The sequence below is a fragment of the Bacillus sp. PK6-025 genome, from assembly GCF_056530265.1.
Map to the genome: position 1 here is coordinate 3,239,120 of NZ_CP096509.1, position 922,746 is coordinate 4,161,865.

At 46.1% G+C, this 922,746-nt stretch carries 907 protein-coding genes, 22 tRNA genes, 3 rRNA genes, 1 other RNA gene, 16 pseudogenes, 6 riboswitches and 2 other annotated features (1 of these 957 running past the window's edge); of the genes and pseudogenes, 283 read left to right on the forward strand and 666 right to left on the reverse strand.

Annotated features, from left to right (window positions below; translation table 11 throughout):
- A protein-coding gene (locus M1D67_RS16540; protein WP_101561199.1) for an APC family permease crosses the window boundary here: on the reverse strand, window positions 1-920 show its 5' portion. It extends 331 nt beyond the left edge of the window; the window shows 920 of its 1,251 coding nt (coding positions 1-920); the start codon lies at window positions 918-920; its stop codon lies off the left edge, out of view.
- A gap of 126 nt (window positions 921-1,046) precedes the next feature.
- Between M1D67_RS16540 and M1D67_RS16545 the strand changes: the two genes are divergently transcribed.
- Window positions 1,047-1,940, forward strand: coding sequence for a LysR family transcriptional regulator (locus M1D67_RS16545; protein ID WP_020452651.1), 894 nt, complete (start codon window positions 1,047-1,049; stop codon window positions 1,938-1,940).
- Window positions 1,941-1,951: 11 nt separating this feature from the next.
- On the opposite strand, the gene M1D67_RS16550 is transcribed toward M1D67_RS16545, so the two are convergent.
- From M1D67_RS16550 to M1D67_RS16570, 5 genes are all read right to left on the reverse strand, one after another.
- Entirely contained in the window at window positions 1,952-2,359 is a 408-nt protein-coding gene (locus M1D67_RS16550; protein WP_101561200.1) for a VOC family protein, read from the reverse strand.
- Between the two features lie 349 nt (window positions 2,360-2,708).
- A complete protein-coding gene (gene leuS, locus M1D67_RS16555; protein WP_023855841.1) occupies window positions 2,709-5,123 on the reverse strand; it encodes a leucine--tRNA ligase in 2,415 nt (804 codons plus the stop codon).
- A 112-nt stretch (window positions 5,124-5,235) separates the two neighbouring features.
- Window positions 5,236-5,442: a binding site (T-box leader), on the reverse strand.
- Window positions 5,443-5,544: 102 nt separating this feature from the next.
- A complete protein-coding gene (locus tag M1D67_RS16560) occupies window positions 5,545-5,874 on the reverse strand; it encodes a DUF4257 domain-containing protein (RefSeq protein ID WP_016885609.1) in 330 nt (109 codons plus the stop codon).
- Window positions 5,875-6,094: 220 nt separating this feature from the next.
- Window positions 6,095-7,276: an MDR family MFS transporter gene (locus M1D67_RS16565; protein ID WP_020452654.1), complete on the reverse strand. Its 1,182-nt coding sequence runs from the start codon at window positions 7,274-7,276 to the stop codon at window positions 6,095-6,097.
- 120 nt (window positions 7,277-7,396) lie between these two features.
- Window positions 7,397-8,221 (reverse strand): MetQ/NlpA family ABC transporter substrate-binding protein, encoded by an 825-nt coding sequence (locus M1D67_RS16570; protein WP_020452655.1) that lies wholly within the window; start codon window positions 8,219-8,221, stop codon window positions 7,397-7,399.
- A gap of 56 nt (window positions 8,222-8,277) precedes the next feature.
- A riboswitch (SAM riboswitch) is annotated at window positions 8,278-8,385 on the reverse strand.
- Between the two features lie 131 nt (window positions 8,386-8,516).
- On the opposite strand from M1D67_RS16570, the gene M1D67_RS16575 reads away from it, so the two are divergent.
- Complete coding sequence (locus M1D67_RS16575; RefSeq protein ID WP_479831396.1) at window positions 8,517-9,197, forward strand: sunset domain-containing protein; 681 nt, start codon at window positions 8,517-8,519, stop codon at window positions 9,195-9,197.
- Window positions 9,198-9,225: 28 nt separating this feature from the next.
- Here M1D67_RS16575 and M1D67_RS16580 read toward each other — a convergent pair whose 3' ends face one another.
- The 7 genes from M1D67_RS16580 to M1D67_RS16610 all read right to left on the reverse strand — a co-directional run bounded on the left by M1D67_RS16580 (window position 9,226) and on the right by M1D67_RS16610 (window position 14,076).
- Window positions 9,226-10,557, reverse strand: a complete 1,332-nt coding sequence (locus tag M1D67_RS16580; protein ID WP_224066683.1) for an ABC transporter permease — start codon at window positions 10,555-10,557, stop codon at window positions 9,226-9,228.
- Complete coding sequence (locus M1D67_RS16585; protein ID WP_035338160.1) at window positions 10,547-11,245, reverse strand: ABC transporter ATP-binding protein; 699 nt, start codon at window positions 11,243-11,245, stop codon at window positions 10,547-10,549. The genes M1D67_RS16580 and M1D67_RS16585 overlap by 11 nt, the downstream gene beginning before the upstream one ends.
- Window positions 11,246-11,270: 25 nt before the next feature.
- Window positions 11,271-12,251, reverse strand: coding sequence for an ABC transporter permease subunit (locus M1D67_RS16590; RefSeq protein WP_128823570.1), 981 nt, complete (start codon window positions 12,249-12,251; stop codon window positions 11,271-11,273).
- On the reverse strand, window positions 12,245-13,123 hold the full coding sequence (locus M1D67_RS16595; RefSeq protein ID WP_023855837.1) for an ATP-binding cassette domain-containing protein: 879 nt from the start codon (window positions 13,121-13,123) through the stop codon (window positions 12,245-12,247). Before M1D67_RS16595 ends, M1D67_RS16590 begins: the two co-directional genes overlap by 7 nt.
- Complete coding sequence (locus M1D67_RS16600) at window positions 13,116-13,508, reverse strand: GntR family transcriptional regulator (RefSeq protein WP_079289567.1); 393 nt, start codon at window positions 13,506-13,508, stop codon at window positions 13,116-13,118. Before M1D67_RS16600 ends, M1D67_RS16595 begins: the two co-directional genes overlap by 8 nt.
- Window positions 13,509-13,549: 41 nt before the next feature.
- Window positions 13,550-13,678, reverse strand: coding sequence for a hypothetical protein (locus M1D67_RS16605; protein ID WP_458117538.1), 129 nt, complete (start codon window positions 13,676-13,678; stop codon window positions 13,550-13,552).
- Window positions 13,679-13,803: 125 nt separating this feature from the next.
- Window positions 13,804-14,076 (reverse strand): YtzC family protein, encoded by a 273-nt coding sequence (locus tag M1D67_RS16610; protein WP_003184568.1) that lies wholly within the window; start codon window positions 14,074-14,076, stop codon window positions 13,804-13,806.
- A gap of 152 nt (window positions 14,077-14,228) precedes the next feature.
- Between M1D67_RS16610 and mnmL the strand changes: the two genes are divergently transcribed.
- From mnmL to gltP, 3 genes are all read left to right on the forward strand, one after another.
- Window positions 14,229-15,197, forward strand: a complete 969-nt coding sequence (gene mnmL, locus M1D67_RS16615) for a tRNA modification radical SAM protein MnmL/YtqA (RefSeq protein ID WP_075212784.1) — start codon at window positions 14,229-14,231, stop codon at window positions 15,195-15,197.
- A complete protein-coding gene (mnmM, locus tag M1D67_RS16620) occupies window positions 15,194-15,778 on the forward strand; it encodes a tRNA 5-(aminomethyl)-2-thiouridylate-methyltransferase MnmM (RefSeq protein WP_043054441.1) in 585 nt (194 codons plus the stop codon). Before mnmL ends, mnmM begins: the two co-directional genes overlap by 4 nt.
- A 166-nt stretch (window positions 15,779-15,944) precedes the next feature.
- Window positions 15,945-17,195, forward strand: coding sequence for a glutamate-aspartate/proton symporter GltP (gene gltP, locus M1D67_RS16625; RefSeq protein WP_023855832.1), 1,251 nt, complete (start codon window positions 15,945-15,947; stop codon window positions 17,193-17,195).
- A 40-nt stretch (window positions 17,196-17,235) separates the two neighbouring features.
- Here the strand turns inward: gltP and M1D67_RS16630 are convergent, their stop codons facing one another.
- On the reverse strand, window positions 17,236-18,315 hold the full coding sequence (locus M1D67_RS16630) for a tetraprenyl-beta-curcumene synthase family protein (protein ID WP_020452664.1): 1,080 nt from the start codon (window positions 18,313-18,315) through the stop codon (window positions 17,236-17,238).
- Window positions 18,316-18,329: 14 nt separating this feature from the next.
- Window positions 18,330-19,109 carry an alpha/beta hydrolase gene (locus M1D67_RS16635; RefSeq protein WP_458117539.1) on the reverse strand — a complete coding sequence of 260 codons (780 nt, stop codon included), beginning with the start codon at window positions 19,107-19,109 and terminating at the stop codon, window positions 18,330-18,332.
- 43 nt (window positions 19,110-19,152) lie between these two features.
- Here M1D67_RS16635 and M1D67_RS16640 point away from each other — a divergent pair, with 43 nt between their 5' ends.
- The 3 genes from M1D67_RS16640 to M1D67_RS16650 all read left to right on the forward strand — a co-directional run bounded on the left by M1D67_RS16640 (window position 19,153) and on the right by M1D67_RS16650 (window position 21,566).
- Entirely contained in the window at window positions 19,153-19,671 is a 519-nt protein-coding gene (locus M1D67_RS16640; RefSeq protein WP_020452666.1) for a gamma carbonic anhydrase, read from the forward strand.
- A gap of 174 nt (window positions 19,672-19,845) precedes the next feature.
- Window positions 19,846-20,370 carry a phosphatase PAP2 family protein gene (locus tag M1D67_RS16645; protein WP_043054442.1) on the forward strand — a complete coding sequence of 175 codons (525 nt, stop codon included), beginning with the start codon at window positions 19,846-19,848 and terminating at the stop codon, window positions 20,368-20,370.
- 59 nt (window positions 20,371-20,429) lie between these two features.
- A complete protein-coding gene (locus M1D67_RS16650; RefSeq protein WP_144499125.1) occupies window positions 20,430-21,566 on the forward strand; it encodes a glycosyltransferase family 4 protein in 1,137 nt (378 codons plus the stop codon).
- A gap of 41 nt (window positions 21,567-21,607) precedes the next feature.
- Here M1D67_RS16650 and asnB read toward each other — a convergent pair whose 3' ends face one another.
- Together asnB and metK are read right to left on the reverse strand one after the other, a co-directional pair.
- Window positions 21,608-23,506, reverse strand: a complete 1,899-nt coding sequence (gene asnB / locus M1D67_RS16655) for an asparagine synthase (glutamine-hydrolyzing) (protein ID WP_023855828.1) — start codon at window positions 23,504-23,506, stop codon at window positions 21,608-21,610.
- 144 nt (window positions 23,507-23,650) lie between these two features.
- A complete protein-coding gene (metK, locus tag M1D67_RS16660) occupies window positions 23,651-24,853 on the reverse strand; it encodes a methionine adenosyltransferase (RefSeq protein WP_003184586.1) in 1,203 nt (400 codons plus the stop codon).
- A 390-nt stretch (window positions 24,854-25,243) separates the two neighbouring features.
- Window positions 25,244-25,381: riboswitch (SAM riboswitch) on the reverse strand.
- 194 nt (window positions 25,382-25,575) lie between these two features.
- On the opposite strand from metK, the gene pckA reads away from it, so the two are divergent.
- Both pckA and M1D67_RS16670 read left to right on the forward strand, forming a co-directional pair.
- Window positions 25,576-27,159: a phosphoenolpyruvate carboxykinase (ATP) gene (gene pckA / locus M1D67_RS16665; RefSeq protein WP_025810968.1), complete on the forward strand. Its 1,584-nt coding sequence runs from the start codon at window positions 25,576-25,578 to the stop codon at window positions 27,157-27,159.
- A 250-nt stretch (window positions 27,160-27,409) separates the two neighbouring features.
- Window positions 27,410-28,594, forward strand: a complete 1,185-nt coding sequence (locus M1D67_RS16670) for a dicarboxylate/amino acid:cation symporter (protein ID WP_020452671.1) — start codon at window positions 27,410-27,412, stop codon at window positions 28,592-28,594.
- A 40-nt stretch (window positions 28,595-28,634) separates the two neighbouring features.
- Here the strand turns inward: M1D67_RS16670 and M1D67_RS16675 are convergent, their stop codons facing one another.
- Entirely contained in the window at window positions 28,635-28,877 is a 243-nt protein-coding gene (locus M1D67_RS16675; RefSeq protein ID WP_009329422.1) for a DUF2584 domain-containing protein, read from the reverse strand.
- Entirely contained in the window at window positions 28,878-29,702 is an 825-nt protein-coding gene (locus M1D67_RS16680) for an alpha/beta hydrolase family protein (RefSeq protein ID WP_020452673.1), read from the reverse strand.
- 145 nt (window positions 29,703-29,847) lie between these two features.
- On the opposite strand from M1D67_RS16680, the gene M1D67_RS16685 reads away from it, so the two are divergent.
- The 3 genes from M1D67_RS16685 to M1D67_RS16695 are packed head-to-tail and all read left to right on the forward strand — an operon-like array spanning window position 29,848 to window position 32,392.
- Window positions 29,848-30,804, forward strand: a complete 957-nt coding sequence (locus M1D67_RS16685; protein WP_229029934.1) for an ABC transporter substrate-binding protein — start codon at window positions 29,848-29,850, stop codon at window positions 30,802-30,804.
- Window positions 30,805-30,816: 12 nt separating this feature from the next.
- Window positions 30,817-31,581: an ABC transporter ATP-binding protein gene (locus M1D67_RS16690; protein WP_020452675.1), complete on the forward strand. Its 765-nt coding sequence runs from the start codon at window positions 30,817-30,819 to the stop codon at window positions 31,579-31,581.
- Complete coding sequence (locus tag M1D67_RS16695; RefSeq protein ID WP_031304951.1) at window positions 31,568-32,392, forward strand: ABC transporter permease; 825 nt, start codon at window positions 31,568-31,570, stop codon at window positions 32,390-32,392. Before M1D67_RS16690 ends, M1D67_RS16695 begins: the two co-directional genes overlap by 14 nt.
- A 30-nt stretch (window positions 32,393-32,422) precedes the next feature.
- On the opposite strand, the gene ytkD is transcribed toward M1D67_RS16695, so the two are convergent.
- From ytkD to M1D67_RS16715, 4 genes are all read right to left on the reverse strand, one after another.
- Window positions 32,423-32,899 carry an RNA deprotection pyrophosphohydrolase gene (gene ytkD / locus M1D67_RS16700; protein WP_026579030.1) on the reverse strand — a complete coding sequence of 159 codons (477 nt, stop codon included), beginning with the start codon at window positions 32,897-32,899 and terminating at the stop codon, window positions 32,423-32,425.
- Window positions 32,900-33,079: 180 nt separating this feature from the next.
- The gene (locus M1D67_RS16705) at window positions 33,080-33,403 is read right to left on the reverse strand and encodes a hypothetical protein (RefSeq protein WP_020452678.1); all 324 of its coding nucleotides are present in this window, start codon (window positions 33,401-33,403) and stop codon (window positions 33,080-33,082) included.
- Window positions 33,404-33,450: 47 nt separating this feature from the next.
- Window positions 33,451-33,855, reverse strand: a complete 405-nt coding sequence (locus M1D67_RS16710; protein WP_020452679.1) for a phage holin family protein — start codon at window positions 33,853-33,855, stop codon at window positions 33,451-33,453.
- A gap of 149 nt (window positions 33,856-34,004) precedes the next feature.
- Window positions 34,005-34,442 carry a Dps family protein gene (locus tag M1D67_RS16715; protein WP_003184609.1) on the reverse strand — a complete coding sequence of 146 codons (438 nt, stop codon included), beginning with the start codon at window positions 34,440-34,442 and terminating at the stop codon, window positions 34,005-34,007.
- Between the two features lie 133 nt (window positions 34,443-34,575).
- Here M1D67_RS16715 and ytzI point away from each other — a divergent pair, with 133 nt between their 5' ends.
- Window positions 34,576-34,719 carry a YtzI protein gene (gene ytzI, locus M1D67_RS16720; protein ID WP_020452680.1) on the forward strand — a complete coding sequence of 48 codons (144 nt, stop codon included), beginning with the start codon at window positions 34,576-34,578 and terminating at the stop codon, window positions 34,717-34,719.
- On the opposite strand, the gene M1D67_RS16725 is transcribed toward ytzI, so the two are convergent.
- Entirely contained in the window at window positions 34,713-35,156 is a 444-nt protein-coding gene (locus M1D67_RS16725; protein ID WP_020452681.1) for a FixH family protein, read from the reverse strand. The two genes, ytzI and M1D67_RS16725, sit on opposite strands and share 7 nt — an antisense overlap.
- A 132-nt stretch (window positions 35,157-35,288) precedes the next feature.
- Window positions 35,289-35,762 carry an S-ribosylhomocysteine lyase gene (locus M1D67_RS16730; RefSeq protein ID WP_020452682.1) on the reverse strand — a complete coding sequence of 158 codons (474 nt, stop codon included), beginning with the start codon at window positions 35,760-35,762 and terminating at the stop codon, window positions 35,289-35,291.
- A gap of 137 nt (window positions 35,763-35,899) precedes the next feature.
- Here M1D67_RS16730 and yidD point away from each other — a divergent pair, with 137 nt between their 5' ends.
- Window positions 35,900-36,127, forward strand: coding sequence for a membrane protein insertion efficiency factor YidD (gene yidD / locus M1D67_RS16735; RefSeq protein ID WP_075751863.1), 228 nt, complete (start codon window positions 35,900-35,902; stop codon window positions 36,125-36,127).
- Here the strand turns inward: yidD and M1D67_RS16740 are convergent.
- Entirely contained in the window at window positions 36,124-36,693 is a 570-nt protein-coding gene (locus M1D67_RS16740; protein ID WP_020452684.1) for a beta-class carbonic anhydrase, read from the reverse strand. The two genes, yidD and M1D67_RS16740, sit on opposite strands and share 4 nt — an antisense overlap.
- 124 nt (window positions 36,694-36,817) lie before the next feature.
- On the opposite strand from M1D67_RS16740, the gene M1D67_RS16745 reads away from it, so the two are divergent.
- Both M1D67_RS16745 and M1D67_RS16750 read left to right on the forward strand, forming a co-directional pair.
- Window positions 36,818-37,999, forward strand: coding sequence for a GTP-binding protein (locus M1D67_RS16745; RefSeq protein WP_075212787.1), 1,182 nt, complete (start codon window positions 36,818-36,820; stop codon window positions 37,997-37,999).
- Between the two features lie 98 nt (window positions 38,000-38,097).
- Window positions 38,098-39,129: a metal ABC transporter substrate-binding protein gene (locus M1D67_RS16750; RefSeq protein WP_065643695.1), complete on the forward strand. Its 1,032-nt coding sequence runs from the start codon at window positions 38,098-38,100 to the stop codon at window positions 39,127-39,129.
- 82 nt (window positions 39,130-39,211) lie between these two features.
- On the opposite strand, the gene M1D67_RS16755 is transcribed toward M1D67_RS16750, so the two are convergent.
- Window positions 39,212-39,457, reverse strand: coding sequence for a type B 50S ribosomal protein L31 (locus M1D67_RS16755; RefSeq protein ID WP_003184624.1), 246 nt, complete (start codon window positions 39,455-39,457; stop codon window positions 39,212-39,214).
- 192 nt (window positions 39,458-39,649) lie between these two features.
- Here M1D67_RS16755 and M1D67_RS16760 point away from each other — a divergent pair, with 192 nt between their 5' ends.
- The 4 genes from M1D67_RS16760 to M1D67_RS16775 are packed head-to-tail and all read left to right on the forward strand — an operon-like array spanning window position 39,650 to window position 42,480.
- Window positions 39,650-40,975, forward strand: coding sequence for a cytochrome ubiquinol oxidase subunit I (locus M1D67_RS16760; protein ID WP_023855818.1), 1,326 nt, complete (start codon window positions 39,650-39,652; stop codon window positions 40,973-40,975).
- Between the two features lie 37 nt (window positions 40,976-41,012).
- Window positions 41,013-42,056, forward strand: coding sequence for a cytochrome d ubiquinol oxidase subunit II (locus M1D67_RS16765; protein ID WP_025810962.1), 1,044 nt, complete (start codon window positions 41,013-41,015; stop codon window positions 42,054-42,056).
- Window positions 42,057-42,100: 44 nt separating this feature from the next.
- On the forward strand, window positions 42,101-42,262 hold the full coding sequence (locus tag M1D67_RS16770; RefSeq protein WP_075212789.1) for a DUF1540 domain-containing protein: 162 nt from the start codon (window positions 42,101-42,103) through the stop codon (window positions 42,260-42,262).
- Window positions 42,263-42,288: 26 nt separating this feature from the next.
- Window positions 42,289-42,480 (forward strand): hypothetical protein, encoded by a 192-nt coding sequence (locus tag M1D67_RS16775; RefSeq protein WP_479831397.1) that lies wholly within the window; start codon window positions 42,289-42,291, stop codon window positions 42,478-42,480.
- A gap of 161 nt (window positions 42,481-42,641) precedes the next feature.
- Here the strand turns inward: M1D67_RS16775 and menC are convergent, their stop codons facing one another.
- The 6 genes from menC to M1D67_RS16805 all read right to left on the reverse strand — a co-directional run bounded on the left by menC (window position 42,642) and on the right by M1D67_RS16805 (window position 50,082).
- A complete protein-coding gene (menC, locus tag M1D67_RS16780; protein WP_479831398.1) occupies window positions 42,642-43,751 on the reverse strand; it encodes an o-succinylbenzoate synthase in 1,110 nt (369 codons plus the stop codon).
- Window positions 43,752-43,763: 12 nt separating this feature from the next.
- On the reverse strand, window positions 43,764-45,200 hold the full coding sequence (locus M1D67_RS16785; RefSeq protein ID WP_479831399.1) for an o-succinylbenzoate--CoA ligase: 1,437 nt from the start codon (window positions 45,198-45,200) through the stop codon (window positions 43,764-43,766).
- 77 nt (window positions 45,201-45,277) lie between these two features.
- On the reverse strand, window positions 45,278-46,096 hold the full coding sequence (gene menB / locus M1D67_RS16790; RefSeq protein ID WP_020452693.1) for a 1,4-dihydroxy-2-naphthoyl-CoA synthase: 819 nt from the start codon (window positions 46,094-46,096) through the stop codon (window positions 45,278-45,280).
- Window positions 46,097-46,109: 13 nt separating this feature from the next.
- Window positions 46,110-46,931 carry a 2-succinyl-6-hydroxy-2,4-cyclohexadiene-1-carboxylate synthase gene (gene menH, locus M1D67_RS16795; RefSeq protein ID WP_025810960.1) on the reverse strand — a complete coding sequence of 274 codons (822 nt, stop codon included), beginning with the start codon at window positions 46,929-46,931 and terminating at the stop codon, window positions 46,110-46,112.
- Window positions 46,919-48,661, reverse strand: a complete 1,743-nt coding sequence (gene menD, locus M1D67_RS16800; RefSeq protein WP_023855812.1) for a 2-succinyl-5-enolpyruvyl-6-hydroxy-3-cyclohexene-1-carboxylic-acid synthase — start codon at window positions 48,659-48,661, stop codon at window positions 46,919-46,921. Before menD ends, menH begins: the two co-directional genes overlap by 13 nt.
- Window positions 48,658-50,082 (reverse strand): isochorismate synthase, encoded by a 1,425-nt coding sequence (locus tag M1D67_RS16805; protein WP_023855811.1) that lies wholly within the window; start codon window positions 50,080-50,082, stop codon window positions 48,658-48,660. The genes menD and M1D67_RS16805 overlap by 4 nt, the downstream gene beginning before the upstream one ends.
- Window positions 50,083-50,350: 268 nt before the next feature.
- Between M1D67_RS16805 and M1D67_RS16810 the strand changes: the two genes are divergently transcribed.
- Together M1D67_RS16810 and M1D67_RS16815 are read left to right on the forward strand one after the other, a co-directional pair.
- Window positions 50,351-51,283 (forward strand): 1,4-dihydroxy-2-naphthoate polyprenyltransferase, encoded by a 933-nt coding sequence (locus tag M1D67_RS16810; RefSeq protein WP_020452697.1) that lies wholly within the window; start codon window positions 50,351-50,353, stop codon window positions 51,281-51,283.
- A gap of 107 nt (window positions 51,284-51,390) precedes the next feature.
- A complete protein-coding gene (locus M1D67_RS16815) occupies window positions 51,391-52,143 on the forward strand; it encodes a TraR/DksA C4-type zinc finger protein (RefSeq protein WP_023855810.1) in 753 nt (250 codons plus the stop codon).
- 27 nt (window positions 52,144-52,170) lie between these two features.
- Here the strand turns inward: M1D67_RS16815 and M1D67_RS16820 are convergent, their stop codons facing one another.
- The 29 genes from M1D67_RS16820 to M1D67_RS16960 form a co-directional block, all read right to left on the reverse strand.
- A complete protein-coding gene (locus M1D67_RS16820; RefSeq protein ID WP_479831400.1) occupies window positions 52,171-54,576 on the reverse strand; it encodes a glycogen/starch/alpha-glucan phosphorylase in 2,406 nt (801 codons plus the stop codon).
- Window positions 54,537-56,018 (reverse strand): glycogen synthase GlgA, encoded by a 1,482-nt coding sequence (glgA, locus tag M1D67_RS16825; protein WP_479831401.1) that lies wholly within the window; start codon window positions 56,016-56,018, stop codon window positions 54,537-54,539. Before glgA ends, M1D67_RS16820 begins: the two co-directional genes overlap by 40 nt.
- Window positions 56,015-57,043, reverse strand: a complete 1,029-nt coding sequence (locus tag M1D67_RS16830; protein WP_479831402.1) for a GlgC family sugar phosphate nucleotidyltransferase — start codon at window positions 57,041-57,043, stop codon at window positions 56,015-56,017. Before M1D67_RS16830 ends, glgA begins: the two co-directional genes overlap by 4 nt.
- Window positions 57,044-57,069: 26 nt before the next feature.
- The gene (locus tag M1D67_RS16835; RefSeq protein ID WP_216919712.1) at window positions 57,070-58,209 is read right to left on the reverse strand and encodes a glucose-1-phosphate adenylyltransferase; all 1,140 of its coding nucleotides are present in this window, start codon (window positions 58,207-58,209) and stop codon (window positions 57,070-57,072) included.
- Window positions 58,206-60,086 carry a 1,4-alpha-glucan branching enzyme gene (glgB, locus tag M1D67_RS16840; RefSeq protein WP_145930100.1) on the reverse strand — a complete coding sequence of 627 codons (1,881 nt, stop codon included), beginning with the start codon at window positions 60,084-60,086 and terminating at the stop codon, window positions 58,206-58,208. Before glgB ends, M1D67_RS16835 begins: the two co-directional genes overlap by 4 nt.
- Before the next feature lie 184 nt (window positions 60,087-60,270).
- Window positions 60,271-60,342: transfer RNA gene (locus M1D67_RS16845), tRNA-Glu, on the reverse strand.
- A gap of 12 nt (window positions 60,343-60,354) precedes the next feature.
- Window positions 60,355-60,445, reverse strand: a tRNA-Ser gene (locus tag M1D67_RS16850).
- A 1-nt stretch (window position 60,446) separates the two neighbouring features.
- Window positions 60,447-60,521 (reverse strand) — tRNA-Asn (locus M1D67_RS16855).
- A 6-nt stretch (window positions 60,522-60,527) separates the two neighbouring features.
- Window positions 60,528-60,604: transfer RNA gene (locus M1D67_RS16860), tRNA-Ile, on the reverse strand.
- 12 nt (window positions 60,605-60,616) lie between these two features.
- Window positions 60,617-60,690, reverse strand: a tRNA-Gly gene (locus M1D67_RS16865).
- Window positions 60,691-60,698: 8 nt separating this feature from the next.
- Window positions 60,699-60,774: transfer RNA gene (locus M1D67_RS16870), tRNA-His, on the reverse strand.
- A 22-nt stretch (window positions 60,775-60,796) separates the two neighbouring features.
- Window positions 60,797-60,872 (reverse strand) — tRNA-Phe (locus M1D67_RS16875).
- A gap of 9 nt (window positions 60,873-60,881) precedes the next feature.
- Window positions 60,882-60,958, reverse strand: a tRNA-Asp gene (locus M1D67_RS16880).
- 22 nt (window positions 60,959-60,980) lie between these two features.
- Window positions 60,981-61,057: transfer RNA gene (locus tag M1D67_RS16885), tRNA-Met, on the reverse strand.
- A gap of 24 nt (window positions 61,058-61,081) precedes the next feature.
- Window positions 61,082-61,174, reverse strand: a tRNA-Ser gene (locus tag M1D67_RS16890).
- A 7-nt stretch (window positions 61,175-61,181) separates the two neighbouring features.
- Window positions 61,182-61,258 (reverse strand) — tRNA-Ile (locus M1D67_RS16895).
- Window positions 61,259-61,263: 5 nt separating this feature from the next.
- Window positions 61,264-61,337: transfer RNA gene (locus M1D67_RS16900), tRNA-Met, on the reverse strand.
- 25 nt (window positions 61,338-61,362) lie between these two features.
- Window positions 61,363-61,435, reverse strand: a tRNA-Ala gene (locus M1D67_RS16905).
- Window positions 61,436-61,441: 6 nt separating this feature from the next.
- A tRNA-Pro gene (locus tag M1D67_RS16910) sits at window positions 61,442-61,518 on the reverse strand.
- Window positions 61,519-61,526: 8 nt separating this feature from the next.
- Window positions 61,527-61,603, reverse strand: a tRNA-Arg gene (locus M1D67_RS16915).
- An 11-nt stretch (window positions 61,604-61,614) separates the two neighbouring features.
- A tRNA-Gly gene (locus tag M1D67_RS16920) sits at window positions 61,615-61,686 on the reverse strand.
- A 15-nt stretch (window positions 61,687-61,701) separates the two neighbouring features.
- Window positions 61,702-61,786: transfer RNA gene (locus tag M1D67_RS16925), tRNA-Leu, on the reverse strand.
- 7 nt (window positions 61,787-61,793) lie between these two features.
- Window positions 61,794-61,869: transfer RNA gene (locus M1D67_RS16930), tRNA-Lys, on the reverse strand.
- 81 nt (window positions 61,870-61,950) lie between these two features.
- Window positions 61,951-62,026 (reverse strand) — tRNA-Thr (locus tag M1D67_RS16935).
- Between the two features lie 15 nt (window positions 62,027-62,041).
- Window positions 62,042-62,117: transfer RNA gene (locus M1D67_RS16940), tRNA-Val, on the reverse strand.
- A gap of 700 nt (window positions 62,118-62,817) precedes the next feature.
- Window positions 62,818-62,933, reverse strand: a 5S ribosomal RNA gene (gene rrf, locus M1D67_RS16945).
- Between the two features lie 132 nt (window positions 62,934-63,065).
- Window positions 63,066-65,995: ribosomal RNA gene (locus M1D67_RS16950) — 23S ribosomal RNA — on the reverse strand.
- Between the two features lie 234 nt (window positions 65,996-66,229).
- Window positions 66,230-67,779 (reverse strand): 16S ribosomal RNA (locus tag M1D67_RS16955).
- The 16S, 23S and 5S rRNA genes sit together here, the layout of an rRNA operon.
- Window positions 67,780-68,317: 538 nt before the next feature.
- A complete protein-coding gene (locus M1D67_RS16960) occupies window positions 68,318-69,418 on the reverse strand; it encodes a GntR family transcriptional regulator (RefSeq protein WP_023856004.1) in 1,101 nt (366 codons plus the stop codon).
- Window positions 69,419-69,579: 161 nt separating this feature from the next.
- Window positions 69,580-69,679, forward strand: a riboswitch (TPP riboswitch).
- Between the two features lie 111 nt (window positions 69,680-69,790).
- On the opposite strand from M1D67_RS16960, the gene thiT reads away from it, so the two are divergent.
- On the forward strand, window positions 69,791-70,375 hold the full coding sequence (thiT, locus tag M1D67_RS16965) for an energy-coupled thiamine transporter ThiT (RefSeq protein ID WP_020452705.1): 585 nt from the start codon (window positions 69,791-69,793) through the stop codon (window positions 70,373-70,375).
- Between the two features lie 40 nt (window positions 70,376-70,415).
- Here thiT and M1D67_RS16970 read toward each other — a convergent pair whose 3' ends face one another.
- Window positions 70,416-70,973: a class D sortase gene (locus tag M1D67_RS16970; protein WP_023856005.1), complete on the reverse strand. Its 558-nt coding sequence runs from the start codon at window positions 70,971-70,973 to the stop codon at window positions 70,416-70,418.
- A gap of 106 nt (window positions 70,974-71,079) precedes the next feature.
- Window positions 71,080-72,075: a processed acidic surface protein gene (locus M1D67_RS16975; protein WP_458117544.1), complete on the reverse strand. Its 996-nt coding sequence runs from the start codon at window positions 72,073-72,075 to the stop codon at window positions 71,080-71,082.
- A gap of 179 nt (window positions 72,076-72,254) precedes the next feature.
- Between M1D67_RS16975 and M1D67_RS16980 the strand changes: the two genes are divergently transcribed.
- The 6 genes from M1D67_RS16980 to M1D67_RS17005 all read left to right on the forward strand — a co-directional run bounded on the left by M1D67_RS16980 (window position 72,255) and on the right by M1D67_RS17005 (window position 76,639).
- The gene (locus M1D67_RS16980) at window positions 72,255-72,443 is read left to right on the forward strand and encodes a hypothetical protein (RefSeq protein WP_003184678.1); all 189 of its coding nucleotides are present in this window, start codon (window positions 72,255-72,257) and stop codon (window positions 72,441-72,443) included.
- A 124-nt stretch (window positions 72,444-72,567) separates the two neighbouring features.
- On the forward strand, window positions 72,568-73,680 hold the full coding sequence (locus M1D67_RS16985; protein WP_020452708.1) for a response regulator aspartate phosphatase: 1,113 nt from the start codon (window positions 72,568-72,570) through the stop codon (window positions 73,678-73,680).
- 1 nt (window position 73,681) lies between these two features.
- A complete protein-coding gene (locus M1D67_RS16990; RefSeq protein WP_023856006.1) occupies window positions 73,682-73,810 on the forward strand; it encodes a hypothetical protein in 129 nt (42 codons plus the stop codon).
- A 79-nt stretch (window positions 73,811-73,889) separates the two neighbouring features.
- Window positions 73,890-74,537, forward strand: a complete 648-nt coding sequence (gene pcp / locus M1D67_RS16995; protein WP_020452709.1) for a pyroglutamyl-peptidase I — start codon at window positions 73,890-73,892, stop codon at window positions 74,535-74,537.
- Between the two features lie 123 nt (window positions 74,538-74,660).
- Entirely contained in the window at window positions 74,661-75,317 is a 657-nt protein-coding gene (locus M1D67_RS17000; protein ID WP_020452710.1) for a potassium channel family protein, read from the forward strand.
- Between the two features lie 2 nt (window positions 75,318-75,319).
- The gene (locus tag M1D67_RS17005; RefSeq protein ID WP_479831403.1) at window positions 75,320-76,639 is read left to right on the forward strand and encodes a TrkH family potassium uptake protein; all 1,320 of its coding nucleotides are present in this window, start codon (window positions 75,320-75,322) and stop codon (window positions 76,637-76,639) included.
- A gap of 10 nt (window positions 76,640-76,649) precedes the next feature.
- Here M1D67_RS17005 and M1D67_RS17010 read toward each other — a convergent pair whose 3' ends face one another.
- Window positions 76,650-77,564, reverse strand: a complete 915-nt coding sequence (locus M1D67_RS17010) for a DMT family transporter (protein ID WP_020452711.1) — start codon at window positions 77,562-77,564, stop codon at window positions 76,650-76,652.
- A gap of 116 nt (window positions 77,565-77,680) precedes the next feature.
- On the opposite strand from M1D67_RS17010, the gene M1D67_RS17015 reads away from it, so the two are divergent.
- Entirely contained in the window at window positions 77,681-78,166 is a 486-nt protein-coding gene (locus M1D67_RS17015; RefSeq protein WP_033155020.1) for a DinB family protein, read from the forward strand.
- Window positions 78,167-78,211: 45 nt separating this feature from the next.
- On the opposite strand, the gene M1D67_RS17020 is transcribed toward M1D67_RS17015, so the two are convergent.
- The 3 genes from M1D67_RS17020 to betB all read right to left on the reverse strand — a co-directional run bounded on the left by M1D67_RS17020 (window position 78,212) and on the right by betB (window position 81,601).
- Complete coding sequence (locus M1D67_RS17020; protein ID WP_020452713.1) at window positions 78,212-78,793, reverse strand: MOSC domain-containing protein; 582 nt, start codon at window positions 78,791-78,793, stop codon at window positions 78,212-78,214.
- A 109-nt stretch (window positions 78,794-78,902) separates the two neighbouring features.
- The gene (locus M1D67_RS17025) at window positions 78,903-80,111 is read right to left on the reverse strand and encodes an iron-containing alcohol dehydrogenase (protein WP_020452714.1); all 1,209 of its coding nucleotides are present in this window, start codon (window positions 80,109-80,111) and stop codon (window positions 78,903-78,905) included.
- Window positions 80,112-80,128: 17 nt separating this feature from the next.
- Window positions 80,129-81,601 carry a betaine-aldehyde dehydrogenase gene (betB, locus tag M1D67_RS17030; RefSeq protein WP_023856011.1) on the reverse strand — a complete coding sequence of 491 codons (1,473 nt, stop codon included), beginning with the start codon at window positions 81,599-81,601 and terminating at the stop codon, window positions 80,129-80,131.
- A gap of 321 nt (window positions 81,602-81,922) precedes the next feature.
- Between betB and cudC the strand changes: the two genes are divergently transcribed.
- A complete protein-coding gene (cudC, locus tag M1D67_RS17035; protein ID WP_023856013.1) occupies window positions 81,923-82,477 on the forward strand; it encodes a choline uptake/conversion transcriptional regulator CudC in 555 nt (184 codons plus the stop codon).
- Window positions 82,478-82,597: 120 nt separating this feature from the next.
- A complete protein-coding gene (locus M1D67_RS17040) occupies window positions 82,598-84,226 on the forward strand; it encodes a high affinity choline transporter 1 (RefSeq protein WP_479831404.1) in 1,629 nt (542 codons plus the stop codon).
- Between the two features lie 44 nt (window positions 84,227-84,270).
- Here M1D67_RS17040 and M1D67_RS17045 read toward each other — a convergent pair whose 3' ends face one another.
- The gene (locus tag M1D67_RS17045; protein ID WP_023856015.1) at window positions 84,271-85,188 is read right to left on the reverse strand and encodes a class I SAM-dependent methyltransferase; all 918 of its coding nucleotides are present in this window, start codon (window positions 85,186-85,188) and stop codon (window positions 84,271-84,273) included.
- A 176-nt stretch (window positions 85,189-85,364) separates the two neighbouring features.
- The gene (gene alr / locus M1D67_RS17050; protein WP_020452719.1) at window positions 85,365-86,546 is read right to left on the reverse strand and encodes an alanine racemase; all 1,182 of its coding nucleotides are present in this window, start codon (window positions 86,544-86,546) and stop codon (window positions 85,365-85,367) included.
- Window positions 86,547-86,870: 324 nt separating this feature from the next.
- Here alr and M1D67_RS17055 point away from each other — a divergent pair, with 324 nt between their 5' ends.
- Complete coding sequence (locus M1D67_RS17055) at window positions 86,871-88,052, forward strand: oxalate decarboxylase family bicupin (RefSeq protein WP_457982519.1); 1,182 nt, start codon at window positions 86,871-86,873, stop codon at window positions 88,050-88,052.
- Window positions 88,053-88,126: 74 nt separating this feature from the next.
- On the opposite strand, the gene M1D67_RS17060 is transcribed toward M1D67_RS17055, so the two are convergent.
- The 8 genes from M1D67_RS17060 to M1D67_RS17095 form a co-directional block, all read right to left on the reverse strand.
- Window positions 88,127-88,199: transfer RNA gene (locus M1D67_RS17060), tRNA-Ala, on the reverse strand.
- Between the two features lie 115 nt (window positions 88,200-88,314).
- Entirely contained in the window at window positions 88,315-89,301 is a 987-nt protein-coding gene (locus M1D67_RS17065) for an ADP-ribosylglycohydrolase family protein (protein ID WP_328038193.1), read from the reverse strand.
- Window positions 89,302-89,399: 98 nt separating this feature from the next.
- On the reverse strand, window positions 89,400-90,038 hold the full coding sequence (locus M1D67_RS17070) for a hypothetical protein (RefSeq protein ID WP_101561531.1): 639 nt from the start codon (window positions 90,036-90,038) through the stop codon (window positions 89,400-89,402).
- A 5-nt stretch (window positions 90,039-90,043) separates the two neighbouring features.
- Window positions 90,044-91,645 (reverse strand): glycohydrolase toxin TNT-related protein, encoded by a 1,602-nt coding sequence (locus M1D67_RS17075; protein WP_479831405.1) that lies wholly within the window; start codon window positions 91,643-91,645, stop codon window positions 90,044-90,046.
- Between the two features lie 19 nt (window positions 91,646-91,664).
- A complete protein-coding gene (locus tag M1D67_RS17080) occupies window positions 91,665-91,988 on the reverse strand; it encodes a hypothetical protein (RefSeq protein WP_003184717.1) in 324 nt (107 codons plus the stop codon).
- Window positions 91,985-92,692, reverse strand: a complete 708-nt coding sequence (locus M1D67_RS17085; RefSeq protein ID WP_309539486.1) for a DUF5081 family protein — start codon at window positions 92,690-92,692, stop codon at window positions 91,985-91,987. Before M1D67_RS17085 ends, M1D67_RS17080 begins: the two co-directional genes overlap by 4 nt.
- 17 nt (window positions 92,693-92,709) lie before the next feature.
- A complete protein-coding gene (locus M1D67_RS17090) occupies window positions 92,710-93,060 on the reverse strand; it encodes a WXG100 family type VII secretion target (protein ID WP_020452734.1) in 351 nt (116 codons plus the stop codon).
- A gap of 18 nt (window positions 93,061-93,078) precedes the next feature.
- Window positions 93,079-93,438 (reverse strand): hypothetical protein, encoded by a 360-nt coding sequence (locus M1D67_RS17095; protein WP_023856112.1) that lies wholly within the window; start codon window positions 93,436-93,438, stop codon window positions 93,079-93,081.
- A gap of 292 nt (window positions 93,439-93,730) precedes the next feature.
- On the opposite strand from M1D67_RS17095, the gene M1D67_RS17100 reads away from it, so the two are divergent.
- Both M1D67_RS17100 and M1D67_RS17105 read left to right on the forward strand, forming a co-directional pair.
- Window positions 93,731-93,940 (forward strand): zinc ribbon domain-containing protein, encoded by a 210-nt coding sequence (locus M1D67_RS17100; protein WP_003184724.1) that lies wholly within the window; start codon window positions 93,731-93,733, stop codon window positions 93,938-93,940.
- 22 nt (window positions 93,941-93,962) lie between these two features.
- Window positions 93,963-94,136 carry a hypothetical protein gene (locus M1D67_RS17105; protein WP_020452736.1) on the forward strand — a complete coding sequence of 58 codons (174 nt, stop codon included), beginning with the start codon at window positions 93,963-93,965 and terminating at the stop codon, window positions 94,134-94,136.
- Window positions 94,137-94,156: 20 nt separating this feature from the next.
- Here the strand turns inward: M1D67_RS17105 and M1D67_RS17110 are convergent, their stop codons facing one another.
- Both M1D67_RS17110 and M1D67_RS17115 read right to left on the reverse strand, forming a co-directional pair.
- Window positions 94,157-95,638 (reverse strand): alkaline phosphatase family protein, encoded by a 1,482-nt coding sequence (locus tag M1D67_RS17110; protein ID WP_101561530.1) that lies wholly within the window; start codon window positions 95,636-95,638, stop codon window positions 94,157-94,159.
- Between the two features lie 16 nt (window positions 95,639-95,654).
- The gene (locus M1D67_RS17115; protein WP_025809682.1) at window positions 95,655-96,788 is read right to left on the reverse strand and encodes an MGDG synthase family glycosyltransferase; all 1,134 of its coding nucleotides are present in this window, start codon (window positions 96,786-96,788) and stop codon (window positions 95,655-95,657) included.
- Between the two features lie 99 nt (window positions 96,789-96,887).
- Between M1D67_RS17115 and M1D67_RS17120 the strand changes: the two genes are divergently transcribed.
- The gene (locus tag M1D67_RS17120) at window positions 96,888-97,436 is read left to right on the forward strand and encodes a YkoP family protein (RefSeq protein WP_023856115.1); all 549 of its coding nucleotides are present in this window, start codon (window positions 96,888-96,890) and stop codon (window positions 97,434-97,436) included.
- A gap of 46 nt (window positions 97,437-97,482) precedes the next feature.
- Here the strand turns inward: M1D67_RS17120 and M1D67_RS17125 are convergent, their stop codons facing one another.
- From M1D67_RS17125 to M1D67_RS17135, 3 genes are all read right to left on the reverse strand, one after another.
- The gene (locus tag M1D67_RS17125; RefSeq protein WP_479831406.1) at window positions 97,483-98,298 is read right to left on the reverse strand and encodes a metallophosphoesterase; all 816 of its coding nucleotides are present in this window, start codon (window positions 98,296-98,298) and stop codon (window positions 97,483-97,485) included.
- Window positions 98,299-98,424: 126 nt separating this feature from the next.
- The gene (locus M1D67_RS17130; RefSeq protein ID WP_023856116.1) at window positions 98,425-99,255 is read right to left on the reverse strand and encodes an undecaprenyl-diphosphate phosphatase; all 831 of its coding nucleotides are present in this window, start codon (window positions 99,253-99,255) and stop codon (window positions 98,425-98,427) included.
- A gap of 82 nt (window positions 99,256-99,337) precedes the next feature.
- Entirely contained in the window at window positions 99,338-100,483 is a 1,146-nt protein-coding gene (locus M1D67_RS17135) for an AI-2E family transporter (RefSeq protein ID WP_025809685.1), read from the reverse strand.
- Between the two features lie 212 nt (window positions 100,484-100,695).
- Here M1D67_RS17135 and M1D67_RS17140 point away from each other — a divergent pair, with 212 nt between their 5' ends.
- Window positions 100,696-101,682 (forward strand): Gfo/Idh/MocA family protein, encoded by a 987-nt coding sequence (locus tag M1D67_RS17140; RefSeq protein ID WP_479831407.1) that lies wholly within the window; start codon window positions 100,696-100,698, stop codon window positions 101,680-101,682.
- Between the two features lie 44 nt (window positions 101,683-101,726).
- Here M1D67_RS17140 and M1D67_RS17145 read toward each other — a convergent pair whose 3' ends face one another.
- The 7 genes and pseudogenes from M1D67_RS17145 to M1D67_RS17175 form a co-directional block, all read right to left on the reverse strand.
- Window positions 101,727-102,251, reverse strand: coding sequence for a type 1 glutamine amidotransferase domain-containing protein (locus tag M1D67_RS17145; RefSeq protein WP_025809689.1), 525 nt, complete (start codon window positions 102,249-102,251; stop codon window positions 101,727-101,729).
- A 131-nt stretch (window positions 102,252-102,382) separates the two neighbouring features.
- Window positions 102,383-103,333, reverse strand: coding sequence for a methyl-accepting chemotaxis protein (locus M1D67_RS17150; RefSeq protein ID WP_404841434.1), 951 nt, complete (start codon window positions 103,331-103,333; stop codon window positions 102,383-102,385).
- Window positions 103,334-103,375: 42 nt separating this feature from the next.
- A pseudogene (locus M1D67_RS17155) lies at window positions 103,376-104,365 on the reverse strand (cache domain-containing protein); the annotation flags it as partial.
- A 133-nt stretch (window positions 104,366-104,498) separates the two neighbouring features.
- The gene (locus tag M1D67_RS17160) at window positions 104,499-105,449 is read right to left on the reverse strand and encodes a methyl-accepting chemotaxis protein (RefSeq protein WP_404841185.1); all 951 of its coding nucleotides are present in this window, start codon (window positions 105,447-105,449) and stop codon (window positions 104,499-104,501) included.
- 42 nt (window positions 105,450-105,491) lie between these two features.
- Window positions 105,492-106,484, reverse strand: a pseudogene (locus M1D67_RS17165) (cache domain-containing protein); the annotation flags it as partial.
- A 143-nt stretch (window positions 106,485-106,627) separates the two neighbouring features.
- Complete coding sequence (locus M1D67_RS17170) at window positions 106,628-107,575, reverse strand: methyl-accepting chemotaxis protein (protein WP_411801270.1); 948 nt, start codon at window positions 107,573-107,575, stop codon at window positions 106,628-106,630.
- Between the two features lie 42 nt (window positions 107,576-107,617).
- A pseudogene (locus tag M1D67_RS17175) lies at window positions 107,618-108,610 on the reverse strand (cache domain-containing protein); the annotation flags it as partial.
- Window positions 108,611-108,741: 131 nt separating this feature from the next.
- Here M1D67_RS17175 and M1D67_RS17180 point away from each other — a divergent pair.
- The gene (locus M1D67_RS17180; protein ID WP_020452748.1) at window positions 108,742-109,479 is read left to right on the forward strand and encodes a protein-glutamine gamma-glutamyltransferase; all 738 of its coding nucleotides are present in this window, start codon (window positions 108,742-108,744) and stop codon (window positions 109,477-109,479) included.
- On the opposite strand, the gene M1D67_RS17185 is transcribed toward M1D67_RS17180, so the two are convergent.
- The 3 genes from M1D67_RS17185 to M1D67_RS17195 are packed head-to-tail and all read right to left on the reverse strand — an operon-like array spanning window position 109,459 to window position 112,651.
- Window positions 109,459-110,514, reverse strand: coding sequence for a nitronate monooxygenase (locus M1D67_RS17185; protein WP_101561528.1), 1,056 nt, complete (start codon window positions 110,512-110,514; stop codon window positions 109,459-109,461). The two genes, M1D67_RS17180 and M1D67_RS17185, sit on opposite strands and share 21 nt — an antisense overlap.
- 14 nt (window positions 110,515-110,528) lie before the next feature.
- The gene (locus M1D67_RS17190; protein WP_096748284.1) at window positions 110,529-110,930 is read right to left on the reverse strand and encodes a secondary thiamine-phosphate synthase enzyme YjbQ; all 402 of its coding nucleotides are present in this window, start codon (window positions 110,928-110,930) and stop codon (window positions 110,529-110,531) included.
- Window positions 110,931-110,968: 38 nt separating this feature from the next.
- Window positions 110,969-112,651 (reverse strand): glycoside hydrolase family 13 protein, encoded by a 1,683-nt coding sequence (locus M1D67_RS17195; protein ID WP_105979951.1) that lies wholly within the window; start codon window positions 112,649-112,651, stop codon window positions 110,969-110,971.
- Between the two features lie 286 nt (window positions 112,652-112,937).
- On the opposite strand from M1D67_RS17195, the gene M1D67_RS17200 reads away from it, so the two are divergent.
- Together M1D67_RS17200 and M1D67_RS17205 are read left to right on the forward strand one after the other, a co-directional pair.
- The gene (locus M1D67_RS17200; RefSeq protein ID WP_016886099.1) at window positions 112,938-113,528 is read left to right on the forward strand and encodes a TetR/AcrR family transcriptional regulator; all 591 of its coding nucleotides are present in this window, start codon (window positions 112,938-112,940) and stop codon (window positions 113,526-113,528) included.
- A complete protein-coding gene (locus M1D67_RS17205; RefSeq protein ID WP_023856124.1) occupies window positions 113,525-114,199 on the forward strand; it encodes a YqeB family protein in 675 nt (224 codons plus the stop codon). The genes M1D67_RS17200 and M1D67_RS17205 overlap by 4 nt, the downstream gene beginning before the upstream one ends.
- Before the next feature lie 82 nt (window positions 114,200-114,281).
- Here M1D67_RS17205 and M1D67_RS17210 read toward each other — a convergent pair whose 3' ends face one another.
- The 4 genes from M1D67_RS17210 to M1D67_RS17225 form a co-directional block, all read right to left on the reverse strand.
- Window positions 114,282-115,067 (reverse strand): GH12 family glycosyl hydrolase domain-containing protein, encoded by a 786-nt coding sequence (locus M1D67_RS17210; RefSeq protein ID WP_020452753.1) that lies wholly within the window; start codon window positions 115,065-115,067, stop codon window positions 114,282-114,284.
- Window positions 115,068-115,249: 182 nt separating this feature from the next.
- The gene (locus M1D67_RS17215) at window positions 115,250-116,539 is read right to left on the reverse strand and encodes a hemolysin family protein (RefSeq protein WP_020452754.1); all 1,290 of its coding nucleotides are present in this window, start codon (window positions 116,537-116,539) and stop codon (window positions 115,250-115,252) included.
- Window positions 116,540-116,589: 50 nt separating this feature from the next.
- Window positions 116,590-117,264: a zinc metallopeptidase gene (locus M1D67_RS17220; RefSeq protein WP_023856125.1), complete on the reverse strand. Its 675-nt coding sequence runs from the start codon at window positions 117,262-117,264 to the stop codon at window positions 116,590-116,592.
- A gap of 98 nt (window positions 117,265-117,362) precedes the next feature.
- The gene (locus tag M1D67_RS17225; protein ID WP_023856126.1) at window positions 117,363-117,587 is read right to left on the reverse strand and encodes a YuzI family membrane protein; all 225 of its coding nucleotides are present in this window, start codon (window positions 117,585-117,587) and stop codon (window positions 117,363-117,365) included.
- Window positions 117,588-117,769: 182 nt separating this feature from the next.
- Here M1D67_RS17225 and M1D67_RS17230 point away from each other — a divergent pair, with 182 nt between their 5' ends.
- A complete protein-coding gene (locus M1D67_RS17230; RefSeq protein ID WP_020452756.1) occupies window positions 117,770-118,024 on the forward strand; it encodes a membrane-integrating protein MstX in 255 nt (84 codons plus the stop codon).
- The gene (locus M1D67_RS17235) at window positions 118,021-119,004 is read left to right on the forward strand and encodes a potassium channel family protein (RefSeq protein ID WP_020452757.1); all 984 of its coding nucleotides are present in this window, start codon (window positions 118,021-118,023) and stop codon (window positions 119,002-119,004) included. The genes M1D67_RS17230 and M1D67_RS17235 overlap by 4 nt, the downstream gene beginning before the upstream one ends.
- Here M1D67_RS17235 and M1D67_RS17240 read toward each other — a convergent pair.
- Complete coding sequence (locus M1D67_RS17240) at window positions 119,001-119,405, reverse strand: YugN-like family protein (protein WP_025809709.1); 405 nt, start codon at window positions 119,403-119,405, stop codon at window positions 119,001-119,003. The genes M1D67_RS17235 and M1D67_RS17240 overlap by 4 nt on opposite strands.
- A 37-nt stretch (window positions 119,406-119,442) precedes the next feature.
- Window positions 119,443-120,009 carry a DUF421 domain-containing protein gene (locus M1D67_RS17245; protein ID WP_224066697.1) on the reverse strand — a complete coding sequence of 189 codons (567 nt, stop codon included), beginning with the start codon at window positions 120,007-120,009 and terminating at the stop codon, window positions 119,443-119,445.
- A 116-nt stretch (window positions 120,010-120,125) separates the two neighbouring features.
- Between M1D67_RS17245 and M1D67_RS17250 the strand changes: the two genes are divergently transcribed.
- Both M1D67_RS17250 and M1D67_RS17255 read left to right on the forward strand, forming a co-directional pair.
- Entirely contained in the window at window positions 120,126-120,602 is a 477-nt protein-coding gene (locus tag M1D67_RS17250) for a TspO/MBR family protein (protein ID WP_479831408.1), read from the forward strand.
- A gap of 74 nt (window positions 120,603-120,676) precedes the next feature.
- On the forward strand, window positions 120,677-121,204 hold the full coding sequence (locus tag M1D67_RS17255) for a GNAT family N-acetyltransferase (protein ID WP_128823077.1): 528 nt from the start codon (window positions 120,677-120,679) through the stop codon (window positions 121,202-121,204).
- Window positions 121,205-121,225: 21 nt separating this feature from the next.
- Here M1D67_RS17255 and M1D67_RS17260 read toward each other — a convergent pair whose 3' ends face one another.
- Together M1D67_RS17260 and M1D67_RS17265 are read right to left on the reverse strand one after the other, a co-directional pair.
- Entirely contained in the window at window positions 121,226-122,578 is a 1,353-nt protein-coding gene (locus M1D67_RS17260) for a glucose-6-phosphate isomerase (protein ID WP_128823074.1), read from the reverse strand.
- A 289-nt stretch (window positions 122,579-122,867) separates the two neighbouring features.
- Window positions 122,868-124,031: an iron-containing alcohol dehydrogenase gene (locus M1D67_RS17265; RefSeq protein ID WP_101561525.1), complete on the reverse strand. Its 1,164-nt coding sequence runs from the start codon at window positions 124,029-124,031 to the stop codon at window positions 122,868-122,870.
- A 141-nt stretch (window positions 124,032-124,172) separates the two neighbouring features.
- Here M1D67_RS17265 and M1D67_RS17270 point away from each other — a divergent pair, with 141 nt between their 5' ends.
- Entirely contained in the window at window positions 124,173-124,409 is a 237-nt protein-coding gene (locus M1D67_RS17270; RefSeq protein ID WP_020452764.1) for a DUF378 domain-containing protein, read from the forward strand.
- 233 nt (window positions 124,410-124,642) lie between these two features.
- On the opposite strand, the gene yugI is transcribed toward M1D67_RS17270, so the two are convergent.
- From yugI to M1D67_RS17285, 3 genes are all read right to left on the reverse strand, one after another.
- Entirely contained in the window at window positions 124,643-125,032 is a 390-nt protein-coding gene (yugI, locus tag M1D67_RS17275) for a S1 domain-containing post-transcriptional regulator GSP13 (protein ID WP_020452765.1), read from the reverse strand.
- A 205-nt stretch (window positions 125,033-125,237) separates the two neighbouring features.
- A complete protein-coding gene (locus M1D67_RS17280) occupies window positions 125,238-126,410 on the reverse strand; it encodes an aminotransferase (RefSeq protein ID WP_020452766.1) in 1,173 nt (390 codons plus the stop codon).
- Complete coding sequence (locus tag M1D67_RS17285; RefSeq protein ID WP_003184796.1) at window positions 126,411-126,911, reverse strand: Lrp/AsnC family transcriptional regulator; 501 nt, start codon at window positions 126,909-126,911, stop codon at window positions 126,411-126,413. It abuts the gene before it with no gap.
- A gap of 204 nt (window positions 126,912-127,115) precedes the next feature.
- Between M1D67_RS17285 and M1D67_RS17290 the strand changes: the two genes are divergently transcribed.
- Complete coding sequence (locus M1D67_RS17290; RefSeq protein ID WP_023856136.1) at window positions 127,116-127,937, forward strand: alpha/beta fold hydrolase; 822 nt, start codon at window positions 127,116-127,118, stop codon at window positions 127,935-127,937.
- 39 nt (window positions 127,938-127,976) lie between these two features.
- On the opposite strand, the gene M1D67_RS17295 is transcribed toward M1D67_RS17290, so the two are convergent.
- Complete coding sequence (locus M1D67_RS17295) at window positions 127,977-128,231, reverse strand: DUF1871 family protein (protein ID WP_023856137.1); 255 nt, start codon at window positions 128,229-128,231, stop codon at window positions 127,977-127,979.
- A gap of 79 nt (window positions 128,232-128,310) precedes the next feature.
- Window positions 128,311-128,808, reverse strand: a complete 498-nt coding sequence (locus tag M1D67_RS17300; RefSeq protein WP_035337575.1) for a hypothetical protein — start codon at window positions 128,806-128,808, stop codon at window positions 128,311-128,313.
- A gap of 106 nt (window positions 128,809-128,914) precedes the next feature.
- Between M1D67_RS17300 and M1D67_RS17305 the strand changes: the two genes are divergently transcribed.
- Window positions 128,915-130,078, forward strand: a complete 1,164-nt coding sequence (locus M1D67_RS17305; protein ID WP_023856139.1) for a MalY/PatB family protein — start codon at window positions 128,915-128,917, stop codon at window positions 130,076-130,078.
- 26 nt (window positions 130,079-130,104) lie between these two features.
- Here the strand turns inward: M1D67_RS17305 and M1D67_RS17310 are convergent, their stop codons facing one another.
- The gene (locus M1D67_RS17310) at window positions 130,105-130,305 is read right to left on the reverse strand and encodes a hypothetical protein (RefSeq protein WP_020452772.1); all 201 of its coding nucleotides are present in this window, start codon (window positions 130,303-130,305) and stop codon (window positions 130,105-130,107) included.
- Between the two features lie 67 nt (window positions 130,306-130,372).
- On the opposite strand from M1D67_RS17310, the gene kapB reads away from it, so the two are divergent.
- Window positions 130,373-130,762, forward strand: a complete 390-nt coding sequence (gene kapB, locus M1D67_RS17315) for a kinase-associated lipoprotein KapB (protein ID WP_479831409.1) — start codon at window positions 130,373-130,375, stop codon at window positions 130,760-130,762.
- 27 nt (window positions 130,763-130,789) lie between these two features.
- On the opposite strand, the gene kapD is transcribed toward kapB, so the two are convergent.
- Window positions 130,790-131,365 carry a 3'-5' exonuclease KapD gene (gene kapD / locus M1D67_RS17320; protein WP_373926117.1) on the reverse strand — a complete coding sequence of 192 codons (576 nt, stop codon included), beginning with the start codon at window positions 131,363-131,365 and terminating at the stop codon, window positions 130,790-130,792.
- 352 nt (window positions 131,366-131,717) lie between these two features.
- Between kapD and M1D67_RS17325 the strand changes: the two genes are divergently transcribed.
- From M1D67_RS17325 to M1D67_RS17335, 3 genes are all read left to right on the forward strand, one after another.
- A complete protein-coding gene (locus M1D67_RS17325) occupies window positions 131,718-132,896 on the forward strand; it encodes an MFS transporter (protein WP_026580045.1) in 1,179 nt (392 codons plus the stop codon).
- Between the two features lie 132 nt (window positions 132,897-133,028).
- A complete protein-coding gene (locus M1D67_RS17330) occupies window positions 133,029-134,864 on the forward strand; it encodes a transglycosylase domain-containing protein (RefSeq protein ID WP_052252271.1) in 1,836 nt (611 codons plus the stop codon).
- A gap of 31 nt (window positions 134,865-134,895) precedes the next feature.
- Complete coding sequence (locus M1D67_RS17335; protein ID WP_033155026.1) at window positions 134,896-135,294, forward strand: thiol-disulfide oxidoreductase DCC family protein; 399 nt, start codon at window positions 134,896-134,898, stop codon at window positions 135,292-135,294.
- Window positions 135,295-135,344: 50 nt separating this feature from the next.
- Here M1D67_RS17335 and M1D67_RS17340 read toward each other — a convergent pair whose 3' ends face one another.
- Window positions 135,345-135,902 (reverse strand): YufK family protein, encoded by a 558-nt coding sequence (locus M1D67_RS17340; protein WP_020452777.1) that lies wholly within the window; start codon window positions 135,900-135,902, stop codon window positions 135,345-135,347.
- Between the two features lie 186 nt (window positions 135,903-136,088).
- Here M1D67_RS17340 and malK point away from each other — a divergent pair, with 186 nt between their 5' ends.
- The 6 genes and pseudogenes from malK (at window position 136,089) to M1D67_RS17370 (ending at window position 142,391) form a co-directional block, all read left to right on the forward strand.
- The gene (gene malK, locus M1D67_RS17345; protein WP_023856146.1) at window positions 136,089-137,690 is read left to right on the forward strand and encodes a malate sensor histidine kinase MalK; all 1,602 of its coding nucleotides are present in this window, start codon (window positions 136,089-136,091) and stop codon (window positions 137,688-137,690) included.
- Window positions 137,683-138,391, forward strand: a pseudogene (locus M1D67_RS17350) (response regulator). The gene malK and the pseudogene M1D67_RS17350 overlap by 8 nt, the downstream one beginning before the upstream one ends.
- A 525-nt stretch (window positions 138,392-138,916) precedes the next feature.
- Entirely contained in the window at window positions 138,917-139,453 is a 537-nt protein-coding gene (gene pssA, locus M1D67_RS17355; RefSeq protein WP_020452780.1) for a CDP-diacylglycerol--serine O-phosphatidyltransferase, read from the forward strand.
- A gap of 6 nt (window positions 139,454-139,459) precedes the next feature.
- On the forward strand, window positions 139,460-139,942 hold the full coding sequence (locus tag M1D67_RS17360; RefSeq protein WP_020452781.1) for a DedA family protein: 483 nt from the start codon (window positions 139,460-139,462) through the stop codon (window positions 139,940-139,942).
- A gap of 42 nt (window positions 139,943-139,984) precedes the next feature.
- On the forward strand, window positions 139,985-140,776 hold the full coding sequence (locus M1D67_RS17365; protein WP_458117554.1) for a phosphatidylserine decarboxylase: 792 nt from the start codon (window positions 139,985-139,987) through the stop codon (window positions 140,774-140,776).
- Between the two features lie 271 nt (window positions 140,777-141,047).
- A complete protein-coding gene (locus tag M1D67_RS17370; RefSeq protein ID WP_458117555.1) occupies window positions 141,048-142,391 on the forward strand; it encodes a 2-hydroxycarboxylate transporter family protein in 1,344 nt (447 codons plus the stop codon).
- Between the two features lie 59 nt (window positions 142,392-142,450).
- Here the strand turns inward: M1D67_RS17370 and M1D67_RS17375 are convergent, their stop codons facing one another.
- Window positions 142,451-142,684, reverse strand: a complete 234-nt coding sequence (locus M1D67_RS17375) for a hypothetical protein (protein ID WP_025809732.1) — start codon at window positions 142,682-142,684, stop codon at window positions 142,451-142,453.
- A 245-nt stretch (window positions 142,685-142,929) separates the two neighbouring features.
- Here M1D67_RS17375 and M1D67_RS17380 point away from each other — a divergent pair, with 245 nt between their 5' ends.
- Genes M1D67_RS17380 through mnhG form a run of 7 tightly spaced genes read left to right on the forward strand, consistent with a single transcriptional unit; the run spans window position 142,930 to window position 148,696 of the window.
- Window positions 142,930-145,332: a Na+/H+ antiporter subunit A gene (locus tag M1D67_RS17380; RefSeq protein ID WP_458117556.1), complete on the forward strand. Its 2,403-nt coding sequence runs from the start codon at window positions 142,930-142,932 to the stop codon at window positions 145,330-145,332.
- The gene (locus M1D67_RS17385; RefSeq protein WP_003184834.1) at window positions 145,329-145,760 is read left to right on the forward strand and encodes a Na(+)/H(+) antiporter subunit B; all 432 of its coding nucleotides are present in this window, start codon (window positions 145,329-145,331) and stop codon (window positions 145,758-145,760) included. The genes M1D67_RS17380 and M1D67_RS17385 overlap by 4 nt, the downstream gene beginning before the upstream one ends.
- The gene (locus tag M1D67_RS17390) at window positions 145,760-146,101 is read left to right on the forward strand and encodes a Na(+)/H(+) antiporter subunit C (RefSeq protein WP_020452785.1); all 342 of its coding nucleotides are present in this window, start codon (window positions 145,760-145,762) and stop codon (window positions 146,099-146,101) included. The genes M1D67_RS17385 and M1D67_RS17390 overlap by 1 nt, the downstream gene beginning before the upstream one ends.
- The gene (locus M1D67_RS17395; RefSeq protein WP_026580052.1) at window positions 146,094-147,572 is read left to right on the forward strand and encodes a Na+/H+ antiporter subunit D; all 1,479 of its coding nucleotides are present in this window, start codon (window positions 146,094-146,096) and stop codon (window positions 147,570-147,572) included. The genes M1D67_RS17390 and M1D67_RS17395 overlap by 8 nt, the downstream gene beginning before the upstream one ends.
- Before the next feature lie 5 nt (window positions 147,573-147,577).
- Window positions 147,578-148,054, forward strand: coding sequence for a Na+/H+ antiporter subunit E (locus M1D67_RS17400; protein ID WP_020452787.1), 477 nt, complete (start codon window positions 147,578-147,580; stop codon window positions 148,052-148,054).
- A complete protein-coding gene (locus tag M1D67_RS17405; RefSeq protein WP_003184842.1) occupies window positions 148,054-148,338 on the forward strand; it encodes a Na(+)/H(+) antiporter subunit F1 in 285 nt (94 codons plus the stop codon). Before M1D67_RS17400 ends, M1D67_RS17405 begins: the two co-directional genes overlap by 1 nt.
- A complete protein-coding gene (gene mnhG / locus M1D67_RS17410; RefSeq protein WP_023856153.1) occupies window positions 148,322-148,696 on the forward strand; it encodes a monovalent cation/H(+) antiporter subunit G in 375 nt (124 codons plus the stop codon). The genes M1D67_RS17405 and mnhG overlap by 17 nt, the downstream gene beginning before the upstream one ends.
- A 36-nt stretch (window positions 148,697-148,732) precedes the next feature.
- Here mnhG and M1D67_RS17415 read toward each other — a convergent pair whose 3' ends face one another.
- The 6 genes from M1D67_RS17415 to degQ form a co-directional block, all read right to left on the reverse strand.
- Entirely contained in the window at window positions 148,733-149,122 is a 390-nt protein-coding gene (locus tag M1D67_RS17415; RefSeq protein WP_009329508.1) for a hotdog fold thioesterase, read from the reverse strand.
- Between the two features lie 16 nt (window positions 149,123-149,138).
- On the reverse strand, window positions 149,139-149,777 hold the full coding sequence (gene comA / locus M1D67_RS17420; RefSeq protein ID WP_003184849.1) for a two-component system response regulator ComA: 639 nt from the start codon (window positions 149,775-149,777) through the stop codon (window positions 149,139-149,141).
- Between the two features lie 86 nt (window positions 149,778-149,863).
- Complete coding sequence (locus M1D67_RS17425) at window positions 149,864-152,170, reverse strand: ATP-binding protein (protein WP_256164492.1); 2,307 nt, start codon at window positions 152,168-152,170, stop codon at window positions 149,864-149,866.
- Window positions 152,171-152,192: 22 nt separating this feature from the next.
- Complete coding sequence (gene comX / locus M1D67_RS17430) at window positions 152,193-152,357, reverse strand: competence pheromone ComX (protein WP_003184853.1); 165 nt, start codon at window positions 152,355-152,357, stop codon at window positions 152,193-152,195.
- 8 nt (window positions 152,358-152,365) lie between these two features.
- The gene (locus tag M1D67_RS17435; RefSeq protein WP_195258539.1) at window positions 152,366-153,247 is read right to left on the reverse strand and encodes a polyprenyl synthetase family protein; all 882 of its coding nucleotides are present in this window, start codon (window positions 153,245-153,247) and stop codon (window positions 152,366-152,368) included.
- A gap of 186 nt (window positions 153,248-153,433) precedes the next feature.
- On the reverse strand, window positions 153,434-153,574 hold the full coding sequence (gene degQ / locus M1D67_RS17440) for a degradation enzyme regulation protein DegQ (protein ID WP_003184860.1): 141 nt from the start codon (window positions 153,572-153,574) through the stop codon (window positions 153,434-153,436).
- Between the two features lie 485 nt (window positions 153,575-154,059).
- On the opposite strand from degQ, the gene M1D67_RS17445 reads away from it, so the two are divergent.
- The gene (locus tag M1D67_RS17445) at window positions 154,060-154,407 is read left to right on the forward strand and encodes a YuzC family spore coat inner layer protein (RefSeq protein ID WP_223254849.1); all 348 of its coding nucleotides are present in this window, start codon (window positions 154,060-154,062) and stop codon (window positions 154,405-154,407) included.
- Window positions 154,408-154,449: 42 nt separating this feature from the next.
- Here M1D67_RS17445 and M1D67_RS17450 read toward each other — a convergent pair whose 3' ends face one another.
- From M1D67_RS17450 to M1D67_RS17480, 7 genes are all read right to left on the reverse strand, one after another.
- The gene (locus M1D67_RS17450; RefSeq protein ID WP_020452793.1) at window positions 154,450-155,670 is read right to left on the reverse strand and encodes an EAL and HDOD domain-containing protein; all 1,221 of its coding nucleotides are present in this window, start codon (window positions 155,668-155,670) and stop codon (window positions 154,450-154,452) included.
- Between the two features lie 177 nt (window positions 155,671-155,847).
- Window positions 155,848-157,257, reverse strand: a complete 1,410-nt coding sequence (locus M1D67_RS17455; RefSeq protein ID WP_229029889.1) for a nicotinate phosphoribosyltransferase — start codon at window positions 157,255-157,257, stop codon at window positions 155,848-155,850.
- Between the two features lie 77 nt (window positions 157,258-157,334).
- Window positions 157,335-157,886: a cysteine hydrolase family protein gene (locus tag M1D67_RS17460; protein ID WP_026580053.1), complete on the reverse strand. Its 552-nt coding sequence runs from the start codon at window positions 157,884-157,886 to the stop codon at window positions 157,335-157,337.
- A gap of 185 nt (window positions 157,887-158,071) precedes the next feature.
- On the reverse strand, window positions 158,072-158,473 hold the full coding sequence (locus M1D67_RS17465; RefSeq protein WP_026580054.1) for a YueI family protein: 402 nt from the start codon (window positions 158,471-158,473) through the stop codon (window positions 158,072-158,074).
- A 93-nt stretch (window positions 158,474-158,566) separates the two neighbouring features.
- On the reverse strand, window positions 158,567-158,815 hold the full coding sequence (locus M1D67_RS17470; protein ID WP_020452797.1) for a YueH family protein: 249 nt from the start codon (window positions 158,813-158,815) through the stop codon (window positions 158,567-158,569).
- Between the two features lie 73 nt (window positions 158,816-158,888).
- Window positions 158,889-159,110 (reverse strand): spore germination protein, encoded by a 222-nt coding sequence (locus tag M1D67_RS17475; RefSeq protein ID WP_020452798.1) that lies wholly within the window; start codon window positions 159,108-159,110, stop codon window positions 158,889-158,891.
- A 56-nt stretch (window positions 159,111-159,166) separates the two neighbouring features.
- A complete protein-coding gene (locus M1D67_RS17480; RefSeq protein ID WP_025809742.1) occupies window positions 159,167-160,276 on the reverse strand; it encodes an AI-2E family transporter in 1,110 nt (369 codons plus the stop codon).
- 187 nt (window positions 160,277-160,463) lie between these two features.
- Between M1D67_RS17480 and M1D67_RS17485 the strand changes: the two genes are divergently transcribed.
- The 3 genes from M1D67_RS17485 to M1D67_RS17495 all read left to right on the forward strand — a co-directional run bounded on the left by M1D67_RS17485 (window position 160,464) and on the right by M1D67_RS17495 (window position 163,564).
- Window positions 160,464-160,898 carry an Rrf2 family transcriptional regulator gene (locus tag M1D67_RS17485; RefSeq protein ID WP_020452800.1) on the forward strand — a complete coding sequence of 145 codons (435 nt, stop codon included), beginning with the start codon at window positions 160,464-160,466 and terminating at the stop codon, window positions 160,896-160,898.
- Between the two features lie 159 nt (window positions 160,899-161,057).
- Window positions 161,058-161,954, forward strand: a complete 897-nt coding sequence (locus tag M1D67_RS17490) for a prolyl oligopeptidase family serine peptidase (RefSeq protein WP_249726877.1) — start codon at window positions 161,058-161,060, stop codon at window positions 161,952-161,954.
- 146 nt (window positions 161,955-162,100) lie between these two features.
- Entirely contained in the window at window positions 162,101-163,564 is a 1,464-nt protein-coding gene (locus M1D67_RS17495; RefSeq protein ID WP_145654515.1) for an esterase/lipase family protein, read from the forward strand.
- On the opposite strand, the gene M1D67_RS17500 is transcribed toward M1D67_RS17495, so the two are convergent.
- From M1D67_RS17500 to M1D67_RS17545, 10 genes are all read right to left on the reverse strand, one after another.
- A complete protein-coding gene (locus M1D67_RS17500) occupies window positions 163,561-164,091 on the reverse strand; it encodes an HD domain-containing protein (protein ID WP_020452803.1) in 531 nt (176 codons plus the stop codon). The two genes, M1D67_RS17495 and M1D67_RS17500, sit on opposite strands and share 4 nt — an antisense overlap.
- Window positions 164,092-164,242: 151 nt before the next feature.
- Window positions 164,243-164,974 (reverse strand): (S)-benzoin forming benzil reductase, encoded by a 732-nt coding sequence (locus M1D67_RS17505; protein WP_101561515.1) that lies wholly within the window; start codon window positions 164,972-164,974, stop codon window positions 164,243-164,245.
- 20 nt (window positions 164,975-164,994) lie between these two features.
- Window positions 164,995-165,450 carry a hypothetical protein gene (locus tag M1D67_RS17510; protein ID WP_023856164.1) on the reverse strand — a complete coding sequence of 152 codons (456 nt, stop codon included), beginning with the start codon at window positions 165,448-165,450 and terminating at the stop codon, window positions 164,995-164,997.
- Between the two features lie 12 nt (window positions 165,451-165,462).
- Entirely contained in the window at window positions 165,463-165,951 is a 489-nt protein-coding gene (gene essA, locus M1D67_RS17515) for a type VII secretion protein EssA (protein WP_025809752.1), read from the reverse strand.
- Window positions 165,941-169,048: a type VII secretion protein EsaA gene (gene esaA, locus M1D67_RS17520; RefSeq protein ID WP_458110700.1), complete on the reverse strand. Its 3,108-nt coding sequence runs from the start codon at window positions 169,046-169,048 to the stop codon at window positions 165,941-165,943. The genes essA and esaA overlap by 11 nt, the downstream gene beginning before the upstream one ends.
- Window positions 169,045-173,529 carry a type VII secretion protein EssC gene (gene essC / locus M1D67_RS17525; protein WP_479831410.1) on the reverse strand — a complete coding sequence of 1,495 codons (4,485 nt, stop codon included), beginning with the start codon at window positions 173,527-173,529 and terminating at the stop codon, window positions 169,045-169,047. The genes esaA and essC overlap by 4 nt, the downstream gene beginning before the upstream one ends.
- Window positions 173,530-173,565: 36 nt before the next feature.
- The gene (essB, locus tag M1D67_RS17530; protein ID WP_245117748.1) at window positions 173,566-174,882 is read right to left on the reverse strand and encodes a type VII secretion protein EssB; all 1,317 of its coding nucleotides are present in this window, start codon (window positions 174,880-174,882) and stop codon (window positions 173,566-173,568) included.
- A 14-nt stretch (window positions 174,883-174,896) separates the two neighbouring features.
- Window positions 174,897-175,136, reverse strand: coding sequence for an ESX secretion system protein YukD (yukD, locus tag M1D67_RS17535; protein WP_020452810.1), 240 nt, complete (start codon window positions 175,134-175,136; stop codon window positions 174,897-174,899).
- 80 nt (window positions 175,137-175,216) lie between these two features.
- Entirely contained in the window at window positions 175,217-175,513 is a 297-nt protein-coding gene (locus tag M1D67_RS17540) for a WXG100 family type VII secretion target (protein WP_003184900.1), read from the reverse strand.
- Between the two features lie 333 nt (window positions 175,514-175,846).
- The gene (locus M1D67_RS17545; protein WP_023856169.1) at window positions 175,847-177,256 is read right to left on the reverse strand and encodes an alanine/glycine:cation symporter family protein; all 1,410 of its coding nucleotides are present in this window, start codon (window positions 177,254-177,256) and stop codon (window positions 175,847-175,849) included.
- Window positions 177,257-177,438: 182 nt separating this feature from the next.
- Between M1D67_RS17545 and M1D67_RS17550 the strand changes: the two genes are divergently transcribed.
- On the forward strand, window positions 177,439-178,677 hold the full coding sequence (locus tag M1D67_RS17550; RefSeq protein WP_101561512.1) for a PucR family transcriptional regulator: 1,239 nt from the start codon (window positions 177,439-177,441) through the stop codon (window positions 178,675-178,677).
- 110 nt (window positions 178,678-178,787) lie between these two features.
- The gene (ald, locus tag M1D67_RS17555; RefSeq protein ID WP_479831411.1) at window positions 178,788-179,927 is read left to right on the forward strand and encodes an alanine dehydrogenase; all 1,140 of its coding nucleotides are present in this window, start codon (window positions 178,788-178,790) and stop codon (window positions 179,925-179,927) included.
- A 52-nt stretch (window positions 179,928-179,979) separates the two neighbouring features.
- Here the strand turns inward: ald and M1D67_RS17560 are convergent, their stop codons facing one another.
- Together M1D67_RS17560 and M1D67_RS17565 are read right to left on the reverse strand one after the other, a co-directional pair.
- Window positions 179,980-180,222, reverse strand: a complete 243-nt coding sequence (locus M1D67_RS17560; RefSeq protein ID WP_026580065.1) for a hypothetical protein — start codon at window positions 180,220-180,222, stop codon at window positions 179,980-179,982.
- A gap of 15 nt (window positions 180,223-180,237) precedes the next feature.
- Complete coding sequence (locus tag M1D67_RS17565; RefSeq protein ID WP_059231512.1) at window positions 180,238-180,831, reverse strand: sulfite oxidase-like oxidoreductase; 594 nt, start codon at window positions 180,829-180,831, stop codon at window positions 180,238-180,240.
- A gap of 103 nt (window positions 180,832-180,934) precedes the next feature.
- On the opposite strand from M1D67_RS17565, the gene M1D67_RS17570 reads away from it, so the two are divergent.
- On the forward strand, window positions 180,935-181,531 hold the full coding sequence (locus tag M1D67_RS17570; RefSeq protein WP_326455266.1) for a biotin transporter BioY: 597 nt from the start codon (window positions 180,935-180,937) through the stop codon (window positions 181,529-181,531).
- 78 nt (window positions 181,532-181,609) lie between these two features.
- Here the strand turns inward: M1D67_RS17570 and M1D67_RS17575 are convergent, their stop codons facing one another.
- Together M1D67_RS17575 and M1D67_RS17580 are read right to left on the reverse strand one after the other, a co-directional pair.
- A complete protein-coding gene (locus M1D67_RS17575; RefSeq protein WP_023856173.1) occupies window positions 181,610-182,938 on the reverse strand; it encodes a Na+/H+ antiporter family protein in 1,329 nt (442 codons plus the stop codon).
- 152 nt (window positions 182,939-183,090) lie between these two features.
- A complete protein-coding gene (locus tag M1D67_RS17580) occupies window positions 183,091-184,581 on the reverse strand; it encodes a leucyl aminopeptidase (protein ID WP_020452817.1) in 1,491 nt (496 codons plus the stop codon).
- Window positions 184,582-184,746: 165 nt separating this feature from the next.
- On the opposite strand from M1D67_RS17580, the gene M1D67_RS17585 reads away from it, so the two are divergent.
- On the forward strand, window positions 184,747-185,223 hold the full coding sequence (locus M1D67_RS17585) for a divergent PAP2 family protein (protein WP_003184918.1): 477 nt from the start codon (window positions 184,747-184,749) through the stop codon (window positions 185,221-185,223).
- A 43-nt stretch (window positions 185,224-185,266) separates the two neighbouring features.
- On the opposite strand, the gene M1D67_RS17590 is transcribed toward M1D67_RS17585, so the two are convergent.
- The 4 genes from M1D67_RS17590 to M1D67_RS17605 all read right to left on the reverse strand — a co-directional run bounded on the left by M1D67_RS17590 (window position 185,267) and on the right by M1D67_RS17605 (window position 187,997).
- Window positions 185,267-185,932: a 3D domain-containing protein gene (locus tag M1D67_RS17590; protein WP_023856175.1), complete on the reverse strand. Its 666-nt coding sequence runs from the start codon at window positions 185,930-185,932 to the stop codon at window positions 185,267-185,269.
- A 133-nt stretch (window positions 185,933-186,065) separates the two neighbouring features.
- Window positions 186,066-186,386 carry a YuiB family protein gene (locus M1D67_RS17595; protein ID WP_011198260.1) on the reverse strand — a complete coding sequence of 107 codons (321 nt, stop codon included), beginning with the start codon at window positions 186,384-186,386 and terminating at the stop codon, window positions 186,066-186,068.
- 74 nt (window positions 186,387-186,460) lie between these two features.
- Complete coding sequence (locus tag M1D67_RS17600; RefSeq protein WP_023856176.1) at window positions 186,461-186,589, reverse strand: YuiA family protein; 129 nt, start codon at window positions 186,587-186,589, stop codon at window positions 186,461-186,463.
- A 190-nt stretch (window positions 186,590-186,779) separates the two neighbouring features.
- Complete coding sequence (locus M1D67_RS17605) at window positions 186,780-187,997, reverse strand: NAD(P)/FAD-dependent oxidoreductase (RefSeq protein ID WP_026580067.1); 1,218 nt, start codon at window positions 187,995-187,997, stop codon at window positions 186,780-186,782.
- Window positions 187,998-188,354: 357 nt separating this feature from the next.
- On the opposite strand from M1D67_RS17605, the gene yumC reads away from it, so the two are divergent.
- Window positions 188,355-189,353 carry a ferredoxin--NADP reductase 2 gene (yumC, locus tag M1D67_RS17610; RefSeq protein ID WP_023856177.1) on the forward strand — a complete coding sequence of 333 codons (999 nt, stop codon included), beginning with the start codon at window positions 188,355-188,357 and terminating at the stop codon, window positions 189,351-189,353.
- A gap of 34 nt (window positions 189,354-189,387) precedes the next feature.
- Here yumC and M1D67_RS17615 read toward each other — a convergent pair whose 3' ends face one another.
- On the reverse strand, window positions 189,388-189,588 hold the full coding sequence (locus M1D67_RS17615) for a hypothetical protein (protein WP_020452822.1): 201 nt from the start codon (window positions 189,586-189,588) through the stop codon (window positions 189,388-189,390).
- A 142-nt stretch (window positions 189,589-189,730) separates the two neighbouring features.
- Here M1D67_RS17615 and M1D67_RS17620 point away from each other — a divergent pair, with 142 nt between their 5' ends.
- Complete coding sequence (locus tag M1D67_RS17620) at window positions 189,731-189,955, forward strand: cold-shock protein (protein ID WP_020452823.1); 225 nt, start codon at window positions 189,731-189,733, stop codon at window positions 189,953-189,955.
- A 104-nt stretch (window positions 189,956-190,059) separates the two neighbouring features.
- Here the strand turns inward: M1D67_RS17620 and M1D67_RS17625 are convergent, their stop codons facing one another.
- The 5 genes from M1D67_RS17625 to M1D67_RS17645 all read right to left on the reverse strand — a co-directional run bounded on the left by M1D67_RS17625 (window position 190,060) and on the right by M1D67_RS17645 (window position 193,675).
- Complete coding sequence (locus M1D67_RS17625; RefSeq protein WP_479831412.1) at window positions 190,060-190,539, reverse strand: GNAT family N-acetyltransferase; 480 nt, start codon at window positions 190,537-190,539, stop codon at window positions 190,060-190,062.
- Window positions 190,540-190,641: 102 nt separating this feature from the next.
- Complete coding sequence (locus M1D67_RS17630) at window positions 190,642-191,007, reverse strand: HesB/IscA family protein (protein ID WP_020452825.1); 366 nt, start codon at window positions 191,005-191,007, stop codon at window positions 190,642-190,644.
- A gap of 73 nt (window positions 191,008-191,080) precedes the next feature.
- Window positions 191,081-191,938 (reverse strand): diaminopimelate epimerase, encoded by an 858-nt coding sequence (gene dapF / locus M1D67_RS17635; protein ID WP_025809778.1) that lies wholly within the window; start codon window positions 191,936-191,938, stop codon window positions 191,081-191,083.
- A gap of 126 nt (window positions 191,939-192,064) precedes the next feature.
- Window positions 192,065-193,282 (reverse strand): NupC/NupG family nucleoside CNT transporter, encoded by a 1,218-nt coding sequence (locus M1D67_RS17640; protein ID WP_080131492.1) that lies wholly within the window; start codon window positions 193,280-193,282, stop codon window positions 192,065-192,067.
- Between the two features lie 156 nt (window positions 193,283-193,438).
- Complete coding sequence (locus tag M1D67_RS17645) at window positions 193,439-193,675, reverse strand: YuzB family protein (RefSeq protein WP_003184941.1); 237 nt, start codon at window positions 193,673-193,675, stop codon at window positions 193,439-193,441.
- Window positions 193,676-193,946: 271 nt separating this feature from the next.
- Between M1D67_RS17645 and M1D67_RS17650 the strand changes: the two genes are divergently transcribed.
- Entirely contained in the window at window positions 193,947-195,014 is a 1,068-nt protein-coding gene (locus M1D67_RS17650) for an NAD(P)/FAD-dependent oxidoreductase (RefSeq protein WP_105979864.1), read from the forward strand.
- Window positions 195,015-195,078: 64 nt separating this feature from the next.
- Here M1D67_RS17650 and M1D67_RS17655 read toward each other — a convergent pair whose 3' ends face one another.
- The 4 genes from M1D67_RS17655 to M1D67_RS17670 form a co-directional block, all read right to left on the reverse strand.
- Window positions 195,079-195,444, reverse strand: coding sequence for an iron chaperone (locus tag M1D67_RS17655; RefSeq protein ID WP_479831413.1), 366 nt, complete (start codon window positions 195,442-195,444; stop codon window positions 195,079-195,081).
- Between the two features lie 196 nt (window positions 195,445-195,640).
- Window positions 195,641-196,234 (reverse strand): dienelactone hydrolase family protein, encoded by a 594-nt coding sequence (locus M1D67_RS17660; RefSeq protein WP_105981203.1) that lies wholly within the window; start codon window positions 196,232-196,234, stop codon window positions 195,641-195,643.
- A gap of 87 nt (window positions 196,235-196,321) precedes the next feature.
- The gene (locus M1D67_RS17665) at window positions 196,322-196,519 is read right to left on the reverse strand and encodes a hypothetical protein (protein ID WP_154495611.1); all 198 of its coding nucleotides are present in this window, start codon (window positions 196,517-196,519) and stop codon (window positions 196,322-196,324) included.
- A gap of 5 nt (window positions 196,520-196,524) precedes the next feature.
- Window positions 196,525-197,631, reverse strand: a complete 1,107-nt coding sequence (locus M1D67_RS17670) for a Rap family tetratricopeptide repeat protein (RefSeq protein ID WP_020452833.1) — start codon at window positions 197,629-197,631, stop codon at window positions 196,525-196,527.
- A gap of 275 nt (window positions 197,632-197,906) precedes the next feature.
- On the opposite strand from M1D67_RS17670, the gene M1D67_RS17675 reads away from it, so the two are divergent.
- Window positions 197,907-198,407, forward strand: a complete 501-nt coding sequence (locus M1D67_RS17675; RefSeq protein ID WP_009329528.1) for a phenolic acid decarboxylase — start codon at window positions 197,907-197,909, stop codon at window positions 198,405-198,407.
- Window positions 198,408-198,426: 19 nt separating this feature from the next.
- Here M1D67_RS17675 and M1D67_RS17680 read toward each other — a convergent pair whose 3' ends face one another.
- Both M1D67_RS17680 and M1D67_RS17685 read right to left on the reverse strand, forming a co-directional pair.
- Window positions 198,427-198,693: a hypothetical protein gene (locus M1D67_RS17680; protein WP_023856183.1), complete on the reverse strand. Its 267-nt coding sequence runs from the start codon at window positions 198,691-198,693 to the stop codon at window positions 198,427-198,429.
- Between the two features lie 113 nt (window positions 198,694-198,806).
- On the reverse strand, window positions 198,807-199,133 hold the full coding sequence (locus M1D67_RS17685; protein WP_075213854.1) for a YuzD family protein: 327 nt from the start codon (window positions 199,131-199,133) through the stop codon (window positions 198,807-198,809).
- A 134-nt stretch (window positions 199,134-199,267) separates the two neighbouring features.
- On the opposite strand from M1D67_RS17685, the pseudogene M1D67_RS17690 reads away from it, so the two are divergent.
- Window positions 199,268-199,566 (forward strand): annotated as a pseudogene (locus M1D67_RS17690) (NifU family protein).
- Window positions 199,567-199,809: 243 nt separating this feature from the next.
- Here M1D67_RS17690 and M1D67_RS17695 read toward each other — a convergent pair.
- The 6 genes from M1D67_RS17695 to yutH form a co-directional block, all read right to left on the reverse strand.
- The gene (locus tag M1D67_RS17695; RefSeq protein WP_101561504.1) at window positions 199,810-201,771 is read right to left on the reverse strand and encodes a S9 family peptidase; all 1,962 of its coding nucleotides are present in this window, start codon (window positions 201,769-201,771) and stop codon (window positions 199,810-199,812) included.
- Between the two features lie 106 nt (window positions 201,772-201,877).
- Entirely contained in the window at window positions 201,878-202,798 is a 921-nt protein-coding gene (gene thrB / locus M1D67_RS17700) for a homoserine kinase (RefSeq protein WP_023856185.1), read from the reverse strand.
- Window positions 202,795-203,853 carry a threonine synthase gene (gene thrC / locus M1D67_RS17705; RefSeq protein WP_368679244.1) on the reverse strand — a complete coding sequence of 353 codons (1,059 nt, stop codon included), beginning with the start codon at window positions 203,851-203,853 and terminating at the stop codon, window positions 202,795-202,797. The genes thrB and thrC overlap by 4 nt, the downstream gene beginning before the upstream one ends.
- Window positions 203,853-205,154, reverse strand: coding sequence for a homoserine dehydrogenase (locus tag M1D67_RS17710; RefSeq protein ID WP_368679168.1), 1,302 nt, complete (start codon window positions 205,152-205,154; stop codon window positions 203,853-203,855). Before M1D67_RS17710 ends, thrC begins: the two co-directional genes overlap by 1 nt.
- 232 nt (window positions 205,155-205,386) lie before the next feature.
- A complete protein-coding gene (locus M1D67_RS17715; RefSeq protein WP_231005621.1) occupies window positions 205,387-206,349 on the reverse strand; it encodes a 2-hydroxyacid dehydrogenase in 963 nt (320 codons plus the stop codon).
- Between the two features lie 91 nt (window positions 206,350-206,440).
- Window positions 206,441-207,451 carry a spore coat putative kinase YutH gene (yutH, locus tag M1D67_RS17720; protein WP_256163590.1) on the reverse strand — a complete coding sequence of 337 codons (1,011 nt, stop codon included), beginning with the start codon at window positions 207,449-207,451 and terminating at the stop codon, window positions 206,441-206,443.
- Between the two features lie 144 nt (window positions 207,452-207,595).
- Here yutH and M1D67_RS17725 point away from each other — a divergent pair, with 144 nt between their 5' ends.
- Complete coding sequence (locus M1D67_RS17725) at window positions 207,596-208,096, forward strand: phosphatidylglycerophosphatase A family protein (RefSeq protein ID WP_020452842.1); 501 nt, start codon at window positions 207,596-207,598, stop codon at window positions 208,094-208,096.
- Window positions 208,097-208,143: 47 nt separating this feature from the next.
- Here M1D67_RS17725 and M1D67_RS17730 read toward each other — a convergent pair whose 3' ends face one another.
- The 3 genes from M1D67_RS17730 to M1D67_RS17740 are packed head-to-tail and all read right to left on the reverse strand — an operon-like array spanning window position 208,144 to window position 209,678.
- Window positions 208,144-208,914 (reverse strand): TIGR01457 family HAD-type hydrolase, encoded by a 771-nt coding sequence (locus M1D67_RS17730; protein WP_231005619.1) that lies wholly within the window; start codon window positions 208,912-208,914, stop codon window positions 208,144-208,146.
- Window positions 208,915-208,934: 20 nt separating this feature from the next.
- The gene (locus M1D67_RS17735; protein ID WP_023856189.1) at window positions 208,935-209,375 is read right to left on the reverse strand and encodes a DUF86 domain-containing protein; all 441 of its coding nucleotides are present in this window, start codon (window positions 209,373-209,375) and stop codon (window positions 208,935-208,937) included.
- A 27-nt stretch (window positions 209,376-209,402) separates the two neighbouring features.
- The gene (locus M1D67_RS17740; RefSeq protein ID WP_003184977.1) at window positions 209,403-209,678 is read right to left on the reverse strand and encodes a YutD family protein; all 276 of its coding nucleotides are present in this window, start codon (window positions 209,676-209,678) and stop codon (window positions 209,403-209,405) included.
- 103 nt (window positions 209,679-209,781) lie between these two features.
- On the opposite strand from M1D67_RS17740, the gene M1D67_RS17745 reads away from it, so the two are divergent.
- The gene (locus M1D67_RS17745; protein WP_020452845.1) at window positions 209,782-210,399 is read left to right on the forward strand and encodes a YhcN/YlaJ family sporulation lipoprotein; all 618 of its coding nucleotides are present in this window, start codon (window positions 209,782-209,784) and stop codon (window positions 210,397-210,399) included.
- Window positions 210,400-210,456: 57 nt separating this feature from the next.
- Here the strand turns inward: M1D67_RS17745 and lipA are convergent, their stop codons facing one another.
- Window positions 210,457-211,353 (reverse strand): lipoyl synthase, encoded by an 897-nt coding sequence (lipA, locus tag M1D67_RS17750; protein ID WP_023856190.1) that lies wholly within the window; start codon window positions 211,351-211,353, stop codon window positions 210,457-210,459.
- 251 nt (window positions 211,354-211,604) lie between these two features.
- On the opposite strand from lipA, the gene M1D67_RS17755 reads away from it, so the two are divergent.
- Complete coding sequence (locus M1D67_RS17755; RefSeq protein WP_023856191.1) at window positions 211,605-212,585, forward strand: M23 family metallopeptidase; 981 nt, start codon at window positions 211,605-211,607, stop codon at window positions 212,583-212,585.
- A 46-nt stretch (window positions 212,586-212,631) separates the two neighbouring features.
- Here M1D67_RS17755 and M1D67_RS17760 read toward each other — a convergent pair whose 3' ends face one another.
- From M1D67_RS17760 to M1D67_RS17795, 8 genes are all read right to left on the reverse strand, one after another.
- Complete coding sequence (locus tag M1D67_RS17760; RefSeq protein ID WP_003184985.1) at window positions 212,632-212,745, reverse strand: methionine/alanine import family NSS transporter small subunit; 114 nt, start codon at window positions 212,743-212,745, stop codon at window positions 212,632-212,634.
- Window positions 212,742-214,271 (reverse strand): sodium-dependent transporter, encoded by a 1,530-nt coding sequence (locus M1D67_RS17765; protein WP_065643720.1) that lies wholly within the window; start codon window positions 214,269-214,271, stop codon window positions 212,742-212,744. The genes M1D67_RS17760 and M1D67_RS17765 overlap by 4 nt, the downstream gene beginning before the upstream one ends.
- Before the next feature lie 181 nt (window positions 214,272-214,452).
- Window positions 214,453-215,229: a sporulation protein YunB gene (gene yunB, locus M1D67_RS17770; RefSeq protein WP_377923695.1), complete on the reverse strand. Its 777-nt coding sequence runs from the start codon at window positions 215,227-215,229 to the stop codon at window positions 214,453-214,455.
- A gap of 67 nt (window positions 215,230-215,296) precedes the next feature.
- Window positions 215,297-215,602 carry a YunC family protein gene (locus tag M1D67_RS17775; RefSeq protein ID WP_003184991.1) on the reverse strand — a complete coding sequence of 102 codons (306 nt, stop codon included), beginning with the start codon at window positions 215,600-215,602 and terminating at the stop codon, window positions 215,297-215,299.
- Window positions 215,603-215,681: 79 nt separating this feature from the next.
- Complete coding sequence (locus M1D67_RS17780) at window positions 215,682-217,037, reverse strand: bifunctional metallophosphatase/5'-nucleotidase (RefSeq protein ID WP_377923696.1); 1,356 nt, start codon at window positions 217,035-217,037, stop codon at window positions 215,682-215,684.
- Between the two features lie 19 nt (window positions 217,038-217,056).
- Window positions 217,057-217,878, reverse strand: coding sequence for a sulfite exporter TauE/SafE family protein (locus tag M1D67_RS17785; protein ID WP_479831414.1), 822 nt, complete (start codon window positions 217,876-217,878; stop codon window positions 217,057-217,059).
- 17 nt (window positions 217,879-217,895) lie between these two features.
- Entirely contained in the window at window positions 217,896-218,747 is an 852-nt protein-coding gene (locus tag M1D67_RS17790; RefSeq protein ID WP_020452851.1) for a DUF72 domain-containing protein, read from the reverse strand.
- Window positions 218,748-218,877: 130 nt separating this feature from the next.
- Window positions 218,878-219,411 (reverse strand): hypothetical protein, encoded by a 534-nt coding sequence (locus tag M1D67_RS17795; RefSeq protein ID WP_106071031.1) that lies wholly within the window; start codon window positions 219,409-219,411, stop codon window positions 218,878-218,880.
- A gap of 88 nt (window positions 219,412-219,499) precedes the next feature.
- Here M1D67_RS17795 and M1D67_RS17800 point away from each other — a divergent pair, with 88 nt between their 5' ends.
- Complete coding sequence (locus M1D67_RS17800; RefSeq protein ID WP_479831415.1) at window positions 219,500-220,084, forward strand: TetR/AcrR family transcriptional regulator; 585 nt, start codon at window positions 219,500-219,502, stop codon at window positions 220,082-220,084.
- A 188-nt stretch (window positions 220,085-220,272) separates the two neighbouring features.
- Here M1D67_RS17800 and M1D67_RS17805 read toward each other — a convergent pair whose 3' ends face one another.
- The 8 genes from M1D67_RS17805 to M1D67_RS17840 form a co-directional block, all read right to left on the reverse strand.
- Window positions 220,273-220,482: a bacteriocin-like WGxF protein gene (locus M1D67_RS17805; RefSeq protein ID WP_130569234.1), complete on the reverse strand. Its 210-nt coding sequence runs from the start codon at window positions 220,480-220,482 to the stop codon at window positions 220,273-220,275.
- A gap of 13 nt (window positions 220,483-220,495) precedes the next feature.
- Window positions 220,496-221,116: an ATP-binding cassette domain-containing protein gene (locus M1D67_RS17810; protein WP_130569235.1), complete on the reverse strand. Its 621-nt coding sequence runs from the start codon at window positions 221,114-221,116 to the stop codon at window positions 220,496-220,498.
- Window positions 221,113-223,293 carry a DUF1430 domain-containing protein gene (locus M1D67_RS17815; RefSeq protein ID WP_479831416.1) on the reverse strand — a complete coding sequence of 727 codons (2,181 nt, stop codon included), beginning with the start codon at window positions 223,291-223,293 and terminating at the stop codon, window positions 221,113-221,115. The genes M1D67_RS17810 and M1D67_RS17815 overlap by 4 nt, the downstream gene beginning before the upstream one ends.
- Before the next feature lie 93 nt (window positions 223,294-223,386).
- Complete coding sequence (locus tag M1D67_RS17820; RefSeq protein WP_165389256.1) at window positions 223,387-223,746, reverse strand: lactococcin 972 family bacteriocin; 360 nt, start codon at window positions 223,744-223,746, stop codon at window positions 223,387-223,389.
- A gap of 353 nt (window positions 223,747-224,099) precedes the next feature.
- Complete coding sequence (locus M1D67_RS17825) at window positions 224,100-224,435, reverse strand: YolC/YozM family protein (RefSeq protein WP_130569238.1); 336 nt, start codon at window positions 224,433-224,435, stop codon at window positions 224,100-224,102.
- 96 nt (window positions 224,436-224,531) lie between these two features.
- On the reverse strand, window positions 224,532-225,167 hold the full coding sequence (locus M1D67_RS17830) for a hypothetical protein (protein WP_130569239.1): 636 nt from the start codon (window positions 225,165-225,167) through the stop codon (window positions 224,532-224,534).
- Between the two features lie 519 nt (window positions 225,168-225,686).
- Entirely contained in the window at window positions 225,687-225,980 is a 294-nt protein-coding gene (locus M1D67_RS17835) for a hypothetical protein (RefSeq protein WP_130569240.1), read from the reverse strand.
- A gap of 9 nt (window positions 225,981-225,989) precedes the next feature.
- Window positions 225,990-227,216, reverse strand: a complete 1,227-nt coding sequence (locus tag M1D67_RS17840) for a pyridoxal-phosphate-dependent aminotransferase family protein (RefSeq protein ID WP_479831417.1) — start codon at window positions 227,214-227,216, stop codon at window positions 225,990-225,992.
- Window positions 227,217-227,380: 164 nt separating this feature from the next.
- Here M1D67_RS17840 and M1D67_RS17845 point away from each other — a divergent pair, with 164 nt between their 5' ends.
- Window positions 227,381-228,979: a PucR family transcriptional regulator gene (locus M1D67_RS17845; protein WP_130569241.1), complete on the forward strand. Its 1,599-nt coding sequence runs from the start codon at window positions 227,381-227,383 to the stop codon at window positions 228,977-228,979.
- Between the two features lie 100 nt (window positions 228,980-229,079).
- Here the strand turns inward: M1D67_RS17845 and M1D67_RS17850 are convergent, their stop codons facing one another.
- Window positions 229,080-230,276 carry an MFS transporter gene (locus tag M1D67_RS17850; RefSeq protein WP_020452856.1) on the reverse strand — a complete coding sequence of 399 codons (1,197 nt, stop codon included), beginning with the start codon at window positions 230,274-230,276 and terminating at the stop codon, window positions 229,080-229,082.
- Window positions 230,277-230,456: 180 nt separating this feature from the next.
- Window positions 230,457-231,863: a YfcC family protein gene (locus tag M1D67_RS17855; protein ID WP_023856201.1), complete on the reverse strand. Its 1,407-nt coding sequence runs from the start codon at window positions 231,861-231,863 to the stop codon at window positions 230,457-230,459.
- Window positions 231,864-232,105: 242 nt separating this feature from the next.
- Between M1D67_RS17855 and M1D67_RS17860 the strand changes: the two genes are divergently transcribed.
- Both M1D67_RS17860 and M1D67_RS17865 read left to right on the forward strand, forming a co-directional pair.
- The gene (locus M1D67_RS17860) at window positions 232,106-233,152 is read left to right on the forward strand and encodes an anthranilate phosphoribosyltransferase (protein WP_479831418.1); all 1,047 of its coding nucleotides are present in this window, start codon (window positions 232,106-232,108) and stop codon (window positions 233,150-233,152) included.
- Between the two features lie 79 nt (window positions 233,153-233,231).
- A complete protein-coding gene (locus M1D67_RS17865; RefSeq protein ID WP_020452859.1) occupies window positions 233,232-234,053 on the forward strand; it encodes an endonuclease I family protein in 822 nt (273 codons plus the stop codon).
- A 126-nt stretch (window positions 234,054-234,179) separates the two neighbouring features.
- Here the strand turns inward: M1D67_RS17865 and M1D67_RS17870 are convergent, their stop codons facing one another.
- From M1D67_RS17870 to M1D67_RS17990, 25 genes are all read right to left on the reverse strand, one after another.
- Entirely contained in the window at window positions 234,180-235,019 is an 840-nt protein-coding gene (locus M1D67_RS17870) for an FAD binding domain-containing protein (RefSeq protein WP_023856203.1), read from the reverse strand.
- Between the two features lie 221 nt (window positions 235,020-235,240).
- Complete coding sequence (locus tag M1D67_RS17875; RefSeq protein WP_479831419.1) at window positions 235,241-236,362, reverse strand: NAD(P)/FAD-dependent oxidoreductase; 1,122 nt, start codon at window positions 236,360-236,362, stop codon at window positions 235,241-235,243.
- 64 nt (window positions 236,363-236,426) lie between these two features.
- Window positions 236,427-237,287 carry a DMT family transporter gene (locus M1D67_RS17880; protein ID WP_020452862.1) on the reverse strand — a complete coding sequence of 287 codons (861 nt, stop codon included), beginning with the start codon at window positions 237,285-237,287 and terminating at the stop codon, window positions 236,427-236,429.
- A 30-nt stretch (window positions 237,288-237,317) separates the two neighbouring features.
- Complete coding sequence (locus M1D67_RS17885) at window positions 237,318-237,701, reverse strand: hypothetical protein (RefSeq protein ID WP_023856206.1); 384 nt, start codon at window positions 237,699-237,701, stop codon at window positions 237,318-237,320.
- 270 nt (window positions 237,702-237,971) lie between these two features.
- Window positions 237,972-239,093 carry a response regulator aspartate phosphatase gene (locus tag M1D67_RS17890; protein WP_075212650.1) on the reverse strand — a complete coding sequence of 374 codons (1,122 nt, stop codon included), beginning with the start codon at window positions 239,091-239,093 and terminating at the stop codon, window positions 237,972-237,974.
- A gap of 460 nt (window positions 239,094-239,553) precedes the next feature.
- Window positions 239,554-240,951, reverse strand: a complete 1,398-nt coding sequence (gene sufB, locus M1D67_RS17895; RefSeq protein ID WP_020452865.1) for a Fe-S cluster assembly protein SufB — start codon at window positions 240,949-240,951, stop codon at window positions 239,554-239,556.
- A gap of 18 nt (window positions 240,952-240,969) precedes the next feature.
- Window positions 240,970-241,416 (reverse strand): Fe-S cluster assembly sulfur transfer protein SufU, encoded by a 447-nt coding sequence (gene sufU, locus M1D67_RS17900; RefSeq protein ID WP_020452866.1) that lies wholly within the window; start codon window positions 241,414-241,416, stop codon window positions 240,970-240,972.
- Entirely contained in the window at window positions 241,406-242,626 is a 1,221-nt protein-coding gene (gene sufS / locus M1D67_RS17905; protein ID WP_020452867.1) for a cysteine desulfurase SufS, read from the reverse strand. Before sufS ends, sufU begins: the two co-directional genes overlap by 11 nt.
- Complete coding sequence (sufD, locus tag M1D67_RS17910; RefSeq protein WP_479831420.1) at window positions 242,626-243,939, reverse strand: Fe-S cluster assembly protein SufD; 1,314 nt, start codon at window positions 243,937-243,939, stop codon at window positions 242,626-242,628. The genes sufS and sufD overlap by 1 nt, the downstream gene beginning before the upstream one ends.
- Window positions 243,940-243,956: 17 nt before the next feature.
- Window positions 243,957-244,742 carry a Fe-S cluster assembly ATPase SufC gene (sufC, locus tag M1D67_RS17915; RefSeq protein WP_020452869.1) on the reverse strand — a complete coding sequence of 262 codons (786 nt, stop codon included), beginning with the start codon at window positions 244,740-244,742 and terminating at the stop codon, window positions 243,957-243,959.
- 222 nt (window positions 244,743-244,964) lie between these two features.
- Complete coding sequence (locus M1D67_RS17920) at window positions 244,965-245,900, reverse strand: cation diffusion facilitator family transporter (RefSeq protein ID WP_195536915.1); 936 nt, start codon at window positions 245,898-245,900, stop codon at window positions 244,965-244,967.
- A 122-nt stretch (window positions 245,901-246,022) separates the two neighbouring features.
- Window positions 246,023-246,169 carry a YuzK family famiily protein gene (locus M1D67_RS17925; RefSeq protein WP_023856212.1) on the reverse strand — a complete coding sequence of 49 codons (147 nt, stop codon included), beginning with the start codon at window positions 246,167-246,169 and terminating at the stop codon, window positions 246,023-246,025.
- 143 nt (window positions 246,170-246,312) lie between these two features.
- The gene (locus M1D67_RS17930) at window positions 246,313-246,696 is read right to left on the reverse strand and encodes a carboxymuconolactone decarboxylase family protein (protein ID WP_031305044.1); all 384 of its coding nucleotides are present in this window, start codon (window positions 246,694-246,696) and stop codon (window positions 246,313-246,315) included.
- Between the two features lie 92 nt (window positions 246,697-246,788).
- Window positions 246,789-247,619 (reverse strand): methionine ABC transporter substrate-binding lipoprotein MetQ, encoded by an 831-nt coding sequence (gene metQ, locus M1D67_RS17935; RefSeq protein WP_023856213.1) that lies wholly within the window; start codon window positions 247,617-247,619, stop codon window positions 246,789-246,791.
- A 13-nt stretch (window positions 247,620-247,632) separates the two neighbouring features.
- A complete protein-coding gene (locus tag M1D67_RS17940; RefSeq protein ID WP_035337666.1) occupies window positions 247,633-248,301 on the reverse strand; it encodes a methionine ABC transporter permease in 669 nt (222 codons plus the stop codon).
- Entirely contained in the window at window positions 248,294-249,319 is a 1,026-nt protein-coding gene (gene metN, locus M1D67_RS17945) for a methionine ABC transporter ATP-binding protein MetN (protein ID WP_023856214.1), read from the reverse strand. Before metN ends, M1D67_RS17940 begins: the two co-directional genes overlap by 8 nt.
- A gap of 116 nt (window positions 249,320-249,435) precedes the next feature.
- A riboswitch (SAM riboswitch) is annotated at window positions 249,436-249,543 on the reverse strand.
- A 174-nt stretch (window positions 249,544-249,717) separates the two neighbouring features.
- The gene (locus M1D67_RS17950) at window positions 249,718-250,074 is read right to left on the reverse strand and encodes an SCP2 sterol-binding domain-containing protein (RefSeq protein ID WP_020452875.1); all 357 of its coding nucleotides are present in this window, start codon (window positions 250,072-250,074) and stop codon (window positions 249,718-249,720) included.
- 121 nt (window positions 250,075-250,195) lie between these two features.
- Complete coding sequence (locus M1D67_RS17955; RefSeq protein WP_026580080.1) at window positions 250,196-250,504, reverse strand: thioredoxin family protein; 309 nt, start codon at window positions 250,502-250,504, stop codon at window positions 250,196-250,198.
- 25 nt (window positions 250,505-250,529) lie between these two features.
- Window positions 250,530-250,874, reverse strand: coding sequence for a toprim domain-containing protein (locus M1D67_RS17960; RefSeq protein WP_023856216.1), 345 nt, complete (start codon window positions 250,872-250,874; stop codon window positions 250,530-250,532).
- Window positions 250,875-250,936: 62 nt separating this feature from the next.
- A complete protein-coding gene (locus M1D67_RS17965) occupies window positions 250,937-251,173 on the reverse strand; it encodes a YusG family protein (RefSeq protein ID WP_020452878.1) in 237 nt (78 codons plus the stop codon).
- Window positions 251,174-251,233: 60 nt separating this feature from the next.
- On the reverse strand, window positions 251,234-251,617 hold the full coding sequence (gcvH, locus tag M1D67_RS17970) for a glycine cleavage system protein GcvH (RefSeq protein ID WP_020452879.1): 384 nt from the start codon (window positions 251,615-251,617) through the stop codon (window positions 251,234-251,236).
- A gap of 61 nt (window positions 251,618-251,678) precedes the next feature.
- Entirely contained in the window at window positions 251,679-252,035 is a 357-nt protein-coding gene (locus tag M1D67_RS17975) for an arsenate reductase family protein (protein WP_020452880.1), read from the reverse strand.
- Between the two features lie 115 nt (window positions 252,036-252,150).
- A complete protein-coding gene (locus M1D67_RS17980; RefSeq protein ID WP_479831421.1) occupies window positions 252,151-253,935 on the reverse strand; it encodes an acyl-CoA dehydrogenase family protein in 1,785 nt (594 codons plus the stop codon).
- 19 nt (window positions 253,936-253,954) lie between these two features.
- Window positions 253,955-255,130, reverse strand: coding sequence for an acetyl-CoA C-acetyltransferase (locus M1D67_RS17985; protein WP_026580082.1), 1,176 nt, complete (start codon window positions 255,128-255,130; stop codon window positions 253,955-253,957).
- 12 nt (window positions 255,131-255,142) lie between these two features.
- A complete protein-coding gene (locus tag M1D67_RS17990) occupies window positions 255,143-257,533 on the reverse strand; it encodes a 3-hydroxyacyl-CoA dehydrogenase/enoyl-CoA hydratase family protein (RefSeq protein ID WP_479831422.1) in 2,391 nt (796 codons plus the stop codon).
- 209 nt (window positions 257,534-257,742) lie between these two features.
- Between M1D67_RS17990 and M1D67_RS17995 the strand changes: the two genes are divergently transcribed.
- From M1D67_RS17995 to M1D67_RS18005, 3 genes are all read left to right on the forward strand, one after another.
- A complete protein-coding gene (locus tag M1D67_RS17995; RefSeq protein WP_020452884.1) occupies window positions 257,743-257,904 on the forward strand; it encodes a YuzL family protein in 162 nt (53 codons plus the stop codon).
- Between the two features lie 76 nt (window positions 257,905-257,980).
- Window positions 257,981-258,232 carry a hypothetical protein gene (locus tag M1D67_RS18000; RefSeq protein ID WP_023856221.1) on the forward strand — a complete coding sequence of 84 codons (252 nt, stop codon included), beginning with the start codon at window positions 257,981-257,983 and terminating at the stop codon, window positions 258,230-258,232.
- Window positions 258,233-258,242: 10 nt separating this feature from the next.
- Window positions 258,243-258,584 (forward strand): spore coat protein, encoded by a 342-nt coding sequence (locus M1D67_RS18005; RefSeq protein ID WP_009329552.1) that lies wholly within the window; start codon window positions 258,243-258,245, stop codon window positions 258,582-258,584.
- A gap of 29 nt (window positions 258,585-258,613) precedes the next feature.
- Here M1D67_RS18005 and M1D67_RS18010 read toward each other — a convergent pair whose 3' ends face one another.
- The 5 genes from M1D67_RS18010 to M1D67_RS18030 are packed head-to-tail and all read right to left on the reverse strand — an operon-like array spanning window position 258,614 to window position 262,488.
- Window positions 258,614-258,865 (reverse strand): YusU family protein, encoded by a 252-nt coding sequence (locus M1D67_RS18010; RefSeq protein WP_020452886.1) that lies wholly within the window; start codon window positions 258,863-258,865, stop codon window positions 258,614-258,616.
- Window positions 258,866-259,606 carry an IucA/IucC family C-terminal-domain containing protein gene (locus tag M1D67_RS18015; protein ID WP_023856222.1) on the reverse strand — a complete coding sequence of 247 codons (741 nt, stop codon included), beginning with the start codon at window positions 259,604-259,606 and terminating at the stop codon, window positions 258,866-258,868.
- Window positions 259,599-260,417, reverse strand: a complete 819-nt coding sequence (locus M1D67_RS18020) for an ABC transporter ATP-binding protein (RefSeq protein WP_020452888.1) — start codon at window positions 260,415-260,417, stop codon at window positions 259,599-259,601. The genes M1D67_RS18015 and M1D67_RS18020 overlap by 8 nt, the downstream gene beginning before the upstream one ends.
- A 17-nt stretch (window positions 260,418-260,434) precedes the next feature.
- On the reverse strand, window positions 260,435-261,490 hold the full coding sequence (locus tag M1D67_RS18025; protein ID WP_020452889.1) for a FecCD family ABC transporter permease: 1,056 nt from the start codon (window positions 261,488-261,490) through the stop codon (window positions 260,435-260,437).
- Window positions 261,487-262,488: a FecCD family ABC transporter permease gene (locus M1D67_RS18030; protein ID WP_020452890.1), complete on the reverse strand. Its 1,002-nt coding sequence runs from the start codon at window positions 262,486-262,488 to the stop codon at window positions 261,487-261,489. Before M1D67_RS18030 ends, M1D67_RS18025 begins: the two co-directional genes overlap by 4 nt.
- 152 nt (window positions 262,489-262,640) lie before the next feature.
- On the opposite strand from M1D67_RS18030, the gene M1D67_RS18035 reads away from it, so the two are divergent.
- Window positions 262,641-263,618 (forward strand): ABC transporter substrate-binding protein, encoded by a 978-nt coding sequence (locus M1D67_RS18035; RefSeq protein WP_479831423.1) that lies wholly within the window; start codon window positions 262,641-262,643, stop codon window positions 263,616-263,618.
- A 40-nt stretch (window positions 263,619-263,658) separates the two neighbouring features.
- Here M1D67_RS18035 and M1D67_RS18040 read toward each other — a convergent pair whose 3' ends face one another.
- The 3 genes from M1D67_RS18040 to M1D67_RS18050 form a co-directional block, all read right to left on the reverse strand.
- The gene (locus M1D67_RS18040; protein ID WP_243942244.1) at window positions 263,659-264,105 is read right to left on the reverse strand and encodes a YusW family protein; all 447 of its coding nucleotides are present in this window, start codon (window positions 264,103-264,105) and stop codon (window positions 263,659-263,661) included.
- A gap of 79 nt (window positions 264,106-264,184) precedes the next feature.
- Window positions 264,185-265,969 carry a M3 family oligoendopeptidase gene (locus tag M1D67_RS18045; protein WP_479831424.1) on the reverse strand — a complete coding sequence of 595 codons (1,785 nt, stop codon included), beginning with the start codon at window positions 265,967-265,969 and terminating at the stop codon, window positions 264,185-264,187.
- Window positions 265,970-266,079: 110 nt separating this feature from the next.
- The gene (locus tag M1D67_RS18050) at window positions 266,080-267,234 is read right to left on the reverse strand and encodes a D-alanyl-D-alanine carboxypeptidase family protein (RefSeq protein WP_377904169.1); all 1,155 of its coding nucleotides are present in this window, start codon (window positions 267,232-267,234) and stop codon (window positions 266,080-266,082) included.
- 142 nt (window positions 267,235-267,376) lie between these two features.
- On the opposite strand from M1D67_RS18050, the gene M1D67_RS18055 reads away from it, so the two are divergent.
- Together M1D67_RS18055 and M1D67_RS18060 are read left to right on the forward strand one after the other, a co-directional pair.
- Window positions 267,377-268,219 (forward strand): oxidoreductase, encoded by an 843-nt coding sequence (locus M1D67_RS18055; RefSeq protein ID WP_377904171.1) that lies wholly within the window; start codon window positions 267,377-267,379, stop codon window positions 268,217-268,219.
- Between the two features lie 94 nt (window positions 268,220-268,313).
- Complete coding sequence (locus tag M1D67_RS18060; protein WP_020452896.1) at window positions 268,314-268,778, forward strand: Dps family protein; 465 nt, start codon at window positions 268,314-268,316, stop codon at window positions 268,776-268,778.
- A gap of 298 nt (window positions 268,779-269,076) precedes the next feature.
- On the opposite strand, the gene M1D67_RS18065 is transcribed toward M1D67_RS18060, so the two are convergent.
- Window positions 269,077-270,447 (reverse strand): S1C family serine protease, encoded by a 1,371-nt coding sequence (locus M1D67_RS18065; RefSeq protein ID WP_026580087.1) that lies wholly within the window; start codon window positions 270,445-270,447, stop codon window positions 269,077-269,079.
- A 238-nt stretch (window positions 270,448-270,685) separates the two neighbouring features.
- Here M1D67_RS18065 and cssR point away from each other — a divergent pair, with 238 nt between their 5' ends.
- Together cssR and cssS are read left to right on the forward strand one after the other, a co-directional pair.
- A complete protein-coding gene (gene cssR / locus M1D67_RS18070) occupies window positions 270,686-271,360 on the forward strand; it encodes a two-component system response regulator CssR (RefSeq protein WP_023856226.1) in 675 nt (224 codons plus the stop codon).
- A complete protein-coding gene (gene cssS / locus M1D67_RS18075) occupies window positions 271,357-272,703 on the forward strand; it encodes a two-component system sensor histidine kinase CssS (RefSeq protein WP_026580088.1) in 1,347 nt (448 codons plus the stop codon). The genes cssR and cssS overlap by 4 nt, the downstream gene beginning before the upstream one ends.
- 23 nt (window positions 272,704-272,726) lie before the next feature.
- Here the strand turns inward: cssS and spxO are convergent, their stop codons facing one another.
- Window positions 272,727-272,891 (reverse strand): anti-adapter protein SpxO, encoded by a 165-nt coding sequence (gene spxO / locus M1D67_RS18080; RefSeq protein WP_023856228.1) that lies wholly within the window; start codon window positions 272,889-272,891, stop codon window positions 272,727-272,729.
- Window positions 272,892-273,078: 187 nt separating this feature from the next.
- Here spxO and M1D67_RS18085 point away from each other — a divergent pair, with 187 nt between their 5' ends.
- Window positions 273,079-273,963: a TetR/AcrR family transcriptional regulator gene (locus tag M1D67_RS18085; RefSeq protein ID WP_023856229.1), complete on the forward strand. Its 885-nt coding sequence runs from the start codon at window positions 273,079-273,081 to the stop codon at window positions 273,961-273,963.
- Window positions 273,964-274,008: 45 nt separating this feature from the next.
- On the opposite strand, the gene fumC is transcribed toward M1D67_RS18085, so the two are convergent.
- Together fumC and M1D67_RS18095 are read right to left on the reverse strand one after the other, a co-directional pair.
- Entirely contained in the window at window positions 274,009-275,397 is a 1,389-nt protein-coding gene (fumC, locus tag M1D67_RS18090; protein WP_095292311.1) for a class II fumarate hydratase, read from the reverse strand.
- A gap of 83 nt (window positions 275,398-275,480) precedes the next feature.
- Window positions 275,481-275,648 carry a YvzF family protein gene (locus M1D67_RS18095; RefSeq protein ID WP_020452898.1) on the reverse strand — a complete coding sequence of 56 codons (168 nt, stop codon included), beginning with the start codon at window positions 275,646-275,648 and terminating at the stop codon, window positions 275,481-275,483.
- Between the two features lie 125 nt (window positions 275,649-275,773).
- Here M1D67_RS18095 and M1D67_RS18100 point away from each other — a divergent pair, with 125 nt between their 5' ends.
- The 4 genes from M1D67_RS18100 to M1D67_RS18115 are packed head-to-tail and all read left to right on the forward strand — an operon-like array spanning window position 275,774 to window position 279,830.
- A complete protein-coding gene (locus M1D67_RS18100; RefSeq protein WP_095292308.1) occupies window positions 275,774-277,216 on the forward strand; it encodes a spore germination protein in 1,443 nt (480 codons plus the stop codon).
- Window positions 277,185-278,285, forward strand: coding sequence for an endospore germination permease (locus tag M1D67_RS18105; protein ID WP_144498898.1), 1,101 nt, complete (start codon window positions 277,185-277,187; stop codon window positions 278,283-278,285). The genes M1D67_RS18100 and M1D67_RS18105 overlap by 32 nt, the downstream gene beginning before the upstream one ends.
- A complete protein-coding gene (locus M1D67_RS18110) occupies window positions 278,282-279,403 on the forward strand; it encodes a Ger(x)C family spore germination protein (RefSeq protein ID WP_026580092.1) in 1,122 nt (373 codons plus the stop codon). Before M1D67_RS18105 ends, M1D67_RS18110 begins: the two co-directional genes overlap by 4 nt.
- 43 nt (window positions 279,404-279,446) lie before the next feature.
- The gene (locus M1D67_RS18115) at window positions 279,447-279,830 is read left to right on the forward strand and encodes a hypothetical protein (protein WP_130569244.1); all 384 of its coding nucleotides are present in this window, start codon (window positions 279,447-279,449) and stop codon (window positions 279,828-279,830) included.
- A gap of 36 nt (window positions 279,831-279,866) precedes the next feature.
- Here M1D67_RS18115 and liaR read toward each other — a convergent pair whose 3' ends face one another.
- The 8 genes from liaR to M1D67_RS18155 form a co-directional block, all read right to left on the reverse strand.
- Window positions 279,867-280,502: a two-component system response regulator LiaR gene (gene liaR / locus M1D67_RS18120; protein WP_023856231.1), complete on the reverse strand. Its 636-nt coding sequence runs from the start codon at window positions 280,500-280,502 to the stop codon at window positions 279,867-279,869.
- A 3-nt stretch (window positions 280,503-280,505) separates the two neighbouring features.
- A complete protein-coding gene (gene liaS / locus M1D67_RS18125) occupies window positions 280,506-281,570 on the reverse strand; it encodes a two-component system sensor histidine kinase LiaS (RefSeq protein WP_479831425.1) in 1,065 nt (354 codons plus the stop codon).
- Window positions 281,567-282,298 carry a cell wall-active antibiotics response protein LiaF gene (liaF, locus tag M1D67_RS18130; RefSeq protein WP_130569246.1) on the reverse strand — a complete coding sequence of 244 codons (732 nt, stop codon included), beginning with the start codon at window positions 282,296-282,298 and terminating at the stop codon, window positions 281,567-281,569. The genes liaS and liaF overlap by 4 nt, the downstream gene beginning before the upstream one ends.
- Before the next feature lie 30 nt (window positions 282,299-282,328).
- On the reverse strand, window positions 282,329-283,192 hold the full coding sequence (gene liaG / locus M1D67_RS18135; protein WP_101561490.1) for a LiaG family protein: 864 nt from the start codon (window positions 283,190-283,192) through the stop codon (window positions 282,329-282,331).
- A gap of 106 nt (window positions 283,193-283,298) precedes the next feature.
- Window positions 283,299-283,982, reverse strand: coding sequence for a stress responsive protein LiaH (gene liaH / locus M1D67_RS18140; RefSeq protein WP_023856235.1), 684 nt, complete (start codon window positions 283,980-283,982; stop codon window positions 283,299-283,301).
- A 20-nt stretch (window positions 283,983-284,002) separates the two neighbouring features.
- On the reverse strand, window positions 284,003-284,389 hold the full coding sequence (locus M1D67_RS18145) for a protein liaI (RefSeq protein WP_023856236.1): 387 nt from the start codon (window positions 284,387-284,389) through the stop codon (window positions 284,003-284,005).
- Between the two features lie 172 nt (window positions 284,390-284,561).
- Complete coding sequence (locus M1D67_RS18150) at window positions 284,562-285,515, reverse strand: pectinesterase family protein (RefSeq protein WP_479831426.1); 954 nt, start codon at window positions 285,513-285,515, stop codon at window positions 284,562-284,564.
- 131 nt (window positions 285,516-285,646) lie between these two features.
- The gene (locus M1D67_RS18155) at window positions 285,647-286,225 is read right to left on the reverse strand and encodes a cob(I)yrinic acid a,c-diamide adenosyltransferase (RefSeq protein WP_101561488.1); all 579 of its coding nucleotides are present in this window, start codon (window positions 286,223-286,225) and stop codon (window positions 285,647-285,649) included.
- A 186-nt stretch (window positions 286,226-286,411) separates the two neighbouring features.
- Between M1D67_RS18155 and M1D67_RS18160 the strand changes: the two genes are divergently transcribed.
- Window positions 286,412-287,158, forward strand: coding sequence for an SDR family NAD(P)-dependent oxidoreductase (locus tag M1D67_RS18160; protein WP_101561487.1), 747 nt, complete (start codon window positions 286,412-286,414; stop codon window positions 287,156-287,158).
- A 49-nt stretch (window positions 287,159-287,207) separates the two neighbouring features.
- On the opposite strand, the pseudogene M1D67_RS18165 reads toward M1D67_RS18160, so the two are convergent.
- The 8 genes and pseudogenes from M1D67_RS18165 to M1D67_RS18200 all read right to left on the reverse strand — a co-directional run.
- Window positions 287,208-287,636 (reverse strand): annotated as a pseudogene (locus tag M1D67_RS18165) (4-hydroxythreonine-4-phosphate dehydrogenase PdxA); the annotation flags it as partial.
- Between the two features lie 103 nt (window positions 287,637-287,739).
- Complete coding sequence (locus tag M1D67_RS18170) at window positions 287,740-288,918, reverse strand: sialidase family protein (protein WP_321828261.1); 1,179 nt, start codon at window positions 288,916-288,918, stop codon at window positions 287,740-287,742.
- A complete protein-coding gene (locus M1D67_RS18175; protein ID WP_095292281.1) occupies window positions 288,918-290,321 on the reverse strand; it encodes a sodium:solute symporter family protein in 1,404 nt (467 codons plus the stop codon). Before M1D67_RS18175 ends, M1D67_RS18170 begins: the two co-directional genes overlap by 1 nt.
- 66 nt (window positions 290,322-290,387) lie before the next feature.
- Window positions 290,388-291,557 (reverse strand): iron-containing alcohol dehydrogenase, encoded by a 1,170-nt coding sequence (locus M1D67_RS18180; RefSeq protein WP_023856244.1) that lies wholly within the window; start codon window positions 291,555-291,557, stop codon window positions 290,388-290,390.
- A gap of 4 nt (window positions 291,558-291,561) precedes the next feature.
- Window positions 291,562-292,464 carry a 4-hydroxy-tetrahydrodipicolinate synthase gene (dapA, locus tag M1D67_RS18185; RefSeq protein WP_020452908.1) on the reverse strand — a complete coding sequence of 301 codons (903 nt, stop codon included), beginning with the start codon at window positions 292,462-292,464 and terminating at the stop codon, window positions 291,562-291,564.
- Between the two features lie 188 nt (window positions 292,465-292,652).
- Complete coding sequence (locus M1D67_RS18190; protein ID WP_020452909.1) at window positions 292,653-293,936, reverse strand: ABC transporter ATP-binding protein; 1,284 nt, start codon at window positions 293,934-293,936, stop codon at window positions 292,653-292,655.
- Window positions 293,929-294,993, reverse strand: coding sequence for a FecCD family ABC transporter permease (locus tag M1D67_RS18195; RefSeq protein WP_026580097.1), 1,065 nt, complete (start codon window positions 294,991-294,993; stop codon window positions 293,929-293,931). Before M1D67_RS18195 ends, M1D67_RS18190 begins: the two co-directional genes overlap by 8 nt.
- Complete coding sequence (locus M1D67_RS18200) at window positions 294,956-295,906, reverse strand: ABC transporter substrate-binding protein (protein WP_023856248.1); 951 nt, start codon at window positions 295,904-295,906, stop codon at window positions 294,956-294,958. The genes M1D67_RS18195 and M1D67_RS18200 overlap by 38 nt, the downstream gene beginning before the upstream one ends.
- A 380-nt stretch (window positions 295,907-296,286) precedes the next feature.
- On the opposite strand from M1D67_RS18200, the gene M1D67_RS18205 reads away from it, so the two are divergent.
- On the forward strand, window positions 296,287-296,967 hold the full coding sequence (locus tag M1D67_RS18205) for a GntR family transcriptional regulator (protein WP_479831427.1): 681 nt from the start codon (window positions 296,287-296,289) through the stop codon (window positions 296,965-296,967).
- 97 nt (window positions 296,968-297,064) lie between these two features.
- On the forward strand, window positions 297,065-297,856 hold the full coding sequence (locus tag M1D67_RS18210; RefSeq protein WP_224066718.1) for an SDR family NAD(P)-dependent oxidoreductase: 792 nt from the start codon (window positions 297,065-297,067) through the stop codon (window positions 297,854-297,856).
- A 43-nt stretch (window positions 297,857-297,899) separates the two neighbouring features.
- On the opposite strand, the gene M1D67_RS18215 is transcribed toward M1D67_RS18210, so the two are convergent.
- Entirely contained in the window at window positions 297,900-298,595 is a 696-nt protein-coding gene (locus M1D67_RS18215; protein ID WP_479831428.1) for an MOSC domain-containing protein, read from the reverse strand.
- Between the two features lie 190 nt (window positions 298,596-298,785).
- Between M1D67_RS18215 and M1D67_RS18220 the strand changes: the two genes are divergently transcribed.
- The gene (locus tag M1D67_RS18220; RefSeq protein WP_479831429.1) at window positions 298,786-299,694 is read left to right on the forward strand and encodes a LysR family transcriptional regulator; all 909 of its coding nucleotides are present in this window, start codon (window positions 298,786-298,788) and stop codon (window positions 299,692-299,694) included.
- Between the two features lie 37 nt (window positions 299,695-299,731).
- Here the strand turns inward: M1D67_RS18220 and M1D67_RS18225 are convergent, their stop codons facing one another.
- The 13 genes from M1D67_RS18225 to sspJ all read right to left on the reverse strand — a co-directional run bounded on the left by M1D67_RS18225 (window position 299,732) and on the right by sspJ (window position 315,878).
- On the reverse strand, window positions 299,732-301,042 hold the full coding sequence (locus M1D67_RS18225; protein WP_020452916.1) for a glycoside hydrolase family 28 protein: 1,311 nt from the start codon (window positions 301,040-301,042) through the stop codon (window positions 299,732-299,734).
- A 13-nt stretch (window positions 301,043-301,055) separates the two neighbouring features.
- Window positions 301,056-302,546, reverse strand: coding sequence for a UxaA family hydrolase (locus M1D67_RS18230; protein WP_479831430.1), 1,491 nt, complete (start codon window positions 302,544-302,546; stop codon window positions 301,056-301,058).
- Window positions 302,546-304,009, reverse strand: a complete 1,464-nt coding sequence (locus M1D67_RS18235; protein ID WP_075212667.1) for a tagaturonate reductase — start codon at window positions 304,007-304,009, stop codon at window positions 302,546-302,548. The genes M1D67_RS18230 and M1D67_RS18235 overlap by 1 nt, the downstream gene beginning before the upstream one ends.
- A gap of 58 nt (window positions 304,010-304,067) precedes the next feature.
- Window positions 304,068-305,066, reverse strand: a complete 999-nt coding sequence (locus M1D67_RS18240) for a LacI family DNA-binding transcriptional regulator (RefSeq protein ID WP_216919543.1) — start codon at window positions 305,064-305,066, stop codon at window positions 304,068-304,070.
- 80 nt (window positions 305,067-305,146) lie between these two features.
- A complete protein-coding gene (locus M1D67_RS18245; protein WP_079289215.1) occupies window positions 305,147-306,535 on the reverse strand; it encodes a glycoside-pentoside-hexuronide (GPH):cation symporter in 1,389 nt (462 codons plus the stop codon).
- Between the two features lie 35 nt (window positions 306,536-306,570).
- Entirely contained in the window at window positions 306,571-307,992 is a 1,422-nt protein-coding gene (gene uxaC, locus M1D67_RS18250) for a glucuronate isomerase (protein WP_231005599.1), read from the reverse strand.
- Window positions 307,993-308,164: 172 nt separating this feature from the next.
- Complete coding sequence (locus tag M1D67_RS18255; protein WP_216919539.1) at window positions 308,165-309,922, reverse strand: sensor histidine kinase; 1,758 nt, start codon at window positions 309,920-309,922, stop codon at window positions 308,165-308,167.
- Window positions 309,919-310,647, reverse strand: a complete 729-nt coding sequence (locus M1D67_RS18260) for a response regulator transcription factor (RefSeq protein WP_020452923.1) — start codon at window positions 310,645-310,647, stop codon at window positions 309,919-309,921. The genes M1D67_RS18255 and M1D67_RS18260 overlap by 4 nt, the downstream gene beginning before the upstream one ends.
- Window positions 310,648-310,818: 171 nt before the next feature.
- Entirely contained in the window at window positions 310,819-311,586 is a 768-nt protein-coding gene (locus M1D67_RS18265; RefSeq protein ID WP_043054605.1) for an ABC transporter ATP-binding protein, read from the reverse strand.
- 63 nt (window positions 311,587-311,649) lie between these two features.
- A complete protein-coding gene (locus M1D67_RS18270; protein WP_026580101.1) occupies window positions 311,650-312,663 on the reverse strand; it encodes a FecCD family ABC transporter permease in 1,014 nt (337 codons plus the stop codon).
- Window positions 312,663-313,727: a FecCD family ABC transporter permease gene (locus M1D67_RS18275; protein WP_479831431.1), complete on the reverse strand. Its 1,065-nt coding sequence runs from the start codon at window positions 313,725-313,727 to the stop codon at window positions 312,663-312,665. The genes M1D67_RS18270 and M1D67_RS18275 overlap by 1 nt, the downstream gene beginning before the upstream one ends.
- Window positions 313,728-313,883: 156 nt before the next feature.
- Complete coding sequence (locus tag M1D67_RS18280) at window positions 313,884-315,287, reverse strand: amino acid permease (protein WP_020452927.1); 1,404 nt, start codon at window positions 315,285-315,287, stop codon at window positions 313,884-313,886.
- Between the two features lie 114 nt (window positions 315,288-315,401).
- Window positions 315,402-315,578, reverse strand: a riboswitch (Lysine riboswitch).
- 159 nt (window positions 315,579-315,737) lie between these two features.
- Window positions 315,738-315,878 (reverse strand): small acid-soluble spore protein SspJ, encoded by a 141-nt coding sequence (gene sspJ, locus M1D67_RS18285; RefSeq protein ID WP_003185183.1) that lies wholly within the window; start codon window positions 315,876-315,878, stop codon window positions 315,738-315,740.
- Between the two features lie 239 nt (window positions 315,879-316,117).
- Here sspJ and M1D67_RS18290 point away from each other — a divergent pair, with 239 nt between their 5' ends.
- From M1D67_RS18290 to M1D67_RS18300, 3 genes are all read left to right on the forward strand, one after another.
- Entirely contained in the window at window positions 316,118-316,588 is a 471-nt protein-coding gene (locus M1D67_RS18290) for a metal-dependent hydrolase (protein WP_023856262.1), read from the forward strand.
- Window positions 316,589-316,687: 99 nt separating this feature from the next.
- The gene (locus tag M1D67_RS18295) at window positions 316,688-318,547 is read left to right on the forward strand and encodes an LTA synthase family protein (RefSeq protein WP_101561478.1); all 1,860 of its coding nucleotides are present in this window, start codon (window positions 316,688-316,690) and stop codon (window positions 318,545-318,547) included.
- Between the two features lie 199 nt (window positions 318,548-318,746).
- Window positions 318,747-320,198, forward strand: coding sequence for an MDR family MFS transporter (locus M1D67_RS18300; RefSeq protein WP_023856264.1), 1,452 nt, complete (start codon window positions 318,747-318,749; stop codon window positions 320,196-320,198).
- A 39-nt stretch (window positions 320,199-320,237) separates the two neighbouring features.
- On the opposite strand, the gene M1D67_RS18305 is transcribed toward M1D67_RS18300, so the two are convergent.
- The gene (locus tag M1D67_RS18305) at window positions 320,238-321,077 is read right to left on the reverse strand and encodes an aldo/keto reductase (protein ID WP_020452931.1); all 840 of its coding nucleotides are present in this window, start codon (window positions 321,075-321,077) and stop codon (window positions 320,238-320,240) included.
- 87 nt (window positions 321,078-321,164) lie between these two features.
- Window positions 321,165-322,025: an ROK family protein gene (locus M1D67_RS18310; protein WP_144498916.1), complete on the reverse strand. Its 861-nt coding sequence runs from the start codon at window positions 322,023-322,025 to the stop codon at window positions 321,165-321,167.
- Between the two features lie 264 nt (window positions 322,026-322,289).
- Here M1D67_RS18310 and M1D67_RS18315 point away from each other — a divergent pair, with 264 nt between their 5' ends.
- Together M1D67_RS18315 and M1D67_RS18320 are read left to right on the forward strand one after the other, a co-directional pair.
- Window positions 322,290-323,414 carry an aminotransferase class V-fold PLP-dependent enzyme gene (locus M1D67_RS18315; RefSeq protein ID WP_035337684.1) on the forward strand — a complete coding sequence of 375 codons (1,125 nt, stop codon included), beginning with the start codon at window positions 322,290-322,292 and terminating at the stop codon, window positions 323,412-323,414.
- A gap of 76 nt (window positions 323,415-323,490) precedes the next feature.
- Window positions 323,491-323,901 carry a DUF5412 domain-containing protein gene (locus M1D67_RS18320; protein WP_095292243.1) on the forward strand — a complete coding sequence of 137 codons (411 nt, stop codon included), beginning with the start codon at window positions 323,491-323,493 and terminating at the stop codon, window positions 323,899-323,901.
- A gap of 88 nt (window positions 323,902-323,989) precedes the next feature.
- On the opposite strand, the gene M1D67_RS18325 is transcribed toward M1D67_RS18320, so the two are convergent.
- From M1D67_RS18325 to M1D67_RS18335, 3 genes are all read right to left on the reverse strand, one after another.
- Complete coding sequence (locus M1D67_RS18325; protein ID WP_144498918.1) at window positions 323,990-324,874, reverse strand: carboxylesterase; 885 nt, start codon at window positions 324,872-324,874, stop codon at window positions 323,990-323,992.
- A gap of 474 nt (window positions 324,875-325,348) precedes the next feature.
- Entirely contained in the window at window positions 325,349-327,685 is a 2,337-nt protein-coding gene (helD, locus tag M1D67_RS18330) for an RNA polymerase recycling motor HelD (protein ID WP_144498920.1), read from the reverse strand.
- A gap of 178 nt (window positions 327,686-327,863) precedes the next feature.
- Complete coding sequence (locus M1D67_RS18335; RefSeq protein ID WP_003185205.1) at window positions 327,864-328,472, reverse strand: trimeric intracellular cation channel family protein; 609 nt, start codon at window positions 328,470-328,472, stop codon at window positions 327,864-327,866.
- Between the two features lie 124 nt (window positions 328,473-328,596).
- Here M1D67_RS18335 and M1D67_RS18340 point away from each other — a divergent pair, with 124 nt between their 5' ends.
- Window positions 328,597-329,109, forward strand: a complete 513-nt coding sequence (locus M1D67_RS18340; protein WP_479831432.1) for a GrpB family protein — start codon at window positions 328,597-328,599, stop codon at window positions 329,107-329,109.
- 209 nt (window positions 329,110-329,318) lie between these two features.
- Here M1D67_RS18340 and M1D67_RS18345 read toward each other — a convergent pair whose 3' ends face one another.
- Window positions 329,319-330,017, reverse strand: a complete 699-nt coding sequence (locus M1D67_RS18345) for a Crp/Fnr family transcriptional regulator (protein ID WP_458117571.1) — start codon at window positions 330,015-330,017, stop codon at window positions 329,319-329,321.
- A 97-nt stretch (window positions 330,018-330,114) separates the two neighbouring features.
- On the opposite strand from M1D67_RS18345, the gene M1D67_RS18350 reads away from it, so the two are divergent.
- Window positions 330,115-330,879, forward strand: coding sequence for an HAD-IIB family hydrolase (locus M1D67_RS18350; protein WP_479831433.1), 765 nt, complete (start codon window positions 330,115-330,117; stop codon window positions 330,877-330,879).
- Between the two features lie 134 nt (window positions 330,880-331,013).
- On the opposite strand, the gene M1D67_RS18355 is transcribed toward M1D67_RS18350, so the two are convergent.
- From M1D67_RS18355 to M1D67_RS18370, 4 genes are all read right to left on the reverse strand, one after another.
- A complete protein-coding gene (locus M1D67_RS18355; protein WP_458118056.1) occupies window positions 331,014-331,499 on the reverse strand; it encodes a GNAT family N-acetyltransferase in 486 nt (161 codons plus the stop codon).
- A gap of 97 nt (window positions 331,500-331,596) precedes the next feature.
- Complete coding sequence (locus M1D67_RS18360; protein ID WP_003185211.1) at window positions 331,597-332,010, reverse strand: disulfide oxidoreductase; 414 nt, start codon at window positions 332,008-332,010, stop codon at window positions 331,597-331,599.
- A complete protein-coding gene (locus tag M1D67_RS18365) occupies window positions 332,000-332,695 on the reverse strand; it encodes a thioredoxin domain-containing protein (protein ID WP_479831434.1) in 696 nt (231 codons plus the stop codon). The genes M1D67_RS18360 and M1D67_RS18365 overlap by 11 nt, the downstream gene beginning before the upstream one ends.
- A gap of 125 nt (window positions 332,696-332,820) precedes the next feature.
- Window positions 332,821-334,932: a heavy metal translocating P-type ATPase gene (locus tag M1D67_RS18370; RefSeq protein ID WP_105981224.1), complete on the reverse strand. Its 2,112-nt coding sequence runs from the start codon at window positions 334,930-334,932 to the stop codon at window positions 332,821-332,823.
- A gap of 255 nt (window positions 334,933-335,187) precedes the next feature.
- Here M1D67_RS18370 and M1D67_RS18375 point away from each other — a divergent pair, with 255 nt between their 5' ends.
- The 14 genes from M1D67_RS18375 (at window position 335,188) to M1D67_RS18440 (ending at window position 351,292) form a co-directional block, all read left to right on the forward strand.
- Entirely contained in the window at window positions 335,188-336,408 is a 1,221-nt protein-coding gene (locus M1D67_RS18375) for an ABC transporter substrate-binding protein (protein WP_023856273.1), read from the forward strand.
- Window positions 336,409-336,434: 26 nt separating this feature from the next.
- Window positions 336,435-337,328, forward strand: a complete 894-nt coding sequence (locus M1D67_RS18380) for a carbohydrate ABC transporter permease (protein WP_020452942.1) — start codon at window positions 336,435-336,437, stop codon at window positions 337,326-337,328.
- The gene (locus M1D67_RS18385) at window positions 337,325-338,146 is read left to right on the forward strand and encodes a carbohydrate ABC transporter permease (RefSeq protein WP_023856275.1); all 822 of its coding nucleotides are present in this window, start codon (window positions 337,325-337,327) and stop codon (window positions 338,144-338,146) included. Before M1D67_RS18380 ends, M1D67_RS18385 begins: the two co-directional genes overlap by 4 nt.
- A gap of 23 nt (window positions 338,147-338,169) precedes the next feature.
- A complete protein-coding gene (yicI, locus tag M1D67_RS18390) occupies window positions 338,170-340,479 on the forward strand; it encodes an alpha-xylosidase (protein WP_023856276.1) in 2,310 nt (769 codons plus the stop codon).
- 14 nt (window positions 340,480-340,493) lie between these two features.
- Window positions 340,494-343,436, forward strand: coding sequence for a glycoside hydrolase family 3 C-terminal domain-containing protein (locus tag M1D67_RS18395; protein WP_479831435.1), 2,943 nt, complete (start codon window positions 340,494-340,496; stop codon window positions 343,434-343,436).
- A 224-nt stretch (window positions 343,437-343,660) separates the two neighbouring features.
- A complete protein-coding gene (locus M1D67_RS18400; protein ID WP_023856278.1) occupies window positions 343,661-344,404 on the forward strand; it encodes a metal ABC transporter ATP-binding protein in 744 nt (247 codons plus the stop codon).
- The gene (locus tag M1D67_RS18405) at window positions 344,404-345,261 is read left to right on the forward strand and encodes a metal ABC transporter permease (protein WP_020452947.1); all 858 of its coding nucleotides are present in this window, start codon (window positions 344,404-344,406) and stop codon (window positions 345,259-345,261) included. The genes M1D67_RS18400 and M1D67_RS18405 overlap by 1 nt, the downstream gene beginning before the upstream one ends.
- A gap of 28 nt (window positions 345,262-345,289) precedes the next feature.
- Window positions 345,290-346,219 carry a metal ABC transporter substrate-binding protein gene (locus tag M1D67_RS18410; protein ID WP_023856279.1) on the forward strand — a complete coding sequence of 310 codons (930 nt, stop codon included), beginning with the start codon at window positions 345,290-345,292 and terminating at the stop codon, window positions 346,217-346,219.
- Window positions 346,220-346,323: 104 nt separating this feature from the next.
- On the forward strand, window positions 346,324-346,650 hold the full coding sequence (locus M1D67_RS18415) for a four-helix bundle copper-binding protein (RefSeq protein WP_020452949.1): 327 nt from the start codon (window positions 346,324-346,326) through the stop codon (window positions 346,648-346,650).
- 108 nt (window positions 346,651-346,758) lie between these two features.
- Entirely contained in the window at window positions 346,759-347,538 is a 780-nt protein-coding gene (locus M1D67_RS18420; RefSeq protein ID WP_003185233.1) for a MurR/RpiR family transcriptional regulator, read from the forward strand.
- A gap of 83 nt (window positions 347,539-347,621) precedes the next feature.
- On the forward strand, window positions 347,622-348,536 hold the full coding sequence (pfkB, locus tag M1D67_RS18425; RefSeq protein WP_479831436.1) for a 1-phosphofructokinase: 915 nt from the start codon (window positions 347,622-347,624) through the stop codon (window positions 348,534-348,536).
- Window positions 348,537-348,549: 13 nt separating this feature from the next.
- Window positions 348,550-349,950 (forward strand): PTS fructose transporter subunit IIC, encoded by a 1,401-nt coding sequence (locus M1D67_RS18430; RefSeq protein WP_243942152.1) that lies wholly within the window; start codon window positions 348,550-348,552, stop codon window positions 349,948-349,950.
- Between the two features lie 6 nt (window positions 349,951-349,956).
- Entirely contained in the window at window positions 349,957-350,415 is a 459-nt protein-coding gene (locus M1D67_RS18435; protein WP_377904242.1) for a PTS sugar transporter subunit IIA, read from the forward strand.
- A gap of 25 nt (window positions 350,416-350,440) precedes the next feature.
- Complete coding sequence (locus M1D67_RS18440; RefSeq protein WP_065644314.1) at window positions 350,441-351,292, forward strand: tagatose bisphosphate family class II aldolase; 852 nt, start codon at window positions 350,441-350,443, stop codon at window positions 351,290-351,292.
- 43 nt (window positions 351,293-351,335) lie between these two features.
- Here the strand turns inward: M1D67_RS18440 and M1D67_RS18445 are convergent, their stop codons facing one another.
- The 10 genes from M1D67_RS18445 to M1D67_RS18490 all read right to left on the reverse strand — a co-directional run bounded on the left by M1D67_RS18445 (window position 351,336) and on the right by M1D67_RS18490 (window position 361,370).
- Window positions 351,336-351,485, reverse strand: coding sequence for a hypothetical protein (locus tag M1D67_RS18445; protein WP_377904836.1), 150 nt, complete (start codon window positions 351,483-351,485; stop codon window positions 351,336-351,338).
- Window positions 351,482-353,917: a heavy metal translocating P-type ATPase gene (locus M1D67_RS18450; protein ID WP_479831437.1), complete on the reverse strand. Its 2,436-nt coding sequence runs from the start codon at window positions 353,915-353,917 to the stop codon at window positions 351,482-351,484. The genes M1D67_RS18445 and M1D67_RS18450 overlap by 4 nt, the downstream gene beginning before the upstream one ends.
- A 36-nt stretch (window positions 353,918-353,953) precedes the next feature.
- Window positions 353,954-354,163 (reverse strand): copper chaperone CopZ, encoded by a 210-nt coding sequence (gene copZ, locus M1D67_RS18455; protein ID WP_020452955.1) that lies wholly within the window; start codon window positions 354,161-354,163, stop codon window positions 353,954-353,956.
- A 94-nt stretch (window positions 354,164-354,257) separates the two neighbouring features.
- Window positions 354,258-354,563 (reverse strand): copper-sensing transcriptional repressor CsoR, encoded by a 306-nt coding sequence (csoR, locus tag M1D67_RS18460; protein WP_020452956.1) that lies wholly within the window; start codon window positions 354,561-354,563, stop codon window positions 354,258-354,260.
- A 124-nt stretch (window positions 354,564-354,687) separates the two neighbouring features.
- Window positions 354,688-355,239 (reverse strand): DJ-1/PfpI family protein, encoded by a 552-nt coding sequence (locus M1D67_RS18465; RefSeq protein ID WP_003185255.1) that lies wholly within the window; start codon window positions 355,237-355,239, stop codon window positions 354,688-354,690.
- 85 nt (window positions 355,240-355,324) lie between these two features.
- A complete protein-coding gene (locus M1D67_RS18470) occupies window positions 355,325-356,086 on the reverse strand; it encodes a DeoR/GlpR family DNA-binding transcription regulator (RefSeq protein WP_020452957.1) in 762 nt (253 codons plus the stop codon).
- 79 nt (window positions 356,087-356,165) lie between these two features.
- Window positions 356,166-357,647 (reverse strand): rhamnulokinase, encoded by a 1,482-nt coding sequence (locus M1D67_RS18475; RefSeq protein WP_023856288.1) that lies wholly within the window; start codon window positions 357,645-357,647, stop codon window positions 356,166-356,168.
- Window positions 357,644-358,864 carry an L-rhamnose isomerase gene (rhaI, locus tag M1D67_RS18480; RefSeq protein WP_186440119.1) on the reverse strand — a complete coding sequence of 407 codons (1,221 nt, stop codon included), beginning with the start codon at window positions 358,862-358,864 and terminating at the stop codon, window positions 357,644-357,646. Before rhaI ends, M1D67_RS18475 begins: the two co-directional genes overlap by 4 nt.
- Entirely contained in the window at window positions 358,857-359,246 is a 390-nt protein-coding gene (locus M1D67_RS18485) for a sensory rhodopsin transducer (RefSeq protein ID WP_096748472.1), read from the reverse strand. Before M1D67_RS18485 ends, rhaI begins: the two co-directional genes overlap by 8 nt.
- 54 nt (window positions 359,247-359,300) lie before the next feature.
- A complete protein-coding gene (locus M1D67_RS18490) occupies window positions 359,301-361,370 on the reverse strand; it encodes a bifunctional rhamnulose-1-phosphate aldolase/short-chain dehydrogenase (protein ID WP_020452961.1) in 2,070 nt (689 codons plus the stop codon).
- A 357-nt stretch (window positions 361,371-361,727) separates the two neighbouring features.
- Between M1D67_RS18490 and M1D67_RS18495 the strand changes: the two genes are divergently transcribed.
- Window positions 361,728-362,927: an MFS transporter gene (locus M1D67_RS18495; protein WP_023856293.1), complete on the forward strand. Its 1,200-nt coding sequence runs from the start codon at window positions 361,728-361,730 to the stop codon at window positions 362,925-362,927.
- A gap of 19 nt (window positions 362,928-362,946) precedes the next feature.
- Here the strand turns inward: M1D67_RS18495 and M1D67_RS18500 are convergent, their stop codons facing one another.
- A complete protein-coding gene (locus M1D67_RS18500) occupies window positions 362,947-364,173 on the reverse strand; it encodes an MFS transporter (protein ID WP_023856294.1) in 1,227 nt (408 codons plus the stop codon).
- Window positions 364,174-364,697: 524 nt separating this feature from the next.
- Between M1D67_RS18500 and M1D67_RS18505 the strand changes: the two genes are divergently transcribed.
- Window positions 364,698-365,447 (forward strand): tRNA-dependent cyclodipeptide synthase, encoded by a 750-nt coding sequence (locus tag M1D67_RS18505; RefSeq protein WP_025810757.1) that lies wholly within the window; start codon window positions 364,698-364,700, stop codon window positions 365,445-365,447.
- Entirely contained in the window at window positions 365,444-366,664 is a 1,221-nt protein-coding gene (gene cypX, locus M1D67_RS18510; RefSeq protein WP_035337710.1) for a pulcherriminic acid synthase, read from the forward strand. Before M1D67_RS18505 ends, cypX begins: the two co-directional genes overlap by 4 nt.
- Here cypX and M1D67_RS18515 read toward each other — a convergent pair.
- The 3 genes and pseudogenes from M1D67_RS18515 to M1D67_RS18525 form a co-directional block, all read right to left on the reverse strand.
- Entirely contained in the window at window positions 366,661-367,116 is a 456-nt protein-coding gene (locus M1D67_RS18515) for a radical SAM protein (protein ID WP_144497800.1), read from the reverse strand. The genes cypX and M1D67_RS18515 overlap by 4 nt on opposite strands.
- Window positions 367,117-367,132: 16 nt before the next feature.
- Complete coding sequence (locus tag M1D67_RS18520) at window positions 367,133-367,612, reverse strand: MarR family transcriptional regulator (protein WP_254121973.1); 480 nt, start codon at window positions 367,610-367,612, stop codon at window positions 367,133-367,135.
- A gap of 114 nt (window positions 367,613-367,726) precedes the next feature.
- Window positions 367,727-368,906, reverse strand: a pseudogene (locus M1D67_RS18525) (amidase).
- Window positions 368,907-369,089: 183 nt separating this feature from the next.
- Here M1D67_RS18525 and M1D67_RS18530 point away from each other — a divergent pair.
- Window positions 369,090-370,139, forward strand: coding sequence for an oxidoreductase (locus M1D67_RS18530; RefSeq protein ID WP_048350124.1), 1,050 nt, complete (start codon window positions 369,090-369,092; stop codon window positions 370,137-370,139).
- A 31-nt stretch (window positions 370,140-370,170) separates the two neighbouring features.
- Here the strand turns inward: M1D67_RS18530 and M1D67_RS18535 are convergent, their stop codons facing one another.
- From M1D67_RS18535 to M1D67_RS18550, 4 genes are all read right to left on the reverse strand, one after another.
- Window positions 370,171-370,806, reverse strand: a complete 636-nt coding sequence (locus M1D67_RS18535; protein WP_020452970.1) for an FMN-dependent NADH-azoreductase — start codon at window positions 370,804-370,806, stop codon at window positions 370,171-370,173.
- 441 nt (window positions 370,807-371,247) lie between these two features.
- On the reverse strand, window positions 371,248-372,216 hold the full coding sequence (trhO, locus tag M1D67_RS18540; protein ID WP_105979775.1) for an oxygen-dependent tRNA uridine(34) hydroxylase TrhO: 969 nt from the start codon (window positions 372,214-372,216) through the stop codon (window positions 371,248-371,250).
- 195 nt (window positions 372,217-372,411) lie between these two features.
- Window positions 372,412-372,567, reverse strand: coding sequence for a hypothetical protein (locus tag M1D67_RS18545; RefSeq protein WP_228767692.1), 156 nt, complete (start codon window positions 372,565-372,567; stop codon window positions 372,412-372,414).
- Between the two features lie 25 nt (window positions 372,568-372,592).
- Window positions 372,593-373,186, reverse strand: coding sequence for a sigma-70 family RNA polymerase sigma factor (locus M1D67_RS18550; RefSeq protein ID WP_020452972.1), 594 nt, complete (start codon window positions 373,184-373,186; stop codon window positions 372,593-372,595).
- Between the two features lie 157 nt (window positions 373,187-373,343).
- On the opposite strand from M1D67_RS18550, the gene M1D67_RS18555 reads away from it, so the two are divergent.
- From M1D67_RS18555 to M1D67_RS18575, 5 genes are all read left to right on the forward strand, one after another.
- Window positions 373,344-373,493, forward strand: a complete 150-nt coding sequence (locus tag M1D67_RS18555; RefSeq protein ID WP_105981236.1) for a YvrJ family protein — start codon at window positions 373,344-373,346, stop codon at window positions 373,491-373,493.
- 93 nt (window positions 373,494-373,586) lie between these two features.
- The gene (locus M1D67_RS18560) at window positions 373,587-374,741 is read left to right on the forward strand and encodes an oxalate decarboxylase family bicupin (protein ID WP_479831438.1); all 1,155 of its coding nucleotides are present in this window, start codon (window positions 373,587-373,589) and stop codon (window positions 374,739-374,741) included.
- 72 nt (window positions 374,742-374,813) lie between these two features.
- Complete coding sequence (locus M1D67_RS18565) at window positions 374,814-375,212, forward strand: YrvL family regulatory protein (protein ID WP_025810753.1); 399 nt, start codon at window positions 374,814-374,816, stop codon at window positions 375,210-375,212.
- 64 nt (window positions 375,213-375,276) lie between these two features.
- The gene (locus tag M1D67_RS18570; RefSeq protein ID WP_341046123.1) at window positions 375,277-375,762 is read left to right on the forward strand and encodes a DUF6022 family protein; all 486 of its coding nucleotides are present in this window, start codon (window positions 375,277-375,279) and stop codon (window positions 375,760-375,762) included.
- A 147-nt stretch (window positions 375,763-375,909) separates the two neighbouring features.
- Window positions 375,910-377,355, forward strand: coding sequence for an alpha/beta fold hydrolase (locus M1D67_RS18575; RefSeq protein ID WP_479831439.1), 1,446 nt, complete (start codon window positions 375,910-375,912; stop codon window positions 377,353-377,355).
- 176 nt (window positions 377,356-377,531) lie between these two features.
- Here M1D67_RS18575 and xynC read toward each other — a convergent pair whose 3' ends face one another.
- The 3 genes from xynC to M1D67_RS18590 form a co-directional block, all read right to left on the reverse strand.
- Window positions 377,532-378,755: a glucuronoarabinoxylan endo-1,4-beta-xylanase XynC gene (xynC, locus tag M1D67_RS18580; protein ID WP_044803292.1), complete on the reverse strand. Its 1,224-nt coding sequence runs from the start codon at window positions 378,753-378,755 to the stop codon at window positions 377,532-377,534.
- A 100-nt stretch (window positions 378,756-378,855) separates the two neighbouring features.
- Window positions 378,856-380,403 (reverse strand): glycoside hydrolase family 43 protein, encoded by a 1,548-nt coding sequence (locus tag M1D67_RS18585; RefSeq protein ID WP_101561457.1) that lies wholly within the window; start codon window positions 380,401-380,403, stop codon window positions 378,856-378,858.
- A gap of 670 nt (window positions 380,404-381,073) precedes the next feature.
- On the reverse strand, window positions 381,074-381,235 hold the full coding sequence (locus M1D67_RS18590) for a hypothetical protein (protein WP_153247050.1): 162 nt from the start codon (window positions 381,233-381,235) through the stop codon (window positions 381,074-381,076).
- Window positions 381,236-381,437: 202 nt separating this feature from the next.
- On the opposite strand from M1D67_RS18590, the gene M1D67_RS18595 reads away from it, so the two are divergent.
- The 4 genes from M1D67_RS18595 (at window position 381,438) to M1D67_RS18610 (ending at window position 384,825) form a co-directional block, all read left to right on the forward strand.
- A complete protein-coding gene (locus tag M1D67_RS18595) occupies window positions 381,438-381,980 on the forward strand; it encodes a YcxB family protein (RefSeq protein ID WP_020452980.1) in 543 nt (180 codons plus the stop codon).
- A gap of 172 nt (window positions 381,981-382,152) precedes the next feature.
- Window positions 382,153-382,533: a hypothetical protein gene (locus M1D67_RS18600; RefSeq protein WP_023856311.1), complete on the forward strand. Its 381-nt coding sequence runs from the start codon at window positions 382,153-382,155 to the stop codon at window positions 382,531-382,533.
- 283 nt (window positions 382,534-382,816) lie between these two features.
- On the forward strand, window positions 382,817-384,535 hold the full coding sequence (locus M1D67_RS18605) for a ribonuclease YeeF family protein (protein WP_020452982.1): 1,719 nt from the start codon (window positions 382,817-382,819) through the stop codon (window positions 384,533-384,535).
- 5 nt (window positions 384,536-384,540) lie between these two features.
- Entirely contained in the window at window positions 384,541-384,825 is a 285-nt protein-coding gene (locus M1D67_RS18610; protein ID WP_003185302.1) for a hypothetical protein, read from the forward strand.
- A gap of 28 nt (window positions 384,826-384,853) precedes the next feature.
- Here M1D67_RS18610 and M1D67_RS18615 read toward each other — a convergent pair.
- The 8 genes and pseudogenes from M1D67_RS18615 to M1D67_RS18650 all read right to left on the reverse strand — a co-directional run.
- Window positions 384,854-385,140, reverse strand: a pseudogene (locus M1D67_RS18615) (peptidoglycan-binding domain-containing protein); the annotation flags it as partial.
- A gap of 118 nt (window positions 385,141-385,258) precedes the next feature.
- Window positions 385,259-385,614: a transfer-messenger RNA gene (gene ssrA / locus M1D67_RS18620) on the reverse strand.
- Between the two features lie 116 nt (window positions 385,615-385,730).
- Complete coding sequence (gene smpB, locus M1D67_RS18625; RefSeq protein WP_009329604.1) at window positions 385,731-386,204, reverse strand: SsrA-binding protein SmpB; 474 nt, start codon at window positions 386,202-386,204, stop codon at window positions 385,731-385,733.
- Window positions 386,205-386,319: 115 nt separating this feature from the next.
- Complete coding sequence (gene rnr, locus M1D67_RS18630; RefSeq protein WP_479831440.1) at window positions 386,320-388,623, reverse strand: ribonuclease R; 2,304 nt, start codon at window positions 388,621-388,623, stop codon at window positions 386,320-386,322.
- A gap of 13 nt (window positions 388,624-388,636) precedes the next feature.
- The gene (locus M1D67_RS18635; RefSeq protein ID WP_035337713.1) at window positions 388,637-389,383 is read right to left on the reverse strand and encodes an alpha/beta hydrolase; all 747 of its coding nucleotides are present in this window, start codon (window positions 389,381-389,383) and stop codon (window positions 388,637-388,639) included.
- Window positions 389,384-389,523: 140 nt separating this feature from the next.
- Window positions 389,524-389,754 (reverse strand): preprotein translocase subunit SecG, encoded by a 231-nt coding sequence (gene secG / locus M1D67_RS18640; protein WP_003185418.1) that lies wholly within the window; start codon window positions 389,752-389,754, stop codon window positions 389,524-389,526.
- Between the two features lie 164 nt (window positions 389,755-389,918).
- Window positions 389,919-390,200: an AbrB/MazE/SpoVT family DNA-binding domain-containing protein gene (locus tag M1D67_RS18645; RefSeq protein ID WP_020452985.1), complete on the reverse strand. Its 282-nt coding sequence runs from the start codon at window positions 390,198-390,200 to the stop codon at window positions 389,919-389,921.
- Between the two features lie 28 nt (window positions 390,201-390,228).
- Window positions 390,229-390,462 carry a helix-turn-helix domain-containing protein gene (locus M1D67_RS18650; protein ID WP_164470226.1) on the reverse strand — a complete coding sequence of 78 codons (234 nt, stop codon included), beginning with the start codon at window positions 390,460-390,462 and terminating at the stop codon, window positions 390,229-390,231.
- Between the two features lie 152 nt (window positions 390,463-390,614).
- Here M1D67_RS18650 and M1D67_RS18655 point away from each other — a divergent pair, with 152 nt between their 5' ends.
- Together M1D67_RS18655 and M1D67_RS18660 are read left to right on the forward strand one after the other, a co-directional pair.
- The gene (locus M1D67_RS18655; protein WP_020452987.1) at window positions 390,615-391,016 is read left to right on the forward strand and encodes a transcriptional regulator; all 402 of its coding nucleotides are present in this window, start codon (window positions 390,615-390,617) and stop codon (window positions 391,014-391,016) included.
- 172 nt (window positions 391,017-391,188) lie between these two features.
- Window positions 391,189-391,608 carry a helix-turn-helix domain-containing protein gene (locus tag M1D67_RS18660; protein WP_048350316.1) on the forward strand — a complete coding sequence of 140 codons (420 nt, stop codon included), beginning with the start codon at window positions 391,189-391,191 and terminating at the stop codon, window positions 391,606-391,608.
- A 28-nt stretch (window positions 391,609-391,636) separates the two neighbouring features.
- Here the strand turns inward: M1D67_RS18660 and M1D67_RS18665 are convergent, their stop codons facing one another.
- From M1D67_RS18665 to M1D67_RS18680, 4 genes are read right to left on the reverse strand one after another with little or no spacing between them, the layout of a single operon-like run.
- Window positions 391,637-392,314, reverse strand: a complete 678-nt coding sequence (locus M1D67_RS18665; protein WP_479831441.1) for an ABC transporter permease — start codon at window positions 392,312-392,314, stop codon at window positions 391,637-391,639.
- Between the two features lie 16 nt (window positions 392,315-392,330).
- The gene (opuCC, locus tag M1D67_RS18670) at window positions 392,331-393,248 is read right to left on the reverse strand and encodes an osmoprotectant ABC transporter substrate-binding lipoprotein OpuCC (protein ID WP_020452990.1); all 918 of its coding nucleotides are present in this window, start codon (window positions 393,246-393,248) and stop codon (window positions 392,331-392,333) included.
- A 13-nt stretch (window positions 393,249-393,261) separates the two neighbouring features.
- Window positions 393,262-393,915, reverse strand: a complete 654-nt coding sequence (locus tag M1D67_RS18675; RefSeq protein WP_020452991.1) for an ABC transporter permease — start codon at window positions 393,913-393,915, stop codon at window positions 393,262-393,264.
- 21 nt (window positions 393,916-393,936) lie between these two features.
- Window positions 393,937-395,076 carry a betaine/proline/choline family ABC transporter ATP-binding protein gene (locus M1D67_RS18680; RefSeq protein ID WP_020452992.1) on the reverse strand — a complete coding sequence of 380 codons (1,140 nt, stop codon included), beginning with the start codon at window positions 395,074-395,076 and terminating at the stop codon, window positions 393,937-393,939.
- 257 nt (window positions 395,077-395,333) lie between these two features.
- Between M1D67_RS18680 and M1D67_RS18685 the strand changes: the two genes are divergently transcribed.
- On the forward strand, window positions 395,334-395,873 hold the full coding sequence (locus M1D67_RS18685) for a GbsR/MarR family transcriptional regulator (protein ID WP_020452993.1): 540 nt from the start codon (window positions 395,334-395,336) through the stop codon (window positions 395,871-395,873).
- Window positions 395,874-395,924: 51 nt separating this feature from the next.
- Here the strand turns inward: M1D67_RS18685 and M1D67_RS18690 are convergent, their stop codons facing one another.
- A complete protein-coding gene (locus tag M1D67_RS18690; protein ID WP_020452994.1) occupies window positions 395,925-396,557 on the reverse strand; it encodes an NAAT family transporter in 633 nt (210 codons plus the stop codon).
- Between the two features lie 160 nt (window positions 396,558-396,717).
- On the opposite strand from M1D67_RS18690, the gene M1D67_RS18695 reads away from it, so the two are divergent.
- Window positions 396,718-397,497 (forward strand): zinc ribbon domain-containing protein, encoded by a 780-nt coding sequence (locus M1D67_RS18695; RefSeq protein WP_026580124.1) that lies wholly within the window; start codon window positions 396,718-396,720, stop codon window positions 397,495-397,497.
- 42 nt (window positions 397,498-397,539) lie between these two features.
- On the opposite strand, the gene M1D67_RS18700 is transcribed toward M1D67_RS18695, so the two are convergent.
- From M1D67_RS18700 to M1D67_RS18710, 3 genes are all read right to left on the reverse strand, one after another.
- A complete protein-coding gene (locus tag M1D67_RS18700) occupies window positions 397,540-399,318 on the reverse strand; it encodes a zinc ribbon domain-containing protein (protein WP_479831442.1) in 1,779 nt (592 codons plus the stop codon).
- A 130-nt stretch (window positions 399,319-399,448) separates the two neighbouring features.
- The gene (locus M1D67_RS18705) at window positions 399,449-400,396 is read right to left on the reverse strand and encodes an ABC transporter substrate-binding protein (RefSeq protein ID WP_145623849.1); all 948 of its coding nucleotides are present in this window, start codon (window positions 400,394-400,396) and stop codon (window positions 399,449-399,451) included.
- A gap of 307 nt (window positions 400,397-400,703) precedes the next feature.
- A complete protein-coding gene (locus M1D67_RS18710; RefSeq protein WP_158039095.1) occupies window positions 400,704-400,877 on the reverse strand; it encodes a glycine zipper domain-containing protein in 174 nt (57 codons plus the stop codon).
- A 225-nt stretch (window positions 400,878-401,102) separates the two neighbouring features.
- Between M1D67_RS18710 and M1D67_RS18715 the strand changes: the two genes are divergently transcribed.
- The gene (locus tag M1D67_RS18715; protein ID WP_328066879.1) at window positions 401,103-401,492 is read left to right on the forward strand and encodes a hypothetical protein; all 390 of its coding nucleotides are present in this window, start codon (window positions 401,103-401,105) and stop codon (window positions 401,490-401,492) included.
- Between the two features lie 336 nt (window positions 401,493-401,828).
- On the opposite strand, the gene M1D67_RS18720 is transcribed toward M1D67_RS18715, so the two are convergent.
- Together M1D67_RS18720 and M1D67_RS18725 are read right to left on the reverse strand one after the other, a co-directional pair.
- Window positions 401,829-401,909 (reverse strand): putative holin-like toxin, encoded by an 81-nt coding sequence (locus tag M1D67_RS18720; RefSeq protein ID WP_256860326.1) that lies wholly within the window; start codon window positions 401,907-401,909, stop codon window positions 401,829-401,831.
- Window positions 401,910-402,100: 191 nt separating this feature from the next.
- Window positions 402,101-402,514, reverse strand: a pseudogene (locus M1D67_RS18725) (DJ-1/PfpI family protein); the annotation flags it as partial.
- A 76-nt stretch (window positions 402,515-402,590) separates the two neighbouring features.
- On the opposite strand from M1D67_RS18725, the gene M1D67_RS18730 reads away from it, so the two are divergent.
- Entirely contained in the window at window positions 402,591-404,009 is a 1,419-nt protein-coding gene (locus tag M1D67_RS18730; protein ID WP_479831443.1) for a DNA-methyltransferase, read from the forward strand.
- A gap of 25 nt (window positions 404,010-404,034) precedes the next feature.
- Here the strand turns inward: M1D67_RS18730 and M1D67_RS18735 are convergent, their stop codons facing one another.
- The 10 genes from M1D67_RS18735 to M1D67_RS18780 all read right to left on the reverse strand — a co-directional run bounded on the left by M1D67_RS18735 (window position 404,035) and on the right by M1D67_RS18780 (window position 415,990).
- Window positions 404,035-404,892 carry a protein NO VEIN domain-containing protein gene (locus tag M1D67_RS18735; RefSeq protein WP_328066881.1) on the reverse strand — a complete coding sequence of 286 codons (858 nt, stop codon included), beginning with the start codon at window positions 404,890-404,892 and terminating at the stop codon, window positions 404,035-404,037.
- Window positions 404,892-406,670, reverse strand: a complete 1,779-nt coding sequence (locus tag M1D67_RS18740; RefSeq protein ID WP_328066882.1) for a DEAD/DEAH box helicase — start codon at window positions 406,668-406,670, stop codon at window positions 404,892-404,894. Before M1D67_RS18740 ends, M1D67_RS18735 begins: the two co-directional genes overlap by 1 nt.
- On the reverse strand, window positions 406,657-407,916 hold the full coding sequence (locus tag M1D67_RS18745) for a hypothetical protein (RefSeq protein ID WP_479831444.1): 1,260 nt from the start codon (window positions 407,914-407,916) through the stop codon (window positions 406,657-406,659). The genes M1D67_RS18740 and M1D67_RS18745 overlap by 14 nt, the downstream gene beginning before the upstream one ends.
- A gap of 14 nt (window positions 407,917-407,930) precedes the next feature.
- A complete protein-coding gene (locus M1D67_RS18750) occupies window positions 407,931-408,389 on the reverse strand; it encodes a BglII/BstYI family type II restriction endonuclease (protein WP_479831445.1) in 459 nt (152 codons plus the stop codon).
- 525 nt (window positions 408,390-408,914) lie between these two features.
- The gene (gene eno / locus M1D67_RS18755) at window positions 408,915-410,207 is read right to left on the reverse strand and encodes a phosphopyruvate hydratase (protein WP_020453001.1); all 1,293 of its coding nucleotides are present in this window, start codon (window positions 410,205-410,207) and stop codon (window positions 408,915-408,917) included.
- A 22-nt stretch (window positions 410,208-410,229) separates the two neighbouring features.
- On the reverse strand, window positions 410,230-411,765 hold the full coding sequence (gpmI, locus tag M1D67_RS18760) for a 2,3-bisphosphoglycerate-independent phosphoglycerate mutase (RefSeq protein ID WP_020453002.1): 1,536 nt from the start codon (window positions 411,763-411,765) through the stop codon (window positions 410,230-410,232).
- A complete protein-coding gene (tpiA, locus tag M1D67_RS18765) occupies window positions 411,758-412,519 on the reverse strand; it encodes a triose-phosphate isomerase (RefSeq protein WP_020453003.1) in 762 nt (253 codons plus the stop codon). The genes gpmI and tpiA overlap by 8 nt, the downstream gene beginning before the upstream one ends.
- 30 nt (window positions 412,520-412,549) lie before the next feature.
- Window positions 412,550-413,734, reverse strand: coding sequence for a phosphoglycerate kinase (locus M1D67_RS18770; protein ID WP_020453004.1), 1,185 nt, complete (start codon window positions 413,732-413,734; stop codon window positions 412,550-412,552).
- Window positions 413,735-413,908: 174 nt separating this feature from the next.
- On the reverse strand, window positions 413,909-414,916 hold the full coding sequence (gene gap, locus M1D67_RS18775; protein WP_020453005.1) for a type I glyceraldehyde-3-phosphate dehydrogenase: 1,008 nt from the start codon (window positions 414,914-414,916) through the stop codon (window positions 413,909-413,911).
- 33 nt (window positions 414,917-414,949) lie between these two features.
- Window positions 414,950-415,990 carry a sugar-binding transcriptional regulator gene (locus M1D67_RS18780; protein ID WP_105979735.1) on the reverse strand — a complete coding sequence of 347 codons (1,041 nt, stop codon included), beginning with the start codon at window positions 415,988-415,990 and terminating at the stop codon, window positions 414,950-414,952.
- Between the two features lie 293 nt (window positions 415,991-416,283).
- Here M1D67_RS18780 and M1D67_RS18785 point away from each other — a divergent pair.
- Window positions 416,284-416,381, forward strand: a pseudogene (locus M1D67_RS18785) (hypothetical protein); the annotation flags it as partial.
- 89 nt (window positions 416,382-416,470) lie between these two features.
- On the opposite strand, the gene M1D67_RS18790 reads toward M1D67_RS18785, so the two are convergent.
- Both M1D67_RS18790 and M1D67_RS18795 read right to left on the reverse strand, forming a co-directional pair.
- Window positions 416,471-417,478 (reverse strand): LLM class flavin-dependent oxidoreductase, encoded by a 1,008-nt coding sequence (locus tag M1D67_RS18790; protein WP_020453007.1) that lies wholly within the window; start codon window positions 417,476-417,478, stop codon window positions 416,471-416,473.
- Window positions 417,479-417,617: 139 nt separating this feature from the next.
- Window positions 417,618-418,985 carry an amino acid permease gene (locus tag M1D67_RS18795; protein WP_023856323.1) on the reverse strand — a complete coding sequence of 456 codons (1,368 nt, stop codon included), beginning with the start codon at window positions 418,983-418,985 and terminating at the stop codon, window positions 417,618-417,620.
- Between the two features lie 61 nt (window positions 418,986-419,046).
- Window positions 419,047-419,303: a binding site (T-box leader), on the reverse strand.
- A gap of 314 nt (window positions 419,304-419,617) precedes the next feature.
- On the opposite strand from M1D67_RS18795, the gene M1D67_RS18800 reads away from it, so the two are divergent.
- Window positions 419,618-420,091 (forward strand): hypothetical protein, encoded by a 474-nt coding sequence (locus tag M1D67_RS18800; RefSeq protein WP_479831446.1) that lies wholly within the window; start codon window positions 419,618-419,620, stop codon window positions 420,089-420,091.
- Window positions 420,092-420,244: 153 nt separating this feature from the next.
- Here the strand turns inward: M1D67_RS18800 and M1D67_RS18805 are convergent, their stop codons facing one another.
- The 6 genes from M1D67_RS18805 to lutR form a co-directional block, all read right to left on the reverse strand.
- Window positions 420,245-421,171: an ABC transporter ATP-binding protein gene (locus tag M1D67_RS18805; RefSeq protein ID WP_023856326.1), complete on the reverse strand. Its 927-nt coding sequence runs from the start codon at window positions 421,169-421,171 to the stop codon at window positions 420,245-420,247.
- The gene (locus M1D67_RS18810) at window positions 421,171-421,860 is read right to left on the reverse strand and encodes an ABC transporter permease subunit (RefSeq protein ID WP_020453011.1); all 690 of its coding nucleotides are present in this window, start codon (window positions 421,858-421,860) and stop codon (window positions 421,171-421,173) included. The genes M1D67_RS18805 and M1D67_RS18810 overlap by 1 nt, the downstream gene beginning before the upstream one ends.
- A gap of 336 nt (window positions 421,861-422,196) precedes the next feature.
- Window positions 422,197-422,919 (reverse strand): LutC/YkgG family protein, encoded by a 723-nt coding sequence (locus M1D67_RS18815; RefSeq protein WP_479831447.1) that lies wholly within the window; start codon window positions 422,917-422,919, stop codon window positions 422,197-422,199.
- Window positions 422,916-424,349: a LutB/LldF family L-lactate oxidation iron-sulfur protein gene (locus M1D67_RS18820; RefSeq protein ID WP_020453013.1), complete on the reverse strand. Its 1,434-nt coding sequence runs from the start codon at window positions 424,347-424,349 to the stop codon at window positions 422,916-422,918. The genes M1D67_RS18815 and M1D67_RS18820 overlap by 4 nt, the downstream gene beginning before the upstream one ends.
- Before the next feature lie 42 nt (window positions 424,350-424,391).
- On the reverse strand, window positions 424,392-425,108 hold the full coding sequence (locus M1D67_RS18825; protein WP_020453014.1) for a (Fe-S)-binding protein: 717 nt from the start codon (window positions 425,106-425,108) through the stop codon (window positions 424,392-424,394).
- Between the two features lie 130 nt (window positions 425,109-425,238).
- Window positions 425,239-425,979 carry an L-lactate utilization/bacilysin biosynthesis transcriptional regulator LutR gene (lutR, locus tag M1D67_RS18830; protein ID WP_023856328.1) on the reverse strand — a complete coding sequence of 247 codons (741 nt, stop codon included), beginning with the start codon at window positions 425,977-425,979 and terminating at the stop codon, window positions 425,239-425,241.
- 201 nt (window positions 425,980-426,180) lie between these two features.
- On the opposite strand from lutR, the gene lutP reads away from it, so the two are divergent.
- A complete protein-coding gene (gene lutP / locus M1D67_RS18835) occupies window positions 426,181-427,872 on the forward strand; it encodes an L-lactate permease LutP (protein WP_020453016.1) in 1,692 nt (563 codons plus the stop codon).
- Window positions 427,873-427,905: 33 nt separating this feature from the next.
- Here the strand turns inward: lutP and rpoN are convergent, their stop codons facing one another.
- On the reverse strand, window positions 427,906-429,216 hold the full coding sequence (gene rpoN, locus M1D67_RS18840; protein WP_026580131.1) for an RNA polymerase factor sigma-54: 1,311 nt from the start codon (window positions 429,214-429,216) through the stop codon (window positions 427,906-427,908).
- 73 nt (window positions 429,217-429,289) lie between these two features.
- Between rpoN and yvfG the strand changes: the two genes are divergently transcribed.
- Window positions 429,290-429,505 (forward strand): protein YvfG, encoded by a 216-nt coding sequence (gene yvfG / locus M1D67_RS18845; protein WP_003185491.1) that lies wholly within the window; start codon window positions 429,290-429,292, stop codon window positions 429,503-429,505.
- A gap of 16 nt (window positions 429,506-429,521) precedes the next feature.
- Here yvfG and M1D67_RS18850 read toward each other — a convergent pair.
- The 15 genes and pseudogenes from M1D67_RS18850 to M1D67_RS18920 all read right to left on the reverse strand — a co-directional run bounded on the left by M1D67_RS18850 (window position 429,522) and on the right by M1D67_RS18920 (window position 445,437).
- Window positions 429,522-430,500 (reverse strand): annotated as a pseudogene (locus tag M1D67_RS18850) (polysaccharide pyruvyl transferase family protein).
- A 10-nt stretch (window positions 430,501-430,510) separates the two neighbouring features.
- Complete coding sequence (locus M1D67_RS18855; RefSeq protein WP_271725381.1) at window positions 430,511-431,656, reverse strand: DegT/DnrJ/EryC1/StrS family aminotransferase; 1,146 nt, start codon at window positions 431,654-431,656, stop codon at window positions 430,511-430,513.
- The gene (locus M1D67_RS18860) at window positions 431,643-432,308 is read right to left on the reverse strand and encodes an acetyltransferase (protein WP_479831448.1); all 666 of its coding nucleotides are present in this window, start codon (window positions 432,306-432,308) and stop codon (window positions 431,643-431,645) included. The genes M1D67_RS18855 and M1D67_RS18860 overlap by 14 nt, the downstream gene beginning before the upstream one ends.
- Window positions 432,308-432,910 carry a sugar transferase gene (locus tag M1D67_RS18865; protein ID WP_479831449.1) on the reverse strand — a complete coding sequence of 201 codons (603 nt, stop codon included), beginning with the start codon at window positions 432,908-432,910 and terminating at the stop codon, window positions 432,308-432,310. Before M1D67_RS18865 ends, M1D67_RS18860 begins: the two co-directional genes overlap by 1 nt.
- A gap of 20 nt (window positions 432,911-432,930) precedes the next feature.
- Entirely contained in the window at window positions 432,931-434,487 is a 1,557-nt protein-coding gene (locus M1D67_RS18870) for an MATE family efflux transporter (protein WP_031305047.1), read from the reverse strand.
- Window positions 434,484-435,503: a glycosyltransferase gene (locus tag M1D67_RS18875; RefSeq protein WP_020453023.1), complete on the reverse strand. Its 1,020-nt coding sequence runs from the start codon at window positions 435,501-435,503 to the stop codon at window positions 434,484-434,486. Before M1D67_RS18875 ends, M1D67_RS18870 begins: the two co-directional genes overlap by 4 nt.
- A complete protein-coding gene (locus M1D67_RS18880) occupies window positions 435,500-436,579 on the reverse strand; it encodes a polysaccharide pyruvyl transferase family protein (protein WP_020453024.1) in 1,080 nt (359 codons plus the stop codon). The genes M1D67_RS18875 and M1D67_RS18880 overlap by 4 nt, the downstream gene beginning before the upstream one ends.
- Window positions 436,580-436,590: 11 nt before the next feature.
- A complete protein-coding gene (locus M1D67_RS18885) occupies window positions 436,591-437,622 on the reverse strand; it encodes a glycosyltransferase family 2 protein (RefSeq protein WP_020453025.1) in 1,032 nt (343 codons plus the stop codon).
- Window positions 437,623-437,666: 44 nt separating this feature from the next.
- Window positions 437,667-438,770 carry an EpsG family protein gene (locus M1D67_RS18890; RefSeq protein ID WP_020453026.1) on the reverse strand — a complete coding sequence of 368 codons (1,104 nt, stop codon included), beginning with the start codon at window positions 438,768-438,770 and terminating at the stop codon, window positions 437,667-437,669.
- Window positions 438,771-438,774: 4 nt separating this feature from the next.
- Window positions 438,775-439,935, reverse strand: coding sequence for a glycosyltransferase family 1 protein (locus M1D67_RS18895; protein ID WP_026580135.1), 1,161 nt, complete (start codon window positions 439,933-439,935; stop codon window positions 438,775-438,777).
- A complete protein-coding gene (gene epsE, locus M1D67_RS18900) occupies window positions 439,928-440,770 on the reverse strand; it encodes a glycosyltransferase EpsE (protein WP_479831450.1) in 843 nt (280 codons plus the stop codon). Before epsE ends, M1D67_RS18895 begins: the two co-directional genes overlap by 8 nt.
- Window positions 440,767-441,915 carry a glycosyltransferase family 4 protein gene (locus M1D67_RS18905; RefSeq protein WP_025810732.1) on the reverse strand — a complete coding sequence of 383 codons (1,149 nt, stop codon included), beginning with the start codon at window positions 441,913-441,915 and terminating at the stop codon, window positions 440,767-440,769. Before M1D67_RS18905 ends, epsE begins: the two co-directional genes overlap by 4 nt.
- A 10-nt stretch (window positions 441,916-441,925) precedes the next feature.
- On the reverse strand, window positions 441,926-443,743 hold the full coding sequence (locus M1D67_RS18910) for a polysaccharide biosynthesis protein (RefSeq protein ID WP_479831451.1): 1,818 nt from the start codon (window positions 443,741-443,743) through the stop codon (window positions 441,926-441,928).
- A gap of 259 nt (window positions 443,744-444,002) precedes the next feature.
- Complete coding sequence (locus M1D67_RS18915; RefSeq protein WP_020453031.1) at window positions 444,003-444,695, reverse strand: CpsD/CapB family tyrosine-protein kinase; 693 nt, start codon at window positions 444,693-444,695, stop codon at window positions 444,003-444,005.
- Window positions 444,685-445,437 (reverse strand): YveK family protein, encoded by a 753-nt coding sequence (locus M1D67_RS18920; RefSeq protein WP_025810730.1) that lies wholly within the window; start codon window positions 445,435-445,437, stop codon window positions 444,685-444,687. Before M1D67_RS18920 ends, M1D67_RS18915 begins: the two co-directional genes overlap by 11 nt.
- 236 nt (window positions 445,438-445,673) lie before the next feature.
- Between M1D67_RS18920 and slrR the strand changes: the two genes are divergently transcribed.
- Both slrR and M1D67_RS18930 read left to right on the forward strand, forming a co-directional pair.
- On the forward strand, window positions 445,674-446,132 hold the full coding sequence (gene slrR, locus M1D67_RS18925) for an HTH-type transcriptional regulator SlrR (RefSeq protein ID WP_023856335.1): 459 nt from the start codon (window positions 445,674-445,676) through the stop codon (window positions 446,130-446,132).
- Window positions 446,133-446,544: 412 nt separating this feature from the next.
- Window positions 446,545-447,069: an NAD(P)H-dependent oxidoreductase gene (locus tag M1D67_RS18930; protein ID WP_023856337.1), complete on the forward strand. Its 525-nt coding sequence runs from the start codon at window positions 446,545-446,547 to the stop codon at window positions 447,067-447,069.
- 239 nt (window positions 447,070-447,308) lie between these two features.
- Here the strand turns inward: M1D67_RS18930 and M1D67_RS18935 are convergent, their stop codons facing one another.
- The 8 genes from M1D67_RS18935 to M1D67_RS18970 all read right to left on the reverse strand — a co-directional run bounded on the left by M1D67_RS18935 (window position 447,309) and on the right by M1D67_RS18970 (window position 456,280).
- The gene (locus M1D67_RS18935; RefSeq protein WP_023856339.1) at window positions 447,309-448,592 is read right to left on the reverse strand and encodes an MFS transporter; all 1,284 of its coding nucleotides are present in this window, start codon (window positions 448,590-448,592) and stop codon (window positions 447,309-447,311) included.
- A 69-nt stretch (window positions 448,593-448,661) separates the two neighbouring features.
- The gene (locus M1D67_RS18940; protein WP_145930006.1) at window positions 448,662-449,612 is read right to left on the reverse strand and encodes a phosphoglycerate dehydrogenase; all 951 of its coding nucleotides are present in this window, start codon (window positions 449,610-449,612) and stop codon (window positions 448,662-448,664) included.
- 27 nt (window positions 449,613-449,639) lie between these two features.
- Window positions 449,640-450,638: a 4-hydroxythreonine-4-phosphate dehydrogenase PdxA gene (gene pdxA, locus M1D67_RS18945; protein WP_025810728.1), complete on the reverse strand. Its 999-nt coding sequence runs from the start codon at window positions 450,636-450,638 to the stop codon at window positions 449,640-449,642.
- A 3-nt stretch (window positions 450,639-450,641) separates the two neighbouring features.
- Window positions 450,642-451,913, reverse strand: a complete 1,272-nt coding sequence (locus tag M1D67_RS18950) for a four-carbon acid sugar kinase family protein (RefSeq protein ID WP_020453038.1) — start codon at window positions 451,911-451,913, stop codon at window positions 450,642-450,644.
- A gap of 13 nt (window positions 451,914-451,926) precedes the next feature.
- Window positions 451,927-453,093, reverse strand: a complete 1,167-nt coding sequence (locus M1D67_RS18955) for an iron-containing alcohol dehydrogenase (protein WP_025810727.1) — start codon at window positions 453,091-453,093, stop codon at window positions 451,927-451,929.
- 13 nt (window positions 453,094-453,106) lie between these two features.
- Window positions 453,107-453,994, reverse strand: a complete 888-nt coding sequence (dapA, locus tag M1D67_RS18960; RefSeq protein WP_020453040.1) for a 4-hydroxy-tetrahydrodipicolinate synthase — start codon at window positions 453,992-453,994, stop codon at window positions 453,107-453,109.
- Between the two features lie 144 nt (window positions 453,995-454,138).
- On the reverse strand, window positions 454,139-455,857 hold the full coding sequence (locus tag M1D67_RS18965) for a PrpR N-terminal domain-containing protein (RefSeq protein WP_479831452.1): 1,719 nt from the start codon (window positions 455,855-455,857) through the stop codon (window positions 454,139-454,141).
- 99 nt (window positions 455,858-455,956) lie between these two features.
- A complete protein-coding gene (locus tag M1D67_RS18970) occupies window positions 455,957-456,280 on the reverse strand; it encodes a winged helix-turn-helix transcriptional regulator (RefSeq protein WP_020453042.1) in 324 nt (107 codons plus the stop codon).
- 172 nt (window positions 456,281-456,452) lie between these two features.
- Between M1D67_RS18970 and M1D67_RS18975 the strand changes: the two genes are divergently transcribed.
- From M1D67_RS18975 to M1D67_RS18985, 3 genes are all read left to right on the forward strand, one after another.
- Window positions 456,453-457,547: an NADH-dependent flavin oxidoreductase gene (locus M1D67_RS18975; RefSeq protein ID WP_026580145.1), complete on the forward strand. Its 1,095-nt coding sequence runs from the start codon at window positions 456,453-456,455 to the stop codon at window positions 457,545-457,547.
- Between the two features lie 348 nt (window positions 457,548-457,895).
- A complete protein-coding gene (locus M1D67_RS18980) occupies window positions 457,896-459,341 on the forward strand; it encodes a glycoside hydrolase family 68 protein (protein WP_023856345.1) in 1,446 nt (481 codons plus the stop codon).
- Between the two features lie 79 nt (window positions 459,342-459,420).
- Window positions 459,421-460,968: a glycoside hydrolase family 32 protein gene (locus tag M1D67_RS18985; protein ID WP_039073036.1), complete on the forward strand. Its 1,548-nt coding sequence runs from the start codon at window positions 459,421-459,423 to the stop codon at window positions 460,966-460,968.
- Window positions 460,969-461,032: 64 nt separating this feature from the next.
- On the opposite strand, the gene M1D67_RS18990 is transcribed toward M1D67_RS18985, so the two are convergent.
- The 3 genes from M1D67_RS18990 to M1D67_RS19000 all read right to left on the reverse strand — a co-directional run bounded on the left by M1D67_RS18990 (window position 461,033) and on the right by M1D67_RS19000 (window position 461,652).
- Complete coding sequence (locus tag M1D67_RS18990; protein ID WP_164468296.1) at window positions 461,033-461,185, reverse strand: hypothetical protein; 153 nt, start codon at window positions 461,183-461,185, stop codon at window positions 461,033-461,035.
- A 127-nt stretch (window positions 461,186-461,312) separates the two neighbouring features.
- Window positions 461,313-461,388 (reverse strand) — tRNA-Arg (locus M1D67_RS18995).
- 144 nt (window positions 461,389-461,532) lie between these two features.
- Window positions 461,533-461,652 (reverse strand): NINE protein, encoded by a 120-nt coding sequence (locus tag M1D67_RS19000; RefSeq protein ID WP_075212739.1) that lies wholly within the window; start codon window positions 461,650-461,652, stop codon window positions 461,533-461,535.
- A gap of 283 nt (window positions 461,653-461,935) precedes the next feature.
- Here M1D67_RS19000 and clpP point away from each other — a divergent pair, with 283 nt between their 5' ends.
- Window positions 461,936-462,532: an ATP-dependent Clp endopeptidase proteolytic subunit ClpP gene (clpP, locus tag M1D67_RS19005; RefSeq protein ID WP_003185550.1), complete on the forward strand. Its 597-nt coding sequence runs from the start codon at window positions 461,936-461,938 to the stop codon at window positions 462,530-462,532.
- Window positions 462,533-462,606: 74 nt separating this feature from the next.
- On the opposite strand, the gene M1D67_RS19010 is transcribed toward clpP, so the two are convergent.
- Window positions 462,607-463,182 (reverse strand): LOG family protein, encoded by a 576-nt coding sequence (locus M1D67_RS19010; protein ID WP_026580147.1) that lies wholly within the window; start codon window positions 463,180-463,182, stop codon window positions 462,607-462,609.
- A gap of 110 nt (window positions 463,183-463,292) precedes the next feature.
- Here M1D67_RS19010 and M1D67_RS19015 point away from each other — a divergent pair, with 110 nt between their 5' ends.
- Window positions 463,293-463,628, forward strand: coding sequence for a MazG nucleotide pyrophosphohydrolase domain-containing protein (locus M1D67_RS19015; protein WP_026580148.1), 336 nt, complete (start codon window positions 463,293-463,295; stop codon window positions 463,626-463,628).
- Window positions 463,615-464,592, forward strand: coding sequence for an HD domain-containing protein (locus M1D67_RS19020; protein ID WP_105981247.1), 978 nt, complete (start codon window positions 463,615-463,617; stop codon window positions 464,590-464,592). Before M1D67_RS19015 ends, M1D67_RS19020 begins: the two co-directional genes overlap by 14 nt.
- A gap of 47 nt (window positions 464,593-464,639) precedes the next feature.
- Here the strand turns inward: M1D67_RS19020 and M1D67_RS19025 are convergent, their stop codons facing one another.
- The gene (locus tag M1D67_RS19025; protein WP_020453049.1) at window positions 464,640-466,259 is read right to left on the reverse strand and encodes a SulP family inorganic anion transporter; all 1,620 of its coding nucleotides are present in this window, start codon (window positions 466,257-466,259) and stop codon (window positions 464,640-464,642) included.
- A complete protein-coding gene (locus M1D67_RS19030) occupies window positions 466,260-466,859 on the reverse strand; it encodes a beta-class carbonic anhydrase (RefSeq protein ID WP_020453050.1) in 600 nt (199 codons plus the stop codon).
- A 397-nt stretch (window positions 466,860-467,256) separates the two neighbouring features.
- Between M1D67_RS19030 and M1D67_RS19035 the strand changes: the two genes are divergently transcribed.
- Complete coding sequence (locus M1D67_RS19035) at window positions 467,257-468,228, forward strand: 2-hydroxyacid dehydrogenase (protein ID WP_020453051.1); 972 nt, start codon at window positions 467,257-467,259, stop codon at window positions 468,226-468,228.
- Window positions 468,229-468,243: 15 nt separating this feature from the next.
- Here the strand turns inward: M1D67_RS19035 and M1D67_RS19040 are convergent, their stop codons facing one another.
- Entirely contained in the window at window positions 468,244-468,843 is a 600-nt protein-coding gene (locus M1D67_RS19040; protein WP_020453052.1) for a flavin reductase family protein, read from the reverse strand.
- A gap of 88 nt (window positions 468,844-468,931) precedes the next feature.
- Here M1D67_RS19040 and M1D67_RS19045 point away from each other — a divergent pair, with 88 nt between their 5' ends.
- From M1D67_RS19045 to M1D67_RS19055, 3 genes are all read left to right on the forward strand, one after another.
- Window positions 468,932-469,627: an ArsR/SmtB family transcription factor gene (locus tag M1D67_RS19045; RefSeq protein WP_048350579.1), complete on the forward strand. Its 696-nt coding sequence runs from the start codon at window positions 468,932-468,934 to the stop codon at window positions 469,625-469,627.
- Window positions 469,628-469,881: 254 nt separating this feature from the next.
- Window positions 469,882-470,337, forward strand: coding sequence for a ribonuclease (locus M1D67_RS19050; protein ID WP_026580150.1), 456 nt, complete (start codon window positions 469,882-469,884; stop codon window positions 470,335-470,337).
- A gap of 4 nt (window positions 470,338-470,341) precedes the next feature.
- Entirely contained in the window at window positions 470,342-470,617 is a 276-nt protein-coding gene (locus M1D67_RS19055; RefSeq protein ID WP_020453055.1) for a barstar family protein, read from the forward strand.
- Window positions 470,618-470,681: 64 nt separating this feature from the next.
- Here the strand turns inward: M1D67_RS19055 and M1D67_RS19060 are convergent, their stop codons facing one another.
- The 8 genes from M1D67_RS19060 to M1D67_RS19095 form a co-directional block, all read right to left on the reverse strand.
- Window positions 470,682-471,440: an arylamine N-acetyltransferase family protein gene (locus M1D67_RS19060; RefSeq protein WP_075212701.1), complete on the reverse strand. Its 759-nt coding sequence runs from the start codon at window positions 471,438-471,440 to the stop codon at window positions 470,682-470,684.
- A gap of 45 nt (window positions 471,441-471,485) precedes the next feature.
- A complete protein-coding gene (locus M1D67_RS19065; RefSeq protein ID WP_020453057.1) occupies window positions 471,486-471,755 on the reverse strand; it encodes an HPr family phosphocarrier protein in 270 nt (89 codons plus the stop codon).
- Between the two features lie 17 nt (window positions 471,756-471,772).
- Window positions 471,773-472,723, reverse strand: coding sequence for a DNA-binding protein WhiA (gene whiA / locus M1D67_RS19070; RefSeq protein WP_020453058.1), 951 nt, complete (start codon window positions 472,721-472,723; stop codon window positions 471,773-471,775).
- Between the two features lie 28 nt (window positions 472,724-472,751).
- On the reverse strand, window positions 472,752-473,705 hold the full coding sequence (locus M1D67_RS19075; protein ID WP_023856351.1) for a gluconeogenesis factor YvcK family protein: 954 nt from the start codon (window positions 473,703-473,705) through the stop codon (window positions 472,752-472,754).
- A gap of 1 nt (window position 473,706) precedes the next feature.
- On the reverse strand, window positions 473,707-474,594 hold the full coding sequence (gene rapZ, locus M1D67_RS19080) for an RNase adapter RapZ (protein WP_020453060.1): 888 nt from the start codon (window positions 474,592-474,594) through the stop codon (window positions 473,707-473,709).
- A gap of 21 nt (window positions 474,595-474,615) precedes the next feature.
- Complete coding sequence (locus tag M1D67_RS19085) at window positions 474,616-475,080, reverse strand: 8-oxo-dGTP diphosphatase (protein ID WP_026580154.1); 465 nt, start codon at window positions 475,078-475,080, stop codon at window positions 474,616-474,618.
- Between the two features lie 420 nt (window positions 475,081-475,500).
- Window positions 475,501-476,451 carry a thioredoxin-disulfide reductase gene (gene trxB / locus M1D67_RS19090; protein ID WP_020453061.1) on the reverse strand — a complete coding sequence of 317 codons (951 nt, stop codon included), beginning with the start codon at window positions 476,449-476,451 and terminating at the stop codon, window positions 475,501-475,503.
- Between the two features lie 166 nt (window positions 476,452-476,617).
- Entirely contained in the window at window positions 476,618-478,078 is a 1,461-nt protein-coding gene (locus M1D67_RS19095) for a tetratricopeptide repeat protein (protein WP_023856353.1), read from the reverse strand.
- A 294-nt stretch (window positions 478,079-478,372) separates the two neighbouring features.
- Between M1D67_RS19095 and M1D67_RS19100 the strand changes: the two genes are divergently transcribed.
- A complete protein-coding gene (locus tag M1D67_RS19100) occupies window positions 478,373-478,870 on the forward strand; it encodes a GNAT family N-acetyltransferase (RefSeq protein ID WP_146874687.1) in 498 nt (165 codons plus the stop codon).
- A 23-nt stretch (window positions 478,871-478,893) separates the two neighbouring features.
- Here the strand turns inward: M1D67_RS19100 and hisIE are convergent, their stop codons facing one another.
- The 8 genes from hisIE to M1D67_RS19140 are packed head-to-tail and all read right to left on the reverse strand — an operon-like array spanning window position 478,894 to window position 485,321.
- The gene (gene hisIE, locus M1D67_RS19105; protein WP_023856355.1) at window positions 478,894-479,526 is read right to left on the reverse strand and encodes a bifunctional phosphoribosyl-AMP cyclohydrolase/phosphoribosyl-ATP diphosphatase HisIE; all 633 of its coding nucleotides are present in this window, start codon (window positions 479,524-479,526) and stop codon (window positions 478,894-478,896) included.
- Window positions 479,523-480,281, reverse strand: a complete 759-nt coding sequence (hisF, locus tag M1D67_RS19110; protein WP_479831453.1) for an imidazole glycerol phosphate synthase subunit HisF — start codon at window positions 480,279-480,281, stop codon at window positions 479,523-479,525. Before hisF ends, hisIE begins: the two co-directional genes overlap by 4 nt.
- On the reverse strand, window positions 480,278-481,015 hold the full coding sequence (gene hisA, locus M1D67_RS19115) for a 1-(5-phosphoribosyl)-5-[(5-phosphoribosylamino)methylideneamino]imidazole-4-carboxamide isomerase (protein WP_479831454.1): 738 nt from the start codon (window positions 481,013-481,015) through the stop codon (window positions 480,278-480,280). Before hisA ends, hisF begins: the two co-directional genes overlap by 4 nt.
- Entirely contained in the window at window positions 481,012-481,650 is a 639-nt protein-coding gene (gene hisH, locus M1D67_RS19120) for an imidazole glycerol phosphate synthase subunit HisH (RefSeq protein ID WP_023856358.1), read from the reverse strand. The genes hisA and hisH overlap by 4 nt, the downstream gene beginning before the upstream one ends.
- Window positions 481,651-482,235: an imidazoleglycerol-phosphate dehydratase HisB gene (gene hisB, locus M1D67_RS19125; protein ID WP_023856359.1), complete on the reverse strand. Its 585-nt coding sequence runs from the start codon at window positions 482,233-482,235 to the stop codon at window positions 481,651-481,653.
- Window positions 482,235-483,515, reverse strand: coding sequence for a histidinol dehydrogenase (hisD, locus tag M1D67_RS19130; RefSeq protein ID WP_479831455.1), 1,281 nt, complete (start codon window positions 483,513-483,515; stop codon window positions 482,235-482,237). Before hisD ends, hisB begins: the two co-directional genes overlap by 1 nt.
- Window positions 483,512-484,153, reverse strand: coding sequence for an ATP phosphoribosyltransferase (hisG, locus tag M1D67_RS19135; protein WP_023856361.1), 642 nt, complete (start codon window positions 484,151-484,153; stop codon window positions 483,512-483,514). The genes hisD and hisG overlap by 4 nt, the downstream gene beginning before the upstream one ends.
- Entirely contained in the window at window positions 484,146-485,321 is a 1,176-nt protein-coding gene (locus M1D67_RS19140; protein WP_023856362.1) for an ATP phosphoribosyltransferase regulatory subunit, read from the reverse strand. Before M1D67_RS19140 ends, hisG begins: the two co-directional genes overlap by 8 nt.
- Window positions 485,322-485,553: 232 nt before the next feature.
- On the opposite strand from M1D67_RS19140, the gene M1D67_RS19145 reads away from it, so the two are divergent.
- The gene (locus tag M1D67_RS19145; protein ID WP_095292114.1) at window positions 485,554-486,279 is read left to right on the forward strand and encodes a C39 family peptidase; all 726 of its coding nucleotides are present in this window, start codon (window positions 485,554-485,556) and stop codon (window positions 486,277-486,279) included.
- Between the two features lie 279 nt (window positions 486,280-486,558).
- The gene (locus tag M1D67_RS19150; RefSeq protein WP_020453073.1) at window positions 486,559-487,227 is read left to right on the forward strand and encodes a pectate lyase; all 669 of its coding nucleotides are present in this window, start codon (window positions 486,559-486,561) and stop codon (window positions 487,225-487,227) included.
- 29 nt (window positions 487,228-487,256) lie between these two features.
- Here the strand turns inward: M1D67_RS19150 and M1D67_RS19155 are convergent, their stop codons facing one another.
- Genes M1D67_RS19155 through hprK form a run of 5 tightly spaced genes read right to left on the reverse strand, consistent with a single transcriptional unit; the run spans window position 487,257 to window position 491,137 of the window.
- Window positions 487,257-487,775 carry an acyltransferase gene (locus tag M1D67_RS19155; RefSeq protein WP_095292106.1) on the reverse strand — a complete coding sequence of 173 codons (519 nt, stop codon included), beginning with the start codon at window positions 487,773-487,775 and terminating at the stop codon, window positions 487,257-487,259.
- Window positions 487,772-488,419 carry a pyrophosphatase PpaX gene (ppaX, locus tag M1D67_RS19160; protein ID WP_025810719.1) on the reverse strand — a complete coding sequence of 216 codons (648 nt, stop codon included), beginning with the start codon at window positions 488,417-488,419 and terminating at the stop codon, window positions 487,772-487,774. The genes M1D67_RS19155 and ppaX overlap by 4 nt, the downstream gene beginning before the upstream one ends.
- On the reverse strand, window positions 488,409-489,356 hold the full coding sequence (locus tag M1D67_RS19165; RefSeq protein WP_026580159.1) for a nucleoside recognition domain-containing protein: 948 nt from the start codon (window positions 489,354-489,356) through the stop codon (window positions 488,409-488,411). Before M1D67_RS19165 ends, ppaX begins: the two co-directional genes overlap by 11 nt.
- A gap of 24 nt (window positions 489,357-489,380) precedes the next feature.
- Window positions 489,381-490,193: a prolipoprotein diacylglyceryl transferase gene (lgt, locus tag M1D67_RS19170; protein WP_020453077.1), complete on the reverse strand. Its 813-nt coding sequence runs from the start codon at window positions 490,191-490,193 to the stop codon at window positions 489,381-489,383.
- An 11-nt stretch (window positions 490,194-490,204) separates the two neighbouring features.
- Window positions 490,205-491,137: an HPr(Ser) kinase/phosphatase gene (gene hprK, locus M1D67_RS19175; RefSeq protein WP_020453078.1), complete on the reverse strand. Its 933-nt coding sequence runs from the start codon at window positions 491,135-491,137 to the stop codon at window positions 490,205-490,207.
- Between the two features lie 196 nt (window positions 491,138-491,333).
- Here hprK and M1D67_RS19180 point away from each other — a divergent pair, with 196 nt between their 5' ends.
- Both M1D67_RS19180 and M1D67_RS19185 read left to right on the forward strand, forming a co-directional pair.
- Window positions 491,334-491,813 carry a MarR family transcriptional regulator gene (locus M1D67_RS19180; protein ID WP_020453079.1) on the forward strand — a complete coding sequence of 160 codons (480 nt, stop codon included), beginning with the start codon at window positions 491,334-491,336 and terminating at the stop codon, window positions 491,811-491,813.
- Window positions 491,814-491,997: 184 nt separating this feature from the next.
- Window positions 491,998-493,512: an MFS transporter gene (locus M1D67_RS19185; protein WP_238548684.1), complete on the forward strand. Its 1,515-nt coding sequence runs from the start codon at window positions 491,998-492,000 to the stop codon at window positions 493,510-493,512.
- Window positions 493,513-493,528: 16 nt separating this feature from the next.
- Here the strand turns inward: M1D67_RS19185 and M1D67_RS19190 are convergent, their stop codons facing one another.
- From M1D67_RS19190 to M1D67_RS19210, 5 genes are all read right to left on the reverse strand, one after another.
- On the reverse strand, window positions 493,529-497,539 hold the full coding sequence (locus M1D67_RS19190) for a lamin tail domain-containing metallophosphoesterase family protein (RefSeq protein ID WP_479831456.1): 4,011 nt from the start codon (window positions 497,537-497,539) through the stop codon (window positions 493,529-493,531).
- A gap of 97 nt (window positions 497,540-497,636) precedes the next feature.
- Window positions 497,637-497,996, reverse strand: coding sequence for a phage holin family protein (locus M1D67_RS19195; RefSeq protein ID WP_023856370.1), 360 nt, complete (start codon window positions 497,994-497,996; stop codon window positions 497,637-497,639).
- A complete protein-coding gene (locus tag M1D67_RS19200; protein WP_020453083.1) occupies window positions 497,993-498,193 on the reverse strand; it encodes a PspC domain-containing protein in 201 nt (66 codons plus the stop codon). Before M1D67_RS19200 ends, M1D67_RS19195 begins: the two co-directional genes overlap by 4 nt.
- A gap of 4 nt (window positions 498,194-498,197) precedes the next feature.
- Entirely contained in the window at window positions 498,198-499,292 is a 1,095-nt protein-coding gene (locus M1D67_RS19205; protein WP_256163499.1) for a DUF4097 family beta strand repeat-containing protein, read from the reverse strand.
- Between the two features lie 25 nt (window positions 499,293-499,317).
- On the reverse strand, window positions 499,318-499,644 hold the full coding sequence (locus tag M1D67_RS19210; RefSeq protein ID WP_020453085.1) for a DUF4870 domain-containing protein: 327 nt from the start codon (window positions 499,642-499,644) through the stop codon (window positions 499,318-499,320).
- 214 nt (window positions 499,645-499,858) lie between these two features.
- Here M1D67_RS19210 and M1D67_RS19215 point away from each other — a divergent pair, with 214 nt between their 5' ends.
- Window positions 499,859-500,089, forward strand: a complete 231-nt coding sequence (locus tag M1D67_RS19215; RefSeq protein ID WP_479831457.1) for a hypothetical protein — start codon at window positions 499,859-499,861, stop codon at window positions 500,087-500,089.
- Here M1D67_RS19215 and M1D67_RS19220 read toward each other — a convergent pair.
- The 22 genes from M1D67_RS19220 to flaG form a co-directional block, all read right to left on the reverse strand.
- Window positions 500,086-500,478: a VOC family protein gene (locus M1D67_RS19220; RefSeq protein WP_031305052.1), complete on the reverse strand. Its 393-nt coding sequence runs from the start codon at window positions 500,476-500,478 to the stop codon at window positions 500,086-500,088. The genes M1D67_RS19215 and M1D67_RS19220 overlap by 4 nt on opposite strands.
- Window positions 500,479-500,619: 141 nt before the next feature.
- Window positions 500,620-503,493: an excinuclease ABC subunit UvrA gene (gene uvrA, locus M1D67_RS19225; protein WP_020453087.1), complete on the reverse strand. Its 2,874-nt coding sequence runs from the start codon at window positions 503,491-503,493 to the stop codon at window positions 500,620-500,622.
- A 7-nt stretch (window positions 503,494-503,500) separates the two neighbouring features.
- Complete coding sequence (gene uvrB / locus M1D67_RS19230) at window positions 503,501-505,486, reverse strand: excinuclease ABC subunit UvrB (protein ID WP_025810713.1); 1,986 nt, start codon at window positions 505,484-505,486, stop codon at window positions 503,501-503,503.
- Window positions 505,487-505,669: 183 nt separating this feature from the next.
- Complete coding sequence (locus M1D67_RS19235) at window positions 505,670-505,903, reverse strand: CsbA family protein (RefSeq protein WP_020453089.1); 234 nt, start codon at window positions 505,901-505,903, stop codon at window positions 505,670-505,672.
- A 117-nt stretch (window positions 505,904-506,020) separates the two neighbouring features.
- The gene (locus M1D67_RS19240) at window positions 506,021-506,314 is read right to left on the reverse strand and encodes a DUF5316 domain-containing protein (RefSeq protein ID WP_020453090.1); all 294 of its coding nucleotides are present in this window, start codon (window positions 506,312-506,314) and stop codon (window positions 506,021-506,023) included.
- Between the two features lie 125 nt (window positions 506,315-506,439).
- Window positions 506,440-507,675 carry a PDZ domain-containing protein gene (locus M1D67_RS19245; protein WP_458117603.1) on the reverse strand — a complete coding sequence of 412 codons (1,236 nt, stop codon included), beginning with the start codon at window positions 507,673-507,675 and terminating at the stop codon, window positions 506,440-506,442.
- A gap of 273 nt (window positions 507,676-507,948) precedes the next feature.
- Window positions 507,949-508,302, reverse strand: a complete 354-nt coding sequence (swrA, locus tag M1D67_RS19250) for a swarming motility protein SwrAA (RefSeq protein ID WP_003185659.1) — start codon at window positions 508,300-508,302, stop codon at window positions 507,949-507,951.
- 352 nt (window positions 508,303-508,654) lie between these two features.
- A complete protein-coding gene (gene ctpB / locus M1D67_RS19255; RefSeq protein ID WP_224146363.1) occupies window positions 508,655-510,073 on the reverse strand; it encodes a carboxy-terminal processing protease CtpB in 1,419 nt (472 codons plus the stop codon).
- Between the two features lie 127 nt (window positions 510,074-510,200).
- A complete protein-coding gene (locus tag M1D67_RS19260) occupies window positions 510,201-511,259 on the reverse strand; it encodes a tartrate dehydrogenase (RefSeq protein ID WP_458117604.1) in 1,059 nt (352 codons plus the stop codon).
- 154 nt (window positions 511,260-511,413) lie between these two features.
- Window positions 511,414-512,664: a murein hydrolase activator EnvC family protein gene (locus M1D67_RS19265; RefSeq protein ID WP_035337775.1), complete on the reverse strand. Its 1,251-nt coding sequence runs from the start codon at window positions 512,662-512,664 to the stop codon at window positions 511,414-511,416.
- Between the two features lie 92 nt (window positions 512,665-512,756).
- Entirely contained in the window at window positions 512,757-513,647 is an 891-nt protein-coding gene (gene ftsX, locus M1D67_RS19270) for a permease-like cell division protein FtsX (RefSeq protein ID WP_026580168.1), read from the reverse strand.
- Window positions 513,640-514,326, reverse strand: a complete 687-nt coding sequence (gene ftsE, locus M1D67_RS19275) for a cell division ATP-binding protein FtsE (protein ID WP_003185670.1) — start codon at window positions 514,324-514,326, stop codon at window positions 513,640-513,642. The genes ftsX and ftsE overlap by 8 nt, the downstream gene beginning before the upstream one ends.
- A 350-nt stretch (window positions 514,327-514,676) precedes the next feature.
- The gene (cccB, locus tag M1D67_RS19280) at window positions 514,677-515,003 is read right to left on the reverse strand and encodes a cytochrome c551 (protein ID WP_020453096.1); all 327 of its coding nucleotides are present in this window, start codon (window positions 515,001-515,003) and stop codon (window positions 514,677-514,679) included.
- Between the two features lie 48 nt (window positions 515,004-515,051).
- Window positions 515,052-515,906: a YitT family protein gene (locus tag M1D67_RS19285; protein ID WP_020453097.1), complete on the reverse strand. Its 855-nt coding sequence runs from the start codon at window positions 515,904-515,906 to the stop codon at window positions 515,052-515,054.
- A gap of 201 nt (window positions 515,907-516,107) precedes the next feature.
- Window positions 516,108-517,209 (reverse strand): peptide chain release factor 2 gene (gene prfB / locus M1D67_RS19290; protein ID WP_096748347.1). Its coding sequence is split into 2 segments (ribosomal slippage): window positions 516,108-517,136 and window positions 517,138-517,209, totalling 1,101 coding nucleotides; the frame shifts between segments, so codons are not numbered across the junction.
- 62 nt (window positions 517,210-517,271) lie between these two features.
- A complete protein-coding gene (gene secA / locus M1D67_RS19295; RefSeq protein ID WP_020453099.1) occupies window positions 517,272-519,797 on the reverse strand; it encodes a preprotein translocase subunit SecA in 2,526 nt (841 codons plus the stop codon).
- 160 nt (window positions 519,798-519,957) lie between these two features.
- On the reverse strand, window positions 519,958-520,518 hold the full coding sequence (hpf, locus tag M1D67_RS19300; protein ID WP_025810706.1) for a ribosome hibernation-promoting factor, HPF/YfiA family: 561 nt from the start codon (window positions 520,516-520,518) through the stop codon (window positions 519,958-519,960).
- A gap of 231 nt (window positions 520,519-520,749) precedes the next feature.
- Window positions 520,750-521,127 (reverse strand): DUF8042 domain-containing protein, encoded by a 378-nt coding sequence (locus tag M1D67_RS19305; RefSeq protein ID WP_020453101.1) that lies wholly within the window; start codon window positions 521,125-521,127, stop codon window positions 520,750-520,752.
- A 9-nt stretch (window positions 521,128-521,136) separates the two neighbouring features.
- Window positions 521,137-521,478, reverse strand: coding sequence for a flagellar protein FliT (gene fliT / locus M1D67_RS19310; RefSeq protein ID WP_095292083.1), 342 nt, complete (start codon window positions 521,476-521,478; stop codon window positions 521,137-521,139).
- Window positions 521,478-521,879, reverse strand: a complete 402-nt coding sequence (fliS, locus tag M1D67_RS19315; protein ID WP_020453103.1) for a flagellar export chaperone FliS — start codon at window positions 521,877-521,879, stop codon at window positions 521,478-521,480. The genes fliT and fliS overlap by 1 nt, the downstream gene beginning before the upstream one ends.
- An 18-nt stretch (window positions 521,880-521,897) precedes the next feature.
- A complete protein-coding gene (locus tag M1D67_RS19320; protein ID WP_023856382.1) occupies window positions 521,898-523,379 on the reverse strand; it encodes a flagellar hook-associated protein 2 in 1,482 nt (493 codons plus the stop codon).
- Between the two features lie 19 nt (window positions 523,380-523,398).
- Window positions 523,399-523,740, reverse strand: a complete 342-nt coding sequence (flaG, locus tag M1D67_RS19325; protein WP_023856383.1) for a flagellar protein FlaG — start codon at window positions 523,738-523,740, stop codon at window positions 523,399-523,401.
- Between the two features lie 270 nt (window positions 523,741-524,010).
- Between flaG and M1D67_RS19330 the strand changes: the two genes are divergently transcribed.
- Complete coding sequence (locus M1D67_RS19330) at window positions 524,011-524,394, forward strand: hypothetical protein (protein WP_144497826.1); 384 nt, start codon at window positions 524,011-524,013, stop codon at window positions 524,392-524,394.
- A 128-nt stretch (window positions 524,395-524,522) separates the two neighbouring features.
- On the opposite strand, the gene hag is transcribed toward M1D67_RS19330, so the two are convergent.
- The 15 genes from hag to degS all read right to left on the reverse strand — a co-directional run bounded on the left by hag (window position 524,523) and on the right by degS (window position 536,074).
- A complete protein-coding gene (gene hag / locus M1D67_RS19335) occupies window positions 524,523-525,431 on the reverse strand; it encodes a flagellin Hag (protein WP_458117605.1) in 909 nt (302 codons plus the stop codon).
- A gap of 134 nt (window positions 525,432-525,565) precedes the next feature.
- Entirely contained in the window at window positions 525,566-525,790 is a 225-nt protein-coding gene (gene csrA, locus M1D67_RS19340; protein WP_003185697.1) for a carbon storage regulator CsrA, read from the reverse strand.
- Entirely contained in the window at window positions 525,784-526,215 is a 432-nt protein-coding gene (fliW, locus tag M1D67_RS19345; protein ID WP_458117606.1) for a flagellar assembly protein FliW, read from the reverse strand. The genes csrA and fliW overlap by 7 nt, the downstream gene beginning before the upstream one ends.
- A gap of 21 nt (window positions 526,216-526,236) precedes the next feature.
- Entirely contained in the window at window positions 526,237-526,803 is a 567-nt protein-coding gene (locus M1D67_RS19350; RefSeq protein WP_224146361.1) for a DUF6470 family protein, read from the reverse strand.
- Between the two features lie 49 nt (window positions 526,804-526,852).
- The gene (gene flgL, locus M1D67_RS19355) at window positions 526,853-527,764 is read right to left on the reverse strand and encodes a flagellar hook-associated protein FlgL (protein ID WP_020453110.1); all 912 of its coding nucleotides are present in this window, start codon (window positions 527,762-527,764) and stop codon (window positions 526,853-526,855) included.
- Between the two features lie 10 nt (window positions 527,765-527,774).
- Window positions 527,775-529,298, reverse strand: coding sequence for a flagellar hook-associated protein FlgK (gene flgK, locus M1D67_RS19360; protein ID WP_224146360.1), 1,524 nt, complete (start codon window positions 529,296-529,298; stop codon window positions 527,775-527,777).
- Window positions 529,299-529,313: 15 nt separating this feature from the next.
- The gene (locus M1D67_RS19365; protein WP_075212712.1) at window positions 529,314-529,790 is read right to left on the reverse strand and encodes a flagellar protein FlgN; all 477 of its coding nucleotides are present in this window, start codon (window positions 529,788-529,790) and stop codon (window positions 529,314-529,316) included.
- An 18-nt stretch (window positions 529,791-529,808) separates the two neighbouring features.
- Window positions 529,809-530,075 (reverse strand): flagellar biosynthesis anti-sigma factor FlgM, encoded by a 267-nt coding sequence (gene flgM, locus M1D67_RS19370; protein ID WP_020453113.1) that lies wholly within the window; start codon window positions 530,073-530,075, stop codon window positions 529,809-529,811.
- A gap of 79 nt (window positions 530,076-530,154) precedes the next feature.
- Window positions 530,155-530,574 carry a TIGR03826 family flagellar region protein gene (locus tag M1D67_RS19375; protein WP_020453114.1) on the reverse strand — a complete coding sequence of 140 codons (420 nt, stop codon included), beginning with the start codon at window positions 530,572-530,574 and terminating at the stop codon, window positions 530,155-530,157.
- A gap of 58 nt (window positions 530,575-530,632) precedes the next feature.
- Window positions 530,633-531,370, reverse strand: coding sequence for a double zinc ribbon domain-containing protein (locus M1D67_RS19380; protein ID WP_101561407.1), 738 nt, complete (start codon window positions 531,368-531,370; stop codon window positions 530,633-530,635).
- Window positions 531,327-531,611, reverse strand: a complete 285-nt coding sequence (gene comFB / locus M1D67_RS19385; RefSeq protein WP_020453116.1) for a late competence protein ComFB — start codon at window positions 531,609-531,611, stop codon at window positions 531,327-531,329. Before comFB ends, M1D67_RS19380 begins: the two co-directional genes overlap by 44 nt.
- Window positions 531,612-531,635: 24 nt before the next feature.
- Window positions 531,636-533,060 (reverse strand): ATP-dependent helicase ComFA, encoded by a 1,425-nt coding sequence (locus M1D67_RS19390; protein ID WP_479831458.1) that lies wholly within the window; start codon window positions 533,058-533,060, stop codon window positions 531,636-531,638.
- A gap of 123 nt (window positions 533,061-533,183) precedes the next feature.
- Window positions 533,184-534,026: a DegV family protein gene (locus tag M1D67_RS19395; RefSeq protein WP_020453118.1), complete on the reverse strand. Its 843-nt coding sequence runs from the start codon at window positions 534,024-534,026 to the stop codon at window positions 533,184-533,186.
- Window positions 534,027-534,145: 119 nt separating this feature from the next.
- Window positions 534,146-534,835, reverse strand: coding sequence for a two-component system response regulator DegU (degU, locus tag M1D67_RS19400; protein ID WP_003185730.1), 690 nt, complete (start codon window positions 534,833-534,835; stop codon window positions 534,146-534,148).
- A gap of 81 nt (window positions 534,836-534,916) precedes the next feature.
- Window positions 534,917-536,074 (reverse strand): two-component sensor histidine kinase DegS, encoded by a 1,158-nt coding sequence (gene degS, locus M1D67_RS19405; protein ID WP_410553522.1) that lies wholly within the window; start codon window positions 536,072-536,074, stop codon window positions 534,917-534,919.
- 222 nt (window positions 536,075-536,296) lie between these two features.
- Here degS and M1D67_RS19410 point away from each other — a divergent pair, with 222 nt between their 5' ends.
- Together M1D67_RS19410 and M1D67_RS19415 are read left to right on the forward strand one after the other, a co-directional pair.
- Window positions 536,297-536,935 (forward strand): YigZ family protein, encoded by a 639-nt coding sequence (locus M1D67_RS19410; protein ID WP_479831459.1) that lies wholly within the window; start codon window positions 536,297-536,299, stop codon window positions 536,933-536,935.
- A 14-nt stretch (window positions 536,936-536,949) separates the two neighbouring features.
- Window positions 536,950-538,029 carry an LCP family protein gene (locus tag M1D67_RS19415; protein WP_020453121.1) on the forward strand — a complete coding sequence of 360 codons (1,080 nt, stop codon included), beginning with the start codon at window positions 536,950-536,952 and terminating at the stop codon, window positions 538,027-538,029.
- Window positions 538,030-538,081: 52 nt separating this feature from the next.
- Here the strand turns inward: M1D67_RS19415 and M1D67_RS19420 are convergent, their stop codons facing one another.
- The 14 genes from M1D67_RS19420 to M1D67_RS19485 form a co-directional block, all read right to left on the reverse strand.
- Window positions 538,082-538,465, reverse strand: coding sequence for a YunG family protein (locus tag M1D67_RS19420; RefSeq protein ID WP_020453122.1), 384 nt, complete (start codon window positions 538,463-538,465; stop codon window positions 538,082-538,084).
- A 109-nt stretch (window positions 538,466-538,574) separates the two neighbouring features.
- A complete protein-coding gene (locus M1D67_RS19425; protein WP_025810697.1) occupies window positions 538,575-539,639 on the reverse strand; it encodes a glycosyltransferase family 4 protein in 1,065 nt (354 codons plus the stop codon).
- A 130-nt stretch (window positions 539,640-539,769) separates the two neighbouring features.
- The gene (gene tuaH, locus M1D67_RS19430) at window positions 539,770-540,957 is read right to left on the reverse strand and encodes a teichuronic acid biosynthesis protein TuaH (protein ID WP_231005547.1); all 1,188 of its coding nucleotides are present in this window, start codon (window positions 540,955-540,957) and stop codon (window positions 539,770-539,772) included.
- Window positions 540,958-540,978: 21 nt separating this feature from the next.
- Entirely contained in the window at window positions 540,979-541,737 is a 759-nt protein-coding gene (gene tuaG, locus M1D67_RS19435) for a teichuronic acid biosynthesis protein TuaG (protein WP_186439810.1), read from the reverse strand.
- A 29-nt stretch (window positions 541,738-541,766) separates the two neighbouring features.
- Entirely contained in the window at window positions 541,767-542,441 is a 675-nt protein-coding gene (gene tuaF, locus M1D67_RS19440; RefSeq protein ID WP_128822153.1) for a teichuronic acid biosynthesis protein TuaF, read from the reverse strand.
- Window positions 542,442-542,482: 41 nt separating this feature from the next.
- Window positions 542,483-543,937, reverse strand: a complete 1,455-nt coding sequence (gene tuaE / locus M1D67_RS19445; protein WP_020453127.1) for a teichuronic acid biosynthesis protein TuaE — start codon at window positions 543,935-543,937, stop codon at window positions 542,483-542,485.
- 63 nt (window positions 543,938-544,000) lie between these two features.
- Window positions 544,001-544,930: an NAD-dependent epimerase/dehydratase family protein gene (locus M1D67_RS19450; protein WP_101561403.1), complete on the reverse strand. Its 930-nt coding sequence runs from the start codon at window positions 544,928-544,930 to the stop codon at window positions 544,001-544,003.
- Between the two features lie 17 nt (window positions 544,931-544,947).
- Window positions 544,948-546,279 (reverse strand): UDP-glucose 6-dehydrogenase TuaD, encoded by a 1,332-nt coding sequence (gene tuaD / locus M1D67_RS19455; protein ID WP_095292153.1) that lies wholly within the window; start codon window positions 546,277-546,279, stop codon window positions 544,948-544,950.
- A gap of 197 nt (window positions 546,280-546,476) precedes the next feature.
- Window positions 546,477-547,655 (reverse strand): teichuronic acid biosynthesis protein TuaC, encoded by a 1,179-nt coding sequence (gene tuaC, locus M1D67_RS19460; protein ID WP_309539575.1) that lies wholly within the window; start codon window positions 547,653-547,655, stop codon window positions 546,477-546,479.
- A 22-nt stretch (window positions 547,656-547,677) separates the two neighbouring features.
- Complete coding sequence (tuaB, locus tag M1D67_RS19465; protein ID WP_195536828.1) at window positions 547,678-549,117, reverse strand: teichuronic acid biosynthesis protein TuaB; 1,440 nt, start codon at window positions 549,115-549,117, stop codon at window positions 547,678-547,680.
- Window positions 549,118-549,140: 23 nt separating this feature from the next.
- Window positions 549,141-549,800, reverse strand: coding sequence for a sugar transferase (locus tag M1D67_RS19470; RefSeq protein WP_020453132.1), 660 nt, complete (start codon window positions 549,798-549,800; stop codon window positions 549,141-549,143).
- 229 nt (window positions 549,801-550,029) lie between these two features.
- Window positions 550,030-551,517, reverse strand: a complete 1,488-nt coding sequence (locus tag M1D67_RS19475; protein WP_026580183.1) for an N-acetylmuramoyl-L-alanine amidase — start codon at window positions 551,515-551,517, stop codon at window positions 550,030-550,032.
- 84 nt (window positions 551,518-551,601) lie between these two features.
- Entirely contained in the window at window positions 551,602-553,746 is a 2,145-nt protein-coding gene (locus M1D67_RS19480; RefSeq protein WP_075212716.1) for a SpoIID/LytB domain-containing protein, read from the reverse strand.
- Window positions 553,747-553,775: 29 nt separating this feature from the next.
- Complete coding sequence (locus tag M1D67_RS19485) at window positions 553,776-554,096, reverse strand: hypothetical protein (protein WP_026580185.1); 321 nt, start codon at window positions 554,094-554,096, stop codon at window positions 553,776-553,778.
- Between the two features lie 197 nt (window positions 554,097-554,293).
- Between M1D67_RS19485 and tagU the strand changes: the two genes are divergently transcribed.
- The gene (gene tagU, locus M1D67_RS19490; protein WP_035337801.1) at window positions 554,294-555,214 is read left to right on the forward strand and encodes a polyisoprenyl-teichoic acid--peptidoglycan teichoic acid transferase TagU; all 921 of its coding nucleotides are present in this window, start codon (window positions 554,294-554,296) and stop codon (window positions 555,212-555,214) included.
- Window positions 555,215-555,244: 30 nt separating this feature from the next.
- Here tagU and wecB read toward each other — a convergent pair whose 3' ends face one another.
- A complete protein-coding gene (gene wecB / locus M1D67_RS19495) occupies window positions 555,245-556,384 on the reverse strand; it encodes a non-hydrolyzing UDP-N-acetylglucosamine 2-epimerase (RefSeq protein WP_035337804.1) in 1,140 nt (379 codons plus the stop codon).
- Window positions 556,385-557,221: 837 nt separating this feature from the next.
- Here wecB and galU point away from each other — a divergent pair.
- Complete coding sequence (gene galU, locus M1D67_RS19500) at window positions 557,222-558,100, forward strand: UTP--glucose-1-phosphate uridylyltransferase GalU (RefSeq protein ID WP_026580188.1); 879 nt, start codon at window positions 557,222-557,224, stop codon at window positions 558,098-558,100.
- Window positions 558,101-558,150: 50 nt separating this feature from the next.
- On the opposite strand, the pseudogene M1D67_RS19505 reads toward galU, so the two are convergent.
- The 6 genes and pseudogenes from M1D67_RS19505 to M1D67_RS19530 all read right to left on the reverse strand — a co-directional run.
- A pseudogene (locus tag M1D67_RS19505) lies at window positions 558,151-558,292 on the reverse strand (hypothetical protein); the annotation flags it as partial.
- A gap of 669 nt (window positions 558,293-558,961) precedes the next feature.
- Entirely contained in the window at window positions 558,962-561,664 is a 2,703-nt protein-coding gene (locus M1D67_RS19510; protein WP_026580189.1) for a bifunctional glycosyltransferase/CDP-glycerol:glycerophosphate glycerophosphotransferase, read from the reverse strand.
- 96 nt (window positions 561,665-561,760) lie between these two features.
- Window positions 561,761-563,101, reverse strand: coding sequence for a glycosyltransferase family 2 protein (locus tag M1D67_RS19515; RefSeq protein ID WP_026580190.1), 1,341 nt, complete (start codon window positions 563,099-563,101; stop codon window positions 561,761-561,763).
- Window positions 563,102-563,634: 533 nt separating this feature from the next.
- Entirely contained in the window at window positions 563,635-563,718 is an 84-nt protein-coding gene (locus tag M1D67_RS19520; protein WP_257007265.1) for a hypothetical protein, read from the reverse strand.
- A 115-nt stretch (window positions 563,719-563,833) separates the two neighbouring features.
- On the reverse strand, window positions 563,834-564,013 hold the full coding sequence (locus tag M1D67_RS19525; RefSeq protein ID WP_245117679.1) for a CDP-glycerol glycerophosphotransferase family protein: 180 nt from the start codon (window positions 564,011-564,013) through the stop codon (window positions 563,834-563,836).
- 181 nt (window positions 564,014-564,194) lie between these two features.
- Window positions 564,195-564,393 (reverse strand): annotated as a pseudogene (locus M1D67_RS19530) (nucleotidyl transferase family protein).
- 521 nt (window positions 564,394-564,914) lie between these two features.
- Between M1D67_RS19530 and M1D67_RS19535 the strand changes: the two are divergent.
- A pseudogene (locus tag M1D67_RS19535) lies at window positions 564,915-565,314 on the forward strand (sugar phosphate nucleotidyltransferase); the annotation flags it as partial.
- 71 nt (window positions 565,315-565,385) lie between these two features.
- Here M1D67_RS19535 and tagH read toward each other — a convergent pair.
- On the reverse strand, window positions 565,386-566,969 hold the full coding sequence (gene tagH, locus M1D67_RS19540) for a teichoic acids export ABC transporter ATP-binding subunit TagH (protein WP_479831460.1): 1,584 nt from the start codon (window positions 566,967-566,969) through the stop codon (window positions 565,386-565,388).
- 19 nt (window positions 566,970-566,988) lie between these two features.
- Complete coding sequence (locus tag M1D67_RS19545; protein WP_026580192.1) at window positions 566,989-567,816, reverse strand: ABC transporter permease; 828 nt, start codon at window positions 567,814-567,816, stop codon at window positions 566,989-566,991.
- A 39-nt stretch (window positions 567,817-567,855) separates the two neighbouring features.
- On the opposite strand from M1D67_RS19545, the gene M1D67_RS19550 reads away from it, so the two are divergent.
- Complete coding sequence (locus M1D67_RS19550) at window positions 567,856-568,170, forward strand: hypothetical protein (RefSeq protein WP_479831461.1); 315 nt, start codon at window positions 567,856-567,858, stop codon at window positions 568,168-568,170.
- A gap of 30 nt (window positions 568,171-568,200) precedes the next feature.
- On the opposite strand, the gene M1D67_RS19555 is transcribed toward M1D67_RS19550, so the two are convergent.
- Together M1D67_RS19555 and tagD are read right to left on the reverse strand one after the other, a co-directional pair.
- Window positions 568,201-570,315 carry a CDP-glycerol glycerophosphotransferase family protein gene (locus tag M1D67_RS19555; protein ID WP_026580194.1) on the reverse strand — a complete coding sequence of 705 codons (2,115 nt, stop codon included), beginning with the start codon at window positions 570,313-570,315 and terminating at the stop codon, window positions 568,201-568,203.
- Window positions 570,316-570,457: 142 nt separating this feature from the next.
- Window positions 570,458-570,847 carry a glycerol-3-phosphate cytidylyltransferase gene (gene tagD, locus M1D67_RS19560; RefSeq protein WP_026580195.1) on the reverse strand — a complete coding sequence of 130 codons (390 nt, stop codon included), beginning with the start codon at window positions 570,845-570,847 and terminating at the stop codon, window positions 570,458-570,460.
- A gap of 363 nt (window positions 570,848-571,210) precedes the next feature.
- On the opposite strand from tagD, the gene M1D67_RS19565 reads away from it, so the two are divergent.
- Window positions 571,211-571,990 (forward strand): WecB/TagA/CpsF family glycosyltransferase, encoded by a 780-nt coding sequence (locus tag M1D67_RS19565; RefSeq protein WP_026580196.1) that lies wholly within the window; start codon window positions 571,211-571,213, stop codon window positions 571,988-571,990.
- Window positions 571,991-572,009: 19 nt separating this feature from the next.
- The gene (locus M1D67_RS19570; protein ID WP_026580197.1) at window positions 572,010-573,173 is read left to right on the forward strand and encodes a CDP-glycerol--glycerophosphate glycerophosphotransferase; all 1,164 of its coding nucleotides are present in this window, start codon (window positions 572,010-572,012) and stop codon (window positions 573,171-573,173) included.
- Window positions 573,174-573,192: 19 nt separating this feature from the next.
- Here the strand turns inward: M1D67_RS19570 and M1D67_RS19575 are convergent, their stop codons facing one another.
- The 8 genes from M1D67_RS19575 to M1D67_RS19610 all read right to left on the reverse strand — a co-directional run bounded on the left by M1D67_RS19575 (window position 573,193) and on the right by M1D67_RS19610 (window position 583,542).
- Complete coding sequence (locus tag M1D67_RS19575) at window positions 573,193-575,832, reverse strand: N-acetylglucosaminidase (RefSeq protein WP_479831462.1); 2,640 nt, start codon at window positions 575,830-575,832, stop codon at window positions 573,193-573,195.
- A 128-nt stretch (window positions 575,833-575,960) separates the two neighbouring features.
- Window positions 575,961-576,911 (reverse strand): mannose-6-phosphate isomerase, class I, encoded by a 951-nt coding sequence (manA, locus tag M1D67_RS19580; RefSeq protein ID WP_039073051.1) that lies wholly within the window; start codon window positions 576,909-576,911, stop codon window positions 575,961-575,963.
- Between the two features lie 375 nt (window positions 576,912-577,286).
- On the reverse strand, window positions 577,287-577,733 hold the full coding sequence (gene nrdG / locus M1D67_RS19585) for an anaerobic ribonucleoside-triphosphate reductase activating protein (RefSeq protein WP_075212721.1): 447 nt from the start codon (window positions 577,731-577,733) through the stop codon (window positions 577,287-577,289).
- On the reverse strand, window positions 577,730-579,598 hold the full coding sequence (locus M1D67_RS19590) for an anaerobic ribonucleoside triphosphate reductase (protein ID WP_075212722.1): 1,869 nt from the start codon (window positions 579,596-579,598) through the stop codon (window positions 577,730-577,732). The genes nrdG and M1D67_RS19590 overlap by 4 nt, the downstream gene beginning before the upstream one ends.
- Before the next feature lie 158 nt (window positions 579,599-579,756).
- Window positions 579,757-580,752 (reverse strand): 2-keto-3-deoxygluconate transporter, encoded by a 996-nt coding sequence (gene kdgT / locus M1D67_RS19595; protein ID WP_429717404.1) that lies wholly within the window; start codon window positions 580,750-580,752, stop codon window positions 579,757-579,759.
- A gap of 85 nt (window positions 580,753-580,837) precedes the next feature.
- Window positions 580,838-581,452, reverse strand: a complete 615-nt coding sequence (locus M1D67_RS19600; RefSeq protein WP_020453160.1) for a bifunctional 4-hydroxy-2-oxoglutarate aldolase/2-dehydro-3-deoxy-phosphogluconate aldolase — start codon at window positions 581,450-581,452, stop codon at window positions 580,838-580,840.
- A 5-nt stretch (window positions 581,453-581,457) separates the two neighbouring features.
- Window positions 581,458-582,423 carry a sugar kinase gene (locus M1D67_RS19605; RefSeq protein ID WP_479831463.1) on the reverse strand — a complete coding sequence of 322 codons (966 nt, stop codon included), beginning with the start codon at window positions 582,421-582,423 and terminating at the stop codon, window positions 581,458-581,460.
- Window positions 582,424-582,525: 102 nt separating this feature from the next.
- Entirely contained in the window at window positions 582,526-583,542 is a 1,017-nt protein-coding gene (locus tag M1D67_RS19610) for a LacI family DNA-binding transcriptional regulator (RefSeq protein WP_479831464.1), read from the reverse strand.
- A gap of 255 nt (window positions 583,543-583,797) precedes the next feature.
- Here M1D67_RS19610 and kduI point away from each other — a divergent pair, with 255 nt between their 5' ends.
- Together kduI and kduD are read left to right on the forward strand one after the other, a co-directional pair.
- Window positions 583,798-584,625, forward strand: a complete 828-nt coding sequence (kduI, locus tag M1D67_RS19615) for a 5-dehydro-4-deoxy-D-glucuronate isomerase (RefSeq protein WP_020453163.1) — start codon at window positions 583,798-583,800, stop codon at window positions 584,623-584,625.
- 15 nt (window positions 584,626-584,640) lie between these two features.
- On the forward strand, window positions 584,641-585,405 hold the full coding sequence (kduD, locus tag M1D67_RS19620; RefSeq protein WP_479831465.1) for a 2-dehydro-3-deoxy-D-gluconate 5-dehydrogenase KduD: 765 nt from the start codon (window positions 584,641-584,643) through the stop codon (window positions 585,403-585,405).
- Window positions 585,406-585,447: 42 nt separating this feature from the next.
- Here kduD and M1D67_RS19625 read toward each other — a convergent pair whose 3' ends face one another.
- Entirely contained in the window at window positions 585,448-586,581 is a 1,134-nt protein-coding gene (locus M1D67_RS19625) for a zinc-dependent alcohol dehydrogenase (RefSeq protein ID WP_023857162.1), read from the reverse strand.
- Window positions 586,582-586,721: 140 nt separating this feature from the next.
- Here M1D67_RS19625 and M1D67_RS19630 point away from each other — a divergent pair, with 140 nt between their 5' ends.
- Entirely contained in the window at window positions 586,722-586,859 is a 138-nt protein-coding gene (locus M1D67_RS19630) for a hypothetical protein (protein WP_479831466.1), read from the forward strand.
- Window positions 586,860-586,915: 56 nt separating this feature from the next.
- Here M1D67_RS19630 and M1D67_RS19635 read toward each other — a convergent pair whose 3' ends face one another.
- The gene (locus M1D67_RS19635; protein WP_035337833.1) at window positions 586,916-588,289 is read right to left on the reverse strand and encodes a sugar porter family MFS transporter; all 1,374 of its coding nucleotides are present in this window, start codon (window positions 588,287-588,289) and stop codon (window positions 586,916-586,918) included.
- A 298-nt stretch (window positions 588,290-588,587) separates the two neighbouring features.
- Here M1D67_RS19635 and M1D67_RS19640 point away from each other — a divergent pair, with 298 nt between their 5' ends.
- Together M1D67_RS19640 and M1D67_RS19645 are read left to right on the forward strand one after the other, a co-directional pair.
- On the forward strand, window positions 588,588-589,544 hold the full coding sequence (locus tag M1D67_RS19640) for an LCP family protein (RefSeq protein WP_026580204.1): 957 nt from the start codon (window positions 588,588-588,590) through the stop codon (window positions 589,542-589,544).
- Window positions 589,545-589,732: 188 nt separating this feature from the next.
- A complete protein-coding gene (locus M1D67_RS19645) occupies window positions 589,733-590,593 on the forward strand; it encodes a Cof-type HAD-IIB family hydrolase (RefSeq protein ID WP_075212726.1) in 861 nt (286 codons plus the stop codon).
- A 38-nt stretch (window positions 590,594-590,631) separates the two neighbouring features.
- On the opposite strand, the gene M1D67_RS19650 is transcribed toward M1D67_RS19645, so the two are convergent.
- From M1D67_RS19650 to pgsB, 5 genes are all read right to left on the reverse strand, one after another.
- Window positions 590,632-591,876, reverse strand: a complete 1,245-nt coding sequence (locus M1D67_RS19650) for a C40 family peptidase (protein WP_035337836.1) — start codon at window positions 591,874-591,876, stop codon at window positions 590,632-590,634.
- Window positions 591,877-592,320: 444 nt separating this feature from the next.
- Entirely contained in the window at window positions 592,321-592,488 is a 168-nt protein-coding gene (locus M1D67_RS19655; protein WP_023857159.1) for a hypothetical protein, read from the reverse strand.
- Window positions 592,485-593,654, reverse strand: a complete 1,170-nt coding sequence (locus M1D67_RS19660) for a CapA family protein (RefSeq protein ID WP_023857158.1) — start codon at window positions 593,652-593,654, stop codon at window positions 592,485-592,487. Before M1D67_RS19660 ends, M1D67_RS19655 begins: the two co-directional genes overlap by 4 nt.
- Window positions 593,655-593,673: 19 nt before the next feature.
- Window positions 593,674-594,123, reverse strand: a complete 450-nt coding sequence (gene pgsC / locus M1D67_RS19665; protein WP_003185831.1) for a poly-gamma-glutamate biosynthesis protein PgsC — start codon at window positions 594,121-594,123, stop codon at window positions 593,674-593,676.
- Window positions 594,124-594,138: 15 nt separating this feature from the next.
- Window positions 594,139-595,320 (reverse strand): poly-gamma-glutamate synthase PgsB, encoded by a 1,182-nt coding sequence (gene pgsB / locus M1D67_RS19670; protein ID WP_095291498.1) that lies wholly within the window; start codon window positions 595,318-595,320, stop codon window positions 594,139-594,141.
- An 819-nt stretch (window positions 595,321-596,139) separates the two neighbouring features.
- On the opposite strand from pgsB, the gene M1D67_RS19675 reads away from it, so the two are divergent.
- Genes M1D67_RS19675 through rbsB form a run of 6 tightly spaced genes read left to right on the forward strand, consistent with a single transcriptional unit; the run spans window position 596,140 to window position 601,808 of the window.
- The gene (locus tag M1D67_RS19675; RefSeq protein ID WP_080131517.1) at window positions 596,140-597,120 is read left to right on the forward strand and encodes a LacI family DNA-binding transcriptional regulator; all 981 of its coding nucleotides are present in this window, start codon (window positions 596,140-596,142) and stop codon (window positions 597,118-597,120) included.
- A gap of 2 nt (window positions 597,121-597,122) precedes the next feature.
- Window positions 597,123-598,004, forward strand: coding sequence for a ribokinase (rbsK, locus tag M1D67_RS19680; RefSeq protein WP_179289514.1), 882 nt, complete (start codon window positions 597,123-597,125; stop codon window positions 598,002-598,004).
- A complete protein-coding gene (gene rbsD, locus M1D67_RS19685) occupies window positions 598,001-598,396 on the forward strand; it encodes a D-ribose pyranase (protein WP_023857154.1) in 396 nt (131 codons plus the stop codon). Before rbsK ends, rbsD begins: the two co-directional genes overlap by 4 nt.
- A 37-nt stretch (window positions 598,397-598,433) precedes the next feature.
- Window positions 598,434-599,915, forward strand: a complete 1,482-nt coding sequence (locus tag M1D67_RS19690; RefSeq protein ID WP_080131519.1) for a sugar ABC transporter ATP-binding protein — start codon at window positions 598,434-598,436, stop codon at window positions 599,913-599,915.
- 1 nt (window position 599,916) lies between these two features.
- A complete protein-coding gene (gene rbsC / locus M1D67_RS19695; RefSeq protein ID WP_471659756.1) occupies window positions 599,917-600,879 on the forward strand; it encodes a ribose ABC transporter permease RbsC in 963 nt (320 codons plus the stop codon).
- Between the two features lie 14 nt (window positions 600,880-600,893).
- Entirely contained in the window at window positions 600,894-601,808 is a 915-nt protein-coding gene (gene rbsB, locus M1D67_RS19700) for a ribose ABC transporter substrate-binding protein RbsB (protein ID WP_229129232.1), read from the forward strand.
- 8 nt (window positions 601,809-601,816) lie between these two features.
- Here the strand turns inward: rbsB and M1D67_RS19705 are convergent, their stop codons facing one another.
- A complete protein-coding gene (locus M1D67_RS19705) occupies window positions 601,817-602,758 on the reverse strand; it encodes a LysR family transcriptional regulator (RefSeq protein WP_479831467.1) in 942 nt (313 codons plus the stop codon).
- 110 nt (window positions 602,759-602,868) lie between these two features.
- Between M1D67_RS19705 and M1D67_RS19710 the strand changes: the two genes are divergently transcribed.
- Entirely contained in the window at window positions 602,869-603,636 is a 768-nt protein-coding gene (locus M1D67_RS19710; protein WP_411202742.1) for a class I SAM-dependent methyltransferase, read from the forward strand.
- A gap of 88 nt (window positions 603,637-603,724) precedes the next feature.
- Here M1D67_RS19710 and budA read toward each other — a convergent pair whose 3' ends face one another.
- Both budA and alsS read right to left on the reverse strand, forming a co-directional pair.
- Window positions 603,725-604,486: an acetolactate decarboxylase gene (budA, locus tag M1D67_RS19715; RefSeq protein ID WP_023857150.1), complete on the reverse strand. Its 762-nt coding sequence runs from the start codon at window positions 604,484-604,486 to the stop codon at window positions 603,725-603,727.
- 52 nt (window positions 604,487-604,538) lie between these two features.
- On the reverse strand, window positions 604,539-606,257 hold the full coding sequence (gene alsS / locus M1D67_RS19720) for an acetolactate synthase AlsS (protein WP_020453180.1): 1,719 nt from the start codon (window positions 606,255-606,257) through the stop codon (window positions 604,539-604,541).
- 160 nt (window positions 606,258-606,417) lie between these two features.
- On the opposite strand from alsS, the gene alsR reads away from it, so the two are divergent.
- Window positions 606,418-607,296, forward strand: coding sequence for an acetoin biosynthesis transcriptional regulator AlsR (gene alsR / locus M1D67_RS19725; protein WP_023857148.1), 879 nt, complete (start codon window positions 606,418-606,420; stop codon window positions 607,294-607,296).
- A gap of 86 nt (window positions 607,297-607,382) precedes the next feature.
- Here the strand turns inward: alsR and ggt are convergent, their stop codons facing one another.
- Window positions 607,383-608,960, reverse strand: a complete 1,578-nt coding sequence (ggt, locus tag M1D67_RS19730; RefSeq protein WP_145929985.1) for a gamma-glutamyltransferase — start codon at window positions 608,958-608,960, stop codon at window positions 607,383-607,385.
- Between the two features lie 254 nt (window positions 608,961-609,214).
- Between ggt and chrS the strand changes: the two genes are divergently transcribed.
- The 3 genes from chrS to chrA are packed head-to-tail and all read left to right on the forward strand — an operon-like array spanning window position 609,215 to window position 610,812.
- Window positions 609,215-609,673, forward strand: coding sequence for a chromate efflux transcriptional regulator ChrS (chrS, locus tag M1D67_RS19735; protein WP_206761243.1), 459 nt, complete (start codon window positions 609,215-609,217; stop codon window positions 609,671-609,673).
- 21 nt (window positions 609,674-609,694) lie between these two features.
- Window positions 609,695-610,279 (forward strand): chromate efflux transporter ChrB, encoded by a 585-nt coding sequence (chrB, locus tag M1D67_RS19740; protein WP_023857146.1) that lies wholly within the window; start codon window positions 609,695-609,697, stop codon window positions 610,277-610,279.
- Window positions 610,276-610,812, forward strand: a complete 537-nt coding sequence (gene chrA / locus M1D67_RS19745; RefSeq protein WP_020453185.1) for a chromate efflux transporter ChrA — start codon at window positions 610,276-610,278, stop codon at window positions 610,810-610,812. The genes chrB and chrA overlap by 4 nt, the downstream gene beginning before the upstream one ends.
- Window positions 610,813-610,910: 98 nt before the next feature.
- Here chrA and M1D67_RS19750 read toward each other — a convergent pair whose 3' ends face one another.
- The 3 genes from M1D67_RS19750 to M1D67_RS19760 form a co-directional block, all read right to left on the reverse strand.
- A complete protein-coding gene (locus M1D67_RS19750) occupies window positions 610,911-611,663 on the reverse strand; it encodes a tyrosine-protein phosphatase (RefSeq protein WP_023857145.1) in 753 nt (250 codons plus the stop codon).
- Window positions 611,664-611,689: 26 nt separating this feature from the next.
- On the reverse strand, window positions 611,690-612,412 hold the full coding sequence (locus tag M1D67_RS19755) for a YveK family protein (RefSeq protein WP_020453187.1): 723 nt from the start codon (window positions 612,410-612,412) through the stop codon (window positions 611,690-611,692).
- Between the two features lie 225 nt (window positions 612,413-612,637).
- On the reverse strand, window positions 612,638-612,781 hold the full coding sequence (locus tag M1D67_RS19760) for a YwzD family small protein (RefSeq protein ID WP_020453188.1): 144 nt from the start codon (window positions 612,779-612,781) through the stop codon (window positions 612,638-612,640).
- A gap of 215 nt (window positions 612,782-612,996) precedes the next feature.
- Here M1D67_RS19760 and M1D67_RS19765 point away from each other — a divergent pair, with 215 nt between their 5' ends.
- Window positions 612,997-614,595 (forward strand): SWIM zinc finger family protein, encoded by a 1,599-nt coding sequence (locus M1D67_RS19765; protein WP_096748361.1) that lies wholly within the window; start codon window positions 612,997-612,999, stop codon window positions 614,593-614,595.
- Window positions 614,582-617,347 (forward strand): DEAD/DEAH box helicase, encoded by a 2,766-nt coding sequence (locus M1D67_RS19770; protein WP_479831468.1) that lies wholly within the window; start codon window positions 614,582-614,584, stop codon window positions 617,345-617,347. Before M1D67_RS19765 ends, M1D67_RS19770 begins: the two co-directional genes overlap by 14 nt.
- 38 nt (window positions 617,348-617,385) lie before the next feature.
- Here M1D67_RS19770 and M1D67_RS19775 read toward each other — a convergent pair whose 3' ends face one another.
- From M1D67_RS19775 to M1D67_RS19845, 15 genes are all read right to left on the reverse strand, one after another.
- The gene (locus tag M1D67_RS19775) at window positions 617,386-618,189 is read right to left on the reverse strand and encodes a YwqG family protein (protein WP_271725339.1); all 804 of its coding nucleotides are present in this window, start codon (window positions 618,187-618,189) and stop codon (window positions 617,386-617,388) included.
- A gap of 48 nt (window positions 618,190-618,237) precedes the next feature.
- Window positions 618,238-619,185 (reverse strand): ATP-binding protein, encoded by a 948-nt coding sequence (locus M1D67_RS19780; protein ID WP_025810669.1) that lies wholly within the window; start codon window positions 619,183-619,185, stop codon window positions 618,238-618,240.
- 11 nt (window positions 619,186-619,196) lie between these two features.
- Window positions 619,197-619,862, reverse strand: a complete 666-nt coding sequence (locus M1D67_RS19785; protein WP_023857140.1) for a hypothetical protein — start codon at window positions 619,860-619,862, stop codon at window positions 619,197-619,199.
- A gap of 21 nt (window positions 619,863-619,883) precedes the next feature.
- Window positions 619,884-620,873, reverse strand: a complete 990-nt coding sequence (locus tag M1D67_RS19790; protein ID WP_126430470.1) for a tetratricopeptide repeat protein — start codon at window positions 620,871-620,873, stop codon at window positions 619,884-619,886.
- A 321-nt stretch (window positions 620,874-621,194) separates the two neighbouring features.
- Window positions 621,195-622,073 carry a Cof-type HAD-IIB family hydrolase gene (locus tag M1D67_RS19795; protein ID WP_035337852.1) on the reverse strand — a complete coding sequence of 293 codons (879 nt, stop codon included), beginning with the start codon at window positions 622,071-622,073 and terminating at the stop codon, window positions 621,195-621,197.
- 15 nt (window positions 622,074-622,088) lie between these two features.
- Entirely contained in the window at window positions 622,089-622,859 is a 771-nt protein-coding gene (locus tag M1D67_RS19800; protein ID WP_023857137.1) for a DeoR/GlpR family DNA-binding transcription regulator, read from the reverse strand.
- A gap of 142 nt (window positions 622,860-623,001) precedes the next feature.
- A complete protein-coding gene (locus tag M1D67_RS19805; RefSeq protein WP_023857136.1) occupies window positions 623,002-623,667 on the reverse strand; it encodes a transaldolase family protein in 666 nt (221 codons plus the stop codon).
- A gap of 20 nt (window positions 623,668-623,687) precedes the next feature.
- Entirely contained in the window at window positions 623,688-624,473 is a 786-nt protein-coding gene (gene srlD / locus M1D67_RS19810; RefSeq protein ID WP_020453198.1) for a sorbitol-6-phosphate dehydrogenase, read from the reverse strand.
- Window positions 624,474-624,487: 14 nt separating this feature from the next.
- Window positions 624,488-624,859 (reverse strand): PTS glucitol/sorbitol transporter subunit IIA, encoded by a 372-nt coding sequence (locus M1D67_RS19815; RefSeq protein WP_020453199.1) that lies wholly within the window; start codon window positions 624,857-624,859, stop codon window positions 624,488-624,490.
- 23 nt (window positions 624,860-624,882) lie between these two features.
- Window positions 624,883-625,890, reverse strand: a complete 1,008-nt coding sequence (srlE, locus tag M1D67_RS19820; protein WP_020453200.1) for a PTS glucitol/sorbitol transporter subunit IIB — start codon at window positions 625,888-625,890, stop codon at window positions 624,883-624,885.
- Window positions 625,891-625,906: 16 nt separating this feature from the next.
- The gene (gene srlA / locus M1D67_RS19825) at window positions 625,907-626,455 is read right to left on the reverse strand and encodes a PTS glucitol/sorbitol transporter subunit IIC (protein WP_020453201.1); all 549 of its coding nucleotides are present in this window, start codon (window positions 626,453-626,455) and stop codon (window positions 625,907-625,909) included.
- Window positions 626,452-626,895: a transcriptional regulator GutM gene (locus M1D67_RS19830; protein WP_023857134.1), complete on the reverse strand. Its 444-nt coding sequence runs from the start codon at window positions 626,893-626,895 to the stop codon at window positions 626,452-626,454. The genes srlA and M1D67_RS19830 overlap by 4 nt, the downstream gene beginning before the upstream one ends.
- Window positions 626,892-627,854: a sugar-binding transcriptional regulator gene (locus M1D67_RS19835; RefSeq protein ID WP_479831469.1), complete on the reverse strand. Its 963-nt coding sequence runs from the start codon at window positions 627,852-627,854 to the stop codon at window positions 626,892-626,894. Before M1D67_RS19835 ends, M1D67_RS19830 begins: the two co-directional genes overlap by 4 nt.
- A 220-nt stretch (window positions 627,855-628,074) precedes the next feature.
- A complete protein-coding gene (ssb, locus tag M1D67_RS19840) occupies window positions 628,075-628,422 on the reverse strand; it encodes a single-stranded DNA-binding protein (protein ID WP_025810666.1) in 348 nt (115 codons plus the stop codon).
- Window positions 628,423-628,526: 104 nt separating this feature from the next.
- Window positions 628,527-628,898, reverse strand: a complete 372-nt coding sequence (locus tag M1D67_RS19845; protein ID WP_023857133.1) for a hypothetical protein — start codon at window positions 628,896-628,898, stop codon at window positions 628,527-628,529.
- Between the two features lie 181 nt (window positions 628,899-629,079).
- Here M1D67_RS19845 and M1D67_RS19850 point away from each other — a divergent pair, with 181 nt between their 5' ends.
- The gene (locus M1D67_RS19850) at window positions 629,080-629,493 is read left to right on the forward strand and encodes a YwpF-like family protein (RefSeq protein WP_020453206.1); all 414 of its coding nucleotides are present in this window, start codon (window positions 629,080-629,082) and stop codon (window positions 629,491-629,493) included.
- A 39-nt stretch (window positions 629,494-629,532) separates the two neighbouring features.
- Here M1D67_RS19850 and mscL read toward each other — a convergent pair whose 3' ends face one another.
- The 6 genes from mscL to spoIIID all read right to left on the reverse strand — a co-directional run bounded on the left by mscL (window position 629,533) and on the right by spoIIID (window position 633,979).
- Window positions 629,533-629,913: a large conductance mechanosensitive channel protein MscL gene (gene mscL, locus M1D67_RS19855; protein WP_023857132.1), complete on the reverse strand. Its 381-nt coding sequence runs from the start codon at window positions 629,911-629,913 to the stop codon at window positions 629,533-629,535.
- 70 nt (window positions 629,914-629,983) lie between these two features.
- Complete coding sequence (gene fabZ / locus M1D67_RS19860; RefSeq protein WP_003185902.1) at window positions 629,984-630,418, reverse strand: 3-hydroxyacyl-ACP dehydratase FabZ; 435 nt, start codon at window positions 630,416-630,418, stop codon at window positions 629,984-629,986.
- Window positions 630,419-630,599: 181 nt separating this feature from the next.
- Window positions 630,600-631,427: a flagellar hook-basal body protein gene (locus tag M1D67_RS19865; protein WP_023857130.1), complete on the reverse strand. Its 828-nt coding sequence runs from the start codon at window positions 631,425-631,427 to the stop codon at window positions 630,600-630,602.
- 43 nt (window positions 631,428-631,470) lie between these two features.
- Window positions 631,471-632,310: a flagellar hook-basal body protein gene (locus M1D67_RS19870; protein WP_023857129.1), complete on the reverse strand. Its 840-nt coding sequence runs from the start codon at window positions 632,308-632,310 to the stop codon at window positions 631,471-631,473.
- A gap of 206 nt (window positions 632,311-632,516) precedes the next feature.
- On the reverse strand, window positions 632,517-633,518 hold the full coding sequence (gene mbl / locus M1D67_RS19875) for a cell shape-determining protein Mbl (protein ID WP_003185909.1): 1,002 nt from the start codon (window positions 633,516-633,518) through the stop codon (window positions 632,517-632,519).
- A 185-nt stretch (window positions 633,519-633,703) separates the two neighbouring features.
- The gene (spoIIID, locus tag M1D67_RS19880; RefSeq protein ID WP_003185911.1) at window positions 633,704-633,979 is read right to left on the reverse strand and encodes a sporulation transcriptional regulator SpoIIID; all 276 of its coding nucleotides are present in this window, start codon (window positions 633,977-633,979) and stop codon (window positions 633,704-633,706) included.
- A gap of 336 nt (window positions 633,980-634,315) precedes the next feature.
- On the opposite strand from spoIIID, the gene M1D67_RS19885 reads away from it, so the two are divergent.
- From M1D67_RS19885 to M1D67_RS19895, 3 genes are all read left to right on the forward strand, one after another.
- Window positions 634,316-634,744 (forward strand): MarR family winged helix-turn-helix transcriptional regulator, encoded by a 429-nt coding sequence (locus M1D67_RS19885; RefSeq protein ID WP_023857128.1) that lies wholly within the window; start codon window positions 634,316-634,318, stop codon window positions 634,742-634,744.
- A gap of 3 nt (window positions 634,745-634,747) precedes the next feature.
- Window positions 634,748-635,941 carry an MFS transporter gene (locus M1D67_RS19890; protein WP_025810665.1) on the forward strand — a complete coding sequence of 398 codons (1,194 nt, stop codon included), beginning with the start codon at window positions 634,748-634,750 and terminating at the stop codon, window positions 635,939-635,941.
- A 149-nt stretch (window positions 635,942-636,090) separates the two neighbouring features.
- Window positions 636,091-636,669, forward strand: coding sequence for an undecaprenyl-diphosphatase (locus M1D67_RS19895; protein ID WP_023857126.1), 579 nt, complete (start codon window positions 636,091-636,093; stop codon window positions 636,667-636,669).
- 46 nt (window positions 636,670-636,715) lie between these two features.
- Here the strand turns inward: M1D67_RS19895 and M1D67_RS19900 are convergent, their stop codons facing one another.
- Together M1D67_RS19900 and M1D67_RS19905 are read right to left on the reverse strand one after the other, a co-directional pair.
- Window positions 636,716-637,645, reverse strand: a complete 930-nt coding sequence (locus M1D67_RS19900; protein ID WP_025810664.1) for a manganese-dependent inorganic pyrophosphatase — start codon at window positions 637,643-637,645, stop codon at window positions 636,716-636,718.
- Window positions 637,646-637,775: 130 nt separating this feature from the next.
- Window positions 637,776-638,597 (reverse strand): manganese catalase, encoded by an 822-nt coding sequence (locus M1D67_RS19905; RefSeq protein WP_023857124.1) that lies wholly within the window; start codon window positions 638,595-638,597, stop codon window positions 637,776-637,778.
- A gap of 129 nt (window positions 638,598-638,726) precedes the next feature.
- Between M1D67_RS19905 and M1D67_RS19910 the strand changes: the two genes are divergently transcribed.
- From M1D67_RS19910 to M1D67_RS19920, 3 genes are all read left to right on the forward strand, one after another.
- Entirely contained in the window at window positions 638,727-639,455 is a 729-nt protein-coding gene (locus M1D67_RS19910) for a YqjF family protein (RefSeq protein WP_079289446.1), read from the forward strand.
- Window positions 639,456-639,573: 118 nt separating this feature from the next.
- Entirely contained in the window at window positions 639,574-640,089 is a 516-nt protein-coding gene (locus M1D67_RS19915) for a TetR/AcrR family transcriptional regulator (RefSeq protein ID WP_035400336.1), read from the forward strand.
- Window positions 640,090-640,167: 78 nt separating this feature from the next.
- Window positions 640,168-641,115 carry an NAD(P)H-binding protein gene (locus M1D67_RS19920; protein WP_026580218.1) on the forward strand — a complete coding sequence of 316 codons (948 nt, stop codon included), beginning with the start codon at window positions 640,168-640,170 and terminating at the stop codon, window positions 641,113-641,115.
- A gap of 81 nt (window positions 641,116-641,196) precedes the next feature.
- Here M1D67_RS19920 and M1D67_RS19925 read toward each other — a convergent pair whose 3' ends face one another.
- Complete coding sequence (locus M1D67_RS19925) at window positions 641,197-641,604, reverse strand: CBS domain-containing protein (RefSeq protein ID WP_023857120.1); 408 nt, start codon at window positions 641,602-641,604, stop codon at window positions 641,197-641,199.
- 62 nt (window positions 641,605-641,666) lie between these two features.
- On the reverse strand, window positions 641,667-642,623 hold the full coding sequence (locus tag M1D67_RS19930; RefSeq protein WP_145645363.1) for a magnesium transporter CorA family protein: 957 nt from the start codon (window positions 642,621-642,623) through the stop codon (window positions 641,667-641,669).
- 160 nt (window positions 642,624-642,783) lie between these two features.
- Here M1D67_RS19930 and M1D67_RS19935 point away from each other — a divergent pair, with 160 nt between their 5' ends.
- The 3 genes from M1D67_RS19935 (at window position 642,784) to M1D67_RS19945 (ending at window position 645,812) form a co-directional block, all read left to right on the forward strand.
- Window positions 642,784-644,082, forward strand: a complete 1,299-nt coding sequence (locus M1D67_RS19935; protein WP_023857118.1) for a hemolysin family protein — start codon at window positions 642,784-642,786, stop codon at window positions 644,080-644,082.
- Between the two features lie 148 nt (window positions 644,083-644,230).
- Window positions 644,231-645,442 carry an ammonium transporter gene (locus M1D67_RS19940; RefSeq protein WP_023857117.1) on the forward strand — a complete coding sequence of 404 codons (1,212 nt, stop codon included), beginning with the start codon at window positions 644,231-644,233 and terminating at the stop codon, window positions 645,440-645,442.
- Between the two features lie 19 nt (window positions 645,443-645,461).
- Window positions 645,462-645,812: a P-II family nitrogen regulator gene (locus tag M1D67_RS19945; RefSeq protein WP_003185936.1), complete on the forward strand. Its 351-nt coding sequence runs from the start codon at window positions 645,462-645,464 to the stop codon at window positions 645,810-645,812.
- 47 nt (window positions 645,813-645,859) lie between these two features.
- Here the strand turns inward: M1D67_RS19945 and M1D67_RS19950 are convergent, their stop codons facing one another.
- The 3 genes from M1D67_RS19950 to spoIIQ form a co-directional block, all read right to left on the reverse strand.
- Window positions 645,860-646,432, reverse strand: coding sequence for an ATP-dependent Clp protease proteolytic subunit (locus M1D67_RS19950; protein ID WP_023857115.1), 573 nt, complete (start codon window positions 646,430-646,432; stop codon window positions 645,860-645,862).
- Window positions 646,433-646,445: 13 nt separating this feature from the next.
- Window positions 646,446-647,051 carry an RNA polymerase sigma factor gene (locus tag M1D67_RS19955; protein WP_020453224.1) on the reverse strand — a complete coding sequence of 202 codons (606 nt, stop codon included), beginning with the start codon at window positions 647,049-647,051 and terminating at the stop codon, window positions 646,446-646,448.
- Window positions 647,052-647,186: 135 nt separating this feature from the next.
- The gene (spoIIQ, locus tag M1D67_RS19960; protein WP_023857113.1) at window positions 647,187-648,062 is read right to left on the reverse strand and encodes a stage II sporulation protein SpoIIQ; all 876 of its coding nucleotides are present in this window, start codon (window positions 648,060-648,062) and stop codon (window positions 647,187-647,189) included.
- Window positions 648,063-648,255: 193 nt separating this feature from the next.
- Between spoIIQ and M1D67_RS19965 the strand changes: the two genes are divergently transcribed.
- Window positions 648,256-648,753, forward strand: a complete 498-nt coding sequence (locus tag M1D67_RS19965) for a GNAT family N-acetyltransferase (protein WP_023857112.1) — start codon at window positions 648,256-648,258, stop codon at window positions 648,751-648,753.
- A 50-nt stretch (window positions 648,754-648,803) separates the two neighbouring features.
- Here the strand turns inward: M1D67_RS19965 and M1D67_RS19970 are convergent, their stop codons facing one another.
- On the reverse strand, window positions 648,804-649,247 hold the full coding sequence (locus M1D67_RS19970; protein ID WP_023857111.1) for a YwnF family protein: 444 nt from the start codon (window positions 649,245-649,247) through the stop codon (window positions 648,804-648,806).
- 247 nt (window positions 649,248-649,494) lie between these two features.
- Between M1D67_RS19970 and cls (M1D67_RS19975) the strand changes: the two genes are divergently transcribed.
- A complete protein-coding gene (cls, locus tag M1D67_RS19975) occupies window positions 649,495-650,943 on the forward strand; it encodes a cardiolipin synthase (protein WP_023857110.1) in 1,449 nt (482 codons plus the stop codon).
- Window positions 650,944-650,995: 52 nt separating this feature from the next.
- Here the strand turns inward: cls (M1D67_RS19975) and M1D67_RS19980 are convergent, their stop codons facing one another.
- The 12 genes from M1D67_RS19980 to btr all read right to left on the reverse strand — a co-directional run bounded on the left by M1D67_RS19980 (window position 650,996) and on the right by btr (window position 670,211).
- Window positions 650,996-652,429: an MDR family MFS transporter gene (locus M1D67_RS19980; protein ID WP_105979568.1), complete on the reverse strand. Its 1,434-nt coding sequence runs from the start codon at window positions 652,427-652,429 to the stop codon at window positions 650,996-650,998.
- A complete protein-coding gene (locus M1D67_RS19985; RefSeq protein ID WP_023857108.1) occupies window positions 652,426-652,650 on the reverse strand; it encodes an MbtH family protein in 225 nt (74 codons plus the stop codon). The genes M1D67_RS19980 and M1D67_RS19985 overlap by 4 nt, the downstream gene beginning before the upstream one ends.
- Before the next feature lie 2 nt (window positions 652,651-652,652).
- Window positions 652,653-659,819, reverse strand: a complete 7,167-nt coding sequence (locus tag M1D67_RS19990) for an amino acid adenylation domain-containing protein (protein WP_479831470.1) — start codon at window positions 659,817-659,819, stop codon at window positions 652,653-652,655.
- 14 nt (window positions 659,820-659,833) lie between these two features.
- Window positions 659,834-660,760, reverse strand: coding sequence for an isochorismatase family protein (locus tag M1D67_RS19995; protein ID WP_023857106.1), 927 nt, complete (start codon window positions 660,758-660,760; stop codon window positions 659,834-659,836).
- Between the two features lie 25 nt (window positions 660,761-660,785).
- Window positions 660,786-662,408, reverse strand: a complete 1,623-nt coding sequence (locus tag M1D67_RS20000) for a (2,3-dihydroxybenzoyl)adenylate synthase (RefSeq protein ID WP_023857105.1) — start codon at window positions 662,406-662,408, stop codon at window positions 660,786-660,788.
- A 14-nt stretch (window positions 662,409-662,422) separates the two neighbouring features.
- The gene (dhbC, locus tag M1D67_RS20005) at window positions 662,423-663,613 is read right to left on the reverse strand and encodes an isochorismate synthase DhbC (RefSeq protein WP_479831471.1); all 1,191 of its coding nucleotides are present in this window, start codon (window positions 663,611-663,613) and stop codon (window positions 662,423-662,425) included.
- A 24-nt stretch (window positions 663,614-663,637) separates the two neighbouring features.
- On the reverse strand, window positions 663,638-664,417 hold the full coding sequence (locus tag M1D67_RS20010) for a 2,3-dihydro-2,3-dihydroxybenzoate dehydrogenase (RefSeq protein WP_035400343.1): 780 nt from the start codon (window positions 664,415-664,417) through the stop codon (window positions 663,638-663,640).
- Between the two features lie 221 nt (window positions 664,418-664,638).
- Window positions 664,639-665,493 carry an alpha/beta hydrolase gene (locus M1D67_RS20015; protein WP_479831472.1) on the reverse strand — a complete coding sequence of 285 codons (855 nt, stop codon included), beginning with the start codon at window positions 665,491-665,493 and terminating at the stop codon, window positions 664,639-664,641.
- 40 nt (window positions 665,494-665,533) lie between these two features.
- Window positions 665,534-666,553: a FecCD family ABC transporter permease gene (locus tag M1D67_RS20020; RefSeq protein ID WP_023857102.1), complete on the reverse strand. Its 1,020-nt coding sequence runs from the start codon at window positions 666,551-666,553 to the stop codon at window positions 665,534-665,536.
- Window positions 666,546-667,550, reverse strand: a complete 1,005-nt coding sequence (locus M1D67_RS20025) for a FecCD family ABC transporter permease (protein WP_020453237.1) — start codon at window positions 667,548-667,550, stop codon at window positions 666,546-666,548. Before M1D67_RS20025 ends, M1D67_RS20020 begins: the two co-directional genes overlap by 8 nt.
- Window positions 667,551-667,567: 17 nt before the next feature.
- Entirely contained in the window at window positions 667,568-668,524 is a 957-nt protein-coding gene (locus M1D67_RS20030) for an iron-hydroxamate ABC transporter substrate-binding protein (protein ID WP_096748368.1), read from the reverse strand.
- A gap of 91 nt (window positions 668,525-668,615) precedes the next feature.
- Window positions 668,616-670,211 (reverse strand): bacillibactin transport transcriptional regulator Btr, encoded by a 1,596-nt coding sequence (btr, locus tag M1D67_RS20035; protein ID WP_479831473.1) that lies wholly within the window; start codon window positions 670,209-670,211, stop codon window positions 668,616-668,618.
- Between the two features lie 332 nt (window positions 670,212-670,543).
- Here btr and M1D67_RS20040 point away from each other — a divergent pair, with 332 nt between their 5' ends.
- The gene (locus tag M1D67_RS20040) at window positions 670,544-670,930 is read left to right on the forward strand and encodes a DUF5362 family protein (protein ID WP_231005659.1); all 387 of its coding nucleotides are present in this window, start codon (window positions 670,544-670,546) and stop codon (window positions 670,928-670,930) included.
- Window positions 670,931-670,975: 45 nt separating this feature from the next.
- Here the strand turns inward: M1D67_RS20040 and M1D67_RS20045 are convergent.
- A pseudogene (locus M1D67_RS20045) lies at window positions 670,976-671,179 on the reverse strand (NAD(P)-dependent oxidoreductase); the annotation flags it as partial.
- Window positions 671,180-671,372: 193 nt separating this feature from the next.
- Between M1D67_RS20045 and M1D67_RS20050 the strand changes: the two are divergent.
- A complete protein-coding gene (locus M1D67_RS20050; protein WP_025810650.1) occupies window positions 671,373-671,885 on the forward strand; it encodes a GNAT family N-acetyltransferase in 513 nt (170 codons plus the stop codon).
- A 73-nt stretch (window positions 671,886-671,958) separates the two neighbouring features.
- On the opposite strand, the pseudogene M1D67_RS20055 reads toward M1D67_RS20050, so the two are convergent.
- Together M1D67_RS20055 and M1D67_RS20060 are read right to left on the reverse strand one after the other, a co-directional pair.
- Window positions 671,959-672,128, reverse strand: a pseudogene (locus tag M1D67_RS20055) (SOS response-associated peptidase family protein); the annotation flags it as partial.
- 69 nt (window positions 672,129-672,197) lie between these two features.
- Window positions 672,198-672,599: an Rrf2 family transcriptional regulator gene (locus M1D67_RS20060; RefSeq protein ID WP_020453242.1), complete on the reverse strand. Its 402-nt coding sequence runs from the start codon at window positions 672,597-672,599 to the stop codon at window positions 672,198-672,200.
- Between the two features lie 175 nt (window positions 672,600-672,774).
- Here M1D67_RS20060 and M1D67_RS20065 point away from each other — a divergent pair, with 175 nt between their 5' ends.
- Entirely contained in the window at window positions 672,775-673,158 is a 384-nt protein-coding gene (locus tag M1D67_RS20065; RefSeq protein WP_229129223.1) for a GRAM domain-containing protein, read from the forward strand.
- A gap of 38 nt (window positions 673,159-673,196) precedes the next feature.
- Here the strand turns inward: M1D67_RS20065 and M1D67_RS20070 are convergent, their stop codons facing one another.
- The 3 genes from M1D67_RS20070 to fdhD all read right to left on the reverse strand — a co-directional run bounded on the left by M1D67_RS20070 (window position 673,197) and on the right by fdhD (window position 675,660).
- Complete coding sequence (locus M1D67_RS20070) at window positions 673,197-673,676, reverse strand: hypothetical protein (RefSeq protein WP_023857096.1); 480 nt, start codon at window positions 673,674-673,676, stop codon at window positions 673,197-673,199.
- 152 nt (window positions 673,677-673,828) lie between these two features.
- Window positions 673,829-674,854: a GTP 3',8-cyclase MoaA gene (gene moaA, locus M1D67_RS20075; RefSeq protein WP_048350588.1), complete on the reverse strand. Its 1,026-nt coding sequence runs from the start codon at window positions 674,852-674,854 to the stop codon at window positions 673,829-673,831.
- Between the two features lie 14 nt (window positions 674,855-674,868).
- A complete protein-coding gene (fdhD, locus tag M1D67_RS20080) occupies window positions 674,869-675,660 on the reverse strand; it encodes a formate dehydrogenase accessory sulfurtransferase FdhD (RefSeq protein ID WP_103749408.1) in 792 nt (263 codons plus the stop codon).
- 266 nt (window positions 675,661-675,926) lie between these two features.
- Here fdhD and M1D67_RS20085 point away from each other — a divergent pair, with 266 nt between their 5' ends.
- Window positions 675,927-677,189, forward strand: coding sequence for an L-lactate MFS transporter (locus M1D67_RS20085; RefSeq protein WP_479831474.1), 1,263 nt, complete (start codon window positions 675,927-675,929; stop codon window positions 677,187-677,189).
- A 33-nt stretch (window positions 677,190-677,222) separates the two neighbouring features.
- Window positions 677,223-679,574 (forward strand): FdhF/YdeP family oxidoreductase, encoded by a 2,352-nt coding sequence (locus M1D67_RS20090; protein ID WP_479831475.1) that lies wholly within the window; start codon window positions 677,223-677,225, stop codon window positions 679,572-679,574.
- A gap of 50 nt (window positions 679,575-679,624) precedes the next feature.
- On the opposite strand, the gene M1D67_RS20095 is transcribed toward M1D67_RS20090, so the two are convergent.
- The 28 genes from M1D67_RS20095 to M1D67_RS20230 form a co-directional block, all read right to left on the reverse strand.
- Window positions 679,625-680,317 (reverse strand): VWA domain-containing protein, encoded by a 693-nt coding sequence (locus M1D67_RS20095; RefSeq protein WP_023857089.1) that lies wholly within the window; start codon window positions 680,315-680,317, stop codon window positions 679,625-679,627.
- Window positions 680,318-680,687: 370 nt separating this feature from the next.
- Complete coding sequence (locus tag M1D67_RS20100) at window positions 680,688-681,374, reverse strand: VWA domain-containing protein (RefSeq protein WP_023857087.1); 687 nt, start codon at window positions 681,372-681,374, stop codon at window positions 680,688-680,690.
- Window positions 681,375-681,689: 315 nt separating this feature from the next.
- A complete protein-coding gene (spoIID, locus tag M1D67_RS20105) occupies window positions 681,690-682,706 on the reverse strand; it encodes a stage II sporulation protein D (protein WP_023857085.1) in 1,017 nt (338 codons plus the stop codon).
- 196 nt (window positions 682,707-682,902) lie between these two features.
- Complete coding sequence (murA, locus tag M1D67_RS20110; RefSeq protein WP_023857084.1) at window positions 682,903-684,213, reverse strand: UDP-N-acetylglucosamine 1-carboxyvinyltransferase; 1,311 nt, start codon at window positions 684,211-684,213, stop codon at window positions 682,903-682,905.
- 32 nt (window positions 684,214-684,245) lie between these two features.
- On the reverse strand, window positions 684,246-684,989 hold the full coding sequence (locus tag M1D67_RS20115) for a YwmB family TATA-box binding protein (RefSeq protein ID WP_105979552.1): 744 nt from the start codon (window positions 684,987-684,989) through the stop codon (window positions 684,246-684,248).
- Between the two features lie 136 nt (window positions 684,990-685,125).
- Entirely contained in the window at window positions 685,126-685,359 is a 234-nt protein-coding gene (locus tag M1D67_RS20120; protein ID WP_003186001.1) for a DUF1146 family protein, read from the reverse strand.
- 382 nt (window positions 685,360-685,741) lie between these two features.
- Complete coding sequence (locus M1D67_RS20125) at window positions 685,742-686,137, reverse strand: F0F1 ATP synthase subunit epsilon (protein ID WP_020453254.1); 396 nt, start codon at window positions 686,135-686,137, stop codon at window positions 685,742-685,744.
- Window positions 686,138-686,160: 23 nt separating this feature from the next.
- Window positions 686,161-687,582, reverse strand: a complete 1,422-nt coding sequence (gene atpD, locus M1D67_RS20130; RefSeq protein ID WP_020453255.1) for a F0F1 ATP synthase subunit beta — start codon at window positions 687,580-687,582, stop codon at window positions 686,161-686,163.
- 25 nt (window positions 687,583-687,607) lie between these two features.
- Window positions 687,608-688,462: an ATP synthase F1 subunit gamma gene (atpG, locus tag M1D67_RS20135; RefSeq protein ID WP_020453256.1), complete on the reverse strand. Its 855-nt coding sequence runs from the start codon at window positions 688,460-688,462 to the stop codon at window positions 687,608-687,610.
- Window positions 688,463-688,550: 88 nt separating this feature from the next.
- Entirely contained in the window at window positions 688,551-690,059 is a 1,509-nt protein-coding gene (gene atpA, locus M1D67_RS20140) for a F0F1 ATP synthase subunit alpha (protein WP_020453257.1), read from the reverse strand.
- A 7-nt stretch (window positions 690,060-690,066) separates the two neighbouring features.
- Window positions 690,067-690,621 (reverse strand): F0F1 ATP synthase subunit delta, encoded by a 555-nt coding sequence (locus tag M1D67_RS20145; RefSeq protein ID WP_020453258.1) that lies wholly within the window; start codon window positions 690,619-690,621, stop codon window positions 690,067-690,069.
- The gene (atpF, locus tag M1D67_RS20150; RefSeq protein ID WP_020453259.1) at window positions 690,618-691,136 is read right to left on the reverse strand and encodes a F0F1 ATP synthase subunit B; all 519 of its coding nucleotides are present in this window, start codon (window positions 691,134-691,136) and stop codon (window positions 690,618-690,620) included. The genes M1D67_RS20145 and atpF overlap by 4 nt, the downstream gene beginning before the upstream one ends.
- 174 nt (window positions 691,137-691,310) lie before the next feature.
- Entirely contained in the window at window positions 691,311-691,523 is a 213-nt protein-coding gene (gene atpE / locus M1D67_RS20155) for a F0F1 ATP synthase subunit C (RefSeq protein WP_020453260.1), read from the reverse strand.
- Between the two features lie 49 nt (window positions 691,524-691,572).
- Window positions 691,573-692,304, reverse strand: a complete 732-nt coding sequence (atpB, locus tag M1D67_RS20160; protein ID WP_023857083.1) for a F0F1 ATP synthase subunit A — start codon at window positions 692,302-692,304, stop codon at window positions 691,573-691,575.
- Between the two features lie 7 nt (window positions 692,305-692,311).
- A complete protein-coding gene (locus M1D67_RS20165; protein ID WP_020453262.1) occupies window positions 692,312-692,695 on the reverse strand; it encodes an ATP synthase subunit I in 384 nt (127 codons plus the stop codon).
- A gap of 400 nt (window positions 692,696-693,095) precedes the next feature.
- Window positions 693,096-693,725, reverse strand: a complete 630-nt coding sequence (upp, locus tag M1D67_RS20170) for a uracil phosphoribosyltransferase (RefSeq protein ID WP_020453263.1) — start codon at window positions 693,723-693,725, stop codon at window positions 693,096-693,098.
- Between the two features lie 127 nt (window positions 693,726-693,852).
- Entirely contained in the window at window positions 693,853-695,100 is a 1,248-nt protein-coding gene (gene glyA / locus M1D67_RS20175) for a serine hydroxymethyltransferase (protein WP_025810647.1), read from the reverse strand.
- A 227-nt stretch (window positions 695,101-695,327) separates the two neighbouring features.
- Window positions 695,328-695,870 carry a TIGR01440 family protein gene (locus M1D67_RS20180; protein WP_020453265.1) on the reverse strand — a complete coding sequence of 181 codons (543 nt, stop codon included), beginning with the start codon at window positions 695,868-695,870 and terminating at the stop codon, window positions 695,328-695,330.
- Window positions 695,871-695,885: 15 nt separating this feature from the next.
- The gene (rpiB, locus tag M1D67_RS20185) at window positions 695,886-696,335 is read right to left on the reverse strand and encodes a ribose 5-phosphate isomerase B (protein ID WP_020453266.1); all 450 of its coding nucleotides are present in this window, start codon (window positions 696,333-696,335) and stop codon (window positions 695,886-695,888) included.
- Between the two features lie 137 nt (window positions 696,336-696,472).
- Window positions 696,473-696,928, reverse strand: coding sequence for a low molecular weight protein arginine phosphatase (locus tag M1D67_RS20190; protein ID WP_023857079.1), 456 nt, complete (start codon window positions 696,926-696,928; stop codon window positions 696,473-696,475).
- Window positions 696,929-697,078: 150 nt separating this feature from the next.
- Window positions 697,079-697,639, reverse strand: a complete 561-nt coding sequence (locus M1D67_RS20195) for a manganese efflux pump MntP (protein WP_023857078.1) — start codon at window positions 697,637-697,639, stop codon at window positions 697,079-697,081.
- A 74-nt stretch (window positions 697,640-697,713) separates the two neighbouring features.
- Window positions 697,714-698,757, reverse strand: coding sequence for an L-threonylcarbamoyladenylate synthase (locus tag M1D67_RS20200; RefSeq protein ID WP_023857077.1), 1,044 nt, complete (start codon window positions 698,755-698,757; stop codon window positions 697,714-697,716).
- A gap of 157 nt (window positions 698,758-698,914) precedes the next feature.
- Window positions 698,915-699,358 (reverse strand): GNAT family N-acetyltransferase, encoded by a 444-nt coding sequence (locus M1D67_RS20205; protein ID WP_023857076.1) that lies wholly within the window; start codon window positions 699,356-699,358, stop codon window positions 698,915-698,917.
- 343 nt (window positions 699,359-699,701) lie between these two features.
- Window positions 699,702-700,361: a stage II sporulation protein R gene (gene spoIIR / locus M1D67_RS20210; RefSeq protein WP_328031251.1), complete on the reverse strand. Its 660-nt coding sequence runs from the start codon at window positions 700,359-700,361 to the stop codon at window positions 699,702-699,704.
- Window positions 700,362-700,481: 120 nt separating this feature from the next.
- Entirely contained in the window at window positions 700,482-701,666 is a 1,185-nt protein-coding gene (locus M1D67_RS20215) for an MFS transporter (protein WP_095291445.1), read from the reverse strand.
- Window positions 701,667-701,740: 74 nt separating this feature from the next.
- Complete coding sequence (locus tag M1D67_RS20220; RefSeq protein WP_224066764.1) at window positions 701,741-702,787, reverse strand: Gfo/Idh/MocA family protein; 1,047 nt, start codon at window positions 702,785-702,787, stop codon at window positions 701,741-701,743.
- A 13-nt stretch (window positions 702,788-702,800) separates the two neighbouring features.
- Complete coding sequence (locus M1D67_RS20225) at window positions 702,801-703,649, reverse strand: HAD-IIB family hydrolase (RefSeq protein WP_195257842.1); 849 nt, start codon at window positions 703,647-703,649, stop codon at window positions 702,801-702,803.
- Window positions 703,636-704,949 carry a DegT/DnrJ/EryC1/StrS family aminotransferase gene (locus M1D67_RS20230; RefSeq protein WP_318602493.1) on the reverse strand — a complete coding sequence of 438 codons (1,314 nt, stop codon included), beginning with the start codon at window positions 704,947-704,949 and terminating at the stop codon, window positions 703,636-703,638. The genes M1D67_RS20225 and M1D67_RS20230 overlap by 14 nt, the downstream gene beginning before the upstream one ends.
- Before the next feature lie 106 nt (window positions 704,950-705,055).
- Here M1D67_RS20230 and M1D67_RS20235 point away from each other — a divergent pair, with 106 nt between their 5' ends.
- Entirely contained in the window at window positions 705,056-706,045 is a 990-nt protein-coding gene (locus M1D67_RS20235) for a LacI family DNA-binding transcriptional regulator (RefSeq protein ID WP_020453276.1), read from the forward strand.
- Between the two features lie 766 nt (window positions 706,046-706,811).
- Here the strand turns inward: M1D67_RS20235 and prmC are convergent.
- Window positions 706,812-707,678: a peptide chain release factor N(5)-glutamine methyltransferase gene (prmC, locus tag M1D67_RS20240; RefSeq protein WP_023857069.1), complete on the reverse strand. Its 867-nt coding sequence runs from the start codon at window positions 707,676-707,678 to the stop codon at window positions 706,812-706,814.
- Between the two features lies 1 nt (window position 707,679).
- Window positions 707,680-708,750 carry a peptide chain release factor 1 gene (prfA, locus tag M1D67_RS20245; protein WP_020453279.1) on the reverse strand — a complete coding sequence of 357 codons (1,071 nt, stop codon included), beginning with the start codon at window positions 708,748-708,750 and terminating at the stop codon, window positions 707,680-707,682.
- 135 nt (window positions 708,751-708,885) lie between these two features.
- Here prfA and gloA2 point away from each other — a divergent pair, with 135 nt between their 5' ends.
- Together gloA2 and racA are read left to right on the forward strand one after the other, a co-directional pair.
- On the forward strand, window positions 708,886-709,269 hold the full coding sequence (gloA2, locus tag M1D67_RS20250) for an SMU1112c/YaeR family gloxylase I-like metalloprotein (RefSeq protein WP_256163478.1): 384 nt from the start codon (window positions 708,886-708,888) through the stop codon (window positions 709,267-709,269).
- A gap of 135 nt (window positions 709,270-709,404) precedes the next feature.
- Window positions 709,405-709,965, forward strand: a complete 561-nt coding sequence (gene racA / locus M1D67_RS20255) for a chromosome-anchoring protein RacA (RefSeq protein WP_043054497.1) — start codon at window positions 709,405-709,407, stop codon at window positions 709,963-709,965.
- A 51-nt stretch (window positions 709,966-710,016) separates the two neighbouring features.
- Here racA and M1D67_RS20260 read toward each other — a convergent pair whose 3' ends face one another.
- The 10 genes from M1D67_RS20260 to M1D67_RS20305 form a co-directional block, all read right to left on the reverse strand.
- On the reverse strand, window positions 710,017-710,973 hold the full coding sequence (locus M1D67_RS20260) for an AEC family transporter (RefSeq protein ID WP_020453282.1): 957 nt from the start codon (window positions 710,971-710,973) through the stop codon (window positions 710,017-710,019).
- Between the two features lie 177 nt (window positions 710,974-711,150).
- Entirely contained in the window at window positions 711,151-712,854 is a 1,704-nt protein-coding gene (malS, locus tag M1D67_RS20265) for an oxaloacetate-decarboxylating malate dehydrogenase (protein ID WP_023857066.1), read from the reverse strand.
- Window positions 712,855-713,192: 338 nt separating this feature from the next.
- Complete coding sequence (locus M1D67_RS20270) at window positions 713,193-713,777, reverse strand: thymidine kinase (RefSeq protein WP_026580247.1); 585 nt, start codon at window positions 713,775-713,777, stop codon at window positions 713,193-713,195.
- Between the two features lie 78 nt (window positions 713,778-713,855).
- Window positions 713,856-714,056: a 50S ribosomal protein L31 gene (gene rpmE, locus M1D67_RS20275; RefSeq protein ID WP_003186051.1), complete on the reverse strand. Its 201-nt coding sequence runs from the start codon at window positions 714,054-714,056 to the stop codon at window positions 713,856-713,858.
- Window positions 714,057-714,183: 127 nt separating this feature from the next.
- Window positions 714,184-715,467 carry a transcription termination factor Rho gene (gene rho, locus M1D67_RS20280; protein WP_003186053.1) on the reverse strand — a complete coding sequence of 428 codons (1,284 nt, stop codon included), beginning with the start codon at window positions 715,465-715,467 and terminating at the stop codon, window positions 714,184-714,186.
- Between the two features lie 450 nt (window positions 715,468-715,917).
- Complete coding sequence (gene glpX, locus M1D67_RS20285; RefSeq protein WP_080131527.1) at window positions 715,918-716,883, reverse strand: class II fructose-bisphosphatase; 966 nt, start codon at window positions 716,881-716,883, stop codon at window positions 715,918-715,920.
- A 66-nt stretch (window positions 716,884-716,949) separates the two neighbouring features.
- Window positions 716,950-718,239 (reverse strand): UDP-N-acetylglucosamine 1-carboxyvinyltransferase, encoded by a 1,290-nt coding sequence (locus tag M1D67_RS20290; protein WP_023857064.1) that lies wholly within the window; start codon window positions 718,237-718,239, stop codon window positions 716,950-716,952.
- 257 nt (window positions 718,240-718,496) lie between these two features.
- On the reverse strand, window positions 718,497-719,132 hold the full coding sequence (gene fsa / locus M1D67_RS20295) for a fructose-6-phosphate aldolase (protein ID WP_020453287.1): 636 nt from the start codon (window positions 719,130-719,132) through the stop codon (window positions 718,497-718,499).
- Window positions 719,133-719,361: 229 nt separating this feature from the next.
- The gene (locus tag M1D67_RS20300) at window positions 719,362-720,219 is read right to left on the reverse strand and encodes a class II fructose-bisphosphate aldolase (protein ID WP_020453288.1); all 858 of its coding nucleotides are present in this window, start codon (window positions 720,217-720,219) and stop codon (window positions 719,362-719,364) included.
- Between the two features lie 202 nt (window positions 720,220-720,421).
- Window positions 720,422-720,799 (reverse strand): response regulator, encoded by a 378-nt coding sequence (locus M1D67_RS20305; RefSeq protein WP_094777382.1) that lies wholly within the window; start codon window positions 720,797-720,799, stop codon window positions 720,422-720,424.
- 173 nt (window positions 720,800-720,972) lie between these two features.
- On the opposite strand from M1D67_RS20305, the gene M1D67_RS20310 reads away from it, so the two are divergent.
- A complete protein-coding gene (locus M1D67_RS20310) occupies window positions 720,973-721,503 on the forward strand; it encodes a DUF2529 domain-containing protein (RefSeq protein WP_023857063.1) in 531 nt (176 codons plus the stop codon).
- 136 nt (window positions 721,504-721,639) lie between these two features.
- On the opposite strand, the gene M1D67_RS20315 is transcribed toward M1D67_RS20310, so the two are convergent.
- The 7 genes from M1D67_RS20315 to M1D67_RS20345 form a co-directional block, all read right to left on the reverse strand.
- A complete protein-coding gene (locus M1D67_RS20315; protein WP_020453291.1) occupies window positions 721,640-723,247 on the reverse strand; it encodes a CTP synthase in 1,608 nt (535 codons plus the stop codon).
- 256 nt (window positions 723,248-723,503) lie between these two features.
- Window positions 723,504-724,022: a DNA-directed RNA polymerase subunit delta gene (gene rpoE / locus M1D67_RS20320; protein ID WP_023857062.1), complete on the reverse strand. Its 519-nt coding sequence runs from the start codon at window positions 724,020-724,022 to the stop codon at window positions 723,504-723,506.
- 301 nt (window positions 724,023-724,323) lie between these two features.
- Entirely contained in the window at window positions 724,324-725,463 is a 1,140-nt protein-coding gene (locus M1D67_RS20325; protein WP_035337908.1) for an acyl-CoA dehydrogenase, read from the reverse strand.
- 12 nt (window positions 725,464-725,475) lie between these two features.
- On the reverse strand, window positions 725,476-726,606 hold the full coding sequence (locus tag M1D67_RS20330; protein WP_026580251.1) for an acyl-CoA dehydrogenase family protein: 1,131 nt from the start codon (window positions 726,604-726,606) through the stop codon (window positions 725,476-725,478).
- Between the two features lie 12 nt (window positions 726,607-726,618).
- Entirely contained in the window at window positions 726,619-727,482 is an 864-nt protein-coding gene (locus tag M1D67_RS20335) for a 3-hydroxybutyryl-CoA dehydrogenase (protein WP_023857058.1), read from the reverse strand.
- 16 nt (window positions 727,483-727,498) lie between these two features.
- Window positions 727,499-728,677 (reverse strand): acetyl-CoA C-acetyltransferase, encoded by a 1,179-nt coding sequence (locus M1D67_RS20340; RefSeq protein ID WP_080131530.1) that lies wholly within the window; start codon window positions 728,675-728,677, stop codon window positions 727,499-727,501.
- Between the two features lie 97 nt (window positions 728,678-728,774).
- A complete protein-coding gene (locus M1D67_RS20345) occupies window positions 728,775-730,889 on the reverse strand; it encodes a (Fe-S)-binding protein (RefSeq protein ID WP_145929970.1) in 2,115 nt (704 codons plus the stop codon).
- Between the two features lie 149 nt (window positions 730,890-731,038).
- Between M1D67_RS20345 and cls (M1D67_RS20350) the strand changes: the two genes are divergently transcribed.
- Together cls (M1D67_RS20350) and M1D67_RS20355 are read left to right on the forward strand one after the other, a co-directional pair.
- Window positions 731,039-732,229 (forward strand): cardiolipin synthase, encoded by a 1,191-nt coding sequence (cls, locus tag M1D67_RS20350; RefSeq protein WP_145929969.1) that lies wholly within the window; start codon window positions 731,039-731,041, stop codon window positions 732,227-732,229.
- A gap of 73 nt (window positions 732,230-732,302) precedes the next feature.
- The gene (locus M1D67_RS20355; protein WP_023857054.1) at window positions 732,303-732,569 is read left to right on the forward strand and encodes a hypothetical protein; all 267 of its coding nucleotides are present in this window, start codon (window positions 732,303-732,305) and stop codon (window positions 732,567-732,569) included.
- An 85-nt stretch (window positions 732,570-732,654) separates the two neighbouring features.
- Here M1D67_RS20355 and argS read toward each other — a convergent pair whose 3' ends face one another.
- The 4 genes from argS to speE form a co-directional block, all read right to left on the reverse strand.
- Window positions 732,655-734,325, reverse strand: coding sequence for an arginine--tRNA ligase (gene argS, locus M1D67_RS20360; RefSeq protein WP_023857053.1), 1,671 nt, complete (start codon window positions 734,323-734,325; stop codon window positions 732,655-732,657).
- The gene (locus M1D67_RS20365) at window positions 734,322-734,750 is read right to left on the reverse strand and encodes a YwiB family protein (RefSeq protein ID WP_023857052.1); all 429 of its coding nucleotides are present in this window, start codon (window positions 734,748-734,750) and stop codon (window positions 734,322-734,324) included. Before M1D67_RS20365 ends, argS begins: the two co-directional genes overlap by 4 nt.
- 155 nt (window positions 734,751-734,905) lie before the next feature.
- Window positions 734,906-735,778: an agmatinase gene (speB, locus tag M1D67_RS20370; RefSeq protein WP_023857051.1), complete on the reverse strand. Its 873-nt coding sequence runs from the start codon at window positions 735,776-735,778 to the stop codon at window positions 734,906-734,908.
- 54 nt (window positions 735,779-735,832) lie between these two features.
- The gene (speE, locus tag M1D67_RS20375) at window positions 735,833-736,663 is read right to left on the reverse strand and encodes a spermidine synthase (protein ID WP_023857050.1); all 831 of its coding nucleotides are present in this window, start codon (window positions 736,661-736,663) and stop codon (window positions 735,833-735,835) included.
- Between the two features lie 368 nt (window positions 736,664-737,031).
- Here speE and M1D67_RS20380 point away from each other — a divergent pair, with 368 nt between their 5' ends.
- On the forward strand, window positions 737,032-739,104 hold the full coding sequence (locus M1D67_RS20380) for a transglycosylase domain-containing protein (RefSeq protein WP_101561357.1): 2,073 nt from the start codon (window positions 737,032-737,034) through the stop codon (window positions 739,102-739,104).
- 61 nt (window positions 739,105-739,165) lie between these two features.
- Here the strand turns inward: M1D67_RS20380 and M1D67_RS20385 are convergent, their stop codons facing one another.
- Together M1D67_RS20385 and M1D67_RS20390 are read right to left on the reverse strand one after the other, a co-directional pair.
- Window positions 739,166-739,681 carry a YwhD family protein gene (locus tag M1D67_RS20385; protein ID WP_020453305.1) on the reverse strand — a complete coding sequence of 172 codons (516 nt, stop codon included), beginning with the start codon at window positions 739,679-739,681 and terminating at the stop codon, window positions 739,166-739,168.
- Window positions 739,682-739,693: 12 nt separating this feature from the next.
- Window positions 739,694-740,377, reverse strand: a complete 684-nt coding sequence (locus tag M1D67_RS20390) for a site-2 protease family protein (RefSeq protein WP_035400430.1) — start codon at window positions 740,375-740,377, stop codon at window positions 739,694-739,696.
- 86 nt (window positions 740,378-740,463) lie between these two features.
- On the opposite strand from M1D67_RS20390, the gene M1D67_RS20395 reads away from it, so the two are divergent.
- Window positions 740,464-740,649 carry a 2-hydroxymuconate tautomerase gene (locus tag M1D67_RS20395; protein WP_025810627.1) on the forward strand — a complete coding sequence of 62 codons (186 nt, stop codon included), beginning with the start codon at window positions 740,464-740,466 and terminating at the stop codon, window positions 740,647-740,649.
- Window positions 740,650-740,691: 42 nt separating this feature from the next.
- Here M1D67_RS20395 and M1D67_RS20400 read toward each other — a convergent pair whose 3' ends face one another.
- The 4 genes from M1D67_RS20400 to M1D67_RS20415 form a co-directional block, all read right to left on the reverse strand.
- A complete protein-coding gene (locus M1D67_RS20400; RefSeq protein WP_479831476.1) occupies window positions 740,692-741,498 on the reverse strand; it encodes a zinc-dependent metalloprotease in 807 nt (268 codons plus the stop codon).
- A 184-nt stretch (window positions 741,499-741,682) separates the two neighbouring features.
- On the reverse strand, window positions 741,683-742,186 hold the full coding sequence (locus M1D67_RS20405; protein ID WP_023857045.1) for a YwgA family protein: 504 nt from the start codon (window positions 742,184-742,186) through the stop codon (window positions 741,683-741,685).
- A 30-nt stretch (window positions 742,187-742,216) separates the two neighbouring features.
- Window positions 742,217-743,515 (reverse strand): HD domain-containing protein, encoded by a 1,299-nt coding sequence (locus tag M1D67_RS20410; RefSeq protein ID WP_025810625.1) that lies wholly within the window; start codon window positions 743,513-743,515, stop codon window positions 742,217-742,219.
- A 239-nt stretch (window positions 743,516-743,754) separates the two neighbouring features.
- The gene (locus M1D67_RS20415) at window positions 743,755-743,979 is read right to left on the reverse strand and encodes a YuzB family protein (RefSeq protein ID WP_003186096.1); all 225 of its coding nucleotides are present in this window, start codon (window positions 743,977-743,979) and stop codon (window positions 743,755-743,757) included.
- Window positions 743,980-744,198: 219 nt separating this feature from the next.
- Here M1D67_RS20415 and M1D67_RS20420 point away from each other — a divergent pair, with 219 nt between their 5' ends.
- Entirely contained in the window at window positions 744,199-744,987 is a 789-nt protein-coding gene (locus M1D67_RS20420) for an RsfA family transcriptional regulator (protein ID WP_023857043.1), read from the forward strand.
- Between the two features lie 164 nt (window positions 744,988-745,151).
- Window positions 745,152-745,481 (forward strand): YjdJ family protein, encoded by a 330-nt coding sequence (locus tag M1D67_RS20425; protein ID WP_023857042.1) that lies wholly within the window; start codon window positions 745,152-745,154, stop codon window positions 745,479-745,481.
- A gap of 169 nt (window positions 745,482-745,650) precedes the next feature.
- Here the strand turns inward: M1D67_RS20425 and lipL are convergent, their stop codons facing one another.
- The 7 genes from lipL to M1D67_RS20460 all read right to left on the reverse strand — a co-directional run bounded on the left by lipL (window position 745,651) and on the right by M1D67_RS20460 (window position 752,592).
- On the reverse strand, window positions 745,651-746,496 hold the full coding sequence (lipL, locus tag M1D67_RS20430) for an octanoyl-[GcvH]:protein N-octanoyltransferase (RefSeq protein ID WP_026580256.1): 846 nt from the start codon (window positions 746,494-746,496) through the stop codon (window positions 745,651-745,653).
- 103 nt (window positions 746,497-746,599) lie between these two features.
- A complete protein-coding gene (gene pobA, locus M1D67_RS20435; protein ID WP_025810621.1) occupies window positions 746,600-747,805 on the reverse strand; it encodes a 4-hydroxybenzoate 3-monooxygenase in 1,206 nt (401 codons plus the stop codon).
- A gap of 15 nt (window positions 747,806-747,820) precedes the next feature.
- On the reverse strand, window positions 747,821-749,197 hold the full coding sequence (locus tag M1D67_RS20440; protein WP_023857039.1) for an MFS transporter: 1,377 nt from the start codon (window positions 749,195-749,197) through the stop codon (window positions 747,821-747,823).
- A gap of 38 nt (window positions 749,198-749,235) precedes the next feature.
- Complete coding sequence (locus M1D67_RS20445; RefSeq protein ID WP_023857038.1) at window positions 749,236-750,087, reverse strand: DODA-type extradiol aromatic ring-opening family dioxygenase; 852 nt, start codon at window positions 750,085-750,087, stop codon at window positions 749,236-749,238.
- Window positions 750,088-750,110: 23 nt separating this feature from the next.
- A complete protein-coding gene (locus M1D67_RS20450) occupies window positions 750,111-750,302 on the reverse strand; it encodes a 4-oxalocrotonate tautomerase (protein WP_020453317.1) in 192 nt (63 codons plus the stop codon).
- A 14-nt stretch (window positions 750,303-750,316) separates the two neighbouring features.
- Window positions 750,317-751,102, reverse strand: a complete 786-nt coding sequence (locus M1D67_RS20455; RefSeq protein ID WP_023857037.1) for a 2-keto-4-pentenoate hydratase — start codon at window positions 751,100-751,102, stop codon at window positions 750,317-750,319.
- 14 nt (window positions 751,103-751,116) lie between these two features.
- Complete coding sequence (locus M1D67_RS20460; protein ID WP_025810619.1) at window positions 751,117-752,592, reverse strand: aldehyde dehydrogenase; 1,476 nt, start codon at window positions 752,590-752,592, stop codon at window positions 751,117-751,119.
- A gap of 201 nt (window positions 752,593-752,793) precedes the next feature.
- On the opposite strand from M1D67_RS20460, the gene M1D67_RS20465 reads away from it, so the two are divergent.
- A complete protein-coding gene (locus tag M1D67_RS20465; RefSeq protein WP_025810618.1) occupies window positions 752,794-753,573 on the forward strand; it encodes an IclR family transcriptional regulator in 780 nt (259 codons plus the stop codon).
- A gap of 18 nt (window positions 753,574-753,591) precedes the next feature.
- The gene (locus M1D67_RS20470) at window positions 753,592-754,542 is read left to right on the forward strand and encodes an amidohydrolase family protein (protein WP_048350408.1); all 951 of its coding nucleotides are present in this window, start codon (window positions 753,592-753,594) and stop codon (window positions 754,540-754,542) included.
- A 42-nt stretch (window positions 754,543-754,584) separates the two neighbouring features.
- On the opposite strand, the gene pta is transcribed toward M1D67_RS20470, so the two are convergent.
- Window positions 754,585-755,556, reverse strand: a complete 972-nt coding sequence (gene pta, locus M1D67_RS20475) for a phosphate acetyltransferase (protein WP_020453322.1) — start codon at window positions 755,554-755,556, stop codon at window positions 754,585-754,587.
- A gap of 288 nt (window positions 755,557-755,844) precedes the next feature.
- Between pta and hemQ the strand changes: the two genes are divergently transcribed.
- Window positions 755,845-756,609, forward strand: a complete 765-nt coding sequence (gene hemQ / locus M1D67_RS20480; RefSeq protein WP_020453323.1) for a hydrogen peroxide-dependent heme synthase — start codon at window positions 755,845-755,847, stop codon at window positions 756,607-756,609.
- Window positions 756,610-756,655: 46 nt separating this feature from the next.
- Here the strand turns inward: hemQ and bslA are convergent, their stop codons facing one another.
- The gene (bslA, locus tag M1D67_RS20485; protein WP_023857033.1) at window positions 756,656-757,195 is read right to left on the reverse strand and encodes a biofilm surface layer hydrophobin BslA; all 540 of its coding nucleotides are present in this window, start codon (window positions 757,193-757,195) and stop codon (window positions 756,656-756,658) included.
- 422 nt (window positions 757,196-757,617) lie between these two features.
- Between bslA and M1D67_RS20490 the strand changes: the two genes are divergently transcribed.
- Together M1D67_RS20490 and gerQ are read left to right on the forward strand one after the other, a co-directional pair.
- On the forward strand, window positions 757,618-758,964 hold the full coding sequence (locus M1D67_RS20490) for a TrkH family potassium uptake protein (protein ID WP_020453326.1): 1,347 nt from the start codon (window positions 757,618-757,620) through the stop codon (window positions 758,962-758,964).
- Between the two features lie 227 nt (window positions 758,965-759,191).
- Window positions 759,192-759,728 (forward strand): spore coat protein GerQ, encoded by a 537-nt coding sequence (gene gerQ, locus M1D67_RS20495; protein WP_020453327.1) that lies wholly within the window; start codon window positions 759,192-759,194, stop codon window positions 759,726-759,728.
- A 41-nt stretch (window positions 759,729-759,769) separates the two neighbouring features.
- On the opposite strand, the gene M1D67_RS20500 is transcribed toward gerQ, so the two are convergent.
- The 8 genes from M1D67_RS20500 to M1D67_RS20535 all read right to left on the reverse strand — a co-directional run bounded on the left by M1D67_RS20500 (window position 759,770) and on the right by M1D67_RS20535 (window position 767,099).
- Complete coding sequence (locus M1D67_RS20500; protein WP_096748375.1) at window positions 759,770-760,915, reverse strand: ABC transporter permease; 1,146 nt, start codon at window positions 760,913-760,915, stop codon at window positions 759,770-759,772.
- A 1-nt stretch (window position 760,916) separates the two neighbouring features.
- The gene (locus tag M1D67_RS20505) at window positions 760,917-762,041 is read right to left on the reverse strand and encodes an ABC transporter permease (RefSeq protein WP_096748376.1); all 1,125 of its coding nucleotides are present in this window, start codon (window positions 762,039-762,041) and stop codon (window positions 760,917-760,919) included.
- A gap of 15 nt (window positions 762,042-762,056) precedes the next feature.
- On the reverse strand, window positions 762,057-762,992 hold the full coding sequence (locus M1D67_RS20510; RefSeq protein WP_479831477.1) for an ABC transporter ATP-binding protein: 936 nt from the start codon (window positions 762,990-762,992) through the stop codon (window positions 762,057-762,059).
- A 103-nt stretch (window positions 762,993-763,095) separates the two neighbouring features.
- Window positions 763,096-764,202, reverse strand: a complete 1,107-nt coding sequence (locus M1D67_RS20515) for a sensor histidine kinase (protein WP_479831478.1) — start codon at window positions 764,200-764,202, stop codon at window positions 763,096-763,098.
- A 14-nt stretch (window positions 764,203-764,216) separates the two neighbouring features.
- Window positions 764,217-764,855, reverse strand: a complete 639-nt coding sequence (locus tag M1D67_RS20520) for a response regulator (protein WP_023857029.1) — start codon at window positions 764,853-764,855, stop codon at window positions 764,217-764,219.
- A gap of 156 nt (window positions 764,856-765,011) precedes the next feature.
- Window positions 765,012-765,383 carry a DUF423 domain-containing protein gene (locus M1D67_RS20525; RefSeq protein ID WP_025810614.1) on the reverse strand — a complete coding sequence of 124 codons (372 nt, stop codon included), beginning with the start codon at window positions 765,381-765,383 and terminating at the stop codon, window positions 765,012-765,014.
- Window positions 765,384-765,450: 67 nt separating this feature from the next.
- Complete coding sequence (locus tag M1D67_RS20530; protein ID WP_023857027.1) at window positions 765,451-766,752, reverse strand: purine/pyrimidine permease; 1,302 nt, start codon at window positions 766,750-766,752, stop codon at window positions 765,451-765,453.
- 38 nt (window positions 766,753-766,790) lie between these two features.
- Window positions 766,791-767,099, reverse strand: coding sequence for a YwdI family protein (locus M1D67_RS20535; protein ID WP_023857026.1), 309 nt, complete (start codon window positions 767,097-767,099; stop codon window positions 766,791-766,793).
- A 271-nt stretch (window positions 767,100-767,370) separates the two neighbouring features.
- On the opposite strand from M1D67_RS20535, the gene M1D67_RS20540 reads away from it, so the two are divergent.
- Window positions 767,371-768,753 (forward strand): aldehyde dehydrogenase, encoded by a 1,383-nt coding sequence (locus M1D67_RS20540; RefSeq protein WP_479831479.1) that lies wholly within the window; start codon window positions 767,371-767,373, stop codon window positions 768,751-768,753.
- 50 nt (window positions 768,754-768,803) lie between these two features.
- On the opposite strand, the gene M1D67_RS20545 is transcribed toward M1D67_RS20540, so the two are convergent.
- Both M1D67_RS20545 and M1D67_RS20550 read right to left on the reverse strand, forming a co-directional pair.
- The gene (locus M1D67_RS20545) at window positions 768,804-769,481 is read right to left on the reverse strand and encodes a uracil-DNA glycosylase (RefSeq protein ID WP_020453337.1); all 678 of its coding nucleotides are present in this window, start codon (window positions 769,479-769,481) and stop codon (window positions 768,804-768,806) included.
- 13 nt (window positions 769,482-769,494) lie between these two features.
- Window positions 769,495-770,313 carry a glycosyltransferase family 2 protein gene (locus tag M1D67_RS20550; protein WP_224146326.1) on the reverse strand — a complete coding sequence of 273 codons (819 nt, stop codon included), beginning with the start codon at window positions 770,311-770,313 and terminating at the stop codon, window positions 769,495-769,497.
- Window positions 770,314-770,550: 237 nt separating this feature from the next.
- Between M1D67_RS20550 and M1D67_RS20555 the strand changes: the two genes are divergently transcribed.
- Window positions 770,551-771,363, forward strand: coding sequence for a bifunctional hydroxymethylpyrimidine kinase/phosphomethylpyrimidine kinase (locus tag M1D67_RS20555; protein ID WP_020453339.1), 813 nt, complete (start codon window positions 770,551-770,553; stop codon window positions 771,361-771,363).
- 33 nt (window positions 771,364-771,396) lie between these two features.
- Here M1D67_RS20555 and M1D67_RS20560 read toward each other — a convergent pair whose 3' ends face one another.
- The 5 genes from M1D67_RS20560 to M1D67_RS20580 form a co-directional block, all read right to left on the reverse strand.
- Window positions 771,397-771,663: a hypothetical protein gene (locus M1D67_RS20560; RefSeq protein ID WP_165389258.1), complete on the reverse strand. Its 267-nt coding sequence runs from the start codon at window positions 771,661-771,663 to the stop codon at window positions 771,397-771,399.
- A gap of 83 nt (window positions 771,664-771,746) precedes the next feature.
- Window positions 771,747-773,183, reverse strand: a complete 1,437-nt coding sequence (locus M1D67_RS20565; protein ID WP_145929965.1) for a sucrose-6-phosphate hydrolase — start codon at window positions 773,181-773,183, stop codon at window positions 771,747-771,749.
- A gap of 18 nt (window positions 773,184-773,201) precedes the next feature.
- Entirely contained in the window at window positions 773,202-774,581 is a 1,380-nt protein-coding gene (locus M1D67_RS20570) for a sucrose-specific PTS transporter subunit IIBC (protein ID WP_023857021.1), read from the reverse strand.
- Window positions 774,582-774,826: 245 nt separating this feature from the next.
- Complete coding sequence (locus tag M1D67_RS20575; protein ID WP_095291409.1) at window positions 774,827-775,657, reverse strand: PRD domain-containing protein; 831 nt, start codon at window positions 775,655-775,657, stop codon at window positions 774,827-774,829.
- A gap of 42 nt (window positions 775,658-775,699) precedes the next feature.
- Complete coding sequence (locus tag M1D67_RS20580; protein WP_023857019.1) at window positions 775,700-775,990, reverse strand: hypothetical protein; 291 nt, start codon at window positions 775,988-775,990, stop codon at window positions 775,700-775,702.
- Between the two features lie 482 nt (window positions 775,991-776,472).
- On the opposite strand from M1D67_RS20580, the gene M1D67_RS20585 reads away from it, so the two are divergent.
- Window positions 776,473-778,893 carry a S8 family peptidase gene (locus tag M1D67_RS20585; RefSeq protein ID WP_479831480.1) on the forward strand — a complete coding sequence of 807 codons (2,421 nt, stop codon included), beginning with the start codon at window positions 776,473-776,475 and terminating at the stop codon, window positions 778,891-778,893.
- A gap of 123 nt (window positions 778,894-779,016) precedes the next feature.
- On the forward strand, window positions 779,017-779,265 hold the full coding sequence (locus M1D67_RS20590; protein WP_023857017.1) for a hypothetical protein: 249 nt from the start codon (window positions 779,017-779,019) through the stop codon (window positions 779,263-779,265).
- On the opposite strand, the gene M1D67_RS20595 is transcribed toward M1D67_RS20590, so the two are convergent.
- Window positions 779,262-780,269 (reverse strand): LLM class flavin-dependent oxidoreductase, encoded by a 1,008-nt coding sequence (locus M1D67_RS20595; protein ID WP_479831481.1) that lies wholly within the window; start codon window positions 780,267-780,269, stop codon window positions 779,262-779,264. The two genes, M1D67_RS20590 and M1D67_RS20595, sit on opposite strands and share 4 nt — an antisense overlap.
- An 87-nt stretch (window positions 780,270-780,356) precedes the next feature.
- Between M1D67_RS20595 and M1D67_RS20600 the strand changes: the two genes are divergently transcribed.
- Window positions 780,357-780,494 (forward strand): hypothetical protein, encoded by a 138-nt coding sequence (locus M1D67_RS20600; RefSeq protein WP_023857015.1) that lies wholly within the window; start codon window positions 780,357-780,359, stop codon window positions 780,492-780,494.
- A 28-nt stretch (window positions 780,495-780,522) separates the two neighbouring features.
- On the opposite strand, the gene nfsA is transcribed toward M1D67_RS20600, so the two are convergent.
- On the reverse strand, window positions 780,523-781,272 hold the full coding sequence (nfsA, locus tag M1D67_RS20605) for an oxygen-insensitive NADPH nitroreductase (RefSeq protein WP_025810609.1): 750 nt from the start codon (window positions 781,270-781,272) through the stop codon (window positions 780,523-780,525).
- A 144-nt stretch (window positions 781,273-781,416) separates the two neighbouring features.
- On the opposite strand from nfsA, the gene M1D67_RS20610 reads away from it, so the two are divergent.
- The gene (locus M1D67_RS20610; protein WP_479831482.1) at window positions 781,417-782,592 is read left to right on the forward strand and encodes an amidohydrolase; all 1,176 of its coding nucleotides are present in this window, start codon (window positions 781,417-781,419) and stop codon (window positions 782,590-782,592) included.
- Between the two features lie 25 nt (window positions 782,593-782,617).
- Here the strand turns inward: M1D67_RS20610 and M1D67_RS20615 are convergent, their stop codons facing one another.
- Window positions 782,618-783,787 carry an FtsW/RodA/SpoVE family cell cycle protein gene (locus M1D67_RS20615; RefSeq protein WP_144497883.1) on the reverse strand — a complete coding sequence of 390 codons (1,170 nt, stop codon included), beginning with the start codon at window positions 783,785-783,787 and terminating at the stop codon, window positions 782,618-782,620.
- Window positions 783,788-783,898: 111 nt separating this feature from the next.
- Window positions 783,899-785,083 (reverse strand): FtsW/RodA/SpoVE family cell cycle protein, encoded by a 1,185-nt coding sequence (locus M1D67_RS20620; RefSeq protein ID WP_023857011.1) that lies wholly within the window; start codon window positions 785,081-785,083, stop codon window positions 783,899-783,901.
- Window positions 785,084-785,361: 278 nt separating this feature from the next.
- Here M1D67_RS20620 and M1D67_RS20625 point away from each other — a divergent pair, with 278 nt between their 5' ends.
- On the forward strand, window positions 785,362-786,717 hold the full coding sequence (locus M1D67_RS20625) for a YjiH family protein (protein ID WP_479831483.1): 1,356 nt from the start codon (window positions 785,362-785,364) through the stop codon (window positions 786,715-786,717).
- A gap of 406 nt (window positions 786,718-787,123) precedes the next feature.
- Window positions 787,124-787,384, forward strand: a complete 261-nt coding sequence (gene ywcE, locus M1D67_RS20630) for a spore morphogenesis/germination protein YwcE (protein ID WP_020453353.1) — start codon at window positions 787,124-787,126, stop codon at window positions 787,382-787,384.
- Between the two features lie 49 nt (window positions 787,385-787,433).
- On the opposite strand, the gene M1D67_RS20635 is transcribed toward ywcE, so the two are convergent.
- From M1D67_RS20635 to M1D67_RS20670, 8 genes are all read right to left on the reverse strand, one after another.
- Window positions 787,434-788,633, reverse strand: coding sequence for a clostripain-related cysteine peptidase (locus tag M1D67_RS20635; protein ID WP_479831484.1), 1,200 nt, complete (start codon window positions 788,631-788,633; stop codon window positions 787,434-787,436).
- A 17-nt stretch (window positions 788,634-788,650) separates the two neighbouring features.
- Window positions 788,651-789,106, reverse strand: a complete 456-nt coding sequence (locus M1D67_RS20640; RefSeq protein ID WP_026580272.1) for a GNAT family N-acetyltransferase — start codon at window positions 789,104-789,106, stop codon at window positions 788,651-788,653.
- A gap of 11 nt (window positions 789,107-789,117) precedes the next feature.
- Window positions 789,118-790,926, reverse strand: a complete 1,809-nt coding sequence (locus M1D67_RS20645) for an ABC transporter ATP-binding protein (RefSeq protein WP_479831485.1) — start codon at window positions 790,924-790,926, stop codon at window positions 789,118-789,120.
- Window positions 790,920-792,845, reverse strand: a complete 1,926-nt coding sequence (locus M1D67_RS20650; RefSeq protein WP_224146318.1) for an ABC transporter ATP-binding protein — start codon at window positions 792,843-792,845, stop codon at window positions 790,920-790,922. The genes M1D67_RS20645 and M1D67_RS20650 overlap by 7 nt, the downstream gene beginning before the upstream one ends.
- A 42-nt stretch (window positions 792,846-792,887) precedes the next feature.
- Window positions 792,888-794,888: an asparagine synthase-related protein gene (locus M1D67_RS20655; protein ID WP_479831486.1), complete on the reverse strand. Its 2,001-nt coding sequence runs from the start codon at window positions 794,886-794,888 to the stop codon at window positions 792,888-792,890.
- The gene (locus M1D67_RS20660) at window positions 794,885-795,349 is read right to left on the reverse strand and encodes a lasso peptide biosynthesis B2 protein (protein ID WP_023857003.1); all 465 of its coding nucleotides are present in this window, start codon (window positions 795,347-795,349) and stop codon (window positions 794,885-794,887) included. Before M1D67_RS20660 ends, M1D67_RS20655 begins: the two co-directional genes overlap by 4 nt.
- Window positions 795,349-795,621 (reverse strand): PqqD family peptide modification chaperone, encoded by a 273-nt coding sequence (locus M1D67_RS20665; protein WP_026580277.1) that lies wholly within the window; start codon window positions 795,619-795,621, stop codon window positions 795,349-795,351. The genes M1D67_RS20660 and M1D67_RS20665 overlap by 1 nt, the downstream gene beginning before the upstream one ends.
- Before the next feature lie 360 nt (window positions 795,622-795,981).
- Window positions 795,982-796,614, reverse strand: coding sequence for a response regulator transcription factor (locus tag M1D67_RS20670; protein WP_026580278.1), 633 nt, complete (start codon window positions 796,612-796,614; stop codon window positions 795,982-795,984).
- Window positions 796,615-796,785: 171 nt separating this feature from the next.
- Between M1D67_RS20670 and M1D67_RS20675 the strand changes: the two genes are divergently transcribed.
- A complete protein-coding gene (locus M1D67_RS20675) occupies window positions 796,786-796,902 on the forward strand; it encodes a lariocidin family lasso peptide (protein WP_423856373.1) in 117 nt (38 codons plus the stop codon).
- A gap of 99 nt (window positions 796,903-797,001) precedes the next feature.
- Here the strand turns inward: M1D67_RS20675 and qoxD are convergent, their stop codons facing one another.
- The 5 genes from qoxD to galE form a co-directional block, all read right to left on the reverse strand.
- On the reverse strand, window positions 797,002-797,367 hold the full coding sequence (gene qoxD / locus M1D67_RS20680) for a cytochrome aa3 quinol oxidase subunit IV (RefSeq protein ID WP_023857000.1): 366 nt from the start codon (window positions 797,365-797,367) through the stop codon (window positions 797,002-797,004).
- Window positions 797,367-797,981, reverse strand: a complete 615-nt coding sequence (qoxC, locus tag M1D67_RS20685) for a cytochrome aa3 quinol oxidase subunit III (RefSeq protein ID WP_023856999.1) — start codon at window positions 797,979-797,981, stop codon at window positions 797,367-797,369. Before qoxC ends, qoxD begins: the two co-directional genes overlap by 1 nt.
- Window positions 797,982-797,995: 14 nt before the next feature.
- Complete coding sequence (gene qoxB, locus M1D67_RS20690) at window positions 797,996-799,945, reverse strand: cytochrome aa3 quinol oxidase subunit I (RefSeq protein WP_025810604.1); 1,950 nt, start codon at window positions 799,943-799,945, stop codon at window positions 797,996-797,998.
- A gap of 17 nt (window positions 799,946-799,962) precedes the next feature.
- Window positions 799,963-800,931, reverse strand: a complete 969-nt coding sequence (gene qoxA, locus M1D67_RS20695; protein WP_095291511.1) for a cytochrome aa3 quinol oxidase subunit II — start codon at window positions 800,929-800,931, stop codon at window positions 799,963-799,965.
- Window positions 800,932-801,395: 464 nt separating this feature from the next.
- Window positions 801,396-802,385, reverse strand: coding sequence for a UDP-glucose 4-epimerase GalE (gene galE, locus M1D67_RS20700; RefSeq protein WP_023856996.1), 990 nt, complete (start codon window positions 802,383-802,385; stop codon window positions 801,396-801,398).
- A 799-nt stretch (window positions 802,386-803,184) separates the two neighbouring features.
- On the opposite strand from galE, the gene M1D67_RS20705 reads away from it, so the two are divergent.
- The 4 genes from M1D67_RS20705 (at window position 803,185) to M1D67_RS20720 (ending at window position 806,467) form a co-directional block, all read left to right on the forward strand.
- Window positions 803,185-803,334: an anti-repressor SinI family protein gene (locus tag M1D67_RS20705; RefSeq protein WP_023856995.1), complete on the forward strand. Its 150-nt coding sequence runs from the start codon at window positions 803,185-803,187 to the stop codon at window positions 803,332-803,334.
- Between the two features lie 538 nt (window positions 803,335-803,872).
- The gene (locus M1D67_RS20710) at window positions 803,873-804,436 is read left to right on the forward strand and encodes a flavodoxin family protein (RefSeq protein WP_025810603.1); all 564 of its coding nucleotides are present in this window, start codon (window positions 803,873-803,875) and stop codon (window positions 804,434-804,436) included.
- A 181-nt stretch (window positions 804,437-804,617) separates the two neighbouring features.
- Complete coding sequence (locus M1D67_RS20715; RefSeq protein WP_023856991.1) at window positions 804,618-804,932, forward strand: DUF485 domain-containing protein; 315 nt, start codon at window positions 804,618-804,620, stop codon at window positions 804,930-804,932.
- Window positions 804,929-806,467 (forward strand): solute symporter family protein, encoded by a 1,539-nt coding sequence (locus M1D67_RS20720; RefSeq protein WP_025810602.1) that lies wholly within the window; start codon window positions 804,929-804,931, stop codon window positions 806,465-806,467. Before M1D67_RS20715 ends, M1D67_RS20720 begins: the two co-directional genes overlap by 4 nt.
- 52 nt (window positions 806,468-806,519) lie before the next feature.
- On the opposite strand, the gene xylB is transcribed toward M1D67_RS20720, so the two are convergent.
- Together xylB and xylA are read right to left on the reverse strand one after the other, a co-directional pair.
- A complete protein-coding gene (gene xylB / locus M1D67_RS20725; protein ID WP_023856989.1) occupies window positions 806,520-808,019 on the reverse strand; it encodes a xylulokinase in 1,500 nt (499 codons plus the stop codon).
- On the reverse strand, window positions 808,019-809,365 hold the full coding sequence (gene xylA / locus M1D67_RS20730) for a xylose isomerase (RefSeq protein ID WP_023856988.1): 1,347 nt from the start codon (window positions 809,363-809,365) through the stop codon (window positions 808,019-808,021). The genes xylB and xylA overlap by 1 nt, the downstream gene beginning before the upstream one ends.
- A 196-nt stretch (window positions 809,366-809,561) precedes the next feature.
- Here xylA and M1D67_RS20735 point away from each other — a divergent pair, with 196 nt between their 5' ends.
- Window positions 809,562-810,725 (forward strand): ROK family transcriptional regulator, encoded by a 1,164-nt coding sequence (locus M1D67_RS20735; protein WP_123032426.1) that lies wholly within the window; start codon window positions 809,562-809,564, stop codon window positions 810,723-810,725.
- A gap of 28 nt (window positions 810,726-810,753) precedes the next feature.
- Here M1D67_RS20735 and thiE read toward each other — a convergent pair whose 3' ends face one another.
- The 5 genes from thiE to M1D67_RS20760 all read right to left on the reverse strand — a co-directional run bounded on the left by thiE (window position 810,754) and on the right by M1D67_RS20760 (window position 813,978).
- The gene (gene thiE, locus M1D67_RS20740) at window positions 810,754-811,428 is read right to left on the reverse strand and encodes a thiamine phosphate synthase (RefSeq protein WP_026580283.1); all 675 of its coding nucleotides are present in this window, start codon (window positions 811,426-811,428) and stop codon (window positions 810,754-810,756) included.
- Between the two features lies 1 nt (window position 811,429).
- The gene (gene thiM, locus M1D67_RS20745) at window positions 811,430-812,239 is read right to left on the reverse strand and encodes a hydroxyethylthiazole kinase (RefSeq protein ID WP_025810598.1); all 810 of its coding nucleotides are present in this window, start codon (window positions 812,237-812,239) and stop codon (window positions 811,430-811,432) included.
- On the reverse strand, window positions 812,236-813,153 hold the full coding sequence (gene cidR / locus M1D67_RS20750; RefSeq protein ID WP_023856984.1) for a cidABC operon transcriptional activator CidR: 918 nt from the start codon (window positions 813,151-813,153) through the stop codon (window positions 812,236-812,238). Before cidR ends, thiM begins: the two co-directional genes overlap by 4 nt.
- A gap of 130 nt (window positions 813,154-813,283) precedes the next feature.
- Window positions 813,284-813,553: a YwqI/YxiC family protein gene (locus tag M1D67_RS20755; protein WP_020453374.1), complete on the reverse strand. Its 270-nt coding sequence runs from the start codon at window positions 813,551-813,553 to the stop codon at window positions 813,284-813,286.
- Entirely contained in the window at window positions 813,550-813,978 is a 429-nt protein-coding gene (locus M1D67_RS20760) for a YwqH-like family protein (RefSeq protein ID WP_020453375.1), read from the reverse strand. The genes M1D67_RS20755 and M1D67_RS20760 overlap by 4 nt, the downstream gene beginning before the upstream one ends.
- A gap of 483 nt (window positions 813,979-814,461) precedes the next feature.
- Between M1D67_RS20760 and M1D67_RS20765 the strand changes: the two genes are divergently transcribed.
- Complete coding sequence (locus M1D67_RS20765; protein WP_020453376.1) at window positions 814,462-814,848, forward strand: CidA/LrgA family holin-like protein; 387 nt, start codon at window positions 814,462-814,464, stop codon at window positions 814,846-814,848.
- On the forward strand, window positions 814,830-815,516 hold the full coding sequence (locus M1D67_RS20770) for a CidB/LrgB family autolysis modulator (protein WP_023856983.1): 687 nt from the start codon (window positions 814,830-814,832) through the stop codon (window positions 815,514-815,516). The genes M1D67_RS20765 and M1D67_RS20770 overlap by 19 nt, the downstream gene beginning before the upstream one ends.
- Before the next feature lie 268 nt (window positions 815,517-815,784).
- Here the strand turns inward: M1D67_RS20770 and putP are convergent, their stop codons facing one another.
- Together putP and M1D67_RS20780 are read right to left on the reverse strand one after the other, a co-directional pair.
- Window positions 815,785-817,251 (reverse strand): sodium/proline symporter PutP, encoded by a 1,467-nt coding sequence (gene putP / locus M1D67_RS20775; RefSeq protein ID WP_023856981.1) that lies wholly within the window; start codon window positions 817,249-817,251, stop codon window positions 815,785-815,787.
- A gap of 98 nt (window positions 817,252-817,349) precedes the next feature.
- Window positions 817,350-818,540, reverse strand: a complete 1,191-nt coding sequence (locus M1D67_RS20780; protein ID WP_025810597.1) for a class I SAM-dependent rRNA methyltransferase — start codon at window positions 818,538-818,540, stop codon at window positions 817,350-817,352.
- Between the two features lie 142 nt (window positions 818,541-818,682).
- Between M1D67_RS20780 and M1D67_RS20785 the strand changes: the two genes are divergently transcribed.
- Window positions 818,683-819,063, forward strand: coding sequence for a VOC family protein (locus M1D67_RS20785; protein WP_105979501.1), 381 nt, complete (start codon window positions 818,683-818,685; stop codon window positions 819,061-819,063).
- Between the two features lie 30 nt (window positions 819,064-819,093).
- Here the strand turns inward: M1D67_RS20785 and M1D67_RS20790 are convergent, their stop codons facing one another.
- From M1D67_RS20790 to M1D67_RS20805, 4 genes are all read right to left on the reverse strand, one after another.
- On the reverse strand, window positions 819,094-820,032 hold the full coding sequence (locus M1D67_RS20790) for a phosphoglycerate dehydrogenase (RefSeq protein WP_479831853.1): 939 nt from the start codon (window positions 820,030-820,032) through the stop codon (window positions 819,094-819,096).
- Window positions 820,033-820,181: 149 nt separating this feature from the next.
- Window positions 820,182-821,045 carry a glycosyltransferase family 8 protein gene (locus tag M1D67_RS20795; protein ID WP_212110872.1) on the reverse strand — a complete coding sequence of 288 codons (864 nt, stop codon included), beginning with the start codon at window positions 821,043-821,045 and terminating at the stop codon, window positions 820,182-820,184.
- Window positions 821,046-821,164: 119 nt separating this feature from the next.
- Entirely contained in the window at window positions 821,165-821,341 is a 177-nt protein-coding gene (locus M1D67_RS20800) for a hypothetical protein (RefSeq protein ID WP_095291354.1), read from the reverse strand.
- Complete coding sequence (locus M1D67_RS20805) at window positions 821,338-821,508, reverse strand: hypothetical protein (protein ID WP_023856975.1); 171 nt, start codon at window positions 821,506-821,508, stop codon at window positions 821,338-821,340. The genes M1D67_RS20800 and M1D67_RS20805 overlap by 4 nt, the downstream gene beginning before the upstream one ends.
- A gap of 310 nt (window positions 821,509-821,818) precedes the next feature.
- Here M1D67_RS20805 and ydfH point away from each other — a divergent pair, with 310 nt between their 5' ends.
- From ydfH to M1D67_RS20820, 3 genes are all read left to right on the forward strand, one after another.
- Window positions 821,819-822,982, forward strand: a complete 1,164-nt coding sequence (gene ydfH / locus M1D67_RS20810) for a two-component system sensor histidine kinase YdfH (RefSeq protein WP_105980583.1) — start codon at window positions 821,819-821,821, stop codon at window positions 822,980-822,982.
- On the forward strand, window positions 822,975-823,616 hold the full coding sequence (gene ydfI, locus M1D67_RS20815; protein WP_023856973.1) for a two-component system response regulator YdfI: 642 nt from the start codon (window positions 822,975-822,977) through the stop codon (window positions 823,614-823,616). The genes ydfH and ydfI overlap by 8 nt, the downstream gene beginning before the upstream one ends.
- Window positions 823,617-823,730: 114 nt before the next feature.
- Complete coding sequence (locus tag M1D67_RS20820) at window positions 823,731-825,905, forward strand: MMPL family transporter (protein ID WP_026580290.1); 2,175 nt, start codon at window positions 823,731-823,733, stop codon at window positions 825,903-825,905.
- Between the two features lie 163 nt (window positions 825,906-826,068).
- Here the strand turns inward: M1D67_RS20820 and M1D67_RS20825 are convergent, their stop codons facing one another.
- The 6 genes from M1D67_RS20825 to M1D67_RS20850 all read right to left on the reverse strand — a co-directional run bounded on the left by M1D67_RS20825 (window position 826,069) and on the right by M1D67_RS20850 (window position 831,846).
- Window positions 826,069-826,809: a YwaF family protein gene (locus tag M1D67_RS20825; RefSeq protein ID WP_023856971.1), complete on the reverse strand. Its 741-nt coding sequence runs from the start codon at window positions 826,807-826,809 to the stop codon at window positions 826,069-826,071.
- A 96-nt stretch (window positions 826,810-826,905) separates the two neighbouring features.
- Entirely contained in the window at window positions 826,906-828,237 is a 1,332-nt protein-coding gene (locus tag M1D67_RS20830) for an MFS transporter (RefSeq protein WP_105981291.1), read from the reverse strand.
- Between the two features lie 61 nt (window positions 828,238-828,298).
- Window positions 828,299-829,447: a galactonate dehydratase gene (dgoD, locus tag M1D67_RS20835; RefSeq protein WP_023856969.1), complete on the reverse strand. Its 1,149-nt coding sequence runs from the start codon at window positions 829,445-829,447 to the stop codon at window positions 828,299-828,301.
- 15 nt (window positions 829,448-829,462) lie between these two features.
- Window positions 829,463-830,089, reverse strand: a complete 627-nt coding sequence (locus M1D67_RS20840; RefSeq protein ID WP_023856968.1) for a bifunctional 4-hydroxy-2-oxoglutarate aldolase/2-dehydro-3-deoxy-phosphogluconate aldolase — start codon at window positions 830,087-830,089, stop codon at window positions 829,463-829,465.
- 26 nt (window positions 830,090-830,115) lie between these two features.
- Window positions 830,116-831,069 carry a sugar kinase gene (locus M1D67_RS20845; protein WP_026580292.1) on the reverse strand — a complete coding sequence of 318 codons (954 nt, stop codon included), beginning with the start codon at window positions 831,067-831,069 and terminating at the stop codon, window positions 830,116-830,118.
- 18 nt (window positions 831,070-831,087) lie between these two features.
- A complete protein-coding gene (locus tag M1D67_RS20850; RefSeq protein ID WP_023856966.1) occupies window positions 831,088-831,846 on the reverse strand; it encodes an IclR family transcriptional regulator in 759 nt (252 codons plus the stop codon).
- 229 nt (window positions 831,847-832,075) lie between these two features.
- Here M1D67_RS20850 and M1D67_RS20855 point away from each other — a divergent pair, with 229 nt between their 5' ends.
- On the forward strand, window positions 832,076-833,425 hold the full coding sequence (locus tag M1D67_RS20855) for a M28 family peptidase (protein ID WP_026580293.1): 1,350 nt from the start codon (window positions 832,076-832,078) through the stop codon (window positions 833,423-833,425).
- A 907-nt stretch (window positions 833,426-834,332) separates the two neighbouring features.
- Here the strand turns inward: M1D67_RS20855 and M1D67_RS20860 are convergent.
- Window positions 834,333-835,694, reverse strand: a complete 1,362-nt coding sequence (locus M1D67_RS20860) for an MFS transporter (protein ID WP_101561330.1) — start codon at window positions 835,692-835,694, stop codon at window positions 834,333-834,335.
- Window positions 835,695-835,880, reverse strand: a complete 186-nt coding sequence (locus M1D67_RS20865; RefSeq protein WP_101561329.1) for a hypothetical protein — start codon at window positions 835,878-835,880, stop codon at window positions 835,695-835,697. It lies immediately after the preceding gene.
- Window positions 835,881-836,114: 234 nt separating this feature from the next.
- Between M1D67_RS20865 and M1D67_RS20870 the strand changes: the two genes are divergently transcribed.
- Window positions 836,115-836,327, forward strand: coding sequence for a hypothetical protein (locus tag M1D67_RS20870; RefSeq protein WP_195536780.1), 213 nt, complete (start codon window positions 836,115-836,117; stop codon window positions 836,325-836,327).
- Here M1D67_RS20870 and ywaC read toward each other — a convergent pair.
- A complete protein-coding gene (gene ywaC, locus M1D67_RS20875; protein WP_031305127.1) occupies window positions 836,321-836,959 on the reverse strand; it encodes a GTP pyrophosphokinase YwaC in 639 nt (212 codons plus the stop codon). The genes M1D67_RS20870 and ywaC overlap by 7 nt on opposite strands.
- A 213-nt stretch (window positions 836,960-837,172) precedes the next feature.
- On the opposite strand from ywaC, the gene M1D67_RS20880 reads away from it, so the two are divergent.
- From M1D67_RS20880 to M1D67_RS20915, 8 genes are all read left to right on the forward strand, one after another.
- A complete protein-coding gene (locus tag M1D67_RS20880) occupies window positions 837,173-837,256 on the forward strand; it encodes a YjcZ family sporulation protein (RefSeq protein ID WP_016885663.1) in 84 nt (27 codons plus the stop codon).
- Between the two features lie 243 nt (window positions 837,257-837,499).
- On the forward strand, window positions 837,500-837,649 hold the full coding sequence (locus M1D67_RS20885; protein WP_023856959.1) for a teichoic acid D-Ala incorporation-associated protein DltX: 150 nt from the start codon (window positions 837,500-837,502) through the stop codon (window positions 837,647-837,649).
- A 14-nt stretch (window positions 837,650-837,663) separates the two neighbouring features.
- On the forward strand, window positions 837,664-839,172 hold the full coding sequence (dltA, locus tag M1D67_RS20890) for a D-alanine--poly(phosphoribitol) ligase subunit DltA (protein ID WP_479831487.1): 1,509 nt from the start codon (window positions 837,664-837,666) through the stop codon (window positions 839,170-839,172).
- The gene (dltB, locus tag M1D67_RS20895) at window positions 839,169-840,326 is read left to right on the forward strand and encodes a D-alanyl-lipoteichoic acid biosynthesis protein DltB (protein WP_023856957.1); all 1,158 of its coding nucleotides are present in this window, start codon (window positions 839,169-839,171) and stop codon (window positions 840,324-840,326) included. Before dltA ends, dltB begins: the two co-directional genes overlap by 4 nt.
- Before the next feature lie 15 nt (window positions 840,327-840,341).
- Entirely contained in the window at window positions 840,342-840,578 is a 237-nt protein-coding gene (dltC, locus tag M1D67_RS20900; RefSeq protein ID WP_003186284.1) for a D-alanine--poly(phosphoribitol) ligase subunit 2, read from the forward strand.
- On the forward strand, window positions 840,578-841,747 hold the full coding sequence (gene dltD / locus M1D67_RS20905; protein WP_479831488.1) for a D-alanyl-lipoteichoic acid biosynthesis protein DltD: 1,170 nt from the start codon (window positions 840,578-840,580) through the stop codon (window positions 841,745-841,747). Before dltC ends, dltD begins: the two co-directional genes overlap by 1 nt.
- 171 nt (window positions 841,748-841,918) lie before the next feature.
- The gene (locus M1D67_RS20910) at window positions 841,919-843,010 is read left to right on the forward strand and encodes a branched-chain amino acid aminotransferase (protein WP_020453399.1); all 1,092 of its coding nucleotides are present in this window, start codon (window positions 841,919-841,921) and stop codon (window positions 843,008-843,010) included.
- Window positions 843,011-843,242: 232 nt separating this feature from the next.
- Window positions 843,243-844,505 (forward strand): MFS transporter, encoded by a 1,263-nt coding sequence (locus M1D67_RS20915; protein WP_065644419.1) that lies wholly within the window; start codon window positions 843,243-843,245, stop codon window positions 844,503-844,505.
- A 103-nt stretch (window positions 844,506-844,608) separates the two neighbouring features.
- Here the strand turns inward: M1D67_RS20915 and licH are convergent, their stop codons facing one another.
- From licH to M1D67_RS20945, 6 genes are all read right to left on the reverse strand, one after another.
- Window positions 844,609-845,937, reverse strand: a complete 1,329-nt coding sequence (gene licH / locus M1D67_RS20920; protein ID WP_224146308.1) for a 6-phospho-beta-glucosidase LicH — start codon at window positions 845,935-845,937, stop codon at window positions 844,609-844,611.
- A complete protein-coding gene (locus M1D67_RS20925) occupies window positions 845,937-846,266 on the reverse strand; it encodes a PTS lactose/cellobiose transporter subunit IIA (RefSeq protein WP_020453402.1) in 330 nt (109 codons plus the stop codon). Before M1D67_RS20925 ends, licH begins: the two co-directional genes overlap by 1 nt.
- 15 nt (window positions 846,267-846,281) lie before the next feature.
- Window positions 846,282-847,634: a PTS cellobiose transporter subunit IIC gene (gene celB / locus M1D67_RS20930; RefSeq protein ID WP_020453403.1), complete on the reverse strand. Its 1,353-nt coding sequence runs from the start codon at window positions 847,632-847,634 to the stop codon at window positions 846,282-846,284.
- 14 nt (window positions 847,635-847,648) lie between these two features.
- Window positions 847,649-847,954, reverse strand: coding sequence for a PTS lichenan transporter subunit IIB (gene licB / locus M1D67_RS20935; protein WP_003186297.1), 306 nt, complete (start codon window positions 847,952-847,954; stop codon window positions 847,649-847,651).
- A 126-nt stretch (window positions 847,955-848,080) separates the two neighbouring features.
- Window positions 848,081-850,027, reverse strand: a complete 1,947-nt coding sequence (locus tag M1D67_RS20940) for a BglG family transcription antiterminator (protein WP_020453405.1) — start codon at window positions 850,025-850,027, stop codon at window positions 848,081-848,083.
- Between the two features lie 325 nt (window positions 850,028-850,352).
- Window positions 850,353-850,943 carry a DNA-3-methyladenine glycosylase gene (locus M1D67_RS20945; protein WP_195257883.1) on the reverse strand — a complete coding sequence of 197 codons (591 nt, stop codon included), beginning with the start codon at window positions 850,941-850,943 and terminating at the stop codon, window positions 850,353-850,355.
- A 227-nt stretch (window positions 850,944-851,170) separates the two neighbouring features.
- On the opposite strand from M1D67_RS20945, the gene M1D67_RS20950 reads away from it, so the two are divergent.
- The 4 genes from M1D67_RS20950 (at window position 851,171) to prpB (ending at window position 855,439) form a co-directional block, all read left to right on the forward strand.
- On the forward strand, window positions 851,171-851,842 hold the full coding sequence (locus M1D67_RS20950; protein ID WP_479831489.1) for a GntR family transcriptional regulator: 672 nt from the start codon (window positions 851,171-851,173) through the stop codon (window positions 851,840-851,842).
- A gap of 75 nt (window positions 851,843-851,917) precedes the next feature.
- Entirely contained in the window at window positions 851,918-853,033 is a 1,116-nt protein-coding gene (mmgD, locus tag M1D67_RS20955; protein ID WP_026580299.1) for a citrate synthase, read from the forward strand.
- Window positions 853,034-853,069: 36 nt separating this feature from the next.
- Window positions 853,070-854,509: a bifunctional 2-methylcitrate dehydratase/aconitate hydratase gene (locus tag M1D67_RS20960; RefSeq protein WP_144498531.1), complete on the forward strand. Its 1,440-nt coding sequence runs from the start codon at window positions 853,070-853,072 to the stop codon at window positions 854,507-854,509.
- A 12-nt stretch (window positions 854,510-854,521) separates the two neighbouring features.
- Window positions 854,522-855,439: a methylisocitrate lyase gene (gene prpB / locus M1D67_RS20965; protein WP_026580301.1), complete on the forward strand. Its 918-nt coding sequence runs from the start codon at window positions 854,522-854,524 to the stop codon at window positions 855,437-855,439.
- A gap of 42 nt (window positions 855,440-855,481) precedes the next feature.
- Here prpB and M1D67_RS20970 read toward each other — a convergent pair whose 3' ends face one another.
- The 4 genes from M1D67_RS20970 to M1D67_RS20985 form a co-directional block, all read right to left on the reverse strand.
- Entirely contained in the window at window positions 855,482-856,675 is a 1,194-nt protein-coding gene (locus M1D67_RS20970) for a chromate transporter (protein ID WP_146875322.1), read from the reverse strand.
- 12 nt (window positions 856,676-856,687) lie between these two features.
- The gene (locus M1D67_RS20975; RefSeq protein WP_026580302.1) at window positions 856,688-856,996 is read right to left on the reverse strand and encodes a PadR family transcriptional regulator; all 309 of its coding nucleotides are present in this window, start codon (window positions 856,994-856,996) and stop codon (window positions 856,688-856,690) included.
- 144 nt (window positions 856,997-857,140) lie between these two features.
- Window positions 857,141-858,856, reverse strand: a complete 1,716-nt coding sequence (locus M1D67_RS20980) for an ABC transporter ATP-binding protein (protein WP_096748383.1) — start codon at window positions 858,854-858,856, stop codon at window positions 857,141-857,143.
- 114 nt (window positions 858,857-858,970) lie between these two features.
- The gene (locus M1D67_RS20985; RefSeq protein WP_479831854.1) at window positions 858,971-859,633 is read right to left on the reverse strand and encodes a rhamnogalacturonan acetylesterase; all 663 of its coding nucleotides are present in this window, start codon (window positions 859,631-859,633) and stop codon (window positions 858,971-858,973) included.
- 317 nt (window positions 859,634-859,950) lie between these two features.
- On the opposite strand from M1D67_RS20985, the gene bslB (M1D67_RS20990) reads away from it, so the two are divergent.
- Complete coding sequence (gene bslB / locus M1D67_RS20990; RefSeq protein ID WP_025810587.1) at window positions 859,951-860,535, forward strand: biofilm surface layer hydrophobin BslB; 585 nt, start codon at window positions 859,951-859,953, stop codon at window positions 860,533-860,535.
- Window positions 860,536-860,761: 226 nt separating this feature from the next.
- Window positions 860,762-861,235 (forward strand): biofilm surface layer hydrophobin BslB, encoded by a 474-nt coding sequence (gene bslB / locus M1D67_RS20995; RefSeq protein WP_023856950.1) that lies wholly within the window; start codon window positions 860,762-860,764, stop codon window positions 861,233-861,235.
- 40 nt (window positions 861,236-861,275) lie between these two features.
- Here bslB (M1D67_RS20995) and M1D67_RS21000 read toward each other — a convergent pair whose 3' ends face one another.
- The 7 genes from M1D67_RS21000 to sigY form a co-directional block, all read right to left on the reverse strand.
- Window positions 861,276-862,505: a multidrug effflux MFS transporter gene (locus M1D67_RS21000; RefSeq protein ID WP_020453417.1), complete on the reverse strand. Its 1,230-nt coding sequence runs from the start codon at window positions 862,503-862,505 to the stop codon at window positions 861,276-861,278.
- Window positions 862,506-862,614: 109 nt separating this feature from the next.
- Window positions 862,615-863,391 (reverse strand): ABC transporter permease, encoded by a 777-nt coding sequence (locus tag M1D67_RS21005; protein ID WP_026580307.1) that lies wholly within the window; start codon window positions 863,389-863,391, stop codon window positions 862,615-862,617.
- Window positions 863,388-864,275 carry an ABC transporter ATP-binding protein gene (locus M1D67_RS21010; RefSeq protein ID WP_020453419.1) on the reverse strand — a complete coding sequence of 296 codons (888 nt, stop codon included), beginning with the start codon at window positions 864,273-864,275 and terminating at the stop codon, window positions 863,388-863,390. Before M1D67_RS21010 ends, M1D67_RS21005 begins: the two co-directional genes overlap by 4 nt.
- Window positions 864,275-864,487: a PLD nuclease N-terminal domain-containing protein gene (locus tag M1D67_RS21015; protein ID WP_020453420.1), complete on the reverse strand. Its 213-nt coding sequence runs from the start codon at window positions 864,485-864,487 to the stop codon at window positions 864,275-864,277. The genes M1D67_RS21010 and M1D67_RS21015 overlap by 1 nt, the downstream gene beginning before the upstream one ends.
- Complete coding sequence (locus tag M1D67_RS21020) at window positions 864,484-864,702, reverse strand: hypothetical protein (protein ID WP_020453421.1); 219 nt, start codon at window positions 864,700-864,702, stop codon at window positions 864,484-864,486. Before M1D67_RS21020 ends, M1D67_RS21015 begins: the two co-directional genes overlap by 4 nt.
- On the reverse strand, window positions 864,703-865,026 hold the full coding sequence (locus tag M1D67_RS21025) for a YxlC family protein (RefSeq protein WP_020453422.1): 324 nt from the start codon (window positions 865,024-865,026) through the stop codon (window positions 864,703-864,705).
- Window positions 865,023-865,556 carry an RNA polymerase sigma factor SigY gene (gene sigY, locus M1D67_RS21030; RefSeq protein ID WP_023856948.1) on the reverse strand — a complete coding sequence of 178 codons (534 nt, stop codon included), beginning with the start codon at window positions 865,554-865,556 and terminating at the stop codon, window positions 865,023-865,025. Before sigY ends, M1D67_RS21025 begins: the two co-directional genes overlap by 4 nt.
- A 153-nt stretch (window positions 865,557-865,709) precedes the next feature.
- Here sigY and M1D67_RS21035 point away from each other — a divergent pair, with 153 nt between their 5' ends.
- Window positions 865,710-866,921: an MFS transporter gene (locus M1D67_RS21035; RefSeq protein WP_479831491.1), complete on the forward strand. Its 1,212-nt coding sequence runs from the start codon at window positions 865,710-865,712 to the stop codon at window positions 866,919-866,921.
- 19 nt (window positions 866,922-866,940) lie between these two features.
- On the opposite strand, the gene M1D67_RS21040 is transcribed toward M1D67_RS21035, so the two are convergent.
- Window positions 866,941-867,372, reverse strand: coding sequence for a hypothetical protein (locus M1D67_RS21040; RefSeq protein ID WP_026580310.1), 432 nt, complete (start codon window positions 867,370-867,372; stop codon window positions 866,941-866,943).
- Window positions 867,373-867,678: 306 nt separating this feature from the next.
- Entirely contained in the window at window positions 867,679-869,277 is a 1,599-nt protein-coding gene (locus M1D67_RS21045; RefSeq protein ID WP_020453426.1) for a catalase, read from the reverse strand.
- A 184-nt stretch (window positions 869,278-869,461) separates the two neighbouring features.
- Between M1D67_RS21045 and katA the strand changes: the two genes are divergently transcribed.
- The 4 genes from katA to M1D67_RS21065 all read left to right on the forward strand — a co-directional run bounded on the left by katA (window position 869,462) and on the right by M1D67_RS21065 (window position 873,774).
- Window positions 869,462-870,919 carry a catalase KatA gene (gene katA / locus M1D67_RS21050; protein ID WP_216919239.1) on the forward strand — a complete coding sequence of 486 codons (1,458 nt, stop codon included), beginning with the start codon at window positions 869,462-869,464 and terminating at the stop codon, window positions 870,917-870,919.
- Between the two features lie 117 nt (window positions 870,920-871,036).
- Window positions 871,037-871,453 (forward strand): Fur family transcriptional regulator, encoded by a 417-nt coding sequence (locus M1D67_RS21055; protein ID WP_020453429.1) that lies wholly within the window; start codon window positions 871,037-871,039, stop codon window positions 871,451-871,453.
- Window positions 871,454-871,459: 6 nt separating this feature from the next.
- Window positions 871,460-872,413, forward strand: coding sequence for a ferrochelatase (gene hemH, locus M1D67_RS21060; RefSeq protein ID WP_195201886.1), 954 nt, complete (start codon window positions 871,460-871,462; stop codon window positions 872,411-872,413).
- Window positions 872,414-872,748: 335 nt separating this feature from the next.
- The gene (locus M1D67_RS21065; RefSeq protein ID WP_075212872.1) at window positions 872,749-873,774 is read left to right on the forward strand and encodes a pectate lyase family protein; all 1,026 of its coding nucleotides are present in this window, start codon (window positions 872,749-872,751) and stop codon (window positions 873,772-873,774) included.
- Window positions 873,775-873,811: 37 nt separating this feature from the next.
- Here the strand turns inward: M1D67_RS21065 and M1D67_RS21070 are convergent, their stop codons facing one another.
- From M1D67_RS21070 to M1D67_RS21090, 5 genes are all read right to left on the reverse strand, one after another.
- Window positions 873,812-874,663, reverse strand: a complete 852-nt coding sequence (locus tag M1D67_RS21070; RefSeq protein WP_020453432.1) for an NAD(P)H-hydrate dehydratase — start codon at window positions 874,661-874,663, stop codon at window positions 873,812-873,814.
- A 164-nt stretch (window positions 874,664-874,827) separates the two neighbouring features.
- Complete coding sequence (gene cydC, locus M1D67_RS21075; protein ID WP_479831492.1) at window positions 874,828-876,579, reverse strand: thiol reductant ABC exporter subunit CydC; 1,752 nt, start codon at window positions 876,577-876,579, stop codon at window positions 874,828-874,830.
- Window positions 876,576-878,300 carry a thiol reductant ABC exporter subunit CydD gene (gene cydD, locus M1D67_RS21080; protein ID WP_075212871.1) on the reverse strand — a complete coding sequence of 575 codons (1,725 nt, stop codon included), beginning with the start codon at window positions 878,298-878,300 and terminating at the stop codon, window positions 876,576-876,578. Before cydD ends, cydC begins: the two co-directional genes overlap by 4 nt.
- On the reverse strand, window positions 878,300-879,316 hold the full coding sequence (gene cydB, locus M1D67_RS21085) for a cytochrome d ubiquinol oxidase subunit II (protein ID WP_479831493.1): 1,017 nt from the start codon (window positions 879,314-879,316) through the stop codon (window positions 878,300-878,302). The genes cydD and cydB overlap by 1 nt, the downstream gene beginning before the upstream one ends.
- Complete coding sequence (locus tag M1D67_RS21090) at window positions 879,303-880,709, reverse strand: cytochrome ubiquinol oxidase subunit I (RefSeq protein ID WP_101561311.1); 1,407 nt, start codon at window positions 880,707-880,709, stop codon at window positions 879,303-879,305. Before M1D67_RS21090 ends, cydB begins: the two co-directional genes overlap by 14 nt.
- Before the next feature lie 791 nt (window positions 880,710-881,500).
- Here M1D67_RS21090 and M1D67_RS21095 point away from each other — a divergent pair.
- On the forward strand, window positions 881,501-882,289 hold the full coding sequence (locus tag M1D67_RS21095; RefSeq protein WP_020453437.1) for a formate/nitrite transporter family protein: 789 nt from the start codon (window positions 881,501-881,503) through the stop codon (window positions 882,287-882,289).
- A gap of 84 nt (window positions 882,290-882,373) precedes the next feature.
- The gene (locus M1D67_RS21100) at window positions 882,374-882,763 is read left to right on the forward strand and encodes a DUF1259 domain-containing protein (RefSeq protein WP_020453438.1); all 390 of its coding nucleotides are present in this window, start codon (window positions 882,374-882,376) and stop codon (window positions 882,761-882,763) included.
- A 17-nt stretch (window positions 882,764-882,780) separates the two neighbouring features.
- Here M1D67_RS21100 and M1D67_RS21105 read toward each other — a convergent pair whose 3' ends face one another.
- The 4 genes from M1D67_RS21105 to M1D67_RS21120 form a co-directional block, all read right to left on the reverse strand.
- On the reverse strand, window positions 882,781-884,112 hold the full coding sequence (locus tag M1D67_RS21105; protein WP_020453439.1) for an NAD-dependent malic enzyme: 1,332 nt from the start codon (window positions 884,110-884,112) through the stop codon (window positions 882,781-882,783).
- A 34-nt stretch (window positions 884,113-884,146) separates the two neighbouring features.
- Window positions 884,147-885,544, reverse strand: a complete 1,398-nt coding sequence (nhaC, locus tag M1D67_RS21110; protein WP_026580318.1) for a Na+/H+ antiporter NhaC — start codon at window positions 885,542-885,544, stop codon at window positions 884,147-884,149.
- Window positions 885,545-885,786: 242 nt separating this feature from the next.
- The gene (gene aspA, locus M1D67_RS21115; protein WP_256163465.1) at window positions 885,787-887,214 is read right to left on the reverse strand and encodes an aspartate ammonia-lyase; all 1,428 of its coding nucleotides are present in this window, start codon (window positions 887,212-887,214) and stop codon (window positions 885,787-885,789) included.
- Window positions 887,215-887,236: 22 nt separating this feature from the next.
- Window positions 887,237-888,226: an asparaginase gene (locus M1D67_RS21120; protein WP_020453442.1), complete on the reverse strand. Its 990-nt coding sequence runs from the start codon at window positions 888,224-888,226 to the stop codon at window positions 887,237-887,239.
- Window positions 888,227-888,441: 215 nt separating this feature from the next.
- On the opposite strand from M1D67_RS21120, the gene M1D67_RS21125 reads away from it, so the two are divergent.
- Complete coding sequence (locus tag M1D67_RS21125) at window positions 888,442-888,789, forward strand: helix-turn-helix domain-containing protein (RefSeq protein ID WP_020453443.1); 348 nt, start codon at window positions 888,442-888,444, stop codon at window positions 888,787-888,789.
- Between the two features lie 86 nt (window positions 888,790-888,875).
- Here the strand turns inward: M1D67_RS21125 and M1D67_RS21130 are convergent, their stop codons facing one another.
- The gene (locus tag M1D67_RS21130) at window positions 888,876-889,922 is read right to left on the reverse strand and encodes a lactonase family protein (RefSeq protein ID WP_149169724.1); all 1,047 of its coding nucleotides are present in this window, start codon (window positions 889,920-889,922) and stop codon (window positions 888,876-888,878) included.
- Window positions 889,923-890,127: 205 nt separating this feature from the next.
- Between M1D67_RS21130 and M1D67_RS21135 the strand changes: the two genes are divergently transcribed.
- The 7 genes from M1D67_RS21135 (at window position 890,128) to M1D67_RS21165 (ending at window position 896,066) form a co-directional block, all read left to right on the forward strand.
- Entirely contained in the window at window positions 890,128-890,817 is a 690-nt protein-coding gene (locus M1D67_RS21135; RefSeq protein WP_020453445.1) for a response regulator transcription factor, read from the forward strand.
- Window positions 890,814-891,794 carry a sensor histidine kinase gene (locus M1D67_RS21140; RefSeq protein WP_095291338.1) on the forward strand — a complete coding sequence of 327 codons (981 nt, stop codon included), beginning with the start codon at window positions 890,814-890,816 and terminating at the stop codon, window positions 891,792-891,794. Before M1D67_RS21135 ends, M1D67_RS21140 begins: the two co-directional genes overlap by 4 nt.
- 429 nt (window positions 891,795-892,223) lie before the next feature.
- Window positions 892,224-892,997 (forward strand): ABC transporter ATP-binding protein, encoded by a 774-nt coding sequence (locus M1D67_RS21145; protein WP_020453447.1) that lies wholly within the window; start codon window positions 892,224-892,226, stop codon window positions 892,995-892,997.
- Window positions 892,972-894,840: an FtsX-like permease family protein gene (locus M1D67_RS21150; protein WP_479831494.1), complete on the forward strand. Its 1,869-nt coding sequence runs from the start codon at window positions 892,972-892,974 to the stop codon at window positions 894,838-894,840. Before M1D67_RS21145 ends, M1D67_RS21150 begins: the two co-directional genes overlap by 26 nt.
- A gap of 6 nt (window positions 894,841-894,846) precedes the next feature.
- Window positions 894,847-895,200, forward strand: a complete 354-nt coding sequence (locus tag M1D67_RS21155; RefSeq protein WP_065644380.1) for a YxeA family protein — start codon at window positions 894,847-894,849, stop codon at window positions 895,198-895,200.
- Window positions 895,201-895,311: 111 nt separating this feature from the next.
- Window positions 895,312-895,503, forward strand: coding sequence for a hypothetical protein (locus M1D67_RS21160; RefSeq protein WP_268509939.1), 192 nt, complete (start codon window positions 895,312-895,314; stop codon window positions 895,501-895,503).
- 311 nt (window positions 895,504-895,814) lie between these two features.
- Window positions 895,815-896,066 carry a hypothetical protein gene (locus M1D67_RS21165; protein WP_020453451.1) on the forward strand — a complete coding sequence of 84 codons (252 nt, stop codon included), beginning with the start codon at window positions 895,815-895,817 and terminating at the stop codon, window positions 896,064-896,066.
- A 32-nt stretch (window positions 896,067-896,098) separates the two neighbouring features.
- Here the strand turns inward: M1D67_RS21165 and M1D67_RS21170 are convergent, their stop codons facing one another.
- Both M1D67_RS21170 and pdxR read right to left on the reverse strand, forming a co-directional pair.
- Window positions 896,099-896,929: a polysaccharide deacetylase family protein gene (locus M1D67_RS21170; protein ID WP_479831855.1), complete on the reverse strand. Its 831-nt coding sequence runs from the start codon at window positions 896,927-896,929 to the stop codon at window positions 896,099-896,101.
- A gap of 70 nt (window positions 896,930-896,999) precedes the next feature.
- Window positions 897,000-898,424: a MocR-like pyridoxine biosynthesis transcription factor PdxR gene (pdxR, locus tag M1D67_RS21175; protein ID WP_179289510.1), complete on the reverse strand. Its 1,425-nt coding sequence runs from the start codon at window positions 898,422-898,424 to the stop codon at window positions 897,000-897,002.
- Window positions 898,425-898,518: 94 nt separating this feature from the next.
- On the opposite strand from pdxR, the gene M1D67_RS21180 reads away from it, so the two are divergent.
- Window positions 898,519-899,067: a pyridoxamine 5'-phosphate oxidase family protein gene (locus M1D67_RS21180; RefSeq protein ID WP_025810577.1), complete on the forward strand. Its 549-nt coding sequence runs from the start codon at window positions 898,519-898,521 to the stop codon at window positions 899,065-899,067.
- Between the two features lie 18 nt (window positions 899,068-899,085).
- Here M1D67_RS21180 and M1D67_RS21185 read toward each other — a convergent pair whose 3' ends face one another.
- Window positions 899,086-901,344 carry a glycosyltransferase gene (locus tag M1D67_RS21185; RefSeq protein ID WP_479831495.1) on the reverse strand — a complete coding sequence of 753 codons (2,259 nt, stop codon included), beginning with the start codon at window positions 901,342-901,344 and terminating at the stop codon, window positions 899,086-899,088.
- 605 nt (window positions 901,345-901,949) lie between these two features.
- Here M1D67_RS21185 and cimH point away from each other — a divergent pair.
- On the forward strand, window positions 901,950-903,302 hold the full coding sequence (gene cimH / locus M1D67_RS21190; protein WP_020453456.1) for a citrate/malate transporter CimH: 1,353 nt from the start codon (window positions 901,950-901,952) through the stop codon (window positions 903,300-903,302).
- Window positions 903,303-903,349: 47 nt separating this feature from the next.
- On the opposite strand, the gene M1D67_RS21195 is transcribed toward cimH, so the two are convergent.
- The 6 genes from M1D67_RS21195 to M1D67_RS21220 all read right to left on the reverse strand — a co-directional run bounded on the left by M1D67_RS21195 (window position 903,350) and on the right by M1D67_RS21220 (window position 909,337).
- On the reverse strand, window positions 903,350-904,210 hold the full coding sequence (locus M1D67_RS21195; RefSeq protein ID WP_023856934.1) for a glycerophosphodiester phosphodiesterase: 861 nt from the start codon (window positions 904,208-904,210) through the stop codon (window positions 903,350-903,352).
- 142 nt (window positions 904,211-904,352) lie between these two features.
- On the reverse strand, window positions 904,353-904,622 hold the full coding sequence (locus tag M1D67_RS21200; protein WP_020453458.1) for an excalibur calcium-binding domain-containing protein: 270 nt from the start codon (window positions 904,620-904,622) through the stop codon (window positions 904,353-904,355).
- Window positions 904,623-904,766: 144 nt separating this feature from the next.
- Window positions 904,767-905,414 (reverse strand): hypothetical protein, encoded by a 648-nt coding sequence (locus tag M1D67_RS21205; protein ID WP_479831496.1) that lies wholly within the window; start codon window positions 905,412-905,414, stop codon window positions 904,767-904,769.
- A gap of 131 nt (window positions 905,415-905,545) precedes the next feature.
- Window positions 905,546-907,465: a lipoteichoic acid synthase gene (gene ltaS / locus M1D67_RS21210; protein WP_195257897.1), complete on the reverse strand. Its 1,920-nt coding sequence runs from the start codon at window positions 907,463-907,465 to the stop codon at window positions 905,546-905,548.
- 273 nt (window positions 907,466-907,738) lie between these two features.
- Window positions 907,739-908,254, reverse strand: a complete 516-nt coding sequence (locus tag M1D67_RS21215; protein ID WP_479831856.1) for a YfjD family protein — start codon at window positions 908,252-908,254, stop codon at window positions 907,739-907,741.
- Window positions 908,255-908,500: 246 nt separating this feature from the next.
- Window positions 908,501-909,337, reverse strand: a complete 837-nt coding sequence (locus tag M1D67_RS21220) for a YitT family protein (RefSeq protein WP_020453462.1) — start codon at window positions 909,335-909,337, stop codon at window positions 908,501-908,503.
- An 84-nt stretch (window positions 909,338-909,421) separates the two neighbouring features.
- Window positions 909,422-909,528: riboswitch (guanidine-I (ykkC/yxkD leader) on the reverse strand.
- Between the two features lie 169 nt (window positions 909,529-909,697).
- On the opposite strand from M1D67_RS21220, the gene argR reads away from it, so the two are divergent.
- The 6 genes from argR to M1D67_RS21250 all read left to right on the forward strand — a co-directional run bounded on the left by argR (window position 909,698) and on the right by M1D67_RS21250 (window position 915,895).
- Window positions 909,698-910,138, forward strand: coding sequence for an arginine repressor (gene argR, locus M1D67_RS21225; protein WP_020453463.1), 441 nt, complete (start codon window positions 909,698-909,700; stop codon window positions 910,136-910,138).
- A gap of 265 nt (window positions 910,139-910,403) precedes the next feature.
- Complete coding sequence (arcA, locus tag M1D67_RS21230) at window positions 910,404-911,639, forward strand: arginine deiminase (RefSeq protein WP_023856930.1); 1,236 nt, start codon at window positions 910,404-910,406, stop codon at window positions 911,637-911,639.
- Window positions 911,640-911,668: 29 nt separating this feature from the next.
- Window positions 911,669-912,676: an ornithine carbamoyltransferase gene (gene argF, locus M1D67_RS21235; protein WP_326097419.1), complete on the forward strand. Its 1,008-nt coding sequence runs from the start codon at window positions 911,669-911,671 to the stop codon at window positions 912,674-912,676.
- A gap of 53 nt (window positions 912,677-912,729) precedes the next feature.
- The gene (arcD, locus tag M1D67_RS21240; protein WP_479831497.1) at window positions 912,730-914,136 is read left to right on the forward strand and encodes an arginine-ornithine antiporter; all 1,407 of its coding nucleotides are present in this window, start codon (window positions 912,730-912,732) and stop codon (window positions 914,134-914,136) included.
- 21 nt (window positions 914,137-914,157) lie between these two features.
- Window positions 914,158-915,108, forward strand: coding sequence for a carbamate kinase (gene arcC / locus M1D67_RS21245; RefSeq protein ID WP_224146293.1), 951 nt, complete (start codon window positions 914,158-914,160; stop codon window positions 915,106-915,108).
- 109 nt (window positions 915,109-915,217) lie between these two features.
- Window positions 915,218-915,895: a Crp/Fnr family transcriptional regulator gene (locus M1D67_RS21250; protein ID WP_020453468.1), complete on the forward strand. Its 678-nt coding sequence runs from the start codon at window positions 915,218-915,220 to the stop codon at window positions 915,893-915,895.
- 54 nt (window positions 915,896-915,949) lie between these two features.
- Here the strand turns inward: M1D67_RS21250 and M1D67_RS21255 are convergent, their stop codons facing one another.
- The 5 genes from M1D67_RS21255 to M1D67_RS21275 all read right to left on the reverse strand — a co-directional run bounded on the left by M1D67_RS21255 (window position 915,950) and on the right by M1D67_RS21275 (window position 921,324).
- Window positions 915,950-917,386 (reverse strand): glycoside hydrolase family 1 protein, encoded by a 1,437-nt coding sequence (locus M1D67_RS21255; RefSeq protein WP_479831498.1) that lies wholly within the window; start codon window positions 917,384-917,386, stop codon window positions 915,950-915,952.
- Between the two features lie 23 nt (window positions 917,387-917,409).
- Window positions 917,410-918,729 carry a PTS sugar transporter subunit IIC gene (locus M1D67_RS21260; RefSeq protein WP_479831499.1) on the reverse strand — a complete coding sequence of 440 codons (1,320 nt, stop codon included), beginning with the start codon at window positions 918,727-918,729 and terminating at the stop codon, window positions 917,410-917,412.
- Window positions 918,730-918,884: 155 nt separating this feature from the next.
- Window positions 918,885-920,276 carry a DUF4179 domain-containing protein gene (locus M1D67_RS21265; RefSeq protein ID WP_479831500.1) on the reverse strand — a complete coding sequence of 464 codons (1,392 nt, stop codon included), beginning with the start codon at window positions 920,274-920,276 and terminating at the stop codon, window positions 918,885-918,887.
- Window positions 920,246-920,815: a sigma-70 family RNA polymerase sigma factor gene (locus M1D67_RS21270; RefSeq protein WP_268051001.1), complete on the reverse strand. Its 570-nt coding sequence runs from the start codon at window positions 920,813-920,815 to the stop codon at window positions 920,246-920,248. Before M1D67_RS21270 ends, M1D67_RS21265 begins: the two co-directional genes overlap by 31 nt.
- Window positions 920,816-920,910: 95 nt before the next feature.
- On the reverse strand, window positions 920,911-921,324 hold the full coding sequence (locus M1D67_RS21275; protein WP_020453473.1) for a hypothetical protein: 414 nt from the start codon (window positions 921,322-921,324) through the stop codon (window positions 920,911-920,913).
- A gap of 139 nt (window positions 921,325-921,463) precedes the next feature.
- Between M1D67_RS21275 and pepT the strand changes: the two genes are divergently transcribed.
- Complete coding sequence (gene pepT, locus M1D67_RS21280; RefSeq protein ID WP_020453474.1) at window positions 921,464-922,696, forward strand: peptidase T; 1,233 nt, start codon at window positions 921,464-921,466, stop codon at window positions 922,694-922,696.
- Window positions 922,697-922,746 lie beyond the last annotated feature (50 nt).

Sequence of the window (922,746 nt, forward strand, 5' to 3'; positions counted from 1 at the left end):
GGCTGATTTCCCCTTGATCTGCGGGCAAACAGCCCGCCGGCCTGCGATGCCACCAGCCTGGCTGCTCCGCCTGTCACCTGAAAATAAGCGCACATGCAGAGTACAGCGGTGAGCACAGCGATCACCGGCAATGCAAAAGATCCGAACAACGGCGTCAGCATCATCGCCAGCTTCAATTGTCCGTTTGCGAAGAACCCCGGATCAATCCATTGAACAGCTGCCGCAGTCGCCACATATATGAGCGTTACCGTCAGGCTGCTGATCACGACGGCCCGGGGAATCGTTTTCCCGCGGTTTTTCACTTCCATGCTGTAGTTGCCGACGATTTCCCATCCAACTAATGCCCAGAACAGCAGCAGCAATCCGCGGCCAAAATCGGCAAACTGAAATGTTCCGTCTACGAGCGGCCCCTCACGAAAGTAAGGCACAGAAGCCGCGCTGCTTCCAAACAGAATGAGGGCCGCGGCAGTGGAAAAAATGAGTGCAACCATGCCGACAAATGAAAGGTTAAAGCAAAGGACTACCATACAAAAGATAAAAAAAATGAAGCCGTACAGTTCAGCGGGAAATGCCGTGCCGGCCGCAAGAGAATGAATATATTCGCCGGCCGTCATTAATACGGCGGCAGGGCCGAAGCTTGCAGCCATGATAAAATAAAAGACTGCCAATTTTTTAACACGGGAACCGAACGCTTTTTCAGCCGCATAAGCAATCCCGGCATCATTCGGATACTCGACGCTCAATCTGGCAAAAATCCAGGCAAATAAAAAACCGATTCCCAACATCAACAGCCATGCAAAAATCGCATAGTCCCCCGCTGTCTGATGAATCATCGGCGGCAGCAGAATGATTCCCGACCCTAAAATAGGCCCCGTCATCAGCCCGCTTAATAATAAAGGGCCAAGCTTTTTTTCTCTCATACTGATACAATCCTTTCGCAAAGTCGTTTAAAATGATTGTAATCTTGTTTAATTCATCAGTAAAATAGATATTATCGATCTGCAACTTCGAATTTTTCGATACAAAATAAAAGGGAGATGGACGAGATGGAGATCCGACATTTGAAAACATTCAAAACCATCGTGGATATCGGCGGTTTTACCCGTGCTGCCGATTATTTGGGATATGCGCAGTCCACTGTGACTTCGCACGTTCAAGCAATCGAACAAGAATTAAGAAAGCCGCTGTTCTACAGGCTGGGGAAAAAAATGATGCTGACAGAAGCAGGAAAACACCTTCTCCCTTATGCCGCAGAAATGGTCGAACTGTATGAAAAAGCGAGGCACATTCCGGAAAACGACCAGGAGCCGTCGGGAAACTTGATCATCGGCGCCTCGGAATCTTTAACGGTTTACAGATTGCCTGCCATTCTTCACGAATTTACTAACAAATATCCGCAGGTCACGGTCACATTAAAGTCTTCCACGTGCTGGCAGCTGAGAGATGAATTGAAGCAGGGAAAAATCGATGTCGCTTTTCTTTTGGACAACGATCGGAAAGAAAACGACCTTCATGTTGAAAAGCTGGTCAATGAGCCGATGGTGTTCATCTTTCCAAAGGAACACCCGGCAGGACAAAAGGCCCTTGATGATTTGACTTTTACCGCAAATGAAACGTTTTTATATACGGAGCACGGCTGCAGCTACCGTGATTTTTTTGAGGAGTATTTACGTCAAAGGGGAGTCATTGCCGACCATACGATGGAATTTTGGAGTGTCGAAGCGATTAAACAGTGCGTGATGTGCGGTTTGGGCGTATCCCTTCTTCCTTTGATCACAACGCGCACTGATATCGAAGAAGGAAAGCTTCAGGGCACGCTTGTCCGCGACGCCCTGTTTTCCACTCAAATGGCTTATCATAAAAACAAATGGCTTTCTCCTGCAATGGCGGCTTTTACAGATATCGTCCGCACGAAAGCAAGAGACTGGGCACAGGCATAACGTTCCTATATCTAAATGCCTTCGGTATTCATCAGCACGATCCGCCAGCCGTCCGGATCTTCCACTGTTGCCCCTTTGTCCTTCCAATACGGATTTTCTGGCGGCACTTCGTGATGGCCCATATCAGCGAGCCTTTTTAAAATACTCTTGATTTCCTTCTGATCAGGAATATAAAAGACGAGCAGATTGTCTTTGGTCGGTGCCGGACAAGGGCTGCCTCCAATATGGGAGGTGAATTCAAGGTGATATTGGACATTCGGCAGGCCGAACATGACGCCATGATACCCTTGATGTCCGGAAAAACCGCCAAGCTTTTTCAGGCCCAGCCCCTTTTCGTAAAACGCAACGATTTCGTCAAAACGGTCTGTAGGCCGGGCGATTCTGACCTGTGCGACGGAAAAATCGGAAAAATGCATCATCATCATCTCCTTTTTTCCCATTTTAAGCGGTCATGGATCATTTGAAACGAAGCGAACGGCTGAAATATTTTCATCCTTTCGGCGGAATGACAGGGCTTTCAGATTATTAAAAAAAATCCCAAAACGGCTTTTAGTTTTGGGATTTTGTCATCCTTTGTCCCGCAATCCTTGCAGTCTGGGAAAGCCGAGCATCGGAGCGGTCTTCCACAGGATGTGGTGACGGCGGTGTTAGGCGGTTAGCCGCCTGATCTTTTCTCCTATCGTAAGCACCGGCTTAGCAGGCCTGCCAACGAATGCGCGGGTTTGTCGGCACGCTGAAAAGCCCCTTCGGATTGAAGGGGCTTTTCCATTAATTTGCGACAATATTTACAAGCTTTCCAGGTACAGCAATCACTTTTCTGATCGTTTTCCCTTCGAGCTGTTCTTTTACTTTTTCATTGTTTTTCGCCAGCTCTTCAAGCTGTTCTTTGTCGGCGTCGGCTGGAACGTTCAGCTTCGCTTTCACCTTTCCGTTCAGCTGAACGACGATTTCGACTTCGTCATCAACGAGCTTTGCTTCATCATAGACAGGCCATGCTTCATACGTGATCGTTTCCTCATGTCCAAGTCGGCTCCACAGCTCTTCAGCCAAGTGAGGCGCAACAGGAGACAGCAATTTCACGAAGCCTTCCATGTATTCTTTCGGAAGCTGATCAGCTTTATATGCTTCATTGATGAAGACCATCAGCTGAGAAATACCTGTATTGAAGCGCAGACCTTCGAAATGGTCTGTTACTTTCATGACCGTTTCGTGGTAGACGCGCTCAAGCGTTTCGCCGGCTCCTTCAACGATCTTCTCGTTTAACCCGCCATTGTCATCGATGAACAGACGCCATACGCGGTCAAGGAAGCGGCGGGCGCCGTCAAGTCCTGTCGTTGACCAGGCGATCGATGCATCCAAAGGCCCCATGAACATTTCGTACAGCCGGAGCGTGTCCGCACCATGAGTCTCCACTATTTCGTCCGGATTGACGACATTGCCTTTGGATTTGCTCATTTTTTCGTTGTTTTCACCAAGAATCATTCCTTGGTTATAAAGCTGTTTGAACGGCTCTTTCGTCGGAACGACCCCGATGTCATAAAGGAATTTATGCCAGAAGCGCGCATACAATAAGTGAAGAACGGCGTGTTCCGCCCCTCCGATATACATATCGACAGGAAGCCATTCCTGTAATTTTTCAGGAGAAGCCAGTTCGTTCGGGTTTTTCGGATCGATGTAGCGCAGGAAGTACCAGCAGCTTCCCGCCCATTGCGGCATCGTATTCGTTTCGCGTCTTCCCTTTTTGCCTGTTTCAGGGTCTGTCACTTCCACCCATTCTTTAATGTTCGCAAGAGGGGACTCACCCGTTCCGCTCGGTTTGATTTCCGACGTTTTCGGCAAGATCAGCGGCAGCTCTTCTTCAGGAACCGGAGTCGATGTGCCGTCTTCCCAATGGATGACCGGGATCGGCTCGCCCCAGTAGCGCTGACGGCTGAACAGCCAGTCGCGGAGGCGGTATGTTACCTTTTTCTCGCCCTTCCCGTTTTCCTCAAGCCACTGAATCATTTTTTCGATCGCAGCCGCTTTATCAAGGCCGTTCAGAAAATCTGAATGGATGTGTTCGCCGTCGCCTGTATAAGCTTCTTTCTCAACATCTCCGCCTTTGACGACTTCTTTGATCGGCAGCCCGAATGCTGATGCGAATTCGTGGTCCCGCTCATCATGGGCAGGGACGGCCATGACCGCTCCGGTTCCGTATGTAGCCAAGACATAGTCCGCGATCCATACCGGAATTTTTTCCCCGTTTGCCGGATTGACGGCGTAAGAACCTGTGAAGACGCCTGTCTTTGTTTTGGCAAGGTCTGTCCGCTCCAAGTCGCTCTTTGATTGAACTTCTTCGATATAGGCGTCGACCGCGTCTTGCTGTTCAGGCGTCGTGATTTTTTGAACCAAATCGTGCTCCGGAGCCAAAACGGCATATGTGGCACCGAATAATGTATCAGGTCGCGTTGTGAAAACCGTAAACGTTTCGTCTGTGCCGTCGACCGCAAAATGAACATGCGCCCCTTCGGAACGGCCGATCCAGTTGCGCTGCATCTCTTTGATGCTTTCCGGCCAGTCGAGTTCTTCCAGATCTTCAAGCAGACGGTCGGCATAAGCGGTAATCTTCAGCATCCACTGCTTCATTGGACGGCGTTCTACAGGATGGCCGCCGCGTTCGCTTTTGCCGTCGATGACTTCTTCATTGGCAAGAACGGTTCCAAGCGCAGGACACCAGTTTACAGGGACTTCATCTACATAAGCGAGACCTTTTTCGTAAAGCTTTAAGAAAATCCACTGCGTCCATTTATAGTAGTCCGGATCTGTTGTATTGACTTCTCTGTCCCAGTCATACGAAAAGCCGAGCGCTCTGATCTGGCGGCGGAAGTTGTCAATGTTCTGCTCGGTAAAGACGGCAGGATCGTTTCCCGTATCCAGCGCATATTGTTCCGCAGGAAGCCCGAATGCATCCCAGCCCATCGGATGGAGGACATTGTACCCTTGCATCCGTTTCATGCGGGACAAAATGTCAGTTGCCGTATAGCCTTCAGGGTGTCCGACGTGAAGGCCTGCGCCTGACGGATACGGAAACATGTCCAATGCATAAAATTTCGGTTTGGATTTATCTTCACGCGTGGCGAACGTTTTATTTTTAAGCCAATAGTCCTGCCACTTTTTCTCGATTGTTTGATGGTCAAAACTCAATTGTAAAAACCTCCTTTGAATATGAGTACGGCTTCTTTGTCTTCAAGTATGGACGGGACTGGCAGCGTTATATTCAGATTATTCTAAAATCAAAAAAACTCTCCCATCCCTAAGAAGGGACGAGAGATTTCCCGCGGTACCACCCTTGTTAGTGTGCATGGGGCACACTCACTTGATATCTGTAACGCAGATACGCGGCAGCAGCTCATCACTGCTGCAACTCTGAGGCGAGTTCGGAAGCTCATTTGATTGACTTTCACCAGCCGTCAACTCTCTGAAACAAAATGGGCTTCTTACTGCTCCTCTTCACTGTTCTTGCCGTAACCGTAATCTTATCTGTATTTTATAGAATTCTGTTCATAAGTGCAAGCAGGTTTGTATACAATGGGAATGTGCTGAAAAAAGGGTAAGAGTGAGGATCTTAATCGTGTGGAGATTTGTTTTGCCGTTCGGAGTTCTGTACATTTGCCTGCTGTTCTCTGACAAAGTCAAAGCTTCTCAATACAGCTTCACCGCCGTAGCCGGCAATGATCGATAACACGACAAGCTGAATTCCAGAATCAGGTTCCGCAGATAAAACAAGCAAAATAGAAGCAACCATTCCGACAAGAATATCTTCAAAAAATCCAAGGTAAATGAATCGTTTCGTTGTTCTCGGTTTCTCGAGGCGCCCTCTTTTTTTAACGTGCCCGAGAACCCCCATAATCCCTCCAATCAAACAAGCAACCAAAACTTGATGCAGCATCTTCATCACCTTCCTAAAGCCCTTAGTTTAGTCAAGCGACTTCAGGCCATCGAGCAGCCCCCCTAGACCCCTTGCGATGATATTCGATACTACCATACAGAAAATGTGTTCTGTCTGAGAAGAAAAAAAGCTTGTTTCTTCCATTATATGTGAAGATTTGGTTGATAATCTTGATTCCTTCGATTCATTTTCATATAATTACAATTACCTATTTTTTCTATACCACTTATGCATCTGATTGAGCGGAGAGCTGCTTTTCCTTCCTGTCGTATAAAAACGCCGTTCCTATTGCGAACAGCAGCAATACGAGCAGAACCGCAAGCAAAAGCTGCATATTGAAATAATCAACCAGCATTCCGCCAAAAAGCGGCCCGATCATTCTTCCGCCGGTCGCCATACTGTTGACAAACCCTTGATAAAACCCTTCTTTTCCCCTCGGAGCGAGGCGGTTGGCGATTGTCGGCACAGCCGGCCATACAAGCATTTCGCCAATGGTTAGCACAACCATCGCGGCAAGAAACGCCGGAAACCGTTCAGCGCCAAACAAAATTCCGTATGCCATCATAAAAATGACAAATCCGATCACGATTTGGTTTTTCAGCGATTCGGCAAACCGTTTCACAAAAAAACCAATCAGCGGCTGACCGAAAACAATGAGCGCCCCGTTCACTGTCCAAAGTACGCTGTACTGCCCAAGAGATATCCCCAGCTCCTGGGTGTGTGAAGCGATGGTCGAGGACCATTGCGAATAAGCGACCCAGCCGAGCAGGTAGCCCGTACATATAACCAAAAGCGCGGAGAATCTAGATTTCCCGCTGACTGAATCGGCATGATCCAAAACAGAAGACTGCATGGCTTTTTCAGACCGGATGCGTCTAAATCCGAAAATCGCAATCATGAAAAAGACGGCATACAGCATCGCATTCGCCAGAAAAACATACGTAAATGAAAAAGACGCGACAATTCCGCCGAGCGCTGAACCAACTGCCACCCCTGCATTTTGCGCCACGTATACAGCATTGAACGGCTTTCTGCCGCCTTCCGGCCAAACCGATCCGGCCATTGCATAGCATGCCGGAAACACGATCCCTGATCCAAAACCGGCCAATGTTAAGAAAAGAATGTATTGGAACCACTCGTGAAAAAAGACGAGGCCTGAAAGGCTCGCAAACGTGATCACAATTCCAAGTACGACCGTTTTAAATCCGCCGATTTTATCGAATAAATATCCTCCGAACAGGTTGCCCAGCACATTTGCCCCTGAGTTCAGCATCAGCACAAATCCGGCCGCTGTCAGCGACTTTCCCAAATGCTGATGGATATAGATGGTATTCAGCGGCCATAAAAAAGATGCCCCTGTGACATTGATAAACATTCCGATGACCAAAAGCCATAATGTGCGCGGCATAGCGTTTCCTTCTTTCTCTTTAGCATTCCCTCTAGATTCTATTCGTTTTGCCCATTTTTTTCAATTGACACGATTTCGATTTTCAACATAAAAAACCCCCTTTTTAAAGGGGGAATTTTTTTATGATTGCGTCATCCATTTTGGCTTTCCGAAACCGGCGAATTCCCGATCGATCGCATCTTCGAAAGCTTTGGATTTTACCGCTTCTTTGAGATCTTTGGCGAATGGCTTGTCTTTGTTTTTTTCATCCACTACCACTTGATTGCGGTAGCGGTCAGGCATGTTCTCAAGCGCCAGCGCGTCCTGCAACTTCATATTAGCGGAGAGAGCGAAATTACCCGGGACAGCCGCGATATCCAGGTCATCGACCGCTCTTGGAAGATTGGCAGATTCAAGCTGTTTAAATGTCAGCTTTTTCGGATTTTCCGCAATATCCTGCACAGAGGCTTTCAATGTGTCGACATCGCTTTTCAGCCGAATCAGCCCCTGATCCTGGAGCGTTAAAAATGCCCTGGCGGCATTGGCCGGATCGTTTGGAACAGCCACTTCCGCCCCGTTTTTGACATCGTTCAAGTCGTTATATTTGGCAGAATAGAGACCCATCGGAGCGGTCGGCACAGAAATGAGTGCAGCAAGATGTTTATTGTTTTCTTGATTGTATGATTTCATAAAAACCTCATGTTGAAACAAATTGGCGTCGAGTTCGCCTTCGCTTAACGCCGTGTTCGGCTGTACATAGTCGGTGAATTCGACCACTTCAACTTTGTAGCCTTTTTTCTCAAGTTCAGGCTGAATCGCTTTTTTGACCATATCGTAATACGGTCCTGCAGTAGCGCCTATTTTGATCGTTTTACCATCGCTTTCGGCATTGTTTCCGCATGCGGTCAGAAGCGCCATGCTCAAGGCCAGTCCCAGCACGGAAGTCCATTTTAATATCTTGTTCATGTATATCTCCTCCTCCAAAATAAAAAAAACTCTTTCAGCGCCTGAAAGAGTTGTTCAACTTATCTTTCAGAATGCGCCTGACATTCTGCTGGATTTAGCACCTTGCTCTGCTGCAGGTTGCTGAGATTTCGCCGGGCCAGTCCCTCCATCTCTCTTTATAAGCTGCATATTCGGTTTTTTAAATGATTTCTTTATTTTACGTTTGAATATTTAGATTTGCAAGAAGTTTTTTGGTATAAACATTTTTTTCTTTTTAAGCTAAAATATAGTTATCAAACACGAAAGGAGACGAATCATGGAATCTATCATGCTGATCGGGTTTTTATCCTTTATTTTTTCCATCTGCTATCTTGTATTTCATTTGATCAGAAGAATCTTTTCTCCAGGCAAAAGGTTTTCCAGAAAACTCTTTTATCCTTGTTTTGCAGGCGGACTTCTCCTCCTGATCATCTCTGCGCCTTATTACAGTGAGGAAACATATGCCATCGATGAGACAAAAACAGAGGACCTGACAACCGAGCTTCAGGAACTGAAAACTGAACACAGCGCTGTACAAAAGGAGCAAACCGCATTAAAGCAGCAGCTCAATCAAGCAAACGAAAAACTGAAGGCAGCCAAAACGGAGAATGACACATTAAAAAAAGAAAATGAAAAACTGACAAAAGAAAAAGACTCGCTTACGAAAAAAACAAAATCGCTGTCAGAAAAACTGGCTAAAACTGAAGAAAAAAGCGGCAGTACCGAAGCCACTGTAAAAGAAAAGAACGCCACCGCTCAGGCCGGAACGTCACACAGCGCGCCCTCCCCTAAGAAAAACAGCGGTGAAAGCAAACAGGAGTGCAAAATCAAAGGAAGCGTCAACCATATTTATCATACACCGGGAAGTACATATTATGACCGCACGAAAAACGTCGCCCGCTGGTTCTGCACAGAACAGGAGGCGCGTGATGCGGGGTACAGACCTCCGAAACGTTAAAAAAGCCGGCATACCGCCAGCTTTTTTCTTAAAGCTCTCTTCTTAATGCTGTCAGCACGTTCGTTCTTGTCGCTTTAATGGCCGGATTCAGGCCTGAAAGAATGGCGACGCCTGCACTGATCAAGGTGGCGATGAGTACAAGGCTGACCGGAATATGCGAGAAGGTGATGCTGAGCTCTGCCGCACTCGCTTCTCCTTCTGAAACCGATGATAAAATGACAGGAATAATCTTGTTCACTAAAAAGCTGACACCGTATGAAATGATAATACCTAAAACAGATCCTAAGATGCCGATATAGGCGCTTTCCAGCAGGAACATTCGGCGGATCACATTCGGGCTGGCCCCGATCGCTTTCATAATCCCGATTTCCTGCGTCCGTTCTGTAACCGCCATTGTCATCGTGTTGAAAATCCCGATGGCTGAAATCAAAACGGCAATGACTCCGACAAAGATCAGACCGATTTTAAAAGCCATGAAAAACAGATTGATGCTTTCGAGTTTTTTCGTTATTGAATCGACGTAGTAGCCTTCATCCTCCAAATCTGTTGTCAGCTGTCCGACATGTTCAAAATTATCCGCGTAAACCGAAAGCTTTTTTTCGATCGTGCCGTTGTCTTTGTCCGCCTTCAGAAATCCGGTGATGTCTTTTTGCATGTCGTTGCTGACATAGACCGTTGAATCGCTTGCCCATTCATAAGAAGGTTTTTTCGTCACTCCGACAACTTTCAGATCATATGTTTTCGCTTTCCCTTCTTCTCCTGTTTTTTCATCCATTTTTGAGATCTTTAATTCAATTGTTTTGCCGAGAATATCTTCTGCGTATCCTTTTGGTTCTTTTACTTCCTCAGCATTATTTTCCATCTGCTTTTCATAATCTTGGGCTTCTTTTTTCGTCCAGAGATTCTTCCCGAAATGGTAGCCGACGACGATTTCATTCGGTGTTTTCGCTACGCGGCCGCGATCGAGTTTAATATTGGCTTTTTGTTCAGCAGCCATGTCAGTAATCGTGATATTCGACATTTGATTGTTTGTCCTGTTGCCCAACTTTGCTTCAGCAGGTGCGAACACCTGCGTGCGCTCGATAATCGCGGACACATCTTTGCGATTTTCGAATTCTTTCAAGTCTTTCTTTTGAACTTTCCGATCGCTCTTTCCTTCTTTTCCGACAACCTGAATTTCAGTGACAATCTGTTCTTTCATCAGCTGTTCAGTCATCGATTTTTGCAGTCCGAATCCGACCGATGCGAGCACGATTAAAAACGCGCAGGCCACCGTTGTTGCGAGAATGGTCATGAATACACGCAGGCGGTTTTTCTTCATATTTCTTCTAATGAACTTCAACTGATCCTTAAACTTCAACAGTCTCTTCCCCTTTCTCTAACACGCCGTCAGATAACTGAAATTTCGTTTTGGCGATCGATGCCACCTCGTCATCGTGCGTGATGATGACGAATGTAATACCGCGCTCCCTGTTCAGCTGCCGAATGAATTCGAGGATTTCCTGTTCTGTTTCGGAGTCCAGGCTTCCGGTCGGCTCGTCGGCTAAAATGATTGACGGATTCAAAATCAAAGCGCGGGCGATGCTGACGCGCTGCTGCTGTCCGCCTGAAAGCTCATTCGGATAGTGTCCAGCGTGGTTTTCAAGGCCGACGCGGTGAAGCATCTCATTGACGCGCTGCTTCCGCTCAGACGGATGAACACCTTTTAAAGTCAGAGGCAGTTCGATGTTTTCGTAAGTCGTCAAGCTCGGAATCAGCTGAAAACTTTGAAAGATGAAGCCGAAATGTTCAAGCCTGAATGCCGCCCATTCTTTTTCGCTGTACTTTGTGACATCCGTACCGTCAATGACGATCTTACCTTTTGTCGGGGCGATATAGCCGGAAATCAAGTTCAACAGCGTCGATTTTCCGGAACCGCTCCGTCCGACAATGCAGGCGATTTCGCCTTTTTCAACGGTAAGCGAGACATCCTTTAACACTTTAATTTCATTTTCCCTCCCCTTTTTGCCGACTTTAAATGAGTGGTGAATATGCTCTACACTGATCATTTGTAAATCTCCTCTCCATTATGGATTACAGCTGTTTTATTTTTTTGAAAATCAAGAAGTAACTGATTAAGAATCCGACTGCCGAACCGATCAACATACCGAAGATATAGCTGAACAGGCTAGAAGAAGTGGCTGCGCCGAATCCCCAGATGCCAAATAAAATCACGAGAATTTGAATCGGGCGATCCATTTTTCTCCAGAGAAAAAAATGTCCGTTCCGTTCAAGCTGCTGTTTGATAAAGCAAAAATAGCCGATTATATAAAACAAGATCCCCATGACCAGCGGAATCAACAGCGTAAAGGCCAAGCCGCCGTTATGGACGCCGAAACCGTCGAGGTACACAATCGGCGTTATATAATTTAAAAAATATGAATCCTGAGAAAATAAAGCAGAATTAACCCCAAAGAAACTCATGATAATCTGCAAGTTTGCCATCGGAAGGCCGATCAGCAAATAAGGCAGAATCGACGTTGAAAAAGCAACAATCATCTGGGCCAGCGGATTGCCGGTCATCGCGCCCGCCGCCATGACAAGCGAGTAGACCATAAAGCAGAATATGACCGATCCGATAAAATACTCGTGAAAGTTGACGACGTCAACCTTATACAAAACAACTAAGGCATAAGATAACAAGTAAGATAATAGCTGGGCTGTTAAAAGAATTGTAATACCCAAGAAATATTTCGTATTGAAAATGATGCCTCGCCTATAAGGGAGCCCGAGTGTGAAATCAAGCGTTCCTCTGCTCCGTTCAAACCCGATCTGGCTGAGTGCAAGCGCGACTCCGCCAATCCAGAACATTCTCATGACCCCGCTTATCTCATAATCTTTATATAAAACGCACTCTATATCGGGAAATTTTTTCTGTTCCGCAAGACATCCTTGATACTGAAAATAATCATTTAAAATCGAAAACGGTTCACTCAGCATCACCGCTGCAAACACAACTAAAAAAATCCAGAAATGCTGTTTCCACTCTTTATATAAAAGTCCGCGGTCTACCATCTTCGCTTACCTCCATACTTCGCGATGAATACTTCCTCAAGACTGACCGGAAGCTCGTTCCAAACTTTCGGAGACAAACTTTTTAGAAATTGTTTGCTCACATCGTCTGCTTTCGGAATCAACACCGTATAAAACACGCCGGTGTGATCCAAAACAGGGATTTCCCTTTCCCTGATTTTCAAATTGACATCTTCTTCAAATGCCATTTGGATTTTAATAAAATCGCCTTTCAGTTCATCAAGATCCATGATGTTCGACAATGTATTGTCTTCGAGAAAACCGATTCGGTTGCACATTCTTTCAATATCCTCAAGCCGGTGGGATGTGATGAGAATCGTCGTGTTGTTTTCAGCCACTTCATCGACCATCAGCTGGAGAACATCTTGTCTTGTGACGGCATCAATGCCGTCTGTCGGTTCATCGAGCAGGATGACCGCCGGCCGGATCGCAAATGACAAGATCAGCGACATTTGCTTTTTCAATCCTGTAGACAATTCCCTGTACTTTTTTGTTTCGGGAATATCGTAGCGGTTCATTAATTCATTAGCGTATGTAACATCAAAGTCAGGATAAATGTTTCGCAAAATATTGACGAGCTGTTTGTAATTGTATTTTTCGAAATAGGTGTTTTGAACGGGCATATAGACGATATTGCGCTTGACGAGCGGATGGTCCTTCACCTTGACGCTGCCGAAGTAGATATCTCCCTCATCAGGCAGCAGGATTTGCTGAATCAGGCGGAGAAGCGTCGTTTTCCCTGAGCCGTTTCTGCCGAGCAGTCCGAAAATCTCTCCTTCCTCAAGCTTAAAGGAGATGTTTTTGAGTATTTGTTTTCCGTCAATGGTTTTTGATACAGATTTGAGCTCAATCATTCACTTCCCCTCCTCTCACTTCTTTGTCGATTTCCGCCATCCACTCCTGCAGCTTTTTAGTGTCGATCCCAGCGTAATGCGCATCGATGATCAGCTGCTTTAACTGCTCTTTAATCATCGCAATCTTCCCTTCATCAAGCGTAACTTTCGCGTTTTCTGAAATATACGTTCCTCTCCCCCTCAACGTTTCAATTATTCCTTCCCGTTCAAGTTCTTTATAGGCTTTGCTGACAGTATTCGGGTTTGCAATGATAATGGTTGCAAGCTCTCTGACAGAAGGAAGTTTATCTCCAGGCTTGATTATCCCTTTTAAGCAAAGCTCTTTCATCTGCTGGATAATCTGCTCATAGATCGGGGTAGAGCTTCTCGGATCGATTTGAATCATCTATCTCCCTTCTTTCTCGTTCAATCTCAGGTCATTCACTTTTAAAAAAACACGTATCCCAAATTTTCTTGAATTATATAGCCCAGCTTCGCAAGAACAAACAAGAACGAACAGGCAATGATAAACGCCACGACCACCATCGGCGTTATTTTTTTATGTTTATCACTCATGAGTATTACTCCTTTACATGTGTGTGTTAATTGTATTACTCGATATAGTACACCTAATACATTAAATACATCGTCCTTTTTTGTCAATCACTTTTTTCAAAAAAATGAACCCTTTCAAAAAGGGTTCATCTTTCATACGATCTCTGCAGAATCATATTGTTTTGAAGGGTTTGCAGCTGAAGCCTTTTGCGGTGAATTTCCTCCCTTTGTTGCTCATTGGCAAACAGCGAAAGCTTGTTTAATTCATTGACCGCGTTTTCAAGCATCAGCTGCGCATCGCTGTACTCTGTCTCATTGTAATGTTCCTGCCTGCTTGCAGTTTCAAATTGAGATAAAGCATAATCATAAGCATCTTCGCTTCTTTGGATGTGCTCTCCGACGGATTGTCTTGTAGCCAAAGAAAACCCCTCCTTAATGGAAAAATCCATCGTGATTAGTTTGACCATCACAGCCGTGATCATTGAAGAAAATAATTGGGAATCGGTTTGTTCTTATCGTGTTTATTTGCTACAATTTTAGGATGCGTAATACTAAAAGGAGGTCCTTTTGTTTGCATCAAAACAACCCTTTTCCATATACGAACAGTGAAAAACGATATCATACATGGAATTATCATTTACGAAATCATTTCGGTCATAAAGTGTTTAAAGTCGCCCTTGACGGAGGCTTTGACTGCCCGAATCGCGACGGCACGGTCGCACACGGCGGATGCACATTTTGCAGCGCCGCAGGGAGCGGAGACTTTGCGGGAAACCGAGCCGACGATCTGCTGACCCAATTTAATGAAGTCCGCGACAGAATGCATGAAAAATGGAAAGACGGCAAATACATGGCGTACTTTCAAGCATTTACGAATACGCACGCTCCTGTCAGCGTTCTTCGCGAAAAATACGAAACGGTCCTCGGCCTCGACGGCGTAGTCGGCCTTTCAATCGCAACCCGGCCGGACTGTCTTCCTGACGATGTTGTCGAATATCTTGCCGAGCTTAATGAACGAACATACCTCTGGGTGGAACTCGGCCTTCAAACCGTTCATGAACGGACGGCTGATTTGATCAACCGTGCCCATGATTTCGACTGCTATGTAGAAGGCGTGAACAAGCTGAGGAAACACGGTATCCGCGTCTGCTCTCACATCATTAACGGGCTGCCTCTCGAAGACCGCGGCATGATGATGGAAACCGCAAAAGCGGTCGCCGATTTGGATGTGCAGGGGATTAAAATCCATCTGCTTCACCTGTTAAAGGGAACGCCAATGGTGAAGCAGTATGAAAAAGGAAAATTAACGTTCCTTTCGCAAGATGATTATGTCCAGCTTGTTTGCGATCAGCTTGAAATTCTTCCGCCGGAAATGATCATTCACCGGATTACGGGTGACGGACCGATCGAATTGATGGTCGGACCGATGTGGAGCGTCAATAAATGGGAAGTCTTAAATGCCATCAATGGAGAACTGGAAAGGCGCGGCAGCTATCAGGGGAAATGGTTCAACAAAGAGAAAGAAGGCATCGCCACATGAAGCTCAAGAAGATCCTCCCGTATGCGAAAGAACTGCTGAAAACAGCCGCAGGCGAAGGAGACATCGTCATTGATGCGACAATGGGAAACGGACATGATACGTATTTTTTAGCAGAACTTGTCGGTGAAAACGGACATGTCTATGCCTTTGATATTCAAGAAACAGCTCTTATGAATACTGCCGAAAGACTTGGAAACGAGTACAAAGACCGGGTGACATTGATTCAAAAAAGCCATGATGAGCTCATCACTTCGCTTCCTGACGACATCTCAGGCAAGGTGGCAGCAGCTGTGTTTAACCTCGGGTATCTTCCGGGAAGCGACAAATCGGTGACGACAAAAAGCGATTCAACCATCGCCAGCATCAAGCAGCTTCTCAAAATCCTGAAAAATGAGGGGCTGATCGTTCTGGTCGTCTACCATGGCCATCCCGAAGGAAAGCGGGAAAAGGACGCCCTGCTCGAATTTTGCACATCACTCGACCAAGATACTGCCCGCGCCCTCTGTTACCAATATTTAAACCAGCGAAACGATCCGCCTTTTATCATTGCGATTGAAAAGAAAATAGCGGCTCAAAAATGATATCTTGAAAATCCTCCATTAGGAGGATTTTTTTCATCCAAACATAATGTAAGCGATATCAAAATAAAATATAAGAAATTTTTCGCAATTTTCTAAAAAGAAAAGGTGTTTCACTCTTTGTCACGAAATTATTGAAAACTCATGTAAAATACGGAGGGATTTCGCTTTGAAAAAATTTATCGCTTATCAAATTTTGATCGCACTCGCCATTGGAGCAGTGATCGGACACTTTTTCCCTGATTTCGGAATGGCGCTGCGCCCCGTCGGAGACGGATTTATCCGCTTGATTAAAATGATCGTCGTTCCGATCGTTTTTTCTACAATCGTCATCGGAGCGGCCGGAAGCGGAAGCATGAAAAAAATGGGCAGTCTCGGCATCAAGACGATTATTTGGTTTGAAGTGATTACGACGTTCGTGCTCGGACTCGGGCTGCTTTTGGCTAATGTGCTAAAGCCCGGCGTCGGCCTTGACCTCTCCCATTTGGCCAAAAAAGATATCGGCGAGCTCTCAGGCTACACGGAAAAAGTGGTCGATCTTAAACAAATGATCCTCGATATTATTCCTACCAACATCGTTGACGTCATGGCCAGAAATGATTTGCTTGCCGTGATCTTCTTTGCGATATTGTTCGGCGTCGCAGCTGCCGGGATCGGCAAAGCCTCAGAGCCTGTCATGAAATTTTTTGAGTCTGTTGCCAATATCATGTTCAAACTGACGCAGATGGTTATGGTTACAGCCCCTATCGGCGTGCTTGCTCTTATGGCCGCATCCGTCGGGCAATACGGCATCGAACTCCTGCTTCCTATGTTAAAATTAGTCGGCACTGTTTTTCTCGGACTGTTTCTCGTTCTTTTTGTTTTATTTCCGATTGTCGGTCTTATTTTTAAAATTAAATACTTCGAAGTCCTGAAAATGATTTGGGATTTGTTTCTGATCGCGTTCTCCACTACGAGCACAGAAACAGTCTTGCCGCAGCTGATGGACCGCATGGAGAAATACGGCTGCCCAAAACGGGTCGTTTCCTTTGTGGTTCCTTCAGGCTTATCGCTGAATTGTGACGGCTCCAGCCTATATTTATCTGTCGCTTGTATCTTTTTGGCGCAGGCTTTCAATATAGACATGAGCATTTCACAGCAATTGCTCATGATGCTCGTGCTAGTGATGACAAGCAAAGGGATCGCCGCCGTTCCATCTGGCTCGCTCGTCGTCCTTCTGGCTACCGCCAACGCAGTCGGCCTTCCCGCTGAAGGAGTCGCGATTATCGCGGGAGTGGACCGCGTGATGGACATGGCGCGAACAGGCGTGAACGTGCCGGGTCATGCTGTCGCCTGCATCGTTGTTTCAAAATGGGAAAAAAGCTTCCGGTATAATAAGCGTTTTGTACTTGAAAAACAATACCGGATGGAAAGCTTGTAAACAGCAAAAGCTCAAGCCGATGAACGGTTTGAGCTTTTCTTTACGAGCTTTTCATCCACGGCATTTTTTGAATTTTGCGGTAGGCCCTTCCGTTGATATAGAAGAAGTAGGAAGTTTTTCCGCTCGCTTTAATAAGGCGCTTCGCCAGCCGGCCGATTTCCTTTTGACCCGCGACCTTATCGTCTGATAAATAAACACCCAGAAGACCTCTGTTGATCAAACGGTGAAAGTTTTCGTGCGGAATCCCGCGCAAATGTTCATCCGCCATTTCGATGAAATATTCGAGCCTTTCCATCATATCTGAATGTGATGGGTAATACGTGCAGAAATTCAAATCTCCGCCGATTAAGTCTTCCTCCTGGTCAATTAAATAATCGAGCAGGATGTGCAGTCCCTGTATGTACGGAAAATAGCTGTCGCGGATCTTTCCGGCCATCGATTCAGTAAAATCGGAACGGACGGAATACGATACGAGGCAGAAGATGCCGAGCGTTGAACCCGCACAGGCTGAGAACTCGTACCATTCCATTTTCGGCAAGGCCGATCTATAATTCTCAAACCACGCTTCGAGCCGGGGGACACGCTCATGCTCCACAACGTGTTTATGAACTTGCAGATCGCAGTAATAGCTGCAAAGCTCAAGCAGGTGCTGCTTGATCAGATCATAGTTCTCAATTTCCGCAAGCACGTCTTGGCACGTTTTCACTAAGTCGTGCAAATAGCCTTGATCATCCTGGTCTTCCCTGAACCGGTAATAGTTCTTCAATTCAGCCCCGACGGTCAGCGCGTCTTTCATTGACTGATGAAGCATGGAAAAATCATCCGGGTCAAGCGAGGTGCTCCGGTCGCATAGATTGTCGAGATAGTCGCTTATCGTCTGATACGCCGTAATAAACCGGATCGACTGCTCGATTTTATCGCCTGAAAGGAGGGCCATAATGCCGCCGCCTTCACAGTGAAAGGTTTTATCCCTGATGCTGGCTTTCGCCTGCGTTTTCAGCTCGGGATTTTGAATCGTTTCAGCTTTTCGTTTCCACTTGTCCAACTCCTGATGAACAAGGGGAAAAACTTCTCTGTATACTTTAGCCATTAATCCAAAAGGATGCTCCGGTACTGCCAAAGAATGCACCTCCATTATGTCATATACTGTTCCACAAACGCTGTGGCCGCTTTAAAAACGTCTTCCCGCTCAGGCTCATTAAAAATTTCGTGGTATAAGCCCTCCCATTCCCTGTACGTCTTATTGTGAGAAGCAAGCTCGTTAAACCACTTGACGACCATTTTTTTGTCGACAAGCCAGTCTGTGCCCGCCTGCATGACAAAGAGCGGGATGTTGAGAAAGGCGTCCGTCGGCTCCATCGCGCTTTTCAACGCTTTTAACATTTCTTGATACCATCTGACAGAAACTTTTGTGATATATAATGAATCGTTGATGTCCATTTCGATGACTTCTTTGTTTCTCGTCGCTTTATCAGGCGTGATCCCGGATTCAAACCGCATGGACGGAGCCAAAACGTTGAGCCCTTTGGAAATCCAGTCCAAAAATTTGTTCGGCTTTAATTGCAGCCCGAGACAAGGGGATGATAAAATGAGACCGGCAATGCCGCTTTGCTGCTGCTTAAACCACTCGATCGCGATCAGGCCGCCCATGCTGTGCCCGAGCATAAATACAGGCAGTTCAAATGCTTTCGCCCTGGCGACCCATTTGTCCACTTCATCAATATATTCTTGAAACGAGCGTATATGTCCTCTTTCTCTTGTCGAAGTTCCCTGTCCGGGCAAATCCCCCATGACGACATTAAACCCGGATGAACGCCACATTTCGGACAGCCATTTATACCGCCCGTGATGCTCACATGCACCGTGAATGATGACGATTGAAGCAACAGGTCTTTCCGCTTCCATGCACCACATGCTGACCACCTCACACAATTTTATAAATGAAAGGATGAAACCAATGATCTACCCTTATAAAAAAACGGAACCTGTTATTCATGAAACGGCGTTTATCGCCGACAACGCGGTCATCACCGGAGATGTAACAATCGGAGAGCAATCAAGCATCTGGTTCTCTTCGGTTATCCGCGGCGATGTCGCCCCGGTCAGGATCGGAAAAGGCGTGAACATTCAAGACCTTTCCTGCCTGCACCAAAGCCCTGAGCGCCCTCTTGTGATTGAAGACGGTGTGACGGTAGGCCATCAGGTTACACTGCACAGCTCCGTGATACGAAAGCATGCCCTTATCGGAATGGGGTCGGTTATTCTTGACGAAGCGGAAGTCGGGGAAGGCGCTTTTATCGGGGCAGGCAGTCTTGTCCCGCCTGGCAAAAAGATCCCGGCCGGGCACCTCGCATTCGGCAGGCCCGCTAAAGTCATCCGCCCGTTAACCGACAAGGATAAACAGGAAATGGAAAGAATTCGCAAAGAATATATTGAAAAAGGACAATACTACAAATCCTTGCAAAAAAAAGATTAGCTTTGCTACAACTTTACCATTTTTCCACCGATAATTTAAGCAATAACCTTTTCGGCCGCACGCGTCTGCGGCTTTTTTCTTTTCCGAAATCTTTACAAATACTTATCATTTGCTAAACATTCATTTTTTACAATAAACATGAAGCAGCCATTCATGTAAAGGGGGTTATGACATTTGAATAAACTGATGGTCGGCATCTACAACTTTGAATGCCGGGTCTTCCTCGGTATGAACAGCTTATTTCACCAAAAAGCACTAAACCGTTACTTTCGTTCCTCAACACATCTGGGAGGGGCATTCTGCACGATTTCCGCTTGCCTGTCTCTCTTGCTGTTCGGATCCGGAAGTGTTCGTACAGCGGGGATCGCCAGCGCCATTGCACTTTTGGTCAGCCACCTTCAAGTCATGCTGATCAAAAAGCTGTATCCAAGAAAGCGGCCGTATTTAACGCTAAAGGAAACACAGGTTTTGCAAAATCCGCTCAAGGATCATTCTTTTCCATCCGGCCATACGACCGCGGCATTTTCCGTCATTACACCGCTAATGATATTCTTTCCGATACTCGCGCTTTTATTAATTCCGGTAGGCATCAGTGTGGGACTCTCCAGAATTTATCTCGGTCTTCATTATCCTTCGGATGTTCTGGCAGGGACGGCCCTCGGGATATCAGTCGGAACTTTGTCGGCGATGGTTTTCTAAGCCGGCCGTTTCTTCCAAAGCGTCACTGATTTTTTACATCACAAACAGGAGGGGAAACGATGAAAATTGCGATATTTACGGACACTTTTACACCGGATGTGAACGGATGCGCCAGAACGCTGAAAAGGTATACGGATTATCTTGAAAAAAACGGGATGCCCTATAAAGTATTTGCGCCGGAAAGCACGCATGAAACACAATTTTCGAGCCGCATCCGCCGTTTTACGAGCATGCCGTTCTTCTTATACCCCGAGTGCAGAATCGCTCTTCCTAATCTCATCAAAATGAAATCAGAACTCCGCGAATTCAATCCCGATCTCATTCACATCGCGACTCCTTTTAATATCGGCCTGGCAGGGCTCAAGCTTGCGAAGAAATGGAACATCCCTGTCGTAGGCTCTTACCATACCGATTTTGACCAGTACCTTTCATATTATGATCTTCAAATGTTTTCCAAATTATTATGGAAATATATGCACTGGTTTCATAAAGATTTTCGAAAAATTTTTGTCCCTTCGCGCGAAACGTTTATGCAGCTCAAAGCCAAACAATTCAGGAACCTCTCCATCTGGAAGCGCGGCGTGGACTGCTCGCTGTTCAGTCCGGCGCATCAAACCGAACACATCCGCAAGCGATACGGCATAAAGGAAACCTATATCCTCAGCTATGTCGGAAGGCTTGCACCTGAGAAAGATTTGGAGACGCTGCTCAAGATCGCAAGTCACCCCAATTTGAAAGATGGCGTCCACTGGCTGATCGCGGGAGACGGCCCGTTAAAAAAAGAGCTTGAGAAGCGGGCTCCCCTCAATATGACTTTTGCCGGCTATGTCAAAGGAGAAGAGCTGGCAAGCATTTATGCAAGCTCAGATTTGTTCGTCTTTCCTTCTCCGACGGAAACCTTCGGAAATTCCGCGCTTGAAGCGCTCGCCTGCGGGACGCCTGTTATCGGGGCAGATTCCGGCGGCCTGAAAGACTTTATACAAAACGGAAGAAACGGTTTTCTTTCCGAACCTGGAAATCCGGATGCATTCACCGAAAATATATTGCGCGTCCTCTCCAATGTGCCGTTAAAAAAACGGATGTCATACGATGCGAGAAGCTATGCCCTTACCCAGTCGTGGGAAGTGATTTTTGACAATCTCTTCTCCGAATGTGAACGTGTGCTAGCAGATTTATCAGCTGAAAAACCGGCATAAAAAAAGAAGGTTTTCGATTAACGAAAACCTTCTTTTTTCACTTAAACGATAATGACTTCTTTTGGCTGATGGTTCAGTTCTTCCGGTACAAAGCGCTTTTCAACGAAAATGCTGTGCCAGATCATAAAGATGAGAACCGTCCAGATTTTACGGCTGTTATCCGCTTTGTTGGCGCAGTGGTCTTCAAGAAGCTGAAGCACGTAATCTTTATGGATATATGCGTCTGTCTCGCTCTCTTTAATGATGTTCACGGCCCAGTCATGCATTTCGTTTTTCAGCCAGTGGCGGATCGGCACAGGGAACCCTAGCTTTTTGCGGTTTAAGACATGATCTGGAACGATGCCTTCCGCCGCTTTTCTAAGCAGATATTTTGTCGTGCCGTTTTTCGTTTTCAGCTCTTCCGGAATTTTGGAAGCCGCTTCAAATACGACTTTGTCCAAAAACGGAACGCGGAGTTCCAGTGAATTGGCCATCGTCATTTTGTCGGCTTTCAGCAAAATGTCACCGCGCATCCATGTGTGGATATCGACATACTGCATTTTGTTAATTTCGCTGTAGGACTTGCTTTCTTCAAAATATGGCTTTGTCACGTCACAGTAAGAGAGGTTGCTGTCATACTGGCGAAGAAGTTTTGATTTCATGCCTTCTTCAAAAATCTTTGCGTTGCCGATATATCTCTCTTCAAGAGGTGTACAGCCCCTCATTAAAAAGCTTTTCCCTTTCATTCCTTCCGGCATCGCTGAAGCTACGTGCAGAAGCATCTTTTTCAGCGGGGACGGAATTCGTTCAAACGGCTTTAATGAAAGCGGCTCCCGGTAAATATTGTAACCGCCGAACAGCTCATCTGCTCCTTCTCCGGACAAAACAACCGTAACTTGCTTCTTCGCTTCCTTCGCGACAAAATACAAAGGAATTGCAGCAGGGTCTGCCAACGGATCATCCAGATGCCAGACGATCTTTGGAAGCTCGTTCATATATTCTTCAGGGGAAATGATCGCGCTGAAGTTCTCCACGCCGACCCTATCAGCGGTTTCTTTCGCAACGTCAACTTCGCTGAAGCCTTCATGTTCAAAGCCGACAGAAAACGTTTTTAAGTTGGGATGAAATTGCTTCGCCACCGACACGATAAAAGAAGAGTCGATGCCTCCGGAAAGGAAGGAACCTACAGGCACATCGCTTCGCATATGGACTTTTACGGAATCAAAGATCGCGTCTCTTACTTCCTGAACAAGCTTGTCTTCTTCGGTCTGAACAGGCTTGAATTGAACTTTCCAGTATGTTTTAAATTGAATATCCTCGCCCGGGCGGACAGTAAACTGATGGCCCGGTTCTACTTTTTGCACCTTTTTGTCAAGCGTCTCAGGCTCTGGTACAAATTGGAACGACGTATACTGCTGAAGCGCTTTTTCATTCAATTCCAAATCGGCATCAACAGCCATTAGGCTCTTTCTTTCTGACGCAAAATAAACATGGCCGTCCGTTTTCGTAAAATAGAGCGGCTTAATGCCGAACGGATCGCGCGCTCCGTATAGGAGCTGTTCTTTTTTATCCCAGATTAAAAAAGCAAACATTCCGCGCAGCTTGGAAGCAGCTTCCTGTTTGTAGTGGCGGTAAGTCGCAAGCAAAACTTCCGTATCTGAATCGGTTTTGAACTCGTATCCTTTTGAAATAAGTTCGTCTTTCAGTTCTATATAGTTATAGATTTCTCCATTAAAAATAATCCAATAGGAATCATCTTCATAAGACAGAGGCTGTCCTCCGTTTTCCACATCGATGATGCTGAGCCTTCTAAATCCGAAGCCTACATGCTCATCATGATAGTACCCATCATCGTCCGGACCGCGGTGTACAATCATTTCATTCATTTGTTTAATCAGTTCTTCCTGGGCTGCTGTCTCGGATGATGGGCGATGATTGAATACCCCTACAAATCCACACATAGTATTGCCTCCGATTTTTTAAATTTCGTGCAGAAATCAAAGTCTGCTTCTTGATTAGACAAGTGTTTAAAGAAAAACGTTTCACATCCGCCCGCTTTTTGCCATCGAAAAACAAAGCCGCTTATGAAAGCGGCTATGCGGTTGTTATTCTCCTAATGCATCTTTCTTCAGCTGATCCGCTTTGTCTGTGCGCTCCCAAGGCAGATCGAGGTCGAGGCGGCCGAAATGTCCGTAAGCTGCCGTTTGTTTGTAAATCGGACGGCGAAGATCGAGCATTTTAATAATGCCGGCAGGTCTTAGATCAAAGTTTTTGCGAACCACTTCGATCAATGTTTCTTCACTGGCTTTGCCTGTACCGAATGTATCGATTGAAATGGATACCGGCTGTGCGACACCGATCGCGTAGGCAAGCTGCACTTCACAGGAATCAGCAAGGCCTGCGGCGACGATATTTTTCGCTACATATCTCGCAGCATAAGCTGCAGATCTATCAACCTTTGTCGCATCCTTACCGGAAAACGCTCCGCCGCCGTGACGGGCATATCCGCCATAGGTGTCAACGATGATTTTGCGTCCTGTTAAACCGGCATCCCCCTGCGGTCCTCCGATAACAAAACGGCCCGTAGGATTAATGAAGTACTTCGTGTTTTCATCGATCAGCTCTTTTGGCACTACCGGGTTGATGACATGCTCTTTCAGATTGCGCTGAATTTGTTCAAGCGAAATCTCAGGGTGATGCTGAGTCGAAATGACAATTGTATCGATGCGAATCGGCTTGTTGTTCTCATCATACTCAACAGTTACCTGTGTCTTTCCGTCCGGACGAAGATACGGCAGAATTTCCTCTTTGCGGACTTCTGTCAAACGGCGAGACAATTTATGAGCAAGCGAAATCGGCAGAGGCATAAGTTCCTTTGTTTCGTTGCAGGCAAAACCGAACATTAAACCTTGGTCTCCGGCTCCGATCGCTTCAATTTCAGCGTCGCTCATTGCTCCTTCACGCGCTTCAAGCGCCTGGTCGACTCCCATTGCAATATCTGGCGACTGTTCATCTATAGACGTTAAGACCGCGCAAGTTTCGGCATCAAAACCGTATTTTGCACGTGTGTAGCCAATTTCTTTAATCGTTTCGCGGACTGTTTTCGGAATATCGACGTAAGTGGACGTCGTGATTTCACCGCTTACCAGCACCAATCCGGTTGTCACAGATGTTTCACAGGCAACGCGGGCATTCGGATCTTTCTTTAAAATTTCGTCTAATATACTATCCGAAATCTGGTCGCAAATTTTGTCCGGATGTCCCTCCGTAACTGACTCTGATGTAAATAACCGACGGTTTTTGCTCATTTATGTTTCCTCCTGTATATGAAGATCAGCCGTGATCTTAAGTATGATACGGATCTCGTCCCTCTTGATTATATGACGATACTCGGGCTTCATACGCTCTCGTTTTGAAACAATTTCCATATGCTATTCTTGACGAGATTCTAAGTCAAAATTCCTCTTAATAGAATTTTTCCTGACTGGCTGCCCGGCTAGACCTTTCACGTCCTGTGAAAAACGCCCAGTACCTTCCTCCTGCTTGATACTCGGCTAAAACCTTTCACGTCCTGTGAAAAACGCCGAGTACCTTCCTCCTGAAGGCAGTTTTTTTAGCAATTTTTGGATCTCGATTTATGCAATAAAAAAACCTTTTCCTATTCGCTGAGGAAAGGGTCTGGTATTGCGTGCCTTTCACTCTTATCGCTCAAGGTATTGAACACCTTGCATCAGGTTAGCACCGTAGTTGTCTCAGAAACTGTTTTTTTCCATTAATAAGAGAAACCGGTTGCTGGGTTTCATTGGGCCTGTCCCTCCACCAGCTCGGGATAAGAGTATCCGCTCAATGAAATATCTTATCTTAAAATGGCTTGTTATGTCAATATCGGCCGCAATAAATTTAAACTTGTCTTTCGAGAAAAAACCCGAACGAAAAATGAAGAAACGGTATAGACTATAAGAGTAAATGTGTTATACTAATTCTACATTAATGTTATACACATTAAAAAACACGCAAAGGAAGGTTTTTTATGAATTCTGTAGATTTAACAACTGACTTACAAACGTTATTAATGGGCGAAAACGTTCAGCTGAACTTATCCGTTCCCCTTTTGGTTGAAAAAGTCCTTGAACGCAAAGAAGGAGTCTTAACATCTTCCGGAGCCGTGCGGGCTACAACCGGTACATACACCGGCCGCTCGCCAAAAGACAAATTCATTGTGGAAGAAGCGAGCACAAAGGACAAAATCGATTGGGGCGCAGTAAACCAGCCGATTTCAGAAGCCGCCTTTGACCGGCTGTACACAAAAGTGCTCAGCTATTTAAAGGAACGCGATGAATTGTATGTATTTGAAGGGTTTGCAGGAGCAGACGAAAAATACCGGCTTCCGATTACAGTTGTCAACGAGTTCGCCTGGCACAACCTGTTTGCAAGACAGTTGTTCATCAGACCTGAAGAACATGATAAAAAACCTGAAGAACAGCCGTTTACGATTCTTTCCGCTCCGCATTTCAAAGCCGATCCGCTCATTGACGGGACCAGATCTGAAACATTTATCATCGTGTCGTTTGAAAAGCGTACGATTTTAATCGGAGGCACCGAATATGCCGGAGAGATGAAAAAATCGATTTTTTCTATTATGAATTATCTTCTTCCTGAACAAAACATTTTACCGATGCACTGTTCGGCAAACATTGGCGAGGAAGGCGGAACAGCTCTCTTCTTCGGATTGTCAGGCACAGGCAAAACGACGCTTTCCGCCGATCCGAAACGGAAGCTGATCGGTGACGACGAACACGGCTGGTCCAGCACAGGCGTTTTCAACATTGAAGGAGGCTGCTACGCCAAGTGCATTAACTTAAGCAAAGAAAAAGAACCGCAGATTTACAATGCGATCCGCTTCGGTTCCGTTCTTGAAAATGTCGTGGTTGACGGCAAAACCGGGGAGCCGGACTATTCCGACGCATTCTATACGGAAAACACGAGAGCGGCTTACCCGATTGATGCGATTGACAACATCGTCAAGCCGAGCATCGCAGCACACCCGCAGACCATTGTATTTCTGACGGCAGATGCTTTCGGCGTGCTTCCTCCGATCAGCAAGTTAACGAAAGAACAAGCCATGTATCATTTCCTGAGCGGATATACAAGCAAGCTCGCCGGCACCGAACGCGGGATCACCGCTCCTGAAGCCACATTCTCGACCTGCTTCGGTTCCCCGTTCCTTCCGCTCCCTGCACATGTGTACGCTGAAATGCTCGGAAGAAAAATCGATGAGCACGGCGTCAGCGTCTTTCTCGTCAATACAGGCTGGACCGGCGGCGGATACGGAACAGGGGAAAGAATGAGCCTCGCTTATACGAGAGCGATGGTTCAGGCTGCGATAGAAGGAGAACTGGATAACGCCGAAATGAAGACTGACCGCATTTTCGGACTTCATTCACCGGTCCATGTTCCGGGTGTGCCTGATCAAGTGCTTGACCCGGCTAAAACTTGGACAGATGAAAACGAATACGAGGAAAAAGCGATCCACTTGGCGAATGCATTCAAAAAGAATTTCAAAAAATTCTCTAATACCGAAAACATTGAAAAAGCCGGAGGACCGCTCGTATAACTCAACCCGCTTGCAGCAGCGCAGGTATTCTGCGCTGCTGCAGTTTATTAAAAATCCGCTTCGCCTGTCAGCGGCCGATGCCATTTTCTGGACAATGATTAAAACGACAATCAAGCACGGCCTGTGATAAAACGCTTCCAATTCGCGGCTGTTATTATTTGAAAATACAGACTTTTTTTATTTTTAACAAAAGAAATCTTTCATATGATAATATGATAAAAACATTTGTATATATCAGGAGGACACATCTATGAAATTTGGATTACTGCCGAGAATTATGACGGCAATTGTTCTTGGTGTTATCGTCGGAAGCTTTGCTCCGCTTTGGTTTGTCAAAACAGCCGCTACTTTCAATGATATTTTTGGAAACTTCATTAAATTCGTCATTCCTTTTATTATTATCGCTTTTATTATTCCCGGCATCGGACAAATCGGCCGCGGCGCCGGAAAAATCCTTGGCATTACAGCAGGTATCGCCTACACGTCAACCATTTTTGCCGGCCTCCTGGCGTACCTTGTCGGATCAAATCTTCTCCCCGCGATCATTTCCGGCCATCAGCTGCAGGAATTTAAAAATCCGGAAGAAGTTTTGCAAGCAGGATTTTTCACCATTGAAATGACGCCGTTTATGAGCGTGATGAGCGCACTGATTTTTGCTTTCATCATGGGAATCGGAATCGCTTATCTGCCCGGAAAAACATTAAAAAACGCTTTCGATGAATTTCAAACGATCGTTGAAAAGCTGATATCATATATTATTATTCCGTTACTGCCTGTTCATATTTTCGGTATTTTCACCAATATGACGTTCGGCGGTCAGGTGCAGACAATCTTATCCGTATTTGCTAAAGTTTTCGTGATGATTATCGTGCTTCACCTCGTCATACTTTTGATTCAGTACTCCGTTGCGGGCGCTGCAAACGGCAGAAATCCGCTGTCACTGTTGAAAATCGTGGCGCCGGCATACTTCACTGCGCTCGGCACACAATCGTCAGCGGCAACGATTCCCGTCACGTTGAGACAAGTCAGAAAAACGGGAGCAAGCCAAAAAGTGGCTGACTTCGCCGTTCCGCTCCTGGCCAATATTCATTTGTCAGGTAGCACGATTACACTGACGAGCTGTGCAATGGGCGTAATGATTCTAAACGGTCAAACACCGACTTTTTCGATCATGATGCCGTTCATTTTAATGCTTGGCGTCACAATGGTCGCAGCGCCCGGTGCCCCGGGGGGTGCCGTTATGGCCGCGGCCGGACTGCTGCAGTCGATGCTCGGCTTTAATGAAACCAGCGTATCATTGATGATCGCACTTTACCTTGCTCAGGACAGCTTGGGTACAGCAACGAACGTGACAGGAGACGGCGCTCTCACCATGCTGATTCACAGGCTGACTTCCAAAAAAGGAATCGGAAAAGAGGAAGATGTGCCTGCATAATACAGAAAAGCCAAGGACGCTATCCGCGCCTTGGCTTTTTTTAATTCGTCGAATTTAATGATACGAGCCTGTATGTTAAATGAGTCCGTCCGTCTGACCATTCAAGGCGCTCCGCCTGCGCGGTGCCGGTAATGTCGCCCCGCTTAGTCTTTCTGACTTCAAGCGGCACATGAAGAGGGTAAACCCGATAACCTTCTTTTTCAAGTGTAAACACATTTTCCTCAACCCGTGTTTCTTTTCCTTTTGTCACAATCATTGTATTAAATTCAACTGGCATTCCCACCTAAAGTCCCCCTCCTTTTCTCTTTTCTTTTAGTTTACCATAACTTGTCCAAGGCCGGCTTTTCATCCATTGAGACAATTCTCTTACAATCCGCCTATTTTCCCGCGGAGGAAAATAGTGGGTATATCGACTGAAATACCACGTATCCACAGACTTGTTTCTTTGCAGAAGTTCGCGTTCTAGACGCCGCGCATGCTCGATGGAGACATTTTCATCGTTTGCTCCGTGGATCAAAAGCACGGGCGCTTCGATCTTCTCCAGCTCGTCAAAAGGCGTCCTCCATTCGTACGCTTCAGGAACCTTTTCAGGCGTCCCGCCGATGACCCGCTTCATCATCCGCCGCAAATCTTTGCGTTCGCGATAGGTCATAACCATATCGCTGACACCGCCCCAAGACACAAACGAAGCTGCAGCTTCTTTCATTTCGATTGCCGTTAAGATACCCATGATCCCGCCGCGGGAAAAGCCAAAAATGTGTACGCGTCCATCTTTTACCAGGTCATGCTTCTGCAGAAGACGAAAAGCGGCAAAAGCATCTTCCCGGTCATCACCCGCAAAGTCTTCATCGCCTTCTCCTCCTTGATTGCCTCTGTAAAACGGAGCAAGAACGACAAAGCCCTGTGAAGCGAACTGGACGATTCGGCCCGGTCTGACCATCCCGACGTTTTTAATTCCGCCGCGCAAATACAAAAATCCGTCATAATGTCCGGGAGCGGCCGGTTCCGCCAAGAGCCCCTTAACCTTGAGTCCTTGTGAAAGGTATGTGACGGAAAACAGACGCACCTTTTTGTTCGGCGATGGAAACCTTCTTTTTTCTAACCACATTCGTCACGTCACCTCTTTTTTAATCCGCAGCTGCCCCTCACACCTGTTTAGTATATAACATAAACTATTTTATGCCGAAAATAACCGAAATCAAAGGAGGGAAATCGGTTTGAAGCGTTTCTTTTTTACCATATTATCCTTCATTATGATGCTGTTTATCCTCGCTTCATGCGGCGGTCAAAAGCCCGAAAAGATCCGTCTCGCGGAAGTGACCCGTTCCGTTTTCTATACGCCTTTATATATCGCCTTGTCTGAAGGTTTGTTTAAAGAAGAAGGCCTTGATGTTGAACTGAAAACGACATGGGGTGGAGATAAAACGATGACTGCCCTTCTGTCAAACGGTGCCGATATTGCGCTTGTCGGCTCGGAAACGTCAATATACGTGAATGCCCAGGGCGCAAGCGATCCGGTGATTAATTTTGCACAGCTTACCCAGACGGACGGAACATTCCTCGTCGCCAGGAACGATGCGGGGCATTTCAGCTGGGATGATTTGAAAAACAAAACGTTCCTTGGCCAGCGCAAAGGCGGAATGCCGCAGATGGCGGGCGAATTTGTCCTGAAACAGAAAGGCATTGATCCCAAAAAGGATGTGGACCTGATCCAAACGATTGATTTCGCGAATATCGCAAACAGCTTTGCATCTGGTACAGGCGATTATGTTCAATTATTTGAACCCCAGGCCTCCATTTTTGAAAGAGAAGGCATCGGCCGCATTGTCGCCTCCTTCGGAAAAGAATCGGGCCGAATTCCATATACGACATTCATGGCTAAACAAAGCTACTTAACAAAAAACGAAGAAGCGGTCGAAAAGTTCACCCGCGCGGTTTACAAAGCGCAGCAGTGGGTAGAGACGCACTCTGCAAAAGAAGCTGCCGAAAGCATTCAAGATTATTTTAAAGATACCGAGCTTTCAATCATTGAATCTTCAATCGAACGGTATAAACAACAACGGTCTTTTGCCCTTGAGCCTGTTTTGGCTGAAAAAGAATGGAACCAGCTTCAAACCATCATGGATGAAGCCGGCGAGCTGCCGAAGCGCACCCCTCATCAAGAGCTGGTCAATACAAAGATCGCCGAAAAGGTCACAAAAAATCACTAGGAGGTGGCCGCAGTGTCTTTTTTGCAAGTTCAGGATGTCACACATACTTACTTTTCATTAAAGGAAAAAACAGCAGCGCTGGAAAACGTCAGCATTGAAGTCGAAAAGGGCGAATTTGTTTCGTTTCTCGGCCCAAGCGGATGCGGCAAAACAACACTTTTATCGATCATCGCCGGCATCGTTTCCCCCACGGAAGGACGCATCTTGGTGGAAGGGCGCACGCCTGACGAAGAGGATCGGCACATCGGTTATATGCTCCAGCAGGATTATTTATTTCCCTGGAAAACCATTGAGGAAAACGTCTTAATCGGTTTGCATATTTCCAAAAAATTCGGACCGGAAACAAAGGAGACCGCTCTCGGCCTGCTGAAAAAATTCGGGCTTTACGAGGTTGAAAAAAAGTATCCAAAAGAGCTCTCAGGCGGTATGAGACAAAGGGCGGCGCTTGCCCGCACACTCGCTGTCGACCCCGATATCCTCCTGCTTGATGAACCTTTTTCAGCCCTTGACTATCAGACAAAACTAAACCTCGAAGATTTGGTGTTCAACACGTTAAAGACGTATCAAAAAACAGCGGTGCTCGTGACTCATGATATCGGTGAAGCGATCGCGATGAGCGATCGGATATTGCTATTTTCAAAGCAGCCGGGCACCATCCATAAAACATTTGCCGTTCCTGAAGCGATCAGGAAGCTGACACCGTTTGAAGCGAGACAGGAACCGGAATTTCAGCCCCTCTTTCAGAACATATGGAAGGAGCTCAATGACCTTGAATAACAAACATCTGAAATCAAAAATTGACTTCCTTCATGAGGATTTTTTAAAGGAGCAGCAAGCCGAAAAAAGGCGGGTCCGCTTTTATCAAATCGTGATTTTCATCGTTTTCTTTTCACTGTGGGAAACCGCAAGCCGTCTGGCGTGGATCGATCCGCTGATCTTCAGCTCTCCTTCAGCCGTCTGGGCGCTTTTCCTCGAAAAGATGGGAGACGGATCATTGCCGGGGCATATCGGTGTCACCGTATTTGAAACCATCCTCGGCTTTCTGGCCGGAACATTGCTTGGAACTTTTCTGGCCGCCCTCCTATGGTGGTTCCCGAGGCTCTCCAAAATATTGGATCCGTATCTTGTCGTCTTAAATGCGATGCCGAAAGTGGCGCTAGGCCCCATTCTCATCGTGGCGATCGGCCCCAGCTTGACGAGTATTATTGCAATGGGCGCCATCATCAGCGTTATCATTACGACAATCGTCGTCTACACGTCCTTTCAAGAAATCGATGAAAATTATTTAAAAGTCATGAAAACATTCGGTGCAACGAAACGCGAGATTTTCAAAGAAGTCATTCTGCCCGCTTCCATTCCGACAATCATATCTACACTGAAGGTCAATGTCGGCTTAAGCTGGGTCGGCGTCATCGTAGGAGAATTTTTAGTGTCGGCTCAAGGCCTCGGCTATATGATCATCTACGGCTTTCAAGTCTTTAATTTCAACCTCGTCATGCTGAGCCTCCTGATCATCGCCGTCTTTGCAACATTGATGTATCAGGGTGTCGAGCTGTTGGAAAGAAAGTGGATGAAAGGCAGAGTATAACATGAAAAAACCCTGCAAATGCAGGGCTTTTTATTTGATGATGCCGGCCTTTTTCAGCTTTTCAAGACTGATCGTCAGGACGGAATCTTTCATTATAAAACTGTAATTTCTGTTTTTAGCGATATCTTTCGGGAGGCTCTTCAGCAAAACAGGGCCATTTGTCTCATAGTATGTCTGCTGTTTTTCGATCTTTTCGATATCGGCAAAATAAATATTTTTGACGATCACTTTCTCTCTGCCAAGAACTTTATATTGTCCGAGATAGGTCAGCTTTCTTACGACAGCGCCTGTTTCTTCCTTTACTTCCCGCAAAGCCGCTTCCTCAGCATTTTCGCTTCGTTCGACTTTGCCGCCTGGGAATTCACGGCCCCTGTCTTTATGATTTGTCAACAGCCATTGATCTTCGTAACGGCAGATCACCCATACATGCTTTGGTTCTTTTGAAAAAGGTTCCTTTTCAAAAGAAAGCTGAACCGTATTACGGTAAAAATCTTTAAATTCGTACATCCTAATCCCTCTTATCCGTTTCCTTGCTTCTTCCACTCATCATATCATATATTGGTTCTTTCGGTAGAGTTTTTGTCCAGTTCAGCTCAGTAATTTTATCGTTCCCTCGGGAACTTCAGTGTCCATTTCTGAGTGAGAAGGCGGCAAGGCTGGGTAACTCCGTGCTTGATGGTGCTTCGTTTAATCTGCTGAATTGAGTTCGGCAAGGCCGTTTTCACTGATAAACGACTTGGTTTCTTCATTGCCCAGACGGTAAAGCATCGAGTAAATGTCTTTGCGCAGTTCGTCCATTTTGTCATTTGCACTGTCATAATGGTATTCGACTGCCGGCACGTGAGCTCTGAAAAAGTTTATCCAGTCTTCTGAATACAGCTGATCAAAATATTCCCTTAATATAATGATGTCATCATCTGTCGCTGAAATTTGAAATTCCCACGGGGAAGCGTCTGAGCTCTGTGAAATCATTCCATCTTGCACCGAAACATAGTATGTCCTTTTTTCCAAAGCCAATCATCCTTTTTCGTGTTAGTATGACCAGTTATGTTAAAATGTTACGGCTTTCCCCGGAGTTTTTCCTTTATGGTATTTAAAATATCCAATAACATCTGCGGCACGGGGATTCCTAACGAATGAGCCGTGCTTATGATTTGAAACGCTTCATATAAAATATAAAACATAATAGAAAAATCGCGGATCGAACTGCCTGTTTGCAGCATCTGATCAAAAAGGTGGGCAACGGATATAAGAAAGAGCGTCACCAATTTTTTCGCCAGCCTTGTAAACAGCCTCTTCATTGTAAAGCGATCTTCCACACATTCGTTCAAGCTTTTGCTGACAAATTCAATTCCCATGAGCGTTATTAAGATCATAAATAAATATTCGATTCGGCCAAACAAAAATCCGATGGCTGATAAACCGATTGTAAAGAGCGAAAAGATGCTTAAGTCCTTAAACATATGCTTCAACATCCTTTCAAAAAAGACTTTTCATAGCTTATCCTATGAAAAAAGACTTTGAAAGGCTTGGATGAATTGTTTGACAATTTCTAAAAAAGGCTTTAAAAAGAACGAAAATAAAAAAAGCTCAGGCATTGCCCGAGCTATTCTTACCCTAAGTAGGCTTTCAGCATCCAGTTGTGTTTTTCGATCGATTGATGAATCGCGAGCAGCATGTCTCCCGTCGTTTCATCATTGACTTCATCGGCAAGCTCCATTCCGCTTTTCAGCTCCTCAGCCACCGTTAAAAAGTCATTATAAATATTTTGCACCATTTGTTCAGCAGACTCGCTTCCGTCCGCTTCTTTAATCGCGGACATTTCCAGGCATTCCTTCATCGTTCCGACCGGGGAGCCCTGTATAGCCAAAAGGCGTTCAGCCAAATCATCGATATGCTCTGCAGCTTCTGTGTAAAGTTCCTCAAATTTTTCATGCAGCGTAAAGAAATCTTTCCCTTTCACATACCAATGATAATTATGTAGCTTTACATATAGAACGGTCCAGTTTGCGACTTGTTTGTTGACGGTTGCTTTCAATTTTTCAGACATAAGGTCGTCCTCCTTTTCGTTTACTTTTGATTTACCCGTTTAGCTTGTGCAGGAAACATTTCTTTTACTCTTTATCATGATTTTCTTTTCCTGATATGGTAAACTGTTGGAAAAAGCTATTCGGAGGTAAGTGATGATCCTCTTTTGGATTATTGTAGGAATTCTGATTACAGGCGCCGTTCTGGCCGTATCGCTTGTCACAACATCAAAAGCTTATGACTACAAGCATGAAGTCGATCCCCTTCCGTCGCGGGAAGAAGAACAGCCTCATCAGTGATGGTGGGCTTCTTCTTTTTCATCTTCTTCAGTCACATCCGTTGCTTTCCCTACCTTAATGTCTGCAACCGGCATTGTATGCTGTTTTTTCGCCGTGACATGGACTTGAACTTTGTAATGGCCATCTTCAGGAAACGCTTTTTCAATGCTGTATACGCCTTTTCCTTCATTCTTCGCTTTGATTAGCTCGCTATCTTCCTTGCTCCCGGCCTTCCAGCATTCAAACTCCACATCATCGGCATCTGCAACAGGCTCGTCCCCATAGCGCACGGTCGCTTTTATGACAGCCTTTTCATTTTTGGCCGCCGCTTCTGGAGCCGCCAGTTTTGCCGTCAGCACTTTGGGCTCCTCATCCGATGCCGCCTGCTTGTCCCCCTGGCTGCAGGCTGAAAGACCGACTGCTAAACATAAAAGAATAAACCATTTTCCCAAACGCATCCTATCACCCTTTTTCTATGATATGTATTACAATATAAAGTGTAGCAAAGTTCAGGGATATATGGCATTATTTTCTTTGTGAACAAAAAATGAAAACCGGCTCTTTTCTGAGCCGGTTTTTTTTCAAACGTTTTATCCAAACACTTTGAGCAGATCTTCTTTATTTTGCGAAAGCCAAAAACGCATCATGCGCTTTGCGCCCTCTAGATCGTGAAGCTTTGCCTGGCCGCACTGTTTTTCGTTAGCCGCCGGAATTTCAGTCACTTCAACGGCTTCTTTGAACGTATCCTCAAGCAAATCAACGATTTCTTCCACTTTCGGTTCACCGCTCACCACCAGGTAATAGCCTGTTTGGCAGCCCATCGGCGAAATGTCGATAATATCAAAGTGGTCATATTTTTCCGCATACGTGCGGATCGTAAATGCAAGAAGATGCTCCAAAGTATGAATTGTATCAGGTTTCATCGCCTGCTTATTCGGCTGGCAAAAACGGATATCAAACTTGTTGACGACGCCGTCCGATCCCACTTTATGGACGCCGCAGTGTCTAACGTAAGGCGCTTTTACTGCATTATGGTCAAGTTCAAAACTTTCAACTGAAGGCATGTTTCCTCTCTCCCCTCTAATCGGTCTTTTTGTATTATATCATACTTTACCGATAAGTTTTCAGGTCAATGCTTTTCCTTTTTATGAGTTTTTTGCTTATATTATAATAAGATCAAAACAAAAAAGGTGCGAAAAACATGAAAACCTTATTCCTGCTGCTCATCCGCTTTTATCAAAAATGGATATCACCGGCTCTTCCGCCGACATGCCGTTTTTATCCGACATGCTCCAATTACGGCCGTGAAGCGATCGAAAAGCACGGCGCATTTAAAGGCGGATGGCTCACCATTAAGCGGATTCTGAAATGCCATCCGTTCCATCCCGGCGGGATAGATCCCGTTCCGGAAAAAAAGCAAAAGGATTAACGTTCTTCCGGATATCCGTTGACAATAAGATCCAGTCTGCCTGTTTCCGGATTGATGACAAGTCCGTGAACAGGTACTTCCTCCGGCATCAGCGGATGGTTTCGAATCACGCTTACACTATCCCTGACGCTGTCCTCTACAGAATCAAAGCTTTTCAGCCATTGTTCAAAATCGACGCCGGAGTACTCAAGCGTCTCAATCCGTTCTTTTGGAATGCCTCGCTTAACGACTTTATCCAAAAAGCTGTCGCAGCTCAGCTTGCTCATTCCGCAGTCATGGTGGCCGATCACGCATACTTCATCAGCGTTCAGTTCGTATACCGCAACGAGAATGCTCCGCATAATACTCCCGAAAGGATGAGCCACGAGTGCACCCGCGCTCTTAACGATCTTCACGTCCCCGTTCCGCATATTCATGGCATGAGGAAGCAGCTCGACAAGCCTTGTGTCCATGCAAGACAGAATCACCATTCTCTTATCGGGAAACTTGCTTGTTTGGTATTTTTGATAGTCCTGCCGCTCAACAAACTGTTGATTGAACTGTAGAATGTTCTCCAAAAGTTTCATGGCTCATTTCCTTTCTAAACGCTTTTTATATCTAAATATAACATATTTCTTGTATTTTTTTCATAAGTCAAGTAAGATTTCCATGTGCAAATCGAAATAATTACGTTTTAAAGGAAGTGAAAACATGACGCAAAACCTGATTCCTGTCACTGTTTTAAGCGGCTATCTCGGGTCCGGGAAAACGACGCTGCTGCAGCATGTCCTGCATGAAGCGCACGGCATGAAAATCGCCGTGATCGTCAATGACATGAGTGAAATCAATATCGACGGCTCCCTCGTGAAAAAAGGGGATCTTATCCGCACGGATGAAAAGCTTGTCGAAATGCAGAACGGCTGCATTTGCTGTACGCTGAGAGACGATCTGCTCATCGAAGTCCAAAAGCTGGCGGAGAACGGCGGAATCGATTATATTCTCATCGAATCTTCCGGTATCAGCGAGCCGATTCCCGTTGCCCAAACCTTTACTTACAAAGATGAGGAGCTGGATATTGATTTAAGCAAATATTGCAGGCTTGATACAATGGTCACCGTCGTCGACGGCAGCCGTTTTTTTGAGGACTTCGCTTCGGGGGAAAGTCTTTTGGAACGGAAACAGGCGGCAGATGAAACAGACAGCCGTGAAGTGGCCGATCTTTTAATTGAGCAAATCGAATTTGCCGATGTCCTCATTTTGAATAAAACTGATTTACTCAATAAAGAAGAGCAAGAAAAGCTTTTCTGGTCTCTGACAAAACTGAATCCGGACTGCAGAATCATTTCCTCGACATTCGCAAAAGTACCGATTTCGGCCATCATGAATACGAAATCGTTCGATTTTGAAAAATCGAGTCAATCAGCGGGGTGGATCAAAGAACTGAATGAAGAGCACACACCTGAAACAGAGGAATTCGGAATTTCTTCCTTCGTCTATCAAAAACAAAGGCCTTTCCATCCTGAAAGACTGAAGCGCTGGCTTGAAAACTGGCCGCCTCATATTATCAGAGCAAAAGGCTTCTTCTGGCTTGCTTCTCGAAATGACACAGCAGGCCTTCTGTCCCAGGCAGGCTCTTCTCTGATGATCCAAAGCGCAGGCCCCTGGATTGCAGCGTCTCCCGAGGAAGAACAAAAGCTCGCGTTTGAAGAGGATCCCCATTTAAAAACGGACTGGGATGAAACATACGGAGACCGGAAAACGGAAATCGTTTTTATCGGCATTGACATGAATCAGGAAGACGTGATCCGCTCCCTGGATCAGACCCTTCTTACAGATAAAGAAATGAATTCAGACTGGTCGGCCTTCCATGATTCACTGCCTGAGTATATTTAACTATCATTTCCTCTTTTCAAATCGTAATTATTACGATACAATGATACAGGACCATTAAATCGGAACCATTACAGTTTTACATTGAGAGGAGAAATACCATGAAAAAAACATTCGGATTAGCATCTGCATTCATTCTTGCTGCCGGATTAGCAGCCGGTTGTTCAAGCAACGGCACTTCCAGTGAACAAAAAGAAAATAAAGACACGCTGGATATCTATACAACCATTTATCCGCTTGAAGACTTCGCCAAAAAGGTCGGCGGAGAATATGTGAACGTCAAAAGTGTTTACCCGCCAAACGTTGAAGCGCACACTTACGAGCCAAGCTCAAAAACGATGGCGGAAATTTCCGACTCGGATGCCTTTATATACTCTGGAGTCGGTGTAGAAGGATTCGCAGACAAAGCTGTAAACACATTAAAAAACAGCAACGTCAAAATCGTCAAAGCCGGAGAGGGCATTGACCTTCTGTCACGTGAAGAAGAAGGCGAACACGATGACCATGCACATGAAGAAGAACATGGTGACCACGATGAGCATGCTCACGAAGAAGAACATGAACACGGAGAAGCCGAAGGCCATGATCATCATCACGACCATGGAGATCATGACCCGCACGTATGGCTTGATCCTGTCCTTGCTGAAAAAATGGCCGAAAACATTAAAGACCAACTCGTAAAATTAGATCCGGAACACGAAAAAACGTTTACGAAAAACTATGAGTCTCTAAAAAAAGATTTGGAGCAGCTTGACAAAGACTTTAAACAAACCGTTGACAAAGCTGATAAAAAAGAAATTCTCGTCTCACATGCCGCCTACGGCTACTGGGAAAAACGCTACGGCATTAAACAAATAAGCGTTCTCGGCCTTTCGCCTACTGAGGAACCTTCACAAAAGCAGCTTGAAAACATTGTTAAAACAGCGAAAGAACATAATATTAAATACGTCATTTTTGAAAGCAATGTCAGCAGCAAAATCTCCGAGATCATCAAAAAAGAAATCGGAGCCGAAAGTCTGACGATGAAAAACCTTGAATCTGTAACAAAAGAAGACATTGAAAGCGGCAAAGATTATACTACCATCATGAAAGAAAACCTGACCGTCTTGAAAAAAGCTTTATCAAACAAATAACAAAGATCAAGCGCATGAGACCTCATGCGCTTGTTTTTTTTATATGGACGAAAAAAGACCGGAAACATCCGGTCTTTTTCATTTAATCCATATTAAATCTTTTCTTGAACTGTTCGACCCTTCCGCCTCTTTCGTTGAATTTCTGTCTTCCGGTATAAAACGGATGGGTGTCTGAGCTTACTTCAACTTTTATAACGGGATACGTCTTGCCGTCTTCCCACTCGGCCGTCTCATCGGAAGTTTTAGTTGAGCGGCTTAAAAAACGGTACCCGCTGTTTACATCCTGAAAGATCACTTGATAAGTTTTCGGATGAATATTTGGTTTCATATGCCATTCCTCCTAACAAAACGTAATAATTACGTTTTATTATATACCTTTCATATGTTTGTGTCAAAAATGAATGTTCATTTGCCATGTTTTGATCACCTTATCCATTTTAACCGCTCACAGGAAGAATAATCTAAAAAAGGCGGTAAACAATAAAAAGCAAAATGGTGTAAATGAAAGGTGGTTTTCCGGATGAATGACTTGATTTTTGCAAGAAGCCTTTTCGGAACAACGATGGGGTTCCATATTATTTTCGCCTCGCTCGGTGTCGGAATTCCTTTAATGATTTTGCTGGCCGAGCTGATCTATCAAAGAACGAAAGATCCCCACTACGCCATTATGGCAAAAAGATGGACGAAGGCACAGGCCGTGTTGCTCGGGGTCGCCATACCGACCGGAACCATTGCCGGAACGCAGCTCGCCTTGCTTTGGCCGGGATTCATGGAAGTGATCGGGAAAGTCATGTCCCTCCCATTTCAAATTGAAATCTACGCTTTTTTTATTGAGGCTTTATTTATGTCCATTTATGTTTACGCAGCCGATCGGCTGACTCCTCTTATGAGAATTACAGCTGTCATTTTTATCGTTATCGGAGCAGCCGCATCAGCCATCTTAATTACAAATGTGCACGCTTTCCAGGGAACGCCTGAAGGCTTCAAAATCGTGAACGGCGAAATTACAGATGTTCAGCCGTGGACGGCGTTCTTCAACAAAAGCTTTGTGGCTACAGCAGGACACGTTGTCGTCTCCGCTTTTATGACGGGCGCGTTTATTATTGCGACGATAGCCGCTTACAAAATGCTCCGAAACCGCGGTGATGAAAAAGTCTACGCCCTTCATAGAAAAGCGCTGCTGCTCGGGCTGATTGTCGGAGGAGCGTTTTCTCTGGTCACGGCTCTGAGCGGTCACGAATCCGCACAGCTTCTTCACCGCTACCAGCCTGAAAAACTGGCGGGCGCAGAAGGGCTTTTTGAAACTCAGTCCCACGCTCCACTTGCGATCGGCGGATTTACTGATGAAAAGACGCAATCGGTCAAATGGGCGATTGAGATTCCTTGGGCTTTAAGCTTTTTGGCCGACAACCGCTTTGACACCGTTGTAAAAGGACTGAATGACTTTCCAAGGGATGAGTGGCCTCCTCTGTTCATTCATACTTTGTTCAACGGCATGGTTTTTATCGGCAGCCTTTTGATTGTTTATGCCGCTGTCGGTTTTATTTGGAGAAAAGTCATGAAAAAAGACCGCTTTCCCCGCTGGATGCTGGCCGTGTTTATAACCGGCGGCCCGCTCGCTTTGCTTGCAATCGAATTGGGCTGGGTGTTCGCTTGCACCGGAAGGCAGCCTTGGGTCATTTACCATATGCAGAAAACGTCCGAAGTAGTGACATCCTCCGGCTCGATCGGCATATTGTTTCTTTTGTTCTTTATCGTCTACATCATTTTAGGAGCAGCGGTGGTGTTCGTATTGCAATATTACTTTAAACGCCACCCTGTCGAAGAAGATTTAAAAAGCAGCTGAATGCACAAAAAAACAGAAGGGAAGTCATATGATGCAACTGGATGGAACAACAGATGCCCTGCTGGCTATTTCGATCGTCTGGGGATTTATATTTATCTACGCTGTGATGGCGTCAATGGATTTTGGAGCGGGATTTTGGTCGATGATCTATATGAATAAAAAACAGCTGAAAGCAACCAATATTGCAAACCGCTACCTTTCCCCGACCTGGGAAGTGACCAATGTTTTCATCGTCGGAATCGTCGTGGCCCTTTTCAGCTTTTTCCCGGGCGGCACTTTTGTGCTGGGAACGGTGCTTTTGCTTCCTGGCAGCATTATTTTATTGCTTTTGGCGATTCGAAGCGGATTTTTGGTCTTTTCGCACGCTGCAAAAGATTATGAAAGGGCGTTGACTTACGTTTCAGGGATCAGCGGCTTTATCATTCCGGCTGTTTTAATCCTTGTCTTGCCCGTGACACACGGCAACTTCGTATATCAGGTAGACGGAAACCACCAATTGGATTTTATTAATTTGTTTTTAAGCCCTCATGCCTATTCTTTTATGGGCTTTGCCATTTTCAGCACGCTGTTTCTGTCTTCATTGCTGCTGGCTGATTTTTCAAATGTAGCCGGAGAAAAAGACGCGTATCAGGTCTACCGCCGAAACGCTTTAATCACCGGCCCGCTCGCTTTGCTTATGTCATTCAGCATCATGATGACCATGAGGACGGAAGCCCGCTGGCTTTATACAAAAATGATGGACGGGCTTCCGTGGCTGATTTTATCGTTTTTGCTGTTTCTCGTCGCATTTGCGGCTTTGTTTCTGCCAAACAGACATAACAGCGACCGGCAGGGAAAGCCTCGCCTCGCCGTCATCGCCATTACGCTGCAGTATTTTACGGCGAGCTATGTGTACGGGAGAGCGCACCTTCCTTACATGGTCTATCCTGATGTCACGATTCAATCAGGCTTCACCGCGCCGGAGACATTCAGGGCGCTGTTCATCTCCTATATCGTCGGTTTTATTATTTTATTCCCCGGCTTTTATTATTTCTGGAAATTGTTCATGAAGGACAAGAGGTACATCAAACAGCATGAATAAGGTTAAGCTAAATGTGTACAACTTTTAAAGGGGGCCAAAATGATATGGAACAAAAAATACTGTGTGAAGTCAGCAACTGCACCTATTGGGGCCAGGGAAACAAGTGTACAGCCGACGCCATTTATGTCGTCAGCCATGCTGAAGGTGAAAAAGCTTCTAATAGCAAAGAAACGGATTGTAAAACATTTAAACCTGAACATCATTAAAGCGGATGAATGAAGGAGGGACAGTCATGAATAAAGAGTCGCTGCTACAGGCTTTTTATCAGGAAATCCACGGGGCGGACGAAACCGCATTTCAAAAAGCCGCCTGCTCCTTCATGAACTTATGGGTTTATGAATACGGATGTCTGGACGGGCTGCCGGATCAAGCGGACCGGCTGATCGGACAGATCGTACACGAAGATTTGCTTTTGGGCGATTAAAGGAAAGGGCTGTCATAAAGGCAGCTCTTTTCATATTTTTAAAAAAACCGGCTTGAAAGCCGGTCCAAACGAGAAGGGAATAATGTACAGCTTTACTATACATGAGAGGCCGTCCATTTAACAAAGCTTGAAAATCTGGAAATCAGCGTTTAAAACAGCCTTTACTGTTTGAAAACATCTATTTTAGATGAATTCTTTCTTAAAACATGAGTATCCACTTCAAAGCCCATTCCCGGTTGGCTTGGAACCAGAATATAGCCGCCTTCGATGCGGATTTCCGGTTTTACGATATCCTCTTCCCAATACCTTGAGGATGAAGAAAGATCCCCGGGAATCAAAAACTGCGGAAGAGAACTCAGCGCAAGATTGTGTGCTCTTGAAATACCGGTTTCAAACATGCCGCCGCACCAGACAGGCATTTGATGTTCTTTGCAGATGTCATGGATTTTCAGAGCTTCTGTCAAACCGCCGACTCGGGACGGCTTAATATTGATAATTTTGCAGCTGCCGAGCTCGATTGCCTTTCGCGCATCATCAGCAGAACGGATGCTTTCGTCAAGACAAATTGATGTTTTGATATGTTTTTGCAGATGGCGGTGGTCTACGATATCATCATCCGCCAAAGGCTGTTCGATCATCATTAATTTAAATGCGTCAAGCTCTTTAATCCGGCTGATGTCTTTTAATTCATAAGAAGAGTTGGCATCCGCCATCAGCGGCACCTTCGGAAAATGCCGGCGTATTTCCTTTAAAAGCTCTATATCCTGCCCCGGCTGAATTTTGATTTTTATTCTTTGATAACCTTCTTTTACATATTGTTCAATTTCCTCAAGCATATCATCCAATGGAGCAAGACCGACGACGACCCCGGCAGGAACTTCTGTTTTTACTCCGCCCAGCGCCTCTCTTAAAGAGATCCCTTTTTTCCTGGCGTAAATGTCCCAAAAGGCGGCTTCAAGGCCGGCCTTTGCCATTCTGTTGCCTTTGAATCCGCGAAGCGTCTCGGGCACTTCTGAAGGGTGTGTGAATGATTCGCGCAGCACAGCCGGAATCAAAAAATCTTTTAGCATGTGGTAACATGTCTCCGTTGTTTCTTCTGTGTACCACGGAGATGAAAAAGCGGATACTTCCCCCCAGCCTGTCACCCCTTCCCGGTCAGCAGCTTCTATGATGATAAACTTGCGATCCTGAAAGGTTTCCAAGCTTGATTTAAAAGGCTTTTTCAGCCGCATGCTGAGATGGTACAATGTCAGCTGTTTGATTTGAATCATGGCGCTCTCCTTCTACAATTGATGTCTCATCAGTTTATTCGAAGCATTTCTCGGCAGCTTGCCGACAAAATGAAAGGCTTTAGGCACTTTATAGGAAGCAAGCCGTTCTTTGCAAAAGTCGCTCAGCTCCTCTTCATCAACAGGGCTGGCGGCGACAAGATAGGCGTGGGGAACCTTTCCCCAAGTTTTGTCATCGACCCCTTTTACCCCCGCTTCCGCAACTTTGGGATGTGACAGAAGAACGGCCTCGACTTCAGCCGGATAGATGTTTTCTCCCCCTGATATGATTAAGTCTGAACGCCTGTCCAGCACGTATAAAAATCCGTCAACGTCAAGATACCCGATATCACCGGTTTTAAACCAGCCATCATTGAATGAGGCTTTGTCTGCCACCTCATTTTTTAAGTAGCCCTTCATAACGGTCGGCCCTTTTACGGTTATTTCTCCATGTTCTCCGGGTTGGCATTCCGTGCCGTTCTTTTCGATTTTAATGCTTGATGCAAACAGCGGCTTGCCGGCTGAACCGAGCTTTTCAATCGAGTATTCTGGGGCGAGGGTGGCAATCTGTGAGCACGTTTCAGTCATTCCGTATGACTGTACGACAGGCAGCCTCTTTCTTTTGCATTCCTCAAGGAGAGAAAGCGGAGCAGGCCCTCCGCCCAGTAACAGGCACCTTAATGATTCGGGGCAGCTGTCGACTTTTGCCGCAAGCCTTGACAGCATCGTCTGAACGACCGATGCAATCGTTACTTGATTGTCTTTGATCGAACGGAGAACTTCTTCCGCGTCAAACCTTTGATGTAAAACAACTGTCATTCCGTAAATGACCGATTTAAAAAGAGCCGATAAGCCGCTGATGTGGAAAAGCGGCAAGGCGATCAGCCAACGATCGTGTTCTTGGAGCCCTAAATTCAAAGCGGATGAAACCGCGCTGAAATAATGGTTGGCAAATGTCTGCATAACCCCTTTCGGCCGTCCTGTCGTTCCGGACGTATACATAATTGTGGCCGCATCGTCCAAATGAATGCTCTCGATTTCCGTAACCGAAGGGCCGGCGGCGTTTTGAACGTCTTCAATGTCAACAGCGCGGGCCGGCTTGCCCTCTCTATGCTCTTCCAGGAAAGGCTGTTCTGTAAGCAATAGCTTTGCTTCCGAGTGTTCAATTTGATATGTTCGTTCGGCCATTGACAGCTTCGTATTCAGCAAAACGATGCGAACTCCGAGAATAAAACAGGCATGGACAGCGATAACCATCTCCAGCCGGTTGGTGAGAAGTACAGCCGCTGTATCCCCTTTCCTCAGACCAAAGCTCTTCAGCTGCCCGGCCGTTTTTTTTGCTTCATGAAACAATTGATTAAAAGTCAGCTTGTGATCCCCCTGAATCACAGCCATCCTGTCAGGAGTCAGCTCTGCTCGCTGTTTAAGCCAATTCGGATGGTCCATCAGCATATCATCATCTCCAAAAAATATCTTGAATGATAAAAGAAACAGCTCAGTCGCACTAAGCTGTTTCTCTCTTCCGTCTTTTAAGGAAAACGCGGGAACTGTCCGAAATCTGGACGGCGTTTTTCTTTAAACGCATCGCGGCCTTCTTTCGCTTCATCTGTTGTGTAATAAAGCAGTGTCGCATCTCCGGCAAACTGCTGGATGCCTGCAAGCCCGTCCGTGTCGGCATTAAAGGCCGCTTTAAGAAATCTGAGTGCTGTCGGGCTTTTCTCAAGCATTTCTTCACACCATTGAATCGTTTCTTCTTCAAGCTTTTCAAGCGGTACAACCGTATTGACAAGGCCCATTTCCTTAGCTTCCTGAGCGTTGTATTGACGGCACAGATACCAGATTTCACGCGCTTTTTTATGACCGACGATACGCGCCAGATAGCCTGATCCGTAGCCTGCATCAAAGCTGCCGACTTTCGGCCCTGTTTGTCCGAAAATTGCGTTGTCTGCAGCAATCGTCAAATCGCATACGATGTGGAGCACATGGCCGCCGCCGATCGCATAGCCTGACACCATCGCAACAACAGGCTTCGGAATGACGCGGATCAGCCGCTGAAGATCAAGAACGTTCAGACGTGGAATCTCGTCTTCGCCAACATAGCCGCCGTGTCCTCTTACCTTCTGGTCTCCTCCTGAACAAAACGCTTTATCGCCGGCCCCTGCAAGGATAATGACACCGATATTGGCATCATCCCGCGCATATGCAAACGCATCGATCAGTTCCGAAACCGTTTTTGGACGAAATGCGTTATGTACCTCAGGGCGATTGATCGTGATTTTGGCGATGCCGTTATATGTTTCATATAATACATCTTCGTATTGACGTTCGCTTTTCCATTCTACAGTCATAGATGTGTACCTCCTATTTTAAAATAAATTCACTTACTATTTTACCAAAAAAATCGGGCTCTTCCACATGAACCGCATGACCGGTATGTTCAACAATCTCGAGGCGGGCGGTTGGAATTCGCTTTGCCATGCTTTCATTGATCGCGATAAATTTCCGATCCAGGCTCCCCGCAATGAGAAGCACCGGATCATCGATTCCGCTCAATCTGTTCCACCAGGACGGCTGGGATCCGGTTCCCATTCCGATTAAGCTGCCTCGAAGCCCGACCGGATTGTTGTTCAGACGTTCTTCACGCACTTTTTTTCTTTTCGAAGGGTCCATTGACAGCTGAGATGCAAACAGCGGAATGCCTTCCCAATAATCTACGAAAGACTCGATTCCTTCTTCAAGTATCCGTCTGCTGAGCCGGCTGTCCTGCTCCCTGCGCATTTTTCTTTCTTCCGGCGAATCAAGCCCTGGAGAACTGCTTTCCAGCACAAGACCGGACACACGCTCCGGATGAATCATCGCCACTGATAAGGCAAGCCGGCCGCCCATTGAATAACCGATGAGGTAAGCCTGTTTCACATTTAACTGATCAAAAATCTCGATCAGATCGGCTGCCTGCTTCTCTGTTGTGTAGCGGCTGCTGTCTGCCGGCGAGTCTGTTCCGCCGTGTCCGAGCAGGTTCAGCTTGATCAGACGCAGCCCCTGAAAATAGCCGTCTATCCCGTCCCATGTTGCCGCACTTCCTGTAAAGCCATGCAAAAACACCGCCGTTTTTTCCGCAGACAGGCCATTGTCTTCTATTTTATAGGAAACGCCGTCTTTCAGTGTTAATTTCAAAACGGCCACTCTTTTCTTATTTCATACATTGCGGAATCAAGCATTCGGCGATGCTGCTCTACACGATCATCGCGCTTCGTTTTCACCTCAATGATATCCAAGCCGCGGCGGTTGACGGAGGACAAATACGCATCGGCAAAATGAGCGGATGACTCAGGGCATACATAGCGTCCCCCATACAGCTTGGCGGCATGCTCGAATTCGAGCCCCGTCGGCGTTCCGAACAAGAGCTCGAAGTACCTTTCTTCAGCAGATTGGGGAAGAAATGAGAAAATGCCGCCGCCGTCATTGTTGACGAGAACGACAGTCAGCGGAATGTCGAGCGTTTTGCTGACAAGAAGGCCGTTTAAATCGTGATAAAAAGACAGATCGCCAATGACAAGAGTTACCGGTTCTTTCGTTGCGGCATATATGCCCAGCGCAGTCGAGACAACGCCGTCAATCCCGTTTGCCCCTCTATTGGCGAAAATCCGAAATGATCGCTCCTGATTTTCAAAAAATGTATCCGCATCGCGGATCGGCATGCTGTTACCGACAAACAGGGAACTGTTTTCCGGAATCAAATGCTGCAGGTTCCGGTAGATATTTCCTTCAAAGGTAAGATCCTCAGCTTCAAGATTTCTTAAAAGAGCTCGGAAGCGGCTGTTGGCAAACCGCCATTTCTCCAGCCAGCTGTCTGATCTTTTTTCTGAATGGACAGCGGAAGCCACAGCAGCCGCAATCTCTTCTTCCGCGCAATGCAGCATATGTGCACTGAGCTGAGTCGGATCGCGCCACCCTCCATCTGGGTCAACAACGATTTGCCTGATGCTCGGATTTTGCTTTAGCAGCTGAAAAAGCGGCTTTGAAACCGGCATCGCGCCGAAGCGGATGACTAGCTCAGGCATGAGCTCCCGTTTCAGCTGTTCTTCTTTCAATAATGAATCGTATCCATCGATGATGGTTTCTTTTGAATGGCTGCCGTTTCTCAAGTTTGAAAGCGGGTCAGCCAAAATCGGATATCCCGCTGCCTGAGAGAGAGATACAATATGTGCTTTGGCGTTATCATCTTGCAGCTCTCCGCAGACGATCATGCCTTTTTCCGTCTCTTTGATCAGAGCGCTCAGCGCTTCAAGCTGATGCCGGTCAGCACGAAAGCGGCCGCTTTCAACCGCCACATGACTGCCGTTTCTCAACCTTTGAAACGGGTCATCCTCAAGGTTCGGCATGAGCGGCTCTCTCAGCGGAAAGTTGATATGCACGGGTCCGCGCGGCGCTTTTTTGGCTTCTCCGGCTGCGCGTGCTGCCAAAGAACGGATGTACGCCAGCATTTCGGGATGACTGTCAGGCAAAGCCGAGTCTGTGAAAAACTTAACAAAGTTTCCGAATAAGAATTGCTGATCAATCGCCTGAGGTGCTCCTACTTCTCTCAGTTCATGCGGCCGATCAGCCGTTAAGATGATAAGCGGTATTCTTGAATAATGAGCTTCGATCACAGCCGGGTAGAAATTCGCCGCAGCTGTTCCGGATGTACAGATCAATGCGACAGGCTTCCGCATAGCTTTTGCCATGCCCATTGCAAAAAACGCAGCGGATCTTTCATCCACATGAATATGAACATTGATGTCCGGATGACTCGCGGCCAAAATCGCAAGGGGCGTCGATCTTGATCCCGGGCAGATAACCGCTTCTGTCACGCCTGCAAGAGAAAGCTCATCAATAAAATTCCCTATATATTTTGTAATTGGATTTTCAGTCAACGGATATCGCCTCCAAGTGCAGACAGCATCGGCTTCATCTTAATTTGCGTTTCTTCGTATTCCATATGAGGATCGGAATCAGCCACAACCCCGCAGCCGGCAAAAATTCTGGCCTCTTTTGAATCGATAAGTCCTGACCTGATCGCCACCGCAAATTCCCCATTGCCGGACATGTCGATCCAGCCCGCCGGTGCCGCATACCAGCCCCTTGACATCGGCTCCAACACTCTGATGACCTCAATCGCTTTTTGCTGAGGCGCTCCTCCAAGTGCAGGAGTTGGATGAAGCTTCTCGATTAAATCAAAAAGCGAGGACTCCGCATTCATTTTGCCGACAATCGGCGTATACAAATGCTGCACATTTTTTGTTTTGTATAGTCCCGGCTTGGCCGGCTTTTTGATATTGCTGCAATTTGACAATAGCGCCTGATGAATCATATTGACGACAATGTCGTGTTCGATAAGGTTTTTTTCATCGTTTAACAGCTCAAGACCGAGCATCCGGTCCTCCTGCTCACTTTCGCCTCTCTTGATTGAACCGGCAAGGCAGGTCGACAGCACGTTGTCTCCGTCTTTTTTGACCAGTCGTTCAGGTGACGCGCCGACAAAACTTTTGCCGTTTTCTTCAATAGCGAATATATAGCTCGTTTTTTGTTCAGACATCAGATTGAATAATACTCTGTGAAGTTCGACTGGCTGGTCGAACGTTAAAAGGATCTCTCTGGCGAGCACAACTTTATCGTACTTCCCGTTTTTAATGTCGTCAGTCGCCCGCCGGACCGCTTCAAGCCATTCAGGAACATCAAGCTCCTCCTTGGCGGTAAATCGCGCATGACCGTTTTCGGGATAACGGGAAGCGTCCGCCTTGATCAGCTGTGAAGCAGCGCCCTTTATTTCTTCAAGTACTTTGCGCACATCCTCTTCAGGAGCCTTCCATCTATTGACCGTAATGAACGTTTCCTCTCCGTCCTGTGTCAGCATAGCGGTAGGAATAAAAAAAGCGCCTTCCTGGTAGCCGTTCCAATGCTGCTTGCGATCTTCCAGCGGATCAAATGAAAAACCGCCAAACAGCAATGGCCCCACCGCTGCCTGACTCGTGCATTGATCTTCGTGGAAGTGAAAGGTTTTCTCTTTTAAGCGCTCCCATTTTTCATGTACAGCCTGATAACGTCCGGCATCCTTCAGGTCTGTGGAAACCGAAATTTCCTTTCCCAATCCGACAAGCGTCAGTCCGCCGTCGGGATCAGACCAGAAGAACCGTTTCCCGGCAAATTGTTCTTCCCCATTTATGAAAAAGGAAAGAGCATCTATGCTCTCAATTTTTCTGGAATAACTTATTAAAACAGCATGGTTGACTTTTTTGACGATGTTTAATGCTTCAGGCGCTTCCCTTAGGAAAGTGCGCTGCACTGTTGTCACCATGATACATTCCTCCAAAATCCGTAAAATGCTTTTATAACCATACACCTGTGAACGGTATGTGTCAACAAAACGACACTTTATTAACAACTGCCCTTACCTATTATAAACGTAATCGGCCGATTGAAAAAGACAAGGTCATTTAATATTTTTGAATTGCTGGACGGCCGCTTTTTTTCTAACAATATCACCCATTATATTGACACCTTTTTTAACTTTTTCTAAACTTAGTATGGACGTGTACGTATTAAAACTAAAGGAGTCATACTATATGCAGCATCAATCACTTTCAGGGAGTGTTTCTGAAATAAAGCCGGAAAAATGGCGCGTATGGTGGATGTTAACAAGACCCCATACACTGACAGCAGCCTTTGTCCCTGTAACGCTCGGGACCGTAATGTCCCTTGAATCGGGAAAAATTGATATCTGGCTGTTTTTAGCTATGCTGGCCGCATCAATATTAATTCAAATCGGAACGAACTTATTCAATGAGTATTTTGATTTTGTACGAGGACTTGATAATGAAAACTCGGTCGGCATCGGCGGTGCTATCGTCCGCTATGGAATGAAGCCAAAGACGGTATTATACCTGGCATACGGACTGTTTGGAGCAGCCGTTTTACTCGGCCTGTACATCTGCGCTTCTTCAAGCTGGTGGCTTGCGTTGATCGGATTGGTATGCATGGCCGTCGGCTATCTTTATACGGGCGGACCGTTTCCAATCTCCTATACGCCGTTCGGTGAAATTATGTCGGGCGTTTTTATGGGAATGGTCATCATTCTGATTTCATATTATATTCAGACTGGCGGGTTGACTTGGAACGTCTTTCTGATCTCCCTTCCGATTACGATTTTAGTCGGAGGCATCAATCTTTCCAATAATATCCGCGATATGGTCGGAGATAAAGAAAACGGAAGGAAGACGCTGCCGATTTTGGCTGGAAGAAAAAATGCCGTGCAGATTTTGAGCTGGGTTTTTGCTGTTTCCTATATATTGATCGGTATATACATCGGCTTTGAGATCGTTTCTCTGTGGAGCTGCATTGTTCTATTAAGCCTGCCGAAGCCGATTAAAGCCATCCAGGAGTTCAAGGAAAAAGAAAAACCGGCGGATCTGATGGTCGCCATGAAATCAACGGCGCAGACGAACACCTTTTTCGGCCTTTTGCTCGCCATTGCCCTGCTCATTCAGTATATTTTTTAAAAAAGGAGCCTTTATGGCTCTTTTTTTTGCTTTTATTTACAAGAAAGTTCTGTTTGAATTCGTTCATACTAAAAACGCGAGCACTTTAAAGAAACGAGGCGATGCATGTGCTAACAAAAGAACAGTTGACAAAACTCGAAAATGAACTGAAAGCCGGGAAAGAACAGATCGTCAGCCGCTTTAAAGAAAACGGACATTTTGGCATCGATGTGACGCATCCGTTCAACTCGACGGGCGATCTTTCGGCTTATGACAACCATCCAGGAGATGAAGGTACAGAACTGTACGAACGCGAAAAAGATCTTGCTCTTTTTGAACATGAAAGAGAGCATTTGCACGATATCGAACATGCTCTGGCTTTGATCGAAAAAGGAACATACGGCCGCTGTGAGGTATGCGGAAAGGATATCCCGTATGAAAGGCTGTCCGTACTGCCAACCGCAACGACATGCAGCGAACATTCGTCAACCGTCTCCGTTTCAAAAGACCGTCCGATTGAAGAAGAAGTGCTGAATCCCCCGTTCGGACATTTTGAAAAAGACGAAGACGACGAAAACGTCGCATACGATTCAGAAGACGCTTACCAGGACGTCGAACGCTACGGCAATTCTGAAACACCTCAGGATCTGGCCGTTCCGCCGCTTTCATACAGCCAGATGTACATGGAATATGAAGAGCCGCTCGGATACGTCGAAGATTACGAAAACTATGCCGCAACAGACATTACCGGAAAAGAAGTAACCGTCTACCCGACGAAAGAACACGAAAAATATGAAGACCTTCTTGATGAAGAAGGCATCATGACCTCTTTCGGTGATCTCCCGGCTTATGAAAAGGATCCTTATACTGAAGAAGACTAAGCCCCGCGGGTCAGGGGCTTAGCGTTTTTAAATTCGGCGGTGATACGGCTCAATTTCCCAAATGTCTTCCGCATACTCCCTGATCGTGCGGTCACTTGAAAAATATCCGGCATGCGCGATGTTTGTGACGGCTTTTTCGGCCCAAAGACGCTTATTCAAGTAGTCTTTTTGAATCCGTTCCTGCGCTTCAATATAAGAAGCAAAATCTTTTAAAACAAAGTATTCATCATTATAAGCGATCAGCGAGTCATAAATCGGCTCAAATTCGCCGGCTTCCCCTTCGAAAAAACCATTGATCAGCTGATCGGCCGTTTGTCTGATCCTTGCATCATGCTGATAGTATTCCCTTGACAGATAGCCGCCTTTTTCAGTGTAGTTCAGCACTTCATCCGCCTTTAAACCGAACGTGTAAATACACTCTGGCCCCACCCTCTCAAGCATTTCAATATTGGCGCCGTCATGCGTGCCGATCGTCAAAGCCCCATTGATCATGAACTTCATGTTTCCTGTACCGGAGGCTTCTTTGCTTGCCGCAGATATTTGCTCGCTGACATCTGACGCCGGAAAGATACGCTCGGCGATTGATACCCGGTAATTTTCCAGAAAGATGACATTGATCGATTGTCTGACATCCGGATCATGATTAATTTTATCTGCGACTGAATGGATCAGCTTAATGACCTTTTTGGCATAATGATAAGTCGGCGATGCTTTTGCCCCGAAAATAAATGTTTGCGGATAAATGGCAAAGCCTTTGTCTTCCTTCAGCCTGTTGTACAAGTACATGATATGGAGCACATTTAAAAGCTGGCGCTTATAAGCGTGGAGACGCTTGACTTGAACATCGAAGATGCTGTCAGGATTAATGGCGAATCCGATGCTGCCTTTCATCATGTCTGCCAAAAGCTGCTTTCGTTCCCTTTTGATGCGCTGAAATGCTTCAAGAAACGCGGAATCGTGCACAAACGGACGAAGATCCAAGAGGCTTTCCGGTTCTTTCAGCCACCTGTCTCCTATCGCTTCAGTTATCAAGTTCGCCAGCGGCGGATTTGCCTTTAACAGCCACCTTCTATGTGAGATGCCATTCGTTTTATTATTGAATTTAAAAGGGAATACAGAATAAAAGTCGTTCATTTCCCGCTCTTTTAATATGGTTGAATGAATGTTGGCTACGCCGTTAACACTGTAGCTTCCGACGATCGCCAGATGGGCCATTTTCACTTCGCCGTGGGCGATGACGGCTAGCTTTTCGATCCTTCCCCATTCACCCGGGTATTTTTCCCACAGCCAGCCGCAAAACCGCTCATTGATCTCCTCAATGATCATAAAAATTCTCGGCAGAAGCGGTTGAATTAAATCGATCCTCCATTTTTCCAGCGCTTCGGCAAGCGTCGTATGATTCGTATATGAAATCGTATGTACGGTAACATGCCACGCTTCATCCCACGTCATTTTTTCTTCATCAAGCAAAATTCTCATCAATTCCGGCACAGCCAGAGCGGGGTGGGTGTCATTGATATGGATCGCAACTTTTTGATGAAAATCATGGAGTGACGGGTGATTTTTCTTATAGCATTTCACAATGCTTTGCAGGCTTGCCGATACTAAAAAATATTGCTGTTTCAAACGGAGAATCTTGCCTTCGTCATGCGTGTCATCCGGATACAGGCATTCAGATACAGCTTCTGTCTCGCGCTTATACTTCAAAATATTCGGTTCCTGATGGAGCGAGCAAGGCTCCGCATTCCACAGCCGGAGGGTATTGACCGTCTCGATCTCATAGCCGATGATCGGAATGTCGTAAGGCACGGCTGTCATCACTTCCGCTTCTTCCTGCCAAAAGCGGAGGCGCCCTCCTTCCTGCGCCATCTTGACCCGCCCGCCGAAACGAACACAAACAGCCTGATCGGCGTTGCGGATTTCCCAGACGTACCCATGTTTGAGCCATTGTTCAGGCAGTTCAACTTGATGACCGTCAACGATTTTTTGTTCGAAAAAGCCATGCTTGTAGCGAATCCCCATCCCATGCCCGGGAAGGTCGAGCGAAGCCAGTGAATCCAAAAAGCACGCCGCGAGCCTGCCCAATCCGCCATTGCCAAGGCCTGCATCCATTTCAGTCTCTTCGATGTCTTCAAGACAAATGCCAAGCTCGGAAAGACCTTCTTGGACAACTTCACGGACGCCGAGGTTGAGCAGGTTTTGGCCGAGCAGTCTGCCCAGAAGAAATTCAATCGATAAATAATAGGTCTGTTTATTTTGGTTGGAGCGGCTCCTTTCATTGGTCCTGATCCAGTTTGCGCTGATATGTTCCCTGACCATGATGCCGAGCGTCTGATACTGGTCAAGCGTAGAAGAGTCCCGAAAGCTTTTTCCGCACAACCGTTCAAGACGCTTCAAAAAGCATTGTTTAAAGCTTTCTTTACACGAGAACATGGCGCTTCCCCCTTTATCTCCCGGCTGTATAACTGCTGATACTGACGGGCTGACAAAGCCCAGCTGACATCATGTGTCATGGCTTTTTGAACGATGCTGCCCCATTCTTCTTTCCGGTGATATATAGACAGTGCTCTTTTAATCGTATACTTCATATCATGGGCGTTAAAATGGGCGAACGTAAAACCGTTGCCTTCACCGTTTGTTTCCTGGTAAGCGGTCACTGTATCGTGAAGCCCGCCTGTTTCCCTGACAACCGGAACCGCTCCGTATCTAAGGGCAATCAGCTGCCCAAGACCGCACGGCTCGAATTTTGAAGGCATCAGGAAAAGATCGCTGCCGGCATAAATCTTGTGGCTGAGCGGTTCATGAAAACCGATATACGCCTTGCACCGCTCCGGAAAAGCCTGCTCCATATAGCGAAAATAATTTTCATATTCCGCTTCTCCGGTTCCTAAAACGAGCAGCTGCATGTCTTCTTCTTGAAACAGTTCGTGCAATACCCGCTTGATCAAATCGATGCCTTTTTGCTTCGTCAGCCTTGTCACCATGCTGATGAGCGGAATGTCTTCATTCACCGGCAGACCGAATGTCTTCTGGATCACAGCTTTATTTTTCCGTTTTCCGTCACGGTTGACGGCATCGTAATGATAATCGATGTGAGGATCATTTAAAGGGTCGTACAGCTCATCATCAATCCCGTTTAAAATGCCGGTCAGCACATCCTTCTTGTCTGCCAGCACCCCTTCAAGCCGCTCGCCGTAGTATGGAGTCAAAATTTCATTGCTGTACGTCGGACTGACCGTTGTCACCCGGTCAGCGGCAATAATGCCGCCTTTCATATAATTGATGTGTCCATAAAACTCGAGCTTTTCCGTTGTGAAGTGGGAAATGTCAAGGCCGAGCAAGTCATGGACCGCTTCCTTCGGAAAAATCCCCTGAAATTGAAGGTTATGAATGGTGAATACGCTTTTCATGCGCTGATAGAACGGTTTTTTTTGATATTCCTCTTTTAATAAATAATTGATCATCCCTGCGTGCCAATCATGGGTATGGATGACATCAGCATCAAAATTCAGCGCGTATAATGCTTCCAAAACGGCCCGCGAGAAAAAAGCAAACCGTTCTCCATCATCATAATGGCCGTAGAGGGAATCCCGGTTAAAATAATACTCATGATCTAGAAAATAATAAGAAATTCCGTCATGTTCAAGGTGTTCAATGCCGCAAAACTGCCTGCGCCACCCGACGCGAACTTCGCATTCAGCCGTTTTAACCATCCTTCTTCTGAAATCTTCCGCAATCAAGCTGTATTTCGGCATCATGACAGCCGTTTCTATTCCTAAAAGGGCGAGTTCTTTCGGGAGCGCACCTGCGACATCGGCGAGCCCGCCTGATTTAACAAACGGCACACATTCAGAGACAGCGAATAAGACTTTCAAGAGTTCATCAGCGCTCCTTGTACGGCTCCTTTTTTTATGATGAAAGGGAGGCTCATAGTGCCGGACATTTCGATATGATGGCCGACTTTGACATCCTTGTCGCAGATGACGTGCTCCAGTCGGCAGTTTTCTCCAATCCTTGTTTTTTGCATAATCACGCTGTTTTTAATGGTCGTTCCTTTTCCTACGTAAACTCCTCTGAACAAGACCGAATTTTCAACCTCGCCTTCGATGACGCAGCCGTTAGCGATAATCGATTGCTTTACCCTGCTGTTTTTAGCGTATTTTACTGGCGGATCGTTTTTTATTTTTGTGTAGACAGGCTGGCTCATATGAAAGACTTGCTCCCGAAACACAGGCTGGATGAGGTTCAAACTATGAAAAAGGTAGCTTTCAGGAGAGTCGATCACGGCGGTATACCCCGAATGCTCATAGCTGTTGACGGATAGCGAACCACGCTCTTTCCGGCAGACTTCCTCAAAAGATTGCGCTCCTCCGGCGCAATGCCCTTCAACCATCTCCCTCAACAGACTTTTTTTCGTGACATACAAACCTAAAGGTTTTCCTTCTTGACAAACTTCAGTCAGATCACACCCAGATTCAAGGTGCTGGTTGAGCACTTCTTGAAAAGGAATGTGACAGACCGTATAGCTGTTTGCCACAGCAGCATATGGCTGAGTACTTCTTTGAAAATAATCGAGATGCTCGGCAAATTGCCGAAACGAACCAAGCCCGACATGCTCATCATGGGGAATCGAAGACGGAAGAAAGAAAAGACCGTCCCTTTTCCTGTTTAAATCCCACTCTTTTCCCGATCCTAAATGATCCATCAAGGAACGGTACGGAGACTTGGAAAATACAGCGACACTCCGAATGCCTGCATGAACCATGCCTGACAACGCAAAATCGATCAGCCGGTACCTTCCTGCAAACGGAACGGCTCCGATCGAACGTCCGGCCGTTAAATCCTGAAGAGAGTGCTGGTTGACAGCTGCATCAATAATCCCCAGCATTTGTTTATTCATTGGCACCATCCGCCTCTCCGTGTTGTTTAAACAACCTTATGTTTTTTGACATATTCCTCTGTGATCAGCAGGATTTCGCCATCTTCCGCCTTCGCGTGAAATCCGTCCGGAATTCGTATTCCTGCCGATACAATAGCATTTTCGATCTCAACATGCTCTCCAATTGAAACGTCATGCATCACGACTGAACGTTTGATCGCGGAATGTCTGCCGATTGCAACGCGTTGAAAGATAACCGAACGGGTGACAGCCCCATATACGGCGCACCCTTCGCTAATGAGCGATTCTTTGATGTCCGCCTGCTCGGCAACAAACTGCGGCGGTAGGTTCGGAGCGACGGAATAAATCCGCCAGTTCCGTTCGAACAGGTCAAGTGGAGGATGATCTCCAAGCAGATCCATATTAGCTTCCCATAAACTTCTGACCGTACCGACATCCTTCCAGTACCCTTTAAACGGATAAGCGTTCAGCTTCTTTTTTTCCTCGAGAAGAGCCGGTATGATATCTTTACCGAAATCGTGGCTTGAGCCGGATTTTTTTTCATCGCGTTCAAGCGCCTCTTCAAGCACGCTCCATTTGAAAACGTAGACACCCATCGATGCCAAGTTGCTCTTCGGGTACTTCGGCTTTTCCTCGAAGCTTGTAATCTCCATCTTGTCATTCGTATGAAGAATACCGAAACGGCCGGCTTCTGCCCAGCTCACTTCGATGACGGCAATGGTGGCGTCAGCCTGTTTCTCCACGTGGTATTCGAGCATTTTTCCGTAATCCATTTTGTAGATATGATCTCCTGATAGGATGAGTACATGTTCAGGCTGAAGCTCTTTTAAAAAATGGCGGTTTTCATAAATCGCGCTTGCCGTTCCTTTGTACCACTTCACTTCTGACGCTTCTGCATAAGGGGACAAAATGGAGACCCCGCCGTCATTGCGGTCAAGATCCCATGGCTCGCCGATGCCGATATATGAGTTTAATAAAAGCGGTTGGTATTGAGTCAGCACACCGACATGATGAATTCCCGAGTTGGCGCAGTTGCTGAGGGCAAAATCGATGATTCTGTACTTGCCGCCAAATGGAACGGCCGGTTTTGCGAGGTTTTTCGTTAAGGCATTCAGCCTGCTTCCCTTGCCGCCAGCCAAAAGCATAGCCACACATTGTTCTTTCATCCCTTTTTCGCTCCTCTCTTTTTGACTGCTCTGAAAACCGCAGCTCCCAGCGGAGGGACTGTCATGCTGATGCTGTATGGTTTGCCGTGCAGAACGCCTGCTTTTGCTTGAAGGCGTTTCGGGTTGATTTGGTGTGAACCTCCGTATTTTACATCATCGCTGTTAAGCACTTCGATATATTCGGTTTGAAAAGGGACGCCGACCTGATATTCGTGATAAACGGAAGGCGTAAAATTGCAGACGATAATCAACGCTTCACCGGGCTGTTTTCCATAGCGGATAAACGATACAATCGACTGTTCCGCATTGTTGACGTCAATCCACTCGAATCCTTGCTGCCGATGATCATTTTCATACAGAATACGGCTTTTTTTGTAGAGGTGAAGAGCCTCCTTTGTAAACATCCGGGCCTTGCAGTGCATGTCAAAATCGTCCAAGAACCAATCGAGCTCTTCTTCGTCTTTCCATTCATCAAATTGAGCAAACTCACCGCCCATAAAGAGAAGTTTTTTTCCCGGGTGCAGCGTAAAATAACTGATCAGCAGGCGGTACTGGGCGAATTTCTGCCAGTAATCGCCGGGCATCTTATGAAGCAGAGACTTTTTGCCGTATACCACTTCATCATGGGAGAACGGCAGGATGTAATTTTCTGAGTAGGCATACATTAAGGAGAATGAAACAAGATGATGCAGGTGTTTTCTTTGTTCTGGGGAAGCTTCCATATAGGTTAATACATCGTTCATCCAACCCATATTCCACTTATAATTAAACCCGAGACCGCCTGCATAGGTCGGATGCGTCACAAGCGGCCAGTCTGTGGAGTCCTCAGCAATCATTAAAAAGTGGGGATCTTTTGCAAAAACCTGTTCATTTAAAGTTTGAATAAATTCGACGGCAAAGCCGTTCGCTTCAGGCTGAGGACGGTTTGGCCAATACAGGAGGTTTGCAACTGCATCGACTCGAAATCCATCTATATGATACATCTCGATCCAATACAACGCATTCGAGATTAAAAAACTGCGAACTTCTCGTTTTCCGAGGTCAAAATTGGCGGTCCCCCATTCCCAATTTTCCCTGTCATGCTCATGTGAATATTCATACAGCGGCATACCGTCAAACAAATACAAGCCGTGGTCATCTTTGCAGAAATGGCCGGGAACCCAATCCATAATAACGCCGATCTCATGCTGATGGCACTGATCGATAAAATACATCAAGTCATGCGGTTCGCCATATCTGCTCGTCGGACTGTAGTACCCCGTTGTCTGATAGCCCCATGAACGGTCAAACGGGTGCTCTGTCAACGGCATCAGCTCGATATGTGTGAATCCGTGTTCTTTAACGTAAGGAATGACTGTTTCGCTCAGTTCCCGGTATGTGAAAAAACGCCCATCCGCTTTCTTTTTCCACGAACCGACATGAAGCTCGTAGATGGAAATCGGTTTTTCATATACGTTTTTTTGTTTCTTTTTCTTTTGCCACTTTCGGTCGCCCCATGGGTATCCGGCCAATTGATAAGTGATCGATGCCGTTTTCGGCCTGACTTCAGAAAAAAAAGCATAGGGATCGGCCTTCAATTTTGTTTCATTTGCGGCTGTGATCATTTCATATTTATACAGCTCCCCTTCTCCTATGCCGGGGATAAACAGTTCCCATATGCCTTCCTGATGACGCTCCATTTGATGCCGGGCACCGGACCAGCCGTTAAACGTTCCGGCGATTCGAACTTCCTTCGCATGAGGGGCCCAAACACAGAAGCGAAAACCTTGGCGGCCGTCCTGTTCCATTTGATGAGCGCCGAAAAATCTGTAGCATTCATAAAGCCGACCGTCATGAAAGAGATGCGCTTTAATATCCGAGGCACTCACACCAGCCATTGATTTCATCCTTTCTGCCACTATATTTAAAGATTACTCTTTTATTCGCATAATATGGCTTGATCCCTTTCATGAAAGCGCTTCTTTTTATTGACAAAGTTCAACAATATCCTTTTTGAACATTGACTGAAGTCATACAGGCATAAAAAAACTCCGCATCATAATGATGCAGAGTTTAACATGATGACCCGTACGGGATTCGAACCCGTGTTACCGCCGTGAAAGGGCGGTGTCTTAACCACTTGACCAACGGGCCTTATTAAAAAAATGGCGGAGAAGGAGGGATTTGAACCCTCGCGCCGCTTACGCGACCTACACCCTTAGCAGGGGCGCCTCTTCAGCCACTTGAGTACTTCTCCATGGCTCCGCAGGCAGGATTCGAACCTGCGACCGATCGGTTAACAGCCGATAGCTCTACCACTGAGCTACTGCGGAATATCATGGTGGGCCTGAATGGACTCGAACCATCGACCTCACGCTTATCAGGCGTGCGCTCTAACCAGCTGAGCTACAGGCCCATGATATGCAAATGGAGCGGGTGATGGGAATCGAACCCACGACATCAGCTTGGAAGGCTGAGGTTTTACCACTAAACTACACCCGCATTTCGCATGGGGCGGTTGATGGGAATCGAACCCACGAATGCCAGAGCCACAATCTGGTGCGTTAACCACTTCGCCACAACCGCCGCAATATATAAAATTGTAAAATGGTGGCTCGGGACGGAATCGAACCGCCGACACACGGATTTTCAGTCCGTTGCTCTACCAACTGAGCTACCGAGCCTTTATTAAATGGCGGTCCGGACGGGACTCGAACCCGCGACCTCCTGCGTGACAGGCAGGCATTCTAACCAACTGAACTACCGGACCATTTTGGCAATGAATTTAAATTTGGTTGCGGGGGCAGGATTTGAACCTGCGACCTTCGGGTTATGAGCCCGACGAGCTACCGAACTGCTCCACCCCGCGATGATCAAAACAATAATAGATATATGGCGGAGGAAGAGGGATTCGAACCCCCGCGGGCTTTGACACCCCTGTCGGTTTTCAAGACCGATCCCTTCAGCCAGACTTGGGTATTCCTCCATAACAATGGTGGACCTTGTAGGACTCGAACCTACGACCGGACGGTTATGAGCCGTCTGCTCTAACCAACTGAGCTAAAGGTCCTTTAATAGCGGCGGAGGGAATCGAACCCCCGACCTCACGGGTATGAACCGTACGCTCTAGCCAGCTGAGCTACACCGCCATGGTGAATATTAAAGATAACAAAGTGGAGCCTAGCGGGATCGAACCGCTGACCTCCTGCGTGCAAAGCAGGCGCTCTCCCAGCTGAGCTAAGGCCCCAAATAATGGTCGGGAAGACAGGATTCGAACCTGCGACCCCATGGTCCCAAACCATGTGCTCTACCAAGCTGAGCTACTTCCCGTTATATAATGGCGCGCCCGAGAGGAGTCGAACCCCTAACCTTTTGATCCGTAGTCAAACGCTCTATCCAATTGAGCTACGGGCGCATAGATGATCAAGCGGAAGACGGGATTCGAACCCGCGACCCCCACCTTGGCAAGGTGGTGTTCTACCACTGAACTACTTCCGCAAAATAGATTGGCAATGCGGATGAAGGGACTTGAACCCCCACGTCTTTAAAAGACACTAGAGCCTGATTCTAGCGCGTCTGCCAATTCCGCCACATCCGCATGAAAATGGTGAGCCATGAAGGACTCGAACCTTCGACCCTCTGATTAAAAGTCAGATGCTCTACCAACTGAGCTAATGGCTCCAATACTGCAATGAAAACTGAAGACTTTTTCGAAAGCTATCTGTCTTTTTTCAGCAACTTTTATATTGTATCATAAAATCGTGGTGCCGGCAAGAGGACTTGAACCCCCAACCTACTGATTACGATTCAGTTGCTCTACCAATTGAGCTACACCGGCCCATTCCAAAATGAATGGTGGAGGATGACGGGATCGAACCGCCGACCCTCTGCTTGTAAGGCAGATGCTCTCCCAGCTGAGCTAATCCTCCTCGTCAGTTGTTGGAGTAACTCTCGATCTGACAAGGACTATTATATACGGGAATACACCCATTTGTAAAGGCTATATTAAAAAAATTTTATTTTCAGTTTATTCTATCATAACAAGACGAATGTGCACACATCGTTCCGCTTAATCCGTATATTGCATCAAAAGCTTCAGAGCAACATTTATCCCTATGTACTGCTTATAATAGGTTCTTCAGACGCTCCGTGAATTCCTGTCTTTTCCCCATAGCAAATTTGTATTCGAATTGATTTTTTCAAAACAATTTTAAGTCCTTTTCGAGCGATAAGCAATGTATTTGGCTTCTCGACTCTCTCTATCCCAACTCTTAATACCAAGCGGCGTGTTTTGAAAATGAGTGTTGTACGGCTCAAAATATATGCCTTCATTTGTCAATTTTAAAACTGCCTCAATACCTCAAAATCCCTTTTCCGGAACATCCATCTTTTGCTCCTCTATTTGCATGAGTTTCACTGCCTTACATCACTGATCTTATACATGCCCATGTGTTGATTGACTCCATATTTCGCTATTTCCCTATGGAATTCGCACTGAACCGCCAGATCGCGAGCCTGAAGAGGTGAAAGCAAGTTTGCCTATTGTTTCGCAGTTTCGCGCATCACTGAAGGGTTAAAAGCGCTATATCAATAAAAAAGACCAGCTGATATCAGCTGGTCTTTTTAAGTGCTTGGCGGCGTCCTACTCTCACAGGGGGAAGCCCCCAACTACCATCGGCGCTGAAGAGCTTAACTTCCGTGTTCGGCATGGGAACGGGTGTGACCTCTTCGCTATCGCCACCAAACTATTTGCCTTCAGGACGAAGGTACTGGGCGTTCCTCACAGGATGTGAGGGCCTTTAGCCGAGTTTCCTTGCCTTTGGCTTTCTGAGAGCATTCTCTCAAAACTAGATAACGGTCAGACATTCACAAATATTTAGGTTAAGTCCTCGATCGATTAGTATCTGTCAGCTCCATGTGTCGCCACACTTCCACCTCAGACCTATCAACCTGATCATCTTTCAGGGATCTTACTTCCTTGCGGAATGGGAAATCTCATCTTGAGGGGGGCTTCATGCTTAGATGCTTTCAGCACTTATCCCGTCCGCACATAGCTACCCAGCGATGCCCTTGGCAGAACAACTGGTACACCAGCGGTGCGTCCATCCCGGTCCTCTCGTACTAAGGACAGCTCCTCTCAAATTTCCTGCGCCCGCGACGGATAGGGACCGAACTGTCTCACGACGTTCTGAACCCAGCTCGCGTACCGCTTTAATGGGCGAACAGCCCAACCCTTGGGACCGACTACAGCCCCAGGATGCGATGAGCCGACATCGAGGTGCCAAACCTCCCCGTCGATGTGGACTCTTGGGGGAGATAAGCCTGTTATCCCCGGGGTAGCTTTTATCCGTTGAGCGATGGCCCTTCCATGCGGAACCACCGGATCACTAAGCCCGACTTTCGTCCCTGCTCGACTTGTAGGTCTCGCAGTCAAGCTCCCTTGTGCCTTTACACTCTGCGAATGATTTCCAACCATTCTGAGGGAACCTTTGGGCGCCTCCGTTACCTTTTAGGAGGCGACCGCCCCAGTCAAACTGCCCACCTGACACTGTCTCCCCGCCCGATAAGGGCGGCGGGTTAGAAGGTCAATACAGCCAGGGTAGTATCCCACCGATGCCTCCACCGAAGCTGGCGCTCCGGTTTCCAAGGCTCCTACCTATCCTGTACAAGCTGTACCAACATTCAATATCAGGCTGCAGTAAAGCTCCACGGGGTCTTTCCGTCCTGTCGCGGGTAACCTGCATCTTCACAGGTACTATAATTTCACCGAGTCTCTCGTTGAGACAGTGCCCAGATCGTTGCGCCTTTCGTGCGGGTCGGAACTTACCCGACAAGGAATTTCGCTACCTTAGGACCGTTATAGTTACGGCCGCCGTTTACTGGGGCTTCAATTCGCACCTTCGCTTACGCTAAGCGCTCCTCTTAACCTTCCAGCACCGGGCAGGCGTCAGCCCCTATACTTCGCCTTACGGCTTCGCAGAGACCTGTGTTTTTGCTAAACAGTCGCCTGGGCCTATTCACTGCGGCTCTCTCGGGCTTGCACCCTAACAGAGCACCCCTTCTCCCGAAGTTACGGGGTCATTTTGCCGAGTTCCTTAACGAGAGTTCTCTCGATCACCTTAGGATTCTCTCCTCGCCTACCTGTGTCGGTTTGCGGTACGGGCACCTCTCACCTCGCTAGAGGCTTTTCTTGGCAGTGTGGAATCAGGAACTTCGCTACTATATTTCGCTCGCCATCACAGCTCAGCCTTATGGGAAACGGATTTGCCTATTTCCCAGCCTAACTGCTTGGACGCGGATATCCAATACCGCGCTTACCCTATCCTCCTGCGTCCCCCCATTGCTCAAATGGTGAGGAGGTGGTACAGGAATATCAACCTGTTGTCCATCGCCTACGCCTTTCGGCCTCGGCTTAGGTCCCGACTAACCCTGAGCGGACGAGCCTTCCTCAGGAAACCTTAGGCATTCGGTGGAGGGGATTCTCACCCCTCTTTCGCTACTCATACCGGCATTCTCACTTCTAAGCGCTCCACGAGTCCTTCCGGTCTCGCTTCACAGCCCTTAGAACGCTCTCCTACCACTGTTCGTAAGAACAGTCCGCAGCTTCGGTGATACGTTTAGCCCCGGTACATTTTCGGCGCAGAGTCACTCGACCAGTGAGCTATTACGCACTCTTTAAATGGTGGCTGCTTCTAAGCCAACATCCTGGTTGTCTAAGCAACTCCACATCCTTTTCCACTTAACGTATACTTTGGGACCTTAGCTGGCGGTCTGGGCTGTTTCCCTTTCGACTACGGATCTTATCACTCGCAGTCTGACTCCCAAGGATAAGTCTTTGGCATTCGGAGTTTGACTGAATTCGGTAACCCGGTAGGGGCCCCTAGTCCAATCAGTGCTCTACCTCCAAGACTCTTACCTTGAGGCTAGCCCTAAAGCTATTTCGGAGAGAACCAGCTATCTCCAGGTTCGATTGGCATTTCACCCCTACCCACACCTCATCCCCGCACTTTTCAACGTGCGTGGGTTCGGGCCTCCATTCAGTGTTACCTGAACTTCACCCTGGACATGGGTAGATCACCTGGTTTCGGGTCTACGACCACGTACTCATGCGCCCTATTCAGACTCGCTTTCGCTGCGGCTCCGTCTTTTCAAACTTAACCTTGCACGGGATCGTAACTCGCCGGTTCATTCTACAAAAGGCACGCCATCACCCGTTAACGGGCTCTGACTACTTGTAGGCACACGGTTTCAGGATCTCTTTCACTCCCCTTCCGGGGTGCTTTTCACCTTTCCCTCACGGTACTGGTTCACTATCGGTCACTAGGGAGTATTTAGCCTTGGGAGATGGTCCTCCCGGATTCCGACGGAATTTCACGTGTTCCGCCGTACTCAGGATCCACTCAGGAGAGAACGAAGTTTTGACTACAGGGCTGTTACCTCCTATGGCGGGCCTTTCCAGGCCTCTTCATCTACCTCGTTCTTTTGTAACTCCGTACAGAGTGTCCTACAACCCCAAGAGGCAAGCCTCTTGGTTTGGGCTGTTCCCGTTTCGCTCGCCGCTACTCAGGGAATCGCATTTGCTTTCTCTTCCTCCGGGTACTTAGATGTTTCAGTTCCCCGGGTCTGCCTTCTCATATCCTATGAATTCAGATATGGATACTGCTCCATTACGAGCAGTGGGTTTCCCCATTCGGAAATCTCCGGATCAAAGCTTGCTTACAGCTCCCCGAAGCATATCGGTGTTCGTCCCGTCCTTCATCGGCTCCTAGTGCCAAGGCATCCACCGTGCGCCCTTTCTAACTTAACCGTTAAAAAGAATCACTACGTGATATCTTGCATTACGAATTGAATGTGATGTCTACTGTTATCTAGTTTTCAAAGAACAACGCACAGGAGGTGCTAACACATGCGTTGCCACAGGATGTGGCGCATTTAGCAGGTGTCTCCTATGTCTGAAGGAATGATCCTTCAAAACTAAACAAGATCTAAACGCACCTGTCTATAAGACCGCAAGGTCTTATATTCCGTATAATATCCTTAGAAAGGAGGTGATCCAGCCGCACCTTCCGATACGGCTACCTTGTTACGACTTCACCCCAATCATCTGTCCCACCTTCGGCGGCTGGCTCCAAAAGGTTACCTCACCGACTTCGGGTGTTACAAACTCTCGTGGTGTGACGGGCGGTGTGTACAAGGCCCGGGAACGTATTCACCGCGGCATGCTGATCCGCGATTACTAGCGATTCCAGCTTCACGCAGTCGAGTTGCAGACTGCGATCCGAACTGAGAACAGATTTGTGGGATTGGCTTAGCCTCGCGGCTTCGCTGCCCTTTGTTCTGCCCATTGTAGCACGTGTGTAGCCCAGGTCATAAGGGGCATGATGATTTGACGTCATCCCCACCTTCCTCCGGTTTGTCACCGGCAGTCACCTTAGAGTGCCCAACTGAATGCTGGCAACTAAGATCAAGGGTTGCGCTCGTTGCGGGACTTAACCCAACATCTCACGACACGAGCTGACGACAACCATGCACCACCTGTCACTCTGCCCCCGAAGGGGAAGCCCTATCTCTAGGGTTGTCAGAGGATGTCAAGACCTGGTAAGGTTCTTCGCGTTGCTTCGAATTAAACCACATGCTCCACCGCTTGTGCGGGCCCCCGTCAATTCCTTTGAGTTTCAGTCTTGCGACCGTACTCCCCAGGCGGAGTGCTTAATGCGTTTGCTGCAGCACTAAAGGGCGGAAACCCTCTAACACTTAGCACTCATCGTTTACGGCGTGGACTACCAGGGTATCTAATCCTGTTCGCTCCCCACGCTTTCGCGCCTCAGCGTCAGTTACAGACCAGAGAGTCGCCTTCGCCACTGGTGTTCCTCCACATCTCTACGCATTTCACCGCTACACGTGGAATTCCACTCTCCTCTTCTGCACTCAAGTTCCCCAGTTTCCAATGACCCTCCCCGGTTGAGCCGGGGGCTTTCACATCAGACTTAAGAAACCGCCTGCGCGCGCTTTACGCCCAATAATTCCGGACAACGCTTGCCACCTACGTATTACCGCGGCTGCTGGCACGTAGTTAGCCGTGGCTTTCTGGTTAGGTACCGTCAAGGTACCGCCCTATTCGAACGGTACTTGTTCTTCCCTAACAACAGAGTTTTACGATCCGAAAACCTTCATCACTCACGCGGCGTTGCTCCGTCAGACTTTCGTCCATTGCGGAAGATTCCCTACTGCTGCCTCCCGTAGGAGTCTGGGCCGTGTCTCAGTCCCAGTGTGGCCGATCACCCTCTCAGGTCGGCTACGCATCGTCGCCTTGGTGAGCCGTTACCTCACCAACTAGCTAATGCGCCGCGGGTCCATCTGTAAGTGGTAGCTAAAAGCCACCTTTTATAATTGAACCATGCGGTTCAATCAAGCATCTGGTATTAGCCCCGGTTTCCCGGAGTTATCCCAGTCTTACAGGCAGGTTACCCACGTGTTACTCACCCGTCCGCCGCTAACATCAGGGAGCAAGCTCCCATCTGTCCGCTCGACTTGCATGTATTAGGCACGCCGCCAGCGTTCGTCCTGAGCCAGGATCAAACTCTCCATGAAGTTTGATAATGACTACGCACAACATGTGTGCGATTTATTTAATGAATTAACAGGTACGTTTTGTCTTGTTTAGTTTTCAAAGATCATTTCCGCCTCTCGAAGAAGCGACTTTACTAATATAACATTCTATCATCGTGAATGTCAACAACTTTTTTCAAAAGATTTTCGAAGTTGTTTTTATAAAGCCTCCTTTTTAGGGGCGGATACTAATATAACATCTATTTTCGTTTTTCACAATAGCTTTTTTAAAAAAATAATAATCAAATGATTTGGACTCAGATGATTCCTGATCATCTCGACCTCAGGCAGTTGACAGCATTTATTTCTTCTTACTGCTTTCTTCTATATAAAAGTATACAGCGGTCTTTAAAAATTGATTTACTAAAGCTGCACATGGTCCAAAGCTTCGAGGATGACATTAAACTCTCCGTTATCAGCTTTTACTTGAATAAAAAGCTCCTCATTCCGGAGCTTTGTAACAGAATATATATTCTTCTCATTTTCATTCACGCTGGTTGGCGGATAAAGATTGTGCAGCCTACCTTTTCAGCTTGGCGGTCGAATGTCTGACAACCAGTTCAGGTTTGTAGACGGTGGAATGTTCAAGCTGATTCGTGTTGCGTCCCTCAACTTTGGCAATCATCCATTTTGCCGCCTCAATCCCCATCTGCATTTTCGGATGAGTGACTGACGTCAGCTTCACTTCAGATGCCTCGCTCAAATGTGAGTTGTCATATCCGACAATCGAAATGTCTTCCGGCACTTTCAAACCGAATTCCCTCACGACATCCAACACCAAAAGCGCTATCTCGTCATTATAGCAGAATATGGCAGTCGGACGGTCTGATGAAGAAAGCCGCTTCCTGGCTTCAGCTATCGTTTTTTGTTTTTTGTTCTCTGTTGTGTACGTCACGACCATTTCAGGGTAAAACGACAAGCCGTTTTCTCTGAAAGCACGGATAAATCCTTTCATCCGGTTGGCGCCCTGCATATCGTCCTGTTTAAAGAAACCGAACACTTTTTCATGGCCGAGTTTAATCAAATGCTCAGTGGCGATAAAGCCGCCGTGTTCATCATCCAAAATGAAATGGGGCGGATTTAGCTCCTGATAAAATTGGTTAATCATCAAATACGGAATATGATGTTGTTCAAGCGTCAGATAGTAACTTAAATTCGGGTTAAAGCTTCCTGTTTTCGTCGGCTCCACGATCAACCCAGCAATTTTTTTATCGAGCATATTCACAAGGCATTGTTTTTCTTTTTCAATGTCATTATTGGTGCTCGCGACGACAAGGGTGTATCCTTCGCTGGACAGTGACGATTCGATTCCTCTTATAATAGAAGGAAAAATGTAATCCGAAAGGTAAGTCGTAATAACCCCGATCATCTTATTTCTTTCCCTTCCTTTTTCAGAAAGCTGAAGACGGTGAGAGCAATACGTCCCTGAGCCCTGCTCTCTGTATAAAAGCCCTTCATGAACAAGGTCGCCAATCGCTTGCCGGATCGTGTGCCTGCTTACATCAAATATTTTCATCAATTCGTTTTCCGAATGAATTTTTTCCCCCGGCTTCACTTTGCCTTCATATATCCACGATTTAATTTTATTTTTCACCATGCTGTATTTTGTAGGTTCACTCATCAGATCAACCCTTTACTGATCTTGTACGTACGAATACGTTCTATTATAAAGGAAAAGATGTTTGCATTGCTACATATTGGAGAAATTAAGCAAAATTTTTCGAAAAATCAGCTTGTCGTCCGTTTCTTTTTTTAGTATAGTAGAATATAACTAAATAACTTGATGACCACAAGGGGAGCCTCGAGGCTGAGAGTGAACGACCGTTCTGACCCTTTGAACCTGTTAGTTAACGCTGGCGTAGGGATGTGGCAAAGTCATTTCTAATTGCATCCAAAGCAGTGCGTGGAAAACTTTCCTACTCCTTCCCCGCATTGCTTTTTTTATTGGGAAAGAAGTCCAGTATCCCTTTGTTCATCAAAAGTGAGGGTTATGATGAATCAATCTAAACAACTTGTACAGCTGATTGAAATTGCGTTTATGACAGGAATAGCACTTATACTTGATATGGTGTCCGGAATGTTTTTAAAAATGCCTCAAGGCGGTTCAATCGCCGTCATGATGATTCCGATCTTCCTGATTTCCTTTAGATGGGGGCTGAAGGCAGGGCTGGCAACCGGGTTTTTAGCCGGATTGCTTCAGTTTGTCACTGGAGGATTTTACGTTTATCATCCTCTGCAGCTTCTTCTTGATTATTTTATCGCGCCTACAGCCGCGGGAATCGGCGGCTTTTTTGCCGGATCGATCAGAAATGCTTCAGTCGAGAAACAAAAAGGAAAGATCATTTTCTATGTTACGCTGGCCGTCTTTCTCGGAAGCGGACTGAAATTTCTCGCTCATGTCATCAGCGGCGCTGTCTTTTTTGGAAACTATGCGCCTGAAGGCACTCCGGTATGGATTTATTCCTTGGTATATAATGGAACATATATGCTTCCGTCTTTCATTGTCTGCACAATTGTCCTTTGTTTACTGCTGCTAACCGCGCCAAAACTCTTGGAAAACAGATCAGACATGAGATAGCATAAAAAACAGCGGACTCGCCTGAGATTCCGCTGTTTTTTTATGATTTAATCAAATCTGCGACCAATATATACCGCTCCGGTGCTGAACCGATAAAGTCAAAAGGATAGCAGGTGGAAACCGTCAATGTTGCTCTCGGCTTTGGTACAATCACCGTCCGGTCATCCGCATCCACGATCCGCACCTTTTTCACTTTGTATGTAAAAGTTCCGTAGGAAGCTTCAACAATTAACTGATCGCCCTTCCCCACTCGGCCGAGTTTTCGGAAAACCGTATCCCGGTGGCCTGATAAAACCGAGTTGTCATCTTCTCCAGGCAGAACGGAACCAGCGAAATGGCCCACGCCTTTTTGCAGCTCGTCTTCATCTGTCCCGTGATATATAGGAATCCTTGCATTGATTTTCGGAATGACAAGATCACCGATTTTCTCCCCGGTTTTAAATGTTTGATCAATCACCGTTTTTTCTTTTTTCGCCGTCTGAATCGGAGGTTTTTCAGGCTTTTCTTCTTCTTTCATCTGCTGAAATGAAAAAAGAGCGTAGCCGTGCATTAACTTGAACACATTCGTTGTTGTAAAATAAGCGCCGCACACAACCATCACAATAGCTGCGAGCCAGATGATTTTTTTTCGATGTGCCTTAATTTCCTTTCACTCCTTATAAAAACTTCCCATTCTCTACATAATTAGAATGGGAAGTGACATGTTAAGCCGCTTTGCGAAGCCTTCTGATCATGAAGAATCCGCCAAACATCAGAACGGCGCCTAAGATCGACCATTCCGCGTAATGCCCGGCTGTCTTTGGAAGCTTTGCACCTTTAACCGTCTTTTTCACATGAGATGGCTTTGAATCATGTTTGACAGCCGTTTGGGTTTGCTTCACTTTTGACCCTGTATCATGAATTAAATCAGATCCGATCATGTCAGGCGTCAGCAATACATCCAAAATGAAGTTGCCTTGCAGATCGTATACTTCCACCAGAAGGCTTGCTCCCTTCAGATCTTCCGCGCTGACAAGCGTTGTCAAAGACACTTCTTTTTTCTTTCCGTCTTTAACAAGATAGTATTTTGTTTTCACTTCAAGCGTCTTCTGAAGATCGTTTAAAATGGATAGCATTTCAGCGATATCCTGAGCTGAGAGCTCTGATACAGACTCGAAATCGGCTACCGTTTCAAGACGTTCTCCAAGAGCCATCAAATCATTTTCAAGGTTTGGATTTTTATCGCGCACCTTTCGGAGATGATTCACGAGCCTTTCCCACTCCTGATCATCCACACCCAATTCTTGAAACAGGTTCCCGATCTGAAAATCGTCTTCTTCATATGTCACAGTGAAAAGCGCATCGTCCAATTCGTATTCAAACATAAACACGTCGAGAATGTTTTGGCCGCTTTCCATATAGCCATTTTCAACAAAAAGGTCAGCCGCTTCTTTTTCGCTCAATCCGTATTCTTTTAAATAGGATGCCAAAAGTTGATTAGTCAGTCTTTCCCCTAAAAAATCTTTCAACTCTTCCACCGACTCAAAATCTTTTAAACTTTCATCATATGTATCCTGTAAATAAGCTTCCAATTCTTTTTCTTTCATTCCTATTTCTTCAAGATACTCTTGAAGCTCGGCCTGTTTCGGCGCGGCAAAAGCACCAGCTGCCGGCACTAAAACCAGGATGCAGACCAATAGTGACATCAGCCTTTTTTTCATTTCTTATGACCCCCTAAATTTATCTTTCATTTTGATTATAGTGGAAATATTTTTAAAAACATGTATTGTAATTGAAAATCTTTTCGTCTATAATATTTTGTTCTTTTTCCTGTTTAAACAGGCATAATCTTCCCCTCTATTGAATGTAATATAGTAAAGCGAATAGAGGAGGTATGCAAATGAACCCTTACTATATGATGCTCTTATGTTACGTCCTATCGATCATCCACTTTTTAATAGGCTACCGGGAAGCCCTGAAAATAAGCGGAGCTGACGGGCTGGTCAACGGAACCGCAATGATCTCCTGTATTCCGCTTGGCGCGGTTTTCGCTTTTTTCGCGCACTTTTTTTGGAAAATGACGATTTAATTTCAGAAATGAACTTTTCACCGGCGAACTTGCATTTCAGCGTTATTCACAGACGGCAGCAGTTTATGCTATGATTAATAGAACTTCAATTTACAAAAAATTCACAAAGATTGGAGGGAAGAGAATGGCCAAAGCCGTGGCTTCACAAGAAGTCGCCAATATGCTCAACGACTGGTACATACTGATGAAAAAAAGAGACATTTCAGGCTCAATCGAAATGAAAGATGACATAGATAAAGCAATTGAAAAAATGGAAGAAGATCATGACGTTCTACTCTATTATCAAATGCTCGATTTTCGCTTAAGGCTCCTTCTTGAAGATATCTCCCAATCTTCCACCGAAAAATTGGAGGCCATCAGTTTTCAAGACAAAGATCCAAAAAGTACGGACGACAAGCTGAATTATTATTTTTACCTGTTTAAAGGGATTTATGAGGACTACAAGCAAAACCATACAGAAGCGCTCAATTTTTTCAGAATAGCGGAAAAAAGACTGAGCGTCATTCAAAATGAAATTGAAAAAGCTGAATTTCATTATAAAATCGGTGTTTTGTATTACAACTTAAAAGCGACATGGCTGTCGATTCATCACATCAACATTGCCTCCGGCATCTTTCAAGGGTATGACGGGTATGCCAAGCGGGTCATCAACTGCAAAATGCTGATCGGGCTCAATTATATTGACCAATTTAAGTTCTCCGAAAGTGAAGTATTATTAAAAGAAGCGATCGAAAAAACCGAAAAAATCGGCGACCAATTCCTTTTACCGTGTACCTACTATAATATGGGCTTTTTGAAGAGTAAGGAAGACAAGCAGGAGGAAGCGCTAAAGTATTACAATAAAGCTTTTGCAATCAAAGATTTTGAAACGAAAGCCAAGTATGCTTACCTTCTTTGCGTTTATGAAAACACAAGGTCTCTTTTCAAAACCAACGCACACAAACAAGCATTTAAATGGATCGAAGTGGGCTTTAAAAAATCCCGGGAAATGAACAGCGAAATTTTCGAATTGAAATTCAAAATTTTATATACATTATATTCTGATACACAGAATAAACTGGAAATAATCAAGGACTATGTTCACCAGTTAGAAAATGAAAAAGCCTGGGTAGATTTGGAGGAATTATTGATGGATGTAGCGAATTACTACAGGCGAGAAAAGTTATATGAAGAAGCCATATACTTTTACATTAAAACAGACAAGGCGAGCAAGCTCGCTGGAAGAGGAGGAGAATAAAATGAAAAAAGTATTATTAACAGCAGTTGTATTAGGCGCAGTTATCAGCTTTTCATTCGTAAACCATGCACCGGAAGCGGCTTCTCAAGGAGATCAGGTACTTCTGGCATCCCGGGGATCAGGAGCATAAAATATTTTAAAAAATACCCATTCAGACATCTTCTGAATGGGTATTTTGCACTTTATATTCATATTCAGGAGGGATCGATATGGGAAAGAAAGTACTGCTGACAGGTTTTGACCCCTTCGGGGGAGAAACGGTCAATCCGTCTTGGGAAGCTGTAAAACGGCTGAACGGAGAAAAAGTCGAAGGCGTCTCTATCGTGGCGGAGCAGATCCCGACCGTTTTTCATCATTCAGCGGCCGTTTTGGAAAAAGCGATCGAAAAGCACCATCCCGATATCGTCATTTGTGTAGGACAAGCAGGCGGCCGGGCTCACATTACTCCGGAACGCATCGCAATCAACATCGATGACGCCCGCATTCCGGATAATGAAAAACGGGAACCGATCGATGAACCGATCGCGGCAGACGGGCCTGCAGCTTACTGGTCCGCGCTTCCGATCAAACTCGTTGTGAAAGAGTTGAGAAAAAACGGAATCCCGGCCTCCGTCTCTAATTCAGCTGGAACATTCGTATGCAACCATCTTTTTTACCAGTTAATGCACCGTATAGACCGCACCTCGGCAAACATCCGCGGAGGGTTCATCCACATTCCGTATCTCCCCGAACAAACAGTCGATAAGCACGAGCCGAGCCTCAGCCTTGAAACGATCGTCGAAGGGCTGAGGCTAGCCGCCGTCGTCTCTGCCCTTCACGAAAAAGACATTCGCGAAACCGGAGGCTCGCTCAGCTGAAACCGAAGCCGCCTCAAGGCGGCTCTCCGGATTCGCACACTTCCGGATTCTTGTACATCCCTGTGTGTTTTTCTTTTAAAAAAGTAAACACTATAAGAAAAACAGATAAAAGGGTGAACACGGATGCAGAAATCTTATGCCGTTTTCGGGCTCGGTCAGTTCGGCGGCAGTCTTGTCAAAGCCTTCCACGCAAAAGGGGCGGAAGTTTTAGGCATCGACAAATCCGAAGAAAAAGTAAACGAATATTCTGCTTATGCAACCTACACCATTTGCGCCAATGCCGTTGATGAAAATACATTGAAACAAATCGGAATACGCAACATCGATCACGCCTTTGTATCATTCGGCGATGACATTGAAGCAAGCATTCTGACTTCGCTTTTGCTGATTGAAATGGGCGTTCCCAAAGTATGGACGAAAGCGCAAAATGACTATCACCAAAAGGTTCTCCATAAAATCGGCGTCCATCGTATCATTCATCCCGAAAAAGATATGGCCAAGCGGATAGCCAGCCATATCACCTCGGAAAAGATGATCGATTTTGTTGAGCTGTCGCCAAATTACAGCATCGTCGAAATTGTGGCAACAAAAAAGCTGGACAAAAGAAGCCTGGGGGATATCGATGTACGCGCCAACTTCGGCTGCAACATCGTCGGCATAAAAAGAGACGGGCATTTCATCATCGCACCGAGCGCTGATGACTTGATATACGAAAACGATATTTTGATTGTGATCGGGCAAAACAAAGATATTGAGACCTTTGAAAAAAAGGGCGATTAACCGTGAAGTTTAAACAGATTCAATTAAGCCCGTCCCAACTGCTCGTGCTGGTGTTTTTATTTTTCATCATATTAGGAACTCTTTTATTGAAGACCCCGGCAGCGACGTCTAAACCCATAGGCTGGATTGATACGCTTTTTACATCGACATCGGCGATGACTGTTACCGGCCTAGCCGTCGTTGATACAGGCACGGATTATACGTTGTTCGGTCAGCTCATGATCCTCGTTCTCATCCAGATCGGGGGACTCGGCATCATGTCATTTGCAGTGCTCATTTTTATCATGCTCGGGAAAAAAATCGGCCTGAAAGAACGGCTGTTGATTCAACAGTCTCTCAATCAAACTTCTTTAGGCGGGATCATTAAGCTCATCAAGAGTTTGTTTATTTACTCCTTCGCAATTGAAATGCTGGCCATGGTCATACTGGCTGTCAAATGGGTTCCTGAATACGGTTTCGCACGCGGTGTCTACTACAGCCTGTTCCACGCGGTTTCCGCCTTTAACAATGCGGGATTTTCCATTTGGCCGGACAGTTTAATACGGTATAAAAGCGATCCGCTCGTCAACTTGGTGATCAGTTTTTTGTTTATCATCGGCGGGATAGGGTTTACCGTATTGTCTGATCTATGGCATAAGCGGAGCTTGAAAAAGTTAAGCCTTCATTCGAAATTGATGATATACGGTACGTTTATCATCAATTTGTCAGCCTTGATCTTTATTTTTCTGCTGGAGTATCAAAATCAAAAAACGCTCGGCATGCTTCCGCCAGCTGAAAAACTTTGGGGCGCCTATTTTCAGGCCGTGACCCCGCGAACAGCCGGGTTTAACACGACAGATATCGGAAGCCTGCACGAAAGCACGATCACACTTTTGCTCCTTCTTATGTTTGTCGGAGCGGGGAGTGCATCCACCGGCGGAGGAATCAAGCTGACGACGTTTCTTGTCATTCTCCTGTCGGTTATCACTTTTTTAAAAGGCAAAAAACATATTTCGATAGCAAAAAAAACGCTGAAAGACCAATTGATCATTCGTTCGCTCGCTATTTCGACTATCAGTGTGCTGTTGATTTTAGCGGCTGTCTTTATTTTAAATATGACAGAACCTAAGCCGTTTTTGGCGATTTTGTTTGAAGTCGTATCAGCCTTCGGCACGGTCGGCCTGTCAATGGGGATTACGGCTGACCTGACCCCTGTCGGAAAGATACTGATTATTTTCATTATGTTTCTCGGAAAACTCGGACCGCTCACATTGGCGTTTTCCCTGGCCAGACCTGAACAGGAAAACATCCGCTATTCAAGCGAAGATATTTTGACCGGATAAGGTGCAAACTTTAAAGCGCCTTATGTGTTTTCCCTTTCACGGACGGGACGGTGTTTTTCCTCATGCTTTGCGAGGCCATGAACAAGATAATACCTGAAAAAATGACCGCTCCGCCGATCACCTGCGTCATCATGACGGATTCGTCTAAAATCCAATACGCCAGCGCAACCGCTCCGACAGGTTCAAATAAAATCGCCACAGAAATCATATTTGTGCTCAGCCATTTCAGCACCCAGTTAAACAGCGAGTGCCCGAGCAAAGTCGGAATGACGGCAAGCAGAAAGAAATACCCCCAATCTGACGCAGGATAAGAAAAAAAGGCGGCGCCCGAAAACAGACAGTACAGGCATAAAGTGATGGCGCTGATTCCATACACAATAAACGTGTAAACGGTCAAACTGTGGCGTTTTCTGACATGCTGGCCAAACAGCAAATATGCCGTCACAAGCGCACACGCCAATAGTGCAAGAATGTCGCCGTAGAGCGCCTGGCCGCTTACTTTGAAATCCCCCCAGCTGATGTACGCGCTTCCGCCGATCGCGAGAAGCGCACTGATGATTCCAGCGAACGACACTCTTTCTTTAAATAAAAAGTATGTACCGATAAAAGAAAAAATCGGCTGCAGCGTCACAAGAACAACCGAGCTCGCCACTGAGGTGTATTCAAGCGAACGAAACCATAAAATAAAATGAAATGCCAAAAAGAACCCCGCTGCCGCTGAAAACAGCCAGTCCTTTTTCGAAAAACTCAAGACTTCTTTTCTTTTTCCCCAGAAAAAAGGAAAGATCAGCAAAGCGGAAAAAAAGAGACGATAAAAAGCGATGATTCCAGCGTCAGCCGTTGACAGTCTGACAAAGATGGCGGAGGAAGACACAGCCAGCACCCCGACCACTAATGCGATATACGGGTACAATGTTGTTCTCAAATAAATCCTTCCTTCTATTCATTTTTCTTAAGCATATCCGAAGGCGTTGCGAAAATCGAGTGTTTTTTGGTTATTTTACCAGCCTGCGATATGGTACAGTAAAAACAGGAGGGGATATGATGAGCATTTTTAATGAAGCGAGAAAAGAACTTTGGAGCGAGATTCAAGGCCTGTCAGACGAAACGCTGAATAAAAGGCCCTCGGAGGACGAATGGAGCATTCAAGAAGTGATCGACCACCTGAAAAAAATCGACCTGATGGCACTTCAAATCCTAAAGGAACAAATCAAGCATGCACCGGTCAAAACAATCGAAGATAAACCGGTGCATCAGTCGGAAGACAGAAGCTCCAAACGAAAGGCGCCCCCATATGCAGAGCCTGAAAGAAAAACGGCGGATGCTTTAACCCTCAAAGCTGAGCTCGACAATGTCAGAACACAATTAACTTCAGTCATCGCCGCCTTTCATGATGAAGATTTTCAAAGGGTGCTGCCGCATCCGGTTTTCGAAGAGCTTACGGTCAGACAGTGGCTCGACTTCATCGGCCATCATGAAAGAAGACATATTAAACAGATCAAGGAAATCAAACAGAAACTATTATAATACACGGAAAGCCCCGGCTTTAGAGGCCCGGGGCTTTTCATCCGCTCAGGCAAACGACCTGGCGTCTTTCGTGGCAGCAGGCGAATACGCCCACACTTCTGCCTGGTCGCCTTGATGGATCAAGCCGGGGCGTTCGACGACGCAGACGATTCCCCTTCTTCCGATCGCATGGCGCACAAAGCGCGAAGCAAGCTTCGGTTTGTCGGGAAACTGCTCCTGAATGACTTCTCCGGGCTGAATGCACGGCTCGTTCTCACCCTCGCTCAACAGAGAGGCGCCGCTTGGAAAAACGATTCTGCTTCCTTCTCTTAATGAAGTTAAATCAGGCAGTCCGCTTAATGCGATATTAGCCCCGAGCCATTCCGGAAGGACCGCAGGAACGTTCAGCCGTCCGGCAATCTCAAGACACTCTTCGACCGAGACAATTGAAATCTGCCTCCTGTTGAAAATCTCCGTCCCTCTTTTATACATCGGCTCCCTTGCTCCCGCTTTTTTCGTCAGTCCAAAATGCAGATCACCCGGTATTCCCCCATAATCAATCACAATCTTTTCTTGTTTCTCTGTCACAAATGACGGTGTGTCCGCTATGTATACGTTCTCTGCAACAGCCGTGTGCTTTTTCCACATTCAACCCATCCCCTTTTTTCAAGATGTGATTTATTTTACAATGCATCCCTTTTTTTCTCAAATTGAGAAAGCCCGCTGTGCGTTCACACAGCGGGATTCATGCATTTCTTTATACAGTTTTCGGGGTTAGATTAAAGCAGCGTTTGTAAATCCAATTGTACGCTTTTTCGTTCAGGTCTCTCGGGTTTCCGACCGTTTGCGGATCTTTCATCGCTTCTTTTGAAAGGCGGTCGATCATGTCAGGTGATACGCCTTGCTCTTCAAGACTAGGAATCTCCAAGTCTTCCACAAGCTGATACATCCAGTTCACTGCAGCTTTAGCCGCTTCCACTGTAGACATGCCGCTTGTGTCAATGCCGAACGCTTTTGCAATGCGGGCAAATTTTTCAGGGTAGCCTTTCCAGTTGTATTCCATTACAGGACCCATCATCGCCGCCACACATTGGCCGTGCGCGACAGGAATGATTCCTCCGAGCGTCTGGCTCATCGCGTGAGCAGCGCCTGCAGATTCGCTTCCGTAAGAAAGGCCTGCAAGCATAGCCGCCTGCGCCATGCCGTATCTCGCTTCAAGATCTTCCCCATCGGCAAACGCTCTGCGGATGTAATGTGCGCCGTATTCGATGGCAAGAAGGGCCACCGCGTCAGTTATCGGCTGAGCAAATTTCATCGTATAGCACTCGATGGCGTGAGCCAAAGCGTCAACGCCGGTCATCGCTGTGACGTGCGGAGGCATTGATACATGCAATTCAGGATCGATAACTGTCAAGTGAGCAGCAATCAGCGGGCCGCCCGTATTGAATTTAAATTCACGCTCTTCATCTGTGATAACCGCCCATTGTGTAACTTCTGAGCCGGTTCCGGCAGTCGTCGGGATCGTTGTAAGCGGAGGAATCCGGTTTTCAAGAGGCTTCTTTCCTTCTGCCGCTTCATAGTCAAGAACCGAGCCTTCATGAGTGGCTTCGACTCCGATCGCTTTCGCCGTATCCATTGAGCTTCCGCCGCCGACTGCTACAAGGCCGTCGCAATTTTCTTCAGCATACAGTTTGGAACCTTCAGCGACAAGACGGACAGGCGGATTCGGCTCGACTTTATTAAAGACGACAACTTCAACGCCTGCTTCCTGAAGGGATTCAACGACCGGGTTTGTTACACCTGCTTTGTAGATGCCGGGGTCTGTGACAAGCAGTGCTTTTGAAACGCCAAGTTTTTTCACTTCTTCACCCACATGTTTAACGGCTCCGATTCCGTGCTTAATGACGGTCGGGATTTCAAACGTGTGGAATTTGTTCATCGCTTCTACTTTCATATTTAAAGTCATGAATAATCTCCTCCTTCTTATGCTTTAAACCAATTGACAGCCGCCGGTTTCGTATTGCGGTAGACGTGCTTCACTTCTGTGTATTCTTCAAGGCCCATGCGGCCAAGTTCGCGGCCGATGCCTGATTGCTTGTAACCTCCCCAAGGCGCTTGTGCGAAATAAGGGTGGAAGTCATTGATCCAGACGGTTCCCATGCGCAGTTTGGCAGCGACGCGTTCCGCTTTTTCGATGTCTTTTGACCAAACGGCGCCGGCAAGGCCGTAAATCGTATCGTTTGCAAGTGAGACAACTTCTTCTTCTGTTTTGAATGTTTCAACTGTTAATACAGGACCGAATACTTCTTCCTGAACGATTCTCATATCTGATGTACAGCCCGAGAAGATTGTCGGCAGATAGAAGAAGCCATTTGCAAGTTCAGGGTCCTCCGGACGCTTTCCGCCTGTTTCCAGCTTGGCGCCTTCTTGCAGGCCAATTTCTACATATTTTTCAATTTTGCTGCGGTGCTCAGCTGAAATGAGCGGACCGCTCTGTGTCTCCTCGTGGAATCCGTTACCAAGTTTGATTTTTTTCGCACGCTTGACAAGCTCTGCGACAAACTCGTCATGAATGGATTCTTCAACGAGAAGACGAGCACCCGCGGAGCAAACCTGTCCTGCGTGGAAGAATACCGCATTCAGCGCCTGGTCAACCGCTACGTCAAAATCTGCGTCTTTAAACACAATATTCGGATTTTTTCCGCCAAGCTCAAGCGCAATTTTTTTCACATTCGTACTTGCAGCCTGCATGATTTTCTTTCCGGTTTCAATTCCGCCGGTGAAGGAAATTAAGTCGACGTCTGTATTTCTGGCAAGTTCATCGCCGACAGTGGCTCCGGGGCCGAGAACAAGGTTAGCAACCCCTTTAGGCACACCGGCTTCTTCCATCAGCTTGAAGATCTTAATGGTTGTCAGCGGTGTGATTTCACTTGGTTTGACAACGATCGTGTTGCCCGCTGCCAAAGCCGGAGCGATTTTCCAGCTAGCCTGCAGAAGCGGATAGTTCCATGGTGTGATCTGCCCGCAGACACCGACCGGCTCCCTGACAATTTCGCTTTTAGAATCGGGAATCGGTGAAGAAATGACTTCTCCGCCATCTTTATCCGCAAGCCCTGCATAATATTGAAATACGTTTGCAATATCATCCATATCGGCTCTGCTTTCTTCAAGCGTCTTGCCGGTGTCAAGCGATTCAAGCTCTGCCAGCTCTTCGTGGTCGCGTCTGATCAGTTCGGCGATCTTTAATACGATGTTGCCTCGTTCAAGACCCGGCGTATTCGCCCACTCGCCGTCGTCAAAGGCGCGGCGCGCTGCGGCAATCGCCCGAACAGCGTCTTCTCTGTCTCCTTCACTGACGGTTTCAATATGCTCTTGATTGTAAGGATTGATAATTTGGCGGGTTTCGCCTTTTTTGGCGCCCACCCACTTTCCGTCAATGAAAAGTGTTTGACTCATAAAAGCAGCCTCCTCATTACGCAAAGTTTGTTAAATAAAAATTTAACGTTTTGAACACTTTGAATTTATCATGTGCCATTTTTTGTGTCAAAGAAAATCAGGCTGATTATTTTTTTTGAATTTTATATGAACGCAGTACTCACACGGGCTGAGGCCATTTGAAAAAAAATTTTGATTTTGACATTTGAATTTCTTTCGTTAAGATAAAGAACATACAGAAATAACTTAACAAACTTAACGCGGATTTCAGATTAATCCCCGTTTTTCCGGGGCATTGAATCTGCAATGCTGATGTTCCGCTCCTGTGAAAGGAGGCAAGTAATGGACAATCCCCGTGATCTTTCAGCAAAAGAAGCGATCGCACAGGCAAAAGATCTTGTCATTGATTCAATCGCAGAAACGATGGATCTGTACGGCATTACCCGGAGTGCGGGTATTTTGTACGGAACCATGTACCTTTCGGATGAAATGACACTGGACGAAATGCGGGAAGAACTGCAAATGAGCAAGCCCAGCATGAGCACAAGCGTAAAAAAACTCCAAGACTTAAACGTCGTCAAAAAGACATTCCATAGAGGAAGAAGAAAACACAGCTTTGTTGCTGAAAAGGATTTCTTCAAATTTTTCACAAGCTTTTTCCCGCAAAAATGGGAAAGGGAAGTCAAAGTGAATCTCATGGCCATTCAAGACGCTCAAAAAGCATTGGAGGACATCGTCGAAAGCGATGGGCTTGACGAAAGTATAAAAGAAGAAGCGAGAACTCTTTATGACCAGTTGGAACAGTCAAAACCGTATTATGACTGGCTGCTGAGACTCGCGAAATCTGTCCAATCCGGAGAGATTTTTGAGTTTATACCGATTGATAACAAGGAATAAAAAGGTTTTATCCGCTCTGAAGTCAGCAGTTTGCATACTTCCCAGAGTGGCGCAAAACCTTTTTTCACATTTTAATTTCAAGAAAATTCGAAAAATTATTACCGGAGGCGATGTGCATACATGAATTATGCTGAGAAGAAAAAAAACTGGATCAAATTAGGTATTTTTGTGTTGTTTGCGGGAGGCTTACTCGCGTATATCGGCATTTCGAATGCAGACATTCATTGGGGCGGCTTTATCTCCATGATGATATTCTTTGCTTTCACCTATTATTTAGGCGCTTTTTACGCAGCAAAGAAATCAAATTCTTTTTCTGATATGATCGTGGCAAAAAGGAGCATGCCGTTTTTCGTCGGAATGGTGACGATGGCCGCAACATGGGTCGGCGGCGGATATATTAACGGAACGGCCGAATCGGCTTACAGCGACGGTCTCATCTGGGCACAGGCGCCTTGGGGCTACGCATTAAGCCTGATTATCGGCGGTATTTTCTTCGCCAGAAAAATGCGCCGTCATCGATTTATGACCATTATCGATCCTCTCGAACAGCGCTTCGGTAAGCGGATGGCCGGTGTTTTATATATACCGGCGCTGTTAGGAGAATTGTTTTGGAGCGCCGCGATCTTAACGGCATTGGGCACGACTTTCGGAATGATTCTGAATATCGATTTCCAAACGTCGATTATTCTTTCGGCGATGATCGCCATCGCTTATACGGTGGCCGGAGGCATGTGGGCAGTCGCTTTCACAGATGTCTTCCAAATGATCATCATTTTGCTCGGGCTGTTTTTAGTCGTCCCATTTGTGTTGTCAAATGTCGGTTCATTCGATATCGTATGGGCAAATTACAGACACGATTTCGGAAGCAGCGCCAATCTGTTTCCGCCGTTGGACGGCTGGAAAAATCCTGAATGGGGAAACCTGTTTTGGAACTGGTGGGATAATGCGCTCCTCTTAATTTTCGGTGGTATCGCATGGCAGGTGTACTTTCAGCGCGTTCTTTCGGCAAAATCGGAAAACGCCGCCATGTGGCAGTCGATTATTGCCGGAGTGATCTGTATCATTGCCGCCATTCCGTGCGTGATCATCGGAGCTGCCGGAAACAGTGCGGATTGGAGCTTGTTCGGAGCGAGCGCTCCGGATAACCCGGCGATGATTTTGCCGCAAACGCTTGCGTATTTAACGCCGGGAATTATCGCTGGCCTCGGTTTGGGTGCAATTGCAGCTGCCGTTATGTCAAGCATGGACTCATCGATTCTATCGGCATCATCAATGGCCGCATGGAATATTTACCGTCCGCTGATCAAGCCGAAGGCCACCCAAAAACAGCTGCAAAAAGTCGTCAAACGCTCAATCATTTTGTTCGGCGCGGGAGCAGCGATCATCGCGCTGAATGTCAAAAGCGTTTATACTTTATGGTATTTGGCATCGGATTTAGTTTATTGCATTCTTTTTCCCCAGTTAACAATGGCCCTCTTTTATAAAAGAGCAAACCTGTACGGGTCAATTTCCGGATTTGCAGTTGCGGTCATTCTGAGGCTGGGCGGCGGTGAACCCGCATTCGGCATCCCGCCGCTTCTACCGTATCCGATGATTGAAGACGGCACAGTCCTCTTTCCTTTCCGGACGCTGGCTGCGGTTACAGCATTTATGACGATCTTCGCTGTGTCCGGATTGACGCAGCGCAAATGCCCTCCTAAACAGCTTGTACTCCCCCAAGAAAAACAGAAAGACGATCGCGCGGCTTAAAATAGGAAAAACGCCCGGCCCCGGGCGTTTTTCTTGATTCGTGTTTAATTTTTCACGGCATGAATGTAGTGAATCGTTTCAAAGGCTGACAGATCATCTTTTCGATTTTTAAAATAACGCTCTTGAATATCCGACGGTGACAAATGCTCATAAACGAGCAGTCCGGATTGCTCCAGCATATGCTGGATTTCCTGATACGAATAGCATGACTTCATCGGTTCTCCGCCTGCCGCTGCCATTTTCACCATATTTTCCACCCTGTTGGAGAAACCTTTTTCTTTGAACAGGTTTTCATCCGCATAATCAAAAACGATCGAACTTCCTGAAGGAAGATCAGCCATTAATTGTCTCAGCAATTTTTCGGTTTCTTCCTTTGTTAAGTAGTAGGAAACGCCCAAAAAGCTAAAGAACGTTTTTTTGTTAAAATGAAAACCCTTATCAGCCAATTCTTGATAAGAAAATGCCTTGGCAAAGTCCAAAGGAATAAAATGAAGGTGGGCCGGGATGTGAAAACCTGCTTTGTCCAGCCTTTCCTTTTTCCATTTTTGTGTCGCCGGATGGTCAATTTCAAAGATATCAATTTTGCCTTTTAACTCCAGGTTCCGAAAACAAAAAGTATCCAGCCCTGCCCCAAGAATCACGTATTGTTCTGCTCCAAACCGAATCTCATGGTGCAGCACGCTTTCGCAATATGCGGCACGCGCGAGCGGCGTCGGAGAGAGCTGAATTTGTGTGACCCATTTTAATATTTCTTCATCGTCTCCCTCGTATTTTTCCGCTATATCTTTGTTGAAGAACTGTATACCTTGAATGAAACTGTTTTTAATATCAGAAAATTCTTGTTGGGAAATGAGCGTTTTGGCTAGATTGTCATCAAAAATTTTTGGTTCATCATATTGGCTGTGATAAGCTCTGCCAAAAGCCGAAATAAGAGACGTTACACTCGATTCATCTTTTTTCATGTCGTACACTCCTTCATCAAACGCAAAAAAAATAGGATTCTCCCGGCCAGGAGAATCCTATTATACACACCAATATTCAATTAGTAAATTATAGCATAAATAAATTTTTTTGTCAAGAATTTGCACTTTTCCTATTTTATCAATGATCGAGAAAACAGCCTGTGAGTATGGGAAAACTATACGTATAACAGCGGGGTCGACTTTTTAAAAATCTTGCCGTCTCTTATATAAAAGCGGGGGACGCGCCAGCTTATTGTAGATACCACTTCATAATTGATCGTATCAAGCATTTCCGCAACTTCATCAACGGAAATTTCAGCTCCCTTTTGCCGGCCGTAAATCACGACTTCCTCTCCTTGTTTACCTTCGCTCTCTCCCAGACTGACCATTATCATGTCCATTGTTACTCTTCCCGCCACCGGCACCCGTCTTCCGCGGTGTAGAATAAATCCGCGATTGGAAAGTTCACGGGAATAACCGTCAGCATAGCCGACCGGAATCGTGGCAATCACTTCCCCGCGCTCCGCAACATATGTAGCCCCATAACTAACGGTCCGCGGTTCTGTCAACATGGTTTTCACATAAGCGATGCGCGCCTTCAAGCTTAGTGCAGGCACAAGCTTAACGAGATTGAGCTGCCTGATGTAATCGGAAGGATATAATCCATACATTCCGATACCTAAGCGAATCATATCAGCGCTGAATTCCGGAAAAGCGATCGCCGCGGCCGTGTTGTTCATATGCACCGTAGGCAGCTTAAAGCCTTGTTCTTTCAGAAAGCGGAGAAAGCTGATAAACTTTTCGTGTTGAATCATGGTTAGCTCAGTATCCGGTTCGTCAGCTGTGGAAAAATGCGTGAAAATCCCTTCCCATCTGAGGTTTTCACTTGCCGCCAGCGCTTCCACAATTGCTAAAAGCCTTTCTTTTGTGCGTACACCTAAACGCCCCATGCCGGTATCCACATTGATATGAACAGACAGCCGGTCAGGGGTTGCTTCTGTTTCCAATATCTCGTTCGCTTCTTTAATCCAGTCAACTTGAAATGCTGATAACGATATATTCCAAGCTGCCGCTTCTTTCACACAGCTAAGCGGGGTGAAACCGAGCACAAGGATCGGTGCGTCAATCCCCGCTTTTCGCAAAACGACCGCTTCCTCCACCGAGGCAACGGCGAGCTCACTCGCGCCGTTTTCCAGTGCATGGCGTGCCACTTCCACCGAGCCGTGACCATAAGCGTTCGCTTTTACGACAGCCATAATCTTGCTCCTCTTCGGAATATGCCGCCGAAATGCGCGCAAATTTTTTTTAATCGCATCAAGGTTTACCTCTACCCAGACTTCCCGGCAAAGCTTTTTCATCAACGCTCCCTTCTTTCTTGTCACATAGTATTCATTCATGTAGCCGTTCGAAAATTGCCCGGATGCTTTCTATCTCATTCTTATTCAGCTTCGGGCGAAATCATTCAGTCAGTAATCGTTAGCGGTGGAAGGCAAACAGCAGGAGCCCGTGCCGTGCAGACTTTAAATCGAAGGTTTTCTTCTGCTGCCAAAGGAAATGCAAATCTGTCCATCTAGTTTTTTTAAAAGTGTCTTAAGAAGGCTCCGATTTTTTTCGATTTGATATATTTTAAGCGTCCCTGTCATAAATTTCGGTATACACGACCTGTGAAGGGAGCTTTTTACATGAAAAGAACAGCCGGGACTCCAGCTTGGTACAATCGCGTGCCTCATCCAATAAGACACGATGGTGCGGGCGCGACTGATTTTGGGCCCCGCGACGTGATGCGGGATTTAGAGAATCCCGACATGTTCGTTCCTCCAAAAACAGATGCCGGAGCAATCCCCAATTTAAAGTTTTCTTTTTCAGACACACATATGCAGTTAAATCATGGCGGCTGGTCGCGCGAAATAACTGTCCGGGAGCTGCCGGTATCAACGACGATTGCCGGCGTCAACATGCGGCTGACGCCAGGCGGGGTGCGCGAGCTGCATTGGCATAAGCAATCGGAATGGGCTTACATGATTTTGGGCCATGCGCGCATTACCGCCGTCGATCAGGACGGCCGAAACTTTATCGCCGATGTCGGCCCCGGGGATTTGTGGTTCTTTCCCGCCGGAATACCGCACTCGATTCAAGGGCTTGAGGACGGCTGCGAATTTCTCCTCGTTTTTGACGACGGGAACTTCTCCGAGTTCGATACCTTCACGATTACAGATTGGTTCGCACACACACCGAAAGATATTCTGGCCGCGAATTTCGGTGTACACGAAAGCGCCTTCGCCCGCATCCCCGACAAACAGCGATACATCTTCCAAGCAAAAGTGCCGGGACCGCTCGAAAACCAAAAAGTGCCCGACCCGTATGGAACCGTACCAAAAAGCTTCGCTTACAGGCTGTTTGCACAAAAGCCTATCGTAACACCCGGCGGAACGGTGCGAATTGTTGATTCTTCAAACTTTCCAATTTCGACAACGATCGCCGCCGCACTCGTCGAAGTCAAGCCCGGCGGAATGAGGGAAATGCATTGGCACCCGAACAACGATGAATGGCAGTACTATATCTCAGGAACCGGGCGAATGACAGTATTTGCGGCAAACGGGACTGCCCGCACCTTTAATTACCGGGCGGGGGATGTCGGATATGTCCCGTTTGCCATGGGACATTACATTCAAAATACAGGCAGCGAAAGCCTGTGGTTTTTAGAAATATTCAAAAGCAGCCGCTTTGCAGACATTTCATTAAATCAGTGGATGGCGCTGACTCCAAGAGAGCTGATTGAAGAGCATTTGCATGTAGGACCGGAGCTGATGAACGCTCTGCGAAAAGAAAAATGGCCAGTCGTCAAATACCGTACAGACAGATAGGCCATCACCCCGCAAAAATGGATCGCGTAAAAAAGGCAACAAAAAAACCCTTGAATGATCAAGGGTTTTAAAGATGGAGCATAGCGGGCTCGAACCGCTGACCTCTACACTGCCAGTGTAGCGCTCTCCCAGCTGAGCTAATGCCCCGTATATTTAAGACATGATTTATTATAGATGGATTTTTGGAGAAAAGCAAGCGGTTTTTAATGTGAGTAAGAAAATGCTCTGTCAGCCGGCATTTTCTTTTTCACCTAGACAAGCGCTATTGCTTTGATTTTTCAAAACAGAACTGAGTGAACCTTTCAGACAAATCCAGAATGTCATCTATCCTAGGCAAGGCAGTGATCCATTCTTCCGGGATGCTTTCCATTTGATCATACATTCCAGCCATTGTACCTGTAATAAAGGCAATTGTATCTGTGTCTTCCCCCAGGTTCACTGCTTCCAATACAGCATCAGAATAACGGTCTGAATTGAGGAAACACCACAATGCCGCTTCTAAAGAGTGCACAACATAGCCGTCTGACATGATGTTTTCTCTTTTAACACTCGCAATGTCATCATTAAGTATCCTCTTATACGAAGAAAACTCATTTTCATACTCGGTTCCTCTCAAATTCTCCAAACAAGAATGGACTGCTTGTTTATATGCCTCTTTAGGAGAATGATCAAACAAGTTTATTAAGAATTCTATATAAATGATACATCCTAGCGTAGATCGGGGATGACGATGTGTAATAAATGCCCACCTTTCGATCTCAGCTTGTCTTTTTGAAAAATCTGATTCGTTCCATAGCATAAAAGCCAACGGAGATATTCTCATCAATGCTCCGTTTCCATTATCAAACTCAGACGCTCCGCCGCATTGTTCAATTGGAACGCCCCTTTTGAAGCGCTCGATTGCATCATCAGTCGCTCTGCCAATATCAAACATGCTGCCGTATGGAGTCCAGTACCCTTCCCGATACGCAGCAAACTTTTTCATCAATTCGGTCTCATCTTTTTTTTCGATCAGATTCTCCATTAAACACAAAGTGAGTGATGTATCATCTGACCATGTCCCAGGCGGTTGATTATAAGTCCCGTACCCTATCATTCCAGTGATATTTAATTTTCTAGCTTTAAATTCCACAGGGACGCCCAGCGCATCACCGATAACCCCGCCAAGGATAGTGGAGTACAGTCTTTTTTTAAATTGTGAGATATGGTTATCATCGTTCCACTGAAACGATATTATTCTTCTTTTCATTTGGCACACCCGATTTGTTGATTCATCTTGAAAACGCATGGAGATCGATTTCCATGCGTTTTAGTTTTATTTGCTCTTCTTTTTTTAAACCCATTCAATTAATTATTAAAATAGTCACTAACTATTCTATCTAATTTGTCGTTTCCTTTTTCATTTTCAGAAAGATATTCTATAAAAAAATTATCAATTTCTTCATTTTTAAAATGACTAATATATAAGAACAATGTTTCCAAACTATGATTTGTTGTCCACTCTTTCAATTGTCTGCGTCCTATCTTAATCGAATCCTCTATAAAATAGTCATCCTTTATTTCCATTAATAATTCTAAAATAAAGTCTCTCTCATCCTGATTCTCTCCTTGCAATATCTCGCGCATTTCATCTTGACTCATTTCTTGTATATATATATCCTTTTTTGCCCTCCAAAAATCATCTAAGGAAGTACCATCTTCCTCATAAAACATGGACCAAAATCCACTATAAGAAATAAATTTATGAGTAAGCTTATACTCATCTTCTGCTATTTTTTTTTCAACATAATTAGAATTGTTGTTTGAGACAGTTTTAAAATATTTTGCTTCATATGGAATTACACTTCCGTAATCATCCTGAATTCTAAATGAGTTATAATTAATTTCTTCATCATTTTTTTTATACTCACATTCATAAACGGAATAGATTTTGTTTTGTGTTATATCAGGTAAACTATTGTCTCTTTCTATACACTTTACTCTCATTTTAATCACCTCAGTTTAGACGGTATAAAATTGTCATCTAAATCTATAATCCAAAATAAATCCTTCGAGTCTTTTCGTAAATCTTTTGGTTTCGGGATTTTCAATTTACTATCAAATGAGCTTACTTCACCAGTTCTTGAGTTTTGATAGTAATGTATCTTTCCCTCTCCAAACTCTGTTTTATATGAATATATCGATTCCATTTTCCACCAATCACTAATGTTCGAACCATCTTTAGTCAATATATCAACTGCCTTTTGATCCCATAAGTCGGCTCCATTAATTATTTTTTTTGAGTTGCTTATTATATCACCTTTTAATAATTCCTTTTTTAGTAGTTGATATGCATATACATCAATAGAAACTGGATTATATTTTTCCGAACTATTTGTTGTCTTAGCACCAGAAGAACTACTCCCTTTGCCGACTTTCCCAGCCTCAATCTCCTTCTCAACCCGCTGAATCGAATCCTGCATCTTCGCTTTCGACGCTTTATGGGCGTCGTTGACGTGGGCGGAGTAATTGGACCCTTTTCGGACGAGGGTGCCGCCGGCTCCTGCTTCTGCACCGCGGGCAATATCGCTCAAAGCGTCGGCGCTTTTGGCGAATTGTTTTTTGATGGCGAAGCCTGCGTCGTTGAGTCGGTCTTGAGCTTTCAGCCCATTCACCTTCATGCGGTTCGCCCAGATGTTTTTGCTGTCTTTAAAAGATTGTACCATATGTTCTGTTTTGCTTGAAATTTGGCCGATTGTGGCTGCGCTTTTAAATGTACCTTTTGCCGCGGCTGCCCCCGGGATGATGTCAAGGGCGCCGAACACGCCTCTTTCAACCCTTTCGTCTGTGTTTAACTCCCGTTGTGTCATCCAGTCTTTTCCGGTTGCGGCGCTCGAAATATTGGCTCCTCCGTAGGCGACGGCCACCGTGAGACCTGCCGGTGCACAAAAGATGGTGAGCACGATGATGCCTGCACCGGCCAGAAGATCCCGCCACAATTCCTGATTCTTTTGGACATCTCCGATTGATTCGTATTCAAATCCGCGGGAAGAGGCAATCGCTTTCATGTATTCTTCATACGATAATTCGATGTCGGGGTGGTTGATCTGGAATTCTTCAAATTCTTTGCTCAGTACGTGATCAAACGATTCCGAGTCTTTGAAGATATCATTTACGCTCACTTTCGCTTTGTCGGTTTCGACCGCTTGTTTGGACATGCCGTATCCGACGTAAGTGGTTTCCTTGGAGCCGATCCGGTTCGCGGTCGTGTAATTATGTATCGTCAGTCCGCGCATTTTTTCGGCGAACGCGTCTATTTTTTTATAAAAAGGGCTGTCAATGTGATCTTCCACCAAACTGCCGGCTTTCAGGCAAAAGTCAGCCAGCTTTTGATAATCCTTAAACAGTTCCTCGATCTTGCTTTTTTTGCTTGTGTGGGTAAAGCTGATCGACCTGTCGCTGTCCTTGTCTTTGATTTTGGATTCGATATCTTCCAAGAGATCGTTGAGTTTGATAAGGCCGGCTTTCATACCGCCGCCATATGGTCCGCCCGTCAGCGCATCGAGCCCGTCTTTCATGCCCTGCCATTCTTCCGGTACGTATTTCACATCCATTTAGATGATCGCCTCATTTCTATTTCTGAATCTTGTAGAGTTTTTGAAGCTCTTTATCTGTTTCATACATTTTCTCCATCGCATAACTGACAATGTGGGAAGCTATACAGTAATTATCAAACAGCTCCATCGTCTTCCCGAGAATATCCGCGTAGCTTTCAATCGCTTTTGATGCCTGTCCGGCTTTATAAAAATCGGATTCTGAAAGGTTTTTGATTTCTTTCTGAACCCCTTCTGTATAAATATCGCAGATGCTTTTCAGCTTATTGGAAATGGTGATCATTTCTTCAAACTCGAGATGGATGTTTGTACCGCCGCCTCCTGCTCCGCCTTCTGCATTCATAGCATCGCCCTCCCTGCTCTGAAATTGATGTGCAGTGCGTCATAGATCCGGTTGTTCATAATATAAAGGCTGATCCATTCATATCGATCATTTAAAGGATCAACCGAGATGAAATCTTCGCCTTTTGTAAAGTAAAGTGTTGTCGTCTGGAAACCGGTGTCTGCCGGTTTTTGCTGCGAGGCAAGCTTGAACGTTTCCACAGCAAGAACTTCTTTTTGATCAAGATCCATTGCCCTGACTTCGGCTTTTTCAGCGGCGCTCATCGGTTTTGTCAAAAAAGCGCGGTCTTGATCACGCGGCTCTCTTACTAAAAATGACACGTTGGAAATAAGCGATAAATAAACTTCGCGCTTTTCCAAATAATCTAATGTGTAGCCTTTGCCCTGGCTTCTTTCAGTCAGAGCGACAACGCGCTCCTCATCGTCCGGCAAAAATGCGCACATGACGTTATTAAAGCGCACGAATTCTTCGCTTTCTTGATATTGCTTCAGCAGCTTAATCAGAAAAAAAGCGGTCTTGGTCAGCTTGCCTTCCTTTAAAAGGATGCCTTTTTCAATCAGGCTCTCTTTTGCTTTTACTGCACAATCCGGCTCAGCCAAGGCCAGCTGTTCGCGTTCCGGAAGACCGAATATGTAGGTAACTCCGGCTGCTCCTGCTAAAACATAAAGTTCTGCCGCCGACAGCGTATCTGCTTTCACCTGCATGTCATTCTCCTTCCCTGTTATAAGTTTTTGATTTCCTGCACTTCACTGAGCTTTGAAAAATCGTCGATGTGCATTTGCAGTGCATCTAATGCAGCCGTATGATCTTTCAAGGCGTCTTTCATATCGGCATTCAATTCGATAATCAGCTCAAGGTAGCTTAAAAATGCGTCGCGGGTTTTTCCGCTCCATTTTCCGCTTTCAACATACGCTTTCAATTCCTTTGCTTTTTTCAGCGAGTCGCCAACATGTTTTTCGATCGCTTTCGCATGGGAATGCGCTTTTATTGTTCCATTATGTGAAATTTTCACAGTCTCTCCGCTTACTTTCGGATTGGCCGCTTGATAGTTGTAGTATCCATATCCGTCCATGACTCGGCTGTTCCTCCTCTACGCCTTTTTCTCTTCAGCTTCAGCTTTTGCTTTATAATACTCCCACTTGCTTTTCGCCTTCGACTTGGCGCTTTGAATGTCATCGACCATATCTTTAAAATGCTTGACCAATTCCTTCAGCTTGGCATCCTTTTCATGGCGTGTATCCTCAAATTCGTGGGAAGGGATTTTCAAGTCCGGGAGATTGCTGTTGTATGCTTTCAAACTTGCATCAACTTCTGCTAATTTCGTCTTAACATCGCTTTCTTTATCAGATAAAAAGTCGTATAAATTTTTATACTCGTCGCGTTTTCGTTCATTTTCCGTGTAGGATATGTGCAAAAAGTTGCCTACTGAATCCCAAAAACCTTCGCTCAAAGCAGCTTCCCCTTTCATTTATCCTAGTCAATAAAAACTATTTTCCTGTAGTGGATGATATTGTAATAGGTTTATCTTACAGGATGGTCCTAGGCGAATGAATAGGTTAAAAGGATTGTTTTTTCGACGAAAAAATAAAATAACCGGTCTTCGAGAGATTTTTATAAGCAAAAAGGATCAGTCCGTTTTCCCCTCTTTTCCGACCGGTCATTTCCTGAGAAATATTTTCTTTTGAAGAACATTCCATTATAATGAAGTTGGTTGGATTTTACATCATGAAAGGAGAAGCGCTATGCGTGAACATAAAGGATGTATCAAGTGCGGAAGTACAGATGCGGGGCAAAAAGAAATCGCGACGACCGGCACCGGCCTGTCAAAATTGTTCGATGTGCAGCATAACCGTTTTCTCGTCGTTTATTGCAAAAACTGCGGGTATTCGGAACTGTACAACAAACAATCTTCAACCGCCGGAAACATTCTCGACCTGTTCTTTGGAGGATGACGGCCCGAAAGGAGAAAGGGTTATGAGAGAAAAATACGGATTATTGATTGCCATATTTATTTTGGCTTTATGTGTGCACTCCAATATCGTCGTAGAACATGCACTCTTACAGGCGATCATAAAAACAGTCTCACTATTCGTGATGATCGCTTCGGCGCTTGCAGCATTTGTCAAAGGCATCAGACAGCCGTCATAATCACTGGGAGAGGGGGTTAGTCATTGCCCCGTTCCCAGTGATTTGACTAAATCGAGAATCCATCCTTTCACGTCGACAAGGCGATTGTATGCCGGCTTTGTATCGGTTCCGGTGATGATCATGGATACGAGGGAGTCCTGCTTGTGCAATGCACCGTGGCTGGCTCCTCCGACGTGCGTCGGCGACCCTTCGCCGATAAATTCGTATCCAGGCTTTGCATTGGCGATCAAAAAGTCGCCTTCATGCGAAAAAAATGAAGTGTACAGTCTGGCCAGCGCATCGGGAAACTTTCCGTATGTCATGCTGCTTTGCTCGACCGTCAAATCGAGAATGTTTACATCCCCTTCCAGCGTCCACGTTTGTCCAAATTCATCCGTGTATTTGCCTCCCGGCCGAAATGTGAGCTTCCCGTGCTGCTCCCCCGAAACGACCTCAATTGAATCCGTTTCATTTTTCCAGCCGATGATGTCGATCCTCTCGTCCTGTTGCAGAATATCCGCGATCCTCGTGAGCGGAAGCTTCGCTTTATCGAGCGAATAGATGAACGCCATTCTTTCGTTAACGGCAAGAACGATGTCGTCATCGTCCGCCACGCCTTTCTTTAATTTCACAATGCGAAAGGCGTCCAGAAGGCTTCTCAAATCAATCAATGCTTCTTTTTTATTGCCGCTGATCCAGGCCTGTCCGTTATCCCCCATCACGATCCAAATGTGATCCTTTAAAGCGGCTTCCCATGACGGAAAGCTGTCTAAAATCTTTTGAACATGCCGGTCTGCTTTCGCGACCCCTGCTGCGTCGTTTCTCCCGTGTTTATGTACGTGCTGGTCGAGATCGGGAAAATAGACGAGTGCAAGAGGCGGCACTTTGTTTGTTTTGATCAGATGAACCAATTCATTCGCAGAAAACCGGTCATTAAAGCCGAATTTTTTGAAAAGCGAGCGGTTTGCCGGATTCACTTTGGAAAAACCGCCGTACGAGAACAGCTGGGACGTGTTGATTTTGACTGATTGGTTTAATCCGGAAATTATTGAAAAAAGAAAAGGAACCTGTAAATAGCCGTCCCGGCTCCCCCTGTGCAAAAGTGCATTGATCGAGCACGTTTCAATTCCTTTTTCATCAAGCTCTTCGTGAAGCGTCTTCACCTGTTGGCTTAAATGAACCTGATTCAAATTGTAAAAGACGTCTCTGGAGGATTGTTTGATGCCTAATTTCAGAAGCTCTCGAATATGGCTGCCATAATTGATGATCCGTTTTTCCTTCGCGTTGTACCACACAAGACCCGGAACTTTATGGCGGTCGCTGCTCGCCCCTGTAAGCAATGTGCTGTCAACATTGACGGACATCGTCGGAAAAGGGCTGATCATATCAGGGACATAGCGCCCGTTTTCCAGAAAATATCGCAGACCAGGAGCCTGTCCGGTTTTCACGGCTTCTTGAAGCGATTCATCCATTAATGAATCAATCAGCAACATGACGACTGATTTCTTGCGGCTCTCAGACATCGTTCTTCCTCCTTCCTTATACGTGAGCATTCCCTAAACCGCTCCGGTTATGAATGATCCCGTCTAAAATGTCGCTGATATCCCGGTCCGATTTTTCACGCAAATATTGACCAACGCTCATTTGATAGCGTCTGATGTCTTCTTCCGAACGGAAAAAGGAGAGCAGCTGCTGTTCAATCGGCTCCTGTTTTTGCTGATTCAGTTCAATGACAAGGTTTTTCTTTTTCAGAATATCGAGATTCATCTCTTCCTGTCCGGGCAGCGCATGGTAGATAAATATCGGAAGCTGTTTTTCAATGCACTCGCTGATCGTGACGCCGCCGGGCTTCGTCATGATGCCCGACGCCTCCTCGTATAAACGGTTCATTTCTGCTTTGCTTTCGATATAAGGCAGCGCTGTAATGTATGGATTGTTTAAATCATGAACATACCGGTAGAGCTTTCGGTTTTTTCCGCATAGTATTTGGTATGCGACATCCCCATTCGGCGACAGCTCCTGCACAAGCTTAAAAATGCCGCCCACCCCCATGCTTCCGCCGGTTATGAGGATGTTGCACACCGCTTTTTTGTCCCCGTTCTGCCCAGGCTTTCTCTCCATTTTATAGGAACGATGCACGGGTATTCCGGTCAAAAAAATCTTCTCTTCATCAACGCCTTCTGCGATCAGCTGTTCTTTGATGTCTTTGATCGGCGCAAAATGATAATCAATCTTTTCTCTTCCCCAAATTCGGTTGACGAAAAAATCGGTATAGACATTGACCACTTTCATGTCGGGAAATCGGCCTTTTAAGCGGTTCAGCAAATAGGAGGGCAATGCATGCGTACAGAACACGATATCAGGCTTTTTTTCCGCAATGATCTGCTGCATATCCTTCAAAAAGATCAGCTCGTACAAGAGGTGGCGCTTTGCGGTTTGATGGCGCCCGCACGCCAGGAGATGATAGACCGAGCTGTAGACTTTCGGAAAATACTGAATCCATGACAAATACGCCGCAGAAGAGGCTTTTTCAAGCCGCCGATAAGCATGTGAAAAAATGTCGATTTTTTCACATTGATGGGATTTGAGAAGCAGTTCTGCCTGCAGTGAATCGGCAACGTGATGATGACCGGTGGAAATGCTTAAAAAAGGGAAAATCAGAATCTTTGTCATCTCCATCCTCCATTTCAGAAGAAAAATGTTTTCCATTTATATTTTTCAAATATCCAGCCAAAATATAAGTGTATTTTTTCAGGAAAGGAAAGTGGCGACTTGAGAAACTGTTTTTTGTCGATTTGGAGTGTAATTGACCCGTTTTATTATTTTTTTTCAAGACTGACACTCATTGATCAAACGAAATCGAGCATTTTTCGCGTCCGTCTCACAAGGTACAAAGGGATCGATGTGGTGTTAAACGATGGGACGGTTATTAAGAAGAACGATGTTCTGATCAAAATTCATCTGCATAATATTAAGCTGATCAAAGAGCTTCAAAATATTGAGAGCGCTGTCAGAAGAGGCATCCTCATTTATCAAAAGGCGTACTTTTCAATGCCGATCCTGGCCGAATATGTTAAAAACCATCACCGGACAGACCAAATCAAAGGCATCATCGGCATTACGACGCTGCATAAAGGCGTTGAAAGGCTCGGTTTTGAAGCCGTTGAGCCCGCAAACCAGTTTTACAGAGTCTTTAAAAAACTGACGCAGATTCCGATTTTATATTTAACAACAAAGCAATTTTCTCTTCGTAAAATTCCTCCTTCCCAATATTTGTTTATCTCGAAAGAAAAATTGTTCAAGTCCTATCTGCAGAAATAACAAAAAAAAGAGACTGATCCCTCAAAACAGGAACAGCCTCTTCTTTTTATGAAATGTGATGGAACGTCATTTCCGGACGGCTTCCAATGCGGATATTCGCTCCCGTCTGGCCCAATCCCTCGCTGATATAAAACGGTTTGTCATGATGATAGTGAAGACCTTTAATCATATTCATTCGCACAAGCTTTCCCATCTTCAGAAGATGATAAGGCTTCGGCCAATGAATCTGACCGCCGTGAAAGTGCCCTGACAGAAGATAGTCAAAGTGAAATTCCTGCATATCAAGCACAACGTTCGGATCATGCGTCAATACAAGGTTGTACCCTTCCTTCAGCTCTTTATATGAAGCGGCAATATCGCTTCGCTTCGTGCTGTAATCATCAATCCCGATAATGTTGAGTGCCTCACCGTCCACTTCAATCGAGACATGCTGATTTCGAAGGGTGATGCATCCGTTATCTTCCAGCACACGTTTCAGCTTCCGAAAGTGTTCACCTTTCAATACGTAGTCATGGTTGCCGAATACAGCGTACATCCCGTATGCCGGCTTTAGTTTTTGCAAAGCTTTTAAGTAGTTTGCAAGCTTTGGTATATTTCGTTTCCTATCAAGAAAATCTCCTGTTAAAGCAATGAGATCCACTCGTTTTTTATTGGCAAGTTCAAGAATCTGTTCAGGTGAAATCGAAATGTTTTCTAAATGAAGATCAGACAGATGAAGAATGTTCAGCTTTTTCTTTAAAGCGGGAGCCTGGACGCGCTCGACCGAAATCGTGTTGACTTTCACATCTTTTGTATTGTGGTTCGCTTTATAAAAAATAGGCATTAAACCTAAGATAATCAATAGACATGCGATAATAAACATTTCAATATCTCCTCCCTCTTACTAGTATAGTAAGTTGGCAGGCAATTTTATAGTGGGAAATAATAGGATATCATTCTTTTTACCTATAATAAAAACCGATTTCCAGCTGGAAATCGGTTCGTAATTTTACAGAAACAAAATGAACAGAAGAAGCCCTAAAATGATGCGATAGATGGCAAACGGGACAAGCTTGATCTTATTGATCAGCCTGAGGAAAAAGCGGACGACAAAAAGAGCGACAATAAAAGCGCTGATAAACCCTGTAATAAAGAAAGGAAACAGGTCTGCACTTAAATATGCCCAGTTTTTAATTAAAGAGAGCAGGCTGGCTCCCATCATGATCGGAATCGCCATGATGAAGGTGAAATCGGCGGCCGCTCTGTGGTTCAAGCCGAGAATAACACCGCCCGAAATCGTCGAACCCGAGCGCGAGAAGCCCGGCCAGAGCGCCAGACATTGAAACAGCCCCATACCGAGCGCCTGCTTATACGTCATCCGGTCAACCGAATCTGTCGTCTCCGTGCGCCGGTTAATCCAGTCGGCCCCGAGCATCAGCACCGCGCCGGCGATGAGACCGACCGCAACGGTGTGTACGGAAAACAGGTACTGATCAATATAGTCTTCGAATAAAAAGCCGAGCACAGCGGCGGGAACAAGTCCTACAGCGATTTGGGCAATGGAAAGGCGGTTTCCCGATTTCTGCTCTTCCGTCATGTTTTTCTTTACACCTAAGAGGTTGAGAATCCGGTCTTTAAATACGATGGCGACAGCGAGGATGGAGCCGAGTTGAATCACGACTTTAAAGGTATTCGCCGCCTCCGGCGTGAGCAGTTCTTTCGATTTCAGCCAGACGTCGTCAACAATGATCATATGCCCTGTTGACGAAACAGGGGCATATTCTGTTAATCCTTCAACAATTCCAAGTATGATGGCGACAAAAATATCCCAAATGTTCATATGTCATTCCTTTCGCTTCATAAAACTTGTCCTCTAATAAACTATTTATATCGCCTTTAAAAGCCGATTATGCAAGCGGGATTCAGACTTCTTCGTTTTTTTCATAAAGGTGTGAACGCTGTTTAAACCATTCAAACAAATGCGTGACCACCACTTTGATGACCGCGTATCCGGGGATGGCGAGAATGACGCCGATCACGCCGAACAGCTTGGCTGCCGTCAGCAGCACAAAGATGATTGTTACCGGATGGATGTGCAGGTTTTTTCCCATAATTTGCGGCGAAATAAATTTTCCTTCAAACAGCTGCACCACAGTCCAAACGATGATCAGCTTCACAAGCATAAACGGGGAAGTAACCAGGGCAATAATGATTGCCGGCGTGATCGCAATCGTCGGTCCGAGATACGGAACGATGCTCGTACACGCCGCCACAAGGGCCAATAGAGAAGCGTAATCAAGACCGATGATCATATATCCGATAAACAATAGGCAGCCGATACAGAAGCTGACGATGATCTGCCCCCTGATATACGAACTGAGCCGGTGATTCATCTCGGACATCATCACATACGTCTGTTCCCGCAAGCGGACCGGTACGAGCTTCAAAATAAAGAGCGGCAGTTTTTTACCATCTTTCAATAAGTAAAACAGGATAAACGGCACGGTCACAATCGAAATCACAACTTCTGTCACGGCGCCTATGAACGTTCCCACTCCGGTAAATGTGCTGTTTAAAATAGTGGTGGCCTGATCGGATAATTTGCTTGCCAAATCGGTCAGATTGATGTTCAGCGTCTGCTGGACCTGATTAAAAAACTGGCTTCCGATCAGCTGTTTAATTTGGTCTTCCACAATGTGGACATACCTTGGGAAATTATCGACAAGGCTTGTGATCTGTTCCCTTAACAGCGGGATAACGGAGACGATCGAAATCGTGATCAGACCGATGATTACGATATAGAGAAGAAGAATTGAATAAATCCTTTTCACATTTTTCCGCTCTAGAAAATCAACGATCGGATTTAACAAATAATATACGACACCTGTCAGCACGACAGGCAGGGCGATGGTTTCCACAAGAACGATGAAAGGCGTGAAAATAAACGATGCTTTTGTAAATACAAGGATGTTCAATCCGATCAAGAGCAGAACGAGCAGAAACAAAACGAATTTATTGTCTAAAAAAAACTTCTTAAATCTGCCGCCCCACATATTCAAAGAGTCCATGGCGATCCTCCATTAACATTGGTTTTATACATTAAATTGTACACTATTACTCCTCATACTAAAAATAAAACCATTGCTATTGGTCTTTTTTTCCGCTTGCAAATGTTTATTGATGATATACATATACGCCGGTGTTTCCGGCTTTTTGTCTTTCGCCGGCAAAAGAAAACACTGTATAATAAACATATCCTACAGCGAAAGGGGAAAATAGCATGATACGGTTCGGGGTAGTCGGAACAAATTGGATCACCGACCGGTTTCTTGAAGCGGCCCGTTTGGTCGGCGATTTTCAATTAACCGCGGTATATTCAAGGAGCGGGGAGCGCGGACGTGAATTCGCGCAAAAATACGGGGCAGAGGCGGTTTTTACCGATATCAGCGAAATGGCTGTGAGCGATGTTATTGATGCGGTATATATCGCAAGTCCCAACTCTTTACATAAAGAACAGGCCGTCACATTCATGAAAAGCGGAAAGCACGTCCTGTGCGAAAAACCGCTTGCGTCCCATGTCAAAGAAGCGGAAGAAATGGTAAAAACAGCGCAGGAACACCGCGTGACATTTATGGAAGCGATGAAAACGACATTTCTTCCGAATTTTAAAAACATCGAACGCAACCTGCACAAAATCGGCAAAGTCCGCCGTTTTACAGCAAGCTACTGTCAATACTCTTCCCGCTATGACGCCTATAGAAACGGAACCATCTTAAACGCATTTAACCCGGCTTTATCGAACGGTTCCCTGATGGATATCGGCGTCTATTGCGTCCATCCCGCGATCGTCCTGTTCGGCAAGCCCCTCGAAGTAAAAGCAAACGGGCTGATCCTTGAGTCGGGGGCGGACGGTGAAGGAACAGTGCTGTTAAAATACAAGGAGCATGAAGCTGTTTTGATGCACTCGAAAATCTCCAATTCCTTCACTCCTGCTGAAATTCAAGGGGAGGAAGGCTCTATCGTCATTGATAAAATCCACCGACCTGGAAAAGTCGACATCCGCTATCGGGACGGACGAGTTGAACATCTTACGCTGCCGGATGACAAACCGGCCATGTTTTATGAAACAGAGGAATTCATTCATTTAATTAAACAAGGGCGGATCGAGTCTTCGCTTAACACATTTGAACGCTCTATCAACACCTTGGCTGTCATGGATGAAGCCCGCAAACAGATCGGTCTCGTTTTCCCCGCTGATCAAAAATAACAAATGAGCCGCCTCGATTCGAATGAACGGGCGGCTCATTTGTTTTAGGATTGCGCCAAAAGATCGGCAAAGGCTTTGACATAGATCGGCAGGTCCGGCGGGCGGCGGCTTGACACGATATGACCGTCGACGACCGCTGCTTCATTTACCCATACCGCTCCGGCATTTTCCATATCGTCTTTGATCCCAGGTGTGCTTGTGACCTTCCTGCCTTCCAATATTCCTGCGGAAATCAGCACCCAGCCGGCATGGCAGATTTGCCCGATGGGCTTCTTCCTTTCGTTGAACCACCGAATCATCTCCAGTACCTCGGGATATCTTCTGAGCTTGTCAGGCGCCCAGCCTCCCGGAACCAGAACTGCGTCGTATTCCTCAATATTCACACTTTTCAGCTCATAATCAGAGACAGCAGGTACGCCGTATTTGCCCTTATATTCATGATCCGCTTTTTCGCCAATGAGGTGTACGATCGCGCCTTCTTCCCTCAGCCTTAAAACTGGATACCACAGTTCTAAATCTTCGAAGTCATCGCTGACAAGCGCGATCACTTTCTTGCCTTCCAGTCGCATGATTTATCCCTCCTGTACAACCAGTGTACGATAAATGACAGTCTGTTTAAACCTATTTATCCCCTTCCCCGTCCCTTTTTAAAAATGCTTTTCCCGCGTAAAAGGCTGCCGGATCGCCGGCAGGCTGATGTTTAGTCAATCTTAAATTTTTTCGTCAAATCGCGCAGTTCTTCAGCCATTTGTTCAAGCGTAGCCGCAGAAGAACTGATTTCTTCCATTGAAGCGAGCTGTTCTTCAGCCGAAGCGGCGATGTCTTGAATGCTTCCTGAGCTTTCACGCGATACGTCTGCAATTTCTTCAACCGCTCCCGCGACATGCTGTGACCCTTCTGACAGCTCTTCAACTGCCGCATTCATCGTCTGCAGCTTGCCCGCGATTTCGTTTGTCATGTCATAAATCTGCTTAAAGCTTGTATCTGTTTCGTCTGTGATGGTAAGTCCCGACTGTACTTCACGGTTGACGTCCTGGAACATGTCCAGCGACTTTCCGATCTCATTGACGATTTCCTGAATGAGCGCTTCGATTTCTTTTGCCGATGAGGCGGATTGCTCAGCCAGTTTGCGCACTTCTTCAGCCACTACTGAAAACCCTCTCCCGGCTTCACCGGCTCTTGCGGCTTCAATTGCAGCGTTCAACGCGAGCAAATTCGTCTGATCTGCGATGCCGTTGATCACCCGCAGGATTGCCGTAATGTCTTTTGACTTGCTTTCAAGTCCTTTCACGACGGATTCTGCCTGTTTAACGGAATGATCGATGGAATTCATTTGTCCGACCGTTTTTTGAACAAGCTCTCCGCCTGTACCGGCAATGTCTGTCGATTGAATGGATGATTCTGTAATCGATGCTGAAACTTTGGACATTTCATGCAATTGGCTGTTCATGTCAGCCAGCTGCTGTGCACTGACTTCCACTTTCTCGTTTTGGCTTTCGTTTCCGTTTGAAAATTGTTCGATCGCAGATGTAATATGTTCTGTCGCCTTGCTTGTCTGATCCGCGCTCGCGGTCAGCTGCTCTGACGAAGAAGCGACGTTTTCAACTGATGTCTGAATGACGCTGATTAAAGAGCTCAGCGATTCGGCCATTTCGTTGAAGCTTGATCCGAGCTGTCCGATTTCATCTTTTGAACGGACAGTGATTTTTTGCGTCAAGTCGCCTCCGCTGATGCTTTTCGCAGAGGAAACGAGTTCGCGGAGCGGACCTGTGATCGATCTGATGATGAAAATCATCAGAAGCACACCGATGATGATGCTGACGCCCAACGTAATCAAAGCTGCATTCAACACAGGCTGTGACGCTTCTTTTAGTTCAGTGATATACATGGTTCCGCCGATTTTCCAGCCGGTCAGTTTATTGGTCGCGAATGCCATCTGCTTTTCGCCGTCAGACGTATATTTGATTGTTCCTTTGTCATTGGCGTATACTTTTTCAACCCAGCTGCCTTCGATGTCTGAGCCCGCATCATGTTTCGGGTGGGCGACAAACTTTTTATCGGCACTGGTGATAAAGGCAAAGCCTTTTTTCCCGATGGTCACACGTTCTGTCGCTTTAATGAGCTCTTCGATTTTCATATTGACGGCGACCACGCCGGATCCGTCTTCATGCATCTTGGCGATGGTGATAACCATCGTTCCGGTTGACGCCGTTTTGTAAGGGTCTGTAATAATGACTTCGCCCTTGTGTTCGGCGGCTTTTTTATACCAGTCCCGCTCTACCGGATTATATCCGCTCGGCATTTCCTGATCCGGGTAGCGGATGAACTTTCCGTCCTTTGATCCGGTAAAGATCCCTTCCACATCGGGATGGAGCTTGGCGAACTGTTCGAATTTCACTTTTAAAGCGTCACTTTCTTTTCCTTTAAAAGAGTTTTCTTTAATGAACCCGCTGAAATAGGACATGGCATTTGTTTTCTGGCTGATATTCTGATTGATGATTTCGTTCAGCTGATTAACGTTTTCGCGCGCATTGTCCATGATTTCTCCGTCAAGCGTACTGCTTGCCGTTTGATACGCGCTATAGGAGAGGACGATGATTGGAACAGTTAAAATAAGCAAGAATGAAAGAATTAATTTCTTTGCAATGGAGGGACGTTTCACCCAATTTATAATATTTTCCATAGAATTGTTGACTCCTCTTTTCTGTTATATTTCTAATATCGGATTCTTTTAAAAGTTTTTATACGCGTTTTATAACTTTTTATAGTCTAAAATAACTAAAAAAACATCCGGAGGAAAACCGGATGTTTTAAAGCTATTCAATCTTAAATTTCCGTGTCAAATCACGCAGTTCTTCAGCCAGCTCCGCCAATGTGGTGGAAGATGCGCTGATCTCTTCCATAGAAGCGAGCTGTTCCTCGGCTGAAGCGGCGATGTCCTGAATGCTTGCCGAACTTTCTTTCGATACATCAGCGATTTCTTCGACCGCGCCCGCGACTTGGCGGGAACCTTGCGTCAATTGTTCGACAGCGGCATTCATCGTCTGCAGCTTGCCTGCGATATCATTGGTCATATCGTAAATCGTTTTGAAGCTTGTCTCTGTTTCATCTGTGATTCGAAGTCCTGACTGTACTTCATGATTGACCGATTTGAACATGTTCAGGGAGTTGTCGATTTCCTTGACGATTTCCTGAATTAAATGTTCAATTTCCTTCGCCGAACCGGCGGATTGTGCGGCGAGCTTCCTGACTTCTTCAGCCACTACCGAGAAGCCGCGGCCCGATTCCCCGGCCCTTGCCGCTTCGATCGCTGCATTGAGCGCGAGCAGATTCGTTTGATCGGCGATTCCGTTAATCACACGCAAAATGCTTGTGATGTCTTTTGATTTGGCTTCGAGCCCTTTGACGACCGCTTCCGCTTGCTTGACAGACCGATCGATCGAGTTCATTTGGCCGACCGTCTTTTGAACAAGCTCTTCCCCTTTGCCTGCAATCTCAGTCGATTTCAGCGACGCATCAGTAATCGCGGCTGAAGTTTTTGACATGTCATATAACCCGTCGTTCATTTCATTCAGCTGATGCGAGCTTGCTTCGACTTTTTCTTTCTGGCTTTCATTACCGTCAGAAAACTGTTCAATGGCCATTGTAATATGCTCAGTCGCTTTGCTTGTCTGCTCTGCGCTGGCATGAAGCTCTTCAGATGAAGAAGCTACATTGTCAACTGATGATTGAATGACGCTGATTAAAGAGCGCAGCGATTCGGCCATTTCATTAAAGCTTGTACCGAGCTGACCGAATTCGTCTTTTGAACGGACTGCGATTTTTTGTGTCAAGTCGCCGCCGCTGATGCTCTTTGCGGATGACACGAGCTCGCTTAACGGCTTGCTGATTCCGCGGATAATGAAGTAGATGAGAATCCCGCCGAGCACGATCGCGGCTGCCAAAATGATGATCGCCATGTGGAAGACAGGCTGAGCAGCCTCTGATATCTCATCCGTGAACATCGTTCCGCCGATTTTCCAGCCGGTCAGCTTGTTCGTCGTAAAGGCCATTCTCTTTTCTTTTCCTTCAAATGTATATTGAAAATCACCTTTTTCACTGCCGTACATTTTTGTAACCCAGTCGCCTTTGCCTTCGGTTCCGGCTTCGATCTTCGGATGAGCGACATATTTTTTATCATTGCTTGAGATAAACGCAAAGCCGCTTTTTCCGATGTTGACGCGTTCTGTCGCTTTGATAAGTTCATCGATTTTCATGTTAACGGCAACAACCCCTGAGCCGTCCTCCGTCTGCTTTGCAATCGTAACGACCATCGTTCCGGTCGACGCTGTTTTATAAGGGTTTGTGATAATCGCTTTTCCTTTATTTTCAACGGCTTGCTTATACCAGTCCCTATCCGCCGGGTTATAATCTTTCGCCATTTTTTCAGCGGGATAGCGGATGAACTTGCCGTCTTTTGAACCTGTGTAGATTGCTTCCACATCCTGGTTCAGCTTGGCGTACTGCTCGAATCTTTCTACAAGTGATGCGTTCCCTTTTTCTTGATAAAGCTTTTCATTCACCCAGCCGCTGAAAAAGGAAACAGCCTGCTCTTTCTTTCCGATATTCTGGTCTATGATCTCATTCAGCTGTTCGACATTATCGCGCGCGCTTCTCATGATTTCCGTTTCAAGAGAGCTTCCCGCCGTTTGGTACGCACTATAGGATAAGGCCAAAATCGGCAAAGTTAAAACCAATATAAAGCTGAAAAACAGCTTTTTTGAGATAGACGGCCGTTTAAGCCAGTCCAATACCTTTTTCATTTGATATAACTCCTTTAGCTTCTAGATTATGAAACTAATATCGGAGCTTTCATTTACTTTTGCATATTAAAAAACTTTAAAAAGTATTTCTGAAGATTCTTAAAAAAGAGCTTAAAAAGAGGCTGACCAGCAGCCTCTTTTCATCAAATTGTAAACTTTTTCGTTAAGTCGCGCAGTTCTTCAGCCATTTGTTCGAGCGTCGCAGCGGATGAGCTGATTTCTTCCATTGAAGCCAGCTGTTCTTCCGCTGAAGCAGCGATGTCTTGAATACCGGCAGAGCTTTCACGCGATACGTCGGCGATCTCTTCGACCGCGTCGGATATTTCGTGAGAACCTGTTGACAAATGCTCTACGGCGGCGTTCATCGTCTGCAGCTTGCCTGCGATTTCGTTCGTCATGTCGTAAATATGTTTAAAACTCGTTTCCGTTTCTTCCGTAATTTCGAGCCCTGACTGTACTTCTTGGTTGACCGATTTGAACATGTTGAGCGAATGTTCGATTTCCTTGACGATATCCTGAATCAGCTCTTCGATTTCTTTTGCCGATTCTGCTGATTGGGCCGCAAGCTTTCTGACTTCTTCAGCGACAACCGAGAATCCTCTGCCTGATTCGCCGGCCCGCGCTGCCTCGATGGCGGCGTTCAGCGCCAGTAAATTCGTTTGATCAGCGATTCCGTTTATGACGCGCAGGATCGCGGTGATATCTTTCGATTTCGCTTCTAGCCCTTTGACAACCTGTTCGGCCTGTCTGACGGACTTGTTGATCGAATTCATCTGCCCGACGGTTTGTTGGACGAGCTCTCCGCCTGTTTCGGCAATTTCAGTCGATTTACCCGAGGATTCTGTAATCGATTCCGATACGCCTGCGATTTCATTCAGCTTGTCATTCATTTGGCTGAGCCGCTGTGAGCTCGCTTCGACTTTTTCATTTTGACTTTCAGCGCCGCTTGAGAACCGCTCGATGGCTAATGTAATGTGCTCCGTCGCTTTACTTGTCTGGTCGGCGCTTGCCGTCAGCTGCTCTGATGAAGATGCCACATTGTCGACCGATTCCTGAATTGTGCTGATCAGCGAACGCAATGAGTCAGCCATTTCGTTGAAGCTTTCGCCCAGCTGTCCGAATTCGTCTCTGGAGCGGACATCGATTTTTTGTGTCAGATCTCCTTCACTGATGCTTTTTGCAGAAGAGACGAGTTGATTTAAAGGCTTGCTGATCGCGCGGACAATAAAGTAAACAAGAATGCCGCCCAGAATAATCGCGCCTGCCAATGTCATGACTGCCATGTGAAGCACAGGCTGTGCAGCGTCTTTAATCTCTGCTGTATTCATCTCTCCGCCGATCTTCCAGCCGGTTAGTTTATTTGTCGTGAAGACCGTTTTCTTTTCTTTGCCTTTTTCATTAAATGTGAACAAGCCGCTCTCTTTGCTGAACATCTGCTCTGTCAGATCGGCTTCTGCTTCTGTGCCGGCTTTCATTTTCGGATGGGCGACATACGTTTTCCCTTCGCCGATGATGAATGCATAGCCGGTTTTTCCGATGCTGATGCTGTTTGCCGATTTGATCAGCTTGTCAATGTTTAAGTCAAGGGCGACTACGCCTGATCCGTCTTTGTTCTGCTTGGCGATCGTGACGACCATATGGCCTGTTGATGCAGACTCATAAGGTTCAGTTACAATCGTTTTCCCTTTTTCCTGGACAGCCTGTTTGTACCAGTCGCGTTCTACCGGGTCATACCCGTCAGGCAATGGAGCATTCGGATATTGTGCGTAAACGCTATCCTCCGAACCGGTGAATACGAGTTCGACGTCGGGATTTTGTTTTGCAAATTGCTCAAACCGCTGTTTAATGGCGGTCTGCCCTTTCTCTTTGTACGCTTTTTGATCAATCCATTCGCTGAAATACGCAATAGAAGTCTCCTTGCTGCCGATATCTTGCTGAATGATGTCGTTCAGTTCATCGATATTGTCTTTCGCACTTCTCAAAATCTCATCCTCAAGCGTGCTGCTGGCCGTAAAATATGAAGTAGCCGAAAGAACCAAGATCGGAATTGTTAAAATGAATATAAATGAAAAAATTAATTTTTTAGAAATAGAAGGCCGTTTCATCCAATTTAAAAGCTTTTTCATGTGTGATTCCCCTTTCTCTACTTTTATCGGAGACGGGGTCTATTTTTTAAGTAAAAAAAGCGGAAAATTAGACCGTTTTCCTGCCCAAGCATCAGGCATACGCTAATAAAAAAGGGAAAAGGGTGTATCCTATGATAAGTGTTTCGGGCTACTGGCTCCGTCCTGAGGATATCGAAAAACTGAATGTCAGTCAGACGCAAAGAGACATTGCCAACCGGATGCTGGCCATGCCGTCCAGATATAGATACGGTTCAATCTCAGAACTGTTATTTGAGCTGAGATTCAGAGTGCATACCGTCGAATCAGCCAGAGAGCTGATCAACAGCGGAGCAAAGTTTGCCACCTTTTCAAAGACATACGGGAATGAAGAGTTTTGGAGGGTGACGCCTGAGGGGGCTTTGGAGTTGAAGTACAGAGCGCCGGCTTCAAAGGCGATTCGAAATATTTTTGAAAGCGGCTCTCTTTATGCTTTTGAGTGCGCAACTGCGATTGTCATCATTTTTTATATGGCGCTCCTCAAAACGATCGGCGATCAGACATTTGACCGGAATTATCAAAGAATCATTTTATACGATTGGCATTATGAGCGGCTGCCGATCTATACGGATAAGGGGAACGACTACCTTCCGGGAGACTGCCTGTATTTCAAGAACCCTGAATTCGATCCCGAAAGACCGCAGTGGCGCGGAGAAAACGCTATTTTACTTGAAAATAATCTCTATGCGGCACACGGTCTGGGGATCTTAAGTGGCGAAACGATCATTGAAAAACTGAACGGGCTGAGAAAGCCTCATGCACAGACGTCCGCCTATCTGCTTTCTCAAGTGACACGGGTTGATATTCCTGCATTAATACAAATGATCAGATAGCACATCGGCAGGCGCAAGCTGATCCATCAGCTCCTTCACCGTCGTTAGCCGGACGGAGGCCCGCACGCCCTGTCCGGACCACAATGACATGCCGTCCGAATTCCCTTCAAGCTTCGCCTGTTTTCTCATCGGCTGCGTCAGCGTATTTTGCAGAGGATAAGGCAGCGCTTCAGCTTCGTCCGGGCGCCTGTCTTCCATCCATTGATTGACGATGCCTCTTGCCGGCTTCCCTGAGAACAAACGGGTCAGCCTTGTGTCTGTTTCAACCGCTTCGAGCAATTTTTGTTTGTATGCAGGGTGTGTTCCGCTTTCTTCGCACGTCAAAAAAGCGGTGCCGATTTGAACGCCCTGTGCGCCGAGGGCAAAAGCTGCCGCAACACCTCTTTTGTCAAAAATGCCGCCCGCTGCAATAATCGGAACCGACACATGATCTGCCGCTTGGGGAATTAAAGCCATCGAGCCGACAGCGGGTTCTCCCTTCGTTTTCAAAAAGGCACCCCTGTGGCCGCCAGCTTCACTTCCTTGAACAACGATGACATCCATCCCCAATTCTTCGAGCATCAAGGCTTCTTCAACCGAAACGGCGGTGCCCATTAAACAGCAGTTTCGGTCTTTCAGTTCTTTGACGGCATCGGTCGGCGGCGGGCCAAACGTAAATGAAACGGCGCTGACCCCTTCCCTTAAAATGATTTCGATTTTCTCGTAAAAATCGTCCCAATCGTGTTTCTCTTCTGGCACAGGTGAAGCCGAACGTGCATAAGGTATCTTCTCTTTCCACCCTTCATATTCTTCCCGTCTGACGTTTTCCCGTTTTTCCGGAATGAAGAGGTTGACTTGAAATCCGGCTGATGTCAGCTTTTTAGTCTCCAGAATCTGTTGTTGAAGAACTTCCGGCGTCAAATAGCCGGATGCAAGGCTGCCTAAGCCGCCGCAATCTGATACGGCGGCGGCGAGCCTTGGTGTTGTCGGTCCACCCGCCATCGGCGCCTGGATCACAGGCTTTGATAAAGAGAGACGTTCCATGAACTGATTCATTTTATTTTCTCCTTTCAATCGGCTGTGATTTTAAAATAGCATGTCCGGTGCCTCGGGCCGTCGAACTCGCAAAAATATATGCCCTGCCAAGTCCCGAGGACAAGCCTGCCCCCTTCAATGATCATATGTTGCGATGTCCCGACCGTGCTCGCTTTCAAATGCGCCGCAGTATTCCCTTCCATATGGCGGTCAAGCTCATGTTCCCACGGATACACTTCATCGAACCGTCTCAGCATATCGCGTTTGACATCGGGGTCGGCATTTTCATTAATCGTAATGCCTGCCGTTGTATGCGGACAGTAGACAATAACAGTGCCGCTGGAAACGCCATTTTCTGAAATGAATCTTTGGACGTCATTTGTAATATCAAGCATTTCATCGCGCCGGTTTGTTTGAATCTGTATTTTTTTCAACATACGAATCCGCTCCTTTCCTGGCACCCTTTCTCTATTCGTTATAAATCGCCGATTTCCTGTCTGATCATGTAAACGCGCGCCTCATAAGGCTTCATCACAAAAGATGTAAGGTGCTTGTGCGCGTTGATATCAGCATTTGACAGCAGCAGTCCGTCCGTACATAACGGGTATGCGGGATGATGGTAAAACGCCTGGCGCGCGCTAAGGTTGACGATCACGATGGCCGTTTCTTCCCGAAGCTTTCGCAAGTATGCGAAAATCTGCCGGTCCTCAGGCAAGAGCAGTTCATATGATCCGTCGATGAAGACGTCATACCGCTTTCTGATCGCGATCAACCGTTTATAAAAATGATAGACTGACCGGGGGTCATGCTGCTGATGAACCGTATTGATCAGCTTGTAATTTTCGTTCATGCAGAGCCACGGTTCTCCTTTAGTAAAGCCGGCATTTGGCCGATCCGTCCATTGCATCGGCGTGCGGGCGTGATCCCTGCTCTTTTTCCAAACCGCCTTCATGATGTCTTCGTGTGAGCGGCCCTTTTCTTTTTGAATCCGGTAATCATTTTTAATCGATACGTCATCATAATCATCTATATCGAAGAAAATCGCGTTTGTCATTCCGATTTCCTGCCCTTGATAAATAAACGGGGTGCCTTTCATCAAAAAATACATCGCAGCTAAGGCCTTGGCGCTGTCTACTCTGTATTTCCCGTCATCTCCCCAGACTGAAACGGCCCGGGGTTGATCATGATTTTCGATAAAAAGCGCGTTCCACCCTTTCCCCTCAAGAGCCGATTGCCAGTTTGACAATATCCGCTTGAGTTCGGGGAGATCGAGTTCTCCGCCTTCAATCCCCCAAAGACCGAGGTGTTCAAATTGGAAAATCATGCTGAATATCCCGTTTGATTCTCCAACCCAGTCCTCCGCTTCTTCAGCGCTGACACCGTTTGCTTCGCCGACTGTCATGATATGGGGATACCCGGCGAACGTATTTTCTTTTAGTTCCTGCAATAACGCTATAATCCCGTCGACATTCATATGATAAGCAAATGAAGGCACAAAAGAGAGCCCTTCCGGATTCGGCAGATCCGGAAGTCCTTCTTTTTTCTTAATGTGTGAAATCGCGTCAACCCTGAACCCGTCGATTCCTTTTTGAAGCCACCAGTTGATCATGTCATAAAGAGCGCTTCGCATGTCACTGTTTTCCCAATTCAGATCCGGTTGCTTTTCGTGAAACAGGTGCAGATAATATTGCTCTGTTTTTTCGTCATAAGTCCAGGCTGAGCCGCCGAATATGCTTTCCCAGTTGTTCGGTTCGCTCCCGTCCTTTCCGTCTTGCCAAATATACCAGTCCCGCTTCCCGGAATTCCGCTCTGCCCTTGATTCGATAAACCATGGATGTTCATCGCTCGTATGATTGATGACGAGATCGATGATCAGTTTCATTCCGAGCTGATGCGCTTCAGTCAGCAGAGCGTCAAAGTCGTCCATCGTGCCAAATTCCGGCATAATGCTTTGATAATCCCTGATGTCATAACCGTTATCGGCATTGGGAGAATCAAAGACCGGACAAATCCAAATGGCATCTGCCCCGAGCTCCCTGATATACGGAAGCTTCTCTCTGATCCCGTTGATATCTCCGATGCCATCCCCGTTCGAATCCATAAAACTGCGCGGATACACTTGATATATGACAGCCTCTTTCCACCATGCCCTTGTCATTCAAACACCCCTTGTTGTATGAATAAAATATTTTTAGACTCCGAACATAAACATCCTATAAACTTTGATATACCAACGATTATACGTTTCTCAATACTAAATATGCTTTGCGGCTTATAAATCCTTTGAAGGCAGCAAGGGTGATGGCAAGAGTAGGTGAAAGAAGCTTTAATCCTTTTGAAACGGAGCATCTGTTAATACAGAATATGTAAAGCATAAATTACAGTTGCTTTTTTACCTATCGGTAAGTAAAATAAATATACAGATTATGCTAAGGATGATTTCAATGAAAAAGAAAATGAACACCCAAGATGCGATTGTTGAAGCAGCATTTACTCTTATTGCCCAACACGGCCTAAAAGGCACGAGCCTTTCAATGATTGCATCGGAAGTCGGCATTTCTAAACCGGCTATTTACTATTATTTCCCTTCTAAAGAAGAGCTGGTGGATTATCTATTTCACATTGTATTTGATGATCACAATTTCTCTGAATTTTTTTCAATCAATGAGTACACGAAGGAGAACTTTAAAAAACGATTAATAACAGACGGCATACGCTATTTTGAAGAGTATAAACATAACTCTCCTGCTTTAAAAGTGGTACACGAGTTTGTTTTAAGTGCAGCACAAAAACCAAGGTATGAGAAAAAGCTTAAATCTATCATGGAACAATTCTTAGAAGGTTTTGAAGCTTTGCTTTCTTACGGTGTCGAACTCGGTGTCATCTCTTCTAAAAACACCAAAGTGAATGCACACTCCCTTGCCCTGATCATTGATAATTTGGGTAACTTTATGATTTTAGGAATCGAGATGGATTATAAAAAAATATGGGAAACAGCAGTCAGTCATGTGATGAAAGGCAGTGAAAGATTTTGAATCAGGAAACGATTATTGGATTATCTAAAATAGAGAAAACCTTATATTGGATCATTCCACCGGTTTTAGGAGCTGTTCTTGGATGGTTTTTGCCTGTTATAGCCGATTGGGTATTGACCATTCCAATCGTTCCTTTTAAAGGGCCTTTGGAATTTATCACATCACTAAACAATTTCTGGGTTTCAATTATCGCTGCAGTTATCGGAATCGTTGCCGGCCTATTTTTTTCACAATATATTTTCACTGAAATTCTTCAGGTGTTCATCTCTGATCAAAATGTGAAGCTGTTGTTTAAAGAGAAAGAAGAAGTGATTGAGAAAAAAGACATTTCTGCAGTTTATCTTGAGAATAAGGATCTTGTTGTTCTTGATCATAAGGGTACTGAATTGTACCGTGAACAACTTGAATCAAAGAGAGCCCTTGCAGAAAGTGCTTTTAAACATCACGGCTATAAATGGGCAGACGAAGATCCTTTTAAGAATGAGTATCAACGCTGGGTTGCGGATCACCCCGATTTTCCCTCGCATATCAATACGCTACTTTTAGCCAGAGAACGAGCTTTACTGGATAATAAACATGAAGAAGCAAAAATTCTGCGCAAAGACCTGGCAAAGCTTGGAGTGGTTATACAGGATGAAGATAAACGGCAATACGTAAGGATGGTATCGTAATATTTCAGTTGCGAACGCCTAAAAAAGAACATTTGGAATAAATTAAACACCGCTCTTTTTGTGAAAGAGCGGTGTAAATCCATCAGCGGACTGTTACGTCCCAATTGGAAATATTAATTTGTCCTGTGCCTCCGAAAACTTCCGTCCCGAATTCCACACTGCTGACATACTTTGTTTTGGAAAGCCAATGTTTGGAGTCGGCAAGATAATTCGTGAAATCCCGAACATTCAGGTTCGCACGTTGGGTGTTTGCCGTTCTGACAAATGAAAACACGTTCCATCCTTTGCCGCTTCCAGCATCAATATAGCCTTTATATACTTTCCAATTGTGCCCGCCGATCGAAACAGTTTCGACATAAGAACCGGCAGGTCCGGCATTTGTGTTATTGAGCCAGATCATAATCTCATCGGTTGGAGCCGAACCCCAGCTTGCCTTGTTTGTATTGTGGAGCCAAATGTCATATGCGGCATTGTACGTGCCGTTCGCACTGATCGAATAGCTGACTTTCGTGTTGATGTTTTTTTGATCTGACAATCGGGTCGGGAAGCCGCTGCCCGCAGTATAGCCTTCAGTCCAATGCCAGCCGCTGACGATCGACGGATAAGCTTTTACTGTGCTTGTATTGCTCGGCCAATTCCATACCCAGCCCATGTCTGAATCATTGTTATGATAAATGGTCTGCCACCAGCCGCTGACCTGGTCGGCTCCCCAAACATTGTTGAATATGTAGTATTTTTTGTTTTTAAAATACAATTTATCCGACGGGTTTGATGACGAAGCAGCAAGCGCTGAGAGCGGCCCCGTCAGCAGCATGATACATACAGCTCCCCATAGCAGGATAGCTTTTAGCAAATGGTTGTTTCTCACGTATTGAAAACCTCCTCATATTTATACACCCTATTATAAAAAAGAACGAAACGGAGTACATTCGTAAAAAGTCATGAATTTCCATAGATATATCCTCTTATCTTTGAAAAGATATCCATTTTATTGAAATAAAGAACGGCCATCGAACTAAAAAACAGCCGCGGTCGCCCGCAGCTGTCTTTTTAAAATTCCGTTTTTTTCACTTCAATGAAACGGATATGATGATCTTCAGCATCAAGAATTTTAAATTCGCATCCCTCAGTTTTGAGGATGTCACCGTTTTTCAGCTCCATCTTTTGCGTCAGAAGCCAGCCGGCAATCGTATCGACTTCTTCGTTTTCAATCGCGATATGAAGGAGGTCATTCACTTCGTCGATTAAAGCCTTTCCGTCCATAATATAATGGTGTTCGCCTTTTTTTATAATGTGCGGCATTTCGTCCTGATCAAACTCATCCCGGATTTCCCCGACGATTTCCTCCAATATGTCTTCAACCGTAACCAGTCCTGCCGTTCCGCCGTACTCATCAACAAGAATGGCCATATGAATCCGTTCCTTCTGCATGCGAATCAAGAGCTCCTGGATCGGTATGTTCTCAATCACCCTGATGACAGGCCTCATTAAGTCCGTTAAAGGAATCGTCTCGTCGAGAAAATACGATTTAAACAAATCCTTGCTGTTGACAATTCCGATAATATGATCTTTATCATCCTTAATGACCGGATATCTCGTATAGCGTTCATTAATGACGGTTTCAATCGCTTCTTTTATGGATTGATCGGCCAACAAGGTAGCCATCTCCGTTCTCGGCACCATGATTTCCCGGGCCAGTCTGTTGTCAAATTCAAAAATTTTGTTGACGTATTTATACTCAGACTGGTTGATTTCTCCTTTTTTATAGCTTTCAGACAGCATAAGCCGCAGCTCTTCCTCACTGATTGCCACTTCATGCTCTTTAACCGAATGGAACCCGAACAGCTTCGTTAACAGCCGAGCCGAGCCATTCAGCAGTTTGATAAACGGGAACATGATTTTATAAAATAAAATGAGCGGCTTCGCCGTCCATAAGCTGACGGCTTCCGCTTTTTGAATCGCAATCGTTTTTGGCGCAAGCTCGCCGACCACAACGTGCAAAAATGTAATGATGACAAAGGCGGTAACAATCGAAGCCACTCTTAAAACGGATTCAGGCAGGCCAAATAGTTCAAAAAGCGGATGGATGATCCTTTCGAATGTCGATTCTCCGAGCCAGCCGAGCCCTAATGCGGTGATGGTAATGCCGAGCTGGCAGGCAGACAAATATTCATCAAGATTTGTCACCACTCTTTTGGCCGCAATCGCCCGCTTATCCCCGCTTTCAACAAGCTGATCGATTTTTGTGCCGCGGATTTTGACGATCGCAAATTCGGCGACAACGAAAAAAGCCGTAGCTGCAATTAAAAGTATGACGAGTATGAGATTCAGGATATTCAAAAAAAGCCCTTACCAAATATGGTAAGGGGCCACCTCCTTAAGACGAATGGTTAGTCATTACGACCGGACAGGAAAATTGCGACGAAGCGCAGCAGCTCAAACAGCGAAACAAGCGCTGCAGCAACATATGTCAGAGCCGCGGCATCCAGCACCTTGCTGACGCCTCTTTCTTCCGTGTTGCGGATCATTCCTTCTGAAACGATGATCCTTTTTGCCCGGGAGCTTGCGTTAAATTCAACAGGCAGTGTCACAAGCTGAAAGAATACGGCCGCCGAAAACAAAATGATGCCGAGTCCGATCAGATTCAGGCTTCCGAGCAGCATTCCGCCGATAAACAAAAACGGCGCCACTCCCGAAGAAAAGTTCACGATCGGAAACATCTTATGCCTCAAAACAAGTGCGCCGTATGATTCCTGATGCTGCAGGGCATGTCCGCATTCATGGGAAGCAACGGAAACCGCTGCAATTGAACGGCCGTAATATACGGGTTCGGACAGGCGCACAACGCGTGCTGTCGGGTCATAATGGTCTGTCAAGGTTCCTCTTACCGGTTCAACCGGGATATCGTAAAGGCCGTTTTGGTCGAGAATCTGTCTGGCCACTTCGGCTCCAGTTCTCCCGCTTGACGCCTCTACTTTTGAATATTTTTCAAAGTTGCTCTTTACTTTAAATTGTGCCCAAATCGATAAACCTAATGCAGCAAATGTTAACAAGTAAAAAATCATGCTCATGCAATCATCTTCCCTCTTGTGATAAGTCGTTTAAAATTTTAATTGTAAATATATTTTATCCCGAGGGATTTCCTTTTGTACAGAAAAGTGCACTACCTTTTTCTTCGCGGTAAACAAACCCCGATAAAGATCAGCACCATTCCTGACACCATGATGTAGAAAGGCGGCCTTGTGGACAGCTCCTTGAAAAACTCCCTCCAGAATACCTCATCAGAGGAATGATAAACGGCGTTTAAATCAAAAATGAATTGAATGGATGCCGCCGCCATCAGCTGGACTCCGACCAGTATGAAAAAGAGCCTCATTAAACAGGACATTCCGCTCCCATCCCTCATCCGTTTATAAAAAGTGTATGGAAGGACGGGAACCGATATGACGCCGCAGTAAAAATCTTCAGCTCTACCGGTTATTGTCGGTTAACAAAGGTTTATTTTTACCTGAAAAATTTTTGTAAAAGAGGGATATACTGAGTAAAAAGGCGAACTCGGGTGGTGACACGGTGAAAGTAACGGATCAGGAAAAAGAACAGCTAAGCACGGCGATTGATAAAATGAATGAAGGGCTTGATGCGTTCATTCTTCTCTATAACGAATCGGAAAAAGACGAGCAGCTGATCGAATTTGAAGAAGAAACGGCTGAGATGATCAGACAAGCGATTGAACAGCACGGGAAAGTAAGCACCAATCAAAAGTTAAATGCAATCATCAAAGAGATTTTATCATTTTCCCTGCGGAAAGACGGTGAAGAAACATGAAATCAAACCGTGTATTTATCGCATGGCTGAGGTGGCCGATATATGTCCGCATCGCAATCATTATCCTTTTATTGATCATCCTTTTCGGTCAGCTGATCACATTCGTCGAGCCGCAGCAGTTTTCAAACGTTTTTGAAGGCGTATGGTGGGCGCTGATCACCGTGTCCTCAGTCGGATATGGCGATTTTGTCCCTAAAACCGCACTCGGCAAAACCGTCGGCATGCTCCTTATTTTAATAGGGGCAGCGTTTGTCACGGCCTATTTTGCAACGATGGCGACGGCCGCTTTTAGCAAGCAGCAGCGCTACGCCGAAGGCAAGGTCAACTACAGAGGCAAGGGACATATGATCCTGATCGGCTGGAACGAGAAATCCAACAAGCTGATGAGGACGCTCCAGGCCGCCGATTCAAACAAAACGATCGTGCTCATTGATGAAACACTAAAGGAAGGCCCTCTGATGGAAAACATTCATTTCATCAGAGGACCCGCTGCGGATGATGCCACACTGCAAAAAGCCAATATTGAAGAAGCTGAAATCGTCTTTATTACCGCCGATCAGCATAAAAGCGAAATATCTGCAGATATGCAGTCGGTCTTAACATTGCTGGCTGTTAAAGGCTTGAACCCGTCGGTGTATTGCGTTGTAGAAATCTTGACGGAAAAGCAGAAAAAAAATGCCGAGCGCGCCGGAGCGAACCAAATCATCAGTACGGCGGACCTTTTAAAAACAGCGATGCTGCAGCATTTTCTCATTAAAAATCAGCTTCCTGATCCGCTATTTAAGGAAGCCGATATCCATTTCAAAGTCCATCGGGTTCCGCTTCCGAAGACGATGGAAGGTGCGTCTTTTCAAGAAGTGATTCACCATTTCATGAAGGAAGACATTTTCGTCATCGGTATTCACCAAAAAGACGGGCCTGTGCTGTCTCCTTCATTTTCGTACAAGCTTCAGCCGACAGACCAGCTGCTGTCACTTTAGGAAAGAAGCACCTTTTCGAGTTCTTTTACATACGATTGGCCAAGCTTTTCATAGACGCCGGGAATATCGGCGTCTTTTTCTTTCGGTTCAGCAAACTGGTCAAAAGATGCGCGAAAATTCCCCTGAACGACGTAGTCGTCCAGCGCTTCCTGATAGACGTGGCGAAGCAAAAACGGTGTACCGAGCTTGACCGTCGCATTTTGCGAATCAAGCTGTCCGTCCTCCGCTTCAAACGGAATCCGCAAAAATAAGTATCCTTCCTCATCATCAATTTTATAGTCAAAAAAGCCGCGGTCATATTCCCAGCCGCCGCTGATTACATAACCGAGAGGCTTGAGCGTCTGTTCGAGATGATAAAGAGAAAACGACCGGTTTTCCAGTTCAGAAGGTAAGCTTATCATAAAAAAACTCCTTTTTTCGTTTTTATACTTCAGGGCCCTAGCGCAATTGTTTATCAGGTTCGTGCAGGTGCCCTTCATTGATTTCCTTAAACAGATTGTCCTCCGGCTGCTGCAGGTTGTTTTGCATGCGGAGGAATTTTTTATACTCTCCCATAGTAAAAGGCTTTGCATCATCCGATAACTCGTAGCCGATCTGGCCGTTTGATTCGAGCGTTACGTTTTTCACGTCCGATAATTTTGAAATCCCCTGTGTCCTGAGCCTCATTTCCAGCTGGTCGACAGTCAGGCGGTGCCTTTTTAGGTTCTGCTTCTGAAGCTCGCCGTTTTCGATTAATACAACGGCTTTCCCCGCAATCAGGCTTTCAAAAAAATCAAATTTCATTTTCAAATACTCGATCAACAGAAGGACGATGATAAAGATCGATGCAGCTGCCACCGTTTTAAAAATGCTGTCTTCAATGATCGGCTGAACAATGATCGTTCCGATGGAAATCATGACGACGGTGGTGGCTATCGTCATCTGTGAAATTGATTTCCTCCCCGAAATTCTCAGCAGAATAATACCCGTTAAGATGAGAAACAACGTTTCCAATACAAATAACATGATGTCACTTCACCCGTTTTATTTTTTAGTATGGATCAGAAGCTTGTGCGGTATGAGTATATTTAAACGAATAGGGAAAGACAAAGGTATGAGCTTACAATGGGGAGGGACTTTTATTGAAGAAGGAAAAAATAGCAACGGCTGTCATCGTGTTTATTGCTACATATGCACTGTTTTCACTGGCGGGCGTTTTATTCCCGGTAGACCGGGAATGGTATGATTCATTGAACAAACCGGATTGGACACCGTCAGGCCGTTTGATCGGAACCATCTGGAGCGTGCTGTTCGCCTTCATTTCATTAGCGGCGGCGCTTGTGTATGCCACATATGATCTGAGAAAAGCAGCGGCGCCATTTTGGATCATGCTGATCATTAACTATTTGTTTAACCAGGCATTCAGCTATTTTCAATTCACGGAAAAAAACGTACTTGCTGCCGCGGCCGACTCCTTTTTCGTAGCCTTGACCGCTCTTGCGCTCTCCTTGATTACACTTCGCATTCATAAAAGAGCAGCACTTCTCCTTGTCCCTTATGTGTTGTGGAGTTTTTTCGCGACTTATCTCGCGTTTGCGATTTACGGGATGAATCATTAGGTTAACGAGCCCCGCCGACTATTGCCGTGTTAAAATAAGGTGAACAGCTGCCTTACAAGGGGGACCGGAATGGAATGAAGCACTGCTTTCTGCAAACAACACGCATCGGCTTTTCTTTATGGGCTAAAGAGAATTTGAATTTGGCAAAGACATTGTGGGGAAATCGAGATGTGGCCAAATATCTGACAGCAGACGGAATTATGACCGATAGCGAAATAAGAAATCGTTTGCTGCTTGAGATCGAACAATACAAAACACACGGTGTGCAATACTTCCCGATATTTAAAACAGGAAACAACGAATTCATCGGATGTTGCGGACTTCGCCCCTATGACCCGGAAAATGATGTGTACGAGCTTGGTTTTCATCTCGTCCGTTCGGCTTGGGGGAAAGGTTATGCATCTGAAGCGGCTGAGGCCATGATTGAATACGCATTTAACAAAATCCGGGCAAAAAAGCTGTTTGCGGGACATCACCCTGAAAATACAGTTTCACAAAAACGACTGGAAAAATTGGGATTTGTCTACACTCATGACGAATTTTATCCGTCTACTGGACTTCAGCATCCGTCATATGAATTAAAACAGCCTCCTGGACAATAAGTCCGGAGGCTGTTTTTTCGTTTATTGATTCAAACGTTTCTCAAGCTCTGCTTTTTTCTCTTCGAAGCCAGGCTTGCCGAGGAGAGCGAACATATTGACTTTGTACGCTTCCACTCCAGGCTGGTCAAACGGGTTGACGCCGAGCAGGTATCCGCTCATTGCGCAGGCTTTTTCAAAGAAGTATACGAGGTAGCCGAACGTGTAAGCGTTCATTTCAGGTACGTTCACGATCAGGTTCGGCACATTACCGTCTGTGTGCGCGAGCATTGTGCCTTGGAACGCTTTTTTATTGACGAAGTCGACCGTTTTGCCGGCAAGGTAGTTTAAGCCGTCAAGATCATTGTCCGCTTCTTCGATTGTCAGCTCATGTCTCGGCTTTTCAACGTTCAGCACCGTTTCGAACATGTCTCTTCTTCCTTCTTGTACGTATTGTCCAAGAGAGTGAAGATCCGTCGAGAAGTTGGCTGAAGATGGATAAATGCCTTTTTCGTCTTTTCCTTCACTTTCGCCAAAGAGCTGCTTCCACCATTCTGCGAAGTACTGAAGGCCCGGCTCGTAGTTGATCAGCATTTCAATCGTTTTGCCTTTGTTATAAAGGACATTTCTGACGACCGCGTATTGGTAAGCCGGATTGTCTTCAAGCTCTGATGTGGAGAAGTCTTTGCTCGCATCGCGGGCGCCCTTCATCATTTCATCGATATCGGCTCCGCTGACTGCGATTGGAAGCAAGCCGACCGCTGTGAGCACAGAAAAGCGGCCACCGACATCGTCAGGAATGATAAATGATTCAAAGCCTTCCTCATTAGCAAGCGTTTTTAATGCGCCCCGCTCTTTATCAGTTGTTGCATAAATGCGGCGTTTCGCTTCTTCTTTTCCATACTTTTCTTCAAGAAGCTTGCGGAAGATCCGGAAAGCAATCGCCGGTTCTGTCGTTGTGCCTGATTTAGAAATCACGTTGATTGAAAAATCAGCGTCTTCAAGAAGATCCATCACGTCTCTCATGTAAGAAGAGCTGATGTTGTTGCCGATGAAAATCACTTGCGGCGTTTTACGCTTTTCTTTCGGCAGCACATTGTAAAATGAATGATTCAACATTTCGATCGCCGCTCTTGCGCCGAGGTATGAACCGCCAATTCCGACAACCAGCAAAACATCGGAATCATTTTGAATTTTTTCAGCGCATTTTTTAATGCGGGCGAATTCTTCTTTGTCGTAGTCAGTCGGAAGATCCACCCATCCTAAAAAGTCGCTGCCCGCACCTGTTTTTTCGTGAATGGTATGGTGGGCGACTTTCACGAAGTCACGCAGATATGTAAGTTCATGTTCTTTAAAGAATGGCAATGCTCTTGAGTAGTCAAAACGGACATGCGTCATATTATTAAACCTCCAGTACTAGCTGTTTTCTTCCATATACCCGCCAGCGCTTTCATTTTCATGAGAGTGCGGGCCAAAGGGTTTTAAAACATGTCGATTTTCGGCGACAGCCTCTTCCCTTTTCACTTTATATGAACTCCTTCGTTAAATCAAGTGACGAAAAAAAGGAGGATGGAGGCAGGCGCGCAAAAATGCATGTTTTTCAGCCGCCACGCGCAGTTTTGTCAAAAAGATAACAAATGAACAACGGCTCAAGGTATGGCGGTCCTCCTTGAGCCGTCAAGAAATCTTATAAAGAAGCCTTCAAAATAGACAGAACATCGTCTTTATTCAGCGTTTTAAAGCGGCCGAATTCGCCGTTTGCCATCGCTTTGTCGGCAATCAGATCCAGCTTCTCATCTGTGATGTCATAATCAGCAAGACGATTTGGCGCGCCAAGGCTGGTCCAGAATTCAGACAGCTTCTCGATTCCAACAAGCGCCACTTCACGATCGGTTTTTCCTGTTTCATCTACGTCAAAAACGCGTACGGCAAGCTGTTTAAAGCGGCCGACATTTTCGGAAAGCGTGTGCTTCATCCAATTCGGGAACAGGATCGCAAGCCCTCCCGCATGCGGAATATCGTAGACGGCTGAAACAGCGTGCTCGATATTGTGCGTCGCCCAGTCTCCGCGTGCGCCCATTGATAGCATACCGTTCAGCGCAATGGTGCCTGTATAGAGAATCGTTTCGCGCAGCTCATAGTTTTCAAGGTCTTCAATGAGCTTAGGAGCTGTTTCAATCACCGTTTTGAGCAGGGATTCGCACATCCGGTCCTGATAAGGAGTATTTTCGGTATGGTGAAAATATTGCTCAAACACGTGGGACATCATGTCGACAATGCCGTAAATCGTGTGGTCTTTCGGAACGGTAAATGTGTTGACCGGATCAAGAATTGAAAATTTAGGGAATACGAGCGGGCTTCCCCAGCCGTATTTTTCATTGGTTTCCCAATTTGTGATCACAGATCCCGAGTTCATTTCCGATCCTGTTGCTGCCAATGTTAAAACCGTTCCAAACGGCAGCGCATCAGCAGGAATATGTTTTTTTGTCACAATATCCCATGCATCGCCGTCGTATTTCGCTCCGGCGGCGATCGCTTTCGTACAATCGATGACGCTTCCGCCGCCGACTGCCAATAGAAAGTCAATATCGTTCTCTTTGCAGATCGCGACTCCTTTATTCACAGTGGCAACACGCGGATTCGGTTCGACACCGGGCAATTCATGGACGGTCGCGCCTGCCTTTTCAAGGATTGAAATCACTTGATCGTATAAACCGTTTCGTTTAATGCTGCCTCCGCCGTATACGAGCAGGACATTGCGGCCGTAGTGTTTCACCTCTTCTGCCAGCTTTTCAACTTCTCCCCGGCCGAACATCAGCTTCGTGGGATTCCAATATGTAAAATTATCCATCTATATCTCCTCCTTTATTTACTATTATGGGAAATCGCCGAATGCCCTGTAAAGCGATCTGCTCCTCAAGCGTATAATGTTTCCAAATCCGTCGCAATCTATAAATGTGAAATATAGGACTTCAAAAAGGAGGAAAAACAAATGAATGCACTTCAACGTATTGCATTGGTATTAACAATCATTGGAGCAATCAATTGGGGACTGATAGGATTTTTTCAATTTGACTTGGTTGCAGCCATTTTTGGCGGTCAAGGATCCGCTTTAGCCCGGACCGTTTACGCGCTTGTCGGAATCGCAGGTCTGATCAACCTCGGACTTTTATTTAGACCGGCTGAAGAGACTGCTGGCGAAGACGCCAAGCAGCCGGAAATGCGATAAAAAAACTCCGGCTTTTGCCGGAGTTCTCAGATTGTTGACAAAATCCCAAAACAAAAAGGCGTTTTGGGATTTTGTCATCCTTTCAGCGTGATTGAAAACCCTTGCAGTCTAGGAAGGGCGAGCATCGGAGCGGAGCGAATGTTGGAATTCGTGAGCACCGACGCGCAGGCCTGACAACGAATGCTAGGGTTTGGCGACACGCTGAAACTCCGGCTTTTGCCGGAGTTTTTCAATTATTTCTTAATAAGATCTTTTCTGTTGGACTGCTCGATCCACTCTTCAAGTTTGTCTTTTAACGTGTTGAATCCTTGTGGAGCAGCTGTATCTTCGGCTTGAACAGCCTTTTGTCTTCTAGGCTTGCTTTCTTTTCGTTCAGGAGCTGCCTGTGTAGCGCGGATAGAAAGGCTGATTTTGCCTTTTTCCTCATCTACAGAAAGAACCTTCACTTGCACCTCATCACCGATCGCCAAGTGCTCATTAATATCTTTAACGAAACCGTGTGTTACTTCAGAAATATGCACGAGTCCCTGTGTTTCTTCATCTAATGCAACAAACGCTCCGTACGCCTGTAATCCAGTCACTTTTCCAGTGTAAACACTGCCTACTTCAAATTTTGCTGTCATAACTAACAACTCCTAAATCATATGAATTTAACTCTTTTTATACGCAATAAAAAATTATATCATACAAGTCTTTATTAAGCAAAAAAACTTTTTTAAGCATTGTATGTTTAAAACCGAGCTGAAAGGGGAATACTAAAGAACAACTAAGGCTTTCTAGTATTCCCCCCCCCTTATGTTGATGCGGACCTTTTAGGTGCGCATTTTTTTATTGAACTGCACCGGTCTTCTGGACAAAGCGTTTCATTCTGACGAGCGCTTCCTGAAGCTGTTCAAGCGAGGAAGCGTAAGAACATCTGATATAGCCTTCGCCGCTCGGCCCGAAAACATTGCCCGGGACGACGGCGACTTTTTCTGCGATGAGAAGCTCCTCAGCAAACTGTTCTGAACTCATGCCCGTTTTTTTAACGGACGGAAACGCGTAAAAAGCGCCCCCCGGCTGATGACAGTCAAGCCCGATTTCGTTCAGTGAATCCACAAACACATTCCTTCGGCGGCGATAGCTTTTTTTCATCTTTTCGACGTCTTCGAGACCGTTTTTAAGGGCTTCCTCCGCCGCAAATTGAGCCATGCTTGGCGCGCACATCATCGAGTACTGGTGAATTTTCAGCATAGGGTCCCTTAAATATGCAGGAGCTGCGACATATCCAAGGCGCCAGCCTGTCATGGCAAACCCTTTCGAAAAACCCGATATCAATATCGTCCGCTTTTTCATTCCGGCGATTTCCGCAAAGCTTGTATACGCTTCATCGTATGTCAGCTCGGCGTATATTTCATCCGCTATTACAATCAGGTCATGCTGTTCAGCAAAAGCCGCGATCTCTTCCAGTTCTTTTTTTGTATACACAGAGCCTGTCGGATTAGACGGCGTGCAAAGGATAATGGCCTTCGTACGTTCAGTCAGAACGGCTTCAAAATCGGCTGCGCTCGCTTTAAATCCGCGTTCTGCGTTCGTGTGAATGTGAACCGCTTTTCCCCCCGCCAAAGAAACAAGCGCTTCATAAGCGACAAAACAAGGCTCGGGAATCAGCACTTCTTCTCCGGGATCAAGGATCGCCCTGACCGCAATATCAAGCGCCTGGCTTGCTCCGACTGTGACAATCAGCTCGTCATCAGGAGCATAATCCAGATGAAAGCGTTTATTCAGATAAGCGCTGATCTCTTTCCGCAAAGAAAGAAGACCCGCGTTTGCCGTATATGACGTGTAGCCCTGTTCAAGGGAAAGGATGCTCGCTTCCCTGACATTCCACGCCGTTACAAAATCGGGCTCTCCGACGCCCAATGAAATCACGCCTTCCATTGTGGACGCAAGATCAAAAAATTTGCGGATGCCCGACGGTTTGATTTGCTGGGCTGCTTTCGAAATATAAGTTGTCCTCATTTAAGGAGACACCACGATTCTTTTGTCATCATCACCGGAGTCAAAAACTTTACCGTCATGCTTGTATTTCTTTAAAATAAAGTGGGTGGTTGTCGACACGACCGATTCGAGCGTCGATAATTTTTCGGACACGAAATGCGAAATATCCGACATCGTTCTGCCGCGGATGACAACAGACAGATCATATACGCCTGACATTAAGTAAACGGATTCAACTTCCTGAAAACGATAAATCCGCTCGGCCACTTCGTCAAATCCGACGCCGCGCTTCGGTGTTACCTTCACATCGATCATCGCTGTAACGCCTTCATGGCCGTCGACTTTTCGCCAGTCGATCATTGCCGAATAATCGATGATGACCTTTTCTTTTTCAAGCTTTTCGATAATCGCTTTTGTTTCTTCCTGTGAAATGTTCGCCATTTTAGCAATGGTTTCAGGTTCGAGGCGGCTGTTTTCCTCTAATATTTCCAATATTTCTGTTTCTTTTTCTGTTAGCTTCATCTCGTTATCACACCTTTTATATGTCAAGAAATCTTCTGAATATTATAGCACGTTTTTGAACGAATGTAAGGCGGTAAAAAAATCGAAATCAAAGCGTGAAAAAAATTTTTTCGGGTACGATAAATAACGTACTCAGGACTTAGGCGACAACATGCAGCCAGATTGTTTGAACATGAAAGAAAAACATTCGGAGTGATTTGGATCATGCTGTTAACAAAACCTTCTATTGAAACCATTCAAGGGGTCAATATATATTATGAGCATTACGAGAATCCGGGCAGGCAATCGCTCGTTTTAATACACGGCTTTCTTTCTTCCTCGTTTTGCTACAGAAAAATCATTCCTCTTCTGAAGGATGAGTTTAATTTAGTCGCCGTTGACCTGCCTCCCTTCGGCCAATCAGAAAAATCCAGCACCTTTGTGTATACCTATCAAAACATGGCCAGGGTGGTCATCGAACTGATCGAAAGGCTGAGGATTAGAGACGCCGTGCTTGTCGGACATTCGATGGGCGGCCAGATTTCACTTTATGCGATAAAGGAAAGGCCTGAACTGTTCAAAAAAGTCGTCCTGCTGTGCAGCTCAGGCTATTTAAAGCGTTCCCCCCGCCCGCTCATTTTCGGGAGCCATATTCCTTATTTTTATTTGTACATCAAGCGCTGGCTGTCAAAACAAGGCGTCCTGAAAAATCTCATGAATGTTGTCTACGACAGATCTCTGATCGATCAGGAGATGATCAATGGCTACCTGAAACCGTTTCTTGACGATCAAATTTTCAGGGCGCTCGCGCGTCTCATCAGACACCGGGAAGGCGATTTATTACCGGACGATTTGAAGAAAATCGAGACGCCTTCCCTCTTAATCTGGGGCGAAGAGGACCGCGTTGTCCCTGTACAGATCGGCAAAAGGCTTCATCAGGATTTGCCCAATTCCATTTTCTATTCCTTGCGGGAAACCGGCCACCTCGTCCCCGAAGAAAATCCGGATTATGTATCAGACAAAATTGCCGATTTCATTTTGACATGAATATAAAAAAACCGCCGTTTGGCGGTTTTTAAATTTTGATCAGCACGAACTGCTGTCTTTGATCGCAAGGAGCCGTTCAGCCAGCTGTTTGCATTTTGCCAGCGGCAGCGTCTGATCAAATGATACTTCAAAAACGGACTGGATAGCTTCGCCCAGCCGCTCTGCGTCGTTTTCCGTGTAGACGGCCTGAACAATCTCGGCCGCTTCCGTTTCATAAAAATCGGGTCCGGCTTGAAACGGATCCCATTCCTTTATGATGTGGATGATTTGTGCTGCTGCCTGACTTTCTTTCATCATGATCACCGCTTCATTGTAATGTTTCAAAAGCTATTGTATCATAACGCGCCGGCTTGTCGATAAGGAAAGCACCAGGCTATCGGCCGGCTTGTCTCCGCTTCCTCCGCCAGGCGATCAGCAGCAGCCCGATGCCGTTGACGAGAATCAATCCGAACATGGTATTTCCGAGGGGCGCCCAGCCGTTTTCCCCCGTCAGCATCACTGACAGCACAACCTTGCCGATCAGCGTCACATTCAATACCGCAAGTCCCCACCCTAAGGAGCGCTTCCAAAATGCCGCGCCAATCAACACGAGAAACCCCATCATAAAAGCGAGCGTGAGCACGGCAGAAAGCGGGTTGGACAAAAGCATCTGCTCGTAATCCAAAACAGCCTGCATCTCCGGATTGATCCGCTCGGGGACGGGAAACCAAAACATGCTGCTCGTCATCAGCAAAAAAGTAACGATGACGCCTTTCCAAGTCCGCCTATAGCAAAAATACGCAAGCGCCACGAGAAAGACCGGGCGAATATACCAGCTCATAGGGTTGAGATGACGCTGAAAAGCCCACTCTAGCATGCTGCTCCATTCCATCGGATGCCACTCCCTTTACTTTATAAAAGCTTTCATGGTTAAAACATTGCAATCTATCCTTATCACAGTTAATGTATAACATATGAAAAAGACATGAGGTGAGATCATGGATTTTAATACAGAACATAACAGACGCGGGACCCAGTCTGTGAAGTGGGACTTAACACAGGAATTATTCGGTGTAGATGACGCGCTTCCAATGTGGGTGGCTGATATGGATTTCCGCGCCCCCCAGCCCGTTATCGACGCTCTTCAGCAGCGCTTGGAGCACGGGGTTTTTGGCTATACATCTGCAAGCGCGGGCACGAACGAAGCTGTCACCGATTGGCTCAGCCGCCGGCACGGATGGAATACTGAACCGGGGTTTATCACTTTCAGCCCGGGCATTGTAACAGCGCTAGCCCAAGCGGTGCAGGCGTACACAGAGCCCGGCGAGCGGGTGGTCGTACAGCCGCCTGTATATACGCCGTTCTTTGATATTGTTGAAAAAAACGGACGGGTTGTGTTACACAATCCATTAATCGAAAAAGACGGCCGCTATGAAATGGATTTTTCCGACCTTGAAAAAAAGCTTGGGGAACCGGATGTGAAGATGTTCATTCTTTGCAATCCGCACAATCCTTCCGGACGTTCATGGTCGAAAGAAGAGCTGACAACGCTGGGCGAACTCTGCCTTAAACACGGTGTCACAGTTGTTTCCGACGAAATCCATTCAGACCTGATGCTGAACGGACTGAACCATACGCCGTTCGCCTCTTTATCTCCGGAATTCGCGGATATTTCGATCACATGCATTGCACCGAGCAAAACGTTTAACTTGGCCGGGTTGCAGGCCTCAGCCATCATCATATCCGACAAGGCGAAGAGAACCGCCTTTGCAAAAGTTATGCAGCGTCAGGGACTGCATTCTTTAAATACATTTGCAGTTGCAGCAATCGAAGCGGCCTATTCAAAAGGCGAACCGTGGCTCGATCAGCTTATCCCTTACATCGAACGAAATATGGAAGAAGTCCGCCGCTTTTTAGCAGAGGAGCTGCCCGAGGTCCGCATGATGGAGCCAGACGCCTCTTACTTGGCATGGCTTGACTGCCGCAAGCTCGGATTGACGGATCAGGACATCAAACGGCTTCTCCTTCATAAAGGAAAGCTGATTCTGGAGCCGGGACCAAAGTACGGACCGGGCGGAGAAGGATTCGTCAGAATGAATGTTGGATGTTCGCTCTCTGTTGTAAAAGACGGGCTCAGACGTCTGAAGACCGCTTTTTCATAAGCGTTCCGGCTGAAAAACGGGCGCTTCTAAGAGCGCTTGTGGATGGTTTCATTCAATTCTCTTTCCAGCTTTTCCGCTTTTTCAGCTTCTTTTTTGGAATGTTTGATGATCAGCCGGAATACAACAATTGCGATGATAAAGAAAACGGCCAGCGTAATAAAAGAAGGGATATATTCTCTTTTGTCTTCAGGAAAATAGAGCATAAACTGAATCAGAAACGGCGCCATTTTTCTTCCTCCCTGAAATGATTTTTTTACCATTTATTTATTATGATACCATTAGGAGGCAGATGCAGTGAACAACCAATTTCAAGTCGGCGATCGTGTAAAGGGCTTTTATAAGACAGGCGTCTACATCGGCGAAATTACGGATGTTAAACCGATGCACTACCTTGTCAAAATCCTCGCCGTGCTGACCCACCCGAAGCAAGGCGATCTTCACCATCCCAACAAGGCAGACGTCCCTTTTTTTCATGAACGAAAAGCGCTCGCTTTCGGTGAACAGACAAATATCCCGCATCGTATGGTGAAGCCGTTCGATGAAGCTGTACCGGATTATGCGGATTCGCTCCTCTCAGCTTTAAACCGTTTAAAAACGGATCTGCAAAACGATTCGTCCGAATACGCGGCAAAATCGCTTGAACTTATTCATGCGCTTGAAAATGAATATTTCCCGCACAAATAACCCAATCTGTTCGCCAGATTGGGTTATTTATGTGGCGTGCGGAAAAACTTTTGAAAGATCAACCCGTTCGCCGATCGTCGTCGGTTTCGGATTTTCCAAATACTTCTTATCCCGTTCTACGAGCCGAAACAGCTTATACGTTGTCATCGCGTCGTCTAGCGCTTTATGCTGTTTTCCCGTTCCTGAATCGCCGTACTCTTCCGCTGCTTTCCACAAATTCGTCAATGTTTTGTCACCAAAGAATTCCTTGTACTCCATGGAAAGATCCCTCATCTCTCCTTTAAACGGAAACGGAACATGGTTGAACATGCAATTTTGCTTCAGCACTTTCATATCCATGTTTCCCCATGTAATGATGGCGCTGTTTTGGTCAGGATCAAGCTCCCGCAGCTTTTCAATCAACGCGTTAAACGTGATGCCTTGGTCAACCTGTTCCTGCGTAATGCTGAGAAATTTTTTGCAGCGCCTCGTTAATTTAGGGAACTTCTTCGGCTTAATATAGCTTGAAAATGTCTCAACCACCTCATCATGAACCGCCTTTACAATCCCTGCTTCTATGATTTCCGGGAAAAAATTTTGCGGGTGATACTTTCCCTCAGGCATTGTAAATTCAAAATCAATAATCAGTAAGGTGCTCGCTTCCAACTTTCACACCTGCCTTTCTATCTCAATATAAAAAACTTATGGATGTAGCGCAGCGGATGGAAATCGTCCAAGCCTAAAGCCTTCTGAATGTTTTCCAAAGTACGTTCATATTTCTCTTATTATATCATTATATTTCTATATTTAAGGTTTTAATTTCTGAAAATGTTGAAAATTCCTTCAAATACCCAATTTTCATTTTTCCAATGAGCAGCGATTCCATACAGCTTCCACATTTCATTTATAATGAAGGAAATTCAAACTTTTTAAGAAGGTGATTCGCATCTCTGTTTATAAGAAAAACCTTGTGATCATGTGGTTCGCGAATTTTTTCGTGGCCGCAAGCTCTACAATGGTTCTGCCGTTTCTTTCCCTCTATATCGAAACGCTCGGCAGCTATTCGGACGGATTTACGGCAAAATGGAGCGGATACGTTTTCGGCGTCACATTTTTGATGGCCTTTTTGGTTTCTCCTTTTTGGGGAAGGTTCGGAGATAAACACGGCTATAAAAAAATCCTCTTGATCACGGGCACCGGCATCGGCACTTGCATTCTTCTCATGTCCCTTGTCTCTTCCGTATACGAACTGTTTTTTTTGAGAATGGCGATGGGGCTCGTAACCGGGTTCATTCCCACTTCCCTTGCCATGATTTCGGCTCAGACGCCGAAAAAAACGGCTGGCAAAGTGCTCGGCACGCTGCAGATGGGCACGGTCTCAGGAGGGTTATTCGGCCCCTTGCTCGGCGGTCTGCTCGCCGATCGCGTCGGTTTTACATATACGTTTTTCATTACGGCATTTGCCATTTACAGCGCGGTTTTCCTCGTGTTTACCGGAGTGCGTGAACGTCCTTTGAAGGCGAAGCGCGATGCCTCCGCCGGGTATACGAGAAAGCAGGTGCTGCAGACGATTTTGCACCAGCGCCCGCTGATTACGGCGATGATCCTCACCGCTGTGATTCAAGTGGGAAACTTCAGTGTTCAGCCGCTGCTCGCCTTATATGTCAGCGAGCTGCACGGAACTGACAATCTCGCATTCTTCTCAGGGCTGGCTTTTTCTGCAACCGGCCTTGGAAGCCTTCTCGCCGCGAGAAAATGGGGCGTCTTAGGCGATCGGTTCGGCCATGGAAAAATATTGATGATTCTCGCGCTGGCTGCCGCGGTTTGCGTTATTCCGCAAGGACTTACATCTCAGTATGAAATGCTTGTGTTCTTCCGCTTTCTGTTCGGAATCGCGCTTGGCGGGATGATTCCCTGCATCACCGCCTTAATCCGAGTTGAATCTCCGGGGCCTATTCAAGGGGAAGTGCTTGGCTATAATGTAAGTTTCAGATTTTTGGGCAATGTCATCGGCCCGGTGCTCGGCGGCGTTCTTTCCAGCTTTTTCGGAATTTCTTCCGCTTTTTACGCAACTGCCGTCCTCTTTTTCGGCGGAGCATGCCTTCTGATATTCCAAAGGTCCCAGCAAAAAAAATCAGAGGCAAAAGCAAGCTGAAATCGGATAAAAAACTGCCAATCTATCAAATTATCCTTCTCGATATCAAAAAAGAATGGTACGATATGGCTAGAATTTAGCGAAAAGAGAGTGACAAAGTTGCGTTCATTTTTTGGATGGATTTTTCTGTTGATGTTAATTCCTATATTTGTCTTTACCTTAATGGCCTCCGGCCGGGAAGCTCAGGATATGAAGCCTCTCGATCAGGTGCTCGATGAGAAGATCAATATAAAAGATATCGGCCTTGTACAAAACAGCTACATGTATGACAGGGACGGCGCCCTGATTTCAGAAATTGTTTCAGATCACCAAAACCGGGTATTTGTCCCCTATAAAAATATCCCTGATCATGTGAAGCAGCTGTTTCTCACTTCAGAGGATCGGCATTTCTTTCAGCATAAAGGCTTTGATTTTATCGGAATGGCCCGGGCCGCCGCAGCCAATGTCAAAAAAGGCGGCATTGATCAGGGAGCCAGCACGATTACACAGCAGCTTTCGAGAAACTTGTATTTGAACCATGAACGAACCTTCGACCGCAAGTTCACAGAGCTCCTGTATTCCTATCAGCTGGAAAAAAAGCTTTCAAAAGAAGAAATTTTTGAGAAATATTTAAACACGATCTATTTTAATCATGGGGTCTACGGAATTGGATCCGCGTCTTATTTCTATTTCAGCAAGCCTTTGAAATCTCTCAACCTTGCCGAAACGGCGTTTATTTGCGCGATCCCTAATAACCCTACATTATATGATCCTTTGAAACATTTTGACTACACAAAAACCCGCCAAAAGCGGCTGCTTGAAGGGCTGAAAAAAGCGGGCGTGATCACTGAAAAAGAATACAGCAAAGCCGTAAAGCAAAAAATTACGCTTCATGTAAAAGAAAAGAAAGACGCTTATCCCGACTATACGACTTATGTCAACGAGGAATTCACCAAATTGGTGTCTGCTTCGGAAGGGTTTGACGAACGGCTGAAAAAGGCAAAAACAAAAGAAGAAAAGAAAAAAATCGAAAAAGAGCTGTCTAACCGCATCAGCTCCCTCACGACGAGCGGGATCAAAATTTATACGGCGCTCGATACCGGGATGCAAAACCGGGTCGTCCAGCAAGTGAATAATCGCCTCCCTTATGAAGGCGTACAAGGCGGAGCGGTGGTGATCAACCACCAAACCCATCAAATCGTCGCCATGTCCGGCGGGAAAAACTATAAAAAGTATGATTACAACCTGGCATTCCAGGCATACAGGCAGCCGGGATCATCGATTAAACCGCTCCTTGACTACGGGCCGTACATTGAAGAAACGGGTGCGACGGCAGGCAGCATGATTGACGCAAGCAAATTTTGCAGCAAAGAATACTGTCCGAACAACTTCAACGAAAGAACATACGGAACCGTGTCGATCAAGACAGCCTTTAAAAATTCGTATAATACACCGGCCGTACGAATGCTGAACCGGGTCGGCGTGCAAAAAGGATTCAGCTATTTAAAACCGTTCGGATTTGATAAAATCGTTCAAAATGACTACCGTCTTCCTGCTGCACTGGGCGGATTTACATGGGGCTTCTCACCGCTGGAGATGGCCGATGCCTATACGACTTTCGGCAATAACGGCAGCTATACATCCAGCCATGCCATCACAAAGGTGACGGACTTAAAAGGCAAAACGCTTTACAAATGGAAAGACAAACCGCAGCAAGTATTCAGCATGCGGACAAACAACCAAATGCGTCAGCTCTTATCAGCGGTTGTCAAAGAAGGAACCGGGAAAAAAGCGAATTTCAGCGGCGGATATGTAGGAGGCAAAACTGGAACATCCAACGGGTACAGAGACCTTTGGTTTGTCGGATTGACGGATACGTACACAATGAGTGTATGGGTCGGAAAAGAGGCAAAAGGCAATGTCGAGTATCTGCATCACGCGGGACCTCAACTTTTAATCTGGAGAGGAACGCTTGCATACGCATCTTAAATCAAAAAAGGGGTGGCTGAAAGTGGCTGATATGCCTGAGCGAATCGTTCTGTTTGACGGCGTGTGCAACTTTTGCGACGGAGCCGTTCAATTCATCATCAAGCATGATCCAGAAGGCTTATTTTCATTCGCTTCCCTGCAATCTGATGCCGGGGGGAAGCTGCTCAAGCAATATCAGCTCCCCTCCGATCATTTTGACAGCTTTATTTTGATCGAAAACGGACGGGTATATCAGAAATCAACCGCGGCCTTGCATGTGGTGAAAAGCCTTCCTGGTCTTTGGCGGGCCGCTTCCGCCCTCTTGATCATTCCCAGACCGCTACGGGACGCCATCTACAGCGTGATTGCGAAAAACCGTTACAAATGGTTTGGGCAAAAAAGCGAGTGCACCATTCCCGGTCCTGAGATCAGAAAACGATTTTTGTCATAAAAAAACCGGAGCCGCCGGACAAACGTCCGCGCTCCGGTTTTTTGCATGGCTCAAACGGGCAGACTCGCCATGACGCTGTTATATAGCTTGATGACGATATACACCGTGCCGATTAAAAACGTAAACCAAAACAGCAGCTCAAACATAATAAAGCCGATTAATGACATAAATGAAAGCGTGCTGTGGATCGCATAAACGATAAAAATTAAATATACGAGTGTTGCGAGTAAAAAAAGCGCTGCAATTCCAGCGGCATATTGGACAAAAATAAAGGATAAAAGGCTTGCTCCCAGATACACGGCAGAACCGACCCTGATTTTCCTCAGGTTCGCTCCTTCAGGATCTTTGGCGAAAAATAAGAGGGCAAGCTCTGTCACTGTATTGGCAATCAGCTTCAAAGCGGAAAATACCATGAAAAAAATCAGCGTAAACACAGCAAACAAAGCCATCCGGATGCCGCTCTCAGAGAAAAATTCGAGCATTCCTTTGTAAATGCCGAGAGAAGACAGTATCCCCATGGCATAGATAACGGAAGAAATCGCAAGAGATGAACTGAAAAGAAGAATTGCGATAAAAGGAAAAAAGCCTGTTACATACGTATTTTTCATAAAAAAAGTCCCTTTCTGATATGTTCCTCATTCATTATGTACGACTTAGGACCTGTTGACAAGAATATTTTCCATATTTTTAATTTCTGCTGTTCGCGGCAGAAAGGGGCAGGATTCTTCACAAATTCGCCATTTACTTGTAAAGTATTATGTGTTGACTAATCAATAGATCGCGAGGAATCGCCGTTGAAAAAAACATTAAAACTGCAGACACGATTAACGATATTTGTCTGCGTCGTCGTTTTGATTTCTTTATTGATCGCGTTTTTTATGGTCGGGTCCGAGACCGCAAGGAACATTCGGGAGCAGGAGCAGCAGATTGCCCTGCAGACGGCGGAGATGGTCGCCGAAGCTCCGATTACGGCGCAATCGCTGGAAAGCGGCGAATACGATGAGCTCCGAACATACACCGCCCGCGTTCAAAAAATCACCGAGACTGAATTCGTCGTTGTCATGGATATGAACAGCATCCGTAAAACCCACCCGGATCCGAATAAAATCGGAAAGAAATTTGCCGGCGGGGACGAAAAAGAAGTGCTGAAGGGCCGCCGCCACATTAGTACGGCAAAAGGCACGCTCGGTGAATCACTGAGGGCTTTTGTTCCCATCTATAATAAAACGGGCAGCCAGGTCGGAGCGGTAGCGGTCGGAATCACCCTTAACGAGATTGAGCAGATCACCCAGCAAAATCTCCGCCCTTTATATACGGTTATCGTCCTCAGCATCTTCGCCGGAATCATCGGAGCTGTCATCGTGGCGAGGAAAGTAAAAACGATTATGTTCGGTATGGAACCGTATGAAATTGCAACGCTTTTGAATGAACGAAGCGCGATGCTTGAATCGACAAAAGAAGGGATACTCGCCGTTGACCGAACAGGAAAAATCAAGCTCGCCAACGCGGAAGCGAAGCGCCTGTTTCATAAAATGGGGATCGAAGAGAATCCGATCGACCGGGATGTCACCGACATCTTGCCAAACAACCGCCTGAAACAAGTGATCGATACTCAGAAGCCCGTTCTGGACCGCGACGTTAGAATCAACGGGCTAGAACTTGTCTTTAATGAAGTTCCGATCCACTTAAAAAAGGGAAACATCGTCGGAGCGATTGCCACATTCCGCGACAAAACCGAAGTGAAGCACTTAGCTGAGCAGCTGTCCGGTGTTAAAATGTACGCAAACGCGCTCAGGGCGCAGTCGCACGAGTTTATGAACAAGCTCCACGTGATTCTCGGTCTCGTTCAATTAAAGAACTACGACGAGCTTGGAAACTATATAAAAGACATTGCGATCTATCAGCAGTCTGAAGCGAGCGAAATTATCAACCATATTAAAAACTCGGTGCTCGCCGGCTTTTTGCTCGGCAAGCAGAGCTATATCCGGGAACAGGGGGCCTCGCTGGAGGTTCATTGCAGCACGAGGATTCCGGATACAGCCAACACAGCGGTGATACACGATTTAATCACCGTTATCGGGAACCTTCTCAACAATGCCCTGGATGCCGTTTCCGCAACTGATAAGAAAAATATCTCGATTTCATTCCGCCACCATGACGGACAGCTTGATATTGAAGTCACGGATACGGGAGTCGGCATATCCAAGGAGGAACAGCAGAAAATGTTTGATCAAGGCTTTTCAACAAAGGGCTCCAACCGGGGGTTCGGGCTTTATTTCGTCGAACAAAGCCTTGAAAATTTAAATGGACATATCATCGTGACAAGCGAAAAGAATGAAGGAACGACATTCAGTCTCCGCATTCCGTATGAACCAAAGGAGGATGACCATGATTGATGTATTAATTGTTGAAGATGACCCGATGGTAAGAGAGCTGAATAAACGTTACCTCAGCCAGGTAGAGGGATTTCAGCTGAAGGGAATTGCCGCTTCTTTTCAAGAGGCTCTCACCTTCCTCCGGGAAGAGCACATCGATCTGATCCTGCTCGATATTTATATGCCGGGCAGGAACGGCGTCGAGCTGCTCACTGAGATCAGACGCCAGAATCAAGCTGTCGACGTGATCGTCATCTCAGCGGCCAGTGAAATGGATGTTGTTCAAAAAACGCTGCGGTACGGGGCTGTCGATTACTTAATCAAGCCGTTCGAATTTGAGCGGTTTCAAAGCGCCCTAACCGATTACAAACGGAAGCAGCAGCTTTATGCAAGCAACCGGAATATCAGCCAAAAAGAGCTGGATTTCGAACTTTTTCAAAAAAAAACGCGCGCCCGAAAAGATGCATTTGCCAAAAGGGCTGACCAAAAGCACGCTGAATCTCATTTGGTCAAGCATCAGATCGTTTGACAGCTTGACGTTCACAACAGAAGATTTGGCCAATCACACGGAAATCTCTCAAGTTTCAATTCGCAAATACTTGAAGTTTCTGGAGGAAATCGAAGTTCTCAACGTAGAAATGGCCTACGGCACGATCGGCAGACCGGTTTTCCAATATAAATTAAATACAAATGACTTGAACGTGATTAACCAATATCTATAACATGTCCCCTCCCCGCCCGCTGCTTCCTAAAGACAGCGGGCGTTTTTTTGTGACGGTCACGCTTGACTTCTCGCATGCCGCCGTTACCGGACAAGGATTTATCGCGCTCGCTGCGCTTAGGGTTCGACCCGAACGAATCCGCTCTGTTCTTCGGCTTCGCTCAAAGCTATCAACAGCATCGGGTCCACGCTTCCTTCTTCAAAGAAATACCAAGCGTCTGATGCTGATTTCGCCTTGCGTTTGACGATTCCCGCGCTGGCCTGATTTATCGGCTTATATTAAAGGAAAACGCCAACCGAACGATAGAATAAGAGAGCGTCTGCTCTCTTATTCATTTTTTTGTTACCTTAACAAAATATAAATTTTTTTGACGCCGCCAGTGTCTTTACCACTTTTATGGTATGATGAAAAAGTCTGGTTATCAATCATTTCAGGAATTTTATTGCAGACAGGAAGCAAATCGTATACAATTTAATATTGTTTAATTTCTATATAAAACGTTTTTATTTAAAGGATGCGAAAACATTGAATAAATCAGTCATACCTTCTTTAATTACGATTGGAAACTTTGTTTCGGGCATCTCTTCAATATTGCTTGCATTCAGAGGGTATTTATTCTTAGCCATTATATTTGTTCTGATCGGCGCTATCTTGGACAGCCTTGACGGCATGGCCGCGCGCAGATTAAATGCCGTCAGCCCGTTTGGAAAAGAATTGGATTCTTTGTCTGATATTATCACTTTCGGAGTCGCCCCGGCCATCATCACCTATTCAATCGTTTTTTATGATGCACCGATCTTAGGCCTTCCTTCGACATTGTTATTCCCTGTTTGCGGAGCGCTTCGGCTGGCGCGATTTAATATTCAATCAGAGAACCAGGATTATTTTACAGGCCTTCCGATCACCGCAGCCGGAACAATTCTGGTTTGCTTAAACCTTTTATCAGAGATCCTTGGCAAAAAGCCGTACATTTTGATTATGCTGTTCCTGTCCTTTCTCATGGTCAGCAAAATCAAAGTCATCAGCCTGAAGGGGAAAAAACTATTGAAGAAAGTGAGCTAGTTTTTCATGGAGTTGGCAAAAGAATTGATTTCCCAATACGGGTATTTTGCGATATTCGGGATGCTTGTTCTCGGAATTGTAGGCCTGCCGATACCCGATGAAGTCATGATGACATTTGTCGGGTATCTGTCTTCTATTCATCTATTAAACTATGAGCTGTCTCTTTTGATCAGCTTTTCAGGTGCGGTATCAGGGATGCTCATCAGTTACTTTCTAGGGAAGAAAATCGGTAAACCGCTGCTCGATAAGTTCGGGAAATGGATCGGTCTGACGCCGAAAAGACTGGACACCGTGCACCGCTGGTTTGAAAAATACGGCCCGTGGACGATTCTTTTCGGCTACTTTGTTCCCGGAATCCGCCATGTGACATGCTATCTGTCCGGCATGAACGAGATGGACATGAAAAGGTTCCTGATTTATGCCGGATCAGGGGCTTTTATTTGGTGTCTCGTTTTTATTACGATCGGATACACAATCGGCGTGATTTAAATACCGCTTGCATCCCGTGTGATCAGTAAAGGAGTGAACAGCTTGAAAAAGCGGCTTTACCGGTTTTTGATCGAGTTGACGAATAAAAAGGGCGTGTCCCGGATGCTGAAAAAGTTTGCTCAGTCAAAGCTCAGCAAACCTCTCATCCCCTCCTATATCAAAACCTTTCATATCAATACAGAAGAGATGCTGGAAGATGTCCGCTCTTTTAACAGCCTGCACGAGCTGTTCATCAGAAAATTAAAGAGCGGTGCACGCCCCCTTCCCGCTGAACCAAACAGCCTGGTCAGCCCTGTGGACGGAGTCATCGAAGAAATGGGCGCCATCACGCGCGACAAGCAATTTACCGTCAAACAAAAGCTCTATTCCGTAGAAGAAATGATCGGGCGATCCGAGATCGTGAACCGCTATATCGGCGGAACCTATATCATCATCTATTTAAGCCCGAGGGACTACCACAGAATTCACAGCCCGGCTGACGGTACACTTGAAACGCAATATTCGCTGGGAAGCACGTCTTACCCCGTGAATCAAATCGGTTTGACCTACGGAAAATCGCCGCTGACAAAAAACTACCGGATGATTTCCGAATTTAAGCATCAATATGGGTCCGCCCTGCTTGTGAAGGTCGGGGCGATGTATATTAACTCGATCGTGATGCTCGAGGAGTCAAAAGAATGGCGTCAAGGCGACGAAATCGCATATTTCTCTTTCGGCTCGACCGTTATCCTGCTGTTTGAAAAGGATACCTTTATTCCTGATGAGCGCCTTCACCCCTCTCTTCAAGTGAAAATGGGAGAGGCGTTAGGATCTCTTGTCAAAAGAAAATCATAATGCAAAACCCCCGAAAACAGTTTCGGGGGTTTTTTAAATTGCTGCTTTAAAAAAGCTTTCTCCCCGGACAGGGAATTCCCTTTTTTACCTGGATACGCCCCCCAATAAATCAAAAGACCTATAAATTGATCAAAATCAAGCAGATTCCTCCTCTTTTCCCGCTCTTTTTCGCTTTAATTTAATTATCAATCGATTATTTTAATTTAAAAAACGCACAGAATTGACACTTTTCTTCTACAATTGAACACATACAAACATGGGGGTGTTTTTGATGGAAGCAGCAAAAGATTTGAAACCGATTACAAATCACGGTCATAAAGAAAATAAAAATTTTTTCCAGAAGTTGATCAATTGGAAAATCGGCGTGATTCCGTTTCCGCTATACATTGCGCTTGCGCTGATTATTTTTCTGGCAGCTTACTATAACGAATTGCCGAATGACATGCTTGGCGGTTTCGCGATCATTATGATTCTCGGTATTATTCTCGGGGATGTTGGACAGCGCATTCCGATTTTAAAAGATATCGGCGGACCTGCCATTCTCTCGCTGTTTGTTCCTTCGTTTTTAGTCTTTTTCAAAGTGCTTAACCCCGCATCTATGGAAGCGGTTACGACTTTGATGAAAACGTCGAATTTTCTGTATTTTTACATCGCATGTTTAGTCGCGGGAAGTATTTTAGGAATGCATCGCACGGTTCTGATTCAAGGTTTTATGAGAATGTTCGTTCCGTTGTTGGCCGGGACGGTCGCAGCGGTTGCCGCCGGTATTCTCGTCGGTCTGTTGTTTGGCTACAGCCCTTATGAAGCTTTCTTCTTTATTATTGTACCGATTATTGCCGGAGGCATCGGCGAAGGAATCCTGCCGCTGTCACTCGCTTACTCGCAAATTTTGGGACAATCCACAGATGTATTTGTTTCACAGCTCATTCCGGCCGCTATTATCGGAAACGTCGTTGCCATCATCTCAGCCGGACTGATGAAAAAGCTTGGCGAAAAGCGGCCTGAGCTGAATGGTAACGGCAGGCTCGTCAAATCGAAAAAAGACGATGAAATTTTCAACCAAAAAGAAGAGGAGCCGAAAATCGATTTGAAATTAATGGGTGCCGGCGTTTTAATCGCATGTTCCTTCTTCATTTTCGGCGGTTTGGTCTCCAAGTTCATCGCAATTCCGGGAGCGATCCTGATGATCATCGCGGCGGCTGCCGTAAAATATGCAAAGCTTCTGCCTGCAAGCATGGAAAAAGGCGCACACCAGCTTTACAAATTCATGTCATCAAGCTTCACTTGGCCGCTGATGGTCGGGCTCGGCATTCTTTACATCCCGCTTGATGATGTGGCGTCCGTTATTTCCCTGCGCTTCATCGCCGTCTGCGCTTCAGTCGTCATTGCCATGGTGACATCAGGCTACTTTGTCGGCAAATTAATGAACATGTACCCTGTTGAATCAGCGATTGTCACCGGCTGTCACAGCGGTCTCGGCGGTACGGGGGACGTGGCCATTCTTTCGGCTTCAGGCCGGATGGGGCTGATGCCGTTTGCGCAAATCTCAACGCGTCTCGGCGGAGCAGCAACCGTCATTATGGCGACCGTTTTACTAAGGTTCTTGACCTCGTAAGGGCCGCATAAAAAAACAAAAAGGAGTCTGATCTATACGATCGGATTCCTTTTTTGTTTTCAGCGTTTCTCAACTCTGATATATTCTCTCGGTTTAAAGGGAGCTCTTTCTTTTCCCATTAAGGACTGATCTTCCGCTCCCGTCTGAAGCGGCGTGTAATCCCCGCGATATTGAGGGCCTTCGTCCGTTCCTATCCCCGGAGTCTGTTCACGCGTCATTTCCCTGTTGATCATAAACGCTCCCGCAAAAAGCGAACAAAATAAACTTAAGCTGATAAAAGCTTTCCTTCTCATCTTTCATCACCTCAAATTCATCTTGTTCAAAAAAACTTTCCATTATACAAATGCCGCATTTTTTGTTAAAATTGTTTTCAGGTTCATAAGACCGCATAAACCGCGGTTATCATGAGATCATGCAGCCGATTAAAATTTGAGTTATAATTTGTCTAGGTCACCAGTTCTAAAAAAGTACATAACGTTTGAAAATTTTAGTATGGAACAGAATGTATTTATACATGCTACCTTAAAGGGAGGTTAATATGACGGCTTTACATATTGCAATTTTATCGCCTTTTGCACTCGCCTTTTTGATTCCGCTATTGGCGAAAAACGTCAGAAAGATTCATACAGGCTGGTTTGTCCTGATTCTTCCTGTTCTATTATTTATTTATTTTTTCCGCATGATCAAAATGACGGCGGATGGCGGAACATTAAAGGCTGTACTGGAATGGATTCCGTCCTTTGGCATTAACTTTACCGCATACGTTGACGGACTCGGATTGCTATTCGCCCTTCTGATTACAGGGATAGGGTCTTTGGTTGTCCTTTACAGCATCTATTATCTATCTAAAGAAAGAGAGCAGCTCGGACCGTTTTACGTTTATCTGCTCATGTTCATGGGGGCAATGCTCGGCGTTGTTCTCGTTGATAACGTCATTGTACTTTATTTATTTTGGGAATTGACCAGCATATCGTCTTTTTTGCTCATCGGCTATTGGTACAAGCGGGAAAAATCAAGATACGGCGCGACAAAATCGATGCTTATCACCATTTTCGGCGGTCTTTCCATGCTTGGAGGCTTCATTCTTCTTTACACGATTACGGGTTCATTCTCGATCAGAGAAATGATCAACCAAGTTGATTTAATTTCGGGCCACGGCTTTTTCATTCCGGCTCTCGTGCTGGTGTTAATCGGAGCCTTCACTAAATCTGCGCAGTTCCCTTTTTACATCTGGCTTCCAGACGCGATGGAAGCACCAACGCCTGTAAGTGCTTACCTGCACTCCGCCACGATGGTAAAAGCGGGAATTTATATCGTTGCAAGATTCACCCCTGTGTTCGCTTTTTCCGGGGAATGGTTTTGGATCGTGTCCCTCACGGGGATTGTCACGCTTTTCTGGGGTTCGTTCAACGCCGTCAAGCAGACTGATCTGAAAGCGATACTTGCCTTTTCTACGGTCAGCCAGCTCGGAATGATCATGTCGATGCTCGGCGTCGGTGCCGCAGCTTTGCACTATCAAAATTTTGAATACTATATGGTTGCAGTAATCGCCGCCGTTTTTCACTTGATCAACCACGCGACATTTAAAGGCAGCCTGTTCATGGCAGTCGGAATCATCGATCATGAAACGGGAACGAGGGATATCCGCAAGCTTGGCGGTCTGATGACGATCATGCCGATTACGTTTACGATTACGCTGATCGGCGCGTTTTCAATGGCTGGTCTGCCGCCGTTCAACGGCTTTTTGAGCAAGGAAATGTTTTTCACCAGCATGCTCAGGATTACGGATTTTAATTTGTATAACGCCGACACATGGAGTTTTGTGCTTCCTGTTCTGGCTTGGATCGGAAGCGTGTTTACGTTCATTTACTGCATGGTTCTGCTGTTTAAAACGTTCGGGGGGAAATATCAGCCTGAAAAACTTGAAAAACAAGCGCATGAGGCTCCACTCGGCATGCTGATTTCGCCGATTGTCCTCGTCTCTCTCGTGGTGATTTTTTTCTTTTTCCCGAACATTCTGTCATACAGCATCATTGAACCGGCTGCATCGTCGATTATGCCGACCCTTTTGGACGGAGACGAAAAATTCAAGGTTCATATTTACATGTGGCACGGCTTTTCACCTGAACTCTACATGACAATCGGCGTCGTTGCTCTTGGCGTTCTCGCCTATTTGACCTTGTCAAAATGGCGGAAGGTCTACGGCCTCTTCCCGGAAAAACTGACGCTCAACAAACTGTACGACAGCTCGTTGTCTGGGCTTGAAAAAGGCTCCAACAAGATTACAAGAACGTATATGACCGGGTTTCTTCGCGATTATCTCGTCTATGTTTTTGTCTTCTTTATCGTGATCATCGGCGGATCGCTCGTTGTTACCGGAGGCTTTTCATACGATGTGAAAGGCAATGCTTCAATCGGCATCTATGAGCTTGTTCTGTCAGCCGTCATGATTGCCGCAACATTTACCACCGTTTTCGCAAGATCAAGACTGACGGCGATTATCGGGCTCGGCGTCATCGGCTACACGCTTGCGCTGTTCTTCGTCATTTTCAGAGCGCCGGATCTCGCGCTGACGCAGCTGATTATCGAAACGATTTCAGTCGCATTGTTCCTGCTTTGCTTCTATCATTTGCCGAAGCTCAGATTCAAGCCGAAGTCGGCTAAGTTCAGGGTCACAAATGCGCTTGTCTCGGTCGGAGTCGGAACTGTTGTGACGCTGCTCGCACTTTCTGCAAACAGCCAGCGCTCCCTTGAAAGCATTGCATCGTATTTTATTGAAAACAGCTATAAACTCGCAGGCGGCCACAATATCGTCAACGTGATATTGGTCGACTTCAGGGGATTTGATACATTGTTTGAAATTACCGTACTTGTCATAGCCGCTTTAGGAATATACGGCATGATCAGGCTCAGAATGGGGAAAGGAGGGGAAGAGCATTGAAAAAGGTTCAGACGAATGATGTGATCCTGCAAACCGTTACAAAGATTGCATCCTTTATCATTCTGCTCTTTTCTTTCCATCTGTTTTTTGCCGGCCATAATAACCCGGGCGGCGGTTTTATCGGCGGATTGATGACGGCGTCTTCGCTCGTCCTTCTGCTGCTTGCCTATGATTTAAAAACGGTGCAGAACATTTTGCCCGTCAACTTTATCTATGTGGCGGCCGTCGGCTTATTCATTTCCGTTTCCACCGGAATCGGTTCATTTTTATTCGGCGCTCAGTTTCTTTCCCACGCGTTTGATTACTTTAACCTTCCGCTCTTGGGGAAAACGGAGCTTGCCACCGCGGTATTGTTTGATATCGGGGTTTATCTCGTAGTGGTCGGCGTGACCATGACCATTATTCAGACGATTGGGGAGAGAGAATAATGGAGATTTTAATGTCTTTTATTGTAGGAATTTTGTTTATGGCGGCGACATATCTCTTGCTTTCAAAAAGCCTTCTGAGGGTGATTATCGGAACTGCCGTTCTTAGCCATGGCGTCCACCTGCTTTTGCTGACAATGGGAGGGTTAAAAAAAGGAGCGCCTCCCATTTTAAATGAAGAGTCGTCAACCTATGTCGACCCTCTCCCTCAGGCGTTGATTTTAACGGCGATCGTCATTGCTTTCGGGGTCACCTCGTTTCTCCTGGTCATGGCTTTCCGCGCCTACCAAGAGCTGAAAATGGATGATATGGATCAAATGAGGGGAAATGATCAACATGAATAATCTTGTAATTCTGCCAATACTGATTCCTTTAATGGCCGCAGTTCTGCTCATCTTTATGAACAAGTCGATCGTGCTGATGCGTGCATTCAGCGCCATATCTTCCATTGCGGCGATCGCGGCGGCCGCTGTTCTTGTGCAGACCGTCTATACGGACGGAATCCAGACCTTGTATCTCGGCGGGTGGAAGCCGCCGTTCGGGATCAGCCTTGTCGCTGATCAATTCGCCAGCCTTCTGGCGTTAACGACAGCCATTATCGGATTTCTGACAGTTCTTTATTCGTTTCGCTCCATCGGCGAAAAACGCGAGCGTTTCTTTTATTATCCCGCGGTCCAGTTCCTGCTTGCCGGAGTTAGCGGCGCTTTCTTGACCGGGGACTTGTTTAACCTGTTCGTATTTTTTGAGGTTCTCCTGATGGCTTCGTATGTGCTGATCGTCATTGGCGGCACGAAGATCCAGCTGCGGGAATCTCTGAAGTACATCGTCTTTAACATTATCTCTTCCGCCCTCTTTGTCATCGGAGTCGCTTATTTATATGCGGTGACGGGCACATTAAACATGGCGGATTTGAGCGTTCGGATCAGTGAATCGGGCCAAACCGGGCTGATCACGGTCATCGCTGTTTTATTTTTGATCGTCTTCGGTTTAAAAGGCGGCATCTTCCCGCTGTATTTCTGGATGCCTGGTTCTTATTATGCGCCGCCTGCCGCTGTGTCCGCACTGTTTGGCGCACTTCTGACCAAAGTCGGCCTGTACGCGATCACAAGGGTGTTTACTTTAATTTTCACCCAAGACGCGGCTTTTACTCATCAATTAATGGTCTGGCTTGCGGCCCTTACGATCATCTTCGGTGTCATCGGCTCGATCGCCTACTGGGATGTTCAAAAAATCATTATCTACAATATTGTGACTGCGGTCGGTGTGATCTTATTCGGTATCGCCGCCAATACGCCGGCTTCGATCGAAGGATCTGTCTACTATCTGATTCATGACATGATCATTAAAGGAGCGCTGTTTATGCTTGGCGGAGCGCTGTTTGCTCTGACAGGGACAAACAACCTGAAAAAAATGAGCGGCCTGATCAAAAACCATCCGGTGCTCGGCTGGATGTTTATGATTTCAGCTGTTTCATTGGCAGGGGTCCCTCCTTTCAGCGGATTCATCGGCAAACTGAAAATTGCAGAGGGCGGCTTTCTAAGCGGTGAATTCGTGATTACGCTGCTGATGCTTTTATCCAGTCTGCTCGTCTTGTATTCCGTCATGAAAATATTTATCAACGGCTTCTGGGGGGATGAACAGGAAGATGCTCCGGCCAAAAGACCGCTAAAAGGCTATATGTATCCGGCAGCGGTACTGCTCTTTCTGTCGCTTGCCATCGGACTCGGAACCGAGCTTATCGCGCCGTATTTCCATCAGGCGGCTGATACGCTCGTCAACCCCGAAAAATATATTGAAGCCGTTTTGAAGGAGTAGATCGCATGGCATTACAAATATTGTTGAACTTTATTCTTGCGTTGTGCTGGATGTTTCTGAACAATGACTACACTGCTGCCGGGCTTGTCGTCGGTTATGTGATCGGATTATTCTCGCTCTTTCTGATGAGGCGTTTTTTCCGCCGCCGCTTTTACTTGATTAACATTTGGGCGATCATTAAACTGCTGTTTATTTTTATTAAAGAGCTCGTTCTCGCAAACGTCAGCGTATTAAAGACGATCTTATCCCCAAGGTTAAAAAATAAGCCCGGCATCTTCGCCTTCAAGACAGACCTTAAAGCGGACTGGGAAATCACGACATTGGCGAACCTGATTACGCTGACACCGGGCACATTGGTTGTCGATATCTCTGATGACCGTTCGATTCTTTATATTCATGCGGTCGATATCGATGATGCTGAGAAAGCCATCAGTGATATCCGCATTTCATTTGAAGAGGCCATTAAGGAGGTAAGCCGCTGATGTTTGAATTTATTTTGCAATTGTCACTCGGCATTTTGGCGGTCTCCACTTTTCTGTATGTCCTGAGGGTCATTAAAGGGCCGAGCATCCCGGACAGAGTGGTGGCGCTTGATGCGATCGGCATCAACCTGATCGGAATTACGGCTCTCGTGTCCATCTTGTTAAATACGACAGCATATTTGGAGGTCATCCTCTTGATCGGTATTCTGGCCTTTATCGGCACCGTCGCATTTTCTAAATTCCTTGAGAAAGGAGAGATTATCGAAAATGATCGAAGCCGCTAAATTGCTTATCGCCGTCTTGGTCCTTCTTGGCGCACTGATATCGTTAGCCGCTTCCTTTGGAACGCTGCGTCTGCCTGACGTATACTCAAGAATCCACGCCGCTTCTAAAGGAGCGACATTGGGGATCATCAGCGTGCTGCTCGGCGTATTCTTTTACTTCTGGTTTCTGCACGGCTTCATTACGGCCAAAGTGCTGCTCGGTATCGTCTTTGTATTTCTGACGTCTCCTGTAGGCGCCCACCTGATCGCAAGGGCCGCCTATAACACCGGCGTAAAAATGGAAAAGAAAAGCGTACAGGACGATTATGAAGGCAACAGAAATTTTCTGATTAAAAAGAAGGAAGATTCCTATTTATAAAAAGAAAACTCGCCCTAAAAGGCGAGTTTTTTTGGTTTACGATGAAGGGCGGCTGATGACCGCCATCGTGCACCTGGACGTGCAAATCAGGCTGTCTTGCTCATCGCGTATTTCAATTTGAAACACCATTGTTGATTTGCCTACATGCAGAGGCGTTGCGACCGCTTTAACCGTTCCGTCTTTCACCGATTTAATATGGTTGGCGTTGATCTCAAGCCCGAAGCATGCCTGCTCTTTTGGATCGATATGCTGATATGCCCCGATGCTTGCCACCGTTTCAGCAAGCGCAACGGACGCACCTCCATGCAGATAACCGAATGGCTGACGCGTTCTTTCGTCGACAGGCATGACCGCAACACACCGCTCTTTGCTGCATTCCTTCAACTCGATTCCCAACGCTTCAAGAAGTGTATGTTTCGTTTCCATCACAATCGTCCCTTCATCAAAGTACGCCTTCAGATTTCGCGATTAAAACAGCCTCTGTCCGTGATCCTACATTCAGTTTGCTGAATACGGAAGTCAGACTGTATTCGATCGACCGCTTGCTTAAATGAAGCGCATCAGCGATTTCCTGATTTGTATAGCCTTTTTCGACTTCTTTTAAGATCAGGCATTCCCTTTCAGTCAAAAGATCGTGCTGGGTCTGCTGGCTGTTTGACTTCGATTTTTGCTGTGTAATCAGCTGCTTGAAATAATCATAATCGACGACAATTTTATTATCCAGTACCTGATATATGTACTCTATAATCTTTTCCTTCGATTCCGTTTTGCTGATGGCGCCGTGCATGCCGGAACGAATCGCCTCTTCAAAATAATCTTCGACTTCATAGCCTGTGTAAACGATAATTTTGCATGATGAACACGTCTCAAGGATTTTCTTAGATAGGTCCATGCCGTTGATTTCACCCAAATTTAAATCCATTAAGATCAGGTCATACGCAGAAAAATCATGCTTCTTGAGAAATTGTTCGCTGGCTTCAGGGCTGAGGCAATCGACAACAAAGTCCTGGTTCGTTTCAAGAATTGCCTTCGTCCCCTCCATGACAGCCGGATGATCATCGATCACAAGTAATCTTCTCATAATTTCCTCCCTTTTGCGTAACCTTGCCCTATCACCATTTTATAGAAAAAACTTGGCGGATGCCAAGCAAAAATGTTAACTAAACATTACAATTCCATTTCAATGGCGACCCTGAAGCCTTTCCCTTCTGCTGTCTGTATATCCAGACTGCCGTTCAGCGCGCGGACTCGCTCGCGAATACCCGACAGCCCCATGCTTGCGCTGTTTTGATAAAGCTTGTCCGGATCAAAACCGATGCCGTCATCTTCATAATGAAGAACAACTTTTTCTTTTATGCAGACAAGCATAATCAAAACCTCATTAGCTTTCGAGTGTTTAACCGCATTGCTTAAAAGCTCCTGCACAATTCTGTACAAATTCAGCTGCGTGTCCAGGTCGAGCACCTTTGAGAACCTTTCCGTATTGAGGCGGATCTTATCGATCGATGAGGACTCCTGATGCTGTGCCGCCAGTTTCGAAAGGGCTTTGACCAGTCCGAGATCGTACAACAGCTGCGGCCTCAGCTCCTGACACGTTTCCCTTGTCGTCTGGATGACGGTGGACATTTGCTCATTCATATTGATGAGCCTTTGCCTGATTTGATTCGTACAGACTTTATCTTTTTCAAAATCAGCCAGAAACATCTCGCTTTGATGCTTCAAGGAAATCATGTCCTGCAGCACAGAATCATGAAGATCACGGGCCAAATCAGATCTCTGCTTCTCTTCAATCGCAAACATCAATTTATTCAGCCACGCCGGATTCGGCCCTTCTTTTTTCACATGTTCCAGATGCTCCATCAGCTCGCCGATTTTCAAGACGTTTTCCAGGGAAACACTCGTATAAAACGCCAGCGTCTCAAGCCACGAAATCTCATCGCGCGTCAGCCTAGGCGTATTTAAAACCGACAAACACAGCATGACATAAGAAGTCCCGCCCCGTTCACCGATCTTAATCAAAAATCCTCGGTCGACTTCGACGATTTTGCCGATGTCGGTGATGACCTTGGTTACTTCTTGTTCGTACGGGATCCACGGATATTCTTCGGTATCTCCCTCGAGCAAAGATATTGTCCCGTCGCTTTTAACTTTCAGAACATGGGCTTGGCTGACAATCAAAACATCGAGAATTGTTTGTTTCAATTCCAACAAAACCTGATTTAAAGATGAGTGTGTTCGAATCGTTTGTGTAAACTTAAATATACTGTCTTGGTAGTTATACTTTTCTGAAAAACGTTTCAGACGAAAGCGGTAATCAAGGATTTCTTTCAGGTAAAAAACACCGAGCATGACCAGGTAGATATAGATTGTGAATCTTAGATCATAGTAGTCCCCAGTTTGATATTTCATTAGCTTGAAAGCAGATATCAACATAATTGTTGGAATAATCGCCAATAGGCCATAGTATTTTAATCTTCCAACCAAAAACTCCACATCATAAGTTTTATTAGATATGAATTGATAAACTAAAGAAAACGGAATGATCAATAAACATGGAGCTACTACTGCGGCAGAATAAATATAATCCCCAATAATTAAAATTGGAAGAACAAAGAATACTACAAAAGGAAGAACACCAAGGAAATTTCCTAACATAAGCATTTTCAAGAAATAAATTTCCTCTGAATGCTTATATTTAATTAAACCGTAAATAATAACTCCGAAAACTAAAACAATTCCTATAAAGAACGAAAACAAATTGACATATGGCCTACCTTCCTCAAGAAAATCAGTAAGGTCATAAAAAATTTCTAAAACGATATTCAAGAAAGGTAAAGCATAGAGCAACAACATTTTATCGCTAAAGAATTTTTTGCCAATTTCTTTGAAATATTGAAGTATAAAGTGATAATAGCTAGCAGGTATTGATAGGAAGGTTAACAAATTCAGATATCGGCTAAATTTATCACCTCTTGAAACACCACCGACACTTACATAAGCTAGTGAAATAACTATTAAAAATAAAATTAACAAAAATGAAGACATTTGTTTATTCGTCTTGTTAGACTTTAAAATCAAAAACACACAAAACATGCATAATAAATAAAATACAATCGGAATTAATACAGTAAATAAAACATCATAACTAATAATAGTGTCCCTTGTATCAGTCGTAATGATTTTTCCATTTCTCTCAATAGAAAGTGAACGGACATCTGCTAGAATTTTATTCTTTGGTCCCTTCTTAGACGGCTTTTCATTATTAACCTCAAGAATGATATCTCCAGCTTTTAAACCCGTATAATCAGCTAAAGAATCTTCCTCAACATAATCCACGACTAGCTGGTTTTTCGAATTGTAGGCTAAGTATGCACCTACAAACATGTTGTTATAACATAGATATATAACAAAGAAAGTATATATACAGGTAATCGCTACAAGAGTTACTGACACTAACTTCAACGAAAATTTCATTTGAAACGCCCTATTTTTTTATTTATCCCCAGACAGGAACTCTTCTTCCAATAGATTCCCATTCTTTAAAACCTTCCGTTATACTTATTAATTGATCTTTATCCAGCCCAATCAAACTGGCATTTCCTTTTATAACCTGTTCTAAAACTTCTGGATGCTGAACTAAAAAATTTACAATATCCTGCACGTTTTACTTTAATCCTCCTTATCAAACTTGTTCAAAAGGAAAGAAGCAAGCCATTTCTTTTCCTCTTGTTCCAACTCTAACTCAGCTATTCCTCTTTTAAATTTTTGAATAGCAAGCTGAATCATGACATACATATATTGGGGAATGCCCGCTTCCTTCAATTTTTCTTTATAACATTTTATTTCTATATCGGCAATTTTATCCTCATTTTCAAATACTTTTAATAAATCAATTGAGGATTGGTTAAATTTTCTTTTCAAGAATAAGTAAGCAAGTGTTCGCTTATTTTTCACAATATCGCTTTTTGAATTATAGAAAAGACCTCTATAATCATTTTCGATCTGTAAAGCTATGCCCAATTGAAGTGCATAAGATTCAACAGTTGGATTAAATTTCCCGGTTGCAAGCATGGTTCCCAAAACACATGAAAGAGCCACCAGTGAACCTGATTTACGCTTGATCATATCGAGACACTCTTCTTCAGTGACGGGTTTGCCTCTTAGATCCTCATGCTGTCCCTGGGATGATTGCAATATATAGTCAATCAGTTTATGTAAGAATGCAGGATCATTCGAAACGGAGCTAACCACTTTAATACCTAATGTATAAAGCGCAGTCGCCGCATTCATTGCGACTGAACGGTTTATTTTCATCCAAGGTTCATCGGGGCTGTCTTCATCCTCTAAATCATCGAATATATCAAACGCAAGAATCAAAAGTTCTATGCCCGCTCCAAGCGTTTCCGCCGCATCAGTGTCCGTGCCGCCGAAACTTTGGTAATGATAAAAAGCAAGCTCGCTGAAATGCAACTGGTCCTTTGCATCTAGAAAAGCGTGCAGCGTCCGATTTAAGTCCGCGTTGGGAATCTCAACGTCTATAAAATGATTCATTCTTTGCTTGATTTTACTGTGATCTAGACAAAAAAGCTTAGAGATGGTGCTCCCTCCTTTCTTAATATTTTACTAAATCAAATTCCCGATTGACAGAGCAATTTTTTTATTTAACAATTATATAATAATATATCCTTTTTTTGGATTTGTTTGCAAAAAAAAAAGACTTGTCTGAAACAAGTCTTTTTACGAGGTTTTTAGATATGTGTACTTATCGTATTGATCAATGCTTTTGTTAATCTTGCGCAAGGAGTCCTTTGTTTCTCTGATTTCATTCTCTAGCCGCCAAAGCAGTTGTTTTAATTCTTCAATTTGTTGCTTTTCCACCGATTCCACACTCCTTTTGGAAGATCAATCAATTTGTGTATAGTGAACGAGTCATAGGTATTTGATCTGTTAATACAAGTTTAAAGGGAATTGGTCTCTTTTTCACCGAAAAGTTGCATATAAATTCATGCGTTACACCGCAAACTTTAAATAGACCATAACACCCATTCTACACGACTTGCGATTAGTTCTCAATTCCTAATGAAACATAAAATTTTAGTTTGTTTTTAAAGGGATCAAATAAAGATCACTAATAAACCCCTTTAGCACCGCAAGTTCAGTTATTTTTTGTTCGTTTTGCGACATTGAGTCTAAAGTAATAACTAGCGGGGAATAGAAAAACTTGATTGTTCAAGGAACGCAGATCGGGTATGCACCACCGAAAAACACGCAATAGACCGACACGCATTTCGGCCCTTAAAAAAAACCGACCCTTCGCCTTACACCGCAAAAACCGCAATTTGACCCGTAAAAATTGAAACGAGGTGTTCATATTGCTTCCTTCTCATTGCTTTTGGATGCATCCATACCAACATATCCGCTGCCGGCAGGTCTATCCGGAAGTTGAAGCCAGCGCCTTTTCGCGTTCGGCAAAAGAAGCGGAGGGCTTGATGGCTGACGGACAAAGAATTTTAAGCAGGCTTTCAGCATCGCGTGCTTTGGCTCACCAAATCATGACGGCTGCCCAAAGCAACCAAAAAAATACCGTCCTTGCCCTGCTCAGACAAACTGGCGTCCGCAGCCAGCTTGATGCCTCTTTCGATCCCGACGGCATCCGCATCATGCTTATCAGCCCCCGCAGCAGAATATTCCTCCTCCTGCGTTGGTCTTAGCGCAAAAAAAATTCCGGTCCCTAAAAAGGAGCCGGAATTTTTTTATAAAAGTTTTTGACACCAATCAACGGCTTCAAGATAGCATTGATACGCTTCATCTTTTGTTAAGCCTTCTGTTTCTGGCGTGCTGTCTTCCCATTCGTTTCGCTCGATCGATTTTGCAAGCCGTAAGATTTTTCGATAATCGTTTTCTTTGCCGAGCAGTGCTTGTCCTACTTCGTCCGTCAGCGGCAGTTCGCTGATGACTTCCGCCAGTTCTTTGTGAAGCAGTGTATCGATAAATGAAAACATGCCTGTCAGCATATAAGAAGCCGGCTGAGGGCGATTCGTTTTTTTCGCCAGCAATTCGCAAAGCTTCGCGCGGATCAGCGAAATCTTGACGACTTCGTTCTTGCTGGAGTTTTGTTTTTTCGTTAAATCCTTAAATGAGAGGATGAAGATCCACCTTTTGATTTCTTTAAATCCGAGAAGCACGATAGCCTGGCGGATGCTTTTAATCTTTTGAATCGGCCGGTTGGCCGGAGAGTTCAACAGCTTCAGCAGCTGGTAGGAAAGCGACAAATCGCGTTCTATAATATTTGTGACGTTTTCAATATCAGGCTGATCTTCGCTTAATTCATGCAGCAGCTCATAGTAAGCATGGAAATGATATGTAATGTCCTGACCGTCAATCACAGCGGGCTCGCTGAAGAAATAGCCTTGAAACAGTTGAAATCCGTCTTTTACAGCCTGCTCATAATCCTTTCGCGTCTCCACTTTTTCAGCGAGGAACGTCAGACGGTGGTTCCGGCATGATCGAAGGATGCTCTGTCTTTCCTGCCGCGTCGTTTTGAAAAAATCGATCTTCAAAATATCAATGGATGCCAAAAGCTGATGGAGCAAGTCCCTCTCCACGCGATGCTTTAAACAAAAATCATCAAGGGCAATCGTGTAGCCGAGGCTTTTCAAATGCCTGCACCTTTCGATAAGCTCAGGGGTGATCGGCACATCTTCAAGGATTTCTACAACGAGCTGGTCCGGATCAAAATAAGTCGGCAGCCCTGATGCCAAAAGACCTTCGGTAAAATTCACGTAATACCTTTTGCCTTCTGTCAATTTATCGATTCCAATGTTTAAAAAGCTGTTAATCATCAATTCTGTTGTCGCTTGATCACCGTCAATACCGGAAAAAAAGTTTTTCTCGCTCTCTCTGTATAAAAGCTCGTATGCGACAACTTGTTCTTTTCTGTTGAATATTGGCTGTCTGGCAACGAATACCCTCATTCTTTTTCCCCCTAGCGACTGAGGTGCCTTCGCTTTTAAGTATATCAATTAAATGAGCAAATCCCGTCCGCTTAAAAAATCCGCCCAAATATTGAACTTAATATTGAAAAACAGATAATCCCCGAAGAAATTATCTGTTTCAATCCCCAGTTATATTAAAAACTATCGTTTACAGAGTCAACCTTGATCCAGACCTTTTTTCGCCTTGATTTTTGCTTCGTGAATTTGCTGCATCTTGTTGTTCCAGCAAGCTTCGCTTAAATCGACAGGATATTCTTCGGGCTTGCTGATCCGCTTATACTCTTCCCAAAGCAAACTGAGATTTTCTTGAACATACCGCTTAATATCCTGAATGCTCGGATTCTCATAAACAAGCTCGCCTTTTTCAAAGATCGGCTGGTGAAGGTCTTTCGCATCAAAATTCGTCACAAACTTGCTGATAAACGTATGAACGGGGTGAAACATCTTCAGCCGCTCCTGTTCATTGACCTTTTCATAGTCCAAAGCGATATAATCGCCTTCTGAATGATGGTTCAGCTGATTGATGATTCTGTACACCTTTTTCAAGCCTGGAGTCGTCACTTTTTCCGGATTCGAAGAAATTTTAATCGTGTCTGCCATTTTTCCGTCTTCTTCGATGGAAACGAGTTTGTAAACCGCGCCGAGAGCCGGCTGATCATAAGCGGTAATCAGCTTTGTGCCGACGCCCCAGACGTCGATTTTTGCGCCCTGGGCTTTCAGGTTCATAATCGTATACTCATCAAGATCGCTTGAGGCGACGACTTTTGTATCTGTAAATCCGGCTTCATCCAGCATGGCTCTCGCTTTCTTGGACAAATAGGCGAGGTCTCCGCTGTCCAGGCGGATTCCCGAAAATTCAATTTGATCACCGAATTCCTTCGCCACTTTGATTGCATTTGGAATGCCGGAACGCACCGTATCATATGTATCGACCAAAAAGACACATTTTTTATGGGTTTCCGCATATTTTTTAAATGCCGTGTATTCGTCGCGGTAGGCTTGAACAAGCGCATGGGCGTGCGTGCCCGATACCGGAATGTCAAAACGTTTGCCGGCGCGGACATTGCTTGTCGCATCGAACCCGCCGATAATCGCGGCCCTTGCTCCCCACATCGCCGCGTCCATTTCATGCGCGCGCCTTGTTCCAAATTCGAGCGCCGTCTCATCTCCGATCACACTTTTGATTCTCGCGGCTTTTGTCGCGATCAATGTTTGGTAATTCACAATGTTGAGCAGAGCCGTTTCAATCAGCTGCGCTTCGGCCAAAGGCGCTTCGATCCTCATGATCGGTTCGTTTCCAAACACGATTTCGCCTTCCTGCATGGAATAAAGCGAACCGGTGAATCTCATATCTTTTAAAAAGCTGAGAAAGTCATCTTTGAAGCCCAGCTCTTCTTTTAAATAAACTAAATCGCTTTCAGTAAATCTGAAATCCCGCAAAAACTCAATCGCTTTTTCAAGACCGGCAAAAACGGCAAAACCGCTGTCAAAAGGGAGCTTTCTGAAAAACAGTTCAAAAACGGCTTTCTTTTGATCAATGCCGTCGCGCCAATACGTTTCCGCCATATTAATTTGATATAGGTCTGTGTGTAGTGCTAGACTGTCGTCTGTAAAACGGTGTTCCAACCTTCATTTCTCCTTCCTCAATCTGACACTGAGGCTCCCAGGGTGTTTGCAAAATGAGAAAGAGCCCAGTCGTGCCCGTCCGGGTTAAAGCTAGCCACTGCGTTTTGATGAATGACAAGATTAAACCCTTTATTATAAGCGTCTACTGCGGTATGGAGCACGCATATATCTGTGCATACGCCAACGAGGTGCAGTTCTTTAATATCCCTTTCACGAAGCTTCAGCTCGAGGTTTGTCCCGGCAAAAGCAGAGTACCTTGTTTTTTCCATGTAATAGACATTCTGATCATGTTCGTGTTTTCGATAAAGCGCTTCAAGCTTTCCGTATAAATCCTGTCCTGATGTACCTTTTATATTATGTGGAGGAAACAAACGGGTTTCCGGATGATGCGAATCGCCGGCCTCGTGTGAATCGACTGCAAATACGACGTAATCGCCGTTTTGAATAAACGTTTCCGCGAGACGCGTCACGGCGTCTTCGATTTTCCGGCCTGGTTCTCCGCACGTCAGCTTTCCGTCAGCTGCGACAAAGTCATTTGTATAATCTATACATATAAGAGCTTTTTTCATTGCCGCCCTCCCTGCCTTTTGTATGATAGGTAACATTATAACTTATCTAAACGGACAAGTGAATGGCGAATCAAGCGGATATGGCTGCAAAGCCGCGCCAGCAGCGGGTTTTTTCTTTTTCAGAAAAAAACAAAAACCGCGGGTTTTCGCACGCCCTGTGGAAGACGCGTGCGAAAACCCGTGCCTCATCTCTTGTTTAAAACCGACTGCTCAAAGATGTCGTCCTGAACATAAATCGATTCTTTCTCTACAGCCTCGCGCGCTGCGAGGACAAGTCCAAGGGGAGTATCCGATTGCTGGTCGGACACGATGGAAAAAGAAACACCTTGTTTATTGGACTCCTTGATGTAAGGAGATAAATGAGAGTAGTCGATTTCACCGTTCAGCAATAATGTCGCATCCGCTTTTGAGCCAAGCGCATCGATGACTTCGCGGTATGCCTGCGGACGCAGCACTTGTCCTTTCGTCAATGCGATGATAACCCGTTCCCTCAGCGAGCCTAAAAACAGTCTGCGTTCATCCGGCTTCGTTTCGCGTGGTCCATACATTCCCTGCTGTAAATATTGATCCATTGATTGGTCGCTCACGTCTTAGACCCTCCAGTTTATCTTGCTGGCAGCTTGTTTTAAGCTGCGTTTTTTTATCAGTATGCCCATGAAAACAGCGGGCATGAGCCCGGGCTACATTTCGGTCACCCATTGTACAATCTTTTTGGACAGCTCCTCGGCCGCATCCGCTTCAGCCACTTTCGACAATGACCGGTCAAGCTTTTCGGCGAGCTCTGCTTTTTCTTCCTCATAAGAAATCAGCTTACTCCACTCCAGTTGCGGCACAGCCACAAGCGTATGAAATTCCTTTTTATTTTCATGGAGGTAAACGTCTGTGATCATCTGATCTTTGTTCAAGATGTTTGCCTTCCTTATTTTCATCTTTGTCACCTGCCTTATCTATCTTTTTTCCCATTATACTATAAAAAAGAAACAGCCTCTTTAAAAGAGGCTGTCACAGGTTCAATGACTTGAAACCGTCGATCACATCCGCATCTGTGAAGGATGTTTTATTGCTATTGTTTTGAATCAAACCGTAGTCCCCTGTTAAAAATGTACCCGCTCCTCCTCCGGAAACATCCGTGCACTTCGGGGAAATGGCAAACACATCTCCAAAGAAGGCTGCGCTGTCATCAACGACTTGCCTGATAAAAATCGGTCCGACGATCGCCGGCATCTTCACACCTCCGCCATTCAATTTATTAGCATCATATGTGAAAATGGGCAAAACGTTCAGACTTCAGGATTTTCCGCCGTTTCTTTTTTATACCTCTGCCTTAAACGGACAAGGCGGACGATATTCAATGTAAAAGCCTTGAGCAGGGCATAAGCCGGAACGGCCAGGATCATGCCGAGAATGCCTCCGAAGCTTCCGGCGCCGATTAATAAAAGGATGATCGTCAGCGGATGCGTATTCAGACGGCGGCCGATAATCAGCGGCGACAGCAGATTTCCGTCTGTCTGCTGAACGGCAACGACGATGATCAGCGCGATGAATGCTTTCGTCGGCGAGTCGAGAAAAGCGATAATGACAGCCGGTGTCGCTCCAAGAAACGGTCCGACATATGGAATAATATTCGTCACGGCAATAATCACGCCGAGAATCAGCGCGTATTTCACACCGGCGATCCAAAAACCGATGAAGCACGCCGTTCCGACAAACATACAAACGATCAACTGTCCTTGAATGTAAGCCGCCAGCGTCTCATACAAATCCTTAAAAATTTTCAGTCCTTCATTTTTGTACTTGTCAGGCAGAATCTTGACAGCCAAATTCGGGAAACGGTTGCCGTCCTTCAGCATATAAAACAGGATGAACGGCACGGTAACAGCCGTGATCGCAATGTTGGTCACAACACCGAATACAGAAGACAGGCTCCCTGTAATATTCTCAGGCAGGCTCGTCAGATATTCGCCGATTGAGCTTTCGATTTTGGCAACCGATACGAAGTCCTGATTCATCATCCAAGTGAACCACTGCGAATTCGACATTTGCTTAATGAAAATCTGGATCTGTTTCACATAGGACGGGATGCTGTTAAACAGATCGGTCACCTGCTTTGTAAACACAGGACCGACAGCTGACAGCACAAACACGATCAATGCCACAAACGCCAAATAGATCAGCAGAATGGACAGCGTTCTCGGCAGCTTTTTCTCAAGAAACCGAACGATCGGATTGAATATAAAATACAAGATTCCCGCAATTAAAATCGGAGTAAATAAAGTCGATGCAAATACAATGATCGGTTCGAAAAGAAAAGACACTTTTGTCGACACATAAATAATAAGAAGAACCAATAAAATTTGCAGCGTCCAAAAATGGGTTTTTGATTTAAACAAGCTTTGTTTCCTCCCGGCTTTTTTCATTAATCTAAAAACTACTATTCCCACTAACGTCTGTCAACTGTTTTCCTTCCATTCATACGAAAAAGCTTTGACAGGGTTTCATTTCAACACCTTTTTGAGCAAAAAAGATTGACAGCTTCACCCGTTGTAAATACAATAATTACAACGGAAGGGTGATTTGATGAAGATCAGCAGCAGATTTACGATAGCCGTACATATGTTATCCTTGATGCAAGTCCGAAGCGACCATTTGACATCAGAGCAAATCGCAGACAGCGTCAATACCAATCCGGTCATCATCCGCCAAATCAGCAGATTGCTGAAAAAAGCGGGCTTGATTGAAGTAAAGCGCGGCACAGGCGGCGCGCACTTATTACGGGATGCCGGCGCCATTTCTTTGTATGATGTCTATAAAGCCGTCGAAGTTGTCGGTGAAGGCGAACTGTTTCACACTCACGAAAATCCCAATCCTGATTGCTGGGTTGGCGCGAATATCCACCAGGTTCTTGAGCTTATTTTATTAAAAGCGCAAACAGCCATGGAGACTATACTCAAAGAAATTTCTATAAAAGAATTGACTGATCTGATTATCCAAAAAAAGAATGCTTCTCAATGAGGCATGATTTTTTCCACCTTGTTGTAACATCCACGCTTACAACAGGCGTCTTGCATTATATTTTTTCGCCTCGTTGTAATATTGTTCATTACAACGGTGGGTACCATGTGATCAACACAGGCGAATTCGGATTTCCAACACATTAAGGGAGGACTTAACATGACGAATCATATAAAAGAAATCAACTGGGAGCAAAACACCAACTCTTACATTCAGCTCATACCGAATATTGAGTACACAAAAGTGAAAGACACTTCTTTGACATTACATTTGCTGGTGCGCCGCAATCCAATGGATGCGTTATTTAACCGTGAAGGCAATCAAGAAACATACCCGCTGATTATTTATCTGCAAGGGTGCGGATGGGGGTGGACAAAACAGGATACATCCGCCTTTATCCCCCAGCTGGTTCCATTTGTCGAGCAAGGCTATGTCGTGGCAAGCGTTCAATACAGAGGCAGCGGAGAGGCGGTGTTTCCGGCTCAGCTTCATGATGTGAAAACAGCTGTCCGCTTTTTAAAAGCAAATGCCGACCGCTATAACATCGATCCTGATAGAGTGGGAGTCTGGGGGGATTCTTCAGGCGGCCATTTGGCTCTTTTGCTTGGATTGACCGAAGGAATTGAAGAATTAGAAGGCCAGGACGAACACCGTCATGTATCGAGCAAAGTCGATGCGGTTGCGGACTGGTTCGGCCCGGTTGATCTTCTGTCCATGAGCAAGTATCCGTCCATCTTCGACCATGATTCACCCAATTCACCGGAATCCAAGCTGATCGGCGGACCTGTTCAAGAAAACAGAGAACAGGCGAAACAAGCGAGTCCGATAAGCTATGTTCACAGGGACGCGCCCCCCATTCTGATCATGCACGGGGATCAGGACGATGTCGTCCCTTATGAACAAAGCATCCAATTGTTTGAAGCCTTAATAAAAGAAGGCCATGAAGCCCTTATGTATAAAATAAACGGGGCCGGACATAACGGTTTTACCCAGGCTCATACCCTTGACATCGTCAAATCGTTCTTCCGCAAACATTTAAAACATGGAAAAGCATGAACATTGAAGGCCGGATATCCGGCCTTTCAGTGTATATTCCTATCTTTTATGAATATTTTCTAAATTTTTTTCAGTATATCGGTATAAAGTTCACCTTCAGAAAATAAGATGAAAACGCTTACAACAAAACCATGAGGTGAACAACGATGAAAAAACTGGTACTGCTCATGCTTGTTTTGCTGGTCGTGTATCCGCATGTATCGAAAGCGGGAGGATTTAAAGGAGGAGGAGGCGATCCGGGTCACTGGTTCGCGGGAGACCCTGTTGAACATCCTGATCCCGCAAAACCGCCGATTGTATTTGTCCATGGATTAAACGGCTCTTCAAGCGCTTGGTTTGACGAAAATGACATGGCGGAGCAGGCGTGGAAAAACGGATATGATGCGGCTTTTATCGATCTTCACCCCGATAAAGACATGCAGGATAACGGAGCGATGCTGGCCGCGAAACTGCGCGAAATCTACCAGCATTTCGGCCGCAAGGTCATTCTCGTTTCCTACAGCAAAGGCGGAATTGACAGTCAGTCGGCGCTGATTCATCACAACGCATACCATTATGTCGAGCGCTTGATTACGCTCGGAACCCCCCATCACGGTTCGCAGCTGGCAGACCTTGCCTACAGCAGCTGGGCAGGATGGCTCGCCGATATTTTAGGCCAGAAAAATGCCGCCGTTTACTCTCTCCAAACAGGGTTTATGAAATCGTTCCGCGATCAGACCGACAATCATCCCAATCGATCGAAAACCAAATATTTCACCTTGGCAGGCAATAAAATCGGCGGGTTCGGCAGCGTTTTATTTTTTGGAGGCGTCTATTTAAACATGTTTGGCGAAAATGACGGTGCCGTCACCGAAAAAAATGCGAGACTCCCTTACGCCACAAACCTGAATACAGGGAAGTGGGATCACTTCTCGATTATTAAAGGAAACCTCACATTTCCTGTATTTATGCCTTTATTGACGGTTCAGGCATATGCAAATGAAACAGCGGCCATCAAGGAAAACCTATCGTACCCTTTCATCAGAGGAGGGGAAAATCATGGATTGAGAGAAGAGGAATTCGCCGTTGAAAAAGGCGTCAAGGAAATAACCGTTCACTGGCTGAGCAATCATTCCTCGGGAAATATCAAATTGACAGATCCGCACGGCAAACCGCTCAAAGATTTTTCAAAAGCAAAGACGGCGGATGTTTTTGAAGGGGGATTCGTCCATTCCGCTGCCATTAAAAATCCGGCAGCAGGTACATGGAAGATCGCATCATCTGTCAAACAAAAAGAGGCGTTTTTGTTCATTGTGACGTTCGATTCTCCTCTGAACCAGCAAATTAAAAACGCAGTCACCAGAGAATCGGCAAATCTTGCGAATGTTAAGGCGTCCGTTCGTTCTATCCGCTATGAAAACGGAAAACAGGCCGAGAAAAAGTCGCTGAAACCAGCTTCCATCAATGCACTGCAAAACAGCCTGTCATTCAAAAAAGCGGGCTTGTATTCGGTGACGATCGACCTTTCAGGAAAAACGGCAGACAACTCGCCGTTTAACAGGACGATCATCCGCTCTATTTATGTAAATGACAAAGGGGAGAAGTTTGAAAACAGCCCTTTGTCCGATTAAACCGTTCTTTTCATGGGAGATAAAGATTCATCGACCATGCGGTCAAGTTTTCTGATCTTTTCAAGCGCCAGCTTATGATCGATTTTGCGGTAATGGTGGTTTCCGCCCGGCTCTTCATCCAGCTCATCCGCTTTTTTGACGATTTCCTGCAGCTTGTTTTTATCGAGGTCCCCTTCTGGCAAATAGGAATCCGTATGAAGCAAAATCGCCAAAGCAATCTCTTTTGCCGCTTTCCGATCTTCGCCGAGGCGGATCAGCAGCTTGTGAGCGCGCTCGGCACCCTTTATCGCGTGAATGTCGTTTTGCTTGTATTTTTCATAATCCCATTCCCCGTCGGTATACCATTCATAATGACCGATATCGTGCAGCAAAGCCGCTTTTGTCGCGATATCAGGGTCTACTCCCGCTCGCACCGCCAGGCGGTATGCGTGGTAAGCGCAGGCTACGGCATGAGCTACACCGGAGCGTGTTAAATATTTTTGTGCGATTGGATGGGTGAATACATCCACTAATGTTACGTTTCTCATGTAAACCCCTCCTTTATATATTTTTAGAATCCTAACATATTTTCATGTAAATCTCAATTGATCTGACACATCATATTTAAAATTCCGCTATATGAGCCGGCGCCATAATAAAAACAAGCACAATCGATTTGATGTGCTTGTTTTTTATTTTTCACAAAAACTCTTTAATGTCATACACTCTGCCGTTTTCAAAGTCGGTCTCAAGCAGATCGAGCAGAACGCCAGCGACGTAAGGCGTGCTTCTCAGCTTTCCTTCTGTTTGATAGGTTTTGAATCGTTCAATTTCATGAAAGTCTTTTTTCGATGATGAACGTATTACCTCTTGCATGCCGGTATCCATGATCCCCGGTGAGAAAGAAATCATTTTCACCGGATCAGATTGATCTTCCTGTTCAAAGCCGAATGTTTTCGTGAACATATCGAGCCCCGCTTTTGAACTGCAGTAGGCGCTCCATCCTTTATAAGGGTTTTTGGCCGCACCTGATGATATATTGACAATCGATTTTTTGCCTTTGTATGGCTTGAGCCATTTGGTAAACAGCTGGCTGAGAATCACCGGAGCTAACAAATTTAAGTCATAATGCAGCCTCAGCTCTTCCGGTTCAGCTTCACCGGCGCGCTTGATCGGCGTCACCATACCCGCATTGTTGATCAAGGTGATCGAAGTAAAATCGCGGGCTTGGACAGATTCTGTCAATTGCCGAAACCACTTTTCTGTTTCGGCGAGCTGTGTCAGATCAGCCTCATGCCGGATCAGCCTCTCATGACTGACTTCAGACTTGGTCCTTGAGACAGCGTGAACAATATGGCCTTTTTGCAAAAGCCCTTCGGCAATCGCGGCGCCAAGCCCTTTTGACGCTCCGGTAACAATGGATAAATGCACACGGCGTCCCTCCTTATCCATTATTGTACTGATTCATCAGCCTGCTTCTCAAGTGCAGCGGTTTTCTGTTCCGGAAGAAACGCGGCGAGCACGTAAAAAACCGCCGTCAGTAAACTGAACCATTCGAACACAATCAGCTGGAGAGCTGCCCCAAAAACAAGCAGACCTTGCGTCCATGAACCGCATTTCCCTTTTAAAATGCGAATCAAAGCAAAGATCATGATGGCGAGTGCCACACCCGAGCCTAGCAAGCCATAACCGTAGTGGACAAAGTCCGCCATTGCCTGATCGTGTCCCTCCCTCATCGATGGGTATATCAGTAAAATGATGCCTAATGTGCAGATGACCACAATGTAATAGAAAATGGATTCTAATATGAGCAGCCCGTGTACTGCCACAAGCATTAATAACCAAATCGACGCCAATGCAAAAGCTAACCATGCAGATAGCACCTTATAGAACCTCGGATTTTTCATTGTTGAGCGCTCCTATTTTTTCTGCTGCCCGCTGACTTTCGGAATCAAAAAGAACAGACCTGCGATGCATAAGAGGATCAGCAGACCGTATAAAATGGGCAGGAAGATGGATTGCCGGCTTTCCGCAGCGTCATCTTCCCGTCCCGATAAGGACGGATTTGCCGAGAATGACAGGTCAAGCTGCTTCAGCTTTGACGCCACGGAATTGCTTTCATTCGTGAAGCTTCCGGACAGGCTTTTCAGCTTTTCGATGGCATCTTCTTTTTTCGAATCTGTAAATGAGAATTCCTTCAGTTCTTCTGGAATTGATATTTCTTCCTTGTATTCCGTCTCTTCTTCCTGAAGATAGTCCGTCTCGATTTTAATATCCTGCTTTTCATACTCGTTTGGCTTTACATCGACTTTATCGGTTTCCTCCGCCTTCACGAACGGAGTGAAAAGAAAGAAGGAGAGCATGACTGCCATGATCCCCTTCTTTCCCCATTTCGCATTAAGCATCATGGTCAGTCTCGCTTTCTTCTGTTCTTGATTTTGCAAAATCGATAATAAAAGGAACAGCAATCGCGATGATCGTGATTAAAATTAATGCACCGATTCCGAGTGCAAACTGGCTTCCAGTTCCGTACTGAATCGACATATATACGGTTGATACCGGATTGTTAAAGCTGAAGTTCGGCATCGCCAAGTCAAGCAGCGGCGCTACATAGAACAGCACCATAGCGGCTGTTGCGATTCCGCCTGCGATCGATCCCAGCATAAACGCCGTCCGGATGATGGCTGAACTTGCGACCAGCAGCAAGATCGTAAAGACCGACCACATGACAGCCTGATCGTCTGCGAGTGAGTAAATGTTCAAACCGAACAGACTGATCATCAGTCCGACAATAATATTCAAAATGCCAAACAGCGCGCCTCTGACTAAGAGCGGAGCATTTTGATAATGGTGGCTGAAATATCCGATCAGCAAGCTGGAAAGCATCACAATCACGAGAATGACGACCGGCGGTACGTTTTGCGCTTTCGACTCTGGAACATCCCCGCTGATTTTCACCGGACTTGCCAGATGATCGTATACATATCCGTCGTTTCCTCCGAACGCATTGCCGAGAATGCCGTACACGTCTCCGCGGATCAGCTTTGTCGTCGCGACATTTTGGCCCCAATTTGAATTCAGGGTATCCGCTTTTTTCTGAACATCGTTCACACTTTCCTGAATATTGCCCGTGTACTCGATGACGCCTGATTGCGTTTCCGACAAGGAACCGAGCATGTTAGACAGCTGCAAAATGTCATTTCCGAGCGTATCCTGCATGCTGATGACCATCGTTCCATCTGTCGCGTCTCCCTGCATGACCGCCGTTCCGGCGCCTTCCGGATTGCGCAGCTGTTCAGATACGGCATTTGCTCGTTCTGAAATCGTGCTGAGTTCATTCAGCGTTTCTGTTTGCTTTTCATCAATGAATGCGCCGTAGGTTGTTACAAAATCGGACATACCTTCTGTGTAATCTTGAATGTCCTCATTTGATAACAGCATGTTGTTTTTAAGGTTTTCCCATTTTTCCGCTTCGGTTTTACCAACTTTAAGGACTGTATTGAGGCCGTCTTGTGTCCCGGAAATGACGCTTTCCTTAGTTGAATAATTGACTGAACCGAAAAACGTTGTTTCATAATTTGATAGTAACTTATAGTAATTGAGCAGTTGATCGACATCTCTCGTACGAATGTTAGATTCAAAAGCTTTTTTTAAGGTGCTATCTTCTGGAAGATATTTTGATACTCTCTCTTCTATATTTTGAATTTTTTTATAGATAGCATCAATATCATCGTTCAGATCTTTTATTTCTTTCTTTAAATCCTCAATGTTTTCATTTAGGTTTGTAATTTCTCCACTCAGGTTTTCAAGCTTTTTTTTCAGCTCTTCATTATGAGTGTCTTGTTTTGTACGAAGGTCTTCTTCCACCTTTTTAAGCCGGGCAGCAGCTTCATTTAGCTGCTCTTTTAATTTGGCAACCTCGCCATCTGATCCTTCTGAAGGCGAAGGCTGTTCATTCCCAGGGTTCTGGGTATCTCCATCTTCACCTGTTGCTTGATCATTTGTCGGATCTTCAGGATTTGATGCGTCTTGTTGTCCGTTTTCCTCGGTTACGGCGGACGATTCTTGATTCTGATCAGAACTCGTGTTTTCACTAGTAGTGCCTTCACTCTGATCTGAAGCCGGATCTTCAGTAGCAGGGTCTCCGCTTTGGTCGGGACCCGGTTCTTCAGGAGATGGTTCCGTACCTCCCGTATCTCCACTATCATTATCGGAAGAATCTTTTAGCCCGTCGGATAATTCTTTGAGCTCAGCCGCAATGCTTTTCAATTCATCCTGCTGTTCTTGAAGATTGATTTCTAAACTGTTCGGCTGTTCTTCATCATCCTTGTCTTCATCACCTTTATCCTCATCATCCGAACCAGGATCGGTTCCATTCTGCGAATCATCTTCAGAGCCTTTCGACAGCTCTGAACGTTGGTCAATCAACTCAGGCTCAATTTTATTCAAATTAGCTTTTCTTGTTTCAGCCTGATAATTATCTATCAACTTATTTTGGATCGAATTAATCCCATTCAGTTGGATTGAAATCTGATCCTCCCGCGTTTTTTGCAGGTTTTCAAGAGAGGTAGAAGTCAAGCTAAACTGGTTTTGTAAACCATTGAGCGAAGTTGCCATGCCGTTCATTTGTTCGCTGAAGCGGCTTTGGGCGCTGGCTTGCTTGTCTTTGATAGATGTCAGGCCGTCTTGAATTTGTTTTTCACTGTCCGCCTGGGCCGATTGAAGCAGTTCCGACTGCTTTTCTTGATATTGTTTGTACTGATTGACGTTGTCGACGAAGCTGTCCAATTGTTTTTTGGATTCTTCTACGCCTGCGTTGCGCTCTTTTGATGTGCCTTCTGTTTCATTGATCGATTCTTTCAGTCTGTCGATCATCTCTTTTTGTCTTTCTACTTCGCCCGCTAAATTGTTGGAGCTCGGCTTGTAAAAATTGTACATCGCGTTTTGGAACTCTGATTCTTTGTTTACGATGCTGTCAAACTCTTTTCTGACCTTTTTGACTCCCTGTTTGACAAAGCGCCAATACAGGGAAGACATTTTTTTGCTCACCGTTTTTTGCGCGTCTTGAAGTTCGCGCTGGACTTTTTCCTTGTTGACGGCGTCAAGCTGGTCCTGAATTTTAAATTCCAGCTCCGCTTTTTGTGGACGCTCATGGTTGTAGCTTAAAATGTTTTGCGAAAAGTCCGACGGAATGTAGACAATCGCATCGTATTGCTTCTCCGAAAGTCCGCTTTCTGCTGCGCTCCGGTTGACGACCGTCCATTTATAGTCCGGACGGTCAACCAGGGAAGCCGAGATTTCGTTCCCCAGCAGCGCATCTTCATCAACGGTTCCGTCATCTTTCAAAATGCCGGTATCTTCATTGACGACAGCGATTTCCCTTGTCGCGTTCGATACCTTTTTCGTCGGGTTCTCACCGATGAAATGAAAGAACAAGACGGGCAGCAAGATGATCGTGACGAAGGCGCTGATAATTTTCAGCGTGCTTTTTTGTTGTTCCGTCATTTCGTTTTCTTCCTTTCTACGGCACATAAAGGAATTTGAATTTTCCTCTCTTTGCCGTTTTCAACGATATAGCCAAAGCCCGGGAGAATTTCCGGCTCCTGGCGTTCATATGGGAGCTGAATCAAATTCTGCTCGGATTTTTTCATCAATAGCATGGCGTGTCTGACCTGCTTGACTTCGCTTGTCAGCGAATCATAGCCTTTTGTGAACTCGCTGTGATTTCCGGCAGGTATAAAGTGGAAGCCTAAATGGGCGTATGACTTCATAAACATCGCCATTTTATCCTGAATAGATGCGTCGATTGTCTGCTGGAACCGTGAAAGTCCGTCGACGATAAAGACCATCGGTGAAAAATCAAGGTTGGCGATTTCGCCTTGTTTAACGGCTTCCAAATACATCGCTTCTCTTGTCCGGCAAATTTCTTCCGTCTCAGCCAGCCAGAGCATAATGTCGTCTTTTGTTTCAAGATAGCTGATTTGATCCTCTGTCGCATATTGAGAAAGCCCTCTGTCTATCGAATCAAACACGGCAATTTTTTTCGTGTCATGGTCAAGCAGGTGCTCGAGCATGATCTTGATGACGTTTGTTTTTCCGCGCTGCGTCTGACCCATGATGAGGCAGTGCTTATTTTTCTCAAGGTTAAAGTATACCGGTTCGACAGATTCTTCATCGAGTCCCATTGGAATAAGGCCTCTTTCAGGCTGAAGCGGATAATCTCTCACAAACTGCGTAACGGAAAGCTCCAGCGGCAGCATCGGCACAGGCGCCGGCTTTCTCATGCCTTCCGACCGTTCTGCGATCGCCTGAATGTCGGATTTGATCCGTTCAAACAGCTCGATATCATTGTCCGCTTCCACAGGCATAAACATTTGTGCGAAGTATTGGTTTTCTTTATTGATAATGACGCGTCCAGGGATCGGTTCAAGGCTGAATTCCGGCCTTCCGATGATCGAATATGCTTCAGACTGATCCATCAGGTAGTGGACAACCCTCGTTTTCAGGTTGTTCAAGAGCGACTGTCTGATCGCATTGACCCTTGTCGCGGTCAGGATTAAATAAATTCCAAGCGACTGGCCGTCGCGTGAAAACTGGATAAATTCGCTTTCAAGTTCATGCATTTCGTCTTTAATGATGTCAAAGTTGTCGACCGTTATGAAAATAAACGGCAGCTTTTCCTCATTCAGCGCATTGTACATCTTGATATGGCTGATTTCTTTTGCGCGGAAAAGATTTTTCCGGTGCTCGATTTCCGCCTTGATCCGGATCATGAATTTCTCGATTTTTCTCGTTTGGTCCATCAAGAAATAATCCGCGGTATGCGGAAGCCTTGCAAGCGGAAGCAGCGTTCCGTTGCCAAAGTCGAAAATGTAGTAATGCAATTCTTCCGGTGTATATTGTTCGGCAAAGCTCATCATGAACGTCGTAGCGGTCAGGGATTTTCCGTAGCCTGACGATCCGACGATGCCGATATTGCCGTCATCCATCATGCGATAGCTGATCGGCTCCTGGCTTTGCTTTTCAGGTTCATCGATATAAGCAAAGTTAAAGGCATCCGCTTCCTCAGACGGGTAGCGTGTTTTAGGTATGCGCTCTTCAAGAGGCGGCAGCCAAGGGCTCGGAAGCTTCTCGATTCCCATTTCCTCTTGAATCCGTTCAATTTGTTCGACGACTGCGGAAATTTCCGTTACGGCCTCTTTTTTCGCAGTATGATCGGCGTCAACGTCTGACAAAGGAATTAAACCGGTGTCTGTGACGATCGCCACTTCATCCTCTGTGCCGTAGCCGTCCTCCATGTAAGGGGCGCCGCTCCATGCAGACTGGAACAGTTCATACACCTCATTGTTGCCGACTTGCAAATAACCGCGGCCCGTTACCGTGATGGTAGCCGCATCCCCATTTTTAAGGATTTCTTTACTGTCATTCGCATCCTGAACCTTCAAGGCGACCTTGAATCTGGAGTTACTCCAAATCTGGTCGTCGATGATGCCGCCCGGTTTTTGCGTCGCCAAGATTAAGTGCACCCCGAGACTTCGGCCGATCCTTGCCGCGCTGACAAGCTCGCGGATAAATTCCGGTTCTTCGCTTTTCAGCTCGGCAAATTCGTCTGAAATTAAGAAAAGGTGCGGCATCGCCGTTTTCGCTTTTTTCTGTTTGTAAAGCTTTGTATAGTCATTGATATGGTTGACTTTATACTGATCAAAGAGCCGCTGCCTTTTCTTCAGCTCACTCTTAATGGACGCCAGCGCCCGGTTGCTGAAGTTCTTGCTGCCTTCAATGTTAGTAATCGTTCCGAGCAAATGCGGGATGTTCCGGAACGGCTGCGCCATTCCGCCCCCTTTGTAGTCGATTAACAAAAATGCGACTTCATGCGGGTGGAAGTGAACGGCCAAAGACAAAATATAAGTCTGCAAAAATTCACTTTTACCCGAACCGGTCGTTCCGGCAAGCAGCCCGTGGGGGCCGTGGGCTTTTTCGTGAAGATTTAAATGAACAATGTCGTCTTTTCCTTTATAGCCGATCGGTACGGCCAAAGATTTGGCCGATTCGCTTGTCAACCATTTTTGGCCAATACCGATGTCATCGACTTCCTTCACTTGGAACAGTTCGAGAAACGATACGGTATCAGGAATCGAATTCGTCATGCCCGTCTGGTGGTCAAGCGTTCTCAGCGTCCGGGAAAACAGTTCGTTGTCTTCTCTGTTGTGGTGATCCAGCTGAAACGGGATCTGGACGGCTTTCTTTTGCTTGATCAAAATGTCGCCTTCCTGTTCAGTAATATAACGAACAAGAGTATGAATGTTTTCGGACAGGCTTTCTTTCGTCTCTGCCGCCACGATTGTCGACACTCCGAGGTTTTTCTGCTTGCCTTCCAAATATTCTAAAATGACGTGTTCCGCGATGAGCTGCTGATTTGTGATGATAAACACAAAGTGCGGCTTATACAAAGTTTTCTTTTTGTTTTCATCTAAATCCCGTTCTCTCAAAATTTCATATATGCTTGAAAGGAGCTGATCTCTTGTCTGTTCGTTGTAAATAAACCCTTTCGCATAAATATGAGGCATCTGAAAATGCGGAAGCCACTTCATCCATTCCCATTCTTGATACTCGGCTTCGTCAAAAATAAAGATAAAGCGCAAATCATGATAGCTGTGGAAAAATGCGAGCTGGCCGACAAGCTGATGAATTTCATTTTTGACGACGGACAATTTTCCGACGACGCCCATCGGGCCTTCAGCAAGATTCACGGTGATCGGTGCATTTTTCAGTTCTCTGTAGACCTCTTCCATTTTTTGCGTTTGTTCAAGGAGATGGTCTGTATCGCGATTGGCCAAATCTCCGCCGTTCAAATTGATTTGGTATGAAGATGCAACATTTCCCGTTCCAAGGCGGATTTGCAGAAAATCGGCGCTTTCAATCGATTTTTCCCAAATCCGTCCGCTGATCTCCTTTGTTAAATATTTCATTCTCTCGAATGTAGGAAAATGGAAATCAAGGACGAACTTTTGCCTTTCTGCAAGTTCGTGCAGCTCTTTCTTTTTGTTTTCAAGGTAAAGGGTGTAGACCCGCTCTCTTTTTTCTTCTCTTTTTTTACGCTGATTTTTGTCGCGGAAGTACTGCACGGTTGACGTAATCAGCGTCATCATAAACATCGCAAGGGAGACGATGATAAAAATTCCCCGCGGCTGAATGAGCGCCACGATCCCCATGACGAGCAGCATGACGATCGGAGGCAGAATCATCAGCCATAAGCCTCTGTTGTCTCCGTCGCTTTCCTGTGCCGGGAAGCTGAAGGATATCTTTTCATCCGGCAGATCGTAAATCATTCTCGGCGGCCTGCGGTATTGCGGATATTTATTTTTTGTCTCCGAGCTCGGCTTGAGAATGTTCTCCAAAGACGTATCATATTGCCCGAACCCCTCGATTTCCAAGAGGTCATCTTCAATGATGCGAAGAATATTCAGTCCAAATGCGATTTCGTCTCCATTTTGCACGGAGACCGAAGCGGACACTTCTTCTCCGTTCAAATAAATTTTGGCGCCATTCGGCAGGACATTCCATCGCCCGTCGAGGCGGATGAAGGAGAATGTACCTTTTTCTCCAAAGAATGAATCCGTTTCATTGAAATAAACATCCGCTTCTTGATCAAGGGAAGAAATGACGACTTCCTGTCTCTCTCCCAAATAGTAGGCGGGAACGCTGTCGGATTCTTCGGCTAAAAAAAGTGTCAGCTGTTCAGCGCCGCTTTGGACGGACGCCTTTCCGCCAAGCTTTAAAGAAGAAACAGTCTCCCCTCCCAGCTGCACGTTGAAAGCGTCTGAGTCCTTCTGCTTTTCCAGTACCACCGGGCCTTTTTCAAACGAAAAATGCTTGATCGTGACAGAATGTTTCAAATCCGGCCCGATGGTGAGCGTGCGGCTGTTCTGATCATCCAGTTTTATTTTTTGATAGTTTTTATGATAAAAAATCCATAACAGACTCATTTCCCCGCCTCCTGCCAACAACAGGTGTTTTCGCTTTTATTTATCATCTTTTTTCTTTTTGTCTTCCTTTTCTTTATTTTCTTTTTTCGCCTGCTCTTGCTCGGCTTTCTCCTTTTCAGCCTTTGCGGCTTCTACGTCCGCCTGGCTTTGCTCGGTGTTTGCCTGCTGGTTTTCATCAGTTTTAGCTTTCTGTTCATCTGCTGTCCGCTTCAATTCTTCAAGTTCTTTTTCGAGCGGTTCCAGCTGTTTCTGCCTCTCATCACTGGACAATTTATCATCAGCTTTAATGTCATCTGTATATTTCATAAGTGCCAACATAATCTGTGCATTGTTTTCCAGCTTACGGGCCGTCTCAAGCGCTTCTTTATTGGCGCCGCGTCCGATCTGAATCCAATAAAGGAAGTTATTCGGATCGACTTGAAGCGTCAGGCTCTTCATAGCATCTTCCTGTAAATCCGCTTCCTTCAGTACATTGTCAACGATGATATACGAATAAGCCAGCTGATATTGAACAGAATCAGGCATCTCGCCGGCATCATATTTATCAAGCGTACTGATGACTTTGCTGTACTGTTTATTTAAGAAGTAGCGGTTGCTTTCGATAAACGCCTGCTGTTTCGGTTGTGCAAAGAATAATGAGTAGAAGGAAAATAAAACAGCCGGTATTAAGCATAAAATAAGTCCTAACCCTATGTACCTTTGAATCTTCCATTTCTTTTTCGGAAGATGGACAAGCGTTTTTTCTTCGGCATCCAGTTCATCGATCTTCTTTTGAATGACGGCTTTCAAATCGCCGTACGTCCCGCTTGTGATGATGTCTTTTACCTGGTCTGAAAACTTGATGGTTTCGCTGTATTTTAAATACTCTTCAAAAGTAAACTGCCCATCGACAGCAAGCGCAGCGGCGGCTTTCACTTCATTGAAAAGTCTTTCTTCGTCGTGTTCATATGGCGGAATGCTTTCTTTCACTCCATAATGTAAAAATTTAGGTGTTAATCCTTTGTCAAAAACAATATTTTCAGGCGCAGCGATCAGGTGCAGCCTTTTAATTGAATGTTCTTCGACGGCTTTCACGAGCTGGTACGCAAAAAGCCATTTGCTTTTTTTATTTTTTCCTTTTATATAACGAAATTCTTTATATTCGGAAGGAGGCTGAATCAAAATTTGGACTTCATCATCGGTCATGACGGTTTCTTTATTAAAGGAAGGATCGACTTCTTTGATGACGTTTGCTTCCAAGCCGTTCACAAGATTGATCTTTTCTCTTTGAAAACGAAAGATATATGAACCGTCTTCTTTCGTCATGACGGCCTCTAATTGGTCTTCGAGATACGTTTTCTTTTTCTCTGCCATTCACCCAGATCCTTTCATAAAATTTCCAGGCGGTCACCTGTCGTAATTCCGCATTGCGATAATGTATATTCGCCTGAAAAAACGGCATCTTTATTTGTCACCCTTACCCAGTAGCCTTCCCGGGGAGGTACCGGTATGCTTTTGGCTTGCCACGCGATGTCGATTACCTTTTTAACAGAATGGTAATCCGACAGTCTGAGGTCAAAGGCGCTGCCGTCGTAATGTTTTAAATCGATGGTAATGTCAACATACACCAGTTCATCACCTCTCAATAGAAAAAGCGCCGTCATCTTCTTTTGAATTAGGCGCTTCTCTCATTCTTCTAATCTGTAAATTAGCCGCGGATTTGGCTAGCGATGTCTTGGTCAGTGCTTTCAAGAGTGTTAGCAGTCTGATGAAGTTGTTTAGAAACGTCGCTTAGAAGTTCAGCCATTTTAATAAAAGAAGGTCTTAGCTCTTGATATTGCTCTGAGAACGCACGGCTTGATTCACCTTCCCACATATCTTGAAGCTGGTTGATCATTTGATCAAGGCGCTGATTGACCTGTTCAGTCACATCTCCGCTTTCTTTTTGATATCTGTCAGCCATTTGCCGCAATTCAGCCGGCGTAACACGAATGATTCCTGACATATTCCTTATACCTCCTGCGCTATTCGCCCTAGATATGGGCTAAATAACTTATTTTTTTGAACGCTTTTATTATAAAAACAAGATTGAGGCACAGTCAAACAAATCTGTTGTTATTTTACAAAATGAGTCTAAAGGTTTATCATTCCTCTATTTCCACCCAGCAAAAATTATAGAAATCTAGTAAAATTATCTCAATTTTCTTCTCTCGTAACATTTGAATCAAATGACATGGTTCTGTGTACCCACTTGGGTCTGAACCGTTTCCATAGGATAAAGGAAGGATTGCATAAGCGCAAAAAAAGCCCGCCTCTAAGAGAGGCAGGCTTGTCTCGATCAGCCCGCTTTCAAGCCGGCTGATTTTTGTTTTTCCTTATTATAATGGTGCAAAAAGAAATCGTCAGTTTCCGCCCGAATGACTTTCCATAAGAGCACAAGGGCGATTAAGTTCGGGATCATCATTAATGCGTTCGCCATGTCGGCAAAAGCCCATACAGTATTGAGGCTTGCGACTGCACCGTAATATGCAGCGATGACATAAACGACACGGTAAACCGGCACCCATTTTAAACCAACTAAATATTCCAGACATTTTTCTCCATATACATACCAACCGACAATGGTTGAATAGCCGAAGAAAATAACTGAAAACGTCACGATGTATTTACCCGCGGCTCCGAGCGAAGAAGCAAACGCGGCGTTTGTCAGCGCGCCGGCGTCAAGCGATGTATCGTGGGCAACACCAGAAAGCAGACCGCCTGAAGGATCCCAAAATCCCGTAATAATGAGGACGAGCCCGGTCATTGTACATACGATCAATGTGACGATGAATGTTCCCGTCATCGCAACCAAAGCAGCCTTGACGGGGTGATCGGATTTCGCGTTTCCTGCGATCAAAGCAGCGGTACCAAGACCCGCTTCATTTGAAAAGATTCCTTTCGACATGCCGTTTCTGATCGCCTCAGACACGACTACACCTGTAAAGCCCCCAGCGGCTGACACCGGATTGAAGGCGTGATAAAAAATCAGCTGGAACGCCGGAATGATTTGATCATAATGAAGGAAGATAATGATCAGTGAGCCGCCGATATAAAGAATCGCCATGACCGGCACGAAAATGCTCGCAACCGTGCTGACACGCTGAAAACCGCCGAAGATGATCGCGGCTGTCAATATCGCGAGCACAAGACCGATGATCCAGCCTGGAATTCCGAAGCTGTGTGTGACGACTTCCGAAATCGTGTTGGACTGGACGGAATCCCCGATTCCAAAAGAGGCAAGCACACCTGACAATGCAAATAAAACGGCAAGCGGCTTCCACTTCTTCCCGAGCCCTTTTTCGACATAGTACATCGGTCCGCCCGAATATTCGCCCCGCTCATTTTTGACGCGGTATTTCGTGGCGAGCAATGCTTCGCTGTATTTCGTAGCCATCCCTAAAAGACCGACGAGCCACATCCAAAACAAAGCCCCCGGACCTCCAACCGTAATCGCCGTGGCTACACCGGCAATATTCCCGTTTCCGATCGTTCCGGCAAGCGTCGTCATCAGCGCCTTGAAATTGCTGACATCACCGTCTGCTCCGGCTGATTCTTTCTCTTTCCCGAATGCAAGTTTGAATGCATATATCAATCTTTTAAATTGAAGCCCCCGCAGGATGAACGTCAAAAATAAACCGGTTCCCACAAGCAGAATGATGCCCGGGACTCCCCATAAAAAGCCGTTGATTTTCTCTAGAATCGCCAATGTTCCTACTCCTCTTATTTCAGAATAATTAAATTTGGTGTAATACATCGCTACGTTTATGAAAAATAATAAATCGCCAGCGACTTTTTTGTTGATTTTAACAAACAACTATATTCATAATAAAAGTAAGATGGGTATATGTCAAAATTTTTTCATGCAAACATAAAAGTAGGGGTTTTTTTATGAACAATCGAAACAATCCTTTTAAATATCAATATGACCGTTTAGAAGAAGTGGCAGATCATATCAGCGAAGTGCTGGACTGTCCGATTACGATAGAAGACGTCAACCACCGCCTCCTTGCTTACAGCACCCACAGCGACTACACGGACCCGGCGAGAACGTCAACGATCATCGGAAGACGCGTGCCGGAAAAGGTCATCAACAAGCTTTGGAAAGATGGAACGATTCCCGCCTTGATGAAAACCGACGAACCGATCAGGGTCGAGCAAATCGATGAAGTCGGCCTGTCGAGCCGCGTGGCGATATCAATCTGGAAAAACAGCGAGGTTATCGGTTTTATCTGGGCGCTGGAAAGCCAAAAAACGCTGTCGGAAGACGAGCTTCATCTTTTGAAGCTGGCTGCGGATTCCGTCAAAAACAAGCTGCTGCCTTATCAAGTCCGAAAAAGAAAAAATGAACAGCGCAGCCAGGAATTTTTCTGGAAGCTCTTGACCGGGCATATTTCGGAAGATCAGGAGATCTCCGACGGCTTTCATCAGCTTGGTATCGGGGTACCTTCAACTTACTCGGTCATCATCATCCGGCTGAAAGACGAAATCGAAGAAAAAACCGAAAAACAGCTCCACTACTTGCTGGAGACGACGCAGCAGGTGCAAATTCTTCTGGCTACAATCGATTATAATGAGCTGATTGTCCTCGCTTCGCCAAAAACGGGGCAAAAGGGACAGCCGTTCAATGATTTAAAGCAATTTGCCGCGAATATACAAAAGCAGCTTGAAGAGCGCTATAAACTGAACAACTGCACGATTGCGATCGGCGGAATGTACAGCTTGATCACCCTTGTACACCAGTCTTATCAGGAAGCGCTCTCGGCGCTGAAGGTCAAGGAGCGTTTTCCCGAAGAAACAAGGCAGCTCGTCAGCTTTTCAGAACTCGGCATCTATCAGTATCTCGACGTGCTCAGCGAAAAACGGAAACACGCAAGCTATCCAAACTATTCTTTAATGCAGCTTGAAGCATATGACAAGGAGCACCACTCCAATCTTGTCGAGACGCTTGAGCAGTTTATCGAATGCGACAGCAACGTCAACACCGCCGCCAAAAAGCTGAACATTCACGTCAACACGCTGAACTACAGGCTGAAGCGCATCAGTAAAATCGCCGAAATCGATTTAAAAAACATCAATGAAAAATTTACGATTTATCTGGAAATCAAGCTTCGCAACATGCATTTGTGAAATTCCACAAATGCATGTTTTTTTATTTTTCGATTCAAACAAAGAAAATTCTAAAAAGTCAGTATAAACTAAAACAACAACATTTTTACAGAAAAAGGAGGAATGATGGGATGATTATCGGCGTACCGAAGGAAATCAAAAACAATGAAAACCGTGTTGCCTTGACTCCCGGTGCAGCTTCTCAACTGATCGCGGCAGGACACCGCGTCATCATCGAAAAAGACGCGGGGGCTGGAAGCGGGTTTGAAAATGAAGATTACGTCTCAGTGGGAGCGGAGATCTCAGAACAGGCGAAAGCCGTCTGGGAAGCAGCTGATATGGTGATGAAAGTCAAAGAGCCGCTTCCTGAAGAATATCCGTATTTTAGAGAAGGGCTTATCTTGTTCACTTATCTGCATCTGGCCGCAGAGCCTTCCCTGGCTGAAGCATTAAAGCAAAAAGGCGTGACAGCCATTGCCTATGAAACGGTCAGCGACGGCCGCTCCCTTCCTTTACTGACGCCGATGTCAGAGGTAGCCGGGCGGATGGCCGCTCAAATCGGCGCCCAGTTCCTTGAAAAGCCGAAAGGCGGAAAAGGCATACTATTGGCCGGGGTACCAGGAGTCGCGCGCGGGAAAGTGACGATTATCGGCGGAGGCGTTGTCGGCACAAATGCGGCAAAAATCGCGGCGGGTCTGGGAGCCGACGTGACGATGATCGATTTAAGCGCGGAACGTCTGCGCCAGCTTGATGATCAATTCGGCAACCAAATCAAAACTTTGATGTCCAATCCAGTCAACATCGCTGATGCCGTCGCTGATGCCGATCTCCTTATCTGCGCGGTGCTGATCCCGGGTGCCAAAGCGCCGACTTTGGTGACGGAAGAGATGGTCAAACAGATGAAACCGGGCTCGGTGATCGTTGACGTCGCAATCGATCAAGGCGGCATCGTCGAGACGGTGGATCACATCACAACCCACGACAATCCGACCTATGTCAAACACGGAATCGTCCATTACGCCGTTGCCAACATGCCCGGGGCCGTTCCGCGGACATCCACAGTCGCACTGACGAATGTAACGGTTCCGTACGCGCTTGAAATCGCAAATAAGGGCGCGGAAAAAGCGATACTTGAAAACCGTGCGCTAAAAGCCGGCGTAAACACAGCAAACGGCCATATCACTTATGAAGCCGTAGCCAGAGACTTAAACTATGATTACGTTCCGGCAGAGCTTGCGATCGAAAATTCGTCGTCAGCCGCCGGTGCATAGCATCAAAAAGACAGAGCCCCGGGAAACAGCTCCGAGACTCTGTCTTTTTCTTTTATTCCGTTTTCCGCCGATCCTGAATCAATTTTGCGGTAATCACAGAAACAGGGATCACCGCAAACAGAACGATTCTCCACAGCGTCCTGTCTGAGGCATCGCCGGCTGCGGCAAACAGCGGCAAAATCGCCGCTGCTGTCAGCGCTAATAAAACAGCAAAAGCCTTTTTCTTGAATGATGCGATCAAAAGCCAAAAACATACGGTCAGCATGCAAAATATGAGCAGCTGTACGAAAAACATTTCATCCTCCCCCCGTTAATCAAAGCTGTACCTTTCTTCTTTCCAAGGATTTCCCCTCATATGGTACCCGTTTTTCTCCCAAAAGCCCGGATGGTTTTCCTTTGTAAACTGAATGCCCCTCAGCCATTTGGCGCTTTTCCAAAAATACAGATGCGGCATGACCGCTCTGAGCGGAAAACCGTGCTCCGGTGTGAGCGGGGCGCCGTTGTGGGAATGAGCCAAAAGAGACGAATTCTTTAAGAAGTCTTCGAGCGGAACATTCGTCGTCCAGCCTTCCTCTGCATGCAAGATGACAAATTTGGCTTCGGGAAGCGGCTTTACTCTTTCAGCGATCTCCTTTGTTTTGATCCCTTCCCAGACATTATCGAGCCTGGACCAGCCTGTTACACAATGAATATCATTGGACACTTCGCTCTGCGGCATGTCATGCAGATCATTCAAAGACAGCAGGAGCGGCTGTTCGACAAGTCCGTAGACTTGCAAATTCCATTTTGAGAGGTCTTTGTATTCCGGAACATCGCCTGCATGAAGAACAGGAAAAGATGTCGTGACATTTTGGTTTGGAGGCACCCTGTCGGACTTGTGCGGTTTTGTTTTTCCAAAAAACACGAAAGAACCCCCTTTGTTAACTTTATTTAAAAAGTGGTTGACAAACTATTTTACGATCTCTTACGATAAGGTTGTGTTGAATCACTGAGGAGGAACAAAGATCATGAATAAAAAGAAACTTCGCGCCGCTGATATGGCGCTTATCGGAATGTTTGCCGCCCTCATGGGGATCGGCGCTAATATCACTTCGTTTGCCCCGTTTCTGCAAATCGGCGGTATTCCGCTTACGATGCAGCCTTTCTTCTGTCTGCTTGCCGGGCTTCTGCTCGGCCGCAAATTAGGTGCGCTGTCCATGATCGTTTATGCGTTAGTCGGCTTTGTAGGCGCTCCCGTATTCGCTTCTTTTTCAGGCGGTATTTCCGTTCTTTTCAAAGGAAGCGCCGGATTTATTCTATCCTACATTCCTGCCGCATATGCCGCGGGCTGGATCACGGACAAAGTATCAGAACCGAGAACAGGCCACTTTTTCACAGCTTCATTGATCGGTACACTAATCATTTATCTGATTGGCGTCAATTATACGTATCTCGCGTTTTCAACTTGGCTCAATACACCGTTGTCTTATTCAGCCGTTTGGAAGATGATGACCTGGTTCTTCGTGAAAGACTTGGCATTCTCCGTTCTGCTCGCCGCGCTCGCCTCAAAGGTTTTCCGGGCGGTTCAAAAAGGCGCAGGCTTCAGAAGAAACCCGACCTATTGATTAAGAGCAGGCGGTGCGGTTCTCTTTTTATTTTAACAAACATAGAAAAAAATTCCCCTCAAAGTGAGGGGAATTTTTTTAAAGAACAATCGCCGCGATCCAGCCAAACAAAATCAGCGGAATATTATAAAAGATGAATGTCGGAACACAAGTGTCCCAAATGTGGTGGTGCTGTCCGTCTGCATTTAAGCCTGATGTCGGGCCAAGCGTGCTGTCGCTCGCAGGTGAACCGGCGTCCCCGAGAGCCGCCGCCGTCCCGATAATAGCGATGGTCGCCATCGGACTGAAGCCAAGCTGCATGCAAAGCGGCACAAATATCGTTGCGATAATCGGAATCGTCGCAAATGATGAACCGATCCCCATTGTGATCAATAAACCGACAATCAGCATCAGCAATGCACCGATCACTTGATTATTGTTGATGAAACCTGTTGACGCTTCAACAAGAGCTTTGACATCGCCCGTTTTCTCAAGCACATTGGCAAAACCGGCGGCGGCCAGCATCACAAATCCGATAAACGCCATCATGTTCATGCCGTTTGTGATCAATTCGTCCGCTTCGCCGCGCTTCATCGCTCCGCTTAAAAACAAGACCGCCAAACCGCTGAGCGCGCCGAAGATCATTCCGTCGACGTCTAAACTTTGAGACAAATAAAGCTGTACGCTTAGTGATACAGCGATGGCCAAAGCGGCAATCGAAAGGCTTTTTTTCGTATAAGCCGCCGATTTTTGACCGGCGATTTCCTTCATTTCGTACGTGCGCGGTTTGCGGTACACAAAAGCAGCAGCAGCCAAACCGGCAATCATCCCGGCGATCGGGATGATCATGGCGATCGGAATATCAGCCAATGTGACCGAAAGGCCGGCATCTTTCATATTGTCTTTCAAAATCCCCTGGAAAATCTGGCCGAAGCCGACGGGAAGCAAAACATACGGAGCTGTCAATCCGAATGTCATCGCACACGCAATCAGGCGGCGGTCCACTTGCAGCTCATTCAAAATTTTCAATAGCGGCGGTATTAAAACAGGGATAAATGCGATATGAACCGGAACGATATTTTGAGACATACAAGAAATGATTAAAATCACGAAAACGATCAGCGCTTTTGAAAGGGTTTTGCGCCTTGTATCGCCTTCTTTGCCGATCAGCTTGACAGCAGCTTCAACCATGGCATCCGGAAGACCCGTTTTCGTCAAAGCGACCGCAAATGCGCCGAGGAGCGCGTAGCTGACAGCGACGGTTGCGTTCCCGCCGAGTCCTTCCGTGAATACGCTGACCGTCTGGCCGAGACCGAGACCGCCCGTCAGACCTCCTGCAAGAGCGCCCACAATCAAGGCAAGAACAACATTGACTCGCAGCAGGCTTAATATAAGCATGACAATAACAGCAATCACAACTGCATTCATATTTGAAACCTCCGAACAAACGCTTTAGTTTGCTAATGTAGTAGATAATTAAAGTAATGAACGTATATTACCACATGTTTTATGAATGCGTCAATGAGGCTCTTCTGTATTTTTCATAAAAAAAATCCCCTTCTGTCAAAGGGGATAAAAACCTACAATTGATCCGAAAACCGCTCGACAAACGTGACAAGCGTCCTTACCATCACGCCCGTTCCGCCTTTCGGTCCAAAGCATGAACTTTGAGATGTCGTTGCCGTTCCGGCGATGTCAAGGTGAACCCATGGCGTCCGCTCGGCGAATTCACCGAGGAACGTTCCGGCCATAATCGCATGGCCTTCCCTGCCCGGTGAATTGTTAAGGTCGGCCATTTGGCTGTTTTTTACTCTTTTTTTGTCTTTTTCTGTAATCGGAAGCTGCCAAATCGCTTCTCCCGCTTCTTCAGCCGCCTGTCTCACCTGCTGATAAAGCGGATCATGATTTGTCATCGCGCCTGTCGTTTCCGTTCCCAAAGCTACGACGACACCTCCGGTCAGTGTCGCGACATCGATCAACACGGAGGCTCCGTGGTGCTTTGCATATGTCAGTCCGTCAGCGAGCGCCAGCCTTCCTTCGGCGTCCGTATTCAAGATCTCAATCGTCTTGCCGCTCAAGGAAACGATAACATCGTCCGGCTTCATTGCGCTTCCCGAAATCATGTTATCAGTCGATGGGATCACGGCAAGCACGTTTTGTTCCGGCCTTAATTCACCGATCGCTTCCATCGCTCCCAAAACGCTGGCGGCTCCGCCCATATCTGACTTCATTCCGACAATGCCGCTCTTCGTCTTAATCGAATAGCCGCCGGTATCAAACGTGATCCCTTTACCGACTAAACCGATGACATCATCCCATGCTTCCTTTCCCTGATATTTTAAGACGATCATTTTCGGCGGCTCTTCTGATCCTTGGTTGACCGCGAGGAGACCGCCCATCCCGAGCTCTTCCATTTCAGCCTTTTCGAGAATTTCACATTCAAATTCGTATTTTGCTGCCAATTCAGCGGCGTATGACGCGAGATCCGCCGCTGTCAGCATGTTCCCCGGCATGTTCACGAGGGTTCTCGCCGAATTCGTCGCATTTCCGTACACCTGCCCGACATGCAGACTCGCCTGAATTTCCTTCAGGTCATGGTCTGTCAAAACATAGACGCTTTGCAGGCATTGATCAGGTACATTTGCTCTGTGCTTGTAATCCTGCACTTCATAGCATGACAGCATGCACGATTCAGCCAATGCATGCGCGGCGTCAGCGGCTGGTACCTCTTCAGATACGAAGCTGTCGAGCATGACGGTTAACTCCTGCTTTCGATCTTTGTGAATCTGCTGAACAGCTTCGGCAAAGCACTGTTTCGCATCCTCGAATGTAAATTCCGCTTCACGGCCCAATCCGACGATATAGATGCGTTTGACTCCCTGAAGGGAAGGGGTAAATATTTTAGACACTTTCGTTTTTTTGGAAGATACATCCCCGTCTTTCAGCAGCTGAGAAAGCTGGCCGTCCAAAAGGCGGTCGATTTCTTCCGCCTTCCCGTACAGCTGGCTTTTTTTAAACAGTCCGATTAAAAGCGTTTCTTTTTTTTCGAAGTCTTTAAAGGCATAAAACATGCGTTCACAGCTCCTTATCAGCAAAGTGAGTAAAATTGAAACAACAATGTTATAATAGGAAAAACATTTTTTCCCGATGGGGTTTCATATTATATATTTTAGCAAATAACTGAGTGCTTTTTTGAATTCATCTCTATTTTCTTTATAGAAAGGATGTTCTGCAAAATGGAAATCCTCACAAACTTTCCTTTACTGGCGAGCTTTGCCGCGATCTTTTTCGCTCAGTTTATCAAGGTGCCCATTTACTTTGTCGTCTCTAAAAAATGGGATTGGCGGCTCGTCACAAGCACTGGCGGAATGCCGAGCTCACACTCAGCAGCCGTTACGGCGCTTTCAACCGGCGTGGCTCTTGATCACGGGATGGATTCTTCTTTGTTCGCCGTTTCCGCAATATTTGCCGTTATTACGATGTTTGATGCAACCGGAGTGAGAAGACATGCCGGAGAACAAGCAACAGTGATCAACCGGCTTGTCCGCGATTTCAACCGCTTTGTCAACGAAGCGAAGGATTTCCCTAAAAGCCATCAGGAAGAAAAACAGAAGAAGCTGAAGGAACTGCTCGGCCATCAGCCGATTGAAGTTTTTTTCGGCGGTTTGACCGGCATTGCCCTGACGCTGCTTCTCGATTACTTATTGATGTAGAGCAAAAAAACGTTTAAGACGCACAGGTCTTAAACGTTTTTTCTTATTCTTTCGCCATTTTATATTTTTGTCTGAATACTTGCATCGATTTATTTTCATTCAGTTTCAGGAGATCCTCTTCGGTAATGGTGCCGTTTCCTTTTTTAATGACATAAACATCAAGTGTTTTTTTGCCCCACTCTTTATAAACATCTTCAACCGTCTCATAGTACAAATCAAGCCGGTTCCCTTTGATGGCTGATCCGGTGTCCGCAACAACGCCATAGCCGTAGTCCGGTATGAACAATATCGTGCCGATCGGAAAGACCGACGGGTCGGCAGCAACGGTTGAATATAAATCTCTTTTAACTTTGACTCCCGAATATGTAATCCCGTAATCTGGATGATGAGGCTGTTTTCCCGTCGATTCCGCCCCTGCTGTATATCCGGTCGCGGTGACTTTTTGCTTCGGATACTTGGTCCAGTCAAAGGCATCTTCAAGCGATTTCGGTTTGTTTTTAATTTGTTCTGCGGCAGACAGAGACGTTTTTTCCGCTTTTTCTTTCGGAAGTGATTTAAAGGTGAGCATCAGCTGTTTCAAGGACAGATCGCGTTCTTTCGCCCAGCTGGATATGTCCTGTGCTTCCACGCCTGAAACGGCAAAGAAGGTCGTCATAAAAGCAAAGACAAACAAAACTGTCATCAAGAAACGCCGGAACATTGTCATCACTTTTCTCAAATCTTCCACTCCTCTCACCATCTAGTTGTTTCCAAGCGGAAACAGAAATATTCAGATGGCGGAAAAATTTTAAGAAAAGTGAAAAAATTAAATTCAAAAAACCCTCTCCCTTGAAGAAGAAGGCTTAAAACATTTGATATCCCCTTTTTCGCAACGCTTTAATCGTAACACCCGACAACAGGGCTCCGGCCATTCCGCTGGCTAAAATGATGATATCGGCAGCTGCCAATGAAGCCACTCTGTCAAAAAGGCCGGAAAATGCCTCTCCCGGCGCCTCTACATAGCGAATCAGCTTTTCTTTATTCACAATGAAAAGGCATACAATTGGATAAATGACAGCCATGATCCATGACATCCTGAGCAGCATATTCAGCAGAAAACCGATGCCGAAAAACAGGACGAAAAATAAGACAACTGAAATGATGACAACTGGTAAACTAATCAAAGCCTCCACCCCCAATTCACCTCTTTTAGTGTACATTGGGGAAGGAACTTGAGTCAATCATTGGAAAGCGGCGATCAGCGGTCTTTTCCCGTTCCCTTGCAGTTGTTGCACGTTTCCGAACCACCGAGCAGAAGCTGAAAATAGCCTTTTCCCGAACAAAATGGACAGGTTGATTCAAGGCGATGGGTTGATGTCGTCTTCATTAGTTACTCACCTTTTTCTTAATTTTCTGATAATATATCATGAACATTGTCAATAATAAAGTCAGAAAATATAACAGATCATTTGATGTAAGCGCTTAAAAGCTAAGCTTTCTTCCTTTTTCTTTCGTTTTTGAAGTTTTTAAACCCCGAATAAAAAGCCCGCAGCTTCCGCTGCAGGCTTCGATTCCGCTTAGAAAAATTTAAACTTTCCTTTTTTCAGAACAAGTCCCGGCCCGCCGATCAGGAACAGCGAGCGGTTGTCGATGATTTTTTTCATCATGGACGCCGTCGTTCCCGTCATCTTTCTCCCGAATGCGACGCCGATTGCATCATGTTCGCCGAGAGAAGCGACAGAGCCTTTATTATCGAATGAGAACGTTTCCGTTTCTTTGCCGTGAATCAGTGCGGCCAAATTGTTTGCGCACGTTTCGCCCTGCTGCATGGAAATCTGCGCAGTCGGCGGATAAGGCCTTTCGGTTTCTTCATTTATGATCAGCGAGCAGTCTCCGATAACAAATATATCATCATGGCCTTCAACGCGCAGATCAGGCTTTACCTTCACACGGCCGCGCATGTTTTCAAAGCCTGATTCTTCTATGATCGGGTTGCCGCGGACACCTGCGGCCCATACGACAGTGCCTGCTTTGATTTCTTCGGTCTGATCGTCTTTTCCACAGATGATTCCGTCAGGCGTGCATTCTTTCACCGCCGTGCCGATTTTGAATTCAACGCCTTTTCCTTCAAGGTAGTTGACCGCATAATCGACAAGCTCCGGATCAAAGCCCGGGAGAACGGACGGCGCGGCTTCCACGCATATTAAACGAACCTGCTGGCGGTCGATATCGTATTCGCGGCACAGCTCAGGAATGCGGTTGCCCAATTCGCCCAAAAATTCAATGCCGGTAAAACCCGCTCCTCCGACAACGATCGTCAGGCGTTCCGGGCGCTTCTCGGCTTCTGTGTTATACGTCGCAAACTGATATTCAATGTGCTCGCGAAGCTGCCGGGACGAGTTGATGTTTGAAATGGAGAAAGCATACTCTTTCAATCCAGAAATTCCGAAAGTTTCAGGGACGGCCCCCAGCGCTACGACAAGATAGTCGTAACTAAGCTCGCCGGTTTCAAGGACGACTTTCTTTCCTTCTTTATCGATTTTCTTTACCGTATCCTGAACGAAATTGACACGGGATGTATTGATGACGTCTTTAATCTGATAGCGGCATCTGTCATGATGAAGCGTACCTGCGCTCGCTTCGTGCATCCAGGTTGTCTCATAATGATAATTGTGCTTGTTGACAAGCGTAACATCCGCTTCATTGACGCCGATTTTTTTAACAAGTCTCGTAACGGTCATTAATCCACCATAACCTGCACCTAATACTACTACTTTTGGCTTATTCAACGGAATCACATCCACCTTTTCTGTATTTTACTGCTAAGCCGGATTAAAAATAGCCTTTGGGTTATCTTCTGCCGGCTTCAGGCTTTTTATGAAAAAAAGTTTGTGAAACCCTTCACTTTAATTTGCCGAACAACGGAATGTTTTTCGGCTGTGCGTCGAAAAATATTCACGAATCTTTAACAAAATGTTCACAACTACATCATAGCCGCTCGCTTTTGCTTTTTCAAGGTTAAATATGCTCGGGCGGCAGACTTTAGATCAGACGGTAATATTTTCCGATCTTAAAAAAACAGACGCGCTCGTATTTATTTTATGTGATATGATATAATTAAGAACAATTTTCATTTAGGGGGCATTATTTTCATGCGTGAAGACTCAAAAGTATATGACATTACAATTATCGGGGGCGGCCCTGTCGGCTTGTTTACCGCATTTTACGGCGGAATGCGGCAAGCGAGCGTCAAAATTATCGAAAGCCTGCCGCAGCTAGGCGGTCAGCTGTCCGCTTTGTATCCCGAAAAATACATATACGATGTAGCCGGGTTCCCTAAAATCCGCGCTCAGGAGCTGGTCGACAATTTAAAAGAGCAAATGGCGAAATTTGATCAGACCGTTTGTCTGGAACAAGCTGTCGAAAGCGTTGAAAAACAAGCAGACGGCATTTTCAAGCTCGTCACCAACAAAGAAATCCACTATTCTAAAACGGTGATTATTACTGCCGGAAACGGAGCATTCCAGCCGAGAAAGCTCGAGCTTGAATCTGCGGCTCAATACGAGAATGCAAACCTTCATTACTTTATAGATGATCTGAATCAATTTGCGGGCAAACGCGTTGCGGTGTTGGGCGGCGGCGACTCCGCCGTCGACTGGGCGCTCATGCTGGAACCGATCGCTAAAGAGGTGTCAATTATTCATCGCCGCGATAAATTCCGCGCACATGAACACAGCGTCGAAAACCTGCACAATTCAAAAGTCAATGTGCTGACACCGTTTGTTCCGACCGAACTGATCGGCGCCGAGCGGATTGAACAGATCGTCATCGAGGAAGTGAAAGGCGAGAGAAAAGAAATCATCGATGTCGACGATGTGATCGTCAACTTCGGCTTTGTTTCATCTCTCGGACCAATCAAAAACTGGGGGCTTGAAATCGAGAAAAATTCGATCGTCGTCAAGTCCACAATGGAAACGAACATCGAGGGATTCTATGCAGCCGGCGACATCTGCACATACGAAGGAAAAGTCAAGCTGATTGCCAGCGGATTTGGAGAAGCACCGACCGCTGTCAACAATGCAAAAGCTTACATGGATCCTAAAGCGCGCGTGCAGCCGCTGCACTCTACAAGCATGTTTGAAAACAAATAAAAATGAAAAGGAGCCTGACACCGGCTCCTTTTCATTATATGATATTCAAATATGAGAAGATCGTTCCCAAAATCAGCACAATCGTTAAGATACCGACCACTCCCGCCGCAGTCAAGACAATCCGGTCCGTAATTTTCTGTGCTTTTGGAAGCGGTTTTTCGCAGCCGCATGCTTCACAGACTTTTGAATCGTAAGGCGTAAGCCCGCCGCAGCTTCTGCAGTTGATTTTTTCCATGGTTGAACCCCTTTTCTTTACTGGGCTTGGACCCTAAATAAACCTGTCCAGTATAGAATAACAAATTGACGAATAGAATGTCTTAAGATTCACAAAATATTCTTAAATGAACTCCAAAAAACCCTTGTTAGGAAGTGACGATATGTCTTACTACAACAATCGCAATCAAGAGCCTTTGCCAAAGGAAGATATCAGTACGTGGGAATGTACCGCTGAGGACTGCAACGGATGGATGAGAAAAAATTTCACGAGTAGCGATCGCCCTCTATGCCCTCTGTGCAACAAGGAAATGGTAAGCGGAAGCCGCTATATCACCTCAATCACCAACAACACGAGCAATCTCAACCGAATCTTTAACCAGAAATAAACACGATTGTTCCGGAAGCCCCGTTGCAAAAACCTTGCTCAGCACTTGAGCGGGGTGGCTGCATTGCTTCCTTCCGGCATTTCCCGAGCGAAGCGGAAAACAGATTATGTTAAATCTTTTACCAAAAGAATCTCATCCCGAATCGGAATGCCGTTATCAGCGGCAAAGGGAATTACAGGCTTTACTTTTCTTGCTTCTTCAACTGCGTTTACATACAGCTCGGCCATTGTATAGCCTCTCTTTTGATAAAACATAAACGCCCGCATATTATCGTTCGTCGTGATCAGTTTAATCGATTGACACTGTTTTCGCTTTGCAGCACGTTCCACTTCGTTTAAAAGGAGTGAGCCGATCCCTTTGTTTTCGGCAATACTGTCCAAGGAGACGACTTCACATTCGTTTCCGGCGATGAAGTACGTAATCAGACCTTTTATATCGCCTTTTTCATCTGTCACAGCGAATCCTTCCAATTCATCGCAGCGGAATGTTCCGTGTGAATTGACCATGTCCGGACTTCCCCAATGCTTATGAAAAAACGCGGTAACGTCCGCTTTTGACAAGCCGAGTGTTGATACGAGTTTCATTTCTTTCCCCCCAGATCATAATAAAACGCCTTTTCGTCACGATGATGCATCGCAATGAAAGGCGTTTTTCTCATTCCATATCGTTGACCTGATGCCAATATGTCAGCACTCTTCAGGCTTCCCTGCATTCACTGCGGTTCTGAATGATGATCCGCAGCCGCATGAAGCGATGGCGTTTGGATTATCGATGGTGAAGCCTCCGCCCATCATCGATTGTTTAAAATCAATGACCGTACCGTTCATAATATCCAGGCTTTCTTGATCTACAAGCACTGTGATTCCATGCTGGACGAATTCATTGTCGTCTTCGTTTTTTTCGTGTTCAAAACCCATGCCGTATGACAGGCCGCTGCATCCGCCGCCTTTTACTCCGATTCTCAAGAATGCGTTCTCCTCTTCATGCTCTTTCATCATATCCTTGATATGAAGAGCAGCCGCTTCCGTGACCGTAACTGTTTTTTCGCTCATAACATCACACCTCCTAAAAGCTCATGTGTACTTTATTATAAAGTCGCACGTCCGATTTCTCAAACGGACCGACTCATGATATAAAAAACTCGCCTTCACATACCGTTTCAGCGGGTCCTGTCATCATGACGCGTCCGTCATTTTTCCAATTAATGATCAGATCGCCGCCGGCGAGATGGACGGTAATATCCGTGTCCCGTTTGGAATAGCCGTTGAGTATCGAACTCACTGCGGCTGCGCAGGCGCCCGTTCCGCATGCCTGGGTAATTCCTGAACCCCTTTCCCATACACGGAAATGGAGTTCTTTGTCGTTTTCGACTTCAACAAATTCTACGTTAACCCCTTCCGGAAACCTTTCATCTTTTTCAATGAGCGGTCCCATCGACGTAAGCGGCGCTTTTTCAATATCGTCTAAATAAAAGACGATGTGGGGATTGCCCATGGATACAGCGGTACCTTTCATTTCCCGGCCGCCGAATATCATCTTTTCATTGATCGTCTCCGACCCCTGTTCACCGAGCATTGGCATATCTGATTTGAGAAGGCGCGGTTCACCCATATCGACTGTAGCCGATACAACTTTTCCTTCCTTCACTTCAATCTCAGCCTTTACCAAGCCTGAAAGAGTTTCAATTAAAAAGGATGTTTCCTTCACCAGTTTATGTTCATAAGCGTATTTTGCAACGCAGCGCAAACCGTTTCCGCAGTTTTTGCCTTCAGATCCGTCGCTGTTGAAAATCCTCATTTTAACCGGCGCTTGATCTGAAGGACAGATGAGTATCATTCCGTCTGAACCGATTCCGGTGTAAACGGAAGACACTTTGACGGCCAAATCTGACAACAGCTCCTCAGGGAGATGTTCTTCAAACTGATTGACGTATATATAGCTGTTTCCTAAGCCGTGCATTTTAGTAAAACGAAAAGAATTCATAGCCGCCTCCACATTTTTTTACTTTCTTCTAGTATAAAAGCTGAAAGGGATGGATACAATATGGCTATCCCCCGTTTTTCATACATAAAAGCTCCCTGCGTTCATATGCAGGGAGCTTTTATCATGTTATCCGATAAACATACCGGCGATCGCCGCGCTTGTAAGGTTGGCCAATGTTCCGGCAGCAACGGCTTTCAAGCCGAGACGGGCGATATCGGAACGGCGGTTCGGCGCCATTCCTCCCAATCCTCCGAGCAAAATCGCCACAGAAGACAGGTTTGCGAAACCGCACAGCGCAAAGCTGATAATCGAAGCGGTTTTGACGGAAAGCTGATCAAACATCGGAGCAAAATTGGAATAAGCGACAAATTCATTCAGCACGAGCTTTTGACCGATAAAGCTTCCGGCCTGAACTGCTTCATCCCAAGGGACGCCGATGACAAAGGCGAGAGGTGCAAATACATAGCCGAGAATGAATTCAAGCGAAAGGTCTTTAAAACCGAACCATCCGCCGATTCCTCCAAGAATTCCGTTTAAAACGGCAATCAAAGCAACAAATGCAAGCAGCATCGCGCCGACATTCAAAGCAAGAGAAAGACCTGTTGATGCCCCTTTTGCAGCGGCATCGATGACATTTGCTGCGTCTTCATCTTCAGCCATTTGAATATCTTTTTCTTCAATTTTCGATTTTTCAGTTTCGGGAATAAGCATTTTTGCCATAATCAAGCCCGCAGGTGCAGCCATAAAGCTCGCTGCAAGCAAATATTCGAGAGGAACCCCAAGAAGGGCGTAACCGAACAAAACAGAACCGGCCACTGATGCGAGTCCGCCTGTCATAACGGCAAACAGCTCCGACTTTGTTAAGTTTGCGATAAACGGCTTAATCACAAGCGGCGCCTCAGTTTGTCCGACAAAGATATTGGCAGCTGCAGAAAGAGATTCCGTTTTGCTTGTTCCGAGCAGTTTTGCCAATCCGCCGCCGATAAAGCGGATGATGACTTGCATGATCCGTAAGTGGTAAAGAACCGCAATCAGCGATGAAAAGAAGATGATAACAGGAAGAACGCTTAAAGCGAAGGCAGCGCTGTCGCCTACTTGCAAGAGAGGCCCGAAGAGAAAGCTGATTCCTTCATTCGCATAATTGACGAGATGCTGAACGGCTTTCGTAAACGAAAGAAACACTTCCCGCCCCATTTCCCATTTGAGAACGATGAATCCGAACAGGAGCTGCATCGCCAAACCGATTAAAATCGTTCTTATGTTAATTTTGCGTTTATGCTCAGAAAGCAGGAAAGCAATCGCGAAAATCGCCAGAATACCAAGAAGTCCCCATAAAATGTTCATGACCACACCTCTTATTATTTTTTAAACTTTTATTAAGATAACAATTAATGATTGGCCTGTCCACAAAAATTTTTAAGAATTTTTTCTCTTTTTATGTAAACCCTTTCAAACAAAGGCTTTGCATGAAAAAACGAGATCACCAAGATGACCCCGTTTTTAAATAAGTTCATTTTCATCAATGAACTTGTATATATTTTCGACCAATTCAGCCGGATTATTCGCTGTCACCATTTCTCCGTTTACAAGAGCATACATGGTCTGCATGCATTGTCCGCAGTAACTCAGGCAGCCGTATTCGACGACGTCCAGATTCGGATCTTTCTCCAATATTTCTTTTGCTTCCTGAGAACCTTGGGCAAGATTGCTGACGCAAAACTCAACGATTGGAAACACTTTATTTCACCTCACATCGCTTTTTTATCGTACCCTATTTACGTTTCAATAGTCAAAGTTTTAGGCTGAGGAATAAAGCTTTTGTAACATATTAATACTTTAAAGGGTTTTACTAATTATCGATTCGAGGCGGATATGTAGGTTATTTTCCCGAGAAATATTGTGATTTTACATCAAATTAGATATAATTCTAGAGGGTATTTACATAGTTTTTTAATTTTGCAATGAAAAAGGTTAGTTTCTTAATCTGAGGGGAAAAGGGGAATTACCAATGAGAAATTTAGTCTTGCTCGGCGGCGGGTACGGAAATATGCGGATCATTCATCGTTTGCTGCCTAACCAGCTGCCAGATGATGTGATGATCACTTTAATCGACAAAAACCCTTACCATTGTTTGAAAACGGAGTACTACGCACTGGCTGCGGGGACGATTTCCGATCATCATATCAGAGTGTCCTTCCCGGATCACCCGAAGTTAAAGATTGAATACGGGACGATTTCGTCTGTTGATTTGGAAGGGAAGAAGGTTTTGTTTCATGACAGAGAGCCGATATCTTATGATGACACCGTCATCGGACTCGGCTGTGAAGATAAATATCACAATGTTCCCGGGGCGCCTGAACATACCTACAGCATTCAGACAATCGATCAATCACGCAGCACGTACCAGGCGCTCAACAACTTAAATGCAGAAGCCACCGTTGCGATCGTCGGGGCAGGACTGAGCGGCGTTGAGCTTGCGAGCGAGCTGAGGGAAAGCCGAAAGGATTTGAACATCATCCTTTTTGACCGGGGAGAATTAATTTTATCGAGCTTCCCGAAGCGTTTGAGCAAATATGTTCAAAGCTGGTTTGAAGAGCACGGCGTCAAGATTATCAACTGCGCCAACATCACAAAGGTGGAAGAAGGCATCGTCTACAATCATGACGACCCGATTCACGCCGATGCCATCGTCTGGACAGCGGGGATACAGCCGAATCAAGTCGTTCGGGATCTCGATGTGGAAAAAGATCCGCAAGGGCGTGTCGTCCTGACACCGCACCATAACCTGCCGGGAGACGAACACGTTTATGTTGTCGGCGACTGCGCAAGCCTGCCTCACGCGCCGAGCGCACAGCTGGCTGAAGCCCAGGCGGAACAAATCGTCCAAGTGCTTGAACTGCGCTGGAAAGGCGAACCTCTTCCTGAAACGATGCCAAAATTCAAGCTGAAAGGCGTCCTCGGTTCACTCGGCAAAAAAGCCGGCTTCGGTTTAGTTGCCGAACGGCCGTTGATCGGCAGAGTGCCTCGCCTGCTGAAATCGGGCTTGCTTTGGATGTATAAGCATCATAACGGATAAGATTGCTCGAAACCTTAGCGTTTTTTAATTAGGGCGCTCTCTCGCCTTCATGAGAGAATGCCCCTTATTTTTGGCTTTTTATTTCCGCCTTATCCGCAATATTAAACTCAATCATTTTCTGAAGTAATGAAAAATCAACCGGACGATCCCAGCGGAAACGGACAAGCTGCTTCGTATGATCATAGCCGGCCTGCACGATTTCTTCAGTAAACCGATCAATTCCCGCGCTTTCAGGGGCAACAGCCAGGTGATGTTTCGCTGTGCTGAAACCGATAATAAAAGTGCCGTGATCGGTAAACATAGGCTGATTCCAGGCGATTTTCGGCGTTAAATTTGGAAATGTCTCCGCTGTCCAACTCAACACTTCCTCCATCCGGGCTCGATGTTCCGGGTGATCAATTCCTTCTAAATATTCTGCAAAAGCTTCCATGTTGCTCCCTCCTAAAATTAAAATGATGCTAGAACTTTGTTTCGCAAATGAACCCTTTGTAATAAGTCTATCCTTGGAACAGCTTCATTCGAATTCCCACAGATAAGATTCTACTCAAAAAAGCCCCCTTGTCATCGGCGAGCTTTCTTGAATTGAGCGTCATACCTATTATAGCGTTTCCATGCCTGTCCGCTTTTTATAAAGCTATTAAAAACTCCATCATCGTTTCATAAGCAATTTGCGAGGACTGCCGGTTGTATTTTACGGAATACGGGTCGCTAAATCCATGCTCACCCTTCAGCTTCACCGTTTTGACATTCTTTGATTCCAATTGGGATATACACGCGGCAACGTCAAAGGACTGCTCTTTTTCCGGGAAAAAAAGCAGTGCCGGACATGAAGGCGATATGTTCAGATAGTCTCTTATCCGGGAGCCGTAGTATCCGGCGATCCCATTGACACGCTCATCTTCGCTGCAAAGCCAGGCAGCGGTTGCTCCGACGCTGAACCCGAGTAAGATGATCTTGCGATATTGACGATCCAGCTTGGATATGATTGTATTTATTTTGCGCAAAAGACCGGGGAAACCGACGTTTTCCATAAAAAAAAGATAAGCCGCTTTTTCTTCAGCGTATTCAAACGGTTGATCCCGATTTAACAAATTGGGGCAAATAACATCAAAGCCCTGCTCAGCTATCAATTGGCAAACATCGTGCATGTGCCGGTTAATCCCGTATATTTCGTGCAGCACGATAACCGCTGTATCGGATTTATTTTGAATATGTATCATGTACTGACTCCTTGTCTCTCATTGCTGCATAAAAAAAGGGCGCCGCCTTCGGCGCCAGTTTAACAGCTTGTACGGCAACAAATCAGGTTATGCAGTCTTTTGCAAAGCTGCAGGCGCTTTACCATCAAAGCTGTCGAGAAAAATCGCTCTGCCCGCCATCAGCTGGGCCGGCTTATCGTCAAGAAAAATGGCGCGACCGGCAAACTCGGCATTTCCCTTCGGCTGAGACGAAAAACTTAAAACGACAAGGCTGGCAAAGACGGCAGTCAACGCAACGGCAATCATCTTTTTCACTTTAGCTCCTCCGTTCTTTTAAGAATTTGGTCTCTTGCATGATGAGATTCTTCAAAATATTCGGCAGCTTTGTCTGCATCTCCATTTTCTTTATAGTAAAGTGCGATATCAAATGTTAATTCCGCTACATCCGTCCAGAGATTGATCGTTTTAAGATATTCTAAAGCATGTTCAACCGTAAGTGGATCCTGTTCATCATACAGAGCATGAATAAGTTTAAATTTCGACAAATATTCCCTTTCTCCTGCTTTTTCCGCGCGGAAAAATCCTTTTTCATACAATTTGCGGGCTTCTTTGACAACATTTGATTTGTATAGCACATGTGTCAGTTCAAACATGGAGTGGATGCCGTAAACCGATTCTTCATGCTCTTTGATAAGCAGCGCTTCTTTGAAATGATGTTCGGCCAAGGTGAGGAGATTGCGATTGACATAGCTCAATCCTAAGTTGTGGTGAGCCATACCGAGGAGAACGTGGTGCTTGATCAGTGCCGCGTCTTTTAGGGCTTGCTTGTAATGCTGTTCGGCTTCATCAAAACGAAATAAATCGAGTTTATTTGCTCCGATCAGCATATCGTTGCTGATCGCTTTTTGAATATAGTCATCATGTGTTTTGAAGGTTTTTAGAGCTGTTTTTGCATGGTTTAAGGAGAGGAAATTCTGTTTGATTTGATAGTAGGCGATAGCCAGTTTGTAATGGAATTCGGCGATTTCGATTTGATCGGGGATTGTTCTGAGCTTTTCTTCGGCTAGTTTATAATAATTGATGGCATTTGTATAATCCTTTTTATGAAATTCGTACATGCCTGCGAAAAAGAAATAATAATATTCGATCATGTCATCTGTGCTTTGCATATCTGCTTTTTGCTCCTGAATATCTTCGAACAATTTGGTGGAAGCTGCAAACTCTTCTGTCAGCAGTTTGTGCCGATAGTCTAAAAGATTAAAATAAAGAAGCAGATCTTGATTTTCTTCCATATTCGGCAGCCGGTGCTCAATGTCGTATTTAATCGAGACCGCTTGTGCCACTTCATGGCGCTTGATCATGACATACCATTGATTAAGCATTCCCGCGACTTCCTCATAAGCAATTTTTGTCTTCAATCGTTTATCCTTCCTTTCCTCCCATGTCTCTTCCTTTTTATGGGTTGTTTTTCATTTTACAGAATCGCTTATTTTTTGACAATCACTTTTCTAAATATTGGCTTAATTTCCTAAAATAACTCAAAATTCTGACATCAATCGTAACCATTTTCTGTATTGTTGCAAATCTCTCAGAAAGTATTTTCGTTTGACATTGTTTTTGATGACATTTTATAATTATATATGTAAATATCAACATGTTCGATTTTACAATAAACAAATAAGGAGCGGTTCATATGAATCAAGATGTCAAAGAGTTTGTCGGAAGCCATATGATCTATACGTATGAAAACGGATGGGAATATGAAATCTACATTAAAAATGACCATACCATTGATTACCGCATTCACAGCGGAATGGTCGGGGGACGCTGGGTTCGCGATCAAAAAGCCGATATCGTCAAGCTGACTGAAGGCGTCTATAAAGTATCATGGACAGAACCGACAGGGACTGACGTTTCCTTGAATTTCATGCCCAATGAAAAGCGGATGCACGGCATCATCTTCTTCCCTAAATGGGTTCATGAACGCCCTGATATCACAGTCTGCTATCAAAATGACCACATCGACTTAATGGAAGAATCGCGCGAAAAATATGAGACGTATCCAAAATATGTCGTACCGGAATTCGCCGATATCACATTCATTGAAAATGCCGGAATCGATAATGAAGATCTGATTTCAAAAGCCCCTTATCCCGGAATGACGGATGACATCAGAGCCGGAAAACGAGTATAAATGGGAAAAGGGCTTTTCATTAATGATATAATGACTGGACTTTTGTTAAGTCATGCAGCAAGGCTTTAATATCATCTTGCGATAAAGGGACAAGCATTTGATCGTAGAGGGTGATGATCTGTCCTCCCTCGTCATGCTCATGCTGCCTTAAATACTGCTGCAAAGCCCTGAGCTGGTTTTCTTTCAAGCTGGTCTGCGTTTGAAACTGCTTGATTTTCTTTAACGAAAAAACATTCATTTCGTCATCAAAATCGCCTGACATGATTTGACCCTCAATGCTGGACATGCTGGCTATCCCTCCTTATTGACGATTCGGCTGGTAGTTAGTCTGTCCGCTTTAAGAAAAGTACAATCATAAAAAATAAAACAGCAAGGGACAGATCTGTCCCTTGCTGTTTATCATGCAGGCTTATAACCTTGCTTTTCCATTTCTTTATACACGTCTTTCAGCTTCGGATTTCCTTCGCCGACTACTTGATCACCGACCATGATGAGCGGATAAAAATATTCGTCGTTCAGGATTTTTTCGGAGATTTCCTGTTTTTCAGGATCGTTTTCCGGCGGCTGATGGATATCAATGTACGTGATCGAGAAAGGCTGGTCGGGATATTTTCTTTTCAGGGCGGCTTCGAGCCACTCATACGTTTCTTTTGATGACGGAAGGTTGACACAGCTTGGACAAAGAACGTCGGCACCGTAAACAAAAAGCTCGGCTTGTTTTTTCATCAGCGGCAGCTCCTTTCTCTTTGTCTTTTATTTTATTCTATTTTGTCCTTTCGCTCCATATTGAAATGAAAATCGCTTTTTGTCTTTGCCGGCAAATATGATATAATATGTGGGAAAACGATTGAAACCAAACAATAGCTTTTTATTGTTCGACTGAATATAATGGTTGTATGATTTGAAAGGAGCGATACGAATGACGACAGAGGTCGAAATGAAAGAACAAGTACAGGAAGTGCTGGACAAACTTCGTCCATTTCTACTCCGCGACGGCGGTGACTGTGAACTCGTCGATGTTGAAGATGGCATCGTCAAGCTTCGCCTGCTCGGCGCATGCGGAAGCTGCCCAAGTTCCACGATCACCCTTAAAGCTGGAATTGAGCGCGCCCTTTTAGAAGAAGTTCCGGGCGTCATTGAAGTTGAGCAAGTATTTTAATTTGAGGCGGCTGCCGTTCATTACGGCAGCCGCCGATTGTTGACAAAATCCCAAAACGACTTTTAGTTTTGGGATTTTGTCATCCTTTCAGCGTGATTGAAAACCCTTGCAGTCTAGGAAGGCCGAGCATCGGAGCGCAGCGAATGCTGGAATTCGTGAGCACCGACGCGCAGGCCTGACAACGAATGCGAGGGTTTGTCGACACGCTGAGGCTGCCGTTCATTACGGCAGCCTTTTCTTTTTTTATAGATAATCTTCAAACCACCCGGCAATATACTCAAGCCGTCTGATCCGCTGCTTCGGATGCCCGCTTCTTGATAAATCGTGCGACGCATTCGGGAATCTGACGAGTTTTACTTCTTTCCCCATTTTTTTCAATGCCGTAAACAGCTGCTCCGCCTGTTCAATCGGGCACCTGTCGTCCCGTTCGCCATGGAGGATGAGAAGAGGAGTCTCCACCTTGTCCGCATATTTGAGCGGCGAATGCTCCCACAGTTTGCCGGGATTTTCAAAAAGGTCCGCTCCGATCTGCCAGTCTGTGAAAAAATAGCCGATGTCGCTTACCCCGTAAAAACTGATCCAATTGGAAATGGACCTCTGCGTCACCGCGGCCTTAAACCGATTCGTGTGGCCGACAGCCCAGTTTGTCATAAAGCCGCCGTAGCTACCTCCTGTGATTCCGAGCCTTTCTTGATCGATGAAATCATATTGTCCCAGCGCGTGGTCAACAGCTGCCATTACATCTTTAAAATCTCCCCCGCCGTAGTCGCCTCTCACCCGGTTGACAAAATCCTGTCCGTAGCCGTGGCTTCCCCGTGGATTGACATATACAACGGCGCTTCCCTTTGCGGCCAGCACTTGAAATTCGTGAAAATAAGCATTCGCATACATGGCGTGAGGACCGCCGTGCACTTCCAGAATGAGCGGATACGTGTTTCCTTTTTCATATTGAGCAGGCTTTATCAGCCAACCGTGAATTGTCAAACCGTCCGCTGTCTGAAATTGAAGCTCCTCCGGTTCCGATATGATATGCTCTTCCGTAAACGCTTGGTTGGCATCTGTTAATCGCTCCGCTGTTTCTTCACCCAATGGGAGATGGTAAAGTTCGCTCGGCCGGACAGGCAGGGCTATCGATGCCGCAAAACTTTTTTCATCCGGATGCAGGCTGAATCCGTTCAGATGCTCTTTTTCCAACCGGACCGGATAAGCAAGACCTTCGATTGATATGTAGTAAATGCCTGTCGAACCTTTGTCAGATCCAATGACATAAAAGCCGTTTCCGTCTTTGGTCCAGGCCGGTTTCGGAAGAACGCCTCCGACAAGGCTGTCCCCTGCCACTGCATCGCTGAGATGGACATCAAGCATTTCCGTCAGACACGTTAGTTTTCCTGTTTCGATATTATACAGCCATGCTTTATCAAGCGTGGCGTTTTGAAATTCCTTTTCGTTTCCGATGAATGCAAGGTGTTTGCCGTCAGGAGAAAACGATAGTGAAGAAAAAACGCCGTTTTGACCTGTCAGGCGCTTCAAATCACCTGTCGAAAGGTTCATCAAATAGACATCGTTCACACGCATATCCGTCTGATTGGCACAAAATGCAATCCTGCCTCCGCACGGTGAAAATGCGTGGCTGAAATGGTCGCGTTCTAGATCGGTCAGCTGTTTTATCTCCCCGGTTTCCACTTGAACGAGGACAAGCTGCGTATACTTTCCCCTTTTAAACCCTTGGCCGTCTAATTTATACGACAAAGAATCGACTTCCAGCGGTTCGTGATCTTCAATCTCCGTTTTTTTCTCATCGTCGACGCTTTCCTCTTTCGTCAGCCTCACTGAACAAAGCAATGACTTGCCGTCAGGCGACCATTCAGGCTGTGATACATCATAGGGAATATCGGTCACTTTTCTCGCTTCTCCTCCGGCTGCGCTTATCACGTAAAGTTGTGTGGTTTCCTCGCGATTAGACGTAAATGCAAGGGATTTGCCGTCGGGCGACCAGCGCGGATGCTGGTTTCTTCCTTTTCCAAACGTCCATTGTACTGACGCTTGTTGTTTGCGGTCGTAGACCATGATATGCGAATCATAAGAGTCCTGTTTTTCGTTTACTTTTGTTTGCACGTAGGCTATTTTTGCACCGTCAGGCGAGTACTGCGGGTCGGTAATGGATACAAGCTTGATGAGGTCTTTTTCGGTTATCAGCTGCTTCATGTTCGTTTCTCCTCCTCTATATGTTTGTCATACTATTTCGACTTTCTAAATAAAAATCCTTGTTTTGAAGGCAAACAAAAAAAGAGCCGAAAAAGCTCTTTTTTCGTTAAACACTGTTTACTGATTTTCTTTCAACGATAATGCCTGTATCCGGGACATGAAGGCAGTCCACTTCACAATGCGGAAACTTAGAAGCAAGCTGATCTCTCAGCGCGTCTCCCTTTCCTTTTTCAATAAAGGAAAGGATCGTCGGTCCTGCTCCGCTTAAAGCGGTCCCAAACGCGCCGTTTTTGCCTGCTTCATGCTCCACTTTAGAAAGCTCAGGGACGAGCGCCCTTCGGTAAGGCTGATGAAAGAGGTCTTTTTGCATCATGCGGCCGACAAGCTTCCAATCTTTCGCCATCAGTCCGGCGACGAGCATATTGCTGACCGCGCTTGCTTCCACCGCTTTCGGATAAGAGAGGCTTTCGGGAAGAACATCCCGCGCATCTTTTGTCAGCACTTCATAAAAAGGAATGACGACAACGACATCCAAATCGATGTCTTTCATCGAAACCATCTCTGTTTCATCTTCTTCATGAAGTCCGATGACAAGCCCGCCGAAAAGCGATGCTCCGGCATTGTCAGGATGGCCTTCTTCAAGGCTTGCAAAATGGAGTTTCTCGCGGTCAGAAAGTTTTAAATCGGCAAGTTCGTTCGCCAGCTCAATCGCAGCGGCAATTGCGGCTGCGCTGCTGCCGAGACCGCGCGCCAGCGGAATATCGCTCCACACTTTGACGAGGCTTGGCGGAATGTCTTTTCCGAAGTGTGCAGCGGTCCGTTTGGCCACCTGGTAAATTAAATTATCCGTCCCTTCAGGAATTCCCGCTACGACTTCTGTTTCAGCCTCAAAACGCCACTCATCATGAGGAAAAACAGACAGTCTCAAATAACGGGACAGCGCCATGCCGACTGAATCAAAGCCTGGGCCCAGATTGGCCGTGCTTCCGGGAACCGTAACGGAAAACAGCATGTCAGCCTCAGTCATACACGAGCGGCTCCTTTTAAGTGTTCGAGAATGGCTTCTTCATCTGTCGGCAGTGTGACAGGTTTGATCTGCGACACATCAACGGCTGTGTTCGGATCTTTCAAGCCGTTTCCGGTTAAGACGGCGACAACTTTCGCCCCCGGCTGAATCTCTTTCGTTTCCAGCTGTTTCAGTACGCCGGCAATAGATGCGCACGATCCCGGTTCTGCAAATACGCCTTCTTCTCTTGCCAGGAGCTGATAAGCGTGCAGGATCTCTTCGTCTGACACTTCATCGATTTTTCCGTTCGATTCTTTTGCAGCATTGACCGCTTTGTCCCAGCTTGCCGGATTTCCGATTCTGATCGCTGTCGCAACGGTTTCCGGCTTTTCAATTACTCTGTTTTTGACAATCGGGGCCGCGCCTTCCGCCTGAAAACCTCTCATGACCGGCAGGCCTGTGCCGTTTTTCTCATGATATTCTTTAAAGCCTTTCCAGTAAGCCGTAATATTTCCGGCATTCCCGACAGGAATTGCAAGGATGTCAGGCGCTTCGCCCAGCTGTTCACAAATTTCAAAGGAAGCGGTTTTCTGTCCTTCAATCCGGTAAGGATTCACAGAGTTGACGAGTGCAATCGGCTCTTTCTCGCAAATGCTGCGCACCATTTTCAGGGCATCGTCGAAGTTTCCGTCGATCGCAATGATTTTAGCGCCGTACATGACGGCTTGGGCCAACTTTCCGAAGGCGATTTTGCCGTCCGGAATAATGACGATGCACTTCATGTTGGCGCGGGCCGCATAAGCCGCAGCAGCAGCTGACGTATTGCCGGTCGAAGCGCACATGATCGTATCATTGCCTTCTTCTTTCGCCTTGGCGACCGCCATGACCATCCCGCGGTCTTTAAAGGAGCCTGTAGGATTGACACCCTCTGTTTTGACATAAAGCTCGATTCCGAGCTTTTTCGAAAGATTTTGCAGATAAATGAGCGGGGTATTTCCTTCGTTCAGCGTCAATTCCGGTGTTTTGTCCGTTACTGGCAAATATTCTTTATATTGATGGATGAGTCCTTTCCACATTAGCTCCAACCGTTCCCTTCTACTCGATAAGTGCTTTTCACCTGATCAACAACCTCAAGATCATTCAGCTTTTGCAAGATATCCGTAAAATCCTCTTCTGACGTATGATGTGTCACAATGACAATCTCAGCCAGGTCATCATGGCCTTTAATCGGAAGCTGCAGAATTTTTTCAAAACTGACGCCTCTTTCCGAAAAAATCGATGTGATTTTTGAAAACGAACCGACCTGATCTTTAACATGAATTCTTAAAAACTGCTGGGCGAAGATTTCAGAAGGCGCCTTGATCTTCTTTTCAAATTGCGGATCGACAAAGCTGCTGCCGTTCACGCCGAGACGCATGTTTTTCATGACGGAAACCAAATCTGATACGACGGAGGTCGCAGTCGGCATGCTTCCTGCGCCAGGCCCGTAAAACATCGTTTCCCCGACGGCCTCGCCATACACGTAAACCGCATTGAATTCATTATGGACGGAAGACAGCGGATGATGCTCCGGCAACAATGTCGGCTGGACGCTCACTTCGACTTTTTGTCCGTCGCGCTGGGCGATGCCGATCAGCTTCATCGTATAGCCGAGCCGTTTGCTGAAATTGATGTCTTCATCAGACACTTGGGAAATGCCCTTCACTTTGACATCGTCAAGATCGACATTCATTGAGAAACCGAGCCTGGCCAAAATCGCCATCTTTCTCGCCGCATCAAGACCTTCAACATCAGCTGTCGGGTCCGCTTCGGCGAAGCCGAGCTCCTGCGCTTCTTTCAGCACATCAGCATAAGGCGCGTTTTCTTTATTCATCTTCGTTAAAATGAAGTTGGTCGTTCCATTGACGATTCCCATCATTTTCGTAATCCGGTCTGAAGCCAGCCCGTCTTCCAGGCTTCGCAAAATCGGAATTCCGCCGGCGACGCTCGCTTCAAAATAAAGGTCGCAGCCGTTTTCTTTCGCGGCAGCCGTCAGTTCCGATCCATAGAGGGCGATCAAATCTTTATTCGCTGTCACGACATGTTTTTTCGCCTGAAGCGCGTCAAGCAAATAGCGTCTTGTCTCCTCGATTCCCCCGATGACCTCAATGATGACATCCACTTCCGGATCTTGAATGACATCATAAGCTTCCGTCGTCAGAACATCTTTGGAAAGGTCGACATCCCTCTTCTTATCTTTATCTTTTACAAGAACTTTTTGAATCGTAACAGGGCATCCGACTTGGTGTGTCAGCTTATCCTGGTGATCCTGAATAATCTTCACCACACCGCTCCCGACTGTTCCTAATCCTAGCAGCCCCACTCGTATCGCCTTCAATGAAATTCCACCTTTCTCTCTCTAATCGTCCTCTCTCTGAGGACATTTGTAAACGCAACGCAGACATTTAAGTTACAAACATTATAATGGGGGATTCTTTTTTTGACAAGATGACATTTGCTGAAAAACAAATCATGAAAACGCTTTATACATTGATATAATAAGATTCTATATATTCAGAAATATTTTCGTGAGAAAATCTTCCGACCCGTCAGGCCGGCCGGAAGAAACATCAAATCTCGGTCTTTGCCGGCTTCCCTCCCAGGACAAGCGCAATATTTTCCGCACAAAGCCTCATCATGGCTTCTCTCGTTTCGACAGTGGCGCTGCCGATGTGTGGCAGCGCGGTCACTTGCGGCAGATTGGCGAGCGGGTGATCCTGCTGCACGGGTTCTTCCGCAAAGACGTCGAGTCCTGCGCCGGCAATATCTTTTTCGATCAGGGCTTCATATAAATCGTCTTCATTCACAACCTGTCCTCTTGAGACGTTGATAAAAATAGCGGAGCGCTTCATCCTTTTGAATGCGCTGCGGTTAAACAGATGCTTCGTTTCCTCAGTCAGAGGCGTCAGGCATACCACAAAATCCGCCTGTTCGAGCAGTTCGCCAAAGGATAGATAAGTTGCCCCCAGTTCGGCTTCCGCCTCGGGATTGCGGGTACGGTTATGATATAAAATCTCCATGCCAAAGCCTTTCGCCCGCCGGGCGACGGCTTGTCCAATGCTCCCCATCCCGACGATGCCAATCGTTTTATGATGGATATCCGCTCCGGCCAAAAGCAGCGGCCCCCAGCCCGTCCAGTTACCTTGTCTAATCCAGTCGCTTGCCTCGACGATTCTGCGCGCGGATGCCATCAGCAGAGCAAACGTCAAATCTGCCGTTGACTCTGTCAGCACGCCGGGCGTGTTGCAGCAGATGACGCCATGCTTTTTCGCAGCCTCCACATCGAGGTTGTCATAGCCCACCGCCAAATTGGCCACCACTTTTAAATGCGGCGCACCTTTTAAAAGCTCCTCATCAACTGTGTCGGAAAGCATCGTCAACAGTCCGTGCGCCTTTTTTGCTTTTTCCACCAGAACGGCGCGCGGGCACGGTTCTTCTTCCTTTTCCCACATCTCAATACGGGCTTCTTCTTTTAACGCAGAAAGCTGTTCTTCCGGTAATTTTCTCGTTACATATACAAACGGTTTGTCCATGCTGCCTCGTTCCTTTCTAAGAGTAGCTTCCAATCTAAGCATATCGAAAAAATCCGGAAATGTTAACATGAAGAAAAGAACACCGCGGCGTCTATGGTGTCCTTTTCAGCCAATTGATAGGCGGCATGCTCATAAATCCTGCGGCTCTCATGCCTGCCATTTCTTGAAAGCCGTTCAGAAATTGCTCATAAGCCGGCGCTCGAGACAATAAATGGTCGAGTCTGCTTTCAAAATAATGGTGCTCTGATTCAGGAGAAATATAATACCCTTCAACCGTCTCAAAATAGTGAAGCGGAAACAGAAGCCTGCTGTACACCAGCCGTTTAGAAAATGAGGAAAGCGGCGCGGCTTGTTCGTATTGCTGAAAAAACAATGCGATGTCATTGAAGTTTTTCCTTTCGTGAAACAAGCTTCTGGCATATTCCGCAAGATCCCTGGCCGCATGATCAAACACCCATTCCATCGGGATTTTAATAAGCGGCTCGTGCCTTAAAGCCTCGCAGGTGAGCCGCTGCTGGCAAATCGTCCCGGAGTCGGCGGCCTGCGGCTGATCATCCAATTCGGTATCGGCCAAATATTGAATCGCGTTTTCGGTTAAACCGAGATAATAAGGAAACGATTCGATAAAATGTTTTTCAAAAGGCTGCAGCTGTCTTGCCTGCGTTTTTTGGATCCAGAATTGTTCCAGCTGGTCGAGCCGTTTCCCCCAAAGTTCTTTCCACTGCCCAATCCGCGAGGTTTCTTTTACCTCATAAGGGTATCCTCTTCCCTTCTGATGAAATTCAGCCAGCTCCGCCCCAAATGAAACGGACCTGTTTGTCATGCGGGGAGCAGCTTGAAGCAGTACATATGAGGCGCCATTGTCCTCAAATGTCATCTCCCCATCCTTTGTCAATATAAAAGATGAAACGTATGGGTCGCGCTGTTCTTGCAAATACTGACTCATACTAAACAATTCCGCAAGCTCATCCTGACTCAAGTGGGATACCGGGACGATCAAAAACATTGAATTCGGGGTATGAAAAGCCTGATAAGACAAGTATGAAGTAAGATCGCGAATATGGATTCCGAATTTTTCTTTGATCAGCTCCTTCACGGACATCACTTCCTGATAAATTTTTCTCCTTCTACACATCGTAATCATGAAGGGATTCGATTATGAATCGATTCGGAAAAAGAGTTCTAAAATCGTTACATTTTTAAGGTTGTTTGTATACACTAAGTAAAAAAAGATTGGGTGAAAATGATGCCGGAAAACAACAGCATGCATCAAATCGAAACAGCAGCAAAAGAATGGCTTGAGAAACGGGGCGTCAAGATTTCGGATATTGCTGATCTTGTCTACGTACTACAAAAGAAATATCATCCAAACTTGACAAAAGAAGAATGTGAAGAGAATGTCAACCGGGTCATGAAAAAACGCGAAGTTCAAAACGCCGTGATCACAGGGATTCAATTGGATATGCTGGGTGAGCAAAGAAAGCTCATGGAACCGCTCCAAACCTTAATCGAGACAGATGAAAGCTTGTACGGCGTCGATGAAATCTTATCCTTCTCCATTGTGAATTTGTATGGATCAATCGGTTATACAAACTATGGATATATCGATAAAATCAAACCGGGAGTGCTCGCACGTTTAAACGATAAATCAACAGGCGAATGCCACACGTTTTTGGATGATATCGTCGGAGCGATTGCGGCAGCCGCATCCAGCAGACTGGCGCATCGAGCAAAAGATGCGGAATAAGCCATTAAAAAACACTTGTCCTTAAAAGACAAGTGTTTTTTTGCGGTTTAGATGCGATCCATCCAGTCTGTTAAAGAATCAATGACATATGTCGGCTTTTCCTGGTAGGCTTCAAGGTGTTCTTTTTTGGTCACGCCCGTATGAACGAGAAGCGTGTCCATCCCGGAATTCATTCCCGCCATAATATCCGTATCATAATTGTCACCGACCATCAGCGTTTCACTGATATTTGTGCCGAGCACCTTCATCGCCTGCTCCATGATGATCGGCTCCGGCTTGCCGATAAAAATAGGCTCTGTCTGCGTAGAAACGGTTAATACTGACGTGAGAGAACCATTGCCCGGCAATAGTCCTCTTTCTGTAGGAATAGCGATATCGCCGTTAGTCGAGATGAATGTAGCGCCGTTGCGGATGGCAAGGCAACCGACGGCTAGCTTTTCGTATGTAATGCCGCGGTCGATACCGACGACGACGAAGTCGGCGTCTTCTTCGCCGAATGCCAGTCCTTTTTCCTCAATGGCCTGGCGGATGCCTTCCTCACCGATCACATATACGGAAGCATCCGGTTTTTGTTCGGCGATAAAATTGGCGGTTGCCATGCTGGTTGTGAATACCTGGCTCTCTTCGGCCGGAATATCAAATGAAACAAGCTTGTCCGCCACTTGCTTCGGCGTGCGCGACGAGTTGTTTGTGACGAACAGATACGGGATGCTCCGTTCTTTCAGCTTCTTTACGAATTCGCATGCTTCTTCGATTTTTTCCGTCCCTTTGTACATTGTTCCATCCAGATCAATTAAGTATCCTTTGTATGTTTTCATGTTGTACACTCCAGTTTTGTTTAGTGCGGTTTGAATGCGGATACCGGACCGAGCTCATGGTTTAAATAATCGCGGATCCGCGCCGGAAATTTCTCAAGCGTTTCCGCATGCCTGCTGAGCAGCATGTCCAATTCTTCATGGTTGACATTCAAGTAGTCTTGAACCAATGTCTTCCGATAGGCGATCAAATGTTTCAGACTGTCGCCTTCCGCTTGGCTGACAACCTTTTCATCGGTCAGTATATCCATAATGTCGTCATAGCTTCCAGGATCTCTCATAATAAAGCCGTCAATCATATCGTTCCCTATATCCAATATACATTCGATCAGCGTGTGGCCGATTCGTTCGAGCGCTTTTTTTTCGACGTCGGAAGTCCATTCCTCCTGCGTTTGATAAAGCCGCAGCTCCTCTTCCAGGAAGTTCAACGTGTTTTCGATTTTGTGTCGATCGACAAAATACATCATCAGAGCATCCCCTTTTATGATCGCTTATTTTCGCAGACGTTTTAAAACAAAGTAGGCACATCCGAAATTACAGTACTCGTAAATATATTCATCAAGCGTGCTGATCTTCGTATCAAATGTGGCCTTTTGATTTTGATCGTCAAAAAAGCCTTTCAGCCTCAGCTGGCTGTATCCCCAATCCCCGACGATGTAATCATATTTATTTAAAATGTCGGAGTATCTGGCTTTAAACGCTTCTTCGTTAAAACCGTTTTTCACATCTTTGACGACTTCAAATGCAGCGTTCTGAACGACAATCATTCTTTTCACCTCTTTTATATGATAATTCAAACCCGTGCCGCCATCAATTGCTAAGAATAAATCCTCCCCGTTGGAAAAGCTATAAATGAGGAGGAAAAGCAGAATGAATAAAAAAATTCTTTTAGCAGGGCTGCTGGCGGTGCCTTTAGCAGGATGCCAGACAGCCTTAAATGATACCGAACACAATATATATGACGAAGACGGAAATACCGTTCACGTTGCAGACAAGAACCCTCAATATCATGAAAAGTTCAGAAATGACAACCGGAAAGGCAGATTCGGTTATGCGCGCCATCAGGCAACTCCAGTCGCAAACAAGGAAGAAATGCAGGCGCCTCAAATTGATCGGGAAGAAATGGCGCATATTATATCTAGTTTAACGGTTCAGCTTCCCAATATTCAAGATGCCTCAGCACTTGTGACAGACGAAGAAGCGCTTGTTGTGTACAAAACGGACTCTGGGCAGCGCGAACAGACGGCTGACCAAGTTAAAAAGACGGCGGCATCCGTCATTCCGAGGTATTACCATATCTATATTTCCGATGATCCGGATATGATGCAATCCGTCGCCAACTTCAGCCGGCTTGGAGCCAATTCAAGAAACGTTGATCAGCTGATGGCCGATACGATTAAGGAAATGCAAAAATCACCGCAAGGCAAAACAACGACAGGTACAGATGAAAACGGCCTTGACGGAAAAGGAAAAGCGACCGAATCCTGACCTGAAAATAAATAAGAAAAACGCCAGCGCAAACGGCTGGCGTTTTTTCATCCAATGTTATGCCTGTGCCTGGCGTTTTTTAGACGCTTCATTCACCTGTTCATCGGCATGGTATGAAGAGCGGACGAGCGGCCCTGCTTCACAGTGGCTGAAGCCTTTTTCCATGGCGATTTCTTTCAGTTCGGCAAACTCGTCAGGATGGTAATATTTCTGTACTTTAATATGTTTTTTGGACGGCTGTAGATACTGGCCGATTGCCATGATGTCGACGTTGTTCGCAAGAAGGTCGTCCATTGTTTCGATGATTTCTTCTTTTGTTTCGCCGAGGCCGATCATGATGCTGGATTTCGTCGGGATGTCCGGCTGCATCTCTTTGGCGCGGCGCAAAAATTCCAATGATCTTTCATATGTAGCTCTCGCACGGACTCTCGGCGTCAGGCGGCGGACCGTCTCAATATTATGGTTTAAAATATCCGGACGCGTATCCATCAGCGTTTTCAAATTATGATAGTCTCCGCCCATGTCAGACGGGAGAACTTCGATTGTTGTAAACGGGCTTTTTCTCCGGACGGCGCGTACGGTTTCAGCGAATACCCCTGCTCCTCCGTCTTTTAAATCGTCACGGGCAACGGCTGTAATGACCGCGTGTTTCAGATTCATGATGCTCACAGAATCCGCGACTCTTTCCGGCTCATTCAAGTCAAGTTCTGTCGGCAGCCCCGTCTTCACCGCACAGAAGCGGCAGGCTCTCGTACAGACAGATCCGAGAATCATAAAGGTTGCGGTACGTCTGACGGCCCAGCATTCGTGGATGTTCGGGCATTTGGCCTCTTCACAGACCGTATGGAGGTTGTTTTCCCGCATTAATTTTTTTAAGCCCGTATAGTTTTCATTTGTGTTCAGCTTGATCTTAAGCCATTCGGGCTTTCTTAGGTGCTCGTCTTTCTTTGCCAATTCCATCATCTCCATTGTGGATTGTAGTCATGTTCAATACGAAATTTGTGACATAGCGCCGGATGTGTCCCCCTACTTTGGAACCGCTTAAATAAAAAATCTAAATCTTCATCTTTAGTCACTTTAACATAGTACAGATTTGTGAACAAGAGCATGATTAGACAAGATGGAATTTCTAACATTTTCTTATTATCGATTTCTGCAGATGTCACAAACTAACTGTATTCAAACTGAAAGGAGCTAAGGACACTGTGAAAGCTGTATTATCCGTTCTCATCCTCCTTTTGCTCATATCGCAGCCGTGCGCTCTTGCAAAGGAGAAAAAAGAGCCCGATCTGCAAAAGAGAATGGCCCTTTATCATAAAACAGAAGCTGCAACCCATATTCCTTGGTATGTTTTCGCGGCTGTCGACCAATACGAAATCAACATCCGCAAAAACCGCAAGGACTTGCCGAAGCAAAAAGGGCACACCGGGATATATATTCCGCAAAGCGTGTGGAGCGGACCTGAAAACCCCAACCCGAAAGATACATCGCCGCTCAGCATCAAGGTTTTCGACGGAATTGGAATGGACGGAAACGGAGACGGACTGGCGGAACCGGATCAGGATGAAGACGTCCTTTATACGTTTGGACAATACTTGTTGACATACGGAAGAGACATAGAAAATATCCGCATCGGCCTGTGGGAGTTTTACGAAAGGGATCAGACGGTCGGCATCATATCAGGCTTTATCAGGCTTTTTCAAAAATACGGCCACATTGATTTGAGCAAGCACGCCTTTCCTCTTCCCGTAAGATCAGATTACAGCTATAGAAGCACATGGGGAGATGCCCGCGGATTCGGGGGCAGGCGGATTCACGAAGGGACGGATTTGTTCGCCCATTATGGCCTCCCCGTCCGGTCGACATGCTACGGTATTGTTGAAATGAAAGGCTGGAACCGTTTCGGCGGTTGGCGGATCGGAATCAGAGACATCAACAATACGTACCATTATTTCGCTCATTTGAACGGATTCACAAAAGGCTTGAAAGTGGGAGAAATCGTCGAACCCGGCCAAGTGATCGGCTCGGTCGGAGCAACGGGATACGGGCCGCCGGGGACATCGGGAAAATTCCCGCCCCATCTTCACTACGGCATGTATAAAGACAACGGAAGAACCGAATGGTCTTTTGACCCTTATCCTCATTTAAGAGCATGGGAACGGAAGGAGCTTCGAAAGAAAAAATAAAAGACATCCCTATTTCAGAAGAATAGGGATGTCTTCTTTTCAGAGATTAACCGGCTTGGCTTTTCTTGCTTTTCACAACCGCATTGATGATGCTTGCGGCCAAGCCTCCCCAAATAATGACGATGCCGATTACCATCATTGCTATAGATGCGCCGTTCATGAGGAAACCTCCTTGTCATGTTGAAATGGCGTATATTTCAGTTCGTTCTTCCATTTTGAAAGTGAAAGGATAAACCCGGCTGCGATCGCTCCAACAGCGACGCACCATCCCCATTTCAGGAGAAACTCTACCGGCAGATCACCGTAGGCTGTTGTGATATTCGTCTTGATATTATCAAACATCATATACCCCAGAACAATAGGTGTGACGACGCTCAGGCAGATTCTCCACCAGGCGCCGAGCTGAATGTCGGAAACCGAATTGGCGTGAGCCTGCAAAGCTTTCAGCTCTTTCGCAAACCATGCAATCGCAACGACTTCGATCAATCCGGCAAGCGCCACTCCGAAATTGTTGATAAAGTAATCGGCTGCATCGAGAAAGAACAGCCCGCCTTTTGTCGCAAATACGAGCGAACACAATGCAGCGGCCCCTCCGCCGAACAGGACGGCTTTCCGCCGCGGAACGTTGAATTTATCCTGAATCGCGGCAACATATGTTTCAGAGATCGAAATGAGAGACGACAGACCTGCCAAAACGAGCGAACCAAAGAATAAAAACCCGAAAAGCACATTAAACGCCGGAAACTCATTGATGATTTGCGGAAAGACGACGAACGCCAAACCAATTCCGGAAGAGACGACCTCTTTAACTGGAACGCCTTGCTGCGCGGCCATAAAGCCCAGCGCACTGAATACCCCGATCCCGGCCAGCAGTTCGAACGACGAATTCCCGAATCCTGTGATGAACGCATTGTTTGTAATATCGGATTTTTTCGGCAAATAGCTGGAATACGTAATCATGATGGCAAACGCGATCGACAGACTGAAGAAAATTTGGCCGTATGCCGCCACCCAAACTTTTCCGTTTGTGATCTGGCTCCAATCAGGCGTGAAAAACGCATTCAGCCCTTGAGCAGCCCCGTCAAGTGTAATCGAATAAATGACGATGATTAAAAATAAGACCAATAGCAGCGGAATGAAAATGCGGTTTGCAATTTCGATTCCTTTTTTGACTCCGGCAAATAAAATGCCCAAGGAAACAATCCAGACAATCGCGAGCGGAATCAGGACGCCCGGCACGAAGCCTCCGAATTGACCGATGGCCCCTCCTCCAATATCTACTCTGTTTAAATATTCAGTCATAAGGAAATTTTCTGTATCTTTACCCCAGCCTAAATTGAAAGAAAAGACAGTGTAAGAAATGGCCCATGCCACGATCACGGCATAATACGTCGAGATGACAAATGAGATGGCGACCTGCCACCAGCCGATCCATTCCTTTCCTTTCCCCATCCGGGCATAGGACAGCGGGGCTGATCCTCTGTATTTATGGCCGATTGTAAATTCCATGATGAGAAGTGGGATTCCTGCTGTCAAGAGCGCGAACAAATATGGCAGAAAGAACGCGCCGCCTCCGTTTTCATAAGCTACAGCCGGAAACCTCCAAATATTCCCCAAACCGATCGCAGAACCGACAGCTGCTAAAATAAAACCCGCTCTTGTACCCCATTGCGGACGATTATCCATAAGCTTCCTCCTTTACCTTTTTGAAACATCTGAAAACAGTGAATTTTCTAATAATTATTATTGAATAGTATATACAGTCTTTTTGCCTAAGTCAAAGTATTTTTTTAAGAAAATAGACGCATTCCGTCTCCAGGACGCGAAAAAAAGCATTCTGCCTGGTGTTTGCAGAATGCCTTGGAAATCATTGCTTATTTTGTTCCTTTTTTTGCTCTGTTTTTTCATCCTTTGAAGGAATTTGAATCGATGGCGCCGTCTGGCTGCCGCTGCCGCTGTAGAAGTCGGGTACTTCGCCGTGCACGGCTTGAATCGTTGCCGGAATCGTATTTTTGACAACCGCCGTTTTTGTCGCAAACGGTATGACGACACGGACCTTGACTTCGACAAGAATCCCAATATTAATTAATGCATTATTAATTCCGTACGGTTCCACACTTTTTTTGAAATCTGTAAAAACATCTCCTACAACATTAAAGCGCACCGGTATTTTCGGCCCGAGGTTTCCAAGCAGGGAATTTCCCGTTGTCTGGCCGAGAGGAATTTGATAAATCACGCCATCACTCTTGTCTTCCGGCGTTTTCGCAGAAGAATTAAATTCTTCTGTTTCCGTTACTTTCAAATTTTCATGCAGCCGTTTCGTAATCTTGGTCTGCATATCGCGAACAACATGGGAATTGAAATTGATCGTTGTTACTTTCCCGTTTTCATTTGTCTTCATTTCGACCATGTTTTGTACATTTTCATCTTGGTTCATATAATCCTCGACAGCTTCCTGGATGACGTGCGTCGCAATCCGGTTCGTTTCCATTTCAGCGATGTTCAGAAGCGTCGGTTTGATGGATGAGTTGATGATCAACAGGCTGACGGCCGTTGAAAAAATAAAAAATACAAACGAAAGCAGCATGACATATCGAAAAGGCAAAGGTCCTCTTTTTGACAGAGGGCCGCGAAATCTTCGCAAGCAAAATCCCCCCTTACATCAAAAGTGTATGCTTGTAAGAGGGGATATACGATTCAATCAGACAACTTTATTTCACCATTTTTAAAAGAGCTTCTTTTCCGCTCATTCCGGGATGGATGCCGAGCTCTCCGGCCGCATCGGTTACAGATTCGAGCGGGGCTTCGAGAAGCTGATCGATCGTCCGCACGCCGACGGCTCTGGCGGCGACGATTTTCCGTTCTTTTAATTTATCATTCAGCAGGGCGACGTCAAGCGCTCCGCACATAATATAGCCATGGTCATTGGTTACCGCCATAAAGTTCGTTTTCGGCAGTTTGACCGTTACAGCCGTAAACGGCTGATCTTCTATCATAATCGGAGTTAAATTTACCATCGCGATCCCTCCTTTACCATTAATGTATGATAAAGCGGGAGACATGTTCCGGTTTGCCCCGAATCTTTAAGCATCTGTATTAGAACCGGTTTGCTTTTTTAAGCTTCCAGGCGAGCAGATCACGCAGGAATTCAGGCATAAAGTACTCGATATCTTCGGCATCGCGGATCGCCGGAAACAGCGTTCCGAGTGTAAACATGTCAATCGTGGCGATCGTGTAGAACGCATCATCTTCAATGTCCGCTCCGTTGACAGAGAGCTTTTCCGGATCAAGGCCGGCATACAGCATTTTCCCCATCACTTCGCCGCGAAAACCGAGCCCTTTAATGCGCAGCTTTTCGGTTTGTTCTGATGATGCATGGAGGATGACCTCTTTCAGCTCACATCCCGTCAGCTTCAGTTTGACCGGATTAATCGGATGCGGACAAATGCGGTGAACATCCGCTTTCGTCACCGCGCCTTGTGAAAGAGACTCCAGTACAATACCTGAGTTGACCATTCCGATTTCCGCCTTACACCATTCCTTTAAGGCGTCTGCCAGCATTTGCGGAAGGGCGCTTCTGCGGAACCAGGCGGTTTCAAGGGTGTTGTCCAATGTCGCAATTTCTTCTTCAAGGAGATCTCTGGCTTCTTTCTCTTTTTCCTTCAGAAAACGAATCGTCTCCTCTGATTCTTCGTTCCACTCTGCCGTCTTCATAACGGTTGCTGTGATGTTCTCAAGCTTTCCGTTATACGTCAGTTCAACATGACCGACATAGTTCCCGTACTTTTCCGCGCAGGCCAGCATAACGCCGTCTTTCATCATCCCTTCTTCAAGCAGGTGATGGGTATGGGAGCCGAGGATCAGGTCGATTTCGGGAAAAGCTTCCGCGACGCGCTGATCGTCCAAAATGCCAAGGTGTGAAAGAAGGATGACAGTATCAGCTTTTCCTTTGATTTCACTGAGCATCTCGCCGATGCTTTCAAATGCGTCTGCAACCGTCCAGCCAAGCTGTCGATAGATCGGATAGTACGGGACTGTCACACCGAGAATGGCAAGAGTTGCGCCGCTCTTCACCTTTTTGAGCACATACGGCGCTGCCCAGCCGGGCCTCTTCCCTTCTCCGTCAAACAAATTGGAAACAACGACAGGAAACTGAGCGTTGTCATAAAGTGTATCCAGCTCCTGATGCGGCAGTGTAATCCCTTCATTGTTCCCGATCGTTGCAGCATCATACTGCAGACGGTTCAACAGCTCCACATTCGCTTTTCCGAAGGTGGCCTCAGATATCGGATGGAATCTGTCGACATGATCGCCGAGGTCGAACAAAAGCACTTCTTCCCCCTGCTCTTCATGTTTTTGTCTTTGTGTCTGAATATAATCGACGATTTTCGGCCAGTTTTCAAAATGGCTGTGCAAATCGTTCGTATGGTAAATATGGAGCTTTTCCGTCATGCAAATCTCTCCCTAACGTTTAACTAAACACGCCTTGATAGATTAATCTGATTCCGATGATGATCAATACGAACCTCATGATCAATACGATCGTCTTTGTCTGCATCTTTTTATTCATGTAGGCGCCGAGCTGCCCGCCAAACCAGGCGCCCGGGATCAATGCGAGCGCATAAAGCCAGTTGACATGACCGGCGATGACATGGCCGGCAGAGCCCGCGACAGATGAAAGGAAAATAATAAACATCGATGTCGCAACAGCGACCCTTGTCGGAAATAAAAACAGAAGAATCATCGCCGGCACCATCAGCGAGCCGCCTCCGATGCCGAAAAGCCCGCCGAGGAAGCCGACGACAAAGGCGATCGCGATTCCGGCTAAAGGATGATATGAATACGTATATTCCTGTCCTTCATTTCCTGTGAACGTTCTGATAACGCCCGTATGCTTTTTCTCGGCAGGTTTCACCCTTTTCTTTATCATTAAGGAAAGGGAAATGAGAATCATAAAAATCCCGAACCATAGAGAAAACGAGTCTGAGCTGAAATATGTCGATACATGGGCACCTGCGATGCTGCCCGGCCCCGAGCCGATGAAAAAAATAAGACCGCTTTTATAATCTACGGTTTTATACTTCATATACGCAAGCGTTGAAGAAAGCCCTGTGAATATGATGACAACCAGCGATGTGCCGACCGCCATTTGCGGTGTCACATGGTCAAAGAGCGTCGGCAGCCCCGCCAGAAAAAGGAGCGAGGGAACGATGACGATCCCTCCGCCGAGCCCGACAAGACTGCCGATGGTTCCCGCGATAAATCCGAGTATTAGCAAAATAAGATATTCCATAAAATAAGTCCTCTTTTCTAGCTGAATAAATCGAGCTGCCTTGGCGTAAGCCCTTTGTATTCAATATCGAGCAGCTCCTTCATTTGCTTCCCGTTTTGAGCCGCATCACCGCCTGAATTGTTATTAAACAGCACGTAAACGTTTTTCGACTGCTGTTCAAGCAGCTCAAGGTTTTTCTTCCAGTCTTTTAATTCTTGTTCATTATATAAATATAAATACCTGACCTCACGCCAATTTTGCCCGGAAGACGGCCTTAACCAGCCTTCCTTGTTGCGGCCGTGAAAACGGACGAGCGTTTTCCTGCTGTCAGTCGCATGAAGAACCGTCGGTATGCTGCCTTCGCCCGCCTGGGGTTCATCGCAAATGCTGTGAATCCATTGCTGTTCCTCCATAAAAGCGAGCGTTTTGTCGTAAAACTGGGGCATAAACCATGACCGATGCCTGAATTCAAGCGCACACGGTATATCTCCCATTTTCTCTTTTACCCATCTTAAGTAATTGACGTTTTCTTTTTTGCAATCAAACCATGGCGGAAACTGAAAGAGGACCATCGCCAGCTTGCCCGCTTTTATGTATGGCGTTAACGAAAGCTTAAAAGCAGCAAACATGTCGTCTTTCGTTTCAAAGGGGATTTCCCCGCGCTGATGCCCCGTCATTCCCTGATATGCCTTTATGATAAACTGAAAGGTTTCCGGCGTCTCCTTCACCCATTTTTCATTGTTCCGCTCGGGCTGAATCGCGTAAAAGCTCGCATCAAGCTCGACGATCGGAAAATGCGCCGAATAGTGGATCAGCTTGTTTTGACTGCTTGTCTTGGGCGGATACAGGCTGTCATGGTCCCCCCATCCTGTTAATCCAATATAAATCAATGCAGTTCACCTCTTCTTTTAGTTTATCACAGGTTTTTTTCGAAAACTTGATCCAGGTCTGCTTGTAGCATTTCCTTTTTCAGCGGCGGGATTCTTGAACATGAAAAAGAAGCCGGACATCCGGCTTCTTTTAACGGGCTTTCTTTGGAAAAAGGGTAAAGCTGAAACTGTACAGAAAATCGATGGCAAGGATGATCGACCATAAAGAAGCGATGCGGATTAACGGTTCCGTTCTTTCCGGGTCGCCGATGAACAGATGCATCCCGGCCAGCAGCGCCGCCCCGATCAGCCATGCGATAAAATGCCGCAACCAGCCTTTGCGCTCTTTTTTGGCGTGTTCTCTGCCGTACTGCGGGCCTTTAACAGGCTTCGGACCGCCGGCAAAGCGATAGGCGAACCTTTCATCCGCCCATTTGATCATGCGGCTCCCGAACGCGATGCTCACGCCGATATAAACGGCGGCGATGCCGTGCAAAACATCCGCTTGCGCCCCATTGTACAGATCAAGCGCCGTTGCAGCCAAAAGCAGCAAATCCAAAACCGGGGTACATGCAAACATGATCAAACCAGCCTTTTTCCAGCCTGCCATATAGCGAAAAATAAGGCCAAGCAGAATAAAAATCCAAAAACCAATCTCACAAGCTATAATCAATAAACCAATCACCTTTTATCCGCCTCTCTTTTTAACACATTTGTACTAAAAAATTATAACACAGATGTATTAAATAATACAGCCGTGTTATAATGTGTGTATGCCAAAAATAGTTGATCACGAAAAACAAAAAGAAAAAATTGCCGAAGCGGTGTGGAATGTGATTCACAGGGATGGACTTGAACATTGCACCGTCAGAAATATCGCTAAGGAAGCCGGACTTTCGGCCGGATCGATGCGCCATTATTTTCCCCAACAGTCTGAGCTTTTCATTTATTCAATGAGGCTTGTGGCAAACCGGGTCAAAACGCGGATTGAGAGCATGACATTTAACGGTGCACCGGCTGAGAACGTCAAACAGCTTCTTTTTCAGCTTATGCCTCTTGATGAGGAGCGAAAACTGGAAATGGAGGCATGGTATGCATTTACGGCCAAATCGCTCAGCGATCCGGAGCTCAAACCGTTGAGAAAGGAGATGAATGAAGGCATTTATTCAGCCTGTAAATCGGCTGTTGAAATGCTGGTGAATACCGGCACCAAACCGGGGATCGATGTTCTAAAGGAAACCGAGCACCTGTACGCCCTTGTCGACGGGCTGGCGCTTCATTTGATCATGGCCCCTGAAAGGCTGACGGCTGAAATGATCGATTCTGTATTGGCCGGTTATTTAAGATCGTTGGAATAGACACAGATCGATCGGATTGCACCAGAAGGGAGCCCACCAATAGCACCAAAACAGAGCAAGAAGATATGAAGTAAGTCGATGTTTCAGCAATCAATGAGAATAGCTGAAAATATGTATTAAAAGAGAGGTTATTACCCCCTCTCTTTTTGTTTAAGAATCTTAATCGCTAGAACCAGCACTCTTCTTTATTAAGCCTTGTAGTTACTTTTGTTGGAACTCAAGTTTCTAAACACGAGGGAAGACACTAAAGCTAATACGAAATAGATGGCCACAAATCCACCCCAAAAGAAAAGTGCTTCATCAACTTGAATCCCAAACATTCTAAAGATTATTCTGTGAACCACAGCTGCAATAATAAGCAGGATGCTTGTAAACAATGCAAAAGTGATATGTTTCATTTTTTTCAGCTCCTTACGACAGATTGATTACTCTATCAGAGCAATCAGCGATTTTTTGATCATGCGTTACGCATATAATTGTTTTCCCCATGTCTTTTAAGCGATGAAATAGGGACAGAACAATGTTCTTATTATACTCGTCTAAGTTTCCAGTTGGTTCATCGGCCAAAATAATATCACAAGGTTTCAATAAAATTCTTGCTATTGCAACTCGTTGTTGCTCTCCGCCGCTTAACTGGTAAATCTTTTTCTTCAAAAAGCTTTTATCTAAACCCACCATTTCCAATACTCCCGGTAACTGACCTTTATGAAAGTTTTTTGCATAAGCAGTGGAAAGCAATAAGTTTGTCAATACAGTTTCATTGTCCATCAGAACATAGTTTTGAAAGATATATCCTAGATGTTCTCTCCTTAACTGCATCACCTCTTTCGCCTTCGGGTTCGTATATCCTAGAATTGTAACATCCCCCTTATCTGGTGAATCTAATAGGCTCATAATATTTAAAACAGTGGTTTTTCCTGAACCGCTCTTTCCAACAATAGAAACAAATTCGTTTTCCTTTATTTGAATCGAAAAATTAGAAAGAACTGTTTTTTCATCGAAACGTTTAGATATGTTTTCAAGCTGAATCATATTCTATCTCCTTTTATTATCTTATTCATGTTCTTCCTATTTAAATAAACACTTAAGAAATAAAGAACAATCAATTCGATTCCAGCGAACAATAAGATAAAGTAAAGCAGTTCAAAGACTTTGTAATAGATGCTGAACCCAATTCCAATAAGGGCATTAGATGCAATTGATAAAATGATTAATTGCTTATTCCTTTCCCAATATGAATATCCAAATATTTCTTTAAGGTAAAGACGATAAGCATTTGTGCTGTAGTAAGACCAGATATAAGAAACAAGGAAAGCTACAGACAAAATAAGTGCTATAACTAATCCGATGAGGTACTGTATAAACTGATTTTGAAGCCTTGCAATTTGATCACTTAACTCTTGATAGACGGATATCGCAGAGTCAATCAAGTTCTTCGTGTCTGTTTTTTTCAAATAAGGCGTAATATGATCATAAGCCGCAGTTTTTGAGGAATCAGAAAAAAATAAACATGAGGTTGCGTATGCACCTATAAAAGATGAGTCGACATTATCAGTGAAAACAATTGCAATCGGATCAACAATGTTGTTTTGATTTTTAATATCGCCAAACTCACTATTAAAGGAGAAGTATTTTTGTTTATTCTCCGTGTAAATGATATTGATTTTTAATTGGTCTATTTTAAGAGCATTTAAAGGCCGATTCATTTCTTCGTTGTATAGATTGTCTACTTCTACTTTTTGAAAGAAAAACTGTTTCTTATAGGCCTCGATGATTTTTTTTTGGTATTCAGCATATTTTTTTGGAACGAGGATATTTAATGTGTTTGGATCGTAAGTTAAATCTTTCTTAGTGATCAGTTTCTCATTTGCCCCGGTAATGGGATTAATCTTCAAGTAATTAGGACTAATCGTTATACTTCTTCCTGAAGGAGAAAAAATTTCATTTTCTTGTGTTGCATTCAGAGTATAAAAATAAACCGGGCTCTTTCCTTCTCTCCCCATTAGGGCGTAGTTTTCAGCATCCATAATAAACGCATTTTTGTGCTGCTCCAGTTCGTGATAAAGCTTTCTGACTTTATCGTTCTTTTCTCTGTCTAACTTTAAATCACTATAATTTATACCTGTATTAGCAAAGCTGAGTTTATAAACGGTCTGAGTCTTATTCCAATAGAATTTGTTCTCTAGTTGTTGTTTTAAATCGAATAAATTAGAAAGGGATGAAGAAATTATATTGAATAGAAATATTGTGACGACTAGCTTCAACCCCAACGACAACCACTGGAATTTTTTAAATGGGGTACTCCCTTTAAGGATGCCGCTTGTATCGCTATTGTTATACAAAACCGATGTAATTAACACGGAGAACCCTGCCAATGTAAGTGCAGCAATTAGAGTATTTCGAATATAAACCTTAATGTAAATCATTAACCAATCATTCAAATCAAAACCAAGAGCAAAAGTCACAAGTAGAAGGGCACCAGAGAGTATGATAATAGTAAACGGTTTAAGAAAAAGACTTGGAAGAGTTAACAGCGATTTGATTTTGGAATAACCCCATAGTTTTTGTAAGAGCAATTGTTTACGATTCTTAATCACGAAATATAGGACGCCAATAAATAAAATCAACATGGAAAGGACTATTAACAAAAGTAAAGTAGAATTAAACAAAAGAAAGTCATTCACACTAGAGTCTTCAATGCTTACATCACCAAAATCCGAAAATTCTTTGATAGCCTTTTTTATCACTTCCTCTTCCAGAGACGAAATATAAAATCTATTTCCAATACCTACATTACTTATTTGATCAATATCAAAATACTTGATGTTCCATGTTGATAGGGGAAAGTGGATAGCACCAATCGAATTTTTTTCATCTGATTTTTTGAAATTTGATATGTATCGTGAATGTTCCTTTTTGTCTCGAATATGTATTGAAGGTTCTTCTTTAATATTTGAAGTATAAATATTTAAAGTTTTCTCATCTAAAAAGTTGTATTGTGAAACATTCACTTTCTCTTTTTTTGAGAATTCAACCAATCTCTTTATAAAATCCTCACTCTTAAAGGGCGATTTGTCGTAATTCACCACTAATGCTTGTTTATTAGAAAATAACGTATAAAGAACTTGTTTATTAAGCGTATAGTGATAGCTTGATAGATTCATTGAAATAAAAAAGAGAATAAACAATATATAGATTGTTTTCTTCATTTGAACCTCCTAAATAAGAGATCCGGTGCCAACTCTTTGGGATTATGTAGACACCGGAAAGAAGATTTTATATACTCACTTTAAAAATATTCTTTACTTCGTATCCCAAAAACATTTATTCCCCCACAACACTTCTGCGACGGACGCATAAGTGTACCCCTCATTCTTGGATTTCCATTTTGCTGAAAAAAATCTTTGTCCCGCCGCAGCGCTTGATTTGTGAGTTTTTTTAGTGTGGTTGTAATTAGATTTAACCCAACCTTTTTCGATACCATGATACCAAGTTCCCCCACCAGCTTTTGATCTTGTCAATTTCGTGATATTATACAAATCCCTTGTTTCATCTAGGTTTATTTCCCCGTGAGTTGCATCATCATCTGAACTAGCGAAAACAACAGACGAGCCAAGTAAAGACAATCCTAAAACTACTGAAGCCAGAACTCTCTTTTTCAATGTAAAACCTCTCCTTTTTGATTTTACAAGAAAGTATGTAATATACTGTCTCGTAAAAAATGAATATTTAACAAAAATCGTAATCTTTTGTCTATTCAAGAAGAAAAACTCACCTTATACAAATCATGCACCCACAATAAAAACATGAAAATAGTATGTTGTTTTTTCAAAATCACCTCCAATTATCACCTCCATTATTTCCTAATAATAGGTTGTTTTGATTATACAATACCATTTATTTCATATCAACCAAATTCGACAATATTGGAAAATATGTAAATAACAAGGCGGATTTCAACTTCAAGAAATCAATACAGAAAAAGAAAAACAGGCCTCTCAGCCTGCTTTATTGATTAGCTCTCTTGTTTTAGATCTTCAAGGACTTCTTTTTTTAATTCCTCAACATTTCTTTTGATGATTTCAATTTTGTATTTTTCTTTTATTTCTGCAGTTAAATTTTGATCTAAGTATTCTCGAAGCTTTTCTTCGCTTCTTGTATCATCTAGCCCGATTGATATAAATGGATCTTCTTCGCTTCCAGTGATATAACTAACAAAACCGAACTTATCATATGCGCTATTAAGTACATCTTCAATTGTTTTTTGTTCTGAATCAACTGCGTGTGAGGCCGTATTAAACAAAAATAAAAAAGGTGCTAGGAGCAATACTCCGATTAGTTTCTTATTCATAATTCCCTCCTTAGTAAAGTGTTTTCTCTTACACAGCATTAAGATCAACGCTAGTGTTTAATTCATCATCTCAAAAAACAAGTTTCTATAAAAGAATCAATCGTACCATAAAGTTGTTTTCTTTATATAAACTGTTGTCTTTCCGTTGCTTGGGTTTACAAAATGAATTCGATACTTTTTCCCTTTCTTTACGGAGAAATTCATGTGCATTTCACCTCTCCATCCACCTGGCAAAGTGACTTTTTGTGCTTGGTTTCCGGGAGCTCCATTTTTATCATATTTCACAATAATATTAAACGGTTTAGCTGTGCCTTTGGGTGTTATTAAGATTGTTTTTGGATCTTTAAAAGCGTAGCCATATTTCCCTTGTCCAAGGTAGAGGTTATAATCAAAGTGAAATCCAGTCTTCGGAGTATATGTCTTATAAGCCAATTTAAATGGATGATCTTCAGTTTCTGAGGAAGTGGAATCTTGAGGTTGATCTGGTGTGAGTTTAATCATATTTTTTAATTCTTCTAAAGTATATGGGTGAATTTCATCCCCGTTTTCGTCAAAATATTTGATCTGCTTTGCAATTTCTTCTTTTTTAGTCTCTAGCTCATCTTGTGAAAGAATTTTTGTTTCAGTTGAAGGCATTGTCATTTTTTTTGCTGCTTCTGCCTTGATACCTACGCTGAATCCTAAAAGACTGATACAAAATACGACTACCATTGACCACAATTTCGCTTTCATCTTTTATCATCTCCTTTATTCTATTTACAACACTAATATAACATAAAATTCCTGGAAAAACTTTCTTCATATCAAAAATAATGTTTAAAAATTTATGTCTTTATAAAACATAAAAAGAAATTTAAAAAAAGTTCACCAATCTTTTCGCCATGACCTTACTCCTTGCGTCTAGGAAAGCTGAACATCGAAGCAGACGACTTTCGCAGGAGGTGATAACGCTTTATTAAGTCAGGATACCTAGACATTATATTATTACTATTTTTGTCAAGAGTGTCAGACATCAATTGTTTATTGAAAATACAAAAAAACAGCCTAATCACAGACTGTCTTTTTTGTGCGTCAGTGAACTGCTTTTGCTACTCTTTCGTTCCGCCTGCTGCCCCGTTCGTGTCGGAGCCGTCAAACACGAGCCTTCCTCTATTAAATGCCGCCGTTATGCGGCATGGGAAAACATGTTCTTCGTACAGGCTTTCTTTATGCTGTGCAAACATGCTGTATTTGTAACGGTATACGTTTCATTCAGGCTGACGATCGCAAAATCGGCGTCACAGCCGATCTTGATCTGCCCTTTACGATTTCCGAGGCCAAACCGTCTGGCAGGGGCGAGCGCCGTTCATTTCGTCCGGCCCTGCTCACTGAAAATCGACGGTTCCCGCAAATATGTATTGATCTTCGGCCTGAAAAAATTTTCGGCCGCACCACATCATGCACGCCCAGCACAGCAATCATCCCGTCTTTGACGCCGATATCGGTTTTCCTTACGTCTGAGCACACGACGGAAGCGCCTTTCAAAAGCAAGTCAAACGTTTTCATGAGATTAGCCTACTCATGATAGAAATCCAGAGCCGCCTGAAGCGCATTTCCCGGCGATACTGAAGCACCTGTGCGAATAAGAACCGCTTCGAGAGCAGCCAATGTAAAAAGAACATTTTCTTTTCGGCAGCTGTACCCCATTGTCCCGATTCTCCATATCTTTCCGGCCAGCGGTCCGAAAGAGCTGGCGATTTCGACGCCGAAGTCGTCAAGCATCATCTTCCTGACAAGGTCCGCGTCAACCCGATCAGGCACTTTCACACAAGTGACGGTCGGCAGCTTTTTCCGGCCTTCCGTAAACAATTCGAGACCCATCGCTTTGATGCCCTTGATTAGCGCTGCTTCATGCAGCCGGTGTCTTGAGAACCGCTCGCGGAGCCCCTCCTCAAGAACGACCCGCGCTCCTTCACGCAAACCGTACAGCATCGAAGTCGCTTCTGTATGATGATTGAGGCGCCTCGCGCTCCAATAATCCATCAGCATGCCGAGGTCAAAATAATTGCTGGAAATCGGCAAGCGTCCTGTTTCAAGCTCGATATCTTCTCTTGTGGCAATGCCACGTTCTACCTTTTTCCTTTCATTGATGCGCTTTTCAACCCGGCTGTTAAATGTGATCGGCGCCATCCCGGAAGGAACGGATAAACACTTTTGCGTACCTCCGACGACCGCGTCAAGGCACCATTCATCCGTATTGACATCCGTGCCGCCGATCGTAGCCACCGCATCGACTACACAAAGCACATCAAGCTCCCGGCAGGCCCGGCCGATTTCTTCAAGCGGCTGAATGCATCCCGTTGACGTCTCGCCGTGCACAACCGCGACGATCTCCGGTTTCGTCCGTTTGATTTCGGAGATGATCTCTTTCGGTTCAAAAACGTCTCCCCACGGGCATTCCATTGTATAAACATCCGCCCGGTACCGTTCGCAAATTTCGGCCAGCAGATAGCCGAACCGTCCGAAAATGGGAATGAGCACCCGGTCCCCCGGTTTGATGAGACTGGCAAGGACGGCTTCAAGCCCGGCCCGCGATGTCCCGTCTATCGGAAATGCCCATTTATTTGTCGTTCGGAAAATCTGCCGGAGCAGCGCCATGACGTCATTCATCATGTCTGTAAATGCAGGATCGAATTGTCCCAGTACAGGTGAGGAAAGCGCCCTCAGCACTCTCGGATGAACCTCGACAGGACCGGGAGTCATAATTGTCCGTTTCGGAATATTCATTTCGCCAATTGTCATGTGAAGAAACTTCCTTTCTTTTTTCTTGTTATATTTCTTTACAACTCTCTATATAAATACAAGTTTACTGGTAACATGAAAAATAAACATCGGCATAAATGTCACAAATCCGCTCATTTTTTGTTGATAATGACTAAAATGACAAAGGAGGTCTGTACAGATCAATGAATATCTATGACATGATGAAACTCCCCGTGTTTAAAGGCGCAACGCTTGCCGCCGGAAAAACTGGAGGGACACGGAACATCGAACACATCAATATGATGGATGCGCCAGATATTGCCGATTATCTGCATCACGGCGAGCTCCTCGTCACGACCGCATACCATTTAAAGGACCGGCCTTTTTTATTGAAGGAATTGATTGAAAGGATGATCAGGCGGGGCTGCGCCGGACTCGGCATCAAAACGCGCTTTTTGCAGAAAATACCCGACGAGGTGATCAAGCTTGCCGACGAGCGGTCATTTCCGATCATCGAGCTAAATAAAGATGTCCGCCTCGGTGATATTGTCAATCATACACTGAGCCATATTTTGGACAAACGGACGGCAGAACTCGAACAGGCCATCACCGCCCAAAAAAAGTTCACAACCCATATTATGAGCGGAAAAAGCATTCAATCGCTCTTGCATAACGTCTCTGCTGTTTTGAAGCTTCCCGTTCTTCTTTTCAATCAGCATCTCAAGCCGATCGCCTCCTCAAAAGCGGATGCCGCCGGGACGCTGTCGCATTATGAAGGAATATTTCAAAAAGGAAACAGGACGGGGCTCACCTGTTTTTCAACGCTTCCCGACAAACAAACCTATTCGGTATTTCCGATCTATACTCATGAAAAAAAATGCGGCTTCCTCGTTGTCTGCGGGATGATTTCCCCTTCAGACAAAGGCTTGCTGTTAACCCTCGAACAAGCCGCCAATGTCATCGCCTTTGAGCTGCTGAAGGAAAATGCGCTCAAACAATATTTGCGAAGAGCACGGAACGAGTTTTTCAGCAATTTTTTGGACGGCGCCTTTTCCTCTGCTGAAGAAATTAAAAACCGGGCCAAAGAATTTCAGCTCAAGTGGGATCAAAAATATGTGTGCATTGCGGGCAAATTGGACCGCCGCGAAAAATCGCTCAGCTTCACGGAAAATCAGCTTGAATCAGATTCCGTGTTCGAACGCCTGGAAGAAGAGCTGGTTGACTTTCCGTTCCCTCCGCACCTTTTCACAAAGGGAAATGTCTGCTTCCTGCTGGCCGAAGCGACGGACAGCTGGGCTGAACTGAATGCAGACGTCAGCGGATTTTTAAAGACGTTTCAGCGTCATACAGCGGAGCACTTTCAGCGGACAATCTCTTTCGGAATCAGTAACCTCAGCCATCAGCTGAGCGACGTTCCGCACATTTGCAAAGAAGCCGTCGACGCGCTCCACTCCGGCCATTTGTCCGGCAGCACCGAGTTCATCCAGACGTACCATATGAAAGACGTCTCTGAGCTTTTGCGCATGATTCCGGCTGATGATTTGAAGACATTTTACACGCATGCGCTGCATCAGCTTGCCAGCCTGCCGAAGGATGACCAGGGGCTCCTGCAAACATTGTCCGTCTATCTGGAAACGCACTGTCAGATTTCTGAAACGGCCAAGCGCCTGTATGTCCACAGAAACACAGTCATCTACAGGCTTGAAAAATGCGAAGAATTGCTCGGGAAAAGCCTGAAAGATGCGGACACAACCCTGCGCTTGAGACTGGCGCTCAGAATTCAAATGCTGCTTGGATTGTGAGAAACTCCAACAGCAGCAACCGGGGAAAGTTAAGCCATACCGGCATTGCTGATGATTAGACATTCATCATAGAAAAAAGCCGGCATATGTGCCGGCTCCCTTATACTTTTTCGGGAATTGCGCGCGTCTGCTGCTTCCGCCCCCAGCTGACTGCCGCCAAAAAGCTGAGCACGAGAACGACCGCACCAAAAATATATGGAATTTCCACGTTCACATCGAATAACAGACCGGCCACCGTCGGTCCGACAATGTTGGCAAGGCTCATAAACGCATTGTTCATGCCTGCGGCAAAGCCCTGTTCATCACCGGCCATTTTTGAAATCAGCGTATTAATTGCCGGACGAAGGATGGACGTCAGCATGAAGAAAACAATTGTTGCACCGAAAACGAGCCAGTACGAACCGGCAATCGAGCAGACGGCAAGCGCTGCGGCTGAACCGATCAGCGTCATGTTCATCAGCTTTTTTTCGCCGAAGCGGTTCGTCAGCATCCCGAGGGCCACCGCCTGGACGAACACGCCGATCAAGCTTGCCGCTGTAATGACAAAGGCAATGTCTCCCGGTGTAAAGCCGTGCTTATGATCGACATAAAGGCTGAATACCGCCTCAAAATTCATGATCCCGAAGTTCAGGATGAACACGAGGACAAACAGAAAAGCATACGGCGATCGCAGCGCGCGCGCCATTTGCTTAGGAAGCGGTTCGCGCTTTTGAGCGGAGCGGCGCTTTTCAAGCATCTTTTCTTGACTGAGCGTTTCCGGGAGGACAAAAAGCGATAAAACCGTCGCCAAGCCGGCTAATCCGGCTGACACGTAAAACGGAAAAGTGAGCCCGTACGCAGCCAAATATCCGCCGGCTCCCGGACCGATGACAAAGCCGAGAGACATCGCGGCGCTGATCAGCCCCATCCCTTTGCTTCGATCCTTTTCCGATGTGATGTCGGCGATGTAGGCAAACATGGCCGGCACCAAAAACGCCGCTCCCGCTCCGCCGAGAAGGCGGGAAACAAACAGCAGCCACATCTGGCTCGCCAAGGCGAAAAGCAACTGGGAAACCGCAAACGCACCGATGCCTAAAATGATCATTTTCCGTCTTCCGTATTTATCGGTCATTTCCCCGGCAACGGGCGAAAACAGCAGCTGGGTAATACCCGAAGCCGCAATCAGCAACCCGAGCGTGCTGCCTGACGCGCCGAATTCTTCTATAAACGTAGGCATGAGTGGAATAATCAAGCCTATACCAAGCATAACGATGAACACGTTCAGCATGAGAATATACAATCTGGCCATTTTTTTCATCCGCGGATACCTTCCTTAAAGCCCGATAATACCGGACAATCTTAAATTCGATCAATTACTAAATTAGTATATCCACAGATAGGTTCAAAGTCTAGTTTTTTCATATTTTTGCATATTTTTTCTTCTGAAGGAATGATGGGAAAATAAAAAAGCGGAGGATTCCCCCGCCTTTTTATCCATTTACGACCAGCCGACAGCGTTAGCAAACAGCAGGAAAAGCACGGCCGCTCCCATCCAGAGGCAAAACAGCGGAAGGATGAATCGCAGCCACTTGTTCCAGGCAATCCGGCTGATCGCAAGCGTCGCCATAAAGTAACCCGATGTCGGAAAGACGATGTTTGAAAAACCGTCGCCGAATTGGAAAGCCAGAATTGCCGTCTGCCGCGTAATTCCGACAATATCAGCCAAAGGCGCCATAATCGGCATCATTATTAAAGCCTGTCCGCTTCCGCTTGGAACAAAAAAGTTAAACAGCATCTGTGTGAAAAGCATCGCCGTAACCGTTAAATAAGAAGGAAGCTGTGAGACCGCATGAGACAAGCCGTAAACAATCGTATCCATGATCTGCCCGTCGGCCATAACGACCGCAGCAGCTCTTGCAATGCCGCAAATCATCGCCCCGACGAGCACTTCTTTAAAGCCCTCATTAAAGGACTCGGCAATGTCTCTCGAGCTCATGCCGGCAATGTAAGCAGGAATGATGCCGAGCGCCAGGAAATAGCCCGCCATTGTCAGCATATCCCACCTGAAATAAATGACACAGCCAATCAAGCCGGCAAACAACCCAAGCGCCGCGATACCGGCCCATTTCACCCGTCTGCCTGCTTTAAAAGCAGGCACCGCTTCTACTGCTTCTTTCCCCGTCAGGCTTTTTTCAGGATGCGCCCTGACCTTTTCCGCATATTTGAGCACATATACAGCGGCAATCGCCGTAATGACAACAAAGATGACCGCCCTGTACCCCATCCCTGAATAAAGCGGGAGACCGGAAATCATTTGTGAGGTTCCTACGGTAAAAGGGTTTGTCAAAGCGCTCGTAAAGCCGGCGATCGTCCCGCACAACGCAATTGCTGCTGCTGTCATCCGGTCATATCCGAAAGACAGCAGCAGCGGAAGAATGACAGGGACGTAAACGATGGAAAGCTCAGGCGTCCCGATAAAACAGGAAATGCCGGAAAAAACGAATATTAAGACAGGTGTAACGAAAACCGGTTTGTTCCTGAACTGACCCGCCAGCAGACGGACACCGAGCTCAATGACAGACGCTTTCCGCAGAACGGCAAAAGCGCCGCCAATCACAAATGTAAACACGATAATCGGGGCCGCTTCTGTCATCCCTTTCGGAACAGCCGTAAGCAACCCCAAGATATCAACCGGCGTCTGTTCGATCCGTTTGTAGGACGCCGGATCAATCATTTCCCTGCCGTCCGGACTTTCCACCCGTTCATATTCGCCCGCCGGAATCACATATGTCATAAGCGCCATTAGACCAATCATGACAGCCAGAATGACATAAATATGCGGAAATTCCTTTTTGCTTTTTTCTTTCTTGTTCACGTCTTCTGTTTTGTAAGCCGGCATTCCCATTTTCGATCATCCCCTTTTCCATGTTAACTTTTTTAACATATTAAATGATTACAGCATTAATCGCATTGAAAAATCCTCTAAATTTCAGCATGTTTTCAGTTAAAATACCTAAATCTACACGGCCAATCCAGAAAATCGTCATATTTTCTATCAAGTATTAAGCCGACAATCTCGACTGTTCCTTTTCTGCATTTTCATGTAAAGTCATAAGAAAAATCAGCATGTAAAGGAGAGAGTTCACATTGCAACAGTGGATTAAAGAAGTCGCAAGAGGAAAAAGGGGCGCCCGCGATTTAACTTATGAAGAGGCCAAACAGGCTGCAGAAGCGATCGTTACGGGAAATGCCAGCCCCGTCCAGACCGCCGCATTCTTAATAGCGGAGCGGATGAAAACAGAGTCCCCTGAGGAATTGCTCGCGTTTACCGAAGCATTGCGGAACAGCTCGAAAACATTGAACCTTTCCAAAGCTGTAAAAGATGCGGTCATCGATTTTGCGGGACCTTACACAGGAAGACATTCTTTTTTAGCAACCATTCCCGCCTCGCTCCTTCTCGCAGGAAACGGAGTCCCCGTGTTTCTCCACGGCAGTGATGCATTGCCGCCCAAATATGGAACGAGTGTAAAAAATGTCCTAGACAAACTCGGAATCCCCTCTGAGACTGATCCTGCGCAAACGGCACACTCACTGGAAGAGGCCTCAATCGGATTCGCAGCCGCCGAAACATTTTGCAAACCGTTTGTTCGGATGAGGAAAATTCGCGAAGAGATCGGCATCCGCACCGTGCTGAATACAGCTGAAAAACTGGTCAACTTCTCTGATGCCGACAAGCTCATGATGGGCGCGTTTCACCGGACGGCCATTCAGAAAATGCATCCCGTTTTTCAGCACTTGACGTACAAAGAAGTGTTCATTGTCCAGGGGGCGGAAGGCTCGGAAGACGTACCGGTCCACAGAGGCAGCTTTGTGTTTACGATAAAAAACGGCGTGATCGATTCCTTTATATTAAAGCCGGAAAAATTCGGGCTTTACGCAGATGAAGCAAAGCTCAACAAACCGCTGTCTGCTGAGGAACAGGCGGAAAAAATAACGGCCGTTCTCGCCGGAGATGAATCGGCCGATACCGAATACGAAAGAAAACAAGTCATCATGAATACCGCATTGCGCTATTATTTGTTCGGACACTGCGCGGCCATTGAAGAAGGCGTCCGAACGGCGGAAAAACAGCTGAAAGAAAAAGCCGGCCTGGAAGCCCTCGAGAGGTGGAAAGCTTCATTTACAAGACCGTAAGAAAACCGTAACCAAAATGATATTTCCTTTTCATGAAAAGATTGGATAATGGAAGAAATGAAAAGGAGGGAATCGAAAGATGAACCGAAAGTGTCTCATACCGTTTATTTTGATGCTGTCAGCGATGTGCGCGCCCACTCAAAACGCAGAAGCCTTCCAGTTGTTTTCCTTACACGTCCAGCCCCATCAGTCCTCGGCTCCGGCGGATTACTATGAACAGGCGCAAGGCAAAACAGGCGAAGCTTTAAAACAAGCGCTTCACGACACAATCGACGATCATAGAGAGCTTTCTTACAGCGAGGTATGGGAAGCGCTGAAAGCAACGGACGAAGATCCGGCCAATCGAAATAACGTGATTCTCTTATATTCCAGAGAGTCGCGCTCTAAACAGGCGAACGGGGGGCAAACTGGCGATTGGAACCGCGAGCACGTATGGGCAAAATCGCACGGTGATTTCGGAACAAGCAAAGGACCCGGAACAGATTTGCATCATCTCAGGCCCAGCGATGTGCAAGTAAACGCCGCCCGCGGAAACCTTGATTTCGACGAAGGCGGCAGCCCCTATCCCGGTTCTCCCGGAAACCGCTATGACGGCGATTCCTGGGAACCTGACAAAAGCATTAAAGGCGATGTCGCCAGAATGATTTTCTATATGGCGGTCCGCTATGAAGGGGACGACGGCCAGCCGGATCTTGAAATGAACGACACAACGAACAACGGATCTAAACCGTACCATGGAAAAATGTCGGTTTTATTGAAATGGCACCATGAAGATCCTGTCGATGCCCTTGAAAGAAAGCGGAACGACATCATCTATCAGCAATACCAGCATAACCGCAATCCATTCATTGATCACCCTGAATGGGCGGAGGATATTTGGGGCTCAGGGGTTCTGAATTGAACAAAAAAAGCGCCTGCCCGGCGCTCTTTTTTTAAACCTCTCTTTTTTTGTTCAGCACACCGATTTTAGGGCCAGTTCAAATTCATGGTATCCCGCGCGCCTGCAAATATTGGATTCAAGCGCTTGTCAAAACGTCTCCTTTTTCAGCATGTCGAGAATGTCAAACAGCGTATGTTTGATGACAAATTTGCGATACTCAGCGGAACCCTGCGCATCGTCCAAAACAGGGCCGGGAAAGCGGCTGATCGCCTTTTCCACCCTTTGATCTACAGGGAGCGATTCGTCATTCAACGCAGATTCCACTTCTGATGAACGAAACGGAAAAGGGCAGACACCGCTAAATGCACAGCGGACGCGTCCGTCTATTTCAAGAGCTGAAATCGTCGCCAAAGGATATCCCGTATCCCATTGCTGCCTCACTTTTATGCTTGCAAAAGGCTGATGAAGATAGCGTTCTTCAATCAAAAGGAAAATAAGGATTTCTCCCTTGTTCAGCTTCAGCTGCTGATCGAATACGTCGTGAATCAAATAGCGCTTTTCCCCCTTGTCTCCGATCGTCACCACTTTGCTGTCGGTTAATAAAAAAGGCAGCACTGCTTCGCGGTAAAAGATCTGCCCGCAAATATTACCGCCAAGCGTAATCTTATTGCGCGCCGTATGGTCGGCCACTTCCCTTACCGCTTTGCTCAACAATGGAAAGCCGCCGTTTTCCGTGATCTCTGTCAATGTTAATGCTGAGCCTAAAGCGAGGTGGCGCCGTTCAAATTGCAGAGTTCTGCACTCAGGTATGTCTTTAATATCGATAACGGCATTTGGATGAATCACACTCAGCCGTCCTGGTATCAAATGTTCTGTTCCGCCGGAAAAATAAGCCGGCTTTTTGCCCTTGCGCTCCAAGCTTTGAAAGAGCTTTACCGCTTCCTGCGCAGATTGGGGCCTGTAATACTCAAAGTCAAACTGGATCATGGCGACCCTCCTTTTACTTTCCAAATTTGTTCGGGAATCAGAGGCGGCCGATTCAACCGAACACCTGCCGTTCAAAAAAACCGGCATGCACTACGAAGAAAGTCAGATGGTTTTCTCAAAATTTTCCTCCATGGATTTATATTGAAAAATTTTCTATTTTAAAACTGTAAACAAGAAAAAAGTTCACTCTAGCTTCGAGTGAACTTTTTTTGCAACATGATTCAACTTTCAAGCGCGCCGGCCGGATCATATAAAGCGATATCAAGCTCAGGCTCCTCTCCCAAGGCGAGCCTTGCCAATTCCGCCCCAAGGTAAGGACCTGACGTGAGCCCTGAAGCGCCAAGGCCGTTGGCAACAAGCAGCCCGCAAATGTTCGGCAATGAGCCGATCACGGGGAGAAAGCCTGGTGTAAACGGCCTGAATCCTACACGCGTCTCAAGCAGCTCACTCAATTCCAAACCCGGCGCAACAGCAAGCGCCTTTGAGAAAATTTCGTGAAGGCCGCCAGCCGTTACCCGAAGATCATCAAGCTCCGCTTCATTTTCGTGAGTAGCGCCGGCAACGATCCGGCCGTCTTCAAATGCCAATATGTATTGGTCATTCGGAGGCATCACAACAGGCCAGCTGCCGGTATCCGCCTCCGGAAGACGAAGATGAACAATCTGCGCTTTTTGGTGGCTGACTGAAAAACGCACGCCGAGCGGCTTCAAAAGCTCGTCCGCCCAAGCGCCCGCTGTGACCAGCACCTGCTCAGCGTATATTTTTTTGTCCGCTGTGGAGATCCCTGTTACCCGGTTTCCTTCATAGAGCAATGAAGCGTTTCCGGCAACAACTGAAGCTCCGTATTTCTGTGCGGCATTCACAAGTGAGCGGCGGAGCAATTTTCCGTTTACGCGCGCGGCGCCGCTGATATGAACCGAGCCGTACCCCTCTGCCAAAGGCGGAAATAAACGCTTCGTTTCCTCATGGGATAAACGGGTGATCTCGCCGATTTCAGGCGCATCCTTGCGCCTGAGATGCGCCCGTTCTTCCATTTTCTCCAGCTTTCGCTCGTCTGTATGCAAGCTGATAGCGCCTGTCCGTTTATACCCCGTCTCCGATTCTCCGTCAGTTTCAAGCTGCTTGATTAAATCGGCGTAGTACGCCGCTCCGCCTTTTGCAAGCTTGTACCATGCCTGGTTTCTGCGCTGCGAAAGCCAGGGGCAGACGATTCCCGCCGCGGCATCTGTAGCCCTTCCCCGCTCTCCGCGGTCAATCAAGGTCACTTCCGCGCCCTTTTTTGCAAGATGATAAGCGGCAGAAGCGCCGAGGACGCCCGCTCCGACTACAATAAAAGATTTCATGATTAACACCTTTTTCATTTCTGTTTAATTACAAATATAACGGATCACATCGATAGAACACAACCTAACCAACAGCTACCGATATCACGCCAAGCACCATAAAGACAGCCGCGACAATTCTAAGCCGTCCGAAACCTTCAGACAAAAGAACCGCCCCCATCACCGTTCCGATTAAAATGCTGATTTCCCGAACCGGTGCCACATAGCTGACCGGAGCAAATACCATGACACTCAGCGCCAAAATATAAGCCAAAGAGTTAAAAACCCCCACCCCGACAGCTTCCATCCGGTGATGCTTCCACTCAAAGCGGACTTCGCTCCAGCTTTTCGCGGCAAAAGGAGTCAATATGATCAGACGGCCGAGCGTATTGCAATAATCAAGCAGCAACGGCGGAATGAGAAACCGGCTGACCGCTGCTTTATCAAGGAGGGTATATGCGGCAATAATACCGCCGACCGCCAGCCCGTAAAGAACCGGTGTGAGCGAGCCTGATTCTTTTAACCGCTTGACTCCCCCTGTGAAAAAAAGAATGCTGATCACAATCAAAAGAATCCCTGTTATTGCGGGCAGCGTCAATGACTCGCCAAAAAAGGCGACCGCCAGCACGCAGGTGAGCAGCGGGCCAGTTCCTCTCGCAATAGGGTAGACGAGGGAAAGGTCGCCCTTTTTGTACCCTTTTTGAAGAACAAGAAAAAAGCCCAAGTGTGCAAGGATGCTCGCCATGATAATGGCAAGCTGCCAGATGCCGATCTCAGGCTTTTCATATATGACAACACCTATGGCCAACGGCGTGTAGACAACGGCTGCAATCGCTGTGAACAGCCAGATAAATGGAACGCCTCCATCGGCTTTTTTTGAAAGGTAGTTCCATGATGCATGGATAAATGCAGAACATAATAATACACAAAAACCCACGGCAGTCATTACACAGCCCTCCGTTCATCATAATGGAGCTCAATGTTTGATGACAATGTAGCGCTTCAATTCCCCATGCCATTTCTTTCCTTTAACAGCATCCACCCAGACGTCATACTTGCCCGGTTTCAGCTTTTTCGTCGGGAAGCTCACCCGAAAATGAGATTTTCCGCGTGTTAAATGAACATCTCGATAGATCAGGACAGTTCCTTTTTTATTGATCAGCCGGACAGCGATCATCGTTCCCGTAACAGGACTTTTTCCAGTGACAACGATCGAAGTGGCTGATTTCGTATATGTATTGGCATCCGTCCTGAATTTCACCGCGCCTTTGGAAGGCATAGCAAAGGCTTCTGTACTCCCGGCAAATGCGGCCAGCAAGAAAACAGCGGCTGTCAACACAGCCTTTTTCAACATTTTCACTGGTCATATCCTTTCTTATATAGTATGAATGTCACATGCTATACCCTTCATTATACATGACAATATGATCTAATAAAGATATTTTACAAGAAGATCCTGTTCTTCTTTTAATGGACAAATACTGTATAAGTGGGTGAAAGGAGGTGATTTAATGTATTAATCAAAGAACTTAAAATAATACTCAAGTATTCAAAATTTGAGGTTTTAATAATGCTGCGGGAATTTTTTTATAGTAAGAAATCCTGCTGCTTTAACTACCCCTAGAACGATTTAGTTTACATGTAGAAAAGCACTCCTTTGAATTTGTCTTCTCGCATTAACTGTTATCCGGTAGAATTCCACTGCATCTCGAATTTTTTCTTTTTTCTCTAATAGTTCTGCTGCTATAAGACCGTATTCCTCCATGTCTGCATACTTGCCTTTACTTTCGAAAAACTTGAACGATTCGCGAACCATATCCAGATCAAATGAAAGATAAAGCCCTTTTATTAAATCAAACTTTGCAAGCATATCTAAATTCTTGTTCTTTTCAGCCAACTCTTTGCCTTCATAGTATAGGTCATCAGTTATTGACAACTTTCCTTGCTTTGCCCTGACATGGGCGAGGTTGAATAATGTTTTTGGCAAAAAACTATGCTTCTCCTCTTTATAAAGGTTCAGAGCTCTTTGAAAATGGTAGGTTGCTTTATCGACATCTTCCAATTTATTGTAGCATATGCCAATATTTAAATGTGATGAACCCATAAGATGAAGAATTCCTTGTGTCTTTGACTCTTTAAGCGCTTTATTTAAATTATGTAGAGCTTTTTCAGGATACATATGATCTAACCAGTTGCCAGCAATAATAAATTGACTTTGCACTCGACGCTCACCGTAGGTTTTATACTTTTTGTATATGTTATACGCACGACTTGCGTAATTCATTGAAAAGAACGTTTGCTTCATATGGTAATAAACTTCAGAAGCTTTGAAATAGAATTCAGCCCTTTCCAGTTCATCACAATCAAAAGAATCAAGTTTTTTCTCGGCTTCCCTATAAAAATTCAACGCAAGGATTAATTCTTTTTGTCTGAAATGATACATCCCAGCGAAAAAATGATAATAATAATCCAACATCCCTTCCAGATTATTCTGACCGCGAATCTTTTTGAACTCATCAAAACGACTATTTAAATTTACACCGGGTTTAGAATACATATAATCAAGTTGAAGATTATGCCGGAAGAGCAGTAAGTTGTAATAGACAATCACATCCTGATTTTGTTCCATTTGTTCTAATTCTCGTTCAACTTCTTTCTTAGTATCCTCAGCCTTGCCTGTCCAATTGTTTTTTAAGGCTGTATACCAAAAATTCATTTTCGTCGCAACCAAATCATATGGTATCACGCTCACATATCCTCTTCCTTTCTAGCAATATTATAACTTTTCTGAAAACAAAAGGTTTCCTTTTTCTTCATAGTCATCATTTTACATAAAAGAATAATTTTTCACAACAGCATTCTAAGAAATCTTTAAAAGTTAGAGGTTCTTTGACCTAATCAATATGATTCGTTTTCCGTGTTCGGGTGAATTTTTTGAAGTATAGGAAGGAAGGCAGAACAGATGAAGGATTATATTTTCCTGTTGATATGTAATTTGGCATAACTAATCGTTAGGAAGGAAAATTCAAACCTCTTTTATGAAATAAAAAGCTAAAGTCCTCTGACCGTATGATTATCATTTAATCTATTCAAGAAAAAACCGCAGATACACTTCTACGCCTTTTAGAAAATTGCTAGGCAATAGATTATATCTGCGGTACATTTGGGGTGCAATCAAATCGAAGTCTGATCACACCCTTTCTTTTCAATGATTAACCAATAGACCCTTCCATCTCAAACTTGATCAAACGGTTCATCTCAACCGCGTATTCCATCGGCAGTTCTTTTGTGAACGGCTCGATGAAGCCCATGACGATCATTTCTGTTGCTTCTTCTTCAGAAATGCCGCGGCTCATCAAGTAGAAGAGCTGCTCTTCAGATACTTTTGATACTTTCGCTTCGTGCTCCAATGAAATGTTGTCGTTCAAAATTTCATTGTATGGGATTGTATCAGAAGTTGATTTGTTGTCCATGATCAGCGTGTCGCATTCGATGTTTGAGCGGGCGCCTTCGGCTTTGCGTCCGAAGTGGACGATTCCGCGGTATGTGACTTTTCCGCCTTGTTTTGAGATCGATTTTGAAACGATTGTGGATGACGTATTTGGTGCAAGGTGAATCATTTTCGCACCGGCATCCTGATGCTGTCCTTTTCCTGCGAGAGCGATAGAAAGCGTCATGCCACGCGCGCCTTCGCCTTTCAGGATAACGGCAGGATATTTCATTGTCAGCTTGGAGCCGATGTTTCCGTCGATCCATTCCATTGTCGCGTTTTCTTCACAGACCGCACGCTTTGTCACAAGGTTGAAGACGTTGTTCGCCCAGTTTTGAATCGTTGTATAACGGCAGTAGCCGCCTTTTTTAACGATGATCTCAACAACCGCGCTGTGAAGGGAGTTTGTTGTATAAACAGGTGCTGTACATCCCTCTACATAGTGAACGTGAGCGCCTTCGTCGACGATGATCAGCGTCCGTTCGAACTGTCCCATATTTTCTGAGTTGATGCGAAAGTATGCTTGCAGCGGAGTATCAACTTTTACGCCTTTTGGCACGTAGATGAATGATCCGCCGGACCATACCGCAGAGTTCAAGGCCGCAAACTTGTTGTCAGTCGGCGGAATGACTTTTGCCCAATGCTCGCGGAAAATGTCTTCATTTTCTTTGAGGGCGCTGTCTGTGTCTTTAAAGACGATCCCTTGAGACTCAAGATCTTCTTTCATGTTATGGTAAACGACTTCTGACTCATACTGCGCAGATACACCGGCCAAATATTTTTGCTCAGCTTCAGGGATTCCAAGCTTGTCAAATGTTTGTTTGATTTCCTCAGGAACTTCATCCCATGATCTTTCTGAACGCTCAGAAGGCTTTACATAGTACGTGATTTCATCAAAGTTCAATGAGTTTAAATCTCCGCCCCATTGCGGCATTGGCATATTGTAGAAGTGTTCAAGAGATTTCAGGCGAAAGTCGAGCATCCACTCCGGCTCTTCTTTCATGCGTGAAATTTCTTCAACGATTTCTTTTGTCAATCCCCGCTCTGAACGGAAAATGGAAACGTCTTTGTCGGCAAAACCGTATTTATATTCGCCGATATCCGGCATTTTCTTAGCCATCCATTTTCACTCCAATCTTTATTCGTTATCGCTGTTTTCTTTGGAAACGCCTTTTTCAAGGGCTTTCCATGACAATGTTGCACATTTAATCCGGGCCGGAAATTTTGAAACGCCTTGCAGGGCTTCAATATCGCCTAAATCGATCGAATCGTCGTAGTCTTTACCCTGCATCATATCTGAAAAGATCTGTGACATCTGAAGGGCGGTCTCCACGTCTTTCCCTTTGATCGCCTGTGTCATCATGGACGCAGAGGCCATTGAGATTGAGCATCCTTCGCCTTCAAATTTTGCATCTTCCACTTTACCGTCTGTTATCTTCATCGTCAGTCTGATTCGGTCACCGCATGTCGGGTTGTTCATATCAACAACGATGCTGTCATTTAAAACCCCTTTGTTTCTCGGGTTTTTGTAGTGATCCATTATCACCTGGCGATACAGTGTATCCAAGTTCACATTAAAAGACATTTGTGAAATACTCCTTTGTCTTCTGAAGAGCTTCAATCAGTTTGTCGATGTCTTCTTCCGTATTATACAGATAAAAGCTTGCTCTTGCAGTGGCGGAAACGTTCAGCCATTTCATCAAAGGCTGTGCGCAGTGATGACCGGCTCTGACGGCGACCCCTTCTGCATCAAGCACGGTTGCCACATCGTGCGGATGAACGTCTTCAAGGTTGAATGTCACGAGTCCTGCACGTTCGGCCGGACCATAGACAGTCGCGCCTTCAAGCTCTTTAAAGCGCTCCAGGGCGTAGGCCGCCAAACGGTGTTCATGCGCCAATATTTCGTCAAGTCCGATGTCTTCAAGGAAGTCAATCGCCGCTCCCAATCCGATCGCACCGGCAATGATCGGTGTGCCGGCTTCGAATTTCCAAGGCAGCTCCTTCCAAGTCGATTCGTAAAGACCGACAAAATCAATCATTTCTCCGCCGAATTCTGCGGGTTCCATGTTTTCAAGCAGTGCTCTTTTTCCATACAATACCCCGACCCCGGTCGGACCACACATTTTGTGGGCTGAAAACGTGTAGAAATCGCAGTCCAAATCCTGGACGTCAATTTTCATGTGAGGTGTGCTTTGCGCACCGTCTACGACCATGACCGCGCCGTTGTCATGCGCGATTTTGGCTATTTCCTTAATCGGGTTGATCGTACCGAGAACGTTTGAAACATGCGCAGCCGAGACGATTTTTGTATTTTCCGTCACCGTTTCCCTGACATCGTCCAAGGAAATGGTTCCGTCTTCCTGAAGCGGAATGTACTTCAGCGTGGCGCCGGTTGCTTTGACAGCCTGCTGCCACGGAATAATATTCGCATGGTGCTCCATCGGTGTAATGACGATTTCATCACCAGGCTTGAGGTTTGCGCGGGCATAGCTGAGCGCAACCATATTCAGGGCCGTTGTCGTACCCCTTGTAAAAATAATTTCCTGCATAGACTTCGCGTTTATAAACTTCCTGACCTTCTCACGAGCTCCTTCATATCCATCCGTTGCTTTCGTTCCTAATGTATGAACGCCGCGATGGACATTGGAATTGTAAGAGTTGTAATACTCATCAAGCGTCTCGATGACAACGCGCGGCTTCTGCGAGGTTGCCGCGCTGTCCAAATAAACGAGATCGTGTCCGTTGACCTGTTGGCTGAGAATCGGAAACTGTTCGCGAATATCTTTGGCATTCATTATTTTACTTTCCTTTCAATCACAGAGACCAGCTGCTTCTTCACGCCTTCGATCGGAAGTTCATTGACAACCGGTGCGAGGAAGCCGTAAATGACGAGGCGCTCTGCTTCTTCTTTTGGAATTCCGCGGCTCATCAAATAGTAAAGCTGAACCGGATCGACGCGGCCGACGGATGCAGCGTGCCCTGCCGTTACATCGTCTTCATCAATTAACAGGATCGGGTTGGCGTCGCCGCGCGCTTTTTCACTCAGCATAAGAACGCGTGATTCCTGCTCTGCATTTGATTTTGACGCGCCGTGCTCGATTTTTCCGATGCCGTTGAAGATCGAAGATGCGGAATCTTTCATAACGCCGTGTTTTAAAATATAGCCTTCTGAATGCTTTCCGTGATGAATGATTTGCGTTGTAAAGTTTTGAGTCTGTTCTCCTCTGCCGACGACAACCGTTTTCGTATCGCCGAATGTGCCGTCTCCATGCAGATTTGTCGTGTTTTCAGAAACGGTGTCTCCGTCATTCATTAAACCGAGCGCCCATTCAATTTTGCTGTCGCGTCCGAGTGCAGTTCCGCGGCGGCTGACATAAGCCGTTACCCCAGCGGAAAGGTTGTCGACCGCACCGTATTGCACGCGGGCATTCGCGCCTGTGATCACTTCTGACACGATGTTAAAGACCGCTTCCTTAGGGTTCACAGTGCTGATGTAGTTTTCTACATATGTGACTGCACTGTTGTCATCAGCAACGACAAGTACATGGTTGAAAAGCGTTGTATCATTGCTTTCATGGACATAAACAGCTTGCACCGGCGCTTCCAGTTCGACGTTTTTCGGAACGTAAAGGAAGGCTCCGCCGTTCAGGAGGGCTGCATGCAATGCCGTTAATTTATGCTCATCGGCTTTTACGCCGTCTTTCATAAAGTATTTTTTGACTAGCTCGCCGTGTTCGCGGAACGCAGTATGAATATCTGTAAAGATGACGCCTTTATCCTGCAGCTCTTTTGAAAGAGAAAGGTAAGCCGGCGTCTGGTCTCTTTGGACATAAAGCGTTTTGTCTTCATTTCCAATATCGATCAGCGATTTGACCTCATCTGAAAGATCATCCAAAGAATCAAGCGGTTTATTTTCTACAGTATGCTTATCAAACCGTGTAAAATTCCAATTTGTAATTTTCGTTTTATCAGGTTTCGGCAGCGGCAGATCTTCTGCTTTTTCAAGCGCTTCTAAGCGTAGATCTTGCAGCCATGCAGGTTCCTGGTGCTTCTCAGAGAAGCTTTTGACATATTCCCGATCTACAGATAGTTTTGTTTCCAATGTCATGTTTATCCCCCTAACGCTTACGCTTCTTGACCGACAGTTTCGTCTTCGATTCCAAGCTCATGCTTAATCCAGTCATATCCTTCAGCCTCAAGGCGCTGCGCCAGCTCAGGTCCGCCGGATTTCACAACGCGGCCCTGCATCATGACGTGCACGTGGTCAGGCGTAATGTAGTTCAAGAGGCGTTGATAGTGCGTGATGATCAGGCAGCCGAAGTCCTCGCCGCGCATTTTGTTGATTCCTTTTGAAACGACTTTAAGGGCGTCGATATCCAAACCTGAATCGATTTCGTCAAGAATCGCGATTTTCGGTTCGATCATCATCAGCTGAAGAATTTCGTTGCGTTTTTTCTCACCGCCTGAGAAACCTTCGTTCAAGTAGCGCTGCGCCATATCAGGATCCATTTCAAGAAATTCCATGTTTTCGTCCATTTTGCGGATGAATTTCATTAAAGAAATCTCGTCGCCTTCTTCTCTGCGCGCGTTGATCGCTGAACGGAGAAAATCGGCATTTGTAACACCGCTGATTTCACTCGGATACTGCATAGCCAAAAACAGGCCGGCCTGAGCGCGCTCGTCCACTTCCATTTCCAGAACGTCCTTGCCGTCAAGCGTGATGCTTCCTTTTGTTACTTCGTATTTAGGGTGCCCCATAATCGCCGCGGATAAAGTTGATTTACCCGTTCCGTTCGGTCCCATTACAGCGTGGAATTCCCCGCCTTTTATTTCAAGGTTTACACCTTTTAAAATCTCTTTTCCTTCAATCTCAACGTGAAGATCTTTGATTGTTAATGTCGAAGCAGCCATGAAATATACCTCCAATATATATAATCATCATTCTCAATTTATTCTCATTCTAATTTTATAACAAATGAAAAGTGAATACAACAATAGTCTTCCTATCTTTTCGTGTACATGTTCTCAAGTTTAACAAAAAACGTTTTGTTCTTAAAGAGATTGGGACAAGAAAACTTCCCGGACGAGAGATGTATACCTTACAATCAACAAGCTATAGAAAAACAGCGGGAATTACGAGCGGGAACGGTTTGATCCCAGGCTGCACGATTCATGACGGGAACAGCGCTCCCCTTCTATTTGGACCGTCACATGCTCCACGTTGCATTCTTTCCTTAGATATTTTGATACTTGTTTTAAGATTCTATCCCTGTCACTGTTTTCGTCTGCCACGATATGGCAGCTTAATGACGGCATATCAGATGAGATCGACCAAATGTGGAGATCGTGAACCTCTCTGACTGACGGAATGGAAAGCAGGCCGTTTTTAAGCGCTTCCGCATCAATGTCTTTCGGTTTTCCTTCCATTAATATATGCACCGAGTCTTTCGTCACCCGCCACCCGCTGACAAGAACCATAGCCGCGACGGCGGCGCTTGCGATTGGATCGGCGATATTCCAATTGAAGAAAAGCATGAGGAGGCCTGCGATAATCGCGCCGAAAGATCCCAGCATATCACCGATGACGTGCAAAAATGCGCTCCGCATGTTTAAATTCCCGCTTGTGTCGCCTTTCATTAATATCCAGGCTGCAGCAATGTTGACGAACAAACCAACCGTTGCAATCACCAGCATGCCACTGCCGGCGACTTCCGGCGGGCTGAAAAAGCGGTTGTACGCTTCCCAAAAGATATAAAGTGAAATCAAAAGCAAGGTGATGCCATTGATAAACGCAGCCAAAATTTCAAAGCGCCTGTAGCCGAATGTTTTGCTCACAGTTGCGGCCTTTTCCCCAATTTTAAACGCCAAGAGGCTGAAACCAAGCGCTGCAGCGTCGCTGAGCATATGTCCCGCATCCGACAGCAAAGCGAGGCTGTTCGTCAATATCCCGCCTATCACTTCAATGATCATAAAAGTAAAAATTAAACCGAAGCTGATGTAGAGCGCTTTTTGATTGGCTGACCGGCTGCCATGGTGGCTGTGACCTGTGTGATCGTGAGAATGAGCCATCATAAATCCTCCTTTTAATATATGATCATATATTCATATTTAAATTTTACCTTTTCCTTCACTTATGGTCAAGCGGATTCTAAAGACATATAGAAGGACGGATTGACATCCGCCCCCTCGTTTTATCCGATCATGGGTAAATTTGATACGATCTGCTTGCTTTTTTGATGCTGCTCTTCGCGCCTTTTCTCAACTTCAAGCCGGTTCACATGGCTTCTGCTGTACTCCTCGTACCCCATTCCATGCGACTTGTGCATCGCTTTTTCCATTTCGGCCGTGAATTCAAGGTCAAGCTGATCTTGGCTTGAACAAATAATGAATCATCCTTTCAGAGATTTTCTTTCATAGTACCAGTTATATACAAACTCTTCAAAGATGTGTGTGCTTTCAATATGCTTTCACGGATGAAAAATTAATGCTTCATTTGCTGGAATTCTTCCATCGCCTGCAGAACGAGCGTGACAGCTTGGCTCATGGCCGCGCCCCCGCCAAATGCCGCAGTTACGCCGACCGCTTCAAGAATTTCTTCCTCCGACGCTCCGCAATCCAGGCAGCCCTTGATATGATAAATAATGCAATATTCATCTTGTGTATTAACACTGATGCCCAGTGCGATCAGCTGCTTATCCTTTTCGCTGAGCGCGCCTTTTTTAAAGCATTCCTCTGTAAATTCGTTGTATTTGGCGGCAATTCCGGGCATTTTTTCGGAAAAGATGCCGATCCCTGCTTTATATTCATGCAGTGCGGATTCGATAATGCTTTCTGATTCATGCTGATTCACGTTTTGTTCCTCCATTTTCAGTTGGTAGTCTTTTTTTATTATGAGCCTCTTTTCAAAAAATACGCGAAAAAACCCCGGTTTTCTCCAAAACCGGGGTGTTCTTTCATTTACTCAGAAACAGAAATGACAGAGCCTTCATATTTTTTGTCGATGAACTTTTTAATGTCATCAGAGCGCAATACGTCCATCAGAGCTTTCACTTTGTCAGAATCTTCGTCGCCTTTGCGGACGGCGATGATGTTAGCGTAAGGATTGTCTTTTGGAGACTCAAGCTCGATTGAATCAGTTTTCGGATTGAGCTTGTTTTGGATCGCGTAGTTCACATTGATGAACACTGCGTCAGCTTCATTGGCTTCGTATGCTTTTGCCGTCATTTCAGGCGCCACATCATTTTTGATTTTGAGGTTTTTCTTGTTTTCTGTAATATCTTTTACTGTCGCATCCACTTTTTCAATGCCTGATTTCAGCTTGATCAGTCCGGCATTTTCAAGCATTGCAAGCATGCGGCCCTGTTCAGCGGCGTTGTTGCTCATAATAATTTTTGCACCGTCAGGAAGGTCTTTTAAAGATTTATACTTTTTAGAGTAAATACCGAATGGCTCAAGGTGTACCGCGCCGACGTTAACAAGATCGTAATCTTTATTTTCTTTCATTTCCTGTTCAAGATACGGGACGTGCTGGAAGTAGTTCGCATCGAGATCTTTCGTTGCAAGCGCCTTGTTGATCAGTTTGTAGTCCGTGAAATTTTTGATTTTAAGCTCATAGCCTTTTTCTTTCAAAAGCGGCTTTGCTTCTTCAAGGATTTCAGCGTGAGGCGTCGGCGTCGCTCCGACTGTGATGACTTTGCTGTCTTTATCCCCTTCGCTGCTGGAAGATCCGCAAGCGGCTAAAACGCCTGCAAAAATGATGAATAAAGCTGTTAATAAACCTTTTTTCATGTTGATGTCCTCCCTAACGTTTGTCTAATTTATTTGTTATAAAATCCCCGATAAACTGGATGATAAACACAATAGCTAAGATGAAAATAGTGGCGATGAGTATAATATCGGGATTGTTCATCTGAAAACCGTTTACATAGGCAAGGTTCCCGAGTCCGCCTGAACCGATTGCTCCGGCCATCGCCGTCGAACCGATCAGTGCAATCGCCGTAACCGTAATGCCAGAGATCAAGGCCGGCATCGATTCGGGCAGGAGCACTTTAAATATGATCGTCGATGTTTTGGCTCCCATCGATTTTGCCGCTTCAATCACGCCTTTATCAACTTCGCGCAAAGCGATTTCAACCAGGCGGGCATAGAACGGAGCGGATGCGATAATCAAAGCCGGAAGTGCGGCGTTCGGCCCCAAGATCGTGTTCATTAAAAACTTTGTGAAACCGAGCAGCAAAATAATCAATATAATAAAAGGAATAGACCTGAACACATTGACGATTGCCGAGATTATACCGTTCACGACCTGATTCTGCCAAATGTTTCCTTTAGAAGTCAGATACAGCAGCATACCGAGAATCACTCCGATGATAAAAGCAAACAATAGGGAAATTCCTGTCATATATATCGTTTCATACGTAGCTTCCCACAGCTGCTCCATATCTACGTTTGGAAACAGTTTTTCAAACATTCGTGATCACCTCTGCTTCTACTTGACGGCTCTTGATGAAATCGACCACATCATTGACCTCGTTTTCATATCCGTCGACATGAATGAACAATGAACCGTATGCGCCGTCCTGAGTTTGCGAGATTTTGCCTTGAAGGATGTTGACTTCAACATCGAACTTCCGAATGATCTGTGTGATCAGCGGCGATTCGGCCGCTTCACCGACGAAGGTGAGCTTGATCGTCCGCCCGGATGTCGTTTCTTCGAGGAAATGCTTCAGCGTTTCCTGTGTTTCCACCGGTTCTGTTACCTGCTGAACAAAGCGCTTTGTCATTTCTTCCTGCGGCTTGAGGAATACGTTCAGCACATCGCCTTCTTCCACGACCTTTCCGTTTTCCATGACGGCCACTCTGTGGCAGATTTTCCTGATGACATGCATTTCATGAGTAATCAGGACAATGGTCAGTCCGAGCCTTTCATTGATATCGGACAGAAGACCCAGGATCGAGTCAGTCGTCTGCGGATCAAGCGCTGATGTCGCTTCATCGCATAAGAGAACTTTCGGATTGTTTGCGAGCGCCCGAGCGATGCCGACGCGCTGCTTTTGGCCTCCGCTAAGCTGTGAAGGGTAGGCATTTTCCTTGCCTTCAAGTCCGACAAGCTTTATCAGTTCAGCGACTCTTTTCAGACGTTTTGCTTTGCTGACACCGGCGATCTCCAGCGGAAACGCAATATTGTCGCGGACCGTTCTTGACCACAATAGGTTGAAGTGCTGGAAAATCATGCTGATTTCCTGCCTTGCATTCCTCAGCTTCTTCCCTTTGATCTCACTGATTGTTCTGCCGGCTACTTCAACCGTGCCTGAAGTCGGCTGTTCAAGTCCGTTCAAAAGACGGATCAAGGAGCTTTTTCCAGCTCCGCTATATCCAATAATTCCGAAGATTTCACCTTTTTTAATCGTAAGGGTGACATCCTGGACAGCATTGACATCTCCATGCTTTGACCGATAAATCTTTGAAACATTTTGAAGATTTATCAAAAGCCATCACCTGCTTTCTTGCTCAATTCTCATAGTTGTCTAAATCCCTGATCAAACAATGAAAAAAGCCTTTCTGCACACATGAGCAGAAAGGCTTTTGAATAGTCTGGGCCTTTCTCTCATCTTTCAAAGCATAACGCTTCGTGTGAATTGGCACCATTTCAACACGTGTTGATGGTTGCCGGGTTTCATAGGGCACTTCCCTCCACCTCTCTGGATAAGAGAATCATATATTTATTTTTTGATTATTATGATCGGAATTCTTAAAGTAGGATATCATGCGAAAAAATAGTTGTCAACTATTTTTCGTAAGACAATCGGCCTACGGCGAAAAGAGACGAACGTAAACGCTCGTCTCTGTCCGACTTATACACGGAATGTGCCGATTTTTCAAATTTTTAAAATGTCTCTGAATAAAGATCGCTGTTTTTAAAAAAGCCGTCCGTCAGCCATAAAATCGCTTCAAGCTTCAATAAAGCTCTGAATGAGCCTTTTACTTGAACAGTGCCGCGCTGTACGAGATGCTGCAATGAAATATCGCCGTGAAGAAGGTCAATAATCTCGCTTTGCTCTCCAAAAAAGGTCAAATGAGCTTTCTCTGCAAGAGAAGATTTTTCCATTTCTCCTTTTTCGTTGATCGCTAACGTAAAAGCTTCTTTCTCGCCTTGAAACGTAATCAGCAAAGCCGTTGTCGATAATAGAGGTTTTAAAAAAAGAGCCTTGTCCTCTCTTTCTATCAATCCCATTTTCTCCAACTGTATAACCTCCTGTAAATTGGTCATACTTACAGATTCTCTGTCTGCCGCAGGAGTTCCTTTAGGAATTGCTCGACAAGTTTTTGCTGGTTATTTCCCGAGAAATATGTCAAAACCGCCCTTAATCCACAACATTTTGTTTAATCGTATCGTATAAGTAGGAAACGGAGTGAAAAGCGTATTCTTTTTTGACGACTTGCCCGTTTTTGTAAAGGATAAAGCATGGAACGCTTTCTATTTCCTGCTGCTTGGCAAATGCCGGGGAATAATTGAGATTGTTTTTATAAAAAGGAATGTCCTTTATCATTTCATCAACGACTTCCAGCATTCTTCCGGCCAGCTGACACGTTCCGCAGAACGGCGTGTATACATAAAGAAGACAGGTCTCATGTTCAAGCCGTTTTAGCTCTTTTTCTTGGAGTTCTTGCATCTGTTGAACCGCACCTCAATACATTTTATAATAAATATTTTGTATGTACCCGGATGTTTGAACGAATTAATACTTCTGCAACATGCTGACTCGGGGCGGAAGCGACTTCTTTGTATACCCTATCGATGTATAGATGCGAAGCTTGGGGGAGCTCCCTCGTCAGCTGCCGGCGGAGCTTTTCCCCTGATTCATCGGCATCCACCAGGATATAAACGTCTTTATCAAACAGCGTTTCGGCGAATTCATCGAGTTTTGCCTGGCTGATCGTTCCGTTTGTGCAAATAATATCCACGGGCTCTTCGATGACATGCTTCACTTTTTGCTTATCTGATTTCCCTTCGACGATCATGACTTTTTCATTTTCCGGCATATGGATCACCTTTAAAGATTTACTTGTAAAAAAAGGCAGTGAATATTCACCGCCTGATTTGATTAACACCAGCCTTGGTGGTCATCACAGTCTACATATTTAGCATCCGGACCGCTTACGGTATCCGCCGTTTTGTAAAATCTCTCATCTTGGAATGAATATCCAGATTTCAACTCGTATTGATCCTTCCCGGTCATTCGGCCGATCAGCTCATTCTCATGGTACAGCTGCATTCCGCCGTTTTTTAATCGGCTTTCCACATGTTCTGTAATATCAATACGTTCTTTTTTCAGCGTCAATTTGGACACCCCCTCTTGATATAGAGTATCCAAACGACACATGGCTATCCTGAATAATCCTTAGTCTTCTTTTATCATGTCCTCATATTGCTCGGCTGTCATCAGATTTTCGATTTCAGAAGCATCGGACGGCTCGACGATAATCATCCAAGCCTTTTCATACGGAGACTCGTTGACGAATTCAGGGCTGTCTTCCAGATCTTCGTTCACTTCGACCACTTTTCCGTTGATCGGGGCATACAGCTCAGAAACGGTCTTTACGGATTCAACGCTGCCAAAAGGCTCGTCCGCTTTGATTTCGTCTCCCACTTCAGGAAGCTCGACAAATACGATGTCTCCAAGTTCGGATTGGGCGAAGTCTGTAATGCCGATTCTGACTTTATCTCCTTCTGTTTTCACCCATTCGTGTTCTTCTGAATAACGCAACTCTTTCGGTGTGCTCATGCTAACCCCTCCATAAAGTGTTTTAATCGATCCTACATTGAAGATATCATATTTTGATGGGTTATAACCAGTATGTCTTAAACTGATCTTCTTTAAAACCGACCGTTACTTTACTGCCGTCTGTCGCAATCGGGCGTTTGATCAGCATACCGTCCGAAGCCAGCAGTTCCAGCTGCTCATCTTCAGACATGTTTTGCAGCTTGTCTTTTAAGCCGAGTTCACGGTATTTTTGTCCGCTCGTGTTGAAAAACTTCTTCAATTCAAGCCCGCTTTTCTCGTAGAGCTCTTTCAGTTTTTCCTTGCTTGGCGGCTCTTCTGCGATATGTATCCCATTGATTTCTTTGCCATGGTCTTCAAGCCATTTTTTCGCTTTGCGGCATGTCCCGCATTTCGGATACCAGTAAAAATCCAAAGCCATACATACACACCCCTCTCATTTAATCGAGGTAATTTTAACACAGATCGAATGAAAAACCTAAAACCGTGCTCCATTCTATAACAGCTAAAAACCCCGCCTAAGCAGGGCTTTTCGTTTAAACGATATATTTCTCAGCTTCAAAGACTCCCTTGGCTGCCTGGCGCTTTTTCTCAATGACATTGACAGGCGTAAAGCGCGTCAATTTGCGGAGCGCGGACAGCATCATCCGCAGCGAATCACCTGATTCCATCGCAATGAGCGATTCCTTGGCATGGCTTTCAATTTCCTGAAAGGCAACTTGTGCAAAAATCTGCGTATAAAGAATTTTCTGGGCGTTTTTGTCTTCCCCGGTTGCCTTGATGGCTTTTTCTGTACGCAAAATAGCTGCTTCCATGGCGTAGACCTGGCTGACAATGTCGGCGATATTCACGAGGATTTCCTGCTCCTGGTCGAGCGCTTTTCCATATTTTTGCGCGGCGAGTCCCGCGATCATGAGCGCGATTTTTTTGGCGTTTCTCAGCAGATACTTTTCCTGTTCCAAAACGCCGTCACCTGGTTCTTCAGGCATGAGCATCATCAGTTCTTCCTGAAGCGCCTTCGCTTTCTCAAACAGAGGAAGCTCGCCTTTCATCGCTTTTTTCAAGTATGTGCCCGGGACGATGAGACGGTTGATTTCATTTGTGCCTTCAAAAATCCGGTTGATCCGTGAATCGCGGTAAGCCCGCTCCACTTCGTATTCCTGCATGAATCCGTAACCGCCGTGGATTTGGACGCCTTCATCAACGATATAATCAAGCGTTTCAGATCCAAATACTTTGTTAAGGGAGCATTCGATTGCATATTCAGCGATCGATTTCGCGACCTGTCGCCCGTCTTTTTGCTCTTCTTCGCTCAAGGTGCCCATTTTGTCTTCAAACAGCCCGACCGTACGATAAACAGAGCTTTCCATTGCATAAAGTCTGGCTGACATAGTGGCGATTTTTTCCCCGATTAAGCTGAACTTTGAAATCGGCGTCTTAAATTGCTGGCGCTGATTGGCGTATGAAGCGGACAGCTCGATGACCCGTTTGGAAGCGCCGATTGTCCCGACAGCGAGCTTATAGCGGCCGATATTTAAAATATTGAAGGCGATGACATGCCCTTTTCCCGGTTCGCCTAAAAGGTTTTCTTTCGGAACTTGAACCTGGTCTAAGATGAGCGTACGGGTCGAAGAGCCTTTGATGCCCATTTTTTTCTCTTCAGGCCCTGTAGAAACACCTTCGTAATCTTTTTCCACAATGAAGGCCGAAAAATGTTCGCCGTCTATTTTCGCGTAGACGATGAAAACATCGGCAAAAGCTGAGTTTGTAATCCATTGCTTTTCACCGTTTAATATATAGTGGGTTCCCGCCTCATTCAAAACGGCCGTTGTTTTTGCCCCTAATGCATCAGATCCGGAGCCAGGCTCTGTTAAGGCATAGGCTGCAAATTTTTCCCCTGTTGCAAGGGACGGCAGATACTTTTTCTTTTGCTCCTCGGTTCCGAAAAATACGATCGGAAGCGTGCCGATCCCGACGTGCGCCCCGTACGATAACGAAAAGCTTCCCGCTCTTGAGAATTTTTCGGTAATCAGCGCCGAGCTGATTTTATCGAGCCCGAGTCCGCCATACTCTTCAGGAACGTCAGCACCGAGAAGCCCGAGTTCTCCAGCTTTTTTCAGGAGCCTGACAGAGTGATCGAAATTGTGCTCTTCAATTTCGTCGATGTATGGCGAAACATCTCCGAGAATATAATCTTCAGTCGTTTTGGCGATCATTTTATGTTCATCTGTGAAATCTTCCGGTGTAAACAGCTGATCAGCCGTCACCTCTTCGATCAGAAAGGCTCCGCCTTTTTTCATATGGTCTTTTGTTTGTTCCATTGTTCCATCCCCCTTGTGATTAAACTAATTCGAATACCCCTGCTGCTCCCATACCTCCGCCGATACACATTGTTACAACGCCGAATTGCTCGCTTCTCCGCCGCATTTCGTGGATCAATGTCAGCGTGAGCTTTGTGCCCGTGCAGCCGAGCGGATGTCCGAGCGCAATCGCTCCACCGTTGACATTGACTTTTTCTTCATCGATGCCAAGCGACCTGATCACCTGGATCGCTTGTGATGCAAACGCTTCATTTAATTCGAATAAACCGATATCAGAGAGCTCAAGTCCCGCCATCTTCAGCGCCCTTGGAACAGCTTCAACAGGACCGATGCCCATCACCTCCGGCGGAACGCCGCCGACTGCGAACGAACGGAACCTTGCGAGGGGCTTTAACCCAAGCGCATCCGCTTTTTCTCTGTCCATGATCATCACTGCGGCCGCCCCGTCGCTCGTCTGCGATGAATTCCCTGCCGTAACAGAACCGTCCGCCGAAAACGCCGGTTTTAACGTTGACAGAACGTCTTTCGTTGTCCCCGGGCGCACACCTTCATCGGCAGAGAAAGTAAACGTCCGCTCCTTCAGCTTGTGATGGTCATCCACTTCTCTGACGGTGACGTCCACCGGGACGATTTCATCTTCGAACTTTCCTTCCGTGATCGCTTTGGCTGCTTTTTGATGGCTGCTGACGGCAAATGCATCCTGATCATCCCTGGAAACGCCGTATTTAACGGCAACCTGTTCAGCCGTATGGCCCATTCCCATATAATATTCAGGAGCTGTTTCCGCGAGCGCCGCGTTCGGTCTGACGATATGTCCCATCATCGGCACGATGCTCATCGATTCAGCGCCGCCGGCAATGACCGTGTCGGCAGCTCCAAGCATGATTTTTTCGGCCCCGTAAGCGATCGATTGAAGTCCTGAAGAACAATATCTGTTGATTGTAACGGCCGGAACTGTGTGCGGCAGCCCGGCAAGCGCGCCGATATTGCGCGCCATATTCAACCCTTGTTCGGCTTCCGGCGTAGCGCAGCCGATGATTAAATCATCGATATTCCCTTCATAACCACCAGCTCTTTTCAACGTCTCTCTCACTGCATATGCGCCTAAATCATCGGGACGGACAGTCCTCAATGAGCCTTTTTTTGCTTTTCCGATCGGGGTTCTCGCTCCCGATACAATAACTGCCTCTTTCATTATTTTCCCTCCTTAATTACGCAAAGGTTTGCCTTTTACAAGCATATGCTGCATTCTCGCCTGCGTTTTCGGTTCGCTCACAAGGCTCAGGAAAGCTTCTCTTTCCAAATTGAGCAAGTATTCTTCCGTTACTTCAGCGCCGAACGGAACCCTCCCGCCCGCGATGACAAACGCCAGCTTTTTCGCTATCTTCATGTCGTGTTCAGAGATGGCGCCGGACAGCTTTAACGATTCCGCACCGAGCAGGAGCGCCGCATAGCCGGTTTCGCCTGTCACCGGAACTTTCTTTTTCACCGGCGGACGGTAGCCGCTTTCGGAAAGTGTCAGGACGAGTTTCTTAGCATCGTATAACAAGTGATCCTGGTTGATGCTGATTTGATCCTCTGCGGTTAAGATGTTCAGCTCTTTCGCTTCTTGAGCCGAAGTCGACGTTTTTGCAAGAGCAATTGTCTCAAACGTTTTGATGGCGGCCTCCTGGATATCCGGTTTAACGCCTTCAGGCAGCCCCTTCAAGTAGTTTAAATAAAGCTCTTTATTGCCTCCGCCGCCCGGAATCAGGCCGACGCCTGTTTCAACGAGGCCCATGTATGATTCACTTGAAGCTTGAACACGGGCTGCAGGCAGACAAAGCTCAGTCCCCCCGCCAAGCGTCATCCCGAACGGAGCAGCGACGACCGGCTTGGTACTGTATTTCACTTTCATCATCGTCTCCTGGAACTGACGGATGATCATGTCAATTTCCATATAGTTGTCGTCTTGGGCTTCCATCAGCATCATCGCAAGATTGGCTCCGACGCAGAAATTTTTGCCCTGATTGCCGATCACAAGTCCTTTATAATTGGCATCTACTTCCTCAAGAGCGAATTTGAGCATTTGGATGATGTCGAGGCCGATTGCATTGCTTTTCGAATGAAATTCGAGCAGTGCGACATCATCGCCTAAATCGATCAAACTTGCCCCGCTGTTTTTCTTGATGACGCCTTTTGTTTCTTTGAGTGACGACAAATGGATCGTTCTCTTGTTTTCTTGAAGCGCCCTGTATTCGCCGCTTTCAAAACAGTAGCAGAACGTCTTTCCGTTTTCTCTAAGGTAGAAGGTCTCATGTCCTTTTGCGAGCATTTCCTTCACCCAGTCCGCGACTTTCCAGCCCTCTGCTTCAAGCTTTTGCACCGCGTTTTTCACACCGATGCTGTCCCACATTTCAAACGGACCTTCCGACCAGCCGAACCCCCATTTCATCGCCTGATCAATCGCCGTTATGCTGTCAGCGATTTCCCCTGTCAGCTCAGCCGAATAGACAAGCGTCGGAGCTGTCATGTTCCAAAGAAGGCTTCCCGCTCTGTCATCTGAATAAATAAGCGCTTTCAATCTCGCTCCTGCGCCTTTCATTTGCTTGGCCGCTTCAAGTCCCGATGTTTTTAATGTTTGGCGTTTGCTGTAGGTCATCGTCATCGGATCGAGCTCAAGGATGTCTTTTCCTTCTTTTTTGTAAAAACCTTGTTTCGCTTTGCTTCCGATCCAGCCTTTTTCGAGCATTTGTTCAATAAATTCAGGCAGCCGGAAAACGTTTTTTTCTTCGCCAGTGACTTGGTTATAGACATTTTTGGCAACGTGCGAAAATGTATCAAGCCCGACGACATCTAGCGTTCTGAAAGTTGCGCTTTTCGGGCGTCCGATCAGCGGGCCTGTAATCGAATCGACTTCGCCTATCGTGTAGCCGCCTTTCAGCATTTCCTGAACCGCGACAAGCAAGCCGTAGGTTCCGATGCGGTTGGCGATAAAGTTTGGCGTGTCTTTCGCTTCAACAACCCCTTTGCCAAGGACGTCTTCGCCGAATTTCTTCATAAAGTCCAGCACCCCGGGATCCGTTTCATCAATCGGAATCACCTCAAGCAGCTTTAAATAGCGGGCCGGGTTAAAAAAGTGCGTTCCTAAAAAGTGCTTTTTAAAATCAGCGGACCTTCCCTCCGCCATCTGCCTGACGGAGATGCCTGATGTATTGCTGCTGACGATGCTTCCGTGTTTTCTGTATTGATCGACCTTTGAAAACACTTGCTTCTTGATCTCCAGGTTTTCGACAACCACTTCAATAATCCAGTCGGCATCTTTAATTTTTTCAAAATCGTCTTCCATGTTCCCTGTGCTGATACGGCTGATATTCTTCTTCGATGTCAGCGGAGCCGGTTTTTGCTTTAGCAGATTTTGTACGGCTGACTGTGCCAGCCGGTTGCGCACATCCGGGTCTTCAAGGGTGCGGCCTTTTTTTCTTTCCTCATCTGTTAATTCACGCGGCACCATATCGAGCAGTAACACAGGAATCCCGATATTGGCTAAGTGAGCCGCGATTCCGGAACCCATTACACCGGAACCGATAACGGCGGCTTTACGAATATGCTTGACCATGAAAGATCCTCCCCTACTTTGAATGAATACTCATTCATTTTTGCTCCAAAAAAATAAACTCTCCTGTCTTCTTTCATCTTAAAAGATTTTGGAAGCGAGTTCAATAACTTGGTGCAAAATTTCTGAAATTTTTTCAGCGGGTATTATTTTGCCGCGGTTACATGTTTCCCCGCTTTTGGGACAAACCAATAGAGAGGGAGGTGAAGGCCTTGGTACGTGAAAGAAAAAATCCATCTTCAGCCGCAGTCAGCGCCGCAAGCATAAAAGGTAATGCAGGTCCGGATTATAAAAAGGCGGATGCGGGCGGAAAACGGACAAGCCAAAACCAGCAATATAAAAAGCATAATATGGATGTTCCTGAAGATCACTAAGCCCCCTTTAAGCATCCGGTATAAATTTCCGCTGTGTTAGGAAATCTAAAAATAAACGCTAAAAGGAGGCAGACTCATGCAGCAACAGCAAGGAATGACAACACCGCCGCCAGTCATTTCAACAAAGGATCATCTGTATTTGCAGGATATGCTGAACTGGAACTTGCTCGCAATGAAAAAAGCGCATTTTATGGCGGACCAGTGCCAGGATCAGTCTCTTAAAACAGAACTCGACAGGGTCGGACAAATGCACCATCACCATTACAATGTGATATTGGAGCAGCTTCGACAAAATCAAACGCAAAACCCGTCAGCATACATGCAATAGGAGGTTAATGATGAATCAGCAAAACCAACAGAAAATCGGCAATCAGGAAACTCCTGTCCCGAAAACGAGCGCGATGAATGACAGGGATTTTGTCAACGAACTGCTGACAACCGAAAAATACATGACGGCAGCATACTCGACAGCGCTTAATGAATTAAGCCATGAGTCGCTTTACCAAGCCGTTCAGCCGCTGTTTAACGAGGCGCAAAACGTACAGCGCAGATTGTACCAGGTGATGTTTCAAAACGGATGGTACAAGGTGGAGGCAGAAGATGCCCAGAAAATCCAGCAGTCTTATCAGCAGTTCCATTCTACATTGCAAGACCAGTCGCCATATCAGCAAAACCAATAAACAAAAAATAAGCAGAGGAGTCTCCCTGCTTATTTTTTTTGATTAGCCGCTCGGTGCGCTTCATTTCGTTCTTTAATTTGACGGATTACTTCTTTTATCTCCTGCTTCGCATCGGGATAAGCTCCGTTCCAATGCTTGGCGAGGGGCGGCATGCTTTTGGCGATATGGCTGTAGATGATCCACATCTTCACCTGTTCTTTCAGTTCTTCGTCCGTTTCGCCTAAAAGCAGCTCCGTATATTTCTCAACAAGTCCATCCAGCTGCTCCTTTAGTTTTTCCACTCACGACACCCTTTCTTTACGTTTATTTCTCGGGCATGTCCTGCATTTGACACCGTTTTTGTCTGTTGCATAATACAGACAGCAAGTCGTGCGTGTCCGGTCCTCCGCATGCTGTCCGGGATAAAACCTTTTGAGAGGGTTTTCGTCCGCCCCTTCTTCAAAAAGACCGGGCTCAGCTTCATAAAGAAGAAAATGAAAATCTTGCGCCGCCCGCGCCTTGAGTTTCGGATCTTCCAGAAGCGTGTCATACATCCAATACAGATAAACGGCAATATTTTCCCAAAGAATATGCTTTGAAATCGAAAATACCCGCCGACAGGCCGCGATCAGGCCGCCAAGGTGGCACCTGAAGATATCCTCAGTCAATCTTTTCAGTTCTTCGGTGCGATCCGCTTCGATAAGCTCAGCACCTTTGTGAAAATAAAACGACGGCGTCCACCCTCGATCATCAGCTTCTATCTCCCATGACACGGAAGCAGGAGCGGTTGGCAAGCGCTTTCCCCAAACCGTAAACAGATAGAAATGCAGCGCAGCCAGCATCCCGCTGCGCTTGACGAGCATTGAAGCCGCAACTTTTTGATTCGGAGCGTTCAGCCTGTCTTTAATATCTTCTACATAACGTTCTAAAAAATCCTCATCAAGGAGCTTGTTTCCTTTAACAGAGAATAAGGAGCCGGTCTGCTTCGTTCCAAGGCGAAAACGAAGCAATGACTCAAGCTCCTCTTTTGTTAAATTAAGCATGGGACTGAACCACCTGCTGGACGATGCATCTTCCTCTTCCGTACGGAATGCAGTGCGGCGTGCCGAAAAGCGGATCTTTCGTCACTTCGCAGTCCATTTCAAAAACGTCCTGCACAAGCTTGCAGTTGATAATGGATTCAGGCCGGCCTTCGGCATATATCTTTTTATCTTTAATCGCGACGAGGTGGTGAGCGTAGCGGCAGGCAAGGTTCAAATCGTGCAGCACCATCACGATCGTGCGCTTTTCGTGTTCATTTAATTCAAACAAAAGGTCCAGAATTTCAATTTGATGCGTCATATCCAAGTATGTCGTCGGTTCATCCAGTAATATGATATCCGTTTCCTGGGCGAGCGTCATCGCGATCCAGGCGCGCTGCCGCTGGCCTCCTGACAAGGAATCGACTGTGCGCTCGGCCAGTTCTTCCATTCTTGTCGCTTTCAAAGCCTTTTGCACAGCCTCTTCATCTTCCGCCGACCATTGCTTCAGCCAGTTTTGGTAAGGGTACCGCCCCTGCTTAACGAGCTGGAGAACGGTCAGGCCTTCCGGAGCCGAAGGGCCTTGAGGCAGAATGGCCAGCTCCTTTGCCACTTCTTTCGTGGGAAGTTTGGCGATGGAGCTGCCTTCGAGAAGCACTGAACCGCCCTTTGGCTTCATCAAACGTGCGAGAGACCGAAGGAGAGTCGACTTACCGCAGCCGTTGCTGCCGATAAATACGGTGATTTCACCTTTTGGGATCGTTAAGTTTAACTCATCAATAATGATTGTTTCTCCATAACCTAAGCTTAACGTTTCTGTTGAAATGGCACTCATAAATGAAATCTCTCCTTTTATTGGTTTCTGCTTTTATACAGCAAGTAGATAAAGTAAGGGGCGCCGATCGCTGCAGTAAACACACCGGCAGGCACTTCAACGGGAGAAAAAAGCGTGCGTCCGATGATGTCGGCAATCAGCACAAGCAATCCTCCGATCAGCGCTGCAACCGGCAAGAGGGCGCCGAATGATGAACCGACAAGCCTTCTTGCGATATGCGGGGCCATCAAACCGACAAATCCGACGGTTCCGGCAAAGGCAACGGCAATTCCGGCAAAAGCCGTGCTCAGCAGAAGGAGCAAAAAGCGGTTCCGCTGAACCGAGCTGCCCGCTCCTGTCGCCAGTTCTTCACCAAGCGTCTGAATGTTGACGTTTCTGGCGGCGGCTGCGGATATCAGCAAAAGGACAAGCGCAGCCGGCATTAAAATATTCACATCCTGCCAGTTCGATCCATATACTGATCCGGTAATCCAGACGTTCGCCTGAGACATTCTGTATATCGGTCCTTTTATCATAAACAATGTCGTCAGCGACTGGGCAAGCATCGAAAATCCGATTCCGATCAAAACGAGCCTGAAAGTCGAAGAGCCGTTTTTATATGAAAGAAAATAAACGAGCATTCCGGCGAGAGCCGCGCCGATAAATGCGGCAACCGGGAGCCAGCTGATGCTGACCGTAAGCGCATTGTTTTTATTGGAAAACAGCATTAAAAACAAGACAACGGCGACTGAAGCCCCGCCGGTCACACCGATAATATCCGGCGAAGCGAGCGGATTGCGGATCAGACCCTGAAGGATCGATCCGGCTGCCGCCAGACAGATTCCGGCAAACAGAGCGACCAAAATCCGCGGCATCCTGAAGGACATGATGATCAGGTCATCGCCCGGATCCCCCATGCCCAAAAACGTTTTCGCGACGGCGCCCGGAGAAATAAAACGTTCACCGATGCCGGCGCTGAGGATGACTGCACAAGCCGTCAACACCAATAGGATCACGAACGAAAACAGTGCTTTTCTGCCGATCAACAATGAAATGCCGCCTTTTCCGATTCTCAGCGTGCGGTAATTTTTCATTTTTGGAACCCCCTTCTCGCGATATAGACAAAAATGGGTGTCCCAATGATGGCTGTCATGACGCCGACAGGCACTTCTTCAGGCATAATCAGGTACCTTGCGCCAATATCTGCGGTTACAAGCAGGATGGCTCCCAGCACGGCACAGTACGGAAGAACCCAGCGATGGTCGTGGCCGACGATAAATTTTGCAAAATGCGGGATAACAATACCGATAAAACCGATCGGCCCGGCGACGGCGACAGATCCCCCGGCAAGCAGGATAATCGAAACCGCCATCAACGCTTTGATCAGCCACGTTTTCTGGCCGAGGCTTTTTGCCACTTCCTCCCCCATCGTTAAGACATTGATTTTCGACCCGAGTAAAAAGCTGATGATGAATGCCGGCACGATATATGGAAGGACGGAGACCAAGAGGCTGAGGTCGCGCCCCTGGACAGAGCCCGCAAGCCAAAACAGCGCCTGCTCAAGAGCTGCTTCATTAACGGAAAGCATGCCTTGCGTCAATGATGAGAACAGCGCTGACATCGCCGCCCCTGCAAGCGTCAGCTTGACCGGCGTCAGCCCTTCCCTTCCGAGAGAGCCGACAAAATAGACGACAAGCGCGGCAAACGCTGCACCAAAAAACGAGATCCATGCAATCGTCTGAAGCGAACTGACGTGATAGAAAAACAGCGCTCCAACAACAAAGAAACCGGCACCCGCGTTCACGCCGAAAATTCCCGGGGAAGCAAGCGGGTTTTTTGTCATCGCCTGCATTAAAGCGCCGGCAACTCCGAGGGAAGCGCCGACAGTTGCAGCAATCAGCGCGCGCGGCAAACGCACGTTTTTGATGACAAGATGTTCATTAGAGCCGCTGAAGCCCGTAAAAGCCTTGTAGGCCATCGACCATGACGTATTCGTATAACCGTATACGATACTAGCGCAAACGGCGGCAACCAGCACCAAAATAAAAGACAGTAGTGCGATTGTTCTATATTTATTCGTTCTTAAGAGCATAAATTAAAATTCTCCTAGTTTGACTGAAACATCTACTGGTTATTGTATCAGATAACATTGATCTTGAAAATCATTTTCAATTAACAATTGACAAAATTCTGATCAAAAATTATGATCAGGATGAATGACTTACATACCTAAGGAGGACACACATGAAGAGATGGTCAATTGTTGGATTTATCGCTTTGTTAGCGATTTCAATTCTTGCAGCCTGCGGCGGAGGCAAGGATGACTCTGCAAAGGGCGGAGAGAATAAAGATACGATCACCGTTAAACACGCAATGGGTACGGAAGAACGAGTGCCTGCAGACCCAAAAAGAGTCGTCGTCCTGACAAATGAAGGAACCGAAGCGCTTTTGGAACTCGGAATCAAACCTGTGGGTGCAGTCAAATCCTGGACAGGCGATCCTTGGTATAAGCATATTCAAGCCGATATGAAAGGCGTTAAGCAAGTCGGGCTCGAAGGCGAACCGAATATCGAAGCGATAGCCGAGCTAAAGCCTGATTTAATCATCGGGAATAAAATGAGACATGAAAAAATCTACGACAAGCTTGAAAAAATTGCTCCGACTGTCTTCTCTGAAACGCTGCGCGGCGAATGGAAAGACAACTTCTCCCTCTACGCGAAAGCGGTAAACAAAGAGGAAAAGGGCAAAGAAGTTTTAGAAGATTTCGATAAAAAAGTCAGCGAATTAAGCGACAAGCTCGGCGACCAGAAAAAGAAACGGGTGTCGGTTGTCAGATTTATGGCCGGCCAATCAAGGATTTACTATAAAGATTCTTTCCCGGGAATCATCTTGGATCAGCTCGGTTTTAAGTATCCGGAAAAACAGGAAAAACTGTTTGAAAAACAAGACGACAAATTTGTTTTTATGACGGAAAATAAAGAATCGATCCCTGAAATGGATGGGGATGTCCTGTTCTATTTCACATATAAACCTGCCGAAAGCAAAAAAGACGCAGAAACATGGCAAAACGATTGGACAAGCGATCCGCTTTGGAAAAAATTGAACGCTGTAAAAACCGGAAACGCCCACGAAGTCGACGATGCGATCTGGACGACAGCCGGCGGTGTCAAAGCAGCGTATCTGTTCCTTGATGACATCGAAAAATACTTTTTAAAATCGTAAGCAAAAAAGAGCATTTCCTCCGTTGGAAATGCTCTTTTGCTTATTTTCCGTGATAGATTCTTGACGTACCATCCGGCCATTTCACCCGCAGATGAAACCGGTCATATCGCTCATCAAGATTGAAAGCCTCAAGCACATTGCTGATCACGTCCTGCTTTGAATCGGATTTGGCGATAGAAAGTTCGCTTAAAACCATTTTCATTTCGTTTAAAGCTTCTTCCCCTTCGCGGTTCGCTCCGTTCAGGCGGTCTTTAATCGATGCTTTTTCCCGCTCCTGTTTGTCGTATACGGCTTCAAACGTATTGTGCTTTCCACGGCCATAGTTCACTTCCAATGCAAATGCAGCGTAAGGCACGCTTTCCACATCTGAAACAGGGGCGTTATCGGGAACGGCCTCCTTGCCTTCAGCATGTTCTTCCGCTATTGAACGGCAGCCGGTCACTAGGATCATGACAAGAGCGATAACGGCCATCCGAAATAGGTTCATACCGTTCAACTCCTCTATGCACATTATCCTTAGCTATGTCCACTTTGCGGAAACTCATTCAATCTCTTAGCGGAAGGCTTTATATCATCGCTAACAATGCTTCTGCATCGCGGACAGCCGGCTGAATGGCCGCTTCCCAAAAATCCCGCTTTGTCAGATCGGCGCCGAGATGCTTCATCGCCAGTTCCTCAACAGACATGGAGGCTGTATCTTTTAAGAGCGCAATATATTTTTCTTCAAATGCCGCTCCCTCTTTCAGCGCTTGCGCGTAAATGCCAAGTGAAAACAAGTAGCCGAACGTATAAGGAAAATTGTAGAACGGGATAGACGTAATATAAAAATGAAGCTTTGATGCCCAAAAGTACGGATGATACTCGCCAAGCGCTCCGCAAAACGCTTCTTTCTGAGCTTCTTCCATCAGCTCGTTCAGCCTTCCGGCGGATACGACGCCGTTTTTTCGTTCATCGTAAAAGCGGGTTTCAAATAGGAATCTTGCGTGAATGTTCATAAAAAAGGCGACGCTTCGCTGAACCTTATCTTCCAGAAGGACGAGTTTTTCTTCGTCTGAACCGGCTTGTTTTAATGCCGCATCAGCCACGATCATTTCTGCAAAAGTGGACGCGGTTTCCGCCACGTTCATCGCGTACGCCCTGTTCAGCGGCCTGACGTCCAGCATGGATTCCTGATGAAAGGCATGGCCAAGCTCATGCGCCAGCGTGGACACGTTTGACTGGCTTCCTGCAAATGTCATAAATATTCTCGATTCCCCGCTGTCAGGAAAATTGGCGCAAAAGCCGCCCGGGCGTTTGCCTCCCCTGTCCTCAGCTTCAACCCATCTGTCTCTGAGCGCTTTTTCGGCAAAGGAGGAGAGCTTTTTTCCAAACGTTTTAAACTGCCCGGTAATAAAAGCGGCTGCCTCTTGATACGAATATTCCTTTGCCGCTGAACCGAGCGGCGCTTCGACGTCATACCAGCTCAGTTTATCCAGCCCGAGCACAGACGCCTTCCGGGAAAGATAGTCTGCAAACGGCTTTTTATGATCAATGATGACCTGCCACATGACATCAAGGGTTTCCTGCTTCATGCGGTTGATGTTCAGCGGTTCTTTCAATACATTGTCCCAGCCTCTTGCCTCATAGACGTTCAGTCTGAAACCGGCGAGGTGATTCAGCGTGCTGCTGAGCAAATCAGCGTGCTGTTTCCAGCCGTGGTCCAAATTTTCCGATACGGAGCGGCGGATCTTTCTGTCAGGTTTAGTTGTCAGGTTCTGCGCTTGTCCGACAGACAGAATTTTCGTCTCGCCATCTTCTTCATACGGAATTTGAATTTGGTCGACGATGCTGTCGTACATATCGCCCCAGGCATGATATCCGTCAACAGACAAGCCTTGAATCAATGTTTCCTGTTCGGAACTAAGCTTTTCCGTTACCCGCTCCCTTCTCTCATTCAAAATATAAGCGATAGCGGAAATGCCTTCATCTTGTAGAAGCGCTTCCCATTCTTCATTTGGGACAACGGCAAATTTGCTGTCAAGCACGACCAGCGCCTTCTGCGCATCGGCAGCGAGCTGGGTGACTTCAAAATTAAGGGCATTCGCCTTTAAATCCGCGGTGTCCTGGGCTTGGAGACATCCGACAAAAGCGTCTGCTTCGCGGATTTTAACATCAATTGTTTCAAAAAGCGCCAAGGTTTCTTTCAATTCATCAAGGCTGCTTTTTGAAACGGTAAGAGCCTCGGCAGAGCGTTTAAAAGTTGAAAGCAGTGCTTTAATCTCATTTAAATATTGACGGAACTCGGCGGAGCCGCTCCCGCCTTTAAAGAAAACCTCGAGATCCCACGTATCTTTAAGTTGATGAAATGTCATTATTCCCGTCCCCTTTCATTGGCTTGTTTCCATTATAAGATAAATTTGCCTTTTCAGGGCAAATAAAAAACGGCCGGCTTGTGAGCCGGCGCGCCTCTTCCCTGATCATATTACAGCTGCCTCATCCGTTTGACCGCATAGCTGGCCGTCAATAAACCGATTAGGCCGAACACAAATAAAAACAATCCGCCTTTACTTTGCGGCTGGCCGTGAACACCATCTGTGCCGCTTGCTATTTCCGCGCTGAAAGGTTCTGCGATTTGCAAAGCCTGAAGCAGCCTGCCGTCCTCCCCTTTAATGTTAAGGATTCCGTCGCTGTCTACATTTTCACTCAGGGCTTCACCTTTCTTTTTCGTCACGTATAAAGGGTTTTTCAGCTCATGGCTCGTCCCGTTCTGGTCGGTAAACGCCTCTCCCTTTTTGAGTTCTTGTGTCTCGTAATTGTGAAATCCTTCATCCAGAAGCGTTTTTGTATCGCTGTACATCATTTTCTTGCTATCGGCCTTCATGACGACGGCGATTAAATCAAGGCTGCCCCGCGTTGCCGTCGTGACAAGGGTATGCTTTGATTCATCCACAAACCCTGTTTTGCCGCCGGTTATTCCTTTGTAAGGAATCTCACCTGTCAACATTCGGTGATGGTTTTTCAGTGTCGTGTCCCACGTCTGTCCGTGCCAAGCCGTTTGCTTTTCCGAAAAAAGCGCTCGAAACGTTTTGTTTTTCATGGCGTACTGGGTAATTCTCGCCATGTCGGCGGACGTCGTATAATGATTTTTGTCAAACAGTCCGTGAGGATTCACAAAATGAGTGTCATGCACTCCGGCATGCTCAGCAATAAACGCGTTCACATCATCCGCAAACTGTTTCACGCTTCCGCTGACATGTTCGGCGATCGCCGTTCCTGCGTCATTTCCCGAATTCATCAAGAGCCCTTGGAGCAGCCGTTTTAATGGAACCGACTCCCCCGCTTCCAGATATACGCTTGATCCTTCCGTTTGAGCGGCATTTTTGCTGACTTTCACACGATCTTCTAAATTTCCGTTTTCTATTGCATAAATCGCCGTGGCAATTTTTGTAATGCTGGCCGGATACATTTTTTTGCGGCTGTTTTTTTCATAGAGAACCTGCCCCGATTTCCCATCGATCAATATGGCGGAAACACTTTTAATTTCCGGTTTGTTTTTTTCTCCTGCTTGAGCCGAGCTATGAAAAAACAGCGTCAGACATAGTACAATAATGAACAGGAGGGATCGTTTAACATTCATCGTGTCACCCTGCCTTCTTTCTCTCTTGCGTTTTTTTATAAAAAATAGGTCTTTTAGCACTTTTTAAATTTTATCAATGATAAACTGCCGCTGACAAGCCTTTTTTTGTCAACAAGCCAAAATTTTGAATGGAGGAAACTCATTGAATAATAAAATCGCCATCGTAACAGGCGCGACGAGCGGATTTGGTTTATTGACCGCTTTAAAACTCGCCGGCACTCATTTCGTCATCGCAACGGCGCGCCATCCAGAAAAAGCGGAAGCTTTGCGGAACCGGATAGCGGAGCTTTCAATCGATTCATCGATTGCAGTCGCTGAACTAGACGTCACAAACGAACAATCGATTTCATCATTTACCGAAGAGCTGAAACGGTACGGACAGATAGACGTTCTCGTCAATAATGCAGGAACGGCATACGGCGGATTTGCTGAAGATCTTTCTCTTGACGACTACAGAAAACAGTATGAGACAAATGTTTTCGGCCTGATGGCGGTAACGAAAGCAATCCTTCCTTATATGAAGAAACACAGCGGCGCCAAAATCATTAATTTGAGCAGCATCAGCGGGCGGATCGCTTTCCCCGCTTTCTCGGCATATGCTTCATCAAAGCATGCGGTTGAAGGCTTTTCAGAAAGCCTCCGCCTCGAACTCCGCCCATTCGGGATCGATGTGGCCGTCGTCCAGCCGGGATCGTATCAGACGGCGATTTGGGAGACATCGTTGGCCGCCCAGGTCACTGCTCCTGAAGACGAATCACGGTACAGTACATATTTTGAGCGGATCTCCGCCTATATTGCGGCTGGCCGCAAACATTACGGAAACCCTGATGATGTGGCTGAACTGATCTGCCGCCTCGCGGTAAAAAAGCGGCTGAGCAGACTGCGCTATCCGATCGGCAGGGGCGTCCGCCTCCTGATCCTCCTCCACAACGCCCTGCCATGGCGGATTTGGGAACGCGCGGTCATAAAAAATTTGTTTAAATAAGGTTATTTAAAATAATTATAATTTAGTATTGATTTTAATTTTGTATTTGTTATAATATAATTAACAAATGAAAAACACGAGGAGGAAATATCACATGATCTCTCAACAATTAAAACAACAAAATCCTGTACTTGAAAACTCAATGAATACAAATTTGTCCAACTGGTTCATCCTCTACACGAAACTTCACCGCTTTCACTGGTATGTAAAAGGGCCGCAGTTCTTTACCCTTCATGAAAAATTCGAAGAGCTTTACAACCATGCCGCAGAAACAGCAGATGTGGTCGCGGAACGTTTGCTGGCCATCGGCGGACAGCCGCTCGCCACAATGAAAGAATACCTTGACCACGGCACAATCGAGGAAAACGGATCCGAAAAAACGGCCGAAGAAATGGTTTCCGCACTTGTCAGCGATTACCGTCAAATCCGCGATGAAATTCAGCATACCATAGAACTGGCGGAAGAAAAATCAGACCATTCTACCGCTGACCTTTATATCGCCCTGACAGAGGAAATTGATAAGCAAATTTGGATGCTTAGTTCATTTTTGGACAAGTAATATAAAAAAAAGCCATGGCAGACGCCATGGCTTCAGATTGTTGACAAAATCCCAAAACGGCTTTTAGTTTTGGGATTTTGTCATCCTTTCAGCGTGACCCTCAACCCTTGCAGTCTAGAAAAGCCGAGCATCGGAAGCTGACTTTCACAGGATGTGATGACGGCGGCGTTTAGGCAGGACGCCTGGGCGGTTAGCCGCCGATCCTTCCTCTATTCGTGAGCACCGACGCGCAGGCTTGACAACGAATGCGAGGGTTTGGCGACACGCTGAAAGCCATGGCAGACGCCATGGCTTTTATTTATGATTTGCTTTTCGCAAGCTTTGCTTTCATTGTTGTTTGCTTTCCGTTTCTCAGCACCTCAAATGTGACGGTATCTCCTGCTTTTGCTTCAGTATAAAGAATTTTTCTGAGATCTGAAGTGGTTTCGACGTTTTTGCCGTTCATTTTGGTAATGACGTCGCCGGCTTTCATGCCCGCATCAGCCGCAGGCGATTTCGGCGATACTTTATCGACGTACACGCCTTTATTGAGCTGGTCTCCGAAAAGGCCAAGCGTATTTTGCTGATACTGTTCCGGCACCTGCTGCATATCGATCATTTGCACACCCAGGAAAGGCCGCTCCACTTTTCCTTTTTGCAAAAGCTCGTCAACGATCGGCTGAACATCATTGCTCGGAATCGCGAAACCAAGTGATTCAACACCGCTTTGGCTGATCTTCAGGCTGTTGATGCCGATGACCTGCCCGCTGCTGTTAATCAGAGGGCCGCCGCTGTTTCCAGGGTTGATCGCCGCATCTGTCTGAAGGACGTTCATATCCCAATTCCCTTCAGATGTGGAGACTTCAATTGTCCGGTTGACACCGCTGATGATACCTTCTGTAACCGTTCTTGAAAATTGAAGGCCAAGAGGGTTCCCGATCGCGATTACTTTTTCACCGGCGCGAAGTTTTGCGGAATCTCCGAAACTTGCAACCTTATCAACGCCTTTGCTGCTGATCTCTAAAACAGCCAGATCAGTCAAAGCGTCACTGCCGATAATCTTGGCATCCGCTGTCTTACCGTTGTATAAGGAGATGGTTACCTTCGAAGCGCCTTCAACGACATGGTTGTTTGTAATAATGTAGGCCTTGCCGCCGTCTTTCTTAAAGACGACGCCTGATCCCGTGCCGCTTTCCTCCACGTCGTCCTCAGAGAAGCCGAAGCTCGTTTGAATATTTGAAACGCCGACGATTGCAGGCTCCAAATCTTCCACCATATCAGGCACGTTATCTGCGTTTGTGACAGGTTTTGTGTTGAAATTCTGCGACTGCTTTGGCTCTGTCTGTTCGGTTCCGGCGGTTTCGCTCGGATGATCGCCCGGAAGATACGGAGAGATTCCAAGCACTAAACCGCCCCCGATGATGCCGCCCAAAATCGGGCTCAGCCACGAAGCCTTACGCCGCTTTTCTTTTGCTGCTCTCGTTTCCTTGGCATCTTCCAGGGCTGCAGCGGTTTCTTTATTCGTAAGATCTGACTGATCGTCTGTATCTTTCTTTAAAATCAGCTCGGGCTCCCTTGCCGGCTGTTCTGACTGCTGCTCCTCAGAACCTGCCGTTTGCGGCGTCTGCGCTTCTTCGCGAAGCTGCTCTTCATTTGCATGTTTTTGTTCGTCATCGCGTCTAAAATCCATAAGCGTACACTTCCTTTATTTTTCTTGTCTTCAACTATCGCAAATGGCATAAAAGCTTTAACATACACAAAAAAAGAGACCCGGCCGTCGTTCACTCTGTTTTCATTCCCTTTCTTCCCTGATGAGTATGTTACGAAAACATTGTGGGATAAAAATGAAAAGAATATGTGAAATTATGAAAATTGACCAGACTTATGTTAAAACTAGTATAATGACGTAGAAAGGATGTGAACCGCCCTTGTCATACTCCATTTATCTAGTTGAAGATGAAGAGAATTTAAATGAATTGCTGACAAAATACTTAGAGAGTGAAGGCTGGCACGTCACTTCTTTTCTAAACGGTGAAAGTGCCAGGCAAAAAATAGGCCAGTCACCTCATTTATGGATTCTCGATATCATGTTACCAGATATCGACGGGTATACGCTAATAAAAGAAATAAAAAATCATGATCCGGAAGTCCCCGTCATTTTTATTTCTGCACGCGATGCCGATATTGACAGAGTGCTGGGGCTTGAGCTGGGCAGCAGTGACTATATATCTAAGCCGTTTCTCCCCAGGGAACTGATCATCCGCGTACAAAAGCTGCTCAAGCTGATATATAAAGAAGAACCGGGAGAAATGAAAAAAGGAACGCCGGTTTCCTGCTATGAAGTCTATGAAGACTTGAGAGAAGTCTATGAAAATGGCAGCATGATCAATTTGACGTCAAAGGAATTTGATCTTCTGCTTCTATTTATAAACAACAAAGGCCGCGCCTTTTCAAGGGAGGATATCCTCACCAGCGTCTGGGGAGACGATTACTTCGGAACCGACCGCGTCGTTGACGATCTTGTCAGAAGGCTGCGCAAGAAAATGCCCGAACTGAAAGTGGAAACCATCTACGGGTTCGGCTACAGGATGTTGAAATCATGAAGAACAGGTCGCTCGCCTTTCAAATTTGGAGTGTCATTTGCGGCATCCTGTTAACGGTCTCGATTTTGCTGACGTTTTTATTCTCGACAACACTGCAGAACTTTTTTACTGACGAAATTTATACGAACATTGAAAATGAGCAGCATGTTCTGACAGAATACGGATTTTCCGATTCACCGGAAAGAGGCTTCGGCGGAAGCAGCGGCTCACGAAGCACAAACCGCCACGTTCAGCACGTCCTGCTGCCTGAGAGAGGAACCGTCTACCAAAGCCCGCAGATTCTCCCTGATTCATTTATCGAGAAGGTTCAGAAGCTCGGCAAAAGACAGGACGAGTCCTCAAAAAGGTATTCGGAGAATGTCAACGGAGAGCACATTTTCTTTGTGCTCAAAAAAATCCAGACCCAGGACCAGACGTTTCTGCTATTGTCCTATGCGCTTGATTCATACAGGGACGATTTGTCCCATACGCTGTTTAAGCAGCTGCTGTTTATTTTGATTGTCGTCATTTTGCTGAGCTGGATTCCTTCCATCTGGCTGGCGAAATATTTATCAAGACCGCTCGTCACGCTTGAAAAACACGTCAAACAAATCTCTAAACAGGACTGGGATGATCCCGTGATTGTCGACAGGGAAGACGAAATCGGCAAGCTCGGGCACACCATTGAGGACATGCGGCAAAAGCTCATCCAGAAAGATGAGACAGAACGCACGCTCCTGCAAAACATCTCCCACGATCTGAAAACCCCGGTCATGGTCATCCGCGGGTATACCCAGTCGATCAAAGACGGCATCTACCCTAAAGGAGATTTGGAAAACACGATTGAAGTCATTGAAGGCGAAGCTGAAAAACTTGAAAAGAAAATCAAGGATCTTCTTTATCTGACAAAGCTTGATTATTTGCTGAGACAAGAAAGACAGTACGGAACTTTTGATATACAAGAGGTCATTAAAGAAGTTGTTGAACGCTTGAAATGGTCCAAAAAAGAATTGAACTGGAAGATTGATCTTGAAGAGGAAACAATGTTGACGGGCGATCAAGAACAATGGAGCAAGCTGTTGGAAAACGTTCTTGAAAACCAGATCCGCTATGCGGAGACATGCATTGAAATCAGCGTCAGGTCGACGAAAAAACATACGTTGATCACCATTAAAAATGACGGACCACACATTGAAGAAGAGATGCTTTCCAGCCTGTATGAGCCTTTTAATAAAGGGAAGAAAGGCGAATTCGGCATTGGACTCAGCATCGTTAAACGAATCTTGACGCTCCACCATGCTGACATGACCATTCGGAATGATCAAACCGGTGTGTGCTACTCAATATCCGTTCCGCGAAATTAGACTGTAGACGCTGCAGTCTTTTTTCATATAAACGAATAGCCGTTGAAATCTCGATAGCTGGGCTTCATCGTGTTTTTCGGCTTTTTCATCCATTTCTTTTCGCACAGGACATGCTTTGGATATTTGACTTTGTCCACCTTAATTCCCCTGCTGCGCAGACGCCTGATCATATCATCGATTTCTTTCATCAACCTTCACCCTTTCTCAACAAATTTTGACCACTCGGTCACCTTACTTTATAATATAAATAATATCAAACAAAAAAACAAGTTACAATCTAGTTAAAAATATAACGGAGCAGAAAAAGTGACCCGCCAGTCACCACGGTCCGCCGAAAGCCGCTTTCGGGTTCGATCTTTCAGGAAGGTGAAAGCAATGAAACAAAAAGAGAAAGTCATTATTGAAACAGCCATCAAACTTTTCGCAAAAAAAGGATACAGCTCTACTTCAGTTCAGGAGATTGCAAAAGAGTGCCAAATGTCAAAAGGCGCTTTCTACATTTATTTCAAATCAAAGGAAGCGCTCCTCCTTTCAGTCCTTCACTACTACTATGAAAGAATCTTTACCCGAATTCAGAAAATCAAAACGGAGCATGACCATCCGCGCGATGTGTACCGGATGCAGCTCGTCGTTTTTTTCGAAAACATTTTGGAGCACAAAGAGTTTATCACGATGCAGTTTAATGAGCGGTCAATGCCGATCAATGACGAAATTGAAGCGTTCGCGAAAAAAATGCGGAGAACCACGCTCAGGCTGCACATCGAAAACATCCAGAACATTTACGGCAAAGACATTGAACCGTACAGCGCCGAACTGTGCTTTATGATCAACGGAATGAGCGATGTCTATCTTGAGCTGATGATTTTGCTGCACCATTCGTTCGACCTGCAGTCTCTCGCCGACCACATGCTGAACCGCCTCGACGATTTGGCAAAGGGGATGATCAAGCGCAATGATCAGCCGCTGATTTCATTCGAAAAAGCAGACGAGTGGTTCGGCCCCTTTTACACATTTGATCCGCTGAAGGACGCCCTCCTCAATGAAATGCGGGTCAAAGCGAACAAGCAGTACAACGGCGCTCCTCCTGCCGATCTTGCCGAAAGCCTGGATATTCTGGAAAAAGAGCTTAGAAAAGAAAAGCGCAAAAACGCCATCATCAAAGGCATGATATCCAACTTGAAGGAATATGATGCGATTCGAAAAGAAACGGACAAACTCGCTGAATTGATCAAAAAAGACATGCACCATCCGCACGGATGATTCGCAAAACAAAACCGGCTGCAATACATGCAGCCGGTTTGTTGATTATGCTTTCGGTTTCACCATTTCTTCAGGTTTTACAACTTCGTCGAACTGCTCCTCTGTTAAAAGGTTCAGTTTGAGCGCCGCTTCTTTCAGCGTCAGCCCTTCTTTATGGGCCAGCTTCGCGATTTTCGCTGCATTTTCGTATCCGATATGCGGATTTAAAGCCGTAACCAGCATGAGAGAATTGGTCAGGTTCTTTTCAATTGTTTCCCGATTAGGCTCAATTCCCACGGCACACTTGTCATGGAATGAATTCATGCCGTCGGCAAGAAGCTGAACGGATTGCAGGAAGTTGTATATAATCACCGGTTTAAAGACGTTCAGCTCAAAGTTCCCCTGGCTCGCGGCAAAGCCGATCGTTGCGTCATTCCCCATGATTTGGGATGCGACCATTGTCAGCGCTTCGCTTTGCGTAGGGTTTACTTTTCCAGGCATGATCGAGCTTCCCGGCTCATTTTCCGGAATAATCAATTCGCCGATTCCGCAGCGCGGTCCGCTTGCAAGCCATCTGACATCATTGGCGATTTTCATGAGATCTGCTGCAAGCGCTTTAAGTGCGCCATGAACGTGTGTCAGTTCATCATGGCTTGTCAGCGCATGAAACTTATTAGGCGAGCTTTTGAATGTCTGTCCGGTCAAGGCGCTGATCTCTCCGGCAACAGTGCTTCCGAATTCAGGGTGAGCATTAATGCCTGTTCCCACGGCAGTTCCGCCGATGGCAAGATCGCGGATTTTGTCAGCCGATTCAAGGATCATCTCTTTAGAACGGTCCAGCATGTATACCCAGCCGCTGATTTCCTGTCCCAATGTCAGCGGTGTCGCGTCCTGCAAATGAGTGCGGCCGATTTTGACAATGTCTTTGAACGCTTCAGCTTTTTCATGCAGCGTGCCTCTCAAGCGGTCAATCGCCGGGATCAGTTTATCGTGAATCGCGAGGACAGCAGCCACGTGCATCGCTGTCGGGAATGTATCGTTAGAGCTTTGGCTGCGGTTGACATCATCATTCGGATGAATCTTCAAGCTTGAGCCTTTTTCCTGCAAATAAGCCGTTCCCCTGTTTGCCACGACTTCATTCATATTCATGTTGCTCTGTGTTCCGCTCCCGGTCTGCCAGACGACCAGCGGAAAATGGCTGTCATACTTTCCTTCTAAAATATCATCGCATACGGAAACAATCGCTTCCTTTTTTTCCGCTTCAAGATTGCCAAGCTTTTCATTGGCAATCGCGGCGCTTCTTTTCAGGATTGCAAACGCATACACAATTTCCTGCGGCATTTTCTCAGAACCGATTTTAAAGTTCTCCTTGCTTCTTTGGGTTTGAGCTCCCCAAAACTTATCGGCGGGAACCTTGACTTCACCCATCGTATCTTTTTCAATTCTGTAATCCACTTTCGAATCCCTTCCTTCTCTCAATCTGCAATAATCTATATTTCGATAAAAATCGATAAAACCCTTCCATTTAAATTTTATCTTTATTTTAATTTTAGCTCAATATAAACTCGGGAATCTTTTGCATATTTATATTTCGGGTTTGTCTTGCCGTATTCTTTCGATACATATGAAACCTCATAATGCTTAGAAAAAGATTGGATAATGCGTTCAATCTCTTCCGGTTTCCCCGTAAGCCTGATCTGCGCCAACTTTTCTCACTCCGTCTCTGTTCAATGAAAATTTCACCAAACACTACTGTAACACAGTATATTGTTTTTTTAACAGGAAAAGATAACCTATATCAAATTCCAGAAACACCAGGCAGGTGACGATCATGACTCAGTCGGAATTCAAGGAACACATCCATGAGAATCTCGCAATTCTTCTTCCCCATCTTGAGCACAACGATGATCTGATTCAAAACAAAAAAATGCTGAAAAACGGAATCATTTTTTACTTTTTGTACTTTAAAGATTTGAATGATGATAAGAAAATCCAAAAAGCGGCGAAATTGCTGGTCTCGGATGACAGCTCTTATTCACTGGAGGATGTCCGTCTCCGTTTAAATAAGCTGAATGCGGAACCCGTTACAAAAGAAAAAGACGCCATCAACGCGATATTCAAAGGAAAGTGCCTGCTCTTGATCAATGGCATGAATGTTATTTTTGCGCTGCCAACATCTGAGAAAAAGAAAAGAAGTCTTGGAGTCGTAGATACGGAAAACGTCGTCAGAGGCCCGAAAATCGGCTTTATCGAGGATGTCGATACAAATGTGGCCCTGGTCAGGCAGCGTGTCCCGGATCAAGAACTGACCGTGGAAAAAATACCGATCGGCAAGAACAAGTTTAAAGACGCGACCATTATCTATATCCAGGGCAAAGCGGACGATTCGGTCATTAAAGATCTAAAAAAACGCCTCAAGAAGGTTCGGCTGGATGACATTCAGGATACCGGCGTTCTTGAAGAATTAATCGAGGATAATAAGTACTCGCCGTTCCCGCAGATTCAGAACACCGAAAGGCCTGACAAGGTTTCTTCAGCGCTGTTTAATGGACGGATCGCCATCTTTGTCGATTACTCGCCATTTGCCCTGATCGTTCCCGCTTCTTTCGGAATGGTGATGCAGTCCCCGGACGATTTTTATGAGAGGTGGATCGCCGCGACCTTAATTAGATTTCTCCGGTTCAGCTCGATTTTCATCACCTTGTTCCTGTCGGCGTTTTATATTTCGCTTGTGTCTTTTCATCAAGGGATGCTGCCGACAGCACTCGCTGTTACGATTGCAAGCACGCGCGAAAATGTGCCGTTTCCGCCGCTCCTTGAAGCGATGATTATGGAAGTAACGATCGAACTCTTAAGGGAAGCAGGACTGCGGCTTCCCAATCCGCTCGGCCAGACAATCGGCCTCGTGGGAGGAGTCGTCATCGGCCAGGCGGCGGTCGAAGCCAATATCGTCAGCTCCGTGATGGTAATCATCGTCAGCATTATCGCCCTTGCGTCATTTACTGTGCCGCAGTACGGCATGGGCCTGTCGTTTCGCGTGCTGCGGTTTATTTCCATGATAGCTGCATCCGTGTTCGGACTTTACGGGATCATATTATGCATGCTCGTCATCTTCACTCATTTGGTCAGGCAAAGGAGCTTCGGCATCCCGTATTTTAACCCGAACCATTTTTTCAGCTTAAAACATACCGATGAAGCCATCATTCGTCTGCCAACAAAAGACCGGGAGGTGAACCCTGAAAATGGTTCCAAGAAATCAGCACGATCGGATTAGCACATATGAAGCCGCTTCGATCATTACGAGCACAATGCTCGGGGCAGGCCTGCTAACGCTGCCGAGGGCGCTGACGCAAAAGACGCTGTCGCCAGATGGATGGATCGTATTGATCGTAGAGGGGCTCGTCTTTTTTCTCATTATCTACATCAATGCCAAAATCGTTAAAAAGCACAACGTCCTGTCTTTTTTTGATTACACAAGAGAAGGCTGCGGCTTTATGATCGGGAATATTCTCAACCTTTTAATCGTTTTATACTTCATGGGCGTGGCCAGCTTTGAAGCAAGGGCAATGGCTGAAATGGCAAAGTTTTTCCTTCTTCAGTTCACACCAATGGGCGTGACAATTTTTGCTTTTATCGTTTGTGCAATTTATTTGGTCATCGGCGGTATCAGCGATATGTCCAAGCTATTTCCGTTCTTTCTGTCCATTACGATCGTCGTTCTTCTCATCGTTTACGGACTGAGCATGAATATGTTTCAGCTGAACCATTTGCGTCCGGTTCTCGGCCTTGGATTGGAGCCGGTCAGCAGAGCTTTGACGGTGGTTTCCATTTCATTTTTAGGGGTGGAGCTGATGATGTTTCTGCCGAAATACATTAAAAACAAAGAAAAGCTCTTTAAAGCATCCGCGATCGGATTTGGGATCCCGCTCTTCTTATATATTCTCACCTTCACGGTCGTTGTCGGGGCGCTGACAGCGACTGAGGTTATGACAATGACATGGCCGACGATCTCGTTATTTCAGTCTTTTGAGATAAGAGGGATTTTCATCGAAAGGTTCGAATCTTTTTTGCTCGTCATTTGGACGATCCAGTTTTTCACAACATTTGTCGTCTATACGTACTTTGCCGCCTCAGGACTTGAAAACGTATTCGGATGGCCTGTGAAAAAAAACGTCCTCTTTGTCGGCGCCATTGTTTATCTGGCATCTCTTGTTCCGCGGGACGCCAACCAGGTCAGCGCCTTCAGCGATTTCCTCGGGTATATCTTTATCGTTGTCTTCTGTGCGCTCCCGCTGCTGATCTTTTTGCTCGTGTCCGTCAAAAGGAGGTTTACGTCTTCGTGAAAAAAAAGGGAATGTTAGCAGTCTTGTCCCTGCTTCTCCTTTTAACAGGCTGCTGGGACAGCAGGCAGATTGAAAAACTCAGCATCGCCATCGGCCTTGCCCTCGATAAAGGTGAGGATGATAAAAAGGTGAAATTGACGTATCAGTTTCTCGTTCCTAAAAAGATCGGACAAGACGGCAGCGCTCAGGATCCGACCAAAGTGGTGTCCACTTCTGGAAATACGGTTCATCAAACCATCCGTTCCACCGCTTTGAAAAATTTCCCGGTATTCTCGCAGCATCTGCAAGTCCTGATTTTCTCGGAGGATCTTGTATCCGATATTTCTTTGGAAGCGTTGATCAATCAGTTTATCCGGGACAACAGCATCAGAAGGAGCAGTGAGGTCTATATGACGCCCGGGGCGGCCGGCAGCATTTTGAAGATTGATGATGCCGGAGATCCCGCGTCTGACGTGATCCACAACATCTCTGAAAACAGAGCATCAACGATCAAGCTGCTCGATCCTGTTACATTGGGCGACATTTCAATCAAATTGCAGTCCGATTTGTCTTTTATCATGCCGAAGGTTGTCGTCGAAAAGGGGCAGCTGCAGCTTGAAGGAGGCGCCGTGATCAAAAACAACAAATATCATGCAAACCTTTCGCCTCCTCAGATCGAAGCGCTGAATTTATTAACGGGCCATGTAAACGGAGGGGTGATCGACTCAAAGCATGATGGCCATTTATTCTCGTATGAAGTGTTTTCGATGACACACCGCGTTCGGGCGATGAGGCAGAACGGAAAGTACAAATTTGTCATCAATGCCAATATTAAAGGAAGGCTGTCAGAAGACTGGTATCTTGGGGAGGATTCTTTTAATGATCAATACATTAAAAATATTGAGAAATCGGTTCAAAGAGACATCGAAAAGCGGGTTGAACGCCTGATCCATGTCCTGCAGCACGAAATCAAAACGGACGTCACCGATCTTTCCGACAATGCCCGAATCACTTTTCCGAAGGAATGGGAAAGAGACAGATCCAATTGGGATAAACACTTCAGCGAAGCCGATATCGACTTTCACATTAAAGCGACAATTCAGGACTTTGGGACAAAAGGTGCGACAAAAAGCAGCTAGCGGCCCGTTTTTCTGATAAAATGTGTGTGAAAGGGTGATGAGCTTGAAGCGGATATTGCACATGACAGGCATTTTTTTGATTGCAGCGGCCGTCATTTTGTCCGGATTCATTATCAGCGATGTCGCTTATGATCCGTTTATGGAGGATTCGCAGTCGATGCTTTTCTTTACGATCGGCACATACCTCACCACTCCGTTTTTTTGCTTCATCGGCGGATTCATTTTGCTAGGCATCGGCAAATTGATCGACTTGCAGGAGAAGCACAATGCCATAGTAACCGAGCGGCTCGGCATCATTTGCCAAAACGGCACAGCGGGCGAACATGCACGCGAGGAAAACGAGACCGCCCAACTTACCGCCCGCACGGTTGAAACAGATTCATTCACTCTTCCTGCAGATGAGGACCGAAAATATTGGAACGGCTGAAAAACGGCTTTCTTGAGAAAGCTGTTTTTTGTTTTGTCAGTCGACAAGTTTATTTCGGTGGGCGTAGACTGCGGCTTGTGTCCGGTCGTCGACTTCAAGCTTGGAAAGGATGTTTGTCACATGCGTTTTAACTGTTTTAATGGTGATAAATAATTCTTCGGCAATATCTTTGTTCGTTTTGCCTTCTGCTACAAGCTTGAGAATTTCCAATTCTCTCGCTGTCAGCGATTGATGAAGGGGCTGTTCGCCGGCTGAATGTCTCAGCTTGGACAACACTTTTCCTGCGACTTTGGCTTCAAGCTTTGGTTCTCCAACGCTCGCAGCCCTGATCGCATCGGCGATTTCACTCGCTTTCGACGTTTTCAGCAAATAGCTGAGCGCTCCGGCTTCGATGACCGGATAGACCTTGTCATCATCAACGAAGCTCGTCAGAACGATAATTTTCGGATCGGCAAGCTGCCGGCAAATTTCTTTCGTGGCCTCAATTCCGTCCATCCCTTCCATCACAAGATCCATCAAAATCACGTCGGGTTTGGTTTCAAGCGCCAATTCAACGCCGCGCTTCCCGTCTGATGCTTCTCCAATCACTTCAATATCAGGCTGGGATTCCAGGAAAGCGGCCAGCCCCATTCTCACCATTTCATGATCATCAATTAACAATACTCGAATCACCTTTTAAGCCTCTCCTTTTTGTTGTTCAAAAATCGGAACCTTTACATCAACCTGTGTTCCTTTTCCCGTAAATGAAATGATTTCGGCCACTCCTCCGACTTCGCTGGCCCTTTCCTTGATCGAGTTCAGCCCGTATGAAGATGTTTTGACGGCGTCCATCATAAATCCTTCACCGTTGTCAATGACTTTCAACTGGAGCTGCTTGTTCCTGAGCAGCAGTCTGACGGTGACTTTTGTCGCTTTTGAATGCCGGAACACGTTTGAGAGCGCTTCTTGAACGATCCTGAACAGGTGGTCTTCCACACCTTTCGGAAGTTTGCCTGCATCCTCGATCTCCCAATCGATGTCGACCGACTGTTTCGCTTTAAATTCTTTCAAAAGATCTGCAAGCCCTTCTTTTAAACCTTTCCCTTCAAGGGTAACAGGTCGTAAATGCAAAAGCAGCGACCTCATTTCATTCTGGGCGTCGGCCGCCATTTTTTCGACCATTTTCAGCCTTTGAGCGAGCTTTTCGTCAGCGGCAGCATCGATCCCCTCCAATACCGCCGAAGTCATCATGGAAATCGCAAACAGCTGCTGGCTCACCGCATCATGCAATTCGCGCGCAAGACGCTGCCGCTCTTCAGAGATCACCGATTTTTTCATTTGATCCTGCCATTCCGCTCTCTCGTTGGACAGCTTTTGCAAAGAGGCGACCTGTCTTTCGATCCGTTTGGCCATCTCATTGAGCTGGTCGGCGGCCAGTCCGATCTCATCGTCTCCAAGCGACGGAATCCGGTAGGCAAAGTTGCCGTTTTCGTACTTTAGAATGGATTCGATCAGCTTTTCAAGCCGTTTTTTCAGCTGATTGCCGAACATATAACCTGAGCCGAATCCGACAGCTGCGCTGATCAATGCGAGAAGCGCGATAAACGGAATTCCGAACCACCTGGAAACGATAAGCACCCTCGGATCCAGCTGGTAGTAAAACAGCATAAAGCCCAATACAGCAAGAAAAATCGTAAAGCTGACACCTAGGGATAAGCGGACGGCGCGCCATTGAATGTTTGCAAGCCTGTTCGTTCTCATATGAACCGCACATCCACATCGCCGATAAACAGCGAAATCGAAATTTTGACCCGTCGTGCCGACTGCTCGTAATTCTCTGTCTCGGTATAGATTTGATTGCCGATGCCGCTTTTTCGGCCGCCGATAACGTCAATGTCTCCAATGAACGCAGAGGAGCTGATGGACACTTCAAGGTCGGACGGGATGTAAATATCGACATCTCCGATCAACCCCGTGATGACGATGGTGTTTTCACCCTCTGAAATAATCGCTTTTGACAAATCGATTTTCACGTCACCGATAAACCCGGAGATATTCAAGTCATTTAAGTCAAAAGGTGTTTTCATCAATTTTACATCACCGAAAAAAAAGCTGCGCTGTCCCGGGCTGTTCTTCTCCTGAAGCGGCTTGGAATCCGTCTTTTCCTTCTCCCTGCCTTTCGGCTTATGGCGATCAAATACCGGCTGATTTGTCACCAGCCGGTACCCCGCATAAATTAAGAATGCGGCAAAGAAGAAGCCGAACAGGCTGAATGTAATGCTGAAGATGTCCTTCAGCAGCAGAAAGCCCGCAAAGATATACATGACAGACCCGAGCCAGCGGCGGGAATATTTATGGAGAAAATAACCGGCAAAAAGAAAAGCGAGCGGCCAGAATAACGCGTCTCCAAGCCCGCTGTTTTGCAAAAATATGCTGATTCCGAAGAGTACGATGATCAGTCCGATCAGCTGGTTTTTAGTAAGTCGCATGCTGACTCGAGCCCCCTTTCTTTTTGTTGATTACTCAATTGAGACATTCCCGCTCGTGATGGAGATGTCGATTTTATTTTTTCCATTTCCTTTTTTTCCAGTCAGTGTCCGCTTTTCATTGGCAACTTGATCAAATGAATAGGAATGACTGATGTTTCCGCTTGTCGACTCGGCTTTAAGACTGATGTCGGCATCATCGGGAAGTTTAAGCTTGGTGTTTCCGGATGTTTGTTTGATGCTCAGAGGATCATTGATCTCTGTAAAAGAAGCGCGCAAATTGCCTGAAGTCTGTTTGATGCTCAGTCTGCCGGTGACATTTTCAAGTTTTGTATGACCGGATGTGGAGCGGATGTCGCCTTCTGTGGTTTGAACGTTTTCCAGCCTGACCGACCCCGAGGTCCCTTTTACAGAAAGGTCTACCGCCTGAAGATCATCGGCCTTGAGGCTGCCGCTTCCCGACTTCAAGGCTACATTTCGCAAATGCAGACCGCCGCCGGACAGTTTGACATTTCCGCTTCCCGAAGAAATCGCCAGATCTTCTTTATATTCAGAAGGAATCTTGACAATCAGCTCTTTTTTACTCCAGAAAAACGGCCAAAAGCCCTTCGAATCAGCGGAAAGCCGGAGTGTACGCCCCTGTTCAGACGAATCAAGCCGGACGTTTTTTCCCGAAATCTCAGCTTTTATATCATCGCGGTTTTCAGCTTGAATGTTGACTGTTATGCTCTTTGCATCAATGTCAATTTTATCGATGTCTTTTCCCTGTGCATGATATGTGCGGGCTGACTCGTCATCGAAGCCGAAGAATGAAAAGCCTTCGCGCCCATTCAACATCATCCCGGCAAGGATAAGAATGCCGGCGATAATCAGCAGTTTTCCAACCGTTTTTTTCATTTGGATTACCCTTTCGGCTAGTAAGTGTATGCTCCTTATTATAAGGAAAATGATCTATGAAAGAAATCAAAAATTGCATAAGGGGCCTATGAGAGCCCCTATTCGTTTACGCATTTCCCGCAGGCGTCTGCTTTTCCAAGCCTGTCTTTTTAGCCCTCATTTTTTCCAGCTCTTCTTCTACCTCTTTTGCATATTCAAGGCGGCCGAATGGGCTGCTTGATGAAGCGGATAATTCAGCATAGCTGTTCGCCTTTGTTTCCATCTCTTCAATGCGGTTTTCCATTCTCATAAATTCCCGGTAGGCGCTTTCGCTGTCGATTTTATTAAATGATGCATTCATATGTTCTTTCGCTTTTACCGCGTTTGCCCTGGCGATCAGCGCATGCTTGCGGTCTTTGACATCGCGCAGTTTAATTTCGAGTGTCTCAAGCTGTTCCTTTAATTCGGCAAGCTGCTTTTTCGCGTGCTGGTGAGCGTCCTTATATTCGGCAGCTTTTTCTTCAAAATACTTCATTTCTGAGAGCGCCTTTTTAGCAAGTTCTTCTTCACCCGCATCAAAAGCGAGCTGAGCCTGGTTTCTTCGCTTGACAGCAAGCTTTTCGGCTTCTTCCACTTTTCCTTTAAAACTATGTTCAATTGTCTGCTGCTTGACAATGGTATGCTTCGCCTTAGCGATATCACTTTCCATGTCGCGTACGTATTGATTCAGCATCACCCGGGGGTTCTCAAGTTTATCCAATCCTTCATTTACTGATGCGACAAACATGTCTCTGATTCTTTTTAAAGCCATGATCTCGTCCTCCTAAAATATTATTTATTCTTTTTCAAAAAGTCTTCCCACTCTGCATCAAAGCCTGTGTCATATGAAGCTGCAGAAGGCTCCGTTTTCTCTGAATAAAGGATGTCATTCTGTTTGTCATCCTGCTTCATCATTTTCCATCCGAAATAAACCATCGCTGCAGCAACCGCGATGCCGATCAGAAACGGCAATGACCCTCCCAAAAACATGATGCCGAAGATCGCGGCCAGTACCGCGGCAAACTGGCGCCCTTCCTTCCATTTTTTCACGGAATAGAATAGAAGCAATGCTCCAATAGCACCTGTAACCAATCCGCCGAAATGGCCTCCGCCGAAAAACAGGGAGACGCCAAAAAGGATTAGAAAAAAGCCGATGATGGACTTTCCATTTATATTCATATTTGCTCCTCCTTTCTCGTTCATGTCTTTACTATAGTCAATTTCAGGCTTCGACAAAACGAGTCACAGATTGATTTTGCAGTACGACCCTAGTCGTACTGCAAATCGGACCCGCTCGCATAAAAAGACCGCTCATCTCAGCCAGAGAGCGGTCTTTCTGCACGTTGCCTTGCTATGATTCAACTTTAGGATTCCAGCCGTCCAATACGTTTTCAATTGTCCATTTCTCAGCCTCATGATCGGCAAGCTGCTTTCGATCCTCATGTGATATCGCACCAGGACCCGTATTCTCGTATTCATACAATCTGGCATCGGCTGCCGAAAAGCCCGACATATCCGTCCATCCTTCAGGCTTGATGTGTGCGCCTAAATCGCAGCGGTGATATAGTACACTGGCGATGGCGTCGGGGTCTCCTCCCGGATGCCAAGGGCGCCCGAGGTATACCGTTCCATCTGCGGCATCGCTTGTCAGTCTGCAGTTTGTCATCAATAAACCGAACGGCTTTGCGATATGCGTGCTCGCAGCTGTTACATAACCGTTATTGGTAGCGGACCCGCGGTCAGCGCTATGGATCTGGCACTCTTCAAACACTGCTCTTGCTCCTCCGAAAATGAAATCGACATCGCCTTCTATATAGCATTGATAAAAATATTGTGTACCGTCATTGACAAACAGTGTATCTTGTCTGCCTATAAACCTGACATGTTTGAACGTCATCCTGTTTCCTTTCGCATAAACCGCCACCGCTTGTGTATCGGTCGTATCGACTTTCGTGCGGTCGAACGAGTTTTCAAACGTCAGATTTTCAGCTTCAACATGATCCGCATAAATAAACACGCTTGAACTTCCGGTCGTGCCGTATTTCCCTCCTCCTTCCTTTTCTTTTCCGGCATAGTTGTCATACGTAATCACAGTCTCGTAACGATCTTCGCCGATCAGCTTCACAAACGGCTTTGTAGCCGGAATATGAACGACTTCTTTGTAAACTCCTTTTTTAATGAATATCACTTTCTGTTCCCGACTGTACTCAGGCAAAGCTTCGATCGCCTCTTGAATGGTTTGAAATTCGCCGTCTCCATCCTTCGAAACCGTCAGCCTTATAGCAGCTGCCTCCCGATTAACCACTTGAACACTCCCTCTCTTTGAAAACGCTTACTTAAAGGTTTACGACAAAAAGCCGTTTTCCCCTGCCGGAAAACGGCTTGATTTGATCAATCGGCCCATTTCTGTTCGATAACGATTGGCGGATTTCTCATTCATGAGTTTTTCTTTGTCCGGAATACATCAGCGCTTCGTTCATATTCGACATCCACTTCCCCGAGCCGGTGATTGACAATGCGCGCCGCCGCAAATAAATAATCGGACAGCCGGTTGACGTATGGCAGCGCAAGCGGCGGAATGTCTTCTTCTTTGGCCAAAGCGACAATCTTTCGTTCAGCTCTTCTGATGACCGTTCTCGCCGCATGCAAAAATGATGCCGCTTCTGTTCCGCCCGGAAGAATAAACTTGGTCAGCCGCGGCGCTTCCTCGACATAGGCATCAATTCGTTCTTCAAGCATGGTGATTGATTCAGTCTTGAGCTTGCCTTCTTCCTGAACATTGACATACGCCAAATCAGTGCCGCAGTCGAACAGCTCATGCTGGATGGCGGTCAACTCTGACAGAACATCTTGAAACAGCGCTTCTTCTGCTTTTAAATAAGACTGAGCCAGCCCGATGAAACTGTTTGCTTCATCCAATGTGCCGTACGCTTCCACTCTAAGATGATCTTTATCCGCCTTTCCGCCAATTAAACTCGTTTTTCCCTTATCGCCTGTTTTTGTGTATAGTTTCATTTCATTCTCCCTTCTTTATTACTTGTTTCTATAGTATACCCTGTTTCTAACGGCTGCAGGAATTGTTCCATTATGAAACAAAAAAAACGAATAGCAATTATCGAAATAAAGTTTTGTTGAATAAAGAAACACTCAATTTTATAATAGACATGAAAACGGTTTTATTCAAAGACAGGTGGGATGAGGATGGAATTGAATCAGCAAACGGCGATTATTACCGGTGCAAGCCGCGGCATCGGCAAAGCTGTTGCAGAGACGCTTGCGGATAAAGGGGCAAATGTCGTCATCAACGGGACAAACGAAGAATTGCTCAAGTCCCTGTGCACACAATTGAATACTGAGAGAAAGCGCGCTTCTTATGTTGCAGGTGATGCCAGTTTGCCAGAAACAGCCTCGCTTCTCATAGCTGAAGCAAAACAGCAGTTTGGGCGGATCGATATTTTGGTCAACAATGCGGGCATTAATTTGCGGAAAACAACCATTGATACATCGCTTGAAGAGTGGAAAAGAGTGATAGATTTAAATTTAACCGGCACCTTTCTCATGTGTCAGGCTGTCATCCCGGAGATGATCACGCAGGGCGGCGGAAAAATTGTAAACATGAGCTCAACGACGAGCAAAACACCGCATCACAATGCCTCTCCTGCTTACGGTGCATCGAAAGCAGGCATCAACTATTTAACGATGCATTTGGCAAAGGAGCTCGCTGCACACCGCATTTATGTCAACGCCGTCTGCCCGGGACCGATTGAAACGGATATGAGCAAGCAGTGGAGCGAGGAGTATCGCGCAGCTGTCATTGAGCGGATTCCGCTGAAAATGATCGGCTCACCCGAGCATGTCGCAAACGTTGTCGCCTTCCTAGCCTCTGATCAATCTGATTTTATAACGGGCGAAACCATTAATATTAACGGCGGGACCTACATGAACTAAAAAGAAGAGCCTCCTTAACTGGAAGGCTCTTCTTTTATATATATGCCGCTCAAGCGGACCGGACGGACAGCACGATCGCCTGTCTCACTGCTTCTTCTAAACTCGCAGGATCAGCTTTGCCGGTTCCCTCATTATCCAAAGGCTGTTCCATGGTCAACACTCGTACGGATCATCGGCAGGCCGACTGTAATGCTCACACCGGCCTTAAGGCCAAGCGGACCGTGTCCTGGATCGTCATACATCGCCACCACTATATCAAAGTCGCCTCTCACTGCTCTGAAGAAAAGCGTGCCAGCGGGCAGCGGACCGAATGCCTGCGGTCAACGCCAGGAACAATTTTCTCTTCTCCTTCTCCATGTCCAAACAAACCATTCTCACTGCCATGGGGGGTCATGCCGCATACGGAGATTTTCGGCTGCGGAATGCCTGCGCGAATGAGCGTGTCATACGCCAATTGAATTGTCGTGTACACCCGTTTCACATCACGAGGGAGTCCCTTCAAACGATTGGGACAGCCTCTCGAACTTAAATCATAAATGATATACCCTTCATTCCATCAAGTGCTGCGCGCTCAAACGGCTTTATTCTTGACCGGCAAAGGCCCACGTTTGCGGAACACGTACATATTTAATCGCCTGACGGTAGTACGTAAAGGCAATATGCAGATCACCGTCTTTCCCCTGCTTGATCGACGGATAGGAAAATTCGCGGTTGAGCTTGTCTTTTGAGTTGTTCGTCATCGCATAACCATCGCCGACTTCGATGTTTCTTTTGACAGGCCATGTGATGCCGCCGTCCTGTGAAAGGGCCAATGTCATCGGCGCCCTCGGAGCTCCCCAGAAGGCAGGCCGCGCTTCTGTGTCAACACCTGTTTTTGTATCATCATCCTCCTCAATTTCATCGTATAAAGATGCTCTTCTTTCGGTCGTTTCATTCGCATTCATATGATTGTATACGAGAGCAAGCGTCCCATCTTGAAGCGCTGTAAATTGAATGGAGGAGTTGTTGTTCGGCAGCTCCGTCGGCTCAGGCTCTGACCAGGTGCGGCCGTTATCAATAGAGCGGCTCGAATAAATCGAGTCTGCAAAACGGCTTCTAAACAGCGCAAGCAATGTGCCGTCTCGCAGTTTTTCAATATTCATATGAACACAGCCGGTACTGCCCGGCACCTTCACTTCCTCCCACGTCTTGCCTTTATCAGACGAAATTTTCACCGCGCTGATGTCACGGTTTCCAGTCCATTTCACGCCCGGCAAGGTGATGCAGTAAAAGACAGGCAGCAGCCAATCGCCGTTATCCAGAACAATGAGCGGCTGGCGGATAAAAGTCCCGGCTTCGGCAAACAACGTGTCAATCTTACTCCATGTCCGGCCTCTATCGTCTGAAGTCCGGTATCTGACAATCGCTGTATCCTGATTGCCGGAAAGCTGTGCCGTATACATAAGCCAAAGCCGGCCGTCAGGCTCTTGAAAAAGCACAGGATTTTGTTCGGAGCGGGAAGGATCATCTGACAGCTTTTCTGCCTGTGTCCACTCATCGCTTCCTCTTTCAAGCCTTGACATGTAAATCGATATATCAGGAATGCCTTCCTGCGTTCCCCCAAACCAGACGCACAACAGATCACCATTATCCAGCTCCAGCAGGTTGGCTGCATGGTTTTGCGGGCAGTCTGTCGGCAAAAACGCATCCTTTCTGGCCGGGTCAGTTTTATTTTCTCTGATGCGCCCATCTATCGGCAGGGAAGTTTCACTTTGTTTCATCACAATTCCTCCTCCACATTTGACTCTTTTTTCGCAGGCGAGCTGATCAGACGGTCTAATACGAGCACAATAAACGGGACAATGATGGCGATGTACATGTTATCGATGCCAAACGGATTGTCCAGTAAATACCATACCGTCGTCGTAATACCTGAAAGCGCCAGACCAATTGTTGCTCCGCGGTTTGAATTGAAATATGGCAAATAAAAGCCCATCGCCGCCACAACGGCAATTGATGTCCGAAGCGCCCTCGTAAAGAAAGAAAGCGTTAACAATTCAGGCGCCAGCGCAACGCCGAGCAGCGGAATAAAACCGATGATAATCGAAACATATCTCGTGATTTTCATGCGCTGTTCCGGTGTCGGGTTTGCTTTCGGCACATAAAAATCATCAATGATCAGCGTCGTTGTCGCCAGCGCAACCGTCGAAACGCCGACGAAAATAGACGCCACAAGGGATGTCGCCACAACCGCGCTCAGCACAGGATTCATGTGCTGCATAAACACCGGGAATGCGTAAATTGGATCAATATCCGGGTACAAATACCGTGCAGCAACGCCGATGACTCCAATGGCAATCGCAAGCGGCAGACAAAGCAGCGCTGCATACAGCGTCGACTTCTTTGCATCTTTCTCACTTTTCGATGATGTAATAGCCTGTATAATAAACTGAGTCGCGAAAATCGCCCCCATGTTGCCGATAAACCAGGCGCCGATTGTCCCCCATCCGATGCTGCCGTCCCAAGTGAAGAAATGCTCCGGCAACTGCTGCGTCATCGGCTCCCAGCCTTTTGTCAAATAGAGGGCAACCCCTAAAGTGATCAGAACCCCAGCATATTTAACAAGAGAATGCAAAATCGTCACCCAGGCAACGCCCTTCATTCCGCCAAACGTAAAATAAAAGGTGCTGACAATCGCTGTAATGATCGCACACGTCATCAGCGGCAAACCTAAAATAGACGAAATTGCCGCCGATCCGCTTAAATAGTTTCCAAGATTCACAAGTAAAAGGGCTACAATCATAATGATAGAAACGACTAGCTTGGTCGAACGGCCAAACTTTTCACTAATAATGCCGGAGATCGTATATTGGCCTGTTTTATAAAATTTCCCGGCTAAGAAGTAGGAAAAAATAAAAAATGCAATCGAGACCGTTACAATCGACCATGAAGCCGCTAAACCATGTGTATAAGCTGATTCAGCGGTCCCAATTGTCGATTTGGTGCCGATGAATTCACTCATCAGCAGAATGCCGACAACAATCGCCGGCAGCGTTTTGGCAGCATTGTTGAATTCCGAACTTGATTTACTGCGAAACCGCATCGTCAGCCACGTCGTAAAAAGAATGTAAACCACAATCACTACCAAAATAAACGTTATGATCGAACCGCTTAAGACATCCACCCAAACTCCCCCTTTGTTTGTGAGCCATTTACAGGCTCATGGTGAAAACCATGTACAGATCCCGACCTACATATCCAGCAATTTCAAATAGACGGCTTCAATCTCCGCAATGGACATCGGCTTTGGATTGTTATCCATGAGCCGTTTGACGTCGGCTGCCGCCTCTGCAAGCGATGGAACATCCTCTTTTGATACCCCGAATGTCTTTAAATTTTGCGGAATGTTCAAATCAGCGGTCCACTCTTCAATTTTCCGTATGACCCGCTCTGCTTGACTTGCCTTCGAACCCTTTGGTTCAATTCCAATCACGCCAGCCACATCCGAAAGACGGTCAATCACATGATCCGCATTGAAGGCCGTTACATGCGGAAGCAGCATTGAATTGGCCACCCCGTGCGAAATTTTGTATTTTCCCCCGAGCGGGTAAGCCATCGCATGAACCGCCGCTGTTCCTGCGCTTGTCAAGGCCATTCCGCCATACATGGCGCCAATGAGCATTTTTTCTCTCGCTTCCAGATTATCTCCATGATGGTAGGCCTCCTGAATACTGGAGGAAATCAGTCTCATAGATTCAAGCGCAAACATGTCGCTGAATGGGTTTGCTTTGTTGGAAATATAGGATTCGAGTGCGTGTGTAAATGCATCCATTCCGGTTGCAGCTGTGATCGCTTTTGGAAGACCGGTCGTCAAAACCGGATCTAAAATCACAACCGACGGCAGCAGATAGGGACTGACCATACCAATCTTTAATTCTTTCTCCGGGAACGTCACAATCGCATTCGGCGTCACCTCTGACCCTGTTCCGGATGTTGTCGGAATCAGCACAAGCGGAACGCCGGGCTTTTCAACAAGATTCGTGCCAATCAAAGCAGAAATCGGTTTTTCATTTGTTTTCAGAACAGAGAGGATTTTAGCCGCATCTAGCACACTGCCTCCGCCAATTCCTAGAATCGCGTCATGGCCTCCTTCAGAAAAAAGCTGAAAAACCTCTTCGATATTTTGTTCCGTCGGCTCCGGCTGTATATCGGTGTTAATTTCACTTGAGATGCCTTTTTCGGCCAGCACCTCTTTCATTTGGTCTGCATAGCCGAGAGAAACGATCGACGGCTGAGTTAAAATAAACACCGAACGAATCTGATTCAAGCCGGTCTGATCTAAGTGATCGCCAAGCAAATTGAGTGAATGTGCACCAGCCTCAATTCGGGCTGCCGTTTGAAAATGATAAAGCGTCTTCATAACCTCACTGCTCCTTTGCCATTTTTACTTCAATTCCGTAGCCTTCGAGCATCTTTTTTACTTTTAGCAGCGGCTCTCCCGACAGCTCTGCAATCGGACTTTTAGGCGGCCCGACGGCAATGCCGGCAAGCTCTGCTGCTTTTTTTAGCGGTGCCGGCAGTGAACCGAGTGAAAACGTATCACGAAGCGGTTGCAGCTGCTGTTGATAGCGCTCGCTCTCTTCAATGTTTCCTTGTTTAAAAGATTCATAGATTGAAACAACGGTTTGCGGAAGCACATTGGCTGTGGCAGCTACAGCACCTGTTCCACCCGCCTTCAATGTGTCTAAAATCAATGAATCAGTTCCTGCCAGGACGGAAAAGGACTGTTCTTTTGTACGCTCAAGATACGCCTTAATATTGGCGAAGCTGCCGCTGCTGTCCTTAATGCCGATAATGTTCGGCAATGCCGCAAGCCTTTCAACCGTTTCGGGCTCCAATGATACGCCTGTTCTCGACGGAATGTTGTAGAGCAGGACAGGAAGCGTGACATTTTCAGAGACCGTGCGGAAGTGCTGATACAATTCCTCCTGCGAAGGTGCGACAAAGTATGGCGTAATAATCGAAAGAACATCCGCTCCGATATCCGCCATTTGATTGGATAAGGAAATGGTCGCCTCAGTACTGTTTTCTCCTGCCCCGATGAAAACAGGCACTCGTTTATTAACCGCTTTTACAACTGTTTCAGCAATTTGAAGCTTTTCCTCTTGCGAGAATAAATGAAATTCGCCATTTGTCCCTAAAGCAAAAATGCCATGGACGCCTGAATCAATAAGATCATTCACCAGCTTTTCGGCTGCGCCCGCATGAAAAGCCTGTTCTTTTGTAAGCGGTGTCAGTATGGCAGGGATAATCCCCTCTACTTTCAAGTGATCTCGCCTCCTCTGTTGCATTTTTAAACATTTAAATAGTAAAACGCTTTCACAAATTTTATTATAAAGGTGTTATGATTCATTTAACAACACATTTTTTCGAATTCGGGACAAAAGAATGAAACCTCACCTTCAGCTGATGCGTTTTAAAACAATAAAAAACCTGTCCAAAGACAGGCCCAAATTTAACCTTTTAAAACTTTCACACAAGCCGCTGTTTTATTTTGAATTTCTGTAAAAAAGGCAGTTTGATACGCTGACCGGCCGGATTGAGTGGCCGCTACAAGCACATCGCTGCACGGAATATGGTGCTCGGCTGCGGCATTTGCTGCAGCACTTATCGCCGTTACAAATTGACCATCTTGCAAACAGCCGTCAACTAACACCCATATGATCAAACGCCCCGCCGTATCTTTCATACCGACGATGCAAAGATCACCCTTTTCCGACACAATATGACAGTCAGCCAATTCAGCATCATGTTGGATAAACAGCGTTTCCTGTTCATAGGCTGACAGGTCATGCGGCAATCCAGAGTTGTTTCCGCTTGCGAAGACAAGCTTTCGTCTCCATGCAAAGCCTGTTTCAGAGGACAGAAGACGCAGCGGGCGGTCTGCCGAAAATGCGATGCCATGCGGCAAATATTGTTCAATCCGCTCTTTTAAAAAGAGGGGCTCGGTTTTCTCCGGGATGGTTTTCGCCTTGATCGTAAACTGCGGATTTGCACGCTGAGGATGGTCCAGCGCTGTGATGCCCGTATCATACACTCTTCCGATACCCTCGGCAGAAAGGGCGGCTTCCGGGCGGTCAAGAACTTCCGCCTTTCCATCTTTCAACAACAGCAGGCGGTCACAGTATAAACTCGCAATATTCACATCATGAAACACCCCGACCACTGCGAGTTTGGATGCAGCCGTTTCTTGTTTCATTAAATCAAGCAGACTCTTTTGAAATGACAAATCGAGAAAACTCGTCGGTTCATCAAGCAGCAAATATTCGGGTTCCTGGGCAAGTGCCTGTGCTAAATACACCCGCTGCTGCTCTCCGCCGCTCAGCTCATGAATGGATTTTTGAGCGAAACGAAGCGTGTCTGTCTGCTTCATCACCCTCTTCACGATATCATGGTCTTCCGCTGTCAGCTGCCGAAAAAGGCCTGATTGATACGCGTAGCGGCCAAACTGTACCGTTTCCTCCACCGTAAAGGAAAAGGCCTGCTCCGTTTTTTGAGGAAGGACCGCCATTTTGCGAGCGAGCTCTTTCGTTTGGTACGCCCCGACTGAACGGCATTCAAGCAGCACCTCGCCGCTTCGAGGCGCGATTGTTCCCGACAACATTTTCAGCAAAGTAGTTTTTCCGCTGCCGTTCGGACCAAGAATTCCTAAAAATTCACCCGGCTTTACAGCAAAGCTGATGTCCTGTAAGACATCCGTTTTTCCGTAGCCGCCGGACACACGGATGACATCAATCATGAATTCGCCCTCCCCGGTAGCGCCGAATCAAAATAAACCCGAAAACAGGCGCTCCTATCAGTGCGGTAATAATACCGATCGGCAGCTCGGACGGCTCAATGATGGTTCTCGACAAAAGATCTGACAGCACAAGGAACGAAGCACCGTTCAGCATCGAGAGCGGCAGAAGATGACGGTGATCCGTAATAGAGAAAAGCCGGATAAAATGCGGAATGACGAGACCGACAAAGCCAATGGTTCCAGACACAGCAACCGCACTGCCAGTTAAAATAGCTCCCGCCAACAGAACGACATACTTACTTCGCTTCACATTCACACCGAGGAGCCTCGCTTTTTCCTCGCCATAAGTCATCACATTCAGTTCTCTCCCGCTGATCAAAAGCGCGGCAGCACCAACCGCAAAAAAGGGCAGAAACAGCGCGATATAACCCCAGCCTCTCATCGATACACTGCCGAGCAGCCAGTGGACGATCGGTTTTAAATCATCGCCGGTCAATGCGATCATGAGAGAAATAAGCGCACCCAAAAAAGAACTGAAGATGATTCCTGTCAAAATCAAAGCAGACAGGGTCAATGAAGGGTGTACGAGCCGCGCAAAGAACAAAACCAAAAAAATCACGACAACGGCCGCGGCAACGCTTAAAAACGGCAGTGTAAAACTTCCGATCACCGGCAGCTGAATCCCAAAAAACAGCGTGACCACTGCACCGACGGCCGCGCCTGACGAAATGCCGAGCGTATACGGATCTGCGAGCGGGTTTTTCAAGAGCCCCTGAAACCCGGCTCCCGCAGCAGCAAGCCCCGCGCCGACAAGAGCGGCCAGCACCACCCTCGGCAGTCTGATTTTCATGATGATGTTCGCCTCTGTCGGATCGGGATTTAACCCTTGAATACCAAACCATTCGTTCAAAAAAACCTTGATAATAGAAGGAATGGGAATCTCCAAAGATCCGATAGAGATTCCCATAAGAACAGATGCCGACAGAAACATCAGGCTGAAGGCATATGCCGCGAAGCGGTTATTTTTTAAAAACGTCAGGGTAAATATGTTCAGCAAGCTCTTCGACCCCTTTGATCAATCGCGGCCCCGGACGGGTCACGAGGTCAGGGTCCACGTCGTATACTTCGTTATTTTTGACCGCTTTTACACCGTTCCAGCCGCTTCGTTTTTTAATTTCGCTGACTGCGGATTTACCGTTTGTCGTCACGATCGCATCGGGATTCAGCTTGACGATCGCTTCTTCCGTTATTTTGGTCCAGCCTTTCTGCGCGGAAGCGGCATTTTCCGCATGGATCGCTTCAAGCATTTCATCCATAAAGGTGCCTTTTCCGGTCGTATAAATGTCCGGAGCCGGAGACACTTCGACAAATACTTTCTTTTGATCGTCTTTAGATATGCCGGCAGCTTTTTCTTTTATGTCAGCCAGGTCAGATTTCATGCCCTTGATCAGGCTTGCCGCTTGATCCTCTGCACCGGCAGCTTTTCCGATCATTTCGATGGACTGGTACGCCTCTTTAAAAGAGGCCGCATCATTCACGGTCACCACCGTAATTCCTGCATCCTCCAGCTGCTTTAGCCCTTCTTTGGCACTCTGCATGCTCGATGCGTGGGCCAAGACCAAGTCGGGATTTAACGAAATGATTTTTTCTGTGTTGAATTCCATGCCCCCGATTTTTTCAACGTTTTTCACTTCTTTTGGATATGTATCAAAATCCGTCACGCCGACGACTTTCTTCCCCAGGCCAAGGGCGTATGTAATTTCGGTATTGCTCGGCATCAGAGAGACGATTTTCTTCGGTTCTTTTTCAATTTTGACCTCTTGTCCTGAAGCATCTTTTATGGTGACCGGAAACGCTTCAGCCGCCTTCTCCTGTTTTTGCTGTTCTGCCGGCTTTTGCGCTTGACCGCAGCCGCTAAGAACGCCGGCGGCCAACAGCAGTGACAGCAATAAAAGCCCTAACTTCTTCATTCTGCTTCCTCCTCGGGATAAAATAAAAACATCTCTACTCAGTAAAGATGCAGTAAACCAGGAACGTACAAAAAAAGAGCACATCGCTTATACCGCATCTGTCTTCGCAGATAACGCGGTCATCATCCAGGCGGTTATTCCGGCTTGCGGTTGATCGCTCCCGGCCCGCCGAACTGCTCGCGGGGGCTCTCTCGCCGGCTCCCCTATTAGCCGCTTCTGGGCAGCGCCTTTCTGACTCATTCGTGTCCTAATTTCGGAATTATTATACTATAATCGACACAGGTCTGTATATGAGATTCTGAAAAGGAGATTTTCAACTGAAAAACGTTGTTTTTGCTAAAGTATTTACGATATATTGCATATAGAGAAAGGGTGGTTTTATGCCGATACCGAAAAACTATACGCCGCAGGTCAGACTTTCAGCTAAGGAAAAAGCGTTTTATCAATTGCAGCGCTGGATTGTCGATGGAACCCTTGAACCCGGCGAAAAAGTCACGGACGTCGATCTGGCCGAAGCGCTCGGCGTCAGCCGCACACCGGTTAGAGAAGCGCTTCAGCTCCTCGAATCTCAAGGTTTTGTGGAAATGAAGCCGGGAAAAGAAACAAAGATCACGCTTATTCATCCCGATGATGCGCTGGCCGTCTATCCCCCGCTCGCACATCTTCAGGCTCTGGCGGCAGAACTGGCAACGCCGCTTTTGACTGAAGAAGAGATCGCCGAGCTCAAAAAACTCGCGGCTCAATACGAAGCCGCTTTTAAAGAGGAGCGGAACCACGATGCAGCTGAACTGGACGAACAGTTCCACCATTTGATTACAGAAGCGGCTAAAAACCCGTATGTTCTTCAGTTTTCCGCCGTTCTGCAGCTTCATGTTAGACGGATGAAGTATGTGTTTTTCAATCGGCCGTCTGCTCCGAAACTGCAGTCCGCCGCCGAGCATTGGGAAATCATCGCCGCTTTTGAAAAAAACGATCCGAAATTGGCGGCTGAAGTGATGAAAAAGAATTGGCTCCGTCCGATGGAAGATATTCATAAGATTTTAAAAGACAAGGAACAATAAAACGACAAGCACGATTTTCGACCGAGGTATCCAGCTGCGATATACTGTTCATTAGATGTTTTTTCATCTTAACTCTTAAAACAAGGATTGATGGCATATGGATTTACAGCTGAAAGACAAACTCGTACTCGTGACAGGTTCTACTGCAGGTATTGGAAAAGCAACGGCGGAAGCCTTCTTGGCGGAAGGGGCCGAAGTCATCGTGAACGGACGGACAGAAGAAAAAGTCCAGTCAGTCGTTGAGGAACTTTCCCGGCACGGAAACGTTCACGGCATTGCCGCTGATTTATCCGCTCCTGAAGAAAGCATGGCATTGGTCGAAAAAACCGCTAAAATCGGGGAGCTTGATGTCCTCGTCAATAATATGGGCTTCTTTGAAGTGAAGGATTTCACAGAGGTGACAGACGAAGAGTGGCTCAAATATTTTGAAGTAAACGTTTTAAGCGCAGTCAGGCTTTGCCGCGCGTTTCTGCCGGCCATGCTGAAGCGTAATAAGGGAAGGATTCTCAATTTGGCAAGCGAAGCCGGCATCAAACCGCTTCCGCAGATGATCCCTTATTCAATGACGAAAACCGCTCTGATCAGTTTATCAAGAGGTTTGGCTGAAATGACGAAAGGGACAAATGTGACGGTCAACTCCGTCCTTCCGGGACCTACCTGGACGGAAGGCGTCGCCAATTATATGGAGGGTGCCGCAGCTCAGGAGAAAACCGATTTAGACACTTTTGTCAAAGACTATTTCAAAGTGAATGAGCCGACTTCTTTGATTCAGCGCTATGCAAAACCGGAAGAAGTGGCGAGTACGATCGTCTATCTCGCTTCCGAAAGAGCTGCGGCCATCAACGGTTCCGCTCAAAGAGTGGAAGGCGGAATTATCCGCTCCATTTAACAGAAATCCTCTGCCGATCGGCAGAGGATTTTTTCCTTTTGGGTTAAGATCTCTTCTCCAGACCTCCCGTCAGCCTTTCGCGGTCATCCGGCTCAAAACCGTTAAGCCGCTTTAAACATGATGCCCGCCAATTTGCCGACAGTTCCTCCACCTCGAGAAGTTTTTTGATGCCCTCAATATTGTTCTTTTCATGATGCTTGATGCGATTTGCGTAAGAAATCGTGATGCCTTTAGGGTGGCGTGAGATTCGTTTCAGACCACGATCCTTACAGACGAACCCTTCGTTCAGCACGCGAAAGTAAAAACCCGTCAATCCGGTGTCCTGTACCTTCAGTATCATATCGGGCATACCGTACCTTACGGTTAGTTTATAGCAAGGCTGCCTTGGCTGGCTCACCTGTACAACAGCTTCACCCAGCTGAAAGATATCGCCGATATGAACGTCATCCTCCAGCAGACCCTTGATCGTTAAATTTTCGCCAAATGCTCCGTATTCCAGCTTTCTTTGCAGTTCCTTTTCCCAAAAGAGATAATGTTCATACGGATAGACACACACTGCTTTTTCCGCGCCACCATGATGAACGAGATCCCCCTGCCCGTCCCCCGCAAAATTAGTAGATGACAGGAAGATAGGGCCGCTTGCCGGCTTCTTGTATATTCCGGTAGACACAGCTTTATTTTGAAACTGAATTGCCTCTGGCTTCCCTACATTGATCGAAAGGATATCGGCATATTCCATTCATATCACCTCTTACATTCAAATGTCCTGCAGACGGCAGCGGCCGAACAGCAACGCTGCACATCTCTTTTGAGATTTAAGTATAATCGACCTCTTATCATAAAACCATTCAATCGTTATTATAAAAACAATAGGTTAAACCTATCGTTGAGTTTCGTCTGTTTTTTATAATGGAGAGGAGGAAAAAGCATTGGAGCTAAAGCAATTGGAATATTTCATGGCATTGTGCCGGGAGCTTCATTTTACCCGTGCCGCCGAAAAACTGAATATCGCTCAGCCCTCGCTGAGCCAGCAAATCCGTTTGCTTGAACATGAAATCGGAACGCCTTTGTTTAACCGTTCAGGCAAACGCACCGTAATGACGGAAGCGGGAAAGATTCTGCTTCAGCACTGTTACAATATCTTTCATGAACTGTCACAGGCGCAAGACGCAATCAGCGAGCTCCAAGGTTTAAAGAGGGGAACGCTAAAAATCGGGGCGCTGTTGACCGTGGTTAATTATTTGCTTCCCCGGACCGTGATCGAATTTCACCGCAGCTACCCCAATATTGAATTGTCTGTTTTAGGGCTGAGAACCGGAGATATTTACGAGCGGCTGCTGCAAAATGAGCTCGACTTGGGCATTGTAGCCCAGCGGGTGGAACACAGTGATCTGGAAACCGTTCCATTCCTTACCCAGCAGCTCGCCCTCGCAGTGCCTATTGACAATCCGGTTGCAAAACGGCAGTTTGTCACGCTTGACGTGTTAAGGGAGATTCCATCCATTTTGCTGCCTGAGACGTATTTTTTGCGGCAGCTGATCAACGAAAAGTGCCGCACGTTTGGATTCGAACCTCGGCCAGTCATGGAAATGACAACGATGGAATCGATCATGAACATGGTTGGTAAAGGCATTGGCGCCACCATTTTGCCGAAAGGCTATCTCGATGATATTGGAAATAAATCCATTCAGACGATTCCGATTCAAATGCCGGATTTGACGACGGAAATCAGCATCGTTTACCGTAAAAACAAGCATATGTGCGCTGCAAGCCGGGTGTTTATTGAACTGCTGATTTCCTCGGTCAAAAACGAAACCGCTGATGCGCCGCCGCGTTAAAAGAAAGATCCTCTGCATGTCTGCAGAGGATCTCTGTTTAGACTTCGTGTGAATCATAGCGTTTTCCGTTAATATACAGATTCGAAAAAACAGGGTCTTTCACATGTTTCAGTTCCATCGGAATATCGACGCCGTCGATCTCGGAATCAGTCACTTTCAGACCGGTGACTGGAGAATGATCGTACGCCAGCACCCTGATCCCGTATTGTCCGCCCATGCTTTTCAGCTGCTCAACATCAATGTTGCGGACGACGGGCTTGAAATCTCCGGCGTCCCCTTCTTCATATTCCATATCGATGGCGATCACTTCGCGCTTCAAGCTTTTGACCGTATTTTTGTGAAAGTAGATGTTTTCAAGAACACCGCCGCGCACCGAATTCGTTTTAATGCGGAGGGCTCTGTCCAAGTTCGGGCTGTCCATGAGGTTTCCCTCGGCGATGACATTCTTCACGCCGCCGGAAATTTCGCTTCCGATCGTGACCCCTCCATGCCCGTCTTTCATTTCGTTATGTTCAATGACAATGTTCTCCGATGGCATGTTGATCCTTCGGCCGTCGGCGTTTCTTCCCGATTTGACGGCGATGCAGTCATCTCCATTATCAAAATGGCAGCCCTTGATCACCACGTTTTTGCACGATTCCGGGTTGACTCCGTCGGTATTCGGACCGTGTCCGATGACCTTGATTCCGTCCACTGTCACATTCTCGCAAAGCACGGGATGAACTTGCCACATCGGCGAATTCAGCACGGTGACACCTTGAATCAAAATATCTTTGCAGCGATACGGCTGAATGAAGTTCGGCCGCAAATAATGCCCTTTTCCAAACTGCCGCTCAGTGACCGGGACACCGCGCTCAGCCATTTCAAACAAAGCATTTCGGTCTTTTTCCTGTGAAGACTGGCCGTTCGTTCCCCTTTTCCACGGCCACCAATGCTCGTCATCACCTTGGCCGTCAAGCGTGCCCTTTCCGGTTATTGCAATATTTTCGGCTTCGTAAGCATAGATGAGCGGTGAATAATTATAGAGCTCGACGCCTTCGAACCTCGTCAGCACAACGGGGAGATAATCTTCCGGGTTCTGACTGAATTTGATCACCGCTCCTTGTGCAAGATGAAGCTCCACATTGCTTTTCAGTCTGAGTGCACCGGAAAGAAACACGCCTTCAGGAACTGCTACTCTTCCACCGCCTGCTTTGTGGGCTTGATCAATCGCCTTCTGTATCGCTCCCGTCGCATCCTTTTTTCCGCTTCCGTCAGCCCCAAACGCTGTAACATCAAATGATCGATCAGGAAATACCGGAACCTTCAGCGTCTTTAGAATCTCGTCTTTTATTTTCTGCATACTCACGTTACCGCCCCCTTTACAATGTAACGCCTGTTTTAAATATCGCAAGCTCCCTGAAATCGTTTATCTCATTGTTCAGCTGCCTGCCGCCCGCGACTTCGATCAAATATGCTGTCAACTCTTTCAAAACGTCATCTTCTGACCGGTTTTCGAGCACCCTTCCCGCATTAAAATCGATCCAGTGGCGCTTCGCCTCATAAATCGCTGTATTTGTCGAAATTTTCATCGTCGGCACAAAGGTGCCAAAAGGCGTGCCCCGCCCTGTCGTAAATAAAACGATTTGACACCCTGCAGCGGCCAGTGCGGATGAAGCAACAAGGTCATTTCCCGGAGCGCTCAGCAGGTTCAACCCGTTCTTTTTCAAAACGTCCCCGTATTCCAGAACATCCGTCACCTTTGAAGTGCCGGCTTTTTGCGTACAGCCGAGCGACTTATCCTCTAATGTCGTAATGCCGCCTGCTTTGTTGCCCGGAGACGGGTTTTCATAGACGGGCTGCCTGTGATCGATAAAGTACTGTTTAAAATCGTTGATTAAGCGGACGATTTTATGAAACACTTCCTCATTTTCAGCCCGCTCCATCAAAAGCGTTTCCGCTCCAAACATTTCAGGCACTTCTGTCAAAACCGCCGTTCCCCCTTGGGCGATCAGAAAATCGGAGAGCCGGCCGAGCAGCGGATTCGCGGTAATGCCGGAAAATCCATCAGATCCGCCGCACTTCAAACCGATCTTCAGTTCAGAAATCGGAACATCTTCACGCCGGTCACCTTTTGCATGCTCATAAATTTCTTTTAACAGTTTGACGCCTTCCGTGACTTCGTCTGATACTTCTTGAGAAAGCAGGAACTTGACCCGGCTGTGATCATAATCGCCGAGCGCTTCGCGGAATTCATGGATGCTGTTGTTTTCACAGCCAAGTCCCAGCACAAGGACACCGCCTGCATTCGGGTGTTTGACGGCATTCGCCAAAATCGTTCTCGTGTTGATATGATCATCGCCAAGCTGTGAACAGCCGTACTGATGCTTTAATACGTGAACGCTTTCAAAAGGGACGATAGAGCCGACCTCAGCTTTAAATTCTTTGATGATCAGCTCTGCAATGCCATTTACACAGCCGACAGTCGGTACGATCCATAGCTCGTTTCTGATTCCCGTTTTTCCGTCTTTTCGTTTAAAGCCTTTAAATGTGAGCGGTTCTTTTTGATAGCGGTTTTCCGTAAATTTCGGCTTGTAGCTGTATTCTTCGACACCGCCCAAATTCGTTTTCACATTTTTTGTATGCACCCACTCCCCCGTCTGAATCATGTCAGTGGCGTGCCCGATCGGAAAGCCGTATTTGATGACGTCTTCATTTTCAGCGATGTCTTTTAAAGCAAACTTATGGCCTTTCAAAATCGTTTCCTTGATCACGATGGTCCGTTCTCCTGCAGTGACCGTTTCACCGGTTTGCAATTCTCTTAACGCAATGCCGACATTATCTTGAGAATTGATCATCAAGCAGTCTTTCATCACATGTCCCCCAGCTCAGCCATTTGGCTGTTCATCATTTTTTTCAGCGCCTTCCTCATTCCCGTTTGTTTCATGTCCCTTAAATATTCAGCCGTCTTGTCCGTCAACCCGGAAATGTCGTTCAGGTTTTGCCCCCATACTTTTTCAAACCCGAGAACATGGAACGCGATGTTTGAAACGTCTGTCTCTTCTGTCCAGAGCCGTTTGAGAAAAGCCAGCACCTCATCGTCGTCAGACAGCGGAATGGCCTCATCTTCCCGTTTTCCTTGGTAAAAATAAATTAAAGCGCTTAAAGCAAATACGGTTCGAGCCGGAAGTTTGCCAGTTCGTTCCGCATATTCCATTAAGACGGGCAAATTTCTGACTTTGAATTTTGCAAAGGAATTTAAGGAAATATCGATCAGCTTGTGACGGATAAACGGGTTTTTAAAGCGGTCGAGAATCTCTTCCACATAGGCGTCAAGCTCACTGCCGGGCATATCGATCGTCTCAAGCACTTCACGCTGAATCAGCTCTTTCACAAATGATCCGATAAGTTCGTCTTCAGCCGCTTCACGAACCGTCTCAAGGCCTGCCAAATAAGCGATCGGCGTCATCGCGGTATGGGCGCCGTTTAAGATTCTCACTTTTCTCACCCGGTACGGCGTCACATCTTTGACAAACTCGACATTCAGACCGGCCTCATGAAGCGGAAGCTCGTCTGGAAGCCATTTCGGCCCTTCAATCACGAACAAATGATACGGCTCCGCCGTCACCATCAGAGAATCGCGATAGCCGGCCGCATCTTCAAGCCGGTGTGCATTTTCTTGCGGGAATCCCGGTACGATCCTGTCTACAAGCGTATTGCAAAACACATTTGACTCCTCAAGCCAATCGATGAACCCCTGTTCAAGCGCCCATTCGTTCGTATAGCGCAGCACAATCTCTTTCAGTTTTTTCCCGTTATCTTCAAGCAGCTCACACGGGAGGATCACCAGGCCTTTTTCCCTGCTTCCCTGAAAAGTCAGGTAGCGTCTGTATAACAGCGCAGTCAGCTTCCCCGGATAGCTCTTCTGCGGACGGTCGGACAGCCGGTCTTCCTCGATATAAATGATGCCGGCCTCTGTCGTATTTGAAAAGACAAAGCGCAAATCCGGCAGATCGGCCAGCTTCATAAATTCATCATAGTGTTCATAGCTGCTGACGACTCTGCTGATTGTTGTAATGACAGCAGAATCGCGAACCTCCCGTCCTTCCCTGAAGCCTTCAAGATAAAGCGTGTAAAGCCCATCCTGTTCTTGAAAGGCCGTTACTGAGCCGCGGCGCGGAGGCACAACAACGGCGCTGCCGTTAAAATCGGTTTCTTCATTCAATCTATGAATCTGCCAGTCAATAAACCCCCTCATAAAGTTACCTTCCCCGATTTGCAAAATCCGTTCGGGACGGCTCGGCTTAGACCTTATCCGTTTGGACAGCCTCTCCATTTCAATTCCCTCCTCATTTTTGCACACGTTCACATTTTACAGCGCATCAAAAATGATGCTATAGATGCTTAACTGAATTGCGAATGATCAGCTCCGTGCCGATGAGCGTCTGCCTGCCTTCTGCCTGCGGATTTTCGATCAGTGACAACAGGCTTTCCGCACCAAGCATGCTGATTTTTTCCGTCGGTTTTTTTACCGTCGTTAATGACGGTGTCGTATACGCCGAAAATCCGCTATCGTCAAAGCCGATGATCGACATATCGTCAGGACAGCGTTTCCCGTTTGCATAAAGGGCGTTCATCGCGCCGATCGCCATATCATCATTGGCGCAAAACAGGGCTGTCGGAGGGTTCTTCAGCTTCAGCAGCGTTTCAGCCGCACGAAAGCCGCTTTGCATCGTATAATCACCTTGAACGAGGTATTCGCCGGGCATGTCAAGATTTGAGTCGCGAAGCGCTCGAAGAAAGCCTCCTTTTCTTTCTTGAGACGATTTAAAACTTTCTTTCCCCTGCACCATGGCGATCCGTCTGTGGCCGTTTTTGATCAAGTATGAAGCAGCGAGGAAAGCGCCCTCGTGTTCATTCGCCAAAATATTGACGACGGAGTGCCCTTCGATTTTTCTGTTCAGCACGACGACCGGAATATTCTGTTTGAGGACATGCTCAATAAAAGCCTGATCCTGTTCACTTTGGCTGATTAAAATCATGCCGTCATAGCGGTTGTGGTGAATGGATGACAAATCATGATAATCGTCAATCCCCCTGACAACCATATTATAGTTTTCATCGATCACCTTGTTGACGCCGCGCAGGATGTCTGCAAAGAAACTTGAAGACGTCCCGTCTGTCAGGCTTGTTAAAAACAGACCGATCGTAAAAGACTTTTGCGTAACAAGGCTTTTCGCATTAAAATTCGGTTTATAATTCATTTCGGCTGCGATGTCGAGTATTTTCTTTTTCGTGTTCTCTTTTATCAGCGGACTATTGTTCAGCGCTCTGGATACTGTGGTGTGCGATACATTCGCCAGCCTGGCGATATCTTTAATCGTTACTGACATTGTTTTTTTACCCGCCTTTTCTTGCTGTTGTTACCATCAGTTTACCATATCAAAAGCGCTTTTTAGAAAATGAAATTCCGCTATGGTCTCGCTTCGATTTCCGCGATCATTTCGGCATGCTTCTGATCTGTCAGACGGTACAGGTAGCCGAGAACGAGAATGGCTGCCGTCAGCGCCGCTGCAGGATACAAAAGGAGTATCGCTTTAATGCCGAGCAGCGTCCCCGCTTTTTGGGTCGCATTCGGCACATAGCCGATAATGCTGAGACCGATCCCCGACAGGAAGCCGGAGAGCGACTGAGCCAGCTTTCTCGAAAAGTTAAACAGCGAGTATACCGTTCCTTCTTTCCGTTCCCCTGTTCTCCACTCGCCATAATCGATCGCGTCTGATACAAATGCCCAGGTGATACCGTTCGGAATGCTGATGCCGATAAAGGCGATGCTGGCGAGAATCGTAAAAACAAAGACATTGCCCGGTACGAAAAAATTGATCAGATCCGCACAGACGGAAACCGCGAGCCCCAAAATAGCGGTATGCTTTTTCCCGAACAGCTTCACGAGCTTCGGCAGCATGATGACGCCGATAAAGGATGAGCCGATGATGATAAAGTTCATGTAGGCCATCAGTTCGGCGTTGCCGAGGTTATACTGTGCGAAATAAATCAGCATCGCAGATTTAAGGTTATAGGCTGAAATCGTAAAAATGGTCATGAATATAAGCGTAAGGAGCGGTTTATTCGTAAAAAACGTCTTTGATATTGCTTTGAATGTCACTTTTTCCTGTTTGTACTTCTCATCTTTTACGACAATCCGTTCCTGGCAGTTTCTATAGCAAATGTAGAAAAACAACACACCGAGAAAAGACATCAGCCCCATGACGACCGGATAGGCAACCGCAGGGTTGTCAAACCTGACGATCATCGGAATGACAACAATGCTCGTCACAAACAGGGCGCCCAGCGAGCCGGCCTGTCGAAAGGAAGCAAGCGAAGTCCGCTCCACCGAATTTTGCGTCATGGCCGCCCCGAGCGAGCCGTAAGGGATGTTGACAAAGGAATAGCCGAGGCCCCAAAGCATGTATGACGCATAAGCGTATATGAGTTTGCCCGTCGGTGACAGATTCGGCGAGATGAAGGTCAATATCGTCAAAATCGCGAGCACAAAGCTTCCGTATAGCAAATACGGCCTGAATTTGCCTTTCGGCCCGATATTCTTCCTGTAGTCGATCGATGTTCCCACAATCGGATCGACAAAAGCGGCAAAAAGTTTGCTCACAAGAAAAATGCCTCCGGCCGCTGCCGCCGGAATACCGGCAACATCCGTAAAAAACTTCAAAAGATAGAGCTGTCCAAGGTCAAACATAAATCCGTTCCCAAAATCTCCAAAACCGTAAGAAACCTTTTCTTTTAAACTTAATTTCTCTTGAGTAGCGGCGACTGTTTCGGTTTGTTTGTTCGTCGATATTTCCATGAAAAAGCAGCTCCTCTGCTAGCCATTTTGTGACTCTAAGCTTTCAAACGATCTTTCACTTCAAACTGGAAATAGTGTTTTGCATTTTCGTAGCAGATCCCTTTGACGATCCGTCCCAGAAGCTCGATATCATCCGGCGCTTCTCCTTTTTCACCCCATGTGCCGATGACATCGCAGAGCAGGCGCCTGAAATATTCATGTCTTGTGTAGGAAAGAAAGCTGCGCGAATCAGTCAGCATACCGATAAAACGGCTTAATAGTCCGATGTTGGCGAGCGATTTCATTTGTTCGAGCATGCCGTCTTTCGTATCGTTGAACCACCAGGCGGTGCCATGCTGGATTTTCCCCGGTATCCGGCCGTCCTGGAAGCTTCCGCAAAGGCTTGAAATCACGACGTTGTCTCGCGGATTTAAAGAATACAAGATCGTTTTTGGCAGCGCGTCTTTTCGGTCAAGAGAATCAAGAAAGCTGCACAAAGGCTTTGCGATGTCCTGATCATTAATCGCATCATATCCCGTATCAGGCCCGAGCTTCCGGTACATTTTGCTGCTGTTGTTTCGGAGGGCGTTAATATGAAGCTGCATCGCCCAGCCCTTCTCCGCATAGCATGTTCCCAAATAGTGCAGGGTAAAGGATTTAAATTTGCACTCTTCCTCAGGCGAGGCGGCTTCTCCGTTCATCACCTTTGCAAAAATCGGACGCACTTCGCTTTCATCTGTTTCCGTGTACATCATTTGATTGATGGCATGATCCGATATCCGTCCGCCTAGTTCATGGAAAAAGTCAATTCTGTTTTTAAGCGCTTTCAAAAAATCGTCATAATTTCCTATCTTCATAGCGCTTGCTGCTTCAAGCTTGCTCACCCAGGCGGCAAAGCCTTCTTGATTGATTTCCAGCGCCTTGTCTGGCCTAAATCCGGGTAAAACGCTTACATAAAAGTCTTCATCTTTCAGCTTCATATGATATTCAAGACTGTCTGCCGGATCATCTGTCGTGACAACCGTTTCAACGTTTGATTTTTCAATCAAGTCTCTGGCGCCGAACCCTTCTCCGGTCAACTGTTCGTTCACCCGCTCCCAAATATGCGGCGCGCTCTTTTCATCAAGCCGTTCATCGATGCCGAAAAACCTTCTCAGTTCCAAATGGGTCCAATGATAAAGCGGGTTTCCGATCGTCATCGGAACCGTTCTTGCCCAGGCGCTGAATTTCTCTTCGTCTGACGCATCTCCTGTAATAAACTCTTCGGATATTCCATTGGCCCGCATGGCTCTCCACTTGTAATGATCCCCGTACAGCCACACTTCGGTCAGGTTTTTAAACGTTTTGTTTTCGTAAATTTCCTTTGGGCTCAAGTGGCAGTGGTAGTCGATGATCGGCATCCCTTTAGCATACTGGTGGTACAACACTTTCGACGTTTCATTCGTTAAAAGAAAATCGTCATTCAAAAACGGCTTCATAAAATCCCCACCTTTCTTTATTTAAATGTTAACGTGAACATTTCTTTTTGCAATACAATGTGAACGTTAACATTTAATCTTATTTTATACGAACCTCGCCTTCTTTTCCATTATTTTCTCAACATAAAAGAAGCCTAAAGGCAATAACCTTTGGCTTCTTCTTTTTCATACCTTATTTGGCGGCTTTAGGGTTTTTCTTAAATTCCATCGTAATTTCCGTCCCGCGGCCTGTCCGGCTGTCAACGGCGATGCAGCCGTCGTGAAGGTGGACAAGTTCCAAAGAAATCGCAAGGCCGAGACCGCTTCCTTCTGTCGCATCTTTTGTATGCGTTCCTCTATAGTATCGGTTAAATAAATTTGAGACGGTTTCCGAGTCCATGCCTCTTCCGTTGTCTTGAATTTTAAGAATAATATATTGCTTGGTTTCTTCAAGGATCACCTTGATGTCAGTGCCTTTTTTGTTATGCTTGACGGCGTTGGCGAGAAGGTTTTCCAAGACTCTTCTGAACCAGCCTCTGTCTATCGCAAACTCGGTATCTTCTTGCGTATATTCAAAAGAAACGTTGTACCCCTCCGAAAACGAATGGCGCTTAAACTCTTCAACGAAGCTTTTCAAAAACGGCACAAGCCTTACTGTCTGGCGTTTAATCGGCAAGGCGTCGTTTTTCAGCCTGTACGTCAAGTTCAGGTCTTCGATGAGCTGTGACATGTAGTCCGATTTTTCTTTCATTGCCTGGCCGATTTCACGGATTTCTTCTTTTGACCACTCATAGTTTGGAGACTCCAGCATCATGCTGTAGCCGTAAATCGTGCTGAGCGGCGTTTTTAAATCATGGGAGAGCCCCGCGATCCATTCCTCCCGAGTCGTTTGGATTTTCTTGCGGCTTTGTTCGTCTTTTTTCAGCGTTTCCGTCAGCTGCTCCATCGATTCAAACACTTCTGTGAACAACCGGTACGGCTGTTTTCGCTTCCCTTTTTTGTTCCGGCTTTGCGGGCGGCCTTTCCGATTTCTCGGCTCTTCAAATCGCCCTTTTGAAAGGTTGACGATCCATTTAATCGTATGGATGATCGGCATGCCGAATCTAAAAGAATACCAAATCGTCATGGAAGACATCAATACGATCAGAACGCCGATCACGAGCAGAACGATTTTTAAAGCGAGCCCGATCATCGTCCTGTTGAACTCATGATCCGGATTATAAATCGGGTTCGGGGTAGCGGCGATCAGCCATTCTGTCGCGCTTAAACGCCTGTATGAAAACTCGTGCTCGTAGTTCCATGGCTTCGATCCGTATTTTAAAAGTTCCAGCTCAGTGATGCCCTGGCTGTAATCTATGTCCTGATAGAGCGAGTTCAACATTTTCCCTTTTTCGCTGAACAGATAAACCGATCCTTTGTTTTTCTTAATGAAATCAAGCGTGCTTTTTTTATAGGAAGAAAGGTCCGCCATATCCTTCTCTTCCTTTTCCAAATAGGACAGGATCGTATCGCTTTTCGACTCCCATCCGAATAGAATCACGTAGTCTTCACCATTGAAATTGGCAGACCAGAAGTTGACTTGATATTTTTTGATTCTTTTTTTGTCAAAGACTGATACGAGGTCTTCCCTGTGGTACTCCCTCTGAATTTCCGAAGGAAGGCGGTAGGAATAAACGGTTTTCTCCTTACCGTCTAATATTTGAAGCCAGCCTCCCTGTTTGTCGATAGCCGATTTCAAGATATCTTCAATCTGCCAATTGTTATTGTCATCCACACTGACCCAGCTTTCAAACGTGTCTGATGTGGCTTTTGCCAAGCCTGTATCCGCTTCGCTCTCGCTTAACCGGAGAGCGAAAAAGATGAAGGATAACAGCAGAGTGGCGAGGACAAGACCGAGAATCAGGAAAATCTGGCTGACAAAATGGAGAACGAGCTTTCCTCTCAGCTTCATCCTTCGCTCTCTTTTCTTGCAGGATTGGGAACGAACTTATAGCCAAGACCGCGAATCGTGACGATATATTCGGGGCTGCTCGGGTCTTTTTCGATTTTCTCCCTCAGTTTTCTGATATGTACCATAACGGTGTTGCTGTCTCCGTAAGATGGAACGCCCCACACTTTTTCATAAATTTGGTCCTTGGAAAGCACTCTGTTCGGATGATCGCAAAAATATTGCAGAAGCTGGAGAAGCTGTGCGGAGCAGCTGACCGTTTCTCCGTCCACGATCAGCTCCGCAAAATCGGGATGAAATGTAAACCGTTCATATTCGTAGGCTGAAGATACCGAAGCAGCTGCGACTTCTTTATGTATATACGTTCTTTTTAAATGCGCTTTAATCCTGGCAATTAACTCCAGAGGATTAAAAGGTTTTGTAATATAATCATCGGCTCCGTAGGCAAAACCTGACAGTTTATCGAGGTCCGATGTCTTCGCCGTTAAAAAGAAGATCGGGGCGTTGGTGTGCCGTCTGATTTCAGGGGATACATCAAATCCTGTCTGTCCCGGCATCATGACATCGAGAAGTATTAAGTGCACGGTATCCTTTTTCACGATGTCGAGCGCTTCTTCTGCGCTGCTCGCGGTCAGCACTTCTGAAAATCCTTCCTTCGTGAGGACGCGCTTGACCATTTGAACAATGGCGTCTTCGTCATCCACAATCAAAATTGTCGCATTTTCCAAAATCCTTCTTTCCTTTCTGTCTTTATCATGTTTTGATATCCTCATCTTACCATCTATTATATCTTTATCGGCACCCGTTTTCTGATTTTAAAGTAAAAATAAACTTTTTTAGAAATGATTTTTTACTTTACGAAATCATGGAATAAAAAAACAGACATCGTCTGATGTCTGTCAGCCGGTTGCCAGCCTCTGATCCTCTTCTTTTTTCAATAGATCATAAGTCAGGCACACCGGTTTTCCTGTGCGCGGGTCTAAAATAATTTCCGCATCAATCTGAAACACTTTTTTCAATACCTCTGATGTCATGACTTCATGTGGAGCGCCCTCTTTGACAATTGCACCGGAGTTCAGCGCCACCATGTGATGGGCAAAGCGGGCGGCATGGTTGAGGTCGTGAATGACCATCAAAATCGTTCGGCCTTCTTCTTTGTTGAGCTTTTCCAGCAGTTGCAGAATTTCAAGCTGGTGCGCCAAGTCCAAATAGGTTGTCGGTTCGTCGAGCAGCAAGAGCTCCGTTTCCTGGGCAAGAGCCATCGCAATCCAGACGCGCTGGCGCTGTCCCCCGGAAAGGGCTTCGATCGGCCGGTCATAAAAAGGCAGCATTCCTGTCACTTCGAGAGACCATTCAACCATGCGGCGGTCATCGGCCGAGAGCCTGCCCATTCCCTTTTGATGAGGAAAACGGCCGTAAGAAACGAGCTCATATACGGTCAGACCGCCTGGCGCCTCAGGGGTCTGCGGAAGAATCGCCATCTGTTTGGCTATATCTTTCGTCGACATTTGGTGGATCGCTTTGCCGTTTAAATAAACGGCGCCCGTTCTAGAACGCTGTATGCGTGCCATCGTTTTTAATATGGTTGACTTGCCGCACCCGTTCGGACCGATCATGGTCGTCACTTTTCCTTTTGGTATGTGGAGGTTTAAGCTTTCGACTATCATCTGTTCTCCGTAGCCGATTCCCAGGTTGTTTGTTGAAAGAGACACCTTGCACCCTTCCCTTCTTTAATTTGTTTTCATGAGCAAATAGATAAAGTACGGCGCGCCTAAAGCGGCAATGACTAACCCTACGGGAATTTCCGAAGGCGCCAGTATCATCCTTCCGATTAAATCCGCTAGCAAAAAGAGCAATGCTCCGGTCAACGCGGAAGCCGGGATTAAAAGCTGATGCTTCGGCCCGACAAGCCTTCTGGCAATATGCGGAGCCACAAGACCGAGAAACGTAATATTCCCTCCAGCCGCTACACACGCGCCGCTCAGCGCGGCTGCCGACAGAAGCAGTATGCGCCGCTCCTTTTCAACTGCCGTTCCAAGCCCTGTTGCGAGCTGATCACCGAGATTCAGCACGTTTAAATAGCGCGCTTTGTAGAGAATAAAAGGAAGCAGCACGACAATCCAGGGCAGCACGGCCGAGACAAAGCTCCAGTTTGAACTCCATATATTTCCTGACAGCCAAACAGCCGCCTGCATAAAGTCATTCGGGTCCATTTTCAGCTGCAGCATTAAGATGGCCGCCGAAAACGCCGCATTCACTCCGATGCCGACCAGAACGAGGCGAATGGGATTCAAGCCTTTTTTCCACGCCAGCAAATAGATGGAAACGACTGCAAAGCAGGCTCCCAAAAATGCAAAAATCGGCAGGGAAAAAACGAATCCTTTTTGCAGATTTCCAACATCCCCCTGAAAATAAAAGATGAACAGCACAACGGCAAAACCTGCTCCCGTATTGATGCCCAATATCCCCGGATCGGCCAGGTCATTCCGCGATATCCCCTGCCAGACGGCTCCGGAGACAGCAACTCCCGCACCGATCAGCATGGCGAGGACCATGCGCGGCAAACGGAATTCAAATAATACAAGTTCATCCTGCGGCGTTCCGAAACCGAACAGTGTTTTCAATGTATCAAGCGGGGCGATGCGGATTTCTCCCATGTTCATGCTTAGTAAAAACACGGCGACCGTCAGCACGGCCATGACGAGCATCACCGCAGCCGCCCGTCTGCTGTTTTTCTTGAGCATTACAGTCCACTCCTTTCCCTGCGGGCCAGATAGAGAAAGAATGGTACGCCGACAAGCGCCGTGACTGCTCCGACAGGTGTTTCGAACGGCGGATTGACCAGCCTTGCCGCAATATCCGCATAGATCAGCAGGACGGCGCCAAGCACCGCTGAGCATGGAATGATCCAGCGGTAATCAACCCCGACCAGAAAGCGGGTAATATGCGGAATGATCAATCCGATAAAACCGATTGCCCCGGCAACGGACACAGCGGCACCCGTCAGCAGAACAACCGACACGATTCCGATCGCTTTCACCGTCTTCGTATATTGCCCGAGCCCTTTCGCCAGCTCCTCTCCCAAACTTAGAACCGTAATGGAACGGGCGATGACAAAAACGACGGCCAAACCGAGCGCTGCCGACGGAACCAACAACTGAATGCTGAGCCATTTCGTGCCAGCGACACCTCCGGCATACCAAAAACTGACGTCGCGCGCCACATCAAAATGGATCGCAATGCTCGTAGAAAGAGCGCTCAGAAACGTGCCGACAGCCGTACCGGCCAAAGCCAGCTTTACAGGCGTAAGACCGCCTTTTGAAAACATTCCGATCGCAAAAACGAGTCCCGCTCCGAGACCCGCGCCGGCAAACGACCAGATCATCAGCCCGACCGATGAGGTTCCCGGAAAAAAAGCAAACGCGACAGCAATTGCGAAAGCTGACCCGTGCGTGACGCTCATAATTTCCGGCGATGCGAGAGGGTTTCTCGTCATCCCCTGCATCACGGCTCCGGAAACCGCCAAGCAGGCGCCCACAAGAGCCGCACTTACCGTCCTTGGCAGTCTGAGTTCCTGAATAATTTGATGGGCCGTATTTTTCGCATCAAAATGAAAAATGGCGTCCCAAACCGTTCCAAGCTTTATATCAGCCGCACCGAGCGCAATCGATAATGCGGCGCCAAACAGCAGTAGCATGATTCCGCCGGCCAGGACAAAAACAGCTCCGAGCGGACGGCTGATCGGTTTCTGTTCTCCATCAGGGCCATCCGCGCTGTTGATACGATGTATGTTTTTGTAAGAGCTCACTCGATGCCATTCCTTTCGATCTTTTTAACCGATAACGATTATCATTTTCATTTTATAGTATAACAGGCCTAAGCGGAAATTTTAATCAAAAATTTCGGCGGGAATCAAAAAGCCAGCCGATCTTCTGCTAAAAGACCCGGCTGGCAAAGAACTTTATCACACTTGATTATTTTTGAACTTTTTGTAGACGAACGGGTAGATCGCAAGACCGACGAAAAACAGCCCGATTCCCAAGATAAAGGTGGTTAAGTCAGACGTACCTGAAACGATGACCCATAAAGAATACACCAGAGCAGCCAAAGCGATGATGCCGTCCCCTGTTCTTGAACCTTTCAGTTCGCCGTATGTCTCCCCTTTGAGGATGAGCTTCAAGCTGAAAACAGCCGCCACAAGATAAGGCACAAGGTAAGCGAGCGTCGCCGACGTTGTTAAAAACGTAAAGGCCTCGCTGATCGTTCCCGAAACCGTTGAGAAAATAAAGATCTGCGACATCACGTTTGTGACGATCAATGAATTAACCGGGCTTCCCTTTTTGTTCGTTTTCGCAAAGAAAGCAGGAAAATCACCGGCCTTTGCCGCCTGATACGGAACCTCTGCGCCGATTAAAATCCAGCCGAGCATCGATCCGAACAAAGAAACGATTGCCAAGACCGCCATAATTACGCTGCCAAAGCTGCCGATGATCACGTGCAGCACATCAACGAACGGTTTATCCGATGCTTGGAGCTGATCGTGCGGGATGACGCCCATCGTTATTAAAGTAATGACCATATAAATGCCGAGCGCAATTAACAGTCCGGTAATCGTCGCGCGTTTGACATCGCGCTGGGATGATGCGCGCCCTGATAAGATTACCGCAGACTCGATGCCGACAAACGCCCACAGCGTTGAAATCGCCGCATTGTGAACCTGTCCGCCCAGCCCAATACTTTTGCCTTCTGATTCGATTGGAAAATAAAATGATTCGAATAAAGCCGTCTGAAAAACGAACAAACCTGCAACAATAAACAGGACAAACCCAAGCACTTTTGAAAAAGTTGCTAAAAAGTTCAGTTTGCCCGCTCCATTTATGCTGGAGACTAAGATGAAATGCGTCCCCCATAACAAAATTGTACATACGATAAATGTCAAGAGCTGGCCGAGTGTAACGGGGTGGCCGCCGAGTTCAATCAGCTCGCGTCCGTCAGTTAAGATCGGCAGGAAAGTCGTCAAATAGCCTGCAAGGCTTGTAATGATGGCCACGTTGCTGATCCAGCTTGCCACCCAATACCCCCATACCATTGTAAAACCTGCCGCATTCCCTTTTTTAGGGTCTGAGAATAAAGCTCTTGCATAGCTTTGCGGACCTGCTTTAAGATCCGGGCGGCGAATCGATAAATGACCGAATACAAGGGCGATCATCAGCACCCCCGCACCCGTCACCAGCCATGCCGCCGTTACGCCGAACGGGCTTGCCGTCTGGGCGAGTGTGCTGGGGAGCATAAAAATCCCTGAGCCGACCATATTGCCGACAACAAAAGCGGTAAGAAGCCAGAAGCCCCATTTTTTTGTCTGTTCCATAAGATATAACCTCCGAGCATTTTATAAAAAATATGCCGGACCAGACCGTGAGATCATTCAAAATAAAAAAAGCATGAACAAAAGTCCATGCTTTGGTTAAACATACACTCTTGATCTCCGGATAGCCCTCCGCGGGGAAACCCGCGGCAGTCCTGCACTTATTCAATGCAGACCCAGCATAAAGAATGAATGGCTTCCTTATGCTTCGGCGCTGATGCCTTTTGCATATGATCATCGGCCCCATCAGCCTCACACATGCGACTCATCATCCGCGCAACCTCTACCTCACTAAGAGTTAAGAGTGAGGATTTATCACATATTCTGAAAAGAGGTTACCAGAGAAATTTTAATCTGTCAAAGGGAAGTGATGGAAAAACGGACAGCCGCGCCAAAAGGCCGCCTGTTTCGGCAGCCTTCTGCAGAATGGAAGACGGCGCTTCCATCTGTCATTTATCGGTTGTTTTTCTTTTTGTTGACCGCCTCTTGCAAAGGGTCTCCTTTCAGCGCTTGTCCTGCATCTTCAAGCGCCCCCCGAACGGCGTTTTGGTCCTTTTCCTTATTTCCTCTATCTTTATTGAAGAAAATACCCAAATGAATCACCTCTTTAAAAATGTGGTACAATTTTAATTTGGCTTATCACTTTAAAATTATGCAGAACCTTGAATGTGTTTTTTAACTGAAAACACCATATTCTAGATGTAAACATGCTGATTGCCTCAGGAAAATGCGTTTTTTGCCTGACAAGTTGCCACCATCTGTCTTGAAGGCCGCCAGAACTCTTGATATAGTTTTCATTAGGAAATTGTTATAGGTCTTAAAGGAGAAGCGATATGACAGGAAAAACACACATCATGGGAGGGGTCGCTTCTTGCACGGCTGCTGCTTATTTTTACGGATATGATCCAGTGTTCATGACAGCTTCGGGCGTTATCGGAGCATTGATTCCGGATATTTGCCATACAAAGAGCAAGATCGGCAGAAGGCTACCGATTTTATCAGCAGTGGTCAGTTCTGTCTTCGGGCACAGGACGTTTACACACAGCCTGCTCTTTTTGCTCATCACGGCATTTGCGGCACATTTATATTTTACAGATCAGAGCATTTTTGTCGGATTGATGGCCGGAATGGCGAGCCATCTGCTCCTTGATGCCGGGACTGTAAACGGCATCAAACTTTTCTTTCCGTCCGCCATTAAGGTTCGGCTGCCCCTTTATATTAAAACCGGCGGGAAGGCGGAACAAGGCGTTCTGACTGTGCTCACCGTTGTTTCGTGCTATTTTATTGCGAACTTGATCGCCTGACGAAAGGGACGGTTTGACCGATTGCTGTATTATGCTTTGTTCAGTCGTTTTATCTTGGTGTTGTTTACCTGCGGGGATTATATGTGAGGAGCTATTTATATGAAAGAACAATTTTTTAAAAAGCAGTGGTTTTTATGCCTATCCATATTTTTTATGTGGATGAAAACGTACTTCATCTACAAGCTGGGCTTTAATTTACAAATCGACAACGCACTTCAGGAATTGATCCTGTTTATCAACCCGCTTAGCTTTCTCATCCCTGTACTCGGCATCAGCCTCTTTTTTCGCGAAAAAACGCAGCGCCTCTATTTAATCGGGGCTAATGTCGTCCTGACGGGCATCTTGATTGCAAACAGTATTTTCTATGGTTTCTACATCGATTTCATCACTGTTCCCGTCCTGTTCCAGGCAAAAAATCTCGGGGGGCTTGGGAGCAGTTTTCAGGAGCTGTTCAATCCGGTTTTCATCGCGCTTTTTCTGGATTTGGCTCTTTTGGTCTGGCTGGCAAAAACGCGCACAAGAACCGGCAAAAAGCTTTCCGCTAAATCCGTTAAGATCTACTACGCGGCAGCTGCCGGCACGGTACTGTTTAATCTCGCCCTGTCGGAGCTGGATCAGCCGAAGTTTTTAAGCTACTCCTACGACAGGGAAGTGCTTGTAAAAAACATCGGCTTATATCAGTTTCATCTGTTGGACGGCATTTCACAGACTTTTAATTTGACACAAAAAGCGGTCGCTGATGAAAACAGCCTGGCAACGATCGAGAACTACACAAACGCTGACTACAGCAAACCGAACCAAGATATGTTCGGGATTGCCGAAGGACGAAACGTCATCTTTGTAACGCTTGAATCCACTCAGACATTTGTCATTAATGAAAAGGTGAACGGCCAGGAAATCACACCGTTCTTAAACAAATTCATTCAAAAAAGCTATTATTTCGACCATTTTTATCAGCAGACCGAACAGGGAAAAACGTCCGATTCGGAATTCATTGTCGCCAATTCGCTCTATCCGTCTCTGAGCGGTTCGGTGTTTTTTACGAAGAGCGAAAATGCGTACAATTCGATGTATAAAACACTGGCAAACCACGATTACAGAACATCGGTTTTCCACGCCAACCATAAAAAATTCTGGAACAGGGACGTCATGTACAAAGCCCTTGGCATCGACAGCTTTTATGACGTCTCCCATTTTCATGTGACACCTGAAAATTCAACGGGCTGGGGGCTGAAGGATAAGGAGTTTTTAACGCAATCGGCCGACTTGATGAAAGACTTGACGCAGCCCTTTTACAGCAACCTGATCACATTGACGAACCACTTTCCGTTCCAAATTGATGATAAGGATAAGCTGATCGATGAATACGACTCGGACAGTGAGATTTTAAACCGGTATGTCACGACGGTACGCTATGAAGACGAATCATTGAAGCATTTCATTGCAAAATTGAAGAAAAACGGCCTTTACGACAATTCCGTGATCGTCTTCATGGGAGATCACTACGGCATATCAGAAGCGCACAACGATGCGCTGGCTCAATTTTTGGGCAAAGACGAAATCACCCCTTACGATACCGTTCAGCTGCAGCGTGTGCCGCTGATTATCCACATTCCGGGGGTAACGGATCAAGACCCGAAAACGATATCTGAAACAGGCGGCCAAATTGATGTCAAACCGACATTGCTCCATTTGCTCGGAATTGATACAAAAGGCATGATTCAATTCGGTAATGACCTGTTTTCGAACGAAAGAATGCCTTTCGCTGTGTTAAGAAACGGCAGCTTTATAACAGATGATTATATCTACACGAAAAATACGTGCTACAGCAAAAAAACCGGGGACATGATCAACGACAGTGAGGACAAATGCGGTCCGCTCATAGAGAAGGCGAATCAAGAGCTTTCCCTTTCCGATAAGATTATTAACGGTGATTTGCTGAGATTTTATAAAAAATAATCCGTCCCCTTTAAGCCGGATTCCCCCGGCTTAAAGGGGCTGTTTAAATTGAGGGACAGCTGGGTATTATATACCGAATGTTAAAAATGAACTTGCGGTTTTGCAGTTCCTTCGTTACCCTAAATAAAAAGAGAAGTTATTTCGAGTACCGATTATTTCATAAAGTGTTATAAAAAATGATAAATAAGAAGGTTTTAATATGAGTGAAACACAGCATAAGACAAATCAATTGCCGATTGTTGCCGTCTTGATTATGGGGACTTTTATCGCCATTTTGAATCAGACGCTATTGACGACGGCTTTGCCTCCGATCATGAGGGACTTAAACATTACGCCGGGGCTTGCCCAATGGCTGACGACCGTTTTTATGCTCGTGAATGGGATCATGATTCCAGTTACGGCTTTTTTAATTGAAAAATTCACGACGAGAAAGCTGTTCATGGCGGCAATGTCTTTATTTACGGCTGGGACTCTGATCTGCGCCTTGTCATTCAGCTTTCCGGCGCTGATTGCAGGACGCGTCGTCCAGGCGGCCGGCGCGGGCATTATGATGCCATTGATGCAGACGGTGCTTTTATTGATTTTCCCAAAAGAAAAGCGTGGATCAGCGATGGGAATGGTCGGGCTTGTGATTGCCTTCGCTCCCGCTGTCGGACCGACCCTGTCAGGCTGGATCGTCGACCGCTACCCTTGGGAAGTATTGTTTTATCTGTTGCTTCCGTTTGCCGTTATCGACATGATTGCCGCACACTTTATTTTAAAAAATGTCACCGAACAGACGTCACCTAAGATGGATGTTACTTCCATCATCTTGTCTTCACTTGGCTTCGGCGGCATTTTGTACGCCTTCAGCAGCGCCGGTGTTGCGGGCTGGACGGGTGCGGACGTGCTGGCTGGCTTCGCGGTCGGCAGCGTTACGCTGTTTTGGTTCATTTGGAGGCAGCTCCATTTGGAAGAACCGATTTTGGAATTCAGGGTATTTAAATATCCGATGTTTACACTTGCGACGATTATCGGGATGGTAGTCTTTATGTCGATGATCGGAGCGGCGACGATCGTGCCGATGTATATGCAGGATATGCGCCATTTCACGGCGATGGAATCGGGAATGATGCTGTTTCCGGGAGCTGTCGTGATGGGGCTGATGTCTCCGATTACCGGAAGAATTTTTGACAAAATCGGCGCGCGGATCTTGAGCATCACCGGTTTGACGGCGATCTTCGTGACCACATTGCTCTTGACCCATCTGACAAAGACGACGCCTTTTGCGTATTTGTCTGTCGTCTATGCGATTCGGATGGTCGGCATGGGGATGGTGCTCATGCCTGTTACAACAGCCGGCTTGAACCAGCTCCCGCGCCATTTGATTCCTCACGGAACGGCCATGAACAATACGATGAGACAGATGTCCGGATCGATCGGGACGGCTGTTCTCATCACCATCATGACACAGCGTGCACTGGCCGATCCTGCCGGTCCGTCTTCGGATACAGCGATGATTCACGGCGTCAATCTGGCGTTTATGACCGCGGCCGCATTGTCGGGAATCGGATTGGTTCTCTCATTCTTTATTAAGCAGCACCGCCGCGGACGGCTCGACGGCAGCAGAAGGAAACAAGCGAAAGGCCGCTTGGCCATTCATGAAAAATAATAAATCCCGGGTTTTTATGAACCCGGGATTTTCTTATGCTTATTCGAATCCGTGAACCATTGTGTCAGGATCGGGACCGACGCGCTCATCTTTGTTAAGAGCGTTGATTTTTTCGATATCTTCCGCTGTTAATTCAAAGTCAAATATGTCGGCATTTTCAATAATGCGGTGTTCTTTGATTGACTTCGGAATGGTAATGACTTCATTTTGCAAATCCCAGCGCAGGATGACTTGAGCGACGGATTTGTTGTATTTTTTAGCGATGTCAGTCAGCACTTGATCATCGAGGAGTTTTCCCTGCATGAGCGGAGACCATGCTTCCACCTGAATGCCCTGCTTTTTGCAGTAGTCCCTGAGCTCAGCCTGAGTCAGCCGCGGATGGAACTCAACCTGATTGACCATCGGTTTAATTTCCGCATCTTCCAATAAGCTTTCCAAATGGTGCACATTGAAGTTGCTGACGCCGATCGCTTTTACTCTGCCGTCTTTGTACAGCTTTTCAAGCGCGCGCCACGTATCTTTATATTTGTCTTTTCCAGGCCAATGAATCAAATATAAATCAAGGTAGTCAAGACCGAGTTTTCGAAGGGTTTCATCAAAAGCCGCCAATGTTTTTTCATATCCCTGATCGCTGTTCCAAACCTTTGACGTGATGAAAAGCTCTTCGCGGGGAACGCCTGCTTCTTTAATCCCTTTGCCGACGCCTTCTTCGTTTTGATAGATAGCGGCTGTGTCAATGCTCCGGTATCCGTTTTTAATGGCTGCTTTCACAGATTCTACAACTTGGCTGCCTTCTTCCACTTTGAAAACTCCAAGTCCGAACCATGGCATTTTCACACCGTTATGTAATGTCACAGTATCCTTTAAACTGCTTACCATTTTGAACGACCACCTTTCTTTTTTTCATGCTTTTAAACGCACCGCTGTTATTATCTCACACTGGGTGGATTTTACAAAACAACTTGCTCAACCGGCTTCATAAGCCAAAACGAGCGCACCGGTGATTCCCTGATCGTCGCCGAGACCCGGCGGCACGATGTATCCTTCAAGATCAGGCAGGTCAACATATCCGTTCATATATTCGGCAAGCTTTTTGCGAATCAGCGGGAACAGCTGCTGCTGCTTCATGACACCGCCGCCCATGATGATTTTTTCAGGGCACAGGATCAAGATATATTGCATGAGAGCCTGCGCTAAGTAGTCGGCTTCAATCTCCCAAACTTCCTCGTTTTCAGCCAAATCATTGCCCTTTTTCCCCCAGCGCTTTTCAAGCGCCGGACCCGATGCCATTCCTTCAAGGCAGTCCTTGTGATACGGACAGATTCCTTCAAACGTATCGTGCGGATGCCGTCTAATGAGAAGGTGACCCATTTCAGGATGGAGCGTGCTCTGCACGAGCCGGCCGCCGACAATCGCTCCTGCTCCGATTCCTGTACCGACTGTAATATACAAGCAGCTTTCCAAGCCTTGCGCCGCTCCTTTTGTCAGTTCGCCAAGCGCGGCAGCGTTTACATCAGTCGTAAACGAAACCGGTATGCCGAGCCTTTTTTTCAACTCGGGAATAAACGGGTACCCCTTCCAGGCTAATTTCGGCGTATTGGTTATGTATCCGTAATCCTCTTTATCTTTTGCAACGGATATAGGTCCAAAAGAGCCCACTCCCATTGATGTGAGCTGATACTTGCTGAAGAAATCAGTCAGTTTTCCAATAGTCTCTTCAGGAGTCTCCGTCGGGAGCGTAAGCCTGTCAATGATTTCTCCCTTTTCTGTTCCAACTGCACAAACAAACTTTGTGCCTCCTGCTTCTATTGCACCGTAATGTTTCATCCTCTCGGCTCCTTTTCATCTGTTTGAATTGCTTTAATTGAATCATAAATCAGACGATGAAAGAAAGCAATCGCACTGAACAATGATTCACCAGAGCATGGGAGCTTTTGATGCTGACGGAAGAAAGCTTCCCGAAAATGTGACAGTTTTCAAACAGCTGCAGCGGTTGTTCTTTCGCTTAAAGAGGCTTCTGCCCGCTTAATTTCAACTGTGAAAAAGAGGATTTTTTCAGGCCCGCTCGAAGCTTTAATGAGGAGGGATATCATGAAGCATCCATTCCACACTTACCGTTCTTTATTTCCGATATTGTCTGGTCATGTTCACCTTGCCGCATGCTCCGGCAGCGCGTTGGCTCTGCCTGTTGCCAAAGCGGTTGATGAGTATCAGAACGGCCTTTTAACAGCCGGCGCAGACTGGAAAGCGCATCTCGACAAGATGGATGAAGCCAAGGAAAAATTCGCCCGGCTGATCGGTGCCGAAAAAGAAGAGATAGCCGTTTTGCCGTCAGTATCTGACGCAGTGGCGGCTGTCGCTGCTTCATTGCCGCAGCCACCACACCGAAGGCAGATCGCCTTCACGGATATCGATTTTCCTGCCGTCGGCCAAATTTGGCTTGCGCAAGACCGCTTCAAAGATCACCTCATCATCATTCAAAGCGAAGACGGGATGATTGACTTGGAACAATACGAAAAAGACGTTACCGATCAGACGCTCTTGACTTGTGTACCCCATGCCGGCTATCGGAACGGGTTTAAACAAGATGTAAAACAGATTGCCGAGATTGTTCATCAAAAAGGGTCGCTTTTATTTGTCGACGCCTATCAAACCGCCGGACACATTCCGATTCATGTCAAAGACATGGATATCGACATCCTTGCGGCGGGGACGCGCAAGTACATGCTCGGCATTCCCGGAACGGCTTTTTTGTATATGAAACGCGAACTTTGCGGACAATTTGAGCCGAAGACGGCCGGCTGGTTCGGCAGGAACAAACCATTTGCCTTAGATTCATGCTTTGCGGAAGGTGCGAAACGCTTCGAGTCGGGGACACCGTCATTTATCAGCATTTACGCGGCAGACGCGGCACTGAGGCTGCTGCTTGAAGCAGAGCCCGACAGGATCGAGCCCTACCTGCGGGAGCTCGCGGCATTCTCTTTGCAATACGGGGCGGAAAAAGGCCTGAAGATCATAGGCCCCGAGACCGTACATAACAGAACAAGCCTGATCTCGGTGTATGCCGAAGAGGCTGGCCGTATGGAAGCTCTCTTGCGTGAAAAGCATATCATCGTCTCAGCGCGAAACAACGTCATCAGAATAGCCCCGCATTTTTACAATACAAAGGAGGAAATCGGGTTTGTGATGGATGAATTGGCGGCGCTCTTTGGTTAACCCTGCTTCAAAATAGACAGAATACGATTTTTTCCTTAAACTATAAAAAACAATTTTCATCAAGGAATGAGACAAATTGGAGCTTTATATTGACGGAGAAATAGAAGAGCAGAGGAAGTCACCGTGCCGAAGCGTCTTGTTTGCTATTTTGGCTGTTTTGCTTGCGTCAGGCATTACCATCGGATATATCGTGTATACGCATTTTTACTCGATGAATCATCTGCCGAAAGGAAATTGGATTCAGTCTTCCGCTTCGCCGAATCAAGCATACAACCTGAATTTGTATAGCGTGAATAAAGGCGGGGGAACGAACTCCCCTTCCGTCAGAGGGGAATTGACAACGGTTGCCACCGGTGAACGAAAAAACATCTATTGGGGATACGAAGAAGAACATGTCAAAATCGAATGGCAGGACAAATACCATGTGTCCATCAACAACAACGTGCTGGATGTCAGAACTGATATATATGATGGAAGAAGAGAGTGACAGCGTCACTCTCAGCCTTTGAAAAAAGTTTGTATGACCGCTCGTATAAGCCGCTGCATCTCCATGAAATGGACAACAAAACTGTGGTTTATTTACTGAAAAAACGTAATATACGTTCATTTACGTATTGAGGCTGTTCCATTGATAAAACGTGACCTGCCTGTTTTATGATTTCCGCTTCAATACCTGGAACTAATGTTGAGGCGCGATGTAAGGCTGATTGCGGGTCATAGATGACTTCATGCTCACCCAGCAATAATAGAATAGGGACTTTTACTGATTTTAATTCGTCGTCAGTGAAAACATACGGAAATCCGTCGGCGTTAGGCCTTGGCTGTCTTAATCCATCCTGCCACATTACGCCTGCATGAAACTGCTCTGCAAAAACCGGGTGTAACACATTACGATCTGTCATCATCCAATTTAAGAAATTCTCTACTCCATCAGGCTCTGTGAGGCTAAGAGCGTATTGATAAAAATCGTGATGAAACGGCAAAAATGTTTCCGCGGGACTAAGGATCGCTGCTCTCTCTACTCTCTCTGGCGCACGTAAAGCGAAATTCATCGTATGAAGCCCGCCAAGCGAAAGACCAACCATGTGCGACTTCTCTATCCCCAAAGCGTCGAACACTTCGAGAAGCCAATCAGCGTAACCCGCCCTCGTACCGCATAAATCTGCAGGGATGCTTTTGTTCTTATCACCTATGATATCAATTGCGTATGTTCGGTATTTGCTGCTCCAATCCTCGATATTGGGGTACCACATAGTGGAACTGAATAATGCGCCGTGAAGCAATACAAGCGGCGGGGCATCTTCAGGTCCGCTTGCAATAATATGCGTTTGGCCGAAACGGGTAGATACGTAGAAAGTTTTGTAATGAACTGGCCAAAGACCAAGGCTTTCCTTATAAGCCCGAAAATAGCGAATGCCGCTGTCACTTAAATCAGGGGTAATCGGTGAATGGTTTGACATGAAATATTTCCCTCCCAATAAATCCTCTTCAAATGAATATGCCGTTTCGTGCAGGGGAGTTTGTCATTATATATAACAGACTCTATATATAATATATTACAGAGTAAATTAATCATCAAATCCCAATTTTAAAAAGCTTTATATTATGATACAGAACTATAAAATTTAATATAACAGATTTTAATTAACGATTTCGATTTCGTAATCTCCTGCATGTAAAATGAAAATAGAAAATATGTTATATATCCTCAAGAAAAAGAGAAGCGATTTGATGAATAAAAGCTTTTATATTATTTAGCCAGACCACTTTCCTCTATATATGCTGGAAATCATTTCATTTTTGTTTAAGATGACAAACTCTTTAACCTGCCAGAATATGAAGAAGATTGCCACAGACTCAGCCTAGTGTAGAAAAGTTTGTAAATAAAAAAACTTATAGAAACAATGGTTTCTCCAAAAAAGAGAGTGACACCGTCACTCTCTTTTCGTGTACATATCATTTGAAACACCGTTTAAAAAATGCGTTTCCTTTCCAAGGGAAAAGAGATGGAGCTCATGCATCGCCCTCGTGCACGCCGTATAAAACAGAGTCCGCTCTCTCTCTTTTTTGTATTGTTTTTCAGAAGCGTCATAAATGACGACGGCATCAAATTCGATCCCTTTCGCCAAATAGACGGGAATGACGATCACGCCTTTTTGAAACGTTCTCGTTTCTTTATCGATCAGTTTAAGCTCTGTATGCTGCTGAAGATGCCGGAACGCATCCCTGCATTCCCGGACTGTTTTACAGATGACTGCAATCGTCTCAAGTCCTTCTTTTTGAAGGGCGGTTATAAGGGAAGCCATCTGTTTATGGTGTGCATGAAGGTCGGCCGATATTGTCAAAGTCGGTTTTTTGCCGTTCCTGTTAAAGGCTTCGATCTCTTCGCCTCCCTCGATAATGCGCTTTGTCAATTCAACAATTTCTTTCGTCGACCTGTAGCTGCGCTTCAAGGTGATGATTTCCGTTTTTTCGCCTTCAAACACGCCTCCCGACAGGAGCGTCTTATCGTGATAGGCATGGGCAAGAATCGCCTGGTTTAAGTCTCCCAGCATTGTGATGCTGCACGCGGGAAACAGGCTCTTCAAAAAAGCAAGCTGAAAAGGCGTGTAATCCTGGGCTTCATCAATGAATAAATGGCGGATTGCCGTGTTTTTTCTCCCGCCTGTTAGCTGGTTTTTCATATATATAAAAGGGACGGCATCTTCATAAGGCAGCTTCTCAAAACGAAAGCTTTTCCGGGTGAATGTGCAAGTGCTTTGCCAGTCATCAGGACGGGTTTGCGGGGTATAGCGCCCGGAAAAAAGCTGAAGGTACGTTCCTTTAAAATCAATAAAGCCGAACGCTTTTACCGCTTGCTTGAGCGGTTTGAACTCCCTTTCGGCAATGATAGCGGCAAGGAGGTTTTGTTCCCTTTCATAATCGTCAAACGTATTCTCCGTAAATCGCTGTTCTTCCTGAAGACGTTTATAGGCCTTTAAATATTCCTCTTTATCCAGCAGCTCGCTTTCCTCGATGACCCAGTCTTTTTTTCCTTCTTGGCGTTCGTATTTGTTCAGCAGCTGTAACAGCCATTTCCCCGTTTTTTCAATCCGGTTGGACAGCGTATCTGCATGATCAAGGGCCGCGAAAAATTCCCGCACCTGATCGCTTGTAATGATCCTTTTTCCGCGAAAGGCGATATGTTTAAACACCAGATCCAGACGCCCTTTTGCCAAACATTTGACATAATCATCGATAATGCCTTTGAAGGCCAGACCTGATTTCAATTCGATTGATTTCATCCGGATGCGCTGCTCCTCATCGTCTGAAGCCGTTAAACAATATTCGAGCTGATCGAACGGAGTCTCGCACGAAACCTGCTTTCCAAGGCGGCGCGCCACAAATTCCTGGAATGTCGTCTGCTGGATGTTTTCCTCTCCGAGCTCAGGCAGAACATTGGCGACATAGCTGTTAAAAAGCAGGTTTGGAGAGAATAGCAGCATCTGGCTCGACTCGATCTGCCCGCGGCCGCGGTACAGCAAATACGCAGCCCGCTGCAATGCCGCCGACGTTTTTCCGCTGCCAGCCGCTCCCCGAACAATTAAAAAGCGGCTTCTTTCGTTCCGAATAATCTGATTCTGCTCTTTTTGAATTGTGGCGACGATGCTTTTCATCTGAATATCTGCCTGCTGCCCCAGGACTTCCTGAAGAACTTCATCTCCAATCGCCATATCCGTATTAAACATCGCTTTCAGCCGGCCGTTTTTGAAGAGAAATTGCCTTTTCAGCTCAATCGTTCCCCTGACCGTCTCGTCCGGAACTTCGTATTGAGCCGCACCGGGACCATAGTTGTAAAACAGACTGGAAATCGGCGCTCTCCAATCATAAATCAAAAACCGCTCTTCTTTTTCGTCCATTAAAGAGGCGAGTCCGATGTAGACGGATTCAGCGTTTTCTTCGCCGTCCTCCAAAAAATCTACACGGCCGAAATAAGGCGATTCTTTCACTTTTAACAAGTTTTTCAACTCGTTGTAAAACTGCTTATGACTCCTTTCCCTTTCAGCCAAAAACTCAGCCTGCTGTTTAATGCTAAAAAATGTTTCAACCGCTTCGTTTTCATCGGCCAAGTTTACGGTGACATCGCTCCAGAAATGTTTCCGTAAATCGATGATATCCTCCTTCAATCCGCCGGTCTTTCCCTTTAGAGAATGAAGCTTCTGATCCAATTCCTTTAAAACAAGCCGGATTCGTTTTTCCTCTTCCAGCCATTCCTGACCGTTTTCCTGCACGCTGACCACTCCCTAAAAAGATTTGACATCAAAAAAGATTCATGATAAAATAAAAATGGATAATACTATAATATTTGAAATTTTATGTTAAAATACACTTCATCTTATCATATAACCTTTGGTCAAATCAATATAAAAAGCCGATTTTTCAATCAACGAAAAATCGGCTTTTTTCTATTCAGCTGTGGGACCGCAGCGAACGATTCGGCAGCTTCCAGTTAAACATGTACGAACATACGCGGCATGCGACCAGCAAAGCAAACAGGATATACAGCGTGAGCGGCTTCTCCGCCCAGCCCATGCCGATAATGAATCCGCCCAAAGCGGCCCAAACGGCGTAGATCTCGGTTTTCAGCACGAGCGGCTTTCTTCCGGCCAAAAGATCCCGGATCATTCCGCCGCCGCTTCCTGTTAAGACCGCCGCAACGATCACCGCGCTGACCGGATGGTTCATGTGAACGGCATAAAGCGCTCCTTGTATCGCAAATGCGGCAAGACCGATCGCGTCTGAAAAGCTCCCCCAGATGCTCCAGTGCTTTAACAGGAGCTTCGGAAACAAAAAAACGATCGTGATCGAAACAAGAGCGATTAGAAACAGGCTCCCCTGCTCCCACAAGGCGGACACCGGAACTCCGATGAGCAGGTTTCTGATCGCCCCTCCGCCGAACGCCGTCACAATCCCCAATATATAAACTCCTAAAATATCATACTCTTCTTCCATTGCAACGATCGCTCCGCTGATCGCAAAAGCGACGGTACCGATGATGCTCAACACTTCCCAAGCCATCTAAGGTGTCCTCCATACTAAACTTCAATCTTTTTGATTTTATAACTTCTCCAACCTTTAAATCAACCCTCTCTGAATCAAAATATCTTATAATATAAAAAGACGTTTTTAAAGGGGTGGAAACATGGAACAGGAGATCATCATCGAAAAAGCGAAAGCCGGGTGGGCTCAGGAATTTGCAGCTGAAAAACAGCGGCTCACGGATGTCCTCGGAAAAAAAGTTCTCGCTATCGAACATATCGGCAGCACCTCTGTTCCCGGTCTTGCGGCAAAACCGGTGCTCGATCTGATGGCCGGCGTCAACAGTCTCAGCGAAGCTTCAGCCTGGATCGAACCGCTTGAGCAGCTCGGTTATGAGCACGTATTTCACGAAGCCTTCCCTGCCAGGCGCTTTTTTCGAAAGGGAATGTGGAGGGCGGGCACACACCATCTGCACGTATATGTTTTTCAAAGCGAAGAATGGAAAAACCAGCTGAGATTCCGAAATTATTTAAGAAAGCACTCCGCCGAGCGGCAAGAATATGAAACATTGAAAAAAACCTTGGCGCGGCGCTTTCCATATGACCGCACCTCGTACACAAAAGGAAAAGAATCGTTCATCACAGCCGTGATTGAGAAAGCAAAAGAACAAGAATAGACGAAAGGAGCACATGAGATGTTACGAAAAACAAGGCATAAACTGATCACCATCGCTATCGCATTCATTATGGCTGTTTTATTGTATTATTATGTCCAATTCACGAAATGAACAAGTCAACTAAAAGATCTCCCAGGATCGGTTCGCATTGTCCATGTAATCTTCCGCTTTGTTATCCCTCCTCGGATTGCCTGAGATAACGGGGCTTTTTACTCAAAACGAATGCCATTTGATATCTTTTGCAATACACTCCGGTTTAGTATCCGGATGGAATTCCCCTTTTTTTCGATCACCTTTTTTTGAGAAAGGGAATGAATAACGCGATTTAAATGGCGGTGTGTCGTGCCAAGCAGGTTTGCGATTTCTTCAAAATTTGCCGTTTTCAGCTCCATTCCGAAGTTATTTTCATGTTCAGGTGACAGTGTGGACATGAGATAACTTGCAAACCGGTTTTCTACTGATGCTAATAGATTGACCCGGGAAGCAGTTGTGCAAGTTTGAAGTTTATAGCTTACATGATCTAAAAGCATATGCAACAGCTTTGGATTATTCATTTCATACCGTCTTAAATAGTCAAATGACAGCCCAATCAGCAAACATTGGCCGACTGCTTCAATTTGCGACTGAACGGGAACCCTGCGAATCAACTCAATATCCCCGATAATTGAAAAAGGATAGCTGAACCTTAACAAGAGGGATTTTCCGGTTTCAACGCTTGATGATACCTTCACTTTTCCTTCAACTAAAAACAAGAGGGAATCGATTTCCATTCCTTCGTATAGAATAATCTCGCCTGGCTCATATTGCTGCAATATAAATGGAATCTTATTTGGTTGACCAAACATTTTTTCAAGATGATAGTGGTGTAATTTTGCTTCAAGCAGCTTCGAATCTTGAACAATTTTCATTATGAAAGCTCCCTTTTTGGACATATGTCCTTTCCATTATAAGATCAACTGATAGGATAAGAGTAACAAAACGTTAAGGGATATAGGAGGAAATAAAATGAATTTTGTATTTGATCTGGATGGAACAATTTGTTTTAAAGGGCGTCCAGTTTCTGAAAAGCTGCTTAAGCCGTTAGAACAGCTGGCTTCTCAAGGGCATAAAGTCATCTTTGCCTCCGCAAGGCCAATCCGCGACTTACTCCCTGTTTTACACGAGAGATTCCACCACTATTCAATGATTGGCGGCAATGGCTCTATGGTTGCAGCAGATGGTAAAATCATTTCCACAGCGAGCTTTGATGAACAAACCTTCTCCGATATTGTTCGATTGCTGGAGGATTACCGGATGACATATTTAATAGATAGTGATTGGGATTATGCATATACCGGACCGGCCACACATCCGATTTTAAACAATTTAGATCCGCACAAACTTGCCAAAAACATTGAGATAGCTGAGCTTCGCAATATAGTGAAAATCCTGCTGCTTACTTCTACGAATATGAAAGAAGCGGAAGAACGGCTTGCCAAAATGGATGTTGTGGTTCACGTCCACGGAAATGAGGAAATCTTAGATATCAGTCCAAAAGGAGTCGATAAATGGCACGGACTTCAGAAGTTAGGCATAAAAAAAGACGAATTTATAGCATTCGGAAATGATGCAAACGATATACCCATGTTCAAACATGCGCTGTATTCGATTATGGTCGGGCAGCATTCCCGGCTTGGTACATATGCTTCTGAATCGCTGCCTTTAGATGACAATATAGAGTATGCCCTGATTCAAAAATTTGAAGAGCTTGAACATTTATATACCCGATAAGTTATGCACAATGCTGCACATGTATAGAGAGTATTCATTTTAATGTGAAAAGGCGAAGAAAGAGCAGGTGAGTTTTGTTGGCAAGGAACCTTCCGCCAACAAATCTTAACCTCTCATCTGTTCAAAAAACCGCCTTATACATGTAACACCAATTTAACCGTTTTAAGGATATGCCCTTCAAAGTCTTCATCATATTCGGAGACATCCTCAAAACCCTTCGCCTTGTAAAAGTATTTTCCGGTGCGGTTTTCTGTTTCAACCTCTACAAAGATCTTTTTTACTCCCTCCAAATGTTTTAGCCCCTCTTCCAATAATGCGGTTCCGATGCCTTTTCCTTGGTATTCCGGGGCTAAATAAATGGCAGCGAGATAGGCCTCCCCTCCTTCTCTTACAAATGAGTAGTTAACAAAGCCGACGATTTTTCCGTCCGCTTCTGAAACGAGCATTAACGAGTGTTCCAAACGCTGCTGCATTATCTCATCATTGTACGCTTTCTCTAAGAATTTCTCTTGAATATCGAAAGGGATTATCCCTTCATAAGTGTGATTCCAGCTTGTTTTGGCAATCTGCTGCACTTGTCGGATGTCTTTCTTTTTCATTTTACGAATCTTAAATTCCATCCTCATCATCCTTATCCATTTAATAATTTCCAAATATTATAGCATTCATTTTGTTGAACATGTAAAAAAAAAAGAGCATTGTCAGACAATGCTCTTTTTACTCGTCTTTCCCCTTGAGAAAGCACATAAAAATGATAATCAAAATAAATGCGATAAGGGCGAGAAACGGAATCGTGATGAAACCGAACCAATTGATATACTGCCCTGAGCAAGGCACTCCTGTGACACACGGTTTAATACCGTTGAATCCGGGAATTTTTTGTTCCATGTAATGCATCAGGGAAATGCCTGCGCCGATCACCGCCATCGGCAGCACGTATTTTTTCACGCGGGCATCGCCCTGAAATGTCGCAATTCCAAGGATCAGCACGAGCGGATACATCATAATCCGCTGATACCAGCACAGTTCGCAAGGAATGAATTTACGGATTTCGCTGAAGTACAGGCTGCCTAGTGTCGCCGTTAATGAGACGATCCAGGCGCCGTACAGAAAAAGCAGTTTATTTTTCATCAGACTGGCCTTTCAGCTCTTTGGCGATCGTTTCTTTGATTTTGTCATAATCAAACGGTTTGTCGATTTTTACGTCGTTGACAAAGATCGTCGGCGTCGAGTCTACACTGTATTTGCTGATGAGCGAATTGTCCGTTTTTAATTGCTCAGAGAACGTTTTGTCATTTAAGCTGCTGATGAGCTTATCGCGTTTGATTTTCGTATTCGCTTCCGTGATGTCCGCCAATTTTGCCGGCGTCGCCCACTCGTTTTCCATCGTGTCATTGTCAGGCTGCGCTTTGTACAGTGCTTCATGGAATTTCCAGAATGAAGCCGGATCTTCCTTCCATACTTGCTCGGAAGCGAGGGCGCTCAATTCAGAGCCTCTGCCGTGCTGTTCATTGACGAAGTTAATATATGAAAAATTAACTTGATCTTTATCGATGTAATCCTTTTTCAAATCCGGAAGGACGGTCTCAGTCCACTGTTTGCAGCTTGGGCATTTGTAATCTCCGAATTCTGTGATCGTTACAGTCGCATCTTTGTTGCCAAGAAGCGGCTGTCCTTCAGTTGAAGGCTTGTCATCAAAGGTTTGCGAAGCATTTTGGGTTTGATTGTTGAGTACGACAAGTGCGCCGATCAGAAAAACGACCACGACTGTCATAATCACTGCAAATTTCATCGGTGACTGCTGTTTCTTCTTCACTTAGACACCTCATTATTCTTATTTTTTAGTATGCCAGTTTGATAACCTCTTTCATTTTAACAAGACAAACCGCATTCGTGAAGATGCTAAAAAAGGAATTTCCAGTTCATTAGGTGGTAAAAAAGTTACATTTCTTTCACTTTTAAAACCCTCATCGCATTTAAAACGGCTAAAAGGGTAACACCGACGTCTGAAAAGACGGCTTCCCACATCGTTGCGATGCCGAAAGCACCCAAGATGAGAAAAACACTTTTAACGCCGAGCGCAAAGATAATATTCTGCCAGACAATCGCCCTCGTCCGCTTGGCAATGCTGATGGCTTCCGCAATTTTTGAAGGCTGGTCCGTCATGATCACAATATCAGCCGCTTCGACTGCCGCATCAGAGCCAAGGCCTCCCATGGCAACCCCGATATCCGCTCTCGCCAAGACCGGCGTATCGTTGATGCCGTCTCCTGCGAAAAGCAGCTTTTCTTTTGGAAGCTTTTGCTTGTCAAATGCTTCAATGCGGTCCACCTTGTGCTGTGGAAGAAGCTCCGCATGCACTTCATCAATGGACAGTTCCGCGCCGACCGCCTCACCGGTTTCTTTCGCGTCACCCGTCAGCATCACCGTTTTTTTAATCCCCGCTTTTTTCAAAGCAGAGATCGCACGCTTGGCATCCTCTTTGATTTCGTCTGCGATAACAATCGAGCCGATAAACATATCGCCGGCGGCTACATAAACAACGGTACCGATTTCGCTTTCCTCTTGATACTGTATGCCGAATTTCTTCATGAGCTTGGCATTGCCGGCCAAAATGACGGCTCCGTCTACAACCGCTCTGACGCCGAAGCCGGCCGTCTCGCTGTAATCTTTGATGCGATCCGCTTGGACTTCCTTCCCGTATGCTTCACGGATCGACTCGGCGATCGGGTGGCCTGAGAAATGTTCGGCAAGCGCCGCATATTCAAGCAGTTCCTCTTCTTTGACACGGCCTGCCGGCGACAGCTTAACAACGGCAAATTCGCCTTTTGTTAATGTGCCTGTTTTGTCAAAAACGGCGTATTTGACATCATTGAGCGCTTCTAAATAATTGCCGCCTTTTACGAGTATACCTGCTTTTGACGCCGCCCCAATACCGCCGAAAAAGCCGAGCGGAATGGAAACGACAAGTGCGCACGGACAAGAAATGACCAAAAAGACGAGGGCCCGGTACACCCAATCCGACAGCGCGGCTCCGGAAATGATCAGCGGCGGGACAAAAGCGAGAAGAAGCGCGACTATGACAACAAAAGGCGTGTAGTACTTGGCGAATTTGGTGATAAAGTTCTCTGTTTTCGCTTTTCTGCTGCTGGCATTCTGGACGAGGTCAAGAATCTTTGAAACGGTTGATTCACTGTATTCTTTGTCCACTTTCACTTCAAGCACGCCGTTTTTGTTGACAAATCCGCTCAGCACCTCTTCGCCGGGTGCGGCTTCTCGTGGAACGGATTCCCCGGTTAATGCGGACGTATCGACAAGCGATTTGCCCGCTCGCACTTTGCCGTCAAGCGGGACTTTCTCTCCTGGCTTGACGATGATGATATCGCCCGCTTTAACCTCATCGGGAGATACTTTGACCGTACCGCCTTCCGTTTGAAGATTGGCATAATCGGGACGGATGTCCATCAAATCGCTGATCGATTTCCTGGAGCGGCTGACCGCTGCTCCCTGGAACAGCTCGCCTACTTGATAGAACAGCATAACCGCCACGCCCTCGGGATACTGCTGAATGATAAATGCACCCAGAGTGGCGATCGTCATTAAAAAGTGCTCATCAAAAACCCGGCCGCGAAAGATGTTTTTGACGGCTCTTAATACGACATCACCGCCGATGATGAGGTAAGCAAGGAAAAAGAGAATCCACTCAGCTGCGGTACCGCCGGGAAGCAGAAAGCCTGCCGCGCCGAGAACGGTGCCTGCAGCCAGTCTTGCGATCGTTTTTTTAAACCGGCCATCACCTTCGGATGGAGCCTGTTTTGTCCCTTCCTTCAACATCACGTTGACGTGCGGTTCGATCTCGGTTACTTTTTTCTTTATTTTTGAAGAAATGTCTTCGCCGCTGTTTTGGTCGACTTTGACAGTCAGCGTGCTTGTTGCAAAATTGACTGAACACGCTTCAATCCCTTTCATACCGGCTATCTCATGCTCAATTTTTTGTGCGCAATTGCCGCAGTCGAGACCGTTTAACATGTATTCCTGCTTCACCTTTTCCATCTCTCTCACCTTTCTTTTTCAGCGCCGGGCTTTATTTTATATATGAGCATATACGCATATATTATTTATCCTTATTATATGCTTCATTCGAAAAATGTGTCAATCGATCTTTGTTATCATACGCACCGGACTGTTTCCGCGTTTTACCCTGCTTTCGCGCCTGCGAAACTCTGCTGGCATATTAGAAGCGATGCCCAAATATACTTAGTTTAGCTATTAAACTAACAAGCTTTTTTTCATAAGGAGTGAGCCTTTTTGAAAAAATCGTGTCTGATGATCATCTGCCTCTCCCTTCTTCTCGTTTTTTCCGCAGGCTGCAAAAGCGGCACCAACGCCGGCGAAAAGCATGCTGAAGAAATCAAAGTCTGGGATTATTTCACCGGCAGACAGCAGGAACTTTATCATGAACTTGTCGACCAGTACAATCGGTCTCAGGATCGGTACAAAGTCGTAACAGAGTACATTCCTTTTAATGAAGTGAAAAAGCAGTTGTCTGTCGGAGCAGCCGGCAATGCCATGCCTGACGCCGTTTTCCTTGACAATGTCGACAATGCCTCATTCGCCGCCATGGGCGTGCTCGAAGATTTGACAGAGAAAGTCGAGCAATGGGGGCAGGCTGACCGGTATTATGAGGGGCCGCTCTCATCAGCCGTATATGAAGAGAAGTACTACGGCATCCCTTTCGCAAGCAATGCGCTTGCTTTGTTTTACAACAAAGACCTCTTGAAGGATGCAGGGATTTCCAAGCCGCCTGAAACGTGGAGCGAGCTGAAAAAAGCAGCAAAAAAAACGAGCAAAGGCCAAACGAAAGGATTTGCCCTGTCAGCCGTCAAATCAGAGGAAAGCGCTTTTCAATTTTATCCGTTCCTTTTGTCTTCCGGAGCAGATTTAAAACAGATGCATTCAAAAGAAGCAGCCTCTTCCCTGCAGTTTTTAACGGATCTGGTCAAAGAAGGCGCAATGAGCAAGGAAGTGTTAAACGCCACCCAGGATGATCTGGCCAGACAGTTTGCAGCAGGTCAGCTCGCTATGATGATCAACGGCTCCTGGAATATTGAACGGCTGAAAGAAGCCGGTCACTTACATTACGGGATTACCTTCATCCCGAAGGATCAAACATTCGCTTCCGCCCTTGGCGGGGAAAATATGGCAGTCGTTAAAGGAAAAAACACCGACGGCGCCTGGGATTTCATCACTTGGCTGATCGATCCGGAGCGGCTCGAAACGCTGACAGCGGAAACAGGTGTATTCCCGCCGCGTAAGGATTTGCTCGAATCATCAAGTCATTGGAAAACAGATGACAATTTAAAAGCCTTCATTCCAATCATGGAGATTGCATCAGCCCGCGGCCCTTCGAAAAACTGGCCGAAAATTTCGGAAGCTTTACAGACGGCCCTGCAGGAAGCATTGAGCGAAAGCAAAACGCCGAAAGAAGCGCTGGATGAGGCCGCACAAAAAATCAACGCCTTAAACTAGCTTTAAGCGCACGAAGGAGTTTTGACATGATCAAAGCCATCATTCGTAAATGGGAAGGGTGCTTCTATTTGTTCCCGGCCGTTCTTTTTATGCTTACCCTTATCGGTTATCCTCTCATCTACAACATAATTCTCAGCTTTCAAAACGTGTCGCTTGCAAATATAGCATCAAAGGATATCAGCTTTATAGGAATCGACAATTATCAGCGGCTTGCGCAGGATAAAGTATTTTGGGCATCTTTAAAAAACACGCTGCTCTACACGGCTGGAAGCGTCGTTTTTCAGTTTGCAATCGGCTTTTTGCTCGCTTTGTTTTTCAGCATGAAATTTCGGCTTGCCCCGTTTCTCAGGGGATTGATGATGGTGAGCTGGCTCATTCCGCTGACGGTTACGGCGCTTTTATTCAAGTTTATGATGGCTTCAAATGAAGGCGTGTTCAATCAGCTGCTCCTATCATGGGGAATGATCGACAATCCAATCCCCTGGCTGTCAGATCCGAAGATTGCCATCTGGTCCGTTATTATCGCCAACATCTGGGTCGGCATTCCCTTTAATATGCTGCTCATATCCGCCGGTCTCAGCTCCCTTCCGGAAGACGTCTATGAAAGCGCAAGCCTTGACGGCGCCAATGCTTTTCAGAAATTCATTCATCTGACCCTACCCTTATTGCGGCCGGTGATCACCGTCGTCATGATGCTCGGCTTCATTTATACGTTCAAAGTGTTCGACCTTGTGTTTGTGATGACTGGAGGCGGCCCCGTGCACGCCACTGAAGTCCTGTCAACCGTCAGCTACCGCTACTCCTTTGACGAATTTCAATTCAGCATGGGCGCAGCAAGCGCCAATGTCCTGTTTTTCATTCTTCTTTTGGTCAGTCTTGTCTATTTGCGGCTGATCAAAAAAGATGAGGTGATGTCATGAAAACGAAGCAAAAGGAATGGCTCTTTAACATTATTGGCGTCCTCGTTACGGCCGGCTTTTTATTCCCCGTTTACTGGATGATCGCCACAGCTTTCAAAAGCGAGGCAGAATTGTTTAAAACACCGCCTTTATTGTGGCCCGAGACATTCCGGACGGCCGGCTTCGAAGCTGTGTTCACTTCAGGCATCGCCGGATACTTTTTGAACAGCCTGCTGATTTCCGGGGCGGCTGCCGCCATCGTTCTCATATTGGCCGTTCCTTCCGCCTACGGCTTGGCGCGCTTTCGGATCAAGGGCAAAAAAATGTTCATTTTACTGTTTCTCATCACGCAAATGCTGCCTGCCACCGTTGTTTTGACTCCGCTGTTTATCGCCTTTAATCAGCTGAACATATTAAACACGTATATCGGACCGATTTTGACGGGAGCAACGCTCGGCGTTCCTTTTTCGGTATTAATGCTCAGAACTTTTTTTCTCGGGATTCCCAAGGACCTTGAGGATGCGGCCAAAATCGACGGCTGCAGCCGTTTTACCGCATTCATCCGCATTATTTTGCCTATCAGCGTACCCGGGATTGCCGTCAGCGGAGCGGTTTCCTTCTTTTTCGCATGGGGAGATTTGATTTACAGCATGACATTCAACCGAAATCAGGAGCTGTGGCCGCTGACGGCCGGCATTTACAATGTGATCAGCCAATACGGAATCCAGTGGAATGATCTGATGGCATTTGCCGTTTTATCGGTTTTGCCTGTCATCATCATTTTTATACTGCTTCAAAAGCAGCTTGTTAAAGGTCTGATCAGCGGATCCATCAAGTAAAAATAGAAAGGGTGTTTTCGATCATGAAATTTTCAGACGGCTACTGGCTGACGCGCGAAGGATATCACATCAACACGCCAAAAGAAGCCTACGCCCGAATGATTGATCAGCAATCATTGACTGTATACGGGCCTGTCAAAGCGGTTCAAAAGCGCGGGGACACGCTGGACACCCGCATGCTCACCGTCAGATTTTCGAGTCCTCTTGAAGACGTGATCCGTGTGCAAGTGTCCCATTTTCAAGGGGAAACGCCTCGCAAGCCCGAGTTTCAGCTGGATATGACAGACGTTGAGCCGGTTATCTCCGAACAAGATGATGCGCTGACCTTCCAAAGCGGCAGCCTGTGCGTTGAGGTGAGCAAAAGCGGTTGGCGCTACCAATTTTCACGTGATGGACAGAGCCTGACCGCAAGCGAATCGAATAGCCTCGCCTATATCACGAGCAATGACGGGCGCACCTTTATGAGGGAACAGCTCAACATCGGCGTCGGCGAATTGATCTACGGTCTCGGCGAGCGTTTTACGGCATTCGTGAAAAACGGCCAAACCGTAGACATCTGGAATCAGGACGGCGGCACAAGCACGGAGCAGGCGTATAAAAATGTGCCGTTCTATTTGTCAAACAAAGGGTACGGTGTTTTTGTCAATCATCCCGAGCTCGTTTCGTATGAAATCGGTTCTGAAGTCGTATCCAAAGCGCAGTTTTCGGTCGAAGGGGAAACGCTTGACTATTTTATCATCAGCGGTGCTGAACCGAAGGATGTTTTGAAACGCTATGCGTCGTTAACGGGAAAACCGGCGCTTCCCCCGGCCTGGTCTTTCGGCCTCTGGCTGTCCACATCGTTTACAACCGACTATTCTGAGGAAACCGTGACCCGTTTCATCGACGGGATGACCGAACGCGGCATCCCGCTCAGCGTGTTTCATTTTGACTGCTTCTGGATGAAAGAATTTGAATGGTGCAATTTCGAATGGGATGAACGATATTTTAAGCAGCCTGAAGCTATGCTCAGCCGCCTGAAAGATAAGGGGTTGAAAATATGCGTCTGGATCAACCCTTACATCGCCCAAAAATCGAAGCTTTTTCAGGAAGGAAAAGAAAACGGCTACTTTTTAAAAAACAGCCGGGGGGATGTGTGGCAGTGGGACCGGTGGCAGGCCGGCATGGCAATCGTCGACTTCACCAATCGAAAAGCGCGTGACTGGTATTGTTCAAAACTTGAAAGCCTGCTCGACATGGGCGTCGACTGTTTCAAGACCGATTTCGGAGAACGGATTCCGAGAGACGCGGTTTACTTTGACGGATCAGACCCCGACAGAATGCACAATTATTATTCTTTTTTATACAACAAAACCGTATTTGACCTGTTGAAGCAAAAGCGCGGCGAACGGGAAGCGGTCGTGTTTGCAAGGTCGGCGACGGCCGGAGGCCAGCAATTTCCCGTACACTGGGGCGGGGATTGTTTTGCCAGCTATGATTCAATGGCTGAAAGCCTTCGCGGCGGCCTGTCGCTTTCCCTTTCAGGCTTCGGCTTCTGGAGCCACGATATCGGCGGATTTGAAAGCACGGCAACAGCCGATTTGTATAAGCGCTGGACCGCATTCGGCCTCTTGTCGACGCACAGCCGCCTGCACGGGAGCGAATCATATCGCGTTCCGTGGCTGTTTGACGAAGAAGCGGCCGATGTGATGCGGTATTTTGTCAAACTGAAGCACAGGCTGATGCCTTATTTGTACGCCGCCGCGCATGAAGCGCACGCTGAAGGCATTCCGATGATGCGGGCGATGCTCCTCGAATTTCCCGGGGACAACACTTGCCACTGGCTTGACAGACAGTACATGCTCGGCGGAAGACTCCTCGTCGCTCCCGTTTTTCAGGAAGACGGCGTTGTCCGTTATTATTTGCCAAAAGGCACCTGGACACACCTTTTGACGGGAAAAGAGACGGAAGGCGGAGAATGGAAAGAAGAACAGTACGGGTATATGGGGCTTCCCCTGTTCGTCAGGGAAAATACGCTGCTGCCGCTCGGGCAGGAATCCGGGCGACCTGATTATGATTATCTCGACGGTGTGACGTTCTGCCTTTATCAATTAAAAGACGGCTGCACAGCCGAACAGACGATTTACAATGAAAAGTGCGAAGCAATGACAGTCAGAGCTTCACGGCATGAAAATACGATTACTGTGAAAACAACAGGCGTCCAAAAGAAATGGAAGCTGCTCATCCGCGATCTGTCTGTCACTTCTGTCATAAACGGCGCAGCGGAAGCGCTTCAGGAGGGAACAGCAATTCAGCCAAAAGAAAAGGACCGGGATGTCTTCATTTTTTTCTAAAAGGAGTGATCAGGATGCTGAAAACGGTCCGCACCATCATGTTGGCGGCAATGTGCACGATCCTTTCCGCCGCCGCTGTCAATCCGCCGCCCGCGGCCGCTAAAACCCAGGCTGATGAATATGAATATCCCTTTCAAGATCCAAGTCTCCCTGTTCAAAAAAGGGTCAGCGACTTGCTTTCTCGACTGACCCTTGAGGAAAAAGTGTCGCTGATGCATCAATATCAGCCTGCCATTCCCCGGCTGGGCATTCCCGCTTTTAAAACAGGCACAGAAGCGCTTCACGGCGTTGCCTGGCTCGGGGAAGCGACCGTTTTCCCGCAGGCTGTCGGGCTCGCACACACATGGGACCGCTCTTTAATCAAACAAATCGGCTCAGCGGTCGGCGATGAAGTCCGCGGCTTCCACCACCTTGATCCCGCGGCAAACGGAGTCAATGTCTGGGCGCCGGTCGTTGATCTGCTGCGGGATCCAAGGTGGGGTAGAAATGAAGAAGGCTATTCCGAAGACCCTTTTTTAACAGGGGAAATAGCAACCGCCTATGCCTCCGGTTTAAGGGGCGAGCACCCCTTCTATTTGAAAACAGTTCCTACCTTAAAACATTTTCTTGCCTATAACAACGAAACAGACCGGGGATTCAGCTCCTCAAGCATTGATCCCAGGAACATGAACGAGTATTATTTGAAGCCCTTCAAAACAACAATTTCCGCAAAAGCCGCGTACAGCCTGATGCCAGCCTACAATTCTGTCAACGATAAACCGGCCATTTTGAGCCCGCTGCTCAACAGCACAGTCAAAGGAAAATGGGCCGGAGACGATTTCTTCATCGTCAGCGACGCCTTTGATCCTTCAGGAATCGTCACTGACCACAAGTATTATGACAGCCACGAAAAAGCGCATGCCCACGCCGTAAAAGCCGGCATTGACAACTTTACAGATCAGGGAGAAAATCCCGGGCTGACGAAAACCGCCTTAACCGGCGCCTTAAAGAATGGCCTTATGTCTGAGAAAGACCTCGATCAAGCCTTGGCCAACACATTCAGCATCCGTTTTCGAACAGGCGAATTCGATCCGGACGAACTCAATCCGTACAGCCGCCTGACAGATGGCGTCATCAACAGTCCAAAGCACCGGCAGCTTGCGAAAAAAGCGGCTGAAAAAGCCATTGTTTTACTGAGAAATGACCGGAATCTGCTGCCCTTCAATACCCGGAAAAATGAAAACATCGCAGTTATCGGACCGTTCGGAAATGCGCTTTACGAAGATTGGTACAGCGGAACGATGCCGTATCGGAAAACCCCGCTTGACGGAATCGCGGACAAAATCGGCAAAGACCGCGTCTCCTTTGCCGAAGGGCTGGAACAAAGCGGGTTCAAATCCGCCCTGACAGGAAAGTTTGTAACCGCAGGCCGGGACGGCAAACAACCGCTCACAGCATCGGCTGACAAGCTTGAGAAAAGCGCGGCATTCGATGCGGCGGATTGGGGAGAAAGCATTTTCACCCTCCGCGCCCAAGCGAACGGTCTCTATGTCTCGCTTCAGGATGACGGCAAACTGATCGCTGATCAGAAACAGCCGAACGGCTGGACCGTCAAAGAAACTTTCCAGTTTGAACAGCAGCCTGACGGGACATTTGCCATCAAAAATACGGCAAACGGCAAATATCTCACCGCTGGAAAAGACGGGACATTAACAGCCGCTGCCGAAAAGCCGGCGACAGCAGCGGAAAAGTTTTCAAAGGCGATCATCAAGAGCAGTACGGAGGAAGCGGTTCGACTGGCAAAAACCGCGGACAAAGCCGTCGTGTTTGTCGGCAACAATCCTTACATCAACGGCCGGGAAACCGAAGACCGGAAAGACATTACACTACCTCCGGCCCAGGAAAATCTGCTGAAAGCTGTTTCTAAAGCCAATCCCAATACGGTGCTTGTCGTAACGAGCAGCTATCCGTTCGCTCTCAACTGGGCTAAAGCGCACATTCCTGCGATCATATACTCCGCACACGGAGGCCAGGAGGCGGGAAGCGCATTGGCGGACATTCTCTTTGGAGATGAAAATCCGGGCGGACGGCTGACGCAAACTTGGCACACGTCAGTCAAAGAACTGCCGGATATGATGAATTACGATATCATCAAAGGGAAAAGAACCTATAAATATTTCGAAGGCAAGCCGCTGTATCCGTTCGGCCACGGGTTATCCTATACAGCGTTCCACTACAGCGGTTTAAGCGTTTCCTCTGACAGCATCAAAAAAGACGGCTCCGTCACGATCCGCGTCAACGTCACCAACACAGGCGGAAGAAAAGGAGATGAGGTCGTTCAGCTCTATACTTCTCCTCTGTTTAACACGCGGGTTAAACAGCCCAATCTGGACTTGAAAAACTTTCAGCGCGTTGAGCTGGCACCGAAAGAAACGAAAACCGTGACATTCAAGCTGAAACAGGCAGACCTTGCCTTCTGGGATGTAACGAGCGAAACGTTTGCCGTTGAAAGAGGCGCATACAAAATATCGGTCGGGAGCTCGGCGGCGGACATCCGCAAGACAAAGCGGATTTTCGTCCAAGGTGAAACGATTCGAGAACGGAACTTGCGGCGGCAGACAAACGCTGAAAACTACGACGACTACAAAGGCGTGCTCATCACCGAAGAATCCAAATACGGCGGCGATGCGGTAAAAAGCAGTACAGCAAACGCGTGGATCGCCTTCCATGATGTCCGCTTCAAAGGCGAAAAAAGGATAAAAGCAAAGGTTGCAAGCAGAGGCGGCGGCGAAATCGGCATCTTCCTCGATCATCCTCAAAAAGGAAAGCAAATCGGCTCGTTAAAAGTGCCTGACACATCCGGATTGCATAACTGGAAAACGATAAAAGCTTCCGTCCGAAAATCGGCAGGCACCCATCGCATCTACTTTGTCTTCAAAGGGAAAGTCGCAATCGATACGTTTCAATTTGAACGATAAACCGGCACAGAAGAAATTTTTTTAAAGCCATGCAGCTTGATCTGCATGGCTTTTACCGTTTTTCAGCAATTTTAGTGCTTTACAACTTAGGAATGATATATTAGAATTCAATCAAAAGTTGCATTAGGTAAAAAAAATGTCACAAGGTAATAAAATATTACCGAAACAAAAATATTGTATTCAGGTTAACTTTCATATAGACATAGAAAGGGGTTAATGAACCTATGAAACCCGCGATTACTGTAAAAGATTTATATGTTTCTTATCACGGCGCAGAAGCGCTTCGCAATATCAATTTCTCGCTTGATCAAGGAATGATGGCGGGCGTTATCGGACCGAACGGCGCAGGAAAATCAACACTGTTAAAAGCCATGCTCCAATTGATTCCAAAAGATAAAGGCGACGTCCGTCTGCTCGGAAAACCGCTCAAACATGTACGCAAGCAAATCGCCTATGTTCCGCAGCGGAATGATATGGATTGGACGTTCCCGATCAATGTGCTCGACACCGTCATCCTCGGCACGTATCCTGAACTCGGCCTTTTCAGACGTCCGAAAAAACGCGATAAAGACTGGGCATATCACTGTCTTGAAAAAGTCGGGATGGAAGCATACGCCAAGCGCCAGATCGGTGAACTGTCAGGCGGGCAGCAGCAGCGCGTTTTTCTCGCCCGGGCGCTCGCCCAAAAAGCAGAGCTGTTCTGTCTTGACGAACCGTTCGTCGGAATTGATGTGACGAGTGAAGAAATGATCGTCAGCATCTTAAAGGAACTTCGTGATGAAGGAAAAACCGTTCTTGTCGTCCATCACGATTTGAGCAAAGCGGACAGCTATTTCAATGAATTAATTTTGCTGAACAAAGAGCTGATTCAAAAAGGCCCGGTCTCCGACATCCTCAATCCCGACGTGATGATGAAAGCCTACGAATCTCAGCTTCCGTTCCTGCAATCGAAAAGGGGTGCGATGTGATGGAATTTATCCATGGTTTGATGGAATATTCGTTTCTGCAAAAATCGCTGTTCACATCGATTATGGTGGGCATCATTTGCGGCGTCATCGGCTGCTTTATCATTCTCAGGGGAATGGCGCTGATGGGAGATGCGATTTCACACGCGGTCCTTCCCGGCGTCGCCATCTCTTATATGCTCGGCGTCAATTTTTTCTTCGGCGCCGTCTTTACGGGTATCCTGACGGCTCTCGGAATCGGCTATGTCAGCCAAAACAGCCGAATTAAAAACGATTCGGCCATCGGTATCGTCTTCACAGCCTTTTTCGCCGTCGGGATCATTTTGATCACGCTTGTCAAAAGCTCAAGCGATCTGTACCACATCTTATTCGGAAATGTGCTGGCCGTTCGTTCATCCGACATGTGGATCACGCTCGTCATCGGAGTCATGATTCTTACCGCCGTCTTTTTGTTTTACAAAGAGCTGCTCATCACCTCTTTCGACCCGACGATGGCGGCCGTCTACGGCTTGCCGAACCGGCTGATTCACTACTTTTTAATGACGCTTTTAACGATGGTCACGGTCGCATCGCTTCAGACCGTCGGCATTATCCTCGTCGTCGCGATGCTGATCACGCCTGCCGCAACCGCTTATTTATTAACGGACCGGCTGTGGGTGATGATCTATTTGTCCGCTTTCCTCGGCGCTTTGTCAGCGGTCGTCGGTCTTGGATTAAGCTATACGTACAACCTCTCCTCAGGAGCGGCGATCGTGCTCGTGGCTACGATTTTGTTCGGACTTTCCTTTACATTTTCACCGAAACAAGGCGTGCTTTGGAGAGCTTTGAAATCAAGAAGAAAGCGGGCAGCACTTCAATAATCCACAATATAAAGGGGGAACACAAAACATGAAATGGAAGCAAACATTAGCCATTGCGGCGGCATTAATTCTTGTTCTCGCCGCTGGCTGCTCATCGAAAAGCAGCAATGAAGAAAACGGAAAGCTGAAGGTCGTCACCACCTACTCCATTCTCTATGACATCGTCAAACAAGTCGGAGGAGATCACATCGATTTATACAGCATTGTACCTGTTGGAACAGACCCGCACGAATACGACCCGCTGCCAAAAGACGTGCAAAAAACGACGGACGCCGATGTCATCTTTTACAACGGCCTGAATTTGGAGACAGGAAACGGCTGGTTTAACAAGCTGCTGGAAACAGCTGAAAAAGACGGCGATGACGCCCCTGTCTACAAGCTGAGCAAAGGGGTCAAGCCAAAGCATCTCACTGCCAAAGGTAAAGAAACGGAAGAAGATCCCCATGCATGGCTCGATATAGAAAACGGGATTCAATATGCCAAAAACGCGAGAGATGCGCTGATAAAAAACGATCCCGACCATAAAGAAGATTACGAGAAAAACGCTGAAGCCTATATCGGCAAGCTGCAAAAGCTTCATAATGAAGCGGTGAACCGCTTTAAAGATATACCGAAAGAGCGCCGCGTCCTTGTGACGAGCGAAGGAGCTTTTAAATATTTCGCTTCGGCCTACGGCGTCGACGCGCAGTATATTTGGGAAATCAATACCGAAAATGAAGGAACTCCCGGTCAGATGAAAAAAATCGTCGACACGGTGAAGAAAAAGGAAGTTCCGGCCTTATTCGTGGAGACAAGCGTTGACCCGCGGAGCATGGAAAGCCTGTCAGCGGAAACAGGCGTGCCGATTAAAGCAAAAGTCTTCACCGATTCGATCGGAAAGCCTGGTGAAGCGGGAGATTCCTATTATAAGATGATGAAAGAAAACCTTGACCGGATCCATCAAGGTCTCGCCGAATAACCAAAAACTGCTGTACAGGATGTACAGCAGTTTTTTTCGCATGTTTTCCCGATTTTAAAGCAGGGTACAACGAAGGGAAAACGCAGAAAAAAGGAGTGTATTTCGTGAAATCTGTATACGAGGAATGCATCAAAGCCTGCCGGGAATGCCTTGAAGCCTGCAATCACTGCTTTGACAAATGTCTGATGGAAGAAGACGCGGGGATGATGGCCGAATGCATCCGACTTGACCGGGAATGCGCGGAGATGTGCGGATTCGCACTTCAAGCCATGACGCGCAACAGCCCGTATGCCGAAGACATTTGCCAGCTTTGCGCAAAGGTTTGCGAAGCTTGCGGCAATGAATGCAGCCTGCACAAGCATGACCACTGCCAGCTTTGCGCTGAAAGCTGCTTTGCATGTGCGGAAGCATGCAGAAAAATCGCTTCTTAACTTGAAATATCCGGCTCTCGGGCCGGATATTTTTAGGTCGGAAACGTTTATTTTTTCTCCTCCCCCTTGCTAAACTGATACAATATGACTATAAAAGGGGGTTTTAATATGAAAGACAGCGTGTTTCAAATGACTTCTGACACATATCAGTCGCTCAGCGATTCAGAACGGCATTTGCTCGAGTACATTTATCAGCACTTAGATGTCATCGCCACTTTATCGATTGTAAAATTAAGCGAGGATGCAAATGTTTCAACAGCCACGATTGTCAGGTTAATGAAAAAGCTCGGTTATGACGGCTACACTTCTTTTAAGTACGCATTAAAAGAAAAACACCACCTCGGCCACGCTCCGCTGATGGATGATATCGACAGCCAAATTAAACAGGCCGTGCTCAAGAATGAAAGAGAAGTTCTGGATACGATTAAAATGCTTGATATCGGGTTGATCGAAGATGCCATTCAAAAAATCAGCAATGCCGAAAAAGTTTACATTTTCGCAAGGGGATTGTCTGAAATGATTGGGACTGAGATGACGATCAAGCTTCAGCTACTCGGCAAAAACTGCGAGATGCACAGCGACCCGAATATTATCAGAGGCAAGTCAAAAACACTGGCAAAAAAAGACCTCGGCCTTTTTGTTTCCCTGAACGGCGAGACAGAGGAGCTTGTTGAAGCCGCGCAAAATTTCAAATTGCAAGCCATTTCCACCATTACATTAACAACAAGGATCGATTCGCGTCTTGCGAAATTATCAGAGATCGTACTAGTCGGGTTTAAAGGTGAACAATCATTTTTTCCCGATTATGAAGTCCGCTCGCGCCTCCCTCTGCAAGTCCTCTCCCGCATCATGCTGGACTCATACGTCATCCGCACCGCTCATAGCTGAAAACCTTTACACAACCTGTAAACATCCCCCCTTTTATCTGTGACATAATGTCTGTGAAGCCACAGATAAAGGGGGGATACAGCATGATCTATACATGCACGATGAATACCGCGGTCGACTTATTCGTTGAAACCGACGAGCTGCTTCCCGATGTCGTCAACCGCACTAAAGATGAAGATTATCAGCCAAACGGAAAAGGTGTCAATATTTCTTTTATGCTCAAGCGCCTCGGCCTTAACAATACCGCGCTTGGATTTACAGGCGGATTTACCGGGCGTTTTATTGAAAATGAACTGCTGAATGAAAAAATCGTCACAGACTTTGTCGAAGTCGAAGGCATCTCACGGATTAATATTTTTATTAATGCCACCCGGGAATTCAAAATCGTAAACAAAGGTCCGCTCATATCTGAAGGCCGAAAACAGGAGCTGATCAACAAAATCCGTCAAATTCCGTCCGGCCGCTTTTTATTTGTTTCAGGCAGTCTTCCGAGAGGAGTCCCAGATGACATGTACCTTTCGCTTTCCGAGATTGCCGCCGAAAACAAACTGAAATTGATCTTGGATATCAGTTCTCCCGTCCTATTAGATTGTCTTTCATACCATCCTTACCTGATTAAACCGAATGAACAGGAGCTTGCCGCTTTTTTCAGCCGGAAGAAAGCGCTGTCTGAAGAAGACATCATCCATTACGGAAAGGAGCTTCTCGACCGCGGCGCTGAAAGGGTTCTCATCTCCCGCGGCAAAGACGGCGCCCTATATTTGGACCGCCAAAGAACCTTAAAAGCGACCGCTGCGAAAGGCAAAGTTGTCAATACCGCGTGTGCCGGCGATGCCATGCTTGCCGTGTTCGTCGGAAAACAGGAGCTCGGCTGTTCTGTTCCTGAAGCACTCAGACACGCCTCTGCCGCCGGATCCTTGACGGCTTTCTCGAAAGGACTCGGAGATGTGTCCAAACTCGATCAAACCGCTTCACAAATTCAAATCACTCATTTATAAAGGGGGTTTTCTTATGAAAAAGTTCAAAATCATCGCGGCAACCGGCTGTCCAACAGGAATTGCCCATACATTTATGGCTGAAGAGGCCTTAAAACAGGCCGCCGCCAAACTGGGTGTAGAAATCAAAGTCGAAACACACGGACAAATCGGCGTTCAAAACGAACTATCGCCAGAAGACATTAAACAAGCCGACGGAGTCATTGTCGCAGCTGACAAGGATGTAGGCGCCGAGCGTTTTGCAGGCAAACGCGTCCTTGACGTCCCGGTTGCGCGGGGCATCCGAGATGCGGAATCTTTAATTCGGGCGCTGATGAACGGCGAAGCGCCGATTTACCGCGGACAAACAACGGCAAATACAGAGGATGAACCCCAAACAGGCGAAGCCGCTTCCATCGGCCGTAAAATATATAAACATTTGATGAACGGGGTTTCCCACATGCTCCCATTTGTCGTCGGCGGAGGGGTTTTGATAGCACTATCCTTTTTATTCGGTATCCACTCAGCAGATCCTGAACATCCAAGCTACAACGCTTTTGCCGAATTGCTGAATAAAACTGGTGCCTTCGGCTTCCAGCTGATGGTTCCGATTTTATCCGCCTATATCGCCGATTCAATGGCCAAACGCCCCGGCCTGATTGTCGGTTTTATCGGCGGCATGATCGCCAGCACGGGTGGAGCGGGTTTTCTGGGCGGCATCGTATCCGGTTTTTTGGCGGGACTGATCATTTACGGTCTCTCGTATGCACTTAAAAAAATGCCTCAGTCCCTTGAAGGGCTAAAAGCAATTTTTCTATATCCGGTTATCGGCATTTTTCTGATCGGTGCGGTCATGTTTTTCCTCGTCGAGCCGATGACGGCCATCAATGAAGGGATGAAGGACTTTTTAGCCGATTTTCAAGGGGCGAACCCCGTCATTCTCGGCTTGATTATCGGCTGTATGAGCGCATTTGACATGGGCGGACCGGTCAATAAAGCCGCTTATGTCACCGGCACTGCTCTGCTCGCTGAAGGGAACCAATATTTCATGGCAGGCGTTTCCGCCGCGTGCATCACACCGCCGCTCGTCATTGCGTTTGCCACTTTGCTTTTCCGCAAATATTTCAGCCAGCAGGACCGAAATGCAGGGCTTGTCAATTTTATTCTCGGCGCCACTCATATTACCGAAGGTGCTATCCCGTTCGCCGCAAAAAAACCGATCCCTGTCATTCCGATTTTGATGATCGGCTCTTCGGTATCGGCGATATTAACATACTCATTTGCAGTTCAAGTACCTGCTCCGCACGGCGGATTCCTTGTACTTCCCGTTGTCACAGGAGCCTTTCAGTGGGTGTTGTCGATTATCATCGGATCGCTTATCGGCGCCTTCTTATACGGCTTTTACCAAAAACGGACATATGAAAAACAGAAAGGCTGATCAAATATGGGCACAGCAGCTTTAATCAAAAAAGAGCATATCTATCTTCAAGAAACGTTATCTTCCCAAGCGGAAACGTTTGACCGGGTGGCTCAGATCGCATATGAATCGGGAGCCGCCAAAACAAAACAAGCGGTCATTCACGGATTGGCACAAAGAGAGGCTGAAAGTACGACCGGCTTCATTGAAGGCTTTGCCATTCCCCATGCAAAACTGAAGGACATTACAGAAGCATCTGTCATCATCATTCAAAACCAGACGGGAATCGAATGGAACGCGCTTGATCAAAACCCTGTCACATTTATTATTGCTTTATTAATACCAGATGCCGAGGCAGGCAGCACACATCTTAATCTATTATCATCGGTGTCTCGCATGCTTGTTCACGAAGATGCGAGGCAGCAGCTGCTTGAAGCCTCGAGTCCTGACGACATTCTGAACACCTTTTCGAGCTATATATCCTAATTTTGATCAGAAAGAAGGAATCGATATGCTGACAAATACGAAGAAAATGCTGTTGGACGCACAGACAAACGGCTATGCGGTGCCGGCCTTTAACATACACAACCTTGAAACCGTGCAAGCCGTGACAGAAGCGGCTGAAGCCTTAAGGTCCCCCGTGATTCTTGCGGCTACTCCCGGAACCTTCAGCTATGCAGGCCGCGACTATATTCAAGCGATTGCAGAAACGGCCGCAGCGCGCTGCTCAATCCCGGTCGCCCTTCATCTCGATCATCATGAAGAGATTGATGATATTCGCGAGTCTTTATCATTAGGGACAAAATCTGTGATGATTGATGCTTCGCACCGTCCATTTGCCGAAAATACCGCAATTGTAGCGAGCGTCGTACAATATGCCCGGCAAAAAGATGCCACTGTAGAAGCCGAGCTCGGAAGGCTCGGCGGACAGGAAGATGATTTAATCGTGGATGAAGCTGACGCTTATTACACCGATCCGGATGCAGCAAAAGAGTTCGTCGAGAAAACCGGAATCGATTCACTGGCGGTGGCAATCGGTACAGCCCACGGGCTTTACTCAAAAGAGCCCAATATCGATTTTGACCGGCTGGCCGCGATTCAAAAACGGGTTTCAGTTCCGCTCGTCCTGCACGGCGCCTCGGGAATTCCGCAAGAAGATGTAAGAAAGTGCATCAAGCTCGGCTGTGCAAAAGTAAATATCGCGACTGAATTAAAAATTCCTTTTTCAGATAAACTGCGCCGTTATCTGCATGAACACACCGATGCAAGCGATCCAAGAAAATATATGACCCCCGCCAAAGAAGCCATGAAAGAAATCGTTCAGGAAAAGATTTTGATGTGTATGAGCAATAACAGATACTAATACAAAAAGCCGGATGTTAAAGAACATCCGGCTTTTTAGCAAATCATCTGCTATGCTCTTCTAAAACATGACCGTCATGAGGCTTTTCATCAGGTATCGATTCCTGAGCGGCCAATATGCTGTATACGAGCATGACAATTCCTACATAAACAACCGCCGAAACCGTCCAAGCGAGCACTGTTTTATCCTTCAAGACGGATTCCTCCAATCAAGCTTCACCTTTTGCAGCCTGAGTGCATTCAGAACGACAGAGACCGAACTGAACGCCATCGCGGCACCTGCGATCCACGGGGCCAAAAGCCCGACGGCCGCGAACGGAATGCCGATGCTGTTGTAGGCAAACGCCCAAAAAAGGTTTTGTTTAATATTTTTGATCGTCAGCCGGCTCATAAGGATCGCATCGGCGATGCTGTTTAAATCGCCGCGGATCAAGGTGATGTCGGCGGCTTCCATGGCGACGTCAGTCCCCGTTCCGATCGCCATTCCGGTATCGGCTGCCGCCAGTGCCGGCGCATCATTGATGCCGTCGCCGACCATCGCAACTTTTTTGCCTTTTGCCTGAATTTTCTTCACTTCATCTGCTTTTCCTTCAGGCAGAACTTCTGCGATGACGTGCTGAATGCCGGCTTCAGCAGCAATCGCTTCTGCCGTCCGCCGGTTGTCCCCGGTGATCATGACGACTTCAAGCCCCATATCATGCAGCCTTTTCACCGCTCTTTTCGACGTGTCTTTTATCGTATCGGCGACGGCGATCATCCCGGCAAACCGACCGTCGATGGCGGCAAGCATCGCCGTCTTTCCTTGTGTTTCGAGCTCTTCCATTTTGCTGTGCGCCTCTCGAATGTCAATATCACGGCTTTCCATCAGCCGTCTTGTGCCGATCAAAATCCGTTTTTCACTGATTGCGGCTTCGATACCATAGCCGGGTATCGCTTCAAAGCTGTCTGCTGAGGCCGGTTCTATCTCTCTCTTTTTAACGCCTTCGACAATGGCTTCTGCAAGCGGATGTTCAGAGCTTTTTTCCGCAGCACCGATAAGCTTGAGAAACGATGTTTCATCGATCCATGGTTCAGGGCACACATCTGTGAGCTGAGGCTTTCCATTTGTGACCGTCCCCGTCTTGTCAAGCACGATCGTCTCCAAGCGGTGAGCCGTCTCCAAATGTTCGCCGCCTTTGAATAAAATTCCGAATTCAGCCGCACGGCCCGATCCGGCCATGATCGATGTCGGTGTTGCCAAACCGAGCGCGCACGGACATGCGATCACAAGCACCGCAATCAGCTTTTCCAGCGCCGTGCCGAATTCGCCGGGGCTAACCGCCAAATACCAGAAGAAAAATGTGATGACTGCGATCGCCACGACAATCGGCACAAAAACCCCGGAAATCCGGTCTGCGAGCCGTTGAATCGGAGCTTTTGAACCTTGCGCCTCTTCCACGACTTTTATAATCTGCGCCAGCGCAGTATCTTTGCCTACTTTTTCTGCTCTTACTTTTAAAAATCCATTTTTATTGATTGTAGCACCGATAACCGGATCTCCAACCGTCTTGTCAACAGGGATGCTTTCACCGGTGATCATTGATTCATCCAGCGCAGAACGTCCTTCGACAATCTCTCCGTCTGCCGGTACTTTTTCACCTGGCTTCACGTACATGATGTCGCCTGTCAAAACGTCTTCAATCGGCACGGTCATCTCTTCGCCGTTCCTGACGACGGTCGCTGTCTTTGCCTGCAACCCCATCAGCTTTTTGATTGCTTCGGATGAGCGCCCTTTCGCTTTCGCTTCAAACAGCTTTCCTAAAATGATCAAAGTTAAGAGGATGGCGCTTGTTTCATAATAAAGGCCGTCCGGATGCCGGTTCGTGCCGAGGCTTTCAATGCTTAAATATAAGCTGTAGAAATAGGCGGCAGACGTGCCGAGAGCGACCAGCACATCCATGTTGGCGCTTTTGTTCCGCAGCGCTTTATAAGCCCCTGTGTAAAACTGTTTCCCGACGATAAATTGAACCGGTGTCGCCAACGCGAACTGAACCCATGGATCCATGAACATCCCCGGCAGCCATATAAATGACGTGAATTTGAAATGGCTGACCATTGCCCAGAGCAGCGGAAACGATAAAATGGCTGAAAAAATAAATTTGCCGGTTTGACGCTGAATGCCTTTTTCTCTTTGTTCCGCCACTCCATCCGCAGCTCGGTCTTTTTTCAACTCAAGCTTGTAGCCGAGCTTTTCAACGGCTTCGATCATTTCCTCCGGCGAAACCGCACCGGCCTGATAGTCGACTGCCGCAGTCTCTATGGCAAAGTTGACAGCGGCGTTTTTGACGCCCGGCAGCTTGTTGAGGCGCTTTTCCACCCGGTTGGCGCAAGCTGCACACGTCATGCCGGAAATTGCGAATTCGGCTTTTTCCGCTGGAACTTGATAGCCGAGCGATTCGACTTTCTCAGCCAGCTGTCCGACTTCGATTTGCCCCGGATCATAAACGATTTTTGATTTTTCCAGCGCCAAGTTCACATTTGCGTCCTGAACGCCGTCAAGCCTTTTCAACCCTTTCTCGATCCGCGCCGCACAGGCGGCACAGGTCATGCCAGAGATTTGGAGGGTGGCTTCTTTTTGTTCGTCCATATCCTTCACTCCTTATATACCCCTTATAGGTATACATTAGCCTGCGACATCATACCCCTGATCTTCGATCGTATCGATGATTTCTTTCAGCGATACTTTGCCTGAATCAAACGAAACTTCGACCTTGCCCTCGCTTAAATTCACTTTAACGGACTCTACTCCGCCAAGCTTTCCGACGTTTCCTTCTACTGCCTGAACACAGTGGTTGCAAGACATGCCTTCGACTTTCAGTGTTTTTTGTTCCATATTGAAAACCTCCTATGGTTTGATGATATTGATCGGTTTTATATTACCATACCCCTGTAGGGTATTTCAAGAAAACGATTTTCCCTTTTTTCGTTTACGACTTTGAAAAACGCTTAAACACATCAAGCAGCTCCTCGATGGCCTCTTCGCCTTCACCGCTTTTAATCGCGTTTGCGACACAATGGTGGGTATGATCTTCAAGCAGGCTGAAAGCCACCTTTTGCATCGCGGCTTGCACAGCTGAGATTTGAACGAGAATATCGACGCAGTAGCGGTCATTTTCGATCATGTTTTGAATGCCTCTGACCTGCCCTTCAATCCGCTTTAAGCGGTTTGTGATTTGTTCTTTTCCTTTAGAACTTTTGGGATTTAATGTGTGTTCATGATGATCTGCTGACATCGGAGCACCTCTCTTTCCATTGTATTTTGTCCAAGTTACCCGTTTGTACCATTATAAAATGCGAAGCGAAACATGTCTAAAAAAAAGAGACAACCCCAATTTTCTGCGGGGTCGTCCCTGCATATTATTTGTTTAACGCTTTAAAAAATTCTCTCATAAACTCCGGCAGATTGGACCAGTCATGGCCTGAGACCAGATTGGCGTCGACATGAAGCTTCTCCTCTACATAAGTCGCGCCCGCGGCTTCGACTTCCGGTTTGCAGGCGATGTAAGCCGTCAGCTCCCGACCTTTCAGATGTTCTCTCAGGCTTGTGAAAATCAGGCTCGCGTGACAAATCGCGCCGACCGGTTTATTTTCCTCAAAGAAATGAGCAACAATTTTCAGCAGGGAATCGTACATCCGGATAAATTCCGGCGCGCGTCCGCCCGGAATGATGATACCGTCGTATTCGGACGGATCAATCTCATCAAATGAAGCATGCGCGTCAATTAAATAGCCCGGCTTTTCGGTGTATGTATCCCAATCCAGAAAGTCATGAACAACCGTATGAATCTTTTTCTTTTTCGGTGCGGCGATCGTCGTTTCATAGCCCTCTTCAAGACAGCGGTAATAAGGATAATACACTTCCAGCGCTTCAACTGCGTCGCCCGTTACGATCAAAATCTTTTTCGCCATCAAAAACATCTCCTTTCCTTTTTTACTCTTCTATTTTATCCCATTTGCGCCTGATTTTAAAATCAAGTGCTTGAAAAGCTTGGTTTCAACCGACGATCGTGATGGTCTCTGTAATGTCTTTCAAGAGGGCAAGGTTTGCTTTGTCAATTCCTGAATCTGTGATGATCCTGTATCCGTTATGAAGGCGGTCGATTTGCGAGAAAGCACGGGTCCCGAATTTGCTGCTGTCCGCCATCAAGATCGTTTCGTCCGCAATCTCGATCATCCGTTTTTTCAACAGCGCCTGCATTTCGTTTGAATCGCTCAAACCGCTCGCAGGGTCGACGCCTTTGCAAGACAGAAATGTTTTGTTGACGTGATACATATCAAGGGAGCGCTCAGCCAAAGGACCGACATATGACATCGATTGCGGCAGCAGCATCCCGCCGGTTGAAATGACCGTCACCTTTTCTTTTTTGCTGAGTTCAATCGCGACTCTGACTGAATTGGTGATGACGGTCAGCGGGATGTTTTCAAGCGCTTTTGCCATGTACCATGCCGTCGTGCTGGCATCAAGAATTATTCGTTCCCCGCTTTTCACGTGCTTAACGGCTTCAAATGCAATCATCTTTTTTTCGTTTACGTTTGTAATTTCGCGCTCGCGAAAATGCACCTCCGCTTCTTCGGTCTGTACGCTGACAGCGCCGCCATGACTTCTTTTCAGCTTATTTTCCTTCTCAAGCTTTTCCAGATCGCGCCTGATCGTTTCTTCCGTGACGGAAAAAAGCTCGCTCAGTTCTGTGACGCGTACGCTCGAGCGCAGATTGACAAGCTCGACGATTTTTTGGTGTCTTTCAGCTACAAGCATCCGTTTACTTCCTTCCTTTTTTGGTAAAAGTCACTGTTACTTTCATGATAGCGCATCAGCGCCGATACAGGAAATGTTTTCAGCGGGAAGCGGCGCCGAGAATCTGACTTGTATAGCGGCGGTATGCCGCCTCCCACGCTTCTGTATCTTCCGGTACATACGTTTTTTGAGGGAAGGAAGTCCTGATCGCTTTTCGGGCGCTTTGAATATCCCAAAACATGTCGAGTGCGATGGCCTGTACGGCAATGTTGCCGATGGCGCTCGCCTCTGACGGTCCGGCCCATACATTTCTGGCCAGTACATTCGCCGTGTATTGGCACAGCAGTTCATTTCGAATCCCTCCGCCCGCCATGTGAAGTCCGTCATATTCTTTTCCTGTCAATGTTTCAATCCGTTCAAGCGTAAACCGGTATTTAAACGCAAGGCTTTCCAGCACGCAGCGGATCATCTGTCCGGGCGTTTCCGGCACGTGCTGCCCAGTTGCACGGCAATACTCCCTGATCGCCTCAGGCATATGCACGGGATTAAGAAACATCGGGTCATCCGGGTCAACCGCCGACCTGAATGCTTCCGACTGTCCGGCAAGTTTGACAAGCTCGGCGCTCGAATAGCTGATCCCGTCTTTTTCCCAATCCGCCTGACAGCGCTGGAACAGCCACAATCCCATAATGTTTTTTAAAAAGCGGAATGTACCGCCGGCACCGCCCTCATTTGTAAAATTCCAATCGAGCGCCTGTTTTGACATCAGCGGAGTGTCAAGTTCAGTTCCAATCAGCGACCAGGTGCCGCAAATCAAATATGCAAAGTCTTCCGTTTCAGCGGGAACGCCGACAACTGCAGAAGCCGTGTCATGTTCGCCGACGGCAATGACCGGTACGGCAGGCACCGACAATTCGCTGCACACTGATTGTGACAGCCTCCCCGCTTCGCTTCCTGGTTTTGCTATATCCTTCGGAAAAATATTGGCCGGGAGTCCCATAAGGCTGATGAGCTCCCAATCCCAATCTGACGTTTTCGGGTTGAACAGCTGAGTTGTCGTCGCATTTGTAAACTCGCTTTTTTTCTCGCCCGTTAAAAAATAGCGCAGCAAATCAGGAATCATTAAAAGCGTTTCCGCGTGTTCCAACAGCGGAGAATTCGCTTTTTTCAGCGCCCGGAGCTGAAAGATGGTGTTGAACGGCAAAAGTTGAATACCGGTTCTTGAAAACAGCTCTTCTTTTCCGATTTCATTCAGCACCTCCATCATCATTCCGTCCGTGTAAGGGTCTCGGTAATGATAAGGGTTCCCCAACAACTCTCCGTTACGATCGAGAAAGCCGACATCAACCGCCCAAGAATCGATTCCGATACAGCTGATTCGTCCGCAGCCGTTTTTCGCCTTTAAAATGCCTTTTTTGATTTCATGATAAAGCCTGAGAATGTCCCAATAAAGGTGTTTTCCCGCCTGAACGGGCTGATTTGGAAAACGGTGAATTTCCTCCGCTTTGATCAGACCGCCGTCCACATGACCTGCATAAGCTCTGCCGCTCGACGCACCAAGATCAAAAGCGAGAATCGTCACCAGCTTGCACCGCCTTTGCCGCGTGCCAGTATTTTCTCCGCATACCCGCTTTCCGCATAAGCTTTGAGCGGATCAGGCGGGACGTTCATTTCCTCCCGCACGGCGTAAAGGAGCGGTTTGACGTCAATTTCAAATGCTTCGCGGATCGCAGCCTCTGCGGCAAGAACGTCATGATTTTCCTGCGCTTTCTTCACTTCATCGAAGTTGATCAAAAGCGCTTTTGCAAATTGAGTCTGCACATTCATGACCGAGCGCAGTACAGCCGGGATTTTAGGTTCGAGATTATGGCATTGATCAAGCATATACGAAATATGTTCGGCCGTCTTCCGGACACTCGGGTCGGAATCGCGGCAGGCGTCCAAAATTTGATAAAAAATGAGAAACAGTTCGTACGGGTTGTGCGCGCCTGCGATCAAATCGTCATCAGCGTATTTGCGGCTGTTGAAATGAAAGCCTCCGAGACGTTTTTCGTCAAGCAAATAAGCGACAATGTGCTCGATGTTCGTCCCTTGGGGATGGTGGCCGGTGTCGACGAGCACCTCAGCCTTCGGCCCGAGCTTTTGCGCCAAATTGTAAGCCATCCCCCAATCCGCCAGGTCTGTATGATAAAATGCCGGCTCAAAAAACTTGTATTCAATCAAGAGCCGCATATCATCGTCAAGCGCTTCGTATACTTCAGCCAGACACTCATACATCCAATTTTTCCGTTTTCTGATGTCGCCCTGACCGGGATAGTTGGTTCCGTCGGCAAGCCAGAGGCTGATTTCCTTGGAGCCTGTTTGTTTTGCAATATCGACGCATTCGAGCAATTGCTCAGTCGCTTTTTGGCGAATGTCCGCTTTAACGTTTGTGACGCTTCCGAATTTGTAGTCATCGTCCTGGAACAAGTTCGGATTCACGGCGCCGATGGCAAGGCCAAGCTCCTCGGCGTGCGCTTTCAGCTTTCCGTAATCATCAACTTGATCCCACGGAATATGGATGGCGACGGAAGGACAAGTTCCGGTTAATTTGTGAACGACTGATGCATCTTCCATTTTTTCAAACGGATCCCTCGGTACGCCCTCTTGCTGAAACACTTTGAAGCGCGTGCCCGAGTCCCCGTATCCCCATGAAGGCGTCTCGATTTTAAGCGCTTTCAATTTTTCCTTTACTTCAGAAAGGCTGATGCCTCTGTCTTTCTGCTGTTCTTCAAATAAAGCGTAAGCCCGGTCATTCATCATGTACACTCATCCCCCTTGTTTTTAACGGATATGCCATGGTTGACATTAACGCAAGTTCCGGCTGGGTTGTGTCCAGCCGGCTGTACTGGACGATCACAGGTACATCGCTTGCGATCTCGATCGCATAAGGAACATTTTCAGGAATGCGTTCTCCTGCTCGGTGCAAAGAACTTGTGCGAATATGCTTCGTTCTCTTGCCCTGAACCGTCTCGGGAATGCCTTCGAGCGGCGGACGGTCTTCAAAGTATACTGTGATCGCAAGGTTTGCGTCTTCTTCATGGCAATTTAAAACACAGATGGCTTCATGGCTCGTCAAGCTTCCGGAACTTTCCGGAGGAATAAAACCGTCCGGTATGATCCAGTGGGTCTCGCCCTTCATCTCCCTTTTCCCCCTTTGTTTTCTGAAAGGACGGCCGAAGCCGTTCCTTTCCAATTACCTTGAAAATGCGGCCGGCACTCCCCCGTCAACCGTCAGCATGCATCCCGTCGTTTTTGCCGTTTTTTCTGAAGCGAAATAAGCGATCGCTTCGGCGATGTCGGCGGGATAAATGTTGACGGAAAGAGTCGTACGTTTGCGGTAATGCTCTTCAAGCCGATCGGGTTCAATCCCGTAGGCGGCGGCTCTTTCTTCGCGCCACTTGGAGTCCCAGATGGCCGACCCTTGAAGCACCGCATCCGGAAGCACTGAATTCACGCGGATTCCATACGGTCCGCCTTCAGCGGCGATGCATCTCGCCAAATGAACCTCAAGCGCTTTTGCAGAGCTGTATGCCGAAGCGTTTTTGCCTGCATAAACGGAATTTTTCGAGCCGATAAACACCATGCTGCCGCCTGAACCCTGTCTTTTCATTTGCTTAAAAGCTTCTCTGGCGACGAGAAAATATCCTGTTCCAAGTACATTCATATTCAAATTCCATTCTTCGAGAGTCGTTTCATCAAGCGGGCTGGATGTCGCAAGCCCCGCGTTGTTGACGAGAATGTCGATCCCGCCGTAATTAAGGACGATTTCCTCGAATGCCGCCTGAACGTCCTCTTCTTTCGTCACATCCATGCGGACGGCGGATGCTCGTTCCGCACCGTATTGTTCATTAATCTCTGCGGCTGTTTTTTCTGCGCCTTCTATATTAATGTCAGCAACAGCAACATGCGCACCTTCTGAAGCAAGGCGGCGGCAGGTCTCGCTGCCGATTCCGCCCGCTCCTCCCGTCACAAATGCGATCTTGCGGGAAAATTCGGCTTCCGGCGGAGCAAGCGTTAATTTATAAAGCTCAAGCGGCCAATATTCGACATTGTAGGATTCTTCCTCATTTAGAGATACAAAGTTTCCAAGGACTTCTGTTCCCTTCATGACAGCAATCGCCCGCCGATATAAATCTCGGCTGACCTTTGCCATCGCCAGGCTTTTACCTGCTGCCACCATGCCGATTCCCGGGATTAGCATCACGCGCGGCGCCGGTTCAAACATCTCGTCTCCTTCATGCCGGTTTCTTTGAAAATAGGCGGCATACGATTCTTTAAACCTAGCAATCTCGGTTTTGATCCGTTCGACCAGCTTCTCTGTGTCCTGTTCAGCGGGATTCCACGGAATATAGGCAGGCGTCCGCTTTGTATGCACAAGGTGATCCGGACATGCGGCGCCGACCTGTGAAAGCGATGGAGCGCGCCTGCTGTTCGTGAATTCGAGTACATCATCAGCATCGCACCATGTGAGCAGCATGCGTTTCTCTCCGCTGACAGCGCCGCGGATAATTGGCAAGATATCGGCTAAAATCCGTTTCCGGTCCTCCGGTGCAAGCGGCTCGACCATCTGTCCGCCAAACGGCTGATGATCTTCTGAACGGCTTTTAATGTATGCTTCCGCTTCGCGAATCACAGCAATCGTCTGATCATAGCTTTCTTTCGCCGTTTCCCCCCAGGTGACGAGCCCATGCTTCTCCATTAAAACAAGCTCTGCATTCGGGTTGTTTTTCACACCTTCTGCTATCAGCTTCGATAAAGCGAAGCCCGGTCTGACATAAGGCACCCATACAAAGCGGCTGCCGAATATCTCCTCTGCGATCTCTTTTCCATTATCAGCGCAGCAGATGCTGATGATCGCATCGGGGTGGGTGTGATCGACATGCGGAAACGGCAAAAAAGCATGAAGAAGCGTTTCGATCGACGGCCGCGGGTGCTTTCCGTCCATCATGCAATGGGACAAATATGCCGTCATTTCTTCATCGGTCATGCTGCTCCGTTCCATCAGCGGACGAATATCATCGAGCCTCAGCCCGGTAAATTGGCCCGCTGACATCGTCGCCAAGTCCGAGCCGCTGCCTTTCACCCACATCACCTCGATGTCCCTGCCCCTGAAATCCTTTTCCGTCGTTTTCATCGATGTGTTTCCCCCGCCCCAGTTGCAGACCGATCGGTCAGAGCCGATCAGGTTGGAACGGTAGACGAGTTCGTCAAGACCCGGACGCAGCGATGCAGCCTCAGTTTCTGACCATAAATATTCCACCATACGTATCACTCCGTTTTTGTTTGTTTATTTTTGAATATGTTTGTTTAAAGAGTAACATATTTTGTTTTGTTTTGTAAGCGCTTTTTTCAGAAACCATTTTATGATAGAGCTGTTTCAATCGGTCTATAAATAAAAAACCCTCAACAGCAGGCAGCCGTAGGGTGGCAGGAATGTGGAATGTTTTAACCTTTGAAAATAAAATGTCAGATTTTAAGAAAGCGCTGGCATCATGATGATGACGCTTTTTGTCCCGCCGGCTAACCGTTTTGGGAACATATTGATCCACAACAAACGGTTGAAAATCGGCTTTTAATCTTTTAATATATAAACTCATGTTTTTTAAAAGGAGGGGTCAGGATGAATAAAACACTGCACGCACCAGTCAAACTGATCATCGCAATTTTTATGATTTGCACATTTTCTATCGGCTTTACAGAGTACGTCGTTATGGGTATATTGACTTCCATTTCAAAGGATCTCTCTGTTCCGATTTCATCTACCGGCTTATTGGTAACGGCATATGCGGGAAGCGTTTGTCTGACGGGGCCGATCGTCACCATATTGTCGGTCAAAATGCCGCGAAAACCGGTATTGATCGGCTTGATGAGTGTGTTTGTACTGTCGAATGCGCTCAGTTTCCTGGCGCCGAACTTCACCGTTTTGTTGATCTCAAGAATCCTATCCGCTTCCATTCATGGCGCATTTTTTGCAACGACGATGGTGTTCGTCAGCGAAATGGTACCGCCCGAAAAGCGGGCCGCCGCTGCCGCTTCAATGAACGGCGGCTTGACCATCGCCCTGATGCTCGGCGTTCCGTTCGGTTCTTATTTAGGCGACCTTTTCAACTGGCGGATCGTTTTTCTGATGATCGCATTCCTCGGATTGATCGGCCTCGCCGGCATTTGGCTGACGGTGCCGCACAGAAAACCGAAAGTCGTCCCTAAATTGATCCATGAATGGGATGTGTTTAAAAATAAACAAGTTCTTTTCTCTTTTGCTATCACAATTTTCGGCTATTCAGGTGTATTCATCGCCTACACGTTTATTGAACCGATGCTGCGGCATTCTGCCGGTTTTGGCAGCCTCGGCATTACAGCCGCCCTTTTCGCCTACGGATTTGGCGGAGTCGTCGGCAATTTCTACGCCGGAAAGGTGCCGTTTCACCTGTTAACCCGCTCCATGATCGGCGTGATGATCGCGCTCATGGCGATCCTTGCGGCCTTCCCTTTTGTCAGCGGACACCCTGCCGGCGCCATCATCGTGACGTTTTTATTCGGAGCCGGCGCTTTCGGAACGGTGCCCCTTTTGCAAACAAAGGTCGTGGCTGCGTCTGAACACGGAACAACGATCGCCACCTCTGTCAGCATCGCTGCATTTAACTTGGCCAACGCGCTCGGCGCATGGATCGGCGGACTCATTCTTCATGCATCAGAGTCCTACACATACCTTGCCACAGGCGGTGCGCTTATGACCATGTGCGGACTGACGCTGACGATGTTCGCCTTTGTGTCTGAGAAAAGACAAGTGAAAGAAGAAATGTGGAGAACGGATCTGTAATTAAAAAAGCTGCCCGGTTTTAAGACCTGGCAGCTTTTTTGTTTGGTTCTTGCAGCGTCTTTGTCTGAGCTGCTTTCCGCATGATCGCGATCATCAAAAGGGCGGCCGCGGCATAGACGATGCCGAAACAGCCGAAAACGAAAACAGAAGATGACATTCCTAATAACACGCCTGATAGAACAGGACCGCAGGCCATTCCCGTATACCTGATAAAATTAAACATGCCCATCGCACTGCCGCGGTTCTCATCAAATTCATTTGCCATCATCGTAGAGAACAGCGGCGGGATCAGCCCCATCGTGACGCCGAAAAGAACGAGGGCCGCCGACAACGCGAAAAGTGAAAACGAGTGGGTAAAGCCAAAACAGACGACGCTGGCCGCGGCGGTCAGATTGCCGATCAGAAACAGGCGTCCGAGCGACAATCTCTTTTGTATCCACTTAAACAGCACGCTACCGGCAACCGTACTGACCGCTATCGGCAAATACAGCAAGCCGACGATCTGCAGATCAAGGTGATAATGATCAGTCAGCAAAATCGGCAAATATACGATCACTGAAAAATAAATAAAGAAAAGAAGATAGCTTAATATCAAAACGGCATTTCCCGTCCTGTTTTTGAAAATATCCTTATAATGCGACAACAGGCTGCCCGCGCTGAGATTGGTCTTTTTCTCCGCATGGCTCTGCGGAAAGCAAAACGCATTTCCGAAAAGCAAAAGAACAGACAAGACTGTCAAAAACCAAAAAATTCCCGGATAATTATAGCGCTCCCCGATAAAACCGCCGAGAATAGGTGCCGCTGCCGGTGCAAGGGAAAGCAGCATTTGATAAGTCCCCATCGCACTGCCCCGCTTCGTTCCCTGGAACAGAGATCCGATTGTGGTTGCCGCAATTAATGGAAGCGCTGCCGTCCCTAAAGCCTGCAGCACCCTAAAAAAAAGAAACAGTCCAAAATCCCTTGCGACGGCGCAGCCGATTGTAGCAATGACCGTTACGATCATGCTCGCCATCATCACAAACCTCGATCCTTTAAAGTCGACAATTGAGCCGACAATGATCTGCATCACAGCTGTAATGAAGATGAACAGCGAGACGGACAGGTTGACCATCGATACGGAAACGTGAAACGAATCTCTGATTAACGGAATGATGGGTGAATAAATATTTTGATTCAACGATGCGAAAAAGGCGCTGATACACACAAAATACATAATGAAAGAAGCATTTAATTTCATTGGTCTCATGTCAAACCGCCTGCCTTGTTTTTGTTTATTCGTTAACAATTCCTTCAATATCGTTCACTGGTTAACAATATTAATTGTAGATGACTCCTTTATCAATGTCAACGAACATTTCTTACTGCAGCTTTAAAGTTTTTACAAACTTTTTACTTATCGGGTTTCTTCACTCGAAAAACGCCTTAAAAAAAGGTTCCTTCTGATCAAAATTCCTCAGATTCAAAAAAAACGTTACGAATATTTTCATATTTTGAATTTGATTTGTGTTGACAACTGGAAAAGATAGGGATAAAATGACTATTGTTTACTAGTAAACTTTTATGCTGTACCTTGCCTGATTTTGAGCTCAAACTCTTGCCCTGCTTTAACTATTGAACAAATGTGATACCCCTTCATCATGACCCGCACCATCGCTTATTCTTCTCGATTCATACCTAAGTGAGACCAGCCTATTCCCAGCTCGATAAACCGCACGTATCCCATCATTGATTGCAAAAGAAGTCATTCTATGTCCGTTAAGGAGGAAATCAATGACAGAGCTTACAATGGAGAGCAAACACCGGCCATTCAAAACTGAAACTCTTACCCGAAACTGCAATGAAATACTAAAACGCAGACGCCATGTTCTCATTGGCATCAGCCCGTTTAACAGCCGATTTTCCGAAGATTACATTCATCGGCTTATCGGCTGGGCCGTCCGTGAATTTCAACATGTATCCGTGCTTTTAGCCGGAAAGGAAGCAGCCAACCTTCTCGAAGCGCTCGGCACCCCGAATGGGAAGGCCGAACGGAAAGTCAGGAAAGAAGTCTCACGGAACCGGAGATTCGCTGAAAAGGCGTTGGAAGCGCATGGCGGCAACCCCGAGGCCATTCATACATTTTCCGATTTCGCGAACCAGACCGCATACCAGCGTTTGCGGATGGAAGTCGAAGACGCCTTTTTTGACCAGCCGCATTTCCGCAAAGCCTGCCTGGAGATGTCGCATGCGGCGATCCTCGGACGGGCCCGGGGCATTCGGATGGATGTCCAGGAGGTCAGCGCCGCCATGCTGGAGCTGGCTGTTGAATACGTCATCGCTGAACTTCCGTTTTTCATCGCCGCCCCTGATATTTTAGGCGTCGAAGAGACGCTTCTTGCTTATCACCGTCCATGGAAGCTCGGCGAACAGATCTCCCGTCATGAATTTGCCGTCAAAATGCGCCCAAATCAAGGATATCTTATGGTTTCCGAATCGGACGAAAGTGTGGAATATAAAAGCATGCAGGAGGAACGAGTATGAATCAATCGCTAAAAACATTCAGCGTGTTGTCAGAACAATATCACGAGAATCCTTATCAATATTTCTCATATCTTCGGGAATCTGATCCCGTCCATTATGAAGAATCGCTAGACAGCTATTTTATCAGCCGCTACCAGGATGTGCGCCGCGTGCTCCAGAATCAGGATGTCTTTACAACGAAATCGCTTGCCAAACGAGCCGAGCCCGTCATGCGCGGACCTGTGCTCGCCCAAATGAAAGGCAAAGAGCACACGGCGAAAAGGAGAATCGTTCTGCGCCGTTTTATCGGGGAATCCCTTGATCACCTCACACCGCTCATCAAAGAAAATGCACAAAGGCTTTTGGCCCCTCATCTTGAGAAAGGGCGGATCGACCTTGTCAATGATTTCGGCAAAACGTTCGCCGTTTGTGTGACGATGGACATTTTAGGTTTGGACAAGAACGACCACCAAACGGTGAGAAACTGGCACAGCGGCGTCGCCGATTTCATTACCAGTTTGAATCAGGCACCTGAAGACCGGGAACATTCCCTCAAATGCAGTGAACAGCTCGCTGAATATTTGAATCCGATTATCGAGGAAAGGCGCAAAAATCCCGGACATGATTTAATATCCATCCTTTGCACTTCCGAATACGAGGGAGTAGCGATGTCTGACCGCGACATCCGCGCGCTGATTCTCAATATATTGCTTGCCGCCACGGAACCGGCGGACAAGACGCTCGCATTAATGATTTATCATTTGCTTCATCATCCCGATCAAATGAATGACGTGCTGGAAGACCGTACGCTCCTGCCTCAGGCCATCGCAGAGACGTTGCGCTACAAGCCGCCGGTGCAGCTTATCCCGCGCCAGCTTTCACAGGACGCGGTGATCGCCGGAGTCGAGCTCAAAGAAGGGACGACTGTATTTTGCATGATAGGCGCGGCAAATCGCGATCCTGAAGCGTTTGAGAATCCCGACGAGTTCAACATCCATCGCACCGACCTGGAAGTCAAAAGCGCATTCAGCGGCGCAGCCAGGCATCTCGCATTCGGTTCAGGCGTCCACAACTGTGTAGGAGCGGGGTTTGCGAAGACGGAAATCGAGCTTGTCGCAAATATCGTCCTGGATCAGCTGAAGAATATCCAGCTGGAGGAAGACTTCGTTTACCGTGAGACAGGCCTTTACACACGCGGCCCCGTCTCGCTCAACATCAGATTTGATACGAAACATTAATCTTGTGAAAAAGCCTTCTCCTCCCGAGAGGAGGCTTTTTCAATTGCCGCTTCACTGATCTTCGCCAGCTCTTCAAAATCCTCCTTCCCTTCGATCGCATGTGAAAGTTCGTGGCATTGAACGATTTTAAAACCATTCATTTTAAACATCGCGATGATTTCAATTCTCCCCCGGTCTCCGTTTGTTTTGACAACATTGACCGTATACCTGACCGCTGCGCTTTGCAATCGCTCGTCAAACAAAAACTCATGAAAGGGCGACACCGTTATGGTGCGGGCAACCTTTTTCAGCGTCCTCATGTGATCTTTAAACTGCACAAGGTCAATTTGACTGCCGTCGGTAACTTGAACATAATTCTCGCTGAAATAATCGGGAATTTTTTCAGTATTCATTTCACTCAAGATGTCCTGATACATGCTGATTAAAAACTGTTGGGCTTCACTTTTATTCATTCGCTGCTCCTCTTGATTAAATGTGTTTTGACCATTCGTTTAAAAAGCGGATGATGGTTTCCAGCTCGGATTCGGAAAACCGCTCAAACAGCTCGATATAGTGCTGCTTTGCAATTTCGTGCATCCTGTCATGAATGTCGGCCAGTTTCTTCCCCTCGTCTGTTAATCTGTAATACAATTCTTTGTTGTTGTTCGGTTTTTTGTGCGATTCGATCATCCCGTGCTTTGTAAGCACATTGACCGCTTTTGTCACTGCCGCTTTTGATATTTGAAGTTTTGCTGCCAGGAAAGCGTTGTTGACGTCTGCCTCGTTTTCGCTGATAAGCGAGATAATGTGAAGCTGGGTCAGTGTCCAATGCTTCCGGATGCTGTCGACTTCTTGAAAAGCTTCCTTTGCGAGCGCCTGCTGTTCATGCTGAGCCCGCTTTTCTCTTTTGAGAATAAAATCCTGAACGGCTTGAAATGCTTGCTCATACGTCTTGTTTTCCACGATCATCATATCCTTTCCATCATCGTTAACCGGTTAACTATTTAATAGTTTACCAGTTAACAATAATTAAAGCAAGCAAAAAGCATATGATGCAGAAAAGATCCGCAGCATATGCTTCCCTCATACTTGAAGAGATAACACGTGCTTTTCAGTCCAAGCCAGAAGCTTCAGGTCCTGTTTGCGGCCGGCGATGAATGAAAGCCCCAAAGGCTCGCCGTTTTTTGCCGGTAACGGAACGGTGATCTGCGGAAGCCCGCCAAGCCCGGCAATACACGTCAGTTTCATCGTGCGCGCCCTTCTCTCATGTAATTCGTTTTCCGGCAGCCCGCGGAGCGGCGGCGTGCCGGGAGCAGTTGGAAGGACGAGCAAGCCGTCTTCCGCGAGCCATTCCGACAGTCTCCTTTTCACCGCTTCTCTTTTCATAAACACATGCTCATGATCGCTTTTCCTAAGACTTGACGTCCATTCAAATCTTTCTGCGATTCCAGAGCCGAACACTGGATTTGTGCGCTCGATCCAAGCTCCATGCTCCTCCCAAATATCCAGACCCTGCAGCAACTTGAACATCTCCGCCCATTCCGCGAGGCCTCCGTCAGCGGCAATGCACCAGTCGAATTCGCCGTCTATCAGGCCTAATGCATGAGCGTATACTTGTGTCCGGTCGCTTTCTTCAAGCAGGCTCCACGCCTCTTTTTCAAAATAAATACGCTTGAAACAGGCCCCTGCCTCCTCCTGTCCGCTAAGCAGGACGCGGCCTGCCGCATGAAGAATTCCGATATCTTTTGACATCCATCCGACAGTGTCAAAGCTTTTCGCCAGCGGTATGACTCCATTAACCGGCACCTCGCCGTGCGTCGGCCGAAATCCGAAAATTCCGCAGTAGGAAGAAGGGATTCTGACAGACCCTCCGGTGTCTGTTCCAAGGGCAAAATCGGCCATGCCGGAAGCTGCCGCCACGGCCGAACCGCTTGAAGATCCTCCAGGAATGTTGTCCTTGGCACAAGGATTGACTGGCGTACCATAATGGACATTTTCTCCGTCAAGGCTGTACATCAGCTCATCCGTGTGAGCAGCACCTTTAAGCCTTGCCCCTTCACGCAGCAGCAAGTCAACGGCTTCCGCGTTTTTTTTCGGCAGGTTCGTGCGTCCTCAGCCAATCAGGATTTCCCGCCGCATTTGTATGGCCTTCTACCGCAAACACATCCTTTACCGTAAACGAAAGGTTTTTCAAGCTTCCTTCAGCTGATGCCGGCTCGACAGCCAAATCCTTGTTCATAAAAGCGCCCCAATCATACTCCATTTTCAAAATCCCCTCTTTTTGTTTTTAACGATAACCGGACACCTCTTCAAATTGAACAAAATTGTGACAAAATCTTCCGTTTTCCGGTTGAAAAAGGTCTTTAGGTTTGTTCCTATAGGCAAACAGGGTAAAATAAAGGTGTGTTAATTACATATTAAAAACGAACATGGGAGAGGAGAATGAATGGTGAACAAGGTTCGCACAGGAATATTAGGATACGGTTTGTCAGGTTCGGTGTTTCATGCGCCTTTATTATCTGTGTTAGAAGATTTTGAGATTCGAAAGGTGATGACTTCAAGAAAAGAACAAGTCAAACAAGACCTCCCCGAAACAGAAGCCGTCAGCTCGATCGAAGACATCACAAATGACCCTGACATTGATCTCGTCATCGTGACCACGCCGAGCGGCCTTCATTACGAAATGGCGAAAGAGTGCATCCGCGCCGGAAAGCATGTCGTCCTGGAAAAACCGATGACGGCAACAGCGGAAGAAGCTGAAAAGCTCATCAATGCCGCGAAAGAAAAAGGGGTGCTTCTCAGCGTCTACCACAACCGAAGATGGGATAACGACTTTTTGACGATCAAACAGCTCATCAAAGAAGGGCGCCTCGGAGAGGTTAACACATTCCACGCCTCCTACGACCGGTTCCGGCCGAATGTCAGACAGCGCTGGAGAGAGCAGAAAGGACCGGGCTCAGGCGCACTGTACGATTTGGGTTCACACCTGATCGATCAGGTGCTTCATTTATTCGGCATGCCAAACAGCGTCACCGCTCAAGTGACCGCTCAAAGAGCCAATGCGGAAACAGACGATTACTTCCATGTCGTCCTTCACTATGATCAGCGCCAAGTGATTCTCCACTCGGGTTCGATTGTTCCGGCCAACGGTCCCCGCTACCAAATCCACGGTTCAAAAGGAAGCTTTATTAAGTATGGTATCGACGGCCAGGAGGATGCACTCAGAGCGGGTCAAAAACCTGCAGGCGATGAGTGGGGAGCCGATCAACCCAAATATTACGGGGAACTGGCCACAGTCGAAGGTGACGAGGTCATTAAGGAAACAGTGGAAAGCATCCCGGGTTCATACTTAACCTATTACAAGCAGCTTGCTTCAAGTATTCTTGAAGGCGGCAGCCTGCCTGTCACGGCTGAAGAAGGACGCGACGTCATCCGCATCATCGAAGCCGCGCAAAAAAGCAGCGAAACGAATCAAACGGTGTTCTTACACAAATAAAATAAAACCGCGGATCACGTCCGCGGTTTTTTCAAAAGGTCCGGCCCAATTCTTTGGCGCGGGCAATTGCATTTCGTTTAATTTCTTCGGCTTTATCCGGCTCTGCATTATGCCCTTCTATAAATAAACCTTCAAATTCCGGCACTCCGAAAAACTGCATCATGATGCTGATATAGCGGTGCCCCATCTCAAGTTCCGCAGCCGGCCCTTCTGAATAGTAGCCGCCTCTCGCCTGGATGTGCAGGGCTTTTTTATCGGTTAACAGCCCGATCGGTCCCTGTTCGGTATATTTAAACGTCTTTCCCGCTACAGCGACCGCATCAAAGTACGCTTTCATCACCGGCGGAAAAGAGAAATTCCAAAGCGGCGTGACAAACACGTATTTGTCTCCCGCGATAAATTGCTCGCTCAGCTCATTCAAACGGCCGACTTTTGCCTTTTCGTGTTCAGAAAGCTGTTCAAATCCCGATCCCGACTGCAATTTTCCCCAGCCGCTGAAAACATCCGCATCAATCTGCGGAATGTTCTCCTTGTAAAGATCAAGATGTATGACTTCATCATCCGGATGAGCTTCTTTGTAAGATTCGATAAAAGCTTTTCCCGCCGCCATGCTGTATGATGCCCTTTCGTCATGCGGATGAGCGGTAATGTAAAGGGTTTTTGTCATCTCTTTTGCTACCTGCCTTTTTTGTATTGTTATTGGATAGTATGGGACGTTTTCAGGCAAATATTCAGAAAAAATCGGCTTATGCTGGAACTATCCGCCGGTCCAAAAACGTATAGCCGGGAATAGCTCGCAGACAGGATGCAAACTTCCCATACGGAAGTTTTACGACGCAGTTTGCACATATTGCTGATCGCCTGTTTCGCATTTTTGCACTAGCGGCTGGATCAAAAGCTTTAATTGATACTTTCGTTCAGCAGTCTGATCGCCTGCAAATACTTTCATTCTGCTTGCAATTCACGAATAAAAAAAGGAACGCCTCGATTTTTCAGGTCAAGGCGTTCCTCCATTCAAAACGAAAGCAGACTCCCTTGCAGGAGCAATGCCATTTCTTAGATGCTTGCGGCATCTTCGTTTTTTAGATGATACTTTTATATACAGCTTTTATGACTGCGCTGTATGCCCCTCTTCTTCCAGCTTTTCGAGTCTCTCTTGCACCTCTTCTTCTGAAAGGCCGTGCTCTTTGACATACAGGTTGCGCGGATGAACCCGGCACTCGTGCGTGCAGCCCCGCAAATAGCGGTGTTCATTTTCTTCAGAGCAGATGATCTGCTTGTTGCATTCAGGGTTGGCGCAGTTGACATAGCGCTCGCAAGGCTCGCCGGTGAAATAATCCTTGCCGACGATGACATGCTCTTTCTGGTTGACCGGAACGCTGATTCTTTCATCGAAAACATAGCACTGCCCGTCCCACAGTTCACCTTGAACTTCAGGGTCTTTTCCATACGTCACAATCCCGCCGTGAAGCTGGGACACGTCTTCAAATCCTTCTTTTTTCAGCCATCCCGAAAATTTTTCGCAGCGGATACCGCCCGTGCAGTAAGTCAATATTTTCTTGCCTTCGAGCTTTTCTTTGTTATCACGGATCCATTCAGGCAATTCGCGGAACGCCTTAATGTCCGGTCTGACCGCGCCGCGGAAATGTCCCAAATCGTACTCATAGTCGTTCCGTGCGTCGACGACAATTGTATCTTCCCGCTGCATCGCCTCATAAAATTCTTTTGGCTCAAGGTATTTTCCCGTTAATTCATTCGGATCGATATCATCTTCCAGACGGAGCGTCACAAGCTCATCGCGATGGCGGACATGCATTTTTTTGAAAGCGTGCCCTTCTGATTCATCGATTTTAAACACCATATCTTCAAAGCGGGGATCGTTTTTCATTTCACTCATATAGCGGTCTGTCTGCTCTACAGTTCCTGACACGGTTCCGTTTATTCCTTCACCCGCCACAAGGATGCGCCCTTTCAGGCCCAAATCTTTGCAGAACTTGAGGTGATCTTCGGCAAATTGCTCGGGGTTGTCGATATGAACATATTTATAATACAACAATACTCGGTATTGATTTTTCATGATATCTTACCACCTATCTGATGCATGTTTTTATAGGAGAAAAATGGAATATCCATCCATTTATTTTATCAAACCTTTGTTCATATTAAAACAAATCATCACCATGATTTCAATGAAGCTGCTTGAACATTCCCTTAATCAAATGCTAGAAATTTTAACACTTCCGGCCGTTTTACGCAAGCAAAACAACTCAGGTTAAAGGACTTTCAGCAATTCTGTTATAAACTCCCAAAACCCAGGAACTTCTTGACATAAAAGCATCTCCGCTTTTTCGCAAATTTTCATCTTCAGCTCCTGTTCAAGATCCTCCCTCTCTTGATAGGATGTGTTGTTTAATTTGCTTTTGATCATCGGCGTGAAATTTTCCAGCAATTTCTCAATCTCTTTTTCGTCGTGCAGACTCACTGTTATCATTCCCCTCTGCTTTAGAATTCAGCAGCTCTCTTATCTTTTCGAGTGCCCTTTTATGAATTCTTGAAATATTTTGCCTTGATTCTCCCAAAGAGTCAGCCATTTCCTGCATGGATACCCCGTGAATGTAAATTTGCGCAAGCACTTTTTTCTGCTTGTCCGTCAATTGCAAAAACGCTTCATAAAGCATCGGGTCTTGCAGATGTTCACTTAAATCCTCTTCCTGTTCCAAGACATCGTCTAACAGGTCCCCTCGGGGCGGCTCGGGCAAAGTCGGACTGTCGTCGATCATCAATGGAAAACGCTCTCGATTTTTCCGGACTCTTTTATCAAAGTCGACGGAGAAAATCCGGATCATCGAGTTGATGTATTTGATCATGCGGATGTTTTTGTAAAACCGCTTAAATTCGCGATCGAGACACTCTGCCTCTTCAGAATCCGGATGTTCCAAAACGTGGTTGAAAAGCCGCTCATACCGGGGGTTGCTCAAAAAATGCTTCACAAGCGGATGCCCTGTGATTTCCTTGATTTTCGCACGCAGTAATGTTTGGTCAATCATAAAAACCGCCTCCTATTTATTTAGATGAAAGAAATGTAAAAAAAGTAAACTCATCTCTTCTTATTAACATGCAAACATAAGTTCCCATTCAGAGAAAATAGTTCTTTGCTTACATTTTTCAGACTTTCTTCACTTCTTAACATAGGAGGTGGTAAGAATGGACAGTGCATTCATTGAGGAAGCAGCGAAACAAATCGGCAATGTCGGCTTTCCGGCTGTATTGGCAATTTACCTGCTGACGCGTTTTGAAAAGAAAATCGATGAACTGATCGAATTGATCAAAGAAAAAAGTGACTCCGATGATTGACATCGGCCTCACTTTTTTCACTTAACATGACAGAAGGGGAAAACGAAAGGCCTTTCAGCTCTCCTTTACATTTTGAGAAAGAGGGGATATCACATGGAAAAAAACAAATCAATTCCACAGCCGATCAGAGGAGAAAAAGGAGCGGAAACGAAAATTCCGCATAACGTTGAGCGCGATCGCCAAAATCCGGACATGCTTGCGCCGCCGGAAACCGACCACGGAACGGTGTCAAACATGAAATTTTCATTTTCCGATGTCCATAACCGACTCGAAAAAGGCGGATATGCACGGGAAGTCACCGTTCGCGAGCTGCCGATTTCAGACAAGCTTGCCTCTGTCAACATGAGGCTGAAACCTGGAGCCATCAGGGAACTTCACTGGCATAAGGAAGCCGAATGGGCATATATGCTGTACGGAAAAGCACGGATTACGTCTGTTGACCAAGACGGCAGAAATTTTATTGAAGATGTGAAAGAAGGAGATCTCTGGTACTTCCCGTCAGGTCTGCCGCATTCAATCCAAGCGCTTGAAGACGGCTGCGAATTCCTGCTCGTCTTCGATGACGGCTCTTTCTCTGAAAACAGCACCTTCCAGGTGACAGATTGGCTGGCCCATACGCCTGATGAGGTAATTGCCGCAAACTTCGGCATTTCAAAAGACGTCGTAGCATCTCTTCCAGATAAAGAAAAGTATATTTTCCAAGAAGTGATCCCTGGATGTCTTGAGAAAGACAAAGTCGAAAGCCCGAACGGAACGGTGCCTCAATCTTTCAGCTACAATTTGCTTGAACAGGAACCGATCGTATCTAGCGGCGGTAAAGTATGGATTGCCGATTCCACGAATTTCAAAGCGTCGAAAACAATCGCTTCTGCGCTGGTGGAAGTCGAACCTGGAGGCATCCGGGAGCTGCACTGGCATCCGAATACAGACGAATGGCAGTATTATATTTCCGGACAAGCGAAAATGACCGTTTTCGCGTCCGACGGGCATGCCAGAACATTTAACTACCAGGCCGGAGATGTCGGCTATGTGCCGTTTGCAATGGGACACTACGTCCAAAATACAGGAGACGAACCGCTTCGCTTCCTCGAAATCTTCAAAGACGACCACTATGCTGACGTTTCGTTAAACCAATGGCTCGCGCTCGTTCCGGAAGAGCTTGTCCGCCAGCACCTCGACGTCGGCAGAGAGTTTACAAACATGCTCTCTAAAGAAAAGCATCCGGTCGTGAAATTTGATAAGAAATAACCAGCCAGGCTTGCAGGAGACATATCCTGCAGGCCTTCGGCTGCTGTGTACATATTTAAAAGGAGTTGTATCATGAAACATTTCGTTATTTGCTGCTTATCGGTAATGTTCGTTTTTTTCGCCCACTTTCTCGGCATTTCGATCCTGTTTCATCTGCCGGGCGCATTTTACCAAACTGTCGGGTCCCTGCTTTTGTTTACGCTTTGTTATACCGCACTGACCTTTGTCCTGGAACCGGCTGAAAAGCTGCTCATCCACAGTATGAAGCTGCTGGGCATCAATCGGCGGATCACGTTTTTTGCAGCCGAAATGCTCACGATCGGATGTTTATGGGCCGCGATTTTTACAGCGGACGAATTGCTGGACGACGTTCTGCTGACCTCTTCGGCGGAAATCATGATTGCCGTTTCGTTTTTTACCATTGATAAAATCCTTTATCCACGGCAGAGGTCCGGTTCGCTCTTATATTGAGAATCCACTGTGCAGGAGAATGTTATATAATGGATTTCAAGTAATCAAAAGGAGGTTTTCGTTCTTGTATAAGGTACGTTTTAGACCCGACATGTCGATCAAAGAAATCGGCGAACAGGTGCAAAGCTATGTCGCCGCCAATTGGAAACAAACGCTTGAAGATCATCGCGAAGCGCTTTTAAAGGTGTTTCCCGAATTGGAAGACGCGACTTACGGCGTCTACTTGGACCACCTGCTGCCTCCTGTATTTGAAAGTCTCGAACAGTCCGGCTTTACAACGATTCAAGATGCGGGAAAAGGTGATTTTTTCATCGGAAAAGGCTTAAACTTTAGACAGTCCATGGAAAAATGGGGAGCTGACGACTGCCGCTCACGGGTGTTTTGGGCTGTCATCTCCGATCAGCAAGAAAAGCCTGCCGGGACGCTGCTCTTTGACTTTTTTCACTCTCACGACGGGTTTGACGTGCCTCTTTCTCCGAAGATTTACACATTGGAGGAAACAGAGAGAGACAGAATTGTCGCTCACGTGAAACAGATAAAGGAAAACTAGCTGATAGCGACCCACAACATCATAAGCTGCAACCGCTGGGTAACCCGGCGGTTTTTTTAATGTAGCACAAGGAATATTTTTGCAACCAATCAAACCACACATTCGTTATGTATAAGACCACCAACATCTTACATAAGGGAGAAAATCATGAGAACTTTCGAAATATTATTAACACTCCTGTCTTTTGTCATGCTGTTTCAGCAAAAAATGCCGAGAAAGCTTGCGGCGGCAGCCGGATTTGCGAGTATTGGCGTGTTGGCGGGACAGCTTTTTTTTGAGGGATACAGATGGCAAATGGTTTTGATCTATCTGATCTCCGCCGCCCTCGCCTTTATCTTGATCTTCGGTAAAAGGCTTCAAATCAAGATGTGGAAGCCGCTGAAATATGGCTTGTATGTTCTAACATTCGCCATGCTGGCAATCTCCGTCTTCCTGTCTGTATACCTGCCCGTCTTCGATTTGCCTAAGCCTGACGGCGCTTATTCTGTCGGGACGAAGACGTTTCATTTGACCGACCGCGACAGAGAAGAAACGCTGACAAAAAATCCGCACGATAAAAGAGAACTGATGATCCAAGTATGGTACCCTGCCCAAGGTTTGCATGGACAGAAACGGGCACCTCTCTTTCCCGAAGACGCAAGCACATTTCACGAATATATCGAGAAGTTCGCAGATGGATTCGGTCTTCCCCCGTTTGCTTTGGACTATTGGCGCTACATCAAAACAAACTCATACGAAAACGTTGCGATCTCATCAGCTGAAGCCCGATATCCAGTCGTCGTAATCAGCCACGGCTTCGGAACAAGCCGGCTGCTGCACGCTTCCCAAGCCGAACATCTGGCAAGCCATGGATTTGTCGCAGTGGCGATCGATCATACGTACAGTACGATGGCAACGGCTTTTCCAGACGGACGGATGACAGGCTTAACAACCGAGCGATATATGAATGGAGTTTCCGAAAACAGCAGCAAGCTCGGGAACATTTGGACGCAGGACGCCGACTTTGTCATCAACCAGTTGGATCAGCTGAATCGCGATGCCTTTAAGGGAAAACTCGATATGGACAACATCGGGATGATGGGTCACTCATTCGGCGGCGCCACGGCGTTTAACGCCGCATATTCAAATCCCAAAATTAAAGCCGGAATCAACATGGACGGTTCACTGTACAATGTCAACGGCAAGCAGGCGATTTCAAAGCCGTTTCTATTCATGGAATCGAGCAGCTTTATGAACATTAAAGACAAGGCGCTCAGCGGAAAAATTTCTGATGAAGAAATCAAAAATTCGGGTTTAACGAAAGAAGAATTCAACAAGATGATTGAGGAACGAAAAAAGGAATACAAAATCATTGATCAAGCGTCAATGGTGTATATTGAAGGAACGGAGCATTACAACTTCACCGACTTGCAGCTTTATTCAAAACTTTTGAAGCAGCTCGGCATGACGGGCGACATCGACGGCGAACGAAGCGCGGATATCGTGAACCGGTACGTTTTGGATTTTTTCAACAAGCATTTAAAAGAAACCGGCGGCGGCTTGATCAGCAAGCCGAATCCGTCATATCCGGAGGTGAAGTTTCCGAAGGAATAAACCGAAAACGACAGAAAGGGTGCCGGCGGCGGCACCCTCTTTGTCTCATTAACAGATACACCCTGGATTGCGAGAACTAAATATTTTTCGTATGCCTTTTCACTAAATGGCCGCTAAGCCCGGCATATCGGAACTGTGCGGCTTGTAACTCCGCTTCATGCGCGGCGTCGTTAATATTAGCGGAGGTTAGCGACAAATGTTGTCACACTCTGAGCCGGAAGATGCGCCCAAAAATGATTGTCTGTTACATTGAGATTCGTTCCAGGTTGAAGGTTGCTGCTGCTGCTCGTGATCCATCTGGATACTTGAGAAACAGATCCATTCTGCAGAACGAAGTTTTGGTTAACCCCTGAGTTGTTTTTATTAATGGCAACTATAACGACTTTGTTGTCACCTTTATAGGCAGATACGTAAACGTTTGAAGCGGGGCTCTTTGTCGCATCAACCCTGACATAACCGGGACGGACAAACTTCGAGAAATGAGCCATATTGTAACCGCGCTTGCTGATCGTACCGTCTTCTTTCATAGGACCGTATGATCTGCGGATGTACCACCATACATAAGCCTGAAAATCTCCCTCTACCATCGAATTGTGAATATGGTGCGAAACATCCAATGCCTCAGGCCAGCGGTCCGCAGAATGATTGTCACTGTTCGGATAATATACTTCCGTCATCCAAAGATCTTTTCCTGCTCCTTTTTGTTTGAACAGTGGATAAGCGAAATTGTTAAGCTGTGTACCATAAAGATGAGCGCCAAGAATATCCATATTGGCAAGCGCCTTCGGATCATTCAAAATCGGATCCGATATATTTTTTAAGTATTGAAACGACTCAGGCGCGATGACACGGGCATTAATCGAGCCGGCGTTCTCTTTCATAAAGCGAAGTATTTCTTGCGGTGTCCACCACGTCCAGTCGTGTGCGTAATCAGGCTCGTTTTGGACGGAAATCGCATACAGATTCACGCCATTATTTTTCATGAAGGTAACAAAGTCGTTAAGATGCTTCGCGTATGCGGCGTACTTATCGTATCTCAGCCGTTTAGCTGATGTGTCTCCATTCCGATTGAAAGTCTCAACCATATCGCTTGGCGGATTCCAGGGAGAAGCAAAAACGATTGCTCCGTGTTTGATCGCACTCTTTGCCGTCTCCACTTCTCTGTACCAATTGTTTCTATTTTCATCAACATGAATTCTTAAAATTGAAAAGCCTAACTGATTCTGTCCATTGCCAAAGGCGGTTTCTCTTTGAGCTGCTGTAAGATCCCCGATCCAAGCCGGGTGATTCATCCCTCCAAAACCGCGAATCACTTGTTTTTCTGCAGATAGACGAACTGTTGCGTCACTGGCTGCTGAAACTTCAGAAGCGGCAGGCCCGGTTAACATGAGCGACAACATCGTTACATATGCCAACAATACACAAATTATTTTTTTCACATGCTTTCATCCTCTCATTGTTGTGGTATATGAAAACCCCTCTGAGACCACCTTTTTGCTGTTACCGGTGCTCATTTTGTGTAAACTGCCAGTAATCAACATTAAACAAGTTGCCTGAACTGTTTCCGGTAAATACAAAATAGACGTTGTGAACACCGGTTGCGCCGCTCACAGTGGTTTCTATTTCTCTCCAAGTCTGCGCTCCGCCTGTGGAAGGTACATTCAGAGTTCCCACAAGCTTACCTGTTACACTGTCGAGACGGACTTCAATTTTACCGCCTGCAGTGGAAGCGACATTGGCTTTAAATGTCCTCGCTCCGCGCGTGCCGAAGTCAGCATTTCCTACAGCAATCCAGTCTCCGTTATGAATGCTTGTGACGTTTTGATTATTTTCCGGTCCGCCGCGTGCTGAGGATTTCTCCGTCAAAATGCGTCCATTCCAGGCAAACGTTTCAGCTTCTACCCGGTTATACGGATTCAAATTGGCAAGCTGAGACACTCCCCTATAATTTGCCGCCACCTCTTGAATGGACCCGTCTGCAAGATGGACCAGCTTATTGATATGGGGAGAACGGTATCCTTTGCCGGCTCCGAACAAAGCGAAACTGACAGTTTGAGCATGGTACACCACATACCACTCGTTTTTAAAATTGAAAACAGCATGATGGTTGTTTCCGCCAGCCCCGAAGAATGCACCCGGATTTTTCAGGAAATGCCCTCTATACGTAAAGGGCCCCATGGGACTTGAGCTGGTCATGTAGCCGATTTCACCCGGTGGTATATTGGCCGGGTGCGCACCGCTGAAATTGATGCAATAGGAATAGTAATATTTTCCGTTATGTTTATGAATTCCCGAGTCTTCAAACATGAAAGGCGCATCAATCACAGACGCGCTTCCAACAACGCTGGTCATATCGGTCCCCAATTTTATGACTCGTGCTGTTTTAGGATTTGCCCATTGCTCCTGCGTTGGATTTGAACCTCCAGGGATGCCTCCGCCGGCATACAGATAACCGGTGCCGTCGTCATCTACGAACACTGCCGGATCAAATAGCCAAACAACGCCTGACATTCCCGGTGTACTTGTTGTAACCAACGCTTTTCCGATCGGATCTGTCCACGGCCCGGTCGGGCTGTCTGCGGTGAGGACCCCGATACCTCCGCCGCCGTTTGCAAAGTAAAGGAAGAATTTATCCTTACCATTTATCTTTTTAACTGCGACTGACGGGGCCCAGGACGCGCCTGCCCATTTCGCAATCCCCCGGCCGCCATTAGCCCCGTTGGCACCTGCCACCGGAATGGCTCCGTGATCTGTCCAGTTCACCATATCCGCTGAAGAGATGACGAACACTTTGTTCAAATTGGCAAATGAATTATCCTTAATCGTTCCGTTGCTGTTATATTCATAATCGTCACTGGACATATAGATGTAGACTCTTCCGTTATAGGTCAGCGCAAAGGGATCCGCCCCTAAATGATGGTCTATAAGCGGGTTAGAATTCCCTACATGTTTTGCAATGGTTGTGCTGGCAGCAAGTACAGATTTCCCAGGTATACAGCTCATGAATAGCACAAGAACCAATAAACATGCACCGCACTTCATTTTCATAACCAACATCCTCCTTTTATCTATAAAATCAGGCGAGTTGCCGATTTTTCCGGCAGAAGCCCCTGTCTTTGAAAAGTGCGATCCGGCTTTGGGGCGATTTCTAATCTTGAAGCAGCTTCTTTCATAGCTCTATTCCTTCGCGAAGCCGGGCCTAGCCCTCTTCCGGAAGAACGCGTTCAGAATCTTGGCCAACCGCAATAACCTGACCGGTGATTTATCTGCCGGCGCTTTGCTCTTCTTTCTCCGCATCCCCTCCTGTAGTTCATATTTAATAACCGTTTTGCATAAGCGTTGATCATACAAACTTTTACATTTAGCGCCTTCAAAAACTTACCATAATTTTTTAAGCATATTAAGTGTCTTTTATCATTTCTTTTTAATAATCTAAAATTGATTCTTATGAACTAATTTCATTTTTCTAAAAGAAAATAGGGTTGTTTTATAGACATCCGTACGTTGCCTAGAGGTGATTCTTAATCGCGGAAAGAAAAAGAGTTTAAGTTGAATCAGCGGAGCATTACAGCTTCCCCGAAGACGGAAAAGCGGAGATATTATAAATCATCATGTTTTGGATTTTTTAAGGAACGGGCGGCGACTTGACAAGCGAGCTGAATCCGGAGGAATGATCGAAAAGCTGAGTGCCGCTGAGGAAAGCGGCAACCTCTTATAATCAGGAGAAAATAAAGAAAAGACTTAAAGCAATCGCAGTCTGAACAAGCGAAATCAAAGCCAAGTGTCCAAACGGAGTCTTGGCTTTTTTGATGTATGTATCATAAATGGCATTAACAGTAAAGAAACAAACGTATCCTATTAGCGATTCAATGATGAGCATGGTAGACCTCCTTTTGGTCAGCTCCTTCGAATGTATATACAATCAAAGTTCGACATAATACCCTCTGATCCTTTTTTAGCGATCCCTAAGTCGATTACACGGTGCCTCTGCTATACCGATTCCAAAGAAAAACCAATTTCTGAAAATAAATGAAACTTTATGCTAAAATTAAAGGAAAACAGGTTTGAGGTGCAGTAAACTTATGATCCAACACAGTGTCTTTCTTGAGGGAGAATATACATTACAGGATATGAGATACTTCTTTTTTTATTGGCTTAAAAAATACGCATTCCTTTATTTTATTCTTATTTTTCTATTGTTGGTCTGGGTGTTTTCCGTCGATGGGAAGATGCCGATTACCGTTTATCATAGTGAAACACTCGAATTGTTGTTGAATGGACTTCTCATGATTGTACTTTCAATAATATTAACCTCACTTTTAATTGGTTTTTTTTATATCCGGATGCAAATTGTCTATCGGAAAAATGAACGGCTAAAACGTAAAAGAACTTACACTATCAATCCACAAGGAATTCAGATTCAATTTAAGAATTTCGATACGTTGTTTCAATGGTATGAAGTGACAGCAGTAACAGAATATAAACGCCTCATCCTCATGAAAACGTCAAGCAGCCAGATGATTTTGATACCGAAACGCTTTTTCACATTTGAAAATGAACTTCATTCTTTCAGAGAGCTTGTGACTACATATGGGCAGGCCAAAAAATTGAAATTGCAATCTTAAGAAGATGGATTTCTCTTTTTTGTATATCCATTTTCATTTCGTAAAAGGAAGCTTTATTCTTTAGTGATTGTAACCAAATGTATCAGAGGAGAATGCTATTTTTAGAAAACCATTAATAATAAGAATGTCCCTATAATGAATCCAGTCGATAAATAAAAGGCGGTTGATAGTAATGAATAATGCAATACTAAAAAAATTACACCCACATATAGAGGAAGAGGTTACACTTGAAATAAACGGATTTGAATTCACTGGATTTTCAACTATTTGCCCCTATGTCATTGAAGAAGGGAGAGAGTATCCTGTTTTTATTAGCTTCACAATTTTAGATCAGTCAGACCTTCTTGAGTTAGATAAGGAAATCAAAGAATTAGCACGAATTGATGATAGTTATAGATATTATATACGCGGAATACTACATGAAGATTATATTGATGCAGGAATAAAAATTTATGATGACAATGGATATTTTAATGATTATAAATATCTGGCAGGTAAACCCGTAGAGTTATTAGTTGACAGAATAGCAGTTGATTTTCTTGATAATAACTAATGACCAATCGGCAAGAAACCATTCAAAATAAAATAGATTGATGAAAGTCAAAAAAGTTTTAAAACAGTTCTTTAATCTCGAGTTTATAGAATTTGAAAATTATGATCCTGAGTGGTTGCAAGTATTTGACGCACCATTGGAACGATTTAGCCTAATTTTCTCCACCCTTCTTCCTTCCTCTTCATTATGATTCATTTTCAGTGAACCACAGGATTTATTGTCCATTCTTTTCTATAAAGTGGTAAACTTTTTTCTGAATAAGTCTTTTGAAAGGGTTTGACGTATGAAAGTCTTTGAAGCGAGTTCTTTAATTGAAGCAGCGAACAAACGTAAGAAAGAATATGAAGCCTTTGAAGAACAACTGCAAACACTGAAAAAAGCGTTTCTGGGCGTTGCTGATTTAGGTGATGACTTTGAGGGAAAAGGCGCGGACAACATCAAAGACTTCTTTAGAGGACAGGCCGAGATCGTTGATAGTTGGCTCAAGCTTGTCGATGCACAGATCGCTTTTTTTAAAGGGGTTTCCGGCGATATTAAAGATCAAAAGCTGTCCAATTCATATGTGGAAGTCTCCTTTCTGGATCATGAGCTGAAAAATGCGGATTTGAAAGCAACGGAAATCGTCTCAGGGCTCAAGCTGGAAATGGATAAGATCATCGCCAGCGTAAGCGATATTGTTGACTTGGATAATTGGACGCTAGATGACTATATTGATAAAATGGGCAAGGCACAAGAAACTCGCCAGAACACGATCGATGCTGTCAACAAGCTTGACGAATCGTTAAAAACCGAATACTCAAATTTAGAAGCTCTTGACAATACAGTGCTCGCTAAGTATTCCGGTCTAATGGAAGCAACAAGCCATGGAAAAAGTGCGGCTCCGATGCATTTTAGTTTGAAGTCGTTTCATTCCAGTGAAATCTACAAGAATACGATGGAAGTTGAAAAACAGGCCACTAATTACATCGACTCCAAAAGCGAACAAGCCGAAGCCCGGCAACTGCAGGAAAAACAAGAAGAAGAAGCAAACAAGCCTTGGTATTTAAAAACGCTTGATGCTGGTGGAACATTTTTAGGAGAAATCAGCGGGTACTATGATTATAAAAGAGCTGCTGAAGGGATTGACCCGATCACAGGCGAGAAATTAACGGATGGCCAGCGAGTCGCCGCCGGAGCGATGGGTGCGGCCGGCTATATCCCGGTTGTCGGCTGGTTAGGCAAAGGTGCAAAAGGGATCAAAGGTGTATACAGCATGTACAAGGCCGAAAAAGCAGTCACAACTGTAGACAAAGCTCTGGCTGCTTACAAAACCCCGAAAACCTTCCACGCTCTGAAAAACTCTGAAAAAGGCCTATATGGACTGGCCGCGGCTAATGGCTTCAGCGAAACCATCACCGGACGGGATATGCTCGGAAATAAGATTTCGGATGAACAGCGACAGGATAGCCTAAATCGTGCAATCGCAATGATAGCACCTTTCGGTATGCAGAAAGCCGGAAAAGTGCTGAGTGTAAACTCACATAACGGTAGGGCCACTAATCTTTACAGAGGTGAAGACTTTCCTTATGAGCCTAAAAGACCAAACGGCATAGGCAAGTCTCATATTTCCCCTGAAACCGGTAATCTTGTACCTGCCAACAAAACTGGTATGTACCAAGGTCGTCAGGTTACTGTAACAGAGCACGTCCTTGGAGGATATAGAAAAGGCGGGAAATCCAACAGCCCATATACAAGTTTTACAATAAATCAAAAAGTTGCAAAGGGATACGGTGAAAATACAATAGAACTCGACATATCTGCTCTCCGTAAAGCCATCAGGTCTGGTGAAGTGAAGGATATTGTAATTTTATCTCCTAAACAAATCGAAAGGTTAATCAAAAATGATACTCGACAGTCTGAATACTGGAAAAACAAAGCTTTAAAATGGACTCAAAGAGACACTGAATACTTTGTAAAAGGTGAAGTTCCAAAACAATTTATCAAAGTACATCCGAAGGAGTGATAAATATGCTTCTATATTATAAAAATGAATGCTTGGGTGAAATAAAAGGCGCTACTGTTGAAGGTGTCTGGATGTATGGAACAATCATTCCTAATGAAAACATGGAAAAGTTCAAAGATTTCTTTAAGGCTGTAGTAAACGAGGATGACCCTTTTGCCATTGAACAGTATAGTGAAGAATGGTTAGATGATGAAAATTGGTTTATTATTGATGAAAAGCAAAAAAAGGTTGGTATATCCCTTCCAGGGATTTACGAAAATGATAATGAAATAAATTGGAGATGGAGATAAGAAGGCCCTTATTAGAGGCCTTTTTGTATTACTTCAGTAGTGATTCAAGTTTTGCTTTCGTTTTCGGTCCGTAAATACCATCCGCAGACAACTCGTACATCAGCTGGAACCGTTTGACCGCGTTCGCCGTTTTCGGCCCGCAGCAGCCATTTCTATGTCGTTATTCTTTGCCTCTTTGTATGGATAGAAATAGAGGGCAGCTAAAGCCTCTTGAATCCGCCGAACGGCCGTTCCTTTCATGAGTGGGCTTTTTATCTTAAAGATGCCCGCAGGCAGCGTGTAGGATGATTTTTTGTCGCTCGAGGAAAGCTTTTTTTTTTTCCGCTGCAATATGAGGACCGATGACCCGCCATACATGTTCATTAAGCCTTTCAAAGGCTCTTGCACAAACATCAAAACTCCCCAAAAAACAAAAAAACCACCATCATATGTATGGTGGAGACGGTGGGAGTCGAACCCACGTCCAGAAACGTCGATTGCTTCAGCGTCTACGAGCGTAGCCCTGCATATTTAGTTTCGCTCATCTTCGTGCCTGCGGGCAGGCCCTCGGAGAGCTAGTCTGATAAGTCTCTTCCTGCGCTCTCAGACGGGAGCGCAAGCGTAGCCTACTTCGTTATGGGCTCTTAACCGGCACATAGGCGATGCGGGCAAGAGCTCGCTGCGCTAATTAGGCAGCTAGTGCTAAGTTCTGGTTAGATTTGCCAGTTATATTTAGGTGCGTTTTTACGAGATCGCCTCTCGGCTCGCAACTCAAGCTCGATCCGTCCCTGTCGAATCCGTAACGTCCCCTTGGATGAAAAGGAAGTCGGATAACTGGCTGCATCACTATTATAACAAGATCACGCGTCAATTCCAAATGGTAATGTCTGTGATCACGTTCATATAGGATAACATGGGTTCCGGCTTTAGATCAAGCCTTTTTGCCTGTCGCGGAATGCTCTTTCGATTTCGCGTTTGGCGTCTTTGCGCTTTAAGTCCTCGCGTTTGTCGAATTTCTTCTTCCCTTTTCCGAGTCCGAGCAGCACTTTCGCAAAACCGTTCTTCAAATAAATCTTGAGCGGTACGAGCGAGTATCCCTGCTCTTTCGTCAAACCGATCAATTTGTTGATCTGCTTGCGGTGCATCAAAAGCTTTCTCGTCCGCAACGGATCATGGTTGTAGCGGTTCCCCTGCTCATACGGGCTGATGTGCATATTGTGAAGGAACACTTCCCCGCGCTCAATTTTAGCGAACGCGTCCTTTAAATTCACCCGTCCGGCGCGAATGGACTTGATTTCCGTACCTTGAAGCACGATGCCTGTTTCGTATGTTTCTTCTATAAAATAATCATGATTTGCTTTTTTATTTTGGGAAACAACCTTCCCTTCTCCCTTTGGCATACGGCAACCTCCTCCCGCCTTCAATCTCACATTCAAAAGGGCGGCGAATACGTATTATTCTATCAAATGAACGTTCGCCTTACAATTTCGCCGCCCTTTTTTTGACGTGTGCCGTCTATTTTTTCTTTTTCTTGCGTTTTTGTTTCGGCGCGTTTTGAAAACCGCGTTTTTTCTTTACTTTTTTCTTTTTCGGCTTGGTGAACCATTCCCCTTTGTCAGCCGATGGAGCATCCTTTTTAGGACCCTTTTTCTGTTTTGGCTCCGGTTTCTGCCGGCGGCGGGAGCCTTTCATGCCGACGATTTCAAAATCGATGTTCCGCTCGTCTTTATTGACGTCAACGACGCGGACCGTAATCTCATCGCCGATCCGGTAGACGTTGCCCGTACGCTCGCCGATCATGGCATAGTGCTGTTCATCATAACGGTAAAAATCGTCCGTCATAAAGCTGACGTGGACAAGCCCTTCGATCGTGTTCGGCAGCTCGACAAACATGCCGAAGTTCGTAACGGAACTGATCACACCGTCAAATTCTTCACCGATCTTATCCAGCATAAATTCGGTTTTTTTCAAATCATCCGTTTCCCGCTCGGCATCTACGGCATTGCGTTCCATATTTGACGTATGCTCGGCGATCTCAGGCAGTTTTTCGGCCCATTTCTCCCTTGTCGCTTCGTCTGTCTTGCCCTGAATCAAATACGTCCTGATCAGCCTGTGGACGATCAAGTCAGGGTAGCGGCGAATCGGTGACGTGAAATGGGTGTAGAATTCAGTCGACAAGCCGAAGTGTCCGAGGCTTTGCGGATCGTATTTCGCCTGCTTCATCGATCTGAGCATAACCGTTGAAATTACGGCTTCTTCAGGACGATCCCTGACTTCTTCAAGCACGCTTTGCAGCGCTTTCGGATGGATGCTTCCGGCCGTCCCTTTGACGACATAGCCGAATGTCGTAACGAACTCAAGAAATCTCTGGAGCTTTTCCTGATCCGGATCTTCGTGAATCCGGTAAATAAACGGAACATTCATCCAATGAAAGTGCTCGGCGACCGTTTCATTGGCGACAAGCATAAATTCTTCGATCAGCTTTTCTGCTGTCGACCGTTCTCTCAAGACGACGTCCTTCGCTTTTCCTTCTTCGTCGACGAGTACCTTCGCTTCCTTAAAGTCAAAGTCGACGGCACCGCGTTCCATCCGCTTGCCGCGCAGAATCGCAGCCAAGTCTTCCATGTCTTTGAACATCGGGACAAGCGCCTCATATTTCCGCTTCAGCTCTTCATCGTCATCGACTAAAATCTTGTTCACGTCAGAATAAGTCATCCGCTCGGTCGTTTTAATGACACTTTGAAAAATTTCGTGTTCGACGACTTGCCCTTGAGGATTAATGAGCATTTCGCACGACAAAGTCAGCCGGTCAACCTTCGGATTTAAAGAGCAGATTCCATTCGACAGCCTGTGCGGGATCATCGGAATCACCCGGTCGACAAGATAGACGCTCGTGCCGCGTTCATATGCTTCCTGGTCAATCGGAGACCCTTCTGTGACATAATGGCTGACATCGGCAATGTGGACGCCGAGTTTATAATGGCCGTTTTTGAGTTTTGTGACGGTAACGGCATCATCCAAGTCTTTGGCATCTGCGCCGTCGATCGTGACGATCGTCTGATCGCGCAGATCCCGTCTGCCTTCAAGATCTTTTTCATCGATTGTATCAGGCGTATTGCCGGCTTGTTCCATCGCCTCAGCCGGAAAGTCTCCCGGGAGGCCATGCTTATGAATGATGGAAAGGATATCGATGCCGGGGTCGTTTTTGTGGCCGAGAATCTCGATAACTTCCCCTTCCGCACTCATCCGGCCTTCAGGATAGCTTGTCAGGCGGACGACGACTTTGTGCCCCTCGACGGCGCCGTTTTTGGCGTGCTTCGGAATAAAGATGTCATTCGTGATTTTTTTATCGTCGGGAATGACGAAGCCGAAGTTTTTCGTCTCTGTATACGTGCCGACAATCTTCTGAACGTTGCGCTCAATGATGCGGATGATGGCTCCTTCTTTTTTTGTACCTCCGGACTCCGTACTCAGGCGGACAAGCACGGTATCTCCGTTCATTGCCGTATTCAGCTCAGACGGCGGAATGAAGACATCGTCAAGCGAGGAATCTTCGGGGAGAACAAACGCGAAGCCTTTCGCGTGCGCCGACACCTTCCCTTTGATCAAATTCATTTTTTCGGGCAAACCGTAGCGGTTGCTTCTCGTTCTGACGACCAGCCCTTTTTCTTCTAGGGTTACAAGAGCTTTGACAAGCTCTTTGTATTCGTCCGAATCGGTGATTTCCAGCATCTCTTCCAGTTCCTGAACTGTAAGAGGTTTATACGCTTCTTCTTTCATAAAGGAGAGAAGCTTATCCATAAATTCTTCTTTTTCCACTAACCAGACCTCCTTATGTCTGCCAATCCAGCGTTTCTAAAAATTGATACACATCCTTGTGCAGTGCTTCGCGTTCTTTATCCAATGTGATGGCATGACCGGATTCTTCATACCATTTAAGCTGCTTATCATCCGTTTCAACTTCATTGTAGATGATGTTCGCGCTGTCCGTATTAATCATATGATCGTGGCGCGCCTGCACGACAAATGTAGGCGAATAGATCATGTCCACATGCTCTCTGACATCGGCAATCAAATCCTGCAGTGCTTTCAACGTGTTCATCGGCGTTTTTTTGAATTCTTCCATCTCAGCGTCAATCTGTTCCGCTGTCTTGCCTTCAAATTTCTTATAATTGCGTGCATACTCAAGCACACCCTCGTACATCGTCTCTTCGCTTTTGATATACATCGGCGCGCACATTGGAACAATTCCCTTTATGGGTACAGTGTAACCCAATTTCAATGAAAAAACCCCTCCGAGAGACAGACCGCAAGCGGCGATTTGTTCATACCCTTCCGATTTCAAATATTCATACCCGTTCATGACGTCTTTCCACCAGTCTTCCGGCCCTGTAGAAAGAAGTTCTTCCGGAGGCACGCCGTGGCCTTTATATTGGGGCGCATGGCATGTGTAGCCTTTTTCATTCAAATATCTTCCGAGCATTCTCACGTCCGCCGTGTTGCCGGTAAATCCGTGCAGCAGCAGGACTGCTTTTTTTCCGCCTTTAAATGTGAAAGGTTGTGGTTTGACGATTTTCATGATTCACTGTCTCCTTTTCATATGTATTCTTCCACGTTTAGTCTTGAAACAAACTTTATCAATCGGCCGGTCTCTTCATACAAAGACCTGCAAATAGGAAAAAGGCCTGACTTGAACATCAGACCTCATGCTTCATTGTCTTATACAAAGTAAGCAAGCGCAATCGTTAAGAAAAAGAAAAGCACGGTTAAAACGACCGTCATCCGGTGGAGAATCAAATCAAGTCCTCTTGCTTTCTGCTTTCCGAAAAGCTGCTCGGCTCCGCCGGAAATTGCGCCTGATAATCCGGCGCTTTTGCCGGATTGCAGTAAAACGACAACGATCAGTACGATACTTACAATCACTAATAAGACCGTTAAAAATGCGGCCATAACCTACACCTCCAGACAAACTGGCTGACAATAGTTTTATTTTACATGAAAAGCAAGCGCATGTCACGAGCGTTTCGAACAGCTTTTTTTATTTTTTCCCAGCACCTGAATAAGGTATACAAAAAAAAGGAGCGGCTATGCTCCCTATCAGGCGGAATATGTAATCATTTTTCTGACAAGGCCGCCATCATATCTTCCAGCAGCATTTCTGCTCCCCTTGGGCTGAGTACGATTTTGCCGCCCGCATACGTTTTATTTTTGGTGGTGATGTCGCCGGTCATCAAGCATGCCATGTTGGCGGCGTATTTTGTCAAAATGATGTTTTCTCCGTCGGTGTATATTTCGAGCGGGTCCTTTTCATTGATATTCAGCACCCTGCGCATTTCGACCGGGAGAACGACTCTGCCGAGCTCATCGATTCTCCGGACAATTCCCGTATTTTTCACGTTTGAAAAGCCTCCTTTTTTCCTTTGTTTATTGACATTTGTCAACATCTTTATAATAAAAGAGATCTTCAAATTTTTTGTTGAAATACTGAATCATCTTTCCGATCACAAGCTGTCCGGGCCTCCTTTCGCCATTTAAAACTCTGCTCAGAGTCGCCGGGGATACGCCGATTTCAATGGCAAGCTGATTTAAGGAGAGATTGTGTTCAATCATATACTGGAGAACAAAATCTCTTTTGATATGAATCTTTTTTACCATGATTACTCCCCTTTCTAATCTCTTATGTTTCTTTTTGTCTATATTGAACATAAACGATTTGTTAACTTTTGTCAATACTTTTATCATCCATATGTTTCCTATAGGCAATATTCGTACTAAAATATTTTATAATAAGAGATTGCGAGGTTTTGGCCATGACGAACTTTGGATACCATTTACGACAATTAAGGGAACGGAAAAAACTGACCGTCAATCAGCTGGCGATGTATTCCGGCGTCAGTTCGGCCGGCATTTCGCGAATTGAAAACGGAAAGCGCGGCGTGCCGAAGCCGGCGACGATCAGAAAACTGGCGGACGCTTTGAAAGTCCCGTATGAGGAACTGATGGCATCCGCAGGCTATATCAGCGCATCTACAGTCCAGGAAGCAAGAAGCAGCTACGATTCCATTTACGACATCGTTTCACAGTACGATTTAGAGGATCTTTCTCTGTTTGACAGCGAAAAGTGGAAGGTGCTCTCAAAGAAAGACATCGAAAACCTGGACAAATATTTCGACTTTCTCGTGCAGGAAGCAAGCAGCCGAAACAAAAACTGAATACCTTCTCCGCAGCGCACGCCCCCCTTTTTATCATTTTCGTCTGTTTTCGACCCTGCTGTTATTTTATCCCTTATGTTAACTTTTGTCAATATTTTTCCTGTCTGAGTATTTCCTTTAGTCAACATTTGTATTAAACTGTTTATATCATGAATTTGCGGGGGAGATGGCGATGACAATGTTCGGCGAACGACTCAAAGAGCTGAGGGAACAAAGAAGCCTGTCTGTTAATCAGCTTGCTATGTATGCCGGTGTGAGCGCCGCTGCCATTTCCAGAATCGAAAACGGCCACCGCGGCGTTCCAAAGCCCGCGACGATCAGAAAATTGGCCGATGCTCTGAAAATGCCGTACGAGCAGCTCATGGATATTGCCGGTTATATGAGGGCTGACGAGATTCGTGAACAGCCGCGCGGCTATGTCACGATGCAGGACATCGCGGCCAAGCATGGCGTCGAAGATCTGTGGCTGTTTGAGCCCGGAAAATGGGACTGCTTGTCCCGCGAAGACCTGCTCAACCTCGAACAGTACTTTCATTTTTTGGTCAATGAAGCGAAAAAAACGCCAATCATAAAAAGCCGAATTTCTCTTTAGCAGAAATTCGGCTTTTTTCGGCTGCCATTTAAGCGGCATCCGGATTCGGCGTCTTGCCTTTATGATGCTTAACGGGGCTCAGCGCACGTTCAAGCCATCCCATGAACAGATCGGCGATGATCGCCATCAGTGCCGTCGGGATCGCGCCTGCCAGAATGATCGCTGTTCCGTTGGTCGCGTTTGACCCCCTGACAATGATGTCCCCGAGGCCGCCAGCGCCGACAAACGTGCCGATGGCCGTGATGCCGATCGCGATGACGAGCGCGGTTCTGAGCCCTGCCATAATGACCGACAAAGCGAGCGGAAGCTCCACCATCCGGAGCACTTGAAATTTCGTCATGCCCATCGCCTTCCCTGATTCAAGGTAGGCGTGCTCAATGCCTACGATTCCCGTATATGTGTTTCGAATAATCGGCAAAAGCGAATACAAAAACAATGATAGAATCACCGTGTTGGCGCCGAGTCCCATGACTAGCATCAAGACGGCGAGCATCGCAAGCGCCGGAATCGTTTGAATGACATTGGTGATGGAAAAGACCCATTTGCTGATCTTCCGGTATCTGGCGATGAAAATACCAACAGGGATGCCGACGACGGCGGCGAATAATACGCCGTATGCCGACATTAAAAAGTGTCGGTAAAATTCCCCCAGCACATAGCTCCCGTTTTGCGCATAATACGTCCAAAGCTGCTGCAGCACTTCCATTTGTCAGCCCCTCCTTTTACTCAAAATAATTGTGCTTCTTTAAAAATTCGGCCGCGACGACAGAAGGCTCTTTCAGTTTTCCATCAACTTCGTAATTGAGCTCCTGCATCGTTTCGGTATCGATTTTTCCGATCAGTTTATTGATGGTCTCTTTAAGCTCTGGATGTTCCTTCAGCACTTTTTCCGGCACGACCGGCGAACAGTCATACGGCGGGAAAAAGCGTTTATCGTCTTTTAACAGCTTTAAATCATAGGCTTTGATCCTGCCGTCCGTTGAATAGGCAAGAACGATATCCATTTTGCCGTTTTTGACGGCGTCATAAACGAGTCCGATCTGCATTGGAAAGGTCGAGCCGAATGAAAATCCGTATTCCTGTTTAAATCCCGGATATCCGTCGCCTTTTCGTTTCAGCCAGGCATTGTCAACGCCAAGCTTCAGTTTATCCGCGTCTTTTTTCAGATCGGATATGGTTTCATAGTTCCCTTTTTCAGCGAGTTCTTTCGTGACTGTAAAAGCGTACGTATTGTCAAATCCGTAAGAATCAAACCATTTGTAGTTGAATTTCTTTTTAAAGTCCTGCTGTACGATGTGAAGCGCTTTTTCCGGGTCTTTCTCCGCTTCCCTTCCTAGCGTACTTGTCAGATCGGTTCCCGAATAGCGCGTCGCTGAAATGTCGATGTCTCCGCCGAGCATGGCCTGGTGCTGCACATAGTTTGAGCCGAGGTTTTTGACAAGCACCGTATTGAGATCTGTATCATGCTCGATCAAAAGCGAGATCATATTGGCAAGAATTTCGGATTCGGTCAGGTTTTGCGCCCCGATTTTGATCGTTTTATCGGAAGCCCCGCCAAGACCCGGCAGCGCACAGCCGCTGATCAAAAGCGAGAAGACCAGCATGACGGCGCCGAGCCGTCTCAATTTTTTTGTTTGCATAAGAGCCAACTCCTTATGATACTTCCTTCATCCCTTTTAATCCTTGGGGCGTGACTTTGTCTTCAGTTTTCGACAGCATATAGTCGATCACAATGGCCAGTATCGTAACCGGCACCGCTCCGGCGATAATGTACTCAGGCTGGTACAGGTTGAGCCCGATAAAAATATAGTCGCCGAGTCCACCGCCGCCGATAAAAGCCGCGAGCGTCGCCCAGCCGATTAAGTAAACGGTGGAAGTCCGGATGCCTGCCATGATCACCGGCACCGACAGCGGCAGTTCGATCAGGCGGATTTGTTCCCATGCAGTCATACCGATTCCCTTTCCTGATTCAAGCAAATTTTGATTGACGCCTTTTACGCCCGTGTAAGTGTTTCTCAGAATCGGTAGGACTGAATAGAAAAACAGCGCGACAATCGCCGGAATCTTTCCCACTCCGAGGAGCGGAATAAAAAACGCCAGAATCGCCAAACTCGGCAGCGTTTGAATGATATTAACAATTCCAATCACGACGCCGGCCCCTTTTTTCATTCTCGTTAAAACGACACCGAGCGGAACCGCGATAATGATGCCGAGCAGCACCGCAAAAATGGATATATATAAGTGCTCCCATGTTTTATAAAGCATTTCCCCGCCGTTGTTCTGGAGAAATTGGACGATCTGATTCATGATTGATGCACCTCCCTACATTTAACGTTGGACAAGGGTTTCTTCATCTCCCCAAATCGAGTCGTACACGATGTCGACAAGGTTTGCCCTTGTGACAATTCCGACAAGGCGCCCTTCTTCATCAAGAACGGGAACATATTTGAATCCTCTTTTCAAAATTTTTCGGACGGTATCTCTGATGAGCGTGCCTTTTTGAACGGAGTAGACATTCTCATTGACAACCTCTCCGACCGTGACGGCTTTTTTCCGGTATTGATCGATGATTTCAACATCGATATATCCTTTTAAGACATTGCGTTCGTCCACAACAAGCAGTGAATCGACGCGGCGCTCCCTCATCACTTGAATCGCTTCAGTCAGGTTTTTTTCACTCGTAATCGTGACCGGATTCGGATTCATCACTTGTTCGACATGCTCGATGTCAGGACGGGACTGAAGAAGCCGTTCTTTTCCGATGAACTCCTCAACGAATTCATCCGCCGGATTCCGCAAAATGTCGTCAGGCGTTCCGACTTGAACAATCTCGCCGGCACGAAGAATCACAATTCTGTCGGCAAGCTTGATCGCTTCATCCATATCGTGGGTCACAAAGACAATCGTTTTGTCCAGCGATTTCTGCAGCTTTTTGAACTCTTCCTGAAGCGAATCACGGGTGATCGGGTCCAGCGCTCCGAACGGTTCATCCATTAAAATGAGGGGCGGCTCTGCCGCAAGCGCCCGCAGCACGCCGATTCTCTGCTGCTGTCCGCCGCTTAGTTCATGAGGATAGCGGTTCAAATATTCCGGCCCCATATCAACGAGCTGAAGCAGTTCCTCCGCCCGCTTCTTCCGTTTTTCTTCCGGCCATTTCAAAAGCCTTGGAACAAGCGTGATATTCTGCTGAATCGTCATATGGGGAAAGAGTCCGATTTGCTGAATGACATAGCCGATTTTCCGGCGCAGCTCCACCGGGTCCTGATCCATTATGTTTTCTCCGTCGATGTAAATGCTTCCTGAAGTCGGTTCAATTAAACGGTTGATCATTTTCATCGTCGTTGTCTTCCCGCAGCCGCTCGGTCCGATAAAGACGATAAATTCACCTTTTGCTATATCAAGATCAATGTTCTTGACCGCTTTTTTTCCGCCTTTATAAACCTTCGATACATTTTCTAGCTTCAGCAAAACGCACACCTCCATCTGTTTTTTAAAAATTTCAACATCTCATTTATTATAAAATACACTTTGTAAAATAAAAAGTTTACAAAGTGTTTAAATTATATATATAAGACATAAAAATATATGTTAACGGCATCAATCTGCTGGTTATTCTTAAAATTACGGCCGATTTCTTTATTTTCCTGCCGTTTTAGTGTTTTCAACCGCTAGCAAAATTATGATATATTGACAATAAAATTGGCTGCCCGAAGGGATGATGTGCTTTGGAGGAAAACGCTTTAAAGGCGATTAAACAAGCGGAAGAACATTTCATAGAAAAAATCGCGGAAAACATGAATACGTACGGTATATCATCAACTGTCGGCCGCGTGCTCGGGATTATCTATATGAACAGAAAGCCGATGACTTTAAATGAACTGTCAGAAGAAACGGGCATGAGCAAAACGAGAATGAGCCAGGTCGTCCGCGAAATGCTCGATTTAAATATAGCCGAAAAAGTTTTTGAAAAAGGCGTCCGCAAAGATTTGTACGATGTCGAACAAGATTATTACCAAACGTTTATTTCATTGTTTACGGCCAACTGGAGCAAAGTCGTCAAAAAGAACAGGATGATCGGGAAGAAAATCAGAAAAGAGCTGTTGGAAGCCCTTGAGGAAGAAGGCCTTTCACCCGAAACCGAAGCTAAAATCAACGAGCTGCTGGCAGAAACAAAACAATGGATCGATTACTGCGAGTGGCTTGACAATCTGATCGCGTTTTTGGAAAGCGAAGAAATCTTCAAGCATGTGCCGAAACCTTCATAAATTGAAAAAAAGCTGCAAAGAATAAAGCAGCTTTTTTTGCTTTTTCTCCAATCATCCCGACAAAACCGGAAACATCCCTTTTAAGCCCGTGCCGATCATGCCGACCGCCACGACCGCCAAAATCAAGCCCATCAGCCGGGTGATCACATTCATTTCCGTCTGCCCCAATTTGTTGCTGATCAGCGTCGAATAATGAAAAGCCGCAAACGTCAGCAGGAGGACGGCGGCGATGCCGATGATCATACCGCCAAAATGAACCAGGCTGCGGCTGCCGGCCGAAAGGCTCATCACCGTTGCAATCGTTCCGGGCCCCGAAATGATCGGAATGCTGAGCGGCGTCACCGAGATATCCTCTTTTTCCTTGCTCTCGCGGTGTTCATCATGATGGAGCGACTGAACATGAGACTGCTTCGCATTCAACAGATTGTAGGCAATTCCGAAAATGAAAATACCCCCGGCAACTCGCAACGCATGGATGTTGATGTCAAAAAGCCTGAAGATGAACTCTCCGAATATGAGAAACGCGATCAGAATCAGAAACGATAAAATTGCAGCCTTTCTCGCCAATGCGGTGCGTTCTTTTGCTTCATAGCCTTCTGTGAGCGCCAAAAAGATCGGCACATTGCCTATCGGATTTGTGACGGCGAACAATGATACAAAAACATGGATGATAAAAGCAAACACGGTTTACCACTCCTTTCTCAGTAAAAAAATACGGGTAATCGATTTTTACCTCCGACGTTGGCCGCTTAAACTTTCAAAAAACAATGTCATCTTGCGGCACTTTCCTTTATAATAATTTTTTATAGGATAAAATAACTATTTCAAAGGAGATTTTATTTTTATGACATGTTCAAAGTGCGGCCATCAAACAGATGGCGGAAAATTTTGTGAGCAGTGCGGGGCAAGCTTGGCAGGCGGCAGTGCTGACAGCAAGGCTCCCGCTGAAACGCCGCAGGCAGCGAGGTACACGGAGGCGGCGAAACAAGCGTCTTCCATGTATTTTTCCTTTTGTTTAAAGGTATTGAAACGACCGTATACCGAAATGAAAAACGCGGGGGAACAGCACGTCCTCAACAGCATCATCACAATGGTGATCTTTGCGCTTACAGTGCCGCTGATGTTTTACTTCGGCCTCAAAGGCTTTTTTGACTCTCTCGGGGACTATTCCGGATTGTTCGGCCGATCCTACGCAATGCCGACATTTTTTGATATCGTCGTCAAGCCCGCTTTTACCTTTGCTATTTATATTTTCTTATTATTTGTTTTTACATACGCAGGTGTGCGCATTCGAGGTGTGCAAGCGACATTTAAGGAAGTGCTCGGACGGTTTGGAACGGTGCTTGTTCCTTTCGTCGCACTTCTGCTCGCCGCATTGCTCTTATCATTCATGCAAACGGGTTTGTTTGTATACATTCTTTTCTTTGCCCTTTGCGGTATCGCCTTTTTAATTCCGCCGGCTGTCATCTTGAGCTACCACGAAAAAGCGGCAGGCGCTGTTGATACGATTTACGCGACGCTGATCGTCTATTTGCTGACATTTATGTCTGTGCGGATCATGGGAGATTTGTTTCTTGAATATTTCGGAAGGATCGGAGGCTCTATATTAGGGCGGCTGTTTTAGTGAAGTAAAAAGCCTTTTTCCTCAAAGGAAAAAGGCTTTTTTTTATTCTATTGACGTCAAGAGCAATTGTCCGTTCTCGATGGAGGCATGATATGTCCAATGATACGTTTTTAACTGTTTTTTTCCGCCTTTAATGATATTGATTTTCTCCGTTGTCTTAATCGTTGCCTCCCGCCCGTTTTGCTTCCAGCTGTTTACGCTGAAATCTGCAACTTCTTCCTGCGTCCCGCTGTTGTACAGTTTAGTGACAAGTTTCTTTTGATCGTTGTACAGCGGACTTCCTTCTTTCAAGCTATCGCGGACAAGGCCGAAATTGTTTGTGTTGATGGCGCCTTGAAGACCGTATAAATACGTTTCAATGGCGGAAGCAACCTTTTGATCAGTGAGCTCTTCATCTGCTGATGCATTGTTCACAGCTCCTTTTGCCGAAGCCCATGCCGATGTGTATTCCTTCGGATTGTCATTTTTGATTTCTTTTTGATGTTCGATATTGATAACGGCTTCAGGATCGCTTTTTTCGACGAACCACTTTTTCTTGCTTTCTGAATAGACCAGTGTGTACGTATAGCCGTTATCGTTTTCTTCCAGTTCAGGGGCACTGTAGTCGTCATAATAAGCCGATTTATGCTTTTCAATCACCTTGACCTCTGTTTTCCATTGCCCGTCTTCTTTGTACAGCCGAAACGAATCAAGATCAAATACGGTAGATAAGTAGGTGCCTTTATAGTAGGTGCTGCTGCTTTTCAGCCCGTCCGTGACCTCTTTCAGGCTAGTTTGATAAGACGTCGCGGCCAGTGTCATGCCGCTGACATCGCCGCTTGCAAAGGCCTTTGCTGCTTCTTTTGTATGACTGACGACCGTGGTCATCATCTCATCCATAAATTCCTTGTCTGAAGCAAGATTGACTTCGATTTCCCCGCTTTCAATCGGCGTTTTTTCGCTTTTCAGCTTCCCCCACGGAAATTGCGCCTCAACCGCAGCAGTCATTGAACCGTCAGCCAGCACGGGTCCGAATTCAGTTCCTTTGAACGGGTTGATCTTCATCTCCTGATCATTGATCCAGAGCGTTCCTTTCAAGTTTTCATAGCCTTCTCCAAAGACGAGCTTTGCCATGTGCCCGTCAAGATCCGCATTAACCTTCACATCACCTTGGAGGGCAGTGACCTTTTCCGCTTTTTCAAGGTCGGCGATTCCGCTTTTCAGCTTTGCCTTCACCTCGTAAATACCGGGAACAAACGGGCCGATTTTTTTCTCGAAGTTTTCTTTTTCTGTTGTGATGACCTTCTCACCGTTAACAAACAGGCCGGTATCTTTATAGTTTGTCTTAACCGTTAAATAGACAGGCGCCGTGTTCAAGACATAGTTGTCATAGATCCAAAAACGTCTGCCCTTTTTTTCGATCGTCATCAATGGATGGCCGGCACCGCTCTTTAAGGATGAGATCAGCTCTTTTTCTTCATCCGGATGTTCTTTCAAATAATCGAGGAGCGGCTTGACGTTTTTCTCCGTGACAGCCAGATCCACGTCTGATGATTGAAGCAGTTTTGCTGCTTTCTTGGCATCTTTCTGATCGAGGGCAGCTTCAAAATCGGAAATCAGTTTTTCCTTTGAAGTGAGTGCTTCACCGGTTTTATAGCCGGCAAACAATAAAATCAAGCAGGCCGCGATTGCTGCCATGATGATGATTCTTTTTCGTGTCATCGCACGCTGATACCCCGCCGCCGGATCGGAAGCTCGTTCCTCGTCCGCCCGCGCGCCGCAATGCTTGCAATACAGCGCATTTTTTGTTCGTTCCCTTCCACATTCCTTGCAAAAATTCATGACTTTCCTCCTATCAAACTTAAACCTCGTTAGTCATTTTATACTATATTTATCGTAAGAAGGGAGTTAATCTTAAGGCAGCATCAAAAAAAGCCAAACGAATGCGCTGATCCGTTTGACTTTTTTTTCATTATTTTAAAAAGTATTTTTCGATATCATCAAGCATCAGATTCGCTGCAAGGACGCCCCCGGCTGTATTCCAGACGGCATCGCTCACTTTATGGACGTTTCCTTTTTTGGAGACGCTTAAATTTTTAAAGAGCGGATCGTTGATATAGTCTTTCTCAATGGCGCTTGCTTTGTCATCGCCTGTCTCATACGTGTAATAAAAAAGCACGTCTCCATCCATATCAGGAATTTGCTCCTTTGTCACTTCCATTTGTCCGAGATCGTTGGCTTCCTGGCCTTTAGGCCTTGCAAAACCGAGCTGATCCAAAACCGTTCCGGCAAACGATCCCTTGTGATAGATGCGGGTATCGGCATCTGTAAAGCGGACGAGAGAGACTTTTTGCTTCACTTTATCGCCGAGCTTTTCATGAATGTCTTCAACACGCTTGTCAAAGTCAGCGATGACTTTTTCGCCTTCTGCTTTTTTATTGAGCGCCTCGGCTGTCAGCTTAAAGTTGTCTTTCCATTCCCCTGACAATGTCTCGGCAAATACGGTCGGCGCGATGGCTTTCAGCTTGTCGTATACTTCTTCTTGGCGGATTTTGTTGCCGATGATGAGGTCAGGGTTCAGGCTCGCGATTTTTTCAATATTCGGCGCAGCTTCCGTTCCGACGTTCTCTACGCCTTTCATTTTATCTTTAATATGATCATACCATGGATCTCCCAGCCAGGATTGAACGGCGCCGATAGGTTTAACACCCAGGGCGAGCACTGCTTCTGTCGCTTCATTCGTCAGCACAACGACTTTTTTCGGAGTGCCGTCAATTGTCGCTGTTCCCATTGCGTGCTTTACAGTATAGGAATCTTTGCTGTCGTTCTTCTCCGCAGCTTGTTCTTTCTCTTGATTTCCACAGGCGGCTAATATAAGGAAAAGCGCAGCGAACAGCGCAAACCATTTAAAACGTTTCATGATATGCTGTATCCCCTTTTCTCAAATGATTTTCATTATCAATTAGATTATATAATGAAACAACCCAAAGTCAATATGAAATTCCTATAAATCTGCTTTGGATTGTGCTAAAGACCGCCTTGCGCTGTTTCAGAGGTGGGATTATCCATTTTAATCCACTGAATGTAATTATATTTAGTTAACTTTTTATGTCTTGTCAAAAAAATAACCAGATAGAATACTTAATAGTATTCTGATCCTGACAACTAAAAAGTCAGAAGCCTGTTACGCGGCATAGAAGATATTTAATAAAAAGATCACATTAGACTTATTTATTATTTAACTTTTTGTATCTAATATAAAAAGAAAGATCAATTAACGATCCAAGCATTATTCCTATGGAAAGACCATACGATAAAATATTAAAAACGACTCCAAGGAAAAGACCTAAACAAAAACCGATTACTAGAAATACCGCGCCATCCCCTTTATATTGTTTCAAAATAAACAGCTCCTTAAATGTATAAGTTAATTATAAAGTTGACATTATAAAAAAATATTCTGGCAACATTTAATCCCATTAAACTCCATTCAACTATTATTTTCTCAATAAAACAATAGTTTTTTTAACTTTAGTTATTAATCGTTTAAAGTTCAAATACTAAGATAAATAATCCGCTTTTACTTCTGATAATTATAGTGTATATTTTCAATTGGAGGGATTTAAATGAAAAATTTGACCTTATCGATTTTCTATCTTTTAGGATTTGTGATGTTAAGCAGCTGGTCAGTTTCATTTGGAGAAATGTTCGGAGTCAATGTTTCAGCAATACCTCAGTTTATTTTAGCGATGCTATTCACACTTTTCATAGGAGGCTATACAGGTCTTCCATTAATTTATATCAAATTCAAAAGATCTGAAACGTTGTTTTTTACGAATCAAAAAGTCTTCCTCGTCGCTTTAGGATTGGGTGTGCTGTTTTCCTGTACAGCTTACAGCCTTCAGCAAGCGCTCTCTCCCATCGCAATTGTGCTGTTGTCGATCATTGGTTTTTTGATCATTGGCATCAGCGGTTTTCTTCCCGCCTGGTTTCTGAAGCCTGTGAAAAATCTGTGATAACGGGTGGTTTTTTCTTAGGCTGAAGGAGCCCAAGATGAACTTAGTGTTTGTAAACGGCGCTAGGAATATGGTGCTCTGTGGATAGAAAATCACTTGCCGATTCATAATCCGGCGATTGATTCTTTTTAAAACAACAATTTGCTATCGCCATTTACAAATTAAAGAAAATTATTTATGATATAGATGTAATCTCAGGAAGCATGTTGCATATACTAAAAAGACCGAAGTGCTCCAACACTTCGGCTTGTACAAAAAGCCGGCCCTTCAAAGGGACTTGCTCAGATTGATCTAAAATAGACCACTCCCTATCACTTTCCAGGCTCAAGGGACGGTCTATTTTTCTTTATTCTTAGACAACACGGCAATCAGCATGCCAAAAGCAATCATTAAAGAGATTGTTTCATATGCTGTCATCTTTATCACCCCCTTTCAGAAGGGGATGAGCAAGACTTCCCTTGAGTGAGCAAAGCTTTTTATACGAGGTAGATTATACCATATCAAGCAGAACATTAAATAAAGAATAAAAAACTTTTTTCACTCATGAAATCCAGCTTTTCCGCCGAAAAAACCATCCTTCGACATCGACTAAACTCTTGGTCTTTGAGCTATTTATTGATTGAATTCATTAACTTGAAGAAGTATTCAGGTTGGTGGGTCTTATTGAGTTGATACCATGAATCCAATGTATCCGGTGCAAACACGTCTAATTTTTTCAGTACTTCCTTTGCGAATTCGAGAGGAGCCGCTCCTGATGCAGTAACCAGATTCCCATCAGATACCGCGGGTCCCATCTCATAAAATGGTTCTCCTTTATAATGAGGACAGACCATTTTCATATATGCCAAGTCATTGCTTGTATGCTTTCTTGAATTCAGATATCCGCTATTCGTCAGTCCCGCAGTTGCACCGCAAATTGCGGCAACCATCGCGCCAAGCTTTAAAGCTTCGCCGGCCTTTTTCAGGATCGGCTGATGAATCTTTTCTCCCCAAGTATTCCCTCCGGGTAAAATGATTAGATCCAAATAAAAAAGATGGATCTTTTTCCTCTGCATTGTTATAATGAAAAGCACAGATTAATCAGTTAGGAAGGATAACATGATAAATATTAACAATCAACTCCTCAATTTAAGAGAATTTAATAAATACTTGACTTGTAATTCGACTGAATTCTTTAATTATATACCCGATAATGTTGAGCCGTTTATTGACTTAATTGTTACTTCTCCGCCTTATTGGGATATGAAACAATATGGGGAAGTAGAGCAAACTGGCTTTAAACAATCTTACGATGATTATCTGAATGACATTGAACGAACATTTGAGCATATTTTCAAACTATCTAAAGATACAGCAACACTTTATATAAACAGCGATACTTTGAAACGTAATGGAAAAATAGTAAGGTTACCCGATGACATCGCTACTCGTTTAGAAAAAATCGGATGGATTCATAAAGACGTAATTATATGGAATAAAGGCAAGACTTTACCTTGGTCTCGCAAAGGGCAAATGAGAAATACCTTTGAATACATTCATATGTTTACTAAAACCAATAAATATAAATACTATATCGAAAGAATTAAAACTGTAGATGAATTAAAAGAATGGTGGGTTGATTATCCAGAACGTTATAGCCCTCAAGGAAAAGCACCAGACAACATTTGGGAATTTTTCATTCCAACTCAAGGAAGTTGGGGTACCAAAAAAGATTTTGGTGATAAGAAATTCAAACATGCTTGCCCTTTCCCACCTGAGATGATGGCAAGAATTATTAAATTATCCTCAGATGAAGGGGATGTTGTTTTTGATCCATATGCAGGAACAGGAATACTACTTGCTACTGCGCTGAACTTAAACAGAAAGTATCTTGGCTTAGATACAAACCCTGATTATAAACAAATTTTTGAGCAGGTTACCAAGCCTCTTATTAGCGACAAAATTGATGAAATTAATTACTATTATCAGAAACAAGATAAGCTTAAAAACCTTCTTCAAGAAGCAATATACAAATTAAGAGTATTGAAGTTTCCTAAAGCATTAATCAAATCACTTACTAAAGAAGGAAGTTCACTATCTATAAAAGCAGCTTTGGCCATTGAAGAAGAGATGACTCCTGAGGAAAAAGAGGTTAAGCATAAGATTGGAAAAGCTACTTATTATTTAGTTACTAATACTGAAATTAAAGAGGAAATGGAATACTTCTTGGAAAACATCATTAGCAAAGCTCCATTCTCAAAGTATGGGCTTATAACTGATGTAAGATTCATTAGCCCAGAAGAAGCTATAAACCTGTTAAGTTCCTTAAATAATACCCTAAACCTCTATAGCAAAGGTTCTGTAAATAATGTTTTCGGACATGTTACGGTTGAAGAGGCTAAAAGTATTATTGAAGATAGTATCTTAAATCTTAGCCATACAGATAAGAATATACCCCCAATTTTCAGCAATCTACAAATTAAGTTGGATGACTATAATGAAATTCCAAAAGAGAAGTATGTGAAGAGGAGTTATTAATAAAGATAACTCCTCTCATAGTGAATTACTCCACCTTTTTGTTTTTACTTACCAGTGTATCTATATCAATCTGTACTTTGGCATTTTCCCAAATACCATTCCCCTGGTTTAAAGGTATACTAGGTTTTATATCATTTTTATCTAAAATATATAAGTCTGGTTCTATCCCTAGCACCCAAAAGTGAAAAATGTAGTTTGGAGAAGCTTCCGCAATGCTCCATTCATTTCTAGAAATGTAAAAGGTAAATTCGTTTGATCTAACAGTAGATGTTTTTACCTCTATTCTTAGAGGTGTGTCATTATTTTCATCTATTACGGATAAAATGTCATAACCGGCTAAATTCGAATCAATTGATTGCCATATTGGCTCCTTACCTGTTCTGTTTCTTTCAAATTCTAAGGAAAGCCTCTCGCCTTCACGGCCTGTTTCTAGCTGGGTATCTTGTTGTTTACCTCTTGTAACAGAAGCAAACTTATCCCACCATTTTACTACATCAGCTTCATACGAATTGATGAGCTCTGCTTCTTTAAAGCATTGCTGCACATCTAGAGGAAAGTATTGAAAAGCTTCCTTTCTTCCTCGATCAATAAGGTAAGACCAAGAAGGTTTAATATCTCCGATAAGGTGTTTTAACTGGATTCTTAAAGCGTCCCTCATGTTATTCTCTGAAACAACTTCATCACCTTTGCTCGTGACTTTTACATTACTGTCTATGTCTATTTTAATCCAGTTGCAATTTTCAGCAATCTCCAATACTGATGAAGAAGATGTAGCTTCAAATCTGTTAAACAACGAAATAAAATCTGATGTCTTTATCGGCGTCTTTTTTACAAATTTCAGAAATTCTTGGACTGAATACAGGATACCTACCGAAAATGCCACTACGCTTCACCTCTAAGATGATTCGTGAAGTCCTGAATATCTTGGTCATTTAATGCACTTTCAATCTCTTCATCAGCATATTCAGCTTCAACCATTAGTGAAGGGTCATTTAAAACTTCCGACATCCTATTGATTTTCTCTGCAAGCCTGCGTTTAACCGATTGATCTACACTATCAGGAGATATTACCAATTCAACATTTGTTTCTATATCATCGCTTAATCCCAATCTATGAATTCTGTCTACAGATTGTAAAAAGTGAGCTGCATTGTAGCTCCTGTCTAAATAAATAGCATCATGACAAACAGTATGTAAGCTTATTCCTTCACCAGCTGCTGCTGGATTTGCTACAAGCACAAAACAATTTTCATCTTCGTGAAACCTTTTTATTTTTGCTTCTCTTGTATCGTCCTCATCTTCACTTCCAGAATCAACTCCTCCGTGAATGTAATCTGCGCCTAAATCTCTCAAACGACTTGCTACTTGTTCAATACTTTGAACAAAAGTAGACCATATAATAACCTTTCTTCCTTGTTTAGCAAGTTGTCGTGCCCGAGAACATATATAACTGATTTTAGGGCTATCCCCTTCTAAGAATACATCTTTTAATAATTCATGATGTCTAATATCACTACTCACTAGCAAAGAAGGATTTGAAGCAACTTGTAGCAGTTTTTGAACACTTTTTCCCATCGCCCTTAACTTATTCCTATCTCGAGCTTTGTGTAATTCAATTTGTCTAAGCTCTTCATCCCTCATTAAATCATATAGACGCTTTTGAGCAGGACTCATAGGAACAAAAGTTTCATGATATTTTGGTTTAGGCAAATCTAGCTCCTCTTTTGTCGTTCGAACATAAATCGGACTTATTTGATTAACAACTGTACTTTTATCAACTCTTACTTCAGGGTACAGGAAGTTAAACTGTGAAACAAGATCCTCTGTTCCATTTGGTAGTGGAGTTCCCGACATTATTAACTTTTGTTCTGGCAAATGCGATAGGCTGAGTACGGCTCGCCCATGGACGCCATTTATTCCACGTTTAATTCGGTGGCTTTCATCCAAGAACATAAAGAAAGGAGCTATACTTAAATAAGAGGCTACTTCCGTCAGAACATTTGGAAGCATCTGATAGTTAATCACCATAATATCTGGATTAGTCTGCAATAACTCTCCAATTTTTCTAGCGCCACCTGTCAATCTTATAACTCCAGGGCTTTCGGGCAAACAAATACTCAATGTCTCTTCCCAAGCTGCGAAAGCATTTTTCGGAGAAACAATTAATAACTTTGTGTCCTTAGATTTTTTTAGACAATATAAGGCTAAAGCTTCTGTTGTCTTTCCAGCACCTGGTACCGAGAAAGTTGCTCCAGATGGAAGTGATGCTAACTTCGTAACATTACGAAGTTGATGTGGTGTTAACGTTCTCTGGAATCTACGTTTAGCAAGTATTCGCTTAACGTCATCTTCTGTGTATTCTTTTTGTCCTTCTTTAGCACGATTATATGACCCTTCCCTATTTAAAGATAACTTTAATAGTCTAGTCGCTTCTTTATCGGCAATTAGCCTAACTTTGTGTTTTTTAAGAAGCCGTCTAATTGTTGGTCTGAGTGACAAAAAGGACCACCAAGGCATGATTAATTCGTTATTTTTAACTAAAGATACGTCTTGTCCTAATTCTTTACAGGTTCTACATATTTCGTGCCAGCCGATATGCTGCTCATCATTAGAAGTGATTTGAGCAGCATGTTTGTAGTCTATATATTTAATGTGTAACATTTAACAGCTTTCCTTTCAGGTCAGCAATGTGACATTCAATGGATTCCAACTGAGAATATATACCATCTACTTCTGTATCATTATCAAAGATATTTACAGCATCTTGTAGTAGAGAATTAGCACGTTGTATTTTTTGTATAACTGTATATCTTTGCTGACGATCTTCTTCAGCTTCAATTACATCTTTTACTATATTAACTATATCTTCCCTATTCTCTATCTTATCTAAGATTCTAACCAGATTAGTTAAATCTTCTTGTATTTCATTCCCGCCTAATAGACCATCTGCAAAATCCTCTTCTTCCTGGCTTACAATGTAATCGGTAGGAAATTCTTCCTTAGCACGTTCGATGATCTGGTCAATGTTATCAGCAATTTTTGGAATGAAACTATGTAATCTTCCTATACCGGGTAAAGGTTGCTCAATTACTGAGAAAGCAACGGTTTGGAAGATGTCTTTCTTATCAACATCTTCACCTATTTTTTTTCTTCCTTTAACTATTGCTTCAAATGCAAACTTTTCTTTTACAATTTTTTGATATTTCTTAGGGATGTTACGTGATTCAAGATACTGATCTACATATGTCAACAGTAAGATTAACTCTTCTATATCTTCTTTCTTTTTATCATATAGAAAAGCTATCCGTTCAGTTGTGTAATGTTTTTTATCCCTTAAAGACCTGTACATACAAGCTTCCGCTGTCCAAACATAATCAGCTTTAATATCTTCTACAATTTGAAGCTTCCCTTCAAGAGTGAGAATGTCATCTTCAGAGCAAGGGGGAAGAATTATAACTTCAATGTGAGAAAACCTTGGATTTGCTTTCCCGTCTTCTACATCTTTTTGATGTAATTCTCGCATTGTACATAACCTTCTATTTCCGTTTACAACAAAACCATTATTATCTAGAATAAGTGGCTCTTCTTGGTTCCGTTCTTTAAAATATGCAAGAAGGTCAACTCCACCTACTTTAAGTTGGTTCTTTAAAATTTCATGTTGTTTTTTATGCGCTTCTTCTAACTCAACGTCTTTTTCAAAAAAATCTTCCGGCAAACCTTCTTGGGCATCTGTAGTTCTTCCGTTTTGCAACCTATATTTCGGCATACCGATTTCAACTGTGTGTATCGGGAAGAACTTTCTCTCATTTTGAAAGTTAATTGGGTGCTTATGTTGATCTACTGCTATATTTCTGACTAAGCGATCAATTAATTCTCTTCTTACTGGATATGGCCAACCTAATACCATAATTTCATCCCCCTTTAATTTTCAATACCAATGACAAACAACGGTACTGTAATAATCTTTTTATATAAATCTAGTTCTTCTATAAATCTCTCAAAATTGGCAAGGTTATCTCCCATGATATTAGCAGAATTTTTTGTTGGAAGAATATAAATTCCTGCTTCAATTTTTCCATTTAAATAAAGGGTTTGCAGTTTCAAAATGTCAGCATAAAAGCGTCCTACATTTCCAGTTTGGATACACAACCCTGTATTATTTTTCATTGAAGTAATTGTTAATTCTTTTGATCTATCAATTTTCACTTTTCCAGACCAGCCTTGCAATTGAATAAGTCTCTCAATCGTTTTTCGCAAATTTGAAGCACAACCTTTTTTAATCTCAAAAGGTGTTTCCTCTAGCGATCCCGATAGCTGCTGCAAGGTATTTTGATTTATAGCCTTATGGCCTAAGTGATGTTCAAAAGTAATAATGTTCAATAGGTACACCTCAATAATTTAATATAAGTAATTTTCTTATAATAAAGTTTACCATAAAGCTGGAATTGATAGGTATATAAATAATGAATTGGCAAAGGCATTTATTATATTAGTGTGTAAGGGGATATTAAGGGGGGGAATCAAGTTTTATAAACAAGGCATTTCTTTATAGATAAAGTACAGACCAATCAACCGACCGGGGAAAAAAGAGACTGGAGTGGTTGGCAAGGGAAAATGATTTCCATATTATTTATGTTTTCAGCATTTATTTATTTCATCGATCTATGCTACGAATTGAATAAGGATTTGCCACTTGATTAAATGTTCTTTCCCCCTGTTTCAATTTTTTAATTTAAACTCTTACCACGCTATCGTTTCCTTGTCTAAGCCACTTACTAAATAGAATATATAAGGAATACATATTTTGTATTATTAGCTGATCAAAAACATTAATTCGTTTTTTAAGATTCAGCTTTCACATTTAAAAAAGCTTGGCCGCATCAGCAGCCAAGCTTTTTTTTATGCTTACTTATTCAAGTTGTAGAAAGATTGAATACCATGGTATTGAGCAGTTTCAGCCAACTGATCTTCGATACGAAGAAGCTGGTTGTATTTCGCAACACGGTCCGTACGGGACGGAGCACCTGTTTTGATTTGTCCTGCGTTTGTTGCCACAGCGATGTCAGCGATTGTGCTGTCTTCAGTTTCACCAGAACGGTGAGAGATAACAGCAGTGTAGCCTGCGCGTTTCGCCATTTCGATCGCATCGAATGTTTCAGTCAATGTACCGATTTGGTTTACTTTGATCAGGATAGAGTTGCCGACGCCGTTTTTGATGCCTTCAGCAAGTTTTTTCGTGTTTGTAACGAAAAGGTCATCACCGACAAGCTGAACTTTTGAGCCAAGACGCTCAGTCAGAAGTTTGTGGCCTTCCCAGTCGTTTTCGTCAAGTCCGTCTTCGATAGAGATGATTGGGTATTTAGAAACCATTTCTTCGTACCAGTCAACCATTTCAGCAGATGTTTTCACAACGCCTTCGCCGGACAGATGGTATTTGCCGTCTTCTTTGTTGTAGAACTCAGAAGATGCAGCATCCATAGCCAATTTCACTTCTTCGCCAGGTTTGAAGCCGGCTTTTTCAATCGCTTCAACGATTGTTTGAAGCGCTTCTTCGTTAGAACCAAGGTTTGGAGCGAATCCGCCTTCATCACCTACAGCAGTGTTCATTCCTTTAGCAGAAAGAACTGATTTCAAGCTGTGGAAAATTTGTGCTCCCATGCGAAGTGCTTCGCGGAAGTTTTCCGCACCGACAGGCATGATCATGAATTCTTGAATGTCAACGTTGTTGTCCGCATGCTCTCCGCCGTTTACGATGTTCATCATCGGTACTGGGAGCGTTTTAGAGTTGAATCCTCCAAGGTATTGGTATAGAGGAATCTGTAAGAAATCCGCAGCTGCGCGGGCAACGGCCATTGATACGCCAAGGATGGCGTTGGCGCCGAGCTTGCCTTTATTTTCAGTTCCGTCAAGTTCGATCAGCAATTTGTCGATTGATACTTGCTCTGTCACATCAAAGCCGATAAGCTCAGGTGCGATGATTTCGTTTACGTTGTTAACGGCTGTTAAAACGCCTTTTCCAAGGTAGCGGTCTTTGTCGCCGTCGCGAAGCTCAACAGCTTCGTATTCACCAGTGGAAGCTCCGCTTGGAACAAGCGCGCGTCCAAAAGCTCCTGATTCAGTGTATACTTCAACTTCAACCGTCGGGTTACCGCGGGAGTCTAATACTTCACGTGCATAAACATCAACAATGTATGGCATGTTTGTTTCTCTCCTTTAAAGCTTATTTTTGAATTAATGACGATCCTGTCATTTCTTTCGGTTTTTCAACACCCAGCAAGTCTAAAAGAGTTGGCGCCAGATCCCCGAGGATTCCGCCTTCTCTTAATGTCACGCCTTCTTTTGTGACGATGACAGGAACCGGATTTGTCGTATGTGCGGTGTGCGGCTTGCCTTCTTCGGTAATCAGCACGTCTGCGTTACCGTGGTCGGCCGTAATAATCGCGTGGCCGCCTTTTGCAAGAATCGCATCAACGACTTCGCCGAGGCACTCGTCAACCGCTTCGATTGCTTTGACCGTCGGCTCGACTTTTCCTGAATGTCCGACCATGTCAGGGTTGGCAAAGTTGAGGATGATCGCGTTATGGTTTTCAGCCTCAATTTCTTTGACAAGCGCATCTTTTACTTCATATGCGCTCATTTCAGGTTTCAAGTCGTATGTTGCAACTTTAGGCGAGTCGATTAAGATTCGCTCTTCGCCCGGGAATTTCTCTTCGCGTCCGCCGCTCATAAAGAACGTAACATGCGGATATTTTTCAGTTTCAGCGATGCGAAGCTGCTTCAGCCCGTTTTGGGATAAAACTTCGCCGACTGTGTTGTCGAGATTGACCGGTTTGAATGCCACGTACCCGTCAACCGTTTCACTGAAATGTGTCAAGCAGACGAAATGAAGGTTTTTCGGATGCTTGTCTCCGCGGTCGAAATCGCGGAAGTCATCATTGGTGAACGTGTTGGAAATCTGGATCGCCCGGTCAGGTCTGAAGTTGTAGAAAATGACCGCATCGTTGTCCTTGATTGTCGCAACAGGCTCGCCGTTTTCTTTCGTGATGACGGAAGGAATGACGAATTCATCGTAAATTCCGTTTTCATAAGAATCTTTCACGACATCGAGCGGATTTTCATATTTCGGTCCTTCTCCGTATGCCATGGCTCGGTACGCTTTTTCGACGCGGTCCCAGCGCTTGTCTCGGTCCATTGAATAATAGCGGCCTGACAATGTTGCGATCTCGCCGACGCCGATTTCTTCGATTTGCTCCTGAAGCTCTTTGATGTACTTCTCAGCTGTTTGCGGGCCTACATCGCGGCCGTCAAGGAAGCCGTGAATATAGACGTTTTCAACGCCTTCTTTTTTCGCAAGCTTCAAGAGTGCGTACAAATGTTGAATGTGGCTGTGTACTCCGCCGTCAGACAGCAGTCCGAACAAGTGGAGGTTTGTGCCTTTTTCTTTGACGTGTTTCATCGCGTCTAAAAACGTTTCGTTCCGCTCAAATTCGCCTTCACGGATTGCGACGTTGACGCGCGTCAGGCTTTGATAGACGATCCGTCCGGCGCCAATGTTCAAGTGGCCGACTTCAGAGTTTCCCATTTGTCCTTCGGGAAGTCCGACCGCTTCGCCTGAAGCTGTCAGCGTCTGATGCGGATACTTGTTCCAATAGCGGTCAAAGTTCGGTTTCTTCGCTTGGGCTACGGCGTTTCCGACTGTTTCGTCCCTTAGTCCAAACCCATCCAAAATGATGAGTGCGGCCAATTTATTACTCATATTGACCTGCCTCCAGTAATTGCACGAAAGACTGCGGCTCAAGGCTTGCTCCGCCGACAAGAGCGCCGTCGATATCGGATTCGGCCATATATTCTTTAATGTTCGCAGGTTTTACGCTTCCACCGTACTGAATGCGGACGCTGTCTGCTGCAGCTTGTCCGAATTCTGATGCAACGGTTTTGCGGATGTGCGCGCATACTTCGTTTGCATCTTGTGCAGTTGAAGATTTGCCGGTTCCAATCGCCCAGATCGGCTCATAAGCGATCACGGAAGCAGCTACCTGTTCAGTTGTTAAACCTGCAAGTGCTTTTTTCACTTGGTCTGCAACAAGCTCGTTTGTTTTGTTTGCTTCGCGCTCTTCAAGCGTTTCACCTACGCAGATGATCGGCACGATGCCATATTTGAATGCAGCATGCGCTTTTTTGTTGACCGTTTCATCCGTTTCAGCAAACATTTCGCGGCGCTCGGAGTGGCCGATGACGCAGTATTCAACTCCGAGGTCTTTCAAAGCCGCAGGGCTGATTTCACCCGTGAAAGCACCGCTTTCTTCAAAGTGCATGTTTTGCGCGCCGACTTTCAGATCTGTACCTTTAACAGCTGATGCAAGCTTTTCAAGGAACAGTGCAGGCGCACAGACAACAGCTTCTGCTTTATCTGCTGCGGGAATGGAAGATTTCACTTCTTCAACGAAGCTGACAGCTTCTGAAAGCACTTTATTCATCTTCCAGTTACCGGCTATAATTGGTTTTCTCATATGCTCCACTCCTTATGCTGTATATTTTGCTTACTTGTCGTTCAATGCTTTGACGCCAGGAAGTTCTTTTCCTTCCATAAACTCAAGGGAAGCTCCGCCGCCTGTTGAAATGTGGCTCATTTTGTCAGCAAGGCCGAACTTTTCTACAGCAGCTGCAGAGTCTCCGCCGCCGATGACAGAGTATGTATCTTTTGCCTCTGCTAAAGCTTCAGCGACAGCTTTTGTTCCTTTAGCGAACGCATCGAGTTCGAATACACCCATCGGTCCGTTCCAAACAACAAGCTTGCTGTTTTTAATGACGTCAGCATATGTTTTTCTTGTTTCCTCCCCGATGTCAAGGGCTTCCCAGTCGCTAGGGATTTCGCTGACCGGCACGACTTTCGTGTTGGCGTCGTTTGAGAAATCGTCAGCAACAAGCACGTCTGTAGGCATGTAGAAGTTCACGCCTTTTTCTTTGGCGCGGTCCATGAAAGATTTAGCCAATTCAATTTTATCTTCTTCAAGCAGGGATTTTCCTACTTCATGGCCCAGCGCTTTAACGAACGTGTAAGCAAGACCGCCGCCGATGATCAGGTTGTCTACTTTCTCAAGAAGACTTTCGATCACGCCGATTTTGTCTTTTACTTTTGCGCCGCCGATGATCGCTGTAAACGGACGTTCAGGGTTAGACAGTGCTTTGCCCAGCACTTCAAGCTCTTTTTCCATGAGGAAGCCTGCAACAGCCGGAAGGTGTTCAGCGATACCTGCTGTTGAAGCATGGGCACGGTGAGCCGCTCCGAATGCGTCATTGACATAAACGTCAGCCAGGTCGGCAAACGCTTTAGACAGCTCAGGATCATTCTTTTCTTCTCCCGGATAGAAGCGGACATTTTCCAATACGAGAATATCTCCGTCTTTCATTTCGGAAATTTGCGCTTTTACGGCGTCGCCGTAAGCTTCATCCGCTTTTTTCACTTCTTTGCCGATCAGTTCGCCGAGGCGTGCGGCTACCGGCGTTAAGCGAAGCTCTTCTGAAACCTGGCCTTTCGGACGGCCCAAGTGGCTTGCAAGAAGAACTTTCGCTCCCTGCTCTGTTAAGTATTGAATCGTCGGAAGTGCGGCGCGGATTCTCGTATCATCCGTCACTTTTCCGTCCTTCATCGGAACGTTAAAGTCAACACGGCAGAAAACAACACGGCCTTTTACATCAATGTCTTTTACTGATTTTTTGTTCATGGCTTTTAGGAGATCCTCCTTTTAATGTTTTACAAGCCTGAAAACGGAAATCCCCGGGCGGCTTAATTGGCGCCGATATGGAAAAAGGGAAAGGGAGTGTGTGTCCCCTTCCCTTGTCCGCTTTCATTATAGCGCTTCTCTCATCAAGAACCAAGTCTGATTCTGGTTTCCGGATTAAAGACCTTGTTTTGCGATGTAAGCGGCAAGGTCAACTACACGGTGAGAATATCCGCTTTCGTTGTCATACCAAGAAATAACTTTAACCATGCTGCCTTCCATAACCATTGTAGAAAGAGCATCGATTGTAGAAGAGTTTGCATTGCCGTTGTAGTCTTTAGAAACAAGCGGCTCTTCGCTGTAGCCAAGAACGCCTTGAAGTTCGCCTTCTGCTGCTTCTTTAAACGCTGCGTTTACTTCTTCTGCTGTTACTTCTTTGTCAAGTTCAGCAACCAGGTCAACAAGTGATACGTTTGGTGTTGGAACACGCATTGCTCCGCCGTTCAGTTTTCCTTTCAATTCAGGAAGTACAAGAGAAACGGCTTTCGCTGCACCAGTTGTTGTAGGAATGATGCTTTCAGCTGCCGCACGCGCACGACGGTAGTCTTTGTGCGGAAGATCCAGGATTTGCTGATCGTTTGTGTAAGAGTGAACAGTTGTCATCATACCGCGTTTGATGCCGAATTTGTCGTTCAGAACTTTTGCAAACGGCGCAAGGCAGTTTGTTGTGCAAGATGCGTTAGAGATCACATCGTGGTTAGCCGCATCGTATTTATCTTCGTTAACACCCATAACGATTGTAATATCTTCTTCACTCGCAGGAGCTGAGATGATAACTTTTTTCGCGCCGGCTTCCAAATGTTTCGCCGCGTCTGCGCGTTTTGTGAAGAAACCAGTAGATTCAACTACGATTTCAACGCCTTGTTTGCCCCAGCTAAGTTTAGAAGGATCGCGCTCTGCTGTAACTTGGATTGTTTGACCGTTAACAACTAGGTTGTTTCCGTCAACAGAAACCTCTGCGTCCAATTTTCCGTGTACTGAATCATATTGTAATAGGTGAGCAAGCATGTTAGCGTCTGTCAAATCGTTAACTGCTACAACCTCAACTTCAGGATTATTTAATGCTGCGCGGAATACATTGCGTCCAATACGACCAAAACCATTAATACCGACTTTTACTGCCATGATGATTTCCTCCTTTAAGTAAATAAGAGATATTTAATTTATATTGAGGGAAGAAGCTTCCCTTAATAACTGTTTCGCGGCTCCTTCATCAGTGATCAAAACCGTGTTGCGCGGCTTTTTGAAGTACGCCTCTATCGCGTCCGCTTTTGACGAGCCTCCCGCCACCGCAATGATGTTCGGGATTGAATCAAGATCTTCGAGCTGGATTCCAACGCTGTGCACTTTGTGAATGACTTCTCCGTGGCGGTCGAAATAATAGCCGAACGCTTCTGCAACCGCCTCATTTTCTTCTATTTTCTTCAAATCTTCCTTCGGTGTATTTCTTCGCTCTGCCATTGTTTTAGCATCCCCGATTCCATGGATCACCATACTGGACGATTGAATTGTCTGAAGCACTTCTTTAATAGAAGGCTCTTCAATGATAGAAGAATATGCTTCTTTGCTCAGCTCACCCGGCACAAATAACAGTCTGTATGTACCGGAAGCTTTTTCAGCCATATGGGCGCAAATCGTATTGGCCTGATTCCTGACGTTTTCGCCGAGCCCGCCTCTTGCCGGAACAAAAAGCAGCTTGCGGTTTTTCGAGTCAGGCGACATCATTTCTGCCACGGCCTCAAGCGTCGTACCTCCGGTTACGGCGACGATATTTTCCCCCGTAAACCTGTTTTTCATGCATGCGACGGCCGCTCTCCCCATCTCTTTTTTGACCCATGGGGACTGGTCGCTGTCTCCCGATACAATGATGACTTCGTCGAGGTTCAACCTCTCTTTTAATGTATTTTCCAAATGGGTTAAACCTAAAACATCCTTCATCGTATCTTCGAGAACTTTCAGCAGGTTGGATCCTTCAAGTGTCAATATCATGCCGGTTGTTTTAATCTCTAGTAGATTTTGTTCTTTTAAAAACTGAACCTCCGCCCTTAAAATCCGCTCGCTGATGCCGAGACTGGCGGCAAGGCTTCTTCTGCCGATCGGTTCAGTCAGCCTTATGTACTGCAAAATTTTGTACCTTTTCTGCATGACATCGAGAAGATCCGGCAATAATTTTTTTTGAGCCTGTATTAGTTGATTCATGCCAAAACGTTCCTTTCATCTCGTCCTGGACAAATAATGTCCCGTAGTGACTGAAAACGTCCCACCTCAGCCAAAAAAAAATTGCTCCTGCTTACATTCCTTATTGTAACAGGGTTAAAATGTTTATTCAACTGTTAAGAATCAATTCATCGACAACATTCGCGCGAATGTTCACACATCTGTATTAATTATTGTCCCTGTTGATTTCTATACTATACATATTTCATGAAAACGTGCCTCAATGAAAAAAAACTATGAATGCCATTGCGTATTACGGACCGGAAATATTCAAAATGAATCTGGCTGTCCAACGTTCTGGGACGTTTGAATGGGGTGTAATACCGGATGGTGGTCGATGCTCGCGTACGGTATGGTACCGTCCCTCATCTTCGTCTATTTTCAAAAATAAATATATTGCTAAAGTACGTACTCAAAAAAAAAGCAACGGGCGGTTTTTCCGTTCCGTTGCTTTGTTGCCGTTTATCCATTTTTCCAGACATCAGCAATGATTTCAAACGAGCGAAGTCTATCAGCATGGTCAAACGTTTCTGAATTGATCATGATCTCGTCCGCCTGAGTCGTACGGATGAATTCTTCAAGCTTTTCTTTCACACTGTCCGGCCCGCCGATGATCGTTGAGCTGAGCTGCTCATTCACCATCGCTTTTTCACGCGGCGTCCAAATCTGATCCATATCATCTACAGGCGGCTTAAGCTGAGTCGGGGCGCCGCGGACAAGATCCAAAAACTTCTGATAGTGCGATGTTGCAAGGCGCTGCGCTTGCGCGTCCGTATCGGCTGCGATCACGGTCACCCCGACCATCGCATAAGGCTCCTCCAAGACGCCCGGCTTAAACGAGCTGCGGTACAGTTCCAAGGCAGGCAGCGTATTGGCCGGCGAAAAATGAGCCGCAAATGCAAACGGCAAACCGAGTTCCCCGGCAAGCCGGGCGCTGAATCCGCTTGAACCGAGAAGCCAAATCGGCACATCAAGCCCTTCGCCCGGTATGGCGCGCACGTGATTTCTTACATTGCCGGACGGCTTAAAATACTGGCGGAGTTCTTCAAGCTGCTCGGGAAAATCCTCCCCGCTGCTTATATTTCTTCTTAATGCGCGGGCGGTTAATTGATCCGTACCCGGAGCGCGCCCCAGTCCTAAATCGATTCTGCCTGGATAAAGGGATTCAAGCGTTCCGAACTGTTCGGCGATAACGAGCGGGGAATGGTTCGGCAGCATAATCCCTCCCGAACCGATGCGCATCTTCTTGGTGCCCCCGGCGATATAACCGATCAAAACAGAGGTAGCCGAGCTCGCAACGCCTTCGATATTATGGTGTTCAGCCAGCCAGAACCTGTGGTATCCCCATCTTTCGGCATGCTGCGCCAAATCCATAGATTGTTTAAAAGATTGTCCCGCATCTCCGCCTTGTACGATAGGAGACAGATTTAATACGGAATACTTCGTATTTTTGAAATGCTGTTTTGACATTGTCTTTCCTTCTTCCTGAAGTGTAGTGGTCATGTAATTAGACGATAACATAATCGTTCAGGTGAATAAAAGAAATTAGTTCGAAAAAAATCGAACTAATGTGTTAAAAGCTTGCCTCCCTGCGGAGGCAAGCTTTTTTTTAAGAAGCGGACGTTTGGCCGGCTGTCTGGTTCCTTCCTTTAAAGAAATAAGCAGCGCTAATGAGCAGATAGATTCCCGCCGTCACCAATGTAATGACAATCGATGTGGTCAGGATGACACCGATCAGTATCGCTGTCAGTGAAATGATTGCCAGCCAAGTCGTATAAGGGAACCATTTGACATAGTAGCCGTTCCCCGCTGTTTGATTCCGTTTCCTCGATTTTAAATGGGCAGCGGCAATCAGCATCCAGATCACAAGGACGGTATAGCCGAGAGACCCCATCAAATATTCAAATGTTTGGCTGCCGGCAAACAGTGAAAACAATACGCCCAAGTATAAGAAAGAAGTACATAATAGAATCGAATAAACCGGCACTTTTCTCATGGAAAGTCTCGAAAAGATTTTCGGCATTCTTCCGTCTGATGCCTGTGTATACATTATTCGGGAGGCGCCGTAAAGCCCTGAGTTCATCGAAGAAATGACCGCCAGTAAAATGACCGCATTCATCAAATGATCGGCTCCGGGAATGCCGATCATCTTAAAGACCATAACAAAAGGACTCTCCGACACACCGTTGACTTGATTCCATGGAATCAAGCTGACGATCACGAAAAACGGCAGAAGATAAAAAGCAATAATGCGCGTCAACGTTCCACGCACAGCTTTAGGCACGACCTTCTCAGGGTTTTTGGTTTCCGCCAGTGTCACCCCGATAATTTCGGTTCCGCCGTAGGAATAGATCACAACTAGCATGGCTGTAATCAGCCCTCCGGCGCCATTCGGGAAGAAGCCGCCATGGTCTGTCAAATGAGTAAAACCAACAGCTGAGTGTTGTCCAAAAGAGAAAAATAACAAGATAAATCCGGATATAATAAAGACGACAATCACTGTGATTTTAATAAGGGCAAGCCAGTATTCCGTCTCTGCAAAGCTTTTGACAGAAAGCAAATTCACGCTCGTAATGACGAGTGAAACGAACAGCGCCAGCACCCAGATCGGCAGCCCCGGCAGCCAGTACTGCAAAAATATCGCGGCGACAACAGCCTCTGCCGCAATATTGAGAACCCACATTTTCCAGTATATCCAGTCTAAAAAATAAGCGGCATACGGCCCTAATATTGATTGAACGAGATCCCTGAATGTTCTGGCTTCACTGTTTCGGACAGCCATCTCGGCAAGCCCCTGCATGATAAACAGCAAAATCACGCCGCCGATCAAGTAGGCGATCATGACCGAAGGCCCCGCCAAATCGATCGCTTTGCTGCTTCCTTTAAATAATCCTGCTCCAATGGCTCCGCCCAATGCCATCATCATAATATGCCGCGATGTCATTGTGCGCTCGAGCTTCTGCATGTCTTTCTCCATCTATGTTCACTTCCTCTAGTAAAATGAAAAAAGCTCACCGTCTCCCTCTTCGATTTGAAGATAAAGAGACGATGAGCTTTGAAGCTTACCGCGGTACCACTCTTTTTGATTCTATGCCAAGAATCCAGCTTTGCGATGCACAGCCATGCTGTGCAAACCTGTTAACGAAGGTTAATCGTAATGTCCTCAGGAATTGATGTCCGTCCTTTAGCCAGTCCACTCCCGGGCGAGTTCAAAGGTTCATTGGTCTGCGTCGCACCTACCCGCAGCTCTCTTTGCCAATGCCGATCTTTTACTGCTCCCGTTCATTGTGTTTTCTTCTGCCTGAAATATATTCATATAATATACGTGCCGATCTTGACTTTGTCAACATCAAATCCACTGCCAAAAAATAAAAATTAAAATTTTTCTCTTTTTTCAAGGAAAATCGCCTTTCCCATTGGAAAATACAAGGGAAGATATGCACAACTTTCATAATGATGGAGCATTCCCCAGAAGAGGGAAATATAAAAATCGGCGAATTTCCCCCGAAAAAAATAGTTAAATTGAAATATTATTCAAACTTTACAAAATATTTTAACGATGATAGAGTGTGAACCGAATCATCACTTCAGCTAAAGGAGGAAGAGAACGTGAAAAAACTTTCGTTTATGGTGATCTTGTCCGTATTGACGCTCGTCTTTGGTTCATCGTCCGTAAGCTTTGCGAAAAACATTCCTGAAGACAAATATACAACACCTACAGATGCTGAATTTAGCCAGATGAAAGAGATTTTAAACGACGCTGATATTGAAACCGGCAATTTGCAGAAGGATTACGGCGTGATTGTCAATGATCCCGCTGAAAAAGTCGGCGTCATATCAGACATCCCCGCCGAAAAAGACGACTGGAGCCATGTCAGCTTCCATTCCTACTATGTCGACCTCAACAGCAACACTCTTATCGCTGATGTTCAATTTGAATTCACACAAAACGATGACGGCACTTCGGAAACCGAGTACAAAAACGTCACAAACGGAGGCAGGTATTTCGTCAAGATGGACCAAGACGGAAATGTCATTGATGAAGAAACGACCGGCGACATGTCGATTTTGGGGAAATACTAGAAACCGAGCGCCCCTTATGGAAAACGCCTTTATTCAAAGGCGTTTTTTTGTTCGGGCATTTAATAGATCTATCCATTGACGCCATTCGCATCTGCAAGACTAAAGGCATGATGCCCGAACAGATCCGGGTTCATTCCTATCAAATTCTTTCTGTCAAGAAACAACGCGTTCCTCAGAGCTGTCCAAAAAGATGTCTTCAAGCGACGGTTCATCGACGTGAATTCTGTAGATTCCCACTTTGCAGTTCGTTAATACTCTGACAATGGCGGGAATTTTTTCTTCTGAATTGACGGTGATCGAAATCTCGTGGTGATTGAATTGAACGTTTTCACCAGCTGACTCAAGAAAACGGTCGATCAGGCCGAAATGCTGATCGGGAATAGTCGAATGGCGAATGTGAACGCTTATGTTCGACATGAAATGCCTCCTTAATTCATCGAGCGTGCCTTCTATTAAAATGCGGCCGTTTTTCATGATGGCGATTCGCGTACAGATTTTCTCTATCTCATGCAGGTTGTGTGATGTCATAAATACCGTCTTACCTTCTTTTTGCAAATCCATAATCAGCTTTTGAATGTGCAGGGCCGATTCGGCATCGACACCTGATGTCGGTTCATCCAAAAAGATGAGCTCGGGGTCGTGGATGATCGCCTGGGCGATGCCGAGCTTTTTTTTCATACCGAATGAATAGGCGCCCGATTTTTTTTCAGCATGCTCAGTGAACCCAACTCTCTCTAAGACTTCTTCGCACCGCTCAGTCGATACGGCTTGTCCGTTCAGCTTTGCAAAATACTTCAAATGCCCGACTGCTGTCATTGAATCATAGAGGGTCAAATAATCAGGTAAAACGCCGATGCGATGCTTGACGTTTTCAATCGAAGCATCATTTAACAGCAGAAAACTGCCGGCTGTCGGCTCGATAATGCCTGTGATCATATTCATGAACGTAGATTTCCCCGCACCGTTACGGCCGAGGAAACCGTAAATCTCTCCTTTTTCGACTTGGAGGTCGACATGATTGACGACGGTTTTAGCCCCGTAGCTTTTCATCAGCCCTTTTGCCTCGATCACCACATCCATTATAAATCTCTCCTTTTAAACAAAACGATCGCACCGCAAAGAACGATGGCCGCGTAGACAAAGTTGATGAAAACAAAAGAACCGCCCAGCACGGAGTAATAGTACGGTGTTAAATATTTAAACCAGGTGATCATGCCGTTCTCTGAATAAACAGTCCATAAGCTGACCGCGGGAAAGACGAGCGCAAACACGATTCCGAAAAACATGGACATGGCGGGCCTTGAAATCACGATTGAAAATAAAAGGTTCAAAGAGATTGCAGCTGTAAGAAACGCCATGCTGTCTGCATAACTCATCCATAAAAACTCTTTTGAGGCGATCATCACCAAGGTGTACGAAACGAGCATGCAGAAAAACCAAAACAGCCAGACGCCAAAAAACTTTCCCAGAATGATCTTGATCCGCGACGTTTTCGTCACAAGAAATCTGACCGTCCGGGCATGGACTTCGCGGTTGATCATGTCATGAGAAAGTCCAGCGATAAACAGGAAACCGAGAGCGAAAACAATAACGGCCGTTCCGATTGCGTTTGCATCGCTTCCTAAATCCAATTCGCGCACGAAGTCCGCAGGCGCCTGTTCGATCAATCCTGCAGTCTTATAGCTCACCCAAAACATAATAATAATGACAATAATCGACTTGATGCTTTTAAAAAGACTGATAAATTCATTCAGACATACCGCCCGCATACGAGTCACTCCTTCACTATTCTCCATTATAGTGAGTGAACATTATCGGGAAATAATCTTATCCTTAACATTACCTTAAATTTTAATAGGCTATTTCTTACAGGGGTGTTTCCGAGAATCATAAATGAGATGCAAGTGGCTTGAACCAGCGGCAGAAATGGGGATACAGAGCCGGAAAACTGATAAAAATACCATTTTAATATAACAAGTTCCGCTATTTTATAACCGGCCAAAAAAGTGGAATGATGCGGAAAATCGGGATATGCCGGAATTGTCATATCGCTAAATAAAAAAAGATTAGCTCTGCATGAGGCTAATCTTTTTGTTATCGTCTAATTACCGGTCAGTCACGACAATATATGCCGCTTTTACCGGGCCGTGGACACCGACTACAAGGTCCATTTCGATGTCGGCTGAATTGCTCGGTCCAGTGACATAGTTGATGCAGGACGGGATGACGTCGCCGTCTGCAACCTTTTGTTTGATCATTGCGCTTGCCTGTGTCATCCGCGGGACGATGGTGCTTTTCGGGACGATCGCGATATATGTCGTCGGCAGCAAGCTGACAGATCGTCCTTTGTCTTTTGAACTGAAGAGGACGACCGTTCCGGATTCAGCAAGCGTGATCTCGCTGAATGTCACGCCGATGTTAGCCTGTTCGGCCCGCTGGATATTTTCATCTCCGGCCGCTGCATTCCATTCCCACACTTTTGTCCCCTCATTCGGCCACTTGTCTGTTAACAGGCCTGACAGTCCGTACTCTTTAAAACGGTCATCTTTCGGAATGATGACAGGCCCGCCTCCAAATCGTGATGTTTGTTCATACAAGGCATCATGCAAGCCGATGACATCCGTTTCAATCAGCTCCGTATGAATCTTTCGGCAGTGGTCCTTTAAGACGCCGACAAGCTCATCCTGTGTATAGCCTTGATATACCCGGTGCTGCGGCTGATACGTATAATCGGGAACGGTGACACCTGCCGAACGCCTGTTGCGGCCGAGCCTTTCCGCAATCCGGTTTAAAAAGCCGTCTTTATTTTGGATTGTTCCGTTTGTCATCTGTCTTCCCCTTTCTCTTTCCGTCTGTCCTCAAACCAGTCGCGGAACCTTGACTTGTTCGGCGCGGGGAAGTCGCGAATCTGGGTCCACTGTTTTAACGGACCCGGTCCCTTCGTTATTTTGCCGTCTTCGTTAAACGGCTTCATGGCTGCCGGCGCCCATTTGGAGCCCATTTTATATAGAGATGGCGCAGAAGTTCCCAAGCCGAACGCTTTCATCGCGAGCTTCTCGGATATCGGTGCGCGCCCTTCTTTTTCAACGATGCGCTGCCGGTGCTTCAGAAGCAGTTCGTGAAGCGGGATTTTTACCGGACATGCTTCAGAGCATGCCGCACATAACGAAGAGGCGTACGGCAGTTCTTTATAATCGTCATATCCGCCGAGCAGCGGCGACAATACGGCTCCGATCGGGCCTGAATAGATCGAACCGTAAGAATGCCCGCCGACATGGCGGTATACGGGACAAACATTGATGCAGGCCGCACAGCGGATGCATTGGAGGACGGATTGAAACTCCGTTCCGAGAATGTTCGAACGCCCGTTGTCAATGATGACGAGGTGAAACTCTTCGGGTCCGTCCGCTTCACCGGGCAGCCGCGGCCCTGTCAGCGCCGTGATATAGCTTGTCAGCCGCTGTCCAACCGCGCTTCTTGTGAGCATGCCGACGAGAACCTCAAACTCGTCGAATGAAGGGACGATCCGCTCCATCCCCATCACGGTAATCTGCGTCTTCGGAACGGTCGTGACGAGACGTCCGTTTCCCTCGTTTGTGACAAGGCTGACAGACCCCGTATCGGCAATCGCAAAATTGCAGCCCGTAATGCCGATGTCAGCCTCGAGAAATTTCTTTCTGAGCACGGCGCGCGCATGCATGACAAGCTCTTCCGGCTTTTCGGTGTTGCGGTAGCCGATCCGCTCTTTGAAGACGTCGCGGATTTGCTCTTTGTTTTTATGCAAAGCAGGTGCGACGATATGTGACGGCGGATCATGATCATCGATTTGGAGGATGTATTCGCCCAAATCGGTTTCGACCACTTCGCAGCCGTCGCGTTCAAGCGCCTCGTTCATGTTGATTTCTTCGGTCACCATTGATTTTGATTTCACGATTTTTTTGCCGTTTTTCTTTTTCACGACATCGCGAATATAGCCTGTCGCTTCTTCGGCCGTCTGTGCAAAGAATACGTACCCGCCTTTTTTGGCGACATTTTCGGCGAGCTGTTCTAGGTAGTAGTCCAGGTTTTCGAGCACGTGCTGCCTGATTTCCTCGGCCTGAGACCGCCATTCTTCCCAGTTCCCGAGCTCTTCCGCCGCCTCAAGACGGCGCGCTCTCAAGCGCTCCTGCGCACTTGAAACAGCCCCCCTCATAAACTCGTTTTCGAGCCCGTCTGATACGCGCTCTTTAAATTTCTGCGTTCCGATCTTCATTGCCATAACGAATGTCCCCCTCTATCTGTGAAATGACCGGATGTCTGTTTATCTGCTGTTCAGCACTTCTGCGATGTGCATGACTTCAATCGGCTTGTTCTTTCTCCCGATCCGTCCGCCGATATTCATCAAGCAGCCGCAGTCCGCCCCGATTAACACATCTGCGGCGGTTTCTTCGACACACGCCACTTTCTCATCGACCATCTGTTCGGATATTTGCGACATCTTCACCGAAAAAGTCCCCCCGAATCCGCAGCAGTCGTGTTTGCGCGGCAGCGGCGTGAACTCCAGTCCCTTCACATGCCGAAGCAGCTTCATCGGCGCGTCTGTGACGCCCAAAAGCCTTGTCATATGGCATGACGTATGATAAGTCGCCTTTTTCTCAAGTGTCGCCCCAACGTCTTCAACCTTCAAAACGTTGACGATAAAATCGGTCAGCTCATACGTTTTGTCAGCCAGCCGCTGCGCTTTTTCCGCCCAGGCCGGCTCATCCCGGAAAAGGTGCGGATACTCTTTGAACATAAAAGCGCACGATCCTGAAGGGCTGACGACGTATTCGGCTGATTCAAATGTCTCAATCATCCGTCTCATCGCTTTTTTGGAATCTTTGACATAGCCGCTGTTGTACGCAGGCTGGCCACAGCAAATCTGCCCTTCGGGAAAATCCACTTCACATCCGAGCCGCTCAAGCAGTTCAACCGTCGCTTTTCCGACATTTGACTGAAACATGTCAACCAAACACGTGATAAACAGTGATACTTTCATCTTGATCCCCTCTCCAACCCGATAAATCAGGTCATCTGATGACTTGGTTAGAAAACCCTCTTTCTCCATCTTACACCTTGGTAAAATTTTTTGAAAGGGGTTTCTTTTTCGTTTTCACTCGGGCCGCTGCTTATATGGCCGGCTCGTCGGCCTGTTTCGTTTCTTCAAAATATGAGGCCAGCACATTTTCCACATTCGTCAGATGATTGTGCATCGCCTGTTCTGCTTGTTGGCCGTCTTTTTCCATCACAGCCTGATAGATGGCATCGTGTTCCTCATAAAGGCGCTTAACGGTTGTGTTCTTCGAGAACAGCCAAATTTTGCGCGTCTCCCTCATCGTCTCAATTAAGAGTGATGACACATGATTCATCAAGCCTTTCAGCAGATCGTTTTGCGAGGCGCCGGCAAGCGCAAGATGAAACGCGAGGTCGGCTTTTTCGCCAAGTTCGCCGTTCCCATCCGCCTGCTTCATATCCTCAAGTGCGGCCTGCATGCGCCCGAGATCTTCTTCTGTGCGTTTTTGAGCCGCACTTGAAACAGCTCCGATTTCAAGAATCTTACGGACTTCGAGCAGTTCAGCGACGTCTTTCTTTTTCATCAAAAGCGCAGCCGAAAGGGGGATGGAAATTTGCTCAGGCTCAAACCTTTTCACATACGTTCCTTCCCCCTGCTTCATTTCGACCATCCCCATCGCTTTTAACGCAGACAGCGCTTCCCTGACGGCCGAACGGCTGACCTGAAAGCTTTCGGCGAGCGCCTGAACGGAGTCAAGCTTATCACCTGGCTCAAGCTCTCCGCTTTTAATCGATTCAAGAAGCGCTTCTGCGACTTCTTCGTATATTTTTTTCGTCTTGATTTGTTTGTATTTCAACTTTTTTCACCTCGTAACCAGACTGGGCATGATGCGCTATTTTTTATTATACCGTTCTTTCCGTCCGGAACATATAGACTTCGGCTCCATGCAAAAAAAGATTGTAATTTATGACATTGAGAAATATAATGCTAAATGATCAGTCTTATCATCATGTCATCAGATGACTGAGTGAGACTTTGAACAAAGGGGGAATTGGAGATGGGATGGACGCAAGATTATACTCCGCTGGGGAACAGTTTGCTGCTCTCTTCGCTTGCAGCGCTTATACCGATTTTGTATTTTTTCTGGGCTCTGGCAATCAAAAGAATGAAAGGGCATACAGCGGGTGTGTCGACTTTGCTGATTGCGCTCGCGCTGGCCGTTTTCGTATACGGCATGCCCGCTCATCAGGCTGTGATGTCGGCTTCACAAGGGGCGGTTTACGGGCTGCTTCCGATCGGCTGGATCATTGTGACTTCCGTTTTTTTGTACAAGCTTACAGTCAAAACCGGCCAATTTGAAATCATCAGGAGCTCGGTATTATCGATCACAGATGACCGCCGTTTGCAAGCACTTTTGATAGCGTTTTCATTCGGGGCGTTTTTAGAAGGAGCGGCAGGCTTCGGCGCCCCTGTCGCGATCTCGGCCGCATTGCTTGTCGGCCTCGGCTTCAATCCGTTGTACGCGGCGGGCATATGCCTGATCGCTAACACGGCGCCTGTCGCTTTCGGAGCGATCGGCATTCCGATTATCGCGGTTGAAGGGCCGACGGGGATTCCTGCGATGGACATTTCAAAAATGGTCGGACGCCAGCTCCCGTTTTTATCTGTATTTATTCCGTTTTATTTGATTATCATCATGAGCGGCTTGAAAAGGGCTTGGGAAGTGCTGCCGGCGATTCTCGTGTCGGGTGTCTCTTTTGCCGTTACACAGTATGTAAGCTCAAACTTTCTGGGGCCTGAGCTCCCGGATATTTTGTCAGCCATCGTATCGCTTATCGCGCTCGCTGTATTCTTAAAATTTTGGAAACCGAAAACGATATTCAGATTTTCACATGAAAAGGAAATGGCCGCTGCCGCGGAGGCGCAGCAGCTTGAACATCAAAAGGCCTCATACTCGGCTGGGCAGATTTTCAAGGCGTGGACACCGTTTTTGCTGCTCACGGCAATGGTCTCCATCTGGGGAATTCCAGCTGTCAAACAGGCGCTGACAGGCCATTACGAAGGGTCAAATCCATTGCTGCTGTTCATTAGTGATATCGGCGGCAGGCTGACGTTCGCGCCCGGTGTGCCTTTTTTGCACAATCAAATTCTCGATGGCTCCGGAAAACCGCTTGAAGCTCTTTATAAACTTGATCTCGCCGGATCGGCGGGAACGGCGATCCTGATTGCCGCCGTACTGACAAAGTTTGTCACAGGCATGCCTTGGAAAGAATGGGGCGCCGTGTTTACAGAATCGCTGAAAGAACTCGGCAAGCCGATATTAACGATCGCTTCCGTTGTCGGTTTTGCCTATGTCACCAACTCTTCGGGCATGAGCACAACACTTGGCATGTCCCTTGCGATGACGGGTTCAATGTTCGCATTCTTTTCTCCCGTTCTCGGCTGGCTCGGCGTCTTTATAACCGGTTCAGATACGTCGGCCAATTTGCTGTTCGGCAGTCTGCAAAAAGTGACGGCACAGTCGGTCGGAATGGAGCCGGTGCTGTCTGTGGCGGCCAACTCTTCGGGCGGCGTCACCGGAAAGATGATCTCTCCGCAGTCGATTGCTGTCGCCTGCGCAGCCGTCGGACTGGCAGGAAAGGAATCCGATTTGCTGCGCTTTACACTGAAACACAGCCTGTTTCTTCTGTTCCTGGTTTGCATGATCACGTTCCTGCAGCATCACCTGTTTGCGTGGATGATCCCGTAAAAAAGCCGCCGGCGTTCGTGCCGGACGGCTTCTTTATTGATATCTCTTTCTGACAGACGAAGGCAGTATATTAAGCTGATCGCGGTATTTGGCGACGGTCCGCCTCGATATGACGATGCCGTGCTTTTCGTTTAAAAGATCGGCCAGCTTCTGGTCTGAAAGCGGTTTCATTTTATTTTCTTCATCGATCAGCCGACGAAGATGCGCTTTGACTGTGTGACTTGACGTATGTCCGTCAGCGGCATCCTTTACCTTCGCCGAAAAAAACCGTTTAAGCTCGCACAGCTCAAAAGGCGTCTGCACGATTTTCCCTTTGACTGCACGGCTTACTGTTGATTCGTGAACCCCGAGGGCATCGGCGACTTCTTTTAATGTGAGCGGCTTCAGTTCGTCTTTCCCTTTTAAAAAATAATCTTTTTGACGCACCATAATTTCCGCCATCACCCTCCGCATCGTTTCCCGTCTTTGCCTGAGGGCATTGTCGAGCCATTTCCACTGCTTGAACTTATCAGAGATATAAACGGTCGCCTCGTCTTTTGACTGGCGCTGCAAAAACGGCTCGTAAAACGCGTTAAGCTGGATATCGGGAAAAGAACGGCTGCTGAGCTCAAGCACCAATTTTCCATCCTCGGCTGAAATGATGACATCAGGCTCGATATAGACTCCGCCTTCATCCGTGCCATACATCAATCCGGGACGCGGCGACAGCTCTGCAACAAGATCTTGTATGTCCTGAAGCTCTGAGAGCGAAAGGCCCGCTCTCTCAGACAGCTCTTTCCATCCTTTTTTGGCAAACAGGTCAAAGTATAGGGAAATAACTTTTTCCGCTTTTGCCGTCTCCTTTGGCAGACGCTTTAATTGGATCAGGATGCATTCCTGAAGCGACCGCGCTCCGATGCCTGCCGGATCAAGAGTCTGCAGCTTGCCCAAGACTTCTTCCACTTCTTCTCTGGTGACAGCCAGCTCGGAAGCGATAAAGGCGATGTCTTCTGTCACATATCCGTTTCGATCAAGGGATTCGACCAGGTAGCTGAAAATCCGCTTTTCCCGGTTTGACAGCCGGAGATCGAGCGCCTGCTGTTTCAAGACGCTTTTGATATCTTCACGGGAATGCGCCGTCTCAGAGCGGCTCATTCCTTCATTTTGCAAATGACGATTCGTTTTATGGTAAAATGATCGGGGAATATCGGGGTCTTTTCGTTCGATCAGGGGGTTTTCCAATGAGAGTTCGTCAATCCGGCTGTTCAGCTCGGCCGACGAATACTGAAGCATATGAATGGCTTGGGCAAGCCCTTGCGTCAAGTGAAGTTTTGCCGTTTGCTGCTGCTGTACATGCAAGTTCATCATATCTCCCCTCCCACTATTAGTTTACACGATCGGTTCCGTACCGTATAGACTTAAAAAAGGAGTGTTACCATTGACAGAACTTTTCTCTGTGCCCTATTTCATAGAAAATTTTAAAACCCATATTGAAATGCATCCAAATGAGGATAAAATTCACGCAATGAACAGCTACTACCGTTCAGTCGTGTCAACGCTTGTCCAAGACCAGCTGACAAAAAACGCGGTCGTCTTAAAACGGATTCAGCATTTGGATGAAGCCTACAACAAAGTAAAGCGCGAAGAAGCATAGCAAAAAAAACCGCCTGTCATACGTAAACAGGCGGTTTTTCTGCTTCTTCCGGATTGTTTTGAATCAGTTTTGTACTCGGGATATCCTTCATCCATGTGTTGTAGTAATTTGCGTTTTTTCCGTAGGAGTTGTCAATCACGACATTTTCTTTTCCGAGCAGACACGATAAGATGTGGCCGTGCAGCCTTGAAGTAACGACGGATTCATAGCGGTTGAAAAAACGGATTGATTTGTCGACGAGGCTGTCCGAATAGCGTTTCCAATAAGAAGCGATCGGCAGCGGATTGCCGGCTTTTTTGTTGAGGACATTGATCGTCTGCAAGCGTTTGATTCCGCGTTTGTCGCCTTCTGACAAGATAACGTTCCAATCGTACGTATCCGGCTCCTCTGCTTTTTGCAGGCTGCTGTTTGCTTCTTTGTCGGTTCTGATCAACCGCAGAACGGACTCAGAAGGCTTTTCGGCAGGTGCCGCGATCGGCCAGAGCTGGTGAGCCATATCGGGCATCATTCTGATGTTTTTCACCCCTTCGAAATGCTTGAGAGCAAATTCGAAGGATGCCTTTTCCCGCGTGAATAAGTGCAGATCCGGGTGAGCCGCCAAAATGCCGCGCGTTTTTTTTTGCATTTTCTTCATGTTCATAATAAATCGACTGCGGCAGAATGACGATCCGGTGGTCCGGGTAATGTTCGACAACCCGTTCCCTGAACTGCTGAAAGTGAGGGTACAAATCGCCGAAATTGCCGCCCCCCTGACAAACGATGATGGCGTCCTTTGGAATGCGGCGGCCCGGAATAAAATTCTCTGCATTCCATCTTTCGCGCACCTTGATGCCGTATGCTTCAAAAAAAGCTTCCGTTCCTTTCATGATCAATAAGTCCCCGACGTTTCCATAGAGCGGGTAGTCCAAGTAAACGACTGATGAAAGTCTTGGGATGACATCCAAAATTTCTGCCAGCTTATGCTTTAAGCTGTCCATGGAATATGTAATCGCCATGTTTAGCACCTCATTTATATTTAATCCGGTCGGCCACGATTTGAATCACCCGGTCCTGCTCTTTTCGCGTCATACTTGATCCTGACGGCAGGCAGAGCCCGCGCTGAAATAAGTCGCAGCAGACAGAGCCTTGGTCATCGTGCTGATAAAAGGCCGCTCCTTTAAAAAGGGGCTGTCTGTGCAACGGCTTCCATAACGGCCGGGCTTCAATGTTTTCATTTGCGAGCTGTTCAATGATGTCCGCCGGTGTTGTTTGAATCTTTGCTGTATCAAACGTTAATGTCGTGAGCCAGCGGTTTGACATGCCGGCTTCAGGCATGAATTCTATACCTTCGATACCGGCGAGCGCCTCCTGATAGCGCTCGAAGATCGCCCGTCTGGCGTGTACCCTGTCATCCAGGACGGCGAGCTGAGCGATGCCGATTCCGGCCAGGACATTGCTCATCCGGTAATTGTAGCCCGCTTTTTCGTGCTGATAATGAATGGCGGGCTCGCGCGCCTGAGTGGCTAAAAAGCGCGCCTTCTTCAAAGCGTCTTCGTCATCGCTGACAAGCATTCCTCCACCTGATGTGGTGATGATTTTGTTGCCGTTGAACGAATAAATGCCGAAGCGTCCGAAGGTTCCGCTTTTTCTGCCCTTATAAACAGAACCGAGCGATTCGGCCGCATCTTCAATAACAGGGACGGCAAATCGATCGCAAATCGCGATAATCTCGTCCATTTTCGCGCTTTGGCCATACAAGTTGACGACGATGACGGCTTTCGGAAGATTCCTGGCCCGCTCCGCTTCGTCGAGCGCCCGTTCAAGCGCCTCGGGCGACATGTTCCATGTATCCCGTTCAGAATCGATGAAAACCGGCTCAGCCTGCTCATATATAATCGGATTGGCGCTCGCTACAAACGTAAAGGAAGAACAGAAGACCGTATCGCCTTTGCCGACGCCGAGCAATTTCAACGCCAGGTGGATTGCGGCTGTTCCTGAGCTGACTGCCGCGGCACCGGACGTCCCCGCATAGGCGGCAAGCTTTTCTTCGAATGTATCGACAAGGGGACCGAGCGGCGCGATCCAGTTTGTCCGAAACGCTTCAGCTACATAGCGCTCTTCGTCTCCGCTCATGTGCGGCGGGGATAAATAAATTCGCTTATTCTGACTCATGTTTTTCACCCTTTTTACTGCTGTGATATTTAATTTTTCTTGCAGGGACTCCGACAGCGGTACAATCATCAGGAATGTCGTGAATGACGGATGATCCCGCTCCCGTTACGCTCCAGCGGCCGATTGTCTTTCCGGGAATGACCGCCGTTCCCGCTCCGAGATGAGCGCCTTCCATAACTGTCACACCGCCGGTTAACACCGTTCCCGGCGAAAGATGAACGTAATCGCCGATCCGGTTGTCATGTTCGACGATCACACCTGTGTTGACAATCGTGTGGATGCCGATGTCGGCATCCGCTTGGATGACGCTCGACGCCATGACAACGGCGCCGTTTTGAATCCGGGCCGAACCGCTGATCACGGCGGACGGATGAATCAAAACCGCATACCGGTCAAGTGGAAGGCCGAGACGTTCATACAGCTTCTTTCTGATGCCGTTTTGACCGACAGCTAAGACGAACTTCACGTCCGGATGCAATCGCGCAAGTTCTTCTGCTGCGCTTGAAGGACCGCGATACAGACCGTTCTCGACATGAAGCTCCGCATACCGGTCATCGAGAATACCGGCAAACGCCGTATCAGGCCGTGCTTTTACAAGATCCAGAACGACTTTCCCATGGCCGCCGGCTCCGATGATCACTACATTTTGCATCAGGCATTCCTTCTCCCCGTAAATTTTTCTGCTGTCACATGGCGGTCCTGGCTGACGCCTTCCGACTTCAAGACTTTTACGACAGTCAACAAAAGGATTTTGAGATCAAGCAAAAAAGAACGATGATCCACATACCAGACATCAAGTTCAAACTTTTCCTCCCATGTCACTTTATTTCTCCCGTTGATCTGCGCCCAGCCCGTGATGCCCGGCTTGACTTCATGCCGTCTCCATTGCCGCTTCGTATAGAGGGGAATATACTCCATCAAAAGCGGCCGCGGCCCGACGAGGCTGAGATCTCCTTTGATGACGTTGATCAGCTGCGGCAATTCGTCAAGGCTCGTTTTTCTGATCAGCCACCCCGTCTTTGTCAGCCGTTTTTCATCGCTTAGCAGATTGCCTGCTTCATCTCTTTCATCAGTCATTGTTCTGAATTTATATAATGTAAAAGGCTCGCCATTCAGCCCCGGACGGGTTTGGCGAAATAAAACAGGCGAGCCGATTTTCCATCTGATGAGGCAAGCTGTCAGGATCATGGCCGGACTGAGCGCGATCAGCAAAATAACCGACAATGAAAGATCGAAAAACCGTTTCGCTAGCACGAAAAACGCACCCCTTTCTTTTATTTAAAAAATCCCTTTTGAAACGGGAAGGATAAAGAGCATCGAAATGCTTGGAGCCTTGTTGTGACAATATGCCGTTCCGCTTTCGTCAACATGACGAAATAGGCAAACAGGCCGTATGTCCCCGTCGCAGCAAGCGCCGTGACAAACAGGGACAGCAGGCTGTCGATTGCAAATAAGTATTGAAGAGCGTAACAGACAGCCAAGGTAAATGAAGCACCGGCAACCGGCCTGTATATACCTTTATAAAAAACCCTTTTTCTTTCACCCGTAATCTTTGACGCATAAATCGGAGTGAAGACGACATTTTTCAGCATTAAAGCTGCCGCACCGGCCAGCGCAATTCCGTAAAGGCCGAGTCCCGCCGGTCCGCTCAGCACGATGGCAAGCAGCAAATTGACAACGCCGAAGGCAACCGTGGTCAGCGCCGGTGTTCTCAGCTTGTTATAGGCGGTAAAAATATAAAAAAGCGGCGCCGGGCTTAATGAAACAACCAAATAACCCGCATGTATCAGTAAAAGCCATTTCAAATGTTCGAATGAAGGGCCAAGCCACAGCGACAGAAACGGGCCGGCAAGCCCGCCCAGAAGCGCAGCCGGCAAAGCGAGCAGAATGCCGTTAATTCTGACGGCCTGGTTGGCATAGCGGACGAGCCCTTCTTTGTCGCCTTTTGAATAATAGAGTGTAATCGTAGGTGAAAATACGGCCGCAAGCGTTCCCGAAAGCGTCCGCAATAACAGCGGAAACTGAATGATCGCGGCGTACATGCCGGATTCGGAAACCCCCAGCATCACATTCGCCACCATTAAATCGATTTGCAGAAACAGCAGGACGCCGACTTGGCTGACGGAGCTCCATCCTCCCGCCTGCAGCAGTTTTTTGCACTTTGCAAACGACATATCCCTCACACGAAACGTAAACCATGGGATCAATTTCTTAAAGAAAAAGATCGACAGGATGCACGCCGAAGCGGTTGCGATAAGAGCGGCGAGCTGAATGTGCCAGATCTTCGGTGCAAACCACGCGAAAATCAACAATACGCTCAAGACGCGAATCAGCATTTGGACGGCCTGGATCGTGCTTGTAATATAGATTTTATTGGCAAAAAACGGACCGGCGGCAAATCCCGACATCACAAAGGTCAATAAAAACAGCAGGCTCCCGATCAAAAGCGCGATCTGCACATCCCCCAAAAGACCGGCGGGAACGCGAATGATCTGATCGATAAAAAACACCGTGCCGCCAAGCGGAAAAAACAAGATGACCGAAAGCACCAGTGATGAAACGATGTAGGTATTCATATAGCCCCTCGCTTCATCAAGCGCCCCCCTGTGGGCGGAAACAGAAAAAAACCGGACAACGACCGCGCTCAAGGCAACCGTAATAATCGAAAAGTAATTGATCATATTCTGCGTGAGATGGACAAACCCAAACGCCTCAACACCGAGGTTCTTGATAACATAAGGCGTCAGCCACATCGAAAACAGCACCGATAATAAAAAAGACGCCACATTGGCGCCGAGATTCAAAATAAATGTCTTATTCAAAAGGCTCATCCCTTACTGGGCAGATTTCGTTTAAAAAACAATTCGAGCAGGATCGGAATATTCAGCTTGCATAGCAATAAAACGAGCCGTTGGCCGATTAAAAGATTGCGGTTGCGGAGAGACGTTGATTTGACGCACGACTGCACCATCCGGTAAGACAAAATGTCTTTAATGTGCCGCCTCACCTGCTTTGAAGGCTTCGGTTCCGCACAGGCATTGGCTAAAAGCATCGGAATTTGATGTTTGCATGTGTACGTTTCCAGATCGTCCGCACATTCATCCAAAAGCTGAAACGTCTCATAGAATCTCCTTTTCGCCCGGTACTGCCTTTTCAGGCTTTCGTCCATGTACGGTTTAAACGGCACCTCCGTCAGGCTATCCGGATTGCACCTGTACATGTAGTAGCCGTCATCGATCGCTCTTACCCGTTTCGCTGCATAAAAGGCGTACAAATTGAACGGCGAATCCTCTGCAAAACGAATGTCTTCAAAAAAGTACAACTGGTTTTTCTTCAGCAGATCGCGCCTGTACAAATTCCGCCACACATACCAGATGAAGCGGGTTTCGTGCGCCTTTTTGAGCTCGCGTTTAATATCCCAGCTCAACAAGAGACGATCGGTCGGCAGCGGCGGCGGGAAATAGGTGTCTTCCGCATCGGAATGTTTATGATACCCGCACATGACGATATCAAGGTCGTCTTTTTTGGCAGCGGCGTACATGTTTTCAAACATGGCAGACAATACAAAATCATCACCGTCGACAAATCCCACATAATCTCCTGTCGCGGCTTGAAGACCGGCATTTCTCGCCGAGCTCAGCCCGCCGTTTTTTTTATGAATCACTTTCACTCTGGCATCCAGGCTGCAGTACTTTCTCGCTATCTCCCCGGATCTGTCGGGAGAGCCGTCATCGACAAGGATGATTTCAATATTTTTCAGCGTCTGCCTGCGCAGCGAATCGACGCATTCTTCTATATAATCTTCGACATTGTACATCGGAACAATGATACTGACGAATGGCTTCATTGGACATCACCCATAATTTTCTGTCTTAAATCTGTGAAATAATGCTCCCTTGACGGAGTCTCACGATACGAATCACCGGTCTTAATCAGCTCTTCAATTGCGCCGAGAACCTCTGCCGCATCGGGATTTTCCACAAGCTTCATCGAAGGAACGCTTTTCAGCCAGCGAAAGCCTTCAAGCACCTTATGATCAAAAGAGCGGATCACAACGCACGGCGTCCCTGTAATCGCACAAAAAATCATGCCGTGCAGCCTGTCTGTCACAACGACCTCCGCACCTCTCAGCTGATCCCAAAGCCGATTCAGCTCCTTCTCGCGGGACATGCGGCTGACCCTCCTGCCGATCGTCGTTGTAAAAGTTTGCACGCCGCCGTATTCGTCGCCGACAGCCTTCATCAGTTTTTCACGCTCTTCCGGTCTGAGAAAGCTTTCTTTATCCTCTCTTAAACAAACCAGCACACCGTCTCTTTCAGACTGCTGTTCTTTCTTTAAATAAAGCACCATATCAGGCTGCTTCACAATCGTTTGCTTTGAAAAATGCTGTTTCATAAATTGATAGGTTGTATCATCGCGCGCCATCATAAACAGCCGACGATGGGAGTTGTAGACTTTTTTCGCTCTTTTCAGCTCCTTTTTGCCGCGGGGCGTCTCGGAAAAGTGCGCGGTGGCTGGGAGCTGGACAATTTTATAATGCTTGAATGTTTTGATAATAAAGCGCCTCGTCCATTCCTCATTGCGGTACAAATCCCCCATGTTTCCTCCGCCGATGATGAACACCATATCCTCGGGGTGGCGGATGCGCATGAGGGCTTTTGCATGTTTGTAAATATCGTTGATGCCGATTTCAATTAATTCAAAATCGGGAAACTCGTTTTCTATGAATGTCCGGCTTGCCAGGGCAATCGCGTGATCTCCCAAATTATCATGGGACGGAATTAAAGTCAGAATGATTTTTTTCTTGCCTTTGTATTGATCAAAACGCTTCAAACCCGGCGTTCCCATCACATATTCAGAAGGATATTTCACCTTGAGCAAAAGCCATTCTGCAAGATTGATCTTCAGTTCCTGAAAGGTCATTTCCTCACCGCCTATTTCTTCATTCTGTGCTCGATCATTTTCTGGTAAATGGCCGCAAATCCATACACTGCCGGCATAAACCGCAAGCGAATCAGCATAAGGAGAAGCTTCTTCTTCGAATCGAATGCCGACATGTCCACCGCGGGAATTTTCCCCCTGAATTCCGGACAGGCGCATATGCTGCGGATATTTTTATATTTTTCTATTGAAGGATTTTGGTTTCGGCTCTTGCATTCATTTAAAATACTGATGCAGCCGTGGTTGACGATAAAGACGTGCAGCGCCTCCTTTAAAGCCGGAAGCTCTCCGTGCTTTGTCAGGCAGTCAAGGTTCGCTTCATAAAGAGCGAGCCCGTCTTCAAACAGCCCCGCCTGATACTTTTGGACGATGGACGACAGGTGGACCCTGTAATGATAAAGCGGCTTAGTCACGAACGCCGCCGTATTCGCATATAGAAGGCATCTGAAGCTGAAGTATTGATCTTCGATGTTTTCCAGCTCGTCGCGCAGCGGGAAAACGAGCTTATGCTGCTCAATCAGGCTCCGCCTGTAGAGCTTGTTCCAGGAAAAGCCGCTTACTTGACCCTTTAATAAAGCTTTTATGAATGCCTCTTTCGGCTTTCCTTCATAGTTTTTCCCGATGTCCGGGCAGACCGTTTTTCCGGTATCCTGAATTTCGACGGCATAATCACAGATGACAAGGTCGGCATCCTCATCCTTTGCTTTTTCATACATAGATTGGCAATAGTCCGGCTCAATCCAGTCGTCGGAGTCGATGAATGCCAAGAACTCGCCTGACGCCGCTTCGATCCCTTTATTGCGGACAGCGCCGAGGCCCTGATTCTCCTGCCGAATCGTTTTGATGCGTCCGTCCTTTCGGGCGTAATGATCAATGATCTTCTGGCTTCCGTCTGTTGAACCGTCATTAACGATAATGATTTCGATATTTTTTAAGGTCTGGCTGATCAGCGATTGCAAACAATTCGGCAAAAAAGCTTCTGTATTATAAACAGCGACCAGTAGACTAACTGCTGGATTTTCCAATGTGATGACTCCTTTGTCGAAATTTTCACAAGATATTCCGCTATTCAACGTTCAAAAATCGTTCTGTAAGGCAATACCGACGAGTCGAACGGCATGAGCATAAAGCTGTATAAGAAGTAACAGATCAAAATCAAAACATACAGAAGCGCGTTCGATTTCGGTTCGAAAATCCGTACAAAATAAGGAACGAGAATCAGCTGATAGAGCCCGAAATAAATGTTGAACCTCGCAAAAATGACATCCTTTGTCGCCAAAATTCCGAACAGGAAACCGATCAGACAAAGGTTGACGATATAATCGACTTCGGGCCAGCGTTTTCTGAGCTGCTCCCTGAAGCAGAATGCAAGTACGAGCGGGAGAAGAAGAACGATGATTTTAATGGCGTTCATGCCGTTCGTATTTTTCATCAGCCATTCTTCGTAATGTCCGTATTGACTGTTTTCAAGCACGACAAGGAATACGGACAAAAATTTTTGATACAGAAAAGTTCCCGCCAAAAATAAGAGCATGAGGCACCAGAGGACAGGCGACCACGCTTTTCTTCTGACGATGAAATAGACAGGAATCATGATCAAAGCCGAAGAATGAAAAAGCGAACAGATCAGCACGACGATCATATAGCGCACCAGCTTCCCATCGATCAGATACCGGACCGCCCAAAACAGAATGGCCGCCGCCATGTATTGGCGAATACCGTTAAACGAAGCGTAATAGTGAAACATGCCGATAAAGAGAAACATGCTCAACTCAAACGGCCTTCCATACACATATAGCGTCTTGACGATATAGATATAGGTAATCGCGGCAACGACGGCAAACATGAGCGCCGGATCGGCTGAAATCTGGTTTAATATCCATAAGAGTGCGGTAAATCCGGGATCTGTCGACGACTTATCTGTTCCGAAACCGAAGATCTCCCAAATGTTGTTGTATTTTCCGGCTAATTCGTAAAGCAGCATATAGGTGTGGTAATCCGTTCCGACCTTGTATCTTAAGCCGGCAACGATAATCAAAGACGCGAGCGGAACGACGGTGAGGATCGCATTCGGACGGTAGCCCGTCGGCAGCCTGTGATCTTCCCTGCCGTACATTTTCGCAAACCATGACCAGATGAAAACAATCCCCATATTCAACATGTAAACAGACATACACTCACTGTCCTTCTGCCGCGGAGATTGAATAGATGTCCATCAGTCTCGCCAAATTTGCTTTTGCATCATAGCCTCTCTCTGCCAGGCTTCTCTCAATCTCCGGCCATGCAGGCTTTTTCGCCTGAGCGGCACGGCTGATATCCTCAGCCCACCGTTCAAAGCCGGCATTTAAGCTGAGACGGGTCAGCAGGCCGAGTCCCAAATCGGTTTCCTCTGTAATATGGTCTGATACAATACAAGGAAGCCCTGATGCCTGCGCTTCGACGAGTACGAGAGGGAGCCCTTCAAACAAAGACGGCATGGCAAATACATCAAACGTCTGCATGAGAGCCGGGATATCTTCGACGACGCCGAGAAACAGAATGTCGTCTTTTACACCGAGAGCGGCGGCTTTTTCTTCCATCTGTCTGCGCAGCGGACCATCACCTGCGAACACCGCTTGAAAAGGCGTGCCCGATTTCTTGAAATGAGCGGCAAGCCCGAGCAGAAACGCGTGGTTTTTCTGTTCAAAAAAACGGCCGACATGTCCGATAACCAATGCGTCTTCCTTGATGCCGAAGCTCTTTTTTGCATCCGTCTTTGAAACGCCGTTCGCTTCTTTGAAGCGGTCAAGTTCAATCCCGTTTTGCAAAAGATGGACCGCGTTTTCGCCCATCTTTTTTCCGCCGAATAAAAAACGCCCGGCATCTTTGCCGCAAGCGCACAGAGCCGTAGCACTGGAGAAAATCAAACGGCGGAATGCGAGGAGCTGCCATGTATCCCAAAACCGGGGGTTAGGCTTCCAGGCCGTGTTGTGGGAATGACAGACCCTCACCGGAACGCCGGCGAGCTTGGCCGCCAATGCGGCAAACCCCGTCTGAAAATCCGTATGGGCGTGCACGGCGGCATACGGCCCTTTCTCAACCAAAATCCTCCTGATGTTTTTGATGTAGGCGAGAGGCCCCGACCGCCCGATGCTTGGTACATAAAACACCCGGCCGCCGCGCGTGATGATCTCCGGATCATAATCGCACGTTTCTTCCCGGTGGGAAATAAAGTCAAATTGAATATGCCGCCTGTCTGTATGGCGGTATATATTCATAATCATCGTCTCCGCTCCGCCGCGGTTCATTCCGCTTACGATGTGAAGCACCCGTTCTGGTCTCACGCTTCCGTCACTCATGTTTTACGACCCCTCCGCCTTCATTCATCAATCTTCTTTTATGGTATTTGTTCATGATAAAAGGAGGCATGAGCCCCCTGATGATGGGTTTCATCATATAAATGTAGTCTGAGAGCGGCAGCTTCAGCCGTCTGCAGGCGGCAAAGACGATAAACGCATTGTCAATCGAGTAGCTGAACTTTCTCCTTTTAAACGCCGATTCGTCTTCCCTTACTTTGTATAAAGCTTCCTGAAGGTTATAGCCCGTGTAGCCCGCTTCAAAAAAACGGAGCCACAAATCGATATCTTCCATCCTTCTTGTTCTCCGGCCGACCCGATAGCCGTCCAGCGCCTCGTACACTTCCACTCTCATCATGATCGTCGCATGGCAAAACGGCGTTCCTTTCGCCATGATTCTCGGCCCGGGAGAGGGCGGAAGCATTCTGACGCCTCTGATCCCGTTTTCGTCGAAGGCCATCATTCCGCTGCCGACGACATGATAATGAGATTGTGATTCAAGAAACGCGACCTGTTTTTCAAAACGCCTTGGCAAAGAGATGTCATCTCCGTCCTGGCGCGCGATATATTTCCCGCCGGCGTACCGGAGACAGTGGTTTAGCGAAGCAGCCAGCCGCTGATTCTTCTCGTTTTTAATCAGCTTGATCCTATCTGCGTAATGATCGGCATACCGCCTGGCAACAGCATATGTCCCATCTGTTGATGCATCGTCGCATATAATCAGTTCCCAATTTTTATAGGTTTGATTCAAAATCGACTCGATGCTCTCTGCGATCGTGTCCTCACAATTGTAGACTCCCATAATGACAGAAACTTTCGGCTTTTGACCCCCTGTCATCCTTTCAGCCTCCTTTCAACTGTTTCATGATCCATAAAGGAAGAGTAAATGCCCGCCATTTCTTTGACGGTGCGCTGCTGGGAAAAAGCGGCGGCCGTTCGTCTCCCCGCGTCCCCCATCTTTTTTCGCAAAGAAGGCAGACGGTACAGCTGCAAAATTCGGTCGCTGAACGTTCCGGCGTCTCCCTGCGGAATCAAAAATCCGTTCACGCCCTCTTGAATAACTTCCCGGTGTCCGCGGTTGTCCGCTGCAACGGCGGGCTTTCCTGCCGCCATTCCTTCCAGGAGGTTCATGCCGAGCCCTTCCCTGATGCTTGAAGCGACAGACACATCGGCAAGCTGAATCCATTCGTGGATGTTTTTTTGAAAACCTGCAAACGTGACGGTCGAAGAAACGCCTTTTTGTTCAGCGAGACTTCGGTATTTTTCTTCCATCTGCCCTTTTCCTGCAAACACGAGCTTTAAGTTTGGGGCTCTATCTTTTAAAGCAGCCGCCGTTTCGATGAGCAGCGCCTGGTTTTTATTCGCGTTCAGTTCCGCGGGATATATGAGAATAAAGTCGTCTTCTTTGAAACCGTATGTTTTCCTGAGCAGCATTTTCTCTGTTTCGCTGACAGGATGAAAGCGCTCGGTATCGACGCCGATGCCATGAATTTTTTCTGTTCGCAGCGCCTTGCGCAAGCCTTTTGCAAGGACGAAATCTTCTTCATTGATCGTGATTAGGCAATCGGTCAAAGCGGACAGCCCTTTTTCAATCGGATAGTATAGCAGCCAATTCTTTAAAGGTGCACCTTGGCAAAAGTGAAAACCGTGAGCGGTATAGATCACTTTCGTTCCCTCTTTTCTCTGTTTCCGGGCCGCAAGCCTTGCCAGCACGCCTCCCATCGGCGTATGGCAATGAATGATGCTGTACCGGTTTTCGTCAATGATGCGCGCCAGCTCCCGATAGGCTGCGATATTGCTTGCATTCAGAGGAGAACGCCTGATGTCGATATCAAATTTTTTGTCTGTATAAGGCAGTGCCATATCTCCTTTTGCGGCGATATGAACGTTCCACCCCTGCTCTTTAAACCATTTTAAATATGGGAGGTGGAAGGCCTTGAAATGGTAATCCACAGTAGCGCAAAACAAAACCGTTCTTGTCATGTTCTTCCCCCTAGTGCGCTGTCACCAGCTTTTTCTCATGCTGGCCGATCGCTTGGAACAAGTGTTCTCTCAGCTCGCGGTCTGACAAATACATAAATTCCTCCATGAATGTCTTCAGCACCGTTAGCTCGACGTCGACCGCCTTGCCGATATGAATCTTCGGAAAAACCTGCTCTGCCAGCACTTCATTTTGATTCAGCAGCTCTTCGTACATTTTTTCTCCCGGGCGGATGCCTGTAAATTCAATTTTGATCTGGTCTGTCGTATAGCCGGAGAGCTGGATGAGATTTTTGGCGAGATCGACGATTTTGACCGGTTCGCCCATATCGAGCACGAAAATCTGTCTTCCTTTGGCAAGCGCCCCCGCCTGAATAACCAGCCTTGAAGCTTCCGGAATCGTCATAAAGTACCTCGTCATGTCCTGGTGTGTGACAGTGACCGGACCGCCTCTAGCGATTTGTTTTTTGAAAATCGGAATGACGCTTCCCCTGCTGCCGAGAACATTTCCGAAGCGGACGGCGACAAATTTGGTTTTGCTCGTTTTGCCGAGATTCATGATCAGCATTTCTGCGAACCGCTTCGTCGCCCCCATGATATTGGCAGGGTTGACCGCTTTGTCTGACGAGATCAGGACAAAAGTTTCCACTCCGGTTTCGTCGGCGGCTTCAGCGACGTTTTTCGTACCGAGGATATTGTTTTTGACAGCTTCTTTCGGGCATTTTTCCATCAGCGGCACATGCTTGTGTGCAGCTGCATGATAAATGACATTCGGTTTGTAGCGTTCCATCAGCAAAAACATTTTCTCTCTGTCCTGTATGTCGGCGATTTCCGGATAATAAGCGACATGCTTTCCGAACTTCTCCTGCAGTTCCAGCAGAATCGAATGAATGCTGTTTTCTCCGTGCCCGACTAAAACAATCGATTTCGGTTTAAATTTGCTGATTTGACGGCAGATTTCCGAGCCGATTGAACCTCCGGCTCCCGTCACAAGAACGACGCGGTCCTTGACCGTATTGGAGATTTCGCTTGTATCAAGCTGGACAGGCTCCCTTCCGAGCAAATCTTCCGCTTTGACATCGCGAAGCTGGCCGACAGGATGTCTGCCGAGCAAAATTTCGTCTATTTTCGGCATGATTTGCGTTTTGATCCCCGTTTGTGCACACGCCTTGTACATGTCCTGCATCTGAGTGACGCTTAAAGATGGAATGGCGATGATGATCCGGTCAATATTCCACTGCCGGACCGCCTGCATGATCTGCTCTTTTCCGCCTAAAACGGGCAAACCCATGATTTCAAGCCGGTATTTCGTTTTGTCATCATCGATAAATGCGACAGGCTTAATGTTCAATTCCGGCTTTTGCACAAGCTGTTTTGCGATCAAACTGCCGGCAGAGCCGGCTCCGATAATCAGCGCTTTTAAAGATCCTTTGCTTTCTTTGTTCACCTGTTCCCTGATGATGCGCCACATCATCCGCGACCCGCCGATCAAGATCAGCTGGAACAGCCAGCTTAAACATAAAAGGCGAACCGGAACGTTTTGAAAGAAAAACAGTTCGAGGACCGCCGTCACAAGATGGGACAAGGTAATCGATTTAAGCAGCACATATAATTCACCGATGCTTGCGTACTCCCACACTTTTTTGTAAAGGTGGAAGCAATGGGCGAATAAATGCTGAGCGCCAAGCAGTATCAGTGAAGTCATCAGCAGCATTTCCGAAGGGTATAAATCATATGATGGCGAAATCAGCTGATATCCGATAAAGATGGACAGCAAAACCAAGTACGAATCGAGTGCGGTAATAATGGAAAGCCTTCTCCGATATGTCAATTTCCTACCTCCTAATGTATCTTTCTAGCTGATAGGATCTTTTAGGGCAAAATCCCATGAGCTAAAAAGATACGGGCGATTTTCAAATTTAAACCGAGCACGTCAATTAAATAAAAATGGGCATTTAACCCGTCCTCACGCTCCGCCATCGACGACTTGCGTCTAAGGCAGACGGGTAGTCTGCCCACGGTAGAGCCGAGTGCCTCCATCGGTAAAGGCAAGGAGACATCACCTAAAGCGGCGCAGCCGCTTCAAAAGATTACATGGTTGCGTAATTATACTGACGCGCCTTCTTCACTTTCCGCCCGTTCAACACGGCGCCGAGCAGTTCGCTTTTTGAAGAATTCAGCGCGTCCCGCGACTTGATCGCGTTATCAAGCTTTGTTTTTCCGCTGAGGATGACAAGGATGCTTCCATCCACTTGGTTCGCCAATATTTGCGCGTCTGCGACCGGCAATAGCGGCGGTGAATCAAGGATGACTAAATCGTACTGGTTGTACGCTTCAGCAAGCAGATCCTCCATCGCCTGCGACGACAACAACTCGGACGGATTCGGAGGAATCGGACCGCTTGTCAGCACATGGAGATTTTCCGCCGGGCTTTGCTGCACGACATTTTCCAGCGTCGTTTTTTTCATCAATACATTTGTGACGCCAGAATGATTATCGAGCTCAAAAATTTTGTGAATCGTCGGCTTTCTTAAATCCGCGTCGATCAGAAGGACCTTTTTTTCCTGTTGCGAAAATACGACCGCCAAGTTTGAAGCCGAGAATGATTTGCCCTCTCCCGGGAGGCCCGATGTGATGAGCAATGATTTAAACGGCTTCTCAAAGGATGAGAACTCAATGTTGGTCCTGATCGTCCGGTATTGTTCGACGATCGGCGCATTCGGCTGATGCAATGCGACAAGCGCCGATTGATATTTGCGAGAGCGTTTTTTTCTAATAGCCAAGCGGCTCACTCCTTCCTGCTTTCACACGGATATTCATATCGGGGTCTCCGCGAAACAGACTTTTTGTATGCTTCATTTGCTCAATACTTCCCAAATAAATAAATCCCGCTTCCTTTTCGACTTGAGACGGCCTTGCAACCGTATCATCGATAAAATCCAAAAAGAACGCCAAAGCGATTCCGGTCATTATTGCGGCGCCGAATGCCAGCAAAATATTCATTTTGTAATTCGGTCTGACAGGAGTCGGCGAATCGACGATGTCGGCTTTTGAAAGGACGGTTATCCGATCGGTGTTCATGATTTGCTTAATCTCTTTTTTGAGCACCGCTGTTAGCGTGTTCGCTATATCGGCTGCCCGTTTCTGATTTTCGTCTTGAACTGTAATGTTAATAATCTCTGATTCGCTTTCACTGCTCGTTGCGATTTTTTCACCCAACCGGCCGGCAGAGTAAGGTAAATCAAGCTCTCTCTTGACTTGCTCCAAAATCACCGGGTTCTTCAGAAGCGCTTGGAATGTCCGCGTGTATTGCAGGTTGATTTGAATATCGCTGTACGTGGCGCTCCCTTTTTTCTCTCCTACTTGATGCACCAAAATCTGCGTCGATGCCTGATAGACAGGTGTCAGCACATAGAACTGAATGATTCCGGTCGTCAATGTTACACCTATTGTCAAAACGAGAATAAGAACCGTTCTTTTTCGCAAGATTGCAATCAGTTCTCTAAAATCAATATTTTCTTTCATGCTTGACTGCCTCCTCAGGAATGCCGTTTGTTAATGATTGGATTATAAAAGAAAAAATTTGAATTGAAAAATGCTGAATTTAGCTATATAGTTCTTTTTAGAGAACAAATCCGTTCGTTTTCTTTTATTTTCTGTCGATATCTTAAATTTTTGAATTTTATAAAGAACAAATTATTTCTTATAATGAACAGGAAAGCGTTTTTATATGAATGGCAAGGGGAAGAGGAGGAATCAGTATGATCGGAAGAGTCATCCGAATGTACAGAAAAAGAAAAGGCTACTCCATTAACCAGCTTGCTGATATAGCAGGCGTATCAAAATCATATTTAAGCAAAATCGAACGCGGCGTTCACAGAAATCCGTCAGTCGAATTCCTAAAAAAAATCTCCCGTGCGCTGAAAGTGGAATTAAAGGAATTGTTTGATACCGAAGTGATCCTTTATCGCCGGACCGAGCATGAAGACGAGTGGAGAACCCACCTTGTACAGGCCGTGCAGGCGGGGATGAACCAGGAAGAACTGTTTCAATTCACACACCGTCTCAAACAGAAAAAGAAAGAACGGACGCTTTATCGAAACAGGGAGCTGACACAAGCCAATATCGACGAATGGAGAGCCCTTATGTTGGAGGCCAAAGAAATGGGATTAACCGTCAAAGAAGTAGAAGCGTTTTTGATGAGAACAAAAAACCATTAATTCATCCTGCATTCATATTTAATTTTTTAGAAGATAACGGGAGCTTTTGACTTGAACCATTCATCCGGATATAAATCCACATTTCCATTTCAACTTGCCTAAAATTCGGAATAATCGCATTAATAGATATCGCCCGATCATGAAGATGCATGTCTATAGCTCCGTTTTCACCTGTTTGCCTTATTTTTTCATGGCAGTCTTTAAGAGACTTTTTACTTATGTTTATATATAAATGAAGAAACTCGGATTTTGACCTTTCGCATCTTCCTCCAAGGCATGCAAATTCTGTGTCTTGCGGCTTATATCAAGACCTTTGTCACGGCCCGATTCCTTGAATAGGGATGAAGCGTTTTTGTTGAATCCAAGCTGGCTGTTCGTTAAGATGAATAAAATGGAAGAAGGAGATGGAATCATGAAAGTATTGGTACTCGCATTTCATCCGAATATGGAGCAGTCAGTTGTGAACAGAGCATTTGCAGACACATTGAAAGATGCACCCGGCATTACATTCCGCGACCTTTATCAGGAATATCCTGACGAGGCCATTGATGTGGAAAAAGAACAAAAACTTTGTGAAGAACACGATCGGATCGTCTTCCAGTTTCCGCTTTATTGGTACAGCTCGCCGCCACTTTTAAAAAAATGGCTGGACCACGTTTTTCTCTACGGCTGGGCATACGGAACAAACGGCACAGCGCTTCACGGCAAAGAATTCATGGTCGCTGTATCGGCGGGCGCTCCCGAAGAAGCCTATCAGGCCGGCGGGTCAAATCACTATACGATCAGCGAACTGTTACGCCCTTTTCAGGCGACAAGCAACTTCATCGGTACTACATACCTTCCGCCGTACGTCTTCTATCAAGCGGGCACTGCCGGAAAAAGCGAGCTTGCTGAAGGTGCGACACAATACAGGGAGCATGTGCTGAAGTCATTTTAAATGAGAAAAGCCCGGCTTATGAGCCGGGCTTGCAGATTGTTGACAAAATCCCAAAACGACTTTTTGTTTTGGGATTTTGTCATCCTTTCAGCGTGATTGAAAACCCTTGCAGTCTAGGAAGACCGAGCATCGGAGCGGAGCGAATGTTGGAATTCGTGAGCACCGACGCGCAGGCCTGACAACGAATGCGAGGGTTTGTCGACACGCTGAAAGCCCGGCTTATGAGCCGGGCTTGTTCCTTATACTTGAATCTGTTTCACTTTTCCCAATAGGAATAAATAATTTAAAATGGCAATGACGATCAAGGCAGCTGAAAAAAGGAGCGCCGGCACGAAAGAACCCGTTGCGCCAACGATGAAGCCGGTAATGATGGGCCCGACCACTCCGCCCATATTAGAGACTGTATTTTGAATACCGGCAACCATCGACGTCATATTTTTCGGAGCCACATCCCCCGGAAGCGCCCAGACTTGGGACGCGGCGACAGTCGTTCCCGATTTCGCTACACAAAGAAGGATGACAGCCAGGATAGCAGAATCTGCAAAAGCGGCAAAACCGATGCACGAAGCCATGGCAAGCCCGATAATTAAAAACAGTTTCCGGACGGCTGTCAGCGACAGTTTTCCCTTTGCATATATCCGGTCGGACATCCACCCGGCTCCGACTTCAACGACCATTGCAGTCAAAAGCGGCAGAGACGCCATAATCCCCATCTCGATTAAATCCATGCCCCTTTCTTTGACAAGGTATGTCGGCAGCCATGTGATAAAGAAGTAAGAATTATAATTGATCATGAAAAATCCGATGCACATCGCCCATATGTTTCGATATTTGAATAGCTGATACCACTTCAGCGGCTGGCCGCCGCCCGTTTCTTCCATGTGAGCCTGCCCTTCCCGAATATGAGCCAGTTCCGCCTCATTGACGCGCTTATGATCTGCGGGATTCTCCTTAAAGAAAATCATCCAGACAATTCCCCACACGACACCGACAAGTCCGATCAAAAGAAACGTCAGTTTCCAGTCAAAGACCGCTATCATCCAGGCGATCAAAGGCATGGCAACAGCTCCGCCAAACTTTGACCCGCTGTCAAAAATTCCGGCTACTGTCGCCCTTTCTTTTTTCGGAAACCATTTGGCGGCGATCCCCGCATTGCTCGGATATGCAGCAGCCTCTCCGACTCCCAGTGCGACCCGCAGCCCGAGCAGGGATTTGAAGCCTGTCGCAAGACCCGTCAGCGCCGTAGCAACAGACCACCAGACGACCGCAAAACCGAGCGTTTTTTTCTGGCCATACTTGTCGGCCGCCCAGCCTGAAGGCAGCTGCAGCAAAGCGTACGACCAGAAGAAACCGGACATGATGATTCCCATTTGGCCGGCTGTCAAGTTGAATTCCTCGGTAATATAAGGAGCGGCAGCCGAGAGCACTGTCCGGTCAATATAATTGATGGCAATCGCAGCCCACATCATAAACGCGACAACCCAGCGTACATTTGACTTTTTTTGAATCGGGTGATTCAACATGTTATCCACCTCATCCCATTTGTAGAAAACGCTTTCAAATCATGATGCAGGGCATGAATGAAAACACATTCACAACCCGTTGACGACAAACTCCGGTTTTTGTTTGTCGATCAGTACACTAGCGATGTTTTTGACGCATATCATCCCAAGGTTCTGTACGGCATCTCGGGTGTACCCCGCGATATGCGGCATGGCGATAAAACGGTCCAGCTCAAAGAGAGGGTGCTGCTTCAGCGGTTCGGTTTGATACACGTCAAGCGCAGCCCCTGCGATGCTCCCGTTCGCCAAGGCATCATATAACGCACACTCAGACACGATGCCTCCCCTTGAAGCATTGATCAGATAAGATGTTTCTTTCATAGCGGCTAATTCTTTTTCACCGATCATGTTTTCCGTTTCGGCTGTGAGCGGCATATGAAGGGTGATAAAGTCGCTTTCTTTCAAGAGGTGATCAAGCTCCGTAAATTGGATGTGATGATCGGCTGCGAATGCACGATCGGGAAACACATCATAGGCTAAAACAGTCATATTGAAGCCTTGCGCCCGTTTGGCGACTTCTTTTCCGATCATGCCAAGTCCGACGATACCGAGTGTTTTGCCGTAAACGTCAGATCCAAAAATCCTCGGCCATTTTCCCAGCTTTGTCTCCCTGTCGGCTGCAGGAATCTGTCTTGCAGCCGATAGCATGAGGCCGAATACAAAATCGGCGACTGCATGCTTGTTGGCGTTGGGAGCATTCGTCACCAAGACATTGCGCTCTTTCGCAGCGTGCAGATCAATATTGTCGACACCGACGCCATGTTTGCAGACAATTTTTAAAGAAGGGAGACGATCCAGGACATACGGCGTAATCTGGTTAAACGCCACGATCGCGGCATCCGCTCCGCCTGCTGCTTCTATGAACTGCTCCTCTGTTATATCTGCAGGAAGGCGTTCCAGCGATATGCCTTTTTTCTTCAAAAACAAGACGGGATTGTCTGAGTATTTCGCAAATGACGGTGATGTACATACGACTTTCATAAGATGCACCAACCTTCTTTCATTTTTCTACGATTTGGGCGCCAGCTCAGCGGCTGACCGCAAAGCAGCGAGCATGCTTCTTTCATCGGCTTTGTTCTGCCCCGCAATGTCAAATGCGGTTCCGTGGTCGACAGAGGTGCGTATGATCCCGCCGTTTAATCCGACCGTAATGTTGACGCCCTCTTCCAACCCGAGGACTTTGACCGGTATATGCCCCTGGTCGTGGTAGCAGGCTACGACCAGGTCAACATCTCCTCTGACAGCTTTGTAAAACAGCGTGTCTGCGGGGTATGGGCCGCCGGCATCAATTCCCTCAGCTGCCGCCTGCTCAATCCCCGGAAGCAATTGCCGTTCTTCCTCGCCGCTTCCAAACAGGCCGTTTTCCCCTGCATGGGGGTTGATTCCGCAAACAGCAATTTTCGGCTGTTCGTATCCGGCTCTTGTCAATGTATCATGTGCGAGACGGATGACTTTATAGGTCCGCTCCGGCGTAATCGACTGAATCGCCTCGATCAGCCCTTGATGCGTTGTCAGGTGAATCACCTTCAGCTTTGGCGAAGCCAGCATCATGCTGTAGTCTGTCGTATTCGTTAAATGAGCGAGAATTTCCGTATGCCCCGGGTATCGGTGTCCGCCTTTATGCAGCGCCTCCTTATTTAAAGGCGCTGTGCAAATCGCTTGAATGCAGCCTTTTTTAGCGAGCTCAACCGCTTTTTTCACGAAATGGAAAGCGGCGTTTCCAGCTTCAGCCGATACCTTTCCGACAGGCAGGTTTTCAGGGAGCAGATCGATATCGAGGCAATCGATCTTTCCATGTACAAAACCGCCCTCGTCCGGATGCCCGACCTTGTTAATGACAACCTTTGATCCGATTTGGAAAGCGGCTTTTTTCAGCATTTTCATATCGCCGATGACGAGCGGCCTGCACATGTCATACACTTCACGGGACTTGAGGGCTTTTACGATAATTTCCGGACCGACGCCTGCCGCGTCGCCCATTGTAATGCCGATAACCGGTTTCTTCATTGTTTATCCTCCTTGTAGCTTGTTTGCCGCACTTGCCATCACCGAACGCGAGCCAAAATTTCCGGCCTTTGTCACAATGTACAATTCTTCACCGGCTGCTCCCAGCGGAATGCCGGGCTCTACTTCGTCCAGCAATCGTATCTCATGAATCCGAAGCTGATGCAGCACTTGGTATGCCGTGTCACCTCCGGTTAAAAACAGACGTCTCACATGAAAGGCTTGAATCAGCTCGCCCGCCAATTCGCCTAGTGCACCGGACACCGCATTGCTCGTTTGAACCGGGGTGAGTCCGCGGCTTTCACCAATCTTCTGTGTCTCTGCCGCATTGTCCGAGGTGCAGAGGACGATGTGTTTCGAACGGCGGCGGACGTCCGCCGCCCTCTCCTTCAGCCGTTCGAACTCGTTTCTTTTCTCAGCTCCGCCGCACAGCACGCGCTCTGATCTCATTTCAATTTTTTCAGCCGCACGTCCGGCGAATAGTTCGTGAAGCTGTTCCCTCCCCTTCCGACTCATGCTTCCGACGACAAACATGATCGGCTGGTCGGAAAACGGAACGGTTTGACCGAGCTCCCTTTCTTTCAGATTGAACGCTTTGGGCAGGCAGCTCATCAAGCCTGCCGAACCGGCTAAAATGATAGAATACGGCAAACTCTCCAAAATAAGCGCCAGATCCTGCAGATCGGATTCGTGAACCGAATCGGCCGTCACATATGAAATCCCTTCCGCCCGAAAGCGTTCCAGCTTGTTGCGAACATGCCCGTGTCCGCGGCGGATGTCTTCATATGATAAATGCCCGCTCTTATTTCGAGTCTGCTTTTCTATTAATCTTTGAATATTCGACTCGGCTACAGGCGTTTTCGGATCGTTTGCCGCTTCGGTTTCTTCAAGCTTTACGCCGTTCACATAATGGACGCCGCCGATAACCTGACGTCCGTTTTGAGGGTAGCCGGGAGCGATCAGTACAAAATCCGGCTGAAACACTTCGTGCATCGCTTGAAGCTCGGCTCCGATATTTCCCCTCATTGTGCTGTCGATTTTTTTGTAGACGATATCAAACGATTGCCGGGAGATGTGTTCACTGATGTTTTTCACAGTCGCCTTCGCCTCTGCGGCTGACAGCGATCTGCTGTCCGTATTGAAAATAACGACGCCTTCCGTTTCCCGTCTGGTGAATTCGGCGTCGAGTTTGACGGAAACATCCATCCCGTAATGAACAAGCTGACCGCCGCAGTCGTTCGCTCCCGTCAAATCATCCGCGATGATTGCAATTTTCAAATGTCTTCATCCTTTAGTTGATTAGTTTTCGATAGATGTCTTTTATATTTTCCAGACTGAGCGGTTTCGGATTGTTATGAAGCAGGCGCGTCACTTTTGAAGCTGAGTCGGCTAAATCGTCCACGTCGCTTGCGGTTACGCCGAACGCTTTTAAATCCTGAGGAATATTCAGCCGCTTCGTCCACTCTCTTATTTTCTGCACAACAGCCTCAGCCGCTTGTTCGGCGGTCAAATCAGATGCAGCGATTCCCATCGTTTCTGCCGCAAGAGACAGCCGTTTTGTAATAGCATCCATATTAAACTCCATCACATGCGGAAGGAGCATCGAATTGGCGACACCGTGGGGAATTCGGTATTTCCCCCCAAGCGGATAGGCGAGGGCATGAACGGCAGCAGTACCGGCAGCCGTCAGCGCCATTCCGCCATACGTCGAGCCGAGCAGCATGTTTTCTCTCGCTTGTATCGATGAACCGTTTTCATACGCTTCCACAATACTTGCCGAAATCAATCTGATGGATTCTAAAGCGAACATATCGCTGATCGGGTTTGCTTTCGTCGAAATGAACGATTCAAGCGAATGGGTGAATGCATCCATTCCGGTAGCCGCCGTAATTGATTTTGGCAATCCAAGGGTGATGATCGGGTCAAGAATGACAAGTTTCGGCAAAAGAAGCGGACTGACGATGCCGACTTTCAATTCCTCTTCGGGAAGCGTAACGATCGCGTTCGGCGTCACCTCTGCGCCTGTCCCCGAGGTACTCGGAATCAGCACGGTCGGGATTCCCGGCTTTTCGACCAAATCTGTCCCGAGCAGCTCCTCGACCTTTTTTGAATTCGTTTGCAGCACGGACAATATTTTCGTTCCGTCCAGCACGCTGCCTCCGCCGATTCCGATGAGAATGTCGTATCGTTTATCACGGATTCCTCTAAATACGTCTTCAATATTTTGTGCGGTCGGTTCCGGCAATATGGCTGTGCAAACATCTGACTGAATGCCAATCTCTGTAAGCTGAGCCTGTACTTCTCCGATCGCGCCAAGTTTGACAATCGACGGCTGGGTAATAATCAGCGCCCTGTCCGAATTCGGTACAATCGTTCGTACATGATCTTTGAGCCTGCGGATGGAATGTTCGCCCGCAACGATATGATCGGCTGTCCGAAATTGATAATTCGCTGGCATTCTTGAAACCTCCCTATTTTGATTGATAGTAAGCGACCATTTTTTCGACCTCCAAGAGCGCCGAACCGGCCAGCTCTTGGATGGGCGCTTTCGGCGGGCCTACAGGGATTGAATAAAGCCCAACCGCTTTTTTCAGTGCCGCCGGGATCGTACCTAAACGAAATGTATCGCGAAGCGGCTGAAGCTCCATCTGGGCAGCCTCCGCCTTTTCAGTCTCACCCTCTGACCAATGGTGGTAAATCGACGTTACGATATCAGGGAGCATATTTGCTGTTGCTGCGACTGCTCCCGCTCCTCCCGCTTGAAGCGTTTTCAATATGAGCGAATCGGTGCCTGCAAAAACGGAAAAGTCCTCATTTTTCGTCAGCTCGATATACTGCTGTATGTTTTCAAAGTTTCCGCTGCTGTCCTTAATTCCAACGATATTATCCACTTTCGCAAGCTCTGCCACTGTTTCTGGTTCTAAATGGAAACCTGTTTTTGAAGGGATATTGTACAAAAGGATCGGAAGTGAAACGGATGCCGCAATTGTTTTATAATGCACCGCCGCTTCTTCCTGTGTCGGTGGAATAAAGAATGGCGTGATGACCGACAGCGCATCTGCGCCAAGCCTCTCCATTTTCTTAGAAAGCCAGATCGCTTCTTCTGTGCTGTTTCCTCCGCTCCCTACCATGACGGGAACGCGTCCTGCCGTCTCTTGAATGATGATTTCTGCAACTTTCAGCTTGTCTCCGGTGTTGAACATATGAAATTCCCCGTTGGTACCCAACGCAAAAAGCCCGTGTACATGAGCATCGATCAAATGGTTTGTCAGCTGTTTCAACGCCGATTCATCAATGCTTTGATCTTCTGTGAGCGGTGTCAGCATAGCGGGATAAATCCCCTTTGGTACGAATCCCATGATTGCCTCCCCTTCCTGTAAAGCGTTTTCAAAAATGATTATATACATAAATGTTTCAATAATCAACGTTATTTATCTAATTATTTTTTATTTATTGTTGCATATTAAAACAAAAAATAAAACACCGGTTTAGCCGGTGTCTTATCAATGTGACGATTTCAATTTTCTCCAAAGCGTCGTTCTGTTGATGCCGAGCCTTTCCGCTGTTCTTGTTTGATTGTTCCCTTCTTCGGCATAGATTTTTTGAATGATTCTTTTTTCGATCTCTTCGAGCGTTCCGGATAAATCGATGTCTTCTCTTTCTTCCTCGTTCAAGCGGCTCAGGGCCCGTTCGGCGTCAGCCTTCTCGATATAAACGCCCTGCGCTTCAAGGACACAGTTTTGGACCGTTTTTCTCAATTGGCTGAGGTTGCCCGGCCATTTCGCTTCTTCAAGCAGAACACCAGCTTCGCTTCGAAAGCCGACGATTTGTTTGCCGAATGCCTCATTGCTTTCCGCAATAAACAGATAAGCCAGATGCAAAATATCCTCTTTTCTTTCGGAAAGAGGGGGAACGTCCAGTTCCAAATGACAAAGCGCATCATATAAATCGCTTAAAAATTCCCCGGCGCGCCTGCGGGAAGAAGAAACGATCAGCCTCGGCCCGTCATACGGTTCGCTGATCCGCCTGAGTAAAAGCCGTTGCGAGGACGGCGGCATGCGATCGACTTGTTTGATGTATAGCGTTCCTCTCCCTGAAAAGAATTCTTCGCTTTCACACGCCTGTTCCCATTCTGCTTCAGACAGCAAACCGGCATCGATTTTTCGAAACGGCTCATGCTTGTCCTCCCCCTTCATATGGATCAGCCCGGCCAAGCTCTCTTTCCCTGAGCCGGGCGCTCCGTTGATCCATATGGGTTCCCGCCTTGCCGCGAACAACTCCGCTTTTTTCAGCACCTGCTGCATCGTTTCGTTCCTCGATGTTTCCATATAACTCATCCGTAAAGGAGAAAGAGTCGCTGCTCCAGGCAAAGAAGAAACGTGAACATCTTTTGCATTTTCCGCGGTAAATACGGTCAATGCCTCGTCTGATGCGAAAAACCTGCGTCCCGTGATATTCCATGTCCGCCCATGCTTTCGGAATCTAAAATGGATGACTCCCTTCTTTTCCGCTTCCCCGATCAGCTCTTCCAGATGATCCAGCAAGCCGATTTGTTCGGCAAATACGCCGTTTTGAAAAACCGGCCGCAATGTCTTGTTGTATACTGCATAACCGGTCTCGGCCTTTTGTAAAATGTGATACGGCACAGCGTACTTCTGCTTGATGCTCTCTAAAAAGGAATACAGTTTTTTAGCGTTTGCAAAAGCTTTGGCAATGCTTTCTTTTCCGGATGTCAAAAGCAGTCCGTTTAAACCGAGCTGCTCTGCTTTCTCAATTGTGATCACATCGCCGATAATGATCTGATAGCCCTGTTCTTTGAGCTGAAGAAGCACCGGTTCAACATCGCGTTCGTCTGATACGGTGCAGGCGTCGATCCGGATATCCAAAATTTCGCACACTGCTGACGCGCCGTCGGCAATCATCGGAAATCCGACAATTGCCGCTTTGCCGGGATAGCCCTTGGCAAGCGTAAGCACACGCAGCATATCGTATCCCGACACTTCGATATCCACAACCGGAATGGAAACTTCTTGCTGGATCAGCTCAGCGGTTCCACCTCTACTGATAATCAAATCAGTCCCGTTTGCTTCCGCTTGTTTCGCCAGTTCCACGCCCTTCTCTAAATCTCCGGAAGCCGCCTCGAATTCAAAATCCTCGCCGCCTGCCACTTGAATCATCAGCTCTTTTAATCCTTCATATGGAGCAATTGCCATCACTTTCATATTCGATCACCTTTTGTTGCAAATTTAAACATATTATCACTATACCAAAAGGCAGAAATATTTGGAACCGCAAAACGAAGGCAAAATAAAAAGGCTCCATTACGGAAGCCATTTTTCCCCCCACGCGGCCATCTCTTTAAAAATGCCGTGGAACTCTTTACCTTTTTCTGTTAATTCATATTCTACAGTAACAGGAACCGTCGGGAACACCTTCCGGGAAATCATACCGCTTTCTTCAAGATGTCTTAATGTGTCAGTTAATCCTTTAGTGTTGACGTTTCCCAAGTTCCTTCTGAGCTCGTTGAATCGCCGCTTGCCCTGAATGAGCTCGGCGAGAACCAAAAATGACCATTTACCGGAGAAAATTTTCAATACACCCTGTATTAAAGAAGAACATTCTTTATGATCGACAGCTGAATTCATAGCAATTCCTCCATTGCCTCATTCGCCAATTTTGACTTGATCCTACCATATGGACACCAGAGCATTCAAGAGAACGATCTTACGGTTTATTTTTATAAAGCATATATAAAAAAATTGCGTTCTTGTGGAGCCTCACGGTGGTTGCTATGGTTATATCAAAAGGAGGAAAAACATGAAAAAACAATACGATTCTTTATTCACACCCTTTACTTTTAAAAACGGCATCCAATTGAAAAATAGAATCATCATGCCGCCAATGGGGCATTCATCCTCTATGCCGGGAGGATTCATTTCTGACGACGAACTCGTCTATTATGCCGCGCGGGCGACAGATGTCGGGATGGTCATCACATCTGCGACAACTGTACAGCCCGGAACCGGATTTCCCGGCATTCCCGGAGCTGAGAACGATGATCAAATCCCGGGACTAACCCGGCTTGCAGCCACTTTAAAGAAACATGGAGCAAAAGCAATCCTGCAGCTCTTCCATCCTGGAGCCAAAGGTATAGAGCAGACGGTCAGTGCCAGCGCCGTCGCTCCGAATCAACCGAATGCACCGGTGCCAAGGGCACTGTCTGAGCAAGACATTCAAGACCTTATCCATTCTTTCGGCCAGGCGGCGCGAAGAGCGATAGAGGCCGGGTTTGACGGAGTCGAAATTCACGGCGCAAACGGGTTTCTCATCCATCAGTTCTTCTCTCCTTATTACAACCGGCGCAATGACAGCTGGGGCGGCACTTTAGAGAAACGGATGAGATTTCCGCTTCAGATTATAGAAGAAATCAGACGCGTAGCGGATAGCTACCATAAACCATCTTTTATCATCGGCTACAAATTTTCGCCCGAAGAGCCGGAAACGCCCGGAATCACAATGGCTGAAACGTTGCCTTTCGTCAATGTACTGCGGGAACAAGCATTGGATTACCTGCACGTTTCTCTCATTGATTTCCGGTCCTTGCCGCGCCGTGGTGCAGACAAATCCCGCACGCGGATGGAACTGATCAAAGAAGCGGTCGGCGACCGTCTTCCTCTGATCGGAGCCGGGAAAGTACACACACCGGAAGATGCCGTTCAAGCGCTGAAAACAGGTGCCGATCTCGTCGGAATCGGTCGGGGACTTCTGATGGATCCGGAATGGCTTCAAAAAGTTCAAGCCGGAAAAGAGGACGATATTCAAACAACCCTGTCAAGACATGATCAACGAAAGCTCGCAATTCCAGATGCCTTTTGGGAAAGTATACCGATGTATATTGATTTCAACGATTGACGATTCCTCCTTATACGGACTATAGATTCATTAAAAAAGGTGCCTTTTAGCTTAAAATTGATGTCATTTGCAAAAAAATGTATGAGAAAAGAGGAACTTAGACCAGTTGAGTCCCGGAGATGAGTATATTAGAATGATGGTAATTCAATATTGTCGGGATTGTTACTGTCTAAGCAGGCAAGACCTAAAATGTGTGAAGGGCGAAGTCTATCTTTTGCCTATATGACCTTGCACATTTTAGGTCTTTTTTCTGTTCTTCAGGACAATGCCGCAGTTAGGAGGGATGATTGGAAACGTTCATGTTGTCAGGAGCAATCTGTTACATATTGAAAAAGGGAGGAAATATTGATGAACATCAAAAACATCGCTAAAAAAGCGTCAGCCTTAACCGTCGCAGCAGCTCTGCTTGCGGGAGGCGCGCCGCAAACCTTTGCAAAAGAAACGCAAGATTACAAGAAGAGTTACGGATTTTCTCATATCACAAGACATGACATGCTGAAAATTCCCGAACAGCAAAAGAGCGAACAATTTAAAGTTCCTCAATTCGATCCGAAAACCATCAAAAACATCCCTTCAGCAAAAGGTTATAACAAAAATGGAGAACTGATCGATTTAGACGTATGGGACAGCTGGCCGCTGCAAAATGCCGACGGAACAGTCGCTACATACCACGGCTACAATCTTGTTTTCGCGTTGGCGGGCGACCCGAAAGACGTCGATGACACATCCATCTACTTGTTCTATCAAAAGAAAGGCGAAACTTCCATCGACAGCTGGAAAAACGCCGGCAGAGTGTTTAAAGACAGCGACAAATTCACTCCTGACGATCCGTACCTTAAGTATCAAACACAAGAGTGGTCAGGTTCCGCCACGCTGACAAAAGACGGAAAAGTCCGACTGTTTTACACAGCTTTCTCCGGCACGCAATACGGCAAACAGACGCTGACAACGGCTCAGGTCAACTTCACTCAGCCGGATTCGGACACACTGAAAATTGATGGTGTAGAAGATCATAAATCGGTCTTTGACGGCGCCGACGGTTCAGTGTACCAAAACGTTCAGCAATTCATTGACGAAGGAAACTACAGCTCCGGCGACAACCATACGCTGAGAGACCCGCATTATGTGGAAGATCACGGCCGCAAATATCTCGTATTTGAAGCCAATACGGGAACAAAAACCGGCTATCAGGGAGAAGACTCTCTATTCAACAGAGCTTACTACGGAGGCAGCAAGCAGTTCTTTAGAGGAGAAAGCAGCAAGCTGCTTCAAGGAGCGAACAAAAAGAACGCTTCATTGGCTAACGGCGCACTCGGAATCATCGAATTAAATAAAGATTATACGCTGAAAAAAGTCATGAAGCCTTTGATCGCCTCCAATACGGTGACTGATGAAATCGAACGGGCCAACCTCTTCAAAATGAACGGAAAATGGTATCTGTTCACAGATTCAAGAGGATCAAAAATGACAATTGACGGCATTGGTGCAAAAGACATTTATATGCTCGGCTATGTATCAGATTCACTAACCGGGCCATTCAAGCCTTTAAACAAATCCGGACTTGTTTTGCACATGGACCTTGATTACAATGACATCACATTTACTTATTCACACTTTGCCGTACCGCAGAAAAAAGGCGACAAAGTCGTCATCACGAGCTACATCACAAACAGAGGAATTTCAAACGAGCATCACGCCACATTTGCACCAAGCTTTTTGCTGAAAGTCAAAGGATCAAAAACATCCGTTGTCAAAAACAGCATTCTTGAACAGGGACAATTAACGGTAAACTAATAAAACGAACGAAAGAAAATGCCGGTGAACATCGGCATTTTCTTTCGTGTGTCATCTTAGAATAAAGCGGGGAATTTTCTTGAAGAAGACAGTATATAAGCGGATTAGCATTTTAACTGTTTGTCTTGGAATCTTCATCATGATATTGGTTTCAGACCGGGAAACAGAAAAAAAGGGAGAATCCCCGGAAACACCGGAATATCGCGCGGCTTTCCATTTGACAACCCCTGACAAGTGGAAAAACGACCCTCAAAAGCCCGTCTATTTCAATGGAAAATATCATTACTACTATCTCTATAACCGGGACTATCCGGACGGCAATGGGACAGAGTGGCGCCACGCGGTGTCAGATGATCTCGTCCACTGGCAGGATCAAGGGGTTGCCATTCCGAAATATACGAATAAAAACGGCGATCCTTGGTCCGGTTCTGTCGTTGTCGACTCACAAAACACAGCCGGCTTCGGCAAAGGGGCGATCGTGGCGATAATGACGCAGCCCTCGGCCAATGACGGGAAGGAAGAACAATTTTTATGGTACAGCCAAAATGGTGGAAAAACATTTAAACCTTACGGTGAAGAGCCGGTATTGCCTAATCCGGACACCGTCGATTTCAGAGATCCGAAAGTGATCTGGGATGAAGAGGATGATAAATGGGTGATGGCGCTGGCTGAAGGAACGAAAATCGGCTTTTACGAATCACAAAATCTGAAGGAATGGCGTTATACAAGTAGTTTTCAAACAGAAAATATCGGCATCATCGAATGTCCGGATCTATTCAAAATGCGGGCGGATGACGGAACATATAAATGGGTTCTCGGAGCAAGCGCAAATGGAAAAGGTGCCGGCAAGCCGAATACTTATGCATACTGGACAGGCAGCTTCAACGGCAACGAATTTACCGCGGACGAAGCGGAACCTCAGTGGCTTGATCACGGCTTTGACTGGTATGCGGGCGTGACATTTGAGGACGGCGAAACAGACGATTCGTACGAGAAACGCTATGCTTTGGCGTGGATGAATAACTGGGATTATGCAAACCGGACGCCGACATGGAAAGACGGCTTTAACGGAACCGATTCGATCGTCCGGCAAATTCAGCTTAAACATAAAGGCGGAAATCAATACAGCCTTGCCTCTCATCCAATCGATCAATTGGATGAATTAACCGAATCGACAGATGAGTTTGAGCGCATCGAAGTAAACGGATCAAAAACGCTTCAGATTAAGGCAAATACCTATCAGCTTGAGGCGGATATCTCGTGGGCCGATCTTAAAAACGCGGGATTCAGGCTAAGAGAATCCGCGGATCGAAAACGCCATATCGATGTAGGAATTTCGGCTGAAGGCGGTTATTCTTTTGTGAACAGAGGATTTACGGGACAGCCTGACAGCACCCGCACCTATTTGGAAAGCAAAGCACCGTTTGATCCGGAAAAAAAGCGGGTGCATTTCACAATCATCGTAGATCAAAACACTGTCGAAGCGTTTATTGATGACGGCGAAACGACGCACTCAAACCTTGCATTTCCAGACCTGAATGATACGGGTATCACGCTCTTTACCGAAAATGGAACGGCCGTCTTTGAAAATCTAAAGATCAAACATATGCGTTCAATCCACGATTAAACAACAACGGGCGGCCAAGCGGCCGCCCGTTGTTGTAAAAGCGCAAAAAAGCGAGCCTTCCAGCTCACTTTCCGTTTCGTTTCGGCACAACAGCAGACAACAAAATCCCCGCCCCGAGGCCGATCAAAAGCCCCGGTGCCGGATGGTCGAATACTATCCCGATGCCTAATCCAATCAACAGTCCTGACGGTATAAAATAATTGTGTTTTTTGTCCATTTAACCCCGCCCCTTCGTCTAGTCATCACGAGTAACCCCAATTGATATATGCTTCCGGGGAGTCAAATACGACTAAAAGTGCACAAAAAAAACAAGGGCGGCTAATGCCAAACCCTTGTCTTGAAAACGCGCTCGGAGGGATTCGAACCCCCGGCAGACGTGGTACCGGAAACCACCGCTCTATCCAGCTGAGCTACGAGCGCACAATATAATTTTTTAACGTCAGCAATTTATATTATAAGGTCTGTTCTTTAAAAAGTCAATCACAATCTCTTGCTCGAAACAATGCAGGTTTAGATTATACTCGATTTCTTTATTTAATTCGTCCGTTGTTTTCACAAGGCAGATCATACCGTCAATAAAAGACCAAATCTAATCCAGTTGAGAAGCAGCATGGCTACAGCGTAGCCTGTTCTCTCGTCGAGATAAAATCTATGAGCGGCAACAACGCCGAGAAACCCGATCAGCTTTGGTTTCTTCTTATTTGAAGCTCTGAGCGCTCTTGTCTGCGTTCACATATATAACCGGCTTCCTTTTTTCCTATAAATTAAATTGAAGATCAATGGACTTAGACCCCATTTTTCTATACTTTCCTCTGTAAAGTTGATCTTTTGTTTGAATGTCCTTTAAAATGGGAAAAATAAACCCCAGTATGTCTTTTTAATGAAGGCGGCTTTTTGTTTGACCTTTATTGACCAAAAATGTATGATTAAACTACATACTTACCTTTTAAGGTGAAGGAGGAGCATTATGAATTTAATACCTACAGTCATTGAACAGACGAACCGCGGGGAAAGAGCGTATGACATTTACTCACGCTTGTTGAAAGACCGTATCATTATGCTGGGATCAGCAATCGATGACAATGTTGCGAACTCCATCGTATCTCAGCTTCTATTCCTTGAAGCCGAAGATCCAGAAAAAGATATCAGCATCTATATTAACAGCCCTGGCGGCTCTATCACAGCCGGCATGGCGATTTATGACACCATGCAGTTCATTAAACCTCAAGTCTCTACGATTTGTACGGGAATGGCGGCATCTATGGGTGCGTTCCTTCTCGCAGCCGGCGAGAAAGGGAAGCGCTACGCTCTTCCAAACAGTGAAGTCATGATCCACCAGCCGCTTGGCGGAGCGCAAGGTCAGGCAACAGAAATCGAAATTGCCGCGAAGCGCATTCTTTCATTGCGTGACAAACTGAACAAAATTCTTGCAGAGCGCACTGGACAACCGCTTGAAGTGATCGAGCGCGATACAGACCGTGACAACTTCAAAACGGCTGAAGAAGCAAAAGAATACGGCCTGATTGATAAAGTGCTCACACGCAATATCGACGCACAGAAGTAAACAGCAAAAAAAGCTGCCGAAGTCATCGGCAGCTTTTTTATGTTACCGTACCTCCGCTCATTATGTAAGAGTTTCTATAAATCCTTCCACTTTTTCTCGAGGACAGGGTAGCGATAATCATACATGTTCCCGATCAATTCCGCGGGGCTCGCCGAAGCATGAATCAGCTGAAGGTGCGATTCATTCGAAAAGCCCTCTTGAACGCTGTATTCGAGCATTTTAAGAAGTGGGTCAAAATAGCCGTTCACATTGTAAAGTCCGATCGGCTTTTGATGAATGCCGATCTGGGCCCAGCAAAGCACTTCAAACAGCTCTTCAAACGTACCGAAGCCTCCGGGCATCGCGATAAAGCCGTCAGCTAATTCACTCATTTTCGCTTTGCGCTCATGCATGCCGCTCACTTCGATCAGCTCTGTCAGCTGCTGATGAACGATTTCCCCTGTAAAAAGTCCTTTCGGCATAACGCCGACAACTTCCCCGCCGTTTTTCAATACGGTATCCGCAATCACGCCCATCAATCCCATTCTCGATCCTCCATAAACAAGGCGAAGCCCCTTCTCGGCAATATAAACACCAAGCTCTGCAGCTTTCTTCTTGTACGCCGGGTCCGTCCCCATATTTGATCCTGAATATACGCATACCGTTTTCACTTTCGCTCACTCCAACTCCATATATTGATAAAAGCAATTAACATTGTACTATATATTGTTTGTTCCGTGTGCGATAATATAATTGAATTTCTAAATGGGAGTGTAGACTTATGACAATCACAGACGCGGAGCAATGGACAAAGACATTTTATCGGAAAAGGGGATGGAGCGAATACGGACCTTTCATCCGGATGGGATTTTTAATGGAAGAGGCCGGTGAACTGGCGAGAGCGGTCAGGGCATACGAAATCGGAAGAGACCGTCCTGATGAAGCCAAACGGCCGGCTGCTGAACTGAAAAAGGAACTGCTCGAAGAAATGGGCGATGTGATGGGGAATTTGATTATGCTTGCTGGCATATACGATGTTTCATTGGAAGACATGATGGATGCCCACCGCCGCAAACTGACGAAAAGATTTGCAGGAGAGCATCATGAAGATCAATGACCGCCTTTACGGCGAGGCAGATTTGGAGCCTGTGCTGACAGACCTCATTCATTCAAAAGCCGTTCAGCGTCTAAATGGGATTCACCAAGGCGGAGCATGCTTTCTCGTCAATCCCGCATGGAACATCAGCCGCTGCGAACACAGCATCGGGGTTATGCTTTTGATCCGCAGGCTTGGCGGAAGCCTTGAAGAACAAATTGCAGGTTTGCTTCACGATGTTTCCCATACGGCATTTTCCCATGTGGCTGATGATGTATTTAACATGGAAAACGAAGATTACCATGAACAGATGTTTCGGCAATGGGTCAAGCAATCTGATATCCCCTGGATTCTGGATACATACGGATTCAAAGATGAAGATATCTTATACGATGAAAAAAAATGGACGCTGCTGGAGCAGCCGGCTCCTTCATTATGTGCGGATCGCATCGATTACACGCTTCGCGACTCTTTAGCCTACGGGTTTGGCGACCAAGAAGAGATTCGACGATTTTTAGAAACCGGACTGACCGTTGTCGAAGGCGAAATCTGCTGCACTTCGACAGAGCACGCCGAATGGTTCACCCGCCTTTACTATCAAGAGGTGATTGACTTCTTTATGAATCCCCTCAATGTATATGCGCTCTGTACACTCAGCCAAATGCTGAAAAAGGCGCTTGACATGCGTATCATCACGGGACGCGATTTTTTCAAAACCGACACGGAACTGCTTGCGATGCTAAAGCAAAAAGCGTGCTTCCGGGAAACGCTTGAAAGGCTCAGTACAGCGAGCCAGAGCGTTAAGCAAGGAGACGAAGACGATTTTACTTTTCATCAAACTTTAAAGGTAAGATGGATCGATCCAAAAGTCGCCGTTAACGGAAGAAAAGTCCCCGCCTCCACACTTTCAAAAGACGTCCTTTTGATGAAAGAAACGGCAATAGCCGCAATGAAAAACGGCACATATGTAAAAGCCGCCGAATAAAAGCAACCGCCTGCTTCGGTCAGCCCGGAACAGGCGGTTTTCTTCAGTTATGTCACGTCAAATATTTGTTCAGGCCTGTCGACAAAATGCTTTTTGCCGATTTTATGAAACAGCCCTGTTTTATGAAGAAGCTCACGCGGCTGCTGCTGCAGCCCGACAATCATCACTTTGCCGTTTTGCTGGTGGACACGGTTGACGATCGTCATCAAGCTGCCTTCTGCGGAAGAATCCATATAGTCTACTTTGTTCATAAGCAGGATGAGGAGTTTTGGCGGGTGGCCTTTGTCCAAAATTGAATCCTCCAATGAATTCGATGAGCCGAAAAACAGCGGGCCTTCAACAGAATAGATGCTGACAGAGCGGTGGAATTTCTTTTCTTCCGCTGCAGCAGCCGACTGGACGATCGATTCAGACACATCCTTTTTAATGCGGAACGATTTGCTCATTCTGACGATAAAGGTGATGATCGCCAGCAGGATCCCGGCCGCCACCCCAAATACAAGGTCCTGCCAAACCGTTAAAAGAAATGTGACGACAAGCACGGCAGAGTCGGAATTCTTAATTTTCAAAATGTTTACAAACTCTTTCCGCTCACTCATATTCCAAGCGACCACCATTAAAATCGGCGACATGCTTGCAAGCGGGATAAGGGAAGCGTATGGCGCAAACAAAAGCAGGACCAATAAAACAAACACGCCGTGCACGATCCCTGAAATCGGAGAAGCAGCACCCGTTTTAATATTGGTTGCCGTACGGGCAATCGCGCCTGTCGCCGGAATTCCGCCGAACAGCGGTGCGGCAATGTTCGCAATCCCCTGGCCGACAAGCTCTTTATTGCTGTCATGCCTTGTTCCCTTCATATTGTCTGCCACCATCGCGGAAAGCAGCGATTCGATTCCGCCGAGCATCGCAATCGCAAGAGCGGGAGGCAGCAGGTAAATGATTTTTTCCAATGACAATTCTGGAAATTGAAAGCTCGGCAAGCTGCGCGGAATTTCGCCGTAAGCTGAGCCGATCGTTACCACCTGTTCAGGAAACAGCATCGTGGCCATGACCGTCGATACAAGCAAGCCTGCAAGCGCTCCCGGCACTTTCGGCAGAATCTTTGGCGTAAACAGCACAAAGAAGAGCGATACGACAGCCGTCAAAATGCTGTAGAAGCTGAGCGTGTTCAGGTTGATGACAACCTCTCGCATATTCATATAAAAACTCTCATGCTTCTCAACATTCCTCAAACCTAAAAACTTGGCGATTTCTCCGGTGAAAATAATCACTGCGATGCCGGCCGTAAATCCGATGATCACCGGCCGCGGAATAAACTTGATAATCTTGCCGAGTTTTAGCAGCCCTAATATGACGAGAATCACTCCGGCCATAAAACCGGCAATCAGCAGATTCTCAAATCCGTATTGGAGCACAATAGCGAACAGGATCGGAACAAAGGCGCCTGTCGGTCCGCCAATCTGGTATTTCGACCCGCCGAGAAGCGAAATCAAAATACCGGCGACAATCACTGTGTAAAGACCGTGTTCCGGTTTCACCCCCGAGGCTATGGCAAAAGCCATGCCAAGCGGAATTGCGACGACTCCAACGACCATTCCTGCTACAATATCTTTTTGAAACCGTTTAAGGCTGTATCCTTCAAATCTGCCTGAAAAACGTAACATTCAATCTATCCTCCCCATTTCCGAAAGCAAAACGTCTTCACGTGAATAACCATCTTCCACAACATCCAAACGGCCGGTCTTTGGATCAATCACCAATCCGTGCACCGGAACGTCTGAAGGCATCAGCGGATGATTCCGAACCATGTTCACGCTGTGGCTGACGCTGTCTTCAACGCTGTCAAAGCCCGTCATCCATGTGTCCAAGTCGATGCCTGAATGCTGCAGGAGTTCGAGACAGCCATCATCAATCCCCCGCTGTTTGGCCTTTTGAAGGATAGATGAAGCGTTCAGGCTTGCCATACCGCACTCATGGTGGCCGATCACGCAGACTTCTTCAGCCTGCAGCTCATAGACAGCCACAAGAATGCTGCGCATGACGCTTCCAAAAGGGTGAGAAACAACGGCCCCCGCATTCTTAATGATTTTTGCGTCTCCATTTCTTAACCCCATTGCATGATGGAGCAGTTCTAATAAACGCGTGTCCATACATGTCAAAATCACAAGTTTCTTCTCCGGAAATTTTGTCGTTTCATAAAACTCGTACCCCTTTTCCTCTACAAAAGACTGATTTCGCTTCAAAATGGAAGTTAAAATCGCCATTTCTCTCTCACTCCTTTTCATAGTCATATGACCTTGATATTGTTACAGCCGAATTATAGCACATGGTTTTTCGATTTGGATTCGAATCAAAAAATTCACTATAAATGTACTGAATATTTTAAAAAGTCTAATTTTATATCTTTCTAAAATAATAAAATCTACACTGTTCTTCACCTATAAAAATAGAACTGGAAGCAAAATAGAACATCTAATATTTGGATTTATAGTTATAAAAATGCATTAAAATAAATTAAAAAACTGAAATAAGTATCTATGATTTTCTAAACAACAATAATTGAGCTGATAGTCCTGCGTTTATTCGGAACAGACTTTGATTTTTATAGAAGCCGTTTTTCCTCTATAATAGAAGCAGATGATACGCGGAAGGAGAATGCAGATGAAACCGTTTGTATATGTCACAAAACCGGTCCCAAAAGAAATCGAAGAGATGCTCGCCGAACACTGCACATATGAAATTTGGACTTCGCGCGAGCGCATTCCCAGATCAACCCTGCTCGAAAAAATCAAGGAAGCAGACGGTCTTTTGACCTCAGGGACAAAAATCAACCGTGAATTATTATGCAATGCGCCGAAGTTAAAAATCGTCAGCAACAACTCCGTCGGCTATGACAACTTTGACATTGAAGCAATGAAAGAAAAATCGGTTATCGGCACTCACACACCATACATTCTTGACGGCACAGTCGCAGACCTCGCTTTCGGTCTGATCCTTTCCTCAGCGCGGCGAATCGCCGAGCTCGACCGCTACATCCGCGATGGAAAATGGACCAAATCAGAGGATGATGAAAGCTTGTTCGGATGCGATGTCCATCACCGGACGCTCGGCATCATCGGAATGGGACGAATCGGAGAACAAGTCGCCAAACGGGCGGCCTTGGGTTTTGATATGGAAGTGCTCTATTACAGCCGCAGCCGCAAACCCGACACAGAGAAAAAAACCGGCGCGGTTTATACGGGCTTTCATGAATTGTTGGAACGCTCGGATTTCATTGTTCTGATCACACCGCTCACAGATGAGACATACCGCCTTATCGGCGAAGCTGAATTCAAAAAAATGAAACCGTCATCCATTTTCATCAACATCTCCCGCGGCAAAACCGTTGACGAACAAGCGTTGATTCAAGCGCTGAAAGAAGGATGGATTAAAGGAGCCGGACTTGATGTATTTGAAAAGGAGCCGATTGAAAAAGACAATCCGCTCCTAAGCCTTTCCAATGTGACCCTCGTTCCCCACATTGGATCATCCACTCTTGTCACACACGTCAACATGCTGAAAAGTGCCGTCCAAAACCTGATTGACGGTCTTCAGGGCAGACAGCCAAAAGATATAGTCAAAGAACTGAGATGACGCACATTCTTACATTCAGGCCCGGAATGTTTTGCCGAGCTCGCGTCCTAAACCAAAATAGTGTCTAAAAAGATAAATTAAAGGCCCCCATTTTTGAGGATCGATGTGGTGTTCCCCTTTTATAATCGCTTCATGTGCGTGCACATGAAGCACTTTTGTTTCAATGACGGCAAAATACGGTGAATGTTCCGGAATGCGGATATTGACGGCTTCCGCTTCAATTTGAAGCGGACAATCGGCGACTCTGTCAGGTTTCACCGCCAGGGAATCTGCTGCCGTAAATCCGCCGGCTGCAAACTTTTCTTTAAGGTATGTAAAGCCGAGCCGCTTTTTTTCTTCCGGAACGCATCGTTTGCCGGTATAGGAAGCGAGCCGTTCTACATTGCTCCATAAAGATGAATCCGGCACATTGATGACACATCCGGCTTGTCTCTCTAAATTCTCCAATGCTTTGCCGCCGGTGCCGACGCCGAGTACGATCGAATCCCCAAGCGCCCAAGAAGAGGAAAGCGGGCTGAGATTCGTGGAACCGTCTTCGTTCAGCGTGCTGAGCAAAATGACGGGTGTTCCGTAGTATAAAATGCTTGGCTGAATAATTTTGCTGTTTTGATGCATATCGGTCTCCTCCTTTTATGCTTTTATTGTAATTCTCCAATATTTCAATTAACATCGAAGTATCGATTACATTTTAGGAGGAAGTGTCATGACCGTGAATCCGAATATCGCCGAGGTCGCCAAGCTTGTCACCGATCCGTCGCGGGCCGCGATTTTAACCGCATTGCTTGATGACCGGTTTTATACAGCTACCGAGCTGGCCGGGTATGCGGGAATCAAACAGCAGACAGCAAGCTTTCACCTTTCCAAACTGCTTGACGCCGAAATGCTGACATGCCGGAAGCAAGGACGGCACCGCTATTACCGGCTCAAAGATGGCAAGGTTGCACAATCACTGGAAACTCTGCTCAACATAGCCCCCCCTGCTGAAATTCGCTCTTTCCGGCAGTCAGCCGAAGATCGGGCGGTCAGAAAAGCGCGGACATGCTATGATCACTTGGCTGGATCGCTCGGCGTCACACTTGCGGAGCGGCTCGTGGAGATGGGCGTGTTGAAAGAAGAAGAGACGGCTTTTACCGTGACTGAAGCAGGAGAATTATTTTTGAAGGAACTTGGCATCGATGTTGGGGAAGTCAAAAAGAAACGGCGCTCTTTTTGCCATAAATGCCTGGATTGGAGTGAAAGGCGGCATCACATTGCCGGTGCCCTGGGCTCCGCACTGCTCGACGCTTTTATCCGCATGGGCTGGATCGAGCGGCGCCCGCGCACACGGGCCGTTGCAGTCACGCCCGCGGGCGCAAAGGAACTTTACCGCCTATTTCACATTTCCATTGAAAAGAACTGATGAAAAGCAGTTGGTTTTTTCTTCAAATCTTGACTAACATTCCGGGAGTCAAATAGGAAACCGCGGCGATCCGTTCCCGTCCTCGGGTTTCATGGAAAATTTACAATACTATAATGATTTCTGAGCATGTTTTGAGGTACAATTCAATATGATTACAGACGGAATGGAAATGAGGAAATGCGGCTGTTCAATCCCATGAAGGCACATTCTTCATGTTTATGCTATAAAGTCTAAAGATGGGGAGGACTTTATCCGTGAAAAAAATATTATCCACACTTGCGCTTGGGATTGTTCTCGCGCTCGGCTTTCTGGCAGGGAACCTTTTTACAAGCTCAGCTGAAGGGCCGCATGCAGAAAAAGGCAGCACCGTTCAGTCAAATGAGGTCATTAATACGTTTGAAGGTGTTGCCGACTATATCGTGAAATACGGCAGGCTGCCTGACAACTTCATCACAAAAGCCGAAGCGGCAAAATTAGGGTGGGACCCGCAAAAAGGCAATCTCGCAGAAGTAGCGCCTGGAAAAAGCATCGGCGGCGATATCTTTCAAAACAGAGAAAAGCTGCTTCCAGATGCGGCCGGACGCGTATGGAGAGAAGCCGACATCAACTATACATCGGGATTCCGGGGGTCAGACCGGATCGTCTATTCCAACGACAGACTGGTTTATAAAACAACTGACCACTATAAAACGTTTACGAGAATGAGATGATCATATGAAACAAGTCACTTTAAACGGAGACAAGATCACGAGCGTATCAGACCTTCACCAAACATTAAAAGAACAGCTGGAGCTTCCGGACTACTATGGCGAAAACCTTGACGCGCTGTGGGATTGTCTGACCGGCTGGGTCGGCATGCCTTTGCTGATCGAGTGGAAGAATATCGAAAAAAGCCGGATTTACTTGGGCGATCAAGCCGAAGCATATTTGCAGCTTTTTCGCGAAGCCGAAGAAACACTGGACGGCTTTCAGCTGAAAACAGAAGGATAAAACAGAAAACGAGCGGGCGCTGCAGACAGGCGTCCGCTTATTTTAATTGATGCACAGTGGTGCTTCAGTCAAAAAAGGCTTGAACGAAAATGGTCTGGAAATCTCCGGCGTTCACATCTTCTTTCGTCAAACCGCTTCCGGTTTGCTTTGTGAAGTGATCCTTCGACAAAATTAACTTTCCGTCCTTTGTCAGCTTGGAAGCGAGCGGGTTTTTATTAAAGGGAGACGCTTCCTCATCGAAAATCGCATCCCGCACGCACGCAAGCGCCGCTTCATCGATTGGCGTCAGCGAAAATGCGTAGCCGGTCTGCCACCCCTCTCCCTTATCCATTTCAAGAAGGTAATCTCCTTTATCTGTCTTTGTTTTCCTGATACGGTAAGCTCCTGTTTTTGAGGTGATGGGTTCACCTGAGAACGGAACGGGGGCAAGCGGCAGGTTGATGCCGAATCCAGTATCAAGCAAATAGGTTTCATCGCTTTCCCGCAGAATAACGGCGACATGCGTTCCCGTCAGCGCCCACGCCTGTTCTTTTGGATTAAAAACCGTCCCGCGAACCATGTGTACGGAAAAGCCGAGCTCAGTCAGCACATGGTAAAGAAAGGCGTTCAAATCATAGCATAAACCGCCCCTTTTATTGTTCAGCAAGGCTTCCGTCAGCCCTGTTTTCGTCATCGAAATCCGTTCGTTTCTTAAAACCGCGCCATTTTCAAAAGGAAACTGTAAAGCCAGCAGCGATAAAAATTCGGGCAAGTCAGCAAATGTCACCTGCTGACCGGGCTTGTATCCAATCCTTTTAAACAGCGAATCAAGCATCGTCGTCATCGGTTATTCTCCTTCCGCTTTGAATCGATGAGAAAAAGCCAAACCTCATAAAGGTTTAGCTTTTTTCTCTTGAACATATGCAGTCAATGCAGCAAGAGCATCTTGCTCATCGGAACCGTCGGCGATCAGCGTGACTTCCGATCCGGAGCTGACAGCTAGGCTCATCAGCCCCATGATGCTTTTGGCATTCACTTTTTTATCTCCCTTTTCCAGAAAAATATCTGATTGAAAACGGTTGGCTTCTTGAACAAACAATGCCGCCGGGCGCGCTTGAAGCCCCGTTTTCAAAAGAATTTCCACTTTTTGTTGAACCATACGATCTCCCCCATTCCCTATTTTAAAGAGACAGATTGTCCTGAACGCAGCTGCTCAGCTATTTCATCCAGTTTCCTAAGCCTGTGATTGATGCCCGATTTGCTGATTTTTCCGCTCGACACCATTTCCCCGAGTTCCTTTAAGGTTACTTCCTGATAATCGATGCGGAGCTGGGCGATTTCCCTCAGCTTTTCCGGTAGCGCATCAAGCCCGATTCTTTCGTCGATCAGCTTAATGTTTTCCACCTGCCGCAGAGAAGCGCCGATCGTTTTGTTTAGATTGGCTGTCTCGCAATTGACGAGCCGGTTAACCGAGTTTCTCATATCGCGCACGATCCGGACGTCTTCAAAGCGGAGCAGCGAATTATGCGCGCCGATCACATTCAAAAACTCGGTAATTTTTTCAGCTTCCTTCAGATACGTGATGTATCCTTTTTTCCGCTCAAGCGTTTTGCTGTTTAAATGAAACTGATTCATGAGCCTGCACAATGAATCATTATGCTCTTTATACAGCGAAAAAATTTCGAGGTGGTAAGAAGATGTCTCGGGATTATTGACAGAACCCCCGGCTAAAAAAGCCCCTCTCATATAAGAACGTTTGCAGCAACGTTTTTTGACCAAGTCTTCCGAGATGTTTCTGGCAATGACAAAGTTGTCTCCGAGTATTTTCAGGTCCTCAAGAATCAGCTTGGCATTTTCGATCAGGCGTACGATGTAGACATTGTTTTTTTTCAGTCTCATTTTCTTTCGAACGAGCAGTTCAACGGAAACATCGTATTGTTTCTTCAGCAATGTGTAAATTCTTCTGGCGATGGCCGCGTTCTCGGTCTGGACGTCGAGAACCACTTTTCGGTTTGAGAAAGACAATGAACCGTTCATCCGAATGAGGGCAGAGAGCTCTGCTTTCGCGCAGCAATCTTTTACTTCAAGGTTTGTAAGTTCTTTTTTCGTTTCCGATGCAAATGACATATTATGGACACCCCCATTCCCAGGCCTGCTATTCTTTTAACAAATCAACAAGTAGCGAAGCGACTTTATGTGTATCATGACGGATCACGCCATTCTCGTATGTCACAATCTGATCTTTGATGACCTCAAGCCCCATCGCAGACAGATCATCAATGTTAAACTGGACGGGCTGTGCCTGCTCCTTCGCATAGCGTTCCCGGATATCGTCCGGGATTTCCTCATTGTTGACGAGGATCGTATCGATAAACGGACCGCCCATATGCTGGTTAAGCGCTTTTACATGATCAGCTGCACTGTAGTACAGCGTTTCTCCCGGCTGGGTCATCACATTGCAAATATAAACTTTTTTTGCCGGGGCGTTTAATATTTCTTCCCTTATCTTCGGAACGAGAAGATTCGGCAAGATGCTCGTATACAGGCTTCCCGGGCCGAGAAGAATCAGGTCGGCGCCGCGGATTACATCAATCGTTTCCGGAACGGGTTCGATTTTTTCAGGTGTTAAAAACACCCGTTTAATCCGCTTACCGTAAGACGGTATCGTCGATTCCCCTGATATGATCTGTCCGTCATCCATTTCCGCATGAAGGACAACACTGGTATTGGCCGCGGGCAGAACCCTTCCCCTCACATTTAAAACTTTGCTCATTTCAGTGACGGCGTGAAAGAAATCACCGGTTATATTCGTCATCGCCGCCAAAATCAAATTTCCCAATGAATGGCCGATTAAATCGCCGCCTTTAGAGAAGCGGTGCTGGAACAGATCTTCAACAAGCGGTTCAACATCAGACAGTGCAGCGAGCACATTTCTGATGTCCCCCGGAGGGGGAATTTTAAGCTCATCGCGCAGCCTCCCCGAGCTTCCGCCGTCATCTGCGACCGTCACAATCGCCGTAATGTCAACCGGATGTTGCTTCAATCCTCTGAGCAATACCGAAAGGCCTGTTCCTCCGCCAAAAATTGCGATTTTTTTCTGATCTGCCATGCTATTTTCTGCTTTTCTTCTCGATGTCCCGGTGAGTAACATGAGTATAGTAGTCCTTTTTATAATAATCGGCAAGGTATTCAGCAAGCGTCACCGAGCGATGCTGTCCGCCTGTGCAGCCAATCGCGATGACTAGCTGGCTTTTACCTTCGCGCTTATATGACGGAAGCATAAAGCTCAGCAGCTCGGTCAGTTTTTCAAGAAACTTTTGTGTTTCGTTCCATTTCATCACATACGAAGATACTTCCTGATCTTTTCCCGTCAACGGCCTCATGCTGTCGATATAGTACGGATTCGGAAGAAACCTTACGTCGAACACTAGATCCGCATCGATCGGTAATCCGTATTTAAACCCGAATGACATTACATTCACTGTAAAGGTATGTCCATGATCTGCCGCAAAATGCTGGACAATTTTTTCGCGCAAGTCCCTCGGTTTCATATCGGATGTATCATAAATGATTTGAGAGCGGCCTTTCAACTCTTCGAGAAGCTCCCGTTCCGTTCGGATACCCTCAAGCGGCAGGCCAGTTGTCGCAAGGGGGTGGGACCTTCTTGTCTCTTTATATCTTGAAACGAGAACCAAATCCTTGGCATCTAAAAATAAAATTCGCGGGGTAATCCAGGATGTTTCCCCAATCTCGTCAAGCGCTTCAATCAAGCTGTCAAAAAACTCGCGGCCGCGCAAATCCATAACAAGGGCAACTTTGCTCATTTTTGAACTTGATTCCTTCATCAGCTCCAAAAATTTCGGCAGCAAAGATGGCGGCAGATTATCGACACAGAAAAAACCTAGATCCTCAAAGCTTTGAATCGCCACTGTTTTTCCTGCCCCTGACATTCCGGTTATGATTACAAGCTGTATATCATGGCCTCCATTCGCATTCATGCTTCTCTCCCCCTCTTATGTTTATTCGCCTTGCGGGTCGAGGCGATAGGACAGCAATTCAAAGTCAGGCGTATACGTAAAGGTGCCGTGAAGCAGTCCTTTGCCTTTCAGCATAAAATCCAGAATATGGACGTCTCCCGGCGCCATCGGCAGGCTCCCGACGTCTGCCGCCTGATGCCACTCGATGATGCCTTCTTCCGATTCTTCTACATGTTTGCCTGTATAATGATCGGCGACGAATGTGAACATCATCCATTCAGATACGACCTGATCATTTTCTTTTATGATAAAGGTGAATATCCCTTTCAGCTGCGGGTTCAGCACATACAAGCCCGTCTCTTCGCGGTATTCCCTGATGACGGCGTCCCTGACGGTTTCCCCGCTTTCCATTTTGCCGCCGGGGGCTACCCACCAGCCTCGTCTGGGCTTTTGCAGCAACAGGACTTTATCACCTGAAGTCAGCACACAATTCGTCACTCTTTGCAAAGTCTGTCACCCATCCTTTTATTCCTTCAATTCTTTTTTCTATTATACCGCTTCCTGTCCCCGCTCACAATGAACATGCAGTTCCGCCGCGAAAATCGCTTTTTTCCGGACTGCTTTAAGGCTTTTCCCGGGTAAAACTTAAAGAAACGGCTTTTTCAGCGAATGGAAGCGCTTGCTAAAACCGTTCTTTCATTCTATTTTACAGCAAAAATAGACGTTTCAATATTGAAATTTGAACAACTTGTGAAATTTGTAAAAATTTCTCTTCATGGAAAAATAAAACAAAAAAAGGACACGGATAAGATAATCCGTGCCAATAAAATTCATTATAAAAGGGGGTCAATTACTATACCCATCATAACGAATAATTGTTTCACTGGTGTTACAGGGCGGTTAAATCATGATGACGATAAAAATACGTTATTTTACAGCCTTTTCTTTCTCTTTCAGCTCTTCGATATAGTGCTGAACGCTTTGTGCGGCAATGCTTCCGTCGCCTGTTGCTGTTACGATTTGGCGAAGGGTTTTCTCGCGGATATCGCCCGCTGCAAAAATACCTTCGACTTTTGTTTCCATCTGTTCATTTGTCACGATGTAGCCCTCTTCATTTGTAATGCCGAGGTTTTTGAACGGCTCTGAAAGCGGCAGCATGCCGATGTAGATAAAGACGCCGTCAGTCCGGAACTCTTCTTCTTCGCCTGTGACCGTATCGACCAGCGTTACTTTACCGACCTTTCCGTCTTTTTCATGAATTTCCTTGACCGTCTTGTTCCAGAGAAAGTCGACTTTTTCGTTGTCAAACGCGCGCGCCTGTAGGATGCTTTGCGCTCTCAGCTTATCGCGGCGGTGGACGATCGTGACTTTCGAAGCGAAACGGGTTAAGTACACGCCTTCTTCAACAGCGGAGTCCCCTCCTCCGACAACGACGAGCTCTTTGTTTTTAAAGAATGCGCCGTCACAAACCGCACAATAAGATACACCGCGGCCGCCAAGCTCTTTTTCGCCAGGTACGCCGAGCTTCTTATATTCGGCGCCTGCTGTGATGATGACCGCACGCGCTTTAAATTCTTTTGATCCCGCTTTGACGATCTTGTAGTCTCCTTCATCGACGACTTCTTTAATATCGCCATACGCATACTCAGCGCCGAACTTTTTCGCATGTTCAAACATTTTATTTGAAAGCTCTGGTCCCAGAATGCTTTCAAATCCCGGATAGTTTTCGACATCCTCCGTATTGGCCATCTGTCCGCCCGGAACGCCTCTTTCAACCATCAAAGTCGACAGGTTCGCCCTTGACGTATAAACGGCTGCCGTCATTCCCGCAGGACCTGCTCCGATAATAATGACGTCATACATCTTTTCTTCTGACACAATGTTCACTCCTTCATGAATCTTATGCTGTCAAGCAGTCCATTTCTGTTAAATAAGATTCCCTTCTTATATCTTCCTTACCCATATCCTATAAAATATCATGAATAATCGCTATTTTTTTGCTCACATAATAAAACAGGCTGAACAGTGAAGTTCACACCTGTTTCTAAAGATGTTCTTTTAATGTACGTTCATACTTAGAAAGCGTTCCGGGCGAGATATGGAAGATTTTTGCGGTTTCAGCTTTTGTCAGCCGCTCCTGATGCTCGGTCTTCCAAATGTAATAGATCGCCGCGGCAAGCCCGCCGGCATTTTTCAGCTGAAGGCCGTAAGCCCTGATCTGCTGAATGACATGAAAAATCCAAAAGCACATGGCCTCCTGTTCCATTGCTGACTGATCCGCTTGTTCAATCGCTTTCGCAGTTCTGTAAGCAAGAAGCGCGTCTTTTGAATCAACGGCTGCACTGCTTTCCCCGTAAAGCACAAGCCTGACAAACTGATCTTCAAACGGCGTTTTTGCCATCTGTGAATCAAGCACCGCTTTAAGCTGGGCTTTTTCCCCTTTTCTTCCGCTGATATAGTACGCGGCAAGGCGCTCCTCAAGCGGCCGCTGGACAGGTTTCTTTTCCTTCCGTTCTTTCCACGGCTCCATGCGGGCGTCATCCGGATACTCTTCCTGCATCTTTTTCCATACAGACCGGGCAAATTGAGTGCGGCCGGTGTAGTAAGCCGAGCAGGCGAGCCAGTAATAAAAGGTCTCATCCCCTTCAAATCCCATGCGGTAGAGTGATTTCAGCCATTTATAGCCGAGATCGTATCTGCCGACGAGGGATAGCGTGGCGCCGAGCTTATACCTTTGCTCAAACAGCATCGGATAAACATTGGAAAGCTGTTCGGAAAGCGCCTCGACCTTATCGTCCCGTCGTTCATAGTGATAAAAAATGAGAAGATTGCAAAGCGCATGCAGGTTTCCATGGCTTTTTTCCAAGACCGTAAAAATCGTCGTTTTGGCTTTCTGAATGTCTCCGGCATAAAAATATGCCAGTGCGAGGTTGTTGTAAGCTGACCAAAACTCGGGGTAATCGGAAGTGATTTCTTCAAGCATCACGATCGATTCCTGAAGCTGTCCATTTTCCAGCAGTGATTTCGCCCGATCCTGTTTCAGAATCAAGTCGTCCTGATCAAACTGCGAATAGCCCTCATCTTCCTCTCCCATATCCAATAAATCAAGGAGCTCCGCATTTTCCTCGCTGAACTCGCCGTCCGGGTCTTCTTTTAAATAAGTCTCCGCTGCTTTATAGGCTTCGTGAAAAAGGCCGAGGTGCGCATAGTTATTGGCTTTAAAATAATAACATTCAGTCATTTTTTCGTTGATGTTCGTCAGGATAAAGTCCAAAAGTTCATTTGATTGCTGGTAAAATCCCATTTCAGTGTAAATAACAGCAAGTTGGGACAGCATTCCCGTGTTTTCCGGTTCAAGAAAAATCGCTCTCTGAATGAGCTTGCTTGCGCGGGATAAATTGCGTTCTCTATATGCTTTGAGCCCTTTATGATAAAAATATTGCCCATCTTGGAACAGTTGGACAATTCTCGAATCTTTATGGTGTTCAGAAGTGTACTTTCCCACAGATACCCTCCATTTCAAACTATATACCGTGAGTAGTATAACATAGTTTCCAGCAGGCTTAATAGGCCAAAAACAAGTTTCGAGAAAATTCTCTTCATTTTCCACATATGGTTTTTTCACCATTTTATTCCTGACGTTTGGAGCACTGGAGCGCATAGGGCTTTCAGAAGGTTTAAGGTAGGTTTTATATCGGAAGTACGCTTTTTATTTTAACCAGGGCAAAATCTTTTTTTAGCACTAGATAGTGACGAATATACGTTCCCATTGTATGATCATAGAAAGGGGGTTCATCATGTGAAAAAAAGCGGATCAATACAATTGAAGCATTTCTCGGAAGAACATTCAGCTGCGCTTCTCGAATTCGAGCTTCCTGAAGAACAGCATCGATTTACCGCGTTGCCGAAAGAGATTTTAAAACAGACGGACGGTCAGTTTCCAATCGTAATTTTAAGCGAAGGCGAACCCGTCGGATTTTTTATCCTGCATGCGACCGAGAGGGTAAAAGACTATTCGGACAACCCGGACGCCATGCTGTTAACGGCGCTATCCATCGACAGAAAGCACCAGGGAAAAGGTTATGCAAAAGAAGGAATGCTCAAGCTTCCTGCATTTGTCGCCAAGGAGTTCACCCATTGTCATGAAATCGTGCTGGTTGTGAACGTGAAAAACACCGCGGCCCAGCACCTGTATGTGAAAGCCGGATTTGCAGACACAGGGGAAAGAAAAATGGGGCCGATCGGAGAGCAAATCGTAATGAAATTAAACACGGGAAAACACCCAAAAGGCAGTTAGCTTTTTGGGTGTAAGCAATGCGCTTATGATTCAGAGCCTTCATGGCGCTCTTTCAGGACGCCAAGCACATCATCAAGCGGCAGGGACTGCTCCCTCAACAAAACGAGCAGATGGTAAAGAAGGTCAGCCGCTTCCCATCTCAGCTCTTCAGAATCCCGGTTTTTTGCAGCGATAATGACTTCCGCCGCTTCTTCGCCAACCTTCTTCAAAATCTTGTCAACGCCTTCACGGAACAAATATGTCGTATATGCGCCTTCAGGCATTTCAGCCTGCCGTTTAGCAATCACCGTTTCAAGTTCATTGATGATGTCAAAGCGGCCGCCATCAGTCTGTCTGATATGTTCGCCGGGCGAAAAACAGCTGTAGCTTCCTGTATGACAGGCCGGTCCCGCCGGTTCGACCAGCACGATGAGCGCATCCTGATCACAGTCAAGCCTGATGTCTATCACACGCTGAATGTTTCCTGACGTCGCTCCCTTATGCCAGAGCTCTCCTCGCGATCTGCTGAAAAACCATGTCTCCTTCATTTCCAGCGTTTTTTCAAACGATTCTTTGTTCATATAAGCAAGTGTCAGCACTTCCTTGCTCGCTGCATCCTGGACAATCGCCGGGATCAAGCCGGCTTCATTAAATGTCAACTCGTCTGCCTTGATCATCTTACATTCACCCCACTCTCTTTTAAATAAGCTTTTACTTCTTTTACAGATGTTTCTTTGTAATGAAAGATAGATGCGGCAAGAGCCGCGTCCGCCCGCCCTTCTGCAAATGCATCATACATGTGGCCCGCATGACCTGCGCCTCCGGATGCAATGACCGGGACTGAAACAGCTTCTGACACAAGCTTTGTGAGCCTGCAGTCAAATCCGTTCTTTTCTCCGTCTGCATCCATGCTTGTCAGCAGGATTTCACCGGCTCCCCGCTGAACGGCTTCCTTCGCCCATGAGACGGTCTCAAGGTCCGTCTTTTTACGTCCACCGTGTGTATAAACATAATACTGATCAGCTTCCGGATCGAATTTTGCATCAATCGCGACGACAATGCATTGAGAACCGAAAAAGTCAGCGCCTTCCGTTATCAGCTCCGGACGGAGAACGGCAGCCGTATTAACGGAAACTTTGTCGGCGCCGGCCCGCAGGATCGTTTTCATATCATCCAAACGATTGATGCCGCCGCCGACGGTAAATGGGATCGCCAGCTTGGCCGCCACTCTTTCAACGACGTCAACCATCGTTTTTCTCCCCTCGTGGGATGCCGAGATATCGAGAAAAACAAGCTCATCGGCGCCTTCACGATCATATACTTCAGCCAGCTCAACGGGATCGCCGGCATCTTTCAATTCAACAAACTGCACACCTTTGACAACGCGGCCGTCTTTTACGTCCAAACACGGGATAATTCGTTTTGTGATCACTTTGCCGCCACCCTTTCAAGCGCTTCAGCCATGGTAAATTGATTGGTATACAGCGCTTTTCCGACAATGGCGCCAGAGACGCCTTCCACAGTCCGGGAAGCGAGCGCCTCAAGATCGGCGAGAGAGCTGACACCGCCGGAGGCAATGACTTGTTTGCCGGTTGCCCTGGCAAGCTCCACTGTACTGCTGATATTCGGTCCTGACAGCATTCCGTCAGTCGCAATGTCGGTAAAGATAAAAACTTCCGCACCTTCATTCGCAAGCTCGCGGCCAAGCTCTTCCGCTCTAACGGAGGAGGTCTCAAGCCATCCTTCAGTCGAAACAAATCCGTCTCTTGCGTCAAGACCGATTGCGATATGCCGGCCGTAAGCTTTCAGCATGTTTTTGACAAACTCGGGATTTGATACGGCCGAGCTGCCTAGGATCACCCTTTCAACACCTTGCGACAAGTAGTCATACACGTCTTTTTCGGTCCTGATGCCGCCGCCGACTTGCACTTTAACGTTGAGCTCATCAGCAATGCTTATGACGTGTCTGTCGTTCACTTTTTTGCCTTCTCTTGCCCCGTCCAAATCGACAAGATGAATCCAGTCTGCCCCCGCTTCAGCAAACCGGGAGGCCATATCCAGAGGGGAATGACCGTAAATCGTTTCTTTTTCATAATCTCCCTGGATGAGCCTGACGCATTTGCCGTTTCTCATGTCAATGGCAGGGTATACAGTAAACTCGCTCATTTTTTCACCTTCTGTTCTTGTGTAAGCTGCTTGAAACGCTTTAAGATCGACATGCCGACCGCACTGCTTTTTTCCGGATGAAACTGGGCGCCGTATACATTGCCAAAACCGACGACAGCAGGCACACGCACACCGTATTCGGCGCTGGCAAGCAAAGCTTCCTCTTCGATTCCGCAGACATAATACGAATGAACGAAATACGCATACCCTTCTTTCGTCTTTGGTAAAAGCGGAGAGTGGCGGTGGACCGTGAGAAGATTCCAGCCCATGTGAGGCACTTTTAAGCGATCTCCCGCTTGGTCACGGTCTTTCAGTTTAACGATTTTTCCTTTCAAAAGGCCGAGTCCTTTTGACGCCCCGCGTTCTTCGCTTTCTTCAAATAACAGCTGCATACCGAGGCATATGCCGAGAAGAGGTTTTCCTTCACTTACGGCATTTTGAATAAATGTTTTCAGGCCGGTCTGGCTTAAAGTCTCCATCGCATCCCGAAAAGCGCCGACTCCCGGAAGGATATAGCTATCCGCTTTCTTAAGTTCATCCGGATGCTCGGAGACGAAATAAGGGGCATCAATCCGTTCAAGCGCTTTAGAGACGCTGTACAGGTTTCCCATTCCGTAATCTATGACACCGATCATTTACAGCATTCCTTTCGTTGACGGAATTCCTTTAACCCGCGGATCGATCAATGTCGCTTCATCAAGCGCACGTCCCAGCGCTTTAAAAATCGCCTCGATCATGTGGTGAGTATTCGTACCGTAATGAACGATGACATGAAGATTCATTCGCGCTTCCAGCGCAAACTTCCACAAAAATTCATGGACAAGCTCTGTATCAAAGGTTCCGACTTTCCGGCTCGGGAATTCGGCTCTGAACTCGAGGTGCGGCCTGTTGCTCAGATCAATCGCAACCTGGGCGAGAGCTTCATCCATCGGCACTATGCTCGAACCGTAGCGTTTGATTCCTTGTTTATCTCCGAGCGCTTCCAAAAGCGCCTGTCCGAGACAAATTCCGATATCTTCCGTCGTATGGTGGTCGTCGATTTCAACATCGCCTTTCGCTTCAACTGAAAGGTCAAACTGCCCGTGTTTTGTAAATAAATCGAGCATATGCGTCATAAACGGGACATCCGTTTGAATATCCGCTTTCCCTTCTCCGTCAATATGAAAGGATAATTTAATATCAGTTTCATTGGTTTTTCTTGCCCGTTCGGCTTTTCTCATCAGTCTTCCTCCCGGTTTCTGGATTCAATTGCTCTTGCATGGGCTTCAAGCCCTTCCAATCTAGCAAAGGCCGCAATGCTCTCGGCATTTTCGCGGAATGCATCCCTGCTGTAGGAAATGATGCTGGAGCGCTTTTGGAAGTCGTTCACATTTAGCGGGCTTGAAAATCTGGCTGTGCCGTTAGTCGGCAGAACATGATTAGGGCCCGCAAAATAATCTCCCACCGGCTCTGAACTGTAGCGGCCCAGGAAAATGGCTCCCGCGTGTTTGATCTGTCCGAGCAGGGCGTCAGGCTGAGCTGTTAAAATTTCCAAATGTTCAGGAGCGAGCTCATTGATGACGGAAACAGCTTCATGCATCGTCTTTGTAACATAGATCAAACCGTGGTTGTCAATCGACTGCTGTGTAATCTCTTTTCTTGGAAGATGTTCGAGCTGTTCGTAAACCTCTTTTAAAACAGATTCGGCAAGCGGCTTTGAGTCGGTGACAAGAATGCTCGCTGCCATCGCATCATGCTCAGCCTGTGAAAGTAGATCAGCAGCGATTTCCCGGTGATTTGCCGTACTGTCAGCGAGAATGGCGATTTCACTTGGGCCCGCGATCATATCAATATCAACCTGGCCGAATACTTCCCGTTTAGCCAAGGCGACGTAAATATTTCCAGGTCCTGTGATTTTATCGACGGGGGAAATGGTTTCTGTTCCGTAAGCCAATGCGGCAATCGCCTGAGCACCGCCCATTTTGTAAATCTCTGTGACGCCAAGCTCAGCGGCAGCTGCCAGCACTCCCGCCGACAATTTGCCGTCTTTTCCCGGAGGTGAGGCAAGGACGATGCGATCGACACCGGCAACAAGCGCCGGAATAACATTCATCAGAACGGATGATGGGTAAGCAGCCGTTCCGCCGGGCACGTACACTCCCGCTGAATCAAGGGGCGTGATTTTCTGGCCGAGCATCGTTCCGTCCTTGCGGTGGTAAAACCATGATGATGCGAGCTGCCGCTCATGATATTCTTTAATGTTAAAAATCGCCGCCCGAATAATCTCGAGATCACGTTCATTGAGCGTGATGTATGCTTCCTTGATTTCCTCTTCAGAAACGCGAAAGTCGGCCACATCCGCTCCGTCAAATTGTCTTGTGAATGCGGAAACAGCTGAATTCCCGTACTTTTTCACTTCATCGATAATGCCGCGGACCGCTTTTCTTTGCTCTTCCGTTCCGGCGTCAATAGTGCGCTTTAGGGAAACCGACGTATTTCCGCTGATGGTTTTGATCTTCATTTTACTTTTTCCCCTTCCACAATAAGAGAAAGTTTTGAAGCCATTTCATCGATGACTGCGTCTTTCATTCGGTAGCTGACAGGATTTACGATGAAACGTGACGTGATGTCGCAAATTTTTTCGGTTTCAACCAGCCCGTTTTCCCTTAAAGTCTGTCCTGTTGATACGATATCAACGATTCGGCCGGCAAGTCCGATCAAGGGAGCGAGTTCAATCGAACCGTTGAGCTTGATGATTTCCACTTGTTCTCCCTGCTCCCTGAAGTAGCTTGACGCGACATTTGGATACTTGGTCGCAACCCGGGGCGCAACGTTGTCGGCCGCCGTCTCTGGCAGGCCGGCTACGGCAAGACGGCATTTGCTGATGTTTAAATCAAGAACCTCGTAGACATCGCGTTCTTCTTCCAGCAGCACATCTTTGCCGGCGATTCCGACATCGGCCACCCCGTGCTCGACATATGTTGTGACATCCATCGGCTTGGCGAGGATAAAGCGAAGGTTCTCTTCAGGCACCTGAATGATCAGTTTTCTCGAATCATCGAATTCTTCAGGGAGCTGATAGCCTGCTTTTCGAAGCATATCGGCAGCTTCTTCAAATATCCGCCCTTTCGGCATCGCAATCGTCAATTCCTTACCCATGCTTCTCTTCCTTTCTGGCCCCGATAAAATAGGTCACGTTTTGAAAAGACTTTGTCATTTGGTCAATATCTCCGATTCCCGCTAAGTCCTGTATAACGACTTTTTTGCCCTTTCTTCGCTCTTCTTCGGCAAATTTGATCGCCTCTTTTCTTTGTTCCGTGCTGAAGATGACGACATCGATTTTTTCTTGCTCTTCCGCCGGCTTCAATGCTTCTAGCAGCCTGTCAGTCCTGATGCCGAAACCGGTTGCCGGAGCGGGTGAGTCGAAGCGGCCGAGAAGCTGGTCGTATCTGCCGCCGTTTCCGATCGGAAAGCCGACGTTTTCAGCATAGATTTCAAACAAAACACCCGTATAGTAGCTCATATGGCTGACCATGCCTAAATCAAGCTTAATGTCGTCCGTGCAACCATAGTCGCCGAGTGTCTCCCAAAGCGTCTTCAGTTCTGAAACCGCGCGTTTTCCTTTTTCAGAATCGATGATCGATGCCGCCTTGCCGCACGTTTCAATACCGCCTCTCAGCTCCAAAAGCTCGAGCAGCCTGCTTTTATCAATTGAGGATAAATTGAGGGATTTTACATGCTCCCGGTAGCCGACATAGTTCTTTTCGTATAAATAGCGCCGCAGGACATGGGCCCTTTCTTCATTTCCTAAAACCTCCACAAACAAAGCATCTGAAATTCCGACATGGCCGATCGAGATTTTAAATGAAGTCAGGCCGGCATTTTTAAGCGAAAAAATGACGAGTGCAATCACTTCTGCGTCAGCGCTTGTAGATCCATCGCCGATCAGTTCGACGCCGACTTGCTCAAATTCGGCGGCACGTCCGCCTTCACGCTCCTGTGCCCTGAACACATTTGCGGCATAGCCCACTCTAAGCGGGTGATCATCTTTATGAAGCTTTGAGGCCGCCACCCTTGCGATCGGAGCCGTCATATCAGGTCTTAACACGAGCGTCTGCCCCTCCTGATCAAGGAGTTTAAACAACTGCTGATCCAATATGGCCGACTGCACACCGACCGTATCATAAAATTCAAGGGCCGGTGTCTCCATGAACTGATACCCCCACAAAGCCATCACCTCTGTTAATGAAGAGCGCACCTTTTTCTTTGTTTCGTAAAGCACAGGCAGCGTATCCCGCATGCCATGCGGTTTTTCAAACATAAACATCTACACTTGCACCCCCATAACTGTTTGAAGGAAAATTCCGAATCCTTTAGTTCGCTAATATGATAATATGCTAACAGATAAAAGAATCAAAATCAACAGCCGCTCTTAAAATAGACTACGGACCGTATGGGAAATGATAACTTTTATGTAATGAACATCTTGATGTTATAATATAAACAATTGCAAATCTTTGCCTTAACCAAACCAGCAAAGGGAAGACAGGAGACTCAGAATGAAATTTTTCAAAACTCTTTTTTTAATTTTTTTCGTAGCAGCTCTTATAACCGCCGTTCTTATACTGTTTTCTAAAGATGCGTTAAGCCCGTTAGCCGAAATGCTGAACAGCAGCCATAAGAATGCTGCTGACAATAAAGAAGTACATCAGCCGCTTGACGTCCCGCTGATCAACCAAATGGACTCGCCGAAGCTTTATAACGGCTGTGAAGTCGCCAGCCTGGCGATGATCTTAAACTACAGCGGATATCATGTCACAAAAAATGAGCTTGCCAATGAGGTGAAAAGAGTGCCTCTGCACTATGAAAGCGGCTTAAAGGGAAATCCTAACGACGGCTTTGTGGGAGATATGGAAAACGGACCCGGACTGAGTGTCTACCATGGCCCGATTTACGATTTGGCCTATTCATACGCAGGTACTAAAGCTGTCGATTTGACGGGAAGTGAGCCGGAGAAAATATATGAACAGCTGAATCAAGGAAGACCGGTTTGGGTTATCACCACTGTTCATTTCAGTCCAGTCAACGATATGGAAACATGGAATACACCGTCAGGTAAAATCGATGTGACGTACAGCGTTCACAGTGTTGCCGTGACAGGCTATGATGAGGATTACGTTTATTTGAATGATCCGTACGGATATAAAAACAGAAAAACAGACAGAGAAAATTTTGAGAAATCATGGACACAAATGGGCAGTCAGGCGATCGTGATCGCCGCTTAAAAAGGCAGATTAACCCCTGCCTTTTTTAGTTCTTTCAACCCCTATTAAAATAAGCCTCTTTACCCTTTCATCACATCCAAAATACAGAAAACAACCTCATTGCACGTGTTCAATTTACTGTTTTTTCATAATATTCAAATTTTTTGTTTACATTTTAGCAAGCTCGCATATATGATAGTACCGAAATAGGTGTCTCATCTTATTGCAAAAGGACCAGAAATTGTTTTCATCTAAGGGAGACAAATCTGTTTTGAACAATATTTCATGAGGAGGATGAAAATGATGAAGAGATTAGCAGGTACGGTTATTTTGTCAGGTTTGCTCGTCTGCGGGTTTGGACAGGCTCTGCCCGAAAAAGCCTCGGCCGCCGAGGTCGTTCACAAAACGATCGTGGTCGAAAAAGGACAAACGTATGACGGGAAAGGCAAGCGGTTGATTGCAGGTCCGGAGCTGGGGGACGGAAGCCAGCGCGAAGATCAAAAACCGATTTTCAAAGTGGAGAATGGTGCAACGCTCAAAAATGTCGTGCTTGGCGCTCCTGCTGCTGACGGTGTTCACACTTATGGTAACGCTTCTATAAGCAATGTTGTTTGGGAAGATGTCGGCGAAGATGCCCTGACTGTCAAAAGCGAAGGAAATGTCACGATTAACGGAGGATCAGCCCGGCTTGCCGCGGACAAAATCTTTCAGATTAATAAAGCGAGTACATTTACCGTGAAAAATTTCACTGCGGATCAAGGAGGCAAATTCATTCGCCAGCTCGGAGGCTCGACATTTAAGGCAGTGGTCAATATTGATAACTGCACGATTACAAATATGAAAGAAGCCATCTTCAGAACCGACAGCAGTACAAGTTCCGTTACGATGACAAATACAAGGTACTCAAAAGTCGGAAAGAAGTGGATCGGTGTGAAGCATATTACGGAAAGGAACAATCATGAATTTTAACTTTGATTGCAAATAAAGGCCCCCGTTCTTTATTCAGCGGGGGGCTCCAACCTTTTTTCCATTTCTTCTTTTGTATAGATCAGCCGCATCGGATTGCCGCCGACAAAAGCGCCCGGAGGCACATCTTTATGAACGAGCGTACCGGCGGAAATGACGGCGCCGTCTCCGATTTCGACGCCTGGAAGGATCGTCGTATTGGCTCCGATCATGACTTCATCGCCGATGACAACCTCGCCGAGCCGATATTCTTTTATTAAATACTCGTGCGCCAAAATGGTCGTATTGTAGCCGATCACGGTGTTACGCCCGACGGAGATCTTTTCAGGAAACATGATATCCGGCATGACCATTAAAGCAAATGAGCATTTCTCTCCGATTTTCATCCGCAAAAACGTCCGGTACATCCAATTTTTCATCCCAAGAAACGGCGTATAGCGCGCTGCCTGAATGACGATAAAGTTTTTGACCACTTTAAAAAATGGAACCGTCTGATAGATGTGCCATAAGGAATTGGAGCCGGACACCGGATAGCGCTTCGTTTTTCTCAAGCTTTCTCCACCTCAAGAATGCGAAGGAGATCGCTCATTTGCTGGAGCATAAAATCAGGCTCGTGTTTAGCCAGGCTTTCTTCTCCTTTAATCGTCCACGCAACGCCTGCTGTTTTCGTTCCGGCGTTCTTCCCTGCTAATATATCGTGGTAATTATCACCGATCATGATGGCTTCTTCCGGACGGCTGCCAAGCTTGGAAAGGGCGAGCAAAACAGGCTCGGGATCTGGCTTCGGCCGCTTGACGTCATCCAGCGTCACAACCGTCTCGAAAAAGGCATCAAGCCCCGTCAGTTTAAGCCCCATGATAACGGTGTCCCGCAGCTTTGTCGTGACAATCCCGAGCTTATACCCTTCTTCCGCGAGGCGTTCCAGCGTCTCGTAAACCGTCTCATACTCGGTTACCAGTTCATCATGCATCTGATGATTAAATGTCCGGTACATGGTGATCATTTCTTCAGCCTTATCCTTTTGAATGCTTGAGAACGTTTCATAAAGGGAAGGTCCGATGAAAGCAAGGACATCCTCCCGTTTATAGCGTCCCGGTGCATAATGGTCGAGCGTGTGCAAAAATGAGGCGATGATCAGCTCATTTGTATTGATTAGCGTTCCATCCAAATCAAATAAAACCGTATTAACTTTCATACAAAGCTTCCTTTCTGCGAACGGAATAACCCGGCTTTCTCCAGATGCGCGAAATCGCGATCGTCAGCAGAATCGCGGTTACAAGCCTGATCAACAAAAGAGGCCAGACCGGAATGCCGAGCGGGATAAATACCAATGTGTCTTCCACAACCGCGTGACAGGCAACGAGAAAAATAAACGCGATCGTTACATCTCTTTTGCTGACGCCGTCTTCTTCGACCGCTTTGATCATAACGCCGGCCCCATATGCAAGGCCGATCGTCAGCCCGGCAACCATCGTCATTGAGGTGTTCTCTTTCATGCCGAGCATTCTCGTCAGCGGTGCAAACCACTTTGAAAAAGTATGCAGCCAGCCGAGGTCTCTCATATATTGAATGATGATCATCAGCGGTATCACGATGGCTGCAAGCTGAAGGACACCAAGACCCGCCTTGGTGACGGCTTCAAGCGCAATTTCAAGCCAGCCGGAAGGAGCGGCGCTTTTCGCAGAGATCAAGCCGTATTTAGCCGCATCCTGACCGCCGTGCCAGACAAGGTTAATGATAAAGGCCGAAAAAACGGCGAGGCCGATGCGCACAAGCAAAATAAGCCATATTTTAATTCCGACCCTTGATGCAACGGTCGATTCGATAATCAAATTGTGGCAAAACGACAGCATCACCGCTAAAATAAACACTTCTTTAACTGTCAAATCAAGCGTTAAAATCCCCGCAATTCCGGCATACAAGTTCAGCATGTTGCCGAGCACAAGCGGTATCGCCGCTTCCCCTGACAACCCGAAAATTCCCATCGCCGGCGTGATCAGTTTGATCAACCAGTCCATCACCGGTGTGTGCTGAAGCATGCTGACAATCAGCGTGACAGGAAAAATCACTTTTCCGAGTGTCCACGTCGTTTTCAGTCCCGCCACAGCGCCGGCTTTTAAAGTTCCCTTCATTGCTGTCTCCCCTTTGTAAAATCGCTACATCTCCTGATACCGTTTAATCTCTCGCCCTTTGAAACGTCTGTAGGCTATCAGCGCAGCCGCACTGAGGATCAGGACGATTGAAATCACCTGGGCGATGCGAAGGTTCGCCGTCAGCATCAGACTGTCCGTTCTCAGGCCTTCGATATAGTAGCGTCCCATCGAATACCAAATGACATAGATTAAGAACAGCTCGCCTCGCTTTAAATTCGCTTTTCTTAAAAGAAGCAGAACGACTACTCCCGTGAAGCTCCACAGCGATTCATACAAAAAGGTAGGCTGGTAGTACTGCCCGTCGATGTACATTTGATTGATGATAAAATCAGGCAGGTGGAGGTTTTCTAAAAATGCTCTTGACACCGCCTCACCGTGCGCTTCCTGGTTCATAAAGTTTCCCCAGCGGCCGATCGCCTGACCGAGCAGGATGCTTGGAGCAGCAATATCAGCCAGCTTCCAAAACGAAAGCCCTTTGACCTTCGCATAAATGATTCCCGTCAGTACGGCGCCGATCAGTCCGCCGTGGATCGCAAGGCCGCCGTTCCATATTTGAATAATCTGGTCCGGGTGTTCACTGTAATAGCCCCATTGAAAAATGACATAGTATGCCCTTGCACATAAAATTGCAATCGGGATCGCAAAAAGCACCAAATCGACAAAGGTGTCCTTATGCAGCCCCCTCCGTTCGCCTTCCCTGACCGCCAGCCACAAGCCCAGCAAAGCGCCAAGGCCGATGATAATGCCGTACCAATGGACAGCAATCGGCCCCAGGTGAAAAGCAATCGGATTTAAAGGTTCAATCGTTTCATTCATATTGTCAGCTCCTATTCTTCAAGCTCACCATCTTCAATCACATCCGCAAGCTTATGGGTAAATTGCTCAGCGGCATTCAGACCCATTCTCTTTAGTCTGAAGTTCATTGCGGCCACTTCGATGATGACGGCAAGATTTCTTCCCGGACGAACCGGAATTGTCAGCTTCGGAACGTCTGTATCAATAATTTTCATTGTATCTTCTTCAAGCCCTAAGCGGTCATACTGCTTTCCTTGCTCCCAAAGCTCCAGACTCATGACAAGAGTAATCCGCTTAAAGCTTCTGACCGCCCCCGCGCCAAATAACGTCATGACATTGATAATGCCAAGGCCTCTGATTTCCAGGAGATGCTCAATTAATTCAGGCGCGCTTCCGATCAATGTATCCTGGTCTTCCTGTCTGATCTCAACGCAGTCATCCGCCACAAGGCGATGGCCTCTTTTGACAAGCTCCAAAGCCGTTTCGCTTTTTCCAACGCCGCTCTTTCCGATAATGAGCACCCCGACGCCGTAAACATCGACGAGGACGCCGTGAATCGCAGTTGTCGGAGCCAGCTGGCTTTCAAGAAAATTCGTCAGACGGCTTGTCAGGCGCGTCGTCTTTAACGGGGATCGAAGCACAGGCACGCCGTTTTCTTCGGAAGCCTCGATGAGTTCAGGCGGAATCGGCAAATCACGGGAAAGGATGATCGCCGGTGTAATTTCCGTGCATAACGACAGCATCCGCTGCTTTTTTTCTTCCTCTGGAAGCTTTTCAAAAAAGGTAATCTCGGTCTTCCCAAGCAGCTGAACCCTCTCTTTTGGATAGTATGTAAAATAACCAGCCATTTCAAGGCCCGGTCTTGATAAATCGCTCATCGTAATCGGGCGGTTGATCCCTTCTTCTCCGCTGATGAGCTCAAGCTTAAATTTATCCATCACATCTTTTGTTCGAACTTTCGGCACGATTGATGCACCCTCCTCTTCTCAGATGAAGAACTAGACATTCAGCTTTATTCTATCACTTTCAAAATGAACCTAAAACATTTTTTGAAAATGGCCCCCCTTGACACTTCGGTGAAGTCTTCTTTTCCCGGGCTTTCTTTCAAAGCGAAAAATCAGTAGTATGTAAAGAGGAACGCGAAAAGGAAGTGAAGAACCGTTGAAATACAATATCCATGATACCACCGTGCTGAACGAAGACATTTTGACCCCGGAAGAAAAAGAGACATGGGTTCTTTATATGAAAGTACTGACCGCTGCCGGCCTGGGGGATGTCTCCGAATGGATGAAGCTCGATCTCAGCATGCCGCAAATGAAAGTTTTAATGCTTCTGAACAACCACGGCACACTGAAAGTCTCCGAAATCGCTGAAAAAATGGGCGCTTCCCTTTCAAATATGACCGGACTGCTCAGCCGCCTTGAACAAGCGAACTTCATCAAAAGAACACATTCCGAGCAAGACCGGAGAACGATTGTTGTTGAACTAACCGAAGATGCAAAGGGGATTTTTCGAAGCCTTTACAAAAAGGGCCACGAAAAGCTCAAAAAGGCGCTCCAGAAACTGAACGAACAGGAAAAAACCAAAGTGAATGAAGGCCTTACCATTCTTGAAAAAGCGTTAAAAGCTGACGATGAATAGACAAGCTGCCCGGAAAACGGCGCAGCTTTTTTTGTTGAAAAATTTCTTTTGACAAAACGTGTTTTTTTAAGGATGATTAAAATAGTTCACTCAAAGTGAATTATTCATTTTAAATTAATAAAAAAGGAGGATATATGGTGTGAACCAAAAGTGGGCCGTATTATTATTTACGATCGGCGTGTTTATGGCTGCTTTAGACAATGGCATCATTTCAGCCGCACTGACGACAATCAACGATTCTTTTCAAGTATCCCCCTCATGGGGAGCTTGGGGCATCACACTTTATACGCTCGGTTTGGCAGTCAGCGTCCCGATCGTCGGAAAGCTGTCTGACCGGTATGGACGTAAAAAGCTGTTTATCATCGAAGTCTTGCTGTTTGGCGCCGGTTCGCTGCTGGTTGCATTGAGCCAAAACTTCCCGATGTTTTTATTGGCAAGGCTGATTCAGTCGCTTGGCGGCGGCGGAATCTTTATTATCGGAAGCTCGCATATTCTCACTGCGCTGCCTAAAGAAAAACAGGGAACCGCACTGGGGCTTTTAGGTGCGATGAACGGCATCGCGGCAGTGCTCGGTCCGAATATCGGCAGCTTTATTTTGGATATGACCGGAAGCTGGCACTGGCTGTTTTTGATCAACCTTCCGATTGCCGCAGTGCTGATCATTCTCAGCGTTCCATTGATGAAAGAAACAAAAGGCGGAACACAGAAGCCGCTCGATCTGGCCGGAACTGTGCTGTTGTCTCTTGGGATTTTAGCTGTGATGTACGGAATAACGAATATAAACGGACAGCACATGTCTGCCGTCCTGTCCGACCCAAAGGTTTACTGTTTTCTTCTGATCGGCTGCGCGCTGTTTGCAGGACTCATCTTTTATGAAAAACGCATAGAACTGAAAGGCGGCGACCCGATACTTGCCTACAGCTTATTAAAAAACAAGGTGTTTCAATGGACGCTTTTTATCGGATTTTTATCCGGCGGACTCTTGGCAGCCGTTATTTTCATTCCTGCATATGCGGAACAATATTTGCATGTCGCTCCTGAAAAAGCGGGGTATTGGATGACGCCTCTGGCGCTGGCTTCAGGAATAGGAGCAGGGCTCGGCGGAATGCTCGCCGATCGGAAAGGACCGGTAAAAGCGGCATGGCTCTCGGGAATCATTTCGTTCGCCGGGTTTTTACTCTTATCCGTCTGGGTGACAGAGAAGTGGGAATTTGTTTTGGCAAGCATCATCGCAGGGGTCGGTTTTGGTTTTCTGTTGGGCGCGCCGTTAAATATGCTTGTATCAGAGGCAGCAAAACAGGATTACGGGACTGCGCTCGGCACATTATCACTCGTCAGGCAGATGGGAATGACCTTGGCGCCCGCTTTGTATGCAGGATATATAACGGCCGGCTACGAAAATATCGGCACACATATCAAACAAAAACTGAATGATGCAGGGATGCCGATAAAAGAATTTACAGGCGGTGAGTCGGACGTATCGCGTCTGAACGAATCACTCAGCCAGATTCCCGATCCAAAAGTCAAGGACATTATAAGCGAAGCGATCCATGAAAGTGTGGGAACGGGGTTTTTTAACCTCTACTTCACAGCCGCCGTCCTTTCCCTTGCCGTCATCGCTTCTGTCAGCATTTTATCGCTTTACAGAAAAAAACAAGCCGACACGGCAACCCGTCTGAAAAAAGATGTGACAAACTAAAAAGCATTTGCTCCCCTTAGGAAAACAAATGCTTTTTACGTTCACAAATGAATACCGCAGCCAGCCAAAAGCCGATTACAGCAATTGGGGGATTTTTCATACCTGACGGCTCAAGTTTCGCTTGCTTTAACTTCATGCCGGCCGGCGGGGGGCTCCCCGACAATTGCCACAGAGCTGAGCCCACCCCGGCGGTTTGATCTATCAAAAAGGATTTCATGCCGTCATCTTTTGTCGTCAATTTCCACATCTGAGATCTGCTTTTGCCGCCGTAATGGTCAGAAGCTGCGGCGTACCAGAAATAGGTTGTGTTCGGCTGTAAATCCTTCCATGTCACTGAAGCCGTCTTTCCGCTTTTCACCGTTTTTGCTTTCCCAATTTCCTTGTTCGAAAAGACATTCAGCTCAAAATAATCGGTTTTAACCTTTTTCTTCCGTGGTTTCAGATCCGTTTTGATGTTGAACTCGTCTTTCGGGCCGAATTGGTGCGGATCATAAAAATTATAGTCGTCAAGATATGGCGAATACGTTTTGACATGGATCGTGTCATGCTTCGGATCTACATGAAGAATTCTTAAATAACCTTGGCCTCCTTCAGGACCGCCCTGATAGTCGGCAAGCATTTGATACACCTTGCGATCCGTCTTGCCGTCCCCGTTATCATCAAGCCTGTCGACTTTTAAGTTGGAGCTGTGATAGTGGCCGCTCAACACGGCGATCACATTCGGATTCCGCTTGATGATCTGTTCAAATATTTTCTCCCCGATTGGACTTCTGCTTCCGCTGACAAGCAAAAACTCGTGAAATGACAAAATCGCTTTTCGATCGGGATGGCGTTTCAGAACATCATCTATCCACTGCAGTTCTTTTTTTCCGATTCCCCACCCCATCGATACCATGATATAGTCGTTTCCCCCGCTGGAGATGAGATCGTAATGCCCTTTGTTATTCTGATAAGACCCGCCGTAATGCGGTTTTTGTTTAAAACGTCTTTCCCCGAAATACCTGCCGAATTTCAAATAAGACCGGTCTTTATGGCTGACATCGTGATTGCCCGCCAGCACGCCGTATGGAACTTGATGGTCGTCGAGAACTTTCATGAACTGGTCGGCGCGCTTCCATTGCAGCGGCTGATCCGCTTCATCCACAAGATCCCCCGTATGAAAGACGTACTGAATGTTCAGCTTGTCCTTTTGTTCGGCGATCCACTTGACCTGACGTTCAAAAATGTGCGGATAGCTTTCCGAATAATATTGCGTATCAGACATCCACACAAATGTATAGTCATTTTGCGAAAGCTGAATTTGATCCTGAATGATGATGCTCGCCTTGGATTGACGGATATAATCGGCAGCTTTTATGCTTCCTTTGAGGGTGAAAGGTTTTTCATCCTTTGCAACATGGAATGTCAGCGTCTCCCACCTCTTGTTCGTCCAATTCCAAGCGAACATGGAGACTTTTCTGCCGGGAAGCGAACTGCCTCGCCACCGCACTTCCACCTTGTCGTTCGGCCCCGTATTTTCATCCACTTTGACATCAAAGCGATGGTACGGAAACTTTGTTGTTGATGACGTTTCAAAACCTTTTCCGTCAGGTGCGGACATGCCGCTGCGCTCTTCTTTTGTCAGTGCCTTTTCCCCTCTGACCGCAAAGCTTTGCGGAGGTTCTGTCCCGCTTTCGTTCGCTGACACGTCAACGTGCTCTTCGTCTTTTACAGTGTACTGAAACCCTTGATGGAATGACACTTTCATCTTATCTTTGGTCGGGTCCTTGACGCGGACGGCCAGCTTAGCCTGTGTGCTGCCGGGGGTATTTTTGACCTGGGAGGGCTTGTCCGGCTTTTCCTCTTTAATATAAAATGCCTTTTTCACGATTGACAGGTTGCCGGCGCTGTCCTCCGCTTTTATTTTCAGTTCGTGCTTTCCCGCATCCAGGCCGGCAGAAGATATAAAATAGGGAAGCGCTATTTTTTTGCCGTCAAGAACGGCTTTTATGCTTTTCACACCGCTCCATTTGTCGTGTGCGACCGCATTGATCTCAAACGATCCTTTATACGTCCTGCCGTCTTTTAATGACGTTTTGATCTCAGGGCCTGTATTATCAACCGTCACCCTGCGGATGAGCCTTTCTTCGCCATTCTCCGCTTCAACGATGTGCGGCCCTTCATCCCAGGCCTGTGTATGCCATTGACTGGCAAGCGATGTAAACTTGGCTTCCGGAATCGAAAAACGGAATTCATACCATTCGCGCGCCCCTGGACCGTCGCCGGCCGGAAGCTCAGCTTTCGGATCGTCGTACTGCTCATCGCGAATGATGGTCCCATCCGCTAAGATAAGACGGGGATTCTTGAGGACAAAATCATCCCTGTTTTCTTCTGCAGATTGTTCAAATGGGGTTGACTTCGTGCCTGAACGAACTTTAATCGCAAACGGCTTTCCTTTTTTAAATTCCTCCGGAGAAACCGGAACCGTAATAGTCGTATACCGGCGGCGCGAATCGTCAAAAACTTTTTGAACCCTTCTGCCGATCGTTATAGCATTTTTAAAATACAGATTTGTTTGATTGACATCGAATGCAAAGTAGGCCTTTTTTTCAAGCGCTGATTCACCTTTTTTTTGTTCAATTCCGTCAATCCGAATTGTCGTTTCAAAAGGCGGCTTTTCTGCTGTGGCTTTCAACAGCATTTTTCCGGAAACGGTTCCGCCTTCGCTTACATTCAGCCTGAGCCCCTTTAAAATCCGCTGTTCAAGCGGTATCGTTTTCTTTTCAGTCGCCGTAACATTTGATCCATCGCCGGACCGCATATAGTATTCCACTTTTTCTTTGCCAATGAGCTCGGCAAAATAGATATTGTGGCGGTACAAACCGTCATTGCGGCTTTTTTCAACACGGACTTCAGTAAACGGCTCATCATCATTCATACGGTAGAAAAACTGCGCCTGTTTCACTTGCCGATTGTCTTTCATGTCAGCTAAGAGCTGAATCGTTTCACCCGGTTTGACCGCTTGATGATCCGTCATATCATGGATCGCCGGCTTTTCTCTGTCAGGCATGACCGTCACCGTCTGTGAAGGAACCTGCGCCTTCAGGAGCGAACCAGGAGACGGTGTTTCTTCCCCGGCCGATATCATTTTCATATGCTTCGTTCCATCCAGCGGATATCGATAAAGAAGCGCTTTATTTTTAGTGACATCAGTTTTATCCGGCTTGCTTTGATAACGGGCGGATGCGACCTCTTCCCCGCTGTTTGTGCAGATAATCACCTCTCTCGGCGCCGTATTCGCCAGGCCGCTCCCTTTGAGAACAGAAAGCGTTTTGCCTTCACGAAGGTGAACACCGTAATGCTGATTGAAGTCATCTTCCGTCAAATGTCCGTTTGAGCGGTTTTTCACCCAAAACACGTGTGTTTGACCGGAAGGAATCGTCACATCATCGCGTTCAAAAGGCCAGACGGTGTCTGATTCCTTGCCCTTTTCAGGATGCCTGTATTTCATTTTGTAATTGTTCAGATGAACAGCTTTATTGGTATTGTTATAAACTTCAATAAATTCATAGCCGTCCTTTGCACCGGTGTTTGACGTGTCGACAGCCATTTCCGTGATCAACAGCTCCGGAAGCTTTTGTGTATCCGTACGTACGCCTTTCAGGGCGACAGTATACACATCCGTCTTCACAGAGGAACGACCGGCCTGAGCCTCAATGTAATACTGGACTTTGTCGGATGCTATGGATTCGCTTTCCAACTTGGCAATATAGCCGTTCTGTTTGCCCGGCTCTACTTCCATCGGAATCCCCCGATACGGCAATTCGGCATGCTGCTTGTAATACAGAATGACCGTGTCAGCGGCCGCCTCCGCGGAAAAATACAAGTCGTCTCCTTTTTTTACTTGTTCAACAGAAGTATGCCTGATGGCCGGTGAACCAAGCTGACTGTGCTCTTTTTCCGCCGCGGACGATATCGGCATCTGTAAGGCAAAAAGTAAAACTGCGGCCAGAAACAAAAGGGTTTGGCGATTTCTGTACTTTTTCATCGTCTACCTCCCTTTCGTATTTTGCCTTTACAGATCATTTTTATGAAAGAGACATCCGTGCAAAAAAAAGAAGCCTGATGAATCATCAGACTTCAACTTATTTTTTGGACATCGGTTCGATAATTGCTTTTTGAATGAGCAAGTGGAAAACCGACAGGACGATCGACGCAAAAATGGCTGTCCCAAAGCCGTCCAGGTCAAAACTGTCCCCCATAATGGATGCGGTCATATAAAGAGTAATCGCATTGATGATAAACAAAAATAAACCTAACGTAATCACCGTGACAGGCAGCGTCAAAATCACCAGCACCGGCTTCACAAACATATTTAAGATCGATAAAATCAAGCTTGCCGTGATGGCTGCCCCGATGCTTCTGACGTGAACCGAATCAAAGTAACCGGCAATAACGATTAATAATAAGGCATTGACAAGAACGTTTATGATCCATTTCATCATCTGTCGACGTCCCCTTCATTCGGCACTAGGAATACCCAGACAATATAAATCAGCAGAACGGGAACTCCGGTCGAAAATATAAATAATAGAACCGTAATGATTCTCAGCAATGACGCATCCATATTTAAATACTCAGCAAGACCCCCGACGACCCCGGCAATCTTTCTGTCTGTTTCGGATCGAAATAGCCTTTTCATTGTATCACTCCTGTGTATGGTTTAAATGGATCGATCCTGTCTTCGATTCCAAAAAAACAGTCATGCTATGATCATGATTTTGATTTGCTTTTAGATACATTTCTTTCTGGATTGTCTCGTTTTTTTCTTTTAAAATTTCCGCATCTGACAGATCATGAGACAGAGAACCGAGATTGCTTTTCAGCTCCGCTGTCACAGCGCAGTCCCGGGGAACATTCAGCTCTACGCTTCCAGTCGTTGTTTTCACGTATGCCGTCCGGCAGTGCGGATTTTTGACTGTTGCAGCAATATTACCGTTAAAGCTCTGCAGGTCAAGTGCATCGCATGAACCTTTAAGATCGATCAATCCATTGATGGTTTCCGCTTCAATCTCTCCGCAAGTATGGTCGGCGAGTTTGATTTGCCCATTTGCAGTTTCCAATGAAGCTTTTCCTGCCGTGAGAGCAGAGAACGACAGCACGCCGTTCGTCGTTTTGGCGGACAGCTCTTTTACGTTTAAATGTTCCCCTCTGACCGGGCCGTTAAACAGCTTAAAGCGGATTTTGCCGTACTCTTTGTCCGGTATATAGACGGTAAGGTTGGTCTTCATTATTTTTTTCTCCGTGCGGATCGTGAACTTATCGCCTTCCACACCGCAGTCGATATGCTGGAGAAAAGCCTGCCTTGCTTCATCCTGATTTTCGGCGCGGTACACTTTTGCCTGGCATTCGACTCTGATGTCGGAATCGTTCCATGGTACAAGGTTGACGCTGCCGTTGGCAAGCTGAATATCCAGAGTCGAAAAATCGGAGTCTTTGAACTGGAATATATGCTGAACCTCGAACGAGTGCCCGAAATTCAAATCCAGGTCTGCTTCTTTCACTTTTTTTACAGCGGTATCAATCCATTCGAACAGTTTGGAACCGATTGAAGGCTTCGGTTCTTTTTTCTTTTCGCTGTAGAAGTCTTCCGCATCAATGACATTTTCAGACAGAGCTGTCACTTTGCTCTCCGTTTCCCTATAGTCTTCTTCAAGTTTTTCGATCAGGATCAGCGCCTCTTTCGCAGACAGTTTTCCTTCCTCGACCAATTTTAAAATTCGCTCTTTCTCATGCTTCATGAAAAGCTCCCCCGTTCTCCTTCTTTTAGGCCTGAGTCAGCATTTTAATCCCTTGAACAACGTTCCAGACCACAATAATCAAGCTGATGATCCCGAAAAAAACAAAACCTCCGACCATGAAAATGACCGCCAAATAACCGCCGTCATTAAAGATAAGCGAACCGCTGATCGCGCCTGCTGCCAATATGACTACGCTTATAAACGGAATAATATGCGAAATAAGCGAACGCATCGCATGCTTTTTCGTTTCTTGATCATCTGTTATAAAATACGCAGCGATTGGCAAAATAAGCGGGGCAAAAAAAACGCTAAAATAACAAATTGCAGAAATCAGTGCGTTGTTTCTCGTCATGCAAAACACTCCTTATCGATGTAAAGCGTTCTTGTGAGTCTAATGTACAGTGACCTTATACTCAGTTTACGTGTATCTTGGCCTTTAGGTTTCATTTTCATTCGATCGGCGTGCGTCAAACTTCGCGAATTGATTTTTTTAGATTTTATGAATAGATTCTTTTTTTATAACCCTTTAAAATATGTGGCAAAGCCAAAGAAAAGGAGCGAGCGTTATGAAACAGAAATCGGAAGTACACACCTCATCCGCCTCCCAGCTTCTTAGTCTGATTCAGGAACAAAAAAGGATGAATCAGGAGATCGTGAACCGATTGGAAGCGATCAACTCCGCTCCTCCGCTTTCCAGCGAAATCCGCTATTTAAAGGTTCTGCTCAACAGCAGCAGCACCCACATTTTAAGCAGTATGATTGAAGCGGCCAAACACATCAGCCGGACTGAGCGTTAAACGTTCTCACGAAGTTCGTTTGATATTTCAACCAGATTTCCGTCGGGATCTCTGATATACACCGAAACGATCGGTCCTTCAGCGCCCGTCCGCTCTGCGGGGCCTTCTTCAATCTGAATGGACAGCCCTTCCAGATGACGGATCACATCATCAATGCCTGTATTTGTGATGAAACACAGGTCCAGGGAGCCGGGCACCGGGTGCTGTGCCTTCGGCTCATATTCTTTTCCGGCCTCGTGGAGGTTTATTTTTTGCCTGCCGAATGTCAGCGCTTTTCTTCCTTCTCTAAAAGTGACCGCATCCATCCCCAACACACGGCTGTAAAATTCGCATGTCGCTTCAAGGTCTTTGACCGTCAGGACCAGATGATCAATCCGATCGATCTTCATCACCCCATCCCCCTTTATGGTTTGTTTTTTACGTTATAACAGCTATTGAATAAAAGAGCAATGAAAATCTTTTGAACAAAGCTTGCCGCTGATCATTCGGCCATTGAAAAAGCCGCCGACGTGAGATCGGCAGCATGTTATTTACGGTCTGACAGCTTCTTTTTCCTGAAGCCGCTTTTTCATTCTGTTTTTGTCGCGTTCAATGATCGGTTTTAAATAATGGCCGGTATATGACCCTTCAACTTTCATGACTTCTTCGGGCGGTCCGGAGGCCACGATCGTCCCCCCGCCGTCTCCTCCTTCAGGGCCCAAATCGATCAAATAATCAGCTGCTTTTATAATATCGAGATTGTGTTCGATTACAAGCACGGTATCTCCATTATCGACCAGGCGCTGCAGAACGGCCAAAAGCCTTGCGATATCATCGACATGCAGTCCTGTCGTCGGCTCGTCCAAGATATAGAGTGATCTTCCCGTTGAACGGCGATGAAGTTCAGATGCCAATTTGACCCGCTGCGCTTCTCCCCCGGAAAGCGTTGTAGCCGGCTGTCCGAGCGTAATATAGCCAAGCCCGACATCATAGAGGGTCTGCAGCTTGCGCTTGATTTTCGGGATGTTCTCAAAAAATTGAACGGCATTTTCGACCGTCATCTCAAGCACGTCAGAAATGTTTTTACCTTTGTATGTGACCTGAAGCGTTTCACGGTTGTATCTCTTTCCGTGGCAAACCTCACAAGGAACGTATACATCGGGCAGGAAGTGCATCTCGATTTTGATAATTCCGTCGCCTTTGCAGGCTTCACAGCGCCCGCCTTTGACGTTAAAGCTGAAGCGCCCTTTTTTGTATCCTCTGACTTTCGCTTCATTCGTCTGGGCAAACACGTCACGGATGTCATCGAACACGCCGGTATATGTGGCCGGGTTTGACCTCGGCGTCCGGCCGATCGGAGACTGGTCGATGTCGATCACTTTATCGAGGTGCTCGATTCCTTTTATTTCTTTGTATTCTCCCGGTTTTGCCTTCGCCCGATGCAGCTTCTGAGCCAGCGTTTTGTGGAGAATTTCATTGACGAGCGTGCTTTTCCCTGATCCCGATACCCCGGTGACAGCTGTGAACACGCCGAGCGGAAACTTCACGGAAACATTTTTCAAGTTGTTTTCCTTTGCGCCTTTTACCTCGATAAAACGGTTGTCAGGCTTCCTTCTCTCGGCAGGAAGAGGAATGAATTTTTTCCCTGAGAGGTACTGCCCTGTCAGCGATTGATCATCGTTCATCACTTCTTCCGGTGTTCCGGCAGAGATCACTTCTCCCCCGTGTACGCCCGCGCCGGGTCCGATATCAATTAAATAGTCGGCGGCAAGCATCGTGTCCTCGTCATGCTCGACGACGATCAAGGTGTTTCCGATATCCCTCATGTTTTTGAGCGTATCAATCAGGCGGTCATTATCGCGCTGATGAAGACCGATTGACGGCTCATCAAGAATGTAGAGGACACCGGTCAGCCTTGAGCCGATTTGCGTTGCAAGCCTGATCCGCTGCGCTTCTCCTCCCGACAGAGTGCCGGCGGCACGGCTGAGCGTCAAATAGTCAAGCCCGACATTGTTCAAAAATCCAAGGCGCTCTTTAATCTCCCGCAAAATGAGGTTGGCGATCTTCATGTCTTTTTCCGAAAGTTCAAGTTCACGGAAAAATTGAAGGGCGTTAGAAACCGACATTTCGGTTATTTTGCCGATATGAAGGCCGTTTACCAGTACGGCGAGGGATTCCTTTTTCAGACGGTAGCCTTTGCATGAAGGGCACGGCTGATTGGCCATGTATTTTTCCATCAGTTCCCGAACGTAATCAGAGCTCGTTTCTTTATAGCGCCTTTCGATATTGCGGATGACGCCTTCGAACTCAATGTAGTTTTCCCGGACCTGTCCGAAGTCGTTTTCATATCTGAAATAAATCTGCTCGTCTCCGCTGCCGTAAAGGATTTTTTCAAGCTGGTGCTTCGGCAGCTCCCTGACCGGAACATCCATATCGATTCCATAATGGCTGCATACCGCTTCAAGCAGCTTCGGATAATACTGGGAGCTTTGCGGTTCCCAAGGTGCAATCGCATTCTCCTTTAGCGACAGCTCATCGTTTGGAATGACGAGCTCTACATCGACTTCCAGCTTGGACCCGAGGCCGTCGCAGCTCGGACACGCGCCGAACGGGCTGTTGAAAGAGAACATTCTCGGCTCCAGTTCACCGATTGAAAAACCGCAGTGCGGGCAGGCATGATGTTCGCTGAAAAGTAGCTCTTCCTGTCCGATCACATCGATGATCACGCGGCCTTCACCGAGGCGGAGCGCCGTTTCGAGCGAGTCTGTGAGACGGGCTGCTACCCCTTCTTTTATAACGATACGGTCGACGACAACTTCAATCGAATGCTTTTTATTCTTTTCGAGCTCGATGTCTTCTGAGAGGTCGTTCATTTCGCCGTCGATCCGGACTCTCACATAGCCTTGTTTTCTGATTTGGTCGAGCACCTTCACGTGCGAACCTTTTCTTCCCGAGACGATCGGCGCGAGCACCTGGATCTTCGTGCGCTCGGGATATTCCAAAATTCTGTCCGTCATCTGTTCGATCGTTTGCGAGGTAATTTCAATCCCGTGAACCGGACAGACCGGCTTTCCGATTCTGGCAAACAGCAGCCGGAGATAATCATAGATTTCCGTCACCGTTCCGACTGTCGACCGGGGGTTCCGGCTCGTCGTTTTCTGATCGATGCTGATCGCCGGCGACAGGCCTTCGATCGCATCGACGTCGGGTTTGTCCATCTGTCCTAAAAACTGGCGGGCATACGCGGAGAGAGACTCGACATAGCGCCGTTGCCCCTCTGCATATATCGTATCGAACGCAAGGGATGATTTCCCTGATCCCGAAAGACCTGTCAGCACGACAAGCTGGTCCCTCGGAATAGAGACATCGATATTTTTCAGGTTGTGGGCCCTTGCACCTTTCACCTCAATTCGTTTCGTTGCCATTCTCCATTCATCCTTCCGATTTTAACTCTAGGAGCAAGTCGCGAAGCTCAGCGGCACGTTCAAAGTCAAGCGCTTTTGCGGCTTCCTTCATGTCGTTTTCCATTTGAGCGATCACTTTTTCCCGCTCTTTCTTCGTCATCTTCGAAAGCTTCGGCTCCTCTTTTGCTTGATATTCTTCCTGCTCTTCAGCAGCATGAGTTGCCCGGATGACGTCCCTGATCTTTTTGTTGATCGTTTTCGGCGTAATGCCGTGTTTATCATTATAGGCCTCCTGCTGTTCGCGGCGGCGCTTCGTTTCATTGATTGCGATTTCCATTGAGTTGGTGATTTTGTCGGCATACATGATCACGCGGCCTTCGGCATTTCTGGCGGCGCGGCCGATTGTTTGGATGAGCGAACGCTCAGACCGCAAAAAGCCTTCTTTGTCTGCATCAAGGATGGCGACAAGTGAAACCTCCGGAATATCGAGTCCTTCCCTCAGCAGGTTGATGCCGATGAGAACGTCATGCTTGCCGAGGCGAAGGTCGCGGATGATCTCGATCCGCTCCAGCGTTTTAATCTCGGAATGCAGGTACGTGACCTTGATTCCGATTTCTTTCAGATAATCCGTCAAATCCTCGGACATTTTTTTCGTCAGCGTAGTGACGAGGACGCGTTCATTCCGCTCGATTCTCTGCTGGATTTCGCCGATCAGATCATCGATCTGCCCTTCAATCGGCCTTACCTCAATGATCGGATCAAGCAGCCCCGTCGGCCGGATGATCTGCTCTACCATTTCAGGCGTATGCTCAAGTTCATAAGGGCCCGGCGTAGCCGACACATACACGATGTTGTGAATGTGCTTTTCAAACTCTTCAAACCTGAGCGGACGGTTATCCAAAGCGGAAGGGAGCCTGAATCCGTGATCGACGAGAACCTGTTTCCTCGCCTGGTCTCCGTTGTACATTCCTCTGATCTGCGGCATGGTGACATGCGACTCGTCTATGACCATCAGGAAATCGTCCGGAAAGTAATCGAGCAGCGTATATGGAGTCGAACCTGCCGGACGAAGCGTCAAATGCCTTGAATAGTTTTCGATGCCCGAGCAAAAGCCCATTTCGCGCATCATTTCCAAATCGTATCTCGTCCGCTGTTCCAGACGCTGGGCTTCAAGGAGCTTGCCTTCTTCACGAAGCGCTTTAAGGCGCTCTTCCAGCTCCTCTTCAATGTTTATGATCGCTTTCTTCATCTTTTCTTCCCGCGTGACGAAGTGGGAAGCCGGGAAGATCGCGACGTGTTCCCTCTCCCCTAAAATTTCGCCTGTCAGGGCATCCACTTCCCTGATTCGTTCGATTTCGTCCCCGAAAAATTCAACCCGGATGCAGTGCTCATCCCTTGAAGCCGGGAAAATCTCGACGACATCGCCGCGCACCCTGAATGTTCCGCGCTGAAAGTCGATATCATTCCGCGCATATTGGATGTCAACGAGCTTTCTGAGCAGCTCATTTCGCTCGATTTCCATTTCCGCTCTGAGCGAGAGCACCAGTTCCCTGTATTCCTCCGGGGAACCCAAGCCGTAAATACAAGAAACACTCGCCACAATGATGACATCTTTGCGTTCAAAAAGAGCAGACGTGGCAGAGTGCCTTAATTTATCAATCTCATCGTTAATGCTGGCATCTTTTTCGATAAATGTATCAGTCTGAGGCACGTAAGCTTCAGGCTGGTAATAGTCATAATAGCTGACAAAATATTCAACTGCGTTGTTTGGGAAAAATTCCTTAAACTCGCTGTACAGCTGTCCGGCGAGCGTTTTGTTGTGGGCGATGACGAGAGTCGGTTTGTTGACTTCTTTAATCACGTTTGACATCGTAAACGTCTTTCCTGTACCAGTCGCCCCCAAAAGCGTCTGATGCTTTCTGCCTTCATTGATTCCTTTGACAAGCTGATCAATCGCTCTCGGCTGATCCCCCTGGGGCTGATAATTCGAGACTAATTCAAAGCGGTCTTTCACAAAAAAGCCTCCGTTTCTTTACGAAATCTTCCTGCTTATTATTTTAACACACCCGAAGTAAAAATACGAACTAAAGTTCGGTTTCTGTGTTTTCCCACAAAAGCCGACCCTTCCTGATCTATCAAAAAACCCCTCCTTTTTGTCATCAAAAGCAGGGCTTTACGGCAATCATTCTTACGATTTCTATGAGTCTTCCTTCTTTTCACCCGCCTTTTTCGCCGCATAGAGTGAACCGGCCACGAGCGAGACGATATCAAGTCCTACAATAAAAAAGGTTTCCGTATAACCTTTTAAATATGAAGCGAACAACAGCGCTGCGGTCAGCGCAATCCCGACGTAATGGTTATAGGTCACCCTTGTAAAAAACAAGACAAGCAAGAAAGGAAATATCAGTGCAAAAACGGCTTTTGTAAACACAAAAACCCTCCTCACGTTTCTTGATCTTATTCGATTATATTAAAGAACAAAGAAACGGACAAACATGGACACTCATTCATTTTGTCCATTATCATGCCGCGTTATTCGAATCAGACGTTAAAAGGCGAAAAAGAACGAGATTCCGGCTGCCAGGAGGTTCGGCATGGCGAAAACGGCGAGTGCGTTTGCCAGTTTGCCGTTCCACTCCCTGTGCTCCTTCGTTTCCGAATCGTGATTTCCCTTGAACCGGTCACCGCTGACAAATACGCCGGAACATAAAGCAGACAGCAGAATTGCGCCTAGTCCGGCGGATCCCGAAACTTTGAAAATCAACGTCCAATCCCCGGCCGCAGCCGAAATCAATACAGCTATCAAACAAACAAAAACACCGGCGAGAAAAGCCTTTTTCATCAATCATTCTCCTTCAATCGGTTCTATCCATCATCCTAGCGGAACGTTTTGTAAAAGACAACCAAAAAGATTCCCCAAAAGGAAAAGCAAAAGCGCCCGAAAAAGCGGCGCTTTATTAACATCAATTATTCTGTTTCTTGTGAGGCGGCTGCCTCAGCGTGCTTCATCGCCGCATCCTCTTCTTTTACAAAGATGATGCCAAGCTCATGATGCTCTCCTTCATATGAAGCTCTTTGTTCAAAACGAATTTCATTGTTTAAACCGACGACTTCAAGTTTGAAGAAAGCACGGTTCTTTTGAAGCGCTTCGTAGAAGTCCGCCGCATTTTTCACTGAAATCCCGTTAACCTTCGTGATGATTTCGCCGATCTTGAGACCAAGATCGGCTGCCGGCGTGTTCGGAATAATGCCGAGCACCACGAGCCCCTGGTCTCTCTTTGAAAAATGGAAAGGGGCGGAATTATCGTTCATCCGCTGTTTCCATGATAAAAAGGCCCTTCCTGCGATCGCCGCTCCGGCGGCAAGAGCGGCAAGCGGCGTCCACCATACGCTTCCGGCCGCGAGCAGCAGAATGATAATACCAAGCACGCTGATGCGCTTCGCTGTAATTTTAATGCTTTCAATCGGAAGCGATCCTTGAACTCTTTGGCCGAAGCCGATGAAATAAGGAATCCAGAGGAGCTCAAAGCCTCCGTTAAATGACAGAACGGGCCACCACGGAACCGATGATTCGATCGCATGTCCCGGAATGAGAATGAACAACGGCAAAAGCCAGGTTCTGCCCGCAACCTGCTGGCCGATCGGGAGCCCCCTTTTGCTCATAACGATCGCAGGGGAAGTTTTGATATGTGCCGTTTTGTAGACGAGCACTCCTTCCGCTACCAACAGAAGTCCGAGCAAGACGGCAGCAGCCGGCCAATTCGCGAGGGACAGCTGCGGAAGTAATGCGTCAAGCGCTCCGAAACCGGTGTATTCGATACATAAACCGGCGACGATGCTCACGCCAAGCGTATATGCCGCTGACAGCAGACTCTGTCTGAAAGTTAAAGCTGCGGCAACGCTGACCGCCGCTATTAAAACCAGCATACCCATCGGCAGATACAGCCCTAAGCCGAACGAAACAATGGACAGCACGAGTCCTGCCAAGAGTCCTTTGGAATATGTAAACTTAAACTCGTCATAAATATCTTCAATACGCGTATGAAACGTCTTTCTTTCACGTTTGATCCGGGCATAGCCGTAAGCAAGACTCATGATCATCATAAAATAGAAGAGCGGGTGCAGAAAAAACAATCCTGCTCCTTTTAAAAGTTCAATTAAGCTTTCTTCAACTGACAAGGGAACGTTCACCGCCTCAGCCAAGCATTTCAGGCCGCCTTAAATACGGCAGCTTTTTAACGTTGGATATTTTAGGGAAACCCAGCTTGTCTAAAGCGTCGGCACGAGGAAATGACGTGCGGCCGTTCAGGCGGGATGCCTGAGCCGTCAGCCGCAGAAACTTTCGTCATGATGCTTTAACGCCGGTGCTTTTTAAGCGCATTCGTGACGACAAATGCTGGCACCTTTAGACAAGCTGGTGCATTTTATTATTATTCTAACAAATAATAAAATGCTTGGGTATGGTAAACGTGAGGTTTATTTCTCCTGGCTCATCCAAAGCGTCACATTCGACAAAGAAAAGTCTTTCAGGTAATGATTGACTTCGACATCTAGAATATCTCCTATCAGCTGCATTGACCGCTTGATATCGGTCAGATTGATGCCGAGCCGCTTGTGGTTGTCCATCAAGTAGTTGAAATAAAGTTCCGCGCAATCCTCATTGATATCCTCCACACTTTCGACCGAAGTGTAGTTTACGAGGTATCTGCTGAACAGCATAAGCAACCCTACTGCCTTTGTAGCGGAAAACGTAACGTCTTGTGATCGAACTTTTAACTGCTCCACTAATTCATAGTATTTTTTCTCTCTCACAATACTTGCCCTTTTCAATCGTGTACCCCCATTTATTATTTATATATAAGAAAAGCGCAAGCGTCAGACGACTCCACCAACAGAGACGAAGAACGCAAACCGCGCTAACATTCTCCGCAAAAAAAATGCACACATTATAATTCTTGAAAAAGCTTTGGTTCTATTTTAAAAAGTTTTCCTTAGTTATACAACTTGCAAAAGTTACATTTTTACTGCATCTTTACATCCTTATAAAGTCTCCCATACACTTATGTTATCGGGTCAATTCTATTCATTATGAATGTTTTTTTTATGAAAAAACAAAAATTTTAGGTAAAAAGATTGAGAATTTATTTTCTGAGAATAAAAAAAGTGAGGACATCCTGTGTCCTCACTTTTTGTTAAACAGCACTTTTAATGCGGTTTGCAGCTGAAGATCGTTCTTTTCTTTCATCTTTTTCTCTTCAATCCGCAGGTTCATTGTATTTGCCGTTTTTTGGTCAATGATGCCCGTTTGTTTCAGCTTGTTTTCAGCCTGAAACGCCATGACGGCTTTTTTTGTGCCTTCACTGTAATAGCCGTCTTCCCGGCCGGGGACAAACCCGAGTCCTTTCAGCAGGTGCTGTGCCCGCTTAATTTCATTGTTGTTCATATCCGGCTTGAGAGGCTCCTTCAGCTGTACAGGCCCCACCGAGAAATATGCAGGCTGGGCGACTGGAACGGTCGGCTGAATTCCCTGCTTATGGATCCAATTCCCTTTAGGCGTCAGCCATTTATACAGCGTCAGCTTAATATTGCTTCCATCTCCCATCGGAACCGCTTGCTGGACGGTTCCCTTTCCAAAGGAAGGATCGCCCACCACGTCGTAACCCTCGGCTTCTTTTAATGCACCTGCAAGAATTTCCGACGCTGAAGCGCTGCCCTTGTCCGTAATCACGCTCACAGGATATGGTTTTTTCTCTTTTAATTTTGAGAAGTATTGTTTTTTATTTCCGTTTCTTTCGGCGATTTGTATATATGGATGATCTTTTGTCACAAAATGTTTTAAAATGTCTTCAACGCTTTGCAAGTATCCGCCCGGATTGCCTCTTACATCCAAAACGAGCCCTTTTATTCCCTTTTTCTCAAGCTTTTTCAGTTCAGCAGTAAAATCTTTTGCCGTATGTTCGGAAAAGGAAGATATTGCGATATAGCCGACAGGTTTGTCCTGTATTTTTTTAATGGAAGCAAATACCGTTTCCAGCGGAATTTCATCGCGCTTAATTGTAAATGTCAGCTGATCTTTCATGCCGGGCCGATGAACTTTCAGCGTAACCGTCGATCCCTTTTTGCCCCTGATCTTTAATACGGCGTCATTCAAATCCATTCCGGCCATGGAATCGCCGTCGATACTGATGATTTCATCGTTCGGCTTTAACCCGGCTTTCTCTGCCGGAGACTGTTTAAAAGGAGAAACGATAATGATTTTCCTGTCTTCCATTCCGATTTCTGCGCCGATTCCTTCAAAAGAGGAATCAAGGGAATCTGAAAACCGCTTTGCCGTCTGTTTATCCATATAAACCGAGTATGGGTCATTCAATGTTGAAAGCATGCCCTGTATGGCTCCTTCCAACAGCTTTTCCCTGTCGACCTGCTCTACATATTCATTTGAAATCAGGTCATATGCTTTCTCAATTTTCTCCAATTCGTTTCTGGCGGCAGCCGCTGATGCTTTTGGAATGGCATCATGAAACGGAATCGGACCGGCGCCTGTTACCAAGCCGCATAACAGGCTGAGCGCAATGATGAGCCGTGCAATCTTCTGATTCATCCTATACCTCCTCTTCTGCCTGCACTATGTTTTGTTGCTTGAAGTATTATGCGCAAAAACCGCCCGTATCATGTAATCGATTTTCCATTCACAGCAAAAAAACTGCCGGATTGCCGGCAGCTTTTGCTTATATAGTCTTCACACGCTTGATGATTTCTTCTGTCACTTCATCCGTCGTACTTGAACCGCCGATATCAGGCGTCAAGTAACCGCTTTTTAGAACGCCTTCGATCACGTCAAGCAATCTGGCACCGAGTTCTTCTTCTCCAAAATGATCAAGCATCATTTTAGCCGTCCAAATTTGGCCGATCGGGTTTGCAATTCCTTTGCCGATAATATCCGGGGCAGAGCCGTGCACAGGCTCAAACATGGACGGATATTTGCCGTTTACATTGATATTGGCGGCCGGCGCCACGCCTATACTCCCCATAATCGCCGCCCCGATATCGGTCAAAATATCACCGAATAAGTTGCTGGCAACAATGACGTCAAGCTTCTCCGGCTTCGTTACAAAAAAGGCCGACAGCGCGTCAATGTGCTGCGAATCAGCGGTAATGCCAGGGTAGTCTTTTGCCGTGTTCGCAAAGACTTCATCCCAAAAAGGCATTGAATATACGATTCCGTTCGATTTTGTTGCGCTTGTGACATGCTTTTTCCGTTTAGCCGCCAACTCAAATGCAAAGCGCATCGCCCTCTCCGCCCCTTTTCTTGAAAAAACGGCATTTTGGATGGCGATTTCATCTTCATCTCTGAAGATTCTGCCTCCGATCGAGCTGTATTCCCCTTCACTGTTTTCCCTGACGACAAGAAGATCGAAATCTTTTGGATTGGCCAGCGGAGACTTGATTCCTTGCAAATATTTCGCAGGTCTAACATTGATGACCTGTTCAAATTCGCGGCGGATTTTAATGAGCAGCCCCCATAGGGAAATATGGTCGGGGACAAGCTTGCTGTTTCCTACCGCTCCAAGGAAGATGCTGTCGAACTCTTTCAGCTGCTCCATACCGTCATCGGGCATCATTTCCCCGTGTTCCAAATAATACTCGCAGCTGTATGGAAACTCCGTAAACCGAAATGAGAGTCCTCCGTGAACATCAGAAACCGCTTTCAAAACTCGCTGTGCAGCAGGTACGACTTCTTTTCCTACTCCGTCACCGGGTATGCTGGCAATGTTGAATACTTTCATTAGATCATCCCCTATTCAAATAGTCGACTGTCGACAGATGTCACTTTCATTCTATACCTTGTGTTATTTTCTGACAAGAACAAATTTTGAAGCATCTCAATTTGAATAACAAAAAGCCGATTCGGTCCATTTCCGGACGAATCGGCTTTCATTTTTAAAGCGGTATATAATTGGCCGGGTCAACAGCATTGGATTTCGCGTTGTTCCAAAGGCCTTTATGAATTTCAAAGTGAAGATGCTGCCCGTAGGATTGGCCTGTATTTCCCATCGTTCCGATCACTTGTCCCTGTTCAACACGCTGGCCTGTCTGCACTTTAATCGAAGACATGTGAGCGTAGACCGTCTGATATGTTTGCCCGTTGATATTATGGGTAATAAACACAACATTGCCGTAGCTGGACGAGTAATGGGCGTTATAGACCGTTCCGGCGGCTGCCGCATGAATCGGAACACCTGAACCGCGCTTGGCGATATCTACGCCGAAGTGATTCCCGAGCGAACGATTTCCGAACCCGGAAGTAAATGTGCCGGAAGCAGGACGGATAAAGCCCGAGCTGCTTGGTGCCGACGGTTTAGAAGAAGAGGCTTCCGATTGGCCGCTTGAAGCCCGGCGGCTCGCTTCAGCTTCCTGCTTTTTCCGATGCGCCTCTTCAGCTTTGATCGCTTCATCCTGACGCTTTAAAATTTCTGCTTCATTTTCGAGTGAACCAAGTTCTTCATGCGCATGATCTTTATCTTGCTTCACTTTTTTCATGACGTTTGCTTTCTCTTTTTGCTGCTTGTCGAGCGTCTTTTTTAAATCTTCCAGGTCTTTGAGCGCTTTTTCAAGGCTTTCAAGATCCTTGCTCAGCTTTGTCTCCTTTTCCTCAACAAGCTGAAGATCGCGCTTTTGCTCTTCCATCAGGTCTTTATCAGCTTCGACAATTGTCGAAACCGCACCCGCACGGCTGATGAAATCCCCAAAGCTTTTCGAGCCGAGAAGCACATCTATGTATTGAACGGAACCGCCGTTTTCCTGCATGGAGCGAACCCGGTCTTTCAATATTTTATTGCGTTTCTCAATCTTTTCTTTAAGCTTTTTGATTTGCTTTTTCAGCTCTTCAATGCTTTTCTTTGTTTGGTCGATTTCTTCGTTTTTCTTTTCCAGCTTTTCATTCGTGTTCGTCATCTGACGGTCGATTTTCTCGATCTCGCTTTTCAGGCCTGCTTCTTTTGATTCAAGCTTTGAAAGCTCCTGTTTCTTTTTTTCGAGTTTTGACTCGTTTTCAGATTTTTTGCTTTGAACGTCGCTCTTTTTTTTCTCCAAGTCTTCATAAGCTAAAGCATGGTTGCTTTTTAGGGGGATCAGCACTGCCGACGATCCGAGCACAGCGGTCAGCCCCAGCGTCATAAGCTTTCTTTTCAACCTTGGTTCCTCCTTGCCTTCAGAATCAAGGGAGCCCGGCGCTTTGCAGGCATCCCAGCTTTAAACATGATACAACCGGCGAGAGGGCCGGTTTAAACTTTTAAGAATTTGCGAATCGACATCAAGCTTCCCCATACACCGATAACGGCTCCGATCAGCACAAGGATCGCTGAAATTTGGAAGACGAACGGATTGTACGGCAAGAGCTGTATGAATGTGCCCTGAACTTTCGGAGCGATCCACTGAACGGCATGATGATACGTTCCGAGCAAAATAGCGATCGGAATGATAGAACCGCATACACCTAAGAGCAGACCTTCAATGAAGAACGGCCAGCGAATGAACCAGTTTGTCGCGCCTACAAGTTTCATAATCTCGATTTCTTTGCGTCTTGCAAAAATCGTGATTTTGATCGTATTAGAGATTAAAAACATCGCCGTAAACAGCAGGCCGACAACCAATGCAATCCCGATTACTTTGGTGACACCGCTGATTTTAAACAGGCGGTCTACCTGCTCCTGCCCGTATGTCACCTTATAGACGTTGGTCAGCTTCTCAAGCTTCTTGGCAGCTTTCGGTGTGTCTTGAGGGTCTTTTGTTTTTACGACAAATGCATCGTTCAGCGGGTTTTCCTGCTCGAACATTGCAAAGAATTTCCCGTCTTCCCCAAAGCTGTCTTTCAGGTTTTTCAGCTCTTCATCTTTAGATGAATATTTGACACTGCTGATTTCCGGTATTTTTTTTATTTCTTTTTCCAATGTATTTTTTTGGTCCTGGTTGGCCGTCAAGTCAACAAGCACTTTGACTTCGACTTCCTGTTCGGCTTTTAATGTCATATTGTATACGTTCAGCATGATGACCATGAACACGCCGACCAAGATAAGTGTAACTGTTACAGCACTGATGGATGCGAAAGTCATCCACGCGTTTCTCCCGAGAGATTTTAAGCTCTCGCGCAAATGCCGTCCGAGAGTTCTAATCATAAGAACCATACTCCCCTCTAGCTTCATCACGCACAATGACCCCGTCTTCGATTGCGATGACCCGTTTCTTCATGGTGTTTACGATTTCTTTGTTATGAGTCGCCATAACGACTGTTGTTCCGCGGTTGTTGATCTCCTCGAGCGTCTTCATGATTTCCCAAGACGTCTCAGGGTCAAGGTTTCCCGTCGGCTCGTCAGCGATCACGACATCAGGGTCGTTGACGATTGACCGTGCAATTGAAACCCGTTGCTGTTCTCCCCCGGACAGCTGATCAGGGAATTGCCTTGCTTTGTGCTTCAGCTGGACAAGATCAAGCACTTCAAGCACTTTTTTTCTGATCACCTCTGGACGCTCCCCGATGACCTCTAAAGCAAATGCAACATTTTCAAACACCGTCAGCTTTGGCAGCAGTTTAAAGTCCTGGAATACAACGCCGATTTTCCTTCTGATAAAAGGAATCTCTTTTTCTTTGAGCTGCGCCAAATTTTTATTGTTTATGACAATCTTCCCTTTGGAAGGCTTTTCTTCGCGGTAAATCATTTTAATGAAGGTTGATTTTCCTGCTCCGCTCGGTCCTACAACATAAACAAATTCCCCGGGATATATAGAGATGCTTATTCCGTTCAGCGCCGAGACCCCGTTGGAATAAGTCTTATATACATCTTTTATTTCGATCATGTAATCACCTAATCTTCTATGTTTATACGGTCATACTCTTCGAAAGGACATGTCGTTTTGTGTCCTGCTAAATTCACGGTAAATGGTATTGATCCAAGCCCTTTTTCAACAACACCCATTATACGTCAAGATTAGACAAAATGATATTACAGTTTTGTTTCAATGCCGACATAAGTTATAGGAAAAACGCAAAATCAGACAAAAAATTTGTACTTTGGGTCTTTTCTGAGATAAAAGAACTTGTTTTTCTTCGTTCTTTAATAGGCATAAAGGCCTTTTCAACAAAAAAAGAACCTTTTTCACCCGAATGTGAAGAAGGTTCTCTTCGCCTCCTGACCGGCAAGGCATTCTTATTTTTTCTCTGAAAGCCACTTCGCGACCGCTTCAGCTTCTTTTTCGTCTACAAGATTGCCAGGCATTCCGCCGCGGCCGTTGACTACAATGTCTTTAATTTCGCTTTCCTTATACTTGCCGCCAACTTCTTTCAAGCTCGGGGCGGAACCGCCGGACAAATCCTTACCATGGCAGCCTGTGCAGTTTTGCTGGTAAATCTCTTCCCCGTCCGTTGCAGTTGCTTGCCCGCCTGTGTTTTTCTCTTTGCTTTCATTGTTATTGCCCCCGCAGGCAGCCAGCACAAAAGAAACAGCCATAAACAGAGTAAACAGCTTCATTTTCATTTTTTTAAGTCAGCTCCTTTAACAAGTCAACCTTTATTATAACCTCGATTACGCGCGTTTAAAACCCTCGCCAAGCACCTCTGAAGCATCCATCGCAATGACAAATGCAGACTCATCAATGTGTTTCACAAGTTGTTTCAGCTTTGTGAACTCGGTCTGGCCGACCACGCACATCAAAATGGGCCGCTCATCATCTGTATAGCCTCCGACCGCTGATATTTTCGTAATCCCTCTGTCAATTTTATTCAGTACCGCATGTCGAACTTCCTCTTCCCGGTTGGTAATGATCATCGCCATTTTGGAACGGTTCAGCCCGACCTGAATAACATCGATGGTTTTGCTTGATATATAAACACCAAGCATAGCATACAGTCCCTGTTCGATGTTAAAAACAAACATCGCCGACAGGACGATCGTTCCGTCGATCAGCGCCAAACATTTGCCTTGCGAAAGCCCGGTGTACTTATGAATGATTTGCGCAGCCAGCGCAGTCCCGCCTGTAGAACCCCTTCCGAGAAAGACCATCCCGATACCAACTCCGATGCCGACACCGCCGAAAATGGCGGCTAAGAGCGGATTCTCTGTCGCCGGAGCAATGTCCCGTGTCATATATACGATAAAGGGGAGAAAAACAGACCCAACAAGCGTTTTAATGCCGAATTTTCCTCCGAGTATGAGAATCCCGGCAATAAATAAAGGAATATTAAATGCCCATTGCACATAGGCAGCTTCAAAGCCGAATGATTGCAAAATGGTGCTGATACCGCTGACTCCGCCGGCTGCAATCCGGTTGGGAAGCAGAAACATATTAAATGTCATAGCGACGACAGCTGATCCAAACAGGATATAGCCGTAGTCACGCAACACCGCAAACAATTGATGTCTCGTTTTATCCATATTCATATCTGTCATCCTCCGCACGATTCGTTACCAATCGAGAGTATAGCATTTAGCTTATTGTAAGTAAATAACAGCCAAATAACGTATTAATCGGATAAAGCGGCAGAGGGACAAAGCTTCTTACGGCTTAGGCTGAACATATCCAGGCGGATTTACCCGCAAAAAAAAGACACATCTCACAATATGGATGTGTCTTTCTCCAATTTAGGAAAGCTTTGAACGCAAATATGCGTCGATGAAAGAGTCAATGTCTCCGTCCATAACCGCCTGCACGTTCCCCATTTCCGTGTTCGTTCTATGATCCTTCACTAGGGAATACGGATGGAAAACGTATGAGCGGATCTGGCTTCCCCAGCCGATTTCTTTTTGTTCGCCGCGAATTTCGTCAAGCTGTGCCTGCTGCTCTTCGATTCTGCGCTGATACAGCTTCGACTTCAGCATTTTCATGGCACGTTCGCGGTTTTTAATTTGTGAGCGCTCCGTTTGGCAAGTGACGATGACGCCTGTCGGCAGGTGGGTGATCCTGACGGCGGAGTCTGTCGTATTGACGTGCTGCCCGCCGGCGCCGCTTGCCCTGTACGTATCGACTTTAATATCTTCCGTACGGATCTCAATGTCGATTTCTTCGTTGAATTCAGGCATGACATCACAAGACACAAACGACGTGTGCCTGCGCCCTGATGAGTCGAACGGAGAAATTCTGACGAGCCTGTGTACGCCTTTCTCGGCTTTTAAATAGCCGTAGGCATTGTGTCCTTTGATCAGGAGAGTGACAGACTTGATTCCTGCTTCATCCCCTGGGAGGTAATCAAGGGTTTCCACCTTAAATCCTCGGCGCTCTGCCCACCTGGTGTACATTCTGAGAAGCATTGAACCCCAATCCTGTGATTCGGTGCCGCCGGCTCCCGGGTGAAGCTCAAGAATCGCATTGTTTTTATCATACGGCTCGCTTAACAATAGCTGCAGCTCAAATTCGTTAAATTGCTTTGTTAAGCTTTTCAGCTCGCTGACCAGTTCATTTTGCAGGTCTTGGTCAGGATCTTCTTTTAAAAGATCGTGTGTCATTTGCAGTTCTTCATGAGATTCGCTCAACTTGTTATACGTGTTGACATAATCTTTTAACGCATTCGCTTCATTAATGATCGTCTGCGCTTTCTGCTGATCTCCCCAAAAGTCAGGGTCAGCCATCTGCTCGTCTAATTCGCTGATTCTTGCTTCCTTTGTTTCGAGGTCAAAGAGACCCCCTGAAGTCCGCTAATCGAGTAGCCATATTTTCAAGTTCCTGTCTGATTTCTGCCAATTCCATTATTCTTTCACCTCATCATAGATTTCAGCCTGTTCAAAATAAAAAGAGGCGTGCACCTCTTTTTATTCTGTTCTTCCGCAGCAGTTTTTATATTTTTTTCCGCTCCCGCAGTAGCAAGGATCATTGCGTCCGATATCCACCGCTTTGCGGACCGGTTTTTTCTTCGCTTGTTTTTCCTCATCGCCTTCTTTCGGCTGATGGGCTGTCGTCTGTCCTTGAATGACCTCTTCGCGCTCAAGGTTGTTTTCAATTTCAGCCTTCATGACGAATTTGGCTACATCATCTTCGATGGCCGCGATCATGTTTTCAAACATTGCAAAGCCTTCCATTTGATACTCGCGAAGCGGGTTTGTCTGAGCGTAAGCGCGCAGATGAATTCCTTGACGCAGCTGATCCATCGCATCGATGTGATCCATCCATTTCGTATCCACTTCGCGGAGAACGATGACTTTCTCAAATTCGCGCATTTGTTCAGAGCCGTACCGCTCTTCTTTCTCATCGTATTTCGTCTTGATCCTGTCATAAATGAGCTCTGTAATCTCCTCAGGCTCTTTTCCGAAAATGTCGCTTTTCTCCACTCCGCCCTCATCAAGGAAATTCGCATTTACAAGCTCGACAAGGCCTTCAAGATTCCACTCTTCAGGCAGATCTTCCTTTGGCGTGTATGAAGCAACAGCCCTCTCAAGTGAAGCTTTAATCATATTTTCGACGATGGAGCGGAGGTTGTCGGAATCGATGACCTCAAAGCGCTGTTTATAGATGACCTCACGCTGCTGGCGGAGCACGTCATCGTATTGCAGAAGCTGCTTACGGGCATCAAAGTTGTTGCCTTCCACACGCTTCTGTGAAGATTCGACCGCTCTTGAAACCATCTTGCTCTGAATCGGCGTCGAATCGTCCATTCCGAAGCGGTCAAGCATCGCCATCGTCCGTTCTGCACCGAAGCGTTTCATTAATTCATCTTCCATGGAAAGATAAAATTGGGTGATACCAGGGTCCCCCTGACGGCCTGAACGTCCGCGCAGCTGGTTGTCAATCCGCCGTGATTCATGGCGCTCTGTACCGATAACGGCCAGTCCGCCAAGCTCTTTTACGCCTTCGCCAAGCTTGATGTCCGTACCACGTCCCGCCATGTTGGTCGCGATGGTGACCGCGCCTTTTTGCCCGGCATCTTCGATAATCTGGGCTTCCCGCTCGTGGTTTTTCGCGTTTAACACCTGATGCGGAATGCCTTTATTTTTAAGCAGCTTTGAAATCAATTCAGATGTTTCAACCGCAACCGTACCGACAAGAACCGGCTGACCGACCATATAGCGCTGGGCGACATCCTCTGCAACAGCTTTAAATTTTCCTTCCATGGTCCGGTAAATTAAATCCGGGCGGTCATCACGGGCGATCGGCTTGTTGGTCGGAATCGTTACAACCTGCATGTTGTAGATGTTGCGGAATTCTTCTTCTTCCGTTTTTGCCGTACCCGTCATCCCTGCCAATTTTTCATACATGCGGAAATAGTTCTGGAAGGTGATCGTCGCGAGCGTCATGCTCTCATTTTGGATCTCAAGTCCTTCCTTCGCTTCAATGGCCTGGTGGAGCCCGTCGCTGTAGCGGCGGCCCTTCATCAGACGGCCTGTGAAAGAGTCGACGATAACGACCTGGCCGTCTTCGACGACGTAATCGACGTCTTTATGCATCGCCGCATGGGCTTTAAGCGCCTGGGCAATATGATGGTTTAAGGCAACATGGCGGACATCAAACAAGTTTTCGATGCCAAATGCCTTTTCGGCTTTTGTCATCCCTTCTTCAGTCAGCTGAACGCCTTTTGTTTTCACATCGTATGTGTAGTCCTGATCCACTTTTAACGTGCGGACAAACGCATTGGCCTGAACGTACAGCTTTGTGGATTTGGCCGCTTGTCCAGAAATGATGAGCGGCGTTCTTGCTTCATCGATCAAAATCGAGTCGACTTCATCGATGACTGCAAAATGAAGCGGACGCTGAACCATCTGCTCTTTATAAAGCACCATGTTGTCGCGCAAGTAGTCAAAGCCAAGCTCATTATTCGTAGAGTACGTAATATCGGCTGCATAGGCTTCACGCTTCTCGTCTTTTGAAAGGCTGTTCAGGTTTAAGCCGACTGTCAGCCCGAGAAATTCATAGATTTTTCCCATCTCTTCAGCATCGCGGCTCGCCAGGTATTCGTTGACCGTCACGATGTGAACGCCTTTCCCTGACAAAGCGTTCAAATAAACGGGCATTGTGGACGTCAGCGTTTTACCTTCCCCCGTTTTCATTTCGGCGATATTCCCTTCATGAAGGGCAACGCCTCCCATCAGCTGAACCTTAAACGGGAACATGCCTGTCACGCGCCGGGAAGCTTCCCTGACAACGGCAAACGCTTCAGTCAAAAGGTCGTCAACTGTTTCGCCTTTTTCAAGGCGCTCTTTGAACTCGATTGTCTTTTGTTTCAAAGCTTCGTCTGAAAGCCTCTCTATATCTGCCTTGAGCGCATCAATCTCGTTCGCTTTCTTTTCATAACGGCTGAGCGTGCGTTTTGTCGGATCAAACACTTTATTTAAAATTCCAAGCATAGAATAACGCTCCTCTTTATTTTCCTTGTTTAAGTATGAGTAAACAGTAATTTTTATATATGCAATATCATATCATACCTTTTGTCATTTCCAAACAATTTACCGCGGGGAAACGGAAAAAATCCCCTCTGCGGAAGATCCGGGAGGGGACTTGATATATTTATTCGTTCGGTTCGATCAAACCGTATTTTCCGTCGTTTCTTCGGTAGACCACATTGGTCAGATTGGTTTCGGCGTTCGTGAATACAAAGAAGCTGTGTCCAAGCATATTCATTTGTAAAATCGCTTCTTCATTATCCATCGGTTTTAAATTAAAGCGCTTTTGACGGACAACCTGCGGCTGTTCATCCTCAGTGTCATCCTGCACGGCCGTTCCGATGCCGTTTTCTTCGGCAAAAACATACTTCGGAGAACCTTTTTCGCGGAATTTCCGGTTCACTTTTGTTTTGTGCTTGCGAATTTGACGTTCCAGTTTGTTCGTTGCGAGATCGATTGCATTGTACATATCTTCGTGGTGAACTTCCGCACGGAGAGAGAGGTCTGTCATTGGAATTGTCACTTCCACCTTAGATTCCTGATCGTTGTAGAATTTCAAGTTGACGTGAACAATCGCATCAACGTTATTTTCAAAATAACGCTCAAGCTTTCCAATTTTCTTCTCGACGTGTTCTCTTAACGCTGGTGTTACCTCAATGTTTTCTCCTCTGACGTTGTACTCCATCAAAAGAACGCCTCCTTTATATTAAGGATATGTAAATACATTTCGTCTTTTCCCTGCTGAATTCCTGCATAAACGTAAAAATTATGTGAAAAATCCGTGAATTTTGACGAAGATTGTCTCCTGTCATTTGAACCCCTTTATTAAATCTTAAATATATTCACATGCGAATAAAATCAGAACGCCATTTTTGCTTTTAAAAAAATATGGCATACACCTGTCAGGTGTATGCCGTCAATGGATAACGTAAGGTCTCATGCATTGGTGGATCGTTTTCATCCATTCCCGATAAAGCGGTAAAAAATGATGGGTTAAGTCATGCTGAAATTCAGCAGACGGATAATTGTAATAAATCAGACTGTCAAACTCACGGAAGACTCTGTCAAAAAAACGAATCGAAGATTTGGCACAGCTTGTCTCCAAAATCGACAGCAATACAGCGTGCGACGAATCCAACTGAAAAAAAGCATAGATTAGATCGTTAAAAATCCGCTCTCCTTCTGTCTTCGCCAAATCTTGATTCGCCTCTATTAAATAGCAAAACCCCTCTTCAATCGTAAACAAAAGCTGATAATAAGTCGTTAAGAGCATGTAATCGTCGGTGCTTGTCAAAGCGATCACCTATTTGCGCTTGTCATAATATGTGCCGTCAATCGTCATGTTGGCGTACGGATTGATATAGGAATGATGCATGGCTCGCTTCTGCTTCGCCTGAAGCAGCTCATGTTTGACAGCCTGCTGCAGCCTTTTTAGTTCGGCCATGAGCAATGGCTCCATATCCGTCACTTGCCGCAGCTGCTGCTTTTCTGTCTCAGAAAGAGGCGGCTTGATCTCCTTGATCAAGCCATCGCGTTTTTCAAGAAAAGCTTCAATTGCCTGAACCAGCTCATCACTTTCCGGGGCGTCTTTTATTTGAGCGAGCATAAGTTTTGTTTCGCTGTACAGCAGCTCAATCTTTTCCATTATGCCAGCCCGCCCGATCCGAACCGGCCCTGCCGTTCGATTTGAAGCGCTTGCTTCCAGGCATCGCGTAAATCTTTAACATACCCTTCGACTTCCGTCACGATATCTTTGTCATTGCGAATGTTGGCTTCAACCAGGCGACGGTGGATATACTCGTACATTGCCCCCATTGATGCGGCCAATTCGACTTTCCGGTCAAGAGTGATATTGAGCTCCTGAATAATCTTTTGAGCTTTAACAAGGTTCGTATTTTTCGTTTCCATATCCTCTTGTTCAATCGCCTGTTTCGCCAGCTTCATAAATTTAAGGCAGCCATCAAATAGCATAAGCGTCAATTCTCCAGGGGTCGCCGTGTTGATTGAATTTTGCTGATAAGCTGCATACGGGTTGTTTAAAGCCATTCTTGATCCTCCACAATATTATTGTCCAAGCATTTGTAATAAGTATGTCGATTGTTCGTTCGCTTTTTGAATCGCTTTTTCCATCGCCGTGAATTTTGTGTAATAGCGATTTTCGACTTGTTTCAGGCGGGCGTTCATTGACGAAATGTCAGATTCAACTGTATTCAAGTTTTTCCCGATTGTAAATTGATTGTTTGTCATTGCTGAATTTCCGGCTTTATCCTCAATCTGCTTTTTCGTATCGGTCAAAACTGTCTGAAGGCGTCTCATGATGCCTTTTTCATTATAGTTTTCAGTGCTGCTCGTTCCCGCCATAAAGAGATTAGCCACACTGTCGGGATCTTCTGCGATCTTTTCTTTCAGTTTTTTTTCATTTATCTCTAAATGACCGCGCTGACTGTAAACGCTCGATGTCGTAATTCCAAACTGAGTAAGCTGCAGCGATTCACCGTTTACAGAAACATTTGAATAAAAATCAGTACGCATTTGGTTGGTGGCACCGCTTAAAATCGTGTCACCCCTTAACAGTCCGCTTTTCGCTTTTTCTTCCCACAGCTCAATTTGCTTTTCCGTCATATCTTTTTTCTGTTCTTCTGTCAGCGGTGTATAGTCGCGGTATTTCTTTTCCGTGAGCTTGCCGTTGGCCATATCGATCAGTTCATTGTACTGTGTAACAAAATCTTTAATCTTTTCGTATATACCGTCCACATCAGTAGATACATCTATCGAAACGGGGCTGTTTGTCGTATTCTTTAGCTGATATGTCACATTATTAACGGTAAAGTTGTTCGTTGTCTTCTCAATCTGCAATCCGTTGATGACAACTTCGGCATTTTGACCTGCCTGACTAGCTGTCAGCTTGTTGTCTGCGTCAAGCGCAAAACCGAGCTGATTGGACATAAAGCTCGCCGTCGCATCATCAGCTGCCTGGATGCTGCCCCCTGCGCCGGTTGCTTTTGATGTGAAAGCGATCGTTTCTACGTATTCAGAACCGTTATAAATCTTTTCTTTCATAGCGGTTACGCCCAAATTTGATTTATTGACTTTGGAAACGATGTCATCCAGCGTATCCGTGCTGCTGACGCTGATTTCAACTTTTTTTGCAGTCGTTTCTCCAGGAGCTGTCACTTGGAAAGTTAACGTTTGATCGCTCCCTGTATACCCTGAAAGGCTAGAAGTCTTATAGGTGGCGGCGGTTGCCAGCTTGTTGATTTGAATCGTGCCTGATGCCGCATTCGTGGTACCTGTTGCCGTAACAGCCGACTCGTTAGAGCTTATCACCTTTTTCGCGCCGTACGTGCTGGGACGGAGCATAAGGTTGATTGATTCCTGCAAGCCTTTGATTTTCGTATTGATTTCACGATAACTGTCACGCTGCCATTCCAAAGTCTGTTTCTTTTGTGTGAGCTTATCGAGCGGGACGCGCTCCGTTTTCATTAATTTGCTGACAATATCGTCTACATCCATCCCTGAAGCTAAACCTGATATTCTGATCGCCATATCATCTAACACTCCTGTTCTATGTAGTTTTATCGACAATTAATCCCATGAACTCCGCCATCGCCGCATAAAAATCGAGCCACTCTTTTGGCGGGATCTCACGGACGACTTCCTCTGTCCGATTGTCCACGACTTTCACATAATACTCTCCCAGTTTTTCATGAAGCACAAACTGAAGGTGGACTTGCGACGGCTCTAAAAGGTTGTTTGCGCCTTGTACGGTTTTCTCAAGCTGAGCAAATGTAAATTCTGCAGCGTCCGTCTGCTGCGGGCGTTCTACAGCTTCAGACTGTTTATTCATCATCTGCGTTTTGTAAGCATCAATAATGGGTTCTAAAGATGACAATCTATTGATCGACAATTTTTACCATCCCCTATGCTATGATCTAAAACTTATATCGGCTAAGGGAGAATGAGATTAAACATCTTTATGGAAAAAAATTAATCAAGGTAGATAGAAACTAGCCACTCACAGTATATTTTAAGAGTAAGACCATGATAGAACTTCCTTATTATAGCCATTATAAAATCCTTTTGGATACGAAAATATCTTTCAATAAATATTCAAATTTGTTATTTATTATAATGTTATAATTGAACTGACAATATCTACAAGAAAGGGGATTTGTTCATGAAAAAAATATTTGTGTCGCTGGCACTAGCCTTTGTATTGTCATTTAGTTTTTACTCGTCTTCGAAGGCAGCAGTTTTGGCTCGAGTAGCTGTATACCCTGGTGAAGTTCGCCAAAGCGCTGATATTTTTCATGGCGTTGGGGAGGGTAATTTCCGGTGCAGATTTTATAATGCAACACGTTTAGGCGGTGGTACTTGTTCACTTTACGAAATTACTCCAGATGGAAGAAATAAATTAGTTGCCTCTTCCAGTGTAGATTACTCGCTACAACAAGAAATTCAAACAGTTTATACCGATCCAGTTAACCTCTACTACATAAAAGGTAAGAATTCTGCACTAAGTGGTACAAGAACACTTATTATTAGCGAATTCTCTAATTAATAGACATTCTATATTGAGACACTCTAAAGATGATTGAGTGTCTCTTTTCTAACCTTACAAAAAAGGATCTTAGTTGATGTTGCAATAAAAAAAAGACCTTGGCAAAAGCCAAGATCTTTTTTAAGCAATTAACGAAGCAACTGAAGAACGTTTTGCGGCTGTTGGTTCGCTTGAGCAAGCATCGCTTGAGAAGCTTGAGAAAGAATGTTGTTCTTCGTGAACTCGCTCATTTCTTTCGCCATGTCTACGTCACGGATACGAGACTCAGCAGCTGTCAAGTTCTCTGAAGAAGCACCAAGGTTGTTGATTGTGTGCTCTAAACGGTTTTGAACTGCACCAAGTTTTGCACGTTGAGTAGATACTTGGTTGATTGCATCGTTAACGATTTTTAATTGTTCATCAAAACCACCAGCTGCGCTAGCGGCAGTGTCAGCAAATTTAGTTACATCAATATCCTTCACTGATTGACCAGTTACAATAGCTCCAGTAGCATCTTTAACTCCCAGAGCATCTGCACCCATATCCTCAATAGTTACTCCAATTTGTTGAGTTGCGTTTGCACCAATTTGGAAGATTAGGCTTTTTGTAGTTGCTGGATCACCAGTATCTTTGAAAGTGCCGTCCAGCAATTTCTTGCCGTTGAACTCCGTACGATTAGAAATGCCGTCAATTTCTTCTGTCAAAGCAGAAATTTCATCTTGAATAGCCTGCAAATCTGTTGCTTTATCTTGAGTACCTGTGTTTCCTGCTTGAACAGTAAGTTCACGCATACGTTGAAGGATCGCATGAGTTTCAGTCAATGCACCTTCAGCTGTTTGGATAAGAGAGATACCGTCTTGAGCGTTTTTAGAAGCCATTTCTAATCCGCGGATTTGTCCTCTCATTTTTTCAGAGATTGCAAGACCTGCTGCGTCATCTCCGGCACGGTTGATGCGAAGACCTGAAGAAAGCTTCTCCATGTTCTTTTGGCTTGCGCTGTTGTTTGAAGACAGACGGTTCAGCGTGTTAAGCGCTGCAATGTTGTGGTTGATTCTCATTGTGTATTTCCTCCTTGAAATGTGTTTGATTGCACGTCCATGTGCATATTTTGGAGCATTCAGGCTGTCCTTCCTGCTACATACTATATATCGGAACTCCCTTTGATTTGTTTATAGCAAAAATAAAAAAATCCTCACTTTTTTTGTGAGGACAATTTCGCAAGCAAATCGTTTGAGATGGAAGCGGCCCGGCTGTTTTCTTCCTGGATCGCCAAATAGATTTCCTTGCGGTGAATTTCGATATGCTTCGGCGCGTCAATGCCGATTTTCACCTGATCTCCGTCAACGGATATGATCTTCACTTCGATATCGTCTCCGATTTGAATCGCTTCATTGAGCTTGCGGGATAAAACTAGCATGCTTCCCCTCCTATCGGCTGCTTAGTCTGATAAGAAGAGTCATGCAAAATCACTTGTTTGGCAAGCATTTTTCTGCGGTTTACGACAATCGGCGCCATCAAATTGGCCGTTGATTTCTCGAACGGCTCTTCGATCGTTAAAATCGACATCACTTCAACGTCTTCGGCAGATTCGATTTGAAGAAGTTCAACCGTCGTTTCATCAAGATCAAAGCCATAATCTTTGAAAAAGACGAACGGACTGGCGACAATGAATGCAAGCTCTTCCGACTGCACCGACTGAAGGACGACAAACGGCGAATCCTCGGACAGCGGCAGAATGACAAATTTCTTTTCGCCTGTAAATCCGGGCAGGCCGTTTTTAAACATGATCGTCTGATCTTCTTGAATTTGTGTTTCTCCGTGATACTTCGTTTTGATGATCATCATTCACGATCCTTTGCTAAATTACTTTTGTTTTGGGTATTCCACATCTATTTTTACCTCCGGATATTGGAGCATGTCAACCTTCACACTGCCTGGCGTATAGTTAACAACCGGTTTATTCGGCGTTGCTTCGATGATAGGCTTGCGCGGCGTCGCTTCAATGTTCACTTTAGCCGGTTCATATGCGATCTTCACCCTGTCAAATGACGGCGTAAAATGAACGCCGATTTGAATCGGTTCAGGCTCGCTGATTCGTCTCGCCTGGTCTGCAAGCGGATTGCCTTCGATTTCAATCCGCATCATCTCGTCCCCTTCTTCAGCGGTCCGAGCCATTCCGGCAAGCCAATCCTGATAGCCTTGCTGCGCCCCTTCTTCAATCCTTTTAAAGATATGCTTTCTTTCTAAGTCTTCCCATGCTTTAGTCTGGTCAATCGTGAGCTTCGAAGGGGTAGTTGTAATCTCCAGTTCAGCCGGCGGCTGCTCGATTTTCAAGTCGGCGCGCGGCTGTTCCATTTTCAAATCCGGCGGCGTTGTTGTTAAACCGATGCGGCCCGGGATATTTTGCATGATCAGCCTCGGCATCTCCATTATGATATCCTCCTTTTGCTGAAAAAAAGCAACTCGGATAGAGTCGCTTTTATCTTAAAAAGTCAACCAGTGTCGGCTGAACGATTTTCGCGTTTACGGCAAGTGCAGCTCTGTGAACCGATTGCTGTGTAATAAATTCAGTAATGATTTCTTCAAGCTCAACATCTTCGTTGTCTGACAAAACTTTTGTCGCCGTCTCTTCCTGTTCGCTCAGCCGTGAATTGATCAATTCGAGCCGATTGTAGCGCGCTCCAATATCAGACCGCTCATTGCTCATCTGATTGGAAAACTGGTCAATGTCTGAGAGGGCGTTTTCCATCCCTTCCATTGTTCCCGCTTTTAAGGCGTTCTCGAGAGACTCAATCATTTCAAACACATTTTGTCCGCTGCCTGACTGCCCGCCGAAAGCCGAAATCGGATTTGAGTTTACATTTAAGGTTGCGTTTGGCGAAACATTGATGTTGACGTCAGAGCTGCTTGTATAGTTTTCAAAATTGTATGTGTAAGTACCGTCGGCGTTTTTTGTGATCGGAGCGACGTCAGAGTTCGTACCGTTAAAGAGGTAGCGGCCGTTGACCTGCGTATTGGCGATCTGAATCAGCTGGTCTTTCAGCTGGCCGATTTCGACTCCGATCGCATTTAGTTCTTCTTCGCCGTTTGTACTGTTTTGAGCCTTAACGGTCAGCTCCCTGATTTTCCCCATGATATCAATGCCTTCTGTAATGTTCGTTTCCGTGTTTTCAAGCCATGTAAAAGCTTGGGAGGCATTGCTTTGATATTGTTTAACCTGGGACAATTGCGTATTGTACTTCAGGCTTTTCATTGCGACGACGGGATCATCGGACGCCTTTGAAATCTTTTTTCCTGACGAAATCTGGGATTGAAGCTTATCCAGCTTTCCATAGCTTGAATTGATGTAGCGCAAAGAGTTTTTTGCGATCATCCCTTGGGTTACCCGCATGAATCTTTACCTACCTTCCCACGACACCCATGCCGTTAATAATTTTATCGAGGACTTCGTCCTGCAGCGTTATCATTCTCGCAGCTGCGTTATAAGCATGCTGGAATTGGATCATGTTCGACATTTCTTCGTCTAATGATACGGCGCTTACAGACTGCCTATTCAACTCAGCAGTGTTTACAAGCGTTTCTGTATTTTTGGCCAGTCTGTTTGTTTCCTGAGCTTTTACACCCATTTCACCGATAATACCTGCATAATAGTCTAAAACGGTCGTCGTTTTGTCGCCGATTTGAATTTTCTTGGTGAAGACATTAGCGAGATTTGTCGCGTTGGAGTTGTCGCTCGCTTCACCATTCAGCGATGCAGCGATTTTATCGCCTTTTGAATTCATGATCTCATCGGTTACTTTGATTTTGCCGGCGGCTCCCTTTGCAGGCTCAGCCTCTCCTCCGGTAAATTCAAAAAAGATGCCTCCCGGTTCTCCCGATGAAGTAAACCCGCTTTGATGGACTGCATTAAACTCTTTCGCAAAAGCAAGCGCCAGCGTATCCAGATCTGCGAGCATTTCAGGATACAAACCTTTTTCTTTACCATTTGACATATATCCGTAAGACTCGATTAAACCGAGCAGCGATCCTTTGCTAGTAAACGAATCGATGCCGATGTCCGTCCCGCCGAGGGAAACACCTGTCACAAGGCCTGTATCGTTGTCGTAATTTACTTTGACAGTTTCAGTCGTGAAGTTTGGTCCGTCAAGAACCTTGCCCAGAGACTGGCCGTTTTCGTCCAGGATTTCGATTGATGCAATGCCTTCAGCGGTTGCAAGTGGGTTGCCGCCAGTCTTCGTATAGCTGACTTTGATATTAACCATTGAAGACAGTTCATCAAGGAGCTGATCACGTTTATCGTACAAATCATTCGGGAGATAGCCGTTCGGCTCGACTTTGGCAATTTGCTCGTTCAAGCTGTTCAGCTGTGACAAAAGCGAGTTGATCGTCATCACATCTTGATCAATCTGGTCGCCTAAATTTGATTGAACGGTTGTCAGCGATTTATACAGAGTGTTAAATGTCTCGGCGACCGCCTGCCCTTTTTGTCCGACGACAGAAGCAGCGCTCGGCTCGTGAGCGTTGTTCGTCAATTCTTGAATGGAATTCCAGAATGAATTCAGAACCTTGTTTAATCCGGTGTCATTCAGTTCATTCATAATCCCTTCCATTTGGTTAAAAGCGTCCACTTTTGCATTGTAATAGCCTGCCTTTGTATTCTGCGTCCGGTATTGATAGTCCAGAAAGCTGTCTCTTACCCGTTCAACCGAACCGACCTCAACGCCTGTACCCATCTGGCCGGCAAGCCCGACAGAGTTTCTTGATACGGACGGATAAGGGGTTGACGCTTTAAATGTGACACGCTGTCTTGAATACCCTTCGGTATTGGCATTGGATATATTGTTCGCTGTCACGCTCAGAGCTGATTGCTGCGCGGACAAGCCTCTTTTGGCGATTTCCAGCCCTAAAAAAGTTGGGTTTGTCATCTTTTTCACTCCGTTCTAAGCTTTTGAGTCGAATAAAGAAAGCCGTTTTGTCCCGCCTGTCTGATTTGACTGCTGCTCTTTTCCATAATTCGAACCGCTTTCTTTCGGAAGGAGCATATCAAATGTAAGCGAGATAAATTGAAGCGACTGAAAAGTCAGCTGCTTATTCAAATCGTTCACATCCTTTAAACGGATGACGAGCTGTGAGAGCTTGGCATACAGCTGTTCCAGCACCTTTTTCTCGCCGCCCGCAGCTCTGATGATACATGCGCTGATGGTCGCGTCCGAGCTGCCGATACAGCTTTTAGTTGCTTCAATGCGGGACTGCTCCGTTTGTTCAATGGCTTGCACATACTTTTGTTCTTTCGTCACGATTTCTGAAAGTGCCTTTATTTCGTTCGTCTTCAGCGCCTCCGTTTTTTGTTCCGACAGAGACAGCAGATGTTCATGCAGCACGCATAAGCGCTCCAGCTCTTCAATCACCCGTTTCACTGAACTGACTTCCTCCTTTTATTGCTGTTTATAAAAATTAACCATTTTTTCAGCTATGCCTTTGCCGTCCACTTTGTATGTTCCATTCTCCACGGCTGCTTTCAGCTGGGCAATTTTCTCCTGACGCTCCTTCATTAAATCAGGGCCTTTTTGCAGCTCCTTTGCTTTCGCAGAAATCTCAACTTTATCTTCCGGCTGTGCTGCAGCCTGGGAAGAAGCTGTTTGTTTTTCAAATGATTTATGATAAGGATTAACAGGTTGTGTTCCATATTGGTTGATCTTCATGGGATTCCTCTCACTTTCCGCCATAGTTATCTATGATCATACTCATTTTATCGTCTGAGCTTCAAGTTAGTTTAGGGAATCAGTCATTTTTAGGATTAAAGGTATAGTACGTGCCTTTAGAACTATTTCTCTTCTCTTTTTCAAGCTGCTCCAGCTGGTCTAATTGACTCATTTGCGATGCTAAATCTTGATCGCATGACAGGCAATAACGCCCCTCCCGAATAAGTGTGCCGCACCTTTCGCACGGATAGCCGAGATTCGGAAAATTGGAGATTTGAATGCGTTTCTGTCTGATGAACTTCAATATTAACTCTTCTTCGACACCTGTTTTTTCTACGATCTGAAACATTGTAGACTGTCGGTTTTCCTGTTTTTTCAGAAATTTATAAACGGTTTCAAACGCACGTTCTTCTTCTTTCAAGCATGAAACGCAAACGGTTTGAAAACTGCTTTTCATAAACAATGCATTACATCTTGGACAATTCGCCAATTGACTCATAAATTTTGACCCCTATCCTTAAATTCTATCTTTTATATCGGCAGGGAAAAAAAATGATTTAGCTTCGAATTAATGTAAATGATGATACAGATTTTGCCTCACCGGATGTCATCAGACAATCAGCGCCATGATGAAGGGTCGCCCCTGTCGTATACAAGTCGTCGATCAATATGATATCCAGATTCTTTACCGATCCCTTTTCGGTTCTAAAAACCGTTTTGGGCTTGATCCGTTCTTTTCTGCTTTTTTTGGATTGTTTTTCATTTTCGATTCTGATCAAAGGATGCATAACGGGTTTTTTTAATAAGGAAGCAAGCCTCTCCGCCTGATTGAATCCCCGCTCCGCTTTACGTTCTTCACTGAGTGGTATCGGAACTAAAACAGCTGGAGTGTGGCGGTAATATTGGTGGAAAGCATTGATAAATGAAGGAGCAAAAGCGAAGACCAGTTCAGCATCACCTCTGAACTTAAAACGGGCAAGGACTTCTTTCATGAAGGTATTGTAGATATAGACAGAGCGGTTTTGCCTCAAAAGAGAGCGGGTTAACGGATCAGCTTCCCATTTTAGGCAGTCACCGCAAAGTTCTTCGCTCTCTTGGGGGCGCCCGCACTTAGGGCACACCGTTCTTCCTTCGATCCTGATAAAATTGTCTTTACATGCCCTGCATATTTTCTCTTCTGATCGTAAAAAGAATAAAGCGCGCCATGAAAGAGAATGTAAAAGAGGCGCTTCACAAATTAAACAATGCAGTTCATTTCCTCCCTTTTCGATTGCTTTCGCAAAGCGGGTTGTCATTCACCTTTCTGGCAGCTTCAGCCAAGGTGACGAGCATTGATGTATTTTTTTGTTTGTCAACGAGCTCTGCTTTTATGTAAGTCAGCTTCGACTCATCTGTTACATATTGCGGTTTTACTGCATTTAAAGCCAAGGCGAGCACATCCTCTCTGCACCTGCTGCACTTACAGCTCATGTGCAGCTGTTCGATATACTGATCAAACAACTCTTCCAAAACAGCCTCTTTAGCATTGACTAGCATCCGGCACCGCTCCTCATTTTATATTCATAGGTATACTTTACCATGAATATCAGACCAGTCAATCAACATTTCCTTTTTAGACAGTTTATTCATATATTGAATATGACGTCGTGCCGCATTCATCGACTTTGTCCTGCCGTGATGAAAGAAACAGACGTCTCCATCTGTGTGCTCGGGATGCCTGCCGGCTCTGCCGGCCATTTGGACAAGAGCGCTTTCCGAAAAAACAGCCGACTCTGCCCCCAATACTCCAACCTGTGCTTTTTTGACGGTTACACCTCTTTCCAAAATCGTTGTCGTCACGAGCACCTCAAGCTTACTTTTCCTAAACCGGTTCACTTTTTCATTTCTCTCAGGGTCTTCGGCATAGACTCCTTCTGCGCGAAATGTTTCCTTTTTCAGCAGACTGACCACGGTTTTAAGAACAGGGATAGAGGGAACAAACAGAAAAACCGGATGCTGCAGTTCCTGGTGCTTAAAAAGCCATTTTTTGAGGCGAAAAGGAACTTTTCTTCGTTTCAAACCCCTTTCCCAATTTCCGCACCAAATCAATGTAGGTTCAGGCAGCGGGCTGCGGTGGAATCTTGCGGGAATACGGACGGTGTGCAGCTTTCCGCTCTCAGCCCTTTTCTTCATATCTCTAGAAGGCGTGGCGGTTAAATAGATATGTGCGCTTTGCCGTTTTGCCGATTTTTTAACAGCGTATTGCAGCGTATTATCAATAGAATACGGAAAAGCATCCACTTCATCTATGATGATCACGTCAAATGCTTCTTTATAGCGGAGCAGCTGGTGGGTAGTTGAAATGACAAGCGGCGAGAGAGTTCCAACGTCTGGGCTCCCTCCGTATAAAGCGGCGATTTCCACCCCGGGAAAGGCGTGGCGAAACCGCGGTTCAAGCTCAAGCACAACGTCTGTTCTCGGAGTGGCGATACATACTCTCAAACCGTTGTTCAGCGCGAATTCGATCCCTTGAAAAAGAAGTTCCGTTTTTCCCGATCCGCAAACCGCCCAGATCAACAGCTCTTCTTTCCTGCGTATAGCATCGATAATAGATTTTGCCGCTTTTTCCTGACCGGCTGAAAGTACGCCTTTCCACTCCGTGTAAACAGGCGCCCATTCATGTCTGCCATGTCCACGCCAAGTCAACAGAGACGTACACTCGCTCACCCTGCCCATCATGACACAGGCTCGGCAGTACACGCAGCATTTATTGCACCTATAGCAAGGATATCGAGCGAAATAGAAGCGCTCGTGCTGGCCGCACCTCAAGCAAACAAAGCCTCTCTTCGTTTTTTTAATGCCTTCCTCCGTTTTTATCAGGCCTTCTTGGATATGCCAATCAATGACAGGTTCCGGAAAAGGAAGTTCGCTTTTCAGAAGGTGGCGCTGCTCCAAACATGACCGCAATTCACAGGAATAGGATGCCGGATGTTCGATGTGAATCACCTCCAATCTGCCATTCAGTATCTATCATCCATGTTTTCTTGTAAAACAGTCAAAATCTTAAAATCTCCCTCAAAAACCGTAGAAAAAGAAAAAATCTCCGTTTTGCAAAACGGAGATTGGCTTTTATACTGTATACCAGGCGATACCCATTGCTCCTTCACCAAGGTGGGTGCCGATCACAGGCCCGAAATAGCTTTTATAAAATTCGACATGTGCGTATTGCTGCGACAATTCTTCGATTATTTGATCGGCTTCTTCTTCACGGTTGGCATGAATCACAACCGCTCTCAACGGCTTTCCTTTTTCGGCATCTTCGCCAAAAAGCTCAAATAAACGGTTCATCGCTTTTTTTCTCGTCCGGATTTTTTCGAAGGGAACGATCAGCTTGTTCTCAAAATGCAAAATCGGCTTTACTTTTAAAAGGCTTCCGACAAAAGCCTGGGCGCCGCTCAGGCGTCCTCCCCTTTGCAAATGCGAAAGGTCGTCAACCATAAAATAAGCCCTCATTGAGGTTTTCATATGATCCAAGTGGCGAATGATTTCTTCCGGAGCCGCTCCTTTTTCCGCCATCTCAGCCGCTTCGATCGCATAAAAACCTTGAGCCATGCAGCTGATTTCTGAATCAAACGGATACACTTTAATTCCTTCAAGCATACCGCGTGCTGATACAGCGCTGTTGAATGTTCCGCTGATGCCGCTGGAAAGGTGGATGCTGATGACCGCATCATATGTTTCCCCGAGTTTTTCATAGAGAGAAATCAGCTCGCCGTATGCGGGCTGGGAAGTCGTCGGGAGATTTTCGTGAGCTTTTACTTCTTTGTAATAGTCCTTCCAGCTCATATCGATTTCTTCCCTGTATGAAGTCTCTCCAAAGATCACATTGAGAGGTATCATATAAATATTGTAGCGCTCACGCAGGTCTTTAGGTATATATGCCGTACTGTCTGTTACTACTGCTGTTTTCATGAAATAAACCTTCCTTATGAAAGATACTCTTTTCTATTCTAAAAGAAAAAGCAGCTTTTTTCATTATAAAGTTTGATTTTCTGCTAAAAGAAAAGACCTGCCTTATGGCAAGTCCACCTTTATCTCATTTCTACCCAGCCATTTTTAATGGCTACAACGACAGCCTGCGTTCTGTCGTTTACATTCATTTTTTGAAGGATGTTGCTGACATGGTTTTTAACCGTTTTTTCACTGATAAATAATGATTCGCCGATTCCGCGGTTGCTTTTTCCGTCCGCCAGCATCTGCAGAACCTCGCATTCCCTTCTGGTAAGAATGTGAAGAGGTCTCCGGATTTCCGGATACACTTCATGTTGAGCGTGAGATGATACACCGCTTGTTGCAAGACGGCGGAATTCATTCACAAGATTATGAGTAACCTTAGGATGCAGATAAGATCCGCCTTCAGCCACAACTTTCACGGCTTCGATCAGCGTGTCGGCATCCATTTCTTTCAGCAGATAGCCGCGGGCTCCTGTTTTTAATGCATGTGTAACATAGTTTTCATCGTCATGGATAGATAAAATAATAACCTTTGATTCCGGATACAAGTCGACCAGTTGTTTTGTCGCTTCTACGCCGTTTACATTCGGCATATTAATATCCATGATTACCACATCAGGATGGTAGTGCTCGACAATGCGAGCCGCTTCATCTCCGTCGTCTCCTTCGGCCACTACCTCAAAGGTAGGTTCGAAATCCAAAATCCGTTTGACACCTTCACGGAATAACTGATGATCGTCAATAATTACAATATTTACTTTAGTCACAAGCTACGCCTCCCCATTCTCATTGTTAAACACACCGCTTTTATGGTCAATATGTCTTTTGTCTCTATTTTACAATTATCTTTACAAAGACAGCGGAACTTTAATCAAAATAAATGTCCCAAGACCTATTTTCGAATCGATTGTCATTGAACCTTCGAGCAAATCGACTCTTTCTTTCATACCTAGCAGACCGAAAGATTTGTTCTTCTTGCCTTTAACTTCTTTTAAGTCAAAGCCGTTTCCATTGTCTTTGATAATCAACGTCACAAAATCTTTTGTCACTTCTACTTTAACATGAATCTCAGTTGATTCGGAGTGTTTTAAGGCGTTTGTCACTGCTTCCTGTGCAAGCCGGAAAAGTGCAACCTCAAACCGCGGTGCTATTCTTCTATCTTCGGATTCTCCGATGCATTGGAAATGGATCTTTGCTTTTCCATGATAATCTTCGATCGTGTTCAAGTATTTTCTGAGCGTCGGTATCAATCCCAAATCATCTAAAGCCATCGGTCTTAAATCATAAATGATTCTTCTGACTTCATAAAGAGCATTTCTGACGTTTTGCCGGAGGTTTCTAATTTCCTGAAAGCCTTCTTCTGTTCCTTTGTCTCTGAAGATGCGTTCGATCAGCTCAGATCTCATCATGACGTTGGCCAGCATTTGCGCAGGGCCGTCGTGGATTTCCCTTGAGACCCTTTTTCTTTCTTCCTCTTGGGCTTCGATGATCCGCAGTCCGAAATCCTGTTTGGCCTGCGCATCTTCTAGGAGAACGCCAACCTGGCGCAGATCCTGATTTAAATAGTTTAAGACGACGGTAATCTGGCTGACAAGCCCTTCTGAACGCTCGATGATTTCCTGAAGCCCCAAAAGGCGCCGTTCCAGATCATCACGCTTCTCTCTCAGCTGCTTTTCACGCTGCTGGATCATCGTCAGTTCAACCTGCAGTTTGTGGGCTTTTTCATAAGCTTCGCGAATCTCTTCTTCACTGAATTTATGAAAGTTTCTGCTGACCTCAGACAAGCGGTTTCGCGCATGGCGGGCATGCACTTCCAGCCTGTCTCCAAGGTCGATGACTTCGTTGACCTGCTGTTTAATCTGCTTCAGCTCTTCTACCAAGCCTTCATATTGCTGACGGGACTGCTCTCCGATTTGAAAGACCTCATCCTTGCTCCCGTCAACCGTTTTTAACATCTTCATAATGATTGAATCTAAAACTTTGGAGTCCATTTTGGAAATACTCACCCATTTTCCCTCCGTAACAGCATTGTCATTTACTTTTATCATAAATTTCATTGAACTGAAATTCGTGTCGAATTATAATGAAAGAATGCGTATTCTGGTTTTTTGGTCTTTTTATGGTTACCGATCCATTTCTATTTAATCATAACAAAATACGCGCCAAAATTCTAAGTCTGTTCGATTTTTAGGAGAACAGCCGCATGGCTTGTCAGGAGGTAAGCAGGCATGCTGCAAAGTTATCTCACTGTTGTAGGTGAAGGGACCCATGAAATCGTGATTGAAAAATCCCGGTTTATATGCCACTTGAGCCGCGTCAGTACTGAAGAAGAAGCACAGAACTTTATCAATCACATAAAAAAGCAGCATTGGAATGCGACGCATAATTGCTCGGCTTACGTCATAGGAGAAAATGATCAAATTCAAAAAGCGAATGATGACGGAGAACCGAGCGGGACAGCTGGAGTTCCGATGCTTGAAGTTTTGAAGAAACGCAACCTTAAAGATACGTGCGCCGTTGTGACGAGGTATTTCGGCGGTATTAAACTCGGCGCTGGAGGGCTGATACGGGCTTATGGAAAATCCGTGTCAGAGGGGCTGAACCATGTCGGCGTTGTCGAACGAAAGCTGATGCGGGTGATGCACACGACAGTGAACTATACATGGCTCGGCAAGCTTGAAAACGAGCTTCGCGAGTCCCCTTATCAAATAAAAGACATTCATTATGCCGATGATGTCGAATTTGAAACGTATGTCAAGGAAAGTGAAAAACAGGCATTTACGAAATGGATAACCGAATTAACAAATGGCAAGAGTGAGAATAGAGAAGGCATTCAAGTCTATTTGGAAGAAGCTTTTAACAATTAAAGGAGAATTATTATATGGCTGAGCGTATTAAAGTGAAAGTGCGAAAAAAAAAGAATAAAAAGAGAAAGCTGATTAAACGGTTTATAGTCCTTATGCTGCTCGCACTTCTCGTAGTCGGCGGAGTGGGCATATATAAAATTATTAACACGATTTCCGCGGCTGACGGCACTTATGATGAGCTTGAACGCGGAGAGAAGTCAAAGCTCAGGGACGATGTCGTTAATATTCAAAAAAAGCCGTTTTCGATTCTTTTTATGGGAGTTGAAGATTATTCGACAAACGGCGAGCACGGACGGACGGATTCCCTGATTGTCGTGACGCTCGATCCTAAAAAGAAGTCGATGAAAATGCTGAGCATTCCGAGGGACACAAGGGTGCATTTGGCCAGTGACACAGCCGGCACAAAAACAAAAATAAATGCGGCCTATGCAAAAGGCGGCAAGGATGAAACAATCGAGACGGTAGAGGACTTCCTCGGAATCCCGATCGATTACTATGCCACAGTCGATTTTGACGGGTTCAAAGATGTCATCGATGAAATCGGCGGAATCGATATTGACGTCCCGTTTGATTTCAGCGAAAAAAGCGATGTCTCCAAATCCAAGAGAATCTATTTTAAAAAAGGGAACATGCATCTAAATGGAGAGGAAGCTCTTGCCTACGCAAGGATGAGAAAACAGGATAAGCGGGGAGACTTCGGGAGAAACGACAGACAAAAGCAAATCTTAAAAGCCGTTCTTGATCAAATCTCAAAACCGCAAAACCTCGCTAAAATTGATAAAATAGCCCAAAAAGCAAGCAAAAACATTCAGACAAACTTCAAAATCACACAGGCTCTGGCGCTTCAGCAAATCTACAGCGGCTTTGCTGGTGATGATATAAAAACATTAAACATCACAGGAAAAGATCTTACGATCGCTGATGTTTACTACTTTGAGCCTGACCAGCAAAACCTTGCAAACGTGCAAAATGAATTGACCCATCACTTGTACCCGGACTCAACCGCTGATTCAAGCGGAACATCGTCTGAATCTTCCGCAACCGCTGACGGGACAGACAGCTCAGCTGAATCGTCTGCTGCTTCTTCTTATTGATTGGCTCTGTTGAATGTGAAATTCATAATCGAATAAAATGAAGGGGAACTCTTTATATATTAAGGGTTCCCCTTTCTTTTGAAAAAGACAATTGATTGATAACACTTTGTTTTAAATAGTTATACTGTTTTTCGTTGGTATCTGAGAATGCCTCGTTTCTATTTGAGGGAACATCCATATACAGGATGTCTTCTTTGAATTGGGAAATTGTTAAATCATATCTTTTACCATTGATAACATTATAAAAATGCCACCCTTCAGGCAGCTTTGTTTTTCTTATTTCTCCACCTAATAGATCATTTACGATTAAGGCGGTTACGCCGCATTGTCCCTTCGCAGGGTTATCCTGACTCCATTTTGAACTTGAATCTGAAGACCAGGATTTATAGAGTGCTTTCATAATTTGTTCGATCTGTCCAAGATGATGATCATCCATAAAAAATCCTCCTTCTCATAGAGTTTTTGGTTAATCAACCAACCGCTTGTGAGGCTTCCTGAGTTGCAGCAATAATAAAACCCCTGGAATCCAGGGGTTTTTGTGCGCATTAATTCCTCTTCACCATCCGCCTGTAAAACTTCGTAAAGGGCTTGTACTGCTCATTTACAAGGCCTGTCACTTCTGCGATGATCTGCATGAACAGGATTAAGCCGAAGATGATGAAGATGGACACCCAGAGCGTCGCGGTTTTTAAAAGAATGGCGCTCAGGCTGAAGACGATGCCAATTAAATAAATGACGATGACGGCTTTCCGATGGGACAGTCCAAAGGCCATTAGCCTGTGGTGAATATGCGATTTGTCGGGCGCCGAAATCGGCTGTTTGTTTAAAATCCGCCTGATGATCGCGAATGTCGTGTCAAATATCGGCACTCCTAATATAATGATTGGAATGACGACGCTGAACAGGGTCACGCTTTTATACAGTCCGAGAAGCGACAGAACCGAGATCACATAGCCCAAGAAGAGCGAGCCCGTGTCTCCCATAAAAATTTTCGCCGGGTGGAAGTTATAGAACAGAAAGCCGATCGTGCTTCCGATGACAACCAGCGACAGAGAGAAGATCAAGATTTTATCGGCAGAAAAAGCCATGACGGCAATCGTCGAAAGGCCGATGACGGATATACCCGCAGCCAGTCCGTCCAATCCGTCGATTAAGTTGATAGCATTGGTGATCCCGACGATCCATAAAATCGTCAGAGGGTATGCGAGCCACCCCAAATCAAAGCGAAGATCCCAAAATGGAATCGATAAAAATTCCATTTTTAAGCCTGTACTGACGATGATGCAGGCTACTAATATTTGAACGATAAATTTAATTCTCGCGCTTAAATTGTGTTTGTCATCTACAATGCCCAAAATGACAATCATAAAAGCACCGAGTGTAATTGCTGTTATTCTGTTTTCATAAAGGCCTCCGGCAAGCGAACCGGTCAATACTCCTATAAAAATGGCTAAACCGCCCATTCTCGGCATTACTTTATCATGTATCTTTCGTTTATCCGGCTGATCCACGACCCCGGATTTGATTGCTAGACGTTTGACAAGCGGAGTAATAATTAAAACAGTAATGAGAGAGACAAAAAACGCAAGTATAGTGCGTTCATAAGACATAAGGAAGTCTCCTTTTTAAATGAAGTCTGGTCGTATTAAAGATCATACCTTTTCATTATACAATTTCATTATTTATTATAACAAGCTCCAGCCAAAAGAAACATCACGAATTAATATCCCCCGCCGCAAATTATGCATCTTTATTCAAGTTCAATTTATCAAGCATCGATAAAAATAAATGATGCCAGTCTCTTTCATGTGCGATCTTTCTGCGCAGTTCCACATGGGAGACATCTTCATGCGCAAGCTCCAGCTCTTCACACAGCGCTGTAAATTCAACGGGGTCGTTTCCTGTTAGATGACGGTAAACGTGTTCCTGTTCAACCTTTTTTGTTGAAGGAAGGTTCATACCGGCGACAGGCTTTCCGGCAGCTAAAAATTCAAACAGCTTTAAAGGGAATACCGCATTATTATATGGCGACGGTTTATACGGCATGATCCCGATATCCACTACATTCATATAAGCCGGTACTTCCGACGGCGCAGCGGGCCCCGTCCAAATGACATTTTCTTCTTCAAGAAGCGCTTTAAAATCTTCGTCTCCGTTTGTCCCGTCAGGACCGACAAATAAAAACGTCCACTCTTTTTTGGTTTTGGCAGCTTCTTTGATGAGCTTAAAATCGAGCTTCGGCTTAATTCCGCCGATAAAGCCGAGGACGGTGCCTTCCCTTCCGTTCAATACATCGGCTTTTTGCTTATTTTTCGCAAACAAGCTGTATTCCACACCATTTTCGATTGTAAAAACCGGCTTTGTCTCTCCTTGAAGCCGGTCTGCTACGTTTTGGTGCAAATATTCAGAAGTGCAAAAAATCGTATCAGCAGCTTTAATGATTCTGCCTTCAGCTTCAAAAATAACCTTTTGCCTGAATCCTGAGACAAGGCTTTGGCTTCCGCTGATCGGCGCCGCCCACAGGTCACTGCAGTCATAGATGACCTGATCCCACTGATAAAGTGATGACAGCAGCGGAAAACCGGGGAATGTGTACCATAAGCACACCTTTTCCCCCTGAACGTCTTCTTTCAGCCGGTCAAGCAGCGGCTTCAGCTTGCTTTTATAAAAAACATCCTTGTAGCGGGCAAACCTGAATATTTTCTTTTTCAAAAAATCTTTGACTGCAAATTGCTTGATTCCGTTGTCAAGCAATGTAAATGTCTCGCGGGAAGGATTTTCAGACGGACAGACCCAAATGACTTCCTTCGTCTCCTGGCGGCCAGCCAAAAACTCAGCAAGGCGGTGCCTTCTGTACCTTAGCTGATCCTGTCCCCATTCACCTGTCGCTACTATGACGTGTATGACTTGATCTGCTTTCACTTTCAATCACCTTTTCTGTCAATGCCGTTATAATCTTTTCATGACTGCGTTCTTAGCGTAATGGAAAAAGCACCATGTCGCTTTCATCAAGTGAAGGCGTTCGATTTCCCTGTACACATACCAGGTTTTTCGCGCCGCCTTCCACTTGTTTCTGGAGATCGATGTTTCAACGATGCGGTATTCGGCGAGGGGTTCGTGCAGGCCGAATGCCTTGAATCCTCGCTTTAATACGGACAGCCATGTCGCCAAATCCTGACGGGTTCTGATATTCGGCATCCGGATATCACCCGTTTGCTCTCTGTCAATCATTACCGTCAAACAGCCGATAATCGTATTTTTTAATACATCATCATATGTAAGGCTGACGGGTGCATGAATGGTTTTATGAAGCGGTTCGCCGTCTTGGCTGATCAGCTCGTATGCCGTAAATGTGAAAGCGTGCTGATGCTTCCTCATAAAGGCAAGCTGCTTATCCAGCTTTTCTGCTTTCCACACATCATCGCTGTCCAAAAAGGCGACATAGCGCCCTTCGGCTTTGCTGAGCGCTGCATTTCGAGCCGCTGCAGCGCCTTGATTTTCTTTCAGAAAAATGGCATGGATCCGTTCATCATCTTCTTCATAGCGCTTCAAAATGTCTCTTGTCCCATCTGTTGAGCAATCATCGGCAATGATCATTTCCCAGTCGGAAAACGTCTGATTTAAGACGGACTGAATGGTTTTTTCGATAAATTCCTCCGCGTTATAGGAAGGCGTAATGACAGAGATTAAAGGTTTTTGCCTCGTCATGGTCCTGATCCACATCCCCAATTAAAAATTTAACGTTCTCTGAATACTTCCGGAACGACAATGATAAAAAACGACAGCGCTAAACCGATCAGTACGCCTAATACCGCTCTTTTTTTAGGCGACATGCCGGCAGCCTGGTTATCCAGCACGATCAAGGGCTCAATTTCTTCAGCAGCCTTCATATCAAGCTTGCTTGTTTCAAGTTCATACAAAAACCGCTGTTTATCAACTTTGGAATCAGCGCTGACTGTTTCGCCTTCAAGCGCCTTTATATTCTTTTCGATGACTTCTTCCCTTTTTGAAAACAGCGCCTTATCGCCTTTCATATAGGCATCTTTAACTTTTCCTAAAGTATCCAATGTTTTCTGTTTGTCAGGCCCTGTATAACTTAAGTTAAAAAGTGAATCCGTTCTGATTTCAATCGCCAGATCGTCTTTCAACTGCGCCAGATCCTCTTCCGGCATATCCGGGAAAATGTCCTTTAAAAAGGCTTCGTTTTTCAACAGCAGCGGCACCTGCTTTGCATTGTTGTACTTCGCTTCTCCATAGTTCCCGGTTGATATCGTTACAGTAGCCGTGTAATCGGACGGAGCAACGCTCCCCTTCGGCATAAAATAGCCGACAAGACCAAGAATAAGAGGAAGCGCAATAATCGCCACAATAAACTTTTTCACTCTACCAGCAATACGTTTGATTAAATTCATCACATGAATTTCTCCCTGTTTTTAAATTCGATTTTCAAAAATCACCTATACTGTTCGGTTTCATCCGTTCCGCTGACTCTAAAGGTATTAACCGTCGCAATCACAAGGGCGAGAAACACCCAATGGAAATATAGATTCGAGACGGAACTCGGACTGATGCTTGATACAAGGAAGGCGACGAGCGCGGCTGTCAAACCTTCAATGAGAAGCTTGTACCGCTTTCCAAGCGATCTTTTATAATATCGGTAAAGCACGGTTATTAAATAAATGTACATCGTTAAATAACCAAGCATCATCACAACTCCAAAATTCGTCATGATCTCTACGAGCCAGTTATGAACCTCCACGACCCGGTCTGTATCGAACAATGCGTGATGTTCCAAATAATAAGGTACATTGCCGGCGCCAACGCCAAATCCGTAAGTATCCAGCACATAATGCCCGGCGTTTTTCAACAAGTTTGCCCTGGCGACATTGGATGGCAGCGGCTCGCTGAAATCGTGTGTAGTTTGCGGAGCCAAAAAGTATGTATAAAAAGCTCCGGTGATCTTTCCTGCAAACAGTGTGACAAAAGCGATACATCCTGCAGCTGCGGCGATGAGCGCCCATTTTTTAAGCACCTTCGGCAGCAAAATAAACGCATAAACGGCAAGTCCGGCTATAATTCCCAGGATGCTGGCTCTTGATCCTGTCAGGAAAATCAAGTAGGCCGAACAGAACGCAAGGAGCAGCCCCGCTATTTTTAAATAGCTGTTTTTAATGTTTTTGAAAAAAGATAAATAAAAGAAAAAGCTGATGGATAGAAATGTCGCAAAGTCATTCTGATTGAAAAAGACGGATGTCGGATAGTGCTGTTTATAGTGCGGCCCGTTATAAAGGGTCGAGCTCGGCAGGTGGTTTAATGTAAAGTGGTTGTAAAACCCGATGACCATTAAAAATACGGTCATGACCAACCATATGTAATAAAACGCGAGAATTCGATCCATTTTTTGAAAAAACATAACAATCAGAAAAACAAAAAACATTCCCATTGCCAATAGGAACAGATATTTTACGCCCTCAGTAGCAGACTTGACCCAAAGCAGCGAAATCATTCCATAGCAGAACCAAAACGTGAAAAACATCAGAATGCCTTTAACATGCACCTGCTTCCACTTTTCAAGGTGCTGGCTGCCTTTCAACATTTCCGCTATGAATAAGAACCCTGCCAGAATCAGAAGAATTCGATATGGAAACAGGCTGAAAAAGCCCAATTTAATCGTAAAAAAAGCATTGTTGGCAAATGTTGCAGCGATAAGCAGATATAATACGGGCATCAGCAATTGCTCGGACGACAAATACTTCCGGAGCACAATGATCAAAGTCAGCGCAATCAAAATCAGACATGCTAACAAGACTTTTTTTGCATTGGACTGGGCCAATACAACGAATGCTAACCCTGCGGTCAATGCGGCGAGCCAAACCAAAACATTGACCGCGGAACGTTTGAGACTCATTTTTCCCCCTCCTTCCGCTTCTTTCTGGAAAAGGGCTGCCGACATCAGCCAGCAGCCAGTGATTTACATATTCATTTCTTTTTTATAATATGAAATGGTCTTTTCCAGTCCTTCAGCGAGCGGCATTTTTGGTTCCCAGTTTAAAATTTTCTTTGTTTCTTCATTACACAGTGTGCTGTGGCGGATATCCCCCGGTCTTTCATCTTGATAAATCGGAGACAGCGCCGAGTTCGTCGCTTTTTTCATCTCTGCAAACAGCTCATTGACTGTGATCGAAAAGCCGTTCGAAACGTTTAAACAAACGTTTGATTGAGCTTTGAGCGCCTTGATGTTGGCGGAAGCCACATCACCGACATAAATAAAATCGCGCGATTGTTCTCCGTCTCCAAAAATCACCGGAGCCTTGCCGCTTGTCAGCAAATCGGAGAAAATCGATACGACGCCGCCCTCTCCTTTTGCGTCCTGGCGCGGCCCGTATACATTGCTGTACCGCAAAATGCAATACTCGGTTCCATACAGATCATAGGCCAGCTTTAAGTAGTTCTCCACCGTAAGCTTCGTCAGCCCGTAGGGTGAGCCTGGATTTGTTTTATGACGAGTGTCGACAGGCAGATATTCAGGATCTCCATAAACAGCTGCTGATGATGCAAAGACGATCTTTTTCACGCTGCATTCACCCGCTGCCTTAATGATATGGAGCGATCCCTTGATATTGATGTTTTCATCATTTAAAAAATCGCTGACAGACTCCGCCACGCTTACTTGTGCAGCTAAATGAATAATATAATCGGGATCAATGCTTTTGATGACGTCGATGACTTCCGGCTTTGTAATATCCTGCTCATAAAAGTCAACCGCGAGACCTTCAATGTTGGAGCGGTGTCCCGTAGTTAAATTGTCAAGAATTGAAACCCGGTAATTTTCTTTCAGAAGCTGTTCAGCGATATGCGAGCCGATAAATCCGCATCCGCCTGTCACTAGTACTTTTTCCATTAATAACACCCCTCGTTTTATACTTTTGTTAAGCTTTTCTCTCCCTGTACTCCAGGGCGGCCAATTGAATGATAAATAAATCCTTCTCTTCTCATATCTTCAAGTTTAAACAAGTTACGTCCATCAATTAGAACAGGACGATTTAAATATGTTTTCAATTTCTTAAAATCCATTTCTTTAACCTGTGGCCAATCTGTCAAAATGAGGCAAGCATCAGTATCCTTTACAGTATCATACAAATCGTTGCTGTATATGGCCTGATCTCCCAATAAGCGTTCTGCCTCCGGAATTGCAATGGGATCGTATGCTTTAATATGAGCACCAAGGCCTCTCAGCATCGGAATGACATCCAGAGACGGCGCCGAGCGCATATCGTTTGTATTCGGCTTGAATGCCAGCCCAAGAACCGAAATGGTCATGCCGTTTAAATCGCCAAACACATCAAGGAGCTTTTGCACAATGTGGGCGCGCTGCTTTTGATTCGTCTCAATAACGGCTTCAATCATTTTAAAAGGATAGCCGACTGACTTCGCGATGTGCAATAAAGCCATTGTATCTTTAGGGAAGCAAGAGCCGCCAAAGCCGATTCCGGCATTCAAAAATTTATTGCCGATTCTGCTGTCCAGTCCGACACCTTCAGACACCTTTGATACATCAGCTCCGACCCTTTCGCAAATATTCGCGATATCATTAATGAACGAGATCTTTGTAGCCAAAAATGCATTTGCAGCGTATTTAATCATTTCTGCACTTTCAAGGTTAGACTTGACGATTTTCGTTTGAAAAGGCTTATGGAGCTCTTCAATAATCGCAGCAGCCTTTTCGCTTGTCGCACCGATGACGGCTCTTTCCATATTCATCGTATCGTAAATAGCTGTTCCTTCACGAAGGAACTCCGGATTCGAAACGACGTCGAAAGGGAATTCCCCTTTTGAATTGCGTTCTATAATGGCTTGTACGAGCTTTCCTGTTCCAACAGGGACAGTGCTTTTGTTGACGACGACTTTATAGCCGTTCAGATGCTTCCCGATCATTTCGGCAACAGATTTGACAAATGTCAGGTCTGCTTCCCCTGTTTCCGACATCGGTGTTCCGACTGCAATATAAATAATCTCTGCTTCTTCAATCGCCTTGGGAATATCAGTAGAGAAAAATAAGCGATTTTCGTTTACGTTTTTATCCACAAGTTCTTTTAGGCCGTTTTCATAAATCGGCATCACTCCTGCTGAGAGTCCTCTTATTTTTTCTGCATCAATATCGCAGCAGACAACCGAGTTTCCCACTTCGGCAAAACAAGTTCCAGACACCAGCCCGACATATCCCGTTCCAATGACAGCGATTCTTTTCAACATTATCATTCCCTTCTTTCAGCTGACCCTTCAAATCCAATAGCTTGATTTAGGTAATGATCTTTATCTCTTTCTATTGAAAAAATCTGGGTTTTCCGTTTTCCCAATTCTTATTTTTATTAGCTTAGACGCAAATAAATGGGTTTAAACAGTATTATATTCAACACTCATAAGCATATTAACCGACAGATCCCAACTTAATTTTTGTTCTCAGCAACATCCCCATACACATCCAGTAACTTGCCGGCATTTTCAAAGGCGTCATAATCATCGTGTACCGTTTGATACAGCTCTTCAGCGATGTCTTCTTGCCAATCCGCACCTTCCAAATAACCTTTGACAGCTTCTGTTATGCTGGAAGCCGAGCGCGGCTTGATCAGCAGATGTTCGTGTTTCCCGAATAAAGACGGAACCCCTCCGACCGCCGTACAAAGCACCGGAACCTTGAGGGCGAGCGCTTCAATGACGACAGTCGGCATCCCCTCAGAATACGAAGGAAGCACAAACAGATCTGATGCAGCCAGATATTCTGATATCTCATGGTTTGCGACCTGCCCCGTCAATATCGCTTTTTCACCGGCGGTTTGACGAATGTGCTGCTTCTCCGGTCCGTCGCCGATAAACACAGCTCTGTAGCTGTCATCAAGCTGCCTGACCGCTTCCGCCAGCTCGGCTACTCCTTTTCCTTTCACCAAGCGGCCGACGAACGTCAGCAATTTTTTGTCTTTCGGCAGGCCGAATTTCTCCCTCAATTCAAATGTTGAAGCGGAGGGTTTTTGAAACCGGTCCAGGTTGACGCCGATAGGAAGAACCGAGCATTCAGCACCGGTCATTTCTTTTGTTTTGGCTTTCAGCTCATCGCTGACAGCCAGAACTTTTGCCGCGGAATGCACAGCTGTTTCAAATGCTCGAAATGCGCCTTTGCTGTATTGGGGATAAATATTGACATCGCTTCCGTGCAAAGTCAGAACATAAGGAACTTTCAGCCTCTGTGAAACAACGGCAGCGGCACCCCCGGATGGCATCGCGAAATGGGCATGGATAAGATCCGGCGCAAGCCCGTGCTTCTCGATCGTCCTCAATACAGACTTTGCAATCCGGCGATGCGGCTGAGCCCATTTTAGCTGTCCAGGCAGAGCCGTATACGGCGGTCTGTAGACCGGGATGCCTTTTCTTTCTTCATATTCCGGGACTGTTCGTGCTTGACGGTATTTTTTTTTCAGCAGCCTGAGGGGAGCAGGGTTCACAGGTGATGGACATATGACCGCCACATCAACGCCCTGCATCCGCAGCGCCTGAACCTGTGTTTCATGAAAAACGCCTTCTCCCGGTTTTTGACTGCTTGGATAAACACTGGTAATCCAAAGAACCTTCAATGATGAAACGCCCTTTCTGCTGTCATCTTCCTAATTGGATCTTCATAGCCCGCCGATAAAATTTACTGACCAGAAAACCGTAAAAAATTCCGCTGATTCCGACGGAAACTGCCAGCTGAAGCATGGCGCCGTGAAGCAGATGTCTGCTGCCGACGCTCAAGACAAGAGCCAGCAATGCCATGAGCAGTGTCAAGGCCAGCGGTTTTCCAACGGTTCTGAAATATTCGCCCATCTTCAGCTGGATGACATATTTGAGCAGCCATCTGCCGATAAAGAAATTGATCAGGCTGATCGCTGCATAGGTCCAGGCGGTGATCGTCAAATCATTCGTTAATACCGCCGCATAAAGAGACAGCCCGTAAAGGAGCATGATCCCGCTGTCCCAATAAAATGCCAAGTCTGCTCTCCCCTTCGCCAGCAAAACCGATCCGTTCGGATTCATCAAAACCCTGAGCAGCCCGACAATCGCGAGGATATTCAGAACCGGTACGGCCTGCAGCCATTTTTCTCCGAAGACGACTTCAATAAATAAATCTGAAACAGTCATCAGTCCGATCAGAAGCGGGAATGAAATCAGCGAGAGAAGCTTTGTCATATTTAAAAAGCCTTCGCGCAGCGTTTGATTGTTCCCTTGATTCTTTGAGAAGACGGGAAACGCTACCCGTGTCACGATCGGATTGATTTTTAATACGGGAATCGTAATAATTTGATACGCCAGGTTATAGATTCCCAATGCTTCCGCACCGAGAAACCGTCCGATCAAAATCATGTCGATATTGGCGCCAAGCCTGTTTACAAGCCTTGAAGCGAGCTGAAACGCGCCGAACGAGAAAAATTCTTTCACTTCCCCCAACGCAAAGACGAGAGTTGGACGCCATTTTTTTAAATATACAGCAAAAAACATGATGCCTTTAACCGAATTAAGAAAAACTTGTGACAATGCATAGGCCACAATCGGATCCATCAGAAAAACCAAAACGAGCAGGAGCACAAATGACAAAACGGTGACACCCGCTTCTATTTTGCTCAGCACATTAAACTTCAGATCTTTTTGCAGCATATATTGATACTGCTGGCCGACCGGGGCGATCAAAAACATGATGGCCAAAATCCGCACAAGAAAAACCAGTTCGTCCCGCTGATAAAAGTCTGCGATGAACGGACTCAGGAAAAAGAGGCCGATAAACAAAAGGATGCCCGTTAGGATATTCAGCCAATATAAGGTCGATAATTGGCGTTCACTGATGTTCTCCTTTTGAATTAAAGCGGCCCCGAATCCCATATCGAGTACAATTTGTGTAAAAATCGTTACGGTGGTCAGCATTCCGACCAAACCGAATTCGGCAATTGTCATGATATTGCCGAGCAGTGCAAACTGTATAATTTGAATGACCGTGACGATCAAAGTTGAAACACTTGTCCATTTTGCACCGCTTAATATTTGTTTCGTAATGGTAGACATAGCATATTCCTAACTTCCTCGTATTATCTGGCTCCTTCGCCGGTTAATACTACTTTAATCGTTTTCAGCATAACCTTCAAATCGAGAAGAAACGTTAAATTCCGAATGTAATACAGATCGTGCACCAATTTTTCTCTCGGACCGATATCATAGCCTCCGTTTACCTGTGCAAGTCCCGTTAACCCAGGCTTAACAATTAAGCGGTTTTTAAATCCCGGAATTTCATGGTGAAACTGAGCGGTAAACATCGGTCTTTCAGGCCTTGGTCCCACAAGGCTCATATCTCCGGCCAGAACATTGATCAGCTGCGGAAGTTCATCGATTCTTGTTCTTCTTATAAAAGACCCGACTGCAGTGATGCGCGGATCATCCTTCTGCGCCCATTTCGCACCGGATTTTTCTGCGTCAATTCTCATAGAACGCAGCTTGATCACCTTAAAATGCTTTCCGTCTTTTCCGACGCGTTCCTGCCGGTATAACGGAGAACCCGGTGTTTCGATACAGATTAATATACAAAACAGCAGAATAAACGGCAGTGTAAGAGCGAGCCCAATCAAGGAAAGGACGATATCCATTATCCGCTTCATATATAAATAACGTACTGCTTTTTTTGATAGAGCACAGGAATAAGTTTGCTGGCTTGAATATTCATTGTACATTCTTAAACTTTTGTCGATACTCACTAGCATACACCTCGATTAGTATGTTACTGTTTGATCTATTCGTCAGTGTAGCATACGAACGTAAACACAATGTAAAGGAGTCATTAAAATTAGTAAATTCATTGATTTTATGTTAAAAATGCATCGCCTCCGTTTTGTCTTTAAATTCACCAAAAATATCATACTATATTATAAAGACAAAACAAAGGCAGCATAGGCAATTTTTCCGAAAAACGAATTTCTTTATATTTTAATAGTAAGCAACAATTCCGTCGTAAATCGCTTTAGCGCCTTTTTCTTTGTAGGTCGAGCTTTTGAGTTTTGTCGCATCACTTACATTGCTGATAAACGCAAGTTCAACAAGGCAGCTTGGCATTTTTGATTCCCTGATGACATGGAAGTTGCCGATTTTCACACCGCGGTTTGACGTATTCAATGCAACATAGAGACGGTTTTGAATCTCGGTTGCCAGCCTTTTGCTGTTGGCCGATTCATACGTTGTATAATAGTAGGTTTCTGTTCCGGAAGCAGCAGGTGTTGCCGAGTTTGCATGGATGCTGACAAACAAATCCGCATGATTTGACTGCGCTTTTGATACACGCTGTGCGAGCGTCAGGTAAGTGTCGTTCGTTCTCGCCATAACTGGCAGCGCCCCGCCGTTTGATAATTTCGTATTAATTAATTTTGCGACATCAAGGTTCACGCTTTTCTCATATAAACCGTTGCCGACAGCACCGCTGTCTGTACCACCGTGCCCTGCATCAATGAAGATTTTTTTGCCGACGATCGGATTCTTCAGCTGTGATACGACATTGGATTGAAGAGAAACCGTTCCGCCAAGCACGGTAAACGTCGTCATGTTTTTGGAACCGATCACTTCTCTTGTCGGTGTCGGCAAAGATGATGCATTCGTGAACATCATCGGACGGTTTTGCTTAGCCGCCAGAACAGATCCTGTTAATCCGTCGGCATACGCATAGCCATTGCTGATGATTGCACTCTTCGCAGAAGAATAGTATTTCTTGACGACATTGGCCGCGACTTCATAGCGGTTGCTGCCGCCGATTCGCGTCGGAGAAGCAAGCTGTTTATATACGGTGCTGGAGATGCTGACTTCACCGCCTACGACAATGGTCGATGTTGTTCCTTTGCTCTTCATTGCATTTTTTGTCGCTGTCGGGATGGAATTGGACGATGTTAAAAGGATCGGGATGCCGTTTCTCGCGGCATATGCGCCGATCGCAAGGCTGTCAGCATAGGCCGTTCCGTTGGCGATGACAGCTTTTGAATTGCTCGGCAGCTTATTCGCAATATTTGCCGCAACCTCGTAGCGATTTGCCCCGCCGATGCGTTCGACAGATGACACACCAAGCTTTTTAATCTCGCTTACGACGCCGTTTTGAACGCTGACGGTTCCGCCGATTACAATCACTTTGCTAGGTTTTAACTGACTGATTCGGTTTTTAGTGGCCGTTGGCAATTTGGACGCTTCCGTTAATAGGACAGGCGCGTTGTTTCGGTAAGCAAATGGAGTCGCTGAAAGGACGTCGGCATATGCCTTTCCATTTGCAACAATGACTGTGCTTGCACTTGACCATCCCTGCTTGGAAACATTCACCGCAACCTCATAACGGTTTGCACCGTCTAATCTTGTGACAGAGTTGGCTGCAAATACATTAGGTACAAACAAAAAGAACCCTAACAACAACATAGGTACAGCTTTAAGAAAGACCCTCAAAAAAATAACCTCCAAAAATGTAAATGTTATGTTTTCCCCTGAACATGAACAGAGGAGGCACTGCTGCCTCCTGTTCTAACTCTATTAATAGCTTGATAGAGTCGTATTTGGATAATAGAAACTTAAGATTTTCTTGTAATCGTGCCCGGCAGCAGCTCTGGCATTTGCTCCGTACTGACTCATGCCGATGCCATGGCCGAATCCTTTACCGCTGAGAACAAAAGCGTTCGTAACGTTGGATACCGAAGCATACGTGCTCTTCATATTCATGCCGCCCAGCATCGATCTTAATTGAGTCGTCGTCACGGAAATCGTCGCTGTTTTTTCTGAGAGATTTCCGTTTGACAGAACATAGCCGTTTGATTTTTCTTTGACAAAGTAAGAAAACTTCACCTCTGCTGTTTTCGGCCGCTGACCGGCAGTTTTCGCGCTGCTCAAGGTCAGGCTTGAGATTTTCGTGATCTTAATGGATTCTGCACTAGGATATTTATTGGTAATAAACCAGCTTTTCAGCCCAGACAAATAGGCAGAGTTCGTTTCATTTGTCGTATTCCACCATGTGCCAGGGCTCTTTAGGTTTAAGCCGCTGGTATTGATCTGCGTTTTATTCAAGGATATCGACCAGCTGTTTTTCGGGTCGTATGTATCCGCTTTGGCGATTAAATATGGAACATTGCCGCCCCATACCTCTGCGCTTGCTTCCGTATATCCCCCGTTGCTCGATGAGTAAACAGCCGAAATCAAGTTGCCGTTATATTTTAAAACTTGTCCTTTTGTTGTATTTACAACGCTGGATGTCTTCGAATTCCAGTCGTATCCCCCGTAAACCTGAAACGCTTGCGTATCGGCCACTACTTTTCCTGCGGAACCGACCGAATATGTTCTCGCTGCCACCGCTTGGGCTTTTAATGCTTCCGTCTGCCAGCTTGCCGGCATTTCGTGCGGCACAACACCTTTCAAATAATCTTCGAACGGAATGTTTTCGTTTATCGGCCGAACATATTTGCTTGATTCAATCGTAAACTTCATATTGCCTAAATAAGGCCTTCCGTTGATGCTGATGGAATTTGATGTCGAGTATTTTTTAGGTGATGCCGTAAATGTCGTTCCAAGCGTTTTGACAGCTTTATTATTTTTGTAGAGTACAAGCTTTCCGCTTGATAGATTAACAGAGTATCCATCTCCGGTAAGCATGTCTGCCAGACTATTTTTCAATGAATCCGTGATTGAAGTGGTCCCCCCAAGCAAAGCAAAAGACTGGGTTCCTTTTTTCGCGACTACATCTGCTACAGGAGTCGGCAGGCTGCCCGATTGGACAAGCAGCAAAGGATGCTTTTGTTTGGCTGCAAGAACGGAACCGGCCAATGCATCTGCAAAAGTCGTTCCGTTAGACATGAAAACCTTTGATGCGTTCATGTTAAGCGTGTTGACAATATTCGCCGACACTTCGTATCTGTTCGCTCCGCCGATGCGGGTAACAGACGCTTTTTTCTTTAATGTGTTTTCAACGCCTGTGCTGACACTCAACGGACCGCCGACGATCGTAACCTTGCTCGGAATATTGTAATCGCTTCGGATCGTATTATTCCCTGAAAGCAGTATCGGATAACCGTTCATTGCCGCATAAGGCGCGATCGACAGAGCGTCGGAGAAGACTAGACCTGTGGCAACAATCGCCTGGCTGTAGGACCCCATCCGGCTCGCGATGTTTTTGGACACATCATAGCGGTTGGCGCCGCCGATGCGGTCAATGGCCCCATACTTTTTCAGCGTGTTTTCAACATTTTTGGAAACGCTCGCCGTTCCCCCGATAATTAAGATGTTATCAGGCTTCATCTTGGCAATTTGAGTTTCGGTTTTCGCCGTCAGCGCGCCCGCATCAGTTAATAGAATCGGCGCATCGTACTTCTTTGCAAGCGGAGATGCAGAAAGCGCATCCGCAAAAGCGTCCCGATTGACAATCACGACAGTGCTCGGGTTCGTCCATCCGGCTGATGCAACATTGTTTGCCACATCGAAGCGGGTCGCCCCGCCGTACCGCTCTGTCGCGGAAATTCCCGAGCCCGGAATTTCGTATGCGCCGGTAATGCCGAAATCAACGCTTGATTTATTGCCCAAATAATTGCTTAATTTTACCGAGATTGTTTTGTCGGCAGCCTGGGCAGATTGTGTAAACATCAGAGCTGCAGCAGTTACTGACGACAGAAGCAGAAGCTTCATTTTTTTCAAAACGTTATAAACCCCCTTGATTCAGCTCTTTATTTTGTTTCGATGCTTTTCAGCTCCAAAACGCCATTTCCGCCTTTTTTATATTGGACTTCTACTTTTTTGCCTTCTTCAATGGAATTGACTTTATCCTGAAGATCTTCATCGACTTGAAGCGTTGTTTCTTTGCCATCGATGTTCACCGCAATTGTGTGGCTGTCAGCCAACCCCACGAATGAGCCTTCTTTAGTGACGGTTTCTTCAGATGCCGCATTTTTATTGTTTGTGCTTGACTTGTCCTCCGATTGGCCCGAAGTGCCACAGGCTGACAACAAAAGCAGCATTGATAATGTTAGAACTATGAGTTTTTTCATCTTCTTCACCTCTCCCTTTTTATCGACAAATTCCAACAGATTCTTTAATTATAGCGAAAAATTTTGCAGATTGATTGGTTTTTTTGAAACATTTTTCTAAGGATTTCGTCTATCCAAAAGGACACATATAACTTTTTGTTGTTTTTGAATTTTAAGAAACTTATAATCAAAGTAGAACATTAAAAGGTGAGGGCTATATGAGAGCTGAAAAGAGGAAGAAAAAGAAAAAAATTCTTTATACAATTATCGCTTTGATTGGTATTTTTGTTCTCAGCACAGGCAGTTACGCCTATTACTTATGGCATAAAGCGGCATCTACTGTAGCGAACATTCATGAAAATATTAACAAATCAAAAAAACGCGATTCAGCTGTTGACATTGACAACCATGACCCGTTTTCCGTGCTTCTCATGGGTGTCGATGAACGGGACGGTGATAAGGGGCGCGCAGACTCCCTCATCTATATGACGGTGAACCCGAAAACGAAAACGACTGAAATGGTCAGCATCCCGCGGGATACGTATACTGAAATTATCGGCAAAGGCAAGTTGGATAAAATCAACCATTCATACGCATTCGGCGGTGTTCAGATGACGGTAGACACGGTTGAAAACTTCCTCGATGTTCCTGTCGACTACTTTATCAAAGTCAATATGGAAAGCTTCAGGGATGTCGTAGATACGCTTGGCGGCATTACCGTGAACAGTACGTTTGCTTTCAACTATGACGGATATTCATTCGGCAAAGGCGAGATTACGCTGAACGGAAAAGAAGCGCTCGCTTATACGAGAATGAGGAAAGAAGACCCGAACGGCGACTTCGGGCGCCAGAACAGGCAGCGTCAAGTCATCGAAGGAATCATTAATAAAGGCGCCAATATATCGTCTATCACGAAATTCGGAGATATGTTCAAAGTGATCGAAAACAACGTTAAAACGAATCTCACGTTTGACGATATGTGGGATATTCAATCCGGCTATAAAGAAGCTCGCTCAAAAGTCATCCAGCATGAGCTGAAAGGCGACGGCACAAAAATCAACGGAATCTATTATTACAAAGCTGACGAAAGTTCCCTTTCCGACATTACAGCCGAACTGAAAGAAAGCCTTAATAAATAAAAAAAGCTTCCTGAAAAGGAAGCTTTTTTATTAGTCTTTAAACACGTCAGGCCGCGCACTTCGATATCCGTACCGATAAAGCAGCGCCTCTGCAATTCGCCGCGAAGCCTGTCCGTCCCCGTATGGGTTTGAAGCCCGTGACATTTTGCGATATTCATCTTGATCGGTCAACAGCTGTTTAGTCAGCTGATAGATCTTATCTTGATCCGTGCCTGCCAGCTTAAGTGTCCCGGCCTGAACGCCTTCGGGCCGTTCCGTCGTATCTCGAAGCACGAGGACCGGCTTTCCGAGCGACGGCGCTTCTTCCTGCACCCCGCCCGAGTCAGTGAGGATGAAATGAGCTTCAGCCGCAAAGTTGTGAAAATCAATGACTTCGAGCGGCTCTATCAGATGGACCTTCTCCAAATCACCAAAATGCTTTGCAGCCGCTTCACGAACAGCGGGATTGAGATGAACGGGATAAACAACCTGTACGTCGTCAAATTCTTCGACGATCCGCCTGATTGCTTTAAACATATTTTCCATCGGCTCACCTAAATTTTCACGGCGGTGGGCGGTAAGCAAAATCATCTTGTCATTTCCTATTTTTTCAAGAATGGGATGTGAATAGCCGTCCCTCACTGTTGTGTGAAGCGCATCGATTGCCGTATTTCCAGTGACGTAAATCGTCTCCTGGTCTTTATTTTCACGGAGCAGATTCTTTTCGGCCTGCTCTGTCGGCGCAAAATGAAGATCGGCAATCGATCCCGTCAGCTGCCTGTTCAGCTCTTCGGGAAACGGCGAGTATTTGTTTCCGGTCCTGAGTCCCGCCTCTACATGGCCGACGGAAATCTGGTGATAATAAGCGGCAAGACTTCCCGCAAATGTCGTTGTCGTATCACCGTGAACAAGCACAATGTCCGGTTTGATAGACTGAAACAGCTCGTCCAGTTTCACAAGTGCATTAGACGTAATTTCAGCCAGCGTTTGCCTTTCTTTCATGATATTCAAATCAAAATCAGGCTTTATATTAAAAGCTTCAAGCACCTGGTCAAGCATTTGCCTGTGCTGTGCTGTAACCGTCACATAAGACTCAATTTCGGGGTGTTTTCTTAATTCAAGCACAAGCGGCGCCATCTTAATGGCTTCAGGGCGCGTGCCGAAGATGGTCATGACTTTTAATTTTTTCACTATTGTCACCTTTTTCTTAAAGTAATTGTTTGTTAAATAGAATATTGAATCCTTCTCTTTAATAAGTTTACTTACTTTTATTCCTATTAAAGAGAAGCTTTTTTTCGATTCAGGGTGCTATTAAAACGGCGGAACATGCCCTTTGTTCTAACAGCATAAAATACTCGACCAAAACCTTTCAGGATCCTTCGAAATAAAACACACCGTTCCAATCATGATAAAATATCTTTGAGCTTCTTCACACTAGAATGGGAAGATTAAATAAGGAGACATCCTCTCCCTGTTTATACACCTGTCCAAACAGCATAAAAATCGACAAAAACTGCATAAAGGAAGAATACTCTTCTTGTGCCACCTTCGGAAAGCGATTCAAGCTTATTATGTACGTACGGAGGTTAAAATAATTTGTCCAGCTGAAACAATGTCCTCTTTTTGTTTCTAGGTCAAAAAAACAACCATTTTGCCGGCTTTACGCTGTTTTGCAGAAGGTAATCGACCTATTTACAGCCAAACTTTTCTCTGACTGAAGAGCTGCAACAGCGCGCCCTTCTCTAACAGGTCAGGTGAATCAATACTATTATATAGAATCTTTATTTACACTATCTTTTTATCGTTTCAAGCATGTTGACGTTTATCATTCGCATCCATTACCATAGCAATCCTCTCTATTGATTTCAAGTTTTAGTACTACCCTATATTACTTGTTTAAAGTTCGTTTTTCTTATATGATAAAAAGTGTTAACAATATGAAAAATGGGTATGTTCAATAAAGACATTAAAATACTTGCGATTCATTGAATTTGATCGTAGACATTGTATAAGGAAGGTGTACTGAACATGAAAAAAGTACGTAAAGCCATAATCCCTGCCGCGGGTCTCGGAACGAGATTCTTGCCGGCTACAAAAGCAATGCCGAAAGAAATGCTCCCTATCGTTGATAAACCAACTATTCAATACATAATTGAAGAAGCTGTTGAAGCAGGTATTGAAGATATTATTATCGTCACAGGTAAAAGCAAGCGTGCGATTGAGGATCATTTTGATTACTCTCCTGAGCTTGAAAGAAATCTAGAAGAAAAAGGTAAAGTAGAACTCCTTGAAAAAGTGAAAAAAGCTACGAATCTGGCTGATATCCACTATATCCGCCAAAAAGAGCCTAAGGGACTCGGGCACGCTGTATGGTGCGCTCGCAACTTTATCGGTGATGAGCCGTTTGCGGTTCTGCTTGGAGACGATATTGTTCAAGCTGAAAAACCCGGATTGCGCCAGTTAATGGATGAATACGAAAGAACGCTTTCTTCTATTATTGGTGTTCAGCAAGTGCCAGAAGAAGAAACACACCGCTACGGCATTATCGATCCTCTGACAAGCGAAGGCCGCCGTTATCAGGTAAAAAACTTCGTTGAGAAGCCGCCTAAAGGCACAGCTCCATCTAATCTTGCCATCTTAGGCCGTTACGTATTCACGCCTGAGATCTTCATGTACTTAGAGGATCAGCGGGTTGGAGCCGGCGGAGAAATCCAGCTGACAGACGCCATTCAAAAGTTGAATGAAATTCAAAGAGTGTTTGCGTACGACTTTGAAGGCAAGCGTTATGATGTTGGTGAAAAGCTTGGTTTTATCACCACAACTCTTGAGTTTGCGATGCAGGATAAAGAGCTTCGCGAGCAACTTGTTCCATTTATGGAAGGTCTACTAAACAAAGAAGAAATCTAAACAAAAAGGCTATTGGACATTCATCCAATAGCCTTTTCTTATTTCGATATTAAGGTCGGCCTGTCGCTTAAAGACAATGACGCTGGAGTAACGAGAGAAATGTTATAAAAAACAAGCTCTGATGCTTTATCATTCTCCAGTACATAGCTGCATTTTTTCATTATCTAAATCCAGCGTCCTGCTGCCGTCAGCTTCCGCTTTGAATCTTGATCCTTTGAAACAGATGCGTTTTCAAATGCAATAAACTCTTGCTTGTTGTCTGCGAAGAAGCGTTCCTCTGTCTTGTCCTTTGCATCGCCATGATGGTTCTACACTTCATTTTGCGGAAAAACGCCAAACGAAGTGAATGAAAACATAAATACAATCATACAAATTAAATAGGAAATATATTGTATCCATGAGTAAACACCGCTTGCTAAAAAAGCGACATAAACACTCATCATTACAAAATTAACTAAATAAATTTGAAGTAGCCGCGACAGAAGGCATTGAACTGGTTGGGCAACTACATTGATCCACTTAAACACACTGTTTGATCCATCAAGAATAGTCGGTCTAATAAAAAGCCACGGAATCAAACCAGCCATCATCCAAACAATAAAAGGCACTTCTCCGATACCTATTATGACTTACTTACTGTCGCAGATTCCCATACCAAATACAAACAAACAGTACGCCAGTATTTTAAAAACCGCCATAATACCCCAAGATAACTTTTTGGATCTTTCGGTAAAAGAAATTTGAAAGCACCGGTGAATATTGTAAGAGATGTTGAGTCTTTTTCCCTTTTAAAAAAGTAAGGAGAAGTTCCGCAGAACTTCTCCCATAATTTTAAAGTGTCATTAAAGATCAAATTTAAGCTCATTTAGCAATTTTGCTATTGTCTAATTGCAAAATTGCATTATAAATCCGATCCCTATTATTTTTATCAGTATATGCAAAGAAGTTATCCACTCTTTTTCTATACTTATCTTCCATACGACCATTATTTTTCATATAATAGATAACTTTATCAATTAAGCTGTTATGATCTTCTATTACATCGCCAAATCCCATTTTCTTATAATCATAGTAATCAAGTTTAAAATGGTATGACTTTTCGTATTGATAATAGATCACAGGCTTTTTCTCGTATGCAAAATCAAATGCAACAGATGAAAAATCAGTAATCATTATATTAGAAGAATTAAATAACATTTGATAGCTGCTATTATAATCTGCAAACTTTACATACTCATGTTTTTCAAAATCTACGATCTGTTGTTGAATGTCCGGATGCGGGAAAAAGGTTATCTTATAATTATTATCCTTAGCAAATTGAATTAGCCGTTCATCATTAATCAAAGCATTATACCTAGCAAAGTATTCACTTTCTTTAAATTTCGGATTGTACGGTCTTACTCCTTTTGCCTGATCTTTAGGTAATACAATATCTTTTCTCCATGTAGGCATGATTAGAAGCTGCTTTTCCCCTTTACTCTTCTTAAGATTATCATATCTTGGAAATCCACCCAACAAGATATTTTCTTTATTATAATTGTAATTCCCTTTCACAATAGACTGATATTCAGGTTTCGCTGAAGTTACTAATAATTTGATATTCTTGCTGTATTTGTTTAACCATTTAGAATGATCTGCCATTGTTATTCCATGTTGTAAAAAGACAAACTCAAAATTAAATAAATCTCTAAAATAAATCTCCATATTGAAAAATGGATTTACAACCCAATTATCCGCATGTGTAGATATTACCTTGGAGGAGGATAAGGTTAAAATTTTATGTCTAAAAGATCTGTATGGTATAACCTTTCCGTATTTTTTAATTCTGACATAATCCTTGCTATCTTTTTTTATTATAAAGTATTTTTTTACCCCATCATTCTTGTTGGTTGCGTATTTAAAGAGGTGCTCGGCATTATCATCAGCTTTGTCTTGTCTGTCTATGAATAACCATACTGGTTTTCTATTAAAAATCGTGAAAACATGGTATGCCATTCTTGCCACCAATGCCTTCTTAATAGCTGATTTTCGTTTCTTTGATTTCCCCCCTGATTTATGAAGAGATTTTAAGAAACGAAACTCTTTTATAAATCTATTTTTAATATTGTTTTTTTCATACATTAATTTTTTGTAATTATAATAAAAAATATAATCTTTTTTAGCTGTATAAGAATTATATAGATTGCTTGACAAACCTGAATACTTGAAAAAGCGAAGTTTTGTTATCTTCATTTTTTCACCCTTAGCTATATAAAATTCAATATGTTGATTGTCTGCTAGATAGCTTTTGGGAATATCTATAGAAAAACCAGGATATTTTTTTATTACTTCTCCTAAACTTATATAGTCATTATGCGGTCTTTTTATATGCTTTGCTTTTATTTTTGTTTCGCCAATTTTAGCATAAAAATTAAAACCTTCGGAATCAAACAAAGAGCTCCAAAAACCTTCTACGTGAATAAAATTCTCATTTTCTTCTAAAATCTCAATAGTTAGAGTTTGATCCGATAATTTCGAAACAATTTTATCTTCTCTGTATAAATAATAATCATATTCGGTTTCACTTTTATATACATACCTACTATAATTTTCACCGTGTTTTAATTTTAAAGCATGATATAAATAGAAATGGCTGATACTTTTTGTTTTAATGATGACATCGTCGTCGATATACGATAATACTTCTCGAATCAATGTTAAAAATTCGCGGTATTCATTTTCGTCTAAAGGTGTTTCACTAATGTCTTTAACCAATAATTTCCATTTCAAATCATGCATAATCATATATTGAAGAAACAAAGGTATTTTCTGTTCATGGTTTTTTGTGATATCGATTAAATTCTTAGAGAAAGTGATAAGTGAATGGTTAAACCAATTCTTATTTGCTTTAGCAGTCTGCATGGCAGATGATCCATCTTCTCTAACTCTATAATGGTATTTTGCCTCTTTAACTAGACCATACTTTTTCTTTTGCGATATGATTAAATTAACTAGTTTGGCATCTTCTCCTATTTTACAATTTTCATCAAACCTGATATTTTTCAAGGCATCTTTTTTTATAAATGTAGAACAGCAATGAGTTAATATATAATGCGGTTCTTTTTCTACATCCAATATTCTTGTAGAAGAAAACTTATTATTTAGATTGTGTTCTCCTGTTCTTCCTTCTGCAAAAAAAATAGGGATTGCTACAATATCAATTTCATTCTTATGCTGGTCAAAGAAGTTTAAAACATTTTCGAAGGTTCCTTCTGAAACAAAATCATCCGGATCCAAAAATTGAATGTATCTACCTTCAGCATATCTTAAGCCATAATTTCGAGCACTGCTCACTCCGCCATTCTGTTTTTTTACATATACAATGTTATTGGGATATTTTTGTGCATATTCTTTACAGATGATTTCACTTTTATCGGGGCTATCATCATTCACAAGTATTAACTGAATATTCTCAAAACCTATAGTCTGGTTAATGATACTTTCTATAGCATCAGTTAGATATAACTCAACATTATAAATCGGCATTATAACACTGAAATCATAGTTAAAACTCTTTTCATTCATAAAAGATCACTCCTAAACAAAATGTTTATATGAATAAGAATCCAGTAAAAAAAGAAAAACCAAAGGGAGTGCCACTCTTAAAAAACAGGTTTAAATCTACCTTTTTTTAAAAACCCTTGTAAGCAAACTTTTAAAAATGTTTACATGGTTAAGTTCTAAAACATCATTTGGTGTTTTAAGGACAAAGTCAAATGCAAAAGCCCAAATTGGTATTTCAACAACAAAGCCAGCATATCTAAAATCTCTTAATTTATATCCCCATACTTCAATCGTTTTTTTCAGTTCTTCTCGTTTGCATTTTTTTAATCTATTAAAATATCTTATATAAATTTCATCGTTTTCTTGCATCTCATAATACTGGTTAATAAAGTGCCCTGTTAATTCAAGCTTAAATCCTTTTATTTTTGTCGAGGTAATAGTACATGAACTTTGTAGTACTCTTTCTTTTTTTATGTTTTCAAGAGCTTCTGTATTTGCTTCTAATAAGTGATACATAAATTCTTTATAATACATGGGCATATTTTGTTCTTTTATAATTTGTGGTTTAATATATCTTAAAATTTTAATAAAATCATCAACAAATTTTTTTTGTTCTTGTTGATCTAAAACAGACTTATAAATATCTCTATAGTTCTGATATAAAAACAGTTTCATATGATATACAATTAAAAATTGCAAATAAGGCAGAACTATATCATATTGTTTAATTGAATCCCTCAACAAAGTCATATAACATGTATTCAACAAATATGTGTACCTTTTTTTGTTAAACCATGAACGATCAACTAATGAGTTCTTTTCCTTTCGTTTTCTATAATAATACTTTCCTTCTGCAACTGCTCCGTATCTTTTTTCTTTCAGCAATAACTGGTTAAAAAAGATAGCGTCTTCCCAAAACTTTATAGTTTCATCAAACTTGGCGGTACTATTTAGTATATGTTTTCTATAAAAAGTGCCGCCAATATAAAAATGAATAGCCTTATAATCGTTGAGGATATTTATAACTCTTGTTCCTTTTTCAAATCTATTATTTAATTTATGTCCGCCTTCTTTTTTACCTGTGTAATAAACAGGTAATACCGCAATGTTTACATCTTCGGAATCACAAAAAAAATTATAAACACTTTGCAGCGCATTTTGAGAGAATGTATCGTCAGAATCAAGAAAACCAATGAATTTGGATTTTTCACTTACATTTGATAACCCACAATTTCTTGCAGCAGAAGGTCCGGAATTTTCAATTCTCAAGATTTTAATATTATTAGGATATAGATCTTTAAAGAATTCACAAATTTGAGGACTGCTGTCAACGCTGCCATCATCTATTAATATCAGTTCTATATTTTCCTTAAATCCAATTGACTGGTTAATGACACTCTCTATTGAGTCCCTTAAATAATTCTCAGAATTATATATTGGCATTATGATAGAAAACATGTAGCACCTCTTTATTTAGAAGTTAAAGGATTGTTTCAATTACTCTTTTAGAAGCCTTGACATCTTCTAAATTATAAAAAGCTCATAGTTAGATCTATATAGATTATGTGTAACAACTTTTTTACTGTTTTTATAAGTTCTGCCTTGTTTGAACTAAGTTTTCTGATGTTTTCTGTTGAAAATTAAAGTAGAAAATATTTAAGGGAATCCGATAAGCCGAAAGATCAAATGCAAAAAACACAATGGGTTTTTTAATTAATATATCAGATCATGTATTCTAAGAAGAATAACCACAGAGTCTCCAAGATTCCCTCTTCATTTCCCCTAAATCATTGGAGTTTAAATTTATACTGGCCAGCTTTCTTAAATTCATTATCCCTCCAAGTTGGTGCACATATAAATTTTTTTTATTTTCTCTAATCTGACGAAAATTGAATGTCATTTATTGTATAACCAGCTTTAGAAATTTCCCTTTTGAATATTGAAGAGCACAGCACGTTTGAAAATTTCAATCGAGTATGCATTAGAGAAATTCAATAATCCCATTTGCTGGCTTGCTGCAGAACATTCTGTTTATACTTTTCAGTTGTGGTTCCGGGTATGTGCACTTCATCCATATCATTAGCTAGTTTTTTTAGCGGAGTGCCGTGCCACGTTTGCAAATACTTGTGTAATCCATAAGAGGCAGTCAGCTGTTTGTAATCCAATACTTAGCTGTAGGCAAGTACCAAATCATTTAAGAGAAAAACTTTTTAAATATGCATCAACGCCGTCTAATGCCGACAGATATCGTTTATCAATGCTCCATATCAGTTTGTGACCATATTGGTCTTTATTTTCATACATATATTCGTAAATTGCTCGAGGGTTGCAGTGAAACTGTTTTCCAGAATAGCTTTCAAATAAAATCAATTTATTGTTTCACGGAAGAAGAGCAAAAATCTTAATCAGAACTGAATAAGCCCTAACTTATAAACTTCTGCATTTGGTTATCATAAAAAAATTCCATCATGAACTCCTTAAAGAGTGAAGATTAATATTTGCGCAAACAAGAAAAAAAGAAGCAACTGAATTTACTTCAAGCCTCTTTTAGTTAGAGCTTCATTAAACTAGCCATGTCTTTTTTGACTTGGGTAGTTGAAATGCCTTCTGTTCTCGGAAGGTAAATGATCTCACAATATTCCTTTGTAGATCTTACGATAAAGTAATCACCCCGATTTTTTGCTCTCTCCGGCAGCTTCATATATCCGTAGTGAAATAAATCAATGTTCCATACGTATCACTTTCTTCATTAGATAACATCACCTTCTAACCGTTTTCAACTAACAGATTGTTTATCATTTCGACATATTTTTTACGCATCATTAATAATAAACAATAATAGCATAAGTTCCTATAAAAGTTAAGGCTCTTTCAAAATGTCAATCCTCAGTATTTTTTGGTATCACCGTTGTATTGATATATATATTTTTTTCAGGTCTAATATCTTAGCTATACCTATTATAACAAGTTTTCTATTTCGGAAAATTCGATTCTTTTATTGCGTTTTTAAGTGTAACGATTTTCTTTCTGCTGTGTTATTTATTTTGTACGCCTTCCTCATATTAATTCATCGTCAAAACGTGAAGGAATTGTGATATTAAAGTTAAAATGTGTTCCTAAAAACTTGGTGGTAAGGTAGAGTAAAATCTTTTCAGGTTACTAAGAGGCTCTAATCCAACTATACGAATGACACATGTTTTTTATAGTAGAATTAATACGATACAAGCGAAACTCATTAATCAAATTAGAAAAAGGGCAAACTGAAAAATGAAAAAAGCTTTCTAGCCTGGATGATATTAACTATATCCGCCAAAAAGAGCCTAAGGGACTCGGACACGCTGTATGGTTCGCGCGCAACTTTATCGGTGATGAGCCGTTTGCGGTTGTTTTTAGAGACGATATTGTTCAGACAGAAACACCAGAATTGCGCCAATTATGAAAGAACCTTTCTTCTATTATCGGTGTTCAGCAAGTGCCAGAAGAAGAAACACGCCACTACGCCAATACTGACACGCTGACAAGCGAACGCGGCCGTGATCAGGTAAAAAACTTCGTTGAGAAGCCGCCTAAAGGCAAAGCGTTATGATGTTGGTGAAAAGCTTGGCTTTATCACCACAACTCTTGAGTTTGCGATGCAGGATAAAGAGCTTCACGAGCACCTCCTTCCATAAATGGAAGGTCTACTAAACAAAGAAGAAATCTAAACAAAAAGGCTATTGGACATTCATCCAATAGCCTTTTCTTATTTCGATATCAAGGTCAGCGTATGCTCTTCGTTATCAACTGCAAAGACCCGATCAGCTGTATTCACAAGAAAACGATTCTTGCTGCTGTCATACAGTACATCACTGTCTCTTAAAGACAATGACGTCGGAGTAATGGGAGAAATGTTATAAAAGACAAGCTCTGATGCTTTATCATTCTCCAGCACATAGCTGATTTTTTTATTATCATAATCCAGCGTCCTTCTGCCGTCAGCCGTATTACCTTCAGTATAGCCTTTCAATTTCGATTGAATGCTGGTTCTGCTGTCTCCCAGGAAGTCCAGGAAGTATTCATAGGTAGAAGTTCCCGTTTGCGGAACATAAGGGGTAAAGGCCGCAGCATGCAATTCAGCATGTTTCATATTTATTGCAATAGCGCTCTGTTTTACAAAATAAGAATGCTTGTTAAACTTTATTTTTGCTGTTTTTTTGCCTTTTGAAGCTACCATCACCTCGGTACCGAATGGAAGAGTAATGTCAGTCTTCTGTTTTAAAGCTTGATCCTTATAAACAGACACTTTTTCATCTACAATAAACCCCTGCTTATTGACTTCAGTTAAGCGTTCCTCTGTCTTGTCCTTTGCATCGCCATCATGGTTCTTCACTTCGTTTTGCGGAATAGCGCCAAACGAAACAATGGTACGAAGCGGGGTGTTAGAGAACATTGTTCCTGCGGTAAAAACCGTCAGGATAGACAAAATAGCAATTTGAATGGCATTAGCCAGTGATTTCGGCTTTTTTTTCTTTTTGCGAGAATGGGCAAACGCTTCAGGATCTTCTTTCTTCCGTTCTTCGGTTTGCTCTTTTTTATATGTTTCTTTTTCTTTTTTCGACAGCTTATTAAACCAATCAATAAACGCTTTGTACTCTTTGACAACCGTTTTTGTTTCACCAAACATGCGAAGCTCGCCGTAGTGCATCCAAGCGACGCGATCACACATCTTTTCAATCTGGCCGATGGAGTGACTGACAAAGAAAATGGTTTTTCCTTGCTTTTTAAACTCATTCATTCTGTCTAAACACTTCTGATAAAACGTTTGGTCCCCTACGGAGAGCGCTTCGTCAATAATTAAAATATCAGGATCCATATGCACTGAAATCGCGAAACCGAGACGTGATTTCATACCGCTGGAATAGTTTTTAACCGGCTGATTAATAAAATCGCCAATCTCGGCAAATTCCACGATGCTGTCATACATTTCATCAATTTCTTTATTGGTTAACCCCATCATCAAACATTTGAGCCGGACATTGTCCCGGCCCGTCAATTGATTATTTAAACCAGCCGCAATCGCAATCAGCGACGGCTGGCCGTTCATTTCAATTTCACCGCTGGTCGGCGGAATAATTTTAGCCAGCAGGTTAGACATGGTCGATTTTCCTGACCCGTTTATCCCTACAAAACCGATTGTCTCTCCCTCATACACGTCAAAGGAGACATTCCGCACAGCAAAAAAACCATTATCCTTAGCCGGAAAAAACAATCCTTTAATCTTGTCCGATTGTTTTTGATACAAATGATACTGCTTTGAAACATTTCGAAACGAAACTTTTAGTTTCATCGTACAATCTCCTTACGTATTAAAGAAAGTCAACAAACTTGTCTCTGAATTTCATATGCAGGATAGAACCTACAGTCAAGATCAATAATGTCAAAGCCCAGAAATACAGCGTGTAAGTTACATCTTCGAAAAACCAATCTCCGCCGAAAAAACTATTTCTGAATCCATCGATAATATAAAAAAGCGGATTCAGCTTAATCACGCTCAACATTGTCGGATGCTTGTCCCCCAGCTGCGTAGAAATATCCCAAAAAATCGGCAGCAGGAAAAACATCAGCCTTGTCGCCGATTGCAGCAGGAACTGATAATCTCTGACCAGTACACTGATTGTTGAATTAAACAAACTGAAAGCGAACATAAAAACAATCATGCAAAACAAATAGTAAATATATTCAAGCCAGTGAAGATTTGGATAAATCCCAAACCCAAGCAGCCCAATGACATAAACCACTATCATCACAAAGTAGCTGAACAGGTTAGCCGCAATCGCCACTGAAGGAAGAGAGCTGATTGGAAAATTCATTTTGGCCACCATGTTGATTCGCTTATATACACTGTTTGAACCGTCAAGAATCGTCGGACTGATAAAAAACCAAGGGATCAAACCGGCAAGCATCCAGATGATGAAAGGCACTTCACCGACGCCCGTAACCACCTCACTGCTCTTTCTGATTCCGATCCCAAATACAAACCAATAAGCCAGCATCTGAATGAGCGGATTCAAAAACTGCCATAACACGCCCAAATAGTTCATTTGATATTTTGATTTTGTTTCATATGCCGCCAACCTGATGATTAAAGGCAGCGATAAAAACTGTTCTTTTAACACTCTTAGTAATGCTTTCATGATTTATCTTCCTTAGCCTAATATAATAGCTGTTACCTCGTGCACCGATTAATTGTAACAAATTTTATTCGTTATTGCTATTCAAACAAATATCTAAGAGAATGCGTGCCTGTTATAATAGGAAAAAAACGACACAAATGGTTATTCCCAAAACAAGCAGCACGAGGATTTCGCCCCAATATTATCGGAGTGCTTGTTGAAAATCTCGAAGAAGCACTTACTGAAGCTATGAAGAAATATATCACCGAAGGTATTGAATATCGCACTTTGATTATGAATCATATAACAATCATGCACCGCAGCCCTTTTATAAAAATGTGTGTCAGTCCTAGCTCCACACAAAAAACAGCTTGAGTATAAACTCAGGCTGTTTTTTCATGAAGATTAAAATATAGATTTGACGACCCGCTCAGAAGCTTTGCCATCTTCAAACGAACAAAATTTTTCATAAAATGACTCGTAATTCTTGTGTAATTGAGGGTTCCTAAGTACCCTTTCGATCTCTTCCATAAGCTCGGATTCATTGTAGACCAATGTCCCAGGTGCTTCTCTTTCAAGATCAAAATAAAATCCTCTTAAAGTGTCCCTATAACTTTCGATATCATAAGTATAGAAAATGATAGGTCTTCTTAAATTTGCATAGTCAAAAAATACAGACGAGTAATCCGTAATTAAAATATCACTGATGACATACAGCTCTCTAATGTCGGGATACATTGAGGCATCGTATATAAAACCTTCATACTGTTCAAAATCAAAGCTTTCAGCTACTAGATAGTGCATTCTCAACAGAATAACAGAATCTTTCCCAAACTTTTCTTGCATCTTGTCTAGATCCATTTGAAGTTGGAATTTGTATTTTCCCTTAGCATAAAATTCATTATCCCGCCATGTCGGTGCATATAAGATGACCTTTTTATTCTCGGGAATATTCATTTTTCTCTTTATGGCCTTCATCGTTTCTGGGCGGTTGTCTGTATACAGAAAGTCATTCCTCGGGTAGCCGGACTCAATCATTGTTTTGTTAAATTGAAAAGCGCGGGCAAAGATTTCGGTTGAATAACGATTCGGGGATATTAAATAGTCCCACTTCGATGCTTCTTTAGTGAAATTTTGCTTGTACTTCTCAGTGTTGGTACCCGGCATGTGCACTTCTTCCATATCGACGGCAAGCCTTTTCAGCGGAGTCCCGTGCCATGTCTGCACATATGTCGTGTGCTTTGGTTTAGGAATCCATAAAGGAAGCCGGCTGTTTACAACCCAATACTCCGCTCTTGCCATGGCAAACAGCCACTTCAGGGTGAATCGGTGAATATAAGGAACGTTTTTTTCTTCGAAAATCTCTGTATAACTCGGGTTTACACTCCATATTAAGTTGTATTCCGGATGATGTTCCTTCATATATTCGTAAATGGCTCTCGGATTGCAGCTGTACTGCTTGCCGGCAAAGCTTTCAAAAATGACGGTTTTCTTTTTAACAGGCAGTTTGCCGGCCAGTCCAAAAGTAAAATAGTAGGCTCTCTTCACAATGCCCGAAATCTTTTTCTTTACTTTATTCTTGTCTCTGCGAATGACTGACATCAGCCTTTTGCTTTTTCCTTTAGCAAAATAAACTGCACGGGTTTTGATCGTATAGTCGTTCATTCTTAGGCGCATGCCCCTTTTTCGTTTCTGCGGATAGATGTGAAAACGGGCAGGTCCTTTTTTTGTGTCAATAATTGAAAAACAGTCTATATCATCTCTAAGCCTGAATGCCCTGCTTTTTATAACGATTTCCTCCCCTGTTGCAGCATCTTCACCTACGTATTCTATAAAAAATTGAAAGAAAGCAGGCATCCTGTTCTCTTCATAAAGCTTTTTCAAATCAATTTCCGCCTCGAATCCAACGGCATGACCTGAATCACCGCGCTGAACGTCTTTTAAAGGAAAATCAAAAACCCTTTCCTCATCTTTTTGACTAATTTCCTTTAAAACCAGCCTTCTGCTTTTTATCATCGAACGTTCTTCCGCATCTAGCAGAAAAGTATAGCCTTGGATCATTAGTTTTCCTTCGGAGCTTAACTTAATGCCTTCCGCCTCCGCCACTGCTTTTCTTCGTAGAACATCAAGAGCGAAATGGCCTTTACGGGTCGTATATGGCAAATAAATGAACTGATTGGCTCGATCCCGATGCCAAGACAGCTCTATTGGTTTTGAGGCTGTGTAAATCCTCTTTTTACATTGATTTTTTTCATTATTTTCATATATCACATAAAAATCAATGAGCGTTTCGTCTATCATCAGATTAGATAGATCATCTAAAGATATCTCCACTGCTTTTAACTGCTTTGAATCGTTTATTTTGTTACAAGTTACACGCATCTCTTTTTTCGAATTGCGGTTAACTGCCAAAACACCGACATGTTCAAGAGAGGCAGAACTTTCGAACGCAAAATAGAGGCAAGCATCGTTAATTTTTATTTCCCGCAGCTGAAATTCTATCGGAATTGCACTATCCATAAGATCAGTCTACTCCTCTTTTTTTATTCAAAAGCAAAGCTGTTCATACTTATTATATTAAAATGACTCGTATACGAAACAAAAAGCACTTCTTATCTTTTTTAAGAAGTACTTTTTGAATTTTTATAAAGCTAAGCTTACATTAAAGGTTCGCGATTTCCTCTTTAATCTTCGTCGTGGAAATCCCTTCAGTTCTCGGAAGGTAAACAACTTCGCAGTAATCCTTCAGGAAATCAAATTTTCCTTCCCAGTCATCCCCCATGACAAAAACATCGATGTCATGGTCGATCACATCTTGTACCTTTTGATCCCAGTTTTTTTCCGGGATGACTTCGTCTACGTAGCGGATCGTTTCAAGAATGAACTTGCGGTGCTCATAGCTATGATATGCTTTTTTCTGCTTTTGAAGATTGAATTCGTCAGTCGAAATCGCGACGACGAGATAATCCCCCAATTGTTTTGCCCGTTCCAATAACTTGATATGTCCCCAATGCAATAAATCAAACGTTCCATATGTGATGACTTTCTTCATTGTCATGCGCTCTCCTTTCTAATCTTAAGGCGAAAAGCTATATTGACATGTAGAAAACAATCGATAAGTTACATTCATTTCACAGGTCTTTACTGATCATTCATTATAGCACATCGCCTATCAAACGTTAAGTATTGTTTACGGTAAATGGCATTCCAAATTTTCCCCTAAGAAATCGATCCCTTTCTAAATAAGACGTAAAAAATCTTAATCTATTGTAAAGATATTGTTAAGCTTTTATGAATGATCTATGCTAAAATATACGTTAGACCTCCTGAATTTTTGGGCTGGTCTCTTAAACTTCGACTTTCATACATTCGTATATACTTACACTTCTTAACCGGAAGGAGGAAAAAAACTATGCTGCAAACGGAAACGGTTCATCATCTTGCATATGTTAACGGGGATTTGCCCGGATTTTTGAATCATCTTGAAGAATCCTTTATCGACCGCAATGAGGGGGCATTTATCGCAACGGTAAACCCTGAGATCGGGTACGCGGCTGCAAAAGACAAGGATTATTATCAAACAGTTTCATCTGCTGACTTTATCCTGCCGGACGGAATCGGCATCGTCCTGACGTCAAGGCTGATCAACAGCAGATTAAAATCGAGGATCGCGGGGTACGATGTATTTATTAACCTCTTGAGCCTGGCTGACCGCAAAAAGAAAAGAGTCTTTTTATACGGGGCCAAACAAGAGGTTATTCAAGCGGTTGCCGATCGGCTTTCAACCGAGTATCCCGGAATTGAGCTGGCCGGGTACTCACACGGCTATGTCAAAGACAAAGGCAAAGTTGCCAAGCAAATCGCGGCAGCCAAGCCCGACATGGTTTTTGTGGCTCTCGGATATCCGCATCAGGAAAAGTTTATTTATGAACATAAGCATTTATTTCCTCAAGCGATTGCGATCGGCATCGGCGGGAGCTTCGACGTGTTCAGCGGAAAAGTGAAAAGAGCACCGAAAATGTTCATCAAGCTGAATCTTGAATGGATGTACCGTCTGCTGACCAATCCGACGAGGTGGAAGCGGATGCTGAACATCCCGAAATATGTCCTTTCCGTTTTGAAAGAGGAAAGAGTTCAAAAACAGCGGCACTACTATCCGGAGCAGATCAAAGAGCAATCCAAAATCGATTTGTAGAAAAGAGTCTGGGTAACGAATGAATATACGTTCTTTATTGGTTATGATTTACTCGGCCGGTCTCGCTTTGACCGGCTTTATTTTCAAAAGGATAAAAGCACGCGACAGAGCTTTGTTGCTCGTTTCCTTTCCGGATAATGCGCGCGCGCTGCTGGATGAGTATGTCAGCAGCAGCAGGCCGTTTGAAATGGAAGTCCTTTATACAAGGCACGCCGTTTCCCTTGCAGATGAATATCCTTCCGTTCGATCGCAAGTGATCAACGAGAAAAATCCGATTCATCTCATAAAGGCCGTATACCGGATGTTTAAGTGTAAATTCGTGTTAACGGATAATTATTTTCTGCTGACAAGCGTATTGAATAAACGCCCTCAGACGACGTGCATTCAAATTTGGCATGCGTCCGGCGCTTTGAAAAAGTTCGGACTCGAAGATATCGGAAACCGGTATCGATCCGCCGCCGATATCAAGCGGTTTAAAAAGGTGTATCGTTCTTTTGATTACATCGCCGTCGGCTCGGAGAAAATGGCGGATATTTTCAAGCGGTCATTCGGCGTGAAAGATGACCGTTTTTTGCGGACGGGTGTTCCGTTAACTGATGAATATTTTCATGCCGGAAGACAAACAGCGGACCGTCCGGACCAAAAGATTATTCTGTATGCGCCGACATACCGGGACTATTGTTTGACGTCCGTTCGCCTCCCTTTCTCTAAGGAGCAGCTCTCCGGGGAACTGAAGGGAGAATTTCTGCTTTTGGTCAAACTGCATCCGGCCGTGCGGGAACAGGTTACTTTTGAAGAACATGAAGGGCTGATCAAAGATGTATCAGACGTTCCGCTAAAGGATCTGCTGATGGAATGCGACATTCTGATTTCCGATTATTCGTCAGTCGCCTTTGAGTACGCTTTGTTAAATAAACCGATTTTGTTTTTCACGTATGATATGGCAGAATATAATGAAAAGCGCGGACTGATCGATGATTTTGAAGCAGTGATTCCCGGCAAAGCCTGCATGGACAGCGACATGCTGCTGAAAGAAATCAAAGAAATGTCCATCACAAAGGAAGAGATCAAGAGGTTTGCACAAGAATGGCATCAATATTCAACAGGCGATGCCAGCATGCGCCTGTTGAACTTTTTAAGCGAGCATATGACGGCAAATGAAAAAAGACCGGCCGGTTCCTAATGGAACATGGCCGGTCTTTTTATGATGATGACCGATAAACCGGCACATCATAGTACAGCGTATATTGATCGAGCAATGTATAAAGACTGTACATTCTCCCCACCTGCTTATAAGCCCAGCCGACATCTGTCGCATATTGGTGAAGGGCGTTCGGAGACCATCTCATTTTATAGAGGGTATCCTGTTTGTAAGTCGGGTGGTGAATGTATTTTTCACCGATGAATTTGGCTCCGCCCATAATGGCTGCCTCAGGTGTGAACCACCCTTGTTCATAGGCGTATTTTGCACCGTAGTAAAGCGGATTGCTGTCGTAAGCCCCAACGCCGTACATATTGTAAACCTTTTTGCCGTTGAACATCGTTCCTTTTGCCAACTCGGAAGTTCCGTTGCCCGTCTCAAGGAGCGAGTGCGAAATGAGGTACAGTTCATTGATGCTGTATGCTCTTGCCGCGTCGATGAACGCTTGGCCTTTGCCTGTCAAAATCCCTTTATTATAAAGGATTTTTGCATTGACTTCGGCGGCATTCAAGCCGGCCGTTTGCGAGAGTTTTAAAAATTGGAAGTATGCCGAGCTGTCTTGTGTAAAGTTTTGCGGGTTGACATATTTCTCGACTTCTTCTCTGCTGGCATTACGCCAATTCATTCTGATTTTTGCCCAGCCGTTTTCCTGGGAAATGATATTGACTTTATCCCCTTTTTGCAGCTGTCCGATGATGTTCCCGCTTGTCACAAGGGGGCTTGACCTGATATTCAGCAGATCAGCCGTAACGGTTTGGTTCGCCGTATTGATGTAGCTTAATGAAACATAAGCCGGCGCATCCGTTTGCGGGCTGACTTTCATCTGTTTGTCGACCATCTGGCTGAGCGTGATTCCGTAGTCAGTCGTTGTGATTTGCGGGCCGTTTTTCACTTTGATGACATTCACCGGCCAGCCGTAATTCGTTTTAATCCGATTGGCGGCAGCATCCGCACGGTCTTTCCCTGTAAATAGTTCATTGATTGAGATATGAAACAGGCTGACCGTCTTTGTTTGGTAAGTTGCGCTGACTTTGTTCTTTTTAAAGACATTCAGTCCCTTGTCGAGATCTGCTTTGCTTATGACCTGACCTGCCGTCACCCGGTACTGCCTGTAGCCGTACTCACCCGTTTGTTCAATCTTGCCCGGTATACTCCGCTTGCTGAAAAATTCAAGCGCATGCTGTAATTTCTCCGAGCCGATCAGAGCTTCCGAACTCAGTTTGTACCGGCTGTAATACTGGCCGGTCTTGACGGCCTCTGCGTGAATGCCTGTTTCTTTAAAGAAATTGAGCGCCTTCGTCACTTTGTCCTGTTCGTATACGGACTCCGTTGTCAGCTGATAATGGCTGTACACTTTTTTTCCCGTCGGTCCGGACGTTCCCGCCGCACCGTTTTTCTTGAAGAATTCCAGCCCTTTATTGATTCGCGCTTGGACGGCTGTTTCGCCGGACGCGATCCGGAAGCGATTGACGGTCGTACCGCCGGCGTTTTGGGCGGAAGCCTGAATGTTTTTGTTTTTAAAAAACCGGATGCCGTCGTTTGCTTTCTTTTGATCTGAAACCGGGACGGAAACGATTCTGAAAGATGTCTGCTTTCTCCCTGCCTTTGCAGCAGTATAACGCCACGTTTTCTTTTTAAAAAAGGCGTCGACTTTTTTAAGGTTTTGGCTGTCTACGCTTTTCATGCTGACGATCCAGAAACGCGTGCCTTTTACCTTTTCCGTGCTTGAGGTGAGACCGGTATTCTTTTTAATTTGGCCGGCGGCATTTTTCGCGGTCTTTTCGTCATTAAAATATCCCGATTTCACATTGTAAAGCTGCGCCGGCTGACCGGCGGCTTCATATGCCCCTTTGACCTTGAGCTCTTTTTCAAACTGCTTCAGCAGATTTTTTGCGTTTGTTTCGCCTTGTATCGCACCTGTCACAATTTTATATCTGGGCTGTTGTTTCTTTACTGTTTCTATCGTTCCTTTAAGAGCGGTTTCTTTTTCAAATTGGACAAGCAGGCTTTTCGCTTTGCTCTCATCTGCGATTTCTCCTGAATAAAGCTTGACGATCGCTTGTCCCGCTCCGTATGGTGCGTACGACGCTTTGAGGCCGGTCGCTTTTTGAAAACGATCGAGGATGGCTTTCGTGTTGTCTTCGCCTTCGATTCCTCCGGTGGCAACCTTCACGTATGCTTCCCTGTTCCCTGCAAGTGTATAGGTTGCTTTCAGCCCCGTTTCTTTTTCAAATTGGAGCGCCCATTCCTTGGCTTTTGCTTCACCGGCAAATTCCTTTGATACCGCTTTGGAAAACGGTTCTTTCTGTCCAATCGGACCATAGGACGCCTTCAAACCGGTTTCTTTTTCAAACTGCAAAAGCAGATTTTTTGCTCTGCTCTCCCCTTCTATCCCCCCTGTTGTCAAAACGTAAGTTGTGCCGTTTTTCCCTGAAGGTTTGACCTCGGCTTTCCATCCCGTTTCCTTTTTCAGTTGTTCGGCTGCTTTGAGCGCCTCGCTTTCGCTATTAAACTCTTTTGTTGTTTCGATTTTGTAGACGGAAGTATCGGTATATGCTGCTAAAGCAGGGATTGCCGGGACGGCCGTATGTATGAGCAAAATGATTGCAGCAAAAATAACGGTTTTTCTAATGTTTTTCACATTCTCTACTCCCCTCGACTATAAGCCTCCTAATTTCAAAAACTTGCTTTCTCTTTTTATCGGCGAGCCGGACTATTTTTTCACAATAAAAAAGCTTAACGGCCTTCTTTTGAAGACCGTTAAGCTTTTTATATGTGAGACACGATTAATTCGCATGTTCCTTCTATCGTAAAGTCATTCGTTTCCGCCGGCAGGATAAAATTTGCTCCTTTGCTGATCGGAAATAATTCTCCGCCCTGAGTGAGCTTTCCTTCTCCTTCAATCACACTGCATAACAGGAAAGGGGCATCCTGGGTCAGCTCAACGGCACCGTCGATCTCCCATTTGTATACGGAGAAGTATTCGGCTTCTACAAAAGTCTTAATGGTAATCCCTTTTTGAGTTTCTGTCGATTCGTCAACATAGCTGTCAACGTGCGGTACTGTTGTGACATTGATCGCCTGTGTCAGGTGAAGCTCGCGCTTTTCTCCATTTTGATCGGCCCGGTCATAATCGTATACCCTGTACGTCGTATCAGAGCTCTGCTGTGTCTCCAAAACGACCGTCCCTTCGCAAAGAGCATGAATCGTGCCGCTTGGCACATAATAAAAATCGCCCGGCTTGATTTTGATCCGCCTTAACAAGTTGTCCCAATCACCGCTGTTGATCATGGTGACCAGCTCTGTCCGCGTTCTCGCCGTATGGCCGTAAACGATCTCGGCACCTTCTTTGCAATCGATGATATACCAGCATTCCGTCTTACCGAGTTCCCCGTTTTCGTGTTCGCCCGCATAGTAGTCATCGGGGTGGACTTGAACGGAAAGGTCTTGATTGGCATCAAGTATTTTCGTTAACAGCGGGAAACGGTCTCCCTCTGCACCGCCGAACAATTCGCGGTGCTCGTCCCAAAGCTCGGCAAGCGTTTTTCCTTTGTAAGGACCCGAAGCAACGATGTTCGGCCCGTTTGGATGGGCGGAAATGGCCCAGCATTCACCTGTCAAATCAGAGGGAATGTCATAGCCGAATGTCTCGCGCAAAGCCGCTCCCCCCCAGATCCTCTCTTTAAACTCAGGCTGCAGAAATATCGGTGATTGAGTCATGAAGCCATCTCCTCCCTTAATTCACGATTGTCTTATGTAAATAAAACGCTTTCTTTTATTGATAGACATGTATGATAAAATATAAACCTTTTCATATTTATTATGACGTTATCTCGATAGAAGTCAATGCCGGAAAGGAAAAACAGAAGCCCCAGAGGCTTCTGTTTTAGATTGTTGACAAAATCCCAAAACGGCTTTTTGTTTTGGGATTTTGTCATCCTTTCAGCGTGATTGAAAACCCTTGCAGTCTAGGAAGGCCGAGCATCGGAGCGGAGCGAATGTTGGAATTCGTGAGCACCGACGCGCAGGCCTGACAACGAATGCGAGGGTTTGTCGACACGCTGAAACAGAAGCCCCGGAGGCTTCTGTTTCAGATTATGCCAGCTCGATAATGCGCTGATTTGAGCTTCCTCTGTAAAGGAGCGTCAAGTCCCTTTTTTTGATTTCGAACGGGCCGTCTACCAGGACATCACAATAGGCCAGCAAAGCGCTGTGCTTTTCATTTTTCAAGATTTGTTCGTACGTATAGCCGCTGTAAAGCCAGATGTCTTTTTCGGATTGCTGCTTAATTCTCTCAGACAGTTCGATCAGTTCGCTCGCATGCAAAAGCGGCTCTCCTCCTGAATAGGTGACGTTTGTAAGCGGGTTTTTCATAATTTCCTCAAATACTTCGTCTACACTCATATCAAATCCGTTATTGATATTCCAGCTTTGTTTATTATGGCAGCCTTCACACATATGCGGGCAGCCCGCTAAAAACACGACTGTTCTCAGTCCTTCTCCGTCTACGATGCTGTCATGGATAATATTCATCACTTTCATAGGTGCTTCACTCTGTCCTTTTCTTCTTGTCTTTTCGCCGAATTCCACTTTGACATATCTCCGACTAAATATCCCGTAATCCGTCTGATCCGTTCAATCAAAGCCTCATCTCGATTTTTGCACTGCGGGCACTCGTTATCGATGATTCCGGTAAATCCGCACGCCTTGCAGTGGTCGACAGGATGGTTGATCGAGGCGTAGCCCATGCCTGACCGGCGCATGGCGGTTACAATCATGTCCATCGCTTTAATGTTTTTTTTCGGGTCTCCGTCCAGCTCAATGTAGCTGATATGCCCGCCATTGCACATCAAATGGAACGGCGCTTCTTTTCTGATCTTTTCAACCGCAGTCAGCTTATAGTGAACAGGGATGTGAAACGAGTTCGTATAGTAGATCCGGTCTGTGACATTGTGGATCGAACCGAACTCCAATTTATCTTTTTTGACAAATTTCCCTGAAAGTCCTTCTGCCGGTGTGGCGATCAAAGAAAAGTTCAGCTTGTGTTTTTCTGTGGCTTCATCGGCCTTATCTCTCATCGACTGAACGATTTTTTTGCCGAGTTCAAACGACTCTTCGCTTTCTCCGTGATGTTTTCCTGTCAATGCAGTCAAAGCTTCAGCCAGTCCGATAAATCCGATGCTCAATGTTCCGTGCTTTAGCACATCCTCGAGCGTGTCCTCAGGATCAAGCTTCTCGCTTTCATGCCAGATGCCTTGAGAATACAGGAACTTAAAGTCTTTTGCTCTTTTTTTGCATTGAAAGGCGTACCGTTCAAGCAGCTGTTGAATCGTTAATTCCATGTAGCGGTTCAGCAAAGCAAAAAACTGTTCAACATTTTCGCTGAGCAGCGCTATTTTGACAATGTTGATCGAGGTGAATGACAAATTCCCTCTGCCGATGCTGTTTTCTTTCCCATGAATATTGGCCATGACGCGCGTTCTGCATCCCATATAAGCGATTTCGCTTTCCGGTGTTCCGTCATAAAAAGGTTTATTCACGGGCGAATCGATAAAGCTAAAGTTCGGAAACAGCCTTTCAGCGCTCGTTTCCAATGCAAGCCGGTACAAGTCATAGTTAGGGTCTGTTTGATCGACGTTGACGCCTTCTTTCATTTTGAAGATCTGAATCGGAAAAATCGGCGTCTCCCCCTTGCCGAGACCTGCTTTTGTCGCCTTCAGAATATTTTTGATCAAAAGGCGGCCTTCCCTTGACGTATCCGTGCCGTAATTAATTGAAACAAACGGAACCTGTCCGCCGCCCCGCGAATGCATGCTGTTGGCATTATGTATAAAGGCTTCGCACGCTTGGTAAGTTGTGTTGTCCGTTTCTTCCCACGCTCTTTCCCTTATCTCTTCTTCTGTCAAAGTTGTCGGGTATTGTTTGATTTTCACCAGATGCTTTTCGTACGTTTTGCGGACGTAAGGCGCCAGATCGTAATCGAACATCGGAAATGACTGGCCGCCGTGCTGCATATTTTGATTCGATTGAAAAATGATGGATGCGAGTGACAATGCGCTCATAATGTCCTTCGGTTCCCTGAGGGAGCCGTGGCCTGTATGGAATCCGTCTTTTAACAGCCGGCCCAAAGGGATCTGGCAGCAAGTCGTTGTCCCGCTCGGCATATAGTCTAAATCGTGCGGATATATCAAGTTGTCATCGACTGCTTTCTTGATTTCCGGCGACATTAAGTACTGGAGCGCATAATGTCTGGAACTCTCGGATGCAAACCGGCTCATTTGCCCCATCGGAGAGCGGCCGTCTACGTTGGCATTTTCCTGCATAATATCGTGATCTCCATACCCGACGATATCATGAAATGTTTCTGTCAATTGCAATAATCCCTGTTCTTTAAAGCCTGTTGTCATCCTAATCTCTCCTAAAAAGTAGCATATATAGTGCCCGAACTTTCGAAAGACACTATATATTGATATTAGCACAAATGATACCCGTTAAATTTAGCAATTTGGTGACGTTATTTCAAAACGGTCATAAAAAAACGCCCCGGACAAAATGTCCCGGTGCGTCAGCGGCGAAATGACTTGTAATCGATCGTCATTTGTTTCGGAGGTTTTCTTTGTTTTGTCCGTTTTTCGATCCAGACGGTTGCAAGCGGCGTCAGAAGCGAGGTGACAATGACGCTTGTCGCGATGATCGCGGTCGCTGAATCAGCCACCGGCGCAAACACGGGGTTTGCATCGGCAAGCGCATACGGCACGGCTACCGCAGCCCCGGCCGTTGACGATGCCGCGACGCCCGCAACGCCGTCTCCTCTTGCGACAAAGCGGTCCAGCAGGTATAGAGAAGCACCCGAGAGAACGACGACTGATACGCCGACAACAATACCTAAAAGGCCGGATTGGATTAACATTTTAAAATCAAGCGTGTTTCCCAGTGAAAATGCGAAGAACGGAATGATCGCCGGTACGACTTTTCCGAACAAATCGCGCAATTCAGGGTCAAGGTTTCCGAGAATGCAGCCGAGTAAAAACGGGATGACGGTTGCAGCCAGCGTCTCCCAGGGAAATGCCGCGAGCCCTGTCACACCGAAAGTGACCATCGTCATAAACGGGCCCGATTCCGTGCTGATAAAGGCGAAAGCACCGGCGTCTTCCTTTCTTCCCATGTGGTTCATTAACGCCAAATACAGACCGCCGTTCGTTTCATTCATGACGGCTACAATAGCAAGCACTGACAGTCCGGCAAAAAACCCGCTTTGAATGCCTTCATCTGGAATGAACTGCGCTGCGATCAAACCCAATAATGCGGCAATGCCGACTTTGCCGATCAGAAGTGTCAGTCCCTTCCTCGCAATATATCCTGAAGAACGAAAATCTATTGTTGCACCAACGCAAAAGATAAATACTCCTAAAATCGGCAGCGTTCCGGTAATCAGGGCGCCTGTAAATCCGCCGAAAAACTCCGCGGTTCCCGGAGCAAACGTATTCAGCGTTGCGCCCAGAAAGAGCGGAATGATCATCATGCCGCCCGGCACACGTTCAATCGTTGCTTTAATTTTCATCATTTTTTCTCCCATTCTAGAAATTAATGAAAAAGCAAAGCTGTCGATCTTGCAAAACCTGAAGTCTTTTCACGCTGCGCACGCTTTAATTCTGCCGAATCCGACGCTGAAAGATACGCTGGATATCCGCTTCTGACACTTTGTTCAGCTGGCTTCCCACTCCAACTGCCAATGCTCCGGCATCGAGCCATTTCTCCACATCGCCCGGATGGATCCCTCCGGTTGGTATGAAACGAACCTTCGGAAAGGGGCCGGCGAGGTTTTTCATGTAAGGAATCCCGGAAGTCCCCCCTGGAAACAGCTTAAGAACCCGAAAACCCTTTGAGACCGCTTCCATAATTTCGCTCGGTGTTAATACGCCGGGAATAAAAAATGTATGCAATGAGGCGGCTTCCTCAGCCAATTTTTCCGAAAAACCCGGACTGACGATGAATTTTGCCCCCGCTGCCGCGGCTTCCCTCGCCTGTTCGCTTTCAACCACCGTTCCGGCTCCGACAAGGAGGCCGTCTTTTCCTGCAAATTTTTCAATCAGCTCAGACGCTCCCGGCGTCGTATATGTGATTTCAATCGCAGTAATTCCTTTGTCGATCAATCTGTGAATGCTTTCCTCAGCAGCTTCCTTATCGCCTGCGCGGACGACCGCGATCAGCCCGGCCTCGGCCAGCTGCTCCTGCACTTTTCCGATCATAGACATTTCCATTACGGTCAACCTCCTGTTTTTTGGTTGTTTGCCTCTGCGGCCATAAAAGCTTTCAATTGATTCCTTGACGGCAGACCGTCCATATCACCCGGAGCCATGACGGCTAGAGCTCCGATCGCATTTGCCCTCTGAACTGCTTCTTCAAGCGGCAATCCGTCTAATAGACCGCTGATCATGCCGACGGCAAAACCGTCACCAGCACCAACGGTATCAACAACCTTTTCCACCTGATAACCCGGCACATAACCCTCTTTGTCCGGTGTCCGGTAATAAGCCCCCTCTTTTCCAAGCTTGATGACAATTACCTTGATCCCCTGCATCACATAATATTTAGCGATATCCTCGGGAGAATTGCAGCCTGTCAGGAGTTTTCCTTCATTGATCCCAGGCAGAAACCAGTCTGCTTGCACGGCGATCTCATGAATCGTGTGAACCATTGTCTGCTGGTCCGGCCAAAGCTGGAAGCGGAGATTCGGGTCAAACGAAATCGTCTTTCCATCTTTTTTCATCTGGTGAACGGCGTGGCGGGCGAAGCCCCGCATTTCCCTTGAAAGGGCAGGAGGTATGCCTGTCACATGCATATGTTTGGCTTCTTTGAAATACTCTGCCGGGTAGTCATCAATGCTCATCGTGCTTGCGGCTGATCCTCTGCGGTAATACGTGACATCAGGGTCCCCGCTTTCAACCTTTGACTTGAGCAGGATGCCTGTCTGCCGGTCTGCACTGCGTTTGACTTCAGAGATGTCGACGCCTTCTTTTTTCAATTCATTTAAAATAAAAGTTCCAAGCGAATCGGCGCCAACCTTGCTCATCCAGCCGACTCGAAAGCCCAGGCGCGACAGTCCGACGGCAACGTTTGTTTCCGCTCCGGCAAGAGCCTTGGAAAACGAAGAAGCCTCATGCAGTCCGCCTGTTTCATTTGCGTAAAACATAGCCATCGATTCTCCGAATGTCATCACATCAAGCGACATAATTTCACTCTCCTTTCGGAATGGTACCGGTTTCAAAAAAAGTTGCAGAAAAACATTCTCCCCTAAATTGTCGGGTGTATGAGTGTCTCCATTTGACGAGTTCTACAGCGACTGTCTGAGAACAAGCTCTGCCTCAAGCTGAATCGTCTGCGGTGCACTTTCATCTCCTTCAATCCGTTTGATGATCCGCTCCATGGCGGCTCTGCCCATTTCATGCGACGGCTGGGCGATGGTGGTAATGCCCGGACCGATTAATTTATACCATTCCGTATCATCAAATCCGGCAATTCCGACGTCTTCCGGAATCGAAATGCCAAGCTCATAAAGGCAGCTGATGATTTTCAGCATCAGAAGTCCGTTGTTTCCAAGAATGGCTTTTTTCCCTTCTTTCATTTCTAAAAAGCTTTTGACGGACTGCAAAAGAGATTCTTTGTCTTTGACATCTGCCTCATATACAAGGGGATTGCCGCCGGCATTGCGTTTAAGCGCGATTTCTGTATAGGCGGAAACCCTTTCCTCCCTAGGACTGATCCCTTTAATCGGCTCGGTAAACAGACCGATCTGGGCATAGCCTTTGTCATACATGAGATTGACGATTTGACTTGTCACTTCGCGGTTGTTCGTTGTAACTGCATCGATTTTGAGCCCGGGCACTTTCCGGTCAACGAGCACAATCGACACATCCTGGCTGATTAAATCCATGAGCACATCGTTATTTCTTCCCGTCGTATTAATAATCAGCCCTTCAATGTAATGCGCGTTCAGCTTGTGCAGCATCTCCCGTTCTTTTTCAGGACTGTTGTCCGTGTTGCAGACCATGATGCTGTACCCGTACTGATCGCAAACCTCTTCCACCCCTCTCAAGGTGGCGACTGAAAACGGGTTTGTAATATCGGCGACCAAAAATCCGATAACCTTGCTTTTTTTCACCTTCAGCCCCTGTGCCATCTGACTGGGGCGGTAATTAAGCTCCTCGATCGCTTTTTTGATGCTTTTCACCTTTTTCGGTGAGATGGCATCAATCTTCCCGTTGATATAACGGGAAACCGTTGATTTTGATACACCTGCATGTGCGGCTACTTCGTTGATGGTTACTTTCGCTGTTTGCTTATCCCTCATTCAAGTACTCCTATGACCTTATGATTTGAAACCGATTTCAAAAACTTTATACCATCAGCATATCACATCATTTAAAATTTGGAAGAGTCTTTTTTAATATTTCAAGATTGACCTTGACAATATTCAGAAAAAAGTGAAAAGACTGTTGACGATTTCCATTATTTACTTTACAATTCATGTTTGAAACCGTTACCAAAAACTTTGGCCCCTTCATTCAAGTCAGTCTAAAAACGTCCAATTCAAGGAGGAGAAGGTATGGAAAATCGTTATTCTGTTCATCCTGAACAAGCGAAACGATTCACAACCGCAGAGCTTCGCGAGCATTTTTTAATAGAGTCATTGTTTGTTGAAAACAAACTGAACATGGTTTATTCGCATGAAGACAGAGTCGTGATCGGCGGGGCCGTTCCAGTGAAGGAATCCATCGCGCTCGATGCCGGCGATTTTTTAAAAACGGACTATTTTCTGGAACGGCGCGAAATCGGAATTGTAAATGTCGGAAAACCCGGTGCGGTCAAAGTCGGTGATGAAGAATACGTACTGGAGCACAAAGATTTTCTGTATATCGGCCTGGGAAATAAAGACGTTTCTTTCTCAAGCTTGAATGAAGGCGGAGCCAAATTTTATTTCATCTCAGCGACCGCACACCAAAAGTATCCGGTGCAAAAAGCTTCGCTTTCAGAGCTTCCATACGATCATTTAGGAGAAGAAGCCTCTTCAAATGTCCGCAATCTATACAAAGTGATTCATGCAGACGGCATTCAAAGCTGCCAGCTGATGATGGGCATTACATTTCTTGAACCCAATAACACATGGAACACGATGCCGGCGCATGTTCATGACCGGCGGATGGAAGCTTATCTGTATCTTGACCTTGCTGAAGATGCAAAGGTGTTTCATTTCATGGGCGAACCGACGGAGACAAGGCATCTCGTCGTCGGCAACGAACAGGCAGTCATTTCACCCGCGTGGTCTGTCCACTCGGGCTCCGGCACATCCAACTACTGCTTTATATGGGCGATGGCCGGAGAAAACTACACATTTAAGGACATGGATGCTGTCCCGATGAATGTCATACGGTAAGGGCGTGAACGTGAGATGGGATATCTTGAATCGTATTTTTCACTTGAAGGCAAAACCGCGCTTGTCACAGGCCCGGGAACTGGAATCGGCAAAGGAATTGCCGAAGCGCTAGCAAAAGCGGGAGCGGATATCATCGGCACTTCACATACGAGCGGGCTTGATGAAACAAAGCGGCTGATCGAAGAAACCGGCAGAACGTTTACGTCTTATCAGCTTGATATGGGCAGCCTTGACGAGGTTGAAACCTTTGCAAAAGAGGTGCTTGACCGTCATCAAATTGATATTCTCGTCAATAATGCCGGGACGATCCGCAGAGAAAAAGCGGCTGATTTTTCCCGCGAGAACTGGGAAGCGGTGATCAATGTCAATTTGAACAGCTTATTTTTGCTGACGCAGGCTGTCGGCCGGCAGATGATTGAGCGAAAGCAGGGGAAAATCATCAATATTGCCTCGCTTCTTTCATTTCAAGGAGGCATTCTCGTCCCTGCATATACGGCAAGCAAGCATGCAATAGCCGGATTGACGAAGTCTTTTGCCAATGAATGGGCGGCGCACAATGTCCAGGTCAATGCAATTGCGCCGGGCTATATCGCAACGAACAATACAAAGCAGATCCGCGAGGACCAAAACCGCAATGCCGAAATCTTAAAACGGATTCCGGCCGAGCGCTGGGGTCAGCCGGATGACATTGCCGGAGCCGCCGTATTCCTTTCGGCGCCGGCATCCGATTATGTGAATGGACATGTGCTGGCGGTCGATGGCGGATGGCTGGCAAGATAATGCACGCAAAGGCTGCCGGTAGCTCGGCAGCCTTTATCATCGCTATGGCTTCAAAATCACTTTAATGCAATCATCTTCATGGCCGTTGAACAATTGGTAAGCACGGCCGGCTTCTTCAAGCGGAAGCTGATGCGTAATGATTTCCTTCGGATCAAATTGATTCTCTTCAATCTTCTTGTAAATCTCAGGCATCAAATGGATAACCGGGGCCTGCCCCATTTTTAGTGTAACATTTCTGGAAAAGAACGCGCCGAGCGGAAACATATTATAATTGCTTCCATATACCCCTGTAATCTGTACGGTCCCGCACTTTCTGACCGCCTTTGTAGAAATTTGAATCGGTCCGAGCGTGCCGCCCTGAAGCTTCAGTTTTTGCTCCAGATACTCAAGCGGAGATTTTTTGCCGTCCATCCCCACGCAGTCGATCACGACATCCGCCCCGCCTTTTGTAATCTCCTTTAAATGCTCGCCCATGTCAGGATATTTTGTAAAGTCAAATACTTCGACGCGGTTTAACGCTTCAGCCTGCCTTAGGCGGTAGTCCAAGTAGTCTACTGCAATGACCCGCTTCGCCCCTTCCATCCAGGCAAACTTCTGCGCCATTAATCCGACCGGTCCGCAGCCGAGAACAATGACGGTGTCTCCCTTTTTAACGCCAGCGTGAAGCACGCTCCAATACGCGGTTGGCAGGACATCTGATAAAAACAGGAGCGACTCGTCCTCCATCTCGCATGATTCAGGGATGACAAACGGCGTGAAGTTGCCAAACGGCACTTTTAAATATTCGGCCTGTCCGCCAGGGTGGTTTCCGAACTTTTCCGAGTAGCCGAAATATCCGCCTGAATCATAATGGGGATTGGCATTATCACACTGGCTTTCCAGCTTGTTTTCGCAATAAAAGCAATGTCCGCATGCAACGGTAAACGGGATGACGACCCGGTCCCCTTTTTTCACTTTTGTTACATCAGGTCCTGTTTCTTCTACAATTCCCATCGGTTCATGGCCGAGCTGGAAGCCTTTCGGAAGAGGAAAATTCCCTTGATAAAGATGGAGGTCTGATCCGCAAATCGCCGTAGAAGTAATTCTGACAACGATATCATCGCTTCTTTCTATTTTGGCGTCCTCCACCTGGCTGACTTTAACATGCTGAGGCCCTTGAAACGTTACAGCTTTCAAATCGTCACACTCCATTATCGTTCAGTTGACTTTAGTGTGAGATAAACCCGGGTTCTTATTCAGTTTTTTAAACAAACGTTTCATTAACCGTCATGCAGAGCGGTCATGATTCATACATAGAAGAAAACGGAGGTGTTGGGATGCTGCTGCAAATACTAGTCGGAGGGCTGGTTGTTTTCGTTATTTTCTTTCTCGTGTTTCGGGCGATCAGAACGGGTAATCTGCCGCGCAATGACGATTCGCAGCCAGAAGACGGAGAAAACAGAGATCAGCCATGATTGGCTTGGCTGGCCTCCTCACACAAAAAAGGATGAGGCCATGCCCATCCTTTTGCCTATCGTTCAACCGGCTGCGTGTCAGTTCCCGTGATTCCGCCGTGCCTGTCCCGTAAATCCTGCTCGATTTCTTCAAGGCTTTTGCCTTTTGTTTCTGTTACTTTAAAGAAAACGAACAGGAAGGCCGCGATTCCGATGGCCGCATAGCACAAGAACAGGTAACTGATGCCCATCGCTTCCATGAGGACCGGAAAACTTAATGTCACAATTAAGTTCCCTGCATGAAGCATTAAAGTCGATACTCCGGTTCCCACCCCTCTGACATGAAGGGGGAACAGCTCAGGCAGCACCACCCAGACGATCGGTCCCCAGCTGACGGCAAATACGACAATGAATACACCTAAACAGATGACAGTCGTCCATGCCGCACCAGTCGTATTGCCAAAAAAGATATTGGTGAAAGAAAGCACGATTAAACTGATGACCATGCCGGCATTTCCAAATAATAAAAGCGGCTTCCGGCCAATCCTGTCAATAAAGCGGATCGCCACAAGCGTCATCAGAACATTGATCATACCGATGCCGACTGTCCCCAAAATGGCCGCCGAATCTTCAAATCCGACATTCGTAAACGTTTTTGGGGCATAGTAAATAATCGTGTTGGTTCCAATAAATTGCTGGAGAAACGCCAGTCCGACCCCTGCGATTAACGCCGGGCGCACCCACGGTTCCAGCAGCTCTTTCAAGCCCCCCTGCTCCTGCTTTTCCGCTTCCTTAATTTCTTTGATTTCCTGATCGACCTGCTTTCCTCCCCTCATCTTGGACAAAACCCGTCGCGCTTTCTCTTCTTTTCCTTTTGTTAAGAGCCAGCGCGGGCTTTCCGGCATGAAAAAGATACCGATTAAAAGGCCGATTGACGGAATAAGAGCCAAGCCCAGCATCCAGCGCCATGCACCTGCATCACTAAATGCATAATTGATCAAATAAGAGACCAGAATCCCGATCGTAATCATCAGCTGATTTAATGAAGAAAGCGCGCCCCTAGATTCCTTCGGCGCAAGCTCTGAAAGGTACAAAGGAACAATGGTCGTTGAACAGCCAACCGCAAGGCCGAGCACGATCCTGAAAACCACCATATATTCCGTGCTTGGCGCCAGGGCCGTTCCGATCCCCCCAATGCAATACAGCACAGCCGCTGACATAATCGCCCTTCTTCTCCCGAAGCGGTCTGTCAGCCTGCCGGACAAACCCGATCCGAAAATAGCCCCGATTAAAATTGCGCTGACAACCAGCCCTTCTGTAAAGGCATTGAGCCCAAGCTCATCTTTCATAAATAAAATCGCCCCGGAAATGACGCCCGTATCATAACCGTAGAGCACACCGCCCAAGGCTCCAAAAAAATAAAGCCAGGCATTCGATCTTTTTCCCTTCATCAGTATATCCTCCTAACAAGGCTTGTCTTTTATAATCTTTAACCTTGTCTCGCTTTCTTCAAACCTAAGAAACTCGGAGTACCATTAAAAGGAATTTAAAAATATGAAACATTTTATCTGTTTCATCGTCTTATTTAAGGCGGCAAAATGATCAGATCCCGCGGAATTTCCAGAGAATCCCCATATGCAAAACAGCAAATATCTTGTAAAATCCAAGATTGGGAAACCATTTTTTTATTAAAATTTAGACTTATTCAACAATTGTACGTTTTAATATAAATAAAAGAGGAGCTTATACATGCTACGATCGCAACGAACGAAGAAAAAGAGACTAAGAAAATGGGTGAAATACTCATTGTTTTTCATTGCTTTAATCCTGACGGCGACAGCAGCCGCAGGCGGCTATGCGTACTACAAAGTGGCGAACGCCTCCAAAGATGCGCAAGTCACCCTTTCCAGAGGAGAACAGTCCGTCAAGCGGATTAAAGAGTTCAATCCTAAAAAAGATAACTTCTCCATCCTGTTGATGGGGATTGACGCCCGTCCCGGACAAAGCATGGACAAAGAACGAAGCGATGCGATGGTTCTCGCCACGTTCAACAGAAAAAACAAATCAGTGAAACTATTAAGCATCCCGCGGGATTCCTATGTTAACATCCCTGGACGCGGCTTTGATAAAATCACGCATGCCCACTCATTAGGCGGGCGCGACCTCAGTACAGAAACCGTCGAAAACCTGCTCGACATTCCGGTTGATTACGTCATGGAAGCCAATTTTTCAGCTTTCAAAGAAGTAGTTGACGAGCTCGGCGGTGTACCGATCACAATCAAAGAAGACTATATTGTCCGGCAGATTAAAAAGGATACGAAAGGCAAAGTCAATCTCCAAACAGGTGAGCAAACGCTAAACGGAGAAGAGGCCCTTGCTTATGTAAGAACGAGAAAAGCCGATACGGATTTGAAGCGCGGCGATCGCCAGATGGAAGTCATCAAATCGATTATCAACAAATCCAAATCGCTTACTGCCATTCCGGCTTACGACGATATCCTTGATACAGTCGGAAAGAACGTATCAATGAACTTGTCGCTGAATGATGCTATCGGACTTATCCCGTTTATGACGTCCATTCAAACGATCGATACCCTTCAAGTGAAAGGGAGCGATTATCAACCGGGCAAAGTCTACTATTTCCAGCTTGACCAGGAAAATCTCAACGAAATCAAGCAGGAATTAAAACAACAGCTGGATGTATAATTAGAAAAAGGATGAAGATGATTCATCCTTTTTCTCTTTAATGAAACTCAAGATTTACTATTGAAAAAATCTAAATTTAGGTTTAGCCTTTTACATAACATGTCCTTTTAGGGAATACTGCCGAAGAGAGCTGTTTTTCGCCTCCCGAAAAACGGCAAACTGCTCTTACAGGAGGTTATCTTTACATAATGAGGTTAATTGCGATCGATTTAGACGGGACTCTTTTAAATACCGAAAGCCAAATATCCGCAGAAAACCGGGCCGCTATCAAAAAGGCGCTCATCTCAGACTGCATCGTAACCATTTGCACGGGACGGGCCACATTTGACGTCAAAGCGCTTCTGAACGATTTGGATATTCCGATTATCGCCGCAAACGGGGGAACGGTTCACGATTTCAACTATAAACTCCTAAGCAGAACGTTAATGGACAAGGAAGCGGGAAAAAAGGCCGCTCAATACTTAACAGATCATCAAATCTATTTTGAGGTTTATACGGACGATGCGCTGCTTTCTCCTTATGACGGAGAGCAGAAGCTTGAAGCAGAGCTCGATATCGTCACAAGCGCCAACCCTGATGAAGACAGGGATACGCTTTGGCAGGGCGCACTGACTCAGTTTAAACAATTCGGCATCAAACCCGTCCCCGACATTCGCGAGGTTTTTAACGAAGACGAACATATTTATAAGCTGTTGTGCTTCTCATTTGATATGGAAAAACTGAAAAAAGCAAAAGAAGACCTTGCAGCCTTTCCAAAATTGGGACTCACATCTTCCGGAAGACATATCATCGAAATTCTGCCTGATGAATCCGGCAAAGGCCGCGCTTTAAAAGAACTGGCCCGCCACTATGGAATCGAGAAAAAAGACATCTACGCGATCGGCGACAGCCCGAACGACCTGTCAATGTTTGAGGAAGCCGGCCATCGGATCGCGATGGGCAATGCAATCGATGAGCTGAAGCATATCAGCACGTTTATCACGAAAAGCAATGACGAAAACGGCGTCGCTTACTTCATTAATAAACTGCTGGAAAATGAATATCAATAATTAGAAAACCGCTCGAAGATGACTCGAGCGGTTTTCTGCTACTTAATTCTGACGCTTCCGGCGTATTTCTCTTTCCAATAGGCGCTCGTCTCCATATCTGCTGTCGTCACACCGGCAGACAAGGTGACAAGAACGACCTGGCCATTTCCGATATAGATGGCGGGATTCAGAACAGTGGTTCCTTTAAAGAACACGATGTCTCCAGGCTCCAGCTCCTTTTTTGTGATTTTCTTACCTGTACTGTATTGTTTATCAGCGTACCGCGGAAGTTCCACTCCTGCCGCCGTTTTATAGACATATTGGATAAAACCCGCCGTATCAAAGCCTTCTTTAGGCGATGTGCCGCCTTTTTGATAACCGACTTCGCCGATATGCCTGATCGCTTCAGATACAATCGGATTTTTCGGCAGGGACATGTTGTCAAAACGTCTGACTCCTGTGAACTTCTTCTGCCAGTAGGAAGCCGACAAGTAAGAGATCGTCACTTTATTTGAACGGCTCGCATGGATAAACCGGCCGCCCCCGGCATAGATGGCGTTATGGGATATTCCCGGTTTGTACGTATTGCTGAAAAACAAAACATCACCCGGCCGGATATCTTCAAGCTTCACCTTTTGACCGACCGCCCATTGCTGTTCCGCCGATCTTGGCAAATAAACACCGAGCACCTCTCTGAAAACGTATTGGGTCAGTCCTGAACAGTCAAACCCGAGATCCGGAGAGTTTCCTCCAAATACATATGGAACACCGACATAGCTCTTCGCTTTTTGAACGACCGGGTCCATAGAAATCTTAGGCTCTTTTGTGATCCTTTTCGCTTTAAGATACACCGAGCTCCAGTAAGAACTGCCTTCGAGCTTTGTCACGACAACTCCGTTTGATTTTGTGCTGTGGATGATTTGATCATTTCCCATGTAGATGGCGACATGAGTCGGTCCGTCCGATTCCAGCTCGGCATTCTTGAAAAAGACAAGATCCCCCTTTTCGAGCTGCTGACGGCTGACGCTGCTTCCAAGGGTCGATTGCTCCTTTACCGTTCTCGGGAGCGTAATATCGAGCGATTGAAACACATATTGTACAAAGCCTGACGAGTCAAACCCCGTTTTCGGCTTCTCTCCGCCGTAGCTGTATTTCGCACCCTCAAGATGTCTGGCGGTTTCTGCTATTTTCTCGCCGATCGTATCGGCGTATACGTCATTGTGATTCGTTAAAAATAAAGACATCAAAAACACCGCAATTCCACAAAACAAAACCAACTTTTTGTTTGCCGCTTTTTTTATCAATTGTTCTGTTCCTCCTCTTCTTTCCTCTTTCATCGTCATTCAATTGAGATATTTGAAGGACTTTTTTTGCGTGTACAGCAGCGTCATACGAGAAGAAACGCGCAGCACAGCATGATCAGCTTTTTCACCTAAGCGCGGATTAAATGGATGAAGGGAAATATTCTAAAGAGGTCATGAACATGAGTTGCAGTTCCCATTCCGAATTGGTCAGGTGATGCATGTTTGAAGCTTAGTCGAAATTTGTCAGTTTTTATTCCCTTCAAAAGAATACAATAAACACGAACCCCAAAACCATGTATATATTCTCCTGATTTTCTATAAAACTTTATACACTGACCGATTAAGAAAATTGTCGTGTTTCCCAGCCGCTTTTCACAGGTCTTTTATAACCGGAATCAGCACACGCAAAAAGAGAGTGCCGGCGGCACTCTCTTTTCTGCACTGTTATTGTTGGTTTTCCGTTGTTTGATCCTGCTGATTCACTTTTTGGATTTCCGTTGAGATTTTAGCTTTTTCATCGTTTGACAATTCATCAGAATACTTGAAAGCAGACATGAATGCAATGATCAACACTAAACCTACGAACGGCCAAATGGCTCTGACAAATTTCATTTGTTCACCACTCCGTTTTTGTTATTTTTCAGTTTGTCCGCATGATCGACTTCAAACGTCAATTTTCCGTTCTCTTCTTTCCAGTCAAGGTTTGTTCCTTTTGTCAATTGACGGAAGATCGCTTTTCGTTTTAAGAAATCGCTTTTGCCTAAAGGCGTCGGCGTTGCTTCACGAATGTTGAGAGGTGTTACCTCAAAGCGCCCTTTGCCGTCATTCATTAAATGGTATTGTACAAGCGCGCTGTCCCGTGTTCTTGACCAGCCCTGATCAAACACAAAGTTACCGAGGCTGTAGAAAATCACAGTGCCGTTATACACTTCAATCGGTTCGAGAACATGGGGGTGAGCGCCGATGATGACATCTGCTCCGGCATCCGCAATCGCTTTGGCCAGATCCTTCTGTCTGTCGTTCGGTTCATTGTCATATTCTTGTCCCCAGTGCACATGAACAAGGACAAGATCCGCCTTTTTGGATGCTTCCGCGATCATTGGAATAAAGATTTTCGGGCTGAGCGGCAGCACTCCGCCTCTGTTCTTTTTGGCTGTAAAGTTCTTCGTGTAGACGTCTGTAAAACCGAGCGTTGCGATTTTAACACCGTTCACATCCTGATAGGATACGTGCTGTTTCGCGTCTTTGAGATTATTCCCTGCTCCGACAAGCTCCAAGTCCTCATTTGAGAATTTATTCAGTGTATCCTTCAAACCGTCTTCCCCGTAGTCCATCGCATGGTTGTTGGCAAAGTTCAGTACGCTGAAGTTCAGCTTTTTCAATGTTTCGACTGATTCTTGATTCGTTTGCAGATGGATGTTCTTTTCTGCCTCTTGATAGTCCTTTGCATTTGTTACAGGGTTTTCAAAGTTTCCTGTGATAAAATCTGACACATTAAAGTATGGCTTCACATTTTTGAAGACACTTTCCGAACCGTGCAAGTTTGTCACTTTTTCTACGTTTCTTCCCATCATGATATCGCCCACAAAAGTAGCTGTAAGCTTGGCATCTTCTTTTTTGTCCATTTGCGAAGGAGTTTTGGCGCTTCCGACCCAAGTAAAGACAAACATTAAACAGAAAATAACGGGCAATACGATAAAGACGTGCTTGTTTGTTTTCTTTTTCTCCTGCTTCGTCAGCTTCAGCAGTTTTTCCTGAAAGTTCAGTTGTTTTTTCATCGATTTGACACACCTAACTTTAGATTAGATAGTAAGCATACATAATGACGAATGTTGCTCCGCTCAATAAAAGCGTACTTCCAAGCGTAATCGTTAATCCCTGTCTTTGAATGGTATTCGCGATCAGCCCCGGCACAATAATTCCGATTCCCCTGAATTCGGCAATCTCAAACGGCATCACCGGATATATAAAATCAAAACCGATTTTCAAAAGAATTCCCGTTATCAACATCGCTGCGAATTTTCTGCGTCCGTATAGAATCATAATTTTGGAAAGTCCGAATTTCACGATGACATACGTCAGCAAACTGACAAAAAGAACGAGTAACATGAAAATCGGCTGATTGAACACAAGTCCCAAATAACCCGGTACGACGAGGCCGGCTGGTACAATTCCCGTTTTCTCTGCAAAAATCAAACTGAGTAAGACTCCTAAAATGAGGGCGATATATAAATCTGATCCAAACATTGTGTTTTCTTCCTCCTAGCTAACGAGCTGCTTAATCTTGTAATCTTGTATTTTTTCAATGAGAGGCTCCGCTGCTCCGTGGATATTTCCGACTCCGTAAATGACGCGGCCCTCAAGCTTGTTTTTCAGCATGAACATGATTTCTTCCGTTGATTTGTACTCAAAATCAAACAGCTTGTCCGCAGGAATTTTGCCTGCTTCATATGCTTTGACGATCGGCTCTGTTGTTTCTCCAATCAGCACAAGTTCACTTGCTTCAATATAAGGAAGGACATCATCCGCAAACTGCTGTGTTCTGTCTACCCTGTCGGCGCGGCAGTTCATAATGACGATCGGCTGATCCGTAGGATAGCCTATTTCTTTTACACGCTTCCATATGTTTAAAGTGGAAGCTGCGTCATTGGCCGCAAAACCGTTGACGAAATGTCCGGGATTTTTGGCGTTCATCAGCGGCAGAATTCTCATGGCTCCCGGATCAGGCGGCGCATTCAGCATGCCTTTAAAAGCGGTTTCTTCGTCAATGCCCAACGCTTGAGCCACACCGAGCGCAAGAGACGCATTATCAGGGAATACCATGTACTCAAACTGTCTGAGGTATTCATCTGTTATTTTAGAATTGTCTGCGACGATGACTTTTGTATTCCTTTCTTTTGCAATCTGCTTAAAGAAATCGGTATACTCACTATCAGTGATAACTAAATGTCCATTATAAGGAATGGTTGCTGTAAAAGCTTCTGCAATTTCATCCAAAGTCGGTCCCATCACATCCATGTGATCTTCCAGCACGTTCACGATCACGCCGATATTAGCCTGAAGCAATTCTTCCTGAAAGATGATTTGGTAATCAGGGTTAACGGCCATACACTCACTGACAATCGCATTGGCCCCTCTTTCCACCGTTTCTTTCATAACCTCTTTCTGTTCTCCGATATTCGGACCTTGAGGTTTCCTTTTGATCGGTTTCTCTTCCGGTGTGTCCCAATAAATCATCCTTGCGTCTGTCCCGGTTGTTTTTCCTACTGTTTTGTAGCCTGCCTCGATTAATATCCCTGTTGTTAATCTTGTCACCGTGGACTTTCCGCGTATCCCGTTGATGTTCACTCGGACAGGCAGCGCATCGATGTTTTGCTGGTGGCGCCTTTTTTCATAAATGCCGATCCCAACAACGATCACACAGGCTAATAGCATTACCCACATTGTTTGTCTACATCTCCTTCTTGGAATCTGATATGTAAATTCATTCATCAGTATATAGGTTCACTATGAAATCACAATCGGCATTATGTAACAGAAGACGACGAAATTTTCCGTGACAAAGATCACCTCGTCCGAGTCAATAATGCCTATCTTTTTATTGATATTTTTGGCAATCGAAAGTTCTTAATTCCTATCAGTTTTTTGTCAGCGTTTTAAGTATGCGCTTTCAAACTTCGACATTATGATTTTTGTACTTTTCTCCCTATTTCTGATGAAAGATTGAAGGATGAATTCAGGGTCTCTTTTTCCCCCGGATGAAATCCCCTAGAAACGGGCTGTCAAACGGGATATCCCTTTTATTTTTGTATTTTCGCTCTTTTCCAACAGGTTAAAAAGTCACCAATGTGCCCTCTTCAAAACAAATACGTCCTATGACAATCAGATTACCTATTAAAAAATGAAAATCTTTATTAGCATAAAGCGGGATTCATTAACAAATCCAAATTTTTTGTGAGCCGTTCGATTCACCTTGTTTCTTCAGATTTTAGGTTAAAATCCTAAGATTTAAAAAGCCATTAATTTTTTTCAACGATAATTCATCAAACTTTAACATTTTTAATTTTTCTTACTATTCTCATTGTTACTGTATTCGCCAATTTATGCCGAATGAAGGTTATTTTCTATTCAACACAACTGTATATGTCTCTATATCCCAACCCGGCTAAAAATTTCAGTGCCGGACCTTTTTTTATTGAGATTTTAAAAGGATCATGATAATCTTTATGTAAACGGTTACACAAATAGAAAGGAGAAGTCTTTTTGGCTACGATTAAAGACGTCGCACTTGCTGCAAAAGTATCTGTCGCTACGGTTTCCCGGGTATTAAATGAGACGGGATACGTCCATGAAGACACGAGGACACGCGTGTTAAAAGCGATGGAAGAACTGAATTACCACCCGAATGAAGTAGCCAGGTCTCTCTATAAAAGGGAGTCCAGACTGATCGGACTGCTCCTGCCGGATATCACAAACCCGTTCTTTCCTCAGCTTGCGCGCGGCGTTGAAGATGAAATCCACCGCCTCGGCTTTCGGCTCATCTTCGGAAACAGCGATGAAAATTTGGAAAAAGAGCTTGATTATTTGCAGACGTTTAAACAAAATCATGTGGTCGGAGTCATTTCAGCGACCAATTATCCGGATGCGCCAAATTATCAAGACTTGTCCATGCCGATCGTCTTCCTTGACCGGACGGGCGAGAATGCGCCGGCTGTATTCGCGGACAGCCGCGAAGGCGGCAGAATCGCAGCGGCTGAAATGATCAGGAGAAACGCGAAACGAATTACGCTGATTAAAGGACCGGCCCACCTTCAGACTGCAAGAGACCGTTTCAACGGAGCGCTGGAGATGCTGAGCGGGGCCGATATCGATTTTCATGTTATGAAAACCGAGACATTTTCATTTCCGGAAGCTCAAAAACGGGCAGCGGAGCTGTTTGCCACCTATCCGGAAACAGACGGCGTAATCGCAAGCAATGATATTGTGGCGACAGCCGTTTTGCATGAAGCCTTAAAACGGAAGATCAAAGTTCCCGACGAACTGCAGATTATCGGCTTTGATGACATTCCGCAAAGCGAATTGCTTTTCCCCTCTTTATCAACGATCAGGCAGCCCGCCTATGAAATGGGAAAAGAAGCGGCAAAACTGCTGCTGAAATTAATGAAAAATGAATATATTGAACAATCGGCAGTGCAGATGCCGGTTGCCTTTATTGAAAGACATACGACAAGAAAGGCGGAATGACAATGAGTAAAATATGCGTGATTGGCAGCTCTTCGATGGATTTAGTCGTGACATCGCCCAAGCGGCCGGCTGCCGGAGAAACGGTGCTTGGCGAATCTTTTAAAACGGTTCCGGGCGGAAAGGGCGCCAACCAGGCAGTCGCTGCGGCCCGGCTTGGTGCAGAGGTCCATATGATCGGCTGCGTCGGCGATGATCATTACGGAAAAGCCATCCTCGACAATTTTCAAGCGAACGGTGTTTTGACAGACTATGTGGAACCGGTTACAGGTCAGGAAAGCGGCACCGCACATATCGTTCTCGCAGACGGCGACAACAGTATTATCGTCGTCAAAGGGGCAAATGACCATGTCACACCTGAATACGTTCAAAAAGCGCTGCCTGCGATTAAACAGGCAGACATCGTTCTGATTCAGCAGGAGATTCCGGAAGAAACCGTCGATTATGTCAGCGGACTGTGCAGCTCACTCGGCATTCCTCTCCTGCTGAATCCGGCACCAGCCCGTCCGCTTTGCCCGGAAACGGTCGAACATGCGGCCTACATCACACCAAACGAGCATGAAGCTTCGGTACTGTTTCAGGGCATGTCCCGGGATGAAGCGTTAAAGCGCTATCCGGAGAAGCTGTTCATCACAGAAGGAAAAAACGGGGTCCGCTATCACAATGGTCTGGAAGAAAGGGTCGTTCCTTCATTCCCTGTCAATGCGATTGATACGACGGGAGCCGGAGACACCTTCAATGCGGGGTTGGCCGTTGCGCTTTCCGAAGGACAAAGCATCGAATCTGCCTTGCGCTTTGCGAACCGGGCGGCTTCCCTCTCGGTTTTGAAATTCGGCGCGCAAGGCGGCATGCCGAAACGCGATGAAGTGGAGCGTGAATTGTCATGAAAAAACACGGGATTTTAAACAGCCATATCGCAAAACTACTGGCCGATCTCGGGCATACCGACACCGTCGTCATCGCGGATGCCGGCCTGCCCGTTCCTCCCGGCGTCCCCAAAATCGATCTTGCACTGACATTGGGTACGCCCGGATTTCAAGAGGTCACAAAGCTCATCGCTGATGAAATGGCCGTCGAAAAAGTGACGGCAGCCGAAGAAATAGAAAGCGTCAATCCTGATCAAGCCGCATTTTTAAAAGCGGAATTTTCAAACCAAAAAATTGACTATATTCCCCACGAAGCATTCAAAAAAGCGACGAGCCATGCAAAAGCGGTCATTCGCACAGGGGAAGCAACACCTTATGCAAATTGCATCTTGCACGCGGGAGTGATCTTTTAGATGTTTACATTCTACATCTGGAAAGAAGGGATAGCCCATGCATATTAAAATGAAGGACATTTATAAAGCTTTTGGCCAAAACCAGGTGCTGTCCGGCGTTACTTTCGAACTTCAGGAAGGTGAAGTCCACGCTTTAATGGGAGAAAACGGCGCCGGAAAGTCGACACTCATGAATCTGTTGACTGGACTTCACAGGCTGGACAGCGGAACGATCGAGATCGACGGAAAAGAAATGTATTTTTCAGATCCAAAAAAAGCCGAACAGAACGGCATCGCCTTTATCCATCAGGAGCTGAACATTTGGCCTGAAATGACCGTTTTGGAAAATTTGTTTATCGGCAGAGAGCTTTCTTCCAAACTTGGATTTTTAAATAACAAGAAAATGAAAGCGCTAGCAAAAGAGCAGCTTGAAAGACTTGGAGTCTCGATTTCTCTTGAAAAAGAAGCCGGAGACTGTTCTGTCGGACAGCAGCAAATGATCGAAATCGCAAAAGCCCTTATGACAGACGCGAAAGTGATCATCATGGATGAACCGACGGCAGCGTTGACAGAAAGAGAAATTGAAAAACTGTTCGGCGTCATTAGAGCATTAAAGAAAAACGGTGTCTCCATCGTCTATATATCCCACCGCATGGAAGAAATCTTCACGATTTGCGACCGGATCACGGTGATGCGCGACGGAAAAACAGTCGACACGAAACGGATTCCCGACACCGACTTTCATGAAGTGGTGAAAAAGATGGTCGGACGGGAGCTGACCGAACGCTATCCTGAAAGACAGCCAAATCCGGGACGCGTCGTTCTCGAAGTCAAGCAGGCATCCAAAAAAGGCGTCTTCCAAAATATCAGCTTTACCGTCCGCTCCGGTGAAATCGTCGGGATTTCAGGACTGATGGGTGCCGGGCGCACCGAGCTGATGAGGGCGGTTTTCGGGCTCGATCCGCTTGATTCGGGAGACATTTTCATCGAAGGCAAAAAAGCGACGCTCAAAAAACCGAGCGACGCCGTTCAAAAAGGAATCGGTTTTATTACTGAGAACCGCAAGGATGAAGGACTTGTGCTCGAAACGTCCATCAGGGAAAATATCGCCCTTCCGAATCTCGCCAGCTTTTCACCGAAAGGATGGATCGACAAAAAAAGCGAGCAGGAATTTGTCGACCTTCTGATCAAGCGGCTGACGATCAAAACGGAATCGCCGGAAACCCACGCGCGAAACCTTTCAGGAGGAAACCAGCAAAAAGTGGTCATCGCCAAATGGATCGGAATCGGTCCTAAAGTGCTGATTTTGGATGAGCCGACGCGAGGCGTCGATGTCGGCGCGAAAAGGGAGATTTATCAGCTGATGAACGAGCTGACAGACCGCGGCGTCGCGATCGTCATGGTCTCTTCAGAGCTGCCCGAGATTCTCGGGATGAGCGACCGCGTCCTTGTGATCCATGAAGGAACGCTAAGCGGTGAGCTATCAAGAAATGATGCCACGCAAGAACGAATTATGACACTCGCTACAGGAGGGCGGTAACATGAAAACTCAACCGGCTGTGAAAAAAAGCCTTAATGTCGATTCTGTAATGCAAAAGCTCGGTCCGTTTCTCGGCCTGATAATTCTCGTCGTCATCGTATCAGTATTAAACCCGAGCTTTTTAGAACCGTTAAATATTTTAAACTTGTTAAGACAAGTCGCTATTAATGCGCTGATCGCGTTCGGCATGACCTTTGTCATTTTGACCGGCGGCATCGACCTTTCCGTCGGAGCGATTTTGGCGATGTCGAGCGCATTGATCGCCGGCATGATCGCCGGCGGCATCGATCCTGTTTTGGCCGTCATCATCGGCTGCCTAATCGGAGCCCTGCTCGGCTTGGTCAACGGGCTGTTAATCACGAAGGGCAAAATGGCCCCGTTCATCGCAACACTTGCGACAATGACGATTTTCCGCGGATTGACGATGGTTTACACAGACGGCAATCCGATTACAGGGCTCGGCAATCACTACGGCTTCCAGCTTTTCGGACGCGGCTACTTTTTAGGCATCCCCGTCCCTGCGATAACTATGGCGGCCGCCTTTATCATCCTCTGGGTGATCCTTCACAAAACACCTTTCGGCCGCCGCACGTATGCAATCGGCGGAAATGAAAAAGCGGCCCTGATCTCGGGCATTAAAGTTCCGCGCGTCAAAATGATGATTTATTCTCTTGCCGGCCTATTATCCGCGTTGGCTGGAGCCATCTTGACGTCACGGCTAAACTCAGCCCAGCCGACGGCAGGCACTTCCTATGAACTCGACGCCATTGCCGCGGTTGTATTAGGCGGTACAAGCCTTGCCGGAGGAAGAGGACGAATTGCCGGCACACTCATCGGCGTTCTGATCATCGGAACGTTGAACAACGGCTTGAACCTGCTTGGCGTCTCTTCCTTTTTCCAAATGGTCGTCAAAGGTGTCGTCATTTTGATCGCAGTCCTGCTGGACCGCAAGAAATCCGCTTAAGGAGGGCTATACTGATGAAAAAAACATTAACGGTTTTCACCGCATTGGCGCTTCTGTTTCTGTCCGCCTGCTCGCTGGAGCCGCCGGAATGGGCAAAGCCAAATAAAGAAAAAGGAACGGATATCAAAATCGGTTTATCTGTCTCGACTTTGAAAAACCCGTTTTTCGTTTCATTAAAAAACGGAGTTGTCAAAGAAGCCAAAAAACAAGGGATTGAAGTGATTGTCGTCGATGCACAGGATGATTCAGCAAAGCAGACGAATGATGTCGAAGATCTTCTGCAGCAAGGCGTTGACGCTTTATTGATCAATCCGGCCGACTCCTCCGCCATCTCAACGGCAGTCCAATCGGCCAATTCGCTTGGCATTCCGGTCGTCACCCTTGACCGCTCCGCCGAAAACGGAAAAGTAGAAACGCTCGTCGCTTCAGATAACGTAAAAGGCGGGCAAATGGCAGCGGACTTTATCGTACAGCAGCTCGGCAAAGGCGCAAAAGTGGTTGAACTTGAAGGCGTCCCCGGCGCATCGGCAACAAGGGAACGGGGCTCAGGATTTCATAAGACCGCTGACGACAAGCTGAATGTGATCGCCAAGCAAACAGCCGACTTTGACCGGACAAAAGGGTTGAACGTCATGGAGAACCTTCTTCAAGGAAATCCTGATATTCAAGCGGTTTTCGCCCATAATGACGAAATGGCGCTCGGCGCGATTGAAGCGATCAGAAGCTCAGGGAAAGAGATTCTTGTCGTCGGCTTCGACGGCAATGAAGATGCGGTTAAAGCGGTTAAGGCCGGAGACATGTCGGCCACGATCGCCCAGCAGCCTGAATTGATCGGCAAGCTCGCCGTACAAGCGGCCCGCGATATTTTGAACGGTAAAAAAGTTGAAAAAACGATACCCGCACCGCTCAAACTGGAAACGAAAAAGTAACGACAAAATCAGACCTCTTCATACATGGAGGTCTGATTTTTTTTGGCCATCTCCATAAACGCTTTTGCCGCCCGGCTCAAATAGCATGTTTCCGAATAAGCAAACACAAGCGTCCGGGACGGATCGGATTGTAAAGGAACATAGACGATTCTGTCAGACTCTTTTCGCATGACCATCCGGGGCACGACCGTGACCCCCATTCCGTGTTCAACGAGAGATTGGGCGGTTTCAATGCTGCTTGTTTTGAAGGTCACTTTCGGTTGAAACCCTTCCTCCGCACATAAATCGAGTACCATTCTACGGAAGCCGTAGCCTTCTTTTAATAAAATAAACGGCACATCCTCGACAGTTTTCAAAGCAAGAGGGGAATTTTCGGGATTCGACCGGACCGAATCAATGAGCTTCCGCAATTGGCCGGTCATCCAGCTCTCCCTTTCATTTGGAATCGCCAAAAAAAGCGGCTCGTTCAGTATCGGCCGGATCGCGAGCCTGTCATTTTCAATCGGCAAAGGGAGAATCGACAGATCCACCGCTCCGTTTTCCGTCATGTTTTCCAATGCCGCCGGCGAATCTTCTATCAGCTGAACCTGTACGTTCAGATGCTTTTTCAGAAAGGCTTTCAGGAGCGGCGGAAGAAGATATCCTCCCGTGACAGCGGGAACGCCGATCGATAATTCCGTCCCTATTTCCTCGAGCTGATCGCGCATTTCACACAGCAGTTCATCTCTTGACCGCAAAATATCCTGTGCTTTTCGGATGAAGCGCATCCCTTGAGGAGTCGGCGAGACCCCCTCTCTGTTTCTGTAAAACAGCGGAAAGCCAAGCTCGCTTTCCAGCTTTTTTATTTGCTGGCTCAGTGAAGGCTGAGCGATATGCAGGCTGGCAGCTGCCTTTGTAAAACTGCCTTTTTTGAAAATCTCTGCCGCGTATTCAAAAAGCCTCATATCCAATTCCCGCACCCCCATAGTTTCCGCCTATCATTTTCATACATTTTATATCTTAGACTGATGGCTGTCGACTCCCCTAATATAAATACATAGCCGATAGGAGGATGATACAAATGAAAACTAGCGCGCAACGGCAATTTTCAAAAAACCCGGAGCAATATCGCGATGAGCCTCTGTTCTCATCGGGAAAAGATCTTGATGCCATGGTCAGCTGCCGAAATCTGACCAGCGGTGAAACCCTGCTTGATATCGGAACCGGAGCGGGACATACGGCCATTGCCTTTTCGCCTTTTGTCAAACATTGCACAGGAATCGATATTACAGAAAAAATGGTTCAAACTGCCGCTCAATTTGCCGAACAGAAAAATGCTGAAAATGTGGTTTTTCTTCAAGGCGATGCAGCACAATTGGATTTTGCAAGCGAGTCTTTTGATATTGTCACATGCCGGTATGCAGCCCACCATTTTCCGGAGATCAGCCGGTCCATCCAGGAAATAGCGCGCGTCTTGAAAAAAGGCGGCTCCTTTCTCCTCATCGATCATTGTGCGCCGGAGGACGAAGCTTTAGACCGATTTATAAATTGGCTCAATCAATTGAGAGACCCGTCACACGTAAGGGAATATTCAGAGAACGAATGGCAGAAGCTGTTTGAAGAGAACGGACTCGATTTTGCCGTCCTGGAGAGATGGAATCTTCCGATCGATTACGAGAGCTGGCTTCGAAGAGGCGCCGTGCCTGAACAAAGAAAGGCAGCCATCCATGCCCATTTGTCAGAACCGTCCCAGTCTTGCCGTGACATGTTTAACATCGTCCACGATGAAAACGGGCATCCGGTGTCTTTTTGTCTGAAAGCGGTTTTGATTGCCGGAATGAAAGCATAAGCTAAACGGCCCGCCGGATTCCGGACTTTTTCGCAACCGAATTTTTAAAGAAGAAAAAGCCCCCTTTTTAAAGAGGGGGCTTTTTCATTTACTCGGGATTGCCTTCGGCCGCTTCAATTCCGGCTGCAAGATCATGTTTATTGAGATCCGCTTTAAAGAAATCTTGCGTATTCGGCAATCTGAGATTCATATTAAGTTTTTGAGAAATTTGTACCGTGCATTCTTCGATTTCATAATCGAAAACGTGTCCGCCGACATTGCGGTCTTCATCAATAAAGTGAAGATGGAAGCCGGAAACTGCGATTCCGTTGGCATATTGCGGCGTCCAAAAGCCGACGATCGTCCCTTTAATATCATTAAAATCAAAGATTGGCTGCGATTTTACCGCATCGACCATCGGCACGTACGGTTTTTCCTGCAGTTCAACCGTTCTCGTTTTGACTTTCTTAAAGATTCCGTCCATGCGGATCGCGTAAAACAGGTTTTCACTCGGCATGATCCGTTTCATTTCTTCCTCGAACGCCTTAAGCGGCATCCGCTGCTTGATTTCGTGATAAATATCTGGCCGGAAGAAAGCGAGTGAGCAAAACGGAGAACAATCGCTTCCTTGAACAGGATAGGCTTTGCCATCGGAACGAAGACGGTAAAACTCACCGTCAAAACCGATCAGCTCACCGTCGAGCCGATTGAACGTTCCGATTCCGAAGTCTCCGTGATCCTTTGCTTCAGACATGTAAAAATCCCCGTCATAAATTCCGTCCAATAACGATATCATCGTTGAGACCTGAAAGACCTGGTCAAGGTTCTTGTCAACGGGCTGAACCACTTTTTGTTTGCTTGCACTTTTCATTTTCCTCGTTTCACTCCCTTGATTTTGTTTGTTATGACTGGACTTGCTGTGATCAAGATTGCTTAGAGGCTTGTTTACTAAAATGTTCCTCAAAGTTTTTTGGAAAACGCTGATCAGCCAAATGAACGTTGTCGCTGTAATCAACCGGAATATCAATGACAACCGGACCCTCTGCATCAAGACCAGCTTTAAGCACCTCTGCCAATTCGTCAGGCGAATTGACCCTTAAACCTTTTGCTCCAAAGCTTTCAGCATATTTTACAATATCGATTCCGCCGAAGTCGACTCCGGACGTCCGCTTGTATTTCATCTCCTGCTGGAACGCAACCATATCGTATGTGCTGTCATTCCAGACAATGTGAACGATCGGCGCTTTCAATCTGACCGCTGTCTCAAGCTCCATCGCGGAGAACAGGAAGCCTCCGTCCCCGGAAACAGACACGACTTTCTGTCCCGGATTGACCAGTGTTGCTGCGATCGCCCACGGCAAAGCAACGCCCAGCGTCTGCATGCCGTTTGAAGTCAGCAGTCCATACGGACGGTATGTGCGGAAATATCTCGACATCCAAATCGCATGGGAGCCGATGTCGCAAGTCACTGTTATGTCATCACTCAGCAAATCACGCAAATCGCGAACGATTTGCAACGGATGAACAAGATCCGTTTTTGTTTCTTTAGGGGGCTCGCTTTGCTCCTCCAGCGCTTTCTTCAAATAATCAAGCACAGGTGCAAATGATTCATCGATGGAAACCGGCAAAGAATCATGTTCAATATGGTTTAATGTCTCTGCGATATCACCGATCAGCTCAATTTCAGGCTGATAGTCATGATCGATATCGGCTTGTATTTCATCAAGATGAATCACACTGCGCTCGCCTTTTCCGTTCCAAAAGACGGGGTCGTATTCAATCGGATCATAGCCGACTGTCAAAACGAGATCCGCTTTTTCCAACAAAATATCTCCGGGCTGATTGCGGAATAATCCGATCCGGCCGAAGTACTGGTCTTCCAAATCGTGAGACAGCGTACCCGCTGCTTGGTATGTTTCAACGAACGGCAGTTTCACTTTTCTCAGCAGACGGCGGACCGCTTCAATCGCTTCAGGTCTTCCGCCTTTCATCCCTACAAGCACGACGGGAAGGTTCGCATTGTGTATTTTGGCGATAGCCGCGCTGATTAGTTCATCCGGAGCCGCGCCGAGCTTCGGCGCCGGCATGGTTTTCACCGGCTTGGCAGTTGCCGGACCGGCCGTAACGTCCTGCGGAAAGCTGAGAAACGCTGCCCCGGCCTGTCCGGAAGCTGCCGCTCTGAATGCATTGGTTACCGCCTCAGGGATGTTGTTCGCATCTTCCACTTCTGCGCTATATTTTGTAATCGGCTGAAACAACGCCGCATTATCCATCGATTGATGAGTTCTTTTGAGACGATCCGCTCTTTTTACAGCACCCGCCAGGGCAACAACCGGATCTCCTTCTGTATTGGCTGTTACAAGACCGGTCGCTAAATTAGACGCTCCCGGACCCGAAGTCACCAGGCAAACACCGGGCTTTCCAGTCAATCGTCCGACTGCCGCCGCCATAAATGCTGCATTCTGCTCGTGACGACAAACAATCAGTTCAGGCCCCTTGTCTTTCAATACGTCATACACCGCATCGATTTTCGCTCCCGGAATACCGAAAACATGAGTGACACCTTGCTGAATGAGACTATCCACCACAAGCTCTGCTCCTCTTACAGTAAGAGTTTCATTTTTAGCGGCTACATTTTTCAAAGCCCTCACTCCTCCATTTTCATTCGTTTACAATGAATTTTTAATAAAATTATTGTATTATTAAATATACATCTTGTGGAAATTGTTTTCCAATACTTCTTTGTCTTACAATTAATATGTAAAACGACTGAAATCGCATTCAGAAAGGAATGAGTGAATAATGGAGCTGCGCCATCTTCGTTATTTTATGGTTGTTGCCGAAGAACTGCATTTCGGAAAAGCAGCTCTTCGGCTGAACATGACTCAGCCTCCGCTCAGCCAGCAGATTAAACAGCTAGAAAGTGAAATAGGCGTCACCTTGCTGAAGAGGTCAAAAAGAGCCGTCAGGCTGACGGCGGCAGGCGGGGTCTTTTTAAAACAAATCAAGGAAGGACTTTCCCAGATTGATCAAGCCGTCGACATGGCTCAGCGGACGGCCCGCGGGGAGCTGGGCAGACTCGTGATCGGCTTTGTCGGCTCCGCCACATACGAGATCATGCCTCCCATCATCAGGGAATACCGAAACCGGTACCCGTCCGTCCAGATTGATCTTCGGGAGCTTTCAACCCCCAATCAGGTCAATGCACTGCTAAACGGACACATTGACATCGGAGTGCTGCATCCTCCGTTGGGAAACGACGAGCTAAAGTCATACACAGTGAAGAAAAGCCACTGTGTCCTTGCACTTCCGAAACACCACCCGCTGTCAGAAAAACCCCGGGTACATTTGAAAGATCTTGAAGACGAATCGCTGATCGTCATTGCCAAAGAAGCGTGGCCCTCTTTATACACGGAATTTAATTTCTTGTGTGAAAAAGCCGGGTTTATCCCCAACATCGCCCAGGAAGCTACAGAATACCAAATGGTGATCGGCCTCGTGACAGCCGGAATGGGAATCGCCGTTGTGCCTACAGCGGCTAAACGATTATTTAACCTCGATGTTGTATACAAAGAAATCGAAGACTTTCCCCTTCGCGCAGAATGGATTACCGCACATCGAAAAGACAACCGCAATCCGGCGCTTAAGCATTTCATCGAAATCTCGGACCAATACTCATAGCCGGATAGAAAAAAACCCGCGGACAAATCCTCCTTGTTTCACGGGTTTTTTTCTCATATTGACGTTTGCGCGTTTTGAAAACGGAGTTAACTGCCGATTGCCGCTCCATCGCTTCTCGGATCGCTTCCTCCTCTCAGGAAACCTCGATCATCAATCTCGATGATGCCGGCATGACCCATCACACCGTCAAAGTCGCCGACAACGGTTACATGATGCCCATGCTTACGCAGTTTTTCAATCACTTCGGGCGCCACTCTGCTTTCTATTCTTACACCTTCCACCCGTTCTCCCCATGTTCTGCCCCACAGCCATCTCGGTTCATGAACGGCTGTTTGCGGATCCATCCCGTAATCTATCATTCTCGTGATAAGAACCGTCTGCGTCTGCGGCTGTCCTTCTCCCCCCTGCGTTCCGTAAAGAAATTTCGGCTTGCCGCCTTTGAACGCCATGGCGGGCATCAGCGTATGAAAAGTTCTTTTTCCCGGCTCCAGTGTATTGACATGGTCAGGATCAAGCGAGAAAAACGACCCTCTGTTCTGCAAAATGACACCGGTATCTCCAGCTGTCACACCTGAGCCGAATTCGAAATACAAACTTTGGATAAACGAAACAGCATTCCCGTCTTCATCTACTGCTGCAGCATAAGCCGTATCACTGCCGAGCGGCCGGCTCTCCGCCTGAAGAGCCGACAGTCCGATTTTTGCGGCCAGCTCCCGCGCATACCCTTTGTCAAGCAGGCGCTCCAGCGGTATTTGGGAAAATGCCGGGTCAGTCAATACTTTATTGCTGTCGGAAATACTTAATTTCAATGCTTCGATGAGCAGGTGATAATATTCGAAAGAACCGTGCTCGATCATGCCAAAGTCGTAGTTTTCCAAAATATTCAATGCCATAAGACCGGTAAATCCTTGTGAATTCGGAGGCATTTGATAGATCGCATATCCTCTGTATGTAGAGGAAAGCGGAGACACCCATTCCCCTTGATGCCGCTCGAAATCTTCCAGGGTCAAGATGCCTCCGTTGTTTTGCAGATAGGCTGCTGAAGCTTGGGCAATTTCCCCTTTATAAAAGGCGTCTCTTCCTTTCTCAGCGATCATCGCCAAAGTGCGCGCGAGCTCTTTTTGCACAAAGCGCTCACCTGGAGTGGGCGGGTTTCCTCCCGGAAGATAAATATCTGCAGTGATCGGCATACCGGAAAGCCACTCAGCGTTTTTCACCGTGTTTTGACATTGATCCGGCGAGACCGGGAAACCCTTTTCTGCATACATGATCGCCGGCTTCAGCACCTCCCGAAGCGATAAACGGCCGTATGCCGCCAGTATTTCGGCCCAGCTGTCCGCCATCCCCGGCACGGTAATCGCACTGCTCATGCCCCTGACCGGAATGGCACGCTCTCCTTTATACTGATTCCGGTCCGCTTTCCGCCCCGACCGCCCGCTGCCATTGTATCCTTTGATCTCACCGCTTCCTTTGTGATACATCAGCCAAAAAGCATCCCCTCCGAGCCCTGTCATATGCGGATAGACAACAGCAAGGCACGCGCTTACTGCCACAGCCGCGTCAAACGCGTTTCCTCCCTTCTCCATGATGCTGTTCCCTGCAAGCGAAGCGAGATAATGAGGACTGACAACCATTTGTTTCGAACCGATCTTCAGTTTCTCCATAGCTCTCTTCCTTTCTTTCAAGCATCCATTTGTCTTTGAAGTATAGTGGCCCGTTTAAGGAGGCGCTACTTTCAGGGAAGAAAAACTAACAACCCTTTTTCAATAAGTATTAAAAAAACGTTAAAATGATTCATATCGAAATCCGTATTATGATACAATTTACAAAATGTTCATTTATAACACGATTGACAAGCAATTTCGTATGATCATGACCAAACAGAAAGGAAGGGACATTTGTGAGCCTCGACTACCATATGCCAAATTTAATTCTTGATGAAACGGATAAAAAAATCCTTTCGATCTTGCATGAGGAAGGAAGAATCTCTTATACGGATTTAGGAAAGCGCGTGGGACTTTCAAGAGTTGCCGTACAAACGCGGATCAACAACTTGATTGAAGAAGGCATCATTGAAAAATTCACAGCCGTCATCAATCCAGTCAAAGTTGGAATTCATGTATCGGTGTTTTTCAATGTTGAAGTCGAACCCCAATATTTAGAGGCTGTTGCCGTTGCTTTAGAAAGAGAGCCCGCCGTGACAAGCCTCTATCATATGACAGGGCCGAGCAAACTGCATATGCACGGCATTTTCGCAAATGATCAGGAGATGGAGGAATTTTTGACGAAGCGCCTGTACCCTCTGAAAGGCGTCGTGAGTGTCGACTGCCAGATGCTGATTAAACGATATAAGAGCCGAATGGGAATGAAGCTTTAACTGAATAGGAGGAAACGCGAAATGAAGCACCCTTACCGGGAACTGATCATCGCAATGACAAGAACGGGGATATTGGGATTTGGCGGCGGACCGTCCGTTATCCCGCTGATCCGTCATGAAGCCGTTTCAAAGTTCAAATGGATCGATGATGATGAATTCGGGGAAATTTTGGCGATTGCCAATGCGCTGCCCGGACCGATCGCTACAAAAATGTCGGCATATTTAGGTCATAAAGTCAAAGGCGTTCCGGGCGCTGTCGTGGCTACAGCGGCCCATATCTTGCCGACGTGCGTTGCGATGGCCGCCTTGTTCGCAGCCGTTAATGTGCTCAGCCACTCCAAAATCGTAAGCGGCATGATCGGCGCTGTTACCCCTGTCATCGCCGTCATGCTCGGCATCATGGCTTACGAATTTGGGCAAAAAGCATTGAAAGGCTTCGGCTTGCTTGCCGGCGTGCTTTTCTTTATTCTTGCATTTTTGGGTCTTCAGGTGTTTTCCATCCATCCCGGCATCATTGTCATCCTGTTTTTAACGTATGGCGCGTTCCACTTTAAATTAAAAAGAAAAGCGGCCCGGGAAAAGGATAAGGGAGTGTCCGCTTCATGATCATCTTTTATTTATTTTGGGCTTTCTTTATTGCAAATTTATTGGGCTACGGGGGCGGTCCGGCTTCAATTCCGCTTAATTTTGAAGAAGTTGTTCAGCATTTTCACTGGCTGTCAAAAGAGGAATTTTCAAACATGCTTGCGCTCGCAAACGCACTGCCGGGTCCAATCGCGACAAAAATCGCCGCTTATGTCGGCTACAGCGTGCTCGGATGGCCCGGTGTCTTCATTGCTCTTATCGCAACTGTGCTGCCTTCGGCCATCGCGCTCGTTTTGCTGCTCAAGCTGATCGGCCGCTACCGCCAGTCGCCGGTCGTCAAAGGAATGACTTTGGCGGTTCAGCCGGTTATCGCCGTGATGATGCTTATTTTGACATGGGAAATCGGCGGAGACGCGATCCGGTCGATCGGCATGGTTCAATCACTTGTCATCGCGCTGATCTCTTTGGCGGCCTTGACGAAGTTCCGCGTCCATCCGGCTTTCCTGATCGTGGCCGCCTTCGCTTACGGCGGGCTTGTCATTCCGCTGTTGTAGAGAGGGATGTCCGGTCGCTTTCTAACGGATGATATAAAAAATCAGCGCCGCATAACCGGCGCTGATATTCTGGCTGACGGGCTTTTGTGAACAACCTTTCACAGCAGGCCCATCAGCTTTTTCTTTTTGACGGGACGGGGTGTTTCTTTATGAATCTCCCGGTTTTCCAGGAGAAGGCCCGCGTTTTTTGTAAACACGTATAAGAAATCGCTGCCGTAATCGCTTTCCACTGCATCAAAAAAGAAAGATCGGCTCGTGAGGTTGTGGGCGTCTGATGCGATAAAGTGGACGAGGTTCGCTTCAAGAAAGCGGCGGGCGAGCCGTTTCACGCTTCTGCCAAAGCGGCCTGTAAGACTTGAACATGTCAGCTGGGCGCACGCGCCGTTTTTGACGAGGCGGTACAGCAGATCAGGATTCTCCATCAATTCAAGGTTCCGCTCGGGGTGTGCGATAATCGGAATGTAACCATTTAACTGTAGATCGAACAACAGCTTTTCGGCATATCGCGGAACATGGTGGTAAGGAAGTTCAATCAGCAAATACTTTGTGCCGGCGAGGCTGAGCAGTCTGCCGCGCTCAAGATCACGCTTCAATTCGCCGTACAGGCGGATTTCCTGTCCGGGAGCAATAAGCACCGGGATGTTTTCCTTTTGCACCCGCGTCTTTAAACTCGAGACAGCTGCCAGAATGGCCTCTTTTTGGTGTTCGTATACACCGTTTCGGTGGTGAGGTGTGGCGATAATCGTATGAATCCCTTGACGGGCGGCTTGTTTAGCCATTTCTATACTGTCATACATACATGCTGCCCCATCATCAATGTCCGCTAGAATATGGCAATGAATATCGATCATAGGCGGCCTCCCCGTGTTTTCCCGTTTTAGATCGTATGGTCTTTACCGATAAAGCTTTCCAGCTTCCGGGCTTGTCCTTTTTTCGGTTTTACATACAGAATATTTCCCAACACGTGAACGTTCAGCTCTTTTTCGATGTCTTCTTCATTTCGAACGGTATTTTTCAAAAGCTCGAGTAAAAATGCAAGCCCTGCGCCAAACAGCAGGCCGAATCCCGTAGAAACAGCGATGTTGAACTTCTTGTTCGGGCTGACGGGAGCAGGCGAATGTTCGGGGTTTGCTTTCGCAACAAGGCTGACTTCGGTATTTTCACCCATAATGCCGTCAATGTCCCTTTGGAATACGGCGACGACCGTGTTCGCGATGTCCGCCGCCTTGGAATAATCCTTGTCAGTCGCGGAGATACTGACAATCTGTGATTCATTTTCGCTGATAACTGTGATTTTTTGCTTCAAGTCTTCAGCCGTTTCCGGAAGGTTTAGTTCGTCTTTAACCTTATTTAAGATGAGCGGGCTTTTCATAATGACGTTATAAGTGTTGATTAGCTCAAGGTTGGTCTGAATATCGGTGAAGTTCGACGTTTGACGGCCGTTGATGAGGATTTGGGCGGATGCCTGGTAGACGGGTGTGAGCCAATAAAAGTTGACGGCAGCGCTGGACAGAGCGGCCGCAATGGTGATCAGTGCGATCAGAACGAATCTTTTTTTCAAAATGATGAACACATCTTTAAAGCCGATATGATCTCTCATAAAAGCCTCCCTCTAGGATTCGCGTATTTATTTAAATTTTCAGCAAATTAAACACCTCCCTTTGATTATACATGGTTCTTTCGTTTCCGAAAGAAATGAATCCTGACAAATAACGGGAGATACCGGGGAAATCGCGTCTTTATATGGTATTAAATATCGACTTTTGCAGGACCTGCGCGCTTTTTGCTGAACGAAAAAGTGTGCAAACCGAAGTTTGCACACCTTTTACGTCGTATATCCATTTTTGATATGAAGAATGAGATCTTCAAGAAGTTCTTTCGTCGTTATGTCTTTTGATTTTTCACCAATGTCATACGCATGCATAAGAATTCTCAAAAATTCTTCCTGATTCAATTCCTTGTCATCCATATCCTTTTCCTTTCAGATTCCATAAATTAAAACATTTCTGATTATATTTCAAATTATATGATGTAAAGAATCAATTTGCCATAGTCTATTACATTATTCGACAGCCATCCGTTTTTATGTCCTTTTCCTGAGAAAATCTTTTTTGGACGGATTGATTAAGCTATAATAGAGAGATTGGAAACTTTTTAAAAGCCATTCGGTTAGGAGCGATAGACATGCTTCAAGACATGATTTCAAAAACGGTTGTGATGGATGCAGCTGAACAGTTTAAGCATGTACTGCCGTGCACAGAAGCTAACATTCAGCTCATGAAAAAAGCCCTTATTTTATACAGACAGGATTCCGTCTATCGGGTCAAGCCGATGAGCGGGCATACGGTCAGTGCTTACGTTCAGGATGTGGTCCCGGTGAAGGTCTTCATCGACCTCGCCGACGTTAAAAAAAGCAGCTGTTCCTGCCCTGCTCAAAACATCTGCCGGCATGTGCTTGCCGTTTATTTATATCTGTATGCACAATATGATCGATTGGGAACGTTTACGGAGTTTTGGAAAGAAGCGCAAAAACGCCGCGAAAACAGGGATATTCTCGGACAGCTTCAGCGTGGAATGAAACCCCGCAGCCACACGCTCGATCAATGGACATCGTTTTTCAAAACGGAGTTCAGACGATGGGAAGAGCATACGCCTAAAAACCAGCAAACGATGCAATACCTTTACTACGGGTATTTTTCAGCTTTAAAAAAGCGGACGCCTGCGGAGCCGGAGCTGAAAAAAATGTACCAAATCCACGCGGCTCTTGCGACATGGCTTGCCATGCATTCGCTCGTCGAGAAAGGGCGCATTGATCCTGAAAAAGATTTTTACTCTCTGAATCCTTATATCGAACAGCTGATGGACACGATCTACAGCTCAATCGATGAACTGAAAACATATGCGCTATCATTCTCCCTTGATCCGTTTTTAGAAAAAACCCCCGGCGCGATTCGGGAACTGCTGCTCAAGAAAGACATTTTTCAGTATGAAAGGCTGCGGATTTTCGGGGAAATCTGGAGTGCGCTTCTGTCCCGGCCAAACTGGCTGAAGCGGGAGCTCGATGTGCTGAACGATCTGGAGCCGTCGCCTGAAATACAATTCGGCAGGCTGCATCTTGAATTTCTGCTGAAAAACGACGATGTGATTCTTGATCAAGCCGGATCGTTTTCACCTGAGATTCTTCCTTATACATTTCAATGGCTCAGCGTCATGACCGCCAAAAAAGACTGGAAGCGCCTTAAAAAATGGTACGAACACCTTGAACAGCTTGCATCCGGCTTCTGCAGACTGGATAAACCGTACCGGGAAATACGCGATGTTTTAAGCGAATTCTTCCTGTTTCTGAGCGATTACAGCAAAAACGCAAAAGAAGAGCATGTATATGAACGGTACTGCAAAAAGTGCCTTCCTTATACGTTTACTGAATACAGCCATTTTTTATATAACAAAAACCGCTTTACGGAGTGGATGGAGATCCACAGCCTTGTCGGTTTTTCTATCTCTGAGATCGGACAGAACGCCTTGAAAGATATCGCAGCAGCAGCCCCTGAAGCTTTGATTCCTTCCTATCACAGAGAAATTTCCGGGCTGGTTGAACAAAAAAACCGCTCAAGCTACAAAGAAGCCGTCAAACAATTAAAAAAGCTGCGCACCCTCTATAAGAAATCGAAAAAACAGGATGTCTGGAACCGGTTTATGGAGCAGTTTTCAGCTCGCTATAAACGGCTGAGAGCCTTCCAGGAGGAACTTAAGAAAGGAAAGTTGATCGATGGCGAGTCTTAAGGAAATCGTGATACATGTCGAACAATCAGAAGACTATACATTCATTTTATCTTGTCATGACGAGGATCATCAGTTTCTTACGCGGAATGAAATGGAAAGGTATTTGTTTCAGTGGCACGAATCGTCTTTTTACGGAACGTTTCTCGAAGATGCCGGTTTAGAGACTCCAGCGGTTCTGCTGTCTCCGTGGATGGCGGTCGAATTTCTCGGCAAAAACTCATTTAATTCGTACAGCGACATCAATCTCACCGAGGAAACCGAACCTTTGATGAAAACGGCTTCCACCATTTATGAGTTTATCGCAGATGAAGATTTTCTTCCCGACTATGAAGCATGGAAGCAAGAGGTGCTGCGTTGGAAAGATAAAGAAGGGATTTTGGAAGGCTATACAGCTGAATGGTTTTCACACGCTGTCGAAGACTACATCAACTACAATGACGAGTTAAAAGCAAAATGGGAATCGATTGTCGCACATTCTCCCGCCGTCACCACATTTCAGGGCCACTTTCTCGATGAAGACGATTTTCTTGAAACGATCGGCTGGCATGAAAACCCTGTGCCGTTTACTGTCGGACTCCGCTTAAATGAACCTGACTTTGACGGAGACGATTGGAAAATCGAACTGTTTTTGCGCGACAAAAAAAGCGGAGCCATTCAGTTCTTTGAAGGCTTGAACAGGCTGAAAAAATCGTGGCAGGCATACGCTGATAAAATCGCTCGGGAACAAGACAGATTCCGCCAAATCGTGCCGTGGCTAACGATCGACTCGGGAACGACGCTTTTAACGGAAGAGGAAGCATGGATCTTCCTATCCGAAGCAAGTGAAACTCTTGTCAGCATGGGGATTGAAATTTTGCTGCCGTCATGGTGGCAAATCGTCAGAGACAGCAACATGCTGCTGAAAGCGAAAGTGTCATCGGCTCCCCGCGGCGAGTCCTTTGTCGGAATGAATGCATTGATGGACTTCAACTGGCGTTTTGCTACGAACGGAATCGAACTCACAGAAGAAGAATTCGAGCAGCTTGTCGCCAATAAAAGACGGCTTGTCAACATACGCGGGCAGTGGATTAAAATCGATCCGAATTTTATCAAACAAATGAAAAAGCTGATGGAGCGAGCAGAAACAGAGGGGCTTCATATGTCTGACATCCTGGCGCGCGAGCTGACGGAGCGGAGCGAAACCCGCGAGGATGATGATCTGTTCGATGCTTCCGCATTCAGCGAGGTGCGGTTTGAACTGTCCTATCAGCTGAAAAACATGATCAGAAAGCTGAGCCAGCGCGATGATCTCCCGTCATACCCGGTCAGCAAATTTTTTGACGGAACGCTCAGGGCTTATCAGGAAGACGGTTTGAACTGGCTGATCTTTCTCAGAAACTGCGGCTTCGGCGCCTGCCTGGCAGACGATATGGGTCTTGGAAAAACCATCCAGATGATCGCCTATTTCGCCTATTTAAAAGAACAGGGACAACAAACGCCATCTCTCATCATTGCGCCGACTTCCGTCCTCGGGAACTGGCAGCGCGAACTTGAGACCTTCGCGCCCGACCTGACGGCGGCGCTCCATTACGGGCCAAAACGCCCTAAAGGCGAAGCGTTTCAGGAATGTTACAAAGATGCGGATATCGTTTTGACGTCATACGGCCTCGCCCAATCCGACTTTGACGATCTCAGCAGCGTCGCCTGGAACTGCATCTGCCTTGACGAAGCCCAGAATATTAAAAATGCGCACACGAAACAATCCCGCTCAATCAGAAAGCTGAAAGGCATGCATCATATCGCGCTCAGCGGGACTCCGATGGAAAATCGCCTGACGGAGCTGTGGTCGATCTACGATTTCATGAACAAAGGCTATCTCGGAAGCCTTGGCAGCTTCCATAAGCGATTTGTCCTGCCGATTGAAAAAGACCGCGACGAAAAACGGATCGAACAGCTCCAGCAGCTGATCAAACCATTTTTATTAAGGCGGACAAAGCAGGACAAGGAAGTCGCGCTCAACCTGCCTGAAAAACAGGAAGAAAAAGAGTTCATCCCGCTCTCGGCAGAACAGGCCTCACTATATGAACAGCTTGTCAAAGATACGTTTGAACATATGTCAAGCCTCGCCGGAATGCAGCGTAAAGCTCTCATCTTAAGCATGCTCGGCAAGCTCAAACAAATCTGCGGCCATCCTGCCCTTTACTTAAAAGAGACCGGGAGCGAGCTCCTTAACGGAAGGTCAGTCAAGCTCGAAAAACTGTTGAAACTGACGAAGACGATTCGCGAAAGCGATGAAAGCTGCCTGATTTTCACCCAATATCTCGGGATGGGAGATATGATGAAACGCCTGCTCGAGAAATCATTCGGCGAACCGGTCAAGTTTCTGAACGGCAGTTTATCCAAGCTAGAACGGGACAAAATGGTGGAGCAGTTTCAGAACAAGGAATTTCCGATTCTGATCTTATCATTAAAAGCCGGCGGCACAGGCCTCAATTTGACGGCCGCCAATCACGTCATCCATTATGACAGATGGTGGAATCCCGCGGTTGAAAATCAGGCGACAGACCGCGCCTACAGAATCGGACAGAAACGGTTCGTCCACGTTCATAAACTGATCACCACCGGCACAATTGAAGAAAAAATCGACCACATGCTCGAATCGAAGCAATCGCTGAACGATCAAATCATCCAAAGCGAAAATTGGATCACCGAGCTTTCCGAACATGAACTAGAGGAGTTATTTACCCTGAACGCTTCGGCTATTACAGGTTAAACAAAACAGCTGTCTGAAATAGACAGCTGTTTTTTGTGTTAATGACAGTCCCAATTATATAATACGTTTGAAAAGTCCTTATTCTTTAAATCATCAGGCCTTATAAAAAAATTGGCAATCCCGACATCTCCCCACATCGCGTCAATGTTCTCATCAGAATCAATTTGCAATAGCAGAACGGTATGATCCGGATAATCGCCTTCCCGCGGATCATCTTGCGTGAAGGCTGCGTAGCCCCCGATCTTATGGGAGAAGCCGCCGTACATTTCACTGTATTCTTCGAACACCGTTTCCTCTTGATCGCCGAATTGCTCAAAGAACGTCCAAGCATCCTTTCCCGCGTATCGCTCAAATTGAAAGTCGGACGCAGAGACAAGTTCAGACCCTGTGTCAGGTGTGAGTGAGGATTCGCATCCAATCGGAAAGGCCAGCTCATCCTCAAGCTTCACAAACGAAAAATCGTCGACAAGCTCGTCTTCATTTTCGATGACATTCTCAAAATACTTGATGCAAAAACTCGACTGTTCACACGGATCATCAAAATTCAATCCGTAAACATCATCACTGACAGAGATAAAAAAAAGCAGAATACCGGATTCCGGGAAATTCTCAAGGCGGGGCATGTCTGAAAAATTAATTTGCGCAAGCAGTTTCATCGGTTTTCCCTGTGAATCGACAGGATACTGTTCAGACTTTGGAAAATAAGGATCTCCGGCCAGTTTACTTTCATATCGGCCTGTTTTTCCTTTTTTCGTATCCAGCTTCAAAAAATCCCGCGCTGATTGTTCAAATTGCCCGCGGTATCGGGCCATTTTTTCGGACAATTGAAACGGCTTTTTCATACTTATCATTCTCCTTGACCGGGTGACACTTTAAAATGCGGAGGTCACCTATTTGAGCTTATTTCTCTTCATATAATCAAGAACGGATTGATATGCTTTATTCGCATCACTAAACATGGCATAGTTTTTCGCTGTTGAAAACCATTCAAGCGTTGAAGGCACTCTCCCTTGAAGGCTGCTTTCAAGATCTGTCTGATGGACAGGCGACAGCTTTCCTTGCTGAAGCGACCGTTCGATCGCCTGATCTAAAGCATCGCTGACCAATTGTTCTAAATCAGCCCCCGAAAAATGGCAAGTCTTTTTGGCAATTTTCAGTACATCAATCTGATCATGCGGCTTGCCGGACAGCTTTAAATTTAAAATGTCGACACGTTCTTCTTCAGATGGAGGCGGCATAAATACCATCTTATTAAATCTGCCGGGACGGCGTAAGGCAGGATCTAAATACCACGGTGTATTCGTTGCACCGATCACATACACACCGTCATTAAACGTCCCTAAACCATCTAATTCTATCAGCAACTGATTGACCAGCACCCTGTCATGATGCTGGCTCATTCCCTGCCGATTCCCCCCGATCGAATCAAGCTCATCAATAAAAAGAACGCAAGGACTGTTATCACGCGCTTTTTCAAAAATATCATGCAGATTATGTTCACTCTGCCCAACATACATGGACAATATCGCTTGAAGCTCCAAGTGTATAAAGTTTGCTTTGATCTCGCCGGCAATCGCTTTCGCGATAAATGTTTTTCCGCATCCCGGCGGGCCAAACAGAAGAAGACTTCCCCCCGTCGCTTTTCCAAACGCTTTAAAATACTCAGGATTTTGCAAAGGCAAAATAAAGTCCATGTTGATTTTCTTTTTAATATCTTCTAATCCGCCGACATCAGCAAAAGTTTCACAGTGTTGTTCTAATTCGGTTAAAGCATGTTGATGTTGATCAAACTGAATGACTTTCACCTTTGCGCGTTTTTCCGTATCATCCCTCTTCATATTTATCCTTCCTATCTATGATTTGTACCGGTTAAGATCCTTTTCACCACTTTATAGTTCGCCTTGGAACCCGCATGTTTTTCTAGCTGGGCCTGATCTTTCTTTTTGATTCCGCTTCTTTCAATATGTATTCCTTGCCGCTGCAGAAGCTTATCAAGTTCATCAGCTTTATTGTAAAACTCGTCGGACAAGGCGGCATCGATTTTTTTTCCGTCATTTAACGTCAGATCATACTTCAGGTAAAGTGCCCCTTTTAACCCTTTTTGATAATAGGCATGGACAGAAGTGACATCTTCCATATCGTAATGTTTGGTGCTGGAAATTAGTCCTTCTCTCATGACAATGCTGTTTTTCCCGATATTTTGATATTGAAAAAAAGCATTGCATAGCAGCGTCAGCCCTACCACTAGAAGAATCAAGGATAAAGGCAGCTGCAAGCGCCCCTGATAGCCTTTGGAAGTTATCACTTTTCTAACGGTGTAAGGTATACAAATGAAGGTCAGCAACAGGCTGTAAAATATGCTTACATCAGAGCAAAAAAGCAAGTTGTCGGAAGCCGCCAGCATTTTCATTTGAAGATTCCCAAATCGGTCATACAAAGACATCGTGCCGACAAAACTGAGTAGTCCGAAAAAAACAAAAAATAGAGTTCCCGGTTTATCTTTATGTATTTCCATTATTTCCACTCTTTCATTCATTTAAAATATCAATCTGTATAAGAATGATATGATCCCTATCACAATGATCAGCAATACAAAAAGGATCCAAATCGGTGTGTACCTCAAAAATGTGAGGACCGAACTACCTCGCATCTGTTCGGGCAATTTTCGCTGCATGAGGGCTCCCGCCAGCCCGTTCATCATATAAGGTGTACTGTAGACGAGAAACACGTATGGAATCATAAGCCACTTGAAGACCAATGTCACAATGACTAGAAGCGGCCAAAACAACACCGGTTTTTTAACACGCAGCTTCTCATGGAAGCGCCTGACTTTCAACGGGTATTTCATAAACCAAAAATTACACATGTTGTATAACGCTAAATTGGGTACAATCCCTGGATTGTTCGGATTGATTTGTAGAGCTGTTTTATTTAAAGTCAAGGCTTGTGCATAATCTCCTCTTCTATACGCCGCAGAAGCGGCCATTCCCGTGATCATGGCATCATCGGCATTTTGGGCAAGCGCTCTGTCTGAACACGCCCTTGATAATCCATCCTCAAAAAACACCGCCAAAATTTCACTGTATACGACAAGAGAAAATGGATCGTCAGGTTCTAATTCCACTGCCTTTTCTATATAAAAACGCGATTTTTCATACTCATTTTTATCATGGAAAAGAAATTGAGCGTGCATTGCATAAGTGTAGTGATAATCAGGGTACTCTGAAATCATTAATTCATTTATTTCCTCATGCTCTTCGTACATTCCCAATTCATAGTATGCAAGAGTTAAGACAGCCAAAATTTCAAAGTTCATCGGATCTAAATTTAAAGCCTCTTTTGCAAACTGTACGGCTTTTTCATATTCTTTCGCATTAAAATATATATTTGAAAGCAATTGATAGCCTTCGTGTGAGTCGGGGTAGTTGGATAAAAACTGCTCTGCTTCCTTCAAGGCTTCCTTTGTTTTCCCCCACTTTGAAAGCCGCTCTGCTTTCTCATACATTATGCTCATTTGATTATCCAAATCGATCACCTGTTATTTACTCTTTTTCAATGAGTTCTAGTATCTTTTTCTAAATTCGAGGATTTAAACTAATGATAAAGTCACCTTCCATTCTTGGAATTTGAAATAATAGTTAAATAGTAACAAACATCACCATATCAAACAATGAATAAAAAGTAACGAAAATAATACTTCATAGTTCACGAGTCAGCGTTAAAATAAATAAAGGCCGCCGACATTGTCGGCGGCCCGCGGATCAATAACATCCGCTGCTTAACCGCACTCCTTCAATCGTTACGCTGCCATGTACCGGCATCACGCCGATTTGAAAGGATGTACGAATTAAACCGGTTTGACTTGTTGTTCAATCAGCTGATTCAGGATGTGAGCGACGCCATTTTCATCATTAGTGAGCGTCACCTCATCAGCCATCTCTTTAATGTCTTCGCGCGCATTGCCCATGGCAAAGCTTTTCCCCGCGATCTTCAGCATCGAAAAATCATTGAGACTGTCTCCGACGGCAGCTGTTTCCTGAAGGGAAATGCCGAGCTTGCGTGAAAGCTTTTCCAACGCCAGCCCTTTTGACGCCTGAAGATGCTCAATTTCAAAGTTATGCTCGGCTGAAGTGACAAGCGTAATATCTTGCGCATCTTTAAATCGCTGCCATCCCGTTTCCAGTTTTTCTTTATGAAAAGAAAAAGCTAATATGTTATATACATTGACATCTTTTCCCGCTAAAAACAGGTCGGTATAGGAGCTGATGTACGCGTATCCGTTTTGACTGAGCTGCTGTTCAGCAGCGAGTTCCAGCCTTGAAAGATCGGCCCCGGGATTTGCGCTTTTCAAGCGGTCCAGCTCAATGTCAAGCAGCTCGCGGCCGTTTTGCGGCGTGAAGATCGCTTCATCGCTGAATACCTCATAATAGTAATTCTTTTCTTCAAGCCATTGAAGAATTCCTTCCGCCCGTTTCCTGTCAAGCGGCACCGAGTGGTAAAGGCGGCCTTCAGGATCATGAATCACCGCTCCGTTGGCACTAATAATCCATGTTTTAATACTTGTCGGCTCAAAAATCGTTTGAACATCGAAGGATGCTCTCCCTGTGGCAACTACTACTTCAATCCCGTGTTCCCGCGCTTTTTTAATCGCATCGATGTTTTCTTTTGAGATCTTGCTTTCACTGTTTAACAGCGTCCCGTCTAAATCGACCGCAATCATTTTCATCTGCTGTTTTCCCCCTTAAATATCGTGATGTTCAGCCACGAGCAGCTCCACATCATGTTCATCAAGCAGTTTCTGAAACGGTTTCGGCGGCAGCCGGTCTGTAATGAGAAGGTCGATGTCACTGAGTTCAGCATACCGGTAAAAATCCGTTCTCCCAATTTTCGAATGGTCGGCAAGCGCTATGACTTGTTTCGCTTGGGAAATAATTTTCCGCTTCACCATTCCATCCTCCTCATGGGCAATTGTAAGCCCGTGTTCGGAAACCCCCACCACGCCGATCAGCGCTTTATCAACATGATAGCATGACAGCTTTTCAATGACGGAGGCGCCGTACAAAAAGCGGTGCTCTTTTTGAAGCTTCCCTCCAAGCAGGTGGATATCAGCACCTTTTCTTGAGGAAAGAACCTCCGCAAGGTTAATCGAATTGGTGATGATCGTGCAATTGACATCCGGCAAATGCTCGGCGCACGATTGGACTGTCGTGGAAGCATCCAAAATCATACGGTCGCCTTCTCTGATTAAAGAAGCGGCTGCTTTTCCGATCATGCTTTTCTCTTCGGAAACCATGCCCAGCCTGCCCGAATAGTCTTTGACCTCATCATGAACGGTAGGCAGAATCGCCCCTCCCCTTGTTCTGATAATAGCGCCTTGCTCCTGCAATTTGACCAGATCCCGCCTTGCCGTATCTCTTGAAACTCCGAATAAAGAACAAATTTGTTCAACGGAAATCCGTTTACGCTCTTTTAAATAGTCGATGATGGAAATTAACCTTTCCTCTTGATACACTCGATCATTCCTTCTTTACACAAGTAAAAATCATTATTTATAAGTGATTATAAGCGATTACACAGAATAAATCAAGAACACATAAGTAATTATAAGTAAAAATAAAGCCTGAGTCCGGTTTCCCGATCCTCAGGCTCGCATGCTAAAATGAAAATGATCCATATTGAGAGTGCCAAATTTCACGAAACGCATGGATATCACGGTCTACAGCCGGATGATCAGCCAAATGGCTTAAAAGCTCAGGGCTGATTGTCGCCTCGTGGCTCCCCGCTTCCATGACGGCAAGAATTTGACGGTTATGTTTAAAGCTTGCCGCAAGCACTTTGCAATTTAAACGGTATGTGTTAAATAAGTCGACAATTGTTTTGACAACGCCCGCCCCATGACCATACTCTTGATCAATACGATTGACATACGGCGCGACATAGGAGGCGCCGGCTTTTGCGGCCAGAACAGCCTGTGCAGCGGTATAAACCGTTGTCCCGGTGGTCTGGATGTTTTCAGCCGCGAGCTCTCTGATCGCGTAAAGTCCTTGAGCCGTCACCGGAATCTTCACCGACACGTTTCCATCCAGCCAGTTATAGAGCGCCTTCGCCTGATCGGCTATATCCCGCCAATGGTCGGCGATCACTTGGGCATGGAGAGGCAGATGCTCGGGAAGGAGCCGCCGAATATCTTGAATCTGCTGTTTAAAGGGCTGCTTTTCCCTTGCGATCAGCGCCGGGTTTGTCGTGACGCCGCCAGCGGGAAATGAATCCAGCAATCTTTCAATCTCCGGTATATGCGCTGAATCAATCAGCATGTTCATCATCGCTTCCCCCTCGTGTTTTAATGCATGACCTGCCCTCCGGTTACATTAATCGACTGACCCGTCATATAGGATGCTTGATCAGAAGCGTAAAATAAGATGGCATTGGCGATGTCATCATACGTACAGCCCCGTCCGAGCGGCACTTTTTCGGTGTACACGCGCTCTACTTCGCTCTCTGGAATGCCAAGCTTTTTCGCGTATTGCGGAATCAAGCTTTGGAACATCGGCGATTTCAACAAATTTCCCGGCATAATGCTGTTCACGCGAATGTTGTGTTCGGCAAGATCGAGCGCGAGGCTTTGAGTGAGACCGACACCTCCAAATTTGGAAGCTGAATAAGCTGTATTATGTTTGCTGCCGACCTTTCCCGATTTGGAGTTAATTTGAATGATTGACCCGCTTCCCTGCTCAATCATGACCTTCGACGTTTCCCTCGCGCAAAGAAAATACCCGGTTAAATTGACTTCGATGGTCCGTTCCCAGTCTTCAAGCTCAAAATCTGTGATCTTATTGCTTTTGGCGATTCCCGCACTGTACACCATCACATCGATTTTATTGAATTCCTCCGTGATCCTGCCGATCATTTTTTCCACATCGGCTTCTTTTGTAAAATCTGCTTGAATCCACAGCGATTTGACCCCGTATTGACCGGCTGCATGTTCAGCCGTCCTTTCGGCGTTCTCGCCGTTGATGTCTGCGACCGCGATGTTATATCCCGCCTCTGCCATGCGGTAGGACAGCGCTTCTCCGAGACTTTGGCCGCCGCCGCATATCAATGCCACTTTTCCTTTATTCATCTCCATATTGCACCCGCTCCTTATGAGAATCTTTTAACTTGAATACAGTCTCCTGCTGAAACCTCCGGCAGTTGTTCCTTTCGTTCAAGGTACAGCGTTCCCGGCAGCTCGGCTGATGCCGATCCGTCAAATTTCAGCGTAATATGCCCGAGATTCGCCAGGTTCTGGCGAACGGCTCCCCCAACGGCTGTGATTTTGTAGGACTCGCCGCCCAGTATGAGCTTATCGCCTTCATTGAAGTCGCCTTCTACAGGCTTTATATCAATTGATAAACAATAATCTTTCAATTCATCCGGAGCGCCTTCGCCGAATAATATCAGCATCTTTTCATCTGAAAATGCCGTTGCTTGATCTCCGATTCTGTTTATTTTTGTTTCATACAGCATGACCATAATTCTCCCTCCTTAAGAAAACCTCAGCTGTCATACATGCCAAAGCTGGCCAGCCAAGCAATGAAAACGGTTGGCGCCCCAGTCAAAAAACGCGAATACAGCACCGACGGCACCCCGACTTCAACCGTTTCGACTTCCGCTTCCGCAAGACCCAGGCCGACCGGAACAAAGTCGGCAGCTGCTTGCGAATTGATCGCAAATAACGCCGGCAGCGCCAAATTCGGCGGAATGTTTCCTTTGCCGATCTCAACGCCGATCAGCGAACCGACAACTTGTGCAATCACCGCCCCGGGTCCCAGAAACGGGGAAAGCAGCGGAAATGAACAAACAAGCGAGATTAATAGCAATCCGGGCAGTGACCCTGCAAATGGTGATAAATATTTGGCAAAAATGTCTCCGATGCCTGACTCTTTAATGATGCCGATCAATAGAGCTACAAAAGCCATGAACGGAAGAATTGTTTTGATAACGGTTTCAATCGCTTCCCGTCCAGCTTGATAAAACGTGCTGACGACCGATCCCATGGCCATCCCGATTGTCGCCATCATCCCTTTCGGCGACTGCTGTTCACTAATTTTTTTCTCTGTGCTATAATGGTTTTGTTTATTTTGCATTTGTTTTTCTTCTGGAATATTAGACTGTTCAGGCTCCTCCACAGCTCCCAGCAGTTTAATATTCTCTTTTTTTACTCCGGAAACATATATATCTTCTGTAATATGGGCGGCAAGCGGCCCGCTTTTTCCGGTCGCCATCACATTGATCGTCGGAATTCGCTTTTGCGGGTAAAGTCCGCAGCGCAGCGTCCCTCCGCAGTCGATGATCACAGCGGCCATTTCGTTTTCGGGTACTGTCGTTTTAAAGCCGTCGACCAGGGTGCACCCCGTCAGCTCAGCTAAATGATCCGCAAAATCGGGTTTGTTTCCGCCGGTGACGTACACGATTTTATTTCTCTCTTCATCAGGCGTGATCACCAGAGGCCCGCCAAACCCTCCCGGCCCTTTTGAAACTTCAACCGAACGATAGGAACTCATCTGTAAACCGCCTTTCTTATTTTAGATCAATCGAATCTTTCAAGGCAATGCCCTGCTGTTTCGCGACATAAGCCGTTGTCATATCCGTTACCCAGCCCCTGAGAAAGTTTGTTACAATCCCGACCAGAAGATAGCGGAGAGCGAGCTCGGTCGTTTCATGCCCCAGCGTCGTAATTCCTGCGGAAATCCCGAGGAAAACAAACAGCTCGCCCGGATTCACGTGCGGGAAAAGTCCGTTATGCGTGTGACAGGAATAGGATGCAGCCGCATAATAGCTCGGTTTGTATTTTTCAGGCAAGAACCTGCCAAGCGACAGCGTCATTGGATTTGCAAGCATGAACGTACCAATGACAGGCAAAACCATGTATCTCGTTAATGGATTTTTTCCCGACTTCCTCGCGAGCGCTTCGACGCGCTTTTCTCCTATCAGGCGTATCAGGGCATTCATGGCGACAAGAAGCATAATCAATAAAGGAACGATGTCTGTAAGCATGCTGACAAACACTTCTCCGCCATGTCTGAATAAGTCCATAAACTTCTCCGCAAGCCATGTTACGTTTTTCATAATTCACCTCTTTTTTTGATTTGAAAGCTCATCAGTTTTTGAAGCCGCGTTTTCTTCTGCGGGACATCACCCCCTTTCGTGATGATGTCGAATGTTTTCAAGGCATCTTCAATTGCGAGCCGTGTGAGGCGGTCGTGCCGGACAAGCTCCGCTTGTCCGATCTTCAACAAATACTTTCCTTCAAACCCTTTTAAAGGCTTGATTCTTGAAAAGACAGTGACACCTTGCATTTTTGACGCCTTCAAAATTTTATTGCGCTTGTCAATGACAAACAGGACGACCGTTCCGGCTCTGAATAAGCCGGTCTTCCTTCCGACCGCGACTCTTCCCATACGTCTGTATGCGGCGAATGTTCGGTTGAAATGCCTGATTTGCAAAAAACCAAAAATACTTTGGAGAAGCCATGCAGCTCCAAGGGCGATGATAAAGTAAATGATCATAATTGGTTTCTTACCTCCTCGGCAATTTCTCTGGCTGTTTCGGCAGTTGTCACCAAAATATTAATATAACGGCCTTTTGCAGCCCCGATAATAGAAGGGACTTTTTCATGGGATTCAGCAAGACCGATGGAATACTCCAAATTCTTTAACCTCTTGATGTCTATCGCGATGGTTCTGTCATGAATCTCCGTTTCTACCAACGCTCCCGACCGATCAAAGAAACGCGAGCATATATCTCCGACCGCCTGCTTTTCTTCAAGGCCCTCGATATCCTGATCGCCGTAAAATCCGGTCCAGATCATATTTGAAGAACTAAGCGGCGCTCCGATCCCGACGGCTGCCACGGTAAGGCCGTTCCACAGACTTTCTATTTTTTTGAAATAGTGGGACTTGACGATTTCCTCTTTCGTTTCTTTTTTTTCGACAACGGCTGCCGCATCTATAAAGTAAGGCGTGCCTCCAAAGTCACCGGCAATGCTGTAGACGATGCTGTTCACGTGATATTTCGTATCCATGGCGCCCGGACCGCCGACAAGCGGCACAAATGAAGCGCTCCGTTTTTTTACGCCGTGAAACTCCCCGATCATTCCCGCCATCGTCGTCCCCCATGCAAAGCCTACCGTATCTCCGTCTTTCACGACGCGTTTTAAGATTTCGGCACCGGCTTTGCCGACGAGTTTCTTCTTGTCTTCAGATGTTTGTTCCGGTTTTGCGTCGCATATGTACACTTCTTTAAGCCCAAGCAGTTGTTCGAGCTCCCGTTCCAAATCGTAGTGTGTCCCGACATGGTCATCGATCGTGATTTTAACGATTCCTTCCTCGCGCGCTTTTTTCAGCATGCGTCCGACCGTTGTTCTGTATATCCCTGTTGCTTTTGCAATCTGGCTCTGTGTCATATCCTCTTCGTAGTACATTTTGCAGACTTTGATCAGAAGGCGTTTATCATCCTTTATTTCCATAAGATCACCCTTCTTTTGCACATTTGTGCAAGTATTAGTCATTTGTTGTTGTATTCGCTTACATTATACATTCGGAATTTTTGGACGTCAATTTAAATTTGTCTATTTTTTGTCTAAAATAAAAAAACCGGTCATTGAAAACCGGCCATAAAGGGGGATAAAAAAGGGGATATTGATTGATTTTTTTTAAGAAAGGCGTTTATAGAAGGAATCTTGCGGTTTAAGCATCCGCCGGCTCATGGGCTTTTCGGCTTTCTCCCAAAAATCTGACTGATCGGGCGACAACTTCTGTAATAAAGACGCGTTCACCTTCTGAATTGACGTATTGGCGAGTCTGGATTCTTCCGCTCAGCCCGATGATGGAGCCTTTTTCACAATATTCGGCTGTATTCACGGCAGTTTTGCGCCACAGGGTGCAATTGACAAAGTCCGCTTCAATTTCGCCTGCTGCATTTTTGAAAGGCCTGCTGACAGCCAGCGTCACATTTGCAACAGGGACACCGTCAGATGTGTACCGAAGTTCGGGATCTTTTGTCAAACGCCCGACCAGCATGATCTCATTAAACATTTCGTCCCTCCCTTCCTGTTCGGGTATCCCCAGTTTATAAGAGATCGGTATTTAAGGAAAATCATCATAAAAGAAAAATAACCCGGAAAAAACCCGGGTTCGCGTCATAATTTTTGTTTCTTTCTGCCATTAATTAAAAAAATCATCTCATTGTTATTTGAGAAATACGTATTTTTCAGAAACTGAAAAAAAACAGGAGATGCCAGCCACCGCTCTGAGTATACGCGGACATATGAGCCCCCGTCCCAAGCATACAAACGGAATGACAACTCTTTCTGTTTAATCGTTACTTGAAATTCGTATATTTCCATTCTGTCTTTTGTTTCATAGCGAAACACGATGCCTTCATTGGCATACGTGCTGATCTCGTGCTTTTTGTTTCCGGCTGAAAAGCAAATCATAGGCATATATTGACGGCAGTCAGCAGCTGGATTGCTTGCGATCACAAATACTTCTTTTAAGAAAAAATGGTTCATAAGTCACCTCCTGCTCAATATCACCTAAAGTATAAATAAAAATAAAGCATTATAAAATACTTTTTGCAAAATTTAAAATACGAATATGCTCCTATTGCATAAACAAACCAGGGTCAAGAGTTCTTCCAAGCGAATGTGCTATAATGGTTATACAACTATGGAAGCTTGTGAGGTGATACTAGTGAAAACCTTTAGGCTTATTGATTTAAAAATTGTCCGCCAGGATGAAACTTCAAAGCGGCTCGAGGAGTTCCCGCTGATCGACGGCCTTATCATTAATAAAGAAGACGGAGAAAACCACTGGATGGTTGAGGGGCTGGTTTCGAAAGAATACCGGTATTTTTTCGAATACCTCCTTCAGGAAGGCAAAGAAGTGAAAACATATGTAACGATCACGAAAAAAAGTAACCGCCCCGCACAGCTGTTAGCGAAGGTCAAAAAGATCACGGTACTAGGCGAGCATGTTTCCGTCTTATTGGACGGCAAAATGGTCAGCTCAAAGCTGAGGAAAGGCTCCGACAAGATCTTGGAAGATTTAATGAAAGAAGGATATTCCGGAGACCGGCTTCTTGAAGCATTTAAACAAAATATATAGAAAAGGCTGTCTTCGCCGGACAGCCTTTTCGCTATAGCTCTAAGAGCGTTTCGTCTGCTCTTTTAACAAATCCCGTATTTCCTTAAGCAATTCTTCCTGCGGATCAGGAGCAGCTTTTTCTTCTTCGGCATCCTTCTTCTTCAGCTTAGAGATATAACGGATAAATAGAAAAATGGAAAACGAAATAATAAAGAAATTGACGATCGACTGAATGAACAGCCCGTATTTAATGTCGGCATCAACAAATGTGAACGACAGCGCTGAAAAATCCAGGCCTCCTAGCAGAAGACCGAGGAGCGGCATCATTAAATCATTGACAAGCGAAGTCACGATTTTTCCAAAGGCGCCTCCTATGATAACCCCGATTGCAAGATCGATTACATTTCCACGAATCGCAAAGCTTTTAAATTCTTTCCACATGAATGATCACCTTTTCTCTTTTATGATAAAAAAACAAAATGGGCTTTTACGGAAACCCATTCTGTTTGCGTTATTCCTGTTTTTCGCCAAGAGAAAACATCAATTCGGCTTCACACACCACTTCTCCATCCACTTTCGCGACTCCTTTTCCTTTGCCGATGGAACCGCGGAAACGAAGCACTTCAAGCTCAAGATGGAGCTGATCGCCCGGTTTGACCTGCTTTTTGAAGCGGCAGCTGTCGATTCCCGCAAAAAACGCGAGCCTTCCGCGGTTTTCTTCCTTCATCAAAAGCGCCACGGCACCCACTTGCGCAAGCGCTTCAACAATCAAAACGCCAGGCATCACCGGATAATCCGGAAAGTGTCCGTTAAAGAATTCTTCATTTACTGTCACATTTTTATAACCCGCTGCCCGTTTTCCTTCCTCTACTTCTGTCACACGGTCTACCAGCAGAAAGGGATAGCGGTGGGGAATGATTTCTTTAATTTGCTGAGCATCAAGCATTGCCTTGACATCTCCTTTTTCGAAAAATATGTATAGAATGATATGTCAGTGCCTTATTCTGTACATCTGGAAGTATATTATGAAACGGAATCTTTTTCAACAAAAGATGAAAGACAACCCTGAAAATGAAAATAAAAAGAGCCTGAACCAAACGTCGTTTGGCCGGCTCCTATTTGCTTTGCTAGCGAACTGAATTGATCAGCCCCATCATTTGATCGCCCATCGTGATGGCGCGGGAATTCATTTGATAAGACCGCTGCGAAGAGATCAGGTCGGTCATTTCCTTCGATACATCGACATTTGATGATTCGAGGAATCCCTGTTTTAGAGAAATGTCCTGCCGCCCGGCTCCGTTCAGATTGATGAGAGCCGTTGCTCTCAATTCATCGCTGACAGAAAAAAGATTGCTTCCTTCTTCCGTAAGAGCCTGAGGTTTGACAGCCCGGACGATTCCCAAGTTAAAACGCAATGGCGCTTCACCTTGATTGTCTGACGAAACGGTGACACTTCCCGAATCGTCAACTTTGATGTGTTTATAACGCTGGTTGAAACGGATGGGATTTCCGTTTTCGTCAAGAACAGCATGCCCTTCTTTCGTCACCAGCTGCATCTGGTTGGCGTTGCCAGCCGCAGGCGTCAGGTAAAATGCTCCGTCTCTTGTATATTGCACTTCCCCGTCGACATTGACCTGGAAGTACTGATAAGGAGAAGTCAGTGCGATATCAAGATCGCGGCCAGTTTCTTTAAGGCTTCCCTGTTTATGTGTCAGCCGGTCGGTCATCACGGCTCCGACGCCAAGCCGAAGTCCGGGCGGCGTCTTTCTGCTTGCCGCTACTTCATTATTTTTCTCGTTTACCTGTTCAATCTGCTGCCTGATCAGCTCCGAAAAGCTCGTGTTTTTCGCCTTATATCCCGTTGTATCGGTATTTGCAAGATTATGGCTGATATTATCAATTTGTTTTTGCAGTTCAAACATTGTGTTTGAAGCCGTGATCATGGATCTAAGCATCGTTTTTCCACATCCTCCATTTACGCTGATCGCGATCGGTCATTTATCCGATCCTTCCAATCTCATTGGCCGCCTTTTCCATGCTTTTATCATAAGCTTGAAGAACTTTTTGGTTGGCTTCAAACGAGCGGTAGGCAGCGGTCATTTCCGTATAAGCTCTCGTCACGTCGACATTCGACCGTTCCGTCATCCCCTGCTTGACAGAATAAGCGACTGCGGGATTGCCGACTGCGCTTGGCAGCGCCTCACCGTTTTCAGTACGATACAGATCATCGCCTTCTCTTGCTAAATTTCTCGTATCGAGCGCGATTCTGACATCGATCCTTCCAAGGTTTTGGCCGTTTTCAGTCACCGTTCCGTCCTCAGCGACTTGAAAATTCTCGCTTCCCACCGTAATCGGCTGGTTTTCCGTTGAAAGGACGAGTCGGCCGTTTATTGTCAATTGATTATTTTCATTTAAAGAAAAACGGCTGCTTCTTGAATAGCGTACATCCCCATTTTCAAGCCGGACCGCGTAGAAAAGCGCTGCTTTATCGTTTGTTTCCCCATTGACCGGAACTTCGGTTTCGCTGATTGCAATATCCGTCGGCTCATTCGTGCTTTGCAGATCGCCTTGCGAGAATTGAGGCTTCAGTTCCTGCATGTAAACTCCTGTATTGATAGAACCGATCGGCGTCTGTGTTGAAAACGAACGCGAAGCGCTGCCGGCCTTGACAGAATCGGATTCAATCCGGCTCAAAAGCATTTCCGGGAAAGAACGGATTGACCCTTGGTCTTCTTTATATCCCGGCGTATTTGCGTTCGAGATATTATTCGTCAGCATCTCTGTGCGGCGCTGCTGGGTGATCATTGCAGAAGTCGCTGTATAAAGTCCTTTTAACATCATTTCACCTCAAATAAGTGTCATGCTCCAGAGTTTCTCATCGAAAAACCTCTTTTGCGAAAGGCTTGCAATTTATATTCGCTAACACAGAACATTTGTTCTATAATGGTATTCAAACATACTACTCTTTTTATCGGCAGCCATTCGCTTCCTTTAAAGCATTTCACATAAAAAACCTCATTCTAAATAAAGAATGAGGTTTCTGATCAGCTCAGTTTGCGCTTAGGTAGCTTGTCCATGTTATCAAGCATGACACCCGTACCAACTGCCACACAATCCATCGGATTTTCGGCAACGAGAACCGGCACTTTCAGTTCTTCGGCAAGAAGCTGGTCAAGACCGTTTAACAACGCGCCGCCTCCTGTAATGATAACGCCTCTGTCGATAATATCGGCTGACAGCTCAGGCGGCGTTCTTTCGAGCACCTGCTTGGCAGCCTGTACAATGACAGATACAGATTCGCGCAGCGCTTCTTCCACCTCTTTGCTCGTTACCGTAATGGTTCTCGGCAATCCTGTGACCATATCGCGGCCGCGGATGGAAATTTCCTCGTGACGTGCGTCTGGGAAAACAGTTGCGACTTTAATCTTAATGTCTTCGGCTGTCCGTTCGCCTATGAGCAGCTTGTACTCACGTTTGATGTAGTTCAAGATTTCAAGATCAAACTTGTCCCCAGCCATTTTAATAGAAGAGGCGGTGACAATATCGCCCATTGAGATGACTGCGATATCTGTCGTTCCACCGCCGATATCAACTACCATGTTTCCGCTTGGCTGGAAAATATCCATTCCCGCTCCGATTGCGGCCACCTTAGGTTCTTCCTCCAAATATACATGCTTTCCGCCGCTTTTCTCGGCAGCTTCTCTGATAGCCTTCTGCTCCACAGAAGTAATATTTGTAGGGCAGCAAATCAGCATGCGCGGCTTTGAAAAAAGACCTTTCACATTCAGCTTGTTAATGAAATGCTTCAGCATGGCTTCCGTTACTTCAAAATCGGCAATGACGCCGTCTTTTAATGGACGTATCGCAACAATATTCCCAGGTGTACGTCCTACCATTCTCCTTGCTTCTTCACCGACAGCGAGCACTTTCCCATTGTTTTTGTCAAGAGCAACGACTGATGGTTCATTTAAGACAATACCTTTTCCTTTGACATGGATCAGCACATTCGCTGTACCAAGGTCAATACCAATATCCCTTGCAAACATCTATCTATATCCTCCTCGAAATCTGTTTCACAGCAATGTCCACATTCTGCCCTAATTATACATTTTATCATAAATATTAGAAAAAAAAGAGAGCTTATTAAAGTTCTTCATAAAATTTTTGTGGCTTTTTACGGAGGATACCGGGAAATTCTGATAAACGGCGCTCGTTTCTGAGCCATTATTCCTTATTGCACGGGTTCTCTTTCAAAGATTTCCTCTTTCTTATATTTTAGTTTTGTCGCTTCTCCGCCCCGCAAATGTCTGATTGATTTATGATAATCAAGAATTTCTTTTACTTCATTGGCCAGGTCAGGATTAATTTCAGGCAGCCTTTCTGTCAAATCCTTGTGAACGGTACTTTTGGAAACACCAAACTCCTTCGCTATCACACGAACTGTTTTTTTCGTCTCCACGATGTACTTCCCTATCTTGATTGTTCGCTCTTTGATGTAATCGTGCACACCACTCGACCTCCCTAAAATGGATGTGAGAAGTGTGAAATGAGATCCGTCTTGTGAAAAAATTCGCTATTTACGCAGCTTCTTCGTTTTATGCTTTTCCAAGTAGAATTTTGAAATACTCCCACGATCCCTCACCTCAAACACTCTCTTTGTTAGGTTTGTATCAGTGTATTAGCATTCAAATGGGATTATGCTAAAAACTCAAGGAGGACAAGGGGTTTCTCTGATAATTTTATTTCGGGTTTCAAAAATTTTAACTTTACACTAATCTTGGCTTCCGGTAAAATGAATAAAGTTTATTATTTACCTAGGTAACTATTTTGAAGGAGTCCGGGAATGGAACATATTAATCGAAAGATTATTCACCAGCTCAATCAAAGCACGCGGATGGTTGCTAAAAAAACGAATGAACAGCTCGAAGCATACGGCCTTTACGGTTCACAGTGGTCGATCCTATACTGTCTTCACACCTGCGGACCGATGACGCAAAAAGACATTTGGACTTACTTGCACGTTGAGGCGCCGACTGTGACGAGAACCGTCAGCCGCCTCGAAAAAAACGGCTGGGTAGAACGGATACAGGGCGATGACAAACGGGAAAAAGTCGTCAAAATGACAGAAGAAGCCAAAATTAAATATGATGACATTCAATTAAAAATGCAAGAATTTGAAGAGGAAATGCTTTCCGTATTTGAAGAACGGGATAAAAAAACATTTCAAAGGCTGTTAAATCAATTATTAGAAGGACATCAGGAGGAGTTGTAGCCTATGAAGCAAGCTGAACCCATTTGGACCAGGGATTTTATCATGGTCGTTTTGATTAATTTATTTATATTCGTCTATTTTTACGCACTGTTGACCGTGCTTCCGGTCTATGCAATGCAGGAGCTCGGCGGTTCCGAGTCAGAGGGCGGCCTTTTGATCAGCGGCTTTATGCTGTCCGCGATTTTTGCGAGGCCGTTTTCGGGAGCCGTTATTGAACGTTTTGGCAAAAAAAGAATGGCGCTCATCAGTGTCGTGCTGTTTACTTTGGCATCATTTCTTTATATCTATATTCACGATATCTACCTGCTGCTTGGCATTCGCTTTTTCCAAGGCATTTGGTTCAGCATCATCACGACAGTGACGAGTGCAATTGCAGCCGATTTAATTCCGCCGGCCCGCCGCGGGGAAGGTTTGGGCTACTTTGCCATGTCGATGAATTTGGCGGTGGTCATCGGTCCGTTTATCGCGTTGAACCTGCTGGATAAAATGAGTTTTTCCGATCTGTTTATTTTATTTTCAGGAATCGTCACTGTGGCCATCCTTTGCACGGCACTGGTCCGGATTCCTAAAGGAAGCGACATCCGTTCGGCTGTGTTCAGGTTGTCTTTTTCCAACATGTTTGAAAAGGGCGCGATTCGGATTGCCACGGTCGGATTGTTCGTGTCGTTTTGTTATTCAAGCGTCATTTCCTTCATCTCTGTTTATGCAAAATCTCTCGGCCTTATTGAAGCAAGCAGCTATTTCTTTATGGTGTTCGCAGTGACAATGATGATCACGCGGCCGTTTACGGGAAAACTGTATGATAAAGTCGGCCCCGGAGTCGTCATTTATCCGTCCATTATCATTTTTTGCGCCGGGCTTTTCCTGCTTGCTTTCACAAACAGCAGCGGGATGCTCTTGCTATCCGGAGCTGTCATCGGCATGGGCTACGGATCTATCACGCCGTGCCTTCAGACCTTGGCGATTCAAGCTTCGCCGCCTCACCGGAGCGGCTATGCAACGGCGACTTATTTTACGCTGTTTGATACCGGGATCGCAGTCGGATCCTATGTTTTCGGGTTGGTTGTGGCACAAGCCGGTTTTTCAAACATCTATTTATTCTCAGGCGTTTTTGTGCTCATCAATCTGTTTCTGTATACATGGAGCCAAAAACCCGCACTCGCAAAGGAAAAGCGGGATATATCAATGGCTGAATAAGCCGTTCAACCTCGCCGGGCCGGGATTACCCGGCTTTTTTCATGCCGGCTGATACAGTCCGATCTGTCATTTAATGAAACTTTTGCAAAATCAAATACGTCTCCTAACTGTCTGACCAAAAACTACTACTCTATTAAAAAGGTGATTTTTTGAACTATTGGCTTTTTACACGTATTCATCAATTATCAAACCACAACCACATCCTGGACAGCGCTATGATTTTGATTACAGAAAAAGCAATTTACATGTATGCGCTCATTTTGCTTTTGATCTGGATCTTCGGAAACCGTTCTTATAAAATAAGCGTTCTTCAGGCAGGTGTGACGGGTATTCTCGGATTGGCGGCAAATTATTTGCTGTCATTGGTTTACTATGAGCCGAGACCGTTTGTCGCTCACCATGTGGACGTATTAATTCATCATGCGGCCGACGCCTCGTTTCCCAGCGATCATACAACCGGGGCGTTAGCCATTTCGATCGCTTTTTGGCTTTATCATCGGAAAATTGGAACCTGCCTGATTGCTTTCGGGTTGTTGACGGGCTTTTCCCGTATTTGGGTCGGACACCACTACCCTGTTGACGTTTTAGGCAGCATTTTGGTCGCTTTATTTGTATCACTCGTTATATTTAGATTCTCAGCGTATGTGCAGCCGCTTTTTGAACGGATCATCTCACTCTACGAATCGATCTTGCGGAAATTGCGGAAAGCCGTATCCAGAACGGCATAAGAAAACACCCGAATCTCATGATTCGGGTGTTTTTCATTTCCTTTCCTTAACCTTTTAAGGCTTCGGTTAACGGCGGAACAATTTGTTTTTTGCGGGATACAACGCCTTTCAGTGTTGCTGTGTTGTCTGACAATGTGACATTGAACGCTTTTTCCACTGCTTGTGCAGCTTGTCCTGAAGCGACGACAACCGAGTCGTTTGTTAAAATGTCGGTTACGACAAACACAAATAAATCCAATCCTTTTTCAGACACCACTTTTGCAAGTTCTGCTTCAACTTCTGCTTTGCGGGAGAGAACGTCGTTTGTATCAACAGTGTTAACTTGCGCGATCTCCACTTTATGGCTTCCCATCGTAAACTCTTTTGCGTCAAGAGAGAGAAGCTGAGGAATCGTTTTTGCGCTCAAATCTGCTCCAGCCTTTAGCATATCGAGTCCATAGCTGTCGGCATCAACGCCGGCAATCGCAGCCAATTCTTTTGCAGCTTTGACATCTTCGTCCGTGCAAGTCGGAGATTTGAATAAGAGGGAATCTGAGATGATCGCCGACAGCATCAATCCTGCGATATCTTTTTTAATTTCGACACCGTTTTCTTTATAGAGCTTGTTTAAGATCGTTGCCGTGCAGCCTACAGGCTCTGCGCGATAATACAGAGGATCGCTCGTTTCAAAATTGGCGATCCGGTGGTGATCGATGACTTCAAGCACGCGAACTTGATCAAGGTCATCGACGCTCTGCTGGCGTTCATTATGGTCAACCAGAATCACGCTGTCAGTTTCATTCGCAACAGTGTTCACAAGGCGGGGTACTTCTGCATTGAATTTCTCAAGCGCGAATTCGGTTTCGCCGTTGATTTCGCCGAGGCGGACGGGTTCTGCGTCCATGCCGAGCTCCTTTTTTAATTCGGCATATGCAATCGCTGAACAAATCGTATCCGTATCCGGATTTTTGTGGCCAAAAATAAGTACTTTACTCATGATATAACTCCTTACTGTTGTTTTTATAGTAAGCTTACCTGACAATAAAAAAATCTGCAAATCTGTCACTTATTTTAATATTTACGGAGTGTTTTGTCATTTTAAAAAATAAAAAAAGAGCCGTTCGGCTCTATTCTCCATAGTCAGGTGTATTGTGGCTTCGTTTTGGAGAGGGCTTCAAGACCGGTTTTTCTCCATATGCGACAGGGCCGCTCTCGTAGTGGAACTCCGCTCCGTCCGGCGCCTTCTCTTTCAGCCAATCAAACTGCGCGCTTTCTTCTCCATCCGAGAAATTGTATAAAGTATGCGCAATGTCTTCTTTTTCATTTTCATCCGAAACCGTGCCGGGCACGATGACGCCTTCTTTTTCTTCCAACTCTTTGATTGCGGCGATCCACTGGTTTTGGTGCATCGTGTCTCTCGCTAAAAGAAAACCGAGCATATCTTGTACACCATTGTCATCCGTCATTTCGCGCAGCCGCGCGACTTGCAGTCTGCCTTGCGATTCAGCGTTGACATTTGCGCGCAGATCGGCCAGAAGGTTACCGCTCGCTACAATATAGCCTGCATTCCACGGAACGCCGGTGCTGTTTTCAGGCATGGCTCCCAGTCCCGAAACGATCGCATGGTGAGGGTTCATTCCGCCCATAATTGCACCGATGACAGGATCGTCTGCGGCTTTTTCCTGCTCGTAAACCGGTGCGTCTTCAAGCAGGCGCGCGATCATCGTCGCAATCATTTCGACGTGTCCGATTTCTTCTGCCGCCGTATCCATGAGCAAATCTTTATACTTTTCATTTCCCCTTGTATTCCACCCTTGAAAAAGGTATTGCATGGCCACAGATATTTCTCCGTACTGACCGCCGAGTATTTCCTGCATTTTCTTGGCGAAGACAGGATCGGGTCTTTCAGGTTTTGCAGGGTACTGCAGCACTTTCGTATGCTTGAACAAATCACATCACTCCTCCGTTTTTTGTATCCTCGTTTTTGAATTAACCGTAAAGGGAAATGATAAAACCGTACAACAGGCTCGGGATGTGTTGCAGACGGGTCAACATTCGAATCGAAGGAGTGCTGTTCTATGATTAAAAATACTTCACACCGTCCTTTTCCGCCGCCTGAAGGACCGTGGGTGATGACGCAAACATGGAATCATGTATTATTTGCCCATTGGGCTGTTGATTCTGAAGCCATTCGCGGACGAATACCGGCGGCCTTGGAACTGGAGACATTCAATGGAAAAGCATGGATCGGCATTTTGCCTTTCCTGCTGACAAATATGCGCCCCCGTTTTTTGCCCCCCTTTCCTTTCGTCAGCAGATTTCCCGAGCTGAACGTCCGGACATATGTATCATATAAAGGCATACCGGGCATTTATTTTTTCAGTCTTGACGCCGCTTCGCGCTTAGCCGTCGCCGGCGCGCGCGCAATGTTCCACTTGCCTTATTTTCACGCCGGGATAAACTTTGTAAAAGAAAAAAACCATATTGAATTTTCCAGCAGAAGGGATGATTCAAAAGCGGCCTTCCGCGCCAGCTACCGCCCGCTGTCAGATTCCTTTACCGCCCAAAAAGGGTCCATCGAATACTGGCTGACTGAAAGATACCGCCTGTACACCACGTACAACAACCGGGTCTACTATGAAGACATTCATCATTCTCCATGGACGCTGCAGCGGGCCGAAGCCGAAATCCGACAAAACACGGTGCCCGGAGCAAGCGGTCTCATATTGCCTGATACCGCTCCGCTTCTCCATTACGCCAAACGGCAGCACGTCTTATTTTGGCCTTTGCAGCGGGACCGGGGATGAAAACTGTTGCACCAATAGATACATGTTTTAAAAATTACGTGCTTGAATCTTGAATCGAAATCTGTTACGATCTCAGTAAGTAATCAATCAATAACAAAATGAAGGGAGGCGGCATATCATAAGACAGAGTAAGGAAAACCGAAAGGAGCAAATACTTGAAGCTGGATTAGAAGTGTTTGCAGAAAAGGGATATTATAATACCACGACAGCACTCATTGCTGAAAAAGCCGGTATTTCCCAGCCCTATATATTTAGGTTTTATAAGACGAAGGAAGAGTTGTTCGTTGCCGCGCTCGATCGGGCCTTTGAAAGAATCCTCCAAACGTTTCAAAATGTCGAATCCAGCTCCGAACAGATCGTAGCAAACATGATCAAAGCATATGAAGAGTTGTCTGTATCACACCCTAATGAAATAGCCTTACAGGTCATCGGACTATCCGTTACGGAGGAATCGATCAGAAATTGTTCAAAAACGGGCTTATCACGTATTAGAAACTATACGCTGGAAAGGTTCCAGGAAGCGAATGTTCCGAATGCAGAGAGGGAAGTTACGACTTTCCTGGCAAGAGGGATACTTTGCAACATTTCCTATTTCTTGGATTTGCCGGAGATCATGCACGGCCAAACAGAATAAAATAACCGATTTGTTTCGGTTTTTTATTTAAGCGTTAGTTATTGATTGATTAATAACTTACCCAAGGGGGAATTTTCAATGGAAAAAGCAATTGTTTTAGGCGCAACAGGTGGAACAGGTCAAGTGATAGTTTCAGAATTGCTGTCAAGAAATATTCCGGTTATCGCTTTCGGCCGTTCTGAAAATAAACTAAAGAATCTCATAAAAGAACATCATTCAACACCGCTATTAACATATCAGCTTGGCGATGTCTTTGATGCACAGACCATCAGTGAAGCAGCAAAGGATGCAGATGTGATATTTCAATGCGCCAATGTTCAATATCATGAAATGGCGGATAAACTCCTGCTTCTCGGTGAAAGTGTAATGAAGGCTGCAAATATTTCAGGCAAGAAAATCGTGATTGTGGATGGAATATATGTTTACGGCCGACAAATTGCCAAAGGAGACGAAAATCATCCGAAACTGCCCCATACAAAAAAAGGAAAGATAAGAGTGGATTTTGAAAACTTAATATTCGATAAGAAATGGAAAAATGCCAAACCATTAATCGTCAGACTGCCCGACTATTATGGAAAAACTTCGCAAAATTCTTATTTACAGCCTACATTAACCGGAATGGCAGCAAATAAAATAGCTGTTTTTATCGGCAATCTAAAAACCCCCCGGGAGTACGTATATTTGCCTGATGCCGCAAAAATGATTGTGGAAATCGCAAGTAAAGACGATTCTTACGGTGAAAACTGGAACATTCCCGGCGCCGGACTGATTTCAGGTAAAGAAATCATAAAAATCGCACGCCAAATTACCGGAAATAATAAATTAGTAATACCATTAAATAAACTTGCCATTCGTATAAGCGGATTATTTGATCCAGTAATGAAAGAAGTAGTAGAAATCATGTACTTAACTGAAGAAACATTCATTCTCAACGGGGAAAAATATGAAAAGAGAATAGGAAAAATTCCCGCTACACCTTATCAAGAAGGGCTGAAAGAAACATTGAAATGCTTAATGAAAACTTAAGCTGAATTTTAGTTATTGATCAATCACTAAATATTGCACTATAAAAAAGGAAGAGCTGAAAATGCTCTTCCTTCAACCTGTTTAAGCCGGTTTTGAAATTTCGCTTAAAGCTTCTCCCGCTTTCTCATCCGCATGTGAGACGGAGAGATCCCCTAAAGCAACGATTCCGACAAGACGGCCATCTTCAACAATCGGCAGCCTGCGAATTTGGTGTTCCGCCATCAGATCACCAGCCTCTTCAGCAGACATATCCGGGCGCCCTGTCACCATCTGTGTGCTCATGATATCCCGAGCAGCCGCATCTGTTTCATTTTCAGCTACACATCTGATAACAATATCCCGGTCTGAAACGATCCCCGTCAATTTTCCGTTCTCGCAGACCGGAATTGAACCTACATTGTAATCACGCATCTTACCGGCAATTTCCGCAATCGGGGCAGAAGGCTCGCAGCATTCAGCATTGGTTGTCATGATGTCCTTCAGTTTCATTCGGAATTCCTCCTTTATGATGGGGTTATTATGTGCTTTTCCGATATAACACGGGCTTAAACCTATTTAAAAGAGCCCTTCCTTTTCATATATCGTTTTTTATCCCTCAATAAATCGCCGGTCCAGCCTTTCTTTTTCAAATACCAATACACAAGGGCGGTCGAAACGGCGATTAAAATAAGCGAAAATAAATAGCCGTACTTTAAAGAGAGTTCAGGCATGACTTCGAAGTTCATTCCCCACAGGGCGCCGAAAGCCGTCATCGGCGTAAAGATCGTCGTGAAAATCGTCAGCGCTTTAAAGATTTCATTGCCTCTGTGGGATGTCACCACTTCCTCGGAATGAAGCAAATAATTGATTTCATTCGCATACTCTTTGATCAATGACATGCCTCTGTCGATTTCATAAAACGTCCTGCGCTGTTCGATTTCGTCAAACGATTTGCTTAAAAAAGTTTCTTTAAGGCCCATTGCAACCTTTTTCATCGATAAAATTAAACTTCTTATGACGAGCAGTTCATGACGCCGCTTATGAATCAGTTCAATGATGCTTTTATTGTTGTCATGATGAAATCCCCACCTTACTTTTCCAAGGTGAACTTCAAAGTGCTCAAGTTCCTTCAAATACATTCTCATCAGTTCGCCCAGTAGAATCAGAAACACTTCTGGGGCGTCTTTGCATCGCTTTAAGTGTTGATCGATCGGCCTTCTGTTTGTCTCTTCAAATTGCGAGATATCTAAATTCATTGTGAAAAAATAGTCTTTCGTTAAGTAAAAATGAAATGCTGTCCGATTTTGTTGAACTTCCGCTTCCTGATCGTAAATATATGAACCGTAGATCGCTTCCTTGCCTTGAACGGCAGCATTGATATCAATGCAATTGATATTGGCCGATGGAACGCCTTGAAACCAGTTTCGGCATTCCGGCCAATGATCGGGCTGGATCAGCCCTTGTGCTGTCGCTTTTTCGTGAGGGCCGAGCTGATACCATGTCCAGCCCTCTCCCTGAAAAACTCTCATATTTCGTCTCCTCCTCTTCCGGCCCATTCGTTTTATATTTCTTTGCCCGCCCTCCGCGTAAATAAACATCATGTTTGCCGCGCTGCGGCACGTGGTATGAAGCCAGTATGAGTTTTTCATAGAAAAGGAGGTGGCGCCTTCTTTTTGAGAAGGCGGGGCATTGGAATTACTGAAGCTGATTGCAGTGGCAGGATTAATCGCATTAACGGGCTTTTTCGTCGCGGTCGAATTCGCCATCGTCAAAGTAAGGCGGACAAAGATCGACCAATTGATCATTCAGAAAAAAAAGGGCGCGCTTGCCGCAAAAGAAGTGACCTCACACCTTGACGAATACTTGTCAGCCTGCCAGCTTGGAATCACCGTGACGGCATTGGGCCTCGGCTGGCTTGGTGAACCGACGATGCAGACCTTGCTGCATCCCCTTTTTTCCAAAATCGGCTTGAACGAGTCGATGACACATATTCTTTCATTTTTGGCCGCTTTTTTATCGGTCACTTATCTCAATGTTGTGATCGGAGAGCTGGCGCCAAAAACGATCGCCATTCAAAAAGCGGAAACCGTTACTCTGCTTTTTGCACAGCCGATGATCTGGTTTTACAGAATCATGTTTCCTTTTATATGGCTGCTCAATCATTCAGCCCGCATGATCACAAGTCTGTTCGGCCTGAAGCCGACCGGTGAACACGAATTGGCGTATTCGGAGGAAGAGCTGCGAACACTTTTATCTGAAAGCTATCAAAGCGGGGAAATCAACCAGAATGAATTGAGATATGTAAACAACATTTTTAAATTCGACGAACGTACGGCAAAAGAAATTATGGTGCCCCGCAATGAAATGACCGTCCTGTCTCTTGACGACAGTGTAAAAAAAGTGAAGCAGCTCATCAAAGAAACAAAGCACACCCGCTTCCCCGTCATGGAGGAAGACAAGGATCACATCAGCGGAATGATCAATATAAAAGAACTGCTGCTGGCTGAGCTTGCAGGCGGGTTTTCTTTAGAAACAAAACCGTTAAAGCCATATATCCATCCGGTTATCCATGTGATTGAAACGATTCCCGTCTACCAGCTGTTCGTCAAAATGCAAAAAGAGCATACACATATGGCGATTCTCGTAGATGAGTATGGCGGAACATCCGGCCTTGTGACGGTTGAGGATATCGTCGAGGAAATCGTCGGCGATATTCGCGATGAATTCGATACTGAAGAAGTATCGGCTGTTCAGAAACTGGAAGATGACCATTACATCCTCAGCGGTAAAGTACTGGTCAGCGATGTAAACGACCTGCTCGGAATTCATTTATCAGATGAGGAGATTGATACAATCGGCGGCTGGATGCTGACGCAGAATATTGAGAGCAAGCCCGGAACGGCGATCGAAAGTGAAGGATTCCGTTTCAAAGTAAAAGATATGGACGGACATCGAATCGTTGCAGTTGAGGTTGAAAAAACCGATTAATCCCCCTTTCAGCCTCTCCCTGTCCGCTTTTCTTCCTAAAAACCATGTGAGGAAATCTGACATGTTCATCATGATATCTCCCTTTTGTCACTATAATGAAAGAAAAAGAGATCTGCTCTCAATCTAAATGACTACGGAGGAATGAAACATGCAGATGGGGGATACAGTATTTATGTTCTTTTGCGCTTTGCTCGTATGGCTGATGACGCCGGGCATCGCTTTATTTTACGGAGGACTTGTCAGGAGCAAAAATGTGCTCAGCACCGTTATGCACAGCTTATCTTCAATTGCCATCGTTTCCATCATATGGATTTTGTTCGGCTATTCGCTCGCTTTCGCTCCCGGAAACCCATTGATCGGGGGTTTGGATTGGATCGGACTGCAAGGTATCGGATTTGAACCCAATGCCGATTATTCGGAGACGATCCCGCATACGCTTTATATGATGTTCCAATTGACATTTGCCGTACTGACGACTGCGATTATTTCCGGAAGCTTTGCGGAGCGAATGCGCTTTCCGGCCTTTATTCTTTTTTCGGTGCTCTGGGCGGTTTTCGTTTACTCGCCGGTCGCCCACTGGGTATGGGGTGGAGGCTGGCTTGACGAGCTGGGAGCGATCGATTTTGCCGGCGGCAACGTCGTTCACATCTCTTCCGGTGTAGCCGGCCTGGTTGTTGCGATTGTTCTCGGCAAGCGGAAAAATATCAGCGATACCGCCCCTCACAACCTCCTTCTGACTTTGCTCGGGGCGACTTTGATCTGGTTCGGATGGTTCGGGTTCAACGTCGGAAGCGCCCTGACGATCGATGAAGTCGCCATGACCGCTTTTATCAACACGAATACGGCTGCGGCTGCGGGGCTGATCGGCTGGATTTTGGCAGAATGGCTGATCAATAAAAAGCCGACGATGCTCGGCGCCGTCTCGGGAGCAATCGCGGGGCTTGTCGCGATTACACCGGGCGCAGGCTTTGTTACGCCTTTCTCATCCGTATGGATCGGGCTCATCGGTGGAATCGTCTGTTTCTGGGGTGTGTTTTCGCTGAAGAAAAAATTCGGCTACGATGATGCGCTCGATGCCTTCGGACTTCACGGGCTCGGCGGAACATGGGGCGGAATTGCGACAGGCTTGTTCGCGACGACATCAGTCAACGCAGACGGAGCAAACGGGCTTTTTTACGGAGACATCAGTCTCCTTTGGAAACAGCTGATTGCGATTGCCGCAACATATTTGTTTGTCGCAATCGTCACATACGCTATTATTAAGATAGTCAGTATCTTCTTTAAACTCCGTGCCTCAGAGGATGAAGAATCATTGGGCCTCGATCTGACGCTGCACGGCGAAAAAGCGTATCAAGATTAATTTGTGGAGGAGTGATGGTATGAGCGGTCAAATGTATAAGGTGGAAATTGTAACTCGTCCTACAAACTTTGAAAAGCTGAAAACGGAGCTGGCCAAAATCGGGGTAACGTCCATTACGTTTTACAATGTACACGGATGCGGCCTGCAAAAAGGGCATACAGAGCTTTACCGCGGGGTCAAACGCGAAAGCAATGTATATGAAAGGTTAAAAGTCGAAATCGTCGTCAGCAAAGTGCCTGTCGAAAAGGTGGCCGAGACGGCGCAAAACGTCCTGAAAACCGGGGAACCCGGTGACGGCAAGATCTTCATATACGAAATTAAAAACACCATCAACATCCGCACAGGCGAGGAAGGTCCTGACGCTTTATAAAAAGATCGAAGCTCCCGGCTGAAGTTAAGCCGGGAGCTTTTCTGATGTTATAAAACGGCGTCAATCACACCGTATGCCTTCGCTTCGTCCGCATCCATAAAATAATCACGTTCCATGTCGGCTTTTAGTTTTTCAATGGGCTGGCCCGTTCGTTCGTGAAAAAAGTGCTCGATTTTTTCCCTCAGTTTGATGATCCGCTTCGCTGAAATCTCCATGTCTGTCGCCTGTCCTTTGACGCCGCCGAGCGGCTGATGGATCATGATTTCGCTGTTTTTGAGCGCATACCGTTTGCCTTTTGTTCCGCCGGCGAGAAGAATCGCTCCCATGGAAGCTGCCATTCCGACGCAGATCGTGCGGACATCCGGGTTCACATAGTCCATCGTATCCAAAATCGCATATCCCGCGGAAGTTGATCCGCCCGGGCTGTTGATATAGATCGAAATGTCTTTTTCATTGTCTTCGGCTGACAAAAACAGCAACTGGGCGGTGACCCGATTGGCGAGGTCATCGTTGAATTCAGAGCCGATCATAATGATCCGGTCTTTTAAAAGTCTGGAAAAAATATCGTACGATCTTTCACCGGCAGCCGTTTTCTCAATGACGTAAGGTATGGTGTTCATAGCCTTTTTCCTCCTAGGCAGCACACCTCATCATGCTGATGCAGGACGGCTGTGAAGCGCCGAAAAGCCATGTCTGTTTGGCAAATTCGAGCAGAGCATCGGGGTTGTGATACAATATCGCCCGAACAAGCAGGTCAATGTGTTCGTCATCCCGGTCCGCCGCTTCCCTTTGCAGAACATCCGGAGAAAGCCTTTTTAATCGCTGACGCGATCTGAATAAAAGCGATTTGACGGATGATTCGGGCTTACCGAGCGACTCGGCGATTTCGTGCAGCTGAAAGGAAAACACATCTTTGAGCAGAAAAATCGTTAATTGCTTCGGCGTTAAAATACCGGAAAGCTGTTTCAGCAGGTGCTCGAAGTCATCGGCCGCCTTCATGCGCTCTGCCCTCCCGTCTTCCAGATTGTCTTCAGACAGAAAGATTTCGCGTTTCCTTTTTCTGAGCAGGTCAATCCATTTATGCTTTGCCACCGTCTTTTGATAAGCATGTGAGGCGTCTGTTCGATTGATTTCGATTAATTTCAGGATGGTATCCTGGACTAAATCCTCGGCATCCCATTTATCACCTGTCATTCTCATGCAATACTTCATCAGCGCTTGCTGTTCTAGCTCATTCATGAATGCATTCACACTCCTTAAAAGAGGCCTCTTACTTAATAAACGGCTGGCTCTGCAAATTTGATACGGGTTTTTTATGATTGTAACAAAAAAGGCGCCTATCGTATTTGATAGGCGCTCTGAGGGAAGCGTGCCTTATGACTGGCTTGAATCGTCAGACTGGGTTCCGTCTTGATTTTCTGACCCTTCAGACGAATCTTCCCGTTTGGTTTTGTCGTCTTTTCCACCTGTTTGATCTTTCGCTTTGTCTTCTGTTTTTGACTTTTCTTCAACAGAAGGCTGAGCAGGTTCCTTCATTTCAGCCGCTTGTTCCTCCACCGCTTTTTCGATGCTGGAGACCGGCTTGTCCATGAAGTTCAACGGGTTTAGCGCAACACCGTCTTTGCGGATTTCAAAATGCACATGGTTTCCGCCTTCTTCATTGTAAAGGTTTTTGCCTGCTTTTCCGATGACTTGATTTTGTTCAATCTTGTCACCTTGTTTGACGCTTACTTCAGAAAGAGACTGATACACAGTTGATAAACCATTTTCATGTTCAACTTCAACAACGTAGCCCAGTACAGGGTCTTTTGCAGCTTTGATGACCGTACCGCTGAGAGATGCGGAAACATCGAATGTTTTTCCGTCTTTCTCAGCCAAGTCGATACCTTTGCTCATGCTGTACGTGTTATTATAGTTTACAAGTGCTGCTTCTTTCTCTTCTTTAGTTGCGTCAGTTTCAAAGAACTTTTTAACGACAGAAACATTTTCAGAATCAGCAACCGGCATTGCGACATTTTCAACTGGTTTGCCTACTTCTACCGCGTCATCCCGGTTATCATAGGCTGATTTCTTACCATCGTCAGCAAGCTGATCTTTTACATCGTTGTTAGAAGCCGATTGATACCAAAGAACGGCGGTTAATACAACGACGGCACTTGTCAAATAGATGGCCGGAAATACCCAGCGTTTGCGAAAAAACTGTTGCAGCTTTGTGATTTTGGAAGTACGATTCTTTTCTTCCTCTTTCATTACTCATCACCTCAGCAACATTCTGAACACTTTTCAGAAAATATATACATTTACAAAAAACTTTTTTTCAAGTTAGTCTGCACCGGCTGCTTCGTTTTTATGTAAAAACCGCCCTAAAACCTGAAATTTCACCAATGTGCATGATAACGGAAAAAACGCCGAAGATATAACATATGAAGAAAGGACAGAGAGAATGAAACTACGGATCGCCAATCGGGAAGACCTTCCCGCAGTAGTCGATATTTACAACTCCACCATTGCGTCGCGAATGGTTACGGCAGATACAGAACCCGTCACACCTGAAGAAAGGCTGAACTGGTTTTTGAACCATACCGAGGCAAGGCCTCTTTATATTGTGGAAAATGAACAAGGGGATATCGCCGGCTGGATCAGCTTCGAATCATTTTACGGTAGGCCCGCCTATAACAAAACCGCCGAAGTCAGCATTTACCTTCATGAAGACCACCGCGGCAAAGGGGCGGGTTCAGCGGTGCTTGAAAAAGCGCTTGAAGTCGCGCCAAAGCTTGGAATCCGTTCTTTAATGGCGTTTATTTTCGCCCACAACGAACCGAGCATCAAGCTTTTCAAAAAATACGGCTTTACCGAGTGGGGACACTTTCCCGGAATCGCCGAGATGGATCGAATACGGTACGATTTAAAAATATTAGGAAAAGAATTGAATGAAGCCTGATCATCATGGCACGAAAAAAAGAGCTGTCATGCAGCTCTTTTTTTCTTTCATCATTCAGCCAGCCTGCGCCTTCTGATCTCTTCTTCATTTAAAAATTCCAAAAAGCTTCTCATCACAGTAAACGGCTCTTCTTTGACCGCCTGAACGTACCGGCTTTTCCGTTCATCGGAAAGCACTTCGCTTGTTTGCATCCGTTCCAATATATATTGCATCACCGATTGCTGAACATTTCTTTTTTGGTAAGACGACTCTCTGAACAGCGCCATGCCGAAAGCTGCTGCTGCGGCAGCGCAGCCGATTTTTATCATTGAATCGGTTCCATAGGATGCCTGCCCCCAAAAAGAAGAAAGATAAACCAATGAAGCAACAAGCAGCGGAATCGCGATAAAAAGAAATATCAGCCTTTTCTTTAAGAACGGCGCCGCCACATGCTTGAGGTTATCCATTTCTTCTTTCATAAAAGCCGGCATTTGATGGAAACGTTCCATATCCATAATCAATCCCTCCCGATTTGGTTAAAGAGGCGTTGTTTCGCTGATTAAATCACGCTTTTTATATGTATATCGTAACTTAGATCCAACATGTTTTACAGTTTTTTGCCTTTCCCCTTTTTATTAGGAACTTTCCGTCCCCCGCCCCGTATAACATGAGATAGTTGCTTGAAAGGGGAGTAACTGTTATAAATGGAATGTATAAAAACAAATCCGTCTTGTGAGGTTCAATATGGATATTATTAAAAATATCAGCATCACATCGATATTTCTCGGCTTTATATTAGTTTTAAACACGCTATTGGCAATCGTTGTGATCTTTAGGGAACGCCGGGATGCAAGCTCCTCCTGGGCCTGGCTCTTGGTACTCTTCTTTATTCCCGTTCTTGGCTTTATCCTCTATTTGCTCTTCGGCCACAATTTGAGCAGGAATCACCTTTTTCAATGGGAAGACCGAAAGAGGATCGGGATGGAAAAAATATTGGAACAGCAGCTGACCAAGCTGAAAAACCGCGAGTTTGAATTTCGCAATAAAGCGACGGCGGACAGCAAAGACTTGATTTATATGCACATTCTGAATAACCACGCCGTTTTCACGGAAGACAATGCGGTCGAGCTGTTAACGGACGGACGCCAGAAATTCGACAGACTGCTTCGCGACATTGAAAACGCCAAAGACCATATACATCTTCAATATTATATTTATAAAGGCGATGAGATCGGAAAAAAGCTGCGGGACGCGCTGATCAAAAAAGCAAAAGAAGGCGTTGAAGTCCGCGTTTTGTATGATGAATTGGGATCAAGAAGCCTCAGGAAAAGCTTTTTCAAAGATCTGAAAAAGGCGGGAGGATTTGTCGAAGTTTTTTTCCCGTCGCGTTTTAAATTTATCAATTTGCGCATGAATTACCGCAACCACCGCAAGCTCGTCATCATCGACGGCGTCATCGGCTATGTCGGAGGATTTAATGTCGGGGACGAATACCTCGGTCTAAATCCGGCTTTTGGCTATTGGCGGGACACGCATCTCAGAATCAAAGGAACGGCAGTCCATTCGATTCAAACGCGTTTTATCCTGGATTGGAATCAGGCCTCGCACCATCACGATATTACATATATGCCAAACCACTTTCCTGACATCGATTCCAACGGAAACATCGGCATGCAAATCGTCACCAGCGGCCCCGATTCAGAATGGGAGCAGATTAAAAACGGCTATATTAAAATGATATCAACGGCAAAGCGGTCGATTCTTATACAGACGCCTTATTTTATTCCGGACGCAAGCCTACTCGATGCCCTCAGAATTGCTTGTCTGTCCGGCGTTGACGTGAGAATCATGATTCCTAACAAACCCGACCATCCTTTTGTGTACTGGGCTACCTATTCTTACATCGGCGAACTTTTAAAAGCCGGCGCTTCCGTATTTATTTACGACAACGGATTTATCCATGCGAAAACAATTGTTGTAGATGAAGAAATTTCATCGGTCGGCACGGCAAATATTGATATGCGCAGCTTCAAGCTCAATTTTGAAGTGAATGCTTTTTTATACGATGAGGAAATTTCGAGAAGCCTTGTCCTATCATTTGAAAAAGATCTGCAAGTCTCAAGGGAGCTGACCTATGAGGAATATTTAAACAGAAGCAAATCGATCCGCTTCAAAGAAGCCATTTCGATCCTGCTGTCGCCGATTTTATAGCGCGTCATTCATGCGGTAAAAAAATCCTCCCGGAAACGGGAGGATTTTTGTTTTACTTACCGGAAGCCGCCGCACCCTTGGAAACTGAAGCATGCTTGTCCATTTGACGTTCAGTGTCAGCGTCCTTGAGCTTGAGTGCGATGAAAAATGCTGCCATGAGGAAGCCGGCTGCACCGAGCAAAGCGGTCCGGTAAGCTGATAAATCGGGCTCTATCCCTGCGCCAGGCTGACTGAGCACAGCAAGGACGCACGACATGACGGCAACTCCAAAAGCAGATCCGAGCCGGTTTTGCACATTAAACAGCGTCGTTGCCCGACCCATTGATGAGGATGAAATGTTGGCAAAACAAACAACCTGCGCAGCGCCAACCGCATGCCCCAGAAAAAAGCCCGCCGAAAACAACAGCAGCCTGAGAAGCCACAGATTTGACCCGTATCCGGTCAGGCTCAGCAGCCCAAACAATACAGCGGCGCCTAAAAGCGCAACGGAAATGACCCGCCTCGGCCCGAGCTTATCTAACGACCTCGGCATCAGCTGGGAGGCCAGCATCAAGCCTAATGCTTCGGGAAACGTGATCAAAGCGGTATCGGTCGCAGAATAGCCGAGTGCTTCCTGGCACAACAGCGGAAATATATAGAGCATGCCAAGGAGTCCGCCTGCTGTCAAAAGCGAAATGACGCTCATCATTCCAAAAACCCGGTCCTTCAATAAGCGCAGTTCAATCAGCGGATGCTCAGCCTTCAGCTCGACAAAAACGAGAATGGCGAGGAGAATCACTCCCCCGGTTCCTGAAACAAGCACATTCGGAGAGCCGAAGCCCTGCACAGGCCCCTGGCTGAGTGCAAAAACTGCCAACGCCATTCCCGGCCCAGCCAAAAGAAATCCTAGCCAATCAAATCTCCCCGCTTTCGGCTCCATATGTTCATGAAGATATAACAGGCCAAACAGCAGAATGATCATACCGATCGGAATATTAATGTAAAAAATCCAGCGCCATGACAGCTGATCCGTCAGAAACCCGCTGATGATCGGCCCAACCGCAGGCGCGACCGCAATCGGAAGGACGAGAACTCTCGAAATTTTAGCCCGTTCCTGCGGAGGAAACGTCCTGAACAAGATTGCCATTCCCACTGGTGTGATCAATCCGCCGCCGGCTCCCTGGATCACGCGAAATACGTTTAATGCCGCCAGATTGTCAGCGATTCCGCATAATGCGGATGCAGCCGTAAATATGGAAAGCGCGGCAAGGAAAACACGCTTTGTCCCAAAGCGGTCTCCAAACCAGCCGGCTGCGGGAAGAAAGACCGCCAAGCTGACTAAGTATCCGATGTTAATTGTGCCTGCAGCAGACGGCAAAGTTTGAAATTCGTTCATGATGGCGGGCAATGCCATGTTAATGACACTCGCATCCATTGCAGCCATAAACATGGCCGTTACATATACAATGCTGACAACCGTCCTTTGATTGAACGGCCTTCTCTTCATTGCTGACCGCCGTGAACTTCTGCAGCCGGCTTCAAGCTGTTCGGCGAGAGATCGGTCCAATTCGAGCTGATATAGTCGATGCAGGCGCTGCGGCTCGTTTCCCCGCAGACGATCTCCCACCCTGCCGGAATATGAACAAAGGCGGGCCAGAGTGAATACTGGCCTTCCTCATTCATTAAAACAACATATGTGCCCTGTTCATTTTCAAAAGGATTTGTCATCGTTATCTCTCCCTACTTGTCCGTATCTTTTTCAAGCCGTCCAGTTTTTCCGCAACATGACGTCCAATTTCGGCCAGCGGCTCCGGCTGGCACAAATCTTTATGCCGGCAATCCATATCATGAATATCAATGTTTCCGTTCAGATAAGGAAGCCATGACTCCGGATCGATCGGATCAAACCATTCCGGTATCACGGTAGATTTGAAGAACAGGATATCACCATGAAAGACGCGGGGCTTATATTCGCTTAAAATCCGGACGGAATTCACATAAGTCTCCTTTAAATTCAAGATCGCAGCCTCATCCAGGCTGGCAAGCGCACTGCCGTCTCGGCGCAGTATATCGATCGCACTGGAAAGTTTCAGCGGTTCCCCGTTAAGGCTGTCCGGATCGTATCCTCCCAATGCCAAGAGTGCAATCAATGCTTCCTGCTCATCAGGTGCATCTTTAATTGGAAGGAAGTGATTCGGGTATGCATCAAGCATGACAAGAAGCGAAATGTCTTCCCCTTGTTCCTGCAGCTGAGTTGCGATCGCATGTACAACATTGCCTCCGAGAGACCAGCCGAGAAGACGATAAGGCCCTGTTGGCTGAATCGTACGAATGTGCCTGATATAATCCGCGGCCATGTCGTCGAGCGTATCAGGAAGCTCTTCCTGCCTTGCGATCCCGCGAGCTTGAAGGCCGTATATCGGATATTCCTTCCCGAGTGCAGTCATTAAACCGGCATAACACCAGCTGAGGCCCCCGGCCGGGTGCACACAAAACAGGGGATCCTGACTGCCTCCGGTTCTCAGCGGAAGCAGTACATCCAGCGCACTTTGCCCGCCGCCGGATTCAAGCCGTTCAGCGAGTCCGCTGACAGTAGGCGCTTCAAGCAGGTCGCCGATGCCGAGCTCGACGCCGAGCGCTTCACGAATGCGGCTCATCAGCTGTACGGCGAGCAGAGAATGACCGCCAAGTTCGAAGAATCCGTCATCAATACCAATCCGCGGCACATTGAGGATTTCTGAAAAAAGATCACATAAGATTTCTTCCTGCGGTGTTCTTGGCCCCCGTCCTTTAACAGCCGCGGCAAAATCAGGCTCAGGCAGCGCTTTTCGATCAAGTTTGCCATTTGGAGTCAATGGCAGGTCTGCAATTTTTACAAATGCAGAAGGCACCATGTACTCCGGCAGAGTGCCTGCGGCAAACCGGCGCAGCTCAGCCGGATCAGTTTCTTCTTCAGACGTCGGGACAACATAGGCGATCAGGCGCTTGTCCCCGGGCTGGTCTTCCCTTACAACTACAGCAGCTTGATTCACCTTGTGATGGCGGACAAGCACCGCTTCTATCTCGCCGAGTTCGATTCTAAAGCCGCGGATCTTGATCTGCTGATCGGCCCTGCCCATATAATCAAGAGAGCCGTCTTGGCGCCTGCGGGCAAGATCGCCGGTTCGGTACATCCGGGTTCCGGGCGGACCAAACGGATCAGCGACAAAACGGTCTGCCGTCAAATCGGGTCTGCCCAAGTAACCCCGTGCGAGGCCGCCCCCCGACACATACATCTCTCCGGTGACGCCCGGGGGTACCGGTTCAAGGTATTCATCAAGCACATATACACCTAAATCGGGAATCCCTTGACCGATCAGGCTGTTCGCTTGAAGTGCTGCAGTCTGCTGATCGAGGGAAATATAGCTGACATGTACCGTCGTTTCTGTAATTCCGTACATATTAATCAGCCGCGGGAAATGCTCCGGATGGCGTTCATACCAATCTTCAAGCCTCTTCAGTTCGAGCGCTTCCCCTCCAAAAATGATAAAGCGCAAGGAAAGGCACTTTCCTGTCTCAGCATTGTCCCGGTCAGCCTGCATCAATTGATAAAATGCGGAAGGGGTCTGATTGAGCACAGTCACTCCCTCGCGTACGAGAAGATTGAGAAAGTCGGCCGGCGAGCGGCTGATTGTATGAGGCACCACGACAAGCCGTCCCCCATTGAGCAGCGCTCCCCAAATTTCCCATACCGAAAAGTCAAATGCGTAAGAATGAAACATCGTCCAAACATCGTCAGAGCCAATATGAAACCATTGGTCAGTCGCTCCGAACAGCCGCACGACATTTTGATGTGGAACGATCACTCCTTTCGGCTTGCCGGTCGAACCGGATGTGTAAATGACATACGCCGGGTGAAGAGGCAGCAAAGGCTTCGTACGGTCGGCATCAACCGGATTCGCAGAAGCGCATCCGTTCAGTTCCTCTTGTATGCAAGGGTCATCAAGGACAATCCGTTCAACAGATGCGGGAACAGAAAGGCATGATTCGACCGCTGAACTCGTAACGATGCAGGCAGGATGTGCATCATTCAACATAAACGCTATCCTTTCTGCCGGGTAGTCCGGATCCAGAGGCACATATGCCGCGCCAGCTTTCAGCACTGCAAGCAGTCCGACAACCATATCCAAAGATCTTGGAAGCGCCAGGGCAGCAAATTGTTCGGGACCGACCCCTTTGGCGATCAGGAGATGGGCAAGCCGGTTAGCGCGTCTATTGAGCTCGCCGTATGTGAGCGAGTCATTTTCATATATAACCGCAACGGCTTCCGGGTCCTTCGCAGCCTGCTTTTCAAATAAAACAGGCAAAGATGAACAAGGTATGTTGTTGGACGATTTGCTCCAGTCAGCCAGCATGTTTTCACGTTCGGCCGGAAGGAGAATATCAAGTCTTCCGATCGGCTGATCAGGGTCGGATACTGCTGAATCCAGCAGTCTGACAAGCCGTTCGGCCAATGTTTGAACCGTATTTCGCTCAAATAAATCTGTGCTGTATTCCACAAATCCGCCGATACCTGCGGGTGTTCCATCCGCTTTTCGATGTTCCCGAAGCTCAATCGTCAAATCAAACTTGGCTGCGCCGACACTGCGAATGTCAATGTCTGATTTAAGGCCGGAAAGTTCAAGCTCAGGTTCAGGCGTATTTTGATAGGCGAGCATGATTTGGAACAGCGGATGTCTCGCTCTTGACCTGGCAGGATTGAGCACTTCAACAAGGCGCTCGAACGGAAGGTCCTGATGCTCATATGCTGCAAGATTTACTTTTCTAACTCTGTTCAGAAGTTCCCGAAAACTTGGATTACCCGATGTATCTGTTCGGAGCACAAGCGTATTAACGAACAATCCGACAATTCCGCCTAAAGCATCATCGTTTCTTCCCGCTATCGGGCTCCCGAGCGGAATGTCGTGGCCTGCTCCGAGCCGTGTCAGCAGTGAGGCAAGGGCCGACTGCAAAATCATGAACATGCTGACTCCGGTGCTGCGGGACAAACCGAGCAAACGGCCGTGTAGCTGTTCGTCAATGCTGAGATCAATCGTACCGCCTCTGTAGCTTGATTCCGACGGACGCGGGTGATCAGTCGGAAGCTCCAGCTGATCAGGCAGATGTTCCAATGCCTTTGACCAATACCCGAGCTGCTTGGCAATCAGACTGTCCGGATTGCTCTCATGTCCAAGCAGATGTTCCTGCCATACGGCATAGTCGGCATATTGTATAGAAAGCGGCTCCCAAGCAGGTGCCTCACCATTCAGACGCGCATTGTAGGCGGTTTCCAAATCGCGGGTCAGCGGCGTTAAAGACCAGCCGTCGCCAATCATATGGTGCAAAAGCAGAAGAAGAACAAATTTGTCCGGTCCGAGTACGAATAGCTGGGCGCGAAACGGAGGTTCCTTTTCTAAATGAAAACGGTGCCGAACAGCCTCAGACAGGACTTTTTCCAAATCATGTTCGCTGACATGGGATACAGCGAGTTCGGGACGCGCTTGATCCGCTTCCAATATCAGCTGGTGTGTTGTCCCCTGCTGATACGGAAAAATTGTTCGAAGCGGCTCATGTCTTGCTGCCACATCGCTCAGAGCGGTTGTCAGCGCCTCTTGGTCCAAACGTCCGGTTAAATGAACGACAACCGGAATATTATAGGTCGGGCTCGGTCCTTCCAAACAGTGCAAAAACCATAGGCGCCGCTGCGCGAAGGACAGCGGAATTTCTTCCCGGCGCTCTCTTTTACGCAATGCCGGACGGGCGCTCTGCGCCTGATCAAGCTGTTTGGCAAGCCCGGCGGCTGTGGGCTCATCGAATAAACGGCCGATTCCGAGTTCGACGCCAAGCGTTTCCCGAATCCGGCCGACAAGCCTGCCTGCCAGAAGCGAATGTCCGCCGAGATCAAAAAAGCTGTCATCAATACTGACTCGCGGCACCCCCAGCACTTCAGCGAATAAATCACACAATATTTCCTCTTGAGGTGTCCTTGGCTCACGTCCCCCCGTATGCATACTCAATGCCGGAGCCGGCAGGGATTTGCGGTCAAGCTTTCCGTTCGGCGTAAGCGGCAGTTCATCAAGAATGACAAATGCAGACGGAATCATATAGTCGGGCAGTGTTTCACCAACGTAGCCGCGAAGCTCGACAGGATGAAGGCTTTCTCCCGAAGCGGGAACGACATACGCAAATATACGCGGATCACCGGGCTGGTCTTCACGAACAATAGCAGCAGCTTGTTTAACAACCGGATGATTTGCAAGCACCGCTTCTATTTCTCCCATCTCAATGCGGAATCCGCGAATTTTGACTTGATGGTCCGCACGGCCGATATAATCAAGCGACCCGTCTTCGCGCCAGCGCACGAGGTCGCCCGTCCGGTACATCCTCGATCCAGGCGGCCCGTATGGATTCGCAATAAAGCGTTCAGCCGTGAGAGCATGACGGTTCAAGTAGCCGCGCGCCACTCCTGTTCCTGCCACATAAAGTTCTCCAGCCGCTCCCGGAGGCACGGGCTGCAATCCGGCGTCTAGAACATACAGCTGCGTATTCCAAATCGCACGGCCGATCCCCGGAGATTTCGTGCAGTTGCCTCCCAGCGCGGCGGCTGTAGACCAAATCGTTGTTTCCGTCGGTCCATAAAGGTTCGTTAATGTGCATCCAAGCTGCTGCAATTGCCGGGCCAAGCTGGCTTGCAGAGCTTCCCCTCCGACAAGCGCACGAAGACCTTTAAGCTTCTCCGGAGCGCTCGAGGCCAATGCATACCAAAGGGTCGGTGTGGCCTGCATCATTGTGATTCCGTATGTTTCAATCATTTTAGCCAATGCGGAGGGGTCTTGTACCGTCTCCTTCTCGGCAAGAACGACTGCCGACCCGCTGATCAGTGGCAAATAAATTTCGAGTGCTGAGATGTCGAATGCAATCGTTGTGACGGCCAGCAGCCGGTCGTCTTGATTAAGCGGGAACATATCCTGCATTGAAAGCAAAAAATTGAATAAGCTTTCAGCTTGTACAACTACGCCTTTAGGTCTGCCGGTTGATCCGGATGTATAAATCATATATGCCGGCTGAGCGCCGGAATGCTGTCTGCCGGGATTTCCTTCAGAACATCCGGAGATTTTTTCCATAACAGTTTGTTCATCAAGGATGAACTTCGGCGTTTGCGAACTGATCATGTCTTGTGCTTTTTTGCTGGTGATGACAAACAGCGGCTGTGCATCATTGAGCATATACTCGATCCTGTCAGCCGGATAATCGGGATCTATAGGTAAATAAGCCGCTCCAGCCTTGAGAACGGCGAGCATGCTGACAATCATTTCCGCTGAGCGCGGCAAGGCCAAAGCAACGAATGTCTCGGGTTTCGCCCCCTTATTGATCAGCAGATGAGCCAGTTGATTTGCCCTTTTATTTAATTCGGAATAGGTGAGAACCTCATCATCGGAAACGACTGCCGGAGATTCAGGGTACTCCTTCGCCATCATTTCAAATCGTTGCGTAAGACTCTCATTTGGAAGACCGCGGTCTGTTTGATTCCATTCGATTAAAATTTGAGCGCGTTCTTCCGGGAGAAGAATATCCAACGTCCCCACCGGCTGAGTTTGCTCGCAATCGGCAATCGTTTTCAGAAGAGTAAGAAAACGATGAATATGATGTTCAAGTTCATCCGCATGATAAACAGCGGGGTTTGCATCCATGTTTATTTTCAACCCGCCTCCGTCCGGGCGGCCGTAAATGTTGATTGACAGATCGTCCACAGGTCCTGTGGCAAGATTATGCACGATGCCTTGACAGCCGGCAAAATTCAAGCGTTGCTCAAAAGGCATCAAATTAAGCTGCGGACCGAACAGCCGCTGATTTTCGCCAAGCAGCTTGAGTTCCCGGCGCAGTTCTTCGTGGCGGTAATGCTGATGACGCCTCAGCTTCATCATCTCTGCTGAGATTTGCTTGACCAGCTCTCCTACGCTCATGTCCGGCTGCATGCCAATCCGAAGCGGAAGGAGATTCATGACCATACCCGGAATATGGAGAGCGGCTGACCCAAGGCGGCACATCATCGGCATCCCGAGAACGACGTCATTTGCCCCCGTCAGCCGATGAACATATATTGCAGCTGCTGCCATCACGGTTTCGTGCCAAGTTGCCCCCATTCTGCTTGCGGCAGACAGAAGACGCTCAGCATGTTCACTTGGCAGATAGTCAGACCTGCGAAGAAAGCTTGAAGAGGTGCGCGGCGCCCTTTCGGCAAGACTGACTACCTCCGGTTCATCGCTGAATCGCTCAAGCCAAAATTGCCGATCTTCCTGATACTTCTCTGATGCGTGGTAAGCCGTTTCCTCCGCGAGAATCAAATCGAGGGAGCCAAAGGCTCCGCTCTGATCGATCGATTTGTTCTGCATCAATGCGGTATATATTTTTGACAGCCGCTCGGCGATCAATGTAAAGCTGAACCCGTCCGTTGCGATATGGTGAGTTCGCTGATACCAGAAGTAATGATCCGGCGCCGTTTTGAAAAGCGCTTCTGTAAAAAGCGGACCGCGAGTCAGATCAACCGGACGGGCAAGGTCATCCTTCATCCAGCTTTTCGCCGCCTGTTCCGGATCGGTTTCTGAGCTGACATCAACATAATGAATTGGAAAATCTGCCGACGGAACGATCACTTGCCACGGTCCGTCTTGATCTTCTCCAAATCTGGCATGGAATGATTCAGCTTCTTTCATGACATGGCGCAGCGCTTTCTCGAAAAGCTCCTGATCAAGCGGGCCTTTAATTTCAACGTATTCAGCTGTATTGTAGATCGGATTTTCCGGATCAAGCTGCTGAGCAAACCAAATGCCGGCTTGCGCTCCTGATAATGGCTTTCGGTTATGTTGACATTCAAGCATTAAGGCGACCTCCTTCATTGATAGTCTGCATTCGGCAAGGGTGCTTCTTTAGAGGAGGACAACAGTCTCCACCAGTTTTCAATCGAAGGGTCCTCCGCAAGCTCCACAAATGACACCTCCCGCCCCGCTCGGCGCCAGCGCTCCGCGAGACTCATGATTCTCACGGAATCAAGTCCCCTGTAAATCAAATTTTCGCTGTCGCTTATCTTTTCCGGTGATTCAAGAAGAAGCGATGCGACCTGTTCGCGAATGATCTGTTTTGTCAGTGCATGAGAGCTTTCTTTTGCGTGTTCATGGCTTGCGTCATCTTTCAGCTGGCTCAAAAGCTGTTCCGCAGTGATTGTGACGCTGCAGCGGTCAGCTGCGTATGTGATAGCCATTTCATGATGCTTTAATGAGAAATCCGCCACCGCATCGGCGACAAAAAACGTTTCAATATCTTGCATAAACGCATCACATGCCGTCATCAAGCAGCCGATATGGGCATAGATGCCGGTGATGATGAGCTGATCCCGACCTTGCTCCTCCAGCACACCTAAAAGGTTGGTTTTTCTGAACGCATTGTACCTCCACTTGGTCAGAACGATGTCGCCTTTATTCGGTTTCAGCTCATCTACGATCTTCTGCTCATCGGGATCAGGACCGATTCCGGGTCCCCAAAAATCTTGGAGAAGCCCCCGTTCTTCCGGTGTCTGAGCGCCTGGCTGAGCCGTGAAAATAACCGGAATGCCAAGCTCGGCACATCGCTTCCGAAGCTTCTTAATATTAGCCAGCAGATCTGTTACCGGAGACTCGCCGCAACGGTAAGCGTTGAGAAAATATTGCTGCATATCATGGATGAGAAGTGCAGCACGCTTCGGATGAGGAGTCCATGACACCTTGTTTTTCGGCATATTTGATGCTTCTGGCATTTGGTACGGTAAGATGGCAGGAATGGCCATCAAATCACATCCTCTCATTTTTTTATCACGTGATATTCTTAGCTGCAGACATTTTTTCAGCAATCGCTGTACGCAGTTCTTTTTTGCTGACTTTTCCTACGCCTGTCTGCGGGAATGCTTCAACCATTTCCACCCGGTCAGGTATTTTGTAGGCTGCAAGGCCCCTTTCTCTCAAAAACGATTGCAATTCAGCCTGAGCAGGTGCAGCGCCGCGTGGAATAACATACGCACACGTTCTTTCACCGAGAAATTGATCCGGCATCGAGACAACCGCCGCATCGAGTACGGCGGGATGTGCGAGCAGGTGGTTTTCCACTTCTTCCGCGGCAACCTTCTCCCCGCCTCTGTTGATCTGGTCTTTGGCTCGTCCTTCAACAATCAAATAGCCTGATGAATTGACTTTGACCAAGTCGCCCGTACGGTAAAACCCGTCTTCTGTGAACGCTTTGGCATTATGTTCCTCAGCTTTGTAATAGCCGCGGATCGTATAAGGACCTCTTGTCAGAAGCTCCCCGGTCTGTCCGGGTCCAAGTTCGCGTCCTTCTTTATCCACAATTTTAATTTCGTCAAACGGAGACATCGGTCTGCCTTGTGTGTGAACGATCGTGTCTTCAGGATCATCAAGTCTGGTATAGTTGACCAGACCTTCTGCCATGCCATAAACCTGCTGCAGTTTGCAGCCAAACACCGATGTGACGCGTCTGGCGGCTTCGGCACTGAATTTCGCTCCGCCGACTTGAAGGACCTGGAGACTTGACAAGTCGTCCCGGCGCGCCGGAGCAGCGTCAAGCCAGATTAGCGCAAGCGGCGGTACGAGACCTGTGATCGTTACCCTCTCCTTTTCGATCAGAGGAAAGGTTTCATCCGGGCTGCCTCCTGACGCAAGAACGACTCGGCCTCCCGCATAGAGTGTACCGAGCACTCCCGGCGAACTGAGCGGATAATTGTGAGCGATTGGAAGAGCGGCAAGATACACGCTGTTGTGATCAAGCCTGCAAATCTCTGCGCTGACCCTCAAGCTGTATATATAATCATCATGCGTCCTCGGGATCAGCTTAGAAAGACCTGTGCTTCCCCCTGACAACTGAAGAAAAGCGACATCTTCTGAATGGACGTTCTGCGGAGGTGCAGGCTGATCATAAAGGCCCGACAGCGCTTCAAACTCCTCCGATTCGCCGGCGACAATGACATGACGAAGCCCCCGCAGCTTTCCCTTTACCTGTCTCGCCAGCTTGCGGTAGTCAAACCTTGCGTGATGATCGGGAATCACATAAGCAGCAGCTTCAGAAAACTCGCAAAAATACGTGATCTCGCTATGTCTGTGCGATGGAAGCGCAAAGACAGGCAGAGCTCCGATTCGGAAGAGTGCAAAGCAAACTTCAAAAAACTCGATGACATTCGGTAGCTGGACAACGACGCGGTCATTTTTTTTGATCCCAAGCTTTAAAAGACCGCCGGCCAAAGAGTCGGCTCTCTTGTCTAACTCTTGATAGCTTAAATGGGTATCTCCGTATGTAAGGGCAATGCGGCTGCCATGTTTTTCGACCCGTTCCCTCAGCATTCCCCCAAATGTTTCGCCTCGCCAGCATCCCTCCTTCCGATATTTATCCGCAAACTCCTTCGGCCATGTTGGGCACCCTTTCAACATCCTTTATCCCTCCGTTATTCACTGTTCATTCCCATCGCAAGAAGCATCGTCCGAAACTTTGCAGACGTTTCGGCAAGTTCTTCTTCAGGCTTCGATCCGGCGACAATTCCGGCGCCTGCGTACAGCCGCAGCGCGTGTTCCTCCGCCTCAGCACAGCGAATCGTTACGACCCATTCACCGTCACCGTCCGCGTCACACCAGCCGACCATACCTGTGAAAAATCCGCGGTCAAACGGCTCAATCTGTTTAATCGCTTCTTTCGCCGCATTCGTCGGCGTGCCGCAAACAGCGGGCGTCGGATGAAGAGCGGCGGCGAGCTCTAATGAAGATACAGAAAGATCTGTAAGCTCTCCCTTCAATTCAGTTGAAAGATGCCACATCGTCGGCGTGCTGATCAGCGATGGTTCCGGCACCTCCAGCTTTCGGCAAAACGGCTTGAGCGCGGAAGCAACCGCTTCGACTACGACCGCATGTTCGTGACGGTCTTTAGGAGAAGCAAGCAGTTCAGCCGCCCTTCTTCGATCTTCTTCAGGATCATCGCTTCGAGGTCTTGAACCTGCTAAAGGATTTGCCGTAACGCGGAACCCGGACCGTGATACAAGCAGCTCAGGACTTGCGCCTATCAAAGTGGTACGAGGCGCTTCCGGCGATTGCCCGGTTAAGTCAACGGCAAAGTTGTACCCGCTTGTATTGCGGCGGGCAAGATTTCGCAGCAATTGACCGATATCGTCTTTGATCGGCGAGGTCAGCTGCAAAGACCGGGAAAGGACGATCTTACTGTATTCTCCTGCTGCTATACCTGCCAACCCTCGTCTGACCCCGGTCATATACGCTTCCGGGCTTGGAATCTGCTCGATATCATAGGGGTACAGGGCAGGTTCAGGCTCCTCATTACCGTCTTCTTCACATGTCAGCGGCCCCGCCTGCCACGCTTCGACCGGCACGGTTAACTGCGCCGGCTTTGTATCGTCAAACGGTACAGCTCCGACCACCATCGGATTTTTCTGCCCGTTCTCCCTCGCTTTTTTCAGAACTTCCGCAGCCCGCTGAGCAAGGCTTTGCTCTTCCGTTTGAGAAACAGAAGCCAAAACACCTTCCGCCAGAATGGTCCGCTCAGGGGAAGAGAAAAAGAATGAAGCTCCGGCCTGATATTCCTTCAACAGCTGATCGGCAAGCGCTTCTGACACGACATGACGTTCTATCATCATTAAAACCTCCTTTAGATTGAATCAGGCTCCAAGCGTTGCTCCGCCATCGACGCGCAAATCGTGCATCGTAATATGACGAGCCCCGTCAGACAGCAAAAATACTACAGCATCTGCAATATCAGCCGGCGAAGCCAATTTTCCGAGCGGGATTCCCGTTTTGAATGTTTCAAGTGATCCTTCAATTACGCCTTGCGCAGCTTCCTCACCTTGCCATAGCGACCGCTGCATCGGCGTATCGGTTGATCCGGGCGATACGATATTGCAGCGGATATTGTACTCGGCAAGTTCAAGGCCGAGACATTTCGTAAACATTAAAGCGGCCGCCTTAGAGGCCGCATAGGCGGCCATATGCATACGCGGCACTGCCGCCGCATTTGATCCGACAGTCACGATCGCTCCAGTTCTGCGCGGAATCATCCGGCGGGCGACGGCACGCGATACGTTAAAAACCCCGGTAGAGTTGACGCTGAACGTCTTTTCCCAATCTTCATCACTCAATGAATGGATCAGACCCGTTCTGAGCACGCCGGCTACATTGACAAGCATGTCTATCGGACCGATCTCGCGTTCAACATGGGCCACAAGCTGATCGACGGCGGCACTGTCGCCCACATCCGCGGCAAAACCGGAACCCTGCAGATCTTTTCGTTCAAGTTCGGCTTCAAGTTCAAGCAGCCCTTTTCGATTTCGATCAGCTGCGGCAACAAACACCCCGCGTTCAGCAAGCGACAGAGCCACTTCTTTGCCGATTCCTTGCGAAGCCCCAGTCACCAAAGCAACCTTGCCTTTCACTCTTATCATTTCCTTTCTTAAAAACGGCAGCTCCCAAGTCTCAAAGAGTCACTGCCAGCTAAATCCTTAATTGATAATGATAATCATTATCGTTCAAAAATATAATATACCAATAAATGCAAACGGTCAAATCGTTTTCGATTGTTTATCCGTATCAATGCTCATGGTATATTATCTGTTATCCATTCTTATCTTTTCTTAAAGCTCGGGGCGCCGGAAGCGCCCCGCTGTCAAACAGGCTTGAAGGCAAACTGGAGCGCTCTGCTGATTAACACAGGCAGAACCGATATATGACCTTCCCCTTTAAATTCATGGTACTCCGCACGAATCCCCTGCTTTTCCAAGGCGGCCAAGCGGGCGGCCAGCCTTTTTGCATTGTCGTTCATCCCGCTTTTATGCGTCTTTTCAAGCTCTCCCGCCCCGAGCAATACCTTTACATCGCCATCCGCTTCCTGCAGCTTCGAAATAAAGTCATGCTCTTGCTCTTCATCAAAAAAGGACGGATGCCAATGGATGGACGGACTTCCGGCGATATATGTCTGAAACAGGGCCGGTTTTGTAAACAGGGTCTGCAGAACAAAAAGTCCGCCAAGGGAATGACCGAAAATCGCCTGCCTTTTCACATCAATCGTGAATTCCTGTTCGATCTCCGGCTTTAACTGCTGTTCGATGAAGGACAGAAAAGCTTTCGCCCCGCCCGGCTCCGGCCAGTCTGCTCCATCGGGTCTCCTGGGCAGCTCGGCGCCCGAATCCGGCAGAGTAAAATCGTAATATCGCCCCCGGTCAAAGGGAGCGTCGGTTTCATAGCCGATGCCGACGATAACGGCCGGCACGACGCCGGTTTTATCGGGACGACGCGACTGCATCCGCAATGCCTCCACCATTGTTCCAAACACGGAATTGGCGTCAAGCAGATAAATTACGGGATATCCTGCGGGCGGCGGTTCCACAAATGGTTTCGCAATAAAAATCCGGTATGTGCGGCTCCCATCCGTTGAACGCATGCACCGCTGTTCTGTCCCCGGTATCGCCACCGGAATACATTCAGCAGCATTGACAGACTGCTGAAGTTTTTCTTGAGCCATGTGATTCTCCCTTCCCCTCTTTGATTGAGCTAAAAACAGTCTAATGAACCGTCTTTTTTTGTTTAAACAGTAAAAATAAGAAGTAAGGCACACCGAAAATGGCGAGGATGATACCCGCCGGCACTTCGGACGGCTGGAACAGCAGCTTTCCGGCAAAATCAGCGCACAATACGAGAAACATCCCGATCAATCCGCTTAACAGCAATGAGTGGCGGTGCAGAACGCCGACGAGCCTCCGCGAGATGTGCGGAGCAATCAGGCCGACAAATGCCATGCTTCCAGAGATAGCCACACAGGCGCTGATGATGCCGACACAAGCCGTCAGCAGCACCACTTTTTCAACATTGGCGGATACGCCGAGACTCTTCACCGTATCTTCATGAAAGCGAATGGTATCGAGCAGGCCGGATTTTGTCAGCAGGAATGGGATGAGAAGCAGCAGCCACGGCAGTGCCGCTTGAATATACGTCCAATTCGCTGACCAGATGCTCCCGTTTTTCCAAACCATGGCCATTTCGTGGTCATTCGGATTCATCTTCAATGACAGGTACAGCGAAATAGCGCTGAAACCCGAATTGATCGCGATCCCAACGAGAATAATTCTGCCCGAATCCAAGTTGCCGCCATGCCAGGCAAACATAAAAATGAATATCGCCGCCAAAATGCCCCCGATCAAGCCGAAGAATGGCATCCCCATTGCAGCGAGCAGGCTTGTCGTTTCAGTCTGGCCTTGAAAGATCAGCATGTAGCCGACGATTGCTGCACCCGCACCGGCATTAATCCCCAGGATTCCCGGGTCAGCCAGTCCGTTCCTTGTCATCGCCTGGATAACGGAACCGGCAATGCCGAGCCCAAGACCCACGAGTGCTGCCGTCACAATCCTTGGAAGACGCAGCTCAAAAAGAAGAATGGCGTATTGCTCATTCGGATTGATGTGAAGCAATGTTGATAACAGCTCAGCCGGATGTGCGGCAAACGATCCTATTGTTATGCTGAGATAACAGATTGTGAGAATCAGCACAATAAAAACAGCATAGATGACTGCAACTTTTTTAGGCACGCTGCTCCCCTCCTTTTCTTTTGATCAAATAAAGGAAGAAAGGAACGCCGATCACCGAAGTGACGACTTCAATCGGTGTCTCAAACGGATAGTTGAGCAGCCGGCTGAGAAGATCGGCCAGCGTCAAAAAAATGCCGCCGAGAACGCAGGAGCATGGAATCATCCGGCTGTAATCCGCCCCGACGAGAAAACGCGTAATATGCGGTACAATCAGTCCGACAAAAGCAATTTTTCCCGCCATGGCGACGGAGCAGCCTGTCAGAATGACAACCGCTGCCATCGCTGTCCATTTGACGGCCTGCTTTTTCTGACCAAGGCTTTCGGAAATGTCATCTCCCAATGATAAAGCTGTCACTTTTTTGCTGAGAGAGAGCGCCAGAATGATGCCGATCACAAAAAACGGCACAGCATACTTCAGCAGCTCGGGATTCAATTGATGCAGCCTGGCGCTGTACCAGAAGCTGACGTCCTGGGAAATTTGAAAGTAAATCGACATCGCCGCTGACAGACTGCTGAGCAGCATGCTTGTGACCGTTCCGATGATGGCAAGCTGAACCGGCATAAAACCGTTTGGAATCACCGAGGCGAGGCCGAAGACGAGGCCGGCGCCAACGGCTGATCCGATAAACGAATAGCCCATCATCTCCAGGGAGGTCGAACCCGGAATCACCACCATCAGCAGCGTGATCACAAATGCTGATCCGTCGGAAACGCCCATAATCGACGGAGAAGCTAAATAATTTCGGGTGATACCCTGCATAAGCGCACCGGACACCGCCAGCGCCGCTCCGATTAAAAGAGCGCCGGCAGCGCGCGGAAGGCGGGAATGCCAAATGATTTGATGATCTGTGTTGCCCGGATCAAAATGCAGCAGCGCTGAAAAAATCACTTCGGGCTCAAGCTGTTTTGCACCGTAACATACCGACAGAAAAACGGACAGCAGTATGGCAAACGGAGCAGAAATCATAATGATGCGGGTCATTTGCTTTGAATGCATCGTTCAAGGAACCTTTTCTATTTGTTCTGCGCCAATTTCTCAGCTGCAGCCTTTAAAAATTCAACCTTGCTCCATGCCGTGCCGCCCTGCGCAAGCGGATCTACAGCATTGACAAATACATGGTCATTTTTCACTGCAGAAATGCTTTTCCAAATTGGATTATTCTCTAGATCTTTTAGCGCATTCGGCTTGTCTGCATTCTCATCGTCAGAGAATTGAACAAACATATAGTCCGGATTCATTTCGCTCAGTTTTTCTAAAGAAACTAACTCCTGGGCTTTTGCCGCCTTGACTTCTTTTGGAGCTGTGAAACCCAGCTCGCCGTATAATGTGGAATTAAAGAATACGTCTTCCGGATAGATAAAGACATTGCCTTGTCTAATTCTGACAACGAGCGCTTTTGTATCTTTGGCCGTTTTCTCAAGCTTTGTTTTTGCTTCCTTAAGGTCTGCTTCATAATCCGAAATAATCTGCTTCGCTTTATCTTCTTTGCCTGTCAGTTCAGCCAGCAGCTTTAAATTGTCTTTCCAATTTGAAGAAACGTGGGAAACAGGAATCGTCGTCGCGATGTTATCCAGTTTTTTCACCACTTTATCGGGAAATTTCGTTGAAGCCAGGATGACATCCGGTTTAAGCTCAAGAATTTTCTCTAGGTTCGGTTCTGTTTTTTCGCCGACGGCAGCTGCTTTGTCAGTAATGCTCTTGAACAGGTCCGGGAACTTTCCGGAGAAGGAAATGGCACCGGCCGGGTGAACATCCAGAAGCTTGGCATCTTCCATCGATTCCACGCTTCCCGTAATGACGATTTGTTCGGCCGGGGTCTTCACCTTGTATGTATGATCGAGGTACTCGATGCTTTTCTCAGCTGATGCTGAGCTCTTGCCATCGCCGCCCGCCTTTTCTTTGCTGTTCCCGCATCCCGCTGCGCCAAACGCGAGAAGGAGAATAAATAATAAGATTGATAGTTTTCTCATCTGACTGAGACCCCCTGATTTAATTGATAACTATTATCAATTAAAATTATAGGGTTGCCTCTTCGATAACACCATGGATTATATCCGGCAATTAAAATGGATTTTTTCCGGACAGCAGCCGAACCGCCTGGCGAATGATTCGTTCATGGCTGCATGCGGAATATTCCCGCCAAGGATCTGAATTCACCTGATACACCCGGTGATGCCGCACCGCTTTCAAATCCTGCCATGCAGCCGACTGCTGCAGCTCCCGGTAGAATGCCAGCGTCTCGGGCTCTTTAAAAATGAAAATCATGATGATATCCGGCTGATATGCCACAATCGTTTCGATGGAGACGGACCGGTCAATCGGTTCTTCCAGCGATACAGCAGGTTCAAAGCCAAGGTCGCCGAAAAATACATCTTGAACAGAGCGGTTATGCGCCAGATAAATCTCGTGTTTATGCAGGCGCAAAAACAAAAAACTTCGGCGTCCGCAGATTGGATAAAGCGTTTCTTTTGCGGTTTCGGTGAGACGCTGGTAAGACAGCAGCCATTTCTGAGCCTCCGCTTCTTCATCCAAATGGGATGCGGTCAGCATAAAATGCCTCCTCCATTGTTCCTGTGAAGGCAAAAAGAAGACATCGGCGATCGACTGGAGTTGTTTCCGTTCCTCGTAAGACACGCTGTCCATGCTGATAATGAGCTCAGGGGCAGCCGATGACAATGTCCGCAGGTTTTCTTCCCACGGCTCGTGAAAGCGGTAAGCGCTCAGATGAACCGGAATATCTGCCGCGTAATGTTTATAGTAATACGATGTCCACTTCGGATGCAGAGAAGCTGCGTAAGGAATGAGGTGCAGCGGTATCAGCTGACCGATCGTATTCTGGCCGTAGGCCGCCAGTTTCCTGCGCCTTTTTTTCATATAAACGGTCGGGGATAAGCCCGTATGCTTCTTAAATGTCCTGCTGAAATAAAATTCATCCTGATACCCGATTTGGCTTGAGATTTCCCTCAGCTTGTAGCTTGCTTTTGCCATCAGCTGCTTTGCTTTCGTCATCCGAGTCTCAGTGATAAACTCTGTCACGCTTCGACCGTACAGCTTTTTGAACGTTTCGCTGTAGTGCTTCGCGCTGATTCCGGCCATTTGCGCGAGTTGATCAAGCGTCAGGTGTGCATCTGAATGCTCTTCAATATACTCCTTTGTTTTTCCTATGGCTGATGCGGTGTTTTCGGGATGGGTCAGTTTAGCCGAATAGATATCGTACAAAAGCTGCTGCAGGTCTGCTTGGCATTTCAGCTCCTGGAGTGCTGAAGATGCCGGCCATAAGGCGGAAAGTTCCTGAAGGCGGGAGGCCAGATTTCCGACAGAATGGACATTCATCATCTGAAGGTCGGAAAAAACGTCAGGATCGGTGTCTGCTTCAAGTGTCAGGCGGCGGTCCTCATAGCTGTAGGGCTGCAGCCTGATGAGATACCCGCTGATTTCAGCTGACGAAGCTGTGATTCCGAATGTTTCATAAGGCGGAACAATATACAGCGTTTCTTTTTGGAGCGGACTGCCTGATGCCTGTATATCAATTCTCCCTTCACCCTTCAAGTGAAAGATCAAAACAAAAGAGTCTGCCAGCTGCTGTTCATCCGGAAGATCGCCGGGCTTTCTTATATGATCGACTTGCAAGAGACGATAGAAATAAGAAGATTTCATAGAAAAACCGCCTTTCTTAACACCAGTAATATCACAAAAATAAAAATGCCCCTAAAACAATATGGTAAATTGGTTGCGGGGTTCTGGTCCGGCACAAAATACCAGTTTGCAAGGTGCATTTCACATCACTTATAGCAATATGCTTCTTACGATTTACTATAACACAGTCGCTTTTATTGGGGAATAATGTTGTCAGTGCGGTCATCTGCCCAATGTGCACTTTAAAATATAATAAAAAATCAATACTTATCATTTCAATATCTTTTTGCCTGGTGTATAACTATAGAGAAATGACTATATTTAAAGGGAAGGCGTGACTTCTTATTTTGGAAATGACATCCAGCATGAAAAAATCGCTTGATGCGATTGCAAAATGGGGGAAAATAACCGGCGTTTTTATGATTATCGGCGGAGGCATCTATGCCTTCTTCGGAATTTCTTTGCTTATCATCGGAGCCGCTCCAGGTGTGCTGATGATTTTTTCGGGGATCTACCTTATAAAATCGGCAAACGCCGCTCAGAAAATGAGTGATGACATGCCGCAAGAACCGCATGAAGCCTTGCTTGATAACTATGTGAAGTTTATGAAATGGCAATTTTTCTTCTTACTATCCATTATTGTGATCTTTATTTTATGCATAGTCGTCTTTTTCTTCCTGATCTTTTTAGGTATTCTTACCGATTTACACAGCGGATATGATCCTTATTATTATGAATGAAAATCAAAAGCCTGTCTCGGGAATTGATCCCGAGACAGGCTTTTATTATTCGGCTTCACCGACAACAGTGAAACGCTCATTGATATGCTCGCCTTTTTCAGCCTCGTCCACCACTGCAATGGAATAGTCTGCATAGCTGATGTAGCTTTCTCCGGCGGCGTTTACGATTAAGTTTTCCTGACCTTTTTGATATGAACCTGTTCGCTTTCCTTCCAGGTCGAAAATTGCCGCCGGGCAGATGAACGAAAAAACATCGGAAAGTTAAACGATTAGTACATAAGAACAAGGATGATGATGAGATCAATCAAAAGCATATATAAAAGTCTGCATGAAGATACAGGCTGAGCTACTTGCTTTGTGCCAGATTGTTGAATAAGGATCGTCTTTAAAGAGGTCATTGTTGTCTTAATATCGAAATAAAGAGTGATGGGAGGTTCGTTTCATGCATATCACAACAGAAAGGTTATTGATACGTGAATTTGAATTTAAAGATTGGCAAGCTGTATATGAGTATACATCAGATATTAATGTGATGAAGTATATACCGGAAGGCGTTTTTACTGAAGAAGATGCAAAGGCATTTGTAAATAAAAACAAAGGGAATAACGCTGAAAAATTCCCTGTCATACTAATGGATGAAGATTTACTTATAGGCCATATTGTTTTTCATAAGTATTTTGGTGAACATACATATGAGATCGGGTGGGTGTTTAATCGTAAATATCAAAATAAAGGGTATGCTTCTGAAGCAGCAGAAGCTATCTTGAAATATGGATTTAAAGAAATGAACTTACATAGGATTATAGCTACGTGTCAACCTGAGAATATTCCATCATACCGAGTGATGGAGAAGATTGGAATGAGAAGAGAAGGCTTCTTTAAAAAATGTATTCCCAAAGACAATGAATGGTGGGATGAATATTATTACGCTATTTTAAAGGAAGAGTGGAATTGAACGATGTTGAATTGGCGATACAACAAAATATCACCGACTACTTAGAACATAGTAGCTAAGCGAAGGTGATATATTAAGCGATATGCTTCCCTACATCAACATCATATGGCTGCAGCAAGCTTTGTAGATATGCAGTTTTAGGTGAGCCCTCCCTTTTCATTCTCATCAGTAAGGATAACCGGCATACGATCATGAATGTCCACCATAGGCCTCATAAGGCTGTGTTGTGATGATTGTGGATGTGTCATCAATAATATTTCCTTATTTGTAACAAAATAAGTTACATGTTGATGATGAAACATCATCTCTTATTTAAAAGAGATGAGTTAAGACGTCTTTAAGAGACTTGCTGGCCAATTCGTTCTCCATCGCCTGCTGAACGCTGTGAAACGTTTGGTCAAGCGTTGTTTGAATTTGTCTTCCAACCGGACAGTTTGGATTCGGCTTGTCATGAATCGCAAACAATTCCTCTTGCGGCTGAACCGCGCGGTAAATATCCAGCAGAGATATATCTTCAGGATCTCTTTTCAGGGTTGCCCCGGCCACTCCCGGCCGCGACGTCAGAATACCGCCTTTTTTGAGCTGGCTGATCATGCGTCTGATCACAACCGGGTTCGTATTGACGCTCCCGGCGATCATTTCCGAAGATTCCCGCGGGTTTGCAGCGATTAAAGACAAAATATGAATGGCCACTGAAAGACGGGTGTTCACCATAAGTTTTCACCACCGATGTAATTATTATAGTTACAGGATAAGTTTTTTGTCAACTATTATCATATCCTTAATAATCGTAAGAATAAATAAAATTTTTTTCAAACCACCTTCATGTCTCACTTTGGAACTTTTTCATAGGATCTTTCGTATTGATTGATGAAAGGAGTGTTTTTCAATGAAAGAGATAGCAGAAGGAAAAGCAGCTTTGGATGTCCGGCTTGAGCCGAATGAAGAGATCAGATCTATTATTCTTTGCGCTTATAACGCGAGACTGTCTGCACGTTACACTCCTTACAGAGGCGTGCTTGCGGCCACTGACAGGCGGCTCATGTTTTATTCTTCTCTGTTTGGCGCCCCTTTTCACCTTGACATCCGCTTTGATACCATCTCCTCGTTCCGCCGCGAAAAAGGGCTGATAACAGGAGGCGATCACCTCGTCGTGATGAACAACGGGGATCGGGAAGCATTTCAATATTTTAGCGGCTGTGATCCTTTGGAAACATTCATCGAATCCGTTCGAAAGCTAAGGAAACTGCCTGAAGACATCATGCATGTCTGAAAAACGCCGGCTTCGGGTTGTGCCCGCAGCCGGCATACTCAATTATTAATCTCGTACTTCTCCCCATATCTCAGCACTTTATAAATTGCCATTCCATCAGAAAGATGATTTTCGGAATATCTCACGGGAATCAGAGCAAAAAATACATAATAGGTTGAAAAATAAACAAACTGGTAGAAAAAAATATTTTCGGGTATGATGTCTTTGATAATCAGCAGATTGACAATAAAAATAGACGCTAAATTAAACAGCGATCCGCCGGCATAAATCATCGCATTCGTAAAACGGTTATCGTATTTCAGATCTCCGTATTTGCAGAAGGAATCCATGAAGTAAACACTTCTGATTTGCACAGGGCCGATTTTCAGCAATTTTTTGCCCATCCCGATTTCAAGCGAAGATTTCCCGCCGAACAACACCGCCATGACGCTGTGGCCCAAGACATGAAGCACCGACACGGCGGGAAAAACGATCAAGAACGACCAGAAGAATTTGACAATATCCTGCAGTCCGAACATTCAATCATCCTTTCTGTTTCAGCCCATGTTTTTTAAAGAATTTCCGCTTTTCCCCCCGTATCAAACCTGTCAATATGCAAATCAAGCCGGCCTCCGAAGCATAAAAAAAACCGCCCATCTTTTCAATGGACGGCTCTCTCCAAGGCGGTCAATTATCCTCCTATATAGGACATTTCAACCTTTTTCCGCGGAGCCGCTTTTGAAAGAGCGCGGTCGAGCGAATATTGGTCATCGCGATTCCGCCAGACGGTGCCGATCGCCTTTACCAGCTCCTGATCGGTCTGCCCGCTTCTGATCAGAGTTCTTAAATCAAACCCGCTCGATGCGAAAAGACATGTGAAAAGCTCGCCTTTCGCCGATAGTCTTGCTCTGTTGCACGTGCTGCAAAAAGCATCGGATACAGAAGAGATAAAACCGATTTCTCCTGAACCGTCCAGATATCCGTACCGTTTGGCGACTTCTCCTTTGTAGTTCGGGTCGATCTGTTCAACCGGCATGTCTTCATTGATGATCCGGATGATATCCGCTTTTGTCACCACTGACTGACGGTTCCATTCATTTGTGTTCCCGACATCCATAAACTCAATAAACCGCAAGATATGGCCTTTTTCTTTAAAATAGCGGGCCATCGGCAAAATATCCTTTTCATTGACCCCTTTTTGGACGACCATGTTGATCTTGACGCCGAGTCCGGCCTCTTTCGCCGCTTCAATTCCGGCCAGCACCTTGCTGACGGAGACGCCTCTGCCGTTGATCGCTTTGAAACGTTCGTCATCCAGGGAATCCAGGCTGACCGTGACCCGTTTCAGCCCCGCTTTTTTCAGCTTGTCAGCGTAAACCGGCAGCAGAACGCCGTTCGTCGTCATCGCAATATCGCGAATCCCTTTGATCTCCGCAAGCTTCCCGACTAATTCCGGCATATCTTTTCTCATCAACGGCTCGCCGCCGGTGAGGCGGATTTTTTCCACCCCGAACTGATGAACAAACAGCTTGGCCAATCGTTCAAGCTCTTCAAAGGACAACAGTTCGCCTTTTGGCAAAAACGGATAATCCTGTCCAAAGATTTCGGCAGGCATGCAATACGTACATCTTAAGTTGCAGCGGTCGGTGACAGAAATTCTTAAATCCCGAAGCGGCCGGCTTTTCTGATCCAAAACTTGTTCACTGTTGTTGTTCACGCCTGTTGCCTCCTTTATGTTAACTGAATTCGCTCGTGATGCGTATATACATTAAATGACCGGTTCCTGGCAAAACCAATCGTCATGATATTCAGCTCCTCTGCCATTTGAATGGCCAGCTCGGTCGGCGCCGACTTGGAAATGACCGCGGAAACCCCGATTTTTGCGGCTTTAAGCAGCACTTCCGAAGAAATTCTGCCGCTGAACACGATCAGCTTGTCGCGCACAGGGACCTGGTGAAGCAGACAATATCCGTACAATTTATCAAGCGCATTATGTCTTCCGATATCAGATCTGACTGCAATCAGCTTGTCAGTGCTGCACAAAGCGGCATTATGAACGCCCCCCGTATGGCGAAAAAGCTTGCTGTTTTTCTGCATGTCGCGCATCAGCGCCAAACAGTTCTCAGGCGTAATGGTCACGCCGTCAATCGCCGTTTTTGCGGTTTTGACGTCCTGCTGGAAATAAAAATGCCGCCCTTTTCCGCAGCAGGAGCCGATCACCCGCTTCGTGTAATCCTTCAGTACCAGCTTTTTTGAGCTGACAAGGTCGACATATGCGAATCCGAGACTTTCATCTATTGTAAACCTTTTAATCTCATTTTTAAATCGGATCACACCTTCAGACGCGAGAAATCCGATCACCAGTTCTTCCAGGCTGTCCGGCGAACAAACAAGCGTGACAAATTCCTCACCGTTCACCATGACAGTCAGGGGGAATTCCGTTGCCATCTGATCTTCTTGCTGTGTCATCTCTCCATTATCATAACGGAAAATGTTTCGGCTTGTTGTGATGTTTTTCCCCATGAATAAACCCCGCCCCTTTGTTTCTTATCATATCTATTACTATACTCGTCTATCATGCCGTTTCACAACCGTCAGGTCAAATTTGGAAGCTTCATCTTGTTGATAGCTTGAAAACATGATATTATTTTTTAAAAGTTCAAAAAATATACACTTTTCAAACAGACTGCCTTTCTTCGCAGCAACCCCGGAAACCGCTTTCAAACAATCGCTCCCCGGCAGCCTTCTGTCTTTATGACAAGCCTTTCTTTTCCACAGGAGGTTCTCGCATGAAAAAAGTGAAAAACAGGTGGCTCATTGCTTTATGTGCTGTAGGTATTCATTTGTCTATCGGGTCTGTATACGCATGGAGCGTCTTTACAAACCCGCTCGCTGAAACCTTCGGCTGGAGCCTCAGCCAGATCAGCCTGACGTTCAGCATCGCTATTTTATTTCTCGGTCTTTCAGCCGCATTTTTGGGGCACTTCGTCGAAAAGCACGGCCCTAAAAAAGCAGGCATGCTCGCCGCTCTTTTCTTCGGAGCTGGCGTGACGTTTTCAGGCTTCGCCGTTCAGATCGGCTCCCTTCCCCTGCTTTATTTGTTTTACGGCGTCTTCGGAGGAATCGGACTCGGCGTCGGCTATATTACGCCCGTATCTTCGCTTGTTAAATGGTTTCCTGACCGCCGCGGCTTGGCTACTGGGCTAGCCATTATGGGATTCGGATTTGCGGCCTTGATCAGCAGCCCGATCATGCAGAAGCTGATCTCAGCGGTCGGTATAGCCAATACCTTTTTTATTCTCGGCATTTGCTACTTTTTTGTGATGATGCTGTCTTCGCTTTACCTCGCTCCGCCGGAAGACGGCTGGAAGCCTGAAGGATTTTCAACCGAAAAAAACGGAAAGACGCAAAGCGCCGATATTTCCCAGCTGACGGCAAATGAAGCCATTAAAACGAAACGCTTTTATTATTTATGGCTGATGCTTTTTATTAATGTTACGTGCGGAATCGCCATCATATCCATCGCTTCGCCGCTGGCGCAGGAAAGTGCGGGCATGTCCGCCGCCGCTGCTGCCGCTCTCGTCGGCGTTTTGGGCGCATTTAACGGCTTAGGGCGGATCGGCTGGGCCTCAGCATCTGATTACATCGGCCGGCCGAATACGTATACCGTCTTTTTCGCTGTACAGCTGATCGCCTTTCCGCTTTTGCCGTTTATTTCTGACAAGGCCGTATTCTCTGTTTTGATGGCATTGATCTATACGTGCTATGGAGGCGGGTTTGCCGCAATTCCGGCTTATATCGGGGATTTGTTCGGAACAAAGCAGCTCGGTGCAATTCACGGATACATTTTAACGGCATGGGCGGCGGCAGGACTTGCGGGCCCGATGTTCTCTTCTTGGGTGCGTGATGCAACAGGAAGCTACAGCCAGAGCCTGACGGTTTTCGCAGCACTGTTCGCCATCGGCCTGTTCATTTCGATCTTCATTAGAACCGACATTAAACAGTTGCGAAAAAAAGCGGCGGTTCATGTCTCAAACTCGATAAAAGGATGATCTGGCAGTATCCGCTGGAAAGGAGAGAATGGAATGGGAAAAACAAAGCATGAAGGTCCGATGAAGCTGAATAAAAAACCCGCGCCAAAACTGTGGGCGTCTTGGGCGCCGCTGGGACTCGGAAAGGTAAAGCCAAAGCATATCAGAGATACGATGAAAACGGCGTGGGACAATAAAGACAACCTTTCGTACGCCTACAGAATTTTGACGCAAGGCGTGTGCGACGGCTGTGCGCTCGGTGTATCCGGGCTCCGTGATCAGACGCTCACAGGGCCTCATCTATGCACGACGCGGCTGAACGTCCTCCGCTTAAATACGATGCCTGCGATCGAGGACAAATGGCTGTCCGCCGACATTGAACAGCTGAGAAAGCTGGATAGCACCGAGCTGAGAAAGCTCGGACGTATCCCTTATCCGCTGTCGAGAAAAAAAGGAGAACGGTCGTTTTCGAGAATTTCATGGGACGAAGCACTCAGCCGAATCGCGGACAAAATCAAATCGATTGATAAACGACAGCTCGCCTTTTATTTAACGGCCAGGGGTATTACGAATGAGGTATACTATACAGCCGCAAAAGCGGCTCGGTTTATCGGCACAAACAACATTGACAACGCCTCGCGGATCTGCCACTCGCCAAGCAAAACGGCTTTAAAAAGGTCCCTTGGCATCGGCGCCTCAAGCTGCAGCTACCGAGACTGGATCGGGACGGATGTCCTCGTCTTCTGGGGATCTGTCGCCGCCAATAACCAGCCGGTGTCAACAAAATACATGTATGCCGCCAAAAAAGCGGGAACAAAAATCATTATGATCAACCCGTACCTGGAACCTTCGATGGAGAAATATTGGATTCCATCGATAGCTGAGAGCGCCTTTTTCGGCACCAAAATCACTGATGACGTATACCAAGTCAATATCGGCGGCGACATTGCCTTTATGAACGGGGTAATGAAGCACTGGTTTGAAATGGAACGGGAGGCCCCCGGTTCAAGCATTGACCGCGCTTTTATCGAAGCACACACAAACGGATTCAATGAGCTTAAACAGCATATCGAAAAACAAAATTGGAAGACGCTTGAAGAGTCATCCGGCATATCGAAAGATAGAATGAAAGAATTCGCCATCTTGCTGGCCCGGGCGAAAACCGGCGTTTTCATTTGGAGCATGGGACTCACACAGCACCGTTTTGCGACCGACAACATTTCACAGGTGGCAAATCTCGCCCTTTTACAAGGATTCATCGGCAGAAAGCATTGCGGCCTTATGCCGATCAGAGGGCACAGCGGTGTGCAGGGTTCTGGAGAAATGGGTGCCGATCCTTTCGTCCTGCCAGGCGGTGATTTTGACGAAGAAACTACCGCACGGATCGAGAAGATTTGGGGCTTTCGAATACCGACTTGGCAAGGCGATACGATCGGCCAGACAATCGAAAACATGCTGCTGCCGAACGAAAGCGAAAGAAAAGTAAAAGTGTTTTATACGAGCGGAGGCAACTTTTTGGAAACGATGCCGAACCCCGATTTTATCAAAAAAGCATTACAGGAAGTTGAGATGAGAGTCCATCAGGACATCATCTTCAATACTTCCACCCTTGTCGATGCCAAAGAAGAAGTTATCATTCTCCCCGCAATGACAAGATATGAACAGCCTGGCGGAGGAACCTCGACCAGTACGGAACGGATGGTCTATTTCAGCCCTGAAATTAAAGGACCGCGCATCGGAGAAGCCCGTTCTGAATGGGAAATTTATATGGATCTTGCCAAACGGGTTCGGCCCGCAGACAAAGAACTGATCCATTTTGACGACGCTGCAGAAATCCGTGAAGAAATCGCTGCTGCCAACCGGAATTATGACGGGATTCAGCATTTAAAAAAACGCGGAGATGTCTTTCAATGGGGCGGCGCCTGGCTTTGTGAAGGCGGGATGTGTCCGACGGCAGACGGTAAGGGTAACCTGATCCCCGTCGATCTTCCTGAAAACAGACAAACTGAAGGACGCTTCCTCGTGACGACAAGGAGGGGAAAACAGTTCAACTCGATGATTTATAGTGAAAAAGATCCTTTCAACGCGGCAGATCGCCGGGATGTCATGATCAATCCAAAAGATGCCGAGGAGCTTTATATTCAAGATGGAGAAGCGATCGTTCTATTCAACCGCTACGGAACTTTCCAAGGCCTGGCAAAATATGCCACCGTACAACGCGGAAACACGGCGGTCTACTGGCCGGAAGGAAATGTCCTGATCCCTAAAGGCGTATACGAAAACCATGCCCGTATTCCGGAATACAACACGGCGGTCATGATTGAAAAGGCGGAGATTTTCCATTCAAGAAAAGATCCGCGCTATGCAGAAAAACGAATCGAAGAACTCGAAATGTCGACAGATTAGCTTAACAGAAGGTCGGGACGGCACTGCGGCCGTCCCGCTCTCGTACGGAGTTACTGAGACAGTTTTACGCCTTCTTCTTTCCATACCTTTTTAAAATCAGAAGCTGAGTCGGCTTCAATCAATTTTCCGCCGCCAGCAGCAGCTACTTTTTTAAGCTTAGCTTTTTCTTTCACGGTTTTCACATCAAGTCCAACAATGTTGACGATTGTTTTAATGTTGGATTTGCGCAGATCTTTCGCTGCCTGAACAGGGTCTCCTCCGCATGTTTCTTCACCGTCTGTCACGATGTAAACATAATTCTTACCATCTTTATCGGCAAGATCTTCTTTTACATCATAAAGAGATTTTGCAATCGGAGACCAGCCTGTAGGCTTAATTCCGCTTAAAGCGTTTTCGAACGAGTTGGAAGAAAACGGCTGCAGATCATAGACGGTTTCCGTCGTACCGCAAGATAGTTCTTTTCCGGAGTTTTTATTGTTGCCTTTATGTCCGAACACATTCAGCATAACATTCGCATCGCTTGAAAGCAGGTCAGCAAAGTCGGTTACGGATTCTTTGGCAATATCAAATTTTCTTTCTCCTTCAACCTTTTGTGCCATGCTGCCGCTTGCATCAAGCACAACTGCAACATTGACATCTTTTTTGCTGTTGTCCGCATTTCCGTCTTCAGCCGCGAAAGCAGCAGCCGGAGCCAATGACAAAAGCATGGTGAACGTTGTTAACAGAGTAAACCTTTTTTTCACCTTTCTCACTTTCCTTTCCGCACTTTTTTTCGGACCGAACTTCCGCATGAGATCTAGTCCACCAACATCGTAAAAGAAGGCTTGATAGAAATAAATAGGCCGGATCTCCTTTTCAAATTCACAAATTCTTCATAATCCTTACGATAATCGACCGACACTTCCACTTAAGTCCTACCAAAAAAGTCCGCTAAAAGACCGTTTTCGTCCCAATAAAACAACAGTTACGACAAATTACCCCTCCAAAGGATTCAGCGGGGTTCAACGTTCTGAAACAATAACTTAATATTTGTAAAGTGTTTTACTTGACTTTTGACAATCTTTTCATCAAAAAAGGAAAGCTGCGGAAACATGTCCACAGCTTTTTTCCAGTTTATTTAGAAAGCTCGATTGCTTCCTGAGTGAAAATTCTTTTGATGTCATTTTTGGTTTTTGCTTGGAAATATTCACCGCCGCCAGCTGCTGCGATGCTTGTCAATTGTCCGTGAAAATCTCCTTCATAATCAAAGCCGATTACGTTGACAACCGCATTAGATTTGCGCAGTTCTGTTGCGACTTTTACCGGGTTGCCTCCACATGTTTCCTCACCGTCTGTCAGCAGATAGACGACGTTTTTCCCGTTGTTGTTCTGCTGGTCAAGCGCGTTTTTGGCATCTTGCAGCGCGTTTGCGATCGGTGTCCATCCAGTCGGTCCGATGCCGTTTAATGAATTGCGGAAGCTTTGCTCGTCATACGTTTGGAATCCGTACACTCCTCTGATTGCATTGCAGGATTGTACTTTTCCGGAGTTTTTATTGTTTCCCTCTGAACCGAAAACCCTCATGAGCACGTTTGCATTTTCAAGCTTTGAACCAAAGCTGAACGCCTCATTTTTGGCAAGCTCGTATTTTGAGACTCCGCCGATCTTTTTAGCCATACTGCCGCTTGCATCAAGCATAATCGCGATGTTAGGCGAATCTTCAGCAACTGTTACCTCCTGTTTTTTCTCAGCTGCGAAAGCAGGTGAACCAAGGCTAAGAACCATAGCGGTCAAAATCCCTAATGTCAGCTTCTTCTTCATTTCTCCCTTTCCCCTTTCTTAAATAAAGTCGTTAACACATTAATATCGTAGAAGAACACCAGGGAGAAATAAATAGGGCATGTCTCCTTTTCCTCGTTATTCATTTCAGCATACAACAAGCAGATAAAATAGACTTTATAGCCTGTGAACCCTTATATTGACAAGAGATTCACGGCCTTTTGACGCTGTTCAGCAAGCCCTCCGGCACATGATTCTTGAAATATTTGTATAATATTTTGGCGTACATCAACTTCATAAGAATGCCAAATTTGATGACATTCAAAAGACGCCGCCAATGAGGCAGACGTCTCTTTATTATTTTTTCGCCATGTATTTATTTAAAAATTCATCAGCATTGGATACGGCTGTTCCTTTGTAATAATACTTGACGATGGCTTCCGCTTTCTTGCCGTCTTTCGCCATATAATGTGCGCCGTATTGGCTCATTCCTACTCCATGTCCAAAACCCCTCGTCGTGACGGTAATCTGATTCCCGTCGCGTTTCCAATCAAAGTCTGCCGATTTGAGGCCGAGCTTTTCACGAATATCTCTTCCCTCAAGCTTCTTTCCATTAATGACAGCAGTCGCTACGCGTTTTCCCGGCGTTCTTTCAGTGATCTTCCCAATGCTGTTTGAGCTGGGCAGCTTCACGCCGAGCTTTTGTTCAAATTCAGTGACAGTAAACGTTTTGTGGTTCAGGAATTTCGGCGACTTTGTGTCCCAGGAGCTTTTCACGCTTTGCAGGTACGGAATATCACTTGTCCAATAAGCCCCCGCATTCTCGGTGTACCCGTTGCTCGTCGAGAAAAACGAAGCGTCAATTGGCTTATGATCATAGGTTAAAATTTTGCCTTGCGTACTGGCGACAGCTTCGGTCACTTTTTTGATTTTCCAATCGTAATCTTTCTTCCACAGCCTGCGGAGCTCTTCTTTGTTTTTATACACCTGGAACATCTGCGTATCATCGACGAGCGAGCCCTTCGGCGATCGGACAGCCTGCTCTGATACCATTTGCCTCACAATATATGTGCGGGCCGCGAGCGCTTGTGCTTTCAAAGCTTCGATATCGAAATCAGCCGGCATTTCCGAAGCAACGACACCAATGACATACTCTTCAAGCGGAATGTCTTCAACTTTCCGGTCAGCCGTTCTGTAGACCGGAATTGAAACGGGAGACTCTTTTAAGGTGACTTTCTTTTTTTCCTCGTGTTGCTGAGCGTGCTTTTCTGTTTTGATTGCCCCCGGTCCCCCGTGAAAAGGGAGGACAAGCAGTGTTGGTATGAGTAAAATCAGCATGCAGATTCCTGCTAGTACAATAAATAGCTGTTTCAAATCAGTGCCCCCATTTCTGTTTTGTCTCTTTCATTTTATGGGCGGGGACAAGCTAATATGACTGTACTTTTCAACTGCGGCTGCGTATTTTAAAAGCCATTCTTGTGCATAATGATAGATATGGGAGGCATACTGATATAGAATACTTGAAACATAAAAATCAGTATGCCGGATGACATACTGATTTCACGTTGATTTATGCGTTTAAATCGGATACAACTTCTTTATTTTCAATATGAACCGCTTCTTCATCGTTAACGCGCTCAATATCAGCACCGATACCGGCAAGTTTTTGGTGGAAGTTGACATATCCCCGGTCTAAATGTTTTAATTCGGTTACGCGCGTATGACCGTCAGCGACAAGGCCAGCAAGGATAAGAGCTGCGCCGGCGCGAAGATCCGTTGCGGCCACCTCAGCACCTTGAAGCTGCACAGGACCATTAATAATGACAGAACGGCCTTCGATTTTAATATCTCCGTTCATACGGCGGAATTCTTCCGCATGCATGAAGCGGTTCTCAAAGACGGTTTCTGTGATCATGCTGGTTCCATTTGCGCGCATCAAAAGAGCCATCATCTGAGACTGCATATCAGTCGGGAAACCTGGATGTGGCATTGTTTTTAAATCAATAGGCTTCAATTCAGAAGGACCGATGATCCGAAGACCGTCTCCTTCTTCCATGATTTGAACGCCCATTTCTTCCATTTTCGCAATTAAAGATGTTAAGTGCTCAGGAACCGCTCCCTTTACCAGTACGTTCCCTTCGGTAATCGCAGCGGCAACCATGAACGTACCCGCCTCGATCCGGTCAGGAATAATGGTATGTTTTGTACCATGAAGCGCCTTAACGCCTTCAATTTTAATGGTGCCTGTACCGGCACCCCGAATTTTACCGCCCATTGCATTGATATAGTTAGCCAGATCAACGATTTCAGGCTCTTTAGCAGCATTTTCGAGCGTTGTCGTGCCCTCAGCCAAAGCTGCAGCCATGATCAGGTTTTCAGTTGCTCCGACACTAGGAAAATCAAGATAAATTTTTGCGCCTTGAAGGCGGCCTTCTACAGTCGCTTCAATAAAGCCGTTTCCGACTTTAATTTTTGCGCCCATTGCTTCAAAGCCTTTCAGATGCTGATCGATCGGTCTTGAACCGATTGCACATCCTCCAGGCAAAGCCACTCTCGAGTGACCTGTGCGAGCAAGAAGCGGACCCATCACCAATACAGATGCGCGCATTTTACGAACATATTCAAACGGAGCTTCCGTAGACAAAGTGCGAGATGCATCAACCGTTACTGTATTATTTTCAAAATGTACACTTGCGCCTAAATGACGTAACACTTCGTTAATCGTATATACATCGGAGAGCGTAGGCACATCACATATTACGCTTTTTTCTTCACTGGCTAATAAAGATGCAGCGATAACTGGTAAAACGGCATTTTTTGCTCCTTCAACTTTGACTGTGCCGTTTAACTTTCGACCGCCGCGGACGATGATTTTTTCCAAGGTATTCCCCTCCGCGTCCCAATTTCTCTATATTAATATTCAGTCGTGACGATTGGTGTGCCAACCGTGACGGTAAGTTTTTCGCCCATTCCCGCATTTCTAAGCGAGACTTGCAGATTCATACGGTGTTTTTCTGTCTTGATGGATTCTTTCCACTCGTTAGTGTAAGCAGAAATAGAAACGAAATTTGGTTCGATTAAATCTTCAACTGACTTTGCATCAAATTCATGTACTAGTTCATTTGCTTTTTTTTGCAAAACAACATTCATCATACCATTTAAATGGCCCTTTAGACAAGTAAAAATTGCGGTCTTTTCTCGCATTATGTCGAATGCATCCCGTTCAAACTGCTTATATGTAGTATTCCAGTTTTCCCGTGGTCCCGCGCCTTTTTGCTCATACAATAAATACGAAACAAGTCTCTGGTTTTTGTGGGTGGATACCAAATGTATTTTGGAATTGATGTGATTTTTTTTGTCCTGAAAAACACCTGTTGCTTTAACTGTATCATCGTCTCCCCGCGTTATAGTCCATTGATATTGTCGATGCTGTTTCTTGAAATGTTTCAGTTTTGCAAAAAAATCTTTTTCACTTAGGGTAAGCTGCTTTTTTGTGTGCAGGGTCCATTCTTCAAGCTCGACATCATGGCGGCTCAAACCTTCCGCCAGCTGTTCCAGCGGCGTATTGCCCGCTGCTTCAAGCGATTGAAAGACATGAACAATTAAAAATAAAACCACAATAAAAATGAGGGCATTAACCGTTTGTTTTGTCTTCATTCCGCATCATCCTCTCCTACTCTCCATTGTTGACGGATCGTAGGAAAAGCATACGTGGAAAAACAAGGTCCCCCGGTGATTTTGCGGAATGCGGCGTTACCCACATTTGTCCATTCCCAAAAATTCTTTTACTCAATCATGAAAATAAATTTTGAAGCTGTCTGGAATAATAAAGATAGTCCAGGAAAAAATTGCTGACGGTGGAGCCGACGGCGATTGTAATGATGATCATTAACACCCTCGCCTGAATGACTTTTCCTTTCCTGATAAGCGGATCAATATTGACCGCCAGAAGAGCCCACCAAGTCAATGCAATAAAAAAAAGATGAACGATGATACTGACAGCAGCCTGTTGTCCGATCTCTTCCATTATTGATGACGCCTCCTTACGTTCCAGCCGGTTTGGTGGCTCCGGCCTGCCTAGTCTCTTCTGCTGTGGGATAAAGGAATAATGCCGGTCATTTCAAGTCATTTTAACAGTTTTGATGTTTCATGTTAAGACGTTCATGGATAGAACTTTTTCCCATAGATGGAGTGATCCTCTGTTGCCTGAGGCCAATGTTGAGGAGTTTGCTTGAATGTCTTACATCCTCTTTCTGGCGGAAGAGAACATAGCTTACTATTTTGTATTATAGATAGATTCAAACTAAAAAGGCGAACAATTTATGAACTTTTTTTAACATTTTCAATTCTGTTTAATCATGAATATAAAAGAACCCTTCCCATCCTTAATATGGGAAGGATCCTCATCTTTATCTCGCAACATCCAACCGGTTAATCGCGCGTTTTAAAGCAAGCTCTGCCCGAATAATGTCAACATCTGGCGTATGCTTTTGCAAACGTTCCTCGGCACGCCGTTTTGCGGCCAAGGCGCGTTCTTTGTCAATTTGTTCAGATGTTTCCGCCGTCTGGGCCAGAATGGTGACATGGTCAGGGCGGACTTCAACTATGCCCCCGCTGACGGCAACCAGCTCAGTTTGACCGTCTTTTTTCAGACGGACTGCAGCAATTTTTAGCGGAGCAACCGTCGGAATATGGCCGGGTAAAATACCAAGCTCACCGCTCTCTGCTCGAACGCTTACCATTTCTATATCCGCATCGTATACTGGGCCGTCGGGAGTAACGATATTGACTTTTAAGGTCTTCATGCTTTTACCCTCCTAGGACCAGATTATACTTCTACACCCATTTCTTTCGCTTTTTCGACAACTTCTTCGATTCGGCCGACAAGACGGAAAGCGTCCTCTGGAAGGTGATCATACTTACCTTCAAGGATTTCTTTAAAGCCTTTTACCGTTTCTTTGACAGGAACGTAAGAACCTTTTTGTCCTGTAAACTGTTCAGCTACGTGGAAGTTTTGCGATAGGAAGAACTGTACGCGGCGCGCACGGCTGACGACAAGCTTATCATCGTCAGAAAGCTCATCCATACCGAGAATCGCAATGATATCCTGAAGCTCTTTATAGCGCTGCAGGATTTGCTGTACTTGGCGGGCCACTTGATAGTGCTCTTCTCCGACGATTTCTGGCGCAAGTGCACGAGAAGTTGAAGCCAGAGGGTCAACCGCAGGGTAAATACCCATTTCAGACAGCTTACGCTCAAGGTTTGTTGTCGCATCCAAGTGAGCGAACGTTGTTGCCGGTGCCGGGTCAGTATAGTCATCGGCAGGAACGTAGATCGCCTGAATCGATGTAACGGAACCGACATTTGTAGAAGTGATCCGTTCCTGAAGCTGACCCATTTCAGTTGCAAGCGTCGGCTGATAACCAACCGCAGACGGCATGCGTCCAAGAAGTGCAGATACTTCAGATCCGGCTTGAGTGAATCGGAAGATGTTATCGATAAAGAACAATACGTCCTGGCCTTCTTTATCACGGAAATGCTCTGCCATTGTAAGTCCTGTCAAGGCAACGCGCATCCGCGCACCAGGCGGCTCGTTCATCTGACCGAAGACCATTGCCGTTTTGCCGATAACGCCGGAATCTTTCATTTCATAGTAAAGGTCGTTTCCTTCACGCGTACGCTCGCCGACACCCGCGAATACAGAGATACCGCCGTGCTCTTGAGCGATGTTGTTGATTAGCTCCTGAATCAAGACGGTTTTTCCAACTCCCGCTCCTCCGAAAAGACCGATTTTTCCGCCTTTAATATATGGAGCGAGCAAGTCGACGACTTTAATACCCGTCTCTAAGATTTCAACCTCGGTTGATAGCTGATCAAATGTTGGAGCTTCTCTGTGAATCGGATCTTTGGCAGCATCAGCCGGAAGCGGCTCATCCAAATCGATGTTTTCCCCGAGTACATTAAATACGCGGCCGAGTGTCACGTTTCCGACCGGAACGGAGATCGGCTCTCCCAGGTCGATGGCTTCCATTCCGCGTGTAACACCGTCAGTTGAAGCCATTGCAATCGTCCGAACTGAATCATCACCCAAGTGAAGCGCTACTTCAAGGGTAAGTTCGATATCTACTTCATTCTCGTTCTGCGCTTTATGTGTAACTTTAATCGCATTATATATTTCAGGCAAGTGACCGTCTTCAAAACGAACGTCTACGACCGGTCCCAATACCTGGCTAACGCGTCCTTTTTTCATCTCTATCCCTCCTGACAAGCTTTTTCTATTCTAAGGCAGCTGCACCGCCGACAATTTCCGTAATCTCCTGCGTAATCGCCGCCTGACGAGCACGGTTGTAAGACAGTTCGAGGTCAGCGATAAGCTCTTTCGCATTGTCCGTTGCGTTTTTCATCGCTGTCATCCGCGCAGCATGTTCACTCGCTTTACTGTCCAGAATCGCGCCGAAAATCAAGCTCTCAGCGTACTGAGGCAGAAGCACTTCCAAAATTTCTTCTTCGTCCGGTTCAAATTCATAGGAAGTTCTTTTTTTGTTTGGCGCGATATCTGATAATGGCAGCAGCTTTTTCTCCGTCACCTCTTGAGAAATCGCGCTGACAAAGTGGTTGTAGAACAAGTAAAGTTCATCAAATGTCTCATCGATAAACATTTGTATCGTACTGTTCGCCAAATCCTTAATTTCTGGAAAGGAAACTTCGTCCCTGATGCCGGTCATTTCGGAAATAACCGGGATGCCGCGTTTTTTGAAGAACTCGCGTCCCATTTTTCCGATCGCGATGACCGCATATTCGTCTTTTGACTGATGGCGCTCCTGGATTTTCTGGTACGCTTTGCGGAGAACGTTAGCGTTAAAAGCACCGGCAAGTCCGCGGTCAGATGTGATGACCAGATAGCCGGTCCGCTTCACGGGACGGCTCGACATCATCGGATGCGTTCCGGTGTATCCAAGCGCAATATCAGCAACGACTTCCTGCATTTTCTCCATGTATGGAACGAACGATTTCGCTTTACTCTCAGCGCGGTTCAGCTTTGAGGCAGAAACCATTTGCTGAGCTTTGGTGATTTGACTCGTTTTTTTATTTGAAGTAATTCTGGATTTAATATCCCGTAATGAGGCCAAAAGGTTTCACCACCTTTTTGTTTTCAAATTCACTCCGAATTTACGTGAAAAAGAGAGAAAAAGAAGATCTTTTTCTCACTTCAAATGTTTAGTTGCTAGGTGCAAACGTACGTTTAAAGCCTTCGATCGCAGCCTTCATGTCCTCGTCGGCCGGAAGGTTTCCTGTCTGAGCAATTGAATCAAGGAGATCTTTATGGTTTTGATCAAGGTACATAAAGAACTCTTCTTCAAAGCGTCTGATGTCCTCTACAGGCACATCATCAAGGAATCCGCGGGTCAGGGCATAAAGAATGGCAACCTGCTTTTCGACGCGGAGCGGCTGGTTCAGATCCTGTTTCAGAACTTCCACTGTACGGGCTCCACGGTTCAGCTTGGCCTGCGTCGCTTTATCAAGGTCAGATCCGAACTGTGCAAATGACTCAAGCTCGCGATAAGATGCCAAGTCAAGACGAAGCGTACCGGCTACTTTCTTCATCGCTTTGATTTGCGCAGATCCGCCGACACGGGATACCGATAATCCAGGGTTGACGGCAGGGCGCACGCCTGAGAAGAACAAATCAGACTGCAGGAAGATCTGTCCGTCTGTGATTGAGATGACGTTTGTCGGAATATAGGCTGAAATGTCGCCAGCCTGCGTTTCAACAAACGGCAATGCTGTTAAAGATCCTCCGCCTTTAGCGTCGCTCAGTTTCGCAGCGCGCTCAAGCAAGCGGGAGTGCAGGTAGAATACATCTCCAGGGAATGCTTCACGGCCTGGAGGACGGCGCAGAAGCAAGGAAAGTTCACGATAAGCCGTCGCTTGTTTTGAAAGGTCGTCATACACAACCAGCACGTGTTTTCCGTTGTACATGAATTCTTCACCCATCGTAACACCCGCATACGGCGCTAGATACAATAGCGGTGCAGGCTGTGAAGCGGAAGCTGTGACAACGATGGTATAGTCAAGAGCGCCTTTTTTGCGCAGCGTTTCAACGACACCGCGAACAGTCGATTCTTTCTGACCGATCGCAACATAGATACAAATCATGTCCTGATCTCTTTGGTTCAAGATCGTGTCAATCGCAATCGATGTTTTACCCGTCTGACGGTCACCGATGATCAGCTCACGCTGACCGCGGCCGATAGGAATCAGCGCATCGATCGGCTTAATTCCCGTTTGAAGCGGTTCATGAACGGATTTACGATCCATAACACCAGGTGCCGGGCTTTCGATCGGACGGGTTTTGCTTGTGAGAACCGGGCCCATTCCGTCTACAGGCTGACCGAGCGGATTGACAACGCGGCCGAGAAGCTCTTCACCGACGGGAACTTCCATGATCCGTCCGGTTCTTTTGACTTCGTCACCTTCACGGATGTCTTTGTAAGGTCCCAAAATAACGATACCTACGTTTGATTCTTCAAGGTTCTGAGCTAAGCCCAGCACACCGTTTGAAAATTCGACAAGCTCACCTGCCATACAGTTATCAAGGCCGTGCACGCGTGCGATACCGTCACCGACCTGAATTACCGTACCTACGTCGTGAACTTCTATTTCAGACTGATAATTTTCAATTTGCTGTTTAATAAGAGTGCTAATTTCTTCAGCTTTGATGCTCACTTAGGTTTCACCCCTTCTTTCGATTTTCGCCTGCTAATTGACGTTCTATCCGGTCAAGCTTTCCTCTTACACTGCCGTCATAAATACGGTTCCCGATGCGGATTTTTACTCCGCCGATCAGATCCGGATTCACTTCGTTTCTGACGCGCAGTGAAGCGGCGCCTGCTTCTTTTGCAAACACTTGAGAAAAAGAGGAAATTTCCTCTTCGCTGAGCGGTTTTACAGAGTATACGATCGCGTCTTCCGTCCCGCGGAACCGGTTCGCCATTTTAACATAATCGTCCGCGAGATCCGGGACGATTGACGTGCGGCTGCGGTCAACGAGAAGATAAAGCGTATGTAAGACTGCAGTCGAAACAGATCCGAACGAGTCTTTTAAAATCTGCTTTTTCTTTTCAGCGGGCACTTTAGGATGACTTAGAACGGCATTGAGGTCTTTATGATCAATAAATATCTTCTTAACGACGGTCAGCTCTTCTTCTATTTCATTGACCTTCTTGGATTCAAGGGCAATGTCAAACAAAGCGGCTGCGTAGCGTTTGGAGACAGCTGATTGGCTCATCGGCTTTCTCCCACTTCTTTAAGATAGTCTTGGATCAATTTTTCCTGGGCTTGTTCGTCAAGCTCTTTTTCGATCACTTTCGAAGCGATCATCACAGACAGTGATGCAACCTGCTCGCGCAGCGCGCTGACAGCCTGGTCTCTTTCTTTGACGATCTCGCTTCTGGCTGATTCTTTCATGCGTTCTGCTTCCTGGCGCGCAGCCTTGATGATTTCATCCTTTTGCTGTTCTCCCAGTTTTTTCGCGTTTTCAATCAGAGAATGGGATTCTTCACGCGCTTCTTTCAAAAGCGCCTGCTGCTCTTCAATGAGCTTCTTCGCTTCTTCATTCTTTTTCTCGGCAGAGGAAATCTCTCCGGTAATGTAGTCTTCACGCTCTTTCATTATATTTAATAGCGGCCCTAAAGCGTATTTCTTCAAGAGCGCTAACAAAATCAGCATGGCAACAAGCTGGAACAGCATTGTTCCGGCATTAAACCCTACTCCTGCACCCATAACCTGTGGTAAAAAAGACATCGAATACGGCAACTCCCTTCTTGCAGATTATCTCTCCGAGGCCATCGAAAAAATGTTCTCCCTCTTTTTTCAAGAGGTTGTTTCTTCCGGCCGTTATGACAGTTCAAGCAACCATAAAGCAATGGCGAAGGCCTCTTGCAGTGATCTTCGCCATTTTACTAGTTATATAAGTTTTTAGCCGAAGAATGCTAAGAACGCGATAACAACAGCGATAATCGGAAGGGCCTCAACCAATGCTACCCCGATGAACATAAGCGTTCTTAATTCTTTACCAGCCTCAGGCTGACGTGCGATTCCTTCTACTGTACGTGATACGATAAGTCCGTTACCAATACCTGCACCAAGTGCACCTAATCCAATTGCGATTGCAGCTGCTATTAAATTCATGAAAAAGTTCCTCCTTTAAATTGTTATCCTTTTCGGATATGTCTTGTTTTTAGTGTTCATGACTTACTTTGTGAGACATGTAAACCATTGTTAACATCGTGAAGATGAATGCCTGGATTGTACCTACGAACAAGCTGAACGCCTGCCATAAGATCATCGGCACAACCGCTCCAATGGTTCCAACCAGCCCCATGAAAATGCTTTGAGAATAGAAGTTGGTTGCCATTCCGGCAAGAAGGCCGAGCAGAATTTCGCCGGCGAAAATATTACCGTAAAGACGCAATCCCAATGTTAATGTATTCGCAAATTCTTCAATAATTTTGAGCGGCACTAAATACGGAATTGGTCTGAAGAAATCTTTGGTATACTCCCCCAACCCTTTTCTTTTCACTCCGTAGTAATGAGTGAGGCCTACTACCATGACGGCGAGGGTTAAAGTAACCGCCGGATCGGCTGTCGGGGATTTCCACCATAATTCATGGCCTACTGTAATGGAAAACGGAAGGCCGAGCATGTTGGCAACAAATATGTACATCAGCAGGGTTATGCCAAGGGCGAGAAAGTCTCTGCCGACTTTAAGATCCATTGTGCTGCCGATAATATTGCGAACAAAGTCGACAATCCACTCCATAAAGTTCTGGGCTTTCGTCGGCCGGATCGCGAGTGTTCTTGTGGTCAGCACCGCTATCAGAAAGACGATGATGCTTGTCACAGTAATCATTAAGATACTTGATACATCAAAGTTAAGGCCTAAAAAGTTAACAACTCTTGATTCGTGCAAAGGGTCTTCACCTCTCTTCCATTGATGAACGTTTTAGCTGGATAAAGGAATCTATCATAATGACAGGATAAATTGTCATCAACCCCACAATGACGCCTGCCAAATGAATATATTCAGGGTATTTATAAGCAATGGCCGCCGCGATAATGGCGTTGCACAATCTGGAAGCAGTCCCGAGAGAACGGATCATTTTGCCTTTTGCCACTGCTTTATCGAAGGCCTGCATCCTTTTGGTCAGCAGCCAGAGATTGAAATAGCTGAAAACAGTGCCGGTAATCAGGCCTAAAAAAATCGCCTGAAATGGCAGAAATCCATAGCCTAACACGCAGACTGCTAAAATATATAGGACATATTTTTGTTGCCTACGGAATGAAAGACTCGCATCGGTCATCAAATACGCTCCTGATGTGAAAATTTTAAATCTATCTTACGATTACGGTAAACTAGGCGGTCTGACCATTTTACAGAACGTAGTGTTCTGTTCAAGACTTCACACACTCCGAAAATTCTCGGGCCGGTGATCTGTCTGTCGCCTGCAAATATGGGGTTTTCAAAGGATTTTAACAGAGGACTGGTCATTATGATAACCGCTATGAAAACCTTATCATAATAGCCTATTTTAGCATACAATAGCCCCCCTGAGGTGTCAATCTGTTTAAAGTTAAAAAACTATTCATAATCACAGCGTCTCTCACAAAATGTTCACAAATTTGCCCCATTTAAGACGCACACATGTTTAATTATGGTATAAAACACAAAAAAAGAAAACCCTTTTTCAGGATTTTCTTACATTATTTCGTTCCGAACATGCGGTCTCCGGCGTCGCCCAATCCGGGAACGATATATCCTTTTTCATTTAGTTTCTCATCCAAAGCGGCAATGTAAATGTCAACATCAGGATGATGCTTCTGAACTTCGTCTACACCTTCCGGAGCAGCGATCAGACACATAAAACGGATATTTTTTGCGCCGCGTTTCTTCAAGCTGTTCAGTGCCTCTACCGCCGAACCTCCGGTAGCCAGCATCGGATCGACGACGATGAATTCGCGTTCTTCAACATCGGATGGAAGCTTGACATAATATTCAACAGGCTTCAATGTTTCAGGATCACGGTAAAGCCCGACATGTCCGACTTTTGCAGCGGGAATCAGCTTCAAAATTCCGTCTACCATTCCCAGTCCCGCTCTTAGAATCGGAACAACCCCGAGTTTTTTTCCGGCGATGACGTTTGACTTTGCCATTTGCACAGGAGTTTCTACATTCACTTCCTCCAGCGGCAGGTCCCGCGTAATCTCAAATGCCATCAGCGTTGCAACCTCATCAACAAGCTCTCTGAATTCTTTTGTTCCGGTCTCTACATCCCGGATGTATGTAAGCTTATGCTGTATAAGAGGGTGGTCAAACACATATACCTTTCCCATATCCGTTTTCAGCTCCTTTTTTTCACACACTTCTATTGATTCTACATAAAAAAACAGCTTGTTTCAACAAAAATCAGGAGACAATTTTATGAAAAAAGCCGCCCCTTTTGGGAGCGGCACAAATATCTTAGTAATCAAGCCCGGTATATAACGGGTATTTGCTTGTCAGCGCTTCTACGCGCTGTTTTGCTTCTTCCAGCTTCGCTTCGTCTTCATGGTTTTTAAGGGCAAGCGCGATGATCGCTCCCACTTCTTCGATCGCTTCCAGATCAAAGCCGCGGCTTGTCACGGCTGCTGTACCTACGCGGATTCCGCTCGTTACGAAAGGTTTTTCAGGATCATAAGGAATCGCGTTTTTGTTGACGGTGATGCCGACTTCATCAAGAACATTTTCAGCCACTTTTCCGGTCATGCCGAGAGAGCGCAGGTCGACCAGCACAAGATGGTTATCCGTTCCGCCTGATACGAGCTCGATGCCCTCTTTTTTCAATGTTTCAGCCAAGTGCTTCGCATTATTGATGACATTTTGGGCGTATGTTTTGAATTCGTCTTTTAAAGCTTCGCCAAAGGAAACAGCCTTTGCAGCGATCACGTGCATTAACGGTCCGCCTTGAATTCCAGGGAAGATCGACTTGTCGATTTGCTTTGCAAACTCTTCACGGCAAAGAATCATGCCGCCGCGCGGTCCGCGAAGCGTTTTATGAGTTGTCGTCGTCACAAAGTCAGAGTAAGGAACAGGATTCGGGTGAAGACCTGCTGCTACAAGTCCGGCGATATGCGCCATGTCTACCATCACATAGGCTCCGACTTCATCAGCGATTTCGCGGAACTTTTTAAAATCGATGGTGCGCGGATACGCGCTTGCCCCGGCCACGATCAGCTTAGGCTTATGTTTAAGCGCTTTTTCACGTACATCTTCGTAGTCAATATACTGCGTCTCTTTATCAACACCGTATTCAACGAAATTGTACTGAACACCGCTGAAGTTGACAGGGCTGCCGTGCGTTAAATGTCCGCCGTGAGCAAGGTTCATTCCCAATACGGTGTCACCGTGCTCTAAAATCGTGAAGTATACCGCCATGTTCGCTTGTGCGCCGGAATGCGGCTGAACGTTGACGTGCTCGGCGCCGAAAATCTGCTTGGCGCGGTCGCGCGCGATATCCTCTGCGACATCTACGTGCTCACATCCGCCGTAGTAGCGTTTACCAGGATATCCTTCCGCATATTTATTTGTTAAAACCGAGCCTTGAGCTTCCATAACCGCTTCGCTTACAAAGTTTTCAGAAGCGATCAGCTCAATCTTCGACTGTTGACGTTTCCGCTCATCTTGAATGGCGCTAAAAACTTGTTCATCTTGCGCAGGTAAATGTTTCATCAGCGAGATCCTCTCCTATCTGTTTCCATTTCGTTAATTATACCATCTCATTGTACACGGTTTTTCATGCAAATGTAAGAGATTATTTTTAAAAATCGTTTTTTATTATTGGAAAAACCGAATATTAAACGAATAGACAAATCATATAGTTCGACATATCATTTGTTCAAAAAATTATTTTAATAAAGAAAAAAAGCCTGTCCGGCTCTTCCCCCCCGCTTCTTCCGCTACTCCGCTTCATAGACGGCGCGAACGCCTCCAATCAGCTTCGGCCTTGTCCGCGCAAGCGTCACATGCGCTTCACCCAGCTGTTTTTGAGAGACGCGGACAGGAACGGCCACAGGCTTTAAATGCATCCCTATAAACGTGTCGCCGATGTCGATCCCCGCATCGGCCTCTATTTGTTCAACAAGGACAGGAGCCTTCATATGTTGATAGGCATATGAAGCCATGGAACCCCCCGCTTTCGGAACAGGAACAGCAAAAACAACGGGAAGACGGTATGCTTTCGCCGTTTCTTCCTCGACAACCAACGCCCTGTTTAAATGCTCGCAGCATTGAAAAGCAAGGGCGACTCCTGTTTGATCCCTGAGCTCTTCTAAGCCTTTGTAGACCGCTTCAGCGATTTGTCCGCTTCCCGAAGTGCCGATTCGCCTTCCGGCCACCTCGCTTGTGCTGCATCCGATGACGACGATGTGGCCGTCGCGTAAATTTGCCTGCTGATGAAATTCATCTAATATAGAACGCCATGTTTGTTCGAGATTCTTCATGATTGACGACACCCTTTATTCATGCTTGTCTTCATAATCGGCGATTTTTCCGATGCGGACAGCGTGCCGCCCGGCTGAAAACTCAGTCGTAAGCCAAACCTTTGCAATCTCTCTCGCTAAACCAGGGCCGATCACCCGTTCACCCATCGCAAGAACATTCGTGTCATTGTGCTCTCTTGTCATTTTCGCGCTGAAAACGTCGTGGACAAGGGCGCAGCGGATGCCTTTTACTTTATTGGCGGAAATGCTCATGCCGATTCCTGTTCCGCATATTAAAATGCCTCTGTCAGCTTCCCCGTCCGCCACTTTTTGCGCGACCGGAAACGCATAATCCGGGTAGTCCACAGATCCTGAACCGCATTCGCAGCCGTAATCTTCGTATTCGATGTTCAATTCATCCATCAATGCCATAATTTCTTTTCTGATATTGATTCCGCCGTGATCTGAAGCAATGATTACTTTCATTGGAATGACTCCTCCTCGTTTGATGTGCCGCCAAAAGTCTCGTGCAGACCGTTAAGCAGTATACAGCCGCTATATATTTCTGATTGATCATGTCTATTGTACCCGCTGCCGCTCGATTTGCAAACGCTCCTTAGCTTCTATTCCCGAGATTTTCCCGCCAGCATTTCTGCCAATTTTTTCAGCAGCTGCTCCAGCTCATCTCTCGTTTTTTGATAGTCGCTGAGAGATCCGCCGAACGGGTCAATGATGTCCCCGCTTTCTCCTTTGACATACTCTTTCAGCGTATAGATTTTATCTCGGCTCTTTGAAAATTCATGTACTGCCACCTGTTTGTGCTGCTCCGTCATCGTCAACACGAGATCCGCCCATTCAACCTTCTCCTCGGAAAGCTGTGAAGATGTATGATTCAGAGCGATGTTTTTTTCAAAAAGCGCTTCGACTGCATATAAAGAAGCTTTTCCGTTTTCAGGAGCAAACAACCCGGCAGATTTGACGGAGACATCCAGTTTTTTTTCGGCAGCCGCAGATTTAAAAAGCGCTTCCGCCATCGGGCTGCGGCACGTATTTCCAGTACAGACAAATAGTATGTTCAATCCTGTTCACTCCTTTGTTCATATTATAAAGGATTCAGCCGGAAAATAATAAAATCCGCTCCAGAAATCAAAAAAGAGAGGATCTCTCCCCTCTTTTTCTAAGTTTCATTATGTTATGCAAAGCGGGAAAAAGATTTTCTCCTCTTTCAATTAAATGGGCAGCAAAAGCTTCAGGCCGAAGCTCAGTAGGATGGCTCCTCCGAGCGCTTCGCTGTAAGCTCCAAGCCACGTTTGAACCTTTTTTCCAAGCAGCAGACCCGCCCAAGTTAACACCATGCTGAACAAACCGAACAAAAAGATCGTTAATAGCGGTTTCGTCCCGTAGAGGCCGAGGCTGAGACCGACTGAAAAGCTGTCGAGGCTGACGCCGACGGCAAAAATGAATAAGCCGAAGCCGTGCGGAGAGATGATCTGCTCCCCGCTTTTATTAAAAGATGCGGCAATCATCTGAATGCCCAGCACCAATAAAAGCGCTCCTCCAAGATACCCCGCAAGCGCACCAAGCGCGCCCGAAAGAAACTGTCCCGCAATCATACCGCCAAGCGGCATGATGACATGGAACAATCCAATAATGACGCCGATTTGAAAGATTTGGTTCCTTTTCAGCTTGGCCATTCCCATTCCAAGACCGACTGAAAAGGCATCCATGCCGAGTGCAAAAGCCATGATCGAGAGCGTCAGGATTTCGCCTATTAACACATCAACATTCATGCAATTCCCCCTTGGACACGCCAGCTTTTCTAGCTTATGCACGTCCAAAGGCGGATAGAACAACCCTGCTTAGGCTACGCTTCGATTACGCGATGGCCTGCCGCTTTCAAGAGCCGGTTCATAATCGCCCGGCCCACCCCTTCCTCAGGGAAAGACTCAGCAAAAATAAAATCGAGCTGTTCTTCGTCAAAGCTGCGGAGAATGTCATACAAACCGGCGGCAACCGTTTCAAGACGGTCTCTTCTGCCGCAGATGCGGACGGCATCCGCCTGATAGGCACCGGCCCGTTCCTCTGTCGTAAGGACGCCGACTTTCATGCCGTCTTTCTGATATTGGCCGATCAGCCGTTGAATATCTTCAACGCTTCCGTTCACAATGGCAAGCGGGGCTTCCGGTGCATAATGCGTATATTTCATCCCGGGAGACATCGGCGCCTTTTTTTCGTCGGTGAGGCCCTGGTCAATCAAGACAGAGCCGGCCGCTTCTTCGAGCTGCTCTTTTGTGACGCCGCCCGGCCTCAAAATGACCGGAATTTCCCCGGTGCATGAAACAACTGTTGATTCAACCCCTACTCCTGTAGGACCGCCGTCAACGATACCTGCAATCCTTCCATTTAAATCGTGAACGACATGCTCGGCTTTCGTCGGACTCGGTTTCCCGGACAGATTGGCGCTCGGGGCGGCCACCGGAACGCCGGCCTGTCTAATCAGCTCAAGGGCAACAGGATGATCAGGCATTCTGACCGCGACCGTATCGAGCCCCGCCGTCACCTTTGTGGATAACACCCCGGGTCTGCAAGGCAGCACAAGGGTCAGCGGTCCGGGCCAAAAACGCTTCATCAGCATTTCGGCCTGAGGCGAATCAACCTCTGCAAATTCTCCGAGCTGTTCAATTTCAGCGATGTGGACAATGAGCGGATTGTCGCTCGGACGCCCTTTCGCTTCGTATATTTTAGCTACTGCTTCGCTGTGTTTGGCGTTTGCACCAAGACCGTAAACCGTCTCTGTCGGAAAAGCAACCGTTTCATTTTGCTTGAGCAGTCTTGCCGCTTGTGCAATTTGTGGACAGTTTGTGGACAAATCACGTTTTACATCCACAGTCCATACTTTTGTTTTCATTAACATCAAAACTCCCTTAACAAAACACTAAAAACGTTAATCATTCATGTAAATCCTGTTGAAAGTATAAAAGATGAAGAAAAAGAAAACAAGCGTTGTCCACATTTTGTGGATAACGCTTTTGAATCCGTGGATATCTCTGTGTATAAGTTAACGGCTAATTAGACGTTTTCTCCATCAAAACGGCTCCGTTTACGCTCAACGAGTCTGAAACATGCTCTGATCCATCAAGCTCTTCCGGAATTGCCGCAGCTTGTTTAAAACCGAGCACTTCAAGGAAATCCATCGATGTTCGTTTATTGGCAACTAAATACAGGGTTTGGATTCCCCGCTTTTCACACAATACCTGCATGCTTTGAAACAGGGAAACGATGTGGCCCTGGCTGAGCTTGTCAGACACGACAAGCGAGCGCAGCAGCCCTTTTTTGTTTTCAAATTCCTCCATTCCGAGGCAGGCGACGATTTCATCGGGAGGGTCTTCCATCATGATAAACTGGCTCTTCGCTTCCTCAATGCCTTTATGGCTTGTCCCCGCCTTTTTTAAAAACGCTTCGATCGCATTCATGTCTTTCATTTCCGCTAACCTCAATTGGTAGAACATCTTTTCACCCCGTTTTTTAACTTCTCTATCCAATCTATGAGGGCGACAGTAAAATATACCTTTTGATTTGGAAGAAAGCCGGCAATTCATTTTTCAATTTTGATTAGCAGGAACTAATGCTTTGAATGAGTATGCAAATGAACTCTGTACTGGTGATAAGACAGTTTCTCTTTCTACCGGGCAATGTAATTGACACATCAGAAAGGGGCAGAAGGTGTATATTCGAAAAGCAGTATTTTCCCTGAACCGTTTTGGAAAATTATATCATATTCAAAAGCGTGAATAACCATCATGAAAAAACAAACAGTAAAAAACCGCCCTGCACGAAAGCACGGCGGTTCCTTTAAGAAAAAAGCCCGGTAATCCATTCGACAAGAAAAAATTTCACTTCTTTGTCTTCTTTATCTTTGCCAGATACCGCTTCATCTGCAGCGGCTGTTTTTTCTTCCCGGGCGTTTTCCCCGGCATCGGTTTGTTCGTCTTCAGGCGACTTTACGGCTTCCCCATTGGAAAAATCAAGAAAGCAAAGCGGCGGAAACAGGACACACCACCAGTTGGCTCCCTCTCCCTTGCCTAATGTAATTAAAACAGCCTCATATTCTCCGGCTGGATACACCATATTGCCGTATAGCTTTGTCGGAAATGAAACTCGATCAAAACGGACAGACACGGATTGCCGGACATTTTCGCGCTTCATAACATCCTTGGCAACCTCTTTGATTTCGGGCAGCTTCGACCTGATGACTTGTCTCGCTTCCTCAACCGAGGTCAGGTTTTCCACCCATTTCGTAATTTGTTTATTGACCTCATCCCTGATTTTACGTTTGACGCTTTGGTCGCTCCCGCTGTCGCTGTTTGCCAAAATCCGCAGCCGAATCGCTTCATCTGGAATCACGGCAGGCTTCCCGTCTGATGATTGGGCCGTCTCTTCCGTCGTGAGATTTGCAAGCGCTCCTATTAATAAAAGAAAAATATACATACAGGCAATGTTTGATTTCTTCATTTTCCCCACCGTTCCTCTCCGTTCTTCAACCTTTTCTAGCAATATTATGGTCAAAGATGGAACGGTTTAAACGGATGCTGAAAAAAATTCTACTAAGCTTGTAATCTCTTCCTAAAAGGTCTACATATCCAAATGGCTCTGCTTGTTTTTTTGCAGGCCGGATAAAAAAATCACCGCGCTGATCACGAGCAGCAAGCCCCCCAATCCGCCGAACAGCAGAAACGGGAAGACAGCCGCTGCGCTTGCATCAATCGCCCAGCCGATCAAAAATGAAAGAAGCGCTCCTCCCAGACTTGCGGATGAAATGAAGAGACTGGTGATTTCCTCTGTAAAAGGCTTTCCAGCCAACGAGGCCAGAGTGACGGCGCACGGAAAAATGCCGGCTGCCGAGAGCCCGATGAAAAATACGAGGAGCAGCTGTGTTTGATGAACCGGAAACCATGCCAGAATCAAAAGCAAAACAGTCAAGGCTCCGGCACTGAAGATCAGAAAGGCAACGGAAGTCAAGCGTCCGCCAAAAATACTTGTCAACAAACGCCCGCACACCATTCCCGTCCAAAAAAACGAAACGCTGATCACGCTGATTTCTTCTGCTCCTTTTTCCAGCATCAGCGCCGGCAAAAAGTTTGCGAAATTGGTCTCGATACCCGCATATACAAAAGCGAATATGAGAAAGAGGAAAATGCTTTTTTCTTTCCTTCCGGTTTCAAATATGGCTGACACAGTCGGTTTTTCCTGATAAGTCATTTGACCGGAAGCAGTGTCAGGGGTTTTTCTGCACAAATAAACCACCCACATACACGCAAGCACAAAAACGAAGATAAATAAAGCATACAAGGGGAAATGCCAGGCATATCGTTCCGTAAGGATATAAATAAGAAAAGGAAACAGCAAAGCGCCCAATCCGAAAAAAACCTCTAAAATATTCATCCCCTTCGCATTTTTATCTTGGGCAATCACATACGCTCCCATCGTCGTTTCTAAAGTACCGGCGCCAAAGCCGAGCAAAAACCCCATGATGACAAAAAAGATGAACATATCAAAAAGGAACACGCCTAAAAGCGTTACGAGAATAAGAAGAAGGCCAAACGTCAATACAGCCGCATGAGAGGTGCGCCTGACAAATATCGGCGCAAGCAGGACACCGATTAGAAAACCGGTGAATTGGAAAAAGATCAGGAAGGATAGATCATGAACATCCCGGTGATATTCTTGAATGATATAAGGTGACAGGCTCCCCAGCAGGATATGGATAACCCCTACGAGAAAATAAAACGAACAGCCGAATAGAAATATTTTTTTCATTAGACTCACTCCTTCGTTGCAGACCATAAAACCCTTGCGGCTATTGGCACGGCCGGCAAGGGTTTTTCGCAATGCTAGTTTGCTTGTTTTGAAAGGGACAGCTGCTGACCTTTATTGAAAAATTCATTTAAGTAGAACTGCGTCTTGTATCCATCATCAAAAGTGGCAAGAGGTGCGAAATTGCGATCCCGAATTCCGTTCATCCATTGAATCAGCTGAACTCTGAAGGAATCGGCCCATCCGTAAAATTCATTTTCAGGGTCTGTCAGCCACGTGTCCGGCATTGTTATCATCTGCTCCGTCAATCCGGTCCTCAGCAAAAACTGATTTTTCTGCCGTGAATGATAGTAGAATACGCCGTTTTGGCCATTGACCTCGATGCTAAAGCCGCACTCATCCGCTTTTGTGCATTTTGACGTAATCATATTGACAAACACATGATTTTCAAGCTGGCCGTATACTTCAGAATGATCATCAACATATACCTGTTTTTGTTCTTTTTCTTTGACGACCGTCATCATTTTGACTTTTAAACTGTCCAGTTTAAACGGGCTGTCGAACAAATAAAGAATGAGATCGATTAAATGCACACCCAAATCTCCTAATGCCCCGCTCGTTTTATTGCTTTTCGAATGATCGCGCCAAGTATATTTTTTTCTTCTCAAGGCGCTGTTTTTCTTAAAATGGACATTGATGGACAAGATATCTCCAAGTTCATTGCCGGATAGCATATCTTTTAGGCGCTGAACAAATGTAAGATGGCGGTAATTGAAGCCCATGATCGAAATATAAGCAGATTGAGACGCCCTGTTTTTCATCTCCTCCGCTTCCTCCATTGAGACAGCCATCGGTTTTTCACACAATACATACTTACCTGCGGCCATCGCTTCAAGCACATGTTCTTTATGGCAAAAGTTCGGCGATGAAACGATGACTGCCGTCGACTGATTCAACAGCTCCTGCATACTGTTAAATGTGGTTCCTCCATATTCAAACGCACATTTGCGCGAGGCAAGCGAGTTGATATCAAAAAACCCGGAAAGCTCGGCACCTTTGACTGTTGAAAGAGCTTTCGCATGAGCTTTTGCAATTCCTCCGGCTCCAATAATTCCGATTTTCATCTAAGGACACTCCTTATCTTTTGATATGGGCTTTTAGCACTTCTAAAATTCCAGCCGTATAGCTGCCTTCTGTCATACGGGAATGGAGCGACTTTGCTTCTGCTGTCGCATTCCCCACCAGATAACCATGTCCGGTTTTTTTAAGCATATCCACATCGTTTCCGCTGTCGCCGAAAGCAAATGAATTCTCCCTCTCTATCGCGAATTTATTCAATATAAAATCCACAATGTACGGTTTGCCTGTCCGCAAAGGGATAAAGTCCACATCATAGCTGTTTTCCGGATCGCCTGCCAAAGGGTTGCAGCGATTGATATTTACTCCTATTTCATGCTCTCTTGCAAGCCGTCTGATGGCTTCAAGCGCCCTCTTATCTGTGTTCTCATCCGACGATCTATAGTAATAGTTGATTTTATAGCGGGAAAAACCATGCTGAGTCTGAGGCACAAGCTCAATCTCATATTTTTTAGAGAGAGTCTGCTTGATGTCTTCGACCAGATCATGGGAGAAATTCGATTCTTGCAATCGGGCTTCCCAATCTTTATCAGAGACTTGGCCTTCTTCAGAGAAATACGTGATCTCAGTGCCAAGGTCACTGGCGACAAAATGCGGAAGATATCGAAAGCCTCCCCGCTTCATTTTTGCAAGAACAGATGACAGGCTGCTCCCGGTCACCCAGCCGAGCAAAATCTTGTGATCGAGATGGTTCGAATGAATAAATGTTTCAAGGTCCATGAGCGCTTTCCTCGATTCATCGGTGATGCTGTGGGCGAAATATGTCTCATCAAAATCGCAAAATACGGCGTACTTCGGCTTGTTTACTTGCTGCAAAGTGTGAAAAGAAAGTGTTTCATGATACGACATCAATTAAGGCCTCCATTACTTTGTCTTGTTCTTCTACGGTGAGTCCCGGATAGAGAGGAAGCTGAAGCATTTGTTTATGCACCGATTCAGTGACCGGCAGCGATGTTTGCTGATAATCGGCTTTTACAAGTGGTGTGTTTTGATGATGGGATAAAATCGGGTAGTATATATCTGTTTGGACATTATGAAATTTAAGCATCATATCTTTGACTTGGTCTCGATTTCCGCTTATCATTTTAATTGTAAACAAATGCCATACATGATCATCGGTCATTTGAGGCAATTGGATCAGACCTCTGTCTTCATACTGCTGCAAATGCGTAATATAACGATCTGCTAAATATAAGCGCTTCAGATTATTTAATGAAAGATGTTTCATCCTTGCCAGTCCAATAGCGGCTTGCAAATTATCAATCTTAGCGTTAAAGCCGTAATCAGCAGCCTTTTTATTTTTTTGATTCAGTTCAAAGCCGTGGTACATATATTCCATGCATGCGGATGCAAATGATGGATCATCCGTCACAATTGCGCCTGCTTTTCCGCAAGTGCCGAGATTTTTATACGGATTAAAGCTTAATATGGAGCAAAGGCTGTTTTTTCCCAGATCGGAAACGCCGATCGACTGGCAGGCGTCTTCAATAATCGGGATGCCGTATTTATCAGCGATTTTTGCAATGGCTTCCATGTCTGGCAGCTTTCCATAAAGGTGTACAGGCAAAATGCATTTCGTTTTCAAAGTGATGCATGCTTCAAGTTCAGAAGGATCCATGCAAAATGTAACAGGGTCAATATCGCAGAAAACCGGAGTGCCTCCAGCTGCAAGCACGGCGTTTTCCGTTGCAGCAAAGCTGTTTGCAGGCATAATGACTTCATCACCTTGTCCAATACCCGCAGCTTTCAGTGCGACAATCATGGCATCGGTTCCGCTGGAGGAAGCCATGACATGATTTTTTCTCAAAAGAGCGGCTATTTCAGCTTCAAATACACCGACATAAGAACCGCTTGTAAATTGCCCGGTCGGCAGCACGCCTTTCACCGCATGAATCACGTCATCTACTTCTTCTTCTGTGATCAGTCGATGAAGCGGCATAAAATCAACTCTGGAGGGCGGAGAATCCATTCTGTTTAGCAAATTGGCGGTCAAGTCGAATTGATCCTGCTGCAATGTCTCTTTTAATTTTTGATTAGCCAGTGTGTCGTCTATACGGCATTCACCAGCGTGCTTCCCTTCCTTCAAATCATTCAGAAGGACAAATAGCTGTTTGCTTGTGCAAGTCATGTTTTCGCTTGCGGTTTTCATCAATTTCACCCCATTTTTATTATTTTGGGAAATTGTCATATTTCATGACATATCTTAAATGATGGAATCGATACCATAACAACTCTTTTTTTCAGGAAGTGACTTTATGCCTACGATTGACGAAATTGCAAAATTAAGTAATGTGTCAAAAACAACTGTTTCAAGAGTACTGAACGACCATCCTTATGTATCTGAAGAAAAAAGGAAGCGTGTTTTGGAAGTCATCGAAAAATTGGACTACATTCCGAACACCTCTGCACGAAAGCTCAGATCCAACAAAACGATGTTTCTCGCAGTGTCTGTCCCTCACGCGGACCATCCATTCTTCGCGCAGCTCATGAAGCATGTGTCCGCTGAAGCGCTGAAACACCAATACAAAGTCATTGTGTTTCAGACGTTTTATCAAAAGCAGAATGAACTGAAAGTACTGGAGCTGCTCAAGAGGAAAGAAGTCGACGGGCTTATGTTATGCAGCCTTGAAAATGAGTGGGAAGACATCAAAAAATACGTCAAATACGGTCCTGTAGTCTTGGCAAATGAATTCCACGCCGAAGCGGACGTGCCGGTGATCTGCTATGACGAATTCGAAGCCGGATATAAAGGAACGGAGCTTTTTATTCAAAAAGGGCATCATTTAATGGCCTTCTGCTGTGACACGATACACAGCAAGGCCCAGATTATGAGAAAAGAAGGGTTTATGAAAGCATTGTCTGATGCGGGTTTACATTTCCAGGAGAAGTGGATGTTCAGCCACGCATTTACCATTCATGACGGCTTCCGTATTATGGACCAGATCCACAACATGTCCGAAAAGCCGACCGCCATTTTTACGGGAAACGACCAAGTGGCCGCAGGAATTATTAAAAGGGCCCGCTATTATCAATATGAAGTGCCAAAGCAGCTTGCAGTGCTTGGATATGATAATCAATCGATCTGTGAGGTGACCGATCCGGAAATCACGACAATCGATATACCTGTTGAAGAGCTGGCTCAAAAAGCCGTATGTGCAATGGTAAACCACCTAAATGGGGAAAGCGGATTACAGAGGGATGTCGTGACTCTGTCTCCTACATTAAAAATCAGACAATCTGTTTAGGGTATATATTAATCTTGAACTATTTTTTATTTTATTCAGATAAAATTTTTGTTAAAAAACGGTAAAGAAGGCCTTCTGAACGGTCATGGCTGCGGTTGCTGTTTTTTAACAAAAAAGACCGCCGGGAATTTGAACTGCCCTCTTTTGTTAGACACACTTAACAATTGGAGGTGCAGTTTTTAAAATTTACAGTTGAGGAAATTCGCACAGTGTCTTTCATGGGTGGATTCGCAATACCGATATCATGGAGAAGACGCGTCTAAAAAGCCTATACAAGCTATTCTGCCGAAGATAAACCAAAAGGTACTTCACTCGAAAATGGGACATCTATCCGTGAAACAGCTTGAAACCGGAGGAATAGGTACCCTAAAAAGCGGCGTTTACCTATGAAGAAGGATCAGACGAAGGGACCCAAGCGGAAATTGAACGCCTGCGGATGGAGAATGCCTGCTTAAAAAAGTTGAAAGCCTTAGTTCAAAACAACGAAACATCACACAAAGCATGTCCCGTAAAGGCAACTGTCACGACAATGCGGTGGCGGAAAGCTTCTTTTAGCATTTTAAAATCAGAATTCATTTATTTTAAAGAATTTGGAGCGTCGAACATTTCAAAAAAGGACCCGCATAGTATATTGATTCTCTACAATCACAAACGGATCAAGATCAAATTAAAAGGCATGAAACCTGGTACTATACCGGAATCATGCCAGTCAAACTGCTTCATGAGATTTTAACTTTTTAGGGTCGCTTCATTTCCGGCGGTTTCCTTAACGATGTTGCTCAATTACCGCGCAGACGATGCGGTCTTTTCCATTAAGATCCTTTTTCACCCGTACGTCAGCATCAGGAAAGAACCGGTGAAACATGTCTTTGACGGCATTCCCCTGAGTCCAGCCGATTTCAAACACCACCAGTGCCTGATCTGCGATGACAAATGGAATTTCTTTCATGAAACGCTTATAAAACTGCAATCCGTCAGCACCGTCCGTCAAAGCCCCGGCGGGTTCATGAAGACGTACGACATCTGACAGCGTCTTCATGTCTTCCTCAGATATATAAGGTGGATTTGAAACGATGACATCAGCTTTCTTCTGTCGCTTGATAAGCGGCTCAAGCAAATCGCCGCCGATGAAATCCACTTTCGCCCCAAGCCGGTCAGCGTTGTGTCTTGCCGTGCTTAAAGCTTGTTCCGAAATATCCGTCGCCGTGACGGAAAAACGCGGGCTCTCAAGCGCAAGAGTCACCGCAATCGCCCCGCTTCCTGTACCGATATCGACGGCTTTAAGGCGATCTGTTCCGTGAAAAACTCTTTCCGCTTCAGAAAGAACAGCTTCAACGACTTCCTCTGTTTCAGGACGCGGAATCAAAACGTGTTCATTTACGGAAAATTCCCGTCCGTAAAAGGATTCTTTTCCGGTGATATATTGAACAGGCACTCCTTGATGATGAAGCTCGACAGATTTTTTAAACCGCGAAAAATCAGACTCTGATATGACATCATGGAAGCTTGCCAACAGTTTGCTGCGGTCGATGTTCAGCTGATCTGTCAGCAAAATTTCCGCGGCATTCCGGTCTCTTCCCGCTTCGGCCAAATAAGAAGAAGCCCATTTAAGGGCTTCAAATACCGTCTTCATCTCAGCTTTCCGCCTCTTGCAGCTTGCTTGCCTGGTCTTCTACGATCAGCGCGTCGATGACTTCGTCAAGCTTGCCTTCAAGGATCTGGTCGAGCTTTTGGATCGTCAAGCCGATCCGGTGATCAGTGACGCGGTTTTGCGGAAAGTTATACGTGCGGATGCGCTCTGAACGGTCCCCTGTTCCGACTGCGGATTTTCGGTTTTGATCATATTCAGCCTGAGCTTCCTGCTGAAATTTATCGTAAATTCGCGCGCGCAGAACTTTCATCGCTTTTTCTTTGTTTTTGATCTGAGATTTCTCATCTTGGCAAGACACGACAACACCTGTCGGAAGGTGGGTCAGACGGACGGCTGACATCGTCGTATTGACGCTTTGCCCTCCCGGACCGCTCGACGCGAAGGTGTCGACACGGATGTCTTTTTCATGAATATCCACTTCTACCTCTTCAGCCTCAGGAAGACAGGCTACCGTTGCCGTGGATGTATGGATACGCCCGCCGGATTCGGTCTCTGGAACGCGCTGTACGCGGTGTGCGCCGTTCTCATACTTCAGCCTTGAGTATGCGCCGTTCCCATTGATCATAAAAATGATCTCTTTATATCCGCCTGTGCCTGTCATATTCGCTTCCATCACTTCTGTTTTCCAGCCTTGGAGCTCTGCGTAGCGGCTGTACATGCGGTACAGGTTGCCGGCAAACAAAGCAGCCTCTTCTCCGCCCGCTGCGCCGCGGATTTCCATGATAACGTTTTTGTCATCGTTCGGATCTTTCGGGATCAGCAATACCTTCAGCTGGTCTGTGAGCGACTCGATTTCTTCCTGCAGTTCGGAAATTTCCTCTTTAACCATCTCGCGCATATCGGAGTCCAGCTTTTCCTCAAGCATCGCTTTGGCATCGCTCAGCTGTTCCGACGCGCTCCGATAACGTCTGTATACTTCAACTGTTTCCTGTAAATCAGATTGTTCTTTCGAATATTCTCTAAGCTTCTTCGGATCGTTGACAACTTCCGGATCGCTTAATAGTTCATTTAATTTTTCGTACCGGTCCTCTATCGATTTTAAACGGTCTAACACGCTATTCACCTCTGTTTGCTGTGCGTAACATTCTAATTATAGTACAGGGACTCCTCCCCGTCAAAACAACTTCGCCGTTATCGGCAGCTGCCGCGTCTTTTTGCTATACTTTTAAGAAAAAAGGAGCTTAACTCAATGCTGGAATCGATTCATCACATCGCCATCATATGCTCGGATTATGAAGCATCCAAAACATTCTATGTCGACAAGCTCGGACTTGAGATTCTGAGCGAAACGTACAGAAAGGACCGGGATTCATATAAACTGGATCTCTCATTAAACGGCCGCTATGTCATCGAGCTGTTTTCTTTTCCAGATCCGCCCGAGCGCCTTACCAGACCAGAAGCTGCCGGGCTCCGCCATTTGGCTTTCACAGTGGCCGATCTTGATCAGACCGTCAAGGAGCTCAAGCAAAAAGGCATCATTGCCGAACCGGTTCGCACCGATACCGGAACAGGCAAGCGCTATACGTTCTTCTCCGATCCGGACGGCCTGCCTTTAGAGCTTTACGAGGCATAGCAACGCCTTCGCCATCTGTGGAAAAACCGCTTTCTTTGCCGAATCCCTTCTTCTTTTGTCTAACAGGAAGGAAGCTTTTCATTCAGGTCGAATACCCTTTTTAATGAACAGTTACAGGTTAAAAGGAGGTATCATATGAATACTGCTGATGCGGCAAATGAACTCGGGGTATCAACCAAAACGGTGCAGCGCTGGGTCAAGCAGCTGCAACTGCCCGCTTCCCGAAATGAGCTTGGCCACTACTTTTTCACGAAAGACGATATCGCCATTTTAAAAGAAGTAAAAGAGCAGTTAAAAAACGGTACGCCTATGCAGGATGTCACAGTCAAACGCCCGAAAAAAACCTTCCTCATCAAGAAAAACGAAATGGTTCAAACGGAAGAGCCGGCACCCCCGTTGAATGAGCGGCTCGAAGAAAAGCTGCAGCGTTTTTTAGAGCACGAACAGCTTGAACGCGAGCTGCTCCAAAAGAAAATCGCCGAGCTGGAAAGAAAGCTTGAACAAAAAGCGGACGATGTCGTCTCCTATCAGCTTCTGCAGCAAAGGCGCGAACTGGAAGAAGAACGGCAGCAGATCAAACATCTCGAACAGAAAATCAGTGAATTGGAAAGCATGAACCGCCACGAAAAAGATACAGCCGGCAGAAGAGAAGAAAAAAAACCGAAAAGCAAATTGAAATCGATCTTCTCTTTTTAAAGCGCAAAAAAGCTTGCAAGGCCATAAAACGGCTTCTTGCAAGCTTTTTCATTATGCTGTAATGGCAATCAATATCGGCAGTGAAATAATTGACAGCACCGCACTGATCACAAACGCGGATGCCGTTTCTGCTTCCTGGCTTTCAAAGTTTGTAGCAATCATAGCCGCCACGGCAGATCCAGGGAATGCCACAAGCAGAACCGCTTTTGTCATGTCGGCGGAAGAAAGGCCCACGACCATCGCGATCACAAACATTAAAGCAGGCTGAGCAGCGACTTTTAATAAAGCGATGCTCAAAGCAGGCATGCTGAATTTGATTTTACGGATTCCGACAGTCACCCCGACTGCGAAAAGAGCGATACCTGAAGTCGTATTTCCGAGCATATCAAGCATTTTCTGCGGCAATTCAGGAATTTGCAGACCGAATAATACAAGAATGATACTTGCAAGCGGTGCAAAAGCGAGCGGTTCAGACAAACCGTGTAAAATTGATTTTCCTGTTACCTTCCAAATGCTGTCTGTCGTTTCCGCTTGTTTTTTAGAAGAACGGCCGACAGTTCCGACGATGATCGCAAGAGGATCAAGCATCGCATTCACGACAATTCCCGTAATCGCGATCGGAATCGCAACTTCCTGCATGCCGAACAGGCTGCCCAATACCGGAATTCCCATAAAGGCGAATGTCGGCTGAGCTGAGTTTAATGAGAACATTGAAGCATCTGTTAAATCGTACTTAAATAAAAATCGTAAAAGAAGCAAAATAATTACGTAAAATCCAACGATACCGATGACCAGTGAAATCATCAGCGGAATCTGGCTGTAAAACTTATCTTTTGGCGTTGACAAAATGCTTGAAACAAAGTGGGCCGGAAGCGCGTATTTCGTAACGAGCGTACTTACCCCTTTTGCAGATTTAGCATCATAGCTTCCAAAGTGACCCGCGAACCATCCCAGCGCAATAACAAAAAATATTGGCGCAAGGAGGATTAAAATATTTAAAAAGTCCAAGACTGTTTCCTCCTCTATGTTGTCCCTTTCAGGGACGAATTAACGGCGGCTGATAAACGCAGTCGCCCTGTTACACAGCCGTCGATCCCATTTTTCATCTTTGATTGGTGCAGCCCGGTGACAAAATATCCGGACCCGGGCTGCTGTTTCTTTTTATCGTTTCCTCAGTATTGAATATTAGTCGCGTTTTGCAACAATTGTTTGATATTCCGGACGCCACATGGCTTCGCGAACCGCCTTTTCGACATCTTCAGGCTGAACTTGAGCCACGCCGTCTTTAATGGCAGCTTTCACAACATCAATTGCCACTTGAACGGATACGTCTTGCAGGTCGTCAATTTTCGGCAGCAGGCCTGCACCCGGTTTTTCATGGTCAACCATGTTCGCGACCGCGTTTGCAGATGCTGCAAACATGCCGTTTGTGATGACTTTCGCCTTCGAAACGATTGTTCCCAGGCCTAATCCAGGGAATACGAAAGCATTATTGGATTGTCCGATTTCGTGTTTCACGCCATTGTACTCAACAGCTTCAAACGGGCTTCCCGTCGCCACAAGCGCTTTTCCGTCCGTCCATTTGAACAAGTCTTCAGGAACAGCTTCAGCCAAATGTGTCGGATTGGACATCGGCAGAATCACCGGACGTTCAGTATGAGCCGCCATCTCTTTGATAATTTCTTCAGTGAAGGCGCCGGCAACACCTGATGTACCAATCAGAATGGTAGGCTTCACTTGACGGATGACTTCCTCAAAGGAAATCTCTCCCTTTTCATTGCGTTTCCATTCTTTCACTTCTTCGGTATCGCGCAAATACGGTTCTTGGAAATCCAAAATTTGATCCATGCCTGTCGTTAATAATCCTCTGTAGTCGACTGTCCAGAATGCGCGGCTGGCTTCTTCTTCTGAAAGCCCTTCAAGCACCATGGTGTCACGGATTTGGTCAGCAATTCCGATACCCGCAGAACCAGGTCCGAAGATGACGACGCGGTGGTCTTTCAAAGACGTGCCGGTCTTTTTAACAGCTGCTAAAATCGCTGCCAGCGTGATAGCTCCTGTCCCTTGGATATCATCGTTAAATGTTGAAATTTTATGGTTATATTTACTCATAATATTGCGAGCGTTTTTATTTCCGAAATCTTCCCAGTGAAGAAGCGCATTAGGGAAAAACTTCAATGCTGTTTCGACATAAGCGTCGATAAATTGTTCGTAACGCTCACCTTCTACACGCGGATGACGGTTTCCGATATAAAGCGGATCGTTTAGCAGTTTTTCATTATTCGTTCCGACATCCAGTACGACTGGGATGACGCGGCTCGGATCGATTCCTGCTGCCGCCGTATATACTGCAAGCTTACCAATTGCAATGTTGATGCCTCCGACGCCCCAGTCGCCGATGCCCAAGATGCTTTCGGAATCGGTCGCAACGATCAAATCGATGTCATCAGCAGACGCCTGCAGGTTTTTAAACGCCGTTTCGATTCCGTCTATATCATCGATTGACAAGTAAACACCGTGCGGTCTGCGGTATTCGTGGCTGTATTCCTGAATCGCTTCACCGACAGTTGGCGTATAGACAACCGGAAGCATTTCACGCAGATGGTTTTGCAATAATTTATAGAAAAGCACTTCGTTTCTGTTTTGCAGATCGTTCAAATATACATTTTGACGAAGTCTGTCAGGTTGACGGGAAAATTGTTCATAAGCCCGTTCCGCCTGCTGATCAAGGCTGAGAACAGTCGGCGGCAGAAGCCCTTCAAGACCAAGGTTCTTTCTTTCTTCAAGCGAAAATGCAACACCTTTATTAAGCGTCGGAATGGAAAGAACGTCTTTTCCCCGCAAAGAAGTCTCCAAATATCCTTCCTTCGTTCTTCTCATGTTGTTCACACTAATTACCTTCTTTCTTAAAATATTAATGAAGTGAAATAAATACGGTAAACAATATAGAACATTTGCCTTTTTTACACATGTAGATTGTCAAATATGTAACGCGCGTTTTTGACAAAAAACTGAACATTTCTTAAAACCTATTTACTTTTTACTGACTACAGTAAGTCATTTTATGCCTGACTTTGTCAAAATTCAAGCGATGAAAATTAGTTAATTTTTTCGTATTCTTAATTAAGTTTTTTAATTACATTAATTCCTATAAAAAGGATTCAATAAAAAAAACACTTGTTTTTACCAAGTGTTTTTTGCGTGAAAATCTATGTGTTTGTCCGATTTCATTTTGGCTTTCCAGGCACTTCATGATGGTGGCGACAGCGTGCTTCATATGCTTCGGAAGCCCCCACCAAAATGACCGGATCGTCATAAGAAGCAGGTTTTCCATTGATCAGCCTCTGCGTACGGCTGGCCGGAGATCCGCAGACAGAGCACACCGCTTGCAGCTTCGTCACCGTTTCCGCTAAAGCCATAAGATCTGGCACGACACCGAAAGGCTCGCCCCGGAAGTCCAAATCAAGACCTGCTGCAATCACACGGTAGCCCTGATCAGCCAGAGAAGTTAACGTGCCGACAATCGTTTCGTCAAAAAACTGGACTTCATCGACGCCGATGACATCCGTTTCTTTGCTTATGTATTGAAAAATTTCTTCCGGAGATGCGATGGCATGGCAAACAATGGATGTCCCATTATGCGAAACAACCGATTCACTGCTGTAGCGATTATCAATGGCTGGTTTAAACACTTTGACTTCCTGTCTCGCAAACGTTGCCCTTTTGATCCGGCGGATAAGCTCCTCTGACTTGCCCGAAAACATGCTTCCGCATATGAGCTCAAGCCATCCGCTTTGCTTCATGATGTACATCCGACTAACTCCTCTCCAGCAATAATTGCAAGTAAAAAAACAGGCAAGAAAAATCCTGCCTGTTTATCATATCTATTATTACTTAAGACCGTATTTTTTGTTAAAGCGATCAACACGACCATCAGCAGAAGCGAATTTTTGGCGGCCAGTGTAGAACGGATGGCATTCAGAACAAATCTCAACGCGTACCTCTTCTTTTACTGAACCTGTTTCAAATTCGTTTCCACAAGCGCATTTGACTGTTGCTTTTTTGAACTCAGGATGAATTCCTGCTTTCATATCTGTCATCTCCTTCCGCCCTGAATCCAATTCGGAAACAGAGTTATTATTCCGGGACAAAACCTCCGGAACGCACATGATAGAATTATAACAGCGATTCGGACGTTTTGCAAACTAAAGTTTTAAATCAGCGCCTTGCCGCCGACATATTCGCTTGCTTCCATTCCTGGATCAGAATATCGAAAAACTCCTGATTCGTTTTCGTCTTTTTCATTTTTCTCATGAACTTTTCGACGAAATCAGGCGTGTCAGACATCGTTTTCCGGATGGACCACAGACGGTCAAGGTGCTCTTTCGGAACGAGAAGCTCTTCTTTACGCGTACCCGAACGGCGAATATCAATGGCAGGAAAGATTCTTCTTTCCGCAAGAGAACGGTCAAGATGAAGCTCCATGTTCCCTGTCCCTTTAAATTCTTCATAAATGACGTCATCCATCCGCGAGCCCGTGTCGACAAGAGCGGTCGCCAAGATCGTTAAACTGCCGCCCTCTTCGATGTTGCGGGCTGCTCCAAAGAAACGCTTTGGACGGTGGAAAGCGCCGGGATCGATTCCCCCTGACAACGTTCGGCCGCTCGGTGGAATGACTAGGTTATAAGCGCGGGCAAGCCTTGTAATGCTGTCCATTAAAATGATGACGTCCTTTTTATGTTCGACAAGTCTCATCGCACGTTCCAATACGAGCTCGGCCACCTTGATGTGGTTTTCAGGCACTTCGTCAAACGTGGAGCTGACGACGTCTCCTGCAACCGAACGTTCGATATCGGTCACTTCCTCAGGCCTTTCATCGATAAGAAGCACGATCAGCTCCGCCTCCGGATGGTTGGTTGTGATACTGTTCGCGATCTCTTTCAAAAGCATGGTTTTACCTGCTTTAGGCGGAGCGACGATCAGACCGCGCTGTCCAAATCCGACCGGCGCCATCATGTCCATGATCCGTGTTGACAGGTGATTCGGTTTCGTTTCAAGCACCATCTGGCGGTCTGGATAAAGAGGCGTTAATGCTGGAAAGTGCACGCGCTCTTTTGCCGATTCAGGATCGTCGCCGTTAACCGCTTCAACATGCAGAAGGCCGTAATACCGTTCGTTTTCTTTTGGAGGACGGACCTTTCCGGACACTTTGTCACCGTTTCTCAAATCAAAACGGCGGATTTGCGAAGCGGAAATATAGATATCCTCTGAACTAGGGGAGTAATTGATCGGTCTGAGAAAGCCGAACCCTTCAGACTGGATGATTTCCAATACGCCTTCCATGAACAGCAGATCTTCCTGTTCGGCGTTCGCTTTCAGAATGGCAAAAATCAGTTCCTTTTTTGTCAGTTTGCTGTAATAAGAGACTTTATAATGCCTTGCAAGCTCATACAGCTCTTTTAATTTCATATTTTCCAAAGATGAAATGGATACATCTTTCACTAAGAACACCACTCTTTTCTAATCGAATAATTTACTTTGTCTCATCAATTTCATGAAAGACGCTTGATTATACTGCCGATTCGTTTACCGGCAACGCTTCTACCCATATATATCGACGTATTGAAAAGGATTATAAGTATGAGTCGAGAAAGAAGCGAGGACTTAACAAGAGAAGATAATCGCATATCTGATAGATGCGGCAGGATTTTGGCTCTCTAAGAACCAACATGTGCAGAAAATTTCGCAGCACTCTTTAGTTTTACCTCATTTGTCGTACATATTCAACTTCATTTACGATTTGACATGAAATTGATAGAGATGACCCTGTTTTGAAAATGCCTTGACATAAAGAAGAAAAGCCGTTAGCTATTGTATCAGAGTATGAACCTTGATTCAATTTGTGAAGTGAAATACAAGGGAAAAGCGGGTCGTCTATATCCCCGCTTTTTCTTATGGCCGGATGACCAGGTTAGGTTTTTTCTTGAGACTGTGTCTTCCGTCCACAAACCGCACCGTACCGGATTTCGCTCTCATGACTATACTGTGGGTCGTTCCAACAGATCCTTTGAATTGCACGCCTTTCAAGAGCTCTCCGTCTGTGACACCGGTTGCAGCAAAAATCGCGTCGTCTCCTTTGACGAGGTCTTCCATGCGGAGCACTTTGCCCGTATCAAGCCCCATCTTTTCACAGCGTCTCAGTTCTTCTTCGTTTTGAGGAAGAAGCTTTCCGTGAATTTCTCCTCCGAGAGCTTTGAGTGCGACAGCAGACAAGACGCCTTCCGGAGCTCCTCCTGAGCCGAATAAAATATCGACGCCTGTATGATCAAAAGCGGTGTTAATGGCACCGGCCACGTCCCCGTCGTTGATCAGCTTGATTCGGGCGCCTGCTTCGCGAAGCTCATGGATGATTTTCTCGTGCCGAGGACGGTTCAAAATCGTGGCTACGACATCTTCTACATCTTTATTTTTTGCTTTTGCCACAGCTTTTAAGTTGTCAATCACAGGCGCTTCAATATCGATGCAGCCGACAGCTTCAGGACCTACAGCGATTTTATCCATATACATGTCAGGTGCATTCAGCAAGTTTCCGTGATCAGCCACAGCAATGACTGCGAGTGCGTTCCATCCGCCGCTTGCGACGATGTTCGTCCCTTCGAGAGGATCTACTGCTACGTCTACGCGAGGGCCGTAGCCGTTGCCGAGCTTTTCTCCAATATAAAGCATCGGCGCTTCGTCCATTTCCCCTTCTCCGATTACGACCGTTCCCTTCATAGGAATGGTGTCAAATACATCCCTCATGGCGCTTGTCGCAGCGTCGTCGGCCTCGTCCTTTTTACCTCTACCCATCCAGCGCGCTGACTTAAGCGCAGCCGCTTCTGTCACACGCACCAGTTCCATCGATAAGCTTCTTTCCATTCCTATCTAATCTCCCCTCACCCGTATGAAATCGTTTTATGTTTGATCTATCACAGCATTTGTCCATCAGGAATTTTGCAGCTGTTCAATTTCCTGGTCTGTCAATTTTTCGCGCCAGACAGTGGCCCCAAGCTTTGCCAGCTTTTCTTCAAGCTGGCTGTAGCCTCTGTCAAGGTGCTCCAAACCGGTGATTTCCGTGACTCCTTCCGCCATTAGACCCGCAACAACGAGACACGCTCCCGCCCGCAGATCGCTCGCTTTCACCTTGGCGCCCTGCAGAGGAACGGGACCGGTAATAATCGCCGATCTGCCTTCGACCTTCATCGACGCGCCCATGCGCCTCAGCTCGTCAATATGTTTGAAGCGGGCGGAATAAATGGTGTCAGTGACGACGCTCGTCCCGTTCGCCTTCGTTAAGAGCGATGTCATCGGCTGCTGCAGATCTGTCGGAAAACCGGGGTATACGAGCGTTTTTAAATCGACGGGTTTCAGCTCTTTCTGTCCGCCGACCATTAAAATCTGCTCGCTGCTTTCTTCGATTCGAACTCCCATTTCGCGGAGCTTGGCGATTAACGATTCCAAATGCGTCGGAATCACATTATCAATCAGCACTTCTTGTCCCATGGAAGCAGCTGCGATCATGAAAGTGCCGGCTTCGATCCGGTCCGGAATAATCGAGTGTCTGCACCCGTGAAGCGACTCAACGCCTTCGATGCGAATGACATCCGTACCGGCACCTTTTATTTTTGCTCCCATGCTCGTTAAAAGGGTCGCAACATCGATAATCTCAGGTTCTTTCGCAGCATTTTCAATTACGGTTCTGCCTTTGGCAAGCACGGCGGCAAGCATGATGTTGATCGTTGCTCCAACACTGACGACATCAAGATAAATGCGCGCGCCTTTTAATTCCTCCGCACGCAGATAGATCGCACCCTGTTCGTTCGTCACTTCGGCTCCGAGCGCCTCGAAACCTTTGATATGCTGATCAATCGGTCTCGGACCGAGGTGGCAGCCGCCTGGAAGGCCGATGACCGCTTTCTTAAAGCGTCCGAGCATCGCGCCCATTAAGTAATAAGAAGCCCGAAGCTGTTTCACTTTTCCATTCGGCAAAGGCATGCTGATCATCGGCGCAGGATCAACGACCATTTCTCCCTTTTCAAAGTGAACGTTTCCGCCGATCTCTCTCAGCAGATCGCGCAGCGTCAAAATGTCTGAAATATGGGGAAGGCCTTCAAGCGTAACCGTCGAATCAGCCAAAATCGTCGCGGGTATGAGAGCGACAGCGCTGTTTTTCGCTCCGCTTATATGTACTGTGCCATTGAGAGGATCGCCGCCGGCTATATTTAACTTTTCCATGATCGTCTCCTTCCTTAAAGAAGATAGCTAATGGAGCGCTTCATAATGAGATTTCCTTCAGACTCAAAATAAATGGTTCATTTCAAAATCTATCCAATTAAAAGAGAAAGAATACAACACATTTTAAATTTATCGGGAAGAAAAGTAGCGAAGCAGACTGCGGCAAGGTTCTCTTCTGCAAAACATTCATTTCTCTTTGTAAGACAAAATGGTGACAAACGGAGGGAGCCCCTCCACTTGCCACCCACATGAAGCAATTATTTATTCCAGTCAGCTAAAAACTGTTCAATCCCTTTATCAGTCAGCGGGTGCTTTGTAAGCTGATGAATGACTTTGAGAGGCATCGTACCGATATGCGCTCCCCTTAGCGCGGCTTCAGTCACATGCTGCGCATGGCGGATGGACGCGGCGATGATTTGCGTGTCCAAACCGTGCACATCGAAAATTTGTTTAATTTCACTGATCAAATCGAGGCCGTTGTGGCCGATATCGTCAAGGCGTCCCAGGAACGGGGAAACATACGTAGCTCCTGCTCTTGCGGCAAGAAGCGCCTGGTTTGCGCTGAAGATCAGCGTGACGTTCGTTTTAATCCCGAGATCGGTTAATGCTTTAACAGCTTTCAGGCCGTCAGACGTCATCGGAATTTTCACCGTAATATTCGGCGCGATTTTCGCAAGCTCTTTTCCTTCTTCAATCATCTCTTCAGCCTTCAGAGAAATAACCTCGGCGCTGACTGACCCAGAAACCACTTCGGTAATTTCACGCAGACGGTCATGAAACGAAATGTTTTCTTTTGCTACTAAACTAGGATTTGTCGTAACTCCTGCAAGCACACCGAGAGCGTGTGCCTCTTTGATTTCGTCTAAATTTGCAGTATCAATAAAAAACAGCATATTGATAAAACCTCCTGTCATGAAAATGTCTGAACTGTGGAACATGTTTGCGCTTTCCGGATGATATGGATAAAACCGCCTGTCGCTATCAGGCGGCTTTTTTGACTGAACGGGAAGCAAAAGAGCCTCATGCCGTCAAAGGCATGTGTTAACAGCACTTCCCTAAAACATCAGAAAAACATCCTGTTCCCCCGGCTTTGCGGGAAAACAGATGCTTTTCCAATCGTCATTATGCTTTGTTTGAAGAACCAAATTCACGCATTTTGCCGATCACTGTTTCTTTGATAGCTTCGCGTGCAGGTCCGAGGTATTTGCGCGGATCATACTCTTCAGGCTTCGCAGCAAGCGTTTCGCGAACAGCTTTCGCAGAAGCGATTTGGTTTTCAGTGTTGACGTTGATTTTTGCCGTACCTAAAGAAATAGCTTTCTTGATGTCGGCAGTCGGAATGCCTGTACCGCCGTGAAGTACGAGCGGAAGACCAGTTGTGTTTCCGATTTCTTCCATTTCTTTGAATCCAAGGTTTGGTTCGCCTTTGTAAGGGCCGTGAACAGAACCTAATGCAGGTGCAAGGCAGTCGATTCCTGTGCGCTCAACAAGTTCTTGACACTCTTTAGGGTCCGCGTAGATGACGCCTTCAGCAATTACGTCGTCTTCCTGTCCGCCTACAGTTCCAAGCTCAGCTTCAACTGATACACCGTGGAAATGAGCAAGCTCAACAACTTTTGAAGTCGTCGCAACGTTCTCCTCGAAAGGATGGTGGGAAGCGTCGATCATAACGGAAGTGAATCCCGCATGAATCGCTTTTGCACAAGATTCAAAGCTTGAGCCGTGGTCTAAATGAATCGCAACAGGTACTGTTACGTTGTATTCTTCCATCAGCGCTTTAACCATTGCCACAACGGTTTTAAATCCGCCCATATAGCGTCCTGCACCTTCTGATACACCGAGGATAACAGGAGATTTCTCTTCTTCAGCGGCTTGTAAAATCGCTTGAGTGAACTCAAGGTTATTTAAGTTAAATTGTCCGACAGCATATCCGTTTTCTTTTGCTTTATTCAACATTTCCGTCATTGATACTAAAGGCATGTCGAAAGTCCTCCTTATGTAGCCTGATTTGCTTTTGCGAAAAAAGCCTCCACACCTACCTAGCATGACCAGAAAAATCCGCCATATGTAAAATGTTTTGGTTTTTTAAAAACGTTAGATAGCTTTTCTCTACTTATATAGAATAACAATTAATCAACAAATCGGCAACATTGTGACTGTGACAACATCAAAAACTTTTCAGCTATCCGTTGGACTTTATAGGCAGATAGGTTTTAACGGCATCGCGAATTTCGTCGATGTCAAAAGGCTTCGCAAAGTGCGTCAGGGCTCCGAGCTCCTTCGATTCCTGGATCATGTCGAGCTCTCCGTAGGCCGTCATAATGATGACCCGGATCCCCTCGTCAATGACCTTCATCCTTTTCAAAATTTCAATTCCGTCCATGCCGGGGATTTTCATATCGAGCAAAACGAGGTCGGGGCGCTGGTTTTTCACAATGTCAAGCGCTTGAATCCCGTTCGCAGCCTGGAAGGTTTTGTATCCTTCTTTATTGAAAACTTCATTCAGCAGAACCCGAATCCCGTACTGGTCGTCTACGATTAAAATCTTCTCATTCATGATTTACACCTCTATATTTATAATTTTCGCCAAAATTAAGCAGTAGTTTATCTATTCTGTTTTGTTTTTCTCTTTTCCTTTAATTAAAATATTTAAGTTTGCGACATATTTAGAGGATTTTTCCCATTATTCTCTTTTGTTATATAATGATAGTCAGTAAAAAAGGAGGAGTCAGCTTGCTTAAAATTTTCACCACTCAATTGACGGGAATCTTCAACCGGATTCAAGAGGGCGAGGCCCAATCGATAGAGGACGGCGCCCGCTTGTTGGCTCAGGCGGTCATCAGTGATCATTCGGTTTATGTATACGGAAAAAATGAATTGGAAGGCATTTTGAAAGAAGCGATGTACAGTTCTGAACCGTTCCCCTCAGTCAAAGTGCTGCCGAAGAACGAAGAAAACTGGCCCGATTTTGAAATGACGGACAAAGTGCTGATGTTCTGCGCCGGTTCAGCGGATGACGAAGAGCTGAAAATGGCGGAAAAACTGTATGAAAGAGGAATCGGACTTGTTGTCGTCTCCCCTTCGGGAAAAGACGGCGCCCCGATCGCATCATTCGCCGATGTCCATATCGATTCAAAGCTGAGAATGCCGCTTCTTCCCGATGAAGACGGAACAAGGTTCGGATTTCCGTCCCTGATGGTCAGCCTCTACATTTATCATGCCCTATCCTTTACATTAAAGGAAATTCTTCAGGAATACCAATAAAACAGGGTTGCCTAAAGGAAATTAATGACGGTGGGGCCGGCCTTAATGAATATAGTACCAGTTCGGGCCGCCATTATCACCAGAAAAATCCAAAAAAGGCCTGCCGGCGTGATGTGCCGGTAGGCCTTTTTCTTTTTTACAGCTTTTCCGAAGTCTTCAGCGAAGCATGTACGAAGTCTCTGAACAGAGCCTGAGGTCTTGTCGGTCTTGACGTGAATTCAGGGTGGAACTGAGACGCGACAAACCATGGATGATCTTTAAGCTCGATAATCTCCACGAGACGGCCGTCAGGGCTTGTCCCGGAAAATACAAATCCGGCTTCTTCCATCTGCTGTCTGAATTCGTTGTTGAATTCATAGCGGTGGCGGTGGCGTTCATAGACCACTTCATTTTCATATGCCTGATACGCTTTCGACCCTTCTTGAAGCTTGCACGGATAAAGTCCGAGACGCAGTGTTCCGCCAAGGTCTTCAATGTCCTTTTGTTCAGGGAGAAGGTCGATAATCGGATACGGTGTGGAAGGATCGATTTCGGCTGAGTGCGCTCCTTCAAGACCGAGCACATTTCTTGCGTATTCAATCGATGCCACCTGCATTCCGAGGCAAATGCCGAAGAACGGAATCTTTTGTTCGCGGGCATATTTGACTGTCGTGATTTTCCCTTCAACACCGCGGTCTCCAAATCCGCCCGGCACAAGAATACCATCCGCATTCTGAACAAGGTCGGCAACGTTGTCTTCCGTCACTTCTTCCGCATTGATCCATTTAACCTGAATGTCTGCGTCAAACGCATAACCCGCATGGCGAAGCGATTCCACAACTGAAATGTAGGCATCCGGGAGCTCGACGTATTTACCAACCAAAGCGATTGTCACCGTTTTGGACAGACTTTTCACCTTTTTGACAAGTTCTTTCCATTCTTCCATATCGGCTTCTCTGCAATCCAGCTTCAAGTGGCTGCAGACTAAGCTGTCCAGCCCTTGTTTTTGCAGGTCGAGAGGAATGGAGTAGAGCGTATCCGCATCGCCGGCCTCGATGACGGCTTTAGGATCGATGTCGCAGAACAGCGCGATTTTATCTTTCATGTCCTGAGAAATCGGCATTTCTGTTCTCACGACGATGACATTTGGCTGAATGCCGAGGCTGCGCAGTTCTTTTACGCTGTGCTGAGTCGGCTTTGTTTTCATTTCTCCCGCCGCTTTAAGATATGGAACTAGCGTACAGTGAATGTACATCACATTGTCGCGGCCGACATCGCTCTTGATCTGGCGGATCGCTTCAAGAAACGGCAGCGATTCGATATCACCGACGGTTCCGCCGATTTCGGTGATCACGACATCAGCGCCCGTTTCTTTTCCGGCGCGGAATACGCGGTCTTTAATTTCATTTGTGATATGAGGTATAACCTGTACGGTACCGCCTAAATAATCGCCTCTGCGCTCTTTTTTCAGCACCGTGGAATAGATTTTTCCTGTTGTCACGTTGCTGTATTTATTTAAATTGATGTCGATGAAGCGCTCATAGTGGCCGAGGTCAAGATCCGTTTCCGCACCGTCGTCGGTTACGAACACTTCACCGTGCTGATACGGGCTCATTGTCCCCGGGTCTACGTTGATATACGGGTCAAATTTTTGAATGGTGACATTCAAACCTCTGTTCTTCAGCAGGCGGCCGAGCGAAGACGCCGTAATTCCTTTTCCAAGCGAGGATACAACTCCTCCGGTTACAAAGATATATTTTGTCATTTCTGTACCCCTCTCTTCGATTAACGCTTATTCCTTAAAATGCTCTTTTTATGAAAAATCATTTAGATCTTTTCTAAATGATTTAAATGATAAGGAGGCGGAAAAACAAGAAAGCTCCCTTTCAATTTCTTGAAAGGGAGCTGATAGTCCGTATCACTCGAATCTCTTCGTTTTGAAGAGCCCAAAATACATACTACATAGTTCGCCTGTGAAAGTCAAGATCGATTTAAACATGAATTCCGTTCAGGCGGCAAAATTACTCCTCGTCTTCCTCTTCTTCAAAATCTTCATCATCATCGTCCAGGATCTCGTCTTCAAGATCATCCAGTTCATCATCGTCGGCTTCATCGATTTCTTCGAATTCATCGGCGGCAATGTCCAAGTCGTCTTCGACATCGTCAAGAAGAATATCATCCTCGTCGATTTCTTCGAATTCGTCAAGATCAAGATCTTCTTCAACCACTTTTTTCGCTTTTTTCTTTTTCGCTTTTACAGTCGGTTGTGTTTCTTCATCAAGCTGATCATACGGATACCAGCTGCGCAGGCCCCACGTTTGGTCTGACAGCGCCAAAAAGCGTCCGTCGATATTTAAATCTGTGTAGAACTGGGCGATGCGGTCTTCCAGCTCTTCTTTCCCCATTCCAAGCAAGGAAGCCACTTGATCTGTTAGCTCCTGGAATGTAATCGGTTTTTTGTGTTCCGAAAAAATTTCGTATGCGATTTCAACTAAAGCCATTTCCTTTAGCTGTTCCTCTGAGTATTGTTTCAAACTCATCGCCAGACACTCCCTTTCTATCTTCATGTATGTATCTACTATCTCTGTCATAGAAAATAAGCATGTAATCCCTGTCTTTACGACAAACCATACCTCTCATTATAAACAAAAGAAATCACTTTATGCCACCTTTATTCCCGTTAATTCAATAATTTTTACCTGTTGCATTGGAAATCGGCGGCAAGCGGGATTGAAACATAGAACAGCCGGGAGCGTCCGGCCCCTTGAAAACGAAAAAACTGCGTCGGCGGCCTGTCCGCCGGCAGCAGTCCAAACCGTGCCAGACGGCTGTTTTCCGCCCTTATTTCATCAGCATTCTCGAAATGACGAGCTTCTGTATTTCCTGCGTTCCTTCATAGATTTGAGTGATTTTTGCATCGCGCATAAAGCGCTCGACCGGATAATCCTTTGTGTAGCCGTATCCGCCGAATATTTGCACGGCCTCCGTCGTCACTTTCATAGCCGTATCCCCTGCATATAGCTTCGACATCGCGGAAGCTTTTCCATAAGGCAGCCCCTCTGATTCCAGCCATGCCGCCTGGTAGGTTAAAAGCCTTGAAGCTTCAATCTCCGTCGCCATATCAGCCAGTTTAAAAGCGATGCCCTGCTGCTCGGCGATCGGCCTGCCGAATTGCTTCCGCTCTTTCGCATACGCCTTCGCCGCCTCAAATGCACCCTGGGCAATCCCGACGGCTTGAGCGGCAATTCCGTTTCTTCCTCCATCAAGCGTCTGCATTGCGATTTTAAAGCCTTCACCTTCCCCGCCAAGGCGGTTTTTTAAAGGCACGCGGCAGTCCTGAAAGATAATTTCGGTTGTCGGCGATGAACGGATGCCCAGCTTCCTTTCTTTTTTTCCGACAGAAAAACCGGGAAAATCCTTTTCAACGATAAAAGCGGTTGTGCCTTTGTGCTTCTGTTCCGGCGCAAGGTTGGCAAACACGATGTAGATGTCTGCAATTCCGCCGTTTGTGATAAAGATCTTCGTTCCATTTAAAATATAATCATCACCATTTCTGACCGCGGTCGTTTTCATGCCGCCGGCATCAGAGCCTGAACCGGGCTCCGTCAATCCGTAGGCGCCTATCTTTTCACCGCGGGCCATCGGCTTTAAGTATTCCTGCTTCTGTTCTTCCGTTCCAAATGCATAAATCGGCCAGCCTGCAAGCGAAGTATGGGCTGACAAGGTGACGCCCGTTGAGGCGCAGACTTTCGAAAGCTCTTCTACTGCGATGACATAGGCGAGGTAGTCACTGCCGATCCCCCCGTATTCCTCAGGCCACGGTATTCCCGTCAACCCCAATTCCGCCATTTTGGAAAACAGTTCCATGTCAAACCGCTCTTCCTCATCCCGCTCCTTTGCAGTCGGCTCCACCTCTTGACGGGCAAAGTCGCGCACCATCTTCTGTATCATTTGGTGCTCTTCACTCAGCTTAAAGATCATTCTTTTCCCCCCTTATAAATGCTTACCGATGACGATCCGCTGGATCTCGCTTGTGCCCTCATAAATTTCACACACTTTCGCATCCCTGAAATATCGTTCAGCGCTGAAATCCTTTGTATATCCAAAATCTCCGAGCAGCTGCACGGCCTCTCCGGCGACATACATTGCCGTTTCCGAAGCGAACAGTTTGGCCATTGAAGCAGCCTTTCCCGTCTGGACGCCTTGTTGTTTCAGCGAAGCGGCCTGATAAACGAGAAGCCTGGCAGCCTCTGTCCTCGCCGCCATGTCGGCCAGCTTAAAAGCAAGCCCTTGTCCGTTCTTATACAGCTCTCCGTCCGGATACCGTATTTTTAGAAATTCGATGGCTTCAGAAAGCGCTCCTTCGGCGATGCCCAGAGCCTGCGCCGCAATTCCGATCCGCCCGGTATCCAGATTGGAAAGGGCCATTTTGAATCCTTTACCTTCCTTCCCCAGCAGCTGCCGGGCGGGGATGACAGCGTTATCAAAATTTAAAGTGACCGTCAGTGAACCGTGAAGCCCCATTTTCTCTTCATTTTTCCCAATAAAAAAGCCCGGCGTGCCCTTCTCCACGATAAAAGCCGAAATGCCCCCCGTTCCCGCTTTCGGATCGGTTGAAGCAAAAACAAGATAAATGTCGGCGGCTCCGCCGTTTGTGATAAAAACTTTCGTACCGTTGAGCACATAGGTATCGCCGCGCTTTTCGGCCCTGGTTTTTAGACTGCCCGCATCGGAACCGGCACTCGGTTCGGTTAAACAAAAGGCTCCCAAGTACTGCCCTGCTGCCAGCTTTTTAACATAATGTTCTTTTTGCCGCTCATTTCCGTATAAAAGAATGGGAATGGTGACAATTGACGTGTGTACAGATAGAACCGCGCCAAGAACGGCGCTTTTCTTTGACAGCTCATGGATGATCATTATATAGGTGATAAAGTCATGACCGGCCCCGCTGTACTTAGCCGGAATCGGAAGCCCCATCCAGCCGCGCTCCGCCATTTTCTTCAAAAGAGAGGTTGGAAAACGCCCTTTCTCCATTTCAGGTACAAAAGGAGCGACCTCCTGTTTAACAAATTGCCTGACAATCTTCTGCATGCGGGTCTGCTCTTCTGTAAACTGAAAATTCAAGGTCACCCCTCCTTATGTCGGCTGCTTTTCGTACGTATAAAACCCTCTGCCCGTTTTCTTTCCGAGACGTCCTGCGCTGACATATTGTTTAAGGAGCGGACAAGGCCGGTATTTATCATCGCCAAAACCTTCATGCAACGTCTCCATAATATACAGACACGTATCCAGACCAATCAGGTCAGCGAGAGCCAGCGGGCCCATCGGATGGTTCATGCCAAGCTTCATGATTCCGTCTATGCTTTCTTTCTCGGCGACGCCTTCATAAAGCGCAAAAACCGCCTCGTTAATCATCGGCATTAAAATGCGGTTGGAGATAAATCCCGGAAAATCCCGCACCTCGATCGGAACCTTGTTCATCCGCTCCGCCGCAGCCACGACGGTTTCATATGTTTCGCCGCTCGTCTCAAGCCCCCTGATGACCTCGACAAGCTGCATGACCGGAACCGGGTTCATAAAATGCATGCCGATGACATTTTGAGGTTTTTTCGTAACGGAAGCGAGTTCCGTAATCGACAATGACGATGTATTTGATGCCAATAGGGCTGAGTCTTCGGTCACTTCATCAAGCCGTTTGAAAATCTCTTTTTTTACATCCATTTGCTCAACAGCCGCTTCAATGATGAGAAAAGCTTCCCGCGCATCGTCGAGCGAAGCCGAAGGAGAAAGACGCTGGTAGATTTGCTGTACGTCTCCATGTGGAAGCTTGCCTTTTTCCGCCTGTCTGACTAGCTGGCCGGAAATGCGCTTCATTCCCTTTTCAATTTGGTCAGGTGATACGTCGTACATGTAAACATTGTATCCGGCCTGGGCAGAGACCTGGGCGATCCCGGCCCCCATCTGGCCGGCTCCGATGACCATGATCGTGTCTTTTTTCATTTAAAATCCCCCTTTTTTATACCTCGATCATCACGGCGTCTCCCTGACCGCCGCCGCTGCAAATGGCAGCAATACCTGTACCGCCGCCGCGCCGTTTTAATTCGTACATAAGCGTCAAAATGATTCTTGCCCCGCTCGCGCCGATCGGATGACCTAGCGCGATGGCGCCGCCGTTGACATTGACCTTCTCCATGTCAAGGCCCACGATCTTTCCGCTTGCCAAAGCTACCGCGGCGAACGCTTCATTGATTTCAAACAGTTTGATATCAGAAAGCTCAGCTCCGGTTTTGTTAAGCAGTTCTCTGATGACAAGCCCTGGGGTTTTCGGGAAGTCTTTGGCTTCGACTGCAATGGATGTGTGCGCTTTAATGACGGCGGACACATTCACATTGAGTTCCTTTGCCCTGTCTTCATTCATCACGATAAGCGAGCATGCTCCGTCATTTACCCCCGGCGCGTTTCCCGCAGTAATTGTCCCATCGTGGTCAAAAACCGGAGCAAGCTGTGACAGCCTTTCCAATGACGTATCGCGCCGCGGAGCTTCATCTTGATCAACCGTTAATTCGCCGCCCCGCTTCTGCGGTATACAAACAGGGACGATCTCTTCTCCGAGCGCACCTGAAGCTGCAGCCTGTACGGCCCGCATGTGGCTCCTGAGCGCCCATCGATCCTGCTCTTCTCTTGCAATCTCCAACTCTTTCGCAACGGCATTTCCGTAGGAGCCCATATGAACACCCGTAAATGAGCATGTCAGCCCGTCTGTGATCATCAAATCTTTAACCGCTCCGTCTCCCATTCTCAGCCCCCATCTCGCTTTTTGAAGCAAATAAGGGGCATTTGACATCGATTCCATACCTCCTGCTGCAATGACCTCCGCATCACCGGCCCGGATGATCTGATCCGCCATTGTGACGCTTCTTAAACCTGAAGCGCACACTTTATTAATCGTTTCCGTTTTGACGTCCCATGGCAGTCCCGCAAAACGCGCAGCCTGTCTCGACGGCAGCTGCCCCTGTCCGCCTTGAAGAACGGAACCCATAATGACTTCATCGACATCCTCAGGATGTACACCGGAACGTTTTAATGCTTCTTTTACGGCGATTCCGCCGAGCTCCGCTGCCGTCTTTGACTGAAGCGCGCCCCCGAGTTTTCCAAAAGGCGTGCGCGCGCCGCCTGCAATAACCGATCTCGCCACCTGACATCCTCTCCCCTTATCATGATTTGTGCATACCGAAGATAAAAGAAGGCGGAGATCCGGCTCACACCTTCTTTATTCAAAACCTGAAATCCGTCTATGAAGCATGTTCTTTTTGTTCTGAGCCGAATACGGCGCGTTCAAGCAGCTCCGCCACATCGTAGGTGCCGACCTGATCCTCCATTTCCTTGGCTTTTGTTCCGTCGCCTAGCATCGTCAAACAATACGGACAGCCCGAACTGATGACAGAAGGTGAAGCGCTGAGCGCCTGCTCCGTTCTGGCAACGTTGATCCTTGTGCCCGTCTCTTCCTCCATCCACATGAGACCGCCCCCCGCTCCGCAACACATTCCGTTTTCACGGCTGCGTTCCATTTCCACTAAATGGATACCCGGAATGGAGTGCAGAATATCGCGCGGCGGTTCGTAAACCTCATTGTAGCGGCCCAAATAGCATGAATCATGAAAGGTGACGGTTTCGCGAACCGGAAACTCAGGTTTCAGCCTTCCTTCTTCAATAAGGGCAGCGAGAATTTCTGTATGATGATACACCTCCGCTTTCAGACCAAAATCAGGATATTCATTTTTAAAAATATTGTATGCATGCGGATCGATGGTTACAATTTTTCGAACATCATTTTTTTCAAATTCTTCAATGTTTTTTGCGGCAAGCTCCTGGAATAAAAACTCGTTGCCAAGCCGCCTCGGCGTATCTCCTGAATTTTTTTCTTTATTGCCTAAAATCGCGAACGTGACCCCGGCTTGATTGAGAAGGCGCGCGAAAGCCATGGCGATCTTCTGGCTTCTCCGGTCATACGATCCCATCGACCCGACCCAGAACAGGTATTCAAAGGACTCGCCTTTTTTCTTCATTTCTTTCACTGTCGGCACCTTAACGTCGTCTCTCATGTCACGCCAGTTTTCGCGTTCTTTTCTGTTTAATCCCCAAGGGTTACCCTGTCTTTCAATGCTCGTCATGGCGCGCTGGGCATCTGCATCCATTTTTCCTTCTGTGAGCACGAGATAGCGGCGGAGATCGATGACCTTGTCGACGTGCTCATTCATGACCGGGCACTGATCTTCACAATTGCGGCACGTTGTGCATGCCCAAATTTCCTCTTCGGTGATGATGTCGCCGATTAAGCTCGGATTGTATAGCTCTGAAGCAGCCGCTTCTCTTGATCCTTCTCCTCCCGCCGCCATGGCCAGCTGGTTGCCTTTCGTATGCTGAAAGAGAGGCGCGGGAACCCAAGGCGTTTTCGATGTTACTGCTGCTCCCTTTTCTGTCAAATGGTCTCTGAGCCGCAAAATCAGATCCATTGGCGAAAGCATCTTGCCTGTTCCGGTAGCCGGGCACATATTGGTACAGCGCCCGCATTCAACGCACGCGTAAAGATCGATCAGCTGGGATTGCCTGAATTCCTCGATCCGTCCGACGCCGAACGTTTCTTTTGTTTCATCTTCAAAATCGATTTTTTGAAGCTTTCCCGGGTTTGTCAGCCGGCTGAAAAATACGTTTGCCGGTCCGGCAATTAAGTGGGCGTGCTTTGACTGCGGCACATAGACTAAAAATGTCAGTAAGATAAGAAGATGCGCCCACCATGCCGCATAGAACACTGCCGCTGAGGCGGTTTCTCCCATGAAGCCGAGGGCAAAAGCGATGCCTGATGCCATCGGTTCGTGCCATGATAATGAATGTTCATGCCAGATCATGTTCATACCGTTTCCGAGTAAAACGGTAAACATCAAGCCGCCGATCAGCATGAGCACGATCCCCGACTTCAAATTGCGCTTCAGTCTGACGAGTTTTTCAATATAGCGCCTGTGAAAGGCCCAGACCACCGCAATTAAAATCATCAACGTGACGATTTCCTGAAAAAACGTAAACGCCGGGTAGACGCTGCCAAGCGGAAGTCCTTGATCGGGAACGAGCCCTTTCAAAATAAAATCGATCGCTCCGAACTGAACGAGAATAAAGCCGTAAAAAAACATGACGTGGATAATGCCGCTTTTTTTATCTTTAAGCAGTTTCTTTTGGCCGAACACGTTCTCCCATATCTTTTGAAGGCGCTCCTTCGTCCGCTTATCAAAATCCTCTTTTTGTCCGAGCCTGATGTAACTGATTCTCGTTCGGATCAAGTAGACAAACAGATAAACGGCGTAAGCGGTTACACCTAAAAACGCAATGAAATTCAACCACAATAAGACATTCATCAGCTGCTCCCCCTTTCATTTCCCCAACCTTAAATCCCCTTGAACTACCTTTATCTTAAATAATGAATGAGTGTTCAGTCAATATGTTTTCATAAATGCAGGAAATTAGGGGGACACTATTCTTTACACGAAAAAAGGGAGTGTCTTCATTGGTGCCGCTTATGATTATGGTATGTTTTCTCATCCTGCTTCTTGCGCTCGATTTCCGTTTCGGCCGCAAAGCCTTTGAAAGGAAAGCCTACGAACCCGTTTTTTCAGAGAAGAAAAGCGATATTGAACTGATTCATAACGGAGAAGACTTGTGTGAGCGGCTGCTGGATGACATCCGCCAGGCCGAATCGTCGGTGCATGTCATGTTTTATATTGTGAAGAACGATGATATCAGCCTTGAATTTTTAAAAATGCTGAAGGATAAAGCGAAAGCCGGCGTATGCGTACGCTTGCTGATTGACCGGATCGGCGCGATGAAGGTAAAGAAAAAAACGCTGTCAGACTTGAAACAAAGCGGAGCGCACGTTTTTTTTGTCAACAATCCGGGCTTCCCTTATTTCTTTTATCGACTGAATGCAAGAAATCACCGGAAAATCGCCGTCATAGACGGAAAGATCGGCTATGTGGGCGGATTTAACATTGCGAAAGAATACCTTGGTAAAAAAGCGGAATTCGGCCCGTGGAAGGATTACCATTTGCGAATGACGGGGGAAGGTGTTGCCGACTTGCAGCACATTTTTTTATCAGACTTCAATAGAGAAGCGCCGCTATCACAGCCGGACAGCGGCATGTTCCCGCCGCTCCATCAAGGAGCTGTCACCCATTCGATACATGCGACAAAGGGGTTTTCTCTGGAAGAAAAATATATTTCATTTATTGATCAGGCAAAAGAAAGAATCATGATTTGCACGCCGTACTATATTCCGAGTCCGGCTTTGCAGCAAGCAGTTCTTTCAGCCAGGGAAAGAGGCGTGATCGTCTCGGTTCTCGTGCCGATGAAAGCCGACCATCCGCTTGTCAAAGAGGCCGCCTACACGAACTTTCCCGCACTTTTGGAGGCGGGTTGCTATATTTACCGGTACTACAGAGGCTTTTATCATGCAAAAGCATTGATCGTCGACGACCGGCATGTGATGATCGGAACGTCAAATTTTGACAATCGAAGCCTGTTTCTCAATGATGAAGTGAATGTCGTCATCCATGATAAAGACTGGACAAAACAATTCTTTGACGTCGTCAAAGAAAGTATTGAACACGCCGAGCTTCTGACAAAGGAGCGGTATGCGAAGCGGCCGGTGATGCAGCGGCCCATCGAATGGCTGGCGAAATCGATTTCATATTTTTTATGAATCGTACGTTTATCCTGCATAACATGCGGGTAACATTTCACCAAAGTGATGATTACATACGGAGGGATATATGATGAACCAAGCAGAGTCGATTAAGCTCCGCGCACAATCGATGACATTAAAAAACTTGATTGAGCTGTACAGACTTTGCCGCTCAGCCAGACATCAGCTTTATATATGCTCAAGAAAAACAATGTGCAAAATTAAAGATTTAATTGAACTGGAAATGTTCAGAATGGCCAATCGCGAAAATGAGTGCCTGATTGTCATCGAAGGGAAGATGGCGCAGGAGTTAGTAAGAAAAGCACAATCGATTCTTTCTGACGCTCAAGTTCAATAAGGGAAGGCGACGGACCTTCCTTGTGTGAGACGCCTCCTCACCAAATCAAGAAAAAATCCCCCGTTCAAAGGACGGGGGATTCGTTTTACATTTTTTCAGGAGCTGATACGCCGATCAGCTTGAGTGCATTATTTAATGTGATTTGTGTTGCCTTCATCAATGATAAACGCGCCCGGCTTTTTTCTTCATCTGCCGGATCGAGAACTTTCTCAGCATTGTAAAAGCTGTGGAGCACAGACGCCAATTCAAAAATATAGTTTGTAATGCGGTGCGGAATCCGCTTCTCTGCGGCATCGGCGACAGCCTCAGGGAACGAGCCGATCACTTTAAGCAGATCATACTCTTTTTCAGAAGCGATTTTCGTCAGGTCAAGGTTCCCTTCAAATGAAATACCTTTTTCTTCGCCTTGTCGCAGCATGCTGCAAATTCTCGCATGAGCGTACTGCGCGTAGTAAACCGGGTTTTCATTCGATGTGGAGACAGCCAGGTCAAGATCAAAGTCCATGTGCGTATCGGCGCTGCGCATCGCAAAGAAGTAACGCACCGCGTCAAGGCCGACCTCATCAATGAGATCGCGCATTGTCACAGCTTTTCCGGTTCTTTTGCTCATCTTCATTTTTTCGCCGTTCTTGTAGAGATGGACGAGCTGGATGATCTCGACCTCAAGCGTTTCTTTGTCATAACCGAGCGCTTCAATGGCCGCTTTCATGCGCGGGATATAGCCGTGATGGTCCGCTCCCCATACGTTGATCAGCTTTTGGAAGCCGCGGTCAAGCTTGTCTTTGTGATAAGCGATGTCAGGCAGAAGATACGTGTAGGACCCGTCTTTTTTGATCAGAACGCGGTCTTTGTCATCGCCGAATGCCGTCGAGCGGAACCATGTCGCCCCGTCTTCTTCATAGATGTGCCCTTTTTCGCGAAGGGCTTCGAGCGCCTGATCGATCTTTCCGTTTTGGTAAAGCGATGTCTCTGAGTACCAGACATCAAATGGGACACGGAAATTCTCGAGGTCTTCACGAAGTTTGCCTAATTCGTACTTTAAGCCGTATTCACGGAAAAACGCGAGGCGTTCGCTCTCTTCTTCATGAACAAAACGGTCGCCGAATTCATCGGCGAGCTTTCGGCCGATTTCCTTAATGTCTTCGCCGTGATATCCGTCTTCAGGCATCGGCTTGTCTTTTCCAAGCGCCTGAAAGTAACGGGCCTCGACGGATAATGCGAGGTTGTTGATTTGATTGCCGGCATCGTTGATGTAATATTCGCGGCTCACTTCATACCCCGCTTTTTCAAGTACATTGCAGAGAGAATCTCCGACAGCGGCTCCGCGGGCATGTCCAAGATGCAGGTTGCCCGTCGGGTTTGCTGAGACGAATTCCACCTGAACGCGTTCTCCGCCTCCGATATTTGTTTCACCGTAGGCCTCTCCTGCTTCAAGCACAGCCGGAATGAGCTTCGTTAAATATTGATTGTTCATGTAGAAATTGATAAAACCCGGTCCTGCGATATCAAGTTTGTCGATCGACGCTTTTCCTTTATCAAAGGATGCGACGATTTCCTCGGCAATATTCCGCGGCGCTTTTTTGGCGATTCTCGCCAGCTGCATCGCCATGTTAGTGGAATAGTCTCCATGCGACTTGTCTTTCGGGACTTCCAATACGACTTCGGGAATCTCGCTTTCTGCGGCGAGGCCGGCTTTCATGACAGCTTCTTTAATTTCCTGCTTCAGCACATCTTTCATTTGTTCGACTATGTTCATGACTCGTGTCCTCCTCTATACGAAATCGACATCATATGTAAATGCTTTTGTTCATCGCTTACAATCATATCGTACTCAACGCTGATCTTTCCGTCTGGCGGCTGCCGGGTGACTGATACGGATTTTGTATCCACGCCAAGCTCGAGCCTGCCGAAAGGCATTTTATAATGAGTGACGGTGCGGCTGCCCGGCCTGAAACGCTGTTTCATTTCAATGGCGCCGGAACGCATCACCAGAACTTCGTTTTCGCTTGCTTTTACGATCGTCTTCACCTTTCCCGCATCATGCTCTTCATGATAAGAAAGATATATTTTATCTTTTTTCATATAATAAAACCCAGTTGTCCGGAACTCGATCGTTTCCGTGTCCGATCCTTCCCGGATAACAGATTTCACATGGATATTAACGGGTGTCTCCTGGTTCATTCCGACACTTCCTTTTTTGATCCGATTTGACTTGATTAGTATAATCATTCGGGAAAAAAAGTTCAACCGCTGCTCCTTTATACCATCTTAACAGAACGGACGGGAAGATAAACCATTTTCTAAGAAAAAAGCCGTCCCGAAAAAGGACAGCCTGTTTATTTCACCCAGCCGAGCAGCATTTCGCGAATCAGCTTGCTTGCCGTATTTGCGGTTTGTTCCGAATGGTCGTAGACCGGAGCGACCTCAACCAGGTCTCCTCCAACAACGTTGACGTCTGAGCGGGCGATTTCGTGAATCGAAGCGAGCAGCTCTTTTGATGTGATGCCTCCGGCGTCAACCGTACCGGTTCCCGGCGCATGAGCGGGATCTAAGACATCGATGTCAATCGTTACATAAACCGGACGCCCTGCGAGTTTCGGCAGGACGGATTTAAGCGGCTCAAGCACTTCAAATTTGGAAATGTGCATACCGTTTTCGTTTGCCCATTCAAACTCCTCTTTCATACCGGAGCGGATGCCGAATGAATAGACATTGCCGGGACCGATCAGTTCCGCTGCTTTGCGGATCGGCGTCGAATGCGAGAGCGGCTCTCCTTCATAGTCGACGCGGAGATCTGTGTGCGCATCCATATGGATGATGGCAAGATCGGGATATTTTTTATACATCGCTTTAATAACCGGCCATGAAACGAGGTGCTCTCCTCCCATTCCGAGCGGGAATTTTCCTTTTTCTAAAATGCTGTCAACATATTCTTCAATCATGTCGAGGCTCTTCTGCGGGTTCCCGAAAGGCAGCGGGATGTCGCCGGCGTCAAAGAAATGAACCTCGTCAAGCTCCCTGTCCAAATAAGGGCTGTATTCTTCAAGCCCGATGGACACCTCGCGGATTCTCGCCGGACCGAAGCGCGATCCGGGACGGTAGCTGACCGTCCAATCCATCGGCATGCCGTAAAGGATGGCGTCCGCCTCTTCCCAATCGGGGCGGCTTGCGATAAACACCTTGCCGGAATATGCTTCATCAAATCTCATCTTCAAAAACCTCCCTGAAAAAAAGCGCAGAATACCATCCTGCGCCAAACTGTTTTATTTGATTAAATCGCTGACGAATTTCGGAAGGACGAATGCCGCTTTATGAATTTCTTTTGTATAGTATTTCGTCTCAATATCGAAGAAGCGACTGTCCTCCACTTCAAGAGGATCGTATTTTTTCGAACCGATCGTAAACGTCCACAATCCGCTTGGATATGTCGGAATGTTGGCCAAATACAGCTTTGTAATCGGAAAGATCTCTTTTACATCGCGCTGAACGTTAGTGATCAGTTCAGGTGTAAACCAAGGGTTGTCCGTCTGAGCAACAAAAATGCCGTCTTCCTTTAGCGCATTTGCTATGCCGGCGTAAAAGCCTTTTGTAAACAAGTTGACAGCCGGCCCTACAGGCTCGGTTGAATCGACCATGATGACATCGTACTCATTTTCAGATTCTGCAATGTGCATAAAGCCGTCATCGACCTTTACTTCGACGCGCGGATCGTCAAGTTTGCCTGCAATGGAAGGCAAAAATTTCTTAGAGTATTCGATCACCTTGCCGTCGATATCGACAAGCGTCGCTTTTTTGACGCTCGGATGCTTCAAAATTTCACGGATGACGCCGCCGTCTCCGCCGCCGACCACAAGTACATGCTCAGGGTTCGGATGCGTAAACAGGGGCACATGCGCCACCATTTCGTGGTAGACAAATTCATCTTTTTCAGATGTCATGACCATGCCGTCAAGAAACAGCATGTTGCCGAATTCTTCCGTCTCGGCCATTTCGAGCTTTTGAAAGTCCGTCTGCTCTGTATGTAAAGTCTTGTTGATTTTCATCGTAATGCCGAAGTTTTTCGTTTGCTTCTCTGTGTACCAAAGTCCGCTCAAAGCGTCATCTTCCTTTCGTGATAAGCTGTATTTCCATCTATTTTTCTCGCCTGCGGCGACGATTATTCTGCACTGAAGCATCGGCTTTTGCCTAAGGAAAAAGTATAGAGGAATTGCAGGTGATTGTAAAGACGGATCGATTTATTTTCAGGAGTCATTCCATTCCCGACGGCCGTTTTGGGCTGAGCTTGCCACAGATGTACATAAGCTTATTCTGCAGCGGCGACTGCCAAAACTGAGGATTCCTCCGGTTGCTCTGTTAATCGCCTCCTAGAGGGTCTGCGGTTTTTTCCTTCCCGCTTGTTTAAACCCTCCTCTTTTTCCTCATAATGATAAGAACATTTATTTATCCGGGAGGAGATTTGAACATGGACATGATGACGGACAAGCGGGTCCGTTTAACTATCAAGACGATACGCGCATTTTTGTTCATGGGAGCATTGATGCTGATCTTCCTTTCAATCGTTGTCATGACGGTGGTCCTGGCAGCCAAATGGCAAGGCGCTCCTTCGATTCAGGTGCCGAGGTCTACCGTGCTGTATGACGGAAGCGGAAAGCAGATGGGAGAGACGCATTACGGGCAAAAGCGGTACTGGGTTTCGCTGAAAAGCATCAATCCCGCCGTCATCGATGCCACACTTGCCGTTGAAGACCGGAACTTCTTCCGGCACCATGGCTTCGACTATATGAGGATGGGCGGCGCCCTCATCGCCGATCTAAAGGCGATGTCCAAAGTTCAGGGAGCCAGCACCATTACACAGCAATATGCGAGAAACCTCTACCTCGGCCACGATAAAACATGGAAAAGAAAGTGGAATGAAGCTTTTTATACGATACGGCTCGAACAAAACTACACAAAGAAAGATATTTTGGAAGGCTATTTAAATACGATTTATTACGGGCATGGAGCCTACGGAATCGAAGCTGCTTCCCGGATGTATTTTGGCAAACGGGCCAAGGATATCAATGCGGCGGAAGCTGCGATGCTTGCCGGCATTCCAAAGGGTCCTTCCGTTTATTCGCCTTTTGTTAATGAAAAAAAGGCGAAAGAACGCCAGGAAATAATCCTGACAATGATGGAGAAAGAAAACAAGCTCACGAAAAAGCAGGCGGCAGAACTGAAAAAACTGCCGCTCCGCTTTGAAAAACAGGATAAGCAAACAACCGCTAAAACCGCTCCGTACTTTTATGACGAAGCGGTTAAAGAAATCGCGCGCTTGCTGCATTTGACACCGGAGCAAGCAGAAACCGGCGGCTACAACGTATTCACCACGCTCAACCCGCGTCTCCAAAAAATTGCCGAGGACACGATCGAACGCACGATTGATTCGTCATCTGACATTCAGGCAGGGTTTGCAGCGATCAATCCGTCCGACGGCAGCGTTCTCGCGCTTGTCGGAGGACGCGACTACGAAAAAAGCCCGTTTAACCGCGTAACCCAGGCTATGCGGCAGCCCGGCTCCACTATGAAGCCTTTCCTTTATTATTCGGCTGTTCAAAACGGTTTTACGCCGGCCACCCGGATGAGGAGCGCAGAAACGACATTTGAGCTCGGGCAAGGCAGCGCTTATTCGCCGAGCAACTATCACGGCTATTACGCAGACGGCCCGATCACTCTTCTTCAGGCCCTGGCTTTGTCCGATAACATTTACGCCGTGAAAACGCACCTTTTCCTCGGCATGGACAAACTGATTGATGCTGCAAAACAATTCGGCATCACGAGCCCGCTGCAAAAAGTGCCGTCGCTTGCGCTCGGAACATCCCCCGTGAAGCCGATTGAAATGGTAAACGGATACGCCATGTTTGCCAATGGCGGAAAAAAAATCGAACCTTCCTTTATTACGAAAATTACCGATTCGAACGGGGAGGTTCTTTACGAAAAACCGAAGCGAAGCAAACAAATCCTTGACCCAAGAGCGGCTTTTATCACGGCAAACATGATGAGCGGAATGTTCGACAAATCACTCAACGGCTATACAACTGTTACCGGGCGGACGATCGCAGATCAGCTGACGCGCCCATACGCCGGAAAATCGGGAACGACCAGCACCGACAGCTGGATGATCGGCTTTTATCCCGGCCTTGCTTCAGGCGTGTGGACGGGATATGACAAAGAGCGGACAATCGATGCCGTCGCAGAGAAAAACTATGCCAAACAAATTTGGGCCAAATTTATGGAAAAAGCGCTTGAAAACGCGCCCGCCGCAGCTTTAAAGCCGCCTGAAGGCGTGAAAGGGATGTATATTGACCCTGCTACAGGCTATGCGGCGGCGCCCAGCTGTCCGTCCAAATATTTCGCTTATTTTATCGAAGGTACTGAACCCGAGCAGGTTTGCTACGGAAAAGAAATCTATAAGGATCAAAAAGCCGGGCGCGAAAAACCCGCCGCTCCCCACAAGCGGAAAAAGTGGTGGGAAAAATGGTTTAAAAAAGAAGAATAAACTTTTTTGGGCGGGATAGACGAACCCCCCGGACTTCACGGCGGTCCGGGGGGTTTTTTTCCTATTGCTGAAGCAATCCCTTTTTCAGCTCGTCTGATGAACGGTCCCAAAGCCCTTGATCATGATTTTTCAGAAAATCGGCCAGAACGCGCTTGGAACTTTCATCCATGTGCTCGACGATAATCTTCCGCTTCATCGACTTATCCATTAAATTCACGTGCTCCGGAAGCGATTTGTAGCCGCGGCGGATGCTTCTGTCCACAGTCATTTCGCAAGCCGTCACCCCCGCATAATAAGGGCCTTCTTCCCTGCGGTCGATCGTAACCCACACAAGCCAGTAAGGTTTTCCGTTCGGCACCTCTTCCTTGTTCGGCAAAAATTTGATTCCTTTTTCAACCGTGCTGCGGGCGTGCATGGCGCCGATATCAACAAACGCTTCTTTCTCTTCGACATCGACAAAGACAGGCGAGATGTTGTCAAGGCTTAAAGCCCCTGCACCAAATCCCCCGTGTCCGTCCGTCGGATCGCTTTTAATAATATTGAATCCGATTGTTTTTTTCTTTTTTCCTTGTTCCATCAAAAATACCTCCTACATCAGCGGCCGGAAAACGCTGTTAAATATCGAGATGATATATTCCCGCCCTTCATTCAAAAACGGCCAGAATACATATTGGCCAAGCGGCGTAATGACGATGATCAGAAACACGATCGAGCCGTACGCTTCATATTTCGACAGCTTCGCCCGCACATCGGGGGCGACCACATCCTGTATAACCCGAAAACCGTCAAGGGGCGGGAACGGCATTAAATTAAACAGAAATAAAAGCAGGTTGAGATTCACCCAAATCGTAAAAAATTGAAGCAAGCCGCTGTAAAAACCGGAAGGCAGCGTCCCGGACAGCTTCACGGACAAAAGCAGCAATATAAAACCGATGAAAGCAAGGATCAGGTTGCTGATCGGTCCTGCGATTGACACGAGAAATCCGGCCAGCCTCGGATTTTTAAAATAAAAGCGGTTAACGGGCACCGGCTTTGCCCATCCGAATCCCAAAATAAAGATCAAAATCGTTCCAAACGGATCAAGATGCTTGAGCGGGTTGAGCGTCAGCCTGCCCTGCCGTTTGGCCGTCTCATCACCGAATTTGTATGCCACATATGCATGGGCGACCTCATGCACGGTGAATGCGGCAGCAAGTGTCAAAACAACATACGGAATCATTTCCAGCGGATAAATAAGAAAACGGTCTAAAATGTGGCTTTCCCTCTTTCTCATATACAAAGATTTACTATCTCCAGTATACTATAAGAGCAGCTGATGCTAAAGTAAGCAGCCATTTTTTAAAAGGAGGAGGAGAACATATGCCGTACGTAACGGTTCAAATGCTGGAAGGCCGCACAGATGATCAAAAAAGAAATCTGGTGAAAAAAGTGACCGAAGCCGTCTCCGAAACAACAGGCGCACCTGCAGAAAAAATCGCGGTCATCATTGAGGAATTGAAAAAGGAAAACTACGGTGTCGCCGGCAAACGAATGAGCGATATGTAATAAAAACGGCGTCTGCCGCTTACATGCGGGACGCCGTTTTTATTATTTATACCAAGCTTTATTTCTTGTGATCTGGCTATTGTGAGCCGAATCCCAGACATCGACCGTGTAGGCGTAGTCGTAGTTCATAATGCAGCGGATTCCGCTTCCTTGCGCATCGTGGTTCAAGCCGAAGTTATGGGAAAATTCGTGGGTCGCCGCTTTTGCCGTGTTGGCCGTTCCCTGGTCGAGGTTTACGCTGAAGGCGCTGCCGTTCGGCTTGCTGTTGTATACGTATGCGATGCCGCCGGCGTCAAAATTGCTGTTCGCCGTAAATCCGACGACAAATTTATAGCTGCGCCCGCTGAAATTGCTCTGAAGGTTTGATAGAATTTGAGAGCTGTTGCTGCCTGAAGAAGTCCAAGGCGCCACGGCTTCGACGACAAAATCAATATCGTGGTCCCTGTTGAACATGACATCCGCCTGCTCAATAATTTGGACGATTCTCGTCTGCCAATCGCTGTATTTCGCGCGATACTGAGCGTCAGCCACGGCCAGGACGCTCACTTTCTGACTGCCCGTGCCTGCCTGGGTTGAAAATGTCCCTTTGCTCGTATTCTTTTTAAACGTTTTTGTTCCCGTCACATTTCCTTTCTCATCCAATATTTTCGTATTGACCGTTCTTTCTATTTGAACTTTTCCTTTCAAGTCTTTAAAGTCTTTCGCCTTAGGCAAAGAATCGATATGAGTTCCTTTTACTTCATGGCCGTGTTCATGATCGTGCCCTTCAACCTTGGCGGCGCCTGCCGTCAAACCGGGGATGAGACTGACGGAAAGTAATAGAGATAAGAATATAGAACGCTTTTTCACTGCTAATTCCCTCCTTTTTTTGAACGAATGAAAGATTCTGCTAGTTATCTAAAAATTCCTTCAATTCATCCAAAAAGAGGAAATATTACACGCGTTCTGTTTACTGCTCCTTTCTATTTCCCCACAAAAATTCCAAAATGTTTACAATAAAACAAAACAAAAAACCTACCGTTTTCCGGCAGGCTTATGAACAAAGGTCTCTGAGCTTTTTTATGTAAGCGACGGCTTCATCGAATTCTTCGTCCGTATACCGCTGCTTGCTTTTTACGGTAAACACTTTTTCTCTGATCTCTTCCTGCTCCAGTCCTTCAAAATACAGAATCGTCGACACCAGTTCCAAAAAGCGCGATGACTGGCCGTTCACGTCGTCTATATAGGCTTTAATATCCCGCATATCAAGCTCACACTGGCTCAAAAACTGCGTTCCCGCTTCAGTGGGCGAATAGCGGTATTGATAATAGCCGCCTTTTTTTTCTTTGACTTCATGAAGAAATCCGAGATTGCAAAGTTCTTCGACTTGAAGCGTCAGCTCCTCTGAATAGGGCCCGTAAAAATGAAAATCATATTTTTCATAAAAGGGAAGCTCCAATTTCTTTGCGATATAAATGATTTTCTGCAGCTTTTTCCGCCCGACAATCTCCCCCGAATCCGAGAAGACCTTCATCAGCTTTGCATGTTCTTTTAACAAATCTCCGCCATCTCCTTCATCCTTTTCTTTCTATATCAGTCCGAGCAATTCTTTCATTCTTTTCGCATGACGGCCGTCAGGCAATCCTTCGATTAAATCGAGCGGGAAATACAGCTTATGGTCCGTTCTCCGCTTGCCTGATATCGCATCGACAATATCGGACTGCCGCGACAGCTCCTTAATCTGGCCGTTGTGCGTCAGCAATTGAATCGGGAGGCGCTCCTCTTCTTCCCCCGGTCTGTAGAAATCATAAGGAAGGTCTGAGGACGAATCCACCACAAGATAATAATCGGGATCAATCCCTGATTCTTTAAACAAGGCGGTCAGTTCAAAGTAAGTCGCCATTTCCTCATTCGGATTGAATTCCGCATACTGGAACAGCCTGCGGTTGATAAAACGGCGGCATAAATCAGACAAAACTTCATCCTCTTCTTTTTCCCAGGCCTGAAAATAATAAAGAATGATTGCTTCATCAAGACTCAAATAATCTTCCAATGTGACATTGCCTTCAAAAATAGAATAAAAATGCACAGGCGCATGCGTGAAAACATAGCCTTCCTCATGAAGCTGCTTTGCACGGTGAAGAATCTTCGTCAAAATCACTTCCGCGCTTCTTGTCACAGGATGGAAATAGACCTGCCAGTACATCTGGTACCGGCTCATAATATAATCCTCAACGGCATGCATTCCGCTTTGCTTAATCACGATTTGGTCTTCGCGCGGCCGCATCACGCGGAGGATCCGCTCCATATCGAAATGGCCGTAGCTGACGCCGGTATAATAGGCGTCTCTCTGAAGATAGTCCATGCGGTCAGCGTCAATCTGGCTTGAGATCAGGCTGACGACCTGCTTGTTCTGATAGGTTTTCGCGATGACCTCAGCGACATCCTTTGCAAACGTCGGGCTCACCTTGTTTAACACCTGGTTAACTTCTGTATCGCCTAAAATGATCGCTCTCGTAAAATCTTCATGATCAAGCCGGAAGACCTTTTCAAACGAATGGGAAAACGGGCCGTGCCCCAAATCGTGCAGCAATGCGGCGCAAAGGCACAGATCACGCTCGCTGTCATCCCATTCCTCCCTGCCTTTAAAAACGTCATCAACCATTCTTCTGACAATTTCATAGACGCCGAGAGAATGGTTGAAACGGCTGTGTTCGGCTCCGTGAAACGTCAAATAGGTCGTTCCAAGCTGTTTGATTCTGCGCAGTCTCTGAAATTCACGGGTTCCGATCAAGTCCCATATCAGCTTGTCCCGTACATGGACATAGCGGTGAACAGGATCTTTAAACACTTTTTCTTCTGATAATTTTCCGTTTGGATACGCCATTTTTGTCCCTCTTTTTTTCAAACGTGAGGCAAACTGATCGCTGCCCATCCGTCTCTTTTTCTTCGGAGAACTAAATGTATATTGTAAGTATTGCCCGATCTGCTTGTTTTCTTTTAGGTCTGTTTCTATTATATCGAGTCTGCTTTTTTGAAAACATCCTTGAATTTACCCGGCTATTTGTTCCAGACTGCAAAAAAGCCGGCAAACAAGCAAAAACGCCTGACCCGTTAGGGAGGCGGTTATTTTTTGAGTTTCTTTTTCACTTTTTCGATCAGCTCGTCTTCATCAGGAGCTGACAGCGGACGATTATTGACAAACGCGAACGATTTTTTTCGTCCCGGCCCGCAGTAAGACTGGCAGCCGATTTCCACTTTTGCATCCGGATCGATTTCTTTCAGACGGGGCAAAAGCGTCTTTAAATTAGTGGCCTGACAATCGTCGCATACTCGAAATTCATTAGCCATTTCATACGCTTCCTTTCGTTTTGTTCATCTGTCTTTATGAAAGGCATTCAACCGTGCCGAACTTTGATAAAAAATGACACCATCCTTCATTTTACAAGGATTCTTTCATTCCTGCAAGGATCGCGCTAAAAAAATCAGTTCCTATTCTTTTAGCAAACTTGTATAAATATTTTCCAAAATGGACAATCTAATACCAATACTGACAATGGGAGTTGAGAAGTGATGAAACAAAGACAAGACGCTTGGTCTGAAGAGAATGATTTACTGCTTGCTGAAACGGTATTGCGGCATGTCAGAGAAGGCAGCACACAGCTGAACGCCTTCGAGGAAGTCGGAGACAGACTGAACAGGACATCAGCCGCCTGCGGTTTTAGATGGAACGCGGTTGTCCGCCACCAATACGAAAAAGCATTGCAGCTGGCTAAAAAACAAAGGAAGCAAAGAATGCGCGCCCTTGGAAACGGCCAGCCGGCGAAAAAACGCTTATTATACAAGCCGCCTGTCGAAACAGAGGCTGAACCGCCTGCAGAAAGCGTCATTGAGCAGCAGAAAGCAACCGCCGATTCAAGCGAACAGCAGCCGATCGCCAGCGAGCATCTGCCTTATGTTGATGAGAGCTTTAAAGAAGAGTTAGCTAGTTTATCGCACCTTCTATCGCCAAACCAGCCGCAGGCAGGCCATTCAGCCGATTCATCGAAAGACATGACGATCGATGATGTGATCCGCTTCCTGCAAAACTACACAGGAAACGAAGCACAGACTGCCGCTTTAAAAATGGAAAATGACCGCTTAAAACAGGAAAATGAAGAGCTGACGAAAAAAGTTGAAAAGCTTGAAGCTGAAGTCAAAAAGCTGGAAAAAGACCAGTCGACCATCCAGGAAGACTACGAAACGCTCGTAAAAATTATGAACCGTGCAAGAAAACTAGTTTTATTCGAAGAAGACGAACACGCTGCGCCCGCCTTCAAAATGGACCGGAACGGCAATTTAGAAAAAATGGCTGAATAGCGCTTTCAGAGGGTGCGGCAAAGAGACAGAACTGAAACATAAAAATTTGCCGATACGCTGATACCCCTTTCTTGAAAAAAGGGGGTATTTTTTACCTCTGCGGCTTGCTTTCATATGACAAAAATTTCATAATAGGGATAGCAATTTATAAGGCGGGGTATTCGATGAAGTTTGTTTTATATGCGGTTCAGTTAGGCACGGCAGCCCTTTTGTTTTTGTTTTCTGCATTGGCAAGCTGGTATCAAGGCAGCGAGCTTTTAAAGGTGCCGTGGGAGTGGAAATATACAGCCAAGTTTACAAAACTGCTCTATGGAGAGGACTCCATAAAATACGCACACGATATTTCCCAGCTTGATTTTTTCGTCTACGCGGCCAAGCATACGCCGGCAACCGTAATTTTAATGGCCGTCAGTTTGGCGTATATCATCGCTTTGGCGGCTTATCTTCTCATCAAAACATATGTAAAACGAAAAAGCGCTTTGAGCGCAGCATAAAAAAACCGCTTCGGAAGCGGTGAAGTGTGACAAAATCCTGAAACGTTCAACCGTTTTAGGATTTTGCCGTCTATGAAGCATTTTCTCAATCCGCTAGAGGCAGCCGCGGTTTTTCGCCGCTTTAAGCATGCCTGGCAACGAATATAACGGGAGCGCAGAGGCTCTTCTTCTATCCAAAAACTTTTTCATTCCGCTCAATCATACGGACGAGGTTTTTTTCATAGGCTTCTTCTTCTGCGGGCGTGAGGGGGCCTTGATAAATCTCCCCGCCCAGCTCTTTCAGCTGTGTCAGAAGCAAGAGCATTAAGTCCTGCACCGAGATGTCTTCATTGAGAAGCTCAGAGAGCGAAGCCATCGTTTCCGGGCGAATATCGGGATAAACGGCTTTTGTTTTCCCGCGCATGTCTTTCAATGCGGTGTCGTAGAAACGTTTGATCAGCTCAGCGCGACCGCTTCCGCTTTGATCAGCGCATAAATAAATTTGAACAGCCACTCCGCCTCTCAGCCGCCTCTGGGAAATTCCCGCAAACTTCCTTCCCCCGATGCTCAAATCAAAGCTCCCCGGACAGTAAGAGCCTTTGATTTCATAGGCTTCGATTGCTGCGTCATAGGATGACAGCATTCGCTTAACGAGCTCAAACATCGCTTCATAGCCCCGGTCGATATCAATTCCGTTTTTCTTATCCTGAAAAATCAGCGAAACGTTTAAAACCCCGCTGTCCAAAACGACGGCCAGTCCGCCGGAATTGCGAACGATGACTTGATAGCCCGCTTCTTCAAGCAATGAAATCCCGTCTTGTAAATAAGGAAGCCTTGTATCCTGAATTCCGAGCACGATCGTGTCATGGTGCACCCAGGAACGCGCCGTCGCCGGAGACAAACCCTTTCCGACAGAAGCGCACAGCGTATCATCTATCGCAAATGATTGTTTTGCATCAAAATATGGGCCGAGGCTGGATTGGTCAATAATTCTCCATTTCGGCTGGATGAGTAGATCAATCGGTTGCTTTGCCATATATATTGTAAACCCTTTCGTTATGCATTTCAGCCAACATCTATTATACCATTTACGAAAACATGATGTGGGATTTTTCTTATCTCCGGCGCTTCTCCTTCATTCATGTGACGCTTAAAGACGGTTCTCCGAATTCGAGCGGCAGCCCGACGTAATTTTCGGCAAGACTTTGAGCGGCCGCTGTTGAGGTTGTGACATGGTCAAGCTCAGCCAATTGAATTTGGTAGTCAAATGGCGTGTAGCCGTGATGACGGTGCAGCAGGGATGTCATATACCAGGAAAAGCGCTCCGCTTTCCAGACGCGACGGAGGCAAGCCTCAGAATAGCGGTCCAGCCGCTCGGTTTTGCCGGCTTCGTAATAGTCTTCGAGCGCCCACGCAAGCCGTTGGACATCCGCCATCGCAAGATTCAGGCCTTTCGCACCGGTCGGCGGTACAATATGCGCGGCATCCCCCGCTAAATACAGTCTGCCGTATTGCATTGGATCGCATATAAAGCTTCTCATCGAGACAATGTTCTTTTGAATCACAGGGCCTTCAGTCAGCTTCCATCCGTCATCGGCCGACAGCCTTAAATGAAGCTTCTCCCATATCCTTTCGTCCGGCCAGTTCCCGATTGAATCTGAAGGGCTGACTTGCAGGTAAAGCCGCTGGATTTCCGGAGTCCTCGTGCTGACGAGGGCAAACCCGTCCTCATGATGGGCATACACAAGTTCAGACGAGGACGGAGGGGCTTCAGCCAATATGCCGAGCCATCCGTATGGGTACACCTTTTCGTACTCTTTGCGGATCTCCCTCGGAATGCTTTGTCTGCTCGGCCCATGAAATCCGTCGCACCCCGCAATGAAATCGCAGGTCAGTTCTTCTGTATCGCCGTTTTCAGTCTGATAAGTGATGACGGGCGCTTCTGTATCAATATTTGACAGGCGGACGCCAGACACATTGAAAACGATGCGCCCTCCCGATTGCAGACGGACGTCGATTAAATCTTTGATCACTTCATGCTGGGGATAGATGGCAATGTACTTTCCTCCCGTCAGCTTGTGCATATCAATTCTGTGCCGCTTGCCGCCAAAGCGGATCTCAATCCCTTGATGAAACATGGCTGTTTTCATCATCCGTTCACCGGCGCCTGTTTCATTTAGCAAATCTACCGTCATCTGTTCAAGAACGCCTGCACGGATGGTTTCTTCAATCTCCTTTCGCGAGCGGGATTCGATCACGACCGCTTCGATTCCCCGGCGTTGGAGCAGGTTTGCGAGCATAAGCCCGGCAGGCCCCGCTCCGATAATTCCCACTTGTGTCCGCAAAATGGTTTCCTCCCTTTATCCATGTTTTGATGTGGCTTCTAACGTAAACTCGGCGCTTTCCGATTTAGAGACAAAATCAAATGAAGCATGCTTCTCTTGGACGAGCATGATGCCAAGCGCAGCAAAAACACTCGGGATCGCGAACACCATGAAAGCCTGCTTCGGCTCCATCCCAGCAGCAAGAATCAATGCAAACAGCGAAGGAGCAATGATCGCTCCGAGTCTGCCGACCCCGAGCGCCCAGCCGATTCCGGTCGCTCTGATTTCTTTCGGATAATATTCTGAAATATAAGGATTGGCGATATTTTGCGCTCCGACAGTGCATGCTCCGCCTAAAGCAATCAGCAAGTACAGAAGAACGGCGTTCATCGTCATTCCAAACGCTGCAAAACAAAAGGCCCCGATGACATACATCGCCGCAAGCACTTTTTTATGGCCGGCCTTATCTGCCAAATATCCGCCGAGTACCGCTCCTGCGGCTTGTCCGCTGCACAGCGCCAGATTAAATGACAAGCTTGACGACAGCCCGTAACCTGACTCCTGCATCATTTTCGGAAGCCATGTATTTAAGCCGTAGACCATGAGAAGGCAGCTGAAAACGGAAAGCCAGAATGCGAATGTGCTCGCTGCACGTTTTTGTTCGAACAGTTTTTTAACTGGAAAGCCCTTCTTTTCTTTCGCAATCACCGAAATTTGATAATTGTCGTCTTCCCTGTACCGTCCCGCCGGATGCACCTGATTGAGAATCTCAGCCAACGCTTTCGTCTTCTTCTTCAAAACGTAAAATGACAGAGATTCGGGGAACCGGCTGAAAAAAAACGGGAGCACAAAGAGCGGCACGGCTCCGATCAGATACAGCACTCTCCAGCTTGTCCCGGGCACGGCGAACATGCCGACGAGAGACGCCAGCACACCGCCTGCGGAATAGCCGCAATACATGGCGGCTACGATCACCGCTCTGTTTTTTTTCGGCGAATATTCGGTCATCAGCGAAATCGCATTTGGCATCAACCCGCCCATTCCAAGAGCAGCAAGAAACCGCATGATCGTAAACAAAAGCGGAGAATCGATCAGCCCGGCCAATGCCGTAAACAGGCTGAACAGAAAAATACAGAAGCCTAACACCTTTTTGCGGCCGTATTGATCTGCGAGCGGTGAAAAAATAAGTGCGCCGAGCATCATACCGATCAATGTATAGCTGCCGATCGCTCCGGCTTGAATGGCGGTAAGGCTCCATTCCTCCATCAGCCACGGCAAGCTGACGCCGTACATCGCAATATCATAACCGTCAAAGGCGATGGCGAAAAAACACCATAGGAAAACAGTCAGATGCACTTTGTTGAATTTGCTGGCCGCCATGATTTCTGCTGGATGAACTGAACGATTTTTCATGTTTCCCTCCACGATTCTAATCGTATTATGAAAACAGCTTAACGTACGGTGTCTTTTTCATTGAAAGCGTGCGTGCGAGCTTTTTGCCCCGCAGGTTCGAATGCCATGACGACATTGGAGCTCCCGGAAGACTGGCCGTATCCGTAAAACGTGCTTTTACATCCGTCTTCAAGCACGCCCAAAAGCATTGCAATGTGACGGCCGCCAGCTTCAAGTCCGGCATTTTTAGCATATTGAGGCAGCATCTGCTGAGCAGATATAAGATCGTTGTCTGTTAAATAGGTTAAAAATTGAGCATCGAGGGCCTGTTCGGCCAAAGTCGGCATGCATTCGGGCCCTCTCACCAAATGGTGGCTGAGTGCCCCGCTGCTGATGAACACGATTTTCTTTCTGCTTTCCTTCAGTACTCTTCCGGCAATCCGGCCCCACAAATACGTTTCTTCCAGGTTCGCCGCCAATGTAACCGATAAATCGATGACCGGAATATCCCCTTTTGGAACGAGATAGCGCAGCGGAACAACCGTCCCGTAGTCCCAGCAGTAGGCGGGATCGTTGATAGGAATGACGGAAAGCCCCTCTTTTGCGCCGGCTTCGGCCAACTGCAGCGCCAATTCCGTGTCCCCGGGGTAAGAATACGGAACATCGGAAATTAAATTCGGGCACTCCAAAGCTGTTAAAACGCCTTGATGATCGGGAGCCGCATCGATCAGATGATCGAAGCTTGACGTCCAGTGACAGGAAATCAAGACAACGGCATCAGGCTGAATTCTTTCGATGATCCCGGAGAGCCGCTTCATCCCTTTGACCAGCTCTTTTTGAAAGTCAGGGGTTTTATCTTCAAAGCACATCCTCGGTGTATGCGGAACAAGCGCCGCCAATTCGATTGACATGTAGATTCCTCCCGTCGCCTTCTTTAAGGTCTTAATTTTGAAACCGGTGTTCCGCCTATGCCCCAGTGGCTTTTAGGAATTTCGGTGACAAGAACACGGACGTTTTCCCTCGGAGCATCAAGGGTGGCGCTCAACGTTTCCGTCACTTTTTGAATGACTTCCTCGACCTTTTCAGGCGGCCGGCCTTCTAATAATTGAATATGAACGATCGGCATATGATCACCTCAGGTTATGATTGGACTGAAAATGATACATCTCCCAGTCCTTCTACTTGTGCTGAAACGCGGTCGCCCGGCTGCAGCATGACAGCTCCCGTTACACCGCCCGTTAAAATGATGCTTCCGGCCGCAAGCTTTTGTTTCTTCCTGGAGAGCATATTGGCGAGCATGGCCGCCGAATTTGCGGGATGTCCGACAACTGCTGCACCAGTGCCCTGCTCTTTGACCTCGCCGTTTATCACTAAAGAGACTTTTGCTTCATCAAGCTTGAAATGGTCCGGCATCTTCACTTTTTCACCTAACACCACCCTTGAAGATGACGCATTGTCCGCAATGACATCAGGCAGGGTAAATGAGAAGTTTTCATAACGGCTGTCAATCACTTCAAGAACGGGAATCAATTCAGCAACGGCTTCAAGGACCTTCTCCTTTGTAACACCCGGCCCTTCAATATCCTTTCCAAGCACAAAAGCAATCTCGGCTTCAACCTTCGGGTGAATCAGCTCGTTCATCCGGATGCTTCCGCCGTTTGGTACGATCATATCTTCAAAAATATAACCGTAGATCGGCTCCTCGACGTTCATCTGCTCCATTTTCGCCCGGCTTGTCAGGCCCATTTTCGGACCGATAATGCCGTTGCCATCCCATAATTTCAGTTGAATCAGTTCTTCTTGAATCGCATACGCCTCTTCGACGGTCAGCTCCGGGTAGTCCTTTGTGATTCTTTCAACCTCGCGCTTCTCTGTTTCAGCAAGATACAAGAGGCGCGCCGTATCCTTCAATGCTGTGGCATTCATCCGTTTTCCTCCTTTTACAGCTTGATGCAAATATTGGTTAATTCGCTGAAGAATTCGAGGCTGTGAATGCCTCCTTCTCGTCCGAGCCCGCTCTGTTTCATGCCGCCAAACGGTGTCCGAAGATCGCGGAGAAACCAGCTGTTGACCCATACCATGCCCGATTCGATTTGCCCGGCTACGCGGTGCGCCCGGCGGAGGTCGTTCGTCCATACGGTCGCGCTTAATCCGTAATGTGTATCATTAGCCTGTGCAATAACTTCCTCCTCTTCGTCGAACGGAATCACCGTCACGACCGGCCCGAAGATTTCTTCTTTGATGAGCCTGGAATTGCGGGAAAGTCCGGTGATAATCGTCGGTTCAAGAAAGCAGCCGGATTCCTGTCCTTCAGGGCGTTTTCCTCCGGTTAAAATAACGCCGCCTTCCCGTTTGGCCAATTCGATGTAGTTCATCACACGCTCGGTGTGTTCAGAAGAAATTAAGGCGCCGATATTCGTATCCGGATCAAAAGGATCGCCGACTTTGAGCTCTTTCGTTTTCTCAACGAACTTGTTCAGAAATTCGTCATACGCTTCCCGCTCGACATAGATGCGGGAGCCGCTCATACATACTTCGCCCTGGTTGACGAAACTCGATTTCAATGAGATGCTGACGGCTTCCTCCATGTCGGCATCGGCAAAAATAATATTCGGGTTCTTTCCTCCCAATTCAAAGGAAAGTTTCTTTAATGTTTTCGAAGCAGCTTCCATAATGATTTTGCCGGTTGTCGTTTCTCCCGTGAAAGATATCGCATCAACATCGGGATGCTCAGAAAGCGCAGCGCCGGCGGAATCAGGCCCAAACCCGTGGACGATGTTGACGACTCCGTCAGGCATTCCTGCATCATGGCAGATTTCCCCGAGGAGCGTGGCTGTCAGCGGCGTCAGTTCAGCCGGTTTGATGACGGCTGTATTTCCCGCCGCCAGACAAGGCGCCAATTTCCACGTCAGCAAAAGCAGCGGCAAGTTCCACGGATTGATCAGCCCGACGACGCCGACCGGACGGCGGATCGCATAATTGATTGCAAGATCGTCAGTTTGATAAGCTTCTGTTCCGGCTCCTCTCATAAAATCCGCAAAAAAATGAAAGTTGAAAGCAGCCCGCGGAATATCTAAATTACTTGAGAGCGAAAGCGGCTTCCCCGTATCCAATGTCTCGAGCCTTGCCAGTTCGTCTTTACGCTCAAGTATGATGTCGCCGACCTTTCTGATGATCCGAATCCTTTCGTCAGCGGTCATGTTTTTCCAGCGTCCGTTTAAAGCACGCCTTGCGGCCGCGACTGCAAGATCGACCTCTTTTTTGCCTCCTTCCGCAACGCTCCCGATGATTTCCTGTGTAGCCGGATTGATATTGTCAAACGTACTGCCGTTCTCTGAAGGAAAGTACCTGCCGTTTATGTAGTGCTGACAGTCAAAAGGTTTTACGAGTTTTGCCGATGGGGTCTGAACATTCATATTCTACAAACATCCTCCTTTTCAAATCCTTTCCATTAAGTTAAATGATTTTAAACGACAAGAAAACAGCAATGTTCCTCTATGCGGAACAAATCAGACATTTTTTCCGAAAATTTGATATTTTCCGCTTTTTTATTTTTTAAATCATGTTATATTATGGAATAAAAGGCAACGAAAACAAGGGAGAGAGTTGAGGAACCTATGACTGTTGAGACAAAGGACCACCAGCTGCTCGGTTCAGTAAAAAATGCACTTCGTCTGCTTCAATCGTTTACATTAGAGACACCGGAAAAGAAACTAACCGAACTCGCCTCATCGCTCGGCCTCGGAAAAAGCACAGTATCGCGCCTTTTGACTACATTGGAAAGCGAAGGGTTTGTCATGAAGGACCCGGAATCCAGAAGATACAAGCTCGGCTTATCGGTTCTGAAGTTAAACACCATTGTCAACTCCACTCTTGAAATCAACCGCGAATCCCAGCCGGTCCTCAAACGGCTGACAGAAGAGACCGGCGAAACGTCGCATATTGCGATGCGACGCGATCTAAGCGTCGTTTATCTCAATCGGACGGAATGCCCCCGCCCTGTCGAACTTCTCTCATATATCGGGCGGCAAAACCCGATGCATTGCACAAGCTCGGGCAAGGTGCTTCTCGCCTTTGACGAAGACGGCATATTGGATGAGTATGTGAAGGAAGGCTTGAAAAGCTGTACAAAACAAACGATTACAGACGAGGACAAATTGAGGGAGGCGCTGAAAACCGTTAAAGAAAACGGGTTTGACGTCAGTTGCGGGGAATTCATTGATGGTGTCACTTCCATCTCAGCTCCCGTCAGAAACCACGCGGGACGAGTGTTGTACGCCGTCAGTGTCGTAGGTCCGGCAGAACGCATAAAGGCCCGGCAGGCGAAAATCGTATACCAAGTGAAAAAAGCGGCCCGGGATATTTCCGAAAGAATCGGGTACTGGAAACGAATATAAAAATTGGGGGAATCGGCTTTGTATGATCTTCACACGCACTTTATACCGCACGATGTGCTGCTTTGGCTGGACGACAATGAAAAGAAGGTCCACGCCGTCCGCGAAAAAAAGGATGGCCGCCAAGCGGAGTTTTTGACGGTCAATCACAAATGGGGCTTTGAATTAAAAGAGCTGTTCTACCAGGAAGCTTTATATTTGGAAGCCCAGCAGGAAGCCGGCGTCTCACACTCATTGGTATCGCCGGTTCCCCAGCTTTTCCTTTACGATCTCGCCGAAGAAATCACAGACGAATTGTCCTTTGTATACAACAAAGCGCTTGCCGGATGGGTTAAAAAACACGACGGCCGCCTTTCAGGCCTCGGCACCGTCCCGCTGAACAGCCCTTTAAAGGCGAGCGAGCGCCTGAATGAAGCGATGAACAACGGCCTTAAAGGAGCGATTATCGGCCCCGGCGCTTCGCAAATGCTTCTCTCAGACGAAGCATTTACACCGTTTTGGGAAACGGCTGACAGAAGAAAAGCGATTATCTTTATCCATCCGCTCCTTTCTGAAGATCCGCGGCTTCGCCGCAGGATGCTGCCAAATTTGATCGGCGTTCCGTGGGAAACGACAATTTGCGCCGCTGATCTTTTGTTAAGCGGGTTTACAGACCGTTTTCGCAATGTGAAAATTCTGCTGGCGCACGGCGGCGGCTTTTTGCCCTATCAGATCGGAAGACTGGACAAAGGATATGACAAATGGGCCGGCGTTTCTTCATCGCTTTCGGCGCCGCCGCGCGAATATTTGCGGAAGTTTTGGTTTGACAGCGTGCTGTGGGAGAAAGAAAGTGCGGCATATTTAAAGAAGCTCATCGGAGAAGACCGCCTTGTTCCGGGTTCCGATTTTCCTTTTGACCTTTGTCAGTGGCCGCCTCTCGATCCCGGTCGGAAAGGGGCGGAATCTCTGCTGAATGTAGCGATTGAAGCATAAAAAAAGGCGAACCTCTTCAGGTTCACCTTTTTCAAAAACAAATTACAGCGCTTGAACTGCCGTAATCAGCGCAAGATTATAAACGTCTTCAGCGTTGCATCCTCTGGAGAGGTCGTTTACAGGCATGTTCAGCCCTTGCAGAATCGGACCGACCGCTTCGAAGTTGCCGAGGCGCTGAGCGATTTTATAGCCGATGTTCCCCGCTTCAAGGCTTGGGAAAACAAATACGTTTGCATCACCTTTAATGACGGAGTCCGGCGCTTTTTTCTCGGCGACAGATGGAACGAATGCCGCATCAAATTGGAATTCGCCGTCCAGTGTAAGCTCAGGCGCTTTTTCTTTGGCGATCGCAACCGCATTGGCTACCTTTTCAGTTTCGTCTGATTTTGCAGAGCCTTTTGTTGAAAAGCTGAGCATGGCGACACGAGGGTCAATGTTGAACATTTTCGCTGTGTTCGCACTTTCGATTGCAATTTCCGCAAGGTCCTGACTGTCAGGCGCAATATTGATCGCACAGTCTGCAAATACATACTGCTCATCGCCGCGCGCCATGATAAACACGCCGGAAGTTTTCTTCACGCCTTCTTTTGTTTTAATAATTTGCAGCGCAGGGCGAACCGTATCCGCTGTTGAATGAGCCGCACCGCTGACAAGACCGTCGGCAAGCCCTTTATAAACAAGCATCGTTCCAAAATAGTTCTCATCTAAAAGGATTTGGCGGGCCTGTTCTTCCGTCGCTTTTCCTTTGCGGCGTTCAACGAAAGCCTGAACAAGGTCTTCCATTCCTTCGTATGTATGAGGATCGTATATGTCAACGCCATCCAGCGTCAAATTCAACCCGTTCGCTTTATCTTTGATTTCCTGCTCGTTTCCCACAAGGATCGGCTTTAATACGTTGTTTCCGGCCAAATCGTTGACAGCTTTGAGAATGCGCTCGTCCATACCTTCCGGAAATACGATTTTAACTCCTTTTCCTGCTACTTTTTCCTGCACTGTTGTAAATAGATCTGCCACTATATACCCTCCTTGAAAGTGTCACAAATACTTCATTTCTCTATTAAGCATACTCTTTTGTGATATAAATTCAATCCTTCTGTATTTTATTATAATGCTTTCACTTTTTAAACGCTTTTTTTAAATTAATTTAAGTGCGGCAGGGTTTAAACACTTCTATTAGTATATAACAGCCTTTCCCAGTTATACGACAGATCGTCACCTTTGTTCAAATCTTCTAAACGGATAAAACGCGGCAAACTATGATATGATGAAGGCAAGTACATACAAATTGGGAGTGATTGCAAAATGAGCGAACAGCAAAAAACGAACGAAGCCGCCCAAACGCTTGACGGCTGGTATGCCCTTCACGATTTCCGGACAATGGACTGGTCCGCATGGAAAATGCTTTCAAGCGATGAGCGCCAGATCATTATTAGCGAATTTACAGGTCTTCTCGAAAAATGGGGAGCTGCTCAAAAAGAAGGAAACGGAAGCCACACGCTATACAGCATCGTCGGCCAAAAAGCGGACTTCATGCTGATGATTTTGCGTCCTACGATGGAGGAATTAAATCAAATTGAACTTGAGTTCAATAAATCCAAACTCGCTGAATACACGATACCTGCTTATTCATACGTATCCGTTGTCGAGCTGAGCAACTATATGGGAAGCGGCGAGGGAGACCCTTACGAAAATCCGCAAGTGCGTGCGCGCCTGTACCCTGAGCTCCCGAACGCCAAATATGTCTGCTTCTATCCGATGGATAAAAGAAGATCGGGCGATGACAACTGGTACATGCTGTCTATGGAAGAGAGAAGAAGCTTGATGCGCAGCCACGGGATGATCGGCCGCGGCTATGCGGGCAAAGTGAAACAGATTATTACCGGCTCAATCGGATTTGACGATTATGAGTGGGGTGTCACGCTCTTTTCAGATGATGTGCTCCAGTTCAAAAAGCTCGTCTATGAAATGCGCTTCGATGAAGTAAGCGCCCGGTACGGTGAATTCGGTTCATTCTTTGTCGGCAACCGCCTCGCAAATGAACAGCTGCCTGCATTTTTGCATGTGTAATGATAAAAAGCTCCAAAGACCTCGGTCTTTGGAGCTTTTTTTCCTATTACTTGCAGTTACACGGCTGTGTAGGCGGAGTCGCCCTTTTTTGCACCTCGATTGAAGATTCGGCATAGAAAGTCGATCCGAGCCCCAGCACTCTGTTCTCCGCCCGGAATGTATACTTTCCTGCGGCAGGCAGCGTTTTGTTTGCCAGCACAAGCTTAAACTCCGCAATACCCAACAGATCAATTGTAAGCGGCAGCCTTACCGTTTTTCCGTTATTCAAAATTTGCCCTGTAGTCAACGCTCTTCCGTTCACGGTATCTTTCGTTGTTGCGGAAAATCCCGACGGCAATGTAAATTCAACCGTTCCCAGCGCCAGGATTGAATTCGGACGATACGTCAGCTCAATATCCGAGAACGACCACTCCTGTTTGCTGGCACCTGTTATAGTCGCATACAAGGAAGCGTTCGCAGCCGGGCGGTAGACAGATTCAGTTTTGGTTGTTTGAGCGCTAGCCTGGAACGAAGGCAGAAAAATCGAAACCATCATCACGAGACTAACCGCCAAGATTGACAATTTAGAACGATACATTCTTTTCAACACAGCAATTCCCCCTAGTCATCATTTTTTTCATCATTCGTCATGACGAAAGCGTACAAGAAAGGCAACATCAAGCAACGCCTTCTTCCCAAAGCGCCGGCACTTTGGTGATTTCTATTAAAAACTACCATTTTTTCAACAGGTAGTAAATGTTTTCCATGTCATATTTTTAAAATAAATGCAAAATAATAGAATTTAACCAGGCGTTGCTCCTCTTGATTTTCTTCGCTGTTCTTTAGTAAAGGACAAAAGACCCGTCCGCATTCCTTCTCTTCATTCTCCTGATTTTTGTTGACAAACGGTGTATCTGGCTGTACATTATTGACATTATTGAAACATGACCATCTGCGTTTAAATTTGAAATCACCTTGCTTTTTCTCCATTCATGTTTTGACTGAATGGATGAAGAAAGGAACGAAAAAATGCCTAAATTGGTTTCTTCAAATCTTGTAAAAGGTAAGATCATCAATATTAGTCCGCCGCAGACGCTGGCGCTCAGTTTCTTGATTATCATTGCCATCGGCGCCTGTTTATTGAAGCTGCCCGGCGCATCCACTACTTACATCTCATGGGTGGATGCTTTATTCACGGCCACCTCTGCAACTACGGTAACGGGGCTTGTTGTTGTCGATACAGGGGCAGATTTTACGGTTTTCGGACAAACAGTTATTATGTGCCTGATTCAAATCGGCGGACTCGGCTTAATGACGTTTGCCGTTCTCGTCATCATGATGATCGGCAAAAAAATCGGCCTGCAGCAGCGGATTCTCGTTCAAGAAGCATTTAACCAGACTTCTTTAGGCGGACTTGTCCGCCTGGTCAAGCATTTGTTTATTTTCACCATTGTCATAGAATTTGTGGCATTTTTGATCCTTTCGATCAGATGGGTTCCTGAATACGGTTTGCAAAAAGGCTTGTTTCATAGTTTGTTTAACACGATTTCAGCCTTTAACAATGCGGGGTTCTCCCTGTGGCCGGACAACTTGTCTCAATATGTGGGCGACCCGATTGTCAACATTGTCATCACAGGCCTTTTCATTACAGGGGGTATCGGCTTTACCGTTCTGCTGGATTTATGGACAAAGCGAAACTTCCGGACATTATCGCTGCATTCCAAGCTCATGATCGTTGGAACATTGATCATCAATACGACAGCCGCCTTGCTGATTTTTATTTTGGAATACTCGAATCCAGGTACGCTCGGCGGACTGCCTTTAGCCGACAAAATGTGGGGCGCTTACTTCCAGGGTGTGACACCGAGAACTGCCGGATTCAATACGCTTGATATCGCCCAGATGACAACGCCGTCCCTCCTGTTAACCATCGTTTTGATGTTTATCGGAGCCGGAAGCGCGTCAACAGGAAGCGGAATTAAACTGACAACGTTTATCGTGATGATCTTGGCGACGATCACCTTTTTAAGGGGAAAAAGCGAGACGGTTGTGTTCAAAAGGGCGATTAAAATGAAAACCATTTTAAGAGCTTTGGCCATCATTGTGATCAGTTTTTTATTCGTGCTTTTCGCATTATTTATATTGACGATCACAGAGAATGCTCCATTTTTGGAAATCGTCTTTGAAGTATTTTCCGCTTTTGGAACGGTCGGCCTGTCGATGGGACTGACACCTGATTTAACGACCGCAGGCAAAGCGGTTATCATGATGATGATGTTTATCGGCCGCGTCGGGCCTCTCACTATGGCGTTTACGCTGGCCAAGCCGAAGAAGGCGCCGATCCGCCATCCTGAAGATGAAGTGATCACAGGTTAATATGCAGAAAGACCGCTCTTTTCACGAGCGGTCTTTTTGTTTTTCTCTTTCCAACATGATGTGTCGTCATATTCCATCCCGCCCGTTCATACTGTAAAAGGGATGGGAAATATTGATCTATCATCTTGAGTCTTTTACAGCCGGATCGTCTTCATAGCAGCACTTTATCATTCCTCATGTATGGACGGTAGGCATGACTTTGACACAATGAAATGAGGAGGAACGAGATGAAATTTAAAAAAAATCAGATTCAGCCGCTTCAGGAGCTTGAAATGCCGGATTTCCGGCAGCAAATGGGGCCCAACCCTTATCCGCAGATGGGGCAGATGGGGCAAATGTACCAGCAGCATGGACAGCAGCCTTTCACCCAAACGGGGGGGCAGCAATCGTATCAGCAGCCCGGCCCACAGCTGTTCCAGCCGCAGCCGGCAGGAGTCCAGGTCCCTCCGATGCCTTCAGCACAGCAGACTTCACCGAGTATCCCCGGCATGCTGCCGCTTGAGCAATCCTACATTGAAAATATTTTGCGGCTCAATCGCGGAAAAGTGGCAACCGTATATATGACATTTGAAAACAATCCGGAATGGAATGCGAAAGTCTTTCGGGGAGAAATTGAAGCAGCCGGCCGCGACCACATTATTTTAAGCGACAGAAAAACAGGCACACGCTATTTGCTGCTGATGGTGTATCTTGACTATATTACGTTTGATGAGCCGATCACTTATGATTATCCGTATTCAATGGCCTCATATACCCCAAGATAAAGGTTCGGTTTCATTAAAACCGAACCCTTTTTTTATAGATATTAAGCAAAGTTTCTCACATCATTATTACGTTTGAATTTGTAAATAACGATGAGGAAAAAGACAGCAGCGAAAGCAAACAGGATCATGATATTCAAATACAGATCTTGAAGCTGCTGTCCCTCCTGCAATTTTGCCAGCGTATCCAGCACCCACCGCTGCGGAAGAAAGTCCGCGATACGCTGTGCGAAAGACGGCATGATTTCAATCGGCCAAAAACATCCGGACAGCATGATCGTCGGCATAAATATTAAATTTCGCAATACCCCGGATGACTTGGAGCTATTTGCAAAGACGACGGTGATCAGCGCCAGGCCGACCGCGCTTAGCGCAAAAATCAACAGCACCGCTGCCATCTCCCAAAATGAGATGCCAGTCTCCATCCGGAACACATATTTCACCATTATCAATGTTAAAAAGATTTGGCATGCGATGACAGACATACTGACGGCCACATTGGACATAACGTACTGTCTTGCCGTTATCGGTGTGGTCAAAAGCCTGAAATACGTTCTATTCTCTTTTTCCTTCACTAATAGTTCGGTCAAGCTTCCCGCTGAAAAAAGCATCGCCATCAGAAGAAAACCGACCGTTCGCTCCGTCATGTTTCTATTTTTCGCCGTGTCTTCAACCGTATATGTTTTGACACCCGTTTCAGAACTCCGGTAATTTTTATACATTTCCTCAAAACGCTTTTCATTCCCCTGCGCCGATTTGCCGATTGCGGCAATATTATCAATATAATGATAAACATACGATTTCACAAACCCGGTGATTTCAGCGCCTTTGACAGATGCAATGGCGATATGAGCCGGTTCTCCGTTCTGCACGCTTTGAGAAAAGCCTTGTTCAAACGTAATGACGCAATCAAGCTCCCCTGACGCAATTTGACTTTTCCCTTCTGCTTCACTGACCGCGCTGATGTTGACATTCTCGATCCCCTTCAAAAAATCCTTAGTATCTTCGGCGATTCGTCCGCCGTCATGATTGATAATTCCGACGCGCAAATCTGTCTTGTCCATGCTTCCCTCTGTTAAAAGCGATACGAATATGCCTAGCAAGGGCAGACATACGAACAGAAAGATATTGATCTTCTTTTTGAAGGTGACATTCAGTGTGTTTTTGACAAGCCATAGCATTTCTTTCATCTTACAGCCCCTCCCTTCTCTGCAATGAGACAACGGCAATCAGCAGAAATAACAGGGATAAACCGATGTTCAGCAAGATTACGGGCAGCCCCGCCGCTAGATCGTCCGCAAATATAATGTTCATAATAGCTTCGTTCGTCCATGTGAGCGGAGACAGGTCTTTGATCAAAGCTAAAACACCTTCCGCACCCTCGACAGGAAAATAAGCGCCTCCGAAAAATGCAACCAGCGGAATCAACATGTTAATGATCGCCACTGCCGCTTCCCCCGTTCTCGTCAAATAACTGACGCCAAGGCCGAGGCATACGGCAAACAATACGATGCTGAACAGCACGGCCGCCACAAGGGCGAGATGATCTCCCCAGTACGCTTTAAATACGTATTTGCTGAATATGACGACGGCAAAAATACACAATCCGTTTGTCACAAGATTGCCAATCAGCTTGCCGGCAAAAATCTCGCCTTTATGAACCGGCGCCGCGATCAGCCGGTCGGCTGTTTTTCCAAGCCGCTCTCCCCTTATTAAATAACTGGCGCTTAGTGCACTGTAAAGCGCGATCAGAGTGGTCATGGTAACCGCGTAATAATCCATGGAGTTGGGCTTTCTGTCTGAGCTGAGAGACGTCTCCTTGATATAATGGTCGCCAGGTATGTCCCCGAGCACGGCACCCGCTTGCTCAGGAGCGGCTTTGATGATCTCTTGTGCGGCATTGTACCGGTTTGCAAACGCGGTCAGCATTCCTTGAATAATGCTGTTTTTCATACTGTTTTTATCCATTTGGTAAAGCTTGATGCCGCTGTTTTCGATCTCAAGGTAAGCATCGTAGTTCCCTTGTTTGATTTCTTGTTTTCCATCCGTATCAGACAATATTTTTTTAAAATGAACGCCGGATGTTTTCGCTTCTTTTGCGAATGTTTTAAAACCTTCCGAAAACGCTCCGTCAGCCTTGTCTTTATACAGAACATGAACCTCGCCGACCGCTGCTGTTTGCTGATCGAAAGCGTTCGTCAGCGCGGTGCCTAAAATCATAATCAGTACAATCGGAAATGCCAGCATAAAAAGGAATGTCCGCTTGTCCCGAAAAGCCGATACAATTTCTTTTTTCGCAATGATGAGTGTATTCAAACCATGGCCCCCTTTCTAATCGCGCAACTGTCTTCCGGTCAAGGTCAGGAACACGGTTTCCAAATTAGGCGCTTTTTCTTCCAATGAACGAATCTCGGCCCCGTTTTTCATCAGCTTCTCAATAATCTGGTTTAAATTATTGACACCTGCATCCGAGTTGATTTTGATCGTATTGTCTTCAAGAGCAGCCGCCTCCACGCCGCTGATCGTTTTCAGTTCGCCGATATCGACATTTTCCGCCGATTTAAGAACGACCTGAATATCTTTCGTGTTGGTAATGATCGATTTCAGCTGCTCCTTCGTTCCTTCGGCGATAATTTTTCCATGATCCACGATGGCGATCCGCGTACAGATCTCTTCAACTTCTTCCATATAATGGCTGGTGTAAATAATCGTGCAGCCCATCGCATTTAACTTTTTGACGGATTCCAAAATATAATTTCTCGAATGCGGATCAATTCCCACCGTTGGTTCATCCATGATGATCAACTTTGGCCTGTGGGCGATCGCGCAGGCGATATTGAGCCTTCTTTTCATTCCGCCTGAAAAATTTTTCGGGAAGCTTTTATGCTTATCGCTTAAACCGACGAACTGCAATGCTTCTTCCACCCGATTGCGCAATTGGGCCCCGCGGAGACCATAGAGTCCGGCGAAAAACTTCACATTTTCATATGCCGTTAAATCCTCGTAAATGGCCATATCCTGCGGGACAATGCCGATATTCATCTTGGCGAATTTGCGGTGTTTCGCAATGTTTTTTCCGAGAATCAAAATCTCGCCTTCATTGCTTCTCAGCAAACTCGAGATCATGTGAATGGTCGTGCTCTTTCCGGCCCCGTTTGCGCCGAGCAATCCAAATATTTCGCCCTCTTCGATCGAGAGTGATATATTGTCGACGGCAACGAAGTCGCCAAATTTTTTTGTTAGATGATGGATTTCCAATACATTCATGTTCTCACCTCATTTTGATTTCATTATAAAAAAAAGATGAATGGTGCGGCAGTGCAGCATTTCATCTTTTTCACATGAGAAAATTCATATTCAATTCATGAAATCATTCATGCTTGGGCAGCAAGGTGGTGACAGAGAAGCCGTTCGAACCGTCAACAATCACCTTTCCGTTAACAGAAGCGGCCCGTTCCTCCATCCCGATGATCCCCATCCCTTTCTTGATTTTCTGCCGCCCTTTTCCATTGTCTTTCACTTCGGCTTTAATGAGTGTATTCAGCACATGAATATAGATGGATACATGTGTCGCTTCTGCATATTTCACCGAGTTTGTCAGTGCTTCGGTGATATTTTCAAACATAATCTTCCACTGAATTTGAGAAATAACATCCAAATCGCCTTTATGCAAAAATGAAATATTCATATGATACCGCGCCGAACATTCATCGATAAACAGCTTCAATCTATGGATACCCATCTGTTCTGAGGGCGGCTTGACGCTTTTTAACGTCAATCTGATATTTTCGATCCCGTCCTTGGAGATGTTAATCGCGTTTTGCAGGAGCTCGGAAGCTTTTTCCTTGTCTATGTCAAGGACGCGCTTCGCCGCTTCGAGCTGAATCAGCGCTCCTGTCATGGAATGGCCGATTTTATCGTGTATTTCCTGGGAAAGCCGGTTCCGCTCCTCAAGCTTATACGTATATTCGGATTGTCTGATAAACTCTTTGTTTTCCCGCAGCATGTTTGTTACCTTCTCCAGGTCTCTTCTCGTTTGATCGATATGATGTTCAAGCTTTTCAATCCGCGCTGCATCTTGGCTTGCCGCCCAGTACAGCAAAAATTGAAAAGCGGCTGTCAACGCGTAGACCGCTGAGATGCTTTCATTGATAAACAAAACCGGAACGATTGAAGCGGCAAGTACCATCCACTTCGGCAGCCCGAAATTAGCTGCTCCTTCATACAGGCTAAAAGGAAGAAATAAAATAAATAGGGGGTGCACCTCGGCATAAGAAAAAATTGAAATGATGACAGACATAATAATAAAAAGCTTTTTTATTTTTCCTTCAGATAAAATTGCAATCCCGAGGTTGATACAGGCGTAAACAAGAATGCTGAACACAAGCCACGGCAGATTGTCAATTTCCGAAGAAACGCATTGATAGATGATAAATCCCAGCAAAATCAGTTTGCCGGTCAAAAGCCGCAATTCCATGGTGATCCCCCAGATTAAAAGTTAACTTTTCCAGTTAAATAATAAATTGCGATTTGCGTCCGGTGTTCAAGCCCTGTTTTCCCCAAAATCGAGGAAATATAATTGGCAATCGTACCTTCAGAAATAAACAGTTCTTTCGATATTTCTTTATTGGACAGCCCTCTGGCAATCAGGGCCATAATTCCGAGCTCGCGTTCGGTAAACAGGCTTTCGTCTATTTTGGATTCCGCTTCTTTATGCTCCGCCAAATTAGATTTAATCTTGTCGAGGATGATATCCTGCATGACAGTATGGCCGTTGTACACGCTTTTAATTGCGTCTCTAATTCGCTCAGGATCGGCATTTTTCAGCAAATATCCTTTTGCTCCGTTCCGTATGGCAGCGACGATGTATTCGTCATCATCAAACGTTGTTAAAATAAAAGGCTTGGCGCCCGTTTCTGAAATGAGCCGCGCAGCTTCCACTCCATCCATGTTGGGCATGCGGACATCAAGCAGTGCAATATCCACAGCTTGGCCGCGGCAAAATTCGACCGCTTGCAAGCCATCCTCCACCGTCGCCAGCACTTCAAATTCATCATAAGTGCTCAGTATGATTTTCATACCCTCTCTTATGAATGAATTGTCATCCGCAATGATCACTTTAATTTTCATCTTTGAACGGAGACCGGTCCTCCGCCATGCACATCCCTTCTGTCAAAATGCAAAAGCCGGGTCTTTCGCCCTGTTCATAACATTAAATTACCATGAATCAGCCCCTGTTAAAATAAAAAAAAGCCAATCCTTTCAGGAGATTGGCTTTTTAGTAAGCTACAAGTATTTAACCGCTGATACAACAACCATGATCCATGCGGCAATAAACGCCACGCCGCCCAGCGGAGTAATCGCACCGAGGACGCTGATTTGCGTAAGGCTGAGGACATATAAACTTCCTGAAAATAAAACGATTCCTGCAAACATCAGCCAACCTGCCGCAGTTACGCTTCCCGCATCTGTAAGCTTTGACGCGATGAGCGCGACGGCAATTAAACCGAGCGCATGATACATATGATACTGGACGCCGGTCTGCCAGATTTGCAAATATTTCTCGGGAATTTTCCCCTCAAGACCATGAGCTCCGAACGCCCCTAAAGCAACCGCAAGCATCGCATTGACAGCACCTAAAATTAAAAATAATTTCACGATCAAATCGCCCGCCTTTCTTTTATCATCATAGCGCACACGCCTTTAATTTCAACGTTTACACATCTCATGACACGATATTGTCAAATTTCTTTTTCCGTAGCTGCATCTGTTCCGCAGCAATCGCTACAATTGTTCCAAGGACAAGCCCATTGCTTAAAATGGAAACAAAAACAGGATGCATTCCTTCCAAAGCACTTTCAGGTACAAACATGACCCCCACGCCGGCAAGGAGCGCAATCCCGGTAACAAAACGGATGCGGCCTGCCTCGTCCTTTTCATAAGAATCGAATTCGGCAAATGCCAGGCCGACCATCGTTGAAAACACGACGAAGTTCACCGCAAAGCCGACCGGAGACGGCAGGCTGGCAAAAGTATTCATGACCAGCGGGAAAAAGCTGATGACGATCACGATCAAACTCCCGAGCAAAAACGGTTTTTTCGAAGACATTCTCGTCGTTTGAATAAACCCGGCCGCCCCGGATATCGGCACCGTGCCTACAGCTCCGAGCAATCCGCTCAGCAAATGGCTGACGGAGGCGATAAATCCGGCAGGACGTGCCCGCCTCCTCTCCTCCAGCTTCTCAAACTGTCTGACCGCTCCTTCAACCACCCGTATGCTGGCGAGCATATTGACGATTAACAATACTGTAATAAATAGCGAAGTAACGACTAATCCGCTGTCAAACAGCGGCATTCCGAACGGAAAAATATCCGGAAGGCGGAACAGCTGGTTCGCATGCTCAGGCGCCTTCGCCACGCCGAATACGGCAAATAAGACCCAGCCGCCGAAAAGCGCAATTAAAATTGAATATTGCTTGAGAACCGGAATGTTTGACCGGCTCATCAGAAACGTAGCCAGCATGACCACAACCGCCAGCAAAAACACGGGTATATCGACCTCGTTTTTCCGGTAGCCGATCCCCATGACACCTTTAACGATCGGATCGCTAAGCTGGATGACCAGCAGCAGTAAATAAATGCCCGTCACAACAGGAGTAAACATCACAGCCAGCTTATCAATAACTTTAAATAAACTAAAAATAAAGAAGAAAACCGCGCTTAGCAGCATCGCTCCCTGCAGCCCCTGAAGCGTTTCAATATGAGTCGCAAATACGGTCCCTGTAAGACCGGAATAAATCGTGTACACGCCCCACCAGAGGCCGGCCGGACTCTCATTAATCGGCAGGCGGTGTCCCAATAAACATTGGATAAAAGCCGTTGTGCCGAGCACGAAAAAAGTGCTTTGAACCAGCCCAGCGGTCTCTGCCTGGTTCAGCCCGAATGACTGCCCGATTGCAATGGGCACCACGATTGCGGCCGCAATAATAAATGCCGTCCATTGTAAAGCCCCAAAAAGCAGTTTCAAGTTGATCAACCTCTCTTTTTTAAAACAGCCGACGGCGCCTAGAAATCAAAAATAGAATCTCCGTTGCCGTCATCTTCGTGCTTTTGTTTCTCTTGTTTTTTGTATTGTTCAGCACCGGCGCTCCCCATCATTTTTTCTAGCATCAGCTGGTCGCTCGATGGTTTATTGGCCGTTTGAACATAGGGTGAAGACTGGACGGACGGCCGCTGCTGCGGTTCAACAATGACGTCGCAAAGGGAGCGGATAACCGCGATGTGCATTTTCAATTCATTTTCCTGGCTGCATTCCTTTGCTTTTTTCAATTCGTCCTCCATCTTCTGCAGCAAACTTGATATATGTATGTTCATCAAATCGATCCTCCAAACCGTTTTCAGTTTCCATTTCATTTTACCAAATTAACTTCTCCCGTGCCGAATGCACTTTGCAAATATCCATTGCGAAAAATTGCCTCTCCTGCTGTGAAATATCACCTTTTGCACTTTTAAAAAAGATATCTGCAGGCAAACGCAGGTGGAAAACGCCGATTTTATTACGGCTAAAAGTTGACAGCTGAAAAGGCTGTCACACATAATGAAAAAAAACTTCACTCGAATTTCTAAAAGCGAAAGGAATCAGGGAATGGCAGAACGTACACCCTCCATCGAAACGACCGTTACCGAGCAAAAGCGATATTTTTTAAGCGGGGCAACACTCGCTGTTGAAAATCGTCTGGAACAGCTCAACATTCTTAAGAATGCTGTAAAAAAATATGAACGGGACATACTCGAGGCCCTTCAGAAAGACCTTAATAAATCAGAGCACGAAGCCTATATGACGGAAATCGGCATTGTACTGGAAGAAATCCGCTTCATCAGCAGACGATTAAAAAAATGGGCCAAGCCGAAAAAGGCCAAAACGGCCGTCTCGCACATCGGTTCAAAAAGCATCGTCATTGCGGAGCCTTATGGCACGGTCCTGATCATCGCGCCATGGAACTATCCGTTTCAGCTTGCCGTTTCGCCTCTGATCGGCGCACTTGCTGCGGGGAATACGGCCGTCATCAAACCGTCAGAGCTTGCTCCCGCTGTATCCAGCGTCATATCCAAGATGCTTAAAGAAATCTTTCCCCCCGAATATGTATCCGTTATTGAGGGCGGGGTGGAGACAAATCAAGAGCTTTTGCGGCAAAAATTTGACTATATCTTTTTTACAGGCAGTGTTCCCGTGGGCAAAGTCGTCATGGAAGCCGCAGCAAAACAGCTCATTCCAGTCACACTTGAGCTTGGCGGAAAAAGCCCCTGCATCGTGCACAAGGATGCTGATCTTAAGCTTGCAGCTCAAAGGATTGTTTTCGGAAAGCTGACAAACGCAGGACAGACGTGCATTGCGCCTGATTATCTGCTCGTACACAAAGATGTGAAAAGCGGGCTGTTGCACGCTCTGAAGCAATCGATCCAAACATTTTACGGAAAAGCGCCGGAAAGCCATCCGGCGTACGGAAAAATCATAAGCGAACGTCATTTCGAACGGTTACTCCGCTTTTTACACAACGAGAATATCGTAACAGGCGGAACGTATCAAAAAGACGCACTTAAAATTGCTCCGGCCATTATCGATGAACCCGACTGGGAATCGCCGATCATGCAGGAAGAGATTTTCGGGCCGCTCCTTCCTGTCATCGGCTATGAAACAATCGAAGACGTTATCCAAATGGTTCAAAGCCGCCCTAAACCGCTCGCGCTCTATTTGTTTACGAATGAAAAACCGGTACAGAAGCACATCCTCAGCCGGATTTCATTTGGCGGGGGATGCATCAATGACACGCTGATGCACACAGCCACACCTTACCTCCCCTTCGGCGGCGTAGGCGAAAGCGGAATCGGAAGTTACCATGGGTATCACAGCTTTAAGACGTTTTCCCACGAGAAAAGCGTTTTAAAACAGACAAACCTGTTTGACATTTCATTCTGTTACCCTTCATCAAAAAACGGGCTGCGAATCATCAAAAAACTTCTCAGGTAGATAGGAGCCAGACAAACGAAGAACCGCTTATTTTAGCGGTTCTCGCGATTTTAAAGATTCGGAAGGGACCAATCAATCGGCTCATCACCGATTTGTTCCAAATACTGATTGGCTCTTGAAAACGGTCTGCTCCCGAAAAACCCGTTTCTAGCCGAGAATGGGCTCGGATGCGGCGACTGGATAATGAAATGCTTGGATGTATCGATTCGCTCTTTTTTCATTTGGGCATGCCGGCCCCAGAGAATAAAAACGACCGGCTTATCTCTTTTGTTTAAAACATCTATGATACTGTCTGTCAGCTGTTCCCACCCTTTTCCTTTATGCGAATTTGCCTGGCCCCGTCTCACAGTCAAAACGGTGTTCAGCAGCAGAACGCCTTGCTTGGCCCAACTGACGAGAGAACCGTGATTAGGGATGTCGGCGCCAATGTCATTCTGCAATTCTATAAAGATATTTTTCAAAGAAGGCGGCGGATTGACACCGGGTTGTACGGAAAAGCTTAAGCCATGGGCCTGCCCCGGGCCATGATACGGATCCTGGCCGAGAATCACGACTTTAACATTTTCATAGGAAGTATAATGCAAAGCATTGTATATATCGTTCGGTTCAGGATATACGGTGTGCTCTGCATACTCCCTTTTCAGCATTTCCCTCAGTTCTTGATAGTAAGGCTTATTAAACTCGTCCTTCAGCTGCTGCCACCAGCTGTCATTCAAAATCTGTTTCAATGTTCAGGCCTCCTTAACTCAATTGTCTTGCAGCGGAAAGCCTGGATGCGACCGGTTTTCCGTCCCAGACGATTTCGCTTTCCGCTTCCCTTTTTTTCATAGCAGGTTCTTCGAGAAGTACGAAAAAGTTCTTTGTCGGAAGCTTGCCAAGCTGATGCTTTTCACTCAAGACATCCAAATAATACTGTCTCATTCCGCCAAGATCTCCGGATTGGTTGTCACCCTGATCTGAAAACGCATAGATGACGCTTGCAAAAGGAACCCTTTTCACGCGAAAGCGCTCAGCTGCTCTCAGGAAAAAGTCCCAATCCCAATAATTGTGGACAGCAGGATCAAAATAGCCGATCTCGTTATGAAGAGACCGTTTGTACATACTCCCTGAAGGAACATATGTAGAAAACTTCCTCATTTCATCCAAGTTAAAGGAATACGCAAAAAGATAACGGCTTGTCGGAATTCTTTTATCCTCTTTTTCTTCGAAAGACACAATCTCAGCATCCGAATAAACAAAATCGGCGGTCTCCAGCGCATTCAACATTCTTTCCATATGGCACGGAGTGAAAAAATCATCATCATCACACAGCATAATAACATCTCCGGAAGCTTCTTTCACCCCTATATTTCTCGCTTTTACATGCTTCACGTTTTCTTTCAGATGGATAACTCTGATCGGAAGGTCTGAATAAAGGCGCTCAACAAAGTCGACGCTCTCCCCGGCATCATTAACAATAATGACTTCAAACGGTGCAACAGACTGTTTTGTAATGGATTCAAGCAATTCGCACAAAGCGGTGACCCGGTTGTGCGTGACAACTACGATAGATATGTTCATATTTGTGATATACGCTCCTTCTTATTTCATTCTAAACATATTAAATCATAATGCGAATAATTTCACATGGATCAAAAGATGGTTTGGTTTTTTATGCCAATCCATTCACGAAATTTGGCAGAGGACCGCTGCACTATAAAGCGGCAGCCATTTCATTGTGATCTTGCGAAAAGCTGTCTATAATAAGTAATAAACCAACTTTGGATGGAATCTCTTATCGTGGAGGATTGACTGAACATGACAATGCACAAAGCACTGACAATCGCCGGCTCTGACTCAAGCGGAGGCGCCGGCATTCAGGCGGACTTAAAAACGTTCCAAGAAAAGAACGTCTATGGAATGACGGCCCTTACGGTTGTTGTCGCCATGGATCCTGAGAACAACTGGAATCACCAGGTATTCCCAGTTGATACAGAAGTCATCCGCGCCCAGCTGTCGACGATTGTGGACGGCATCGGGGTAGATGCGATGAAAACGGGCATGCTTCCGACCGTTGATATCATTGAATTGGCGGCAGACACAATCAAGAAGCACAGCATGAAAAATGTCGTCATTGATCCCGTTATGGTATGTAAAGGAGCAAATGAAGTGCTGTATCCCGAACACGCAAAGGCTTTAAGAGAGCTTTTGGCTCCGCTTGCCACGGTCATTACGCCAAACCTTTTTGAAGCCGGCCAGCTCAGCGGACTTGGAGAAATTAAAACGGTTGAGCAAATGAAGGAAGCGGCAAAAGTCATTCACGGCCTCGGCGCTGAACACGTCCTCATTACAGGAGGAGGCAAACTGAATCACGAAAAAGCGGTAGATGTATTATTTGACGGCCGGGATGCAGAAGTCATCGAAGGAGAAAGAATTGAAACTCCATACACGCACGGGGCGGGCTGCACCTATTCCGCAGCGATTACGGCTGAACTCGCCAAAGGTTCAAATGTAAAAGAAGCCATTTATTCTGCAAAAACATTTATTACGGAAGCCATCCGCGAATCATTCCGTTTGAATCAATACGTCGGGCCGACGAAGCACTCCGCTTTACGGCTCAGTGGCAAATAAAAGCCAGCCCCATTAAAAGGGGCTGGCTTTTATTTAGCTTTCGCGTTTGATCGTTCTTGCAGATGATCTTAAGAAAGTCTCGATCGATTCCACAAAAAGAGCATATTCTTTCATTTGTTCATAAGTGTCTTGAAGTTTCTTTTGTATTTCTTCATCATCCGGAATTGTTTTATCTTCAATACCGCCGATCAGCTTCTTCATCTGAAGGAGCAAACCATTGTATTCCTCTCTCGTATCCTCAATATGATCCGCCATTTTTTTCAAACGCACAGCTGTCAACTTCTGCTGGTTTTGATCCAAAAAAACAACCCCTTTTTCACTGCACTCTCTCTAAAAAAAGCATATCATAAAGGGGTTGTACAGAAAATAGCAAACCGCACCCTTTATGCCACCGTCCAGGATGTTACATTCACTATGATTTCTTTTCTGGCACCGATCCAAACATCATTATTTCCCGGGTAAGGAAAATATCTTGCCGTAAAGACTTCCTCTCCCCCATTGACGAAGATTTCAATCGCAGACGCGTCTAAAAAGATGTTTAAATCGCGGAGCTCATGCAAACGACAATGTCTGGCTTCCGTTCTTTCATCAACATAGCTGTTTCTTTCCAAAGTTATGATGCCGTCAGCTTTATTGTAAATGAGTCGCGCGGCACCCCTGAAGGAAATCTCAAAGCTGTCTTCAATAAGTTGCGGGCTGATGAAAAGCTCGGTTTTGTCCGGTTGAACAATGTCCAGTTTTTCGGTGCCTTGATTAAGTGATATTGCTGCGCGTTTTTCGTTTTGGCGGAGCGTTCTAAGCTCCGCGACCGGTTTTTGAACGATTTTATCGTTTTGCAAATGCAATTCCCTCGGCAATGTCATACAGTGCACCCATTGATGCTGAATCGTCGGCTGGCTCTGTTCATCCTGGTCTGGAACACCCATCCAGGCAACCAGTATCCTCCGGCCTGATTCGTCTTTTGTCGTCTGCGGCGCATAAAAATCAAAGCCGCGGTCAAGCTCTTCAAAGTCTCCGTGTGTAAAACCCGGTTTCTGCTCGTTCAATTCACCGACAAAATAACCTGACTGATAGACGTTTTGGTAGCGCATCTCTTTTGCTTCAAGGCCTTGCGGACAGACAATTAAGACGTCTTTGCCGTTTAGTTCGAACATGTCAGGGCATTCCCACATATAGCCGAATTCCCCGAGCTGATCTGTATTTGAACCTGTGATGTCGCCAAGGAACTGCCAGTCTTTCAAATTATCCGATTGAAACAGAACGGCTCTGCCCTCAAGTTTTTCAGTCTGGGCGCCGAGCACCATGTACCAGCTGCCACTCTTTTTCCATACTTTCGGATCGCGGAAATGAGCCGTGTATCCTTTCGGAAGCCTTGCAACAACCCCCTGTTTTTCAAACGAGATGCCGTCTTTCGAGACGGCGAGACATTGATAGGTCTCCCTATTTCCCTCGTCATCTCTGACATTCCCCGTATAAAACAGGTGGAGCACATTATTTTCAGCGATCGCGCTTCCTGAATAACAGCCGTTTTTATCAAACCAGTCGCTCGGCGTGAGGGCGATCTCTTCATGCCGCCAGTTCACGAGATCTGTTGAAGAGTAGTGCCCCCACAGCTTTGCACCGTGCCCCGTTTTAAAAGGCATCCACTGATAAAAAAGATGGTAAACTCCCTTCCACTGAATGAACCCGTTCGGATCATTCAGCAGTCCGACAGGAGGCATGATGTGATAATGCAGCCGATAGGGATCAAGGTTTACAATATCCCGGTATTCTTCAACCCGGTTTATTGCCTTTTGACGAAGCTCCTGATCTTGATTCATCGTTTTCCCCTCCTTCCGTCACTTTTTCTCGTCTTCATTAATTCCTAAGATAAAGGCTGTGATAAACGCGACAGACACAGAGATCGCCATTCCGATTAAATAATGGATCAGGTTGCCCATTCCAAGCGGGGCAACAATCGCAATCATCGGTATTCCCGTCAAACCGTAGGCGTTTGCCGCAACATTCATAAAGACAACGTATGCAGCACCGAGCGCTCCACCGGCCATTGCCGCGATAAACGGCTTGCGGTAACGGAGGTTAACACCGAAAATAACAGGTTCGGTAATGCCGAGAAAAGAAGAGAAAGCAGCAGGTAAAGCGATTTCTTTTGTTTTTGCGCGCTTTGCCAAAAAGAATACGGCAAGTCCGGCCCCGCCTTGGGCGACATTGGACATAGACCAGATCGGAAGCAGGTAGTTCCTGCCGATATCAGCGATAAGGCCGGCCTCAATCGCGTGGAAACTGTGGTGAACACCAGTTAAAACGATCAGCGAGTATGTTCCTCCGAAAATCAGTCCGGCAACAGGTCCGGCAAGATCATACACATAAGTTAAAACGTTCGTGATCCCTGTACCAAGCATTCTTCCTAAAGGACCGATTGCGATAAAGGCAATAAATCCCGTTGAAATAATCGTGACAAACGGTGTCACTAAAAGATCGATCGCGTTTGGAACAATTTTTCTTACGCCTTTTTCGATTTTACTCATCACATACACGGCAAGCAAAATTGGAACAACGGTTCCTTGATAGCCCAGCATCTCGATTTTGAGCCCGTAAAAGTTCATCACATCCGGTGATGCAGTTGCCAATCCCCAAGGATTGAACAAGCTCGGGTGAATTAAAATACCTCCAAGTACAGCCCCCAGGTAAGGATTGCTGCCAAATTCTTTCGCAGCACTGACACCGATCAAGATCGGAAGGATAATAAATGCCGCGCTTGAGAACATATCAAGCATTTTATACAGCGCTGCATCAGGATCGACCCACTGAAATGCCTTCATCATCCCCAACAGCCCCATTAATAAACCGCTTGCAACAATGGCCGGGATGATGGGCACGAAAATATTTGACAGCGTTTTCGCGAATCGCGCTAAAGGATTCATTTTTCCCTTTGCGGCATCGCTGTGCTGAACCGTTTCCTTTTGGTCAAGATTCAGCTCTTTGGCAAACTGTTCATACACTTTATTAACAAGTCCTGTTCCGAAAATAATCTGGTATTGGCCAGAGCTCGAAAAGGCTCCTTTTACACCTTCCAGCTCTTCGACCTTTTCCTGGTCGATTTTCGCTTCGTCCTTGATCACCAAACGAAGCCTTGTCGCACAATGAGCTGCACTGATGACATTATCTTCTCCGCCAAGAAGCTGTATAAGACGTACGGCGATTTCTTTGTGATTCATGATGACTCCTCCTTTTTTTTTAAAAAAAAGCAGAAAAGACCTAAAATTCACCAACGAATGGCGGATAGATTCTCCCCATTCATCTAGCAAATTTTAGGTCTTGCCTGCTTTACCAGTCACAATCCCCGGTATTTATTTTTTAATACGCTTTCATTTTATTATGTGATAACGCTTTCGTCAACTACTTTTTTATTTTCTGTGAAAATCGACCTAAAAAAAGCCTGATCGCGCGTTATCAGGCGGTATTACCTATAGGAATCATTTAAACGCTGGACATGCAGCGTAATATATCCGACTTCCGATTCCGGAAGATGAAGATCATATTCAGTTTTCACGTAATCCGCCAGCCCTGCCGCACACTGGTAGCTTCCAGGATACTTTTTCCGGATGAAATAAAGCATGTCATCGTCCATGACATGAAACGCTTCATTTGATTCCAGCCTGTTGATGGCATACCTGAGATGCGTGACAAGACGCTGATATGAGATGCTGTTTTCGTCAATCTTCTGATTGAAACAGCATTCGATTTTTTCTATCAATTCTTTGATGATGTTTGTGTATTTAAGCGTCTTCTGCATGTTTTCCGCATCCATTTTTGCGGTATGAATATGCAGCGCAATATAACCCGCTTCATCATCAGGCAATTCGACTTTCAATTTTTCTTTGACCAAATCGATTGCCCAGAGTCCGATCTCATATTCTTTTTTATAAAGCGCTTTGATTTCATTTAATAATTTATTTTGAATGACGAATCCTTTGCGGACTCGCTCGATCGCAAATGACAAATGATCCACAAGGGCGATGTGGATATGATCACTCAACGGTGCGGACAGCCGCCCTTCCGCATAGCTGATGATCTCTTCGGCAGCTTCAATATGTTCTTCCGGAAGTGTTTCGAGGATTTGTTTAAACTTTTCATTTTCTTCATGAATGGTAAAAATTTTTTCTACCTTGTTTCTTGGAATGGTATCGTTTTTGCCTTTTTGAAAAGCGATACCAGGCCCCATGACAATTTTTTCTTGACCATCCTCCTTTATGATTGCTGCATTGTTGTTCAATACTTTATAGATTTTCAAAGCCGTCACCCACTTCCCGTTATGAGTGGGATTTTACCTTGTTTAAGTTCCCGTGTAAAGAGTTGGTCCGGCTCTTACCCTCTTCACCGCTTTTTGGCAAACAGCCCGGTTGGGTTCTGTCGTAAAACTGCCGGGCATCGCTCTCTTACAGCCCGACATCCGCTCTGTTGATTCTTCTCTTTTTTCCGAAAAGCCGCCTGCCTGATAAGCATCGGCAGCCTGATATGTACCGCCGGCGAACGCCATCACCTTCATTTGAGTCTCTCTGACAGGCACCACCGCATTCAGCAGCACGGCCGTCCATAATTTTAAAAATGATATCAAACCTTTCATACCGATCCCCTCCAGTTTCGTTGTGATAAAACTAGCAACTCTATTAAACTTTCTTGCTCTATCTTATCCCAGCAAAATGAAAATGTTTGTCACAATGTGTGTGCAAAATGATTCTAGTTTTTAGAAGTTTTGTTGAAAACTGATGGAAACGCATGATTCAACGGAAACAAACCATGAATGTAACTTACTCACAGCTTATCCTAAGGATAAACACATATTACCCACAGGGTATATCCACATATCCACATATTTATTCAACATTTAGTATAAGAACGTATATTCCCTACAATATCTATACACAAGTTTATTCACTTATACACAGTAAATTGTGCATAAATCTAAAGACATCCACTCCAATACATTGAATCTTTGAAAATTATTTCTATATATAGAAGGATTTTTTTGAAACTGAGAGAATATTTTAAAAGTTCGAAACTCTAAGGATTACAAAGAAACCATTTATCCGTAAGGGGGAAAACAGATTGAGAAAAAGTATCATGCGCTATTTCGTTATGGCTTTTATTCTATTATTTTCGTTATCCACATTCCTCACCGGAGTGCAGGCAACATCCGTTCCCGATCAAAAGTCGCCTGAACTTGAGAAAGCTGAAATCTACGGTGATATTGATGTGACGTCTGATAAACAGACAACAGTTATTGTGGAGCTGAAAGAAAAGTCGCTTGCCGAAGCAAAAGCGGATGGGGAAAAGCAAACGAAAGCTTCTTTAAAAACCGCTCGCAGCAAAGCGAAAAACAGTGCGCTGAAAACACTCAAAAAAGCGAAAATAAACCGCGAATACGACCGTGTATTTTCGGGTTTTTCAATGAAACTGCCGGCCAGTGAAATTCCGAAGCTGCTCGCCGTCAAGGAAGTAAAAGCGGTTTATCCGAACGCAGCTTACAAACCTGACAGCATAAAAGGAAAAGACGTGACACTTGCAACGGATGCCATTTATCCACAGATGGATAAAAGTGCACCGTACATCGGAGCAGATCAGGCATGGAAATCAGGCTATACCGGTAAAGGCATTAAGGTAGCTGTCATTGACACGGGTGTGGATTACACACATCCTGACTTAAAGAAAAATTTCGGCCCATATAAGGGGTATGACTTTGTGGATAATGACTATGATCCACAAGAAACACCGGCAGGCGACCCGCGCGGAGAAGCGACTGATCACGGCACCCATGTTGCGGGGACCATCGCCGCGAACGGTCAGATTAAAGGGGTGGCGCCTGAAGCAACGCTTCTTGCTTACCGTGTGCTCGGCCCCGGCGGCTCAGGAACAACCGAGAACGTGATTGCAGGCATTGAAAAAGCCGTCGCGGACGGAGCAAAAGTGATGAACCTCTCATTGGGCAATTCACTGAACAGCCCTGATTATGCAACAAGCATCGCACTGGACTGGGCGATGGCCGAAGGAGTTGTCGCCGTTACGTCAAACGGAAACAGCGGACCGGAAAACTGGACGGTCGGCTCGCCGGGAACTTCAAGGGATGCGATTTCCGTCGGCGCCTCGCAGCTTCCATATAATGAATATTCTGTGAGGCTTCCTTCGTATTCGTCAGCAAAAGTGATGGGATACCAGGAGGAAAAAGATCTTGAAGCTTTGAACGGTCAAGACGTGGAACTTGTTGAAGCTGGGATCGGACAAGCTGACGATTTCACAGGCAAAGATGTGAAAGGAAAAGTAGCGGTTATCCAGAGAGGCGTCATTCCATTTGTGGATAAGGCCGAAAACGCCAAAAACGCCGGCGCTGTCGGAGCCGTGATTTACAATAATGTAACAGGGGAAATTGAGGCCAACGTTATGGGGATGGCCGTACCGACTGTCAAATTGTCGAAAGAAGAGGGCGAAAAGCTTGTTCAGCAGATCAAAGAAGGGAAACGCTCTGCTGTCTTTTCTTTCAAATTGGACAAAAAGCTCGGGGAAACGATTGCCTCCTTCTCGTCACGCGGACCTGTCATGGATACATGGATGATTAAACCTGACGTTTCAGCGCCAGGCGTCAATATCGTCAGCACCATTCCGACCCACGATCCGAAAAACCCTCACGGTTATGGTTCAAAGCAGGGTACAAGCATGGCTTCCCCGCATGTCGCGGGAACGGCAGCCCTATTAAAGCAGGCCAAACCGGATTGGACGCCAGAGCAAATCAAAGGCGTGCTGATGAATACGGCGGAAAAATTGACGGATGAAAACGGAAAGCCTCTCCCTCACAATACGCAAGGAGCGGGCAGCATCCGCATCATCGAGGCCCTTCATGCTTCATCAATTGTAACGCCGGGCAGCCACTCATACGGAACGTTCCTGAAAGACAAAGGAAAACAAACGAAAAAACAAGCGTTCACAATTGAAAACCTTTCTTCATTCAGAAAAGCTTATCAGCTCGAATACTCCTTTAAAGGAGCGGGCATCACGGTATCAGGAACGGAACGAGTCGTGGTACCGGCCCATCAAACAGGTAAAGCAACGGCAAAAGTAACCGTCAATTCCGCCAAAACGAAAGCAGGCACATATGAAGGCACGGTTTACGTCCGTGAAGGAGGCAGAAAAGTCGCCGAAATTCCGCTCCTGTTGATCGTCAAAGAGCCTGACTACCCGCGCGTCACATCCGTAACGGTTGAACCGGGGGCAAAGCAGGGTGCTTACACGATCGAAGCCTACCTGCCGGGCGGGGCTGAAGAGCTCGCATTTCTCGTCTATGATGAAAATCTGAACCTTCTCGGGCAGGCCGGCGTTTATAAAAACCAAGGCAAAGGCTATCAATCTTATCAATGGAACGGCAAAATCAATGACGCCGCAACCCTTAAGTCCGGAAAATACTATATGCTAGCCTATGCGTCCGCCAAAGGAAAATCAAGCTACATTCTGACGGAAGACCCTTTTATCGTCGAATAATGACAAGCCTTGTTGAGAACCACTCAACAAGGCTTTTATATGTTAAAATACGGATAATGCGTTCAGGAGAAGCTCTCCCTTCTCTTCAAAACGTGAAAAAAGCAATCGGAGGACATCGTATATATGCTTTCTTTTATCGTATTATTCGGCTTATCCTTCCTTATTGTCTGCTTTATATTTTTCACGATTTTGTACTTCGCCGTCAACCTGCAGAAGCGCGAGCCCAAGCCTTTTCAAAAAGCAACGGAGCAAACCGTCGATACCGTCATCCTCGTTCCGCTCAGCTGGCTGTTTACCGCTTTATACATATGCATTCTGTTTATTCTTTTCCCGATCCGCCATTTTCTCGATTTTTTTCAGCAAAAACGTTAAATTGACTGATGAAACGCTTCGGCCAGCAGCCGGTAAGATTCCAGCCTGTCTTGAAAATCGTGGGTGATCGTCACCGCCATGATTTCATCCGTTCCGTAAGCGCCGGCCAGTTCAAGCAGCTGTTCCTTCACCTGCCGCGGCGTCCCGATGACCATCCGTTTTCGATTGTCTTCCACTCTCTTTCTTTCATAAGGAGAATATTGATATGACAGCGCCGTTTCCAATGATGGAAAGCCTTCGGTCACTATCCCCTGTTCATTGGCTAATAAAGAGAAATCCAAGCTTTTTGCAAGGTTCTCTGCTTTCTCTTCTGTCTCAGCGCAAATCACAAATACAGCAATGATCACGTTTGGCTGTTCACCCAATACAGAAGGTTCGAACCTCTCTTTGTAAAGTCTGGCCGCCTCTTCTCCGCCTTCGCCGTTAATAAATTGGGCAAATGTATACGATGCCCCTGTTTGGGCGGCAATCCTCGCGCTTTCCCCTGAGGAGCCGAGCAGCCAGACAGCGGGCGCTGCGGCCACGTTCGGCGATGCGATCAAGTTGGGAAAGCGGTGGTGTTCATCGGCTTGATCGTGTAAATATGTGACGAGATCCTGAATTTGTTCGGGATATTGGTCAGTCATCCGTCTTCCTCCATTTTGAAGAGCCATGGAAGCGATCGGCATCCCTCCCGGAGCACGTCCGACACCGAGATCAATCCTTCCGGGCGCAAGTCCTTCCAAGACGCGGAAGTTTTCTGCCACCTTGTAGGCGCTGTAATGGGGAAGCATGACGCCGCCGGATCCTATACGGATCTTCTCTGTTTTAGCCGCAAGATAACCGATCAGAACCTCCGGACTTGATCCTGCCAAGTTTCTTGAAAAATGGTGCTCGGAAACCCAAAATCTCTTGTATCCGAGGCGCTCCGCCGCTTGCGCGAGCTCCACCGTATGCTGTAAAGCCTGTTCAGGTGTGCTTCCTTCAGAAACGGGAGTCTGATCAAGTATGCTTAATGACAACATCTTTTTCACCCCAAGTCTTCGTTTACTTTTCCTGCGCAAAAAGAAATAATAGTATCATGGATAAACCTAAAGGAGCTCCTAATACTGATGAATGAGACGAAGCAAAAAACGCACCCGCCAGTCGTAGAAGAACGCTTTGCAAAAGGCTGTTTATTCGGAATCCTTTTCAGTCTTCCCTTTTGGCTGATGTTTTATCTTTTTCTTCAATACATGCTGACAAGATAAGTCCCCTCCGAGTCGGAGGGGACGTTCCTTACCTTTTGTTCAAACCTTTTCCTTTAACGAATTCATTCATATACGCACGCGGCGGCTTTTTGAGGCTGCCGGTGATCTGGTCTGTCCATTTGTCAGACCGTTTGCCGTCTGTCCGCTTTTGATAATAGTTTGAAATCGTTTCGTCATATGCGGACATATGTTTTTTAAACTCGGCTTCGTCCGCTTGATAGGCATTTTCATGATAAATGTGATCAAGCGGCAGACGCGGCTTTTTATCCGACAGGTTGGCCGGATGGCCGACGACAAGCCCGAACAGCGGCAGAACGTATTCAGGTGTTTCCAGAAGCCCGGAGACTTCGTTCAAGTTATTGCGAATCCCGCCGATATAGCAGATGCCGAGGCCCATTGATTCGGCCGCTATTGACATATTTTGAGCGGCAAGAGCTGCATCGATGACGCTGACCATAAAGGTCTCCGTCCCTTCAAGAGAAGCTGTGATATCTACACCCTTTTCCCGGGCCATTTTGTCATGCCGGTAAAGGTCTGCGCAAAATACAAACAGATGGCCGTTTTTTTCAACATATGGCTGATTTCCGGCCAATTCCGCAAGCTTGCGCTTCTTGTCCGGGTCGGTGACACCGATGATTGAATAAGCTTGAATATAGCTGGACGTCGATGCGCTTTGAGCGCTCTCCACAAGCAGGCGAATCTCTTCTTCGGTCAGGAGCTGATCTGTAAAAGACCTGATCGAACGGTGATTTAAAATTGTTTCAATCGTTTTATTCATCCTTTTACCTCCTCAACCTTTATCATATCCAATATCTGCTTTTCCCTAAAGCAAAACGGTTTGGCGGACTGCAGATGGATTCAATTTCATATGGTAAAATGATAGAATCGTCTTACAATTTTTGAAGCGGAAAGGGAGATGACGGTGAAGTCTGTAATTGAAGAATTAGATGCATTATATCCGGAAATGATCGAACTCAGGAGACATTTTCACCAATATCCGGAGCTTTCCCACCGCGAGGTCAATACACCGCGCACCATTGCAAATTACTTGGAAAACCTCGAGATTGACGTGAGAACAAATGTCGGCGGACAAGGGGTCGTCGGTCATATTAAAGGCGGCCGCCCCGGCAAGACGGTCGCCTTGAGAGCCGATTTCGACGCTCTGCCATTACAGGATCAAAAAAATGTTCCGTACCGGTCGACTGTCCCCGGCGTCATGCACGCTTGCGGACACGATGCTCACACGTCGGCTCTCCTCACAGCCGCAAAAGCCCTGGCAAAGCATCAAAAAGACTTGAAAGGAAATGTCGTGCTGATCCATCAATTCGGTGAAGAGGTCACACCAGGCGGCGCCAAGCCGATGATTGAAGCCGGCTGTCTCGAAGGCGTGGATGCCATTTTCGGCACCCACATCTGGGCTCCGATGCCCGTCGGTCAAGTCGGTGTTACATCAGGCCCGATGATGGCAGCCGCTGATAAATTTAAAGTCACGATATCCGGGCGGGGCGGACACGGAGGCGCGCCTCACTTAACGACAGATTCTTTAATAACAGGAGCCTCAGTCGTCAACCATCTCCAGCAAATCGTCAGCCGCAGAATCGATCCGACGGAAGCAGCCGTCTTGTCGATCGGAACGTTTCATTCAGGCCAGGCGTTTAACGTCATCGCCGAAGAAGCGGTCATTGAAGGAACGGTCCGCACCTTTTCAAAGCATGTCCAAGAGACGATCATCGCCGAGATGGAACGCGTCATCAAGGGCGTCTGCGACAGCAACGGCGCTTCATTTTCACTCGATTATGAAAAAGGCTACCCGCCTGTCGTCAACCATGAAAAAGAAACGGACATCGTCCGCCAATGTGCCAAACGAATCGTCGGCCCTGAAGCCGTCATCGAACTCGAACCGAATATGATCGGCGAAGATTTCTCTTATTATCTAGAACATGTCCCTGGATCATTCTTTTTTACCGGCGCGGGCAATCCGCAGACTGGAGCCGTTTACCCGCACCATCACCCGCTGTTTGATATCGATGAAAAAGGCATGCTGAACGCGGCGAAAATTCTTGTGTCGGCAGCTCTCGCATTTTTAAACCAAGATTAAAGACAGCCTGATTCGGCTGTCTTTTTTACTTAAACATATACCCTTTATATTTTGTCAGCTGGCAGCTGGCGTTATAAACGATCGCATAGCCGATCAAAGCAGACAACACAGAGCTCCCTCCGTAGCTGATGAACAGAAGGGGAACGCCCGTAACCGGCATCAGTCCGACGTTCATTCCGATATTTTGGAATGTATGGATGACGATCAGCGCTGTATACCCGACACAGAAAAATGACGCAAACTTATTATAAGGATGTATCTTATCGATCAGTACGACAAGCCGGTAAATGAAAAGGAAAAACAGGATGACGACAAAAGTACAGCCAATAAAACCGAAACTTTCCCCGATGACGGCAAAGATGAAATCGGTTTGGCCTTCAGGAACGTAGACTTTCAAATTGTTCATACCCGTTCCGAAGATTTCTCCAGAGCCGATCGCCGTAACGGCCTTTTCGGTCTGATACGTATCGTTCGCGTCCTGCTGGCTCGAATCGACCCATGTCATCACCCGGTTGATCTGATATTGCTGGATGTGCAGCGTATCCTTCGAAAACTCCGGAAAATTGATCACCAAAAACAGAACGAGCAGTACGAGGGTGATTCCTGACCCCGCCACAATCGAAATCAGCTTCCAGTTCACACCTGATAAAAACACCATAACGGCGACAAAGAACATGCAGATACCGGCCGTACCGGCGTCCTGCATTAAAATCAAACCGACCGGAACCGCAGATACCCCTGCGATTTTCAGCAAAAGGTGAACATCCTCCTGCATCGTGCGCGAGCCTTTCGGACTTGCTTTGGAAATCACCGAAGCCAGCATCATAATCAGGCCGATTTTCATAAATTCCGACGGCTGCAGCGTGACCGAACCAAATTGAAACCAGCTTTTCGCTCCTTTGATAATCGGTGCGATCGACGTTGGACTGAACTTTAACACGATCAATGACAAGATGCCGAATAGATATATGTATATGCTGAATTTTTCAAGCTGCTCCAGATCAAAATAGAGAAAGCCGACGATCACCGAAATGCCGAGCAGATAAAAGAACAATTGCTTTGCCGGATAGCCCTTCAGTGAAAAAGACGGCTCTGCAGCGTAAACAGCGATCACACTGATTAAAAAGAACATAGCTAATATAAAAATCAAATCTCCCTGATAATAGGGACTTGTCGTATTTTTCTTCTGACCCATTGTACCCCGCCTTATTTCTTCATCAAAAGCACTAACTTTCATTATAACATGAACAACCGTTCACATTGCGAAAAAGGGTGAATAAAATAACAGCCTGCATGCATCAGGCTGTTATTTGAACATATAGCTTTGATACTTTGTTAACTGGCAGCTTGAATTGTAGACAACCGCGAAGCCGATCAAGGTTGCTACGACTGAGCTTCCTCCATAGCTGACCAAAAGCAGCGGGACGCCGGTCACGGGCATAATGCCGATATTCATTCCGATATTTTGAAAGGTATGAATGACAATTAAAGCGGTAAAGCCCGCACAGAAAAATGAGGCAAACCTGCTGAACGGATGTATTCGGTCGATGAGCACGACAAGCCGGTAAATTAAGAAGAAAAACATAATGACAACAAAAGTGCATCCGACAAACCCGAAACTCTCGCCGATGACGGCAAAAATAAAGTCCGTTTGCGCCTCAGGTACATAGACTTGAAGATCGCTTACACCATTTCCGAATACTTTCCCCGAACCGATCGCCAGCTGCGCCCTTTCGACCTGCATTTTATCGTCGGCATTCTGTTCGCTCGGATTGACCCAGGTCATGACGCGGTTGATTTGGTATTGTTCAACCCCGAGTGCTCCCGCGACATCGGGAAATTTGATAATGACAAACAAAATCAAAACAATGACTGTAAGACCCGTTCCGAAGATGAGAGAAATCAATTTCCAGTTCACGCCCGACAGGAATACCATCACAAGAATGACAAACGCGACGATTCCGGCTGTACCCGTATCCTGTTCTAAAATCAAGCCGAACGGAACAATGATAATACCGGCGATTTTCAGCAGAAAGATGCAGTCTTCTTTCAACGTACGCTTGCCGACAGGCCCGTTTTTCGACATGAAGGAAGCCAAATACATGATCAGCCCGATTTTCATGAATTCCGACGGCTGCAGCGTAAACCCGGGAAGCATAAACCAGCTTTTGGCACCGTTGATAACCGGCGCAAACCTGTATGATCCGATATATGCCGGACTGAACTTTAACACGATCAGCATCAAAATCCCGAGCAGATAAAAATAAAAGCTGAGCTTTTCAAGCTGCTCCAAATCAAAATAAAGAAACACGATGATGATAAAGGCCCCCAGCAAATAGTAAAGGGACTGTTTCATCGCAAAGGGTTCATTATATTGATTAAACTGCTGAGCGGCGTACACAGCCACAACGCTTATGATAAAAAAGACAATATAGACAAAAATCAAATCCCCCTGATAAAAGGGATTTGTAATATTCTTTTTCTGACTCATTCGAAATCCCGCCCTTATAATATGACACGAAGAAATAATCCAGGAAGACGGCATCCGCTTCCTCACAAATGATATGACGTACAAAAGAATAAAATGTTTCGATTTTATTGCGAACAAATTCCTATTCTATTTTAAAGGATTTTTCCAACTATTGTCGAATGTGATAAATTCATTGATTTTTGATTGATTTGTATTAAAATGAGTAATGTTGCATAAAATTAAACTTTTGCCTCCGGCAGAAGCGATACAGAATCACCAATTCATAAGGAGTTTTTCATTTGGATAAAGCACTTCAAAAGCGTAAACGGCTTGATCTCATAAAATTTTTGGTCCCTTCGCTTATCGGAATTATTCTGTTTATGATTCCCGTTAAAATTGAAGGAAATTTAACGATACCAATTGCTGTCTTTTCAAATGTATTGCAGAAGCTGCTTCAGCAGCAATTGCCGTTAATCATGACGGTCATCGTAACCGCAACATTTATCTTAACCTTTATCACCAAAACCTTTCATCCGGCTTTCATTAAAAAAAGCGAGTTTTTCTATAACTTGCTGAATGTATCTTTATTTTGGTATATCGTCCGCCTGTTCGGCATGATTTTCGCAGTGATGGCATACTTTAAGATCGGCCCTGAAGCGGTATATGCCGACAGTACGGGCGGAACATTATTATTCAGCTTGCTGCCCGTTCTTTTCTCCGTCTTTTTATTTGCAGGCCTGTTTCTGCCGTTTCTGTTGAACTTCGGCTTGCTCGAGCTGTGCGGCGCTTTGATGAAAAAGCTGATGAGGCCTGTCTTTAAGCTGCCGGGACGGTCATCGATCGATTGTATGGCCTCATGGCTCGGCGACGGCACGATCGGCGTGCTCCTGACAAGCAAACAGTATGAAGAAGGGTTCTACACGAAGCGTGAGGCCGCCGTCATCGGCACGACTTTCTCAGTCGTCTCCATCACGTTTTGCCTCGTGATTATTTCACAGGTTGACCTTGCCCATATGTTCGTTCCGTTTTATTTGACGATATTGCTGGCGGGTGCCGTAGCCGCGGTGATCAGCCCGCGGATTCCGCCTTTATCAAGAAAGGCTGATACTTATATTACAGACCAAGCGGATCAGGATCAAGAGGAGATTCCCGAAGGATACACTCCATTCCAATGGGGACTCAGCCGGGCTGTCGCAAAAGCAAAACAAAATACAAGCGTCAAAGATTTCTTGCAGGACGGAGCCAAAAACGTGCTCGATATGTGGATGGGCGTCGCTCCCGTCGTCATGGCGCTCGGCACAGCCGCACTGATTGTCGCTGAATATACACCTGTTTTCAAATGGCTCGGGCTGCCGTTCATTCCCCTTCTCGAACTGCTCCAGGTTCCTGAAGCCGCCGAGGCCTCACAAACGCTTGTCGTCGGGTTCGCCGACATGTTCCTTCCGTCTGTGCTCGGAAGCGGGATTGAAAGTGAAATGACCAGGTTCATCATCGCCTGTTTATCGGTTACACAATTAATCTACATGTCGGAAGTCGGCGGTCTTTTGCTCGGTTCCAAAATTCCGGTGACATTCCTTGACCTCGTCTTGATTTTTCTCGTTCGGACGCTGATTACGCTGCCTGTCATCGTACTGTGCGCCCACTTTATTTTTTAGACAAATAAGAGGCTCTCGGCGCCAAATGCCGAGAGCCTTTTTTGTTTAGAAAAAGTCGTTGATCCAAGGGGGCTGCGGCCTTATCGTGCGGTCCAGCCTGTCACTTCCTCTTCGTTTCCGGAATCCTGCCGGTTTCGTATAGGGAACGCGCGGTCTTGGCTAACTTTTGCAGGATCAATTTCCTCCACGCATTTTCTCTCCTTCATCCTTTATGTCCTATTGAATCGCCGCGAAAATTGAGCCGATAGTTGGAGCGGAAAATGCTTTCCAGTATGTATCATTTTTCGAAGAACGTGGTATAATAAATGTAACAGAATGTTCACAAAATATTCTCCAATTAGACACAATTGTCGTTTCATTCCGCTTTTTTGGCAGCGCTATCATTATTGAAAGGGGCTGAAAACGCATGGATATGTTTTTCGCTTACTTGCTGATCGCAAGCGCCACTCCTTTATTTTTATGGCTGGACAACAAAAAGGTCGCAATTTCTTCTATTCCGCCAATCATTTTAATGTGGGTCTTCTTCTTTTTCTACATGACCAGCAGCCTTTCTCCTACAGGACACTCTCTCATGATCGTACTCTTTATTCTCAACGTTGTCATCGCCCATGTCGCCGCTTTCATCATTTACGGACTTCCATTGATTCGAAAGCACATGAGCCGATAAAAAAGTGCCGGTTGTTCCGCCGGCGCTTTTTTTGCTGTAAGAGACACCATTATAGATCAAAGTTAAATGCTGAATGGGAGTAATCTTTGATGAATGTTTGATACCGGCCGCTGAAATCAAGCAGGTTGTATATTTTTGATTTTTCCGCAAACCGCTTTTGGTTGTCTCTGGCCGGATAATAAACGGACATGCCGCTTCCTCTCGGGTGCTCAGGAGACTTGATGTTCATGATGACAGCCTTTTTGACGGATTTTACGACCTCTTTCGCTTCTTTCTCAGCTCCGATCTGCTGGCCGATCAAGCTTGACAGATCGGCCAAATCAACCATATCCGATTCATCTGCATAATCTTCGGCAGCGAGACGTGCGTAGTGAAGCAGGCGCTTTCCATCCGGCTCTTTCAATGCCCGGTTCATGCTTAAGCTCAACCTGTCGAGGGCATCGACAGCGTCTTTGACGCGGTTTAATTGAATTAAAGACTGCTGCAGGTCTTCTGTTTCACCGTTTTCTTTTGACTGCTGTATGTAGCCTGCCGCGATTTCCCTGCCAAGCTCTTTCGGATCGATTGAAGGGTCGTCTTGAACAGACTGCAGCGCATATTTGTAATCCCAGCCGTTTTGATTCGTATAGTCGACTGAAGCCAGCATGTACTTTCCATAATCCCTCAAGGCATATGCCGTTTCAATCCCGGCCATTTTACAGTTGTCAAAACCGATTAAATCAAACTTTTGCTTCGTATGTTCATAGGCCTTTTTGATTCCCGACTGGAGCTCGCTTATTTTCATTTTTTTATTGCCGAAGTTTTCGTCTCCCCCGTAGCCGTCAACGGAGCCAAGCCCATGCCCCCAGAAGATCAATACATATTTTTTAGCCGGGTATGTTTTGACTCCCCATGTGATAAAATCTGTGACGGAGCCGGGACTGTCCGTATTTGTCTTCCCGATATTTTCGAGGGGCGCCAGCTTCTGATGTTCAACTTTCCACCTCTGATTCACCTTGTGACTGATCGACGGGTTCGCCCATTTTTTTGCTCCTCCTGTCTGAAGAACGACATTGACGTTTAAAGATGAACCCGCATCCATCATTTCCTGAATGTCATCGCTTGCCATATGAAAATCGCTTTCCATGTCAGAACCAATCATATATACAAGAATAGTGTAGTCGTCTTTTTCTTTTAATAGAGCGGCTGATGCCGGCTGAAAAAAGGCGACTGAAATAACGGAAACCACAATCCATTTGATCAAGTTCATCTTCTTATGCTCCTTATTTAAGATTCCGGGAAATAAATAAGAGAGTAGTAGCCGTCCTCGTCCGGCTGTTCATGTTCTAATGAATATCCAACGGATCGGAAGCACGCTAAGCACCTCTCGTTATCCTCTTCAATTCCGGCAAACCATTTGTTGATCCGGCTCATTTCCGGCAATGCCATCGTCCTTTTGATGAGCGCTTTTCCATATCCCTCTCCGCGCAAAAACGGATCGACTACAAGGGCAATGTTCCCGGTCAAGTCCTCCTCAACTTCAACCATGACAACGCCGACAGGCTTGCCGTCCTCTAAAGCCGCCCATACCCGGTAGTTTTCATTCCCGTCTGCAAAATTGAACCACTCGTCAAGCGGCATCATCCCTTCCAGCCGCCTTTTCACTTCTGCATCCTCAAACCAAGTCTGCAGCCATTCAATATCTTCTTTTCGAAACAGACGTAGTTCTTCTATATTGCTCATTGTTTTCTCCTTTACTGCGCGTATTTTTCAGCCTGCAGGCGATACAGCTCTGCATACTGGGCCTGATTTTTCATCAATTCTTGATGGGTGCCGGCCTCCGCTACCCTTCCTTTTTCTAAAAATACGATGTGATCGGCAAAACGGGCCGTGCTTAACCGGTGCGAGACAATAATGACTGTTTTGCCTTGCGTCAGCTTTTGCAGCTTATCAAATATCTCTTCCTCAATAAACACATCCAGCGCAGAGGAGGGTTCATCGAATATCAAAATGTCGGCAGACTCATCACGCATAAATGCGCGGGATATGGCGATCCGCTGCCATTCTCCCCCCGACAAATTCCTGCCGCCGAACAGTCTGCCAAGCTCTGTTTCATAACCGTCTTCAAGCTTATGTAAAAACTGATCCACTCCGCCGAAGGCCGAAGCACTTTTTATTTTAGCCAAGTCGGTGCAAGAAGAAATGTCGCCCAAGCCGATATTGTATTTCAATGTCATTTCGTACCGCAAAAAATCCTGAAACACAGCCGCGGCATTTGACCGGTAATGTTCAATATCATACTTATAAAGTGGTAAACCATTATAAGAGATCGTGCCTTGATTAGGATCAAAATAACGCAGGAGCAATTTAACGAGTGTGCTTTTGCCTGATCCATTTTCTCCCACGAGAACGGTCGTCTTATTCAATGGAATATCGAGCTTATGAATATCAAGAACCGTTTTGGTTCCATCATAAGAAAATTCCACTTGATCACATGTAAATCCTTTTTCCTTTTGAGCAGCTGGCGCGGTTTCCCCATTTTCCATGCCATTTTTGCTGTTTAAAAAAGAATGAACATTTCCGAGGTGCCTCGTTTCTCTTGCACCGATCGCAAACGCAGCGAACATTTCATTGATTCCTTCGTTGAACTGAACCGCGGCTCCGATAAACAGCATCACATCCCCGATGGACAACCGACCATAAAAAGCCTGGTGAACGATGTAAATCAGAACGGCACCTGCGGCCAAAGATTGTAATACCGACCAGAACAGCTGATACAGCGCCAGTTTTTTTTGATCGTTGGACAGCGTATGGAGGAGCTCCATCGAGGTGTTTTTATAAAAAGACTTAAAAAAAGGAACAAGATTGTATATCTTGACCTCTCCGGCTGTTTCAGACATGAGAGGGACACCTGCATAATATTCCGCGCGCCGTCTCAGTTCCTGAACCTCTTTCCGTCCTTCAAAGGTCGCGTTGTTTAATTTCGCCTCCCAGTACAGTTTAGGAACGGCCAATATGAGAAACAGCAGCGGCACCCACGGTGCAGACATGCCGATCAGTAAACTGCTGGCTGCAATCATCACCATTCCGCCGAAGGTTTGAGACACGATGGAAACCCACATCGTGACAAAATATTCATTATAGCGGATGATTTGTGTATTGGTATGAAAAGATGCGTCTTCAAAAGCCGCGATATCAGGAATGGAAATTGCCTTTTTCATGAGCATTTCATCAAGATAAGCTTCGAGCTTGGCGGTAAGGAGCCTTTTCTGCATTTCAGCCACAGGCAGAAGGGCATCTACGATCAGCGTAAAAGCAATGTATGCAAAGGCCGCCCAAACAAGCGCATTCCAAGAAGACAGCTCAAACGGCGCCCGTGCAATCTCATCGATCACCTCTGCACTCAGCCAGACTAGGAGCGGTCCGAGCATTGCATTCAGCAGTGTAATAAAAAATAGAACAGCCGACTTAAAAGGGTCGCAGCGCCAAAACAACGATAAACCATAAAAGATGATGGAAGCGGTTTGAGGCAGCTTTTTGAAAAAGGAACAAAACTTCAGCAATATACCTCATCCTTCCCCTGAAACGATTTGGCCTGCATGCGGAACATTCTGCTGTATTCCCCGTTCTTGTCCATAAGTTCCTGATGGCTTCCCTCTTCCGCAATTCTTCCGTTTTTCAAAACCAGTATGCGGTCAGCCATTTTTACCGTACTGAACCGATGGGAAATCATGATCACCGTTTTTCCCTCTGTGAAGCTGTGAAATTGCCGGAAAATATCATACTCAGCCCGAATATCCAAAGATGCGGCCGGCTCGTCCAAGATGACAAGTCCGGCATCTTTCATAAACGATCTGGCTAAAGCAATCCGCTGCCATTGGCCTCCCGAAAAATCGGTGCCCCCCCATTCAGGGCCGATCATTGTTTCCAGCCCTTCAGGCAACTCTTCGATGATTGGTTCCAGCTTAGCGGACCGGGCGGCGTCGCGAAGTTTTTCTTCATCACCTAAAGCTTCCGTTCGGCCTACCGCGATATTGTACCGGAGTGACAATTCGTACTTACCAAATTCCTGAAACACGACCGCCATCTTGTTTCTCAGCTCTTGAAGATCGATCTTGCGGATGTCTTTGCCGTTCACTTTAATCTCACCCTCATCATATTCATAAAAACGGCAGAGCAGTTTGATGAGCGTTGTTTTCCCCGATCCATTCGCCCCTACAATGGCAATTCTTTCTCCCGGTGATACTGAAAAGCTGATTCGATTTAGAACATCGCCTGTGTGCATGTCATTCGGTTCAGGCTGCTCGTCGTGTTCCCGCATTTCTTCATCTTCAAGCTCATCGAGCATATCCAAATCTTCCTCATTCACATCAGCTTCATTTTCCCGGGAGCCGGCAGCCGCTTCTCTGAAAGGATAGCGGAAGGTGACATTTTTGAATTCGACTGCCAGCGGTCCTGCGTCCCCGAGAGATTCGCCATTGGAAGGAAGCCTGATATCCTTTTCGGCGTTCATAAAAAGAAAAAAGTCTCTTCCCATTCTCCATATATCCAACGTATCTGCACCTTCCTTGGCGATATCCCGGAGAGCCGTTGATAATTGGAACACGGCCCCCAAGTACAACGATATATCCCCCACAGAAAAACTGTTTGAATGGGATTGGGACAGGATCCAAAAGTACCCCAAACCCGTTCCCGCCCCCGATAAGAAACCCGTTAAAACCGACCAGCGCGCGCTTCTGACTTGAATATTCCGCAGCACAGAATATAAGCCTTTAAAAGCAGATTGATATAAATCAAGAAAGAAAGATCCCAAGCCAAACAGGCGTACTTCTTTGGCGGATCGTCTCCCGAGCAGAATGTGGCGAGCATATGCGGCCCTCCTTCTGACAGGGGCGTAATCCTTGTGATATTCCCACTCCATTTCATTGTAATGATTATGGACAAAAGCGAATGGAGCGGTAGATAAAATGAGGATGACAGCAAGAACGGGCGACAGATAGGCAATAATTAAAACAACGCCCGCCAAAGACATAACGGCTGTCACCAAGTTCGAACTGATATTAATGAATTGGGAAGGAAGCCATGTCGAGCGATCCCGCAGTGTTTCCAGCCGGTCCCTGTACTTTGGATCCTCAAAAAAACGCATCCCCGGAATGCGGTCAAAAGCGTCGATTAACAAACTGTTGACTGTGATCATCGACCTCTCAGAAAGCATGGCCTTCACCCATTTTTCCAATGATTTAACGACACTGATCATGACCAGGCTTCCCGCATAAATGACAGCCCATATTTCCGCATAGATGACCGCTTCCTGCTCGACAATGCCGTCGATCATTTGCTTTGAAGCGTACAATTGGATTAAAGGTGCTCCGGCTTCGATCAGCATGAAGATAACCATGCAAATCATCAGCCGCGGACCCGATTTCCAGACCATTTTCCCAAGCAGGCCCGCCGTTTGCAGCGGCTCTTGAATATGCTTCATCTTCCACACATGCTTCACCTTCATTTTCTATACCTATTGTGGTCATTGATACGAGTATATTTTGGCTTTCTCCGGCGTATTGACGGTTTCGATATCAGCCATGACCCTTGGTTTTCCCGGACGGCTCCGGTCGAGAAGGTGCTCCTTCCCCTTGGATGCTTCCCTGAGCCATATTTCCAAGTCAATGACAGATCTCATGTACTGATAGCCCATGCCCAGATCATTATTTGGATCTTCAGAGCGAATAGCCATAGCCAGCAAGTGTTTCCACCATATACCGCGCTTAATGATGCCGAGCTCTTCAACAAAGACGCGCTCTCCCGGTTCAAATAGCTGAAGAACGTGTCTGCGGTCATTCATAAAGCTTTTCCTGGCCATATGGGCATATGTTGTTTTCGTTGATCTGTTATAAACATAGGCAGGCAGGATATCGGTGAAAGATTTGCGAAGAAGCATTTTAGAGCCTGCATAATGTTCTTCAAGCCCTTTTAAAACATCAAAATGCTGTTCAGGCGGTACGGAAAATGAAAATTCGATCAGCCTCCGATCCAAAAACGGATGGTACGTAGGCAATGTCACACCAACAGCATCCATGTACCTCGCTCTCGGCCACAAAAAGTCATAATGGAACCTCTTACCCCACACCGAGAGCTCCCGGCTTTTTCGATAGCGAAGATGATCCTCCTTATTGATCTCCCGTTCTCTCTTTCGGTGTTCTTCAGTAAAATATTCAGGCAGCTCATATTCCGTATCTGACCACAGCAGGTCGTAATAGAGCTTTTCTCCGATATAAGGCATGAAAGGGGCGATTCCGTATTGAAATCCCAGCTTCAGCATCTCTTTCATGCTGCCGCCTGACCATTCGCGAAGCAATTTGTAGATTTCAGAAAACCGTCTCTGCCGAAGCAGAGAATCGATCACTGACACTTCTCCGCTAAAAATGAAATCCCCGCCCTCACCCGTCAGGACAGACGAAGCACCATACTCCTCAGCGATCACTGTAAAAGTCTCATTAACCAGTGAATTGGCTCTCGGATCAGGACCGTCTACAAACCAAAGCGGATCACGCCCGATTTCCGCGTTTGGAATTTTGGCTGTGGCGTCTCCGAGAATGATCAGGCCGGGAATATCCATATCGCGCATCATATTTTTTACAAGGTCCTTGTCATGGCTTAATATCATGTCAGGTTCGGCAAATGATATATTGACGGCCAGCAGCTGTTCCTTCCGTCCGCCTGCAATTGCGGCGGCGGTTACGGCAGCTGAATCCAGTCCGCCGCTTAATTCGACAATATGCTTTTCATCTTTTAAACGATCTGCTGTCACTTCCTGAAAAAGCTCCCGGAACCGCGGAACTGCGTCTCCAGCAAGATCTTTCCCGTTTAACAGCTGCGAAAGTCCCCAATAGCTGTGCGCATGAACCGCATGATCCCGGCCAAGAAAAGCGTAGGACGCCGCAGGCACTTTGCGTATTCCTTTAAAAAACGTCCGATCTTCAAAGCCGTTTTCTCCTACAGCAAAGCCTGAAGTAGGAAACATTCTGCACACATTTTGATCGATCGCAAAAGGAATGTCATGAACAAGCAAAAGGATGCGCAAGTCATTCGCTGCAAACCATTCTCCTTTCGGACTGACCCAGTAGTAAACAGGACGGGTTGCGTATATATCAGTCGCCAAAACAAGGCTATGTAGACTGTCATCCCACCACATCATCGTAAATTCGCCATGCGAGTGAGACAGCATGGCAGCTTGATCCTGCTTCAAAGACACGTACAGCTTGTCATATTGTTCAATCTTTCGGGTGCCATCCGATTTTGCGTTAAGACCGCCGCTGATCCAGCCGTCTAAGATGACGGGATGCAAAAGATTTATTTGAGTTGTAGGTCTAAAAGCTTCATCGTATCGGATATGCGCTTCAGCCATGTTTGCGATCCCGCGGCTGTAGCTGTGAATCCGTTCCACCCGTCCCCATTTCTTGACGGCGGAAACCCACTCATGCCATGCAACGGTGTTGTCTCCCTGCATTCCAAACCATACTTTCATACTAGAGATAACACCCACCTTTCAGCGTAAGCGCTCATCTTATACGTCTGTAAAACTTTTAAATCCTTATTTTTATGATTCGGATCGATCGATTTGCCGTTTTCCATTTGAACCCACGCATGAGAAAACAGCTTGTCATCAATTTTCTTGACCCCGATCATGAGATCAGCATCAAACCCATTGCTGAATAATATAGATTGAATCGTTAATGCAATAGAAACGCATGAAGTAACCAAATGGTCGTCTTCATCAAGCGAATATAAATATTCGCCGTTCTGGTGCAGTTCGTCTATATCAAGCAGCCCTGCACCTCTTTGCTGTGCGCTTGCATACAGCGGAAACAGATGGATCGCAATTTTTTCATAAGCTTCTTCAAAATCATGATTTAACAGCATCATACGTACAAAAGCATGAACGGTTGTAAAATATTCGTGATTTTTGACAAGCGCTCTTTTTTTCATCAGCTTTTATCCTCTATTTCAATCAGCTTATGATGTGTCAGTTCCTGTATCGCCTCATTTAATATCGCTGACAGTTCTTCCTCTGTCTGATCGAACGCCGATTGCCACTTGATCAGAATATCTTTTTTATCCTTTCGCTCATTTTCAATTTCGATCCACAGCTCTTTTAAAGCCCCTTCCAATCCGAAATACTGCCCATTGTCCAGGTTTAGGACGATGCATTCATTTTCCAACACGGTTGTCGCTGTCTCTTGATTTCGAATAATTTTCAAAGATTAGACCTCCCCGGTATGCATGATTTCAGAAAAATAAAGGAGAAGAGAGCCGGCAAGCTCTCTTTCAGCACTTTATGCATGATGTTCTTTCCACGCCCTTGGCGAATGCCGTTATCATTTCAGCTTTGGAGCGTTTTAAAAAGAGCCTGCAATGCGACGATACCCCTGAATTTACCAACTGACCACATGAATCAGATTATCACAGGACAATATCAAAAAAACCGCAAAAAACTACCGAAAACCGACATGAATAGCCAATGGCATCAATGGGCCATTATTACGGGATTTATTCGGAGGAAAAAGAAAAAGAGAGCCTATCGACTCTCTTTTGCAGGGAAAAGCAAATATATACTTTGTCTAAACTTTCTGCTTGATCAAATTAAGCATCGTTCCTTTTTTTACTGCGCAGTACCGTGACGTTACTTTGAGCTTTTTATAGATTTTGCTCAAGTGATACTCTACGTTGCGCGTCGACATTTGTAGGTCTGCTGCGATCTCTTTATTTGTTTTACCGCTGGCCACCTTCTGCAAAATATCCAGTTCTGTGTCTGTTAAATGCTCGTCCACCGCGAGATCGGAATCAAGCCTCAGTTTTTGCAGCAAGCCGTCGGGAAATAACACAGCCCCTTTTAAACACAATAAAATACTCGAAGCAATCATGCTGTCTGTATACGATTTATCGATAAACCCTTTAACTCCGGCCTCAATCAGCTTATTAAAATATGAGTGAATTTCATCTCCCGAAAACATAATGATAATTTTGGATTGAGGTGCGGTTTCCAGCGTTTTAAGAGACAGCTCCAACCCGTTCATTCCCGGCATTTTTAAATCATAAAGAAAAACGTCTATATGTACCTCTTGATTTTTTAAGAGGTCGAGAGCTTCATTTCCTTCGTGGCAAACGATGACATCCATATTATATTTTTTTAATATTTCCTTCATTCCGGATGTCAGAACCCTGTAGTCGTCTACTAACAACACGCGTATCATCAGTAACACTCTCCTTAAATCAGTTTCCTCCGAACAAATACCGCAATAAAAACCCTATGAATAGAATTGAAGGATGATGTCGGGTTTTAGTGCCTTTTTGTGGTTTTTACCACTTTATTCTATGATAGCATGAATATGTAATCAACTGGAAGTAATAAGGAGGTGACACAGATGCGCAAATTGGAAAGTGCTCAAGTTAAAAACTATGGTACATTCCTGACTGTTACTCTTTCTAAAAAGAGCAAGCCGGGCGACGGCAAATTCGGCCGCGGCGTAAAACGCGGTTAAGAGTGTATGAGAAAGAGAGAGCCTGTGGCTCTCTCTTTTTCCGTTCAGCAACCAAAAAAGAGTGCGGATCGTTGAAATCCGCACTCTTTTGCCAATCAATTAATGTCCGCTGTGCTCAGAATGTTTTGCACCTGGAGTACCGCCTTCAGGGTTGTCTCCGTGATAGTTGTGAGCAGCGAAGATCCAGACGGAACCGGCAATAATCGCAACCGCAATAAATGCGGCAAACAGCGTATTCCCGACTTGGATTTTGCCGCTGTCACTTTCAGTCATATGCATAAACATTAAGAGCTGAAGTCCAGCTTGGATGATCGCAAAACCGAAAATAATCCACAGCTTTGCAGCCATGCTTAAATCCGTATAAATCACCCACAAGGCCAGTAAGGTCAGCACAATGGACAACACGAACCCGACAATATGCTTCCAAGGAAAGTGGCTGTGTTCAGCCGATTGTTTTGCTGCCATTATACATTCACCAACCCTATCAAATAGACGCCGGTAAAGATGAAAATCCATACCACGTCTAAGAAGTGCCAATACAAACTTGAGATAAACAGCTTAGCAGACGTTTGCGGGGTTAGGCCGCGCTTTTTCGTCTGAAGCAAAATGCCGATAATCCAGAAGATACCGATCGATACGTGCAGTCCGTGTGTTCCCAATAGAACAAAGAAAGATGACCAGTAAGCACTTGTCGATAAAGTGGCACCTTCGTGTACATAATGATTGAACTCATAAAGCTCATAGCTGACAAACCCAGCACCGAGCAACAGGGTAATGATCATCCAGATCATCACGCCTTTCAAACTGCCGCGGCGCATCTCATGCACTGCGATGCCGCATGTGAAACTGCTCGTTAACAGCAGGAACGTCATGATTAAAACGAGCTTTGCGTCGAACAGTTCTGCCGGCAGTACGCCCCCCGCTGTTCTGTTATGAAGAACAGCATAGGTCGCAAATAACGTAGAGAATAAAGCAATCTCCGCTCCAAGAAAAATCCAAAAGCCAAGGATATTCAACCTTCCGATTTCAGAACGGTATTCCATAGGAGCGTTAGAATTGCTGTGTTCTGCATGTTCCATCAATCCCGCCTCCTTTACTTGGCATTCTTTCGTTCAGTCTCTTTTATTTCCTCAACACTTACATAGTAGCCGTCGTCATATTCAAATGAACGAAGAATCATACAGAGGAATACACCGATCAGACCGACGATTCCCATCCAGAACCATTCAAAGACAAGCCCGAATCCAGCAAATCCGAAGCATAATGACATAAGAAACGGACGGCCTGAATTGCTCGGCATATGAATCTTTTTAAACTTGCTTTCAGGATGAATCTCGACATTGTCTTCCTTCATTTGCGCAAATGCGTCAGGTGATGTAACCTCAGGCAGAACCGCAAAGTTATAGTGCGGCGGGATCGCAGAAGATGTAGCCCACTCAAGCGTACGACCCATTCCCCAAGCATCTCCTGATTCTTCGCGTTTTGAATGACGGAAGCTGTAGAAAATGTTGTAGCAGAGAACGATGAATCCTGCGGCCATCAGCAATGCGCCGAATGTCGCAATCATGTTCAATGCAGTCCAGCCGTCTTCTGCTCCGTATGTGTAAATACGGCGAGGCATTCCTTGCAATCCAAGGAAATACATCGGGAAGAAACAGATGTTAAAGCCCGTCATGAACAGCCAGAAGAACCATTTTCCGATGCGTTCGTTCAGTTTGTGACCGAACATTTTCGGATACCAGAAGATCAATCCGGCGAAACATGCAAACACAGTACCCGCGATCAGCACATAGTGGAAGTGCGATACGAGGAAGTATGTGTTGTGATATTGATAATCCGCAGCTGCCATCGCAAGCATAACGCCCGTAACACCGCCGATGACGAAGTTCGGAATAAATGCAAGCGACCACAGCATCGGCGTTGTGATTTTGATTCTGCCTCGATGCAGCGTCAACAGCCAGTTAAAGATTTTAACTCCGGTCGGCACCGATATCGCCATCGTCGTAATCGAGAAGAACGAGTTGACCGCCGCACTGTTGCCCATTGTGAAAAAGTGGTGCAGCCAAACGACGAAGCTGAGAACCGAAATGGCAACAATTGAATAAACCATTGCTTTGTAGCCGAACAGCTGCTTTCTTGCGAATGTCGCAATGATTTCTGAAAAAATACCGAAAGCAGGCAAAATAACGATGTAAACCTCAGGATGTCCCCAAATCCAGAACAAGTTCGCCCACAGCATCGGCATACCGCCGTTCGCCAAGGTGAAAAAGGCTGTTCCGAACAAGCGGTCAAATGTCATCAGCGCCAAAGCCACTGTCAAGACAGGGAAGGCGAAAATGATAATCACACAAGTGATCAGCGTTGTCCAAGTGAACATCGGCATCCGCCATAGGGTCATGCCTTTTGTACGCATTTTCAGGATGGTCACCATAAAGTTAATCCCGGTGAGAAGCGTACCGATACCCGCGATCTGAAGTCCGAGCAAGTAATAGTTCTGCCCAGGCCCAGGACTCAGCTCATTGCCTGCAAGCGGCATGTAAGCCGTCCATCCTGCATTCGGCGATCCGCCGATGACGAATGAAATATTAAACAGCATCGCTCCGACCATGAAGGTCCAGAAGCTCAAGTTGTTCAAATACGGGAATGCAACATCGCGCGCACCGATTTGGAGCGGTACGACGACGTTCATTAATCCAATAAGAAACGGCATCGCCATGAAAATGATCATGATCGTACCGTGTGTCGTAAACACTTCATTATAGTGGTTTGAATCTAAAAAGCTGTTATTAGGAAGCGTGAGCTGGGCACGCATCATTAACCCGTCGACGCCGCCGCGGAAGAACATAATGACTGCGGCAATGAGGTACATGATTCCTAAACGTTTATGATCGACGGTGGTAATCCATTCTCTCCAAAGCCATTTCCATTTTTTGAAGTATGTCAGCACAAATACGATTGCAATGGATGTAAGCAAAATGGAAATCTGTGCTCCAAGAATTAATGGGTCACCTGTAATTATGAATTCGTCCCATTTCAAATTCATGCAAGCTTCCTCCTTTCCTAGTGAGAATCTTGGTCTTCAGATTGTTTTTGATCTTTGTTTGTCTTCACGTTTTCAAACGGATCTGATTTTGAGTGCGGAGACAATGGTTTATAGCCCAATCTTTCGCGCGCTTTAATGGCGTATTCCGCATCATTTCCGTGGTTAACATACTTCAGGTGTGTCGATGAGAACGTCATTTCGTCCGCATGCTGAGGAAGCATCAGTTCATCGTACTGGTTTTTCGTCAGCTTAGGAGCTTCTTTCTGCGTTTTCTTCACCCAGTCGTTAAACTTGCTTTCAGATACCGCTTTGACATTAAACTGTTGTTCTGCAAAACCTTCACCTGTGAAGTTTGCATTTCGGCCTTTATAAGTACCCTCATGGTCTGCCTGCAAATATTGCTCCATTTCCATTCCGGACATGGCATATTTTTGCCCGCCAAGCTGCGGAATCCACAGTGACGCCATAGAATCGGCAGATGAGATTTTAAACAAGATCGGTCTGTCTGTCGGGATATTCAAATAGTTGACCGTTTCGATATCCTGTTCCGGGTAGCTGAATACCCATTTCCAATCGACAGATGTCGCATATACGACCAAAGGTTCCTTGTCCTTTGATGCTTTTGGAGCCTCTTCTAGAGAATAAATTGTTTGAACTGTCGGCACTGACAGCGCAATAACAATTAAAATCGGAACCACTGTCCAGACGATTTCTAAAAATGTATTGCCTTCTACTTCCGGGCTGTAAGGAGACTTTCTGTCTTTACGCTCACGGTATTTCACAATCATCACAGTAAAAAGGACAAATACGACCGCTACGATAAACAGCATAAATCCAATCGATAATAGAATAAGATCTCTTTGCTGCGAAGCAACCGGTCCTTTAGGATCCAATACCGCGATTTGACTGCAGCCGCCCAATAAAAAAATGGAGGAAAGTAGAGTCAGCATAATCAGTGGTTTAAATGCTCTGAACAAGAGGATCACCATCCTTCCTTAAATGATGTCTAAAATTTGGTCAGAATATCTAAGATAAAAGGATTCTGAAAAACTTTTTTCTTCTACCTTGCTATGCTATCAAAATCTTCACCAATTAGCCTTATTTTTTTCGATTGTTCACCTTTTTTTCACCCAAATGTCACAAAATCGTCAAAATTTGTTCATGATATTATGAATAATGAAGGAAATAGACTGGTAATTTTTTAGTTCTTTTTACACACATAGCAAGAGCTGACAAATCCCTCCGAAACAAAAAATCTGTCAAATTTAGGTTTACCACAATAAAAAACTTTGGTCAATCATTAATTTAACATTGTTAAATTTTTTCATGGTGAATCATTATCTTCCTCCATTCCTTTTCCCTGTTGACAGCACGCTTTAAACATCAAAAAAGAGCTTCCTTCTGTAACTGAAAGCTCTTTTTCATCCTATTTAATAGGCGTCATCGCATTCTAGCTTTGATAGCCGTTCGGATGTGCCTTAAACCACTTCCACGCGCTGTCAATGATCGTTTCCAGCTCGGCGTATTTCGGCTGCCATCCCAGTTCTTTCACTGCTTTTTCAGAAGAGGCGATCAGCTGTGCCGGGTCTCCAGCACGCCGCTCTGCAACCTCCGCCGGTATCGGGCAGCCTGTCACTTTCCGGGCTGTTTCAACGACTTCTTTGACCGAAAAGCCCGTGCCGTTTCCGAGATTGTATACAGTGCTTTCTCCGCCCTTTCGAAGCCTTTCGACAGCGAGAATATGCGCGTCGACCAGATCCATTACATGGATGTAGTCTCTGATGCACGTACCATCTGCAGTCGGATAGTCGTCGCCGAAAATCATAATCTTGTCGCGTTTGCCAAGCGCGACTTGAAGAATGATCGGGATCAGGTGCGTCTCAGGCTGATGATCTTCGCCGACCAATCCGTCTACATGCGCACCGGCAACATTAAAGTAGCGAAGGACGACATGACGGATTCCATATGCTTTTTCAGACCACTTCAGCATTTTTTCAATCGCGAGCTTCGTTTCCCCGTACGGGTTTGTCGGATCCGTCGGATCTGTTTCCATAATCGGCACACGATCCGGTTCTCCGTATGTTGCAGCCGTTGATGAGAAGACAATTTGCTTTACATCGAACTCTTTCATGACCTTTAACAGGCAAACGGCTCCGTAAACATTGTTGTCATAATATTTGAGAGGATCTGTTACGCTTTCTCCAACCAAAGAATCGGCCGCGAAATGCATGACAGCCTCAATCTCGTTTTCCTGAAATACTTTTCTTAGGAATGCTTCATCGCGCAGATCTCCATTATAGAAAGAAGCTCCCTTTAAAGCCGCCTCTTGATGTCCAGTTTGCAGGTTATCAATAATCACGACTTCTTCATTGCGGCTTAACAGTTCCGCTACAGCATGGCTTCCAATATAGCCCGCCCCTCCGCATACTAATATTGCCAATTCATTTCTCTCCTTTCAGCGGCGTTATTCTTCCATTTTAAGTCTATAAAACGCCTGTGAATCTCTTTTTTAATCCTAAGATGATATATTCGCTTTTTCATTTTACCACCTTCAGCATTTTCCAGCTCGTATTTTCATCATTTCTTCAAATAAAACTAGGGGCAAAACAAGTGGAAAGGTTTCTGTTCCATTAAATGCCTTACAAGGAATAGTTCGGGTTTTTATCCATTACAATGGTTTCATCCTGGTGAATTAAAGCGATTTTGAGGCAAAAGCTATACTTTTTTCTCTGCATTTGAAACCAATGTTCTTTTTTTCCACTTAATACTGGTCGATAATAGTATTTTCGTATTACCCTTCTTTAACCCATACAGCAACTAAGCCGAAAGGACCCTCCCTACCCACCATGTCTTTATTCTAAATCATTCCTTGAAACCATTGATTTTCCAATACTTTTTCGTAATAATCTGCCAAAAATCTCTTTCTTATTTTTAGAATATTCAAAGGATATTCGGCTGCAATTGAGAAATTCTTAATAGGGAAAAATGATCATTTTTAATTGAATACTATCCAGTCAGTAATTGATTGTTTATTATTATAAGTAAGAATCTAAGATTTTTTGGTTTTTTTAGTCAGTTATTTAGGGAATAGGTAGGTTTATCAAAGATGACTTTGTGAATTTTTTATGAAATTTGTCATTGTTTTCACATGGCTGTTGTTTTATAACTTTTATTGCATCTCAAGGAAAAACCGTTTTTTTCTTTGAGGTGAACAACGTCTTATCATATTGGAGGAAGCTATGAATACTCAAACGAAACACAAGTTGGACAAAGATTGGGTGATTTTGATGAAGGAGGCGAAAAAACTTGGGCTGCAAATTGAAGATGTGAAAGAATTTCTTCACAGTCAGCCCGTCCAAAGCGATGCTGAAAAACCGATAAAGCAGTAAGCGTTTAGAAGCATCAGTTATCCAAAAAAACAGGCGGTTCTGTTGAATCTTGATCTATCAAGATGATCCAACCGGCTGTTTTAACGAGTGTTTTAATTGATAATGACGTATTTGAGCAGCAGGCCTGCTGCCTGTGTATAGATTCTGTCTGCTCCATAGAAACGCGCGTTTTAAGGAGCAGCCTTACCTTTGCCCTGTACATAGGTCGTTTCATTTTTCCAGCTTCACTCTCTTAAGGGGTACCAGACCGGATTGAATAAGGCGTTTTAGAGCCATTGCTAACCAACGCTGACGCCAGCAGTCCCATTCACTTTCTTCTGCATCGGTTTCGATTGCCTTTCTCCCGAAGGGGGGCGGAGCTTTTCGTCTTGATCCTTCTGATAATATCCTCATGCTTCCTTTCCATTCTCTCTTTTCTGTTAAGTTCGCTTATATAATCGATTTTTCCGATGGTAAATATCTAAAATATCAATTTTACTGATGATTGTTGTTATCTTAAACTGAATTCATGACCGATTCCAAAGGAGGATGAAACAATATGGGGATAGCAGCAATCTGCGGAAGCTCCCGTGAAAATGGAAATACGGAAGAACTGATGAATCGATTAGTAGACGGACTTGATGCCGATAAGATATTTCTGCGAAACTATCACATTCAGCCCGTATCGGACTACAGGCACAGCAATACAGCCCCTTTTTACCCTGATGATGACTACAGAGACCTGATCAGCCGGGTGCTGGAGAAGGATATCCTAGTTTTCGCCACTCCGATCTATTGGTACGGCATGTCGGGTCTGATGAAAAATTTTATTGACCGCTGGTCACAGACATTGATAGAGCATGGAAGATCTGCATTTAAACAGCAAATGGCGAAAAAAACGGTCTACGTGGCAGCTGTCGGAGACGATGATCCCCGCTTGAAAGGGCTGCCGCTCATTCAACAGTTTCACTACATATTTGATTTTATGAACATGACATTCGACGGCTATTTGCTCGGCAAAGGAAACAAGCCCGGCGGCGTGATAACAGACCGGGAAGCGATTGCGTCTGCAAATGAACTGAGAAGGAAGCTGACAGAGGCGGAAACGAGGCGGAAGGCATGACAAATGAGAAGAAAAAGGTGAACAAACGGTTTCTTTTATGGAAAAAACATTTATTCGAGATGATCAGGTCTTTCATCTTATATAAATAAAACGCTGTGTGAAAATTGAAGAATAAATCCGGAGCGTGTTACATACCTTTGTTGTATCTTTTCAGACAAACACAAGGAGGGGCAAAGAACAAATGAGAGAAGGCAAAATAGATTACAGCAAAGCTGCGGCATCTCCGGAGTTCCAGCGGTTGTTATCACGGAAACGGGCTTTTATTGTACCGATGACGATTTTCTTTCTGCTCTTTTATTTCCTGCTGCCGGTTATGACATCATACTTCACATTTTTGAATCAGCCGGCAGTCGGAGCCATCACATGGGCATGGGTTTTTGCGATAGCTCAGTTTGTTATGACATGGACGCTGTGCATTATGTATACAAAAAAAGCCGGTCAATTCGATCAAATTGCAAGCGATTTCAAAAAGAAGATTGGAGGCGTTGATTCATGAGTGCCACAGCCTTTATTCTGTTTCTTGCCATTGTTGCTCTCACGCTTGTCATTACGTATTTCGCGGCCAAACAGACAAAAACGGCCAATGAGTTTTACACGGCGGGAGGAGGGCTTACCGGCATTCAAAACGGACTGGCTATTGCGGGAGATTACATGTCAGCGGCTTCTTTCCTCGGCATTGCCGGGATGATCGCTTTGAACGGGTTTGACGGTTTTTTCTACAGCATCGGCTTCCTCGTCGCTTATTTAGTCGTGCTTTACATTGTGGCAGAGCCGCTCCGAAACCTCGGCAAATTTACAATGGCGGACATGATTGCCTCTCGTTTTAAACAAAAGAAAATTCGCGGTGTCGCCGCATTAAACACGATCACGATCTCCACCTTTTATATGATTGCACAGTTAGTCGGCGCCGGTGCGCTGATCAAGCTTCTGCTCGGCATCGATTATACGCTGGCCGTGTGCATTGTCGGGGTTTTGATGACCATATACGTCGTATTCGGAGGAATGATCGCAACCAGCTGGGTCCAGATCATCAAGGCCGTTCTCTTGATGGCAGGGACGCTCATTATCTCAATCATCGTTTTTTCAAAATTCGGCTTCAGCCTGACGAACATGTTTGAACAAATGAAAACAGCTACTCCGCTTGGGGCTGATTTTTTGAACCCCGGCAATAAGTATAAAGTTCCTCTTGAAACACTTTCACTCAATTTGGCACTCGTCCTCGGGACAGCCGGCCTGCCTCACATTCTCATCCGGTTTTATACAGTAAAAGATGCCAAAACGGCAAGGAAATCGGTAATCTCGGCTACATGGATTATCGGTATATTTTATATTATGACGGTCTTTCTCGGTTTTGGTGCTGCCGCGTTTGTCGGTTTTGAAAACATTTTAGCTGCCGATAAAGCGGGGAACATGGCTGCACCGCTGCTTGCTCAGGCGCTCGGCGGAGATTTTCTGTTCGCCTTCGTCTCAGCCATCGCGTTCGCAACGATTTTGGCGGTGGTCACAGGCCTTGTGCTGTCGGCGGCATCCGCTTTTGCGCATGATATATACAGCCAGATTATCAGAAAAGGCGCGGCTACGGAAAAAGAGCAAATGATCGCTGCAAGATGGGCTTCCATCGGCGTATCCGTCCTTTCGATTCTGCTTGCTGTCTTCGCCCAATCGCTGAATGTCGCGTTTCTTGTCTCGCTTGCATTTGCCGTGGCGGCAAGCGCCAATCTGCCGCTCATTATCTTCACCGTCTTCTGGAAAAGATTTAATGCGGCCGGCGCTTTGGCCGGCAGTCTGACCGGTCTTTTAAGCGCGCTGATTCTCGTCTCCATCAGCCCGAGTGTCTGGGACCCGGCCGGAAACGCTATCTTTGTTGGAGAACCGCTGATCCCGCTTTCCAACCCGGGTATCATCTCCATTCCGCTCGGCTTTCTAGGCGCTTATCTCGGGACGATTCTGTCTTCAAAAACCCCTGATCAAGAAGCATTTGCAGAAATTCAGGTCAAAGCACATACAGGCATTCACATGGATCAATCTTAAACTGGATGCACACCCGAAAAAAACTTATGAGCCGGCCGGCTCATAAGTTTTTTTATTCCCGAAAGCTCGCCAGCCGCTCGTTCAGCGCTTTCGTGTGCCGGTAGACATCTCTGTAAATTTGAAACAGAGCTTTGTATTGTCTGCTGTATTCACGGCGGGGTGAAAAGGTTTCTTTGATGAGAACGAATCGGTCTGCACAAGCTTCAAGCGACGGAAACCAGCCGCACCCGACGGCCGCGATCATGGCTGCTCCATATGCCGGCCCCTGTTCGCTTGTGAGTCTGATGATGTCGGCGTTGAAGATATCCGCCTGGATTTGCAGCCATTGATCGCTTTTGGCGCCTCCGCCGATTGAAATCACGCGGCTGATATCCTTTCCCGCGGCACGGAATTGTTCAATGCTCTCGTGTAGGGAGAATGTGATGCCTTCAATGACGGCTCTGACGAAGTCCGCCCGTGTATGTGCGCTGTCCATCCCGATGAAGCTGGCGCGAATATCTGCGTCGGCATGAGGGGTTCTCTCCCCTGACAAGTAAGGGGTAAACAGCAGCCCCCGGGCACCGGGACGGGAATGGTCAATATCGCTAATTAATTCGTCAAATGACGTTTGCCCGGCAAATACATCTTTAAACCAGCTGAAGCTGCGTCCTGCGGAAAGCGTCACTCCCATTGAATAAAACGCATTGGGGGCGGCGTGGTTCAGAAAATGAATATTGCCATCAAACGCTTGATCTCGGTTTGATTCATATGTGAGAACAACCCCTGAGGTGCCTATGCTGCAAAGGGCCGTTCCTTCTCTTAAAATACCGGCGCCGACCGCGCCGCATGCATTATCAGCGCCGCCGGCAAACACCTTGACTTCAGGAGCCAGACCGGTTTCGGCCGCGAATTCCGGACTGACGCCGCCGACACAGGCGCACGGCTCAATCAGATCCGGACATAAGGACTCCGGGATGCCGAGCTTGCTGCAGATTTCCCCGCTCCATGTCTGATGTTTCACATCGAGCAGGAGCGTTCCGGCCGCATCTGAATATTCGCTGTGCAGACGCCCCGTCATCGTGTACCTGACGTAGTCTTTCGGCAGCAAAAAAACGGCCGCCTTTTCAAAAAATTTTTTTTCATGTTCTTTCACCCATAAAAGCTTCGGAAGGGTAAAGCCTTCGAGCGCCGGGTTTTTCGCGATCTCGAGCAGGCGCTCCTTTCCGACTTTCTCGTTAATCAGACGGCATTGTTCGGTTGTCCGTGTATCGTTCCACAGGATCGCGTTTCGCAAAACCTCTCCTTTGCCGTTTAAAAGTACCAATCCATGCATCTGTCCGGAAAAGCTGATCCCTTTAATCTGAGATGCTTTTCCCGGGAAATGCATAACTAATTCCTTAATGGCTTCCTTCGTTTTTACCGCCCATTCTGCGGGATCCTGTTCAGAATAACCGGAATGGGGCTGAATGATTGAAAATGGTTTGGAGACCTCGCCGCACAGCTCTCCCCGCTGATTGACAAGGATGATTTTAACCGCGCTGGTGCCGAGGTCGACCCCGATCACGTATTCCACTAGCGTGTCTCCTTTTCTGCCGGCGCTTCGCGCAAAGCGTTCAATAAGTAACGGTTAACGGTCGCTTTCAGTCGTTCCTGGCGGCCTGACTGATTTTCAATTTGGTCGTGTTCAAGAGCGTATGCGGCAAGCTTATTCAGATCGGTGCGGCCTTCTTTGATCTCAAGCCCGATCCCTTTCGTATAGCTTTCATAACGCTCTTCAATGATCTGGTCGAGGGCTTTGTCTTCAAGCAGACGGGAGGCGACTTTCAAGCCGACTGCATACGTATCCATTCCTGCGATATGAGCGTGAAATAAGTCTTCATCCGCAAAAGACGGGCGCCTTACTTTAGCATCGAAGTTAATACCACCGGTTTTAAACCCGCCTGCTTTCAAAATTTCATACATCGCAAGTACTGCAGAATACAGATCGGTCGGGAACTCATCAGTATCCCAGCCCAGGAGCAAATCGCCCTGATTGGCGTCAATGGAACCCAGCACGTCGTGCAAGGCAGCCACCCGTAGTTCATGCTCAAATGTATGCCCTGCCAAGGTCGCATGGTTCGCCTCAAGATTGAGTTTAAAATGGTCTTTTAAACCGTAAGTTTCTAAAAAAGCGATCGTTGTGGCCGCATCAAAATCGTATTGGTGCTTCGTCGGCTCCTTCGGCTTCGGCTCGATCAAAAATTGGCCGTCAAAACCGATTTCGCGCGCATACTCAACCGCCATTCTATAAAATGAAGCCAAGTTTTCGAGTTCAAGCTTCATATTTGTATTCAGCAATGTTTCATAACCTTCTCTTCCGCCCCAGAACACATAGTTTTCCGCTCCAAGCTCCTTGGCGATATCCAGTCCTTTTTTCACTTTTGCGGCCGCATAGGCATAGACATCCGCATTGCAGGAAGTTGCGGCCCCGTGGACATACCTCGGATGGGTAAACATATTGGCTGTATTCCAAAGCAGCTGAACACGGCTAGTCTCCATCATTTCTTTAAGAAAAGACGACATTTGATCCAAATACGTAAATGTCTCACGCAACGTTGCTCCTTCATCAACGATATCAACGTCATGAAAGCAGAAATAGGGCACGCCGAGCTTTTCAAAGAATTCAAAAGCCGCTTCCGCCCGGGCTTTTGCTTTATCCAAAGGATGTGTCATCCGGTTCCACGGCCGGAACATCGTCCCGTCACCGAAAGGGTCTTTCCCGTCCGCATCAAAGGTATGCCAATACGCAACAGCGAAGCGAAGATGTTCCTTCATCGTTTTGCCGCCGACGTATTCATCAGGGTTGTAATATTTAAATGCGTAAGGATTTTCCGAATCGGCTCCTTCATACTCAATCACTCCGACATTTCTAAAAAACATTCCGATCTCCCCCTTCACTTTTCCTTGCAAAGCAAACGTTAAAAAATAAGTTTGTTTAACCATTAAACTAACTTCCTTGTATTTATTTTACAAGATGAATCAACCGCTTTCAATGGAAATGAAGGAAAAAATTGAGTTTTCTAAATTTGTTATACTATAATAAATTCACAGCTTCAAAACAATGGAGTGATTGACATTGAATACAGCGGATCAAGCCCTTGTAAAAAAAATGAACAAAGCTCTGATTCTTGATCAGATTATTGAGAACGCACCCATTTCAAGAGCAAAACTTTCGGAAATAACGGGATTAAATAAAGCGACCGTTTCCTCCCAAGTATCTTCCTTGCTTCAAAAGGACATCATTTATGAAACCGGCCCCGGCGAGTCAAGCGGCGGCAGGAGGCCCGTGATGCTGAAATTCAATCGAAAAGCCGGCTATGCGGTCGGTATAGATATCGGAACCAATTATCTGATTGTTGTGTTAACCGATCTTGAAGGGCATTTGATTGAACAATTCGAACGGACGCTGGATGAAGAAGACATTCAGGCGACAGAAGAGGCATTAATCGAATTGACAGGGCTAGCCGTTGACAAAATACCGCCTTCCCCATACGGATTGACCGGAATCGGCGTTTGCGTACCCGGCTTGGTAGACAACGAACGGCAGGTGGTGTTTACGCCAAATAAGCCAATCCATTTGATTCCGTTAAAGGAAAAACTGGAAGAAAGGTTCGGCGTTCCCATTTTAATTGAAAACGAAGCAAACGCCGGCGCCGTTGGCGAGAAGAAATACGGAGAAGCCGGACAGCTGGAGCATGCCGTGTTTGTCAGCATTAATACCGGGATTGGTTTAGGGATTTTAATGAATGGAAAACTGTTTAGAGGTGTGCAAGGTTTTTCCGGAGAAGCCGGGCACATGTCCATTCACTTTGACGGCCCATTGTGCCGGTGCGGGAATAGAGGCTGCTGGGAGCTTTACGCTTCGGAAAAAGCCGTCTTCTCTCACTATGGAGCGAATTCCGAAGCCTCGCTTTACGAAACCGTTAAAGAACTTGCAGACCGCAGTGATCCGGGGATGATGGAGACGTTTGAAAGATTCGGTTTTCATATCGGCATCGGACTTCTCAACATCTTGAAGACGTTGAATCCCGATACGATTATCTTGCGGAATACCATTGTAGAATCCTATCCGATCATCGTCGATGCGATTAAAAAAACGATTGCCTCAAGAAGTGCTGCAGAAGCCTTGTCTAATTATCATTTGAAAATCTCCTCGCTTGGCCGCACTGCCTCATCGCTCGGCATGTCCTCCCTGGTGATCGGGCATTTTCTGGAACGGTTTATGAACGAGAGATTTTAATTTTTATATCAAAAAGCGCATATTCCATTTAGGAATGCGCGCTTTGTTTAGCAGCTTGCACTTTCTTGCTGAACGCCTCGGCGGCCGCCTTTGGATCGGCAGCTTTGCTGATGGCGCTGATGACACTGATGCCGTCAGCGCCGGCCTCGATGACGGGGGCGCAGTTTTCGGCCGTGATCCCGCCGATTCCGACCACAGGTATGCCAATCCCCTGCCTGCGGAGCTCTTGAATGAGCGAGACACCCTGCACAGCTTTTGTATCCCGCTTTGTTTCAGTCGGGTAAACCGGTCCTGCACCGATATAATCCGCTCCATCCTTTTCCGCCTTTACGACTTCTTCAAGTGTATGCGCGGAAACACCGAGGATTTTGTCCCCGATTCTCGCTCTGACGTCGGCGGCCTTATCATCATCCTGCCCGATATGCACCCCATCGGCGTCAAGCGCAAGCGCGAGTTCTACATCATCGTTGATGATAAACGGAACATTGAACTGTTTGCAAAGAGCCTGCACCTGTCGAGCAAACGCCTTTTGATCTCCTGCTTTTAACGCGCCCTCGCCTTTTTCGCGGAATTGAAAAAGTGTCGCACCGCCTTTTAAGGCTTGTTCAATGACAGTTAAAGGATCGCCTGCAGTATTGTTTGAACCCATAATAAAATAGACTGACAACAGATCTTTTATCGTTTCTTTTGAGACTCGCGTCATCTTATTCCACCTCTCTGATCCTGCCGCGTTCTTTTATATCCATCGCTTCAACAGCGGCAAGCTGATTCAAAAACTCGATTTGAAAGCTTCCGGGCCCCAGGTTTTCCGTTTTCTCCGCGGCCAACTCGGCCGCCGTTCCATAAAAAGCGGCTGCAGATACAGCGGCATGGCAAACGTCTTTTTCAACGGCGCAAAACGCACCGATGACAGAGGTAAACAGACAGCCTGTCCCCGTCACTTTCGTTAACAGTTGATGTCCGTTGCCTACGGTATACGTTTTTGTTCCATCCGTTATGACATCTTCAGCTCCGGTTATGATGACGGCTGTATCCCATAATTTCGCGGCTTTTTTGGCGAGCTCTGTTCTGTCGCCGCTCCCTTCGCCTGCATCCACGCCTTTGATCAGCCAGTCCTCTCCAAGCGTGTTGGCAATTTCCGCGGCATTGCCTCTGACGGCGGAAACCTTCACTTCGCGCATAATCGCTTGAGCCGATTCTGTTCGAAACGGCGTCGCCCCAGCACCGACTGGGTCAAAAATAACCGGCACACCGTGTTCATTGGCGGACTTTCCTGCAATGATCATCGATTCAACAGATTCCCGGCTGAGCGTGCCGATGTTCAGCACAAGGGCTCCGGCGATCTTTGCCATGTCGGCGGCTTCTTCCCTCGCATACGCCATCACCGGCGATGCGCCGAGAGCCAGTAAACCGTTCGCCGTAAAATTGGTGACGACATTGTTTGTCATATTGTGTACGAGCGGTTTTTGCTTTCTGACTTTCTCAATTCCTCTTGCGGCATCTTCTAGATTCATTCGGCTGCATTCCCTTCTGTTTTTGAATTTTCGCTCCATATATACGATTTTGTATGATCAATCCACGCCCTCGCCGCGAACGACAGATAGCGGTCTTTTCTCCAAATGACGGCGACATGCCAAGGAATGGCCGGCCTCACCAGCGGAATGATTCTCACTCTTTCCGGGTCAAGATCGCGGCAGATTCTTTCGGGCAAAAGCCCGATTCCAAGGTTAGCGGAAACCATTTCGCTGATGAAATCCCATTGCGAGGTTTCATAAATGACATTCGGCTGAAATCCAGCCTTCAAGCAAGCCGTAATGATCCGTTCGTGAAGAACAAAGTCTTCCCGGAAAAAGATAAACGGTTCTTCGCTTAACTGCCGAAGCTCGATCTCATCCGCATCGGCAAAACGATGAGACGGGTGGACGATCAGCATCAAGTCTTCTTTTACGATTGTAAAGGAGTGAAAAATCTCCTCTTTTGCAGGCAAGACGACAACGCCGATATCAAGCGATCCGTCTTCCACTCCTTCCTGCACTTTCACAGAGCCGTGCTCAACAAGCTGAAAGGTGACGTTCGGATATTTGTCTCTGAAATCCCCTATCACTTTCGGAAAAAAGCCGGAGCCGATCATCGGCGGCAAACCGATCCGCACGTGCCCTTTTTTGACGTCCATCAAGTCATTCAGCTCTGAAGTTAAATTTTGAAACGACTTGGTGATTTCCTGGGCCTGCACATACATGCTTTGCCCCGCATCAGTCAGCTCGATCTGACGCCCCCGCCGGTAAAACAGCTCAATCCCGAGCTCTTCTTCAAGATTTTTAATCATTTTGGAAATTGTCGGCTGAGATATGTATAATGACTGAGCGGCTTTTGTGAAGCTTTTCAGACGGGCTACCTCCAAGAAATAGGTTAAGTGGCGTATGTCCATTTGTTTGACACCCTTTCAGAGTTCCTGCTTGTATTCATATTCTAAACCAATTTCATTGTTTTCTGCACCCCCGTGGAGCACCCTTCTACATCAACATAAAAAAACGCCGCCGGCATACAGCCGGCAGCGCCTATCTTCGGGCAATCGCTTCATCCTGTTCCTTCAGCGTGTCCACATTGGAGCGGGTGTCCTCAATGTTTTTACGAACAGCCTCTTTATACTGTTCGACCATATTGCAAATTTCGGCTTCGCGTTCAAGCCACTTTTTCGTAAAATCAAGGTTGTTCCGCCCGAGCGCTCCGGCTGACGGGCTTTTTAAAGACACGGCTTGAAGCGTGCTGCTTACTTGCTCCAGCTGCTTCATAACCGCTGCATGGTTAAGTTTAATCGTTTTGCTCATTTCAACCACCCTTTTAAACCGTTGATTGTGCTGTGCAGAGCGTCGACGGCCTCCTCTCCTTTTTCCATCAGAAAGTCCGCCCGGTCGGCCGACCAGCTTGCAGCTTGAACAGCCCCTTTTTCAGAATCTAAAGCAAATATCTTTAAATCAATTTTATGAATATACCGATCATATTCATCGGTGAAAATTCTGTACATTGCCGTGTGCGCTTCATCACGTGCTTCGTCAAAATCGGCTGCCCTGCTTCCGGTCCACGACTCATCAAGGTTCGGACGCAAAATCTGCCTGATTTCTTCGATTCCGAGGTTTTGTTCCCGCTCTACATCGCGCTTTGCCCGCTCCAGCCTTGCAATTTGTTCTTCCAGCTCTGCCGCCTTATGGGAGAGGACACCGTGTATTTTTTGCAGCGTGTCTGAGTAGTCCATTATTGTCACCTCTGAAATTGCAGTATGATTCGCATGGATTGTTTCCTTGTCAAATTATGATTTGATTGGTTTTTCATAGATTCACATCTTTGACTGGACTTGCTCTCATTTCCAATATTTATAGTTTAAGTCGAAAATCACGGATGTTGAATAGGCTGTAAATACTGTTTTTAGGGATATATACACAGTTCATCATCTTCCTCACAGCGCATTTTAAGGACATATAACCCGTCTTTTTGAATCATCTGTACACCGCTTTCATCGCGGACAAGTCTAAAGACACGGGAATACGGCAGTTTAATGGTCACAAAAAATCGCCAAATGATTCCGGACGACAATTTCTAATTTTAGTCAGGAAACTGTTTCTTTTGACCTGATTTGCGCTTTTAACTATAGACAAAATGAATAATATCTATTCTGTATATGTATTTTACCTATACTTAAAACTCATGTACACTCATGTTTAGAAAGGGGGATAATGACATGAAAACATTCATTAAAGGATTAGGTCAGGTCGCTCTTTTATTTTTATTCGCGCGTTTCATGAATCTGATTGCCGAGGTTCTTCATATAAACATTCCCGGCAGCATTCTCGGGATTATCGTCATTTTTGCGCTTCTTCATTTCAAAATCATTAAGCTGGAATGGATTGAAATCGGCGCCTTGTGGCTTCTCGCGGAGCTGCTTTTGTTCTTTGTCCCTTCAGCCGTCGGGATTATGAACTACGGAGATATTCTGGCTGAATTCGGCACTAGCATTATACTCGTTGTCCTCATCAGTACATTCGTCGTCATGGTGTCGACCGGAATGCTGACTCAATTGATTGCCAAAAGAAAGGAAAGGAAAAAAACATGCTCATCGGATGCTTAAGCCTGATCGCAACAGTGTTAATTTATCTGGGCGCAAAAGCGGTGTATTCACGCCATCCAAAGGTGTATGCGTCACCTTTATTGGTCACGCCGGTGATACTTGTCGGCCTGCTGCTTTTCATCAATGTGCCCTTTGAAGCGTACAATGCGGGCGGTCGCTTGTTGACAGACATGCTCCAGCCGGCAACCGTGGCTTTTGCGATTCCGTTGTACAAATACTTTCCAGTCTTGAAAAAATACGCGGTTGAGATCATTATCAACGTGACTGTAGGCTGCTGTATCGCGATCCTGTCAACAGCGTTTATCGCAAAACTTTTCAAGCTGAATGAAGACCTGATTGAGAGCCTCGTTCCCAGATCGGTCACAACGCCAATTGCAATGAGCGTTTCTGAAATGATCGGCGGAATGCCCGCGGTGACCGCTGTTTTTGTTATATTGACCGCCCTGTCCGGGTCAGTGATCGGACCGATGGTCATTCGCTACTTCCGGATTGATAATGAAATTGCAAGGGGCGTGCTGCTTGGCACAAGCGCCCACGGCGCAGGTACATCAAAAGCATTTGAGCTCAGCTCCGTGTCCGGAACGATTTCAAGCGTATCGATGATCCTGGCTGCGATCATCACGCTTTGCGCAGCGCCGTTTCTCATTTCCCTTATTGCAGTGTCATAGCCGAAAAATAAAAAAACCAAATTGGGGAAGTTTTTTTCCGCCAATTTGGTTTTTTTCATTTAGACATCGAGCAGCACATCAGCAATACTATAAAAGAAATACACCAAAATCCCAACCGAAAAGTGTGAAATTTCCCCGATCCATCCGCCGCCATTTCCGAAAAAATTCATCGCTTTTTTCTTTGGAAAATGTCCACAGAAATCCTGCGAAAGCCCCTGTGAGAAAAGCGGCCGTCAACAATACTTTGACAAAGACCATCACCCTATTCTCAACCTTTCAGCTGTTCAACCGCCGTCTCAAATTCCTTTTCAATCTCTGCGGACGGCTTCTTTGTCATCAGGCTGACGACGATGATCACGACTGTACAAACAATAAATCCGGGAATGATTTCATAAACCGGGTCAAAAGCTTTTACTTGCTCCCACACAATAACAGTCAGCGCCCCGGACAGCATCCCTGAAAGCGCGCCCCACTTCGTCATTCGTTTCCAATACAGACTCAGCAGAACGACAGGACCAAATGCTGCTCCGAAACCTGCCCACGCATAGCCGACAAGATTCAATATCGTTTCATTCGGATGAAGCGCCATCATGAGGGCGATCAGTGAAATCGCGAGGACAGACAGCCTTCCGACAAGAACAAGTTCTTTGTCAGAAGCTCCTTTCCGGACAAACGCTTTATAAAAATCCTCTGTCAGCGCGCTTGAGGTTACAAGAAGCTGTGAAGAAATCGTGCTCATGACAGCTGCTAAAATGGAAGCCAGCAAAAATCCCGTAATCATCGATGGGAACAAAAGGTCTGCCAACTTAATGAATATCGTCTCGGCATTCTTTAACGAAAGATGATTTGCGCTGAAATAGGCGATGCCGACGAGTCCTGTCAGCATCGCGCCGCAAATCGAAAAGATCATCCAGCCCATGCCGATTCTTCTGGCACTCTTCAACTCTTTCACGCTTGAAATCGCCATAAACCTGACAATAATATGAGGCTGTCCAAAGTAGCCGAGCCCCCACGCCAGTAAAGAAACAATACCGATTGCGGTTGTTCCTTGAAACGGACGGAGGAGGTCCGGGTTGACCGCGTTCACTTCCGAAAACGCCGGCGCAATTCCCCCCAATTGGACAAAAACGACGATCGGCATTAAGATGAGTGCAATAAACATGATCGTCCCTTGAACAAAATCGGTCCAGCTGACAGCCAGAAAGCCCCCGAAGAGCGTATAAAGAATGACAACCCCGGCCGTCAGCCAGATGCCGATCCGATAATCAAGGTGGAATGCTGTTCTGAACAGCTCTCCGCCCGCCACCATTCCGGATGATGTATAAAAAGTGAAAAATACTAAAATAACGAAAGCCGAGGTCACTCGTAACAGCCTTGAACCGTCTTTAAAACGGTTTTCGAAATAATCGGGTATGGTAATGCTGTTGCCGGCCGTTTCCGTATACGTTCTCAGCCTCGGCGCAACATACACCCAGTTCAAATAAGCGCCGATTGTCAGACCGACAACGATCCAGCCGCTGCTCAATCCGTTCAGAAACATCGCACCGGGCAGCCCCATTAATAGCCAGCCGCTCATATCGGAAGCACCTGCGCTTAACGCGGTGACGGCGGGGCCCAGATTTCTTCCGCCAAGCATGTAGTCGGTCAAATTTGAAGTTCTTCGATATGCAAAATATCCGATAAAAAGCATTCCTGCCATATAAATACCTATCGATATTAAAATTCCGTAATCCATAACTACCCCCTGCCTGAGTTTTTCGCGTAATATCAATATACATGAATAATTGATCGACAGGTATTGTTTTTATCGCAAAATTTTTCCCCAGCCTTACATTAACGGCGGCGGATCCGCAAAAAGACAACTTTTAAATAATCGCCTTCAGGATAGCTTTTCACCGTTTTGAAATCTTCGGGAAGCGAATGCTCCTCAAGCATTGTAAAGCGCGTCCCCGTTTCTTTGCATGCCGCTTCGATAAAACCTTTGAATTTTTTCATCCCAAAAGCGCTGCTGTTCGTTGAAGCGACGATCACACCTTGATCTTTAGTGATCCGAATCGCGTCTTTCAACAGATTTTTATAATCCTTTGCCGCGCTGAATGTATGCTTTTTTGTTCTCGCAAATGAAGGCGGATCGAGGATGACGAGGTCAAAGGCGAGTTCTTTTTTGGCCGCGTATTGAAAATATTTAAAAACGTCCATGACTTTAATATCATGAGCTTCATAATCCAGCCCGTTCACGCTGAATTGTTCGATCGTCCTGCTTAAACTGCGGTTTGCAACATCAACGCTCGTCGTTTTTTCAGCGCCTCCAAGCGCCGCCGCCACAGAAAATGCACCTGTATATGAGAAGGTGTTGAGCACGGTTTTTCCTTCCGCATACCGGTCCCTAACCGCCTTGCGGACATGGCGCTGATCGAGAAAAACGCCTGTCATCGCACCGTCATTGAGGTAAACGGCAAAATGTATGCCGTTCTCTTTCACAATGATCGGAAATTCCCCTCTCTCTCCTCTGACAAAGTCGTCATCTTCTACATACTGCCCGGCCGTATTAAACCGTTTTTTCTCATATACGGCTTTATAGTCTGTCAATTCATCGAGGGCTTCCATAATCGCTTCCTTAAACGTATAAATCCCTTTGCTGTACCATTGGAACAAATAGTAGCCGTCATAATAATCAATCGTAAAGCCGCCGATTCCGTCGCCTTCCCCGTTAAACAAACGAAAAGCGGTCGTATCCGGGTCTTGAAAAAGCGATTTTCTGGCCTGAAAGGCGTTCGCCAGCCTGCTTAAAAAGAATGATTGATCAATTGATTCCTCTTCGTTTCGGGTCAGAATCCAGCCGATCCCTTTGTTTTGCTCGCCATAGTAGCCCTTTCCCAAAAACGTGCCGTTTTCATCGGCAACCCTGATCAGCGAACCTTCTTTTATGCCGTTTTCTTGCGAAGAAACAGCTTCTTTTTCAATTAAGGGATAGCCCTTTTTCATTTTTGCAGCGAATGGATGTTTTATTTTTAATGTATGCATTTGATTTCAGTCCTTATTTTAAAGTCTTCTCTATCCTACCATAACGCCTGATCAATATTCTTATTCATCATTTAATCGAGATAATTGACAGATGATTCCGACCTTTCTAAAATGATGGAGAAACAAAAGGAGGAATGGCGTAATGGCGCGAATTGACCACGTAGGACTGATGGTGAAAAACATTGATGCTTCGATCACATTCTACCAAAATGTGATCGGAATGACGCTGAAAGGCAGAATGACCCATACAAACGGCATCATGAAGCTGGCTTTTTTAGGCTTTGAGAACAGAGACGAGACAGAGCTTGAATTGATCGAGGGATATAACGACAGTCTTCCTCAGGAAGGAAAAGTACATCATTTTGCCGTCTCAACCGATGATATCGAGGCTGAATTCGCCCGCGTAAAAAGCGCCGGCATCAAGCTGATGGAAGACGAGATCACCGTATTGCCAAACGGCTTCCGCTATTTTTTTCTTTTTGGGCCCGAAGGAGAAATAATTGAGTTTTTTCAAAGAACATAACCGGATGCGGCTTTTCGCCGTTTCCGGTCTTTATGAAACGCGGAAAGCCGGCGGCTGTTTTTCGATAAACCTTTTGATGTTTTGATATGTCACCTCTTCGATGCGCCTGATGCTCTCATACGTAGCGCCGCCGATATGCGCCGTGCATATGACATTGCCGAGACTAGTGATCCGGGCGGCCGGCGGTTCGGTTTCAAAGACGTCCAATGCTGCACCTCTGATCTGTTTTTGTTCAAGCGCTTGAATGAGCGCGCTTTCGTCTACCACTTCTCCGCGGGCAATGTTGACCAGGTACGCGGTTTTCTTCATTTTTGCCAGCTTTTCTTGATTGATCAAATGATAGGTGGCAGGTCTTAATGACGTGCTGATACATACAAAGTCAGATTTTCCCAGGATATCGTCAAGCTCTGCAAACCGTACATTCAGCCGTTTGGCTGCATTGTAGTCTTTGTATGTGCCGTACGCCAAAACGTTCATATGAAACCCGGAAGCCCGTCTTGCAACCTTTTTGCCAATTTCCCCAAAACCGATAAGCCCCAGCGTTTTTCCATCGAGCTCATAGCCCATCTCGGATTGCCACAAACCGGCTTTGACTGCGGCGTTTGACTGCGGGATCGAACGGGCGCCAGACAGCAGAAGGCCGAATGCCAAATCGGCGACTGCCGAGGCGTTTTGGCCGGGTGCATTCGTGACGAGGATTCCTTTTTCGCTTGCATATTCTACATCAATATTGTCGATTCCCGCACCGAATTTCATGATATATCTTAGTTCCGGGGCGGCGTCGATCAGCTCCCGGTCCACTTTTTCAACGCCGGCGATATAAATATGAACATCCTTGATATGAGTCAGTAAATCCTGTCTCGTCAACCGATTGGAATCCAAAAATGCAAATTCGGCGCCGAGCCGTTCGACCCTTTCCTTCAACAGCGGCGCTGCGCGGTAAAACAGTCCGTTAAGTGTCAACAGCACTTTAACCAAAAGCGCTCCTCCATTCGTCAAAAATTTTTGCAGCCAAGAAAAATGCTTGTTTCCAAAAGGAAACAAGCGAATATGGGGATACGTCAGGGTTTGTTGTCATTATATCGATTCATCCTGCGATTTAAAATGAGATTGGCATGTTAGCTGACATGGTTTTTAGACAATTTGGCCGGCTGGTTAAAGGCTGTGGACTGCAAATACTTAAAATATTGACGGGCGTACGGGTGTGAGGTGTTTGAATTCCAAGGCTTGTTTCCGCCGCAGAAATGAACGATTGCCGGGTTTGCCCTTGTTTCCATATAGCGCTTTTGATCGATGAGGGAAGCCGGCGTTTTTTCTTTTAAAATAATGTGTGTTTGGGCGTTCCACCTCGGATGAAGTTCGAGCCACTGATCATAAAGAATCGCATTCAACGCGTCTTGGTCATGAAACATAAACATGTCTTCATCGTTGTTATTGATGAAGTCGATGACTTTTTTCGAAATGTTGTTTTTTCTCCAGGCTTCCATATCGATGATCATGATACCTGAGTTAAAATATTTTGCTTCGTCGCTGATGTTCATCTTTTTCAGCCGTTCATGCTGGCCTGCATCTTCTACTGCCGCTGCGAAATAAGGTGAAATGTCCTTGTCCCACAACTTCGATATATCCTCTAACACTAAGGCGTCGCAATCGACATAGATCATTCGTTTGACGGAATCGTCATCAATCAGATCGGGGATGGAAATCCGATAGTATGCCGCTTTTGTAATATGGCTGCTTTCGACCGCACGGTCATACTGGCTTTTTTCTACATTCAGAAATGTAATGGGGGCTCCGAATTGAAGGGTCGTCTCTTCCAGACGCTTTTTATTTTCCGGTTCAATCCCTCCGTCGATGACATACAGTTTCACATCGCGCGTCTGATCCATATTCGTCAGCAATGATGCGAACATCACGCTTAAATGCTGTGCGTAGTTATTGTCTGTACATGAAATAATATGCATGGTTCGGTCGCTTTTCATATGTCTTCCATCTCCTTTTCTTTTTTTGTTCTATTCCCTTTTTTAAAAAAATAAACACCGTCGATAGGCTGAAAAAAAAGGATCATGCAAGATCCTCTGATTGTATGGCGTCTATTTCACTATCTTTTGGCAAAAAGCTTCTTTGAATAAAAGTAAGGGTAGCCAATAATGATGATTGGAGCTGCTAATGTAAGGAGCATCCATGAGCCTGAGTGAATGTCTCTAATGACTCCAATAAATATACAAGTACCGATGAGAAAATATAATAAAGCACCTAAAAACCAATACATATTCATTCCCCTTTTTCTTTACACATGTTCTTGGATTGACTATTTTTGTTTCTATGTTTGTCTGTTTTTTCGTTCGTATTGCTTAATCGATCAGGGCACTGATTTTTTGACACTTTCTCAGTTCTGATTCCTTTTCTTTTTAATGATAAAATTGTGAGATCAATCGATTTCAATGTTGATCATTCCTTTAATAAATAGTGAGTTCCTCATGATTTTAAATGTAAATTTGAAAAGATAAAACGTACATAAAGGCAGAACGCTTATGTACGTTTGGGCAATGATCATATGTTTGGGAACATCTAATGGTTCACTGCACCTCGGTATTGTTGTGTTCTTTCTCTTCCTATAAAATGATTGGATAAATGTATGTTCACGTTCAATAAATTACATGAATCTCTGTTCGGTTAAACTGTTAAAGGAAGTGGATGAGGTTTGAATCCTTTTAAAGAAAAGCATTACTCACATGATAGACGGGCATTAAATATGCTTGCGCTCAGAGTGCCGGGCCTGGCTTTTATTCTCATGATCTATGTAGCCTCTGTCGTGCTGCAATTTATTATTGGGAGCTGGTCCATTTTATTGCTTAACGTGTTTACAGTATTGACCGCCATTTTTGCTTTGCTGCATTGGCATTCATATCGCTGGGTTAAGAAAAGGGTCATTCTATATTTTGTGCTGCAAGGTTTGATCACTTTTACACTGGCTAATATCATGACTGGCTTCTTAGTGCTGGTCATCATCGGCCTTTATGCATTTTTGATTGGACAGATTGCAGGAATAGCAGACAGAAGAAGGACTTTCCTCATACTGTATTTACTGCTTCTGCTGTCAATCAATGCAACACATCAGATTCACAAAGGTGATTATTTGCATTTTCTTGTCATTGCCGTACCTATTATGATCGTGATTATTACTTATGCCGCTACATTATTTGCCCAAGTCGATGAAAAGATAAAAGCTCAGCTGACTCTTGAACGGCTGGAGCTGGCTCATCAGCAGGTCGAACAGCTGACGCTGCAAAACGAAAGGCAGCGTATGGCCCGGGACTTACACGATACGCTTGCTCAAGGGCTGGTCAGTTTAAATATGCAGCTCGATGCTATTCATGTTCATCTCGCCAAAGGCAACACAGAGAGAGCAATAGAAATCATTCAACAATCAATGAAAAGAGTGAGAGGTACATTGGCCGACGCGCGTTCAGCGATTGACGATCTGCGCAGCAAAGCAGAGGAAATCGGTTTTCTAAAAGAAAGAATTACCTCACTAATGGATCATTTTCAAGAGTCGACAGGCATGGGTGGTTTTTTAGACTACCGATTACATCAGATATTAGACGTTCGTACAGCTGAAAACTGTTATTACATCATTGGAGAATGCATAACGAATGCAGCAAAGCACGCTGAAGCAGAAACGATATCGGTATCCATTTGGGATGATGATAAGGGGAGGCTCCATTTAACTGTCAAGGACAATGGCAAAGGATTTGATGTTGAAAAGAGCAAGAAAAAGAGAGGACATTACGGGCTTCTCGGCATAGAAGAACGCGTCAGAGCCATGAAAGGCCAATTTAATATAAAGAGTACAAAATCAAAAGGAACACAAATTGAGATCACAGTACCAATTCAGGGAGAGATGCAAGATGAATAAGGTTTTAATCGTTGATGACCATCTTGTCGTGAGGGAAGGTCTGAAGCTTTTAATTGAAACGAATGATCATTACACCATCATAGGAGAGGCCGAAAATGGCAAAGCGGCAGTCCGTCTTGCAGATGAATTAAAACCGGATATCATTCTCATGGATTTGTATATGCCGGAGATGAGCGGGTTAGAAGCCATTAAACAAATAAAAGAAAATCATGACATCCCTATCATTATTTTGACTACTTATAATGAAGATCACTTAATGATCGAAGGAATTGAATTAGGGGCGAAAGGATATCTATTGAAGGATACGAGTTCAGAAACCCTTTTTCATACAATGGATGCAGCAATAAGAGGAAACGTGCTGTTGCAGCCTGAAATCTTAAAACGTCTGCAAGAAATCCAATTGGAGCGGATGAAAAAACAGAGCAGTGATACTCAGCTGACAGAAAAGGAAGTCATTGTTCTAAAAGCAATTGCTAAAGGTCTTAAAAGCAAAGCGATCGCCTTTGATTTGGGCGTCTCTGAGAGAACAGTAAAGTCCAGGTTAACGTCCATTTACAATAAATTAGGCGCGAATTCAAGAACTGAAGCCGTAACGATTGCCATGCAAAGAGGCATTCTGACATTAGACAAATAACATCAAATTTGAAATTTGCCCAAACGTACATACCCGAATGTACGTTTTTTTTATTTCATTGTCCACTACAATGAGGAGGAATATGATCAAGCAATGTGTTGAAAGGAGATTATCATGTCAAAAATGTTATATAAATTAGGAGGATGGGTTGCTCGCCATCGCATAAAAGTTATATGCGCGTGGATCGTTGTGTTAGTTGCTTCGATAGGGCTTGCCATTACGTTAAAACCAAGTTTTTCTGAGGATATGTCCATACCTGACACACCTTCGGAAAAAGCGATGGATGTCATTCAAAAAGAATTTCCTCACGGCCCTGATAAAGGGAGCATACGGGTGATTTTCGGTGCTGAAGATGGAGAGAAACTTACTGCAGAGTCAGCCAAAAAAGCAATAGAAAATACGTTAAAGGAAATCGATAAAGATGGTTCTGTTGACTCGATTGCAAGTCCTTTTGTGACAGGAACAATCGCGAAAGACGGCACAGTTGCCTATGCTGATATCAAGTATAAATCATCAGCAGATGATATAAAGGATTACTCTATCAAACACTTAAAAGACAGTTTGAAAATGGCTGATTATGAGGGACTGCAAGCTGAGCTGAGCGGTGATGTACCGGGAGCCGAGATGGAGATAGGCGGTATCTCTGAAATTGTCGGCATTATCCTGGCCTTTGTAGTGTTAGCCATTACATTCGGCTCTTTATTAATAGCAGGCTTACCGATTTTAACTGCACTGATTGGATTAGGTGTTAGTATTGGACTTGTTTTGATTGGAACACAAGTTTTCGATATTGCTTCCGTCAGTCTTTCATTAGCCGGAATGATTGGCCTTGCTGTTGGGATTGATTATGCTTTATTTATTTTTACGAAGCACCGTCAGTTTCTAGGCGAAGGCATACAAAAGAATGAATCTATTGCCAGAGCTACCGGAACAGCTGGGAGTGCAGTCGTTTTTGCCGGACTTACTGTTATTGTCGCACTTTGCGGATTGACGGTTGTTAACATTCCTTTTATGTCTGCAATGGGGCTGACAGCAGGGCTTAGTGTATTGTTAGCTGTTCTCGCCTCAATCACGCTTGTTCCTGCCGTCTTATCGATAGCGGGGAAACGGATGGTTCCGAAATCAAACAAGAAAAAAGATAAACAAAGCGCTGAAACAAATGTCTGGGGACGCTTTGTCACAAAAAACCCTATCATGCTAAGTGTATGCAGCATTCTGATTTTGCTCGTCATTAGTATTCCATCTGTGCATTTGGAACTGGGTTTGCCTGATGCAGGGATGAAAGCGAAGGATAATCCGGAACGCCGGGCATATGACTTGCTTGCCGACGGTTTTGGAGAAGGATTTAATGGTCAATTAACAATCGTAGCGGATGCTACAAGTGTGACAGAAAATAAGGTGGAAGCCTTCACAGATGCAGTGAAAGAAATAAAGGAACTAGACCATGTAGCGAGTGTCACTCCTGCAATGCCTAATAAAGAAGGGAACTTTGCTATCATTACGGTCGTTCCTGAAACAGGTCCAAATGATGTGGCAACGAAGGATTTGGTAAAGGAAGTACGCAGCTTATCAGATAAAAACGGGGTAGATTTGCTCGTTACTGGATCGACTGCCGTGAATATTGATATTTCAGATCGCCTGAATGATGCGATACCGGTGTTTGCTGTGCTCATTGTTGGTTTTGCGTTTGTATTGCTGACAATCGTATTCCGTTCGCTGCTTGTGCCTCTTGTTGCTGTTGCTGGTTTCGTATTGACAATGACTGCCACTCTTGGGATCTGTGTATTTGTTTTACAAGACGGGAATCTCATCGACTTTTTCAAAATACCAGAAAAAGGGCCGATACTCGCGTTCTTGCCGATTTTATCTATTGGAATTCTGTTTGGATTAGCCATGGATTATCAAGTATTCCTTGTCAGCAGAATGCGTGAAGAATATGTGAAAACAAAGAATCCAGTACAAGCCATTCAAGCCGGATTAAAACACAGCGGTCCTGTTGTCACCGCAGCCGGCCTGATCATGATCTTCGTTTTTGCAGGATTTATCTTTGCTGGAGAAGCTTCTATTAAAGCCAACGGGTTGGCTCTTTCCTTTGGTGTGCTCTTTGATGCCTTTATTGTACGAATGACACTGATTCCAAGTGTCATGAAACTGATGGGGAATGCAGCCTGGTACTTGCCAAAATGGCTGGACAAGATTATTCCGAATGTGGACATAGAAGGGCATCAACTCACGAAGGAAATACAGCCAGAAATAGATTATGAACAAAAGAAACAAATCAGTATGTAATAGAAAGCAGATCTTTTACGAGATCTGCTTTTTTCTTCATATTCCTGATCACGGTGTGAATGATTAGTTAAAAAGGAGACACTCATGGCGCAATCACTCATTTTGATTTTTTAAATTCTCTTGGCCAATGGAATACGGCCGAACCTATTCAGAAATACAGGAATCATGCAAGATCCTTTTTTTCTTTCACCTTCCTGGCGATCCAAAACGGCAGATAGAGAAGATAGAAGAAGACGATCGTGACCGCTTCCGCTGATAAAAGATACCATGGCCACGGCCCGAGCACGTCTAACAGCGAAGCTCCGCCGCCCGGCTTTTTCATCATGTACATATAGTTCGACTTCAGCAAACGGTTGATTAAAAAGATGAATGCCCCATAAATATTGACGAGAAGAAACGTGACCCAGAGAGAGCGCACGGTCGGCTTATACTTCTCGGCTGCAATCATCAGAAGGCAGGCCAGTACGACGATTCCGTGGGAAATGAAAAATTCAAAAAAGCGGAAATGAGGAAAGCCGTACCTTCCCAAGTCAGGCGTCAGAATCGCTTGCAAAGCGCTCCCCAAACCGGCAAAATAAAGAAATTTAAACAAGGTGAGGTTTTTCGTTAATAACAGAATGATGACAAGATAAACCGAAAGGTCGCTGAGGTGAAGCGGCAAACAATAACGCGGCGTCCAGGAATTTACATAGATAAACCAGGAGTGGTAGCTGATTTCAGAAATCAATAAAACCGCCACAAACGCATAGCGAAGCATCCGGTTCCACCGCGGTTTTTGCAGCGTCTTGCGAAAGACGAACAAACAAACACCGAGCGCTGCAAGCACCAGCAAAGTCAGTATATGAGATGTTGAAAAAAATTGAAACGAGCCGAGTTGATAATCTTTTTGAAAATATGTCTTCATCCTGAACACCCTGTCGTCAAAAATATTTTAGCGTTATTTTGTGACAAACCATGATCTATTATTCAAAAAGGCCGCCGAATGTCCGGCAGCCGGGTGTCACATAGAAATAGAATCGTTTTCTTTTATATTATCATTGACCTGAATCCGTTCAACCTTTCCGACAAGAAAGATGTAGGAAAGGGCTCCCAGAAGGGCAAGGGTGCCGATAAAGACGAGGGCGGGCGCAAAGCTTCCCCCGTTTGCGAGAAAGCCGATGACAATCGGAACGATAACGGAAGCGAGGCTGCCGACAAAATTAAATACTCCGCCGGTCAGTCCGATCAAATGCTTAGGCGCTAAAGACGATACCAGCACCCATGTAATGGAGGCCAGACCGTTTCCAAAAAAGGCAAGCGTCATAAATAAAATGATCAGTGATGTCTGATCGACATAATTGGCACCGATAATGGAAATAGACAGGATCAATCCGGTAATAATCGGTGTTTTGCGGGCAACCCCGGCCGATACGCCCCTTTTGATCAGAAAGTCGGACAGGAAGCCGGACAACAGAACACCGATGAACGCCGCAAGAAACGGAAGCGAGGCGAGAAAACCGGATTGGAGAAAATCAAGGCCTCTATATTTTACAAGGTATGTCGGAAACCATGTCAGAAAAAACCATAAAGTCGAATTAACGGCGAACTGTCCAATATATATACCCCACAGCTTGCGATGAGCGGTCACTTGTTTGAAATGCTTCCAATTAAATGCCGATTTTTCCTTTTCGGAAGTCCGGCCGCGGCGGACGATCCCCCCGCCTTTTTCTATATGATCAAGTTCAGCCTTATTTACCTTTGGATGACGGTCGGGATCACGGTAAAAAATATACCAGATAAGGCCCCAGATGATGCCGATCACCCCAGTTACGATGAACAGGCCGCGCCAGCCGACGACATGCTGGATGGCGCTGAGCGCCGGCGTTAAAAACGCAAGGCCGGCAAATTGCCCCGACGTATAAAACGCAATGGCTGAAGCCCTTTCCTGTTCAGGGAACCATGAAGTCACCACCCGGTTATTGGTCGGAAAAGCCGGCGCTTCAAACGCCCCCGTCGCAAGACGCAACCCGAATAGAGAACCGAAGCCGCGGACAAACCCCTGAAGCAATGTTGCGAGCGACCAAGTAACCAAGGTAAAACCGTAGACAAGCCTCGGGCCAAACCGATCGACAAGCCCGCCTCCCGGTATTTGCAGGGCGCAGTATGCCCAGCCGAAAGCGGAAAAAATCAAACCCAGTTGAACGGCAGACAAGTTTAAATCGTCTCCAATTGCAGAAGCTGCGACTGAGATATTGCTTCGATCCATATAATTGATCACGACACATACAAAAATAAACAGCAGTACCCGCACTCTAACCTTTGTCGGCTTCTCTTTTACAGCAGCTTGTTTCATGACAGGCCCTCTCCTTTTATTTGTTTGTAATGACGGACATCTTTTGAAAACGGTATCATTTTTACCATTCAGCTATGCTTCCGTCCTTGTGCCGCCATACCGGATTGCGCCAGTTATGCCCGATATCAGCCATTTTCCGGACATGATCTTCATTGATGTCCACCCCAAGGCCCGGGCCATCCGGAATCCGGACATAGCCGTCTTCATAGAAAAACACCTTTTGATCCACGATATAATCAAGCAAATCCGTGCCTTTGTTGTAATGGATTCCTAAGCTTTGTTCCTGTATAAATGCATTGTGGCACGTTGCATCAACCTGAAGGCAGGCCGCCAGAGCGATCGGGCCCAGCGGACAGTGAGGAGCGGCGGCGACATCAAATGCTTCCGCCATCGACAGGATCTTTTTGCATTCGGTAATTCCGCCGGCGTGTGACAAGTCAGGCTGAATAATATCGACATAGCCGTCAGTCAGCAGATCTTTAAACTGCCACTTTGAAAACATTCGTTCTCCGGTCGCAATCGGAATTGAGACGAGGCTGGCGATATCGCGGAGCGCCTCGTTGTTTTCCGGCAGAACAGGCTCTTCTATAAACATCGGGCGAAACGGTTCAAGCTCTTTTGCCAAAATCTTCGCCATCGGCTTGTGCACCCTGCCGTGAAAGTCGATGCCGATTCCAATGTACGGGCCGACAGCTTCTCTGACGGCTGATATTCTTTCAATCACCTGATCGATTTTTTCATGTGAATCAATGTATTGCAGCTCTTCCGTGCCGTTCATTTTGACGGCTGTAAAGCCTTGGTCAACCACCTCCTTGGCAGCGAGGCCGACGTCTTGAGGCCTGTCTCCGCCAATCCAGGAATAGACCTTGATCGATTCCCTGCTCTTCCCTCCGAGCAGCTGATGCACGGGCGCATTGTAAAACTTGCCCTTAATGTCCCAAAGCGCTTGATCGATTCCTGCAATCGCGCTCATCAGAATGGGTCCGCCCCGATAAAACCCGCCTCTGTACATGACATTCCAGTGGTCTTCAATGTTCATCGGGTCTTTGCCGATTAAATATTCCATTAACTCGCCGACAGCCGCCTTAACTGTCGCCGCCTTTCCCTCGATTACCGGCTCTCCCCACCCTGTAATGCCTTCATCCGTTTCGATTTTTAAGAAAAGCCAGCGCGGTGGAATTTGGAAACACTCGAATCCCGTTATTTTCATCTCTGATCTCCCCTTTTACTGTTTTGCTGCTTCAACAAATTGCTTTGCTTTTTTGGACAGCTCTTCTAAAAACGCGTCATTCACATCTTGATGAGCCCTCACAAGTGAACCGCCGATTCCAGCACCGACCGCACCGGCCTGTAAAAACTCGTGAAGGTTTTCCAACCCTACCCCTCCCGTCGGAAGCAGCGGAATATGCGGAAGCGGTCCGTGGATATCTTTGATATAGCCAGGCCCCATCGTTCCGGGAAATACTTTGATGATGTCTCCACCGCTTTCATACGCCGTCAATATTTCCGTCGGGGTAAAGGCGCCCGGAATGCTGATCGCTCCATATCGCTTTGTCAGCTTGATCGTCTCTTCATGAACAGTTGGCGACAGGATAAACCGCGCGCCGGCTAAAAGCGCCGCTCTCGCAGATTCGGGATCAAGAACGGTTCCTGCTCCGATAAGCATTTCATCTCCAACATCTTCTGAAACCGCTTCAATCGCTTTGATCGCTTGAGGGGAATTAAGCGTAATTTCCACAAGCCTGATGCCGCCCGCTTTTAAGGCGCCGGCAATGCTCACTGCCTCCTCCGGATTGTATCCGCGGATGATCGCAATCACTTTTTGTTCTTTGATTTGTGACAATACATGCATTTCTGCCACCCTTTCTTTACGGTTTTTTATCGGCTGACATCTTCTTCATCAGATTGTTCCATAAACGCAAACAGTGAATCGCTGTCAGGCAGCCCTTCAATATCACCGTTTACCGCAGCTACCATGGCGCCGACGGCACAGCCGCGTTTGACAGCTTCAGAAAGCGGAATATGATCAATCAAACCCGATAATACACCGGCTGCAAAGCCGTCTCCGGCACCCACGGGATCCGCTGCAGTCTGAATCTGATAGCCTTCCGCATAGCCGTTTTCATTCCCGCTGGAATAATAGGCGCCTTTTGCACCAAGCTTGACGATGGCGGTTTCAGCCCCGTGCCCGCGGATGGCTTCCGCTATTTTTTTCTCATCAGCGGTGCCGAACAAAAAACGCCCTTCGCTCAAGCCGGGAAGCACGATATCAGACTGTTTGATCAAATCAAACATCGTCTGCCGCGCCCGCTCTCCGTCCCAGAGCTTTTTTCGAAAATTCGGATCAAATACAACGCATTTATTGTGCTTTTTGGCGAGCTCCACTGCATAAAACACTGCATCTGAAGCGCTTTCACTTAAAGCCGGGGTAATTCCCGTAATGTATAAAAACCCCGCTTTCTCAATGTATGGCTCATCAATATCGCTTTTTTTCAAAAAACTCGCCGCTGAAAGCGTCCTGTAATAGAAGACATTGACTTTGGCCGCGCTTTTCCTTTCTTTAAAAAACAAACCGGTCGGCGCCGTGTCATCGAGCTTCACTTGGCTGACATCGACTCCTTCTCCTCTGACAGCAGAAAGAATCATCGCCCCGAACTCGTCTTTTCCAAGCCGGGTAATCCAGCCGGCTTTTTTCCCGAGCTTCGAAAGCCCGATCAGCGTGTTGGTTTCTGCGCCCGCTATTCTCACCTGATAGTTTCTTGCGTATCTGAGAGGGCCGTCTTCATTCGGAGTGAACAGCGCCATTGTCTCTCCTATGCTAATAACATCCATCAGAACTTTCCCCCTTTGCTAAAGCGGCTTTTTAAATCCGCCAATGCTTTCTGTAATTTTTCCGGCTGTGTGAAGCAGCTGCTCAACGATAAGCGCCTTTCTTGCGAGCATGCGCTCCTTTGGCCCGGCGGTGCTGATCGCCGCATTCATTACGCCATCCGGACCATAGACAGGAGCCGCCAGACAAAACAAACCTTCTTCATTTTCTTCATTGTCAACGGCATATCCCTGTTCCAAAAATGTCTGCAGCTGCTTTTCCAGCTCATCTCTGGCGGTGATGGTATGCCCGGTAAACCGGATAAATTCCATGCGGTCGAGCAGCCCTTCCCTTTTGTCCTCCGGCATGAATGCCAAAAATGCCTTGCCAAGCCCGGTGCAATATAGCGGCTTGCGCGAACCGGGCTGTGCGGTTGTTCTGATTGACCTGTTGTTATCGATTTTTGCGATGTAGACGAGCTGATCATCGGATAGAACGGCCATAAACACCGTCTCCTGAACGCCGTCCATCAGCTGTTTTAAAAACGGAACACCTTGCGACGAAATGTCGATCGACTCCATGGCAGCGGTTCCAACTTGGATCAGTTTTGCCCCCAGCCTGTAACGCTTGATAGCATCCTGCTGAAGGTATCCTTCATCCAAAAGTGTAGCGGCCAAATTGAATGTACTGCTCTGCGGCAGCGACAATTCTTTGCTGATCTCCTTTACGGTTAATCCATCCGGATGATTTGACAGCAATTCAAATATACGTACAACACGTACCGCGGATTTTACTGACATGACACCCTCCAACATTCACATATGTGATTCAAAATCAGGATCCTGATAATTCGGACGTATTCTAAACAGAAAGAATGCTCACGTCAACCATCCTATTAAACAAAAAAACTTTTTTATCAAACTTCAAATTACTGGTCTATCGAATCATTTATCAGATGCATGCAGGATTCACCCGCTCAGCTGCGAATATCTCTTCTCAGGAAAACAAGACCATCAAGGAGGTTTATGTATGAAGAGAAAAATGATGATGATCGGATTGGCGCTATCCGTAATAGCAGGCGGCGTGTTCGCCGATGGAACGGGAAATGCTGTTCAAGCGGCGCCTCAGGAAACAGCCATCGCAAAAGATGTCGAAAAATTCAGCAAAAAATTCAACGAAAATCGCGCCTATCAAACGATTTACCATTTAAGCGAAACAATCGGACCGCGTGTGACAGGCACGGCGGAAGAAAAAAAGAGCGCCGCTTTCATCGCCTCACAGATGAAAAAATCAAATCTGAAAGTGACCACACAAACCTTCAGCATACCTGATCGGCTGGAAGGAACGCTTACCGTTCAGGGAAATAACGTGCCTTCGCGGCCTGCCGCCGGTTCCGCCCCGACAGCAGCAGAAGGCCTGGCAGCTCCTCTCTATGATGCCGGCCTCGGCCTGCCCGGCGACTTCACCGAGGAAGCGAGAGGCAAAATCGCCGTCATTTTAAGAGGCGAGCTGACATTCTATGAAAAAGCAAAAAACGCTGCTGACGCAGGCGCAAGCGGAGTGATCATTTATAATAACGTCGACGGTCTCGTCCCTCTGACTCCGAATCTCAGCGGTAATAAAGTCGATGTTCCGGTAGTCGGCGTCAAAAAGGAAGACGGAGAAAAGCTGCTTTCTGAACAAGAAGCGATCTTGAAGCTGAAGGCTCATAAAAATCAAACATCGCAAAACGTGATCGGCGTCCGCAAAGCAAAAGGTGTCAAAAATCCGGACATCGTGTATGTGACTTCGCATTATGACAGCGTCCCTTATGCTCCCGGAGCCAATGACAATGCCTCCGGCACTTCAGTCGTCCTTGAACTGGCCCGGATCATGAAGACGGTTCCAGCCGACAAAGAAATTCGCTTTATTACATTCGGTGCCGAAGAAATCGGTCTCCTCGGATCGCGCCATTATGTCAGCACCTTGTCAGAGCGGGAAGTCAAACAGAGCGTTGCCAACTTTAACTTAGATATGGTGGCGACAAGCTGGGAAAATGCTTCACAGCTGTACATCAATACACCCGACGGTTCGGCAAACCTCGTCTGGGAGCTAAGTAAAGCCGCTTCTTTAAGCCTTGGGAAAGACGTATTATTTTTACATCAAGGCGGTTCATCCGACCATGTCCCATTCCATGAAGCCGGCATCGACTCGGCCAACTTCATTTGGAGAGAGCCGGGAACAGGTGCATTGGAGCCTTGGTACCACACTCCTTACGACACGATTGAACACATCAGCAAAGACAGGCTGAAAACAGCCGGTCAAATCTCGGGAACAGCCGTGTATAACCTGAGCAAAAAAGAAAACAGAAAACCGTCTTACAGCTCAGTCGCCCAATAATATTAAAAAGGAGCAGATCGAATTGATCTGCTCTTTTTTTTATACCGCTTCTTTTCATAGACCCGAAGCACCTATCCTTCCCACCGCTGCCGTGTCATCACCTTTCCCATGCATACCTAAAAATAATTCAACGATTCAAGAAAACGCCGTTGATTCTCCCAACATGTCCAATTTGTGCTGCTTACAAATTCACATGTCCCGGCCTAAAGATGGATGTAAGCATAGCCTTTTCCTATCATCAGCAGTTGCAAGGTTGAGCCTAAGGGCCTTATTTTGTAAAGCTTCCTTGACGTGAAGTTTATTTTATTTCAAGATGAGAACACAGGAGAAGCAGCCTTTTCGACACTACATTAGAAGCGAAGATGTTTAGGAAGTTGAATCATGAATTCGCATTTAAATCACTACACGCAATTAGCTTTTTCTTGTTGATTTTATGTCTCTATCTGGTTTTGCACATTGGCTAATGGAAAATTGGATCCTATTCCTTTTTCTTTATTTATCATGTTTTTCACATTGAGATATTTACACCCTCCATTTAAGCAAAATGACGAGCACCATAAACTAATAAAACAGAAAGCCATGTTTTATAATTATTTTATTTTGATGGGATGTTTATTGATTTTTCTGAGTGCGCAGACAGTTATCGCAATCCTTAGCGCTCTTATTATTGCAACAGTCAACGTTTATTATATTTTCGAAAATTGATCAGGAGATGATGGATTATGTTTCCCTTCTTTATTCAGCTATTTACTATCTTTATAGTCATTATGATCATCACAGCTGTGACCAAAAAGAAGAAACGTTAAGTTTTCAACTTATTATTAAGCAATGACCGTTTTGAATTTTTGCTCAGGCATTCGGATCTACGGAAAGCAAAAAAATGGAGCCGCATCTCGCGCTCCATTTTTCAATCCTTCATCAGCTTAATAAACCGGAAGCTCATCAAAACGCTGCCGATGGCAACCACAATCATGACCACCCCCAGATCCTGAAAATGACCCGCGGTTATTTCTTCTCCAAACAACAGACCCAGAATGACGGACGAAAAGATCGAGCCAAGATAGCGGCATGTTTGGAAGAGCCCCGAAGTGGTCCCGACGATGTCCGGCGGACTTGCCGTAAACATGGCAGCCTGCAGGGCGACATTGCCGAGTCCGTAGCTGACCCCCAGCAAAGAGAGGATAATGCCTTTCCACAACATCGGTGCATCGACAAAAAACAATGTAAGCAGGATGGCGCCGGCCGCCATTATGCAAGAACCAATGAAAACAGGCTGCGTTTCACCTGAACGGTCAATCCATTTCCCGACGAAAGGTGAAATCAATACGCTCGTCCCGGACATGAAAAGCATCAAAAGACCGCTCGCTTGAACGGAAAGGTGCATTTCATCCTGAAAATAACTCGGAAGTCCAAAAAACAAACAGTAGTTAAAGATGTTCAGCATAATAAATTGAGCATAGACCGAAGTTAGCGTCCTGCGCGCGATCAACAGTCTGATATCAATAAACGGGCTGCTCACTCTCAGCTCCCACCAAACAAACATCAAAAGCAAGACAAGCCCGAACATCCCCTCGGCAAAACGGGGCTCGCCCGTGCTCAATGAGAGCAGGAATGCCAGCAGGAGAACGATTCCGCCCGCAAACAGAAGAATCCCGGTCAGATCAAGCCGCTTGATGACGGCGCGGACATTTAAGCCGGCTTTTTTCTCATCTTTCGGAAACATGTACATCCCCAGCAAAAAGCTGAACAAAATAAATGGAAAGTTCACGAGGAAAATGGCGGGCCATCCCCCGAGAACGATTAAAAATCCCCCCACAGTCGGTCCAAAAGCGGTCATAGCCGACGAAAAAATGGACAGCACACTTAGTGCCGACGCCCGCTTTTCATGAATGTGGCTTCTGATCAGGCCCACTCCCGAAGGATAAATGGCGCCGCTCCCAATCGATTGAAACAAACGCATGATCAGCAAGACGGAAAAAGCCGGTGCGAGAGGAGCGCCGATTGCCGATACGGCAACGAGAACAAGCCCTGACAAAAACATCTTTTTCCGACCGATTAAATCGCCGATTTTTCCCGTGACAGGCTGCGCGACCGCACTGGCTAAATAAAAAGATGAAATCAGCCACGATACGGTTGCAAATGAAAGATGAAACTCATGCTGGATGCTGTGCAGCGCCAAAGAAATCATTGAAGAATTGAGCGGATTCAGCATCGTCCCTGATGCAACGGCTGTTAAAAACAGGGCGCGGTTCTTTTTCAATCCGGCCATTTACTTAGGGTAAAGCAGCCTTTCGCCAGCTCCGTCCGCTTTACCTTCCGTACCCGCATCACGGTCGAAAGCATTGCCGACGGTCCCGTATAAAGCAGCATCAAGCCGTTGCGACTCCCGGTTCATCATCGCTGCCGCTCCGTTTCGCAAACCGCATTCCGCAAGTTTTTCAATATCCGATTTCATTTTTAGACCTCCTCGTGCTCTTATCATTTTCTTGTTTTCTTTTTTCGATTCATGACAGTCATAACCTTTGATACAAAGGAGCGTTCTTCCTCTTTTCTTTTAGTTGAAAAACATATTTGACGAAGCTGGCATAGTGAAAAGTTCACAAAAGAAGAGCGCGAAGGCATCGCCGGGCCATGATTTCCAAAACAAAAAGCGGAAAGAAGTCGAGCGTCTTGCGGAGATCAGGTGAAAGTGTGGATGAAGAGCGCGCTCGGCAAACTGCAAGGTGAATACCGGACGGACGTCTTGAAATTCTGGAATCGAAAAGCGGAAGGGAAATGGGATGAGATTTTCACCGAATCCGATATTACATATGAGGTTGATATTCAAGGATTGACAACTTCGGGTCAAGCGGCAGAAAAAAATAGCAGCCGGGCTAAAAAATGCCCGGCTGCTTTTTATTGATCCGCTTTTGTTCGAATATGAAGCATCTTTTCATCCAGATAGTTCGCGATGTCAGCCGCTTCTTTCAGCTCATCCGTGAGCTGGTTCGGCACTTCATTGTTCAATTTGTAGTAGATTTTATGTTCGAGGCTCGCCCAGAAATCCATCGCGATCGTCCTGATTTGAATCTCCACCTTGGCGTGCTCGACGCGGTTGGTCAAGTAAACAGGCACTTCTACAATCAGATGGAGGCTCCTGTATCCGTTCGGCTTCGGATTTTTAATGTAGTCTTTCATGTTTAAAATCTTGATGTCTTCGTGTTCCTTCAGCACTTCAACCATATTGTAAATATCGGATAAAAACGAGCAGACGATTCTGAGACCTGCGATATCATTGATGTGCTCCTTAGCGGCCTTTGTGGTAATATCGCAGCCCTTCCGCACAAGCTTGTTGATCAGGCTTTCAAAGCTTTTTACCCTTGATTTCGTATGCTCAATCGGGTTATGGCCATGGATTAAATTATATTCCTGGCTGATAATCGAAAATTTCGTATCCATTTGATCCAAGGCAAATTTATAGACAAGGAGTTCGTTCTTCCAGTCCTCCATCAGGTTTCTTAGATCTTCTATCTGGGCTTCAGGCAGTCCTATCATCTTATCTATCGCCATATCCATTATATTTTTCTCCTTATGACATCATATCGTTTTTTCAGTTAGTAGACGGGCACATCCACGGTAAAGTTTCGACTTAAATCGCAAGATCAAAAAGTGGTCTGGTTGATCATTTTCCACTTTTATAAATTTATTTCCCTTTCAAAAGTCATAAAACATTCATATTCTGTATTACCACTTTTCGGAGGTGAGAATATGTCATACTCTAATAGCTTCGCTTTGATCGTTGTATTATTTATTTTGCTGATCATTGTGGGTTCCGCTTTTGTAAAGTATTAATTCCTTCACGCACTTCCGACAAACTGCAGGTTCATATCGAAAAGCGCTCCGCTTTTCATATGAGCCTGTTTTTTTGTGATTTAAAAAGAAGTTATTTCCACAATAACAAAAAATGTTTATAATAGGATAGGCTCTGAGCTGACAACGCTCAGAAATAAAACTCTCCCACAAATGAAACTTTTATACAACATTTTCGTCTTATACTGTTGTTAAGGCAATTCAATAACGGAAAGGAAAAGATCAATGTTAAATAAGCTAAAAATGTTGTATGAAAAAACAACAATGAAGTGGCTGCTCAACACTTCCTATTACTTTCTTATTCTCGTACTGCTGTTTTTAATTTACGGATTCCACACAGCAAATACAGGTTCATATATTTATAATGACTTTTAATGGAGAAAAAAACAATGAAACTGATAGAAACTATTAAAAAATACGCGCAAACACAACCCGATACCCTTGCTTTTGTGAATGAAGAAGAAAAGCTGACATACGGAGAGCTTTGGTCACAATCTGAGCGCCTTGCCGCGCGGATTCAAAGCGAAGCATTAACAGAGGCTTCTCCGATCATTGTCTACGGACATATGAAACCGGTCATGGCGGTTTCTTTCCTGGCTTGCGTGAAAGCCGGCCATCCGTACATTCCAGTTGACGTATCGATTCCGGCAGACCGGATTCTGAAAATCATCAACAGCTCAAAAGCCGAGCTTATACTCAATAACTCAGGCACTTCGGTTGACACGGGAGATGCCCTCATTTCCGTTGTGGAACCGGGCGTTCTTGAAGGAGACGGGGTGCCGGAGACATATCCCGGACGCTGGGTTCACGGTGAAGATACCTTTTACATTATCTACACATCCGGAAGCACGGGAAATCCAAAAGGCGTGCAAATCTCAGCCGCCAATCTTCAGAGCTTCACAGATTGGATCACGAATGACTTTCCGGTGGAAAGCGGCCAAGTGTTCTTAAATCAAGCCCCGTTTTCCTTTGATTTATCGGTGATGGACCTTTATCCGTGCCTGCAGTCCGGAGGCACATTATGGACGGTTACGAAAGATATGATTAACCGGCCGAAACTGTTGTTTGAAGCGCTGAAACAATCCAACGTCAACGTCTGGACATCAACGCCTTCATTCGCACAAATGTGCTTGATGGATCCGTCTTATTCTGAAGAGCTGCTTCCTGAACTGAGCTTGTTTATGTTCTGCGGAGAAACGCTTCCCGCGTCAGTCGCCAGACAACTTAAAGAGAGATTTCCGAAGGCTCGTGTTTTTAACACATACGGCCCGACCGAAGCGACTGTTGCCGTCACTTCCATCGAAGTAACAGACGACGTATTAAACAAGTATTCTTCTCTTCCCGTCGGTTCTGAAAAGCCGGAAACCGAGATCGTGATCATCGATGAAGACGGAAAAGCCGTCCAAGAAGGGGAAAAAGGCGAGATCATTATTACCGGAGCCAGCGTCAGCAAAGGCTATTTAGGCGAAAAAGCGCTGACGGAAAAAGCGTTTTTCTCTTACAACGGCGCCCCTGCTTATCGCACCGGTGACGCAGGGTACAAAGAAAACGGCCAGCTGTTCTTCCTCGGAAGACTCGATTTCCAAATCAAACTGCATGGCTACCGGATTGAGCTTGAAGAGATCGAATACCAAATCAATCAGTCCCGATACGTGCAGTCGGCGGTCGTTATTCCATACTACCGCGAGGAGAAAATCGAGTATCTGATCGCCATGATCGTGCCTGCCGAACACGATTTCGAAAAGGAATACCAGTTAACCAGCGCGATTAAGAAAGATTTGGGCAGCAAGCTGCCTGCATATATGATTCCGAGAAAATTCATGTATCAAAAAGAGATTCCGATGACAGCAAACGGTAAAATTGACCGCAAGAGATTAAAAGAAGAGGTAACCGTATGACACCCTATGGTTCATTTCTTTTCTTCATCATATTAGGAATTTTACTGGCGCCGACCATCATTCTCGGACTGAACGGAAAAAGCTTCCGCTTATATAACATGGCGGTTTCCGTTCTGGTTCTGGCGCTTATTTTTTCAAACAGCCTGCACGGGCTGATCATGCTGTGCCTGTTTACGCTTTGGCAGATGGTTCTGATCAAAGGCTATATCGCTTACCGTCTCAAAGCGAACAGCGGCATCGTATTTTGTCTCGCTGCAGCAGCTTCTATCCTGCCTCTGGCACTGTCAAAGCTGCTGCCGTTTTTCGCCGTTGACAACTGGGCAACATTTCTCGGTATCTCGTATTTAACTTTTAAAGGGGTTCAGCTCATCATTGAAACCCGCGACGGTCTCATTAAAAAGCAGCTCCCAATCAGCAGACTGCTTTACTTTATTCTCTTTTTCCCGACCATCTCGTCAGGTCCGATCGACAGGTACCGCCGTTTTGAAAAAGACGATCAGACGGTATGGACGAAGGAGCAATACGAAGAACTGCTTTACAAAGGAATCAATAAAATCTTTCTCGGCTTTTTATATAAATTCATTATCGGCTATTGTATTAATACGTATGTCATTATGAAACTGCCGTTTTTGACTTCCGGCAGCATCTCGCATGGCTTGGCATACATGTATGCGTACAGCCTTTATCTGTTTTTTGATTTTGCCGGCTACACTGCTTTTGCGGTCGGCGTCAGCTATATCATGGGAATCAAATCCCCTGAAAACTTTAATAAGCCGTTCATCAGCCGCAATATTAAAGATTTCTGGAACCGCTGGCATATGTCGCTTTCATTCTGGTTCAGAGACTACGTGTTCATGCGCTTTGTCCTTTGGATGACGAAGAAAAAATGGATCACAAACCGGATGGCTGTTTCCAATATCGGATATGTGCTGCTGTTCCTTCTGATGGGTGTCTGGCACGGCCTTGCCCCTCAGTACATCGTCTACGGGCTGTATCACGCGCTGCTCATGGTCGGCTTTAACTTCTTTGAAAAATGGAATAAGAAATACAAGTGGTGGCCGAACAATAAGTGGACGACAGCCGTCTCAGTCGTGGTGACCTTCCACTTCGTATGTTTTGGATTTTTAATTTTCTCAGGGAAACTAATACACTAAAAGGAGATTTTCATAATGGATTTTAATCAAGAAGTACTTTCAGTTTTAGCAGAGGTATGTCAGGACGATATCGTAAAGGAAAATCCGGATATTGATATTTTCGAAGAGGGAATCCTCGATTCCTTCGGCACGGTGGAATTGCTGCTTGCATTCGAAAGCCACTTTAACATCACAGTGCCGATTACAGAGTTTGACCGGGATGCATGGAACACGCCAAATCAAATCATAAAGCAGCTGAATGAGTTGAGATAATGAAAAAGCGTTTTTTATTCGGGCCAATCATCTTGGCATTTTTACTTTTTTTCACCGCGATCTTGATTCCAAATACATGGCTGGCAAAACTGGTTCCTAAAGATCGTGTCGAAACTTCAGCTACAGAAATAAACCCGATGATGTTCCAGGGTATGTATCTTCAAGGCAAAGCGCTTGAAGATCCGAAATATCTGCCGATTTACGGATCATCGGAATTGTCCCGGTTAGATGCCTTTCATCCGTCTAACTATTTTAAAGTAAACAACCAAGGGTTCACGCCTTACCTGGTCGGGAAAGGCGGTTCACAGTCCTTGATTCATGCAATCAACTTTGCGGCGCAGTCTGGTCAATTAAAGGGCAAGAAAATCGTTTTCATTATTTCTCCGCAGTGGTTTCAAAAAGACGGCTCGGACGAATCCCACTTTGCGCCGAACTTCTCGGCTTTGCAGGCATACGATCTTGTGTTCAATCAAAATGTCGATCCCGAGCTGAAGAAAAAAATGATCAAACGCATGCTTAAATTTCATGCAGTTACAAACGACGCTCTGCTTTCAGCCCTTTTTAAAGCCGAGCTCGATCAGGACAAAGTGGCGCTGTCCCTTCTGACGCCGCCGGCAAAAGCTTACCGGAGCATTCTGGAGAAAAAGGACATCTACTATTCCATGGTTGAAGGAAACGGACCGAAGCGGACCATTTCCCAGGATGTAAAAAACAAATCGTGGGATGAATTAAAGCAGATGGCCGAAAAGGTCGGCGCCAAAGAATCCCGCAACAATGAGTTTAAAATTTCAAACGGCGTTTATAAGAAATTGAAGCCGAAGCTGAAAAAGCTTAAAGGCCACAATAAAAAGATGAACTATGCCGAGTCAGTCGAGTTCCACGATTTTCATCTCATGATGGATGTTCTGAAAGAATCCGGCGCAGAACCGCTGTTCATCTCGGTTCCGGTCCACGGCAAGTTTTACGACTATACCGGCTTCCCTAAAAAAGGCCGGACAGATTTCTATAAAAAGATTAAAAAAGAAATCGAACAAGAAGGCTTTCAAGTTGCTGATTTAACGAATCATGAATATGATCCATACTTCTTGAAAGATACGCTCCACCTTGGCTGGAAAGGCTGGGTTTACGTCGATCAGGAGATCGAATCCTTTTATAAAAAGTCATCATAAAAAAGGATTCCCCCATGGGGAGTCCTTTTTTTGTCCGAATTAAATTTTTAAAGTTTCCAAAAATTCTATTTTACAAATTTCTCTGAAATCTATTGCGATTATCAAGAGAAGGTTTAAAATAGAAGATAAATATTTTTTGGAAAAAGACTAGAAACGGCAGGGAGAATGAATATGACAAAACAAACGATCAGCGTACAGCTCAGTACAGCAAAAAAGCAAAAGCCAGAGGCTGACCGGCTCGAATTCGGCCGGACCTTTACCGACCACATGTTTATCATGGACTATACGGCTGAAAACGGCTGGCACGATCCGAGAATCGTTCCTTATCAGCCGATTGAAATGGACCCGGCTGCAATGGTTTACCACTACGGGCAGTCCGTTTTTGAAGGGTTAAAAGCTTACTTATCAAGCGAAGGCAGCGTTCTTCTGTTCAGACCTGAAAAAAACGTCGAGAGGCTCAATAAATCCAACGACCGCCTCTGCATTCCGCGGGTTGATCCTGACACCGTTCTGGAAGGGCTGAAGCAGCTGGTTCAGATCGACAAAGAGTGGATTCCTCAAGCTGAGGGGACATCCCTTTATATCCGTCCGTTCATTATTTCAACGGAACCGTACCTCGGCGTCGCCCCGTCCAATATGTATAAAATGCTGATCATTTTATCGCCGGTCGGATCTTATTACAAAGAAGGCATCCACCCTGTGAAAATTGCCGTTGAAAGCGAATTTGTCCGTGCTGTGGCAGGCGGTACAGGCAATGCGAAAACGGCCGGCAACTACGCGGCGAGCCTGAAGGCTCAGGAAGTGGCGGAAAGCAAAGGCTTCTCGCAAGTACTTTGGCTTGACGGAGTAGAAAAGAAATACATTGAAGAAGTAGGCAGCATGAACATCTTCTTCAAAATCAGCGGTGAAATTGTCACTCCGGCTCTAAACGGAAGTATTTTGGAAGGCATTACGAGAAATTCCGTCATTCATCTATTAAAACAATGGGGACTTTCCGTAACCGAAAGGAAAATTTCAGTTGATGAACTGGTTCAGGCTCACAAAGACGGTCTGCTTGAAGAAGCGTTCGGCACCGGAACCGCCGCTGTCATTTCCCCGGTCGGCGAGCTGATCTGGAAAAACGAAAGCCTTGTGATCAACAGCGGACAAACAGGCGAAATCGCCAAAAGGCTCTACCAAACGATCACCGGTATTCAAAAAGGCGCTTTGCCTGACACATTCGGCTGGACAGTTGAAGTTGATAAAGTCAGCCAATCCTGCTAAGCGGTTTAAGCTCTCTTTTGCAAAAAAGAGGGCTTGCACCCTTATCGCGAAATGTACCGGCGGCAGGCTCTGTTTCACACCGCTCGCCCCTCTTTTTCATTCCGCCTAGTCAATCCCCCGCACAAAACGATTCCATTTTATATATTTTATGTTAAAATTATCAATAACCACACCGGAAAGGAGAGATTATCCGTTCTCATGTAACATGCAAATCAAGAAAGGACGCTGAACAATGGATCAAACAAAATTGAGCGTCTGGGAAAAGAATTACACGTTCCTTTTCATCTCCAGGCTAATCAAAATCTCGGCTGACTGTTTTGCCTTCAACTCTATTTTATGGTTCTTAATTTTTGACGGAAAAGGTGCAATCGGCACCTCCCTGCTTCTTGCCGTCACTTTCCTCCCCGAAGCCTTTTTGGCGCCAGTTACAGGGCCTTTAGTCAAAAGAAGCGCCCTGAAATTCTGGATGTATTTTTCGGATTTAACAAGAGCAGCCGTCGTCATTACAATACCGATTTGCTACTTAAACGGCTTTTCACCGATGTGGTTTGTTTTAGGGCTCATGATCATCCATTCGGCAACAGGTGCGACTTATAACCCGGCGTCGATTACGCTGATTCCGCAGATCGTGAACGAAAATCTCATCCAAAAAGCCAACGCGATTCTCCAGTCTTCTTCAGAAATCATCAGGCTGGGAGCCGTTACATTGTGCGGTGTGCTGCTGACTTTTATCGGTCCTGCAACGACTTTGGTCTTTTCATTTATCTTTTATATCATATCGGGCCTATTCGTGCTTTGCATCAAATACACCATCACCCGGAATCAATCACAATCTAAGTCTCTTGCTCAAAGAGGTACATATTTTGCGAGATTAAAAAGAGGATTTACATTGGTGAAAAACCACAAAATATTATATCCGCTGGCGATTTACTGCATCTTCATGAACCTGGCGGCTTCACCCTGGGAAGCCCTTTCTGCGGTATATGTTGCAGAGGATTTAAACGGAACGCCGTTCATCCACTCGCTGCTGAAGGCTACGACGGCAGGAGGAGCATTTTTACTTGGTTTTATCCTTGCAAAAGTAAAAATCAACAGGTACGGACTCCTTTTCATCACGGCAGGCATTCTTGAAGGTGCGGCTTATTTTATCGCTGGACTGAATACTTTCCTGCCGCTCGTATTTCTCGCAGCCTTTGCATTCGGAGCAGCCATCAGTTCGATCAATGTCCCCGAATTCACGATTATCCAGACATCTGTCGAAGGGGATGACCAGCCTCAAGTGTTCGCAGTCATCCATATGATCACAAATCTATCGCTTCCTTTAGGAGCAATTGCCTGTGGATATGCCGCAAAAACGCTTGGGGCGGGAAGCGTGATCGCAATCGGCGGCTTCATCGAAATCATTGCGGGCATCGGCATCCTCATATTCACTCAGCTTGCCAAAGCCCGGCAGTCAGATCTGGTCAAAGAAAAAGAAGCAAGCGCAAATATGTAGGCATGAATGGGACGGCCGCTGTTTCGCCGGGCCATTCGGACACGGCGGCGCCTATATCTTATTAAAAGGTTCCGGCTGACACACCGGAACCTCAATTTTATTCCTATGCTTCTACAGATCTAAAAAACTGCGGAAGATGCTCTTTATGCGCTTCAAGCATTTCGTCCAGTATTTGTTTCGCAATCTTGTCGGACGGAACGAGCGGGTTGATTGTCATGGCGACAAGCGCGGTGTTGTAATCACCTGTAACAGCCGCTTCAGCCGCAACGCGTTCGAATGATTTGATTTGCTGGACAAGGCCCCTCACGGTGACAGGCAAATCTCCGACCGCGATCGGTTTCGGCCCGTTTTTCGTCATGACACAGTTGACTTCCACTGCGGAGTCATCCGGAATGCTTGCGATCGCTCCGTTATTCATCGTGTTGACAGGCTGAATATCGTGCTTATCATTATAAATCGAGCTGATCAAGTTGCAGGCGGCATCACTATAATATGCGCCGCCGCGCTTTTCAAGCTGGGGCGGTTTGATCGCCAGCTCCGGATCTTTATACAGCTCAAACAATTCCTTTTCAACTTGCTGAACGACCTCTGCACGCGTCCCTTCCGTTTTTGAAGCCTCCAGTTCATGTTCAAGCATCTCCTGCGTTTTGTAGTAGTAGCGGTGGTAGCCGCACGGAATCAGGCCGAGCCCCCGGATAAAGTCAGGTTCCCACGATTCTCCGGAAATGTTTTTCATCGTCATCGCATTTTCGGGATCTGCCATCGCTTCGATCACTTTGTCTTTGACGCTGACGCCGTCCAGGAAAACGTCGAGTCCGAACACCATATGATTTAATCCGGCAAATTGAATGTTTATGCGGCTTTCATCAACATCAAGCGCTTTTGCAACCCCCATCTTCATGCCGATCGGCACATTGCAGAGCCCGACGACTTTTTTCAAATTAGAGTAGCGGAGCAGTGCTTCAGTCACCATGCCTGCCGGGTTGGTAAAGTTGACAAGCCACGCGTCAGGGCACAGTTCTTCGATGTCTTTTGCAATCTCAAGGATGACCGGAATGGTGCGGAGCCCCTTGAAAAGACCGCCCGGTCCATTTGTTTCCTGTCCGATCACCCCGTATTTTAATGGAATTCGTTCATCTTTTGCCCTCGCTTCGAGCAAACCGACACGGAATTGCGTCGTGACAAAATCAGCGTCTTTTAAAGCGTCCCTGCGGTCGAGCGTCAGATGGACTTCGATCGGGACGCCCGCTTTTTCGACCATTCGCTTCGCCAGCGTGCCGACGATATTGAGTTTTTCTTCCCCTTCCGGTATATCGACGAGCCAGAGCTCGCTGACCGGAAGTTGGTCATGCCGTTTGATTAATCCCTCGACAAGCTCGGGCGTATAACTAGAACCTCCGCCAATTGTTACGATTTTCAATCCTTTTTTCATCAATTGACACCTCCGTGGACATTCATTTTTTCATACAGCTCGACAATCTCCGCGGCCAAATCTTTCATGGTCATCGCATTCATTAAATGATCTTGGGCATGAATCATGAGAAGTGAGGGTTCGGTTTTCGCCCCCTTCGCTTCATTTTGAATCAAAGCTGTCTGAAAATGATGCGCCTTGATCAGTTCTTCGTCAGCCGCCCGGATCTTTTCTTTTGCAGCGGCGAAATCTCCCTTTTTGGCTTCGGCTATCGCTTCCATGCAAAAGCTCCTGCCGTTTCCTCCGTGAAGGATAATTTGAAATATCGTTCGTTCCAATTCCTCGGACATCTTGGCACCCCTTTTCTATACACTGGCCTGTTGACCGTCGCTTACGGCCGTTCCGGCCTCCAGTTCGCTCTCTTCTCTCAGCTTTTGTAGATCCCACATTCTAAAGAACGGATAGTATACGACAAACGAAATCAACAGATTAATCAACTGCATGACCGCTCCGGAAATTTTCCCTCCTGTTGCTAAATATCCGGAAAAGCCGGGCGGCATTGTCCACGGCACCGCAATCCCAGCCGGCTTTGCGACAAGACCTGTACTCATTCCAATATAGGTGGCCGTTAACATTAACAGCGGCGACACGATGAACGGAATCAGCAGCATCGGATTCATGACGATCGGCATGCCGAAAATAATCGGTTCGTTGATGTTAAAAATAGCGGGACCGATGGCTAATCTGCCGAGCTGTTTCATCTGTTTGCTTCGCGCTCTAACAAACATCGTAATGACCAAAGCCAAAGTGGCACCGCTTCCGCCGATGTTAACCCAAATCTCAAAAAACTGTGTCGTAAATATGTTTGGGAGCGCTTCACCGGCTTGGAAAGCGAGACGGTTTTCGTCCATCGCACCGTACCAGATCGGCGACATCACTCCGCCGACAATGTTTGCTCCGTGAAGGCCGCAGGACCACAGCAGCATTTTCACAGTTTCGGCTATAAGGCTTCCGCCGAGACTGCCTCCAAGGATGGATAGAGGTGTGCCTAAAAGTACGTTGACGACATTATGGAGGCTTCCAAACGGCGTCATCTCAATTAAAAGGCGCGCCCCCCAAATCGAGCCGATAACGGCGAATCCCGGAATCAGAGCGATAAATGATTTGCTGACAGCCGGCGGTACGCCGTCCGGCATTTTGACGACAATATCCTTTTGAACGACCCAGCGGTAAACCTCAGTCGAGAACATTGCAATCAGCATGCCGACAAACAGACCTTTGCTTCCCATTAATGAAATCGGGATGCCGCCCGACACTAAAATTTCCTCTGTTGCGCCTTCCGGTGTGAACGGAATCTGGTAGGGGGTCGCAAGCAGAAAAGCTGCTACGGCAATGGCACCTGATGACAGAGCATCAATGTCGTATTTTTCGGCCAGCCGGTAGGCGATGCCGAACGTTGCGATCAGCGCCATAATGTCAAAGCTGACATTAACCGGGTAGCTTAATTTATCAGCCCATTGCTCGCCGAAAATCCCCGCCATGAATTCCGGATATCCCGGAATCGGCAAATTGGCTAAGATGAGAAACAGCGATCCGATAATGATTAATGGCATGGTCAGAATAATACCGTCTCTGAGTGCCTGCAAATGGCGCTGGGCGGCAATTCTGCCGGCAACCGGCATGACCTTCTCCTCTAAAAACGCATTAAACTTATTCACTTGTGCCGCCTCCTTTAAGAGCCGGCAAGCTGTTCGGCGGATTTTAACACTTCTGCCCCATTACAAGTTCCGTAATGGACCGTATTGATGACATCGACGGGTACACCTTTCGATTCTCCTAATTTTTTTAATTGCGGGAGCATGTAACGGACTTGCGGGCCAAGAAGCAATACGTCGGCTTTATCGATATGATTCTGAACCTCTCCTCCGGAAACGGCCCAGATTTTATAGTCTTTGCCTTGTTCCTCTGCACTTTTTTCCATTTTCGTCACAAGCAGACTCGTTGACATTCCTGCAGCGCAAGCTAGTAAGATATTCATGTTCATATGTCCCCCTTTTACGTATCGTGTATGATCTCTTTTACAGTTCCATCATACAATGAAACCGTTTTCATATACACTTAATGATTTTCCTCAGTGAAGAGGAAAAAAGACAAGGGGACATCTTCATTTTGCATATCGATGAGCCGGCCTGCTTTTTTTGAAGACGGACATAAACTCCCCGTACGTTTTGCATTTCAGAAGCTCCCGGACAATGACCCTGTCATCTAAAACACGGCCCAAAAATTTGTACATCTCTTGCAAATTTGCTGTATTGTCCTTTTCCACGCAAAGAAGGCAAACGAATTGAACCCTCTTATTCTCCCAGACTATCGGTTTTTGCAGCGTACAAACCGCCCAAAAAGTCGAATCGGTTTTTGGTGCCATCGGATGCGGAATTGCAACCAGATTACCGAAGCAAGTGGGCGCAACGGCCTCCCGTTCAAAGACGGAGGCTTCAAGCCCAGCGTCTGCAAGCCCTGATTGCATCACTTTTCCGCACAGAAAGCGGAGGACCTCCTCTCGGGAAGACAGACTTTCCTGCAAAAAGACGAGCTGTTTTTTCGTATAGGTCGAAGCGATTCCGTCATCTTCAGCAAGTACCTGTTCTATTTTCGTTAAATCTCCCCCTCCCAATATGGCGTTAACTTGAATCACCGGAATAGGAAGATCAGCGGACAGCGGTATGGTGCTGATGACAAAATCGAGTGCATGGAGAGACATTTGATTCAGCTTGTAGTAATCAACTGTTCCAAGGATTTCAAGCTTTGAACCGAATGTAGCCCGCAGTCTGTCTTGAAGCAGCATGGCGCTTCCGGCTCCTGACGCGCAGACAATCATGCAGCGTTTTGAGGGCCTGTTCATGTTTCGTCTTTCCATGGCTGCGCCGATATGCAGAGCGAGATAGCCGACCTCGCTTTCCTGAATGTCAAATCCCGTCTCTTTTTTGATGACTTCACCAGCTTGAATCCCGGCTTCAAATGCGAGGGGATAATTGGCTTTAATTGCGTCCAGCATCGGATTTCTGATATTCATGCCGTATCTGCAGCGATTCAGAGCCGGTTTCAGGTGAAGACCGAGACCGATTTTTAATTCTTTGTCATTCCCAATGCCAAGGGTAAATTTTTGATCGATGGCTTTCATGATCAATTTCGTCAGCCGGTCTGTCTCTTCATCCATCATATTTTCGATTGCATCGCTGCGAATGGAGGCCATAACCGTCCTTTTCGCGCCAAGCAGATGGATGGCGATGTAGGCCGTTTCTTTATCCGGAAATGCCACTTGCAGCTTTTGTTCAAGAGTGCGGACAATCTCCTTCGCCACTTCATATTCTTTATGATTCATAATCTCCTTTACATCTTTGGAATAAAGAGAAACATGTTTGCCGCTTCGAATACGTTTGCATGCAATGGCGACGTGAATGAGAAGGTTGTTTAGTCCGATATCTGAAAGAGAAATGTGATCTTCGCTTATTTTTTCTAAAATCGTCTGACGGATCATAGCCAGCTCTTCTTTTGGGAGGATAGATATCCGGGTGTTCATAATATCAATATCCGTTTCCCGCTTTGGAAAAAGGTGCTCTGCGATGCAGGATCGCAGCTTCATCTCATCTCCCTTCAGCTTAAAGCCGTAATTCGGTTTGATCTCCAGTTCGATGTCGTAAGGTTTAAGCCTTTTCTTCACATCTCTCATATCGTTTTGGACCGTCGATTTGCTGATAAACATCTCACCGGCTAAATCTTCAAGTTTGACATACTCCTCAGTTAAGAGAAGCCTTTTTAATAAATAGAGAATACGCTCATTCGGAAAAACGGGAGTAGAAAGCTCTTCATGAAATGTGTGCTGCAGAAGCTGGCGAAAGAGGCGGTCATTCTTGATGGAGAGCCGATAGCCTGCACCTCTGATCGATTGAACGGCAGCGCCGTTTTTGGAGAGAAGCCGGTCTAATTCTTTCACATCTGACCTGATCGTCCGAGAGGTCACATTTAGCTCATTGGCCAAATATGTGCTGGTTAACGGTGATTCTGCTCCTATCAATTCGCCGAGGATAAGCTTAAGCCGAGCATTGAGCATAGAAAAAGACCCTCCCACTAAGATACTTGAACCGAGACCAAACCCATACACTCAGGTATATTCATTCTTTTTGTGAAATTTGTCTCATAGTTAAGTAAATTCTATTATGGCTGCGCTTTCAAGTCAATTTGGCCTTTCTCCAAGAAAAAAAGCCGGTTACCCGGCTTTCAGATTCTTTTTCTCTCTTCGGCTTTTGATGATTTTCCATGCGATCGGATAGATGACAGGCGCCCATTTGACGGCGCTTTTAAACACTTTTTTCATAGCTTGACTCCCTCCTGTTTTTTTATTGTTTTCCCTGTTGAACGGGAGCCAAACCTTTTAACTATCTTGAGACATAGCGGTTTTCTTTTATCCAGAAACGCCAAGGGTATTCCCTCGCTTCTCCAGAGTTGTCAATTCCAATTCGCGGGCCGCACAAAATGTTCTGAGGTTCATATCCTTTTGCGATATAAAGCGGCGGCGATGTCAACGGTCTGCCGTAATCGTTCATCGTGATGGAAAGCGCTTTTGTCAGCTTTCCCGGTCCGTTCGTCCAATCGCGCGGTTTCTTTCCGCTCCTTCGTTTCTCCATCAGCGCGAGGCCTTCATGGGGTTCAAGCGCTCTGATCAGCACGGCCTCAGGTTCATCGGCTCCTCCGCTTACAACATTGATGAGTGTGTGGGTGTGCATGGTGTACGTATAGACCAAGCCGGCTTCATGATACATGATTTCCGTACGTTTCGTCCGGCGGTTGCCGTAGCTGTGCGCCGCTCTGTCCCCGGGCCCTCTATAAGCCTCTGTCTCCACAATATATCCTGAAGCAGTCCCTTCTTCTGTTTCCTTGACAAGAAGACAGCCTAACAGGGATTGAGCGAGTTCAATTGTTGGTTTGCTATAAAATTCGAGCGGGAGAGGTTCGTGAGCTGGATTCATTTTTAGGATGGCCTCCTTTTTGCTCAAAGGCGAAATGCCTCTTTGTCGATTGTGATATATTTTACCATTTTCGACAGACGGGATGCCAGAAAATGAAGGTGCCTTGATTAAGATGAGGATCTCCCATTGATTTTATTTTTCAGTCTTTCATGGATGACATTGACATATCTGTATTATTGTATACAATAATAATTATATTCTGAAAAAAGGAGGCGAAAGCTTTTTTCATGCACTCTTCAAATCCAGTCAAAAGACAGTCTGCAAGTGATTACGCTTACAATGAATTAAGAACGAAGATCATCGAACTTGAATACCCTCCCTCTGAACAGCTTGCTGAAGACAGTCTTGCAAAGGGTTTAAACATCAGCAGAACTCCTCTTCGCCAGGCTCTTTACCGGCTGGAGCTTGAAGGATTGGTCAGTAAACAGCCGAACGGCCGGCTTCGCGTATGCCCGATTTTGCTTGCTGAAGCGAAAGAGGTTTTTAAAGTTCGGGAAGCGCTTGAAGGACTGCTCACTGCCGAAGCCGCACAGCTGGTGACACCGGAGAGCCTTCATCAGCTTGAAGACCGCATCGAACTGATGAAACTGGCTGCCGTAAAGGGCCGCAAAACAGATACGGTCAAATACGGATCAGAATTTCATTCCATCTTGCACGCCATCAGCACAAACGCAACCGCAAAACGTTTTCTTGATCAGCTTGAAAGCAGGATTGAACGGTATCGCAGAATCAGCGGATACAAAAATCCTGACTACAAACCGTCTGTATCTTTCAATGAACACTTGGACATTTTTAATGCCGTCAAAGAAAAAAACAGCGTTTTGGCAGAAGCCGCCATGCGTTCCCACATTAAACGAAGCTTGCGTTCCATTGAAGAAACGCTGGAACGTTCATACTAATCCGCCGAACAGCCAATGCCATTCTCACAGCACGTTTTTGACACAAAAGTTAAAAAACGAATAAGAGGTGGAAAAATGGGCAAACAAGGTGTATTTAAACCGGGATTAGAAGGCGTTATTGCTGGGGAAACGAACATTTCCTTCTTAGATACGGAAGCGGAACAAATCGTCATTAAAGGCTATGATTTAATCGAACTTGCAGAACAAAAAACATATCTGGACCTCGTCTATCTCCTCCTTCAAAATAAACTGCCTGATCCAATGGAATTGCAAGGAATTGAAAGCGCTATAAAAAATTCGTATGAACTGCCCGGCGGAATCTATACCATTCTGAAGGCGCTTCCGAATAACACCCATCCGATGGATGCGCTCCGAACCGGGATTTCCGCTTTGGCTGGATATGATCCTGAATTGAATGACAGGTCTCCATCAGCAAACAGAAGCAAAGCGCTGCGCTTGATCGCACAGGTTCCGAATATTACCGCCAACAGCTACCGCATCCTTCATCAGAAAAATGTCATCACGCCTGATAAACAGCTTTCATTCAGCCAGAACTTTTTATACATGCTGACGGAAAAAGAACCGACTCCGGAAGAAACAGCCGTCTTTGATCAGACATTAATGCTGTACAGCGAGCACGAAATGCCGAACTCCACATTTGCCGCAAGAGTCATCGCATCGACAAACACAGACATATACGGTGCTTTCACAGGCGCCGCTGCATCGCTTAAAGGACATTTGCACGGCGGCGCGAATGAAGCAGTGATGTACATGCTGCTCGAAGGAGAAACAAAATCGGGCTTCTGCAAGCTGATTGAGCATAAGTTAAGCAGAAAAGAAAAAATCATGGGCTTCGGGCACCGCGTCTATATGAGAAAAATGGACCCGCGCGCAGCCCTGTTGAAAAAGGCGCTCTATTCGCTATCTCATAAAACCGGCCGACAGGATTTATATGAAATGTGCGATGCCGGCGAAAAGCTGATGCGCGAAGAAAAAGGCCTGTATCCGAACCTCGACTACTATGCGGCTCCGGTCTATTACCTGCTCGGCATACCGATCGATCTCTATACTCCGATATTTTTCGCGGCACGTTCTGTCGGTCTAAGCGCGCATGTCATTGAACAGCACGAAGACAACAGGCTGTTCCGCCCGAGAGTTCACTATACCGGACCGCGTCATCTTCATCCATAGTTCGCCTTTGATTCAGAAAGAAGGGAGATAAATGTTATGAAAACAGAAAGTCAAACGCTCCAAAATTGCGATCAATTGCTGGAAGAGATCGCAGACTATACGGTAAATGCCAAGATTTCAAGCGAAGAAGCGATTGAAACCGCCCGCTACGTCTTAATGGATACACTGGGCTGCGGCATTTTGGCGCTCAAATACCCGGAATGCGCCAAACATCTCGGCCCGATTGCCCCGGGTACCGTCGTCCCGAACGGCACCCGCGTCCCGGGAACGCAATTTGAGCTCGATCCTGTTCACGGAGCCTTCAATATCGGCTGCATGGTTCGCTGGCTCGATTATAATGACACATGGCTGGCAGCCGAATGGGGCCACCCGTCAGATAACCTTGGAGCGATTTTAGCCTGCGCTGACTATGTCAGCAGGCAGCGGCTCGCGGCGGGCAAGGAACCGCTCACCATTCACGATGTATTAACGGCAATTGTGAAGGCTCATGAAATCCAAGGCGTCCTTGCTCTCGAGAACAGCTTAAACAGAAACGGGCTTGACCATGTGCTGTTTGTAAAAGTCGCCTCCACTGCTGTGGCATGCTCACTATTGGGGGGGACAAAACAGGATGTTGTCAATGCCGTCTCCCAAGCCTGGGTCGATAATTCAAGCCTGCGGACGTACCGTCACGCTCCGAATACCGGTTCGCGAAAGTCCTGGGCTGCCGGTGATGCGACAAGCCGCGGCGTGAGGCTCGCAATGATGACCTTGAAGGGCGAAATGGGATATAAAACCGCTTTGTCCGCTCCAATGTGGGGTTTTCAGGATGTCTTATTCGGCGGAAAAGAATTGACGCTCGCCAGACCGCTCGACTCTTATGTCATCGAAAATGTCCTTTTTAAAATTTCGTATCCGGCGGAATTCCACGCACAAACGGCTGCTGAAGCCGCGATCAAGCTTCACCCTGAAGTGAAGAACAGACTTGATAACATCGATCAAATCGTGATCACGACGCACGAATCGGCCATCCGGATTATCGACAAAACGGGAGAATTACACAATCCGGCTGACCGTGATCACTGCCTTCAGTATATAACAGCGATCGGGCTGATCTACGGCGATATTACCGCTGACCATTACGAAGACGAAACCGCGCAAAATCCGGAAATCGACAGACTGCGCGAAAAAATGACCACAGTCGAAAACAAACAGTATTCTACCGATTATCTCGACCCGGAAAAACGCTCGATCGCCAACGCTGTTCAAGTGTTTTACAAAGACGGCACACAATCGGAAAAAATTGCGGTCGAATACCCGATTGGTCATCGGCGCCGCCGCAACGAAGGCATCCCGCTGTTAAAAGAAAAATTCACCAATAACTTAAAAACGCGCTTTCCGGCGGGGCAAGCGGAGCGAATCAACGCCCTGCTGAATGACCCTCGCCAATTAAGCGGTACACCTGTGCCGGACTTTATGGAATTGTTTGTGATTTAGGAGGTTTTGAATATGTGGATTGTCTCGAAACAATCAACTCAGGAAGAACTGGCCAATACATTCAGAAAGCTGATGAAAGCGCCTGATATTTTGAAAATACCAGGCGTTCATGACGGGATGGCAGCCATTACCGCAAAAAACATCGGCTTCAAAGCGCTCTACCTCTCCGGGGCAGCCTACACGGCAAGCCGCGGACTCCCTGACCTCGGAATGATTCATTCCCAGGAAATCGCTGAAAAAGCCAGCGAACTTGTGAGAGCCGCAAATCTTCCGCTTTTGGTCGATATCGACACCGGCTACGGCGGTGTCCTAAATGCGGCGCGCACGGCGGCCGAAATGGCTGAAAGCCGGGTCGCAGCCGTTCAAATCGAAGATCAGCAGCTGCCTAAAAAATGCGGACATTTAAATGGAAAGACGCTTGTCCCGGCAGAAGACATGATCGCAAAAATTAGAGCGATAAAAGAAACCGCCCCTTCACTCGTCATTGTGGCACGCACGGATGCAAAAGCAGCGGAAGGAATGGAAGCCGCCGTCAGACGCGCCAATTTATATGCCGACGCGGGAGCCGATGCCATCTTTCCGGAAGCATTAACGAGCGCAGCCGAGTTTAAGGAAATGGCCTCATCCATTAAAGCGCCGCTCCTCGCCAATATGACCGAATTCGGAAAAACGCCTTATTACACGGCTGACGAATTCCAAATGCTCGGCTGCAGCATGGTTATTTACCCGGTAACCTCCCTGCGCGCTGCCGCAAAAGCTTATGAACGGGTCTTCGCAGAAATTTTCGAAAAAGGCACGCAAAAGGGTGTGCTCGATGACATGCAGACGCGCGAAGAATTATATGATGCGATTCAATACTACGACTATGAAAAATTGGACGAAAATATCGCCAAAACGGTGCTTCCCGAAATCGGAAAAGAACACCGTTAATACGAGAAAAAAGGCTGCCGAATTGTCGGCAGCCTTCTCCATTTACAGCAATTGCATCAATGCACCGCCGGCAGCACCGGCCGCAACGATGATCCACGGCGGAAGCTTCCAGTAGACAAGCAGGCTGAATAAAACCGCGGCGAATGCAAAATCGACCGGCGCCAATATCGAGCTGGTCCAGATCGGCTGATAAAACGCGGAAATCAATATTCCCACAACGGCTGCATTCACTCCCATTAAAGCGCCTTTCACTTTAGGATTGCGGCGCAGCGTATCCCAGAAGGGCAGCGTCCCCAGAATCAGCAGGAACGCCGGCAGAAAAATCGCCGCTGTGGCGAGCATTCCGCCTTGCCAGCCGCTGATCACCGCACCAAGATATGCAGCGAATGTGAACAAAGGCCCCGGGACAGCTTGAGCGGCTCCATACCCGGCTAAAAATGCCTCTTCGCTTAACCAGCCCGTCGGTACAAATTCCCGTTCTAATAACGGCAGGACCACATGCCCTCCGCCGAAGACTAAAGAACCCGACCTGTAAAAACTGTCAAACATGGCAATCCAGCTGGAAGATGTCAGTTCTCTGAGCATCGGTAGCAGTATGAGAAGCCCGAAAAACAAGCTGAGACAAACCGCCGCAAAACGGCGCGACACTGGAAATCGCATGACAGAATCATCTGTCTCAACTTGCTCTTTATAGATGAGATAACCGGCGAAAGCGGCGAGCAGGATGACTCCGACCTGTGTAAAAGCCGTCTGCCAGAGAAGGGTGGCGACTAGAGCAAACAGCGCGATCGCCTTGCGCCTTTTATCAGGTGTCAGCTTTTGCGCCATCCCCAAAACAGCATGGGCGACTACGGCTACGGCTACGATTTTCAACCCATGAATCCAGCCGGCTGTCCCGATATCGAAGCCTTGCAGAATCATAGCAAATAATACGAGTGCTATGACAGATGGGAGAGTAAACCCGATGAACGCTAGGATGCCTCCAATGATGCCGGCTCGCATGACGCCGATTCCGATCCCCACCTGGCTGCTGGCAGGGCCGGGCAGGAACTGGCATAAAGCGACCAGATCGGCATAGTTTTTTTCGTCCATCCATTTTCTTTTGCGGACATATTCGGCATGAAAATATCCCAAATGGGCGATCGGGCCTCCGAACGATGTCAATCCAAGCCTGGTTGAAACGAATAGAATTTCAAGCAGCGACCTCAAGCTTCTGTCCGCTTTATGCTTTGTCATCATTTCACTCCTCTATTCTTTAATTTCTTTAAACAGTTCATATGCTTTCAACCTTGCTTCCTTCAGTACGCTTACTCCTTTTTCCGTAGTTGAGTAGTATTTTCTGATTTTCCCGTCCACATTCTGTTCTTCTTTTCGAAGAAGTCCGTCAGATTCCATTGAATGAAGGATCGGATACAGCGTTCCCGCACTGATGTTATATCCGTGCTCTTTCAATTCCTCAAGCATCCACAAGCCGAAAATCGGATGTTCGCTGGCGTGGTGCAAAATATGAATTTGAATAAATCCCAGAAATAGCTTTCGCAATACTTTATCTTCCAATACCGCACCCCCTTTAACGAAACTCAATATCGAAATCCGATATCGACAGTTTATAACGAAAGTGTAGCATCGGTTCTCTCTCTTTTCAAGGTCTTTTGCCATTAAAAAAACAAGCCCAAACATGGGCTTGCCTGTTTCAAACATTTACGACTGATACTGTACACGATGAAGATTCGCAAAAATACCGCCGCGCTCAACCAGTTCATCATGTGTTCCTTCTTCTGCGATTCCGTTTTCTGTCACGACCACAATCCGGTCGGCATTGCGGATCGTAGCAAGTCTGTGAGCAATGACAAGCGTCGTCCTGTCTTTTGCGAGCTCTGTCAAAGCGTTTTGAATCACCTGCTCCGTCTCTGTGTCAAGTGCTGATGTGGCTTCGTCCAATATGAGAATCGGCGGATTTTTAAGAAACATCCTGGCGATTGCGATCCTTTGCTTTTGGCCCCCTGACAGCTTCAGCCCTCTTTCGCCGACTTGGGTCTCATAACCGTCCGAGAGCGACTCGATCAGCTGTTCTAAATGCGCCATTTTGGCGGCCCGCTGAATCTCTTCATCTGTCGCATCCAGTTTTCCGTAGGCGATGTTTTCGCGGAGCGTCCCCGTAAAAAGAAACACATCCTGCTGGACGATGCCGATTTGCGAACGGAGAGAACGTTTTGTCATGTCGCGAATATCGATGCCGTCAATTGTGATAGACCCGCCGTCTATATCATAAAAACGCGGAATCAGCGAGCTGATCGTCGTTTTGCCCGCTCCCGAAGGGCCGACAAAAGCGACCGTTTCTCCGGCTGTAATTGACAGATCGACGCCTTGCAGAACAGGTTTATGTTTTTCATAGCCGAACGTCACATTCTTGAAGACGATGTTTCCTTCCAACAGCGGAACATCAATCGCATCTTTGCGGTCGACAATCTGCGGCTTTGTATCGATCAACTCCGTAAACCGCTTAAATCCTGCCATTCCTTTCGGATAAAGCTCCAAAATGGCGCTGATTTTATCAATCGGCTTAAACAACACGTTGACATAAAGAACAAACCCGACGAATTCCCCGTAGGACATATTTCCGGAAAAACTGAGCCAAGCTCCGTACACAAGCACTGCCAGAATCATCAGCCGCGTCATCAAAAAGGTCCCGGCAGTCGTGAGAGCCATCGTTTTGTAGCCTTTCAGCTTCGCCTTGCGGAACTTTTGATTGTTCTTTAAAAACCGGGAAATCTCAAAGCGCTCATTCGTAAAAGATTGAACGACGCGAACGCCTGAGACGCTGTCCTCAACCCTGGCGTTAACATCGGCGATTTCGCTGTACATCTGGCGCCAAGCGCGGTTCATCCTGATATTTGAATAAGTGATTAAAATAATCAATAACGGCACAAACAGAACAGCAACCAAGGCAAGCTTCACATTAATCGTCAGCATGATCCAAAATGCACCGAAAAAGGTCATCACGGCGATGAACAAATCCTCCGGTCCGTGATGGGCCAGCTCTCCGATATCAAACAGATCATTTGTGATGCGGCTGATGATATGTCCAGTTTTTGTATTGTCAAAGTATCGGAAAGATTGGCGCTGTACATGTTGGAAAAGCTCCTGGCGCATATCCGTTTCAATATTGATGCCGAGCTTATGCCCGAGATAATTGACAATGTATTGCAGGCCCGTGCTGAGCAAATAAATCAGTAAGAGGCCGATGCTTACCCAGACAATTTCAAGCCAGTCTCCCCCGGGAATCAGCGTATCGATGAACCACTGAACGACTAGGGGAAAAGCCAGCTCAAGCACTGCGACGATGATCGCACTGCTGAAATCGATGAAGAACAGACGTTTATGAGGTTTATAGTATGAAAAAAAGCGGCGTATCATAAGATGATGTGCACTCCTTTTGAGAATCTTTACGAGATTGATCGTATCACAGTTTGGCATCGGAAGTGCAAAAATTTTGAAAAATAATTGAAAATTATTCTCAAGTAGACTGTTTTATAAAGGAATTCCCGTTTCTTTTGCTCCCTGTGCAACAAGCTTAGCCATCTCATTTGCACCGAAATCGCAAAAATGGGTGTCATCCCTGGCTCCGTCCGGATAGTTGGGTTGTTCCCCCGGTTCAAGCCATAAAAACAGCTTTTTGGAAGCTTCCGGGCCCAGCGATTCAAGCAATTGACGGCTTTTGGAGGCGAGATCGATGAGCGGCACCCGAAGCTCTTCCGCAAGCTGTATCATCGCATCAGGATAGTCGCCGTGGGTATTTTTGAACCGGCCGTCGCTTTCAAATGATCTTCTCTGGACCGGTGTAATGAGGACCGGATTGGCTTTTTTTAACCGGGCGTCATCTATATACCGGCGCAAGTGCTGCTTGTAAGTCGTATATGGCTCTGTATAGCGATCATCCGGCTTTTGGTCGTTATGACCAAACTGGACAAACAAATAATCGCCGCTTCGGATCTGTGTCATGATTCGCTCCAGCCTGCCTTCTTCAATAAAGCTTTTTGAACTTCTCCCTGATGCCGCTTCATTGCGGATCAAAACACCGTCGCTTAAAAACGCGCCAATTTTCTGTCCCCAGCCTGCACGCGGCGCCCTGTCGCTATCATAATCGCAAACCGTTGAATCCCCGGCCAAAAACAACTGAACGTCTCTCATTATCCATCCCCCTCATTCCATTTTGTTTTATATTAAAACGCCCCTCAAAGAACCGCAACCCAACATACATATTTGCCCATTTTGTTCTTTATACGACTCCTTTTTATAAAAAAGGCTATAAATTGATAAAAAACTATCAATTTATACTAATTTTTTTAGAAATTTATCTAAAAATATTTACTTGGATGGTAAATGGTGATAGATTAAGTAAACAAGAAAAGGAATATAGTTGATCGCGATCTCGTTTCTACCTTTTCTTGAAAATAATAGGACGTCCTCTACTTTTTAACTTTAACATTGCATTTAGGAGGAACTTATCGATGCTTAAACGAAAACTCATTCGCAAAATCAGTGTTGGTCTATTAGCTTCTGCAGCATTGTTTTCATTTATCATTCCTACCCAAGGGGCAAATGCCCAAGAGGTGAAAACAAATCATTTTAGAGGACCGATCTTTTGTCCGCCGCCATTCAAGCCGTGGCCTAAGCCGCAGCCGCCTCAAAAACCGCAGCCGGATTATCCGCAACCGGATAACCCGACTCAGAAGCCTGTGCTTGAGGCAAAAACCATTAACAGCAATAAAGAGTGGTCAACTTCTGACATCGAAATTACTTATAAACCAAACACTTTTGTCGGTTCAAGCTATGTTGAATTTCATTTTCCATACCGTTTTCATGCAAGCACAAGAGATACACTAAATGGAAAAACACTTGACTATACACAAATTTTAAATGATGGACAAACGGTCCGAGTTCCCGTCTATGCTTTAAGCTCTTCTGAGTTCAAATTAGTGATGGTTCGGAAAACGCTCCCAAATGCAGGGACTCACAGAATTACTGCTGAACTGCAACAAAATGGAAAAAACATCAACCATGCTGAAACAACTTTGGAGATTGTTCCTCGTTAAATCAATGTTCGGCCTGCCGGCATCAATTTGCCGGCAGCCGTTCTGCTGTATTCCCCTTTACATATCATGCATTTTTTAAAAGTTTTTAGAATTTTCCTCAAAAAATATTTACTTGAATGGTAAACGGTGATAGATTGATGGGATAGGAAAAGGAATATAGTAGATGATGAACTTATTTTTTCCTTTTTCATCTTTTTTAACAACATTCATTAGGAGGGGGAAGTACATGTTAAAACGTAAATTTATCGGTAAGATGGGAGTCGGGCTATTAACTTCAGCAGCATTGTTTTCTTTCATTCTTCCGACGGAGGAAGCGAGCGCCACTTTTTTCAGAAACGCTCCGACGCTTCATGTCGAAACGGTTGACAGCAACAAAGAGTGGACAACCTCAGACATTGAAGTCACTTACAAACCGAACTCTTTTGTCGGTGCAAGCTATGTTGAATTTAACTTTCCATACCGCTTCCATGCGAACACAAGAGATTCGCTGAACGGCAGAACACTGAACTATACACAAATTTTAAATGACGGGCAAACCGTCAGAGTGCCGGTTTATGCTTTCAGCTCTTCTGCGTTCAAACTGGTCATGGTTCGGAAAACGCTTCCAAACGCAGGAACCCACAGAGTCACTGCGGAGCTGCAAAAGTTTGGACGAAACTACAACCACGCTGAAGCTACAGTTGATATCCTGCCACGCTAAAACATTTCAGCCTGCCGGCAAAAGAACCGGCAGGCTTTTTTCATTTAAGCGCTGCCCGCCGAACCAGCATGTTAAAACAAGCGAGCGCGCTGATATTGCAAAACAGAATGACGACTGCCATCGGTAAAGCTGTATGGCTTCCGCCAATACCGACGAGCGGCGCCGCGGCAGCTCCTAAAATAAACGGAAGCAGTCCTAAAAGCGCAGATGCGCTTCCGGCCGATTTACCCTGGCTCTGCATCGCTAAGGATCCGCTGGTCGTCGTCACGATTCCGATGCAGGAAACCACGACAAACAGCGGAATTAAAATCAGAATCAGCGGTGCTTTGAAAAAGACAGAAACAAATAAAACAACGCTTGCGGTAAAAGACAGCAGCAAACCGCTCCGCAAAAGGGAAGCTTCGCCGAACCGGCCGGCAAGCCTGCCCGTAATCTGGGCCGCGATAATGATGCCCAAGCCGTTTAATGCGAAACAAAAACTAAAGGCTTGCGCCGACAATTTGTAAATGTCCTGCAAAACAAACGGAGAGGCCGATATATAGCCGAACATCCCCGCTACGATCAGCCCTTGCGCCAAAGCGTATCCCATAAATGTGCGCTGGCCGAAGAGCCTTCCAAATGATACAAACGTCTCTTTAAACCCGCCTGCCGTGCGGTTTTCCGGAGACAGCGACTCTTTCACCCCGAATATCACGGACAAAATCATCAGCAAGCCAAAAAGGCCGATAATGAAAAATACGCCGTTCCAAGTCGTCCATTTCATCAGCTGGCCGCCCGCTACCGGGGATATGATAGGCGCAATCCCGTTAACCAGCATCAAGAGCGAAAAGAACTTTGTCAATTCTGTACCAGAATATAGATCACGGGCAATCGCGCGTGATATGACAATGCCGCCTGCACCCGCTGCACCTTGAATAAAGCGCATCGCAATCAAGACCCATACAGAGGATGTCATAGCACATAAAAATGAGGCCGCGGCAAAAACGGACAGCGAAACGATCAGCGGGAGCCTTCTTCCAAGGACATCGCTGAAAGGACCGATGACAATTTGGCCGATTGCCAGCCCCAGTAAACACGATGTTAAACTGAGCTGAACGACGGAAGCATTCGTATGTAAATCAGATGCCATCTGTGGAAGGCCGGGCAAATATAAATCGATCACAACCGGACCGATTCCCGATAAAATACCCAATATGACAGCGATCCATACCCTGTTCGGCTTAGCTTTTGACTGAGCCGCAAGATCTGCCTGGCTGTTAAGCGTACCCATTGGATCACTCCTTTTTTATATTTTGAAATACGCCCTCGAAACCTTCCAATGTATTGTACACCTTAAGCTATGAAGATAACAATTAGAAAAACCGGGCAAGCCCGGCTGATTAGTAAGATTCATATCTTTTAAAAACAAAAACGGTGCACATGAACAAAAGAAGCACAATTCCCAAAGACGAAAACACCATCCAGCCGAAAGCATTATCCCATGAACCATGCATGATAAAATAGTCAGCCTGGCTTTTCGCCTTATCAGGCATCCATTCGGTAAAACGGGGAAATAAGGAACCCGCCAGTGAAACGAAGGCGATGAAACTGATGCTCATGCCGGCAATCCCCCCGATACGGCGAAACAGGGCACCGAAAAACATCGTGACCGACATGACAAATACAATCCATATACTGTACACGAATAAACTAAATAAGAACCGGTCAAATTCAACCTTTCCGAATAGAAGGTTTGTATAATAAAAAGCCAGACCGTAGCTCACAGCAAACGAAACCAATACGAGCAGCACCTGCTGAAGCCACTTGCTGCCGATATACTGCAGCGGGCTGACAGGTCTCGCCATCACCAATGAAAGGGATCCTTGGTTTCGTTCGTGGACAATGCTGCCCATCACACTGAAAACGAAAATTGCAGTACCAATCGTGCCGAACTGGGACAAGGTGCTCGCCATCACCTCTTCACTTCCCGGCTTTGGTATGTCGATCACAGCTCCCTCAGGCAAATTCCCGGCCATATCGATAATCTGAGGCATATAATACAGGGTGAGCGGCTGAATCAAGCCCAGAAGGATCAAAATGACTGGCAGCCAAAGCAGCTTTCCGTCCCTCCAGCTTTCCGTCCATTCTTTTTGAAATAACATAAAAAATGAATTCATAGCCCCATCACCTTCAAATACATATCTTCCAAGGACATCGTTTTTTGTTCAAAACGAACAATCGATACTTGCCTGCTCAAGCATTCAGCCAACAGCCGGCGGCTGTCAGACCGATCTGTTAAATAAAATTCAGCTTGTGAAGGCTTATGATACACGACTTTGCTGACATAAGGCAGGTGTTCCAGCCATCCTTCAAGGCTCTCTTCAGCTGTCAGGATATAAGATGGCTTTAAATGCCGATTCTTCAATCTGTGAAGCGGACCTGACCATTTGACAGCCCCTTCTTTCAGCATGATCACTTGATCGCACACCTCTTCGGCATCATGCAGCACATGAGTCGAAAATAGAATTGTCATCTTCTTTTTTAATTCTTTCATCATATCAAGGACTTCGCGCCGCCCCGCCGGATCGAGCGCAGAAACAGGTTCATCCAAAATCAACAGGCTCGGCTCATGAACCAAAGCCTGCGCAAGCCCGAGCCTTTGCTTCATTCCTCCTGAAAAACCGCTGATTTTCCGGTCTTCTTCCTTTTCCAGACCGACATAGCGCAAAGCGGTTCGACTCTTTTCCAGGGCTTCACGACGTTTCATTTTAGAAAGTCTTGCAGCAAACACCATATATTCCAAAGCTGTCATCCATGAAAAAAACGCAGGATGCTGAGGCAAATATCCGATTTCCAGCCTGTTTATCGATTCCCTCCCCAAAAAGCGGATGCCTCCTGATGTAGGCGCCAATAAACCGGAAAGCATTTGCAATGTCGTCGTTTTTCCCGCTCCGTTCGGCCCGAGAAGGGCAACGCATTGCTGATATTCAAGGTCGAAGCTGACATTTCGGACAGCTTGGTGCTGCTGATACATTTTTGTTAAACCATTGACGGACAGCATCACACCCGCCTCCTCTCATATGTTTTTTTACCGATGATAAAGTAAGAGACGGGACCGACAAAACTGATCCCGAAAATGATCAAAATCCACATCCACTTTGGGCCATTCGTTTTCTCCTGTTTGATACAATTGACCAATGCGGACACTGCTAAAATGAAATACAGAACAATGAAAGGAGCGAGCAGCGCCCAAGGTATATCTGTTTCAGTCATGATGACGGCCTCCTTTTCTTATGAAACGGCCTTACAACAAATAAATAATAGAATAATAAAGGCATCGGTGTTTGGATCAAGCCCCATATGCCCCAAAACCACGCATTGGCTCCTTTTTTCTTCGCATTAAGAAATAGAAAGATACTCTGCGCAAATAAAAGCGGTGAAATGTAAAGCAGCAGCATCAATTTTTCCTGAGTCATATCAAGATTCATTTAATCAGCCTCCCCGTCAGCCGCACGCCGCCTTTTTTCTAATAAGGCGAGCGCCGGCAGAAATATAAGCGCCGCACCCTGCACCATGATAAAAACAGCCGGCACTTGAACGGAAATCGTCAAGTAAGCCGATAAAATCACCAGCGCCATGACGATAAAACAAAGCAATTCCTTTTTGAGCGCCCGCTTGCGTTCTTGCTTAAACCGCGCTAAACGCTGATTCAGTTCAAATACTTGAGGAACCGGCGGCACAAAAGTATCATCCATTCTTTCGAGTTCGCGTTTCAACTGTGTAATCGTTTCTTTTTCGTCTCGGTCGTTCACTGTCCCCACTCCTTTCGAATCTTCTTTAATCCATGATGCACGCGCGATTTGACGGTACCTTCTTTTATTTTCAGCATGTTTGCCACTTCAGGATAAGTAAACCCGTAATAGTGCCTTAACAAGATTGGCATTCTGAACTCTGGCTCAAGAGCAGCAAAAAGCTCCAAGTATTCGCTCCATTCGTGGCCGTGAAGGGCAGACTTCCATTTCATTTTTCGCAAGGCTTCCTCTCCTGCTGCTTGCGTTTTGCGGTTTTCGCGTTTTTTCCGGCGCTGATGGTCGATAAACAGCCGGGAAGCAATTGAAATCAGCCATGTTGAAAATTTCGCGTTGCCTTGAAACTGATGAAGGCTGACATACGCTTTCAGCATCGTTTCCTGGACCAAGTCCTCTGTGAGATCTGGGTTCAGCGTTAATTTCAGAACATATTGATATACAAAAGGATAGTGAAGCTGAAACAGTATCGTAAAAGCCTCATCTTCCCCGTCTTTTGCCCGTATGATCAGTTCTTTTTCATCTGCTTGATCCACTAAAACGCCTACCCCCTTTCTTTTTGTCTCTGTATCTAGGACGACGGCTGCAAGCAAACCGTTCAATTGTATTTCAATAAGATAAAAAATCATCTTGTTTTCCGAGCGGGGTTTATGATGTACTGGAATTTAAAGGGGTGTGAGTAAAAAGGGATGGAACTGCAAAAACAAATCGTCTATGAAGAAAAACAAATTTTAAGGAAAGATCATATCATCTTTTGGGGTGCCGTCTTTTGTTTCTGGTTTGCTACATACATCTATGTCCCTGTTTTCGGATTATATTTAGACAACATCGGATTTTCATATTCAGCGATAGGAATAATACTCGGAAGCTACGGCGTCACCCAGATATTACTGCGGTTTCCGTTCGGCATCCTGTCAGATGTTCTTTCGCCGCTTAGAAAACAGCTGTTGATCAGCGGCTTTGCAATGTCTCTGTTGAGCTGCTGCATATTTCTGTTGTCCGATTCGTTCATCATGGTGATCACGGCCAGGCTGCTCGCCGGTATGACTGCGGCGATGTGGGTGATGGCAACCGTTTTATACTCGCAGTATTTCACAAAAGATCAATCGTCAAAAGCGATGGGCATCCTGCAGTTTTTAACGGTTCTCCCCCAATTTGTCAGCATGGCTGTCAGCGGATACCTCGTCCATTTGTTCGGCTGGATGTTTCCGTTTTGGATCGGTGTTGCCATTTCGTGCATCGGGCTGATTCTGTCATTTTACATTAAAGATAACGGCCCCCGCCATACGGCCAAAGGGATGGCTTTGTCAGACTATGTTAAACAGACGTTGCGTCTTCCTAATTTAAAAGCGATTACAACATTATCGTTTTTAGCCCATGCCGTGCTATTTATGACCGTGTTCGGGTTCACACCGATTTACGCGGAATCGGTCGGCATTGATGAGAAGCAGCTGATTTGGATTATGTGCGCTTTTTTTGTTCCGCAAACGCTGGCTTCCGTGTGGTGTATCTTTTACAAAGTAAAGGCCGCCGATGCACTGATATGGATATCTTATGTGATAACGGCTGTTTTCTTTTCCTTGCTGCCGTTCGCCGAGAACCTTTTCGCAGTGTGTGTGATCCACGCCGTGACAGGACTGACATTGGGGTTTATTTTTCCGCTTTTGGTCAGCAAAGTCGTCCAGCTTGGTACGCCTCAGCTCAAAATGTCTGTGATGGGTTTCTATCAATCTTTTTATGCGCTCGGTTTTTTTCTCGGACCGGTTGTGGCGGGAAAAACGGCTGAACTGTTCGGGCTGCGGGAGGTTTTTTGGTTTGCCGGGGCTTTGTCATTAGCAGGGGCAGGAGTGATGCTCGTTTCAAAGCAGTTTTCGATACGTACAAAAAGCAGGCGGGGATGATGCCTGCTTTTTGCCTTGCTCAATAAGATATTTTAGCAGAGCCGGCAGGATACCAATTGCCATTCTGCGCTTTTGCCCATCCGTAAACCATATCGCCTGAATTGACCTTTTCTCTGATCAGCTCAAGCCTTTCGCTTGAGTTTGCCTCATACCTGCTTCCCGTTTTTGCCGGTATTTTCACAGATAAAATGTTGTCCTTTAATGTATCAGGCTCCTCATCAGTGCTTGTCCATGCGACTCTTTCATAATAAGTCTGATTAAACGGACTCTCCAATCCTTTAATATAAAAGCGAACTGTTTTGCCAACCACCTTGACATCTGTATATGCCGTGCTGTAGGGATGAATCGATTCCTGAGAAATTGACTTTCCGTATGCCAAAACAGACGTTCCGCCAGCACCGCAAAGCATGATTCCCAACATGAAAACGACCGCTGCCAACTTTTTCAACATGAAAACTCCTCCTTTTTTTCAACTCTTTATACATGTTTAATTTTACCATATTTTCCGTTTGCTTCTTTGTTGTGGATTTGTACATTTGTTGAATATAGGGAAATATTGGTTAAAGGGAGTGAGCGGGGATAAGCTTCTTTTGCTCGTTATTTTCTCGACAAATTGGAGCGAACACCCTAAGCCTCTTTCTGTATTCTTCTTTTTCCTCCACTGCTGAACCGATTGTCTCCATTATTCCAAAATAAAAAGGATACGCTGAAGCGCATCCATATCTTAATATCAGTTTGAATAGATAATGATGATCCTTTAATAAGGATCTTCACTATGGCCTTTTTCTTCCGCCTGTCTCGGCGCATCTTCGGCGCCTTCTGCCCCGATCGGCTCCCGGCTGGATGTATTTTGGCTGGAAGCGTTTTTTAATCCTTCTTCGACCCTGCTGCCATATTCCTTGTCGCATTGCTTGAGCATCTCGATCATTTTCGTTTGAATTCTTTGATCGCAGGGGGCAAGTGTATTGACCAGATTCGTAATCAGCTCGTCCTTTTCCCAGTCTTCGAAATGCCTGTACGTGTCCCCGGCCTGCTTGAAATTATTCTGCCTTTCGATACTTTCGCGCACCAGATTTCCTTCGACATGCGGGGTATATTCTTTGCCGTCCTGCTTCGCTTCTTTCAGCCCGTTGATAGTTGAAGGTTCATAGTTGATGTGCGGGCTTTGATTTTTGCCTAAGTCGACCTTGTACTGCATCTGGCCGCCCCGCTGATTGGTTGCCACCCTTTTTTTCGGTGCATTGATCGGCAGCTGCAGATAGTTGGCCCCTACCCTGTATCTCTGTGTATCAGAGTAGGAAAACGTACGTCCCTGAAGCATTTTGTCATCGGAAAAATCAAGTCCGTCGACAAGAACCCCTGTTCCAAATGCCGCTTGCTCGACTTCTGTAAAGTAGTCTTCGGGATTTTTGTTTAATACCATTTTGCCGACAGGAAGCCAAGGAAATTGCTCCTCAGGCCATAGCTTCGTATCGTCAAGCGGATCAAAATCAAGTTCAGGATGCTCATCATCGCTCATGATTTGAACGAACAACTCCCACTCGGGATAGTCTCCCCGCTCAATCGCTTCGTATAAATCTTGTGTGGCGTGATTGAAGTTCTTCGCCTGAATTTCTTCCGCCTCTTTTTGCGTCAAGTTTTTTATGCCCTGCTTCGGTTCCCAGTGATACTTCACAAGGACGGCTTCTCCTTCTTGATTTACCCATTTGTACGTGTTGACACCGGACCCCTGCATCTGCCGGTAGTTTGCCGGAATGCCCCAAGGAGAAAACAAAAATGTGATCATGTGCATGGCTTCAGGCGTGTTGGAAATGAAGTCAAAGATTCTTTCGCCATCCTGCAAATTCGTAACCGGGTCCGGCTTAAATGCATGGATTAAATCAGGAAACTTCACCGCATCGCGGATAAAGAAGATCTTCAAGTTGTTTCCGACTAGATCCCAGTTCCCGTCCTCCGTGTAAAACTTAACGGCAAATCCGCGGGGATCGCGAAGCGTTTCCGGTGAAGATATCCCGTGGGTCACCGTCGAAAAACGGACAAACACCGGGGTTCTCTTCCCTTTTTCCTGAAACAGTTTTGCTCTCGTATATTTTGAGACCGGCTCATCTCCTGCTGTTCCATAAGCTTCAAAATAGCCGTGCGCTCCGGCCCCCCTGGCATGGACGACCCGTTCGGGAACCCTCTCCCTGTCAAAGTGGCTGATCTTCTCCAAGAAATCATAGTTCTCCAATGTGGAAGGCCCCCGGTTGCCCACGGTCCTGATATGCTGATTGTTTGTGATCGGGTGGCCCTGCCGGTTCGTTAACGTCTCATCCGTCTCCATGTCAGATTTCTGCTCGTTTGAATGCTGATCCATCTCCGTACCTCCTTTATTTGGAATTAATAATAACTTATCCCAAATGAAGGGAGTTATTCAGTTTTAATATATTTAATCAACGATAATGAATTTTTCTTTATAATTATTATAAATAAATATTGTTTTTTTCTTGAGAAATGTTATCATTGTTTTGTAATTAAAATTTACGCGAGGTGATCCTTTGATGACGACAAATAAAAACAACCTAACAACCAGCTGGGGCGCTCCCGTTGGAGACAACCAAAACTCAATGACAGCTGGTTCACGCGGACCGACGCTGATTCAGGACGTCCACTTGCTCGAAAAGCTCGCCCACTTCAACAGAGAGCGTGTGCCTGAACGAGTTGTGCATGCAAAAGGCGCCGGTGCGCACGGTTACTTTGAAGTCACAAATGACGTTTCCAAATATACAAAAGCCAAATTTTTATCAGAAGTCGGAAAACGCACACCGTTATTCGTCCGTTTTTCCACTGTTGCAGGCGAAAACGGTTCAGCCGATTCCGTCCGCGACCCGCGCGGATTTGCTGTTAAATTTTATACAGAGGAAGGGAACTATGATCTCGTCGGAAACAACACACCTGTTTTCTTTATTCGCGATGCGATTAAATTCCCTGATTTCATTCATACACAAAAGCGCCATCCGGTCACACATTTGAAAAACCCGGATGCCGTATGGGATTTTTGGTCATTGTCTCCAGAGTCCCTTCACCAGGTGACCATCCTGATGTCTGACAGAGGCATCCCCGCCACTTACCGGCACATGCACGGTTTCGGTTCCCACACATTCAAATGGGTGAATGCCGAAGGAGAAGGCGTCTGGATCAAATACCACTTCAAAACAGAACAAGGCATTAAAAACCTGACCGAAGAAGTGGGGACAAAGATTGCAGGTGAAAACCCCGATTATCATACACAGGACTTGTATGAGGCGATTGAAAAAGGAGACTTCCCGGCATGGAAGCTGTACGTTCAAATCATGCCCCTGGAGGATACGGATACGTACCGTTTTGATCCGTTCGATGTTACAAAAGTATGGTCGCAAAAAGATTATCCGCTGATTGAAGTCGGCCGCATGGTTCTAAACCGCAATCCGGAAAACTATTTCGCAGAGGTTGAACAAGCTACATTCTCCCCTGGAACATTGGTGCCCGGCATTGAACCGTCTCCCGACAAAATGCTCCAGGGACGCCTGTTCGCATATGCGGATGCGCACCGCTACCGCGTCGGCGCAAACCATAACAGCCTGCCGATCAACCGTCCGAAAGCGGACGTCCATAATTATCAAAGAGACGGACAAATGCGCTTTGATTCAAACGGCGGGGGCTCTGTCTACTATGAACCGAACAGCTTCGGAGGCCCTCAGGAATCTCCTGAAAACAAAACAACGGCTTATCCGGTGTCAGGTTCGGCGGACAGCACTTCTTACGACCATAACGACCACTACACACAGGCTGGCGATCTTTACCGCCTCTTGAGCGAAGAAGAGCGGACTCGTCTTGTCAGCAATATCGTAGGTTCGATGAAGCAGGTGACAAAAGACGAAATCAAGCTTCGGCAAATTCAGCATTTCTATAAAGCAGATCCGGAGTACGGCACACGAGTTGCCGAAGGATTGGGCTTGTCCGTTCCGCAGGAAGTTTAAGGCTAAATCATTTCAATCATTCTCAATGAATATTCTCATTTTCTCAGGTACAGGCACCCGTCTTCTTAAGCATGCGGGTGCCTGACCTTAATCAAAGAACGACAGGGGATGTTACGTGTGGAAGACGAACAGCTCGTCCCTTTCTTAAAGAAGCGGGGTTTACGAATAACGGCTCAGCGCGTCCTGATTTTAAAAACGATCGCTTCTCTGGGCGGCCACCCATCGGCGGAAGACATTCACCGGGAATTGCCGTACATGAGTCTCCCGACAATCTACAGCAACTTGAAATTATTTGTGAAGCTCGGCATTTTAAAAGAGCTGTCCCATGGAGACGCAAAAAGCAAATATGAATTATTTACATCAGAGCACTATCATGTTGTCTGTAAATCATGCGGAAAAATCGCTGATCTGGACTATCCTCACCTCAAAGAGGTTGAGCATGCAGCAGCACAATTGACGAACTTTAAAGTGAACTCGCATTATTTAGGGATTTACGGAATCTGTACAACATGCCAAGAACAGCAGCAGAGGTGAAGACATATGAACCGAAAAAAAGTCGGCCTGTTAGTCATGGCATACGGAACCCCTTATCAGGAAGAAGATATCATTCCGTATTACACGCATATCCGTCATGGAAAACGGCCGTCCGATGATATGATTGAAGACTTGAAAAAACGCTACAAGCATATCGGCGGAATCTCTCCGCTCGCGGAAATTACGCTCGCTCAGGCAAAAGAGCTGGAAAAAGCGTTGAACGAGCGCCAAGATGAGGTCGAATACGTGATGTATCTCGGCTTAAAACACATCTCTCCGTTTATCGAGGATGCGGTTGAACAAATGAAAAAAGACCAAATTGAAGCGGCCGTTTCCGTCGTCTTAGCTCCCCACTATTCCACCTTCAGTACCGAAGTATACAATCGGCGCGCCAAACAGGCCGCAGCAGCAATCGGCGGCCCCCGGATCGCATCGATTGACGAATGGTATCAGGAAGAAGGCTTTATTCGCTATTGGTCTGAAGAAATCGGCAGCATTTTAAACGGCATGTCTGAAAAAGAACGAAAAAAAGCGGTTCTTGTATGCTCAGCACACAGCCTGCCGGAAAAAATCAAGGAGCATGGAGATCCATACCCGGATCAACTCGAGAAAACGGCCCAACTAATCGGAGAACAACTGTCGTTTGACCAGATCGCCGTAGGCTGGCAAAGTGAGGGCAACACACCCGATCCGTGGCTTGGTCCGGATGTCCAAGACTTAACAAAAGAACTGTATCAGGAAGGCTTCCGGTCATTTATTTACGCACCGGTCGGATTTGTCTCTGACCACTTGGAAGTGCTGTATGACAACGACTATGAGTGTAAAGCGGTTACGGACGAGCTTGGCGCAAGCTATCACCGTCCGCCTATGCCGAACACCGATCCGCGCTTCATTGATACGCTTGCCGCAGTCGTTGAGCGAACATACAACAGCACAGAACAGGAGAAAGCGGGACTGTAAATCGCTCCGAAAAATGAAAAACTGAAGAAAACATGATTTAGAAGCAGAATCTATGGCTATTCATTTCCATAGATTCTTTTTTTTTTGCACCATTATGATGAAAGACCTTCAACTAAATGCGCTTATTCTCAGATTCGTGTCATTTGGCATAATCACCAGCTTATGCGCAAATCCAACTCACATCATGATTATTCAGATTATTCAGAAACGTATGCTATGCTCTCTCTGATTCCAATAAAAGGGAGGGATCATCAGTGTCCATCACTTGGCATCCGCCGTAATTGTAAGCGCTTCCTATATAGCGGCGGCATGAAAAAAGAATAGGAGGAATGAATGTGAAGAAATTAATCAGCATCATCTTTATCTTTGTATTAGGGGTTATCGGGTCTTTGACAGCGGCGGTTTCGGCAGAAGCAGCTTCTTCGTTAAGCTCGGGCAAAGTAAATCCGCTTGCCGATTTCAGCTTAAAAGGCTTCGCGACACTAAACGGCGGAACAACAGGCGGAGAAGGCGGTCAGACGGTAACCGTAACAACGGGAGATCAGCTCATTGCGGCATTAAAAAATAAGAATGCAAATACGCCATTAAAAATTTATGTCAACGGCACCATTACAACCTCAAATACATCCGCATCAAAGATTGACGTCAAAGACGTGTCAAACGTATCGATTGTCGGGTCAGGGACCAAAGGCGAACTCAAAGGCATCGGCATTAAAGTATGGCGAGCCAACAACATCATCATCCGCAACTTAAAAATTCACGAAGTAGCTTCCGGCGATAAGGACGCGATCGGCATTGAAGGCCCTTCTAAAAACATTTGGGTTGATCATAACGAGCTTTACCACAGCCTGAACGTTGACAAAGATTACTATGACGGATTATTTGACGTCAAAAGAGACGCCGAATATATTACATTCTCTTGGAACTATGTGCACGATGGCTGGAAATCCATGCTGATGGGCTCATCGGACAGCGACAATTACAACCGGACGATTACATTCCACCATAACTGGTTCGAAAATCTGAATTCGCGGGTGCCGTCATTCCGTTTCGGAGAGGGCCACATTTACAACAACTATTTCAATAAGATCATCGACAGCGGAATTAATTCGAGAATGGGCGCACGTATCAAAATTGAGAACAACCTTTTTGAAAACGCCAAAGATCCAATTGTCTCTTGGTACAGCAGTTCACCAGGCTATTGGCATGTATCCAACAACAAATTTATAAACTCCAGGGGCAGCATGCCGACTACCTCTACTACAACCTATAATCCGCCATACAGCTACTCACTCGACAATGTCGACAATGTAAAATCAATCGTCAAACAAAATGCCGGAGTCGGCAAAGTCAATCCATAAACTTTGAGGTGAAACGTTCGGAGGCATTCCGAGCGTTTCACTCATTTCCATCCTCATACGCTTTCCAAACCGTAGGCAGCAGATCGGAAAGTTCATGTGCGAGAAGCGTATGGGCCGATCTGGTCTTTGTCCATGCGTCAGCACATGCGCCATGCAGGTGGACAGCATTCAACACCGCTTCTCTCGGATTCTCATGACAGCACAGCATTCCGAGAAGCATCCCGGTTAACGTATCTCCGGTTCCTCCCTTTGCCAGCGCCCCGTTTCCCGTTACATTCCTCCAGCACTTGCCATCCGGGAAAGCAATGATCGTTTCATTGCCTTTCAATACAAGAGTAACACCGTGTTCCTCTGCATAATCTCGAGCATAACCGGCCCGGTTCGTCTCAATTTCTTGAATGGACAAGCCTGTCATTTTCGAAAATTCCCCCGGATGCGGCGTTAATATCACCGGTGCTTCCCTTTCTTGATACGTTCGTTTTGAAAGAGCACCCGCATCAAGGACAACCGGGCAGTCTTTCGTCAATACATTCCGGACCGCTTGCTCAGTCATTTGCGAAGGCGGCAGCCCCGGCCCGATCGCAATCGCCCGGTAAGGTTCGGCAATCTCGCCGGACGCCGCCTTTTCTAAGCCGTCCCGCCAATACGTCGCTTCAGGGAGAACGGGGACGATCAACGGAATGGCACTTCCGCACGTTCCGATGACAAGCTTTCCAAGACCGCTCCGCATCGCCCCAATTCCTGCAAGGAGAGCCGCTCCCGGCATATCATCGCTTCCCGCGAGCAAAAGGCCGGTTCCATAAGTTCCTTTATGACTTCCATTCCCCCTTTTCGGCAATGAGCCCTTCACACAGTCTTTCGTCCATATCGGCAATTGTTCTGCAGACATCCCGGATCACACCTTTCAATACAAAGTTTAAACAAACGTTTAATTAAATACTAACTGAATATACCCTTCACCGCTCTTTAACATGCAAAATAAAAGCAGTTGATGAGCGGGCCATATAAAAAAAGACAGCTTCTCGACTTGAAGCTGTCTTTTGCGGTTTTCTACTAAGAATGCCGGCCGACAGGCGCATCCAGACGATAAAGTCTTGAATAGCGCGGATTGTTTTCCAAAAGCTGCTGATGGCTCCCTGCCATTGCAAGCTTCCCTTTGTCTAAAAACAGAATCCGGTCGGCCGCTTCGGCTCCTGCCAAATGGTGTGTAATCCATAGAACCGTCTTTCCATCAAGCACTTGAAACATCGTTGATAGAAGCTCTTTCTCTGTTTTAGGATCAAGACCTATAGTCGGTTCATCCAATACAACGATTGGCGCATTCTGCAGCAGAATCCGCGCCAATGCAATCCGCTGACGTTCTCCGCCTGAAAAACGAATGCCCGTTTCCTGAACAGATGTATGATATCCTTCGGGAAGAGACTGAATATAATCGTGAAGCTTCACCTGGCGCGCCGCCCAATACACGTCCTCATCGCTCGCGTCAGGGTTTCCGAGCCTGATATTATTCAAAACCGTCGTATCAAACAGATGCGGCTGCTGATTAAAAACGGAGACTGCGCGTGAGATTTCTCCCTGAAGAGACTGCGCAGAAATGCCGTTCAATGTAATGTTTCCTTTAGAAGGAGCGAGCGTCCCTTGTATTAACGACAAGATCGTCGATTTACCAGCGCCGCTCGGCCCGAGCAAAGCGGTCTTTTCCCCCTGCTTTAATATAAATGAAACACCGTCCAACACCGGATGGCCTTCTTCATAAGAAAAACAAACATCTTCAAAGCGAAGCGTGACATCGTCCAAACCTACAGCCTCCGCCCGTTCCTGCTGAACAGCGCCTCCAATTTCTTCCCTTTTCGGCGGCTCAAGCCCGTCCATTCTTTCTAAAGAATCCTGATACTCAGGGATTGACGCCGCTGCGTCTGAAAGCGGAAAGAAAGCTTCTGTCAAAGGAAACACAACAAGGACAAACGCTGCAATAAACACAGGAGCCAGGGCGCCTTCCGCGCTTTGTCCGCCCGCCCATATTAACATCAGAAGAACAAGTCCTGCCGCCAGGCATTGCATGGCAAAGTCCCTCCAACGACTGAAGCGCATCCGTTTCTTTTCGATCGCCAGCCATTCCTGCTCTGCCGCTTCATACGCATGGACGAAGTCATTTTGCCGGCCGCTGAACACCCAGTCGCTCACGCCCATGACCGCGTCTGTCAGCTGACGGTACAAGAGGCTTCGTCCTCTTTTCAGCGCAACATTTTTCGCCCTTGTCACAAGCAGGGAAACAAGCGGAACAAGAAACACGAAAACCGCTGCATAGATCGCGATCAGCCCTGCAAAAGGCCATGAAAAAAAGCCAATAGCAGTGATGAATACGCCATATAAAAGAAGCGCCGACAGCCCGGGAAATACCGTTCTCAAATACATGTCCTGCAAATGCTCAACATCGTCGGCCAAAATGCCGAGCATATCCCCCGTCCGAAAGCGTTCACGCCATTTTAAAGCTTGAGGTTCCAGCATCCTGTAAAGCCTGACGCGCATATCGGATAAAATTTTCAAGATGATATGGTGTCCGGTCAATCGCTCAACATAGCGCGACACCGAGCGCAGAATCCCGAAGGTACGGACCGCTACGATCGGGACATAAATCATCAAAACATTTTCCGGACGCGTAGCCGCTTTGGATATTAAATAACCGGAGGTAAACATGAGAGCTGCAGCCGAGCATGCCGTCAATCCGCCAAGCAACACGACAATGATCAAAAGCCTTATATTTTTCTTGATATAGGGCAGAATCCAACCGTCTTCATTGTTCATGATGCACCTCCAAACGACTGCGCCTGCACAAGCTCGTAATAAACGCCCCGCTTTTCAATCAATTCTTGATGTGTACCGGTTTCAGCCACCTGTCCATTCTTCAGCACGATAATTTCATCCATATCAAGCATCCAGTGAAGACGATGAGTTGCCATAAAAACCAGCTTGTCTTCAAACAATTTCAGCATCGTTTTTTTCAATTCGTATTCTGTTTCGATATCCAAGTGAGCGGTCGGCTCATCTAAAAGGAGAATCGGACGGTTGCCCAGGAAAGCCCGGGCAACGGCTGTGCGCTGCGCCTGTCCGCCGCTTAATGCCCTCCCGCCTTCACCGATCCGCTCCTCTAAGCCGGACGGAAGCTGATCAATCAGCTCCGTCAGCCCGGCGGCTCTTGCTGCCTGTTCAACTTCTTCGTCAGAAGCGCCGGGATGATAAAAACGGATATTGGCTCCGAGCGTATCCGGAAAGATATAGGGATGCTGCGGAATATACAGGAGCTGATTTTGCCAGCTGTCTGTCTGCAAATGCGTCCTCTCTTTTCCCCCGACTTTGATCACGCCGCTTTTCGTTTCCAAGAAACCGCCGAGCACATCGATAAGCGTAGATTTTCCGGCACCGCTTTCTCCGATGATTCCGATTTTTTTCTTTCCTTTAAACGATAGAGAAATGCCGGATAATGAGGAGTTTTCCTCCTCATCATGCCGCACCTCTACATCCTTGAACTCGATTTGATCGTCGTCTGACCATCGCTCAAGATCCAAAGGCGCCTCATCCTTGAAACCGGGCGACTCCAATATCGCCTTGATCGCTTTACCGGCTTCCCGTCCGTTCAACGTAGCATGATAGTCATTGCCGACTTCCCGGACAGGGAGAAAAAACTCAGGCGCAAGAATCAGAATGGCTAGCGCCGGCTCCAGTATGATAGTGCCGTCAACAAGACCGAGACCGAGAAAAACGGCTACGGTCGCCACGGACAGCATGGTAAAAAAATCCAGTGCAAACGAAGACAGAAAGGCAATTTTAAGCGTGCCCATCGTCGCTTTCCTGTACCGTTCGCTCACATGAAAAATATTCTTCGTATGTGAACGGCTCATGCCCAGCACTTTCAATGTTTCCAGGCCGCGCAAGGAATCAGTAAAATGATTTGAAAGCATCTCATACGTCTTCCACTGGCTGTCCGCTTTTCTCTTTGCCGCATAGCCGAGAAGGATCATAAATGCGATTAAAATCGGCAGCGTAATCATTAAGACTGCAGCGGAGGATGTGTCTTTAAAAAAGACATAACAGACAACCGCCGGCGGTATAACAGCCATGCTGATCATTTTTGGCAAAAACAGCTCCAAATAGCGGCGAAACTGCGCAATTCCTTCCATCGCGAGTGTGACGACGTGACCTGTTCCTTCTTTTCTCGCCAGTCCGGGGCCGGATTGGAAAAGCTTCTCCAAAAACTTTTTCCGCAGGTCGGCCCCTGTCTTGGCGGCATAATCAAAAATCAGCCTTTGCCTGACAAGGGTCACGGCATGGCGGAATAAAAAAGCGGCGGTAAATAAGATGATCAGCGGAACAAGCGAACCGACCCGCTCGCCGTTAAAAAGGCGGGTCACCGCTTCAGCAAGCCATTCGGCCTGCATGATAATAGCTGCGCCCTGCATGCATGTCAGTACGGTGAGTGCTGCAAGAATTCGCTTCATTCCTTTATATTGCAAAAGATCTTTTCCCATTAATAAATCATTGGCTCCTTACTGCTGACCCGTTTTCGAAAAACATAGTAGCTCCAGATCTGATAGCCCAGCACGAACGGAAGCAGTGACAGCGCGACGATCGTCATCACTTTTAAAGAATAGTCTCCTGATGAAGCATTATAAACCGTTAAATCATATGCGCTTTTGACCGAGCTGATCATGACGCGCGGGAACAGCGCAGTGAAAATCGTCGCCACTGTGAGGGCGATCCCAGCCCCTGTCATAGCAAATGTCCAGCCGTCGCGTTTTTGTTTCATAAATACGATCGACAGCACATAACAAACGACAATAAGAGCCGCAAGAGGTATCGTCACATGTCCCCTGCCCGTGAACAAGTCCGTTTCAAAAATGGATAAAGCAACAAAGGCAACAAGCGCCGCCAAAACGGCGAATACGACTTTTTTAGCCAGCTGTCTTGCCCGGTCGCGCAAATCGTCTTCCGTTCTCAACGTAATAAAGATCAGGCCGTGCAGCAGGCAGAGAAGCGTAACGGTGACTCCCCCTGTTACGGAATAGACGTTCACATAGTCAGTAAAACCGGCGTGCAGATTCATATCGGCATCAATCGGCATACCGCGCAAAATACTGGTAAATAAAACACCGAACAAAAACGGGGGCAGAATGCTGCCGAAGAATACGACCCAATCCCATGTTTTCTTCCATTTTGCGGTTTCGACTTTCCCTCTAAATTCAAACGCGACTCCGCGTCCGATCAATGCAAGAAGAACAAAGACAAACGGAATGTAATATCCGCTGAACATCGTGGCATACCAGCTTGGAAAAGCCGCGAAAATCGCGCCTCCCCCAGTCAGCAGCCAGACTTCATTGGCATCCCAGAAAGGGCCGATCGTATTGATCATCACCCTCCGTTCAAGCTCGTTGCGTCCGAGAAACCGGGTCGCCATTCCGACGCCGAAATCAAAACCTTCAAGAAAGAAAAAACCGATGAACAGCACAGCGACTAATATAAACCAAAGTTCATTAAGAGATACCATGGTAAACCTCCTGATCAAACGGGTCTGTCGATACGGAATCATCATGATGGTGGTCATGGTGTGCAGCCCCTTTTTTAATCTCCCGCACAAACAAGTAGACAAGAACGAGCGCCAGTACAAGATAAATCGCTGTAAACGCGATGACGGAAAACAGCAGCATTCCCGCTGATACGTTCGGCGACACGGACTGCGCCGTTGTCAAAATACCGAACACCGTCCACGGCTGGCGTCCGATTTCAGTCATGATCCACCCCGCCGTATTTGCAATGAATGGAAAGGCGATTAAAGCCACCATCGTCCGCAAAAACCATTTGCTTGTTTCAAGTCTTTTACGGAAGCTGAGATAGAGGCCAGTCAAAGCGGCAACGATCATTAAAAGTCCTGAACCGGCCATGATTCTGAAGCTCCAGAACGTCGTTTTCACCGGCGGAATATAATTTCCTTCTCCGTATTTTTCTTCATATTGCTTTTGCAGCGTCTTCATTCCGGGCACATTGCCGCTGAATTGTTTATAAGCCAAATAGCTGAGCGCATACGGGATGCTGAGCTCTGATTTGTTTTCCTGCTTGTCCGCGTCAATGTTCGCAAGCACCGTCCAAGCTGCAGGATCGCCGCTGTCATCCCAAAGCGCTTCGCTGGCAGCCATTTTCATCGGCTGGCTCTTCATCAGATGCTGGGCCTGCTCATGTCCGCTGAACGCTACGCCGATGCCGGAAACAAGCGCCACAATCATCGCGATTTGAAAGGATTTTTTAAAAAAGAGCAATTCCTGTTTTTTCAGCATTTTATACGCGCTGACACCGGCAATGAAAAACGCTCCGGTGGCAAGCGCACCGAAAATGACGTGCGGAAATTCAACCCATAGCTGCGGGTTTTTAATAATCGCAAAGAAATCGGTCATTTCCGCGCGGCCGTTTTTGATCGCGAATCCGACAGGCTCCTGCATAAACGAGTTGGCCGCTAAAATCCAAAACGCCGACATGATCGTTCCAAGCGAAACAAGCCAGATGGACAGCAAATGGATCTTCTTCGGAAGCCGATCCCAGCCAAATATCCACAAACCGATAAACGTCGATTCCATAAAGAAAGCAAGCAGCGCCTCCACCGCGAGCGGAGCGCCGAATACATCACCGACAAAGCGGGAGTACTCCGACCAGTTCATTCCGAACTGAAATTCCTGTAGAATCCCGGTGACCACACCGACTGCAAAATTAATTAAAAATAAGTGCCCCCAAAATTTAGCCATCGTTCTGTAAATGTCTTTTTTCTTTACGACGTATAGAGTTTCCATTAAAGCAACCATAAAGACAAGCCCGATTGACATCGGCACAAAAATAAAGTGAAAGATCGTTGTTGAAGCAAATTGAAATCTTGCCAAAATGAGTTCGTCCACTGTTCCAGTCTCCTCCTCTTTGTTCTAGCCGGACCGTTGCCGAATGGGCATCACCCTTGCTCAAAGTTTCACATGAATCTTATGAATATGATCACAGACAAAAGGGTGACCTTGGCCCGCATTGATGTTCCGATATTATCCGGATGGTTATTTATACCTGTACTTTACCGCGAATTCCTTCTTAAATAAAGTACATATTCCCTAATTTATGGATGTCATTGTGACAATTATCCGAAGAAATTATAGATATTTTGTGACGCGGTGGTTAACAAGAACTAAATCAGCATGAGAAAAATGCCCCTCATTCCCGCGGAGCATTTTGTCATTCAACGGTTGCGATTCTCTGCGCAAAGCCTTGCGGATCAAAAGAATACCGTTATATGCAATCAAACAAATTCGGCGCTTTCCTTCAGCTTGAAAACGCCTGACGGAAAGTCCTGCTATTTTGTCCAATCTGTGAAATTTTCCCTCAGCCTTTTGCGCACGTCCTTCATCTATGCTTTCATACAGCACCAGCTGATTGCACTGCGCATTTAACCTGCTTGCTGCCGTATCCCTCCCTGTCGAGCTATCTTTGAAACATCGCTCCCTCAGGCTTTTACGAATGGATGGAATATTTATTACTTAAAAATAAACAATAACGATACCTTGTTTATTCTATGAAAATCGAACCATACATTTGTTCAAACAAAATACACAAAATTTGTGAAATGTTTCACAATATCCTGCTATACTTAGGTTGTATTTATGATAGATACTTCTTAAGTAAACACTTGATGGTGGTGGAAAACATGGAATCAAAATCACTTGTTCTAGTCGAAGAGCTTGCCTTAAAAAAGCAAAGCATTTTTATGCAAAGCCCGCTTCGTTATCTTTTACGAGCTATGCTGGCCAGTATGTTTATCGGGTTCGGAGTCATTGTAGCGTTTAAAACGGGGAATCTATTTTATGTTGAACATTCTCCGTTCACATATCCAATTGCAGCAATCACATTCGGGGGCGCCATTATTCTGATCGTCTATGGCGGAGGAGATTTATTTACGGGAAATACATTTTATTATACATTGGCTGCGCTTCGTAAAAAAATGCGTTGGCCCGCTGTTATCAAGCTGTGGATGTTCAGCTATGCAGGAAATTTAATGGGCGCCGTGTTTTTCGCAGGCCTCATCTTTGCGACCGGTTTATTTAAGGATCCTTCTTCCACCGGCTTTATACTTAGCGTGGCGGAGCATAAAATGAATACACCGGTGACCGAATTGTTTTTCAAAGCGATTTTGTGTAACTGGCTAGTCTGCCTTGCGTTCTTTGTTCCGATGGCGCAAAAAGGAGACGGAGCGAAAATGTTCTCTATGATGCTGTTTGTTTTTACTTTCTTTATTTCCGGTTATGAACACAGCATCGCGAACATGGCCACTTTTGCCGTCTCTCTGGTCACCGAGCATCCGGATACGATTTCGATTGCAGGCGCAATCCATAACTTGATTCCGGTAACCCTCGGGAACCTGATCGGAGGCGCGTTTATGATGGGCTTCATGTACCACTATGCAAACAAGCCGGGCGGTGAAGAAATCATCAAATAAAAAGATTGTCCATTTTTAAAGGATTCTAAATATGCGGGTTCCCTTCATAAAATCGTGGTAACTTTAAAAATGGAGGTTCAGCAGATGCAAAGTTTTCATTCGCTTTGCCAGCAGTTTGGACATATTTTAAATGGGGAGCCGCACATTGAACACGGTGTCTGTTCTGTCAGCATCAAACGGAATTTGCGCGTCACGATTCAAGGAAGGCCAAGCCGTGGAGTCGGCATGGAAGAAGTCATGTTCGAGTCGCTCGATCAAAACGGAATCGCCTTGAATATGGCCGAAGTTGCCATTTTGCCTGAAGAAATTCCGTTGTTTACAAAAAAGCTTGTCGATCAAGGCATCATCATCAGCGCTCTCCACAATCATTGGATTTTTACAAAACCGAATATTTTATATATTCATTTTCAATCTGTAGAACCGCCGTTAACATTCGCAAGAAAAACAGCTGCCGCTTTATCCGTATTGCGATAAAGCAGCAGCTGTTTTCTTTATCCGTTCATTTTTCCCATTTCTGAAAGTGCGACCCTTTCGACTGCTTTGGCCACAATCTCGTGAACATCAGGATTCAGCGGATCAGGCACAAGATCGCCTTGTTTTGTGCAGGATGCGATCGCTTCGGCGGCCGCGACCAGCATCGGGTGGCTGATCGATTCCGCTCCGGCATTTAACACGCCCCTGAAAATACCGGGGAACCCCAGCACATTGTTGACAGACCGTCCATCCGCAGCGTAGGCTGCCCCGGCCTCGAGCGCATCCTCAGGCTCAATCTCCGGCTTCGGATTGGACAGAGCCAAAATCACCTGGCCTTCCCGAACCCATTTCTTATTGATCAATCCCGGAACGCCGGTTGTCGCGACGATGATATCGCAGCTTTCCATCAATTCTTCGATGCTTTCAGCCGCATGGCCGCCATAGTTCTCTAAACGCGCCATCGCCTCAAGCGATTTATCCGTTCCGATGACACGTTTTACCCCATATGCCATAAACATTCTGCAGATCGCGACCCCTGCCGCACCCAGGCCGATTTGGCCGACATGGGCCTGCTTCAGATCGACCCCTGCACTCTTGGCGGCTGAAATGGCGGCCGCCAGTGTCACCACCGCAGTACCGTGCTGGTCGTCATGCATGACCGGAATATTCAGGTCGTTTTTCAGGCGCTCTTCGATTTCAAAACAATGCGGTGAACCGATGTCTTCAAGCAAAATACCGCTAAATCCGGGCGCAATGTTTTTAACCGTCCGCACGATTTCGTCAGGATCATTCGTATCAAGCAGAATCGGAACTCCGCTGATGTCTGCAAGCTGGTCGAAAAGCGCGGCCTTCCCTTCCATAACAGGCATTCCCGCCACAGGCCCAATGTCTCCCAAGCCTAGGATGGCCGTACCGTCCGTTACAATTGCAACCGAATTGCCGATGCCTGTATAGATATTCGCTTTTTGCGGCTCTTCTTTAATAAGCTCGCACACATTCGCGACACCCGGCGTATACACCCGCCGCAGATCAGCGAGCGAGCGAATCGGCATCTTGCTTTTCACGCGGATTTTGCCGCCTTCATGGGCAGCCAGTACGTCGTCTGAAACGGTATGAAGATGGATGCCTTCTTTTAAGTTGCGGATCACTTCAAGGATCTCGGTAAGCTGTTCTTCATGCTCAACTTGAACCGTAATGTTCCGCATCGTATAATTCGGCCCCACCTTGATCGTTTCAACCTCTCCGATATCACCGCCGGCAAGGCCGATCGCCGTTGTCACCTTTCCAAGGTTTCCTGGTGCTGAAGGGATTTCCAGCATCAAATTCCGAATAATATTGTTGCCATTCATAACAGAATACCTCCATCAATTGTTTTAAAATCGGCTACTGAACCGGCGAGTCTTTTTTATCGGTGTACCAAATAAATTTACCTGTGTATCCGTACAAAATCGCAAGGCCGATTGAAACAAAGCTCAGCCACATGAACGGCAGATAAGAGAAGGTTGACACGCCGAGAATCCCCGCCATATATATACCGTTGTCTGACCACGGCACCATGCCTGACGTCATCGTACCGCCGACTTCCGCGTTTCTGGAGAGCACCCTCCGGTCAATTCCGAGCTTGTCATAGCTTTTCTCCATAATTTTCGGTGTTAAAATGAGCGAGACGTACATCGCGCAGCCGAACACATTCGCCAGGAAAGCGACGATAATCGTCGAGAATGTGACGTTGCCGGCAGAAGTCAGCTTTTGCTGGAATTTGGACACGATCACTTTTAGAACGCCTAAGTGCTCCAAAAGGCCGCCAAAGCCCAGACCGAGAATGATAACGACGACCGAACCGAGCATGCCTTGAATTCCTCCGCGGTTTAAGAGCTCGTCCATAAATTTGATCCCGGTGTCGATGGAAAAGCCGTTGTATGCCGTGCCAAGTGCATCCGCAAAATTCATGCCTTGGAAGACCGCAGCCCAGATCGCCCCCAAAAGTGCGCCGATCGCGATCGTCGGCACAGACGGCTTTCTCATGGCCAAAAGAACGATAACGATAACAGCCGGAGCAAGCATCCAAATATGAATATCAAACGTGTTTTGCAAAGAAGTTTTCAAAAATTCGACTTTCTGCAAATCGACATTTTTACTACCGTAAATAAATCCGGTAATGGTGAACAACACCGCCGTGATCAAATAGGCGGGAACCGACAAATACAACATCGCTCTGACATGGGTAATCACTTCGACCTTTGAAAGGGATGACGCAAGCACTGTACTATCGGAAAGCGGTGATAATTTATCTCCGAAATAGGCGCCGGACAGCACGGCTCCGGCTACAAGCGGAAGCGGTAGCCCCAGCCCTTCACCGATTGCCATCATGGCGATCCCGGCCGTTCCTACAGTACCCCAAGACGTACCTGTGGCCACAGAGGTGATCGAACAAATAATGAGCGTGGCAAGCAGGAATATGCTCGGATGGATAAACTCAAGCCCGTAATAAATCAAAGTCGGCACAACACCGCCGGCTATCCATGTACCGATCAGAGCGCCGACGGCAATCAGGATCAATATCGCTTCGAGTCCGTTTGAAATTCCGTTTGTAATCGATTTTTGCAAATCTTCATACCGGTGCCCCAGGCGCAGACCGAGCAAAATCACTAAAAACCATGAAATAAACAATGCCAGCTGAATCGGCAGATCAAATTTGACTGTAAATGAACAAACTATCGCTAAAAATGCACCTAATACACAAATGATTTCCAACATTGATGGCAACCGTGCTGTTTTCAACCTAAATCCCCCTTATTATTGAAACGCTTTCAAAATAAGCTACATAAAAATAGCAATCTGCTTCAATTTTTTCTTAAAAATTTAACTAACAACGAACAGTATACCACGAAAAAGGCTGACGCGGTACCACTTCACCGCTGTTGTCCTTTCTCTTCATAAAGTTATTGAAGGAAAGCGAAAACACTCTGTGTTTCTATCCCGGTAAAATGCTTCAGAGTGTTTTCGCGTACTGTTTTTTCAGCTTAATCCCGATTTAAAAGTTCAGCCCCGGCAATCCCCGGTTTTGTCATTTCATAAGGATTCAAAATCAGATCAAGCTCCTCTTCTGTCAACACATCGTTTTGAAGACAGAGATCGCGGACGGATTGCCCTGTTAAAATCGCTTCTCTTGCAATTCTTGCAGCTGCTTCGTAGCCAAGATGCGGGTTGACCGCAGTAATGACACCTGCGCTTTTTTCTACATATGCCTTTAAGCGTTTTTCATTCGCTTCGATTCCTGCTACACAGTGATCGGTAAACGAACGGAATCCGTTGTTCATGATGCTGATGGACTGCAGGAGATTAAAGACGAGCACTGGCTCCATCACATTCAGTTCGAGCTGTCCGGCTTCAGAAGCGAGACAAATCGTATTGTCGTTTCCGATGACTTGGAATGCGATTTGGTTGATCAGCTCGGCCATAACCGGATTGACTTTCCCCGGCATGATGGATGAACCCGGCTGTCTTGCCGGAAGAGAAATCTCAGCAAGTCCTGCACGCGGACCTGATGCCATCAACCGAAGGTCGTTGGCGATTTTCGACATGTTCATCATGCATACTTTTAATGCAGCCGAAACTTCAGTGTACGCGTCCGTATTTTGCGTCGCATCCACCAGATGGTCAGCGCCGACTAGCGGAAGACCGCTGATCTCAGCCAAGTGCTTGACAACATTTTCAATATAGCGCGGATCCGCGTTCAATCCCGTTCCAACCGCGGTAGCGCCCATATTGACTTCATACAGATGCTGACGCGATTGTTTAATCCGTTTGATGTCGCGTTCAATCACGCGGCTGTAAGCTTCAAATTCCTGCCCAAGGCGGATCGGCACTGCGTCTTGAAGATGTGTGCGGCCCATTTTAATGACGTGGTCAAAGTCGCGCGCTTTTTTCTTAAACGCGTCAAGCATGTATTCCATTGTGTCCAGCAGCTTTTCCAGCTGCTGGAGCGTTGAAATGTGAATCGCCGTCGGGAAGACGTCGTTTGTCGATTGAGACATGTTGACGTGCGTATTCGGACTCAGGTGAATATATTCGCCTTTGTTGTGGCCGAGCAGTTCAAGTGCACGGTTTCCGATGACTTCGTTCGCGTTCATATTCATTGAAGTTCCTGCGCCGCCTTGAATCGGATCAACGATGAATTGATCGTGCAGCTTTCCTTCAAGGATCTCATCAGCGGCTTGGACAATGGCATCTCCAAGGCCTTTATAAAGACGTTTTGTCTCCATGTTGGCAAGCGCGGCCGCTTTTTTCACCACTGCCAGCGCTTTGATCATTTCTTCGTGGATTTTATATCCTGTAATTGGAAAGTTCTCCGCTGCCCGCAATGTCTGAATACCGTAGTAGACATCGGCCGGAATCTTTTTTTCTCCGAGAAAATCCTTTTCCGTCCGGTATGTCATTTCAGTTTTCATTTTTTAACCCTGCTTTCTTTTTTTAGATGATGATATCGTCTGCAATTGGCGTTTCCATAATCTTTTTGACTTCAGCTTGTTGTCCGGTTTTTCCTAGTGCCCACATCAGCTTCGGAACGATCGCTTCGGTGTTCATATTCCTCGAGCGGATGATGGCATCTTGGTTTACCTTGCGGCCGACCTCGTAAATGCTCATATCCTCTCCTTCTTCAAGGCATTGTGTCGTAATCGCTACGACTACTCCGGAATCGATCAGCTCGTTCACTTTTTCTAAAATGTTTCTTTTCTCAAAAGGAATGCCGCCGCTTCCGTAGCTCTCAATCACAATACCTTTATATGAACCTTTCAGACAATCAAAAAACTCAGGCTTTAATCCGGGATGAAGCTTCACCAGACAAACATCGGTATTTAAGGAGGTATCGAGTTTCAAAGCGCCTGGCTTCACTTCGGGAACCCGTTTGTTATACTCGATCTCCTTGTCATGAATGAAAGCAACGTAAGGATAATTGATGCTTTCAAATGCATCGTAGCTTTTTGTTCTTAATTTGATCGCTCTCGTGCCTAAAATGACGCGGCCGTCAAAGACGACGTAAACTCCGCCGATACCGTCGCACGCGAAGCGGACCGCATCTTTAATATTTTTTTTCGCATCCGTTTTCTTAAATGTAATCGGAACTTGGGAACCTGTAATCGCAACAGGCTTATCAATATTCTGCAGCATGTATGAAAGCGCCGCCGAGGTGTAGGCCATCGTATCGGTTCCGTGCGTGATCACAAATCCGTCGTAGCTGCTGTAATTCTCATATACAGCCTCAGCCATCATCACCCAATGTTCAGGCTGCATGTTGGTGCTGTCTATATCCATTAAAGATTGGCAATCTATCGTATAATTAGAATGGTCATCAGATAAATAGTTGAGAAGCTCTTCCGCTTTAACCCCCGGAGCCAGTCCGTTTTCGCCTTCTACTGAAGCGATGGTCCCGCCGGTGGTCAACAGCAGTAACTTTTTCATGTGCTACACCTCTTTAAGAAGTAGTTTTATACAGTATAAAGCATGTTTTGTTTTTACGAAGAAGGCTTGATACATCAGGAATGTATACGCTTTATGCGTACCTTCAATGCAATTATAGTCCTCAAATGTGAAATAATCAAGAAACTTTATTCATTTCGCGTACACTTTTGCTGATAATGTGCTATAATCACTGTGTATTAAAAGGAGCGTAAGATATGAATTTAGATCGATTAACAACACTGAGAAAAAATAAAAAATGGTCATTGCAATATACTGCCGACCGCCTCGGTATTGCGAAAAGCACTTACGCGGGCTATGAATCGGGCTACCGCCGCCCTTCTTTAGAGGCGCTTATCGAAATCGCTGATTTATTCAATACTTCCACTGATTTTTTGCTTGGCAGAGTTGACGATCCCCGGGATGAAAAGGCTAAAAACGAAGCCATTGAACTGACGGAATGGGATAAGCTCAAGCTGGCAGTCGACGGGACGCTTCTTTCCGAAGAAGAAATCAAGCAGATGGTTGCGTTTATCAAGGTCAAAAAAGAGCTGGATGCGGGGTAAAATGACAGCGGTTAACCGCATGCTGCAAGTGTTATAAAAAGAAAAAAACTTGACTGGCCTTTTTAGCCAGTCAAGTTTTTTTGCTTTTATTGATGTAAAAATTTCACACAAACCGCTTCAGGAGCAGGAACTCCGGACTGCAAAAGCGTCAGCCGGCCCGTTGTCCAGTCTCTTTCAAACAATGTCAATGTCCCTGTTTCCTGGTTGGAAGCGATTAAAAATTGCTCTGAAGGATCAATCTCAAAGTCGCGCGGCCATTCCCCTTCAGTTGATACGTGTTCAACCAGGGAAAGTTCGCCCGAATACTCGTTGATGCTGAAGACGGCGATGCTGTCGTGTCCGCGGTTTGAAGCGTATACAAATTTGCCGTCTTTAGTGACATGGATGGCGCCGCCCTGGCTTGCACCGTCAAACCCTTCCGGCAATGCCGAAATGACTTGAATCTCCCTGAATTCACCCAAATCAGGATTGTATTCCAACACGATGACTTCATTGCTCAGCTCCGTTAATACATACGCATACTTTTCCTGCGGATGGAACTCAATATGCCTCGGCCCTGACCCCGGTGCAGTTGCGTGTTTTTTCACCGCTTCAAGCCGGTCCTCTTTCAATTGATACGTAATGATATGATCCGTTCCGAGATCGACGGCTACTGCATACTTCTCATCAGGTGTGAATCCGGAATAATGAGTATGCGCTTTTTCCTGCCTCTCATGCGGTCCTGTTCCCTCATGCTGCACTTTTGCTGAAGGCTCAAGCAAGCCGCGGCTTTCATTTAAAGGGTATACCATGATCGTCCCGTTGTGGTAATTGGCGGACAGAACATAGCGGTTATTCTGATCGACGCTGACGTGGCAAGGCGATGGTCCTTCCCCGGCCTGCTGGTTGACGAAAGTCAGCTCTCCTGTGGAGCCGTCAACACGGTATGCGGCAACCCCGCCATTATCGCCGTCTTTGACCACTGCATAGAGCATTTCATTGTCTTTGGCGATATTCAAATATGTCGGACTGCCCAGCTTTGCTGCCGGCTTTGGCGTGCTTAACGCCTTTTTTTCCGTATCAAGCTCAAATGTATAAATCCCTTCGCTGTCTGCTTTTGTATATGTTCCGATATAGCCTCTGTATTTTGCCATTTGATCCTCTCCTTTTTTGACAGTCGTCCATTCCTATTTTAACTCACAGAAACTGAATTATCATGATCTGGTATGCAAAAACCTTAAGCGCTCACATGAAAAAAAATTTTTTATGATATTCTTAACATAAGAGACCTTCACTGCCGATTTTATAATGGAATCGCTCATTTTCGGCAGCGGAGACTTGTTCATAGGAGTGTTCAAAATGACGAAAATCATGATTGTCGAGGACAGCGAAGACATTCGGAAGCTTTTATGCGATCATTTAGAAAAATACGGATACGAAACTGTTGCAGCTACTGATTTCACCTCTATCCTTGAAATGTTTCTCCAAGAGAAGCCCGATCTGATATTGCTTGACATCAATCTGCCGGCATACGACGGGTACTACTGGTGCCGGCAAATCCGCCAGCATTCGACTTGTCCGATCATTTTCATTTCAGCGAGAAGCGGAGAAATGGATCAGGTCATGGCGATTGAAAACGGCGGCGATGATTATATAGAAAAGCCTTTTTCGTATGAAGTGGTGCTCGCTAAAATTAAAGGCCAAATTCGCAGGGCATTTGGAGAATACGCCGTTAAGCAAGGAGAAAAAGTGATTGAATTTGAAGGCGTTCAGCTGTTTGTCGAACGTTTTGAGCTGCGCTGCCGGGATGAGAAGCTCGAGCTTTCAAAAAAGGAAAGCAAACTCTTGGAAGTGCTGCTTGAAAGAGGAGAAAAAGTGACAAGCAGAGACCGGTTGATGGAGAAGACATGGGAAACCGATACATTTATAGATGAAAACACGTTAAATGTCTATATTACAAGGATTCGCAAAAAATTGCGAAGCATGGACGTGCCCTTCTCAGTTGAATCAGTGCGGGGCGAAGGGTATCAGCTGAGGGCGAAATCATGAAGCTGTTCCTAAAAAACCATGCCGTTCTCATTCTTCTGTTTCTTTTTCAGGGCGGATTCGTGTTTTTTTACTATTGGTTTGCCGGAATGCAGACTTTCACCCACCTTTTTTACATTCTCGGCGTTCAGCTTCTGGCGCTGGCGCTTTATCTTTCGTACAAATGGTATGAAGAACACAGAGTCTACCAGTGGCTCGGCTCAGAACAAAAAGATACAGAAATTCCTTTTTTGGGGACGGCTGAATTTTGCTCAGAGCTCTATGAAAAACATATGGAGCTGAGCCGGCTCCACCACCGCAAAATACATGAGATGGAGTCCAAGCTGGAAGACAGGGTAACCTACATGAATCAATGGGTGCATCAGGTGAAAACACCGCTTTCCGTCATCAATCTGATCATCCAGGAAGAGGACGAACCCGTTTTTAAACAAATCAAAAAAGAAGTCCAGCAGATTGAATACGGACTGGAAACGCTCCTCTATTCATCAAGGCTTGACCTGTTTGAAAAGGATTTTAAAATTGAAGCCGTGTCACTTGGCGAGCTGCTTCATTCTCAGATTCAGCGCTATAAACGCTATTTTATACAGCATCGGGTCTATCCAAATAAACAGGTTCCCGCTGAAGACGCCGTTATTTACTCCGATCGCAAATGGCTCAAGTTTGCCGTTGGCCAGGTTATCACCAACGCTGTGAAGTATTCGTCAGGAAAAAGCGAACGCATCGATATGACGATATTCCGTAATGGCGAACGCATCATCCTGGAAATCAAAGATTACGGAGTCGGAATTCCTTCACAAGATTTGAAAAGGGTATTTGAGCCTTATTACACCGGGGAAAACGGACGACGCTTTCAGGAATCAACGGGCATCGGCCTCTACCTTGTAAAAGAGATTGCGGAAAAGCTCAATCATGATGTGAGCATCGCTTCAGAAGAAGGGAAAGGAACGACTGTGCAATTTTCGTTCCTTACAAAAATGTAAGTCTTCTTTAATAAAACCGCATAGCTCATCCACATCCTCCTTGATATGATTTGTTTACACAAACAAACGTGGCAAGGAGGATTTTTTATTTGCAATCCAAGTTTATGAAAAGAATCGACACAATTGATGATAGAGGATTCGCTTTATGCGGAATCATTTTTATGATCGACTTCAGGGCAGGCGGGCCCTCTGCCATCTGATCGCCCAAATAAACGTCACTTGTTCAGCGCTTCTACATGATCTTTTCCTTTTTGTTCGTCATTTATCGACGCGCTGAACAAAAAACGAGGCCCGCCATACTTTGCTTCTGCACACGGGCCATTCAAGCTTTTGGCTGAGAGCATTCCGAATGGGCACTGGAGTGGATGTGAAGAATCGCAACATATTGGAAGCGGGCACCCCTAAAAAGCACCGCAAAAGGAGGATATCATGACAGACATGCTGATCGTTAAAAACATCAATAAAACATATAAAGGACAAGTCTCTCATCAGGCTTTAAAAGATATTTCATTCAATGTCGAAGGCAGTGAGTTCACGGCGATCATGGGGCCGTCCGGCTCCGGAAAAACGACGCTTCTCAATATCATTTCGACGATTGACCGCCCTGATTCCGGCGACATTTTGATTCGCGGAGAAAATCCGCATCATCTGAAGAGGGCCAAGCTTGCCCACTTTCGCCGCAGACAGCTCGGATTCGTATTCCAGGATTTTAATTTGCTGGATACGCTGACGATCGGTGAAAATATCATGCTGCCCTTAACGCTTGAAAATAAACCGCTTTCCGTCATGGAAGATAAACTTCAGGCGATTGCTGAAAAACTCGGCATCGAACAACTTCTGAATAAACGGACGTTTGAAGTATCCGGCGGACAAAAGCAGCGGGCGGCCATCGCAAGAGCCGTCATTCATCAGCCCGCTCTCATCCTCGCCGACGAACCGACAGGAAACCTCGATTCGAAGGCGTCAAAAGACGTAATGGAAACGATGCAGCATCTTAATGAAAACGACAATGCCACGATATTGATGGTCACGCATGACCCTGTTGCCGCAAGTTATTGCCGGCGCGTCATTTTTATTAAAGACGGAACATTATTCAACGAAATCCACCGCGGCGCCAACCGCCAAATATTTTATGAAGAGATACTGAATGTGCTGTCCATGCTGGGAGGAAACGCCAATGACCTTTCTTCAGTTCGCTTATAAAAACGTCGTCCGGAATAAAAGAGCCTATCTTGCCTTCTTTTTAAGCAGCGCGTTTTCAGTGATGGTTTTTTTCACATTTGCGATGCTTTTGTTCCACCCCGCTTTAGAGAAAGGCTACTTAAACACCATTGCAAAGCGGGGATTATCGGTGGCTGAATGGATGATTTTCGCCTTTTCCATTCTGTTTGTGCTTTATTCCGTCAACGCCTTTCTCAAGTCGAGAAGCAGAGAATTCGGGATCCTCACCATCCAGGGAATCGCTCCGGGTCAATTGAGGAAGCTGATCACCGCAGAAAACATCATCATCGGCGTGCTCTCGATCGTTACAGGGATCATCGGCGGTCTGGTTTTTGCAAAAACATTTTTTACGATCGGCGCTTATATTTTGGAAATGGACGCTTTGCCATTGTATCTGCCTTGGAAAGCGCTGGCTCTCACAGCCGCCTGCTTTCTCATGCTGTTTATTTTGCTGTCGCAATTTACGGTTTTGTTTATTAAATCAAAAACCGTTACCAAGCTGATCAAAGGCACAGGGAAAATAAAATCTGACCCAAAACCGTCTGTTATCGTTTCGGTCATCGGCATCGGCTGCCTCGGCTCAGGCTACTGGCTCGTATTGTTCGCCGACATCCATTTTCCCCAAGCCGTCACGATCTTAATTCTGACGATCATCGGGACTTATTTCTTCTTTCGCCAAAGCAGCATTTGGCTGCTGCGGCTCTTAAAAAAACGGAAGTCATTTTATTTGCGCGGAAAAAACGTGCTTTGGGTATCCGATCTTGTCTATCGGCTGAACGATAATGCCCGTCTGTTCTTTCTCGTTTGCATCATTTCAGCCGTCGCCTTTACCGCCACTGGTACATTGGTGATTTCCAAGACTTCTATCGGAAAATTGGATTCTCGATATGAGATAGAGTACTTATTATACAGCGGGAACCAAAAGGAACAGACACACGTTAAGCTGATCGAACAAAAGTTGAAGGACGGACATTTTTCATATGAAAAGGAAGTGACAAAAGGAATTTATATGAGCTATAGCCAGGGACCCTGGGTGCTCCTGACCTCTGAAGGCGAATTCCAAAAGCACTTTAAGTCAGATTCCGGCGAACTGAAAGACGGCGAGGCGATGTATTATCCGAACGCCATCGAGGCGAAAGAAAAGCCGGAAATTCCCGAGACCTTGAACATGTTAAACAAAGATTCGAAGCCGGCAAATGAACATCTAAAAGTGAAAGGTATTAAAAAACCGCTCATTTTGTTAAACAGCGTCGTTGTCGTAAACGGCAAAACCTTCGAAAAGCTGAAAAAACAAGGCGAATTCGTCACATTGTATGGCTATAACTACAACCGCTGGAAAGAGAGCCTTGATATGATCCAATCACTGGAAAAAGATCTTAGAGAAAAAGCTCCCAATATCCGATTTCAATTTGACGCAAAGGCCAGTACTTATTTTGAAACTGTTCAGCTTCCAAGCCTGAGTCTGTTTATCGGCCTTTTTATTGCGGTTCTCTTTTTTACGGCATCCGGAAGTTTTCTCTACTTCCGCCTGTTTACCGATCTTGAAGAAGATCAGCAGCGCTACCGGTCGCTTGCAAAAATCGGCCTGAGCGAAAAGGAAATGTCGCAGAGCGTGACGATTCAATTGGCCATCCTGTTCTTCTTTCCGTTCGCTCTTGCAGCAGTTCATACGTATTTTGCGATGAAGACGCTCGAGGCGCAGAGTCTTGGTCATTTTGCAGCTCCGGTGTTGATGACGATAGGCGGATTTCTGACCTTCCAACTATTATTCTTTATGATCATTCGAAAAAGCTATTTGAAAAAATTAAAAGGATTTTTAAGGTGATAAAATATGAAAAAAACAATTTCTCTGATTACAGCCGGTTTGGCTGTTGTATGCATCGGTGCATTTCTATTAATTCATCATGAGGTGACAGACAGGTTCAATCCACTTGTGAAGAAAGAAAGCGTGTATGTCCAAATCAACAAAGACGGAAAGCACTTGAGTCCGGGCCGCTATGAGTACACGCTGGAAGGATATAATGACACTGGGAAGGAAAAAGAAATTACATTCTCCTCCAGCGGCTCCCTTCGAAAAAACGCCTACCTAAAGGTACACGCGAAGGGAAAATACGTTGAGACATGGGAAGAAGTACAGCCCGGCGATATGCCGAGTGCAGTTCGGACCAAATTGATCAGGCAGTAAAAAAACGGCGTCTAGCCGTTTTTTGTGTTACTATAATTTTACAGATTTCCGAAACTTTTTGGCCCGTTGTTCGTAGTAAAACATAAGTCATATTGGTTAGGAGGTTTTGATATGATTGTTGGAATGATCGGTTTTATCCTGGTGGGATTCTTCCTCTACGCCGCCATGGCGCCGTCCGACGGAAACAACAGCGGCAGCAGCTCTTCAACTTTCTTTGTCGGGGGTCCTGATTCATCCGGCGACAGCGGAAGTGATTTCGGTGGCGGCGGAGATTGTGGCGGCGGTGATGGCGGCGGCTGTTAAGACCCGCGGGCTGCCTTTCCCTATCTTCTGCTCGGACCCTTAGGCTGTATGCAGTTCTTGCTGCAGTCAGCCGGGTATGTTCCAGCTATCTCACTTCATCATTCATTCACCATCTAACTCCAAATACGCCATCATCAATCCAGTTGTTTAACCAGACTTCCGATTGGGAATGATGTAAAGACAGCAGATTCCCGCTCTTCAAACGATTTAAAAGTCACAATTAATCGATTCTGTTACAAAATATATAAAACTTTGCACCTACTTGTTCGATATTAAAAGAAGACATTCACAATAAGGAGGGTTTTTTCCAGATGATTTTTTTACTGGTTTTATTGGCTCTGTTTATTTTGTATTCATTCTTTTTTGACAAGAGCAACAAAAGATCTTATACAAAAGCGGCACCGAAAAGCAGAATATTGATCCGCCAGGCAGCTGCGCCGACCGGATTTTTGAGGGTCATCGAAACCGCACCCGGGCAGCCGGTAAACCGCCGAACCTCTGAAGGTATGCGTCCAAATCTGCGGCTTGTCATGAGCCCGACGGACCAAAATGAAAAAAAATAAAGAAAGCGGCATCATGATAAATGCCGTCTTTCCTATTGTATGCTGTGTTCCACCATTCTTCCAAAGGCGTCCGGCGACATTCCCGGCGAGATGCGGACCCTGTGCAGCGCATACATCCCCTGATCCCTAGCAGCCGCCCCCGGCTCTGTCGTCACCGCCATTTGATACCCCGCCTTCTCAGCCTGTTTGAGCGTTTCGGCATTATAGCGTCCAACTGGATAACTCAGCATGGTTGTGTTCTGCTGAAGCATGCCGTCAAACAATGTTTTGGAACGAGTCATTTCACTCAGCTGCTGCTCTGGAGCAAGTCCGTTCAATTCGACATGATTGATCGTATGGCTTTCGATAGCAATACCGTGTTCGGCCATTTCTTTCATTTGGCTTTCGGTTAAATGATTTTTTCTGCCGACCGATTTACCGATCATGAAAATTGTCGCCTTCATCTCATAATCTTTCAAAATCGGGTACGCTTTTTCAAAGTTATCTGTATAACCATCATCAAACGTAATCAGCACGCATTTTTCACTCGGCATTTTGTCTTGTGTTAAGACAATATAGGCTTCTTCAGGTGTCAGTGTGTAATAGCCGTTATCCTTCAGCCATTTCATATGTCCGCGGAACTCCGCCTCCGGTACGCGCAGGCTGTTTCCTGTGGAAATGCTGTGATACATGAGAATCGGAATGCGGGCGGGGCCCTTCACTTTGATCCACTTGGAGGATGGATCATGCTCCGCCTGCTGTTTTGATTGTTTTGCCGCTTTTTGAGCCGTATTTGGTTCTGTTTTTTCCTCTCCTTTTGCTTCATGACTGGAACACCCGTACAGCATTCCCATCAACATAAGCAGCAAAATGAGCAGTTTCATTTTTTTCACAAGTATTCCCGCTTTCTATCTATTGAATCCTTTTTAATATCGGTTTCGGAACGAGCATTTTTCACCGTTCCTGCTTTGATGATGAAAGCCAAGCTTTACGCAGTATGCTGATCCCTTCTTCAATTTCCGCTTCAGAAAGCCCCCCAAATCCCGCCATGACGATGGAAGAGCTGCTTTTATGTGGCTCAAGCCAGAAATCTGATACCGGATAAACTTTCACACCGAGTTTTTCCGCTTTATGTATGAGGTCTTGTGCATGTCGGTCTGTCTTCATCAAAATATGGAGCCCCGCTTTTTCGCCGATGATTTCCATGTCATTTCCGAAATGCGTTTTAATGGCCGATATTAATGTTTTGTGCTTTTCTTGATATACTTTTTTCATTTTACGGATGTGTCTTTCGAAAAAACCTTCTTTCATAAATAAAAACATCGCTTTTTGAATGATGGGTGAAGCGGACTGGCTGTAGCGGCCAAGCGTTTCTTGAAATTCATCCGCCAGCTTTGAAGGCAGAACGATATAACTCAATCTCGCTGCCGGAAGAAATGACTTTGAAAAAGTCCCTAAATAAATGACTTTTTCTTTTTTATCAAGCGCTTTTAAAGATGGAATAGGCCTGCCCTGATAGCGGAATTCACTGTCATAGTCGTCTTCGATAATGTAGGCATTCTCACGGCTTGCCCATTCAAGCAATTTCAGCCTCTTCTGTACCGGCAGGACCATTCCATACGGAAACTGATGAGATGGCGTAATATAAACGAGTTTGGCTCGGCTTGCAGCAAGCTGAAACAAATTGATCCCGTCTGTCTCGAGACCAATCGGCTGAAGTTCACATCCATGGTTGAGGAAAACGGAACGCACACCATCATATCCCGGATTTTCCGCCGCAACCAATCGGCCGTGCATTGAGAGCAGCTGGCAAAGAAGTCCGACTGCATACTGCGTACCGGAACAGATCACAATTTGCTCCGGTACACAGCGCACACCCCTTGCCTGAAATAAATACTTCGCCAATTCCGTGCGAAGGCCGAAATCGCCTTTATGATCGCCATACAAAAATAAGTCATGATCTCCACTGTCCATTGCATTCTGCAGACAACGTCTCCATGTTTTGAATGGAAAATGGCTTAAATCGATATCACCATATTTAAAATCATATGTTGCCGCTGAAGCTTGTCCTGTGTCTTTTTGTTCCCGATTGGTATGAATCTTCAATTGACTAGGCGGCATCAGTGTTTTCTCCAAGGGAAGCACTTTGATGCCGATCCTTGGCCTGCTTTCTGTATAGCCTTCTGCAGTGAGCTGCTGATAGGCGCTTTCAACTGTATTTTTGCTTAGATGCAAATGTTCGCATAAATAGCGGATCGGCGGCAAAAGAGCTCCCGCTGGGATGCCGCCGGCCTCTATTTCTTTTTTGATATATTCGTAAAGCTGTATATACAGAGGTGTTTTAAGCTGTTTATTGAGTAAAGGCGTTAACTCTATCATCATCTGACCTCATCAAGTTTTCTATTATTGTCTCTTTTTAAAGGGACAATAACAACTTAAAATCAGTTTAATAATAAAAAGGAGCGTGAATGTGATGGCTCATTCCATTCGGCAAAAACAGCTTGTCTGCACAGATGAAAAAAAGATTGATCAATTTTTAACAGAAGCGCAAACCGGTTATCTCGGCATGTCCACAGATGAATATCCATATGTCATCCCTTTGAATTTCGTCTGGAAAAACGGTTACATTTACTTTCACGGTGCATCAGAGGGACGGAAAATGGACATGCTGCAAGAAAATCCTAACGTATGTTTCACAGTCAGCGAACAATATGGAACAATGGTTCATCCCATTCCCGCTAAAACCGATACCGCTTATATGAGTGTCATTCTTTTCGGCACAGCGTCAATCATCACAGACTTAGATGAAGCAACATCCGCGATGCAGGCTCTTCTCGACAAATACGTACCAGGATACTACAGTACTCCGCTTCACAAAACACATGTTGAAAAGTACAGATCGAGTTTAGGCAGCAAAACCGTTGTCCTTAAAATTCATCCCATAAAGATAACAGCTAAAGAAAACATGCTGAATCAAAGTATGAAATTCGAAAACGGGCGGACCGTACAGGAAGACCGTTGATAAAAAAAGACCCGCAGCTTATGCTACCGGGTCTCCTATGGATTGTGCCGCATTTCCATCTATAAATTTCAATCCCGCTGTGTACCGCTTTTTCCGCTTCTTTATCCAGCAGACGAGCGCCAACCGCTGATCCAGATCCTTCTCATTGATAGAAACCAACACATGTTCATTCATCTCAAGCGGGACGCCGGATTCAATCTGACAGCCTGACAAGCTGATGTCCTTAATCATGATCTCGTGGGCGCCTTTCTCTGCATCATCGGGAAACAGCAATGTTCCCAGACCTTGAAAGGCCTCGCGGACGTGTTTTCTCTTGTATGCATCCGGGCTTTTTTCTGTTTTCATGAAAAATCGCAGCACTGTTGACAACGTATCAGCCCGCTTTTCCCGGTCGGCCTTTTTTTCATTTTCTTCATCAAACATAAAACCGATCAGTTTCACATACAGTTCCTTGTCCATCTCTTTGAAGTGCAGCCCGATTTCAATGTCTGCATCGTCTTTTGTCGTCCACATCACCCGAGCCGGCACTTTTCCGACCGCATCTATGATCAGACCGTCCACATGATAGTACATGTGCAAATCAGCCTGATAAGGCAGCCTGATACGCGCGCCCGTGTCGCTCACATCGATCAGTTCGCATTCGTGCTCATCGCCAGAAACGGTGGAAAAAGCCGCCGGCTTGTTGACTGTGAACCGTTCAGAGCTTCGAAATCTCGGCCTGTCAAAGGCAACGAGCAGCGCAAGTATGAGTCCCGTCATATTATAGAGAACCCAAAATAAATGATACGATGTGACGTTCATATCAAAAGTATGCAGAAACCAAAGTTCATAAAGAATTTTCCCGAGAGCAAACAGCGTCATTGCAAGCAGAATCGCACACGGCAGCGCCGTCGTATATTTGAATTTTAGCCGATCTGTGTTGACGCCCTTCGGTGTGACTTTAAAATCAAACCGCTTTTTAAAAATGAATTCCGACAAAGCCGATATCGCCATGTGCGGCGCCATCGATGTATCGTAAATATGACTCCAGCTCATGCTGCGCTGCCGGTCCGAAACGGCTTTAAATGAAAGGTAAGAACCTAAAAACGCAGGCAGCCAAAACGAGGTGATCGACCACAAATCGGTCTTTAAGCTATGTATGCCAAACAGCAAAAACAAGAGCGGCGCCAGGATGTAAACCATCTTAAAAACGCCGAAAAACCAAAAGAGAATACCGTCAAAATAAAGAATGCGCTGCATTGGTGTAAGACCTTTTAAGAAAAGCGGATTCCACTTCTTTCCGCACTGAATGTTTCCCCTGCACCAGCGGTCGCGCTGCTTCAAAAGATCCGTCCACGTTTCCGGCGAGAGACCGACGGCAAGCACTTCCTTGACAAAAACAGATTTAAATTTCGTTTGCAAAAGCATTCCGGTTGCCATATCCTCCGTAATCACGCCTGTCGCAAAACCGCCGATTTCCTCCAAAGCGCTTCTTCTGAAAACCGTATTGCTGCCGACGTACATGACGGCATTAAAACGGTCTTTCCCGGCCTGGAGCCTGCGCATAAAAAAGTCCTGCTCATTCGGAATGTTCGCACCGGAAAATAAGTTGTACTGATAAGGATCTTCATTATAGAAGGCCTGCGGCGTTTGAACAAAAGCCACTTTTTCCTTCTTAAAATAGCCGACAGTTTTCTGCAAAAATGAAGGGAGCGGAACCATATCGGCATCCATCGTCACAATCAGTTCCCCGTTCGAGCAGCTCATCGCATGGTTTAAATTCCCCGCTTTTGCATGCTCATTGTTTGGCCTTGTAACGTAATGAACGCCAAGTTCCTCAGCCAGTTTTTGAATATCCGTCCGCCTTCCGTCATCACACAAATAAATGTTGACAAGCTCTTTTGGATAGTCGAGGCTCAGACAGCCTGCCACTGACTTTTTCAGCACATGGCGCTCCTCGTTATAAGTTGCAATGAGAATATCAACGCTCGGCCAATGGTCTTGATCGCCCAGCGTTTCCGGCTCCCGCTTCCTTTCCTTCCATACTAGCGTATAAAAGATCAAGAGCTGTAAAAATCCGATACATTCAGTTGCAATCAGGATCACGCCCATCACGATGTCGGCAGGGCGAGAGACAGGCAGTGTATAGCCGAACCGCCAAACAATATACACGCCGTTCGTCATAAGACACAATATGATTAAAAATTTCTTGAAACGCGGATTCATCCAAGATCCCAAAAAACCGATGAGAATAAGGGCAATCATTGCGACGGGATAGCAGTGTAAGATAAATTCCATTTTCTTCTCCTTATGTGCTGATAAAAAACCCTTCGGGAAGGGTTTCTCTAAAATTTCCCTCCATTTCATTCTTTTGCACTCGAATATATTACCACCTTTAGACCTAAATTTCCTTAAAAATAATAAAAAAACATATCTAATTGTCTTTTAAACGCGAAAAATATAAGACTATAGACTCTCTTCCAAAAAATCCATAAGGCTCACGTTGATAACCCTTCACATATATGCCACCTCAAGATTGAATCTTTTGTCGCAAACGTCCTCTGTCTCTTCGGAGACGGGAGCTGAATGTATCAACGGTTCACACAGAAAAAAAGGTCTCTGCTCCTAAATGTTTGATTTATTTTTGACGGATTGACAGCTTTTTTGTGTCGATTTTGATTCCAGTAAAAGGAGATTCGGGAATTACCGCATCAAAAAAAGCCTGCACAAGGCCATTAAACAGTGTCCAGACACGTCTTTAACCAAATGGACCCGCTCTAGATCATCATGTGAAAACAGCTAGGTCTTCCTGCACGGTTGTCTGAATTTTGATTTTTTTAGTATACTTAATTTAGTTAAATAACTCAGAGCAAAGGGATAACAAAAAGGATGGGGGAAAGAAAATGGAAGCAAAACCAAAGGTACAACATATACCGATTCAAACAACGAAAGAACCGGATGAAAATTTTTTTGCAAGAGCAATGAATGTTAAAATCGGCATCATTCCGCTGCCCGTATACTTGCTGCTCTTCGCTTTGATTGTGACGTTTGTCTATATGCACGATCTGAAAAGCGACATTTTAACTGCTATTGCGGTTACGGGCTTTTTCGGATTCACCTTCGCCCAAATCGGAAAGTCGCTGCCGCTTCTTCGTTCTGTCGGCGGTGCCGCTATACTTGCGACATTTATTCCTTCAGCTATCGTCTATTACCATCTCATTCCCGATGATATTATCAAATCAACAACTGAATTTACAGAAAACTCAAACTTTCTTTATTTGTTTATCTCAGCCATTGTAGTGGGAAGCATTTTAGGGATGAAAAGAGAAACGCTGGTCAGGGCGTTCATTAAAATTTTCATTCCGCTGATCGCAGGGACAATTGCCGCAGCGGCAGTCGGTCTGACAGTTGGTACAATGCTCGGCCTCGGATTTCAGCATACGCTGCTGTACATTGTGATTCCGATCATGGCCGGAGGGGTTGGCGAGGGAGCCATTCCGCTGTCCATCGGCTATTCGGAAATCATGCACATGTCACAAGGGGAAGCTTTTGCACTTGTCATTCCTTCCATTATGTTCGGAAGCTTAAGCGCTGTCATTTTGTCTGGGGTTTTAAATGTAATGGGGAAGAAAAAGCCTGAATGGACAGGCAACGGAAAAGTCGACCGTTTCGAAAGTGGGGACGCACTGCCGCTTGAAAGCCGCGACAAAGACAAAGAAAGCGTTTTTAACCTTTCCCACTTTGCATCGGGAGGCATTCTTGCCGTCTCATTATATTTGGTCGGTATGCTTTCACATGACTTGTTCGGATTTCCAGCACCCGTCATGATGCTTCTCTTGGCTGTTGCCGTGAAACTGTTTCGTTTGGCTCCGGCGAATTTGGAAAACGGCGCCTACGGCGTGTCACGTTTCTTTTCAACTGCTGTGACATATCCGCTGCTTTTTGCCATTGGCGTCTCCATGACACCGTGGGACAAGCTGATCGCTGCTTTTAATATTGCCAATATTATTACGATCGTATCTGTCGTGATCACGATGATAGCCGTCGGCTTTTTTACAGGAAAGTGGCTGAACATGTACCCGATCGAAACCGCGATTATCAATGCCTGCCATTCAGGTCAGGGCGGAACGGGGGACATCGCCATTCTCAGCGCCGCCGAGCGCCTCGAGCTCATGCCGTTTGCTCAGGTATCCACAAGAATCGGCGGAGCGATAACCGTTACACTGACATTGCTGCTGTTAGCCCAGTTTTATTGATGAATGAAAAAGCCTGCAGAGCAAACTGCAGGCCTTCTGTTTAGTATCTAGCGTACTTTTTTCGGAACATAGTCGGGAAAGTCTGTCACAATCCCGTCCACGCCAGCCTTTAAAAGCGGAGGCACTTCATCGCGGGAGCGGACGGTCCATGGGGTAATTTTCATGCCGAACGCATGAATCCTTGGCACAAGTGTAGGATCAGCGGCCACATTTTTTAAGTTGGCGTTCACATATTTGGCATAGCCGGAAAATGCCTTGAGCTTTGCATCTGTTAAGTCCGCTGTTTTTGACGTTAAGACACCTGTCGGCATTGATGGGAGCAGCTGATGAATTTTGTATACAGAGTTGAAATCAAACGATTGTACAATAATTTTTCCGTTTTTAGGCTTATCCATTCTCCGCTCTTTCAATGCCGCTGATACTTTTTCTTCGATTCCCGGATAGCGTGCAGGTTCTTTCAATTCGATCAGCATTCCGATCTTTCCTTTATACCGGTCAAGCACTTCTTCAAATGTCGGAATGCGTTCCCCGGCGAACTGCGGCCCGAAGTAGCTGCCAGCATCAAGCTTGCGCAGCTCGGCAAGCGTCAAGTCCTTTACGGCGACCGGCAGCACTGAGCCGATGTCTGTCGTACGGTTTACAGTTGTATCATGAATGACGACAAGCTCCCCGTCCTTGGACATTTGAACATCCAGCTCGATATAATCCGCTTTCATCTGATGCGCCTTTTCAAAGGCAGCCATCGTGTTTTCCGGCGCATATCCCGAAGCACCTCTGTGCGCAATGACAGCCACTTTTTTAGGCTTCGCCGCCGGCTCTTGCGCTCCCGCGTCCGGTGCAAACAGTGCTGACCCGATAGAAACCCCGATCAATGAAGATAACATCAATTTCTTTAATAAAGCTGACACATCATCCACTCCCCTTTTGCTCTTCTCTTGCCAAAGTATAGGTTCGCACTGTTAAGATTATGTTTCAGCAGTCTTTAATTTTCATAAATTTCCTGATAAACAAAAAAAGACCCCCTCAGCAAGAGATCTTTTTTTGGATATATCAGCGCTCACAGGCAATTTTGTCTTTATCGCGGTCCAGCTTTTTATTGGCGTCATAAAGCGCTTTTGAAACATACGGCTTGTACTTCGTTTTTCCGCCTTTGTTTTTGACCGACTTCGAACGTGCGACGCCGCCTTTATAGTCTTTGTTTAAAGCTTTGCAGTTTTTGTACGTTTTTACCTTCGTTTTTGCTTCTGCCACATCGCCGGCACCCCAGGAAAAACCGATGATAAGACCGGCAGACAAAAGACCCGCTGCTATTTTTTTCATCCCGTTTAACCCCTTTCGTCTATTTCTTATGTATCTTTTACCATGATAAAATATTTTTCTTATTCACTCAAGAAAAATATGACATTTTATTGAATAAAAAGTATGTATTGCACAAAGGACTTTTCACACAAAAAACCGGCCGCGTTATGCGCCGGCTTCATCAACATATTGATGTTCACAAGTCTTTTTCAAAACAGCGTGAATCTCATAGGCCAATTCCTTCGGATGGATGCACAGCATGTCTTCCAAAGGACTGTTCCAGTTCCCGTTCTTAATCAATTTCAGCGCATAATGGCCGGCCGGACTGCACTCGGGATACCACTCTATATCGAGGAGGAGGCATTCTTCCTCATGCCGCAGCTTCAAAAGATCCCGTTTGAAATCTGACCGCCAGGCCTTGCTGTCAGGCGCCAATTCATCGGGGTTTGTATCGGTTAATGAGTGATGCACAACCGTCCAACCGGCCGGGATTCTAAGCCTCAGCAAATTGCGGGCGCCGCCAGAGGCGCGAATCCTATCTTCCAACCGTTCGACCAGCTGTTCATACGGCGTATCTGAATCTTCACTGACCAGCGTTTGATCAGCATTTAGCATCCTGATAACGTACTTCAGTTCTCCAGCATATTCAACTTGTACCATTTTACCGGAGGTTTCATTCTCCAAGGTGAAGAGCGTACGGCGGGGATCGCGAATCGGCTTTTGATACAAATGATTTTCTTTCACTGTCCAGCCGGCCGGCACCATTAAAGGATGCAATTTAAAAAAATACTGAGATTTGGTCAACGGTCTCACATCCTCTATCCTTGTTCTGTCCTCTTTCCTATCAATCTATGTGCCGGGCCGGCTTCTTAGAACAACGGCGGACCAGCCTCACAAAAAAAACCGCCCGACGCTTCATAAAGCAGTCAGGCGGCTTTTCGTTTTTACTCGCCGGTTTTTTCTTTTCCGTAATGATACGTTGATGGATCAACAGGTTTGAAGTCTGAAATTTCGTGGAACCTTAACAGATCTTTATAGAGTACTTGGTCGGACAGATCCAGCTGTTCGGACACCTGTGATTTGAGGTTTTCCGTTTCCTGGTTGCCTTTGATCTCTTTTCCTGTCTTTGTATCGTATACGGTCGTATCAATCATCGTGTACTTCGGCGTTACATAGTTTCCATTTCTGAAAGCCACAGTTTCGTCGTGGTCTTTAGAAAAGAGGTCTGTACCAAAGTTGATGTATTTTTTGCTGTCAATACCTTGCAGGTGAAGAAGTGTCGGCATGACATCCATTTCGCCGCCATACGTATGATTGACTCCGCCTTTTTTGCCCGGAACGCGGATCATAAGCGGTACGCGCTGATTCATCGCGTTTTGATACGGTGTAATCTCTTTTCCTAATACTTCTTTCATCGCACGGTTGTGGTTCTCTGAGATTCCGTTGTGGTCGCCATAGATGACGATGACGGAATCATCATATAATCCCGATTTTTTCAGCTCTTTAAAGAAATCTTCAAGCGCTTCGTCAAGATAACGCGCCGTCTGGAAATACCCGTCTACCGTTTTGTCTCCCGTCGTTCCCTTTTCAAGGGTGGCATCCTTTTCATCCAAAATAAACGGATAGTGGTTTGTCAGCGAGATTAAATGCGCATAGAACGGCTGTTTCAGCGATTTCAGCTTCGGAATTGATTCTTCAAAGAACGGCTTGTCTTTCAAGCCAAGGTTGACGAGATTCTCCTCTGACATGTCATATGTGCTGGCATCGAAGAATTTGTCATAACCAATTTGTTTATACACCTGGTCGCGGTTCCAGAATGACTTGTAATCCCCGTGGAGCACGGCGCTTGTGTAGCCTTCTTTTTGGTTCAGAATCGCCGGCAGGGACTGGTACGTATTTTGCCCTTTTGTTACAAACGCGCTGCCTTCAGGCAGTCCGTAAAGGCTGTTGTCCATCATCAATTCGGCATCCGCGGTTTTACCTTGACCGGTCTGATGGAAAAAGTTATCGAAATACATCATGTCATTCTGGCCGTGCGCCAGCTTGTTCAAGAACGGCGTGACTTCTTTTCCGTTCAGCTTATAATCGATCAAAAACGTCTGGAAGCTTTCCAAATGAATCTTGATGATGTTCTTGCCTTTTGCTGCGCCGAAATACTCGTCATTCGGTTTTGCATAATGCGAATTTGTATAGTTGATGACGCTCGTCAGGTCGTCGCTGCTCGCATATGCCTTTTGGCTCGCGTTTTGGGCAGCCTGAACACCATCATAGATCATGTAATTGTAAGGCCCCAAATACTTGACGATATAATTTCGGTCAAATGTTCTTGTCAAAAGCTCCGGACGGTCTGTCTCAGCAACTGCAAGGTTGATGAAAAACAGCGCCACTCCGCCGATAACGACAGTTGCAGCCCATCTTTTTTTCAGTTGTGCCGCCTTCAGTTCAGGCAGCTTCACACATAATGCAATCAGAATGATCAAGTCGACGAAATAGATAACGTCATGAAATGCCATGATGTCAAAAACGCCATCCGACATGTTGCCGAGGTTTCCGGCTTGTTTTAAGTTTGCAAACGTCAAAAAGTCATCAAAGAAACGGTAAAACAGGATATTTGCATATAAAGCAAACGTCATCACAGCATCAATGATGATGATCCATATCGCCGACCGGCGGCCTTTAGCAAACAAAGCCAAACCGAGTGCAGCAATCGTGAAGCTGAATGGGTTGATAAACAGCAGCATGTGCTGCGTAGACCCTTTCACACCCAAATTAAACTCTAAAAAGTAGGAAGCATAGGTTTTAGCCCATACAAAAACAACAGCTAACAAAAAAAAGCTTAGCTTATGAGAGAATATTTTTTTCATGATAACCTCTACCCTTTTTAAACTTTTTTCAGACCGCTTTCTGTTTCAGTCAATGAAGCGTGAGGAAACGATAATATATCATTCTACTAAAAGTCTCGGCGGTTTTTCAAGCGCGTCCACGATGAAAATCCCCCAGCTTCCCTCACTCAAACAGTCCACGTCTGCGTAAAAAAATTCCGCATTTAAGACTACGGCCTCTAATTAAGACGAATGAATTTCCCCAAAGGTTTCAGTTATTTTCATTCATCTCGAAAATTGCTCTTTCCCGGACGATTAAATATCTTTATGAAATTCATTTAAATAAGCTTTTCTTTGCGCTTCTGTGAACCGGCCGATCCAGTCCGCACGCGCTTCCTCCGTCATATAGGGCAGAATGTATAGCTCGACCGCTTGATAAAATGCCGGTTCAGGAAGAATGTTGTACGTCGGAATCCGCACCATGCCGTTCCCGCGCGTCTCTATCAGTATATCCATAAAGAAAATGCCTTTCGGGCTGAAGCGGTGCTGCGCCATTTTAAGGCTTTTAATGTCCTTGAACAATACAGATTTCTTCCCTGAGAACAGCCGCCCGCCTTCTCCCTCGATCATGCTGAAGATGATGTTTCCTTTTTTCGTGAAGGCCGGAAATATCATTAGAAAAGTAATCAAACCATAGATGATCCCGAAAAGTCCGACTCCCAGGTAAAGCAATGAATATTTCGATTCGAGTTTTATTGCTTCATAAAAGAGCCACAATCCGACCAATCCGAAACCTGCCGTCCCCGCAAAAGCCCATACTCTAAAGAACATTCGGCTTTTCACATCAATTGGCTTTTTTTCTCCCTGTTCCAAAAATAATAGACCTCCTTTACTTCAGCAAGCGGATTTCTATATTAATGATAGTCATGCCACAATCTACCTTACCACAGAAACCGGTTTCTGCATAAAACTTGCAGTGTGAATGATCACGTATTCGTCCAACCAGCAGACGATCTGTCCCTAATCACGACCCGATGAATACAAAAAGGCTCCCGGCCATCTGCCGGCAGCCTTCCCCTATTTTGAAATATCAACAAATCCCTCGCCGAATACATCCCTGACATCGTGGATGATGACAAATGCTTTTTTATCTGTGCTTCTTATAATTTTCTTGAGCATGGACAGCTCTTGTTTATTAATGACAATGTATAGAATTTCTTTGGAATCGCCCGTATAGTGTCCGCGTCCCGTTAATATCGTGACGCCGCGGTCCATCAAGGTATTGACCTGCGCGGCGATCTCGTTTTTATGCTCAGAAATGATCGTGATCGCTTTTTTCGTGTTGAGCCCTTCGATAATGAAATCCATGACCTTTGTGGCGATGTACAGCATGACAATCGTAAACATCAGCTTTTCAGCACCAATGATAAAGTAGGAACTGAACACGACAACTAAATCAATCATCAGCAAGGCATAGCTGATGTTCCAGTCGAAATATTTATTGGCGATTCTCGCGAGAATCGCAGACCCGGCAGTGGTTCCGCCGACACGGATGATCATGCCGATGCCGACGCCGGCAAATACCCCGGCAAAGATCGTGCTGATGATCACTTCATCAGCCGGCACCGTCCAATCTTCAGTAACATGCAGAAAAAATGAATTGGCCGCCACCGCAATGATGGTATAAATCGTCGTTTTTTTATCCAAAAAGCGATAGCCGATAATCAGAAGAATGCCGTTCAGCACAAAGTTTGTGATGCCCGGAGACCATTCAAAAACGTAGTATAAAATCAGCGTGATCCCCGTGACGCCGCCTTCTCCCAAGTCATTCGGGATGGCGAACAGATTCACGGCTAACGCAAAGAAAAATGCGCCTATAACAATCAGGATCATATCCATTGCTTTCTTTTTCATAACTGCATCCCCTTCCTTATTCGTAGTCGATTTCCTGTAAAAAGTAAAAAAGCCCCGGAGAGAAGCTCTTTGATTAAGAGCAAAAACTCCTGGGCTTTTATCCCACCGTGTCATAACGATATCTTCGCTATGTGTTTTCTCTCGGACCAGACCAGCGCGGAACCCACTGCGGAACCCTAGAAAACCACCTTTTCTCTGTTATCAATTTGTCATCTTCAAGCATTATAAGTGAAATTTTGGGGTCTATCAACCCCTTTAACAGCCTGAAAGATTTGTTTTTTTGTAAAATAGCTTCCATCTGCCGACGATAAAACCGTCCTATAATAATAGATATACGTGTTTTGCCTGGGAGGCGCTCTTATGAACAAACAAAAACGGCAATGGCTCATCAAGCAAACCATTCTCGAACATCCGGTAGAAAATCAGGAACAGCTGGCATCCCTGCTGGAAAAACGGGGCATCGCCGTTTCGCAGTCTACCATTTCCCGCGATATTAAAGAAATGTATCTTGTGAAACAGCCCGGTGAAAACGGAAAGCTTGTCTACACGACAAATGCTTCCTTATCCATCAACCCTTCCAAAATATTAAAAGATAAAATCTCCGACGTTGTCCTGCATGTGCATCGGACGGACAACTTGATCATTATTAAAACAATGCCCGGCAACGCCCATGCCATCGGCGTCCTTCTTGATAAGCTGGGAAGCCCGGAAATGCTGGGCTGTATATGCGGGAACGATACATGCCTTGTGATTTCCCAATCGCCTGAGGCAGCCCAATCATTTTGTGATCACTTATGCTGATCCGGCCATCCGGATCAGCTTTTTTTCCCTCAAAAAAAATTTTTTCAAAAAATCCCCTTTAAAAATATACACGTTTTATACGTTCTATTCTCTGCTCCTGCAAGGACTCATTTTCGATTTATCATAATTATTCATTTTTGTTTTTGCTTCATCAAAAAACATGTGAAATATATCACGTTTTCGTTGTTATCGCTTTCACATCGCGCTTTTCCTTCCTGTTTTAAGCTGTACATGTAACAAAAAGAGCTTAGGAGGCGGGATGATCATGACAACACCGATACACGTTTACTCTGAAATCGGCCCTTTGAAAACCGTCATGCTGAAGCGGCCCGGTCGGGAACTGGAAAACCTCACACCCGAATATCTGGAAAGGCTTCTCTTTGACGATATTCCCTTTTTGCCAGCGGTGCAAAAAGAGCATGACCAATTTGCAGAAACGTTAAAGAAACAGGGAGTTGAAGTTCTTTATTTAGAAAAGCTGACGGCTGAAGCCCTGGATGACGCTTTCATCCGCGAGCGGTTTATCGATGAGCTGTTAACGGAAAGCAAAGCAGATATCAACGGCGCTTACGACAGACTGAAAGAGTTCTTGCTCACCTTTGACGCCGATTCGATGGTCGAACATGTGATGAGCGGCATTCGAAAAAATGAGCTGGAACGCGAAAAGAAATCGCATCTTCATGAGCTGATGGAAGACCATTATCCATTTTATCTCGATCCGATGCCAAACCTTTACTTCACAAGAGATCCGGCGGCCGCCATCGGAAGCGGACTGACCATCAACAAAATGAAAGAGCCTGCTCGCAGGAGAGAGTCGCTGTTTATGCGCTACATTATCAATCACCACCCGCGTTTTAAAGGGCATGAGATTCCGGTTTGGCTTGACCGTGATTTCAAATTCAATATCGAAGGCGGAGATGAGCTTGTCTTAAATGAAGATACCGTAGCGATCGGGGTATCAGAACGGACAACGGCTCAGGCGATCGAGCGTCTTGTCCGGAACTTATTTCAGCGGCAGAGCCGGATTCGCCGCGTACTGGCCGTCGAAATACCGAAGAGCAGAGCCTTTATGCATTTAGATACCGTCTTCACGATGGTTGACCGAGATCAATTCACGATCCATCCCGCCATCCAGGGGCCTGAAGGAGACATGCGGATCTTCGTTCTTGAGAGAGGGGAAACGGCAGACGACATTCGTACGACTGAAGAACACAATCTGCCGGAAGTGCTAAAAAGAACGCTCGGCCTTTCAGATGTCAACTTGATCTTCTGCGGCGGCGGAGACGAAATCGCTTCAGCCAGGGAGCAGTGGAATGACGGCTCCAATACACTCGCGATCGCTCCTGGTGTCGTCGTCACCTATGACCGGAATTACATTTCTAACGAATGTTTGAGAGAACAGGGCATTAAAGTTATCGAAATCCCGAGCGGGGAGCTTTCAAGAGGACGCGGCGGCCCGCGCTGCATGAGCATGCCGCTCTATCGCGAAGATGTGAAATAGCCAAACCTAAAGAAAAAGGAGAGAGATCCATGAACCAAACGATTGATTTAAAAGGCAGAAGCTACTTAGCTGAAAAAGATTTTTCCGAAGAAGAAATCCTCTATTTGCTCGATCTCGCCCAAAAATTAAAAGAAAAAAAAGCGCAAGGCATCAAGCATCGCTATTTGGAAGGTAAAAACATCGCTTTGCTGTTTGAAAAGCCTTCTACAAGAACGCGCTGCGCTTTCACGACAGCCTGTATCGACCTCGGTGCGCATCCCGAATATTTGGGCAAAGACGACATTCAGCTCGGCAAAAAAGAATCGATCGAAGACACAGCCAAAGTTCTCGGCCGCATGTTCGACGGAATTGAATTCCGCGGATTTGAACATGAAAAAGTGATTTCCCTGGCAGAGCACTCCGGTGTGCCGGTATGGAACGGGCTGACCGATTTATGGCATCCGACTCAGATGCTTGCGGACTTTATGACAGTGAAAGAACATGCGGGACGCGTAAAAGGGATCAAACTCACCTATATCGGCGACGGCCGTAACAACGTCGCAAACAGCCTGCTCATCGGCGGCGCCAAAGTCGGCATGGACGTGAGAATCTGCTCGCCTCAAGAGCTGTTCCCTGATCAAGACATCGTTAAAATGGCGGAAGCGTTCGCCGAAGAATCCGGCGGAAAAATCACCGTCACAAGCGATACAGATGAAGCCGTGTCCGGAGCCGACGTTCTGTATACGGACGTCTGGGTATCCATGGGAGAAGAAGACAAGTTCGCTGAAAGGATCAAACTGCTCAAGCCTTATCAAGTGAATATGGATCTCGTCAAGAAAACAAGAAACGATAACGTCATCTTCCTGCACTGTCTGCCTGCCTTCCACGACCTTCATACAACTTACGGACAAAACGTTTACGATCAGCACGGCCTTAAAGAAATGGAAGTGACGGACGAAGTGTTCCGCAGCAAACACTCTAAAGTGTTCGATGAAGCTGAAAACCGCATGCACACAATTAAAGCTGTCATGGCAGCGACACTCGGCGATCTTGACTGACAGGAAAAGGGGCTCATTCCCTTTTCCATTCTAAACCGAATGAGGTGACAAAAATGGCGGAAGAAAAGAAACTTGGGCTGTTTGCACTTATCGCGCTTGTCATCGGATCGATGATCGGCGGGGGCGCCTTCAACCTTGCAAGCGACATGGCTTCAGGAGCGGGGGCGGGAGCCATTTTAATCGGCTGGATCATCACCGGAGTCGGCATGATTGCCCTGGCCTTCTCTTTCCAAAACTTGACCACGAAAAGGCCTGATTTAGACGGCGGTATTTTCACTTATGCGCGGGAAGGATTCGGCCATTTTATGGGGTTTAACAGCGGCTGGGGGTACTGGTTCGCAGCTCTTCTCGGCAATGTCGCATACGGAACGCTGCTGTTCAGCGCAGTCGGATATTTCATCCCTGCCTTTGGAGACGGACAAAACATCGCATCGATTATCGGTGCAAGCGTAATCCTCTGGTGCGTGCACTTTTTGATCCTGCGCGGCGTACAGTCCGCTGCCATGATCAACTTAATTACGACCATTTCAAAACTGGTACCGATTTTTGCTTTCATTATCGCCATTATCTTTGTGTTTCATCTTGATTTATTTACGAACGATTTCTGGGGAAAAGGGCTGTCGCTCGGTTCCATCGGGACACAGGTCAAGAGCACGATGCTGGTGACCGTCTGGGTGTTTACCGGAATTGAAGGGGCCGTCTTATTCTCAAGCCGTGCCAAAAAATCAAGCGATGTCGGCAAAGCGACTGTCATCGGCTTGATCAGTGTACTTGTGATTTACGTCATGATTACGATGCTGTCGCTCGGCGTCATGAATCAGCAAAACTTGGCCGGGCTTCCGAATCCTTCAATGGCCGCGATCATGGAGCATATCGTCGGCAAATGGGGAGCTGTGCTCATCAACTTGGGATTAATCATTTCCGTATTGGGCGCCTGGCTGGCCTGGACATTATTCGCGGGCGAACTCCCGCTGATCGCGGCGCGCGAAGGGGTCTTCCCGAAATGGTTCGGCAAAGAAAATAAAAACGGCGCGCCGACAAATGCGCTGACTTTGACAAACGCCATTATCCAGCTGTTTTTGCTGACGTTTCTCATTTCGGATGCGGCCTATCAGTTTGCATTCTCCTTGGCTTCCTCGGCCATCTTGATCCCGTATCTGTTTTCCGGGCTTTATCAGCTTAAATACAGCTGGCTGCACAAAGAACCTAACCGGGGAAAGAACCTCATCATCGGGATCATCGCAAGCATTTACGGCGTCTGGCTCGTATATGCCGCAGGACTTGATTACCTGCTTTTGACCATGATTTTATACGCTCCCGGCATTCTCGTATTCCGGGCTGTCCGCAAAGGAAAAGAAGGCCCCGTCTTCAATAAGGCCGAGCTTTTGATTGCCAGCGCGATTCTTGTATTGGCTGTCATCGCCGTGATCAGGCTGGCTGCGGGAAGCATTTCAATTTAACAAAACAGAGGTGATGATCAAATGAAAAAAAGAAAAATTGTCGTCGCACTTGGCGGTAATGCCATCCAAACCGGAGATGCCAGTGCAGAAGCGCAAAAGCGCGCGCTTGAAGAAACCGCCATGTATTTGGCGGATATGATCGACAGCGGCGCCGAATTAATCGTCACGCACGGAAACGGCCCGCAGGTCGGAAACCTGATGATTCAGCAAAAAGAGGCGGATTCCCCGAAAACACCGGCCATGCCGCTTGAAACTTGTGTTTCCATGACCCAGGGAATGATCGGCTATTGGCTGCAAAATGCTCTTGACCGGGCGCTGCATGCGAAAGGGAAAGGCGGACATGCGGCAACCGTCATCACCCGCGTCGCCGTCCGAGGCGATGATGAAGCATTCCGCAACCCGACAAAACCGATCGGTCCGTTTTACAGCGAAGAAGAAGCGAAAGAACTGATGAACAGCCGCAACGGCGGCCTCGTTTTTAAAGAAGACGCCGGAAGAGGCTGGCGCCGGGTCGTACCGTCTCCGGCTCCGGTATCGATCCTTGAACACGATGTTATCAATGATCTTGTCGAACACGGACATATCGTCATTGCGGCCGGCGGCGGAGGCGTTCCCGTCATTGAAAACGGCGATGCCGTCTCCGGTATTGACGCCGTCATCGACAAAGACTTTGCCGCCTGCAAACTGGCGGAACTTGTGCAGGCTGACGAACTGGTCATTCTAACAGGTGTCGACTATGTTGCCGTCGATTATTTAAAGCCGACAGAACGCGCGCTGAAACGCGTCACCACCGAAGAACTGAAAGGTTATATAAAAGAAAAGCAATTTGCAGAAGGAAGCATGCTGCCAAAAGTCAAAGCAGCCATCCAATTTGCCGATTCCAAAAAAGGCAATAAAACGGTCATCACATCCCTGAAATTAGCCAAAGACGCTCTCCAAGGAAATGCCGGCACGATTGTCGAACAAGCCTAAAAGCAAAAGGAAGGGCTCGGGGAGGGTTCTTCCTTTTGCCAATCGTCAAAAACAAGTAAAATTTAAACTATATAGCCGCAACATAAGAAAATCGATAAGGGTGGTCCATATGAAGAACAAAGACATCGTACATCAACTGAAAAAGTTTCCTCTTCTCGCTTCCCTGAATAAAAGAGATCTGGAAGATATGAAACAGTTTATCTATTGGCGCACTTACCATAAAGGCCAGATATTATTTATGGAAGACGACCCCCGGGAACGAATGTACCTTCTTCTCGACGGCTTTATCAAACTCGAAAAATCAAACGAAGCTGGATCCATGTTTTATACCGACTATGTACGTCCTCATACCCTCTTTCCATTTGGAGGCTTGTTTCGGGATGAGCATTATCACTATGCCGCCGAAGCCTTAACAGATATTGAACTCTACTATATACCCATGAACATCTTCGAAGATCTCGTCCGGGACAACAAAAACCTGCTTTACGATATTCTCAATCATTTATCAGACATTCTTGCCCTCCACGAGGAAAGGCTGAAGCGCATTACACTCTCCCATGCACACGACAGGGTCACACAAGCCATTTACTATTTAACCGAAAGCCTCGGTCAAAAAGAAAGCAATTCAACCGTCATCAACTGTCCGATCACCGCTGCTGAAATTGCCAAAATCTCAGGGACATCCCGCGAAACCGTCAGCGCCGTCCTGAAAAAGCTCCGCTGCGAAGGCGTGATCAGTCAAATGAACAAGCAGATTATGATCAACCGGCCGGAGTATTTTATGTAGATCATATATGAGAAATCATCCCGACGACAAGCGGGATGATTCCCCCCGCCGCCTTTATTTATACCGGAATTCATCTGTTTCAAACTGTCTGTTTTTGATGATATCCCGATAAAAGCAAGCCGATTTTTTCAGCGCCCTGCTGCGGTTGTCCTCCAATCGGATCTCAACAAGGCCGTAGCGGTTTTTAAAGGCGTTCATCGGAGAGACGTTGTCCGTGAACGCCCAAAGCATATAGCCTTTGCAGTTTGCGCCGTCTGCGATCCCTTTCATTGCCTCTCGCAAATGGGCCGAAATAAAATCGATTCTGTAGTCATCCTGAATGACACCTTCTTCATTTTTAAAACGCTCCTCATGTTCGACGCCCATCCCGTTTTCCGCAATCAGCCATTCGATATTTCCGTACTCATGTTTGAGTCTCATCGCCATATCATAGACAATTTGGGGATAGATCTCCCATCCTCTGAATGGGTTCATTTTTCTGCCGGGCAGCTCAAAGTATTCATAGTAATAAGCGGGATGAAATGGCGTTGAGTCATTCCACTGTCTTGACGGAGCTTTTACACGGCGGGGGTAATAAAGGTTAATGCCGGCAAAATCTACTGTATGCTGTTTGATGATGTCAAGCTCCGCCTCATCATGGTCAAACAGAATATCGTGTTTAACCAAGAGCTCTATCAATTCATCGGGATAGGCGCCTTTGATGCTCGGATCCAAAAAAACCCTGTTAAAAAACAAATCATAGATGCGGGCCGCTTTTTGGTCATGAGGCGCGCTTGATCTCGCATAAGTAACCTCCGGATTCAAAATAACGCCGATTTTGGCGCCTTCCAGGCAATCGGACTTGCGGGCGTGAAAAAGCCTGACACATTTCGCCGTCGCCAATGCCTTATTAAAATTCCATTGCATCCATTTTTTCGTGTTCTGCTCATATGGATATCGAATTGCATCAAGGAAAATCCGGGTTTGCGGGACAATCGGTTCATTAAAAGTAAACCAATATTTCACCCTGTCTCCATATCGTTCAAATACTTTTTTCGCATATGCCGCAAATAAATCTATGACATGTTTAGACCCCCACCCTCCGTATTTCTCCATTAAAACTGCGGGAATCTCATAATGCTCAAGGCAAATCATCGGTTCCACACCTGATGCAATCAGCTCATTGATGACATCGTCGATATAGCCTGCGTACACTTCGTCAACTTCTGCTGTTTCATAATCAATCAGAAAGCGGGACCAGTTAATCGATGTCCGGTAATGTGTCAAGCCGATCTCTTTCATATGATGAATATCCTCTTTATAGCGGTTATAAAAATCGGTTGCCACAGCCGGTCCGTATCCGTTATGCCATACATGCGGGTCATTCTTGTACCACATATCCAAATAAGAATCCTGTGTCGGCCGCTTCCCGGCCCACCCCTCTGTCTGCCACGCCGACGCTGCTGCGCCGAGAATAAAATCGGCGGGAATCTTCCACGTTTGTCTCGCCATTTTGTTCGCTCCTTTCAACTCCTTTACATGGAAACATTGTTTTCAGAATTTACCGTAAGGCTTCGATTCATCAACATCACAAACGGAAGATAAATAAGGGCAGAGACGATGATGCATACGATTTGTGTGACGACGGCGCCGAGGCTTCCTCCTGTCGACAGCCACGCATTGATAATCGGCGGTGTCGTCCACGGCACCATGACAACGGCTTTTCCGGCAAAGCCCGCCGCTGTCGCGATGTAACCGATCGCCCCCGTCACAAGCGGCGTCACAATAAAAGGAATCGCCATTAACGGATTCAGCATGACGGGAACCCCGAAGATCACCGGTTCATTGATATTGAAGATGCCGGAACCAAACGAAATTTTTGTAATGCTGCGCAAATCCTCCCGTTTCCCCGCGATAAAAATCGCGATCAACAGGCCGATCGTGACGCCGGATCCGCCGATGCTCATGTACACATCCCAAAACGGCATCGTAATGATATTCGGAATCGATTCGCCGGCAGCGTATGCATTCATATTGACGGTAATCGAAGCGAGCAGCAAAGGCTCCCTGATCGGCTTCACCATCTGGTTTCCGTGTATGCCGATGACCCAGAAAAACTGTGCGACAAACACTAGCAGCAAAATGCCGGGAAGGCCTTGAATCGCACCCTCAAGCGGTTTTTGCACGACATTGTACACAGCTTCATGAAGGTATACGCCCGTCAGCCGATGAAAAGCAAATCCGAAGCTGGCGATGATCGTGACCGTAATAATCGAAGGAAATAAAGTGCCGAACGAGACAGAGACATTGGCCGGCACGCTGTCCGGCATTTTAATTTTGAGCCGGTCCATGCTCGAAAGCTTGCTGAAGATTTCAACAGACACAATCGAAATAAACATCCCCAAAAACAGCGACTTCGGATCCGTAAATTCCTTGGCCAGCACATTAACCACTTCCTGCATCGAACCGTTCACTTCCAACAGCACCGTCGATGGAATGACAGAGATATAGGACATCAGCGCCATCAAGCCGGGAAAAAATGATTCATGCCCATTCAGCTTCCCGAGCTCAATCCCGATCAAAAACACCGCGCCGATCGTAATAAAGTTCAGCGTCGCATAATTGATCGAGGCCATAATCGGCTCAAGCGCAGACAAGAACCGAAAAGGCTTGAAAACCGCAAGTCCCGTCTCAGGGCTCATCACCATATTCTGCATCAGAACCGCAAACGCCCCGGCAATGATGACCGGCATCAGCGTAACAAACGCCGACTTAATGACCATGATATATTTGAAGCTTGTAATTTTAAAAGCGACCCGCTCAAACATCTCGGTCACCTTCGCCATCCTGCTCATTTACTCTCCCCCTTTTTTTGTGGTTTGCTTTTACTTTACAATGAAAACGCTTTCTTTTTGGTGCATATTTTTTCCTTTGGGAGAGGAAATTTTCAAGTTGGGAGGCCATCAAAGCAGACAACCCGCCGTTTCATTGAAACAGCGGGTCATATATTTTACTGTGGCAATTGCACTTTGATCGGCTTGAACGGTGTAGAATAAAATGCGCTTAAATAACCAAACTCGACATCAAGCGAATATTGGTCAAGACTGAAGTTTTTCACTCCAAATTCACCATCTAACGTAAAGTCTGAACGGAATCGAAGTTTTTCAGGATCTAGCACTTTTGTAAAATTACCTTTTACGCTGTGTCCCTCCGGCGCCTCGTCAAAGCCTTTATAAGCCGAATCAACCAGCGACATCGTTTCTAAAAAATTTTGCATGCTGTCCATATCGATCTTAGATTGATCGACATGTTTCAAATGATAGTCGACAGACAGTTTGCTGCCGTTTTGTTTCACCTGATCAACGGCAATCTGGAAATCATGACGGCCAGCGCTCAGCACGGCGGGCGTTTTTGTGAGTGGCAGCGTTTTTTCGGAATCGCCCATACTGCTGCTCGCCTCAATCTTGAGGTATTTTGTTCCTTTATTCACTTTTTCAAGGATCAGCCTTTCTTCGTGACGAACCTTGTTTCCTTTCTTTGTACTGTCTGTCGTCCTCTGCCCTCCACTTATATAAGGGATTTCGTTTCCTTTATCATCTGTCACTTTTATAATTGATGTACGATCATTTGGATGTTCCTCTGAATTGGATACTTCATAGTCGATGACAGTCGATTCTTTTCCGAGAATTACCGTTTTTACGGCGAGCTTATGGCCATCAGCCGATTGTGTATTGTTTTTGGTTACGTGGAGCGTTTTATACGGCAGTTTATCAACCGGAATGTCGAACTTCCATTTCCCTCTGATTCCGTTAATATCTGTGATCGTAACCGGGAGTGTCAGTTTATCGGGAATATGTTTGTCTGGATAGCCCATTTGAATGTAGCCGGTATAGCCATCCTCTGTTTTCTTTATGTCTCCTTGAGAAGCGATCGCCCATTTGCGCTCGCCATTAAATAATGTGAAATGAATCATTCTCGCTCCATCATCCAAATCTTTTCTTGTATCACTTTTCACCTTAAACGTCATACCGATGATTCCACCGTCAAAATAAACGCTTGTCGCCGTCACGTCTATGTTGTTGCTGGACGCTTTCTCGTTCAGTTCAGTGACAAGCTGGCCCGCCACCAAGTTTTGACCGACATAGTCATGGAATTGTTGATACGCTTTCCCAAACAGCGGGACGTCAGCCAACACGCTTTGCATCGCTGGGGAAACGAAGCCGCTGCCGAGAAGGAGCACAGCGGCCGCGCCTGAAACAAAAATGGTTCGTTTCACGGCCTGCTTCGGCCGAAACCTTTTTTCCCGCTTGGCCCGATTGATGCCTTTATCGATTGATTCGCTGATTTCTTTTGTAGGAACATTGATCTTGTTTACTTCGTTTTTGAACCATTGTTTGTCCATGCGTCTTCTCCCCCAGTCAGTAGTTGTTTTAATTCAAGCTTCGCTCTTTTCAAATAGGTCTTAACGGTTCCTTCAGGAGCATTCATCACCTCGGCGATATCATGTATCGGCAGGTCGTGATAATAAAATAGAATGATGGCGGTTTGATATTCTTTTCGCAACCGCTGAACGGCTTCAAGCATCTCCATTCTGTCGTCCGCATCCATCTCCTGCTCCTGGCTCTCATCCTGCAGCGGCCTGTCCATTAAAACCACTTTCTTTTTCTTGTCTAATAAGGCATATGCATGATGAATGAGGATTTTCGTCAGCCATGTCAAAAAGTATTCGGGATTCCTCAGCTGGGCAATCGATAAAAATGCCTTGTACGCCGTCTCCTGTACGATATCTAACGCGTCCTCCTTATTTCGCACATATATGTAAGCTGTTCTGTAAAGCTGATCGCTGTGCTTTTGAAACAGCATTTCAAAAGCTTTGGCATTGCCTGCGACAGCTTTCTTAACTAATCTGATTTGCTTCACTGTTGCGCCTCCTTCAAACATTAGAGAAGAGAATGGATGAGAAAAGTTTCAAAAGGACGGAATTTTTTCTCTGCATTAAAAAAATCCGCTATTTCATCAAAAATAGCGGATTCTATTTATTTCTTTGTCAGCGTCACTTTAGAAGTTCCGGTTTGGCCGTGCGGTTCCTGTTCATATTTAAGCTCTTCCCTCAGTTCATTCATACTTGATCGTTTGATTCGATAGACGGCTTCAAGCCGAACCAAATATTCGGCCCTTGTTTTGAAAGCATGAATGATTGAGATGATCCAAACGATAAGCAAGGCTTTCATAGCCAAATCGAAAAGGAACGTTCTGGCTGTAAAAGCAGCGAATAAAACAGCCGCTGCATATCCGATCCCGGCAAATAACCATTTTCTTTGTTTCGTTCGCGCTGCGATATAAATAAATGCAAACCAGCTTAAAAATCCAAAAGGAACCCATGTGAACACAAGCCAGAAAGAATGTGCAAACTCCCATTTTGTTCCTTCATTTGTATAACCTTTAGCCATTGTGATACTCCCTTACAATTGTGATGATCCTTTAGAACTATATTATACTAAATTTTCCTATACAGGAATAAAAGTTTTCGATTCGCCCGCCATGAATGATAAGATAAACATAAAACCAACAATTGGAGATGAAGGAAACATGAAGAACAAACTGATTGAACGTCTCATTTCTTATGCGAAAGTGGATACGCAGTCAAATGAAAACAGTCAGACGACGCCTTCCACTCCCGGGCAGCTGACGCTTGCCAATATGCTTGTTGAAGAGCTGAAAGAGATCGGCATGAAGGACGTCACAATCGATGAAAACGGCTATGTGATGGCGACGCTTCCTTCGAATACGGAAAAAGAGGTGCCGACGATCGGCTTCCTGGCTCATGTGGATACAGCAACAGATTTTACCGGAAAGAACGTCAATCCGCAGGTTATCGAACAATACGACGGAAAGGACATTGTGCTGAATGAATCTCTCAATGTCGTCTTATCGCCCAAGGAATTTCCCGAGCTTGCAGATTATGCGGGACATACATTGATCACTACCGACGGAACGACTTTGCTCGGCGCCGATAATAAAGCGGGAATCTCTGAAATCATGACGGCAATCGAATATTTAATTGCGCACCCCGAAATCAAACACGGGAAGATCAGAGTCGCTTTTACGCCTGATGAAGAGATCGGCAGAGGGCCCCACAAGTTTGACGTAGAGGCGTTCAACGCCACATTCGCGTATACGGTTGACGGCGGACCGCTCGGCGAACTGCAGTACGAAAGCTTCAATGCTGCAGCCGCGAAAATCACTTGTAAAGGAACGAACGTCCACCCCGGCACAGCAAAAGGAAAAATGGTCAATGCCGCCAAAATCGCGATGCAGTTTCACGCCGGACTTCCGGCAAACGAAGCCCCTGAATTTACTGAAGGTTATGAAGGCTTCTACCATCTGCTTTCGATCAAGGGCGATGTCTCTGAAACCACTCTCTCCTATATCATCAGGGATTTTGACAGAGACCGATTTAACGAGAGAAAAGCCAACGTCCAACAAATCGCAAACGACCTTAAAGCCAAATACGGCGAAAACAGCATCACAGTAGACATGAATGATCAATATTACAACATGAGGGAAAAAATCGAACCGGTCAAAGAGATTGTCGACATTGCCTATGAAGCAATGAAAAATCTGGACATCGAGCCGGTTGTGAAACCGATCCGCGGCGGTACAGACGGCTCCCAGCTCTCATACATGGGGCTTCCTTGTCCGAACATTTTTACAGGCGGGGAAAACTTTCACGGAAAATACGAGTATATTTCCGCCGACAATATGGTAAAAGCCGCCAATGTCATCGTGGAAATTGTGAAGCTGTTTGAAGAAAGAGCGTAATACGAAAAAAAGCGGAAAGCGGCTGCAAGACACGACAGCCGCTTTTTTGT

Excerpts from the sequence above, each read along its gene's own strand:
- M1D67_RS16545 (WP_020452651.1), top strand. The coding sequence starts at position 1,047 with ATGGAGATCCGACATTTGAAAACATTCAAAACCATCGTGGATATCGGC.
- M1D67_RS16550 (WP_101561200.1), bottom strand. The coding sequence starts at position 2,359 with ATGATGCATTTTTCCGATTTTTCCGTCGCACAGGTCAGAATCGCCCGG.
- M1D67_RS16560 (WP_016885609.1), bottom strand. The coding sequence starts at position 5,874 with ATGAAGATGCTGCATCAAGTTTTGGTTGCTTGTTTGATTGGAGGGATT.
- M1D67_RS16565 (WP_020452654.1), bottom strand. The coding sequence starts at position 7,276 with ATGCCGCGCACATTATGGCTTTTGGTCATCGGAATGTTTATCAATGTC.
- M1D67_RS16570 (WP_020452655.1), bottom strand. The coding sequence starts at position 8,221 with ATGAACAAGATATTAAAATGGACTTCCGTGCTGGGACTGGCCTTGAGC.
- M1D67_RS16575 (WP_479831396.1), top strand. The coding sequence starts at position 8,517 with ATGGAATCTATCATGCTGATCGGGTTTTTATCCTTTATTTTTTCCATC.
- M1D67_RS16585 (WP_035338160.1), bottom strand. The coding sequence starts at position 11,245 with ATGATCAGTGTAGAGCATATTCACCACTCATTTAAAGTCGGCAAAAAG.
- M1D67_RS16590 (WP_128823570.1), bottom strand. The coding sequence starts at position 12,251 with ATGGTAGACCGCGGACTTTTATATAAAGAGTGGAAACAGCATTTCTGG.
- M1D67_RS16595 (WP_023855837.1), bottom strand. The coding sequence starts at position 13,123 with ATGATTGAGCTCAAATCTGTATCAAAAACCATTGACGGAAAACAAATA.
- M1D67_RS16600 (WP_079289567.1), bottom strand. The coding sequence starts at position 13,508 with ATGATTCAAATCGATCCGAGAAGCTCTACCCCGATCTATGAGCAGATT.
- M1D67_RS16605 (WP_458117538.1), bottom strand. The coding sequence starts at position 13,678 with ATGAGTGATAAACATAAAAAAATAACGCCGATGGTGGTCGTGGCGTTT.
- mnmM (WP_043054441.1), top strand. The coding sequence starts at position 15,194 with ATGAAGCTCAAGAAGATCCTCCCGTATGCGAAAGAACTGCTGAAAACA.
- M1D67_RS16635 (WP_458117539.1), bottom strand. The coding sequence starts at position 19,109 with ATGTGGTGCATGGAAGCGGAAAGACCTGTTGCTTCAATCGTCATCATT.
- M1D67_RS16640 (WP_020452666.1), top strand. The coding sequence starts at position 19,153 with ATGATCTACCCTTATAAAAAAACGGAACCTGTTATTCATGAAACGGCG.
- M1D67_RS16650 (WP_144499125.1), top strand. The coding sequence starts at position 20,430 with ATGAAAATTGCGATATTTACGGACACTTTTACACCGGATGTGAACGGA.
- asnB (WP_023855828.1), bottom strand. The coding sequence starts at position 23,506 with ATGTGTGGATTTGTAGGGGTATTCAATCATCGCCCATCATCCGAGACA.
- metK (WP_003184586.1), bottom strand. The coding sequence starts at position 24,853 with ATGAGCAAAAACCGTCGGTTATTTACATCAGAGTCAGTTACGGAGGGA.
- pckA (WP_025810968.1), top strand. The coding sequence starts at position 25,576 with ATGAATTCTGTAGATTTAACAACTGACTTACAAACGTTATTAATGGGC.
- M1D67_RS16670 (WP_020452671.1), top strand. The coding sequence starts at position 27,410 with ATGAAATTTGGATTACTGCCGAGAATTATGACGGCAATTGTTCTTGGT.
- M1D67_RS16680 (WP_020452673.1), bottom strand. The coding sequence starts at position 29,702 with ATGTGGTTAGAAAAAAGAAGGTTTCCATCGCCGAACAAAAAGGTGCGT.
- M1D67_RS16685 (WP_229029934.1), top strand. The coding sequence starts at position 29,848 with ATGATGCTGTTTATCCTCGCTTCATGCGGCGGTCAAAAGCCCGAAAAG.
- M1D67_RS16695 (WP_031304951.1), top strand. The coding sequence starts at position 31,568 with ATGACCTTGAATAACAAACATCTGAAATCAAAAATTGACTTCCTTCAT.
- ytkD (WP_026579030.1), bottom strand. The coding sequence starts at position 32,899 with ATGTACGAATTTAAAGATTTTTACCGTAATACGGTTCAGCTTTCTTTT.
- M1D67_RS16710 (WP_020452679.1), bottom strand. The coding sequence starts at position 33,855 with ATGTTTAAGGACTTAAGCATCTTTTCGCTCTTTACAATCGGTTTATCA.
- M1D67_RS16715 (WP_003184609.1), bottom strand. The coding sequence starts at position 34,442 with ATGTCTGAAAAATTGAAAGCAACCGTCAACAAACAAGTCGCAAACTGG.
- ytzI (WP_020452680.1), top strand. The coding sequence starts at position 34,576 with ATGATCCTCTTTTGGATTATTGTAGGAATTCTGATTACAGGCGCCGTT.
- M1D67_RS16725 (WP_020452681.1), bottom strand. The coding sequence starts at position 35,156 with ATGCGTTTGGGAAAATGGTTTATTCTTTTATGTTTAGCAGTCGGTCTT.
- M1D67_RS16730 (WP_020452682.1), bottom strand. The coding sequence starts at position 35,762 with ATGCCTTCAGTTGAAAGTTTTGAACTTGACCATAATGCAGTAAAAGCG.
- yidD (WP_075751863.1), top strand. The coding sequence starts at position 35,900 with ATGAAAACCTTATTCCTGCTGCTCATCCGCTTTTATCAAAAATGGATA.
- M1D67_RS16740 (WP_020452684.1), bottom strand. The coding sequence starts at position 36,693 with ATGAAACTTTTGGAGAACATTCTACAGTTCAATCAACAGTTTGTTGAG.
- M1D67_RS16745 (WP_075212787.1), top strand. The coding sequence starts at position 36,818 with ATGACGCAAAACCTGATTCCTGTCACTGTTTTAAGCGGCTATCTCGGG.
- M1D67_RS16750 (WP_065643695.1), top strand. The coding sequence starts at position 38,098 with ATGAAAAAAACATTCGGATTAGCATCTGCATTCATTCTTGCTGCCGGA.
- M1D67_RS16755 (WP_003184624.1), bottom strand. The coding sequence starts at position 39,457 with ATGAAACCAAATATTCATCCGAAAACTTATCAAGTGATCTTTCAGGAT.
- M1D67_RS16760 (WP_023855818.1), top strand. The coding sequence starts at position 39,650 with ATGAATGACTTGATTTTTGCAAGAAGCCTTTTCGGAACAACGATGGGG.
- M1D67_RS16770 (WP_075212789.1), top strand. The coding sequence starts at position 42,101 with ATGGAACAAAAAATACTGTGTGAAGTCAGCAACTGCACCTATTGGGGC.
- M1D67_RS16775 (WP_479831397.1), top strand. The coding sequence starts at position 42,289 with ATGAATAAAGAGTCGCTGCTACAGGCTTTTTATCAGGAAATCCACGGG.
- menC (WP_479831398.1), bottom strand. The coding sequence starts at position 43,751 with ATGATTCAAATCAAACAGCTGACATTGTACCATCTCAGCATGCGGCTG.
- M1D67_RS16785 (WP_479831399.1), bottom strand. The coding sequence starts at position 45,200 with ATGCTGATGGACCATCCGAATTGGCTTAAACAGCGAGCAGAGCTGACT.
- menB (WP_020452693.1), bottom strand. The coding sequence starts at position 46,096 with ATGACTGTAGAATGGAAAAGCGAACGTCAATACGAAGATGTATTATAT.
- M1D67_RS16805 (WP_023855811.1), bottom strand. The coding sequence starts at position 50,082 with ATGGTGACAACAGTGCAGCGCACTTTCCTAAGGGAAGCGCCTGAAGCA.
- M1D67_RS16810 (WP_020452697.1), top strand. The coding sequence starts at position 50,351 with ATGCAGCATCAATCACTTTCAGGGAGTGTTTCTGAAATAAAGCCGGAA.
- M1D67_RS16820 (WP_479831400.1), bottom strand. The coding sequence starts at position 54,576 with ATGTTCTCGTGTAAAGAAAGCTTTAAACAATGCTTTTTGAAGCGTCTT.
- M1D67_RS16830 (WP_479831402.1), bottom strand. The coding sequence starts at position 57,043 with ATGAATAAACAAATGCTGGGGATTATTGATGCAGCTGTCAACCAGCAC.
- M1D67_RS16835 (WP_216919712.1), bottom strand. The coding sequence starts at position 58,209 with ATGAAAGAACAATGTGTGGCTATGCTTTTGGCTGGCGGCAAGGGAAGC.
- glgB (WP_145930100.1), bottom strand. The coding sequence starts at position 60,086 with ATGGCTGGTGTGAGTGCCTCGGATATTAAAGCGCATCTCTTTCATGAC.
- M1D67_RS16960 (WP_023856004.1), bottom strand. The coding sequence starts at position 69,418 with ATGAGTGAACCTACAAAATACAGCATGGTGAAAAATAAAATTAAATCG.
- thiT (WP_020452705.1), top strand. The coding sequence starts at position 69,791 with ATGAATCAATCTAAACAACTTGTACAGCTGATTGAAATTGCGTTTATG.
- M1D67_RS16970 (WP_023856005.1), bottom strand. The coding sequence starts at position 70,973 with ATGGTTGTGTGCGGCGCTTATTTTACAACAACGAATGTGTTCAAGTTA.
- M1D67_RS16975 (WP_458117544.1), bottom strand. The coding sequence starts at position 72,075 with ATGAAAAAAAGGCTGATGTCACTATTGGTCTGCATCCTGGTTTTAGTG.
- M1D67_RS16980 (WP_003184678.1), top strand. The coding sequence starts at position 72,255 with ATGAACCCTTACTATATGATGCTCTTATGTTACGTCCTATCGATCATC.
- M1D67_RS16985 (WP_020452708.1), top strand. The coding sequence starts at position 72,568 with ATGGCCAAAGCCGTGGCTTCACAAGAAGTCGCCAATATGCTCAACGAC.
- M1D67_RS16990 (WP_023856006.1), top strand. The coding sequence starts at position 73,682 with ATGAAAAAAGTATTATTAACAGCAGTTGTATTAGGCGCAGTTATCAGC.
- pcp (WP_020452709.1), top strand. The coding sequence starts at position 73,890 with ATGGGAAAGAAAGTACTGCTGACAGGTTTTGACCCCTTCGGGGGAGAA.
- M1D67_RS17000 (WP_020452710.1), top strand. The coding sequence starts at position 74,661 with ATGCAGAAATCTTATGCCGTTTTCGGGCTCGGTCAGTTCGGCGGCAGT.
- M1D67_RS17015 (WP_033155020.1), top strand. The coding sequence starts at position 77,681 with ATGATGAGCATTTTTAATGAAGCGAGAAAAGAACTTTGGAGCGAGATT.
- M1D67_RS17020 (WP_020452713.1), bottom strand. The coding sequence starts at position 78,793 with ATGTGGAAAAAGCACACGGCTGTTGCAGAGAACGTATACATAGCGGAC.
- M1D67_RS17025 (WP_020452714.1), bottom strand. The coding sequence starts at position 80,111 with ATGACTTTAAATATGAAAGTAGAAGCGATGAACAAATTCCACACGTTT.
- betB (WP_023856011.1), bottom strand. The coding sequence starts at position 81,601 with ATGAGTCAAACACTTTTCATTGACGGAAAGTGGGTGGGCGCCAAAAAA.
- cudC (WP_023856013.1), top strand. The coding sequence starts at position 81,923 with ATGGACAATCCCCGTGATCTTTCAGCAAAAGAAGCGATCGCACAGGCA.
- M1D67_RS17040 (WP_479831404.1), top strand. The coding sequence starts at position 82,598 with ATGAATTATGCTGAGAAGAAAAAAAACTGGATCAAATTAGGTATTTTT.
- M1D67_RS17045 (WP_023856015.1), bottom strand. The coding sequence starts at position 85,188 with ATGAAAAAAGATGAATCGAGTGTAACGTCTCTTATTTCGGCTTTTGGC.
- alr (WP_020452719.1), bottom strand. The coding sequence starts at position 86,546 with ATGAAAAAGCTTTGCCGGGAAGTCTGGGTAGAGGTAAACCTTGATGCG.
- M1D67_RS17055 (WP_457982519.1), top strand. The coding sequence starts at position 86,871 with ATGAAAAGAACAGCCGGGACTCCAGCTTGGTACAATCGCGTGCCTCAT.
- M1D67_RS17065 (WP_328038193.1), bottom strand. The coding sequence starts at position 89,301 with ATGAAAAGAAGAATAATATCGTTTCAGTGGAACGATGATAACCATATC.
- M1D67_RS17070 (WP_101561531.1), bottom strand. The coding sequence starts at position 90,038 with ATGAGAGTAAAGTGTATAGAAAGAGACAATAGTTTACCTGATATAACA.
- M1D67_RS17075 (WP_479831405.1), bottom strand. The coding sequence starts at position 91,645 with ATGGATGTGAAATACGTACCGGAAGAATGGCAGGGCATGAAAGACGGG.
- M1D67_RS17080 (WP_003184717.1), bottom strand. The coding sequence starts at position 91,988 with ATGAATGCAGAAGGCGGAGCAGGAGGCGGCGGTACAAACATCCATCTC.
- M1D67_RS17085 (WP_309539486.1), bottom strand. The coding sequence starts at position 92,692 with ATGCAGGTGAAAGCAGATACGCTGTCGGCGGCAGAACTTTATGTTTTA.
- M1D67_RS17090 (WP_020452734.1), bottom strand. The coding sequence starts at position 93,060 with ATGGACGGATATGGATACTACAACTATCAAGCGGCCAATCCGAAAGTA.
- M1D67_RS17100 (WP_003184724.1), top strand. The coding sequence starts at position 93,731 with ATGCGTGAACATAAAGGATGTATCAAGTGCGGAAGTACAGATGCGGGG.
- M1D67_RS17105 (WP_020452736.1), top strand. The coding sequence starts at position 93,963 with ATGAGAGAAAAATACGGATTATTGATTGCCATATTTATTTTGGCTTTA.
- M1D67_RS17110 (WP_101561530.1), bottom strand. The coding sequence starts at position 95,638 with ATGTCTGAGAGCCGCAAGAAATCAGTCGTCATGTTGCTGATTGATTCA.
- M1D67_RS17115 (WP_025809682.1), bottom strand. The coding sequence starts at position 96,788 with ATGACAAAGATTCTGATTTTCCCTTTTTTAAGCATTTCCACCGGTCAT.
- M1D67_RS17125 (WP_479831406.1), bottom strand. The coding sequence starts at position 98,298 with ATGTTTATTATCGCATGTCTATTGATTATCTTAGGTTTAATGCCTATT.
- M1D67_RS17130 (WP_023856116.1), bottom strand. The coding sequence starts at position 99,255 with ATGAACATTTGGGATATTTTTGTCGCCATCATACTTGGAATTGTTGAA.
- M1D67_RS17135 (WP_025809685.1), bottom strand. The coding sequence starts at position 100,483 with ATGGACTCTTTGAATATGTGGGGCGGCAGATTTAAGAAGTTTTTTTTA.
- M1D67_RS17140 (WP_479831407.1), top strand. The coding sequence starts at position 100,696 with ATGATACGGTTCGGGGTAGTCGGAACAAATTGGATCACCGACCGGTTT.
- M1D67_RS17145 (WP_025809689.1), bottom strand. The coding sequence starts at position 102,251 with ATGCGACTGGAAGGCAAGAAAGTGATCGCGCTTGTCAGCGATGACTTC.
- M1D67_RS17150 (WP_404841434.1), bottom strand. The coding sequence starts at position 103,333 with ATGGCCGAATCGCTGAGCTCTTTAATCAGCGTCATTCAGACATCAGTT.
- M1D67_RS17160 (WP_404841185.1), bottom strand. The coding sequence starts at position 105,449 with ATGGCCGAATCGCTGCGCTCTTTAATCAGCGTCATTCAATCATCAGTT.
- M1D67_RS17170 (WP_411801270.1), bottom strand. The coding sequence starts at position 107,575 with ATGGCTGACTCATTGCGTTCGCTGATCAGCACAATTCAGGAATCGGTC.
- M1D67_RS17180 (WP_020452748.1), top strand. The coding sequence starts at position 108,742 with ATGATAAGTGTTTCGGGCTACTGGCTCCGTCCTGAGGATATCGAAAAA.
- M1D67_RS17185 (WP_101561528.1), bottom strand. The coding sequence starts at position 110,514 with ATGAATCAGTTCATGGAACGTCTCTCTTTATCAAAGCCTGTGATCCAG.
- M1D67_RS17190 (WP_096748284.1), bottom strand. The coding sequence starts at position 110,930 with ATGTTGAAAAAAATACAGATTCAAACAAACCGGCGCGATGAAATGCTT.
- M1D67_RS17195 (WP_105979951.1), bottom strand. The coding sequence starts at position 112,651 with ATGACAAGGGCATGGTGGAAAGAGGCTGTCATATATCAAGTGTATCCG.
- M1D67_RS17200 (WP_016886099.1), top strand. The coding sequence starts at position 112,938 with ATGAAAAAGAAAATGAACACCCAAGATGCGATTGTTGAAGCAGCATTT.
- M1D67_RS17220 (WP_023856125.1), bottom strand. The coding sequence starts at position 117,264 with ATGATTTTTTACTTGTTAACATTTGCTGCATTAGGTTTATCGATTTGG.
- M1D67_RS17225 (WP_023856126.1), bottom strand. The coding sequence starts at position 117,587 with ATGTCCTGTTTAATGAGGCTCTTTTTCATACTGGTCGGAGTCCAGCTG.
- M1D67_RS17235 (WP_020452757.1), top strand. The coding sequence starts at position 118,021 with ATGAAATCAAACCGTGTATTTATCGCATGGCTGAGGTGGCCGATATAT.
- M1D67_RS17240 (WP_025809709.1), bottom strand. The coding sequence starts at position 119,405 with ATGATAAGCTTACCTTCTGAACTGGAAAACCGGTCGTTTTCTCTTTAT.
- M1D67_RS17245 (WP_224066697.1), bottom strand. The coding sequence starts at position 120,009 with ATGTTATTTGTATTGGAAACGTTGTTTCTCATCTTAACGGGTATTATT.
- M1D67_RS17255 (WP_128823077.1), top strand. The coding sequence starts at position 120,677 with ATGAAGCACTGCTTTCTGCAAACAACACGCATCGGCTTTTCTTTATGG.
- M1D67_RS17260 (WP_128823074.1), bottom strand. The coding sequence starts at position 122,578 with ATGACGCATGTCCGTTTTGACTACTCAAGAGCATTGCCATTCTTTAAA.
- M1D67_RS17265 (WP_101561525.1), bottom strand. The coding sequence starts at position 124,031 with ATGGATAATTTTACATATTGGAATCCCACGAAGCTGATGTTCGGCCGG.
- M1D67_RS17270 (WP_020452764.1), top strand. The coding sequence starts at position 124,173 with ATGAATGCACTTCAACGTATTGCATTGGTATTAACAATCATTGGAGCA.
- yugI (WP_020452765.1), bottom strand. The coding sequence starts at position 125,032 with ATGACAGCAAAATTTGAAGTAGGCAGTGTTTACACTGGAAAAGTGACT.
- M1D67_RS17280 (WP_020452766.1), bottom strand. The coding sequence starts at position 126,410 with ATGAGGACAACTTATATTTCGAAAGCAGCCCAGCAAATCAAACCGTCG.
- M1D67_RS17285 (WP_003184796.1), bottom strand. The coding sequence starts at position 126,911 with ATGAAGCTAACAGAAAAAGAAACAGAAATATTGGAAATATTAGAGGAA.
- M1D67_RS17290 (WP_023856136.1), top strand. The coding sequence starts at position 127,116 with ATGCTGTTAACAAAACCTTCTATTGAAACCATTCAAGGGGTCAATATA.
- M1D67_RS17295 (WP_023856137.1), bottom strand. The coding sequence starts at position 128,231 with ATGAAAGAAAGTCAGGCAGCAGCACAAATCATCCACATCATAAAGGAA.
- M1D67_RS17300 (WP_035337575.1), bottom strand. The coding sequence starts at position 128,808 with ATGGAATGGAGCAGCATGCTAGAGTGGGCTTTTCAGCGTCATCTCAAC.
- M1D67_RS17305 (WP_023856139.1), top strand. The coding sequence starts at position 128,915 with ATGGATTTTAATACAGAACATAACAGACGCGGGACCCAGTCTGTGAAG.
- M1D67_RS17310 (WP_020452772.1), bottom strand. The coding sequence starts at position 130,305 with ATGGCGCCGTTTCTGATTCAGTTTATGCTCTATTTTCCTGAAGACAAA.
- kapD (WP_373926117.1), bottom strand. The coding sequence starts at position 131,365 with ATGCCTGAGGGAAAGTATCACCCGCAAAATTTTTTCCCGGAAATCATA.
- M1D67_RS17325 (WP_026580045.1), top strand. The coding sequence starts at position 131,718 with ATGTGGTTCGCGAATTTTTTCGTGGCCGCAAGCTCTACAATGGTTCTG.
- M1D67_RS17330 (WP_052252271.1), top strand. The coding sequence starts at position 133,029 with ATGTTAATTCCTATATTTGTCTTTACCTTAATGGCCTCCGGCCGGGAA.
- M1D67_RS17335 (WP_033155026.1), top strand. The coding sequence starts at position 134,896 with ATGCCTGAGCGAATCGTTCTGTTTGACGGCGTGTGCAACTTTTGCGAC.
- M1D67_RS17340 (WP_020452777.1), bottom strand. The coding sequence starts at position 135,902 with ATGAAAAATACGTATGTAACAGGCTTTTTTCCTTTTATCGCAATTCTT.
- M1D67_RS17360 (WP_020452781.1), top strand. The coding sequence starts at position 139,460 with ATGGAGTTGGCAAAAGAATTGATTTCCCAATACGGGTATTTTGCGATA.
- M1D67_RS17370 (WP_458117555.1), top strand. The coding sequence starts at position 141,048 with ATGGAAGCAGCAAAAGATTTGAAACCGATTACAAATCACGGTCATAAA.
- M1D67_RS17375 (WP_025809732.1), bottom strand. The coding sequence starts at position 142,684 with ATGAGAAGGAAAGCTTTTATCAGCTTAAGTTTATTTTGTTCGCTTTTT.
- M1D67_RS17380 (WP_458117556.1), top strand. The coding sequence starts at position 142,930 with ATGACGGCTTTACATATTGCAATTTTATCGCCTTTTGCACTCGCCTTT.
- M1D67_RS17390 (WP_020452785.1), top strand. The coding sequence starts at position 145,760 with ATGGAGATTTTAATGTCTTTTATTGTAGGAATTTTGTTTATGGCGGCG.
- M1D67_RS17395 (WP_026580052.1), top strand. The coding sequence starts at position 146,094 with ATGAATAATCTTGTAATTCTGCCAATACTGATTCCTTTAATGGCCGCA.
- M1D67_RS17400 (WP_020452787.1), top strand. The coding sequence starts at position 147,578 with ATGGCATTACAAATATTGTTGAACTTTATTCTTGCGTTGTGCTGGATG.
- M1D67_RS17405 (WP_003184842.1), top strand. The coding sequence starts at position 148,054 with ATGTTTGAATTTATTTTGCAATTGTCACTCGGCATTTTGGCGGTCTCC.
- mnhG (WP_023856153.1), top strand. The coding sequence starts at position 148,322 with ATGATCGAAGCCGCTAAATTGCTTATCGCCGTCTTGGTCCTTCTTGGC.
- M1D67_RS17415 (WP_009329508.1), bottom strand. The coding sequence starts at position 149,122 with ATGGAAACGAAACATACACTTCTTGAAGCGTTGGGAATCGAGTTGAAG.
- comA (WP_003184849.1), bottom strand. The coding sequence starts at position 149,777 with ATGAGAAGATTACTTGTGATCGATGATCATCCGGCTGTCATGGAGGGG.
- M1D67_RS17425 (WP_256164492.1), bottom strand. The coding sequence starts at position 152,170 with ATGAAATTTTCGTTGAAGTTAGTGTCAGTAACTCTTGTAGCGATTACC.
- M1D67_RS17435 (WP_195258539.1), bottom strand. The coding sequence starts at position 153,247 with ATGAATCATTTTATAGACGTTGAGATTCCCAACGCGGACTTAAATCGG.
- M1D67_RS17450 (WP_020452793.1), bottom strand. The coding sequence starts at position 155,670 with ATGAGGGTATTCGTTGCCAGACAGCCAATATTCAACAGAAAAGAACAA.
- M1D67_RS17455 (WP_229029889.1), bottom strand. The coding sequence starts at position 157,257 with ATGGCGGAAACGTATTGGCGCGACGGCATTGATCAAAAGAAAGCCGTT.
- M1D67_RS17460 (WP_026580053.1), bottom strand. The coding sequence starts at position 157,886 with ATGAAAAAAGCTCTTATATGTATAGATTATACAAATGACTTTGTCGCA.
- M1D67_RS17470 (WP_020452797.1), bottom strand. The coding sequence starts at position 158,815 with ATGAAAATAAGGAAGGCAAACATCTTGAACAAAGATCAGATGATCACA.
- M1D67_RS17475 (WP_020452798.1), bottom strand. The coding sequence starts at position 159,110 with ATGCCGGCGATCGTCGGACCGATTTTTATCAGGCAAGTCGTTGATGAC.
- M1D67_RS17485 (WP_020452800.1), top strand. The coding sequence starts at position 160,464 with ATGAAGATCAGCAGCAGATTTACGATAGCCGTACATATGTTATCCTTG.
- M1D67_RS17490 (WP_249726877.1), top strand. The coding sequence starts at position 161,058 with ATGACGAATCATATAAAAGAAATCAACTGGGAGCAAAACACCAACTCT.
- M1D67_RS17495 (WP_145654515.1), top strand. The coding sequence starts at position 162,101 with ATGAAAAAACTGGTACTGCTCATGCTTGTTTTGCTGGTCGTGTATCCG.
- M1D67_RS17500 (WP_020452803.1), bottom strand. The coding sequence starts at position 164,091 with ATGAGAAACGTAACATTAGTGGATGTATTCACCCATCCAATCGCACAA.
- M1D67_RS17510 (WP_023856164.1), bottom strand. The coding sequence starts at position 165,450 with ATGAAAAATCCGAGGTTCTATAAGGTGCTATCTGCATGGTTAGCTTTT.
- essA (WP_025809752.1), bottom strand. The coding sequence starts at position 165,951 with ATGATGCTTAATGCGAAATGGGGAAAGAAGGGGATCATGGCAGTCATG.
- esaA (WP_458110700.1), bottom strand. The coding sequence starts at position 169,048 with ATGACGGAACAACAAAAAAGCACGCTGAAAATTATCAGCGCCTTCGTC.
- essC (WP_479831410.1), bottom strand. The coding sequence starts at position 173,529 with ATGAGTCTGTTATGGATTTTTTATCATAAAAACTATCAAAAAATAAAA.
- essB (WP_245117748.1), bottom strand. The coding sequence starts at position 174,882 with ATGGCAGAGAAAAAGAAAACGTATCTCGAAGACCAATTAGAGGCCGTC.
- M1D67_RS17540 (WP_003184900.1), bottom strand. The coding sequence starts at position 175,513 with ATGTCAGGAATCATTCGTGTTACGCCGGCTGAATTGCGGCAAATGGCT.
- M1D67_RS17550 (WP_101561512.1), top strand. The coding sequence starts at position 177,439 with ATGAACAATCGAAACAATCCTTTTAAATATCAATATGACCGTTTAGAA.
- ald (WP_479831411.1), top strand. The coding sequence starts at position 178,788 with ATGATTATCGGCGTACCGAAGGAAATCAAAAACAATGAAAACCGTGTT.
- M1D67_RS17560 (WP_026580065.1), bottom strand. The coding sequence starts at position 180,222 with ATGTTTTTCGTACAGCTGCTCATATTTTGCATGCTGACCGTATGTTTT.
- M1D67_RS17570 (WP_326455266.1), top strand. The coding sequence starts at position 180,935 with ATGAATAAAAAGAAACTTCGCGCCGCTGATATGGCGCTTATCGGAATG.
- M1D67_RS17575 (WP_023856173.1), bottom strand. The coding sequence starts at position 182,938 with ATGAATGCAGTTGTGATTGCTGTTATTGTCATGCTTATATTAAGCCTG.
- M1D67_RS17580 (WP_020452817.1), bottom strand. The coding sequence starts at position 184,581 with ATGTTTTATGCCTTTAAAGACTTCGAAAAAAAAGAAACGCTTTTAATC.
- M1D67_RS17585 (WP_003184918.1), top strand. The coding sequence starts at position 184,747 with ATGGAAATCCTCACAAACTTTCCTTTACTGGCGAGCTTTGCCGCGATC.
- M1D67_RS17600 (WP_023856176.1), bottom strand. The coding sequence starts at position 186,589 with ATGAAGACGACATCAACCCATCGCCTTGAATCAACCTGTCCATTTTGT.
- yumC (WP_023856177.1), top strand. The coding sequence starts at position 188,355 with ATGCGTGAAGACTCAAAAGTATATGACATTACAATTATCGGGGGCGGC.
- M1D67_RS17615 (WP_020452822.1), bottom strand. The coding sequence starts at position 189,588 with ATGGAAAAAATCAACTGCAGAAGCTGCGGCGGGCTTACGCCTTACGAT.
- M1D67_RS17620 (WP_020452823.1), top strand. The coding sequence starts at position 189,731 with ATGTCTTACTACAACAATCGCAATCAAGAGCCTTTGCCAAAGGAAGAT.
- M1D67_RS17625 (WP_479831412.1), bottom strand. The coding sequence starts at position 190,539 with ATGAAACTCGTATCAACACTCGGCTTGTCAAAAGCGGACGTTACCGCG.
- M1D67_RS17630 (WP_020452825.1), bottom strand. The coding sequence starts at position 191,007 with ATGAGCGAAAAAACAGTTACGGTCACGGAAGCGGCTGCTCTTCATATC.
- dapF (WP_025809778.1), bottom strand. The coding sequence starts at position 191,938 with ATGAATTCTTTTCGTTTTACTAAAATGCACGGCTTAGGAAACAGCTAT.
- M1D67_RS17640 (WP_080131492.1), bottom strand. The coding sequence starts at position 193,282 with ATGAACATTTTATGGGGACTTCTTGGTATTCTGGCGATTTTCGCGATT.
- M1D67_RS17650 (WP_105979864.1), top strand. The coding sequence starts at position 193,947 with ATGAGAAATTTAGTCTTGCTCGGCGGCGGGTACGGAAATATGCGGATC.
- M1D67_RS17655 (WP_479831413.1), bottom strand. The coding sequence starts at position 195,444 with ATGGAAGCTTTTGCAGAATATTTAGAAGGAATTGATCACCCGGAACAT.
- M1D67_RS17660 (WP_105981203.1), bottom strand. The coding sequence starts at position 196,234 with ATGATACATATTCAAAATAAATCCGATACAGCGGTTATCGTGCTGCAC.
- M1D67_RS17665 (WP_154495611.1), bottom strand. The coding sequence starts at position 196,519 with ATGATTGCCGTTGCGTTGACTGCCGTCTTTGCCAGCCTTGTCGTTTTA.
- M1D67_RS17675 (WP_009329528.1), top strand. The coding sequence starts at position 197,907 with ATGAATCAAGATGTCAAAGAGTTTGTCGGAAGCCATATGATCTATACG.
- M1D67_RS17680 (WP_023856183.1), bottom strand. The coding sequence starts at position 198,693 with ATGTCCAGCATTGAGGGTCAAATCATGTCAGGCGATTTTGATGACGAA.
- M1D67_RS17685 (WP_075213854.1), bottom strand. The coding sequence starts at position 199,133 with ATGAAAAAACAAGCCGAGCTTTTTGTTTACGGTGCCGACGTTCTTTGT.
- M1D67_RS17695 (WP_101561504.1), bottom strand. The coding sequence starts at position 201,771 with ATGAAGCAGCTGATAACCGAAAAAGACCTCATCAAGCTTGTATCCATT.
- thrB (WP_023856185.1), bottom strand. The coding sequence starts at position 202,798 with ATGACTGAGGCTGACATGCTGTTTTCCGTTACGGTTCCCGGAAGCACG.
- thrC (WP_368679244.1), bottom strand. The coding sequence starts at position 203,853 with ATGTGGAAAGGACTCATCCATCAATATAAAGAATATTTGCCAGTAACG.
- M1D67_RS17715 (WP_231005621.1), bottom strand. The coding sequence starts at position 206,349 with ATGGACAAACCGTTTGTATATGTAACGAGAAAATTACCGGAAGAACAG.
- yutH (WP_256163590.1), bottom strand. The coding sequence starts at position 207,451 with ATGTCCGTGAAGGAGCTGATCAAAGAAAAATTCGGAATCCATATTCGC.
- M1D67_RS17725 (WP_020452842.1), top strand. The coding sequence starts at position 207,596 with ATGCCGGAAAACAACAGCATGCATCAAATCGAAACAGCAGCAAAAGAA.
- M1D67_RS17730 (WP_231005619.1), bottom strand. The coding sequence starts at position 208,914 with ATGAAAACATACAAAGGATACTTAATTGATCTGGATGGAACAATGTAC.
- M1D67_RS17735 (WP_023856189.1), bottom strand. The coding sequence starts at position 209,375 with ATGTATTTTGTCGATCGACACAAAATCGAAAACACGTTGAACTTCCTG.
- M1D67_RS17740 (WP_003184977.1), bottom strand. The coding sequence starts at position 209,678 with ATGATTGTCGTTCAGAACGCTGCATTTGAAGTCGTCAAAGATGTGAAA.
- M1D67_RS17745 (WP_020452845.1), top strand. The coding sequence starts at position 209,782 with ATGAATAAAAAAATTCTTTTAGCAGGGCTGCTGGCGGTGCCTTTAGCA.
- M1D67_RS17760 (WP_003184985.1), bottom strand. The coding sequence starts at position 212,745 with ATGAACGGCGCATCTATAGCAATGATGGTAATCGGCATCGTCATTATT.
- M1D67_RS17765 (WP_065643720.1), bottom strand. The coding sequence starts at position 214,271 with ATGGATAATCGTCCGCAATGGGGTACAAGAGCGGGTTTTATTTTAGCA.
- M1D67_RS17775 (WP_003184991.1), bottom strand. The coding sequence starts at position 215,602 with ATGGTAAATTTAACTCCGATTATGATAGAAGATCAGCCGTTTACGGCT.
- M1D67_RS17780 (WP_377923696.1), bottom strand. The coding sequence starts at position 217,037 with ATGACGGAAAAGCTCCATATTTACCATACGAACGATTTGCACAGCCAT.
- M1D67_RS17785 (WP_479831414.1), bottom strand. The coding sequence starts at position 217,878 with ATGGAATATCTTATTTTGCTAATACTCGGATTTATCGCGGGAACCATC.
- M1D67_RS17800 (WP_479831415.1), top strand. The coding sequence starts at position 219,500 with ATGCCAAAAATAGTTGATCACGAAAAACAAAAAGAAAAAATTGCCGAA.
- M1D67_RS17805 (WP_130569234.1), bottom strand. The coding sequence starts at position 220,482 with ATGAAACATATCACTTTTGCATTGTTTACAAGCATCCTGCTTATTATT.
- M1D67_RS17810 (WP_130569235.1), bottom strand. The coding sequence starts at position 221,116 with ATGATTCAGCTTGAAAACATATCTAAACGTTTCGATGAAAAAACAGTT.
- M1D67_RS17815 (WP_479831416.1), bottom strand. The coding sequence starts at position 223,293 with ATGAAGAAAACAATCTATATATTGTTTATTCTCTTTTTTATTTCAATG.
- M1D67_RS17825 (WP_130569238.1), bottom strand. The coding sequence starts at position 224,435 with ATGAATAAGAAACTAATCGGAGTATTGCTCCTAGCACCTTTTTTATTT.
- M1D67_RS17830 (WP_130569239.1), bottom strand. The coding sequence starts at position 225,167 with ATGAAAGCGAAATTGTGGTCAATGGTAGTCGTATTTTGTATCAGTCTT.
- M1D67_RS17835 (WP_130569240.1), bottom strand. The coding sequence starts at position 225,980 with ATGAAAACGTTTGACTTGCTTTTGAAAGGCGCTTCCGTCGTGTGCTCA.
- M1D67_RS17840 (WP_479831417.1), bottom strand. The coding sequence starts at position 227,216 with ATGACAATTGGCGAAATGAATATTCCGAAACGGACAATTATGACTCCC.
- M1D67_RS17845 (WP_130569241.1), top strand. The coding sequence starts at position 227,381 with ATGAATATCTATGACATGATGAAACTCCCCGTGTTTAAAGGCGCAACG.
- M1D67_RS17850 (WP_020452856.1), bottom strand. The coding sequence starts at position 230,276 with ATGAAAAAAATGGCCAGATTGTATATTCTCATGCTGAACGTGTTCATC.
- M1D67_RS17855 (WP_023856201.1), bottom strand. The coding sequence starts at position 231,863 with ATGGGAATGCCGGCTTACAAAACAGAAGACGTGAACAAGAAAGAAAAA.
- M1D67_RS17865 (WP_020452859.1), top strand. The coding sequence starts at position 233,232 with ATGAACCGAAAGTGTCTCATACCGTTTATTTTGATGCTGTCAGCGATG.
- M1D67_RS17870 (WP_023856203.1), bottom strand. The coding sequence starts at position 235,019 with ATGATCCAGTTTGACTTTGAGTATTACAGGCCCCAATCTGCGCAGGAA.
- M1D67_RS17875 (WP_479831419.1), bottom strand. The coding sequence starts at position 236,362 with ATGAAATCTTTTATTGTAGTCGGAGCGGGCGTCCTCGGCGCTTCTGCC.
- M1D67_RS17880 (WP_020452862.1), bottom strand. The coding sequence starts at position 237,287 with ATGACTGCCGTGGGTTTTTGTGTATTATTATGTTCTGCATTTATCCAT.
- sufB (WP_020452865.1), bottom strand. The coding sequence starts at position 240,951 with ATGGCTAAGAAAATGCCGGATATCGGCGAATATAAATACGGTTTTGCC.
- sufU (WP_020452866.1), bottom strand. The coding sequence starts at position 241,416 with ATGTCTTTTAATGTGAACTTGGATACACTGTATCGCCAGGTGATAATG.
- sufS (WP_020452867.1), bottom strand. The coding sequence starts at position 242,626 with ATGAATGCCAAAGATATTCGCGAACAGTTTCCGATTCTCAGCCAACAG.
- sufD (WP_479831420.1), bottom strand. The coding sequence starts at position 243,939 with ATGACATTGGAAACAAAACTATCTGTAGATCGGGAATATGTCAAAAGC.
- sufC (WP_020452869.1), bottom strand. The coding sequence starts at position 244,742 with ATGGCTGCTTCGACATTAACAATCAAAGATCTTCACGTTGAGATTGAA.
- M1D67_RS17920 (WP_195536915.1), bottom strand. The coding sequence starts at position 245,900 with ATGGCTCATTCTCACGATCACACAGGTCACAGCCACCATGGCAGCCGG.
- M1D67_RS17925 (WP_023856212.1), bottom strand. The coding sequence starts at position 246,169 with ATGGAAAAAGCGATGCACAAGTCGCATGGAATGGGGTACGAGGAGTAC.
- M1D67_RS17930 (WP_031305044.1), bottom strand. The coding sequence starts at position 246,696 with ATGGAGGAACAAAACGTGAATCAGCATGAATCAGAAAGCATTATCGAA.
- metQ (WP_023856213.1), bottom strand. The coding sequence starts at position 247,619 with ATGAAAAAAGGTTTATTAACAGCTTTATTCATCATTTTTGCAGGCGTT.
- M1D67_RS17940 (WP_035337666.1), bottom strand. The coding sequence starts at position 248,301 with ATGTTTGAAAAACTGTTTCCAAACGTAGATATGGAGCAGCTGTGGGAA.
- M1D67_RS17955 (WP_026580080.1), bottom strand. The coding sequence starts at position 250,504 with ATGCAAGAACTCCAAGAAAAAGAGCTAAAACGGCTTGAACATGAGACC.
- M1D67_RS17960 (WP_023856216.1), bottom strand. The coding sequence starts at position 250,874 with ATGCCGGAAAATGAAAAAGTCATGATCGTCGAAGGGAAATCAGATAAG.
- gcvH (WP_020452879.1), bottom strand. The coding sequence starts at position 251,617 with ATGAGCACACCGAAAGAGTTGCGTTATTCAGAAGAACACGAATGGGTG.
- M1D67_RS17975 (WP_020452880.1), bottom strand. The coding sequence starts at position 252,035 with ATGGCTTTGGATTTTTACTGGTATCCGAAATGCGGGACATGCCGCAAA.
- M1D67_RS17980 (WP_479831421.1), bottom strand. The coding sequence starts at position 253,935 with ATGGAACAAACAAAAGACCATATGAAAAAAGGCGGAGCCTTTCTGATC.
- M1D67_RS17985 (WP_026580082.1), bottom strand. The coding sequence starts at position 255,130 with ATGAAAGAGGCAGTTATTGTATCGGGAGCGAGAACCCCGATCGGAAAA.
- M1D67_RS17990 (WP_479831422.1), bottom strand. The coding sequence starts at position 257,533 with ATGGTCAAGCATATTCGTAAAGCCGCCGTTATCGGTTCCGGTGTAATG.
- M1D67_RS18000 (WP_023856221.1), top strand. The coding sequence starts at position 257,981 with ATGCAGCAACAGCAAGGAATGACAACACCGCCGCCAGTCATTTCAACA.
- M1D67_RS18005 (WP_009329552.1), top strand. The coding sequence starts at position 258,243 with ATGAATCAGCAAAACCAACAGAAAATCGGCAATCAGGAAACTCCTGTC.
- M1D67_RS18015 (WP_023856222.1), bottom strand. The coding sequence starts at position 259,606 with ATGCTTAATTTAACAAAAGAGGAGCTTGAGTCATTGCTTCGTTTTCGC.
- M1D67_RS18020 (WP_020452888.1), bottom strand. The coding sequence starts at position 260,417 with ATGAGTGCCATTTCAACAGAAACGTTAAGCTTAGGTTATGGAGAAACA.
- M1D67_RS18025 (WP_020452889.1), bottom strand. The coding sequence starts at position 261,490 with ATGAAAAATTACCGCACGCTGAGAATCGGAAAAGGCGGCATTTCATTG.
- M1D67_RS18030 (WP_020452890.1), bottom strand. The coding sequence starts at position 262,488 with ATGCTCTTAAGAACGAATAAATATAGAACAATCGCACTACTGTCTTTT.
- M1D67_RS18035 (WP_479831423.1), top strand. The coding sequence starts at position 262,641 with ATGAAGAGATGGTCAATTGTTGGATTTATCGCTTTGTTAGCGATTTCA.
- M1D67_RS18040 (WP_243942244.1), bottom strand. The coding sequence starts at position 264,105 with ATGAACCTATTTCGGATGGCCGTTATCGCTCTTGTCATGATCCTAGTG.
- M1D67_RS18045 (WP_479831424.1), bottom strand. The coding sequence starts at position 265,969 with ATGACATTTCATCAACTTAAAGATACGTGGGATCTCGAGGTTTTCTTT.
- M1D67_RS18050 (WP_377904169.1), bottom strand. The coding sequence starts at position 267,234 with ATGAATGTTAAACGATCCCTCCTGTTCATTATTGTACTATGTCTGACG.
- M1D67_RS18060 (WP_020452896.1), top strand. The coding sequence starts at position 268,314 with ATGATCTCTCAACAATTAAAACAACAAAATCCTGTACTTGAAAACTCA.
- M1D67_RS18065 (WP_026580087.1), bottom strand. The coding sequence starts at position 270,447 with ATGGATTTTAGACGCGATGACGAACAAAAACATGCAAATGAAGAGCAG.
- cssS (WP_026580088.1), top strand. The coding sequence starts at position 271,357 with ATGAAGAACAGGTCGCTCGCCTTTCAAATTTGGAGTGTCATTTGCGGC.
- spxO (WP_023856228.1), bottom strand. The coding sequence starts at position 272,891 with ATGAAAGAAATCGATGATATGATCAGGCGTCTGCGCAGCAGGGGAATT.
- M1D67_RS18085 (WP_023856229.1), top strand. The coding sequence starts at position 273,079 with ATGAAACAAAAAGAGAAAGTCATTATTGAAACAGCCATCAAACTTTTC.
- M1D67_RS18100 (WP_095292308.1), top strand. The coding sequence starts at position 275,774 with ATGACTCAGTCGGAATTCAAGGAACACATCCATGAGAATCTCGCAATT.
- M1D67_RS18105 (WP_144498898.1), top strand. The coding sequence starts at position 277,185 with ATGGTTCCAAGAAATCAGCACGATCGGATTAGCACATATGAAGCCGCT.
- liaS (WP_479831425.1), bottom strand. The coding sequence starts at position 281,570 with ATGAGAACGAACAGGCTTGCAAACATTCAATGGCGCGCCGTCCGCTTA.
- liaF (WP_130569246.1), bottom strand. The coding sequence starts at position 282,298 with ATGCGACTTACTAAAAACCAGCTGATCGGACTGATCATCGTACTCTTC.
- liaG (WP_101561490.1), bottom strand. The coding sequence starts at position 283,192 with ATGAAAAAAACGGTTGGAAAACTGCTGATTATCGCCGGCATTCTTATC.
- liaH (WP_023856235.1), bottom strand. The coding sequence starts at position 283,982 with ATGGCTTTAAAAAGAATCAGAGACATGTTTGTCGCATCAGTAAATGAA.
- M1D67_RS18145 (WP_023856236.1), bottom strand. The coding sequence starts at position 284,389 with ATGAATATAAATGGAAAGTCCATCATCGGCTTTTTTCTAATCCTTTTT.
- M1D67_RS18155 (WP_101561488.1), bottom strand. The coding sequence starts at position 286,225 with ATGAAACTATACACAAAAACAGGCGATAAGGGAAAAACGAGTTTAATT.
- M1D67_RS18160 (WP_101561487.1), top strand. The coding sequence starts at position 286,412 with ATGGAATTGAATCAGCAAACGGCGATTATTACCGGTGCAAGCCGCGGC.
- M1D67_RS18170 (WP_321828261.1), bottom strand. The coding sequence starts at position 288,918 with ATGAAACAAAGTGAAACTTCCCTGCCGATAGATGGGCGCATCAGAGAA.
- M1D67_RS18180 (WP_023856244.1), bottom strand. The coding sequence starts at position 291,557 with ATGAAGACGCTTTATCATTTTCAAACGGCAGCCCGAATTGAGGCTGGT.
- M1D67_RS18190 (WP_020452909.1), bottom strand. The coding sequence starts at position 293,936 with ATGATTGATGTCATCCGTGTGTCCGGCGGCTACGGAAAAACGGATGTC.
- M1D67_RS18200 (WP_023856248.1), bottom strand. The coding sequence starts at position 295,906 with ATGAAGAAGTTAGGGCTTTTATTGCTGTCACTGCTGTTGGCCGCCGGC.
- M1D67_RS18205 (WP_479831427.1), top strand. The coding sequence starts at position 296,287 with ATGCCGATACCGAAAAACTATACGCCGCAGGTCAGACTTTCAGCTAAG.
- M1D67_RS18210 (WP_224066718.1), top strand. The coding sequence starts at position 297,065 with ATGGATTTACAGCTGAAAGACAAACTCGTACTCGTGACAGGTTCTACT.
- M1D67_RS18215 (WP_479831428.1), bottom strand. The coding sequence starts at position 298,595 with ATGGAATATGCCGATATCCTTTCGATCAATGTAGGGAAGCCAGAGGCA.
- M1D67_RS18230 (WP_479831430.1), bottom strand. The coding sequence starts at position 302,546 with ATGAAAGACTGCTTGATGATCAATTCTCAAGATAATGTCGGCATTGCG.
- M1D67_RS18235 (WP_075212667.1), bottom strand. The coding sequence starts at position 304,009 with ATGGAGAGGCTGTCCAAACGGATAAGGTCTAAGCCGAGCCGTCCCGAA.
- M1D67_RS18240 (WP_216919543.1), bottom strand. The coding sequence starts at position 305,066 with ATGTCAGTAACGATTAAAGATATCGCCAGGCTGGCGAATGTATCGCAC.
- M1D67_RS18245 (WP_079289215.1), bottom strand. The coding sequence starts at position 306,535 with ATGGAAATATCGACGAACAAACAAACCGAAACAGTCGCCGCTACTCAA.
- uxaC (WP_231005599.1), bottom strand. The coding sequence starts at position 307,992 with ATGAAGCCGTTTTTGAATGACGATTTTCTTTTAACGAATGAAACGTCG.
- M1D67_RS18255 (WP_216919539.1), bottom strand. The coding sequence starts at position 309,922 with ATGAAGCTGAGAGGAAAGCTCGTTCTCCATTTTGTCAGCCAGATTTTC.
- M1D67_RS18265 (WP_043054605.1), bottom strand. The coding sequence starts at position 311,586 with ATGATAGTCGAAAGCTTAAACCTCCACATACCAAAAGGAAAAGTGACG.
- M1D67_RS18270 (WP_026580101.1), bottom strand. The coding sequence starts at position 312,663 with ATGCTCAAGAAAAACAGCAGACGGGCGGCTGCGGTGATGCTCGTCATG.
- M1D67_RS18280 (WP_020452927.1), bottom strand. The coding sequence starts at position 315,287 with ATGGAACAGACAAAAAAATGGGGCTTCTGGCTTCTTACCGCTTTTGTT.
- M1D67_RS18290 (WP_023856262.1), top strand. The coding sequence starts at position 316,118 with ATGACAGGAAAAACACACATCATGGGAGGGGTCGCTTCTTGCACGGCT.
- M1D67_RS18295 (WP_101561478.1), top strand. The coding sequence starts at position 316,688 with ATGAAAGAACAATTTTTTAAAAAGCAGTGGTTTTTATGCCTATCCATA.
- M1D67_RS18300 (WP_023856264.1), top strand. The coding sequence starts at position 318,747 with ATGAGTGAAACACAGCATAAGACAAATCAATTGCCGATTGTTGCCGTC.
- M1D67_RS18305 (WP_020452931.1), bottom strand. The coding sequence starts at position 321,077 with ATGGTAAGCAGTTTAAAGGATACTGTGACATTACATAACGGTGTGAAA.
- M1D67_RS18310 (WP_144498916.1), bottom strand. The coding sequence starts at position 322,025 with ATGAAACATTACGGTGCAATAGAAGCAGGAGGCACAAAGTTTGTTTGT.
- M1D67_RS18315 (WP_035337684.1), top strand. The coding sequence starts at position 322,290 with ATGAAGCATCCATTCCACACTTACCGTTCTTTATTTCCGATATTGTCT.
- M1D67_RS18325 (WP_144498918.1), bottom strand. The coding sequence starts at position 324,874 with ATGTCAAACCATTCACCGATTACCCCTGATTTAAGTGACAGCGGCATT.
- M1D67_RS18335 (WP_003185205.1), bottom strand. The coding sequence starts at position 328,472 with ATGGCTTGGGAAGTGTTGAGCATCATCGGTACCGTCGCTTTTGCGATC.
- M1D67_RS18340 (WP_479831432.1), top strand. The coding sequence starts at position 328,597 with ATGGAACAGGAGATCATCATCGAAAAAGCGAAAGCCGGGTGGGCTCAG.
- M1D67_RS18345 (WP_458117571.1), bottom strand. The coding sequence starts at position 330,017 with ATGAAAATTGTTCAAGATTCGAAGCTGCTTGAAGCAAAATTACACCAC.
- M1D67_RS18350 (WP_479831433.1), top strand. The coding sequence starts at position 330,115 with ATGAATTTTGTATTTGATCTGGATGGAACAATTTGTTTTAAAGGGCGT.
- M1D67_RS18355 (WP_458118056.1), bottom strand. The coding sequence starts at position 331,499 with ATGGAATTTAAGATTCGTAAAATGAAAAAGAAAGACATCCGACAAGTG.
- M1D67_RS18360 (WP_003185211.1), bottom strand. The coding sequence starts at position 332,010 with ATGAAAAATAAACTGCTTTTTCTGTACGGCGCCTGGATCGTCTCATTA.
- M1D67_RS18370 (WP_105981224.1), bottom strand. The coding sequence starts at position 334,932 with ATGGAAAAGGTGAAGCAGGAATACATGTTAAACGGTCTCGACTGCGGC.
- M1D67_RS18380 (WP_020452942.1), top strand. The coding sequence starts at position 336,435 with ATGATCAAAGCCATCATTCGTAAATGGGAAGGGTGCTTCTATTTGTTC.
- M1D67_RS18385 (WP_023856275.1), top strand. The coding sequence starts at position 337,325 with ATGAAAACGAAGCAAAAGGAATGGCTCTTTAACATTATTGGCGTCCTC.
- yicI (WP_023856276.1), top strand. The coding sequence starts at position 338,170 with ATGAAATTTTCAGACGGCTACTGGCTGACGCGCGAAGGATATCACATC.
- M1D67_RS18395 (WP_479831435.1), top strand. The coding sequence starts at position 340,494 with ATGCTGAAAACGGTCCGCACCATCATGTTGGCGGCAATGTGCACGATC.
- M1D67_RS18400 (WP_023856278.1), top strand. The coding sequence starts at position 343,661 with ATGAAACCCGCGATTACTGTAAAAGATTTATATGTTTCTTATCACGGC.
- M1D67_RS18405 (WP_020452947.1), top strand. The coding sequence starts at position 344,404 with ATGGAATTTATCCATGGTTTGATGGAATATTCGTTTCTGCAAAAATCG.
- M1D67_RS18410 (WP_023856279.1), top strand. The coding sequence starts at position 345,290 with ATGAAATGGAAGCAAACATTAGCCATTGCGGCGGCATTAATTCTTGTT.
- M1D67_RS18420 (WP_003185233.1), top strand. The coding sequence starts at position 346,759 with ATGAAAGACAGCGTGTTTCAAATGACTTCTGACACATATCAGTCGCTC.
- pfkB (WP_479831436.1), top strand. The coding sequence starts at position 347,622 with ATGATCTATACATGCACGATGAATACCGCGGTCGACTTATTCGTTGAA.
- M1D67_RS18430 (WP_243942152.1), top strand. The coding sequence starts at position 348,550 with ATGAAAAAGTTCAAAATCATCGCGGCAACCGGCTGTCCAACAGGAATT.
- M1D67_RS18435 (WP_377904242.1), top strand. The coding sequence starts at position 349,957 with ATGGGCACAGCAGCTTTAATCAAAAAAGAGCATATCTATCTTCAAGAA.
- M1D67_RS18440 (WP_065644314.1), top strand. The coding sequence starts at position 350,441 with ATGCTGACAAATACGAAGAAAATGCTGTTGGACGCACAGACAAACGGC.
- M1D67_RS18450 (WP_479831437.1), bottom strand. The coding sequence starts at position 353,917 with ATGGACGAACAAAAAGAAGCCACCCTCCAAATCTCTGGCATGACCTGT.
- copZ (WP_020452955.1), bottom strand. The coding sequence starts at position 354,163 with ATGGAACAAAAAACACTGAAAGTCGAAGGCATGTCTTGCAACCACTGT.
- csoR (WP_020452956.1), bottom strand. The coding sequence starts at position 354,563 with ATGTCAGCAGATCATCATGAACACACATTAAATCCCAAAAGTTCTAAA.
- M1D67_RS18465 (WP_003185255.1), bottom strand. The coding sequence starts at position 355,239 with ATGGCGAAAAAGATTTTGATCGTAACGGGCGACGCAGTTGAAGCGCTG.
- M1D67_RS18470 (WP_020452957.1), bottom strand. The coding sequence starts at position 356,086 with ATGCTTGTAGCTGAAAGACACCAAAAAATCGTCGAGCTTGTCAATCTG.
- rhaI (WP_186440119.1), bottom strand. The coding sequence starts at position 358,864 with ATGAATGACCGGGCTTACGCTTTATTTGAAGAACAGCAGAAAGACAGA.
- M1D67_RS18485 (WP_096748472.1), bottom strand. The coding sequence starts at position 359,246 with ATGAAGGGCGAGACCCACTGGATCATACCGGACGGTTTTATTCCTCCG.
- M1D67_RS18490 (WP_020452961.1), bottom strand. The coding sequence starts at position 361,370 with ATGGTGGAATATTTATGGTCAGAAACTGAGGCTGCATCGCTGCGTCCG.
- M1D67_RS18495 (WP_023856293.1), top strand. The coding sequence starts at position 361,728 with ATGAATAAAACACTGCACGCACCAGTCAAACTGATCATCGCAATTTTT.
- M1D67_RS18500 (WP_023856294.1), bottom strand. The coding sequence starts at position 364,173 with ATGAGACCAATGAAATTAAATGCTTCTTTCATTATGTATTTTGTGTGT.
- M1D67_RS18505 (WP_025810757.1), top strand. The coding sequence starts at position 364,698 with ATGACAGAGCTTACAATGGAGAGCAAACACCGGCCATTCAAAACTGAA.
- cypX (WP_035337710.1), top strand. The coding sequence starts at position 365,444 with ATGAATCAATCGCTAAAAACATTCAGCGTGTTGTCAGAACAATATCAC.
- M1D67_RS18515 (WP_144497800.1), bottom strand. The coding sequence starts at position 367,116 with ATGAATAAAAGTGAAGCCCAACAGTTTTTAATCAGCATGTATCAGGAC.
- M1D67_RS18520 (WP_254121973.1), bottom strand. The coding sequence starts at position 367,612 with ATGATCGTGGAAAACAAGACGTATGAGCAAGCATTTCAAGCCGTTCAG.
- M1D67_RS18530 (WP_048350124.1), top strand. The coding sequence starts at position 369,090 with ATGGTGAACAAGGTTCGCACAGGAATATTAGGATACGGTTTGTCAGGT.
- M1D67_RS18535 (WP_020452970.1), bottom strand. The coding sequence starts at position 370,806 with ATGACAAAAACCCTTTACATTACCGCTCATCCGCATGACGAAAGGGCA.
- trhO (WP_105979775.1), bottom strand. The coding sequence starts at position 372,216 with ATGAAAAATCAATACCGAGTATTGTTGTATTATAAATATGTTCATATC.
- M1D67_RS18545 (WP_228767692.1), bottom strand. The coding sequence starts at position 372,567 with ATGATCAAAAGCAAATTAAACAACACATCCTATCAAGAGAGGGAGGAT.
- M1D67_RS18550 (WP_020452972.1), bottom strand. The coding sequence starts at position 373,186 with ATGATTGACCAAACATTACTGCGTGCGAAAATCAAGGAAATCACAGGG.
- M1D67_RS18555 (WP_105981236.1), top strand. The coding sequence starts at position 373,344 with ATGGACAGTGCATTCATTGAGGAAGCAGCGAAACAAATCGGCAATGTC.
- M1D67_RS18560 (WP_479831438.1), top strand. The coding sequence starts at position 373,587 with ATGGAAAAAAACAAATCAATTCCACAGCCGATCAGAGGAGAAAAAGGA.
- M1D67_RS18565 (WP_025810753.1), top strand. The coding sequence starts at position 374,814 with ATGAAACATTTCGTTATTTGCTGCTTATCGGTAATGTTCGTTTTTTTC.
- M1D67_RS18575 (WP_479831439.1), top strand. The coding sequence starts at position 375,910 with ATGAGAACTTTCGAAATATTATTAACACTCCTGTCTTTTGTCATGCTG.
- xynC (WP_044803292.1), bottom strand. The coding sequence starts at position 378,755 with ATGTTGTCGCTCATGTTAACCGGGCCTGCCGCTTCTGAAGTTTCAGCA.
- M1D67_RS18585 (WP_101561457.1), bottom strand. The coding sequence starts at position 380,403 with ATGAAAATGAAGTGCGGTGCATGTTTATTGGTTCTTGTGCTATTCATG.
- M1D67_RS18590 (WP_153247050.1), bottom strand. The coding sequence starts at position 381,235 with ATGCTCATCATTGAATCGCTAATAGGATACGTTTGTTTCTTTACTGTT.
- M1D67_RS18595 (WP_020452980.1), top strand. The coding sequence starts at position 381,438 with ATGATCCAACACAGTGTCTTTCTTGAGGGAGAATATACATTACAGGAT.
- M1D67_RS18600 (WP_023856311.1), top strand. The coding sequence starts at position 382,153 with ATGAATAATGCAATACTAAAAAAATTACACCCACATATAGAGGAAGAG.
- M1D67_RS18605 (WP_020452982.1), top strand. The coding sequence starts at position 382,817 with ATGAAAGTCTTTGAAGCGAGTTCTTTAATTGAAGCAGCGAACAAACGT.
- M1D67_RS18610 (WP_003185302.1), top strand. The coding sequence starts at position 384,541 with ATGCTTCTATATTATAAAAATGAATGCTTGGGTGAAATAAAAGGCGCT.
- smpB (WP_009329604.1), bottom strand. The coding sequence starts at position 386,204 with ATGCCAAAGGGAGAAGGGAAGGTTGTTTCCCAAAATAAAAAAGCAAAT.
- M1D67_RS18635 (WP_035337713.1), bottom strand. The coding sequence starts at position 389,383 with ATGAAAATCGTCAAACCACAACCTTTCACATTTAAAGGCGGAAAAAAA.
- secG (WP_003185418.1), bottom strand. The coding sequence starts at position 389,754 with ATGGCCGCATTTTTAACGGTCTTATTAGTGATTGTAAGTATCGTACTG.
- M1D67_RS18655 (WP_020452987.1), top strand. The coding sequence starts at position 390,615 with ATGACGAACTTTGGATACCATTTACGACAATTAAGGGAACGGAAAAAA.
- M1D67_RS18660 (WP_048350316.1), top strand. The coding sequence starts at position 391,189 with ATGACAATGTTCGGCGAACGACTCAAAGAGCTGAGGGAACAAAGAAGC.
- M1D67_RS18665 (WP_479831441.1), bottom strand. The coding sequence starts at position 392,314 with ATGGAAGTGCTGCAGCAGCTTTGGACGTATTATGCGCAAAACGGGAGC.
- opuCC (WP_020452990.1), bottom strand. The coding sequence starts at position 393,248 with ATGCAAACAAAAAAATTGAGACGGCTCGGCGCCGTCATGCTGGTCTTC.
- M1D67_RS18675 (WP_020452991.1), bottom strand. The coding sequence starts at position 393,915 with ATGAATCAGATCGTCCAATTTCTCCAGAACAACGGCGGGGAAATGCTT.
- M1D67_RS18695 (WP_026580124.1), top strand. The coding sequence starts at position 396,718 with ATGACATGTTCAAAGTGCGGCCATCAAACAGATGGCGGAAAATTTTGT.
- M1D67_RS18700 (WP_479831442.1), bottom strand. The coding sequence starts at position 399,318 with ATGAATTTTTGCAAGGAATGTGGAAGGGAACGAACAAAAAATGCGCTG.
- M1D67_RS18705 (WP_145623849.1), bottom strand. The coding sequence starts at position 400,396 with ATGAAACGTTTTAAATGGTTTGCGCTGTTCGCTGCGCTTTTCCTTATA.
- M1D67_RS18715 (WP_328066879.1), top strand. The coding sequence starts at position 401,103 with ATGAAAAATTTGACCTTATCGATTTTCTATCTTTTAGGATTTGTGATG.
- M1D67_RS18720 (WP_256860326.1), bottom strand. The coding sequence starts at position 401,909 with ATGACAGCATATGAAACAATCTCTTTAATGATTGCTTTTGGCATGCTG.
- M1D67_RS18730 (WP_479831443.1), top strand. The coding sequence starts at position 402,591 with ATGATAAATATTAACAATCAACTCCTCAATTTAAGAGAATTTAATAAA.
- M1D67_RS18740 (WP_328066882.1), bottom strand. The coding sequence starts at position 406,670 with ATGTTACACATTAAATATATAGACTACAAACATGCTGCTCAAATCACT.
- M1D67_RS18745 (WP_479831444.1), bottom strand. The coding sequence starts at position 407,916 with ATGGTATTAGGTTGGCCATATCCAGTAAGAAGAGAATTAATTGATCGC.
- eno (WP_020453001.1), bottom strand. The coding sequence starts at position 410,207 with ATGCCATACATTGTTGATGTTTATGCACGTGAAGTATTAGACTCCCGC.
- gpmI (WP_020453002.1), bottom strand. The coding sequence starts at position 411,765 with ATGAGTAATAAATTGGCCGCACTCATCATTTTGGATGGGTTTGGACTA.
- tpiA (WP_020453003.1), bottom strand. The coding sequence starts at position 412,519 with ATGAGAAAACCAATTATAGCCGGTAACTGGAAGATGAATAAAGTGCTT.
- M1D67_RS18770 (WP_020453004.1), bottom strand. The coding sequence starts at position 413,734 with ATGAACAAAAAATCAGTAAAAGACATTGATGTAAAAGGCCGTGTTGTT.
- gap (WP_020453005.1), bottom strand. The coding sequence starts at position 414,916 with ATGGCAGTAAAAGTCGGTATTAATGGTTTTGGTCGTATTGGACGCAAT.
- M1D67_RS18780 (WP_105979735.1), bottom strand. The coding sequence starts at position 415,990 with ATGAATCAACTAATACAGGCTCAAAAAAAATTATTGCCGGATCTTCTC.
- M1D67_RS18790 (WP_020453007.1), bottom strand. The coding sequence starts at position 417,478 with ATGTCAAAACAGCATTTCAAAAATACGAAGTATTCCGTATTAAATCTG.
- M1D67_RS18795 (WP_023856323.1), bottom strand. The coding sequence starts at position 418,985 with ATGGAGAAAGACATGCAGAAGCTCGAGCGCACAATGACATCGCGGCAT.
- M1D67_RS18805 (WP_023856326.1), bottom strand. The coding sequence starts at position 421,171 with ATGGATGTGGTGATCGAGGCAAAAGGGCTGATGAAAAGCTACGGGGCT.
- M1D67_RS18810 (WP_020453011.1), bottom strand. The coding sequence starts at position 421,860 with ATGCGGGCGGTATGTCTGAATGAATTTATCAGTCTTTTTAAAAGCATC.
- M1D67_RS18815 (WP_479831447.1), bottom strand. The coding sequence starts at position 422,919 with ATGACAAACGGAACAATCCAAAATAAAGACGGCTTTTTAAACCGGATT.
- M1D67_RS18820 (WP_020453013.1), bottom strand. The coding sequence starts at position 424,349 with ATGGCAATGAAGATCGGAACGCAGAAATTTAAAGAGCGCGTATCAGAC.
- M1D67_RS18825 (WP_020453014.1), bottom strand. The coding sequence starts at position 425,108 with ATGAAAGTATCACTGTTTATCACGTGTTTGGTTGACATGTTTCAGTCA.
- lutP (WP_020453016.1), top strand. The coding sequence starts at position 426,181 with ATGGGATGGACGCAAGATTATACTCCGCTGGGGAACAGTTTGCTGCTC.
- rpoN (WP_026580131.1), bottom strand. The coding sequence starts at position 429,216 with ATGAACTTGCATGTACAGCAGCAGCAAACGGCAAAACTTCACTTGACG.
- M1D67_RS18855 (WP_271725381.1), bottom strand. The coding sequence starts at position 431,656 with ATGAGTCAGAATAAGCGAATTTATTTATCCCCGCCGCACATGAGCGGA.
- M1D67_RS18860 (WP_479831448.1), bottom strand. The coding sequence starts at position 432,308 with ATGCAAAATGTAGTGATCATCGGAGCCGGCGGCCATGGGAAAGTCGTT.
- M1D67_RS18870 (WP_031305047.1), bottom strand. The coding sequence starts at position 434,487 with ATGAGCCTTTTGAATAAGACATTTATTTTGAATCTCGGCGCCAATGTG.
- M1D67_RS18875 (WP_020453023.1), bottom strand. The coding sequence starts at position 435,503 with ATGAAGCCATTCGTCAGTATCATTGTTCCGATGTACAATGTCGAAGAT.
- M1D67_RS18880 (WP_020453024.1), bottom strand. The coding sequence starts at position 436,579 with ATGACCTTTCAGGAACTGAAGATCAATCTTGCAGAATGGCTTTTGCTC.
- M1D67_RS18890 (WP_020453026.1), bottom strand. The coding sequence starts at position 438,770 with ATGTCTGTTTACATGTTGAATATGGGGATTGTTTTCATCTGGTCATGG.
- M1D67_RS18895 (WP_026580135.1), bottom strand. The coding sequence starts at position 439,935 with ATGAGTGACGGAAGCGTGAGACCAGAACGGGTGCTTCACATCGTAAGC.
- epsE (WP_479831450.1), bottom strand. The coding sequence starts at position 440,770 with ATGACAGGGGGTCAAAAGCCGAAAGTTTCTGTCATTATGGGAGTCTAC.
- M1D67_RS18905 (WP_025810732.1), bottom strand. The coding sequence starts at position 441,915 with ATGACAAGAACGGTTTTGTTTTGCGCTACTGTGGATTACCATTTCAAG.
- M1D67_RS18920 (WP_025810730.1), bottom strand. The coding sequence starts at position 445,437 with ATGAAAGAAAATATTGATTTTAGAGAACTGATTGCAATCTTGCGAAAA.
- slrR (WP_023856335.1), top strand. The coding sequence starts at position 445,674 with ATGATCGGAAGAGTCATCCGAATGTACAGAAAAAGAAAAGGCTACTCC.
- M1D67_RS18930 (WP_023856337.1), top strand. The coding sequence starts at position 446,545 with ATGAAAGTATTGGTACTCGCATTTCATCCGAATATGGAGCAGTCAGTT.
- M1D67_RS18935 (WP_023856339.1), bottom strand. The coding sequence starts at position 448,592 with ATGTTGAATCACCCGATTCAAAAAAAGTCAAATGTACGCTGGGTTGTC.
- M1D67_RS18940 (WP_145930006.1), bottom strand. The coding sequence starts at position 449,612 with ATGAAAGTCGTATGTACATCACCGTCATTTGCGAAATACTCAGACAAT.
- pdxA (WP_025810728.1), bottom strand. The coding sequence starts at position 450,638 with ATGAAGAAACCGGTTATCGGCATTACAATGGGCGACGCGGCAGGCGTC.
- M1D67_RS18955 (WP_025810727.1), bottom strand. The coding sequence starts at position 453,093 with ATGCCAGCGAATTATCAATTTCGGACAGCCGATCATATCGTTGCGGGC.
- dapA (WP_020453040.1), bottom strand. The coding sequence starts at position 453,994 with ATGGGATTCGTACCAAAGGGGATTTATCCCGCTATGCTGACACCGCTC.
- M1D67_RS18965 (WP_479831452.1), bottom strand. The coding sequence starts at position 455,857 with ATGAAAGTGATGGCAATTGCTCCATATGAAGGATTAAAAGAGCTGATG.
- M1D67_RS18970 (WP_020453042.1), bottom strand. The coding sequence starts at position 456,280 with ATGAATTCAGCTGTCGATCATAAAGAATGTTCTTCTTTAATACAGGGT.
- M1D67_RS18975 (WP_026580145.1), top strand. The coding sequence starts at position 456,453 with ATGAAAAAACAATACGATTCTTTATTCACACCCTTTACTTTTAAAAAC.
- M1D67_RS18980 (WP_023856345.1), top strand. The coding sequence starts at position 457,896 with ATGAACATCAAAAACATCGCTAAAAAAGCGTCAGCCTTAACCGTCGCA.
- M1D67_RS18990 (WP_164468296.1), bottom strand. The coding sequence starts at position 461,185 with ATGGACAAAAAACACAATTATTTTATACCGTCAGGACTGTTGATTGGA.
- clpP (WP_003185550.1), top strand. The coding sequence starts at position 461,936 with ATGAATTTAATACCTACAGTCATTGAACAGACGAACCGCGGGGAAAGA.
- M1D67_RS19015 (WP_026580148.1), top strand. The coding sequence starts at position 463,293 with ATGACAATCACAGACGCGGAGCAATGGACAAAGACATTTTATCGGAAA.
- M1D67_RS19020 (WP_105981247.1), top strand. The coding sequence starts at position 463,615 with ATGAAGATCAATGACCGCCTTTACGGCGAGGCAGATTTGGAGCCTGTG.
- M1D67_RS19025 (WP_020453049.1), bottom strand. The coding sequence starts at position 466,259 with ATGTTACGTTTTTCAGGCAGATTTGAAGGATACAGCCTTAAACGGTTT.
- M1D67_RS19030 (WP_020453050.1), bottom strand. The coding sequence starts at position 466,859 with ATGGCGATTTTAACTTCCATTTTGAAGCGAAATCAGTCTTTTGTAGAG.
- M1D67_RS19035 (WP_020453051.1), top strand. The coding sequence starts at position 467,257 with ATGAAACCGTTTGTATATGTCACAAAACCGGTCCCAAAAGAAATCGAA.
- M1D67_RS19040 (WP_020453052.1), bottom strand. The coding sequence starts at position 468,843 with ATGCATCAAAACAGCAAAATTATTCAGCCAAGCATTTTATACTACGGA.
- M1D67_RS19045 (WP_048350579.1), top strand. The coding sequence starts at position 468,932 with ATGACCGTGAATCCGAATATCGCCGAGGTCGCCAAGCTTGTCACCGAT.
- M1D67_RS19055 (WP_020453055.1), top strand. The coding sequence starts at position 470,342 with ATGAAACAAGTCACTTTAAACGGAGACAAGATCACGAGCGTATCAGAC.
- M1D67_RS19060 (WP_075212701.1), bottom strand. The coding sequence starts at position 471,440 with ATGACGACGATGCTTGATTCGCTGTTTAAAAGGATTGGATACAAGCCC.
- M1D67_RS19065 (WP_020453057.1), bottom strand. The coding sequence starts at position 471,755 with ATGGTTCAACAAAAAGTGGAAATTCTTTTGAAAACGGGGCTTCAAGCG.
- whiA (WP_020453058.1), bottom strand. The coding sequence starts at position 472,723 with ATGTCATTTGCATCGGAAACGAAAAAAGAACTTACAAACCTTGAAGTA.
- M1D67_RS19075 (WP_023856351.1), bottom strand. The coding sequence starts at position 473,705 with ATGGCAGATCAGAAAAAAATCGCAATTTTTGGCGGAGGAACAGGCCTT.
- rapZ (WP_020453060.1), bottom strand. The coding sequence starts at position 474,594 with ATGAATGCGAATGGAGGCCATGATATACAGCTTGTAATCATAACCGGA.
- hisIE (WP_023856355.1), bottom strand. The coding sequence starts at position 479,526 with ATGATCAAGGCAGACGAGTTGACATTTAATGAAGCCGGCTTGATCCCG.
- hisA (WP_479831454.1), bottom strand. The coding sequence starts at position 481,015 with ATGAGCGAGTTTACTGTATACCCTGCCATTGACATGAGAAACGGCAAA.
- hisH (WP_023856358.1), bottom strand. The coding sequence starts at position 481,650 with ATGATCGGTGTCATAGATTACGGAATGGGAAACCTGTACAGCGTCTCT.
- hisB (WP_023856359.1), bottom strand. The coding sequence starts at position 482,235 with ATGAGAAAAGCCGAACGGGCAAGAAAAACCAATGAAACTGATATTAAA.
- hisD (WP_479831455.1), bottom strand. The coding sequence starts at position 483,515 with ATGAAGATCAAAACCATCAGCGGAAATACGTCGGTTTCCCTAAAGCGC.
- hisG (WP_023856361.1), bottom strand. The coding sequence starts at position 484,153 with ATGGGTAAGGAATTGACGATTGCGATGCCGAAAGGGCGGATATTTGAA.
- M1D67_RS19140 (WP_023856362.1), bottom strand. The coding sequence starts at position 485,321 with ATGTTTATGTTTGAAAAACCGCATGGCATGCGGGATACGCTGCCTGTG.
- M1D67_RS19145 (WP_095292114.1), top strand. The coding sequence starts at position 485,554 with ATGAAATTTTTCAAAACTCTTTTTTTAATTTTTTTCGTAGCAGCTCTT.
- M1D67_RS19150 (WP_020453073.1), top strand. The coding sequence starts at position 486,559 with ATGATGAAGAGATTAGCAGGTACGGTTATTTTGTCAGGTTTGCTCGTC.
- ppaX (WP_025810719.1), bottom strand. The coding sequence starts at position 488,419 with ATGAAAGTTAATACGGTTTTATTTGATTTGGATGGAACGCTAATCAAT.
- M1D67_RS19165 (WP_026580159.1), bottom strand. The coding sequence starts at position 489,356 with ATGAAGGGAACTTTAAAAGCCGGCGCTGTGGCGGGACTGAAAACGACG.
- lgt (WP_020453077.1), bottom strand. The coding sequence starts at position 490,193 with ATGAATGAAACGATTGAACCTTTAAATCCGATTGCTTTTCACCTGGGG.
- M1D67_RS19185 (WP_238548684.1), top strand. The coding sequence starts at position 491,998 with ATGGCTGCTTTAGACAATGGCATCATTTCAGCCGCACTGACGACAATC.
- M1D67_RS19190 (WP_479831456.1), bottom strand. The coding sequence starts at position 497,539 with ATGAAAAAGTACAGAAATCGCCAAACCCTTTTGTTTCTGGCCGCAGTT.
- M1D67_RS19195 (WP_023856370.1), bottom strand. The coding sequence starts at position 497,996 with ATGATGAAATGGATCATAAACGTTCTTGTCAATGCCTTATTATTAATC.
- M1D67_RS19200 (WP_020453083.1), bottom strand. The coding sequence starts at position 498,193 with ATGAAAAGGCTATTTCGATCCGAAACAGACAGAAAGATTGCCGGGGTC.
- M1D67_RS19205 (WP_256163499.1), bottom strand. The coding sequence starts at position 499,292 with ATGAAGCATGAGAAAGAGCGAATTTTAAAATTGGTCGAGGAAGGAAAA.
- M1D67_RS19210 (WP_020453085.1), bottom strand. The coding sequence starts at position 499,644 with ATGACGAGAAACAACGCACTGATTTCTGCAATTTGTTATTTTAGCGTT.
- M1D67_RS19215 (WP_479831457.1), top strand. The coding sequence starts at position 499,859 with ATGAAACAGAAATCGGAAGTACACACCTCATCCGCCTCCCAGCTTCTT.
- M1D67_RS19220 (WP_031305052.1), bottom strand. The coding sequence starts at position 500,478 with ATGAAGATCGATCGGATTGATCATCTGGTCCTGACGGTCAAAGACCTT.
- uvrA (WP_020453087.1), bottom strand. The coding sequence starts at position 503,493 with ATGGCAACGAAACGAATTGAGGTGAAAGGTGCAAGGGCCCACAACCTG.
- M1D67_RS19240 (WP_020453090.1), bottom strand. The coding sequence starts at position 506,314 with ATGAAAAAGGCTTTTCTCGCCGGTGTTTTTGTTTGTTTGATAGCTGTA.
- ctpB (WP_224146363.1), bottom strand. The coding sequence starts at position 510,073 with ATGAATCAGAAGATTGCACGGCTCATCATTGCGCTCAGCCTGTTATGC.
- M1D67_RS19260 (WP_458117604.1), bottom strand. The coding sequence starts at position 511,259 with ATGAAAGTATTCAACATTGCCAGCATACCCGGTGACGGAGTAGGAAAA.
- ftsX (WP_026580168.1), bottom strand. The coding sequence starts at position 513,647 with ATGATTAGAACTCTCGGACGGCATTTGCGCGAGAGCTTAAAATCTCTC.
- ftsE (WP_003185670.1), bottom strand. The coding sequence starts at position 514,326 with ATGATCGAAATAAAAGATGTATATAAGACTTATTCCAACGGGGTCTCG.
- cccB (WP_020453096.1), bottom strand. The coding sequence starts at position 515,003 with ATGAAAATGAAGCTGTTTACTCTGTTTATGGCTGTTTCTTTTGTGCTG.
- M1D67_RS19285 (WP_020453097.1), bottom strand. The coding sequence starts at position 515,906 with ATGAATATGGATAAAACGAGACATCAATTGTTTGCGGTGTTGCGTGAC.
- secA (WP_020453099.1), bottom strand. The coding sequence starts at position 519,797 with ATGCTTGGAATTTTAAATAAAGTGTTTGATCCGACAAAACGCACGCTC.
- hpf (WP_025810706.1), bottom strand. The coding sequence starts at position 520,518 with ATGGAGTACAACGTCAGAGGAGAAAACATTGAGGTAACACCAGCGTTA.
- fliT (WP_095292083.1), bottom strand. The coding sequence starts at position 521,478 with ATGGAAAAGATTGAGCTGCTGTACAGCGAAACAAAACTTATGCTCGCT.
- fliS (WP_020453103.1), bottom strand. The coding sequence starts at position 521,879 with ATGGCTTTAAACAACCCGTATGCAGCTTATCAGCAAAATTCAATCAAC.
- M1D67_RS19320 (WP_023856382.1), bottom strand. The coding sequence starts at position 523,379 with ATGGCGATCAGAATATCAGGTTTAGCTTCAGGGATGGATGTAGACGAT.
- M1D67_RS19330 (WP_144497826.1), top strand. The coding sequence starts at position 524,011 with ATGAAAAAAATATTTGTGTCGCTGGCACTAGCCTTTGTATTGTCATTT.
- hag (WP_458117605.1), bottom strand. The coding sequence starts at position 525,431 with ATGAGAATCAACCACAACATTGCAGCGCTTAACACGCTGAACCGTCTG.
- csrA (WP_003185697.1), bottom strand. The coding sequence starts at position 525,790 with ATGCTAGTTTTATCCCGCAAGCTCAATGAAGCGATTCAAATCGGAGAC.
- fliW (WP_458117606.1), bottom strand. The coding sequence starts at position 526,215 with ATGATCATCAAAACGAAGTATCACGGAGAAACACAAATTCAAGAAGAT.
- M1D67_RS19350 (WP_224146361.1), bottom strand. The coding sequence starts at position 526,803 with ATGGAGATGCCGAGGCTGATCATGCAAAATATCCCGGGCCGCATCGGT.
- flgL (WP_020453110.1), bottom strand. The coding sequence starts at position 527,764 with ATGCGGGTAACCCAAGGGATGATCGCAAAAAACTCTTTGCGCTACATC.
- flgK (WP_224146360.1), bottom strand. The coding sequence starts at position 529,298 with ATGACAAACCCAACTTTTTTAGGGCTGGAAATCGCCAAAAGAGGCTTG.
- flgM (WP_020453113.1), bottom strand. The coding sequence starts at position 530,075 with ATGAAGATCAACCAATATGGAACACAACCTGTTAATCCTTATCATAAA.
- M1D67_RS19375 (WP_020453114.1), bottom strand. The coding sequence starts at position 530,574 with ATGAGTCAATTGGCGAATTGTCCAAGATGTAATGCATTGTTTATGAAA.
- M1D67_RS19380 (WP_101561407.1), bottom strand. The coding sequence starts at position 531,370 with ATGACAACCCGCTTTGCGAAAGCAATCGAAAAGGGAGGAAATGAACTG.
- comFB (WP_020453116.1), bottom strand. The coding sequence starts at position 531,611 with ATGCTAGTCAATGCTAAAGAGGCTGTTTTGGAAGAGTTGTTTGATCAG.
- M1D67_RS19395 (WP_020453118.1), bottom strand. The coding sequence starts at position 534,026 with ATGAAAACAGCAGTAGTAACAGACAGTACGGCATATATACCTAAAGAC.
- M1D67_RS19410 (WP_479831459.1), top strand. The coding sequence starts at position 536,297 with ATGCTGCAAAGTTATCTCACTGTTGTAGGTGAAGGGACCCATGAAATC.
- M1D67_RS19415 (WP_020453121.1), top strand. The coding sequence starts at position 536,950 with ATGGCTGAGCGTATTAAAGTGAAAGTGCGAAAAAAAAAGAATAAAAAG.
- M1D67_RS19420 (WP_020453122.1), bottom strand. The coding sequence starts at position 538,465 with ATGGATGATCATCATCTTGGACAGATCGAACAAATTATGAAAGCACTC.
- M1D67_RS19425 (WP_025810697.1), bottom strand. The coding sequence starts at position 539,639 with ATGTCTTATGAACGCACTATACTTGCGTTTTTTGTCTCTCTCATTACT.
- tuaG (WP_186439810.1), bottom strand. The coding sequence starts at position 541,737 with ATGACGAGGCAAAAACCTTTAATCTCTGTCATTACGCCTTCCTATAAC.
- tuaF (WP_128822153.1), bottom strand. The coding sequence starts at position 542,441 with ATGAATTTAATCAAACGTATTGCTGGTAGAGTGAAAAAGTTTATTGTG.
- tuaE (WP_020453127.1), bottom strand. The coding sequence starts at position 543,937 with ATGAGTCTCAAACGTTCCGCGGTCAATGTTTTGGTTTGGCTCGCCGCA.
- M1D67_RS19450 (WP_101561403.1), bottom strand. The coding sequence starts at position 544,930 with ATGGAAAAAGTACTAGTGACAGGCGGATGCGGATTTATCGGCTCGCAT.
- tuaB (WP_195536828.1), bottom strand. The coding sequence starts at position 549,117 with ATGTCTACCATTACGAAACAAATATTAAGCGGTGCAAAATGGACAAGT.
- M1D67_RS19485 (WP_026580185.1), bottom strand. The coding sequence starts at position 554,096 with ATGAAAAAACTCATAGTTCTAACATTATCAATGCTGCTTTTGTTGTCA.
- tagU (WP_035337801.1), top strand. The coding sequence starts at position 554,294 with ATGAGAGCTGAAAAGAGGAAGAAAAAGAAAAAAATTCTTTATACAATT.
- galU (WP_026580188.1), top strand. The coding sequence starts at position 557,222 with ATGAAAAAAGTACGTAAAGCCATAATCCCTGCCGCGGGTCTCGGAACG.
- M1D67_RS19510 (WP_026580189.1), bottom strand. The coding sequence starts at position 561,664 with ATGAATGAAAAGAGTTTTAACTATGATTTCAGTGTTATAATGCCGATT.
- M1D67_RS19515 (WP_026580190.1), bottom strand. The coding sequence starts at position 563,101 with ATGTTTTCTATCATAATGCCAATATATAATTCTGAGAATTATTTAAGG.
- M1D67_RS19520 (WP_257007265.1), bottom strand. The coding sequence starts at position 563,718 with ATGGATGAAGTGCACATACCCGGAACCACAACTGAAAAGTATAAACAG.
- tagH (WP_479831460.1), bottom strand. The coding sequence starts at position 566,969 with ATGAAACTAAAAGTTTCGTTTCGAAATGTTTCAAAGCAGTATCATTTG.
- M1D67_RS19545 (WP_026580192.1), bottom strand. The coding sequence starts at position 567,816 with ATGAAAGCATTACTAAGAGTGTTAAAAGAACAGTTTTTATCGCTGCCT.
- M1D67_RS19555 (WP_026580194.1), bottom strand. The coding sequence starts at position 570,315 with ATGGATAGTGCAATTCCGATAGAATTTCAGCTGCGGGAAATAAAAATT.
- tagD (WP_026580195.1), bottom strand. The coding sequence starts at position 570,847 with ATGAAGAAAGTCATCACATATGGAACGTTTGATTTATTGCATTGGGGA.
- M1D67_RS19570 (WP_026580197.1), top strand. The coding sequence starts at position 572,010 with ATGAATATACGTTCTTTATTGGTTATGATTTACTCGGCCGGTCTCGCT.
- manA (WP_039073051.1), bottom strand. The coding sequence starts at position 576,911 with ATGACTCAATCACCGATATTTCTGCAGCCTGAGTTTAAAGAGAGGATC.
- nrdG (WP_075212721.1), bottom strand. The coding sequence starts at position 577,733 with ATGAAAGTGATGAATATTATCCATGACAGCATCGTAGACGGAGAAGGA.
- M1D67_RS19590 (WP_075212722.1), bottom strand. The coding sequence starts at position 579,598 with ATGACAACAGGCTTTAAAGAACAGGGATTATTGCAATTGACAGAAACA.
- kdgT (WP_429717404.1), bottom strand. The coding sequence starts at position 580,752 with ATGAAAATTAAAGCAACGATTGAACGTGTGCCGGGCGGCATGATGATC.
- M1D67_RS19600 (WP_020453160.1), bottom strand. The coding sequence starts at position 581,452 with ATGGAAATGTCTATGATCGGAAAAGTGCAGGAGCAGCTGGCCGAGGCC.
- M1D67_RS19605 (WP_479831463.1), bottom strand. The coding sequence starts at position 582,423 with ATGTCGCTTGATGTGATGACATTCGGAGAATCGATGGCTATGTTTTAC.
- M1D67_RS19610 (WP_479831464.1), bottom strand. The coding sequence starts at position 583,542 with ATGAGGGATAAGCAAACAGCGAAAGTAACCATCAACGAAGTAGCCGCA.
- kduI (WP_020453163.1), top strand. The coding sequence starts at position 583,798 with ATGGAAAATCGTTATTCTGTTCATCCTGAACAAGCGAAACGATTCACA.
- kduD (WP_479831465.1), top strand. The coding sequence starts at position 584,641 with ATGGGATATCTTGAATCGTATTTTTCACTTGAAGGCAAAACCGCGCTT.
- M1D67_RS19630 (WP_479831466.1), top strand. The coding sequence starts at position 586,722 with ATGCTGCTGCAAATACTAGTCGGAGGGCTGGTTGTTTTCGTTATTTTC.
- M1D67_RS19635 (WP_035337833.1), bottom strand. The coding sequence starts at position 588,289 with ATGAAGGGAAAAAGATCGAATGCCTGGCTTTATTTTTTTGGAGCCTTG.
- M1D67_RS19640 (WP_026580204.1), top strand. The coding sequence starts at position 588,588 with ATGCTACGATCGCAACGAACGAAGAAAAAGAGACTAAGAAAATGGGTG.
- M1D67_RS19645 (WP_075212726.1), top strand. The coding sequence starts at position 589,733 with ATGAGGTTAATTGCGATCGATTTAGACGGGACTCTTTTAAATACCGAA.
- M1D67_RS19655 (WP_023857159.1), bottom strand. The coding sequence starts at position 592,488 with ATGAAATTTGTCAGAGCCATTTGGCCGTTCGTAGGTTTAGTGTTGATC.
- M1D67_RS19660 (WP_023857158.1), bottom strand. The coding sequence starts at position 593,654 with ATGAAAAAACAACTGAACTTTCAGGAAAAACTGCTGAAGCTGACGAAG.
- pgsC (WP_003185831.1), bottom strand. The coding sequence starts at position 594,123 with ATGTTTGGATCAGATTTATATATCGCCCTCATTTTAGGAGTCTTACTC.
- pgsB (WP_095291498.1), bottom strand. The coding sequence starts at position 595,320 with ATGTGGGTAATGCTATTAGCCTGTGTGATCGTTGTTGGGATCGGCATT.
- rbsK (WP_179289514.1), top strand. The coding sequence starts at position 597,123 with ATGAGTAAAATATGCGTGATTGGCAGCTCTTCGATGGATTTAGTCGTG.
- rbsD (WP_023857154.1), top strand. The coding sequence starts at position 598,001 with ATGAAAAAACACGGGATTTTAAACAGCCATATCGCAAAACTACTGGCC.
- M1D67_RS19690 (WP_080131519.1), top strand. The coding sequence starts at position 598,434 with ATGCATATTAAAATGAAGGACATTTATAAAGCTTTTGGCCAAAACCAG.
- rbsC (WP_471659756.1), top strand. The coding sequence starts at position 599,917 with ATGAAAACTCAACCGGCTGTGAAAAAAAGCCTTAATGTCGATTCTGTA.
- rbsB (WP_229129232.1), top strand. The coding sequence starts at position 600,894 with ATGAAAAAAACATTAACGGTTTTCACCGCATTGGCGCTTCTGTTTCTG.
- M1D67_RS19710 (WP_411202742.1), top strand. The coding sequence starts at position 602,869 with ATGAAAACTAGCGCGCAACGGCAATTTTCAAAAAACCCGGAGCAATAT.
- budA (WP_023857150.1), bottom strand. The coding sequence starts at position 604,486 with ATGAAAAGTGCAAGCAAACAAAAAGTGGTTCAGCCCGTTGACAAGAAC.
- alsR (WP_023857148.1), top strand. The coding sequence starts at position 606,418 with ATGGAGCTGCGCCATCTTCGTTATTTTATGGTTGTTGCCGAAGAACTG.
- ggt (WP_145929985.1), bottom strand. The coding sequence starts at position 608,960 with ATGGAGAAACTGAAGATCGGTTCGAAACAAATGGTTGTCAGTCCTCAT.
- chrS (WP_206761243.1), top strand. The coding sequence starts at position 609,215 with ATGCCAAATTTAATTCTTGATGAAACGGATAAAAAAATCCTTTCGATC.
- chrB (WP_023857146.1), top strand. The coding sequence starts at position 609,695 with ATGAAGCACCCTTACCGGGAACTGATCATCGCAATGACAAGAACGGGG.
- chrA (WP_020453185.1), top strand. The coding sequence starts at position 610,276 with ATGATCATCTTTTATTTATTTTGGGCTTTCTTTATTGCAAATTTATTG.
- M1D67_RS19750 (WP_023857145.1), bottom strand. The coding sequence starts at position 611,663 with ATGATCGATATTCATTGCCATATTCTAGCGGACATTGATGATGGGGCA.
- M1D67_RS19755 (WP_020453187.1), bottom strand. The coding sequence starts at position 612,412 with ATGAGAGATCATATCGGCTTTAAAGATGTGTTCATCATTTTGAAAAAA.
- M1D67_RS19760 (WP_020453188.1), bottom strand. The coding sequence starts at position 612,781 with ATGGATGACAAGGAATTGAATCAGGAAGAATTTTTGAGAATTCTTATG.
- M1D67_RS19765 (WP_096748361.1), top strand. The coding sequence starts at position 612,997 with ATGCTTCAAGACATGATTTCAAAAACGGTTGTGATGGATGCAGCTGAA.
- M1D67_RS19770 (WP_479831468.1), top strand. The coding sequence starts at position 614,582 with ATGGCGAGTCTTAAGGAAATCGTGATACATGTCGAACAATCAGAAGAC.
- M1D67_RS19775 (WP_271725339.1), bottom strand. The coding sequence starts at position 618,189 with ATGAAAAAGCCGTTTCAATTGTCCGAAAAAATGGCCCGATACCGCGGG.
- M1D67_RS19780 (WP_025810669.1), bottom strand. The coding sequence starts at position 619,185 with ATGAAGAGGGATGATACGGAAAAACGCGCAAAGGTGAAAGTCATTCAG.
- M1D67_RS19785 (WP_023857140.1), bottom strand. The coding sequence starts at position 619,862 with ATGGAAATACATAAAGATAAACCGGGAACTCTATTTTTTGTTTTTTTC.
- M1D67_RS19795 (WP_035337852.1), bottom strand. The coding sequence starts at position 622,073 with ATGAAAATGATTGCGGTCGATTTAGACGGGACGCTGTTAAACAGTGAA.
- M1D67_RS19805 (WP_023857136.1), bottom strand. The coding sequence starts at position 623,667 with ATGAACATGCTGATTGATTCAGCGCATATACCGGAGATTGAAAGATTG.
- srlD (WP_020453198.1), bottom strand. The coding sequence starts at position 624,473 with ATGGAGATGAATAAAGGAAAAGTGGCATTGATATGCGGCGGCGGCCAA.
- M1D67_RS19815 (WP_020453199.1), bottom strand. The coding sequence starts at position 624,859 with ATGGTCATGCTGTATGAAACAAAAATAAACAGAATCGGAGATCAAGCA.
- srlE (WP_020453200.1), bottom strand. The coding sequence starts at position 625,890 with ATGAGTTCCTATCGTTCGGTTGAAGTTTCAAAAGGGCCGGGAGGGTTT.
- srlA (WP_020453201.1), bottom strand. The coding sequence starts at position 626,455 with ATGAAAAACGTAACATGGCTTGCGGAGAAGTTTATGGACTTATTCAGA.
- M1D67_RS19830 (WP_023857134.1), bottom strand. The coding sequence starts at position 626,895 with ATGATCATTTACTTTATCATCGCCCTTGGAGCTGCATGGCTTCTCCAA.
- M1D67_RS19835 (WP_479831469.1), bottom strand. The coding sequence starts at position 627,854 with ATGGAAATAAAGGATGATAAACGCCTTCTGATCAAAGTCTGCAAAATG.
- ssb (WP_025810666.1), bottom strand. The coding sequence starts at position 628,422 with ATGTTTAATGAGATCATGCTGGTCGGGCGTTTGACAAAAGATCCCGAA.
- M1D67_RS19845 (WP_023857133.1), bottom strand. The coding sequence starts at position 628,898 with ATGAACCATTTTTTCTTAAAAGAAGTATTTGTGATCGCAAGCAATCCA.
- mscL (WP_023857132.1), bottom strand. The coding sequence starts at position 629,913 with ATGTGGAAAGAATTTAAAAGCTTTGCGATTCGTGGAAATGTAATCGAT.
- fabZ (WP_003185902.1), bottom strand. The coding sequence starts at position 630,418 with ATGCTTGATGCTCAGCAAATTAAAGAAATCATTCCCCACCGCTATCCC.
- M1D67_RS19865 (WP_023857130.1), bottom strand. The coding sequence starts at position 631,427 with ATGCTTAGATCCATGATCACGGCTTCAAACACAATGTTTGAACTGCAA.
- M1D67_RS19870 (WP_023857129.1), bottom strand. The coding sequence starts at position 632,310 with ATGTTAAAAGGACTTTATACAGCGACTTCTGCAATGATCACCCAGCAG.
- mbl (WP_003185909.1), bottom strand. The coding sequence starts at position 633,518 with ATGTTTGCAAGGGATATTGGTATTGACCTTGGTACAGCGAATGTGCTG.
- M1D67_RS19885 (WP_023857128.1), top strand. The coding sequence starts at position 634,316 with ATGGAACATATTAATCGAAAGATTATTCACCAGCTCAATCAAAGCACG.
- M1D67_RS19890 (WP_025810665.1), top strand. The coding sequence starts at position 634,748 with ATGAAGCAAGCTGAACCCATTTGGACCAGGGATTTTATCATGGTCGTT.
- M1D67_RS19900 (WP_025810664.1), bottom strand. The coding sequence starts at position 637,645 with ATGAGTAAAGTACTTATTTTTGGCCACAAAAATCCGGATACGGATACG.
- M1D67_RS19910 (WP_079289446.1), top strand. The coding sequence starts at position 638,727 with ATGATTAAAAATACTTCACACCGTCCTTTTCCGCCGCCTGAAGGACCG.
- M1D67_RS19920 (WP_026580218.1), top strand. The coding sequence starts at position 640,168 with ATGGAAAAAGCAATTGTTTTAGGCGCAACAGGTGGAACAGGTCAAGTG.
- M1D67_RS19925 (WP_023857120.1), bottom strand. The coding sequence starts at position 641,604 with ATGAAACTGAAGGACATCATGACAACCAATGCTGAATGCTGCGAGCCT.
- M1D67_RS19930 (WP_145645363.1), bottom strand. The coding sequence starts at position 642,623 with ATGAGAGTTTTTCAGGGAGAGGGCTGGACATGGTATCAGCTCGGCCCT.
- M1D67_RS19940 (WP_023857117.1), top strand. The coding sequence starts at position 644,231 with ATGCAGATGGGGGATACAGTATTTATGTTCTTTTGCGCTTTGCTCGTA.
- M1D67_RS19945 (WP_003185936.1), top strand. The coding sequence starts at position 645,462 with ATGAGCGGTCAAATGTATAAGGTGGAAATTGTAACTCGTCCTACAAAC.
- M1D67_RS19950 (WP_023857115.1), bottom strand. The coding sequence starts at position 646,432 with ATGAACACCATACCTTACGTCATTGAGAAAACGGCTGCCGGTGAAAGA.
- M1D67_RS19955 (WP_020453224.1), bottom strand. The coding sequence starts at position 647,051 with ATGAATGAGCTAGAACAGCAAGCGCTGATGAAGTATTGCATGAGAATG.
- spoIIQ (WP_023857113.1), bottom strand. The coding sequence starts at position 648,062 with ATGAAAGAGGAAGAAAAGAATCGTACTTCCAAAATCACAAAGCTGCAA.
- M1D67_RS19965 (WP_023857112.1), top strand. The coding sequence starts at position 648,256 with ATGAAACTACGGATCGCCAATCGGGAAGACCTTCCCGCAGTAGTCGAT.
- M1D67_RS19970 (WP_023857111.1), bottom strand. The coding sequence starts at position 649,247 with ATGGATATGGAACGTTTCCATCAAATGCCGGCTTTTATGAAAGAAGAA.
- M1D67_RS19980 (WP_105979568.1), bottom strand. The coding sequence starts at position 652,429 with ATGAAGAGAAGGCCGTTCAATCAAAGGACGGTTGTCAGCATTGTATAT.
- M1D67_RS19985 (WP_023857108.1), bottom strand. The coding sequence starts at position 652,650 with ATGACAAATCCTTTTGAAAATGAACAGGGCACATATGTTGTTTTAATG.
- M1D67_RS19990 (WP_479831470.1), bottom strand. The coding sequence starts at position 659,819 with ATGCTTGAATGTCAACATAACCGAAAGCCATTATCAGGAGCGCAAGCC.
- M1D67_RS19995 (WP_023857106.1), bottom strand. The coding sequence starts at position 660,760 with ATGGCCATTCCTGCCATCTTACCGTACCAAATGCCAGAAGCATCAAAT.
- M1D67_RS20000 (WP_023857105.1), bottom strand. The coding sequence starts at position 662,408 with ATGTTGAAAGGGTGCCCAACATGGCCGAAGGAGTTTGCGGATAAATAT.
- dhbC (WP_479831471.1), bottom strand. The coding sequence starts at position 663,613 with ATGATAGAACGTCATGTCGTGTCAGAAGCGCTTGCCGATCAGCTGTTG.
- M1D67_RS20010 (WP_035400343.1), bottom strand. The coding sequence starts at position 664,417 with ATGATAAGAGTGAAAGGCAAGGTTGCTTTGGTGACTGGGGCTTCGCAA.
- M1D67_RS20015 (WP_479831472.1), bottom strand. The coding sequence starts at position 665,493 with ATGGCTCAAGAAAAACTTCAGCAGTCTGTCAATGCTGCTGAATGTATT.
- M1D67_RS20025 (WP_020453237.1), bottom strand. The coding sequence starts at position 667,550 with ATGCATTCAAAGCAAATGACCCGCATCATTATGATTTCTGCTCCGTTT.
- M1D67_RS20030 (WP_096748368.1), bottom strand. The coding sequence starts at position 668,524 with ATGAGAAAACTATCAATCTTATTATTTATTCTCCTTCTCGCGTTTGGC.
- btr (WP_479831473.1), bottom strand. The coding sequence starts at position 670,211 with ATGAAATCTTCTTATTTCTATCGTCTCTTGCAAGTCGATCATATAAGA.
- M1D67_RS20040 (WP_231005659.1), top strand. The coding sequence starts at position 670,544 with ATGACATCCAGCATGAAAAAATCGCTTGATGCGATTGCAAAATGGGGG.
- M1D67_RS20050 (WP_025810650.1), top strand. The coding sequence starts at position 671,373 with ATGCATATCACAACAGAAAGGTTATTGATACGTGAATTTGAATTTAAA.
- M1D67_RS20060 (WP_020453242.1), bottom strand. The coding sequence starts at position 672,599 with ATGGTGAACACCCGTCTTTCAGTGGCCATTCATATTTTGTCTTTAATC.
- M1D67_RS20065 (WP_229129223.1), top strand. The coding sequence starts at position 672,775 with ATGAAAGAGATAGCAGAAGGAAAAGCAGCTTTGGATGTCCGGCTTGAG.
- M1D67_RS20070 (WP_023857096.1), bottom strand. The coding sequence starts at position 673,676 with ATGTTCGGACTGCAGGATATTGTCAAATTCTTCTGGTCGTTCTTGATC.
- fdhD (WP_103749408.1), bottom strand. The coding sequence starts at position 675,660 with ATGGGGAAAAACATCACAACAAGCCGAAACATTTTCCGTTATGATAAT.
- M1D67_RS20085 (WP_479831474.1), top strand. The coding sequence starts at position 675,927 with ATGAAAAAAGTGAAAAACAGGTGGCTCATTGCTTTATGTGCTGTAGGT.
- M1D67_RS20090 (WP_479831475.1), top strand. The coding sequence starts at position 677,223 with ATGGGAAAAACAAAGCATGAAGGTCCGATGAAGCTGAATAAAAAACCC.
- M1D67_RS20100 (WP_023857087.1), bottom strand. The coding sequence starts at position 681,374 with ATGAAGAAGAAGCTGACATTAGGGATTTTGACCGCTATGGTTCTTAGC.
- M1D67_RS20115 (WP_105979552.1), bottom strand. The coding sequence starts at position 684,989 with ATGAAGACAAAACAAACGGTTAATGCCCTCATTTTTATTGTGGTTTTA.
- M1D67_RS20120 (WP_003186001.1), bottom strand. The coding sequence starts at position 685,359 with ATGGAAGAGATCGGACAACAGGCTGCTGTCAGTATCATCGTTCATCTT.
- M1D67_RS20125 (WP_020453254.1), bottom strand. The coding sequence starts at position 686,137 with ATGAAGACCTTAAAAGTCAATATCGTTACTCCCGACGGCCCAGTATAC.
- atpD (WP_020453255.1), bottom strand. The coding sequence starts at position 687,582 with ATGAAAAAAGGACGCGTTAGCCAGGTATTGGGACCGGTCGTAGACGTT.
- M1D67_RS20145 (WP_020453258.1), bottom strand. The coding sequence starts at position 690,621 with ATGAGCCAATCAGCTGTCTCCAAACGCTACGCAGCCGCTTTGTTTGAC.
- atpF (WP_020453259.1), bottom strand. The coding sequence starts at position 691,136 with ATGTCTTTTTTACCACAGGTTATGGGTGCAGGAGTAGGGTTTAATGCC.
- atpE (WP_020453260.1), bottom strand. The coding sequence starts at position 691,523 with ATGAATTTAATAGCAGCTGCAATCGCAATTGGATTAGGTGCACTTGGT.
- M1D67_RS20165 (WP_020453262.1), bottom strand. The coding sequence starts at position 692,695 with ATGACCGATGCGAGTCTTTCATTCCGTAGGCAACAAAAATATGTCCTA.
- upp (WP_020453263.1), bottom strand. The coding sequence starts at position 693,725 with ATGGGAAAGGTATATGTGTTTGACCACCCTCTTATACAGCATAAGCTT.
- glyA (WP_025810647.1), bottom strand. The coding sequence starts at position 695,100 with ATGAAACATTTACCTGCGCAAGATGAACAAGTTTTTAGCGCCATTCAA.
- M1D67_RS20180 (WP_020453265.1), bottom strand. The coding sequence starts at position 695,870 with ATGAAGAATCTCGAACAAACATGGCGTTCTATATTAGATGAATTTCAT.
- rpiB (WP_020453266.1), bottom strand. The coding sequence starts at position 696,335 with ATGAAAGTAATCATTGCTTCAGATCACGGCGGAATCAATATCAGAAAA.
- M1D67_RS20195 (WP_023857078.1), bottom strand. The coding sequence starts at position 697,639 with ATGAATGTTGATGTGTTAATAGGCGAAATCCTGACGCTCTCGATCATG.
- M1D67_RS20200 (WP_023857077.1), bottom strand. The coding sequence starts at position 698,757 with ATGAAAACAAAAGTATGGACTGTGGATGTAAAACGTGATTTGTCCACA.
- M1D67_RS20205 (WP_023857076.1), bottom strand. The coding sequence starts at position 699,358 with ATGTTCTACCAATTGAGGTTAGCGGAAATGAAAGACATGAATGCGATC.
- spoIIR (WP_328031251.1), bottom strand. The coding sequence starts at position 700,361 with ATGAAGAAATCAAACATTGCCTGTATGTATATTTTTCTTTTATTAATA.
- M1D67_RS20215 (WP_095291445.1), bottom strand. The coding sequence starts at position 701,666 with ATGAAAAAAATATTTCTATTCGGCTGTTCGTTTTATTTTCTCGTAGGG.
- M1D67_RS20220 (WP_224066764.1), bottom strand. The coding sequence starts at position 702,787 with ATGAAAATCGGAATTATTGGAGCCGGAGGAATTGCAAAAGCTCATGCG.
- M1D67_RS20225 (WP_195257842.1), bottom strand. The coding sequence starts at position 703,649 with ATGTCGTATCATGAAACACTTTCTTTTCACACTTTGCAGCAAGTAAAC.
- M1D67_RS20230 (WP_318602493.1), bottom strand. The coding sequence starts at position 704,949 with ATGAAAACCGCAAGCGAAAACATGACTTGCACAAGCAAACAGCTATTT.
- M1D67_RS20235 (WP_020453276.1), top strand. The coding sequence starts at position 705,056 with ATGCCTACGATTGACGAAATTGCAAAATTAAGTAATGTGTCAAAAACA.
- prmC (WP_023857069.1), bottom strand. The coding sequence starts at position 707,678 with ATGAAGACGGTATTTGAAGCCCTTAAATGGGCTTCTTCTTATTTGGCC.
- gloA2 (WP_256163478.1), top strand. The coding sequence starts at position 708,886 with ATGCTGGAATCGATTCATCACATCGCCATCATATGCTCGGATTATGAA.
- racA (WP_043054497.1), top strand. The coding sequence starts at position 709,405 with ATGAATACTGCTGATGCGGCAAATGAACTCGGGGTATCAACCAAAACG.
- M1D67_RS20270 (WP_026580247.1), bottom strand. The coding sequence starts at position 713,777 with ATGTACATCATGAAGCAAAGCGGATGGCTTGAGCTCATATGCGGAAGC.
- rpmE (WP_003186051.1), bottom strand. The coding sequence starts at position 714,056 with ATGAAAGCAGGAATTCATCCTGAGTTCAAAAAAGCAACAGTCAAATGC.
- glpX (WP_080131527.1), bottom strand. The coding sequence starts at position 716,883 with ATGGAAAGAAGCTTATCGATGGAACTGGTGCGTGTGACAGAAGCGGCT.
- M1D67_RS20290 (WP_023857064.1), bottom strand. The coding sequence starts at position 718,239 with ATGGAAAAGTTAAATATAGCCGGCGGCGATCCTCTCAATGGCACAGTA.
- fsa (WP_020453287.1), bottom strand. The coding sequence starts at position 719,132 with ATGCTGTTTTTTATTGATACTGCAAATTTAGACGAAATCAAAGAGGCA.
- M1D67_RS20300 (WP_020453288.1), bottom strand. The coding sequence starts at position 720,219 with ATGCCTTTAGTATCAATGACGGAAATGTTGAATAAAGCAAAAGAAAAC.
- M1D67_RS20315 (WP_020453291.1), bottom strand. The coding sequence starts at position 723,247 with ATGACAAAATATATCTTTGTAACCGGAGGAGTTGTATCCTCGCTTGGA.
- rpoE (WP_023857062.1), bottom strand. The coding sequence starts at position 724,022 with ATGAGTTTGAAACAATACTCAGAGGAACAGCTAAAGGAAATGGCTTTA.
- M1D67_RS20325 (WP_035337908.1), bottom strand. The coding sequence starts at position 725,463 with ATGATCTTTAAGCTGAGTGAAGAGCACCAAATGATACAGAAGATGGTG.
- M1D67_RS20335 (WP_023857058.1), bottom strand. The coding sequence starts at position 727,482 with ATGAAAAAAGACACGATCATGGTCATCGGAGCCGGCCAGATGGGGGCC.
- M1D67_RS20345 (WP_145929970.1), bottom strand. The coding sequence starts at position 730,889 with ATGAATGTCTTATTGTGGTTGAATTTCATTGCGTTTTTAGGTGTAACC.
- M1D67_RS20355 (WP_023857054.1), top strand. The coding sequence starts at position 732,303 with ATGAACCAAGCAGAGTCGATTAAGCTCCGCGCACAATCGATGACATTA.
- argS (WP_023857053.1), bottom strand. The coding sequence starts at position 734,325 with ATGAACATAGTCGAACAAATGAAAGATGTGCTGAAGCAGGAAATTAAA.
- M1D67_RS20365 (WP_023857052.1), bottom strand. The coding sequence starts at position 734,750 with ATGAACCAGGAGACACCCGTTAATATCCATGTGAAATCTGTTATCCGG.
- speB (WP_023857051.1), bottom strand. The coding sequence starts at position 735,778 with ATGAGATTTGATGAAGCATATTCCGGCAAGGTGTTTATCGCAAGCCGC.
- M1D67_RS20380 (WP_101561357.1), top strand. The coding sequence starts at position 737,032 with ATGGACATGATGACGGACAAGCGGGTCCGTTTAACTATCAAGACGATA.
- M1D67_RS20385 (WP_020453305.1), bottom strand. The coding sequence starts at position 739,681 with ATGGAACAAGGAAAAAAGAAAAAAACAATCGGATTCAATATTATTAAA.
- M1D67_RS20390 (WP_035400430.1), bottom strand. The coding sequence starts at position 740,377 with ATGAGAAAGAGGGAAAGCCACATTTTAGACCGTTTTCTTATTTATCCG.
- M1D67_RS20395 (WP_025810627.1), top strand. The coding sequence starts at position 740,464 with ATGCCGTACGTAACGGTTCAAATGCTGGAAGGCCGCACAGATGATCAA.
- M1D67_RS20410 (WP_025810625.1), bottom strand. The coding sequence starts at position 743,515 with ATGGCGTATCCAAACGGAAAATTATCAGAAGAAAAAGTGTTTAAAGAT.
- M1D67_RS20415 (WP_003186096.1), bottom strand. The coding sequence starts at position 743,979 with ATGGCTAATGAATTTCGAGTATGCGACGATTGTCAGGCCACTAATTTA.
- M1D67_RS20425 (WP_023857042.1), top strand. The coding sequence starts at position 745,152 with ATGAAGTTTGTTTTATATGCGGTTCAGTTAGGCACGGCAGCCCTTTTG.
- lipL (WP_026580256.1), bottom strand. The coding sequence starts at position 746,496 with ATGGCAAAGCAACCGATTGATCTACTCATCCAGCCGAAATGGAGAATT.
- M1D67_RS20440 (WP_023857039.1), bottom strand. The coding sequence starts at position 749,197 with ATGAAAAATCGTTCAGTTCATCCAGCAGAAATCATGGCGGCCAGCAAA.
- M1D67_RS20445 (WP_023857038.1), bottom strand. The coding sequence starts at position 750,087 with ATGTCAATCGAATTGGCGGCGCTTGTTCCGCATACACCGAGGATGTGC.
- M1D67_RS20450 (WP_020453317.1), bottom strand. The coding sequence starts at position 750,302 with ATGCCGATCGTTCATATTCAATTATTAGAAGGCCGGCCGCCTGAAAAG.
- M1D67_RS20455 (WP_023857037.1), bottom strand. The coding sequence starts at position 751,102 with ATGAATGCCACAGCATTGAAGGATACGGCGCGCCTCTTGTATCTTGCT.
- M1D67_RS20460 (WP_025810619.1), bottom strand. The coding sequence starts at position 752,592 with ATGAATGTTCAGACCCCATCGGCAAAACTCGTAAAACCTTTTGACTGT.
- M1D67_RS20465 (WP_025810618.1), top strand. The coding sequence starts at position 752,794 with ATGACTGTTGAGACAAAGGACCACCAGCTGCTCGGTTCAGTAAAAAAT.
- hemQ (WP_020453323.1), top strand. The coding sequence starts at position 755,845 with ATGAGCGAACAGCAAAAAACGAACGAAGCCGCCCAAACGCTTGACGGC.
- M1D67_RS20490 (WP_020453326.1), top strand. The coding sequence starts at position 757,618 with ATGCCTAAATTGGTTTCTTCAAATCTTGTAAAAGGTAAGATCATCAAT.
- gerQ (WP_020453327.1), top strand. The coding sequence starts at position 759,192 with ATGAAATTTAAAAAAAATCAGATTCAGCCGCTTCAGGAGCTTGAAATG.
- M1D67_RS20500 (WP_096748375.1), bottom strand. The coding sequence starts at position 760,915 with ATGAAAGAAATGCTATGGCTTGTCAAAAACACACTGAATGTCACCTTC.
- M1D67_RS20510 (WP_479831477.1), bottom strand. The coding sequence starts at position 762,992 with ATGAATGTATTGGAAATCCATCATCTAACAAAAAAATTTGGCGACTTC.
- M1D67_RS20515 (WP_479831478.1), bottom strand. The coding sequence starts at position 764,202 with ATGGAATTGCGGCTTTTGACCGGCAAACTGATTTTGCTGGGATTTATC.
- M1D67_RS20520 (WP_023857029.1), bottom strand. The coding sequence starts at position 764,855 with ATGAAAATTAAAGTGATCATTGCGGATGACAATTCATTCATAAGAGAG.
- M1D67_RS20535 (WP_023857026.1), bottom strand. The coding sequence starts at position 767,099 with ATGAACATACATATATCAAGTTTGCTGCAGAAGATGGAGGACGAATTG.
- M1D67_RS20540 (WP_479831479.1), top strand. The coding sequence starts at position 767,371 with ATGGCAGAACGTACACCCTCCATCGAAACGACCGTTACCGAGCAAAAG.
- M1D67_RS20550 (WP_224146326.1), bottom strand. The coding sequence starts at position 770,313 with ATGAACATATCTATCGTAGTTGTCACGCACAACCGGGTCACCGCTTTG.
- M1D67_RS20555 (WP_020453339.1), top strand. The coding sequence starts at position 770,551 with ATGACAATGCACAAAGCACTGACAATCGCCGGCTCTGACTCAAGCGGA.
- M1D67_RS20565 (WP_145929965.1), bottom strand. The coding sequence starts at position 773,183 with ATGAATCAAGATCAGGAGCTTCGTCAAAAGGCAATAAACCGGGTTGAA.
- M1D67_RS20570 (WP_023857021.1), bottom strand. The coding sequence starts at position 774,581 with ATGAATCACAAAGAAATCGCCGTACGTCTTATACAGCTTCTTGGCGGA.
- M1D67_RS20580 (WP_023857019.1), bottom strand. The coding sequence starts at position 775,990 with ATGAAAGGTTTGATATCATTTTTAAAATTATGGACGGCCGTGCTGCTG.
- M1D67_RS20590 (WP_023857017.1), top strand. The coding sequence starts at position 779,017 with ATGCTTTCTTTTATCGTATTATTCGGCTTATCCTTCCTTATTGTCTGC.
- M1D67_RS20595 (WP_479831481.1), bottom strand. The coding sequence starts at position 780,269 with ATGTTGTCATTAAGCATACTTGATCAGACTCCCGTTTCTGAAGGAAGC.
- M1D67_RS20600 (WP_023857015.1), top strand. The coding sequence starts at position 780,357 with ATGAATGAGACGAAGCAAAAAACGCACCCGCCAGTCGTAGAAGAACGC.
- nfsA (WP_025810609.1), bottom strand. The coding sequence starts at position 781,272 with ATGAATAAAACGATTGAAACAATTTTAAATCACCGTTCGATCAGGTCT.
- M1D67_RS20615 (WP_144497883.1), bottom strand. The coding sequence starts at position 783,787 with ATGGGTCAGAAGAAAAATACGACAAGTCCCTATTATCAGGGAGATTTG.
- M1D67_RS20620 (WP_023857011.1), bottom strand. The coding sequence starts at position 785,083 with ATGAGTCAGAAAAAGAATATTACAAATCCCTTTTATCAGGGGGATTTG.
- ywcE (WP_020453353.1), top strand. The coding sequence starts at position 787,124 with ATGGATATGTTTTTCGCTTACTTGCTGATCGCAAGCGCCACTCCTTTA.
- M1D67_RS20635 (WP_479831484.1), bottom strand. The coding sequence starts at position 788,633 with ATGAACTTGATCAAATGGATTGTGGTTTCCGTTATTTCAGTCGCCTTT.
- M1D67_RS20640 (WP_026580272.1), bottom strand. The coding sequence starts at position 789,106 with ATGAGCAATATAGAAGAACTACGTCTGTTTCGAAAAGAAGATATTGAA.
- M1D67_RS20650 (WP_224146318.1), bottom strand. The coding sequence starts at position 792,845 with ATGAAGCATATTCAAGAGCCGCTGCAAACGGCGGGCCTGCTTGGGAAA.
- M1D67_RS20655 (WP_479831486.1), bottom strand. The coding sequence starts at position 794,888 with ATGAAAGTATGGTTTGGAATGCAGGGAGACAACACCGTTGCATGGCAT.
- M1D67_RS20660 (WP_023857003.1), bottom strand. The coding sequence starts at position 795,349 with ATGAAAAAAAGAGCGCTTGTCAAAAATCACGAATATTTTACAACCGTT.
- M1D67_RS20670 (WP_026580278.1), bottom strand. The coding sequence starts at position 796,614 with ATGATACGCGTGTTGTTAGTAGACGACTACAGGGTTCTGACATCCGGA.
- M1D67_RS20675 (WP_423856373.1), top strand. The coding sequence starts at position 796,786 with ATGCGCAAATTGGAAAGTGCTCAAGTTAAAAACTATGGTACATTCCTG.
- qoxD (WP_023857000.1), bottom strand. The coding sequence starts at position 797,367 with ATGGCAGCAAAACAATCGGCTGAACACAGCCACTTTCCTTGGAAGCAT.
- qoxC (WP_023856999.1), bottom strand. The coding sequence starts at position 797,981 with ATGGAACATGCAGAACACAGCAATTCTAACGCTCCTATGGAATACCGT.
- qoxB (WP_025810604.1), bottom strand. The coding sequence starts at position 799,945 with ATGAATTTGAAATGGGACGAATTCATAATTACAGGTGACCCATTAATT.
- M1D67_RS20705 (WP_023856995.1), top strand. The coding sequence starts at position 803,185 with ATGAATACTCAAACGAAACACAAGTTGGACAAAGATTGGGTGATTTTG.
- M1D67_RS20710 (WP_025810603.1), top strand. The coding sequence starts at position 803,873 with ATGGGGATAGCAGCAATCTGCGGAAGCTCCCGTGAAAATGGAAATACG.
- M1D67_RS20715 (WP_023856991.1), top strand. The coding sequence starts at position 804,618 with ATGAGAGAAGGCAAAATAGATTACAGCAAAGCTGCGGCATCTCCGGAG.
- M1D67_RS20720 (WP_025810602.1), top strand. The coding sequence starts at position 804,929 with ATGAGTGCCACAGCCTTTATTCTGTTTCTTGCCATTGTTGCTCTCACG.
- xylA (WP_023856988.1), bottom strand. The coding sequence starts at position 809,365 with ATGTTTTTTAGAAATGTCGGAGTGATTGAGTATGAAGGAGCCGATTCG.
- thiE (WP_026580283.1), bottom strand. The coding sequence starts at position 811,428 with ATGACGCGAGTCTCAAAAGAAACGATAAAAGATCTGTTGTCAGTCTAT.
- thiM (WP_025810598.1), bottom strand. The coding sequence starts at position 812,239 with ATGAATCTAGAAGATGCCGCAAGAGGAATTGAGAAAGTCAGAAAGCAA.
- cidR (WP_023856984.1), bottom strand. The coding sequence starts at position 813,153 with ATGGACATACGCCACTTAACCTATTTCTTGGAGGTAGCCCGTCTGAAA.
- M1D67_RS20755 (WP_020453374.1), bottom strand. The coding sequence starts at position 813,553 with ATGAGCAAAACGATTAAACTTAACCATGCAGCGGTTATGAAGCAGCTG.
- M1D67_RS20760 (WP_020453375.1), bottom strand. The coding sequence starts at position 813,978 with ATGGACTACTCAGACACGCTGCAAAAAATACACGGTGTCCTCTCCCAT.
- M1D67_RS20765 (WP_020453376.1), top strand. The coding sequence starts at position 814,462 with ATGAAAACATTCATTAAAGGATTAGGTCAGGTCGCTCTTTTATTTTTA.
- M1D67_RS20770 (WP_023856983.1), top strand. The coding sequence starts at position 814,830 with ATGCTCATCGGATGCTTAAGCCTGATCGCAACAGTGTTAATTTATCTG.
- putP (WP_023856981.1), bottom strand. The coding sequence starts at position 817,251 with ATGGATTACGGAATTTTAATATCGATAGGTATTTATATGGCAGGAATG.
- M1D67_RS20780 (WP_025810597.1), bottom strand. The coding sequence starts at position 818,540 with ATGCATACATTAAAAATAAAACATCCATTCGCTGCAAAAATGAAAAAG.
- M1D67_RS20785 (WP_105979501.1), top strand. The coding sequence starts at position 818,683 with ATGGCGCGAATTGACCACGTAGGACTGATGGTGAAAAACATTGATGCT.
- M1D67_RS20795 (WP_212110872.1), bottom strand. The coding sequence starts at position 821,045 with ATGAAAAGCGACCGAACCATGCATATTATTTCATGTACAGACAATAAC.
- M1D67_RS20800 (WP_095291354.1), bottom strand. The coding sequence starts at position 821,341 with ATGAATATGTATTGGTTTTTAGGTGCTTTATTATATTTTCTCATCGGT.
- ydfH (WP_105980583.1), top strand. The coding sequence starts at position 821,819 with ATGCTTGCGCTCAGAGTGCCGGGCCTGGCTTTTATTCTCATGATCTAT.
- ydfI (WP_023856973.1), top strand. The coding sequence starts at position 822,975 with ATGAATAAGGTTTTAATCGTTGATGACCATCTTGTCGTGAGGGAAGGT.
- M1D67_RS20820 (WP_026580290.1), top strand. The coding sequence starts at position 823,731 with ATGTCAAAAATGTTATATAAATTAGGAGGATGGGTTGCTCGCCATCGC.
- M1D67_RS20825 (WP_023856971.1), bottom strand. The coding sequence starts at position 826,809 with ATGAAGACATATTTTCAAAAAGATTATCAACTCGGCTCGTTTCAATTT.
- M1D67_RS20830 (WP_105981291.1), bottom strand. The coding sequence starts at position 828,237 with ATGAAACAAGCTGCTGTAAAAGAGAAGCCGACAAAGGTTAGAGTGCGG.
- dgoD (WP_023856969.1), bottom strand. The coding sequence starts at position 829,447 with ATGAAAATAACGGGATTCGAGTGTTTCCAAATTCCACCGCGCTGGCTT.
- M1D67_RS20840 (WP_023856968.1), bottom strand. The coding sequence starts at position 830,089 with ATGCATGTATTGTCACAAATCAAAGAACAAAAAGTGATTGCGATCATC.
- M1D67_RS20845 (WP_026580292.1), bottom strand. The coding sequence starts at position 831,069 with ATGGATGTTATTAGCATAGGAGAGACAATGGCGCTGTTCACTCCGAAT.
- M1D67_RS20850 (WP_023856966.1), bottom strand. The coding sequence starts at position 831,846 with ATGTCAGTAAAATCCGCGGTACGTGTTGTACGTATATTTGAATTGCTG.
- M1D67_RS20855 (WP_026580293.1), top strand. The coding sequence starts at position 832,076 with ATGAAGAGAAAAATGATGATGATCGGATTGGCGCTATCCGTAATAGCA.
- M1D67_RS20860 (WP_101561330.1), bottom strand. The coding sequence starts at position 835,694 with ATGGCCGGATTGAAAAAGAACCGCGCCCTGTTTTTAACAGCCGTTGCA.
- M1D67_RS20865 (WP_101561329.1), bottom strand. The coding sequence starts at position 835,880 with ATGAAATCGGATATTGAAAAACTTGCGGAATGCGGTTTGCGAAACGGA.
- ywaC (WP_031305127.1), bottom strand. The coding sequence starts at position 836,959 with ATGATAGGACTGCCTGAAGCCCAGATAGAAGATCTAAGAAACCTGATG.
- M1D67_RS20880 (WP_016885663.1), top strand. The coding sequence starts at position 837,173 with ATGTCATACTCTAATAGCTTCGCTTTGATCGTTGTATTATTTATTTTG.
- M1D67_RS20885 (WP_023856959.1), top strand. The coding sequence starts at position 837,500 with ATGTTAAATAAGCTAAAAATGTTGTATGAAAAAACAACAATGAAGTGG.
- dltA (WP_479831487.1), top strand. The coding sequence starts at position 837,664 with ATGAAACTGATAGAAACTATTAAAAAATACGCGCAAACACAACCCGAT.
- dltB (WP_023856957.1), top strand. The coding sequence starts at position 839,169 with ATGACACCCTATGGTTCATTTCTTTTCTTCATCATATTAGGAATTTTA.
- dltC (WP_003186284.1), top strand. The coding sequence starts at position 840,342 with ATGGATTTTAATCAAGAAGTACTTTCAGTTTTAGCAGAGGTATGTCAG.
- dltD (WP_479831488.1), top strand. The coding sequence starts at position 840,578 with ATGAAAAAGCGTTTTTTATTCGGGCCAATCATCTTGGCATTTTTACTT.
- M1D67_RS20910 (WP_020453399.1), top strand. The coding sequence starts at position 841,919 with ATGACAAAACAAACGATCAGCGTACAGCTCAGTACAGCAAAAAAGCAA.
- M1D67_RS20915 (WP_065644419.1), top strand. The coding sequence starts at position 843,243 with ATGGATCAAACAAAATTGAGCGTCTGGGAAAAGAATTACACGTTCCTT.
- licH (WP_224146308.1), bottom strand. The coding sequence starts at position 845,937 with ATGAAAAAAGGATTGAAAATCGTAACAATTGGCGGAGGTTCTAGTTAT.
- M1D67_RS20925 (WP_020453402.1), bottom strand. The coding sequence starts at position 846,266 with ATGTCCGAGGAATTGGAACGAACGATATTTCAAATTATCCTTCACGGA.
- licB (WP_003186297.1), bottom strand. The coding sequence starts at position 847,954 with ATGAATATCTTACTAGCTTGCGCTGCAGGAATGTCAACGAGTCTGCTT.
- M1D67_RS20940 (WP_020453405.1), bottom strand. The coding sequence starts at position 850,027 with ATGCTCAATGCTCGGCTTAAGCTTATCCTCGGCGAATTGATAGGAGCA.
- M1D67_RS20945 (WP_195257883.1), bottom strand. The coding sequence starts at position 850,943 with ATGAATCCAGCTCACGAACCTCTCCCGCTCGAATTTTATAGCAAACCA.
- M1D67_RS20950 (WP_479831489.1), top strand. The coding sequence starts at position 851,171 with ATGCACTCTTCAAATCCAGTCAAAAGACAGTCTGCAAGTGATTACGCT.
- mmgD (WP_026580299.1), top strand. The coding sequence starts at position 851,918 with ATGGGCAAACAAGGTGTATTTAAACCGGGATTAGAAGGCGTTATTGCT.
- M1D67_RS20960 (WP_144498531.1), top strand. The coding sequence starts at position 853,070 with ATGAAAACAGAAAGTCAAACGCTCCAAAATTGCGATCAATTGCTGGAA.
- prpB (WP_026580301.1), top strand. The coding sequence starts at position 854,522 with ATGTGGATTGTCTCGAAACAATCAACTCAGGAAGAACTGGCCAATACA.
- M1D67_RS20970 (WP_146875322.1), bottom strand. The coding sequence starts at position 856,675 with ATGACAAAGCATAAAGCGGACAGAAGCTTGAGGTCGCTGCTTGAAATT.
- M1D67_RS20980 (WP_096748383.1), bottom strand. The coding sequence starts at position 858,856 with ATGATACGCCGCTTTTTTTCATACTATAAACCTCATAAACGTCTGTTC.
- bslB (WP_025810587.1), top strand. The coding sequence starts at position 859,951 with ATGCTTAAACGAAAACTCATTCGCAAAATCAGTGTTGGTCTATTAGCT.
- bslB (WP_023856950.1), top strand. The coding sequence starts at position 860,762 with ATGTTAAAACGTAAATTTATCGGTAAGATGGGAGTCGGGCTATTAACT.
- M1D67_RS21000 (WP_020453417.1), bottom strand. The coding sequence starts at position 862,505 with ATGGGTACGCTTAACAGCCAGGCAGATCTTGCGGCTCAGTCAAAAGCT.
- M1D67_RS21005 (WP_026580307.1), bottom strand. The coding sequence starts at position 863,391 with ATGAATTCATTTTTTATGTTATTTCAAAAAGAATGGACGGAAAGCTGG.
- M1D67_RS21010 (WP_020453419.1), bottom strand. The coding sequence starts at position 864,275 with ATGCTGTCCGTCAATGGTTTAACAAAAATGTATCAGCAGCACCAAGCT.
- M1D67_RS21015 (WP_020453420.1), bottom strand. The coding sequence starts at position 864,487 with ATGACTGAAACAGATATACCTTGGGCGCTGCTCGCTCCTTTCATTGTT.
- M1D67_RS21020 (WP_020453421.1), bottom strand. The coding sequence starts at position 864,702 with ATGAATCTTGATATGACTCAGGAAAAATTGATGCTGCTGCTTTACATT.
- M1D67_RS21035 (WP_479831491.1), top strand. The coding sequence starts at position 865,710 with ATGGAACTGCAAAAACAAATCGTCTATGAAGAAAAACAAATTTTAAGG.
- M1D67_RS21040 (WP_026580310.1), bottom strand. The coding sequence starts at position 867,372 with ATGTTGAAAAAGTTGGCAGCGGTCGTTTTCATGTTGGGAATCATGCTT.
- M1D67_RS21045 (WP_020453426.1), bottom strand. The coding sequence starts at position 869,277 with ATGGATCAGCATTCAAACGAGCAGAAATCTGACATGGAGACGGATGAG.
- katA (WP_216919239.1), top strand. The coding sequence starts at position 869,462 with ATGACGACAAATAAAAACAACCTAACAACCAGCTGGGGCGCTCCCGTT.
- hemH (WP_195201886.1), top strand. The coding sequence starts at position 871,460 with ATGAACCGAAAAAAAGTCGGCCTGTTAGTCATGGCATACGGAACCCCT.
- M1D67_RS21070 (WP_020453432.1), bottom strand. The coding sequence starts at position 874,663 with ATGTCTGCAGAACAATTGCCGATATGGACGAAAGACTGTGTGAAGGGC.
- cydC (WP_479831492.1), bottom strand. The coding sequence starts at position 876,579 with ATGAACAATGAAGACGGTTGGATTCTGCCCTATATCAAGAAAAATATA.
- cydD (WP_075212871.1), bottom strand. The coding sequence starts at position 878,300 with ATGGGAAAAGATCTTTTGCAATATAAAGGAATGAAGCGAATTCTTGCA.
- cydB (WP_479831493.1), bottom strand. The coding sequence starts at position 879,316 with ATGGTATCTCTTAATGAACTTTGGTTTATATTAGTCGCTGTGCTGTTC.
- M1D67_RS21095 (WP_020453437.1), top strand. The coding sequence starts at position 881,501 with ATGGAATCAAAATCACTTGTTCTAGTCGAAGAGCTTGCCTTAAAAAAG.
- M1D67_RS21100 (WP_020453438.1), top strand. The coding sequence starts at position 882,374 with ATGCAAAGTTTTCATTCGCTTTGCCAGCAGTTTGGACATATTTTAAAT.
- M1D67_RS21105 (WP_020453439.1), bottom strand. The coding sequence starts at position 884,112 with ATGAATGGCAACAATATTATTCGGAATTTGATGCTGGAAATCCCTTCA.
- aspA (WP_256163465.1), bottom strand. The coding sequence starts at position 887,214 with ATGAAAACTGAAATGACATACCGGACGGAAAAGGATTTTCTCGGAGAA.
- M1D67_RS21120 (WP_020453442.1), bottom strand. The coding sequence starts at position 888,226 with ATGAAAAAGTTACTGCTGTTGACCACCGGCGGGACCATCGCTTCAGTA.
- M1D67_RS21125 (WP_020453443.1), top strand. The coding sequence starts at position 888,442 with ATGAATTTAGATCGATTAACAACACTGAGAAAAAATAAAAAATGGTCA.
- M1D67_RS21130 (WP_149169724.1), bottom strand. The coding sequence starts at position 889,922 with ATGGCAAAATACAGAGGCTATATCGGAACATATACAAAAGCAGACAGC.
- M1D67_RS21135 (WP_020453445.1), top strand. The coding sequence starts at position 890,128 with ATGACGAAAATCATGATTGTCGAGGACAGCGAAGACATTCGGAAGCTT.
- M1D67_RS21140 (WP_095291338.1), top strand. The coding sequence starts at position 890,814 with ATGAAGCTGTTCCTAAAAAACCATGCCGTTCTCATTCTTCTGTTTCTT.
- M1D67_RS21145 (WP_020453447.1), top strand. The coding sequence starts at position 892,224 with ATGACAGACATGCTGATCGTTAAAAACATCAATAAAACATATAAAGGA.
- M1D67_RS21150 (WP_479831494.1), top strand. The coding sequence starts at position 892,972 with ATGACCTTTCTTCAGTTCGCTTATAAAAACGTCGTCCGGAATAAAAGA.
- M1D67_RS21155 (WP_065644380.1), top strand. The coding sequence starts at position 894,847 with ATGAAAAAAACAATTTCTCTGATTACAGCCGGTTTGGCTGTTGTATGC.
- M1D67_RS21160 (WP_268509939.1), top strand. The coding sequence starts at position 895,312 with ATGATTGTTGGAATGATCGGTTTTATCCTGGTGGGATTCTTCCTCTAC.
- M1D67_RS21165 (WP_020453451.1), top strand. The coding sequence starts at position 895,815 with ATGATTTTTTTACTGGTTTTATTGGCTCTGTTTATTTTGTATTCATTC.
- M1D67_RS21170 (WP_479831855.1), bottom strand. The coding sequence starts at position 896,929 with ATGAAACTGCTCATTTTGCTGCTTATGTTGATGGGAATGCTGTACGGG.
- pdxR (WP_179289510.1), bottom strand. The coding sequence starts at position 898,424 with ATGATAGAGTTAACGCCTTTACTCAATAAACAGCTTAAAACACCTCTG.
- M1D67_RS21180 (WP_025810577.1), top strand. The coding sequence starts at position 898,519 with ATGGCTCATTCCATTCGGCAAAAACAGCTTGTCTGCACAGATGAAAAA.
- M1D67_RS21185 (WP_479831495.1), bottom strand. The coding sequence starts at position 901,344 with ATGGAATTTATCTTACACTGCTATCCCGTCGCAATGATTGCCCTTATT.
- cimH (WP_020453456.1), top strand. The coding sequence starts at position 901,950 with ATGGAAGCAAAACCAAAGGTACAACATATACCGATTCAAACAACGAAA.
- M1D67_RS21200 (WP_020453458.1), bottom strand. The coding sequence starts at position 904,622 with ATGAAAAAAATAGCAGCGGGTCTTTTGTCTGCCGGTCTTATCATCGGT.
- ltaS (WP_195257897.1), bottom strand. The coding sequence starts at position 907,465 with ATGAAAAAAATATTCTCTCATAAGCTAAGCTTTTTTTTGTTAGCTGTT.
- M1D67_RS21215 (WP_479831856.1), bottom strand. The coding sequence starts at position 908,254 with ATGTTCTTTAGAGTATGGGCTTTTGCGGGGACGGCAGGTTTCGGATTG.
- M1D67_RS21220 (WP_020453462.1), bottom strand. The coding sequence starts at position 909,337 with ATGAAAAAGAAAGCAATGGATATGATCCTGATTGTTATAGGCGCATTT.
- argR (WP_020453463.1), top strand. The coding sequence starts at position 909,698 with ATGAACAAACAAAAACGGCAATGGCTCATCAAGCAAACCATTCTCGAA.
- arcA (WP_023856930.1), top strand. The coding sequence starts at position 910,404 with ATGACAACACCGATACACGTTTACTCTGAAATCGGCCCTTTGAAAACC.
- argF (WP_326097419.1), top strand. The coding sequence starts at position 911,669 with ATGAACCAAACGATTGATTTAAAAGGCAGAAGCTACTTAGCTGAAAAA.
- arcD (WP_479831497.1), top strand. The coding sequence starts at position 912,730 with ATGGCGGAAGAAAAGAAACTTGGGCTGTTTGCACTTATCGCGCTTGTC.
- arcC (WP_224146293.1), top strand. The coding sequence starts at position 914,158 with ATGAAAAAAAGAAAAATTGTCGTCGCACTTGGCGGTAATGCCATCCAA.
- M1D67_RS21250 (WP_020453468.1), top strand. The coding sequence starts at position 915,218 with ATGAAGAACAAAGACATCGTACATCAACTGAAAAAGTTTCCTCTTCTC.
- M1D67_RS21255 (WP_479831498.1), bottom strand. The coding sequence starts at position 917,386 with ATGGCGAGACAAACGTGGAAGATTCCCGCCGATTTTATTCTCGGCGCA.
- M1D67_RS21260 (WP_479831499.1), bottom strand. The coding sequence starts at position 918,729 with ATGAGCAGGATGGCGAAGGTGACCGAGATGTTTGAGCGGGTCGCTTTT.
- M1D67_RS21265 (WP_479831500.1), bottom strand. The coding sequence starts at position 920,276 with ATGGACAAACAATGGTTCAAAAACGAAGTAAACAAGATCAATGTTCCT.
- M1D67_RS21270 (WP_268051001.1), bottom strand. The coding sequence starts at position 920,815 with ATGTTTGAAGGAGGCGCAACAGTGAAGCAAATCAGATTAGTTAAGAAA.
- M1D67_RS21275 (WP_020453473.1), bottom strand. The coding sequence starts at position 921,324 with ATGGCTAAAGGTTATACAAATGAAGGAACAAAATGGGAGTTTGCACAT.
- pepT (WP_020453474.1), top strand. The coding sequence starts at position 921,464 with ATGAAGAACAAACTGATTGAACGTCTCATTTCTTATGCGAAAGTGGAT.